We start from the raw sequence: 922,746 nt of genomic DNA on the forward strand, positions 1-922,746 counted from the left end.
TCGTGCCCAGCGTCAGGCCGTAGATCGCGCCGCGCGCATCGGGGTCCCAATGGGGCGCACCAAGGCCGGTGAAGGCCGGCACCATCGTCACGCCATGCGCGTCCTCGACACTGGTCGCCATATCCTGAGTCTGACTGGCATGCGTGATCACGCCCAGCCCGTCGCGAAGCCATTTGACCGCCGCACCCGCAATAAAAATCGCGCCTTCCAGCGCATAGGTCATCTGACCGTTCAGCCGATAGGCCGGCGTGGTCAGCAATCCGCCATGCGATGTCAGCGCCGTTGTCCCGGTGTTGAGCAACATGAAACAGCCGGTGCCATAGGTCGACTTGGTTTCGCCGGGCTGAAAACACACCTGGCCAAACAGCGCCGCCTGCTGATCGCCGGCCATGCCTGCAATCGGGATCGCAGCATCGAACAGGCCGGGCGCGGTCGTGCCGAACACATGGCTGTTGTCCTCCACTTGCGGCAGGATCGCCATCGGCACACGCAGGATGCGGCACAGGTCTTCGTCCCATTGCTGGCGATGGATATCATAGACGAGCGAGCGTCCGGCGTTGGTCACGTCGGTCGCATGTACTTTGCCGCCGGTCAGGCGCCACAGCAGGAAACAGTCGATCGTGCCGAATGCCAGCTCGCCGCGTTCTGCCCGCGCGCGCGCGCCAGGCACATGGTCGAGGATCCACGCGATCTTCGTGCCTGAAAAATACGGATCGAGCACCAGCCCGGTGCGCGCCTTGAACAGCGCCTCGTGGCCCTCGGCCTTCAGCGCATGGCACGTCTCGGCCGTGCGGCGGTCCTGCCACACGATCGCGCGGTGGATCGTCTCGCCGCTTGCGCGGTCCCAGATCACCGTGGTTTCACGCTGGTTGGTGATGCCGATTGCGGCGATATCCGTCGCAGTCAGGCCGGCCTTTGCGATGGCCTCGCGCGCCACGGCCTGCGTATCGCGCCAGATATCTTCGGGATCATGCTCGACCCAGCCGGCCTGCGGGTAATGCTGCGCGAATTCCGCCTGCGCCGTGGCCACTGGCCGTGCGTCGGTGTCAAAGACGATGGCCCGGGTCGATGTGGTGCCCTGGTCGATCGCCAGAATATGGTTCGCGCGCATGGAATGCCCTCTCGCATTTTCGTTTCATGTTCGTTATATCGAATTCAAGTTCGTTTCAAATTCGTTTTTTGCGTGATGCGCGTTGCGTAGCGCCCGTTCGGAGCATTTCACCATGGCCCTTCCGGATCAAGCCCCGGACGTCACGGACGATGTGATCGTCGATCTGCTGATCGCAGGCGGCGGGATCAATGGCGCCGGCATCGCGCGCGATGCCGCCGGGCGCGGTCTGTCGGTCATGCTGGTCGAGGCCGAGGATCTGGCACAGCACACCTCGTCGGCCTCGACCAAGCTGATCCACGGCGGCCTGCGCTATCTCGAATACGGCGAATTCCGGCTGGTGCGCGAGGCGTTGATCGAGCGCGAACGGCTATGGGGCATGGCGCCGCATATCATCTGGCCGCTGCGGTTCGTGCTGCCGCAACTGCATTCGCCGCGCCCGGCGTGGATGGTCCGGCTGGGCCTGTTCCTGTACGATCACCTGGGCGGCCGCAAACGCCTGCCCGCGACCGAAACGATCGACCTGCGCACCGCGCCGCAGGGCAAAGGGCTCAATCCCGGCACCAGCAAGGCGTTCATCTATTCCGACTGCTGGGTCGAGGACAGCCGCCTGGTCGTGCTGAACGCGATGGACGCGCAGGCGCGCGGCGCGCAGATCTTCACCCGCACCCGGCTGGTTTCGGCGCGGCGCGGCGGCAAGACCTGGCTGGCCACCATTGCCGACAGCCGTGGGCAGCGCACCGTGCGCGCACGCGGCATCGTCAATGCGGCCGGACCCTGGGTCGAGGATGTCATCCAACGCACCGCGGACCCGGCAACCACAGGCAACGCGCGCACCCGCGGCGTGCGCCTGATCAAGGGCAGCCACATCGTGCTGCCCCGCCTGTATGAAGGCGATCACGCCTTCATGCTGCAGAACCCCGATCGCCGCATCGTTTTTGCCATTCCCTACGAGGGCGAATTCACGCTGATCGGCACCACCGACGAAGCCTGGACCGCGCCGCCGGGACCCGCGACGATATCCCAGGGCGAAATCGACTATCTGCTCGAGACGGTGCAGCGCTATTTCGCGGTCAATATCGGCCCCGAAAACATACGCTGGACATATTCGGGCATCCGCCCGCTGTACGACGACCATGCCGCCAGCGCGTCGGCGGTGACGCGCGATTATGTGCTCGATGTCGATGCCCAGGACGGCGCGGCGCCGCTGCTCAGCGTGTTCGGCGGCAAGATCACCACATTTCGCAAACTGGCCGAACATGCGCTGGAAAAACTCGGCCCCCATTTTCCGATGGCCGGGCCTGCATGGACCGCCGGCGCAGTCCTGCCCGGCGGCGATCTGCCGGGCGGCGATTTCGACGCTTATGTCGCAGAACTCGCCAACGAGCGCCCCGGTCTGCCCCGCCCGCTGCTGCGCCGGCTGGCGCGCGCCTATGGCACCCGGACCGAACACGTTCTGGCCGGCGCGCGCACGATCGAGGACCTGGGCCGCGATTTCGGCGCCGGTTTGACCGAAGCGGAACTGACGTATCTTGCACGCAACGAATGGGCGGTGACCGCGCAGGATGTGTTGTGGCGGCGCAGCAAGATGGGTCTGCACGTGTTGCCGCAGACCGAGGCCCAGGTAGACGCGTTCTATGCCGCGTTGCAGGATGGCTGAGCGCGGTGGCTAAGCGCGGCGCCAGTGCAGCGCGAAGAGCGGCGATCCTGTCGGCGGTGCGCCGCGCGGGCGAAGCCAATGTCGCCGCCCTGTCCGCGCAATTCGACGTTACGCCGCAAACGATCCGCCGCGATCTCAACCACCTGGCCGATCGCAACCTGATCGCGCGCGTCCACGGCGGTGCCGAACTCGGGTCGGGCATCGCCAATGCGCGATATGACGAACGGCGAGGCATGGCCGCCGGCGCCAAGGCGCGCATCGGCGCCGCCGCCGCCGCGCTCGTGCCCGAAGGCGCATCGTTGTTCATCAACATCGGCACGACCACCGAGGCAGTCGCGCGCCATCTGGCTGCTCACAAGAACCTGCTGGTGGTGACCAACAACCTGAATGTCGTCGATTGCCTGATCGGCCACGAGGGCATTGCCGTGATCGCGGTCGGCGGCCATGTCCGCGTGGGCGACCGTGCGGTGATCGGCGCCTTGGCCGACCAGTTCATCGACAACTTCCGCGTCGATCTGGCGCTGATCGGCACCTCGGGGCTGACCATCGAAGGCGACCTCGTGGATTTCGACGCAGACGAAGTGCTCGTTGCTCGCCGCATCATCCGCCAGGCCAAGACCGTGATCCTGGTCGCGGACAGCACCAAGATCGGCCGCGCCGCGCCGATCCGCATCGCCGGCGCCGACGCGATCGATCACCTGGTGACCGACCGCGTGACCAGTTCGGAACTGCGCTTTGCACTGGCCGGCCACGGCGTGCTGGTGACCGAAACGGACTAGCGGCTTGCGGCTCCTGCCCGCTGCAAGGCAAGGCCGGGCAATTGGGCCACATGTGGTCGCACATTCGGACACGTCCGGAAAATTGTATTTACGTCACATTGCCGATCGCGCAGTCTTGCCCGGTGTGTGTTGCGACGCACAATCCGCTCGCCTCCAGACAGGAGCCGCTGTTGCCGTTTCTTGCCAGTCCGATGCGATTTCTGATCCACTACGTCGCGGTCAGGCCGTGGTCCTATGCACTGCTCACGCTGATCGTGATCGCGGGCTCGGCCAGTTCGGTCGGCGTCCAATACGCGATGAAACTGCTGATCGATGCAATGACCGGGCCGCACCACACTTTGGCGGGCGTGCATCTGGCGCTGGCCGCCTTCGTGGCGCTGGTGGTGCTCGAAAACGGATTTGCGCGGTTATCGGCGGTGGTGCTTGCGCTGATTACCGTGGCGTCGGGCGTGCGCATCAGGCTCGACATGTTCGATTATCTGATCGGGCATCAGCTGTCGTTCTTTCAGAGCCAGCGTTCGGGCGCGCTCGGGCATCGGGTGTCCGCGCTCAGCGCGTCGTTCGCCACGATGATCCACCGCATCCTGTTGCAGATCTTGCCGCCGTTGATCACGTTCGTCGGCGCGCTGCTCATTTTCGTGTCGATCGATTGGGCCATGGCGGCGGTGCTCGCGGTGTTCTTCCTGGCGATCAGCCTCGCGCTGATCCGGCTGGGTGCGCGGGGCGACAGCCATCACCAGGATTTCGCGCGGACGAGCGGCGACGGCAGCGGCGAATTGATCGATATCCTCAGCAATATCTGGTCGGTGAAAGCGTTTGCGGCGCGCCAGCGCGAATCCCTGCGCCTGCGCGGGTTCTTCAGGAACGAGGCCAAGGCGCAGCGCCGGGCTTGGTATTTCGTCGAGGGCATTCGCGCGCTGCACGATCTTGCGCTGGTCCTGCTGGTCGGCGGAACCCTGACCTGGGCGGTGTGGCGCTGGTCCGCCGGCGCCATTTCGGCGGGCGATGTCGTGGTGGTCAGCGCAATGACCTTTCGCATGCTCAATGGATCGCGCGATCTGGCGATGGCACTGATCGAAACGAACCAGCAGGCGAGCTATCTGGCCGAAACGCTGTCGGTGATCGGCGTGCCGCAAACGCTGGTCGACGCGCCGGGCGCGCCGCCGCTGCGGCGCGGCGACGGATCGATCCGGCTCGAGCGCGTCACATTCGGCTACGATCCACAGGCGCCGGTGCTCCACGACGTGTCGATCACGGTGCCGGCGGGCCAGAAAGTCGGTATTGTCGGGCCTTCGGGTGCGGGCAAATCGTCGATCCTGCATCTGGTGCAGCGCCTGTCGGACGCACAGACCGGCACCGTGCTGGTCGATGGCCAGCGGGTCGACACGGTGCAGCAGGAAAGCCTGCACAAGGCTCTGGCGGTCGTGCCGCAGGAAGTTTTGCTGTTCCACCGGTCGATCCTGGAAAACATCCGCTTCGCCCGCCCCGATGCGACCGACGAGGCGGTGCATCGTGCGGCGCAGGCCGCGCGGTGCGCCCGCTTTATCGAACAGATGCCCGACGGGTACGACACTTTGGTGGGCGAACGCGGCACCAATCTTTCGGGTGGTCAGCGGCAACGCATCGGGATCGCGCGCGCGTTTCTGAAGGATGCCCGGATCGTCCTGCTGGACGAGGCGACCGCGGCGCTCGACACTGGCGCCGAACTGGAAGTGCAGCAAGGGCTCGATGCGCTGGTCGCGGATCGCACGGTGCTGGCCGTGGCCCACCGGCTGTCGACGGTAATCGCATTCGACCGGATCCTGGTGATCGAAAACGGCCGCGTGGTCGAAGACGGCCCGCCGATGACGCTGCTCGAAAAGGGCGGCACGTTCCAGCGGCTGTGGGCCATGCAGGTCGAGGGGCTGGACATGTCGGATGTCGCGCCCCTCGGCTAGTCCTGCCGTTACGCGACAGTCACGCCCTTCCAGAACGCGATGCGGTCGCGGATATTTTCCGCTTTTTCCTTGGGCTCGGGGTAATACCACGCGGCATCGCGGTTTTCGGCGCCATCGACATTGAGCGTGTGATAGTGCGCGGTGCCTTTCCACGGGCAGAATGACGTCGTCGCGCTGGGCCGCAACAGCGAAGCGTCGACCGCGCTTGCCGGGAAATAGTGATTGCCTTCAACGACGACGGTGTCGTCGCTGCTGGCGATCAGGGTGCCGTTCCATCGTGCTTCGACCATTGGTTCTCTCCTGTGGTTGTGAAGGCACCAGATGGTGCCGTGATGACGAAAGATCTACCCTGCCCTTTGTGGCATGGGGGCTGCTTAACGCGCCACACAAATCCTCCCCGGCACGGGGAGGGGGACCGCCCGCAGGGTGGTGGAGGGGCCAAGCCCCAAGGGATCACTTCACCAGGACACGCTGTTCACCAGCGGCCCATCGTAAGGTTTCACCATGAGGCGCCGCCCCTCCACCACTGCTTCGCGTGGTCCCCCTCCCCGTTCCGGGGAGGATTGATCAGAACGCCGCTTCTGCGAGCGCCATTGTCGAGGCCTTGCCCGCTTTGATCGCCAGGAATGCCGCGGTCGCCTGCGGCAGCAGGCGGTCGAAGAAGAACTGCGCGGTCTGGATCTTCGCGGTGTAGAATGCCGTTTCGTCCGTGCCTTCGGTCAGCCGGGCCTGCGCCACCTTGACCGCGCGGGCAAAACAATACGCCATCGCGACCAGCCCCAACAGGCGCAGATAATCGGTTGCCGCCGCGCCCGCTTCCTCGGGATCGCGCATGCCGCGCTCGGCGATCATCGCCGTCGCGCCCTGCAACGCTTCGAACGCGCGTTTCAGGCCGGTGATGAACGGGGCCAGCGCCGCATCGGTGTAGTCTTCGATAAATGCCGAGATGGGGTGAAACAGCCCGCGCAGCACGCGGCCCATGTTGGCGGGCAACTTGCGCCCGACCAGGTCGAGCGCCTGGATGCCATTGGTGCCTTCGTACAGCATCGCGATCCGGGCATCGCGCATATACTGCTCGACCCCGCTTTCGCGGATAAAACCATGTCCGCCATAGACCTGTACCGCCAGGCTGGCGCTTTCGAGGCCCAGGTCGGTGAACAGCGCCTTGACCACCGGGGTCATCAGCGCGACGAAATCGGCCGCCTGCGCGCGGGTTTCGGCATCCTGGCCATGTTTTTCGGCATCGAGCGCGCGCGACACCCAGCCGGCAATGCCCCGGCACCCTTCGTTCCAGGCGCGCATCGTCAGCAGCATGCGGCGCACATCGGGATGTACGATAATCGAATCCGCCGGTTTGTCGGGGCTTTTCGTGCCCGACAGCGAACGGCCCTGCCCGCGATCCTTGGCATACCACACTGCCGCCTGATAAGCGGCCTCGCCGACGCCGAGCCCCTGGATGCCCACCCCCACGCGTTCGGCATTCATCATCGTGAACATCGCCTCGAGCCCGCGATGGGGTTCGCCGACCAGCCACCCGGTAGCGTCTTCGAACAGCATCTGGCATGTCGCCGACGCCTTGATGCCCATCTTGTGCTCGATCGCGGTGCAGCGCGCGCCGTTGCGCACCGACCATTGCCCGGATGCGTCGGGCAGCAGTTTGGGCACGAGAAACAGGCTGATGCCTTTCACGCCCCTGGGCGCGTCGGGCAGGCGCGCCAGCACCAGATGGACGATATTGTCGGTCAGGTCGTGTTCGCCCGCCGAAATGAATATCTTTGCGCCCGATACCTTGTAGCCGCCCTGGCCATCGGGATCCGCACGCGTGCGCAGCAGGCCCAGATCCGTGCCGCATTGCGGCTCGGTCAGGCACATCGTCCCCGACCATTCCCCGCTGACCATCCTGGGCAGATATGTCGCTTTCAACGCATCGTCGGCATAGCCGTCGATCGCCGCGATCGCGCCATTGGTCAGGCCGGGATACAGGCTGAACGACATGTTTGCCGCGCACACCATTTCATCGACCAGCTTGCCCAGCGCTTCGGGCAGGCCCTGCCCGCCCCATTGCGTCGGCAGCACCAGCGCATTCCAACCGCCCGCGACAAACTGGTCCCACGCCGGCTTGAACCCCCTGGGCGTGCGCACCACGCCGTTTTCGAAATGGCAGCCTTCTTCGTCGCCGCTCAGATTGAGCGGCGCGATCACGCCATCGCACAGCTTTGCCGCCTCGATCAGCACCGCATCGACGATATCGGGCGTGACATCGGCAAAGGCGGGAAGATCGCCAAAGCCGTCATCGGTGTGCAACTCGTTGAACACAAAGCGCATGTCGCGCAAGGGAGGGGTATAGACCTGCATGGGTGGCTGTCCTTCAGTTCAATTTCTAAGGGGCTTGCCGGTCGTCAGCATATGCTCGACCCGCGCTTGCGTTCCGGGGTTGCGCACGAGCGCCAGGAAGCCCTTGCGCTCCAGCGCCAGCAGGTCGCCCTCGCTGACGGTATCGACCAGGTCGGCCTCGCCGCCGGTCAGCACGTCGGCCAGGTATCCTGCAACGACGCCATCATACGCCGTCGCCTTGCCCTGCGCCTGGAACCCTTCGACCGCGAGCATGATCGCAGCCTTGCCGCCGGCTCCCGGCAGGCGGAACGTGGGCGGCGCAGGCGGCGCATAGCCGGGCACCAATGCCAGTGCACGGGCCTTGGCATCGGCAAGCAACCGGTCGCGGTTCATCGAGATACCATCGCCCGCGCGCAGGAACCCCAGTTCCATCGCCTGCGCCGCCGATTTCGATACGGTCGCGGTCGAAATCGTTTCGAACACTTTGGTCACCGCGGGCATCGGCCCTTTGGGCAGGCCCGGCATCGCCTGCCACCGCGCCAGCAATTCGCCGCACCCGCCCCAGCCCGGCACCAGCCCGACGCCGCATTCCACCAGGCCGATATAGCTTTCGGCATGCGCCTGCACCGCATCGGCGTGCATCACGATTTCACACCCGCCGCCCAGCGCCATGCCGGCAGGCGCAGCAACCACCGGGAACGGCGCGTATTTCAGCGCCTTGAGCGCCATCTGTCCGCCCGCGACAAGCTTTTCGATTTCGCCCCAGGCCGCGATGTTCACTGCAAACATCGCGAGGCCAAGGTTGGCCCCGGCGGAAAAATTGCTACCCTCGTTATAGACGACCAGAGCCTTGAACTGGCTGGCCACCAGCGGCACGGCCGCCCCGATCAGCTTGAGGATTTCGCCGTCGATGGCATTCATTTTCGACGTGAATTCCAGCACGGCCACGCCGTCGCCGATGTCCCACAGCGACGCCGAGCCATTTTTCAGCAATGGCTTTGCCGTCAGCTTGACATCGCTGAGCAGCAAAACGCCTTCGGCGCGTGCGATATCGTGGTAGGCGCCATCGCTGCCCAGGACCTGCCGCACGCCGGCCTCGATGCGATAAAACGGGCGCCCCGCCGCGATGCGCAGGATATCGGGCACCGCGCGGCCTTCGGCTTCCAGCCGGGCGACAAGATCGGAAACGCCGATCCGGTCGATCAGTTCGAACGGTCCGTATTTCCAGTTGTAGCCAAGCCGCATCGCCGCGTCGATCGCCACCACATCATCGGATGCAGCGGGAACCAGCGCGGCAGCATAGCTGAGCGTTGCGCCCAGGATCGCCCAAGCATAGGCGCCGACTTTGCCGGGCAGTGCCAGCAGTGCGCGCAAGTCTTTCTGCGCGACGCCGGGCAACGAGGCCGGTTTGACTTGCGGGCGGTATTCGCCGGTCGCCAGGTCGATCGCCTCCTTGCGTTTGCCTTCCGCGCGGTTGACGCGGTAAAACCCGCCCTTGCCCTTGCGCCCGGTGTAGCCGTCGGCGATCATGCGGTCGATCAGCGGGTGATCGAGCGCGATCGCCTGGTACGGGTCATCGGCGGGCAGCGTGCTGGTCAGGCTGGCTTTCAGATGCGGCATCAGGTCGATCCCGACCAGATCGACCAGCCCGAAAATCCCGGTACCGGGCACGCCCATCGGCTTGCCCGCGATCGCGTCGGCCTCTTCGACCGACAGCCCCAGTTCGATCGCGGCATTGACCGCGCTTTGCAGCCAGAACGTGCCGACGCGGTTGGCCAGGAACCCGGGCGTATCCTTGCACGCAACGATCGTCTTGCCCAGCGCACGATCGGCAAAGTCGGATACACGCGCGACCAGCGCGGGGTCGCTTTGCGGCCCTGCGACCACTTCGAGCAGGCGCATATAGCGTGGCGGATTGAAGAAATGCGTGATGAAGAAATCGCGCGCGAATGCCTCGCCGCGCCCTTCGACCAAAGCGCCAAGCGGGATGGTCGATGTGTTCGACGTGACCGCCGTGCCCGGCCGGCGGACCGCGTCGAGCTTTTCATACAACGCGTGCTTCAGGTCGAGCCGCTCGATGATCGCCTCGATCACCCAGTCGCATTCGGCGACGCGCGCCAGGTCGTCCTCGATATTGCCGACTTCGACCAGTTTGGCCGCGCGCGACGACATGAATGCCGCGGGTTCTGCCTTTTGGAGCCGCGCCAGCGCGCCTGTTGCCACCGCATTGCGGTCGGCAGGGTCGCGAACAATGTCCAGCAACAGCACCGGAATGCCGGCATTGGCGACTTGCGCGGCAATGCCGGCACCCATTACGCCCGCGCCGATGACGCAGACTTTGGTGATTGCCGGGTTCATCGTACCGCCTCCAGCACGGTCGCAATACCTTGCCCGCCGCCGATGCATTGCGTGGCCAGCGCATAACGGCCGCCGGTGCGCTGCAACAGCGACGCCGCCTTGCCCACGATCCGCGCGCCCGTCGCGCCGAGCGGATGGCCAAGCGCGATTGCGCCGCCATCGAGATTGATCTTTGCCTGGTCGAGCCCGAGGTCGGCGATGCACGCCAGCGCCTGGCTGGCGAACGCCTCGTTCAGTTCGATCACATCGAGATCGGCCACGCCGATGCCGGCACGTGCCAGCGCCTTGCGGCTCGATTCGACCGGACCGATGCCCATGATCTCGGGGCTGCATCCCGAAATCGCAGTCCCTATGATGCGCGCCAGAATGGGCAGGCCGTGCGCGCGGGCGTAGTCTTCGCTGGTGACCAGCACCGCGCTGGCCCCATCGGTCAGCGGCGACGACGTGCCCGCCGTCACCGTGCCGGTCGCGCTGAACGCCGGTTTCAGCCCGGCAAGCGCCTCGGCAGTCGTGCCGGGACGCGGGCAGCCATCCTGATCGACCATGCCCGCTTTCGTAGTGATCGCTACGATTTCATCGGAAAGGTTGCCGGCAGCGATCGCGGCCGCGGCCTTGCGCTGGCTGGCCAGCGCAAACGCTTCCTGCGCGGCGCGGTCGATCGCATAGCGCGTGGCCAGGTTTTCGGCGGTGTCGCCCATGCCGATATAGGCGCTGCTGGTCTTGGCAAGCGCGGGATTGGGCATCGGGTTGAACCCCGACATCGGCACGCGGCTCATGCCTTCGACGCCGGCGGCGATGAACACTTCGCCCGCGCCCAGCGCGATCTGGCCGGCGGCATAGTGGATGGCGCTCATCGACGAGCCGCAAAACCGGTTCATCGTGATCCCGCCTGCCGATAGCGGCAGCCCGGCCAGCAGGCCGATCATCCGCGCGACATTGAGCCCCTGCTCGCCTTCGGGAAACGCGCAGCCGAGCACCAGGTCCTCGATAGCCGAGGGATCGACCCCGGTGCGCTCGACCAGGCCGCGCACGACGGCGGCGGCCAGGTCATCGGGCCGGGTACGCGCCAGCGCGCCTTTGCCGGCAAGGTGAAACGGCGACCGGGCATACCCTGCGATGACGATTCCAGGCATTTCGTGGTTCCTCTGCGGTTTTGATTGCACCCGAATTTGGACCCCGCGCGTTTGCAACAGGCATGGTCGGATCAGGGCACTGTAAAGGTCTGCAACCTTCCCTATACGTCAATTTGTATTTTCGCCAGTGTTTCATCACGGATTACGCCGATTTCCCTCACACGACAGGCCTTATGACATGACCGTATCTTCGAAAAATATTCTTCGCCTCGCGGCAATCTGCGCCCTGCTGGCAGGTGCGGCAGACGCGATGGCAAAGCCCGATCCAGCGGTCGGCCGCTGGGGCACGCCGGCCGATCATGGCATCGTCGATATCCGGTCGTGCGGCGGGGGAATATGCGGGCGGCTGATCGGATCGGATGTCATCCGTTCGACACCGGGCAAGAAAGATTCGCGCAACACCGATACCGCCAAGCGCAACCGGCCCTTGAAAGGCGTCACGCTGCTCAGCGGATTTCACAAGACGGCCAATGGCTGGGATGGCGGATCGGTCTACAACCCCGAGGATGGCCGTACGTACAAGGCGACGATCACGATGGACGGGCCAAACACACTCGATCTGAAAGGCTGCATCGTGTGGCCGGCGTGCAAGACGCAGGAATGGCACCGCACAAGATAAACGCGTCAACCGGGAGATCGGTGCGCTGATCTCCCAAAGGTGTGCAAATTTCCCTATACGTCAATCACCATTTACGTCATACGCTCGGGCACCAATGCCGGTGCCGTCGCGTCGGCGCATGTATGAGGATGTATGAGAATCAAGGATATATCGCGCACCATCCTGGGCCTGGTGGTACTTTGGGGCGGTTTTGCCCACGCCGCAGGGGCACTTGCCCGCGCCGATGACGCACTGGGGCATTGGTCGACGCCCGCCAGGCACGGCGTGGTCGATATCACGACGTGCGGTCAAAGCGTTTGCGGCCATCTGCAATCATCCGACGCGATCAACGCCAACGCAGACGCGCGCGACACACACAACGCCAATGCCACCTTGCGCGGTCAGCCGCTGAAAGGCCTGGCCATGCTGACAGGGTTTGCGCGCGCCGAAAACGGCTGGACCGGCGGCACGATCTACAATCCCGAAGACGGCCATACCTATCGCGCCACGATGACGCTGTCGGGCGCCAACACCCTGATCGTCAAGGGATGCGTAATCTGGCCCTTGTGCAAGACCCAGACGTGGCAGCGCATCCGCTGATAACCTGTTTGTTCGATACCCCCCAACCTCCCCCCTAAAAATCACGGACTTTTCATGACCGACTTTACGCGCACCACCTCACGCGCCACCTCACGTGCTTATGCGGCGGCATTGCTCGCCGGCATTGCGCTGTTTGCCGCCGCACCTGCTTATGCGGCCGGATTTTATCTTCAGGAGCAATCCACACGCGGTACCGGCCGTGCCGATTCGGGCGAAATCGCCGACACCGGCGCCGACAGCCTGTGGTGGAACCCGGCCTCGATCGGCGGCATGACCGGCGGCGATGTGTCGATCAACGCGACCGAAATCCTGCCGCGCGCGACGGTCACTGACACCGGCAGCCTGATCGTGCGCCCCGGCCAGCTTCCTGCCCCGGTCGGCGGCAACCCGGTCACGCGCAACCCGATCAGCAATGGCCTGGTGCCGGCGGGCGCGATTGCGCATGCGCTGACCAGCCGGATCGCAGTCGGCCTGGCGATCAGCGCGCCGTACAATTTCACCACCACGTACGCCACCAACAGCTTTGCGCGCTATGACGCCGAAACCACGCGGCTGCGCACGATCGATATCCAGCCCAGCGTTGCGCTGCATTTCGATGCTGGCAACGGCATCGGCGTGAACTTTGGTGGCGGTGTCAATGTCGAACACTCCACCGCGTCGTTCGGCAACGCGCTGCCCAACCTGTCCGCCGCGCTGCCCGATGGGCAGCAGACCCTGTCGGGCCGTGGCTGGGATGTCGGCTATTCGCTCGGCACCCGAATCGAGGCGGGCCGGCTCAGCCTAGGCGCCAGCTACAAATCGTCGATAAAGCATCATCTCAAGGGCGATATTGCCGTTTCGGGCCTGCTGGGGCCGCTCGCGGCCGAAAACGGCACCACTGCGACAAGCGCGACCTTTGCCACGCCGTGGCAACTGGGTGGTAGCGCACGGTACAAGCTCAACCGCGTGTTCACGCTCGATGCGCAGGTCATCCGCTTTGGCTGGAGCGATTTTTCGGCGATCACCTTGCGTCAGCCGCTGAACACCGCGATCCCGGAAAACTATCGCAACACCTGGAATTACGCGGTCGGCGTGGACGCCGCGGTCGCGCGCGACTGGACCGTGCGCGGCGGGGTGCAGCGCGATATCGCGCCGGTGCGCGACGATCATCGCGATGCGCGCGTGCCCGACAGCAATCGCTGGACCTTTGCCACCGGCGTCAGCCACGAGGTCGCGCGGAATTTGACGCTTGACGGCGCGTTCAATTACATCACGCTGAAATCGGCAACGATCGACGCGCCGACCGAGGCCTATGCCGGGACCCCGGTGGCAACGCCCGTGCTGATGAGCGGTCAGGTCAGGTCGGCGCATGTGCTCATTTTTTCGCTGGGCGGACATCTGCGCTTCTGATCCGATCCAATGACCGAGGGCCCCATGACCGCACCTGCAACAGCGCCGACACCAGACTGGGTCCCGCCCGTGATGCTGGTCGGCGATCTGTTGAGCAACACGGTGCGCGATCATGGGGCGCAGCCGGGGGTCGATTTCCTCGGGCGGTGCTGGACCTGGGGCCAACTCGGCGATCTGGTCACCCGGGCGGCGCGCGGATTGCAGGATCTGGGCCTGCAAAAGGGCGACCGGCTGGCGCTGTGCCTGCCCAACACGCCGCATTACATCGCGTTGTATTACGCCGCAGCGCGCATCGGCGTGGTCGTGGTCAATTGCAATCCGCTGTATACGCCGCACGAATTGCACCATTTGCTGAATGACTCCGGCGCAGTCGCGATCGCGGTGCCCGATGTCGCCGAAATTCACGGCAAAGTGCTGGGTGTCGCGCCCGACAGCGCCTTGCGTTCGATCATCGTGTGCCCGATGGCCGAAATCCTGCCCTGGCCAAAGGCGCTGGGCTGGCGCCTGTTCAAGCGCGCACTCCACGCGCGGATCCCTGCGTCGGCGCCGGGCACGGTCGCGCATGTCGGTTTCGTCAAGCTGACGCTCAGCCGCGCCGGGCCCGATCCGGTCGAACTGATGCCCGACGACCTGGCCGTGTTTCAATACACCGGCGGCACCACGGGCACGCCCAAGGCCGCGATGCTGACCCATCGCAATCTGACCGCCAATGCGCTGCAACAGCACCGCCATATCGGCATCGATTTGCCCCAACCGCAGCGCACGATGGCGGTGCTGCCGTTCTTCCATGTCTTTGCGCTGACTGCAGTGCTCGATTTTTCGGTGCTGATCGGTGCCGAACTGGTGCTGTTGCCGCGCTTTGAGATGAAGGCGATGTGCGCCGCGCTTCGCCGCAAACCGCCGACAATGTTCTTTGGCGTGCCCACGCTGTTCATTGCGATGAATGCGCTGTCCGATGACGATCTGCCCGGCATGAGCCGGATCATTGCGTGCATTTCGGGCGGCGCGCCGCTGCCGTTCGACGTGCGCGAGGCGTTCGAGCACCGCACCGGGGTGCGCATCTGCGAAGGCTATGGCCTGACCGAAGCGTCACCGGTGATCGCGTGCAACCCGGTATTCGGTGAAGCGCGGGCCAATTCGTGCGGCGTGACGTTTCCTGGCACCATCATCGAGATCCGCGATCCCGAAAACCCCGCGCGGATCATGCCGCCGGGCGAGCGCGGCGAAATCTGCGCGCGCGGGCCGCAGGTCATGGCCGGGTACTGGAACAAGCCGGCCGACACCGCCGCGACGTTTGTGGATGGCGCGCTGCGCACCGGCGATGTCGGCTATTTCGACGATGACGGCTACTTGTACCTTGTCGACCGGATCAAGGATGTGATCCTGTGCGGCGGATACAACGTCTATCCGCGCGCGATCGAGGAAGCGGCATACCGCAACCCGGCCATCGAAGAGGCGATCGCGATCGGCATTCCCGATGCGTATCGCGGGCAAAGCCCCAAGCTGTTCGTCAAGCTGCACGAGGGCGCGCAGATTACACCCGACCAATTGCGTGCTTTCATGGCAGAAACGTTGAGCAAGATCGAACTGCCCCGGCAGATCGAGATACGCGACACATTGCCGAAGACGATGATCGGCAAGCTGTCGAAAAAGGAACTGGTCGCCGAAGAGCTGGCGCGTGCTGGGGCCACAGTTGGCCCTTGATATTCGCGGCCATTTCTGATCGGTTCGGCACGCAACGGGGGGCAAGGCAGTGATGACGATTGACATGGCGCCGCAGCCGCCCGCGCCCGAAACCGGCGCTGCGCTGGCCGGCCTCCAAGGCATCAACGATGTCGCGGCGCACCTGGGCATCACCCATCGCGCGCTGCGGTTTTACGAGGACAAGGGCCTGATCGAACCGGCGCGCGTCGGTAACACCCGGATCTATGGCCGGCGCGACGTTGCGCGCATGCAATTGATCCTGCGCGGCAAGCGGCTGGGGTTTTCGATCCGCGAGATCAAGGAATTCCTCGATCTGTACGACGCCGACCCGACCCAGCTCGAACAGATGCACCGTCTGGTGACAGGCATCCGCCAGCGGATCAAGCTGCTGGAGCGGCAGCAAGCGGTGCTTGAAATGACGATTGCGGAACTGCAATTGATGGAAACGCAGGCCTGCGCGCGGATCAGGGAGCTGGGCGCTTCCCAATAACCTCCCCGCCCCCGCACAGGTTCTATTTGCCGTACCACATCCGGCGGAACTGCGGCTGATGGTCGAGGAACTGGTGCTTCAGCGCGCCGGCGATATGCAGGCCCACAATACCGATCAGCACCCAGCTCGAATATTTGTGCACGGTGAACAGGTTCTCGTGCCACCAATCCTTGCCCGCATCGGTCAAACCGCCAAACAGCGGAATGCGGAACCAGGGGATGACGCCGTAGAGCATCAGCGGATGCGTGGCTGCGCCCTTCCATGCGGAATCGTGCAGCCACCCCGCCAGCGGAACGAACACCATCAGCAGATACAGCAAATGGTGGGCACTGACGGACAATTTGCGCTCCCACGGTTTTAGCGAAGGCAGCGGCGCGGGCCCGGGATGGCCGAGTTTCCACAAGAACCGCAACACGAACAGCCCGATGACGGTGATGCCGATCGATTTGTGCAATTCGACGGCCGATCGCGGCGTATCGTCGCTGAACAACAGGCCCTGGACCAGATTGTAGATGATGAACAGCGCCACCAGCCAGTGAAGCGTGACGGCAACCGAGGTATAGCGGCCATTCAACTGTCTTTCGGGCATGATCTGAGAATCTCCGGCAATTGCGATGTCGCACTGTGGCAAAACCTGTCATGGCGCACCACCTGAAAGCGCAGGTTCATCCCAGATCATACAGGTTTCAGCAATGAGCATTCTCGATCCCGGATTTCACGCGCTGTCGCCGCGTCTGTCACCGCGCCGCGTCCCGTGGATCGGCACCGCGCTCGGCTGGGCGGGACCTGTCCTGTTCGTCGTGCTGTTCTGGCAAAGCCTCATCCGGTCGAGCCTGTTCGGCTGGTCCGTCGGTATCGCCTATATCGGCTATGACACGTTCCTGCTGGCGTTTACCGCAATCCAGCTGTGGCCCTTGCGCAAATCGATGCGGTCCGTCCCGCCGCACGATGGCACTTTGCCGCCGGCCTCGCTGGCCGCAATCGTTGCCGCGCACAACGAAGACACATCGCTGCGCATCACGATCGACACGCTGATGGCGCAGGACGGTCCGCCCGACCTGATCGTGCTGGCCGACGATGGATCGAGCGACGACAGCGCCGATGTCTTGCGCCGGTTTTATGGCCTGGAAGCGCCGGCGCTTGGCCAGATGAGCCCGCCCTCGCCCGTGTTGCCGGCCTTGCGCTGGCTTCGGCTGCCGCATGGCGGCAAGGCGCGCGCGCTGAACGCCGCGATCCCGCAGATCAATACCGATCTGGTGCTGACGATCGACGCCGACACCCTGCTGGAGCCCGGCGCGTTGAAAGCGATGCGCGATGCGTTTGCGGCCGAACCGCAACTGGTCGCCGCGACCGGCGTGCTGATCCCGATGTGCGGCAAGCGCCCGATCGAGCGCGTGTTCCAGTGGTTTCAGCGTTATGAATATGTCCGCAATTTCCTGTCGCGTTTCGCCTGGATGCAGCAGAACGGCCTGCTGCTGATTTCGGGCGCGTTTGCGGGATTTCGCCGGTCGGCGCTGGTCTGCGCGGGCGGATTCGATCCTGAATCGATGGTCGAGGATTACGAGTTGATCCACCGCATGCACCGGTTTGCGCATGAAAACGGGCATGACTGGCGCGTGCGCGTGATCGGCGGCGCGGTCGCCAGCACCGATGCACCCGCCAGCCCGATGGCATTCATGCGCCAGCGGCGCCGCTGGTTCGGTGGCTTCCTGCAGACACAGCACTGGAACCGCGACATGGTCGGCAACGCGCAATTCGGCCGCCTGGGCACGCGCATGCTGGTGGTCAAGGCGCTTGATACAGTACAGCCGATCTATGGCCTGATCGCGTTCGCGATCCTGATTACGCTGTGCATCCGTGGCACATTCCCGGTGGTCGGCGCGATCGTGCTGGTGATGCTGGTCAAAGTGGTGATCGACCTGACGTTTCATCTGTGGTCGATCACGCTCTATCGCCGCTGGACTGGCCAGGGCGACGGCCTGGGTCTGGGCCCGGCGCTGTTTGCCTCGATCGTCGAACCGTTCACGTTTCAGCTGTTGCGCCATGCCGGTGCGTGCTGGGGCTGGATCGCGTTTCTGAACGGTGGTGGCGGCTGGGGCAAGCAGGACCGCACCGCAATCGCGCAGGGCGCCGTTCGGGAGCCGGTTGCGCAACCCTAGTTGACGGTTTGCCAAATGGCCTCTGGGCTTTGGCCGTGCATGGCGTACGATGCCCGGCCATGGGGATATTCAGACATATCGCGCATCGGCGCCTGTTGATCGGCGCCGGCGCGGCGCTTGCGATTGCCTCGCTGGCGCCGACTACGACAGGCGCCGCGGCCGCCAGGGTGGCCACATGGGACGCGGCGGCGGCGGCGCATTATCTCGATACGCGGCTCGCCTGGTGGCGCCAATGGCCCAAGGCGCAGCGCAGCCATGATACGATGTGCGTGTCGTGCCACACCGCGCTGCCGGGCATGCTCGCGCGGCCGGGATTGCGCACTACGCTAGGCGATCACGCGCGCAGCCCCGCCGAAATCGCGATGTTCGATGATGTGACCAAGCGCGTGTACCTGTGGAACGAGATCGCTCCGTTCTACACCGATCAGAAGAACGGCATGGGCAAGTCGGGCGAATCGCGCGGGGTCGAAGCGGTGCTGAACGCGCTGTTCCTGGTCACGCGCGACAACGAGCGCGGTGGCGTGTTCGGCATCGATACCAGACAGGCGTTTGCCCAGATGTGGGCGTTGCAGATGCAGACCGGCGACACGAAAGGCGGGTTTCCATGGCTCAATTTTCATCTCGAGCCTTGGGAATCGCCAAGTGCGACCTATTGGGGAGCAATGCTGGCCGCCCTGGCGGTAGCGCGCGCACCGGCCAGCTACGCCGCCGATCCGGCGATCGCGCCCAATGTCGAGGCCCTGCGCGGATATCTGCGTGACGGGCTGAGCGGTCAATCGCTGTACAGCCGCATGCTGATCCTGATTGCCGACAGCGAATTGCGCGGCATCGCCACGCCGGAACAGCGCGCGGCCGTCGTTGCGGAGCTGATTGCAGCGCAAGGGCCCGACGGCGGCTGGAGCCTGCCCGCGCTGGCGCCGTGGCAGCGTGTCGACAAAACGCCATTGCCGACTGCCAGCGACGGCTATGCCACCGCGATCGCGGCATTTATGCTGCGCGAGGTTGCGCACGATACCGCCAGCCCGGCAGATGTCGCTGCGTTCGAGAAAGCCAGGCGCTGGCTGATCGTGCACCAGGACAAGGCCACCGGATCGGTGCCGGCCAAATCGATCAACAAGGATCGCAAGGCGGATACCGATGCGTATCTGTTCATGACCGACCATGCGACCGGCATCGCGTCGCTGGTAATGCGCCCGACTACCTGATTCCTCCCCGGCACGGGGAGGGGGACCGCGCCCCTCTTGGGGCGTGGTGGAGGGGCCGGGCGGCTGGGCGAGACCTCGATAACGCGCGCCTCCGATCAAGCGTGCTGGCGCGTCGTCGCGACGTTGCGCAATCCGGCACCGCCCCTCCACCACGGCTTCGCGTGGTCCCCCTCCCCGTGCCGGGGAGGATTTTTTACGCGTATTCAGGTTGCCACATCATGGCGGCGATCGCGTCGCGGGTGATCGCTTCGGGGGCGACTTGCGCAACGCCCTCGGCCATCGCCTGCTCCGCAACCGCCACTGCGATGCGCAACGCGACCTCGCGCAGCGCGGTGATCGGCGGCAGCAGGCCTGCGCCGCCATCGCCGATTTCCCCGCTCAGTTCGCCCAGCCGCCGCGCGGCGGCCATGAACATGCCGTCGGTCACTTCGCTGGCGCGCGCGGCCAGCGCGCCCAGCCCGATGCCGGGAAAAATATAGATGTTGTTGACTTGCGTGACGCCCTGCGTGCCGAACGGGCTGCCCGACCCCACGATTGCGCGGTCTTCGCTCCAGCGTAGAATGTCCGCCGGATGCGCTTCTGCGCGCGACACCGGGTTCGACAGCGGAAAGATCACCGGGCGTTCGGTCAGGCTGGCCATCAGGCGGATTGCGCCTTCGTTGAACGCATCGCGCTGGCCCGAGGCGCCGATCAGCACGGTCGGGCGGACATGCGCGATCGTCTGTTCCAGGCCGATACGGCCGTTGCCGATGCGCGGCCAGTCCGCGATGTCGGCCGGGTCGCGCGCCAGCGGCACCTGTTGCGGCGGCAGGTCGGGCATGTCGGACAGGATCAGGCCGTCGCGATCGATCGGCCAGATCGTTGCGCGCGCGGTCTTTTCATCGACGCCTTCGGCCATGATCGCGCGCACGAGCATTTCTGCGATGCCGCTGCCCGCCGCGCCGACCCCGTACAGCAGGAAGCGTTGCGCCGAGAGCGGGACTTCGGTGGTGCGCACTGCCGACAGCAAAGTGCCGACCGCGGTCGCGGCGGTGCCCTGGATATCGTCGTTGAAGCTGAGCAGCCGGTGACGATAGCGGCCAAGCAGGTCATACGCGTTCTTGCCCGCGAAATCCTCCCATTGCAGCAGCACATCGGGAAAGCGTTCGTCGACCGCGCTGACGAATTCCTCGACAAAGGCGTCGTATTCGGCACCGCGCACGCGTTTGGAGTGCCAGCCGATATACAGCGGATCGTTCAGCCGCTCTTCGTTATCGGTCCCGCAATCGAGCAGGATCGGCAACACTTCGGCCGGGTGCAGCCCGGCGCAGGCAGTGTATAATGCCAGCTTGCCGATCGGGATGCCCATGCCGCCCGCACCCTGGTCGCCGAGGCCGAGAATACGCTCGCCATCGGACACGACGATCACTTTGACGCGGTCGAGCGCCGGGTCGGCCAGGATCGCGCGGATATGATGCCGGTTCGGCCAGGACAGGAACAGCCCGCGCGGGCGGCGGAAAATCTGGCTGAAGCGTTCGCAGCCTTCGCCCACGGTCGGGGTATAGACCAGCGGCAACATGCGCGGCAGATCGCTGTGCACCACGGCGTGAAACAGCACTTCGTTGGTATCCTGCAATTCGCGCAGGAACGCATAGCGATGGAAATCGCTGTCCATGCCTTCGAGCATCCGACGCCGCCGGTCGATCTGTTCCTCCAGCGTCAGCACATTCGACGGCAACAGGCCGTGCAGCCCGTACCTATCGCGATCCTCCAGCGAAAATGCAGTGCCGCGGTTGGTCAGCGGATCGTTGAGCAGCGCTCTGGCCATGGTGTAATCGGTGGTCATTGGCGGGCTCCTGCGTCCAAGCTGTCGCATCAGCGCTATGCGGTGATCGTTGCACTGGCAAGACGCAGGTGTGCGGGCCTGCGTGCCTTTTATATGTTCAGGGTTTCAGGCCCGATCTTGGAAAATCGCCTGGCTTCGTCGCCGCGCCCGGGCGCGGCGCGGTGATGCGCGCAATGCCCGGAATGATGAAGCTCGTCTGTTTGTGGCAGCGTTCGCATACCGGGCCCAGCGACGCGCGGTGGACATCGTCCTTGCGGTGGCAGTCGATGCACTGGCCGCCGATCCTGACCTTGTCGACCGAGCCGGTGTGGCATCCGGTGCAGGCCACTTTCATATGCGCGCCGACCAGCGGAAACGTCGTTTTGGCGTGGTCGAACGTCGCGACTTTCCACGTCGCCTGACTGTGGCAATCGGCGCATTTTGGCCCATCGCTGCCCCTGTGGACATCGTCCTTCCCATGACACCCGGCGCAGGCGACCGGCGCCTTGTCCGGACGCGCGGTTTTGGCGTGGCACCCGGCGCAGGTGACGGCGCGATGGGCGCCGACCAGCGGAAATGCCTTTACGCTGTCGTGATCGAACACCACCGTGCGCCAGTTGGTGGTCAAGTGGCACGATGCACATTTTGGCCCGTCGGCGCCGCGGTGGACGTCTTTGCGCACATGACACGAGACGCATTCGGTGGATACGCCGTGCCATTGCTGGTTTGCATGGCACCCGGCGCAGGGCGTGGTGCGATGTGCGCCGGTCAGCGGATAGCGCGTGCGATCATGGTCGAACGGCAGTACGGTGCGCCAGTTTGCAGTCGTGTGGCACCCCGCGCAGGCCTGCAAGCGGCCCTGATGCACATCGGCGCGTGCGTGGCACCCGGCACAGGCCTGCGGCGTTTCGCGATAAAGCCTGCTTGTGTGGCACGCTGCGCACGCCGTGCGCGCATGCGCGCCGGTCAGGCGATAGGCGGACTGGGTATCGTGGTGAAACGTCGCGCGGTCGAACACGGTCAACGCGGGTTTGCCGGACCCATGATGTTCGGCATGGCAGCTGCTGCACGGCTGCGTCCGCGCTTTTGGCACCAGGCCGTGCCAGCGCGTCTGTGTGGCGATGTCGCGCGCGATGCCGGTGTGGCAGGCCAGGCATTGCCTGTCCTGCGCCTGGCGATAAAACGACAGGTGGCAGGTGTTGCAATGCGCCTCCAGCTTGGCATGCGCTGTTGATAGCGGCCCGGGGCTGGTCATCCGCTCGATCACGGTTTCGGCGTGCACCCCACCTGCCACAGGCAAGGAAACGTAAACGCCCGCGAGCAGCATCAGCCCGATCACGAGGCGCAGCAGCCAGCGCATCAGTACGCATGCGCCATGTAAATGTGCACGATCACCGCCAGCACCAGCACCATGCACAGCGGCGCATGGCCGTAATGCCACAGTTCGGCCCAGCGCAGCCCCCGCCGCCGTGCCGGGCCGAGCCCATAGCGCGCAAACAGACCGCTGGTGATGACCAGGCCCATCGCGCCCAGCGCAAAGCTGGAATTGATCGACCCCCAGGCAAACCGCGCATGGACCAGCACCAGCACCGGGCCGAACAGCCCGAGCAGCACATGGGCGTTGTACCATGCGCCCACCGAGATACGGCCCTGCGCGCGGCGTTTGCGCCACGAAAGCCCGGCGGCGGCAACCATCATCACCGTGCCGGCAATCCCGATCAGATAGCCCGGCCAGCCGTGCGGATCGAGCGATGCCTGTTCGCGCGTCGACCAGCCCCATGCCAGCCCGGCCACGACAACCGCGGCGACCACGCCATCGACCAGCCGCGCAGGGATACCCGCCCCGCCCTTGCCGATCACCGGTGCCGCGCTGCCCATGACAAATCCCTGTTTGCGAATCCACCCTTGTTCCGGGCCTGCGCTGTGATGCCAGATTTCGCTGGCCATCGCTGATTTTTTGACATCCTTGGGCTTAGAAGGGCAAAGCCGGTCGATGATCCCGACGCTGTTTCTCGTGCCGGTCTACGCAGTGCAGCTGGTCCTGGCGATCGGCGGCTGGGCGCGGCTGCATCGCGCGCGCACGCGGCGCAATCGCGCGCTGCTGGCGCAGAACCGCGCCGCCGGCCTGGCCGAGCCGCCCAGCCTGCATCCGGTGATCGACGCGGCAAAGTGCATCGGCTGCGGCGCCTGCGTCCGCGCCTGTCCCGAGCATGATGTGCTGGGCCTGGTCGGCCGCGTCGCAACGCTGATCGAGCCGTGGGCCTGCGTCGGGCATGGCACGTGTCACGAGGCGTGCCCGACCGGCGCGATTCAGCTGGTGTTCGGCACGCCGACGCGCGGGATCGATGTGCCGGTGTTGCGCCCCGGCGGCGAAACCAGCGTACCGGGCATTCATATCGCGGGTGAACTGGGCGGGCTCGGGCTGATCCGCAATGCAATGGCGCAAGGCGGCGCTGCGGTCGACCATATCGCCGCTGCGCTGAAGCAGGAGCCCGTCGTTGATCCCGGGCGGCTCGATCTCGTGATCGTCGGCTGCGGTCCGGCGGGCATGGCGGCGGGGCTTGGCGCGATTGCGCAGGGCCTGCGGTTTGTCGCGCTCGATCAGGCGACGCTTGGCGGATCGGTCGCGCATTATCCGCGCGGCAAAGTGGTGACGACCGCGCCGGCGACACTGCCGCTGATCGGTGAAGTGCGCCTGGGCAGCATCAGCAAGGAAGGCCTGATGGCGTTCTGGCAGGATGTGAGCGCGCGCACCGGCCTGGCGCCGCGGTATGAAGAGCGCGTGCGCACGATCGAGCGCGAGCCTGGCGGATTGATCGTGGTGTCGGACAAGGCCCGCTATCGAACGCGCCGCGTGCTGCTGGCGATGGGCCGGGGCGGCACGCCGCGCCGGCTGAATGTGCCGGGCGAAGAGCTGGACAAAGTGGTCTACCGGTTGAGCGATCCCGGCCAATATGCGGGCCTGCGCGTGTTGGTCATCGGTGGCGGCGATTCCGCGCTGGAGGCGGCGATGGCGCTGGCCGAATTTGCCGGCACAATGGTCACGCTGGTCCATCGCGGCAGCGCCTTTGCCCGCGCCCGCGCCGAAAACCGTACGTCGCTGGCGCAAACCGGTGCGATTGCGGTGCATCTGAATGCAACGCTTGCGGCCATCACGCCCGATACTGTCGCCATTGCCGATGCCGGCGGCACGCATGTCATCGCCAATGACGCGGTCATCGTCTGCGCCGGTGGCACATTGCCGCGCGAATGGCTGGGGCAACTGGGCATCGCGGTCGAAACGCATTACGGGCGCGTGCCATGACTTTGCCCGTGCTCTACAGTTTCCGCCGCTGCCCTTATGCCATGCGCGCGCGCCTGGCGATCATGGCCAGCGGTACCGCATGCGAATTGCGCGAGGTAAAGCTGTCGGCCAAACCGCCCGGGCTGATCGCTGCATCGCCCAAAGCCACTGTTCCGGTGCTGGTGCTGCCCGACACCGTCGTGATCGAACAGAGCCTGGCGATCATGCATTTCAGCCTTGGCCGCAATGATCCATATGGCTGGTTGTCGCGCAATCATGGCGACCTGATCGCCATGAACGACGGGCCGTTCAAACACGATCTCGACCGGTACAAATACCCGCACCGGCACGACAGCGATCCGGCGGCGCACCGCGACCGTGGCGCGGATTTCCTGCGCCGGCTCGATCAGATGCTGGCCGATGGGGGCCAGCTTTGCGGGCGCGAGCCGGGCCTGGCCGACATGGCGATCATGCCGTTCGTGCGCCAATTTGCCGCGACCGATGCTGCGTGGTTTGCCGCGCAACCCCTGCCCCGGTTGCAGCGCTGGCTGGAGGATCATCTTGCGTCCGCTCTGTTCGCCTCGGTCATGACGCTGTATGCGCCGTGGCACGACGGCGATGCGCCCACGGTCTTTGGTGCGCAGGCAATTGGCGTCTGATCGCGGGCTTGCTATGCACAAGTGATGAGTTTGACGAACCTCGCGCAATCGCTGGACGAAGCCCCGGATTTTGTCGTGGTCGATGTCGAAACCGCGTGTTCGCGCGTCAGCAGCATCTGCCAGATCGGCATCGTCGGGTTTCGCGGCGGGCGCGAAGTGTTTGCATGGGAAACGCTGGTCGATCCGCTCGACGACTTTTCATCGTTCAACATCGCGATCCATGGGATCGCTGCGCACCATGTCGAAGGGCAGCCGACCTTTGGCGATATTCACGCGCTGATCGACAGCCATTTGCGTGGGCGGATCACCGTGGCGCATTCCTATTTCGACAAGGGCGCGCTGGCCGCCGCATGCCGCGTCGGCGCGCACCCGCTGATCGAAACGACCTGGCTCGACAGCGTGCGCGTCGCCAAGGCCGCTTGGCCGCACTTGCCCAGCCACCGGCTGAATGTGCTGACTGGTTTCCTCGGGCTCGACCACCGGCATCATGACGCGCTCAGCGATGCGCGCGCGGCGGGCATGGTCATCGTGAGGGCGATCGAACACACCGGCATCGACCTGGGCGGATGGATGACCCGGCGCGCGATACCGCGCGCAAAGGCACCGCGCGCCGCGACGACCGGCCCACTGCTGGGCGAACGCGTGGTCATCCTGGGCGAAGCGGTCGACGGCCCGCTGGCCAATCGCGCCGCCGGCGCCGGCGCGCGCGTGATGGCCAAGGTCGGCCCGAGCACGACGATGCTGGTGATCGCCAACCGGCAATCCTATGGCAAATGGGTGACCGCCAGCGAACCCTATCGCAAGGCGCAGGGCCTGATCGACATCGGGCGCCCGGTGACGATCGTCGCCGAAGACGCGCTGCGTCGGCGTATCGCCTAAACCTTGCGGAATATCACCGACAGGTTGTTGGCGGGCATCTCGACCACGCGGTCGAAGTCGAAGCCATGGTCTGCCCCGCACGCGATCACGGTCTCGAGATCGCGCAGGCCCCAATCGGGATTGCGCGCGCGCAAGTCTTCATCGAACGCGGCATTGCCCGGTGCCAGCGGACGCCCGGCCTGGCGATAGGGGCCATACAAATACAGCACGCCGCCGTGTGGCAACACGCCGCTCGCGCCGCGCATCAGGCCGATCGTCGCCGGCCACGGGCTGATATGGACCATGTTGATGCACAGCACTGCGGCAAACGGCCCGGCCGGCCACGGGCCGGCAGCGGCATCGAGATCGATGGGCGGCGCGAGATTGGCCAAAGGCGCTTCGCTGGCCCAGGCCGCGATCGACTGGCGCGCATCGGGCGACGGATCGGACGGTTGCCATTCGAGGGTGGGCAGACTTTGCGCGAAATGCATCACATGTTCGCCGCTGCCGCTCGCCACTTCGAGCACGCGCCCGGTTGGGGGCAGGACCTGGCGCAGGACATCGAGAATGCCATCGCGATTGCGCAGCGCGGCGGGAGAGGAACGGCGGTCATCGGTCATCATGCGGCCCTGCCATGGCGGCCAGTATGCCAGGCCACGAACCATATGGCCAGCCCGCCCGCCGCAAGCAGCGCGCCGATCGGGCCGGTCGACGTCCACCCCAGCCCCGATGCGATCGCCACGCCGCCGAGCCACGCGCCCAGCGCGTTGGCGGTGTTGAACGCGCTGTGGTTGAGCGAGGCGGCCAGCGCCTGGGCATCGGCGGCGATATCCATCAGCCGCGTCTGCAACGGCGGCCCCATCGACAGCGCGGCAAACCCGACGAAGAACATGTTGATCGTCACCAGCAGCACCGAATGCGCGGTGATCATGACCAGGCCGAGCGTGACGATATTGAGCACCAGCGTGATGGCGATCGCGCGCATCACGCCGCGATCCGCCAGCCAGCCGCCGAACAGACTGCCCGCGACCATGCCCGCCCCGATCACCGACAGCACCAGCGGCACGTGCGCCTCGGTCATGCCCGACACCTGCGTCAGCATCGGGGTGATATAGCTGTAGACCGCAAACACCCCGCCAAAGCCGATTGCGGCAATCCCCAGCGTCAGCCACACCTGCCCCCGCCGCAATGCACCCAGCTCGGTCAGCGGGCTGGTATTGTCCGGCGCCGGCATCGGCCTGAGCATCAGCCGGCACAGCACCGCCGTCGCCACCCCGATCGCGGCGACCACGACAAACGCGGCGCGCCACCCCGCGGCCTGCCCCACCCAGGTCGCAAACGGAACCCCGACGATATTGGCACAACTCAGCCCCAACATCATCCGGGCCACCGCCTGCGCCCGCTTGTCCGCCGGCACGAGCGAGGCCGCCACCAGCGAGGCAATCCCGAAATACGCGCCATGGGGCAAGCCGGCGAGAAACCGCGCGGCGACAATCAACCCATAACTGGACGCGACCGCGCACAGCCCGTTGGCGCACGCAAAGAACACCATCAGCCCGACCAGCATCGCCCGCCGCCCCGCCCGCGCAAACACCGCCGCCAGCACCGGCGCGCCGATCACCACGCCCAGGGCGTAGGCGCTGATCATATGGCCGGCGACGGGGATGGAGACGTGGACGTCGCGGGCGACATCGGGCAGCAGGCCCATGGAGGCGAACTCGCCGGTGCCCAGCGCGAAGCCGCCAAGCGCCAGCGCCAGTTCGGCTAGCGCTGTGCCATGGGGGGGTGTGTTGCTGGAATCAGCGGTGATCGGGGGGGACGCGGCGTGCATGGGGACATACTCGGGTTGGAACTGGCAACCCCTCCCGAGTCGGTGCTTTTGCACTTCGCCCCGCGCTCTGGTCGTCCTTGGCCCGTGTTGCAACGGGAATGTCCTGGCGGGATAAATGGCTTCGCTCGTTAACGGTTCCAATTGCGATATCCATGACCGGTAGACTTCGCCAAAATATGAGTGGCGATGTCGGGAATTGGGCCGTGAGCCGAAAGGCCGGTTTCGGTCAGCCTTGTAAAGGTACCAGCCCGTTCTATATCGCCGCTAATGGGTATACTGGCCCCGGAACTCTGCTGGCCCCGGAACTCTGCCGCAGCCTGTTAAAGCAATTTAGCGAAGCGCCTTCATAATCAGCCGCACGAATGCAGACATGGTTCGTATCAATGAACCTCACGGTTCACATAAAATCCACCCAAAGGGTTTATACAAATAGAATAAACATTCGAATTTGTAATAAATAATATTTCGAATTTTATATTCAAAATGCCTTCTTTTTCTTCAACACCATATTTAAACTTGTTTGAATTTATTTCATTTGCTTGAATAAAATTCATACAATTTGATGGGTTTTCTTCAAATTTAAAATTTTCTATGTAGCTGCAAGATAATTTATATTGCGACGGCAATTCATCAATTTCGAATAAAATTGGATAATCTTCAACCCTTTTCATATTAAAACATAAAGCCCCTTTGGACCGCACCATATAAACCGCGCTTGCGTAGCCAATAACTCCATGATCCGACACTCTTTTAAAGTCGGGAAGATGGTATCCCTCGAGCTTTCCGAGGTTTCCGTAAAGCCCACAAAAAATTTCTGCAGCAGGATACATTTTAACTAAACCTATCTGTATAATGAACACTTTCTGGCACCGTGCTTGTAATCAGGGGACAGTATACTTAATTGTGCGGTTTTTTTCTATAATTCCGTATACTGTCCCCGGAACTCTCTTGTAAAAAAAGATAACTTAATTAAGTAAAAATACTTTTTATATTTTTAAACGTAGGTTTAATAGCGTGAATATGAATTATTTCCATATAATAAATGACGTCATGCACCTTCCTTTTTTAGGGGGACGAAATGAGTACAAATAATTATCAAAAGAAATCTGTTTTGTTACAAAAAATGACACTTAAATCGTTTTTTAAATTTCTCTTTTTTCCACCAAAACGCAATATTTTTGTTTATTTCACAACAGTTTTTTTCTAGTATTTTCCGGACCATTCGTATTTAGTATAATTGGTTTTCTAAATGTTTTCAGTAATGATTATGAACTTCCTTTACCTAATCATATAAAGAAGATAAATGCGGTAATATTATCAGATTCACACTGGAAAAGCGGTGTTTATCATTTTAGAAATAGAGAATTTGATATTTGGCTTAGATGCTCATATTTGAGCAATATTCGCCGACAAATGCCTTGTATTAAAAAGATCGCAAATTCCCAACGTGAGCTAGTATCCGGCGAATCTGTGATTGTCACATATTGGGATGATCATAAATATCTAATAAAATTGACATCGCTTGACGGTGATTATTTATATGTAGATGATAAGTATCAGATGCAAAATATATCGACTTATAATAATTTAGCTACCGGGAAAGAATTGCCTTTTTTGGACATTATTGAAAATAAAAATACTTCTCTCAATTATAGAGGAATTTTTATTATTTTTATGTGCAACGCTCTAATGACGATGTTTTTAGTTCAGGTTAGATGGAATCGATGGAAACTTCTGGCTATCTCAAATAGATCATAGTTTTGTCATACAATTATTGGAGGTTTTATGTCTGTTTCTGTCGTGCCCATCGTCGGTGCAGTTACGCAAGGTGTTCAAGCAGGCGTCTCCGCTGCCGGTGCGCCAGGTGCGCCAAACGATGTTGGGGCGGCCTCGTCACTTGCTGCACTTGCGGCTAACCTATTTGGCGCGGTCGCGTCTTTTGACGCGGCGGCTAACGCGATAGGGGCATCGCTTGAAGCGGCGGCTGTTGGCGCATCTGGAGTTGGCATTCTTGGAGGAGTGGCAAGCCTGAGTTCAGGGGACAGTATACACAATCGAGCGAATAATTCTGTATACTGTCCCCGGAATTCCTAGTCGAGTTGCTCCATCAACTGGCGCTCTGAGCGGATCGAGAAGAACGCCTGTAGCAGCAAGGCGCGAAGCAGCTTCTCCGGCGCGATTGATGGGCGGCCTATGCGCGAATACATCTGCTCGAAATCGGCAGACAAAACCTCCAGCGCCTCGTCCACAATCGCACGGATCGCCCGAAGCGGATGACCATGCGGCACCCGCGCTTCGCAGCTCACATAGGAAAAAAGCCCCTCGCTCCGATCATCACTGCCGCGCATCCAATGTTTTCCTTGCTGCTGCAACGGAAAACATCGAATCATATCAACGCGGTCAATGGAAGCCTTTTTCCGCAGCCTGTTAAGCGTAGGTGACGCTCGTCTTGATCGAGGAGCGCTTACGAGCAGCGAAACCGATCAAGCCAAAACCCGCAAGCATCATCGCCCAGGTGGCTGGCTCGGGTACGGCAGCTGCAGCCGCAACGCTGCCGAGAACTTGCACGCCAGTATAAGTTTGCGCAGTATTATTCCCGGAGACGGAATAGGCCGCAACATTTCCCTGATTTCCATAAGCGCACAGGCCGCCGCTTGGGCCGAAACATATAAAGCTGCCAGGCAGTTGAAACGCGGCCTCGGGCTGGGGCGACGCACTAAAATCCCAAGTGAGCTGGGTGGCAGATCCTGAAAAGCCGCTGCTGCCATACAGTGCGCAGCTACCGCCGCTGATGCAGCTGGCCGTGGTCGAACCATTGGTCGCCGTCAAATCAAACGCAGTTATATCCGCGACAGACAGTGCGCCGATCGCGCCATCGGTGGTGATCGTTCCCGACAACGTCCACGTTGAAGGGGACGGAAGGCTGACATCGTAGACGATCGGAGCCGCGTTGGCCGCCCCCGCGGCAAAAATCGCCGGCGCCGCAAGCCCTACTGCCAGTGCCAAACCCGGCTGGATCCAATTCTTTAATCGCATTTGTCTTGGCCTTCCCTCTGTTGTCCCTCCGACGATGGAGCAACTGCTTGGCCAGTATAGGGCAGAATTAACGTTCTGCTAACCCTCCAATCAGGGGGTGTTCGGTTTCAGGGTAGTTACGCTCAAAGGTCTATGAACGCGAGCGAGACGGCGACCGCAATTAATTCCGCGCGAGATTTGGCTTTCAACTTGCGCTTCGCCTTTTCGACGAACTCGTGTGCGGTTGAGACCGAGATTCCGAGCGCGGTTGCGATCCCCTGGGAATTCTGGGGACAGTATACATAACTCATCACATTTCCAATAATGCATCCTGTACCCGAAACTTCTGCCCCGCATGTCCTTGCTAGTGCAGTGCGACGAACCGCAATCGGTTTATCGCAATCGGATTGCGGGATAACTGGGTTGTAGGATAAAAGACGTCAAGCGTTTCCAGGGAAATATCGATGAAGGTCGGCCTATATGCGTTCACGGCAGTCGTCGCTGCAATGATGCCGTCCGCCGCGATGGCAGACGAACCGGCAGATCGGGCAATGAGCAGCGCCACCGCTCGGGCTCGTGACCACGAGGCAATCCGCCAGTCGAACCTGAAGGAACTTGCGATGGTCCGCCAGCGTGACGCCCAATATGCTGAAGGTTGGCGAACAACGCAGCGGAGCAGTCCTTCGGCAGAGGCCAACGCCGACTATGCCGACCGTTCCCGATATCACGAACGCGCCATGGCGGACTACGCACACAGCCGTGCACGGTACGAGCAGGACCTGGCCCAATGGCGCCGCGCAGTGGCCGAGTGCCGGCAAGGCAACTATACCGCCTGTGCCAGGTAAACCACATGAGTTCAAGGGGCAGTGTACCTCACTATTTCGCCTTCACGAATTCAGGGGGCAGTATACACAATCGCGCTTATAATTCCGTATACTGCCCCCGGAATTCCAGATCATGCTTACCCGCGTTACTTGGGGCACTCTCCAACCCTGCGGCCGGTCGCATGCGATGCAACCGTCATCGCTTGCGCGCCGGTCAACGTCATTTTCGTTGTGCTGGAAAACGACGTTGCCATCGCGGAGCCCGAGCTCACGATCGTTGACGGTCCCTGGGGCCCTTTGCAGACCATGTTCGATGTGAATTGCCCATTCGGCTGCGCGGCAAAGCTGATCGAACAGGACGGGTTCTTCTTCATGGCCGCCAGTGGTCCTTGCGCCGCATCCGCAGCGGTCAGGCAATGGCGGATGGTCATCGTCCGCCCTTCCATGGCCTTTGTGGCGGAAGGGGGCATGCCCGGAATGGTAGCGCTCGTGGTGGTCGAGGTGTATTCCCACAGGCCCGGCTGCATCTTCAACATCTGCGCGATCGATACCCCGGGAATGGCGATAACCGCCGCCAGGCCGATGATGGTGAGACAGGCCGATGCGCTTTTCATAAGGTTGGGTTCCGTTGCAATGTTTGCGCCCCATGGTTCTGCCCGGGTGCCGATAGTCAGGCGAACAGGCTGCTACTGCTTGACGCCATAGGTCAACGCGATCGCCGTCTGTCCGTCACTCTTGGCCACCGTGATCGTATCGGACTGACCGCCTGGCGCAGGCATCGCCCACATCGACCCATCGGGTTGATTGCTGGTCATCATCGGCTTGACCCCTGTGGCAGCAATCTTCTGCTCATAGAACTCCGATACCTTTGCAATGGGGTCCGAGGTCAGGAAGATCACCTGCTTGTGACGCCCGCCAGGCATTGCTTCACCGCCATGAGAGGCGATGTCGGTCACCTGGCTGACGGTGGCGCCGGGATAGACCGGCGCCCAGACAGGGAGATCGCCCGGCACAACAGCCTGACCGGGGCCAGCCACTTTTGCCACCATGGCAGGACCGTTACCGGAATCCCCCATTGTCACGGTCGTACCGCCATCGGTGTTATGTGCGATTGTCGTGCCGTTTGATCCGCACGCCGAAATCAGCGCGCACATCGTAACCGCCAGTATTGCCCGTCGCATCGCTGCCCCAGCTGCTGCTTCACGCCAGGACCATGCTTGGGTTGCATGATATCGGCAACCGTTAATTCGGCAGACGCCCATCGACCTTGGGGATTTCAGGGGCCAGTATACTCAATTGGGCCGATTGGGTTCTGATTTAGCCGCGGAAGTCGGGATGACGCGGCGTCATCCAGTTTTTGTAGCCCAAAACCGCCAAAGCGATCATCGCGGCATATAGCCCCGCCGTCAGTATCAGACCCTTGAACACGAACATGCCGACATACGCCGCATCGATCACGATCCACGCCAGCCAGTTCGCCGCATGGCGCCGCGCGGCCCAGTATTGCGCGACCATGCTGAAGCTGGTCAGCGTTGCGTCGATCCATGGCAGCGCGGCGTTGGTGTAGTGGCTGGTGAACCAGCCTATCGCCAGTGCGCCGGCGGCGCCGGCGATCAGCGCGATGGCGGCGGGTCCGCGTGCGAGGGGCTGGACGGCGACCTCGCCTGTATCCGCCTTGCCGCGCGCCCATAGCACCCAGCCATAGACGATGCCGGCGCCGAACAGCGCCTGGAGCACCATGTCGGCGTAGAGCCGGACATCGAGGAACAGTTTGAAATACAGCACGCAGGCGACGAGGTTGACCGGCCAGCACAGCATGTTGCGCCGGGCGGTCAGCCAGATCGCGGCAAAGCTGGTGATGACGGCGGCGATTTCGAGCCACGACATCAGGATGTAGCCAGCAGGTGGGCGAGGAATGCGCGGCCGTCGTCGGAGCGGAACCATTGCGCGTGGCCGATCAGGTAGTCGTCCCAGGCTTGCGCCGCCTGGTCGGTGTCGCCGAGAACGCCGGCGAAATAGTCGATTTCCGACAGCGCGAATTCCACGTGGACGAGCGGCAGCAGGCGCACCACGGTGGCGATGTCTGTGGGCGTGAGCGGGCGCACGCTGCGGTATCCTGCGATCAGCGCCAGGGCGGATGCCGGGTCGGCGATGGTTGGGGTTTCGGTGGCGGTATAGTGGCGCCCCTCCTCGTTCGTCGCTTTGCCTTCGTTGGGGCGGATAAGGAAGCTGGATCCCGGATCAAGTCCGGGATGACGAAGTAGGGGGGGAGCGGGGTGACGGCCTGGGGGGGGAACGGGGTGATGATTGCTGAGTGGTGTCGGGCGCGCGAGGTCCAACCACCGGATCGCGCTGCGTTCGATTGCCGTGGCCAGGTCGTGCACGGCGCTGGTGCGATCGGCCAGGCCGAAATCGAAGACGGTGGCGACCTCGCCCTGATCGGACCACAGCAGGTTCGACGGATGCCAGTCGTTGTGAGTCCATAGCGGCGGCTGATCCGCCAGACGCGCGGGCAACCCTTTGCCCTGCGTGGCAAACAGGTGCGCCAGGTCGCGTTGCCATGGGCGATCGGCCAGGAATGTGGCCAGCGCGGGGCGTGCGGCGACGTAGCTTGCGGCGCCGGCCACAGGGTCGGGCGCGGTCAGGATGCCGAAGCTGCCCACCAGCGGCTGCGGCGGGCGGGCGGGCGCGTCGAAGCCCTGCGCCGCCAGGTGCAGCCGCGCCAGCGCGGCGCCGGCGGCGTATGCGTGGCCGTGCGACGCAAACGGCGTCCACGACGGCGAGTCGCGATAGAGGTCGTGACCCGGCGCCTGGCAGTGGAGTTCATACGTCCAGTCGCCTTCGGCAACGGTGCCGCTGCCGTCGCTGGCGGTCATGATTTCGGGCACCGACAGGCCGTTGGCGCGCAGATGCGCGATGAACGCATGCTCCTGCGCCAGCCCGGCCGCATCGCGCAGCGTGCGGTGGTGGCGTTTGAGCACGAAGGCGCCATTGGTGGTGTCCAGCAACGTGGCGGCGGAAAATGGGCGCGGCGAGTGCCAGCGCAAGTCGATCAACCGGCCCGCCGTTGGAAAATGGCGCAGGACCGCGGCCGCCTCGTCGCGCGTGATCACCGGCCAGGTCGGCGCTTCCAGCGCCAGCCCCATACCGTGTACCCGATGGTCCGCGCCCCCACTCATCGAACGGCCGCCATCAGAACGCGCGCGACAGCGTGACCACGACCGCGCGGCCCGCGCCGATGTAATACGCCGGTGCCAATCCGGCGATCAGCGTGCCGTTGCGGCCGATCGTGTTGAGCGCATTGGTGCTGATCGCCTCGACCCCCGACAGCACGTGCGGGTTGGTCGCGTTGATCAGGTTCACGCGCAGATCGGTGCGTTTCTGGTCAATCAGGCCCGCCAGATGCACGCCGACCGACAGGTCGAGCGTCGCGTATCCCGGTACGCTCTCGTCGTTGGTGAAAGTCGAATATTGGCGCCCGACGTATTTCAGCGCGAAGCTGCCGAACAGGCGGCCATCGTCGTAGGTGCCGCCAAAGCCGGCCTGCAGCGCCGGGCTCGACACCGCGTGCTTGCCCGCGGTGGGGAGATCATCGCCACCTGCCGGCAGATCGTCGTCGATCCGCGCGTGGAGGACTTCGCCCGAAACATACAGGCTGACGCCTTTGGCCGGGCGATAGTCGACTTCGCCGTCGAGGCCGTACGAGGTCTGCGATCCGGCGTTGATTGTCGAATTGATCAGGGCGCCGTCCGCATCGATCACCGTGGCCAGTTGCCGGTTGCGGAAATGGTAGTGAAATGCCGTCAGCGAGGCCGAGACATTGGCGCCGATTACGCGGTAGCCCAGTTCTTCGGACACCGAATACTCGTTCTTCAGCGCAGGGTTGCCCTGCCCGCTCGGCATGCCGCTGTCATACGTGGTGTAGAGCGTGTATTCGTCCGGCGCGCGGAAGTTGGTGGTGACATTGGCAAAGAGCTGGCTCCGATCGTCGATCTTGTACCGCAGCGACGCGCGCGGGAGCGCGGCAAAGCTGGCGAAATGCACGCCCGCTTGCGGGCCGGGCAGGTAGTTCTGGCCGTTGTGCAGCACGCTGACGCCCTTGAACCCTGCTTCGAGCGTTAGGCGCGGGGTCAGCGCGATGCTGTCGGCCAGGAAGAACCCCTTGGTCACGGTCGTGGTGCGCTCGTCTTCATACGCGAGCAGCTGGCCGTCGGCGGTGTGGATCGCCTTGTCGGCATAACCCCAGATGTCGGTGGGCGTGCCGTCGGGATTGATCGAAGTGTAGGACTGGATGTCGTGGTCGGTGCCGTAATCGAGCCACAGGCCGGCGGTGACCGTGTGCACGCCCGTCTTCAGCGTCAATTTGGCGACATCGCCGGCGCGAAACTGCCGGCCGGTGTAATTGCCCAGTACGGTCGCCACCCCGTCTTCGGCGCCGGGCAGAGCGATCGGCCCCAGCGCCTGGGTGCCCTGATAATTGCCCGTGGTTGCCAGCTGCGTTCCGTAAGGCGAATTGCCATAGCCGAATTGCACATACGTCGTGGTGTCGAGTGTCAGGCGGTCGCCCAGCACCAGATGCACCGGCGCCGAAAAATACAGGTTGCGGAACGGGCTGCGGTATAGCCGCCAGTAATTGGTGTCGCCGTCGGTGTAGTGCTTGTCGTAGTTGAAGCCGCGGCCATTGGCCTGCCAATCGGCGAGGGTGGGGCTGGGGTATGTCGAGGTATCGGCCTGGTTGAACGACACCGCGATGCTTGCGCGATTGCCATTGCCCCATTCGTTCAACAGCTTGGCGTCGATATGGAACCTTGTGTCGTAACCGGCGCCGCGCCAGTTGTCGGCGCGGTTATCGGACACCGAGACGAACGCCTTCAGGTTGGTATGGGCGATTGTTCCGGTATCGACGCGGGCAAACGCGCGGCGTTCGTTGTACGATCCGAGCGACAAGTCGAGCAGCGCGCCGGCGCGTGCCCGGGGATCATCGAGCGTCAGCGACAGCAGGCCGCCTGCGCCGCCCACCGTAGGCGAGTCGATATCGGCCGCGCCCTGGCTCAGCGTGACCTGGCGGATGTTTTCGGCATCGGCGAATTGCGAGGGATAAGCGTAATAATAGCCGATATCGTTTTGCGGCGCGCCCTCGAGCAGGACGCCGATTTCGTCCTGCCCCAGCCCGCGCAAGGTCAGGCTGGAACTGACCGACAGGCCATACGGGTCGCTCGATGCGACATTGGCGCCGGGCAGCAGGCCGACCAGCTGGAACGCGTTGAATGTCGGCGCCTGCTTGCCGATGAATTCGGCCGAGATCGCGCTGACCGCCTTTGCTGCGGTCTGATCGGGCAATAGCCCTTCGGGATCGGGATGCCCGGTAACGCGGATCGTGTCAGCATCGTCGGACGGCGTCGCGGCAAACGCCGGGTTGGCCAGCAGCAGCACCGGCAAGGCAAGCAAAAGACAACGGGAATCAATATTCAAAGCCATCACGTCCACTCCACTGGAGGGACAACGGACTGGCCGCCAACCCTCCCTACGCCGGTGTCAACCGGATCAGGTTCAGCGGGTCGTGGGCTGCTGCCCACCTCTCAGCCGTGCGATAACGGCCCCCCGGGGATGGGTGGGCTTTAGGGGGCCCGATGCGCGATGTGAAGGGGTTTGTTACATATCCTCCCCGAAACGAAGAGGGGGGACCAGCAAAGCTGGTGGAGGGGCCTCTCCTGATTGGGGGGCGTTGCGATGACACGTTGGGTTGCGAGCGGTGCTCGCGTCCGTGATGTTTCGCCCGGCCGCGCCGCCCCTCCACCACGCTGCGCGCGGTCCCCCTCCCCGTTCCGGGGAGGATTTAGGAGATCGATCTGAGCGCGTGGATGTGGCCGTCGGGATCGCGCAGCAATGCGTTGCGATCGGCGTGCCATACGATCCGCGTCGCCGCGATGGCGTTGGGTATCGGCGGGGCGCATTTGCGCGCGCCGTGATAGCCCAGCAGTTCCAGATGCGCCGGCGTGCGCTCGGGCACCAGCGGCACGATGCCGACGACCACGTCGTCGATGCCATCGAGCGCGACCTGGGTCGGCCCCTGGTTCACGCCGCGCGTGCCCAGCTTCAGACCTTGTTCGGTGTAAAACGCAATGCTGCGCGCGACATCGGCAACCGCAATCGCGCTATGGTCCACGCCCAGTATCCCGGCGCCCGACCAGTCCGCGTTCGATCCGGCAGGAAACTCCAGAAATTCCAGCGGATGCCCCTCCGGATCGCGGAATTTGACCGCTGTTACGCCGCCCGATGTGGCGGGCAGCGTAACCGGGCCATCGCGGCTGATCGGCGTTGCGCCCGCTGCGACCGCGCGCGCCCATGCCGCCGCGATATCGGTGGTGACCAGCGCCAGATGCTGGAACACGGTGTCCGCGCCGGTCGTCCCGGCGGGATACGGCTGGCCCGGCTGGCCGTAGCAATCGAGTTCGACCACGCTGGGCCCGAGCGTCATCGCCAGCCGCGTGCCCGCCCCTGCCAGCCCGAGCAGCGCCATCTCGTCCGCGGCGATCGGCGCCGTAGCGCCGACGGTAAACCCGATCGCCCGGTAAAACGCTGCCAAGCGTTCGCTGTCGTGCGACACCAGCCGAAAGCCGGCGATGCTGCGCATCACGGCACTGTGCGATACGGATGGCTGGAGGCCAGCGGCGCGTGCAGAAACGGCGCCAGGCCATGTCCGTCGGTGCCGACCACGATCAGCAGAAACCCAGCGCCCAGCGACAGGTTCTTCAGGAAATCCCAGAACAGGCCGCGCCCTTTGCCGCTCGCGGACGCCCAGAAATCGCCCTGCGCCCAGAACTGCTTGTACAGCACCGCGGTCATCGCGCAGTACCCGGCCATCACAAATCCCGCCGCGCGGTCGGCGGTGCCGGTGATGATGCCCAGCGAACAGAATATCTCTATCCCCAGCCCGCACAGCAGCACGCCGGCACCCAGCAGGCGCGGTTTGAACACTTCCTGCGCCTGCGCCACCGCGCCCGAAAAATTGAGGATCTTGTCGAGCGCGCTGAACGGCAGGAACAGCAGCACCAGCCCGCACCGTACGATCAGCGCGGCAACCATCGCGGTCACAGCCCGGCCTTGATGATGTCGGCCACGCGCAGCGCGTTGGCAATGATCGTCAGCGTGGGATTGACCGCGCCGATCGACGGAAAGAAGCTGGCATCGGTCACATACAGATTGTCGACCTCGTGCGCGCGGCAATCGAGGTTGAGCACCGATGTCGCAGGATCGGTGCCGAACCGGCAGGTGCCCGCCTGATGCGCGGTGCCGGTCAGGCCGATGTCCTGACCCAGCGTTGCCGGGCGCGTGATCAGCTTGGCCGGCCAGCCGATTGTGTCGAGCACATCGCCCAGCTTGCGCTTGAGCCGGACCAGCGCCTCTGGGTTGGTTTCCACCAGATCGAGATGCACTTTACCGTCGCGGTAATACACCCGGTTGTCCGCGCGCGGCAGATCTTCCGATTGCAGCCAGAAATCCATCGAATGCTTGGCGATCTGGTCGAACGGCAGATCGGGCAGCCATTCCAGCCATTTGGGCAGCACTTCGGCCTTGATCTGGTCGAGGTGCGTCGTCGCGCACATCTGGACGAGGCCCAGCGGGAACTCCCAGTCATCGGACCCGAAATAGTAATCGCTGAATGCCAGCGTCTTTTGAAACACCGTGGGGTTTTCATGCGTCATGATCGCCATGACCACGCTCATTTCGTGACGCATGTAATTGCGCCCGACCTGATCTGACCCGTTGGCGAGGCCCGCCGGATGCTGCGCATTGGCCGAGCGCAGCAGCAGCAGCGCCGACGACAGCGCGCCGCATGCCACGACCACGGTATCGGCCGAATAGACCTCCTCCACCCCGCCGCGCGTTACGTGTACGCCTGTTACGCGACGGCCATTGGCATCGGTTTCCAGGTGCGAAGCATAAGCCCCGGTCAGTAACGTGACGTTGGGATAGGCGGCCAGCGTGGGATCGATACACAGCACTTGCGCATCGGCCTTGCCGTTGAGCAGGCACGGAAATCCGTCGAAATACGCGCAACGAATACACGTGCTGGTCGGTGTCGCGGTGCCATCGGCCTTCTGGTCGAGCAGGATGCCCAGCGGCAGGTGGAACGGTTTCAGCCCGATATCGGTCAGCTTGTCCGACAATTCGGCGACTTTCGCCTCGTGCATGACCGGCGCGTAAGGATATGCGACCGTACTTGGCGGCTCGGTCGGGTCTTCCCCGCGCCGGCCGTGGACGTGGAACAGCGCTTCGGCCTCATCGTAGTATTTTTCGAACGATGCATAGCCCAGCGGCCATGCCGGCGACACGCCGCCGGCATGCGTGATCTCGCCGAAATCGCGCTCGCGCAGCCGCAACAGCGCCGCGCCATACACCTTGGAATTGCCGCCAACGCAGTAATGCAGCGCCGGGCTGAACGGTTTGCCGTCGATATCGGTCCAGGTCTCATCGGCTTGGTACTTGTTGTCGACGAACACCGCCCTGGCGTCCCAATTGTCGGTTTCGCGCGGCAGATATTCGCCGCGTTCCAAAATCAGGATGCGTTTGCCGGTGGGCGCCAATCGCTGCGCAAGCGATGCGCCGCCCGGACCGCTGCCGATCACGATCACATCATAATGGTCGGCCATGGTTTGCTCCGCTCGATCCAAGCCGAATCAACGCGCGTCGGCACACGCCGCTGCCATACCAGTTCGGCGCGGCCGGACCACATCCTCGCAAGGGCGGTCAAACAAAGAGCGTGGAGCGTTCTACGGGCACGGCATTGTCCCGAAAGTTCCTGGGCACCGATCGAAATGTTCGCGACCGAAAGTCGTTTACAAACCCGCGCGTCGTTGCGAGGTAACGGCCACCATCTAAAGGACCCAGCATGACCGACAGCGAACATCAAAGAGTCGCGGCCATGCATGGCGACCGCGCCTGGCGCTGCTGGGGCCCATACCTGAGCGAGCGGCAATGGGGCACCGTGCGCGAGGATTACAGCGCCGACGGCAATGCCTGGGACTATGTGTCGCACGATCACGCGCGCAGCCGCGCCTATCGCTGGAGCGAGGACGGGCTGGCCGGATTTTCAGACGATCGCCAGCTGATCTGCATGGCGCTGGCGCTGTGGAACGGCAACGATCCGATCCTGAAAGAGCGGCTGTACGGGCTGACCAATGCCGAGGGCAACCACGGCGAAGACGTCAAGGAATTGTACTGGTATACCGACGGCGTACCCAGCCACGCCTCAATGCGGATGCTGTACAAGTATCCGCATGCCGCATTTCCCTATGATGCGCTGAAAACGATCAATGCCGCCCGCGGCCTCGATGAACGCGAATACGAGGTCGGCGATACCGGCGTGTTCAACGGCGGTCGCTATTTCGACGTTACGGTCGACTATGCCAAGGCAGCGCCGACCGACGTGCTGATGCAGATCAGCGTGACCAATCGCGGGCCCGATGCCGCCGCCATCCACGTGCTGCCGCATGTGTGGTGCCGCAACACCTGGAGCTGGGAAGACGGCGCGCCGCGCCCGATCCTGCAGGCCGATCCGGCCGGCGGCCTGTCGCTGGGCCACCCGATCCTGGGCCAGTACCACTGGTATTGCGATGCGACCGACGCGCCGCTGCTGTTTTGCGAAAACGAAACCAACCCCGGGCGCATTTTTGGCACGCCCAAGCCAGGCTGGTGGAAAGACGGTATCAACGATGCGGTGGTGAGCGGCCATGCCGATGCCGTAAACCCCGCGCAGATGGGCACAAAGGCCGCCGCGCATGTGACGATGACGCTGGCGCCGGGCGAAACGCGGCTGGTCCGCGTGCGGCTGCGCGCCGAGCCTGTCGCGACGCCGTTTGCGGATTTCGACACGATCATCGCGCAGCGCCAGGCCGAGGCCGACGCGTTTTATGCCGTGGTCCAGCGCGGTATTGCCGATGCCGACATGCGACTGGTCCAGCGCCAGGCGCTGGCGGGCATGCTGTGGAGCAAGCAGTTCTACGGCTATGATGTATGGCGGTGGCTGACCGGCGATCCCGGTCAGCCGGCACCACCGGCGGGGCGCGGCAAGCTGCGCAATGGTGGATGGCAGCATCTGGCCACCGGCAATGTCGATCCGACCTTGGGCGGGGATATCATGTCGATGCCCGACGCGTGGGAATATCCGTGGTTCGCCGCATGGGACCTGGCATTTCAGGCGGTAACCTTTGCGCTGATCGATGCGCAGTTCGCCAAGGCGCAGATGCTGTTGCTGACCCAGCCGCGCATGATGCACCCCAATGGCCAGATGCCGGCCTATGAGTGGAATTTCAGCGATGTGAACCCGCCGGTCCATGCCTGGGCCGCGTTGCGCATCTTTACGATGGACCGCAAGGCGACCGGCATTGCCGATTATGACTTCCTGCGCCGGGTTTTCCAGAAACTGCTGCTGAATTTCACCTGGTGGGTCAATCGCGAGGATGCCGAAGGCAACAACCTGTTCGAGGGCGGGTTTCTCGGGCTCGACAACATCGGCGTGTTCGACATGCGCCAGCCGCTGCCCGGCGGCGGGACGCTGGAACAGACCGACGGCACCGCGTGGGCGGCGATGTTTGCGCTCGGGCTGATGCGGATCGCGATCGAGCTGACCTCGGTGGATCCCGGCTATGAAGACATGGCCAGCAAATTCTTCGAACATTTCATCTATATCGCCGATGCGATCCACGGCCAGGTCGACGGCAGCGCGCTGGGGCTGTGGGACGAGCAGGACCAGTTCTATTACAACATGCTGCTGATCCCCGATGTGGCGCCCGAAAAACTGCGCATCCGCTCGATCGCGGGGCTGTTGCCGATCCTGGCCAGCGCAGTGCTGCCGCTCGATTTCGATCGCAATCTGCCCAGCTTTGCCGCGCGCGCGCGCTGGTTCCTGACACATCGCCCCGATTATGCCGCGCTGGTGTCCGACTGGGACACGCCCGGGCCCAATGGCCATCGCCTGCTGTCGCTGGTGCGCAAGCATCGCCTGAATGCCGTGCTGACGCGGATGCTCGACGAGGGCGAGTTCCTGTCGCCCCATGGCATCCGCTCGGTGTCGAAGACGCATCTGGCCAACCCCTATCTGTTCGAATACGCCGGCGAACAGTTTTCGCTGAAATACGAGCCCGGCGAAGGCGAAACACGGATCTATGGCGGCAATTCGAACTGGCGCGGGCCGGTGTGGATGCCGGTCAATTACCTGCTGATCGAAGTCCTGCGCGAGCTCGACGATTTCTACGGTGATCAGTTCAGCATGCCGGTGCCCACTGACGGGGGCACGGCAATGACCTTGCGCGGCATCGCCGATACTCTGTCCGGGCGCCTGCAGAGCCTGTTCCTGAAAGACGCCAACGGCGCGCGGCCTTATACCGCCGACGATCCGCTGGCAGCGCACGATCCCGCCTTTGCCGATCTTGTTCAGTTCAACGAATATTTTCATGGAGACACCGGGCGCGGCCTCGGTGCCTCCCACCAGACCGGCTGGACCGGCCTTGTCGCCCTGCTCATCGACCAGAATGCAAAGGATCAATCGCCATGCCACAATCCCCAGTGATCGCGCCCACACCGACCGCGAATCGCGATCCGGTGCCGTTGCCGCCCCTGCCCAAGCTGTTGACCGGGCAAGTCGCGCTGGTGACCGGGGCCAATTCGGGCATCGGCGCAGCGGTTGCCCTGGCGCTTGGCCAGGCCGGCGCGCATGTCGCGGTCAATTATGTTTCCGGCGATGACAGCGCGGCGGCGGTCGTCGCACAGATTGCGGCGACCGGGGTGAAAGCCAAGGCCTACAAGGCCGACGTATCCGACGAAGGCCAGGTCCAGGCGATGTTTGCCGCAGCCATCGCCGATTTCGGCACGGTCGATATCCTGATCGCCAACGCCGGGCTGCAACGCGATTCCGCGTTTACGTCGATGACGATGGCCGAGTGGCAGACGGTGCTGAATGTCAACCTGACCGGACAATTCCTGTGCTCGCGCGAAGCGGTCAGGGAATTCGTGCGGCGCGGCGTCGTGCCCGAGGTTAGCCGCGCAGCGGGCAAGATAATCAATATGAGCAGCGTTCACCAGGTCATTCCCTGGGGCGGACATGTCAACTATGCGACGTCCAAGGGCGGCATTCACATGATGATGGAAAGCATGGCGCAAGAGCTTGCGCCGCAGCGCATCCGCATCAACGCGATCGCGCCCGGCGCGATCCGCACGCCGATCAACACCGAGGCGTGGAACACGCCCGAGGCCTATGACCGGCTGATGACGCTGGTGCCTTACGGCCGCATCGGCGAACCCGAAGACATCGCGCAGACCGCCGCGTGGCTGGTGTCGGACCATGCCGACTACATCGTCGGAACGACGATCTTCATCGATGGCGGCATGACTTTGTACCCCGGCTTCGCCACCAACGGTTAACCAAACCGGGGCCCCCGCCCCTGTTTGCCGGTACGGTAATTGCAGCGCCGCCGCGCCGGAAACGGAGCGGCGGCGCAATTTTGTGTGCACGCAATCCGCACAATTGCGCGCGAATTCGGCAGATTCCACGGCGCCAGACCACAACCGTCAAAATGGAATTGATTACCGTGGCGTAACGCCAAGCAATGACTATGGTTGAGATCCTAGTCGAAAATCGAACATCAGCCAAGTGATGGCGGCAATACTGTGCCGTCTTCGCGTTGGATAGGCACGTGGGGACCTCCACATGACAAACCGCAAATACGGTGCAGCATACCTGTGCCCGTTATTATTGCCGATATCCAAATTCACCGTATTTTTTTCATGCATGGCGGCGCATCACTGCGAACCAATTTCCGGCTTGGCGCTGTGACTATGGTGGAAGGGCAGATGCTGGCTCCTCCAGCCAGCCAGTTCTACCCGCCCGATACGCCCGAGCCCGGCCTGTTTTTCTCACCGCCGGGGCGCGTCGATGCCTATCGCACGCAAACCTGTTCCGGCCTGCCCGCAACACGCATCCTGGGCGTTCCGGTCAATGCGATCAGCATTCCGGTGGCAGTCGACACGATCATGTCGTGGGCCGAGCAGCGAATCAGCCAATATATCTGCGTGCGCGATGTGCATGGCATCATGCTGGGTCGCGACGACCCCGCGCTGACCGACATTCATGCCCAGGCCGGACTGATCACGCCCGATGGCATGCCGCTGGTATGGATCCTGAAAGCGCGCGGGTACAAGCAGACCGAACGCGTATGCGGTGCCGATCTGGTCGCGGCGCTATGCCGCGCATCGCAGGACAACGGTGTGCGCCATTACCTGTATGGCGGAAAACCGGGCGTTGGCGAGCGCATGGCAGCCGAATTGACCGCGCTGTTTCCCGCCTTGCAGATCGTGGGCACCAGCACGCCGCCCTTTCGCCCGCTTACCGTGATCGAGGACGAAATGGTCACCGACCAGATCGCCAGCGCGCGACCCGATATCGTGTGGGTGGGCCTGTCCACGCCCAAGCAGGAATTCTGGATGCGCGATCATGTTGGCCGCATTCCCGGTGCGACGCTGATCGGCATCGGCGCCGCGTTCGATTTCTACGCCGGCGATGTCCGGCGCGCGCCGATCTGGATGCAGCGCAGCGGGCTCGAATGGTTGCACCGCCTGCTGCACGAGCCGCGCCGGTTGTGGCGGCGTTACCTGATCCTGGCACCGAAATTCGTCTTCCTGGTCGGACGCAACCGGCTGATGCGCAAATTGGGAAAACGCACCGGCTAGAGCGTCAGACCGTCGCCATACCCAGCGCTTTTTTGCGGTGCGTGATCGCCATCATCAGCATGATCGTCGAATACATGATCGAATCGTAGATCAGGTTCTGCACCAGCGAAATCAACATTACGTAGATCATGAAGCATGTTGCCGAAAATCCGAACGTCCAGTTTTCCGGGGCCCGGATGCGCGTGGCGAAATAGACCTGGTCACACAGGAACAGCACGTACAACAGGCATGCCGGCACACCGAATTCATAGATCATCCGCACGTAATCATCATGCGGCGGACGAGAAATCGTGCTGGTGCCCCAGGGCTGTTCCGCCGACCCTGCGCCATAGCCGGTCAGCGGGGCCTGGCTCGCCGCCTCCAGCAGATGGCGGGACTGTGCAATCCGTTCGGAAAACGTGTCCTGTGACTGGCCGAACCGGTCCACGCCGCCCAGATCCGCAAACCGCGCCAGGACGACCGGCGCCGCGAGCAGCGCGAGGACTGCGGCAAACGACAGGACCTTGGCCAGGTTGAAGTACCGACGGTACAGCGCAATCCCGATCGCGGTGGCGGACACAGCGCAAATCCACGAGCCGCGATTGCGCGACAGCACGATCGCCAGCACGATTGCCGCAAGCAGCGCCCGCATGCCTTTTTCGCCCGGGGGAATGGCAAAAGGCGTGACCAGGAACGCGCCCATGCACAGGAAAATGCCATAGGCATTGGGGTCGATGATGGTGCCGACCGGGCGCATCGCGTGCACCATCGCATCGACCGCATAATCGTAGGACCACCCGGCCAGCGATTGCGCAATGCCGACCGACACCGGGACGATCAGGAAGGCCGCGAGCAGCCTGGGCAATTGCCGGAAATCGTCATCGGTGCGCAGCCCCGCATACGCACCCAGATATACACCGACCGGCAGGATGAATTTCAGCGTGGTCGTTACAAAACCGCCGGCCTGGCCGGGATTGAACGCCGCAAATGCCACCGTGCTGACGATCATCGTGGCAGCGACAGCAATCAGGCTGAACACCGGCAGCACACGCGGCAATCGTGCCGAGACAAACGCATGGTACAGCCCGATCACGGCCCACAGCGACAGGAATGCCGGAACGAAAAACGGGATGCTGCCGATGCCCGGGATATGGAGATAGGCCGCGACGGATACGATCGAGCGATAGATCAGGAACCATATCGTCGCGTGCAGCGGACGCCGGACAAAAATCAGCAGGCTAAGGCAGAACAGCGGGAGCGTAGCAAAAATGACCCCCGAAAACTGCTCCATCCGCCCGCCCTGCACCGCCCCGGTCGCACCTGGATAGGCAGCCATCCCATCCCTGCCAAGGCGCCGACCGCGCTTCGCTCCAAATCGGGCGCGATAGACCATTTGCACCGCCTCCACCGGCCGATACGTCTGGGCTCTCGACAGCATGGGGGGTCCTATCGCGAAACCGATCGCCGTTTGCCACATCTCGCCATTGCGCCGCACCCGGGGCGGTGTGACGTCGGTGGTAATGAGCTATGTCGCGGCCACGGACTGGCCGGTGAGCATATGCCATATCGAACCCCACCGCGACGGCACGCCAATGCAGAAATTGTGGCATGTGCTGCGTGCATTTGCCCGCGCGCTCGTGCTGTCGCTATCCTCGCGCCGGTTCGACGTGCTGCATGTTCACATCGGCGATTTTCCCAGTCTGTATCGCAAGATGCTGGTCGCCTGGCCTTTGTTTGCCTTTGCACGCTGCCCAAGCGTGTTGCATATGCACGGCGCAGCATTCCTTGCCGAATATGCGCGGCAGCCGGCATTCGGCCGGTGGCTGGCCAGGCGTTTCATCGCCCGGTTCGATCTGGTGATCGCGTTGTCCGACCAATGGCGTGCCGATCTGGTCGCGCGGTTTACGATCGCGCGGATCATCGCCCTGCCCAATGCCGTGCCGGTTCCTGCCGAACCGCCACCGCGCGACCTGGCGGCTCCGCGCGCCTTTCTGTTCCTTGGCCTGATCGGCGCGCGCAAAGGCGTGATCGATCTCGTGCAGGCGGCGCATGGCCTGGCCGCGCAAGATGCCTCGTTCACGCTGGCTATCGGCGGAAATGGCGATAGCACCAGGCTTTGCGCGGTCATCAAGGCCTACGACCTTGCGCAACGCGTGACGTATCTCGGCTGGATCGACAGCGCGGCGCGGGACAGGATCATTCGCACATCGCATGTGCTTGTCCTCCCTTCCTATGCCGAAGGTGCGCCGATGGCGATCATCGAAGCGATGGCCGCCGGCATGCCGATCATCGCAACGCGCGTCGGTGCCATTCCCGAACTGGTCGAACACGGCCACAACGGCCTGCTGATCGAGCCGGGCGACGTTGACGCACTGACTGCCGCGATGGCCACGCTCGCGCGTGATCCGGACCTGTGCGCGCAAATGGGCGCCAGGTCGCATGCCATCGCGCACGAGCGCCTGTCGCTGCCTGCGCACAAGACTGCGCTGATCGCGGCCTATCGCTCGCTGCTTGCCGGGGCCGGCCATGGCGACTGAAGCGCTGTCGGGCCGCAAGATGGCGTCGAGCTTCGCGTGGTCATCGCTTGAAAACGGCGGGGCGCAACTCGCGCAGATCGCGGTATTTTTCATCGCCGCGCGGATCCTTGCCCCCGAAGACATCGGCCGCGCCAGCCTGGCGCTGGTGATCGTGCAGGCATTCCAGAGCATCGTGGCGGCCAGTATCAACGGTACGATCGTCAGCGCCCCCGCCGAAGCCTGCGAGGCGATAACCACCGCCGCCAGCCGGCTGGTGCTGGCGCTGGGCGCGATGCAGCTCGCGCTCGTCATTGTCGCCGGTGCCGCCTTTGTCGCGGCGGGGGGCACGTTGTCGGTCGCCGGCCTGTTCGTCGTTCCCGCGCTGGCCAATCTGTGTCTCGCGCTTGGCGCTGCGCATCAGGCACGGCTGACGCGCGCGCTGGCCATGCGCGCGCTGGCCATGCGCACGTTGATCAGCGTCGGGGTGGCCGGGTGCTGCGGCATCGCGCTGGCGGTGCTGAAATGCGGTGCCTATGCCATCGTGTTGCAGGCGCTGATCCAGGCCGCGACGGGCACCGCGCTGTTGCGCTACTTCAGCCCGTGGCGGCCGGTTTTGCGCGTTACCGCCGCCGACTATCGCGCGGTCCTGCGGTTTGCTCGCCATCTGTTTGCCACCGGCACGCTGAATTTCGTCGTGGGCAATGCCGATCTGGCGATTGTCGGCGCGGTTCTGGGCGTGCGCGCGGCGGGGATCTATGCGGTTGCCCGGCGGGCGCTGTTTGCGGCCAATGGCCTGATCTCGACGCCGCTGTACCAGGTGTCGCTGTCGATTTTTTCGCGGCTGCAGGATACCCCGCGCGAACTGGACCGCCAATTCCTGGCACTGATCGCCAGCACGTCGCTGATTACGGTGCCGCTGTTTTTTGCCGCGGTCGGCCTGGCCGATCCGCTGGTTCGGCTGTGTTTCGGCGCGAGATGGATCGAGGCGGCGCCGGTCATGATGATCCTGATGCCCGCGGGCGCGCTGCAATCGCTGGGGATATACAACCAGGCTGTGGCGGTTGCGACCGGGCGGCCGCATTTGCAGACTCGTCTTGCGCTCGCCAATGCCGCCGTCGCCATACCGGTGCTGATCGTGATGGCGCCGCACGGCACGATCGCAGTCGCCACCGGGTATACGCTGGCGACATATCTGGTCTATCCGGCCTCGATTGCGGTCGTCGCGCGATCGAGCGGTGTGACCTTCGGGCGCTACCTCTTCGCGATTGCGCCGGCGTTTGCCAGCGGGGCCGTCGCCGGGCTTGCGGCCTATGCGGTGCAGCACCTGACCGGGCCATCGCCGCTGATCAGGCTTGGCGCAGCCGCGGCTGCGGGCGCGTTGGGCTATTGCGTCGTAACGATCACGCTGGCGCGCGCGACGGTCTTCAGCGCGCTGGGGACGATCCTGACACGCCCTGCGCCAACCGCAAAAAACGCGCCCGCAACCGGCGGGCCACCAATATCGGTGGTGATCGCACTCTATAACAAACGCGCCGATATCGCCGACACGATCGCCAGCGTACTGCGCCAGACGCATGCCGATTTCGAACTGATCGTGATCGACGATGGATCGACCGATCGTGGCGGCGACGTGGTCGCAGGCTTTGCCGATCCGCGCATCCGGCTGATGCGGCAGGACAACCAGGGCGCAGCGGCAGCGCGCAACGCCGGCTGGCAGAGGGCGGCTCATGCCCATGTCGCCTTCCTCGATGGCGATGATCTGTGGGATGCTGATTATCTGGCCACGATCGCGCGGCTGATCGGCGATTTTCCGCAATGCGCCGCCTATGCCACGAGCTATCGTCGCGAGCGTGGCGGCGCGATTGCCGCGACCCGGCTGCACCACGGCCTGACGCGCGGTATGATGCCTGCGTATTTTATTGCCGCGACCAAAGGGCAGCAGCCGTTTTTTACCTCGACGGTCTGCGTGCGCCGCGATGCGCTGGCACAGCTCGGCGGGTTTGCGCGCGGGGTCAGCCATGGCGAGGATCTAGATCTGTGGGGCCGGATCGCATTGCACCACACAATCGCGTTCGATCCTGTGCCAAAGGCCACCTATCGGATGAGCGCGACGAACCGCGCGATGCACCGGTGCCCGCCGCTCGGCTGGCATTTTCGCGTATCGGCGCGAGAATTCCGCGCGCAGCATCCCGGCCGGGCGATGCCGCCCGGGCTGGACCGGCATATCGATCATATCGAGCTCTATCATGCCGCGCTCAACCGCCCGCACACCCCGGGCGCCGACATCCGCAAGGCGCTGCGCGTGATCCGCTGGCGCCATTTCCCGCTGCGCAAGGCCAGGATCTGGGTAGCCAGCGTGTTTGCAGGGTCTGGCGGGCCATTTGTGCGCGTGACCGCGCTGGCGATCGTCGCCGGCGGGTCGCTCGCGCCGCACGCGGCCGATCCGGCACCGGCCATGTGGTTTTCTGCGCAGTCGCCCTGGAACATGCCGATCGGCGCGGCGCCCCTTGCCCCGTATTCCGCCGCCGCCCTGCACCGCTATCTGGCGCGCGGCCATTCGGTCAACATGAACTGGGGCAGCGCGGGGGTCTATGTGCTGTATCCCGGTGCCGGCACTCGCACGATGGCGCTACCTTTCTACAGCGGTGGAGGCATCCGTTGGCATATCCCCGATGCGCCGATCACGCCCGATCTGATCGCGGCGGCCACCTATCGCCTCGCCCGTCACAACACCGACGGCATGACATGCGTGGTGGACACGCCGCGCAACCGACTGCTCAGTTTCTGGCAGCCCCGGCCCAGCGCCGATGGCATCGCCATCACCACCGGCGGAATAACGCCGATGACAGGAGTGGGCTGGTCCCGGATCGGCCCGCAACTGCCGAGCCCGGGCCGCGCGGCCGGTGCCAGCTATTGCGGAGGCCTGATCCGCGAGGCCGAAATGCGCCACGGCGAAATCCGGCATGCGCTGGCACTGGCCTGGACCAAGGATCTGATCCGTGCGCCAGGATCGCCATGGGGCGCGGTGCAATATCCGGCAACCGTCAGCGACGGTACCGATACGATCATGCCCGCATCCATCCCGATGGGCGCGCGCATTCAGCTCGATCCCGCGCTGTCCGATACCGCGCTCGTGGCGCTGGGTCTCGCGCGCCCGGCGGATCTGGTCATTGCCCATGCGCTGCAACGCTATGGCGGGTATGTGATCGATTCCAACAGTGCCACGATGGGCGGATCGATCTATTTCGAAAGCCGGCAGGACAACGGCGATGCGGTCTATGCGGCAACCAACCCCTGGCCGCTGGCGGTGATCGCGCGGATGCGCTTTGTCGCGCCGCCGCGATCCGTGCCGCTGGATACGCAGGCGCCGGCGCGGGATACCCCTGCGCGATGAACCTGCATTATTTTTTCGGCCACGAAAACAATATCGGCGATGCGCTGAACGCGTGGCTCTGGGATGCGCTGCTGGCCGATCGTGCCACGCGGGCCGAAAATGTCCGGCTGTGCGGGATCGGCACCATTCTCAATCACACTCTGCCGACCGACAGGCCCCTGGTGATCATGAGCAGCGGCGTCGGTTATGGCCCCCTGCCCGTTGATCGCGCGCAAAATTGGGATGTGGCCGCGGTGCGTGGGCCGCTGTCGGCGCATTGCCTGAACCTGGATCGCGACAAGGCGATTACCGATGGCGCGATGCTGCTGTCGCTTTTGCCCGGTTCCGCGCCGGCGCCGCGGCGCAGCGGGATACTGTTCATCCCGCACTACATGGCGGTGGACGGGGCGGCGTGGCCGCAGGCCTGCGCGATGGCCGGTATCGAATTCGTCGATCCGCGATCGGATTCGCACGCGATCATCGCGAAAATCCGCTCGGCGGAACTGGTCATCGCCAACGCGATGCACGGCGCGATCCTGGCCGATGTGCTGCGCACACCATGGATTGCGGCCACATTCGATCCCATGTCCAACAGCTTCAAATGGAATGACTGGTGCCTGTCGATGGACTTGCGCTACCGCCCCCACACGCTGCGGCCAAGCACTCTGTACGATGCGGTGAAACACCGCGCATTGCCGCGCAGCGGTGATGACCTGCCCCATCCGGCGCGCGGGATCGCCGCGCTGTCGCGCCAGTTCCAGCACAGCAATCGCGCGGCTGGCCTTGGCACCAGACTGCTTTATCGCAAGATCGCCAGTCGCGCCGTCCGCGAGATCGCAGCGCGCCTGGATACGCTGGAACAGCGATTTGCCACCGGGCCGTCGCAGCGGCGCATCGCCGAGGCAGCGGCAGCACTGCATGCACTGGCCAGCGCGCCGGCGATGTTGAGCGACGAGCGTGTGTTCCACCGCCAGCGCGAGCGCATGGCCGGCGCATTGCTGACGATGGCAACCCGCTATGGCCTGGCCTTGCACAGCGGGCTGGGGTTGTGACCCTGGCCGGCTATCGCGAGGCGCGGCGCGCGGACCGCCTGGCCAATGCGCACAATTCCAAGGGTCGCCTGATCGTTTCCGCCTACCGGTTTACCGCATTCCTCCATGCCAACCGCGCGCGCAACGTCGCAACAAGGATCGCCGCAGCGATCGTGCACGCCACGTACCGTGGGGTCGTCGATTACGCGATGGGCGTGTACCTGCCGGTCGAGGCGCGCATCGGCAAAGGGCTGTGCGTGTGGCACGGCGTCGGGCTGGTGGTGCATCCGGACTGCGTGATCGGCGATTCCTGCACATTGCGCCACGGGGTGACGATCGGGTCGCGCGACGGCAGCGCGGCGGCGGTACCGGTCATCGGCGCGCATGTCGTATTCGGCGCCAATGCCGTGGTGATCGGGGGCGTGACGCTGGGCGATCATGTCGTGGTCGGCGCGGGCGCTGTCGTCCTATGCGATGTGCCCGCAGGATCGCTGGTCGTCGGCAATCCGGCCATCGTCCGCCCGGTTCAGGCGCGCCCTTCGTAATATTTGGCATAGGCTGCCGAATTGTACGCGGACGAACCATAGGCATGGGCCATCGGCTCGACCATGGAATAGACCACGCCGATCAGATTGGCATGATCCGATTGCAGCCCGCTGATCGCGGCGCGCACCGCCGCCTGCGGCGTTGCCTTCCATTTGACGATCAGCACCACTGCGTCGGCCAACGCGGCGAGGAAGCGCCCGTCGGCCAGCCCGACCAGCGGCGGCAGGTCGAGAATGATCGTATCGTACCGCCGGGCCAGTTCGTCCAGGACACCGTGAAACCGGTCGCTGCCGAACAGGTTTTCCGACGTGAAATGCGGCCTGCTGACACCCAGCACATCGAGCCGCGCCTGATCGGTCGAGCGGATCGCGCCGTCCAGCGTCGCCGCGCCCGACAGCACCTCGACAAGTCCGGCGGCAGGCGGCGCGGCAGCAATCAGGCGGTTCAGCCGGGCGCTGCGCACGTCGGTATCGAGAATGATCGTGCGCGCGCCGTTTATCGCCATCGTGCGCGCCATTGCATAGGCCGTCGTGGTCTTGCCCTCGTTGGGCAGCGCCGAAGTGACCGCAATGATCTTGTACGGATTGTCGCCCTTGACCCCCAGGATCGTCGCGCGGGCGTTGCGCAGCGCTTCGGCATATTGCGATGTCGGCCGCGACACGAGCAGGTCGGCGGGTCGCGCGGTATTCTTTACCAGCGGAATTGCCGCGATCAGCCTCTGGCCCAGATCACCCTCGATATTCTGCACACTGGTCAGTCCGCTGACCATCACTTCCTGCGCCGCAATCACCACCAGGCCCAGCACCGTGCCCGCGATCAGCGACAGCGCGATCATGGCCGACCATCGCGGAAAATACGGGGCGTCGGGCACGCGCGCAGCTTCGATGATCTGCGCCTGGGCAAATGAAGACTGGCTGGCCTGGCGCGTGTCCATCGTCGCCGCCGCCATGCGGTCGTACGCCGCATGCTTGCTGTCGGCATCGCGCTGCAGGCTTTGCAAGGTGACCGATGCCTCGATCTCGGCCGCCTTGCGGCTGCGCAAGCCCTCCATCGCGCCATGCAGGCTCGCTGCCTGCGCCTGTGCCGCGCCGGCCTCGGAATCGAGCGAGGCAATCACCCGCTTGCCCTCGATCGCCAGCTGCTGGTCGATCTGCGCGATCTGTTCGCGCACCTTGATCAGATCGGGATAGGCCTCGCCATAGCGCTGCTGCATGTCGGCCAGCGATTGCATCAGCACCATCCGCTGGGTCTTGAGATCGATGACCGTCCGGGATTCACGCACGTCCGCAATCGTATCGGGCTTTCCGCCCGCAACCGACCGGCGTGCTGAGGCGGCCCTGGCCTGCGCCTGCGCCGCAACGCTTTGGGTCGTGGCCATCGTGACAGACAGCGGGCCGATCTGCTGATCGGTGATCGAGCCCACCGTGTCCGACTTGGCGATCAGGCCGGTCCTGGCTTCGACTGCCGCCACTTTTGCGTCGGCCGCCTGCGCGTCGCTGGCCAGCTGGTTCAGCTGGCTCTGGAAAAACACCGACTGTTTCGACGCGGTGCCGGTGGTGTTGTTGACCATGCCGTCGAGGTAGGCTGCGGCAAATTCGTTGGCCACCCGCGCCGCCATTTCGGGGCTTGTCGACGAATAGCGGATCGAGATCACATACGTCATTTTCTCGCGCGCGATGGTCAGGTGCTTTTCGAGCCAATTCGCCACGACGTCGATCTGCTGGTCGGCAGAAAGCGCGGAGTTGTGCGCCAGTGCGCGCGCGACTTCGGCCTTGGCCTGCGGATCGCGCATCAGCTGCAGCCGCGTGATCACCGCGCGGGCCAGATCGAGCGATTGCAGCGCGGTCACCCGTGTTTCGATTGCCTCGCTGGCCAGGTCGGCCTGCGGGCCGTTGCGGCTTTTCGACAGCGGATCCTGGCTGGGATCGATCTGGACCAGCACGGTGCCATAATAGCGCGGCGCGATCAGATACGTCAGGTTGACCCCGATCAGCATGACGATCAACGCGATCGTGACGAGCACCAGATAGCGCCGACGCAACACATCGCGGACCGCGCGGACGACGTCGCCCAGACGCGCCTCATAGACATCGGGGAGTGATGAAACCGCCATGCCCGGTCAGATCCCGACCTGCAGTGCGACCGAACCGACAAACTGTCCGAACGGCGCGCCGGCAAGGCCGCCGTTGGTGGTCGATTTGCCGTAGCCCAGGTTGATATCGGCGTTGAAGCGGCGGTCGAATTTGACCTTGCCGACCAAGCTCGCCTGATAGAACGTACGCCGCCGCGGATCTTCGACAAACGCCTGGTTGCCGTAATACAGCCGCGCCGACACGATCACGTTCCGGCGCAACGCGTGATCGACATCGCATTCGACGTGGCTGTCGTAATACGCGACCGACACCCCGCTGTTGGCATCGCGCAGCAGCCGGTACGCCGACCCGGTCACGGTCGTCATTGCCGAAGGAAACACCTCGATCTTTGCCTGCACGGACAACCCGCCGGGATCGGGAAACGCGCCGCTGGTATAATCGCGGCGCGAATAGCCGATGCCGAGCGCGCCACGCGCGACGCCAGACCAGTCGAGACTGACGCCGCCGACAACGGCCGCGCCGGTCGAATTGCGGTCGGACAGGCCCATAGCGCCGGTATAGCGGTATCTCACCGCATCTAGGCTGACCTGGCTGTAGACGGCAAGACCGGGGCTAAGCGCGTATTCTGCCTGCACCAGTTCCCGGTCATTGCGATTGTCGCGGTATGCCTGGTCGATTGCCCCCGCCGCCGCTGCCCGCAACGGCGCATAACCCTGTACCGCATGCTCGTATTGGGCGGTGACCCGCAAATGCCCCCGGGTCCAAGCGCCTTTCACCGAGGCGGTGACCTGGTCGTACTGGCTCAGCACGGCAAACACGCCGCCGACCACGCTCGCATAGGGGTTTTCGGTAAAACGGCCCGCCTGCACCAGCGTCGTCACAGTGAGCGCATCGGTCATATCGAGGCGACCGCTGACATAGGTCGCCCAGGTGTTGCGATCGAGCACGGCATAACGGGCATCGCGGCGGATCTGATCGGTCGCATAGACCTGGACCAGCGCATTCGACCAGTCCGACGTTACGAACACGGTCGGCTGGATCAACGCGGCAATATCGGCGTGCTTGTCGAAATCGTTGAAGAAAACATTTGAATTGACCTGTGTCGTTGCGGTCAGGCTCGGAAAGACCCGAAAATCCCCGGCGCTGATGCCCAGCGGATCGTAGTCAGGCTGCGGCGTTTCCGCCACGCCGACATTGCGGCCACGATCGTAGTCGGGCAGGACGACGGAATCTTGCAACGGCTGTATCGCCAGTTGCGCCAGGGACGGTTGCGGCGCCAGGCTAAAGCCCAATCCCAACATCGCAACGCGTGCCATCAGCCGTGCCATACATGTTCAGCCGCGCCCGATCAGAACAGGCGCTCGGCAACGCGGATCGTGTCGCCGGGCCAGATCCGCAGATCGGGCGTCAGCGCAAATTCCTGTTCGCGCACCTGGCCAAAGCGGCGGATATAGATGATCTTCTTGCGTGCGCGCGGGGTCAGCCCCTGCGACGTGGCGATCGCGCTCATCGCGGTCAGGCCCGCAACATAGGCGAATTGTCCCGGCGTGCGCACTTCGCCCAGGATGAAAAACGGACGGTACACCGTGACTTCGGCCGAGACGCGAGGCACGCGCAGGAAATTTCGGCTGCGATAGGCCGCCTCGACCGCTTCGGCCGCTTCGCCCACGGTCTTGTCCTGCACTGTGGTCGGCCCGATCAGCGGCAGCGACAGATTGCCTGCGGAATCGACGATGAAATCGCCGCTCAATTGCGGTTCGTTGAACACGATGACGTGCACTTTGTCACCGCCGCCCAGCCGGTATGCCTCCGTGGGCACGCTGCCCGCCTGATAGCGGTCTCCGCTGGCGATCACCGTGTCGCGCGCAACAGCGGGTGCCGCAGCCCATGCCATGACCAGCAAGCCAAAACAGATTGTGCCGGGCCGAAATGCCACTCAAGTCACCCCCGTGCTGAATAGAGATCAAGCATAAGGGAACGCCAACGCGTTGGCCAGAATTGGAGCGCACGAAAACCTTTATGTTTTCAAATGATTGCGAGTTTGGATGCATCAGTTGACGCACCCTGGCCACGTGCGGCATTCAGGTGCGATGAAAACGACATCTTCATCCGCCGGCACAATCCGCATCGGCATTGGCGGCTGGACATACGAGCCGTGGCGCGGCGCGTTCTTTCCGGCAGACCTGGTGCAGAAACGCGAGCTGGAATATGCCAGTCGCAAGCTGACCTCGATCGAGGTCAACGGCACATTCTACCGCTCGCAAAAGCCCGAGACATTCGCGAAATGGCACGACGAGACGCCGGACGGTTTCGTGTTTGCGCTCAAGGCACCGCGCTATGCCACCAACCGCCGTGTGCTGGGCGAAGCAGGCGAGAGCATCGAGCGTTTCGTCAACAGCGGAATTACCGCGCTCAAGGACAAGCTTGGCCCGATCAACTGGCAATTTGCGCCGACCAAGCCATTCGATCCCGCCGACTTCGCGGCGTTCCTCAAACTGCTGCCCGCGTCGCACGAGGGGCGTGCGCTGCGCCATGCGATCGAAGTGCGGCATGACAGCTTTCGCAACGCCGAATTTGTCGCGATGGCGCGCGAATACGGCGTGGCCGTGGTCTTTTCGGGGGACAGCAAACATCCGCAAATCGCCGACCTTACCGCGCCGTTCGTCTATGCGCGGATCATGGGCACCAGCGAGGACGATGCGCTCGGCTATGGTTCGCCCGCGCTCAACAAGTGGGCCGAGCGCGCGGCGCAATGGGCCGGGGGCGAGTGTCCGCCGGGGCTGGACCTTGTCGCATCCCCGGCCGAAATCGCACCGCGCGACGTTTATCTCTACGTCATCAGCGGGTTCAAGGAACGCAATCCGCAAGCCGCGATGGCGCTGATCGAGCACCTTGCCTGATCAGGCGGCGTTGCGCAGAGCCTCATCGACCACTTCGTATGTCGTGACTTCGAACTTGGTCAGCCAGGCGTTGCCGAAATTGGTCGTGATCGCGACATCGGTCGCATCGCGGCCACGCGCCATCACGATCCGGCCGATGCGGGGCATGTTGTGCCGCGCATCGTACGTATACCAGTCGCCATCGACGAAGACTTCGAACCAGGCGCTGAAATCCATCGGCGCATCGCACACCGGCACGCCGATATCGCCAAGATATCCGGTACAATACCGCGCCGGAATATTCATGCAGCGGCACATCGTCACTGCCAGATGCGCAAAGTCGCGGCAGACGCCAACGCCTTCCTGATACCCTTGCGCGGCCGTGCGCGTGTTGCGCGCATACTGGTACCCGAACGTGATGTGGTTGTGGACCCAGTCGACGATGCTTTCGATCAGCGCGCGCCCGGTCAGCCCGCCAAACAGCCACCAGGCGGTCTGCATCAGCTGGTCGGTTTCGCAATAGCGGCTGGCGAGCAGGAAGGGCAGCACATCGGCCGGCAATTCGTGCACGTCATGCACCGGCACATCGGGCGCGCGGGTGTCGGGCAGGCCGCTGTCGGCGATGATGAATTCGCTGTGCAGCGAACCGCCGCCTGCCGGCAGCGCGAACCGTGTCGCCGTGTTGCCGAATGCGTCGACGTAGTTGTAGCTCGGCACATTGGGCGAAATGACCAGGCTCTGCCGTGTCTGCAAGTCGCGATTGCGCGAGGGGTGTACACTCAGCAGAGCGGACATGGGTGTGCGGGCGTTGGTGCCGAACGCGATATCGAAACCGGCCTTGATAAGCATGGTATTGATCCTGCAATAATTGCCCAGTTACGGGACATCATGTTTCGGCAACGCGGGGCGACCGGTTTTGGTCCACCGCATGGGTAATTATTTCGAAAACGCATGCCGCCACGGCAACCGCTGCACCATCAACACCTTGTCACCAAAGGGCGGTATGCAACCAATCGTGACCCCACGCGTTTTTGGTCCATAATCTGAACAATGGGGGCCGCATGACAAACCGCACGCTGTTGCAATTCTTTCACTGGTACACGCCCGGCGGCGGCAAATTATGGGGCGAAGTCGCGGAAAAAGCCGCATCGTTGGGTGAAATGGGCATCACCGATGTGTGGCTGCCGCCAAGCTACAAGGGCGCAAGCGGCGGGGCGTCGGTCGGATATGATGCCTACGATTTGTTCGACCTGGGCGAATTCGACCAGAAAGGAACGGTTGCGACCAAATACGGCGATCGCCAGGGGTTGGAGCATGCGGCCAAATCCTTGCGCGACGCCCAGGTCCGCGTGATCCACGATGTCGTGTTCGATCACAAGATGGGTGCCGATGACAAGGAACGCGTGACCGTTCAGCGGGTCAACGATGATAACCGCAACGAGAAAGAGGGCGATCCGTTCGAGGCGACGGCGTACACGCGCTTTACGTTCCCCGCGCGCAACGGCAAATATTCGAAATTCGTGTGGGACAAGATGTGTTTCAGCGGGATCGATTATGTCGAAGACCCCGATGCCACCGGCGTATTCAAGATCCTGAACGAATATGGCGACGGCGAATGGAACCAGGAAGTCGACGAGGAAAACGGCAACTTCGATTATCTGATGGGGTCGGATGTCGAATTCCGCAACAACGCCGTATATGAAGAGCTTAAATACTGGGGCCGCTGGTTTGCCGAGCAGGTGCCGTGCGACGGGTTCCGCCTCGATGCCACGAAGCATATCCCGGCGTGGTTTTTCCGCGACTGGGTCGGGCATGTGCGCGAAACGGTCAGCAGCGAATTGTTTGTCGTCGCCGAATACTGGGCTCCGGACATGGGCGCGCTTCAGGCCTATCTCGATAAAGTCGACAACCAGCTGATGCTGTTCGACGCTGCGCTGCAGATCCGGTTTTCCCACGCGTCGAAAGCGGGTGGCGAATTCGATCTGCGCACGATCTTCGACGGTTCGCTGGTCTCGGCAATGCCCGACAAGGCCGTAACCCTGGTTGCCAACCACGATACCCAGCCGCTGCAGGCCCTGGAAGCGGCAGTCGAGCCCTGGTTTGCACCGCTTGCCTATGCGCTGATCCTGTTGCGCGAACAGGGCATGCCTTGCGTGTTCTACCCCGACCTTTATGGCGCGAAATACACCGACAAGGGCACGGACGGAGAAGACTACGAAATCGACATGCCGATAATCGAGGGCCTGCCGAAACTGATCGAAGCGCGCAAACGCTTTGCCAATGGGCCGCAGACCGACATTTTCGATGATCCGCACGCGATCGCGTTCGTGCGTCATGGCACTGCCGAGGCGCCCGGATGCGTGGTGATACTGGCCAATGGGCCCGAAGCGTCAAAGACGATCGAACTGGGCGCCGATCATGCGGGCAAGACGTTTCATGATTACCTGGGCCATTGCGACGAGGATGCCGTGGCGGATGACGAAGGCCGCGTGACGGTGCGCGTCAACGGCGGCAGTGTCAGCGTGTGGGTGCCAAAGGAGGGGTGACGCCCGCTATCGAGCGTCATGGCGGACCTGATCCGCCATGACGCTCAGGCGTTACGACCACCCGCCACCCAGCGCCTTGTACAGCGCCACCAGGTCGGTCAGGTTTTTGGCCTCGGCCTGGATCAGCATGTCCTGGTTCGACTGCACCGCATTTTCCGCCTGCAACACATTGATATAGGTGACAAACCCGGTCGCATACTGGTCCTGCGCGATTGCCAGGGACTGTTTCGAGGAGTCGACCGCCTGCGCCAGGGCGGTCCGCCGCGTCTGGTCGGCGCGGATAAGGGCGAGCGCATCCTCGACATCGCGCAAGGCTTTGAGGAACGCCGACTGATAGGCCAGGTCGGCTGCCTTTGCACCATAGTCTGCATTGCGGATCTCGGCGCGGGTCTTGCCGCCGTTGAAGATCGGCAGACTGAACATGCCGATGCCGATGCCCGACAGATTGTTCGATGAAAACAGCCCGCCGACGCTCGGTCCGGCAAACGCGCCCAGCGCCATCAGGTTGATTTTGGGATAGAGATTGGCAGTCTGCACCCCGATCTGCGCGGTGGCCGAGGCCAGTTTGCGCTCCGCCTCGCGCACATCGGGCCGGCGGTCGAGCAATTCGGACGGCAGGCCGGCGGGCAATGGCGGTGGCACCACGATCGGCGCCGATGTTGCCACCAGGGTGCCATCGAGCGCGGCCGGCGCCAGGCCGAGCAGGATCGCAATCGCATGCGCCTGCGCCTTGGCCTGCGCCTCCAGCTCCGGGATTTGCGCGATCGCGTTGGACACCGCCTGCGACTGCTGGTTGACATCGAGGCTGGTCACGAACCCCACCTTGCGCCGCGCCGCGATCAGCGTGAATTGCCCGCGCTGTTTGTCGAGTTCGGTCCGGTCGATCGCGATGCGTGCCTGCAACGCGCGCAAGGTCAGGTAATCGCGCGCGACTTCGGCGATCAACGAGACCTGGCCATCGCGGTGTTCCCACAGGTCAGCCTGGGTGTCGGCCCGCGCACCCTCGATCGCCCGGCGCGTGCCGCCAAACAGATCGGGCTCCCACGAAGCGTCGAACCCGGCACTATAGGTATTCAGGCTTGACGGAATGATCGAGTTCGAGGCGCCGTTGGTGCGCAGATTGATCGCATTGGCGCTGGCGCTCAGCGTCGGCAATTCGGCCGCGCCGGTGACGATCTCCTGCTCGCGCGCCTGTTTCACACGCAGCCCCGACGTCTTCAGATCGGGATTGTCGGCAAGTGCGCGGCGGATCAGGTCGTTAAGCAGCGGGTCGTTGAACTGCGTCCACCACTGCGCCAGATCGCCAGCAGGCGCGGCCGGGCCTTGTGCTTCGGCATATGCGGGCGGCGTAGCCAGCGTCGGCTTGGCGTAATTGGGCCCGACGGTGCAACCGGCGACGCTGGCCAGCAAGGCGGCCATGCCGGCCATCCGCGTGACAAAAGGGCGCAAGTTGGTCATTCGTGGGCTCCGTCGTTCTGTCCGCGCAGAAACAGCATCAGCGGAAAGGCCGCGAGCACGACATACATCAGCACGCGAAACACATCGATATACGACAGCATCGCCGATTGCCGCGTGACCGTGGCGCTCAGCAGGCCCACGGCTTCGCGCATAGCAAGCGCGCGTGGCTGGCCATGTTCGACAAGCCGCTGCGTGATATAGCCGACGCCGTGCGTGTAATTGGGATTGAACGGATTGAGCGTTTCGGCCAGCCGCGCGCGGTGCCATTGCTCACGCTGCGCCAGCATCGTCTGCACGGTCGATATGCCGATCGTGCCGCCCAGATTGCGGGCGACATTCATCATCGCCGACGCCTGGTTGCTCTGCCCGGGTTTCAGCCCGACATAAGCCATATTGGTAATCGGTACGAACAGCAGCGGCAGGCCCACCGACTGGATCATGCGCGCAAACGCCGCATCGCTGAACGCCATGTTGGTGTTCAGATGGCTCATGTGCCACAGCGCAAACGCCTGGATCGCAAAGCCGGTGCCGATCAGCCACCGCAGATCGACCCGCCCGACCAGCACCCCGGTCAGCGGCATGACCAGCACCGTCGCGATCCCGCCCGTGGTCAGCGCCAGGCCGGCATTGGTCGCGGTATAGCCCATGACCTGCTGCAACAGCTGCGGAATGAATTGCGTCGTGCCGAACAGGATCACGCCGGTAACCATCAGGAACACGCTGCCGATCGCGAAATTGCGGTTGGCAAACAGTCCGATCGGCACGATCGGCTTGTTGCGGGTCAGCTCCCACGGGATGAACAGCGCGAACGACACCGCCGAAATGATCGCGAACGTCGTGATGAATGTGCTGCCGAACCAGTCATCTTCCTGCCCGCGGTCGAGCGTGATCTCGAGCGCGCCGAGCGCCAGCGCGATCAATACAAACCCGATCACGTCGATCTTCAGGCCGTTTTCCAGCAGTTTTTTCTGTGCCGCGATCATCGCCGGCGGTTCGGTGACATAGGATTGCACAAGGAACAACGACAGCAAGCCGATCGGCACATTGATCAGGAAGCACCAGTGCCACGAAAAATTGTCGGTGATCACGCCGCCCAGAACCGGGCCGATCACGGGCCCCACGATCACCACCAGGCCATACGCGGCAAATGCCATCCCGCGTTTTGCCGGCGGAAACGTGTCGACCAGCATCGATTGTTCGACCGCAGCCAGCCCCCCGCCCGCCGCGCCCTGCAACACGCGGGCTAGGACCAGAAACGCAATGTTGGGCGCCAACCCGCACAGCAGCGATGCGAATGTGAACACCGCGACCGAAATCATGTAATAGCGTTTGCGTCCGATCACATCGGCCAGCCACCCCGAAATGGGGATGACGATCGCGGTCGCGACCAGAAAGCTCGTCGTGATCCAGGTCGCCTCGTCGTAACTGACCGCCAGACTGCCCGCGATGTGATCGAGCGCGACATTGGCGATCGATGTGTCGAGCACGGTCATGAAGGTCGCGATCGAGATAACTGCGACGATCGACCATGGATTGCGATCGCCCGCTACCGATCGCTCGTCGGTCCAGCCTCCATCCTTGGCATTTGCAGGCGTTGCATCGGCCATATCATCGCACCCGGACGGTGGGTTCTACCGACATGCCGGGGCCGAGCACGCACTCCTTGGGCAAGGCATCGAAGGCGATCTTGACCGGCACGCGCTGGACGACTTTTACGTAATTGCCCGTCGCGTTTTCGGGCGGCAGGATCGCAAAAGCCTGACCCGCGCCGCGCTGGATTGAATCGACATGCCCGTGCAGCGTCTGGCCCGGACAGGAATCCACCACGATCGTGGCGGGTTGGCCGGGGCGCATCAGCGCCAGTTGCGTTTCCTTGAAATTGGCCGTGACGTAGATCCCCAGCGGCACGATCGCGAGCATCTGGCTGCCCGGTTGCACATAATTGCCGACCGCCACGCTCAATTGCGCGACATGGCCGTCGACGGGGGCAGCGATCCGCGCATAATTCTCGGTGATATTGGCCTGCGCGATCTGCGACTTGGCCGCATCGACAACGCCCTTTTGCGCACTTACCTGCGTAAGGCTGGCGCGAACCTGATCAAGCTTGGCCTGCGCCGCGCGCAAGGCGCTGTTGCGCTGTGCTGCAGTCGATTGCGCATCGGCGCGCGCCTTGTCGTATTGCTGCTGCGCCACGGCCGAGACATTCAGCTTCACCAGCGCGTGGTACCGCGCCAGATCGCGGGCCGCATTATCGGCACTGGCCTGTGCTGCGGCGACATCAGCCAACGCCTGCTTGTACGTGTCCTGATCGACATGGATCTGCGCACGTGCGTTTTTCAGCTGGCCGACAGCTTGCGCATATTGGCCCTGGGTCTGTGCGACTTTGGTCTGCGCATCCGCGGAATCGATCGTGACCAGCATTTGTCCGGCGTGCACCAACTGGTTGTCGGTCACGGTCACCGAAGTTACGCGGCCGTTGATCTGCGGCGCCAGCTGAACCAGATGCGCATCGACAAACGCGTCGTCTGTCGACTCGAAATTGCGCGCATGCAGCCAGTACAGGATGCCACCGACGATCAGGGCCACCGCAACCACTGCGCCAACGATCAGCAGTACCGGATGCTTGCGCAGCGTGCCACCAGAATCCTTGTCCTTGCCCTTGTCGTTCTGTTCGTTCTGGGCCGCATCTTTTGAAGGCGTTTCGGATTGATCGGACGTGGCCTGGTCTGACGGAGCTGGATTATCGTCAGGCATCGGACTCCAATCGTTTCAACAAGGGCCGGCGAGTGCCGCACGGCCAACCGGACGCGCGATGTGTACCGCCGTCATGTCCACAACACACCGGCGCGTCATAGGATCCATGGCTTTTATGGGTTCGGCACAAAAGGGCAGGCCTCAAGCCTTTTTGCGCGCGCCGCTTGCCGCTTTCTTTGCCGGCGGCGCTTTTTCAGACGTTTTCGCCGAGCCCGGGGACCCGAGCGATTTCTTCAGCGCCGCCATCAGGTCGACCACGTTGCCCTTGCGCGGTTCGCTGGCGCTATCGTCGTCGATCGTGATCGTCTTGCCCTTTTTCTTGCGCTCGATCAGGTCCTTGAGCGCGTCGACATAGCGGTCGTGAAACTCGGCCGCGTCGAATTTGCCGGTTTTCTTGTCGATCAGCGTTCCGGCCAGGTCGAGCAGATCGGGATCGGGCTCGGCATCGCCGATTTCACGGAAATAGCTCGCCGCCTTGTGCACTTCGTCGGCATAGCGCAGTGTTTCCATGACCATGCCGCGCCCGCAGGCCTTGATGCTGACGACGTATTCCCTCCCGCGCATGGCCAGTTGGCCAAGCCCGATCTTGTGGCTTCGCTTCAGCGCCTCCCGCACGACGATGAAGGCTTCCTCGGCCAGATCGTCGGCAGGAACGACGTAATAGGGCTTGTCGAAATAGATCGCGTCGATCGCATGGCTGTCGACAAACTGGGTCAGCTCCAGCGTCTTCTTGCTCTCCAGCTTGACACCCTCGATCTCTTTTTCATCGAGCAGGACATAGCTGCCTTTTTCGTATTCGAAGCCCTTGATGATCTTGTCGACATCGACCGGGCCGATACCTTCCACTGTCTTTTCGTATTTGATGCGTTGCCCGGTAGGCTCGTAGATCTGGTGGAACGCGACCGCGGCGCCGTTTTTGGTCGCCGAATAGATTTCAACAGGGATCGAGACGAGCGCAAGCCGGATCTGTCCGCGCCAGTAGGGTCGTGCCGCCATCGTGATGTTCCTCGTGCCTGTCACGGTATCAATGCGCCAGTGCGCGATTGGAGCCATGAACTTCTGCCGCGCTGGTGCGTTCCATCACGGCCACCAGGAGTTTGGCACTAGGAGTTTGGGCGATGGTGTCGAAGACCGCTGCGAAATCTGCTGCCGCCGACCCGCTCGAAACCTATCGGGCCAAGCGCGACTTTGGCAAAACGCGCGAACCGTCGGGCGGAACTGGCAGCGTAAAAGGCAACGTGTTCATTGTGCAGAAGCACGACGCGACCCGGCTGCATTACGATTTCCGCCTGGAACTCGATGGCGTGTTGCTCAGCTGGGCAGTGACGCGCGGGCCGAGCGCGAACCCCGATGACAAACGCCTGGCGGTGCGGACCGAAGACCATCCGCTCGACTATGCGACATTCGAAGGCACCATCCCCAAGGGCGAATACGGCGGCGGCACGGTCATGCTGTGGGACAGCGGCACGTGGGATACGGTCCAGGGCAAGGACCCGCGCAAGACTATACCCGAGGGGCATCTGCATTTCGTCCTGCACGGGAGCCGGATGAAAGGCGAATGGATCATGATCCGCCTGAAACCGCGCGGCAAGGAGAAGCACGAGAGCTGGCTGTTGCGCAAAGTCGCCGATGAGTACGCCGGCGGCTCCGACGACCTGATCGCGACGCATCTGACCGGGGTGAGCAGCGGCCTGACGATGGCGCAGATCGCCGAGGGCAAGACCGCGGAGAAAAAGGCCGCGAGGAAGAAGCCGGGCAAAGCCACCAAAGGCAAAAGCGCCCTCCCCCCGTTTCAGCCCGTGCAGCTGGCCACGCTGGTCGATCATGTGCCGGCTGGCAACGCCTGGCTGCACGAGATGAAATACGACGGGTATCGCACGCTGATCGCGACGGGCGGCGGCCAGGGGCGCGCCTATACCCGGTCGGGCCTCGACTGGACCGAAAAATTCGCCGGAATCGTCGATGCGGCGACCGGTCTCGATGCCTCTGCCATGCTGCTCGACGGCGAAGCGGTCGTACTCGATACCGAAGGGCGGACCAGTTTCCACGCGTTGCAGGGCGCACTGAAGGATGATCGCGCGCAGATCCTGTATTATGCGTTTGATCTGCTGTCGCTCGATGGCCAGGATCTGACCGCGCTGCCGCTGACGGAGCGCAAGGCAAAACTTGCCGCGCTGATCGGCGATGGTTCGCCGAAAATCCGCTATTCGGGTCATATTGTCGGGCGCGGCGAAGAGCTGTTCGAGACGTTCTGCAAGGCCGGGCTCGAAGGCGTCGTGTCGAAACGCGCGGACGCGCCGTACAGCGGCTCGCGATCGGGCGCCTGGGTCAAGACCAAATGCATTCAGCGACAGGAATTCGTGATTGTCGGCTGGACCCCGTCGGACAAGCAGCGCGGGTTTCGCGCCTTGCTGCTCGGGGTGAATGATGACGGCAAGCTGCGCTATGCGGGCAAAGTCGGCACCGGGTTCGACACTGCAGAAATCGACAAGCTGATCGATCTGATGATGCCGCTGGCGACCGACACGCCGACTGTCGAGGCGCCGCGCACGGCGGTGCGCGGCGCGCACTGGATCAGGCCGCAGCTTGTCGCCGAAGTCGCGTTCATGGAAGTGACGGCGGACGGGGTATTGCGGCATTCGAGCTATATCGGGCTGCGCGAGGACAAGCACGCCGAGGCGGTGGTGCTGGAAAAACAGGCGCCGGTCGCCGTCGTCGAGGCCCCTGCGTCCCCGGTGAAAATCACCAATCGCGATCGCGTGATCTTTCCCGAGGGCAAGATCACCAAAGGCGCGCTGGCCGATTATTACCAGCAGGTTGCGCAAGTGATGCTGCCGTGGGCCGGCAGCCGGCCGATCAGCCTCGTGCGCTGCCCGCAAGGGCGGGGCAAGGCCTGCTTTTTCCAGAAGCATGACGCCGGCAGTTTCGGCGATCATGTCCACCACGTGTCCATCGCCGAGAAGGATGGTCACGAAGATCCGTATCTGTTCGTCGATGACGCGGATGGCCTGGTCACATGCGTGCAGATGGGCACGATCGAATTCCACGGCTGGGGCGCGCGTATCGAAAACGTGGAAACGGCCGACCGGCTCGTATTCGATCTCGACCCCGATGAGGGGCTGTCGTTCAAGGAGGTGATCGCCGCAGCCGTCCATGTCCAGGACTTGCTCGGCGAAATCGGGCTGGTGACGTTTCCGATGGTCACCGGCGGCAAAGGCGTGCACGTGATCGCGCCGCTGACTCCGCAGGCTGAATGGCCGGCGGTCAAGGATTTTGCGCACCGGTTTGCAACTGTGCTGGCGCAGTCGGAGCCCGATCGGTTCACTGCGGCTTTGGCCAAGGCAAAACGCAAGGGCCGGATATTCGTCGATTACTTGCGCAACCAGCGCGGCGCGACAGCGGTGATGCCATACAGCGTACGAGCGCGTGAAAATGCGCCGGTCGCGGTGCCGGTGACGTGGGAGGAATTGCGCACGATGGATGCAGCGTCGCACTGGCATCTGAGTGACGCGACTGAACTGATCAGGCGTGCCGGGTCAAAGGACCTTGCCGGCTGGGGCCGCGCAGACCAGGTTCTGCCTGATCTTTGAAAGCCCTCCCGCTGACGGCTACGGCATTCACACAAGTCTTTTAGCCGTCTGTTTTCAAACACCATCCGCTCACGCTGAGCCTGTCGGCCGAAGGCCAGCGAAGCTAAGCACACGCGCCGACGCCCGCAGCAAGCGTCGTAAACCCCTCCCCTTCAGGGGAGGGGCTTTGAGCCAAGTGTTATGCGTCGGGGTTCACGCCAGCTTCGCGCGGCCAGAAGCGCAAGGCGCGGGCAGATTCAAGGAACGATTGCGCATCGGCGCCTTTACCCAGCGCTATGCACGCATCGTCAAGATCGTCGGCAATGCCGGCCTTGACCAGGATCGGCTTCGCACTGGCATTGTAACCGATGTATTTGCAGTGCGCAAAGGCATCGCTGACAAACGCCTTGGCCGCGGCATCCTTGGACAGCAACGCGGCCGCTTCATCCGAAACCACCAGTGCGACGGCGTCGTAGAGTACCGAGGGGCCACCATCGATCGTCTGCTGTGCCGTCACCAGCGTGCCATCGGACAGGGTTACGCCGACGATCTTTGGCGCGATCACATCGCATTTCGCACCTTCGGCCTTGAGCGCTTTCATCAGCGCGTTGACCAGCTTTGCATCGGCGCCATCGCTGAGCAACAGGCCCAGCTTGCGTCCCTTGAACGTGCCGGGAGGGTTCTTGACAATGCTCAGCGCATCGGACGTCGGCAGGTCCATGATCGTGGGACGTGCGGCAACCGCGGCTTGCGGCAAGTCCAGGCCGAGATTGTCCGCCACGGTCTTCGCCAGCTTGTCGTCGATATTGAGCAGGTGCGACACCACGCGTGAGCGGATGTCGGCGCGCTCTACTTTCGACAGTTCGAACACCAGCGCATCGCCGATATGCTTTTGTTCGATTGCGGTCTGGCTCATCAGGAATTGCCGCGCCTGGCTGTAATGATCGGCAAAGGTTTCCGACCGCACGCGCTGCTTGGGGCCATCGGCGGTGGCGGGGAAGCTGGCAAAACCGCGCGCGGGATCTTCGCGCGGGCCGCCATGCGTCGGGCCCCAGCTGTTGGGCTCGTAATTGGCGCGACCCTTGGGATTGGTCATCGCCATGTGGCCGTCCTGCTGAAAATTCGCCATCGGGCATTTGGGCGCATTGATCGGGATATGCGTGAAATTGGGCCCGCCCAGGCGTTTGACCTGCGTATCGAGATAGGAGAAATTTCGCCCTTGCAGCAGCGGATCGTTGGAGAAATCGATGCCGCGCGGCACGTTCTGCGTGCAGAATGCGACCTGTTCGGTTTCGGCAAAGAAGTTGTCGACAACGCGATCGAGCACCAGCTTGCCGACGATGCGCACGGGCACCAGTTCTTCCGGGATCAGCTTGGTCGCATCGAGCACGTCGAAATCGAAACTGTCGGCAAAGTCGTCGTCGAACAGCTGCACGCCCAATTCCCATTCGGGAAAATCACCGCTGTTGATCGCATCCCACATATCGCGGCGATGAAAATCGGGATCGGCGCCGTTGATCTTGACCGCCTCGTTCCAGACCACCGATTGCAGGCCGGGCTTGGGCTTCCAATGGAACTTGACGTACGTCGACTTGCCTTCGGCATTCAGCAGGCGGAAGGTATGGATGCCAAAGCCTTCCATCGTGCGCAGCGAACGCGGGATCGTGCGATCGGACATGATCCACATGATCATGTGAAACGCTTCGGGTGAAAGGCTGATGAAATCCCAGAAATTGTCATGCGCGGTCTGCGCCTGCGGGAAAGCGCGATCGGGCTCTGGCTTGGCAGAGTGGATCAGGTCGGGGAACTTGATCGCATCCTGGATGAAGAACACCGGAATGTTGTTGCCGACGAGATCCCAGTTGCCTTCCTTGGTATAGACCTTGACCGCAAATCCGCGCACGTCGCGCGCCAGATCGGGCGAACCCTTCGATCCGGCCACGGTCGAGAACCGCGCGAACGCCGGCGTGCGTTCGCCCACGCGCTGAAACACATCGGCGCAGCTGACATCGGACAGGCTGTCGGTCATTTCGAAAAAGCCATGCGCTGCATAGCCGCGCGCATGAACCACGCGCTCGGGAATGCGTTCGTGATCGAAATGAAACATTTTTTCGCGGAAATGCGAATCTTCGAGCAGTCCGGGACCCCGTGCGCCCTGGCGCAGGCTGTTCTGGTCATCGGCGACCGCAATGCCCTGCTGCGTGGTCAGGGTCGCGACATCGCCGCCGGCAACTTGATGCGTTTCTCCGCCGTTGCCTTGTGGTTCGCCATAACTGTCGGAAACAGCGAAATCGGAGTTACTTTTCTTGGTTGGTTTTGGCGATGCCGGTTTCGTGGCCATGGTTCATCCTCGTTCTGCCTGCGGTGGGCAGGCGCTCATGAGGTTAACCCCTCCGGCAGCGCTATGTTGCGTCGGCGGCCGAAAAAATGCGCGGCCTACTCGCCCGGGACAAAATGCGATTTGGGAATGTGCGTAATGCGGCATGCCAGGTCGGCCTCGCCCGATGCGACGATATAGTGCCCGGGTGCGCCCGCGGTGTCCCCATCGGCGATGCCGGTCGTGAACACCACATCGCGCAGGTACAGCTGATGCTCGATTGGCCTGGTCAATTCGGGATTGGCCTCGATCAGTGGCGCGTCCCCTGCCCGTAGCACGATCGACGGGTCTTGCAGGTCGAGCAGCGTCCAGTACGTGCGATATATCCCGACGATCTCCTTTGGCTCGACACCGTGCCACAGCGTCAGCCAGCCATCATGTGTCAGGATCGGCGGCGCACCGGCGCCCATCCGCGCGGTGGCGACCGTGCCGGCGTGCGGGCGCAGACCGGGTTCGCGATGCGGTTTCCAGTGCAGCGCGTCGGGCGATGTCGCCAGGTTGATCGACGGCCCGGCGCGCCATTCGCTGCCCGGCGGATAGGCAAAATACAAATGGCCCAGCGGCCGCGTCTGTGCCCAGTACTGGCCGCCGACAAGCCCCTCGAAAATCAGCATATCCTTGTTCTGATGATCGAGCAGAATGTCTTCGAACGTCCAGTCGAGGCCGTTGACCGAACTGTACAACGTGGCCGACTGGCGTTCCGGGCTGACCGAGCAGGTCGTCATCAGATAGCGATCGCCGACTTTGCTGATCCGCGCATCTTCCACGCCATAGCACTGGAAACTGAATTGGGGCGTGATCGCCTTGTCATAGTGGATCGCCACGCGTTCAAGACCGTCAGGCGTCAGTTCGACCGGAAGCAGCCACGAGATCGAAGTGAGTGCAATGATTGTCCACCCGCCGCCGCGCTGGCTGATCGTGCGCGGATCGGCAGTATCGACATGCTCCAGCAGCCAGGCATCGAGCACGTAACGTCCACCATCGTCGGTGGGTTCCCAGCGGATCGAGCGGACCTGGCCATCGCGGATCGGCGTGCGCAGCGCTTCTGCAATCCGCACCATCATCAGCAGATTGCCATTGGGAAGGCGCGTGAAGCCAGGGTTGAACGCGCCCAGGACATACGTTTCCTCACCCAATTGCCCGGCGAGCGGAGAGCGCGAAAGGTCGATATCGTCAGGGACGATGACCAGTTTATCGATGGCGTGCGTCAAATGGACACCTTTCTAAATCGCGCCGGCGCGCGCGATATTGGCACAGGGCGCCCCGCGTCGCGACGTTGCCCGCGTCGACCTGGTCCGCCGCGTCGGAGGGGCAACGTCACTTGGTCACCGCTTGCCACAGTTCGATCTTGGTGCCGTCGGGGTCGAGGATCCAGGCGAACTTGCCGGTCTTGTCGGCTTCGACTTTCAAGATAGCGACGCCTTTTGCCTTGAGCCGTGCGACGTAGGCGTCGAGATCATCGACGGCAAAATTGATCATGAAATCGCGGTGTGACGGCGCGATCTCGTCGCTGTTTTCGGGCATCGCGTTCCACAGCGCCATCGGCGGATGGCCCGGTGCATCATAACGCAGGATCGCCCCGCCCCATGGCTCGAGCGCAATGCCGAGCACGTCGCGGTACCATTTCGCCAGCGCCTTGGGATCCTTGCTCGTGACGAAAACGCCGCCAATCCCGGTGATATGCGCGCCCGGTTCTGCGGCCAATGCCGGCGGCGACAGCAGGACGGCGGCAAGCGCAATCAGGCTCACACGTTTCATATCCCTTACTCCCCATAACCGGCGACGATCCGTCCAAGTAACCACCTTGCCGCAGCCAATTCAATATGAAAAAGCGTTCTGCAACGGGAGCATCCTTTGCACAGTCATTCGCTCGACCTAAAGGCGATCACCGCCGAAATTGCCGCCGAGATCGCCCGGGCGACGGATCGCGGGCTGGTGGCCGATTATATCCCGGCGCTGGGGGCGATTTCGCCGGCGCATTTCGGCATGGCAATCGTGCTGGCGGATGGCACATGCCACCTGGCGGGCGATGCCGACGTGGCGTTTTCGATCCAGAGCATATCCAAGGTGTTCAGCCTGACGATGGCGCTGGGCGCGGTCGGCGATGCAATCTGGAAACGGGTTGGACGCGAGCCGTCGGGCAGCGCGTTCAATTCGATCATCCAGCTGGAAACCGAGCGCGGCATCCCGCGCAATCCGTTCATCAACGCGGGCGCCATCGTCGTGTGCGACATGCTGCTGGGCCGGTACGAGCCGCGCGAAGCGATCGGCGATATGTTGCGGTTCGTGCGGTCGCTGGCCGATGACGGTCAAAGCGGCGATGGGGACATCGTGATCGACGAACATGTCGCGCGCGGCGAGGCCGAAACGGGCTTCCGCAATATGGCGCTGGCCAATTACATGCGCGCCTTCGGCAATATCCATCACCCGGTCGAGCGCACGCTGGGCCTGTATTTCCACCAGTGCGCGATCGCGATGAGCTGCCGGCAGCTCGCGCTCGCCGGGCGCTATCTGATGGCGGGCGGGCGCAATCCCGCAACCGGGCGCTCGGTCGTTTCGGCGCAGCGCGCGCGCCGGATCAACGCATTGATGCTGATGTGCGGCCATTACGACGGCTCGGGCGAATTTGCCTTCCGCGTCGGACTGCCCGGAAAATCCGGCGTCGGGGGCGGCATTCTGGCGATCGCGCCGGGCGTCGCATCGATCGCGGTTTGGTCGCCCGGCCTGAACGAACGCGGCAATTCGCAACTTGGCACCCTGGCCCTGGAGCGCCTGGTCCGGAAAACCGGCTGGTCGATCTTCGAGCCCGTCCCCTGAAAAAGTGCAGACTGCATTGCGAGGCGGGTCGGGCGAGTGCGGGCCGGGCGAGTGCGGGCCGGAACTGCAGTGCCGGCCCGCCGATCGCGCCAATGCTTAGTTGTAGCGCCAGTGGCCTTCACGGCCGCCACGGTGCGCCCAATAGCGATGACCGTCCCAATAGCCACGGCCGTGGTAAAAGGTACCAATCCGCGGGGCGCCGACTATGCCGACAACCGGTCCGCCGCCGACGATGACCGGGCCAGGGCCGCCGTTGGGGCGGCAATGGCCATACGGCCCACGGTGGAAACCGGGGCCGCAGCCATCGCGGGCTTCGGCCGACGCAGTCGAAACAAGGGCCACACCTGCGGCCATCGCGATCATCAACAGCTTGTTCATGATACCATCTCCTTCATTCCCCGCGCCGTTTTAGGCGCCGGGCATTGGTTTGAACGCATGCCGGGCGGATGACGTCGTCGCCGACGTGTTCCCGCCACGATGCTGTAATGGTCGAGCCCGCATGAATGGTGCATGACATCAGAAATAACCCGATGTTCAGGTGCCTGATCACTCCGTCGTATGGCGAAAGCAAAGTATGTGAAGGGGAATGGTGCGGAGTCGGCCAAGACGCGCCACCCTCGCCACAGTACGTATAGTGTCGGGCGATTGCCGCGTTCGCAGCGCCGCTATGCGATCCCGGCATTTTCAACGGGCGTCACTATTGGACAGTCGCGCTCGACCCGTTCCGAGTAGCGGTCGACGAGTTGATCTGTGTGAGGGCGTAGCAGCACGGTGAAGCGAACCAGTTCCTCCATCACATCAACAATGCGGTCGTAATACGCAGAAGGTTTCATTCGGCCCGCGTCGTCGAACTCGTCATAGGCTTTGGCGACACTGGACTGGTTTGGGATTGCAACCATCCGCATCCAGCGCCCCAGCACCCGCAGCGTGTTGATCGAGTTGAACGACTGCGAACCGGCACTGACCTGCATCACCGCGAGTGTGCGGCCCTGTGTCGGGCGCATACCTTTCATGGCCAGCGGCAGATGATCGATCTGCGCCTTCATGACGCCGGTAATCTGGCCGTGCCGCTCCGGGCTGCACCATACATGGCCCTCGGACCACAGCGACAGTTCGCGCAACTCATGGACAGACGGGTGGTCGTCTCTTTCCACCTGATCGGGCAGCGGCAGGTCCGACGGGTCGAAGATGCGCGTATCGCAACCGAAGTAGCGCAGCAGTCGAGCCGCTTCCTCCGTTGCCAGCCGCGAATAGGACCGCTCACGCAGGCTGCCGTACAGCAGCAGGATACGCGGCGGCGGGTCCATTGGCCCAAGGCCGAGCCCCGGACGTTGATAGGCGTACTCTGGTCGGAGCGCCGGAAGGTAATCGGGATCAGACAGGTTGCGAAGACGGTTCATGCGATACTCTTGGGTGCTAGAAGCGTGTCCGCGCAAAGATAAGCAGCCAGCCCCCCTGCGAGTTGCGCGGCTATGAAGCCCGGCACGCTGGAGGGCGCGATCCCGGCAAAGCTGTTGCTCAAGCTGCGAGCGATGGTGATGGCCGGGTTGGCAAAGCTGGTGGAAGAGGTAAACCAGTAAGCGGCACTGATATAGAGCGCGACACTGGCAGGCACCCATCGAGGCCGAACCCTGATCGTACACAAGATGGTCAGCAGCAGGCCGAACGTGGCCACGGCCTCACCTGTCCATTGACCGGGGCCAGTGCGTACCTTGGCCGATAGCTGCCAGACCGGCAGGTCGAACATCAGGTGTGCCGTCCAAACGCCGAGGATACCACCCGCAAGCTGCATAACCGCGTAGCCAATGGCGTGTCCCGTAGATAGGTCTCCCCGCAGTCGAAACACCAGTGTCACTACTGGGTTAAAATGAGCGCCCGACACTGGCCCAAGCATCGTAATCAGCACGAACAGCATCGCACCGGTTGCCAAGGTGTTGCCTAGCAGGGCAATCGCGACATTCCCACCGGCCAGCTTCTCGGCCATGATCCCCGACCCGATCACAGTCGCAAACAGCATGAAGCTGCCGACCGCCTCTGCCCACAGGGCCGGGCGTATCATTCCGGGTTGCCGCGCGAGAGACGATGGCCAGCAGTATCGATTACCTGCTCGCCGTCCTCCTTGGTGAAAGCCCGTTGCCGGGCAGCCGGGATCAGATCCAGCACAGCTTCGGACGGGCGACACAGCTTTACGCCCAGCGGAGACACGACCAGTGGCCGGTTGATAAGTATCGGATGCGCGAGCATCGCATCGATAAGTTGATCGTCGGTCAGATCAGCGTCGCCAAGGCCAAGTTCGGCATAGGGCGTGCCCTTTTCGCGAAGCAGATCACGCGGAGATGTATTGGCGCGAGCTATCAACTTCACCAGCATGGCGCGCGATGGCGGAGATTTAAGGTACTCCACCACGTGCGGTTCGATCCCGGCATTTCGGATCATCGCCAACGCATTGCGCGAGGTGCCGCAATCGGGGTTGTGATAGATGATGATGTCGGTGGTCATTGCGTGGCCTCGCCCGCCAGGGTCGCGCCTTCGATATGGCCGATGTCTTTGAGTTTGCGCTCCAGCGCCATCTTATCGAGGGTGGCGAGCGGCAGCTCCATGAACAATTCGATCCGGCGACGCAGGTGGCGGACGGCATCAAGAAACGCTTGCCGTTGCCCCGGACCTTCGACGGCAGCGGGGTCTTCGATGCCCCAATGGGCGCTCATAGGGTGGCCGATCCAGACCGGACAGGTTTCTCCCGCCGCGTTATCACAGACCGTGAAGATAAAATCGAATGTCGGCGCACCGACGCCGGTAAACGCGTTCCAGCTTTTCGAGAACAGTCCCTCGGTGGAAAATCCCAATCCCGCGAGGGTTTCCAGCGCGGTAGGATGAACTTCACCCTTTGGGTGACTGCCCGCGCTATATGCCTTGAAACTCCCGGCGCTGTAGTGGTTCAAAAGCACTTCACCGATTATCGAGCGCGCAGAATTGCCAGTGCAGAGAAACAGCACGTTATAAACCTTGCCTGTCATGATTGTGTCCTCACGCGTTGGAGTTGCAAAGTTCCCCAAGCAGGTCGGAACACATTTCCGGCGCGCCGTTGCAGCAATCCTGCATAAGGAATGCGAGCAACCGCCGCATGCTGGAGTAGTCCGTTCGGTAATGAATTACGCGGCTCTCTCGCTCCGATTGAACAAGGCCAGCACGTTCGAGCGTCGCCAGATGATGCGACATGGTGGACGATGGCACACCCGCCTTTTCAGCAATGGTCCCGGCGATCAGACCATCAGGACCAGCCTGAACCAACATACGAAACACCGATAGGCGCGTCTCGTGCGCAAGTGCGCCCAGCGCATCAACGGCCCAGACCTGCGGATTAATTTCAGCCATACCAATCCAATCGTTCGACCTAACTAGAAATATCAATCCACGCACTCATGTCAATCGATGTTTCTAGTTAAGTCGAATTATATCCTGCTAAATCGGGCGTGAAGAGGCCGTACAGATACCGCGCACGTTTCAGTACCGTGCTCCAACGTCAAAAAGGAGCGCGTCAAACCAGCCATGCAGGCGACGGGGCAACAGCGTTTCCGCCCTTCGAACGCTCACAGCCTATAAGCTGGAAGCCGTTCAATCTCGGCAAGCGTAATGCGGACCAGTGCTTGGGAGAGTAATTGGCGGAGAGGCAGGGATTCGAACCCTGGATGCCCTTGCGAGCATGCCGCATTTCGAGTGCGGTGCATTCGACCACTCTGCCACCTCTCCGCGAAGTGATAGGGGACCACACAGGGGCACCCGGTCGGGACCGCGCGGTTAGCGCAGTGTCGGGGGCTTGCCAAGCGGAAAAGAGGTTGCATGTGGCATCAAGGGCGACGCTTGTGGCAAGGCTTTGCTTGTTTGCCAGGCGGCGCACACCTATATGCGGATCATGGAACACGGGAATTACTTTTCAGCACAGTCCGGCCGCGAAATCGTTGCCCCCCCGGTCGCGACAGCGCGGTTTTCGATCGGCGAGGTGGTGCGGCACAAGATGTTCGATTTTCGCGGGGTGATTTTCGATATCGACCCGGTCTTTGCCAACACCGAGGAATGGTACCAGTCGATTCCGGAAAACGTTCGGCCTCTGCGCGATCAGCCATTCTATCATCTGCTCGCCGAAAATGGCGAAAACAGCTATGTGGCCTATGTCAGCCAGCAGAACCTGGAAACCGACGAGGAGGGACCGGTCGATCATCCGTCGGTGACCGAAATGTTCGATCCGTTCCGCGATGGCCGCTATCGCCTGCGCCGGAAGCTGTCGCACTGATCCGGCGCCCTCCCCTCAGGGGAAGGGCTGAACACCATCAGCTGCGCAGCTTCCAGCCTGAACGCAGGATCATGTACGTGATCAGCGCGAGCGCCGCATTCAACGCACCAAGACCCAGCGCTGCCACGATCACCGCATCGTTCGTTGCGCCGATGTCGCTCTGGCCCAGAAAGCCGAAGCGAAACCCCGAAATCACATAGAACACCGGATTGAATTCGCTGATCGTGCGAAACGTCGGCGCCAGCCTGGTCACCACGTAAAACGTGCCCGACAGCATCGCCATCGGCGCGATCACGAAATTGGTCACGGCGGCGTTGTGATCGAACTTGTCGGCCCACAGCGAAGTCAGCACGCCGATCAGCGCAAACAGCGTTGCCCCCATCAAGCCGAACCACACCACGGCCCAGGGATGATGGATCGACACATCGACCCCTGGCCACAGGAACATCGCGGCATAGATCGCCAACCCGACCAGCACCGCGCGCGTCACCGCCGCGGCCACCAGGGCCAGCATCAGCTCCAGATCCGAAATCGGCGGCATCAGGTAATCGACGATCGTGCCCTGCATCTTGCCCACCAGCAGCCCGAAGCTGGCATTGGCGAACGCGTTGTTGAGCATGCCCATCGCGATCAGGCCCGGCGCCAGAAAGCTGGCATACGACACGCCCAGCACCGTGTGCGCGGCACCATTCGATCCACCGCCGGTGATCGCCAGCGTGAAAATCACCAGATACAGCAGAGTCGTGATTGACGGGGCCCAGATCGTTTGCAGCTGAACCTTGAAGAAACGGCGGACCTCCTTCATATAGAGCGTCCACAGGCCCACAGGATTGAACCCGTGAAACACCGGCTGGCCGGGATCGGGAAAATTCCCGACTCCGGCAAGATTTGAAGGGGCCGGGTTTGAAGGCTTGTCGAATTTTGCGTGATCGGTCATGGCCGGAGCGGTATCGCGGCCGCATGACGTTGGCAAGACGATGAAAAATTTGCGCGGGTGCGATAGCGCACCCCTGAAGGATAAAGAAGCATGAGCTGGACCGACGAGCGGATCGAAAAACTGACCAAGATGTGGGAAGGCGGCGCGACCGCCAGCCAGATCGCAGAAGAGCTTGGCGGAGTCAGCCGCAATGCCGTGATCGGCAAGGCGCATCGCCTTGGCCTGAAAGCGCGCCCCTCGCCGGTCAAGCCCAATGACGTGAAAGCGGCCGAAAAGTCCGAAGCTCCGCGTGCCGAAGCACCGCCCAAGGCCGCACCGCGCGCCCCGGCACCAGCTGAACCGCGCGTAGCGGCGCCTCGCCCCGCAGCGCCCGCGCCTGCACCCGCAGCGCCTGCTGCCCCGCAACCCCGTGCTGCCGCCCCGGTCACACCCCCGGTCGCCGCCGATGGCGAAACACCGGTTGTGCCTGCCACGCCCCAACCGCGCATCGTCTCGGTCGGCCCAGGCGGTTTCCTGCGCCAGGGCCCCGGTGATCAGCAGGCGCCGATCCCGCCCGCCCCGCCGCGCCGGCTCGTGCCCGCACGTCCCAGCACCGAGATCTCGGAAAAAACGAGCCTGCTCGATCTGAACGATCGTATCTGCCGCTGGCCGATGGGCCATCCGGGCGAGCCCGATTTCCATTTCTGCGGTGAAAAGGTGAACCCCGGTTTCCCGTATTGCGTCGAACATTGCGGCCGCGCGTATCAGGCGCAATTGCCGCGTGGCCATCGCCGTCCGCCCCCGCCGATGCCATTCGGCGGACCCAGGGTCCGTTAAACGGCGCTCGTCAAAAATGTGATGGCGGGCTGAACAATGCGGGCATGCTGCCGTTCTGGCGAGCATGCCCGCACGTGAACCCGACCATAGCACCCCAACAGCCGGGCTGACCGCCGGATGGCGCGCCTGGCTGCGCCTGAAACAATCAACGGCAAGCGATGCCGATGATATCGCCTTCGATATGACCGCGCCCGACCCGCGCGAATTGTGGGTACCCGCCAAACGCCGGCTGCTGGCGCAAGTTGCCGATTTCCTGATCGATCATGATCTCGAGATCCTGCCTTTCACGCTGTCGATCGCCTATGACTGCGTTACCGGCGGCAGCCCCAACCTTGCCCAGCAGATCCACGAACGCGCTCAGAAAGGCCTGCCTGTCACGCTGCGCTGGCTCGAGGATGCCCACTGCGCACAGTCCAGAGATGCCACCGCCGAAGCGATCGCCAGCCTGGTCGATCAGCTCGAACACGGCATGTTCGATTTCGGCCGCACCGTCGCCCAGGCCCGCGATGCCACCGGCACTTACAGCACCGCGCTGGAAAGCCACGTGGCAGACCTGCACAGTGCTATACCGGGCCCCGAACTCGTCGCCCGCCTCGCTGTGCTTACGCGCCAGATGCTTGACCACACCCGCGAAGTAGAAAGCGACATGGCGCGCAGCGAGGCACGGATCAGTCAGCTGCAATCGCGCCTCGATGACGCCCGCCACCTTGCCAACCAGGACCACCTCACCGGCCTGCCCAACCGTCGCGCGTTCGACGCGCTTTACGATCGCGAACTGCGCGAGGCCCGTCTCGCCGGCGAAACGCTGTGCGTCGCGTTCTGCGATATCGACCTGTTCAAGCGCATCAACGATACCCATGGCCACCCCGCCGGCGACCGCGTCATCCGTTATGTCGCCGACACCCTGGGCCGCATTGCCGATGCCCGCTGCCACGTGGCCCGCCACGGCGGCGAGGAATTCGCTGTCCTGCTGCGCGGCACCAGCCTGGCCGACGCCTGGGCCCGGCTGGACCACGCACGAGAAGAGATTGCGCAAAAACGCCTGGTTAACCGCTCCAGCGACAGGCCGTTCGGGCGGATCACGTTTTCCGGCGGCATCGCCGATGCGCTGGCCTTCGCTACGAAAAGCGACGCGCTGAAGGCGGCCGATGAGGCGCTGTATGCGGCCAAATCTGCGGGGCGTAACCGGATTTTGATTGCCGGCGATTTGCCGCAGACTTTGCGGGTTGTCGCGTAGCAACGCCCATTGCCCATAGGCGCCAACATAACAATACCGTCGCCCCGGGCTTGACCCGGGGTCCCGCTTCTTCGGCGCGGAAACGCCCGAATTTAAAGATACCGCGAAAGAAAAGCGGGATCCCGGGTCAAGCCCGGGAAGACGAGAAAACAGAAAGTTAGCGCCTATGAGAGAGGCTTAAAAAAAGGGGGCGGTAGCCTGCAGCCACCGCCCCCGTTTTTTTTCAACATCCGAAACGGACGATCAATCGTCCGACTTCAGGAAAGCCGGTACGTGCGTCGGTGCCGGGCCGTCGTCGCGCGATCCGCGATCCTGGCGCGGGCCGCGATCTGCACCGCCGCCTTCGCGACGTGGGCCGCGGTCACCGCCGCCGCCGCCGCGATCGTTGCGGGGTCCGCGACGGTCACCGCCGCCACGATCCGGACGATCGCCGCCGGGACGATCGCCACGCGGTTCGCGCGGTTCGCGTGCCGGGCGCGTGTCTTCCAGCGCTTCGCCGGTTTCCTGATCAACGACGCGCATCGACAGGCGGACTTTGCCGCGCGGGTCGATTTCAAGCACCTTGACCTTGACGGCCTGGCCTTCCTTCACGACGTCGGTCGGCTTTTCCACGCGCTCGTTGCGCATTTCCGAAACGTGCACGAGGCCGTCCTTGCCGCCCATGAAGTTCACGAACGCGCCGAAGTCCACGATGTTGACCACTTTGCCGTCGTAGACTTTGCCAACTTCGGCTTCTTCGACGATGCCGCGGATCCATGCGCGCGCCGCTTCGATCTGCGCCGGATCTGAAGAGCTGATCTTGATCAGGCCTTCGTCGTCGATATCGACCTTGGCGCCGGTGGAGGCGACGATTTCGCGGATGACCTTGCCGCCGGTGCCGATGATGTCGCGGATCTTCGACTTGTCGATCTGCAACGTCTCGATACGCGGCGCATGCGCGGACAGTTCGCCGCGCACTTCGCCCAGCGCCTTGGTCATTTCGCCCAGGATATGCGCGCGGCCTTCTTTCGCCTGCGTCAAGGCAGCACGGAAGATTTCCTCGGTGATCCCGGCGATCTTGATGTCCATCTGCATCGTGGTGATGCCTTCGCTGGTCCCGGCGACCTTGAAGTCCATGTCGCCCAGGTGATCTTCATCACCCAGGATGTCCGACAGGACGGCAAACTTGTCGCCTTCCAGGATCAGGCCCATCGCAATGCCCGATACCGGGCGCAACACGGGAACGCCCGCATCCATCAGCGACAGACAGCCACCGCACACGGTCGCCATCGACGAAGAGCCGTTCGATTCGGTGATGTCGGACAACACGCGGATGGTATACGGAAATTCGTCCTTGCTCGGCAGCACGGGGTTCAGCGCGCGCCAGGCAAGCTTGCCATGGCCGATTTCGCGACGACCCGGAGCGCCGAAGCGACCCACTTCACCAACCGAATAGGGCGGGAAGTTGTAGTGCAGCATGAACCGCTGATACGTCAGGCCGTCAAGCCCGTCGATCATCTGTTCTGCGTCCTTGGTGCCCAGCGTGGTGGTGCAGATCGCCTGCGTTTCACCGCGGGTGAACAGCGACGAGCCGTGCGTGCGCGGCAGGAAGCCGACCATTGCTTCGATCGGGCGGACCTGGTCGACCTTGCGGCCATCGATACGCTGGCCATCGCGCAGGATCGCGCCGCGAACGATGTCGGCCTCGACCTTTTTCAGGGTCTTGATCGCGACCATCTGCGTCTGCGCGCCCTGGTCGGCAAAAGCCGCCTTGGCGGTCGCGCGAACGACGTTAAGCGCGTTCGAGCGTTCCGACTTGTTGGTCAGCTTGTACGCCGCGGCGATATCGTCGCCGACAATCGACTTCAGCTTGGCCTTGATGTCGGCGGTGCTGTCCGACAGATCGACTTCCCAAGGCTCTTTCGCTGCCTTTTCGGCCAGGTCGATGATGCCATTGATGACCTTGCGGATTTCCGCATGGGCAAACAGCACGCCGCCGAGCATGACGTCTTCGGGCAGTTCCTTGGCTTCGGATTCGACCATCATCACGGCATTGCCGGTGGCGGCGACGACCAGATCGAGCTGACCGGTCTTCACTTCGGCCAATGACGGGTTGAGCTGATACTCGCCATCCTTGTAACCGACGCGCGCAGCGCCGATCGGGCCCATGAACGGCAGGCCTGAAATGGTCAGTGCCGCCGACGCCGCGATCATCGCGACGACATCGGGCTCGGTCTCGCCATCATAGCTGAGAACCTGGCAGATCAGGTTGATTTCGTTGTAGAACCCTTCAGGGAACAGCGGCCGCACGGGGCGATCGATCAGGCGCGAAACCAGCGTTTCCTTTTCGGTCGCGCCGCGTTCCCGCTTGAAAAATCCGCCCGGAATGCGCCCGGCGGACGAGAATTTTTCCTGGTAGTGCACAGTCAGCGGAAAGAAATCCTGGCCTTCCTTGACCGACTTGGCGGCCGTGACCGCGCACAGCACAACGGTTTCACCGTATGTGGCAATGACTGCGCCGTCCGCCTGGCGGGCAACGCGGCCGGTTTCCAGAGTGAGGGTCTTTCCGCCCCACTCCATTGATACTGTCTTGACGTCGAACATTGGTATTCCTTCAGCCCGCGCGGCCCGATTGCCGGTCGGGATTTGCTGCCGGGGTACCGTCCCGGTCCGGTGTGGAGTGCTGTTTTCACCCCTTGAACAGGCCGCCGCCGAATTGCGGGATCGGCCTGAAAAGCAAAAAGCGGCCCTTGCGGGGCCGCTTCCTGGATGCTTACTTGCGCAGACCCAGCTTCTGGATCAGCGAATTGTACCGGTCGACATCCTTTTTCTTCAGGTAGTCGAGCAGCGTGCGACGCTTGTTGACCATGTGCAACAGGCCGCGACGCGAATGGTTGTCCTTGTGATGCAGCTTGAAATGTTCGGTCAGGTTGACAATGCGCGTCGTCAGAATGGCGACCTGCACCTCGGGCGAACCCGTGTCGCCCGCCATGCGGGCGTTGTCGTTGATGATTTCCTGCTTTTTCTCTGCGGTAACCGACATAATCACATCACTTTCGCGATATCTGGAAGGTTGAAACCCCGTTCGACGCGAAGCGCGCCGTCCGACAGTTCGACCAGTGCCACCGGAACCAGTCCGGAACGCGCAAGCCAAAGCCCGTCGGTTTGGGGCAATCCCGTCAGAACGCGGCCCTGGCGGACCGCCCTTGCTTGATCGGGATCGAGATCGAGAGCCGGGATATCGACCAGCCCTGCCTCCATCGGCAAGATTACGTTCTTCAAGCCGGTGCCCATAGCCGCATCGCGCAGATTGTCCAGCGAAATCGCGGTGTCGAGCGTGAACGGCCCCGCCTGCAACCGACGCAACATCGTGACATGCCCGCGCGTGCCCAGCGCCAGCGCAATGTCGCGTGCCAGGCTGCGGATGTAGGTGCCTTTCGACACCGTAACGGTCAGTGTGACTTCGCGTTCGCCCTCCACATCCGCCTCGGTGATCGCGCCCCAGTGCAGGATCGTTACAGCACGCGGTTGCATCGGCACATCCTCGCCGTCACGCGCGCGATCGTACGCCCGGCGCCCATCGATGAGGATGGCCGAATAGGCGGGCGGGATCTGTTCGATCGGCCCGGTGAACCGATCCGCGACCACGCGTGCGACCGCGCCAGGCTCTGGCTGCACATCGCTGGTGGCCACGACCTGCCCCTCCAGATCGAGCGTATCGGTCTGGCGGCCGAACCGCACGGCAAACGCGTACGTCTTGGTCGCATCGAGCATCCGCCCGGCCAGCTTGGTCGCCTCGCCGATGGCGATCGGCAGCACACCGGTCGCCAGCGGATCGAGCGTGCCGCCATGGCCGACTTTGGCTTTGCCATGTCCTGCGTCGCGTAACGCGCGCTTGACCGCAGACACCGCCTGGGTCGACCCGAGCCCGAGCGGCTTGTCGAGAATGATCCAGCCGTGAACCATCAGACCGGTTGCGGCCCGGCGATCAGCGTGATCAGGGCGTCCAGTTGATGCCCCGCCCATTGCACCGGGGGCAACAGCACGCGATCGGCCAGATGCAGCGAGGGCCAGACCTGCGGCAGGATCACGAAGATCGCGAAGAACACGATGATGCCGAACGGTTCGATCCGGTCGAGCAGCCGCGCGGCAGGCCACGGCAACAGCCCGCGCAGGATGCGCGAGCCATCGAATGGCGGCAATGGCAGCAGATTGAACAGGCCAAGGGAGATATTGACCGTGATGAAATTGATCAGCGTCATCATGGCAAAGGCCAGCACCGGCCCCGGCATACCGGCAGGCCCAAGTGCGCGCAACGTGACGCCGACGATGACCGCTGTCAGCACTGCAAACACGAAATTGATTGCCGGGCCCGCCGCGCCGACCAGCGCCATGTCGCGTTTCGGGTTGCGCAGCCGGCTATAATTCACCGGCACCGGTTTGGCCCAGCCAAATACCGGCAACCCGGCCAGATGCAAGGCGCCCGGCAGGATGATCGTGCCGAACGGATCGACGTGACGTAACGGATTGAGGCTCAGCCGCCGCTGTTCCTGCGCAGTCGGATCACCCAGCGCGCGCGCCATCCAGCCGTGTGCGACTTCGTGAAAGACGATGGCGAAAATCAGCGGGATGATGATCGCGGCGGCTTCGATCAGGGTTTTCATCATGCCAGAGTCTTCATCAAAATTGGGGCCATTCATCACGTAACAGGCTGAACGAGACGGTATCGCGCACATGGCCGGTCCAGGTCTGGCGTTCGTGGCGCAACACACCTTCGCGCGTCGCGCCCAGTTTGAGGACCGCGGCCTGGCTGCGCGTGTTGCGCAGATCGACCTTGAACCCGACGCGTTCGAACCCACAGGCAAACGCATGATCGAGCAGCAGGTTTTTGACCCGGCGGTTGAATCCGCTGCCACGTAACGCGGGCGTGATGAACGTGTTGCCGATCTCGATCGACCAGCCCGGCGGGCCTGCCTCGATCCACGCGGTCATGCCGACAACACTGGCGTCCTGCAGGATGGCGTAGACGCGGCGCTTTGTTCCGCCGGCCAACAGGCTGTCGAATTGCGGATCGAACGCCGCGCCCTGATACGTGGTGGGGTACAAGTCCCAGATCGCGTCGTCCTGCTGGCAGGCCGCGCGCAGGCCTTCGCGATGCGCCGCCGTCAGTAACGCCAGCGACAGGTCGCCATCGTGCAGCGGGACATACAGGCCATCATCACTCATGCGCCAGGCTCTCCCGGAAATGGCGGCGACACAGCGCAACATAACGGTCGTCGCCGCCGATTTCGGTCTGCGCGCCGTTACGCACCGGGTTCGCAGCGGCGTCGACCCGCAGGTTCATCGTCGCCTTGGCGCCGCAATGACAGACCGCCCGCAATTCGACAAGCCGGTCGGCAATCGCCAGCAGCGCCGCCGACCCCGCAAACAGCATGCCGGCAAAATCGGTGCGCAGGCCGTAACATAACACCGGGATGCGCGCGTCATCGGCGATCCGGGCGAGTTGCCACACTTGTGCGGAGCTCAGGAACTGCGCTTCATCGACCAGCACCGCCGCCAGCGGCGTTACGGCATGCGCGTCCATCACGGCCAGTGCCAGATCGGTTTCGGGTGTGAACCTGTGTGCCGGGGCGCTGATGCCGATGCGGCTGCAGATGTCGCGTCCGTCGATCGCCGCCGTCCACAGCATCGTTGCCATGCCGCGCTCGCGATAGTTGAAATCGGCCTGCAGCAGCGCGGTCGATTTGCCCGCGTTCATGCTGGCGTAGGTGAAATGCAATTTGGCCATCAGGCTTCCGGGTCAGCAGCGCCCAGGTCGCGCTTGACGCGCGGATCGTCGAGCAGCGCGGCGATCCGGCCCGCCTCGTCAAAGCTTTCGTCCGCCTGAAAGCGGATCTTTGCCGCATATTTCAGCTTCAGCCGGCCCGCGATTTCCTTCTGGAAATACGCGGTGTGCGTGCGCATCGCCTTGAGCACCGCTTCTTCATCGGTCCCGAGCAACGGTTTGACGAACACCGTCGCGACGCGCAGATCGGGCGCCATGCGCACTTCGGTGACAGACACCGTGCGCGCCGACAGCACTTCGTCATGCACCGCCTGCCGCAGCAGCAGTTCGGACAGCATATGACGCACCTGTTCGCCCACTTTCAGCAGGCGGACTGCGCGGGTTTCAGGCGTTTGCGGTGGACGGGCCATACAATTCCTTTTGATCCTCCCCGGAACGGGGAGGGGGAATATGCGAAGCTATGGTGGGGGGCGGTGCGTCATGCTGCGTCCATCGCGATGGCATACCATCGGGGCGTTGGCATCATGAGGCGAGGCCCCTCCACCACGCTTCGCGCGGTCCCCCTCCCCCAAAGGGGGAGGATTTTTTACAGCGTGCGGGCGCGTTCTTCGACTTCGAAGACTTCGAGCATGTCGCCAGGCTTGATGTCGTTCGTATCCTGCAGCACCACGCCGCATTCCAGCCCGCCGCGCACCTCGGCAACGTCGTCCTTGAACCGGCGCAGCGACGCAATGATCGTGGCCGAGATGATGACGTCGTTGCGGGTAAGACGCGCATTGAGGTTCTTGCGGATATAGCCTTCCTGCACCAGCAGCCCGGCCGCCTTGTCCCGCTTGCCGGCGGGGAAGACTTCCTTGACCTCGGCACGGCCAACGACCGTTTCGATGCGTTCCGGCCCGAGCTCGCCCGCCATTTCGGACGCGATTTCGGCGGTGAGGTGATAGATCACATCGTGATATTTCAGCCGCACCTTGTTGCGCGCAATCAGTTCGCGGGCCTTGGCGTTGGGGCGGACGTTGAACCCGATGATCGGTGCGCCGGTGGCTGCCGCCAGCGTCACATCGCCTTCGGTAATCGCGCCGACACCCGATTGCAGCACACGCACGCGAATCTCGTCGGTCGACAGGCGATTGAGCGCGTTGACGATCGCTTCGGTCGAGCCCTGCACGTCGCCGCGGATCACCACCGGATATTCGATCACGGCTTCCTTGGCCTTCAGCGCCGAGAACATCGTTTCGAGGTTGGCAACCGGTGTCGCCGTGCGCTTGTCGTTGGCCTTTTCCATGCGGTAGGCCGCAACTTCGCGCGCGCGCTCGTCGTCTTCGACCACCGTCAGCGTGTCGCCGGCCATCGGTACACCGCCGATGCCCAGCACTTCGACCGGCAACGACGGTCCGGCCGTCTTGATCTGGCGGCCCTTGTCATCGAGCATCGCGCGAACACGGCCCGACTGCGTGCCAACGACCAGGATGTCGCCAACTTTGAGCGTTCCGCGCCGCACCAGCACCGTCGCCAGCGGCCCCTTGCCCTTGTCGAGCTTGGCCTCGATCACGGTCGCCTCGGCAGACCGGTCGGGGTTTGCGCCCAGTTCGAGCAATTCGGCCTGCAACAGGATTTTCTCGATCAGCGTATCGAGACCCGCGCCGGTCTTTGCCGACACTTCGACATCCTGCACATCGCCCGACATTTCCTCGACGAGGATTTCGTATTCGAGCAGGCGCTCGCGGATCTTCTGCGGGTTTGCTTCAGGCTTGTCGGCCTTGGTGATCGCCACGATCATCGGCACGCCGGCGGCCTTGGTGTGGTTGATCGCCTCGACCGTCTGCGGCATGATCCCGTCATCGGCGGCCACGACCAGCACGACGATATCGGTAACATTGGCGCCGCGCTGGCGCATTTCGATAAACGCTTCGTGACCCGGCGTATCGAGGAAGGTGATGAATTCACCGCCCTTGGTCTTGATCTGATACGCGCCGATATGCTGCGTAATGCCGCCCGCTTCGCCGCGCACCACGTCGGTGCCGCGCAACGCGTCGAGCAGGCTGGTCTTGCCGTGATCGACATGGCCCATGATCGTGACCACCGGCGGACGCGGCAGCAGCGAGGTTTCGGTATCGACATCGACACTCGAATCGATATCGACATCGCTATCGCTGACGCGCACGATATTGTGGCCGAAATCGGTAACGAGCAGTTCGGCCGTATCCTGGTCGATCGTCTGGTTGATCGTGACCATCACGCCCATCTTGAACAGCGCCTTGATCAAATCCGCGGCCTTTTCGGCCATGCGGTTGCTCAATTCCTGCACCGTGATCGCCTCGGGCACGATCACATCGCGCACCTGCTTTTCACGGACATGCTGCTGCCCGGCGAAATGTGCGCGGCGTTCCTTTTCGCGCGCGCGCTTCAGCGCGGCGAGCGACCGGGCGCGGGCGCCTTCGTCTTCGTTCAGCGCCTTGGTGACGGTCAGCTTGCCCGCCTGGCGGCGATCGTTGGCGTTCTTGTCACGCGGGGCATGCGCCGGTTTCTTGGCGGCAGGTTCGGGGCGCTTGATCGGCGCAACTGGCGTAAACCGGCGCGGCGCGGTCGTGACCGGGCCGGTTTCGGCGGCTGCTTCGGGCGCCGCTGGTGCGTCGGCCACAGGGGTCGCGGACGGGGCAGCGGCCACAGGCTCTGCGGCCGGCGCCGGTGCGGCTTCGGCCTGGGCCGGTTCGGGCGCCGTTGCAGCAGGGGCCGGTACAGCAGCGGCGGCGGTGTCTTCGGCGCTGGGGCCTTCGGCACTGCGACGCGCTTCGTCGATGGCGCGCTGGCGCTCATCCACTTCGCGCCGATTGGCCGCGACCAGCGAATGCTGGCGCGCCTCTTCAGCTTCGCGCAGCAATCGCGATTGCAATTCCTGGCGCGTTTCGCGCGATGCGGTGGGCGCGATCGGCGGCGGCGGCGGTGGCGTAGGTCGCGCCGCGACCGGCGCCGGCGCGACTGGCGCGGGCGCAGCGACAGGCGCTTCGGCCAGCGCGGTTTCACCGGTGCGCGGCATCAGCTTGCGCCGCTTGACCTCGACCACAACCTTGTTGGTGCGGCCATGGCTGAAGGTCTGCTTGACCTCGCCCGCCTCTACCGAGGTCTTCAGGCCCAGAGGCCTGCGGCCCAGTGTCGGCTTCTTGTCATCGCTCATGGAACTCATTCGCCCTTCGTATCAATCATGTCGTCAACGCCAGCGCCAATCGGATTGGCGCCAGACGTGTCATCCGGCGGTTCGTTATCCGGGGTGGGTACACACCCGAGAAAGTGATTCAATCGCGCCAGCAGCCCGCTTACGCGCGCTGCGGCTGCGGCATTGATCAGCGCCAGATGAACGACATTGTCGCGGCCCAATGCCACAGACAATGCCGCGCGGTCCAGCGGCAAGATCATGCCTTTCATCCCGGTGCCTTCGGCATCCTGGCCCACGCGCCAGGCCTGCGCCAGCTTGCCCGCGCCATCGCCGCCCGCATCGCTGGCATGCGCCAGCAACTTGACCGTGCCGGCGCGCGCGGCCGCCGCAATCTTTTCGGTACCCATCAGCACCGCGCCCGAACGCAGTTCGACGCCCAGCCGATCGGTCAGTGCGCGGCGCAACGCCGCCTCGATGCGCGCGCCAAGATCGGCCGGAATGGTCATCGGCGCGCCCTTGAACGCACGCGCCAACGCGCCTTTCAGCTTGCCCTTGGCAATCGCCTGGTCGAGCTCGACTTGGGTGACGCCAATCCACGCCCCGCGCCCCGGCGCACGCGCCAGGACATCGGGCAAGACATCGCCATCGGGCGATATCGCCAACCGGATAAGGCCGTCCCGCGCGCCGTGACGCCCGGTCAGGATACAGCGGCGCTCGGGCGCGGCAGGCTTGACCGGCAGCGGCGGACGCTCGGGCATGACTTCGCCCGGCGCAGTTTCCCGGCCCTCGCCCCGGTGTTCAGCCGGAGCGGGGGTCTGTGCCCTCGGGTTAACCGTCAGCGGGTCATTGCGAGGATTCCGCATTGGCGGCCTCCCCGGTAGAGGCCGCGGGCGCGGCAGGTTCGTCTTCGAACCAGTGCGCGCGGGCGGCCATGATGATTTCGTTGCCCTGTTCGTCGTTCAGACCAAATTCGCCGAGCACACCACCCTTGTCTTCGCTGCGTTCCGACCGGTCACGGCGATCGGGCCGCTCGGCGGTGTTGCTACGGCGGCGCTGTTCGGTCACTTTCTTGCGCGTGATCAGTTCGTCGGTCGACAGATCGGCCAGTTCGTCGAGCGTCTTGATCCCGGCCTTGCCCAGCACGACCAGCATGGCTTCGGTGATATGCGGGATTTCGGCCAGCGCATCCTCGACACCCAGCGCGCGGCGTTCCTCGCGCTGGCCTTCTTCGCGGCGCTCCAGCGCTTCGAGCGCGCGGTTCTGCAATTCGCCGGCCAGTTCGTCATCGAACCCGTCGATCCCCGACAGTTCGCTGATATCGATATAGGCGACTTCTTCCAGTTCGGAAAAACCTTCGGCGACCAGCAGCTGCGACAGCGTCTCGTCGACATCGAGTTCTTCCTCGAACGTCTTGGACCGCTCGGTGAATTCCTTCTGGCGCTTTTCCGAAGACTCTGCCTCGGTCATGATGTCGATCGCCGACCCGGTCAGCGACGAAGCCAGGCGCACGTTCTGGCCACGGCGCCCGATCGCCAGGCTCAACTGGTCATCGGGTACGACGACTTCGATGCGGCTTTCTTCCTCGTCGATCACCACGCGGCTGACCGTTGCAGGCTGCAGCGCATTGACCACGAATGTCGCGGTGTCTTCGCTCCAGGGGATGATGTCGATCTTTTCGCCCTGCAATTCCTGCACGACGGCCTGGACGCGGCTACCCTTCATGCCGACGCACGCGCCGACCGGGTCGATCGAGCTGTCACGGCTGATCACGCCGATCTTGGCACGGCTGCCCGGGTCGCGTGCGGCGGCCTTGATCTCGATGATGCCATCGTAGATTTCGGGCACTTCCTGCGCAAACAGCTTCTTCATGAATTCGGGATGCGCGCGGCTGAGAAAAATCTGCGGGCCACGGTTGGTGCGCTCGACTTTCATGATCAGCGCGCGGACGCGCTCGCCCACCCGCGGCACTTCGCGCGGGATTTGCTGGTCGCGGCGGATCACACCTTCGGCGCGGCCCAGGTTGACGATCACATGGCCGAATTCGACCGACTTGATCACGCCGGTGATCACTTCGTTGCCGCGGTCCTTGAATTCCTCGAACTGCCGGTCGCGCTCGGCATCGCGGACTTTCTGGAAAATCACCTGCTTGGCCGATTGCGCATCGATACGGCCCAGATCGACAGGCGGCAGCGGGTCGACGATGAAGTCGCCGATCGCGGCGCCTGCCTGCAGCTTCTCGGCCTGCTTCAGGTCGACCTGCTTGAAATAATCCTCGACCGTTTCGACCACTTCGACGACGCGCCACAGCCGCAGATCGCCGCTGCGCGGATCGAGCTTTGCGCGGATATCGTTTTCGGCACCATACCGGTTGCGCGCCGATTTCTGGATCGCTTCTTCCATCGCCTCGATGACGATGGCTTTGTCGATCATCTTCTCGGTAGCGACCGCAGTCGCGATCGCGAGAAGCTCGGCGCGGTTGGCAGAAATCGCACTGGCCATGGCTTAGTCTTCCTGTTCCTCGACAACTGTATCCGCGCCGGTCATATCGATCGGCCGTGAAGCGGCAATCAGCTTGTCGGTCAGGACAAGCTTGGCACGGGCGACGAGGCTGAGTGGCATGGTATATACCACAGCATCCTCTTCGACCGAAATCGTGTTTGTGTCGGCATCGAAGCCAACGAGATCACCGCGAAACCGCTTGCGCGTATCGATCAGCTCGCTCAGTTCGATGCGCACTTCATGGCCGATCCACGCGGCGTAATCCTTGGGCCGGGTCAGCGGCCGGTCGATGCCGGGCGAGCTGACTTCCAAGCGATAGGCGCCCTCGATCAGTTCGTCGCCCTTGGCTTCCAGGATATCGATCTGGTCCGACACCGCACGCGACAGCGCCGCACAATCCTCGATCAGCAATTGCCCGGTTTCGGGGCGTTCGGCCATGATCTGCAGCGTATGCTCTTCATCGCCCACTTCAGTCTTGCCAAACAGTGCCACGCGCACGAGATCAAAGCCCAGCGCACGCGCCTGGGGCTCCACAATCTCGATAATCCGCGCGATATCCGTCATTGGCACTCCTGAATGCGGGCCCGATCATCGCTGCAAATGCAGTTTGGCGCCGGTGCCGGTTGGCGCCAGCCTGACTTTGCTTTCACAATGTCGGGTATGTGGCGCAGATAAGCGCGCGCCTTTCGAAACGCAAGGGCAAAGGCGCGGATCGGCCAAAATGGCTCGGTGTGCAAATCGCCCCAACAATCGGTGCGGTTTGCGATCCATTGGCGCAAATTCCCGCGCACCGCACCATTCATGTGACCGAAAACGGCGCCAATGCGCGCTTTTGTCCAATTGGCACGGCCCATGCAAACACTGGAACAACCCCGACAAGCCGCCGGGCATGTTCACCATCAAGAAGGATATCCCATCATGAAAAATCTCGCATTCCTTGCCGTCGCCTTCGCCCTGTCGTTCGGCATGATGGCCGCAACCGTCGTCGTGCCGCTCGGCGCCACGCCGTTCATCGCCTGATCGGCGTAGCAAAAATGGAGAACCCCGTCATGGACACCCGCTTTCACCTCGACCGCGCCAATGGCAAATTCCTGGGCGTGTGCGCCGGCATCGCGCAGCATTTCGGCTGGAACCCGATGCTGGTCCGCGCCGCATTCGTCATCGGCACGCTCGCCGGTTTCGGCTCGGCCATCCTGATCTATTTCGTCATCGCGCTGATCGCCGATCGCTGAGCGGCACGCACCCTCACCCCAGCCGTCGCCCCGGGCTTGACCCGGGGTCCCGCTGCCTTCTCCAGACCCGCCTGATTGTGCAACGTCGCAAAGAAAGCGGGACCCCGGATCAAGTCCGGGGCGACGACAAGGTCAGGACGGCGCATTTCCCCTGCGTGCGAAGGGGGAAAAGTTGGTGTCCGTATCATACACATCGACACCTTCGGTGCGCTTCAAAAACGCCACGATCCAGTACGTAAACGGCGTAAGCAGCACTTCCCACAGCACCTTGAAGGCCCAGTTGGTGATCATCACCGTGACCACCGACGCCGTTGTCCATGTGCCCAGAAACGCAATCGGATAAAACAGCGCGGAATCGACCGCCTGTCCGAAAATCGTCGAGCCCCAGGTGCGCGTAAACAACCAGCGCCCCCTGGTCAGCACTTTCATCCGTGCCAGCACGAACGAATTGACGAATTCGCCTGCCCAGAACGCGATCACCGATGCCGCGACGATCCGCCAGGTGCTGCCGAACACGCTGTCATACGTCGCCTGGCACACCGCGCCTTTCGACGTTTTCGCCACGATATCGGCAAAGCGCGGATCGCCGCTCGATGCGCAGCCCCAGTCGGCCGACGCCGGCATCGCGACGACGACAAAGCTCATCACCGCCATGAACAGCAGCGCGAAAAACCCCACCCACACGCACCGCCGCGCATTGGCATAGCCATAGACTTCGGTCAGCACGTCGCCGAGCACATATGAAATCGGGAAAAACAGGATCCCGGCGCCGAACGTCCACCCACCGACATGCGCCAGTTTGGCCGCGCCAATCAGGTTCGACAGCAGCAGGATCGCGACAAACGCCGCCATCATGTAGTCGAAATAGCGGAAATGGCGCCCCGCCCCGGTGGTGCCGTCGATCTGCGTCAGGTCTGTTTTGCTCATTGCAAAAACCTAACCGGAAACAGGGAAGCGGCAAAGCCTCGATTTCTGGGGGCCATCAGAGCCCGCCACTATAACCCCGAAGTTATACCACAATCATATTTTCCCGGCTTGAGCACCCTGCGCGAACCGCTACACTCGCGGCAACATCCCAGCCGAAAGACCCCCAGCAATGGCCACGCTCGCCGCCTCCGTCCAGTCGCTCGTCCTTCATGACACCGGGCTGGAAATCGCGCTTGATCAGGGCCCGCGCCATTACTTCAACTACCACTGGCTGCGCGACAATTGCGCCACCTCGTTCGACCCCGAAACGCGCGAGCGCATCTACGACATCTTTGCCGAGCCCGCCGCGCCGCATCCGGCCACCGCGCACATCATCGACGACGCGCTGGTCATCGAATGGGCCAACGGCGGCCACCGCTCGACATACCCGCTGTCGTGGCTGGCCGACCATGCCACCCCCAAACCGCGCCACGACCCCGCGATCCTGCCGCGCAAACACTGGTTCGGCAATCATTACGCCAAAATGGCGCGCTATTCGTTCGAGGCGGTCAGCACCGATCGCGCCGCATTCAAATCGTGGGTCCACGCCTTGCTGACCGATGGCGTGGCGATGCTTGACGGCATGCCCGACAGCGACGAAGGCCTGACCCAGGCGGCAAACCTGCTGGGCTTTCCGCGCCCGACGTTCTTCGGGCTGTATTTCGACGTGAACGTTCATGCCGACCCCGACAACCTGGCCTACACCGCCAAGGCGCTGGAGCTTCACACCGATGTCCCGGCCGAAGACCTGCCGCCCGGCGTCCAGTTCCTGCATTGCCGGCGCAATTCGGTGAACGGCGGCGAAAGCCTGTTCGTCGATGGCGCCGCAGCGGCCGCCGAATTGCGCCGCACGCATCCGGTGGATTTCCGCCTGCTGTGCGACACGCTGGTGCCGTTCTACAACGAACACAATGCTTATGACATGCGCGCGCGCCAGCGCGTGATCGAACTCGACGATCAGGGTGACATCGCCGGTGTCACGATGAGCCAGCACATGGCTGACGTGTTCGACCACGATCAGCGTTTTCTCGATGCCTATTACCCCGCATTCTGCCGCTTTGGCAGGCTGCTGCAGGACCCGCGTTTCGTCATGCGCTTCCGCCTTAATGCGGGCGAATGCATCGTGTTCGACAACCACCGCATTGTGCACGCGCGCGCCGCTTTCGTCGCCGAAAGCGGCGAACGCCACATGCGCGGCACTTATACCGATCGCGGCGAATTGCGCAGTCGCTGGCGCAAGCTTGCCGGAGAAGGACGGTTTTCAGCATGAACGCGCCTGTTGCAGATCTGATCGACGAAGTGGCGCTGCGCATCGACCTGGCCGCTGCCTTTCGCCTGACCGCGCGGTTCGGCTGGCATGAATCTGTCGGCAATCATTTCAGCGCCGCCTTGTCGCGCGACGGCCGGCGGTTTTTGATGAACCGCAAATGGCGTCCTTTCGCCACGATCCGCGCCAGCGACCTGCAAGTGCTCGACACCGACGATGCCGATGTGATGAACCGCCCCGACGCGCCCGATGCCTCGGCCTGGTGCATCCATGGCGCCGCGCATGCGCGCGTGCCGGCGGCGCGCGTGATCCTGCATTGCCATCCGATCGCCATCACCACGCTATCGGCGCTTGCCGATCCACGCCTGCTGCCTGTCGACCAGAACACCGCGCGCTTTTTCGGACGCCACGCGGTTGATTACGAATGCGGCGGCATTGCCGACAATGACGCCGAAGGTCTGCGTATCGCCGGCTACCTGGCCACCGCGCCCACGCTGATTTCCGCCAACCATGGCGTGACCTGCATTGCCGATACTGTCGCCGAAGCCTTCGAAAACCTGTATTTCGTCGAGAAAGCCGCCGAAACGCTGCTCCGTGCCTATGCGACGGGCAAACCACTGGCGGTCATGTCCGACGTGATCGCCGAACACACCGCGCAAGGCTGGGACGCTTATCGCGGCATGGCGTTTGAACATTTCGCTCACCTGAAATCGCTGCTCGATGACGAAGACCCGGGCTATCGCGACTGAACGTGCCCTCCCGCCATTGCGTTTGCTGAGCGTGTTCGAAGCAGCGGCGCGCCATCGCAGCCTGTCGTTGGCCGCGCGCACGCTCAATGTCACGCAACCCGCGATCAGCAAATCGCTGCGCGACCTGGAACAGTGGGTTGGCGCGGGCCTGTTCGACCGCAACCGCCGCCCGCTCGTGCTGACCGAAAGCGGCGAATTGCTGCTGGTTGCGACGCGCGAGGGCCTGGGCCTGATTGCCACCGCGCTCGAAGACATCGCCCGGATCAAAGCCGCCCGCGACGGATCATTACGCCTGTCCTGCTCGATCGGGTTTGCCACGTATTGGCTGATGCACCGGCTGGCGAGGTTCAGTGCCAACTGGCCCGAAATCGCGGTCAGCGTGATGACAACGCCGCATGATGCCGCACCCGATGCGCCGCACGCCGATGTGCTGTTCCGCTATGGCCACGGCCGGTGGCACGATGGCACCGTTATCCATATGTTCCAGGAACGCATCGAGCCGGTCGTCAGCCCCGAATTTTTCGCGTCGCATTTCATCGTGCGAGATTCGCTCGATGGGCTGCCGCTGATCCATGTTGAAGTAGACGCGGCGTCCTGGCGTAGTTGGCCCGGATATTGCCAGACCACAGACGTGACCCGTGATAGCGGCAACGATTTGCGGTTCAATAACTATGTCCAGGCGACACAGGCCGCGCTGTCCGGGCAAGGCGTGATGCTCGGCTGGCGCTCGATCGCCAGCGATCTCACCACTGAGGGGCGACTGGTTTCGGCCGGGTTACTCACGATTGTGCCCGAAGACGGCGCGTATTACGTCGTCATGCCCCCGCGCAGCATAGGCAATCTGGCGGTCACCCGGTTCATCGCCTGGCTGCGCGAAGAATGCCAGGTGTTTGCGTAAACAGACCATCGTGATGGCGGACTTGCCAGTTTTTGCCCGGGTGGAGACTTTCCCCACCCGAGCGCAATCAAACCGTCAGCAATTGTTGAAGCGGCCAACATGACCGCGGCAACGGGTGACCTTGATCGGATGCTTCTTGTGAAAATTGATACGCGGGGCCAAGACCCGGTGACAATGAAAGACCCGCCCATGGCTGTTACGACAAACCCGCGCATCAGCCGGTGCGGAAGTTGCCAATACGGCTACGAGAGCGGCTGCAGCTATTGCCTTGAACATTCAAAATCCCCTGTGTCGACCTCTAGTTAGTCAAAGCACCAATGGTCCAGCGCTCCATTCGGTTCCATGAAAACCTGGCGGTGGCGGATTTAAGGTCGGATACGGGTCTAGTACCCGATCGCCGCGATCGATCCCTAATGCGGCGGCATTACCGGAAGCGATGCTAAGAGCGTGCGCATGGCCAGCTACTTAGCGACCTCGCCAACACTCATGTCGGCCAACAATGGTGTGGAATGTATCTCCGACAGCATCGCCGAAGCGTTCACGAACCTGTATTCAATGCTTGGGTACCACCACCAGCTTATACGGAATATACAGTAGCACGTCCGATAATCCGGACCGCGCCCATTCGACCGGTCGATTTAAACCTTCAACTTCGACACCATACCCGTCACCAAATTTTGCGGCCAAAATTTTGGCATCAGCGGCGATGATATCGGCGATGGCAGTACGATACTGGTCGGGCCCGACGACCGAAAAGGTCAGATCGTCGTTAGTCGCTATCAAAGCGCGGCCGACAGGCTTGACCGCTTTGACAAAACCGGCGATCTTAGCCTCCGCAGCTTGCGCGCCGGCACTTGCGGAAAGCGGCGCCTTTACCAAAAATGTCAGTTTCTGGCTGTCGGGTCGGTTGTCCTTTTCAAGCGACAAGTTGCGATAATTGGCCATCGTGACGGCCTGCAATGTTGCATCACCGCTTGCAATTGTCACACCCGCGCGTGGCGCGGCCGCGATAGCATTGGCCAGCATCCCATAAATTTCGTCCTGTCGCGCTGCGGCCTCGCGCGAATCGCCGGTGATTGTCACTTCCTGCACGGCATAATCAGCTCTTCGGCGCAATCCTACCGCCGGCATACTCGCCGAATAGTCATCTTGACGACTACGTTGTGCCGTCACTATGACCTCCTGCGCCCCTGAATCCTGCGCATTTGCAGCGATTGGCACCGTAAGCATGGCCAAGACCGCGATGATAACGGTAATTTTCACAACAAATTCCCCCCAAGGTTCAACCGCCTAGCATCTGTCCTTAGTACCCGATCGCCTCGCCATCCTTGCGCGGGTCCGACGCGCCGCGATACGCGCCGGTCTTGGGGTCCACCATGATTGCCTGATACCCGCCCATGTCGAACCCGTTGGCCGAATGCACATCATGCCCGCGTGCTTTCAGATTGGCGCCGATCGCATCGAACAGCTGGCTTTCTAGTTGCAGCCGGTTGGTGCTCTGGGCATGCGCAAACCGCGCGGCATCACCCGCCGCCTGCGGATTGGCGCCGAACAGCAGCATGTTGGTCAGCACTTGCGCTTGCCCTTGTGCCTGCTGATCGCCGTACATCACACCCACGGCGGCGAAGGGTTTGTCGTCTTTCGTCACGAACCCGGGAATGATCGTGTAGAACGGCCGCTTGCCCGGGGCGATTTCGTTGGGGCTGCCTTTTTGCAATGTAAACGCCGCGCCGCGATCGTTCAGCAGAAAGCCGTAGCCCGGCACCGTCACGCCCGAGCCGAAGAAATTGTAGACCGAGTAGATGAACGAGACGACATTGCCCTCGCTGTCGGCGGTGGTGATATAGGCCGTTCCCCCAAGTGGGGCATCCGACGGCGCAAGCGATGCGGCATGCGCCATATCGATCCGGCTGCACGCTTTGGCAGCATAGGCCTTTGACGACAGCATCGCGGCGGGCACTTTCGAGAAGTCCGGATCGCCGTTGTATTTCATCAGGTCGGTATAGGCCACTTTCTTGGCCTCGACCATGAAATGCCAGAAATCGGCCGATTTCGGGTTGATCTGCGCGCGGCTTAGCCCGAGCTTTGCCGGGCATTCCTCGATCAGGTTCATGATTTCGAGCACGGCAAAGCCTTGCGTGCTCGGCGGCATTTCGTGGATCGTATAGCCGTTGAAGGTCGTGCTGAGCGGCTGAACCCAGCGCGCGTGGATCTGGTCGAAATCGGCCATCGTGAACAGCCCGCCCAGTTTCTGCGACTTGGCGACGATCGCCTGTGCAATCGGCCCCTTGTAAAACGCATCGCGTCCGTTCTCGCCCAGCAGGCGGAATGTTTTGGCCAGATCGGGATTGCGGAAGATCGACCCCCAGCCCCACGGTTTGGCATGATCGAGATAGATCGCGGCGGTATCGGGGTCCTTGGCCAGCAGATCGGTGCTCATCTGCCATTCGGTGCCAATCCGCTGGCTGACCGGAAAACCCTGATCCGCCAGGCGGATCGCGGGCGCCAGCACCGCGCGCAGATCGAGCCGCCCGTATTTGCCGAGCAATGTCGTCCAGCCATCGACCGCGCCGGGCACAACCGCCGAATCAATGCCTGCCTCAGGCACTTCGGCGCCATATTTCGCGCGATATCGCGCCGCCGTCGCCGCCAGCGGCGCACGGCCGGAGCCATCGAGCGCCACCAGCCGATGCTCCTTGGCCAGCCAGGCAATCACGAAGACATCGCCGCCGATGCCGGATGCTTCGGGCTCCACGACATTGATCGCCGCCGCCGTCGCCACTGCCGCATCGAACGCATTGCCGCCGGCGTGCAGCACCTCGATTCCGGCTTCGGCGGCCAGCGGTTGACTGGTCGCGACCATGCCATTGCGCGCCATGACTTCGGACCGCGTCTGCCCGACCCAGCCGGTCGAACGATCGCCACGCCAGGCGTCGAAGGGATCGTGGCCGATCTCTTGCGCGCGCGCCGGCATGGCCGTGCCGATCATGGCAAGCGCCAGCACACTGGCTATCGCAGGCAAACGGCGTGTCGTCATGATGTCCCCCAAACCTGTCCCCCGCGAGAGATGGCGCATCTCGGGCCGTCGCAACAGCCCTAAAGCGCAGGTGCGCGGGAGAAAGGCACCAATAACGAGTGGAAGCATGAGGATTGCCAACCGTCCAAACCCCAAGACCCGTTTGCAACCGGCCCATTCACCCCTTATGACTGCGTTGGCGCGCCCTTAGCTCAGTTGGATAGAGCACCAGCCTTCTAAGCCGGTGGTCGCTGGTTCGAATCCAGCAGGGCGCACCAATATTTCCGGCCCGAAGGACAGCCGTGTTGCGTGCCACCATTCTTTCACGGCTGTGTTGCGCGCTGGTGCTCATCGCATTGCCCGCCAAACTTTGCGCACAGACGCTTCCCCCGGGCGAACCGGTCGTCCTTGCGCGTCACCTGACCGACGGATCGCTGCAATGGGCGTCGGCGCAAAATCTGGGTATCGCCGGACAATTCGGCGGGAATTACGCCGCGCTCGAATTTTCCGACGACAACAGTGCGGCGTTTTATGGGTGCTACAAGAACCGCCAGGCGACCAAGGGCGCCGGCGGAAAGGCGATCCGGCCGGGCGACAACACGTGCGAACTGCAGGGCAGCGGCTGGGACGGCGCGCACTACAACACCAGCGGCACGCTCGATTTTTCCGCCGACGGGCCGGTCCGTGCCGGTGATATTCCCACCAACCTGGCAATATGGCTGGGCGGCCCCGACCGCTCGGGGATCAGCGACAACACGCTGGCGCTGCTGCTCGACAGCCATGCCAACGCCTATCTGCGCAATGGCAATCTCGGCATCGGCGCGGCGTTCGGTTATAACCCGCCCGCCAGCTATGCCGCCGCGACAAGCCCGCCCTGGCCGCTGTCGATTTCGCGCGCATCGCCCGGCACCGTAATCGGCGCCTACGTGGCCGGATCGACCGGCGGCGGCGCGCAGATCGAGGCCACCGGCGCATTTTCCTCGACCGAGCCGATCTATGGTTTCTGGTACAACAGCAGGACCGGCATCGGCAATCCCGCGCCCGACACCATCAGCTTTGTCGTTGCCGGATCCGAAGCCGGCAGGATCGCACAGACCGGCGCAGTCAGTTTCCACGCCAGCGTGACTGCGCCGCTGGTCCGGTACACGCCGACGACGTTTCCCGCGCTTCCCGCCTGCGACAGCGCGGCCGCCGGGACGATCGCCTATATCACCGACGCCAGCGCCGCCATCACCGCCTGGCATCAGCATGTCACGGCTGGCGGCGGATCGAACAAGGCGTTCATCGCCTGCAACGGCAGCGGTTGGTACGCGTTTGATTATTGACGTCGCGAAGCTGTTGGCACCGCGTCAGACGTCGCCGATTTTTACATACTGCTGCCACAGATTGTTGAACGAAAGATCAACCCCTTCGCGCACCGCGGTGAACTGACCCACCACACAATGTGAAAGGTGGTCGTTCGGCGCGCGAATGACGACCCGCCTGCCATTGCCGCGCGCAGCTATCGAGACATTGACCGGTGGATTGCGCGCGGGATCCTTATCATGCCAGTGAATAAAGATGTTCGCGTTATCGTGAAAATTCTTAAGCTTTTCAACCACAAGCGCGTTCACTTGATGCACGAAAGCGACACTTGCGGTTTCGTCGGTGCTTTCGAACGTGTGTGACCGCTTGTCGACTTTCACGATTCGCAGGACCAGGACATCGCGAAGCACATTGTCGGTGCTGGTGAATTCCGTATCACGAACGATTTCATAGGGGGAACCATCGAGAAAATCGTCGACGAAAAAGATCTTGTCCCGGTTCCAGACAATCACCCGGTCTTTCAGGCAATCGAAATTCCATTGATGAAAGCCCGAATACCCGGTGAATTCCCCCTCGTTGACAAAAACCTTGATCCGCACGATGCCGCCCGGCTTCACCGCCTTGAGCATGTTGCGAATGCTGGCCTCCGGGTCATAGCAATGATCCAGCGAATTGTCGGCGTTGACAAAGTCGAAGCTTTCCGCCGGCAGAATCCGGTCCATGTCCTCGGCTGTGCTGGTCAGATATTCAATCTTCGGAACCAGCCCGCATTCATCGAGCAGCTTCCGATAATCGGCAGCAAGCGGGTCGATACCCGTGATGACGACAGGGTGCCCGTTGATTTCGCAAGGGTCGAGTGTACCGAACGGTCCGCAGCCGACATCGAGGATTTTTATCGGACCCTGCGAAGGCTTTACGTTGTTCAGGATGATATCCGAAGGCCGCGCCGCGCCGGAAAATTTGTCGTTCAGCCAGTCGAGCTCGCCACTGCGATACCTCTTGATGACGTCTTTCCAGAATTGCAGTTCATCATCTGCGCCACCGTCCGAAAATTCCATGCGCGTATCCCCTGATGATCCGTCCCTAGCGGAAATTTGCCCCCGATCTTTCCCGGAAACAGCCATTTTCGCACGAATTTGCGGAGCGCCTTTGGCACCCAAATTGCTGGCAATTTTGCGGGTCCAGTCCGTTATGCGCATAAGGCCGCTCCAAAATTCACATGCTTGGATAACCTTTGCTACCGTCATCGGGCAAGGCGCCGCGCGTATTTAATCAGGTTCAACATGTAACGCGCATTGGCCCGTGCAACGATGGCCCTGCGCAGGCCAAAGGCGACGCTATACGGCCCTGCGATATCGTGCTTATCTGGCGATACAAAGCCGCAGGGACGCGACCATGAACCATCCACAGCCGATGCTGACCAATCTGGCGCCGCGCTATTACGCCGATCCGGATATTTTCGAGACCGAGCGGCAGGCGATTTTCCGCCGCCAGTGGCAGATGCTCGGCCCGGTTTCACGGCTGGCGCGGCCGGGCGATTACCTGGCGGTCGATGTCGCAGGGTGGAAATTGTTCGCCTTGCGCGGCGAAGACGGCGTGCTGCGCGCGTTTCACAACGTATGTCGCCATCGCGGCGCGCGGTTGCTGCAAGAGGGCGCGGGTGTCTGCAAGACTTTGCGCTGCCCGTATCACAACTGGGTCTATGCCAGCGACGGCAGCCTGAAAAGCGCGCCCTGGTTTGGCGAAGATCCGGGCTTTGCAGTGTCGCAGTGGCCGCTCGAAAGCGCGCACCTGGCGCAATGGCGCGGACTGCTGTTCATCGCGATCGACCCGGAATCCAGCCTGGCAGACCAGTTGGGCGACCTGCCCGCTGAAATCGACGAGTTCCCGCTGGAAACGTATACCGCAGTCGAAGAACATCGCTTCGACGCGCACAGCAACTGGAAAATATACACCGACAATTTCGTCGAAGGCTATCATATCCCCGGCATCCATCCGGGATTCTACAAAGTCATCGATTTCCCGAATTTCGAAACCGTCGCGATGAACGGCATGGTGCGCATGTCTTCGCCGCAAAAGGACGGGTCGATCTATGGCGGGAAATGGCTGTGGATGTGGCCGAACTGGACGCTGTCGACGTTCCCAGGGGGCATGAACACCAGCCGGATCAACCCGGTTTCGGTCGATCGCACCGAAATCATCTACGATTTCTATTTCGCCGATACGTCCGAAGCGACCGAGGCCGAACGCCGGCGCACGATCGACACGACCTGCGGCATCGTGCGCGAAGATTTCGAGATCTGCGAGCATACGCACAAGAATTACCAGTCGGGCGGATACCGGCCGGGCCCCCTCAGCCCGCGGCACGAGCAATCGGTTGCGTACTTCCAGGCGAAAATACAGGCCGCAGTGGCGGGATAACGTGCTAGGCGGCGTCCCATGCTAAACACCCACAGGCTTGCCGGGACCGTCGCTGTCGACGGCTTTCAATACGATTGGGAACTGCGGCGCGAGCCGCTGTGGCGCGAAGCCGAAGGCTGGATGGGCATGGCCGTGGCGCTGGTCCGCCAGGGCACGCAGCGCGAGGCGATGCTGGAATTTCCCCCGCCCAGGCGCCTGATGAAAGGTTTGCAGCGCGGCCGTCTGCAAATCGGCGACGCCGTCGTCGCGCGCGGCATCCGCGCGGCGCTGCTGGCCGGGTGGGACCCTGAGTCGCGGGGCAAACCGGTGGTGTTCACCGTCGACGCAGACGGAAACTAGGCGATGACCGATGCTGCGGCCAAACCGTGGGACAGCGCGCTGGTGCTGACCTGGCTGGAAAGCAGGATCGTTGCAGCGGCGGGCGATCAGACGCGGGCCGACAAGCGCGGATATGAGGCGCGCGACGATTATGACGAGGCCGCGGCCGAAGAATGGACCTGCCGTGCGGTCAGGAGCGCCGCAAGTGAACAGGCCGCTTTTGCCGCTCGTATCAAGCATCTGCTTGCCCAGGACGACTATCTGGCGACGGGCATACACGACGATCGCCGGTTCGAGCGGCATGTTCGCGCCAATTTGCGCAAGCTCGCCAAAATGACCAAGGCCAATCTGGGGTTCGAAAACACGCTGCATTTTCAATAGGCGTCAGCGGCGCACGACGTCTTTCTTCATCGGCGCCAGCTTGGCCAGAAAGCGGTTTTGCGCGGCGAACGGAATGTGGCGCTCGCGCATCGCGGCCTGCAGATCCTCGACCAGCGCGTTCATCTCGCCGGTCATGATCCCCAGCTGCTTGTGCGCCTGCTCCATGTCCCGGCCCGAATAATGGCAGCCCGCGTTCAGGATATAACAGAATTGTTCATCGAGCGTGCGGCGCAGGCGCACCAGGTCCGACGTTGCGAACACGCCCTTGATGCGCGGATCGGCAATGGCGATAGCGACGAAGCGGTCGGCAAGTTGCCGGATGCCGTCCTGGCCGCCAAAGGCGCGCGCCATGCCCGCCCCTGCGAACGGCGCTGCACCGGCGTTGGCGTCGGCCTGCGTATAGGGCGCGACCGGCAGTTCGCCGGTGACGGGATCGCGTTTCGGTTTTTCGACGCCGAATTCCTTGAACCAGTCGACATCGCCCTGTGGCTGCGCTGCGGTCGTGGCGGGAGATGGTTCGGCAAAAAGCGGCTCCGCCGCAAAAATCGCCAGCGCGAGCGCCGCGACCGCGCAAAACCTTGATATGCAAACCACTGCCATGCCTTTCACGTCGTGATCTGCAGCGACAGATAGGCGCCGCGTTGAGGTCGCAATGTTGCCACCGGGCCGATATCGACGAAAGCGCCGGTCACGGTAACGTGGCGTTGCGGCGACCACGCAACGAACAGGTCATGGGCACCGGTCTCGCGCGCAAACCCCAGGTTGTCGGGCCGCGTGCGCACTTCGCCGCCCACGACCAGCGTACGCGATAGCTGATAGCCCAGCGCGCCTTCAAATTCGGCGCGCCGGCCCGCGCGCCGGTCACCACCAAAGCCGAGCAGACCAAACTGGTTGGCCTTGGTCAGGCGGAATGTCGTGTCGATCAGCACGCTCTGGCCCAACATCAATTTGGTCGCGCTGGCAGTGAAATCGGTGCCGGCGGATTGTCTTGCGCCGACCAGCCGCACCACTGCACCATTGAGATTGTGTTTGAATTCAGCGCCGACCGACACTTGCGGCAGCCACGCCGGGCCATAGACTGCGTCGCCAAACAGCCGCAGCTTTGCCGCCGTGACATCCTGCCGGAACGTATAGCCATGGCCGAGCCCCAGCGCGGTGCCCGCGCTCAATGTGTTGAAATTCTGGCGCGCATAGCTCAGCGCCAGGCGATTCCTGATGCCGATCGCGATACCGTGTGCCTCCAGCCTGAAATCGCGCAGCGACAACCCGGTAACGAACGCCGAAATGCCGACCCCGTGATCGGTTTCCATTCCCGGAATGACGGCCCAGCTCGACAGCCCGCCGCCAGCGGACCCTTCGACCGTTGTCACACCATTCGTCAGCAACAATTTGTCATCATTGAAAAGCTTTCCCCGCGACGGCCCCGGACTATCGTATGCGGCAGGGACATCCGCAATAGCCTGTGGCGGCGCGTCGGCCGGTTGGGCACAAGCGGGCAGACCGCCGGCGACCATCGCGATCAGGGCGGTAAAAACCAGCAATGGTCTGATGCACAACAAGCGCGGCAAAGGACGGCCTCGTCGAAGAATTTCCTGTCGATGGTTAATTCAACATCGTTTCCAGGATATTAACCGCGAATACGAAGATTTACCGGCAATCCGTCCAGTCCCGATACAACGCGCCTATTTCGGCAGAAATATCGGTATTAAGACATTTTTTAACAGGTGGAAGGTATCCGTGGAAGCCATGCAATCAGCATCTCCCTTGTTTATACCCAAACGTGCGCTGTGTGCCGCCGGGCTCCTTGCGCTTACCTCGGCAACAGCGCCGCACCACCTGGCGTTTCAGGTCGTTGATCAGCGCGGGCTGCCGATGCAGGGCGCAGTAGTGGAAATCGCGCGCCCGGCAGGCGACAGCCGCCCGGTCGCGTTTGCTCCGCGCTATGGCATGGCGCAGCGCAACATCGCCTTTCTGCCCGGCACGTTGCTGGTGCCCGCCGGCACGACGGTCGCTTTTCCCAATCTCGATACCGTGCGCCACAGCATCTACAGCTTTTCAAAGGCCGGCCGGTTTCAGATCGATCTTTATGGCCACGACGAAACGCGGTCGCACGAGTTCTCCGTGCCAGGTTCGATCGCGCTCGGCTGCCACATTCACGATCAGATGCGCGGCTATATCCGCGTCACCACGACGCCCTATGCCGCGATCAGCGATGTGAACGGCATGGCCGACATCGCCAATCTGGCCGCGGGCACGTATCCTGTGACGATCTGGCATCCGCTGGGCCGCGGGGCAGAGGGTGAATGGCACGGCATGCTGGCCGTTGCCGAAGATCGGGCCACACGCGTCACGATCGCGACCCGCTGACATGGCGGACCGGGCTATCATGATCCGGCTGAGCGCCTGGCTCCGCCGGGCGCGCGATTACCGCAGCAGCCTGCAGGGGCGCGTATCGCTCAGCATTACCAGTTTGCTGATCATCGTGATGGCGCTGACGGTCGGCGTCGCCGACTACGGCTTGCGGCTCTATGCCTCATCGGTGGCCGAGCGCGACCTGATCGCGGGATCAAAGGTGTTTCAGCGCAACCTGTCTGCGCAGGAGAACGAGTTGCGCGTCGCAGGCGAAGTGGTCGCGCGCGATTTCGGATTTCGTGCCGCCTTTGCCAGCGGCGATCATGGCACGCTCGGCTCGGCGTTGACCAGCCTTGCCATCCGCGCCCACGCGCAGACTGCGCTGGTGGTCGGGCTTGATGGCAGGATCACCGCCAGCCCGGGTACCGGTATTCAGGCGATCGACGGCCGCCGCGTGCTTGCCGCGTTGAACAATGGCGCCGATGGCGGCGTGATCATGGTGGGCAAAACGTTGTCGCTCGGCGCTGCCGCCCGGATTGAAATGCCGGATCTGGCCGGCTGGCTGGTGCTCGCGCGGCCGCTGGATCAGCATGTGTTGTCGCAATATGCGCGCCTGTCCGCCATCCCGGTCGACGCGCAAGTTTCGCTGGCGGGCGATCTTGCGCCTGATCTGGCGGGCACCGTGCCGGGCCAGGTCAGGCATCGCACCGGCGATGGCACGTCTGCGCCATCGGGCGCGGAGCTGGTTCAGGTTACGCCTTTGCCCGCGCTGCAAACCGGGCTGCTACCCGTACTGGCGCTGCGCTATCCGCTGTCCAGCGCAGCGCATGCCTATCAATCGATGCGCCTGGCATTGGCAAGCATCAGCCTGATCGCGCTGGCGATGGGCGTGTTCATGGCCTCGCGCATCGCGCGCAGCATCCTGCTGCCGCTCAATCGCCTTGCCGCTGCGACCGCCAGCATGGCGCGTGGAGAAATGACGCGCGTTGAAATTCGCGGGCGCGACGAGCTGGCGACGCTGGCGCAGAGCTATAACGCGATGGTCGATTCGATCGAGGAACGCGAACGGCGCATCACGCACGCCTGGCTTCATGACGGGCTGACCAATCTGCCTAACCGGCGGTTTTTTCAAGAGAAACTCGATCTCACTGTTGCGCGTCAGGCGCGCCAGAGCCGGATAATCGTCATCGTGCTCGATCTCGATGACTTTACGCTGGTCAACGACACGATGGGCCACGATGTCGGTGATGCGCTGCTGCGCCATTTCGGCGCGCTGCTGCCCCGGCTTGCCCCGAACGCGACAGTTGCCCGGTTCGGCAATGACGAATTTGCGTTGCTGATCGATTATCTCGATGTCGATGAAGACATCGCTTCGCACATCGAGAACTTCGCGCGTAAAATGATTACCGATGTCCGGGTCGCGGGCAAGACGATCCCGCTATCGGTCAGCTTCGGCGTGGCGGTATGCCCCGACGATGCGCATGACGGCTCGACTTTGATCAAACACGCCGAACTCGCGCTCAGCCGGGCCAAACGCGATGGCAAACGGACTTATCATTTCTTTGAGGCGACGCTGGACGAGGCCGCCGTGCGCCGCCGCCTGCTGGAAATCGACTTGCGCGAGGCGTTGCGCAACGGCGAATTCGAGCTGCATTTTCAGCCGCTGTTTTCGCCGTCGGAATGCCGGATCAAGGGTTTCGAGGCGCTGTTGCGCTGGCACCATCCGCAGCGCGGGCTGATCAATCCCGCCGAATTCATCCCGATTGCCGAACATTCGGGTCTGATCATCGCGATCAGCGAATGGGTGATCCGCGAAGCGTGCAGCCAGGCCGCGCTCTGGCCCGACGATGTCAACGTTGCGGTCAATATCTCGCCGAAGCATTTCGACGCGCCCGGACTGATCCCCTGCGTGATCAGCGCGCTGGCCCATACAGGGCTTAGCCCTAGCCGGCTCGAACTGGAAATCACCGAGAGCGTGTTCATCAACGAATTCGCCGCGACGATCGATATCCTGCGGCAATTGCGCGGCCTTGGCGTGCGCATCGCGCTCGATGATTTCGGCACGGGCTATTCCTCGCTCAGCTATCTGCGCTCGTTTCCGTTCGACAAGGTCAAGATCGACCAGAGCTTCGTCAAGGATCTGGCCAGCGATGCCAGCGCGCGCGCGATCGTGCGCGCAATCACCGCGCTGGCCGATGCGCTCGGCATGGAAACGCTGGCCGAAGGTGTCGAGGATGTCGAGCAGTACGACGCGCTGATCGCCGAAGGCTGCCTGATGATCCAGGGCTACCTGATCAGCCGGCCGGTCCCTGTGCTGCAGGCGATTGCCGTACTGGCGCGGTGGAACGATCACGATACGGTGCAGGCGCGCCTTGCGGGTTGATCGCCGCATCATCCGACTGTCGTCGTCATACCGGGCTTGACCCGGTATGACGAGCCGGGTGGGGCTTAACCAATCCTAATACGCGAAATACGGCCCCGCCACCCCGCCCGCCTGGCGGCCGGCAATGGCAGTATAGACCTTGCGGCCATAAAAGAACGGCAGCCCGAAGTCGAAACTGTTGTTGATCGGGCTGGAAAACGACTGGGAGTTGGGGTTGGCGCCGACGCCGGGTACCGCGTTCGAGGTCGCGCCGGGCTGGGTAAAGGCGTTATACAGTGTAAAAGCCGCACTGATTGTATTTCCGTTCGTGCCGTTCAGCGTCGGGGCCAGCGACAGCGGCGTGGCCGGACAATAGAATCCCGAATACCCGTTCTGCGTGCATCCGGTGATGGTGCTGTCGGCGAAGTAGTAATAGTTGCTGCCACTATCGATGAAGCTGCTGGCAAGCACGGTTTTGTTGTATGTCGCGGTCACATAGCCATTGCTGGTGGTCGGCAGCACGCTGGCACTGCCCAGGGCGTTGTTCGATTGTGTGCCTATCCCGAAATACAATGTGCCGGTCAGCGTGACCGCGCCGGCGGGCGCAACCGCGGGCAGCGACACGATCACTCCGTTGTTGTCGGTGGCAAATCCGGCGACCGGGTTGATGACCTGTTCATACGGCGCGCTGGTGTTGTTTGCGCGCGAGGTGACGGCCGAGCAGCCTGAGGCCGGGCAATCGTAATAGATCGCGCCGCCCGAGCCATTGGTCGCGACGCAGGCCGAACCGCAATCGGTGACAAAATTGCCGACGCCGATGATGCCGTTGGCCCCGAGCAATTGCACGGTATTCATGTTCGATCCGCCGCTCGACGAGCACGAATGCGGTACGGTGCCAAGGCCGCCGCTGGTATCGCCGATCACTTGCAGCGGCAGCGAGGCGACCGATTCGCCCGCCATCGTGAAATCGGCCGTGCGCACAGAGCCAAACACATAATTGTCGACGTATTCATAGCATTCGCCGACCGCGTTGCCAGTTGCATCGGTCTGCTGCGCCAGCGCGGACAGCAAGGTCGAATTGAGCACCGACGCCTCCAGCCGCAGCCCGATCGACCCGGTATCGAGCAGGACATGGTCGATCGTCTGGCAATTGCTGGTCGATCCGGGCGCGCAGATCGTGAGCGTTACATAAGGAATGTTGGTCGCGGTATAGGCGCCCGCCCCCACATTCAGCGCGGCGGGCCCGGCGTCGATCACGATCGGCGTGGTGTTGGTCGCCGGCGTGACCGTTCCGCCCGATGACGAGCTGGTCGTCGATGACGCACTGCCTCCCCCCGTGGTCGTTGTGGCAGCCGCAGTGGTACCGCTGGTGCCGCCGCTGCATGCCGCCAGCAGCAGCAGGGCCATCGTTGCAAGGATCTGACGCATGGGTGTATTCCTTACAGCGAAGACGGATCGAATCCGGGCGGCACCAGCAGCGGCAGCCACGCATAACCCCAGAACGCCCCGGCATGACCGCCGGACATGATTTTCAGATCGGCTCGGTCGACCCCCGGGGGCCGGCGCATGCCGCGCCGCGCGATCACCGGATTATCGGCCTGCATCGTGGCGAAATGCGTGCCCAGCAACGTGTCGAGATCGGGCTTGCCCGGCCCGGTCCACCGGATCGCATAGACGGTGCCGGCAGCGTTGGTGTATTCGCGCACTTCGCCGCCGTTGGCCATCGTCAGCGTATGAAGATTGCCCGCGCCCGACCGTGCCACCGCATGCATGCGCACCGACATCCGCGACTGATCCGTGGTGATCGTATCGACGGTGCCGCCAAGACTGGCGGATGCCGCATGCGGCAGAGCGAATACGCCCCCCATGGCACTCAGCATCACCAGCAGCTTGCGCATACGATTCCAATCATTTGCGGCCCAAAACGGGCCGGACGCAGAGGTTGCGAACGCAATGCCCCCGCGTCAACCGTTCGCAGCGGAAAAAGCGATCATAGCCGCGCTATTGCGTAGCTACTGCGCGACGGGCGGCTTTGTCGAGGGGTTGAGATCGACGGTTCCGGTCCACTGTCCGCCAATCGCCTCGATCACCGCGACGGCCGATGTCTGCTGGTTGACCGTGTTCTGGATCAGCGCGGAGCGCGCCTGATAGGCGGTCACTTCTGCCGCCGTCACGGTGGTGAAATCGACCGTGCCTGCGCGATATTCGTTCAAAGTGACCTTTTCCGCGCGATCGGCGGCTTGCGATGCAACAGCATAATGCATTTGCTCGGCGCGGTACGCGGCGACGCCCGCCAGGTTGGCCTCGACCTCCTGAAACGCGTTCAGCACGGTCTGGCGATACGTCGCGACCGCTGCGTCATACGCTGCGCGCGCGCCGGCAACCCGCGCATTGCGCGCGCCGAAATCGAGCAATGTTTCGGCAACGCTTGCGCCCAGCGACCATGCCGATGTCGCAGCGCCGAACAGGCTGCCGATCGCGCCGGCAGTCGATCCGGCCTGCGCGGTCAGCGACACGGCCGGGAAAAACGCGGCGCGTTCCACACCGATGTTGAAATTCGCCGCCGACGCCAGCCGTTCGGCATTGGCGATATCGGGCCGGCGCTCGAGCACCGATGACGGCACGACGGCCGGCACATCGGGCACGACCGGCTTCCACGCCAGCTTGGGTATCGTAAAGGCGCTGGGGTTTTCGCCGACCAGCACCGCAATCGCGGTTTCGTCGGCGGCGCGCTGGCGATCCAAATCGCGGCGCTGCGCCTCGGCATTGGCCAGAGTGACCCGCGCGCTGTCGACATCGGCCGAACTGACCCGCCCGGCGTTGTACTGGTTGCGCGTGACGTCGTAGGAGCGGCGATACGATACGAGCGTGGTGTCGAGCATCGCGGCCTGCGCATCGATGCCGCGCAGTTCGAGATAATCGGTCGCCAGCGTGCCCTGCGCCGACAGCGTCGCATTGGCGAGCTGCGCGGCGGTCGCCTGCGCCGTGGCGGCTGCGGCGCGCTTGGTGTTGGTCAGCGCGCCCCACAGATCGGGTTCCCAACTGGCCGTGCCGATCGCGCTGAACGAGCTCGATGCCGGGCCGTGCGTCGAAATCGCGCCGGTGCGCGTGCCGCTTGCGGTGACGCCGACCGTGGGCAGCAGTGCGGCCTGGTCGACACGCACGACGCTGAGCGCTTGTGCATAATTCGCGCGGTAATAGGCAAGGTTCTGGTTGGTGATCGCGACTCTGGTTTCCAGCGCGTCGAGCGCGTCATCGCCAAACAGCTGCCACCACGCCCCTTTGGCAACCGCGTCCGACGGCTGCGAAGGCACCCAGCCCGGATCGGATTTGAACGCCGCGACCGGCGCCACGCTGGTGGGCACGTGATACGGCGGCGCAAACGAACACCCGGCGAGCAAGGCCGAAACAGCGGTGGCAAAGGCAAGACGTCTGGTCATCGAATTCGCACCTATCCCGATCACGTATTAACCGGCGCCGAATGGCCGGGCATGTCGTCGCCACTATGCCGCGCGAGCAGGTGTTCATAAGGCGAGCGCCGGCGCCATCTGTCGAGTGCCAGATATACCACTGGCGTGGTCAGCAGCGTCAGCACCTGGCTGACCAGCAATCCGCCGACGATGGCGATTCCCAGCGGGCGACGTAGTTCCGCGCCGTCGCCAAACCCGATCGCCAGCGGCAATGCGCCAAGCGCGGCGGCCAGCGTGGTCATCAGGATCGGGCGGAAGCGCAACAGGCACGCCTCGCGGATCGCCTCGACCGGCGGGGTGTTGTACAGGCGCTCGCTCTCGATCGCGAAATCGATGATCAGGATCGCGTTTTTCTTGACGATCCCGATCAGCAGGATGATCCCGATCAGCGCGATGATATCGAATTCGCCCCCTGTGGCGATCAGCGCCAGGATCGCGCCGACACCTGCAGAGGGCAGCGTCGACAGCACGGTCAGCGGATGGATCGCGGATTCGTACAGGATGCCGAGCACGATATAGATCGTCGCGATCGCCGCCACGATCAGCAGCGGGATCGTCGCTGTCGATTGCTGAAACACTTTGGCCGTGCCGCCGAAATCGCCGTGAACGGTCGCGGGCAGGTGCAACGTCGCCTCTGTCGCGGCGATCAACTGCCCCGCCTGTCCCAGAGACACCGAGGCCGGCAGGTTGAACGAGACGGTTGCCGAAGGCTCGCCGTTCGAATGGCTGACTGCGGCATTGGTCGATGACGAATTCCAGTGCGCGATCGTCGACAGCGGTACCAGATTTTCAGGCGAGGTGCTGATCGCGCTGCCCAGCGCCGCATTGGCGCCGAGCGAGGCATTGGCGGAAGTGGCAAGCCTGGCCAGTGCGATCTGCTGGCCGACGGCGAGATACACATGTTCAAGCATCTCGGGACGACCGTTGAACGCGGGGTCCGCTTCCATCACCACGTGATACTGGTTCAGCCCCTTGTAGATATTGGCGACTTCGCGCTGACCAAACATATCGTACAGCGTGTTGTCGATCGTTACCGTGGATACGCCCAGGGCACTGGCGCGGTCGCGGTCGACCGTGACGAATGTCGACGCGCCCGCATCCTGCTGGTCGATATCGACATCGCTGATCTTGCCCGGTTGTGCCTTCAGCGCCTGGACCAGCCGATCGCCCGCGCTGGCAAGCGTTTCAGGCGATTCGGCATAAAGCACGTACTGGTACGCGCTGGTGGTCTGGCGCCCGCCGACCTGAAGATCCTGCACTGGGTTGAGGAACAGATTGACCCCGCGAATGCGCCCGAGCCGTGGACGCAGGCGCTGGATGACCTCGGTTACCGGCACGCGCTGGTCGCGTGGTTTTAGGCTGACGAACATGAACCCGGACCCGGCACGCCCGCCGCCGGCGAAGGCCACGACAGTCTGCACGGCGGGATCGGACCGCACGATCTTTTCGATCTGGGTCAACTTCTGCGACAGTTCCCTGAACGACAGCGACTGGTCGACGCGCAAGCCGCCGGCCATGCTGCCGGTATCCTGTTGCGGCAGAAATCCCTTGGGCGCGATGACCAGGCAATAGACATTCAGGATCACCGCACCGAGCAGCAGCAGCAGCACCGGCCCGCGATGGTTGAGCGCCCAATCGAGTTGCCGCGCATAACTGCGGTGCATCCAGTCGAACAGCCGTCGCGACCGGTCGAAGATCACCCGGCTGATGCGATCGAGATTGCGTTCGCGATCGTGCTCGGTTTCCAGCAGGCGTGAAGCAAGCATCGGCGTCAGCGTCAGCGACACCAGCAGGCTGATCGCGACCGCTGCGGTCATCGTCAGCGCAAATTCGCGCAGCAGCCGCCCCAGGATACCGCCCATGAACACCAGCGGGATGAACACCGCGACCAGGCTGATCGAGATCGAGGTCACGGTAAACCCGACTTCGCGCGCGCCCATCAGCGCGGCATCGAACGGCTTGACCCCGGCCTCGACATGGCGCGCGATGTTTTCCACCACCACGATCGCATCGTCGACGACAAAGCCCGTCGCCACCGTCAGCGCCATCAGCGACAGATTGTCGAGCAGGAACCCCGATACGTACATTACCCCCAGCGTACCGAGCAGCGATACGATCACTGCGGTCGCGGGAATCACGGTCGCGTGCCAGCTTTGCAAAAACAGGCTGACGACCAGCACCACCAGAATGGTCGAAACGAGCAGCGCCACTTCGACCTCGGCCAGCGATGCGCGGATCGTGATGGTGCGATCGGTCGCAAGCGCCAGCTTGATGTCATCGGGCAACAGCGCCTGCAGCCCCGGGATCTGCGCCTTGATCGCATCGACGGTCTGCACGATATTGGCATCGGGCTGGCGCGTGATGATGATCGGCACGGCCTTCTTGCCGTTGAACAAGCCCATCGTGCGCGTGTCTTCGGGCGCATCGATCACTTTGCCGATATCCATCAGCCGCACCGGAGCGCCATTGCGATAGGCGATGATCGTTGGGGCAAAATCCTTGGCAGTCAGCGCCGGATCGTTGCTGAAGACCTGCCAGGCGAGCCCGCGCGCACCGACTGGCGCATGCCCCGGCGCCTGCGTGGTCGTGGTGATCTGTTCGATCACCCCGCGCGGGCGATCGGTGCTGGCCGATTGCAGCGCGGTGCGTACATCTTCCATCGCGATGCCGTCTCGCGCGAGCAGTGTGGGATTGATTTCGATCCGCACCGAAGGCAACGCCGCGCCGCCCAGTTCGACGTTGCCGACGCCGGGCACCTGCAACAGCTTTTGCTGCACGATGTTCGACACCGCGTCATAGATCTGGTCGGGGGCGCGCGACCGGCTGGTCAGCGCCAGGATCATGATCGGCGCTTCGGCCGGATTGATCTTGCGATAGGTTGGGCTGGTCTTCAGCGTTGACGGAAGATCGGCGCGCGCCGCCGCGATCGCCGCCTGAACGTCACGCGCCGCGCCGTCGATATCGCGGTTGAGATCGAACTGCAGCGTGATCGATGTCGAACTCAGCGTGGAACGAGAGCTCATCTCGCTCACCCCGGCAATCGTGCCCAGCTTGCGTTCGAGCGGGCTGGCGACAGTGCTGGCCATTGTCGCCGGCGACGCGCCGGGCAGATTGGCCTGCACCTGGATCGTGGGAATATCGACTTTGGGCAGTGGCGCCACGGGAAGCCGGATGAACGCGACGATACCGGCCAGCACAATGCCAAACGTCAGCAGGATCGTGCCGATCGGATGCCGGATGAAAGGACCCGAAATGTTCACGCGGGTTCAAGACCGTTATTGCCGGCGTGATTTTCCTCATCGATCCGCGCGCCCAGCTTCTTGTCGGCACGCCGCTGGCGCGCGTTTTCGAAACTGAGGAAGATGACCGGCGTGGTGAACAGCGTCAGCACCTGGCTCAGGATCAAACCGCCCGCGATCGCCAGGCCCAGCGGTTCGCGCAGTTCATAGCCCATGCCGCCGCCAAAGATCATCGGCAGCGCGGCAAACAGCGCGGCGAACGTGGTCATCATGATCGGGCGAAACCGCAACAGCGCGGCGTTCTTCATCGCGGTGCGCGGGTCGTGGTTCTTTTCGCGCATTTCCACGACGGCAAAGTCGATCATCATGATCGCGTTCTTCTTCACGATCCCGATCAGCAGCACGATGCCGATAATCCCGATCACGCCGAGCCCATAGCCCGACAGCAGCAGCACGATCAGCGCGCCGACTCCCGCCGATGGCAACGTGGAGAGAATGGTGATCGGGTGGATGAAGCTTTCATACAGCACGCCCAGCACGATGTAGACCACGAGAATGGCGGCGAGCACCAGGACCAGTTCGTTCGACAGCGCCGAGCGGAACGCCGATGCCGCGCCCGAAAAATCGGTCGAGACCGCAGGCGGCAGGCCGATTTCGCCTGCCGTCTTTTCGATCGAGCTGACCGCCTTGCCCAGCGAAACGCCCGGCGCAATGTCGAACCCGACCGTGGCGGAAGGAAACTGGTTCTGCCGCGCAAGTTCGAGCGGGACCCAGCCCAGGCGGATCGTTGCCACGGTACCAAGCGGGATCTGCGTACCGTTGTTCAGCGGAATATAGAACCGCGACAGCGCCTGCGGATCGGCGAGCATCTGCGGGGATGCCGACAGGATGACGCGGTTCTGGCTCGACTGGGTATAGATCGTCGAGATGATCCGCTGTCCAAACGCGTCGTATAGCGCATTGTCGACAGTCAGCGCCGACATCCCGAGCCGTGCTGCGACATCGCGGTTGATATCGATATAGACCGCCCGCCCCTGCCCCAGGCTCGCGGTGTTGACGCCGATCAGCGAGGGATCGTCCTTCAGCTTTTCGGCCAGTTTCCCCGCCCACGTATCGACCAGCGTCGCATCGGCACCCTTCAACGAAAAACGATAGGGCGTCAGGCCCGTTTCGGTGTCGATCGTCAGATCCTGCACCGGTTGCAGATAGACCTGTACCCCGGCGATCCTGCCCGCCAGGCCAGCAATATCGGCGGTAACCGCGGCCAGGCCCGGGCGATTGCCCAGCGGCGCCAGATTGATCGTCATCCGGCCCTGATTGACCGAAACGTTCTGGCCATCGACCCCCACCGACGACGACAGCGACAATACCGAGGGGCTCTTGAGCACTTGCGCGGCAACTTCCTGTTGCAGCACCGCCATCTGCTTGAAGCTGACATCGGAACCGGCCACGATCGTCGCGCGCAACTGGCCGGTATCCTGCACCGGAAACAGGTTTTTGGGGATGACCCAGAACAACAGGGCGGCAATCGCCAGGCTGGCGGCAAATACGATCAGGGTCAGCTTTGTCCGATCGAGCACCCAGTCGAGCCCGCGCCCGTACATCTCTGCGAGTTTGTCGAACGCACCCATCGTCCTGTCGACGATCTTGAACCGGCGCTCCTCATGCTCGGGCCGCAACATCCGCGCCGCCAGCATGGGTACGACGGTCAGCGCAACCACCGCCGACAGCACGATCGTTGCGGCCAGGCTGATCGCGAATTCGCGAAACAGCCGCCCGACGACATCGGCCATGAACAGCAGCGGGATCAGCACCGCAATCAGGCTGACCGTCAGCGAAATGATCGTGAATCCGATCTCGCTCGCGCCTCTCAGCGCGGCATCGAACGGTTTCATGCCGTCTTCGATATGGCGCTGGATGTTTTCGATCACCACGATCGCGTCATCGACGACAAACCCCGATGCGATCGTCAGTGCCATCAGCGTCAGGTTGTTGATCGAAAAGCCCAGTGCCCACATCACCGCAAATGCGCCGACCAGGCTGAGCGGCACCGAAATCGCCGCAATCAGCGTGGCGCGCGCCGAGCCCAGGAACAGGAAGATGACCAGCACGACCAGCAGCACGGCGAGCAACAGGTCGAACTGCACATCGGATACCGAAGCACGGATGCCTTCGGTGCGGTCGGTGAGCACGGTCGCCTTGACGTCGGCGGGCAATTGCGCCTGCAGGTCGGGCAGCGCCGCCTTGATCGCATCGACCGTGGCGATGACGTTGGCGCCCGGCTGGCGCTGCACGTCGATGATCACCGCCGGCTGCTGGTTCATCCAGCTGCCGGTGCGCTCGTTTTCAACGCCGGACGTTACGGTAGCGATGTCTTTCAGCCGCACCGCCTGACCATTGGCATAGGCCACGATCAGCGTGGCGTAACTGTCGGACGTATTCAGCTGATCGTTCGAATCGATCGTCCAGCTTTTGGTCTGGCCGTCGAAGCTGCCCTTGGCGGCGTTCGAGTTGGCATTGGCAATGGCGTTGCGGATGGTTTCGAGACTGAGGTTGCGCGCGGCCAGCGCCTGGACATTGGCGACGATGCGCACGGCCGGGCGCTGTCCGGCCGACAGGCTGATCAGCCCTACGCCGCTTACTTGCGCGATCTTGTTGGAAAACTGTTTCTCGACGATGCCTTCGACTTCGCCCAGCGAGCGCGATTTCGACGCCACGCCGATGGTCATGATCGGGGCGTCGGCCGGGTTGATCTTCGCGTAGATCGGTGGCGCGGGCAGATCCGACGGCAATAGCGAATTGGCCGCGTTGATCGACGCCTGCACTTCCTGTTCGGCGACATCGAGCGATAGCCCGAGCGTGAATTGCAGCGTGATCACCGAAGCGCCCGACGACGAATATGATGTCATCCGCGTCAGGCCAGGCATCTGCCCGAACTGGCGTTCGAGCGGGCTGGTCACGGTCAGCGCCATCACATCGGGGCTGGCGCCCGGGTACAGCGTGCTGACCTGGATCGTCGGATAATCGACCTCGGGCAGCGCCGACAGCGGCAATTGCTTCCACGCGACCAGCCCGGCGAGCAACAGCGCCACCATCAGCAGCGTCGTCGCCACCGGACGCAGGATGAACGGCCGCGAAGGGCCGCCCGGCGGAAGTTCACCCGCCGGTTCGTCAGTCACGATGTCGCCGTTGCTCACTAGCTGTCAGCCCCGGCCTGTTTCTTGTGGTGGCCACCGCCCGCTTTGCCGGACTTGCCATCGGCCCCGCCCTTGTCACCGGGGAGACGCACGGTCGATCCGTCGTCGAGGCCATCGGCCCCTTCGGACACGACCGTCTGGCCCTGGTGCAGGCCCGACAGGATCGCGGTGTTGGCGGCATCGCTCGGCCCGGTTTTCACGATCGCGATTTTCACGGTGTGATCACCCTGCACGACAAACACGAAATCGCCCTGCGGCCCGTGGCGCAGCGCCGACACCGGCACGACCGGCACCTGGTGCAAGGTGTTGACCAGCATCGTCGCGTTGACGAACTGGTTGGGAAACAGCGTCGGCGATGTGTTGCCGTCCTTGGCCCTCACCGCCGGATTGGCCACGCGTGCCTTGGCATTCACCGTGCCGGTCGCGGTCGCAATCTGGTTGTCGAAGGTCGAAAACGTGCCGTGTGCCAGCACGGTCGTGTTGTCCTGGTCGAGAATGGTCACGGGCAGCCCGGCGCCGCTGCCGACCTTGTGCTGCACATCGGACAACAGCGCCTGCGGCACGGCGAATTCGACATCGATCGGATCGACGCGAGTGATGACCGCAACGCCGCTTGCAGTGCCGCTCGCAGAGCCGGTCGCGGCGGGCGTGACATAGTTGCCCACGGTGACCTGCTTCAGGCCGATGCGGCCGGTAAACGGCGCGCGAATGGTGGTGTATTGCAGATTGAGCCGCGCTGATCCGACCTGGGCGCGATCGGTCAGGACGGTGCCCTGCAATTGCGCGACGGTGCCGCGTTCGTCTTCCATCGTCTGACGCGCGATCGAATCCTGCGAAGACAGGGTTTCATAGCGTTTCAGATCGAGCTGCGCGATCGCCAGCGATGCCTGGTCTCGCGCCAGCGTGCCCTGCGCCTGCTGCAGCGCCAGCGCGTAAGGGCGCGGATCGATCTGCACGATCGGCTGTCCCTGGGTGACCATCTGGCCTTCCTTGAACAGGATCGCCATGACATTGCCCGCCAATTGCGTCTGCACCGTGGCGGTATCGAGCGGCGTGACCGTACCGATCGCATTGAGCGTTTCGGGCATGTCGACCAGCACGACTTTGGCCACCGCGACTGGCGCCGGCTGACGCCCCTGCTTGGTATTCTTGGCCACGCCCGCCACGGCGAACCAGTATGCGAGCGCGCCGACCGCGATGATGCCGAGAATGACCAGCACGTAAGCCAGCCAACGCGGACGGCGCCTGCCCGTAGCTGTGTGCGCGCCCTGTGGAACCGATCCGGTGTGATCAAGACCGGAGTGGTCTTCAGCGTTGAAACTCGACAGGACAAACCTCCATGGCACGGACATCGGATCAGCAGGACAGACTTCGGCTGAAACCGGCCGATCCGCAAAAAAACCCCGGTCTGCCGCGATCCGCCCGGTGAGATACGCCACTGGTCGAATTTCGGACGCACACGGCAAACGAGCCATGAACCGGCCGGGAGTATCTGCGCCGATCTCCTACAGCGAATGCCCGACCGAACGGAACCACTTATTTGCCGTTTCGGAAGATGTTTCGCCACATTTTGCATCAACGTGTATCAGCTTGCGCCGGTTGGCGGGTTGCGCGGGGTCAGGACACGGGACGCCGATGCTTGACGCGCGGGGTGCGGTTTGCCAACGGCCGGTGCATCCCCGCGTGACAGTTGAAAGATATCCGGTTGATCCAGTCCGCATCAAAATCCGCATCGGACCTCACGCTCGATCCCGAACCACCTTATCCCGGTGCCGTGCGCAGGGGCGCGGCAGACGAATGGGCAGATTGGTACCAGTGGGATGGAAACGATCCATTCGAAGATGCGACCGGCCCGTTTTATGCCGCGCGTGAAGCGGGCGGCGCAATCATCACCGGATTTCGTCCCGGCCAAACAAATCGTAACGGGCACGGCATGATCCATGGCGGCGCGTTGATGACATTTGCCGACTTCAGCCTGTTCATGATCGCCGCATCGCAAGGCGAAGGCATCAGCGGCGTCACCGTGACGATGACCAGCGAATTCCTGTCTCCGGCACAGGCGGGCGAATTGCTGATCGGTCGCGGCGAACGCACCGGTGGCGGGCGCAGCCTGGTGATGGCGCGCGGGATCATCTCTGCCGGCGATCGCCCGGTGCTGTCGTTTTCGGGCGTGATCAAACGCTTTGCACAGCGCCCCTGACCGGCAAAATATGCCGCTCGCTGCTTGACGCCGAAGGCCCGCGCCCCGACACTGCCGTTCACACACTATTTGCCGGAGCCATACCCTGCACGCCAGCGATACCCCTCCCCTGTTGCACGATGGTTTTCTGCTGCTCGGCTTTGCGCTCGCCTTCGTGCTGCTGTTCCGCCGGGTCGGGCTTGGCGCGACGCTCGGCTATCTGCTCGCCGGCGTCGTTGTCGGGCCGCAGTGCCTGCATCTGGTGGGTGATGCCGAACAGAAGATGGGCATTGCCGAACTCGGCATAACGCTGCTGCTGTTTCTGGTGGGGCTCGAGCTGGAGCCGGCACGGCTCTGGAAAATGCGGCGTGATATTTTTGTGCTGGGCAGTTTGCAGGTAACGGCATGCGGGCTGGTGCTGGCCGCCGCGCTGCATTTCGCCACGGGTTTTTCCGGTGCGGCCGCGCTTGCGCTGGGCCTGCCGCTGGCGCTGTCGTCGACGGCGCAGGTGCTGCCGATGCTTCAGTCATCGGGCCGCATGAAGACGCGGTTTGGCGAACGCGCATTTGCGGTCCTGCTGCTTCAGGACCTGTCGATCATCCCGCTGATCACGATCGTCGCCGCGCTCAGCCGCAATCCCGCCGATGCCGGTGGGCCGCCGGGGTGGCTGATGGTGGCCGAAACAGCAGGCGCGATCGTCGCGCTGGTGGTGGCAGGGCGGTATCTGCTGCGACCGCTGTTCCGCGTGATCGGCAATCTGGGCGAGCGCGAGATGTTCGTGGTCGCCGCGCTGTTCACCGTGCTTGCTGCCGCCGCGCTGATGCAGATGCTGGGGCTGTCGAGTGCGCTGGGTGCATTCATCGCCGGCGTGATGCTGGCGGGCACGCCCTATCGGCACGAGCTGGAGGCCGCTGTCGAGCCGTTCCGTTCGATCCTGCTCGGCCTGTTTTTCCTGTCGGTCGGGATGATGCTCGATTTGTCGGCGATCGTGCAGGAGCCGCTGTTTGTGCTGGCGATAACGCTGCTGCTGATCACGACCAAGGCAGCGGTGATTTTCGGGCTGGCGCTGTTGTTCAGGATGAACTGGCGCGGCGCGCTGGCGCTGGGTCTGCTGCTCAGCCAGGGCGGCGAATTCGCCTTTGTGCTGTTTACCCAGGCGACCCGCGCGCAGTTGATCGCGCCGCAGGCCGCCAGCCTGTTCGGCGCGGTCGTCACGCTGTCGATGGCAACCACACCTTTCCTGATGTCGGCGACGCGCAAATTCCGCGCAGAACCGGCAGCCAAGGACGAAGTGCGCGAAGGGCCCGAAGGCATCGGCAAATCCCGCGCCGAAGGCGATTGCGCCAATGCAGTGATCGTCGGCTACGGGCGATTTGGTCAGACCGTCGCGCAGATGCTGCTGGCGGGCGGGATCGGGGTCACGCTGATCGACCGCAATGTCGGAATGATCGACACCGCCGCGACATTCGGCTCCAGGGTCTATTTCGGCGATGGCACCCGGCTTGACGTGTTGCGCCAGGCTGGCGCCGACAGCGCGGAAATGATCATGTTCTGCCTCGATGGCGATCAGATCGACGCCGAGCTGATCGAAGCGGTTGGCCAGGCGTTTCCCCAGGCAGCCGTCCATGTCCGGGTGTTCGACCGGTTCGGCATGATCAAGCTCGAACCGACCGGCGCGGCGCTGGTCATTCGCGAAACGATCGAATCCGCGATCGCGATGGCCCGCGCGGCGTTCGATGGCGCAGGCCTGAGCCAGGAAGCAATTCGCCGTGCTGAAGTGGCCTATCGCGCGCGCGACCGCGAACGGTTGCGCGCACAGATCGAAACCGGCGACATGCACGCCGCGCCCGAGCGCATCTTTACCGAGGTCGAAGGCTTGCCACCCGAAATCACCGCAACCGGCTGACCGGGTATCCCTCCATCCGCTTGATCCGGCGGATCGAAAACGATGACCGCATCGCCGACACCCCCGGCAGGCGCGCCAGGCATTCGCGGTGGATCATGTCGTAATCGGCCAGATCCGCCGCCGCTACGCGCAGGATGTAGTCGGCATTCCCGCTCATCAGATGGCATTCCAGAATATCGTCGAAATCGCCGACCGCGCGTTCGAACCGATCCATCGCCTCACGGCTCTGGCTGGTCAGCGTAATCTCGACGAAGACTTCGACCGCAAGGCCCAGACGGCGCGGATCCACGCGCGCGGCGTAGCCCGCAATCAGGCCCTGCTCTTCCAGGGCCTTGATCCGGCGATGGCAGGCCGAGGGCGACAGCGACACCTGCTCGGCCAGATCGGCAATCGAACGCGCCGAGTCGGTCTGCAGCGCCTCAAGCAAGTTGCGATCGGTACGATCCATGCAAGTATTTCCCATATTTCTGGCAATTTGCCGAATACCATCGCGCGCAGGGCCGCTACAAGGGTGAAATGGGGTGATATTTTTCGCAGGCGAAGGATTATCCTGATCGCATCAGCTCCGTTCGAAGGAACACTCCCATGCGCATCGGCACCGTTACCGAAATCAAGAACCACGAATACCGCGTCGGCCTTACCCCGGAATCGGCGCGCGAACTGGTCGCGCATGGTCACGATGTCTGGGTGCAGACCGGCGCAGGGCTCGGCATCGGCGCCAGCGATGCGGCCTATGAAGCCGCCGGCGCGGTGATCAAACCCGACGCCGCCGTGATCTTTGCCGAATGCGAAATGGTCGTGAAGGTCAAGGAGCCCCAGCCCGGCGAACGCGCGCAGCTGCGCCGCGGCCAGGTGCTGTATACCTACCTCCACCTCGCGCCCGATCCCGAACAGACCGCCGACCTGATCAAATCGGGCGTCACCGCCATTGCGTACGAAACCGTGACCGGCCCGGGCCGCAGCCTGCCCTTGCTCAAGCCGATGAGCCAGGTTGCCGGGCGCATGGCGATCCAGGCCGGCGCGACCGCGCTTGAAAAAGCGCATGGCGGGCGCGGCGTGCTGCTGGGCGGCGTACCCGGTGTGGCGCCGGGCAAAGTCGTGGTGATCGGCGGCGGTGTGGTCGGGTTCAACGCGGCGCAGATGGCCGTCGGTCTGGGCGCCGATGTCACGATCCTCGATCGCGATCCCGAAACGCTGGAAAAGCTCGACAACCATTTTGCCGGCCGTGCACGCACGATCTATTCGGGCAAGGCGGTGCTCGCCGAACTGGTCGCGGATGCCGATCTGGTGATCGGCGCCGTGCTGATCCCCGGCGCCGCCGCGCCCAAGCTGGTGACGCGCGACATGCTGTCGACGATGCGCCCGGGTGCAGTGCTGGTCGATGTCGCGATCGACCAGGGTGGCTGTTTCGAAACCAGCCACGCCACGACCCATGCCGAACCGACGTATGTGGTGGACGGCGTCGTGCATTACTGCGTCGCCAACATGCCGGGCGGCGTCGCGCGCACCAGCACCTATGCGCTGAACAACGTGACCCTGCCCCATGCCTTGCGCATTGCCAACATGGGCTGGAAAGCAGCGCTCAAGGCTGATCCCAATCTCGCCGCCGGCCTGAATGTCCACGACGGCAAGCTGACGTACGAAGCCGTCGCGACCGAACTGGGGTATGACTATACGCCGGTCGAAGACGTGCTGGGCTGACTGTGACGCCATCCCCGGCCAAGGCTGGGGATGGTAGCGCTTTTGTGCACACCGTCCTTACCCCAAACGTCGCCCCGGACTTGATCCGGGGTTAGGCTTCTTATTCCTCGCGCCGAAGAAAGCCTGACCCCGGATCAGGTCCGGGGCGACGATTTCAGGAGGGATTTGCGCTTTTCGCAGTCACTCCCGCCGGGACTGAAACCATTCCGTCAGCGCATCTTCGGAAAGGTCGCCAGCCGCCAATTGCAGCACCATGTGGATAGCATCTTCAGGCGTAAACGCGATGGTCACCGCATTCAGCCGCAGGAACAAACGCGCCAGAACCCAGGCGCTGCGCTTGTTGCCATCGGCAAAAGGATGATTGCGCGCCACGCCGAACGCGTAAGCCGCCGCCAGTGCGCACAGGTCGGTTTCGCCATAGGCCCAACGATTGCGCGCACGATCCAGGGCGGATGCCAGCGCTGCGGGATCGCGCACGCCAACCGGTCCGCCATGTTCGGCAAGCTGGCGATCGTGAATCGCATGGGCAACCGCGACGTCTATCCAGACGGGTTCAGCAATCTCGGACACATTACTTGGCCAGAACGCGCAGAATATCCCGGTCTTCGCGCATAATCTGCTCGGCAAGATCCATCTTGGCCGCAAAATCGGGATTGGCCGCAGTGATCCGGATGCCGTCAGGCGTTTCGGTCACATACAGCGTGTCGCCCACCCCTGCCCGCAATTTGGCGAGCAGTTCCTTCGGCAAGACTACGCCTGCGGAATTTCCGATCCTGGTGATTTTGACGCTCGCGTTCATACAAGCGTTATAACGGACCGGTCGGCATTTTCAATCCCTGAGTTGAAGCGGTTGGATCGTCTGCAAACACGGCTTGGTGCGGCAATTTTATCCCGGTTCTGATACTGACGAGCTATTTCGCGGTTTTAACAGCTAGCGACCGCGAATGAAGCAGTGCGGATTTCGTCGTGTTAAATCAGAAGCAGACAGTCGAGGTCGATCATTTCCAGCCAACTGGCAGTGTGTATGCAAGCGATATTCGGCTAATACCAAGATGCGATGATCGCGACTCTTCCCCCTCCCCTTCAGGGGAGGGGTCGGGGGTGGGGCTTCTCGGCTTGGTCAGACCCAGCGGTAAGGCCCCACCCCAACCCCTCCCCTGAAGGGGAGGGGCTCAAGAGGTTCGGATCGATGCACCTGGTATAGGTTCAGCCCGCCGCAATCGCCGCATCATACGCCTCGCTCAGCCCCATCCATTCCGCCTCGACCGTCTCCAGCTTCGCCGACGCCTCGCCCCGGCGGCGCGACAGTTCGCCCATCGCCAGTTTGGCGTATTCGCCTGTAGCCTTGGCGGGTTCGAACATCGCCTTGTCGATCGCGCTGATTTCGGTCTGGAGCTTGGCGATTAGCACTTCGGCGTTGATCACTTTCTTTTTCATGCCCTTGTGCTGTTCGCGCAGCGCTGCGCTCGCCTTGCGATCGGCCTTGCCGTTGCCGCCGCCTTTTCCGGCGGTGGAGCCCTCGCCCTTGGGCTGATTGCGACCGAGCACGAAGTCGATGTATTCGGTCATCGCGCCGTCGAAAGGCTTCGCCGTGCCTTCATCGACCAGCACCAGCCGATCAGCGGTCAGTTCGACCATATGCCGATCGTGGCTGATCAGGATCACCGCGCCCTTGTAGGTGTTCAGCGCCTGGACCAGCGCCTCGCGCGCATCGACGTCCAGATGGTTGGTCGGCTCGTCCAGGATCAGCAGGTGCGGCGCGTCGCGCGTCACCAGCGCCAGCGCCAGCCGCGCGCGTTCTCCACCCGACAGCGTGCGGATTTCGGCCATCGCGCGGTGGCCCGAAAAGCCGAACCGGCCCAGTTGCCCGCGTACAGCCTGCGGTGTGGAATTGGGCATCGCGCGCTGCATATGCACCAGTGGTGTGGCGTCGCCCGCCAGTTCCTCGACCTGGTACTGCGTGAAATAGCCGATCTTCATCTTGCCGCTGGAATTCATCGCCCCTTCCATCGCGGGCAATTGCGCGGCCAGCAGGCGTGCCAGCGTCGTCTTGCCGTTGCCGTTGCGGCCCAGCAGCGCGATGCGGTCATCGGGATCGATCCGCAGGTTCAGCCGGCGCAGGATCGGCGTGTCGCCATAGCCCACGCTGGCCAGATCGAGCGTGATCAGCGGCGGGCGCAGCTCGTCAGGATCGGGAAAGTCGAAGCTGAGCGACGGATCTTCGCTCAGCGCCGCGATCGGCTGCATCCGCGCGAGCATTTTCGCGCGCGCCTGCGCCTGCTTGGCGGTCGATGCGCGCGCGCTGTTGCGGGCGATATAATCCTGCAATTTGGCCCGTTGCACGTCCTGCGCGGCGGCAAACGAGGCGGCCTGTGCGGCGCGTTCGGCGCGCTGGCGTTCGAAATCGTCATATCCGCCGGGATACAGCGTCAGCTTGCCGCCCTGCAGATGCAGGATATGATCGACCACGGTGTTCAACAGGTCGCGCTCGTGGCTGATGATCAGCAGGGTCGCGGGATACGTCTTGAGAAAGTTTTCCAGCCACAGCGTCGCTTCGAGGTCGAGATGGTTCGACGGTTCGTCGAGCAGCAGCACATCGGGTTCGGAAAACAAGAGCGCTGCCAGCGCCACGCGCATTTTCCACCCGCCCGAAAACGAATCGAGCGGCTGGCCTTGCGCCACCTCGTCGAACCCCAGCCCCGACAAAATACGCCCGGCGCGTGCCGGCGCGGCGTAGGCGTCGATCGCGATCAGGCGATCGTGGATGTCGCCCAGCTTGTGTGCATCGGTTTCGGTTTCGGACTGGTGCATCAGCCGCGTGCGCTCGACATCGGCGGCGAGTACGGTGTCGAACGGCGTGGCCGCGCCATTGGGCGCTTCCTGCGCGATATAGCCCAGCCGGCAGCCGCGCGGCATCTCGATCGAGCCGCCGTCGGGCTCGATTTCCTTGATCAGCGTCTTGACCAGCGTCGATTTGCCCGCGCCATTGCGGCCGACGAGCCCGACTTTGCCGCGCGGCGGGATCATCGCGCTGGCATCGGAAATGATATCGCGCCCGCCAAGGCGCACGGTAAGGCTCGAAATTGTCAACATGGGGCGCCGCCTAGCAGGCTTGGCCGGCAAACCCAAGTTCGGTGTAAGGCGCGTGATGCGGGACCGTTCCGCCTCCCATAAAAACTTTGCGCAGGCGTGTCCGGTTTTCCGGCGGACTGCGCATCTCTTTATGAACGCATCGAGGCCGCCATGCCGACCGCGCGTTCGTGGAGGTCAAAATGTCCCATCGATCCGCCATTGCCGACGAACATGACATCATCTCGCCGAAAATCACCAGTCATGGCCCCGCGTTCGATCATCCGGCGCATGTCCGGCCCTATCGCCTGCGCCGCAGTCCGCAAAAACCGCGCGACACCGGCACGCGCGATATCGTCCGGTTCAACACCGAATTGCGCAGCCTGACCGCCGCCGCCGCCTGCGCCGATCTGTTCCGGTCCGCGATCGCCCCCTTCGGCTTCGACACGTTTTCGTGCGGCGAGGTCGACTTGCGCGATCGCAACCGCTGCGTCTTCACGATCATCGCCTGGAGCGATCGCTGGCAGGATTTCTATATCAAATCGGGCCTGATCCATCACGATCCGATCATCAAGGCGCTCGAAACCCGCCGGGAACCCTTTACCTGGAGCGACTTGCGGCGCGATCGCGCGATGGCGCGGTTCGGCACGCGCGCGCTCGACCTTGCGGCAAAGGAAGGCTGGACCGAGGGCCTCGTCGTGCCGATCCCGCAATCGGGCAATCGCATGGGGCTGGTCAGCCTCGCCGGCAACAATCCCGCGATAGCAAAGGCGGACATGGATTATATCTGTGTGATCGCGGTTCTTCTGGCCGGCCATGTCCGCGCGCTGGCGCCCGCCCAGGGTTTTGCCCAGCCGCCAATGGGCCTGACCGAGCGCGAGATCGTCAGCCTGCGCCTCGTGGCGATCGGCTTGCCCGACGCGCAGATCGCCGCGCGCATGGGCGTCAGCACCAGCACCGCGCACGAATTCGTCGAAAAGGCCAAGCGGCGGATGAACGCAAAGTCGCGCGCGGAAATGGTCGCGCTTGCGGTGGCCATGGGCGTGATCGATATTTGACGGGTGCAGTATCGAAACAGAACACGTCGTCCAAATACCCGCTTGTATGATCGATGCGCAGCGTTATCACTGGGCCACGTCGCTGGGGATTGGCCGATCGGGCATGATTACAGAGCTGGATTCGGAACCTATCCCCGCCGATCTGCTGGCCGCGTGTTATACCCAGATGCGCCAGATCGCGCGCGCGGTCATTGCCCGCGATGCCATGGCCCGGGTGTTTCAGCCGACCGAACTGGCGAACGAAGCCGCCATCCGCCTGATCCGCTCCAATCTCGAAGGCGTGACGCAAACCGGGCATATGCTGGGACTGGCCGCGCGCACCATGCGCCAGGTGCTGATCGGCGAAGCACGCAAGACGATGGCCCAGAAGCGTCAGCCGATCACGATGATGACGGCGTTTCCCGACGCCGATGCCGATCATCTGGTCGATATCGAGGCGCTCGACCGCGCACTGGTGGCGCTGGCGACGCATTCGCCCGACCATGCGCAGATCGTGGAGCTGCGGTTCATGCTCGGGCTGTCGCTGGCCGAGGCGGCCGAAGTGACCGGCGTGTCCGAACGGACCTTGGCGCGGCGCTGGCAGGCGGCACGGCTGTGGCTGCTCGATCATATTGGCACGCCATGATCGGGCATTCCGGGAACCACCTTGGCTGACCCCGCGCCCACCGAAATCGAGCGTCGCGTGCTGGCGCTGCTCGATGTGCTGAGTGAGCATTCCGACAACCCGGCCGCGCGTGCCGATCTTCTGGCCGGCGAACACCCGCTGGTGGTGGCGCGCATCGAAAAGATCCTGTCGTCGCACCTGTCGGCGCCCAGCCTGCCGACACAATTGCCGGGAAGCCATGACCGGGTCGACCTCGCCCCGCCGGAACGGTTTGGCGCATTCCGCCTGGTTGCCCCGATCGGCCGGGGCGGCATGGGCGAAGTTTGGCGCGGCGAACGCGATGACGGACTGTTTACGCAAACGGTCGCGATCAAGCTGATCCAGGCGCATCTGCAAGTCCGCGCCGGCGAGGCGTTCGAAAGCGAACGCCGCATTCTGGCGGGGCTGGAACATCCCAATATCGCCCGGCTGATCGATGGCGGCACGACGGTCGATGGCCGGGCCTGCCTGGTCATGGAATTTGTCGATGGTCAGCCGTTCGATGTGGCCTGTGCGCCGTTGCCAGTGGCGGCGCGGATCACTGCGTTCAGGCAGGTCCTGGCCGCGGTGCAATACGCGCATGGCCGGCTGATCGCGCATGGCGATCTGAAACCGGGCAATATCCTGATGGATCGCGATGGCCGCGTGCGGCTGCTCGATTTCGGCATCGCCCGGCTGATCACCGACGATGCCGAGGCGTTTCGCCTGACCGGTGCGGTGACAAGCAGCTTTGCCAGTCCCGCACGCCTGGCGGGCGAGCCGCCTTCGATCCCCGACGATGTGTTCGCACTGGGCCGGCTGCTGGCCGCAATTCTGGATGAGGGAGGCGACCGCGATCTGGCCGCGATCGCCGCCCGCGCAAGCGCCGACGACGAGCAGCGGCGCTATGCCACCGTGCCCGAATTGCTTGCCGATCTGGACCGGCAAGAGCGCGGCTTTCCGGTCAAGGCGGTGGCGCGGACGCGGCGCTATGTCGCGGGCAAATTCGTCCGGCGCAATTGGCGCGCCCTGATCGGTGCCTCTGCGCTGCTGGCAACGATCGGGTATGCCGGGATCACTTATACGCAGGTGCAACGCGAACATGCCGAGGCGAGCGCAAGGTTCGACGATGCGCGCGGCACGGCGCGGTATCTGCTGTTCACGCTGTATGACGAGCTTGCCGCGCGGCCCGATACGCTCAGGCTTCGCCGCGAAGTCGCGGCCACCGCACAGCATTATCTCGACCGGCTGGCGCAGGGCAATTCGCAAGTTCCGGAAGTGCGGATCGAAGCGGCGCAGGGCCTGTTGCGATTGGCCGACGTCGAGGGCGGCCCGCTGTTTGCCAACATGGGCCAGCCGGCCGCCGCGCGCGCCAATATCGATGCCGCGATTGCCGTGTTGCGCCCATTGCAGAGCAAAGAGGGTCAGTTGATGGCGGCGCGCGCGTGGCTGGCATCGGCGTACCTGGCCGAAATGGTCGAAGACTCCGAGGCCAGGGCGCTGCACGACCTAGCCACCGCCAAGGCGCTGATCGATGCCAATGGCCACGCCCCGGCGGAGCTGCGCGGGGATTACCTGGTGTTGCTGTCGATGGTCGATCAATGGCGCCGGCATTACGCCGATGCGATCCGCGAATCCGATCAGGCGATACAGATCCTGCCCGAAGACGACAGGCTGCGCACGCTGACCTTGCGCTCGAAAGCGCTGGAGCTCAAAGGCGACGCGATTTATTATTCGCATCACGAAGCAGCCTCGCTGCCGGTCTATCGCGCTGCGGTCGTACCGATCGAGCGCGCGGTCGCGCTGTATCCCGGCAATATGTTTGCGCACCGGCGGCTGGGGCATATCCTGTGGTCGCTGGGTTCGTCGCTACCCGATGCCGGCGATCCCAAGGCGGCCCTGCCCATTCTTGCACGCTCGGTGGATGAAATGCGCAAGGCCGTCGCGTTCGATCCCGATGACGACGATGCCCGGCGCGGGCTGGACATATCACTGGAAGCGCAAGGCAACGCCCTGATCGCCAACGGATTTCTGCCAGAGGGCTTTGCGCTGCTGGCAACTGTGATGGACGAACGCAAGGCGATCTGGCTGGCCCGGCCCCATGAGGAACGCCGGCTGCGCGATTATGCTGTCGGCGCCGAGGGGCTCGGGAACCAGCAGGGCAATCATCAGCGTTATGCCCAGGCGTGCCCCAACTGGCGCCAGGCGCTGTCGCTGTTTGCGATCATCGACAAAGCGGGGCATCTGTCAGCGCAAGACCGCGCCAACGATATCGCACCGATGCAGAAGGTTATTGCGGAGCACTGCCGGTAATCGGGCAAACCTTCCCCAAGTCGCAACTCTCTCGCACGCCGGGACCACGGTGACGAGAGGTTAGAGATCAACTTCCAAGGTAGGCATCCAGCCGCGCGCAATTGGCGGCGATGGCTGCGGACGGCAAGAACGAGCCCGTAAAGCTGTTGCGCGCCAGTTGCGCCAGATCGTCGCGCGTCAGGCTGCGCGCCTTTGCCACTGCGCGATAATTGTCTGCAACATACCCGCCGAAATACGCCGGATCGTCCGAATTGACCGTCGCCTTCAGCCCTTCGCGCAACATCGCGTCGATCGGATGATCGATCAGATTGCCGACCACGCACAGCTTGAGGTTCGACAACGGACATACTGTCAAGGTCATGCCGCTCGCAACCAGCCGCGCGACCAGCCCGGCATCTTCCAGCGCCCGGTTGCCATGATCGATCCGGTCGACATGCAGCACATCGAGCGCCGCGATCACGTATTCCGGCGGGCCCTCCTCACCGGCATGCGCAACCAGTTTCAACCCGTGTTCGCGCGCCGCCGCAAACACCCGTGCAAATTTCTGCGGCGGATGGCCCAGTTCGGACGAATCCAACCCGACCGCCGTGATTTTCGGCAGCCACGGCCCCGCTTCCTCCAGCACTGCAAACGCATCTGCCTCACTCAGATGGCGAAGGAAACACATGATCAGCGCGCTCGTCATGCCGTGGCGCGTCTTCGCCTCGGCCATCGCCGACACCAGGCCCTCGATGACTGCGCAAAACGGCACGCCGCGCGCGGTATGCGTCTGCGGGTCGAACATGATTTCGGCATGGACCACGCCATCGGCCGCTGCGCGATCGAAATAGGCCATGGCCAGGTCGTGAAAATCCCGGGCGGTCAACAACACCGCTGCACCGGCATAATAGATGTCGAGAAAATCCTGCAGATTGGAAAAGGCATACGCCGCGCGCACCGCCTCGACATCGGGATAGGCCAGCGCCACGCCGTTGCGCCGCGCCAGCGCGAACATCAGTTCGGGCTCCAGGCTGCCCTCGATATGCAGGTGCAGCTCTGCCTTGGGCAGGCCGGTGATAAACACGTCAAGATCGGTCATACATCGGTTCCCTGCGTCAATGCCAAGCGGCCGAGCCTGGCATGCCTCAATCCGGCAGCGCGGTCAGGAACGCGCGCACGACATGTGCCGAATTGACCGAGGCCAGCTGCATGAAGGTATCCATCCGGTTGGCATCGGCATCGCCGCCCGCCAGATCGGACAGGCTGCGAAACACGATCGCGGGCACGGTGTTGGCATAGGCGACCTGGATCACCGCCGCGCTTTCCATATCCAGCACGCGCGCATGCCATGCGCCGAACAGATATTCGCGGAATTCGGCATTGTCGGCATAAACGCCCGCCGAAACCCCGGTACCTCCCACCGAAATCTGCGGCGCGCGTGGCAGGCATTGCCGATGCCCGCCCGCCTCGACACAAGCCGACAGCGCCATGCCGGCCGCGACCTTGCGCGCGAGCGCAACCAGCGCCGGATCGGCAGGCATCGTGAAAAACCGCCTGGCGCGGTGGTCGGCGCTGGCGACAGTCGTGCCCCGCGGAAAAACGAACTGCCAGTTGCGCGGCGCGCCGGCAAAGGTTTCGGGTGGCTGCCAGCCTTGCGCGGTTTTTCGCGCAAACGACGCCTCCAGGTATTGCCCCCAGTCTTCGGGCACGACGACATCGCCGATCGTCAGCGCCGGATCGACCCCGCCCGCGATCCCCGAAAACACGATCCGCCGCACGGCAAACCGGTCGAGCACCAGTTGCGTCGTCATCGCCGCGTTGACTTCGCTGACCCCGCTTTTCATCAGGATCACCGCTTTGCCATCCAGCGTGCCCGTTACGAACGGCATGCCATTGATCGCATACGCGTGCGGCCCGGTCACTGCACCCTCGAGCGCCGCGTACTCCGGCCCGAACGCAGTCATCACCACCGTGCGCGGTGTATCGTCGAGCTTTTGCGCCAGAACCGGGGTCGCGGCGCACAGGCCGATTGCTGATAAAATCCTGACTATCATCGCCGGCATCATGCCCGCCCCTGTGCAAAAATGCGCGCACTTTATGCGATCTTAATGCGCGCCCCGCGCTTCGCCGTGGATCGTTTACGCCAGACGGGACCATGGGCGAGGCCACAACGGACAATCGAAGGGGACCCTCGCCGTGACCGATCTTGCCTGGCTGGCCATTCTTGGCGGCCTGTCGCTGCTGACACTGGGTTTCGTGCGCTTGTGTGACGCGTCGTGATGTCGCTGGTTCTTGCCGGCGTCAGCGCGCTCGCTCTGCTCGGCTATCTGATCGCGGTGCTGATGCGTCCGGAAAAGTTCTGAGCCATGCCGATGGAATCAAAAAATGTTTGAAAGGAAACCCTCGCAATGTCTGCGGGCATGACAGGATCCGGCTGGGCATTGATCGCGACGTTCGTCGCGCTGTGCATCGCCATGGCCAAGCCCGTCGGGCTGTGGCTGTTCGCTCTGTATGAAGGGCGCGATACGCCGCTGACGCGCGTGCTTGGTCCGGTCGAGCGCGGGTTTTATCGCCTGTCGGGGATCGACCCGGCGCGCGAGCAGACTTGGCGCCAATACGCGCTGGCCATGCTGATGTTTCAGTTCGTGACCGCGTTGCTGACCTATGCGGTGCTGCGCCTGCAGGGGGTGCTGCCGCTCAATCCACGCGGGTTGCCCGGGTTGAGCGCCGACCTGGCGATGAACACCGCGATCAGCTTTGTGACGAACACCAACTGGCAGGCGTATTCCGGCGAATCCACGCTGTCCAACCTGTCGCAGATGTTCGCGCTGGTGCCGCACAATTTCCTGTCTGCGGCGACCGGCATTGCCGTCGCATTCGCCGTGTTTCGCGGCTTTGCCCGCGCGCAGACACAGACGCTCGGCAATTTCTGGGCCGATATCACCCGCATCACGCTCTACCTGCTGATCCCGGTCGCCTGCATCCTGGCGCTGGTCATGGTTGCCGGCGGCGTGCCGCAGACGTTCGTCAGCAGCATCGATGTAACCACGCTCGAAGGCGCGCACCAGACGCTCGTGACCGGCCCTGTCGCCAGCCAGGAAGCGATCAAGATGCTCGGCACCAACGGCGGCGGGTTCTTCAACGTCAATTCGGCGCACCCGTTCGAAAACCCCAGCGCGGTCATCAACCTGGTGCAGATGCTGGCGATATTCGCGATCGGCGTCGGGCTGACCTGGTGCTTTGGCAAGGCGGTGGGAGATACCCGGCAAGGCTGGGCGATCCTGACCGCGATGATGATCCTGTTCGTGGCAGGCGTCAGCGTCGTCTATTGGCAGGAAGCCGGCGGCAATCCGCTGCTCCACCTTGGCGGCGCCAACATGGAGGGCAAGGAATTGCGCTTTGGCGCCGCCGCCAGCGCGCTGTTCGCCACCATCACCACTGCGGCCAGTTGCGGCGCAGTCAACGCGATGCACGACAGCTTCATGCCGCTGGGCGGGCTGGTGCCGATGTTCAATATCGAACTGGGCGAAATCGTCGTCGGCGGGGTCGGCTCGGGGATCTACGGGTTTCTGCTGTTTGCACTGCTGGCGGTGTTTATCGCCGGGCTGATGGTCGGGCGCACGCCCGAATATGTCGGCAAGAAGATCGAGGGCCGCGAAGTCAAGCTGGCAGTGCTGGCGATCGTCGTGCTGCCGCTGTGCATCCTGGGCGGTACCGCGCTGTCGAGCGTGCTGTCGGGCGGCCTGGCCGGGTTGGGCAACAAGGGTCCGCATGGCTTTTCGGAATTGCTCTATGCGTACACTTCGGCCACGGGCAACAACGGCTCGGCCTTTGCCGGGCTGAGCGCCAACACACCGTATTTCAACGGTACGCTGGCGGTGGCGATGTGGATCGGCCGCTTCTTCATGATGGTGCCGGTGCTCGCCATCGCCGGATCGCTGGCGGGCAAACGCCACGTGCCGCCCTCGCCCGGATCACTGCCCACCACAGGCCCCCTGTGGATCGGCCTGCTGATCGGGATCATCCTGATCGTCGGCGGACTGACTTTCCTGCCCGCGCTCGCGCTTGGCCCCATTGCCGAACAGATGGCAATGCTGGCCGGCACGACATTCTGAGGCATCCCCATCATGTCGACCTCAAAAACCACCATGTTTTCGCGCGCGCTGGTCATCCCTGCGATCGGCGAAGCCCTGCGCAAGCTGCATCCGCGCGATCTCGTGCGCAACCCGGTGATGTTCGTCACCGCTGTTGTCGCAACGCTGCTGACCGTGCTGCTGCTGCTGGGAAATCTAACCGGGGATCAGGCCGGCCTGCCGATCGGATTTCAGCTGCAATTGATCGTCTGGCTGTGGCTGACCGTGCTGTTCGGCACGTTTGCCGAGGCGCTGGCCGAAGGGCGCGGCCGCGCCCAGGCCGCCAGCCTGCGCGCAACGCGCAGCGAACTGTCGGGCAAGAAACTGCGCGGCGCAGATAGCGATGCCTACGACCTGGTTGCCGCCAGCACCCTTGCCAAAGGCGATGTCGTGCTGGTCGAAACCGGCGACCTGATCCCGTCCGACGGCGATGTCATCGCAGGTGTCGCCTCGGTCAACGAAGCGGCGATCACCGGCGAATCCGCGCCGGTCATCCGCGAAGCGGGCGGCGATCGCAGCGCGGTGACTGCCGGCACGCGTGTCATCTCGGACCACATTCGCGTGCGTGTGACCCAAGAGCCCGGCCAGGGCTTTCTCGACCGCATGATCGCCCTGGTCGAAGGCGCGCAGCGGCAGAAAACGCCCAATGAAATCGCGCTGACGATCCTGCTGGTCGGGCTGACGATCATCTTCCTGTTTGCGGTCGCGTCGATCCCCGCGTTTGCGGCCTATGCCGGGGGGCAGATCGCGGTGGCGGTGCTGGCGGCATTGCTGATCACATTGATCCCCACGACGATCGCCGCGCTGCTGTCGGCGATCGGCATTGCCGGGATGGACCGGCTGGTGCGCTTCAACGTGCTCGCCAAATCGGGTCGCGCGGTCGAGGCGGCGGGCGATATCGATGTGCTGCTGCTCGACAAGACCGGCACGATCACCGTGGGCGACCGCGCCGCATCGGAATTCCGCCCGTTGCGCGGCGTTTCGCCCACCGATCTGGCCGATGCCGCGCTTTGGGCGAGCCTGGCCGACGAAACACCCGAGGGGCGCAGTGTGGTCGTGCTCGCGCGCGAACGGCATGGACTGGTCGCGGAACTGCCTGCGGGGACGACAGTCATCCCGTTTACCGCACAGACGCGGCTGTCGGGCGTACAGACCAGCGACCGGCTGATCCAGAAAGGCGCGATCGATTCGATCATCCGCGCCAATCCCGATGCAAGCGAGGCCGCCAAAACCGAACTGCAGCGCAATGCCGACGAAATCGCGCGGCTCGGCCAGACGCCGCTGGGGGTGGCTCAAAACGGGCAATTGCTTGGTGTGGTCGCGCTGAAAGACGTGATCAAGGCCGGCGTACGCGAACGGTTCGGCGAATTGCGCCGCATGGGCATCCGCACTGTCATGATCACCGGCGACAATCCCCTGACTGCCGCCGCGATCGCCGCCGAAGCGGGCGTCGACGATTTCCTGGCGGAGGCCACGCCCGAAGACAAATTGGCGCTGATCCGCAAGGAACAGCAGGGCGGACGGCTTGTCGCCATGTGCGGCGATGGCACCAATGACGCCCCCGCGCTGGCGCAGGCCGATGTCGGCGTCGCAATGAACACCGGCACGCAGGCCGCGCGCGAGGCGGGCAACATGGTCGATCTCGACAGCGACCCGACCAAGCTGATCGAAATCGTGGGCCTTGGCAAACAGCTGCTGATGACGCGCGGCGCGCTGACCACGTTTTCGGTCGCGAACGATGTCGCCAAATATTTCGCGATCATTCCCGCCATGTTTGTCGTGCTGTATCCGCATCTGCGCGCGCTGAATGTCATGCACCTTGCCAGCCCGCAAAGCGCGATCCTGTCTGCCATCATCTTCAACGCGCTGATCATCCCGGTGCTGGTGCCGCTGGCGCTGAAGGGCGTACGGTATCGTCCGGCCGGCGCAGGTGCGCTGCTGGCACGCAACCTGGCGATCTATGGCGCAGGCGGTCTGATCGCGCCGTTTATCGGGATCAAGACAATCGACCTCGCCATCACGTCCCTGCACCTCGTTTAGGTAAAACCCCCGATGCTCACCGACCTCACGCAAGCCGCCCGCCCCGCCCTTGTCCTCACCGGGCTGATGTTCGCGCTCACCGGCCTGGCCTATCCTGCCGCGATAACCGGAATTGCGCAGATCGCGATGCCGTATCAGGCCAATGGTTCGCTGGTCTCGCGCAGCAATCCAATGGATTATCGCGTGGCCGGCTCCGCATTGATCGGGCAGAACTTTACCGGCGATACCTGGTTCCACGGCCGGCCTTCGGCTGCAGGCAAAGGCTATGACGCCACGCAATCGAGCGGATCGAACCTGGGCCCGACGTCAAGGACGCTGATCGACCGCGTGGCCGCCGATGCCAAAGCCAACCCGGGTGCGCCGATCGACATGCTGACGACATCGGCATCGGGCCTCGATCCCGATATCAGCCCCGAGGCGGCCGAATGGCAAGCCGCGCGTGTCGCCGCCGCGCGCCATATCGCGCCCGCCAAAGTCCTCGCGCTGATCGACAATGCGGTCGAGATGCCGCTGCTCGGGTTCATCGGCGAGCCGCGCGTCAATGTGCTGCGCCTCAACCTCGTCCTCGACAAACAGGCCGGAACTGGCGCACAACGCCCGCGATGACCGAACCGCAGCGCCCCGATCCCGATGCCCTGATGCGCACGCTGGCGCTTGGCAAGGGCGCAGGATCGGGAAGCGGCAAACCCAATCCGCGCGGCCGGCTGAAAGTCTTTCTCGGCGCGGCGCCGGGCGTGGGCAAGACCTGCGAAATGCTCGACGATGGCGCGGCGCGGCGCAACGCCGGGATCGATGTCGTGATCGGCCTTGCCGAAACCCACGGCCGCATCGACACGATTGCGCGCACCGCCGGGTTCGAGATCGTCCCGCGCAAGATGATCGAACACCACGGCCGCCTGCTCGACGAGCTGGACATCGACGCGGTGATCGCGCGCGCACCCGCGCTCGTGCTGATCGACGAACTGGCGCATACCAACGCCACCGGCAGCCGCCACGACAAGCGGTATCAGGACATCGAGGAAATCCTCGACGCCGGGATCGATGTCTATTCGACGCTGAACATCCAGCATATCGAGAGCCTGAACGACGTCGTCGCTTCGTTTACCCGCGTCCGCGTGCGCGAAACCCTGCCCGACCGCGTGCTCGAACAGGCCGAGCTCGAAATCGTCGATCTGCCGCCCGACGAGTTGATCGAGCGGCTGCGCGAGGGCAAAGTCTATGTGCCCGAGGAGGCCAGCCGGGCGCTTGCGCATTTCTTTTCCAAGTCGAACCTGTCGGCGTTGCGCGAACTGGCGCTGCGCCGCGCGGCGCAGGCAATCGATGCGCAAATGCTCGACCATGTCCGCGCCCACGCGCTGGCGGGCAAATGGGCTGCGGGCGAACGGCTGGTGGTGGCGATTTCGGAACACCCCGGCGCGACCGGGCTGGTGCGGTCGGCCAAGCGCATGGCCGACGCGCTGGGCGCGCCGTGGACCGCGCTGCATGTCGAGACCACGCGCGACCTGGGCCTGTCCGATGCCGACCGCGGACAATTGGGCACCACGATCGAACTGGTCCAGCATCTGGGCGGCGAAACCGCAACGATCCCTGCCGAAAACATCGTGACCGGGCTGCTTGCATTCCTCGATGAAACGCGTGCGACGCAGCTGATCCTGGGCAAGGCCACCCGCTCGCGCTGGCACGAGTGGCGCCACGGCTCGGTCGTCGACAATATGGTGCGGCGTGCGTCGGGCGTGGCCGTCCATGTCCTGACGCTCGGCGAAACCGCCGAGCGCAAGCGCCCCCGCACCAGCGTGATCGGGCAGCAGACCGGGCCCGGCCGCTGGGGCACGCCGATCGGCCATGTCATCTCGCTCGGGCTGGTGGCGCTGGTAACGCTGCTGGGAGTGTCGATCGCCGGCATCGGCAGCGTGACCAATATCGCGCTGCTATATCTGCTGCCCGTTCTGGTCGCGGCGACGCGGTTCGGACTGCGCACCGGGATCATCACCGGGCTTGCCTCATCGCTGGCGTACAATTTCTTTTTCATTCCCCCGCTGCTGACCTTTTCGATCGCCGATCCGCAAAACCTGATCACGGTCATGGTGCTGCTCGGGATTGCCGTACTGGTCAGCCAGATGGCCTCGCGCGTGCGCGATCACGCGCTGCTGGCGCGCAACAGCGCGGCGCAGAACGGCGCAATTGCCGGATTTGCCCGGCAATTGACCGGCATCAGCAGCGAAACCGAACTGGCCCAGGTGCTGTGCGCCGAAGTTGCGCGCCTGCTCGATGTGCGCGCGATGCTGCTGCTGCCCAGTGCGGGCGACTTTGCCGGCGACCTTGAGGTGCGCGCCGCCAATCCGCCCGAAGACCGGCTGGAAACGCTCGACCGCGCCGCCGCGCGCTGGGCTTATGATAACAACCGCCGTGCGGGGCGCGGATCGGATACACTGACCGCGTGCGAATGGCTGTTCAATCCGATCGGCGTGGGCGGGCGCGTGCTCGGCGTGCTCGGGATTGCGCGCGACGACACCGGCAGGCCGCTGCGCGTCGGGCAGTTGCCGCTGTTGTCCAGCCTGCTCGACCAGGTCGGGCTGGCGTTCGAGCGCATCGCGCTGGAAGGTGAAATGGCCGGCGTTGCCAAATTGCGCGAACAGGACCGGTTGCGTACCGCTTTGCTTTCATCGGTCAGTCACGATCTGCGTACGCCCTTGACGGCGATCATCGGCAATCTCGATGCGATCCGCCCTGCCAACGACGAACAGGCCGACCAGCTTGGCACCGCGCGCGCAGAGGCCGAACGCTTGCGCGGGTTCGTCGCAAACCTGCTCGACATGGCGCGGATCGAGGCCGGGGTGCTGTCGCGCGGCAGCGAACCAGTCGATCTGGCCGATGCCATCGCCGGCGCGGTCCACGATCTGCGCACCCGGCTGACGGCCAATCCGATCCGCATGGATGTGTCGCCGGACCTGCCGTTCGTGCTGGTCGATGCGCAGCTGTTTCAGCAATGCCTGGTCAATCTGATCAGCAATGCCGCCACCCATGGCGATCCGGGAACCCCGATCACGATCGCGGCGCGTCGCGAGCCAGGCTACATGACGCTGATGGTGATGGACCAGGGTCCGGGTCTGCCCCCGGGCGAGGAAGACCGCATTTTCGAAACCTTTGCGCGGATCGAAGGGTCCGACCGCAAGGGCGGCACCGGGCTGGGCCTGGCGATTGTGCGCGGATTTTGCACCGCGATGGGCCTGACGGTGTCGGCCGCCAATCGTACGGATGCGAAAGGGGCCTGTTTTACGATACGGTTCGACGAAGCGCATCTGAGCCATATCGAAGAGGCCGCATCATGAAACCGCTGTGCGTATTGGTGGTCGAGGATGACGCGGCCATCCGCAAACTGCTGAACGCCGCGCTGACCCGCACCGGCTATCGCGTGATCGAGGCCGCCGACGGCCGCGCCGCGCTGGCGTCGCTGGCGATCGACAAGCCCGATGCGGTGCTGCTCGATCTCGGGTTGCCCGATCGCGACGGCCTGGAGCTCGTGCCGCTGATCAAGCAGGCCCGAACCGGACTGATTCCGGCGCTGATCGTGGTTTCTGCGCGCGACGCCACCGATCAGAAAGTCGCCGCGCTCGACCTCGGCGCCGATGACTATGTGATCAAGCCGTTCGACAGCGAGGAATTGCACGCCCGGCTGCGCACCGCCCTGCGCCACCGCCTTGCTGCGGAAACCCGCGTTGCAAAAATCACGCTGGGCGATGTCGAGATCGACCTTGCCGCGCGAATAGTCCGGCGCGGCGGTGAAGAGGTGCATCTGACGCCCAAGGAATACGGTATGCTGGCCGAACTGGCGAAACATGCCGGCCGCGTGATCACCCATGCGCACCTGTTGCGCGCCGTCTGGGGCCCGGGCCACGAGCACGACGTCGAATACTTGCGCGTCGCCGCGCGCGGCATCCGACGCAAGCTGGAGGTGGATCCGGCCAGCCCGGCGCTGCTGCGCAACGAACCGGGCGTCGGCTATCGGCTAATGGGCTGACCTTGGCCCCCTCCCCGTCAGGGGAGGGGCTGGGGGTGGGGGCTCTCCCCACTCGTCAACGCTTGTTGACAGGCGCAGACCCCACCAACGTCGCCCCGGACTTGATCCGGGGCAAGGCTTCTTTGATGCGCTGGCCGATGATGAAAGCGTTCCGTATGCCTCTCGCGATGCCGCAAGCTCGGGACATCACGAGCCGTTGCGCACAAGGAGGCACAATCCCGGATCAAGTCCGGGATGACGTGTGGGGTGAGGTCGGTATTGCAATGACCAAGGTTGACCGGGAGGCACAATACCGGCCCGGACCGTATCGCGGGATATAGCCGAGGGCCCCCACTCGTCAACGCTTGTCGACAGGCGCATACCCCACCCACGTCGCCCCGGACTTGATCCGGGGCAAGGCTTCTTTGATGCGCTGGCCGATGCTGAAGGCGTTCCGTATGTCTCTCGCGATGCCAAGCTCGGTACATCACGAGCCGTTGCGCACAAGGAGGCACAATCCCGGATCAAGTCCGGGATGACGTGTGGGGTGAGGTCGGTATTGCAATGACCAAGGTTGAGCGGGAGGCACAATACCGGCCCGGACCGTATCGCGGGATATAGCCGAGGGGCCCCACCCCAACCCCTCCCCTGAAGGGGAGGGGCTTTGCCTCGTCCTAGTTGTGTTCGTCTTCGAGGCTGAAGCGATCGGCTTCTTCGTCATACGAGAAAATCTCCGCATAACGGCCCCATAGCGTGACGTTCTTCAGCGTTTCCTCGGCATAATCCTCGCTCATGTAGTCTTCCAGCTCGTCGCGGAAGCGGCGCGCGGGGGCTTCGTGGCTCGCGCGTTCGTCGAGGACGCGGCGGATGTGCTGGACTAGCGGCACATGCTGGATCAATGCCTGCGCAAACAGCGCCTTGCGCTGATCGACGTCGCCCTGGGCGTAGCGGCGCGCGGCCGGCGTCAGCACAAGTTCGGGGCCCTGCAATTCGGCAAAGCGCAGCAGTTGCAGCGTTTCGGCGATCGGGAACAATTCGTCGGCTTCGAGTTGCAGCGAATCCGCCAGTTCGGACATGCTGGCCCGGCCCTCGAAGGGCGTCCCGTCCACTTCCTCGATCAACCCGGCGAGCGAATTGGTCGACACGCGCGGCAGCACCATTGCAATGCTGGTCGCCTGCGGCTGGCCATCGCGCATCGGCGCGGTGATTTCGGTGCGCGCGGTCATGCGCGCATAGATGTCGTCGACCAGCGTGCGGAACGCCGGATCGAGCCGGTCACGCGGTTGCGGCAGGTCGACCTTGATCTCGCTGACCACACGCCCCGGGTTGCTCGAAAACACCAGGATGCGGTCGCACATCAGCACCGCTTCCTCGATATTGTGCGTGACGATGAGGATCGATTTGATCGGCACTTTGCCTTCGGCCCATAGATCGAGCAGATCGGTGCGCAGCGTTTCGGCGGTCAGCACGTCGAGCGCCGAAAACGGCTCGTCCATCAGCAGCAGCGACGGATCGACGACCAGCGCGCGCGCCAGGCCCACGCGCTGCCGCATACCGCCCGACAGTTCCTTCGGGTACGCGTTTTCAAACCCGTCGAGCCCGATAAGATCGATCGCGGCCAGTGCGCGCTTGCGTGCCTGCGCCGTCGGCACTTTCTGCGCCTCCAGCCCGAGTTCCACGTTTTCGAGCACGGTCAGCCATGGAAACAGCGCGAATGTCTGAAACACCATGGCCACCGATGGATTTGGTACATCGGCGGCGGGCACCAGCCGCGATATGCCTTCGCTCGGGCGGATCAGCCCGGCGATCGAACGCAGCAGCGTCGATTTGCCCGACCCCGACCGGCCGAGCAGGCCGACGATTTCGCCATGCGTCAGCTCGAGATTGACATCGTCGAGCACCAGGTGGTCCTGACCCGAATAGAAATGGCGCAGGCCTTTGACTTCGACCAGCAGGGGCTTTGCAGCGATTGCAGCAGTGGCCATGGGTAATTCCTCAGGTCAGGCGCATACGGCGTTCGCCATATGCATAAAGGGGGCGCCACACCAGGCGATTGAAACCGAGCACGAACACACTCATCACACCGACACCCAGCGCGACACGGGCATAATCGCCCGCCGCCGTCGCCTCGGCAATATAGCTGCCCAGGCCATGCGCGACCAGCCGGTGATTGCCCCAGGTGACGAGTTCGGCCAGGATCGAGGCATTCCACGATCCGCCGCTCGCGGTCAGCGCGCCGGTGATGTAATACGGGAAAATCCCGGGGATCGCGACCTGTCGCCACCATTGCCAGCCGCGCACATGGAACATGTCAGCCGCTTCGCGCAAGTCTGTCGGAATGGCGCTGGCGCCCGCAATCACGTTGAACAGGATATACCACTGCGTGCCCAGGATCATCAGCGGCGACAGCCAGATATCGGGCGGCAGGTGCCATCGCACCAGCGCGATCACGACGAACGGAAACAGCACGTTGGCCGGAAACGCCGCCAGGAACTGCGCCAGCGGCTGCAACCGCTCGGCCCACGCCGGGCGCAGGCCGATCCACACGCCGATCGGCACCCAGATCGCGCTGGCCAGCACGATCAGCACGATCACGCGGATCATCGTCAGGCAGGCATAGCCGACCGCGACCAGCGCATCGTGCAGCACCAGATAGCGCATGACATAGCGCCCGGTCAGCACCAGCGCGGCAAGTACCGCAATCGCCACAGCCGCTTTCCACGCCCATTCCACCGCTGCAGACGCCGCGCGCCTGTCCATCAGCCGGCGCTGTTGCACGCGCGGCTCGAACGCCAGCAGCATCCGGCCGATCGCGCCCAGCGGCGACAGCACCACCGGCAGCAACCGCGTCTTGCGCAGGATATCGAACACCCATGACTGCGGCCGCTCGGCCGAGGCGGTCATTTCGAAGCGGAAGCGGTCGGCCCACGCCACGATTGGGCGGAAAAACAGCTGATCATATGCAACGATCACCAGACCCATCATGCCCACGGCCCAGGCCACCGCATGAAAATCCTGATGCGCGATCGCCAGATCGAGATACGAGCCGATTCCGGGCAACGTGACTTTGGTATTGCCCACGGTCATCGCTTCGGACGCAACGACAAAGAACCAGCCGCCCGACATCGACATCATCGCATTCCACACCAGCGCGGGCGTGCCGAACGGCAGGTCGAGTTTCAGGAATCGGCGGATCGGCGACAGGCGATAGATCATCGTCGCCTCTTCCAGATCGCTGGGGATCGAGCGTAGCGACTGATAGAAACTGAACGCCATGTTCCACGCCTGGCTGGTGAAGATGGCGAAGATCGACGCGCATTCCACGCCGAGCACGCTGCCGGGGAACAGCCCCATGAAGCCGGTGATGGTAAAGGTCAGGAACCCCAGGATCGGCACCGACTGCAGGATGTCGAGCGCCGGCACGATCAGTTGCCCGGCCCGCCTGCTGCGCGCGGCGAGCGTTGCCACCACCAGCGTAAACACCGTCGAGGCGAACAGCGCGGCAAACATGCGCATCACCGTGCGCAGCGCATAATACGGCAGATACACAGGATCGAGCGTCACCGGCGCCAGTTGCAGCGTCGACAGCGGCGCAATCGTGCCTTGTGCGGCATGAAAGAACACGACGCTGAGACCCGCCAGGATGACGAACGCAATCGCATCCTCGCGGCTGGGCCGGGTCAGCCGCAGCATCCGCGAAAACGCAGGCAGTGGCCGGGCCATGAAGCGATCCTGGGGGCTCATCGGGTCCCTAACTCGTTGTACTGACTGTCCAGGTGGCGGAAATGACGTCACCATGGCGGGAAAGGTGGTCGGTAATCGCGTCGAGATCGGCTTCGCTGGCACGCGACGGCACCAGCACGGCGGCCAATTCGACCGTATCGTCGGTCTGCGCCAGAGTCTCGATCTGGCGGATCGGGTAATGCATGTTTTCCAGCTCTTCGAACAGCAGATCGCGACCATGGGCGACGCGTTCGGGCGGCATGGTCAGATGCACGCGGTACAGCGCCTCGGTATCATTGTGCGAAACCGGGCGGCGGTCGATGAATTCTACCAGCGGCCGCAGCAGCGTGTTGCCCGCCAGCACGAACACCGTGACCAGCGCGGCCTCGGCCGGGCGCCGCGCGCCGGCAAACGCGCCAACCGCGGCAGACGCCCACAGCGTTGCCGCGGTGTTGAGCCCGCGCACTTGCGGCCCGTCCTTCATGATGACGCCCGCGCCCAGGAACCCGATGCCCGATACGACATAGCTGATCACGCGCACGCCGCCATCGGCGCCCGCGCTGCGCAGGCCCAGATCGACAAATGCCGCCGCGCCGACCGCGACCAGCACATTGGTGCGCAGGCCCGCGCTGCGCTGGCGCCATTGCCGCTCCAGCCCGACCGCCGTGCCCAGCACGAACGCGGTGAACAGGCAGATCAGCGTTGTCAGCAGTGCGCCCGCATCGAAGGCGAATTCTGCCAGGCCGGAGGGATGCGTGATCGGGACCATGATTGCAATCAGATCGCGGCGTGCAAGCGCAGGCCGAACACATGCACCGGCCCCCGGTCGCGATTGTAGCCTGGATTGGCAATGAACTGATAGTCTGCCGTGACGTTCACGGCCTTGATCACGGCAAAGCTGTACCAGGCTTCCGCGATCCATTCGTCGCCCGGATGCGGCAGCCGGCCATCACCCACCAGCGTTCCCAGCCCGCCATCGTCAAAGAATATCTGGTGCGTCCTCGATATGCCGTTGACGACGCCGGCCAGCCCGATCTTGTCCGACGCGCGGCCCCAGCCCTGCCCGGTCAACGTCGCGCCGGTCGAGACGCTGCGGTCGATATCGGTAAAATCGTCGGCCTCGGTCACGCCGTCGGACGCCGATGCGCGCAGGAACACGCCGAGCGACGACGTCAGTTCCTGCTCGGCATTGATAGTGCCGCCGTAATGATCGGTGTTGCGGCGATAGGCCGCGTTGTCGGGCATGACGCCGGTCGCGTTGTAGGCCGCAATCAGATCGCGCAAGCGCGCCAGATTGCCGCGCGTAAACCACCCGGCAAGCCGGATCGCGCCGCCATGCCCGGCAATGGTGTGGCGATGCTCGACTTCGCCGACAACCTGGTACTGCTGGAATCCGACTTCCAGCGACGGCTGGTTCGGTACCTTGGACAGATCGAACAGCCCGGCGCGCAATGTCCACGCGCCCTGATACAGTTCAGCCGCACCGCCGAACGTAAACCCCCAGGCATTGGCCGCATAATCGAACGCGCCGGCATCGATCATCGACCAATTGAGGAAATCGCCCCGCGCGTCATGCGCATAGGTGTTGGTGTCGAACACATCGGTCACGCCGAATTTGCCGACCGTCAGCACCAGCCGGTTTGCGGTCTGACTGCCGCGCAGCGCATTGGCCGCGGCATCGATTTTGGCGTTGTCTCCGCCCAGGTTTATCGTCTGGCGAAGAAACAGCCGCGGCAATTTGAAATACGGCTCCTTCTTGCCGACCTTGTACGCTTCGGCGCTGGGAAACCCGGCGACGCCCAATGTGTTGGACAGGCCGAAGCCCTGGTCGATTTCGGGATTGATCCAGATTTCGGCGCCATGCCAGGGACGCACCCCGGCATAGAGCGTCACATCCCAGGTTTCCTGGCCCTGATGCGGCGCAAGGCTGTTGGTGCCTGCATACGGCGCATTGAAGCCGGGCGTGGCCTGCACGGTGAAAGTCGTCTGGCCGTGGATCGCGAAATTCTGGTCGGGTGCAGGCGAACTGTCGGCGGCAGGCGCTTCGCCATGCGCCAGGGTCGGCGCGGCCAGCAATGCCAGCGCGCCCAGGAGCCGGGTTATGCCGTAGCCGGCGCGGCGATCAGGTGCACTGCGCCGCAACTGTCGCACTCACAAGTTGCAGGGTTGGCAGCGCGTGTCATTGTCGGTCCCCTGAACCTGATTGAACAATACCGGAACCGGCGTCTTCGCGCCCGCCATCGCAATTAAATATGACGATTGCGTGTCAGGTGGTGCGAGCCGGTCCGAGAACCGGGGCCTATACCGCAGACCGCTCGGCGGCAATCGCGAAACGGCGTTCCGGCGCCATCTTTCTGTCGGAAACACGATCTCCGGGCGCTTTGGCAACACTGCCAGCCTTACGCGAAGATGAACGAAGCGACCGGTTCCTGCTCGGGGAATATGCCCCCTTTGTCAGGTTGAGCCAGCATGGGGCCATCCCCAGATACGCAACGTCGGTCGGCCGGTCAGTATGCCAGTTAGACCACTTCTCCCGGCGTGGGTCACCTCCTCCCCCCTATGATCTGGCCCGCGTCGGGGGTTCCTGCCATTCTCGCAAGGCTTTGTTCCCAATTGACCGATCCGTCCCGTGCCGACGTCGCCGATCATCCCGTCACCCGCGACGCGGCGCTGGCGCGGCTGAACGCGTTCGTGCCGCTGGCCGGTGCGGCGTATGCCAAGGGCCGCAACGCCGATCACGGCACGGGCCAACACGACAGCGTGTCGCGCCTTTCGGCGGCGCTGCGCCGGCGCAGCGTGACCGAGATCGACGTGCTGACCCCGGTGCTGGCGCAACATGGCCATGATGCTGCCGCCTTCGTCAACGAAGTGTTCTGGCGCACCTATTTCAAAGGCTGGCTGGAGGCGCGGCCGGACACCTGGCATGCGATGCTGCGCGCATTGGCCGCTCTTGATTCGCAGCTGCTGCGCGATGACGCGCTGGCAAAGCGCCACGCTGCTGCACTATGCGGGCAGACCGGCATCGACTGTTTCGATCACTGGATGGGCGAGCTTGAGCAGACCGGATACCTGCACAACTGGGCACGGATGCAGTTCGCCTCGATCTGGATCTTCACGCTCGGGCTGCCATGGGAGCTCGGCGCGCGCGCCATGTTTGTGCGGTTGATCGACGCGGACCCTGCTTCGAACACGCTGTCATGGCGCTGGGTTGCGGGACTGCACACCCGGGGAAAAGCTTATCTCGCCGATGCCGCACTGATCGCGCAAGTGACCGGCGGCCGGTTTGCCCCGGTGGGCCTCGCCACCAAGGCAGCCATTCCCGATGAACCCCTGCCGCCTGCCGCGATACCGCCGCGCGACGTGGTCGAGCCTGCGCCCGATGCGCCGACCCTGCTGTGGATAACCCCGGACGATTGCGCGCTCGAAACCGAGCCGGCACTGGCATCGCTGATGGTCCGCGCCGTGGTGATCGTTGATGCAAGCGGCGATCCGGCCGGCGGTGGTGCCCGCGCCGACCGGGCGGCCCTCGACGATGCGCTGGCCCGCGCGGCGGGGCACTGGAATGTCGCGGCGTTCCGCATACCCGATGCTGGCGCGATCGCCGCGCTGGCGCAGGAGATCGGCGCCGCGCAGGTTGTAACCAGCCGGGTTGCGGTCGGCCCGGGACTGGACGCTTTGGACCGGGCGCGCACGGCGCTCGATGCGGCAGGCATCGGGCTTGCCGAACACCTTCGCGCATGGGACGCTGCGGCATGGCCGCATGCGACGCGCGGCTATTATGCGCTGCGCAAGACCATACCGCAACTGCTCGGCGTTGCGGGCCTGTCCGTATTGCCCCCACCTGGAGAGCCCCTGCCATGACTTCCGACGCACGCAAGGTTCCCTCCGGCCGGTTGGCACGGCTCGGCGTATTCGGCCAACTGGCGGCAGGTGTCGCGGGCAATGTCGTGGCCGAAGGCGCACGGCGGCTGGCGCGGGGCGAGCGGCCGCAGATGTCCGACCTGTTGCTGACGCCGGCCAATGCCGTGCGCGTGACCGATCAACTGTCGCGGCTGCGCGGGGCCGCAATGAAGCTGGGGCAGATGATCTCGCTCGACGCGGGCGACATGTTGCCGCCCGAATTGACTCAGATCCTGGCGCGCCTGCGCGATGCCGGCTCGATCATGCCGCCGGCGCAGCTCGAAAAAGTGCTGGCGGTGTCATGGGGCGCAAACTGGCGGCGGCAATTCCGCCGGTTCGACGCGCGGCCGGTCGCCGCCGCATCGATCGGCCAGGTACACCGCGCCGAGCTGCCCGATGGCCGTGTGGTGGCGATCAAGGTGCAATATCCCGGCATCGCAAACAGCATCGATGCCGATGTCGACAATGTGGCAACGTTGCTCAAAGTGTCCGGCCTGCTGCCCGCAGGCCTTGCGATCGAGCCCTTGCTGACCGAGGCGAAGCGCCAGCTGCATGAAGAAGCGGATTATCTGCGCGAGGCGGCACAGATGACGCGCTACGCCGATTTGCTTGCCGACGATCCGATGTTCGTCGTGCCGCGCCCGCTCATGGACCTGACCGACAGCCAGGTGCTGGCGATGGATTTCATTACCGCATCGCCGATCGAGAGCCTGGAGAGCGCGCCTGATGACGTGCGCAATCGCGCGATGCAGGCGCTGCTCGCGCTGGTGCTGCGCGAACTGTTCGAATTCGGCTTTATGCAGACCGACCCCAATTTCGCCAATTTCCGCTGGCAGGCGGCAACAGGCAAGATCGTGGTGCTCGATTTCGGCGCGGCGCGCGCGGTCCCGCCCGACGTCACCAGCGGCTATCATGCGCTGCTGTCTGCGGCGTTTCGCGGCGACCATGCGGGTATACGCCAGGCCCTGATCGAGGTCGGGTTTGTGTCGGCCGCGCAATTCGAGCACCACGGCGATGCGCTCGATCGCATCATCACCGTCGTGCTGGCGCAGATATCCCGGCCCGATGCCGTTGCCGACGAATTCGACTTTGCCGATCGCAGCTTCGTCGAACAGATCCGCGCCGAGATTCCGCAGATCGCCGCCGACCGTGCGAACTGGCACATTCCGCCCGCCGAAGCGCTGTTCGTGCAACGCAAGGTCAGCGGGACGGTCCTGCTCGCGGTAAAAATGAAGGCGCGCCTGCCGCTCACGGCCATGGTCGCACCGTATATCTGAACTATGCGCGCCAGGTATCCAAGGCATCGCCCAGCCCTGCGGCCAAAGGCGCCAGATGCGCCTCGAACGCGCGCCATTGGTCCAGCCCGCTGCGATAGATCGGCTGGCGCACCTGTTCCGAGCTGACGGTGCGTACGGCGCGATCGTTTTCGAAAAACCGCAATGTCGCCGGATCGAAGGCCAGACCCAGCCAATCGAGCAAGGCGCGCACTTGCCCCTCGGTATCATCGACCAGATCCTCGTAGATCACCGTACGGACATTGACAGGCGCCAGCCCGCGAAAATGCCGCATCATCGCCAGGTAATGCCGATAATACGCGGCCAGGCTACCCAGATCATAAGTGAAATCCTGGCCCTGGGCGAACAGTTGCTTGAAGCAGGAAAAGCCCGATGCCATCGGATACCGCCGCGCATCGATGATCCGCGCATGCGGCAGGATCAGGCGGATAAGCCCGATATGCCGGAAATTGTTGGGCATCTTGTCGATGAATCGCGCTCGTCCAAGTCGGCGGTGGATCACGGTATGCGCCAGATATTGCGCGCCCCATTCGTGCAATGTGGCCGCAGGCGTGTCGGCCAGCGCGGCAAGCCCGCCAGCGCGTGTGATCGTTTCGGCGAGCGCGGGAATGAACGGCAATTCCATCGTTCCCTCGATCGCGGGATGGCTCGCCAAAATCTGTTCGAGCAGCGTCGATCCCGATCGCGGCAAGCCGACCACGAAGATCGGCGCGGGATCGGGATCGCCCCAGTCGGCCCGTTCGGCCATGAAGGCGGGGGTAAACACCGCGCGATTGTCCGCGAGTTCCGCAGTCCAGTCCGGCAAAGGCACCTGCTGATGCTGCCGCACCAGACCGGCGCCAAGCTGATACAGTGCGAACGCGGCATCGATATCGCCCGCATCTTCGGCACAGCGACCCGCCGCATAGGCGACATGCAGCCGATCTTGCGCGGGCAGCGGCCGGGCCAGGAGCCCGCGCATCACAGCCTCGTCGGCTTGGGTAAGCGCGCCCACTTTGAGGTTGGCCAGGCTCCACCACGCCTCGCCCGTGGCGGGCCGCAAAGTCAGCGCACGACGATAGGCACGGATCGCCGCGTCGCGCATGCCGGCTGTGCGCAAGGCGTGGCCATGATTGATCGCGATGCTTGGATTGTCGGGAAACTGATCGGCGAGGCCCGATTGTATCGCCTCTGCGCCATGGTCATCGCCAAGCAGACCGAGACAGGCCGCCTGCAGATTGCGGTAGGCCGGACTATCGGGGTCGCACGCCAGCAATGGCGACAGTTCGGCGAGCGCAGCCTGGCCATTGCGGCGCAGAAACAGCGCACGCGCCAGATCGAACCGCGCCAGGGCAAAATCGGGCCGGATCTCCAGCGCGTGGCGCAACAGCACTTCGGCTTCATCGAACGCACTGGCGACGATGTAGCAGCATGACAACAGGCGCAACGCCTCGGTATCGCGCGGCCGGCTTTGGCAGATCGGTTTGAGAAACGCTTCGGCCCGGTCGTGCTGACCCAGCACAATCCATTCCGCCGCCTGTCCCAAGGCCGGATCGGTCTGGCCAATCCGTGCGAGCGCCGCCTGCGCTCTGCTCTCCTGCGCTGTGTCCCCCCGGGCAAAGGCAAGCGCTTCGATCGCGCGCCAGGCATCTTCCAGCGTGGGATCGAGGCCGACTGCGGCGTCCAACTGCACCGCGGCGTCATCGGCCCGGTGCAGGACCAGCAGGCACGCCCCCAGTTCATACCGGGTGCGCGCGGCACTCGGCCAGGCTTTTGCCAGATCGAGCAGCAACGGCACGGCTTCGTCGATCCGGCCGAGCCGCCGCAACGCCGAAGCCAGGATCAGGCGCGGACGCGGATCGGCCGGCGCGCGGGCCACAAGCGTACGCGCGGTTCGTTCCGCCAGCGCAGGATCGGTGGCCAGCATCGCGGCCGCCGTTTCAAACGGATCACTCATCACCAGGCTCATAGACCGCGGTTACGCCAAAGGAAAAGCCGGGCCGGGATCAAACTCCCGGCCCGGCCCCATTGTTTGCGATCAAGGCGCGGCTTGCGGCCGAAACCGGTACCTCTCCCCGATCCACGGATCAGAACGTATAGGCGATCTTGGCGTAATAATACCCGCCGTTGATTCCCCACGGCGTGAACGAAACCGGCGCATGATAGACGTTGCCGTTCAGCGGACGCCCGCCGCCCGGCGAGATCGGCAGCGTTGGCGCCTGCTTGTCGAACAGGTTGTTCGCGCCCACATCGATCCGGAACCGCGGCGTCAGCTTGTAGCCGACATCCAGATCGGTAATGGCGGTCGTACCGATTCTCACCAGTTCGGCATTCGCGCCCTCGCCCGATCCGTCGGGGCTAAGATGCTGGCTGGTCGTGCCATAGACCGTTTCGCGCAAGTTCACAGACAGACGGCCATACGTCCACAAGGCGTTGGCAATGACTTTCACGCGCGGCGTTGCGGTGGTGAGGCCATCGATCGCATTGGTGGTCAGCAGTTCGGTCTGGCCGGCGTCGGAATTGTAGACCGATGCTGGCAGGCCGACGATGCTGGTGATCTTGGTCTCGTTGTAGTTTGCGCCCAGCGACCAGTCGACTTTGCCGGCCGAACCGAAATCGCTGGCATAGCTTGCGGTGCCTTCGATGCCGCGGGTGCGCGTATCGGCACCGTTGGAGAAGATGTTGATGCCCGAATAGCTGGTTGCATCGGCCAGCGAAACGCCGCGCGAAATCAACGCGTTCTGCACCGCCTGCGAAACGATGTGACCGTTCGCATTGCCCATTGCGGTCGTATAGCCGGAGTTGAACCCGTAAAGGTTGCCTGACGCAACGATGCGGTTGCGGATCTTGATCTGGTAGGCATCAACCGTGATCTGCAACTTCGGCACGGGGTGAGCGACAAAACCCGCCGAGAAGTTGGTCGATTTTTCCGGCTTGAGCTTGGGAAAACCGAGCAACTGGGCGGCGGACGAATTCGGCGGCAACTGGCCGAACGTGGTGCCGGGGCCAACGTTGACCGACGAGTAGTATTCTTCAGCCAGCGTCGGCGCGCGGAAACCGTTGGAGATGGTGCCGCGAATGGCGAATTCGGGCGCGAAGTCATAGCGCGCATTGAACTTGCCCGTGGTGACGCCGCCAAAGTCGGAGAAATGTTCGTACCGGCCGGCGCCGTCAATATGCAGGCCCGCGATCGGATCGACCGAAACATCGATATATCCGGCATAGGCCGTGCGGCTGTAGCCGCCGGCATCGGTCGGCGCAAAGCCGGGATAGGATTGCGCGCCGCCCAGAATATACGACGTGTATTCGCCCTGACCGATCGAATACTGATCCTTGCGCCCTTCGGCACCGAGCGCCAGTGTCAGCGGCTTGGCCAAGCCGAGGTCGAATTGACGGGTGAGGTCGAAATTGCCCGCCCACTCGCTGTTTGCCAGCGAACCGTCGAAGAAATTGCGTTGCAGGCCGGTCAGCGGCGTCGTGCTTGCCGACTGTTCCTGGGCAAAGATACCGGGGTTTGCCGAATTGAGCGTGGCCAGATTGACCGAATCGCGACCATAAGTTGCCGACAGGTCGTAGGTCCACTTGGCGATTTCGCCCTTCATGCCCGCAGTCAACGAGAAATCTTCCTCGCGAATGCTTTCCAGCGGTTGGAAACCGAGCGGCAGGGGATAGACGACCGTCTCACTGCCCTGGGGTGTGCCCGCAATCTTTGTCGGATTGCGATAATTCTCGTACGACCGGGCGTTACGATTGCCATAACTGCCAAAGGCATAGAGATGCGCCTCGGGCGCAATGTCGTAGCCTGCATTGAACGTCAGGTTGTACAGCGAATAGCGGGCGTCACCGTTGATGGTGTTGACCCGCGGGAAAAACGGATTGGCCTTGAGGCCGGAAACAATCACCGGATTGGTGGCAATGATGTTGCAATTGGTGTCGAAATACCGGCGGTCGCACCCGCCATGCTGGGTGAAGTCGTGGAATTTGTATTCACCGGTGACGTTGAAGAAACCATTTTCGCCCAGTTTGAAGCCGAAATTGGCGCTGGCCGATGCCGTCTTGCCGCCATGCTCGTAATCCTGGCCACCCGTCGCGCTGAGCGAACCGCCATGGTCGGCGCTTTTGGTGATGATGTTGATCACGCCGGCGATGGCGTCCGAACCGTATTGGGCCGATGCGCCGTCGGTCAGCACTTCGATGTGCTGGATTTCGCCGACCGGCACAAACGACAGATCGGTCGTTGCGCTGCCCGAATAGGGGCTGCCGCCGAGCACAGCCAGGTTTGCCGTGGTATGCCGACGCTTACCGTTGATCAGGATCAGCGTGTCGTTCGGGCTGACCCCGCGCAAGGCGGCAGACAAGGTGAGGTTGGCGGTATCGCCGCCGAAAGCGTTGAAATTCAACGAAGGTAGCGCCTGGGCGAGGACCTGCGTCAGATCCTGCTGCCCGGTGTTCTGAATAGCCGCCGTGCCCACTAGCTGGATCGGAGCGGCGCTGTCGGCGGCGCGCGTGCCGGTGGTACGCGTACCGGTGACGATGATGTCCGCCGCGGCGGGGACATCTGTGGCAGGCGCTGGTGCGTCCTGAGCATGCGCAGCAAATGGAGCCACCAGGGCGAGTGCCGACGTGCTGATCAGAAATTTCTTCATGCAGTTTCCCTCATTGTCTTGTTCGCTGGGTCCGGCCGTGCCGGACCAAATCCGTGCGTCCCCCCGGACGCTTTCGGATCATGCTGTGTGGCTAGTCATCACGAACCGTACCGGGATATGCGCGTAACGGCGTATAGGGGTCGTGCGTGATCGAGCTTTTGCATCAAAATCACGGAATTTGGCCATTTTGCGCGTGTTGTATAATTATTACACAAGCTGCAATTCGACATCATTCTGGTTACAAGTCGGCGCTGGTGCACCGGTTCGGGAAGCTGCGACCGCACTGCGCCAACTGTTGACGCCGCACGCCGGGACCGGCACTTTGCGCCGGTATCTCTTCGCCAAAAAGGTTGCCCGATGCCCAAGAGCCTGTTGCTGGCCGCCGCCGCGCTGTTCCCGATCGTCACGTCTGCTGCGCATGCTGCCGCTCCGGCGCCACCCCCTGCCGCCGGCCCGGGATCGGAAAAGACCGCGATCGATGCGGTGATCGACCGCAACTGGTCCGATCTCGACGCGCTGTACATCGATCTGCACAGCCATCCCGAACTGGGCTTTCAGGAAAATCGTACATCGGCGCTGCTCGCGGCGCGGATGCGCAAGCTTGGCTTTGCCGTCACCGAACATGTCGGGCGCACCGGGGTCGTCGCCGTGCTGAAGAATGGCGAGGGGCCTGTCGTGCTGGTGCGCACCGAGATCGACGGGCTGCCGATCGAGGAAAAAACCGGCCTTGCCTATGCCAGCCGCGCGCAGCAGACCGGCGCCGACGGCACGCAGACATTCGTCGCGCACGCCTGCGGCCATGACAACCATATGGCTTGGTGGATCGGCACCGCCGAGGCCCTGCTGGCGATGAAGGACCGCTGGCACGGCACGCTGGTGTTCATCGCGCAACCGGCAGAAGAAATGGTCTCGGGCGCCAAGGCGATGCTCGCCGATGGGCTGTTCACGCGGTTTCCCAGGCCCGACTATGGCTTTGCCGCGCATGTCGATCCCAGCCTGGCCGGCACTGTCCATGTCAAGCAGGGTCCGACGACATCGGCGGTCGATACGATCAATATCCGCTTCATCGGCGTGGGCGCGCACGGGTCGATGCCCGATCGCAGCATCGATCCGATCGTCGAGGGCGCGCATTTCGTCACCGATGTGCAAAGCGTGATCGCGCGCGAGAAAGACCCTTGGAAATTCGGCGTGGTCACCGTGGGCGCGTTCCACGCCGGGGCGGTGTCGAACATCATTTCCGATCATGCCGACCTGCAACTGACCTTGCGCTCGTACGATCCCGATGTGCGCAAGGTGATCAACGAGGGCGTCGAGCGCACCGCCCGCGCCGAAGCCGAAATGGCCCGCGCCCCCGCGCCCGAAATCCGCCACACGTTTACTGCCAGCCCGGTGATCAACGACCCCGCGCTCGCCGCCGCAACGGCCGCGCGTCTGGTCGCCGGCCTTGGCGCAGACAAGGTCATGCTGGTGCCGGTGGCCGCGCCCGGCTGGACGGCGAGCGAGGATTATTCAGAATTCGTCACCGCCGGCATGACGCACTCTGTCTACATGTCGATCGGCGGCGACACCCAGGCGACGATCGACAGGTACAAGGCCGAGGGCAAGCCGCTGCCGGTAAACCATTCGCCGTTGTTCGCCCCCGATCACACGATCGCGATCCGCACCGGCATCGAGGCGTTGACGCTTGCCGTCCTGGGCGTGACCGGGGGGTGAAGGTCCCGCGTGGTTCTCCACGCACGTTCGTCACGAACCGGGGGGGGGTTAAAGCATTTCCCCCGCCCACTCCGCAATTATCCGCCCTGCCGCGTTAAGCCGCTTTCGACCACGTTGCCGGCATGACCGTACCCGATGAAGGGTATCATTTTCAACTTGCTGGAAGAGGTGGTGACTTCGGCTCACGGCGCGATTGCCTGGGCCGATCTGGTCGATGCGGCCGACGTCGGCGGCGCCTATACGTCGCTGGGTTCGTATCCCGATGCCGAATTGCTGGCGCTGGTCGATACCGGCGCGGCGGCGCTGGGCCTGACTGCGGCGCAAGTGCTGCGCTGGTTCGGGCGCAGCGCCATGCCGCTGCTGTCGGTGCGTTTCGCGCACCTGTTTGCGCCCCATGCCAATGCGCGCGCCTTTGTTTCCAGCGTCAATGCCATCATCCATCCCGAAGTGCGCGTGCTATACACAGGCGCGGCCTGTCCGCATTTTCATTTCACCGATCGCGCTGATGGCACGGTGATGATCGGGTATCAGTCGCCGCGCCGACTATCCCCGCTGGTGGAAGGCTTTGTCGAAGGTGCGTCCGATCATTTCGGCGAAATCGTCATGATCGAGCATGTGGCGTGCATGCATTCGGGGGCGCCGCTGTGCCGGATCGTGGTGCGGTGGCCGCATTGAAATCCGTACCGATCGATATGCCGCTGCCGGTCGACGCCCGGCTAGGCCAGCTGGAGCGCCAGCTCGCGCGCGAGCGCAAGGCGCGCCAGGCGGCAGAAGCCATTGCCGAAGCCGGTCTGCGCGCGCTGTACGAAAGCAAGCGGTCGCTCGCGTTGCTGCAGCGGATCACCGATCGCGCCAACGACAGCGACACGCTGACCGATGCAGTGGCTTTTGCCCAGGCCGAAATCTGCGCAGAAATGGGCTGGGATTTCGCGAACGCCTATCTCGTGTTTTCGATGATGGAGGCGGTTCCGTGCGACTGCTGGCATGTCGCCAATCCGTCGCACATGATGCCGTTCATCCACGCGTCGCGCACGACCACGTTCCAGCGCGGCGTCGGCCTGCCCGGGCGCGTGCTCGCCAATCCGCAGGCGCACTGGATACCCGATGTGCGCGCCGACGAGAATTTTGCACGGCGCGAGGTCGCAATCGCCTGCCACATCGTCGCCGGATGCGCGTTTCCGGTGATGGCGCGCGGCGAAGTCGTGGCGATATGCGAATTCTTTTCGCGCAAGGCGGTCGAGGCAAGCGAGCCGCTGATCGAGATCCTGGCGCAGATCGGCATCCAGCTGGGCCGTGTCGCCGAACGCGAGACCGCCCGCGAAACGCTGCTGCGCGATGCGCAGCACGATCCGCTGACGACATTGCCCAACCGCGTGCTGTTGCACGAGCGCGCGAGCAGCGCGTTCAAGCGGCTCGGTCCCGACCGCTGCGGATTGGCCGTGCTGGTGATCGATCTCGACGGGTTCAAGGCGGTCAACGACAAATTGGGCCACGATGCAGGCGATGTGCTGCTGGTCGCGACCGCGGCGCGGCTGCGCGATGCCATCGATGGAACCGTCGGCGGCGAAAGCGTCAGCCGCGCGCTGGGTAGCGAACGTTACGCCGGGCTCGAACGCGCGCGTCGCACGCGCGCAACGCTTGCACGCACCGGCGGCGATGAATTTGTCGTGCTGCTGGAAAACGTCACCGACGACGCGCTGCCCCGCGCCGTGGCCGAGGCGCTGCAGGCCGAACTCGCGCTGCCGTTTTCGATCGGCCGCGACGAAGTGGCGATCGGCGCGTCGATCGGCATTGCGCAAAGCAACCCGACCTATGGCGATTACGACGCCGTCCAGCGCGATGCGGACCTGGCGATGTACGAGGCCAAGGCAGCGGGCCGCGCGATGACGGTGACGTTTACCGAAACGATGGGCACCGTGGTGCGCCAGCGGATGGCACTGGAACGCGATTTGCGCGGCGCGATCACCGAAAACCAGTTCGTGCTGCATTATCAGTCGATCGTCGATCTGAAGAGTGGCCTGATCAAGGGGTTCGAAGCGCTCGTGCGGTGGCAGCATCCGCAGCGCGGGCTGGTACCGCCCGGCGATTTCATCCCGACCGCCGAGGGAACCGGGCTGATCGTATTCATCGGCGACTGGGTGCTGCGCGAGGCGTGTCACGCGATCGCCCGGCTCCATGCGCGAATGACCTGGGGCAAGATCGATCCCCCGTTCGTTTCGGTGAACATCGCCCCGCAACAATTCCTGCAGCCCGATTTCGTGCCGTATCTGCGCACCGTGGTGATGGAAACCGGGGTGCCGGCGCGATGCCTGAAACTGGAAGTGACCGAGGGCGTCGCGGTGCTCGACGCCGACCGCACCCGCCGCGTGCTCGAGGAATGCCGTGATATCGGCGTGCGCGTCGCGCTCGATGATTTCGGCACCGGGTATTCGTCGCTATCGTACCTGCATTCGCTGCCGTTCGACATCATCAAGATCGACCGTGCGTTCGTTGCGGTGATGGATCAGCCAAAGAGCCTGAAGATCGTGCACACTATCCTGGACCTGGCCATCAACCTGGGGTTGCGCGTGGTCGCCGAAGGCATCGAAACGGCCGAACAGCAGGCCGCGCTGACCGCGCTGGGCTGCGAAATGGGCCAGGGGTTCTGGCTGAGCGTGCCGATGGAAGAGGCCAGAGCATTCGCGCTGCTGGCGTGAATCCGCCCCCTTGGGGGAGGGGGACCGCGCGCAGCGTGGTGGAGGGGCGGTGCCTCATGGTGCCAACGCATGTAAGTCGCGCCCACCCCGCCAGCGTAGCAGCGCGCCGCTGCGACGGTGCGTCCGGCCGCCCGGCCCCTCCACCACGGCTTCGCGTGGTCCCCCTCCCCGTTCCGGGGAGGATTGGTTACAGCTTGCTCACCAGTTCGGGCACGGCGGTGAAGATGTCCGCGACCAGGCCAAGGTCCGCGACCTGAAAGATCGGCGCGTCTTCGTCCTTGTTGATCGCGATGATCGTCTTGCTGTCTTTCATGCCCGCCAGATGCTGGATCGCGCCCGAGATGCCGACCGCGATGTAGATCGCCGGCGCCACGATCTTGCCCGTCTGCCCCACCTGGTAATCGTTGGGCACATACCCCGCATCGACCGCCGCCCGGCTCGCGCCGATCGCCGCGCCCAGCTTGTCGGCCAGCGGCGTGATCGTCGCGGCAAACGTCGCGGCGTCTTTCAGCGCACGCCCGCCCGACACGATGATCTTGGCGCTGGTCAGTTCGGGCCGTTCCAGCTTGGCGATTTCCGCGCCGACATACGTCGACAGCCCCGCATCGGTCCCGGCCGCAACCGCTTCGACCGGCGCATTGCCGCCCGTCGCATTGGCCTTGGCAAACGCGGTGCCGCGCACGGTGATCACCAGCTTGGCATCGGTCGATTCCACGGTGGCAATCGCATTGCCGGCGTAGATCGGCCGCGTGAACGTCTTTGGCCCTTCGACCGACAGGATGTCCGACACTTGCGCCACATCGACCAGCGCAGCCACGCGCGGCGCGACATTCTTGCCCGTCGTGGTGGCAGGCGCGACGAACACATCGTATTCGCCCAGCAGCCCGGCGATCAGCGGCGCGACGTTTTCCGCCAGCGCATGGGCATAGATCGCATCATCGGCCTTGAGCACTTTGCTCACGCCTTCGATCTGCGCAGCCTCTGCCGCAACGGCATCGACGCCAGAGCCCGCGACCAGCGCAACCACATCACCCAGCTGCGCCGCAGCCGTCACCGCCGACAGCGTCGCGTCCTTCACCGACGCGCCATCGTGTTCGACCCAAACGAGGACCTTGGTCATCTCAGGCAACTCCCAGTTCTTTGAGCTTGGCAACCAGCGCATCGACATCGGCGACCTTGATCCCCGCCTGGCGCACCGGCGGTTCACCGACTTTCAGCGTCTTCAGGCGCGGCGTCGTGTCCACGCCGTAATCAGCGGGCGTCTTGGTCGCCAGCGGCTTCGATTTCGCCTTCATGATGTTGGGCAGCGAGGCATAGCGCGGCTCGTTCAGCCGCAAGTCCGCCGTGATCACCGCCGGCAGCGTCAGCTTGACCGTTTCCAGCCCGCCATCGACTTCGCGCTTCACGACAACGCTGTCACCTTCGACGCTGATTTCGTTGGCAAACGTGCCCTGCCCGCGACCCAGCAGCGCGGCAATCATCTGCCCCGTCTGGTTGCTGTCGTCGTCGATCGCCTGCTTGCCGGTGATGATCAGGCCCGGCGCTTCTTCATCCGCAATCGCCTTGATGATCTTGGCCACCGCCAGCGGCTCGACCTGGTCCTCGGTCGAGACCAGAATGGCCCGGTCCGCGCCCATCGCCAGCGCCGTGCGCAGCGTTTCCTGCGCTTTTGCAGGGCCCACCGACACCACCAGCACTTCGGTCACCACGCCCTTTTCGCGCAGGCGCAGCGCTTCTTCGACCGCGATCTCGTCGAACGGGTTCATGCTCATCTTTACGTTCGCAAGATCGACACCCGTGCCGTCCGCTTTCACGCGCGGCTTCACGTTGTAATCGATCACACGCTTTACCGTCACCAGCGCTTTCATCGGATCAATCCCTTCAGCATTCAACAACATTTACAGCGAGGCCGCCTTGCGACGTTTCCTTGTATTTGTCACGCATATCAAAGCCGGTCTGGCGCATGGTTTCGATAACCTTGTCCAGGCTGACCATATGCGTGCCATCGCCCAGCATCGCCAGGCGCGAGGCGTCGATCGCCTTGACCGCGCCCATCGCATTGCGTTCGATACACGGGATCTGCACCAGCCCGCCGACCGGATCGCAGGTCAGCCCCAGATTGTGCTCCATCGCGATTTCGGCGGCGTTTTCCACCTGCCCGATATTGCCGCCCAGCACCGCGGTCAGCGCGCCCGCCGCCATCGAACACGCCACGCCGACTTCGCCCTGGCACCCGACTTCGGCGCCCGAGATCGAGGCATTGCGCTTGTACAGCGCGCCGATCGCCGCCGCGGTCAGCAAAAACGTGCGCGTATCCGCCTTCGTGCCGCGATAGCAGCGCAGATAATAGCGCAGGACCGCAGGGATGATTCCCGCTGCGCCATTGGTCGGCGCGGTCACGACCGAACCGCCGGCGGCGTTTTCCTCGTTCACCGCCATTGCCCAGATGTTGATCCAGTCGAGCACCGCCAGCGGGTCGCCGATCGTCGTCTGCTGCTGCACCGCCAGTTCGCGCGTCAGCGCCGCGGCGCGGCGCTGCACTTTCAGCCCGCCGGGCAGCACGCCTTCGTTGCGGCATCCGCGATCGATGCATTGCGCCATCGCGTCGGCGATCTTGTCGAGCCCGGCCTCGACTTCGGCCAGTGGCATGCGCGCCAGTTCGTTGGCGAGCATGATATCGGCAAACGACAGGTTTTCGCGCGCGCCGATTTCCAGCAATTCGTCGCCCGACGCGAATTCGTACGGCACCACCGGCGCCAGATCGCCCTCGCGCATATTGCCCAGCGCTTCGTCTTCATCCAGCACGAAGCCGCCGCCGATCGAGTAGTAGAACCGCTCGTCGATCACCGCGCCCGATGCGTCATGCGCGATCAACGCCATCGCATTGCTGTGGAACGGCTTGCGCTCGCGCTGATAGAAATGGATGTCATCCGCCGGCGCAAACGCAACTTCGCGCGCGCCCATCAATCTGATCCGGCCGCTGTCGCGCACGCCCATCACGATCACCGGCACCTGGTCTGGATCGACCGTCGCCGGCACTTCGCCCGCCAGCCCGAGGATCACCGCGCTGTCGGTCGCATGGCCCTTGCCGGTCAACGCCAGCGAGCCATACAGTGCAACCTCGAGATGCGCGACGCTGTCGATCAGTCCGCGCTCCTGCAGCCGCTCGCCAAAGCGCCGCGCGGCGACCATCGGCCCGACCGTGTGCGAGCTCGATGGCCCGATACCGATTTTGAAAAGATCGAAGACGCCGGAAATCATGGATGTGTACCTTTGCGTCCTGATTGGACTGGGTGTTTAGGCCGGGCGTTCGGGGATCGCAACGATCAGCGGTTGATGGCCCCATTGCGTCAGTGCCGTAACGAGCTGCGCACCGCGCAACCCGATCGTCGCGGTGTTACGTAACGGGTGAACATGGACCATTGCGGCGTCAGCCAACGCCGCATCGAGCACCACGCGCACTGTGCGGTCCGTATCGTTGATCGCGGCCAGCGGCGTCACCGCGCCCGGCGTCACGCCGAGCAGCGCGGCCATGTCCTCGGCCTTGCCGAAGCTCAATTTCTTCGCGCCGATCACCGGCGCCAGCGCTTTGAGATCCACACGCGTCGCCTGGTCGACCGTGACGAGGAAAAACGAGCCGCCGGCGTCTTTCAGAAACAGGTTCTTGGTATGCGCGCCAGGCAGCGCGGCGTGCACCGCCTCGCTGTCCTCGACTGTAAACACCGCTTCGTGCTCCAGCGCGGTCCATGCGATGCCCAGCGCCTCGAGCTCCGCATAAAGCTTCGTCTCGTTCATTTGAACACCACGGTGCGGCTGCCATTCAGCATCACGCGGTGCTCGCAATGGGCTTTGACTGCGCGGGTCAGCACGCGGCTTTCGGTTTCCTGGCCTTGCGCGATCAGGTCCTCGATCGTGTCGGCATGGTCGACCATCGACACATCCTGCGCGATGATCGGGCCTTCATCGAGATCGGCGGTCACATAATGCCCGGTCGCACCGACCAGCTTCACCCCGCGCTCCCACGCTCGGTGATACGGCATCGCGCCCTTGAACGCGGGCAGCGAGGAATGGTGGATATTGATCACGCGCCCCTCCAGCTTGCGACAGGTCGCGTCGGACAGCACCTGCATATAGCGCGCCAGCACGATCAGATCGACCTTCTGCTCGTCGATCATCGCCATCATCGCCGCCTCTTGTTCGGCCTTGTTTTCGGGCGTGACCGGCATGTGGAAAAACGGGATGCCTTCGTGTTCGGCGCGGCGCTGCCAAGTCGTGTGGTTCGACACGATGCTGGTGATCTCGATCGGCAGATAGCGCGTCGCGGTGCGATACAGCAGGTCGTTGAGGCAATGCCCGCCCTTGCTGACCATGATCATCGCGCGCAGTTTCACGCGCACATCATGCACCTGCCACTCCAGGTTGTACGCGGTGGCAACCGACAGAAACGCCGTGCTGAACTTTTCGCGCGTCAGCCCTTCCGGCCCGGTGAACGCGATCCGCATGAAGAACCGCCCGCTATCCGCATCGCCGAACTGCGCATTGGTGACGATGTTGCAATCCTGCGCCGCGATCGACCCGGCGATCGCCGCCACGATCCCCTTGCGATCCACACACGACACCAGCAGCACGAAATCGGGTTTGTCGGTCATTTGCGGCGATGCTCCAAGTATTGCCCGCGCTGTCTATGCCTTGCGAGGCGGAACGGGAATTGTCTTGGCATTGGATAAGAAGGAATGATATATAGGTTAAGGATGCATGATTTTGCCCGCGCTTCGGGCCAGGGTTTTGGAGACGCGGAAATGCTGCGCTTGCCATCGGAATTCGATCTTCACGCGCTCGAGGTGTTCGTGGTCACCGTGGAGCTGGGCGGCATGACCGCCAGCGCCACGCAATTGCGCATCACGCAATCGGCCGTGTCGCAGACGATCACCCGGCTCGAGGCCGGCATCGGCACCCCACTGTTCGACCGCTCGCTGCGCCCGCTGGGCCTGACGCCCGCCGGCCGCGCGCTGTACGAACGCGCGCGCCAGTTGCTGACCACGGCGCGCACGGTGATCGACGAAGTGCGCGAAGGCGCCAACCTGCCCGTCGACCAGATCACGATCGCGATGTCCGAAACGTTCGCCACGCTGCTGACCGCGCCGCTGCTGCGCCGCTTTGGCATGCGCGTGGGCCGCTGGCGCTGCCGCTCGGGCATATCGCTGGTCCAGCAGCAGGATTTCCTCGCGCGCCGGGTCGACATGCTGATCACCGGCAGCAACACGCTGGAAAAACATCCCGGCATCGAACACCACGACGTAATCGACGACCCGTTCGTGCTGATCTTCCCGCGCGACTACACCGGCAGCGTCGACCCCGCCGAAGCCGCCACCCGCCTGCCCTTCATCCGCTATTCGCTCGAACACGGCATGGGCCAGCGCATCGAAAGCCAGATGACCCGCATGAAACTGCGCCCGCCCAATGTCGTGGAAATCGACATCATGCACCAGCAACTGACCGCGGTCGCGCTGGGCATCGGGTGGAGCATTACGTCGGTGCTGTGCCTGGCGGCGATGCCCGCGCTGGTGGACCAGTTGCGCGTCGAGCCGCTGACACGCGGGCGGTTTTCGCGGCGGGTGCAGGTTGTGGGGCGAACGGCGGAACTGGGCAATCTGGCGGAGCATACGGCGCAGATGGCGAGGGAGGTGTTGGCGGTGGATTGCTTGGTGCCGTTGTATGGGCAATTGCCGTGGGTTGCGGATTTGATGGGGTAGACCTCCCAACTATCCAAGTCATTCCCGCGAACGCGGGAATCCAGCTCCTACGACGCCGCTCCACTTACGTTGATACACGAAGGTAAAGCCGGTTTTTTATACTACTCTCAGACACACAGAACTTCTGCTGTTGCGTCTTCCGAGTCGCATTTGATCGGGCAAAATCCACATCAAAAGCAGTTTACGGATTAGTCGGCAGTCCGTAATAAAAAGACTAGAATCCGGGGGTGCGAGCATGAATCGTTTTTTAGGTATGGCCTTGGCGCCCCTGCTGGTAGCGACACCAAATCAATCATTCGCACAAAATCAGCACCACGACTGGACAACCCAGATTGGCGATGACAAACGATCAGTCTTTGCTGCAAACACAAACGCCGACGGCTCCGTTCTAATGGAGAATTGCAATGTCGATACAAAAAAGTGCACGTGGCTTATGGGAGGCGACACATCGTGCGACAACGATAAATCGGCACCTGCTTTATTAAATTCGGACAAATACGCCGGCTCAATCGACCTTATTTGCAGAGGTGAGGTTAATAAAGGACTTTATGCTTACGCTTTTTCAGATTGGAAAGCACTTGAGTCCCTTATAAAAGAAAGCAAAAACCTCGCTATTGCAGTGGCCATAGGAAATAATAACTTTAAAGTATTTAGATTTTCTCTTTTTGGAATGACAGAATCTCAAAAAGAAGCCGAAGATATTTGGCAATATATGATTAATAAAGATCAAAATTCAAATCCCACAGGGGCAAGAGTCGGAAATACAGTTTTGTAACGCGGGGGCGTGGCGGATTTCCGGGGACAGGGATTTCCGGGGCCAGTATACATAATATCAAACCAAAAGCTAAGCAGCTTACCTAGTCCGCTAATATGTATACTGTCCCAGAACTCCCAGAAATTGACGCCCCTTCGAAAGACCTTGTATATGCCGAAGCCTGACGATCTTGCCAGCCTCGTTGATACGCCAGAGGAAATCCTCACCGTCGAATACAAGGCCAAGATCGACATCGACGACAACGTGTCACGAGCGAAACTAGCCAAGCACCTAGCTGCGCTGTGCAACTATGGTGGCGGGCACGTGGTGCTGGGTTTTGATGACAACCTAATCCCTGCGAGTAAAACTGAGTTCTCCGAAATTGATCGCGACTCCGTATCGCGCGTTGTCACCTCATTTCTCGACCCTCCTTTTCAGTGCAACGTGAGGAGTGTCACGGCAAAAACTGGCGCGCGACACACTGTGATTTCGGTCCCGTGCCACGGTGCAACTCCGGTTTGCACCAAACGGGATGGTCCCCAAGACGCGAACAGGCGACCCCAGGGAATCCTGAGTGGCTGCTACTATACGCGAAAGCCGGGGCCTAAGAGTGAAGCCATAACTTCTCATTCCGACTGGGCACCGATCATTCGGCGGTGCGCTCTTTACGAACGGCAATTGATTCTTGGCGCAATCGGAGCAGCGTTGGAAGGGGGGCGGCCTTCTGAAAGCGTGGACGCCCGATTGCGCCATTGGCACAAAACCGTGGCAAAGCGATACGGTGAGAGGATGAGAAGTGCGGACCGCTCTGAGGAGGCCGAGCACGGCTACACTCAGTTCTCATTCTCGATCCATAACGGAGAAAACCCGGTGGAGATACCTGAGTTAGCTATAGCGGTGGAACAGTGCAGTCGGGACGCCGAAGCTGTTATTCGGTCGGGGTGGAGTCCTTTCGTTGTTCTACACGTTAAAAATTTGAGTCCGCGATGGCGAACCGACCAAGAAATTGATGACAATGAATATGAATTTCTTGAGGTATCTCTGATCGAAGATCAAGATACAATTTTTAAAATGACAGATTTATGGCGTGTAGCGAGAGACGGACGTGGAACTCTTATTCAGAACTGGCTAGAGGACACGCCCCACTTCCTTCAAGGATGCAACGATAAGCGTCCACAGGCATACCTGAGCCCAAAATGGCTAGCCAAGAGCATTTCGGGCGCCGTGCTCTATGCGCGTGCGCTAGCGAACAAGGCCGATGGGGCCACTGCGGTATCATTCCGGTTTGAATGGTGTGGGCTGTCAGGCCGACATCCATTTGACTCGTCTGGATTTGGGTTCAGGCTTGGCAGGACAGCGGACGATTCGACCAAGATCGCGAAAGCCAATGTATCGCTATTGGACCTGAATGCCGCTTGGGAATCGACTGCCGCAACGCTCGCGCAACCAGTCGCTCGTTCCGTCGGACTCGAAGATTCAATGAACGGTCAGCAGTTTACAAAGTGGGCGGGTGAATGGAAGTCTGGCAGGTAATGTTTGCTCTTTAAAAAGTCGCATCATGGAATTCCGGGGACAGCATGGAATTCCGGAGACAGGGAATTCCGGGAACAGTATAATTAATTCACAATAATCAAACTGCCCAATACGCTCCATGCTCACGGCCAGATTTGCTCGCATCGTCAATCCGCATAGGGTTCGGGGACAATATACCTAACTGACAAGACAGATCTGGCTACAAAACACATAATTTCATTGTTGGGGCCATTGCGTAATCGATGATGCCATCAAGGCCCATCTTTCGACAGGTCGTCCCCGCAGGATGCCATGACAGACATTGACGTATCGGGCCATCCTGTGCGCAATTGGCAAGCAATGCAGAGACTGGACCTTGAGGCGGGCGTCAGGAGTTCCGGGGACAGTATACCAAATTCAGATTTCCTGCCCTTGACTGACCTGACTCGCGGGTTACCACAAGGCAGATATGAATGAAGAAGCGGGTAATTAATTACTCTGTCCCCGGAGCTATAGTACTCTGTCCCCGTAACTCTAGTACTTACGGCATGATAAAATATGAATTAAGATACAGGAGTTGCTAATGAATAAAACGTCAAGGCCTATCATCTTACTTGCCATCGCTTTCACTTTAATAATTAACACTCCCAATTCTAATGGAAGCCCTGAATTTCAATATAAACAATTTCTATATAAACCTCAGACCGACTATAAGATCCCATATACGCGCAATCCGACGTCTAAACATAATTCTGAAAATATTTACAATACCGATTTTACCAAAATTTCTCCTATAGTTGAACATATTTTGGAAACATCTTGGGATTCAGGATGTAGAAACTTGCGGGGCCATTGGATTTATGATGTCAAAAATGACTTAAAACCAAATGGCATTGAAGAATGCCATATTCAAAATTTTGGTCATGACAATGAATTTTTAGGCAGCGCAAAATTTAATAGGAACACCCTTTCGAATTTTTTCCAAATCGATTTTTCTATAGCTTATGCTGAAAATCATGACTCGGAATTGTCCAAATTGATAGATGTTTTATTGAAACATAATTATGTCAATGTAGCATCTCGAAACTCAATATCAGGCCAACTGAAAACTTTTATAAAGAAAATTTCTCCTGATGGTTGCACTGTAAATATCTCATCACGTGGTAACGATCTTCGGTATTTCGGTATGAAATGCATATCTTCTTCAAATCCCATTTGAGCATTGGAGTTCCGGGGACATAATACATAATTGTCTGAACGCGAGTTGATATAACCAGACTGTCGCCACACCGTTCACACGCCAGCACGAGGTCAGGTCAACCGACGATCGAAAATCAGCACCCGCAATCCGGGCTCGCGCAGATAAAGCCCGGTCCAGGCACAGACAGCAATCGCTATGTTCACAATTTCGGGCCAGATCAGAACACGGGTCACGCGCAGATGGACAGCGATCGCGCCTCCGGCAAAACCCGTGATCAGGATCGCACCGAGGAAGGCGGTTCTCGGCGTTGCATAGACGATACCGGCGGTCAGCGCCGCAATTGCAATTGGCAGGACCGTCTCGGGCGGCCATCCGTCGCCCGCCATCGCGCTCATGATCAGATCCGGCCGCACCAGACCGGCAACGCCATCGGCTATCATGACAAACGCCGTCAGGGTGCTGATCACTCGCCCCGACCATTTCACCCAGTGCTGCATATTGATGGCCCTCATGGGAATATAGCACCGCCATCAAAAGGGGCCGGTGACCAAACCCTGCGATACCACGTGACAGGGTTTACGGCGACACGTCCGAAACCCCTGATTGCGCTTCGCATGCCCTTGGACAACGGTGTTCAGACAGCATCGCTTGCAGATGATCGCCACTTGCCAAAATCCTGACCATGATCAATCGTCGCGGACGACCGACGGTAGTGAGTCCTGTGCGCTGAACGAACGGGAGCAGGCCCGTTGCGATGAAGGCGTTTGAACCAGCGGCAGGGTACGCCCGAGCATATTCCTCGTGCCCGCATGCGGAGTTGAAAGACACGCGATGATACGGACTGTTTTCGGCGAAGTCGGTCATGCGTTGCTGATGGCTGCGGGCATGGTCTGGCAAACGGGGTGGAGCCTTGTGCTCGGCTTTGCGATTTCCGCGCTGCTGCAGGCGATTTTGCCGGAAGAGCAGATGCGGCGCGCGCTGGGCAAAGGCGGGATCAAGGAGATCGCGTTGGCGACGGTCGCGGGGGCGGCGAGTTCCAGCTGCTCGTATGCCTCGGCGGCGATCATGCGCACGCTGTTCAAGAAAGGGGCGGCGCTGGTGGTGAGCCTTGCCTTTCTGTTTGCGTCGACCAACCTCGTGCTGGAACTCGGGTTGATCCTGTTCATGCTGCTCGGCTGGCAATTCATGGCGGCCGAATGGGTTGGCGGCGTCGTGCTCGTCGTGATCATGAGCCTGCTGGTGAAGCTGACGCTGCCCCGGCGGCTCGTCGAGGACGCGCGCCGGCACAAGGAGGCTGACCAGGGCCACCAGCACATGGCTTCGGTCGTCGCGGGGGCCACCTGGCGCGACCGGATCACCAATCCCGAAGCGCGGATCAGGGTCGCGCAGAACTTTGTCATGGAATGGCGCATGCTGTGGAAGGATCTGGCCGCGGGTTTCCTGATCGGCGGCTTTGTTGCCGCGTTCGTGCCGGACGGCGTGTGGCAGACCCTGTTCCTGGGGCACGCATCGGCGGGCGTGCGCACGATCGCGGGCGTGCTGATCGGCCCGGTCGTCGCCATGCTGACGTTCGTCTGTTCGATCGGCAACGTTCCCTTGGCAGCGGTGCTGTGGGCCGGCGGCGCCAGCTTTGGCGGGGTGATTGCGTTCCTCTATGCCGACCTGATCGTGCTGCCGCTGCTCGATGTCTATCGCCGGTACTTCGGCTGGCGGATGATGGCGTATATGGCCGCCGCGTTCTTCGTGACCATGGCGACGGCGGCGCTGATCGTGGATGCCGGCTTCCAGTGGCTGGGATGGGTGCCGGATCGCAGCGTCGATATCCGGCAGCGGATGACCGAATTCAGCATCAACTATACCTTCTGGCTGAACCTCGTGGCCGCCGCCCTGGCGCTGTACCTGTTCATTCAGAACCGCCGCCACCCGATGAACCACGATCATCATCACGATCAGCGATCTGCAGGGGCATCTGCTGAACCGTGACGGTCGTGGCGAATTATGGTCCGCCACGTTTGAGCCGATTGGGGCGCAAACGGATGGGGCCGGGGTATTTGAAATCGACTATTGCCAAGGCGATGCCACAGCCGAAGAACCAGACGATCGCGGCAATCCGCAACGCCGTTGCAATGCCGGGCAGGTAATGCGAGGCGATCAGCAAGCCGACGAAGCCGGCGACGCCCGCACCCCTGATCGCCGTCCGCGTGAAATGCATATGCGCCATGACGTCCCTTCTTCGCTGGCGAGGCCTTGCGGGGAGTTGGTTTGCGCTTAAACGCGCCAGGCCAGAGCCTTGTCCTGGGACACAATGCGATAAGGGTTCCATGCGAAACGACCGGCCTGCGCATGAAATTGGCGTAAAGGTCTGATCGGCGCGAAACCCGCCCGACTTGTAATTCCGGAACTATCTTCAATGGCGACTGTTGAATCCAGCCTTAGCCAGGAAAGTCCGGATCATGCAAAACCACCATGTATTGTCATCGCTCAGTCTTGCCACGCTCGTAATCGTTTTGGTAATTGTAGCGGGCGCCTTGGCCTATTTCCTCAGGCACCGATCAAACCGGCAACCGCTGGAGGGCCGCCATGAACGCAACATCGCCCAGGATATCGACAGCGGCAACGAACCCCCCGACCATTCTCCACGTAAATAAGGCGGCGTTGCGGCAACGAAACTATTGGGCACGCGCGGCAAACGCCGTTGCGATCGCGGTTCGTACTTGCGCGATCAGGCCGCCGGGCGCCGGTGGTCCGTTCGACGCCACGATCACCGGTTCGACCGCGCCACCATCGGTGATGGGGATGGCGACGACCGCCAGGCCGTCATAGCTGAGCGCGGTAGGCGGCACGCAATAGCCGATGCCCACGCCAAGCCGGTTGCCGACCAGGCTGCGCATCAGCTCGAGCGAACCGACGCGATGGGCCACCACTGGCTTTCTCCCCAGCCGGCCGAACAGCGCCAGCATGTGCCGCACCGACAAGCCTTCGTCCGACAGGATCAGCGGCTCGTCGACCAGATCGCGCAGCGTCACGCCCGCCTGGTGCGCCAGACGGTGGCCACCGGGCAGCAGGGCGCAGGGGCGCGTATCGATCAGATGGGTTTTTGCAAACGACGCATCGAGGCCGAGATCGCAGGTTACCGCGCAATCGATCCGCCCTTCGCGCATTTCGCGCGCCAGGGTCGCAAAGTCGTTCACGCGATAGTGGATGTCGATCCCGGGCAGCGCCGCAGCCAGCGATCGCAGCAGATGGCCCAGGTGAAACGGCGCCAGACCGTCGAACATGCCCAGATTCAGCCGGCCACTCAGCGTTTGCCCCATCTGTGCTGGATCTTCCAGATGGCGGGCCCGGGCGAGCAGGTCCTCGACTTTGGTGACATAGGCCTGGCCCGCCGTGGTCAGCGTGATCGGCGCGCCCTTGCGGCGAAAAAACAGCTTTTGGCCCAGATGCGCCTCAACCCGGGTCAGCGCGACCGACAGCGACGGCTGCGACACATTAAGCTGTAGCGCGGCGCCCGACAGGCTGCCCGCCCGCGCCACGGCGGCCACATATTCCATCTGGCGCAAGCTGAGATATAGCATCAGCCTATATGATCATTGTGGTCATCATATTGGAAGCTATTCCTTTGGGTCGCTATGTTTTTTCCGGAAAGACACCAATTGGAGGCGTGCATGACCAGTTTCCCGATCGATCCCGAACAGATCGCGACGTTCCGGCGCGACGGCGTGGTGCTGATCCCGGGGTTGTTTGGCGATCATGTCGACGCGCTGCGCGAGGGGGTTGCGCAGAACATGGCCGATCCCGGCCCTTATGCCTCCGACAACCGGGCGGAGGGACGTGGCCGGTTTTTCGACGATTACTGCAACTGGAACCGGATTGCCGCGTTCGAACAGGTCATCCGGCGCTCGCCGGTCGGGCAGGTTGCCGCAGAGCTGATGGGATCGCGCAGCGTGCAGCTGTTCCACGACCACGTGCTGGTAAAGGAACCGGGCACGACCAAGGCCACGCCGTGGCACCAGGATGCGCCGTACTATTTCGTCGAGGGGGTGCAGACCGTCAGCTTCTGGTCCCCGCTCGACCCGGTGCGCGAGGCGACCTTGCGCTGTGTCGCCGGGTCGCATCGCTGGCCCAAACCGGTGCTGCCGACGCGGTGGCTGTCGGGGGATGCGTTCTATGGTGATCGCGACAGCTATATGGCGGTGCCCGATCCCGATGCCGAGGGCATGGATATCCGCGAATGGGCGATGGCGCCCGGCGACGCGGTGGCGTTCAATTACGGGATCCTGCATGGCGCGCGGGGCAACCATGCCGCAACCAGCCGCCGGGCCTTTTCGCTGCGGGTGGTCGGCGATGACGCGCGCTATGTCGAACGGCCGGGGCCCACGTCGCCGCCGTTTCCGGGTCATGGCATGCAACCGGGCGAGCGATTGCGCGAAGACTGGTTTCCGGTGATCTACGACCGGCACTGAGCCGGTCGTATTGGAAACACCCGCAAAAAAAGGCCCGCAAATCCCCGAAGGAATTTGCGGGCCAGTCAGGGTGAACTTGGTGGGGTCAGACGATGCCCTCGGCGATCGCATGCCACAGCCATGGCGCAAAACTGCGCCAGACTTCGATGTGGAATTCGTCGGGGGCGAGTGTCCAGATCTGGATTTCGACCGTTTCGAACAGTGTCCGTGTGGCGCGGCCGGGGGTGAATTGCGCCAGGTCGAGCGGGCAACCCCGGGTGAGCGCGGCAACGGCACCGGGGCCGATGACGGTAAAGCCGACCGCGCGCGACGACACGTCGACCACGCTGACCGATTGGCCGCCGGCATCGGGCACCGGGGTGCCTTCGGGCAGCAGCGCGTACCATTCGTCGGGGCCGAGGCGCGCCACGCCATCGGCATGGCTGCCGATGCGATCGGGCAGCGCGCGGCCCAGAGCACCGGCGAGCAGCGCGCTATCCCTGGCGCGCAGCGACAGCCGGACTTGCGACGCGGCGTTGGCCAGCGTGACGGGTTTGCCGTCAACGTGCCCTGCGCGGGGCGTGGTCCCGGTCGCCAGGTCGATCCCGGCGATGGTCAGGGGTGCGATCTCAACCATTGAGGCGGCTCCCTTCGGCATCATAGAACATCGGCTCGGTCACCTTTGCGCGGATCACTTTGCCTGGCATCGGCACATGGATCGTCTGGCCGATGCGGGCGCGGCCATCGGCGATCACGGCCAGCGCGATCGTGCGGCCAAGCGCGGCGCTGTGATACGACGACGTGACATGGCCGATCATCGGCACCGGGATCGGCGCGTTGGGATCGGTGACGATCTGCGCGCCTTCCTCCAGCAGATCCTGCGGATCTTCGGTCAGCAGCCCGATGAACTGCTTGCGGCCGGGGCGGCTCATTTCGGGGCGCGCGAGCGAGCGTTTGCCGACGAAATCGGGCTTTTTCTTGCCCACCGCCCAATCGAGACCCATGTCGTACGGGGTCATCGTGCCATCGGTATCCTGGCCAACGATGATGAAGCCTTTTTCCGCGCGCAGCACGTGCATCGCCTCGGTGCCATAGGGCACGATGCCGAATGGCTGGCCAGCGGCATGGATGGCGTCCCAGACCTTGCGGCCCTCGTGTGCCGGTACGTTGATTTCAAAGCCGAGTTCGCCGGTGAAGCTGACGCGGAACAGCCGCGTCGGCACGCCCGCGATCGTGCCTTCGCGGATCGCCATGTGCGGGAACGCTTCGGCACTGAGGTCGATGCCCTGCACCAGCGACGCGATCACATCGCGCGCGCGTGGGCCCTGCAGCGCGATCACCGCCCATTGCTCGGTGGTCGAGGTCAGCCAGACGTCGAGATCGCTCCATTCGGTCTGGAGATAGTCCTCCATCATGCCCAACACGCGCGCGGCGCCGCCGGTGGTGGTGGTAAGGTGGAAGCGATCGTCGGCCAGCCGCGCCGAAACACCGTCATCGACGATGAACCCGTCTTCGCGCAACAGCAGGCCATAGCGGCAACGGCCCGGTTGCAGCGCCTTCCACGGGTTGGTGTACATGCGGTTGAGGAATTCGGCGGCATCGGGGCCGACGACTTCGATCTTGCCCAGGGTCGAGGCATCGAACATGCCCACCGAATTGCGCACGGCCGCGCATTCGCGCAGGACGGCGGCGTCCATATTTTCCACACCCCTGGGAAAATAGCGCGCGCGGCGCCAGTTCGCGACGTTTTCGAAAACCGCGCCCTGGTCGCGTGCCCAATCGTCGATCGGCGATTTGCGCACCGCCTGAAACAGCGCATCCTTGTGATGACCCATCAGCGCGCCGAACGTCTGCGGCGTGTACGGCGGGCGAAATGTCGTGAGGCCGATTTCGGTGACGGGGCGGTGCAGCGCGCTCGACGCGATCTGCAAGCCGTTGAGATTGCTGGTCTTGCCCTGGTCGGTTGCCATGCCGTTGGTGGTGTAGCGCTTGATGTGCTCGATCGAGCGCATGCCTTCCTGCACCGCGAGCTGGATATCGCGCGCTTTCACATCGTTCTGATAATCGACGAACGCTTTTTGCGCGCTGACCGGCTTGGCATTGGGCAGCACCGAGGTGATCACGCCGCTGCCGAACGACCACTCGCCCGCGCCCGCGCCGACCGCGCGGTAATTGGCGGCAGGCTGCCCGGGCAGATACGCGCCCCAGGCATCGTTCCACACCAGCGCGCCCTTGGCATGGCTCCACAGATGGACGCTGGGCGTCCATCCGCCGGCCATCAGCACCGCGTCGCAGGTGATCGATTGCGCAGGGCCGGTGCCGGCCGCGGCAAACGTGATGCCCTTGACCGCAAGCCGGCCTTTGACCGACGTCACCGCACAGCCCGGATGCACCGCGATACCGGCGGCGCGGGCCGCAGCGACCAGGTCTGGCGCGACGTCATTGCGGATATCGATGATCGCCGACACCGGCACGCCGACCGCGGCCATCGCCAGCGCATCGTGCCAGCCGCTGTCGTGCGCGGCCATCACCACGATCGCGCGGCCCACCGCCACGCCATAGCGCAGCGCCAGCGTGCGCGCCGCGCTGGCCAGCATCACGCCGGGCACATCGTTGCCGTTGAACACCAGCGGGCGCTCGATCGCGCCTTGTGCCAGCACGACTTCGCCCGCGCGGATGCGCCACAGTTTTTCGCGCGGGCCCTTAACAGCCGATGGCGCCAGATGGTCTGTCAGATGCTGGACCGCACCGACGAAATTCTGATGAAAAAACCCGAACGCCGTCGTCCGGTTCAGCACGGTGACGGTGCTTGCCGCCAGTTGCGCGTTCAGCGCGTTCAGCGCGGGCCACTGCGCCGCATCGGACAGCGCGCCGCCGCCCAATTCGTCCTGTTCATCGATCAGGATCACACGCGCGTCGCCGGTCGCAGCGGCCAGTGCCGCCTCGATACCCGCGATACCCGCGCCGATCACCAGCACTTCGCAATGCGCATAAGTCGCGTCGTAATGATCGGGATCGCGCGTCACCGGGCTTTCGCCAAGGCCGGCCAGATGCCGGATCACCGGCTCGTACAGCTTTTCCCACGCCGAACGCGGCCACATGAATGTCTTGTTGTAGAACCCCGCCGGGAAAAACGCGCCCAAGCGGTCGTTGATCGCGATCATGTCGAATTTCAGCGACGGCCAGCGGTTCTGGCTTTTGGTCGTCAGGCCCTCGTACAGCGCAACCTGCGGCGCGCGCAGATTGGGCGTCATCCGGCCCATGCCGCGCACCGCGCCGCGATCGACCATGACCAGCGCATTGGGTTCTTCGACGCCGGTTGCCAGCAGTCCGCGCGGACGGTGGTACTTGAACGAACGGCCAAACACCGTCACGCCCGATGCAACAAGCGCCGAGGCCAGCGTGTCGCCCGCAAACCCCTGATAGCTGGCGCCGTCGAACGTGAAGCTCAGCGCGCGGCTGCGATCGATCCGGCCGCCGGTGGAAAGACGATACCCGCTCATGCCGCGTCACCTGCGGGCCGTGCTTCGCCGCTCTTGTATGTCACCACGATCCTGTCGGTGACGGTGTTGCGCACCGCGTTGAAGAACCGCGCGCAGCCATGCATGTGGCGCCAGCGTTCGGCATGATCGCCACGCGTGTTCTTGCGCAGATACAGATACCCTTCCCATTCGACATCGGTCAGCACCGACGGATCGAGCGGGCGCGCGATATGCGCCTCACCACCATACGTGAATTCGACCTCGGGACGATCTTCGTCGCAATAGGGGCAATGGATCAGCAGCATTGCATCTAAACCTTAGTGTGCGACAGCCGCAGCGGCGGCCTCGTCGATGAAACGGCCCGTGCGGAACCGGTCGAGCGTAAATGGCGCGTTGATCGCGTTGGGCGCGTCGTTGGCGATCGTATAGGCGAGCAGGTCCGCCGCGCCGGGCGTCGCCTTGAACCCGCCGGTGCCCCAGCCGCAGTTGATATACAGCCCCGGCACCGGGGTCTTGCCCAGGATCGGCGAGCGATCGGGCGTCACATCGACGACACCGGCCCACGACCGCAACATGCGCATCCGCGTGAATATCGGAAAGATCTCGCAGATGGCGGCAAGCGTATGTTCCAGGATATGCAGCGCGCCGCGCTGCGAATAGCTGACATACTGGTCCGTACCCGCGCCGATCACCAGTTCGCCCTTGTCGGACTGGCTCATATAGGCGTGCACGGTGTTCGACATCACCACGCAGGGGAAAATCGGCTTGACCGGTTCGGACACCAGCGCCTGCAACGGATAGCTTTCGAGCGGAAACCGCAAGCCTGCCATATCCATCACGACAGACGTGTTGCCCGCCGCCGAAACGCCGATTTTCTTCGCGCCGATAAAGCCCTTTTCGGTATCGACGCCGATCACCGCACCATCAGCGCCCCGCCGGATGCCGGTCACTGCGCAATTCTGGATCACATCGACCCCGCGCGCGACCGCGCCGCGGGCATAGCCCCACACCACGCTGTCATGCCGCGCCGTGCCGCCGCGCCGCTGCAACGCGCCGCCCAGCACCGGGTGGCGCGCATTGGGCGCAATATCGAGCGGCGGGCAATAGGCCTTGCACTCTTCGGCGGTCAGCCATTCGTTGTCGACGCCGTTCAGGCGGTTGGCATGGATGTGGCGCTTGAAGCTCTGCACATCATGTACATTGTGCGCCAGCATCATCACGCCGCGCTTCGAATACATGACGTTGTAGTTGAGCTCCTGGCTCAGCCCATCCCACATCTTGACCGCGTGGTCGTACAGATGCGCGCTCTCGTCATACAAGTAGTTCGAGCGGATGATCGTGGTGTTGCGCCCGGCATTGCCGCCGCCGATCCACCCCTTTTCGATCACCGCGACATTGGTGATGCCGTATTTGCTGGCAAGGTAATACGCCGCGCCCATGCCATGCCCGCCGCCCCCGATGATGATCACATCATAGGCGGGTTTGGGCGCGGTTTCGGGCCACTGCTCGGGCCAGCCGGAATGGCCCTTGAGCGCCTGAGCGATCAGATTGAGGCCGGAAAAACGCATCATCGTGACATCCAGTCTGTCGTATCAGGCGGCAGAAAATGCTTTTACGCTGGCATCGACGTAAAAAGTCTTGAACGAGTCGACGAGCTTTTCCTCGACCGAATACAGCCCCTGGCGATAGCCGTCGGTGCGGATGCCCTGGTGGTTCACCGCCGCCAGATAGCTGTCCTGCGCATTGGTTGCGCGCCACACGGCGGTCAGGTGATCGACATCGTAATCGACCCCTTCGACCGCATCTTCGTGCACCAGCCAGCTGGTGCGCAGCAATGTCGTATCGGCGCTGAGCGGAGTCAGCGAAAACGTCACGACATGATCGTTGCAGAAATGGTGCCAGCTGTTGGGTTGGGTCCACACCGACAGGCTGCTGTGCTCGTTGAGGCCATGGGCCCAGATCGGGATGCGGCTTGCCGATTTTCCATCGACAGTCTGCGACACCGCGCCATGCGCCAGCGGCAGGCGCGCGACGCGATGCCAGCCGGTTTCGCCGTTTTCTTCGGGAAACTCGATCAGGTCATGATAGATCCCCAGCTTCATCCAGTGCTGGCGCTGCGCCTCCAGCATCTGGTCGAACGCAGCGTCATCGACGACATCGTTTTCGCCATCTTCGGGCAGCCCCTTGCCGAAACCGTAGGTCGAGAGCGATTTCAGCAATTCGGGATGGTTCTGGTCGCAGTGATAGCACTCGCGGTTGTTTTCCATCACCAGCTTCCAGTTCGCCGGCTCGATCAGGCTGTCCTGCACCGCGACTTTCAGCTTGCTCATGTCATACAGGCCGATCTGTTCGGCCATGTCGGCTTTCGCCCGGCCGAACGGCGGCGGATTGTCCGACAGACACACGAACAGCAGGCCGCCGGCGTTTTCCAGCGCCACCGGAATCAATCCATTGTCCGCCTTGGCGAAACCTTCGGGCATATTGCGCGCCGACAGCAGCTTGCCATCGAGCCCATAGCTCCAGAAGTGGTACGGACACGCCAGCCGCGCCGAGCTGCCGCTTTGCGTTTCGCAGATGCGCGAGCCGCGATGGCGGCACGAATTGTAGAACGCGCGGATTTCGCCGTCACGCCCGCGCACGATGATCACCTGGTTGCTGCCGAGCTCGAAGATGAACCAGTCGCCCGGCTTCTTCACATGCGCGACCGTGCCGGCATAAAGCCAGACCGATTTCAGCATGACTTCGGTGTCGAAGCGGAATGCCTCTTCGCCGACATACAAGTCGCGCGGCAGAGTCATCCCCGGGCGGTTGAGCCGCAGCAATTCGCCGATGGTGTCGAAATTCTGCATCGCGATCAGCTCCGCAAGGCGTTGTTTTCAGGGTCGAACGGCGAATCTTCGATAACCACTGCCCGGTGCATGGTGCCCAGGATCGAAATCTCGAGCTCGGTACCGACGGCAGCATGATCGGGCGCCACCATCGCCAGCGCCAGGCTTTTCTCACACCGCGCACCATACCCGCCCGACGTCGCACGGCCAACCAGTACGCCATCGCGATAGATCGGTTCCGACCCGCGCGCATCGGCATCGGTGACGCCAAACACTTCCATCGTGACCAGCTGCCATTTCAGCCCGGCTTCGCGCGCCGCGATCACGCCATCGCGGCCCTTGTATGCGGGCTTTTTCGCGCTGACCCAGCGTTCCAACCCGGATTCGAGCGCGTTGTATTCGATCGACAGCTCGCGCGGGATCAGCTTGTAGCTTTTTTCCAGCGCCATCGCGGTCATCGCACGGATGCCGAACGGCTTGATCTGGAATTCCGCGCCCGCCTTCATCAGCAGGTCGAAGATATAGTTCTGCATTTCGATCGGATGATGGAATTCCCAGCCCAGTTCGCCAACGAAATTGACGCGCAGCGCTTCGACCCGTGCCGCCCCGATCGAGATCGTCTTGCCCGTCAGCCATGGGAATGCCGCGCTCGACAGATCGGTTTGCGTGACTTTGCTCAGCACATCGCGCGCCCGCGGCCCGGCCAATACCAGCACGCCCATTGCCGTGGTCAGGCGTTCGAACCGCACCGTGCCGTCGGTCGGCAGGGCCTTGAGCAGGTAATCCTGGTCATGCCGTTCCATCGCGCCCGCCGAAACGAGATAATACGTCTGCGGCGCCTTTTTGTAGACGGTGAATTCGGCGCGCACGCCGCCGGTGTCGGTCAGCAGGTACGACAGCGTGACCTTGCCGACTTTCTTGGGCACGGTGTTGGACAGCAGGCCGTTCAACCAGTCTTCGGCGCCCGGGCCCGTGATCTGGCATTTGGCGAATGCACTCATGTCCTGCAGCCCGACATGCTTTGTCACATGGCGGCATTCGTCGGCGACGAAATTGAAATAGTTCGAACGGCGGAACGACCATTTTTCGCGGATCGCTTCGCCATCGACCACCGGATGGTTGTGATTGAGCAGCGTGTCGGCGCGATCGAGATCGGCGTCGGTCAATTCGTAACCCTTGGGCGCAAACCAGTTCGGACGTTCCCACCCGAACACCGAGCCGAACACCGCGCCCAGATCCTTCATCCGGTCATAACACGGCGTGCGGCGCAGTGCGCGGCCGGCCTCGCGCTCCTCATCGGGATAATGGATCGCAAAGACCTTGGCATAGGCCTCTTCGTTCTTTTCGATCAGGTAGCCTTCACCCGCATATTCGCCGAAACGGCGCGGGTCGACGCCGGTCATGTCGATCGTCGGCTCGCCATTGACGATCCAGTGCGCCAGCTGCCAGCCTGCGCCGCCGGCCGCGGTGATACCGAACGAATGGCCTTCGTTGAGCCAGAAGTTTTTCTTGTCCCACGCCGGTCCGACGATTGGCGACCCATCGGGGGTATAGGCGATCGCGCCGTTGTAGACTTTCTTGACGCCGACTTCGCCGAACGCAGGCACGCGGGCCATCGCCGACATGATATAGGGCTCGAGCCGTTCGAGCGCATCGGGGAACAGTTCGTATTCGCTGTTTGCTGCCGGGCCTTTGACATAGCACGCCGGCGCGCCGAGTTCGTAAGGCCCGAGCAGCAGGCCGCCGGCCTCTTCGCGCATGTACCAGCTGTCATCGGATTCACGCAGCACGCCCATTTCGGGCAGGCCCTGCTTCCTGCGTTCCATGATCGCAGGCACCTGTTCGGTCACGATATACTGGTGCTCGACCGGGATCACCGGCACGTCGAGCCCGACCATTTCGCCGGTCTGGCGCGCAAAGTTGCCCGTGGCCGACACGACATGTTCGCACGTGATATCGCCCTGGTCGGTCGAAACCAGCCATTCGCCGCTCGGCAACTGCGTGATCGCGGTGACAGTGGTGTTGCGATAGATGGTCGCGCCCAGCTGGCGCGCGCCCTTGGCCAGCGCCTGGGTCAGATCGGCAGGCTGAATATATCCGTCCGCCGGATGCTGGATCGCGCCAAGCACGCCGGTGACGTCGGCCAGCGGCCAGACCTCTTTCAGCTCTTCGGGCGTCAGCCAATTGACCTCGACGCCGATCGTCTTGGCGACACCGGCGTAATAGCGGTATTCATCCAGCCGATCCTGGCTGGTCGCGATGCGGATGTTCGACACGTTCGAAAACCCGACGTTCAGCCCGGTTTCGGCTTCGAGGCTCGGGTACAGCGCGACCGAATACTGGTGCAGCTTGCCCACCGAATAGCTGAGGTTGAACAGCGGCAGCAGGCCGGCGGCGTGCCAGGTCGATCCCGACGTCAGTTCCTTGCGCTCGATCAGCGCGACATCGGACCAGCCGAGCTTTGCCAGATGGTACAGCGTGCTGACGCCAACCACGCCGCCACCGATCACAACCACACGTGCTGTCGTCTTCATCACCACACCTTCGCAGCTTTGCTGAGCGAGATAAAAACCCGCTTGTTCACCCTCCATATGCCACCGCGCGCCAAGGCTCGCCAAGACATGTTTTGGCATAGGAAATACTAATGTCGAATATCAGTCCTGCTTAATGGTCGGCGGGACCAATTCTCTGCGTAATGCCCAGACAAGCCGGCAGACATGACCCCAACCCCGCAACGCCAACAACCATGGTCGCGCGATAGCGATCCGCCATGCTGTACACCCCGCCGCCGAGTTGGTCGCGCTCCATTGGTTTATCAGAAACAGAGCGGGATCCCGGGTCAAGCCCGGGACGACGAGTGGGTCAGGTTTGCGAGTTTAACGTAAGTTTGGACTGGTGGCGTGGGCTTTGGCTGTTGCCGACAGGCGTGCGTTCAGGGTCAAATGGAAATCGCCAGGAAAATAAATTTATTGTCACGATAGGCCGATTTTGCCTCCGGTTGCCGCCAATCGCCACAATCAACATATTGCTATAAAATGCATTTTTACAATGGTTGCACCAAATCCAGCCCTTTTCTGACCCCAAAAAGGGCGCTGCACAGCGCTTGCCGGATCGCCAGACTTGATGCACCTTTCCCCAACAGGGGGCGCGATACGCGCGGCTGTCGAAAAACAGTATTCAGATGGCGAAGGGGGCTATCCATGAGAAACACACCACACGTGGGACAAATGCGCGCATTTTCGGGTACGCAGCGCGCTGCCGCACACCGCCTGATCATGGCAGGTCTGCTGACCGGCGCCGCCTTTGCCCCCGGGATCGCCTTTGCCGCTGATACACCGGCGCCGGCCGCAGCCGACGCCACCGTGCCGACCGGCGGCACCACCGATATCGTCGTGACCGCGCAGCGCCGCGAACAGAAGCTGAAAGACGTCGGCATCGCGATCACCGTGCTCGACAAGGAAACGATCCACGATCTGAACATCACCAACGCGACAGACGTCGTGCGCGCTATCCCCAGCCTGCGCTTCAATGCCTATGCCTCGTCGCAAGTCGTGTTCAACATCCGCGGCGTGTCGATGACATCGTACGGCGACGAACAGGAACCGCCGATCGCGGTCTATCAGGACGACAGCTACTCCTCGTCGATGTCGACCGCGGGCTTTCCGATTTTCGACCTGGCGCGCACCGAGGCGCTGCGCGGGCCGCAGGGCACGCTGTTCGGCCGCAATGCGACGGGCGGCGCGGTGCAGTTCATTTCCGCGCAGCCCAAGGATATTACCGAAGGCTACCTGTCGCTGACCTATGGCCGGTATAACGAAACTATCGCCGAAGGCGCAATTTCGGGCCAGCTCGCCAAGAATTTCGATGTCCGCGTCTCGGGACTGTATGACCGCGACGATGGCTATATCAAGGATATCATCCCCGGTACGAAGAACCGGGGCGCCAACAACCATTGGGCGCTGCGCGGTATCTTCAAATGGACGCCCTCGACCGATTTCAGCGCCAAGTTGACGTTGCGCTATACCGAGGCCGACCATGAGCGGCAGGGTGCGATGTACACCTTTTCACCGTCCTGCCCCAATGCACAACTGCAGGGCGTCAATCTGGGACCCAATCAAGTCTGCAACTATTGGTCCGCCTATAACGGCGGCACGCCCGGCGCGATGGGCACAGGTTTCAACGGGCTGGTCAATGGCCAGAATGTCAACGTTCTGACCGGCGGCAGCCCATGGAAAATTGCCGCAACGGGCGATCCTGGCGTCGATCGCCAGTTCTTCGGCGCGACCTACCGGATGGATGCCAAACTCGGCATGTTCGACCTGACGTCGATCACCGATTACCAGTACACCAACAAATTCTATAACGAGCTGGGCGATAGCCAGCCCGAATTCCCGTATGTTCAGGGCGCGACCTATACCCCCGGCCCCTGCCCCGGCATTGCAACGATAACGTGCTATGCCCCGGGCACGATTTTCAACCAGAAATTCAAATCGAACCAGTTTTCCGAAGAAGTCCATGCATCGACTTCATTCGGCAAGAACTACCTGGTGTTCGGCGCATTCGCGATGTCGATCGAAAGCCATTTTCATGCGCAATACGCAACCCCTTTCGATCAATACGATCCGCAAGTGGATTTCTATCAGCGTACGCGCAGCGTCGCGGTGTTTGCGCAGGACGAATACAAGTTCGATGATCAGTTCAAACTGATCCTGGGCGCACGCTATTGGCATGACAACAAGCTGGGCTGTTACAACGGCGCGGAATACTGGACCGGCTTCACGATCCACTATTGCCCCGACAGCGTGGGCTACAACGATCCCACGGGCAATACGCAGGCGACGGGCAATGCGGTTACCGCCACCGGCAAGGATGCAGACCAGAACTACAGCGGCCTGACCGCGCGTGCCGAACTCGATTACAAGCCGAGCACGGCCACGCTGATCTATGCCAGCTATAACCGCGGGTCGAAATCGGGCGGCTTCAGCTTCTCGACCGGTACGCCGACCCCGGGCCAGGCCGTGCTCGATACGCTCAACGGCATCGCCTTCCGCCCCGAGGTGCTCGACGATTACGAGATCGGGCTAAAAGCCACCTTGCCGATGCATTCGAGCCTCAACCTCGCCGCATATTACTACAATTATCATAACTATCAGGCGTTTGCCCAAGTCGGCTACGTCCAGGAAATTCGCAACCTGCCGGCCAAGGCACGCGGCATCGAGGCCGAATTCATGACCGTGCCCATTCCCGGCCTGACCCTTAAACTGAACGCCGCGTGGGAAAGCAGCGATGTGCCCAATGTCCTGCTGCCCGATGGCGTGACCGTGGTGACGCACGATCTGCCGCAGGCGCCGCACTGGTCGGGCGGTGCCTTCGTGCATTATGAATTCGAAACATCAGCGGGCATCGCCAGCGTTCAGGCCGATGCCCTGGCACAATCGCACATGTGTTTCACTCTGCTGTGCGCGCCGGTCGAAGAGGAACGGGGCTATACCATCGAGAACGCGCGCATCGGGTTTTCGCCAAAAGGCACCAATCTCGATCTGGCGGTCTATGTGAACAACATCTTCAACCGCGCCTATCGCAATTACGCCTACGACGGTTCGCTCTATTCGGGCGCGACCCAGTCGGTGTTTGCCCGTCCGCGCACCTGGGGGATCAACGCGCGCGTGCATTTCTGAGCGACGGTCCGGTCATGAAATAATCTGATGGGCCCCGGCGCGAATTGCGCCGGGGCCCAGGGTATGAGAGCACTTGCCAACAGTCCACGTCCGGCCAATACTTCGGCTTGTCGCAGCGAACGCGCCGCTCTCGACCACTTTGCAATTTTTCAAGGAACAGCATTTGTCGGCAGATCCAGGCGCCAAGCTCGCGCATTCGCTGAAACCGCGCCACGTCACGATGATTTCGATCGGCGGGATCATCGGCGCGGGCATTTTCGTCGGGTCGAGCGTGGCGATCCATATCGCCGGGCCGGTGGTGCTGCTGTCGTATCTGCTGTGCGGGCTGCTGGTCTTCGTGATCATGCGCATGCTGGGCGAAATGGCGATGGCGCGGCCCGGTGTGGGCTCGTTTACCGGCTATACCTCGCTCGGGCTCGGCCCGTGGGCCGGGTTTACCAATGCGTGGCTGTACTACTATTTCTGGGTGATCACGATCGCGGTCGAGGCGATCGCCGGCGCCAACATGCTGATGCCGTTCATCCCGCTGCCGATGTGGGCGCTGTCGGCGCTGCTGATCGGCGCGATGACTGCGGTCAACCTGATGTCGGTCAAGACCTATGGCGAGTTCGAATTTTGGTTCGCCAGCCTGAAAGTCATCACGATCGTCGGGTTCATCGCGCTGGGCCTGGGCTACATCTTTGGCTTCGGTCCCGGCCTTGCCGCGCTCCAGGCGCAGTTCACCACCCACGGCGGCTTTGCACCCAGTGGATATGGCACGGTATTCCTGGCCATCCCGACCGTGATTTTCTCGATGATGGGCAGCGAAGTCGCGACAATCGCAGCTGTCGAAACCGAGGACCCCGCGCGCAATGTCGTGCGCGCGGGCCGCACGGTCGCGCTGCGCATCATTTTCTTCTACATCGGGTCGATCGCGGTGATCCAGGCGATCCTGCCGTGGGATACGGTCATTCCCGGCAAATCGCCGTTCGTCGCCGCGCTGGCGCTGATCCATGTCCCGGGCGCATCGGCGATCATCGGCGCGGTGATCTTTACCGCAATCGTGTCGTGCCTCAATTCGGCGATCTATGTCACCTCGCGCATGCTGTATGAAATGGCGCAGCGCGGCGATGCACCCGCGACGTTCCTGCACACCTCCGCCTCGAAAGTCCCTGCGACGGGCATCCTCGTGTCGGGCCTGCTCGGGTTTGGCGTGGTCATCACCTCGGTGATGTCGTCGGGCGGACTGTTTGCGTTCCTGGTGCAATCGTCGGGCGCGACGATCCTGTGCGTCTACCTGTTGATCGCGTTCGCGCAGATCCAATTGCGACAGCGGCTGGAGCGCAAGGGCGAAGTGCTCGATGTGAAAGTCTGGTTGTTTCCCGGCGTCAGCTATGCGGCCGTTGCCAGCATCCTTGCGGTGCTGGTGATGATGCTGTTTTCGGTCGACGAGCGGATGGAAGTGGTCCTTTCAGGCGTCGTCTTCGCCGCCATCGTCATCGCGTACCAGATCCGCGCCCGGCTCGGCAGCGCGGTCGTTGTCGTCCCCGTCTAGACACGATTGATCCTCCCCGGTACAGCTACGGCATTCACACAAGTCTTTTAACCAACGGTTTTTAAACACCATCCGCTCATGCTGCGCCAGTCGAAGCACACGCGCTGACGCCCGCCAAGCAGGGAATAAAACTGCGCAAATTCATGCGTCGCGCGCGTCCTTCGACAAGCTCAGGATGAGCGGGTTTGCTTTTTTGGGCGCTCACGCGACTTGTGTGAATCCCGTAGCCCCTAAGGGGAGCTTTAAAAAAGGAACGGGAATGATCGGCGCGATCGAGGCGGGCGGGACCAAATTCATCTGCGCGCTGGCCCGGCGTGATGGCACGATCGTCGCGCGTGCGCGGATCGACACACGCACGCCGGCCGAATGCTTTCCCGACATCACCGCGTTCTTTCGCCAGGCGCAATCCGACCATGGCCAAATCGCTGCCTTTGGTGTGGCCAGCTTCGGCCCGATCGACATCGATCCCGGCTCGCCCGATTACGGGACATTCACCGCCACGCCCAAACCAGGCTGGCAAGGCGCGCGGTATCGCGATGTGCTAAGTCCATTCGGCGTGCCGTTCGTTGTCGATACCGATGTCAACGGCGCAGCATTGGGCGAATGGCAGCTTGGTGCAGGCCAGGGCGCACGCACGCTGGCCTATACCACGATCGGCACCGGCGTCGGCACCGGCGTGCTACGCGACGGCCGCTCGCTGATGGGGCTTTCGCATTACGAAATGGGGCATATCCACCCCGCGCACGATCGCGTCGCCGATCCGTTCGATGGCGGCTGCCCATTCCATGGCGATTGCCTGGAGGGGCTGGTCGCCGGCCCCGCGATCATCAAGCGCTGGGGCACCAGCCTTGATCGCCTGGCCGGCGATGCCGACAAGATCGACCTGATCGGCGGCTACCTCGCCGATTTTGCCGCCGATCTGGTGCTGATGCACATGCCCGACCGCCTGATCTTTGGCGGCGGGGTGATGAAGGCGCCCGGCCTCGTCGAAGCCATCCGCCGCCGCACACTGGCGCGGCTGAACGGGTATATCACGCATCCGCAGCTCGATGCGGGGCTGGAGACCTATATCGTCACGCCCGGGCTGGGTGATGACGCGGGTATAACCGGCGCGATCGCGCTGGGGCGGCAGGCGCTGGGTATCTGAGAATAAACATTGCCCGCCACGTGAATGAGCTGGGCGACACATCGACGGGGTCGTCCAAATATCTCATTTCGAATAGCATTCGCTCATGCTGAGCCTGTCGAAGCACACGCGCCGACATCTGCCCAAACAAGAACATCGCGCAAGATCAGATGTCATGCGCCTTCATCTGGCGCATACCCCCTCCCCGTCAGGGGAGGGGCTTGAAATCACTCCGGCTTCTTGCTCACCGCGACCATGGCTGCGCGCAGCAGGCGGTCCTTGATCATATAGCCCGACTGCAATTCCTGCAGCACAGTGCCGGGCTCGACATCGGTCGAGGGCATTTCGATCATCGCCTGGTGCTGGTGCGGGTCGAGCGGCATGCCTTTGGCGGCGATGCGCGTGATGCCATGGCTGGCAAACACTTTCTCGATCTCGCGGCCCGTGGCTTCGAGCCCGGACACCAGGTTCCTGAATTTCTCGTCGCCGCGCAGATCGGCGGGAATGGATTCGAGCGCGCGCGCCAGATTGTCCGCAACCGACAGGATATCGCGTGCAAACGATGTCGCGGCATACGTCCGCGCGTCGGCAATATCTTTTTCGAGCCGGCGCCGCACGTTCTGCGTCTCGGCCTTGGCGTACAATACATCCTGCCTGGCGGCATCGAGTTCGCCGGTCAGACGGGCCAGCGCCTCGTCCGATTTGGCGCCATCATCGATCATGTCGGCGGGCACGCCTTCCAGTTCCGCTGCATTTTCCGAACGCTCAGTATCATTCATGGTCTTGAAAATCCGTCCTGGCCGATGAGTTTGCTCAGTGATTGAGCCGTGAAATCCACCATGGGGACAACGCGCGCATAATTCAACCGTGTCGGCCCGATCACGCCGACCACACCGACCACCCGGCCATCGCCATCGCGCCACGGCGTGGCGATCACCGACGAACCCGACAGCGACATCAAGCGGTTTTCGCTGCCGATGAAAATCCGTGTCGCCTGCGCCACGCGCGCCGCATCCAGCACATGCGCAATCGATTCGACGCTTTCCAGTTCGTCGAGCAATTGCCGCACGCGTTCCAGATCCTGCACCGCGGCATCGTCGAGCAGATTGGCCTGCCCGCGCACCACCAGCACCGGGCGCTGCGCCGAATCGCGGCTCCAGATCGCCAGGCCCCGGCGCACCAGATCGGCACTGGCGCTGTCGAGCGCGCTTTTGCCGCTGGTTATTTCCGCCGCGATGCCTGTTGCCGCCTCTGCCAGCGTGCGCCCCGCCAGCCGCGCGGTCAGGTAATTGCCCGCCGCCTCCAGCACGCCGGGCATTACCGGATCGGCCAGGTCGACCACGCGGTTTTCGATCCCGCCGTCTTCGGCGACGAGCACCACGAGCGCGCGGCGCGGCGCCAGCGCGACAAAGGTGATCTGCAACAGCCGTGGCTCGCGGCGGGGCACCATGACCACCCCCGCGCCGGCCGACATTTCGGAAAGCGCCGTGCTGGCCGCGGCGAGCGCAGATTCGATCGTGCCCCCCTGCGCCAGGCCGCGCTCGATCTGCGTGCGCTCGGCCAATGACGGCTCGGCCACCTGCATGATGCCGTCGACAAACAACCGCAGCCCGAATTCGGTCGGCATGCGCCCGGCGCTGGTATGTGCGGCAGACAAAAGCCCGGCATCCTGCAATTCCTGCAGCACCGAACGGATCGAGGCCGGCGACAGATTGACGCCGCCGCTGCCGGCCAGGGTTTTCGACCCGACGGGCGCGCCGGTATCGATGAACCCCTCGACCACCAGCCGGAAAATATCGCGCGCGCGCAGGGTCAGTTCGCTAAGGGTCGGGCCGGCTGTCATCGCGCCATCCTAAGGCTTGCGATACCGCCTGCAATGGGCCAAACGCAGCGCCGACAGGATAAAGGACAAATTCCATGCGAGCTTCGGGCCGTGCCGCGGATGAAATGCGGGCAATCTCCATCGAAACCGGTTTCACCAAACACGCCGAAGGCTCGGTACTGATCAGCTTTGGCGATACCAAAGTGCTGGTCACCGCGTCTGTCGAGGAACGCGTGCCACCGTTCATGCGCGGCAAAGGCGAAGGCTGGGTGACGGCGGAATATTCGATGCTGCCCCGCGCGACGCACACGCGCAGCAGCCGCGAAGCCGCCAAGGGCAAGCAGTCGGGCCGCACGCAAGAAATCCAGCGCCTGATCGGCCGGTCCTTGCGCGCGGTGACCGACCTGAAGAAACTGGGCGAGCGCCAGATCACGCTCGATTGCGATGTGATCCAGGCCGATGGCGGCACGCGCACCGCGTCGATTTCAGGCGCCTGGGTCGCGCTGCGCCTGGCTGTGGACAAGCTGATTGCGCAAGGGCTGATCAAGGAAGACCCGCTGCCGCGCAAGGTTGCAGCCATCTCGTGCGGCATCGTCGGCGGCACCCCGGTACTCGATCTTGATTATATCGAGGACAGCAGCGCCGATGCCGATGCCAATTTCGTGCTGATCGAGGGCGGCCATATCGCCGAAGCACAGGCCACAGCCGAAGGCGCGACGTATGACGAAGAGGGCCTGCTCGCGCTGCTGCGCCTGTCGCGCATCGGTTGCGAACAGATCTTTGCCGCGCAGGACCGCGCAGTCGGCCGCTGATGACCAGGCTTTCCCCCGGCAAACTGGTGATCGCCACGCACAACGCGGGCAAGTTGCGCGAGATCCGCGCGTTGCTCGTGCCGCATGGCATGGATTGCGTGTCGGCGGGCGAACTCGGCCTGCCCGAGCCCGAGGAAACCGGGACCACCTTTGCCGAAAATGCGCTGCTCAAGGCCCACGCTGCGGCAAAGGCCTCGGGCTTTCCGGCGCTATCCGACGATTCCGGGCTGGCGGTAAACGCGCTGAATGGTGCGCCGGGCGTGTACACCGCCGATTGGGCCGAGGCCGCGCCCTATGAAGGCGGCCCCGGGCGCGACTGGTACATGGCAATGGGCAAAGTCGAGGGCAAACTGGCCGAACTGGGTCCGGATGTGTCGCGCGATGCGTGTTTCTGCTGCGTGCTGGCGCTGGCCTGGCCCAATGGCCGCGAGGCGGTGTTCGAAGGGCGCGCCTATGGTTCCCTGACTTGGCCGCCGCGCGGTATGTTAGGCTTCGGCTATGACCCGGTGTTCGTACCGCATGGCGATACGCGCACATTCGCCGAACTCGATCCCGCGCACAAACACGCCATCAGCCACCGCGCCGATGCCTTTGCCAAGCTGGTCGCTGCTGCCTTTATACGCTAAACGCCCCTCTTGCTTAAGCCCCTCCCCTGAAGGGGAGCAAGAAAGTGGGTTATGGAAGCGCTGGCTTTATACATTCACTGGCCGTTTTGCCTGGCCAAATGTCCGTATTGCGATTTCAACAGCCACGTCCGCGATGCTGTGGATATTGCGCTGTGGGAGCGCGGCTTGCTGGCGGACATGGCGCATGAAGCAGCCCTGACCCCCGGCCGGCGCCTGACATCGATCTTCTTCGGTGGCGGCACACCCTCGCTGATGCCGCCTGCCCTGGTCGAAAGCCTGTTGAAAGCGGCAGCAAGCCATTGGACTTTCGACCCCGCGATAGAAATCACGCTGGAGGCCAATCCGTCCTCGGTCGAAGCATCGCGATTTGCGGCCTTGGCCCACGCTGGCATCAACCGCGTATCCCTTGGCCTGCAAGCGCTCGATGACGAGACCCTGCGCTTCCTTGGCCGGCTGCACGATGCAGCCGAAGGCCTTGCCGCGCTCGATGTCGCACAACGCCATTTCGCCCGCGTTACGTTCGACCTGATCTATGCCCGCCCCGACCAGACGCCCGCGATGTGGCAGGCGGAGCTGGCGCGAGCACTGTCGTTCGGCACCGGGCATTTGTCGTTGTACCAATTGACGATCGAGCCCGGCACCCGGTTCGCCACTCTGGTGCGCGAAGGGCAGTTAATCCCGCTCGACGACGATGCCGGCGCCGATCTGTTCGCGCTGACCCGCGACATGACCGCCGCCGCCGGCCTGCCCGCGTACGAAATCAGCAACCATGCCCGCCCGGGCGAGGAAAGCCGGCACAACCTGACGTATTGGCGCTATGGCGATTACGCGGGGATCGGCCCCGGCGCGCATGGCCGCCGCACCCGTCTGGCAACGACGCGCCATCGCAAGCCCGAAAACTGGCTGTCCGCGATCGACCGCACCGGCCATGGCCTGCAGGAAGAACGCGCGCTGGGCGCCGGCGAACAGGCGAGCGAGGCGCTGCTGATGGGCCTGCGCCTGCGCGAAGGGGTCGATCTGGCCCAGCTCGCCGCACGGCTGCACCTGCCGGCAGAAACGCTGATAAATGCCGACAAGGTGCGGTTCTACGGCGATCTCGGGCTGGTTACGCGCCACGGCGATCGCCTGATCGTCACCGACCGCGGCATGCCGCTGCTCGATGCGCTGCTCGGCGAACTGGTCGCGGCATGATCGAGGCGGAAATCCTGGCCGCATGGCATGATCACCTGACGCACGGGCGGCGCCGGTCGCCGCATACCGTGCGCGCTTATGTGGCGACTGCCCGGCGCCTGATCGCCACGCAGGAACAGCCGCCGCGCGATTGGGCTACGCTTGCTGCGCTCGATGTCGCGGCGCTGCGCACACAGCTTGCCGGCCGCCGCGCGGCCGGCATCGGACAGGTGTCGGCCGCGCGCGAACTGTCCGCGCTCAAGGCGTTCATGGCGTTTGCGCGGGGTCAAGCAGGCCTGCCGGCTGCCGCACCTCGCTTGCGCGGGCCGCGCGTCAAGAAAGGCCTGCCCCGACCGATCACGCCTGACGAAGCACTGCATCTGACCCAGACCGTTGGCGAAGACGCCGGAGAGCCGTGGATCGCCGCGCGCGACATGGCGGTGCTGTTGCTGCTTTATGGCGCGGGCCTGCGCATCGGCGAAGCTTTGGCGCTGACCCCTGCGATCCTGCCGCTGCACGACAGCCTGGTTATTACCGGCAAAGGCGGCCGCCAGCGCCTGATCGCGCTATTGCCGGTCGTGCGCGATGCGGTCGATCGCTATGTCTCGCTGGCGCCGTGGCCCCTGCCCCGCGCCGAACCGCTGTTCCGCGGCGCCAAAGGTGGGCCGTTGGCGGCCGGCATGATCCGCCGCGTGATGGCCCGCGCACGCACACTGCTGGGCCTGCCGCCCACCGCCACGCCCCATGCCCTGCGCCACAGCTTTGCCACGCATCTGTTGGGCGCCGGGGCCGATCTGCGCAGCTTGCAGGAACTGCTTGGCCACGCCAGCCTGTCCTCGACGCAGATCTATACCCAGGTCGATGCGGCGCGCCTGCTCGATGTGTACCGCACCGCGCATCCGCGGGCGTAAAAAGCCCTTGGGGGTTACCGGGTTCACACAAGTGGTTGAAGAGCCTCCGCGGCCAAGGGCCATCGGCCATAGGCGCTAACATAACAATACCGTCGCCCCGGGCTTGACCCGGGGGCCCGCTTCTTCGGCGCGGAAACGCCCGAATTTGAAGGTACCGCGAAAGAAAAGCGGGATCCCGGGTCAAGCCCGGGAAGACGAGAAAAAACAAAGTTAGCGCCTTTGGGCCATTGCCCTCGGATCCCGTTAACACATTGAACTGATAGCCGCTTTGCGTCGGGTGCAAGACCCGAAATTTTGTGCAAACCCAATAGTCTCGGGCTCCAAGGGCGATGGCCCTTGGCCGCCGGAGGCCCTAAGAAAACACTACTTTACCCGCGCCCTTGGCAGCCGCAACGTCACCAGCAATCCACCCAGATCCTCGCTTTCACCCAGCGCAATCGACCCCCCGTACAATTCCGCCACGTCGCGCACGATCGCCAGACCAAGCCCGGTCCCGGGCTTGCCGGTATCCAGCCGTGCGCCCCGGGTAAACAGCTGGTCGCGCGCAATTTCAGGGATGCCCATCCCGTCATCCTCGATCCAGATGTCGCAATAGCGCGTGTCCGAGGTCGTGGCCTCCATCGTGATGAACACCGAACCACCGCCGTATTTTGCCGCGTTTTCGATCAGGTTACCCAGAACTTCATCCAGATCCTGCCGCTCGATCGCGACTTGCGCGTCGCGATTGCCATCCAGATCCAGCCGGGTATCGGGATACAAGCGCTCGACCGCGCGGACCACCGCCTCCACGCTGTCGCCGAGCGTTGCGCGCGACTGGCCGATCGCGCGGCGCCCGACCGCGCGCGCGCGCGCCAGATGATGATCGACCTGGCGGCGCATCACCAGCGCCTCGCGCCGCACGGTATCGGCCAGATCGTCGGCATGCGCGGTCGCGGCATTGGTGATCACGGTCAACGGGGTTTTCAGCGCATGCGCCAGATTGCCCGCATGGGTGCGCGCCTCTTGCGCCTGACGCTCCGAATGCGCGAGCAATTCGTTCAGTTCGAGCACCAGCGGCTGCACTTCGAGCGGCAGCGGCTCGGTCAGTTGCGATCCCGATTCCTCGCGCAGGCGGGCAATCGCCTGGCGCACCCGGCGTAGCGGCCCGAGCCCGTAATAGGTCTGCGCCACCGCCATCGCGATCAGCCCCAGGCCCAGCACGACAAACGACCAGATCAGGATCGCGCGGATCCGCAGGATCTGTGCATCGACATCTGTGCGCGCGGCTGCGACGGCAAATTGCCAGGACGTGTTGCTGCCGGGCAGGATCACCGACCGCTCGATTACGCGCAGCGGTTCGCCCTCGAACTGTTTGGTGTCGTAGATATGCGGCTGGTTGTCGAAATGATCGCCTTTCAGCTTCAGCGTCCGATCCCATAGCGACCGCGACGGATATTCGTCGTGGCCTTGCCCGGAAATCTGCCAGTACAGCCCGCTGTTCGGCTCCATGAACCGCTGATCGCCCAGCGGCCGGCTGAAAAACACTTCGCCTTCGGGTCCGATTTCCGCCGATGCCACCATCGCGGTCAGCATGTAATTCAGTTGATAATCGAAATTGCTTTTGACCAGTCCGGTCAGCGTCTGATCGAGCGCCAGCCCGCCACCCAGCAGCAGCACGAAGATCCACGCAAATGCGATGAACAGCATGCGCCGGCGCAGCGAACCGGTATGGCGCGCGACCGTGACAGGCGCGGTTTCGCCGGCGTCGACCGGCGCCGGCCCCGCATCTGCGCGATCAGGCGCGTGCGGGATCGTTGAGGCTGTAACCGAGGCCACGGATCGTCGTAATCACATCGGGACCGAGCTTCTTGCGAATGCGCGTGACAAACACCTCTATCGTATTGGAATCGCGATCGAAATCCTGATCATAGATATGTTCGATCAGCTCGGTACGGCTGACGACCTTGCCCTTGTGGTGCAACAGGTACGACAGCAGCTTGTATTCCTGCGCGGTCAGCTTCACCGGCTCGCCCGCCAGTGTCACCCGGCCCGATCGCGTGTCGAGCCGGACATCGCCCGCAATCAGCTCCGCGCTGGTGTTGCCCGACGCGCGGCGGATCAGCGCGCGCAGCCGCGCGATCAATTCCTCGGTCTGGAACGGCTTGGCCAGGTAATCATCGGCGCCGGCGTCCAGGCCCGCGACCTTGTCCGACCAACTGTCGCGCGCGGTCAGCACCAGCACGGGAAACTTGCGGCTTTCTTTGCGCCACATGTTCAGCACAGTCAGCCCGTCGATTTCGGGCAGGCCCAGATCGAGCACCACCGCATCGTATTCCTCGGTCGAGCCCATGAAATGCCCGTCTTCACCATCCACCGACAGATCGACCGCATAGCCATTCGCCTCTAGCGTGGACTTGAGCTGCCGACCCAAAGTGGGTTCGTCCTCGACGATCAGGATGCGCATGGAAGTTTCGTGCCCCTTGTTGGCCCCGAACCGATCTGGCCCGTTGCCGCTGTCCATGCAATGCCGCGTCGTTCCTGAACGGTCAAGGAATGGCGGCGTAGTATGAGGTTCAGAAATCCTGCCGGCACCGGGAGAATGTTTTTAGCGATGCCCCCGCACCTGGCCTGTGCGCGCATCGACATCGACAAACACCACGCGACCATCGCGGATGAATTTCAGGCGGTACGCCATGGCTTCCGGGTCGTATTCCGGCCCCAGGTATTGCAGGCCGCGCATCGTCGGCAGCACCTGGCGCTCGATATCGCGCAGCGAATGCACGTTTCCGGCGCGCAGATCGCGGCGCGCCTCGATCTGTTCATCGTGCGGCGGGTTTGCCTCTGCAACGATCGGAATCGCAACCGACACTGCCGCAAGCACACCAAGAAAGGTCAATCGAATTTGCTGCATCACGCAAGCCTGATACCCGCCAAGCATTGAACGCATCGTGAATGGCCGAAAATTCCGTCGCCGTATCAAAGTCACCTTGAAAAAAACCGGTCCCGTTTTGTGTGAAACAGGCTATGCGCGCCAGCTTATGGCAATCGCACCGATACTCAGCTGGGAAGGCCTCGGCCTGCTCCAGGGCAATGGCTGGCTGTTCCAGGACATCGCACTTTCCATCGCGCCGCGTGACCGGCTCGCACTGATCGGCCGCAACGGCGCGGGCAAGACCACGCTGCTGAAGCTGATCGGCGGGCTGATCGAAGCCGATCGCGGCAAGCGCTCGGTCCTGCCGGGCACGCGCATCGTAACGCTGGAACAGGATCCTTTCTTCACCGGCTATGCCACGCTGATGGATTTCGCGCTGCACGGCGATGACGCCCCGGCGCGTCACGAAGTGGAGGCGATTGCCGATCAGCTGGGCATCGACATGTCGCGCAATGCGGAAAGTGCCTCGGGCGGCGAGCGCCGCCGCGCTGCGCTGGCGCGCGCGCTGGCAAGCGAGCCCGACCTGCTGCTGCTCGACGAGCCGACCAACCACCTCGACCTTGCCGCGATCGAATGGCTGGAAACCTGGCTGCAACGCTATAACGGCGCGTTCGTCGTGATCAGCCACGACCGGACCTTTCTCGAACGCCTGACCCGCGCGACGTTCTGGCTCGACCGGGGCAGCCTGCGCCGCAAGGATGTCGGCTTTGGCGGCTATGAAGCGTGGATGGAGGCGATCTACGCCGAGGAAGCGCGCGCGGCCGAAAAGCTCGACGCCAGGCTGAAGCTTGAGGCGCACTGGCTGTTGCGCGGGGTGACGGCACGGCGCAAACGCAACCAGGGGCGCCTGGCGAAACTGGGTGAAATGCGCGCACAACGTGCCGCGATGATGACACCGCAAGGCACGGCCAAGCTCGCGCTGGGCACCGATGACGCCAAGAGCAAGGCGGTGATCGTCGCAGATGGGGTGACGAAAAATTTCGGCGATCGCACGATCATCAAGGATTTCACACTGCGCATCACCCGCGGCGATCGTATCGGCGTGGTCGGGTCGAACGGTGCGGGCAAGACGACACTACTCAAACTGCTGACTGGCGATCTGGCGCCCGACAGCGGCAAGATCACGCTGGCGCAGACACTCGAGACCGTACTGATCGATCAGCAGCGCAGCCTGATGAGCCCGGAAAAACGCATCCGCGACGTGCTCGCCGAGGGTGGCGACTGGATCGATGTGCGTGGCGATCGCAAGCACATCCAGGGCTACCTGAAGGATTTCCTGTTCGATCCCGGTCTGGTCGAAGCGCGCGTCGGCACGCTGTCGGGCGGTGAACGCTCGCGGCTGCTGCTGGCACGCGAATTTGCGCGCAAGTCGAACCTGCTGGTGCTGGACGAACCGACCAACGACCTGGACCTGGAAACGCTCGATTTGCTGCAGGACGTGATCGGCGATTACGACGGCACCGTGCTGATCGTCAGCCACGACCGCGATTTTCTCGATCGCACGGTCAATATCACGCTGGGGCTCGACGGATCGGGCCGGGTCGATGTGGTGGCGGGCGGCTATGCCGAGTGGGACCGCATCCGCAAGGAGCGCGTGGCCGGACGCCCGGTTGCGCGATCGGGCGGGGGCACTGCCGCTGCCACGGCGTCACCCCCGCCAGCGCGCAAGGGCAAGCTGACCTACAAGGATCAGCGCGATTACGAGCTGCTGCCCAAACGGATCGAAGCGATCGATGCTGCGGTGGCCAAAGGCGAGGCCGATCTCGCCGATCCCGCGCTGTATACGCGCGACCCTGCGCGGTTTGCAAAATTGACCGCCGAACTCGATGCCTTGCGCGCCGAAAAGGACGCGGGCGAAATGCGCTGGCTGGAACTTGCGGAACTGATCGAGGGGTAAGACTGTTGATACCATGGCAAAGCTGGAAATTTGAAAGCTGTTGCTGACTAAAAGATAAACCGCCGCCCTCTTGCTCTGCCATTGAAGCTGGTGGAATGATTGTAACACGGCCGAATTTGCAATTTGAGAGCAAACGATGATCAACCGCATCCGCGACATCCGGCGGCAAAAAGGGCTGACACTTGCCGACGTTGCCGCCCGGTGCGACCCGGCGACGACCGCGCAGACGATCGGGCGGCTGGAAACGGGCATGCGCTCGCTGTCGCTGGCATGGATGAACCGCATTGCCGAAGCGCTCGAAATCGATCCGCAGGCGCTGGTAAAGGCCGAAAGCAGCACAGCGCCGGCCGTGATCGCGCGCCTGGGCATCAATGGTATCGAAGCGGCCACGCGGCAAGTCGAAGCAATCTTTCCGGTGGTACCCGGTGGTGAGGCGTCGCTGGTCGTCGTGTCGGTCGAAGCCAGCGCGGGCGAATACCGCACCGGCGACCAGATCTGGCTGCGCCAAGTGGGCCCCGAGGATTTCCCGCGTGCGCTCAACCGCGATGTGCTGGCGCCCCGCCCGGGCGGCCGCTTTGCGTTTGGCCGGATGATCGACCGCGACGGCGAACGCATCGCGATCCTGCCACCTGGCATCGGCCAGCGTCAGGTCGTGATCGACCGGCCAAACTGGCTGGCCGTTGGCGAAATGCTGGTGCGCCGGCTCTGAGCCGTTTGCGCCTCCTGTCGCTGGCAACGCTGTACCCGGCGCCGAGCCGGCCCGGCTTTGGCCGTTTTGTCCAGACGCAGCTGGAAACGCTGGCGCGCCAGGAAAACTGGGATGTCACAGTGATCAATCCGATCGGATTGCCCCCGCTGCCGCAAATCCTGTGTCCCGCAAAATATGCGCCGCTGCGCATGATACCTGCCGTCGAAACCGGCGCGGTGACAGTGCATCATCCGCGTTTTGCGCTCATTCCCGGTGTGTCGGGACGGTTCAACCCTTCGCTGATCGTGCGCGCCGTGCTGCCCCTGGCGCGCAGGCTGCACACGGCCCAGCCGTTCGATATGGTCGATGCGCAGTTTTTTTATCCCGATGGTCCTGCGGCCGCGCACATTGCCCGCGCACTGAACCTGCCGCTGGCGATCAAGGCGCGCGGCGGCGACATACTCCACTGGGGCACCGTACCCGCCGCGCGTGAGCAGATGCTGACGGCGGGCGCCCAGGCGCGCGTGCTGCTGACGGTCTCACAGGCGCTGGGCCGCGATATGATCGCAATGGGCCTGCCCGCAGAGCGCATCCGCGTGCATTATACCGGGCTCGATCATACGCGGTTTTATCCTCGCCCGCGTGATGAAGCGCGCGCGATCCTGGCCGAACGGCTGCCCGCGCTGGCTTTGCCGCCGGATGCGCGGCTGGTGGTGTGCGTCGGCAATCTGATTGCAATCAAAGGCCAGGCGCTGGCCATCGCCGCGATGTCCCGCCTGCCAGGCGACGTGGTGCTGGTCCTGGCTGGGGGCGGCCCGGATGAGGCCGCGCTGCGCCGCCAGGTCGAAACCGCAGGGCTTGGCGCACGCGTGCGCTTTGCCGGCGCGCTGGGGCATGACGATCTGCCGCTGCTGCTCACCGCAGCCGAAGCAATGGTCCTGCCCTCGGAACGCGAAGGCCTGGCCAATGCCTGGATCGAAGCGCTCGCCAGCGGCACGCCGATCGTCATCAGCGATGTCGGCGGCGCGCGCGAAGTGGTCAGCGATCCCCGCACGGGCTGCGCGGTAGACCGCAATCCCGACGCGATTGCCGAAGCGTTGCGCGCAGTACTGGATGCAAACGTCCCACAAGCCGAAGTCGCCGCAGCCGCCGCCCGCTTCAGCTGGGACGCCAACGCCAACGAACTCGGCAAAATCTACCGCGAAGTCGTAAAGTAAATCCTCCCCGGCACGGGGAGGGGGACCACGCGAAGCAGTGGTGGAGGGGCGGTGCCTCCTGACACCACCTCGCAGTGAAGCGCAATCACGCCAGTGTCGCAGCACGACTTGTCATGGGAATCCCGTGGGGCGAGGCCCCTCCACCACCCTCCGGGCGGTCCCCCTCCCCGTTCCGGGGAGGATTTATCCCCGCCGGGCGACTTGGGCGTCGCTCTTGACCTCTGCCGGCACAAAGCTTTTCGACGACACTTTCAGCCAGATCAGGATCGGCGCGGCCATATAGATCGAGCTGTACGTCCCGACGAAAATCCCCAGCGTGATCGCGGCGGTAAACCCGAAAATCACCGCCGGCCCGAAAATCAGCAACGCAACCAGCGTGATCAGCATCGACAGCGATGTCACGATCGTGCGCGCCAGCGTCTCGTTGACCGATAGGTCGAGCAGTTCCGGCATCGGCATCTTGCGATACTTTTTCAGATTTTCGCGAATGCGATCATACACCACGATCGTATCGTTGAGCGAATACCCGATCAGCGTCAGCAACGCGGCCACGATATTCAGGTCGAATTCCAGATGCGTCAGTGCAAACATGCCCAGCGTCAGCGACACGTCGTGAACCAGGCTGAGCAATGCGCCGATCCCGAACTGCCATTCGAACCGCAGCCAGATATACCCGGCGACAAACAGCGCGGCCAGGCCAAGGGCGCGAAACGCATCCCAGCCAAGCTCTTTCGACACCTTGCCCGACACCGAATCCACCCCGTCGATCCGCGCATCGGGGTGCGCGGCTTTGACCGCAGCGGTGATCGTGCGCGACATCTTGTCCGAAAGCGACGGATCGCGATCGGCGCCATCGGGCAGCTTCATGCGGATCGAGATGGCATTGGGCGTGCCGAAACGCTGGATCTCGGGCTCGCCATACCCCAGCTTGTCGACTTCGCTGCGCAAGGTTGCGACCGGCGCCTCGGCGCTGCGTTCGAACGTCACGCGGATCATCTGCCCGCCGACGAAATCGACTCCGAGATTGAGCCCGCGCGTCAGCACCAGCCCCCACGAGGCAAACACCAGCAGCGCGCTGATTACGTAAAACGGGACGCGCCATTTCAGGAAATGGATGTTGGTGTGATCGGGGACGAGTTTGAGGAGTTTCATCTGTCTGGCTCCTCTTACAGGTTCAGGTCGGCAGGACGGGCGCGCCGCAACCATTGCGACACCCACATCCGCGTCATGACCACGGCGGTAAACACCGATGTCATGATCCCGATGATCAGCACGACGGCAAAGCCCTTCACCGGCCCTGAGCCAAAGGCGAACATCAGGCTCGCGGCGATGATATTGGTGATGTTGGCGTCAAAGATAGCGCGCGTCGCTTCCTTGTACCCCACTTCGACCGCCTGCATCACGCGGCGGCCGCGATGGCGTTCCTCGCGGATGCGTTCGTTGATCAGCACGTTGGCATCGACCGCCGCGCCGATCGTCAGCACGAACCCGGCGATGCCCGGCAGCGTCAGCGTCGTACCGACCACGCCCATGATCCCCAGGATCATCAGCATGTTGAGCGCCAGCGCGCAGCAGGCATAAACACCGAAGCGGCCGTATGTGACGATGATGAAGATCGCGAGCGCCAGCGTGCCCACGCCCATCGCGATCATGCCCTTGCGGATCGAATCCGCGCCCAGGTCAGGCCCGACAGTGCGTTCTTCCACGACTTTCAGATCGACCGGCAACGCGCCCGAGCGCAGCGATATCGCCAGCTGGTTCGCGCTGTCGGTGGTGAAATTGCCCGAAATGATTGCGGCGCCGCCCAAGATCGCTTCGTTGATCGTCGGCGCCGACAGGACCTTGCCATCAAGGATGATCGCGAACGGCTTGCCGACGTTCATCGAGGTCAGCTTGGCGAATTTCGCACCGCCATCGCTGTTGAACGTGATCGAAACCGTTGCCGCGTTGGTCTGCGAATTGTTCGACAGCTGCGCATTGGTCAGCTCGTCGCCGCGAATACCGCCCAGCCGCTTGACCGCAAGCTTTGGCGCCGCGCCGGCCTTGCCTTCGGCAAAGGGCACGATTTCATCGCCCGGGGGCGCGATGCCCTGCGCCACGTCGCTGGGCAATGCGGCCTGATCGACCAGCTTGAATTCCAGCTTGGCGGTCTGGCCCAGCAGGTTTTTCAGCGCCTGCGGATCCTGCAGACCCGGCACCTGCACCAGAATGCGGCGCGGTCCGGAGCGGATGATCGTCGGCTCCTTGGTGCCGAGCGCGTCGATGCGCTTGCGCACGACTTCGACCGCGGTGTCCATCGCCTGCGTCACCGCCTGGTCGATGCCTTCCTGGCTCGGCGTCAGCACAAAACGATTGCCGTCGACGACGGTGATCGTCCAGTCGCGCTTGCCGGTCAGGCCCGCGCCATTGGTCAGCGGCAGCATCGCCTCGCGCACCGCGTCGATCTTCGACGGGTCCTCGACCTGAAAATTGATCGAACCGTTGGCGTTCGAAATGTCGCTGACGCGAACCTGCGGGGTCATCGCGTGCAGCTTGGTCCGCACCGATTCTTCCATGCCCTCGACGCGCTGGTTGCGCACTTGCGCCGGGTCGGCCTCCAGCAGGATGTGGCTGCCGCCGGCCAGGTCGAGCCCCAGGTTGACCTTCGGCTCGGGCACGCCGGCGGGCCAGGCCACGCCGGCCATGCCGGCCAGCGTCGGCAAAGCGGACAGCGCGCAAGCCAGCGCAACCGCCCAGAGCATGATGACTTTCCAGCGCGGGAAATCGAGCATGAAGTGTCCCCCGCGTCCGCTCAGTCGTTGGCCACGACGGTGGCGCCGGGCGCCATGATCTCACCGATGGTGGATTTCACCGCGCGCACTTTGACGCCGGTTGCGATTTCCAGCTCGACGGTGTTGTCCTCCACCTTGAGCACCTTGGCGATCAATCCGCCAGCCGTCACGACCTGGTCGCCCTTCTTGATCGCCGCGATCTTGTTTTGCAGGTCTTTTTGCCGCTTCATCTGCGGGCGCAGGATCAGGAAGTAGAAAATGACCGCCATCGCCACCAGCGGCAAAAACTGCAGATAGGCTGGCGGATCACCGGCGGCAGACGCCGCGGCCTGGTCGAGGATGGAAAGCAAGGCGGATCCGTTCATGATAGCAAAACACCGATCGTCGGGCGCAAACCGGCACCCGATCCGTAGCCGGCGCGCCTAGCAGCTTGCCCACGCAATGGCAAACCCCGCAAGCGCCGAGCGGCAATCGCCGATAAACCGTCCTGCCCCGTCAAACCTGCTTGCCATCGGGCGGCCCCCTCCGTATAGGCCCGTCCTCCGGTCGGGACGTAGCGCAGCCTGGTAGCGCATCACACTGGGGGTGTGGGGGTCGGAGGTTCGAATCCTCTCGTCCCGACCAATTAATTCAACAGCTTAGAGATGATCCACTCCCCAGTTTGGGTGGGGTTATCGGCTCGGGACATCACCGGGACATCACGCGGAGCATATTCGCGCCGGCCCAGGATGCTCTGCCTTTGCTATACGTCCAGCGAAGCTCCCTGCAACCGCAGCCATTCCTTGCGCTCGCTGTATCGCGGCAAGATCTTGTCCACCTCATTCCAGAACGCGTCGGAATGGTCGCGGTGGCGCAGGTGACAGAGTTCGTGCACCACTATGTAGTCGATTACCGTTTGCGGGGCCATCAGGGTCTTCCAATGGAAATTGAGCGCACCGGCTACACCGCATGATGCCCAGTGATAGCCAAGCTCCTTGACGGCAATGTCACCGGCCTCGACCCCCACCAACGGCGCGAAGTGGCGCACGCGGTCACCGAATATCTGCGTACCTCTTGCTGTATAGTGGTCCCGGAACGCCTTGCGCACGGCTGGTTCGCCTTCGCGCCTGGCGAAGGCTTCGCACAGTTCCCAGCGGCCATTTTTGAGGCGCAGGGGAACAGTCGCATTGTCGACAAATTTTAGCCGGTATGATCGGCCGAGATAAGCGAAGCCCTGCCCCTGCACGATCGGTCGATGCCGTCGGCTCGAATTGAGGTCATCCCACTCGGCCAGTGACCGATGCACCCATAGCGCCCGATCGGTCACCGCGTCGCGCAACTGGTCATCACCGATGGTCAACGGCGCACGGACGATCACCTCGCCCGATCGCTCGATCACGATATCGGCGGTTTTCCGATCGCTACGGATCAGGGTAAATTCGATATCCTGGGCGCACATCTTCATGGGCGCAGCAACTCCGCATGGCGCTTTTCGGCAAGCTTGATCAGTTCCACGGCAATGCGTGCGTGTTGATCCTGCACTGGGCCGATGCCGGACACAATGAGTTCGGTATCGATGCTGGCGCGCAGGCGGCGCAACCGGTCCGGCTTTTTCCAGAAGTCGACGATGGCGATGGCCTGGCGAATGATTTCGACCAGCCGCAGCGACAACGCATCCACCATCGCCGCATCCTCGACCGACAGTGTTGCCCCGTCACCGATCAAATCGAACAAGTTGGCGCGAAACACCAGCACCTCGGCGGGCTGCTCAGCCGCGGCACCGCGACCGGCACGGATTTCGGCGCGCAGTTGCTCATACTGTTCGGCCAGCGCCTTCCAGTCCTCGCCGTGCCTGGCGATCAGCGTGTCCAGCTTTTCGCTCATCCGTTTGAAAAAGGCGGGATCTTCATCAAAGTGGATAGTGCAGTGCTTGCGGATGGCGTGTTCCATCTCGCTGGCCTTGGCGCGCACGCTGCCTTGCGCGTGGCCGGTTACCTGTTCGACAAACGCCGGGTCAAACAATTCGGTCGGCGGGATCGTGGGATCGACCCCCAGTTCGACCAGGTGCTGGTTGATTAGCGCGGCAACCTTTTCGCCTACCCCGGCAAAGTCGATCGAATCGTCCTTGAACCGCTCTTTCACCATCCGAATCAGATAGCCCAGCCGCCGTGCTGGCCCGCGATAGCGCTGCGCCGCGTCACCTGGCAGCACCAGGTCCAGGCTCATCAGAAACTTCTTCAGATAGACTTCGAAATCGGCGCGTGGCCTGATCGGCTCCATCGCGTCGACGGCCTTGTGAATCACGCGCACGTCGTCTTCGGGGCCGCGCAGCGTGCCGGTCAGAAACGCCTCGACGTCGTGCACGCCCAGGCCCTGGAAATGCTGCAACAGCCGGCGATAGCGCTCCTCCAGAATCGGCAGTTCCGATGTCAGGTTTTTCAGCCCGGCCTGCAAATCGGTCAGGTCTTCGCTGGCGTAGATCTTCAACGCTTCGGCCAGGTGTCCAGCGAACCCGATGTAATCGACGATAAACCCGCGCTGCTTGCCTTGGGTCACCCGGTTCACGCGGGCAATCGCCTGCAACAGCGTGTGCTCCTTCAACCGCTTGTCGATATACATCACTTGCTCGATCGGCGCATCAAACCCGGTCAGCAGCATGTCGCACACCACCAGAAAGGCGATGCCGGTATTGGCCTGATCATAGTCGTCGAAATTGAACGGTCGGCAAAAATTTTCGACCGCATTCCAGTCACGCGCTTCGCGCCTGGCGGCGGAAATCTCTGCCGCCTCGTTGGTCGCGTCAGACGACACCACCACCGCGACTTTCAAAAACGCGATGCGGCGGATCAGCGCGTCGTCCGGCTCGACCTTCGCCCGTTCGCGCACCAGTCGTTCGGTCAGCGCCTCGCGCAAGGCGCGCTGGTACCGCACGGCGGCCAGCTTTGAATGGCACACCACTTGCGCCTTGAACCCGTTGGGCAGAATGTTGTCGATATAGTGCGCCACCATATCGCGCGCGATCGCGCCGATGCGGCTTTCCGCCTCCAGAATGTCGCCAGTCGCGCCATACTTCTTCTTGATCGCCAGCAGGTCGGCGGCCGATCGTTCGGCAAACAGGTCTTCGAACGCATTGTCGAATTCGGCCTTGTCGCGCAGCGCGGTGTTGGCGGTGCGCCCTTCATACAGGATCTGCAGCGTTGCTCCATCGGCCACTGCATCCATCAGCTTGTAGGTATCAATGTATTCGCCAAAGCGCTTCACGGTCTGCCGACCGCCGTGCCGTTCGGTCTTCAGCGGGGTGCCGGTGAAGGCGACCCGTGCGGCATTGGGGAACGCTTCGAACAGGTTGTCGCCCATGTCGCTGCCCTGGGTGCGATGGGCCTCGTCCACCATGATCAGAATCCGCTCCGACGGATTGACCACGCCAAAGCTGTCCGCGCTGGGCGGCGGGGCATAGCGGCCCAGCTTTTCGCGAAAACTGTCGGGCAGATCGTCCTTTGTCTCGAGAAACTTGTGAACCATCACCATGTTTACATCAGACGCGGGTGATGCCAGCACACCGCGCACGCCGGCGCGACTTTCCACCAGATTGATCTTGCCGCCGATCAGCCGCGCGGTGCCTGTCAACTGGCCCTCCAGATCGGCACGGTCCACCACCATGATGATTTTGATGTCGTTGAGATCGCGGCTGGCGCGCAGCATCCGGCCGACAAAAACCATGGTCAGCGATTTGCCCGAGCCTTGCGTGTGCCAGATGACCCCGCTGCGCTCCATCGGAGTCTTGCCCTCACGCAGTCGCGCGGCAATCCGGCGCGCGGCGCGGTGCTGCTGATAACGGGCCAGCACTTTGATCCGTTTGCCATTGGGCAGGTCCATAAACACCGAGCAGGTGCGCAGCATGTCGAGCAGGCAATGCGGGTTGAGCAGGCCCTGGACCAGCTCCTCCTGCGCGCGCACCGCGCCCAATGGCGGGGTGATGGCCGCGTATTGATCGGGCCAGACATTGCGCCAGCTGTAGAAATGTTCGGGTGCTGAGCTGATGCTGCCAAATTCCGCCGCCTCGCCGCAAGTGCGGATCACGGCCAGGTTGGGATAAAACAGCTTCGGCTCGCCCTCACGCAATCCGGCCCGCGCGGTTTCGGGGCGGGCATCGCGATAGCGCTGCAGCTGGACATAAGCCTCGTGCATCGGGTTTGCAGTGTTGGCATCACCGATCTTGGCCTCGATCACCACCAGCGGCAGGCCATTCACAAACAGCACCACATCGGGAATGATAAAGCCCTTGACGCAGCCCGGCGTATCGACCCGGAACTGGTTGATCGCGTGAAAGGTGTTGCGCGTCGGATTGGCGAAATCGATCAGGCGGACGGTCGGGTCCTTCTCCCCCGTCACGTCATTCCGGTCCACTTGCGCCTTCATCAGCAGCGCCTGGACCGCTTCGTTGGCATCGAGCAGGCCCTTGCCGGGCTGGCGGAAAATCTCGTCGATCAGCCCGGCAAGCTGCCGCTGGGTCAGCCATTCGGTGCCATCAGGCAGGGCATTGATCGCGCGGACGGATGCACGGAACACCTCCGGCAGGATCAGATCACGAAAGCTGGTGCGCAACGACCGCGCCGGGTCCTGCGGGATCATCTGGTTGCCCTGATCCACCACCGCCCAGCCCAGCCCGGCGAGCTGGGTCAGCAGCGGCTTCTCGACATGGGCATATTCGCTCACGCGGCAGCACTTTCGAGCAGCGGGGTGACGGACACTTTGCCGGTGAGCAGGTCCTGCATGAGGCCAGTTTTTTGGATGCGGAGCTTAGCTAATTGCTCTCGATCATTGTCCAATAGCTGATCTTTGCTTTTTAGAGCCGCGGTAATCAAACCTTGCTCAGGGTCGGAGCAAAATGGGATCGCCAAATCTCTGATGTCACCTACTTTGACATGTCCCACGGTCGAACCGCCAGAAATACGATCTAGATGAGCTTGGACTAGCTGAGACTGGAGAGCATAGACTAGGAAATCGCTCGAAATGATTCCCTCGAGTGGTCGATATAGCATCATGCGTTGTCCCAAGCAGCCAAACGCAAATTCTTTTGGTATGATGCAAACTTCGCCGACCGGTGCCTCACGGGTGACTAGAATATCCCCCGGGAACGGCTGACCTCGCCGTGTCCACTCACGGTGCGAAGCTGGATCGGTGAGAACAAGCCCAGTGGCGACAAACTTTCCGTTCCTGACATTTGGAGTTCGAAAAACAGGATGGCCTTCACTGGTGATCGGCGGCGTTCTGTTCTTGCAGTCGATGACGGCAGAGCAAAGTTTGGACGCGGGACGGACTTCCCAATCCAAGGGCAACCAGCCGAGTTCGGTCTGGTGGTAGAGGTGCGGGGCTTGGAGGCGGGGCGGGCGGAGCTGGCTGTTTTCATCCACCCCGCGCGTGAACAAGTCTTGCATCAACCCGGCGCGCACCCGCTCCTGCTTGGCAATCAACGCCTCCGTCGCCTCAATCTGGGTGTCGAGCGCCTGCAGGACGCGGACAATTCTGGCCTGTATTGCGATGTCACACGACAGGTTCACACTTACAGCGGTGGCAAAATCCGAATTCAAGCCTGGCTGCGCTGAACCGGTTATTCGCCGGGCGATCTGACCCTGGGCCCGACTGTCAAGCATAGTATAGAAAAGATAGTCGGGATCGATTTCGCCGGGTTTGGCTCGAACGATGAAGACATGCTCATTGATCCAAGCCTCGGGAAAGGCTCCATCATATTGGGCGACCTTTCCGGTTTGAGCGCCATCCTTGTTGATCAGCGTATCGCCTGATTTAAGCTTTCCTTTATTCATCAGACGCGCATAGACTGGGGAGATACGGTTGACGTTCGCGTATGACATCTTGCCATCTGCGTCGATGTTCTCCCCACCCAGACTTGGGACGCCTTCGGTTTCGGAACTCACGCCTCCTGCAGGTCGTTTCCCCGATTCCAAAGGGAGTATCAACTTTGCTAACGGCTTCTCCATCCACTCAGACATACCCGAGCACTTTCAAATACCCGTCCAGCTCCGCCGCCGCAGCGCTGCGCTTCTGCTCGATATCGCGCACGGTCACCGCATATTTGTCATGCAGGTTCTCGATCGCCGCTGTCACCGCGCGCCGGTCGGCATCCAGATAGGCTCGATAGGTGGCAAGCAGGGAATTGCGGAACCGCAGCAGGATCTGCGTGCGCGCCGCATCCCTTGTGATCTTGGAGCGGGCTGCGGCGACAAATTCCTCGCGCCGTTTTTCTGAAGCCCGCAAGTTCGCCTTCAGCGCCTTGACTTCATCCTCCAGCGCCTTGTGCCGGGCCAGCCGCCCGGTCGCATCGGCCAGAGCATCGACCATCGGCTTCCCCTGCTGCGCCAATGCGCGAATGGGCGCGGCGAAATGCGATGCGCTACCCGCCTTGCTCGCCGCCGTCGCCAGCCGGTGCACCGCGACAAAGTCTGGATCGCCCAGCTTGCCCAGTTTGGCCGCGCCTTTTGGCAAGCCGAGTTCGCTCACCAGATCGGGCGCCGCACCGATTGCGGCCTTGACCAAGGCTTTCAGCTCCGCGCCTTGCGACTTCAGCAGGTCTTTCAGCCGCTTGACCTCAGCAGACGCGAGCACGCCGCTGTCCTCCTCGTCTTCATAGCCTTCCTCGTCCGCCGCCGCGAACAGGGCCTGCACTTCATCGATCCGTGCGCGATTGGCCGCGAGCTCCTCGATCAATTCCGGAAATTCGCTTTCAAGGATTTCGTCGTCGGGGATCAGCTCGGCACCCCAGCCACTCGCCGCGATGGATTTGAGATCGACTTTAAGACTGTCCACATAGCGCGCAAGGCCGCCGCGAACCTGGAACGGATTGAGCAGCGCCTGATCGGCAAACGCCTGCGAGATGTCGGTCATCAGGCCGCGCCGGAGGGCATAGACATTGTCTGCCCGTCCATTGCCCGCCGCGATCATTTCCATCTGCGGCTGAATGGTGTTCCACCAATCCGCCAACCGGGTAATGAACTCTTTGTGCGTGGCAAACACGCCGGTGTGCGATTTGACGAGATCGGCAATGTCGCGCCGCCCTGTAATCTCTGGGGCAAAATCGCAATAGGCGGTATCGCTGGCACGCGCCGTGAAGCAGTCCTCGCGCAGACCAGGGTAATTGATCCAGTGGCGCGCAAGGGCGTCTACCTCCGCCACCGGCACACCGCCATGGATATGCGCGCGCACATCCTGCGGCTCGGGCGGCGGCGCATTGTCGACATAGCGGCGAATGTTGCAATTGAACTGCTCGGCCTCGATCTCAGCAACCGGCACGACGCGGGCATAGCCGGGCACATCCTCCCGCCGGCGGTAGACATCGACAATCTTGGCCATATCTTCGGGCCGCAGGAAATTCTGCGCCTTGCCCTCGCGATATTCGCGGTCGGCATTGATGAACAGCACGTCCTTGCGAATCTCGGCATGTTCTTTGTTCATCACCAGAATGCAGGCGGGGATGCCGGTGCCATAGAACAGGCTGGAGGGCAGGCCGATCACGGCATCGAGCCAGCCCTGCTTGATGAAATGTTCGCGCGCGTCCTTTTCCTCGCCGCCGCGAAACAGCACGCCATGGGGCATCACCGTCGCCATACGGCCGTTGCTTTTCAGCACCGCCAGCATGTGCTGGACGAACATCAGATCGGCCTTTTTGCCCTTTTCGGGCATCCATTTCACGAACCGGCCTTTGGATTCCATGTCTTTGGCATCATAGTTCTGGCTGAACGGCGGATTGGCCAGCACCCGGTCGAACCGCACCAGTTCGGCCTGTTCGTCGCGGTGTTGCGGCTTGGCCAAGGTGTCTTCCTGGCGGATATCGGCCGACTGGATATCGTGCAGGATCATGTTCATGCGGCAGATTGACCAGGTGGTACCCTGCGATTCCTGCCCCGCTAGCGTCAGGTTGTTGGGATCGCCACCATTGTCGCGCACGTAGTCGCGCGACTGGATCAGCATGCCGCCCGACCCGACCGTGGGGTCATAGACGCTCATCCCCGGTTGCGGATCGACGATTTCCACCATCGTGCGCACGACATCGGCGGGGGTGTAAAATTCGCCCGCCTTCTTGCCGGCGGAATCGGCAAAATACTTGATCAGGTATTCGTAGGCCGCGCCGAGCAGATCGGGGAATTCGAAGTTTTCGTCGCGCAGAGGGATCTTTTCAAACACCTGGATGAAATCGACCAGCGTGTTGTCGCTCAGCGTGCGCTGCCCGATCTTGCGGTTGAAGTTGATGTGTTCGAGCACATCCTCCAGCTGATCCTTGTTATGACGTTCCAGTTCACCCAGCGCGGCGTTGAGGCCGTTGCCGACGTCTTCCTTCAGGTGCCGAACGGTGTCCCACCGCGCCTCTGGCGGGACGTAAAATGTGTATTGGTCGCGGCTTTCCAGCAGTGCCTCCAGCCGACCGCCCTCCAGCCCCCGCCCGCGAAGATCGGCGAAAAGCCGTGCGCGTTGCTGATCGAACAGATCGCTGCACCGTTTCAGGAACAGGACACCGAAGATATATTCCTTGAATTCAGACGCATCCATGTTCCCACGAAGCTCGTCGCAGGCTTTGAACAGAAGGCTGGCGAGTTGCGATAGGGTCAGTTTGGCCATGGCGCGGTGATGGCACAATTGGCCTTGCCCTGTCGACAGCGAGCATTGCAGGGCAATGGGTGATCAATCCACGAGCTGGGCCCGTTAGCTGGGCGAATTTTTCAAATCCGGCGACAATTTTCCTAACAAGTGCAGCCGTTCCTTCGTCCGCGAACTGATCGGAAATTTCAAAATCTTGCAGGGTTCCAAAGGCGCGTGCTGAAACGGCACCCTCCCGTCTCCGCAATTCCAGCGATCGTCCGCTTGGCTCTCGTCTTTTGCCATAGTCGGTATTGTGCGCCTTGTGACGCCTTGCTGCAAGGGTGCGCAATTCTTGGCTGCCACCAGGTCGACGGAAATCGAGATTGACTGAATCGGCACGCTGGCGATCGATAACGCGCCACAACTTGCTAGCCAGGGCGCAGCCGAAGGCCGGTGAAACAAGCTCGCCAAATACAATCGCACATGCCATAAGACGCCATCGCACGGGTCTGAACAGCCTTGGCGATGCACACGAGTGCTGAGCACGGAACCGCCTTTGTCGGGCGGCTCCCGGAATAAAATACCTCTCGTAGGAAATACGGGAGGCATGCTGCCCCGTGCTCGCATGTGTTCAACCACCCGGCACCAGCCGGGCAACGCGGGCCCCTATTCATGAACGTGGTTCGACAGCGTGTATCTCGTTGAGTTCCTGTCGAACTACCTGCCGACGGCATTCAACTGGCTTGCGGCTTTGGGCATGTTCGTATTGGCGCCAATGTGCATCTGGAAACGGACGAGGCCGCTGGCCGGGATTGGCTTTGTTGCGGCCAGTTGGGGCGCAGGAATCGTGCTTTGGCTGAGCTTGGCCGTTTCGATCTATTTCATCTGGGGCACCACAGCTCTGATATTGTCGATCCTTTGCGTTGGCATGGGGGTGCTCCTTGCGGGCATCGTGGCAATAATCTTGCACGGCGACTGGCATGACAAGATCGGACTAATCATGATGATTGCCATGTGGTTGATCTATTGGATCGCTGGCCAATCGCTTGTCGAAAATTATGAAAATGCCAAGAGACTGGTCGAGGGGCCAAACACCGGCCCCATGCCAGAAACGAACGCTGCCTACGAATACATGGCAAATGGCGTCGACACGCCGACGACAATCGACGAATTGGACGAAACCATCGAAGCGGGGGAACCGATCGAGCCGCCCGCGCCGACCGATCTGCCTGACGAAGATGCTCTGCGCGAACTAATGGCACACGCGCTATCGATCCCGACACCCGACGCATTGATGCACTTCACGCGCTTCGCCTCGCGCATGAACAGGTTCGGACCATTCAATATCTACATGATCTTTGCACAACGGCCGGGGGCTGGAATTGTGGCCAGCAAACAGCAGTGGGCCTCTCAGGGTCGGACAGTGAGACGGGGAGCGATCCCGATCCTTATACTAAAGCCGGCGGGGCCCATCACCCAAGTGTTCGAGGAACTCGATACAGACCCGCAGCTACCGCGCCTGCCGGAAAATGACGCATTCGCCGCGCACGGAGATTTCTCACCCGAGCGGTTGGATAAGCTTATCGACACACTCGCAAAGCGGACCAAGCGGAATCTGGTAGTAAGGACGCGCAAGGTCGATTTCGGTCGAAATCTGGCTGGCTGGGTCACGGGGGGTGCCGATGACGAACCGCTGGTAAGCCAGGAAGGGTACGAGCCTGTCTGGAATGTTTCGATCAACCGGCTGCTAACGCCTGCCGAGCAATTCACCACGCTGCTGCACGAATTAGGCCACCTGTTTTGCGGACATCTCGGCGCGTTCGAGGACAATAATCTGAAGGAAGAGGAATACGGCTGGCCTGATCGGAGCACCCTGCCCCATTTCGCCAGAGAAATCGAAGCCGAGTTGGTCGCCTGGTGGCTGGCCGAACGCGAAGGCATCATCACCGGCTCACCAATATATCTGAAGCCCTATATCGAAAGGGCTGGCGACGAAGTCGGCTTGGTTGATCTCGACCGAGTGACACGCGCGGTAGCCAGGGTGCGAAGCTATCTGGGCGATAAGGCGTAATCGCCAATGATAACGCCTTTCTTGGCGGGGACGGCCGGCGGCTTTGCGCCCCAATTTCCGCCATCGAGTTATCGAGTAATCCTTTCCGAAACCGGATGCTCCTGGACATCCCAATCCTCAACCAGAAATGACGTGGTTTGGGACAAAGCCGCCGGTCCCGAATTCCGTGCTGAACGTCAGGTCTTGCCACGAGGCGACATTCGGCGTTTGCCCGATCGACGTCGCACGGCGGTTGCAACTGGCCGTCTACAGACTGGCAGCGGTCGGCGTCAGATCGCGGAAAGCGGACATTGGCTTAGTTGGGCGAGGCCATCGCTTCTGTCGATAATTCATGAACGTGCCCGGCGGTCGCTGAAGCCGCGGCATCTCCATTATGCCTTCCAGTTCGGCAATATTGCTTTACATCTGGCAGAATGGCATCTGACGTTTTGATAGGCTCACAGGGCGGCACGATCCGTCGCGCGTTCCGTGACCTTTCGACAGAACAGGTCGATGACGCCGAACAATCCTTGCTGCTGCGGCATTCGCTGTTCGGCAAGAGTTCGCATTGGGAGGACATCCTCCAGTCGCGGCTCATTCTTCTCCTGTCCGAGGCGCAATCGGGTAAGTCCTACGAATGTCGCACGCGCCAGGAAAAGCTTTGGGCTGAGGGTGAGCCTGCCTTCCTTGTTGAGCTGGCCGCGGTAGCGGCGCAGCCTTGGGCTGAACTACGATCGCCGGAAGAAACCGAGCGTCTCGATGCTTGGCGCCGCGGTGGCGGCATCGCGACAATCTTTCTCGATTCGGTCGACGAGCTGAAACTGACGCAGGGCAGCTTCCGCGCGGCATTGCGGAATGTCGCGAACGATCTTGCGGGCCAGATGGACCGGGTCCGCGTCGTGCTGACATCGCGACCTCTGCCTGTCGACCGCGCGTTGTTCACCAAAGCCTTCGCCGCGCCGACTGCAGCATCCGCGCGAACCGAAGACGACTTCGCCAGCCTAGCGATGGGCGAGAAGAAGACCAGCGACGCCGCCGCTGCCGCCCCGGAAATCCGCACTGTCGCCCTGCTGCCACTGAGTCAGAGCGACATTGTAACGATCGCAGCGAATCGCGGGGTGACCGATACCAATGCCTTTCTCGACGCGCTCACCGCCGCGTCGATGATGGATTTTATGAAACGGCCGCAAGACGTGATTGAGGCAGCAAGCGCCTGGCTCGAACTTGATGGGCGGTTCGGCACTCACGCGCAGCAGGTTGAATTCGACATAAAGGCGAGGCTCAAAGCCAACCCCGAGCGCGAAGATCGTGACATTGCGAACGACAAGGTTTTCGAAGGCGCGAAGCGGTTGGCGCTCGGGACCGCGTTGGCGCGCAGGCTTACAATCCGACACGATGTAAACCGCGACAATGCCGATCTGGACCCGGCGCTCGACCCGGCGGTCATCCTTGCTGACTGGGACGATGCGGACCGCAAGGCGTTGCTCGAGCGCGGCCTGTTTGGTTTTGCGAGCTATGGCCGGGTGCGTTTTCACAATCGTCTCGCATTTGAATTCCTCGCGGCAGCGCGGCTGGCCGACCTGATCGACCAAGGGCTATCACGCGGTGCGGTGCGGCGGTTGCTCGTTGTCGAAACCGCACAAGGCAATCAGGTGTTGCGCCCTTCTCTCCACGATGTCGCTGCGTGGCTCTCGTTGCGCCACGATTGGGTTTTCGAACTGGTCAACGCCCTCGATCCGGCGTTGTTGATGAACCTCGGCGATCCCGGTAGCCTGTCGGTCGAGCAGCGCGCAAAAGTGCTCGCCGCCTTCATCGAGCGATATGGGCGTGGGGGTTGGCGCGGCCTATCGGTCCCGCAAATCCAGATTCATCGGTTTGCCGATAAATCGCTCGGTCCGACCATTGCGCGCGACTTCGCCGGCGTAGAAAATCCGGAGGTCCGCCAAGTCCTGCTTGACCTCATCGCCCACGCCAAGCTTGTCGAGGGCGGCGCGATTGCGGTGGGCACAGTCCGCAATCCTTCGATCCATCTCTACGAGCGGATCGACGCGCTCGACGCCTTGGTCGCCCTAGATCATGCGGAACTGGCGACGATCGCTGAGGACCTGCGCGCCCCGCCCGGTCCGTGGGACCAACGGTTCTCGCGCGCCGTCCTCTACCGCCTCTTCCCGAAATGGATGACCGTCGATCAACTGCTCGCAGCCCTCGTATGGATCGCCGAGACTAAAAGCACCGGGTCCGAACTGTCGCGCAATCTACCGCGCCTGGTTGAGGGCTTGGACATGCTGCAGCTCGAAGCGCTAAGCGCCGGTTTAATGCCGCTCGTCGAGCAGGGCTTACGGTTCGATACGAGCCTCCACGCTGTTACCAACGACCGACCGCACCTTGTGCACTTCCTCGCGATGGTGACGGCAATGTTGATCGCGGCCGCCGAGCTCAAACCCGGGGCGGCACGATCGGCGGTCGTCGCGGCCGAGCTCGCGCGATCCATCCGCTCGAATGACGACATGCCGGCCTCGCTGTTCGAAGCGACAGCCGCGGCCGACCCTCCGCTTCGCGCCGCTATTTTTGCCGCTAACGTAGCACTCCTGCGCGAACTCCGGCTGGAACGACCACGCCTTGATCTGTTCATGGACCTGATCTGGCGAGGCGCGTTACGGCTGACGCCGGCAGACGATGCATGGCTGCGGCAAATGCTTGGCGACAATGCTTCCTCTCCAGACTTGCGCGCGGCCGCGCTCGTCATTGAGATGTTCGCGCTCGCACCAGGTGACGAGACGCGACAGCCATACCTTGAGGCGCTGCGACCGCTCGTCGCCGATGATGCCGAATTGACAAAGGCGCTGGAGGATCGTTTGACGCCGCACGTTCAAAGCCGCCAGGAGCGGCACTGGGCGATCAAGGACAGGTGGCGCGAACGTCAAGCCAACCGGCGAAACGCCAAGGCGAAGGCGAGCTGGGTGATGTTCTGGCGGGAGCTTAAGGACGACCCGGAAAGCGCGTTTAGCCCCGAGCGCGCCGAGAATACGGCGTGGAATCTCTACCGAGCAATGGGTCGCGGCGCGCGCCGGTCCGATTCCGGCTGGGACCGCGCGCTGATCGAGGATCACCTCGGCAAGACCGTTGCCGACCGCTTGCGGCTGGCCTTAATGCCGATCTGGCGGCGGCAACAGCTGCAACTGCCGTCGGAGCGCCCCGAGGATGAGCGCAATAGCTTGTACGAAACCTGGATCCTCGCATTGACCGCAATCGCGGCCGAAGCTGAAGACTCACTTTGGCTTGACCGCCTCGATGCCAGTGAAATCGAGACCGCAATCCGCTATGTCCCTTGGTATCATAGCGGCTTTCCGCCATGGCTCGACGCGTTGGCAGCACGCTACCCCGAGAGTGTCGATCGTCTTCTCGGACACGAACTCAGTTGGCAGCTCGCTCATCCAGCTGACGCGCAAGGCTGGTCGATCACGCTCCAAAATATCAGCCACGCCGCGCCTGCGCTCGCTCGCCTGTTCCTACGGCGCCTGCGTGCGTGGCTCGAAGCAAATGGCGGGCTGCCGGATGCCGACGACGATGTGGCTGGCGCGGCGCGTCGGCTGGAACAGGTCACGGACGTGCTCCTGAAATTTGGCGACGAGGCGGATCGCAAAATGCTCGGCGATCTTGCCGCGGCGGCGCTCACACGCGGAACCAACGAACCGTTCGCACACGTTTTTCTGCCGATCTTGTTTGCAGTCGATCCCGACCGCGCCGTGACACGATTCGAGGCGACCTGCGAGGCGATCCCCGTCGCGCGTCACAGCGAGGCGGTGAAATGGTTTGGCACTTTATTCGGCCGCCACCACCGCGGTCGCGGCGTTGATTTGAAGCAGGCCGCGATGACCCCGGACTTGCTGATCCGTCTTTTGCGGTTGGCCTACACCCATGTCGAGCTGGCCGAGGATGCCCAGCACGAAGGGAGTTATTCGCCGGACATGCGCGACGACGCCGAAACGGCGCGTAACGCGTTGCTCGGCGCGATAATTGACTTGGGTGGACCCGAGGGTTGGGCGGCCAAGCATCGCATCGCTAGCGAACCCGAGTTCGCGCACATCCGCGACCGCCTGCATTCGCTGGCGATGGAGAAAACCGCCGCGGAGGCTGACGACGTGGCGATGTCCGCCAGTGAACTCGTCAAATTTGACCGCCTTGATGAGCCCGGACCGCGTTCACCTGCCGAGATGTTCGCGCTCATGAGCGATCGCCTCGCCGACTTGCGCGACCATCTACTAAGCGATCAGTCGCCGCGCGAGTTGTGGTCCTCGACAGACGACGAGCATGTGTTGCGACGGGCGATCTCCGCTTGGATAACGAGCGAAGCCCGAGGTGCCTATACGGTCGGTCAGGAAGGCGTAACCGCCGAGGAGAAGGAAACCGACATCCGATTGCGCTCGACGGTGAACGGCGTCGAAGGCGTGATCGAGCTGAAGGTCGGCGACAAGCCCTATTCGGGGGCTGACCTTGCGGCGACGATCCCCGACCAACTTGTCGCCAAATATCTGGCCCCGGCGGGACGTCGCGCGGGCATTCTTCTCGTCACGCGAGCTGAACGGACCCGATGGAAGCATCCAGATACCGGAGCCTCTCTCGACTTCGCTGAGCTCATCGCGATGCTCGGCGAAGTTGCCCAGGCTTACCGGCAGGGGTTCCCGGGAGAACTCCACATCGACGCTGCCGGACTCGACCTCACTCCGCGGCTGCCCACCGAACGGGAGGCTAAGAAGCGCTAACAAATCGCCATGTGCTGGCGGCAGCGGTGTCACTCCAGCAGAGCACACTATCGCGCTCGGCCACGTGGCGACGGCCACACCCACGTTTGACCTAATGACTGCCGTTGAGCCGCCCGCTGAACCGCAGGTTTCAGGATCGGCAGTGCGGACCACGAATGGCCGAAGCTTGGGCGTATTGCGGCCCGTCAGCCAACGACCCAATTGCGGACGGTGGGATTTTATTCTTCAATCCTTGGGCGGCAGGCAAACGAAGGTGTGGCGCGCAATGCGCTGTCTGCCGTTGTAGCTTTGACAACACCATCCGGACGTGAGCCCCAGCTGGTTCACGATGCACCCGGAGATCGATTAACCGCCTGCAGGCGATAGAGAGGAACGAGCATTGAGCGCTAGGCCAGGCGACTTTACAGAGACGATTAAGAAGCTCTTGGCGGATCGCGCCGGACACGAGTGCAGCATGCCATATTGCCGGGTCCGGACCGTCGGTCCGGGTGCCGCCGCGACCCAGACCGCCAGGGTCGGGCAGGCCTCGCACATTTACAGCGCTGGGTTGAACGGGCCGCGCGGCCGGGGCGGATTGTCCGACGCCCAGCTCGCCGAATTAAGCAATGGCATCTGGACCTGCGAGTTGCACGGCAAGGACGTGGACAACAACAAGGGCGACGCCTTCCCCGCCGGCCTCCTACGAAGCTGGAAGGACCTGCACGAGGCGCGGGTCAAGCGAATGAGCACGGGCGCTCCAGCTGAGCGCTGGGTCGAACACGTCCGGTTCATGAGGACGCCGCTGTTCGAGCCGGACAGCGTCCTCCATCTCGGCAAGGTGACAGTCATCGGCGGGACCAATGGTGCCGGCAAGACCGCCATCTGCGAGTGGGTGGGAGCTGTGCGCGACAAGGGATTACTCGATCGCTGGACCGGGCGTCTCGCGTTGCACGCCATCAACCTCGAGATCTCTTTCACCTCCGACAAGGAGCACGTTCTCGCCGTGGGCATACCAGTGGGCGGGACGGCTCGGTTCACGCTCGACGCGGCCCCGCAGCTGGCTCCGCCGCTGGTCATCGACACGGTCTTCCTGGGGGAACGCTATCTCCCGCCCGACGCCGAGGACGACCTCCGCGGCCTCGCGAAGTTCTTCTCGGTCGACGCCGACACGATCCGCCTCGTCGCCGAGGAGGTGGGCGCGAGCGGGAACAAGCGCTTTCGCCAAATGGGATTCGAGCCGGTCCCCCTGGATGAGGGAGAGCCGCCGGAAAGCGTCATTCATGAAGACGGGGCGCCGAAGATGCGACTCATTCTCGAAACGTATTCGCCGGCCGAGCGCTACCCGCTCGCGAACTTCAGCGGCGGCGTCCATACGGAGGTGCTGCTTTCGATGGCCATCGAACTTGCGAAGTTCAAAAGCCGGTCTCTGCCAACCCTGCTGCTAATCGAGGCTGCCGGCTGGGGATTCGCGAAAGAGATCTTCAGGCAGGTGGCAGATCCGATCGATGAATGCGCAAAGCACTGCCAGGTCATAATGATCGAACCGCACAATAGGCTGGATCGTACCCGGATGCACGACCACGAGTGGGTTCAATACGAGATCGAGATGCCTCCGATCGCGCGTGGGCAGCCCCGGCCTCCGGCGAAGCTGAAACTGCAGTGACCGGTCTCGGACACTGCAAACCATACGGAAGATGACGACCCAATCCTTGCCGTTCCATCGTCGCCTGAACTAATGGCGGCTTTCGGGCGTCCTCGATCTATCGCCGAACGATCGATATTCGGGCGCGTTGCTGCCAGACGGCTTCGCGCTGGGCAAACGGCAAGTTCTGGCGGAAGCTGCCGTTCAAAGCCCGACTGCGAACGACGCATGCTGGTCGGCCTCTGCCGGATGCCAATGCCGCATCGTGGGATTTTCCTGACGCTCGCGGTGAGATCGACGAACGACAGATTCCCGTAAAAGGGAGACATTCGCGCGACGCAGATAACGCCTCCGTCTATGCCTTAGGATGGGCTGCAGGCCGTTAGCGGCTTACGAAACCCTATTGAACGAAGCTGACCTTTGTAGCCGCGATCACCGTCAGGCGGTATCCGTCCGTCGCAGCGTCAGGTTGCGCTTTCCGTCTGGAGCTTTACTGTGAGACGGTCGCAATCGACCAAGGACTGCCCACCGCATGCTGAGCGTCAACAGGGTTGCGACCATCGCGGCCTGCGAAGAACATCTTGGGAGCATCGAGCGGGGCACTGATGGTCGCCTGCTTCTCGCTAGCAACCTGAAGTACGCGCACTGCGGCGGCGCGGCCTCGCTGCTTCAAGTGATAAATACTTGGTCGCGCTCTGTAGCCGAGACCGACTCCGTTTTGCTGACCCATGCACAGGCGCCGTATGCAGAGCAAACCATCGCCAACCTCGTCGAAACCCTTCCTGGGCTCGTCTCCGTGCTGATGTCGGCACAAGTGGTGGCGAGGGACGGTCAAACCTCCATGCTCGCGACCGCGTACGAGAATGCGCGGCAGAGGATCGAGGCGATGGACGCTGGCCGGTTTCGCGACACCGCACGCGGAACAGCCACGACGCTGCTGTGCGCCGACCAGACCACCAAACGGGCTCTTCAGCCCCTCTACCACACCACGGCGAACGGTGGCGCGCATGTGCGCGGTGAATCGGATTTTGTCGATCTCGCCCGCGACCTGATGGCGGCGGCGCTGGGTGACGCCAGGAAACATGACTTCGACTTCAAGGATGTCGAGGCGGTGGGTGTGATGCTGCGCGAACTGTTCGCGAACACGCACTATCACGCCCGCACCGATGCGGCAGGACGTCCGTATCGGCGATCGGTTCGCGGCGTGCATTTCGCGCAGCACGCGCTTGAGGGGGACGAGAAGGTGTCGGGTGGATTTCCACCATTCGAGGAATATCTTGCATCGGTCATTGCTCGACCTAGGCGGGCCGCGCGCGCCAAGTTGCTGGAGATTTCAGTGTTCGACAGCGGGCCTGGCTATGCCGCGCGGATGGCGGGCCGACCCATCGACGAGAACGTGACCCTCGAGCGAGAGTATGAATTCGTTCGCAACTGCCTTCTAAGGAACGTTTCGACCCGTACGCAGGACGGCGCCGGTATAGGGCTGCCACGCATGCTCTCGCGATTGAAGGGGCGGGGCGGATTCGTCCGCCTCCGGACCGGGCGCCTGTCGTTGTTCAGGTCATTTGCTGGCGAAGACGATACCGCGCTCGTCGACGCTGACTACGACCTTGAAGACGCGGGCGCCGCAGCGGTGGGCTTCACCCGTCACGCGCCTGCGGCGGGATCTGTTGTGACCTTGCTGTTCCCAATCGGTCGCTAATGAGCCGTCTCTTCGCCTACCGCACTATCGGCAAGACGCCCCAGCCGGGATCAAGGTGGCTCGTCGTCTTCTCGCCCCAGTCGATGATACCGCCGGGTGATCTGTACGACCTGCTCACGGAGGACATTGGCGCTAACCTCCAACCCGATGTCCTTGTCTTCCTGGTCAGGGAAAACGTTGCTGCGGTGATAGGCGCCAAACTTGGCGAATTGGGTGCGGAGGATTGGCGCGTTCCGATCAGCACCACCACGGTGGTCGTGGTCGGCTTTACGCTGACGGGAGGCCTAGGCGGGGTATACCCCGTCAGCGGCCCCGACATCAGGATCGATGACGCCATCTTCATCACTCTGCGGGATCGCGGGCTGTGCGAGTTGTTCCATCGGCGCGACGGACTGGTCCAGCCCAGCGAGACGACGCACTTCGTCCATCCGTCGGGTAAGCACTCGAAGGCGTTCATCCGCGCGGCGAACCTGCTGGTCCTCGGGCCGGAGGTCATGTTTCTGGCGATGACAATCCTGGATCATCTCGCGTCCGACCTAGAATATATCTGCGTCGATACGTCCTCGATCGCTTGCGTCGGACACGCTGCCATCCAGCTGCGTCAGCTGTTCGACCCAAGCTATGTCGTGCCAATGGTGAACAGCTTCTCGTCGTGGCCGGGTATCAACGGCGCTTACGATTTCACGCAGCCCAAAAGGACTCTCGCGCTTATCTCGGCCAGCACGAGCGGAAACATGGCGCGTGCCCTCGTGAACCGTAAGACGCTACCGAAGGATCGCGTGCTGATTCTGTTCGGCCTCATCGAGAACGCCTCGGACGTGGCCGTCCTATGCAATCTCGTCGGCGATCCGCGCTACGGCGACAAGCTCCCGCTAGTGACCGAGGAATATCGCGAATCCGATTGCCCGTTATGCCGAGCGGGCTCCACGCCCGTTCACTTTGTCGGCGATCAGTTCCTCGCGGATGCCATTCAACACGTCGGTATCAAGATTACCGGTAGGGACATTGAGGACGATTCCAAGGCATTCCTTGGCAGGTATCGATGCCTAAGCGCCCTTGGGATGCGGCAACAAAGCAACAACGCGACTGCGGTTGACAACTATTTCGTCGACGTGACAAAGCTGAAGGGATCGGTGTTCGATAACCGAGTGAAGGCAGCCTGCGAGCGCCACGTCGCGGCGAGTACGAAGCTCATCGTGAACGCAGATGATCCGGGCAGTGCTCAGCTGGCTCTTGAGATCGCCGATCAATATGCGCCAAAAGACGCCGGCATGCCCTTGTCGGCGAAGGACGTGGACAAGATCGCTGCCAATAGCGTGCACGGCGGCGTCCTGATCGTCACGGGTTGCATCGGATCGGGTGGATGCCTCCAGTCGATCAGCCGCGACCTGCGGGATCCAGCCGGGGACGCACCGCGGACATATCTGATTGGTGTAGCCAAACACACACAGCATTCTCGCCACGCGAGCCTTCGCGGCGACCTCGTATACAGCAGTACCGACCATAAGCACGCCGTGGTCATTCTCGAGGAGCTCACGTTGCCCGAGCGGCATGGCCCGTCTGCATGGGAGGTCGAGCGCGACGCACTGAATGGCCTCGTCGAACCTGGGTCAGGCGCCGCTCTGGGCCCATATCTCGTGAAAGCGGTCCTGGACCGGATCGCCGAGATCGATGGTCTGCGAGACAGCGTGGACTCCTTCTTTTGGGCGGCGCCCGACGGTACCCCACTAGGACTTCGCAAGACTTTCGCCTTCTGGGACGGGGACTATGATCCGGCGGACGCCAGCCACGGGGACATCCTTTTCACGATCGCTTGCGTGCTCGAGAACCTCCGCGACGGCCGGTCGCCGCGTCTTCTCCAGACCGCCTTCCGTCACAGCTTCATAGCGCCATCTACGTTCGGCCGCTTCAACGACGGTGTGATCCAGTCCGCATTCCTACGGGCGGCGATGCCGGGTGAGCTCGACTATTCGGGCGACGAGGACGCGAGCACGGAAATGGCGCGGCTGCTGAAGCGGATCTTTGGCGAATGGGACCGACCACGGGGCGAGGCCACTGTCGAGTTCCTGATCTCGCTGATGTGCGGTAGGATGCGATTGAAGGGCGCCGATCTCGTCGATTGCCTCCAAGGGCTGGATGGTGCCCCGCCGCTCATTCTGGCGCTACGCGAGGTTTGCGCGAAGCAAGCCGCTAAATGACCACCTGCAGGGACGGGGCGCTGCATCTGTAGGCGGACATGCCCGATGAGATGTCCAAGCCCTAGTTGTCGAGGAACTTCTTCATTCGTCGGGCAAGCTCATCGAACTGCAGGGCGTCTGTAACCGTGATCTCGGCATTGTGGGCGGCGCGGTTGCGTAGGTTCCGCATTTCTGAAATAGTTTTCAACGCCTTCAGCGTCAGGTGGCCCTTGCTCTTCAAGCCAAGCGCCAACTGATCCACGCGCATTTTATCCATATTTTCGGACAGGTTGTGCTCGACAGCTAGGTCGTGGATCTCCTGCCCTTGGGCAGCACCAGCCACCAACATCGCTGCCGCGCTGAACACCACCTTCCACGTCATGCTTGCCCCCCGTCTATTCGGGATCAATCTAGCACAACGACGCACGTCGGAAGGTTAGTCCTTGCAGTTGTCGATGTCGCGGGACCACCAGCGAATTCAACCAGAGTTCTAACGTACCGGCTCCCGGACCACTGGCTGCTGAGAGAGATCGGACGGAGTGATCGCCGGTTCCTGGGACATTACCACCATTCCCAAACAATAGGCCGAGTGGCAGGTCTTTTTCAAAGCGGATGCACAGCGTGTTGGGTTCACGCAAGGCACATCGAACTCTTCATGCAGGCGCAATGCCGAATGCTAGGCGCGTGCGAACGGAGAATGACGACCGAGATACACTTACCTCCGCATATTGCGCGGACATTGTAAGTAGATAGATTACTGTTGCTTGTGTATCAGAATTTGGGTTTATCGGGTTAACGAGGAGCGCGAACGGAAGAAAGCTCGAGAAGAATGCGTTGGTTTCACGCAGATTTCTCCTTCATTCATTCGGTGATTTGGCTGTTAGGGGTAGAGCTTGGCTTCCTTCGGGATGACGTATCTATCGCCGGACGCAATGCGCGAGGCACGGAAATTCATGAACGCGGACCAGAAAGGTGTCCGCGACGAGATCGGCTTCCTGATCGTCCACCAGCGTTACGCCGATCGCTTCTTCCCCGGCACCTCGGTCCTGCACACCCGGCTGCGCTACGCCCTGTTCGTGCCGTGGCTCTACCGCGATGAGCATGCCAAGCCCGCGAAGGGCATGCGGACCCAGGACAGCATGAAGCGCCGCGAGTATCTGCTGACGGGACGGCTGATCAACGAGCCGGCCGGCGTAATCGGAAGCGGGAACTACCCGTTGCCGGTCGATCAGCGTCCAAGCCAAGTGTATTGGGGGGCGCTGCAACGCTGGGGGCTGGTGCGCGAGCAGGAGGGGACCGGGCCGCTCAGCCGCTATCAGGTCGAGCGCATCGTTATCGGAAAGCCCGGCGGCCCGTTTAAGGATGACGAGGGGACGCCACTGAACGGCACGTCCTGGCCCTTCGTGTGCCCCGAACCGCCCGAGGACTGGAACAAGACTGGCGAAGGCACGCTTAGCTTCGATCTTACCGCGAAGGAGAAAAAGTTCCTGGCGAAGCGGTTGCGCAGCCTCACCTCGCCAAAGAACCCGGGCGCGCGCTCGATATTCTCGCTTCTGGTAGGGCACGACGTGTCGTCGAGCCGCGCCGCGTGGAGCCCCCAGATCCGTGACCTCGCCGAGACCGAGCGACCGGCTCTAGAACGCTCGGGGCACGCAGCCGCTTTGGCGGCAATTTGCCGTGCGGTCTATGCCGCACAGGTCGAGACACTGTGTGAGACCGTCGACGGCAGCAAGCGGACCGCCACGCAGCGCGACGCGCTGCCGCAGGTGCTCGAGCGGTGGCGGACCCAGGCCGACCGGCTCGACTGGGCGGCCTTTCTCGAGGACATGCACGACAAGAGCGAGTTCTCCCCCGTCGTATCAATCGCCCTGCGCGATACGCTCTCGTGGATCCGTGCCGGACACAGCGATCCTATGCGGCTTGAGGAGGTCTATCGGAACGCCGAGATCAGCCGGAAGGACCGTCGCGCGCGGCTGTCGCTCACCCAATTCGGCGTCGATCAGCGCGCGGACTGGGACAATGATCACCATCCGATCGGCGCGCCGCTGCACTATCGTTGGGACCGGGTGCAGATGTTGCTCAGAGATCTGGTCGGCGCATGAAGAAGCCACCGAAAGACTTCCCCGGCCAGGCATTTCTCGAACTGCTGCGACCGCCCAAGCTCACACGTACGCGGTTCGCGCTGTTCGCCGCCTATTCGGCCGATCCGATCGTGTTGGGCGGCGCCCTGCTCAACCTGCATGCACGCGGCCGCGATAGTGCGGGCGGCAACAAGTCGGATTTCGCCGGCGCCATCGAGGCGTTGCGCGACCGTGTCCGGTTCATCGTGCAGCGCGGCCGCATCCACCGCGGCCCGAAACTTCCGCGGATAGCGGCGGTGCTCGACCAGTTCGTGATCGAAATGCCGTACCGGGAGCGTTCGAACAGCTGGCACCCGAAGGCTGCGCTGATCTGCTACGAGGACGATAAATCACACCATTTCTGGCGGCTCTGGATCGGAAGCCGCAATCTCACGATCAGCGCGGGGCGGATGCTTGAGCTTGAGATCGACTACGACGCTGAGTGGCTGATCTGTTGGTGGTTCGCGCCGCCGCGCCAGAATATTGAGGATCACCTCGTCGCTGGCAGCGCCGGTATCGAACGCTTCGCCGATGGCGGCCTCGACCGCCTCCAGTCCGTCGGTGGATATGGCGGCCAGAACCCGCACAAAGCGGCGATCGGCTTCGTCTCCGCTGCCCAGCTTGCGCCGCAGCCGGGCCAGCGCCGGCGGCAGGGCCCAGTCCTGGAATGGCGCGCCGTTGCGCAGCGCACCGGGTTTGTGCACCAGCACCGGCAGATAGTGCCACGGATTATAGAGCGTGCGGTCGCGCCCAAAGCAGCGCGGGTGCTCGGCGACAACCTCATCCCCCAGGCGCACCACGATTCGGTCGGCATAGGCGCGGACCTGAACCGCACGGCACACCGCGCGTGCCGCCACGGAATAGCGGTTGCGGTCAAAGCTGATCAGGCATGTGCCGGTCACCGCGTGGCTCGTCTCGTGAAAGCCCCAAAACGACTTTGGCTCACGGCGCCAGCATTGGTTGCAGTGCGGGCCGCTCGGCCTCCAGCGCCTGGGACACGGTCATGTCCTTTTGCTCGGGGTGCGAGTGCATCGCCGCCCAGCGCAGGCACTCGGCCTCAAGCCAGCCATTCAGTTCCTCGATGCTGGCAAACTTCAGCCTAGGCTGGAAAAAGCGACCACGGATCGTCTGGACCTGGTTCTCGACCTGGCCCTTCTCCCAGCCTGCCGCTGGCGAACAGGCGGTCGGCTCGACCATGTAGTGATCGGCCATGACCAGAAAGCGGCGGTTGAACACGCGCTCCTTGCCGACAAACACCGTCGTCACCGCGGTCTTCATGTTGTCGTAGATGCCGCGCAACGGCACCCCGCCAAAGAACGCAAAGCCGCGCGCATGGGCGTCGAACACCATCTCTTGCGTCTCGCGCGGATAGGCCCGCACATACACCGCTCGCGACGCGCACAGCCGCATGTGCGCCACCTTCACACGCATCGGCTTGCCCGCGATCTCCACATCCTCGTGGCTCCAGTCGAACTGGTAGGCCTCGCCCGGCTTGAACAGCAACGGGACGAACGCAGGAACATCGCCGCCGGGATCCCTGCGGCGGCCATCAGCCCAGCGCCGGGCGTAGCGCCGCACCGCGTCATACGAACCCTCGAACCCTTCACGCAGCAGCAGATCGTGGATCCGCGTCATCCGCAGCCGGTCACGCCGATGCCGCGCCTCGTTCTCGCTCAACAGCGTATCGAGCCGTTCCTGAAACGGCCCGAGCCGAGGCCGAGGCTGGACCGTGCGATGATAGTCAAACGCCACTTCCGGGGCATTGATCGCCTTGCGCACCACCTTGCGTGACAGCCGCAAATCCCGCGCGATCTCCCTGATCGCCTTCCCGCCCGCGTGCTCGCGCCTGATGCGTACAACTGTCTCCACCACCAACATCCCGATCTCGCCACCTGAAAATCCAGGCCGCTGTCTAAACCATCGGAATGGTGGTTCCCTTTTGGACGCCGATCACCCCGCTAGCCGGGTCCTTTTTGCACGCCGATCCACAACCAATTTGTCAGACATCGTTCAGCGGGTAATGCGGGCAGCGAAAGCTGCCCTTTCGTTTTGGATCACGCCAGGACGTTATTTGAATCTGCCACGCGCGATACTGCACCCAGAGTGGCCACGGCCGATTGGTTGAGGTTGAGGTTGAGGTTGATGCCGTGCGACGCCGCAGCCAATGCTACCGCTTCATGCATTTCAGGATCGACGCGCAAGAAGAACTTGCTCGAATAGCAGCAATTGAGCGTGATCCCCTTATCTGAGCAGACGTCCAGAAACGTCCGCAGCGGCAATGCCCCTTCGCGCTGCAACCCCTCAACATCGCTGGCATAAAATCGGCGCCGCCGTTCAGCCCCCAGAAAATCGCCACGAAACATCGCAATGTCGGGGTCGAAGTTCACCACGGCTTTATGCCCGTCGATCAACATCACATTGTTCACGGCCGCACTCCATCGTCATCGAACCACGTGCGGAGAATCTGGACATAAATCCACTTGCCCCAGGCGGCCATGAGTGGATAGTCGTGAAAAAAGCGTGCGTTCGAGAGCCCGCTTCCAGTCCGCCATTTTTTGCGCGTGCTGTCCACCGCACGAGGATTTTCCGGCCATGTTGCAGTCTTTCGGACACGTAGCCCTTCTTCTGGCATTGCTCGCCGCGCCCGCCGAAGTCTGGGCACAAGCGGGGAACACGGTGCAATCTCCGGTGCTCAAGGTTGGCGATTCGTGGGTCTTCAACGACGTGACCGAAAAAGGACCGACGGGCTACAACGAAAGGCGCACCAATATCGTCGTGCAACGCCTGGGCGATGACACGATGAACATCGGCATCAAGCGTGATGGCGCGCCCGGCGCGTTCGAGGACCAGCTGATCGGGCTGGATTGGAGCCATCGCCGTTTCGTTGACGGCAAGCAGACCGTGACGACCAGGCCGTTCGAATTCCCGCTGAGCGTCGGCCACCAATGGACCGTGGATTTTGTAGACTCCACCCGACGCGGTAACCAGATTTCGGTCCATGTTCGCCAGACTTACAAGGTCGTCGGCTGGGAAGATATCACTGTCGCTGGCGGGCACTTCCATACCGTGAAGGTCGTCTCTGATGGTGTGAACGATGGCACGGTCGAAGTTGCCGCCACTGCCGGTACGAGCGTCGCGGCGTCTTCTTCCGGAACCGCCGCCATCAGCCATGGCCAACGCGGAGGAATTGGCAAGCTCGTCAGAGTAACACACGGCGAGTTCTACTATGCGCCGGAAATCAAGAGTGCCGTCAAGAGCCTAGAGGAGCAGTATAGCCCAGATAATGTCCTGCTTATACGCGAAAAGCGCGAACTCGTCAGCTTTACACCTGGAAATTGAAATTACCCATGCTGTCGGCAAAGGATATGGCGTAGATTCAAAGCCGTCTGGCCAGGATCGCAAGCTCATTTCAAAATGGCGAATTTCCATTAATCGGGCCGTCGCCATCGCTGTCGGAAAGGGGCTCGCCCATGATGGCATGTTCAATGTTCAGGTACGCCCCGATCCAGCAGATGACCCGCCAAAGCGCGCGCGTGTTCGGCGCAGTCCACCAGTCCTTGCGTAAACGGATACCGTTCCAGCAACTGGGGTAGCGCCAGGCAATAGATCCGCGACGCGTTCGCGCCGGTCACGTCGAGCTGAAACGGCTCGCTGATCGAGCGGTCGGGATGCTCCAGGTTTTGGGCCAGCGACTGAAAGGGCAGCGCAGACAGGCTTGCCGGCGATTGTCCGCGTGCGTCGATCATGGCGTCGAACGAAACCGGCCCGTCTTCGGTCTGGACGCTGATCGTGCCATCGGCATCCTGCGAGAATTCGGATTGCGTGCCCGTCGCCAGCAGGCTGAGCACGCCGGCCTCGTACAGCGCGATAATCCGTGCCAGCGACAGGTGCGGAATCGCGGCGTAGCTGTCGGAAAATACCGGCAGCAGGTTTTTGCGAAACCGCTGGTAATCGGCATCGGACAAATCGCGCAGCACGTCGTCGAACACTTCGTGACCACGCAACAAAACATAGCGGTGCGGCACGGTTTCCTTGCGGCGGATCGATTCGCGTGCGGCCACGCGGTCGCGCCTGACCGCGCGCAGCCCGCCCAGATCGTGGCGCAGCGCAAAATAGGCCGGCGCAAAACCTTCGATCGTGCGCGCACCGGGCGCCAGGCTGTCGAGGTATGCCGGATCGGCCTCATCCAGTTCGGCCAGCAGCAGTGCAAACACGCGATCGAGCAGGCCATCGGTGCCTTTGGCAACTTCGCCTGCCACTGCGTCGGCGGTCAGGTGCGCGGCGGGGCCATACGGGAACGGATAATAGAAATCGCCTTCGGGCATCACACCCATATGCGACACCATCGCGATCGACAGGTTTTCCTCGCCATTATTGGGCAACCAGGTGACTTCGCCTGCAATATCTTCAAACCGCCCGCGCGCATGGCCCAATGCGACGACGACATCGACCGCCGACAGCGATGATCCCAGAATACCGATCCGATCGCCCGGCGTTTGCGTGATGCGCGTATAAGGCCAGGGCGAGATCAGCGGCACGCCCTCGATCTGCGGATCGCGCGGCCAGGAATGTCCCGACGCGATCACCACCGCGTCATACCGCGTCGCACCGCCTGATCCGCTGTTGCGCCAGTGCACATCCGCGCCGCCTGCGGCATCGGGCACGATATCCGAAACCGCGGTTTTGGTTCGCACCGTGATCGTATGGCCGGCCGCGCGCGCCTTGTCGCACAAGTCCTGGAATTGCGATTGCAGGTATTCGCCGATCAGCACGCGCGGATAAAACGCGCGCGCCGACAGATCATGATACGACAGTTCCCATTCCGACAATTCGCGTTCGGGCAGATGTTTCAGCCAGTCGATCAACGGTGCGACCGGCGGCGGAATCTCTCGGCTGAACGCGTTGCACAGCATGTAGTCGGCGTTCATCTGTGGGTTGTAGGGCATGCCGAGCCCGGCCTGGTCCGAAGCTTCGAACACCGTAATGTCCAGCGGGTGGTCGTGGGTGATCAGGTGTTTAAGCGTATAAATTGCCATCGGGCCGCTGCCGATCAGGGCAATTGTCCTGACGGTGGTCATGGCATGCTGGCCTTGCGCACTGTGTTGCTCCCAGACGCGGCCTTGCGCACGCGATTGTCACATAAACATTTTCAGGGCCAAGTTGTGCCATCGGGCGCGCAGGTAATTTCGGGCAGGGCCCTTGCCGCGACACACATCGTTTCCGTCGCAGCTACACCAACCCTCCCCACGCGGATCGGCTTGGCGCTATCAGCTTTCCGGTTTGAATGCGCTGGTCGCCAGCCATGCCGGAGCGGCCGGATCATTGGCCACATACGTCGCAATCCTTGCCACGAAATTGTCGAGCTTGATCGCTTCGACTTTCATCACGCCGGGCTGGGTGATGTCATCGGCAGGCGAATGATAGCGCAGCGCGCGCCAGTCGTGCTCGATCTGGTATTGCGGCGAATTGAGCACAAAGCCGAATTTGAATGCCAGCGCGGGGATGCCGGCGCGAACGAAGCTGAACTGGTCCGTGCGCGTAAATGTGTTGCGATTGGGCAAAGGATCGGGCGTCAGCGCCAGACCCTGGGCCGCGGCGGCCTGGCGCGCGACCGCGCCCAGCGTGCTTTGACCCTCGCCACCCGCGATCACGGTTTTCAGCGGCCATAGCGGCAGCGGCATGTCGAAATTGAGATCCGCAACGATTGCCGCTTTCGCCACCGTGGGACGCCGCGCAAAGTACGTCGAGCCGAGCAGCCCTTTTTCCTCACCCGCCACGATCACGAATAGCACCGAACGTTTCAGGCGCGGCCCCCGGTGCAGCCTGTGCGCAACATCCAGCACGCTGGCGACACCCGAAGCATCGTCCATCGCACCGTTGTAGATGCGGTGGCCCGCGATCGGTTCGCCAATGCCCAGATGATCGAGATGCGCCGAAAGCACCACGTATTGCAGGCGCAGTTTGGGATCCGATCCTGGCAGCCGGGCGATCAGGTTGGGCGCGGTCACATGGCCGTGCGTGGCCGAAACGGTCGCTTTCATCCGCTGGGCCAGGGCAAATGTCGGCACCGGCTTCGACGCATCGGCCAGCGCGACCAAATCGCTATAGGCGTGACCACTGCCCGCAAACAGGTCTGCCGATCGTTCGGGATCATAGCTGCCTGCAAAAAACCCGTCGGGCATGTCGCGCAATGCCGGCTCGGCCAGAAACATGCCGGTCTGCGTTGCCAGCAACTGTTGCCGCGCCCACGGAATTTCGACCTGTTTCGGTGTAACCAGACTGATCAGGCCGACAGCGCCGGCCTTGGCCAGCGCTGTCGCGCGTGCGGCACGCGCGGCGGCCTTGACTGGCCCGGGCAGGTCCACCGGGCCGCCCGAAATCACCACCGCGATCTTGCCCTTCAGATCGACGCCGGCAAAATCGTCATGCCCCCGCGCGGGCAGGTGCAGGCCATAGCCGATGAACACCAGCGGCGCATCGATCGTGGCAGGGCGCGGCGCGCCGCCTGATGCAATCAGCAACGCGGGCCCGACCGGTATGGCGTGCGACTTGCCATCGGCACCGATCAGCGCCGCGGTCGAGGCCGCCTGGTTGATCGTCTGCGTGTCATAGGCCACGGCCTGCTTGAAGGTGCCGCCCTCGCCGCCCGGCAGCAGGCCCTCGGCGCGAAATCGCGACATGACGAAATCGGCCGCGCGGTCGTATCCAGCCGACCCGGTCAGGCGGCCCTCCATCCTGTCGCTGGCCATCACCGAAATGTCGTCCCACCACACATCGGCGCGCGCCTGCATCGCGCGATCCGGTGCCGGATCGGCCGCATGGGCGGGCATGGCAGCCAGCAGGGCAAGGCCAGACAAGAGGGTTCGGCGTGCGCGTGCGTTCATCATCGCGTCAACTTAAATCGATATGATGCGGCTGTCGATGGCCGCCGGTGGCTGTTGCGCCCGGCGGGACAAACAAAGATTGTCGGCGCCAAGCAGAGGATGCAATTCGATGAAGACCAACTCGATCATGGGCCTTGGCTGCGCATATGCGCTGGGCCTTGCGGCGATGTCCGCACATGCGCAACAAATGGCCGACCCGGCAATGCCCGCTTCGCCCGCCAGGGCCGGCGATCATGCGCACGGCGGCGGCGGGCGTGGTTTTGACGCGATGGACGCCAACCACGACGGCTTTGTCACGCTTGACGAATGGAAAGCCGCTGGCCGCCGTGAAGACCGTTTCGCCCAGTTCGATGCCAACCATGATGGCCGGATCACGCGCGAGGAAATGAAGGCGTTCAGGGACAAGATGCGCGCCGAACATCCGCGCGGTGGCCCCGGAGGCCCCGGGGACGGCGGCAATGTCGGTGATGGCGCGATGCAGCCCCAGCCGCAGTAAAGTCAGGCGTCGGCCAGCGCCAGCGTGCGCTCGGCCGACACCACCGTGTTTTCCAGCAGCATCGTCACGGTCAGCGGCCCCACCCCGCCGGGCACCGGTGTCATCGCCGCAGCCTTTGCGCTTACGCCTGCAAAATCCACGTCGCCCACGATTCGCCCGTCGGGCAAGCGGTTGATCCCCACATCGATCACGACCGCGCCGCGCTTGACCATCTGCGCCACGATCAGCCCGGGCACACCGGCGGCCACCACCAGAATATCGGCCATGATCGTGTATTGCGCCAGATCACGCGTATGGATGTGGCAGATCGACACGGTCGCGCCCTCGGCCATCAGCATCAGCGCGGTCGGCTTGCCGACGATATTGCTGGCGCCCACGACGACGACGTTCTGACCCTTGAGGTCGATCCCTTCGGATTCGAGCAGCTTGACCACGCCATAGGGCGTGCACGGCGAAAACACCGTGTTGCCCGTCACCAGTGCACCGATGTTGTACAGGTGAAACCCGTCGACATCCTTGTCGATGCTGATCGTTTCAAGCACGCGCGGCATGTCGATATGCGGCGGCAACGGCAATTGTACCAGGATGCCGTGCACTGCGGGATCGGCGTTTAGCGCCGCGATCCGCGCCAGCAGCGTGTCGTTGTCGATCGTTTCGGGAAAGCGATCGGTAAAGCTGCGAATGCCGACCGCTTCGCACGCCTTGACCTTGCGTCCGACATAGACCGCGCTCGCCGCATCGCCGCCGACCAGGATCACCGCCAGTCCCGGCGTTACCCCCGACGCCTTCAGCGTATCGACCCGCGCGGCAATATCGGTGCGCAAGCGGCGGGCAAGCGCCGTGCCGTCGATGATCCGCGCTGTCATGATAAAACCCCCATCAAGCCCGTCGCAACTGCGGGCGCTGCGCCGTCGTTAGCGCAACGCCCGCAATCGCACTATACCTGATCCATGGTCAGATGCGTGTACCGCCGCGCGCCAGCACCTGATCTTCGGTGTTCACTTCGAAATCGCGCGCATCGTGGCGCTCTTTCAGCTGGCTGGCGGGTTCGCCCTGCCCGCGGTTGACCATGCGCCCGCGTTTGACCGCAGGGCGCGCGGCGATCAGGTCGTACCAACGGTGCACGTTGGTATAGTCCTGCGTCGAAAGGAACTCCTGGGCATTGTATCCTTCCGTGATCAACGCGCCGAACCACGTGAAATTGGCAATGTCGGCAATGGTATAATCGTTGCCGGCGATGTATTCGGTCTTGCCCAGCTGCGTATCGAGCACATGCAGCAGGCGTTTCGCCTCCATCGCATAGCGGTTGATCGCATATTCGATCTTGATCGGCGCATAAGCGTAAAAATGCCCGAACCCGCCACCGATAAACGGCGCGGCGCCCATCTGCCACATCACCCAATTCATCACTTCGGTGCGCTTGTGGATTTCGGCCGGCAGGAATTCGTTGAATTTCTCCGCCAGGTAAAACACGATCGAGCCCGATTCAAACACGCGCACCGCCGGGTTCATCGACCGGTCGAGCAGTGCGGGGATTTTCGAATTGGGATTGATGTCGACAAACCCGCTGCCGAATTGATCGCCCTGGCCGATGTTGATCAGCCACGCATCGTATTCCGCGCCCGCATGGCCCTTGTCGATCAGCTCTTCGAGCATGATTGTCGCCTTGACCCCGTTAGGCGTGCCCAGCGAATACAGCTGCAGCGGGTGCTTGCCCACAGGCAGCTCTTTTTCATGCGTCGCGCCCGAAATCGGCCGGTTTATATTGGCAAACTGCCCGCCCGATGGCTGGTTGACCCAGACGGCTGGTGGAACGTAGCCCGCGGGCTGATTGTCGGCGGGATCACCAGAGGCCATGTTCGTTTCCTTTTGTGCGACGGAAAAGCGTTGCCTCCCAAATGGATCGCGCCGCGCGCATTACAAGGCGCCCGGCTGCTCCGCCGCCACGCAATTATCGGCGTTTATTGTGCCTCCGCCTCCGCCAACGTCTTGAACTGCCCGAACGCCTTGGTCCCCACCGCGTTCTCGGGCAGCGCCAGTTCGCCCTTCGCCACGCGCTCCGCCAGGTAGGCATACGTCTGCAACGCCATCGACCACATATGATCGCCGATCGAGATATCGGGATATTGCGCGGTCTTTTCCCCGGTCGGATCGAATTCGGGCAACGGCTTGATCTTGGTCGCGTAATCGGCCGCGAAAAACAGCGGGAACGAATAGCGCTCGTTCTTCACCTTGCGCACGCGGTGCGTGGTCGCGACGAATTGCCCGGCGGTCATCACTTCCAGCATGTCGCCGACATTGATCACGAACAGTTCCTCGCCCTCGACCGTCACCGGCGGCGCGTCGATCCACTGCCCCGCGCCGTTCAGCACTTCCAGGCCCGGCTGGTCCGCCAGCAACAGCGTGAAACATTCGTAATCGGTATGCGCGCCGATGCCGGGCGCATCCTGCGCCGACAGATCGACGGGATAATGGATCAGCCGCAATTTCGACGGCGGGCAAGTAACGAGCGCGTCGAACGCATGCTCATCCTGCCCAAGCGCCAGCGCAAACCCCTGAAACAGCCGGCGCCCCAGTGCGAACACATCGTCGTAATAGGCCGAAACCGCTTCGCGAAAGCCCGGCTGATCGGGCCATTTGTTGCCGCCGATCAGGGGCTGGCCCGCGCGCACGAACGGATGATCGTCGCTGGCTTCAAACCCGATGTCCCACGCTTCTTTGTGGTCGGGCTTGCCCGTGCCATAGACTTCGGATCCTTCGGGCACATAGCCCTTGTGCCCGCGCCCCAGCCCGATGTGTGCGCGCATCTTCCATTCGTGATCGTGTGCAAACAGCGCCTCGGCCGCCGCGCGCAGGCCGGCGATCCGCGCGGCCGAAATGCCATGGCCACACACATAAAAGAACCCGACTTCGCGCGCGGCGCGGCCCAGGTCTTCGGCGACGTGCTGACGCTCGGCCAGGTCGGCGCTGAACAGGCCGGCAATATCGATGATCGGCAGGGCTTCGAAATTGATCATGGCGTCTCGCTCCAGGCGGTAAAATGGTCGCGTTCGGACCATTCGAGAAAGTGGTCGCGTTCGCTCCGGGCCATCCACCGGTTCAGCTCCCAGGTGTCGGCAATCGGTGCGCGGGTAAATGGCAGAAGATGCGTATAGCCATCCGGGCCGAATTCCGGGGTCAGCGTGGTCACATCGCGCCCGTCTGCGCGGTGCGTTGCCCACACCGTCTCCCACATCGCCTGATGCCAGGCCAGCGCTTTGGCATATTCGGGCGCGGCAGGGTGCGGCACTTGCGGGCCCTGGTCATAGCCGACGCGCGCCTGGACATGGTGAACGCGCGTCAGGAACGGCAACAGGTCGTCAGCCGGATCGTCAAGCAGGCGCTCGCATACGACGACCCAGTGGCTGAGATCGGCGGTGAAGCGCAAATTCGGCACTTGCGCGATGACATCGAGCGCCACCCACGGGCTGTAGAGCGAGGTGGCGCGGTGGATTTCAAAGCTGCAGATCATGCCGGACGCTTCGGCCAAAGCCTGCGCCTGACCGAAAAACGCCACCTGCTGCGCCAGCGGCCAGCGGTCGTTGCCCGGCAGGACATTGATGAACCGGGCGCCGACGCTTCGCGCACCCTCGATCGCCTCGGCCAGCCGGTCGCAATGCTGCGCCACGCTCCAGCGCTGATCGGGAATGACATCGCCACCGGTGAACACGACCGCGATATACCCCAGCCCCTCGTTTTCGAGCGAGGCTTTCAGCGCGCGCCGCGCGAACGGATCGGCGGGCAGCCGCGCCTCGACTCCAACAAAGCCGTTCTCGCGGCATTCGGCCCCGCACCGCGACCAATCGCCCGTCCAGCCCCAGAGTGATCGGAACAGGTCAAGGCGCATTTGGAAACACTACCATTTGGTTGCCGCCTCAATGACTGAATCAGGTAATTTCTGGACGTTAACGCAAGGGATTTACAAATGACAAGAGCAACTCTCGCCACTTCCACGACCCTGTCCTTCGTCATTCCCGCGGACGCGGGAATCCAGACTGGGCGCCAAGGGGTTAAGCCAGCACTTGGCGCCTAACCTGGATTCCCGCGTCCGCGGGAATGACGAAAGTTAGCGAGATGAGCGCCTAATCCGCCCAGTACAACCGCATCGGATTGGCCACCAACAGCTTGTACTGCAGTTCCGCCGTCGGCGCGATACGCGGGATCATGTCGACCAGATGGCCATCGTCGGGAATGGCATCCTGCATATTGGGGTGCGGCCAGTCGGTGCCCCACAGCACACGGTCCTGATAATCCGCAACCAGCGGCGCCACTGCAGCGGCAAACGCGTTCCACGGATCGCCCGCCGGATCGAGCCGATCGGGACACGTCGCCTTGAACCAGATATCCGGCCGCGAATCCAAAAGGCCCCGAAACGCCCGCATATCCGCGCCATCAGGCCCTTGCGTCACATCGGGCCGCCCCATGTGATCGATCACCAGCGGCACCGGGATCGCATCCATGAATCCGCGCAGTTCGTCCAGGATATCCGCCTCGAAATAGATCACCACATGCCACCCGGCAGGCAAACGCTGTGCCACCTCGAGAAACTTGTCCTTCGGCGCATCATCGACCAGCCGCTTCAGGAAATTGAACCGGATCCCGCGCATCCCGCCCGCGTGCAATGCGTGCAGTTCGTCGTGCGAGATCATCGGATCGACCACCGCAACACCCCGCGCGCGGCCATTCGACCTGGCAATGGCGGCGAGCGTGGCGGCATTGTCGGTGCCATGGCAACTGGCCTGCACGATCACATTGCGATCGAACCCAAGGGTGTCGCGCAACGCGAACAGCATGTCCGGGCCGGCATCCTCCGGCTGGTATTTCGCCTTGGCGCTGAACGGAAACTGCGCGGCAGGGCCAAACACATGGCAATGCGCGTCGACCGCGCCGGCAGGCGGCCGATAGCGCGGTTTCGACGGATTGGCGTGCCACGACACGATACGCTGGTCACTCATCCGAACACCACTCCATCCATCAATTTGCGCGCGGTGCGCAGCAGAGCCGAGGTCACGACCGCGCCCGTCTCGTCGGTATCGAGCACGCAACTCATTTCGCCGGTCGGATGCTCGACCGACAGGGTCTTGCGCGCGCCATCGGGTATCTGTGCAACCTCGGCCGCGGGCGAACCCGCCAGCAGGCATGCGGTCGCCACCGACACCGCGCCCAGCACGCCGATCGTGGCATGCGCCCGGTGCGGAATATAACTGCGCACTGTCACCGCACCGCCATGCTGCGGCGGCGCCACCAGCATCATCTTGGGCACCGATTTGGCGGCAACATCACCCAGGTTCATCATCGGCCCGACTTTAAGCCGGATCGCCTCGATCCGCGCTTTCAGGTCGGTCGCGTCATCGAGCCATTCGCGGGTCTCGTAACCGGTAATGCCCAGGTCCACTGCCTTCATCACCACGCACGGCATGCCGTTGTCGATCAGCGTGACCGCAACGCCATCGATCACATCGACGACATTGCCGCTGGGCAGCAACGTCCCGCAGCTCGATCCCGCCGTATCGCGGAATTCCAGCGGCACCGGCGCATGCGTTCCCGGCACGCCATCGATCGCGGCATCGCCCTGGTACGTGATCTTTCCTCCGGGCGTCTGCAACGTTGCCACCGCAACCTGCCCGGTGTTTTCCATGAAGATCGCCACGCGCGTTTCATCGCCGCTCGCCGAGACCAGCCCGCGCTCGATCGCAAACGGCCCGACGCCGGCCAGGATATTGCCGCAATTCTGCTGATCGGTCACGATCGCCTGATCAACGAACACTTGCAGAAACAGGTAATCCACATCGATCCCCGGCCGCGAAGACCGTGACACCACCGCGACTTTACTGGTCAGCGGATCAGCGCCGCCCATCCCATCGATCTGGCGCGGATCAGGCGAGCCCATCACGCCAAGCAGAAACGCATCGCGCGCGGCCACATCGGCAGGCAGATCGTTTTTAAGGAAATACCCGCCTTTCGACGTCCCGCCCCGCATCCACATGCAGCGTGCCTCAGACATATTTCAGGCCTTCTTTTTCCAGCCGTTCGCGCATCTTGTACATGTCGAGCCCGAGCACACCGGCGGCCAGCTTCGTCCGCTTGTCGCCTTCGTTGGCTTCGCGCGCTTGCGCCGCGGCCAGCACTTCGGCCGCTTTTTCGCGCGGCACGACGCAGACGCCGTCGTCGTCGGCGACAATCACATCGCCGGGATTGACTGCGGCATTGGCACACACGATCGGCACATTGACCGAACCCAGCGTGTTCTTGACCGTGCCTTGCGCAAAGATCGCCTTGGACCACACCGGGAATTCCATCTCGGTCAGGTCGCGCACATCGCGGCAACCGGCATCGATCACCAGCCCGCGACACCCGCGCGCCTGCGCCGAGGTCGCCAGCAGATCGCCGAAATAGCCGTCTTCGCAAGGGGATGTCGGCGCCAGCACGATGATGTCGCCCGGCTGCAGCAATTCGATCGCGACATGGATCATCCAGTTGTCGCCCGGAGGCGCACTGATCGTCACTGCCGAACCGGCGATCCGCGCGCCGCGATAGATCGGCCGTATGGGACTGGCGAGCAACCCAGTGCGCCCTTGCGCCTCGTGCACCGTGGCCACGCCGCACTGCCCCAGCGCGTCGATCACTTCGAGGGCTGCGCGTTCGATGGTCCTGACGACAATTCCGGTCATGGCTGGGCTCGCTTGATGATTGATGCAAGCGGGTTGCGCCCGGCGGGCCGAAAGGGAAAGCCGGAACTCTGGCAAAGTCATTAGATTTTGCTAAGATGACCACGGAACACAAAGCCCCTCCCCTTCAGGGGAGGGGTTGGGGTGGGGCCCCTCCCCACTCGCCAACGCTGATGGGGATCACCGCATAAGCGGGATGCAGCCGAGAGGCCCCACCCCCGGCCCTCCCCTGAAGGGGAGGGGGCAAGGACAGAAATGGACATCTGGGACTACAACCTGCGCCACCTTGCCGCGATCGCGCAGATCGCACAGTTGGGCACGATGGGCGCCGCTGCACGCGCGGTCAATCTGACCCAGCCGGCGCTGACGCAGGCGCTGGCGCGGGTCGAACAGCAACTCGGCCTGGTGCTGTTCGAACGCCGCCACGACGGGATGGTGCCTACGCCCGCCGCCGATTTGCTGGTCCCGCGTATCCGCGCCGCATTGGACCGCAGCATCAGCCCGCACGTCACCACTGCCCGCCTGCGCGCGCTGCTCGCGCTGGCCGACAGCGGTAGCTATCTTGGCGCCAGCCTCGCCACCGGCCTCGCCGTTCCCACGCTGCATCGCGCGGTCAAGGACCTGTCGCTGTCGCTGCGCAAGACACTGGTCGAACGCCGCAGCAATGCCGTCGTGCTGACCGAGGCCGGACAGGCACTGGCGCGGACATTCCGCCTCGCCCGTGTCGAGCTGGAAGCGGGCCTGGCCGAGATCGAGGCGCTGAAAGGCCGCGAGATCCGCCGCATTACCGTCGGCGCGATGCCGCTGTCGCGCGCGCGCATCCTGCCCGGCGCAGTCGCACGATTCCTCAAACGCCACCCGCTGGTGCGCATCGCCATAGCCGAAGGCGCGCGCGCCGAACTGGTCGAACCGTTGCGCAACGGCATGATCGACATGATGATCGGCGCCTTGCGCCAGCCCTTGCTCGAACCCGACCTGCACCAGACCGCCCTGTTCGAGGACGAGCCGATCATCATCGCGCGCGCCGATCACCCGCTCGCCGGCACGCGGCCCAATCTGGCCACGCTGGCGCACTATGCCTGGATCCTGCCCGGCCACGGCGCGCCTTTGCGCGATTCGTGGGAAACAATGTACGCCGACGCCGGCATCGTCGCCCCGCCGGTGCCGGTCGAATCCGGTTCGATGATGACGATCCGCCAGGTGCTGATCAAAAGCGATTTCCTGGCGCTGGCCTCGCCCGACCAGGTGGCGGTGGAACTGGAGGCAAACTGGCTGACCTCGCTTGGCCCGGTGCCTGCCACATTCCACCGCGTGATCGGCGTGACGACGCGCGCATCATGGCGCCCCACCGCGGTTCAGGCCGAATTCCTGGCCGACCTCGCTGCCATTGCCGACGAACGGACTTAGCACAGACTTATCGACCCTGGCGCAATCGGATTGGCGGCGCGCGGGCTTGCGGCGCAGGAATAAACGCCATGGATCAGACCATCGCCCTGATCGGTTTCGGTGAAGCCGGATCGACCTTTGCCGCAGCCGCTGGCTGGGGCAAAAGCGCGCGTGCGTTCGATGTCCGCAGCGAACGCGCCGCCATTGCCACGGACTGCGGCGTTGTTTTTGCCCAAAGCGCGGCCGATGCGCTGCATGGCGCGCACCTCGTGCTGTCGCTGGTCACCGCCGATGCTGCGCTGAAGGTGGCGCGCGATTATGCCCGGTTCCTCGCGCCCGGCGCGCTGTGGTGCGACATGAATTCGGTTGCGCCCGATACGAAACGCGCCGCCGCTGGATACATCAATGCTGCGGGCGGACGCTATGTCGATGTCGCGGTGCTGGCGCCGGTCGATCCGGCGCGCATGAAAGTCCCGCTGCTGATCGCCGGCGAAGCCGCCCAGGACGCAGTCACGGCGCTGGCCGCCGCCGGTTTTGCCAACACGCGCATTGTGGGCGCCGAAATCGGCCGGGCCAGCGCGATCAAGATGATCCGCTCGGTCATGGTCAAGGGCATCGAAGCACTGACGGCCGAAATGATGCTTGCCGCCACTGCCGCTGGTGTGGCCGACGAGGTACTGGCCTCGCTCGACGCCAGCGAACGGCAGCAAAGCTGGTTCAAACGCGCGCCCTACAACATCGAGCGCATGACCACGCATGGTTTGCGCCGTGCAGCCGAGATGGAGGAAAGCGTCAAGACGCTGGCCGCGCTCGGGGTCGATCCGGCGATGACCGCCGGCACAGTGCGCCGCCAGCGCGAACAGGCCGGCCACACCATACCCATGCCCACAGGATGCAACCCATGACGCTCGTTATCGACTGCCACGGCCACTACACCGTGCTGCCCAAGGCGCACGACGCCTGGCGCGAGGAGCAGAAGGCCGCGTTCAAGGCAGGCACCCCTGCCCCGCCCTACCCCGCGATCAGCGACGACGAGATTCGCGAAACGATCGAGGCCAACCAGTTGCGCCTGATCGAGGAACGCGGCGCCGACCTGACGATTTTTTCGCCGCGCGCCAGCACGATGGCGCCCCATGTCGGCGATCAAAGCGTCGCGGTGCCCTGGGCACGGGCGTGCAACGATCTGATCGCACGCGTCGTCGCGCTGTATCCCGAAACCTTTGCCGGCGTGTGCATGCTGCCGCAATCGCCCGAGGCCGACATGACCTCGTCGATTGCCGAGCTCGAACGCTGCGTGACTGACCTTGGCTTCATCGGCTGCAATCTCAATCCGGATCCTGGCGGCGGGCATTTCACCCATCCGCCGCTGACCGACCCGTACTGGTTTCCGTTCTACGACAAAATGGTCGAGCTCGATGTGCCGGCAATGATCCACGTCTCGGGATCGTGCAACCCGGCGATGCACGCGACCGGCGGCTATTACATCGCCGCCGATACAGTCGCGTTCATGCAATTGCTCGAGGGCGATCTGTTTTCGCGGTTCCCGGCCCTGCGCTTTATCATTCCGCATGGCGGCGGCGGCGTGCCCTATCACTGGGGCCGTTATCGTGGCCTTGCCGACATGCTGAAGAAACCGGCGCTGGACACCCATCTGATGAACAACGTGTTTTTCGACACTTGCGTCTATCACCAGCCGGGCGTGAACCTCCTCAACGAAGTGATCGAGACCAAGAACATCCTGTTCGGATCGGAAATGGTCGGCGCGGTGCGCGGCATCGACCCGACCACCGGGCATTATTTCGACGACACCAAACGCTATGTCGACGCGCTGCCGATTACCGATGCGGCGCGCCATGAAATCTTTGAAGGCAATGCCCGGCGCGTGTTCCCGCGCCTCGACACCCGCCTGAAACAACAGGGACGCTGATCATGATCCGCGACATTCATGCCTATCTCGACGAGCTGGAGGATATTCCCGGCACGCGCGTGTTTACCGCCGCGCGGGCGCGGCGCGGCTATCACATCAACCAGTTTGCAATGAGCCTGATGAAGCCCGAAAACCGCGCGCGGTTTCGTGCCGACGAACGTGCCTATCTGGACGAATGGCCGCTGAACGATGCGGCGAAAGACGCCTATGTCGCGCGCGATTACAACGGCCTGATCGACATGGGCGGCAACATCTATTTCCTGTCGAAGCTGTTTTCGGCCGACGGTATCCCGTTTGCCGAGGCGGTCTCGACGATGACCGACATGACCTTTCCCGAATACCGCGCGATGATGATGCAGGGCGGGCGCAGTCCCGAAGGCCAGCGATCGATCAAAGCCAACGTTGCCGCCGCAGCGGCCAAACAGGAGAATTGACGATGGCGCGCATTACCGCAGGCGTGGGATCGAGCCACGTGCCGCTGCTGGGCGTCGCAGTCGACCAGGGCAAGACCCGCGATGACTATTTCGGGCCGATTTTCGCAGGCTACGACTGGACCCGCGAATGGGAGCTGCGCGAAAAACCCGATGTGGTGATCCTGGTGTTCAACGATCACGCATCGGCGTTCGACATGAAGATCGTGCCGACGTTTGCGATCGGCTGTGCCGAACGCTACAAATCCGCCGACGAAGGCTGGGGCCCGCGCGCGGTGCCCGAGGTCGAGGGCGACGCCGATCTTGCCTGGCACATCGCGCAAAGCCTGATCCTCGACGATTTCGACATGACGATCATCAACGAGATGGATGTCGACCATGGCCTGACCGTGCCGCTGTCGATGATGTTCGGCACGCCCGATGCCTGGCCGTGCAAGGTCGTGCCGATCGCGGTCAACGTCGTGACGTATCCGGTGCCGTCGGGCAACCGCTGCTGGGCGCTGGGCGAAGCGATCGCGCGCGCGGTCGCCAGCTATCCCGAAGATCTCAACGTGCAGATCTGGGGCACCGGCGGAATGAGCCACCAGCTGCAGGGGCCCCGCGCCGGCCTGCTCAATCGCGAATGGGACAACGCATTTCTCGATATGATGATCGGCGACAGCGATGCTGCGCGCTGGATTCCGCATATCGAATACTTGCGCGAAACCGGCAGCGAAGGGATCGAAATGGTCATGTGGCTGATCATGCGCGGCGCGCTCGGGCCCAAGACGCGGATGCTCCACCGCCATTACCACATCCCGTGTTCAAACACCGCGATCGGGCACATCGTGCTCGAACCGGCCGCTTAAGGGTTGCTCATGTCCGATACTCCAGTCAGAATCGCGCTCGCCGGCGCGGGCGCGTTCGGCGAAAAACACCTCGACGGGCTGAAAAACATTCCAGGCGTCGAAATCGTCTCGATCATCAGCCGCACCGGCGAACAGGCCGCCGCGGTCGCCGCCAAATACGGCGCCAAGCACAGCTCGACCGAACTCGCTGACGCATTGGCACGCGACGATGTCGATGCGGTGATCCTGTGTACGCCAACGCAGATGCACGCCGAACAGACGATCGCCTGCCTGAGCGCGGGCAAGCATGTCCAGGTCGAAATCCCGCTGTGCGACAGCTGGGCCGACGCCGAAACGGTGATGGCCAAACAGCGCGAAACCGGCCTGGTCGCGATGGTCGGCCACACGCGGCGGTTCAATCCGTCGCATCAGCTGGTGCACAAGCGCATCGTCGCGGGCGAATTCGCGCTGCAGCAGATGGACGTCCAGACGTATTTCTTCCGCCGCAAGAACATCAATGCCAAAGGCGAAGCGCGCAGCTGGACCGACCACCTGCTGTGGCACCACGCCGCACACACGATCGACCTGTTTGCGTATCAGTCGGGCCCGATCGTGGCGGCGCACGCGCTGCAGGGGCCCCGACACCCGGAGCTCGGCATTGCGATGGATATGTCGATCCAGCTGAAAGCCGCAACCGGTGCCATCTGCACGCTGTCGCTGTCGTTCAACAACGACGGGCCGCTCGGCACGTTCTTCCGCTACATCGGCGACACCGCCACGTACGTTGCGCGCTATGATGACCTGTTCGACGGCCGCGACGCGCAGATCGACGTGTCGCACGTCGACGTCAGCATGAACGGCATCGAACTGCAGGACCGCGAATTCATCGCCGCAATCCGCGAAGGGCGTGAACCGAACAGCTCGCTGGCAGGCGTGCTGGATTGCTACCGCGTCATCGGCGAACTGGCGGCGCAGCTGGAAGCGCAGGACGGGTGGTCCTGAGGCCTGAGAAACCGCCTCTACTTCACACACTCGTCATTCCCGCGAACGCGGGAATCCATTTGCAACGTTTCAGCGACGAACAATGCTGGAACGATTTGCGACGGCAGCGCAACTGGATTCCCGCGTGCGCGGGAATGACGAGTGTATGGGTATAATGTGGCGCGTCCAAGCTCCTCAGCTTTGCCCCGCGCCCCGCCGCCCCGTCACCCATTCCAGCACCACGAACCCCACCGCGACCAACCCCGCCGCGGCCGTCCAGCGGAACATCACCGGATACCCCAGCCGGTCGATCGTATCGCCCGCAATCCCCTTACCCAGCGACCCGATCAGAAACGTCATCGACGACAACAGCGCGTATTGCACCGCGGTATGGCTCCGGCTGACCTGGCTCGACAGATAGGCGACGAACGCCGCGCCGGCGATCCCGGTCGAGATATTTTCCACGCTGATCGCCATCAACAGCCGCAACATCCGCGCATCCGCGCCGAGCATGGCGCCAAGCGACGCCAGGCCGGTCGCGCGCGCAAACGCATCGATATGCACCGCGCCCTCGGCCAGATCGGCATAGACGAAATTGCCCAGCACCGGCAGCACCGCACCAATCAGGATCGTGGGCATGCGGCCCAGCCGCACGAACAGCGCGCCGCCCAGGGCGATCCCGGCCATCGTCATGAAAATCCCGAAAATCTTCGACGCGAACGCCACTTCGTCCTTCGAATAATGCAGGAAATTCAGATAGAACGGCAGCGCGAAACTGCCCCACACGTTGTAGCACAGCGTATAGGTCAGGATCATCCCGATCATCACCAGCACGCGCCAGCCCAGGCGTCCGGCCAGTTCGGCCAGCGGCGCGACCAGCGCCAGCCACAGATGATCGGCAATGGCAACCCGCCCCGCGCCGCCGCCGGATTTCCTCCGCGCGCGGTTGGTCAGCGCAGCGACCAGCAGCGGCAATCCGACCGTGGCCAGAACGATAAACGGCGCATGGCTGCGCGTGAAATCGGCGACGGACGGCTTGGCCACGCCCGGCATATCGGGGTGCAACATCGCGATCATGAACAGACCGATACTGCCGATCGCCCAGCCCCAGCCCAGCGCGACCACGACCAGCGCCAGCGCTCGAAGCCCGGGCGCCGGCTCATCGACCATGGCATCGGCGGTGTCGATCACGGGGCGCGGCGTATCGGGCGCGCCCAGCGTGACCAGCGCGACCAGCGCGATCAACCCGGCCATCACCGCATAGACCATCGGCCAGGGCAAGCGCGCCGCCAGCACCAGCGCGAAGGCACCGCCAACCAGCGCGGCCAGCCGGTACCCGAACTGGTACAGCGACGACAACAATTCGACCGTGGTGGTCTCATCGGCAACATCGATGCGCCACGCATCGATCGCCACATCCTGCGTCGCCGAAGCCAGCGCGGCAATCAGCGCGATCAGCGCAAACCGACCCAGCGACGTCACCGGACTGGTCAGCGCCAGCCCGAGCAACGCGATGATCAGCGTGACCTGGCACGCCAGGATCCAGCCCTTGCGCCGACCCAGCCGCCCAATCCCGGGCAAGGCCAGCCGATCGACCAGCGGCGACCACAGGAATTTGAACGAATAGGCCAGGCCGATCCACGCGAGCACGCCGATCGTGGCATTCGACACATGCGCCTCGCCCAGCCAGGCATTGAGCGTGCCGATCAACAGCGCATACGGCAGCCCCGAAGAAAACCCGAGCGCGAGCATCGTGCCCGCCTTGCGGCTGGTCAGTGCCACGCGCAGCAGGCGCCAGCCGCGTTGTTTTTCGATAACCGCCAAGCGTCGTGCCCCCGTCTGAACCGCCCCGACCCTAGCAACGATCGCGCCGGGCGCCAGTCCTTTGCGGTTGGGGGTGACGCAATCGGGCATTCGCGCTATAGGCGCGCAATGTCACATCCCGAAAAACCCGCAAGCGGCCGCACGCGACGTCTGCCCGCTTCGCCGGAATTGCGCCGCAACACGTCGCGCTCTCCGTTCCCCCGCCCGCCCGCTGCGCCAAAAGCCGCGCCTGACCCGAATGCGCCGCCGCGCGAAGGCGAACGGATCGCCAAATTGCTGGCGCGCGCCGGCATCGCCAGCCGCCGCGAAGTCGAACGCATCCTGGCCGAAGGGCGCATCAGCCTGAACGGCGTGGTCGTAACCGAACCGTCGACCGTGATGAAAAACCTGCGCGGCGTGACGGTCGATGGCGAACCGGTGGCGCCCGCGCCGCCCGCCCGCCTGTTCCGCTTTCACAAACCCGAAGGGCTGATCACCGCGGAACGCGATCCGGCAGGTCGCCCGACGATCTACAACGCGCTTGTCAACGCGCTGCCCAAGGGCTGCCCGCGGATGATGCCGGTCGGCCGGCTCGATCTGAGCACCGAAGGCCTGCTGCTGCTGACCAACGACGGCGAACTGAAACGCGCGTTGGAGCTGCCCGCGACCGGCATCCCGCGCACCTATCGTGCGCGCACCTTTGGCGACATCAGCCAGACCCGGCTGGAAGAATTGAGCGAAGGCGTCGAGATCGAGGGCATGCGCTATGGCTCGATCAATGCCAACATGGAACGCCGCACCGGGCGCAACCAGTGGATCGAAATGACGCTGACCGAGGGCAAGAACCGCGAAGTGCGCCGCGTGCTCGAACACCTGGGCCTGCAAGTCTCGCGCCTGATCCGCACCGCCTACGGCCCGTTCATGCTCGCCGACCTGCCACGCGGTGCCGCCGATGAAGTGCGCCAGGTCGATGTCGAGAAATTCCGTAAGGCGCTCAAGGTTTAATGAGGATCATCGCAGGGGACTGGCGTGGCCGCAAACTGGTCGCGCCCGCGGGTGACACCACGCGCCCGACTGCCGACCGCACCCGCGAAACGCTGTTTTCGATGCTCGTCAGCCGGTTGGGCAGTTTCGAAGGCCTTTCGGTCGGCGACATGTTCGCAGGTTCGGGCGCGTTGGGCTTCGAGGCGCTGTCACGCGGCGCAGCAAGTGCGCTGTTCGTGGAAAACGATGCGCGGGCGGTGGACACCATCCGCGCCAATATCCGCACTCTGGATGCGGGCACGCGTGCCACCGTGCGCGCAGGATCGGTCCTGGCGCTGGGCCCGGCACGCGCACCGCTCGACCTGGTGTTGCTCGACCCTCCCTATCGCACCGGCGCGGGCGCGGTGGCGCTGGAAAAGATGATCCGGCTGGGCTGGATTTCGCCCGCCACCTGGATCAGCCTGGAAACCGCGTTCGACGAGCCGGTGACCGTGCGCGGCCTGACGATCGATACCGACCGCAAAGTCGGCAAGGCGCGGCTTACGCTGCTGCGGCTTGGCGGGGAGCCAGACGCACCCCCAGCAGCGTGACGGCGCCGGCCAACGTCAGGAACAGCCCGACATAGGCGACCCCGCCGGTCTGCGCGAGCCAGCTGGCGGCAAACGGCGCCAGGGCTCCGCCCAGGATCCCGCCGCAATTGAACGCGATCGAAATTCCGGTGTAGCGCACGCCGGTGGGAAACAGCGACGGCAGCCAGGCACCGAGCGGGCCATAGGCAAACCCCATCACCAGCAGCGCGCTGGCCAATGTCAGCAGCACGATCGGCACCGAGCCCGAGGCGAGCCCGCTGCCGAACACCAGCCCGACGATCATCGTCGCCGCAGCGCCCGCTTTCAAAACGCGCCCGGGGCTGGTCCGGTCCGACCAATATCCCGCCAGCACGATACCCGCCGCCAGCGCAAAATTGGCGACCAGTTGCACCGCCAGAAAACTCTGCATGCGATAGCCGAGCTTCGTCGTCGCGAATGACAGCGCAAATGTGGTGGCGAGATAGAAAATCGCAAAGCACGTCACGACGCCGGCGGTCGCCGCAATCACCGTTGCGGGATAGTGCGCGAACAGCGCCCGCACCGGCACGCGCGGCGGCGGCGCGGATTCCAGCGCGGCGCGGAATGCCGCAGTTTCACCGATCTTCAGGCGCACCCACAGCCCCAGAACGACCAGCACCGCGCTCGCCAGAAACGGAATGCGCCAGCCCCATGCGGCAAAATCGGCCGGGGACAGCGATAGCGACAGCGCCAGAAACAACCCGTTGGCAAACAGAAACCCGACCGGCGCTCCAAGTTGCGGCGCCGCGCCAAACCGCGCTTCCCACCCCTTGGGCGCATTTTCCACTGCCAGCAGGCTGGCCCCGCCCCATTCGCCGCCCAGCCCGAACCCCTGACCAAAGCGCATCAGGCACAGCAGCGCCGGCGCGATCGGCCCGGCCATCGCATACGTCGGCAAAAACGCGATCGCCACTGTCGATCCGCCCATCAGCATCAGCGAGGCGACCAGCGTGGACTTGCGCCCGACCCGGTCGCCGAAATGCCCGAACGCGATCGCGCCGACCGGACGCGCCACAAACGCCAGGCCGAATGTCATGAACGCCAGCAATGTCCGCGCCGCCGGCGATTGCGCGGGGAAAAACAGCGGCCCGATCACCAACGCAGCGGCCGTCGCGTAAATATAGAAGTCGTAGAATTCAACCGCCGTACCAACGAGGCTGGCCGCGAGTATGCGCGCATGCTGGCGGAACGGATGGATTGCGGATTGGGTCATGATCCTGCGGGGTAATTCATCGCGCAAATTCCGCAAGGCCTTCTTCCCCCCTCCCCTTCAGGGGAGGGGCCGGGGGTGGGGCCTCTCGGCTACAACCCACTGCCGCGATTATCCACGAGCGTGGAGTGTGGGGAGAGCCCTCACCCCACCCCGCCCCTAAAGGGGAGGGGCTTTAGTTTGGCGCAAGGGTTGCGACCGGCGCACAAGTTCCCTACTTGTTCCCGGTGACGCAGACCCAACATATCTCGCCCGCCAGCACCGATTTGCCCGACTGGCTCGAACGGCTCAATCCGCCGCAGCGTGAGGCGGTGGTGACAACCGATGGCCCGGTGCTGATGCTCGCCGGCGCCGGTACGGGCAAGACGGCGGCGCTGACCGCCCGGCTCGGCTGGCTGTTGCGACGCCGCCTGGCTTGGCCCAGCGAGATCCTGTGCGTCACCTTTACCAACCGTGCCGCGCGCGAAATGCGCGAGCGGGTCGGGCAACTGATCGGCCCGGCGGTCGAAGGCATGCCGTGGCTGGGCACATTCCATTCGATCGCGGCCAAGATGCTGCGCCGCCATGCCGAACTGGTCGGGCTGACCAGCACTTTCACGATCATCGACACCGATGACCAGCTGCGCCTGCTCAAGCAGCTGATCCAGGCCGAAGCGGTCGATGACAAGCGCTGGCCCGCGCGGCAATTGGCCGGGCTGATCGACCGCTGGAAAAACCGCGGGCTCAATCCAGACGATCTCGATGCGCTGGAAAACGAAGCCTGGGTCAATGGCAAGGGTCGGCATTTCTACGAAATGTACCAGGCCCGGCTGCGCACGCTCAACGCCTGCGATTTCGGCGATCTGACGCTGCACATGCTCAATATTTTCAAGAAACATCACGACGTGCTGGCGCTGTGGCAGGACCGGTTCAAATACGTGATGGTCGACGAATACCAGGATACCAATGCGGTGCAGTACCTGTGGCTGCGGCTGATGGCGCAAAAACGGCGCAACATCTGCGTGGTGGGGGACGATGACCAGTCGATCTATTCATGGCGCGGCGCAGAAGTTGCCAATATCTTGCGGTTCGAAAAGGACTTTCCCGGAGCGCGGGTGATCCGGCTGGAACAGAACTATCGCTCGACCCCGCATATCCTGGGCGCGGCCTCGGGGCTGATCGCCGAAAATTCGCAGCGTCTGGGCAAGACCTTGTGGACCGAACGCGATGGCGGCGACCGGTTGCGCGTGATTGGGGTATGGGACGCGACCGAGGAAGCGCGCCGCGTCGGCGAAGAGATCGAACGGCTGGAACGCGAAGGCTGCGCGCTCGATGCGATCGCGATTCTCGTGCGCGCGCAGTTCCAGACGCGCGAATTCGAAGAGCGGTTCCTGCAGATCGGTCTCGCCTATCGCATCGTCGGCGGCTTCCGGTTTTATGAACGCGCCGAAGTCCGCGATGCGCTGGCGTATCTGCGCCTGATCGCCTCGCCCACCGACGACCTGGCGTTCGAGCGGATCTGGAATACGCCCAAGCGCGGCCTTGGCGACAAGACGCTGGAGAAACTGCACCGCTTTGCCCGCGCGCAGGCACTGCCGATGCTGCGGGCCGCGGCCGAAATTGCCGATACCGACGAGTTGCCCGCACGCGCACGCGGCACGCTGGTGTCGCTCACGCGCGATTTCGCGCGCTGGCGCGACAGCATCGGTACGCTGAGCCCGGCGGAACTGGCGCGCACGATGCTCGATGAAAGCGGGTATTCCGCCGCGCTGCAGGCCGAGCGCAGCACCGAGGCCAACGGCCGGCTGGAAAACCTGGCCGAATTGGCCCGCGCGATGGAGGAATACGACACGCTGTCCGATTTCCTCGAACACGTCAGCCTGGTCATGGACAACGACGCCAATGCAGACGAAGCCAAAGTCACGATCATGACGATGCACGCGGCCAAAGGCCTGGAATTCGATCAGGTGTTCCTGCCCGGATGGGAGGAAGGTGTGTTCCCCTCACAGCGCTCGCTCGATGAAGGCGGCCTTGCCAGCCTGGAGGAAGAACGCCGGCTGGCCTATGTGGCGATCACCCGCGCGCGCAAGCGGTGCACGATCATGCATGCGGCGAACCGGCGCATCTATGGCCAGTGGACCAGTTCGATCCCTTCACGATTCGTCGGCGAATTGCCCGAAGACCATTTCGAGGAAGAAACCACGCTGACCGGCGGCGCGTCGCTGTGGCGCGCGCAGTGGTCCGAACATTCCGATCCGTTCGCCGATGTCGCATTGAACAACCCGTCGCGGGTTTCCAGTCGTGGTCCCGGCTGGCAACGCGCGGCCGCCGCGCCGATCGACGTGATCCCGCGCAAGATCGCCGAAGCAACCCGGAGCGCGGCCAGCTTTGCCGCCACCCCGCGCACCGACCTGGGGATCGGCGCGCGGGTGTTTCACGAAAAATTCGGCTATGGCGTTGTCGCCGGACAGGACGGCAACAAGCTGGAGATCGCATTCGAAAGCGCCGGCCACAAACGCGTGCTCGACAGTTTCGTAAAGCCGGCCTGACGAGGGCTCGGATTGGCTCGCCGGGCGTTACAACTGCCCCGATTGCGCCTGCGTTTCCTGCTGCGACACGAATGCGAACGTGTTGACCAGCGAATTGCCCAGCGCGCCCATCGCGGTGATTGCCGCAACCGAGATCAATGCGGCCATCAAACCGTATTCGATTGCCGTGGCACCGCATTCCTCCTTTGCGATTCGCACGAGCAGACGATTGCAATAGACCATAAAAATACTCCCCGATTACCCTTGCTCGAAGGGGGTCCCCAGGGAGAGTATTACGTAGAACGCGCAAATATTGGCTTAACGGCTGCGACTGTGTCGCAACCGTCAACTACTGGGGCTTGCGCCGGCGCAATCAGATCTTGCCGCTTTGTGCCGCCGTTTCCTGTTGCGAAACGTAATTGAACGTATTCGAGAGCGCGTTGCCCAGCGACCCCATCGCAGCAATCGCCGCAACCGAAATCAGCGCAGCCATCAGGCCATACTCGATGGCCGTGGCGCCAGAGGTATCACGCGCAATCGTAACCCACAGGTTTCTGGAAGATGGCACGGAAATAGTCACTGCACGTCTCCGGTTACGCAGATCCCGGGGTATGCGGGACCAGATCAGGGCACCCGTTTCGCACAGCATTACAAAAAATTCATTAACCCGCCGTCATGTTTGACGGTGCGGCAGCGCGTCAGGCCCCTGGCGTCAGCGCGGAAACACTCAGGAAGCCGGGCAACGGCCCGTTCCACGGCCCGTCGTCCTGCATGACCGGCTCGGCAGCTTTCGGCGCGGCGGGAACAGGCTTTGCGCGAACAGGCTCTGCAGCAACAGTCGGTGCCGCAACGGCCGGCGCATCCTCGCGCGGTGTTTCGCTCTTGCGCGACGATCGGCGCGGACCGCTGCGCTCCGGCCCTTTGGCTTCGGACTGCCGCGTGGTCTCCGCAGCCGGTTCCTCATTGCGGCCGCGGCCCCGGCGGCGCGAGCCCTGCCGTGGTTCGCTGTCGGCAGCGGCAGGCGCGCTTTGCGCATCACCGCCGGCAGGCGCGCTTTGCGCATCACCGCCGGCAGGCGCATTGCCGATCGTCATTTCGGGAATGCTCAACCCGGTGAGTTTCTCGACATTGCCGATCGCTTCGGCGTCCTCATCCGAATACAGCGTGATCGCGCGCCCCGTGGCGCCGCCCCGCCCGGTCCGGCCGATGCGGTGGATATAATCATCGGGGTGCCACGGCGTGTCGAAATTGAACACGTGGCTCACGCCTTTGACATCGAGCCCGCGGGCCGCGACATCGGACGCGCACAGGATGTTGACATGGCCATCCTTGAACCGCTGCAATTCGGCAACACGCGCCGGCTGATCCATGTCGCCATGGATTTCGCCGGCGGAAAAACCGTATTGCTTCAGGCTTTTGGCGAGGTCGCGCACGGTCGTCTTGCGATTGGCAAACACGATCGCGGTCGAAACCTTTTCCTGCACCAGCAATTCGCGCAGCGCCTTGCGCTTGTCGCGCACCGGCACGCGCACCTTGTATTGCGCGATGTTGATGTTCGCGCTCGCCGGGCGGGCCACTTCGATCGATTTGGGATTCGACAGGAATTTGTCGGCCAGTTTCTTGATCGGCGGCGGCATCGTGGCCGAAAACAGTAGCGTCTGCCGCGTCGACGGCAATTTGCTGCAGATCGTTTCGATATCGGGGATGAATCCCATGTCGAGCATGCGATCGGCTTCGTCGATCACCAGCAGTTCACAGCCCGTCAACAGGATCTTGCCGCGTTCGAACAGGTCCATCAGCCGGCCCGGCGTCGCAATCAGCACGTCGACACCATCGGACAGTGCCTTGAGCTGGTCGCCCATCTGCACGCCGCCGATCAGCAGCGCCATTTTAAGATCGTGGTTCTTGCCGTATTTCTCGAAATTTTCGGCCACTTGCGCCGCGAGTTCGCGCGTCGGCTCCAGGATCAGCGAGCGCGGCATCAGCGCGCGGCGCCGGCCGTGCGCCAGGATGTCGATCATCGGCAGCACGAAACCGGCAGTCTTGCCCGTCCCGGTCTGGGCGATGCCGATGATGTCGCGCATCATCAGGACCGAAGGAATGCACTGCGCCTGGATCGGTGTCGGCTCATCATAGCCGGCGTCCAACACCGACTGGAGCAACTCGTCAGACAGGCCGAGATCGGCGAACTTCATGCGCAGCGGTGTTCCTGTTGAAAAAGCAAAATCGGCGGCCCCGGGTGCCGCTGGTCATCAGCACGGCGGTAATAGCCCGGGGGCGATGATCCGGTCGTGTCGGAACCATGACGGTTCCGGATACTGGGCGCCCTATGCCGACAATCGGGCGAAAGTCAAGAAATGCCGCGTGGCGCGACCAATCAGTTGGCCGGCACCATCTCGTGTACTTGCGTGATCGTGCAGGTCGTTCCGCTGCGCGAATGGATTGTATCGCGATCCGCGCACAACAGCCCGTCGGCGGTCGGCGTAATGTAGAAACCCATGTAGAAATCGCGCGCCGCGCAGGTGCGCGACAGATCCGCGCCGACCAGCCGGTGATCGCGCAGAATCAGCAACAATCGGTCGCCCGCCAGCGGCCGAACCGCGGCGATCGCCTGCACCGGCACGCAAGGCGGCATGCGCCGGGGATGCAGCCGCATCGGCGGCGGCTCGGGCGCGGGCGGTGGCAGATCGCGCATGATCGCACCGTTGCCTGGAGAAATGCGGATGATCATGTGCTGCTCGACACTGACCTGGTGCCAGGGTTTGCCCTGTATGTCGCGCACCGCATCCGGCACAAACAGCGCGCCCAATGCAACCGCACCGACGGGAACGCCAAGCGTTGCCAGCATCCCGGCAACAAGCAGTGGCGACCACCTCATCATCGGCCGAACGACGTACTCATGATTGTGCCTGCCAAGCCTTGCGCGAAACCCGCCATATGTTTCTTTCCCATCCTGCAACCGGTGCGAGCCGCCCTGGCCTCCCCGACCACAACGCCCGCTGCATTATCGCCGCCAGATGCCCCACCCCGATTGAACCACCGGTTAACCCGCGCGCGATGAAAAATAAATTGCCGATCCTGCGCGGCAGGATTAGCCCCGGAACCATGACCAGCCAAACCATCGACAGCACCGCAAAAGCGGAATTCATGACCGCCGCGGCCGCGCTGCTGGGGCCAAAGGGGTTTGCCACCGATCCCGATGTGCTGGCCCCCTGGCTGACCGACTGGCGCGGCCGCTATACCGGGCGGGCGCTCGCGCTGGCGACGCCGGCCGACACCGCGCAAGTCGCCGCGCTGGTGAAACTATGCGGCAAATACGGCGTGGCGATCGTGCCCCAGGGCGGAAACAGCGGAATGTGCGGTGGCGCCACGCCCGATGCGAGCGGGCACGAATTGCTGATCAACATGCGCCGGATGGATACGATCGGGCCGGTCGACACCGCCACGCGCCAGGTCGCATGCGGCGCGGGTGTCATCCTTCAGACGTTGCACGAGGCGGTGGCGCGCCAGGGGCTGCGGTTTGCGCTGACGCTCGGCGGCAAGGGCTCGGCCACGATCGGCGGGCTGATCTCGACCAATGCCGGCGGCACGCAAGTGCTGCGCCATGGATCGATGCGTGCGCAAGTGCTGGGGCTGGAGGCGGTGCTGCCCGATGGCTCGGTGCTCAACCAGCTGGTGCCGTTGAAAAAGGACAACCGGGGTTTCGATCTCAAGCAGCTGATGATCGGTTCCGAAGGCATTCTGGGCATCGTGACCGCGGCCACGTTGCGGCTGGAGCCGGCAGTCGCGGCGCGCGCGGTGCTGTGGGTCGGGCTGCCGTCGATCCAGGCGGCGCGCACGCTGTTGCTCCACGCACAAAGCCTGGCCGATCGCGCGCTCGAAGGCTTCGAAGTCATTCCGCGCCATTGCCTCGATGCCGTGCTCGAATATCTGCCGACCGCGCGCGCGCCGCTGGACGAGGCGCATCCGTGGAACGTGCTGATCGAACTAGTGGCCGATGCGGCGGCCGCAGACGCGCTGCCCGAACTGGCCGAGCGCCTGCTGGTCAGCGCGTTCGAGGCGGGGCTCGTCAGCGATGCGACGATCGCCGCCAACGACGCACAGGCAGAGGCATTCTGGTGGCTGCGCGATTCGATTTCGCCCGCCGAACGCGCCAAAGGCCCCGCGATGCAGCACGACATCAGCGTGCCGGTCGATCGCATGGCCGATTTCATGGACTATGCCGCGCCGCTGATGGAGCGCGAATTTCCCGGCACGACCGCGCTCGGCTTTGGCCATCTGGGTGACGGCAATATCCATTTCCATATCCTGGCACCGACCGGCGTCGTGCCCGGCGAATGGGAAACGGGCCAGGGCCAGGCAATCAGCCACCGGGTCAACGATCTGGTAACGCAATGGCACGGCTCGATTTCGGCCGAACACGGCATCGGCCAGATGAAACGCGACGAGCTGGCACGGCTGGGCGATCCGGCTGCGCTGCATGTGCTGCACGCGATCAAGGCGGCGCTCGATCCGCAGGGGCTGTTCAACCCCGGCAAGCTGATCTGAGGGTCTTGCGCAGGCTAGCCGCCTCCCCTAGACGACGCGGATGTACGGGGGCGCAGGTGCGAACCCGCCAAGTTCTCACAGTTGCTTGACGGAGAGAGACCAATGGCCAGCGCGCCTGACAACACCCTGCCCATGTTTTATCAGGATCTCGTGCCGCTCAACACGCGCGACCATGCCACGTGGAAAGCCCGCGCGGTGGACAAGGCACAATGGCTGGCCGGCCATCATGCCGTGCCGCTGACCGCCGAGGAATTTCCCCAGGCCGGGCGCCATTTCCCGATCGTGTTCGCCAGCGGTGACAACACCGTTCCGCTCGCGCTGATGGGCCTGAACGAAAACGTCAATGTGTTCGTCGAAGACGACGGCACGGTCGTGCCCAACGTCTATCTGCCGGCCTATGCCCGTCGCTATCCGTTCATGCTGGCCAAATTGCAGCCGACATCTGAAGAGCTGTCGTTGTGTTTCGATCCGTCATCGGGCCTGCTCGGCGATTTCGAAGACGGCCAGCCGTTGTTCGACGGCGAAACGCCGGCGACCGCCACCACCGCCGCGTTGCAGTTCTGCGAACAGTTCGAACAGGCCGGACAGCGCACCCAGAATTTCGTCGAGGAGCTGAAAAAACATCAGCTGCTGATGGAAGGCGAAGTGTCGATCCAGCGTCCCGAAGGCGGCCCGCCGTTCGTGTATCGCGGGTTCCAGATGGTCGATCAGGAAAAACTGCGCAATCTGCGCGGCGATATCCTGCGCGGCTGGGCGCAGAGCGGCCTGCTGCCGTTGATCTATGCGCATGTGTTTTCGCTCGAGCTGATCAGCTCGGTGTTCGGCATGCAGGTGCAGCAGGGCAAAGGGCCGCAACCGGTGGCGCCGCCCCTGCCCGCTTTCTGATCGCGCTTGTCATTCAGGTATTTGGGGGCCGCCGGATCCATCCGGCGGCCCTTTTTGCGCCCCGATCGCAGCGCCAAAACTGTCGCTGGCATGAATGTAAGGTTTTGTAGCGTTCACGCAAAATTTCTTGCGCCAGCGCAGGAGCGGGCCTAGTCTTTATGGGTCAGGTCGGGCTCCCCTCATGGTCCGGTTTGACTGGTGCGCCCCCGGGTGCACCTCCTCCCTGAACCTTGGCCACCTGGAGCACGTCTCCAGGTGGTTTTTTATTGGACACAGCGGGGTGTCGATTTCTTGCGGTATGTGGCTCTTGCGCAACGTTTTTTTGGACCTGTGTGGCGTCTTATTCGGCCGCCGTGCGCCAGCGCAAGCGGTCCCGGCCGAGCGAAGCGACATCGACCGCCAGCCGCCGGACCATTCCGGTCAGCAACGTAACGACCGATTCGAAACCCGTGCCGAGTTCCACCATCGCCGGGTCGAGATAGGCGGCCTTGTCGATTTCGATCTGGACCGCATGCACGCCCGCGCTGCGCCGGGCATGGCGATCGAGCACGAACCCACCGGCGTAAGGCCGATTGTGCGCGACCGGCCGCCGCTCCGCCGCCAGATAGGAAAATATCGATGCGATCAATTCGCCATCGCAGGCGGTACCGAAGCGGTCGCCGATGACGAATTGCGCAGACACCCCGCCGTTGGCCGGCAGCGGCGGCATCGAATGCAGATCGATCAGCAGCACCGCGCCCCATTGCTTGCGCACACGGTCGACCATGGCTTCCAGGGCGGCGTGATACGGTTCGTGAATCATCGCGATGCGTTCCGCCAGATCGGCATGATGCAGCCGGCTTTTCCACAATTCGCCCACACCCGGCAAGCGCCGCGGTACCAGGCCCAGACCGCTGCGCGCGCGATGCGCAGATGTTGCCGAATGGTTGCGATGCCCCGCCGGACGCGCGCCCCCTGTCACCATGTCCCAGTCGATATCCTCGACGCAGCGATTAAGATCGATCATTGCGCGCGGCGCATCCGCCACGATCAGCGGCGCGCCGGTTTCGCGTGTCACCGCCTCTGCCAGCCGGTCGACCAGGCGATCCTCCAGCCGCAGCAACACGTGATCGGGCGCGCGAAACGCTGCGCGCACATGATCGGGATAACACCGCCCCCCGTGCGGCGCGGCGATCACCACCGGGATCGACGCCGGATCGGACGCGATCACCCGGAACGCCCCGGTATCGGCCAGCCCTGGAACAGCTCCGCCACACAGCACAGGCGTGCGCGCACCCGTTCCGGACACGACGGGATGGGGCGATTGCGAATCGCCGGAAGGATTGCGTGACGCTGGCATTGGCAAAGGCTGCAACCGATCGGCGGTTGTGTCAAAGTGACCTTGCGTCGTTTTTGCGGCACAAATTTTAACCGGCCCGGTCTATAGCGCTGCCTTGCGCTGTTCTGCCAATCGAAGGGCCGTTCGAAAGGTGAGTCGAGCGCGCAAGGCAAGACATAAAACGCATATTTTTCAGTCCCTAATCCGAGAAGGTGTCCATGATCCGCATCCTGCTGGCCGAAGACGACGAAGCCATGCGCGCCTATTTGTCTCGCGCGCTTGAAAATGCCGGTTTCGACGTGGCCGCCGTCGATCGCGGCACAGCCGCGCTGCCTTTGCTCGAATCCGGCCGATTCGATCTGCTGCTGTCCGATATCGTCATGCCCGAAATGGATGGTATCGAGCTGGCGCAGCGCTGCGCCGAAATCAGCCCGGGCACCAAAGTCATGTTCATCACCGGCTTCGCCGCTGTCACGCTGAAAGCCAATCGCGAGGCACCCCAGGCGCGCGTGCTGTCCAAACCGTTCCACCTCAAGGATCTGGTCATGGAAGTCGAACGCCTGTTCGCCGATCATCCGCTCGTGGGAAATGGCCGCCCGCCGGTTTGAACGGCGGTGCCGCGAAACCCCTTGCAACGCAGGATTGGCGTGGCTAAAGGACCGCTCCCGGCCAGTTGATCGCTGACGGGAAAAGCCAGCGATGGTGTCGGGCGTATAGCTCAGTGGTAGAGCACTATGTTGACATCGTAGGGGTCGCAAGTTCAATCCTTGCTACGCCCACCATCGATGAAAAGGCCGCTGTCCTATGGACGAGCGGCCTTTTTCTTGTGGTCAATGCGCGGCCTGAATTTCATTCTGCGCCTTCGTAAGCACCCGTTGGGCTACTTCCCCTGCCAGTTGGGCTTGCGCTTTTCGGCGAACGCCGCCGATCCTTCACGCGCGTCGGCCGACGTCATCACCGCTCTGGTGTACTTCGCCTGCTTCTCCCACATTTCGGCCTCGGTCCATTCGTGCGATTCGCGGATGATCGCCTTTGACGCGATCAGCGCCAGCGGGCCGTTCTGCGCGATCCGGGCCGCCATGTCCTTGGCCGCAGGCAACGATGGCCCCTCGCTGATCTGGTTGATGAAGCCGAGCTCGTAGGCGCGCGCGGCGGTGATGAAATCACCGGTCAGCGCCAGTTCCATCGCGATGCGCGGCGGAATCTGGCGTGGCAGTTTCATCAGGCCACCGGCCGCTGCAGCCAACCCGCGCTTCACCTCGGGAATGCCGAATTTGGCAGTGCTGCTGGCAATGATCAGATCGCACGCCAGCGCCAGTTCCAGACCGCCGGCCAGGGCATAGCCATCGACCGCCGCTATGATCGGCTTTTTCGGCGTCCATTCGGACAGGCTGCCGAACCCGCGCCCGGGCACCGACGGCGATTCGCCGCGAAGAAACCCTTTCAGATCCATCCCCGAACAGAACGTGCCGCCGGCGCCGGTCAAAATGGCGCATTGCAGATCGGCCTCGGCATCAAGCCGATCCATCGCCGCGCCGATGCCGACCGCGACTGCGTTGTTCATCGCGTTCCTGGCTTCGGGCCGGTTGATCGTGACGATCAGGATATGGCCATCGAAGTGTGTCAGAACAGCCGGTGCAGTGTCTGTCTCGCTCATGGTTCTCTCCAGCAGGCTTAATCGGTTGGTTAAGGTTTAAGCGGCGATGCCCTGCCCTGTCCAGCTTTCTCCTATTGCCGGGCCTGCTTGCGCGCCACGTTGCACCTGCTAAGGAACGCGGGCGACAGTCTGCCTTCGTTTGCCGCGGGGACGGGCGATCCTGACCCCACACTTATAAAGGCAATGCACCGACATGGCGAAGATCAAGGTGAAAAACCCGGTCGTCGAGCTCGACGGCGACGAAATGACCCGCATCATCTGGCAATGGATCCGCGAGCGGCTTATTCTTCCCTACCTCGATATCGACCTGAAGTATTACGATTTGTCGGTCGAAAAGCGCGACGAAACCGGCGACCAGATCACGATCGACAGCGCCAACGCGATCAAGGAACATGGCGTCGGCGTAAAATGCGCGACGATCACCCCTGACGAAGAGCGCGTGACCGAGTTTCACCTCAAGAAAATGTGGAAATCGCCCAACGGCACGATCCGCAACATCCTGGGCGGCGTCGTGTTCCGCGAACCGATCGTGATCCAGAACGTGCCGCGGCTCGTCCCCGGCTGGACCGACCCGATCGTGGTCGGCCGCCATGCGTTTGGTGACCAGTACAAGGCCACCGACACGCTGATCCCGGGCCCGGGCAAGCTGCGCCTGGTGTGGGATGGCGACAACGGCGAGAAGATCGATCTCGACGTCTTCGATTTCCCGAGCGCGGGCGTTGCGATGGCGATGTACAACCTCGACGATTCAATCCGCGATTTCGCGCGTGCCAGCTTGACCTACGGGCTAAATCTGGGGTGGCCGGTGTATCTTTCGACCAAGAACACGATCCTCAAGGCCTATGACGGCCGGTTCAAGGATCTGTTCCAGGAAGTCTTCGAAACCGAAGGCTTCAAGGAAAAGTTCGCCGCCGCCGGGATCGAGTACCAGCATCGCCTGATCGACGACATGGTCGCATCGGCGCTGAAATGGTCGGGCAAGTTCGTCTGGGCTTGCAAGAACTACGACGGCGATGTGCAGTCCGACACCATTGCGCAAGGGTTCGGCTCGCTGGGTCTTATGACATCGGTGCTGATGAGCCCCGATGGCAAGACGATCGAGGCCGAAGCGGCGCACGGCACGGTCACGCGCCACTATCGCCAGCACCAGCAGGGCAAGGCGACATCGACCAACCCGATCGCCTCGATTTTCGCGTGGACGCGCGGCCTGATCTATCGCGGCCGGTTCGACGATACCCCCGAAGTGGTGGCCTTTGCCGAAACGCTGGAAAAGGTGTGCATCGCGACGGTCGAAAGCGGCAAGATGACCAAGGACCTCGCCATTCTGATCGGCCCCGATCAGCCATGGATGACGACCGAGAAATTCTTCGAAGCGATCGTCGAAAACCTCGAAACCGCCATGACCAAAGCGGCCTGATTTTTTCCGGCTGTTCGAACAGAAAAGGCCCCGGCGCGATGCCGGGGCCTTTTTTCGTGCGCTTCGCCCGGGTCTGGCGTATCGCGGCCCATGCTCTACCTCGCCGCCAAGGCCGTCATCTCGGGCGTGCTGATCGCCGTCGCCGCGACGCTTGCCAAACGCCACCCCGGCTTCGGCGCCTTGATCGCCTCGCTGCCGCTGGTGTCGATCATGGGCATGATCTGGCTGTGGCAGGACAAGCCTGATCCCGAAAACATGGCAGCCCATGCGTCGGCGACGTTCTGGTACGTCCTGCCGTCACTGCCGATGTTTTTGCTGATGCCGCTGCTGCTGCGCCAAGGCGCCGGGTTTGGGCTGTCACTGCTTGCCGGATGTGTGCTGACGGTCATTCTGTATGCGGCGATGACGTGGCTTGGACCCCGCTTTGGCCTGGAATTGTAACGGCGGCCGGCTGTCAAAGGTCCCAAGCAGCCCGCTGTAAAACCACGCGATAACCGTCGGGATCTTCAAACGTCAGGCCATTGATATCCCAATATCGATTGAACGCGGGGACCGGCGCGAATCCGCACGAGCGCATCCGATCGATCGCGACCTGCCATTCGGCTGGATCGGGAATATAGAACACCAGCAAGTTGTCCGGCGTCGGCGCCCTGCCCGCGATATGCCCATGTGCGACGGTGAATTCGAAATGATACGGCGCGGCTGCGTGCCCCAACATCACCCCGTCAAACCCGTCGTGGTTTTCAAACCGGGCTATGATAGAAAGTCCCAGTCCGTCGCAGTAAAACGGTAGCAACGCCGCGATATCGTCGGTCGGTCGCGCGACTCGCAATCTGGGGATCAATGCGCGACTTTGGCCGGCAGGTATTTCCCGTACCACGCCGCCATCCGATCCAGCCGGTCGCGCACGAAACTGGGCCGCGTCACCCCGTGAAACGCCCCGGGATACGCAACCAACTGCGTCGGCACCCCCAGGATACGCAAAGCCTCGTACATCTGCTGCCCCCCGACCAGCGGCACATTGTCATCCGACGTGCCGCCCATGAACAGCGTCGGCGTCCTGATCCGGTCGGCATGAAGCAACGGCTCCGAGATCTTTACCCAGCGGTCGAAATTCTGCCACGGCAGCCCGATCTCGTGCCAGTACTGTCCGATATATTCATCGACGCCGAACAGCGCAAAGATATTGCCCTCGCCCGCCCCCGACATCGCCACCTTGAAGCGCGGCTCGCGCACGATCATGAAATCGGTCAGGATGCCGCCATAGCTCCATCCGCCGACGCCCAGCCTGTCCGGATCGGCCACGCCTGCCTTGATCACGTGGTCGATCGCGGCATCCAGGTCCTTGACCTCCTTGTTGCCCCAGTCGCCCGCGATCGTCGCCGAATAGTCGGTCCCTCGTCCGGTGCTGCCGCGATAATTGACCGCGATCACCGCATAGCCATGCGCCGCCAGCCATTGCTGCATCATCGCGTTGCCCGCCGGCTCGAGCGAATGGCGATCGAGCTCCTGCGGCCCGCCATGGATCCACACCACCGTCGGATACCGGTGCCCCGGCTGATACCCCGCCGGCTTGATCAACAGCGCGTGGACGTCATTGCCATCGCTGGCCGTCGCCGAAAAATCCTCGGCCGGGTTCCACGCGACAGTCGCTGCGATCGCGCTGTTGTGGGTGGACAGCTTTGTCAGCGTCGCGCCTGCCATCACGCGCACTTCGCTGGGATCGCCATCGCCGCTGGCGATAATCGCCCGGGGGGCATTGCCGCCATCGGTGGCGCCGCATTGCGCCGCGACCGACTTCGCCGGATCGCCCAGGCGCACGAGCGGGCCGCCGGCCGGATCGATCGTGACAGCGACAGTATGGCGATCTTCCACCAGAATGCCGCCGATGCGGCCTTTGCCCAGGGCAACCGGCGTTTCGATCATCAGGCCTGCGCTGGATGGCAGAATATGCGTGGCGCCACTGGCGAGATCGGTCTGCGCCAATTGCGGCTGACTGTATTCGGCCGCTTCCGGCGCGGTCACGCCGACCGCGTGGACGATCTGATGCCCGTCGGCCGACCACACCAGTTTCTGCCCCGGGGCCGCACCAAACCGCGCCACGACGCGTGACTTGGCGCCGGGTTGCGTGCCGATCACTTCCAGCCATTGCGTGTTTGCCGCCGCCGGATCGGTGTGATGATCCGCCAGGAACGCGATGGCGCGGCCATCGGGCGACCACGCCATCTCGCTTTCATCCCACGGCCCCGATGGCGTCAGGCGCGTCAGCTTGCGACTGGCCACGTCGAACAGCCACAAGTGCGCATGATCCGCGCCGGTGATGAACCCTTGCGTATCCTGTTTGAACAGCACGTCGTCCATCACCTGCGGCAGCGGGCGTTTGGGATCGTCCTTGGGCGGTTTCGGTGCCGGATCGCTCATCGCGATCACGATCTGGCGGCCATCGGGCGACCATTCGAAAAGGGTGATGTCGCCTTCGACATCGGTCAGCTTTTCGGCCTCGCCGCCCCGCAGGTCGAGCAGCCATATCTGATCGTGCTCGTCCTTGTCGCGCGTCGCGGTAAACGCGATGCTGCGGCCATCGGGGCTGAATGCGGGCGCCCCGGCGCCGGCTTCGGGCGCGGTGATCGCGCGCGGTGTGCCGCCCTGCAGATCGGCCAGCCAGATACGCGGGCGGCGCTTGTCGGCGTTCATATCGTTGGTCGTCGCCACCCAGGCGGCGCTGCGCCCGTCCGCCGTACACGTCAGCTCGCGCACGCCGGTCAGGCTCATCACATCATCGGCAGTCAACACATGGCGCTCTGCCGCGAGCGCCGGGACGGCCAGCATGGCAAGCGCCATGACCGAAATCGAAACACCTGTCGAAATGCGCACAACCCACCCCCGTCACAACCTGTGGGAGCACGCTAACCATACCCGACCGCACGCACCAGTGGCGCTGCACAAAAAGACGGCTTCGCCTGCGTTCAGGGCGCGACTGGCTTGGCGCCAATCACGGCGTATTTTCATGCTGGAATGCTAGAACCCATCATGCTTCAACCTGGCTTTGACATCGGCAATCGTCTTGAACCGATAGCGCTCGGGCTTTCCGTCACGGTGTTCACAATCGCACGAATTGGCACCAAATCGCGCGCTCGCGGCCTTGAGATACGTTAGCCTTGTTTGACCTGGGTGGACGTCGTCAAAAATCCGAACGTCATAGAGTGTGCCGTTGATATCGTAATGCTGCACCGGCCAGCTGAGGATCACGATCAGCTCTTGCGCAGAGTCGTGATCGGCATTTGCAAAACCGATAGCGACAACATCGGCATTGCCCCCTTCTACTTCGCCCGTGGTTACGGCGATTTTCCGGTATGCGTTCGCATCCTGCCGGATCAATGCCACCACGTCCCGATCGTCGCCGTTCAGATAATCGACGAAAATCGTATCGCGGCCGTTCCACTTGGCCGCAAGAACGTGCGCATCACCGCGGCCCTTCGGCAATCGCAGCACCCGATCCGCAAAGGACTCTGCCGATTCCGACGGTTGCCGGTCAAAGACTTGCGCCGTGACAACGCTCGGGAACAGAGCCATAGACAGCGCGAGTGCGGCGCCGGCAATTTTCATGCAGCGATCGGGCCATCGCCTGCGATCACTGCGCGTACCGCCGCCATCGCCACTGCCGCATTGGCGCCATCCGGCCCGCCGCCCTGCGCCATATCGGGCCGCCCGCCGCCGCCTTTGCCGCCCAGCGCGGCAACGCCGGCACGCACCAGGTCCACCGCGCTGACCCGCGTGACCAGATCGTCGGTCACGGCCGCGGCAATGCTCGCCTTGCCCTCATTGACCGCGACGATCACCGCCACGCCCGAGCCAAGTCGCGACTTGGCCTGATCGAGCAGCCCGCGCAGATCCTTGGGATCGAGCCCGTCGAGCACTTGCCCTGCGAATTTAACCCCGCCGATATCCTCATCCGCGCTGACAGTCGCGGCATTGCCGCCGCCAAGCGCGAGCGCCTTTTTCGCTTCGGCCAGCTCCCGTTCCAGCTTGCGCCGTTCGTCGATCAGCGCGGCCACGCGCGTCGCGACATCGTCGGGTGTCGTGCGCAACAGGCTGGCGGTGTGCTTCAGCGCTTCCTCGCGATCGACCAGCCACGTGCGTGCGCCTTCACCAGTCAGCGCCTCGATGCGGCGGATGCCCGAAGACACCGCCGATTCCGACACGATGCGAAACACACCGATATCGCCCAGCGCATTGGCATGCGTGCCGCCGCACAGTTCGAGCGAATAGTGCTTGTCCGTCTTTGACCCCATCGTCAGCACGCGGACTTCATCGCCGTATTTCTCGCCGAACAGCGCCATCGCGCCGGCCTCGATCGCCTCGTCGGGCGTCATCAGCCGGGTCGTGACCGGGGCATTGCCACGGATCTGCGCGTTCACTTCGGCCTCGATCGCCGCGATGTCATCGTGCGTCAGCGCGGTCGGCTGCGAAAAATCGAAACGCAGGCGTTCGGCGGCGACTTGCGATCCCTTTTGCGTGACATGATCGCCCAAACGGTCACGCAACGCCTGGTGCAGCAGATGCGTCGCCGAATGGTTGGCACGCAGCGCGTCGCGGCGCACCACATCGACCGCCAAAACGACGACATCACCCACGCGCAGCGTGCCGGTGTCGATCGTGCCCTCATGGGCGTGCAATTTGCCCAGCGGCTTTTGCGTATCGGTGATCGTCATGGCCAGACCGGCGCCCGACAGCGTGCCCGCATCGCCCTGTTGGCCGCCCGATTCGCCGTAGAACGGCGTCTGGTTGGTCAGCACCGTCACAGTGTCGCCCGCATGCGCCTCGGTCACTTCGACGCCATCGCGCAGCAGGGCGACAACCTGGGCCTCGCCCGTGGTCGAGGCATAGCCGGTAAATTCGGTGGGCCCGAGGCGTTCGGCCAGATCGAACCACACATCGCTGTCGGCGGTCTGGCCCGAGCCCTTCCACGCGGCCCGTGCGGCGGCTTTCTGCTGTGCCATTGCGCTGTCGAACCCGGCGCGATCGACCGCGATGTTGCGTGCGCGCAAGGCGTCTTCGGTCAGATCGTAGGGAAAGCCGAACGTGTCATACAGCTTGAACGCGGTCTCGCCGGGCAGCGCATCGCCATCGCTCAGGTCGGTCGTCGCCTCGTCGAGCAGCTTCAGCCCGTTGGCGAGCGTCTGGCGGAACCGCGTTTCCTCGCGCAGCAAAACTTCCTCGATCATCGCGCGCGCGCGGCCGAGTTCGGGAAACGCCGCGCCCATTTCGGAAACCAGCGTCGGGACCAGCCGATGCATCAGCGGATCGCGCGCGCCCAGCAGATGCGCATGACGCATCGCGCGGCGCATGATCCGGCGCAGGACATAGCCCCGGCCCTCGCTCGATGGCAGCACGCCGTCGGCGAGCAGGAAGCTCGATGAGCGCAGATGATCGGCGATCACGCGGTGGCTGGCGCGGTTTTCGCCATCGGCCTCGATGCCGGTCAGATGCACGCTTGCCGCGATCAGCGCGCGGAACGTATCGATGTCATAATTGTCGTGTTCGCCCTGCATCACCGCGGCGATGCGTTCCAGGCCCATGCCGGTGTCGATGCTGGGGCGCGGCAGATTGCCGGTGATCTCGCCCGCAGTCTGTTCGAACTGCATGAACACGAGGTTCCAGATCTCGATGAAGCGATCGCCGTTTTCATCGGGCGATCCGGGAGGGCCACCCCAGATATCGGGGCCATGGTCGAAAAAGATTTCCGAACACGGTCCGCACGGGCCGTCATCGCCCATCGCCCAGAAATTGTCCTTGGTCGGGATGCGGATGATGCGGTCGGCAGGCAAGCCAGCGATTTTCTGCCACAGGGCAAACGCTTCGTCGTCGGTATGATAGACCGTGACAAGCAGCTTGTCCTTGGGCAGCCCCCATTCGCGCGTCAGCAGCGTCCAGGCGTGGGTGATCGCCTGTTCCTTGAAATAATCGCCGAACGAGAAATTGCCCAGCATTTCAAAGAATGTGTGATGCCGCGCGGTGTAGCCGACATTGTCGAGATCGTTGTGCTTGCCCCCCGCCCGCACGCATTTCTGCGACGAGGTCGCGCGCGGTGTCGCGCGCGATTCAAGCCCCGTGAACACGTTCTTGAACGGGACCATGCCCGCATTGGTGAACATCAGGGTCGGGTCGTTGTACGGCACCAGCGGCGCCGAAGGCACCACATCGTGGCCGTTCGCGCCAAAATAGTCGAGAAAGGACCGGCGGATTTCGTTCGTCGATGTCATACCGCCAGCGATTAGGCGAGCGCACGCGTGCGGACAAGCGCGTTTACATGATCACAGACATCGAGAAGGCGCGTTGGCGGTCAGCTCCCGAAATATTGACCGCCTTTGGCGCGGGCGCGCTGCCACGCCGGGCGCGCATGCGATGCGGCGACGAATGCCGCCAGCTTGGGATATGTGACTGTGGTGTCGCGCATCACGCAAAGCTCGGCGGGGAAGCTGAGCATGACGTCGGCGCCGGTCAGCGTGTCGCCGATGAAATGGCCCGACGGGCGCAGGATCGATTCGAGGTAGTGCAGATGCGACGACACCTGTTCGGTGATGCGCGGCATCAGCGGTGCAGCGGCATCGCCCAGGCGGCCGATGTACAGGTTGAGCATAAGCGGCAGCATCGCCGAACCTTCGGCAAAATGCATCAGTTCGAGATGACGCAGCGCATCGTCGCTACCCGGCTCGGGCAGGAATTTGTCGCTGCCATACCGGTCGCACAACACCTGGACGATCGCACCCGATTCCTCGATCACCCGGCCATCGATTTCCAGCAGTGGCGATTTGCCCAGCGGGTTGATCGCCTTCAGTTCGGGCGGGGCCAGGTTGGTGACGGGATCGCGCTGATAGAACACGATTTCGTATTCGAGACCGAGCTCTTCCAGCAGCCACAACACGCGTTGCGACCGGCTGTTGTTGAGGTGGTGAACGACTATGCCCATGACCGGCTATCCTTCTGCGTTGTGGCGTTGCGTGGTAAAGACCCGGCTTGGCGGCGCAGGTCAAGACCGGCTGCGCCGCCTGGCAAGCAATGCGTTGGCGCCATCCTCGGCAACGAGCTTGCGCCAGCGCGCGTAACGGGCCGGATCGAGCGTGCCATCGGCCAGCTTCGGCCGGATCGCACAGCCCGGCTCCTTGTGATGGGTGCAATTCGAAAACCGGCATTCGAGCGCCAGCGAAACGATATCGTCGAACACCTCGGCCAGGCCCTCCGGCACATCGGACAGATGCAATTCGCGCATGCCCGGTGTGTCCATCAACCAGCCACCCTGCGGCAGGCGATGCATTTCGCGCACGGTCGTCGTGTGCCGCCCCTTGCCGTCGGCTTCGCGCACCGCCTGGGTCAGGATATCCGACGAGCCGGTCAGCGTGTTGATCAGCGTCGATTTGCCCACGCCCGAAGATCCGACCAGCGCAACCGTCCTGCCCGGGCCGCACCATGCCGCAAGACGCAAGGCGCTTGCCGGGTCTTTGCCATTGATCGCCTCGACGTCGAGATCGGGCTGGAGCGTGCGTGCCTGCTCGGCATAGGTTTCGGCATCTGCGGTCTTGTCGATCTTGGTCAGGACCACCACCGGCGTAACCCCCACTTCGCGCGCCAGCACCAGATAGCGTTCAAGCCGCGCAAGGTTGAAATCCTGGTTGCACGAGGCGACGACGAACAACGTGTCGACATTGGCGGCGATCAGCTGTTCCTTGCGAACATTGCCCGGGGTGCGGCGTTTGAACACATTGGCGCGATCGAGCACACGCGCGATCTGCAGGTTCGGATTGAGCAGCAGCCAGTCGCCGACGGTCGCATGGGCCGAGTCTTCGCTGGCACCCGGAATATGCGGCGAAATCAGGCCGGCGAAGGTGGAGCCCGCCACCGCGATCTGGCCACGATGCACCGCCATGACGCGCACGGGTTGAAGGGATGCGGTGTCCGCGGCGGATAGCTGGTCGCTGAAATGGGGCGCCCAGCCAAGTTCGTTCAAGCGATCCGTATGCGCCGTCATGGGACTTTCAGGCATGCCCGGGTTTGGCGGCGAGCCAGACCGTGTGCTGGACATTGTCGTTGTATTCTTCGGCCGGGATCGTGAATTCCTCGACGGAAAACCCGGCGCGTTCGAGCCGCGAGACGAAGTCTGCATCAGCGTACGCCGACCAGATCGCAAGCACGCCCGACGGACGCAACGCCGCATACGTGGCGCGCAGGCCCCAATCGCAATAAAGCCGTTCATTGGCCAGTTGCACCAGGCCATCGGGGCCATTGTCGACATCGAGCAGGATCGCGTCGAAGCCGGAGGGCTCGCGCACGATCGCATCGTGGACATCGCCCACTTCCAGCGTCACGCGCGGATCGGACAGCGAACCGCCGATGATATGCGCCAGCGGCCCGCGCGCCCAGGTGACGACTTCGGGCACCAGTTCGACCACCACCACGCGCGCATCGGGGCCCCAGGCGGCCAGCGTGGCCCCAAGCGTAAAGCCCATGCCCAACCCGCCGACCAGCACGCGACCATCGGTGCGTCCCAGATGGGCGCACGCCAGTGTGGCCAACGCCTGTTCAGAATGCCGGACATGGCTGCCCATCAGCTCGTCATCATCGAACTGGATCGAGAAAAAATCGCCCTGGCGGATCAGATGCAGCGCGCCCCCACCGGGAATCTGCGCTGCATCGATGTATTCGTACCGTTGTTGGGCCGGCGTTTCCGCAAGCCTCGGCTGGACCGCCGGTGGCGAAATGGCGGCCAAGACTACTTGGCGGCTTCAGCAGATTTTTCTGCTTTTGCAGCCTTGGGCGCAGCGGCGGGCGCTGCAGCCGCTTCCTTGGCAGCCTTGGCACGAACCAGGTTCGCCGCGAGCGTGCGCTTGAAGTTCTTGTTCGCTGAGCGGATATTGGGCATGGAAAACGTCCTGTCGGCTAAAATGCAAGTCATAGCGGTGACCACAAGCCGGCCACAACGCGCGTTGTTCCCTTGGTCATAATCCGGCGGTCATGACAAGCCTTGATCGCCAACTGCCATCGCGCCGATTCGCAACATCGCCCGATTGGAAAAGCGCTCGCCGCAGCAGGCTACCTGGTTCACACAGGTGGTTGAAGGGCCTCTGGCGGCCAAGGGCCATTGCCCTTGGATCTCGTTAGTGTCCTGGACTACATGCCAATCCAGCCTTTGCGGGACACAATTTCGAAATTGTGCAGAGCCAAAGTTCCGGGTTCCAAGGGCGATGGCCCATAGGCGCTAACATAAGATGTCGTCGCCCCCGGCTTGACCCGGGGTTAGGCTTTTCTAACGCGCGATAGTGCCCATTCGAGGTGATTTCGCACGAAGAAGCCTGTCCCGGATCAAGTCCGGGACGACGAGGGAAGGCAAAGTTAGCGCCTATGGGCGTTGGCCGCCGGAGGCCCCTTTTATGACGTGTGTGAATGCCCTAGCTGAGCGCGTGGCCTTAAAAAAGGAAACCGGCGCATTCCGACCGGGGAATGCGCCGGTCCTTGTCCGGTGAGTATCGAGCCTGTGGGTCGAAGGGATGACCCGGCCACGATTTTGCCTTTAATCCATGCATCGCGTTCGGGCAGGAGCTGCCGGCACGTGATGCATGGAGGCACTCACCTGAAGGTCATGATTCGTCATCCGCGTCCGGACCAGCCATCATGCCTTCTGCAACTTCCTCGGTGCGACTGCGGATGGCAGCTTCGAGGCGGTTGCTGATTTCGGGGTTGTTGCGCAGGAACGTCTTGGAGTTTTCACGCCCCTGACCGATCCGCGTCGAGTCATAGCTGAACCAGGCGCCGGACTTTTCGACAATGCCGGCTTTCACGCCCAGATCGAGCATCTCGCCGATCTTGGAAATGCCTTCGCCATACATGATATCGAATTCGACCTGCTTGAACGGCGGGGCCACCTTGTTCTTGACCACTTTGACACGCGTGGTGTTGCCCACGATTTCATCGCGATCCTTGATCTGCCCGATGCGGCGGATGTCGAGCCGGACCGAAGCGTAGAATTTCAGCGCGTTGCCGCCGGTGGTGGTTTCGGGGTTGCCGTACATCACGCCGATCTTCATGCGCACCTGGTTGATGAAAATCACCGTGCAACGCGAACGGCTGATCGAGCCGGTCAGCTTGCGCAAGGCCTGGCTCATCAAACGGGCCTGCAGGCCGACATGGCTGTCGCCCATTTCACCCTCGATTTCGGCGCGAGGCACCAGCGCGGCAACCGAATCGACGACCAGCACATCGACCGCGTTCGAACGAACCAGCGTGTCGACGATTTCGAGCGCCTGTTCACCGGTATCGGGCTGCGACACGATCAGGTTGTCGATATCTACGCCCAGCTTCTTGGCATAGACCGGATCAAGCGCGTGCTCGGCATCGACGAACGCAGCCGTTCCGCCGATCTTTTGCGCCTCGGCAATGCAATGCAGCGCCAGCGTCGTCTTGCCCGAGCTTTCCGGCCCGTAGATTTCCACGATGCGGCCGCGCGGCACGCCGCCGATCCCGAGCGCAATATCGAGCCCGAGCGAGCCGGTGGACACCGCCTCCACCTGCATCGTCTCTTTTTGCCCGAGCTTCATCACCGAGCCCTTACCGAATGCCCGGTCGATCTGCGCGAGCGCTGCGTCGAGCGCCTTTTGACGATCCATCTGTTTCTCTTTGCCTTCTTGAATGAGCTTGAGCTGTGCAGCCATGGCTATGCAATCCTGTGCTAGAGAGTGGCGACGGTGATCGTCAACAAACCCTTTGTACCCATTTCGTTCTTATAGAACAAGAGGGGAACATAAATTTTTCGCCAAACTCGCAGCAAATGATCGCAAGCACTTAGCAGCAATGGCTAATTCGGTCCGGAAAATCGCGCGCACCCACCGCGTGAAGGCCATTCGGCCGCCCGTAGCCTCTGAAAATAATTCATCCGCGATCCAACGCCTGCGTCCGAATCAAAGCGCATCCCCGCGCAACACCGCTTCAACCGCATCGACGATCTGCTGCACGGAAAACGGCTTGGGCAGAAAATGCATGTTGGGAATGTCGATGTCGCGGCGCAGCTGTTCTTCCGCATAGCCCGACATGAACAGGAACGGCAGCTCGGGCCGCCGCGCCCGGATCTCGCGCGCCATCGACGGCCCGTCCATCGTCGGCATTACCACATCGGACACGACCAGATCGAACTTGCCGCCCTCGTCATACGTGCGCACCAACGTTTCCAGGCCTTCCTCGCCATCGCTGGCGGTCGTCACTTCGTAACCCTGCCGCACCAGCGCGCGCGTCGCGACCGCGCGCACGGTGTCCTCGTCCTCGACCAGCAGCACGCGCCCGCCGGCGGTCCATTGCTGGCGCCGCGTTTCGATCTTGCGCTCCTTGGGCGCTTCGAGATTGTCCGACGGATCGGCGACATGCACGGGAAAATAGATCGTGAACCGGGTCCATTTGCCCAAATCGCTTTCGGCAAAGATGAACCCGCCCGATTGCTTGACGATGCCATAAACCGTCGACAGCCCAAGGCCCGTGCCCTTGCCGCGATCCTTGGTGGTGAAAAACGGCTCGAAAATCTTGTCGATCTGCCCCGGGCGGATGCCGTGCCCGGTATCTTCGACCACCAGCGCGGTATAGGTTCCGATCGGCAGGATGTCGGTCTTCATCGCGCGGACCATGTCTGCGGTGATCCGCCTGGTCATCAGCTTCAAGGTACCGGGCGCCTTGTTGTCCGCCATCGCGTCGCGCGCGTTGACCGCCAGGTTCAGCAGCACCTGTTCCAGCTGAACCGGATCGGCACGCACCGCGCCCAGCCCGCGATCGTGCGTGACCTCGAGCGTGATCCGCTCGCCGATCAGGCGTTTGAGCAGGGTCGACACTTCGGCCACGACATCGGGCAGTTGCAGCACTTGCGGGCGCAAGGTCTGCTGGCGCGAAAACGCCAGCAACTGACGCGTCAGGCTGGCGGCGCGGTTGGAATTGGCCTTGATCTGCTGAATGTCGTCATAGTCGCTGTCGCCCGGCGTGTGGCGCATCAGGATGAGGTCGCAATAGCCGATGATCGCGGTCAGCACGTTGTTGAAATCGTGCGCAACCCCGCCGGCCAACTGCCCGATCGCCTGCATCTTCGACCCTTGCGCGATTTCATGCTTCAGCCGGGTTTCCTCGCTCGAATCCTTGAGACTGAGCAGCACGGCGCATTCGCCCAGGCCCCGCACAGCCGCAAGCCCGAGCAACACCGGCTCTTCGGGCGTGGCGCGCAGCCGTACCGCGACATCGCCCGATGTCATCGACCCTTGCGTATGCCGGCGCACGGCATCGGCCAGCGCGCCCTTGTCTTCGCGGATGACGAGGTCCGACGGATAGGATGGCGGCACATTGCCATCATGCCCGGCTACGCGCAGGAACGCGGAATTGGCGAACAGGAACCGGCCATCGCGGTCGACCATCGCCAGCCCCAGCGGCAGCCGCGCCAGCAGCGCTTCGATCTGCGGCAGCCCGGCGCGCGCATCGCCCACGCCGGCATGGCTGTCGATGACCAGGAACAATGATGGCGCCAGCGACGGATCGGCCGGTGCCCCCGCCGCGGGATCGGCGATAGGCACATGCAGAAACCGCACCGGCAGGCCGCGCCCGCGTTCCTGGACGAAATAGATGTCCTGGCTGGCGTCGGATTCGAAATGGCTGACAAAATCGCTGTCGATGATCGCGGCGGTTTCGGACCCCACCGCACGCAGCGCAAATGCCGCGTTGGCCGCCAGCACCCTGCCGTCGGGCGCGACGATCGCGGCCTGGATGCTTTCACGGCCCAATGCGCGGCCGGCCATGCCACCGATCGCGGCGATGGCTTCGGTGGTGGCATCGCGCACGATAACCGGGGTCAATCGCCAGATCAGGTGATCCTCGCCGCGCCCGGCGCGGTACACGGATAGCGCGTATTCTCCCGTTTCGGCGGAGACCTGCGTGACATGTGCCGCGCCATCGCGCCATGCGGTGCGCGCGGCCTCTTCGGCGCGCGCCGGATCTGCCGCGGCAAGCGGCAGGCGCGGCGGTGCAGCCGTGCCGAACCAATCGGCAAAGCGCGCATTGGCACAAACCAGCCGCCCGGCGCGATCGGTAATCGCCACCGCCTGCGCCGGATCGTCGATCGCAGCATGCGTGACCGACCAATCGGGCGCGGCAAATTCAGGCGCCGCAGCAACCGGCCGCAATGCCAGGCCCGTGCGGATTATCAGCCCCAGCACGACAATGCCGCCGGCATAGGCCGCCGCCACCAGCGCCTGGCCCGATACGACGTACAGCGCGGCAATGCTGGCCAGAACCGCCAGCGCCACCAGCGCCGTATCGCGCCAGCCCCGCGCCGGTGCCGCCGTTGCCAAAACCCCGGTCATGCGCGGTCGCGCCGCGCACGCAACTGGCTGCGGCGGCGCGCCAGAACCCGCCAGCGCCAGATTCCGGCGGTGATCACATACCCCAGCAGCGCTGCCGACAGCCCCAGGATCGTCAGCCCCAGCCCGAGCGCAGGCGCCGCATCGCTTTTGATCCAGGCAAGCCACTCCGACCACGGCGCGCCGTGCTGAAACAGCACGGTCATCGCGTGAACATCGGCGTGATAGCCGAAAAGATTGCCGATCGCGGCGCCCGCCGGCAGAAATACGAAAATTACCGTGGGCGGCAGCGACACGAATGTTGCTGCCGCCGCGACCGGAATATTGGCGCGAAACGGCACGCACAGCAAAACCGCGCCGATGACCTGAAGCCCCGGGATCATCAGGAAAATCCCGATGAACAGCCCGATCGCGACTGCGCGCGGCACAGTGCGCCGCGAAAACACCCAAAGCTCGGGCCGCTTTGCCAGCGGCGCAATCCAGCGGTTGCGCATCAGGCTTTCGCGGCTCGGCATGCGGGCTTGGGCCCAGGTCAGGAATCGATTGGCCATGTCTTGTCCGGACTAGGCCAAACCAGGGGCAAAGGTATAGCCCTCGTCCCCCTGCAAGGCGATCAGGCCCGCTTTTACCCCATGATATTTGGGGTTATGCCATTTTGTTGCCGTTAATGGGGTTTAGTTCACACCACACGAGCCCCATGTTGCGCACCGAAGAGGACTGTCTTTTGCACCCCGCGCCGACCCTTGCCGATGCCCGGCCCCGCCCTGCGCCCTTGCGGATCACGCTGTCGGGCGTCGCCGACGATCGTGCCATGCTGCGTACGGCGGCGGAACTGACGCGCGACCTGCAACGCCCCGATCCAAAGATCTACTGGCCCGATTTTCTGGGTTCGGCGCTGGTCGGGTATGGCGCGCTGGCAGGCGCGGTCCTTGCACATTCGCCATGGGCAGTGCTCGCATGCGCCCTGCTGGCAGTGCTGGCCTTGTATCGCGCGACGTTGTTTATCCACGAGATCACCCATCTCAATCACGCGCATCTGCCCGGTTTCAAACTGGTGTGGAATCTGGTGATCGGCGTGCCGACGATGCTGCCCTCGTTCATGTACGAGGGTATTCATGTGCAGCACCACACGCGCGTGAAATACGGCACGGCCGAAGATCCCGAATACCTGCCGCTTGCCTTGATGAAGCCGTGGAGCCTGCCGCTGTTCTTCATCGTGTCGGTGCTGATGCCGATCGGCCTGATTGTGCGGTTCGGCGTGTTGGGGCCGCTTTCGATGGTCATTCCGCCGCTGCGCCGCGTGGTGGTCGAACGTTTCTCGGGCCTCCAGATGAACCCGCTCTATCGCCGCCGTCCGCCAGAGGGCGAATTTGCGCGGGAATGGTTCTGGGAAGAACTGGGCGCGTCGATCGTGGCCGTTTCGATCATCGCCGCCGCGCTGACCGGCGTGCTGACGCCGCATGTGCTGATCGTATACATCGCGATTATCGGCGGGGTGGCGCTGTTGAACCAGGCGCGTACGCTCGTGGCGCATCGCTGGGAAAACGAGGGCGAGCCGCTGACGGTGACCGCGCAATTCCTTGACAGCACCAATGTCCCCGATGGCTTTCTGCCGCGGCTGTGGGCGCCGGTGGGTTTGCGTTATCACGCACTGCATCACCTGTTGCCCAGCCTGCCGTATCACGCGCTGGGCACGGCGCATGGCCGCATCGCCGGCGCGCTGGGCGCGCAATCGACTTATGCGCAATCGAACCATCCGACCTTGCGCGGATTGCTGATGCGCCTGTTTGCCAGCACGATGGCCCGCCATACCGCCGACTGATCGCCGCTTGCCGTTCCTCCTGACCGAACCCGCCGAGCCCTCGCCGGCCGACCGCGATGCGGTGCTTGCGCCGCTGCGCGCGTATAACATTGCCCAGGCGGGCGATCCGCACATCCGCCCGGTCGCCATCCTGGTGACGGCGGAGAATGGCACCACGGAAGGCGGCCTGTGGGGTCGCATCGGTTATGACTGGCTGTTCATCGAATTGCTGGGCTTGCCAGAGGCGCTGCGTGGCCAGGGCCTGGGCCGCAACTTGATGGAACGCGCCGAAGGTATCGCGCGCGACGCAGGCTGCGCGGGCATCTGGTTGGATACGTATGAGTTCCAGGCGCGCGGGTTCTACGAAAAACTGGGCTACACCTTGTTTGGCGCATTGCCCGACCATCCCGTTGGTCAGAAACGCTTTTTCTTGATGAAGCGGCTTTTGCCCTGACACATCCCTGCCATTCATTGTCATTCCCGCGAACGCGGGAATCCAGAGTGGATGGCACCACCGCATTGAATTTGAGCGACCTTTGTCCAGTCGAACCGTCCCGACTGGATTCCCGCATTCGCGGGAATGACGATGGTCGGGCTGGGCTGGGTGGAATCGAAATTACGAGCAAGGTAACAATTGGTCGTCAACGGTCATGTGCCTATCAAGGTTTGCAAACGACCTGATCGTCAAAGCCCTAGCTATGCTCGCGCATGATCCGCGCCTTGTCGCGTGCCCAGTCGCGCTCTTTGCTCGTCGCGCGCTTGTCGGCGTTGTTCTTGCCGCGGGCCAGCGCAAGTTCGACTTTGGCGCGGCCGCGACTGTTGAAATAGACCGACAGCGGGACCAGCGTCATGCCCTTGCGTTCGACCGCGCCGTGGAACTTGGCGATCTCGCGCTCTCTCAACAGCAGTTTGCGAACGCGCTTGGGCTCGTGGTTGTTGCGGTTGCCGTGGCTGAATTCGGGGATGGTTGCATTGATCAACCAAACTTCGCCGTTCTTGACCTCGGCATAGCTTTCCGCGATCGATCCCTGGCCAAAGCGCAGCGATTTGACCTCGGTGCCGGTCAGCGCGATGCCCGCCTCGTACACATCGTCGATGTAGTACTCATAGCGTGCGCGCCGGTTTTCGGCGAGGATCTTCGTTTTTTCGAATTCTGGGGGTCTGGGACGTACCATGGTCATGGGCATGTAGGGTTGCGCGCGGATAAATGCAAAGGCCGATCCATGGGGCGGATCCGGTTGGCAAAACACCGGGTGATCATTAGACCTCGACCCTTCCTTCCTGATTGAAAGCCCGCGCATGCAACTTGCCGATAAAGTTTCGCTGATCACCGGGGCCGCCAGCGGGATCGGCCTGGCCATCGCGCGCAAATTCGCCAGCGAAGGCGCGCGGGTCGCGATCGCCGATCTGCGGCTCGACGGCGCGCAGGCCGCAGCCGATGCGATCAATGCCGATCGCCCTGGCATGGCGATGGCCGTGGCGATGGATGTCGGCGATGAAGATGCGGTCAACGCCGGTGTCGCTGCGGTGATCGCCGCGTGGGGTACGGTCGATGTGCTGGTGTCGAACGCCGGGATCCAGATCGTCAATCCGGTCGAAGCATTCGCCTTTGCCGACTGGAAAAGGATGCTGTCGATCCATCTGGATGGCGCGTTCCTGACCAGCAAGGCGGTGCTGCCGGCGATGTACGCGCAAGGTTCGGGTACGATCCTGCTGATGGGATCCGTCCATTCGAAAGAGGCCTCGCCGCTGAAAAGCGCCTATGTCACTGCCAAGCACGGGCTGATGGGCCTGGCGCGGGTGATCGCGAAGGAAGGCGGCGCCAGGGGCGTACGGACCAATGTGATCTGCCCGGGGTTCGTACGCACGCCGCTGGTGGACAAGCAGATCCCCGAACAGGCGCGCGAGCTGGGTATCAGCGAGGACGAGGTGATCCGCAAGGTCATGCTGGGCCAGACGGTGGACGGCGAATTCACGACGGTTGAGGATATCGCCCAGGTCGCGCTGTTTTTTGCCGCGTTCCCGACCAATGCGCTGACCGGCCAGTCGCTGACCGCCAGCCACGGCTGGTCGATGAGTTGAAACGTATCCTCCCCGTTCCGGGGAGGATAAGGTTAGAGCAAACCCGCGTGGACCAACGCAGCGTCTACTGCCGAGCGCGCCGCGTCGTCACACGCCACCAGCGGCATGCGCAGTTCTTCGGTAATCCAGCTATGCACGCGGGTCAGCGCGTATTTCAACGGGCCGGGCGACGCGTCTTCGAACATCGCGTAGTGCAGCGGGTACAGCCGGTCGTTGAGTTCGCGCGCGCGCACCAGATCGTTTGCGGCGCAAGCGTCCTGGAATTCGGCGCACAGACGCGGAGCGACATTGGCCGTTACCGAAATGCACCCGACCGCGCCTGCCGCATTGGCCGGCAGCGCAAGCTCGTCATCGCCCGACAACTGGCAGAAATGCTTACCGATGCCCATTCGGTGGTCGGTCACGCGCGAAAGATCACCGCTGGCATCTTTGATGCCGATGATCTGCCCGGGAAACCGCTGCGCCAGTTCGCACACCGTTTCGGGCTGAATATCGGTCACTGTGCGCCCGGGCACGTTGTAAAGGATGATCGGCAGGTCGCAGTGCTGCGCCAGATAGCTGAAATGCGCGATCAGCCCCGCCTGGCTCGGGCGGTTGTAATACGGCGCCACCAGCAGTGCGGCAGACGCGCCACACTTTTTGGAAAAGCTCATGTGCAAAAGCGCGTTCATCGTGTCGTTGCTGCCGCAGCCGGCAATTACCGGCACCCGCCCGGCGGCCTGTTCGATGCACAGTTCGATCACGCGGTGGTGTTCGGCATTGGAAAGGGTCGAATTCTCGCCGGTCGTGCCGCACGGCACCAGCGCGCTCGATCCGTTTTCGATCTGCCAGTCGACCAGCCGCCGGAACGCTTTCTCATCCAGCGCGCCATCGCGAAAAGGCGTGACGAGAGCGGGAATGGAGCCGGAAAACATGGACTTTGATCCTCGAAATGGGGCATAGATCGAATGCGGCGGTTGAATTGATCACCACCGCACCGTTATACCGATCGGCCTACCACCAACCGGCACCTTTGCGCCTGATAGGGAGACGCCCCCCCTGATGTCCAGCACGGACATGCCTGTTACATCCAGCTGGTTCAGCCGGACGACGATCGCGCTGCGCCGGACCCGGTGGCGGCGGTGGACGTCGTTGGCGCTGGCACCGGTGGTGGCCGGCACGATGGCCAATGCCAGCGGCGGCGATTACGATGGTTCGGCATGGGACCGCGCCCGCGCGCAATTGATCAGCCAGAGCCAAAGCCCGATTTCGCAGGCGATCGAGCGATGGAAACAACTCAGCGCGACCCCGGGCTATGGCTTTTCCGCCTATGCCGGGTTTGTCGCATCCTATCCCGGCTTTCCCGATGAAGACCATATGCGCCGCATGGCAGAGGCCGCGCTCGATCGCGAATCTCCTGCGCCGCAATCGCTGGTGGCGTTTTTCGACCGGTTTCCGCCGCTGACAAACCCGGCGCGCGCGCAATATGCGCTGGCGTTGCGCGCAATGAACCGGCCCGAAGCATCCGAAATGGCGCGCCAGGCTTGGCGTGGCGGCGTCATGAGCGACACCGCCGAAACCGCGATCCTGACGACCTGGGGCAGCACGTTCGTTACCGCCGATCATGACGCGCGGATCGATGCGCTGTTGTGGGCGGGGGCCTCGGTGCCTGCGCAACGCATTCTGCCGTGGACGTCGGCGCTGGTGCGGCCATTGGCGCAAGGCCGGCTGACTGCGCTGGCCGGCGGCGATCCTTATGCCGCGGCGGCGATTTCGGCAGCGACGCTCGACAGCGATCCCGGCTTTGCCTTTGCCCGCGCGCGCGAGTTGCACCGTCTGGGGCGCTCGCAGGCAGAGGCGATCTATCTCGGCAATCGCCCGCGCCTGACCGGCAAGCCGCTCGATCTGCCGCACTGGATTTCCGAACAATTGTACGCCGCGCGGCAGGCTGCCGACACGGGCGATACCGCCAATGCCACGCGGATCGCGCTCAACGCCGCCGACAGCTTTGCACCCGGCGAAGATATCAGCCAGCAGACGTACAGCGTGCGCGATGATTACACCTCGCTCACCTGGCTCGGTGGCACCAATGCGCTGTGGCGCAACCATGATCCGATGACCGCGGCGTCGCTGTTCGGCCGTTATGCGAGCTCGGCGCGGGGCCCGGGAGTCAAGGCCAAGGGGCTCTATTGGGCCGGGCTGTCGCTGGTGCGCAGCGGGCATCCGGCCGAAGCGCGCGAATCGTTTGCCGCCGCCGCGCAGCATCCTGACCAGTTCTACGGCCTGCTCGCGCTCGAACGGCTGGGCCAGCCGGTGCCGAACCTGAACGCCGGTCTTGCGCCCGAACCGACCGCCGGCGAGCGCGCACAATTCGCCGCCGCGCCGCTGACCTCGGCGGTGCGCGAAGTGGCGCGCGCCGGCGACTGGCACACGACCATCCGGTTCTTCAAGGAAATCGCAGAGCAGCAGCAGACGCCGGGGCAGCACCAGATGGTTGCCGAGCTGGCGCAAGGTCTGGGCCGGCGCGACCTGGGCGTCATCGTCGGCCAGGCTGCGGGGCAGCATGGCTATACCCAGTTTGCGGCAATTTCGTTCCCGCTGATCCCCGTGCCGCCCAGCCAGGCGCGATCGTGGACGATGATCCACGCGATCACCCGGCAGGAAAGCCAGTTTGCCCAGAACGCGATCAGCCATGCCGGCGCGCGCGGACTCATGCAGATGATGCCCAGCACCGCCAATGAACAGGCGGGCAAGCTGGGCCTGTCGTATTCTTCCGATGCGCTCATTTCCAATCCGCAATTCAACATGGCGGTGGGCGGGGCCTATTTCGACCACCTGCTGACGGTGTTTGGCGGCAGCTATCCACTGGCGGTCGCCGCCTATAATGCGGGCGCGGGCAATGTCGGCAAGTGGCTGCGGGCCAATGGCGATCCGCGCACCGGGCAGATCGAATGGGTCGACTGGATCGAGCGCATTCCGATTGCCGAAACGCGCAGCTATGTCGTCCACGTGCTGGAAAACGCGGTCGTCTATGAAAAGATGAATCCCGACAAGGCCAGCTATGGCGGCCCCAACCCGCTCAGCCATTTCCTGGGCAAGTCCAATCCGGGTTGAGTGGCCGACATGAATGTTGAGGGCAACCCCATCACGCCCAGCGGCATGGCAGCCATGCGCGCGCGCTATGACCACCTGCTTGGCACCGAGCGGCCGCAGATTGTCGAGATCGTCAGCTGGGCCGCGGGCAATGGCGACCGGTCGGAAAACGGCGACTATCTTTATGGCCGCAAACGCATGCGCGAAATCGATCGCGAACTGTCGTTCATCGCGCGCCGGATGAAAGCCGCGCGGGTTATCGACCCCGCCGGGCAACTCGACCAGACCCGCGCGCTGTTTGGCGCCACGGTCGAAATAGCCGACGATGACGACAATCGCCGCGTGCTCACACTGGTGGGCGACGACGAACAGGATGCGACCGCCGGGCTGATCGGGTGGACCGCGCCGATCGCGATCGCATTGCGCGGTGCCAAAATCGGCGATCTGCGCCGCGTACGCCTGCCCTCGGGGCAAAAGGAATGGGAAGTGATCGCGATTTCGTATCCCCCAAAAACCCCGATCGCAGTGGCATGAAACGCTACTTCATCATGCGCCACGGCGAGACGGTCTATAACCTGCAGCGCGTGCTGCAATCGAACACGATCCACACACCGCTGACCCGCTTGGGCTGTGACCAGGCGACGCGCATGGGCACGGCGCTGCTGGCGGAACTGGGCCGTGCGCCGCCTGCGCACGTCCATGTCTCCGACACCGGCCGTGCGCTGCAGACGCTGTCGCTGATCTGCGAAGCCACCGGGCTCGACTGGTTCACCGCGCAGCGCAGCGCCGATTTGCGCGAGATCGAAATGGGATCGTGGTGCCTGCGCAGCTATGCCGATGTCGAGGCCGAAGTCGGCCCGGTAATGCTGGCCGACCATCTGCTGGCTCCTGCGCCCGATGGTGAGGATTACCCGGCGATAGCCGCGCGACTGACGCAGTGGCTCGCCGGGGCAGGATCGCTGCCCGGCGATCATGTTGTCGTGATGCACGGCATTTCCAGCCGGGTGCTGCGCGGTATCTTGACCGGGCAACCCGATCATCCGGCGGTCGGTGCGCCGGTCGGGCCTTCGCTGGTGCAGGGTTCGATCGCGCTGATCGTGAACGGCACGGAAACCGTGCTGTTTGGCAGCCCCCACGGCACGCAGCACGCCTGATGGCCGATGTGATCAATCTTCGCCAGGCTCGCAAAGCCCTCGCCCGGCGGTCCGCAGCCGAACGGGCGGCGGAAAACCGCGCACGCCATGGCCGCACCCGCGCCGAGCGCACGGCGCAAACCACCGAGTCGGAACGCGCCGCGCGTCTGCTTGCCGCGCACCAGATCGACGAATCCGACTGATGCGCACAACCGACGGTGAAGCCACGGTGCGGCTGTATTTCCTGTCCGACGCAGGCGACGGCGGCCACGCCGAAACGCTGATGTACGGCCCACTGTCCGACGCGATGGCGCTCGCCGCGCGGCAGGACGAGGCCACGCAGGACGGCCTGTGGATTGCCACATCGAACGATGTGATCGCCTGGCGCGATCTGGTGGAAGAATGAAACAGATTGCGCTTGCCCTGGTGCTGATCGCGCTGGCCAGCGGCACCGGCGCCATCGCGCGCGACCGGCTGGGCGTGTGGAACGACTGGGGCGCGTTCCGCGATGCCGCCGTGCCGCGCTGTTATGCCATCGCCATGGCATCGGATACCACCGCCCGGGGCCACCAGACGCAGCCGTTTTTCACTGTCGCGACCTGGCCCCGGCGCGCGATCCATGGCGAGGTCCATGTGCGGCTGTCGCGCAATGCCACGCCGGGAAAACCGGTCGACATCGTTCTGGGCGGCCGAAAGTTCGCGCTGGTGTCGAGCGGCATCGACGCCTGGGCCGCCGACCGCCGGATGGACGCCGCGATCATCGCGGCCATGCGCGAAAGCGGCGACATGACCGTGGCAATGCGCGGCCGCGATGGCCACTTGTCCCGCGACACGTACCACCTTGTGGGCGCCGCTTCGGCCATGGACGCGGCAAGCCTGGGTTGCGCCGGCTCGTAGAGAAGCGCCTGAAAAGCCCTCTCTCAGGCTTCAGGAAAATTCAGAAGCGGAAGCCAAAGCTCAGCATCGCCTGCTGACGGTTGCCACGCAGGTTGTATACGCTGGCATTGGGCGTGGCGTCGCTGAAATTGAACTGCTCGCTGCCATAATGCGTGTAATCGTATTCGACTTTCACATACGTCACCTTGGTGATCTGCCGTTCAAGGCCGATCCCGCCGCGCAGGCCGGTCGCGCTGGCCGACTGATGCAGGTTATCGCTGCCATCGGTGCCGTAGACCGAGAAATGAAATGTGCTCAGGCCGGCCTTGGCATAAACCTCGGTCTTGCGGTTGAGCACGAAGCCGACGCGGCCACCGATGAACACATCGGGCTGGATCTTGACCAGCGAGGTGTTGAAATCGTTCGCAACCAGATGCGCCGAATTGTTGAATTTCGCCGTGCTGCCATAGACGCCCAATTCCGCGCCGATCAGCACTTTGTCGGTCAGCGGAATGTCATAGCCGATTGCGCCGCCAAACGCCGCACCCGAACCTGTGCCCCGGGTCTGGATGATCGTGTTGTCGATCGTCCGGATCGATGTGGCGTTGAGATGGTCCCAGCCCACGCTGGCCTCGACATGCAGACCGCCAAACCCTTCGACCGGCGTCAGCGCCACAGTGGGATCCACCGCATCATCGTCATCCTGCGCCCACGCCGGGCTGCCCAGCAGCATGACCATTGCGGCAGCCGCCACGGAAAAAACGGTCTTCATACGAGAAATTTCCCTCAACAGGCACACGTCCGGATTGGTCCCCTAACCCCAAACCTCGCAGGATAATGCCCCCTTTGCTTGCAAAAAACGGCTCTGTGACAATGTATTACACCGTGACGCGTTTGGACCGCGCAGCGCCCTGTTTGCGCTAAACCCGCGCGTCGCGTATAGGCCGCGCCATGTCCACACCCCTGATGCCGATCCCGGGTCATTTCGACCCTGTACCCCTGCCACGTGACGTCACGCCGCGCGCCGATGGCCGCGTCGACCTGATGGGCCTGTCGCGCCAGGCGATCATCGATGTTTTCGCCGCCGCCACGCTTGATCCGCGTGCGGCAAAATTGCGCGCGAAACAGGTGTTCCACTGGATCTACCATCGCGGCGTCACCGATTTTGCCGCAATGACCGACATCGCCAAAACGATGCAGCCGTGGCTGACCGCGCGCTTCGTGATCGGCCGGCCCGAAGTGGTCGAGGCGCAGGCCTCGACCGACGGCACGCGCAAATGGCTGCTGCGCACGGCGGACAATCACGATTACGAAATGGTGTTCATCCCCGATGCCGATCGCGGCACGCTGTGCGTGTCGAGCCAGGTCGGCTGCACGCTGAACTGCCGGTTCTGCCACACCGGGACGATGCGGCTGGTGCGCAATCTGACGCCCGGCGAAATCGTCGGCCAGGTCATGCTGGCGCGCGACGCGCTGGGCGAATGGCCCAAAGCCGGCGGCAACATGGCCGGGCTGAATGACGAACTCGACGAGGAAGACGAGGCCACCACGCGCGATTATAGCGCCGATGGCCGCCTGCTGACCAATATCGTGATGATGGGCATGGGCGAGCCGCTGTATAATTTCGACAATGTCCGCGACGCGTTGAAAGTCGTGATGGATGGCGACGGCCTCGCGCTGTCACGCCGGCGCATCACCCTGTCGACCAGCGGTGTGGTGCCGATGATGGCGCGGTGCGGCGATGAAATCGGCGTCAACCTGGCGGTGTCGCTTCACGCTGTGACCAAGGAGGTGCGCGACGAAATCGTGCCGATCAACCGCAAATTCGGCATCGAGGAATTGCTCGGAGCATGCGCGGCCTATCCCCGCTCGTCGAATTCGCGCCGCATCACGTTCGAATACGTGATGTTGAAGGACAAGAACGACAGCGATGCCGACGCACGCGAGCTCGTCCGACTGCTGAAGGAATACGACCTGCCCGCCAAAGTGAACCTGATCCCGTTCAACCCCTGGCCCGGCGCGCCCTACGAATGTTCGACGCCCGAACGCATTCGCAGCTTTTCCAACATCGTCTTTGCCGCCGGCATTTCGGCACCGATCCGCACGCCGCGTGGCCGCGATATCGATGCCGCCTGCGGGCAGTTGAAGACCGCATCCGAGCGCAAGTCACGCGCGGAGATGGATCGGCTGGCGGACGAAAAACAGGCCGCTTTGGGCTAGCGTGCCGCCCCATCGCGGGCAAAGCATGACCCGGATGCATCCGATATCGCGGTTTTGAACAAAGCCCGACTTGGCGCTTGTGTGCACCCCGATCGCGCGATAGCTTTGGCTGGAAAATTCCAGGGAGCATTGACCGTGACAGCCACATCCGACACCGCGCATGCCTTTTTCGAAGCCTGCGAAAGCGGCAAAGGCTGGGCGGAGTGCGCGCAATACTGCGACGCCGATGCGACATTTTCCGCCCAGTCGGGCGCGATTGCCGATATCGCCACGCTGGCGGATTATACCGAATGGATGAAGGGCCTGCTCGGCATACTTCCCGATGGCGCCTATGAATTGACGGCCTTTGCCGAAGATATCGAGCGTGAGACCGTCGTGGCGTCGGCCGTATTTACCGGCACGCACACAGGAGAAGGCGGCCCGGTCCCACCAACGGGCCAGGCCGCCAAATCCGATTACGTCTATGTTATCAAGCTGTCCGGCGGAAAAGTCAGCCATATGACCAAAGTATGGAACGATGGCTGGGCCCTGAAACAGCTTGGCTGGGCCTAGACCGCCCGGTTGACGAGACGCACCACGAACAACAGGATCACCGCGCCGATAAACGCCGTGACGATCGATCCGATGAAGCTGCTGCCCGGCGCAACGCCCAGCATCCCGAACACCCAGCCGCCGATAAACGCGCCGACAATACCCAGGATGATATCGACGACCAGGCCATAGCCGCCGCCGCTCATCACTTTACCTGCAAGAAAACCGGCAATCGCGCCGATGATCAGCCATGCAATCAAACCATGTTCCATAAAACCCTCCCTGACTGGTACATACACGCACCATAAACAAACCGGATCGGACAAAGTTCCATCACCCCTTCCCGTGGGCACCGGAATTGCTAGACCATGGCAATGCACGCGCTGAACCCTGTCTATACCGCCCTGCCCACAACCATCTTCGAACATATGTCGGGCCTTGCGCGCGATCATGGCGCGATCAATCTGGGTCAGGGTTTTCCCGATGCCCCGCCGCCGGCGGCCTTGTCCAGCGCCGCGGCGCGCGCGCTGGCCGAACGCTCGCAGCAGTACCCGCCGATGGCCGGCCTTCCGGAACTGCGCGACGCAATCGCCGCGTTCTACAGGCGCCGCCAAGCCCTCGATCTTGCGCGCGACCACGTGATCGTGACGTCTGGCGCGACCGAAGCCGTTGCCGCAGCCGTGCTCGGCGTGGTCAGCCCGGGTGATGAAGTGCTGCTGTTTCAGCCGGCCTACGACGCCTATGCCCCGCTTGTGCGCCGCGTCGGCGCGGTACCGGTGTTCGTTCCGCTTGTGCCGCCGCGCTGGGCGTATGACGGCGATGCGATCAAGGCTGCGATCACGCCGAAAACGCGCGCGATGATCATCAACGATCCGCTCAATCCCACCGGCACCGTGATGAACGCCGCGCAGCGTGCCATGCTGGCGGCGCTTGCGGTCGCGCACGATCTGTTCGTGATCTGCGACGAAGTGTGGGAGACGGTGCGCTTCGACGGGGCCGAACATGCGTCGCTGCTCGCCGAACCGGGCATGGCCATGCGCACCGTCAAGATCGGGTCGGCCGGAAAGATCTTCGGCGCGACGGGGTGGAAAGTCGGCTGGATGATCGCCGCGCCCGAAGTTGCCGCCGTGCTGGCCAAGGCGCACCAGTTCCTCACGTTTACCACCCCGCCGATGCTGCAATGGGCGGTCGCCGAAGGGTTGGCCGATGATACGATGATCGATAGCCAGGTTGCCGGCTGGGCAACGACCCGCGCGGTGTTGAACGATGGCCTGCGTACGCGCGGCTTTGCCGTGTTGCCGGGCGTGGCGACCTGGTTCAGCTGTATCGACCTGGCCGCCAGCGGCATTGCGATCGACGACCGCACCGTGGCCGAACGCCTGGTGCGCGAGGCCGGCGTCGCCGCGATCCCGCTATCCGCACTGTGGGAAGGCAATGACGCCCCGCGCCACATCCTGCGCCTGTGCCATTCGAAACCGGCGTCGATGCTGGAAGATGCTTTGGCGCGAATCAGCCGTTGGCGCGACACGCTTTAAGCCGTCCAGAAGCCCTCCGCCGAGGGGCTGGGGGCGGGGCTGAGAAAAAACGCTATTCCAACCCCGCCAGCCACTCCGCGATCATTGCCCGGCTGGCCGCAATCGCGCGCGGGCCATGATCGGCATAGGCTCCGCGCAAACCTTCAGGCGTCTGGCCCGCTGCCGCCAGATCGGCAGGCCCTTGCGCGATCCACGCATCGACGCGCGGGTCCTCGCCCATTTCGCCATGGAATTGCAGTGCCAGCGTGTTGCGCCCGCGCGCAAATGCCTGGTGCGCATAGACATGGCTCGATGCGAGCAGCCGCGCGCCTTCGGGCAGATCGAATGTATCGCCGTGCCAGTGCAGCATCGGCACATGCGCGACATGGCGCAACGGACTGGTATCATCGAGGACCGCAACCGGGTGAAACCCGACCTCCTGCTGGCCGCCGGCATAAACCCGCGCGCCCAGCGCCGCCGCGATCATCTGCGCGCCGAAACACACGCCCAGTGTCGGACGATCCGCCGCCAGCCGCTGCGCCAGACGATGCAACTGGCAATCGATCCACGGGTGCCCCGCCCGATCGTACACCGCCATCGGCCCGCCCATCATGATCAGCAGGTCGGGCTCGACGAGGCAGCGCGCCGCAAAAGCGGGATCGCCGACATCGACGCGGCACACATCATAGCCCGCCGCCTCGATCGGTTCGCGATACGCGGCAACGCCTTCATGCGGCACGTGGCGGATTAGCAGAGCGGTTTTCATATCAGGCAATGATCGGCATGTTTCCGTTATGATAAAGGCGCAGGATCAAATCCCGAGCCGGTTCCAGAATTCCTCGGCAGATCTGACCCGGTCGCTGGCCCCATCCCCGCCCTGCAGCGCCCAGTGCCAGGAAGGATGCGGCAATCGGGGCAAGACCCCGTGGAGGGCCGCTTTGGCTTTACGGGTGACAGATTTTCTCGGCATCACGCAATTCCTTTTCACGAATTTTAGCGATTGGTGACGCGGTGCAAGCTGATCGTGCAAAAACCGCGGCCGGACCGGAACGGGAGACGAAGGAGGACATTCCGGCCCGACGCCTTATGTCTACGCAATCGATTGAGTTATGTCTGGCGAGAAAAATTCATCGCTGCAAAAGTTTGGCTTGCGTGAAGGCCCGGCCCGCGGCCGTGCCAAATTGGGGCCATCCCCGCTTGCCCGGGGTGACACCGACCGCCATCAAACCTGGCAGGTCATCGGGGGCATTGCACGGGCTGTGGCGTTCATGGGGTTGCCCGACAACAATGCGGCGGTTGCGGCCGCCGTCCCGGCCAAAGCGCGAATGACACCCGCGCAACTGTTCGATTTTGCCGCGCAAGCCGCCGCGCGCGGCGACATGACCACCGCAGAGGCCGCGCTGCGCGCACTCACGGCGAACCCCGCTGCTGCCATCCGCAACGAGGCGCGCTTTCGCCTGGCCCGGCTGATCGCGCCGCAAACAGGCCGCAAGGCAGAGGCCGCGATCCTGTGCCGCCATATCCTCGACGAACAGCCGAATGCGGCTCCTGTCCGGCTCGAACTTGCGCGTCTCGATGCGGAACTCGGCCACATGGCTGCCGCCGGCCGCGAATTGCGCGCGGCGCAGGCGCTCGACCTGCCCCCCGATGTCAGCCGCGCGGTGCGGTTCTATCAACAGGCGCTCGATGCGATCCGCCCGATCGGCGGCAGTGTCGAAATCGCGCTGGCCCCCGACACCAATATCAACCGCGCCACCAGCGGATCATCGCTGAACACCGTGATCGGCGATTTCACGCTGAGCCGCGATGCACAGGCAACATCGGGCATCGGCGTGGTCGCGCGCGCGCAGGCTTTTGCCCGCGTGCCGCTCGATCCGCAGTTGACGATGGTGGTGCGCCTGTCGGGCAGCGCCAACATCTACCGCGACCCCGAATTCGACGACATCGTCATCGCGCCGCAAATCGGCCCCGAATGGTCCAGAGGGCCCGACCGGATCAACCTGTCGCTCGGCCCGGGCTGGCGCTGGTATGGTGCCGATCCTTATACGTTTTCCATCGGTGAAAGCCTCGACTGGCAACACCGGCTGGGCAAACGTGCACAGATCCGCGCCGGGCTGAGCCATGCCTTTGTCAGGAACGAGCGCGACAATCTGGAAACCGGCGCCGCGTGGGGCGCAACCGGCGGGCTCGATCGCGCCTTTACCGCGCGGTCTGGCGGCGGGTTTTCGCTCAACGCCAATCGCCAGGGCGCGCGCGATCCCGGCTATGCGATCACCGGCGGCGGGTTCAGCCCGTACCTGTACCGCGAAGTCGGCCATGTCACGCTGACCGCCACTCTGACGTACAGCCATCTCGCTGCCGACCAGCGGCTCAGCCTGTTTACCGATCGGCGCATCGACAACGCCTATGGGGTCAGCCTGGCGGCGACATTGCGCCAAATTCGCATCGGTTCCCTGGCCCCGCTGGTACGATTGCGGCTGGATCGCAACCGATCGACCGTGCAGATTTACGACTACAAAAGGGTCGCCGGCGAAGTGGGGTTGTCTTCCGCGTTCTGACCGGTTTCACGCTCCTTTGCGAAAGGGCTGCGCTATGCATGCATCATCGGGGATCAGGGCAGCCGTCACGTTTGGCGCGATCATGGCGCTGGGCGGATGCGGTGATGGCGGCGGTGGCATGGTTGCCAGCGTCAGCGCGCCGCCGCCGCCCGTTGTCAACAACGCGTCGCTTGCCAGCCTGACCGCCAGCCAGTCGTTTTCCAACAATGCCGCCAGCGCCAACGCCACGATTGCCGCCAACGCCAATGTCACTGCCGCTTCGTCGACCAGCCAGCCGCTGACGTTCAGCTATGACCTGGCATCGAACAGCTATACCGTATCGACCCAGGGCCGCAGCCAGACATTTGCGCCCGCCAGCCAGGCCAGCGCCAAAGGCGGCATCGCGGTCTATGCCGTGACCAATGGCGCAACCGCCGACCGCCTGACGATCGAAACCGCCAGCGTGACCGGATACGCCGCCACTTCGCCGCAATATTCCGGGCTCGGCTATTGGCAGCGCACCGTATCGGGATCGGGCAGCAGCGACGTCTCGGTCGATTTCTTTATCTACGGCTTGCCCTCGGCAACATCCGCCGTGCCGCGCACCGGCAGCGCGGCCTATGCCACCAGCATCTATGGCCTGGTGTCGCCGCTCGGCACCGAGGCGCGCTTTTTCCAGGGCACCGGGCGCATGGATGTCGATTTTGCCGACGCCTTGCTCACCACCAGCGCGACTGTGAGCGAAAGCGGGATCGTGTCGCAGGCCAATTACGGCACCGGCGCCACGCTGACCGGATCGGGCACCCTGTCATCGAGCGCCAATGCCTTCACCGGCAGCGCGGTCTATACCGGGCTGAACAGCGCCTCGCACGGCACGCTGGCGGGCCAGTTCTACGGACCCAGCGCGCAGGAAGTGGGCGCATCGTTCACCACCACCGGCGCCGACGGCAGCAGTGCCACCGGCGTGATCTGGGGCAACCAGAACTCCACCCTGCCGCCCATCAACCTGACCGTGGCCAACCCCGCCACCAACGCGACATACAATGCGCCATCCGCACAGATGACACTCGGCCAGAACGCCAATCCCGGTTTCGCCACGGGCACCGTCGCAGTGACCACCACCGGCACCACCACCGTGACCCCCGCCGGATACCCCGCTGCGACGCTTGTGGGCAGCGACACGGTGGCAGGCACCAATGCCAATTTTACCGATTACAGCACGGCGGGTGCCGACGGCGCGATCGCGGTGAACCTTTACAAGGCGGGCAGCGGCAACACCGAGCTTGCGCTGACCTATATGTCGTTCGGATCGTGGCAGGGTCCGACAGGCGCGGGCAACAGCGCCGCGGCGGTGTCGTGGTTTGCCTATGGCCTGGGCACCGCGCCCGCGGTGATCCAGGCGCGTACCGGGTCGGCGAGTTACACCGGCGTTGCCTATGGCACCGCTTACAACAGCGCGACGAACACGAGCGCAGCGGTCAATGGCAATGCGTCGTTTGCGGTCAATTTCTACATCCAGGGCTATTCCGGCAGCCTGGGATTGAAAAGCGCGACCACCAATTACGGCACGTTCAACGTGTCGGGCGTTCTTGCCAGCGGTGCCGCACAATTCGGCAGCCTGACCGGGGTGACCGCAGGCACGGGATCGATCCTGCCAGCATTCTACGGACCCAACGGCCAGGAATTCGGCGGCCCGTTCCGGATTTCCATCCCCACCGCCACCACCACGATTGTCGGCGTCGCGGCGGGCAAGGGCGGGTAAGCGGGCGGGTAGGCGGGCGGGTAGGCGCAAATTGTCTTTTACGTGAAACCAAGCAAGTCTAACGCTCTCTCCTTGCCGGTTTTTCACGAGGGCCGATATGCGAATTCTGACCGCGACGCTTGCGCTGGCCCTCGCATGGATGGCGGCGCCAGCGCTGGCAGATCCGGCACCTGTCATCCTGATCTCGATCGACGGGTTTCGCGCCGGTTATCTTGACCGGGGCGTCAGCCCGACGCTGTCCGCGCTAGCCGCCGGCGGCGTGCGCGCGGAACGGATGATCCCGTCGTTTCCTTCGGTCACGTTTCCCAATCACACCGCGCTGGTCACCGGGCTGGTCCCCGATCACAACGGCATCATCAACAACGCCTTTGCCGACCCCGCGATGCCGGCGGCGTTTTCGATGGCGAGCAAGGACGAACGCTGGTGGGGCGAAAGCACCCCGATCTGGATCACCGCCGAACGCGCGGGCGTGCATAGCGGCGTGATGTTCTGGCCCGGCGTCGCGGTGCCGCACGAGGGCACCCTGCCCGGCCTGTTCCGCGATTTCGATCGCAAGGTGTCCTACACCGAACGTGTCGATACGGTGCTCGGCTGGCTCGACCTGCCGGCCGACAAGCGCCCTGCCCTGGAGCTTTTGTATTTCGAAACCGTCGATGGTGCGGGCCATTCGTTCGGCCCGGATTCGTCCGAGGTAAACATCGCGATCACCGCTGTCGATACCGCGATCGCGCGGCTGGTCGCGGGGTTGAAAGCGCGCGGGATTGCGGCCAACCTGATCATCGTGGCCGATCACGGCATGGCGCCGATCAAGCCCGGAAACCCGGTGTTTCTCGATGACCTGATCGACGTTCCGGCAGTCAAAGTGTCGTTCGACGGGACGATCGTCGGTATCAACATCCCCGACACCGCCCGCGCCAAAGCGGTGCACGATACATTGTTGCACCACCAGCCGCACATGCAGTGCTGGGACAAGGCAAAGATCCCCGCCGACCTGCACTACGGCAGCAATCCGCGTGTGCCCGATGTGGTCTGCGCGGTCGAAACCGGCTGGCTGGTGCTGACGCATGAAAGCTTTGCCCGCGGCCAGACCGCGCACCCCGGTGTCGAAAAAGGCGCGCACGGCTATGACATTCACGACCCGCTGATGGGCGCACTGTTCATCGCCAACGGCCCCGCGTTCAACACCGGCCAGGTGATCCCGCCCTTTCCCAATGTCGATATCTATCCGCTGATGACCAGACTGCTGGGCATCACCGCATTGCCCAACGATGGGCATCTGGCTGATCTGGCGAGTACACTGAAACAGTAGGCCGCCTTGACTTCCCTTCCTTCCAGAGGAGGGGCTGGCATGGAGACGATCCCCACTCGCCAAGGTTTATGGAGGGGTTTGGCCCCACCCTGCACGTCGCCCCGGACTTGATCCGGGGCTGTGCTTCTTCGATGGGCTGCCGGATGGTCCGGGCGCGTCATCTCGATTTCGCCAGGTCGTCCGTTCCCATCCATGGCTCGTCAGGCAAAATAAGCACAATCCCGGATCAAGTCCGGGATGACGAAAGTGGGGATCGTTCTGACGCGGTGGATGACCCCGGAGTAGAATGGGGCAGTGCGTATTTGCACCGCCCCACAGTACCTCCCGATTACCGACCCAGCGCGCTCCCCAAACGATGGTACAGGTTCGAGAATTTCACCGACTCCGGCGTATCCTCGATCTTCTGCAGATGCGACAGCACCGCCTCGCGGATCAGTTTGAAATCTTCGGTCGAAAGGACCGCGCGGGCCCGTTGGGGTTCTGCCATTTGTGCTCTCCTGTTATGCTGCGAACTGGTTCATCGTGTTGTGTGCGCCGCCGGCTTTCAGCGCGGCGTCACCGGCGAAATATTCCTTGTGATCGTCACCCACGTCCGATCCGGCCATGTTCTGGTGGCGCACGCAGGCCAGGCCCTCGCGGATTTCGCGCCGCTGCACGCCTTCGACATAGGCCAGCATGCCCGCATCGCCGAAATAGCCCTTGGCCAGGTTGTCGGTGCTGAGCGCAGCGGTGTGGTACGTCGGCAGCGTGATCAGGTGGTGAAATATCCCGGCCTCGCGCGCCGCATCACGCTGGAAAGTCTGGATGCGGCGATCGGCCTCGATGCCGAGGTCGGTCGCATCGTAATCCGCGCTCATCAGCCGCGCGCGATCATAGGCGGAAACATCACGGCCTTCCCCCGACCACGCATCAAACACCTGGTTGCGAAAGCTCAGAGTCCAGTTGAAGCTGGGCGAATTGTTGTAGACCAGCTTGGCATGCGGCACGACCGCGCGGATACGGTTCACCATCCCTGCAATCTGGCCGATATGCGGCTTTTCGGTCTCGATCCACAACAGGTCTGCGCCGTTCTGCAGGCTGGAAATGCAATCGAGCACGACGCGGTCCTCGCCCGTGCCGGGGCGGAACTGAAACAGGTTTGACGCCAGCCGCTTCGGCCGCATCAGCGCGCCATTGCGGCTGATCAGCACTTCGCCATGACCGACCGTCTCTACCGGATCGCAATCGAGGAAGGCGTTATACTGGTCGCCGATATCGCCGGCCTCACGTGTGTATGCGATCTGTTTGGTCAGCCCGGCGCCCAGCGAGTCGGTGCGCGCCACGATGATCCCGTCATCGACACCCATTTCGAGGAATGCGTAGCGAACCGCGCGGATCTTCGCGATGAAATCCTCGTGCGGCACAGTGACCTTGCCGTCCTGGTGGCCGCACTGCTTTTCATCCGAAACCTGGTTTTCGATCTGGATGCAGCACGCGCCGGCCTCGATGAATTTCTTGGCCAGCAGATACGTCGCCTCGGCATTGCCGAAACCTGCGTCGATATCGGCAACGATCGGCACGACATGGGTTTCATAGTGATCGATAGCATGCTGGATACGCTGCGCCTCGACCGCGTTGCCAAGGCCCCGCGCCTTGTCGAGATCGCGGAACATCCCGCCCAGCTCGCGGGCATCGGCCTGCTTGAGGAACGTGTACAGCTCGGCAATCAACGCCGGAACGCTGGTCTTTTCGTGCATCGACTGATCGGGCAGCGGGCCGAATTCGCTGCGCAGTGCCGCAACCATCCAGCCCGACAGGTACAGGTACCGGCCCTTGGTGGTGCCGAAATGCTTCTTGATCGCGATCAGCTTCTGCTGTCCGATAAAGCCGTGCCAGCAACCCAGCGACTGCGTGTATTTGGCTGGGTCAGCATCATAGGCGGCCATGTCCGCGCGCATGATCCTTGCGGTATAGCGCGCGATGTCGAGCCCGGTGTGGAACCGATTCTGCAGGCGCATGCGCGCGGCAGGTTCGGCCTCGATGCCGTCCCAATGCTGGCCGAAGGTGGCAATGGCCGTGTCGGCGTCGGCAATGGTCTGCTGGTAAGTCATGGTCAATCCTGTCGCGTGGTGTTGACGCGGGATTAGCGCCCGGACAGGGCGCGCGGAATGGCGCACGAAGTCATGTTGTCAAACTTTACAGGAAATGCTTGTATAGTTGTGCAGACACGTACGGAGCCGCCATGTCCAAACGCGAACAGATGTCGCGCCCGCTGTTTCTGGGACCACGCATCAAGCGCCTGCGGCGCGAACTGGGCCTGACGCAACAGGCGATGGCGCAAGACCTGGCGATTTCGCCGAGCTATGTTGCGCTGATCGAACGCAACCAGCGGCCGCTGACTGCCGATCTGCTGCTGCGCCTGGCGCGCACGTACAAACTCGACATGAGCGAATTGGCCGCCGACGAGCGCGACGATTATGCGCAGCGACTGACCTTGATGCTGAAAGACCAGATCTTTGCCGAGATCGACCTCACCTCGCTGGAAATCGCCGATATCGCAACAAGCTTTCCCGGCGTGGCCGAGGCAATGCTGCGGCTGAACGGCGCCTATGCGCGCGAGCAGCAGGCGCTGGCCGGCCTGCGTGAAGGTACCGGGGCTGATCCGGCGACCGATGCCGTAGGCGAGACGCGGCGGTTCATCGCGCGCGCTGGCAACCATTTTCCCGCGCTCGATGCGCGCGGGGCGGCGCTGGCGGACGAGATCGCACGCGGCGCAGGTCCGGTCGAATGGCTGCGCAAACAAGGCATCCGGGTGCGCTTTCTGCCCGGCGACGTGATGATGGGGGCGCTGCGCCGGTATGACCGGCATGGCGAACAATTGCAGATCGATGACGCCTTGCCCGAGGCGGCGCGCCAGTGGCAGATCGCGCTGCATATCGCCTATACGGCCATGCGCGCCGACATGGCCGCGCTTGTGCGCGGCGAGACCTTTGCCAGCGCGACCGCTGCGCAACTCGTGCGGCGGACGCTGGCGGGGTATGGCGCCGCGTCGATCCTGATGCCGCTTGGTGACTTTGCGCGCGCGGCCGAAGCGCGCGCCTACGACATCGACACACTCGCCGGGATGTTCGGCGTCGACTTCGAGCGCGCTGCGCACCGGTTGACGACATTGCAGGGCGTCCCGTTCTTTTTCCTGCGCGTCGATGCGGCGGGCAATGTGTCAAAACGGGTCGACGGCGCGGGCTTTCCTTTTGCGGCGCACGGTGGCGGTTGCCCGTTGTGGAATGTGCACCGCACGTTCGCCGCGCCGCATGCGGTGCATACGCAATGGCTCGAATTGCCCGATGGCCAGCGGTTTTTTTCGGTGGCGCGCGCGGTGACCCATGGCGGCAGCGCGTATGACCGGCCCACGGTAACGCGTGCGATCGCACTCGTGTGCGCCGCCGAACATGCGCCGCGGCTTGTTTACGCGCAGGCTGATACGCCCCCTGCCCCCACCCCGATCGGCATGACCTGCCGGCTGTGCCACCGCGCGCAATGCACCGCGCGCGCCGAGCCGCCGCTGGGCCGCGAAATCCTGCCCGACGATTATCGCCGTGCCGCCGCACCCTTTGCCTTTGCCGACGGCTGAAACGGTTGCGATGGGGAGACGGGGCCGCTATCGGCCGAAAGCCGGAACCCGAAAGCCCTGTCCAAAGTGTCCACGATCATCCCGCTCGCCGATGTCGATCCCGAACTGGTCGAGGCGCTGCTCGACACCGCGTTCGAGCCAACACGGCACCGGCGCACGGCCTACCGCCTGCGCGAGGGCACCGAATGGCTGCCCGCGCTGTCGTTTGCCGCGCTCGATGATGGCGACATGCTCGCCGGCACGATCCAGTGCTGGCCGATCGCGCTCACCGATCCGGCCGGCCGCCGCCATCCGATGATCATGGTCGGCCCGGTTGCAGTGATGCCGGCTGCGCAGGGCAAAGGCTATGGCCAGGCGCTGGTCACCGCAGCCGTGACCGCGATCGACCCGCGCGCGCCGCTGCCGCAAGTGCTGATCGGCGACCCTGAGTATTACGAACGCTTTTTTGCGTTTTCGAACGCACATACCGGCAACTGGCAGGCGCCGGGCCCGTTCGAACGCCATCGCCTGTTGTGCCGCACGGCCAATCCGTCGGTTCTGCCCGTTGAGGGCACTCTGGGTCCTTGGCGCGGCTGACGTGGTCGGATAAAGGTTCGGGATGCCTTATACACCGCCCCCTGACCTTGCCGCGATGAGCCTGGCCGAACTGGCGCAAGCCGTTGCCGAGCGCCGTCTGCCACCGATCGACAAATGGACGCCGGCGCAATCGGGCGACAGCCTGATGCGCATCGCGGCCGATGGTGCGTGGTTTCACGATGGCGGGCCGATCACCCGCCCGGCGATGGTGCGCGCGTTTTCGGCGCTGCTGGTGCGCGATGCCGATGGCGCGCATTATCTTCGCACGCCGGTCGAAAACCTGGCGCTCGTCGTCGAAGACGCCGCCTTCATCGCCACCGACATGCAGGTGCGCCATGACGAGGCCGGCCGCACAGTGCTGGCGTTCCGGCTCAACACCGACGATCTTGTTCTTGCCGGGCCCGAACATCGCCTGCGCACCGCAGGCAGCGCGGATGTGCCCGCGTTCTACCTCGGTGTGCGCTACGGCACGGAGGCGCGCCTGAACCGCAGCACGTATGGCCAGTTGATCGACTATGCGCTGACAGTGTCGGCGCCCGACGCGCTAGGCGTGGAAAGTGCCGGCGAACATTTCGCGCTGGTGCCGCCCACGTGACCGACGCGCTGTTCGATCGGTTGTCCATGCTGCTGGCACAAGGTCACGCGCAGCAGACCGCCGCGCCGTGGCACGACTGGCGCGCGCCGGACGGTGTCGCATTGCGCGCCGCCGCAGTGTTGATCGCCGTGACCGATCGGCCCGGCCATCCGGATGGCCCGGGCGTATTGCTGATCCATCGCCCCACGACCATGCGCGCGCATCCCGGCCAGGCGGCCTTCCCCGGCGGCAAGATCGATCCGGGCGAAACCGCGATCGAGGCTGCCCTGCGCGAAGCGCAGGAGGAACTGGGGATCGACCCTGCACTTGTGCGCGTGGTCGGTGAAACCGACCGGTTTCACACCGGCACCGGCTATGACATCACCCCCGTGCTCGCGGTGGTGCCCGGTACGATCACGATCACGCCCAATCCCGCCGAAGTGGCGCAGTGGTTCGAGCCGCCGTTCGGCTATGTCATCGACCCCGCCAACCAGGTGCCGAAATCGGCGGAATGGAACGACCAGCGCCGCGAATATATCGAGATTGTGTGGCACGGGCACCGCGTGTGGGGCGTGACCGGCGGGATCATCGCCAATCTGTCGCACCGGATCGCCTGGCGGTGAGCGACGTGCTGCCGGCGGCGGGCTGGACCCGCCGTGACGACCTGGCCGCGCTGGTTGCGGCGCTCGATCCCGATGGCGAAGGTTTGTGCCGCTGGGTTGGCGGTGCGGTCCGCGATACGCTGCTGGGTCTGTCGATCAAGGATATCGATATGGCGACCACTTTGCTGCCCGACACGGTGCTGGCGCGGCTGGCGGCGGCACAGATCCGCGCGCTGCCCACCGGAATTGCGCATGGTACGGTGACAGCCGTGCTGCCCGGCGGCCATGTGGAGATCACCACGCTGCGACGCGATGTGACGACCGATGGCCGCCATGCCACCGTCGCGTTTTCGGCCGACTGGCGCGAAGACGCCAGCCGCCGCGATTTCACGATCAACGCGCTCTATGCCGACCCGCGCACGGGCGCGATCGACGATTATTTCGGTGGCCGTGCGGATCTGGCGGCGCGGCATGTGCGGTTCATCGGCGATGCGCGGGCGCGCATTCGCGAGGATTACTTGCGTATCCTGCGCTATTTCCGCTTTCAGGCGCGGTTTGGCGGCACGCCTGCCGATACCGAGGCCGAGGCGGCTTGCGCTGACCTGGCACCGGGTTTGAAAGGCCTGTCGCGCGAACGGGTGGCAGGGGAATTGATCCAACTGCTTGCGCATGCCGATCCGGCACCCGCCATGTTGCGCATGGCGGAACTCGGCGTGCTGGCGCAAGTCCTGCCCGAGGCGGATGCCAGCGCCCTGCCCGCGCTGGTTGCAGCCGAGCGCCGCGACAGCGTCCCGCCTGATCCGTTGCGGCGGCTGGCCGCGATGCTGCCTGCCGATCCGGCCGCGGTGGATGCGATCGCCGCGCGCCTGCGACTGTCCGGCGCGCAACGCAAACGGCTGATGCGCGCAGCGCCGCGCAAGACCGGCGATGCGCGTGCGCTGGCGTATCGGTTGGGGGAAACCGGCGCGATGGATCGATTGTTGATGGCAGGGGAAAGCGTGGCGGGATTGCGGGATTGGGTTGCGCCGCGGTTTCCGCTGAAAGGCGGCGCGATCGTCGCACGCGGAATCTCGATGGGGCCGCTTGTCGCGCAACTGTTGCGCCAGATCGAGGATCAGTGGGTCGGCGAAGGGTTTCCTGACGAAAAGCGTATCGCCCAATTGCTGGATGCAGCGGTCGCCCAACACAAACCATAACGGGCGCAACAAGACTAAACTTCGCCTTGCGGGCCTTTCCACACGCGGCGGTCTTCGGCGGCGCGCAGGACTTCGTACGCCACTTGGAGGCGCTGGAATTCGGTCGCCGCTGCAGCATCGCCGGGGCGCACGTCGGGATGGACCAGCTTGGCCTTGGTCCGCCAGGCTTTGCGCACCGCTTCGAACTCCGCATCGGGATCGAGGCCCAGCGCTTCCAGTGCGCGCAATTCGTCGCGGCTGCGGCTGCCGTCGCCAGAGCCGCCCCAGGCGGCCCACGATGACGACTGCCAGCCGGCGGCCTCGTTGCTTTCGCTGCGCTCGCGCTGCGCGGCTTCTTCCTTGTCCAGCCCTTCGAAATAATTCCAGCCGGAGTTGTATTCCGCCGCATGCGCGGTGCAGAAATACCAGCGATCGGGCAGATTGGGCGATTTGGGCGCGGGGCAATTGCCCGGCTGATCGCATCCGGCGCGGTCGCACATCCGGATCGTCGCGGCCTCGCGCGATCCGCCGTATCCGCCCCAGCGCGGAAAGCCCCAGTCATTCGATCGTGTCGCGCGCGTCATTACCGACTCAAAAACAAAGCGCCCGACACAATCGTCGGGCGGCACACACGATAGCACAAGACCGGAGCATTTGCATGCCCCGGTCGTGCCACCTCATCGATCAAACGTGATCAGTTTACGGTGACTGTCACCGCGCGGCGGTTAATTTACAGTTACGGTCACCGCGCGGCGGTTAATTTACAGTTACGGTCACCGCGCGGCGGTTCCGGGCATAGCTGGCTTCGTCCGACCCCAGCGCGATCGGGCGTTCCTTGCCATAGCTGACAGTGGTGATGCGCCCGCCATCGATACCCAGCCCGATCAGGTAGTTCTTGGCCGCGTTGGCACGGCGTTCGCCCAGCGCCAGGTTGTAATCGCGGGTGCCGCGTTCATCGCAATGGCCCTCGATCGTCACGGTCTTGTTGCGGTATTTCGACAGCCACTGCGCCTGGCTGCGCAGAACGCCCTCGCTTTCGCTGTCGATGCCGTATTCGTTGAGACTGAAATGAATTGTGTCGGAGATCACCGAAGCCAGGAAATCGCCCTGGCTGCCCGGCGCGGACCCGTTGGACTGCTGCCCCTGCGACTGCGGATATCCTTGCCCATTGCTGGTGCTCATGCCGGCGCCACCGGGTTGCGGCGGCAATTCCTTGGGCTTGTGCGCGCAACCGGCAAGGCCGGCGCTGGCAATCAGCAGCGACAGCGAAGCCAGACGGACCATAGAGGGGCGGATCGTAGCGAGCCTGGGTGACATGCTGGTATGCTCCATATTCGGTCTGCGCCAACCTGCGCCTGACCTGGAAAAGTTCAATTCGAAAGGTTATGGCAAGACCGGGCCCCACGCCGGATCGGACGCATCGACCGGGGTTTTCAGACGCCGTTCATTGCGCCCGGTCAGATCGACTTGCCAGATACTGGTATGACCGCTGCCTTTTTCGGTACGGAAAAACTGGATGATGCGGCCATTGGGCGACCAGGTCGGCGCTTCGTCCTGCCAGCTGTCGGTCAGATAGCGCAGATTGTGCCCTTGCGGGTCCATCACCGCAACGCGCAGGTTTCCGCAGATGCAGGTGAATGCGATCTGGTCGCCGCGCGGGCTCCATTCGGGCGTTGCCGCGCGTCCGCCGTGAAAGCTGATGCGGTGCGCGCCCGATCCATCGGCGTTCATCACATAGACCTGCTGGCTGCCGCCGCGGTCGCTTTCGAACACGATTTTGCTGCCGTCGGGCGAATAGCTGCCGCCGATATTGATCCCGGGCGTGTTGGTCAGCCGGCGCGATTCGCCGCCGGTGGCGGGCACGCGGTAGATATCGGTGTTGCCCGCGATCGCCATCGAATAGAGGATGAATTTGCCATCGGGCGACCAGCGCGGCGCAAATGTCGGACCTTTGGTGGCGGTCACCAGATGCTGTTGCCCGCTGCCGATGTCATAGACATAGATGCGCGGGCGCCCGTCGAGATAGCTGAGATACGCGATCTGGCGATAATTGGGCGAATACCGCGGGGTCAGTGCAGTCGTCTGACCATTGGTGATGAAGCGGTGGTTGGCACCATCCGAATCCATGATCGCCAGTTGCTTGCGGCGGTGATCCTTGGGCCCGGTCTCGGCGATATAGGCAATCTTGGAATCGAAGAACGGACTTTCGCCTGACAGCCGCGCATAGACCATGTCCGAACATTTGTGCGCCGCGCGGCGCCATTCCTCGGGTCGCACGACATAGCCCTGGCGCATCAATTCCTTGCCCAGCGCGACATCGTACAGATAGCAGCCGACGGTGATCTGGCCGTTCGCCGCGCCTTTGACAAAACCCTGGACCAGCATTTCAGCAGATCGCGCGCGCCATCCGGCAAAGGCCGGCGCGGCCACTTCGCCATACTGGATCGTGGGCAAAGCATCCGGCCCGGTCGGTTTGAACAGGCCGTTGTTCTTCAGGTCGCCAAACACCACGCGTGCCAAATTGCGCCCCAGCGCCTCGGTATTGCCGCCATCCGCAGCGGTCGCGACCGACCGGTCGGTCGGAAATGCCGGGATCGCGATGCCGAGATCACGCCAGGCGCTGTCATCGGTGACCGACCCGGTCAGGCCGCCCGCATCCGGCGCTGCGTTCGAAGCCGGAATGGCCTGCTGCTGCGCCAGCGCCGCACTGCCGAGACAGCTGGCCAGCAGGGCCGCGAACGCAAAGCCTTGGCGTTTGATCAACTTCATCGGGCAAAAATCCTATTGCGACAGCTTGCGGTCGAAACGAAAGGCGGAAACGCGGTGCCATTGGCTATAGGCCGCCGGCGGCAGGGAAAACGGCGCGGCCAGCTCGACCGCGCGGATCGCCATTTCGGCGTGGCGCTGGGCCTGCGCGCGGTTGGCATCGGTGATCCCGGTCTGCGACACCACGGTCGGACGCCCGTCGAGCGAGCCATCGGCCTTCAGCGTCCAGGCCAGCACTGTCACCAACTGTTCGGTATCGACGCCCTGCGGCGCGCTCCAGTGCGGCTTGATCTGATGGGCGACAGCGCTGACCAGCGAGGCGGACGAGACCGTTGCGACTTTGGCCGCAGGCGCGACCTTGTCGGTGCCGGGGCTCGATACGCCGCTGATCCCCTTGAGGAAGTCGTTGTCGATCTTGCTCGCGCCGGTTGTCTTGGGATGCGGATGCGCGTGTGCATCGCCGGATTTGGCCTCGGGCTTGGCTTTGGCCGTCGCTTTGGCATCGGTCCTGGGTTTGGCCTCGGTTTTCGTTTCGGCCTTGGGCTTGGCCTCGGCTTTGGGCTTGGCCTCCGGTTTCGGTTTGGCCTCGGGCTTGGGCTTTGCCTCGGGCTTTGCTTTCGCGATCGGTTTCGGCTCGGGCTTGGGCGCCGGTTTCGGCTTGGGAACCGGTTTGGGTTCGGGCTTCGGCTTGGGTTCCGGCTTCGGCTCGGGCTTTGGCGCAGGTTCGGGCAGCGGCTTTGGCTTCGGTTTCACCACCGGCTTGGGCACCACCACCGGTTCCGGCTTTGGCTGGGGAACCGGCACGGCCACCGGCTGGGGCTCGTCCGCCTGGTCCGGCTCGCCCAGCGTCGGCCCCTTGTCGGGTGCGGCCAGCGCAGCGGGCTTGGGCGAAGTCGACTGGTCGGAAACGGTATCGGCGATCGTGACGGTCATCCGCTGCGGCGGCGGCTGGACCTTGCGGCCCAGCGGCGACATCGTCAGCGCCGCGATCAGCGCGATATGCGCCGCGATCGCAGCGCCCAGGCCAATTGCCTCTTCCCGTGTCAGACCCGATGAGCTGCGCATTATATCCGGCTTATGGCGCCGCAACTGAACCGTTGGTGACCAGCGAGATCGATTTGAAGCCTGCGGCATTCAATTCGCCCATCACCGCGATCACCCGGCCATAATCGAGCTTTTTATCCGCGCGCAAGGTCACCAGCGGCACTGTCGCACCCGCATCGCGCACCACCGCGTTCAGCCGGTCGCCCAGTTCGCCCGGCGCCAGTTCCTGCGTATCGAGAAACACCCTGCCCTCGCCATCCATGCTGATCGTGATCGCATGCGGTTCGGGCTTCAGCGCTTCGGCCTTGCTGTCAGGCAGGTTGATCGGCACGCCCGCGGTCAGCATCGGCGCGGTGACCATGAAGATGATCAGCAGCACCAGCATCACGTCGACCATCGGCGTCACGTTAATCTCCGACATCGGCGCGCTGCGGCCCCGCCCCCGCCGGCGACGCCCGCCGCCGCGTGATGCCATATTTATCGCCACGGCTTACTGTTCCAGTTCGCGGCTGAGCGTGGCGTGAAACCGGTCCGAAAACCGGAACAGCCCGGCCTCGAACGCATTCACCCGGTGCGAAAACCGGTTGTAGGCGACGACCGCCGGGATCGCGGCGAACAAACCGATCGCGGTGGCAAACAGCGCCTCGGAAATGCCGGGCGCAACCACCGCCAGCGACGAATTCTGCATCGCGCCGATGCGGAAGAAACTGTCCATCACGCCCCACACCGTACCAAACAGCCCGACAAATGGTGCGACCGTGCCCACTGTCGCCAGGAAATTCAGCCGCGTGGCCAGCCGGTCACTTTCCTCGGTCACGGCGCCTTCCATCGCCACGTTCAGCCGCTGGCGCGTGCCATCGCGGTCGATCGTCTTGCCGGCGGTCGAGCGGCGCCATTCGCCCAGCGCCGCCGAAACGACGCGCGCGGTGGGAATGTCCTTGTCCGCCTGTTCCTTTTGAAACGCATCGATATCGCGCGCTTCCCAAAATGCGGCTTCGTAGGTGCGGCAGCGGCGGCCCAGCACATTGAGCCGGATCGTGAAGCCGATGATGATCATCCACACCACCACCGATGCGATCAGCAACCCGCCCATCACCGATTCGACGACGATATCGGCGTGCAGAAACAATTCGACCGGATTGAGCTGGGTCGGCGCACCGGTCGCACCGGCGGCTAGCACTTGCAGGATCATGCGCTGACTTTCATCCTTTTTGGTATTTCGTCCGGGCCTGGGCCGATCAGGGCCCGAAAAGTAGCGACCCATTCGGGCGGCTGACGCCGCGCCCGGCCATTGGGCGCGACAAATGCCACACGCACCGTGGCGGCACACAGCAAGTGATCGTCGCGCCACGCCTCCTGATCGAGCCGACAGGTCGCCGGCGAGACATCGGCGACACGGCTGATGATCAGCACCGCATCATCGAGCCGCGCCGGCGCCTTGTACCGCAGCGCGATATCCGTGACGGCATAGGCGCCAAGGCCTGCATCGTGCGCGGCGCGCTGGTCGATGCCGGCAATCCGCAACATGTCGGACCGCGCGCGTTCAAACCAGCGCAGGTAATTGGCGTGATAGACGACCCCCGAGACATCGGTGTCCTCGAAATAGGTCCTGACCGCAAACAGGTGTTGCGTGCCGTCGAACTGGCCGGTGGGCGGTTCAGGCACGGAAACGGGCGAATGCGGAAGCGGCATATGCGTTAGTAACCGTTCGCAACGCCCGAGGGCAAGGTGGCGTGGACCTAAATGTGTGGCCAGGGCGGCGAAAGGGTGTTCGGCGGCAGGGCTGCGCTGTTCTCAGCTGCACGGCACTCCCCGTCTCCCCCCCACCCCTCACGTCACCCCGGACCTGATCCGGGGTTGTGCTTCTTCTTTTCGGTCGCTCCCAAAGAAGCACAGCCCCGGATCAGGTCCGGGGCGACGGGTGGAGAGAGAGGGTTGCGCTTCTCTGCCAGGCCGGACCCACGTGGCCCAAACCTGCGCTCAACCCGCCAGCATCGGGCCAAGCGCGCGCCCGGCAAAAATATGCACATGCAGGTGCGGGACTTCCTGGTGGCTGTCCGTGCCGGTGTTCGCCAGCAGGCGATAGCCCGGCGCGACGAGGCCCGCTTCGCGCGCGACATGGCCGACCGCGCGGACGAACCCGGCGATTTCGGCGTCGGACGCCCTGGCGCTGAAATCGTCCCAGCTGACATAGGCGCCTTTGGGGATGACCAATACATGCGTCGGCGCCTGCGGGTTGATGTCGTGGAACGCCAGCGCCCAATCGTCTTCATGGACTTTGCGCGCAGGGATTTCGCCGCGCAGGATCCTGGCGAAAATGTTCTGGTCGTCGTAGGGCAATGTGGCGTCCACGGCCATGATCACGCTCCTCTTGCTGCTTTTTCGGCGATGCCCGATGTGCCTTCGCGCCATGCCAGTTCGGCCAGCACCGCGCCCAGCGGCACGCCGCGCGCGCCAAGCAGGACCATCAGGTGAAACAGCAGGTCGGCGGCCTCTCCAGTGAGGTTCGCGTCATCGCCGGTCAGCGCGGCGATCACGACTTCGGTCGCTTCTTCACCGATTTTCTGCGCGATCTTGCCCGTGCCTTTGGCGTGAAGCCGCGCGACATAGCTGGTTTCGGGATCGGCGCCGAGGCGGCCTGCGATCACCGTTTCAAGACGGGCGAGAATATCGGCGTGATCCATGGGCATCGCCCATGAAGCGCAGGCCAAAGCCCGTCAAGAGTCAGTCGCGGTGTTTTGCCACGTAGCGGCCAACGACCAGCCCGATCACGCCCAGCGCGAGCAAGGCGAGCGCGGCTGGCTCTTCGACTTTCGCGCCGGCGCCCACGACCGGATCGGCCCAGGCCGGCGCTGCCGCCCATGCGGAAAACGCGAGGGCCAAGATGGGGTACCGGGGGGACATCGTCCGCTCCCGTAAGCTCAAGTGTTCGATTCGCCAAGGACATGTGGCGGCCGCAATACCACCGTCCCAACAGGGTACGGTTCAGGCGCGATCCTTTAACCGCGCGCCGGCAGCCCCGCCGCGCGCAACGCGGCATGCGCCTGTGCGATCGAATACGTGCCGAAATGAAAGATCGATGCGGCAAGGACCGCGCTCGCATGCCCCTCGATCACGCCCGCCACCAGATGATCGAGCGAGCCGACGCCGCCGCTCGCAATCACCGGCACCGGCACTGCGTCGGCGATGGTGCGGGTGAGCTCCAGGTCATAGCCGCGCTGGGTGCCGTCGCCATCCATCGAGGTAACCAGCAGTTCGCCCGCGCCAAGGGTCGCCAGATTGACCGCATGCGCGACCGCGTCCACGCCTGTCGCGTTGCGCCCGCCATGCGTGAAAATTTCCCATTTGCCGGGCCCGATGCGCCGCGCATCGACCGATCCCACCACGCATTGCGCACCGAATTTCTCGGCGATGTCGCGCACCAGTTCGGGCCGCGCAACCGCTGCGGAATTCACCGCGATCTTGTCCGCGCCCGCCAGCAGCAACGCGCGCGCATCGGCGACCGCGCGCACCCCGCCGCCCACTGTCAGCGGCATGAAACACACTTCTGCGGTGCGCGCGACGACGTCGAGCAGCGTCCCGCGCCCTTCGACTGTGGCCGAAATATCGAGAAAGCACAGCTCGTCCGCGCCCGCCGCATCATAGGCGCGCGCCTGTTCGACCGGATCGCCCGCATCGCGCAGATCGACGAAATTCACGCCTTTGACGACGCGACCTTCGGCCACATCGAGGCAGGGAATGACGCGGATGCGGACGCTCATGTCGCCTCGGCAATCGCGATCGCGGCGGCCAGGTCGAGCCGCCCGTCATACAGCGCGCGGCCGGTGATCACGCCTTCGATCCCGTCGTTTTCGTGGATTTTCAGCATGCGGATATCATCGAGCCCCTTGACCCCGCCGCTGGCGATGACCGGAATGCGCGTCACGCGCGCCAGATCGACCGTCGCCTCGATGTTACAGCCTTTCAGAAGGCCGTCGCGGCCAACGTCTGTGAACAGGATCGCGGCGACGCCCGCATCCTCGAACCGGCGCGCCATGTCGGCGATCGACACATCGGACACTTCGGCCCAGCCATGCGTGGCGACCATGCCGCCGCGCGCATCGACCGCGACGACAATCCCGCCGGGATAGGCCTTGGCCATGTCGCGCACGAATTGCGGATCATTGAGCGCCGCCGTGCCGATCACCACGCGCGCCACGCCCAGATCGAACCAGCCATCGACTGCAATCGGATTGCGGATGCCCCCGCCCAGTTGCACATGGCCGGGAAATGCATCGAGAATGCCCTCGACCGCAGAGCGGTTGCGCGCTTCGCCGGCGAATGCGCCATCCAGGTCGACGACATGCAGGTACGGGCTGCCGGCATCGGCAAACAGCCGCGCCTGGTGTGCGGGATCGTCGCCATAAACGGTGGCGCGGGCCATATCGCCCTCGGCCAGCCGGACGACTTCGCCTCCCTTGAGGTCGATGGCAGGGAAAACGATCATGGCGTTACGGGTTCCACTCGAGGAAGCGGGTGAGGAATTCCAACCCGTAATCCTGGCTTTTTTCCGGATGAAACTGCACGCCCAGCACGGTGTCGCGCCCGACAGCGGCGACCAGGCCGCCACCGTGATCGGTCATCGCGGCGATATGATCGGCGCTGTCGGCTACGAAATGATACGAATGCAGGAAATAGGCCTCGCCCGGTTGCACCAGGGTCGCGCCGCCGTGCGGTTCGACATCGTTCCAGCCCATGTGCGGCACTTTGATCGTGGGATCCGCCGGCTCGATCGGACGCACTTCGCCGCCGATCCAGTCGAGCCCCGGCGTGCTGCCGTATTCGATGCCGCGCGTCGCCAGCAATTGCATGCCGACGCAAATGCCCAGGAACGGCGCGCCGTCCGTCTGCACCCGCGTGGTCATCGCCTCGACCAGCCCGGGGACGCCGCGCAGCGCCTCGGCACAGGCGCGAAACGCACCGACGCCGGGCAACACGATACGCGCTGCGCGCGCCACGACGTCGGGATCGGCCGTCACCACGACGGGATCGGCGATGCCATAGCGTTCGCCCGCCACGCGCAGGGCATTGGCAACCGACCGCAGATTACCCGCGCCATAGTCGATCAGCGCGGTAACATCAGCCACCCAGCTGGCCCTTGGTCGATGGAATGGCGTCACCCTTGCGCGGGTCGATCGCCACGGCCTGGCGCATCGCGCGGGCGAATGCCTTATAGATGCCTTCGATCACATGGTGATTGTTACTGCCGTACAGGCACGCGATATGCAGCGTTATTCCAGCGGCTTGGGACACCGATTGAAACCAGTGTTCGAACAGTTCGGTATCCATTTCGCCCAGGCGCGGCTGCGTGAAACTGGCGTTCCACACCAATATGGGCCGGCCCGAAATGTCGAGCGCCACGCGCGCCAGCGCCTCGTCCATCGGCGCGTGCGCCTCGCCATAGCGGGCGATGCCCTTTTTATCGCCGAGCGCCTGGTAAATCGCCTGGCCCAGCGCGATCGCGCTGTCCTCGGTGGTGTGATGCTGGTCGATATGCAGGTCGCCCCTGACCCGCATGGTGACATCGATCAGCGAATGGCGGCTGAACTGTTCGACCATATGATCGAGAAAGCCGATTCCGGTCGAAATGTCGTACACGCCGGCCCCGTCGAGATTGACCGTCACGGCAATATCGGTTTCGGCGGTGGTGCGGGCGATGGTGGCGGTGCGCATCGCACACGCCTATACGCGCAGGCTGGCGCAAAGCAATAATCTGCTTGGGCGAGGTGTGCGCTTATAAGCGCGCCGATCAATCTGCACTTGACCCGTGCGCCCGGCATCGGCATTCGAACAGGCATGAGCGAAGCACCCGACAGTCTGATCCCTTATGACGAGATCGTGCAGGAGGCGCTGCGCGCCGTGGTCGGCCGTGTGCTGGGCCAGGTCGAGGCGGGCGGCGGCAATCTGCCCGGCGCGCATCATTTCTATATCACGTTCAAGACCGGCGCGCCGGGCGTGTCGATTCCGACGCGGCTGACCGAACGCTTTCCCGACGAAATGACGATCGTGCTGCAGAACAAGTTCTGGGACCTGAAAGTCACCCCAACCGGCTTCAGCGTCGGGCTGACGTTCAACCAGGTGCCCGCCAACCTGGTCATTCCGTTCAGCGCGATCACGGCGTTTGTCGATCCGGCAGTCGATTTCGGCCTGCAGTTCCAGGCGACGCACGACATCGACGACGATTTGCCCGACGATGCCGAGAACGACAGCCCTGACGCGCCGGTTGCAGACTCTGCCGATGCCGATCCGGCAAGCGACGACGGATCGAATGTCGTGACGATCGATTTTGGTCGCAAGAAATAGCATCGAACGGTACGATACGTCATGCCCCTGTTCCGCAAGAAAAAGTCCCGGCCCACCCCATCCGCGCCGCCGGCTATCGACCCCGTCGTATCGCTGATCGTGGCCGATGTCGCCTTGCGCGCCGGCGCGAACCTGCTGCGGCGCTCGGTCGAAATGGCCTTGCTGAAAGGCAGGGATGTACCCGGCCGGGTGATTCGCGGCCGCACGATCACGCAAACCTTGGTCGGCACTGCGCTGGCAACGGTTGCGCGCCGCTCGATTCCCGGCGCCATTCTCGTCGGCGGCGGCCTGCTGGCCAAGACGATCAGCGACCGCCGGCGCGCCAGGCGGAGCGAATAACTCGGGCCTTGACCGCGCCCCCTGTGGTTTGGCATCTGCGCGCATGGCCCAAGCCCCTTCTCCCATGCCCCAAGACCAGGACACGCTGCACCGGCGCGGCTTGATGTTCATCCTGTCGTCGCCATCGGGCGCTGGCAAGACCACGATCGCGCGCAAATTGCTTTCGGCCGAGCCCGAGCTCGGGCTGTCGGTTTCCGCGACCACCCGGCCGATCCGCCCCGGCGAAGTCGATGGGCACGACTACCATTTCATCGATCAGGCGCGGTTCGACCAGATGGTCGAGGCGGGCGAATTCTATGAATGGGCGCGCGTGTTCGACAACAGCTATGGCACGCCCAAAGGGCAGATCCGCACCGGGCTCAAGGCAGGGCAGGATTTCCTGTTCGACATCGACTGGCAAGGCACGCAGCAGTTGCACCAGAAGGCCGAGGCCGATGTGGTCCGCGTGTTCATCCTGCCGCCCAGTCTGGACGAATTGCGCCGACGGCTCGAAGGGCGCGGCACCGACAGCGCCGATGTGATCAGCGCGCGCATGGCACGCTCGCAGGCGGAAATCAGCCATTGGGACAGTTACGATTACGTCGTGGTCAACGATGATGTTGAAACCTGCTTTGGCAAAGTGCGCCAGATCCTGGCCGCCGAACGCATGCAGCGCAAACGCCAGACCGGATTGATCGACTTCGTCCGCGAACTGACCGACGGCTGACGCGCTTTTGACGAAATTCCAGGTCTTCCAGGCGGCCGTGCTTGCGGTCATCCTGTTGTTCGTCTTCCTCGTCGTCGAGGGCTGGCACGAAGCGCAAAGCGACCCCATCGTGCGCCGCGTTACGATCGCGATGCGCGGCGTTCCTGCCGGCACCCGGCCGCTGCGCGTCGTGCTGATCTCGGACATTCACGTCGGCAATCATGCGATGTCGGCCGCGCGGTTCGACCGGATCATCGCGCAAGTCAATGCGCAGCATCCCGATACCGTGTGGATCGCGGGCGACCTGGTCAACGGGTTGGGCGTCAAGAGCAGCGATTTTCATCCCGAAATGCTCAGCCTTCCGCTGTCGCGCCTGCGCGCGCCGCTCGGAGTCTTTGCGGTGCTGGGCAATCACGATGACGACACCTCGCCCGCCCAGGTCGATGCGGCGCTGCACAAGGCCGGGATCACCGTGCTGCACGACCAGGTCGTGCGGGTCGGCCCGATCGCGCTGATCGGTGAGAACATACGCCTGCCCTTGTCCCCGCCAATTCCCGCTTTGGTCAAACAGGCCAGGAAGCTTGGCGGCATGCGCGTGCTGATGCTGCATCCGCCGCCGTACTGGGGGGCAATTTCGCACGAGATCCCGGTCATCCTGGCCGGGCATTCGCATTGCGGCCAGATCGTGTTTCCCGGCTTCGACAATTCCTATGATTATTTCCACGGCAACTGGCGTTATCCGCCCAAGACGCGGTGCGGCATGGTGCGGTTCGACAAGCACCTGGAAATCATCACCGGCGGCGTGGGCGCGGCCACGGTCGTACCGCTGCGCATCAACGCCCCGCCGGACTTCTGGGTAATCACGTTCGTCGGACAGCCATAAAAAAGCCCTGCCCTGAAGGGGAGAGGCTTAGACGCAATCGTCAGTGCCCCGACGGATCCGCAAAATCGTCGGGGATCCACCCGTTGACGATGCCGCCGTCGATCGGCAGCGGCGTGCCCACGACATAGTCACCGGCCCTGCTGGCGAGGTAGATCGCACCGCCCGCCATATCCTCAAGATCGCCGACGCGGCGCGACGGGATCGCCTTGGACGAGGCGTCGGGCGCGTTCTTGGCGGCCTTGTTCATTTCCGACGGGAACGCGCCGGGGCAGATGCACGACACCACGATATTGTCGCGGATCAGCCGCGCGGACATGCGCCGGGTCAGCTGCACCACGGCCGCTTTCGACGCCTGGTACGAATACGTTTCCCATGGATTGATCCGCAAACCGTCGATCGAGGCGATGTTGATCACTTTGGCCGGGTGCTCCACCGCGCCGGCCTTGAGCATCGGCAGCAGTTTCTGGGTGAGGAAAAACGGAGTTTTGACATTGAGGTTCATCACCTTGTCCCAACCCATTTCAGGAAAGCTTTCGAATTCGGCACCCCATGCCACCCCGGCATTGTTGACCAGGATGTCCAGCTGCGTTTCGCGCGCCTGCAAATCCTCGACCAGCGCCTCGATCCCCGCGATCGTCGAAATGTCGCCCGGCAGCGCGATACAGCGTTCGCCCAGCCGCGCGGCGGTGTCGGCAACCACTTCGGCCTTGCGCGCGGTGATGTAGACGCGCGCGGCGCCGGCGGCGAGGAAGCCTTCGGCAATCATCGCGCCGATCCCGCGCGATCCGCCGGTGACCACGGCAACGCGCCCCTCGAGACTGAACAATTTGGCAAAATCCATATCGAGATCCTTCAATAGCCGGAAAGCGTGGCGACGCGGTCGGCATGGTAGCTGGCATCGCCCAGGAATTCGGTCAGCGCGCGCTCGCGTTTCATGAACAAACCGATATCGTATTCATCGGTCATGCCGACGCCGCCGTGCATCTGCACGCCTTCGCGCACCGCCAGATTGGTCGCGAGCGTGGCCTTGGCCTTGGCCACACTGACCATTACGTCAGCCCTGGCCGATCCCCCATCGAGCAATTGCTGTGCCTTGATCACGGCAGCATCCGCGATTTCCAGCTCGGCATAGAGATGCGCGGCGCGGTGTTGCAACGCCTGGAATTCGCCGATCAGCCGGCCGAACTGCTTGCGCGTCTTCAGGTATCCGGTGGTCAGTGCGAATGCGCCGCCGCCCACGCCGTTCAATTCGGCCGCCGCGCCGACGCGCCCTGCGTTCAGCACCTTTTCGAGCAAGGCGCGGCCACCATCGACATCGCCGATCACGGTGCCACCATCGACCTGCACCCCATCGAACGTGACATGGCTGGCCATCGCGCTGTCGACCAGCCGCACCGCATTGTGGCCGATGCCGGCGGCATCGCGCGGCACAGCAAACAGCGTGATGCCATCGGCATCGCGGTCGCTGCCCGATGTCCGTGCCGCAACGATCAGCGCGTCGGCGGTCGCCCCGTGGATCACGAAATCCTTGGCGCCGGTCAGGCGAAAGCCGTTGCCAGCGCGCTCTGCCCTTAACGCGATGCGTTCGGGGCGATGTTTGGCACCCTCGTCCACCGCCAGCGCCAGCACGGTTTCGCCCGCGATGATTCCGGGCAGATAGCGGCCCTTTACCTCGTCGGTGGCGGCACCCAGCGCGATTGCGCCGATGACCGCGGTCGCCAGGAACGGCGACGGCGTCAGGTTGCGGCCGATTTCGCGCAGCACGATGCCCGCCTCGACATGGCCCAGCCCGAGCCCGCCGTCGGCTTCGCTCAGCAGAACGCCGGTCAGCCCCATTTCGCCGAACTGCTTCCACAATTTCGGATCGTATCCGGCGGCATCGCCGCTATCGCGCAGCCGTCGCAGCTGCGTCTTGATCGCGCCGGCGTTGGCGACGAACCCGGTGACGGTATCGGCCAGCATCGTCTGGTCTTCGGTATGGTAGAGCGGCATGGTGGCTCCGTTGAATTGAGGTCTTGCATCACCTTGTCGTCATCCCGGACTTGATCCGGGATGACGAGCGGAACGGGTCGGCATTACGCGCCAGGAAGGTCGAGGATGCGTTTGGCAACGACGTTGAGCATGACTTCGCTGGTGCCGCCCTCGATCGAATTGGCCTTTGTGCGCAGCCAGCCACGCGCAGCCGCTCCGCCCCGCGTTTCGGTGCTGTCCCATTCGAGCGCGGTCGATCCGCCTGCCGCCATCAGCAATTCATGGCGCCGCTTGTTCAGCTCGGTGCCGGTGTATTTCATCATGTTGGGCTGCGCCGGGTGCGCCTTGCCCACTTTGGCCTCGTCGAGGAATTTTTCGCCCATCGCGCCGAACGCCAGCGCGTCGATATCGAACATGGCCAGTTCCGCGCGCAGCACCGGATTATCGATGCCGCCGTTGCGGTGGACGACCGCGCCGATCGTATTCAGCCGGTCGGCACCGCCCGCGCCAGAGATCATCTCGCGCTCGTGGCCCAACAGGTATTTGGCAACGTCCCAGCCGCGGTTGAGTTCGCCCACGATCTGGCGCTTGGGTACGACGACATCGTCGAAAAACGTTTCGCAAAACGGCGAATTGCCGCTGATCAACAGAATTGGCCGGGTGGTAACCCCGGGCGTGGTCATGTCGAACAGCAGAAAGCTGATGCCTTGGTACTTGTTCGCCTTGTCGGTGCGCACCAGGCAGAAAATCCAGTCGGCCTTGTCGGCATAGCTGGTCCAGATCTTCTGGCCGTTGACCACCCAATGGTCGCCCCGATCTTCGCCGTATGTCTGCAGGCTGACAAGGTCGGAGCCCGAGCCCGGTTCCGAATACCCCTGGCACCAGCGAATTTCACCGCGCGCGATCTGGCCCAGGTAATGCACTTTCTGCTCTTCTGTGCCGAATTTCAGCAGCGCGGGGCCGAGCATCCAGATGCCGAAGCTGGACAGCGGCGCGCGCCCGCCGATCCGCGCCAGTTCCTCGCGCCATACTTTCGCCTGCGCCGGGGTCATCCCCGCGCCGCCGTATGCCACGGGCCAGTCGGGCACGGTGTAGCCCCTGGCGACGCAGCGATCGAGCCACAGCTTCTGCGCGTCGTTCTTCGGCACGAAGTTGCGGCCGCCCCAGCACATGTCGCTTTCGTCGGAGACGGGCAGGCGCATCTCGGGCGGGCAGTTGGCATCGAGCCAGGCGCGAATCTCTTCGCGAAACGTGTCCAGTTCAGACATCTTGGTCTCCTCTCTTAAGCGAGAGGTTAAAACGATCCGGCTGACGCCACAAGTGCGGATTTTTGGCGATTTTGCGGATGTGTGCATGCCGTAACGTCAAGTCGAAGTCCGTTGACGATCGGCCAAATGCGCCGCAATCAACACAAAACACAGGTTCTGGATCGGGATGTCATGACTGCAGATACGCGCTTCGCCGGCAAGACCGTGGTCGTCACCGGCGCGGCATCGGGGATCGGCCGCGCCGCTGCGCTGGCCTTTGCCGGCGAAGGCGCGATCGTCTATGCCGCCGACATCGATGCGGCCGGGCTGGCCGCCACGGCCGCGGCATCGAACGGCCAATGCCGCACGCAGATCACCGATGTCATCCACACCGAAGCCATTCGCGACCTGATGGACCGCGCCGGCGCCGAAACCGGCGGCATCGATGTGGTGTTCAACAACGCGGGCGCAGGCGGAGAGCGCGCGGGGCTGGACACGATCGAACCCGCAGGCTGGGACCACACGATGGCACTGCTGCTGCGCTCGGTCGCATTCGGCATCCGCTATGCCGTGCCGCACATGATCGGCCGGCCATCGACGCGCAACGGCGGCGCAGCGATCATCAACACATCGAGCGTGGCAGCGGTCGGCCCGGGCTATGCGCCCAGCGCCTATACCGTGGCCAAGGCCGGCGTGCTGCAACTGACCAAAGTCGCCGCGACCGACCTTGCCCGCCATGGCATCCGCGTGGCGGCGGTGCAGCCCGGGTTTATCAACACCGGCATCTTTACCAGCGCGCTCGGGCTTACCGGCGAAACGGAAGCCGCCGCCAGGGGCGTGATCGCGCAGATGTCGGCCCATGCGCAACCCGTCGCGCGTGGCGGGCAGAGCGAGGATATCGCGCAGGCCGTGCTGTTCCTGGCCAGCGAAGCCGCGGCGTTTGTCACCGGCACCGCGTTGATCGTCGATGGCGGCCTGACCGTCGGCCCCCGCCATAGCTGGGACCCGGCAACACCGGGCATTTCCGACATGCTCGACACATTCAAGGCCACGGCGGAATGAACCGACTTGATCTGGCGCGCGGCATGGCGCAAATGTTTAACCGATAGATTAAAAATCAGGATTCGGCGCCGGCCTGCCGGCGTAACGGGAGAGTGACGATGGATTTCGATCCAAACGAACGGCAAGTGTACTGGCGCGACCGCGTGCGTGATTTCATCGAAACCAACGTCCGCCCCCGCGAAAAGGACTACAAGGCGCAACAGGCCGAAGGCGGCCGCTGGAAAGTCCTGCAAGTCATCGAAGACGAAAAGGTGCGGGCCAAATCGGCAGGCATCTGGAACCTGTTCATGCCGCCGCGCAATGGCGGACATCACCATGTCGATGACAGTTTCGAATTCGAGGGTCCCGGCCTGACCAATCTGGAATACGCGATCTGTGCCGAGGAAATGGGCCGGATCACGTGGTCGAGCGAAGTGTTCAATTGCGCTGCGCCCGACACCGGCAACATGGAAGTGCTGCACCGCTACGGCACCCGCGACCAGAAGGACCGGTGGCTCAAACCGCTGATGAACGGCGAAATCCGCTCGGCGTTCCTGATGACCGAGCCGCAAGTCGCCTCGTCCGATGCAACCAATGTCGAAACCTCGATCGTGCGCGATGGCGATCATTATGTGATCAACGGGCGCAAATGGTGGTCGTCTGGCCTGGGCGATCCGCGGTGCAAGATCCTGATCGTGATGGGCAAGACCGACACCGGGGCCAAGCGCCATGCGCAGCAATCGATGGTGCTGGTGCCTGTCGATACGCCCGGCGTCGACGTCATCCGCCATCTGCCCGTGTTTGGCTATGACGATGCGCCGCATGGCCATATGGAAGTGCAATTGACCGATGTGCGCGTGCCGGTGGACAACATCCTGTTGGGCGAAGGGCGCGGGTTCGAGATCGCGCAGGGGCGGCTCGGGCCTGGCCGCATCCATCATTGCATGCGCACGATCGGCGCCGCCGAGGAAGCGATCGGCAAGATGGCCCGCAGGTTGCAGACCCGCACTGCATTCGGGCGCAAGATTTCCGAATTTTCGGTCTGGGAACAGCGCATTGCCAATGCGCGTATCGATATCGACATGACCCGGCTGCTGTGTTTCAAGGCGGCCGACATGATGGACAAGATCGGCAACAAGGGCGCCGCGCTCGAAATCGCGATGATCAAGGTGCAGGCGCCGACGATGGCGCTGCGGATCATCGACGACGCGATCCAGGCGCATGGCGGTGCCGGGGTGTCGGAAGATTTCGGCTTGGCCAATTCCTATGCCCACCAGCGCACGCTGCGGCTGGCCGATGGTCCCGATGAGGTCCACCAGCGCGCGATCGCCCGCATCGAATTTGCGCGCCACACCGACAAGCCCGCCTAACCGGGCCCTACAGGCCACAACAGGGATACAACCGGGATGAGAGCCGCGATACTCGAACAGGCGGGCGCACCGCTGGTTATCGATCATTTGACCGTGGCCAAGCCGGGCCCGCGTGAAGTGCTGATCCGCACGGTGGCCTGCGGGCTGTGCCATTCGGATCTGCACTTCATCGATGGCGCGTACCCGCCGCCAACGCCGTGTGTCCTCGGGCACGAGGCGGCCGGAATCGTCGAGCAGGTCGGCAGCGATGTCCACTCGGTCAAAGTCGGCGATCATGTCGTCACCTGCCTGTCGGCGTTTTGCGGACATTGCGAATATTGCGTGACCGGGCGCATGGCGCTGTGCAGCGGCGCCGAGACACGGCGCCCGCGCGACCAGGCACCGCGCCTGACGCGCACGCGCGATGGCAGCACGGTCATGCAGATGCTCAACCTGTCGGCGTTTGCCGAAATGATGCTGGTCCACGAACATGCCTGTGTGGCGATCAATCGCGACATGCCGCTCGACCGCGCGGCCGTGATCGGCTGCGCGGTGACGACCGGCGCGGGCGCGATCTTCAACGCGTGCAAGCTGACACCGGGCGAGACCGTGGCCGTCATCGGCTGTGGCGGGGTAGGTCTTGCGACGATTAACGCCGCCAAAATCGCGGGCGCAGGCCGGATCTTCGCCGCCGATCCAATCGCCGAAAAGCGGGCGCTCGCGCTGAAACTGGGTGCGACCGATGCGATCGACACCGGCGCGCCCGATGCCGCCGAACAGATCAAGACCGCGACCAAGGGCGGGGTCGATCATGCGATCGAAGCGGTCGGGCGTCCGCAATCGGCCGCGCTCGCCGTGGCCAGCTTGCGCAATGGCGGCACCGCGACGATCCTGGGCATGATGCCGCTGAACGAGCGCGTCGGCCTGTCGGCAATGGATCTGCTGACCGGCAAGAAACTGCAGGGCGCAGTCATGGGGATGAACCGGTTTCCGGTCGATCTGCCGCGGCTGGTCGATTTCTACATGCGTGGACTGCTCGATCTCGACACGATCATCGCCGAACGCATTCCGCTCGACCAGATCAACGCCGGTTTCGACAAGATGAAGGCAGGGCATTCGGCACGATCGGTCATCATGTTCGAGCAGAACCAGTGACCACCCCCGTCGCCATCGATGCGCAGGCGGCCTTTACCGGCACTGTCGCGCCGCAAGGCGATGACCGGCTGGACGAGGCCAGACTGACCCGCTGGTTCGGCGACAATGTCGCAGGGTTTGCCGGCCCCTTGTCGATCTCGAAGTTCAAGGGCGGCCAGTCCAATCCGACCTATCGCATCGATGCGCCATCGGGCCCGTATGTCCTGCGACGCAAACCATTCGGCAAATTGCTGCCCTCGGCACATGCGGTCGATCGCGAATACACCGTACAGGCGGCACTGGCCGGCACCGGCTTTCCTGTCGCGCCGCAATACGGGCTGTGTACCGACGACAGCGTGATCGGATCCTGGTTCTATGTGATGGGCCTGGCCGAAGGGCACACGATCTGGGACGGCGCGATGCCCGGCGCCACGCCCGACGAACGGCGCGCGCATTATCACGCGATGGTCGATACGCTCGCCGCGCTGCATGCGATCGATGTCGAGGCGGTGAATCTTGGCAGCTATGGCAAGCCGGGCAATTATTTCGGCCGCCAGATCGATCGCTGGACCAGGCAGTACCGGCTGGCCGAAACCGAGCCGATGCCCGATATGGAACGCCTGATGGCATGGCTGCCGCAAACGCTGCCCGAACAGACGCGGACCAGCGTGGTGCATGGCGATTATCGCATCGACAACCTGATCTTTGCCCATGGCGCGCCCCAGGTCGCTGCGGTGCTAGACTGGGAACTGTCGACTTTGGGCGATCCGCTCGCCGATTTCACCTACTTGTGCACCACCTGGGCGCAGGACAACGGCGGGCGATCGGGCGTGCGCGATCTGGACCGCAAGGCGCTGGGTATTCCCGAGCTGGACGAAGTGGTCGCGCGCTATTGCGCCGCAACCGGGCGCGACGGCCTGCCCGATATCGACTGGTACCTGGCGTACAACCTGTTTCGCCTCGCCTCGATCGTCCAGGGCATCAAGCGCCGCGTGATCGATGGCACTGCCTCGTCAGTGCACGCGCAGGCGATGGCCGAAAAGGTGCCGCTGCTTGGCCGGCTGGCGATGGAGCATGCGATCCGGGCGGGCGCCTGAGCACCGGCGCCATGGATCACACCACCGGCGTTTTGGCCAGAATGTCGCCCGCCGCCGCCTCATAGGCTGCCGCCGCCGCCAGACAGGCGGCCTCTGCATGCACCGGCGCGATGATCTGCACCCCCATGGGCAGGCCATTGGCGCCAAACCCGGCGGGCACGGCGAGCGCGGGGCAGCCCGACAGCGTGATCAGGCACACCGCCTTCATCCATTCGTGATAGCTGCGCATGGTTTGCCCGCCGACCACTTTGGGCCAATGCTGTTCGACCGGAAACGGCCAGACTTGTGCGGTCGGCACGATCCAGTAGTCATAGCGTTCAAACAACGCGGCGACAGCGCGGCTCCATCCCGTCTGGATCGCCGACAGCGCCGCTACATCATACGCGCTCAATGTCCTGCCGCCTTCGATTTCCCAGATCGCCTCGGGCTTGAGCAGCGCACGTGTGACCGGGTTGGTGTACAATGGCAGCATCCCGGCCCCATTGTGCCATTGGCGCAGGCCGACGAAGGCGCGCCACGCATCGTCGACAGAAAAATCGGGCACCGCCGTTTCGACATGCGCGCCCATCGCCGAAAACCGGTCCAGCGCCTGGCGGCAGGTATCGAGCACACCGGGATCGAACGGCACCTTGCCGCCAAAATCGCCCGACCAGGCGATCCGTTTGCCCGCCATCGCGGCAGGATCCACAGCGCGCAGCACTTTGGCATCGGATTGCATCGACAGCGGCATGCGCGTGTCATACCCGGCCATCACCGACAGCATCAGGGCCAGATCGCCGACATTGCGCGCCATCGGCCCGGCCACCCCGGGCGAAGGGATCCAGTCGTCATCGTCGCCTGACGGCACCCGTCCGATGCTGGTGCGAAAACCGAACAGGTTGTTCCATCCGGCAGGATTGCGCAGCGACCCGCCGTAATCGCTGCCATCGGCCAGCGGCACCATATGCGTTGCCAGCGCGGCTGCCGCACCGCCGCTGCTGCCACCTGCCGAAAGTGCCGGGTTCCACGGATTGCGCGTGATCCCCCACACCGGATTATACGTGTGCGACCCAAGCCCGAATTCGGGTGCGTTGGTCTTGCCGATAAATACCACGCCGGCACGGCGCAGCCGTTCAGCCACGATCCCGTCGCGCGCTGCGATTTGGTGCGCAAAGATCGGCGACCCAAGCGTCCAGGGCAGGCCCGCAACCGCCTCCAGATCCTTGACCGCGTGCGGCAGGCCATGCAGCGGGCCGATCGGGCCACCGCTCGCCACCTGCCGGTCCGCAGCGTCCGCTTGCGCCAGCAATTGCGCGCGGGCCGGCATGCCGACGATGGCATTGACGCGCGGATTGACTACCGCGATCCGGTCGAGATGCGCGGTCATCACTTCGACCGCGGATACCTGCCGCGTCGCGATCGCCGATGCCAGCGCGCGTGCGGTCCAGCCGGTCAGCGGTCCCGCACCCGGCGCCGTGGCGGCCTGGGCGCTCTGCCGGGTGGCCAGCACAGTGGCGACAGTGGATAGCGCGATCATCGTGCGTCGCGACATGGCGGGGCCTGCGGTCTTGTCCATGGCCCCATCACACCGCGCATTGCGGCGCCTGGCAAGCGTCATGCCCAAAAAAGGTGTGTTGGGCGCCCGCCCGTGCCGGAAAAACTCCCTACGTAGCATGCATCATGCCGTAACGACGCTGTGCGACAGTGGCGGCTCCAACCAGCGGATCACGCGATGACCACAGACACACGACCATTCGACACCGTTCAGGATGCCAGCCTGTTCCGCGCCGCCGCGCTGATGCAACAGGCGCTGGGCCTGCTCGACCACGCTGGCGAAAGCCGCGCCGCGACGCACCTGCAACACGCGCTGGACGTGCTGGATTTCCGCCTGCCGGTGGGCGGATTGCCGAACTGAATTAACCTGGCCACTCCCCCAAGGGCTACAGGATGAGCACATCGTAACCTTGTTTGTCATTCCCGCGGACGCGGGAATCCAGGCTGGGCACCCAGTACAAACCTCAGCACTTGGCGCCTAGTCTGGATTCCTGCGTCCGCAGGAATGACGGCAAAGATAACATGCGTGAATCCCTTAGCCTTCGGGGGAGGGGTTGCGGAGGGGGTCACGACGCCCGCAATAACGCGACCACCACGGGCGTAGTAACCCCCCACCCCACCCTCCCCATTCACAGGGCAGGCTTTATTACGCCACGTCGAACGTCAGTGCCCCGTCGCCTTCGTCGATGTGCACGGTGCTGCCATCGGGCACTTCGCCGCCCAGCAGCTTTTCCGCCAGCGGGTCCTGCACATACCGCTGCACCGCACGCTTGAGCGGGCGCGCCCCGTAGACCGGGTCGTACCCGACACGGCCGAGCCAGCGCTTGGCCGCATCGGACAGGTCGAGCGTGATCTTGCGGTCCTTCAGCAGTTTGGCGACGCGGCCGACCTGGATATCGACGATCGGCGCCATGTGCTGCTGGCCCAGGCGGTGGAACAGGATGATTTCATCCAGCCGGTTGAGGAATTCTGGCCGGAAATGCGCGCGCACGATATCCATCACCTGCGGCTCGACACTGGCGACATCGTGGTCGTCGTCCAGGTTCGCCAGATACTGGCTGCCCAGATTGCTGGTCAGGATGATCACGGTGTTGGTAAAATCCACCACACGCCCCTGCCCGTCGGTCAGGCGGCCGTCATCGAGCACCTGCAACAGCACGTTGAACACATCGCTGTGCGCCTTTTCAACCTCGTCGAACAGGATGACCTGGTACGGCCGGCGGCGCACGGCCTCGGTCAGGACACCGCCCTGGTCGTATCCGACATAGCCAGGCGGCGCACCGATCAGGCGGCTGACGCTGTGTTTCTCCATGAATTCGGACATGTCGATGCGCACCATCGCGTTGTCATCGTCGAACATGAAGCCCGCGAGCGCCTTGGTCAGCTCGGTCTTGCCCACGCCCGTGGGGCCCAGGAACAGAAAGCTGCCCAGTGGCCGATTCGGGTCCTGCAACCCGGCGCGCGCGCGGCGCACGGCTTTCGATACCGCGACCACCGCCTGCGACTGGCCGATCACGCGCTTGCCCAGTGCCGATTCCATCGCCAGCAGTTTTTCGCGTTCGCCGGCGAGCATGCGATCGACGGGGATCCCCGTCCAGCGGCTGACCACGCCGGCGATGTCGTCGGCGGTCACTTCCTCGCGCAGCAGCGCGTTTTCCGCCTGCCCCTGGGCATCGGCAAGCTGGCGCTCGAGATCGGGAATCCGGCCATAGGCCAGTTCGCCCGCGCGACCGAGATCGCCTTGGCGCTGCGCCTGATCGAGTTCGATCTTCGCCGTGTCGAGCGCTTCCTTGATCTTGCCCTCGGCCGCGATCTTGTCGCGTTCGTTCTGCCAGCGCGTGGTCAGTTCGCTCGACCGCTGCTCCAGATTGGCGAGGTCTTCGCGCAGCGCGACCAGCCGGTCTTTCGACGCGGCATCGCTTTCCCTGGCCAGCGCCATGTCCTCGATCTTCAGTTGCATGATCCGGCGGTCGAGGTTTTCGATCTCCTCGGGCTTCGATTCCACTTCCATGCGGATGCGGCTGGCGGCTTCGTCCATCAGGTCGATCGCCTTGTCGGGCAGGAACCGGTCGGCGATATAGCGGTTCGACAGTGTCGCCGCCGCCACGATCGCGGCATCGGCGATGCGCACGCCGTGGTGCAATTCGTACTTTTCCTTGATGCCGCGCAGGATCGAGATCGTGTCCTCCACGGTCGGCTCGCCGACGAACACCGGCTGAAACCGCCGCTGCAGTGCCGGGTCCTTTTCGACATATTTCTGATATTCGTCGAGCGTGGTCGCGCCGATGCAATGCAGTTCGCCGCGCGCCAGCGCGGGTTTGAGCAGGTTCGACGCATCCATCGCGCCCTCGCCCTTGCCCGCGCCGATCAGCGTGTGCATTTCATCGATAAACAGGATGATCTCGCCGTCTGCGCCCTTCACTTCGTCGAGCACGGCCTTCAGCCGTTCCTCGAATTCGCCGCGGTATTTCGCGCCCGCGATCAGCGCGCCCATGTCGAGCGCCATCAGCCGGCGGTTGCGCAAGGATTCGGGCACGTCGCCATTGGCAATGCGCAACGCCAGCCCCTCGGCAATCGCGGTCTTGCCCACGCCTGGTTCACCGATCAGCGCAGGGTTGTTCTTGGTTCGCCGCGCCAGGATCTGGATCGTGCGGCGGATTTCCTCGTCGCGGCCGATCACCGGATCGAGCTTGCCACTGCGTGCCACTTCGGTCAGGTCGCGGGCGTATTTCTTCATCGCGTCATAGGCGTTTTCAGCGCTCGCGCTGTCGGCATTGCGCCCGCCGCGAAGCGCGGAAATCGCTGCTTCCAGCGTGGTCGCGGTGACATTCGCGGCTTTCAGGGCGGCCCCGGCCGCGGTCGTGGTCGCCAGCGTCAGTGCCACCAGGATGCGCTCGACGGTGACAAAGCTGTCGGCCGATTTGGTCGCGATCTGTTCGGCCTGGTCGAGCAGGCGCACGGTGTCGTTGTCGAGCCCCGGCGAGGTCTGCGCCCCTGCCCCGCTCACCGCCGCAATCTTGGCCAATGCCTTGTCGGTTTCGGCATTGGCGATCGCGGGATTGCCCCCGGCGCGCTGGATCAGCCCGCTCGCCATGCCTTCGGGGTCTTCGAGCAACGCCTTCAATACGTGTTCGGGCGTGATCCGCTGATGGTTCAGCCGGATCGCGAGCGTCTGCGCAGCCTGCAGAAACCCCTTGGCCCGGTCGGTGAATTTTTCGAGATTCATGGTGCGACTATCTCCTTGTGCTCTCGAAGGTAGTGTTGCTTTTCGGCAACACAAGATTGCGGGACAAAATTCCTCCGCATTGCAGATCAGATCATGGGGCCGCTGCGTGTTTCATGCGTTATACCTGTCACAGAAACGTCACATGGGGGACCGAATTGACCAGATACATCAAGCCGAACCAGCGCAAAGCTGCGCTGGACGGCACCCGCCAATTGAAAATGGCGCGATCGACCCATGCCTATGTGCGGGGCAACACTGCAAAGTTTTATGAGTGGCTGGCGCAATCGCCGGTGGGCGCGGCGTTGCCCGCCGGACCCTCGATCTGGATCTGCGGCGATTGCCATGTCGGCAATCTGGGCCCGGTGGCAGACAGCGACGATCATATCGAAATCGAAATCCGCGATCTGGATCAGACCGTGATCGGCAATCCTGCGCATGACATCCTGCGCCTGGCGCTCAGCCTGCAGACCGCCATACGCGGGTCGGATCTGCCCGGCGTGGTTTCGGCGCGGATGATCGAGGCCGTCGCCGACAGTTACGAACGCGCCTTCCTGCCCGATGACGCTGTCGAGCCCGAGTCCGACATCGTGCGCACCGTGCGCCGCCGCGCACTGCGCCGCAGCTGGAAACATCTGGCACGCGAGCGGATCGGGGACGCCAAGCCGACCATCCCGCTGGGCAAGAGATATTGGCCGATCGATGATGCGGAACGCGAAGCGCTGCACGCGCTCATCCATACGCCGATAGTCACAAGCCTGGCCCTGACTGCGTTCAATTCGCCCGATGACTGCAAGGTTCACATCCACGATGCCGCCTATTGGCGCAAAGGGTGCAGTTCGCTCGGGCTGTTGCGCTATGCCGTGCTGATCGGCGTCGAGGATGCCAAAGGCGCGCAGACATACGGCCTGATCGACATCAAGGAAGCGATCGCCAGCGTGGCACCCTCGACCGATGACGCCAGGATGCCGGGCGAGCCCGCCGAGCGTGTGGTCGCCGGGGCGCGCGCGCTGTCGCCGCACCTGGGCAACCGGATGGTGGCCGCAAAGCTGCTGGGCAAATCGGTGATCGTGCGCGAATTGCTGCCACAGGACCTGAAGATCGAGATCGAACAGTTCACCGGTGACGAGGCGATCGCATCGGCGCGCAGCCTGGCCCGCGTAGTCGGCAGGGCGCATGCGCGCCAGATGGACGCCACCACGCGCGACAAATGGCACGCGGCCCTGACCGAGGCGCATGGGCGCACGCTCGACGCACCGTTGTGGCTGTGGCAAGCGGTCGTGGCGCTGGTCGCGTTGCACGAGGCGGCGTATCTGGAACACTGCCGGATCTACGCGCTGGCCGAAGCGGCATAAAAGCGATCATATTATTTTTAGGCCCTCCCTGCGGACGAGAGCTTTGTAAACAGGCTACATTTGCACTCAATACCTGGGGGCACGCGCTTTTGTCTCTGGTCATCACCGACCAGTTTTGGAATGATACGGCAACTCAGGTCTCCAGACGGGAACTCCATGCGCCACACTGCCTTGTTCGCCACTGCGTCACTGTTGATCGCCCAGCTCGCCCATGCGCAACAGGCACCGGCGCCCGTCGCCGACCTGGTCAGCAAGGTCGACATCCCCTACGAACAGTTCACTCTGCCCAACGGCTTGCGCGTGCTGGTCCACACCGATCACAAGGCGCCGGTGGTGGCGGTGTCGGTGTGGTATGGCGTGGGGTCGAAAAACGAACCGCGTGGGCGCACGGGCTTTGCGCATCTGTTCGAACACCTGATGTTCTATGGCTCCGAACATGTGCCGGGCAATTTCTTTGCGCCGCTGAGCGAAATCGGCGCGACCGACATGAACGGCAACACCTGGTTCGATCGTACGACCTATTTCGAAACCGTGCCGACCGTTGCGCTCGATCGCGCGCTGATGATGGAAAGCGATCGCATGGGCTGGCTGTTGCCGGCGATGACGCAGGAACGCGTCGATGCGCAGCGCTCGGTCGTAAAAAACGAAAAGCGCCAGGATGACAACCAGCCTTACGGCATCGTCAATTATGACGAGACCGAAGTGCTTTATCCGGCCGGAAATCCGTATCATCATTCCACGATCGGATCGATGGACGATCTCGACAAGGCTTCGCTAGACGATGTGAAAGGCTGGTTCCACGACCATTACGGACCCGATAACGCCGTGCTCGCACTGGCCGGCGATATCGACCTTGCGACGGCGAAAGCCAAAGTCACCGAATGGTTCGGCGCCATCGCGCCCGGGCCGAAAGTGCAGCCGGTCAGTGTGCCGGTTATGCCGCTCAAGGCGCCGGTTGAAATTTTGCTGCATGACCAGATCGCGACGACGCGGGTCTATCGCACCTGGCCGATCCCCGGGCTGAACGATCCCGACTATCTGCCACTGTCGATCGGCGCGCAGATCCTGGGCGGCCTGTCCAGCTCGCGCCTGGCCGATGCGCTGGTCCATGGCCGCGAAATCGCGGTCGGCGCGGCGGCGAGCGCAGAAATTCATGCACAGGGCGGCTGGTTCGAAGCGACCGCCGATGTCAAGCCGGGCCAGGATGTCAAAGCGGTCAGTGCGGCGCTCGACGCCGAAATCGCGCGCCTGATCGACAAGGGCCCAACCCCCGACGAAATGCAGCGTGCGGCGATGGCCGAAGTCAGCACGACGATCCGCCAGCTCGAACAGACCGGCGGTGGCACTGGCCAGGCGCCGGTCCTGGCGCAAGGGTTGCTGTATTCCAACGACCCGGCGCATTATCGTACCGAACTCGATCGTATCGCCAAGCTGACGCCCGCCGATGTGCGCGTGGCCATGCAGAAATGGCTCGGACACCCCGGTCTGCGGCTGACGATCGAGCCCGGCGCGCGCACTGCCGGTGGCGAAAATCGCGGCGGCGACAGTGCCCTGCCCCCGATCACGCCCCCGCCCGCGGTGCCGGCGGGGCTGACCGTGACCAGCCCCGATGGCGATCGCAGCCATCTGCCGGGGATTGCCGCAGTGGCACCGCTGCCATTCCCCGCGATCGAGCGGACCACGCTGTCGAACGGCATCAAGGTCTATTTCGCGCGGCGCAGCGCGGTGCCGGTGGTATCGGTGCGCGTGTCGTTCGATGCGGGCTATGCCGCCGACCCCACAGGCGGGCGCGGCACCGAAGCGCTGCTGCTGAAACTGATGGACGAAGGCACGCAAAGCCTCGACGCGGTGTCGCTGGCACGCGCGCGCGAACGGCTTGGCGCGACGATCGATGCGCAATCGGGCCCCGACCAGACCGCGTTCCAACTCGATGCGCTGGTGCCCAATCTGGCCGCTTCGCTCAGCCTGTTGAGCGATTTCGTGCGGCATCCGGGCCTGCGCGAAGCCGATCTCGTGCGCGTGCGTGCGCAGCAGCTGTCGGCTATCGATGCCGAACTGCAGGATCCCGATGGCGCCGCGACACGCGCACTGTATCCTGCGATTTATGGCCCGGGCCATCCTTATGGCACCGCGCTGACCGGCACTGGCGACAAAGCCAGCGTCACCGCGATGACCCGTGACGATCTGGTCCGCTGGCATGACGCGTGGCTGCGTCCCGACCGCGCCAGCCTGTTCGTCGTCGGCGATACGACGCTGGCCGCGGTCAAGCCCCTGCTCGAAGCGAGCTTTGGCACCTGGTCCGCGCCCGCACAGGCGGCCCCCGTCAAACATTTCGACATGGCGCTGCCGCCGACGCGCGAACATATCGTGCTGATCGATCACCCCGGCACGCCGCAGGCGCAGATTGCTGGCGGCGAAGTGCTGCCGGTCAGCGGCACCGATGATCTGGTCATGCTGCGCGCAGCAAACGACGTGCTCGGCGATTTTCTCGGCCGGTTCACGCAGAACCTGCGCGAACAGAAGGGCTGGTCCTATGGCGCCTATGCCGGCATCGGTGACCGCGAAAACCGCGTGGCCTTGCGTATTTATGCACCGGTGCAGATCGACAAGACGGGGCCCGCCATTGCCGAATTGCGCAAGGAAATCGCCGGCTATCCGGGCACCAAGCCGACCACGCCTGCAGAACTGACCTTCGCCGTGACCGGCGCTGCGGCGAAACTGCCGGGAATGTTCGAAACATCGGGCGCCGTGCTCGATGGCATCGCCAAGATCGTGCAATACCACCGCCCCGACGACTATTACACGCAATTGCCCGCGCGCTATCGCGCGATGACCGCCACCGATCTCGACAAGGCGATCCACGCGCAGATCGATCCGTCGCGGATCGTGTGGGTCGTGGTGGGCGATGCCGCGAAAATCCGGCCGCAATTGGCGGCGCTCGGCTTGCCCGTGGAGGAAGTCAAAGCGGCGGAGTAAGGCTCAGCCCCTCCCCTTCTGGGGAGGGGAGCCGGGTTGCATTTCATTCGTCGCTGGCGAGCCAGGCCGGCATGTCGCGTTTGGCATGCAGCACACGCCAGACATCAACCCTGTCATCATGTGCGATATAACAGATCAGCCATGGAAAATTACCGAGCCGCCAACTACGCAGGCCAGGCAAACTGAGTTCGTGCGCCCAGCGCGGCGATCCGGCGGCAGGAAATTCGCCAAGCATCGCAAAAGCCGTTTCGATTTCGGCAATGAAATTCAGAGCCGTATCGACGCCAGCCTCTGCGATCAGATGTGTAATCGCCTCGTCCATATCCGCCCGCGCCATGGCGCGCGGGACCACAGGCAAAGCCGTCACAATGCGGCGCGGCTTGTGACCCGATCGCGCAATTCCTGGAAATAAGCGGCATCTACGGGCGCAGTCGCCGGCGAACTTGCCCCATCCAACAACAGGTTGCGCAAGTGCTGCCGATCCTGATCCTTGCGGATCAGCTCCCGCATATATTCACTGCTCGTGCCATACCCGTGCTGCGCAACTTGTTGATCCACAAACGATTTCAGCGCTTCGGGAAGCGATATGTTCATCGTGGTCATCATACACGCATACCGTTTTTGGCAAAATTTGGCAAGACCATGTTACAGCGGCTGCGCTATACGACATGCCCGTCGTATTGCGGCAGGTCGTCGGTGATCGTGTACCACCCGGCTTTGGAGCCGACGAAGATGTGCGCGGTCGGGCGGATCGTGGGGGTGTCGATCAGCGTGCCCATGGCGACATGGACGTAGGCACCTTCGCGGACCACGGCATAGAGGAACGAGCCACACGCGCTGCATCGTTCGTCATGCCAGCCAGCGGCGCCGATGACCCGGATCGCATCCTGACCCGCGGTGATCCGCAACTTTGCAGCCGGGATGCCCGCAATCGGCTTGAATGCCGCGCCGGTTGTCCGCCGGCACAGCGAGCAGTGGCAATTTATCGCGTATTCGAACGCATCGGCGACCTCGTACGTGACCGTGCCGCATTGGCAGGATCCGCGCAATTCGCTCACAATTTGGCTTTCAACACCTGATTCACCAGCTGCGGATTGCCCTTGCCCTGCATCGCTTTCATCGTCTGGCCGACAAAGAAGCCGAACAGCGCCTCCTTGCCCGCGCGATACTGTTCCACCTTGTCGGCGTTGGCCGCAAGGATACCGTCGACGGCGGCTTCGATCGCGCCGGTGTCGCTGGTCTGGGTCAGGCCTTCGCGTTCGACGATCACGCCGGGGGCGTCGCCGGTCTCCAGCATCTTTTCAAGCACCTGCTTGGCGATCGAACCCGAGATCGTGCCATCACCCACCAGCGCGAGCAGTTCGCCGCCCGCCTCCGGCGTGATCGGACTGTCGGACAAGTTGCGCCCGAGCTTGTTCAGCGCGCCGAACAGTTCACTTGTCAGCCAGTTTGATGCCAGGCGCGCAACATCGCTTTCGCTTTTGCCCTGACGCTTCGCACTGTCGGCCAGCAAGTGTTCGAACCAGCGCGCAGTGTCGGCGTCGGCCGTCAGCACGCCGGCGTTATAGGCAGAGAGGCCCAGCGCGGTTTGGTAGCGCTTGCGCTTGGCATCGGGCAATTCCGGCAGGCTGGCGCGGCATTCGGCGATGAATTCGTCGGTCAGCACCAGCGGCAGCAGATCGGGATCGGGGAAATAGCGATAGTCGTGCGCGTCTTCCTTGCTGCGCATCGATCGCGTCGTGCCGCTGTCGGGATCGAACAGCCGTGTTTCCTGAACGATCTTGCCGCCGCCCTCGATCACGTCGACCTGGCGGCTGGCCTCGTATTCGACTGTCGCCATGACGAAGCGCACCGAATTGACGTTCTTGGTCTCGGTGCGCGTGCCCAGCGGTTCGCCCGCGCGGCGCACCGAGACATTGACGTCGGCGCGCATCGAGCCCTGATCCATATTGCCGTCGCACGAGCCGACATAGCGCAGGATGCTGCGCAATTTGGCCAGATACGCGCCGGCTTCGGCCGGGCTGGTCATGTCGGGCTTGCTGACGATTTCCATCAGCGCCACGCCCGAACGGTTGAGGTCGACATAGCTCATCGTCGGATGCTGATCGTGCATCAGCTTGCCCGCGTCCTGTTCGACGTGGATACGCTCGACGCCGATCACTTTGGTCTGATCGGGGTGCTTGTCATCGGGCACGATCTCGATCGCACCTTCGCCGACGATCGGATGGTACAGCTGGCTGATCTGGTAGCCTTGCGGCAGATCGGCGTAGAAATAGTTCTTGCGATCGAAGCGCGACCATTGGTTGATCTGCGCGTCGATCGCCAGGCCGGTGCGCACCGCCTGGCGGATGCATTCTGCGTTCAGCACCGGCAGCATCCCGGGCATCGCTGCATCGACCAGGCTGACCTGGGTGTTGGGCTCGGCGCCGAACGCCGTTGCCGCGCCCGAAAACAGCTTGGCCTGCGTGCTGATCTGGGCATGGACTTCCAGCCCGATCACCACTTCCCACTCGCCGGTGGCGCCCTCGATCCGATAGCTCATGTCACCACCACTTTGTGGGCTGCGCGGTAAACGCCGCGCGCCGTTCGATGGCGAGCCCCGCGTTGAGCACGCCCTGTTCATCAAAAGGCCGCCCGGCCAGATGCAGCCCGAGCGGCAGACCATGGCGATCGAGCCCGCATGGCACCGACATCGACGGCAGACCCGCGAGCGAAGCCGGCACCGAAAACACGTCGTTCAGGTACATTTCGAGCGGATCGTCGCTCTGCGCCCCCAGCACGAACGCCGAGGTCGGCGCGGTCGGGGTCAGGATCACGTCGACTTGCTCGAACGCCTGCGCAAAATCGCGCGAAATCAGCGCGCGGACCTTTTGCGCCTGCGTATAATAGGCATCGTAATAGCCCGCCGACAGCACATAGGTGCCGATCAGGATGCGGCGTTTGACCTCGGCGCCGAACCCGGCGGCGCGCGTCGCGGCGTACATATCCTGCAGGCCGGCGCCATCGGGCAGATCGCGCAAGCCGTACCGCACCCCGTCATAACGGGCGAGGTTCGACGAGGCTTCGGCCGGCGCGATGATGTAATATGCCGCCAGGGCATATTTGGTATGCGGCAGGCTGATATCGACGATGTCTGCGCCCGCATCTTTCAGCCACGCGATCCCGTCGTCCCAGCCTTTGGCGACATCGGCATTCAATCCGTCGATGCGGTATTCGCGCGGGATGCCCACTTTCAAACCGCGCAGATCATCCGACAGCCCAGCCGCCCAGGCGGGTACGGGCAGATCGAGACTGGTCGAATCCTTGGCATCGAAGCCCGCCATCGCGCCGAGCATGATCGCGCAATCGGTGACATCGTGCGCCATCGCGCCTGCCTGATCGAGCGACGAGGCATAGGCGACAATGCCCCAGCGGCTGCACCGGCCATACGTCGGCTTGATGCCGGATATGCCGGTATAGGCGGCCGGCTGACGGATCGAACCGCCGGTGTCCGTGCCCGTGGCCGCCGCCGCGATCCGCGCCGCGACCGCCGCTGACGATCCCCCCGACGATCCACCCGGTGTGCGCGGCGCGGTCTCGCCGGTTGCGCGCCAGGGCGAGATCACGCGGCCGAACGCGCTGCTTTCGTTCGACGATCCCATCGCAAACTGGTCGAGATTGAGCTTGCCCAGCATACCTGCGCCCGCGTCCCACAATTTCTGCGAAACGGTCGATTCGTACTGCGGCACAAACCCTTCGAGAATGTGGCTGGCCGCTGTCGTCTGCACGCCTTGCGTTGCGAACAGGTCCTTCATGCCGATCGGCACGCCCGCCATCGCGCCCAGCGTTTCGCCCGCAGCACGCGCCGCATCGACCTTTGCCGCCGCCGCCAGCGCATGATCGGGCGTGGTGAGGATATAGGCGTTGAGCACGGGATTGGCCTGCGCCACCGCCGCATTGAACGCGGTCGCAACTTCGGTGGCGGTAAATTCGCCGCTCGCAACGCCGTCGCGAATGCCGGCGATACCCAGATCGGTCAGGTTGCTCATCTTATTCGATCACCTTGGGCACACCGAAGAATCCGTGTTCGGGCGCCGGAGCATTGGCCAGCACTTTGTCGCGGACACCGCCGCCGGTCAGCGGGTCTGCGCCGACGATATCGGCACGCAGGCGCAACTGGTTGGGTATGACCGCGGTCATCGGCTCGATGCCGGTCACATCCACTTCGCCCAGCTGCTCGACCCAGGCCAGGATACCGTTTAGTTCGGGCACCATCGCGGCCAGGTCTTCGGGCGTGACTTTGATCCGGGCCAGGGCAGCGATTTTCGCTACGTCGGCAGGGGCGACTGACATGCCCTGTTCCTTTTTGGTTTCCCGGCCGATTGCGCGGCCGGGATCGTGTCTATTGCGCGGTGGGATCGGGCGCACCGCCCGGCGCCGGCGCTGCTGCACCCCCGCCCGCGCCCGCTGCGCTACCTTTCTGCATCTGCTGCAGCTGCTGCATCATCATGCGCTGGCGCATCACTTCCTGTTCGCTCTTGAAATCGACCAGGTCGATATCGAACGTCAGGTCGCTGTTCGACGGAATCGAGACTTCGCCGGTCTGCTGGTCGCGCTGTTCGTTTGCGCCATAGGCCAGCCGTGCCGGGATGAACACGTGGTACTTCCCGCCTTTCTGCATCTGCTGCAGCGCCTTGGAAAAACCGGGTATCACGCCCGAAACCGCAATCGGCACATGCTCGCCGTGGGTGAATTCCTTACCACTGGCCAGATGACCGACATAGTTGACCAGCACATAGTCTGTCGCCGCCGGCATCGGGCCGGCGCCAGCCTGCCTGGTTTCGACCGACAGACCTTTTTGCCGCGATTCAAACGCCACCGCTCCGCCCAGCGCGACCGCCAGAGCGACGCCGATCCACAGCTTGGTCAGCGCGCCACTGGCGACGGGCTGAAGCGGAACGCGGGTGATGTCCGTCATGATGACCTCTTTGATAGGATGCCCGGCGCCTCGCCGGCCCGTTCCGATGCCAAAGCAATTGGGCCGGAACAGCGAAAGGGCGCCGCGATAACGGCGCCCTCTTGGCCCAGCACGGGGCCCGTAGCAAGTCTTGGTGCAAAGCTTGTGGATGACATTAGGCGCGGCACCTGGCGGTATCGCACAAACATCAGCCGTAGGTCCTACTTCCCGCCGTCACGTTCCACGCGCTTGCGTTCCAGCTTGCGAGCGCGGCGGATAGCGGCAGCCTTTTCACGGGCGCGCTTTTCCGACGGCTTTTCGAAGTGGCGGCGCAGTTTCATCTCACGGTACACGCCTTCACGCTGCAGCTTCTTCTTGAGCGCGCGGAGAGCCTGATCGACATTGTTGTCCCGGACGAGAATCTGCATAAAAAAAGCCACCTCACGGTATGAAACAGGCCCGAACCCCGACGCTCGCGCACCACACGCAATCAAAATCGGGGGAACACCTGAATAAACAAAAATACAAAGAGGGCCGATTCCCAACCGGGGTCGGCACTTGAAGCGGGGCCACTATCACTTTGGTTGTCCCTGTGCAAGCACCTGAGACACGCCGGATACGCGCAAATCCGCGCCTGTGAAATCAGATTACCACTTTTTCGCGTCTTGCTCTATGGCAACGCGATGGCATCCACTCCTTCCTTTCCCATCGCATCGCTGCTGGTGGCCTGCGGCGGCGCGTTCGGATCGTGGCTGCGCTTTGTCACGGCGCGGCTGTGGACCATGGCGATCGGCCCTGTGGCAACGGCCGCCTTTCCGTGGTCGACGTTGACAGTCAATGTGCTCGGTTCGCTGGTCATGGGGTTGCTGATGGGCTGGCTGGCACGCCATGCGCACGGCGCCGAGACCTGGCGCCTGTTGCTGGGGATCGGCGTTATCGGCGGGTTCACGACGTTTTCGTCGTTCACACTCGATTTCGGCATGCTGGCCGAACGCGGCGCGCTGGGGCTGGGCTTTATCTATATAGCGGTAACGCTGCTGGCCGGGATCGGCGCACTGTTTGCCGGATTGGCCGTAATGAGAGCAATTGCATGAAGACGCCTGATATCCTGAAGAAAACCGGTGGCAAGGCTGCCGAAGTGGTGCGCCAGTTCACCGTGCGCCCCGATGACGACGGCGTGCGGCTCGATCGCTGGTTTAAGCGTCATCTGCCCGATGTCGGCTTTGCCACGGTGTCGCGCTGGGCGCGCACCGGACAGATCCGTGTCGATGGCAAGCGCGCCGAGGTCGATACGCGGCTGGTCGCCGGACAAGCCTTGCGCGTGCCGCCGGGCGGCGCGCTGCCGCCAGGCCCTGCCGGCGACAAGGCGCGCAAGCCGCTGACCGAAGAGGAAATTGCCGCCGCCGATGCGATGGTGATGACGCAGGACCGTGCCGCGATCATCCTCAACAAACCGCCGGGCCTGGCGACGCAAGGCGGCAGCGGCACGTTTTCGCATGTCGACGGCCTGCTCGATGCCTATGTCACCGGGTCAGGCCCGCGCCCGCGCCTGGTCCACCGGCTCGACAAGGATACCTCGGGCGTGTTGCTGGTCGCGCGTACGCCTGGCAGCGCCGCGTTTTTCTCGAAACAGTTCGCCGGGCGCTCGACGCGCAAGATCTACTGGGCGCTCGTGGTCGGCATTCCCGAAGTCTACGACGGGATGATCGAACTGCCGCTGTCGAAACAGCCCGGCACCGGCGGCGAAAAAATGATGGTCGATGAAAGCGGCGAAGGCCAGACCGCGCGCACGCGCTACCGCGTGATCGACCGTGCCGGCAACAGCACCGCCTGGGTCGAACTGCAACCGCTGACCGGGCGCACGCACCAGTTGCGCGTGCATATGGCCGCCATCGGTCATCCGATCGTGGGCGACGGCAAATACGGCGGCCAGGGCGCGTTCCTGACCGGATCGATCAGCCGCAAGATGCACCTGCACGCGCGGCGCCTGATCATTCCGCATCCCGAAGGCGATACGCTGGATGTGACAGCGCCCCTGCCCGACCATTTCGCCGCCAGCCTGACGCAACTGGGCTTTACCGAAAGCGAAGGCGACCTGCCGCTGGAGGACGGTCCCAAAGTCGACCCCAAAGTGGCCGAAAAGCGCGCCGCCCGCGCGCATTCGCGCGATGTGCGCCGCGATCGCAAAGGCGAACGCCGTGGTCGCGGTGCCGACGATCTGAAGCGCACCGAGCGCAAGCCGGCCAACCGCCCCGGGGATAAACCTGTGGGTAAATCGGGCAAACCCGGTGGACGCCGGGTGGTGAAAGCGGGGGCAAAACCTGTGGGCAAGCCTGTGGGCAGGCCCGACGGCAAGACACCTGTTCGGCGCACGGCAAAAGCCCCTTCGCGGCCACCGCGCGGGGCCTGACCGGCAATGATGCGGGATGATTGCGCAGCAAGGCAGCGGACATGACCGGACGTCTGGCGATTTTCGATTGCGACGGCACGATGGTCGACAGCCAGGCCGATATCGCCCTGGCGATGGAGGCCGCATTTGCCGCGCACGGCCGGGTTGCTCCGTCGCGCGCAAAAATCCGCCGGATCGTCGGGCTGTCGCTGACTGAAGCCATCCGGCAACTGGCGCCGGCCGTCGATGCCGAAACGACCGCTTCGCTGGTTGCCGGCTACAAGGATGCGTTTCGCGCGAACCGGGCAGCGGGCATGGTCATCGAACCGCTGTATGACGGCATTGCCGCGCTGGTCGGCGAACTCGATGCCGACGGCTGGCTGCTGGGGGTGGCTACCGGCAAAAGCGATCGTGGCCTGGCGCATGCGCTCGAACGCCACGGCCTTGCCCGACATTTCGTCACGCTCCAGACCGCTGACCGGCATCCGTCGAAGCCCGACCCGGCGATGGTCGTGGCCTGCCTCGATGCGACCGGCATGGCGCCGGCGCAGGCTGTCGTGATCGGCGATACCAGCTATGACATGGCGATGGCGATCAATGCCGGGGTCCGCGCGATCGGGGTCGACTGGGGGTATCATCACCCTGCCGAGCTGGTCGCGGCTGGCGCCGATGCGGTTGCCGGATCGATCGACGAATTGCGTCGGTTGCTGCGCGCGTTCGCACCATGAGCCGCGATCCGGCTTTGGCCCGTTTTGCACTGTTGCAGGCGGTGCGCCTCGTCGCAGCGCTGGTCGCGCTGACAGGCGCTGTCATTCTCAGCCATGGTCAGCCGGCGCTGGCGCATGTGCCCGATGTTGCCGGCGGCGCGCTGCTGGTCATCGGCGCGGCCGGTTTTTTCCTGATCCCTTATGCGCTGGCCAAATTGTGGAAACGTCAGGCGTGAAACGGTTTTATCGCGAAGTTGCCTTGGGCGAAGAGGCTGCAGGCTTTCGCGTGTTGCTCGACGGGCGCGCGATCCGCACGCAAGGCGGTGCGGCGCAAGTGGTCCCGACCGCTGCACTGGGCCAGGCGATGGTCATGGAATGGGCAGACCAGGGCGAAACGATCGATCCGGCCCGGTTCACGTTTCGCGACATGGCGGATTACGCAATCGACGTCGTTGCGCCCGATCCGGCCGCGACGGTCGCTGCGCTGGTCGGTTACGCGGGCAGCGACACGCTGTGCTATCGCGGGTTTCCCGACGAGCCGATTGCAGCGCGCCAGACCGAGCAATGGGAGCCGCTGGTATGCGCGGCAGAGGCGCGGTTCGGGGTGGCGTTCACACGCGTTTCAGGCTTGATGCCGCGGCCGCAGCCTGCTGCAACGCTTGGCGCAATGCTCGAACATATCGCCACGCTCGATCCCTTTGCGCTGGCGGCGTTGCGCAATCTGGCGGGGCTGGCCGCATCGGTGATCATCGGGCTGGCCGCGCTCGAGCCGGATGCGCCGCTGGGTCTGTTGTGGGAAGCGGCTAATCTCGAGGAACTGTGGCAGGCTGAGCTATGGGGCAAGGAGCCCGAAGCCGAAGCGCGCCGGGCTCGGCAGCGTGCGGATTTCTTCAACGCCGCGCGGTTTGCGGAACTGGCCCGCCCCGCCCAATAAAACCACGTCATCCCGGGCATTGACCCGGGATGACGAGATGTTGGTTAAGTGGGGACGATGAGGCTACTCATGCCATAGAGCCCCTCCCCTTCAGGAAGGGGAAAAAGTCAGCCGATCCAGTCGCTGACATCGTGTGCGACTTTGTTCGCCGCTTCGTTCAACGCAGGGCCGACCTGGCCGACATCGGCATCGATGGGCCCACTGCCCGCTTCGAACCGGCGGGTCTGGGTGGTGCCGTCCGGCATCGACCGGGTCGCGTCGAAGCGCACCACCGCCGAGCGCGAGCGCACATCATAGCCGAAATCGAGCAATTGCCCGCTCAGGATCTGGCCTTTGGTAAACGCATCGCCCTCCACCACCAGCCGCTTGCCGCTGGCGCGCAGCGTTTCGGCGAGCAGATGCTGAAACAGGCGCGAGGGCCGTTCGACCCATTGCGCCTTTTTGAGATAAGCGACACGCGCGTCGTCGATCGTGACCGGTACGCGTATGACTTCCAGCTTGGCCGCCGCGCCCGGTTCGATCACGCTGAGCGCAGTGCCCGGCGTGCCGATGATCGTGCTGCCGTCGACCGCGCGGCTGGTCGCGGTCAGAGTCAGCAGCGCGGGCGGCGTCTTGGCATTGCCCAGCCCCAGGTTGATGCATCCGCCAAGCGCCGGGAGCAGCAGCAAGGGGACAAATACAGCACGTTTCATCGTCGTTCCCACCCTCAATGCTTGTAATCGGGCAATTGCGGCCCGCCGATCAGTGTGCCGACACCGCGGTCCTTCATCTGGTCGGTCAGATCGTGCAGCGCATGGATCGTCCCTTGCAGATCGTGGATGGCCGCATCGGTTGCGGGCAATGTCCGCGTGTTCAACTGGTGCACCGCCGGCCGCGTTTCCTCGACCATCGCCTGCAGCGATGTCGCCGCCGAATTGGCCGATTTCAGCGTTTCACGCATCTGGCGCATCAGGCCACTGTTCTGATCATTGATGGCGCTATTGGTCGATTCCGACAGGCGTTCGAAGCTGGCCAGCGTGCCGCTCGCCTGGTGGATCGTCGTCTGCAATTCGCTCAGGGTCGCCTTGATCTGCGGCGCGGTCGCCGCCAGGCTGCCGCTGACCTTTTCGGTGTTGGTGAGGATGTCGCCCACCGTCTTTACATTCTTGTCCGACAGCACCAGCGCCAGCCGGTCGGTCAGATTTGTCAGCTTTTCCAGCAGCACCGGCGCGCTCGACAACAGTTCGCCAAGGCCGCTGCTCTTGGTCGGAATTTCCGGTACGCCATCGGGGCCCGGATCGGTGATCGGCGGCATGCCTTTGACCGCACCTTTCAGCTGGATCGTGGTCACGCCGGTAAAGCTGCCCTGCAGGCTGGCCGTCGTGCCCATCAAAATCGGCACGCTCTTGTTCACGGTGATCCGCACACGGACATAGGCCGGGTCTTTCTTCCACAGCGTGATGTTCGACACCTGGCCGACGGGCACACCGGAAAACGAGACGCTGGCGCCCTTTGTCACGCCGTCGACCGACTGCTTGAAGAAAATGTCATAGCGGTTCTGCTCGGGATGGCTGAGCCGCGCGATCCACACGACCAGCAGCGCGGACGCGATAAACAACGCCAGCGTGACCGCCCCGACCCAGACATAGTTTGCGCGCGTTTCCATTATCGTGCCGATCCTTCCTGGGCCGCCGGAGCCGAGGGCAATGTCTTGTCTGCGGTGTTTTTATGTTCGCTGCTGTGCGCGGCCGATGCCGCGCGCCCGCGCGGGCCCTTGAAATATTCCTGGATCCACGGGTGATCGGTGGCCATCAATTCGGGGATCGTGCCCACCGCGATCACATGCTTGTCCGCGATCACAGCCACGCGGTCGCAGATTTCGTGCAGCGTGTCGAGATCGTGCGTGATCAGAAACACCGTCAGCCCCAGCGTGTGCTGCAGCCCCAGGATCAGCTGGTCGAATGCCGCCGCGCCGATCGGATCGAGCCCCGCCGTCGGCTCATCGAGAAACAGCAGTTCGGGATCGAGCGCGAGCGCGCGCGCCAGCGCGGCGCGCTTGCGCATGCCGCCCGACAGTTCGGACGGATACTTGTTTGCGGCATCGGTCGACAGCCCGGTCAGCAGCACCTTGAACCGCGCGATTTCGTCGAGGAGGATATTGTCGATCTCGGGATAGAATTCGCGCAACGGCACTTCGACGTTTTCGCCCACGGTCAGCGTGGAAAACAGCGCGCCGCCCTGGAACAGCACGCCCCAGCGATCGCGGATCGAAATTTCGGAATCGACACGCGCATCGGTGATTGAATCGCCAAGCACTTCGATCGTGCCGGCCGTGGGAATCTGCAAGCCGATGATCGACCGCATCAGCACCGACTTGCCTGTGCCCGATCCCCCGACCACGCCCAGGATTTCGCCCCGGCGCACATCGAGGTCGAGATTTTCATGCACCGTGACCGTGCCGAAATCATTGCGCAAGCCGCGGATCTGAATGGCGAATTCGCAATCCTGGCGTGATTCGTCGACCGGATCGCTCGCACGCGCCATGCGTTTGCGGCGCGGGTGGTGGTGATCGTGCCTCCCGTGATCATGATCATGATCACGGCCGTGGTCCGCTTCGTCGGCACGGGTCCGGGCGATGTCTTCGGCGCTCATGCCCAACCCACTTCGGTAAAGAACACCGCAAAAAACGCATCGAGCACGATCACCGTAAAGATCGCCAGCACCACCGCCGCGGTCGTGCGCTTGCCAACTTCCTCGGCATTGTCGCGCACCTGCATGCCCTGGTAACACCCGGCCAACGCGACGATCAGGCCGAACACCGGGCCTTTGATCAGCCCGACCCAGATGTCGTACGTCGGCACGACTTCGCGAATGCGCAGCAGGAATGTCAGGAACGGGATGTGGAGCGTAAACTGCGCCAGGAATGCGCCGCCGATCATGCCGAGCACCGCCGAATAGATACCCAGCAGCGGCATCATGATCACGGTCGCCATGATTCGCGGCAGGATCAGCACTTCCATCGGGCCGACGCCGATGGTGCGCATCGCATCGACTTCCTCGGTCAGCTTCATCGTGCCGAGTTCGGCGGCGAACGCCGAGCCGGACCGGCCCGCAACCATGATCGCGGTCATCAGGATGCCCAGTTCGCGCAAGGTGAGCCGCCCGACCAGGTTGACGGTATAGATTTCGGCGCCGAACTGGCGCAATTGCGCGGCGCCCTGCTGGGTGATCACGATGCCGACGAGAAAGCTCATCAGCCCGACGATCGCCAGCGCGTTGACGCCGACCAGTTCCATCTGATGCACCAGCGCGCGCCAGCGGACACGCGTGGGATGGAGAAGTACCGGGCCGATCGACAGCACCATTTCACCGACGAAACCCACCACGCCAACGGCGCCCGTGCCCATCTCGACCACGGCTTCGCCGATCTTCTGGGGCACGCGCAGCCATACCGGCAATCGCTTGAGCTCTTCGACCGGCTTGCGATCGTCGACTTTGCCCAGCGCCTCGATCAGGCGGGTGGCGATGTCGTCGGCATTGACGAGTTTTGCCCCGGTATCAGCCATCGTTCGCAGGCAGACCCACGCGCCGACGGTGTCGATCGCGGTGACTCCGCCCAGATCGAGCGTCGCAACCGGAGCCTCGACCGCGCGCAGCCGCCGATCGAGCATACCAACTGTCGACACCAGCAACGAGCCTGTCAACGCCAGCGTGTCGCCGTTCTCGCCATGGTTCAAGGTAAAATCGGGCGCTTGCGTCATCGCTGCACGTCATGCGGCATTATTTGTAACACGGCAAGCGCCGAGCGGTTGCGCAGCAGCGCCAGGACGCCAAAAGGTTGCGCCGCAAGCGCCGCGATGGCAAGGCGATCGCGTCATGACCGAGAACATTCCAGACGCCGCGGAAACGCTGGCCAAGACCTTCGAGCCTGCCACGATCGAGGCGAAATGGTATCGCCATTGGGAAACCAGCGGCGCATTTCGCCCCGCGCGCCCCGATGCCGCGCCGTTCACGATCGTCAATCCGCCCCCCAATGTGACCGGCAGCCTGCATATCGGTCACGCGCTGGACAACACGCTGCAGGATGTCCTGATCCGGTACGAGCGGCTGCGCGGCAAGGATGCGCTATGGGTGGTGGGCACCGATCATGCCGGAATCGCGACGCAGATGGTGGTCGAGCGCCAGCTGGAAGCGCGGCAGGACAAGCGCACCAATTACACGCGCGAGCAGTTCATCGACAAGATCTGGGAATGGAAGCGCGAAAGCGGCGGCACGATCACAAACCAGCTGCGCCGGCTGGGCTGTTCGATGGACTGGAGCCGCGAGCAGTTCACGATGGACCCGCATTTTACCCGCGCGGTGGTGAAAGTGTTCGTCGACCTGCACAACCAGGGCCTGATCTATCGCGACAAGCGGCTGGTCAACTGGGACCCGAAGCTGAAGACCGCGATTTCCGACCTCGAGGTCGAAACGCGCGAGATCAAGGGCGGCTTCTGGCGGTTCCGCTATCCGCTGGCCGATGGCGTGGTGCGCGCAGATGGCCTCGATCATATCGAGGTGGCGACCACGCGCCCCGAGACGATGCTGGCCGATATGGCGGTCGCGGTGCATCCCGATGATCCGCGCTATCAGTCGGTGATCGGCGCGTGGATCACGCTGCCGCTGACCGGGCGGCGCATCCGCATTGTCGCCGACGAGCATGCCGACCCGGAACTGGGTTCCGGCGCAGTCAAGATTACGCCAGGGCACGATTTCAACGATTTCGACGTGGGCAAGCGCGCCGGATTCAAGGCATCGGACATGTTCAACATGTTCGACGCGCAAGCGCGCGTGGTGCAGACAGCCGACAACCTGATCCCCGACCGGTTCATCGGCATGGACCGCTTCGATGCGCGCAAGGCGGTCGTGGCGGACCTGGCCGAAGCCGGTCTGCTGGTGCCGCATATCGACAAGGACGGCGCCGAACACGAATTCGAACCGCGCACGATCCAGACGCCGTTCGGCGATCGCGGCGGCGTGGTGATCGAGCCGTGGCTGACCGACCAGTGGTATGTCGATGCCGCCACTCTGGCCCAGGCGCCGATGGACGCGGTGCGTTCGGGCGCGATCGAGATCGTGCCAAAGACCTGGGAAAAGACGTTCTTCAACTGGATGGGAAATATCCAGCCGTGGTGCGTGTCGCGTCAACTGTGGTGGGGCCACCGCATTCCCGCGTGGTATGATGCCGATGGCAAAGTCTATGTCGCCCCCGACGAAGCGGGCGCGCAGGCGCAGGCCGGCGAAGGCGCAGTGTTGACGCGCGATGAAGACGTGCTCGATACGTGGTTTTCGTCCGCGCTGTGGCCGTTTGCGACTTTGGGTTGGCCCGATGAGAATGACGCGATGGTCGCACGGCATTATCCGGGCGACGTGCTGATCTCGGGCTTTGACATCCTGTTTTTCTGGGATGCGCGCATGGCGATGCAGGGCCTGCATTTCATGGGCGAAGTGCCGTGGCGGCGGCTGTATCTGCACGGGCTGGTGCGCGCGGCCGATGGCCAGAAAATGTCGAAGTCCAAGGGCAACGTCGTCGATCCGCTGGTGCTGATCGATCAGTACGGCGCCGATCCGTTGCGGTTTTTCATGTGCGCGATGGAAAGCCAGGGCCGCGATGTCAAAATGGACGAGCGCCGGGTCGAAGGCTATCGCAATTTCGCGACCAAGCTGTGGAACGCCGCGCGGTTCTGCCAGGCCAACGGGATCGGCGCGTCGTCGTCGCTGGCTGCGCCTGTGGCGGCGCATGCCGTCAACCGCTGGATCATCGGCGAAGTGGCCGGGACGCTGGGCACGCTTAACCAGGCGATGGCGGATCTGCGGTTCGATGCGGCGGCCAATGCGATCTATCACTTCGCGTGGGATACGTTCTGCGACTGGTATATCGAATTTATCAAGGGTGCGTTCGATGACGAGACGCGCGCCGTGGCCGGCTGGGTGCTCGATCAGATCCTGGTGATGCTCCATCCGTTCATGCCGTTCGTCACCGAGGAATTGTGGCACGCGTTGTCCAGCCCCGCCCACCCCCGCGCAAACGACCTGATCCTGGCGCGCTGGCCCGAGCCGGCAGCAGCGGGCGATCCGGCCGCCAAAGTCGAGGTTGAATGGCTGATTGCCCTGGTATCGGGATTCCGCACCGCGAAAAATGAACTGGGTCTCGCGCCCGGCGTGCGACTTGAAGCGTGGCTGCCCGATCCAAGCGCGGCGACGCGCGCGATCATCGCAAGCAATGGTCCGGCGATCGACCGGTTGGCGCGCCTGTCGGCGATCCACCTTTCGCCGGCACCTGCCGGCGCGGCGATGCAGATCGGCGCTGGCGATGCGACGCTGATCGTGCCGCTGGAAGGGCTGATCGATATCGCCGCCGAACGGGCGCGGCTGCAAAAGGCGCTGGCCGTGTCGCAAAAGGAAGCCGCTGCCCTGGCCGGCCGCCTGAACAACGCATCCTTCGTCGAACGTGCCAAGCCCGAAGCGGTCGATAAAGCCCGCGCCGACCACGCAGCCCACACCGCCGAAGCCGCGCGGCTTTCGGCAGCCCTCGCCCGTCTTAATCCTCCCCGGAACGGGGAGGGGGACCGCGCGTAGCGTGGTGGAGGGGCCTCGCCTCATGACGCAAAGGTCGCGATTTCGCGCCGGGTCAGATGACACGTCCAAGCGAAGATTCACCCAGCCGCACCGCCCCTCCACCACGCCCCAGGAAAGAGGGGGCGCGGTCCCCCTCCCCGTTTCGGGGAGGATTTGATGCTCGTCCTGGCCACGACCACGCCGGGCGAGGCGGAGATTTTTGCGTCATTGCAGGGCGAAGGCGCGTCGATCGGGCGGCCGAGTGTGTTCGTGCGGCTGTCGCGGTGCAACCTGGCGTGCGTGTGGTGCGACACCGCCTATACGTGGCGGTTTGCCGGCGACAATCGGCCGCACCGCGATGGCATCGCCTTCGAGCGTCAGGCCAACCAGGTCATGATGGAGCCCGCCAAAGTTGCCGCGCGCATCGCCGCATTCGGCGTGCCGCGTGTCGTCATAACAGGCGGCGAACCGCTGTTGCAGGCGCCTGCCCTGGCGCAGATGATCGCGGCCCTGCCCCGCGAAATGCACATCGAGGTCGAAACCAATGGCACAGTGGCGCCCAGCCCCACGATCGATGCGATGATCGACCAGTATAATGTCAGCCCGAAACTCGCGCATTCGGGCAATCCCGCCCCGCTCGCGTTGATCCCCGAACGCATGACCGGATGGGCGGCCGACCCGCGCGCACTGTTCAAATTCGTGATCGCCAGCGCCGATGATCTGGCCGAAGTGCGCGCGCTGGCGCTGACTTACGCTATCGTGCCCGAGCGCCTGTTCGTCATGCCCGAAGGCACCGACAGCGCGACGTTGCGCATGCGATCACGCTGGCTGAGCGAAGCAGCCATGCAAGCCGGCTGGCGCTTCACCGACCGGCTGCATATTCATTTGTACGGGGATACCCGCGGTACCTGATCAGAACGGGATATCGTCGTCGAGATCGTTGCCATAACCGCCCGATGAGCCACCACCCGAAGCGCCGCCACCAGACGATCCGCCGCCAAAGCCGCCGCCCCCCGAACTGCCTGAAGACGCACCGCCCGAACGCTGGCCACCGCTACCGCCGCCGTATCCGCCGCGTTCGCCACCACGATCACCGCCGCCGCCGCCGCCGGGCGCACCATCGAGCATCGTCAACACCGAGCCCGGGCCCTGCAACACGACTTCGGTCGAATAGCGATCCTGACCGTTTGCATCCTGCCATTTGCGCGTGCGCAGCTGGCCCTCGATATAGATTTTCGATCCTTTTTTCAGGAAGCGCTCGGCCACCCCGACCAGACCTTCGGAAAAGATCGCGACGGTGTGCCATTCGGTGCGTTCCTGGCGATCGCCGGTGTTGCGATCCTTCCACGATTCCGATGTCGCGATGCGCAGGTTGCACACCTTTCCGCCGTTCTGGAACGACTTCGTTTCGGGGTCCGCGCCCAGATTGCCGATCAGAATGACTTTGTTGACGCTGCCTGCCATCGAATCGGTTCCCTTGGTGTAATGGCCGTGAAGGTAGCCGATGCAGGCGTCCGATCAAACCGATCAGCCCCGGACTTTCCCCGAGAAATTAGCCCAAACCTGCGGCAACCGCCGTCCAGTAGACGATGCCCGAAAACACATATGCCACGCCGAACAAATAGCCGAGCATGAACACCGGCCATTTCCAGCCGTTGGTTTCGCGCCGGGTGACCGCGATCGTCGACATGCATTGCGGCGCAAAAACGAACCACGCCAGGAAGGCCAGCGCCGTCGCCAGGCTCCAGTGGCGTTTCAGCTGCCCGGACAGGCCGATTGCGCGCGCTGCGTCGTCCTTGGCGCCGACCGCATAGGTCGTCGCCAGCGAGCTGATCGCGACTTCGCGCGCGGCCATAGTCGGGATCAAACTGAGCGCGATATCGCGGTTGAAGCCGATCGGTTCGACCACCACCGCCAGGCCATTGGCGATGTGCCCGGCGACCGATGCGTTGACCTGATCCTGTCCCGGCTCGGCGCGCGGGAAATTCAGCAGCAGCCACAGCACGATCGCGACGGTAAAGATCATCGTTCCCGCGCGGCGCAGGAAGATCCAGCCGCGCTGGAACAGCCCGAGCGCCATGTCCTTCACCGTCGGCAGCTGGTATTTGGGCAATTCCATGATGAAGCCCGACGCTTCGCCCTTGGTCAGCGAGCGGCGGAAGATCAGCGCGGCGGCCATCGCGCCGACGATGCCGGCAAGATACAGTACGAACAGCACCAGCCCCTGCAACCCCATGCCCGGCAGCACATTGCGCGCCGGGATGAACGCGGCGATGATCACCGCATAGACCGGCAGCCGCGCCGAACAGGTCATCATCGGGGCGATCAGGATCGTGGTCAGCCGGTCTTTCGGATCGGTGATCGACCGTGTCGACATGATGCCGGGCACCGCGCAGGCAAACGACGAGAGCAGCGGAATGAAACTGCGCCCGGACAGGCCGACGCCCGCCATCATCCGGTCCATCAGGAACGCAGCGCGCGCCATATAGCCGGTCGCCTCCATCATCAGGATGAAGAAGAACAGCACGAGGATCTGCGGCAGGAACACGATCACCGTGCCCACGCCCGCAATCACGCCATCGGTCAGCAGATCGCGCAACAGCGACGGCGGCATCACAGTCCGCAATTCGGCCGAGCCCATGGAAAACAGCGCATCGAGCCCGTCCTGAAACGGCTTGGCCCAGCTGAACACCGCCTGGAACACGATGAACAGCAGCGCGAACAGGATCACCGGGCCCAGCCAGGGATGCAGCAGCACCATATCGAGCCGCGCGTGCAGCCGGTGCTGCGACGTTTCGGACAGGACCGCGCCGCGCGCCATCGTGCGCGCCATCATCCGGCGTTCGCTCATCGTCAGCGCCGCGCGGGGCTTTGCCTGGCCGGTTTCGAGACTGTCCCGCGCGACGCTGACCGCGTGCGCCAATTCGGTCAGGCCACGCCGCCGCACCGCTACGGTTTCGATCACCGGCACGCCCAGTTCTGCCGCCAGCGCCGCCGGATCGAGCACCAGCCCGTCGCGCGCCGCCAGATCGACCATATTGAGCGCCACGACCGTCGGCCGGCCCAGCGCGATCACTTCCTGCGCGAGCACCAGATGCTGTTCGAGGTTTGACGCATCGAGCACGATCACCAGCACTTCGGGCCGCGCCTGGCCCGGCTGTTCGCCCATGATCACGCGGCGGGTGACTTCTTCGTCGGGGCTGGTGGTATCGAGCCCGTAAGTGCCGGGCAGATCGATCAGTTCGACCGGTTCGCCGCTGGGCATCAGCATGCGCCCGGCCTTGCGCTCGACGGTGACGCCAGGATAATTCGCGATTTTCTGGCGCGCGCCGGTCAGCGCGTTGAACAGCGCGCTTTTGCCCGCATTGGGATTGCCGACCAGCGCGACGACGGCGGGCAAGCGGCTCATGCAGCCACGACTTCCATTGCTGCCCCGTGGACGCGGCGCAGTGCGACCGTCATCCGCCCGACTTCGACCGCCAGCGGATCACGCGTCATGAACACGCCGCGATAGGCCAGTTGCACTTGCGCGCCAACATCGAGACCCAGCGCCTGCAACCTTTGCGCCTCCTCGGGCACGAGCGCGGCCCAGTCGACCGCGACGATGCGCGCAGGTGTGCGAATGGGGAGTTGGTCAAGGGTCACTGCTGCGGGCTGCCACAGCAGGCAAACAATTGCAAGTCATTCGCATTAGAGACAGGTTATCAATTGGTCATGCGTGGGAGGTACGCCCCCCGATCCTCCCCCAACCCTCAACCTAGGTCGCGGGATACCGCAGCCGGCCTGCAAAGCGCGACAGGCTGAAGCGGTCGCCTTTGGGGTGGAGCACTTGCGCCTTGAGCTTTTCGAAGCGCATGACGCCGTCGATGCGGCGCGCCAGGAACGCGCGGGTGTCGGCATGATCCTCGCTGGTGTCGTCGGCAAAGACCGACAGTGTCGCCGCGTAGATCGCGCCGAGCGTCATGCGTTTGGTGTAATGGTTGTAATCGGTCGCGGTATCGCCCGCGAGCCGCCACATCACGTCCGCGGTCTGCCACGCCAGCCGCGCGGTCTGCGCGACATGATGCGGCTTGGCCATTTCGATCAACGCGCGGCGCAGCGATTCCTGCTGCCCGGCGATGGCATCGAGGCGGAACTGGATCATCACGCGGATGCGTTCGCGGATCGGCAGCGTGGCCAGGTGCTCGGCCGGCAGGGCCGCGGCCATGTCCCTGTCGATGGCGTGGATCCACGCCGCGATCATCGCCATCGCCTGGCCGTCAAAGGCAAACCGTGCGGCTTCGCCATCGACGCCTGCCATGTTGGCGGCGGCCAGGACCGCGGTATCGGTCCAGCCGTCGAACGCCGCCGCGTCAGCAATCAAAGGCGCAAGTTGCAGCCGAAATTCGTCAGTCGCGTATGCCATCGTCATGTGATCAGCCCTCAGAACGTGGGTCCATAGGTCTTGTGGCCGCCGCCGGCGCGCGCCCGCGATTCGGTAATCGCGGCCAGCACCGGGCTTTCCTTGCCATCGAGCGTTGCATAATCGCGCGCGGAACGGCCGGAATTGTCGGGCCGGTCGGGATTTGCCCCGGCTTTCAGCAAGCTGCGCACGACTTCCAGATCGCGGCGGCTGACCGCATCGATCAGCGGTGTGCTGCCGGTGTTGTTGGTCTCGTCGACGCGCGCGCCAGTGCTGATCAACAAATCGACGCCTTCGACAAAGCCGAGTTCAGCCGCGATTTCGAGCGGGGTTTCGCCCTTGGAATTGCGCGCGTTCACATTGGCGCCCTTGGCAATCATGAATTGCATCCACACCATGTCGCGCCGCGCGGTCACGATGTGCAACGCGCTGTCACCAGTGGTGATGTCCTTGGTGTTGACGATCTGGGTCGAGGGCTTGCTCAACATGTCGTTGACAGCGTCGCCATCCTTTTTGCGGATCGCATCGAGGAATTTGTAGCTTTCGGAAAACTGCGCAGCCGCCGGTACCGGCGCGGCCATGCCTGCCACCAGTGCCACTGCCGCCAGCGCGGCGGCGAACGAGTTTCCTGCGCGCAACCCAAAGTTCCTGTTCACGTCGATCCGATCCTCAATAATACGTGTTTGCGCCTCGCCATTCGCCATGTCTATCATGGCAACAGTGATGTTTACGCGTCATTTTTCCGCGCGGAACGGCACGTGCCTTTTATTGTTATGGCCAGGGCAACCCTTGCCAGCGGCGGGTTAGCAGAGCATGAACCGAAGCGCCATGCCAGCCATATACCCCCGATATGCCTCGAAGCCCCGCTTGCGCCTGGCTCTGGCCTTTTGCGCCGCATCGTTGCTGATGATCGTGCCGGGCGGATGCAGCCAGAGCACGCCCAGACAAGACCCGCCGCTGTCCGGATCGACGCTGGGCGGCCCGTTCACCCTGGTCGATAAAGCAGGCAAGACAGTGCATTACGCCGATTTTTCGGGTAAATACCGCATCGTGTATTTCGGCTATACGTTCTGTCCCGATGTCTGCCCGCTCGATCTGCAACACATGATGCTGGGCTATCACCTGTTTGCCAAAGCGCATCCGGCGCTGGCCGCGCATGTTGCCCCGATGTTCATCACGATCGACCCCGCACGCGACACACCCGCCGTCGTCGGGCAATACGCCGGCGCGTTCGGCCCCGAACTGATCGGCCTGACCGGCACGCCGGCGCAGATCGCGGCGGCGGCCAAGGCGTTTGCGGTGTTCTACCAGAAGCGTGCAGGCGCGACGCCGGGCACATACCTGATGGACCACAGCCGCGCCGCCTATCTGATGGGCCCCGATGGCAAGCCGATCGCGCTGCTGCCGGTCGACCAGGATGGCAAGGCGGTGGCGGCCGAGCTCGAAACCTGGGTGCAATGACAGCCGCCCCACCCGTCAACCGCTTCTGGAACAAGCCGCTGGCCGCACTGAATCGCGAGGAATGGGAAGCGCTGTGCGATGGCTGCGGCAAATGCTGTTTGCACAAGCTGGAAGATGAAGACACCGGTGATGTCTGGCGCACCAATGTCGCGTGCAAGCTGCTCGATCTGAAATCCGGACGCTGTTCCGACTATCGCCATCGCAAGGCGATCGTGCCCGATTGCCTGCGGCTGACGCTGCGGCTGGTCAACGAAGTGCCGTGGCTGCCCGAAACATGCGCCTATCGCCTGCGCGCCGAAGGAAGTCCCCTGCCCGACTGGCATTACCTGGAGTCGGGCGATCGCGATGCCGTGCACCGCGCCGGGCAATCGGTGGTGGGCAAGGCGATCAGCGAAGTGATCGCAGGGCCACTGGAGGATCATATCGTCGATGCCGACGGCGTGCCACTCCATGCGCACGGGCAAGACGACGATGAAGGCGTGCTCTGGTGAGCTGGTTGCCCGGCCGCCTGCGCCGCGAAACGCCTGCGCCGCAAGTGCGCGTCGGTGATCGGGTGCTGCCGCTGGAAGTGCGCAAGCTGGCGCATGCGCGGCGCCTGACGCTGCGGCTGGCCCCCGATGGCAACGCGGTGCGGGTGTCGATGCCCGATTGGGTTTCGGCGCGCGAGGCGCTGGCGTTTGCGACATCGCGCGCCGACTGGCTCGCCGCGCAGATCGCGCGCGTTCCCGATGTGGTGACGATCGCGCCGGGCGCCACGGTCGCATACCGGGGCCGCGACCTGGCGATCGAATGGAACGCACAGGCGGGGCGCAAGCCGGCGGTGATAGAGGATCGGCTGGTGATCGGCGGCCCGCTCGAAAACCTGGCCGGGCGCACCGCGCGCTGGCTGGAAGCCGAAGCCAGACGCCTGATTGCCGACGATCTGGCACATTATTGTGCGCGGCTCGGGCGTGCAGACGCGCCGAAAGTAGCGCTGTCACGCGCGCGGCGGCGCTGGGGCAGTTGCGCGGCCGATGGCACGATCCGCATCAACTGGCGCCTGGTCATGGCCCCCGACGCGGTGCGCCGCTCGGTGGTCGCCCACGAAGTCGCGCACCTGGCGCATTTCGATCACAGTCCGGCGTTCCACCGCTGTCTGGCCGATTTGTTCGAGGGCAGCGTCGATACGGCCAATCGCTGGCTCAATCGGCAGGGACCGTCGTTGTATCAGCCGTTTGGTTGAACTGGCAATTTTGCCGCGCAATGCCTATAACAGCGTGATGAGCACTTTCTGGAGCAATGTGTCGCCGCGCCGGGCGATCCGCGACATCTGGCAGATCTTGGGCGCGCCCAGCGAATTCCGCTTTCCCGCGCTGGCGATCGCCGCGTTGATTACCGGATCGATCTTCTGGCTGATGGTCAACCAGGAGGGCCGCGCGCTGCCGCCGCCGCCAAAGATCCTGTATTTCGAAAGCTGGCGCGCCGATCGCAGCGACAAGGATATCATCGCGGGCAACATCAGGGCCGCGCGGGAGGCAAAAGCCCAAGCCGCCGCCGAGGAAGCGCGCGCCGAAGACATGCGCCAGATGTACAAGGCAGTCGGCTCTGCCACCGGGCTCGATACCGACACGATGTATAAACAGGGCAAGATCGACCGCATTGCCGAAGACAAGGCCCGCGCCGCCAAGGACCAGGCGCTGCTCAACCGGTTTCTCGACAAAGGCGCAAAGCCGGTCATCGATCCTGAAGCCACGGCCACGCCATAATGCCGCCGGGCGATGACGCCTGGATGGCGGCGGCCGCAAGCATCGCTGCGCAGGGCCGCCCGCTCAGCCGTCCCAATCCTGCGGTCGGCGCGATTGTTGTCGCCAACGAGCGCGTGGTCGGGCGCGGCCATACGCAAGCCGGCGGACGCCCCCATGCCGAAGCGGTCGCGCTGGCCATGGCGGGCGGCGCGGCCAAAGGCGCAACGCTGTATGTCGCCCTGGAACCTTGTGCGCATGTCAGCGCACGCGGGCCCGCCTGCACCGATCTGGTGATTGCAGCGGCGCCGGCGCGCGTGGTCATCGGATGTACCGATCCCGATCCGCGTACCGCCGGCCAGGGCATTGCCCGGCTGCGCGAGGCAGGCATCCACGTCGATGTGATCGACCATGCTGCGGCCCGCGCCTCATTGGCAGGGTATTTGCTGCGCACGCGCCACGGCCGGCCACATGTCACGTTGAAGCTGGCGACATCGCTCGACGGGCGAATCGCGACGGCCTCGGGCGAAAGTCAGTGGATCACCGGTTCCGCTGCGCGCGCGCATGTCCATGCCATGCGCGCGCGCAGCGATGCGATTCTGGTGGGCGGCGCGACATTGCGCGCCGACAATCCCCGGCTCGATGTGCGTCTGCCCGGATTGGAGGTGCGCAGCCCGCAGCGATACGTGCTCTCGCGCGGCACTGCGCCCGAAGGGTGGCACGCGGTTGCCGACATCACTGCGCCCGATGCGTTCGGCAGCGCGCAATACCTGTATGTCGAAGGCGGCGCGGGCGCGGCGGCAACATTCCTGGCCGCCGACCGGGTCGACCGGCTGATGATATACCGCGCGCCGATCGTGATCGGTGCAGGCGCGGCGTCGATCGGCGATATCGGGCTTCACGACCTTGCAGATGCGCATGATCGTTGGCGGCTGGTAGACCAGTGCCAGCTTGGCAGAGACGCGCTGGACATCTACGACCGCCTGGACGGCTGACAAAGGGAATCGCGCAAAATGTTCACGGGCATCATTGTCGAACTGGGCAAAGTGCTGGCGCTGAAGGACACGGGCGACCACCGCGTCACGATCTCGACTGCGCGAAACCAGTGCTCGATCGCGATCGGCGCGTCGATCGCGTGTTCGGGCGTGTGCCTGACGGTGGTCGAAAAGGGCACCGGTTTCGGCGGCGAAACCGGCACCGGCTGGTTTGCGGTCGATGTCTCGGGCGAAACGATCAGCTGCACCGTGCCCGCGCAATGGCAGGTAGGTGCGCGGCTCAATCTGGAGCCCGCGCTGAAACTGGGTGAAGAGCTCGGCGGGCATATCGTATCGGGCCATGTCGACGGCATCGGCGAAGTCGCCGCGATCACGCGCGATGGCGCGTCGCGCCGCATAGACTTCCTCGCGCCCGCAGACCTGGCGCCGTATATCGCGGCCAAGGGCTCGATCACGATCGACGGGGTGTCGCTCACGGTCAACACCGTGTCCGACGAAGCCGATGGTCGCGCCCGGTTCGGCGTCAATATCATCCCGCACACCGCAGATGTGACCACGCTGGGCGCGCTGGTGCCGGGCGCTGCGGTCAATCTGGAAATCGACGTGCTGGCGCGCTATCTGATGCGGATGCAGAGCACGACGCGCGCGGCGTCTTGATATCCTCGTTCCGCGGACGCTGTCAGGCGGCCACGGTGCGCAATGCCTCGATAAACTGTTCGATATTGCCCGTAGTCAGCCCGGCGATGTTGATCCGGCCCGATCCGGCCATGTAAATGCCGTGCTTGTCGCGCAATGTCAGGATTTGCGCCGGGGTCAGCGGCAGGATTGAAAACAGGCCGTTCTGGATGCCCAGCGGCGCCATTGCGATCGGCCCGACGTGTTGCGCGGCGGCAAGCCGGTCGCGCACCTGGCGCATGCGATCGCGCATGTCGTCAAGCTCGCTCAGCCACATTGCGGTCAGCGCGGCATCGCCCAGGATAATCCGCACCGCCGCCGCGCCATGATCGGGCGGCATCGACCAGCTGGCGCGCGCAATCGACGCGCCATTGGTCATTGCGCGGTTCAACGCCTCGGCATCGCTGGTCACGGCATAAAATGCGCCGACACGGTCGCGATACAGCCCGAAATTCTTGTCGCAGCTATAGGCGACCAAAGCCTCGGGCACGGCGCCGAGCACCCGGCGCAAGCCATAGGCATCCGCCTCCATCCCCGCGCCAAGCCCTTGGTAGGCGAGATCGAGCAGCGGCAGCACATTGCGGCTGGCCAGCAGCGGCGCGATCTCGTCCCACTGCGCTTCGGTATAATCGACGCCGCTGGGGTTGTGGCAGCAACCGTGCAGCATCACGCAGTCGCCCGGGCCCGCCTGGCCAAGCGCCGTCTTCAAGGCGTCCAGATCGGCCGTGCCCTCGGGCGTGACATGGCCGAACGTCACCAGTTCGATGCCCGCCGCCGCCACGATCTGCGCGTGGTTGGGCCACGACGGCACGCCCATAAGGATACGGCGGACACCCGCACGCTTCGCCACTTCGACTGCCAGCCGTACCGCGCCGGTGCCGCCCGGCGCCTGCATCCCCTCGACCCGCGCGCGATCAAAACCGGTGCCGAAGATATAGGGGATCAGCGCGTGGACAAAGCCCATGTCGCCGTCGGGACCGAGGTAGGATTTGCTGTCCTGCGTTTCCACCAGCCGTGCTTCGGCCGCCTTGATCGCCCTGAACACCGGGGTTTCGCCGGTCGCGGTGCGATAGACGCCCACGCCCAGGTCGATCTTGTCGGCGCGCGGATCAGCGTTGAACAGCTTGATCAGGCCCAGCAGGGCATCGGCGGGTTGCGGCGACAGAGCTTCAAGCATGGGATACGGCCTTCGCGGGGATAATAACCGGCGCCCCCTTGCCCCTCGCCACGCGGCGGCGCAAGCCGTTTAAGAGTTTTTATGAACTCAGAACGGCACCCATTTCTGCTTGTGGGTAAAGTTCAGATAGCCACCGTTGACGCCAAGCCGCAGCCCCGCACCCATGCGCACCGGGATCACCACCAGGTCGCCCTTGCGCAGATACGACACGTTGAACCCGCCGAGCAGATAAGCCTGGCCCTCGCCAGCGGCGATGCGGCCATACAGCTTTTCGGTATCGTGCAGATTGTAGACCAGCACGAACGTGCTGCCGCCGCTGCCGCCGACATCGAACCCGACCGACGGCCCGGTCCAGTATATCGGCTGCTGCCCCTCGATCTTGTGATGCAACACGCCGCTGCCATAGCGCAGGCCGACAACGAACGCGCCGCCGCCTTCGCTGCCGGTGATATAGCCGTCGGGCTCACCCTGCTTTTTCAGGATGTCGCGGATCATCAGGGCCAGCCCGCGCGCACCTTTGCCGAAGACGTTCTCGGCGGCGTTGAACAGTTCGTTTTCGCTGTAGGTGTCACCGCTGCCTTGCGCAACAGGGCCGCCGACCTGGCCACCCTGCCCCTGCGCGGTATAGCCGGCGCCTGCCGACGCGCCGCCGCCGGTGCCGGTTGACTGATCGGATTGGGGGGCGCGGTCGTATCGCGGGGCCTCGTCGGATGGCGGAGCCTGGTCGGATGGCGGGAGCTGCTGCGGCACCGATGGCGCTTGCGGCGTTGCCGGTACGGCCGGCAACGGAGCCTGGCCATGGTTGATATCGGCATCGATCGCGCTGTTGGGATCGATCGTCTGCACTTGCGCATGCGCCAGCGGCGCCGCCATCAGCGCAAGGCCGGCGCCAAGGGCCGAAATCCTGCGCGATGCCATAACTGTGCCTTTGATCATACGAGCGCCCCACCTTTGCCCAAACACGTAAAGGAAAGCCAACGGCAGGCATCCCCCATTACGTTTGCCGCACCCTGTCCATCTGGCAAGTGCATCACCCGTCCTGGTGGTGGACAATTGCCCCCGGACAATGAACCCACGATGACTCGCCCGTTTTTCGCGTCCGACAGCCCCATTGCACGCCTGCGCGCGCCTCCCAGGAAAAAATCCGCAACCGCCTTGCGCGCCCAAAAAACCGAAGGTATAGCGCGCCCTCGCCGCAGCGATCCGGAGACGTGGGTGAGTGGCTGAAACCAACGGTTTGCTAAACCGTCGTACGGATACATCTGTACCGAGAGTTCGAATCTCTCCGTCTCCGCCAAATCCTTGATAATCGGCACTTTTTCCCACATGGGAATTTCCCCTTTTAACATGAAACGGCCCAAAACCGTTGGTGCTGTGACCACTTTTGTGACTACCCCAGCTTGGCCGCGTGCTGCTGGTCGGGTGTCAGGAAGGCGAGATAGATCTCCGTCGTCTTGACACTCGTGTGACCCAGAATGCCCTGAAGTGCGTAGATTCCGCCGCCATCCCGAAGGTAGCGAACGGCAAAAAGATGGCGCAAATCGTGGAATTTGAAGCGCACGAAGGGGTGCCCACGGTGTGACCACTTTTGTGACCACTTGCTTGTCAACCGGCGCGCGGTTGCCCCGAACTGCGACGACACCCAATCCATCGTTTGGCCATCGGTTCGATGGAACACAATCTGTGATAGATTGGTATTGGGCTGGCGCCTGAGAATGGCGATGGCACCTTTGGAAAGCGGCACGGCACGCAGCTTGCTGCCCTTGGTTGTCAATTGGCGTCCAAACGGGACCCGCTATCGGCGTGCAAAAGGGGACCACTTGGCGGCGTTGCACTTGGGTTGATGCCGGGCGCTGATTTCGCGCTGGGGCTGGCGTAGGGAGGGCGTAGCCCGACCGGAGGCAGCCCCAGCGCGAAGTAAATTTTTATCGAGGTTTGGCCGGGTCAGTTGCGGTGTTTGAAGCGCCAGCTGTCGTTGCCCGTTTCGATGATGTCGCAATGGTGGGTGGTGCGGTCGAGCAGCGCGGTCGTCATTTTGGGATCGCCGAACACGGTCGGCCATTCGCCAAACGCCAGATTTGTGGTGATGATTACCGAGGTCTTTTCGTAGAGTTTGCTCATCAGGTGGAACAGCAATTGGCCGCCGGAACGGGCGAACGGCAGATAGCCCAGTTCATCGAGCACGACGAGTTCGATGCGGCTGAGCTGGGCGGCGAGCGCGCCGGCCTTGCCGATGCGCGCCTCGTCCTCAAGCCGGGTGACCAGATCGACGGTGTTGAAGTAGCGCCCTCGGGTCCCGGCGCGCACAACGCTGGCGGCGATGGCGATGGCCAGGTGGGTCTTGCCGGTTCCGGTGCCGCCGACCAGCACGATATTGCGCCTGCCGGGCAGGAACGATCCGGCGTGCAACGAGCGGACCAGTTCCTCGTTGATCGGCGTGCCGTCGAACACGAACGCGTCGAGATCCTTGATCACTGGCAGTTTTGTGGCGCTCATGCGGTAGCGGATCGAGGCCGCATGGCGATGGGCGGCTTCGGCGCGCAACAGGTCGGACAGGATCTCGGGCGTGGTGCGCTGGCGTTGCACGCCGGTGGTTACCGCCTCGTCGAACGCGCCGGCCATCCCCTTGAGGCCAAGCGCGCGCATGGCGTCGATCATCTCATGCCGCTGCATTGTGGCCTCGCACCGTGTCATAGATCGCGCAATCAGCGCGGGGCGGATGCTTGAGTTTGAGATCGACTACGACGCTGAGTGGCTGATCTGTTGGTGGTTCGCGCCGCCGCGCCAGAATATTGAGGATCACCTCGTCGCTGGCAGCGCCGGTATCGAACGCTTCGCTGATGGCGGCCTCGACCGCCTCCAGTCCGTCGGTGGATATGGCGGCAAGCACGCGGACAAAGCGGCGATCGGCTTCGTCCCCGCTGCCCAGCTTGCGCCGCAGCCGGGCCAGCGCCGGCGGCAGGGCCCAGTCCTGGAATGGCGCGCCGTTGCGCAGCGCACCGGGTTTGTGCACCAGCACCGGCAGATAGTGCCACGGATTATAGAGCGTGCGGTCGCGCCCAAAGCAGCGCGGGTGCTCGGCGACAACCTCATCCCCCAGGCGCACCACGATTCGGTCGGCATAGGCGCGGACCTGAACCGCACGGCACACCGCGCGTGCCGCCACGGAATAGCGGTTGCGGTCAAAGCTGATCAGGCATGTGCCGGTCACCGCGTGGCTCGTCTCGTGAAAGCCCCAAAACGACTTTGGCTCACGACGCCAGCATTGGTTGCAGTGCGGGCCGCTCGGCCTCCAGCGCCTGGGACACGGTCATGTCCTTTTGCTCGGGGTGCGCGTGCATCGCCGCCCAGCGCAGGCACTCGGCCTCAAGCCAGCCATTCAGTTCCTCGATGCTGGCAAACTTCAGCCTAGGCTGGAAAAAGCGACCACGGATCGTCTGGACCTGGTTCTCGACCTGGCCCTTCTCCCAGCCTGCCGCTGGCGAACAGGCGGTTGGTTCGACCATATAATGATCGGCCATGACCAGAAAGCGGCGGTTGAACACGCGCTCCTTGCCGACAAACACCGTCGTCACCGCGGTCTTCATGTTGTCGTAGATGCCGCGCAACGGCACCCCGCCAAAGAACGCAAAGCCGCGGGCATGGGCGTCGAACACCATCTCCTGCGTCTCACGCGGATAGGCCCGAACATAGACCGCCCGCGACGCGCACAGCCGCATGTGCGCCACCTTCACGCGCATCGGCTTGCCCGCGATCTCAACGTCCTCGTGGCTCCAGTCGAACTGGTAGGCCTCGCCCGGCTTGAACAGCAACGGGATGAATGCAGGCACGTCGCCGCCGGGATCCTTGCGGCGGCCATCCGCCCAGCGCCGGGCGTAGCGCCGCACCGCGTCATACGAACCCTCGAACCCTTCACGCAGCAGCAGATCGTGGATCCGCGTCATCCGCAGCCGGTCACGCCGATGCCGCGCCTCGTTCTCGCTCAGCAGCGTATCGAGCCGTTCCTGAAACGGCCCGAGCCGAGGCCGCGGCTGAACCGTGCGATGATAGTCAAACGCGCCTTCCGTCGCATTGATCGCCTTGCGCACCACCTTGCGCGACAGCCGTAGATCCCGCGCGATCTCCCTGATCGCCTTGCCGCCCGCGTGCTCGCGCCTGATGCGTACAACTGTCTCCACCACCAACATCCCGATCTCGCCACCTGAAAATCCAGGCCGCTGTCTAAACCATCGGAATGGTGGTTCCCTTTTGGACGCCGATCACCCCGCTAGCCGGGTCCTTTTTGCACGCCGATCCACATCTCCTTGGGACAAGCCCCGTCTTGCTTCCCTGGGGCCTGATTGAGGGTTGTGTCTCGGGCTTACCCGCCCTCGACTCCTTCACCCCTCCCACTCACCTTTCCCGCCTGAGGCGGAAAAAGCCCGTCATCCGTCAGTTCCTGACCGAGGCGTGATAGTGCGGAGTATGGAGGCCGCAGATGTTCTCGGGTGACCATTGCAAGTGCCCCCCGGCAAGGAAGCGACCGTCTGCGGGCATCACCGTCACCGGCCCATTGGCCGGCACATCGTGGAACGTGCCGTTGATCGGATCGAGGCTCGCCACCCAGCATTTCTCGAAAGTGACGGGCTTGGTCAGGTCGAGATCAATTAACTCGGGGATCGGCACGATGGCGTAGAGGCAGACCAGGAACGAGGTCGAACAGGCATTGTCGATCAGTTCTTCGACCTGCTCCCAGCTGACAATCGGTGCCGGGCGCCGACGGGCAAGGCGGGGAAGCGGTCTATAGGCTTTGTGGCTATTCCCCGAAGCCTTGCGATATTGGCTAATCGTGTAGCCGAGATTGCCGAGTACGAACTGCAGGTTATCGGTCACCGCCAACTCGGCGAATTCCGGCCAAGGGCGGTGCGCGTGCAGCAAGCTGTCGTCGAGCCAGCGATGGGGGCTGAAACGAAACAGGAGTTCGCAGCGGTCGTAACTTGCGAAGAGATCGCCGACGCAGCTGTCGTCCCGGTCGGCGGCCATGTCCTCCCACCCGGACCGGATCGTATCGAGAATTTCGTCGTCGTCAACGCGGCCCCCGGCATCCCGCAGCAGAGTGCGGACCTCGGAAGCAACTTCGTGGTGCCAGGGCGGCCAAAACTCGGCGGGAGGATATTCCGCTTCCATCGCCTCTTCGACATCGTGCCCGTCATAACGGGCGTCGATGATGCTGGCCGCGAGCGCGTTGAGGCGGCGCAGCGACCAACAATCCGAGCGGTCCCGCCAGTAGCGCGTGTGCGGGAAATTATCGGCCAACTGACCAAGCCAGCCCTGGCCTGACGGGCTGGCGAGAAAGGCATCCGCATCGGCAAGGACGCCGGGGGCAGGCAAAGACGGGATGGTGTACATCGCTGGTGAGCTCCTGAAGGTTCACCAGTCCCTCTCCCCCTCGACTTTATTGACGGCTGTCGATTTCGACAGCCGTCATTCTCGCGCCAAAAGCGCCGTCGGCAGCTACCGATCCACATGCGCCGTTCCGATGCAGTGGCGGGATTGTCGGCTCACGCGAGAACTGGCCATTCGCTAGTCTGCCAACTGCCGGGCAGCTATGCGCCATAAATTCCGACGTTCAACCTGCTCGCGTAAGATCCTGAAAGCCGGCGTTCGTCAGGCGGTGGTGCAACGGCGTGCAGATTGGCTCATTCGGTCGCCGTTTTGCACATCTATGGTAGCGCCCTCAGCCTTGCTTGGCGAAGTCCATCGTTTGCTCTATTTCGATGACGTGGGCGAAATAACACGCTCTGGCTTGTTATTGCCTCGTCTGGAGAGACGGGGCTTGGGGGGATGTAGTGGCGGCGACGATCAAATCGATCCACATCGAGAATTTTCGTTCAATCAGGTTGATCGACGCTGATCTTTCACAGCTCGCAATCTTCGTTGGCAAGAACGACTGCGGGAAGTCCAACATCCTGCGCGCGATGAATCTCTTCTTCAACGGGGAGACAAACCCTGGTGTCGAGTTCACCTTCGGCGAGGACTACAACTTCTTCGCACCGGTTCGCGTCCGGAAGGCGAAGGAGGTGGTTGTCCGCGTCGAGATCGCACTGCCGGAAACCTATCACGCGACCAACGGACACGTGATCATTTGGACGAAGCGTTGGCGCGAGGATGGACTATGGAGCGAGGAGTACGACTATCACGGCCAGCGCATCACCAAGGGCAAGCGAGGTCAGGAGATCTGGGAGGATGTGAAGATCCCCGAGAAGTCGAACGTACATTCGCTCCTGCGCAAGATCGAGTTCGAATACGTCCCGGCGATCAAGGACTCCGCCTACTTCGACGACCTGCGGGGCCGGATTTATGGGATCATCTCGGAAGTGGCGGCGCGCACATTCCATGAGTCCAGCACGGCGTTCGAGCAATCGATCGGAGATCATCTAAACGAACTAACTGCGAGCATCTCTGCGTCGTTGGGCTTCGATACGCGTCTGGCCCTGCCGCGGGACCTGTATCACATCTTCGAGCGACTCGATTTTCTGAGCGGCGAGAAATCGGTGTCGCTGAACAACCGGGGTGACGGCATCAAGGCTCGCCACATTCCGTTAATCCTGCGGTTTATGGCGGAAAAAAAGGCCGCATTGCAAAAGCGCGGTGGGCCGCCGATCAGCAGCATTTGGGCATATGAGGAGCCTGAGAACAATCTCGAGATCGGGAGCGCGGTCCAACTTGCGGATGAACTGCATGCCTTGGCCAGGACGGGAACGGCACAGATCCTCCTCACGACCCATTCTCCAGCATTCTATGATCTAGGCCAGAGAGTAGAGGAGATTGCTCTGAACTTCGTAACCCGGACCACGGATGCCGAGGGCACCCTCACTAGGACGGACGCGAAGGGGATCGACGAGAGCCTTGGCACTCTGGCCATGTTGGCACCGCGGATTTCGGAGATGATCGCCCAGGTCCGCCAACAGGAAGAGACAAAGGCCATCGCTGCGCAATTGGCGCAGGAGAATTGTCCGCGTATCTTCGTCGAGGGCGAGAGCGACAGGCTCATTGTCGCCCGTGCGCTCCAGCTGTTCTTTCCGGCGGCTGTCGACCAAGTTCGTTTCGAGACGAAACGGGAAGGCGCCGGTCACAGCTACGTGATCGACATGCTGATCGGCTGGCGCTCACAGCATAAGCATCATCCGGAAAGACCAAAGGCGGTTGGTATCGTCGATGGTGATGCCGGCCAGGCGAAGACAGAATTCAACAAACAGCCGGACAACGTGAAGTCTGCGAAATGTTTCGCCTACCCTGCGCCTGCAAACCTTCGCGCCGCGCGGGGTGCCCACTTCGACGTGCACGCATCGCTCGAGACGCTTTATCCGGTGGCCGTGTGGACCGATGCAGGCGCCAGAAACCGACTGGCCAGGCGTGATCCCGGAAAGGTGTGCCACCCGGATCTGGTGAACCGGATTTTGCTCGGAGAGACAACATTTGAAGAGCAGCTGCACATAGATTGGGCCTATCTCGTGCGTCATGACTTCAAGCCGGATCACAAGATCACAACCGCGCAACGCCTTTGTCAGCAGGCCGATCAGGACTGTCGGGTCACTTTGGCCAATTTCGAGCCGCTACTCCGGGAGGCGCTGATTTTCCTCGGAATCGAAACAGCGGCAGAAATCGTAGCCTGATGGCGCGAGGCATCAATCGCAGAGATTAAAATGGACTGGCGCTCCATTCTAGGCGCTGAATAGGTTACTTCTACGTCGGCGTGACGCGCTTCCTCGTCGATGCTCAAGGCAAGCCGACTGAGAACCCTGCCCGATCTCGTTTTGCTGCCAACCGGGTGGGCGACAAGGTCGTGATCTTGCTCATGGCGGCGTTTGCCGCGGCTCGTTAAACTGCGGTCGGGCATCTTAGGGCAGCTGTAAGCGATGTTCTCAGGCCACGGCGATCCACGGCATGAGTTCGCCGACGCTGTTCGCCGGATGACCGTTGGCCAGTTTTTCGAGCGTCTGCGTCAGCCATGTATTCGGATTGATGCCGCTGAGCTTGCAGTTTTCGATGAGCGTGGCGATCACCGCCCAGTTGTCGCCGCCTTCGTCCGAACCAGCAAACAGGGCGTTTTTGCGATTCAGGGCGAGCGGCCTGATGCTGCGTTCGACGGTGTTGCTGTCGAGATCGACGCGACCGTCATCGAGGAACCGTGACAAGCCATCCCAGCGCGTCAGCGCATAGCGGATGGCTTTGCCGAGCTTGGCCTTTGCGCTGACTTGGCGGTTTTTGGTCTCGAGAAATGTCCGCAGGTCGTCGACAATGACGCGGCTGCGCTGATGTCGGATTTGCTGGCGCTGTTCAGCAGAGGCACCACGCACCTCGTCCTCGATCTTGTAGAGCGCTGCGATCCGCTGCAGCACTTCGACGGCGACCGGGGAATTGTCCGCCAGCTCGTAAAACTTGCGCCTGACGTGCGCCCAGCAGAACGCGAGAACGATCTGCTGTCGGCGCTTGGCCAGCGCGGTGTAGCCGCCATAGCCATCGACCTGCAGGATACCCGCAAAATTGCCGAGATGCGCTTCCGCCCGTTCCCCCTTGCGGTCGGCGGCATAGACATAAGCGACCATTGGCAGGGTATCGCCGCCCCATGGGCGATCGTCGCGCGCATAGGCCCACAGTTGCCCCGTCTTGGTCCGGCCATGCCCGGGATCGAGCACCGGCGCTGTTGTTTCGTCGGCGAACAATCGCTCGGATCGTCGCAATCGTTCCAGGATGTGGTCGCGCAAAGGGCGCAGGTACCATGCTGCTCTGCCAACCCAATCCGCCAACGTTGAGCGATCAAGCTGGATACCTTGCCGCGCGTAGATCTGGGCTTGCCGGTACAATGGCAGGTGATCGGCGTATTTTGCGACCAGGACCTGTGCGATCAGTGCTTCGGTCGGAATGCCGCCCTCGACGATCCGCGCCGGTGCCGGAGCTTGCACGACTGCACCCTCACATGCGCGGCAGCCGTAGCGAGGCCGGCGCGTGACCAGCACCCGGAAGGTGATCGGCACCACATCAAGGCGTTCGGCAACGTCCTCACCGATCTGATGGAGCGCCCCGCCGCAGCAAGGGCAAGTCTTGTCCTCGATATCGACAACCTGCTCGATCCGCTCGAGATGCGCAGGCAGCGAGCCACGGTTGACCTTGCGTGGTCGGTCAGACCTGGACTGGCCGATTGCCGCGTCGCGTGCCGCACGAGCCTGACCCAGCGCGGTCTCAACATCTTCAAGGCCAAGCTGCAACTGATCAGGGTCAAGTTGTTCGGAACGCGCACCGAACCGGTGGCGCATGAAGGCATCGACAATCGACTGCAGCCGCTCGATCTCGGCGTCCGCCTCGCCCTTGGCCGCCGTCACTTCGGCGAGCTTGCGGGACTGCTCGAGTGCGAACGCACGCAGCGCTTCAACGTCTTCGGGAAGGTCCGCTTCCATGAGCATGGACGCATTGAATCAGCAGGAGAAAGCCCCGTCAACCGGCAATTTGCGGGGCGATGGGCTTGCGTCCGCCATGCACCCGGCGCCGTCCAGCCCTTCCAGAAGCGCGCCCAATTGCGCTGCCGTCAGCCGCATCACACCATCCTGAATGCCCGGCCACTTGAAGCCGCCCTGCTCAAGTTTCTTGGCCATCAGACACAGGCCGGTGCCGTCCCACCAGACCAGCTTGATCCGGTCTGCGCGCTTGGCCCGGAACACGTAGATCACTCCGGAAAAGGGATCGCCGCCATACTCGGCACCGACCAGCGCAGCCAACGCGTCAGGCCCTTTGCGGAAATCTACCGGACGCGTTGCGACCATCACGCGCGCGCCGGAACCGGGCCCGATCATCGCGGGGCCTTGAGCGCTTCGATTACCGCGGCAATCACGCCGGCATCGGCGCCGCGCGCAATCTTCACCGCCACGCCATCGATCTCCAGTTCGACAGCAGCAGCTGTGGTACGCCGCCTGCGCCGTGTTCGGCGCGCAGCTACCGGTTCCGGTCGCGTGGACGGCTCGACCACTGCTGGCACGAACATCGTGCTGACCGGCTCTGTCAGGGGAGGCGCCAATCCCTGACCCTCAAGTTCTTTGCGCAAATCCTTCCGCCAGGCATAGACCTGCGAAGGATCAAGCCCATGTCGCCGCGCGACAGCGCCGACACGCTCGCCGCCAGTATAGCATTCCGCGACAATCGAGGCCTTGAGCTCCGGCGGCCATTCCCGCCGCTTGCCTTTGCCCGTGAATATCTCGAACCGCTGCGGGCCCTTGCTCACAGGATCATCACACGGGATTATCATAGGAGTAACGCCCTCGGCCCAAATCAGGCCGCGCAAACTCCACGCTGGGCATCACCCACGCAAGGTGGGGGCCGGACAGCGCTTACGGGCAGCTCTACGAAGGATAATGCATATGAAGAACGAGGCTGAAATTGGGACTGCCCTTGGCATAGCAGCGCTGCGTGGCATCGCCCGCATGAACTTGAGGCTTCTGAAGAATGAATGCATTTCATCGGACGCCTTTAACCGGGCCGCGCGCGGGGCACTTGAAGACCTAACCTATGTGCAGCGCCGATTCCCGGATGCTACAAGTCAGGAGCATTGGGACGAGATGCGCTCCGAGCTTATCAAGGCTTGGACGCCCGATCCCAACGGCGGATATCCACCAAATGATTGATGACACAGTATCCCGCATTCACATTCGGATTCGCAATTCGAGGCTGGCGGCCTGAAAGTTTCTGGAGCACCATCGACCATTCTTAGCTATCCGACGCCGCAGTTCCAACAAAGGCACAAACGTCCGCTCACGCAGCAAGCGATCGTCCGCCGTTAGCAACGGGAGTGGCATAAACGTCCCAATGCCGGTCGGGACAATGCTCTTTGGTGTCATCGAAGGCACGGTTGTCCCACGACGGTTTAACCATTGGCAGTTTCAGCGGACGGACCATATCGGCCCAATCGCCGTACCCCGAAGGGCAGGCGATGATCGACACGGCGATGCCTTGCTCACGACGCTGCGCGAGAGCATGTCGAGCGAAGCTTTGGCCTTCAGCGTCATTGTCCGGAAGCAGCGCGATGGTGGAGGTTGCGGATACGAGCTCGAAATTCGCGAAATTGCGAACGCCAAAGCAAGAACCAGCCTCCCGGCCAGTCAACTGCCAGTACGCGCATGCACTTTCGAAGCCCTCGGCGATCGTCATCACAGGGCCAGAAAATCGAGCCGGCCATATCCCGCCGCGCGAGTTCCCCAGCATCATGCGGTGTGTTCGCTCCGCCGTCGCCGGATCAAGGAACAGGCGCTGGATTGCGATGAGGCGCTGAAGCCGGAACGCACCTACGAGCAACGCCGGCAGGAAGCGTGCCTGCCGCCCCCTGCCCATCGGGCAGCGAGGGTGGAAGCGGATATCAGGCGGAATGAAGCGAATGCCGCGAATGTCGTGGAGGTAGCGCTGCGCCAGCGTGCCCTCGACCGGCAGGGCCTCGTCCCACAATCGTTGGAACGGCGCGGTTCGGTCATTGGCCGGTTCGGGTCGCGGAAGCTGGTCGCGAATGGGGCTCCCGAGCACCCGCCGGATTGCGCGCATGACGTCGGTGCTGTCGCAACCGGCGAAGCAATGGACAAGAATCGAGGTTCGGCCCTGCCGGATCGAGAGGCTGGGGGTCCGGTCGTTATGGGCGGGGCAACGCACCATGGCGTGATGACGGGACCATCTGCCCCCAAGGTGCTGCACAATCGCGAGGGTGCCTGCGGTCAGCTGGTAGGACATGGGGTTGCTCCTGCGCACCGAGGTACTGTCAACTGCAGCAATGTCGGCAGCCAGTGCCATCGCAGCAATCGGCCCAGGCGCTGATGTGGAGGACGGAACCGTCACGGAACCGCGCGCTGACGCCGGTCGCATATTCCATGGAGCTGCCGACAGGATCGAGTTCGAAGCACCAGTCTCGGGTCAGCACTTCCCAGACCTCATAGATATGGGCAGAGGCGCTCTGGTGTTCGGGAAACGAATTGGCGGCGAGGTCAGCGATGGTGACCGCCGCACCGAATATCTCGGCACGGCGGTCGACCTGCAGGAAGGCGCCCATCAGTAATCTTCGGGCAGCAGGATGGTGATGACACGGGTGGTCTGCGAGGCGTCGGCCGGATCTTGCGAGCCGCACTCCATCGCGGCATCGTAATAATCGACCTTGAGCCAGACCTTGTGACCAAGGAACTCGATCACCGCAAAATCACGTTCGGGGCTGTCCGCCGAGAATGCGCAATGGCGGAAAGCCGCCATCAACTGCGCTTGCAAGAGGATCGGCTCCTTGGGCGCGCCGTCAGCCTCAGCGAGGCGTTCGAGGCAATTGCGGGTAATGACGGTGCGCGCAGTGCGATCGAGGCCAAGGCGGGCCCGGTCGTTGAGGCGCGCAATCTGTTCCAGACGCGTCGAAGCGTCCGCAGGCGTAGCGGTGGTGAGCATGATGGACCTTTCGCAAGGATGTTAGCCGACCCGCGCCAGCAGGTTGGCGATGGCGGGATCGATGACGAAGCCGAGTGCGCGGGCAAGGTCGACGGCGGCAGTGATGTCCCCGTCCGCGATCGAAAACGATGTCGCGAAATCGGCGAGCGTGTCGCTCGGTTTGGGGTTAAGGCCGTGAAGCTTGCCACAGGCAGCGGTGACCGCAAAAGGCCAGCAATGGGCGATGCCGATCACGCCCTCAGGCAAGATCAACAGTGTGTCGCCGGTCTCAATCCGGTCATCAGTTTGAGTGGCGTCATAGGCGTTACCCGTGGTGGCAAAGCCGTGGTAGCGGCGCGCCAGGAAGGCAAAGCGTTCGCTGTCGGTCAGCATGGGCAGTGAAACTTTCACACGAGCGGAATTGCTCGACTCCTCCGTCCCGCTCTCCTCCACTCCATTGGCCAGCTTGCCCTACAGCGGGAAATCTTCGAGCGTGGTCACCAGCCCATCGAAATCTTCGTCCGGGCCGAGCACGTCGGTGAGGGTAAGTATGGTTTCTAAGGTGACGCCATGGTCGGCGGCAAGGTTTTCGAGATAGCCGAAGCGGTCGATCGCGCCGTCGGCCTGGTAGCGGTTAAGCGGGATCACGCGGTCGCGATTGAGACGTTCAATAAGGTCAAGCGATACGCTGCGAATGGCAAGCCGGGACATGGCAGGTCTCCTCTTCAGGCGAGCGAATGTGCTCCCGCCTGCATTCCCTCTTTCCTCTCCGTCCGGGCTGCAGCGATGGCAGCGGTCAGTTGCTCGATCGCCATCGGGACGGAACCCTTGGCACAAGCAGCGGATAAATCGCCGAGCGCCGCCAGCGCCGCGTCAGCGGCTGCAAGCAGCAGGGGCGCAGCCGCCTCGACAGCCAATGCAGCCCGCGCCGCATCGATGCGGGCAATCTCGGCGGGTTCGGCGATCTCGAATTCCTCGAGCGTCACGTCCCCGCAGTCGTTGCACCATTGCGCGTCGAATTCACCGAGCAGCACGCTCTGCTGGGTCACGACATCCCAACCAGCATTGGCGTCGTTCCCGCACCGATCCGATTTGCAATGCGGGCAGCGGTAATCCTTGTAGCCTTCGATGATCATCGCTCAGGCCCACTGTTCGCTGGGCGCAGCCGGCAGTTCCAGCCACTCGGGGCGGTCGCCACCGACCGGCAGGATCGCCTTTTGCGCCCCGGCTTCGCTGAACACGGTGGCGCTCACCAATGCCCCGAACCCGGTGTCGTTGTTCCAGAAGGTAAGGCCGTCCTCGGCGTCACGGGCGGCAAGGACCAAGCGTTTCACTGCGACGGGATCGTCGGGATCGATCAGCGGAATGATCCCGTTGGCGCCGACCTCCATGTAACCGCCACCAAACGCATCGATGCGATGGCGCGAACAGGTGTAGGCCCAGCCAAACCGGAACGGCAGGGCGGAGGGGCAGACGCGCTGGAGCAGCGCCGCAAGGGCAAAGGGCCGCACGTCGTCACCATTGACCCAGAGCTGAAAGTGGCCGGGGCGTTCGGGGGTAGCCCGCGCTTCCAGGTCGCAACCGATAGTGGGCCAGGTCGGATCGTCGAACAGGCTGGTGAGCTCGAAGAAGGGATCGCCATCCGCGCCTTTCGGGAAGGCCGCCTGAAATTGGGCGCTGGTCGCGGCGTAGGCGGCCTCCGCTTCGGCGGCGGTCTCGAAGCCATCGGCAAGGGCGCGCAGGAGCGGATCGACCTCGTTGATGAGCGCGGCTTCATCCTCGCTCACGTGAATCGCGAAGGAGGTCTGGGTGTAATAATCAGCCATGGGCAGGCTCCTGATCAGGATTGGGCATGGGCCAGCACCGGGACGTTCGTCCCGAGGGCGAAGTCGGCGAGGAGCGCGCGCAGCGGCGCCTCGTGGCGCAGCAATTCGTCGAGGCAGTCAGCCGCGCTGTCGGCGAAGGCCGGATGCTCGGGATCGCTCATGTCGAGGACGTGGGCGACGCTTACGAGCAGGCCCAGCATCGCCGTTGCACGGGCCATCGCGCGGACATTGGCCAGCGCCTCGTCGAAGCGGCGAACGCCACTCTGGCGGATTGTCGCGACGAAGGCATGGCTGCGGGCAGCCGGATCGAAGGTGGTGATCTCGGCCACCCAGTCGAATGGCCAGTCGGCGGTGCTGCGGCACAAGGCGCTCTCGCGCCAGTCGCCGTAGGTAGGCGGTTTTTTCACAGGGTTCTCCTTGGGTTTTGGGGTCAGGCCGCTTCGAGCCAGCGGGGTTCACGTGGCTGGTCTGGCAGGCCGGTCGTGCAGCCGAGGCGCGCCGCTACGGCGTCAAATTTGGGCGCGATGGCACCGAGCCAGCTCCGGGCTGCGCCAGAGATGTCCGTCCATTCGCAGCGGATGCGGTAATCGCGATCGACACGCTCGCCGATCCAGACCGCCGCCAGACCGTCGCCGGTGGTGATGCCAACATCGGCGTAGGGGTTTTGCAGCAGCACACGGCTAGCGCAGCCCCGCCAACGGTGGATGGGATCAAACGAGCGCAGATCGAGGCGTACCTCGCGCCGAATGGCGGAGACGAAGTCGGTGTAGGCCGCGAACCAGGCTTCGGGCGCGACGGCGCTCAAGTCGCGGAAGGCGCCTCTCGCACCGTCCGGCAAGGATGGGATGTCCTCCATCGCACCCTCACGCAGCCAGCGGCAGCGGATCAGCCGCGGCTTTGTGCGCGCCGTGCATCCAATCGGCAGCGGCCTGCGCCTGCGCGGCGGCGGTAAAGATCGCCTTGGGATCGTGGCGCAGGGCACCGAGCCAACTGGTGAGGTAAGCCGCATGGTCGGGGCGCGGAGTATAGGCAAGGCCGAGGTCGGCCATCAGATAGCTGGCGCCTAGTTCTGCAGTATATCCTGACAGTCCAGCCTTAATTGGGGCTACGGCACGTTGAACGAGCACTTTCACGCGGCCAACTCTTGCGCCTGGGGTTGTTGCATCCACATCCAATCCGCCGCCTGCTGAGCTTTGCTGGCGGCGGTGAAGATCGCCCGCGGATCGTCCTTCAGGACTTTCAGCCAAGAGGCGATGTAAGCCGCGTGATCCGGGCGCGGATGGTGTGCGATGCCGAGATCTGCGAGGATCAGGCCGCTCAGAATCTCGACGCAGCATTCCTCTGCCGCATAGGACGCCGTCCCGAACCGACCTGACAGATCGCGATCCAGTCGATGCTTTGCCCCCGACGCATGGCCGGTCTCGTGCAGCCAGACCCCGTAAAACGAAGCCGGATCACTGAAACACTCGAAGGTGGGCATCTGCACCGTGTCGGTAGAGGGACGATAGAATGCCTCCGAGCCGCCGAAAACGGTCTGGATGCCGAGGTTGTTGATGAATGCCTCGGCATCGGCGAGGCGATCGGCCTCTGGCAATAGCACGGCCGGGGGTGGCGCAAACCCATCGACCTGAGAGACGTTGAAAACCGAAAAGGCTCGAGCGAACATCTTTTTGCGGCCGCCGTCGTCGTCCTCAAGCGCATCCCCACCGCCAGACTCGATTTGCTTCCAGAACACGACTGTCGTCGCCCGCTCGCCCTTGCGGACCTGAGCGCCGGCCGTTGCCCACTGCCTGTAGGTGCCCCACAAGCCATCGGCATAGCCTCGGTTCATGGCCGCAACCCAGAGCGCGACCGTGTTGATGCCACGGTACCTTTTGCCCGAGCCCAGGTTGGAGGGACGTGCAATGCTGGTGCCGTTGTGGTGCCAGGGAGCGCGCCAGTCTCCCGGGCCATGTTCGATCCCGGCGATGATCTCCTCAGTTATGCGGCTATAAACGTCGGCGCGTACGGCCGATGTAGCAGAGCGGAACATGGCGGATCTCCATGATGGGCGAAGCGGGGCTCTCCCGCTCCTTCAGTCCCTCACGCGATCCGAAGCCCCCTCTTCCTCTGCCGCCGACTGCGGCGGCAATGCTCGATCGGGTGTTATCTGGGCGAGTACGGCCTCGATCCGGCGAAGATCCTGTTCAAGAGCGATACGCTGCAATCCAGACAGACGCTTCTCGCGGAGTAACGTCCGCGCCTCTCCAGCGCCGCGCTCCCATCCCGGCCTATGGCGGGCGGTAATGCAGGCATTGGGACATCGGGTCGGTTCGCACAGGGCGGCGAGTGGCTGCTGGGGATCGGGCGTGGTCACACGCTTGAGGCAGAGCGCGGTCGCGGGATCGAAGAAGCAATCCGCGAGCGGGCCAACATGGAAAGTGCGCGCGACGCTGGCGAGCAGGACGCGCAGGCGGGCGCGATCGGCGATCATGGCGGGCAAAGGCCCTTGTCTGTCGGCGGCATCGTCGAGCGTCCGCGCGATACGCGATCCCGCCGGCCCGCCGAGTGATGCGCCGCCCTGCCGCCGGTCGAAATAGTCGAGCAGGTCGTCAATCTGACCGAGCCGGCGCTGCGCCTCGACCTCAGCGCGAAACCCCGATGCGCTGGCCCCGGCATAGCCTTCGAACGCGGCGACCGAGGCATGCTTGTACTGGATCATGCCGGCGATGGTGCCGAATGGACGGTTGGCGATGTGCCACGCGATTGTGCGCCGGAACTGCCGCGTCGTGATGCGCCACGGCTTGCCATCGGGACCGGGCGGAATGACGGGCATATCGGGGCTGCCGAAGGCGGTGTTGAGATGGTCGCGAAAGGCGTTGAGCTGGCGGACCACCTCGCTCGACAGATGCGTCTTAGTGACGGCGCTCGCGCGCAGCACAGGCCAGAGCGTATCGCTGCCACTGGCGCGCGCCGGTCCTGCGGACAGGTGTTCGATCACCGCGATCGCATCGGCCACCGGCTTGATCGTCACCCAGTTCGCCGCCTCACCCATGGCCGCCCGGCGCTTGTAGATAGTCGATCTGATGCAATGCCGCTCGATCACGCCGTCCTCACTGCGCGCGATCGAGAGGCACCCGCGCCGCATCGCCTGCACCTCGCAGTCGCGCATGCCGGTCAGATAGGCGCACACAATATAGGCAGCGGCCTGGAGCATCCGTTCTTCGAGCGCGAGAGATTTTGCGTCGAAGCGTGCGCGCCATGGCCGACCGCTATCGGGATCGATCGAAATCGGCGTGTCCATACCGCCGACCTCTACTCCCAGCTCGGCCGCCACTGCGTCGATCAACCTCGCTTCACCGCCGGTCAGCAGAAGATGCGCGCCAGGCTCGGCCTGCACGTCGATCCCGGCATGGAGATGCAGGAGATGGGCGTTGATCGGTGGGGTCACTGCCCCGGTGTTGGGGTCGACGCGCAGCTTGCCGTTATGAGCGGTGCCCCAGATCGGTGCGCCGCGACCCTCGCGGCGACGGCGACCGAAATAGGCCAGCAGGCGTGTGCGGCGACGTTGCCGGCGGTCAGGGTCCGGAAAACCGGCGTCGGCGGCGACAAGGCGATCCCGGCGCGCTTCGAGCCGATCAAGCTCGCGGCGGGCGGCGAGAATATCGTCAGCGAAGACAGTGACGTAGCGTAATGACCAGGCGAGCAGTGCAACGATGACGTCTTCCGGGAACCGCGGCGTGCGGTTCTCCCGGACATGGCGGTAGCCGGCAACGCGGGCGGGCGCCTGTCCGGCCCAGGGCTCGAATGCAAGGCCTCCGCCAACGAGGTGGTCACGATAGTAATAGAGATCAGCGACCACTTCGAGAAGGTGGCCGACGATGACGGGTTGCCGGGCAGGATCGTCACGAAGATGGCGGGCATAGGCATCGACCAATGCCTGATCGATGCGGGAAACGTCGAGCCGTCCGAGCCGCTCACGGGCGAAGGCGAAGAACCGGCGGGCACGGTTGAATGCCTGGCGGATGCTCGCCGGTGGCAGCTTCGTCCGATAGCCGAGGAGATCGGCGTTGAGGCGGGCGTAGAGATAGGCGCGCATCGCCGCTTGCACATCGGCATGTTCGAGCACGTCGAAATGCACGGTGACGTGGCAGCGCCGGGCGTTCTCGCGGAAGACGGCGGGACCCAGATCCCAGCTCGGGTCGCCGACGCGCGAGAGATCCTCGCGGATATGGCCTGCCTTGAGCGGCGCGCTCGCCAGCACGGGGCGATCGTCGAAGGCGGGCTCTGGGGCGTGGGCTGGCGTGGTCATGCGCGTGCCTCCGGCGGCAGATAAAGCCGCTCGCTCTCCATCTGCCGGCGCGCATCGGCGACGACGGCATCGGAGAAGGCCGGCACGACCTGGGCGGTGATGCGGGCATGGACGCGTCCGAACTTGGCCGCCCAGTCGGTCGCCGACAGGCTCAGCCGCTGCTCTTCGACGAATGCGAGGAAGGCGAGGATCGCGGGGAGCTTGCGCGCGGTGATGACGGCGTTGGGACAATCAAGGCAGCCCCAGAAGGGCTGCGCGCAGGGTGATCCGACCTCGGCGAAGGGACTGTTATGGAAGCCCGCGCAGGCGGCGAGCCAAACATCCTGTTCGCCGTCGAGCAACGGGCCCACGGTATCGGACGGCATTAACGGCGTGGCCTGTTCGGGTGCCTCGCGCAGCGCCTGCTCGGCTGTTGGCGGAAGCACGGTCGGTATCGCGGCGGCGACTGCTGCGCGAAACGCATCGGCGACGGCCGTCTCGTGCAGGGGCCGGAGCGACGGCAGATCGGCATAGTGGCGCGCCGCCACCTCGCGCGAGTGGCCAACCGCGAAGCGTGTCATATGCCCCTGGGTCTTGGTGTACCACAGCGCCTTGTGGGTTTTGCGGAGCCGCGAAAGAAGCAGGTGGAGGGGCTTGCCGTCGTCATCGACAATATCGTGCTGAGCTACCCAGGTAGCGATCCGTTCCGTAGGATAGCGGATACCTGCCCGCAGGCGACCAGCGTTGTGATAAACCCAAAGACGATCGTCGCTTAGATGCTTGCGGGCGGCGGCGGTGACGTCGATCAGACGACGGATGAGGCCGCCGGGCGTACCGCTACCGCCATCGCGGACCCGCATGCTCTTGTGTTCGGCGCCGCGGGCGCGGCGCTTGAGATAGCGCAGCTCCACCGTGCCGGCATGGGGGTTGGCGAGACAATCTATCGTCAGCGCCTTCAGGCACTCGGGCTCGAGGCCGGTATCGAGCGTGAGCAGCACGAGCAGCGCCGGCAGATCGCGCGCGAGCAGGTTATGGCGGCCATGCAGGTCATCAATCAGCGTGCGGATCGGCAATCCGCGCCGCAAGCGCATGAAATAGAGGCTCTTCAGCGCCGAATGGTCTGCAACGATAAAGCCCTGCCGCGCGATGATCGCTTCGACATCGGCGCGCGCTCTTGCGATGACCAGGTCGCCTTCATCGGCGCGGTCGTCGGCGCCGAGACGGCGGAACATCGCTTCGACATCGGTCCTCGCGGCGTCGCGCAACGCGCGGGCGACGAAGGGGCTATAAGCATCGCGCGGGGTCGAGCGGCCCGCTGATGTGGCCAGCGTGTAGCGCAGCCGCTCATGCAGGTCGGGCGCGATCCGATCGGGCCGGTCTGCCTCGATCACGCGCAATGTGTTGACGATCTTGCCGACCGATATGTGCCGATGGATCGCGCCCATCCCGCGCTGTTCGAGCGCGGATGCGAACCCATCGATGTGGGCAGCGCGCAGGTCGGTGACGCCAGCCACGTCCAGCGCGTCATCGCTCAGCCAGGCAAAGAACCGGCGGCAGGCATTTACATACTGCTTGATGACGCTCGCCGCACCGATGGGGCCGCCGAGCGCCGCTGATCGACGTAGCGCCCCGGCGAAGGCGATAGCGAGCGAGCGCGGATGGAGTCCGGTCATATCGACCAGGACCGTTCCGCCATGCCGCGCCTCGATGGTGAACTTGAGGCCGAGCACCGGATCGGGCTGTTGTGACTCCGGCGTGATGGGCGCGAAGGCGACAGGCCGGCCCTTGCGGGGACGCCCGCTCATGCGCCATGCGGTCCCGGCAGCAGCGCCAGTAGCTCTTCGACGGCCGCATCCACCGTATCGGCGCGGGTCGCGATATGGTCGAGATAAATATAGGTGGTGGCGAGGCTCGCGTGGCCGAGCAGGCGTTGCACCTGTTGCAGCGGATCGCCCAGCATCAGCCGATAGCTCTCCACCGGCCCCGCCGGCAATGCCGCTTCGCGCAGCCGCTGCTGAATCAGCAAGGCGAGCATATGGACTGCGAAGGTGTGGCGAAGCTGGTGCGGGCTGATCGACAGCGGGAAGCCGTTCTCCTCGCACCGCTTGCAGGCGCGGGTGAAGATCACCTCCCAAGAGTTGGGGCGGACAGGCTGGCCGACCTCGGTCAGCCATAGCGCAGCCGGCTCGCGTGGCGTTCCATCCTCGTCGCGCAGGATCAGGCGGCATCGTTCCTCCGGGGTGCAGACATCGCGCATGCGGTCGAGACCGGCGCGGGTGACAGGGATCGGTCGCTCGAGCTTTGTCGCGCCGCACTGCGCTGCGAACTTGGCCACGCCCGCTGCGCGCTCGACGACGACATAGGCGGCGATCTGACGAAGCAACCGGCGTGGGACCAGGACGCTGCGTCCGCGATCGCCCTTGGTGAGCGGAGGCGGCAGACGCAGCCAAAGCTGCCCCGTCTGGCCGTCATCATGGTCGATCGCCGCAAGCTCTGCGGTAAGCAGCCCCGACGCTTCTTCGAGGCGCAGGCCTGTGGTGACGAGAAGATCAGCGAACAGCGCGTTGCGCAGCCCGTTGCGGTCGCGCGCGCCGGGGCGTTCCCCGCCGTCAGGGGCCAGGCCGCGCAGGCCGACGTCGCGGAAGATGCGGTAATCGTCCATGGTGACGAACCGCACGTCCGACCGCTTGGCAGCGCGTTCATAGGCGTCGTTGCGCGCCGCGATCATGCCGCGCTGGCTGCCATGTGCGGGGCGCCAGACAGCGCGGCGGCTAAACGGCGCGTCGGCGATCAGCCCTTGCTGCTCGCCCCAGCGGTAGAGGCGATCGAGGCTGGCGACGGCGCGGTTCCAGCTTGCCGCCGTGATCCGGTGATCGGCCTCGTCGCGGCGTCGCTCACGATGATAGGCATCAACGTCGTCGCGGGTCGCAGCCCACACGGTCTTGCCGTAGGCATCGAGAAAGCGAAGCCAGACTACGACATCATAGGCGTAGGCGCGAAGCGAGTGCCGCGAGCGGATGCCCGACAGCGGCAGATCGAGAAAGAAGCGATCCAGATCACGATCGTACAGCGCGGCGCCGCACAGGATTAGCGGCACGTGCGCGTCGAGGCCTTTAGCCTCGCGGCGCTCGCAAACAGTGATTATCGACACCAGCGCAAAACCCTCCCCCGGCCCCCTCCCGGCAGCTGACCTTCGCAGGGCCACGCACAAAGGCCTGGCAGTTATCAGGCCGGCCTTCGCCAGCTCTTTGGGTTAGCGCTACGGCCAGCCTGAAAACTGCCTACCGTCGGAGTCGATCACCGCATTCTACTGCAAAGTTGCAAGCGGTGCAGACTGTCCAGATAAAGCGACGAGCTCTTCCCGCGCCCTAATGCTACGTTCCTTGTGGTAGTCACGCAGAGTTTCACGCGCGAGCCTGTTCACATGTCCAACTGCGTGAATGTCCTCATGTGCGAGTGTGGACACCAGATCGAGATCGCTGTCGAAGGCTTGACGCTCGGGCATGAAGACCTTGTCGAGGTCGGGCCTGTAATGGGCATCGTGGAGCCCGTATTCGACCGGCACGCCCACTGCCTCAAGGAAGGCCAGCGCCTCGGCGATGGTAGTGCTGACTGGAGCAATTTCCTTTTCGGGCACGTCTTCGACGCCATCGACCTGGTCGCGGTTGAAGACGACGAAGCTGCGCGCGAAGAAGCGGGATCGGCCTTCACCGTCCGCGCCGATCTCGGCAGCGGCATCGGCCCGCTCGACCTTCTTCCAGAGGATGACATGGGTGCCGACCTCGCCCTTGCGGACCTGTGCGCCGCTCGTCCGCCATTGCTGGTAGGTCGCCCAGGTGCCGGAGGCATAGCCAGAGGCATCGGCGGTAGCCCAGAGCACGAGGCGGTTGATGCCGGAATAGCGCCGGCCGGCAACGCTGGTCGAACGCATGACCGGCGCCCCCGAATGGTGCCACGGCATTCGCCACGGACCTGCTCCAGTCTCGATGGCCGCGATGAGTTGGTCGGTGACGGTGGCGTAAATGTCGTGACGGGGCTTCATGGGAATTCTCCTCTGATCCGAGCCGGTGCTCGTGCGAGGGCCTCCCCCTCCAGCTCTCGCGAAAGGGACACGAACCTTCGGGGAAAAGCTGCGGGAGCCGGGCTGCACCAGCTCCCGCAGCGTCAGGACAGGGTGCCAGGACTGGGCGTCAGGCCGCTTCAGACAGCGGATCACTGCCCTCGTTCTGATTGGCGGCTTCGGGAGCGGAGGCGTCGTCGTCCTCCAAGACTTCATCCTGCCCTTCAGGCTCGCCATCGTCGCCGTCGAGATCGGCGTCGACACGTGATCCTGTGTCTACGAAACACATCGCACCCGGCACCCAGGCGATTGCCCGGGCTTTGATCTCGGGCTCGATGATCGTGTCGCCGGCGCAGAGCCGCGCGGCGGCCGAGGCAAGCTCGGTCTTCTTCGCCGATGCGTAGCGCAGGGCGAGTTCGGCATCGAACTGCCCGAGAATGCCGAGGATTTGCGCCTTCTTGATCCGGTCGAAGAAGTTCTCGGCACTCGGTCGCCAGTGCTGCGCGATGTCGATGCCGATGTGGGCGCCAAGGCGGCTCTGGAAGGCCGAGGCGTGGATGCCAGAGGCAAGGCTCGCCTTGAGGCTCTGGCTGACGGCATAGGCCAGCCACCCAGCCTTCACCTCGTCGGCCAGCGCGCGGAAGGCAAGGAAGGAGGCGAAGCTGTCCTCCTCGCTCGCCCAATCGGCGGACAGTGACGCACGCACGCCTTCGATGCCCGCCAAGGCCGGGCTCGCCGGAATGCCGGAAAGGCCAGAAGGCTCGTTCCTGTCGGTAATGCGGATCGTGCAACCCGCATCGCTGCTGCCGAAGTGTCCGGCATGATCGCGCGCCAGCGAGAAGATCGCGAGATCGAGCGCCAGCGCGGGATCGTGAGCGACATGGAGTGCCAGCACGTCGCGGCGATCCTTGGCCATCTGCTCTTCAAGCGAGCGCGGCAGGCTGGCCGAGGTGGCGGGTTCTGCCTCATCGGGTTCGAGGATGCCCGCTGTCTCGCTGGCACCGCTGCCCCGGCGGGTCGGCTTGGCGGTAGTGTAGTAAGTCTCAAGCAGACGCGGACGGCCGTCCTTGCCCAGCACGAGGAAGGTGCCGACGTTGGACTTGTCCTCTTCCGGGATCAGCGGTTCCGTGTCAGCAAGCCGGTCGTGTTCGGCATCGAGCGCCTCATACTGGGCTTCGAGCGCGGGGATATCGTCGGCCTCTTCGGGATCTTCGAGAATTTCGCTAATCTCGGCCATGCGGCCCGCGATTTCTTCCATGCGCGCCACCGCTTCGGCGCTGGGTTCGGCGCGCCGCGGCCAATAGGCGTGTAGATCCTTGGTGTCATCGTAGGTGACTTGGGTTGCAAGGCTCGGCTTAACCCAGGCGAGCTTGCAGCCGAGTTCAGCGACATCTGCCTCATGAGCGAGCTTCTTGGCGGCAAGATCCATGGCGAGGTCGCCATCGAGCCAAACACCTTCGCCTTCGCTAGCGAAGAGGTCACGCTCGATGCGCCCGCCACAGCCGGTATATTCCGCCTCGCCAAGGAATCGGGCGATGGGATGGTCAGCCGACAGCGCATCCTCGGCAATCGCACGGCGGATTGCCTGAGCGTTATCGCGCTGCCAGCTCGTCGACAGGCGTTCCCACGCCGCCTGCTGCCGTTCGCGGTCGCCGGTCGAGCCATAGGCCATGGCGATGTCGAGGGTGATTTCGCCGTCGGCCAGCGCCGCGAAGATCGGCTCGGCAAGGTCGGCCAGGCGAAGACGCCCCTGCACATGGCGGACGGTCACCCCGAAACGCCGGGCGACCGCCTCGGCGTCAGCGCCTTCCGCGATGATGTCTCGATATGCGCGCGCTTCGTCCGCCGGCGTCATCGCCTCGCGGATGAGGTTTTCAGCAAGGCTGATCTCGCGGGCAGCAGCATCCTCGTTCTCACAGAGGCGGACATCGATGGCATCGTCTTTGGGCAGCACGCCGCGCTCGATGAGCAGGCCGATCGCGCGCCAGCGGCGGCCACCTGCGTGGACGTCGAAGAGGGTTTTTTTGCCCTTGGCAGGGCTGACGATGAGCGGCTGCAACAGTCCGTGTTCGGCAATGCTGGCGGCCAGCGCCGCAAGGCCGGTGTCGCTATTGGCCTTGCGGACATTGCTGTCGGACAGGCGAAGCTTCGCGTAGGGAATCGTGGTGGTCTGCATGAAAGGTCTCCCGGACCAGCGCCGAGACCCGGATCATGGGACGCTTTCGTCTCCCAGGGGGCCTCGCCCCCTCGCATCCTCCTCCACTCTTTTCCTGACGAACGTATCGGCGCAGGAGCAGAATTACAGGTGGCTCTGCCTTTGTTCACACCCCAGCACGTGACCACACATCCCGAGATCAGGGGCAATCGGACGCCAATCGTCGGAGCGACCAAGCCCGCGAGGTGGCGGCAAGAATTGACGCCTGATTGATCAGGGATCAGTCTTGGCCCATGTGCAACAGATACCAGCCTGGAGAACGCCATCGAATCGAAAAGCTTTTCGGTGCGCGCCCGCTGCGCGAATTCAATGGAGGGCCTGATACAGTCCATCCTCGCGATCCGGCGTGGGTCATCCGTAAGGGAGAGGAAGGGTTTGTCCTCGAACAGATGACTTGGGGTTTCCCTGTCGTCTTGCGCGGCAAGTCGGGACAGATGCTGAAGCCCAAAGCCGTCAACAATGCGCGTTTCGACAAGCTCGGTGCTTATTGGCGTCAGTGGGCCGAGAGTCCGTGGAACCGATGCCTGATTCCCACCGCCCGCTTTGCCGGGGCGGTCGGTCCCACAGGGCGTATGACGGAAACATGGCTGTCGGTCAGGGAGCAGGAAATTTTCGCCTGGGCCGGCCTTTGGCGCAACACCGATGAATGGGGCACCTGCTACACGGGCGTGATGACGGATGCCGCGCCGGAGTTATCGAGCATCCATGACCGCTGCCCAGTGATCCTCGGGCCGGAGGAATGGCAAGCGTGGCTGACGGCGCCGCTCGGCGAACTGCGCCACTTTGACCGGCCATGGCCGGCATCGGAAATGGCCGTGGAAGCCACCGAGCAACTCTGGGCCCGGCGATAGCGCTTATTCGCTACGAGCGATCTGTCCGGCACGGCCCTTGTCAAAGGCCTCGAGCCATTTTTCCCGCACGATGTCGTAAAGTGCTTCGGGAAGGTGGCCATAGGCGACAGCGTCTGGATCGCCGCCCGGAATGGGGCGCAGATCGGGCCCGGGCCAGAAGAATCGATTGGCCTCGCTCAGAATGATCCACGAACGCTCGCCGTCCAGCCCAAGGCGCTTCTTGGTGGCGGGCGGGATTTCCACGGCAAATGCGGGATCATCCGGCGGCGAATGCGTGATCGGCAAAACGGTGACGACGTCACGCCCACGTTGCGATCGCATGGTTAGCAGAACCGCGCAGGGACGATCTTTACGCCCTTCTTCCGCACCGGCCCTGGCCTCGTGACTCCACAGAAACGAATATCGAACGACAAGGCCGGGAACCGGCGTAGGAAACGCCATGAAATCAGCTCAGTTCGCCGTTGAACGCCTTTGCATCGGCGGGCGCGCGAGACGCGGCAATCGCGGCGCGATCCTCGTCCGTGAAATCGGACAGCGTCAGCACCTCACGATCGCGGCTCTTCAGCCGCTCGTATTCCGAAAGAGACATCAACACGAGGCTTGCGATACCATGGTGGGTGATGGTCACCGGTTCCTGCAACGCCTGACGGCTGAAACGCCCAAAGGCCTTGGAAACATCGCCTGAACTTGCAACTTGGGTCATAGGTCAACTCCTATCCGTAAAATACGTGAATTCCGGATTTTTGCAAGTGTGGATTCGACAAACGGAGTCCATCGCTCAATCAGAGATCGGACCTTGTCTGCCGGAAACCCTCAAGCCGCCAGCTTCTCGACGATATCCTGAGCCTGGTTGACGGGCACGAAGAGGCGGGTCTGATACTGGATGATCTCGGTGAAACATCCCTTGGCCTTCCATGAAGGAAGCGCGCGCGGGTCAAAGCCGAGGATTTCGAGCCGCTGTTCACCATTGACGCGCGAACGCTTCAGACTGAGATCACCCGCGGCATTGATCGGCACCACCTTGCCACCCAGCGCCGCCTCCACCACTTGGCCGGCAGAAAGGGCGATCCGGTCGCCGAGCCCGAGCTTGTCGAGCAGTGTGTTCACCGCTTCGACCGGAACGATGCGTCCGAGCATTGACCGCCCGTCCTGCGTAACAAGACGGCGAACCTGCGCATCCTCGCCAAGCAGGTTCCAGATCGGCAGCAGGCGGCCGGTGGCGAGGTAGAAGCGCTCGGTATAGGGCCGAGTCGCAAGCTCCGCTGCCTCGGCCTGCCATGCCGCCTCGAAAGCATCCCGTTCGCAGTCATCCCAATGGCTCTCAGCCAATTCATCAGCGGTAATCCAGCTCCGTCCGCCGGGCCGGTGCAGTGTGAAACTGGCGACCGGCGTGCCGTCGTCCATCAACCGCGTGCGATCCGGTACGAGAAGCGCGACGCGCGAAGAGCGGCCATTGCGCAGGAACCGCGTCCTGCCGATGACACGCTTGCGCATGTCATCGATACAGGTGATGCGCGGGGCCCATTGCGCCTCGATGGTGAGGAGTTGGGTCGAGGCACCATTTGCGTCCTCGCGCAACACACGCTCCTCGACGGTGGTGAGCCTGTCGGCAACAAGGGTTTCGACGCCAGCATCGAACGTTCCGGCTTTGCGAGCGGCATCAATGCGCGTTTCCACCAAGCCGAGGAAATCGTCGAACACCGCGTTCTGGAGCGCGATGGGGAGCGCCAGAATGCGATTGAGCCAGCGCTGGATTGGCGGGAGATTGTCGACCAGCGCCCCCTCCTGCTCAAGTTTGAGGCCGGTGCGCTCGCAGAAATCGGCGAAGCCAACGCTGGAAAGCTTGCCGGCATGAAGGAGGTGATACCAGCGGGTCAGCGCCTCACGGGCGTATTCGCTCTCGAGATTGTCGGCGGGATCGAACAGGTTCTGCCCCCCGGTCTGGCGCTGGCCGCGCGTCAGTGCGCCAAGACTATCGAGCCGCCGGGCGATGATGGAAATGAACCGGCGCTCGCCACGGCAATCGGTAGTGACGGGCCGAAACACCGGCGCTGAGGCCTGGTGGGTCCGGTTGGTCCGCCCGAGGCCCTGAATGGCGCGGTCCGCCCGCCAGCCCGGCTCCAGTAGGAAGTGCATGCGCCGCTGCTGGTTCCGGCAATCGAGGCTGGCATGGTAGGAGCGACCCGTGCCGCCAGCATCGGAAAAGACGAGGATGCGCTTGGCACCGGCCATGAAGGCATTGGCATCTGCGAGCGAATTGGTCGGGGTGCGGGATTCGAGGCGCTGGTTTCCATCGGGCAGACTTACCAAACGCCGCGTCCTCCCAGTGATCTCAGCCACCGCATCCGGCCCGAACCGCGCGATGATGGCATCGAGCGCTGGGACAATCGGCGGCAATGCCCCTAAAAGCTCGATGGTCTCGGCCTTTATGCGAAGCGCTTCCTCGGAATGGACGGGATTGCCGGCCTCGTCAACCATCGGGCGCGAGCGCTCATTGCCGTCCTCGTCCCAGAAGCTTTCCATCGCCGGCGTGGGGAAAGCATTGGCGAGAAAATCCTGCACGATCTCGCGAGGCGACAAGTCCAAATTCAGCTCCGCCCGGTCTTCGACACTGAGGTCTGCGAGACGCCGATCGAGCAGCGCCTCTGCCGTAGAGACCAGTTGAATGACCACACTGTGATCGGTGGCCAGCGCCTCCTCGATGGCCGGCAGTAGCGAGGGCAGTTTCATCGACAGCAGCAACTGGCCGAAAAACCTGTGGATCGGCGCCCAAGGCGGGACCCTCGGTCATTTTCCCAGTAAGAGACTGGCAAGATTGGAGAAAGAAGGATAAGGGCGGGGTCCCAAGTGGTGCCGATCTCACGATAGATCTCGCTCGTAAATCGCGCTAGATCAATGCCTTGACGTATGTAGAGGGGGTCCTGTTTTGGACGCTGATTCACAGTGACCACCTCAGCATCCAGCTACACCACCACCTGGGACACCATCTGGGGTCATTCCGCTTTCCGCTCGTCTCTCCACCTCTGAAAATCATAGGCCAACGTCCGTCCAAGGTGCGGACCCGAAGCTGCACGGGTCTTTGGGCCGTTGTCATCCGTTACGGCAGGAACGAGTAACGGCGTACGTCCTCGCAGGCGGTGAACATGCCAGTCCAAGTCAGCTTGCCGACCAACGGTGCCACAGCGCGGAGAAGGCGACCCTCCTGCTCGTCGCAGCAAAATTCAAAGGACGTCGGAGACCATGCCCCGGACTGTTTGGTCGGGTTGGTTGAAAAAACCTCCCGGAGCGCTTTGCGCGTAGACGGTCGCAATCCGTTTTCGCAAGCCAGGACAAAGAGCAACTCGCGATAACTGGGGGTTCCGTCGCCACCATCGGCCAGAAACTCGTCAAGACGCTGGTCGCGATAACCGACCCGAATGAGCCGGTAGAGATTGATCATCCGCTTGACCGCGCGGGGGGATTTAGCCGCCAGCGGGCCCAGGATCTTGATCTGCTCGACCTCGGCATCGCTGAGCTTGAGGCCGCGGCGACGGGGCCGATCAGTCTGTTCGGGTCGGTTTGGCGTCTTCCACGCGAAGCGGTTTGAGCCCTCGGACGAGGTCTGGTCAGACGGCTGTACGGGAGGCGGCGATGGCGCCTGCATGCTGGGCATCTGTGGAGGTCTGGCGAGGCTCTCGACGAAGCCCTGATAGGCCTTGTAGCGCCGATCGGGCGGTGCGTCCTCGTCGATCATCGGGCGTACCCAGAGCGGAATCTGAAAGATCTTTTCAAGATAATCCGCCGCTGACGCAGGCAGTTCGTCGGGCGTTCCTTTTGCGTTGTCGGTCGTTTGCAACTGGACGTGGACGCGCTCGAGCGATTGTTTAAGCCAGCGTGCATCGACGGCGACGATAACGACGAAGCATTGGAAGGCGAGGAGAAGATGGACCGCCTGGAGAACGCTTGAGACCTGTTCGGCGTCGCACCGGTCGAGATCGTCGATATAGAGAACTATTCGGTCGATCCTGCCAGGGGCCTTCCTGTCTCGCATCTGGGCGAGAATGGCATCGAGTTGCTCGAAGCATCGCCGCACCCGGGCGATCGTTCCGAGTTGCTGGCGCAGCGTGGAGATATCGGATGAGTCGCTCATCAGATATTCGAGCATCAGTTCTGGAGAAGCGGCGTTGACGCCGTCACCAAGACTGCCGAATTTGGCGGCGTGGGCGTCGGCGTCCTTGCGCGCGGCACGCACGGCGTCGATCTGATTGCGCAAATCCGCCAATTGTGCGCGTGCCGTGATTTCGGCGTCCGCCGCTGCGACCTTGCGCTTTTCGACGGCATCTCTGACCAACGATGCGACGCGAATGACTGGCCATATGCCGGCACCGAAAGTGCCGAAGGAACCGAGAAACGTGAGGACGCCCACCGTCCGCAGCCAGGTGACGCCGCTGCTGCCAAGCTTAGGCAGGAACAGGAACCATGACGGGAAGAACCAGGCGATCGCCGAGAATATCATGCTCAGGCAAGCAAGTACCCCGAGGGCGGTTACCCATCGCCGCGAGGAGCGAAAATCCCACAGCAACATGAAAAAGCCCATGATTGGACCACTGGCGGCGGCATAGGATTCGATTCGCTGCTCGGGATTGTGCCCGGCCGAGAGCATGTCACGCACAAGCGTCAGCGCGTCTTTGTCGGCTTTTTTGACGGGTTCGGCGGAACTGACATAGATTTTCTTCGCGCCGTCTTCCCTTTTGGGCTTGAGGAGGTCGGCAAGGATGTCTGCGGCGGCCGCGACACCAGCGGTCTGGCGGCCCTGCGTGGCGGATTTGACCTTTTCCTCGGCGTTTGTGATGCGCGCTTCGAGATCGGCCGTCTCGATCGCGTTGGTGCGCAGCGCCACCGCGTCGCGCGAATTGCGAGCCTTCACCTCGCTCACGAGATCGGCATAGCGCCGATCGGCCTCTCCGGGCGCACGGTCAAAGCGGAGGCCGCCGACGGCGAGCTGATCAAAGATTTCCGAGGTCAGCGATGCCCAGAGATTGGCGCTGTCGGCGTAGGCCCAGGCGTTGAACTCCATCTGCACGACATGACCGACCCGGCGCGTCTCGGCGCTTTGATCGTTATCGCCGCGTTCGCGCAGCATGCGCTCGTTGGCAAGATCATCGTGGATCTGGCGCTGGAGTTGCTTGATCAGGGTGCTCTTGCCCGAGCCCCAGGCGCCGAACAGGCCGATGGCAAGTGGCGGCGATACCGACTCGAGCAGAATGAGATTGGCCAGTGCAATGGCGTCGTCTCGGACGCCAAGCGAGTCATTGGCGATATATTGCGCCCGGTCGGCAATATAGGAGGCGCGCGTCTCGACGGCGGTTGAGACCAGCAAAGGCTGTTGCTGGAGCGATGCCGCAATCTCCGCCCAGGCGCCGCGATTGTCGCCAAGCGAAGCGAAATCCTGTACGCGCAATTGTTCGGCAAAATGCCCGGTGAGGACCGAGATGCCCCGATCGAGAAGTCCGAGATTGGCCAGCGCCGCCTGACCACTGCGCGTCCGCAACAGCGCAATCATGAGGTGACGGGTGCCAAGTTCGTCGGGCTGAGGGTGGACCCCGCGGCGTAACTCGGCTGCTTCGGCGAGGATCTCAACGATATCCCATCGCAGCAGCACGGCATCGCGATCGATCCATGCCTTGGCGATCGATGGCTGCTGGGGCGCGGGAGCGCGGGGTCCCGGGGTCGTCGCGGCTTCCTTGGGCACCATCCACCGGATCTGTCCGATAAAAACAGAATCGAGCGCGGCATCCGGCGCAAGCAGCGATGCGATCAGGTCATCGCCGGTGAGCACATAGGACGCAGCTTGGGGATCGGCGAACCGGTCGATGACCGTCTCGAAAATCGCGGACAGGTTTTCCGACAGATAGCGGTCGCCCCCGGTCGGATCGGCCGACAGACTGCTCCAGCGAAAGCGGACTACCGATTGCAGACCAAGCGAGCGCCCGGACGCTGCCACAATGGGATCGGCTTGAGGCTGCGCTTGGTCGACCGGATCCGGAGTGGCGGCTGTTGTCTCGGGGTCTGGTCGTGCCACCGGGTCTGCTGGCGGGTCGCTCGCGCGTTCCTCGACAGAAACAGCAGGTGTAGTTGCTGGCGGCGCGGATGCGCTCTCAAACGCGCTGGAGAACTTGCCTTGCGAAGCCGCCGGACCCTGGTCGCGATCAGTTGGAGCACGCTCGACGCCGATCGAGCTTCCCGCTTTGGCACGCCCTATTCCCGATCGAACTTCGGAGACCCTTCTGGCTTTGGTCGGGCGCGCCTGCGGCGTGCGCATATCTGCCCCACCGCCGTCAGGCCGATCCATGCCTAAGTCCTTCCCCGCCCCGACACCCGCGTAACGTACGGGTTGATCTCGGCAAATGATGGCCAATCCCGTATCCGCAACGGTTCGGCGGGCGGATGAACTCAGTCATTGAACGGGATCCCTGGCGTGGGCGGTTGTGGAAGCCCTGGGATCGGGATGGCCGCACATGTCGAGGCGGTCGACTGACCTGAGAGCAAGCCTCGCACAAAGGGGAGCGAATCGGTGAGCGAGGCGTTGACGGTGCCATTGTGGGTGAGGCCGGGATAGGTATGCCATGTAACCCTGGCGCCGGCGTCGCACATCGCGGCCACGGCATTGTATTGGCCCGGCAGGCTGGCCTCGGTATCTGCAAGGCCCGTGCCGGCGAAGACGGGTATGGTGAGCGCGCCGTCGGGAATGATCGAGGCTGCGCTCTCACCGGCTTCGAACGTGCTGAGATCGGGCCTGAACAGGTCACGACTGGAAATCTTCTGGGCGCCGGCGGCCTTGAAAAGGTCCGAGAGGCAGGCGGTTCGCGCCACGGCGGACAGCGCGGCGCCCGCCGGTGTTTCAGCGTCGCGAACGTCGCGATCATCATGAAGACTCTGGTCTGTCCCTTCGACGCGCAGAATTGCATAGGCCGCGTCCATATTGGTCGGATCGTCATAATGGACCGGGATGGGTGGATGGGCCGCATGAGCGGGCGCTGCGAAATCTACGACCAGCCCGGTCGCAACGACGCCCAAGATGTCAAGCGTCGGGGCGTAGTGCGGGGCAAGCCATGCCGACCCCAGCGCGGCGCCCGATCCCTGGGATTGGCCGACCAGAATGATCTGATTGCGCAAGCTGCCGGCAAATTGCTGGAGAGCGGCGCGGACGGCGTCAAGCGCGCTGTAGCCCTCGGCACGATAGAGGAGGTAAGGGTGCGGTCCGGGTGTGCCCAAACCCTGATAATCGGTGGCGACGATTGCAAAACCCTCATCGAGCCAGCGGTTGAGGTAAGCGCGGTCGCGCCCCGAATAGCCGCGCCAGGATGGCGCGCAGATGTCTGCGATCCCGGTCGTACCATGTTCCCAGGCAATAATCGGCCAGCCGCCTTTTGGCATCGCCGTTTTGGGGAGCAGGAGTTGCCCCGAAACCAGCACGGGCGCGGGTTGGCCGACCCCGCTGGTCGACATGTACAAGAGCCGAGTGCCGCTGGCGGCGCTCGACGGGAGGTGGAGGCCGTCCATTTTTTCGGTGCGGACCATGGTTCCCGGCGGCACGGCCGGGAGTGGGTTCGAAGAATAGAAGGCACTGGTTCCGCCATCGCCGAACCGGTGCGGCGACGGTGCGGTTTCGGTAGCAGCCGTTTGCTGGGCAGGTGGCAGGGGTACCGGCGCGACGGAGTTGCCTACGCTGAGCGCAGCGATGAGCAGCAATCCGATGATGCGTCGCATCGTGTATCTCCCGGCTGGATCGGTCAATCTAGCGGCTTGGCATCGGGTTCGGGATTGCCAAGGTCGGTTGTCGGCACCAGTTGTTGATCGAAGGCGGCAAAATAGGCCGTCCATTCGGGCTCGCCCAGATCGACGACAAGTGCCCCATCCTGCCAGATGTCGTTGTGATCGTTATGGTCATCGTCGGCGGCGTGGATATAGCTGCCCACCGATCCCTGGTTCATGTGGGTGTCGTGGATGCCGAGATCGCCCCCGGTGTAGAAGCGGCCAAACACATAGAGATCATGTCCTCCGGCAAGCGCCTTTTCAAGGACGCGCGTGAGGGTGGCGGCGGGCTCGACGTTTGCCGAGCCGTCCATAAGCCCGCTATCGCGCCAGGGTCCGGTTCCCGCCAGGATGTCGCTGCGCTCGAAGTCGAGTGCGGGAAGCGCGGTCTGCCCGGTGAGGTCTGTCTTGCCGGGCACCGCGGCGGTCAGCGTCTGGATCACGGGATGGCGGAAATCGAAGACGAGCTTGTATTTGAGAAGATCGTCGCTGTCGCTCGTCCCGACATTCATCGCGATTTCCCAGGCTTCTCCCCCGACATCGAGCGAGAAATGGAGATGATATTGAATCTCGTGCTTGTGCTTGTCGTGCCCCCTGGAGGGTTTCAGGGTAGGGGCGGAGGTGATCTTTGCTTTCACATAGCCATACGCCAGGGTCATCGGGTGGTCCTTTCTGACATTTTCGAGCGCTTCGTCGCCGGGCAACAGCGACTGGCGCTGCTCCGAAAAGGACCAGCCGGCGCCCGTCAGGTCGAAAACCCACAGGAGATCGAAGCGATCGGGCCATATCGGGGGAGGTGGTGGCATGGCGCCCGGCGCCACGAGGGCGGCGATGACAGGAATCTGCTTATGCTCCCAGGCGATGAGAACGACTCCCTGGCGCGTTGCGACATCGTCGGCCAGCGCCTGGTAGTCGGCTTTGAAATGAGAGGTGATGAACGGCACGCCGCGATCCTGAAGCGTCTGGGCCAGCGGCGTGATGGACTCGATCGAGCGCCTGCTCTTGCTGCCAGCGCCGACACCTGACGCAAAGATGCTTTGCGGCGTCAGCGCCCCCCGGACCGGGTCTACCTGGGCGGGATCAAAGAAGCGGACCAGCGCGCCGGCGCGTTGCCAACCCGCCGGCACGAGGCTCTCCGGATCAAGCGCGCAGGTTTGGTCAACACCGTCCTGTCCGTCAGTGGGTTTCTCGGCATGGCGGATGAAGATAACGCGATCCGCCGCCACGATCATTGCCCTGAGAAATAGAGGCGGCGCAGCGATGCGGCGGTCTGCGCGGCGCCCGGATCGGGATAATAGCGCTTGAGCCAGCTTTCGTCGGGGATGAGATCCTGCGGCTTGAAGTTGGCCGGGTCGCTGGCAGCGGCGCTGGCGGCCGCGTCTCTGAAGGCGTAGCTGGAGAACTGGCGCATGAATTCACCCAGATAGATGTCGGCGGCTCGCTTGTCCGCGATAATGAGCATATTCTCGTGATTGCTCTCGACGCTTGCGTCGCTGAAGTTCGCCGAGCCGGTGATGATGAGCGGGTTTTCGGACAGTGGGTCGACCAGCATGAATTTGGTATGGACCCAGCGCACATTTTCGTGCGCTGCCAGACCGTCGCGTTCCTTCAGCCAGCGATCGAATTCGTTCATCGTGATATTTTGTCCGATCGCGACGACGGCATTGGGCAGAGCACGGATCGCATCGATCGTCTGTTGAGCTTGCGCCTTGTTTTTGCCGACGCCGACGGAATCCATGAGCGCGAAGCGTAGCACATCGTCCCGCTGTGAATAGACGGGAACGAAGTCCTTGTTCATGCCGAAGGCAAAGGTCATGAACAAACCCCGCCCTGCCTTGGCCGCAATGTCGGCATAGCGTTGCAGGGTCGCGGTTCCGTGTTGGGGCGAGAATACTTCCAGGATTCCGGCGGGCAAAGGATCGGGCGGGGTCGGCGTCTTGCCGTCAACCCAATCGCGCATTTCGTTGAGCGGAGGATCCTTCTGCAGTTCCTCCCAGAAATCCAGGTAGGTCTGCGCGACGGCCTGATCGCGGACGATATGCGCGCAGTTCAGATGCCCGAAGATACCGTTTTCGGTATAGTTCGTAGAGCCCGACAGCACCGCCACCGGCGCGCCGGCTTCGCTCAGCACGATAAACTTGTTGTGCATGATCTTGCCCTGCGTGAAACCCTGGCAGAAACTGTCGATGCCGGCTGCGCCGATGGCTTCCTCATTGGCTGCAACCGGGTCTTGCTTGGCATTGTCGATCGCGTCGAAGATGACCTTGACGTCGACACCTCGCGCCTCAGCCTGCTTGAGTGCGTCGAGGATTGCGGGCCATTGGAATTCGTAGATCGCAACCCGCAAGGCGAAGCTCGGGCCGGTCGCCTTGGCAATAAAACCTTCAATTGCTTCGATCAGCCCTCGCGAAAGCCAGTCATAGGCGGCCTGACCTACGACGTTCGGCGCCTTGTTTTGGAAGCGCCGGGCATATTCTTGCGATGCGATAGCACCGCGATTGAAATAGACGCTGTGGATGCCGTCGTCTTCGGCCTCGGTGCGAATATCGATATCCAAGGCGGCGCCGGGTGTCAGCGCTCCGGGTTGCCCGTGCATGGGGACGATCGAGTAGATATATTCGTGCCCCGGCTTGGCGGTATAGTCCCCCCACTGGAAAGTTTGATAGGGCTGGTCCAGGCTCGTCGCTGTTCCTCCCGGAGGCAGGGGCGAAGAGCCCGGGAACGTCTTCATGCCGCGCAGCCAATAGTCCTCGCCCTCGGTCTTGTCGGAGCGCTTGATAGCAAAGCCGAGAAGTCCGGTTCGTAACGCCGGATCATCGATATCCCAGCCCAGGATGACGACGTAGGTGCCAGCGGTCGCCTGGCCGATCAACCCCGATTGCTTGGCTTGGTTGCGCATGCGTTCAACTCCCTCCAACGATCATGGTATGACAAGTCAGCTATGGAAATATGACAAATACATTCATTCCGGCAAATTTCACGCAATCATTTCGGCAGGCGGCGACGAACGGAAACTGACCTTGGCCGAGTTGAGAGGGCGTGAGCTCCACTTGGTGAAGAAGGCGCTCGCAATCGCCGCGTTGACGATCGAGCGTACGCCTGGGCCATTTCAGAGCGCGTCGGACATGACAGACATGAAGGAACTGCTCGATCGGCTCATCGAATCTGATGTCGAGCTAGAGCATTATGCCCGTGCCGCGCACATTTCCGTGACCGGTGAGGCGCCTGAGGGGTGAACGGGGCTTCCGTTCGGATCGTTTTCGTCAGTGGGCAGCTTGGCGCCCAAATGTCGTCGGTCGAGTACGTCGTTATGTTCAAAGGGTTTGGGGCCGATAGGCGTACAAAACCGGACGGGTACGACCCGCGGAGCCAAGCGAAGGGCTATGGGATTTTGGGATTTCAGGCCGGATTGTTGAGCGGATAGCGGGCCGCCTTGCAGTAAATGAAACTCGACGCGGCCCTTGACGAAGTCTGTGGCCGAGAATGCCGAGTAATCGTCGGCGCGTCCTCGGGTTGGTGTTGCTTCGTCTACTTGATGAACCACTGGATCTGGCGCAGTGGCGCCCTCATGGGGGCAAGGCTCGGGTTCTAGCGCAAGAGCGGCACGGACGACTCAGCCGAATCGACGTCAGACATCTCCCGCCCATCCCTCTATTATTTCGATTTCCCCGCCCAAGTCGAAAGCTGCGGCGGCGGCGCCACGGTCGGCGGTTCGGTGATATAGGCCTGCTTGGGCAGAATATGGTCAGGCAAGAGCATCTGGGTGAAAATTTGGGCGCCATCAGCGGTAAAGCTGCGCTCAAACGCGAAGGCGCCGCCGTTCGGGACGTCCAAGGCCATCATCTCGGCGTCGCTGAGGTGAATTAAATTGGCGACCAGCGCCCGGATCGCGCCGAAATGCGAGAAAGCCAGCACGTCGGCTCGGTCGAGCAGAGGGGACACCTCTTTCAGAAAACCGAGCACCCTGCGCTTCGCCTGAAGCCCACTCTCGCCGCCTTGCCCGGCATCGTCCGCCTGCTCATCCATGCGCTTGTCGTATGCAATGCCATAATCGCGTTCATTCAGAAGCGGCGCAATCCGCGGGCGAAGCGACAGAAGATTCATCTGGTCGAGCGTGATGCGGGCAGTCTGCTGAGCGCGATTGTATTCCGATGCGAACACCTCGAGAGCGAAGTTCCCAGGCTTGCCCCAGCGCGGCTCGATCTGTGCCAAGATCCCGGCGGTGGCCAACGCCTGCCTGATGCCGTTCGTCGTCAAGCAAAGCGCACTGTCATTATAGGCGTAGAAGGCTGGATCCTCGTTGCCGGTGCTCCCACCGTGACGAACAAAAATAAGCCGATTCATATGAACTCTCGCTTGAAAGAGGAATTCTCGAAACTTGTCGAATCACTTATGGGCCCGGTCGGGCAGCGCAGTCGTACATCCACCCAGACAGAGTCAGGTCCGCGTGACCCCGCCTGGTTCGTCGGGGTCAACGGCGCGGATCAGGGTGTTAATGGTGATGTGGGGCCAGCGGATCAATCCGGGCGTTCCGTCGGTGCGCGGGTGGAATTCGAGCATGACCCTTTGCGCGTATTGCAGGACGAAGCGCGGCGCGGCGCCATCGTCGAATTCAATCTTCTGGATCCAGAAGATTGAATTCACTTTCGTCGCATTGGCTTGGCAGCCGACGAACGGAATGTTGGTGACGTTGCCCATCACATCGCTGTCGACGATGATCGTCTTCATCTCCGTGATCTTGCCCCCCTTGCCGGCGAACGGACCGGTCGGGTCGGCGAGCACGCGCTCGATCGCGCCGTCGAGCAGATGCAGGGGATCGGCGGGCGAAAAGCCTGGAAAACCAAGTTTAGTTTCAACGCCGAGAAAGGGCGAGTCGATGAATTTCTGGTAAGGTGCGAGGTAGTCCTTGGTGACCGGCTCGTTGGCTTCGAGCCCGATCGGCAGACCGTCGAACAAGGAACGCAATCCCGGATCCTTGAAATCGGGCGGCGCATGCGTAACCGGCGAGTCGAACCCCATCGCAAGGACGGCGTCGCCATGCGGTATGCTCGCCATCCGCCCGAGATTGGGGCCAGGTCCGTCGATATTGTCGCATGCTCCCAGACGCCCCGATAGATTGAAGAAGATGCCCGTCTCGGCGTGGATGCCGACCTTCTCCGGGCTTATAACGCCGTCGCCGGGCGCAAGCGTGCTGCCCTTGGGCGTGTCGTTCACGTCGGGGGTGGCGACGTCCACCAGGCCAGCGGCATTTGTGGCCGCGTCAACCGCCTTGAGCTGGTCGATCTCCTGAAGATACATCAACGCCGCGACGTGCTGATCGTCGCCGCCATCACCGCGGTTGGGAACGCCGAGGTCGCCAAGCGAAAACCTGAGGCGCTCGAGCCCCTGGTTGAGCAGCAGGCGGTAGCGAAACGGGAACTTTTCTTCGGGACCGAATGGTAAGGCGATCATGTTCCACATGCGTCGCTCAAAGCCCTCGTCATTGACCCAGGTGCCCTTCAACTCGCCGAGCAGTCCCAGACGCGTGTCTTGGCGGACGTCCCCGTCCAGGTGCGACTGGGCACGCCCACGTTCCCACTTTGAAACGCCCTGCAAAAGTTCCGTCATATCGCCCCTCCCATAATATTTGGTGCAGTTGTATCAGGGACACGCCGCGCCACTGTCACCGTTCGGCCGCGCCGATCAAACGTAAACATTGATGGCCGATCGCAGAACGCGATCACCATGCACAACTGCGCTTTAAGGCGAGCAGATCTTGAAATGAAGGTTCTTCCCGCCCATCACAATATTGCTATGCGACAGCTTTAGAGTCAAGGTGACCGACCGATGCGAACAGCGGTTGGAAAAACCAATTGCTCGCGGATTGTTGAGTTTGTAGCATGGATAGCGCGTGTGATCGGCGATCGATCACTGCGATTACCGGCGAGCGGGGGCTTTATGGAAAAAGAGACGGACATTTCGTGTAAGTACTTCGCTCACATGGTTTTTTTCCAGCTTCTCGATCTTTCGGATCCTGCCGTCGACGCCTTTCTCGACTATTGCGTCCGATATTTGTCAGGTCATGACGGACAAGTTCATTTCTCCCTCGGATTGCGCGCAGTCAACATCCATCGAGACGTGAGCGATTCTTCGTTCGATGTCGCGATGCATATCGTCTTTAAAAATCGCGGAAAATACGACGACTATGCCGCGAGCCAGCAGCATGCGGATTTCATAACCGACACCGCAGGCATGTCGACGGGTCGGCGCGTCTCCGATTCCTACATCGAACGGGCTGTCGTTGGCCTCCCTTGATCGCGCCCGCACCGCCTACGCGAAGCTCCCCATGCAACTGGTTCGGAGACAAGATGACAAAAATCGTCCATCAATTGGCAAAGGCGATGAACGGGCGCGTGGCAGGACCGGGCGACGCCGATTATGCCAACTGCATCCGCATCGACAACGGCCGCATAAATCGTCAGCCGGCAGCCGTTGCTCTACCTCTCGACGCCGCCGACATTGGCGCTGCGATACGCTTCGCCCGCGACGAGGGCCTGAAACTCACCGTCCGCTCGGGCGGCCACAGCGCGACCGGCTATAGCCTGAACGAAGGCGGAATCGTGCTGGATCTGCGCGGGCTGTCGGACATGTCGCTCGATATGGTAAGCAATGTCCTCACGCTCGGCATGGGTTCGATCTGGCGCGACGTTTATAATTACATGCGCGTCAGCCGTACCGGGCTGGTGCCGGTCGCGGGTGGCTGCCTCGGGGTCGGTGCCGGCGGCTTCCTGCTCGGTGGCGGCTACAGCTTCGTTTCGCGCTCCTACGGCCTAGGCATCGACAATGTCGAAGCATTGACGATCGTGTTGGCGGACGGGTCGGTTAAACGGGTCTCGCGCGCGTCGACGGGGGACGACGCGGACCTGTTCTGGGCGGCATGCGGCGGGGGCGGCGGCAATTTCGGGGTCGCGGTCGACGTCGACATCAGGACCCACCGGCTCGCCCAATCGACCGTGCTGGCGGGGCAGATACTGTTTCCCTTCTACCGAATCGAAGAAATTCTGCCTGTTTACAACGAACTGGCTGCGACATGTCCCGCCGCGCTGGCGATCTACGGCTTCCTCGGCAACCAGCCCGATCCGCGCAACGGCGGGGCGCCCGCCCTGTTCCTGCGCTTCACGCCGATCTTTAACGGCGCGTTCGACGAGGGGATGGCGCTGCTCGCCCCATTGTTCAAACTGCGTCCGTCGAACGTTTCGCTCTATTCGATGACCTTGCCCGAATTCGAGATGATGGCCGGTGGGTCGACTTCGGTGTCTGGGCGCGGCGCCTATATCCGCTCGGCATTGATGCCGCCCGGCGCAATGACCGCGAAACTTGCCAAGGTATTCAAATACCACATGTCGCGGATGCCGGGTACCGACTCCTTCGTGGTCTGGACGCATGCAGGTGGCAAGATCGCAGACGTAAAACCGGAGGAAACCGCCTACTGGCATCGCAAGAGCCTGTTCATGCCTGAGGTTAAGGCGATCTGGGACGCCAACCGTCCCCAGGACGCGCGTCAAGTAATCGAATGGGCATACGACTTCTTCGAAGACCTCGCCGCCCACGCCGAAGGCGCCTACCTGAACTACATCGACCCCCTCCAGCGCGACTGGAAGCGACAATACTACGGCGAAAACCTCGATCGTTTGGTCGCGGTGAAACGCAAGGTCGATCCGCATGACCTGTTCGCGTTCCAGCAGGGGTTGAATTCTGATTTTGAGCCCGATGGTCGCAAACCCCTCGATCTCGATCCGCTGAGCATCACGTAAACACCCGGCGCGCACCGTTTCGCCATCCTAAGGACGCTGCCGATGGACATCTCTCGAATACATAACCATCCTGCGGGAATCGCGCTCGCAGCGCATTACGATACCAGCGAGGACCGCCCTGGCGAGTTCGAAAAATTCGTCGCGATATCGGTCGCGCTGACCGGCTTCAGCGAGGCGGAACTGCGTTCCACGGGTCTGGTGCGAACCTATTTTGACGAGATGGCGCTCATTATCGGGCGAACGATACGCGGCGATTTTCTGGACGCGGTCGCTGGCGATCCTGCCAATGCCCTGAAACTGGACCCCTGGAGGCCGCTGGGACAGAATCTCGTCAGAATGTGGTATGTTGGCCAATGGAAGGCGATGCCGCCAGGTTGGGCGACGACTAACTTCGCCGAACCGGACGGTTCCGGCGCGACGCAGCCGCCTCCGGGCTATAACGAGTTTGGCCGCGATACCACCCGGGTGCTTTCGGCCGCCGGCTACCAGGAGGGGCTCGTGTGGCGTGCCATAGGCGTCAACCCGCCCGGCGCAAAACAGCCGGGTTTCGCCAGTTGGGCGCGCGGGTTGTGATGCCGGACACCCCGAACATATCCGAGCGCCACTACGATGTCGTCGTCGTGGGTGGCGGCGTCGCCGGTGCGGTGCTCGCCAAGGTCCTGGCGGAACTCGCATATCGAGACGGCAAGTCGGTTTCTATCCTGATTCTCGAAGCGGGGACCGGCGTTGCCGGGGGTGACGTAGCGCATGACGCCTATCTCCAAGGCTATTACGCAGCCTTGATCAAGACGCCCAATTCGCCTTATCCAGTCTCCACCAACGCCCCGTCGCCCGAAGATCTGGCTTTCCTCAAGGCGCCGGACGACCGCTATCTGGTCCAGCGCGGGCCGCTGACCTTTGGCAGCAACAATCTGCGCATGCTGGGCGGAACGACCCATCACTGGATGGGGATCTCCCTGCGAATGCTGCCGACAGACTTCCGAATGATGGACGAGTACGGAGTCGGGGTGAACTGGCCGATCTCGTACGACGATTTGCGTCCCTATTACGAGAAGGCGGAATGGGAGTTGGGCGTTGCGGCCAACGTCGCCGACCAGCGCAAGATCTATGACGACGGCGCGAACGACTATGGTGAAGGCTACGAATATCCGATGCTCCGCGTGCCGGTCAGCTACCTGGACAGGGTCCTGAGCGAAAGGATCGGCAACGATTTCAAATTCCAAATGGCCGATGAATCCTATCCAGTCCGGCTTGTATCGATCCCGCAGGCGCGCAACTCGGTACCTCGGGGACCGGCAGAAGCCAGCGATCCACGCGACTACATCGCGGTTGCGCGTCGGGGCCAAAGTCGGCCGTATCAACCGAGCGGTGCGCCCGAGGACCTTACGACCGGCGCGGGACAGCGCTGCGAGGGCAACGCCAGTTGCATTCCGATCTGCCCTTCGCGCGCCAAGTACAATGCGCTCAAGACGATCGAGGAATTGATGCAGTTGGCACGTCTGCCGGGCATCCACGTCGATATCGTAACGAAGGCTGTCGCTTCGGAAGTCATCGTCGGTACCGACGGCAAAGTCTCGTCGATCGAATATCTCAATTACGATGACTCCAACGCGTCCTACGCGACGACGCGTCGCACGACCGGCCGCCGCTTCGTCCTGGCGGGCAGCGCGATCGAGAATGCAAAACTGCTGCTGGCATCGCGCCACGACGACAAAGTCGTCGCCAACAGCAGCGATTGCGTCGGGCGGCATCTGATGGACCACCCCTTCATCCTGTCCTGGGGCCTGATGCCCGAAACCGCGCCGGTGGACGGTATGCGCGGGCCGCCCGTCACGTCAGATCTTCCGATGCGCCACGGCGGCTTCCGGCGGAAACACTCGGCGTTCCGGACTGATGTCAGCAATGCCGGATGGGGCCTGGCCGACGGCGCCCCATATACCGACCTGGAGCGGATGATCGATCCGCAATCATACAAGGGCAAATATCCCAGCGAGACGATCGACGAGATAGTGCCGCGCGATCCTTTGCACGGAGAGGCGCTGCGAGCGCGGATGCGATCGCAATTGCGTCGTCAGATCATGCTCGGCTTCCTGATGGAACAACTGCCTGATCCCGACAATCGCGTGACGATTGACGCCTCGCATCGCGACGCCTTGGGCCTGTGCAAACCGGTGATTCGCTATGACATCGGCGAATATACGCGCGCCGGGATGGCGGAGGCCTATCGGTTCGCCAGTACGTTCTACGCAAGAGTGGGCGCGATCGAGTTTACCGACCACGCCGCACAACTCGGGGACAAGGTGATAGTCGGCAGCCAGACCTTCAAATATATCGGCGCGGGGCACATCATGGGGACACACCGCATGGGAAACAGCGCTGCGGATTCGGTGGTCAACAGCTTTCAGCAGTCCTGGGACCATCCCAATCTATATGTGGTCGGGTGCGGCAGCATGCCCACAGTCGGCACGTCCAATCCAACGCTCACGGCGACAGCGCTATCGATTCGCAGCGCGGAGCATATCTTCCACAATCTGGAGCTCGCGGAACGATGAGCGAATCCGCAGAGGACCGGCTGCACCGGCTGCACCGACTTCTTCAGCAAGCGCTGGAGGTCGAGCTTTTCACGATCCCACCCTATCTCACCGCGCTATATTCTATCATCGAAGGTACCAATCTCGCGTCGGTCAAGATCATTCAGAGTGTGGTCATGGAAGAGATGCTGCACGCGGTTCTTGTGGCCAACGTCATGAACGCGGTGGGCGCGCGCCCCCGCGTCTTGGCGGGTGAGGACGGTCTGGGGCCAAGACGCACTGCGTATCCCGCTCAGGCGCCGCACATGTCTCGTCCATTAGTGGTCGATTTGCTGCCGTTTTCCGATGCAGCGGTAAAAGTGTTCATGGATATCGAACGACCAGAATCGCCCGAGACCGACTGGAGCAAAACCGGGGGGATCGAAACGATCGGGCAATTGTATGCCAAGCTGCGCAATGTGATGATCGCCGTGAGCGAAGAAATCGGCGAAGACGCTTTGTTCTCGGGCGAGGTCGCGCGGCAGTTCGACGCCGGCGACTATTATGGCGCGGGGGGGCGGCTGGCGCCGGTGCGCTGCCTTGTCGACGCGTTGGCGGCGATTGACGTCATCGCTGAGCAGGGCGAGGGCCGGGTGAAGACGACCAATCAGACGGGTGACGACATCCGATTTGGCCAGCCCAAGGAAGTCGCACACTTCTACCGCTTTCAGGAAATCTGCGCGAAGCGCTACTATGATCACGATGACGACGTCGGCATGCCGACCGGTCCGCGACTGGCGGTCGACTGGGATGCGGTCCGACCGATCGGCCGATCCGTGCCGACAGCCCCGCCAGCCGGGTTCGACGGCGTGTCGGCAGCGTTTGAGGCGAGCTACGACGGTCTGCTCATGGCGCTTGATGCCGCCTTCAACGGGAACAAGGCGGCCTTGCTCGCCGCGGTACCGTTGATGCAGCGGCTCAAGGTAAAAGCGATTGAAATCATGCGGATCGAGATCTCCTGCGGCAAGACCAGCCTCCCTCCCTTCTGGTTCATGCAAAGCTGATCCAGCGCGGCCTCGGGTTCCGGGTACGTCGGCACGGTCGCAGCAGGAACCACGAACAAAATGAAGGACGCCGCCAGCATCCTCGGTTGCCAGGTCAGGGCTCTCTGCCGCACCGCGTCGTAACCGCCGCGGTAGCCAAGCCCCTGTAGTTCCTCGAACACCCTGACCATCGTCAGCCGTTCGGTAAGCATACGCCGAAGGCCGCGGCGTGTTTCGATCAGCCGGCAAATGCGAGCCGATTGGCGCACCAGTTCCATGGCAACAGCGCGTCGAGCCGGCTGACAGGTTGATCTGCGATGCGGGCGAGGATGTCGGCGAGCCATGCCTGCGGATCGACCTCGTTGAGCCGGCAGGTCTGGACCAGCGAGTAGGCAATGGCGGCGCGCTGACCGCCACGATCCGAGCCGCAGAAGAACCACGACTTGCGCCCAAGGGGAACACAACGCAGCGACCATTCGGCGGCATGGCAGGCCATGCTGAGACGGTGCTGCGTTACAATGGCGCTTATACCCATCCCTATCCGCTCGAATGGCTGAGCCGCGGCACCAAAATCCGCCTGCATCACGCGAGGCCTGTCATCGCGGGCGGGCGCGTGGTGGGCGTGGTGCTGGTCTCGCGGAGCCCGCGCGCGCTGTTTCGCGGCATGTGGGAGGATCGCGGCAAGATCGCGACCGGCACTGCAGCGATCTTTCTCTTTCTGGTGGCGATGACAACGCAGCTCGGGCGCACCATCATCCGCCCGATCGAAGCGCTGAGCCGCGCCACCCGCGCGCTGGCCGAGGGCCGAAAAGCCGACCCACCGCAACGCACCCTGCGTGTCACTGAGATCGACAGGTTGATCCGCGACTTTGCCACCATGGCCGCCGATGCCGAAAGGCTGAACCGCCTGATTTCGCGGCTGTTGGAACTGGGCAAGGCAGACATGCAGCGCCCAGTGGGTAACGCAGGTTGCAATGTCACGAGCTTGCTCGTCAGGCTGGCCGACGGCCTTTCTGGGGAAGGCTTCTCGGTGACCTATAAGGTGCCAGAGAGCATGGATTCGCCGGCAATTGATGCGCATGCGCTGGAAACCGTACTCACCACGCTGATCGACAATGCCCGCGCCGCAGGAGCGAGACGGGTTGCAATGGAAGTCTCCCGCCACGACGACGATTTGCTTATCACGATTGCCGACGACGGCAGAGGCATTCCCGAAGCCGATCACCAATGGGATCTTCGAACCGTTCTTCACCAGCAAGCGCGCGGAAGTCGGGACCGGCCTCGGCCTCCCCATCGCGCGGGCGTTGATCGAGGGCAACCGGGGCAGTTTGAACCTTGAGCGTTCGAACTCAGGTTCGCGCTTTAGTATCACCCTCCCTGTCATCTAGGCGGATTCAGGTTTACCCCCCGATCGGGCTTTCGCCATATTTGCGCAACACGTCGTCGAAAGCCTCAGCCATCAGAGCTTGAAGGCTCAGTCCGCGTTTCCGGGCGCAGACGTGCATGGCGAGCGACATTTCAGGCGAGAAGTAAGCCGAGATGGCTTTGCGACCGATGCGACTGGGCGATGGGGTCGGCGCGATAGGGGCGAAGACTGCTGACGAGTCAAAGGTGGTAACCGACGCTTTGGATTTAATCGGCTCATTACCGCCGTCGCGAGGTTTATCGGCGAGATTCGCAAATCTGCTCATGGGTTTACTCCGCCATAAGTGCGCGGGTGGACATGGTCACATGTGCGGTGCTCCACATATAGAGGGCGGTGATTTCCGCCGCTGCCTTGCCGTCGGGTTCGAACTCGATAACGGAAGCCCCCGCTGCGCTGGCATGGCGATAGACGGCGCGGTCAGGCAAGATTTGCGGACAGGCCTTGATCCCGAAGCTCCTGACCAGTTCGGCCGCTTCCTCATACATCCGTGCCGCATGCGGCGGCCCAGCGGTGAATACGACGAAGGCGGGCTTATCGAATAGCCGGACCAGGCTGATCGTGGTCTTGATAGCCGCCAGGTCAAAGGCGCTCGGTCGGCAGGGAATGAGCACCAGATCGGCAGCCTCGACCGCCCTGCTTGCCGCGCTGTCGGCGTGGGGCGGCGTGTCGATCACAACGAAGGTGGCGCCCTGGGCTTTGGCCTGATCCACCTTGTGCTGAATTCGCGGCGGCGCGCTGTCGATGACTTCAGGCGCACGTTCCGAGCGCCAGGAACCCCACTGACTGGCGGTAGCCTGCGGATCAGTATCGATGATGAGGGTAACTTGCCCAGCGGCCTCGGCGACCGCAGCGAGATTGACGGCCAGAGTGGTTTTGCCCGAGCCGCCCTTCTGGCTCACAATGGCGATAGTGGTCATGGTCAATCCTTGTCATGTTCACATGTGGATGAGTGAGAATGTTCGAGTGTGAAGCGGTGAACACCTTTACCCGCCATGGATGTCAGGGTCGCCCTTGCTCGAAACGCGGCGTTCAATTGTCGCCATCAACCGGGCAGCCACGTGCGCCATCGGCCCTGCAGGCTGCAATGTTGACGGTTGATCGTCAGCCACGGCCTGCGGACGCGCGTCTCTCGCCAGCCCAGCATCACGCTCGCTGGCCCGGAACATCCCAGCAAGATTGACGCCCGCCGACTGGGCTCGCCGGCTCATACCTGACAGACATCGAGCGGGCGACAGCACCCGATAGCGATGCCCCGTCGGAAGCTCGAAGTTTCGGTCGATAATGAGCACGCTGAGCGCAGCCCGCTCCCGCCCGAATTGCTGGCAAGCCCGGCCCCAGGTGCCCTGTGCGATGCCAAGCCGTCCGCAACTTCGCCACGACGCCTCGATGAGGTTGGGCCATGTCGGTCCGCCAAGCGTCTCGACCACGCTCCGGTAACCCTCGGTGGCCACGCTGAACGCTGTGTCCGGCCTGATTCGCTCCAGCGGATCAGGCCCAAGCGCGGTACGCCTTCGTGATGATTTTTTGTTCTGTATATTGGGTGAGCAGTTTTCTTCCGGCGCGTCGGAAGTTTTCAGCGCACGGGGATCAGGTTCTGGTGCAAATTCGATGGCGGCGAGCATGGCGGACAAGGCCTCGCGGATAGCTATCAGGCGGTCAATTTGGATGATCCGCGCCGTTCGCCCATCGGGCAGGATCATCTCGGCCCGCTCGCGCAAGGTCTCATCACCTGACTCGCGGATGCGCTGACCGATCTGACGGATCTCGGCGCGGCACTGATGGATGGCTCGGGCCTGGATGTCCAAAGTCGTGGCCTTGGCTTTCATCTCCGCAAAGCGGTCCACCAGCGGCGCGAGGTTGATTCCTGCTGCCCAGATGATCGTCCCGTCCTGCCGGTCACCATTCCGTTCGCCATTGATCCCGGCATTGCGGACGATAAAGCCCGCGCGTTCCAACTCGCGCTCGGCCGAATTGATCGAGCGAGGCGTCAAGCCGATCGCTCCGGCGAAGCGGCAAGCCTGCGTCCAGACCGCGCAGATCCGGCCGGTCAGGTAGTCGCCGTCCATTGTCTTCAGGACATAGTGCCGAACCAGCGCTACCGCTGTCGAAGACAGACCGAAGCCGGGCCTCGCCACCTGCTCGAACAGGCGCAACAGGTCGAAGCGGGTCGTGCCCGATGGCAATCCATTATGGGCAAGGGTGGTGCTCATGGGAGCCCTCCCTTCCATTCAATGCTTGCCCGCGATTCCGCGGCAAGGTAATCTGATCTTGTAGCTGCCCAGCTATATCGTGGACCGTTGCGGAGGGTTGCAGCCCTCCCAACGGTCTTTCGGTTACCGTAGATTCGCTCGTTGCGCGTTTGGCGCTTCTTGCGCGTTCTGCGCGTAACCGACGGTTCTGAAGGTTGTTTTTACCCCCTTGCGAGGTGTGACGACTTTCGTGCCGACACAGGATGTGGTTCGTTGCGTCCGTTGCGCGTTCTGCGTGGGACATAACGGCATGAAAACAGAGGAAATTACGGGAATTCAAGCGGTTGGAAATTGTCACGTCCGGGTTTGCTAAACCGTCGTACTGGTAAATCCGGTACCGAGAGTTCGAATCTCTCCGTCTCCGCCAAATACTGATAATAAAGTATTTTCTAGCAAACCCGCGCCGTAGCGAGGCTCGGTCACAGCGCCTGGCACCAGCACTCTTCAGCGTATTTCTAGCCGCTCAATTCCAGCCTTTAGTGCCCATAGCAGCTGACGTGACCCCCAACCTTCATCCAGTCGCGATTAGAGCCTCGGCGTCGTTGTTGCGCGAGAGCGCGGGTGAAGCAAGGGGCTGCGTAGCGTAGCCTCCGGCTATGCGGAGCGCAGCAGCCCTTGCAGCTTCTCACGCAACCCCGCGTCGTCGTCACGGCGTGCCGCATAGCGCACGACCGACCGATCCGCCGCAATGACCCTGCACGCCCGCCGCTCGCTGACATCGAGCAGGGCCTGAAGATGCGCGACAGCTTCCCGCTTGGCGTAAGCGCTGTCCGGCCCCCACCTTGCGTGGGTGATGCCCAGCGTGGAGTTTGCGCGGCCTGATTTGGGCCGAGGGCGTTACTCCTATGATAATCCCGTGTGATGATCCTGTGAGCAAGGGCCCGCAGCGGTTCGAGATATTCACGGGCAAAGGCAAGCGGCGGGAATGGCCGCCGGAGCTCAAGGCCTCGATTGTCGCGGAATGCTATACTGGCGGCGAGCGTGTCGGCGCTGTCGCGCGGCGACATGGGCTTGATCCTTCGCAGGTCTATGCCTGGCGGAAGGATTTGCGCAAAGAACTTGAGGGTCAGGGATTGGCGCCTCCCCTGACAGAGCCGGTCAGCACGATGTTCGTGCCAGCAGTGGTCGAGCCGTCCACGCGACCGGAACCGGTAGCTGCGCGCCGAACACGGCGCAGGCGGCGTACCACAGCTGCTGCTGTCGAACTGGAGATCGATGGCGTGGCGGTGAAGATTGCGCGCGGCGCCGATGCCGGCGTGATTGCCGCGGTAATCGAAGCGCTCAAGGCCCCGCGATGATCGGGCCCGGTTCCGGCGCGCGCGTGATGGTCGCAACGCGTCCGGTAGATTTCCGCAAAGGGCCTGACGCGTTGGCTGCGCTGGTCGGTGCCGAGTATGGCGGCGATCCCTTTTCCGGAGTGATCTACGTGTTCCGGGCCAAGCGCGCAGACCGGATCAAGCTGGTCTGGTGGGACGGCACCGGCCTGTGTCTGATGGCCAAGAAACTTGAGCAGGGCGGCTTCAAGTGGCCGGGCATTCAGGATGGTGTGATGCGGCTGACGGCAGCGCAATTGGGCGCGCTTCTGGAAGGGCTGGACTGGCGCCGGGTGCATGGCGGACGCAAGCCCATCGCCCCGCAAATTGCCGGTTGACGGGGCTTTCTCCTGCTGATTCAATGCGTCCATGCTCATGGAAGCGGACCTTCCCGAAGACGTTGAAGCGCTGCGTGCGTTCGCACTCGAGCAGTCCCGCAAGCTCGCCGAAGTGACGGCGGCCAAGGGCGAGGCGGACGCCGAGATCGAGCGGCTGCAGTCGATTGTCGATGCCTTCATGCGCCACCGGTTCGGTGCGCGTTCCGAACAACTTGACCCTGATCAGTTGCAGCTTGGCCTTGAAGATGTTGAGACCGCGCTGGGTCAGGCTCGTGCGGCACGCGACGCGGCAATCGGCCAGTCCAGGTCTGACCGACCACGCAAGGTCAACCGTGGCTCGCTGCCTGCGCATCTCGAGCGGATCGAGCAGGTTGTCGATATCGAGGACAAGACTTGCCCTTGCTGCGGCGGGGCGCTCCATCAGATCGGTGAGGACGTTGCCGAACGCCTTGATGTGGTGCCGATCACCTTCCGGGTGCTGGTCACGCGCCGGCCTCGCTACGGCTGCCGCGCATGTGAGGGTGCAGTCGTGCAAGCTCCGGCACCGGCGCGGATCGTCGAGGGCGGCATTCCGACCGAAGCACTGATCGCACAGGTCCTGGTCGCAAAATACGCCGATCACCTGCCATTGTACCGGCAAGCCCAGATCTACGCGCGGCAAGGTATCCAGCTTGATCGCTCAACGTTGGCGGATTGGGTTGGCAGAGCAGCATGGTATCTGCGCCCTTTGCGCGACCACATCCTGGAACGATTGCGACGATCCGAGCGATTGTTCGCCGACGAAACAACAGCGCCGGTGCTCGATCCCGGGCATGGCCGGACCAAGACGGGGCAACTGTGGGCCTATGCGCGCGACGATCGCCCATGGGGCGGCGATACCCTGCCAATGGTCGCTTATGTCTATGCCGCCGACCGCAAGGGGGAACGGGCGGAAGCGCATCTCGGCAATTTTGCGGGTATCCTGCAGGTCGATGGCTATGGCGGCTACACCGCGCTGGCCAAGCGCCGACAGCAGATCGTTCTCGCGTTCTGCTGGGCGCACGTCAGGCGCAAGTTTTACGAGCTGGCGGACAATTCCCCGGTCGCCGTCGAAGTGCTGCAGCGGATCGCAGCGCTCTACAAGATCGAGGACGAGGTGCGTGGTGCCTCTGCTGAACAGCGCCAGCAAATCCGACATCAGCGCAGCCGCGTCATTGTCGACGACCTGCGGACATTTCTCGAGACCAAAAACCGCCAAGTCAGCGCAAAGGCCAAGCTCGGCGAAGCCATCCGCTATGCGCTGACGCGCTGGGATGGCTTGTCACGGTTCCTCGATGACGGTCGCGTCGATCTCGACAGCAACACCGTCGAACGCAGCATCAGGCCGCTCGCCCTGAATCGCAAAAACGCCCTGTTTGCTGGTTCGGACGAAGGCGGCGACAACTGGGCGGTGATCGCCACGCTCATCGAAAACTGCAAGCTCAGCGGCATCAATCCGAATACATGGCTGACGCAGACGCTCGAAAAACTGGCCAACGGTCATCCGGCGAACAGCGTCGGCGAACTCATGCCGTGGATCGCCGTGGCCTGAGAACATCGCTTACCGCTTGGCGGCGGGCATTACCATTTTTGACAGCAAGTCCTTCAGGCCAGCGTTGTCCAGCATCGCATCCGCCAGCAACCGCTTCAGCTTCGCGTTCTCGTCCTCCAACGCTCGAAGCCGCTTGGCCTTCGAGCGCAGGCCGGCGCAGCTACACCTCCAACCCGCCATACTTGGCCTTCCAGTTGTAAAGTGTCGCCTCGGAGATGCCGTGCTAGCGGGCCGACTACCCGGTCTTTGCGCTCGCTTCGGCTTCCTTCAGCACCCCGATAATCTGCTCTTCCGTAAACCGCATCCGCTTCATCAGTCCGTCCTTCCATGGGCCGGACTCTAATCGCGTCTGGACGAAAATCAGGGGGGCACGTCCGGTCACGTCAATCGAGATACAGTATGAAATTCATGGCCTTGATCACAAACGGCGCTGCGGGATGGCATCCACGTCGGACCACCCTCGCAGCGTCGCCTGGATTTTCACATCATCAGAACTTGTAGCCGGCGCGAAGACCAATGGTCCGAACAGAATCATAGCCCCACCGCTGTGTAGTGGTCAGCACTTGCGGACTTAATGTTCCATCGCCGCCATCTGTCCCGATCGACAACGGACGGATTGCATTGGTGCAGTTCTTGCAAAACACGCTAACATTCACGTTGCCGGTTTTAAGCCCGACATTGGCATCGAGCGTATCCCAGGTGGGGATCCGCTGCGCCGGCGCAAAGCCCGACGACAGCGGCGAGCGATGGTACCAGCTGACGCCGACCACGCCGCTGAGCCAGCTGTTGAGAGGTGCGTCGTAGTCCGCGCCCAGTGTCGAGGTAAACCTGGCCGAAAGCGGGATCTGATAGCCGGCTGCGTTGAACGAACTGCTGTTCTGGCATCCGGCAGTGGCCTGTGCCGGATAGCACTGCGCGCCGGGATAGTTGTTGTACTTCGCATCTGTATAGCTGCCCATGCCCGACAGGGTAAGACCCTGCGTCACGCGCGCCTGGAACGACGCTTCCACGCCCTTGGTAGTTGCAACCGCCGCGTTGGAAAGCACGAACGTGCGCAGCGCCGTCACGAACGATTGCACCTGCAGGTTGTTGAAGCGTGTGTAGTAACCGGCCACACTCACGGTAAGCTTGTGATCGAACATCTGGCTCTTGATGCCAATTTCGCCGCCCTTGGAAATTTCGGGCCGGACCGCAAGATCGGCACCTGGCGCAGGGGACGTGTTCGAGAAACCGGGTCCCTTGTAACCCTGGCCATAAAAACCATAGATCAGCGTGTTCGGCCGGGCTTGCCAGTCTCCGCCGACCTTGAAGCTGAAATTCGTGGCCTCGGTCGTTTGCACCGAATGGTTGTCGGGCACGCCCAGTGTCACGAAATACGTGCCGGTATTTTCCAGCAGATCGATCGACGCATGGTCATGGGTCAGTCGGCCGCCCGCAGTTAGCTTGAACGTCTCAGTCAGGTTGTATCCGACCTGTCCGAACGCCGCATAACTGTTCTGCTTGAGCGTGAAGCGGTAATCCTGCCCCAGAAACGACGCGTTGCTGGCCGGACAGGCGGCCGGCGGCGCCCCCAGAGTGGTCGCGCCGACACAGAACGGGAATGTCGGCAGCAGGAAGCCGGGCAAGCCGTTGTTGCCACCAAGCGCACCCTGCTGATTGTTCGACGAATGGTAATAATACAATCCAACCTGGCCCGAGACTACGCTCGTATCCGGCAAAGCCAGACGCAGTTCATCGGAATACTGATTGTAGTTTTCATGCGCCGTGTTGGTGTCGAAAAAATTGATCGCGGTGTTGTCTGAATCGAACTGATAGTGATCGGTCAGATGCTTCCACGCGGCAATGTTCACGAGCTGAATGCCACTGGCAAACTTGTAGGAGATATTGGCCTGCGCCCCGCCGGTTTCCACATCGCGAAAATTGGGTGCGTCGGACTGATAGATCAGATTGTCGTTGCCCGATGGCACGCCCAGTGCGGTGTACTGGCTGCCTGCACCCAGCTGGCGGTACGTTACGTCATAGCGCCCGGATATCCCGCGCTGATGGGAATAATCGCCGATCACATAGATCGAAAGAGCATCGTCGGGCTGGTACAAATATTTTGCGCGCAGGCCCAGATTTCGCGTACCCAGATCGTTGCGTACCGCGGGATTGACCTCGGGATAGGTAACAGGATCCTGGCCGCTATAGATCGCATTCAGGCGCAGCGCGCTGTTTTCGGACACGGGCAGGTTCAGCGTTGCACGGCCCTGGATGCCGTGCCCATTGCTGATGGGACGATCGCGTGTCACCAGTTCGAGGTCGGCGTTGCCGGACGTCTCGCCCAGCTTGGGCTTGGTCGTGGTGATATTGACGAGACCGGCCGAAGCGTTCTTGCCGAACAGCAACCCTTGCGGACCGTTCAGTACTTCCACCCGGTCAAGGTCGTAAAAGGCATTCGTCGCGAATTCGTTGCTGCCCAGCACCACGTCATCGACAACCTGGGAAACGCTGGATTCCACCGTCGTTGCAAAGCTGCCCGTGCCGATCCCGCGTATCGAGAACGTGTTGTCCTGTTCCACTTGCAGACTTGGCGCAAGCTTGGTCACCGCGCTCAGGTCGTTGACACCCTTGCGGGTCAGCGTCGCGCCGCTGAGGACAGTCACGCTGACCGGAACTTTCAACACGTTTTCCGTACGCCGCTGCGCGGTAACGACAATTTCGGACTGGTCGGCAACCGGCGCAGTTTGCGCCTCGGCAGCCATGGCTGCGATCGGGTATGTCGATACCCCAAGCATGAGCCCGGCAAGTGTGTAAATTTTTCTCATGGTTTTTCTCCTCCCAAAGAACGGGCAGCACCGACTTATTGCCAGGAGAAGCAGCCCTGCCCTCCCCGCCAGCGGGGAGCGTCGGAACCAAACGTACCTCTCCAGCGGCGCCAGTGTCATGCTCACTGCAGTTAATCACCGATTAGATGTGCTTCGTTTATTTTTCCTGGAGAGGGTTGTCAAGTGCCCGCACAACCGATTAGCCGAACCGCAAAGGAAACCGAGATGGGCACGCCGAAACCGTCATATCACCGCGAAAATCTGAAAGAGGACCTGTTGGCCGCAGCGTTCGCTTATGTGGAGGATCAGGGGCACGACGACCTGTCGGTGCGCAAACTCGCGCAAGTGGTCGGGGTGTCGCCCGGGGCGCCTTATCATCACTTTCCCGACCGAAGGTCGTTGCTGATCGCGGTGGCGATGGAGGGATACAAAATTCTGACCGAGGATGCGATGCGCGAGGCGCAGCTTCACCTTGAAGGCGCTGAAATCCTCTATCGCGTGTGCATGTCGTTTCTGCGTTTCGCCCAAAAGCACCGCCGACTGATGGAGTTGATGTACGAGAGCGAACTGACCCGGCCGGTGCTTGATCCGGCAATCCTGAAAGCCCAGCAAAGCGGCTACCAGGTGTTCCGCAACGCCATGAAACTGGCAGGCCCGCACTTGCCGCAAGAAGATTTCGGCGCCTGCCTCGCTACGGTATGGTCGGCAATGTACGGCTTTGCGCTGATGCGGGATCGCCAGATGATCCAGCCGCACGACGAGATCAGCGAAGACCAGTCCGACGCTGCGGCTGATGCCATCGTGCGCCAGGCGATCCGTCTTGTCATCGTTCGCTGACGCACCCGCCTGTTTTCAAACGTTGCCATCCACGCGGCACCAAAACTCCTTGACAGTGCGGCCGGGACAAATCTAATCACTGATCATATAACCGGATCAAGCCCGGCAAGTCGATCAAGGTGAGAGATGTCGATCACAAGGGTAAGGGCGACCAGCCCGGGCACTGCCCAAGGCCTGACGGTGATTGCAGCCGGGTTCCTGCCGATCCTGGCGATCGTCTCGTTGTTCCCGGCCATCCCATCGATCATTGCGCATTTTTCTGCCGTCCCCAACGCGCAGATCAAAGTCCCTTCCGCCGTATCGGCGCCTGGCCTCACCATTGCATTGCTCGCATTTGCAGCGGGCATCACGGTCGATCGCTTCGGCCGCCGCCGACTGCTGCTGATTGCGACCGGATTTTATGGCCTGCTGGGCGCAGCGCCGTTCTTTCTCGACAATCTCGATGCGATTTATGCCTCGCGCCTGTTGCTGGGTGTGTCCGAGGCCGCGGTGCTTACCACGCTCAACACGCTGATCGCCGATTACTGGGACGAACAGGGCAGGCGCAACTGGCTGACCTTGCAGGGCATGGCGGGGCCGTTTGCTGCGTCGGGCGTGATTTTCCTGTCGGGCTATGTCACGTCGCTGCGATGGAACGCGTCGTTCCTCATCTATCTTGTTGCCGTTCCGATCTTCATCGCAGTGTGGCTGTTTCTGTATGAACCGGAGCCTGTCGTTCGCACAGCGTCCCGAACCGCGCCCGATGCGCCGTTTCCATGGTCCGGCGTGCTGACCTTTGCGCCGGTCACACTGGTGGCCTCGGCGCTGTGTTACGTGTTCATCATCAACGGGGCCAGCGCCTGGCAGGAAGCCGGCGTTCAGAGCGCTGCCGATATCGGCCGGTTGAGCGCTGTTCCCAGCCTGTTCACGGTGGTCGGTTCGGGCGTTTACTGGATCCTTGGCAAGCAGTCGCCGCGCTTGCGGCTGACCGTGTTTCTTGCGCTGCTCGGCGTCGGGCTCGGCATGATCGGATTTGCCCATGACTGGCGCGGCATGATCGCCGGCATGGTCGTTCAGCAGACCGGCGTCGGCATGGCGATCCCCACCCTGATCGTCTGGGCCCAAAGCTATCTGCCGTTCGAACATCGCGGTCGCGGCATGGGCGTGTGGACCGCCTGTTTCTTCTTCGGCCAGTTCGTATCGCCTATTCTGATCGGTGGTGTCCGGCTTCATGCCGGGTCCATGCAGGGCGCCTTCGTGGCCGCCGGCGCGTTCGGGCTGGCGACGGCATTTGTTGTCAATCTCGCGCTGGCTGGCCGGCGCGCATCCCCCCCTTCCCTTTCCGAGGTTTGATCATGTCCAGAATTGCGCGCGGCGTCAGTCTTTACAGCTTCCAGGAGGAAATGTTCCTGGGCCAGATGACCGTCGAGGATTGCGTCGCGTTTGCCGCAACCATCGGCGCGGCGGGGATCGAAATTCTGCCCGAACAGAACATGCCGACGTTTCCCGACATTACCGACGCCCAGATCGGACAGTGGCGCGACATGCTCGCCCGCCATGGCGCGCATTTCACCTGCTATGACATGTTCCTCGACACCAAGCGGCGCAAGGACCGCCTGATGACCGACGACGAACAGGTCGAAAGCATTCACCGCGACCTTGTCCTCGCCAACCGGTTGGGCATCACCAACATGCGCGTGCTGATCTTCGTGCGGCCCGACATCCTGGAAAGATGCGTGCCCATGGCCGAAAAGCTGAATGTCCACATGGGGGTGGAGGTTCATGCGCCGTGGTACCTCGATCATGCCTGGATCCTGCGCACGATCGAGGTTGCCGATCGCCTGGGCACCAGCCATCTCGGCATCCTGCCCGACATGGGCATTTTCATGAAGCATTACCCGCCCGCATTTCGCGCCCGTTTCGAGCGGCAGGGTGCCCGGCCCGAAGTGGCGCAATTCATCGTCGATCAGCATGAGCAGAAAGTGATGGCGGAATACACCATCTACGAAGTCGCGGTGAAGATGCAGGGCAACAAGGCCGAAGTGGCGATGGCCGAAACCTTGCGCCATGCGCCTTATGCCAATCCGAAGAGAATTGGCGATTTTGCCCCCTATTTCCGCCATATCCAGGCCAAATTCTATGAAATGACCGAGGATTGCCGGGATCCTTCACTGGCATACGAAGAAGTCATCCGCGAACTGGTCAAAGTTCGCTGGGAAGGCACGCTGTCGAGCGAGTACGAAGGCAATCGCTGGATCCAGGATGTGCATCCGGTCGACAGCCGCGAACAGGTTCGTCGCCAGCATGCCATGTTCGACCGGCTGATCGCCCAGGCAGAAACCGAAAACAGGCAGAAGGCATAAGCGTGATGAAACCGAAACATTTTCAGCAGCATCTTGTCGCAAGCCTGGTGCTGGCCGGCGCCGCCCTGCCGGTTGCCGCGTTTGCACAGCTGCCCGGCATGGGCACCGAGGCCTTGCCGGCACCGGTGCAGCCCGACACGGTGGACCTGCCCGCGCCTGCCGCGCCGCAAAAGGAAGTCTGGCACCTCGATGACGGACGCTTCGGGGTCCGCAATGTCACCCGGCCAACCCTGACCGCGTTCCGCCCGGCGGGCCACCACAGCCGTGCGGCGGTGATCATCGCACCCGGCGGTGCGTTCCTTGGCCTGGAAATGGAAAAGGAAGGCTGGGACGCGGCGCGCTGGTTTGCCAACCATGGTATCACCGCCTTCGTGCTGAAATATCGCACGTTGCCAACGCCCGCCGATCAAAAAGTGTTTGTTGCCGAACTCGACAAGATGATTCACGGACAAAAAGCGGTGTTTGCGCCCCCAGGTGAGACGCCCAAGGACGCTCTAGACGACGGGATCGCGGCGCTTCGCCATGTGCGAGCCCATGCTGCGGCGTTCGACATCGATCCGCACAAGATCGGTTTCATGGGCTTTTCGGCGGGCGGTCTTCTGAGCCGCAGCGTCGTGGAGAAAGGCGGCGCGGACAAACCCGATTTCATCGCCCCGATCTATCCCAACATGGGCCCGATGGTCGTCCCGGCCGACGCGCCGCCGATGTTCGTCGCGATCGCCGCCGACGATTTCCTGCTGGCGCGGACCAAGGGCCTGCCGCTGATCGAAAGCTATCGCGATGCGGGCAAATCGGTAGAATTCCATATGTTTTCGACGGGTGGTCATGGTTTTTCAGTAGGACCGGCCGGGTCGCCCGAACAGGGTTGGATGGATGTCATGCTGCGTTGGCTGCACACGCGCGGCTTTGTAGAAAGTGCAAACTGATGTTCGACAAATATATCATCGATGCGGCGACCGTTCGTAATAGTGGCCCGGCTGACGCGCCCACCGGATTTTCTTTTGTTACCAAACTGGGCTATTATCGCGGCCTGGGCCTGTCGATGATCGAAGAGCTGCAGGTTTCGCTCGACGGCGTCGAGCTGCCGCGCGCAGCTGTCACGTTCGACGAAGGCAAAGGTCCGCTGACGCTGGACGAGATGGAAACGGCGTTCGACCGCCGCTGGCCATTCGGTGCACCCGCGACAATTACGGTCGCATGGCCGGGCGGCTTTCCCGCTGGCGAACATACGCTGGCGCTGCGCCAACGCCTGCGCATTTCCTACATGCCGTTTCCTTCGTTCAACACCGACGAAAAACTGGTGACAGTGGCGTGAGCCATCGCCTTTGCATGGGCATGATCGGCGGTGGCCCGGGCGCATTCTTGGGCCCGGGCCACCGCATCGCGCGCTCAACCGCAAATTGATAGGAACTGTGCCATGAGCGGGTGGATTCGGCGGGATTTTCTGGGCGGTGCAACGCTGTTCGCGATAGCCGCGGGCATCCCGGTTACCGCCGCGCACGCCATGTCGCCCGAACCCGGCGAAGCCCCGACCGATCGGCAACGGCGGCTGCTGCGCGAGGTGAGCGACCTGGTGATCCCGGCAACGCACACCAAAGGCGCGGGCGAGCTGGCGGTGGGGGACTTTGTCCTGATCGCGCTCGCACACGGGCTTGAAGGCACCCGCCAACCGCTGTCCCTATATGCCACAACGCCCGGGTTTTCCCCGTTTTTGCGCAGCGACAAGTCCCTGCGCCATGTCGACTGGCTGGAAAGCGTGCTCGACCAGCGCGCGCATGGGGATTTTCTCAAGCGTCCGGCAACCGAACGCAGCGCCATCCTCGCCGCGCTCGATGCGCAGGCCTATCCGCCTGGCCCGCCGGCTGCCGACCCCTCGCCGTGGTGCAGGATCAAGACCCTGATCCTCATCGGGTATTACACCACAGAGACCGGCGGGTCGCAGGAACTGCGTTACGAACCCGTGCCCGGCCGATTTGACCCCGACGTTCCCGTAACCCCTGGAACCCGCGCGTTTTCGAACGATTGGACTGCGGTGGATTTCGGGTGATGGAAAGCATGACCATGCAATTTGACGCAATCGTAGTCGGCTCGGGCATCACCGGCGGCATGGCCGCCAAGGAACTGACCGAGGCCGGCCTGAAGGTGCTGATGATCGAACGCGGTCGCGAAATCCGCCATCAGCAGGATTATGACACCGAAATGAAGGCGCCGTGGGAGATGCCGTTCCGCGGTTCGGGCGATGCCGAACTCTTTGCGCGCGACTATCCGGTGCAGATGCTCAACCGCAGCTTCACCGAATACACGCAGGGCCACTTCGTCAACGATCGCGAAAACCCGTATGCAAGCGCGCCCGGCACCGATTTCACCTGGTTTCGCAGCTATCAGCTCGGCGGCCGCTCGCTGACCTGGGGCCGCCAGTCCTATCGCTGGTCCGACTATGACTTTGGCGCCAACGCGCGCGATGGCCATGGCACCGATTGGCCGATCCGTTACGCCGACCTTGCCCCCTGGTACGACAAAGTCGAACAGTTCATCGGCGTATCCGGCGCCGCAGAAGGCCTTAAACAGCTTCCCGACGGCCGCTTTCAGCCAGCGATGAAGCTCAATATCGTTGAGCAGGCCTTGCGCGAGCGGATACGCGCCAAATGGCCGGAACGGTGCCTGACGATCGGTCGGACTGCCAACATGACCGAAGCAAAGCCCGACGAAGGCCGCAGCAATTGCCAGAACCGCAATATCTGCGCGCGCGGGTGTTCGTTCGGGGCCTACTTCTCGACCCAGTCGAGCACGCTGCCTGCGGCGATGAAGACCGGCCGTTTGACGCTGATCACCGACGCGGTCGTCGAAGCGGTCGAATATGACGCGGCCAACAAGCGGGTGACCGGCGTGCGCTGGGTGGACACCAAGACCAAGGCGCGCAACCGCGCGACATCGCGCATGGTGTTCCTCAACGCCGGCGCTTTCAATTCCGTCCACGTCCTGCTCAATTCCGCGACGCAAGCGGCGCCGAACGGCCTTGCAAATTCCAGCGGCGTGCTCGGCACGCATATCATGGACCACGCCAACACGCTTTCGGCGATGGCGCTGATCCCGGGTTTCGAAGCGCACACCACCTTCGGCAACCGGCCGACCGGGACCATCCTGGCGCGCTATCGCAATATGGATGTCATGGACGGGATCGGTCACACGCGGGGCTATTCGTTTCAGGGCGGCGCGCTTCAGCCGACCTGGACCCAGGGCAAGCGGATGGCGGGCATCGGTGCCGGCTACAAGGATACGCTGCAAAAACCGGGCATGTGGAAAATGGTCATGGTCGCCTTTGCCGATTGCGTGCCGCGGCCAACCAACCGCCTCACCCTCGACCGCACGCGCACGGATGCCAACGGGCTTCCCATGCTCGATATCGCATTTGCTTTCGGCAAGGAGGAGCACGCCGCTCTCGCCCAGGCCCGATCCGACGCGGTAGAAATGATGACGGCTGTCGGGGGGCAGGTTATCGTCAGTTCGGATCAGCCCGGCGCCGGCGGGACAGCGATCCACGAAATGGGCGGAGCGCGGATGGGCCACGATCCCAAAACATCGGTGCTCAACAAATGGAGCCAGGCGCATGATGTCGCCAACCTGTTCGTGACCGACGGCGCGCAGATGAGTTCGTCGGCGTGCCAGAACCCATCGCTGACATACATGGCACTGACCGCGCGCGCCTGCGACTATGCAGTCGGGCAATTGAAAGCCGGAGCGATCTAAGGGCGCAGGACGCCCCCCGCAAAACGCCTCCGCCGGATTATCGCTGGCGAGCCTTCCACGCGATGCGACCATCGACAATGGTCATGGTCGGGGCGATTTTGCCAGGTTCGGCGTGCGTTTGGATGGCGGCGACCGACCCTGCCGCGCCGCTGATGATACCGGCAGGCGCAGATGCTGTGCAGTGGATGGCCCAAGCCCGGTGATGAGCGACAGCGCGGTCGATGTCCTGGCGCAATCGGGCTGCTATCTCGACGTGCCGCGCGACTGATGCGGCATTGGCCGGCCAGCTGCAATCATCTCACATCGTGAGATTTTGCCTGGCCGGCCGTCTGGTGTCCGCGCGCGGCAGGCATTAGACCAGTCGCCAGGATACCAGAGGATGCCGGATGACCACCCCGACCCATGAGGACCTCGCGCAGCGGTTGCGCGATGCATACACCAGCGGCGCGGTGGCGCCGATGCGCGACGGGCTCGGCCCGGTCGATGTCGCAGGCGCCTATGCGGTGCAGACGTTGAACACCCGCTTTTGGCAGGCGCAGGGCCGGCGCATCGTCGGGCGTAAGGCCGGGCTGACCGCCAGGGCCGTGCAGATGCAGCTGGGCGTCGATCAACCCGATTTCGGCGTGTTGTTCGAAGACATGCGGATTGCCGATGGCGGCCATCTCGATCCTGCGACCTGCCTGCAGCCCAAGGTCGAGGCGGAAATCGCCTTCGTGCTCGGCGCCGACCTGCCCGATCCGCAGTCCACGCCCGAACAGGTCGCGGCCGCCGTGACCAGCGTTCACGCTGCGATCGAGATTGTCGATTCACGCATCACCGACTGGAAGATCGCCTTTGCCGACACCGTGGCTGACAACGGGTCATCGGCGTTCTTCGTGCTGGCCGATGCGGGCAAGCCGCTCGATGGCCTCGATATCTGGACCGCGGGCATGGTCATGCAGATCAACGGTGCGATCGTGTCGCTGGGCGTCGGGGCGGCGGCACTTGGCCATCCGCTCAAGGCGGCGGCCTGGCTGGCGCAGACGCTGGCTGCGCGGGGCGAGCCGCTGCGCGCGGGCGACGTGCTGTTGGCCGGCGCGCTTGGCCCGATGGTCACACTGACCCCGGGCGACCGGGTCGAAGCGTTTGTCGGCGGGCTCGGCTCGTGCGCATTTACTTATGCAAAAGGCTGATATCATGTCTAAAATAAAAGTTGCGATCATCGGCTCCGGCAATATCGGCACCGACCTGATGATCAAGATCATGCGCCTATCCAGCGTGCTGGAAATGGGTGCCTTTGTCGGGATCGATCCCGCCAGCGACGGGCTCAAGCGCGCCGAACGGCTTGGCGTGCCGATCACGTCCGACGGGATCGACGGGTTGATCGCGATGCCGGAATTTGCCGATATCAGGATCGTGTTCGACGCCACCAGTGCCGGCGCGCATCACCACAACAACGAAGTGTTGCAGGCGCACGGCAAACGCGTAATCGACCTGACCCCTGCGGCAATCGGGCCCTACACGATCCCGCCGGTCAACGGCGACGACCATCTCGATGCCCCCAATGTCAATATGGTGACCTGCGGTGGCCAGGCGACAATCCCGATCGTTGCCGCGGTCAACCGTGTTGCCAAAGTGCACTACGGCGAGATTGTCGCCTCGATCAGTTCGAAGAGCGCCGGCCCCGGCACCCGCGCCAATATCGACGAATTCACCGAAACCACCAGCCAGGCGATCATCGATGTCGGCGGCGCCACGCGTGGCAAGGCGATCATCGTGCTCAACCCCGCCGAACCGCCGCTGATCATGCGCGATACCGTCTATTGCCTGTGCGAGGATGCCGACCGCGAGGCGATCCGCGAGAGCGTTCATGCGATGGTCGCGCAAGTGCAGAGCTATGTTCCGGGCTATCGCCTGAAACAGGCGGTGCAGTTCGAAAGCATCGGCGACAACCAGCCGTTGCGCATTCCCGAAATGGCCAGCACGGGCAGCACCTCGTTTACCGGACTGAAAGTCAGTGTCTTCCTCGAAGTCGAGGGCGCGGCGCATTACCTGCCGGCTTATGCCGGGAACCTCGACATCATGACTTCGGCCGCGCTCAGGACCGCCGAAAAGATCGCCGAAAGGATTGCGGCATGACTTTGGATCCCATCACGCAGAAACTGTATATCCAGGACGTGACGCTGCGCGACGGCATGCACGCCATCCGCCACCAGTATGGGCTGGACCATGTCAAGGCGATCGCGCGCGCGCTCGATGCGGCAAAGGTCGATGCGATCGAAGTCGCGCATGGCGACGGGTTGCAGGGGTCGAGCTTTAACTATGGGTTCGGCGCACACACCGATTGGGACTGGATCGGCGCGGTGGCCGAAGTGCTGGAACACAGCGTGCTGACCACCTTGCTGCTGCCCGGCATCGGCACCGTGCACGATCTGAAACATGCCAGTGAAATGGGCGTCAAATCGGTGCGCATCGCCACGCATTGCACCGAAGCCGACGTGTCGCGCCAGCATATCGAGGCCGCGCGCAACCTGGGCATGGACGTATCGGGCTTTCTGATGATGAGCCACATGAGCAGCCCCGAAGCGCTGGCGCAGCAAGCCGTGCTGATGGAAACCTACGGCGCGCATTGCGTCTATGTCACCGACAGCGGCGGCGCGATGAACATGGACGAATACGCCGCGCGGTTGCAGGCTTATGACCGCGTGCTGAAACCCGAAACGCAGCGCGGGGTGCATGCGCATCACAACCTGAGCCTGGGCGTCGCCAATTCGATCGTCGCGGTGCAGAACGGCGCGATCCGCGTCGATGCCAGCCTGGCCGGAATGGGCGCGGGCGCGGGCAATGCGCCGCTCGAGGTGTTCGTCGCCGCGGCTGATCGCATGGGATGGAACCATGGCTGCGATCTGTATGCGCTGATGGATGCAGCCGAAGACCTGGTGCGGCCGTTGCAGGATCGGCCGGTGCGGGTCGATCGCGAAACGCTGATGCTCGGCCATGCCGGCGTCTATTCCAGCTTTCTGCGCCACGCCGAGAAGGCCGCCGAAGATCATGGTGTCGATGCCCGTTCGATCCTGGCCGAAGCGGGCCGGCGCAAGATGGTCGGCGGCCAGGAAGACATGCTCGTGGATATCGCGCTGGATCTGGCGAGAGCCAAAAGCGGAAGCGCGCAATCGGCGGCGTGACCGGACATTCCCCCCTCCCCTTCAACCCGGAGGCGCTAAGGTAAGGGGCCTCCGGCGGCCAAAGGCCAAGGGCCCTTGGATCCCGTGTTTGTCTGGAAATGCTCGCCATCCGGGCATTTGCGTCCGCCGCAACGCGGCAGATTGTCTCCCGCCGCAGTCGTCAGAAGACCAGGCAAGCGTTCGACGCCAACGCCGAAATAACGGGTTCCAAGGGCGATGGCCGGTATAGACCGGCTACATAGGTAACACTTTGGACCGGCAACATGGGTAACAGTTCAGAGTATCGGGCGGGAGGACCGTTCGATGCCCTTTACAGGTCAAAGTGTTATGGACAGCCGGCTTGGGTTTGTGGCTGCGTGCCTCAAGAAAGAGGTGCCGATTGGTGATTTGTGCTCGCAGTACGGGATCAGCCGGAAGACGGGGTACAAATGGCTTTCACGTTATCTGGAGCTGGGAGCGTTGGGTCTGTCGGAGCAGAGCCGGGCGCCAAAGACGATACCCTGGCGCATAGACGCACAGACCGAAGCGGCGATCCTAGGGCTTCGCGAGCGCTTTCCGACATGGGGGCCGCGCAAGCTGCTGGCGCGCCTGGCGCTGGATGTTCCGGATGGGCACTGGCCAGCGGCAAGCACGATCGGCGACCTTTTGCGGCGCAAGGAACTGAGCCAGACGCGGCGTATTCGGCGCTCCGGGGGCGCGGGCCATGGCCAGCCGGCGATCCCGCAGGCCGCCAACGAGATATGGTCTGCAGATTTCAAAGGCTGGTTTCGGACAGGTGATCGTGTGCGCTGCGAGCCGCTGACGATCACTGACAATTACAGCCGCTACCTGATCCGCTGCGAGGCCGTGCCACGCGCCGACATGGAAAGCGTCATTCCACTTTTCGAACAATCTTTCAAAGAGTTGGGTTTGCCAGCATCGCTTCGCACGGACAATGGCCATCCGTTCGGGATGAGCCGGGGGCTCGGCGGACTGACCCGGTTTTCAGTGTGGTTGGTGAAGCTTGGCGTCATGCCCGAATACATAACCCCGGGCCGCCCTGATCAGAATGGTCGTCACGAGCGGATGCATCGTACCCTTGCCGAAGACACCGCCGCACCACCGGCAGATACGCTGCGTGAACAGCAGGCCCGGTTTGACACCTGGCGGCACCTCTACAACACCTACCGCCCTCACGAAGCACTGGGACAGATCTGCCCGGCGTCGGTCCACACAGCCTCGACCAGGCAGTTTCCCGACAAGATCGACGCATGGGACTATCCTGACGACCACTACGTCCTGCCCGTCACAGCCAAGGGTCTGGTTCGCTGGCGCGACAAAACACTCTACATCACTGAAGCTTTGGCCAACGAAACCGTAGCCATCGTCCAACGCGACAATGGAGACTGGACCGTACGCTTCCGCTGGATCGATCTGGCAACCCTGAGTGATCAGTCAGCCCAGATTGTGGGTTCAAAGCTGGCTCGTACGAGCCAGCTTTGAACCCACAATCTGGGCCAAATCTGTTACCTATGTTGCCGGTCTAAAATGTTACCTATGTCTCCGATTGCACCGCCCTTGGCCGCCGGAGGCTCGTTTGTGCTTGTCTTCACGCTTATGGGCTAACAACCTTGGTACCCGGCGGCCGGCTGTTCGGCGGGCGCCATGTTCGCTATGGCGGCGCGATGCAGCCTGCCGCCGATACCCGCCTGAAGTGGCTCGCGCGTGAATTGGGCGCGCTCGTCACGCCGGGACCACGGTTGCTCGACGAAGTCGAATGCATTGTCTCGGTGCTGCTCGCAATCCTGATTGCGCATGGCATCGGCGCGACGAATGTCAGCTGGGCCGCGTTTTCGGGCTATATGGTGATGCGCAGTCACCTGTCGGAATCCATGCTGCGCGGCGTGTTGCGGATCATCGGCACGGCGCTGGGCGCGGCTATGGCGCTCGCATTGGTGCCGGCGGTTGCCGGATCGACGCCGCTGGTGTCGATAATCGGGGCGCTGATCGGCGCGGCGACGCTGTATGGCGCGCTGACCGGGCGCAATGCCTATGGCTGGCTGTTCATCGGGCTGACGTTCGAAATGATCCTGTACGGCGCGGTCGAACACCCGGGGCACGCGTTGCTGCCATTTGCCGCGACGCGCATTGCCGAAGTCGTGGCGGGTACGGCGGCGTGCCTGATCGTCAATGTCGTGTCGCAATTCACCGCGCGCCGGCGCTGGCCGGTGGGCACCAGCCCCGCACCGCGCCTGCCCGGCGGGTGGCACCCGCATGCGGCGCGCCATGCCGCGCAGGCGGCACTCGCGCTCGCGCTGATCCCGTGGCTGTGGCACGTCTGGCACATTCCCGAGCTGGCGCAGAGCACGGTGACAGTCATGGCGGTGCTGCTGGTGCCAATGTCGAGCATGGGCACGCATGGCTTTGCGCTGGTCGGCCGGCGGCTGGTGTACCGGATTGCCGGCTGCCTGTCGGGCGCGGTGCTGGCGGCGGTGTTCCTGATCGCGGGGCGCGGGCACGCGGTGACGCTGATTGTCGGCACCGCGCTTGGCGTGTTCATCGGGCGGCATATCGAAAACGGGCGTGGCGACCGCGCGTATATCGGCACGCAATTCACGCTCGCCATTCTCGTGACACTGGTGCCCGACAGCTATGCGATTGCCGAGATCGGCCCGGCGCGCGAACGGCTGATCGGGATCCTGATCGGCATGGCCGTGCTGGTGCCGGTGATGGGGCTGTGGCGCGTCATCTGGCCGGGAGAGGCGGCGCCTGGCGCGCGCCAGTCAGGCTCGCTCGATGCGTAAGCCGGTATCTCTTCTAGAAATCCAGCGAGCGCCTGCGCGTTTCGGGCATGAACACCAGCATCGACACGAAACTGATCGCGGTGAACACAAACGGATACCACAGGCCGGCGAACAGGTTTCCGGTCGCGGTCACGATCGCAAATGCGCTGAACGGCAACAGCCCGCCGACCCAGCCGACCCCGACATGGTAAGGCACCGACATCGCGGTATAGCGGATGCGCGTGGGAAACAGTTCGACCGCCGCGGTCGACAGCGGGCCATACAGCAGCGCCGCGCTGACGCCGAACACCAGCATGAGGCCAAACAGCGCAGCGGCATCGGGCACCGCCTTGTCCGGATAACCCGCCGCCGTCAGCGCCGCGCGCGCCCGCAGCCTGAAATCCGCTGTGCCCGGCGACCCGACCACGAGCGAACCGACTTCGATCTGCGCCGGGGTGCCCGTCGGCGCTGCGCGCTGGCCATACGAGACACCGGCACCGACCAGGAACGCCTTCGCCAGATTGCACGACGAATGGAACTGGGCCTTGCCCACCGGATCGAACGCCGTCACGCAATCGGCGGGATCGGCCACGACCACGATCGGCGCGGTGGCCTGCGCCGCGGCAAGCCCCGGATTGCCTGCGGTCTGCATCGCATGAAACGCTGGGAAATACGCCACCAGCGCGAGCAGCATGCCTGCCAGCATCACCGGCTTGCGCCCGATCCGGTCCGACAGATACCCCGCCAGCACGAACAGTGGCGCGGTGAGCAGGACCACACCCATCAGCAGCGCGCCGCTGAGCCTGGGATCGAGCCCCAATGATTTTTCGAGGAACACCTGCACGTAGAAATAGGCGGTGTAGAACACCGCGCCTTGCGCGCACATCATGCTGAAGAACGCCACCGCGATCAGCCGCAGATTGCCCGCATCGCCAAACGTTTCGCGATAGACCGCGCGCGCAGGCCCCCCGCCTGTGCCTTCAAGCGCCGAAAACAGCGGGCTTTCGGTCATCTTCAGGCGCATGAATACCGAAATCGCGAGCAATCCGGCCGAAGCCAGAAAGCACAGCCGCCAGCCCCAGGCATCGAACGCAACCGCCCCCAGCCCGGTGCGCAACGCCAGCACCACCGACAGCGCAACCAGCAGGCCGATGGGCGCCGACATCTGCACGAACGAGCCCAGATAGCCCCGGACCGGCGCCGGCGCATGTTCGGCCACCGAAATTGCCGCGCCGCCATAGACACCGCCAAGCGCGGTGCCCTGGACGATGCGCGCCAGGATGACCAGCACGGAGGCCGCGATCCCGATCTGGCCATACGTGGGCAACAGGCCGATCGCAAACGTCGCGCCGCCCATCATCATCACCGTGATCAGGAAGGCGGATTTGCGGCCCAGCTGATCGCCCACCCGCCCGAAGATCAGCGCGCCGAGCGGCCGAAACACGAACCCTGCACCGAACAGCGCCAGCGCCGCGATATACGCCGCCGTCGGGGTCAGCCCGGCAAAGAACTTGGCCGAAATGACCGGCGCCAGCGTGCCAAAGATATAGAAATCGTACCATTCGAACGCGCTGGCCGCCGCCGAAGCGCCGACCACCAGCCCCATATTCGATTTTGCCTGAACGTGCTTCATCTGCAGACGTTAGCAGCCTCAAGGACGGTCTGACCAGCGTTCGGCAGGAGCCGGGTCCGCCCGCAGAATTATACGACGCGATCGCGCAACCGGGTCTTCAACACTTTGCCTGCGGCATTGCGCGGAAAATCGGCCACGATCACGAACGCACGCGGAACCTTGTAATTGGCCATCGTCTCGCGCGACCAGGCGGTCAGGTCCGCCGGGCTCGCCTGCGTCCCGTTGCGCAGGATCACGAACGCCTGGCCCACTTCGCCCAGCCGCGCGTCGGGCACGCCGACCACGGCTGCCTGCGCCACCGCGGGGTGCGCGCACAGCAGGCTTTCGACCTCGGCGGGATAGACGTTGAACCCGCCCGAGATGAACAGGTCTTTCTTGCGATCGGTGATCGCCAGATAGCCGCGCGCGTCGATCGTACCGATATCGCCGGTGCGCAGCCAGCCGTCGGCGTCGATCGCCTCGGCCGTTGCGACAGGATCATCGAGATAGCCGCGCATGACGGCGTGCCCGCGCACCCACAATTCGCCGGCCTGCCCCGGGGGCAGGTCCGCGCCGCCCGCGTCGACGCAGCGCACTTCCAGCCCCGGCATCGGATAGCCGCAGGTATACGCCACAGTCTGCGCGTCGTCGCCCCGCCGGGTCATCGAAATGACGCCGCATTCGGTCATGCCGTAGCCGTTGACGACGTTCTGCATGCCCAGTTCTGTCCGCATGCGATCGACGAGCGCGGGCGGCACCGGCGCCGCGCCCGTCACGGCCACGCGCAACGAGGAAAAGTCGGGTTTGCCTGCCACCGCCTGCAACAACGACTGGTAGATCGTCGGCGGTCCGGGGATGAACGTGATCCGGTTGTGTTCGATCTGGCGCACGACTTCGGCGGTATCGAACGTCGTCATGGGCAGGATCGTCGCGCCGCGCACCAGGCACGCGACCCAGCCCGCCTTGTAGCCGAACGTGTGGAAGAACGGGTTGACGATCAGATAGCGATCACCTGCACGCAGATCGACGCGCACGGCCCAGTCGCCAAAGCTTTGCGGCACCTGGCGGTGCGCGGTCAGGGCGCCCTTGGGCCGCCCGGTGGTGCCCGAGGTAAAGATGACGTCGCAGATATCATCGGGGCCGACACCGGCCAGCGCCGCATCGACCGCCGGATCATCGCTGCCCTGCCCGCGCGCGACGAACGCGGCAAAATCGCGGTCGATCGCGATGACTTCGCGCAAGTCGGGCAAGTCCTCCCCCGCGATCAGCGCGGCATAATCCTGACCCAGGAAATCCGCCGGCGCAAACAGCAATCGCGCCTGCGAACGGCGCAGGATATCGCCCGCTTCGCGCGCTTTGAAACGCGTGTTCATCGGCACGATCGCAGCGCCCACGCTTTGCGCGCCCAATGCCGCGAGGATCCATTCACGCGTGTTGGGCGCCCAGATCCCGACACGGTCGCCATGGCGCAGCCCGGCGGCAAGCATGGCCGATGCGGCAGCGCGCGCATCGGACCAGACTTGCGCAAACGTCCAGCTTTGCTCGCCCACGATCAGCGCGGGCGCATCGGGCCAGGTCTGCGCCGCGTGCGCCGCCGCCCCGGGAATGGTCGCGGGCCAGTTGCCCGGCGTTTCGGTCATGCGATTTCGAACAGCCCGGCCGCGCCCATGCCGCCTGCCACGCACATCGACACGATCACATATTTCACCCCGCGCCGCTTGCCCTCGATCAGCGCGTGGCCGACCAGCCGCGATCCGGTCATGCCGAACGGATGCCCGACCGCGATCCCGCCGCCATTGACGTTCAGCTTTTCGGGGTCGATCCCCAGCTTGCGCTGGCAATAGATCGCCTGCGAGGCGAACGCTTCGTTGATTTCGAACAGTCCGATGTCTTCGAGCCGGACTCCGGCACGATCGAGCAGTTTGGGGATGGCGAACACCGGACCGATACCCATTTCATCGGGATCGCAGCCGGCAACCTGGAACCCGCGATAGATGCCCAGCACCGGCCGGCCTTCCTGCCGCGCCATCGCCAGGTCCATGACCACCGCCGCCGATGCGCCGTCGGAAAGCTGGCTGGCATTGCCCGCCGTGATATGGTGACCTTCGGCAATGACCAGGCCATTCTTGAACACCGGTTTCAGCGCGGCAAGCGCTTCATACGTCGTGCCCGCGCGCACGCCTTCATCGGCAGTGATCGTCACGGTCTCCTTGCCGGTTTCCTCGCCCTGCTTGTCGAACAGGGCTTTCTGGACAGTAATAGCCACGATCTCGTCATCGAATTTCCCCGCGGCTTGCGCGGCGGCCGCGCGCTGCTGCGATTGCGCGGCGAAATGGTCCTGGTCCTCGCGCGAAATGCCATAGCGTTCGGCGACCACTTCGGCGGTTTCGATCATCGCCATGTAGGCATAGGGATCGTGATCGATCACGAATTGCGAGCGGTTGCGATAGGCGGGCGCATGCTTGTTCAGCGTCAGCGAGATGCTTTCCATCCCGCCCGCAATCGCCACGTCGATCTCGTTGGTCATGATCCCGCGCGCCGCAAATGCGACCGCATTGAGCCCCGACGAACACTTGCGGTCCATCGTGAACCCGCCGGTCGTATCAGGCAGTACCGAGCCATGCACCGTCAGCCGGCCCAGGTTGTAGCTTTGCGTATTCCAGTGGTTGCCCACGCCAAGGTACACGTCGTCGACCCGTGCCGGATCGATCCCGGCGCGGGCGATCGCGGCATCGACGACGTGCGCTGCCAGGACCGGCGCTTCGGTATCGTTGAACGCGCCGCGATAGGCCTTGCCGATGGCGGTGCGCGCGGTGGAAATGATGGCGGCTTCACGCATGATAGATCCTTTCAGGCAAACCCGTGCATATTGGTCGGGCCAAAATACGCCTGCATCTGCGTGACCTTGCCCGCCTCGTCGAACAGAAACGTGTCGATCACATCGACATGTTTGTCACTGCCATCCCAGTGTAGCAGCACCGAGAAGGCAAAGGCTGCATAATTTCCGGCAATGCGGATCGGACCTTCGAGCCGCAGCTTGGCGCCGGTCTGCATCGATGCGGCGTAGAACGCCTGGATCGCGTCGTGTCCGACATGCGGCGGTGACCCGATCGGGTCTTCGACGCGGCCATCGGGCGCAAACAGCGCAGCGACAGCGGCGGGGTCCTTTGCGGCAAAGGCTGCGACGTAGGCATGAACGGCGGCTTCCATAACGGCGGCTTCGGGCATCGCATTCACTCCGGAAAATACCGGCTGATCGTGTCGAGCACGCAAGCCGGTTTGGTTTGATTTTCGATTTCGATGGTTACGCGCACGACCGACTGGATCGCCAGCTTGATCTCTTCGACGCTGATGATTTCGCCTGTCGCGCGGATGCGGCTGCCGACTTTGACCGGACTGAGGAAACGCAGGCGATCCGCCCCGACATTCACCGCATGCGCAAACCCGCGCACTTCGATCAGTTCGGGCAGGAAATGGTTGACGAGGCTGAGCGTCAGATAGCCATGCGCGATGGTACCGCCAAACGGCCCTGCGGCAGCACGTTCGACATCGACATGGATCCACTGGTGATCGTTGGTCACATGCGCAAAGCCATCGACCCGCGCCTGATCGATCAGCAGCCAGTCGGTCGGGCCCAGCACAGCGCCCTCTTGGCCGATCAGGTCGGCAGGTGCCGCATAGACGCGCGTCATGCCTTCTGGCTCGAAACGGGTACGATTTCGCCGGTCATGTACGACGACAAGTCGCAGCTGAGGAACAGCATGACATTGGCCACTTCCCACACTTCGGCGGGGCGGCCATAGGCCTCGGTCTTGACGAGTTCGGCCAGGCGCTCCTCGGTCGTCACTTTGGCCAGGAACGGATGCATCGCCAGGCTGGGTGCGACCGCGTTGATGCGCACGCCGTGGTCGGCGGCTTCGAGCGCGGTGCAGCGGGTAAACGCCATCACGCCGGCCTTGGCCGCCGCGTAATGCGCCTGCCCGCGTTGCGCGCGCCAGCCGAGCACCGAGGCGTTGTTGACCATCACGCCCGCGCGCCGCTCGTACATCGCGGGCAGAAACGCGCGGGTCATGCGGAACAGGCTGGTCAGCGTGACGTCGATCACGCGGTGCCACTGGTCATCGGTCATCGCGATCACATCGACTTCGCCGCCGAGGCCAGCATTGTTGATCAGCACGTCGACATGACCGAATGCGGCAAGCGCTGCGTCACGCAAGGCTTGTACCGCCGCTTCGCTGGTCACATCGCACACGCACGTCACCGGGCGTTCGCAACCCACTTCGGCGGCGATGCGGTCGGCGGATTCGTTCAGCCGGCGCTCGTGAAAATCGCTGATCAACACGCGCGCGCCTTCCTCGGCGGCGCGTTTGGCGACGGCAAAGCCAATGCCGGTGCCGGCGGCTGCGGTCACGACGACCGTCTTGCCTTTCAGCAGGCCGAGCGGCGTGGGATAGGCGGGTACAGGAACGGTCACAAATCACCTCTCGGTTCGCGCGGCAGGCCCAAGCCCCGTTCGGCGATCAGGTTGCGCTGGATCTGGTTGGTCCCGCCGTAGATCGTGTCCGACCGGCTGAACAGAAACAGGTTGGGCAGAAGGTCCCATTCGTAGGTGTCGCCATGCGTCACTTCGCCTGCCTGCCCCAGCACATCCATCGCCAGTTCGCCCAGGGTCCGCCGCCAGGTCGCCCACTGGATCTTGTACGTCAGCGCGGCGCCGTCGATCGCCGAATTGTCGGTGTTCGACAGCATCCGCAACGCGCCATAGCGCATCAGGCGCAGGCCGATTTCGGCCTTGGCGATACGCTGGCGGATCAGCGGATCGTGCGCGGCGCCATTGGCCTTTGCCGCAGCGATCACCGCATCGAGCTCGTTGCGGAACGACATCTGCTGGCCCAGCGTCGAAACCCCGCGCTCGAACGCGAGCAAGCCCATCGCAATCGCCCAGCCGCCGCCGGCCTCGCCGATCAGGCTGTCGTGCCTGCAGCGCGCATCGGTAAAGAACGTCTCGTTGAATTCGGCATCGCCGTTGATCTGGGTGATGCCGCGCACATCGATCCCCGGTTGATCGAGCGGCATCATCAGGAACGTCAGCCCCTTGGGCCCTTTCGACCCTTCGACGGTGCGCGCGATGACGAAAATCCAGTCGGAAATATGCGCGAGGCTGGTCCAGATCTTCTGCCCGTTGACCACCCATTCGTCGTTTTCCAGCCGCGCCTTTGTCCGCACCGACGCAAGATCGGACCCGGCGTTCGGTTCGGAAAAACCCTGGCAGAAGATCGTCCGGCCTGCGGCAATATCGGGCAGGAAGCGCTGTTTCTGCGCCTGTGTGCCAAAAGCCAGCAAAGTCGGCCCGGCCAGTTCGACGCCGATGTGATTGACCCGGCCGGGTACGCCCGCACGTGCATATTCCTCGGCAAAGATCACCTGCTGGGCGAGCGTCGCATCGCGTCCGCCCCATTCCTTGGGCCAGCCGATGCACGACCAGCCGTGCTCGCCCAGATGCTGTTCCCATTCCTTGCGCCGTTCCGCCTTGGCAGTCAGCGTGGTGATGCCCTTGATGTCGGCAAATGTCCCGGCCATCTGCGCCTGCAGCCACTCGGCGCATTCGGCGCGGAACAGCTCTTCGGCGGGTGAAAATCCCAGCTTCATGCTGCGGCCCCCAGGATCATGCCGGCCACCGCCTCGCGGTGGTACGCCCCGGTGCCGAGCAGCGTCTGGATCGATCGCGCGCGTTTGAAATACAAATGCGCATCGTGGTCCCAGGTAAATCCGATCCCGCCGTGCAACTGGATCATGTTGCCCGCGCACAGGAACGCGGTGTCGGCGGCAAAGCTTTTGGCCGCATGCAGCGCCAGCGCCGCTTCGTCCGAATTTTCATCGACCGCGCAGGCCGCCCACCACACGGCGGAGCGCGCCTGTTCGATCTCGACCACCATATCGGCAAGCCGGTGCTTGTATGCCTGGAACGATCCGATCGGCCGTCCGAACTGCACGCGTTCGCGCGAATAGGCGACGGTCTGATCGATCGCGGCCTGGCCTGCGCCCAAGGCTTCGGCGGCAAGACAGATCCACCCAGCGGCCAGGGCAGCCGCGATCGCGATATCACCGAGTTCGAGCGCATCGGCCGGCGCGTCCACCAGCTCCGCGCTGGCCAACGGGCGCGTCTGGTCCATCGTAACGTGCGCCGTGATCGTCACGCCTGCACCTTTCAAATCGACGATCCACGCGCCGTCTTTGCCATGGACGAGCATCAGATCGGCCACGGCGCCATGCGGCAGGTACGAAAACGTGCCCGACATCCGCCCGTCACGCACCACCGGATCGGCCTGCCACGCGGCCGTCGCGATCAGTTCGCCGCTGGCCAGGGGCGGCAGCCATGCGGATTTCTGCGCCTCGGTGCCGCCTTTGGCGATGGCCTGGGTCAGCATGACGTGGCCGAGCAGCGGCAATGCCGCGACATGCGTGCCGGCGGCCTCGGCCACCAGCGCCAGTTCGACCATGCCGAGCCCGACCCCGCCGTATTCCTCGGGCAGGCCGATCCCGGCCAGACCCAGTTCGCCGGCGAACGCGCCCCACAGTTGGCGGTCGATCCCCGTGCCAGACATCGCCGTCCGCGTGCGCGCGCTGGTCGCGTGTTCGGCAAAGAAGCCGCGCACGGTTTCGCCGATCATCCGCTGTTCTTCGGTAAAGGCGAATTCCATGTCAGGCGGTTCCCCACACTTTGCGCGGCGGGTTGCGTTCCGACACCAGCCGCGTGATCACCGGGCCCAGGTCCGCCGGGTCCCAGCGTTTGCCCGCATCGACGACCGGCCCTTCGCGCCAGCCGTCCTCCAGCATCACTTTGCCGCCCTCGATCTCGAACACGCAGCCGGTGACATCGGCGCTTTCGCTGCTGCCCAGCCAGACCACGGTCGGCGCAACATTGGCAGGGTCCATCGCATCGAATGTCGCGGCTTGCGTTGCCATCTTGTCGGCAAAGGCCAGTTCGGTCATGCGCGTGCGTGCTGATGGCGCCAGCGCATTGGCAGTGATGCCATAGCGCCCGAGTTCGGCCGCCTGGACCAGTGTCAGCGCCGCGATCCCTCCCTTGGCCGTGGCATAAGCGGCCTGCGCGATCGACCCCTGCAGCCCTGCACCCGAAGACGTGTTGATGATCCGCGCATCGGGATTGTGCCCCGCCTTCTGCTTGCCGCGCCAGTAATCGACCGCATGGCGGCTCAGGCAGAAATGGCCGCGCAGATGGACGTGCATCGTCGCATCCCATTCGTCGGGCGTTGCAGACACGAACATACGATCGCGCACGATGCCGGCGTTGTTGACCACGACATGCAGGTCGCCGAACGCGGCCAGAGCGGCCTCGACGATGCGTTTCGCGGCATCCCAGTCGGTAATGTCTTCGTAGTTTGCGATCGCCTTGCCGCCGTGCGCGATGATTTCGGCAACCACCGCGTCGGCGGCGCTGGTGTCGCGCCCCTCGCCGCCCAGCGACGTACCGATGTCATTGACCACGACATTGCCGCCCTCGGCGGCAAAGGCCAGCGCATAGGCGCGCCCCAGCCCGCCCGCGGCGCCGGTGATGATGACGGTGCGATTGTCGCAGATCCCCAATTCAACTCTCCTCAATGCGTCTGGACCGGCACGGGCAGCAGCAAGTGCTGCGACAGGTCGCCGATCAGGTCGACCAGCGCATAGTCGCGCGTGGCAAAGCGCCACTCACCGCCCACGCAGGCAAATGTATCGTGATAGCGCCCGGCAATGATCGCCTGCAGCGGCAATGCCGGCGTTTGCTGGAACACCGTATAATACGACCGGCACGTCGCAGTGTGTGCACCGTCATCGACAGCGACGATCGCATTGGTGATCACGTGCTTGGTGCGCGGGGTGCCGCACGGATGGATTTTTACGAACGCGCGCCATTCCGGCAGCATCGCCGCGCCGCCGTGCACGACGCGGCCGCCACCGAAGGTGACCTCGGCATGATCGAACAGCGCGGCGACCGCCTCCAGCTGCCCCAGATCGATCAGTTCGGCGTAGAGGTGGAGCAAGTTGGTGATATGGGTTTCGGGGCTCATCTTACAGCCGTTCGATGATCGTGACATTGGCCTGCCCGCCGCCTTCGCACATCGTCTGCAACCCATAACGCCCGCCGGTGCGTTCGAGCGCGCCCAGCAGCGAGGTCATGATCCGCACGCCGGTCGCGCCGATCGGATGGCCCAGCGCAATACCGCCGCCCTGCACATTGACCTTGTCATGCGGGATGCCCAGCTCCTGCATCCACGCCAACGGAATGCTCGCGAACGCCTCGTTGCATTCGAACAGGTCGATATCCTCCACGCGCATCCCCGCCTTGGCCAATGCGTGCTGCGTCGCAGGGATCGGCCCGGTCAGCATCCACACCGGATTGGCCGCGCGCACCGACAGGTGGTGGATGCGCGCGCGCGGTTTGAGGCCGTGCGCTTTCACGGCGGCTTCGCTGGCGATCAGCATCGCGGCCGATGCATCGCAATTCTGGCTGGCGACGCCTGCGGTAATCAGTCCGCCCTCGCGCACCGGTTTCAGCGCGGCGAGGCCTTCGAGCGTGGTTCCGGCGCGGATCGTCTCGTCGCGCGTCAGCCCCTCCAGCGGGGCGACTTCGCGGTCGAACCAGCCTGCGTCCCAAGCTGCGGCGGCGCGCTGGTGGCTGGCCAGGCTGAATTCTTCCATCGCCTCGCGGCTGATCTGCCATTTTTCCGCGATCATTTCGGCCGAGCGGATCTGGTTGACCTCTTCATCGCCATAGCGCGCGTCCCAGCCGCGCGATCCGGTGAAGGGGCTGTCGAAGCCATAGGCCTGCCCGGCAAACATCGCCGCCGAAATCGGGATCGCGTTCATCGCCTGGCTGCCGCCGGCAACGACCAGGTCCTGCGTGCCGCTCATCACGCCTTGCGCAGCGAAATGCACCGCCTGCTGCGACGAACCGCACTGGCGATCGATCGTCACGCCCGGAACATGTTCGGGCAGCCCGGCGACCAGCCACGCGGTGCGGCCGATATCGCCCGCCTGCGGGCCGATCGTGTCGCAACAACCCCACACGACGTCATCGACCGCGCCGGCATCGATCCCGGTGCGCGCGATCAGTTCGCGCAACGGGTGCGCCGCCAGGTCGGCGGGATGCAGGGCCGCCAAAGTGCCTTTCTTGCGCCCCACCGGGCTGCGCACGGCGTCGATGATATAGGCCTCAGGCATGGTTGCTCTCTCTTGCAAAAGTCGTGTCGGGCCCGAGCGGGCGGTTGAACACGCGCGCTGCCACGCGGGCGCGGTGGAAATGCGGCGTGCCCCAGCTTTGCGTGAGCGCGAGCGCGCGTTTCAGGAACAGGTGGACATCGACTTCCCATGAATAGCCCATCGCGCCGTGGACCTGGATGGCGGCACGCGCGGCCTGGTCGGCGGCAGCGAGCGCAACCAGCTTGGCCTCGGAAATTCGCGCGCGCGCATAAATGTCGCGTGCGGGGCAAACGGCGGCGGCGGCAAGCACGACGGGCCGGGCAAATTCGATCGCGACTTGCGCGCTTGCCAGGTGATGCTTGACCGCCTGGTACGATCCGATCGGCTTGCCGAACTGCGTGCGATCCTTGGCATAAGCGACCGCCAGATCGACGCAGCGCTGCGCCAGGCCCATCCCTTGCGCCGCAGCAAACAGCGCCGCCCGGTCGAGCGCGAGGTCCCAGTCCGCCGGGCCAAGGTCTTGCGCAGTGTCGAACGCGATCGTGAACAGCCGGCGCAGTGGATCGATCGTCGGCACTGGCGTCAGCCGTGCGTCGGCGCGCATGACGAGCAACGCACGCCCTTCGCGTTCGACGAGGATCGCCTGCGCGCCGTCGGCGCTGGCCACGGCCGGGTTGATCGCCGGCGCAATCGCGACGATCGACGCCGGATCGGCCAGCAGCGCATGATCGGCTGCAAGGCTGGCGAGCATCGGCATCGCGACGCCCGCGCTTTCCACAAGCGGCTCGGGCAAGGCCGCATAGCCCGCCTCGATCGCAATCAGCGCGAAATCGATTTCGGTGAGGCCCAGCCCGCCTGCGCTCTCGGGCAGCAACAGCGCCGAGAGGCCGTTTTCGGCAATCGCCGCCCAGCGCGTTGCATCGAATGCAACCTGGTCGTGCATCATTGCGCGCCACTGGTCGGGCCCGCACATGTCGCCAAACAGCGCGCGCGCGGTGCCGGCAAACATCGCCTGTTCATCGCTCAGGGTGAAATCCATGTCCGCCCCCTCAGCGTGGCAGGCCGAGCATGCGCTCGGCGATGATGTTGCGCTGGATCTCGTTCGACCCGGCATAGATCGGCCCGGCGAGCGAAAAAATGTAATCGTCGAGCCAGTCGTGCGCGCCGGGCGCCCGAAGAATTTCGGCCTCCGCGCCCAAAATGGCGAGCGCGGTCTGGTGCAGATGGATGTCCATTTCCGACCAGAAGATCTTGTTGGTCGACGCCTCCGGCCCGATCTTCGCGCCAGCGATCAGGCGCGATGCGGTCTGGTAGATCGACAGCGCATAAGCATCGGCATTGATGTGCGCGCGGATCACGTCCGCTTCGAGCGCGGGGTCGGCATCATCCTTGCGATCCTGCCACAATTGCGCAAGCGCCGCCGCCGCCACCTGATACCGCGCCGGGCTGCGCAGCATCAGCCCGCGCTCGAACCCGGCGGTCGCCATGCAGATGTGCCAGCCCTGCCCTTCGTCGCCCAGCCGGTTGAACGCGGGCACGCGCACATCTTCGAGCAGGATTTCGGCAAACCCGACATGGCCGTTGATCTTGCGGATAGGATTGCGCGTGACACCGGGCGCATCGAGCCGGAAAAAGATCAGGCTCATGCCTTTGTGCCGCTCGCTGCCGGGCTCGCGAAACAGCCCGAACGCCCAGTCGGCAAAGGCGGCACGGCTCGACCAGATCTTGTGGCCATTGAGCACATAGTCATCGCCGTCACGCCGCGCGGTCGCGCGCACGCCGGCCAGATCGGACCCGGCCTGCGGTTCGGACCACGCCTGCGCCCAGATTTCCTCGCCGCTCGCCATCGGCGGCAGGAACCGCGCTTTTTGCGCATCGCTGCCGAATTCGATCAGCGTGGGCCCGAGCAGGAAAATCCCGTTCTGGTTGACGCGCCCGGGCGCGCCCGCACGATAATATTCCTCTTCGAAAATCAGCCACTGGATCAGGTCGAGCCCGCGCCCGCCGTATTCCACCGGCCAGGTGACCATGCCCCAGTCACCCGATTTGAGCGCTGCCTCCCACGCGCGATGCGCCTCGAACCCGGCGCGGGTCGCGTCATAGTGTTCGAGCGGCGCCGGCGGCACATGCGCCGCCATCCACGCGCGGACCTGCGCGCGAAATTCGACCTGTGCGGGCGTATAGGCCAGATGCATCAGAACGTCGCCGCCTTGCCATCGCTCACGAACGCATCGCGGGCCTTCTGGCTGTCCTCGTGCATGTACATTTCAAGCGTAAAGCCCTGTTCCCAGCGATAGCCGCGATCGACATCGCGCGGTTCGAGCCCGTTCAGTGCCTCCTTGGCGATGACCAGTGCCTTGCGGCTCTTGCCCGCGATCACGCCACAAAACGCCTGTGCCTCGGCGACCAGATCGGCACGCGGCACGATCTTTTCGACCGCGCCCAGGCGATAGGCCTCTGCCACCGGGATCGTGCCGCCGGTAAAGAACGCCGCGCGCACTTTGTGCAACGGCAGCATGCGCGACAGATGGCTGGCCCCGCCCATCGCGCCGCGATCGACCTCGGGCAGCGAAAAATACGCATCGTCTGCCGCCAGGATCACGTCACTTGCCCCGCACATGCCGATCCCGCCACCGATCACGAACTTGTGCGCGGCGACGACCACCGGAATTTCCGCCTCATGGATCGCCTTGAACGTCAGGTAATTGCCGCGGTTGAGCACGGTAATGCGTTCGGGATGCGCCTGCATTTCCTTGATATCGACCCCGCCGCAGAACCCGCGCGCGGTTTCGGCTGCGCGGATCAGCACGACATGCGCATCAGGATTGCTCGACGCTTCGCGCACCAGGCCCGGGATCGACATCCAGGTTTCGCTGTCGAACGCATTGACCGGCGGCACGTCGAACACGATTTCGGCGATGCGGTCGCGGATGGTCAGGGTAATCGGCATGACAGGGTCCTCAATCGTGTTGGCACAGCGCGGCGAGCCGCGCGCGCGCTTCAAGCATCACGCGGTCGATCAGCTCGGCGCACGTGGGCATGTCGGCGATCCGACCGCCAACGATCCCGGTGGCCATCACGCCGTTTTGCATGTCGCCCTCGATCACCGCCTTCTGGATCAGCATCGGCATTGTGGCCGCCATCATCGCCTGGCGGAGCGGCACATCGCCATGCCCGGTCATGCCGCGCGCGGATTTGATAAAGTCCAGCCACGATGCACCGGTCTGGCGCTTCATCGCACGCCCCGCCTCGAACGCGCGCAGCCACATGCCCAACGGGCCCGAACGTTCAAGCCGATCGAGCAGCGGGGTTCGCACCATCCGCTGCGGAATGCCGTCCAGCCGCGTGGTGACGAGAATCTGGTCGGTCCCCGCCTTCAGATACGTCGCCTTGGCAGCGTCCGCCACCGGGCTTTCGCGCGTCAACATGAAGCGCGTGCCCATCGCGATCCCGACCGCGCCATAGGCCAGCGCCGCCACCAGCCCGCGCCCGTCGCCAAATCCGCCGGCGGCGATCACCGGCACCTGCACCGCGTCGAGCACTTGCGGCAACAGCACGGTGCTCGGCACCGACCCGGTATGCCCGCCGCCCTCGCCGCCCTGCACCGTGACCATGTCGACGCCCAGATCGACCATCTTTTGCGCGTGCTTCACTGCGCCCACGGTTGGAATGCACAAGATCCCGGCATCGCGAAACCGGCCGATCATCTTGGCATTCGGTCCCCGGCCAAAGCTGACGGCGCGCACTTGCGCGCTGTTGGCCACGATCAGGTCAACGATCGCGTCGGCGCCTGGCTGAAACGAATGGAAATTAACCCCGAACGGGCGATCGGTGCCCTGGCGCACGGCCAGGATTTTGGCCCGGCATTCATCCGGCGTCATGACTGCGGCGCCCAGAAAGCCGAACGCGCCGGCATTGCTGCTGCCGATCACCAGCGACGGTTCCGCCACCCAGCCCATCGCGGTCTGGATCACCGGCACCGTGCAGCCCAGCCTTTCAGTCAAAATGGTCTGCAGCGCAGAGGGCATCAGGCCTCGCCCGCCTGCTTCTTGTTGGCAGCGGCCATGGCTTTGGCATCAAGCCCGCCGATCGAATTGCCCTGGACCAGATCGTTCTGCGCATGCGCGAAGTGGTGCATGTGAAACGCGGTGTCCATCGCACTGCGCTTGCCGCGCAGTTCCTCGACGTGGTTGATCGCCTGCTTGGTCAGCCAGTTGCCCATGCGCGGCTGCGCGGCCAGCTTGGCGGCCCACGCGGCGACAGTCTCGCGCAATTCGGCACGCGGCACGACCTTGTTGACCATGCCGAAGCTTTCGGCACGCTGCGCCGACATGCGTTCGCCCAGCAGCAGGAATTCCTTGGCCACGCGCGGCGGCAATTCGAACGCATGCGCGAAATATTCGACGCCGGGAATGCCCATCCGGTTGACCGGGTCCTGAAAGAACGCGTCGTCGCTCGCCACGATCAGATCGCACACCCAAGCCAGCATCAGCCCGCCCGCAATGCACGCGCCCTGCACCATCGCGATCGTCGGCTTGGGCACATCGCGCCAGCGACGGCACATGCCCAGGTACTGTTCCTGTTCGCGGGTATAGAGCAATTCGGCGGCGGGCTTGTTGGTATGTCCGGGCAGGATCAGCCGGCGTTCGAAATCCTTGTGTAGATCACGCCCGGGCGTGCCGATATCGTGCCCGGCGGAGAAATGCTTGCCTTCGCCCGCAAGCACGATCGCGCGCACGTCGTCGTCGTTGACCGCGCGGATAAAGGCATCGTCGATCGCATAGGTCATCTGCCCGTTCTGGGCGTTGTTGAAACCGGGCCGGTTCAGCGTGATCCAGGCGACGTTGTCGATCACCTCGTAGCGGACGGGCTCGTCGGTCTCGTAGACGATGTCGACTTTCTGGGGCTCGACGAAATCGCTCATGCGCTTTGCTCCTGTGCCACGGCCGGCCGCGCGGGCGGGTTGTCCTTGAACACCGACGCGCGGATGCCGTGCGGATCGAGGCCGGCGATGATCGCCAGGTCTTCGGCGGTGGGCATTGCGGTTTCGGGCAGCACGTCCAGCCGATCGAGCGCAAAGCCGGTCGCGGCCTGCACCGCATCGAATGTCACGCCGGGATGCAGCGATATGACGCGCATCGCCGGCATGCCCTCGGGCCCGGTGCCGCCGAAATCGATCACGCACAGATTGGTCAGGATCCGCCGCAGATCGACGCCGGTGTAGTTGCCGCCTGCCACCCGCCGCGCCGGATTATAGCCGACGCCCGAAATCATATCGACTTCGCCCGGCACGAACACGCGCGCCGAATGCTGCGGAAAAAAGAACGAATTGGGATGATAGATCGTGTTGCCGGGAAAACCGCGCACGCCCAGCATCTGCGTCTTGGGCTTTTCATGCGTGCCGCCCAGCCGCGACAGGTTGATCTGCCCGAAGCGGTCGATCTGCGTCGGGGTAACCATCGCGTGCCGGCGCCCGCTCCACACCGCGCTGTCGAAAAACCGGCTGAACGGGATATACCCGGCGACCTTGCGATCGTCATAGGCACGCGGCCCGATCGGCACCGGCTGCTCGACCAGATAGGCCTCGCCATCGGTCATCATCAGTTCGGGGCTGTGCGTCAGCTTGGCCAGGCTTGCGCCAAGCCGCGGCACCGGTCCGACGCCTGTGGCAATGACTTCGCCATTACCGCGAAACGCTTCGGAAGCGGCGAAGATGCACAGGTCTGCAAGGGAAATGTCAGTCATCAGAAAATCGGCAGCGACAGAGCCGCAACCGCCTCCTTTCCGCCAAAAGTTTTCAGATAGCCGGCTTCGTCGGCACCGACGAACCGGTCGCTGACTGCGCTCCAGTCACCCGGATCGCGCGCGGCATCGGCGTAAGCCTTGAACGCCTTGCTGTCCCAGCCATACAGCGGCGGCATCGAGCTGGGATGCGCGCCGAACGGAATTTCGACCACGCCGGTGACAAAGCAGCGTTCGAACGTCTGCGCCTGCGCGTCGTCGGGATAATGGTCCTCGATCCGATCGACGAGTTCCTCGCAACTGACGAAGGCCTTGGTCGCCGCCTTGGCAAACCATTCGTCATAATAGGTGTCGGCGCCGAACAGCTGAACATTGCCGCGCCAGTCGCTGCGGTTGACATGGATCAGCGCGGCATCGAGCTTCAGCGCGGGCATGGCGATCAGCGTTTCGCCATCGGCATACGGGCTGGTCACGGTCTTCAACCCGCCAAGTTCGGCCAGATCGGTGCCCAGCCCGACCCGCGTCGGCAGGAACGGCAGGCCGAATGCAGCGGCTTTCAGCCCCCACTGAAACATGCCTTCGTCGAGTTCGAGCACTTCGATCTGCCCGGCCTCACGGCTCTTACGAAACCATGGCTCAAGCGGGATCGCATCGAGCGAGACGAATGCGAACACCAGCTTGCGTACTTTGCCCGCCGCGCACAGCATGCCGACATCCGCGCCGCCGTAAGCGACGATCGTCAGGTCTTTCAGATCGGAACGCAAAATCTCGCGCACCAGCGCCATCGGCTTGCGCCGCGGGCCCCAGCCGCCGATGCCCAGCGTCATGCCGTCGGACAATTGCGCGACGATCTCGGCGGCGCTCATCCGCTTGTCGAGCGTGCCCTCGGTAACTTTCACGCCTGCTCTCCCTGTGCCTTCATGGCCTTTTGCCAGCCCCATTCGTGGCCCCATACGCTGATCGATTCATGCCGGGTGGTGACCCACGTCGCCGGATCGATCACTTTGCTGTCGCAGCCGATTTCCAGGTCGAACCCGCCCGGCGTCTGGACGTAGAACCCGATCGTTTCGTCATTGGCATGGCGGCCGAGCGTCGCGCTTTCGACATAGCCAAAGCGTTTCATGCGATCGTGCGCCTTGCCCACTTCGGTCAGGTCGGGCAGTTCGAGCATGATATGCACCGCACCCGACGGCGGCACCGGGCCTTCGCCAAAGGCGATCGAATGGTGCCGGCCATTGTCGGCATGCAGGAACGCAAAGCCCATCGACGGCCCGTCGGGGCCGAACAGGTTGAACCGCGGCATGTCGGTCTGGTGAAAACCCAGCACATCGCAATGAAACGCGACGGTCTCGTCGAAATTGGGCGCGCTCAACACCGCGTGACCCATGCCAAACACCCCGGTAACGAACGCGGGCACCCCGATCGGCGACACGAACGGCTCGGCCGTGCGCGCATCGCCGCAATAGAATTCGAGCCCGTTGCCCGCCGGATCGCTGGTCGCAAACAGCGCCTCGGCGCCGCGCGCCGTGGCCGTTTCCGCGCTGGCCCAGGTCACCGCGCGCCCCGCCTTGGCAACCTTGTCGGCCAGCGCGTCGAGCGCCGCCCGGTCGGACACTTCATAGCCCGCCGCGACAAACCATTCGCGTGTGCCTGTTGCAACGCGGATGCGGAATACCCGGTCATCGACGCGGTACAATGCGGCGCCATCGGCCGCATCGGGCGCGCGCATCGCGCCGACGAATTGCGTCAGGAACGTGTCCCATTCTTCAGGCTTTGCGGTTTCAATCGCAACATAGCCGAGCGCCTTGAGTGCCATGGGTTCAGTCTCCCTTTACGAGGTCGAGAAAATACGGGCGCTCGCCACCCCCGTCGACATTGATCCGGGCACCACTCACCCACGCGGACAGGTCGCTGCACAGCCACAGCACCGCGCCCGCGATATCGTCGCCGGTGCCCATCCGCTGCAGCGGCATGGACTGCGCAACCGCGGCCTGCGCCGCCGCATCGCCATACGTCGCGCCGGACATTTCGGTCTGCATCAGCCCGGCGATGATCGCATTGACGCGCACGCCGTCGGGCCCCCATTCCTGCGCCAGGCTCTGCGTGAGATTGAGCAGCCCCGCCTTGGCCGCGCCATAGGCCGCGGTCATCGGCGACGGGCGGATGCCCGACACACTGGCGATATTGATGATGCTGCCACGCCGGGCCGGCTGCATATGCGCGAATGCCGCCTGCGCCAGATACATCGGCGCGTGCAGGTTCAGCCGCAGGATCGCATCGAAATAGCGTGGTGAAGCAGTGGCCGCCGGCGCCTGCGGCGAACCGCCGGCGTTGTTGACCAGGATGTCGATCCGCCCGTGCCGTGCAAACACCGCATCGACCAGCGCGCGCGCGGAATCGGGATCGCGCACGTCGGCGGCATGAAACGCCAGACCCGCCGGCAGATCATCGGGCGCATTGCGCCCGCACACCGTAACCTGCGCGCCGCACGCAGCCAGCCGCCCGGCAACCACCCGGCCCAGCCCGCGTGTACCACCGGTAACGATTGCCACCTGACCCGTCAGATCGATATTGCTCTGGCCCATCACGGGGCGCCTTCTCCCACTTGTTCCGGCAAGGCATGTTCTGCACTGCGTCGCCGGATTCGAAAACTGCATTATCGAAAGCCGATGCGCTTTTCAATTGACGATTTGCGTATCCAGTGGCAATCAAATTTACGAATGATGCGAAAAAAGTGCATCAACGAGTCGATGCGAGGGAGAGACGATCCGTGATGGCAACTGTTGCCGCGCTTGCCGTTGACGGCGAAGATCTTGTCGATCCCGGCATGCCCGATGCTGCTGCACTGCCCGATGCTGCTGCACTGGTCGCACGCGCGCATGCGATGATCCCCGTGCTCCGGGCGCGGTCCGCGCAATGCATTGCCGAACGCGATGTGCCCGCGCAGTCGATCGCCGACATGCAGGCAGCCGGATTTTTCCGTATCCTGCAACCGCGCCGCTGGGGCGGATACGAAATGCACCCCAACGTGTTCTACGACTGTCAGAAGGCGCTGGCGCAGGGCTGCATGTCGACCGGCTGGATGTATGGCGTCGTCGGCTGCCACCCTTACGAGATCGCGCTGTTTCACGAGGAGGCGCAGGCCGAAGTCTGGGGCGACGATCCGGCAACGCTGGTCTCGTCGAGCTATCAGCCGGTCGGCAAGGTCACTGTCGTCGACGGGGGTTTTCGCCTGTCGGGCCGCTGGGGATTTTCGACCGGATCGGTGCATTGCCAATGGGTCGTACTCGGCGCGCTGGTACCGCCCGCCGAGCCCGGCGGCGCGCCCGATATGCGCGCATTCCTGCTGCCGCGCAGTGACTATATGATCGATCGCGAATCCTGGCGCGTGTTCGGCCTGCAGGGCACCGGCAGCCATGATGTGATCGTCGACGATGTGTTCGTGCCCGATTACCGCACGCATCGCTCGGTCGATGGTTTCTTGTGCACCAATCCCGGGCAGGAGACCAATCCCGGCCCGCTGTACACGCTGCCCTGGGCGCAAGTGTTCATGCGCTCGGTTTCGACCGCTGCGTTCGGCGGCGCGCGCGCGGCGATCGATGCGGCCATCGACATTGCGCAAAACCGGGTGTCGACCAACACCGGCAAGCCGTCGAAAAGCGATCCATTCCTGCTCGCCGCGATTGCCAAGGCGCATGCGCAAGTGATCGAGATGGAACAGACCCTGCGCCTGACGTTCGACGATTTGATGGATCATGCCCGGCGCGGCGAAGCCATTCCGATGGAAAAGCGCACGCTCTATGCCTACAATTCGTCGAGCGTGGTGCGGCGCATGGCCGACCTGGTCGATGACATGGTGCAATTGCTCGGCGGCCGCGCGATCTACATGACGAGCGCAATCATTCAGCCCTGGCTCGATCTGCACGCCGGGCGCGCACATGTCGCCAACGACCCTGCCAACCGCACGCAGGATCTGATCGGCGGCATACTCGGCGAGCAACCGACGTTTACGTTTCTCTGAACACCAGGCGCATTCCCATGGCACAGCTTGTTTCGACCACGCACCGCCTGCCCTCGGGCCATGACATCCATGTTCAGGAAACCGGCGATCCGGCGGGCCCGGTCGTCGTGTTCCTTCACGGCAGCGGGCCCGGCGCATCGGGCGCATCGAATTTCCGGATGAATATCGATGCGTTCGTCGCGGCAGGATACCGCGTGATCCTGCCCGATCTGATCGGCTATGGCGCCTCGTCGAAACCCGAAGGGATCGACTATACGCTGCAACTGTTCACCGACACGGTCTACGAGGCGTTGCTGGCGCAGGGCGTCACCCAGGCCGATCTCGTCGGCAATTCGCTGGGCGGCGGCATCGCGTTGCAGATGACGCTCGATCATCCCGAATTTGCGCGCAACCTGGTGCTGATGGCGCCGGGCTGCGTCGCGCCGCGCGAATCCTATTTCACGATGCCGGGCATTGCCAAGATGGTATCGAATTTCGGCGGCCCCGATTTCAACCTGGCCGAACAGAAACGGCTGATCGGCAATCTGCTCCATCCCGATGCCGCGCATTTCATCACCGACGAACTGGTCGCCGAACGCTTTGCGGTCGCGCGCACCCAGCCCAAGGACGTGCTGATGCGGATGCGCACGCCTGACCTGGGCCCGCGCCTTGGCGAAATCGCGCATCCGATCATGGTGCTGTGGGGGCTGAACGACGAATTCTGCCCCGAAGCGCATGGCCGCCTGTTCCTCGATCATTGCAAGGACGTGCGCGTGATGACCTTTGCGCGCACAGGTCACTGGGTCCAGGTCGAACGCGCCGCCGAATTCAACGCCTATGCGATCGACTTCCTCGATGCCCGCCGGTGATCCCGCCTGTTCGCAGTTTCATCCGCTTGCCCTGGCGGATGTGCCGCGCTGGGATTTCACCACCGATGTGGCAATCATCGGGTTTGGCGCGACGGGGGCTTGCGCTGCGATCGAGGCGGCGCAGGCAGGCGCGCGCGTAATGCTGTTCGAACGGTCATCGGGCAGCGGCGGTGCCTCGGCGCTGTCGGGCGGCGAGATCTATGTCGGCGGCGGCACCGATGCGCAGATCGCGGCGGGATTTGATGACACGGTCGAGGATTTCACGGCCTATCTCAAACTTGCGGGCGGCCCTTGCGTGGACGATGCCAAATGCGAGATTTATGGCCGCGAGGCGCTGGCGCATTACCAGTGGCTCAAGGACCAGGGCGTGCCCTATCGCGGCAATTACCTGCCCGGCAAAGTGATCGAGCCGACCGATGATTCCACACTGATCTGGTCGGGCAGCGAAGCTGCATCACCGTTCCGCAATCATGCAAGGCCGGCGCCGCGCGGGCATGTGATCCAGCATATGGGCTGGGGCGGGGGGCGGCCGCTGGTCGATATCCTGGAGCGGCGCGCGCGCGACCTGGGCGCAGAAATTCACATCGATGCGCGCGCGGTCGCGCTGATCACCGATGGCGCACGCGTGGCGGGCGTGGTCATGCGCATCGACAACCGCAACCATTGCGTGCGCGCCACGAAAGGCGTGGTGCTGGCGACGGGCGGGTTCGTGTTCAACGACGCGATGCGCCGCAAATACTGCCCCGACAGCTTTCGCGTGAACAGCCCGATCGGCGACCGCGACGATGGTCTCGGCATCGAGCTGGGCGCGTCGGTCGGGGGCGATCCGGTGCATATGGACCAGTTCTTCACCACGTGCCCATGGACGATCCCGGCCGATCAGGCGCACGGCGTGTTCGTCAACGTCGCAGGGCAGCGCTTCATCAACGAGGATTGCTATCACGGCCGGGTCAGCCGCTGTGCGATCGACCAACCGGGCGGCAAAGTCTATCTGCTGCTCGACAGCGCGCATTTTTCACAGCCGCTCGACCTGGCCGGGATCAACATCGTGGCCACCGGCGAAACCTGGGACGAAGTCGAGGGCGAACTGGGCATGACCCCCGGCACGCTGGCTGCGACGATGGCGCTGTACAATACCCATGCCGCTCTGGGCCGCGATCCGCTGTTCGACAAACAGCCGCCGATCCTGGTGCCGCTCGACCAGTCACCGTTCGTCGCGCTCGAGCTCAATTTCGAAACCAGCTATTTCAGCTTCTTCACGCTGGGCGGGCTGAAGACCAGCACCGACGGCGAAGTCCTGAACCGCGCCGGCGACGCCATCCCCGGGCTTTATGCGGCGGGGCGCTGCACATCGGGCCTGCCCGCCTGGGGTCACGGCTATTCGTCGGGGCTGAGCCTGGCCGACTGCACATTCTTCGGACGCCAGGCCGGACGCGCGATCGCGCACGCATAAAACCATAAAACGGGAGAGACGCGATGATTCTCAAGGACAAGGTTGTGATCATTACCGGCGCGGGCCCTGGCATGGGCCAGGCGGCGTGTCGCGGTGCCGCGCTCGAAGGCGCAAAAGTCGTGGTCACCGCGCGGTCGAAAGCCGCGATCGAGGCGGTCGCGCACGAGATTACCGCAGCCGGCGGCGAAGCAATCGCAGTGCCGCTCGACGTGACCAGCATGGACCAGTGCCACGCCGCCGCCAAGGCCGCGATCGACACCTGGGGCCGCATCGACGGTCTGGTCAATTCGGCGTATTTCCATCCCGACTGGGGCCCGTTGATCGAACACGATATCGACCAGGTGTTGCAGGCGTTCAATGTCGCCACCGCAGGCGCGCTGCGCATGGCGATGGCGGTCTATCCGGCAATGAAGGCGCAAGGGTCGGGCTCGATCGTCAATGTATCGACGCTGTGCACACGCAAGCCGATGCCCGGCGAAGGCGGCTATGGCATGGCCAAAGGCGCATTGAACCACATGACACGGCATCTTGCCGTCGAGTTTGCCGGCAGCGGCGTGCGCGTCAACACCGCGTTGATGGGCTGGATGCTCGGCGCGCCGTTGCAGGGTTTTGCCGACGGCATGGGCAAGGAAGCTGGCGAAGCGTTCCTGAAACAGCGTGGATCGGAAATCCCGGTCGGCCACATCCCGCCCGACAGCGAATGCGCCAAGGCGGTGTATTTCCTGCTGTCGGACTATGCCTCCGAAGTCACCGGCGCGATGCTCGATGTAAACGGCGGCGACTGGGTCGCGGCATAGGAGCCTCAAGATGTTGATCGAATGGATGAAGCATCACCCTACTCTGGCCCAGGATCCGGTCGAGGGTTACGATCCTGACGCGGTGACAGTCAGCGAAACGGTCGCGATTGCTGCGCCCGCGCGCGTGGTGTGGCAGGTGTTGACCGACATGCCGCGCTACAACGAATGGAACCCCTTTTGCGTGCGCGCGGAATCGACGCTCGAAATGGGCGCCCCGGTGCATATGAAACTGGTGAATTACGCCGCGTTCGGCTCGCTGGTGCCCAATTGCGAATACATCTGCGCCAACGACACCGATCGCATGCTGTCGTGGTCGCTGCCCAATACCGATTTCTGGCCCTATCCCGCGCGGCGCGACCAGGTGATCGAAGCGACGGGTGACGCCAGCTGCACCTATTTTTCGACCGATGCGTTTCTGGGTGCGAACGGCATCCATGTGTTCCGCTTTGCCGGGCCATGGATCAAGCGCGCGTTCGACGACAGTGGCCAGGCGCTGAAAGTGCGGGCCGAAGCGCTGTATGCGCTTGAACAGGGAGCGTGACGCATGGCCTTCAGCCTGCAGCAATTGTCCGATCTTGAAGAGATCAAGGTGCTCAAGCACCGTTATTATCGCGGCATCGATACCGGCGACGCTGCGCTGCTGGCCGATCTGTTTACCGAAGATGTGTCGGTCACCTACAACGGCGGGACGTACAAGGTGTCGCTGCAGGGCCGCGCCGCCATGCTCGAATTCCTGGCCAATTCGTTCCATTCGCGCGCGGCGTCGATGCACATCGGGGTCATGCCCGATATCACGATCACCGGCGACAACAGCGCGACCGGGATCTGGTACCTGCAGGACGTGTTCATCGACCTGAACAAGGACGATCACACGTTCGGCACCGCCATCTACACCGACCGCTATCGCCGCGAGGGCGGGGTGTGGAAGATCGAGTCATCCTATTATGACCGCGTGATCGAGGTCATCACCAAATTTGCGCAGACCGGCGGCAGAGTCACGATGCAGCGGCTCGCCACGACCGGGCGCAAACCCGAAGACATCACCGACATCAGCCACCTCATCACATGGGATGCCTGAAGCCATGCTTGCAAAACTGACGTCGGAGTAGATCGATCCGGCGGTTTTGACGCGCGTGCAACGGGTAAGTTCGGGGACCTGTGCAGCGCCCGTTCAGACCTGCGACACATGGTCCTGTACGCTGGCCAGCGCCTGTGCCGCGCGGTCATGCGCGCTGAGCGTGGCCACACAATCATCGCGGGGGATCTCGACACTCACCGGGCATCCGGGCGGCAGCGCCGCGAGGAACCCGGCCATATCGAACACCCCTGCCCCGGCCAGCAGCCGCTGCGCCGACGCCTCGTATGCCGCGTCGACCGCAACGGCGGGCCCATCGCAAACTTGCGCATACACGATCATGTCCGACGCGTCGGCCACTTCGGCCACGCCGCCGCCCGAGCGCATCAGGTGCAGCAGATCGACATTGATCCCGACCCTGCCCGGCCGCGCAAGCCGCGCGGCCAGATCGTACGCAGCGCCGAGTGAAGCAATCTGGCTGGGCGGATAGAATTCGACCGCGACCGCAAGCCCATGCGACCCGGCCAGATCGCAGAATGCCGCAAAGCCATCCATCCGCCGCACCGGATCGCGATCGTACAGCAGCACATTGACCATGCCCCCGCCAAGGTCAGCCACGCAGTCCAGCGCCGGCGCGCAATCGGCGATCACGCTGCGCCCGGTCAGCGTGAACGGATAGGCGAGATCGAACGCGATCGCAGTGGCCGCAAATGCAGCGCGCAGTTCACGGCGCAAGGGTCGGTCCGCAATGCAATCGAAGACCGGCATCAGCGGCAGCACCGGCATCGCGGCCAGGAACAGGCACACCGCATCATACCCGGTCGCGCGCGCAATCTCCACCAGGTGCACCGGGTTCGTATCGACGGCGGTAAGATGGTCCAGCGCCAATCGCCGCATGGTGCATATCCAGATCGAGAGATTGCATGTCGGCATGACGAAGGTCAGGGCAGCTTTACGATCCGCAGCGTGGGCACCAGGTTTTCGCTGGCGTTGAACCAGCGCCACAGGCCCGTGCCGCTGCGGTGCCCGGCCAGGTCGACCCAGTTGCCCCAGCCCGGATCATGATCGGCACAGACCAGCACCACGCTGCCGTCGGGCTCGTACTTCGCCATCGTGTTGTTCACCCACACCTTCTGGTGCACGTGGTCGAGCGATTCCATCCACCAGTTGTCGATCTGCACGTTCCACATCCGGCAAGATGGCACCGGCGTTTCGATCACCAGCGCTTCGTCCGGCGCCAGGGCATAATGGAAATGCCCATACCAGATATTGGGGTCGCCGCCGGCCTTTTGAAACACCGCCTGGTCGCCGTCATAAATGCGGTTCGACTGGGCCACGAACCATTCCGACCAGGTCGCAAACGTGGTCGCGGTGCCGCGAGTCCACGCGGCCGCCGCCATCAGCTGGCGCTCGATCACTTCGGGCGTCAGTAGCGCGGGCACAGCCGGGCCCGGCCCGACGCGTTCCACGATGACCTCGGCCGGCACTTGCGTGTGCTTGTCATCGAAGGTCTGGCGCACGATCAGCAGCGTGCTGTCGTCGGCCAGCGGCAGCCAGTTGCCCGGATGCGGATCGCGGCTGACGATGATCTCGAAGCTGCCGTCGGGGCCGAATTCCATCTGCGCGAATTCCAGCTCTCCGGTCGAGGCCATCGTGCCGTCGATCGCATAGCGGTTGGCCTTGCTGCCGATCGAGAAATACGGGACGCTGCCGCGTGTGCCTGTCACGCGATAGGTCTGATCGCCGCGCACTACGCATTGCTGATAGATATTGTCGGGATTATCCGCGCCGATCTTCAGCTTGTCGTCGCACAGCATGAACAGGCGCGGAAAATCGGGATCGGCACTGTCGACCAGCATGTTGAGCGCGGTGCGGGTCAGCCGGCTGAGGTAGCGCAGCCCTTCGGCCTGGTCGAGCGCGGTGGTGGGTGACGACGGCCGGGCGAGCACGTCGCCGGCATCGGCCAGCGCGGCGCAGAACCGGCGCCAGACGTGATCGAGAGTGCCGACATTGCTTTGCGGATCGGTCATGCAAATATCCTCTGTCTGGGTCAGCCCGCGACCTGGCCACCGTCGATCGAAACAATGCTCCCGGTGATCTTTTTTGCCTGATCGCTGGCCAGGAACGCAAACAGATCGGCGACATCCGATGGTTCGCATGATCCATCGCGCAATTTGGGCGCCGCACGCATCAGCAGGTCCATGTCGATCCCCTTGGGAAACGCGGATGCATGCGTCATCGGCGTATTCACTTGCCCCGGCGCAATCGCGTTGAAGCGCACGCCTGTGGCGGCGTATTCGATCGCGAGGCTTTTGGTGATGCCCACCACCGCGTGTTTCGACGCAGCATAAGCCACGGTGTACGGGATACCGACCAGCCCCGCCGCCGAGGCGGTGTTGACGACATTGCCGCCGCTGGCGATCAGGTGCGGCAGCGCCGCCTGGATGATCGCGAACACGCTGATGGTATTGACCTGCATGACCATCGCAAAATCATCGAGCGCATAGTTTTCGCTGCGCCCCCAGCTGAGCACGCCCGATATGTTGCACACCACATCGAGGCCATCGGTCGCGGCCGCGTCGACCAGCCGCCGGCACGAGGCGATATCCAGGGCATCGAACGGCTGGATCCGCGGCGGCGCGGCCATCATCGCCGCCGTTTCGTGGAGCCCGGCTTCGTTGCGATCGCCGATCGTCACGATGGCGCCCTCTGCGGCAAAGCGGATCGCGGTCGCCCGGCCGATGCCCGATGCCGCGCCGGTGACCAGCGCGCGTTTGCCCTGCAACATCAAAACTTTGCTCCAATGGTTACGCCGTATGTGCGCGGGTCCGGGAAATAGGCGACGGTCAGCCCACCGAACGACGGGCCGAAGTCGATGAAATTGTCAGGCTTCTTGAAGTTGGCCAGGTTCTTGCCCCAGATCGAGATCTGCGCGGTGGTGCCGCCGAGCGGGATCTGCGCCACGGTCGCGCGCGCGTTGAGGAACAGCTGCGCCGGCGCCTGCGTCTGGTAAGCGGTCTGTTGGCTATTGGTGAGCGCGTATGGGAACGTAAAATAGCTCGATGTGTAATTGAGGTCACCAGAAACCGAAAACGTGCCCCAATTACCACGGGCCAGTCGCGCATCGAGGCTGGCTGACGCGGTATAATGCGGCGCATGCGGGAATGCGCGGTTGTTCGACACATCGACGCCGCCGTCGATATAGCTTTCGTATTTGGTATCGAGATAGGCCGCCGATCCGTGGAACGTAATCGCATCGACCGGGCGCAACGTCAGCTCCGCCTCGAGCCCGCGAACCCGCGCGCCCGCAGCATTAAGCACTTCGGATGCCGCCGCGCCGGATGCGGTAAACACCGACAGCTGGATATTGCGATGCTCGTCCCAGAATGCGGCGAGGTTGAGCACCATATGCCCGTCGAGCAGCCGGGACTTCACGCCCACTTCATAGCTGTTGACGGTTTCGGGCTTGTACGGATGGCACAGCTCGGTCGCGCCATCGAGGCACCCCTTGGGCGCGCCCGGATCGAAAAAGATATTGGTTTCGCCGTTGAACCCGCCCGACTTGAACCCGCGCGCATAGCGGGCATAAAGGTTGATATCGCGATTGGCCTGATAGGAAAGCGTCAGCGCGGGGGTAAAGCTGTCGTATTTGGCATCGGGAATATCGCCGAACTGGATATCCGCCACCGTCGTGCCATTGGCCACCAGCAGCTTGCGGATATCTTTCTGTTCGTGCGTATAGCGTGCGCCGACCGTCAGCTTGAACTGGTCGGTGAAACTGTAATCGGCCTGGGTATAGGCGGCGAAAGCCTTGGTATGCTGGCCATAGACCGACAGGTAGTTGGCCGAGCCGAAGAAAAAGCTCTGCGGATTGTCGGTCGCGGCGTATTCCGAATAAAAGAACAGCCCCGCGACATAGTTGAGCTTGTCATCGAGCGCCTTGCCCGTCGCCTGCAATTCCTGGCTGAAACTGTGAAACCGCGTGTTGCGCGCGGTGAACGCGATCGGCAGCGGCGACCCGTCGAGATCGGTCGAATCAGACCAGTGCATCCAGCGATACGACGTGATCGATTTCAAGGTCGCATTGCCGAGCGGCAACGACAGGATCAGCGCGTGGCCAAAAACTTCAGACTTTTCGAATTCCGGATTGCCGTCGATCGAGGTGGTCGATTGCCGGGTGGTCGAGGCATAAGGGGCGAGCGGAATATTCGAATAGCTCGGCGATTTGGGGTCGAAAATCGCGTAGACACTATGGTCGGTATAGACGCTGTACAGTTGCGAATAATCGGGCCGCTCGTCGTGGTTCGAATAATCGAACATGTAGTCGGCGGTAAATTTCGATCCGGCCGGTTGGTAATGGATCTGGACCATGCCGCTTTTGGCATCGAGATTGTTGATGCTGTTGTAGTTCGGATTGCCGACGACCTTGATGAAACCATCGCGCCGTTCGATCTGGCCCGACAGCTTGACCGAAAACCCGTTCCATTCGGGAAGGTCGAGCACGACTTTGCCCTTCGCGTAATTGTAATTGCCGTATGTGGCCTCGACCGCCATGTCGAATTTGCCGGTCGGCGCGCGGGGCACCAGGTTGACCGCGCCGGCCAGCGCATTGCGGCCATAAAGCGTGCCCTGCGGCCCACGCAGCACTTCGATGCGTTCCAGATCGGCGACGTCGAACACCGACCCCTGCGCCTTGGCGATATAGACACCGTTGAGATACAGCCCGACCGCCGGTTCCCAGGTAACCGCAGGGTTGATCGTAACCGAACCGCGGATCGAAATCTGGGTAATCGTCTTGTCCGACGGGGCGCGTGCGATCTGCATGTTGGGCGCGATCGAGCCCAGGCCGTCGATCGAGGTGATGCCGCGCGATTCCAGATATTGCCCCGACACCGCCGAAATGGCGATTGGCACCTTCTGGATATTTTCCGACCGTTTCTGCGCGGTGACCACGATATCACCGACGCCCGATCCGTTGGTGTCGGCGGATTGCGGCGCCTGCGCGGTTTGCGGAGCATCGGCGGCGAATGCGGGGCCCGCGATCAGCGCAGCGCTGGTCAACGCCGTCGCGGCGAGAAATTTCCTCATGCTCGTCCTCTCCATCGCGAATATACGTCATCGCGTATAAATTCAGGCCGATAGCATAAGATTTATCGGGTCGCTATGCAACCACAACAATTGAATCCGTAATATCAGAACATTTTAATTACGCATATCTCGGCTTCCCGTCATCCCCATTCCGGTATCGCCTGCGCTTTGAGCGCCAATCGTAGCCCGTAGCGCCAGCATCCGCAGCACCACGGGCAGATTTATTGCGCAACACGGGCCGGCACGGCACGATACCCGCTCCGCAGCATGAAAGCCCTGCCCGTTGCCCCCAAGCCCAGACGATCGCCTGTCCGGCGAATATGACTTCGTGATCGTCGGCGCGGGCGTGGCCGGCTGCGTCCTTGCCAACAGGTTGTCCGCCGATCCGGCAACCAGCGTGCTGCTGATCGAGGCGGGCGGGCGCGACAGCAGCCCGCTGATCGCCGCGCCCGGCGGGCTGTTGCCGATCATGATGTCGGGTGCATTCGCCTGGCGCTATATGTCCGCCCCGCAGCAGCAGCTGGACGGCCGCGCATTGTACTTGCCGCGCGGCAAAGTGCTGGGCGGTGGCTCGTCGATCAACGGCATGGCGTATGACAGGGGTTTTCACTCGGACTACGATCGCTGGGCGCAAGCCGGCAACCGCGGCTGGTCCTATACCGATGTGCTGCCCTATTTCCGGCGGCTGGAAACCTACCATCCCGGGCCCCCCGATAACCCCTGGCACGGCCACGCCGGGCCGATCCAGGTCACGCGCGCGGCGCAGGACCATCCGTTTGCACAGGCGTTTCTTCTGGCCGGCGCTGCCGCCGGATATCCGCTGACCCAGGACCTCAATGGTGCAACGCGCGACGGGTTCGGCGCAGTCGACCTGACCATCGCCAACGGCCGGCGGTCGAGCGCGGCGTCGGCCTATCTGCGCCCGGCGCGACACCGGCGCAATCTTGTGGTGATGACCGGGGCGCAGGCACGGCGGATCGTGGTCGAGGACCGGCGCGCGGTCGGCGTGGCGCTGCGGCGCGGCGGGCGCGACACGATCGTGCGCGCGCGGCGCGAAGTGATCGTGTCGGCCGGCGCGATCGCCACGCCGCAACTGCTGATGCTGTCGGGCATCGGCCCGGCGGCGCACCTGGCGGAGCACGGCCTGGCGATTGTCGCCGATTGCCCCGGCGTCGGGCAGAACCTGCAGGATCATCTGGCCGCGCATGTCAAACACCGCGCGACGCAGCCGTTGTCGCTGCTGCGCTATCTCAATCCATGGCGCGGTGCGCTCGCGCTGGGGCAATATCTGCTTACACGCGGCGGGCCGCTGGCCAATCCGGGCATGTCGGTTGCCTGCATGGTGCGATCCGACCCGGCACTCGACGAACCCGATATCAAGATGCTGCTGGTCAGCGCGCTGTTTGCGCACAACGGCCGGCAGATGGCGCCGATGCACGGGTTTTACGCGCATATCAACGTGGCCCGGCCGCATGCGCACGGTACGGTGACGCTGGCGGGCGCCGATCCCGACCTGCCGCCGGTGATCGACCCCGGGTTCAACACCAGCGAACATGATCGCCAGGTGCTGCGCGCCGGGGTGCGGATCGCGCGCCGGGTGTTTGCCCAGGCCGCTTTCGACGATTTTCGTGGCGAGGAACTGGCACCGGGCGATACGGTGCAAAGCGACCACGCGCTCGATGCCCATATCGCCGCGCACGCGGAGGCGGATTATCATTCGGTCGGCACTGCACGCATGGGCAGCGACGCGATGGCGGTCGTCGATGATGCCTTGCGCGTCCACGGCATTGCCGCGCTGCGCGTCGTCGATGCGTCGGTCATGCCGCATCTGCCCGGCGGCAACACCGCTATCCCGGTGGCGATGATTGCCGAAAAGGCTGCCGACCTGATCCTGAACATTGCCGCACCGCCGCCCGAATATCCCGATGGAGACCGCCTGTGAAGATCCGCGCCATGGTCGCACACGCGCCAAACACGCCGCTGGTGATGGAAACGCTCGACCTGGCGCCGCCCGGGCCCGGCCAGGTGCTGATCGAGATCATGGCGAGCGGGCTATGCCATACCGATCTCAGCCAGCTGGAGGGCAAGGCCGCGCCCTATCCCTTTCCGATCGTGGTCGGGCACGAGGGTGCCGGGATCGTCCGGCAGATCGGCAGCGGGGTGACGACGGTCAAGCCGGGCGACCACGTGGTGCCGCTGGGCATCGGCGAATGCGGGCTATGCGGCAATTGCCGGTCGGGCCAGACCAATCTGTGCGAAGTGTTCCTGGGCGAGATCATGACCCAGCCTTCGCCGTTTTCGCTGAACGGGCAAAAGGTTTCGGCTTATTCTGGCGTGGGCTCGCTGGCCGAATTCGTGGTGGTGCCCGAATATAATACCGCGCTGATCCGCAACGACATTCCGTTTCACCTGGCCTGCACGCTGGGCTGCTCTGTGGCAACCGGTGTGGGCGCGGTGCTTCACACCGCGCATGTCCCGCCCGGCTCCAGCGTCGCGGTGTTCGGCCTGGGCGGCATCGGGCTCAATGTCGTGCAGGGTGCGCGCCTGGCAGGCGCCGAGCGGATCATCGGCGTCGACATCAATCCTGCGCGCGATGCGCAGGGACGCCGGTTCGGCATGACCGATTTCATCGATGGCAGGACCGTCGATGCGGTCGAGGCGATCCGCGCGCTGACCGGCGGCGGCGCGGATTTCGCGTTCGAATGCGTAGGCCATACCGCACTGATGGCACAAGCCTTCGATGCCACGCGGATCGGCCGCGGCTGCACGGTCGTGCTCGGCGTGCCGCCCGATGGCGAAACGCTGCAACTGGTGCCGTTTGCGATCCAGCTCGGGCGCACGATCAAGGGCTCTTTCATGGGCAATATCAAGGGCCGCAGCCAGTTGCCCGGCCTGCTCGATCATGTCGCCGAAGGCCGGCTCAATCTTGCCGACCTGGTTACGCACCGGCTGTCGATGGCCGAGGTCAACAAGGGTTTTGCGCTGATGAAAAGCGGCGAGGCGCTGCGCAGCGTGGTCAGCTTCAGGGAGGATCTGTGATGGTCGATGCCGATGCATTGCTGCAATCGCTGGTGGCCGATCGCGATATCCGCGAGGGCCTGGCGCGGTTTGCCCGGGTGATCGATGCCAAGGACTGGGCCGCGCTCGACACAGTCTTCGCCGCCGATCTGACGTTCGACTACGGGCTGGGCGAACGCAGCGGAATCGCCGCGCTGAGCGAGACCATGCGGATGTTCCTCGATGGCTGTGGTCCGACGCAGCATCTGATCGGCAGCATTTCGATCACGACCGACGGCTCGGGGGCTGAAAGCCGCGCCTATGTCCAGGCGCGGCACCAGCGGCGCGATGACCCGACGGGCGATGTGTTCGACAGCAATGGCGAATACACCGACCGCTGGGAACACCGCGCCCAGGGCTGGCGGATCGTACGGCGCGATGTCCGCTGGCAGACGCACAGCGGCGATCGCACAATTCTTTCGGCCAGTTTCGATTAGAGCACCGTGCCGGTAATCTGCGCCACCGTGATTGCCCTGAAAAGTCTCGTGGCGAGGAGCAGCACGCAGCGCGGGCTGGTTGCCCCGTGCAAGGGCTGCGACGCTGCCACGGGGCTTTTCAGGGCAACCGCGAAGCGGCGGGCCGCTTTTGGCCCATCGCAGCGTCTTTCGTCGGGCACAATGTGCCAGCATTGCGCCCTCCTCAATCCTCGCGCTGGGCCAAAATCGGCTCCGTCACGGTGGCGCAGATTACCGGCACGGTGCTCTAGGGTCTTTGCGAGTGCAGGATTCCGCCGTCGACGACGATTTCGGTCGCGGTGATATAGCTGGCTTCGTCCGACATGAGGAAGCGGACGGTGCGGCCGATTTCCGCTGCGTTGCCAAACCTGCCGAGGAATATGCGCCGACCGAACACATCCTGCATCATGTCGCGCATATCACCCAGGATCGGCGTATCGATCATCCCCGGGCTGAGCGCATTGATACGGATGCCCGACAGCGACAGCTCGTCGGCCATCGCGCCGACCAGCGAAATCACGGCGCCCTTGGCAGCGGTGTAGATCGGGATCATCGCATTGCCGAATGTCGCGTTGATCGATGCAATCGCGACGATCGCGCTGCCCCGGTTGGCCTTCAGATCGTCCATGAACGCCTGCGTCAGCAGCAGGATTGCGCGCACATGGAGCGCCATGCCGGCGTCGAAATTGTCGGGCGTTACGCCCTCGATGCCGGTCTGCACCGCGGTGCCCGCGCAATGCACGATGCCGCCGATCGGCCCGATCGCGGCGCGCGTGGCGAGTGCGGCGGGCGATACCGCCTGCGGATCGCGCAGGTCGACCACCTGGCCGATCGCGGACACGCCATAGTCGCGCGCGATCGCCGCCGCCGCATCGCTCACCCCGGCGGCGTTAATATCCCACAATGCAACCGGGCGCCCGACCGCGGCCAGCGCGCGCGCCGACGCCAGGCCGATCCCCGATGCGCCGCCGGTAATCACCACGCCGGTGGCTGGCGCATGAAGCTGGGGCGTGTAATCGGTCATTGCGGCATTCTCCGGTCGTGCAGACATGTCAATCTTCGGGGCCCAGGTCGGGCGCCCACGGTACGCCATTGATATGCCCACCGCCATCGACGAACAGCGTGTTGCCGGTCAGGTAGCGCGCATCTTCGCTGGCGAGGAACGCGGCCACGCCGCCGATGTCGGCTTCGGGATCGCCCATCCGGCCCATCGGATTGGCAGCAGCCGCGCCGGCCGTAACTTCGGGGGCCATTTCGGAAAACCGGCGGAATGCCGCCGAAACCGCGGCGGGGCAAATCACGTTGATCGATATGCCAAGCCCTGCCCATTCGCGCGCGGCGCTGCGCGAATAGGCGCGCACGGCCTCTTTCGCCACGTTGTAATCCGCGCTGCCCATATGCGCGTTGACGCCGTTGAGCGAGGCCATGTTGATCACCCGGCCCCAGCCTTTGGCTTTCATATGCGGCAGCGCGCGCTCCATCGCCCATTTGGTCGCAAACAGGCACATGTGCAGCGCGGCTTCGAACCGTTCATCGGTCTTGCGCTCGATCCGCGACGGGCCTTCGCCCGAATAAGCATTGTTGACCAGGATATCGGCCGCGCCGAAGTGTTCGACGCAGGCGTCCACCGCGGCAAACACCTGATCGCGTTTCGTCACGTCGCACGCCACGAAATGCGCGCGTCCGCCCAATGCCACCAGTTCCGCCGCCACCGCCGCGCCGCGTTCGCGGTCGAAATCCGCCACGATCACCGCTGCGCCATCGCGCACGAAGCGCCGCGCTATGCCGTGGCCGATGCCGTCGGCGGCGCCGGTGATGACCGCGGCCCGGCCTGCCAGCCTGCCCTCGCTCATTGTGCGGCCTCCGTCTGCGGCATTGCGAGGCAGACCGTATCGAAACCGAGCACATGCGCCACCCGGCCCAGCCCGATCCACGCCGCCACGCAATGCGCCAGGTCGACGATCTCGCCATCGGCATAAACGCCATGCATCCGCGCCCAGAACGGCTCGTCCTGGCTCAGCACCTGGGGCTGCTCGGCAAAGCGTTCGGCGAATTCGATCGCAAGGCGTTCACGCTCGGAAAACAGCGGCGATGCGCGCCAGCGCGCGACGGCCTCGTAGAATTCCTCTGCGGGCGCCGGGCCATTGTTTATCACACTACGCTGCGCAGGTTCACCCGGCACCGTGAACATCGCGCCTGCATCGCGCGCCGCGCGAAAATCGCGGCAGATCATGCAGCCATTAATCTGCGCGGTGCGCATCCGCGCGCCTTCGAATTCGCGCAGGCTCAGGCCGCTGTCGCGATAGACCGCGTGCGAAAATCCGGCAGCGGCGGCCATGATCGGGATCGCGTGCGTCTGGCTGGCAAAGCCATAAGGATTGTGTGCAAGGGCGTCGGGTATGGCAATGCGAGACATCGGATATCCTTTCGTCTCAAACTCCGGGCGCGCCGGGAAATCCGTGATAATACGTCCCCACGGTCATGCCGCCGTCGACCACCAGTTCCGCGCCGTTCATGTACGAGCTGTCGTCGCTTGCCAGGAACAGGCTGGCAGCGGCGACTTCCTCGGGACCGCCGATGCGCTGCATCGGCACTTCGCCATAGGCCTTGTCGACATCGCTGCGCGCGCGGTTGTCATGGTTCGACATCACCGTATCGACCCCGCCGGGATGCACCGAATTGACGCGGATGCCCTTGTGCCCCAGTTCCATCGCGGCGACTTTGGTCAGCCCGCGCACGCCCCATTTCGACGAGGCATAGGCGACCAGGCTGTTGGCGCCCTTCATCCCGTCAACCGACGAAATGTTGACGATCGATCCGCGACCGCGCGCGATCATGCCCGGCGCTACCGAGCGCACCCCGAGGAATTCGCCAACGAGATTGACCCCGAGCACGCGCTCGTAATCGGCCTTGGTGGTCTCCAGGATGCTTTTGAACAGCAGCACGCCGGCGTTGTTGACCAGCACATCGACCCGGCCCCACACGGCCTCGACATCGGCCACCACTTTGGCCCATTCGTCTTCGCTGGTCACATCGAGCTTCCAGTAGCGCGCGTCGGCGCCCAGCTCTTCGGCGAGCGCCTGCCCGCGCTCTTCGAGCACGTCGGCAATCGCCACTTTGGCGCCCTGCGCTGCAAACAACCGGCTGGTCGCTTCGCCCATGCCGCGCGCGCCGCCGGTGATGATCGCCACTTTCCCGTCGAGTTTGCCCATCAATCTATCCTTCCCGTGGAATTTCGCGTGCGACGCCCTGACTGGTCGTCGCTGCCGTGCTCATGCTGCGGCAGGCGCTGCCGCAATTTCGGGTGGTGGGCCCATCGCCGGCACGTTGTGGCTATAGGCCATTTCCTCGTAGCGATCGGCAATGCGCCAGCCATCGGCGGTGCGCACGAAGCGATCGCGGTACCACAGGCCGATAAAGAACACCTGGTCGCCCGGCCTGTCATCGCCAGGCTTTTCATCGCGATAGACCATCGGGTTGAACAGGATGGTGCGGCTGGTCGCGGTATCGCCTGCCAGATCGAGCCGGGTGGTGGCGACCATATGCTGGTACATGGGAAAGCGCGCAAGAGCCTGGGGCAGCCACGCCTTGATCTGCGCGAAATCGCCCTTGGCGCCGCCCGTCTCGCTGTAATCGATCGTGGCATCGGGCGTGAAAACCCGGTCGAGCGCATCCCAATCGCGTTCGTCGATCGCAAAACTGTACCGCGCGAGGAGATCCTGAATCTCCAGCCGGTCCGATACTTCCTGCAAAGACATCACAGGCATTCTCCCAATTATTTCGGAGATGCGTTCGGATAAATATACGAATCCAAAGCATCATTACCGGATTATTTTATCTTATGCGTAAAAAATTAGCCGATAAAATTGTCCTGCGCAAGTCGCAAAAAGGCCGGGCATCACTGCCCGGCCCGATTTGCCGATCGCTGGATCGCCTTTTGTCAGAAGCTGTATTTGATACGCGCACCGATCATGCGCGGCTCGCCATAGATCACCGCCTGGGTGCCGATCGACTGATAGATTCCCGAATTGCTGATCAGATAGGCCTTGTTGGCGATATTGGTGCCGAACACGCTGAGATCGATCGGTTTGCCCAGGAAATTCTTCCATTCGATCGTCGCATTGAGCAGCCCGTAGCTTGGCAACAGCACGCCGGGTTCGTTGAGCGTCCCATCTGGAAACGTTTCAGTCGAAAACGGCGCGGTATACTGCTTATCTGTCCAGTCGTAGGCCACGTACAGGCTGACCTTGCCGATGTTTTCAGGCGTGGGCAGCGTTACCCGGCCATAGATCGAGACGATATTGGGCGACAGATACTGCAGGGGACGACACGTCATGTTCGCATTGGCAAAGACCAGCGGCGACGTGATCGAGGTCGACGTACAATCGTGCACACCCGAATTGGAGTTGAAGATGAACGACTTGTAGTGTGATGCGAGATGACTGTAATTGCCACCCAGTTCCAGGAACGGGGTTGGCTTGATCATGTATTCGATTTCGATACCCTTGATCACTGCCGAAGCATTGTTCAACGTAATCGCCCCGTTACCGCCTGTCGCAACGTTGTAATCGCCTGCTGCACGCTGGATGTTGCTGTAATCCATGTAGAAGCCGTTGACGTTAAATGTCGTGGGCATGCCTGCGACGCGATAGTTCGATTTGAATCCGGCTTCGTAATCGGTAACCTTTTCCGGCCCGAACGTACGGGTATCGGTAAACACCGCGTAGGAGTTGAAGCCGCCAGCCTTGTAGCCACGGGTCGCCTTGGCATAGACCATGATATTCCGGTTGGGGCGATAATCGAGCCCGATCGTCCAGGTTGGCGCATGGCTGTCGAGCCTCGCGCCGAACAGGCAATCGGTTTCCGGATTACTGACCGCGCCGCCCTTCCACGTACAGCCCGTCACATATTGCCCGCCGCCGGCCAGCGGCAGATAATTCCACGATGCCGAAGTACCGATCACGGTATCCCAGGTGTAACGGAGACCGCCCGTCAGGCGCACATGCTCAAGCGCTGACGTCAGCGCGCCGAAATCAAGCGCGCCTTGGGCATACAAAGCCTTCGACCGGTTCGTGACCGCGACCTGGCCTGTCTCGATCGGACATCCTGTCGGCGTAGGTTCGGCGCAGACATTGATTGCGTAACTCTGATTGAGACCGGCCGGCGTCTCGTCGAAATAAAACCCGCCGACGGTATACGTCAGCATTTTGTTGAAGGCCGATCCTTGCAACTGCAGTTCTTCGGTGAACTGCTTGTACCAGTCTCTGGGATGCTCACGGCTTTCAACGGTCGTGCCGGTATCATACAGCGGTGCATTGAAGCCGGAGGTCGATTGCGCGTAGTATTGCTTGAGTTCGGCCCAGCTGATGATGTTACGCAGTTTCAGCGACGAATTGAGATCAATGTCGGTCGTGTTGGTGATACCGCCGGTAGACAACTTGGTGAAGTCATCGAGATCATGGGCGGTCTTGCGGATGCCAAGCGATTGCTGCTGCGCGATCAACGCATTGTGTGACGAACAATTGGCCGGGCCCGTGCCCGCGCCGCAGAAATTGTAATTGGGTGCGAGCGCACCAAGCGGACCGAAGCCGGTCGGCGTCTGCGCCAGCGCGGTAAGATACCCTTCGTTGATCCTTTCACCGATCACACCGGTCCCGTTGCTATGCGATACGGTGTAATAGCCCATCGTATAGTTGGTGACATTGTCGAACGGCTGCAGCCACAGGCCGATGCGGCCGGTGCGCCAATGCGTGTCGTCGCGATCCTTGTTCCACACGACGTCGCGCGTAAATCCATCGCGATCGCGCGATGCACCGACGATGCGCAACCGCGCCTTGTCGCTGAGCGGCACGTTCAGCACGAATTCGCCTTCGGCCAGGTTATGCGTGCCATAGCCGGCCTGGATATGTCCTTCCAGCTTGTCGGTGGGCTTGGTCGGGCTCAACAGAATCGCACCGCCGGTGGTGTTGCGACCAAACAGCGTACCTTGCGGCCCTTCGAGCACCTGCACGCTTTGCAGATCGACGAAATTGCCGGGGCCGCCCTGGCTCGACAGCGTGTAGGCGGCGGGGAGCGGCACTTCATCGAGATACAGCACCACCGCGGGCGAACCCTGGAACGAGGCGCTTTGCCCGCGGATCGACGGCGATTGCACATCGCGCGACGCCTGCCCGTTGGGCGCGATCACCAGCGACGGGATCGACGCGTTAAGATCCTGCAATTGCGTGACACCGCGTTCGGACAGGCTCGCGGCCGAAATCGCGGTCAGCGAGATCGGCACATCCTGCGCGCGTTCCTCGCGGCGGTTGGCCGTCACGATGATTTCCGGCGTGCTCACGTCAACCGCAGCAGGCACATCGGTGGCAGCAGGTGGCGCATCTGCGGCAAAGGCCAGTTGCGGCATCGCGCCTGCCCACAAGGCAACGCCTGCCAGCAGTGTTGCAGGCATCGCCCGGTTCCGTGCGCGTGCCATCTTGGTCGTCTGATTAAAAAGCCTACCGTGTTCGGTGTTCGGCATTTTTCCCTCCCTCTTGAAACGCTGCGATTCAGCCCGCCGGGCGGGCCATCTGGCGCAAGGGTGAAGGCATGCAATCCCTGCCGCGCAAGCATGCGCGGGGTGGATCGTATCGCGCTATCACATTCCTCTGCCCGGATGTTTTTGTTCGCTGCCATTCCTTAGCAACTACGCAAATCATGCGCAAGATCGAATTTTCGACTTAATTTGCGTAAATATGCTGCGGACTTACCCTGCTATTATCGCGCATACCACATCCATGTGGCCGCACAGCAAGACAGCCGCCGGCAAATCGCCGGCAGCTGTCAGGAAAATCGGGAATTGCTTGCAATCGAAATCCTGCGCGCAGCTCAGGCTGCGCGCGTGCCCGGCCGCTTGTCCAGCGTGACCACCAGCCCGTTGACGCGGTTCTGGAATTCGGCGACGCGATCACGCGGATTGTAGAATTGCCGGTACCACGTGCGCACTTTTGCATAAGGACCGTCAGCCGGCACCGCGAGCGGATTGATGCTGGCGCGCTTGTTGGCCCAGATCTCGACATCCTGGGCAAAGGCCAGGCGGCTGCCCTCCTGGTACAACAGTGCATTGGCGCGGTCTTCGTCGGTAAATTCGCGCGAACCGTCATGCACCTTCACCATCAGCGCATGCCACGACCGGGTCACACCGTTTTCAACAGGCGTATTGGCGATCATGATGAAGCTGTCGAAGGCGCCAGCCATTTCGGACTGGAGAAACCCCGGACCTTCGTACCAGGTATCGAGCGCGAGCTGGTCACCGTCAGAGGCGGTCAACGTGCGATGCCCGGCGCTGTAATATTGGTGGACGGCATTGCCGATAAATTCATTGGCAAAATACTGCCAGTCCTTTGCCCCATGGATCGGAATGAAATGGCCGAAATCTGCCATGTTATCGACAATTTCGATGCCATGGCACGGCAGATCGCCCATATAGTCGATCTTCCATTCCAACCAGCCGGGTTCGCCATGATGGCCGCCGAAATTGGCCAGCTCGACATCGGGCTCCAGCCCCTCGGGATCGTGCCACATCCAGATGATGCCCGCGCGCTCGATGACCGGATAGGTCTGAAGCCGCGCGGCCTTGGGAATGAAATCGGAATAGGGAATGGCGTTGCACACGCCGTCGGGGCCAAAGCGCCAACCGTGAAACGGGCAGCGGATCGATTCGCCATCGATCTGCTCGCCGTCGCGCACGATGTACGATGTGGTGTTGCGCGCCAGATGCGCGCCCATGTGCGGGCAATAGGCATCGACAACATAGGCCGTGCCGCTTTCGCCGCGATACAGCACCAGATCCTTGCCGAAATAGCGGATCGGTGCGGGCACGCGGCCGGCATCGCCCGAAGGCCCGATCATGAACCAGCCGCGGGGGAAATCGAAATCGCCCAGGCCGTATTCGCGCGAGGTTGCCATCGTCATCTGCTCCTGTCCGGGCCGCGCATCGTTCAAAAAACCAGTCGTGTGCAGCGCAATTGGCGTAAGAATAAGGCGAATCGGATAGCTTTGCAACGCCTGATACGCACGATGGTGCGCAACGTTCGTCCGCATAATGACTGCTTTTCGCCAATCATTTCGAAAATGTTGCACGTTTCTCATTGCACGAATGCACTTTCCGTACGCAAATCGCACAAGACGTTTGCAATGCGCGGATAACGGTGTCACCTCCCGCTGGACTGCGCTGGCGAACCGACCACCATCACGGCGCAAAAGCCGGATGGCCGCGCGAGGGAAAGAGGACCGCAATGGCAACGCCCGCCACCACCTTCCACACCGAAGACCTGCTCCAGGCCGCGCGCGATCGCACCGGGCTGACCGATTTTGGCGATATGTGGTTTGCCGAGCCGATGGCGCAATACGTCGCCGCCGCCAATGCCGAGGCACAGCTGACGCCCGAAGGTTTTGCCGGACAGACCGAAGTCATCGTCAAGGGCCTCGCCAGCCGGTTGCGGATGGTCGAGGACATCCGCCGCCACCCTGAAATCCTGGACGAGAAGGTCGAAGTCGCCGGGATCATCCTGGGCCTGCCGCGCACCGGCAGCACGATCTTTCATCGCCTGCTTGCCAGCGCGCCCGGCATGACCGCGATCAAGTGGTTCGAAGCGCAGAATTTCGCGCCGTTTCCAGACGAAACGCCCGGCGATCCGGCCGGCCGGCGCGCCTATGCGCAGGCGATGATCGATGGCTGGCTGCAACTGTCGCCAGACCTTGCCTCGATCCATCCGCTCGATCCCGAAGCGCCCGACGAGGAAATCCTCATCATCGGGCAGATGTTCCTGTCGACGATGGTCGAGGCGATGAGCTTCATCCCGTCATTTGCGCAATGGCTCGACGGGTACGACCAGTCGCGCGGCCACGAAGACCTCAAGACCATTCTCAAGTACCTGCAATGGCAGGATCCGGCGCGGCGCGGATGCCGGTGGATTTTGAAAAGCCCGTCGAACCTGCCCTATACCGAGCTGGCCGCGCGCGCGTTTCCCGAGGCGGTGCTGATCATGACGCACCGCGATCCGCTCGATGTCGTGCCCAGCTACATCTCGATGGAATGCGCGCTGTACAAGCTCAATTCGCAGCACACCGATGCCGAGGTCGCCGCGTTCTGGTTTCCCCGGCTGGTCGGCTGGATTGAAAAATTCGAGGCCGCGCGCGCGCGGATCGGTGAGGACCGGTTCATCGACATCGACTACCGCGAAGTCGCGCATGCCCCGCTGCGCCAGGCGGAACGCGTACTGGCACGGATGGGCATTCCCCTCGATGCGCGGATCGAGGCGGCGCTGGCCGAATTCATGGCCGGCAACACGCGCGAACAGCGCCCGGTGCATGCCTATTCGCTCGACCGGTTCGGGCTGGACGAAGCGACGATCGCCGCGGCATTCGCCAGCTATCGCGAGCGGTTCATCCTCGAAAAAACGGCCTGATCACAGGCTGTCCCTAACCGACAGGTCGCCCAGCCCTGCGCGCCGCAGCTGGCTCATGTCGAGCATCCGCATCACCATCAGCGTGCCGTACCATTCGCGACCGATTGTTGCGGTCTGGCGGTCGTGATCGGCCAGCGCCTGTACATCGATGCGATACCGCTCCATCAATTCGGCCAGCTGCGCCGCGCCGGCGCGTGACAGCTTGAGCACTTCGGATCCGAAGCATGTTTCGGGATCGCCGTAATCGAGCTCGAAAAACGCCGACTTCATATGCGTGTCGAACAGGCTGCGCAGCGGCAGCTTGCGGAACACCAGCGCGCGATCGACCCGCACCCTGATTCGCCCCCCGCGCAACCGGTCGATCAGCGCCAGGCGTTCGAGCCGCGCGAGCGCGGCATCCATCGCGCGTTGCGGTACGGCAAAATCACCGGCGATTTCGTCGGGCGGTACCCCGTTGAGCAGCGCCATGAACAGGAACGACAGGAAGATATTCGTCGAAAGCGCCTTTTCCTGTGCCAGGGTCAGCTCGTGCGCGAGGTCGCTGGGCGCATCTTCCGCCTCGCGCGCCAGCTCACCCAGCGTCAGTCTGGCAAGCCGGGCCAGTGTGTCGAGCCGATCGAGTGTCACGCCCTTGCCCGCCAGCCAGCGCTTGGCCGTCGCTTCGCCAATGGACAATGCCTGCGCAATGCGCAGCACGGTCCAGCCCTCTTGCCGCAGATGGCGGCGCAGCGCCGCGAGCATGGCGGTGGATGTCGATTCGTGTCGCATGGTGATCCGCAACAGATAACGAAATGATCCGCATGGCAAGCCCGCGCTTCGCCGCAGCGATGCTGCACTTTATGCTGCACCCATAATCAGGCGCCCTACATCCGGCGTCATGCCAACGGGAGACACCATGACCGACATGCTCATCAAGAACGGGACCATCGTCGATGGCACCGGCGCCGCCGCCTACAAGGCCGACGTCCGCATCCACAACGGCACGATCGCCGAGATCGCGCCCGATCTGGCCCCGAACGGAGAGCGCGTGTTCGACGCCACCGGTTGCCAGGTCACGCCCGGCTTTATCGAAAGCCACACGCATTATGATGGCACGATGTGGTGGCAGAACGATCTTGATCCGCTGCCGGGCTATGGCGCGACGACGCTGATCATGGGCAATTGCGGATTTTCGCCCGCACCGCTGCACAAATACATGCCGGCCCAGCGCGAAATGATCGGGATTTTCTCGTTTTTCGAAGACATTCCGGAAGGTCCGTTCATGGCAAACCTGCCGTGGGACTGGAACTTGTGGTCCGAATACCGCGCGTCGACCGAGCGCAGTGTCAAAGTGCCGTTGAACTATGCAGCCTATGTCGGCCATATCGCCATCCGCCTGGCCGCGATGGGCGTGGAAGCCTGGGATCGCGAGGCGACACCTGCCGAAATCGCACGCATGGCCGAATTGCTCGACGATGCGCTGGCCGCCGGCGCGCTGGGCATGTCCGACAACATGCACGATCATGATGGGCAGAACCGTCCGGTCCCGTCGCTGAAAGCCAACGATGCCGAATTCACCGCGTTGTTCGACGTGATGGGGCGCTATCCCGGCTGTTGCTATCAGGTCATTGTCGACACGTTCATGCGCATGACCGGCCCGGCCAATCTGGAACGTCTGTCGCACCTGTTGGCAGGGCGCGATATCAAGGTGCAGATCGCCGGCGCGATCCCGACTCTGGAATTCCAGAAAGGCATCCTGCCCGCGATGCAGGAGAGCGTGCGCAAGATGCGCGAGGCCGGCGTGGATGTGTGGCCAGGCTACGCCCATGTGTCGCCGACTTCGACACTCAGCCTGATCAAGTCGCTGATCTTTGCGCAGTCGAACGATTATGTCTGGCACGAAGTCGTGCTGGAAGACGACCACCACAAAAAGGCTGCCTTGCTGGCCGATCCGGAATGGCGGGCACGCGCGCGCGAAAGCTGGGACACGCAGGCATGGGATCATTCGCCGCTCAAGAACCCGCAGGAACTGTTTCTGATCGACAGCGAAAACGGCACCGGACCGCTCGACATCACGCTGAAGGAATACGCAGACAGCCTCGGCCTGCACCGGTCCGATGCGATGGCCGACTGGATCCTGAAAAACGGCACGGGTTCGACCGTGCACATGGCGCCGTTTCCAAAGGATGAGGAACTTACGCTCGAATTGATGCGCGACCCCAGGACTGTCGGCAATATATCGGATGCCGGCGCGCATTTGCAGATGTTGTGCGGCGGAGGTGAAAACGCGCTGCTGTTCACGCAATATGTGCACGAAGGGCAGCTGACGATCGAGGAAGCCGTGCACATCATGACCGGCAAGCTGGCGCAGCATTTCAACCTGACCGACCGGGGCGAAATCGTCGTGGGCAAGCGCGGCGATATCGCGGTGTTCAACCTCGATGAAGTGCAGCGGCGCGCGATGGAAAAGGTGTTCGACGTGCCCGACGGTCGCGGCGGCCTGACCTGGCGCTTTACGCGCAAGGCGATGCCCACGCGCCTGACGATGGTCAACGGGGTGCCGACGTTTGAAAACGGTGCCTACACCGGCGCCACGCCCGGCGAATTCCTTTCGCCGGCCAATGAAAACCTCAGCCTCGCCATCGCAGCGGAGTAACATGCCATGACCGAAGTCAAAGTGGGTGAAAGCGAACGCGCGTATTTCAACGGCGGAATCGTCAAAGTCGAAACCACCAGCTCAAGTCTGGTAAGCTCGTCGAAATACCTGAACCACGCCGAGTTGCGCGGGCTGATATCGCAGGAAATGCTGCGCCGGAACGGGCCCGACATGCCGAACACCGCGTTCATTCCCGAAGTCGCGCAGATCCTGATGATGCTCGAGGATTTCCCCTCGATCTTCGGCCTGATCGAGGCGGAAAAAGCGCGCCTGCCGCGCTTGCGCGAATGGTTCGACAAGCGCCAGCTCGCGGATTTCACGAAAGCGGAGGTCCAGGATAGCGCGCCCGGCACACTGGGCGCCGCACTGTACGATTTCATGAACAACAGCGGATATGAACTCGATATTTTTTACCGCGAAATCCAGGTGGTGAACGACTTCACGTTCTATTTGCGTCAGGCCGCACTGACACATGACATCGAACATATGGTATCGGGCTTCGGCCCCAACCATGGCGGCGAAATCGCGTTGCTGAATGCCAACATGCATTCCAAATCGCGTTACTTCCATCCCGGTCTCGCCGCGTTTTTCAACCGCATCCAGATCTATCTCAAAGCCAAGACGATCATGAAGGATGGCCTGCACTATCCCGAAGCGATGGCGCTCAATCTCGAGGCGGAATATCGCGGCGCCGTGCAGGGTCGCAACTGGAAATACCCGCTGATGCTGGCGCCGTGGCGCGAATGGGTCGGCTGGCAGATCAGTGATATCCGCGAAGAGCTGGGGATCACGCCGGTGCCCGATGCCGGGCTGTGGGCAGATACCAACCGGCTGAGCAATGAAGACGACCCCAATTATGGAGAACCGCTGCTCGAAGCGGCCGAATAACGCCTGCCCGGCGCTGCCCTGGGCGGGGTGGCGCCGGTTACCGACCTGAAAAAACAAAAACAACAAACCGGGAGAGACCTACCATGAACGCAAGCGCAACACGCGCGGCGAACCTGCGGGCGTCACGACGCACCGCATCGGCGCTGGCCATTGCCACGACCTGCCTGTCTGCCACGCATGCCTTTGCCCAACAGACGGCAGCGACCACCGCGAGCAGCGCGCCGGCGATCGAGGAAATCATCGTTACCGCGCAAAGGCGCGAGGAAAGCATCCAGAAGGTGCCGGTTGCGGTCACCGCGATCGGCGCGAAGCAGCTCGCCGATCTGCGCGTCGACAGCCTGCGCGATATCGCCGGGCTGGCGCCCAGCTTGCAGATGAACACGCAAGGCATGCAATCGAACCCGACGATCATCATCCGCGGCGTTGCGTCGGGCACGTCGAGCAATTCGGTCGATCCCAAAGTCGGGATCTACATCGACGGAGTCTATATCGGGCGCTCGACCGGTTCGCTGCTTGATTTTTCGGACATTGCGCGGCTCGAAGTGCTGCGCGGCCCACAAGGCACGCTGTTCGGGCGCAACGCGACCTCGGGGGCGATTTCGGTGACGACGTCGGTGCCCAAAGGTGACTGGGCCTTCAATGGCACGGTGTCCTATGGCAATTACAATGCATTTCGCGCCAAACTGTCGCTCGACCTTCCCAAAATCGGCCCGTTTTCGGTACGGGTGGCGTATCTGCATGATCAGATCGATGGCGACGTCACCAACACGCTGGCCGGGCAGACGCTCGATGTGTCGCAGCGTGCGCCCGAATTCGGTACGCTGAAATATGTCTCGAAGCTGGGCAGCCGCAATGTCGACGGCGGCCAGATCGCAGTGCGCGGCGAATTCGGCAATGTTACCGCCGATTACCGGTTCGACTATACCGATTCGAACGCCAGCGCCCGCGCGATGCAATCGCTGGGCGTGATCCCCGACGCATCGGGGCAGCTGCTGGCGCCGATCGTCGCATTGCAACCCTATTTTGGCGGCACCACCAATTCCAGCCCAGGCATGCTGCGTTCGGTGGCCAACGCGACCAGCAACGAGCACACCGTGACGCAGGGGCACAGCCTGACACTCAACTGGCACTTGAGCGACAATGTCACGATCAAGAGCATAACCGCCTATCGCGAATTCCGCCAGGACCCGGTCATTTTCGACCTTGGCTCTGCCGGCGGTCTGCGCTTTACGTTCGGCCAGCTCGGCGCGCTGATCACTCCGGGGCTGACCGCCGCGCAGATCCAGGCCGCGCTGTTTGCTCCGGCCAATCTGCCTGGCCCGCACGATTATTTCTTTCCGCTGTTAAGCGCGCGCGCGACGAGCCAGAAACAGTTTACCCAGGAACTGCAATTGCAGGCGAGCCGCGGGCCGCTGCAACTGACCGCAGGCCTGTTCTATTTCGCAGAAAGCGCACCCGATACCGAAGTGCTCGGGATTCTCGAACCTGTACCCAATGGCACGATCGTCCCCAGCCCGTTCGATGCCGCATTCGGCAGCGGCGATACCCGCACGTATGCGCAGAACTATTCGGTCGCAGGCTATGGGCAATTGACGTGGCATCTGAGCGACACGGTCGATCTGACCGGGGGCCTGCGCGGGACATTCGACAAGCGCCATCTTGCGCTGACCCAGATTTCCACAGCCGAGGGCGGCAACCTGGGCGTCGGCGATTACCGGCTGGCGTATTCGAAAGTGACATATACCGCGATCGCGACGTGGCGTCCGACCAATGATGCCACGCTGTATGCCAAGACCGCATCGGGCTATGTTTCGGGCGGCATCCTCAGCGGTATTCCGTTCCGTCCGGAAAATCTTGTCTCGTATGAAGTCGGGTCGAAGACCGAATTTTTCCAGCACCGGTTGCGGGTCAACCTGGCGGCCTATTATAACAATTACACCGACCTGCAGACGCAGAACTTCATCAACGGCGTGCAGTTTTTCGACAATGCGGGCAAAGCGCATATCGACGGGTTCGAGGCCGAAGTCGAAGTTGCGCCGGCGCGCGGGCTGACTTTGTCGGGCAGCCTTTCGTATACCGATTTTACCTACAAGACGTTTGTCCTGGTCGGCGTCGATGTGGCCTCGGTTGCCCGTCCCACCTATTTTTCGAACTGGACCGGACGCGCGGCCGCCACGTACAATTCGCCTGCTCTCAGCGCCGGCGGCCCGCATCTGACGGGACTGCTCGAAGCGCGCTATCGCAGTTCGTACTATCTGACGTCGACGCCCGAAGTGAACGTGCTGACGGGGCAGAACGCGCTGGAAGATGTCAATCATCGGCCAGGATACTGGCTGGTGAACGGCCGGATCGGGCTGGCGGACCTGGCCATCGGCGGCACACGCGCCACGCTGTCGGCGTTCGGCGATAACCTGCTCGACAAACACTATATCAATTTCGGCGCACCCGTCCTGCTGCTGACCGGAATGTACGATCGTGGCCGGACATATGGCGTCGAGCTGGGGGTGCGTTTCTAGACCTTTACGGAGCCCGGCGTTGGCTGGCCTTGATTGGCCGGTCAATGAACCGCAAACTTGGCCGGGATGGTGTCCAAAACCATCCCGGCCATTTTTTTGTGGGCTCAGCTGCGCAACCGAGTTACGCAGGTCTCTGATCATTGTTTCAACAGCCATCTTCACTGTTAAAGCCGGTATGACAAAGCAGCTCGGAATTGATCGGAGATTCTGAACGTGAACGAACTCGTTGATGAACTTAAACGTGTGTGCGCGGCCGCTTCGAACGGTAATCGGGTTGTCACGATGCACCTATTTGCGATTGAGCACGCCGCCAAGCTGAAGGGAGTCAGCTTGAAAGACCTGGCCAGTCGCGCTGGCATCGGAGAATCCTTTGCAACGGAACTGAGCAAAGGCGTACGGTTGGCTAACTATGTTCAGATAACTTCAAGACCTGAATAGGCTGTCTTGATAGACACACCTTTCCAATGCCTCAGGCATTCGCCCCGGTCATGTCGCGCGCGGCGATATAGCCGAATGTCATCGCCGGACCGATCGTGACCCCGGCGCCAGGATAGCTTTCGCCCATCGAAGACGCCGCATTGTTGCCCACCGCATACAGCCCGGCGATCGGTTCGCCCGCCTCATTGATCACCTGCGCGCGCGCATTGGTGGTGAGCCCGCCATTGGTGCCGATATCGCCGGGATAGATCGGCATCGCATAGAACGGCGCCTCGGTCAGCGGGCGCAGGCACGGATTGGGCTGATGGCGATAGTCGCCGTACATCCTGTCATAGGCGGCTTCGCCACGATGAAATTCCGGGTCCTCACCCACGGCTGCCCCCTGGTTGAACCGCGCGATCGTGGCGGCAAGCGCCGCCGGATCGACGCCGATCACGCCGGCCAGTTCGGCAATCGTGCGGCCTTTCTTCAGCGTTTTGCGCACGCCCGCTGCCTGCAGCCAGTCGGGCACCAGCGGCAACAGCGGCCCCATCGGAAAGGAATGGCGATAGCGATGGTCGAACACCATCCAGCACGGGCTGGCATCGCCGAATTCAGCCTCACGCCGGGCCATTTGCTGCCCGACGATATGATACGATGCTGCCTCGTTGAGGTAGCGCTGGCCCTTCTGGTTGACCATGATGCATCCAGGCAGCGCACGCTCGATCGTCACCAGCCGGCCGCGATCCTCGCCCGGCACATGAAACACCGGCGCCGCCCACGCCGATTGCAGGTTCATCGTCCCTGCACCCACCGCCGCGCCCGCACGGATCGAATCGCCGGTGTTGCTTTCCACCCCGCCCGAAAGGTGCGCATTGCGATAGAGCGGCGCATGGGCATCGCGCAACGCCTGGCTCTTGTCGAACCCGCCCGCCGCCAGCACGACGCCCTTGCGCGCGCGAATGCGCATCGTGCGTCCGCCGTGGGTGACGATGACACCGGTCACCCGGCCGTTTTCGTAAACCAGGTCCTGCATCGGGGTCGACAGCCACAGCGGCACGCCCGCCTCGTTCAGCGCCAGTCGCAGCCCGCCGGTCAGTGCATTGCCCAGCGTCAGCCGCCGATCCTTGCGCGATCCGAACCGGAACGGCCAGTCGAACCAGTATTTCGCCAGACTGCGGGTCAGGCCCTGCATCCAGCCCTTGGTGCGGAACAGCAGCAGGTAGGTTTCGGAAAACGTCCAGTTGAGATAGCCGAACAGGCTGGCCGCAGGCGACGAGAACCGCTGCGTCTTGACATCGGCGCCCAGCAATTTCCCGTCAAACAGCTCGGGCAGATGCGTGCGGAAACCGGTCGCCGATCCGCCGGGATTTTCGGCGTGATAATCGGGATAGGGCTGCGCGGTATAGACCACTTTCGTATGCGCGGTGACCCAGCGCAGCATGGCCGCAGCATTGTCGACAAAGGCGCGGATATTGGCATCGGGCACATTGTCCGCCGACAAGGCGCGCACATAGGTGAACGCATCGTCGAGATTGTCCTCGAACCCGGCCGCGCGCGCCTGGTCGCTGCCCGGAATCCAGATGCCGCCACCCGACGTCGCGCTGGTGCCGCCCCACAACGCGGCCTTTTCGATGATCAGCACTTTGGCATGGTTGGTCGCGGCGACGAGCGCGCTCAACATGCCCCCCGCGCCAGAGCCGACCACCAGCACATCGACTTCATCATCCCAGCCGTTGGCTGTGCTATCCGGATTGCTGCTCATCGTCATCCCGCCGTTTGTGCGCATTCCCCTGACAAATCACCGGAGGCGAATGAGCTGTCCCATTTATTTCACGCAAAAGTCGGCTCTGCTTGTCATCCTGTCAACTCCATGCGTAGAATGTCTTCAAATAATCTACGAAATCTGTAACAAACAGAACAAAGAGAGAGAGAGCGATGGCCGATCTGACAGGCAAAGTAGCGTTGATTACCGGCGCAGGGCAAGGCATCGGGCAAGGCGTGGCGCTGGCCATGGCCGCAGCGGGTGCATCAGTCGTCGTGACCGGGCGCACTTTCGCCAAAGTCGAAGCGACCGCAGCGATGGTGCGCGAACGCGGCGGCACGGCGCTGGCGCTGCCCTGCAATGTCAAGGCGGCGGGCGATCTCGAAACGGTTGTGGCCCGCGCGGTCAGCGAACTCGGCGGGATCGACGTGCTGGTCAACAATGCCCAGGAAGTGCCGCTGGGCACACTCGAACAGGTCACCGACGAAGCGTTCATGGCTGGGTTCGAATCAGGTCCGCTGGCCACGCTGCGCCTGATGAAACTGGTCAAACCGCATATGGTCGCGCGCGGCGGCGGCACGATTTTCAATTTCGCATCGTCGGCTGGCATCCGCTGGGACATGAGCGGATATGGTGCCTATGGCGCGGTCAAGCAGGCAATCCGCGCGTTGACCCGCGCGGCGGCGGCGGAATGGGGTGGCCAGGGCATTCGCGTGCTGACGATTGCGCCGCATGCCGAATCGCCGGGGCTCAAAGGCTGGATCGAGCACAATCCCGAAGAGGCCCAGGCGTTTTTCCGCACGATCCCGCTGGGACGCGTCGGATCGCTGGAGGGGGACATCGGCGGCGCGCTGGTCGCGCTGTGCATGCCCGAGCTTGCCTATCTGACCGGCGCCACGATCCCGCTCGATGGCGGGCAGGCCAATTTCGACTGAGGGACGGCACATGGAAAAGGTTATCGCCGCGCTGTGGGCACCCGCAGACGAGCCGGCTGCCGACTACGCCGAGCGCCTGTTGCGCGGGCTGCCGGGTGCGTTGCGGGATGCAGGCGTCAGCCGGGTCCGCATCAACGTGCGCGACGCCGATGTCGCGGCCGGCGCCGCGCTGGTGCAAGCGTGGCAGGCGCCGCAGCAGGATGCCATCGTGCAGTTCTGGCTGCCGTCGGCCAATGCCCGGTTTCGCGGCGATATCGATGCCGCGCTCGCCGCGCATAGCGCGCATTTCGCGCTGTATCTGGTCGCCGAATCGACGATCATCGCCAACACCGACCATGCGCCGCAACCGGGCCAGCGGACCTGGGGCTGGAGCCAGGCCAGTTTCATCACCTTTCGCCCCGACATGGCCCGCGCCGCCGCGATCGATCACTGGCACGGCCATCACACGCGCGTGGCGATCGAGACCCAGTCCAATTTCGAATATGTGCAAAACCTGATCGTGCGCCCGTTGACCGCGGGCGCCCCGGCCTACGACGCGTTCGTCGAGGAATGCTTTCCCGCAACCGCGCTCGACCAGCCGCAGGTGTTCTTCGACGCGGTGGGCAATCAGCCGAAGTTTGAGGCCAACCTGGCAACGATGATGGACAGCTGCGCCGGGTTCATCGATTTTGCGCGCGTCGATGTGATGCCAACCAGTCAGTACGATTTCGGTGCCGCATGACCCAGAATGATCCAGTCGTGCTCGCGCAGCATCAAACGCCTGGCGGGCGCGCCGAGCTGGTCGAGTGGCACTGGCCGACGATGTTCGATTTCATCCGCACCGAAACCGATCTGATGATCGAGATGGCGATCCCGCCGCTCGCCGCCGAAGCGTCGGCGTGCCTGCCCGAGATCGATCCCGCGCGGCGCTGCCACATGGGCTCGCTGTTCGTGCGCTGGCCGGGCGTGCAGATCGGCGGCCGGTCCGAAGGCGGGCATATCCGCGTGGTGCGCTGCGTGTTTTCGGGCGAACGGGCGCGCGCGCTGATGGCCGCGCATCCGCGCCCGGGCGCCGATATGATCAAGGCCTTGCTGGCGATCCGCAACGAGGCGCTGCGCTCGCTGATGCAGTTGCTGCGCCGCGAGTTGATCAATCCGGTCGATCGGTCGGGCGAAGCGATCGCGGCGCTGGTCGATCTGATCGCGATCGAATTTGCGCGCCTGATCGCGGCGCCCGCCGCGCCGCAGACCACCGGGCGGCTGGCCGCGTGGCAGTTCCGCCGCATTCGCGAGCGGCTGGGGCGCAGCGGCCCCGTGCCGGGCGTTGCCGAACTGGCCGCGCTGTGCGGGATCAGCACGCGGCACCTGCATCGGCAGTTCCTGGCACTGACCGGCGCGACCGTGGCCGATTACATCGAGAACGCGCGGATCGAACAGGCCAAGCGCCTGCTCGAAACGCACGACCATCCGATCAAGGCCATCGCTGCCGCCTGCGGCTTTGCGCATGCCAACAGCTTTGCCCGCGCGTTTCGCCGGTCAACCGGGCTCACTCCGTTGGCCTTTCGCCAGCGCGGGCCCGATATCGTCTGTCCCATCACCACGCATTGAGGATCGAACATGAGCCAAGCAAAAGTCGCGCTGGTTACCGGCGCCAGTCGCGGAGCGGGCGCCGGGATTGCCCGGGGATTCGGCGAAATGGGCTATACCGTCTATGTCACCGGCCGCACGATCACGCCGGGCGACGCGCGCGGCTGGGATGGGTCGGTGCTGCCCGGAACAGTCGCCGAGACCGCCGCGAAAATCACCGAGTTGGGCGGCAAGGGCATTCCCGTGGTGTGCGACCATGGCGATGATGCAGCCGTGGCGCGGCTGTTCGACCAGATCCGCAGCGAAGCCGGGCGGCTCGACGTGCTGGTCAACAATGCGGCGTTCATCCACGACCAGCTGATCGAGAAAAAGCCGTTCTGGGAGAAAGACCTGGCCGCGCAGAACATCCTCGATGTCGGCTTGCGCTCGGCTTATGTGGCCAGCTGGCACGCGGCGCAGATCATGGTGCCGCAAGGGTCGGGCCTGATCGCGATGACCAGCTCGTTCGGCGCCAGCTGCTATATGCACGGGCCCGCTTATGGCGCGCAAAAGGCCGGGCTCGACAAGATGGCGCACGATATGGAGCACGATCTGCGCGGCAGCGGGGTCGTCGCGGTGTCGCTGTGGCTGGGCATGCAGATCACCGAACGCTCGCAGATCGCCGCCGGGACCAATCCCGAACAGTACGAGGGCTTTCTCGCGATGGCGGAAAATCCCGAATTTTCCGCACACGTGATCGACGCGATCGACCGCGCGCCCAATCGCGACACATTGTCGGGCGAAACCCTGGTCGTCGCCGAAATCGCGCAGGACCTGGGTGTCAGCGACCGGGGCAAGCAGCCGCCTTCGCACCGCGCGATGCTGGGTTCGCCGCGCAGCAAGAACCCGGCCGCAGTCTACTGACACACAATCGAGGGGACGTACCGTGACACAAACGCAAAACGCGTTGCACACATTGCTCGATTTCACCGGCAAGACCGTGCTCGTGACCGGCGGCGGCGTCGGCATTGGCCGCGCCATCGCGCAGGGGTTTGCCGAGGCCGGCGCGCGGCTGGTCATTGCCGAAATCGATCCCGTGCGCGCCGATGCGGTCGAGGCCGAACTGCCCGGCGCGCGGGTGATCCGCTGCGATGTCACACAGCGCGGCGTGCCCGCGATGCTGGCCGAACGGATTGCCGCCGACAGTGGCAGGCTCGACGTGCTGGTCAACAATGTCGGGCATTTCCTGCACGCCAAGCCGTTTGCGACGATGGACGAGGCCGAAATCGACGGAGTGCTCGATATCAACCTGGGCCAGTTGCTGCGGATGACCCATGCGATGATCCCGCTGTTGCGCAAGGCGGCGCCCGGTTCGTCGATCATCAATGTCAGCTCGATCGAGGCGTTTCGCGGCATTCCCTTTTGCTCGATCTATGCCGCGGGCAAGGCGGCGATCACCGGGTTTACCAAGAGCCTGGCACTCGAACTCGGGCCCGAAGGCATCCGCGTCAACGATATCGCGCCCGAGACCACCGACACGCCGCAAGTTGCGCTCGACTTCATGATTCCCCCTGAAAACCGCAAGCACGAGGAACGCTGGATTCCGTTGGGCCGGTTCGGACACCCCAATGATTGCGCGGGCGCGGCGCTGTATCTCGCCAGCCCGCTGGCCAGCTGGGTGACCGGGACCGCGATCCATGTCGACGGCGGCGCGCTGGCCGCATCGGGCTGGTACCGCACGCCGCAGGGCGAATGGTCCAACGTGCCGCTGATCAGCGGCAACGGCCTGGTCATTCCGGGGGTGGCGGCATGAGCGATCTGGCAGCGCTGCGCCTGACCGCAGAGACGTATGCGCGCGGCGCCGACCGGCGCGACAAGGCGATGTGGCGCGCGGTGCTGTGCGACGATATCGAAATCGTCGGACCGGGCTTCGCGATTGCCGGGATCGAGGCCAACCTGGGCTCGATCGACTACCTCGCCCATGCGTTTGTCGCGACGCGTCATGTCGTGCACGATATCGATGCGGTGATCGATGGCGATACCGCGCACGGCGAAACGCGCTCGACTGCCGAACATCGCGTGGCTGGAAAGGACGGCCCCGACATGCTGATGGTCTGGGCGATTCGTTATCAGGACCAGTGGCGGCGCGATGGCACCGGCTGGCGATTTACCCGGCGCGAATTGGCGGTCGATTGGGAAGAATTGCGCCCGGTTCACGCAGTCGGGGCGACGTCATGACCGGCTTGCAGGGCCGGACAGTGCTCATCACCGGCGCAACGGGCGCGATTGCCGAGGCCTGCGCGCTGCAACTGGCGCGCGACGGCGCGCAATTGATGCTGATGGCACGGCGCGCGCCGGGGCTCGATGCGGTGATTGCGCGCATCTGCGATGCGGTGCCCGGCGCGCGTGTGCACGGGTTTGTCGGCGACGCAATGGATGATGACGCGGTCGGCCGCGCGGCGCAGGCTGCACACGATCTCGACGGACGGCTGGATGGCGCGTTCGCCACGGTCGGCGGCGGCGGGTTCAAGCCGCTGATCGAACATACCGCGCACGATCTGCGCGCTGCGTTCGATACCAATGTCGTTTCGGCATTCTCGGTCATCGCGCACGCCGCCCCGCTGATGCGCCCGGGCGGGTCGATCGTGTGCCTGTCATCGGGCGCCGCAGTGCTGACTTTCCGCCACCTCGGCGCGTATCACATCGCCAAGGCCGCGCTCGAAGGGCTGGTGCGCATGGCCGCCGACGAGCTTGGCGCGTCGGGTATCCGCGTCAACGCGATCCGCCCCGGCCTGACGCGATCGGGCGCCACGCAGGACATGTTCGACAACGGCGCCACGCCCGCGTTCCTGCCCGAATATCCGCTCGGCCGGCTGGGCGAAGCGGCCGACATGGCCGGCGCGGTACGCTTTCTGATCGGACCCGAAAGCGATTGGGTCACCGCGCAGTGCATCGCCGTCGATGGCGGCAATATGTTGCGCCGCAGCCCCGATCTGGCGCCCGTGCCGCTGGCCAATCCACTTTATCATGGGAGTTCGCAATGAAAGTTCTCGTTATCGGCGGCACCGGTGCGCTTGGCGGCCATGCCGCGCTCCACCTTGCGGCCAAAGGCCACGATGTCACGATCACCGGGCGCGGCACCGGAGCCAATCCTGCCACCCCCCTGGCCAAACTCGGCTATCTGCAAGGCGATTTCGTCTCGGGCGATTTCACCACCGAGCGGCTGCGCGGTTTCGACTGGGTGGTATTTGCCGCCGGCAACGACCCGCGCCATGTGCCGCAGGGAGAGGATTTCGGCGCCTGGCTGCACAAGGCCAACCATGTCGCACTGCCTGCGTTTTTCGCCGCCGCGCGCGAGGCCGGGGTGAAGCGCGCGGTCCAGCTCGGCAGTTTCTATGCGCAGGCCGCGCCCGAACTGGTGGCGGACAATGTCTATATCCAGTCGCGCCAGGCCGCCTGCGAAGGCGCGCGCGCGCAAGGGCGCCCCGGCTTCGACGTGATCAGCGTCAACGCACCGTTCATGGTCGGGACGGTGCCGGGTCTGCCCTCGGCTATTTTCGAACCGTATACGCAATGGGCCAAAGGGCTGATCCCGATCCCGCCCTATGCACCGACCGGCGGCACCAATTTCATGTCGTTCGAATCGCTGTCCGAAGCGATCGAGGCGGCGCTGGAGCGCGGCAAGCCGGGCGCGGCCTATCTGGTGGGTGATGAAAACCTGTCGTTCGCGCAGTATTTTCAGCTGTTCTTCGATGCGGTCGGCCGCAGCGACGTGAAGGTCGAAGCGCTCGACCAGGAATTGCCGCTGCTGCCCGATGCGGCGATCCCGCAAGGACGCGGCAATTTCATTTCATATGAACCCGATGCTGGCGAAACCGCGATGCTCGGCTATCGTCGGCACGATATCGCCAATGCCGTGCGCACGATCGTGGCGCAATTCGGTTAAGCCCAGGAACAGGACAGGATCATGACGGTCAATCCCCAGGTCGAGGCGCTGCTCGGTTTTTTCGCGCAGATGCCGCCGGTCGATTACGCGACGATTACCAGCACCCAAGTCCGCGCGCTCATGGACACGCCAATGCAGATGGCGGCCCCTCTGGCCGTCGCGTCGGTGCGCGATATGACAATCGACCTGCCCGGCCGGACTTTGCCCGCGCGGCTATATCTGCCCGAAGGCGCAGGCGAAAATCCGCCGCTGCTGGTCTTTTACCACGGCGGCGGCTGGGTGATCGGGACGATCGACACGCATGACGGCACCTGCCGTGCGCTTGCCCGGGCCAGCGGGGCGGCGGTGCTGTCGGTCGGCTATCGCCTGGCGCCTGAAACACGCTTTCCCGGCCCGCTCGACGATTGTTTCGAGGCGCTGGTGTGGGCGAAAGAGCACGCTCGCGATCTGGGCGTCGATGGTAGCCGCCTTGCCGTCGGGGGTGACAGTGCGGGCGGCAATCTCGCGACTGCGGTGGCGATCCGCGCGCGCGATTCGGGCGGCCCCGCGCTGCGCCATCAACTGCTGATCTATCCGGTCACCAGCAAGGACCTGACCACCGCATCGTACCGCGAAAACGGTTCGGGTAGCTATTTCCTGTCGCTGAACGCGATGGACTGGTTCTGGCAGCAATATCTCGGCCCGCAATCCGAAGGCCATGTCGAAGGTGCTACAGTGCTGACGACAGCCGATCTGTCGAACCTGCCGCCGGCCAGCCTGTACATGGCGCAATACGACCCGTTGCGCGATGAAGGCGTGGCCTATGGCGAAGCCCTGCGCGCGGCGGGCAACAGCGTGCACAGCGAAGTGGTGCCGGGCATGATCCACGGGTTCTTTTCGATGTTCGAAGCGGTGCCCGACGCCCTGCCCGCGATCGCGCATGCCGGCGCGCAGTTGAAGGCGGCTCTGGCCTGAACATTCCATCCTCATCCCGGGCCTGACCCGGGATGAGGTGAGGTTCGGGTCTGTCAGAGCGCGGTATTGCCCCCATCGACCACCAGCGCATGCCCGGTGACAAAGCTCGCGGCAGGTGAACACAGCCAAACGACCGCTTGCGCGATTTCATCGGCGGTGCCCATGCGGCCCATCGGCGTCATCCCGTCGATCAGCGCTTTCATCTTGGGATCGGCGGACAGCGGTGCGGTCATCGGCGTTTCGATCACCCCGGGGCACACCGCGTTGACGCGGATGCCGCTCTGCGCCCAGCGCAAAGCGCCGTGGCGAGCCAGGCCGACCACGCCGTGCTTGGCCGCGACATAGGCGGGTTGGCCGGGATTGCCGACCAGGCCGTTGATCGAGGCGGTGTTGACGATCGCGCCGCCGCCGCGCGGCAGCATGACCTCGGCCTCTTCGCGCATGCACCGCATCACGCCCGACAGGTTGATGCCCATGTTCCGATCCCAGATCGCATCGTCGTATTCGTCATCCCCCAGACGGTTGATGCCGGCGTTGTTGAACGCGCAATCGAGCCCGCCATAAGTGTCGACCGCAGCGGCGACCATCGCCCTGACTTCGTCGGATTTGCTGACGTCGCATTTGAAGAAACTGGCCTTGCCGCCAGCGGCCTCGATCTGCGCGACGGTCTGCGCGCCGGCTGCGGCATCGACATCGCTGACCAGCACTGCCGCGCCCGAATATGCAAACACCAGCGCCGTGGCGCGGCCAATGCCGCCTCCGCCGCCGGTGACCAGAGCGACTTTGCCTTCGAGGCCATAATTGATCATCGCGTGAATCCTCATCCCGTTGTTATTTCGTAAACCAGTGATTAGTCCTTGACGCAAATCACGGTCAATGATTGAATTTGGCCGCGTATTGCGAAATCGCAAACCGGATCTTGGAGAGTGTTGTCGTGGCCGAAATGCCTTATCTCGCGCGCGGCTGGGTGCCGGTGGAAACGCCGTCGAGCGTGCTCGTGTCGTCGTCGAAATACCTCAACAATCCGGCGCTGCGCGAATGGCTGGCGATGATCCTGTTGCGTCGCAACGGTGCCGACATGCCCCCGCCCGCCGAAATGTATGCATTCCTGCCGATCCTGGACGCCTTGCGCGATCATGACGCGATCGAGGCGATGTTTACCGAGGAACGCCGCACCAATCCCGCGCTCGACGCCTGGTTCGAGGCGCGGTTCATCTCTACCTACAAGATCGAGGATTTTGCGCAGTATGCGCCCGGAACGCTGGGCGGGATTTTTCACGCGCAGATGACCGGCGGCAATTACGAAATCCAGATCGTACCGTTCAGCGAGCCCAAGACCCAGCTTCAATTCTTCAACGTTCGCTCGGGCCAGACGCACGATTTCGAACACATCCTGACCGGCGGCGGGTTCAATTACATGGGCGAGCTGGTGCCTTATTGGTACCGCCTGACCAATGTGTTCAAATACATCCGCAATCCCGAGCTGGCGGCCGAATTGAGCATCCTGTCGATTTTCGGATCGCTGCGCTACACCGTACGCACGTTGCTGCATTATCCACAGGTCTGGCCGACCTGCGTCGATGCGATCCAGCGCGGGATGCGCGTGGGGCAGGATAGCGACGCGCTGTTCATGGCAAAACTGGAAGACGTGTTCCACCTGCCGCTCGAGCAGGCGCGTGCTGCGCTCGGCGTGCGCGGCGCGGTCGATGTCGATACCGATGCCGCCGGTGCCTACTGGGCCGAACAGGGCCCCCTGCTCGCCCCCGCCGCGCTCTCGCTGGAGACCGCATGATGCGCGCCGATCTGCTGATTGCCGGGGGTACGGTGGTCGATGGCACCGGCGGTGCGCCGTTCATCGGCGATGTCGCGATTGCCGATGACCGCATCATCTACACAGGGCCGCATTTTTCCGGCACCGCAGCCGAAACGATCGCTGCGGCAGGGCTGATCGTCACGCCTGGCTTTGTCGACATTCACACGCATTACGATGGCCAGGCGATGTGGGCGCAGGAGCTGTCACCCAGTTCGAGCCACGGCGTGACGACAGTGGTCATGGGCAATTGCGGCGTGGGCTTTGCGCCGTGCCGCACTGCCGATCATCACGCGCTGATCCGCCTGATGGAGGGCGTGGAGGACATTCCCGGCGTCGTCATGGCCGAAGGGTTGCCGTGGGATTGGCAGACATTTCCCGAATACCTGGCCGCGCTCGAGGGACGGCCGCGCGATATCGATGTCGCCTGCCTGTTGCCGCACAGCCCGTTGCGCGTGTGGGTCATGGGCGAACGCGCAATCGCGCGCGAAGCGGCAACGGCTGCCGACCTGGCCGAAATGCGCCGGATCACGAGCGAGGCGCTGGCCGCCGGCGCAATCGGGTTCGGAACCTCGCGGCTCAATATTCATCGCACCAAGGCGGGCGAAGTGATCCCGACCTACGGCGCCGACGTGAACGAGCTGCACGCGATCGCCGGCGCGCTGTCCGATGCCGGCACCGGCGTGATCCAAGCGGTGCTCGATGCGCCGTTTACCGCGTGGGAAGACGAATTGACCGCGCTGTTCGCCGTTGCCGAACTGGCCGGGCGCCCGGCGACCTTTACCATGGCGGTCAGCAATGCCGGACCACGCATCTGGGATCCGGCGCTGCAAATGGTGGACGAGGCGCGCGCGCGCGGCCTCGAAATCTGGCCGCAGATCCTGCCCCGCCCGGTCGGGATGATTTCGGGATGGGCGCTGTCGACGCATGCGTTCTGCCTGTGCCCGTCGTATCAGCCGCTGGTCGACAAGCCGCTGACCGAGCAATTGCCGCATTTGCGCGACCCGGCATTTCGCGCCGCGCTGATCGCCGAAATGCCCAAGCCCGGCCATCCGCTGTCGATGATGACACGCGACTGGAACTGGATGTTCCCGTTCGGCGATCCGCCGAACTACGAGCCCGAAACCAGCGTTGCCGCGCTGGCGCGCGCGCAAGGGCGATCGCCCGAGGAAGTCGCCTATGACGCGATGATGGAGGGCGACGGCCAGGGCATGATCCTGAATACGCTGGGCAATTTTCACCAGGGCCGGCTCGACGAACTGCTGCCGCTGATCCGGCGGACCGACGTGGTCATGGGCCTGGGCGATGGCGGCGCGCATTATGCGGCGATCTGCGACGCCAGCTATCCCACATTCCTGCTGACGTACTGGGCGCGCGACCGCGCGGGCGAGCGCCTGTCGCTGGCCGAAACGGTGCATGCGCTGTCGGCCAAGCCCGCCAAGGTCATGGGGCTGCACGATCGCGGCGTACTGGCCGCGGGGTACAAGGCGGATGTCAATGTGATCGACCTGGCCGCGCTGACGCTGCATGCTCCGGTCATCCGCCATGACCTGCCCGGCAAAGGCCGCCGGCTGGACCAGACCGCCGCCGGCTATGTCGCGACAGTGGTCAACGGCCGCGTGATCCGCCGCAACGACCACTCGACCGGCGCACGCCCGGGCCGCGTGGTGCGCGGATCGCAACGCGCGCCGACACCGGTGCCGGCGTGATAGATCGCGCTTTGCCGGACACCCCTTCAGGGGGCAAAAGTCGATTTCAAAAACGCCCGCTCATGCCGAGCCTGTCGAAGCACACGCGCTGTGACCTGCCTAGTAGGAATGAAAACTGCGCCAATTCAAACATGGCGCGCGTCCTTCGACAGGCTCAGGACGAGCGGGGTTTGGTCTTTCGCGTGCCCATGCGAGTGACGTGATTGCCGTCGCCTGATGGGCGAGGCTTGAAGAGGTCCTAGGCCGCCGGCTCCCCCAGCACGACCACTGTCACGCTGCCATCTTCGCCGATCTGTTCGGTCAGCATCGACGTGATTTTGCTCACCGTTTCGGCGATCCACCAGCGCCCGTCCTGGCGGACAAAGATATCCTCGTATTCTACCGACAGCCGCACCACCTGCCGGGGACCGGTCAGGATCGTGCGGAACGCCAGTGAAAACAGCCCGCGTGCCCGGTCAGGTCCATCGAGATCGATTTCCCAGTTGGTCGCATGGTGCAGGTCATAGACGCCGCCATGGCACGCCATCTGCTCGAACACCGCGACGAACGCATCGCGATCGGTAAACACCGGGAAATTCTGGTAGGCGATTCGCACGCCCGTCGGGATGAAACAGTCGCGCACCATTTCGACCTGTTTCAGGTCGCAAGCGCGCAGATAGCGCGATTTGAGCAGGCGGATCGCATCCTTGTCCTCCATCGCGGAAAGCCGCGCGGCCAGATCCTCGATTGTCACAGGCATGATTTTCTCTCCGATTCAAATAGCGGCAGCCGCGCGTAGACGGGATCATCGGGCCCGGCGCTGCCCGTGCCCACCCCCGCGCTGCCGAAATCGTCGCCTGCTGCGGCGGGCAGATCCTCGGCATGATCGAGAATGAACGAGCGGTGGGCAAAGCGCCACACACAATCGCGGCGCTCATACTTGTCGGCGTAACGGCCCCAGGCGACGAATTGCCGCGTGCCATCGGCGGTCAGGTGCCAGGCGCGCGCGACCACTTCGCCTTGCGCATGGTCGCCGTCACACACATACAGCGCGCTGAGCATAGCATGGCTGGTCGCGCGCCAGTTCACCATCATGGCGGGCAGCCATGCGACATAGTCGTCGGCCGAGCCGGTAAAATACGGCGCGTGATCGTCGATGCCATCGTCGTGATACAGGCTGCGCACCAGCGCCCAGTCGCGCCGGTCTATCCCATGGCCATAGGCCGCGACCAGATGGCGCAAGGCCTCGCGATCGGCCGCTTCGCCCGGCGAAATCGGGCGCGGGCCCAATCTGTGGAAGTGGGGTGGATGATCAGACACCGAAGCCGCCAGCGACCGCAATCGTCTGACCGGTGATGTAATTGCCGCGCCGTCCGGCGAAAAACACCGCCGCCTGCCCGATGTCTTCCGGTGTGCCCCAGCGTTTGAGCGGCAGCATCGCCTTGACCGCCGCTTCCCATTCGGGGGTAAACGTGCCCGCCTCCTGCCCGATCTTGAACTGGCCCGCATCGATCACCCCGACCAGGATCGAATTGGCGCGGATTTCGTTCACGCCTTCTTCCTTGGCGATGCCCTTGATCAGCGCTTCGTTGCAGGCCTTCGGCGCCACCGACAGCCCGTCGAGCGCCGGCCACCAGTCGTGCCCGGCGCTGCCGAGATGGACGAAACTGCCCCCGCCCGCTGCACGCATATGCGGCAGCGCAGTGTGGACCGCATTGTTGAATCCGAACGCCTCAATCTCCATGGATCGGCGAAACATCGCCTCGTCCCAATCGGCGATCCGCACTTGCGGCACAACCGGCCCTGCCCCCCACACGACCGTATGCACCCGGCCATGCGCGGCCACCGCCTCGGCAAACCCGGTCACGACTTCACCGCGGTTGCACACATCGATACCGTGCACGCTGGCCGCCACGCCATAATCGCGGATAGTATCGGCCACTTGCTCCGCCACGTCGCGCTTCGACCGGTAGACCACAGCCACGGCCGTGCCGGCGCGGGCGAATTCGATCGCGACGCCCCGCCCGATCCCGCCGCTGCCGCCAAAGACGATCGCCGCGCCTTGTGGAAATTCGCCGCTCATCGCCCTGCTCCTGTCATCGCTTGTATGGCCCTGACGTAGGCTGCGCGCGCGCGCAGGCAACGCCGCGCGGGCGATTGCCATGATTTCACGTCGCAAACGGCGCCTTTAGTCCGTTGCGGGGTGTCCGTTGCGGGTGCGGCTCAGTTCGCGTCGCGGTGGACCAGGAACGGGCCGAACGCCTGGTTCACCGGCATCAGCTCAATGCTGTTGATATTGACATGCGGCGGCTGGGTCGCCACCCAGAACAGCGTGTCGGCGATGTCCTCGCTCTGCAACGGGTGCGCGCCCTGATACAGCTTGTCATAGGCGGCCTGGTCTCCGCCGGTGCGCACCAGCGTGAATTCGCTTTCGCACATGCCCGGTTCGATCGAACAGACGCGCACGCCGGTGCCGATCAGATCGCTGCGCAGCCCCAGCGAAAACTGGCGCACGAACGCCTTGGTCCCGCCATAGATATTGCCGCCGGGATATGGGTAGCTCGCCGCAACCGAGCTGAGATTGATCACCGCACCGCGTCGTTCGACCAGCAGCGGCAGGATGCGGTGCGTCATCGTGGCCAGCGCGGTGACATTGGTGTCGATCATCGTCTGCCATTCGTTCAGCGAGCTGGTCTGCGCCGGGCCGGTGCCGAGTGCGAGCCCGGCGTTGTTGATCAGGCAATCGACTCCGGCGAACGCCGGCGGCAGCGCTGCCAAGGCGGCATCGATCGCTGCGGCATCGCGGATATCGAACGCGGCGGCATGAAACCGGTCGGCGCCCAGTTCCTCCGTCAGCGCGGCCAGCCGTTCGGCGCGGCGTCCGGTGCCGATGATCTGCCATCCCCCCGCGACAAAGCGCCGCGCCGCAGCGGCGCCAAATCCGGCAGTGGCGCCGGTGATCAGGACAGTCTTGGTCATGGTGTCATCCTCGTGAGCATCGTCGTGCCACACTTGGACCACCGCGATTGCGCTGAAAAGCCCTGCAACGCGCGCAATTTGCGCGCCCTGGCGCCAAGGCGGCACCAGGCAACCGCGATATTACGCATTTATCGCGCAATGGCGCATTTTAAGCTCGATATGCGTTGAAATCGCTTCTAGTATTCCGGTTAAATCGTAAAGGGTGGAGCAAGGATGGCGCGCGCGCAAACACAGGGCCCGGTCTTTATCGGCGGGGCCAGCGGAGCCTTGAATGACAGCGAGATCGCCGTGCCCGGCCTGTTGCGGGCCGAGCAGCTCGATTATCTGGTGTTCGATTATCTGGGCGAAGGGGCGATGGGCCTGTTCGCTTATCTGAAAAAGATGAACCCGCAATCGGGGTTCCTCCCCGATTTCGTCGATCTGCACATCGGGCCGCACCTGGCCGCGATCAAGGCGCGCGGGATCAAGGTCGTGGCCAATGCCGGCGGGCTCAATCCCGAAGGACTGGCCGCGCTGATCCGCGACCATGCGCAGAAAAAGGGGATTGCGCTCAAGGTCGCAACGGTCACCGGCGACGATCTGATGGGCCGCGCCGACGAGCTGCGCAGCGGCGGCATGCGCGACATGTACGACGGGCGGCCGCTGCCCGATACCGGCATTTCCAGCCTGCATGTCTATCTCGGTGCGTTTCCGATTGCCGCCGCGCTCGATGCGGGCGCGGATGTGGTGATTACCGGGCGCGTGGTCGACAGCGCGCTGATCCTGGGGCCGCTGATCCACGAGTTCGGCTGGACTGCGGCCGATCATGATCGTCTCGCCGGCGGGACGGTGGCGGGGCACTTGCTCGAATGCGGCGCGCAAGTGACCGGGGGCACGTTTACCGACTGGCGCGACGTGCCCGACTGGGCGAACATCGGCTTTCCGATCGGCGAATGCCATGCCGATGGCAGCGTGGTCATGACCAAGCCGCCGCACACCGGCGGGCTCGTGTCGGTCGGCACCGTGGCCGAACAGCTGTTGTACGAAGTCGGTGATCCGCAGGCCTATATCGTGCCCGACGTGGTCTGCGATTTCAGCACGGTGCAGATCGAACAGCTGGGGCCGGACCGCGTAAAAGTTTGGGGCGCAAAGGGCTATCCCGCGCCGGTCACGCTCAAACTGTGCGCGACGGTCGACGCCGGGTGGCGCTCGACCGCGCTGATCCCGATCATCGGCATCGACGCGGTGGCCAAGGCCGAGCGCCAGGCCGCCGCGCTGCTCGAGCGCGTGACCGCGATGATCGGCGAACGCGGCCTGGGCCCGTGGACGCGCACATATGTCGAAGTCATCGGCACCGAGGCCGGGTATGGCGCGCGGGCAAAACCGCTGGCCCCGCGCGAAGTGCTGCTGAAGATCATCGTCGATCATCCGCAGATGGCCGCCGCCGCGCTGTTCGGCCGCGAACAGACGACCGCGATCATGAACATGGCACCCGGCACGTCGATCGCGCCGATCATCGCCGCGCCGCGCGCCGTGCCGCTGACCGACATGGTGTTCGCGCTGATCGGCCGCACAGGGATCGAACCGCGCGTCACGCTCGATGGCGAAGCGGTTGCGTTCAGCGATCCGGTCGTGCCCGGGTTCGATCCGGCAACGATCGTCCCCGCGCCCGCACCTCTCGCCCCCGATGTCGGCGCCGATGCGGTCACCGTCCCGCTGATCGCGCTGGCGTTCGCGCGCAGCGGGGACAAGGGGCGGCTGTTCAATGTCGCCGCGATCGCGCGCCGGCCTGAATTTCTGCCGTATATCCGCGCCGCGCTGACGCCAGAAAGCGTCGCCGACTGGTACCGCCATTTCTTTGCCGATCCAGATAACGCCCGCGTTGATCGCTATGATGCGCCCGGCTGTCACGCGGTCAACCTGGTGGTCGACGAGGCGCAGGGCGGCGGCATCAACCTGTCGCCCCGGCTCGATCCTGCGGCCAAGGGCATGGGCCAGCATCTGCTCGAATTTCCAATCCGTATTCCCGCCGCGCTCGCGGCCGAACTGTAAAGGATTTTGCGATGGCCGATCCGGTTCCTTATCTCGCGCGCGGCGGCGAAAAGCTGACCACCGAAAGCACCACGCTGATCAGCTCGTCCGACTATCTCAACGAGCCGCGCCTGCGCGACTGGCTGGCGACCGCGTTCCTGCGCAAGAGCGGCAAGGATTCGCCGACGACGCACGACGCGCACAAACTGTACGGCATCCTGGTCGATGTGTTCGATATCGACCGGATCGAGGCGCTGTTCACCGCCGAACGCAAGCGCTGGCCAGAGCTCGATGCCTGGTTTGCCGAAGGGTTTTCCTCAAGCTTTTCCACGGCCGATCTGCTCGCCTATCCCGAAGGATCGTTTGGCCACCGCTTTGGCCGCTATATCCACGACAACGGGTTCGAGATCGATATCGTGCCGCGCTTCGTCCCGAAAAACCAGTTCCAGTATTTCTCGCTGCGCAGCGGGCAGACGCACGATCTCGAACATATCCTGACCGGCGGCGGGTTCGACATCCTGGGCGAGCTCGTCCCGTATTTCACGCGGCTGAGCAATCTGCCGCGCTTTCTCGATCCCGAGCTGGTCGGGCTGATCAACGCCGGCCAAGTGCTCGGCGCGCTGCGCCTGATTTCGCGCACCGGGCTGCATTACCACGCCGCGTTTCCGTCGGCGCTGGCGGCGATGCGCTGCGGCATGACCGTGGGCGAAGCGTCTGGCCCGTACTGGATGCGCAAATTCGAGGATGCGTTTCACCTGCCGCTGGACGAAGCGCGCGCGGCGCTGGGTATCGTCGGGGCGGTCGATCTGGATACCCGCGCGGCCTCGATGCTATGGCCCGAATACGCGTAACCCGGGCCGCCCGATCGGTATCCATGCCGTGATCGCGCCGCGCGGAACCGCATAACCCGGTCGGGTTATGCGCGCGGCCCTGCTTGGGCGTACGCTGCATGCGATCAATCAGTTTGCGCCCGATGCAGGCGCCTGGGGAGAGAGCGATGAAATTTTCGATCATCTATGAAGCGCAGATGGTGGACAGCAGCCGCGCCAACGAACAGGCGGTGTTCCTGCAGATCGTCGAACAGGCGAAATACGCCGAGAAAATGGGCTTCGACTGCATCTGGTGCGTCGAACATACCGCGCTGACGCAATACGCGCACATGTCCGCGCCCGAGACCGTGCTGGCATTCATCGCCGGCGCGACCAGCCGCATTCATGTCGGCCACGGTGTCGTCTGCCTGCCGCCGGCGATGAACCATCCGGTCAAGGTCGCCGAACGCATCGCCACGCTCGACATCCTGTCGCAGGGCCGGCTGCATTTCGGCGTGGGCAAAGGCGGCACCCAGCAGGAATCGGGCACGTTCGGCTATGACCTCGACGAATTGCAGCCGATGATCGACGAGGCGATGTACCTGATTCCCAAGATCATGGTGCAGGACGAGATCGAACATCACGGCAAATACATCACCATCCCCAAGCGGCCGATCCACCCCAGCCCGTATCAGGATCCGCATCCGCCGATGTACATGGCCTGCACCCGTGAAAACACGCTGCTCGCCGCCGGGTCGCGTGGCATGGGCGCGCTGGTGCTCGGCTTTTCGGGCCCTGAGGAAATCGCCAGGAAGAACGCGATCTACCGCGAGGCGTTCCGCACGCGCAAACCCGAAGACCAGGTCGGCTTTCGCCCGACCGAGCATCTGGCCGCGCTGTGTGCCGCAACCGTGCTCGACGATCGCGAAAAAGCGCGCAAGATCGGCACGCGTGGGCAGCGGTTCTTCGCCGAATCGATCGGCTATTGGTACCAGGGCGGCCCCAAGCCGACGGTCGATGAAGAGCTGACCGCCGAAGACCATGCCAAAGTGCTGGAAGCGGGCAAGCAGGCGACGATTGCATTCCTGTCCGACGAGGCGATCCCGATCGGCGACGAACACCTGTCGAACTACAACATTGCGCAGGACGCCTATGGCACGCCCGACGATTGCATCCGCTATGTCCAGCGGTTGAAGGATGCCGGCGCCGACGAGATCCTGTTCATCTTCCAGATGGGCGGAATTCCGCACGACATCATCATGGAAACGATCCGCAACATCGGCGAAAAAGTCATTCCGCATTTCCGCGCTCTGGAAGCGGAAGAAAAAGCGTCCGAACTCGAAGCGGCGGAATAATATCGCGGCGCGACCGTCCCCCTCCCCTTCAGGGGAGGGGCCGGGGGTGGGGCCTATCGGCTACAACCCACATTTGCATGACCGTCGGCGAGTGGGGTGAGCCCCTACCCCCACCCCTCCCCTGAAGGGGAGGGGCTCAGTAACCGCAGGCTTGAATAACGCACCCAATCCCAACCAAGTTCTGGCTCTCTTATGCGGCACCGCCTATGCACCACGCATGGGCGGTGCCATCGATCCCGCATATTCCGACCTGCTCGCCCGGCTCTATGCCGGCGTGGCGAGCGATCGGCCATGGCAGGCTTTCCTCGAAGACCTGGCGCGCTGGATGGATGCCAGCTTTGCCACGATCATCATTTCAACCCCCGGCCGGCGCCACCCTGCAACATTCCTGACGCCGGGCGCCGATGCCGCGTTCAACGCGACATACGCCGCCACGCTGTTTGCCGATGACCCGTTCCAGGGGCTGCCTGACGGGCAAGTGATCAGCTACGCCGAATTCATGGCGAACCTGCCCGCGCACGATGCGGTAGCATACCGCGCGATCATGCGCGACAGCGGGTTCGATCAGGTGCTGGGCATCGATCTGCACTTTGCGCGCAAGTTCGAGGCGCGCTTTCGCATCAGCCGCCACGTCAGCCTGCCCGAATTCACCACTGCCGAACGCCGGCGTCTGCAGGATCTGGTGATCCATCTGCGGATCGCCGTCGATCTGTTCGAACGGCTGCAATTCGCCGGCGCCGAACACGGCGTGTTCCACAGCGCCGCGCAAGGGCTGGGCCTCGCGGTCGTGGTGCTCGACCGCAGCCGCCGGATCGTATCGACCAACCCGCTGGCCGACCGCATCCTGAGCGAAGACGAAGGCCTGCGCCGGCGCGGCGACGAACTGGTGTTTGCGCGCAGCGAGCACCAGCGCACGATCGTCGCGCTGCTGGGCGAAGGCACCCCCGCCGCGCCGTTGACCCGGTTTCGTATCGAGCGCCCCGCGCACGGCGATGTGGTGATCACCGCGCGCCCGCTCGACCTGTCCGCGATCCATGCGGGTACCGGCGCGCTCGCGCTGTTCTTTGCGCAGCCGGGCCCGGAAAAAACCACCGACCCGCAAACCTTGCGCGACCTGTTCGGCCTGACCATGGCAGAAGCGCGGCTCGCCGCCGCGCTGACCGGCGCATCGACGCTGGTCGACACCGCGCAGGCGCTCGGCATCGCGCACAACACTGCCAAAGTGCAATTGCGCTCGGTCTTCGCCAAGACCGGCGTGCACCGCCAGGCCGAACTGGTGGCGTTGATCGCGTCGCTTGGGGGGTAGGCAGCGGGGACCAATTCGGGTCAATACTTGATGTGATTGCGAATAGCAGGAAACGCCCCACTAGCGGTCACTAGTTCATCAAACATTCAACCCCGACGCGTGCCGTTCATTAAGGGCCGGATAAAGTCGTCGCTAGCGTCCAGTTTGCAGGTTGCATGGCGCGTTGATGATCGCTGATTGCAGTCGGTACCGTTCACGCCCTGCAATGCTGCGCACGCCGGGGCGAGTGGGCAGAGCAGCCATTTGACCCAAAGGAGAAACGGCCTCAGTTTCTACTGAAATCACCGATGCTATTGTGCTGTTTAAGTACCATATTACGCTCACTGCGAGCGGAATAAAAGATCGGCAATTTCTTGGGGGCGATGTTCTGTTAAGAACATGTCATAGCTCGGTCGATATCGTTCATGATACTTGTATTCGATCTGAGACTGCGAGTTTCCCCTATCGATGTCACGAATGCGTGCACGGGCGATCTGATCTTCGTCCGAAATATCAACATAGATTTTTAGATTATAGTGTGGAATAAGGTGGCGTCGAAGAACAAAGATACCTTCAACAATCAAAACGCCCCCCGGACAAACGCTATAGATCGCGCGACCATCGTATGTATCCGTCTTAACGTTAAGGTAGTCATGCCTATAAGATAGGCGCCCTGTCGTTCTGGCTTCTACGATCAGTCTATCAAACAATTCGTAGTCAAAATTAAAACGGTAAACCTGTTCGCCGATTGGACTATCGTCCCGATAGCGAAAGGCTCGCGGCAAACAAAAATTATCAATAGGAATTGTTGACGTAATTATCCCTTGCTCGCTGAGATTCCTCTCAATTTCTTTCGCGATAGTGCTCTTCCCGGAGCACCCTTTTCCCTCGATCGCTAAGATATATGGTGCACCTCGGTCGAGATTCATTTGAATTATTCGGATAACTGACAAGAGGACTTCAGAGTTTTGCAAAGCTCTTTCCATCTTTCCGACCATTTAAACTTTCGCGGTTGATCTAGTCTATGACATCAGGCGATTAGATGCGTCGAATAAGTGTTTCTTGTGGGGCCGTATAGCCGCTTCTCAAGTCCGCTTTTTATGCTCCTCTTGCCCCAAAACCAGACAATCCGCAATCCTCCACTTCCCGCCATTCCTTCCGCGCTACATCCACGCAATCACCGTCATGGCAGCAATATATGCTATGACGAGGGGGCTACGGGCGGGTGCCCCCTCACCAAGGGGGCACCCCTGCCAAAGGCATCGCCCACTCAGGCGATCGCGAATTCCTCCAGCTTCGGCTTGCTCATCGTTTCGACGAATGTGTCATACGACCATGGCCAGCTCGCCGGCACGCCCTCGGCATCGAGATACCAGCTGGAGCAGCCCGACCCGAAAATCGTCGTCTTTGCCGCGGCAATCCGCCGTTCCTCGTAATCGGCGTGTGCGGTCGTGGTCGGCATGACCGCGCGGCCCTCGCCCCGGCGCAGCACGTCGATCAACTGGTCGATATAGTCCCACTGGCGCTCGGCGATGTCGATCAGCGAGAAATTGCCGACCGGGCCGGTCGGGCCGTTGAGCATGAAGAAGTTGGGAAAACCAGGTAGCGTCATCGCATAATGCGCGGTCGGCCGCCGCGCCCAGAACGCATCGAGCGTCAGCCCGTTCTGCCCGGTAACGCCGGCCGGGCGGATAAACCGGTCGGCGTGGAATCCGGTGGCCAGCACAAGCGTATCCAGTTCGTGGAACGTGCCGTCGGTCATGCGCACGCCAGTCGGTTCGACCCGCGCGATCCGCCCGGTTTCGACCTCGACCGCCGGGTTTTGCACCGCGTCGTAGAACGACCACGAATAGATCAGGCGCTTGCACGCGGCGCGGTAATCCGGACGCAGCTTTTCCTTCAGCACCGGGTCGCGCACCGAATTTTCGAGGTTCTGCAGGCAGATGTCCTCGACCGCCTTCATCAGCGGACCGTCGATATGGGTGATCGCATCGGTAAACCGCTTCACATTGCCAAGGTATTCGTCGCCAAAGCGGATTGCATCGATCAGCCCGGTATCGGCGCGAAACGCATCGCGCTGCTCATCGCTGAACGCGAACTGCTGCACGGGCATGATCCATTGCGGCGACCGCTGAAAATGCACCAGCTTCTTGACCCGGCTGGCCAGCGCCGTGACAATCTGCACACCGGTCGATCCGCATCCGACCAGGCCGACGCGCGCGCCGTCGATCGGCGCGCTGTCGTCCCAGCGCGCAGTGTGAAATTTCGCGCCGGCAAAGCTGTCGAGCCCTTCGATATCGGGCAGGCGCGGATGGTGCAGCACGCCCGATGCACAGATCACGACGTCGAACACGTGGGCTTCGCCGCCGGCCAGAGTCAGCGTCCAGTGCGCCTGCGCCTCGTCCCAGACGAGCCCGGTTACCTCGGAATGGAACCGGATGTCGTCGTGTACGCCGTATGTTTCGACGACATGTTCGAAATAGCCCTGGACTTCGGCCCCGGTCGCGTAATTGGCGCGCCATTCGGCATAAGGGGCAAACGTGTAGGTATAGGCGTGCGACGGCACGTCGCAGGTGAGCCCGGGATAGCGGTTTTCGCGCCAGGTTCCGCCGATGCGGTCGGTCTTTTCAAACACGGTAAAGGTCTCGCCGCGTGCCTTGAGCTTGATCGCGGCGAGAATGCCCGCCATGCCCGCGCCGATCACCGCAAAGCGCAATTTCCTGTCCATTTCAGTCCTCGTTTCTTTTGTCTTGTCTCGGATGTGCTGCGCGCGGTTCCCGGTCGCATCACCCGAACGGGTTACAGAATCGCGCCGCCGTCGACGCGAAACACCTGACCATTGATCCAGCGGCCGTCTTCGGACAGCAGATGCGCAACCATCGCCGCGATATCGTCCGACCGGCCCAGCCGCGGGCTGCGCCCCGCCGCCAGGCACTGCGCAATGAAATCGGGCGGTACCTGCCCGCCGGCGACCATTTCCTCGGTCAGCACAAACCCCGGCGCAACCGCATTGGCGGTCAGCCCCTGCCGCCCCCAGGCACTGGCAAGATGGCGCATCAGCGCGTTGAGCCCGCTTTTCGACACGGCATAGCTTGGCCGGACGGGTTCGCCTGCATCGGCGGCATCCGAAGTGGTAAACACGATCGCGCCGCGCCCGCTGGCGAGCAGATGCGGCAGCGCGGCGCGCGCGCACAGCAGATGCCCGCGCAGATTGACCGCAATCGTGCGGTCGAATGTCGCCAGGTCGATCTGCAGCGCATCGCTGTCGGCAAAGATCGTGCGCAGATCGGCGGCATTGACATGCACCCCGTCGAGGCTGCCCAGCCACTGGACGGCCTCGGCAAAGGCTGCACCGACCGAGGCTTCATCTGCGATATCGACTGCGACCGCGCGCACTTCGTGCCCCGCCGCGCCCAGGCGCGACGCCAGGTCGCCGGCCGCCGCCAGATTGATGTCGGCAATACACACCCGCGCGCCCTCGTCGCACAGCCGGCGCACGGTCGCTGCGCCGATCCCGGTGCCCGCGCCCACCACCATGATTGCGCGACCGCGCAGCCTGTCTTGCATCGCCACCTTCTCCGGTTTTCCTTGATTATCGTAGACCGATCTACCATGAATTACGCAATGGCAAAGTTAAATGCCAGACTCAGACGATATATGCGGTTTTTCCGCGCAAGTGCGCCGCCGCCCGAGGGACCCTTAGCCATGCGCTCGAACCTGTACCCCCATTTGCTCGCCCCCGGCCGCATCGGCACGATGACGCTGAAGAACCGCATCGCTGTCACCGCCATGGGGGTCAGCCTGTCCGAAGACGACGGCACGGTCGGCGAGCGGCTGATAGCCTATCACGAGGAGCAGGCGAAAGGCGGCGTGGCGCTGATCGTGTCGGGGGTGGCCGGAGTCGCCTGGCCGGTAGGCGCGGTGGCGGTGGGGCAGACCGCGATTTCGGATGACCGGTTCCTGCCCGGCCTGCGCGAATTGACCGCGCGCGTGCATGCGCACGGCGCCAAGATCGCGGTGCAATTGCACCATGGCGGGTTTGTCGCGGGCTATTCGCACGCGCGCTACGGGCATCCGCTGTGGGGCCCGGCGGTCCCGCCTGTGGCCAAGGGCAATTTCACCGACTATTTCCTGATGGAAGAGCTGGCCGGGTTTTCGGACATGAAACCGCCCGAAATCAAGGTTCTGGAACAGGCAGACATCGATCTGGCCGTCGCGCAATTTGCCGCCGGCGCGCGCCGCGCCAAAGAAGCCGGGTTCGACGGTGTCGAAATCCATGGCGGCCATGGCTATCTGTTGTCGTCGTTCACTTCGCCTTATACCAACACGCGCACCGACGGCTATGGCGGTAGCCTTGAAAACCGCCTGCGCCTGACGCTCGAAGTGATCGCGGCGATCCGCGCCGAAGTGGGCCGCGATTATCCGGTGTGGATCAAGCTCGATTCGCGCGAAGTGGGCAAGGCCGGCGGGATCACGATCGACGATGCCATAGCCAATGCCCGGCTGGTCGAGGCCGCCGGCGTCGATGCCATAACCGTTACCGCCTATCACGACACGTCGGTGGGCAAGCTGCATTCGGAATCAAACATTCCCCATCTCGAAGACACCAACCTGCCCGCCACTGCCGCGATCAAGCGCGCGGTGTCGATCCCGGTGATCGGATCGGGCCGGATCGAAGTGCCCACCGCCGATGCGACGATCGGCAAGGGGGAAGCCGATTTCATCGCGATGGGCCGCAAACTGCTGGCCGACCCGCACCTGCCGGCCAAACTGGCGCGCGGCGAGCCCGACACCGTGCGGCCGTGCATCTATTGCTATACCTGCGTCAGCGCGATCTACACCGGCCAGCCTTCGCGCTGCGCTGTCAATCCCGACTTCGCGCACGAATTCGAAGCCGCGCCGCTGCCGGCGCCGGTGGGTGCTGCAAAAATCGGCGTGATCGGCGGTGGCCCCGGCGGGATGGAGGCCGCGCGCCGCCTGCGCGCGCTGGGCTATCCGGTCGTGCTGTTCGAAAAGTCGGATCGCCTCGGCGGTACCTTGCGCTTTGCCAGCCTGGCCTATGAACCCAACGAGCGCCTGCTCGACTGGTTGCGCCGCGAAGTCGCCGACGGCGGCGTCGATGTACGGCTGTCGACCCCGGCAACGCCCGATCTGCTGCGCGCGCTCGGCATCAGCCAGGTCATCGTCGCCACCGGCGCGGTGCGCGACATGCCGCCGATCCCCGGTAACGAGCAGGACCATGTATTTTCCGGCGATGACATGCGCGCGATGATGCTGGGCGAAAACACCGACGCGCTGAAGCGCAAGACCGGGCTGTTGACGCGGCTGGCCACCAAGGTCGGCGCGGCGACCGGCGCCACGTCGAACCTCGCGCTGGTGCGCAAGGCGACGCATGCGTGGATGCCGCTGGGCGGTACGGTAGCGATCATCGGCGGCGAACTGGTCGGGATCGAGCTCGCCGAATTCCTGACCGAGCGCGGCCGCACGGTGCATGTGATCGAAGAGGCGCCGCGTCTGGGCAAAGGGCTGACGCTGGTGCGACGCATGCGCCTGCTGACCGAACTTGCCGAACATGGCGTGGGGCTGCATGGCGGCGCGACCGATGTCGTGATCGGCAAGGTCAGTGTCACGTTCACCGATGCCGCAGGCACGCAGCAGACCGTGCCGGCCGAAACGGTGATCGTGGCGCGCGGCGCGCATGGCGATCTGACGCTGGCCGACAGTTTGCGGGAGGCGGGTTTCGATGTTCATGCGGTCGGCGATGCGAACGGCGTCGGCTATATCGAGGGGGCCATCCGCGGCGCAGCCGGCGCCGTGCGCGATGTGGCCCGGCAACTGTCTCTGCAGGAATGACACCAGACACCGCGCACCCTAAAATGAAGTTGACGGCGCGCGGGTCGATGCGCAAACCGCAAGGACGCATACTTGCGGGAAATACACCGGGGCCTATGACGCAAACCTTCAGTTTCGACGCGACCGATCTCAATATTGTCGAGCAATTGCGTCTGAATGGCCGCGCAAACAATCAGCAGATCGCCGAACGGCTGGGCCTGACCGCAACCACGGTCTCTACCCGCATCAAGCGGATGGAAGACGCCAACCAGCTGCGCGTGGTCGCCGTGTCCGATTTTACCGCCCACGGGTTCAGCGTGCTGTTGCGCATAGCGGCCGAAGTCGATGGCCGGCCGGCATCCGATGTCGCGCACGACCTGGCCGAATTGCCCGAAGTGTTTGCCGTGCATATCGTTACCGGGCGCTATGATATCGACATGCTGGTGGCGCTGCACGATTTCGAGGACCTGGCGCATTTCCTGCTCGACCGCCTGTCGGGCATTCACGGTATCCGCTCGCTGACGCCGGCGATCGTCGTGGACATCTGCAAATACCAGTTCGATGTCGCCCCGATCGAGGCAAAGGAGTAACCGCGATGGCCGCCCCGACGCTCGATTCGCTCGACCAGCAACTGATCGACATCCTGTCGCGCGATGCGCGCGTCTCCAACCGCAAGATCGCCGCCGATCTTGGCGTGACCGAAGGCACCGTGCGCGGCCGCATCAAACGGCTGCAACAGGATGGGTTGATCGCGTTTACCGCGATCACAGGGTTTGAGATGGGCAAGCGCGCGCGCCTGGCGTTCATCAACGTACAGGCCGACGTCGACAAGGTGCGCGATGTGGCGCGTGCGATCGCCGATCTGCCGCCGGTCAACGCGGTGCTGATCACGATGGGCCAGTTCAACATCACCGCGATGTGCCTGGTCGACGAGCTCGACGCGCTGGTCGAGATCGCGTCCGACCAGATCGTGACGATTGATGGCGTGCATCACGTCGAAACCTCGATCGCGGTCAAGACGATGAAGTACAATTCTCGCATGGCGAAAATCACCCGCCCGATGGAGATCGTCGAAGAAGACTGACGCAATCTTGTAAATGCGTACCAATTCATTAATCGACTTTGCACTTGCGTAAATTCAGGGCTACCAGACGGCGCATATCATGATTGCCGAAAGGAGTCTGGCATGTCCGATACGACCGCGCTGCTTGCCAGGATCGACCGGCTCGAATCGCTCGATGCCATTCGCCAGCTGCCCGCAAAATATGCGCTCGCGCTCGACATGCGCGACGGCGATGCCTGGGTGAACCTGTTTCCCGAAGATGTGCGCGTCGGCGGCGGCAAGCAGGGGCGCAAGGACTTGCGCGACTGGTTCGATGAAACCCATTCGATGCAGTTCGACGGAACCAGCCATCATATCGGCGGGCATGTGATCGATTTCGACGATGCCGACCATGCGCAGGGCGTGGTCTATTCGAAAAACGAGCACGAGACCGGCGCGCAATGGGTGCTGATGCAGATGCTGTATTTCGACCGGTACGAGCGTATCGACGGCCGATGGTATTTCCGCCGCCGCCTGCCGCTGTACTGGTATGCCAGCGACCTGAACCAGCCACCCGTCGGTGATCGCAAGATGCGCTGGCCCGGCGTGCCGCCGTACCATGGCAGTTTCCACGATCTGTTTCCCAGCTGGGGCACGTACTGGGCGCGCCAGGGCAAGGCGCACGACGGCCCGGTCGAACCACCCGCGCCGCTCGAACGGTTTATCGAAACGATGCGTCGCGGCGCGCCGCTGCCCAAACCGCGCGTGCGGAGCTGATCATGGCCGATCTGTTTTCCCCGCTGCGGCTTGGCGACATCGACCTGGCCAATCGCGTGATCATGGCGCCGATGACGCGCGATCGCGCCGGGCCCGATGACGTGCCGACCGCCCTGATGGCGGAGTATTATCGCCAGCGCGCCTCGGCCGGGCTGATCGTGACCGAGGGGACGCAGCCCTCGCCCGACGGCAAGGGCTACTGGCGCACGCCGGGTATCCATTCGCCCGCGCAGATCGCCGGGTGGACGCAAGTGGCGCAGGCGGTGCACGACGCGGGCGGGCGGATTGCGGTGCAATTGATGCATGTCGGCCGCGTTGCCGTGCGCGCCAACCGGGCCGCCGATGCGCAGACCCTGGCGCCCAGCGCCATCGCCTGTCCCGACCCCATCCCGGGCCCCGATGGCGTGCCGGCGGCTTGCGAAATGCCGCGCGCGCTGACCGACGCGGAAATCCCGCTGGTGATCGCCGAATTCGTGGCGGCCGCGCACAATGCGCGCAAGGCCGGGATCGACGCGGTCGAACTGCACTGCGCCAGCGGATATCTGCCGATGCAGTTCCTGTCGTCCAACACCAATCTGCGCGACGATGCCTGGGGCGGGCCGGCCGAGCGGCGCATCCGCTTCGTGGTCGAGACGTTGACCGCGATGGCCGATGCGATCGGGCCCGGCCGGGTCGGATTTCGCATTTGCCCCGGCGTCGCGTTCAACGGCATGGCCGATGCCGATCCGGCGCAGACCTATGCCGCGCTGCTGCGCGCGCTCGACGGGCTGGGTCTTGCGTGGTGCCATCTGATCCATGTGCCCAATACGGGATTCGACGCGCTCGAGCTGGTGCGGGCAAACTGGTCGGGCGCGGTGATCGAAAACGGCGGGCTGACGGGTGACAAGGCGCAAGGATTGATCGCCACCGGCAAGGCCGATGCGGCTTCGTTCGGCTATGCGTATATTGCCAATCCCGATCTCGTCGCGCGGCTGCGCAACGGGTCGCCGCTCGCCAAGGCCGATCGCACCACCTTCTACACCGGCCACGGCGACGATGCGCGCGGCTATACCGATTATCCGGAAGGCACAGCATGAGCGGCACACTGCAGGGCCCCACATTGCAGGGCCCCTTGCAGGGCAGGCGCGCGATTATTACCGGCGGCGCGCAGGGCATCGGTGCGGCCATCGCCCGGCGGCTGGCGCGCGATGGCGCGGTGGTCGCGGTGCTCGATCTTGACGGGGTCAAGGCCGCTGCCGTGCTGGGCGCGCCGCATTGCGGGTTTGCCTGCGATGTCGCCGACACCGCCTCGGTCGATGCCGCGTTTGCGCTGGCGCATGAAGCGCTGGGCGGGATTGATATCCTGGTCAACAACGCCGGCATCGGCTCGGCGCCAGGCGACGGCATGGCCGAATATTACGCGGGCCAGGCCGACCCTGATGGACACGCCGATCAGACGATCCACTGCCTCGACGAAGGCTGGTCGCGCGTGCTCGCGGTCACGCTCGATGGCACCTTCCGGTGCAGCCGCGCGGCGGTACGCGTGATGGCGCAGCAGGGCAGTGGCGGCGCGATCGTCAACATCGCCTCGACCGCGGCGGTCGCAGGCAACGGGCCGGTGCCCTATTGCACGGCCAAGGCCGGGATCATCGGCATGACCCGCGCGATGGCGCGCGAACTGGCGCCGCGCGGCATTCGCGTCAACGCGGTGCATCCCGGCGCGACCGAAACGCCGATCTATGCGCCGCTGCCGCAAGACGTGAAGGACGCGGTCGCCGCAGACAGCGTGATGAAACGCCTTGCCCATCCCGACGAAATCGCCGGAGCAGTCGCGTTTCTGGCGGGGCCCGATGCCAGTTTTGCCACCGGCAGCACGGTTACTGTCAACGGCGGCAGCTGGTTCATATGACCGGGTTTGGCGCGCAGGTGCATGACGGCGGCTTCGTGTGCGATATCACCGGGCTCGATCTGTCGGGGCCGATCGCGCCCGATACCGCGGGCGCCTTGCGGCAATTGTGGCTCGATCACGGCGTGCTGGTGTTCCGGGGCCTGACCGCAACGCCCGAGACGCAACTGACGCTCAGCCGTTGTTTCGGCGTGCTCGAGCCGCATCCGATCCCCAGGTTCCGCCATGGCGATTATCCCGAGCTGATCCTGCTGAGCAACGCCGATGGGCCGGCCGGGCCGATCTACGATGTCGATGGCGTGCCCACTGCGCAGCGCATTCCGTGGCACACCGATCTGGCGTTCACCACCACGCCCAACGCCGGTGCGCTGCTGCGCATGGTGCAACGGCCGGCCGAGGGTGGCCAGACCGGATGGCTCGACACCGCCGGCGCCTACGATGCGCTCGACGCTGCAACCAAGGCGCAGATCGCCGATCTGGAAGCAGTCTACCTGTTCCGCACCGGGCTGGAGGACATGCGTTTCAACCGGCCCACCGGCGCGCGCCTGTCTCCACGCGCCGACAATTACCCCTCGTTTCCCCCTGTCGCCAATCCGCTGGTGTGGGCGCATCCCGAAACGGCGCGCAAAATGCTCAATCTCAGCACGCTCAACATCGATCATGTGATCGGGATGACGGCGGACGCGGGCGACGCGCTGCTCACCCGGCTGATCGCGCATACGCTCGATCCGCGCTTTCGCTATATCCACGAATGGCAAGATGACGACATGGTGTTGTGGGACAACCGCCGCACGATGCACATGGCGTTCGGCCATCCCGCCGATCAGATCCGCGTGGTCCACCGCACCACGATCAGCGGCTCGGTGGCTATGGGGCGGGTGCTACCGGTGTAAGCCGCTCGCTTGCGATGGGCGCGGTCACGCCGTTCATTACCGCCTTCAGCAGCGCCTTCAACGCCGGATCCATCGACGCGCGATGCGCATCGTCCGATTGCCACGTCTCCTCGAAGCGATAGCTGTGCGCGCCTTCATGGCGCCACAGCGCCGTGCCGAGGCAGCCGTCGCGCGCCGCCAGTTCCTGCGCCAGCGCGCCCAGCGCATCGCGCAATTCCGCATCGCGATCGGCGTCTGTCGTCAGCCGGTACGATATGACAAGTGTGCTCATGTCAGATGAACATGTCGGCGTTGTCGGCACCCATCATCACCGCGGCATAATTGCGTGCAAACCCGGCGGGATTATTGGCGACATGCGCGCGGGCCATGCGCACATCGTGCCACAGATCCTGAAACGCATTGCCCGAAAACACCGAGCGGCCACCGGCAATATCCATCAGCAGATCCATCGCCTCGATACAGCGATCCGCCACCAGGCTCGCTTCATACCGATAGCGCACGCGGTCGAGGATCGACGGCTTCCATCCGGCCGCCTCCATCTCTTCGAAATTGCGTACCATGACTTTGGCGCAGGTTTCAACGAGTTCTGACGCGCGGGCGAGACGCCCCAACACATCGGGATCGGTCGCAGTCTTGGTCATGTCGGTGGTGCCAAGGCCAATGCGATCGCGGAACAGCGCGATCGCGTGGCGCACCGCGCCGATCGCGCTGGTGTTGACGACGCGGATGAACACCTGGGCCCAGGGCAGGTCATAATATCCCGCCGGCTGGTGATGCACGCCCAGAAACCCGTCCAGCTGGCGATGCGTGCGATAATCAGGCACGAACACCGGGGTGTCGATGACGATATCGTTCGAACCGGTGCCCTGCAGGCCCATCGTGTGCCATGTATCGTCGATACGGTAATCGGTCGCGGGCACCAGGAACGTGCGATAGCCTTCCTCGGGGATTACCCCGCCCAGCAGCACCCAGTTGCAATGCAGGCTGCCGCTCGACCAGCCCCATCGCCCGCTCAGCATGACCCCGCCCTCGACCGCCTGCGCCACTGCACCGACCGGATTGTACGAACTCGATGCCATGCCGTCGGGACCGGAGGCCCACACTTCGTCCTGCGCGCGCGGATCGAGCAGCGCGATCTGGAAATTGTGCACGGCCACGATGCCCAGCGCCCAGGCGGTGCTCATGTCCGCCTCTGCCAGCGTGATCTGGTCGAGGAAAAAATCCTGCGGCGGCGCCTGAAGCCCGGCATGCGCACTGGGCGTGAAGTGCCGGAAGAAACCGTCCGCGCTCACGGCCTTGACCACGTCATCCGCAATGCGCCGATTGCCCCGCGCCTCGCCGGCGCGCGCAGCCACCAGATCAAGCGTCGACGCGGAAATAGCCATGTATTCTCTCCCGGGGATTCATGCGTATAAATAACGATGCGAAATTTCGCATACCACGATACCATACCAACATGATTGGCGAATACGAGCGCTTACTACGACTTTTCCCACGCATTGCCCGAAATGACGGGGAAGCTGGCGCATGGCACGACGCCCTTCGATCAATCCACCAACACGTATTATTTATATGTATATTTTACGCATATGGCTTCCTTTGGCGGCTTTTATGTGGCTATATGCGTCGGCGAGATCAGACAACGGAAAGAGGCTTCGGCGCATGTCGCACAATTTCAACGGAAAAGTCGCTGTGGTCACCGGCGGCAGCGACGGCATCGGGCTGGCGCTGGCACAATTGCTCGCACGGCAAGGCGCTACGGTCGCGATCTGTGCGCGGCGTCCCGACCGGCTCGAAGCGGCGCGTGCCGCCATCGCGCAGCACGGCACGGTCGAGGCGCATCAGCTCGATGTCGCGGATGACAAGGCGTTTGCCGCGCTCGTCGCCGATGTCGCCGCGCGCCATGGCCGGCTCGACATGATGGTCAACAATGCGATGGCAGTGCATTATGCCTCGATCGAGCAGCTGACACTCGATGACTGGCGCGGCGATTTTGCCGTCAATGCCGATGCCGTATTTGTGGGGACGAAGGCTGCCATGGCCGTGATGATGCCGCAAGGGCACGGGTCGATCGTCAACATCTCCTCGACATGCGGCATTCGCGCGACGCCGATGATGGCGAGCTATTCCGCATCCAAAGCCGCGCTGATCCAGTTTTCCGCGGTCGCCGCGATGGAGGGCGCGCGCCACGGCGTGCGCGTCAATGTCGTGGTGCCGGGCCAGGTCCAGACTCCGGCGACCGAGGCCTACAACGCGCAGGCGCCAGATGCCGCAGCCGCGACGACCGACGCCATTCCGATGGGACGCGGCGGCCGGCCCGACGAATTGGCCGAGGCGATCGCATTCCTGCTGTCCGACGCGGCCAGCTACATCACCGGGGTTGCGCTGCCGGTCGATGGCGGCAAGGCCGCGCAACTGTACATGCCGGGCTGACGCAAGTGGCGCAATCACGGCGGGCGCGCGGCGGCGCGCTCGATGCGATCGACCGCCAGATCATCGCCGCGCTGCACCGCGATGGCCGCGCGCAAAGCACCGCGATAGGCGAAGAGCTGGGCCTGTCGGGCAATCTGGTCGCCACACGCATCCGCGCGATGGACGCAGCAGGCACGATGCGCGTGGTTGCGGTCGCCGATTTTCGCGTACACGGCTATCGCATGCTCGCGCGGATCCGGGTCAAGCCCAATGGCCGCGCCCCCCTCGACATCGCGAATGAGCTGGCGCGCCGTGAAGACGTGCTGTCGGTGCATCTGACTTCGGGCGCGTACCCGGTCAGCTGCCTGTATGCCTTCGTCAACGCGCGCGATCTGATCGAGGCGGCGCGCGCGGTCTCGGCCGATATCGCCGGCGTCGAGGATGTCGACGTCGAGCTGCTCAACTCCGTCTATCGCTATCGCCCTGCGATCGGCCCGATCGCCGAACCCGGCGCGATCGGCCCGATCGCCGAACCCGGCGCGATCGGCCCGATCGCGGAACCCGGCGCATGACGATCGCTTTCCCTGCAACCGATCCGCTCGACCGCGCGATCGCAGTGCTGCTGGCGCGCGATGCGCGCACCAGCTTTCGCCAGATCGCGACCGAAGCCGGCGTGACCGAGGGTACCGTGCGCGCGCGGGTCAAACGCCTGCAGGCGGCTGGACTGTTGCGGCTGGAACCGATTGTCGATCTGGCCGGCGACGGCGCCGAGCCTGCGCAACAGATGGTGTTCATCACCATGCGCTGTCACGCGGGGCAACTCGATACCGTGCGTGACGCGCTGCTGGCGATCCGCCAGGTCGAAGCGCTGTATGATGCCAATGCGGCGCACCGCTTGGTTGCGATCTGCGTCGTCAAAAGCCTGGCCGAAGTCGCCGAAGTGACCAACCGCGTGTTTGCCCTGCCCGGCGTTCGCGACGCCGACAGCGAAATCGTGTTGCAAACGATCAAGTACAACGCCGCGATCGGCCCGATCGCGACACGCGAAACGCTGGTGGACTCAGGCCTATGAAAAGCGCTCCCCCTCAGCTCCCTTAATTTTCAACACCATCCGCTCATGCTGAGCCTGTCGAAGCACGCGCGCCAACACTTGCCCAATCCAAGATAAAAACCGTGCCAAATCACACGTCGCGCGCGTCCTTCGACAAGCTCAGGATGAGCGAGATTGGGATTTCCAAGTTACCAAGGCGAGATGTGGACATCCCTTGGCCCTGAGGGGAGCGTGGTCACGCGTAATAGCGCGCGTAATATTGGCGGAATTGCGGAATCGGCCCGTCGCCGTCGCAGATCACCGGGTTGGCCTCGTATTTCTGACGGTCCCACACGACCTTGTCCTGGTCGAACTGTTTGCAGATATCGCGGATGATCGCGCGGGCGAGCCCTGCCCGCTCGCCATCGGCCTGCGCGCGCGGCTGCGTGAAACAGAACCGCACATGCACGTGATCGAGCTCGACCGGCGTGACGCAGGCGACCAGCAGCGTTTCGGAAATACCGGTGAAGCGCGTCCAGCTTTGTCCGGGGCCCATCGTGTCGTAACTGATACAGCCATCGACTTCGCCCCACGGCGTGCCCATCTTGGCATTCACATCGGCGCCCCGGCCCCATTCGCCCCAGCGCAATTCGCCCAGCGGCACATTCGCGGTGCCGTGGATATAGCGGAAATGCGCGATATCGACCCCGTTTTCGGCCATGTTCTGCACCGAACCCCAGACATTCCATTCGTATGTGTCGAATTCGGTCCACGCGGGGTCTTCGCATTCGGGCAGATGCACCACATCGAACAGCGGCGCGGCGTCCTCGGGATGATACCAGGCCCAGATCCAGCGGTTGGCTTCGGTAATGTGCCAGGTGCGCGTGCATTTGCGGCGCACTTGCGGCGGGATGACGCGGGCATAAGGGATGTCTTTGACCACGCCCTCGTCGCCGTCGTAACGCCAGGCATGGAACGGGCATTCAAGCAGGTTGCCGTGAACCTTGCCGCCGTGACCCATGTGCGCGCCCAGGTGTTTGCAATAGGCGTCGAGCATCCGCACCTGCCCGTCCTCGCCGCGCCAGATCGCCAGGTCCTTGCCGAAATAGCGCAGGGGCCTGACTTCGCCCGGCGCAAGTTCGCTGGTCTGCAGCACCGGATACCAGCCGAACGGAATGCCGATATCGAGCGCGCGCTCGGCAATCGAGGCGCGCCCGGTGGTTTCGGCCAGGCGCCATGCGTTCAGCGCCTCGCCTTTCAGGTTTGCCAGGATCTGCCATACCGCGACAGGCGGCGTGCGGGCGTCTGTTGCCGCTTCGGTCATTGGACTTGCCTTTCCATCAAACAAGATTGAACACCCGGCGCGCATTGTCGCCGAGGAATTTGGGCCAGACATGGTCCTTGAACGGGACCTGGGGCATGTCGCCCATGATCCGGTCGAGGCTGAGGCCCATCGGGAAATATCCGGCGTAGAGAATCTTGTCTGCGCCGCGCGTGTTGGCGTAGTCGATGATCGCCTTGGGATAATGCTTGGGCGCAAATGCGCTGGTCGAATAATACAGGTTCGGCCATTTCAGCATCAGCTTGACCGCCAGCGCTTCCCACGGTTCGGCGCCGTGGCGCATGACCACCTTCAGCTCGGGAAAAAACCAGCAGACTTCATCGAGATGTTCGACTTTCTGCGTTTCCATCGGAATGCGCGGGCCCGGAATCCCGACATTGAGCAGGATCGGCAGGCCCAGTTCGCACGCCACGGTGTAGAGCGGGAACATGTATTTGTGGTTGATCGCGACTTGCGGCAACGTGCCAGACGGAAACACGCTGATCGCCGACAGCCCGACTTCGGCATGGATGCGGCGAATGCGGCGGACATCGTCCATGCCCGCATTGGGATCGCACGGCAGGTCGAAAAAGAACCGGTCGCCGTACAGTTCCTTTGCGCGGCGCGAGGTCGCATTGTCGTTCCATCCGACCAGCGCGCGCTCGATAGTGTGCTTGTCCATCTGCTCCACGGTCCAGCGGATGTAATCATCCTGCTGCCCGGTCTGCGGAATGTCCTTGAACATGTATTGCGCGGGCATTGCAAACTGCTCCAGCGTCTGCTGGTCCCTGATCAGCGGCCGGAACGCCGCGAACCAGTCGGAGCGGTCTTCGGCATCGGGGATGCCCATCATGCAGTCGATGATCTTGATGTCGGTGGGCATGCCCATCAGTGTTCTCCCGCCAGGCGTTCTTGTTTGCAAAGTGTGGGCCACAGGGCACGCAGCGCTTTTTTATCGACTTTACCCAGCACGTTGCGCGGCAGACTGTCGCTCATGACGATCAGCGCGGTTGGCGCCTTGTACCGGGCCAGGCCACCGGCAACCGCCTCGATCAGCGCGGCCGGCACAAGCCCCTGCCCGCGCACGACCGCGACCAGCCGCTCGCCCAGACGCGCATCGGGCAGGCCGAATGCGGCGCATTCGATCACGCCGGGCTGTTCGCCGAGCACGCGTTCGACTTCGGCGCAGAAAATGTTTTCGCCGCCCGAAATGATCATGTCCTTCACCCTGTCGACGATGAAGATGTAGCTTTCGTCATCGACAAACCCGACGTCACCGGTGCGCAGCCAGCCATCAGCAGTGAACGCCGCCGCGGTCGCATCGGGCCGGTTCCAGTACCCGGTCATCACGAACGGCCCGCGCACCTGGATTTCGCCGGTTTCGCCCGCATGCAGAACCGTGCCGTCGACCGCCGCGGTGCGCACATCGGCGAGCGGCAGCACCCGGCCCGCCGACGCGCGCTTGCGCATGAAGTCGGCACCCACCGCCTGCGCCAGCGCGCCGGCACATTCGGTCATGCCATAGCCGGTGCCCATCATCGCAAGCGGACAGGCGGCATGGATCGCATCGAGCAGATTGACCGGCAGGGCCTGTCCGCCGCTGGCGACATTGCGCAGCGTGGCCAGGCCGGTACCGTCGCCGCCGTTCCCGACTTCGCGCAGCAGGTCCCACAGCATCGTCGGAACGCCCGACAGCAAGGTCACGCCCTCGCTGCCGATCAGCCGCAAGGCCTCGGCCGGATTCCAGCGGCGCAGCACGATCACTTTGCTGCCGGCGATGAACGGCGACAGGAACCCCGCACCCAGGCCCGAAATATGAAACAGCGGATAGACCAGCAATGTCGCCTGTTGCGGCATATGCGCCAGGATCGCGGCGACCGTGACATCTTGCGCAGCGGCGATCCCGTGGAGCACCATCATGCCCGATAACTGCACCGTCATCAGCCCGGTAACGATGTTGCGATGGCTCAGCACGACGCCGCGCGGGCGCCCGGTGGTGCCCGAGGTAAACAGGATCGCGGCGGGGTCGTCGGGCGATGCCTCGTGCGCGAGCGCCACGAATGCGGGCAGATCCGGGCCCTCGTCGGACGCGGTCAGATCGATCAGCGGCCCGGCATAGCCACCATCGCGCAGCGCAGTAGCCGCGCGGGTATCGGCAAGCACCAGTGCCGGCGTCACTTCCTCGATCATCGCGATCAGTTCGGCAGGCGCGCCCCGGCTGTTGAACAGCGCGGCCACTCCGCCCGCGCGCAGCACCGCCAGAAACCCGATCATCCATTCGGCGCGGTTGTGCATGCAGATTGCTATGCGCGCACCCTCGCACGGCCCGATCTGCGCGACGATCCGCGCCGCCAGCCGATCGCGCGCATCGAACACATCGTCGAAACGCATGCGCCGCTCGCTGCCATCGTCGCGCCAGTCGACAATCGCGGTGCGCGAACCGTGACGGCGCCCCGCCTCGATCATCCGGTTCAGATTGTCCGGCGCGTGGCGGAATGCACGCCCGGCCGGCGTGGCGACAATCTCGAACGGCAGGCCCGGCCCGGTCAGGCCGGCGAGCACCGGATCGCTTTGCGCAACGGCGGTCATATCCTCGTCTCCTGCTCCCTTGCGTTTTCGAACCATTATATTTTCGCGTCCGTGATTCGACGCACTTATCGTCCTTACCGCATTCTAAATCGCATTTTGCGAATTTCAAGGCTGTTTATATTCCGCATACCGCATCTATGTCGCGTTGCATGCGAGCGCCTGCGCAGCTTGCGGCTGGCGCCGGGTTCCGCTGCGGCTATACTTCCGGCCAACCGCCGCAACCGGAGCCGGAACAATGGAATCGACCATGCCAAAATCGCCCACGATCCTGCTCGTCGGCGCCTCACGCGGACTGGGCCTGGCCATGGCGGACGAATTTGCGAAACGCGGCTGGCATGTCATCGGCACTGTGCGCGATACCGGCGCCCGCACCGCGTTGCACGATCTTGCCGACGCGCACGCCGGACAGATCACGATTGCGGCGCTCGATATCACCAGCCCGGACCAGATCGCAGCACTGGGTGCGCGGTTTGCCGGCGCCCGGCTTGACATGCTGTTCGTCAATGCCGGAACCGCCAATCACCGCCAGGGCGAAACCATCGCGCAAGTGTCGGATGACGACTTCGTTCGCGTGATGCTGGTCAACGCGCTGGGGGCGATGCGCGCGGTCGAGGGCCTGGCCGATACCGTGCGCGCAGACGGCCTGGTTGGCGTAATGTCATCGGGCCAGGGCAGCATTGCGAACAACACCAGGGGCGGGCACGAGGTCTATCGCGGCAGCAAGGCCGCGCTGAACCAGTACATGCGCAGCTATGCCGCGCGGCACGCGGACGGCAAACGCGCGATGGTGCTGATGGCGCCAGGCTGGATCCGCACCGATCTGGGCGGCCCCGATGCGCTGTTCAGCGTCGAAGAGACGATCCCGCAGCTGGTCGACACGCTTGTGGCGCAACAGGGCGAGCCGGGCTTGCGCTACCTCGACCGCTTTGGCGCGCCAGTGCCCTGGTGAGGTGACGGGCGGTCAGCGGGCCTCGTCTTCGGTAATCTTGCGCACGCGACGCCCGGCCAGCACCATCTCGAAGCTGAATGCCATCAGTGCAGCGATCGTGCAGACAAGCGCACCGCCGAACAGGCCGAACAGCACTTCGCCCGTTCCGGCCGAGCGCAGTTCGCCCAGGAACAGCGTCAACGCGGCGGCGCACGTCAGTCCGCCACCGATCGCCGCCAGCAGCACCGCGATATCGAGCGTGCGTGAACGCAACCGCAATTGCGCCAGCGCGAACGGTGACGCCTTTTCCTGCGCATCGAGCTTGTCGACCTGATCGGCGATGCGCCCCAGCCGGGTGGAAAACACATTGAGCAACGAGGCGATGCCCGTCAGCAGAAAGATCGGCGTCAGCGCCATCTGAACGACATGCGCTGCCACTTCGGGCGAGGATGGTGGCGTGGGCAACATACGCTTGGCCATCGCACATTGGCGCCGCATGTTCCAGACCTGCGCAGGTGAAGCGCGCTGACGGCTCGGCGGGGACCGTTGCGGTCGTGTTCAAGACCGGCCCGACAATGATGTAATCGTAACTGCCGACCATTGCGCGCGGCGCGGCCGCCTATTTCTTCAATTCGGCCGCAATCGTCTCGGTCAGCGCGGCGTCGTCCGGCGCGGTCGTCGGCGCAAACCGCGCGGCGACGGTGCCGTCTTTGGCGATCACGAATTTTTCGAAATTCCACAGCACTTCGGGCGCCGCGTTGGGCGTCATGCCATAGCCGCGCAGGCGCTCGCGAAAGCCTTCGGCATCGCCCTGCTGTTCGGGCGCCGCCTGGGTCAGCGCGGCATACAGCGGATGCTTGTCCGCGCCGGTCACGACGATTTTCTCGAACATCGGAAAGCTGACGGAAAACTTCGCGCTGCAGAACTCGGCGATTTCCTCGTTCGTGCCGGGCTCCTGCGCGCCGAAATCGTTCGCCGGAAAGCCCAGCACCGAAAAGCCCTGCGCGCCGAATTCGGCCTGCAGTTTCTCCAGCCCTTCGTATTGCGGCGTCAGCCCGCATTTCGAGGCGACGTTGACGACCAGCAGCACGTTGCCGGCATAGTCGCCCAATGACGTGGGCTGGCCAGCGATCGTATTGACGCCGATGTCGGTGAGTGCGGTCATGGCATGATCTCCTGATTTATGCGGGTTATTGCCCCGTCATCGTGATCCAGACCGGATCGGTATAAGCGCGCCGGCCCTTCGTGTCTTCCACGATCAGCGCATACCAGCCGGCACGATCGGCGGTCAGCGGAAATACGGCACGCGCGCTTTGATCGGATGCGGGAAAGGCCATCGTCTTTACGACCGAACCCTGGTGGATCAGCGAAACACGCGCCAGCCCATCGACCGCATGCAGGCCGAAGCCGAGCGCAAACGGTGCACCCCGCCTGACCGACAGCGTATCGCCGAACATCGTGTCGGGATCGATCAGCGGCCCAGACGTCACATAACCGTGCCCGGCTTTCAGCGCGCGGGCATAGCCGAGCGCGGTAACCGGACCGGCAACATGCGCATAGGTCCGCACTTTGCCCGACAGGCTGTTCCACACATCGTGCACATCGGTGCCCGCCGCCAGATAATGCGCGCGGCCGGCGGTCCAGTCATCCCACAGCGATTTCAAAACCTTGTGATCGTCTGTTGGTACCGAGGCGTTGATCTCGACCAGATCGAAAGCCGGATCGAAACCACCCGGCGCGACGCCGCCGGCAACGCTGGTGAAATAGCCATAGGGAATGAACGGATGGTTGATCTCCACGACCTCTGCGCCCATCCGCCGCGCATCGGCAAATACGGCCTGGACCGTGGTCCGGCTGGTGTCGATGCCGAGCTGTTTGCCCGGCGTGATCGGGTAGGCGTTGAAATGCGCCCACGAGGTCGAAATCTCGATGCCGGGTAGAAACGGCACGCCGCGCCGCATCGCGATCGCCTGCAGCAGCGGATGATTGACCACTGAATCGTGATCGCTGACGAACAGCAGATCCAGCCCCGCCGCCAGTTGCGACCGCGCCAGATCGGGCGCGGGAGTAACCGCCTCCGCCTGATCGGCATGGTGATGAAGATCCGCCGCATACCAGCCGTGCGCCGGCGGATCGAACAGGACGTCGATCGGCACCGCGATCGTACTGCCCGCACCCGCCGCGACATGCGCCGAAACATGCGCGGTGCGCGCCAGCACGTCTTTGCCCCACGACACGCTGAACGTGTAGTCGCCCGGCGCCAGGGTGATGGCGGTCTGGCCCTTGTGATCGAGATCGGTAAAAAAGACCCGGCGGCCAGAAACTGCACGAGCGGCTGTTGCCCCTGGTCGATCGCGATGCGCGCATCGAGCGGCGTGTCCGATCCCTGCCGCGTCGCCCGAAAGCGCAGCGTGCCGGGCGGAGCCAGGCCGCCGAAATCGCGCGTGGCCGTGGCATTGCTCATGACTGCAAACGGCTGCGGCAGCGACTGCGACCAGGCTTTGGCCGTCGCATATGCCGTGTAATCGCCAACCGGCAGTGCGATACGATAGTGCCCGGCCGCATCGCCGATCGTCCAGGCATAAGGCTGACCCTTGCTGGCGATCACGACAACCGGATGCGCCACCGGCGTGCCTTGCGCCGACGTCACCATGCCCGAGACCGTACCCGAAGCAATCTGGCGCATGGCGATGTCACGCGCCACCACCGGCGCCAGATCGCCGCTGGGCAAGACCTGCAACCACGCATCGAAGCTGCGGCTTTCGCCCGGCGCCAGGTCATGCGTCTGGAACATGTCCTTGGAATCATAGCCGATATGATCGAGATAAGGCGCATGCAACGCGATCGCCCAATCGGCATCGTAGGCCACGACCCGTTTCGACAACGCCGCATCCGCCGGGCCATCCTCGGCGCCCCCCAGCCCGGGCACGCCGAACAGATACCCCGCGCTGGGCCACAGCGTCATCCCTGAGCGCAAGCCCTTCAGCGCGGTCGCGCCGCCATTGGCCATCGTCGTGCGGATCGCAATCCGGTCTTCGCCCGCGTTCAGCGTATAGCGCGTCGTAATTGTTACGGCGCCCCAGTCACGCACCGCTTCCACCACCGCCTGTTGCGCGGTGTCGGTCACCACCGTGACGCGCTGCTGCCGGTTGGGCCACGCCGACCAGGCATTGGGAATGAAATCGGCGAACACCACTTTGTCGTGCCCGATCGTGCCGGCAACCACCGGCGCCAGATCGACCAGCGCGCCGCGTGGCACCCCATAAGGCGGCGATGATTCGACCGCCAGCGCGAACGCCAGCCGATCGTTGACCACCGTCAGATCGCCGGCAGCGCGCGCGTCGCCCCCCGGGATCGGCGTCGGTCCGTGCACGATGCGCACTTGCGCCAAGACCGGCGAGGCGGCGCAGATCGCGATGAACAGCATCCAGCCCGCGAGAGTTCGGCGTATTGTGGACACTGGCGCACCTTTTCAAACCTTTCAGTGCCTTGAGCCACAGGCAGGCGCAGCGCGTCAAGCGGGCGGGGCACTGCGCGACCACAGGAAAGCGCTTCCCTGTGCCGCATCACGATGCCATCAGCAGCGCAAAGCGTCAGCCTGGCGTGCGGAGCTCCCTGATGAAGATGAACTGGCCGCTGTTTGCCCTGGCGATCGGCGCATTCGGGATCGGTGTCACCGAGTTTACCCCGATGGGTATCCTGCCGATGATCGCCACCGACCTGCATGTGTCGATCCCGACCGCAGGCCTGCTCGTCAGCGCCTATGCGATGGGCGTGCTGGTCGGCGCGCCGGTCATGACGCTGGGCCTCGCACGGGTTCCACGCCGGGCGCTGCTGGTCGGCCTGATGGGCGTGTTTACCGCCGGAAACCTGCTGGCGGCGGTGTCGGGCAGCTACGCAATGCTGTTTGCGGCGCGGGTCGTCACATCGTTTTGCCATGGCGCGTATTTCGGCGTCGGGTCGGTCGTCGCGGCCAGCGTGGTCGCGCCCGACAAGCGCGCCGGCGCGGTCGCAACGATGTTTTCGGGCCTGACGATCGCCACGATCGGCGGGGTGCCGCTGGCCGCCTGGGTCGGCGCGATGCTGGGTTGGCGCGCGGCGTTCTGGGGGATCACTGCGGTCGGGATCGTCGCGATGGTGGCACTGCGGGTTGCGCTGCCGCCACTGCCGGTGAAAGGCGATGTCGATATCGGCGCGGAACTGCGCGTCGTCGGGCACGGCCCGGTGTTGTCGGCGCTGGCACTGACCGTGCTCGGGTCGAGCGTGATGTTCACCGTGTTTACCTATATCGTGCCGATCCTGAAGAACGCGACCGGCGCGTCGCAGACTTTCGTCACCGCGATGCTGGTGCTGTATGGCACGGGGCTGACAGTCGGAAATCTGCTGGGCGGGCGCTTTGCCGATCGGTCGGTCGATGGCACGATCGTGGTTTCGCTGTGCGCATCGATCGCGCTGCTGGTCGCATTTGCGTTCGGGATGCACTGGTGGGTGGCCACGGTGCCGCTCGTATTCGCGTGGGGGGTGGCCAGCTTTGCGATCGTGCCATCGCTGCAGACGCGCGTGATGGACAAGGCCCGCGATGCGCCCAACCTGGCCTCTGCGCTCAATATCGGCGCGTTCAACCTGGGCAATGCAATTGGCGCGGCGCTGGGCGGCGCGGTGATCGGGGCCGGATTGGGCTATCCGATGATCCCGGTCGCGGGCGCCGCGATGGCGGGTGCCGGGCTGATCCTGCTGCTGGTGTTGCGCAAGATCCATCCGGCGAAGGGCTGATTTTCCAGGCGTGGTGTTCGTTCTCGCCTTTGTCGTCGGGGCCGTCATCGGCAGCTTTGTCACCCTGGTCGCCGACCGGTTGCCGCATGGCGAAACCTGGGTCACGGGCCGGTCGTCGTGCCGGTCTTGTGCGCATCCGTTGGGCCCGCTCGAACTGGTGCCGCTGGTCAGCTATATCGTGCAACGCGGGCGCTGCGCGCATTGCCGCGCGGCGCTGCCGCCCGATCTGTGGCTGGGCGAACTGGCCGGTGCGGCGGTTGCGGTGATCGCGGTGGCGCGTGGCGGCGATCCGGCCGGGATCATGGCACTGGCGCTGTTCGGGTGGGCGCTGGTGCTGCTTGCGTTGCTCGATGCGCGGCATTTGTGGCTGCCCGATGCGATCACGTTGCCGCTGGCCGCAGGTGGCCTGGCCGCCGCGCTGGTGCTGCCCTTTCCTGCTTTTGGCGAACGCGCGCTTGGGCTGGCGCTCGGCTGGCTGGCACTGGAGGCCTTGCGGCAGGGCTACCGCCGCTTGCGCCACCGCGAGGGCCTGGGCGGGGGCGATCCCAAACTGCTGGGTGCGATCGGCGCTTGGCTGGGCGCATCGTCACTGCCGGTGGTGGTGCTGGTCGCCGCGCTGATCGGCCTGGCCTGGGCCGGGCTTCAGGCCGCGCGTGGCCGCCCGGCGGGGGGCACGACGCCGATCCCGCTGGGCACCATGCTGGCGCTGGCCGCGCTGGCGTGGATCGCGTTCGGGCAGGGTGTCTTGGCCTGAACGGCAGACGTGCTACCCCGCACGACGTGGACCCCATCATCAATCCGAAAGCGCATCGACCATGGCCATGAATCACCCCGTCCAGCCGATCCTCCACCCGGTCAGGATCATGGATCTGCGCCCGACGCAAATGACCGTCGGCCTGCGCGAAGTCAGTCTGAAGCAAAAGGAATGGCGCAACCGCCCGCGCGATTCCGCAGGGCAATACCTGGGCTCGCACATGATTCCCGCCGTGCTCGGGCCCAAGGGCCGCCCGTGGATCGTCGATCATCATCACCTGGCACTGGCGATGCACAACGAAGGCGTCGAACATGTGCTGGTGTCGGTGATCGCCAAGCTCGACCATCTGCCCAAGAAGCGCTTCCTGGCGTTCATGGATGCTCACAACTGGCTGCACGCCTATGACGAAGACGGCAAGCAGCGCGATTTCGCCGATATCCCGCGCAAGATCACCGACCTGACCGACGATCCCTATCGCTCGCTCGCCGGTGCGATCCGCCGCGCGGGCGGTTATGCAAAATCGGCAGTGCCCTACACCGAATTCCTGTGGGCGGATTTTTTGCGCACCGAGATTCACAAGGATGACCTGGAAAAGGAATTCGACACTTGCGTGGAAAAAGCGGTGACGCTCGCGCATGCGGCGGATGCGCAATACCTGCCCGGGTGGTGCGGGATCGATCCGCTGGGGTGAACAGTTAAACGCCCTCCCTGGGGCCTGGACATCAATGCGCCCCGAACTCCGGGCAATCCGCATCGGCGGTACAATATTTGTGATACCCCGCCACCCAGTCGGGCGTGAACGCCGCCTGCGCTTCGCTCAGCGCCAGGTGCGGCACGCCCGGCGGCGGGTCGCACACCAGGCGGAACAGGCGGTATTCCAGGCGATCCTTTGCCCAGGCGTTCATGCCGTCGCCAAGCCGGCTTTCGGGCCACAGGTTTTCGCGCACGTCCAGCCCGCCCAGCGACAGCGGGATCAGGTGATCGACTTCGTACGATTGCCCGCCGTCATGCGGATTGACCAGGTTGTATTCGGCAAACACTTCGTCTTTCAGCGCGGCCGACGTGTGCCGCGCCGCCTTGGAGTACGTCAGGTCGCCCGCGCCCGCTTCGGGCGGCGCGCCCGCGCCCCAGTCATGATCACAGACCGCTGTTCCGGTAAGCTGCGGATCGGCCGCGCCCGGCGTCATCGTCCGGTCGGGCCAGGTGCCGCCGGGCGGCGCGGTCGGCGCGGACGGATGCCAGTGCAGCACCGCCCAGATCGCGCAAAGCCCCACGACCAGCGCCAGCAAAACACCCGCCAGCACGATCGGCGACATTTCGATGAGGCGCACCGGCTCGCCGCGCCGGTATCGGAACTTGCTCGGTCGGGGAACGCGGCTCATCCCCCGTGCCGTACCACGCATGCGCGCGGCGCGGCACGGTTTCCGTCACGAAAACGGGGATAACCTAGCGCAGCAGCACCGCCGCCTTCGCCGCCGTCTGCCAGATGCCCCACCCGATCGGGATCAGCACCAGGACCCAGGCCACTACGACCGCGGGGCTGAGCGATGCACGGATGGGTTCGGCATAAGCGGCTGTCCTGTCTGCGCCGGTTGCCGTGGCTTCGGCCTGACGCAAAAGCGACGGATCGACCGGACGGATCAGCAGATTGATCACGAAGGCCACCACCAGCAGCCCGCCCAGCACCCAGTAGATCGGCGGATAGACCGCTGCAGCGGGGACGCCTGCGGCCAGGGCCTTGTCGCGCATGGTCGTCACAATCAATGGCCCCAGCACGCCTGCGGTCGACCACGCCGTCAACAGCCGGCCATGGATCGCGCCGACAAAGCGCGTGCCGAACATATCCGCCAGATACGCCGGCACCGTGGCAAAGCCGCCGCCGTACATCGATGCGCACAGGCAGAACACCAGGATGAACAGCCCGACCGACCCGCCAATCAGCGTGGGCGCGACCAGACCGTACAGCAGCGCACCGATGCCAGTCATGACCGCAAATGTCGTCTTGCGCCCCAGCCGATCCGAAAACGAGGCCCAGGCAAAGCGCCCGCCGATATTGAACAGGCTGATCACCCCGACAAACCCGGCACCGACCGCCGCGACCGCCGCTTTCTGCGCCGCATCGAGCGCGCCGAAGGCCACCAGCGGCTGACCGATCAGGCGCCCGGCAAACACCTCCTGCAACATGGGCGACGCCACGCCGATGATCCCGATCGAAGCCGAGACATTGAGCAGCAGCACCGCCCAGATCATCCAGAACTGCCGCGTCTTGTGCGCGTCATCCAGATGGACATAGCCGCCGGTCACCGCGCCGGCCTTGGCCGCAGGCGGCGTCCAGCCCGCCGGCTGCCAGCCTTCGGGAGTCACGCGATAGCCCAGCGCGCCGGCCATCATCGCCACGAAATACAGCGCCGCCAGGACCAGGAACGTCTGCCACACGCCGGTGTCATGCGTGCCGGCAAAATGCTTCATCAATTTGTCGGCCAGCGGGCTGCCGATCATCGCGCCCCCGCCAAAGCCCATGATCGCCATGCCGGTGGCCAGGCCACGCCGATCGGGAAACCATTTGATCAGAGTCGAGACCGGCGAGATGTAGCCCAGCCCCAGCCCGATCCCGCCGAGCAGCCCGGTACCCAGCCACACCAGCCACAACTGGTGCCACGATACGCCGACCGCACCGATCGCGATCCCGCCCGCCCAGCAGCACGCGGCCACCACGCCCGCCTTGCGCGGACCGACCCGTTCGAGCCACCCGCCCCAGATCGCGGCCGCCGCGCCCAGCACGACGAAGAAAATCGAATAGGTCCACACCAGATCGCTGACCCGCCAGTCGCATGTCGTGGTGGTGATCGCCTGCGCCAGCGTCATGCCCTTGCATACCACCGGCTGCGCGACACCGATCGCGCGCGACAGCGGCAGCCAGAACACCGAGAAGCCGTATGCCATGCCGATGCTGAGATGCATGGCCAGCGCACAGGGCGGAACCAGCCAGCGATTGAAACCGGCCGGTGCGATGGTTCGCGCCCGGTCGAGAAAGCCGGGTGTCGTGGTGGTCATGGGTAACGCTCTCCAAACTGGTGCCCCGGTTAACGGGGTCAGCCGGTCGGAATAGCGCGGTAGCTGGCAATTGGTATTGATATTAACCAAAGTTAACTGCATTTTACAGGTTTGCCCGATAGGGCATCACCCCGGTGCCGCGATGATCATCCGCACCGGCGTCGGGTTGAAACCGTTGCACGGATTGTTGATCTGCGGGCAGTTCGACACCACCACGACCACGTCCATATCCGCGATCAGGTCGACATGCAGCCCTGGCGCCGAAATCCCGTCGACAATGCCGAGCGAACCGTCGGCTTCGACCGGCACATTCATGAAGAAATTGATGTTCGACACCATGTCGCGCTTGGTGCGGCCGAAATCGGCATTGGCGAGCAGGAAATTGTCGACACAGGCATGTTGCGACTTGGTATGATGACCGTAACGTAACGTGTTGGATTCGCAAGAGCACGCCCCGCCGATCGTATCGTGCCGCACGACCGAGGTCGATCCGACCGTCATCATCACGCGGCCCTCGTTCGACAGCAGCGGCGTGCCGCTGGTCAGATAGACATTGCCCTGCGCCGCGATCGTATCGTGCGCGCTATACCGTTCGGCATCGTCCGACGTCGCGTAGATCAGGAAATCGACCGCCTGGTTGCCCTCCAGATCGACGATGCGCAGCGTCTCGCCGGCCTTGACCAGGTGATGCCACGGCGCGCGCGCGGCAACGATTTCGTCATGGACGATCGTCCCGGGCAGATCGGGAACAGGAGCGTTGGGAATCATCGTGTACCCTCACCGGCGGTAATAATCTTCGACATTTTCGAATGCGCGCAAGCCTTCGGGCGTGGCGTTGCGCACTGCATCATCGGGCGGCGTCACCGGCCCGGCCCACGCGGTCGCGCGCACCGGAGTCACTGTGTAGCCCGCGCGCGGATCGCGCACATGCGGGCAATTGGCCAGCACGACGATCACGTCCATCTCCGCGCGTAACGTGACGTGCTGACCGGGGGCGTGCGGCCCGACATCGAGCTCGATCGCGCCATCCGCCGCGATCGCCACCGGCTTGAACCAGGTGACACACGGGTGAATGTCACGCCGCGTCATGCCGTATTTGGCCAGTGCGATCACGAAGCGGTCGCGCGCATTGGGATGTGCGCCGTGGTTGGCGCCGTCGCCATATTTGCGGGCATTCGACGCCTGGTTCGACGCGCCGCAAAATGCATCGCTCCCTTTCGTATCATCCTCGATCACCGACAGCAGCACGCGGCCCATGTCCGACAGCAGGAACCGACCCTGCCCCAGATAGGCATTCCACTGGATCTTGACGGTGTCGGCAACATTCAGCCGCTCGACCGGGCGCTCGGCGTTGAACACCAGCATCGCCACCGCGCCGTCGCCTTGCAGATCGGTCAGCCGCAGGCGGCTGCCGCGCCTGAGCACGCGAGCAGCATAACCGCCGGCGGCAATCGTTTCGTCCCACACCACGTCGTCGGCCGCCACGCCGGGCGGCAGGTCGGTCGCGGCAGTGGCCGGGATCGTGGGCATCGCGTCGACCCGGGTGCCCGCCATCGCGCGCGCGTGGGCGCGCGCGCCGGTCGTATCGGAAGTCGTGCTGGTCATCATGTCAGTCCACAAGTTTCAGCGACAGGCCGATCGTGCGCGGATGCACGGTATAGCCTTCGGTCACGGTGTTGATCTCCGGGCGCTGGATGATCGTCTTGTCGTCGAACAGGTTCTTGACGTAAACCGAAACCTCGTGCGGGCCAAAGCGCAGCGCCAGACTGGCGTTCACCACGCTGTAGCCGGGGTTGTAGTAGTTGGTGTCGGTCAGCAGATAGCTGCCGTAACTATGCCCGGTATAGGCATAATTCACCAGGCCCACCAGCGCCGCCGTCGGCGTGACCTGGTGCAGGTAATTGACCCCGGCCGACGCGGTAAAGCCCGGCACATCGATCAGATGCTGACCCACCGACACATCGATCGGGTTGTTCGACCGGATGATTTTCGCATTGTTCGCGCTGGCCGTCGCGCTCAGCGAAAAGCCGCGCATGACTTTGACCGACACGTCGGCCTCTGCCCCCCAGATCCGCGCATCGCCGACATTGCTGGTGAAATAATAGCCACAGGTCGGCAGATAGATCTGCTGCTGGATGTTTTTCCAGTTGGTCAGATAGCCCGAGGCGTTGAAGCGGATGCGGTGGTTGGCGAAATCGTTTTTCGAGCCGATTTCATACGTCCACAGGCTGTCGCCATCGAAATGTGTCGGCTGGCTGGTCTGGCCGATATTGTTGAAATCGCCGCCGCACACCGATGTCGGGCCAAACACGATCGGCCCGGTCGGCCCGCCCAGCCGGTATCCCTTGGCGATCGAGGCATAGACCGAGCTGGTCGGCGCCAGATCGTGGTACAACGTGCCCTTGGGCAGGAACGCGTGGCTGGTCGCATCCTGCAGATAAGGCGCCGATGCCGGCTGGCCCGGCGTCTGATAGCCCAGGTTGCCGATTTGGTAGAACCCCGTTTCGACCGAGTTGTAATCCTCGTGCGCGGCGGAATAGCGCGCGCCCAGGTCGAGTTTCCAGCCCCGGGCAAAGGCAATGCTGGCCTGTCCGAACACCGCATACTGCTGCTGACGATACGTGCGATCATCGCTTTCATCGACGTTGCCGGGAAACAGCGTGATCGCAGGGCCGCCGCCGGGTTGGCCATATGCCGGATTGCCATAGATCGTTTCGACAAGCGAGTTTTCCATGGTCGTGCCATAGATCGACTGGAAGACCGAATTGACGTTGCCGATCGTCTGAAAATCGGTGTTGTGGACTTTCTGCGTCGCATAATACGCGCCGGCGACCCATTTCAGCCATCTGGCCCCGGCGCTGGTGTCATTCGACGACAGCCGCAATTCCTGGCTGAACTGTTCGTACTGCGTGCGGATATGCACCGCCGAGGGCAGATTGGCGATAATCCCGTCGTTCTGCGCCTGGTACTGCGGATAGATCGGATCGAGGAAAAAGAGGCCGAATGCGCCGCTGTTGAAATACGTCCCGTCTTCCTGCCGTGTAGCGATGCGGCGGTAATACCCGCTGACCGAAGTCAGGTCGGCAAAGCCCATCGTCTTCTTGATCGTCAGGCTGCCCAGAGCAAAGGTGTCCTGGCTTGGCTCGGGCACTTCCTTGTCCTGTTTCCACAGGCCAAGATCCGGATAAAACGCGGCGTTGTCGTCGTTGATCGCGCGTTGGTAGAAAAACGCCGGCGTGATCGTCAGCGTGGAATCGGGCGTGTACGTCGCGCTGACATGCGCGGTCAGGCTGTGGCTGCTGTTGACGCCAAGTTTCTGCAGCGCGCCGGTTTGCGAATACTGGTCGACCCAGCCGCTGTCGTGCTGATAATTGACACTGGCGCGCAGCGACAGCTTGTCGGCGATCACCGGCAGGTTGATCGTCGCGCTGGTCGCGGCATTGCCGCCGCCGTGTTCGGTGGTCGACAAGTCTCCGGTCAATGTCGCGCCGAACCTGTCCGCGCTCGCCGGGTTGGTGATGTAGCGGATCGTGCCGCCTTCGGAACTGTCGCCATACAGCGTGCCCTGCGGCCCGCGCAGCACTTCGACGCGCGCGATATCGGGCAGACGCACCTCGATCGACCCATCGCGATAGAAATTGGGCACGGTAATCGACACATCGTCGAGATAGAGCCCGACGGTCGAGGCCCCCGATGTCGAACTGACCCCGCGGATCACGATATTCGTGCGGCCTTCCTCGCCCGCGACGGTGTTGAACGCCACGCCCGGAACCGCGCGGCTGAGATCGTCGTAATTGGCGATCTTCTGGTCTTGCAACGCATTGCCCGACAGCACCGACAGACTGATCGGCACGGTGCGGATATCTTCGCTGCGCTTCTGCGCGGTCACGATGATTTCGCCGCCGGTGTCAGCGGGAGGCGCACCGGGCGCTGACGCGGCGGGTGCCACCTGCGCCATGCCGGGGCCGGGCATCAGCACCAGCGCAAAGGCCGAGGTCGCGGCGGTAAACGCAATCCGGCGCGAAGCCACTTTGCCAACTGTCATCGCGGTGATTCCCCATGCCCCGTTTTCGGTTCGGGCACAGAATGGGGGATAAGGCACCCATCATGCTAGATGCCAATTTTTGATGATAGCCATAGATTTTGTCTATGCGCGGTGCGTTATAAAGCCGCGCGATAGCGTGCGATTCATTCGGCATTGATGCTATCGGCCAGCTTTGCGACAGCCGGGACGAGCGGGGCGCACGCCCCGGGATCGACGCCGAGCGCCGCACAGATATCGGCAACCGTAGCAACGGGCCTTTGCGCAAACGTTTCGTCGGTGACGTGCAAAGGGTTCGATCTGTCGTGCCTTGAACCACGCGTTCCAGGCCAGGTCAGCTTGGGTGAAGTTGGCAACCTCTAGCAGTCGATCATGTGCCGGATACTGGAGCCATTCACGGCACCATGCAATGTCAGGTGCGCGAAGCGATGAACGCGCGCCAGCCGCCAAGTTCGGTGATATCGGTTGCGCCGGTCAGCGCGCGTGGCTCTGCAACGAAGCCTTTGACCGTGCTTGCGTCGGCCAGCGTGACCGTGCCGATCGCCAGCGGCGGGGGCACTTCGGCGACAAAGCTGCCGAAGGCCGCCATGTCGAGCTCGTAGACTTCGACCGCGATCGCCGCACCGGTGGCATCGTGGATCAGCGCGGGCTTTGGCGGCACGCTGTCGGCCATCGCATAGAGGCGGTACGTCGGCGCCGTGGTCGTGGTGGCGACGTGCCTGGCATTGCGCGAAGTCAGTTGCCAGTGCAGCGGCATGCCTTCGAGATGCGCGCCGACAACGGCGAGGTGAACGGTTTCCATCGGGGTCTCCAAATCGAGTGGGGGCGTCGGATAGGGATCATCGGCGAGCCATTGCGCGGCGAAATCGAACAGCGCGCGGTCGGTCCAGGCCGGGCCGATCAGCGTCACGCCAAAGCCGGTGCCATTGGGCCGCCAGCCCGCCGGCACCGCGATCGCGGCCATGTCGAGCAGGTTCACGAAATTGGTATAGAGCCCCAGATTGCTGTTGAGCGCGATCGGCGCCGCGCGCATTTCCACCAGCCGATAGATTGTCGGCGTTGTCGGCAGGAACAGCGCGTCGATATCGCGCCACATCGCATCGGACTGCTGTTTCAGCTCGGCCAGGCGGTAAATGCCCCTGAACACCTCGACCGCGCTGCGCCCCTGGCCGCCTTCGACGATCGTGCGCACAACCGGATCGATGCTGTCTGGATGGCTCGCCAGAAAGTCGGCCATCGCGGCAGTTCGCTCGGCCACCCACGGCCCGTCATACAGCAACCGCGCGGCCTCCGACAGCGGAGCAAGGTCGATGTCGACAAGCGTGGCGCCCATCGCGACCAGTCGTTCGAGTGCCTGATCGTAAAGGCGTTCGGAGGCCGGATCGCCCAGGAACTGGCGCTGGTGCGGCAAGGGCACCCCGACGCGCGATAGCGCAAGGGGCTGGTCCGCCTCGCTGCGCGACCACGGATCCGCGGCATCGGCGCCGGCCGCGACCGCATCGACCAGCGCGGCATCCGCGGGGTTGTGGGCAAACACCGTGACGCAATCGAGCGAGCGGCACGCGGGCACCACGCCTGCGGTGCTCCACCGGCCCTTGGTCGGTTTGAACCCGATCAGACCGTTGAATGCAGCGGGCACGCGGCCCGATCCGGCGGTATCCGTGCCCAGCGCAAACGGCACCAGCCCCGCCGCAACCGCCACGGCAGAGCCCGAGCTCGATCCGCCGCTGACATAGGCGCGGTTCGTCACGCAAGCCGGCGCGCCATGCGGGCTGCGCGTGCCGTTGAGACCGGTGGCAAACTGGTCGAGATTGGTCTTGCCCATCGCCACCGCGCCCGCCGCGATCAGCCGCGCGACGACGCCCGATGACACTGCGGGATCATAGGCGAAATCGGGGCAGCCGGCGGTGGTGGGCGCGCCGGCCAGGTCGATATTGTCCTTGATCGCAAACGGGACGCCGGCCAGCGGCAGCACTTCGCCCGCGACAATCCGCGCGTCCACCGCACGCGCCATGGCCAGCACCGCAGCCTCGGGCAGCCGGTGGATCCACACCGCCGGCTGGATTTCGGCATAGGCCGCGATCCGCGCCAGCGCCATTTGCGCGATGGTTTCGGCCCGGAATGCGCCGCTGCGCACGCCCTGCGCGATCTCTGCGACGGTTGTGGGGTGGGTCATGCGGGTTCGATCGCCAACATGGCGGCGCCTGGCTGGATCACCTGGCCCTCACTGACATAGACACGCCGCACCACGCCCGCTGCGGGGCTGGGCACCGGGCATTCCATCTTCATCGCCTCGATCACCGCGATCGGTTCGCCAAGCGCGACGGTATGCCCTTCGCAGGCGAGCATTTTCCACACGCTGCCGCCGAACGGCGCCTCGACCAGTTCGGACCCGGTGGGCACGTCGATCGCACCATCATCGACGAAGCCGCTGCCCGCATCGACCAACGCGGCGACACGGTCGAATTCGCCGCTATCCTGCCACGCCGCGCGCTCGGCATCGAACGCGGCCTGGCGCGTCGTTTGAAACGCAGCGATGCTGTCAGCATGCTTGGCCTGAAACGCGCGATAGTCCGACAGGCGGAATTCGCCCTCCTCGATTGCGATTTCGCGCCGCCCAAGCGGGAAATCATGGCGCCACTGCGTCAGTTCGTCATGGCTGACCGGAAAGAATTTGATCCGGTCGAAAAAGCGCAGCAACCATGGCTTGCCATCACGGAACGCCTGCGTCTGGCGATGCGTGTTCCACACCTGGATCGTGCGGCCGAACAGCTGGTATCCGCCCGGCCCCTCCATGCCATAGATGCACATATACGCGCCGCCGATGCCCACGACATTGGGCGGGGTCCACGTGCGCGCCGGGTTGTATTTGGTGGTGACGAGGCGGTGGCGCGGATCAACCGGCGTCGCCAGCGGCGCCCCGAGATAGACATCGCCCAGCCCGAGCACGAGGTAATCGGCATCGAACACGATCTGTTTGACCTGTTCGGCGCTGTCCAGCCCGTTCACGCGGCGGATGAATTCGATGTTGTCGGGACACCACGGCGCATCGTCGCGCACCGCGCTGATGTATTTGTCGATCGTCTGGTAGATCGCAGGGTCCGCCCACGACAGCGGCAGATGCACCACGCGCGACGGGATCGCGAAATCATCGAGCCCACCCAGCCGTTGCTCCGCCGCGATCAGCGCCTCCATCAGTGCCGATTGCACCAGCACGCGCGCATCGTAATGGATCTGCACCGACCGCACGCCCGGCGTCACGTCGATCACCCCCGGCAGCGCCAGCCGGTCGAGCTCGAGCATCAGCGCATGGACCCGCAGCCGCAGTTCCAGATCGAGCACGATCGGACCGTATTCGACCAGCAGATGCCGATCCCCCTGGCGCCGATACGTTGCCGCTGGCCGCGTGCCATCTCCGGCGATCGTGTGCAGCACCGGTGATGCCGGCGGCATCGGGTCGCCCGCAAACGGCGCGGGCGCGGTCAGCGTTGCGATCAGCGCATCCTGCGCGCCTTCCGCCCAGCGCGCCTCGGCCTCGGACACCGGCGCGAACCGCACTGTATCGCCCGGCGACAATTGGCCGACTTTCCACAGATCGGCCGCAATCACCACGAACGGACAGACAAAACCGCCCAGCGACGGCCCATCGGGCCCGAGGATGATCGGCATGTCGCCGGTAAAATCGACCGCGCCGATCGCATAGGCATTGTCGTGGATATTCGACGGATGCAGCCCCGCTTCGCCGCCGTCGCGCCGCGCCCATTCGGGCTTTGGCCCGACCAGCCGGACGCCGGTGCGGTTCGAATTGTAATGCACCTGCCAGGCTGTTTCGCGGATCATGCGGATGTCGGCATCGGTAAAGAAATCGGGCGCGCCATGCGGGCCATAGAGCACGCTTATGCTCCATTCGTGACCGATCGGCGGGACCAGGGCGGCAGGCAATGGCGTTTCCGGCCCGGTCGCATCGGTCAGCAGGTGCAAGGTATCGCCGGTCATCACCGCGCGGCCGGCATGGCCGCCGAATTCGCCCAGGGTAAACGCGCTGCGGCTGCCCAAATACAACGGCGCATCGATCCCGCCCGCCAGCATGCAATACGCGCGCATCCCGCCGCCCTGGACACGCCCGACGCGCAGCACCTGCCCCGCCGCAACCGCAACCGGTGTCCAACGCGGCACGGGGACGCTGTCAAGCGTCGTGCCGCAATCGGCGCCGGTCAGGCAGATGCGCGCCGGCCCCATGAATTGCAGCGAAGGCCCCGCAGCGGTAATTTCCAGCCCCGCCGCGTCTTCGCGATTGCCCAGCAGGCGATTGCCCAACCGGAACGATAGCGCATCCATCGGCCCCGATGGCGGCACGCCGACATCCCACAGCCCGGTGCGCCCCGGATAATCCTGCACCGTGGTCGCCGCGCCCGCGCCCAGCACGCGGATCGACGAGGGCGTCCACGCAAGTTCGCCCAGCGCGCGGGTCGAGACTTGCCCGCTGACAAACGCCGGGCTGCGCACGACAGCGCGCAGCCAGCGCAGATTGGTTTCGATTCCCGCCAGCCGGGTTTGGTCGAGCGCCGCCTGCATCGCTGCGATCGCTTCATCGCGGGTCGGCGCCGTGACGATCAGTTTGGCCAGCATCGGGTCGTACCAGGCGGGCACATCGCTGCCGCTTTCGACCCAGCCATCGACGCGCAGGCCGGCATTCCGGTCGGGGTATGCGACTTCGACCAGCCGCCCCGAACTCGGCTGAAAATCGCGCGACGGGTCTTCGGCGTACAGCCGCACCTGAATCGAATGCCCCCTGGGCTCGGCGACAAAGTCATCGAGGAACGAGAAATCGCCGCCCGCGCCCCTGATCATCCATTCGACCAGATCGACACCCGTAACCTGCTCGGTCACGCCATGTTCGACTTGCAGCCGGGTGTTGACCTCCAGGAAAAAGAAATCGTCGCGCTGCCCATCGTACAGGAATTCGACCGTCCCGGCCGAACGGTAATCGGCGCCTGCCGTCAGCCGCACCGCTGCGTCGATCAGCGCGGCGCGCGTGGCCGGCGGCAGATGCGGCGCGGGGGTCTCTTCGACCACTTTCTGGTTGCGCCGTTGCAGCGAACAGTCGCGTTCGCCCAGTGCCACGACCCGCCCCGCGCCATCGCCGAACACCTGCACCTCGATATGCCGCGCCAGCGCGACATAGCGTTCCAGAAACACGCCGCCATTGCCGAAATTGCCCGCGCCAAGCCGCGCAACCATCGCGAACGCATCGCCCAGTTCGCTTTCATCGGCACACACTTTCATGCCGATCCCGCCCCCGCCGGCGGTGGCCTTCAGGATCACCGGATAGCCGATCCGCGCGGCTTCGATGGCGGCAGCGGCGGCATCGGTCAACAGGCCCGACCCCGGCGCCAGCGGCACGCCATGCGCCTGCGCCAGGTCACGCGCGGTGTGTTTCAGCCCGAAGGCCAGGATGTTTTCGGCGCTGGGCCCGATGAATACGATGCCGGCATCGGCGCAACCTTGCGCAAAGGCGGTGTTTTCCGACAGGAACCCGTAACCCGGGTGGATCGCCTGCGCGCCGGTGGCCCTGGCCGCCGCCAGGATCGCCGGGATATTCAGATAGCTTTCGCTGGCCGGCGCGGGCCCGATCAGCACCGCCTCGTCCGCCAGCGCGACATGGCGCGAACCGGCATCGGCCTCGCTGAACACGGCGACCGAGCCGATGCCCATGGCACGCAACGTGCGCATGATGCGGCAGGCGATCGCGCCGCGATTGGCGATCAGGACTTTGCGGAACGGCTGCATCATTCAGGAACTCGCGGAAATCTTGCGCAACAGCGGCACATCATATGTTGCCGTCGCGCCGTAACGGTGCGGCGCATGGGGATCATGGCGGCGCTTGTCGAATGCCAGCACGCGCGTGCCCAGCTTGAACGCTTCGGCAATGTCGTGCGTGACCATCACCACGGTCAGCCCGTGTTCGCGCCACAGCCGCGTGACCAGCTCGTGCATATCGACGCGGATGCCCGGATCGAGCGCGCCGAACGGTTCATCGAGCAACAGCACGCGCGGGTGTTTCACCAGCGCCTGCGCCAGCGCCAGCCGCTGCTGCATGCCGCCCGACAATTGTGCCGGATACTGGTCGCGCGCGTGGCTCAGCCCGACCGCGTCGAGCATTGCCTCGGCATCGGCCACCGCCGCGCGGCGACGCGCGCCGAACAGCCGGCCCAGTACCGGCGCGCCCGCGCATTCCAGCCCGAACAGCACATTGCCAAGCACGGTCAGATGCGGGAACACCGAATACCGCTGAAACACCACACCGCGATCGGGCCCGCATTCGGCGCGCATCGGCGCGCCATCGAGCAGGATGCTGCCCTTGGTCGGCGCTTCCTGCCCCAGGATCAGCCGCAGGAACGTGCTCTTGCCCGCGCCCGACGGCCCGACCACCGACACGAACGAGCCCGGCGCGATGGCCAGATTGACGCGTTCGAGCACGACCTTGTCGCCGTATTCGACCCAGACGTTTTTCAGTTCGAGCAGAGCGTCGCTCATCGTGCGGCCGCCCAGGGAAAACCACGCCGCGAAATCGCCTGCAGCAGCGTATCGGCCACGATCGCCAGCAGCGAAATCCACGCCACATACGGCAGGATGATATCCATCGCGAGATAGCGCCGGACGAGGAATATCCGGTAGCCCAACCCGACATCCGACGCGATCGCCTCGGCCGCGATCAGGAACACCCACGCCGGGCCCATCGACAGCCGCAGCGTCTCGATCAGGCGCGGCATCAATTGCGGCAGAGCGACCCGGATGGCCACCTGCCACGAATTGGCGCCCAGCGTTTCCGCCTTGATGAACTGTTCGGCGGGCAATCCGGCGACATACGACGCCAGGTCGCGCGTCATATACGGGGCAATGCCGATCGCGATCAGCGCGATTTTCGCAGCTTCGCCCAGCCCCAGCGCGATGAACAGGATCGGCAGCACCGCGATCGGCGGGATGACCGCGATCACGGTGATCATCGGCCCCAAAATGGCGCGTGCCAGTGGCATGACCCCGAGCAACAGACCGATAACCAGCGCGGTCACGGTCGCCAGCGCAAGTCCCGCGCCCAGCCGCATCAAACTGGCCAATGTATCCGCCAGCAGCGTGATCTGGCCCGTCACCGGGTCGACCTGGGCCCCCATGCGCCACAGCGCCGCGCCCATCGCGCCGATCGTGGGCAGCACCTTGTCCGCCGGATTGTCGGCATGGCGCAGGGCGGCGGCAATCGCATAAACGATGATCAGGATCAGGATCGGCACCGCGCCCGCGACAATCCGCCCGCGCCGGCTGGGCCGCAGATTGATCACGCGGGTCATGGTTTTACAGCTTGCCGTCGGCGGCAAGCTGCATGAACGCCGGGTCGAAGCGCAATTTGACATTCGCCGGATCGCCCAGCGTCTTGCCGCCCGGAAACGCGATACCGATCGCATCGACCGTCGTCGCCGCCGGGCCGAACAGGCCCTTGGCAAATGCAAACTGCCGCACGCGATCGGTCACCGTCATCAAATCGGGGCTTTTGGCCAGCGCGAGTGCATCGGCTGGCGTGTAATACAGATGCGTCGTCGCCAGTTGCGCGTCATAGCCTTCGGGCGTGGTGCCTGCGTCATGGGCCATCTGCGCGCGCGCCGCTTTGCCGGTGGCATCGGCCTTGTGCATGGCTGCCATCGTTTCGTACCAGATACCCGCCAGCGCCTTGCCCAGCGCCGGATTGGCCTTCAGCGTTGCAGAGCTGACCGCCATGACGTCGAGGATCTCGTTGGGAATCTGATGGCTGTCGAACACCAGTTTTGCGCCAGCGGCCTTTTTCACTTCCGACAATTGCGGGTTCCAGGTGACGACCGCGTTGACTGTCGGCGAAGCAAACGCACCGACGATATCGGCATCGCCGGTGTTCACCAGTTTGACATCCGACAGCTTCAGCCCGGCCTTTTCCAGCCCGCGCGCCAGCAGATACTGCGACACCGACAATTCGACCAGATTGACCGAACGCCCCTTGATATCGCCGATCGTGTTCGCATTCTTCAGCACCACGCCATCGTTGCCATCGGAATAATCCCCGATGATCGCAACGGTCGTGTCCTTGCCCCCTGCGGCCGGAATGGTCAGCGCGTCCATCGACGTCGCAACCACGCCATCCAACTTGCCGGCAGTGTACTGGTTGACCGATTCGACGTAGTCGTTGACCTGCACCAGCTTGATCGAAATACCGTATTTGTCGGCCCATTTCTTCACGATCCCGGACTCTTGCGCATAAGGCCAGGGCATCCATCCGGCATAGATCGACCAGCCGATGGTGAAATCCTTTTTCGGCGCCTCGGCCGCAATGCCGTCGGCACCGGCCGCGCCGGATTTGGAATGGCCGCAGGCGGCAAGCGCCAGCAGGCTGGCGCAGGCAAGCGTCATACGCAACGAACGGATCACGGCAGGATTTCCTTATGTCGTGGCATTTGCGGGAAGTGCCCAAGCGCGGGCCATCACGCTAGAGCGAGATTGGCGATGTTGGGCATAGAAAAAATCTATGGGTAAGCGAGGGTATTGCCCGCCCCGCATACGTCGTGGCGAAGCGAATCCGCCATGACGAACAAGGCGAGCGTCATCCACCCGAACCCTGCGGCCGCGCGCGCAACCGGCGCAGGATTTCGTCCAGGAACAATTGCGTGGGCGTGTCGCGCGTCGGCACCTGGCGCGACAGCAGATAGATGTCGTACGACGGTTCGGCATCGCGCGGCAACAGCGGCCACAACCGATCGCGCGCGACCAGGTCCTCGGCGGCCAGCACCGGCAAAAACCCGATGCCGACGCCCAGGCTGATCAGGCGCTTGGCCTCATGCACATCTTCGGCCAAGCCGTTGACCACAGTGCCGAGGCCATACCGCTGGCGCAGCCGCGTGATCGTGTCGAGTTCGTCATTGCCGGTCAGCACGAAGCCTTGATCGCGCAGATCGTTCAATCGCGCGACGCGGCGGCCATAGAGCGGGTGATTGCGGTCGCAGTAGATCTGCTGAACTTCGACAAACAGCGGCTCGTAATTGAGCCCGGCGCGCACGCCGCTGTCGCAACCGACGCCGATTTCCACTTCGCCGCGCTCTATCGATTCGAGCACTTCACGCCACGGAGACACACGCAGTTCGATCTGGATCGCGGGGTGCCGGCGGCGGAATGTCGCGATCGCCTCGTCGAATTCGGGCGACACGATCGATGATATCATCTGGATGCGGACCAGTCCCTGGACCTGCTTCATCGCTTGCGCGACCTGGTGCGGCACCATCCGCGCCGCCTCGAACATGTCTTCGCAGATCAGCAGCAGCGCACGGCCCGCTACCGTAAGTTCGACGCCCTGCGCCGATCGCATCAGCAATTGCGTGCCAACCGTGTCTTCCAGCCGCTTCAACGCGACGCTGATCGTGGGCTGCTGCCGATTGAGCTTGCGCGCCGCTGCGCCGATCCCGCCCGCACGGACGATCTCGACAAACGTGCGCAGCAGATTCCAGTCAACCCGCGCGGCAAAACTGCGACCGGCGCGGAGCGCGGTTTCGGCACCATGGTCTGACATTTCGCCACTCTGGCGCATCGCGCCGCGATACGCCAGATGGCAGTTACCCGTTCACGGCGTCAAAAGCACGCTGTGGTGGGCTCAGCGGCAATCGACGCGGTAATCGCGGCCATCCCGGTCATGGCGATAGCATTGGCCATCGTCGTGACGTGTGATCGCGCCAACCACGGCACCGCCTGCGGCCCCGATCGCTGCGCCGGTCAGAACCCCGCCGCCGGCAACGCCTGCAACCACTGCGCCGGCGCCTGCACCGATCAGCGCGCCATTGGCCACACGGCTGTGCGTGCAGCCGGACAGGCCCGCCATGGCCAGCGAAGCGGCGGCCAGCACGCCGCCGATATTGCCCAGTTTCATCGAATTCTCCTGTGCTTGAATCACGACAGGAAAAATGGGGAGATCGCCCAAATGTTCCGGATCAGCGCGCGATGCCCGTGCCGCGAACGATATCCCGATACCGCCGAATTCGAGACGATACGCATTGCCCAACCGCACTTTTGCTTCGTATTCAAGGACTTTGAACTTGATTGCTGACGAGTCCGGTCCGTTCGGTCCTTGCATACTTGCGCCAGGACAAAGACCGGATCTTGACGAAAAGCGCGCTTTGAAACTCATCAATCACCAACAGGGCGGTCAGGATGCCACTTCCATCAGGTAGCTTTTTGCTGGCAAATCTGAATGATGGGTTTGGTATCTACGAATATGAATATTCCGACTCGTCGGGGGCCTTCGACAGTCAGATCTGGTCGCAATCGGGCACCACCGACACGCTGTTGTATACGTATGTCAATGTCGGCGGCGTCCTGCCCGAAGGGGTGCTGGGCGGCCAATATCTGTACGAGGTCTCTGTCAGTGCTGCCGACGGCACCGCCTCGACCCAGTTGTACGGAACCGACGGAACCGCCGTCGGATCGCAATTGCTGTATACGATCCCCAATTACCTCGGCGACGATTCCTTCGCGTCGGCAAACGGATTTGCATTCTTCCAATACGAAAAGTCCGCTTCCGGCGGCCAGAGCGCGGTGGTGTTTTCGTCGAACGGCACTGTGGCAGGTACAAACCCGCTGGTCAGCCTGAATGGCGCGACCAATGTCAGCTACAACGTCGGCAACTACGTTTCGGATGGCGCCGGCATAGCGTTCGAGGTTCTGGAAAGCCAGACCATCGCATCTACCGTGACCTACACCACGCTTATCTATGAATCCGACGGCACTGCCGCCGGCACGACGCTGATGTGGACTCTGGCGAACACCAACGGCGCGACGTTTCCGCAACCCCTGCTTACGCCCGCCGCGTCGGCCACGACCGCCGTTGGCAAAAACACCGTCATCTCCAGTCTTGGCGTGCTGTATTACTCCACCACATCCGGCGCTGTGGTCACGGTCAAGATCACCGCCGTCGACGGGACCGTAAACACCAGCGCCAACCAGGGAACCGTGGCCGGTGCCAACAGCGCCAGCCTGACCCTGACTGGCTCGCTCGCGCAGATCAACGCGGACCTGGCAGCGCTGACCTTCGCCGGCACGACAGTCGGCAACGGGTCGATTTCAGTCACTGCCTCATCCAACGGCACGACCAGCGCCACATCGGTGTCCGCGGTTCAGGTGGCGCCGGCTGTTCCCGGCGTGGCCATCACCAGCACCGGCGGATTGACCAACCAGACCGCCCAGACAATCTCGGGCACGATCGATGTCTACGACGCCGGGTTGACCGTTTCGATCTACGACAGCGGTACGTTGCTGGGCTCGGTCAAACCGGCGGCGAACGGCAACTGGACCAGCACAGTCACGCTGCCGTCCACGCAAGGCGGGCAATCGCTGATCGCGCAGGCGACCAACGCATACGGGACCGTGGGCAGCAGTCAAACCGTTGTCTACACGCTCGATACGATCGCGCCGGTGCTTGCCATCACGACCGCAGGCGGCATCGTCAACCAGCAGCCGCAGTCCCTGTCGGGCACGATCGACGCTGCCGATGCCGGGCTTGTCATCTCGATCTACGACGGCACAACCCTGCTGGGCACCACCACCGCCAATGCCGGCGGCACCTGGACCAAGGCGGTGACGCTGTCGTCGGCGCAAGGCGCACATACGCTGACCGCGCAAGCCACCGACGCCGCGGGAAACACGGGAACCAGCGCCGCTGACGTCTTCACGCTTCAGACCCTGCCCCCGGCGCTGGCGATTACCGGCGTCGGCACGGGCACCAGCGGACAGACCCTGTCCGGCACCATAGACATGGCCGACGCCGGGCTTGCCATCACGATCTATGATGGCGCGACCGTGCTGGCTAATGCGTCCGCCAATGCCTCGGGCGTCTGGACCGCCACCTTCACCGCGTTGGCGCAGGGCGTGCACACGCTGACAGCGCAAGCCACCAACAGCTTTGGCAAGGGCACCTCGAACACCGAGACCGTCCTGGTCAGTGCCTCGACCGCGGTTTCGGGCGGCAACAAGGCCGTCGTGTTCCTCGGCGCGCCGGACAGCGTCACCCTGTCCGCAACTGCGGGCGCGTGGGATACCGTCAATGCCGGCAGCGGCACCGTCACGCTGTCCGGCGCGCAGGCGGCGATCAGCGGCGGCGGGGTCGCGATCAATTTCGCTTCGGGCACATCGGGCAATGTGGTCGGACTTTATGCGACTGGCGGCACCTGGGATTCTGTTTCCGGAACGGGGGGCACAATCTATCTGACCGGATCGCAGTCCGCCGTGACCGGCGGCGGCAACGTCATCAGCTTTGCCGGCGGCACCGGCAATGTCGTGGGCCTGTACAACACCGGCGGCAACTGGGATTCGATCTGGGCGCCTGGCGCCGAAACGATCTACCTCACCAGCGCGCAGGCCGCGATTACCGGCGGCGGCAACACCATCAGCTTTGCCGGCGGCACCGGCAATGTCGTTGGCCTGTACAACACCGGCGGCAACTGGGATTCGATCTATGCGCCGGGCAGCGAGACTATCTACCTGACCAGTGCGCAGGCCGCGATCAACGGCGGCGGCAACACCATCAGCTTTGCCGGCGGCACCGGCAATGTCGCGGGTCTGTACAACACCGGCGGCAACTGGGATTCGATCTATGCGCCGGGCAGCGAAACCATCTACCTGACCAGTGCACAGGCCGCGATCACCGGCGGCGGCAATGCGATCAGCTTTGCCGGCGGCACCGGCAACGTCGTGGGCCTGTACAACACCGGCGGCACGGCGGACACGATCTGGGCGCCCGGCAGCGACACGATCTATTTCACCAGCGCCCAGGCCATCGTCACCGGCGGCGGCGACAGCATCAGCTTTGCCGGCGGCACCGGCAATGCCGCCACGCTGGTAAACACCGGCGTTGCCGGGGATTCAGTCTATGCATCGAACGGGACCATCACCCTGGTCACCGCGCAGGCCGCCATCACCGGCAGCACCGACACGGTAAACTTTACCGGCACCAGCGCCGCAACGCTGAACGGCGGCACCGAAACCCTGACCTTTCAGCACGGCATCGGCGGCATCGACGTCATCAACGGCTACACCACGACCGACACCCTGCAATTCAGCACGTCGGATTTCGCAAACTATGCCTATCTGATGAATTCCGGCGATGTCAGCCAGGTCGGCGCCGACACCCTGATCAAGCTCGACGCCAACGACAGCGTCAGACTGACCAACTTTTCCGCATCGTCGCTGACGTCTGCGCAGTTCCACTTCGTATAACGAAACCGGTAGATTTAGAGCTACGCCCTCTTCAGCGCTTTGCCAACGCAATCGCGCGGCCCGCCGCTGCCGGCCGTTCCAGCGTGGCATGCGTTTCGACCAATGCCGCAACCGCTTCGGCAACCGGCGGCAGCATCGCCGCCGCCCGGTCGGCCTTTGCATCCACATGCAGCAGCATGTGTTCAGCCGTGGCAATCACCGTGCCGTCGGCACCGGTCATCGTGTGGAAGATGTGCAGGCGCTTGGCATCGGCGTCGAGCACTTGCGTCGTCGCGCGGATCGCCTCGCCCAGCCTTGCCTGGCCCAGATGGCGCAGATGGCTTTCTACCGTGTAGAACGAATGCCCGGCCGCGACATAGTCCGGGCCCGCCCCGATCTTGGCCAGCAGCACGTCGGTCGTGTCGCCAAACACCTTCAGGTAGGCCCATTCGGTCATGTGGCCGTTGTAATCGATCCAGGCCGTATCGACATGCGTGCTCAATCCATCGGTGTCGGCAGGTTGTTTCGCAGCCAGCCGCTCGCCATAGGCTTTCAGCGTCGCGCCGGCGGCAAAGTCGTTGGCTTTCAGCGCGGTCATCACATCAACCAGGCAGTCATCACGCTTTTGTTCGTATTCGCGCAGGCCAATCCCGGCCGCCTGGTCATCGGATTGCGCCGCGACGGTATCGGTCAATTCGTCAGTCAGTTCGCACGCGACCAGATGGGTCCACGGCAGTTTCAGCGCGGGGCCGAACTGCGCGAGGAAATGGCGCATCCCGGCTTCGCCGCCGGCCAGCCGATAGGTCAGGAACGTGCCCATGAACGACCAGCGCAGGCCCGCGCCATAGCGGATCGCGTCATCGATTTCGGCAGTCGTGGCCACGCCGTCGTTGACCAGCCACAACGCCTCGCGCCACAGCGCTTCGAGCAGGCGATCAGCGATGAAGCCATCGACCTCGACGCGCACCTGCAACGGCTGCATGCCGCATGAGGTATAAAGCGCCGTGGCCAGATCTTTCGTGGCCTGGCTGGTCTTGTCGCCGCCGCAGATTTCGACCAGCGGCAACAGGTATACAGGGTTGAACGGATGCCCGACGACAAAGCGTTCGGGGTGCGCCATGTTTGCCGCCAGCTTGCTGGGCAGCAGGCCGGATGTCGACGAGCCGATGATCGCATCCGGGCGCGCCGCCGCTTCGATCTGGGCAAGCACGCGCTGCTTCAGATCCTCGATTTCGGGCAGGCTTTCCTGGATGAAATCGGCATTGGCGACCGCATCCGCCAGGCTGCTCGCGATATGCACCGCGCCTTCTGCCGGCAGCAGTGCGCCCAGCATCCGCTGTTGCGCACGCCGCGCGTTGCCCAGCACCGCCTCGACCTTGCGGCCGATTTCGGGATCGGGATCGAACATGCGCACGTCATAGCCGGCCAGCGCAAACCGCGCTGCCCAGCCCGCGCCGATCACGCCGCCGCCGACAAGGCCGATCGTGCGGATTTTCGTCACATCGCTCATGATCAACCCCAACGCTTCGTCAGTTTCAGCTTTTCGCGCACTTCTGCGGGTCCCAGAATGCGCCCGCCCATGCCTTCGAGGATCTGCCGCGCACGCGTTACCAGATCGCCATTGGTCGCCAGTTGCCCGCGCCCGAGATACAGGTTGTCCTCCAGCCCGACGCGCACGTTGCCGCCGGCCAGCGCAGCCATTGCTACATAGGGCATCTGCATCCGTCCGATCGAAAACCCGCTGAAAATCGCACCGGCCGGCAGGCGATGGACCATCGCCATCGTTGTCAGCGGATCGGCAGGCGCGCCATACGGAATGCCCATGCACAGCTGGATCATCACCGGTTCGTCGAGCAGGCCCTCCTTGATCAGCTGGTGCACAAATACCAGGTGCCCCGCGTCGAACACTTCGAGTTCGGGCCGCACGCCCAGTTCCTGCACATGCGCGGCCATCGCGCGCAACATGCCCGGCGTGTTGGTCATCACGTAATCGCCTGCGGCGAAATTCATCGTGCCGCAATCGATCGTGCAGATTTCGGGCAGCAGTTCGGCGACATGCACCAGCCGCTCGATCGGCCCGACCATGTCGGTGCCTTCGGCCTTCAGCGGCAGCGGCGTTTCGCCCGGACCGAACACGATGTCACCGCCCATGCCCGCGGTCAGGTTGATGATCACGTCGACACCCGAATCGCGGATGCGCTCGACCACTTCGCGGTACAGCGCGGGATCGCGCGAGCCGATGCCGGTGGCGGGATCACGCACGTGGATATGCGCGATCGCAGCGCCGGCGTTGGCCGCCTCGATCGCGGCCTCGGCGATCTGCTTGGGGGTGATCGGCAGGTCGGGATGCTTGTCGGCGGTTTCGCCCGACCCGGTCACTGCGCACGTGATGAATGTCTCGTAATTCATGGGCTTCCCGTCCTTGGATCAGGCCGCCAGAATACCGCTGCGCCGCGCGTGACATTCGCGTTTTACGAACCGCTATGCACCTTTTGCGACATCACACCGGTTCTTCGCCAAGCACATGCGAAGGCACGCCCTGATAGCGCAATCCCGGCAGCAGATGTTCGCGCTTCATCACGACGCTGTTGGCGCCGACATGCGTGCGATCGTCGATCACCGCGCCGTATAGCGGCACCGTGCCGCGCGCCATCGTCGCGCCCGCGCCGATGTGCACGCAATCGACTTTCAGCACGCGATCCTCGAACGTATGCGCCTGAAACATCGCGCTGACTGTCGCTTCATCGCCGATGTGGATCATGTCGGGATCGACCACTTGCGCAAATTGGGGACCCAGCACCGCGCGCCGACCGATCTTCAGCCCCATCGTGCGCAGATACACCGGCAGCAGAAACGTGCCCTCCAACTGCCGCAGAATGCTGGCGGCATAGCGCGCCCAGGCGACGAACACATAGTCCCACCGGCTGCACCAGCACGACCACAGCGCATGCTGCCCGGGCTTGACCCGCCCGATCAACACCCATTTCAGCACCAGCACCGCCCCGCACAGCGCGACCAGCGGCATCAGCGTAACCAGCGGGATCACCACCAGCGCATAGACCAGCGGCGATGCCAAATCGCGCGCTGCCGCGAGCGCGGAAAACCACTCGGCGCTCAACACCACCGGCAGCACCGGCAGGACAAACCGCGCCACTTCCCACAACGCGCGGTTGGCATAGCGGATCGGCGAGGGATCGAACGTCAGGCTGCGATCGACCTCGATCACTTCGCGGCGCGGCAGGTCGAATGCGGGATGGCCGAAGCGCGCCTTGCCGGCCGCGATTTCGGCGGCATTGGCGGGCGTCGCGATACCGATCAGGATATCGTCGGGCAGCACTTCGCCCGGCGGGATCACCACATGATTGCCCAGGAACGTGTTGCGCCCCAGCACCGTGTGCCCCAGCCGCACCGTGCCATGGCGCACGATTCCGCCGCCGAGATAGATCCCGTCGGCAAAAAAGGTCTCGGCGCCGATCGTAACCAGTTCGGGCACGACATCGGTGATTGTGCTGATTTCGCAGGCGCGGCCGACCTGCATCCCTGCCAGCCGCAGCCAGCGCGGCCAGAAGATCGTGCCGGTCAGCCATTCGCCCGACAGCGTCAGCATGCCCGCCTTCAGCCAGGCGCGCAGATACGCAAGGCTCCAGCGCGAATACGTGCCCGGCTTTACCGGCCCCATCAGGCGCATCATCAGCGCCGTCCATGTCAGCGTCAGCGGCAGCGACAGCACCGTCACCGCCAGTACCACAGCCCCCGCGCGCGTGAAAAACGTCGGGTGCCACGCCCAGCGCCACACATCGGCCGCGCGCACCCCCGTCGCCAGGCACAGCGCCAGGGCCAAAGCCTGCGCCGGCAGCGCGGCGATGAAGCCCAGCCCCGCCTCGCACACCATCGCCAGCGCGTCCCACAAGCCGTGCGCGATGCCATCGGTCACGGGCGGCGGCGCCGGCGGGGCGAACCCCTTTGGCCGTGCAGGCACCCCATCCCATAGCTCGCCCGCCGGTATAGTCATGCCTGGATTGAGCACCGACAGCGCGGTCAGCTGGCTGTCTGCGCCCATCCGGCACCACCCGCCGATCCCCGCGCGGGTCAGCATCGTTGCGCCTGCCTCCAGCACGATCGGCCCGATCACCACATCGCCGCGATCGAGATCGGCCAGGCCGATCATCGCATCCTGCCCGATCGCCACGCCGTCGCCGATATCGAGCAGATCCCACCCGCCGCGCGCCAGATCGACCCCGCGATGGATATGCACCCCGCGCCCGATTTTCGCGCCCAGCGCACGCAAAATCGCCTGTTGCAATCCCGACCCCTGCAACAGCGGCCACGGGATCAGCCGCGCCACCGACACCACCATCCAATGCCGCAGATACCATCCGCTCCACACCCGCGCGCGGATCGGGCGATACCTGCCGATCAGCACGCGTTTCAGCGCCACGGCCACAATCACCGACAGCGGAACATACATAGCGACCGATGCCAGCGCGATCACCGGCGCCAGCGCGACAAACCCGACCGGCCCGAGCTGGCCGTAAACCAGCGGAAACACGATGAACGCCATTGCCCAGGCCAGCCAGCCCGCGACCGCCAGTTCCACCGCCAGCCACCCGATCTGCACGACATTGGCCATGACCGGCCGCACCGTGCCCTCGCGCGGCTGGTCAAGCTCGGCCGGCGGCGGCAAACCACCCTCCACCAGCCCATGGCGCAGCGCGGCCAGCGCGCGCGTGGTGCGCGCCTCGTAGATGTCGCTGACGGTCACCCAGTGCGTGCGCCGGTCATCGCGCAACACCGTGACCAGCAGCGCGGCGCTGAGCGAATCCCCGCCCAGATCGGCAAAGAAATCATCCTCGACCGACACCTGGTCGCGGCGCAGGATGTCCGCGACGCCCGCCATGATCAGCGTTTCCATCTCGCCGCGCGGCGCAACCATGGCGCGCGTGCCGGGTTCGGATTTCAACGTGAGCAGCGGCAACTTTGCGCGGTCGAGCTTTCCGCCCACCGTCGTCGGCAGATCAGCGATGACGCCGATCTGTACCGGCACCATATAACCCGGCAGGTTGCGCGCGAGCGCCGCGCGCAACGTGTCGAGCTCGGGCAATTGCGCATACGCCACGACAAACCCGACCAGTTCGTGCCCTGCTCCGCTCGGCTGCAACCGGCACGCCGCCGCGCGCACGCCCGGCATCGCCGCCAGCCGCGCCTCGATCTCGCCCAGTTCCACACGGTATCCGCGAATCTTGACCTGCGCGTCGATCCGCCCGTGGTAAAACACCGTGCCCGACGCATCGCGATCGACCAGGTCGCCGGTGCGATAGATCCGCCCCAGTCGCGGATGATCGACGAATTTTTCCGCGGTCAATTCGGGCCGGTTGCGATAGCCGCGCGCCACGCCCAGCCCGCCCATGCACAGTTCACCCTGCGCACCATCGGCGACAGGTTCCAGCGCATCATCGAGCACCCATGCGGTCATGCCCGGCACCGCCAGCCCGATCCCGACCGGCCGCCCAGGCACGACATCGCAGCGCAGACACACCACCGCACATTCGGTCGGGCCATAGCCATTGACCATCCGGCGCCCGGCCGCCCACAGATCGGCCAGATCCTGGGGCAGCGCCTCACCGCCGACATACAACAGCCGCAGATCGGGCAATGCGGCGTGCGGATCGGCACATCCGGTCGCGCGCAACAGCGTGGGCGGCGGGCAGAACACCGTGATCCGCTCGTCGCGCAGCCAGCCCACCACATCGGGCCCCAGCCGCGCCGCCGCATCGTCCATCACGACCAGCGTGGCGCCGCTCGCCAGCGCGAGCCACATTTCCTCCTGCGAGCTGTCATACGCGCCCGACGACCCCTGCACCACGCGATCTCCGGGCCCGAGGCCGAATTCGGCAAGGTCGCCGGCGACCAGATTGGCGATATTGCGGTGTTCGACCTGCACGCCCTTGGGCTTGCCCGTCGTGCCCGAAGTGTAGATGACATAAGCCAGTTGCGACGGTGCGATCGCCCCGGGCAAAGCAGCAGCATGCGCAGTGCTCGCAAGCGCCGCGACATCGACCGCCAGACCGGCCGCCAGATCGAGCCGACCAAGCCGATCCAGGCCCGCCGCATCAGCCAGCACCGCAACCGGATCGGCATCGACCAGGATTTCGCCCATGCGATCATCGGGAAACGCCGGATCGAGGCAGGTGAACGCGCCGCCTGCGCGCGTCACTGCAACTTGCGCGGCATAAAACAACGGCGACGTCCGCGCGATCAGCAGCGCAATGATGGCCTCGCCCGCGATCAACCCGGCAAGATGCTGCGCGATCCGCGTCGCCAGCGCGTCGAAATCGCCATAAGACAGCATCTGCCGTGCGGGCCGGTCGCGCCCGGGTGGCACATCGATCGCGATCGCGGCCGGGTCGCGCGCCAGCGGCGCATCGAGAAACGCGTGCAGCAGTTCGCCGGTCATGCTTCGCTTGCCATGATGCCGCGTTCAGTCCGATTGGCGGATTTGTCAACGCCTGCCCGGGACTTGATCCGGAATGACGAAGTGTGGTGGGGTACGGTGGTATCCAGCGCCGCCCCCTTTTTGCCCGACATTTTTGCCGCCCCCTATCGCCTGCGATCGCAGTCGGGCATGAAACGGTCGAAATGCGTGAAGGTGGGGCGCCCGAATGAAGCTGATTGAAAGCCGATCGATCGATTACGTGCCGCTGGCCGAACGTCACGGCAAAGGGTGGCACTTGTGGCCGATCTGGTTTGCGGGCGACGCCCATCTGGCGACATTGGCAACGGGCGCGATCGGGATTGCGCTGGGCCTCGGGTTCGGCTGGTCGGTGATTGCGATTTTAGCGGGATGCGCGCTCGGCACGCTGTTCATGGCCTCGCATTCGAGCCAGGGGCCCGAACTCGGGCTGCCGCAGATGATCCAGTCGCGGCCGCAATTCGGCTATCGCGGGGCGCTGCTGGTGTGGCTGTTCGCGCTGGTCACGTACATCGGCTATACCGTGTTCAACGAAGTTCTGTTCGGCGTTGCAGTTCAGGATCTGACCGGTGTGCACCTGTCGCAGACCGCCCTGGCGGTGATCTTTGCGCTGTTCACGCTGGCGGCGCTGCTGTTTGCGGTCGCCGGATACGACATGATCCACAAGGCGCAGCAGGTCATGGCGCTGGTCACGGTGCTGGCGTTGCTGGTGTTTTCCGTCGGCGTGATCCTGATCGGGCATGGCATGCCGCAATTGGGCATGGGCAAATGGCTGGTCACGCCGTTCCTGCTGCAGTTTTTTGCCGCCGCCGGGTATCAGCTGTCGTGGTCGATCTATGTGTCGGATTATTCGCGTTATCTGCCGCGCGATATCGGCGTGAAGTCGACGTTTTTCTGGACATTCACCGGCGCTTTCATGGGCGGGGCGTGGACGATGCTGGTCGGCGATATCGCGATCGCGCTGTTCCCCGGGCGCGAAATCGTCGGCGCGGTCATGGCCACCAGCGATCATATCGTGCCCGGGTTCGGCGCGGTGCTGATCGTGCTGTCGTCGCTGTCGCTGGTCACGATCACCACGATCAACCTGTATGGCGGATCGTTGACGATGCTGTCGATCATCGACAGTTTTCACCATGTCGCAAATCCCGGGCGCCTGCGCCTGATCACGCTGGTGGTGCTGGGCGTGATCTGCACCTGGCTGTCGGTGATTGCCGGGGACAATGTGCAGAAACTGATCGAAAACCTGCTGTCGGTGCTGATCTATCTGTTTACGCCGTGGACCGCGGTCAATCTGGTGGATTTCTTCTTCGTGCGTCACGGGCACTATTCGGTGCGCGAAATCTTCAACCCCGATGGCATCTACGGCAAATGGAACTGGCGCGGGATTACCGCCTATTTTGTCGGCTTCGTTGCGATGGTGCCGTGTTTTTCGACGCCGGTCTATATCGGTCCGATCGCAAAGATGCTGGGCGGCGCGGATGTGTCGATGCTGGTCGGGCTGCCGGTTGCGGCAGTGGTGTACTACATCGCGTGCCGGTCGCTGGACCTGGATGCAGAGCGCGCGCATATCGCGGTGGCCGATGCCGGGCTGGAGGCAGGCGCTTGAACGCCCCCCGAATTATGCGGCGGTGCAGCAAATTAAGATGTATCGCCGGACTTAAGTCTTTAACGGGGTATGTCCCCCGCCAAACGCAGTGCGGACGCCCTATGCTCCAAACGTATCCTCGCTGCCTGCCGCTCGCCGCTGTCGCCCTGGCTCTTGCCGGCTGCGCCAAGGCGCCGCCGCCGGCGCCGCCGCCGCCTTCGGTGGGCTATATCGTCGCGACTCCGTCGCCGGTCACGCTGACGACCGAGCTGCCGGGCAAGATTTCCGCGCTGGAAACATCCGACGTGCGTCCGCAAGTATCGGGCGTGATCCGCAGCCGCCTGTTTCAGGAAGGCGCGACCGTGCAGGCCGGGCAGCTGCTGTACGTGATCGAGGATGCGCCCTACCGCGCCGCTGTGCTCAATGCGCAAGGGACGCTGGCCAATGCCCGCGCGACGATCCAGTCGACGCAGGCGCAATCGCAACGCTATCACCAGCTCGTTGCCGCCAATGCGGTCAGCAAGCAGGAATCCGACAACGCCGACGCCAGCGCCGGGCAGGCCCGCGCCTCGGTGATCAGCGCGCGCGGATCGCTGCTCAGCGCCCAGGTCAATCTGAATTTCACCCGCATTCGCGCGCCGATTTCGGGGCGGATCGGCCGCTCGCTGGTGACGCCGGGCGCGCTGGTGCAGACCGGGCAGGCCGATCCGCTGGCCACGATCCAGAAAATCGCCACGGTCTATGTCGATGTCACGCAATCGGCGGCGCAATTGCTCGATCTGAAGGCCGCGATGACCGCCGGTTCGGTCAGCAAGGCCAGCCCCGCCAGCGCGCGGGTGCAGCTGATACTGCCCAATGGCCAGGTCTATCCGGTCGAAGGCAGGCTGGAATTCACCGATGTGACTGTCGATCAGAACACCGGATCGGTGACATTGCGCGCGACATTCGCCAATCCCGACGCCGTGCTGTTGCCCGGCCTGTTCGTGCGCGCGCGCATCGTCGAAGGCGTGCAGGCACAGGCGCTGCTGGTGCCGCAAGTCGGCATCAGCCGCAACGAACGCGGACAGGCCGTCGCGCTGGTGCTGGGGCCCGACAATGTCGTGCAACAGCGCGTGGTCACCACCGGGCAGACGGTGGGCAACGCCTGGTTGGTAACCAGCGGTCTGAAACAGGGTGACCGGGTCATTATCGAAGGCCTTGTCGGGGTGATGCCGGGCGTCAAGGTGACCAGCCATCCTGCCAGCCAGAACGCCGTGACCGCCCCTGCACCGGATGCGCAACCGGGCGGCGCGCAACCGGCGGCCGGGGCGCATTCCTGATGTCACGCTATTTCATCGACCGGCCGATTTTCGCCTGGGTGCTGGCGATCATCCTGATGCTGGCAGGCGTCATGGCAATCCGGTCGATGGCGATCGCGCAGTTTCCCAATATCGCGCCGCCCGCCATTTCGGTCACCGCGGTCTATCCCGGCGCCGATGCGCAGACGATGGAAAACACCACCACCCAGGTGATCGAGCAGCAGCTCAAGGGAATCGACCACCTCAATTACTTTCAGTCGACCAGCGATTCATCGGGCACCGCCACCATCACGCTGACCTTTGCGCAGGGCACCGATCCCGACATCGCGCAGGTCCAGGTGCAGAACAAGGTCCAGGCCGCCACCGCGCTGCTGCCGCAAGCGGTGCAGTTGCAGGGGCTGGTGGTCGCCAAGGCGGTGAAGAACTTTGCGCTGGTGATCGCGGTCTATTCCGCAGACGGCACGCATGACCAGGACGATGTCGGCGATTTCGTCGCGGCGCGACTGCAGGACCCGCTCAGCCACATCAACGGCGTGGGTGATACCCAGCTTTTCGGATCGCAATATGCGATGCGCGTGTGGATCGACCCCTACAAGATGCAGGGGCTGAACGTTACGACGACCGACATTTCGAACGCGATCATGGCGCAGAATGCGCAAGTGTCGGCGGGACAGATCGGCGGGCTGCCCGCGGTCAATGGCCAGGCGCTCAATGTCGTGGTCACCGCGCAATCGCGGCTGCAGACCGCCGCGCAGTTCCAGGCGGTCGTGCTGCGGGCCAATCCCGACGGATCGACGGTGAAGCTGGGCGATGTCGCACGCGTCGCGATCGGCGCCGAAACCGCCAGCTCGATCTCGCGATACAACGGCAAGCCCGCCTCGGGCATCGCGATCAAGCTGGCGCCGGGCGCCAATGCGCTGCAGACTGTCGCCAACGTCAAGGCCGCGCTGGTCCAATTGCAGAAGACGTTCCCGCCCGACATCAAGATCGCCTATCCTCTCGACAGCACGCCATTCGTCAAGCTGTCGATCGAGGACGTGGTGATCACGCTGATCGAGGCGGTGGTGCTGGTGTTCCTGGTGATGCTGGTGTTCCTACAGAGCTGGCGCGCCACGCTGATCCCCACGATCGCGGTGCCGGTGGTGCTGCTGGGCACGTTCGCCGTGCTCGATGTGCTGGGCTTTACGATCAACACACTGACGTTGTTTGCCACGGTTCTGGCGATCGGCCTGCTGGTCGATGACGCGATCGTCGTGGTCGAAAATGTCGAGCGCCTGATCGACGAGGGCTTGAGCCCGCTCGAGGCCGCGCATCGGTCGATGGACGAAGTCAGCGGCGCGCTGGTGGCAATTGCGGTGGTGCTGTCGGTGGTGTTCCTGCCGATGGCGTTCTTCGGTGGATCGGCCGGGGTGATCTATCGCCAGTTTGCCATCACCATCGTGTCGGCGATGGCGTTGTCGGTCTTTATCGCGCTTACCCTGACCCCGGCACTGTGCGCGCTGCTGCTGAAGCCCAAGGCGCAGGACGAAGGCCCCAAGCGCGGGTTCTACGGCTGGTTCAACCGCACGTTCGAACGCGCGCAACGCGGCTATGCCTATGGCGTGATCGGGGCGAACCGGCGTTGGGTGCGCACGATGCTGCTCTATGCCGGCATCTTTGCCCTGATGGCACTGTTGTTCACCCGGCTGCCCGGCGGGTTTCTGCCCGACGAGGACCAGGGCGCGCTGTTTGCGCAAGTCGTGCTGCCGGCGGGATCGACCGCGGAACAGACCGAGCGCGCACTCGACACCTTGCGCCATCATTTCCTGGTCGATGAAAAGGACACCGTCGCCGGGCTGTTCACGATCGCGGGTTTCAGCTTTGGCGGCGCGGGTCAGAACGTTGGCATTGCCTTCATCCAGATGAAGCCGTGGGGCGATCGTCCCGGCGCGAAGAACAGCGTTCAGTCCCTCGCCATGCGCGCCAATGCCGCGCTGGCCAAATCGATTCCGCAGGCCAAGGCGGTGGCGTTTGCGCCGCCCGCGGTGCTTGAACTGGGCAATGCCACCGGGTTCGTGTTCGAATTGAAAAACATCGGCGGGAAGTCGCACAACGATCTGACCGATGCGCGCAACCAGTTGCTGGGCATGGCGGCCAAGGATCCCGGTCTTGCGCAAGTGCGGCCGAACGGGCTGGAAGATGCCTCGCAACTGAAAATCAATGTCGACCTGATCCGCGCCACTGCGCTCGGCCTGGCGCCGGCCGATATCAACAGCACGATGAGCACTGCGCTGGGCGGCGCCTATATCAACGATTTCATCGATCGCGGGCGCGTGAAGAAAGTGTTCGTCGAGGCCGATGCCCCGTTCCGCAGCCGGCCCGAAGACATCAACGCGCTGTATGTGCGCGGCACCAGCAATGCGATGACGCCGCTGTCGGCGTTTTCCACGCTGGGCTGGACCAAAGGCCCTACGCGGCTGGAACGCTATAACGGCGTGCCGTCGATGGAACTGCTGGGCACGCCGCCGCCGGGCAAGAGCAGCGGCGATGCGATGACCGCGATTGCCAAGCTGGCGGCCAAGCTGCCGCCCGGGTTCGGCTATGAATGGAGCGGGCTGTCGTACGAACAGATCGCATCGAGCGGTCAGGCGCTGTCGCTGTACGGCGTGTCGCTGCTGATCGTGTTCCTGTCGCTGGCGGCGCTGTACGAAAGCTGGTCGGTGCCGATCGCGGTGCTGATGGTGGTGCCGCTGGGCGTGCTCGGCGCGGTGCTGGCGGCGATGATCACGGGGCTGGACAACGATATCTATTTCCAGGTCGGGCTGATCACCACGGTGGGCCTGTCTGCGAAAAACGCGATCCTGATCGTCGAATTCGCCGAGGACCGATTGGCCTCGGGCATGAGCGCATCGAAGGCCGCACTCGAAGCCGCCAAGCTGCGCCTGCGGCCGATCCTGATGACCAGCCTGGCATTCATCTTCGGCGTGCTGCCGATGGCCATTTCGACCGGCGCCGGCTCGGGTGGACGTCATGCGATCGGGCGCGCGGTGATCGGCGGGATGCTGTCGGGTACAGCGCTTGCGGTGTTCTTCGTGCCGGTGTTCTTCGTGCTCGTGAAAAAACTGTTCCGGCAGGATATCGTGCAGCCGCGGCCCGACCGACCGGCACAGGAGGCCTGACATGCGCCGCGCTCTGATACTTCTGGCAACGGTTGCGCTCGGCGGATGCGACCTGGCGCCGCATTACATCCGCCCGGCGAGCCCGGTACCGGCGCGATTGCCTGCAGGCGGGACATATCCGCAATTGACCGATGCGCCGACCACCGCGCCGGCCGATGTCGTCTGGCACGACTTCTTCACCGACGCACGTCTCAGGTCGCTGATTGACCTGGCGCTGGCCAACAACCGCGATTTGCGCATAGCGGTCGCCAATGTGGCGCAGGCGCGCGCACAATTCGCCAGTGCCCGCGCCAATCTGTTCCCGACCGTTTCGGCCAACGCCGGCGCCACGTTCGAACGACAGAGCCAGGAAGCGATTTTTCCCGGCGAGCCGCGCCGGATCAATGCCTATCAGGTCGATGCCGGCATTTCGTCGTGGGAAATCGACCTGTTCGGCAGATTGCGCAACCAGAGCAAGGAAGCATTCCAGACCTACCTTGCCAACGAAGACGCGCGCAACGCCGCGCAAGTCTTGCTGATCAGCGAAGTCGCGAGCGCCTGGCTGACACTGGCATCCGACCAGGACATGCTGAAAGTGGCGAAGGCCACCACAGCAGCCGATCTGCAGACATTCGAGCTGACGAAAACAAAGTTTCGCGTCGGATCGGCGAGCGAGCTCGATGTGCGCCAGGCGCAGACCGGCTACGACGCCGCGCGGGGCCAGGTCGCCAGCGAGACAGCCTTGGTGGCGCAGGATATCAACGCGCTGCAATTGCTGACAGGTGCACCGCCGCCCGTCGATACGCTGCCAGACGGCCTGCCCGCAACGGGCGCGACGCTGGCCAATCTGCCGGTGGGGCTCAATTCCGATGTCCTGCTGCGCCGGCCCGACATCAGCGAGGCGGAACACCGGTTGCGCGCTGCCAACGCCGATATCGGCGCGGCGCGCGCGGCGTTCTTTCCGCAGATCAGCCTGACCGCCACGCTCGGCACGCTCAGCGGTTCGCTGTCGGGGCTGTTCGGCGGCGGCAACGGCACCTGGACGGTGGCGCCGCAGGGGACCGTCCCGATTTTCGATTTCGGCAAGAACGCAGCGAACTTGCGCTATTCGAAAGCGTCACGCGATCTGGCGGTGGCGCAATATGAAAAGGCGATCCAGACCGGGTTCAAGGAAGTCGCCGATGCCCTGGCGCAGCGCGGCACGATCCAGGCGCAGATCGAGGCGCAGACGTCGCTCGAAGGCGCAGCTGCAGCAGCCTTGCGCCTGTCGGACTTGCGTTATCGCACCGGCAGCGACCAGTTCCTGACCGTGCTCGATGCGCAGCGCACGCTGTATTCGGCGCAACAATCGCTGATTTCGGTCCGCCTGACCGAACAGTCGAACATGGTCGAGCTGTACCGGTCGCTCGGCGGCGGCCTGAAATAACCGGATCTATTGCAGCGAAATGGCGGGCTCGTCCGCGATCGGCACGCCGCCGACATAATGCTTGCCCTTGGCGCCGACGCGTGTCGCCAACGCATGGGAAATGCGCCATTGCGAGGTCGAGCGCAGGGCGAATTCCAGATCGAAGAAGGCCATCAGCGCATTGCCTTCGTTGAGATCCATCACCGGGCAATACGCGCGGACCACGATTTCCTTTGGATTGTTGGTGCGTTCGATCGCCACGGCGGTGATGATATGGCGCCAGCCACCCTGCCCCAGCGTCCAGATCCGCGACGGCACTGTCGCCAGTTCGTCAGGACCCTTCAGGATCGCGGAACCGCATTGATAGACGCCATCGTACGTAAACAGATTGGCCCAGTCGTACCCGCGATCATGATCGAGGCAATGCGCAAAGTGGCTGAGCAGTTCCTGGACATCGAGCCGCGTCTGCGTCCCGATCGTTGAAATGCAAGTCATCGATCCATCTCCGATCCGCCGATGCGGACTCTTATCCTGCCAAGATAAGAGCAATCCTGCGTTTGTCCAGCGAGTGCGTAGTCAACGCTTCATATGATTGCGCAGTTAGTGCGCTGGAACGGGCAACGGCATATCCTGCACACGTTTCCCCGCCTGGAACCGGATCACGATCGCCACCGCGATCGCGCACGTGATCATGCCCAGGCAGCCGACCACGCCATAGCCCTTGGTGGCTTGTGCGACAAATCCGGCGGCCAGCGACCCGGCCGATTGCGCGACCAGCCACGTGCCGGTGGTGCGCACCGCCAGCCGGCCATGCGGGTCGTGGGTATAGGCCAGCCCGAGCAGCAGCGTGTAGACGATGTACCAACTGACATTGTACAGCTGCAGCGCGACGGCGAACACGATCTCGTTGTTGACTGTAGTCAACAGCGCGCAGGCCCCGCCGCACACGAGCAGCGCCACCTCCAGGTATCCGCGCCGCATGCCGCGCGCGAGCAGCATCGTCAGGGCGAAATTGCCCGCCGAACTCAGCAGGTTGGCCATGCTCTGATAGCGGCCGAAGGTTGTCGCCGGCAGGCCGATCGCATGCGCGGCGCGTTCCATGAATGGCCAGATCGCCATCGTGCCGAACGCAAACAGCGCCATCGCCGCCAGCACCGGCCAGCCGCCCGGCGCGATCGGCGGCACCGGCTCGTGCGCGCTGCCGACACCGTGTTCGGTCGTGTTGGTCAGCGTCAGCATGCCCAGCGCCAGCGTGCCCGAAATCATGCCGAGCGCGATGAACATCGCCCCCACCCCGCCCCAGGCGCCGATCTGCGGAATGGTCAGGTTCATCACCATGAACAGCAGCACCTGCAGTGAAATGCCCACTGAAATCGCGCGCGCCGGCTGCCCGGTGCGCGCCGCCGCGACATTCACCGCGGTGTTGAGCATGCCATAGCCGAACCCGGTGGCCACGCGCCCCAGCACCAGCAGCGGCAGGATTCCCGTCATCGACGATCCGATCTGCACCACAGCGATCATGGCGCTGGCGATCAGCGCCATGTGGCGCGGGCGCAGCGCCTGCGCGCGCGGCGCAAACACGAACATCGCGATCGCGAACGACAGCGTTTCGGCGGTGGCAAACACGCCCATCGCGCCCGGGCGAAAGCCGAATTTGTCGATCAGCCCGCCAACCAGATAGGGCGTGTAATTGATCCCGAGATGCGCCGCGCCCATGCTCGCCGCGATCCCCAGGCACAGCGCCAGCGGGATTTTCGCCGTGATGGCAGCGGACTTTGCAGATGGCGGCAATGCAGACACACGATTTCCTTTGATTTACGCGGCCCGCGCGGGGTGTGATTTCCAGCGTCCGCGTTCGGCACCGGGCGGACGGCCGAATTTCTGCGCATAGGCGCGGGCCAGCGCGCTTTTCGATGAAAAACCGGTGGCCACCGCGACTTCGATAAGCGGCAGGCTGGTATCGGCAAGAAACGAGCGCGCGCGGTCGAGCCGGATGTTGCGGTAATAGGCCGCGGGTCCCTCGCCGAATTGCGCCATGAACAGGCGTTCGAGCTGCCGCCGCGTGATCCCTGCGCCCGCTGCCATGTCTTCGAGCCGCAGCGGATTTTCGATCTCCGCCTCCATTTGCGCGATCACCGCGACCAGGCGCGGATCGCGCGTGCCGATGCGCACCGCCAGGTCCGCGCGCTGGCCTTCTTCATGCGGGCGGATGCGGGTGTGGATGAACTGTTCGGACACCGCGCGCGCCAGGGTCGGCCCCTGGCGCCGCGCGATCCGCTCCAGCATCATGTCGATCGCCGCGGTCCCGCCGGCGCAGGTAAACAACCGGTCGCCCATGCAGAACAGATCTTCGGTCACGCGTACCTCGGGGTAATCCTCGCGAAACGCGGGCACAGCCTCCCAATGCAGTGTCACTGCCTGATTGCCGATCAGCCCCGCATCGGCCAGCAGATAGGCGCCGGTATCGAGCGCGCCCAGCGCGACCCCGCGCCGCGCCATGCGCCGCAACGCGGCTGTCAGCGTGCGGGTGATGCCCCGGCGCGGCTCGAACCCGGCGCACAGGATCACCGCCGATGTCTGCTCATCGAGCAGACCGTCGACCGCGATCTTCATCCCGCACGATGCCTCGACCGGCTGGCCATCGGCCGAACACAGCCGCCAGGCAAAGATCGGCCGCTGCGCCAGCCGGTTGGCCACACGCAAAGGCTCCATCGCGGCGACAAAGCCCATCGCGGAAAACCCCGGAACGAGGTAAAAGCAGTATGTTTCCTGCGGCAGGGGGGCGAATGCGGAATGCATCGGCACAGACAAACACAGATTTGGCTGAGAACAAAACCCGTTTTAGCTTATGTTCCGCAATCATCGCACCAGTCGCAAAATGCGTGTGGTATGTCGTAAAGCTGCGGGTGTAACGCCGCATCGCGATTAGACTGCGTGGCACACGACTCAAAAAGGGAATTGCGGGATGGATCTGACGATCACCGAGGCGGGCCAGTTGCAGGTCGCAACAGCCGGGGCCGCACCCGTCGTCCTGCACCCGATATGGCTGCGCGAACGCCTGCCCGATGCCAGCGTGATCGACCCCAAGACCGGGCAACGGCTGGAAGAAGCAGCCGAAACGCCCGGCGACTTGCGCGTGACCGCCGCGCAGATCGACGGCGCCATCACGTTTTCCGACGGGTTTGCGACCCATTTGCCGGCGGCGTGGCTGGCGCGGGCGATCGGTGGCCGCGGGGCGCAGGGCCATCACGTGCACTGGGACGGCACGCTCGACAGCGCGGACTTTCCCTCGGCCGACCTGAACGATGTGCAGCGCGATCCCGCCGCATTGTCGGACCTGCTGCGCGGGCTCGACGCTTATGGCTTTGCGGTCGTGCGCGGGGTGCCGATCGAAATGGATGGCGCGATCGAACTGGCCAATCTGTTCGGACCGATCCGCATGACCAACTGGGGCGGTATCGCGGACGTCAAGGCGATTCCCAATGCCTATGACCTGACGATGACACCGCGTCATCTCGAACCGCACAGCGACAATCCCTATCGCGACCCGGTGCCCGGCTACATCCTGCTGCACTGCCTGGTGAACGATGCCGATGGCGGGGATTCGACGCTGGTCGACGGCTATCACGCCGCCGCCATTTTGCGCCGCGAAGACCCCGAGGCGTTTGCCGCGCTGGCGCAAACCGATGTGACCTTCCGCTATCACGACGAAACCGCGTTCCTGGAACACGACTGCCCGCTGATCGAAACCAATGCCGCAGGCGACGTCGTGCAGATCCGCTACAACAACCGCACCGAAATGGTCGGGCGGCTGCCGGTCGAGCAGCTCGATCGCTATTATGCCGCCCGCGCCGCGTTCTGGAAGCTGATCGCGCCGGCATCGCCGCTGACGCTGCGGTTCCGGCTGCAACCGGGCGAACTGATGATGATGGACAATTACCGCCTGCTGCACGGCCGGACCGGCTATACGCTCAACACCGGGTCGCGCCACATGCGCCAATGCTACCTCGATCGCGACACTGTCGGCAGCCGCCGCCGCCTGTTGCAGCCCGCCTGAAGGAGGACGATCCGATGTTTCGCCATTTCGACGAGTCGACCGCCGAAGACTGGGTGCCGCTGAATGCCAAGTTCGAGGAATTCCAGAAGGGTGTCGCCGGGCACCTGATCGCGCATCTGCAGCAACTGGCAACGCACGATCTGGGCTATCCGGTCGATCGCTATGTCCATTCGCTGCAGACCGCGACGCGGGCGATGCGCGATGGCGCCGATGACGAGATGATCGTCGTCGCGCTGCTGCACGATATCGGCGACACGCTGGCGCCAATCAACCACGGCCCGCTCGCTGCGGCCATGCTGGCGCCGTACATCAGCGCGACCAATGTCTGGCTGATCGAGCATCACGAGGAATTCCAGCAGTATTTCTACGCCGAATATTGCGGTGGGGATAAACACGCGCGCGACAAATACCGCGACCACCCGGCCTTTGCCGTGACCGCCAGGTTTACCGACGAGTGGGACCAGAAAGCGTTCGACCCCGATTACGATACCTTGCCGATCGAGGCTTTCCTGCCTGCGCTGGAAACCGTGTTTGCGCGCGAGCCCTGGAGTGTAAAATAATGGCGACCGTGGAACCAGACACCGTCGAAGACTGGCGCGTCTTCGCCACCGACCAGACTTTGGCGCGCATCACGCAAGCGGGCGAAGACACGATCGTGACATGGAGCGACGGGCGTGAAACCGCCTATCACCGCTTTTTCCTGCGCGACAATTGCACGTGCTCGCATTGCTATCTGCCGCTGACGCGCGAACAGCTGTTCGAGATCACCGACGCTCCGGCCGATCTGTCGGTGCGCAGTACTGCGGTTGCCGCCGATGGCGCGCTCAACCTGGTGTGGTCCGACGGTCATGCCAGCCGCTATGCCGCCGGATGGCTGCGCAGCCATGCTTCGGACGCGACCAGCCGCGCCGAACGCCATGCCGCACGCCCGCAATCGTTCATCTGGGGCCGCGAATACGCCGATGCGCTGCAAGCGTTCGACTATGCCGAAATCATGGCCGACGATCGCGTGCTGTGGACCTGGTTGGGCGCGCTGCGCTCGGCCGGGCTGACCCAGGTCAAGAACGTGCCTGCCGAACATCACGCGCTGCTCGCTCCGATCGCGCGGATTTCGCATCTGCGCGAAACCAATTTCGGCCGCGTGTTCGACGTCAAATCGAAACCCGTCGCCGACAGCGCCGCCTATACCAGCGTGCTGCTACCCGCGCATACCGACCTGCCGACGCGCGAGTTGCAGCCCGGGCTGCAATTCCTCCACTGCCTGGTCAACGACGCCGTCGGCGGCGAGAGCATTTTCGTCGACGGCTTTGCCATCGGCGAAGCAATGCGCGCAGAGCATCCGGACGAATTCGCGACGATCACCACCGCGCCGATAGCATTCTGGAACCGCGACGATCGCACCGATTATCGCTGGAGCGCGCCCCTGATCGCGCTCGACGGTGATGACGATATCAGCGAAGTGCGCTTTGCCAATTTCCTGCGCGGGCCGATCGATGCCCCGGCACAGCGCATGGGCGAAGTCTACACCGCGCTGCGCCTGTTTCAGGCGATGTGCCGCGATCCGAAATACTTCATCGAGCGGCGGCTGGGATCGGGCGACATGTGGGCGTTCGACAACCGCCGTGTGCTGCATGCCCGGCGCGCGTTCGACCCGCAGACCGGCGCGCGGCATCTGCAGGGCGCCTACGTTGATCGCGACGAGATCAATTCGCGCTGGCGCGTGCTGGCGCGCGAACTGGGGGAAGACGTCTGATGGCCCCTATATCGACCAGCCTTTCGACCGCCACTTTCGGCAATGCCGAGCGCCAGACGCGCTATGACCTGGCGGCATGCTATCGCCTGGCCGCGCGCTACGGCATGACCGACACGATCTACACGCATATCACCGCAAAGATCCCCGGCACCGAAGACATCCTGATCAACCGCTTCGGCGACCAGTTCCACGAAGTGACCGCCAGCAGCCTGATCCGCTTCAACATTTACGAAGAACCTTCCGCACGCGACGTCAATCCGGCCGGCGCGGTCATCCACACCGCGATCCACGCCGCGCGGCACGATATCGGTTGCGTGATGCACACGCATACCATCGCAGGTGTCGCGGTCGCGTGCCAGGCCCAGGGCCTGCTGCCGATCAGCCAGCATGCGCTGCAATTCTACAACCGTATCGGCTATCACGATTACGAAGGCATCGCGCTGATCGATGACGAAAAGCCCCGGCTGGTACGCGATCTGGGCAACCATGGCGCGCTGGTGCTGCGCAACCACGGCCTGCTGACGGCATACGCCACGGTTGCCGAGACGTTTTCGGCGATGTTCAATCTGGAACGCGCATGCCAGATCCAGATCGCGGCGATGGCCGGCGGCGCCGCGCTGTACCCGGTGAGCGAACCGATCCGCGAACTGACCGCGACGCAAAGCGACGGTTTCGGCGGGCAGGACACCGGCCTACCCGAATGGATCGCGCATATCCGCGATCTTGAACGCACGGATCCTTCGTTTGCAGATTGAAGCGCCGGAGGTATCGCAGGCCATGAGGTCCTTTGCAGTTGTAGCAGACTCCACTCCGTTCCTGCTCGACGCCTTTACCAGGGCGGGCGCCGACGGCACGCTGATCACGCACCACATGGGCAGTTGCGACGAGGCGACGATGATCGCGCGCGCCGCCGGGTATCCGATGATCATCGTCAACGAGACGAAGATCAGCGCGAGCGTCATGGACGCCAGCCCCCTGCTGAAACAGGTGCTGTTCCTCGGCACAGGCGCGGGCAATTTCGTCGACCTGCCCGCCGCTGCCGCGCGCGACATCCGCGTGCACACGATCAAGGGCTATGGCGACCGCGCCGTCGCCGAACACACGATTGCGCTGCTGTTTGCCGTCTACCGCGATATTCCGGCGCAGAACGCCAGCATTCGCGCGGGCGGCTGGGACGGCGCGCCGATCGGCGAATTGTCGGGCAAGACCATCGGCCTGGTCGGTCTTGGCGCGATCGGCATCGAAGTCGCGCGGATATGCCATGCGCTGGGCCTGAAAACGATCGCCTGGGCGCGGCGGCCGATCGACCTGCCGGGTGTCGAACAGGTCGAACTCGACGATCTGCTGGCGCGCGCCGATATCGTGTCGCCGCATCTGGCCTATACGCAGGAAACCGCCGGCTTTCTCGACGCAAAACGCCTGCGCCGGATGAAGCGCGGCGCGGTGTTCATCAACACCGCGCGCGCCGAATTGACCGACGAAGCCGAAGTGCTGGCGATGCTCCATGATGGGCATCTGGCAGGCGCGGGGCTCGATGTGTTTACCGCCGAGCCCCTGCCCGCCGATCACCCGTTGCGCAGCGCCCCGCGTGTGGTGCTGACCGCGCACACCGGCTGGCAAAGCCCCGAAGCGATCGAACGGCTGATCGACAACGCCGTCGAGATCCTCGAACGCGAGCGCGCGTTGCTGGGGCTTTAATCCGGGCATCGTTATGCCGATATAACGGCTGACTTCGCAGTTCGGACAACCCATGCCCAAAAACCGCTATTACGACGGACCACCCAGCGCCCATTTCGACGGGCGCTTTTTCAACACCGCGCCGCCGACAGCCGACAAGACCTTTGCCGACATCCGGCAATGGCGCAAGACGTCGCAGCGAACGCCGTGGCCCGCGCACGTGCCCGTCCGCACGACCGTGCCCGACGAGCGCGTCACGGGCACCCGCATCACACTGGTGGGTCACGCGACCGTGCTGATCCAGATCGCGGGGCTGAACCTGCTGACCGACCCCGTGTGGTCAGACCGCTGCAGCCCGGTGCAGTTCGCCGGGCCCAAGCGCGTTTGCGCGCCGGGTGTGCGGTTCGAAGATCTGCCGCCGATCGATGCCGTGCTGCTGAGCCATAACCATTACGATCATCTTGATGTGGCGACTTTGCGCAAACTGGTAAAGCGTCACGACCCCCTGATCGTTACGCCGCTGGGCAATGACACGATCGTGCGCGCCAAAGTGCCCAAGGCACGGATCGTGACCGGCGACTGGTGGGATGTGCAGGTCGTGGGCGGCGCGGCGGTGACTTTCGTGCCCGCGCAGCACTGGTCGGCCCGCGGCATCTACGACCGGCGGATGGCGCTGTGGTGCGGATTTCATGTCCGCTCGGGCGGGCAGTCGGTCTATTTTGCAGGCGACACCGGCTACGGCGACGGCACGCTGTTTGCGACGATGCGTCAACGGCTGGGCGCGCCGGATATCGCGCTGCTGCCGATCGGCGCCTATGCCCCGCGCTGGTTCATGGCGGACCAGCACACCGATCCTGTGCAGACGTTACAGATCATGCGCGACCTCGATGCGCGCACCGCGCTGGCGATCCACTGGGGCGTGTTTCCGCTGAGCGATGAAGGGCGCGATGATCCGGTGGTCGAACTGCGCCAGGCGATGGCGGAGCAAGGCGTCGCGCAGGGGCGGTTCCGTTATGACGAACCGGGTTCAGTGTTCGATCTGACCTGATCCTCCCCGGAACGGGGAGGGGGACCGCCCGCAGGGTGGTGGAGGGGCGGTGCCTCATGGTGCCAACCGCGCCCAAACCGCTGCTGCCGGGTGCCCCAAGCGCCGAGCCCTCCATGAGGCACCGCCCCACCACCACTGCTTCGCGTGGTACCCCTCCCCGGGGGGGAGGAATTTTCAGCCCTTTTTCAAATGCCGGCGGCCCAGCAGTTCGGCGATCTGGATCGCGTTGAGCGCTGCACCTTTGCGAAGGTTGTCCGACACGCACCACAGCGACAGTCCATTATCGACAGTCGAATCCTCGCGGACGCGCGAAACGTATGTCGCGTAGTCGCCGACGCATTCGACAGGCGTCACGTATCCGCCATTTTCCCGCTTATCGACCAGCATGATCCCGGGCGCCTCGCGCAACGCATCCTGCGCTTCGGTCGCGCTGATTTCGCGCTCGAATTCGATATTCACCGCCTCGGAATGACCGACGAACACCGGCACGCGCACGCATGTCGCGACGACTTTGATCTTGGGATCGAGGATCTTCTTGGTCTCGACGACCATCTTCCACTCTTCCTTGGTCGAGCCATCGTCCAGAAAATCGTCGATATGCGGGATCACATTGAAGGCGATCTGCTTGGTGAATTTCTTGGGATCGACCGAATCACCGACAAATATGCCGCGGCTTTGTTCGAACAGTTCGTCCATCCCCTCTTTGCCCGCGCCCGATACCGACTGGTACGTGGCCACGACGACGCGCTTGATCTTGGCCAGGTCATGCAGCGGCTTTAGCGCGACCACCAGTTGCGCGGTCGAACAATTGGGGTTGGCAATGATGTTGCGCGCCTTGTACCCGGCAATCGCATCGGGATTCACTTCGGGCACGACCAGCGGCACGTCGGGGTCCATGCGGTACAGCGACGAATTGTCGATCACCACGCAGCCCTGGCTGGCGGCTTTTGGCGCGTAAGTTTTGGTAGGGCCCGACCCTGCGGCAAACAGCGCGATGTCCCAGCCGGTAAAGTCGAAATGTTCGAGATTCTGGACTTTCAGCACGCGCCCGCTGTCGCCGAAATCGACCTCGATCCCCTGCGAACGCGACGAGGCCAGCACTGCGATTTCGTCGATCGGAAATTCGCGCTCCGCCAGAATGTTGAGCATTTCGCGCCCGACATTGCCTGTCGCGCCCACGACCACTACCCGATAACCCATTGTAACTCTCCTGTGGCCCCGCAGGGTCGTACTTACTTGCCGCCCGCGACAACGCCGTGACGCGAAAGGAAATCGAACACGCTGTTGTACAGATGCACGCTGATCTTCGGTCCGCCGATGCCATGCGTCTGACCCGGATAGAGCATCATTTCAAACGGCACGGCGTGCGCCTGCATCGCCGCGGCAAAGGCGGTGGTGTTGTCGAGCACGACATTGTCATCGGCCATGCCGTGGATCACCAGCAGCGGATCGGTGATCTTCGGCGCATCGATCACTGCGCCGGCGCGGTCATAGACCCCGCCCGGCGCCTTGGGATCGCCGAGATATCGTTCGGTATAGGCGGTGTCATAGAGTTCCCACCGCGTGACCGGCGCGACTGCGATTGCCGCAGCCCACACGCCCGGATGTTTCTCCAGCATCTTGAGCGACATATACCCGCCATACGACCAGCCGAACGTGGCGATCCGCGCGGGATCGACATAGCTCTGCGCCTTCAGCCACTGCGTGCCGGCCAGCTGGTCCTCGACTTCGACCGAGCCCATCGCATGCCAGATCGGGCTTTCGAACGCGACGCCGCGCGCATTGGAGCCACGGTTGTCGATCGCGAAATAGATATAGCCCTTGGCAACGATCGCCTGCGCCAGCGCGCCCTGCCAGCCGTGGTGCACGACCTGCACGCTGGGCCCGCCATAGTGATAGGTGAACACTGGATAGCGCTTGCCGGGCTCCATCACCGGCGTGATCATCATCCAGTGCAGGTCGGTGCCATCCGCGGCCTTGATCGTACCGAATTGCGCGGGGCGGTGCGCCGCCAGATATGGCGCATAAGGATGCGCGCCGGTGACGCTGTTTTCCTCGATCCATGCCAGCCGCTCGCCTTTGGCATCAGCCAGGTACGATTGCGGCGGCTGCCCATCGGCATTGCGCGTGACGATCAGCGTGTGTCCGGCGGCATCGGCACTGGCGCTATTGGCAAAGGCCGGATCGCCAAGCGGGGTCAGCGTGTCGGCATGCGCCAGATCGAGCGCATACACCTGGGGCGACAGCACATCGTCACGGTTTCCGGTCAGGATCACGCGGCCCGCCGTTTCATCGACCGCGACCAGCCCGGAAACTTCCCAGTTGCCATGTGTCAGCTGCCGGAATGCGCCGTTCTGGTAATGGTAAAGATGCCCGTGGCCATCGCGTTCGGACCACCAGATCAGGCTGCCGTCAGCAAGAAAGCGGTAGTCGTCGGACAGGTTGATCCAGCTTTTGGGCGCAGCGTGTTCGCTGAACAACACATGCGACGCGCCCGTGGCAGGATCGACCGCCAGCATGTCGAGCTGATCCTGCACGCGGTTCAGGCGCTGCACATACAGCGTCTTGCCATCGTGCGACCAGTCGACGCGCGCGAGATAGATATCCTTGTCGGGGCCCAGATCGACATCGACCTTGCTTTCGCCGTCGGTGCCCAGGATCGACAGCGACACGACCGCATTGGCGGTGCCGGCGGCCGGATAGCGCTGCGTCGTAACGTGCGTGGCGCCCGCGCCGATCGCGGCGCGCGTAACGACCGCAACCCCGCTTTCGTCGTAACGTTCGACCGCCAGGCGCGTTTCATCGGGCGACCACCACGATCCGGCAAAGCGGTGCAGCTCTTCCTGCGCGATGAATTCGGCCTCACCCCAATGCACGTCGGCATTGGTTTCGGCTGGCGATACCGCAACCGCCTTGCCCGACAGCGGCGCGACCCACAGCCGGCGGTCGCGCACGAAGGCGATGTGGCCGCCCTTTGGTCCCAGCGTCGGGTTGAGCACTTCGCCGCCTTGCGCACCGGCGATCGGCGCGACGGTGCCAGCATCCGTGCCGGTCACATGCGCCAGGAACAGCTGGCCATCGACCGGCACCAGCACGCTTTGCGAATCGGGCGCCCAGTCGTAGCCGACGATGCCTTTCAGATCGCCGATACGCTCGCGCTCGCGCTGCATCTTGGCCGCTTCGGACAGCTCCTTGCCGCTGCTCAGCTTCAGCGAATCGACCAGCATGCGCCAGGTGTTGGTGTGGCGGTCATAGCCCCACAGGTCATAGCGCGTACGATCGTCGGGCCGGTTGCGCAGCATGGTCAGGAACCGGCCATCGGGCGACAGCTTGACCCCGCGCGGCACCGCGCCGGCGATGCCGGGGCTGGCGAACACGCGTTCGAGCGTGATCGCGGCTGGCGCGGCAGTAGCGGACACGGCATTCTCCCGGGCGGAAACGAACGAAGGAGCCAAGCCGGCGATCGCAACGGCAGTGATCAGCGAAATCGGCAAGCGGCGCATTCTGCTTCTTCCAAAAAATAAACGACAAATACGAAAAAGGCGCCCCGGCTGAAAGCCAGGACGCCTTTTCACGTTTGTTGCGTGGTCGGCAATGGGCTTTCGCCCATCCTGGTCAGCTTTCGGTGGTGGCCGAGGTTTTCGCTGACGCTGCGGCGTTCTGGGCCTTGACGTCGCTGGGGCGCGGATCGCGACGTTCGACGATACGCGCCGATTTGCCGCGACGACCGCGCAGGTAATACAGTTTCGCACGCCGCACGATACCGCGACGCACGACGGTAATCGAATCGATGTTGGGCGAATACAGCGGGAATACGCGTTCCACGCCTTCGCCGAACGAGATCTTGCGCACGGTGAAGTTAGAGCCGAGGCCGCGGTTCGAGCGCGCGATCACGACACCTTCATAGGCCTGGACGCGCGTCCGTTCGCCTTCGACAACACGCACGCCGACGCGCACGGTGTCACCGGCGCGAAACGCGGGGATCTCTTTCTTGGTCAGGAATTCGGCAATGGCTTCAGCTTCAAGCTGCTGAATCAAATTCATTTTCGTTCGTCCGTCGTTCCACGCTGCGCACCAGAGGCAGACTGGACCCGAACGCCTGTATGACGTTCCCAAAGGTCCGGCCTGCGTAGCCGGGTATCGACCTCTGCCTGGGTTTGACGCCAGGCAGCGATCTTCGCATGATCCCCCGATCGCAGCACTTCAGGGATCGTGCGCCCTTCCCATTCACCGGGCCGGGTATAGTGGGGGTATTCAAGAAGACCGTTTTCAAACGATTCCTCGTGCCCACTGGAAGCCGCGCCCATTACGCCGGGAAGCAGGCGAATGCAAGCATCGAGCACAATCAGCGCCGCACACTCCCCGCCCGACAGCACGACATCGCCCACCGCGATCTCCTCGACATCGCGCCCGGCAAAAATCCGCTCGTCAAACCCCTCGAACCGCCCACACACCACAGTGACCCCGGGGCCTGCTGCGAGCGCGCGCACGCGCTCCTGCGTCAGTGGGGTGCCACGCGGCGTCATCGCGATCACAGGGGCCTCCGGATGCAACGTACGGGCATGATCGATCGCACGGGCAAGCACATCGGCGCGCAGCACCATCCCTGCCCCGCCGCCGGCGGGCGTGTCATCGACGGTGCGATGCTTGTCCTGCGCAAAATCGCGGATCTGCACGGTGTCGAGCGACCACGTCCTCTCCGCCAGCGCGCGGCCGGCCAGGCTATGGCCAAGCGGGCCCGGGAACATGTCGGGATATAGGGTGAGGATAGTGGCGGCAAAAGTCATCGAACACCGTCTCGCATGCACACCAACTTCACCCTACCCGTCACCCCGGGCTTGATCCGGGGTCCCGCTTCTTCCGCACAACGCGGCATCAAAGCGTCCAGTCCTCGACATCGAGCCCCGGCACGTCCGAGAAATCAGCAACATTGTTGGTCACGATTTTCGCACCGAGACTGAGAGCATGTGCGGCAAGCAACCGATCAAACCGTCCACGACGAAACGGCAGCGTGGCATACAGCCGCGCCGCGGCTTCGTCGAAGGGCGCGAGCGGAATTACCGCCAGCAACGCATCGAGTGCCTGCGGCGGAGGTGGCTTGCCGCGATGAGAACCGAGCGCGACTTCGGCAAATGTGATTGCCGAGATCGCTAATGTCCCCGGCTGCGATGCCGCAATGCGCCGTGTCACTGGCGACGCGGCATCAGCAAGCGCAAAGATTACACAATTGGTGTCAATCAGATAGCTGATCACGCCGCTTTATCGTCTCCGAGCCGCGCAGCAATCGCACTGGGACGTTCTTCGAACTCGCGCAGCTCAGGCGGCAGCGGTTTCAGCCACGGCGCCTTCCCGGCGAAACCACTGACATCGATTGTGCGGCGTGCTGGCTCCTTGCGGCGTAGCACCAGGTCGTCGCCTTGTGCGACGACTGTCCAGTCGGCGCCGGGTTCGACGCGCAGGACAGCGGGCATCCTTATCGCGACAGAATTCCCCGAACGAAAGCTTCTGGCGTTGTATTCCTGGCCCATGACCAACTCCTGTATATCCCGCCAGTATATACAATTCGCTCAATTTGTCGAGTCAGGTCTTCGGCACGAACGTATACCGCAACGCCTGCAACGTGATCGGCTTGGTGGGCGCCAGCATGACGGTACCTTCGATCGTACCGCGTTCGCACACCCAGGTGAACGAACCCATCATCGCGTTGTCGGGCCGGATCGGGCTCGACGTTTCGCATCGGCCCGCCTGCGCCTTGGTTTCGCGCAGCACTTTGGCCCAGTTCGCGGTCGTGCGGTCCATCGCAAAGTTCATCGCGACCTTGTCCTGCAGGTGCACGACCGAGCCCTGCGCCCAGACTTCGCCGGCGGCGCCGTAAAACATGGCCAGCTCTGGCGACACCGCAAGCACCCGGCGCTTGATCGCGCCCTGTTGCAGCATCAGCACCGCGCTGTCCCACACCGGCGCGGTCGGTCCGGCATATGTCTTGTTGGCAAAGGCAAACAGCGCGACGCCGAATTCGGGCAGCAGCAGCGCGTGGCTGCCATAGCCGGGATAGCCGCCGCCATGGTTGAGCGTCAGGCCAAGGTCGCAATCCTGGATCACCCGCCAGCCCATGCCATAGGCGGCCGCCCCCGGGCATGCAGTCGCCCCGCTGGCGCCATAGCGATGGGACACGAATTGAAAGTTGAGTCCCGTGGCGATCTGCCGCACCGTCCCGCGCTTGACCGGGCCGGTGTCGGTATCGTCGCGCGGCGGCCATGCCGTCAGCAGGAATGACAGCCATTTGGCATAGTCGCGCGCACTGACCGACAGCCCGCCCATCGAATTGAACGCGCCATCGGCCATCGTCGGCTCGAGCGCCCAGGCCTCGTTTTCCCACCGGTAGCCGAGCGCGCGCCGGTCCGCCTGCAATTCGCGCACATCATAGCCGCTTGCCCGCATCCCCAACGGCCATAGCAGCGTTTTCTCGACATAGTTGCGATAGGGCGCATGGGTGACATTGGCGATCACCCGGCCCAGGATCGCATAGCCGAGGTTGGCATAATCGTAACGCATTTCAGGCGCTTGTGCGAACGGAACTCCGGCGGCGAGCAATTTGGTGAAGTCGTCCTGCGGCAACGGCGTCTGGCGGTCGCCCCACGGGTCATCGGTTACGAAACCCGCCACGTGGTGCAGCAGGTCGCGGATCGTGATGCGCGGCGAATCTGCGGTGGCATTGCCCCAGCCACGCATTTCAGGAACGTATTTTTCCGCCGGATCGTCGAGACTGAGCAGCCCTTTGTCGCGCAATGACAGGATCGACAGCGCGGTGAACGCCTTGGTCATCGAGGCAATGCGGAACAGCGTGTCCTGCGTGACCGGTGTGCGTGTGGTCAGGTCCTGCATGCCCAGGCCGCGCACGTAGGCGAGCTGGCCATCGGCGACCACGCCGTAGACCATGCCTGGCACGTGGTTTTCCGCCATCCATTTGGCGAAAATCGTGTCGATCTGTGGCTCGATCGCAACGAGCGCTGGCGACGGCGTGGGCTGGACTTGTGCGATGGCGGGCTGGGCGACAGCCATGGCGATTGCCGCGATTATCTGTTTCGTGCGCATGACGTGCCTCTGCTCCTCCAACTTCGCTCATCCTGAGCTTGTCGAAGGACGCGCGTCAACGCCAGTCCCATGTTTGTGGTGCGCCAAGCCCTCGGGCAGCGCGCATCCTTCGACAGGCTCAGGATGAGCGGGGGTGGGGTTAAAGAGTAATCAAAAGCGTGCGCGCGACATTCTTTGTTATCCGCGCTCAGTCTTCTGCCCAGGCCGCCGTGATCACCAGCCGATTGTCATCCCATTCGGGCACGGCTTCGGTGCGCACGGGCACCATGAATGTCTTGCCGTCGGGGCGGCGCACTTCGAGCACGTCGCCCGCGCCGAAATTGTCGATCGCGATGCAGGTGCCGAGCGCGGTGCCATCGGTTGATACGGCGGGCAGGCCGATCACATCGGCATGGTAATATTCGCCCTCGCCCAGCGGCGGGAGCGCCGAGCGCGGGACGGCAAGCGTCGTTCCGCGCAGGCTTTCCGCTCCATTTCGGTCGGTGCACTGGGCCAGCCGGGCAATCGCGCCGCCCTTGCCGTCATCGCGCACCGCAGTCAGCGTCAGGTTGCCGTCGTTGAATGCGCCGGCCTGGCCCAGGTGGCGGCGCAAGGCCACCACCCCATCGCCAAACAGTTTCAGACGCACCTCACCGGCCACACCATGCGCGCCGGCAATGGCGGCCAGTGTGACCAGCTTGCCCAAAATCAGGCTTCCGTCGTTTCGGCAGCGGCCTCGGGTTCAGCAGCAGGCTCGGGCGCTGGTGCCGGCTTGGCTGCTTCGGCCGCAGCTTCGGCGGCTTCGGCAGCCTTCTTGGCCTTGTCTTCGGCGCGTTCCTTGGCCTTCTTGCCGGGGACGCCGGCGGCCGGGTTGTTGGTCGCGGTGCGTTCCTTGATGCCGGCCTTGTCGAGCAGACGGGCGACGCGGTCGGTCGGCTGCGCGCCGACGCCCAGCCAGTAGCGCACGCGATCCTCGATCAGGCGCACGCGGGTTTCATCGTCCTTGGCCAGCAGCGGGTTGTACGTGCCGACCTGTTCCAGATACTTGCCATCGCGCGGCGCGCGGCTGTTGGCGATGACGATCTTGTAATAAGGACGCTTTTTGGAACCGCCACGCGACAGCCGCAGAGAAACAGACATCAATTCTACCTTTCAAACAATTTCAAAAACACATTCGATTATTTACGTTTAAGCAAATCACCAATATTTGAGGGCATGCTGCCCAGGCCGGGCAGCTTGCCGCCCAGACCGCCCAATCCGCCAAGACCACCCGGGCCCATCTGCTGGTCGAGGCCGGGCATGGCGTCGCTCATGCCGCCCTTGCCGAACATCGCCGCCAGGCCCTTCAATCCGCCCATCTTGCGGATCTGCTTCATCGCGCGGGCCATTTCCTGATGCATTTTCAGGATCTTGTTCACGTCCTGCACTTGCGTCCCCGACCCTTTGGCGACGCGGATCTTGCGCTTGGCGTTCAGCAATTCGGGCTTGGCGCGTTCCTTGGGCGTCATCGACCCGATGATCGCATCCATGCGCAACAGCACCTTGTCGTCCATGCCCGAGCCGGCCATCGCCTGCTTGGCCTTTTTCATGCCGGGGATCATGCCCGCCAGCGCGCCGAGCCCGCCCATGCGCTGCATCTGGCGCAATTGCGTGCGCAAGTCGTTCATGTCGAATTCGCCCTTCGACATGCGCTGTGCCAGGCGTTCGGCTTCGTCGGCATTGACTGCGGCTGCGGCCTTTTCGACGATCGAGACGATATCGCCCATGCCCAGAATGCGACCGGCGACACGCACCGGATCGAATGCTTCGAGCGCATCGAGCTTTTCACCCGTGGCGGCAAATTTGATCGGCTGCCCGGTGACCGCACGCATCGACAGCGCCGCACCGCCGCGTGCGTCGCCGTCCATGCGGGTCAGCACAACGCCGGTCAGCGGCACCTGGCTCGCAAAATTCTGCGCCACGTTGACCGCGTCCTGCCCGGTCAGCGCATCGACCACCAGCAGCGTTTCGCGCGGGGACGAGATCGCGCCGACGGCCTTCATCTCGTCCATCAGCGCCTGATCGACATGCAACCGGCCGGCCGTGTCGAGCAGCAGCACATCGACCGCCTGCAGCCTGGCCGCATGCAGCGCGCGGGTCGCGATTTCGGTCGGCTGTTGCCCTGTAATGATCGGCAATGTCGCCACGCCGACCTGGCCGCCGAGCACGGCAAGCTGTTCCTGCGCCGCCGGACGATTGACATCGAGCGAGGCCATCAGGACTTTCTTGCCCTGCCGGTCCTTCAGGAACTTGGCGATCTTTGCGGTGCTGGTGGTCTTGCCCGAGCCTTGCAGCCCGACCATCATGATCACCACCGGCGGCACTGCCGTCAGATCGAGATCGACCATCCCGCCGCCGAGCATCTCGACGATCGCATCATGGACGATCTTGACGACCTGCTGCCCCGGCGTGACCGAACGCAGGACCTGTTGCCCGATCGCCTGTTCGGTTACGCCATCGACAAACCGGCGCACCACCGGCAGCGCGACATCGGCCTCCAGCAGCGCGATCCGCACTTCGCGCATGGCCGCGCGCACGTCCTCTTCGGACAGCGCGCCACGACCACGCAGGCGGTCGAAAACGCCGCTCAGCCGGTCTGACAGACTATCGAACACTACGCGAATCTCCTGCCGAACGCGTGAAACGCAAAAAACACCGGTGGGCGAAACCTCGCCGACCAGCGTTCCACATTGCGCTGCACGAGCCAAATGCGAATCTGCAGCACCGGCCATGACGGCCGGTCCAGACCGCGCCCCTAGGCCAGGTGTGCGGATTTGGCAAGAGTGGCCGACTTAACGGAAACTTCAGCAGCCAGATGTACACAACGCCACATAAATTCAAACAGAGGACGGCACACCCTCGATCATGTCGCGACAGGCTTTTCAGCTTCGAAAAAACAGCGGGTCGGCCCTGAGCCGCACCGAGCGCGACATTGCGGCAATCGGAGTCATCTTTGCCGCGCTGGCCCTGTTCGTCGGCACCGGATCCTCGGTGTTCATCCACCTGACCCGCCATCTGCTGTTCGGCGAAGCCAACGACGACACCATCCTGACCACGGCTCTGTTGCTGAATATCGCGCTGATCGTGTTCGGATGGCGCCGCTATGTCGATCTGTCACGCGAGGTCGCCGCGCGGCGCGAGGCCGAAACCGCCGCGCTGCGGCTGGCCGACACCGACCCGCTGACCGGCCTGGAAAACCGCCGCAGTTTCGATGTGACGCTGACGCGAATGGCACAGGCCACCACGCATGACGGCGGCAGCCTTGCGCTGATCCTGATCGATCTCGACCAGTTCAAGACCGCCAACGACGCGCACGGCCACAAGACCGGCGACACCGTGCTGATCGAGGCGGCACGGCGCGCAAAAGTCATGCTGGGGGTCGATGCAGCACTGGCACGGCTGGGCGGCGATGAATTCGCCGCGCTGGTGCGGTTTGCGCCCGGTGCAGACGCGCGCGGCCAGGCCGAACGGATCGCCACGCGGATCGGCGCCGCGATCGCGCTGCCGATCGACTGCGACGATACGATCGTGACGGTCACCGCTTCGATCGGGATAGCATGCGACAGGATCGCGCCGGACCGTGCGTCTTGCGATGGCTTTGGCGAAGCGCTGATGCATCAGGCCGACCTCGCCATGTACCAGGCCAAGAAAGCCGGCCGCAACCGCCATTGCTGGTTCGATCCCGAGATGGAAACCGAGATACTCGAGCGCAGCCGGCTGGAACAGGGGATCCGCCATGGCCTCAGAAATGGCGAATTCCGGCCGCATTACGAAAAACAGGTCAATCTGGCGACGGGCGCCATTACCGGTCTGGAAATGCTGGCGCGGTGGCATTCGCCCGATCTTGGCGTGATCGGCCCCGACGTGTTCGTGCCGATTGCCGAAGAGATTGGCGTGATGCCCGAATTGTCCGAAGCGCTGATCCGCCAGGCGCTGATCGACGCCGGCGAGTGGGCGCCGCATCTGACGCTGGCAATCAACATCTCGCCGGTGCAGTTGCGCGACCCGTGGTTCGCCCAACGTTTGCTCAAGCTGCTGATCGAGGCGCGGATGCCGCCGCACCGCATCGATGTCGAAGTCACCGAACAGTGCCTCACTGAAAACCTGACGCTGGTGCGTTCGCTGATCACGTCTTTGCGCAACCAGGGCGTGCGCATCAGCCTCGACGATTTTGGCCACAGCGAATCCAGCATGGCGCATTTGCGCACATTGCCGTTCGACCGCATCAAGATCGACCGCAATTTCATTGCCGGCCTCGGCCAAAGCGCCGACAGCACCGCGATGGTCGAGGCGATTTCCGCAATGGGCCGGGGCATGGACCTGGCGATCACCGCTGAAGGCATTGAATCGGTCGAAATCCTTGACGAATTGCGCAAGCTTGGCGCGTTTCGCGGCCAGGGCTATGTTTATGGTCAGCCACTGAGCGCCGATGATTTGCGGACCGAACTGGTCGAATTGAACCTGCTGGCGGTGGTACCGACGCCAGTGCCGTTAACGGGCGACCGCCACCGGGCATAGGAGCGCGGCTGCGCCAGCAAACCTCGTAGCGGTTCGCTCGGCCGAGATTCCGGTATCGAACAGCGCCGGCATGTTATAGGAGCGCGCGCCATGCACGTTCCGTTTCGCAAGATGCATGGCCTGGGCAACGACTTCGTCGTGATCGACGCGCGCGCGCGACCGATCGCGATCAGCGCGCGCCGCGCCGCCGCGCTGGCCGACCGCCTGACGGGGGTCGGCTGCGATCAGCTGATCGTGCTGGAGCCGTCGGACAATGCCGACGTGCGCATGCGCATTTTCAACCCCGATGGCGGCGAAGTCGAGGCATGCGGCAATGCCAGCCGCGCGGTCGGGGTGTTGCTCGCCAATGAACGTGCCGACGGCGGGACGCGCATCGAAACGCTGGGCGGGACGATTGTCGCCCACGCCCATGCGCACGGGATCAGCGTCGCGATGGGCCACCCGCGCTTTGGCTGGGACGAGATACCGCTCGCCTATGCAATGGATACGCTGCGCATGCCGGTCGGCTGGGAGGATCTCGAAAGCCCCGCCGCGGTCAATGTCGGCAATCCGCATGTGGTGTTTTTCGTGCCCGATTGCGGCGCGGTGGATCTGGCGCGGCTGGGGCCGATCATCGAAACCGATCCACTGTTTCCCCGCAAGATCAACGTCAATGTCGCGACGCTGACCGGGCCCGATGCGATTACGCTGCGGGTATGGGAACGCGGCGCCGGGCTGACCCGCGCCTGTGGCACCGGCGCCTGCGCCACTGCGATCGCGGCGATGCGCCGCCGCCTGACGGGGCGCAAAGTCGTTGTCACGCTGCCCGGTGGTCCGCTGACGATCGAATGGGACGATGCCGATCAGATCATCATGACCGGCCCCGCCACGACCAGTTTCACCGGCGCCTTCGACGAGGCCGACTACCCGGCATGACCGAACCCGTTTTTCCCGAAACGGTCGCGACGCTCGGCTGCCGGCTCAATCTTGCCGAAAGCGAGACGATCCGCACGATGCTTGCCGGCGCGCCGGGACACACCGTGGTGGTCAATTCGTGCGCAGTCACTGCCGAAGCGGTGCGCCAGTCGCGCCGCGCCGTGCGCCGCTTGCGCCGCGACAATCCCGATGCGCGCCTGATAGTGACCGGCTGTGCCGCAACGATCGACCCCGCCGGGTTTGGCGCCATGCCCGAAGTCGATGCGGTCGTGCTCAACCCCGCCAAGATGATGCCGCAGACCTGGCAGGCCCCTGCCCGGCCCAATGCCGCGCCATCGGTGCATCACACCCGCGCGTTCGTGCCGGTACAGACCGGGTGCGACCATGCCTGCACGTTCTGCATCATTCCGGCCGGACGCGGCGCCAGCGTGTCGAGCCCGATCGCGGATGTGATCCGGCGGATCGACGCGCATCTGGCGCATGGCGCCTGCGAAGTCGTGCTGACCGGCGTCGATGTAACCGGCTGGGGCGCCGATCTGCCCGGAGCCCCGCGCTTCGGCGATCTGGTTGCGGCAATCCTGCTGGCGTTTCCGGCGCTGCCCCGGTTGCGGCTGTCGTCGCTCGACGGGGTCGAGATCGACGATCATCTGTTCGAGATCCTGACCGGCGAGACCCGCGTGATGCCGCATGTCCACCTGTCGCTGCAATCGGGCGACGACATGGTGCTGAAACGCATGAAGCGCCGCCATTCGCGCGGGCAAGCGGTCGATCTGGTCGAACGCCTGATCGCGCGCCGCCCCGACATCGCCATCGGCGCCGACCTGATCGCCGGGTTTCCGACCGAAACAGACGCGATGCACGCCAACAACCTGAGCCTGATCGCTGCGGCGCGAATCGTCCATGGCCATATTTTTCCTTATTCGCCCCGCCCCGGCACGCCGGCAGCGCGCATGCCGCAGGTCGATCCGGTGATCGTGCGCGCCCGCGCAGCGCAATTGCGCGCCAGCGTCGCGCAGGCGCGTGCGGGTTGGCTGCAGACTTTGGTGGGTTCCCCGCGCGAAGTGCTTGCCGAATGCGACGGCACCGGCCATTCGGGCGAATTCGCAGGCTATCGCCTGCCCATGGGAACGATCGCGGGGCAACTTGTCACGCTGACGCCCACGACAGTTTCCGAAGGATTGCTGGCATGAGTAGCGAAACGTGGAGCGACCGGCTGCTGGGTGGCCTGCGTCAGACCCGCGAGCGGCTGGCCGACAACCTGTCCGGGCTTGCCGGCGGCGGCAAGCTCAGCGATGCGCAACTCGACGACATCGAGGACGCGCTGATCGCCTCTGACCTCGGCCCGCGCGCGGCAGGGCGTATCCGCGCCCGGCTCGCGCAGGGCAAGTTCGAGGCCGGGCTGGATGACGCGGCGCTGCGCAAGACGGTGGCCGGCGAAATCGAGGCGATCCTGAGCCCGGTCGCGCGTCCGCTCGACATCATCGCCTTTCCGCGGCCCCAGGTGATCCTGGTGATCGGCGTCAACGGCTCGGGCAAGACGACGACGATCGCCAAGCTGGCGCATCTGTTCCAGGAACAGGATTACGCCGTTATGATCGCGGCGGGCGATACATTCCGCGCCGCCGCCATCGGCCAGTTGCGCGTGTGGGCCGATCGGCTGGGCGTGCCGATCATCGCGGGCGCCGAAGGCGGCGATCCCGCCTCGATCGTGTTCGACGCGGTCAAGGCCGCAACCGATGCCGGCACCGACGTGCTGATCGTCGACACCGCCGGGCGATTGCAGAACAAGCGCGAGCTGATGGATGAACTGGCGAAAATCCGCCGCGTGCTCGGCCGGCTCAACCCCGCCGCACCGCATGACGTCGTGCTCGTGCTCGATGCCACCAACGGGCAGAACGCGCTGCAGCAGATCGAAACCTTTCGCAATGTCGCCGGCGTCACCGGGCTGGTCATGACCAAGCTCGACGGCACCGCGCGCGGCGGCGTTCTCGTCGCGGCGGCCGAACAGTACGGATTGCCGATCCACGCCATCGGCGTCGGCGAAAAAATCGATGACTTGCGCCCGTTCGACCCTGCACTGGTCGCCCGGGTCATTGCCGGAGATGTGTGAGTGAGCACCCAACGCAAGCCTGCCAAATCGTCCTGGGTCAACCTGGCCGTCGACTATGGGCCGTTGCTGGTGTTTTTCCTGGCTTATCGCCATTTCAACCCCAAGGGCGGTGATCCGGGCGTCGCCGCAGTCGTCGCGGTGACCAAAAGCACGATCGCGTTCATGGTGGCCACGGTCGTCGCGTTGATCGTGTCGAAATGGCGGCTGGGCAAGATTTCGCCGATGCTGTGGCTCTCATCCAGCCTGATCATCGGGTTCGGCGCGCTGACCGTGTTCCTGGGCGATCCGACCTGGATCCAGATCAAGCCGACTGTCGTATACGTGCTGTTTGCCGCGATCCTGTTCACGGGCTTGCGCTTCAAGCGCGCGATGCTGCGCGATCTGCTGCAATCCGCCTTCGATGGGCTCGACGACCGGGGTTGGCTGAAACTGTCGCGCAACTGGGCCTGGTTCTTCACATTCCTGGCCATCTTCAACGAAGTGCTGCGCCATATGTACAACAAGGACAACGGCGGGTTCGAAACCTGGCTGACGATCAAGGTGTGGGGGGTGACCGCGCTGTCGTTCCTGTTCACATTCGCGCAGGTGCCGATGCTGATGCGCCACGGCCTGGGCGATGTCGCAGAGGCGGAGACCGAGGTCCCGCACGATTGAACGGTTGCGACCGGCCGTCGCAAACCTTTCCGGTCAAGACAGGATTTCTCAGGATTCATACGTAGTTGCCCCCGCGACGTCCTTTAAGCGCCCGCGGCTAATCTGACGGTGTTGAAACACCAGCAAGGGCGGCGATCATGATTGGGAAAATTGTAACAGCCACCGCCGTGGCATTCTGCGCACTGTTTTTCGGCGCTTCGGCTTATGCCTCCGACGGCACCATCACGTTTACGGGCAACATCTCGTCCGCGACCTGTACGGTCAAACTGGGCAACGGCGCCAACGGCACCGGCACCATCATTCTGCCCAACGTGTCGAGCTCGGTCCTGTCGGCCGCCGCACAGAATGCGGGCGCCACTGCGTTTGCCATCAATCTGAGCGCGTGCACGACCGGCAAGACGGTCAATGCCTTTTTCGAAGCCGGGACGAACGTCGACCTGCTGACCGGAAACCTGCTCAACACCGGCACTGCAACCGGTGTCGAAGTGCAGCTGCAAACCGCCGCTGGCACCAATATCGCAGTGGGTAGCCCGGGGCAGGCCACGAACACCGGCATCAATACGACTTCGACCCCGAGCGGCACGCTGAATTACATTGCCCGCTATTATGCCACAGCCGCATCGGCAGCCGGCACGGTCGTGTCAACCGTGACGTATTCGATCACGTATCTGTAAGACTGTCCCGAACCAGGGGCTGTTTTTCCACTTGTCCGCAAATGCCGGAGGCTATGCAAATGGCGGTCCCAGTCTCTGGCCGAACCCTTCGTGCTGCCTGTCGTTTGCCCGTCGCCCTGCTGGTCGCTGCGCTGGTGGTGTGGTGGGCAACGGGACCGATCGCGTTCGCCGCTGTCATCGTCGACGGGACGCGCGTCATCTATCCGGCAAACCGGCACGAGGTTTCGGTCAATCTGCACAATGTCGGGGAAGCGCCATCGCTTGTCGAAGTGTGGATCGACAATGGCAGGGACCGGACGTCGGTCAAGGACGCGCCCAAACCGGGTGATCCGCCGGCGGCCGATGTGCCGTTCGTCGCAACGCCGCCGCTGTTCCGGCTCGACCCCGCGCAAGGGCAGACGCTGCGGCTGATCTACACCCAAAATCCTTTGCCGACCGACCGCGAAACGGTGTTCTGGCTCAATGTGCTCGACATTCCGCCGCGCGCAAAAGCCAATCCCGATGCGCCAAACCAGCTTGAAATGGCATTTCGTCACCGGCTGAAGATCTTTTTCCGTCCCGCCGGCCTTCACGGCGATCCCGCCGACGCGCCAAAGGCCGTGGTCTGGTCGATCGCGGCGGGGGCAGATGGCCTGGCGCTGATCGCGCGCAATCCGACGCCCTATCATATCGCGTTCGTCAGCGCCGATGTAACCGCAGGCGCCGTCCACGATGAGGCGCGGACCGAAATGGTCGCGCCAGACAGCAGCGCGCGCTTTGCCATGACCCAAACTGCCCTGAAGAATGCGGGCGCGGTCAAAATCCATTACAGCTTCATCAATGACTACGGCGCGGTCGTCACCGGCGACGCCGCCGCGAGCCGCGCGCCGTAAACAGCCGGTGACGCGCCCCGATCGCACCATATCCCCGCATCATCATACCGCCTGTGCCCGTGCCCTGGTGGCGCTGCTGACTTTGCTGATGGCGGTCTTCCTGCCCGGCGCGCCCGCTCGCGCGCGCGCGGCGGCGCCGTCTGCAGACGTGGAATTCAATGCCGATTTTCTGCAGGGTGGCGGCGGGCAGCGCGCGGACCTGTCGCGGTTTTCCAAGGAAAATGCGGTCCCGCCCGGCGAGTATCTGGTGGATCTTGTGCTTAACGGCGAATGGAAAGAGCGCCTGACAGTGCGCTTTTCGGTTGTCCCCGGTGCCCGGGATGCAACGCCGTGCCTCACTCTGCCGGTGCTGTTGCGCCTTGGGCTCAGACCCAGGGCGCTGCCGTCGCTGCGCCACGAGGCCTGGGCCAAGGGCCGCTGTGTCGATGCGGAACGCCTGCCACCCGGCACGCGCGTGACCTTCGACATGGCGACGCTGACGCTGGCGCTGTCCGTGCCGCAAGCCGCGCTGATCCACCGGCCGCATGGCTATGTCAGCCCGCAATCGTGGGACAAGGGCGTGCCATCGGCGACGCTGGCTTATGACGCCAGCCTGTTTCGATCGTCGTTTGCAGGGCTGGTCAAGACCAGTGTCTATGCCGGGCTGACTGCGGGCGCGAACCTGGGCGATTGGCATTTTCGCAATCGCGCGGTGCTGACCGGCAACAACGGCCATTGGTCGTATCAGAATATCGCCGCCTATGTTCAGCGCGATCTGCCCGTGTTGCAATCCAGCCTGACGCTCGGCGATACGTATACCGATGGCGCGGTCTACGACAGCTTCGGGTTTCGCGGCGTGTCGCTGGCCACCGATGATCGCATGCGCCCCGATTCGCTGTCGGGCTATGCGCCGGTGGTGCGCGGCATTGCCCATACCAATGCGCGCGTGCGCATCACCCAGCACGGGACGCTGCTGCTGGAAACGACCGTCGCGCCCGGCGCATTCCAGATCGATGACCTGTACCCGACCGGGTATGGCGGTGACCTACTGGTCACCGTGCTCGAAGCCGACGGGACTCAGGAAAGTTTTACAGTAAGTTACGCCTCGCTCGTGCAATCGCTGCGGCCGCATGTCTGGCGATATGGCCTTGCCGCCGGCAAGATGCAGGTCATCGGGTCGACCACGCGCAACCGGTTTGCCCAGGCGACGGTCCAGCGCGGCATTACCAATCTGCTGACCGCATATGGCGGCGCGCAAGGTGCCCCCGGCTACGCCTCGGGCCTGCTGGGCGTGGCGATCAACACGCATCTGGGCGGGCTGGCGGTGGACGTCACGCTTGCGCGCAATGGCTTGCCGGGCAATGGCGCCGGGCCGCCGAGGACCGATCAGGGTCAGAGCGTGCGGGTGAGCTACAGCAAGAACGTGCCCGGCATCGGCACCAATCTCGCGCTGTCGGCGTTTCGTTATTCCTCCGGCGGATTCTGGTCGTTGCAGGACGCGATGGCCAATCGCAGCATCGACATCGCGGCGCGCAACGGTCCCGGAACCGTCGCGGCGGCAATCGTGCGCCAGCACAGCCGTTTTCAGATCAATGTGTCGCAGGCTCTGCCCAGGAAATGGGGCAATATCTACCTTAACGGGTCGACTACGCGCTATTACGATACGGCGGGCACTGTCACTCAGTTTCAGGCAGGCTACAGCAATGTCGCCTCGGCCGGCAAAATGAATGTGACCTATGGCGTTTCGGTGTCGCGCCAGCGCAATGACGCGACCGAGCGCTCCGACACCCGCGTGTTGTTCAACCTGGCGATGACGCTGGGCCGCAAGTCATCGGCGCCGCGCCTGGCGGCAAACCTGGTCGAAGACCGCGCCGACGGCCGGTCGCAGACCAGCGGCCAGCTGTCGATCGCCGGCACTGCCGGCGTGAACGGCGAATACACCTACGGCGCCACTGCCAATGTCGGCGCCGGTGCCGATGCCGTGGCCGCAAACGCCGCGTGGCACGCGCCTTTTGCCACGGTTTCAGGCAGCGCCGGCGTGGGCAACGGCTTCAGCCAGACCTCGTTCGGCGTCAGCGGCGGCATCGTCGTCCACCCCGGCGGCGTGACGCTGGCCAGCCAGTTGGGCGATACGATCGCGATTGCCGACGCACCCGGCGCCAAGGGCGCCAGCGTCTCGACCGGCAACGGCACGCGGATCGACGGCGCGGGCTATGCCGTGGTCCCGTACCTGCTGCCGTACCGCGAAAACCAGGTGGCGATCGATCCGCACGGCACCGCGCTCGATGTCGAAATGCAGATTACCAGCCAGCAGGTTGCGCCGCATGCCAATGCCGTGGTCATGCTGCATTACCCGACCTCGATCGGCACCGGCGTCCTGTTTGCCGCAAAGCGGCCCGACGGCAGCCCTGTGCCGTTTGGCGCGACAGTGTCGCTGTCCAAGCAGCCGGATGTGGGAATTGTCGGCCAGAACGGCCAGGTTTTCCTGCGCACAAACGCCGCCAAAGGCCAGGTCCAGGTCGCCTGGGGCACCGACGCCGACGCCCATTGCGCCTTTGACTATGTGCTGCCCAAACACGTCGCCACCGCGCCGCTGATCAGGATCGCCACGACATGCCTGCCCGATTGATCCGCCGCCTGCTGTTCGCGTTGCTGTTTGCCGGGCTGATGGCCGGAATGACGGCCGCGCCCGCCAGCGCGCTGACCGTTTCGCTCAGCGCGCCCAGTTTGCAATTCACCCCCGCCGGCCCGTATAACGCGGCCCGCAACGCGCCGGTCGGCACGATCCTGGCCACCGCGACATCGACACTCAATGTCAGCGGGCTCAGCGGCACATGTGCGATGACAGCGGTGTTCCTGTCCAATTCGGCGACATCATCGGGCAACACGTTTGCCACCGGCCTGGCCGGTATCGGTGTCAATTTCTACTACGTGGTCGGCGGCACCCAGACCCAGATCGATCCCGGGATCCAGGCCAGCGTGCTGCTCAACCCTGCCACGCCCGGCCCGGTGACCATCCTGGCGCAACTGGTCGTGACAGGACCAGTCAGCGCGGGATCGTTGTCGGCGTTGCCCAGCCTCGGGATTGTCTTTGTCGGCGTCGGCCTTGGCTGCGGCGTGCTCAACGTGACGACGCAGACGCTGGCCGTCACCGCGAGCGCCGCCACCGTTACCGGCACGACCTGCACCGTTCCCACGCCCACGCTGACAATCAACCTGCCGACCGTATCCGTCCAGTCGCTGTCTGCCGCGGGCCAGACCGGCGGCGCAGTGAATTTTTCGGTCCTGCTGAATTGCAGCGGTACCGGCGCCGGGATCTATGTCACACTGACGGATGCCAACCTGGTGTCCAACACCACGTCGCTGCTCACGCTGTCTCCGGCCTCCACCGCAACCAATGTCAAATTGCAGGTGCTCAACAGCTCCGGCGCACCGGTCAGCTATGGCCCGGATTCGGCGAACGCAGGCAACATCGGCCAATGGTATGTCGGCCCTTCGGCAAGTTTGTCGAGCATCCCGCTGATCGCGCAATACTATGCCACCGGCCCGGCCGGGCCCGGCTCGGTATTCGCCCTGGCGACATTCACACTGAGTTATCAGTGATTTATCCCCAAATACGGAGGATTTGTGCTAAATCTTGATCTGGCTGCCCAGCTCGACCACGCGGTTCGTCGGCAGGCGGAAAAATTCCATCGCGCTCGCCGAATTGCGCAGCATCCACGAGAACAGTTTTTCGCGCCATAGCGCCATGCCCGGGGTGTCCGACGGCAACAGCGTCTGGCGCGACAGGAAAAAGCTGGTGCGCATCATGTCGAATGGCGCGCCGCACATCGTCGTATCCTTGAGCGCTGCGGGCACATCGGTCTCTTCCAGAAAGCCGAAGCGCAGCTTTACGCGGTAAAACCCGTTGCCGAAATCGCGCACGGCGGCGCGGGTCGCGGGATCGACGAACGGCGTGTCCTCGATCTGCACGGTCATCAGCACGATCCGTTCGTGCAGGACCTTGTTGTGCTTCATGTTGTGCAGCAGCGCGGACGGCACACCGGCGGTGGCAGAGGCCATGAACACCGCAGTACCGGGCACGCGGATCGCGCTGGCATGGGCCGATTTGGTAAACACTTCGAGCGGAATGCCGCTCGTCGCCATGTTCTTGCGCAACAACGCGCGGCCGCGCGACCAGGTCGTCAGCAGGATGAACACGACCGCGCTCATCAGCAGCGGCGCCCAGCCGCCATCGGGCACCTTGGTAAGATTGGCGGCGAGGTAGACCGCATCGACCACGAAGAACAACCCGATCAGCGGGATGGCAAAAATCGGTCGCCACTGCCACAATTTTAGCAGGACGACAGCCAGCAGCACGTTGTCGATCAGCATCGCGCCGGTCACGGCCACGCCATACGTTGCGGTCAGATTGGTCGAGCGCTGGAACACCACGACCATCACGATCACCGCGATCAACAGAACCTGGTTGATCGCCGGGATATAAATCTGGCCCAGCGCCTGGCTGGTGTGGCGGATGGTCAGGCGGGGAATGAAACCGAGCTGGATGCCCTGCTGCGTAACCGAAAACACGCCCGAGATCACCGCTTGCGACGCGATGATGGCGGCAAGACTGGCCAGGATCAGCAGCGGCCATTGAAACCAGTGCGGCGCGAGCAGGAAGAACGGGCTTTCCAAAGCAGCGTGATCGCGCAGCAGCAGCGCCGCCTGCCCCAGATAATTGAGCACGAGCGCAGGCAGCACGACTGCGAGCCACGACAGCCGGATCGGATTGCGCCCGAAATATCCCATGTCGGCATACAGCGCCTCGGCGCCGGTTACCGCCAGCACCGCCGCACCCATCGCCAGGAACCCGCGCCACGGATCGGCGACAAACATTTCGATCGCAAAATGCGGCGAAAGCGCGGCCAGCACTTCGGGATGGCCGGCCATCGACCAGGCGCCAAGCACCGCGATCGTCGCGAAATACACGAGCATGATTGGCCCGAAGAAATAGGCGACGCGCGCGGTGCCGCGATCCTGAATCAGGAACAGCGCAATCAGCACCAGCACGACGATCGGCACGACGACATAATGGTATTCGGGGCGATAGACTGCCACGCCCTCGATCGCGCCCATCACCGACACCGCCGGCGTGATCATCGCGTCGGCATAAAACAGCGCCGTTGCCAGCACACCGAGCACGATTACCCCGCGCCCCCAGCGTTTTTCGGTTCCTTCGCGATTGATCAGCGCCAGCAGCGCCAGGCTGCCGCCTTCGCCGCGATTGTCGGCACGCATCATGATGATCACGTATTTCAGCGTGACCATGATCAGCATCGACCAGAACATCAGGCTGATGATGCCGTAAATATGCAGCGTATCGAGCGGCAGGCGATGGCGCCCGGCAAAGGTATCGCGCAGGGCATAAAGCGGGCTGGTACCGATATCGCCGAACACGATGCCCATCGCGCCGACTGCGAGCCGGGTCGCCTGTACGCCGCCCTGCCCGCCGATCCTGCGCCCACCGACCTTGCGATGGATGCCGCGCGCGGGAACGGGCTTGGGCGCGTTATCCGGCGTGGCGTCGTTCGTGGCATTCATCGCGCGGCGGCCCCCGGCCTGTTATGCCATGGATACGCAAATCCGACCCGGCGGCGGCGCATTAGCACCGCGCCAACAGGTGGGCAATGGGCCCTGACCCCGGGCAGGAATTGCCATGATTTCAGCGTGCTGGCGGTGTCGCACCAGGCTGGGCATCGGCGGGCACCGCATCGGGCGAAACAGGCGGCGGGCCCTTGCCCTCGCTCATCGCGATCAACTGGTCGAGTCGCGCCAGCCGCGCGGCAAGATCGGCATGAAACGCGGCATCGGGCGGCGACCGCTTGAGCAGATCGGCCCACATCGCGCGGCCCTGCGCCAGATGCCCCGATTGCACCAGCGCCATGCCTTCGAAAAACGGCGGGCCGGGGTGCGCGGGGTTGATCCTGGCGGCGCGGTCGAACGCATATTTCGCCGCCGGGGTAATCGTGCCGTCGCTATGCCCGGTCAGCGAGTTGCCCAGCGCCACCCACAGATCGGGATCATTGGGGTGCAATGACACCGCATGGCTGAGGAAATCGGCCGACGCGCGGAACTGCCCCTGGCGGACCAGAGCATCGGCGACGAGCAGCCATGACTGGTTTTCGCTGAAGCGGGCGCCCATCTGCTGGCGCATCTGCAACATCGTCGCATCGGCGATACGCTGGTTCTCGACCGCCGCCTTGGGTACGCCGGGCACGCCCGGGTGCCCCTGCACCGCGTAACCCGCCAGCCCGAACAGCAGCGCGGCGCCGGTGATTTCCCAACCCGCGCGCGGCATTTTGAAAACGAACACCAGCAGCGCAAACACGATGGCCGCCAGCGCAATGATCACCACCCAGGTCATGCCTGTTTCCCCGGAAAAAAGCGCCCGCGCAGCAGCAGCGCCGCCACGATCAGGATCACCAGCGGCGCGGCAAACAGCGGCCAGGTGATCGGTTTGACCTGGGGGCTATACGTCACGTAATCGCCATAGCGCGCGATCAGCCACTGACGGATATGTTCCGGGTCTTCGCCCGCCGCAATGCGTGTGCGCACTTCGCTGCGCATGTCGCCCGCGATCGGCGCGTCGGAATCCGCGATCGACTGGCTCTGGCACATCACGCAGCGCAAGGTGACCATCAGCGCCTTGGCTTTCGCCTCCTGCTCGGGATTGTCCAGCTGGCGATAGGCGAGAGGCGCCGGCGGCACGTTCTGTTGCGCGCTGGCGGGTACGGCAAATGCCAGCAGGAGCGCCGCGATCAGACCTCTCACGATCCGCCCCCTGCGGCCTTCAGCTTGTCGAGCAGGACCGCGACATCCTCGGCGCGGATATCGCCGATATGCTGATAACGGATCACGCCCCGGCCATCGATCACGTACGTTTCGGGCACGCCTGACGATCCGATCGCGATCTGGACCGCGCGTTTGTCGTCGCGCCCGATCGCAGCGTAAGGATTGCCGTTGTTGGCCAGAAACCGCGCGAGATCGTCGGCCTGGTCATGGATCGCCACCCCTTCGATGGGAACGCCGGCCTGCGCCAGCGCGGCCAGTTGCGGGGCTTCGGCCGCGCACGGCAGGCACCAGCTGGCAAAAACGTTCAGCAGATGCGGCTTTCCGGTGCGAAACGCAGCCGTGGTCAGTCCGGGGCGATCCGCCGCGGCGGCGGGCAGGTTGAATTGCGGCAGCGGATTGCCGACGAAGGCGCTGGCCACATTGGTGTTCGTCGGGCGCATCAACCCGTGGGCAAACAGCGCGAACAGCGCAGCAAACAGTGCCAGCGGCAGCCAGATGCCGAGCCGCAGGTTTTTCATCGGCCCTGCCTCACGCGGCGATAGGCAATCTTGCCCTTGGCGATCTGGCGGCGCAAATCACTGAGCATCCGGCCGACCATCGCGAGAATCCCGCCAAAGCCGATCATCCCGCCGCCGATCCAGATCAGCGGCACGAACGGTTTCCACCAGAACCGCATCTGCCACCGGCCATCGATCGCCTGTTCGCCCAGCACGACGTACAATTGCCCGTTCCAGCGCGTCTGCAACGCGGATTCGTTGCGCGTGCCCGGCGGGTTGGTAAAGGTTTCGGCCTGGGGATTGAGCACAGTCGGCGCACCGCCTTCATACCGGGTCGAGACACTGGCGCGCAGCGCGGTCCAGTTCGGACCTGCAACGGGCATCATCCCGTCGAGCGTGACATGAAATGGCCCGACATCGCGCGCTTCGCCAATTGTCAACGCGGCCAGCCGCTCGACCGAAAACGCGCTTTCGCTGGCCATGCCGAACAGCGACACCGCGATTCCGGCATGGGCGATGACCATGCCCCAGACCGGCAGCGGCGTGCGGCGCAGATTGCGGCCCACCAGCGGCAGGAAGGCGGCCGGAAACAGCCCGCTGGCAATCGCCAGGCCCAGCGCGGGCAGGATACCGATGCCATGCGCGGCCGCCTCGACACCGATGAACACCACCAGCACCAGCCCGGCGCAAATCGCGATCGGCCGCGTGATCCGGCCCCCGCGCTCGCCCGTCAATCGGTCGCGGCGCCAGCGCAACAGCGGGCCGACGGCCATCACCGCAAACATCGGAATCGCAAAGATCGCCGAGACCGGATTGAAATACGGCGCACCGACCGAAACCTTGACCCCGTACGCCTCGGTCAGCAACGGATACAGCGTGCCGATCAGGACGATGCCCAGAATGCCGCACAGCATCACATTGTTGAACACCAGCGCCGCCTCGCGGCTGAGAAACGAAAATCGCGCGCCTTCGGTCACAGTCGACGCGCGCACCGCGAACAGCACGAGCGCGCCGCCGATATCTATGGCCAGCAGCGCCAGGATAAACGAACCGCGTTGCGGATCGACCGCGAACGCATGGACCGAGGTCAATATGCCCGATCGCACCAGGAATGTCCCGACCATCGACATCGAAAACGCGACAACGCCCAGCATCACGGTCCACGCGCGCAACGCATCGCGGCTTTGCAGCACCGATACCGAATGCAGCAGCGCGGTCGCCGCCAGCCACGGCATCAGCGAGGCATTTTCGACCGGATCCCAGAACCACCAGCCGCCCCAGCCCAGCGTGTAATACGCCCAGTACGACCCCGCCGTGATCCCCAGTGTCAGGAATATCCACGCGCCCAGTACCCAGGGCCGCATCGCGCGGGCAAACGCCGGCCCGACATTGCGCGTGACCAGCGCACCGACCGCAAACGAGAACGCGATCGAAAGCCCGACATAGCCCACGTACAGCGTGGGCGGATGGAACGCGAGCCCGGTGTCCTGCAACAGCGGATTGAGCCCCTGGCCTTCGTCGGGCACTTGCGCCAGCCGCGCAAACGGGTTCGAGGCGAACAGCAGGAAGGCATAGAACCCCAGGCTGATGAACGCCTGCCCCGCCAGCGTCGCATACAGCGTGCGCTCGTCAAGCTGCCGCTCGATCAGCGCCACGACCGCGCCGGCCATCGCCATGATCGTCACCCACATCAGCATGCTGCCTTCGTGGTTGCCCCAGGTGCCGGCGATCTTGAAAATCAGCGGCTTGGCCGAATGGCTGTTGTCGACGACGAGCTTTACCGAAAGGTCGGTGGTGACGAACAACATGATCAGCGCGCCAAACGAGATCAGCACGAGAAACCCCTGCATGACCGCAACCGGACGCACCAGCCCGCCCAGCGCCACGCCGCTTGGCCGCAGCGCAAACGCGCCTGCGACCAGTTGCAACACGGCCAATGCCGCCGCCATCCACAAGATGGCCAGGCCGAGTTCAGCAATCATCGGGCGAGGCTTGCAACGCTAACGTTCGTCATTCCCGCGAACGCGGGAATCCAGCCGAGCTGCCGTCTTTGAATGCCACAACGTTCCGGGTTGCCGAAACGCCGCAACTGGATTCCCGCATTCGCGGGAATGACAATCAGGTGGGGGCGGATATCATTCATTGTGTTTGGGCCACCACTTGCTTTGCATCGCTGACGCTCATGTTCTTCATTTCGCGCGGCACGTATTTTTCGTCGTGCTTGGCCAGCAGGTTATCGGCGACAAACTGGCGGCCGTCCATGCGCCCCTCGGCGACAACGCCCGATCCTTCGACAAACAGATCCGGCGTGATCCCGGTGAATTGCACGGGCACTTGCGCCTTGCCGTCGGTGACGGTGAAATGAATGGTCACGCCGTCGGGCATCGTCTTGATCGAGCCTTTCTGGACCATTCCGCCCAGCCGCACGGCGCGACCCGCTGCGGGGGGATGCGCGGCCATCTCGCTTGGGATGTAGAAATAGCTCGCCTGGCGGCTGAGCGCAAACGACGCCAGCAGCCCCGCGCCGACCAGCGCGACCAGCGCAAGCATGACCAGCACCAGTCGCTGGTGCTTGGGCTTGATCGCGCTCATTTGCGGCGCACTGCGTCGCGGCGCCGTTCGGCACGGACCATCGCGATCAGCGACCAGGCCACCATCGCCACCAGGCCAGCGACACCGATGCCGACTGCCGCCCAGACAAACGCCGATTGATCGAGATGTTCGTGCATTTAAACCATCGCTTTTCGGCGCAGCCGCGCCTCGGTCTGGATCTGCGCCAGCAGCATGCGCATCCGCGCGAGGACAACCGCGCCGAACACCAGCGAAAACCCGAGCGCCGCGATCAGCAAGACCCACAGATAGGTGGGATCGATCTTCGATCCGCCCATCGTGATCGACGGCGGCTGGTGCAGGCTGTTCCACCACACCACAGAGCGATTGATGATCGGAATATTGATCGCGCCGACCAGGCCGAAAATGGCCGTCACCCGCCCGGCGCTGCCGCCATTCGTGGCATCACGCTGCGCCGCGTCGGCCAGCGCGAGATAGCCGAAATACAGGAATAGCAGCACCAGAAAGCTGGTCAGCCGGCCATCCCACACCCACCAGGTACCCCAGGTCGGGCGGCCCCAGATTGATCCGGTAATCAGCCCGAGCGCCGTAAACACCGCGCCCGGGACCGCCGCCGCTCGCGCCGCAATCCCGGCGAGCGGGTGGCGCCAGACCAGTTCGGCCACGCTCGCCATCGCAATCGTCGACCAGCCGGCCATGCCAAGCCACACGCACGGCACATGGATGAACAGGATTTTGACCGTTACGCCCATCAGATGATCGGGCGGCGCAAACGCCACACCCCATGCCAGTGCGCCCAGCCCCAGGATCAACCCCGGCACCAGCAGCACCGGCAACAGCCATCGCGCGATACGCTGGAAACGGGCAGGATTGGCAAAACCGTGCATGAAAGACGCTGGATAGTCCCGATTGGCGAAAGAGCCTGATGCACCCTGCCACAAGTCAGCCCGGCGTTACAATGGGGCCAGACAAATCGCGACATGCCTTAGCGTACATTTCGCATATTGCTTGAAAAAAGGGGTACAGGGAGGGGGAAATGGGGCGATCGATGGGTCTTGAACCCACGACCTCCGGTACCACAAACCGGCGCTCTAACCAACTGAGCTACGATCGCCACAGAGGCGCCCCTTTGCAGAAACAGCGGCGAAATGAAAAGCGAAAAATACAAGGGCGATGGCAAATTGTCGGCAGACCGCCGCAACGCGTTGATCGCGCAACAAAAAAGGCGGCCAGTGGCCGCCTTTTCCATGATTATGCGCGGATGCTGCGCGATCAGCTCTTCTTGAGCGAAAGCCCGCCGAAGCGCTTGTTGAACTGTGCCACGCGGCCACCCTGATCGAGCATGCGCTGTGCGCCGGTCCAGGCCGGGTGCGACGTCGGATCGATATCGAGCGCCAGCGTGTCGCCTTCCTTGCCCCAGGTCGAACGGGTCTGGAACACGGTGCCATCGGTCATCTGGACATTGATGAAGTGGTAATCGGGGTGAATATCGGCCTTCATGAAACTGCTCCTGGTGGCGCCCGGTTCCGACCGGCCGCAGGAAATGCGATTGGCGCCCCTAACGGAAAGCGCAAGAGTTGTCGAGGATGTTCTGGCTCTGCCCATTTTGGGGCAGGAGCGCTCGGGGGATCAAGCGTCGGCGATCATCGCGGTAAAGCTGCACTCTGTCGCGATCTTGTCACCCAGCATGGCGCGGCCGGCAAATTTGCACACGCGCGAGCGTTTCTGCGTGAATTCGACATGCAGGTCGAGCAGGCATCCGGGCAGCACCGGGGTGCGGAACTTCGCCTCTTCGATCGCCATGAAATAGACCAGCTTGCCGGTGCCGGCCAGTCCCAGCGATTCGACCGCAAGCACGCCGGCCGCCTGGGCCAGCGCCTCGATCTGCAACACGCCGGGCATGATCGGGCGGCCGGGAAAATGCCCCTGGAAAAACTGCTCGTTCATGCTGACCGCCTTGATCGCATGAATCCGCTCGTTGATAACCAGTTCGGCGACGCGATCGACCAGCAGCAGCGGGTAGCGATGCGGCAGCGCCGCCATGATCCGCGTGATGTCGAACGCCAGCGGCTGTGCAGCCGCTGGCGTTTCACTGGCTTGGTTTTCAGACGTCATCGAGCGATCAGCGGCCCTGCGGCGCTTTCTTTGGCGGCGCGACTGCACCCGCCTGCGACGCTGAAGCCGCGGCAGCAGCCTGCTGCTGCGCCTGCTGTTCGCGCTGCTGACGCGGCAACCAGCCGGCCGGCGGCGTGACGCTGACCGAAGGCACGGTCGCGTTGACCTGGTCGAGGATGTCCTGGTTCAGGTTGTACGCCTGGTCCGCTTTCAGCACCGATTGCGCATCGAGCACGAGCGTGATGTGGCGCTTGACCATTGCGGCCTGCGTTGCGACCTCAAGCTTGTCGCCGATCTGTTCGAGCACATACTGGCGCGCCAGATTTGCCGGTTCCACAAGCTGCTGCAGTTCCTGTTCGCCGGCCTGCTGGATCTGCTGGATCTGGGCGTACTGGGCCTGGAGTGCAGTGCGATCGACCTTGCCGCCCTTGGCGTCGGCGTCGAGCTTGGCATACATCGGCTGCAGTTGCGCCTGAAGCTGAGCCTTGCGCGTGTTGGCCGCGTCGATCTGTGCCTTGTAGACGGTCGGCAACTGCGCGATCGCCGCCTTGTAGGCATTCGACGATCCGACAACTGCGGGTTGATTGGCGACCCCGAGGCCGGGGACGACAATGCCGCCGGCAGTCTGGGCGATGGCAGCCGGGACGGCACCGAGCGAAAGACCCGCGACCAGCGCGGCAGAAACGAGACGAAGTTGCATCAGAACTGGGTTCCTACGTTGAAGCTGAAGGTTTTGCGAGTATCGCCGTTTACGAAAGTGAGGGCTTTGGCGATATCGATGCGGAAAGGACCGAACGGCGAGTTCCAATTGACCCCGACGCCGATCGAGATACGAGGCCGCGGGCTGTCACCCACGAAATCTTCCTCGAATTTTTGAGCAATGGCATTTGGTGTGCCGTTCGATGCGCTGGGATTGGTCGTCGACTTGCCCGTCACCGCGTCGGTGTAGAGGATTGTCGTACCAACCGTTGCCGGGGCGGTTACACCCCAGACCGCGCCCGCGTCCATGAATATCGATGGCCGCAGACCCAGTTCGCGCGCGCCCGAGCCGAGCGGGATTTCCAGTTCGGCATGGCCAAGATAGTAATACTTGCCGCCGAGCGCATCATTGACGAACGTATTCTGGTCGGTGCCGAGCGTACCGCCGTTGCCGTTCGTCGGATTGTAATTGGTATAGAACTTGCGCAACACGCGCGGGCCGACGCCGCGAATGTCGAACCCGCGAATCTGCGGCTCACCCAGGAAGAAGCGGTCGGTCAGGCGCACCGGATCTTCAAAGGCGTTGGTCGCATTGTTTTCCAGCGCATGGATCGCGCCGGCTTCGCCGCGCAGCGAGAAGATGAAACCATGCCCGACATTGACATAATGCGCGGCGTTGATCGTGGCGCGCGCGTATTTGACCGAACCACCCAGCCCGGCAATATCACCGCCCAGGATGAACGTCGTACCCTTGGTCGGATGCAGCCGGTTGTCGAGCGTATCATAGACATACGATGCGCCAAGGATCGAGCTGGTCCGATTGCCGATCGCATCGCACAGGTATTGCCCGGCGAGGTACACCGAGCACTGACCGTTGATGTAATACGTCGCCTGATCCAGTGTGACCTGGTCGTAATTGAGTGTGTAGCGACCGATCAGCGAGCTGAATTCAGTCAGCGGCACACCGGCGCGCACCTGGAAACCGGTCGTGTTCTGCCGGTACGTGGTGTTGCGGTTCGAATCGTAGAAGTTGAAGCTCGACGTATCACGGCGATAGACATCGACGCCCAGCGACACGTTCTTGTCCGACACATACGGTTCGGTAAAGTTGAGCTGCACCGCTTTCGAATAGGCGGAATAGTTCAACGTCGTGCCGATCGTCTCGCCGCGACCGCGAAAGTTGTTCTGCTGGATCGACGCCTGGAAGATAAAGCTTTCAAGGCTGGAATAGCCTGCCGAAAGCTGCAGCTGGCCGGTGGGCTTTTCCTCGAGGTTCGCTTCCAGAGCGACCCGGTCCGGGGTCGTGCCCGGCTTCTGCTCGATCGCGAACTTTTCCTGGAAATAGCCCAGCGACTTGATGCGGTTCGACGAACGCTTGATCTGGTACGAGTTGAACGCATCGCCTTCGCTCAGGCGGAATTCGCGGCGCACCACCTTGTCTTCGGTCAGCGTGTTGCCGTTGACATCGATCCGCTCGACATAGACGCGCGGCGCCTCGGCGATGCGGAATGTCACCGACATCGTCAGCTTGTCCTTGCTGCGCTGAAAATCGGGGCGCACATCGGCAAAGGCATAGCCGAAGCTGCCAACAGTTTCGGTCAGCTGGTCGACGGTGTCTTCGACCGCCTTGGCGTTGTACCATTCGCCCTTCTTGATCGACAGCTTCTTGGCCAGCGCTTCGCCGTTGAAATCGCGCAGCTGGCTTTCGACCTTTACGTCGCCGAAGTGGTAGCGTTTGCCTTCCTCGACCACATACGTGACGATGAAGTCCTTCTTGTCGGGCGTCAGTTCGGCCACGGCCGACACCACACGGAAATCGGCGTAGCCCTGCGTCAGGTAGAACTGGCGCAGCTTCTGCTGGTCGAATGCCAGGCGATCGGGATCATAGCTGGTGCCCGACGAGAACACGCGGAACGAACGGGCCTGCTTAGTGACCATTTCGGCGCGCAACTGGGTCACCGAGAACTGGTGCGCCCCGATGATGTTGATCTGCTGGACCTTGGATTTGGGCCCTTCGGAGATTTCAAACACGATATCGACGCGGTTCTGGTCGAGCAGCACCATCTTCGGTTCGACCGACGCGGCAAACCGGCCCTCGCGCTTGTACAGCTCGATGATGCGGGTAACATCGGCGCGAACTTTCGACCGGGTAAAGATCTGGCGCGCGGCCAGCTTGATTTCGGGAAGGATCTTGTCGTCCTTCAACCGCTTGTTGCCTTCCAGGATGATGCGGTTGACGACCGGGTTTTCCTTGACCTCGATCACCACCGCGCCGCCGTCGTTGCGCAACCGCACGTCGGAGAACAGCTCGGTCGCAAACAGGTCCTTCAGCACCTGGTCGGCAGACGCCTGGGTATAGCGATCACCGACATGCATGCGGATGTACGACAGGATCGTATCGGCTTCGAGCCGCTGCGCACCGTCGATCGTGATCGACTTGACCGGCTGGTCGCCTTCGGCCGGCGGCGCGCTGGGCGCGACTGGTGCCGGGCCATCGAGCGCGATCGGCACAGTCTGCCCGGTACGGCCGGAGGCAGGCACCCGCCCGGACGTTCCGGCAATACGCGCCGCGCGCGAGCCTGGCTTTGGCGTAACATGCACAGGCGTTGGCGCAGCGCGGCCAACCGTGCGCACCGGCGCAGCCGCAACCGGCGCTGGCGTATCATCGGGCGCGCTGGCGACAGGCGCCGGTGCCTGCGCTGCGGCGGCCGCTGCCGGAACCTTTGCCGCCTTGACGGGTTTTTCAACTTTAGGCTTGGGCGTGCGATGCTTGGCAAGCAAGGCTCCACCGGTATGCCTGGGCGCCGGCGTTGCGTCATCGGTCGGCGTGGCAGTCGGCGCATCGGTTGCTTGCGATGCCTGGTCGGCGGCAGCGATCGCAATCTCGGGTGTAACGGCCAGGCAACTGGTCGCCATCAGCACGCCTATCATGGCGGTCTTGCCAAACTGGCCAGCCGCATTTCGGCATGCATTCCTTGCAATCATCACCAAGTGCATCCCGTCCTATTCAAAGCAATCGTCCGTATCGGCCCAGGACCGAAACCGCACACCGATAATTCCGATCCGCAGCCCTCTGCCCGAACCGCGCAGTCCGCGCAAGCAAGCTTGGCGCAAGTGAACGACATTGCGGCGCAAATTTGACGAAAAAAGTGTAACGTGCGCGTTCAGGTTGGAACAAATTGCGACTTGGCCCGCGCGCTCTGCGCCCACCCTGCCCCACCCGCAATCCGTCCAATCCCTCAACGCCAGGGCGTCCGTTATCCTCCGAACAATTTCAACGCGCTGACATCGTTGAAGGTGACGAACAGCATCAGCGCAACGACAAGCGCAAGGCCCGTGCCGAACGCCAGTTCCTGCGCGCGCAGGCTGACCGGTTTGCGGCGGATACCCTCGGCCAGGAACAGCGCGAGATGGCCGCCATCGAGCACGGGGATCGGCAAAAGATTGATAAAGCCGAGATTGATCGAGATCATCGCAATGAACTGGACGAAATTCTGCCAGCCCGAAACCAGCTGCTCGCCCGATTTCTTGGCGATGTTGATCGGCCCGCCCAATTCCTTGGTATCGCGCCTGCCGGTCAGGATCTGGTGCAGCCCGGTCACGGTCATGCCGATGATCTCGCGCGTTTCATTGATGCCTTCGCCCAGCGCGCCGACCGGGCCGAGCCGCCGGTGTTCGACCGTGGCCGGCCCGATGCCCAGAAAGCCGACCGGCTGCGTATTGCCGAACTGGTCGGTATCGATCCGCCGCGCAGGCGTGATGGGAATGGTGAGCTGCTGCCCGCCGCGATCGAGCACCATGTTCAGCCGTTCGCCGGGATGCAGCAGCACCGCCAACCGGATATCGATAAAGCTGCTGACCGTCGCGCCGTTGAGCGTGACCACGCGGTCGCCGGTTTTCAGGCCTGCGGCCTGCGCCACCGAGCCCGGTTGCACCATACCGATCACCGGCGATGCGACCAGTGTGCCATAGGCGAGCGCAAAGCCGGCCAGGATCAGCACCGCAAGAGCAAGATTGGTAAACGGCCCGGCCGCAACAATGATCGCGCGCTGCCACAGCGGCCGCCCCTGCAAAGTGGATGCGCGATCGTCGGCCGACAGCGACAGCCATTCCGCGCCCGGTTGCCCGGCGGGATTGCTGTCGCCGGCAAATTGCACATAGCCGCCCAAAGGAAGCGCAGACAATTTCCACCGCGTGCCGCGCTTGTCGGTCCAGCCGACCACTTCCTTGCCGAACCCGATCGAAAACACATCGGCCTTCACGCCGAGCGCGCGGCCCGCAAGATAATGCCCGAGCTCGTGAATGAACACGAGCGGCCCGAGCACAAGCGCAAAAGCGAGCAGCGAAATCAACAGACCGGGAGAATGCATTGCTGTCACTCGAATTGCTCCAACCCAAATGCGCTGATTCAGCGCGAGGGCATCAGGGTTTCATGCGCGCGAACACGCGCCTCCCGGTCGACTGCAATGACATCGTCAAGGCATTGCGGTGATCCGGGCAAGCCGCAGGCTAGCACGTCCTGGCAACATTGCACGATGCTGGTGAACGGCAGGTGTCCCGAAAGGAACGCGGCCACCGCAATCTCGTTCGCCGCATTCAGCACTGCCGCCGCCGCGCCGCCCGCGATAACCGCCTCGCGCGCCAGCCGCGTTGCGGGAAAGCGCACCTCGTCGGGGTGACGAAAGGTCAAGGTGCCGATTTCCGCCAGATCCAGCGGCTCACACGGCGTGGTCATGCGCGCGGGCCACGCCAGCGCCGAGGCGATCGGCACGCGCATGTCCGATGGCCCGAGTTGCGCCAGCGTTGATCCATCGCGGTATTCGACCATCGAATGCACGATCGATTGCGGGTGGACCAGGATGCGCAACCGCTCCACGCCCACGGGAAACAGGTGCCAGGCCTCGATGAATTCCAGGCCCTTGTTCATCATCGTGGCCGAATCGACGCTGATCTTTGCGCCCATCGACCAGTTGGGATGGCGCACCGCTTCGGCCGGCGTCGCCGCACCCATGCGCGCGGCGTTCCAGTCGCGGAACGGGCCGCCGCTCGCGGTCAGCGTGATCCAGCGGACGTGTACCGGATCGTTGCCCGCCAGGCACTGGAAGATCGCGTTGTGCTCCGAATCGATCGGCAACAACGTGGTGCCGTGTTGCGTCACCGCGCGGGTCATGACCGCGCCGGCAGATACCAGCGCTTCCTTGTTTGCCAGCGCGACCGTGCGCCCCTGCTCGATCGCCGCCATCGTCGGGGCAAGCCCGGCGCAACCGACGATCGCCGCCACGACCAGATCCGCCGGACGCTGCGCCGCCTCGATCAGCGCGCCTGCGCCGGCGCCGGTAGCGATCCCGCTGCCCGACAGCGCAGCGCGCAGATCGGGCAACAGCGCTTCATCGCCGATCGCGGCGAATTCTGCGCCAAATTCACGCGCCAGTGCCGCCAGTGCGGCCACATTGCTGTGCCCGGTCAGCGCAACGATGCGAAACGCATCGCGATTGCGCCGCACCAGATCGAGCGTCGATGCGCCGATCGATCCGGTTGCGCCCAGGATCGAAAGCGAGCGCCCACTGACGGTATCCAAACTCATTGCCCCATCGACCAGACAAGCGACGCGACGCCCAGCGCAAACAGCACCGCGACCATGCCATCGGCACGATCAAACAGCCCGCCATGCCCCGGAATGATGGAACCTGAATCTTTCACGCCGGCACGCCGCTTCATCGCACTCTCCAGGAAATCACCCGCCTGCGCCACGACCGCGGTCAGCACGCCATACCCGGCAAGCCGCGCGATATTGCCGTACATCAGATGCAGCGCCGCCGGGCGGCCGATGTTAGCCGCCTGCAGATCGAACAGCGATGTCAGGAAATCGCGATAATACAGGCATGTCAGCGCAAACACGATCCACGTGCCGACGATCCCGCCGGCCAGGCCTGCCCAGGTTTTCGACGGGCTGATTTTCGGCGCAATCTTGGGCCCGCCGAACGTGCGCCCGGCGAAATAGGCGCCGACATCGACCCCGATCACACTCAGGACGACCACCAGAAGCGGCCAGAAACGCCCGACCGGCGTCAGCCAGACCAGCGCGCAATAGCCCGCCAGCCCGAGATAACACAAGCCCGCCAGCAGCCACAGCACGCGCATCGGCAGGCGTGGTTCGAACCGCGCCACCAGTTGCGTCCATTCGGCCAGGATACCGAGCACGACCGCCACGACGAACCCGACCCAGATCCAGCCGCCCAGCAGCAACGCCAGCCCCGCAACGACAATCATCATCACCGCTGAAATCACGCGGACGCGCAAGTCCGAGCGTTTGGCGGGAATGTCAGCGCCCGCCATATCGCCGGTCCCTGCGTGCAAATTCGGCAAATGCAGCCTCGAGCTGGTCGCGGCCGAAATCGGGCCACAACACATCGAGGAACAGCATTTCGGCGTACGCTGCCTGCCACATCAGAAAGTTCGACAGCCGCACTTCGCCCGACGTGCGGATCATCAGGTCGAGCGGCGGCAGGTCTGCGGTATCGAGTTCGGCCGAAATCGTTTCGGGAGTGATCGCGCCTTTGGCCGCGGCCGCGCGCGCCGCGCGGGCAATTTCGTCCTGCGATCCGTAATTCAGCGCGACCACCACGGTCAGGCCGGTATTGGCCGCCGTGCGGGCCAGCGCGTTGCCTAGCATCGCCACGATTTCGGGCGAAAACCCGGCCATATCGCCGATGATTTTCAGCCGGATGTTGTTTTCCGCAAATTCATCGAGATCGGCCAGGATAAAGCGCTTGAGCAAGCCCATCAGCGCGCTGACTTCGTCCTCGGGCCGGCGCCAGTTCTCGGTCGAGAACGCATACAGCGTCAGCACGGCCAGGCCCATTTCTGCGGCGGCGCGCACCGTGCGGCGCACCGCCTCCACCCCGCGCTGGTGCCCGATCACGCGCGGCAGATGGCGCCGCTTTGCCCAACGGCCATTGCCGTCCATGATGATCGCAATGTGGCGCGGGCCATTTGTGGCCGGTTGATGGCGTACGCCATCGGGCGCCGGTTGCGACGCAGTGTCGGCAGTGGTGGCCGGCAGACCGCTCACTTGCCGAGGATTTCCTTTTCCTTTTCCGCCGCGGCTTCATCGGCGGCCTTGATGATCTCGTCGGTCAGCTTCTGCACTTCGGTTTCTGCCCGCTTGCGATCGTCTTCGGAAATTTCCTTTTTCGTCTCATCGACTTTCAGGTTTTCCATGCCGTCGCGGCGCACGTTGCGAATCGCAATGCGTGCTTTTTCGGCATATTGGCTGGCGAGCTTGGCCAGTTCCTTGCGCCGTTCCTCAGTCAGATCGGGGATGGGCAGGCGCAGCGTCGTGCCATCGTTGATCGGATTGAGCCCCAGGCCCGCCGAACGGATCGCCTTTTCAACCGGGCCGACCGACGATTTGTCCCACACCTGCACCGTCAGCATGCGCGGTTCGGGCACGGACACCGTCGCCAACTGGTTCAGCGGCATGCGCTGGCCATAGACCTCGACCGTTACCGGATCGAGCAGCGCGGTGTTGGCGCGACCCGTGCGCAGGCCGGACAGATCGTGGCGCAGCGCTTCGACAGCGCCCTTCATCCGGCGTTCGAGATCGGCCTTGTCGTATTTGGCCATTTCAATGTTCCTTTTTGACGATTGTCCGGATGCCGTCGCCCGCCAGCACTTTGGCAAGATTGCCTGGCTCGCGGATCGAGAACACCACGATCGGGATCGAATTGTCGCGGCACAAGGCGACGGCGGAGGCGTCCATCACTTGCAGGTTTTCGGCAAGCACGGTGTCGTAGTCGATCGTGTCGAACCGGCGCGCACTGGGGTCTTTTTTGGGGTCTGCGCTATAGACGCCGTCGACGCTGGTGCCCTTGAACAGCGCATCGCACTGCATTTCGGCCGCGCGCAGCGCCGCGCCGGAATCGGTGGTGAAATAGGGCGCGCCCACGCCCGCGGCAAAGATCACCACGCGGCCCTTTTGCAGATGGCGCTCGGCACGGCGGCGGATCACCGGCTCGCACACCGCGTCCATCTGGATCGCCGATTGCACGCGTGTGTCGACGCCCAGCTTTTCCAGCGCGGACTGCATCGCCAGCGCGTTCATGATCGTGGCGAGCATGCCCATGTAATCGGCCTGCGCGCGGTCCATGCCCTTGGCCGCGCCCGAAATGCCACGAAAGATATTGCCGCCGCCGATGACCAGACACAGCTCGAGCCCGGTGTCCCTGGCTGCCTTTACTTCGGCGGCGAGGCTGGCAACGAAATCGGTATCGATGCCATATGCCTGGTTGCCCATCAGCACTTCGCCCGACAGTTTCAGGAGAATTCGCCTGAAGCCGGGCAAAGTCGGGGTATGGGTCATGGGGATCTGGTTTCCAATGTCGCGCGTCGGCGCCCTTATACGCACCGCGCCCGGCGTGCCAAGGGTCGGCGGCGCAAATCCGGATGCAAAAATCCCCGCGCTGCGACGAGCGCGGGGAGATTTGTCTTCTTTTAAAGCCCCTCCCCTTCAGGGGAGGGGTTGGGGTGGGGCCGCGCCCCACTCGCCAATGCTCATTAATTCCATGCAACCGTCGGTTGTAGCCGAGAGGCCCCACCCCCAGCCCCTCCCCTGAAGGGGAGGGGAGCAAGAAGGTCAGATACCTGCGGCCGCTGCGACCTCTGCCGCAAAGTCGGTGGTCTCTTTCTCGATGCCTTCGCCGAGCTGGTAGCGAACATAATCCACCAGCGTGATTTTCGCGCCGGCGGCCTTGCCCGCGGCCTCGATCACCTGGGCAACCGGGGTCTTGTTGTCCATCACGAACACCTGGCTCAGCAGCGCGTTTTCCTTGGCGTATTTCGCCACGGCGCCATCGACAATCTTGGCCTGCACTTCGGCGGGCTTGCCCGATTCGGCGGCCTTTTCGGCGGCGATCTTGCGCTCGCGCGTGATCAGGTCGGCATCGAGGTCGCCCGCGTTCAGTGCCAGCGGGAACGCGGCTGCGATGTGCATCGCGATCTGCTTGCCCAGCGGTTCCAGCACGTCGGCGCCAGCGGTCGATTCCAGCGCGACCAGCACGCCGATCTTGCCCAGGTTCGCGGCTGCCGCGTTGTGCATATAGGGCACGACGATACCCGATGTGACCGACACGTGCTTCAGACGGCGCAACTGCTGGTTTTCACCGATGGTGGCGACATTGTTGGTCAGCTTTTCCGTGACGGTGCCGCCGCCGGGATAGGCCGCTTCCTTCAGCGTCTCGATATCGGCGGCGCTGGTGTCGAGTGCGACTTGCGTCACGCTGCGCACGAAATCCTGGAACTGGTCGTTCTTGGCAACGAAGTCGGTTTCCGAATTGACTTCGACGGCGACGCCATGGAGGCCCGAAACCGCCACGCCGACCAGACCTTCGGCCGCGGTGCGGCTTGATTTCTTGACGGCAGCGGCCAGGCCCTTGGCGCGCAGCACATCGACTGCGGCTTCAAGATCGCCATTGGTTTCGTCCATGGCCTTCTTGCAGTCCATCATGCCGGCGCCAGTGCGCTCGCGCAGGGTTTTCACGTCAGCGGCGGTATAGGCCATTGCGTTTGTCCTTTATCGTTTAAACAGGTGGGGCCGCAGCAAATTGTGCTGCGGCCCGTATGCGTGAAGCGGGACAATACGGTGACATGTCACCGCAACCCCGGTCCGTTTCAGACTTGTTCCATCGTCTCTTCGGCGATCGGCTCGTCCATCGCGCCAAGGTCCATGCCCGACGCAGCCTGCGCCTCGCGGCCGCCACGGGTGGCAGCGGCGGCAACGGCTTCGCAATAGAGGCGGATGGCGCGGCTGGCGTCATCGTTCGCCGGGATCGGAAATGCGATGCCGTGGGGCGAAACGTTCGAATCGAGAATGGCCACGACCGGGATACCCAGGACGTTGGCTTCCTTGATCGCCAGTTCTTCCTTGTTCGCGTCGATCACGAACATCACGTCCGGGATGCCGCCCATGTCGCGGATGCCGCCCAACGACAGCTCGAGCTTGTCGCGCTCGCGCGTCAGCTGCAGGACTTCCTTCTTGGTCAGGCCGGCGGTGTCACCCGACAGCTGCTCTTCCAGCGTCTTGAAACGCTTGATCGAGCCCGAGATGGTCTTCCAGTTGGTCAGCATGCCGCCGAGCCAGCGATGGTTGACATAATGCTGGCCGGCCGCGCGGGCTGCCTGGGCAATCGGTTCCTGCGCCTGGCGCTTGGTGCCGACGAACAGGACCTTGCCACCGTTCTGCACGGTCGCTGCGATGAATTCGAGCGAGCGGGCAAACAGCGGAACCGTCTGCGACAGATCGAGAATGTGGATGCCGTTGCGGGCGCCGAAAATATACGGCTTCATCCGCGGGTTCCAGCGATGGGTCTGGTGGCCAAAGTGCGCGCCAGCTTCGATCAACTGAGTCATCGTGACGACAGGTGCCGCCATAAGCTAATTCCTTCCGGTTAGACCTCTGGACGGAAGGAACCCGACGCAGGCATGCGGGGGGCACCGGTATGTTATCCGTCCATGTGGAGTTACATGGTGCCGCACGGGGTTTGATTTGGGCCGAATGCCCGAATCTGTGTGCGACGATCGGGCGCTTAAACCCTGTCCGGGTGAAAATCCACCTGTAAAAATCCAGACCGATTCGCGCTTTAGCGATTCGATTCGTGTCAAGCGGACCTCTGAATGCCCCGATTCATCCACCATGGGGCAAACACTAAGCGCAATTCACCGTGTTTGGGCGGTAATCGATCGAAAAAAACGCGCTTTGTTCCGGCACTTGCGACAAATTTGGCTGGCAAGTCCGGCAGGATACACAATCTCGCTTGACGGGTTGGAACAGGAATGGAATAAAAGTGGAACAAAGAGAGATCGTATGTCCTGCGCCATAGGGAAAAACCCTAAGTACGGAACAAATCGATCAGGCGCACAGTTATCCACAGGTATGCTGCAACGCTTTAATCTCTTTGCAACTTTTACGATGTCGCAGCCTCCGGCGGTGACATCCGGTATGGAAATTTTCGGCCACACCGCGCTGCGGGACCGGCCCGGTTTGAGGAGTTTGTTGCCATGATCGCAATGTTTGCAACGCTCGTTTTTGCCAGCGCCGGATGCGCCAGCACTGCGGTGATCGTTACCAGCATCTGCAACGCCCTGCCAAAGGTGCGTTTCCTGTCGGGCCAACGTCGCGCGCTGGCCGCCGATCCGCTTGCTCTCGATCGCGTTTATCTGGTGTCGCTGATCGAAACGCCGCGCCATGATGGCACGCCTGCACCTGTAGCCGCGATTGCAGAGGCGGCAGTGATCCCGCAGGTGTTTGCCAAACGCGTGGCCAAGGGCCAGGCGCGTCATGGCGCGCGCACCGATGCGCGCCGTTTTACCGCCGCGCGGTTCCACGTGGCCGCTTGACCCGCCGATAACGGATCACGCCGACGGGCAGCAGCGCGACATAGACCGCGCAAATGCCAGTCAACGTCCACCAGGGCTCGGTCAACAGCGCAGCAAAAACCAGCCCGATCAGGCCGATCACTTCAAGCCGGATGGCGCGGCGCGGGCGCAGGCCGGTCCAGCCAAGCGTGGCGGTGTTCGAAATCATCAGAAACGCAATCAGCGCAGTCCAGATCGCCACCGGGACCGGACTGCGAAATCCGTCTTGGCCACTGGCGATCCACATATAAACCGGCATCAGCGCAAGCCCCGCCCCGACAGGTGCGGGCACTCCGGTCAGAAAGCCGGCGCTCTTGTGCGGTTGATCGGCCAGATCGATCTGCGCGTTGAACCGCGCAAGCCGCAGCGCACAGCAAACCGCCAACGCCAGCGCGGCAAACCAGCCCACGCGCGGGATCTGTTGCAATGTCCACAGATACAGGATCAGCGCCGGTGCGACGCCAAAGGCAATCGCATCGGACAGGCTGTCGAGTTCCGCACCAAACCGCGATGATGCGCGCATCGCGCGCGCGACCCGCCCATCCAGGCCGTCGAGCATCCCGGCCAGAATGACCGCCAGCACGGCCGAATGAAAATCCCCGCCAATCGCAAAGCGGATCCCGGTCAAACCGCAGCACAGCGCCGCCGAAGTGATCGCATTGGGCACCAGCCCACGCAATGTCAGCCCGGGCGGCAGGGGCCGGCGGCCGAAATCGTAACCGACTGCATCGCCTTCGCCCAATTCGGCACACTCGTCGCCCGACTCATCGTCGGGTCCGGGGATCACTGCCGGACGCCCTCGATCAACAGCGCCTGGCCGACTTCGGCCAATACGGTTTCACCCGCGACGACGCGCTGACCGACCAGCACTTTGGGCTCGGTGCCTTCGGGCAGATAGACATCGACGCGGCTGCCGAAGCGGATCAGGCCGACACGCTGGCCCACAGCGACGATATCGCCCGCCTTGACGAACGGCACGATCCGGCGCGCGACCAGCCCGGCAATCTGGGTAAACCCGATGTGCAGGCCATCACCGCGCTCGACCAGGAAGTGCTGGCGCTCGTTTTCGTCGCTGGCCTTGTCGAGATCGGCGTTGAGGAACTTGCCCGGAATATACACGACCCGGCGGATGGTGCCGCCGATCGGCGCGCGGTTGATATGCACATCGAACACCGACATGAAAATCGACACGCGCGTGACCGGCGCGGTGCCCATGCCGATAACCCCGGTGCCATCGTTGGCCGACAGCTCGCGCGGCGGCGGTACTTTCTGGATCAGCGTGATCAGACCGTCGGCCGGCGCGACGATGTAGGCATCGTCGCGCGGCGTGACGCGCTCCGGATCGCGAAAAAACGCCAGAATCCAAACCGTCAGTCCGACCAGCGGCCACGCTATGAAGCTCCAGCCGAAAAAGCCGACGACCAGCGCCGCAACCGCAGCAATGGCGCCGAACTTGCGGCCTTCGGGATGGATCGAGGGCCAGCTCCAGCCGGCGGTACCGCGACCGCGATTGTCTAATATATCTCCAGGCATGGCCGCGCTTCTAGAGCATCGTGCCCGAAAGTGGGACCGGTTTTTTCGCAAATTGCCAATGACCCGCAAATGCCCACGCCAATGACACAGAAACACACCGGTTCGTCACCCGTATGTCACCCTGCCAGATCGACCTCCGCACGAACCGGCACCGGCGCTGCATAATCGGCATCATCTTTCGGCGGCAGCGTCGCCAGGTACCAGACGACCGAGCCCAGCACGACGCCGCCGCCCAGCAACACCGCGAGCCCTGGCGCTTCTGCAAACGCCAGCCACACCCATAACGGGCCCAGCACGACATCAAGCATCGAGATGAATCCCGCCTCCCCCGGCGAAACCCGCCGCCCGCCCTCGAGCGCCAGAACATAGGCCATGCCCGTGGTCATCGTGCCATACAGCGCGCAGGCCACCAGTTGCATCGGCGTGGGGATCAACAGATGCGCGAACGGCAGGACGACCGGCACGCAACACATCGCCGCGCATGCGTTGAGCGCAATCACATCGACATTGCCATGCCGTTTGATGGCAACGAGTTGCACGGCAAACCCGATCGTCATCGTAAACGCCGCAGCGATCCCCAGCAGATCCCCCGCGCCCGCCGAAGCACCTGCCATCGCGGCAATCCCTGCTGCCGCAAGTCCGCCGGCGATCAGGAACCGCCGCGTCACCCGCTCGCCGATCCAGACGAACCCGATTGCAGTCGCAACGAAGGGCAGCACCGCATAGACCGTCATCACATTCGCCACTGTCGTCAGGCGCAGCGACAGCACATAGGCCGTGCTCGACACGACCGATGTGCCGACAAACAGCGCGCCGACCGGCCCACTGCGCACCACGCCGGTCAGCGCCTTTGGCCCGCGACGCGCAACCGCCAGCCCGCCCAGCGCCAGCGCGGCGAACAACGAACGCCACAGCACCAGGGTCGCGGTGTCGAGCGTGGCCATGCGCACAAACAGGCCCGCCGTGCTCCACAGCACTGCCGATGCCGCCACCATCACAATGCCGCGCTGCCGCTCGCGCGCGCTGATCGGGCCTGAAAGCCCTTGCGAAACTGCCACCACTTGCTCCTGATCCAGCACCGCACTTCCACGCGGCAAAAGAGCAGGACAATGCCACGCTGGCAATCAGGCCCATCAATTAAAGCCAACATTCGCGTAGTTCGGAAGCTCGAACATTACCACTTGCTAATGCGAACGACTTTCATTAGCGAAGGGCCTGTCAAGGGAATTGGCCAACACCGCCCACTATCAACCAGACCTGCCCGAACGCCCGCGCGTTCCGGGCCCGGTCAAGTCGTGCCTCCTGCCGTGTCCGCTGCAGCGGGGCCAGTTACAAGGAACAGGATTTGCGCTATTTCGCCCTCACGCTCGCATCGGCCTCGCTCATGGCTGTCGCCATATCGGCACACGCCGCCGAAACGCCGGCCGCCAATGTCGACACCGCCGATACGATCGTCGTAACCGCTGCAAGGGCCGACGTTACCGCCGACGCCGGCACCAAATCCGCATTGCCGATTGCCGAAACGCCGCAATCGATCAGCGTGATCAGCGCAAGGGACATCGCCGACCTGGGCCTGGCCAATCTCAACCAGTCGCTGCGCTATGTCGCGGGCGTCACGCCCGAAACGCGTGGCGCAGGCGCCGAGATCTATGACCAGTTCACGCTGCGCGGGTTTACCGTCCCGGTCTATCTCGACGGGCTGAAGCAGTTCGGCAGCGCCACCGGCTATGCCGTGCCGCAAGTCGATCTGTCGCGGATCGAAACCATCGAGGTCGTCAAGGGCCCGGCCTCGGCGCTGTATGGCCAGTCCAGCCCCGGCGGCCTGGTCGCGATGAGCAGCAAATTGCCGCTCGACCAGGCGATGTACGGCTCGGTCGCCGCGACATATGGATCCTATGACTTGTACCGGGTCGATGCCGATGTTGGCGGCAAGCTGTCCGACACCGTGGCCTTGCGCGTCTATGGCAGCGTCAACGGCGCGCACACCGAACAGACGTTCGGCAGCCGCGCGCGCCAGACGATCAGCGCGGCGCTGACCTGGAAATTCGCCCCCGACACCTCGCTGACCGTGCTCGGCGCCTATTCGCACGACCCGAAGAACGGCAATTACAGCGCCGCGCCCGGCTATGGCACGCTGTTCGCCAACCCCAATGGCCCGATCAGCACCAAATATGCCGACGGCGAGCCCGACGATTTCTTCCGCCGCAACCAGGCCGCCGGCACCTATATCCTGAACCACGATTTCGGCAGCGGATGGAAGTTCCGCGCAAGCGGCCGCTATCAGTTCGTCGGCAGCGATCTGGGCGCGATCTATGAATTCGGCGTGCCGATGCCTGAAACCAACGATACGGTGTTTGGCCGGGGCAGCTATGCCACGCACGAACAGCTGAAGAACTGGACGTTCGATAACCAGCTGACGGGCAAGGCGACCACCGGCCCGGTCACGCACGCGTTGTTGTTCGGCGTGGATTACCAGACCGCGCACTCGCTCGAAGTCGCGGCCTTCGGCTCGGCAAACACGATCACCCCTTATGCGCCGGTCTATGGCACGCAACCCGTGCCGCAATCGCCCTATACGACACCCGGTGCCACCCCTGGCACATATGACTACCATCTGCATCAGACCGGTATTTATGCGCAGGATGCGATGAGCTGGGGCGGATTGCGCCTGGTGGTGTCCGGGCGCCATGACTGGGCGGAAACAAACGACGGCACCAATACCCAGCACGATCGCAAATTCACCGGTCGTGCCGGCCTGTTGTACAAGACCGATTTCGGTCTGGCGCCCTATGTCAGTTACGCGACCTCGTTCGAACCGCAAATTGCCCGACTTGAAGATGGCAGCCTGGCCAAGCCGTCGCTGGGCAAACAGGTCGAAGTCGGCGCGAAATATCAACCGCCGGGCACGCCGATCCTGATCAGCGCGGCATGGTATCACATCGTCCAGACCGGTGTGCTGACCAGCAATCCGGCCACGTTCGCCTCTACGCAGTCTGGCAAGTATCGCTCCGAAGGCTTTGAAATCGAGGCCAATGCACCGCTGCCCTACGGCTTCAACCTTCGCGCCGCCTACAGCCATCAGCATGTCCGCGATATCGCCGATGCCGACACGCGTGCGGTCGGCGGCGGCCTGATCGGCGCAGGCGACGGCAACCTGGCGGTCAATGTCGACTGGACCGCGAAACAGGGCCCGCTCAAAAGCCTGAATGTGGGCGCGGGCGTGCGCCGTGTCGATCGGGTCTATGCCGGCGTGTTCGACCAGACATTGACCACGACCGATTACCGGCAATATTATTCGCCGTCGTACACCGTGATCGACGCGCTGCTGCATTACGACATGGCCAACATGGATCAGCGGCTGAAAGGCGTGACTCTGGCGCTCAACGTCACCAACCTGTTCGACAAGAAATACCTGACGAGCTGCTATCTGTATCCGGCCTATGACGCCTGGTGCTGGTACGGCAACCGCCGCACGGTGCAGGGCACGATCGCCTTTCACTGGTAATGTCACGCCGCAATGCCACTCGCGAGTTCTGGGTCGTGGTCCACCGCTGGGCCGGGCTCACCACCGCGCTGTTTCTGGCGGTGGCGGGGCTGACGGGGTGCGCGCTCGCCTGGGAAGACGCGCTGGAAGACCTGACGGCGCCGCATTTGACGCTGGCGCCGTCACACGGTCGTCAGCTGCGCGATCCCGTCGCGTTGCGCGATGCGGCGGTGGCGCGGCATCCGGGCATGGTTGCCGATTTCATGCCGCTCAGCATCGAGCCCGGCCATGCGCTGCGGCTGCGCGGGTATTTCCCTGCGCCTGCGGTGCAGCCCGACTGGGACGAATTGTTCATCGATCCCTATACCGGCGCGGAACTCGGCCACCGGCGGTGGGGCGATATCACGCAAGGCACGGTCAACCTGCTGCCGATGCTGTACCGGCTGCACTATACCTTGCTGGTCGGCAGCTATGGCGAATGGCTGATGGGCGTGGTCGCGCTCGTGTGGACGTTTGATTGCTTCGTGGGATTTTACCTGACCCTGCCACCGCGCCGGGCCAACTGGCGCGCGCGCTGGGCGCCGGCGTGGAAAGTTCGGCGGACCACCAGTGCCCACAAGCTGTCGTTCGATCTCCACCGCGCCGGCGGGCTGTGGGTATGGCCGGTGCTGCTGGTGCTGGCCCTGTCGAGCGTGTCGCTGGCCCTGCCCCAGGTTTATGCGCCGCTGGCGCGCGCGACCGGCGGTAACAATGAATTTGCGATGATGGCAAGCGCCGGCGCGCCAAAAGCCGGTGCGCCGCCCGCGATGCCGGCGGCGGTGGCACGCCGGCGCGGCGAAACGCTGGCCGGCGCGCGCCGCATTCCTGGCGGCACTGCCTGGCTTTGGCATGTCCCGGCATCGGGCCTGTATATCTATGGCTATGCCACTGCCCGCGATGTTTCGGGCAATGTGGCCGGCGCGCGCCTGGCATTCGACGATCGCAGCGGCGCCTTGCGCTATACCATCATGCCGCAGACCGCGCCGGTGGCCGATCGTTTTACCGACTGGATCGTCGCGCTGCACATGGCCAATGTGTTCGGTTGGCCATGGCGGGTGTTTGAAACGCTGATCGGCGCGGTGTTGACGATGCTGTCGATCACCGGCGTTCTGATCTGGATGAAGAAACGCACGGCAAGGCTGTTTCGGCACCGACGCAAGGGAGCCGCCACCGGCCGATAAAGCTCGTCATGCCGGGCCAGATCTTGCAACAGGGTCCGGACCCTATCAATCCATTACAGAGCGGTGCGGCGGGGCAGCGCTTTGGAGGGCACGCCGGAAATCCGCATTGCGCTCGTGCTGCAAAATCGGCATTTCTCCTTGCGACCAAAGGATACCTGCCAAAATGCCGATGTTTACCGCAGCGATCGCGCTCGCCGTTGCCGCCGCCCCTGCCCAGCACCACACTTTCACCGGCCTTGCACTCGCGCCGCAGGGCGACCGCATCGCCGTGCTCGAGGCGCAAGTGCATGACGATGCCACCGCCATCGCGCACAAGACGCTGGTGATCCGTGACGCCACAAAGGGCGGCGTGATCGCGCAAATCGATCCCTGCCCCGCGTGCGATTACCAGGATCCCGCGTTTTCGCCGGATGGGCGCCGCATCGCGTTCCTGGGCCATGACCGCAAGGCGGGCACCACCACGTTATACCTGGTGACACAAGGCGCCGTCACCACGCGGACCGTGATCACCGGCGTTGCCGAACGCCCGCGCTTTGCGCCCGATGGCCGCACACTGGCACTGCTGGTCATTCCTGGCGCGCACAAGGAGGTCGGCGCGACGCAGGCCGCCGCCGCGCAAGTGGGCGATATCGGCGAAAACACCGACGAAAAACGCATCGCCGTGCTGGCCGTCGATGGGCAGGGCGCCCCTCGCGCCGTCTCCCCTGCCGACAGCTTTGTCTACGAATACGACTGGACGCCGGGCGGCACCGGGTTTGTCGCGACGCTGGCCAAAGGCGATGGGGACAACAACTGGTGGGTCGCGCATCTTGCGGCTGTCGATCTGGCCAGCGGCAGCACGCAGGCGATTGCCGCGCCCGCCCAGCAGATGAATTTTCCGCGCGTTTCGCCCGATGGCAGGTCCGTTGCGTATATCGGCGGGCTGATGAGCGACTATGGCTCGGTCGGCGGCGATATCTGGCTGGTGCAAATGTCGGGTGGCACGGCGCGCAATCTGACGCCGGGGTTCGCCGGCACATTCACGTCGCTGCAATGGCGCGGCGGACGCATCATGGCCACCGCGCTGATCGGCGATCGCGAGACGATCGTGGTGGTCGATCCGGCTGGCGGGAAAACGCAGACACTATGGTCCGCGCCTGTTTCCACCCATGCCGGCGATGCCCAAGTCGCGCTCGACGCCACCGGAAAACGCGCCGCGCTGGTGATCGAGGATTACGACCATGCCCCCGAAGTGGCCGCAGGCGCGATCGCCACGCTCGGCCTGGCCACGACGATCACACATGAAAACGAAGGGCTGACCGGCGCCGGAACCGCGCGCAACGTCACCTGGACCAGCGAAGGCCGCACTGTGCAGGGCTGGCTGCTCGCGCCCAAAACCGTCGCGCCGGGCAAGACCTATCCGATGGTCGTCGTCGTCCATGGCGGGCCCAGCGCGGCATCGACCCCGACGTATTTCACCAACACATCGCTGTCGGGCACGATGCGCCACTTGCTCGACCGCGGCTATTTCCTGTTCCTGCCCAATCCCCGCGGCAGTTATGGCCAGGGAGAGGCGTTCGCCCGCGCCAATATCCGCGATTTCGGCGGCGGCGATCTGCGCGATATCCTGGCCGGCATCGACGCGGTGGAAAAGATCACGCCGGTCGATGACAAACGGCTCGGAATTTTCGGCCATTCCTACGGCGGGTTCATGACGATGTGGACCGTTACGCACAGCCAGCGGTTTCATGCCGCGGTCGCAGGCGCCGGCATTGCCAACTGGACCAGCTATTATGGCGAAAACGGCATCGACACCTGGATGATCCCGTTCTTCGGCGCATCGGTTTACGACGACCCGGCGATCTATCGCAAGCTGTCGCCGCTGGAGACGATCAAGGCGGCCAGGACCCCGACCTTCCTTTACGTCGGCGAACGCGATGTCGAATGCCCCACCCCGCAATCGACCGAATTCTGGCACGGCCTGAAAGAGATGGGCGTCAAGACCCGCCTGCTGGTGCTGGCCGGTGAAGGGCACGGTATCCGCCAGCCGGATCACTTGCGCGCGGTTGACCAGGGAACGGTCGACTGGTTCGACACGTATCTTGCTAAATGATACATTTTGCGGCGCGCAAGTCAGCGCGTTAATCAGGTCACTGACCAGAAATAATCCAGCTTTTTTAGTTTATTGGATTACGGCCATCGCTTGCGCGGGCATCATTCAGGCGGGATCCGGGCAATATCCACCCGCAGGCTTTGCCGGATGGACGACAGCAGCAAGAGCGCTTTATCAGCCGGATCCGGAGCGCCATCTTCATTGGCCCCGGTTTCCGATTTGACGTCAAACGCGACCGTGACGAGGTCGATTGCGTCTTGTGCGGTGAGGATGAAACGCGCGACGAGCGCGTGGATCAGGCTTTCCACGAGCAGAATTGCAGCTTCGCCATGCCCATCGGGAATGTCGCCGGGGCGCGCGGGCGAAGTGTCGTTATCGTTGCTGATATCACTCACTGCTGCGCTCCGGTTGGGCGAGAGCGCATCGATGCCCACAGTCGTCAGAGCCGCAAACCATACCGACGATGACCATGGCTAGCACATTCCTTGGCAGCAATCTCCATCTGGTTTAACAATTGTCTATAACAACGATCAGTATAATTGGCGCCTGCGCCGTGAGACAAGGCGCACATGGAAAATCGCTTCATCAACAAGTTACGCGGCTTCGCCACCCTGGATGACGATGACGTAAAGGCATTGACGGTGTCCATCGCACGCGCACGGCTGTACCCCGCGCGCCATGATCTGATCCGGGAGGGCGATCGTCCCGGCCCGGTCTTCATCGTGCTCGACGGATGGGCCTGCCGGTACAAGATTTTGCCAAACGGCGCGCGCCAGGTGCTGGCGTTTCTGATGCCGGGCGATTCATGCGATCTGCACGTCGGCCTGCTGGCCCAGATGGATCATTGCATCCAGACGATCACCCCGGCGCGCGTTGCCACGATCGAACGGGGCGAAATGGACGCGATGATGGAAAACCATCCCAATATCGCCCGCGCCATGTACATTTCCCAACTGGTCGACGAAGGCACGATGCGTGCCTGGATCACCAGCATGGGCCGGCGCACCAGCACCGAGCGGGTCGCGCATCTGATGTGCGAACTGTATCTTCGCGCCCGCAACATCGGCCTAGACATCGATGGCACCCTGTCGCTGCCGCTGTCGCAGATCCTGCTCGCCGATGCCCTGGGCATGACCGCGGTGCATATCAACCGCGTACTGAAGGACTTGCGTCTGCAAGGCGCGATGGCCTTGCGACGCGGCAACCTCGAGATCATCGATCCCGACATGATCGTCAGGATCGCCGGCTTTGGCGACGGGTATCTCCACCGCCGCCTGCGCCTGGCCTAGGTACGCAGCCCCTTTTCGCGCGACGATAAACCCGTTAGCTCTTCGCCCGGATAGCGTGGCAACATTCGTGCGGGGGCACACACATGGCGGTAAACTGGCAAATTCCAACGGCGCTGCCACCGCTCAGGGGCTGGGCGGCGAACGTCTATGGCGTGATCTGGGTCATGCTGCTGGCGATCAGCGTTATCGGCATCGCGGGCGGCGCATGGCACGTCGCACACACCGGCGCGGGCCAGGCCTATAGCCATCACCAGCTTGGCCTTGCCCTGGCCGACGAAGATAGCAGCCACATCGAGCGCATCGCCCCCGACGTGGCGCATGATACCGGCGTGCGGGTTGGCGACCGCCTGCTTTCGCTCGACGGCATGGCCATTCCGCGCGGGATTTTGCCAAGCGCGCTCGACGATCGCATTGCCGGCCACCTGCTGCACGATCATGCGCCGGTGCGGCTCGTCGTGCAGCATGCGCAGACGCCGCCCCGCACGGTGTTCGTGACGCCGGGCATCGCGCACGCCGACGCGCTGTACGCCGGCACCGGGCTGACGCCGGTATCGTTGTCCTGGCTGAGCGCGGTGGTCAGCGTGCTGGCGCCGATGGTGATGGTAACGGGCGCAGTGCTGTTGTTCGGCCGCCGGCGCGACAGCGTGGCCGCGCTGCTGTCGCTGGCGCTGCTGGGATCTGCGATGAACACCTCGCTCGCCCGTTATTTCTGGGGCGATGGCGCGGGCACGACACCGATCGAGATGATCGTCGGGACCATCGGATCGCTTGGGCTGCTGATGAGTGTCGCGGTGTTTCCTGCCGGCCGGTTCGAGCCGCGCTGGACCTTCTGGATCATGCTGGCAATGCCGCTGGTGTTTCTGATCCAGCTGCGCAACCACCCCTTGGGGCACGCCATGATCGGGTTGGTGCTGGCGGCGATGGCCGGCATGATCATCCGCTATCGCCGGGAAACACCCGCCGCGCGCCGCGTATGGCGCTGGGCCCTGATCGGGTTCACCATCGGCGTGACGCTCGAGTTTACCCAGCGATTGCTCTACGGCTCTTATCTCGACAGCCATCACGATTTTGACGCCGAGGTGTGGAGCTGGATCTGCACGCCGCTGCTCGAAACGACACCGCTGGCGATCATCGCCGCAGGCGTGGTGCTGTCGGTGCTGCGCTACCGGTTGTACGATACGCAGGCGGCGATCAGCCGGTCGGTGCTGTATGGCACGCTCACGCTGGTGCTGCTGGCGATTTTCGCCGGTTCGGAAAAACTGATCGAGATCATCGGCGAACGCTATTTCGGCGAAAGCATCGGCATGTTTGCCGGCGGACTGGGTGCCGCGTTCGCAGCCGTCGCGATCGCGCCGCTGCACCACAGGCTGAGCCACTGGGTCGAGCATCGTTTCCGCAAGAATTTGATCCACTTGCGTCACGACCTTCCCCCGCTGCTGACCGAACTGGGCGAAACATCGGACCCGGCACACGTGGCCCACGCCGCGCTCGATCACCTTGCGCACGGGTTGCACACGCTGCGCGGCGCGGTGATCGCGCATGGCGAAGTGCTGGCCGCGCGCGGGATCGAGCCCGCCGCCATTGCCGCGCCCGACACAGCGCACGCCAGACGCGTCGGCACGCTGACCATGCGCCGGCGCGACGCACTGTTCCCGGTCCACATCCCCCTCGCCGCAGACGGCACGCGCTGGCTGCTGCTCGGCCCTCGCCCTGACGACAGCCTGTATGACCGGCAGGAACGCGAAGTGCTGACCGACCTGGCCACGCCGCTGGCGCACGCCTTGCGAATTTCCGCGCAACGATCGGCGCGCGAAGCCATGGTCGATGCCCGGCTGGCCGGGATCGAGCAGGCGTTGGCGGCGATGACGTCATCGCCGCGCAGTATCGCGGCAGAATAAGACCAAGCCGGCGGTCTGCACAATTCAGTGGGAGAACATCCATGTACATCCGGCATCTGGCATTCCTGGGTTTGGCCGCGATCGCGGCGGTTTGGGGCAATGCCGCAGTGGCCACAGCGGCGGCCGACCCGGCGGACTGGTCCGAACCGGCCAAACCGTTTCACATCGCCGGCCCGATCTACGAGGTCGGATCGAAAGGCCTGGCCGCCTATCTGATCGTGTCGCCGCAGGGCGCGATCCTGCTCGATGGCACCCTTGCCGAAAATGTGCCCGGTATCGAACGCAATATCGAAAGCCTGGGTGTACCGCTGCGCACCGTTCGCATCTTGCTGAACAACCATGCGCATTATGACCATGCTGCAGGCCTTGCGCAGATCAAGCGCGACACCGGAGCACGGCTGCTGGCAAGCGCGGCGGATCGCCAGGCGCTCGAACACGGGACACCGCGCGGCGACACCGATTATGGCGTGCGGCGCTGGCCGGCGGCCGGAGTCGATGACGTCGTCGGCGATGGCCAGACGATCCATCTGGGACCGCTCGCGCTGACCGCGCACCTGACGCCCGGCCACACCCCCGGCTGCACCAGCTGGAGCATGACGATCGACGATCGCGGCACCCCGCGCGAAGTGCTGTTTTTGTGCAGCATCACGGTTGCAGGAAACCTGCTGGTCGCAAACCACGCCTATCCCCGGATCGTGCCCGAATTTCGCGCGACATTTGCCAAACTGGCAACGATGCACGCCGATATCGTGCTCACCGGCCATCCCGAAATGGTCAAGCTGTACGAACACAAGGCACAAGCCGATGCCGGCAAGCCCGACGCATTCGTCGATCGCAGCGCGCTTCCCGCGCTGGTGGCCAGTTCCAGAGCCGATTTCGAAGCCGAGCTGGCCAAGGCCCGCAAGATGAACCGGCGTCATGCCCGCGCAAAGGGCAGCACCTGATCGCGCACGACCTGCTGCACCGCACCGGCTGATCACCGGATACGCGCAAAAACAACCCCATACCCGCCAGTGTCAATGCCCGAGGGTCATTCCCGATCACGTCGCAGTGGCCATGAATGCCACCGAGCGACAGCGCGTGCGAACCCGATTGACAGCCCAATGCGTGCTATATACGCGAAAATATCGGACGCTCTCAGGAGGGAAAGCGTCCGGGCTGATCAGGGGTTATAAATGCGCAGGATACTTGCCGGCCTTCTGGCCGGAACGGGGATGATTTTGGCTGTGCCGGCGCTGGCCGACAGCGCGCCGACCGCAACAAGCGGCAGCGATGCAACTCCGGACATTCTGGTCACCGCACGTCAACGCATTGAAGATGCGGAAAAAGTCCCCGCAGCGCTATCTGTCGTGGGCGGGATCGCGCTCGATCGCAGCTATACTGTCAACACGCAAGGGTTGTCGGTGCTGGTGCCGGCGTTGAACTACAGCTCGGCCAATCCGCGCAACACCGCGTTCACGATCCGGGGCCTGGGATCGAGCGTCGTCGCGGTCAGCCAGTCGAACGACGGGCTGGAAAACGGCGTCGGCTTTTATATCGACGGCGTCTATCATGCGCGCCCGGCGACCGCTGCGTTCGATTTTACCGATATCGAGCGGATCGAGGTCCTGCGCGGGCCGCAGGGCACGTTGTTTGGCAAGAACACGACGGCCGGCGCGATCAACGTGATCTCGCGCGTGCCCGAATTTACCCCCTCGGCCAGCCAGGAAATCAGTTACGGCGAACACAATTTTGCCCAGGTCAAGGCGACCGCGACCACACCGCTGATCGGGGACACGCTGGCGTTTCGTCTGTCCGGGCAGATGACGCGCCGCGACGGCGTGATCCATGATGTTCGCACGGGGCAGGACCTCAATGGCCTTGGCACCCAGGCGGTGCGCGGGCAATTGCTGTATGAGCCGACCAAGGACCTGCATGTGCGGGTGATCGCCGACTACACCAATTTCGATGCCAATTGCTGTACGCAGGTCTATCTGCGCGTCGGCACCTCGTTGCGCGCCGCATCCAAGCAGTACCCCGCGCTGGCGGCAGCGGCGCATTACGCCCCGCCCAGCACCAATCCCTACGACCGCCAGACCGATATCGACGCGCAGGTGTTTTCGCATACGAGTGAAGGCGGGCTGTCGGTCAATGCCGACTGGAACCTGGGCGGCGCGACGCTGACCTCGATCAGCGCATGGCGGTTCTGGGATTGGGATGCGGCCAACGACCGCGATTATACCGGGCTGCAGATCCAGACGGTCCAGCACATTCCGTCGCGCCAGGATCAGGTCAGCCAGGAAATACGCCTGGCGTCGAACGGCGATCACCCGCTGAACTATGTCGCCGGGCTGTATTATTTCCGCCAGGTGCTGACCGGCCATCCGATTTCGGTCTATGGCGCCTATGGAGCGCCGTGGTTGCTGGGCACAACCACCGGGGCAAAGAACACGCCGGTTCCGGCCAACCTGCTGAACGGTTATGGCCAGAACGGGGATACCCGCTTTGCCGCCGACAGCTATGCCGGATTTGCTGAAGTAAACTGGCATATCCTCCCCGGAGTGACTGCCACCGGTGGTGCGCGGTATACCAAGGAAATTAAGAACGGCGCCTATGCCACGTCCGTCTCGGGCGGCCTTGCGACAAACAACGCCGCGCTGGTTGCTGCCAAATTGTCGGTGCTGCGCCCGCAAAACTATACCGCGCACGATGATGAAGGCAGCCTGTCGGGCCGCGCCAATCTGGCGTGGCAGATCACCGCGACGACGATGGTCTATGTCAATTGGGCGCATGGCTTCAAATCGGGCGGGATCAACATGTCGGGCCTGCCGCTCGATGCAAACAACAATCCGGTGCTGGCGACGGCCGTGGTGCGCCCCGAACGGCACGATGCGTGGGAGGCGGGGGTCAAGACGCGGCTGTTCGACAACCGCCTGACGGTCAACGCCGACCTGTTTCAGACCAAAGTGCACGATTTTCAATCGACCGTCGTCGATTCAAGCCAGACGGTGGCGTTGCGCGGGTATCTCGCCAATATTCCCGAAGTCACGGTAAAGGGCGTGGAGGCCGATGCCGCGCTGCATCTCGGGCATTTTGCGCTGACCGGATCGCTGGCGTATGCCGACGGCGTGAACACCAGCTATCCCGCCGGGCCATGTCCGCTGGAATTGCAGACAGCCAGCACCGCGGCCTGCAACCTGAGTGGCAAACCGCTGGTCGGCCTGCCCAAATGGTCGCAATCGCTCGGTGTTGACTGGGTTTTGCCGGTGCGCAGCGATGGCGGCGTTTTCGTCCATGGCGATACGATCTGGCGCAGCAGTTACAACGGCGATCCATCACTGTCTAAATACACCGCGATCGATGCCTATTCGCTGACCAATGCCAGCATCGGCTGGCGATCGGCGCAAGGGTGGGAACTGGCGGTGTTTGCGCGCAACCTGTTCAAGGCGAATTATATCCAGAACCTGACGATCCAGGCGGGCAATTCGGGCCTGATCCTGGGCACACCCAGCGATCCGCGCGTGATCGGGCTGACGTTCCGGGCGCGAGAGTGACAGGCGCAAGCGTGGCGCGCGCCGCTGCATAACCTTGGCCGGGATTGGGCGGCGATCAGGCGAGACGGTGTCAACCTGGGTTGGCCAGCGGTACATATTGCAGTTGTTGCGGGAACCGGTAGTCTTTCAGCACGGGAGCGCAAGGACTGGATCGATGGCCGTACTCGATGATCAATTGATCGGCACGCTTTACGGAGCAGTGGACAACGCGGCGCGCTGGGTCGAACTGATGGACCTGTTGCGGGTGCGCTTTGGGGTCGAAAGCGTTGCGGCGCAATTGCTTGTCGCCTCGCGCGATGACTTGCTGCCACTGTGGGGAACGCGCGACAGCGTGTCGGAAGGCCATGCGGCCTTGCACGATTCATGGGCGAACAGCATCGCCAACCCGCGCTTTCGCCGTCCGAACGGACCGCCGGTCGATCTGGAAATCGAAAGCGACCAGCAATCGCCGGATTACAGCAACGAAGATCGCAAGGTACTGCGCGACGGGCTGGCGCGGTGCGGCCTGGGCCCCGCGTTCTGGATCAGCCAGCAGCTCGAAGACGAACGCCATTTCACGATGATTTTTCATCGCGCGCCAGGTGATGGCCGCGATATCGATTTGCACGATCGCCATCTGCTGGAGGCGATGGCACCGCATTTTCGCCAGGCGGTGCGGTTATGGATGCGGCTGGCCGAGGCGGACGCGCGTCTGGCGCTGGTCGAAGCGGCGGGCGACGGCATGTTGACCGCGCTTGTCGCCTGCGACCGGCGACTGCGGGTCCACTGGATGAATGCGGATGCGCGGCGGCTGCTGGACGCGGGCGGCGCGATGCGGCTGCGACATGGTGCGCTGGCGTGCGATGCGAGCGACGATCAGCAACGCCTCGGCGCGCTGGTGGCTGGGCGCAGCGATCGCGCGGTGCTGGCATTGGGCGGCGATCTCGGCCCGCTTCTGCACGTGCGCGCAACGCCACATCTGCAAACACCGGCACCGATTGCCCTGTCGCCCGACCTGGTAATGCTGGTGATCACCCGGCCCGATTGCACGGTGCGGTATGACGCGCACGATATCGCCCGGCTGTTCGGTCTGACGTTGACCGAGGCGGCGCTGGCCGCGAGCCTGGCCAACGGTATCAGCGTCAGCGAATTTGCCGCCGCGCGCGGTGTTGCCGAAGGCACCGCGCGTCTGCATCTCAAACGCGTGCTCGCCAAGACCGGGGCGCCGCGCCAGGCCGAGCTGGTGCGCCGCATCTGCCGCTCGGTTGCCCGACATCGCGCCTGACAAACCAGGCCGGCGCGCGCGCCCGATTTTGTTATACCATATACCATTTGGGGGACGCGCCCACGCTTTGTCCGGGCCATCGTTGGCAATCGACGCCGGTACCGGTGCGATCCATGAGGGACGCCATGACCAAGCACGCCACTGCCCTTGCCGCGACTTCAGGCCTGTTTGCCCTGGCGATGGGCCTGACCACGCCTGCACATGCCGAAGACAAACCTGCCACGCCCGACGCCGTCGCGCCCGGCGAAATCATCGTCACGGCCACCCGCCGTGCCGAAGTGCTCAGCAAAGTGCCCGTGTCCATTACTGCGTTTGGTCAGGCATCGCTCGATGTGCGCGGGATCAAGGACATCGCGGGTGTTGTGCGCGAAACGCCGGGGATCCAGTTCGATCCCAACGGTTTCGGCAACCAGACCAATATCGCCATTCGCGGGGTCAGTTCGACCGTCGGTGCAGCCACCACCGGGATCTATATCGACGATACTCCGATCCAGAGCCGATCGGTGGGCTATTCGACCACCAATGCATTTCCGGCGGTTTTTGACCTGTCGCGTGTCGAAGTGTTGCGCGGCCCCCAGGGCACGCTGTTCGGCGCCGGTTCCGAAGGCGGAACGGTGCGTTTCATCACCACGCAGCCCAGCCTCGATGCGGTCCACATCTACGCCCGTGCCGAAGCCTCTGCGACGCAGGGCGGGGCGGCCTCGGGCGAATTCGGCGTGTCGATCACCGCGCCGCTCATCCCGGGCAAGCTGGGCTTTGCCGCCAGTCTGTGGGATCGCCACGACGGTGGCTGGGTCGACCGGGTCAATGCCAATCCCGCGCTGACCGACCAGATCGTCCAGCGCAATGTCAATTTCAGTGATACCCAGGTGGGGCGCGTTGCCCTTAAATGGGTGCCGGCCGAGGGCCTGACGATTACACCGTCGCTGTTTTACCAGCGCAAATTGATCAACGACAGCAGCAATTACTGGGAAACGCTGTCGTCGCCATCGCAGGGTCGGTTTCCAACCGGGCGGTTTCTCAGCGGTCAGCCCAATGCCGCGCCCGATCATGACCGGTTCCTGCTGCCCGCGCTGAACATCGCCTATGATTTCGCAGGCGTGCAACTCATCAACAACACGTCGTACTATATCCGCGACCAAAGCGCGCAGATCGATTATTCGACGCTGTGGCCGGCCGTGTTCGACGGCACGCCGTTCGGATCCCCGCGGTACAATGCCCTGGCGCACCTGGCCAACAACCAGCGCACCTTTACCGAGGAAGTGCGCCTGCAATCGAGCGACCGCGAGGCGCGGCTGTCATGGGTACTGGGCGCGTTTTATGCAAAATCGGTTCAGCATTTCAGCGAAGCCGTCGCCGATCCCTATTTTGCCGATCTGTTTGGCGGCGTGCCGCCGCAATTCATTTTCGGCACGCCGCTGGTGGACGGGCTCTATTCGCTGCAGGGCAGCGGGCGCGGCGCCGACGAACAGATTGCCGGATTTGGCGAAGCGACATTTGCCTTCACCCCAACGCTGAAGGCGACCGCGGGCCTGCGCGTGACGCATACCAAATTCGACGGCAATTCGCTGTTTCAAGGGCCGGTTTCAGGCTATCAGCTGCAGAGCCCGCAGTCGGTCCGCGAAACCCCGGTGACGCCCAAATTCGCGCTGAACTGGCAAAGCTCGCCCGCGCTGCTGCTCTATGCGACCGCGTCCAAGGGCTATCGCATCGGCGGGACCAATGCGCCGGTGCCCTTGTCGGTGTGCGGTGCGGATCTGACCGGTTATGGTTTCAGCGACGTACCGGCGACGTATCAATCCGACAGTCTGTGGAGCTACGAGGCCGGAGCCAAGGGGCATCTGGGCCATGCGGTGACGATCGCCGCCAGCGCCTTTCGCGTCGATTGGAAAAACATCCAGCAGGATGTCTATCTCCAGCATTGCGGCGCGCAGTTCACTGCCAACCTGGGCAAGGCGCGCAGCGAGGGGTTTGACGTGAGCGCAACCGTGCGCCCCGCCACAGGCCTGTCGATCGATGGTACGGTCAGTTACACCAATGCGCACTTTACCCAGGATGTGGGCGGCGGGGCGCTGGCAACCAACGCCGACCACCTGGAAACCCATCCCTGGACCGCAACGGTCGGCGGCGATTACACCACGCCGGTTGGCGCGGGATCGGCCTATCTGCGCGGCGATTATCAATACAAAAGCACCGGGGCAGAGACGACCATGACCGATCCGGCGACCAATTCGTATGATCCCGGCGCAATCCGCACACAGGCGCTGCACTACGCCAGCGCACGCGTGGGCTGGCGCCATGACGTGTTCGATCTGTCGCTGTTCGTCGACAATGTGGGCAATACCCATCCGATCCTGTCGCGGTCGATCAACGTCGTCGGCGTCGGATCGTATCAGGACATCACGCTGCGCCCGCGCACATTCGGCATGACGCTGCTGCTGCGGCAGTAATCTGCCAAGAGCCCCTCCCCTGCAGGGGAGGGAGCAAGTTGCGCTTTTATTTGAAGAGGTTCACAACGCATGACTTTGCTTCGCACCACGTCGGTCGCTCTTGCGCTCGCGCTCGCGCTGGCCCAGCCCGCCGTGGCACAAACCGCGCCGAGCCATGTCCTGTCCGATGGCACTGTACCGCCGGCCTTGCTCGAAGCGCGCAAGCATATGCTCGAAGCGCCCGAAAACATGTTGACGTTCCATTCGATGGATCAGCTGTTCCAGACCCGGCCGGTGCCGCGCGCCGGCCCGATCGCCCCCCTGCCGCACAACGACGCCGCCTTGCCGCGTGCGGCGATCGGCGGGCAGACGCTGACCGAAGACCAATGGGAAGACCGGACTTACACGTCGGCTTTTCTGGTGATGCGCGATGGCAAGATCCTGCATGAAAGCTATCGCAACAACACCGATGCCGGCACACATTTCATATCGTTTTCGATGGCCAAGACATTCACCTCGATGCTTGTCGGCATCGCGATCGGCCAGGGCGCGATTCATTCGATCGATGATCGCGCCGTGCAATATGTGCCCGAACTGAAAGGGTCGGGCTATGACGGCGTGACGATCCGGCAGCTGTTGCAGATGCGTTCCGGGGTCGATTACGAGGAACGCTACGACTTCGGCGCAAACCCGAGCACGGCGGCAAAGATTTTTCTGAACGCGATTGCTGCCAACACCGAACGCTTTGCCGACATGGCGCCGCGTCTGGGGCGCAAATGGCAGCCGGGCAGCCACTTCAACTATTCGACGCTCGACACCAGCGTGCTCGGCTGGGTGCTGGAACGTGCGACGAAACAGCCGCTGGCCGAATTCATGACCCGCTATATGTGGCAGCCGATGGGCATGGAATCGTATGGTTTCTGGATGGCCGATGGTGCGCCCGGCGTGGGCCGCGAACTGAACGGCATGGGCTATAACGCGACACTGCGCGATTTTGCCCGGTTTGGCGCGATGCTGCTGGGCAATGGCCAATTCAACGGGCGCCAGGTCGTTCCCGCCGACTGGATTGCGCAAGCCACCGCGATGACACCCAATGCCGACGCCGGAACCCCGCCGCCGCCGGCCAATGTGACCAATCCGTTCGCCCGGTCGGGCTATGGTTTCCAGATATGGAAGCTGGACGCGACCGGGGCCTATACCGCTTTGGGCCTGCAAGGACAGTTCATCTATGTTCACCCGGCAACACGCACGGTGATTGTCAAATTGAGCTTTTTTCCCGAAGAGGGCTCGGCGCAGGGCAACGCCGCGATGGAAGACACGCTGGCCTATTTCAAAACCCTGACGACGTGGAAACAATAACCATGGCACGCGTCAAACGCCTGATACTTGCCGCGCTGATTGCCGCCACCCTGCCCGGTGCAGCATGGGCGCAGGCGCAAGTGCCGGTCGCCGCACAGATCGGCACCCCGCCCGATGAGCTGCTTCCGCCGGTCATCCATCACCCGCGCTTTTTTGCAAAACGTGTGACCGGGTACCTGCCGGTGCGCGACGGCACGCGTTTGCGCTACAGCGTGCTGTTACCCAGGGGCAAAGGCCCGTTCCCGGTCATCGTCAACTATTCGGGCTATGATCCCGGATCGATCGGCGGCGCGGCCTATCTTGACGACAACACCGCGATGTCGGTCAATCTCGATGCCTCGCTGGTCGCGGCAGGCTATGCCGTAGTGGGGATAAACGCGCGCGGCACGGCCTGTTCCGAAGGACAGTTCGAATTCCTGGCCAGATCCTATGGCGAGGACGGCCGCGATGCGATCGAGTGGATCGCTGGCCAGCCATGGTCGAACGGCGCGGTCGGCATGGCCAACTGGTCGTGGGCGGGCATGTCGCAACTCGCCACCGCATCCGAGCAGCCCCCGCACCTGAAAGCCATCGCGCCGGGCATGCCGCTCGGCGATGCGCGGCTCGACAGCTGGTATCCCGGCGGGGTGCCGGCGCCGGGGTTTGTCGATGGCTGGTGGGGCTATCTGCATTCGCGCTGGGCCTCGGCCGAGGCCAGTGCGAAAGCGGAGGGCGACACGAAGTGCCTGGCGCAGATCGCGACCAATGTCCGCACTGCCGAAACCAACCGCCTGCCCGCAATCCTGATTCGCCACCCGTTGCGCGATGATTATATCGAAATCCGCAACCTGGCCGCGCGCACCAGCCGGATCACCGTGCCGGTGTTTTCGATGGAAGTGTTCCAGGACGAAGCGGTGATGGCGCGGATGGGGTATTTCCAGGAAACGATCGACCCGTCGCGCCTGTGGTACCTGCAGACCAATGGGGCGCACGACCTGTATGTCTCGGCGCGGTACCGGCAGGAACTGATCGCATTCTTCGACCGCTTTGTCAAAGGGCAGGCGAACAATTTCGAAGCCACGCCGCATGTGCAGGTGTGGATCGAGGGTGCGCTGAAGGGCCCCGGCGCGGCGATGTTCGAAAACTTTACGCCGGCGCTGACGTTTTCGCATGCCACGTTTCCGATGCCGGTGACGCCGATGGCGCTCGCCTTGTCGGCGGGCGGCAGACTGGTTCCCGGCGGCGGCAAAGGCCAGGCGGACGGTTTCGACTATCCGATGCGCGGGCCCGGCGTGAACTACGAATTCGGCAAGGACGGATGGGAACCGCTGCGCGCCGGATGGCAACGCGGCACGCTAGCCTATACCACGGCGGCGTTCGACCATGACGTGCTGGCCTATGGTCCGGCGAGCGCCGACCTGTGGGTGACCAACACCAATGCCGATGCCGATCTGCAAGTCACGGTGACCGAAGTGCGCCCCGACGGGCAGGAAATGTTCGTCCAGCGCGGCTGGCTGCGGCTATCGGACCGCGCGCAGGATCCGGTAAAATCGACGGCCTTGCGCCCCTGGCCGATAGACCGGCCCGAAACGATGGTGGCGATGGTGCCCGGGCAACCGGCGCTCGCGCGGATCGAAGTGCAGAAATTTGCGCACGCCTTCCGCAAGGGATCACGCCTGCGGCTGTGGATCGACACACCCAGCCAATACGGCGGCAATCTGTTTGCGCCGCAATCGGTACCCATGCGGATCGAAGTGCTGCATGATCGCGACCACGCTTCGCGGCTGATGATCGGCACCGTGCCCAATGTTGCCATTCCCCCGGCACGTGCGGAGTGCGGCACTGTGCTTCACCAGCCTTGTCGCGCCGATCCGCTGGCCGATGGCCGTCCACCACAGGAGATTTTGCCATGACGATATCGCGCCGGAACACGCTTGGCCTGATTTGCGCAGGGATTCCGCTCGCCACAGGAGCCGCACGGCTGGGCGCGACCGAGCCACTGGCGCACGAACCCGGCGCGCCGCCCCTGCCTGCGGGCGTTGTGCCGAAAGTCTACGACCAGGTCGGGCTGGAATGGGTGATGGACATCGTGCCGTTCTGTACCGAGCCGGAATTCATGGGGCCCAAGTCCGACCAGGTGTCCGCCGATGGTGACAGGTACGACGTGTGGCCGATCATCGGCGGCACATTCCGGGGGCGCGGCATTCAGGGCACGGTTGTGCCCGGTGGCGGCGATTTTCCGGTCGTGCGTCCTGACGGTGTGGTCATTGTCGACGCGCTGTATCGGTTGAAAACCGATGACGGCTATGAAATCATCATCCACAACAGCGGCCACGGGTACACCAAAAACAAATATCGCCTGCTGCCGACGTTCAACGTTTCGGGCCGGAAATACGCGTGGCTTCGCGAATCCGTGTTCGTCGCGACGTTGACATATCCCGTGCCACCCGAAATCAGGACGCCCGATTTTGGCCCCACGGCCAACGGCCGCCTGATTCAGGTATTCCGGGTGACGTAGCCGGCGTTGTAGCCTGACCGGCAAACGCCCGCGCTCGCGTCATTCGAGCAACCAGGCCGAGGCATTCCATCGTCACAGGGTGCCATAGACCAGCTTGCCGCCAACGATGGTCGCCGATACCCGCGCGCTGGAGATCTGCTCCTTTGGCAGTTCCAGGATGTTTTTGGTCAACACGACGATATCGGCGAGCTTGCCTGCCTCCAGCGTGCCAAGCTTTGCCTCCGTATGGTTGGCATAGGCGGCAGTGCGGGTGTATGCGATCAGCGCGTCTTCCGGGCTGACCGCCTCACCGGGTTGATGGTCGTGTTTCAGGCTGCCGACCGGGCCGCGCGCGTCGTATTGGCGATAGATCCAGCGGTTTGCCGCCTGCTCGATCCCATCGATCGGACTGGGTGGCCACGAACACGGCCAGTCGCTGTCAAACACGACCGTGGCGCCGGTGTTCATCACCGATCGCCAGGGGTTGTCCATCTGGCCGGGCTTGCCGTCATATTCGCAGCAGAACGCCGGCTGGGTGCTGAGCACGACATGCAGTTTGGCCAGGCGCGGCATATCTTCCGGATTGATCCGTTCGCCATGGGTCAGCCGAAAGCGCGCGTCGTGCTGGCCATTCGCCTCTTGCGCTGCCTGATACCCGTCGAGCGCCATCTTGACCCCTTCGGGCGTCAGCGCGTGCGACACCATATAGTATCCGCGCTTGTCGAGTTCCTTGACCAGCGCATTGTAATCCGCCGCCTTGTAAAGCGGCGGCGTCGGATCGCCATCCATGAAGAATTTCACGATATTGGCGGACAGCCAGTCGTCATGCCACGTCGTGCGCGCAAGCTCGAGATCGGCAAGGAATTTGTCCGTCATGTGGTGATTGACGGCAACCGCCCCGAACGACTGGCGCACGCGCAGCGTCAGTTCGCCGCGCTTGCGGATCGCATCCCACGCGCGCAATTCATCGAGCCCACCGGTCATCGCCGCCGCGCTGGTGACGCCCATGCTGTTGAGGTAATGCTCGCCGGCCTCCAGGATCCGCACCTGTTCGTCCATGGGCATCGGCGGCAGCGCGCGTTCCATCACTTCCATCGCGGCTTCGTCGAGCACGCCGGTGGGATGGCCGCCGGCATCACGCTCGACATAGCTCTCCTCCAGCGGGTCGGGCAGCGGCTTGTCGGTTATGCCCGCGAGCGCCAAGGCTTTCGAATTCACCCACAGCCAGTGTTCGTCGACATGGTGGACGACAAGCGGCTTGTTCGGCTCCGCCTCGTCGAGGATGGCCAGCGCCGGCCCGGGATGACGGTCGAATTCGCTGCGCACGAAAATGATCGGCTCGGCCGGATGTGCAGCCGCATAGGCCTTGATCCGCGCGATATATTCGGCGCGGTTCGTATCGGGCCGGATATTCTGGAACTCGGTCGTCAGGTTGAGATGAGTGAGCGCAAGCGAACCGAACCACGGATGCGTATGATTGTCCGTAACCCCAGGGATGACCATCTGCCCCTTGAGATCGACCACTTGCGTCTTGGCGGTCCTGGTCTTGAGCACCTGGGCGTTCGATCCGACCGCTTCGATGGTGTTGCCGGTCACCGCGATCGCCTCTGCCCACTTTGGCGCAGCGGCGGTGTAGATCCTGCCGTTGACCAGGATCAGGTCGCTCGCCTGTGCCGCCACCGGCGCCACGACGGAGCCGAGCAAAAGTCCTGCCTTGAGAAATCGTTTTGCAATGTGCATCGGTTGTGTCCTGCGATCAGTATTTGATGGAGGCGTTGAGACCGATCACGCGCGGTCGCAGCGTGGACGATTTCAGGAAAAGTGCCCCTCCGTCGGTATAGCTTGCCAGGCGTGGATGCTGATTGAGCAGGTTGTTCCCGAACAGCGCCACATCGATCGTCTCGATCCTGAAGCCAAGGCGTGCGCTGAGCAAGGTGTAACTCTGCATCGGCGGGACGATCGCATTGTAACTCGATGTCGACGAATCGAGTTGCGGGGTAATCGCATGGCCGCCGATGAAATTGTAATCGAACCGCAGAAAACCGCGCCTGGTGAAAGCCTCGAAATCGTACTGCCCGCCGACCACGACCGTCCATGGCTCTTCCTGAAGCTGATCCCCGGCACGCACGATGGGCAGCGAGCCGGAATCGCCGCTGATCGTCAGAGTTTTCGAATAATGCGAATTGGTGTAGCCCAATTGCCCGGTCAGCGTGAACGCCCTGCCGATTTTCTGGGTAAGCTGCAGATCGAAACCGTTGCTGACGGCGCTGCCGAGATTGGCCGTGAATTGCAAACCGCAGTCGGGCAGGTAGACATTGCGCTGAATACCATTCCACACGACGTGAAACGCACTGACGTCGAGCTGCAACGAATTCGTCGGGCGGGTCTTGGCACCCACTTCATAACTCCACAAACTGTCGGGCGCATACCCGGTCGGCGCAGAGGAAAAGCCGCGCGCGGCCAGATCGGCCGAGCAGGCATCGCTGTTGACGGGCACGTTGCCGCCACCGACGCGATAGCCCTTGGCGGCTGTGAAATAGACCATGTCGTGCGGGTCGATTTGCCAGTTGATGCCGAATTTTGGGGAAAGCGGATGGCCCTTGCCATGGGTCGAGCCCTGCACCGTGCCAAAGTTGAACGGGCCGGTGACGTAGAAATCCGTGGTGTACCACGGGATCGCCTCACGCGCGCCGACGCTGACATGCAGGCCTTTGGCGAGTTCGTAATTGAGGTCCCCAAACACCGCAACTTCCTGATCCAGCGTGTGGAAATTCTGGAGATAGGAATATTTGTTGTCGATCAACGACTGTCCGGTCGCATCCAGCACCGAAGCGCCATAGGCATATTCGGTAATCTGGCCGAAATCCGGATCGATGATCTGTTCGTTCGCGTATTGGCTGAGGTGGCTGTAATAGGCGCCAGCTACCCAGTGAAGCCGCGCGGTGGGGTTGGACGACTGAACCCGCACTTCCTGCACAAACGAGTGGTAGCGGTTTTGAAGATTGGCATAGGCGCGGTAGTCCGGAAAGGCGGAAAGATAGGCCTCGCCCGCAAACGCACCGGGAATCACCGTCGAATAATCGGGGTCGAACGTGTTGTTGCGCGTAAAATACGACGAGTTTGAAATCACGTCGAACCCGGCCCCGTGATATTCGATCTTCAACGCCGGCAGATAGAACTGGTCATGGTCGGGCGATGTCAGCGGCTGACCCGAAACCAGCCGGTTGTGCGACGTATCCGACAGCACCTGCAGAAACTGGTTCGAATCGTTCAGCGCGGTTTTTTGCCACAACATCGATGCCGTGATGTGCAACGCATCCGATGGCGCGAATGTAACCGCCCCGCGCACCACATAAGCATCCTGCGAATTGGTGTTCCTGGCGAGAGTCTGGCCGGTAAAATAATCCTCGCGGTCGACATAACCGCCGTCGTGCCGATAATAGGCGCTCAGGCGAAATCCGATCTTGTCCTTGACCAATGGCCCGCCGATCGCCGCGCCGACTTCATAATTGGTGCCGCCGCGCGCGGTACCCGACACTTCGGCGCGGCCATATCCGGACCAGCTTTCCAGACCGGGCTGCGGCGTCAGATAGCGGATCGTCCCGCCCTCGGAGCTGCCGCCAAACAACGTGCCCTGCGGCCCGCGCAGCACTTCGACCCGTTCCAGGTCGAACAGGCGGGGATAGACGTTGCCGTTGCCATAGCCGAAACTTTTCGCCTGGATCGGCGTGTCATCGACATAAATGCCGGTCGTGCCCGACCCCACGTCCGAATTGACGCCCCGGATCGAAATATTGCTGGTGTTGCCATACGACGAGGAGAAATTCACCCCGGGCGTAAACCGGACAGTATCCTCGATACTGCGAATCCCGCGCGCGTCGAGCGCGGCCTGGTTATAAACGCTCAGGCTGATCGGCACATGGCTGGCGGTTTGCGACTGGCGCGTTGCGGTCACGACGATATCGCCGGTGTCGGTGCCGCCCGATTGCGGTGCTGTAACCGGCGCCGGCGCCGGCGCGGTACCAACAGGGGCGTTGGATGCAAGTTGCACGTCGACATGGCGTTCGGCGGTACGCGGCAGCGTCTTCAGGGTAATCACCGCACCATTGTCCGACCCGATCGTCAGGCCGGTGTTACGGATGAGCCTGCGCAAAGCCGTGCGGGCATCGAATTGCCCGACAATGGCGGGGGTACGCACCCCGCGCAGATTGCCGGCCGGCGCAACAATCTGCAAACCGCTTTGCCGCGCAAAGGCGGGAATGACATCGATCGCGTCCCCTGGCGCCAGGTCGAAGCTGCGTACCTGAGCGATCGCAGGCGTCGCCAGCGCGGGCGTCGCACCCGCGATTACCGCAAGTGCCGCGCAGAGATACAGATGACGTTTCGCCCCGACCCGTGAATTGCCCATTTACGCCTCCCTGTTGCCCCGTGCGTCTTTCAGGCTGCTCTCTCCCGGCAAAGTCCGCCAGGTTCCGGCGCTGTCATCATCGGGGCCGCACATCGCCTGCAACGGTCCCGTGATGCTTGCCTGAACGTGGCGATTTTGCTCTTCAAAACAAAGATGCATCGCGCCGGGCGTTCCTCATGCGGCGCCTGCGGTTTTTTTATCGCAGCGCTGCCCCACGAATGCAGCGCGTTCTAACAAGGGCGTCGCCGGCGCCTTGTGCGCAACGCAGCGTCAGGCCATCCGTGCTGAATGGTCGACCGGAACACCCGGGCAATCTGGCTTGCCCACCACATCCTGCCGCATGAGCCCGCACTGCGCGCGTGGCTGGTACGGCGCATCGGCCCCGCGTTCGATGTCGATGACGTGATACAGGAGGCTTATGCGATCCTGGCGACGCTGGGCAGTGTCGAACACATTCTCAATCCACGCGCCTATCTGTTCAAGACCGCAAGCTCGGTCATCCTTATGGAAGTGCGACGCGCCAAGATCGTGCCGATCGAATCGATCGAACAGGCTGGGCAACTGGATATTGCATCGTTTGAACCGCTGCAGGATCGCCAGCTTGAATCGCGCGAAGAGCTGTCCCTGGTGGCCGACGCAATTGCCGGCCTGCCGCCAAAATGCCGACAGGTGTTCATCTTGCGCAAAGTCCGCGGCCTGTCGCAGAGGGAGATTGCGCAGCAACTGGGAATATCGCAGAGCACCGTGGAAAAACACGTGATCCGTGGCATTCAGGAACTCATGACGCTATTTGGTCGTGGAGGAAAAGGGCCCCCCCGCGCATCTGAGGGTGAGGTTCCGGGCGAAACACAGCATGGCAAGGCGCGCAACGAGTTCAGAGGTCGATGAGGCGGCAGCGCAATGGGCCGCCCGTCTCGATCGCGGCCAAATCGGCCAGAGCGATCAGCAGGCGCTGGATCGCTGGCTGGAAGACGATATCCGCCATGTCGGCGCGCTGGGCCGGGCGCAGGCCATTCTTGTCCGCCTCGATATGGCGGCGGCGTTGGGCGGCGATTTTGGCGCAGAGGTCCATCGCTCCCCGCTGATCTCGCGGCGCAGCCTGCTTGGCGCCAGTGCCGCTGCTGCGGCCATAGCCGCGAGTGCCGCGTGGATCATCGGTCGGCCTCATTTTTCCACGTACACGACCGGCAAGGGCGAAGTCCGGCTGATCCCGCTGACTGACGGCTCGTCCGTTACGCTCAACACCGCCAGTCACATCGAGGTGCATCTGGGCACCCGCCGCCGGGAGGTGCGCCTGATCGATGGCGAAGCGCTGTTCGAAGTGGCCAGGGACCGCACCCGTCCGTTTACGGTCGAGGCCGGCCCCGCATCGGTCGAAGCGGTCGGCACCGCGTTTACCGTCCGCAATACGCGCGACCGCCTGATCGTCGACGTCCAGGAAGGCGCGGTCGAGATGAACAGCACCGAGGCCAGTTTTGAACCGCGCAACCTGACCGCGAACATGCGCGCAGAAGCCCATCTGCGCGATGGCATCCTGCATGTGAGCCAGATCGATGCCGCCGAACAGCAAGACGACCTGGCCTGGCGCGACGGCAAGATCGCGTTCCGCGGCGAAACCTTGCGCGAAGCCGCCGACGAACTGGCCCGCTACGGCGACACCCGGATCGTCTTTGCCGACAGTGGCGCGGCCGCACGCACGATCACCGGGTATTTCTCTGCAACCGACACCATCGGCTTTGCCAGGGCCGCCAGCGAAAGTCTGAACCTGGACATGCGCGTCGAAGCCGGAAAGGTGATCTTCACCTCCAAAGGAGCGAACTGGCATCCGACCTGATGAGGACACCCCCGGGATTTCCAAGATTTCTTGGATATTTGCGGATGTCGCGAAAGAGCCGGTGGTGGACAGGGCTGGATTCGAACCAGCGTACGCTTGCACGGGCAGATTTACAGTCTGCTGCCTTTAACCACTCGGCCACCTGTCCACACCAGACTTGCCGGTGCCGGGCCCAAAAGACCTGGCATATGCCGCGATCGCACCCGATATCGGGGGGCGAAAGCGGCGTTACCAGCCGAGCGAGGCGTCCCTTTGGCCAAGCGGGGCTTGCCTGTCAATGGGGGGGGTGGCACAGCGCGCCTGAAATTCCGTAACATTGGTCGCGCACCATTATGGCGCGTCCCAGATCCAGACGAAAGTGCCCGTGCCATGGCTCCTCCCCGCCGCCCGACCAACAGCCGTTCCGAAGTCAATTACGAAGGCGACCGCCGCGACACGTCGCTGCGCGGGCGCGCGGGGCGGATGCAGGGCGGGCGCGGATCGGGCCGCAGCAGCACCGGGGTCATCCGGCTGTGGGGGCGCCATGCGGTCGAGGCGGCGCTGACCAATCCCGAACGCGATGCCAAGAAGCTGTGGGGCACGCGTGAGGCGATCCAGGCGATGCTCGACGATCATGATGCCGATCTGCCTGCGACGCTGCCGGTCGATTATGCGCAGGCCGCAGATCTGGGCCGGATGGTTGCGCGCGATGCGCCGCACCAGGGGCTGGTCCTGGATTGTGCGCCGCTGCCTGAACTGGCGCTCGACGATGTGCTCGACGAAGCCGGCGGACGCACCATCGTGATCCTCGATCAGGTGACCGATCCGCACAATGTCGGCGCGATCCTGCGCAGTTGCGCCGCGTTCAATGTCGCCGCGCTGATCACGCAGGACCGCCACGCCCCGCCGGAATCGGGCACGTTGGCCAAATCGGCATCGGGCGCGCTCGAGCTTGTGCCATGGGTGCGCGTGATCAATCTGGCGCGCGCGCTCGAATCGCTGGCCGAGGCGGGCTACTGGCGCATCGCGCTGGATGGCGCGGGCAAGACTGCGTTTCCTGCCGCACTGCCCGCCGGGCCGATCGCACTGGTACTGGGCGCAGAGGGCGAAGGCATCCGCCGCAATGTCGTACAGCATTGCGACGCGATCGCACGCCTGCCGATCTCGGGCGCGATCGAAAGCCTGAATGTCTCGACGGCCGCGGCAATCGCGCTCTATGCGACGTCGATCCGTCCCACAGGCGATTGATACAAAAACCGCGCCGGGATGCCCGGCGCGGTTTTTTGTGTGTCACAATCTTGTGCGCCAGTGCCCGGCGTACCGAAGCCCTTCGGCGCCGGCCATCAGTTCACAGCGTCTTTGAGACCCTTGCCCGCCTTGAACTTCGGCTGAGACGAAGCCTTGATCGACATGGGTTCGCCGGTGCGCGGGTTGCGACCGGTGGATGCCTTGCGCTTGGCAACCGAGAAGGTGCCAAAGCCGACCAGACGAACTTCGTCGCCCTTGGCAAGTGCGCCGGCGACAGCTTCGAAAACGGCTTCGACCGACTTCGTCGCATCACCTTTGGTCAGGCCGCTGGCTTCGGCGACAGCGCTGATAAGATCGTTCTTGTTCATACCGGGAACCCCCCTACGTGGTGTTTTTGCAGGTCTTGTTGCGTCGGAATCATTGTGACGGACGGGGGACATGAACGGGAAACCCCGGCACTGTCAAAGGCAAATCGCTGGACCGAGGCGAATTTGTTCCCGGAATCCGGTGCATTTCGAACCGGTAAAGGGTTGCCGAAAAACAGGCGGCGCAAAAAAACGCCCAGGCAAATGCAATAACCGGTGCATCGCGCGTCATTTGGGCATGCGCAAACGAACGCACCGGACGCCGTTCATCAGGCGTCCGGTGCAATTCATCGCAAGCAATCGCGTCGATCAGTGCGCGGTAGGCGGGACGATCGCCGGGGCACCACCCGCCGTAGGCTGGCTGGCAAGATCGTCCGCTTCGGTCCATTCGATCGGTTCGGGTCGCGAAACCAGCGCCAGAGCCAGCACTTCATCGACATGGCTGACCGGGATGATTTCCAGCCCATCACGGATATTCGCCGGGATCTCGGCCAGATCCTTGCGGTTTTCCTCGGGGATCAGCACGGTCTTGATGCCACCGCGCAGCGCCGCCAGCAGTTTTTCCTTCAGCCCGCCGATCGCCAGCACCCGGCCACGCAGCGTAACCTCGCCGGTCATCGCCACATCGGCGCGCACCGGAATACCGGTCAGCGTCGAAACCATCGCGGTCACCATGCCGATACCTGCACTCGGGCCATCCTTGGGCACTGCGCCTTCGGGCAGATGGATATGCAGGTCCTTGCGGTGAAAGATCGAGGGCTTGATGCCATAGCTCGGCCCGCGCGCCTTGACGAAGCTGAACGCCATCTGGACGCCCTCGCTCATCACTTCGCCCAGCTTGCCTGTCGTGCGCACCGCGCCCTTGCCGGGCACCGTTACGCTTTCGATCGTCAGCAATTCGCCGCCGACTTCGGTCCAGGCCAGGCCGGTGACTGCGCCGACCTGATTTTCCTCATCCGACACGCCATGGCGGAATTTGCGCACGCCGGCAAAATCGGCAAGGTTTTCAGGCGTGATCGTGACTGCGCTATCCTTGCCTTCGAGAATACGGCGCAGCGTCTTGCGCGCCAGCCGCGCGATCTCGCGCTCCAGCGTGCGCACGCCGGCCTCACGCGTGTAGTAGCGGATCAGATCGCGCAAGCCCTCGGTCGTCAGGGTGAACTCACCCTTTTTGAGCCCGTGCGCCTCGACCTGCTTGGCCACCAGATGGCGTTCGGCAATCTGCAGCTTCTCGTCCTCGGTATAGCCCTCGAGCCGGATGATTTCCATGCGGTCGAGCAGCGCCTGCGGCAGATTGAGGCTGTTGGCGGTGCACACGAACATCACGTCGGACAGATCGACATCGACCTCCAGATAGTGATCCTGGAACTTTGCGTTCTGTTCGGGATCGAGCACCTCGAGCAGTGCCGACGCCGGATCGCCGCGGAAATCCTGCCCCAGCTTGTCGATTTCATCGAGCAGGAACAACGGATTCATCGTCTCCGCCTTGCGCAAGTTGGTCACGACCTTGCCCGGCAGCGAGCCGATGTACGTGCGCCTGTGGCCGCGGATTTCAGCCTCGTCGCGCACGCCGCCGAGCGACTGGCGGATGAACTGGCGTCCGGTTGCCTTGGCGATCGATTTGCCCAGGCTCGTCTTGCCCACGCCCGGCGGGCCGACGAGACACAGGATCGGGCCTTTCAGCTTGTTGGTGCGCGCCTGCACGGCGAGATACTCGATGATCCGGTCCTTGACCTTGTCGAGCGCATAGTGGTCGGCATCGAGCACCGCTTGCGCCGCGCCGATGTCTCTCTTCAACTTGCTGCGCTTGCCCCATGGCAGGCCCAGCAGCACATCGAGATAGTTGCGGATGACAGTCGCTTCCGCGCTCATCGGCTGCATCGTCTTGAGTTTTTTCAGCTCGGCAATGGCCTTGGCGCGCGCGTCCTTCGACAGCTTGAGCTTCTCGATCTTTTCGACCAGCTCGTCGATCTCGTTGGCGCTGCCCTCGTCGCCGCCGCCCAGCTCGGACTGGATCGCCTTCAGCTGTTCATTGAGGTAATATTCGCGCTGGGTCTTTTCCATCTGGCGCTTGACCCGGCCACGGATCTTGCGCTCGACCTGCAACACGCCAAGCTCGCCCTCCATGAACGACAGCACCATTTCGAGCCGGCTGAGCGGGTTGCTCTGCGACAGCACCGATTGCTTGTCCGACACCTTGGCCGCCAGATTGGCGGCAACCGCATCGGCCAGTTTGCCGGCATCATCGATTTCGCCCAGCTGCGATCCTGCGTCCTGGGGCAATTTCTTCGACAATTTGGCATATTCGCCAAATTGTTCGACAACCTGGCGCATCATCGCCGAAACTTCGGCGCCGGTTGGCGTTTCCGACTCGACCAGTTCCACGCCTGCGACCAGCAGCGCACCATGCGCGCCGGTTTCGGCATCCAGGCTGACGAGGTGGGCACGCTGATGCCCCTCGACCAGGACACGCACGGTGCCGTCGGGCAATTTCAGCAACTGCAACACTTTGGCAATGACGCCGGTGTCGTACAGATCGTCTGAATCGGGATCGTCGATACCCGGATCGAGCTGCGCGAGCAGGAAAATGTCCTTGGTGCCGGCCATTGCGGCCTCAAGCGCGGCGACCGACTTTTCGCGGCCGACAAACAGGGGAACAACCATACCGGGGAACACGACGATGTCGCGCAGCGGCAAAAGGGGATACGTTGTCATTTCAGTCCGGTTCCTTTCCCCCGACCGTTACCCTGCGCGCGCCTCTGCGCGATCGCGGGTCCCACGGCGGGGCACATCCGGGATATGGGATGGCCGCGCGCGACCCGCAATGCCCTGATGGCAAAGACGGTTGAGAAGGGTGCGGTTTCAGGGCTTGTGCGCGGATTCGCGCGCAAGATCAGGGATGATTGTGATGCAGCCGGTAATTCGGTGGCAATTTCTGAATGACCGGGTTGCCGATGAACACCGGTGCCGGCGCGGCGATCGGGGTGGGTGCAGCGGTAGACGGCGCACCAGCAGTTGATTGCGCGACAGGACCGCCAGCTTCTGCAGTCGATAACGCCGGCGCCGGCAAAGCCACAGCGTCACCGGGCGCAGGCACATCGACTTCGGGCGCAAGCGAACCATCGGCGGCCAGCGGCTTGGCAAACGGCGCCTCGCCCTCTTCGCCCTTCGCCAGCGGACCACGGCCGTGCAGCGCCTCGATTTCCTCGTACCGCGTCTTCAGGTAGGCCTGGCGATACGTCGAATAGGGGCTTTGCGTCTTGCGCACTTTGGCCAGATCGTCATCGACGATCACGCGGTAGTCGAGCGCAGTAATAATTCCGGCGCCGGCGACATAATACCGCGATTTGAACGGCCCGCCCAGAAACGCGGGCAGCGCCGCCTGGCCCAGCAACGTGCCGACCAGATCGCGCAAGGTGGTTGGCCCCACCAGCGGCAGGAAAAAGTACGGGCCGGGCCCGATGCCCCAATACCCCAGCGTATTGGCAAAGCCATTGGGCCGGTAATGCAGGTTGAACGGTTTTTTCTTGGCCACGTCGATCAATCCGCCGATCCCGATCGTGGTGTTGATACCGAACCGCGCAACGGTCTTCAGCGCCTTGCCCGGATGCAATTGCAGCATGTAGTTCAACGCATTGACCGGTTCGGTCAGGTTGAAAAAGAAATTGTGCAGCCCCGTACGCACCGGTTTGGGCAGCACATCGCGATAGATGTGCATCGCAGGCGCGACGAACACGTCATCGGCCTTTTGCATGACCGCATACGACGTCTTGTTGAACTGTATCGCCGGGTCGATTTTCTTGAGTCCGCGCTCGCCCGACACCACGATCTCGCTGGTGGCGGGCGGCGTTGTACCCGCCGGTGTGGTCGGCGTTGCAGCAGCGGGCGCCGCCGTCGTGGCCGGCGGGGCAGGATCGGGCGCGGCGGGAGATGCCGCTATCGTTCCATCGGCCGGGGGCGTGGTGTTCGGCGCCGAAGCCGGGCCAGAAACCTGAGGCGTAGTCGCAACGGCAGAAGGAACCATGGCCGACGGAACAGCGTTTTGAGCAACCTGCACGGGCGCAGACGTCTGGTCCACAGCCAGGTATGCCAATTGCTGCCCAGTGGGCGCAGGCTGCGGCACGTTCGGTGCTGGCTGCGGCACGTTCGGTGCTGGCTGCGCCAGGGTTACCGCAATTGCGGCCGAAAACACGATCAAGTACTGGTCCTTTCGCCGCCCTGCATGGGCGCGTTCGATGGGGCGAGAGAATCCCCCACCGGAATTAGTGCAAGCGCGCGCATACCCAATTACCATGAGTACGTCAAAAAAGAGTGCTGTTTGCGCCAAGCTCCCTTCGGATTGCGGCGCGACCTGTTCGCCTATCGCGGGTACAGCAAATTTCGCGCGTACGGGCGGGTGACGCGCCCTGTTGGTCCGGTCAGAACGGCAGCTTGAAGCCTGGCGGAATTCCGGCAGCCATCTGCACTTTCTGCATTTCCTGCGCGGCGGTCGCATCAGCGCGCGCGCGCGCGTCGTTGAACGCTGCGGCCACCAGGTCTTCCAGGATGCCCTTGTCCGCCACCACCACCAGGCTGTCGTCGATCGCCACGCCGATCACGCGGCCCTTGGCGGTCGCGCGGATCTTGACCAGCCCGCCGCCGGCCACGCCTTCGACTTCGATCGTGTCAAGCTTGCCCTGCGCTTCCTCCATCTGCTTCTGGATCGTTTCGGCGGCCTTCTGGGCGGCCTGGATCATATCTTCCATCGATTTCATGCGCGCTTGCTCCAGGGTTTTGTGCCGGCATCGCCCGGCGTCGCTTCGTCCAGGATCCGTGCACCGGGAAAGGCCGCCATTACGGCCTTTACCAGCGGATCGTCATGCATCGCCGCCTCTGCCGCATCGGCATCGGCGGCGCGTAATTCTTCAAGGCTCGGCTGCGCCTCTCCGGAGCCAGGAGGCCGCCGCTCGATCTGCCACGATGTGCCGGTGGCCGCCTCGATCGCGCGGCGGATATCCCCGCTGGGGTCGCCCGGCAGCCCCGGCGCCAGTTCGTAGGTCAAAGTCTGGCGCGCCAGGCTGATCACGCGCACCGCCAGTTGCATTGTCGATGCGATCAGCGGCGCCTGCGCCTCCACCCGTTCGACCAGGGCAGCCCAATCGGCCATCATTGCCTGCGGGCTGCGCGGGGCGGCAGCAACGGGCGCCTCGGACAAGGCTGCGGGCGTAACCGCCTGCACAGCCCCCTCGCGCAACAGCCCTTCGATCCGTTTTACCAGGCCACCCGGATCGGGCATTTCGCCGGCATGCATCACGCGCAACAAGGCCATCTGCGCCGCCGCCAGCGGATCGGGCGCAACGCGCACTTCGTCATGGCCCTTCATCAGCAATTGCCACAGCCGGTGCAGTTGCGCCGCGCCCAGCCCCTTGGCCAGCGTTTCGACTTCGGCGCGCTCTTCCGCACCGGGCACATCGGCGCTGCCAGTGACTTGCGCCAGCGTCACCTTGTGCACCAGGTCAAGCTGTGCACGCATCAATGCCAGCGGCTCGACCCCCAGCGCGAATTGTCCTGCGACTTCGCCGATCAGCGCCGGGCCATCGCCCGCCAAGACGGTCGCAAACAGCCGCCGCTGCATCGCCTTGTCCGCCAGGCCGAGCATGTCGCGCACTTGCGCGCCCGTGATATGCGTCACGCCGTCATCTGCATCATGCGCCAGATCGGCATGGCTGATCGCCTGATCAAGGATCGACAACCCGTCGCGCACCGACCCTTCTGCCGCCGCCGCGATCAGCGCCAGCGCTTCGGGATCGGCACTCACCGCTTCCTTTGCGCAGATCATCGCGAAATGCTGTGCCAGCACCGGCGTCTCGATCCGCCGCAGATCGAACCGCTGGCACCGCGACAGCACGGTCACGGGCAATTTGTCGACTTCGGTCGTGGCAAACAGGAATTTGACATGCGCCGGCGGCTCTTCGAGCGTTTTGAGCAGCGCGTTGAACGCGTTGCGGCTGAGCATGTGCACTTCGTCGATGATGTAGATCTTGTACCGCGCCGAGACCGCCGCATAGCGCACCGCCTCGATGATTTCGCGCACGTCGTCGACGCCGGTATGGCTGGCGGCATCCATTTCGATCACATCGATATGGCGCCCTTCGGCAATCGCGCGGCACGGCTCGCACACACCGCACGTGTCGATCGTCGGTCCGCCCTGGCCATCGGCGCCCACGCAGTTCAACGCCTTGGCGATGAGGCGCGCGGTCGAGGTCTTGCCCACGCCGCGAATGCCGGTCATCAAAAACGCATGCGCCAGCCGCCCGCGCCGGATCGCATTGCCCAAAGTCTGGACCATGGCATCCTGCCCGATCAGCTCGGCAAATGTCTGCGACCGGTACTTGCGCGCCAGCACGCGATAGGGCTGCGGCGGCTCGGCCGCGGGTGTCGCGACCGGCGCTGGCGCCGGGGTCGATTCGCCGAACATCGCCGCCTGCCCCGCCGCTTCGAGCGCGGCGGTGGTGGGTGTGTCATCGGCTGCAGTGTCGGTTACTGCGCCGAACATGTCGGTGGAATCGGCCATCAACGTATCAGGTAATGGCTCTGCCGGTGAAAGTCGAATGCCCGGCGCGGTTGGCGCGGACATAAATCACATCCGATGCAAGAAAAGGAGCCGGGCGACCCGCCGCAACTCGTTGTGGCTGCTTCCTTCCGGACCTGACCAAGTTGGCGAACGCAAACGTCCACCCGACTCCCGGCGCGGCCTATGCCGGGGTGCGGATGGAAATGCAACCCCAACCGAAATCAGCGGAAATTGTCGGCGTAGCTTTGCAGTTTCAGCCGGCGCGGCGGCGTCGGCGACACCCGCACCGCAATTGCGTTGCGATCGGCATAAGCACGCGCCTCGGCCTCGCTGCCAAAGGTCAGGATCACTTGCGCCTGCATATCGCCCGACCCTGCCCAACCCATCAGCGGATCGGGCTTTTTCGCCTCGGCCGGAGCGAATTCCAACAGCCAGTCGGCGGTCCGGGCTTTGCCGGACTGCATGGCGTTTTTCGGGCGCTGATAGATGCGTGCTGACATGGGCGCAGTTTGCCCGCGATCGGCCGGACAATCAAGTCCGTAGCTGCTTCAATCCCGCTTTTGCGCCTCGAACGCATTGCGTGTCTTCAAACTCGGCGCCTCGGTCCAGGGCATGTCGGGCCAGCGGTGGCGCGGATAGCGGCCCTTCATGTCCTTTACCACATCGCGCCACGACCCGCGCCAGAACCCCGGCAGATCCGCCGTCGTCTGGATCGGGCGGCCGCCGGGCGATGTCAGAGACAGCAGCAGCGGGCGTGGCGGCTGGCCCACGCATGGATGACGATCGAGCCCGAACAGCGCCTGCACGCGCATTTCGGCCGTCGGCCCGCCATCGTGGTCGTAATCGATCGCATGCGTGGTGCCCGCAGGCGTGCGGAACTCTGCAGGCGCCAGCCGGTCCAGCGTCTGCCGTTGGTCCCAGTCGAGCACGCCGGTCAACGCCTCGTGCAAACGCCCCGGCGCAATCGCGAAATCACGCCGCCCGTTCAGCAGCGGCGCCAGCCATTGCTCGGCATCGGCGAGCAATGCCGTTTCGCAAAGCGCGGCGATCCCGGCATAACGGGCGCGCTCGATCAGCGCGCGGCTGGCCAGTCCGAGCGGCAGCAGCGCCACACCGGAACCGCGCAGCACCGCGATCAGCTTTGCCACCACCGCCGCGCCATCGGGCGCCGGATCGGGCACCCGCGCCATGACGATCGCGCCCAGCCGGCGCTCGGTCCGCGCCTCCACCCGCGCCTCGGCGGCGTTCCAGTCGAGCGTCGTGCGCTGATCGAGCCGATGCGGCAACCACCGCATCAGGTCGGCCTCGTCCAACACCACCGCCGCGGTAATCCGCGCCCCGCGCGCCTCGCCTTGCGCATCGCCGATCACCAGCCAGCGCGCGGTGACCAACGGCGATGCCGGATCGAGGCGATACCCGCGCCCGCCTGCCGCCAGCCAGTCTTCGCCGCTGGCCGAGCGCGCGCGCGCAATGCGGTCGGGAAACGCCTCTGCCAGCAGCACCGCAAGCGGCGGATCGCCGTCATCGCCTGGCTTAACCTGCTGCAAGGCAGCCCTCGCCCAGCGCGCCGCCAGATCGCGCGCCGCACCCGCGCGCGCCGAACGATCGCCATTCCACGCATCCAGTCGCCGCGCCAGATCGTCGCTGCGCCCGCCCAGCCCGCGCTCCTGCAACAACAGCGCCAGCCGCGCCGCCGTGGTACACGCGTGCCGGCCATGCCGCGCGGCAAACAACAGCATATGCGCCAGCCCCGGTGCCATCGGCAGCTGCGCCATCGCCGCGCCATGCGGCGTGATCGCGCCATCCGCATCGATCGCGCCCAGCGCGCCCAACATCGCGCGCGCCGCGCCCAGCGCCGCTGCCGGGGGCGGATCGAGCCACGCCATCGCCGCCGCGTCGCCTGCGCCCCATTGCGCCAGCGTCAGCGCCAGATCGGCCAGATCCTGCGTCAGGATTTCGGGCGGCGCATAGGCCGCGCGCCCGGCGTGCCCCGCCTCCTCCCACAGGCGATAGGCAATCCCCGGCCCCTGCCGCGCGGCACGGCCTGCCCGCTGCGCCGCTGCCGCCTGGCTGGCGCGCGTCGTCACCAGGCGCGTAACGCCGGCCGCCTTGTCGAATTCAGCATGGCGTGCCAGCCCCGCATCGACGACGACGCTGACGCCATCGAGCGTCAGCGACGTCTCGGCAATGCTTGTCGCCAGCACGATCCGGCGGCGGCCATCAGCATCGCGGCGGATCGCCGTGCGCTGCCCGGCAGGTTCGACCTGCCCGTGCAGCGGCAGCACCAGCGCCTGGGGCAACCGCGTGGCCAGCGCATCCGCAACGCGCTCGATTTCGCGCACGCCGGGCAGGAACGCGAGCATGTCGCCATCGGTTTCGCCCCAAGCGCGCACGATCGCGGCCGCCATCGGCACTTCGATCCGCTGCTCCGCGCTGCTGCCCAGCCAGCGGATTTCGAGCGGCCAGGCCTGCCCCGCACTTTCGATCACCGGCACGGCTGCGCCGCTGCCGCGTTCGAGCAGGGCCGCAAAGCGCGCGCCATCGAGTGTGGCCGACATCACCAGCAGCCGCAGATCGGGGCGCAGCACACCCTGCGCCTCGATCGCCAGCGCCAGCGCGAGATCGGCATCGAGATGCCGCTCGTGCGCTTCGTCAAACAACACCGCCGCAACGCCGGACAAGTCCGGATCGGACAGGATCTGCGCGACAAAAATCGCCTCGGTCATCACCACGATCCGCGTGGCCGCCGATCGCTTGCTATCCAGCCGGGTGACATAGCCCACCGTCTGCCCCACCGGCTCGCCGCGTTCGTCGGCCATGCGCTCTGCCGCCGCGCGCGCCGCGACCCGGCGGGGGCTGAGCACGATCACCGTGCCGCCTTGTGTCCAGGCCTGGTCGATCAGCGCGGGCGCAACCGCCGTGGTCTTGCCCGCACCCGGTGGCGCAATCAGCACGGCGCCGGGGCCTGCCGCCAGCGCGGACAGTAAGGTATCGAGAACAGCATGGATCGGTAACCGGGTCATTCGCCTTGCCATAACCCGTCGCGGCGCAATCCGTGGCCCGGATTCGCAGCGTCCGCGCGCTTACCTTGCGGAAAAACCGGCGCATTGCCCGATCGGGCAGCGCGCCCGAGGCGTTTACTCGGCCGATCGGCATGGTACGAAACAAGCGTCAAAACCAGGTAAAGGTCAGCCATCATGTTTCTGGACGTCCGCGATCCATGGCCACCGTGTTCGCCATCATTGCCCGAACCGGCCAAGCCAATGCTGGGCAAGCGGCGCGAACGCGTGGTCATGCTGGCCGTCGCACTGAACCTGGTGCTTGTGCTGATGGCCCCTATCGCCGGCGGCTCGATTGTTCATGGCATCATGGCCCTGTTCGCCAACTGGCGGCATTAGGACCACCGCTGCCGGTTTGGGATGACTTGCGGGCTACTCGTCTTCCAATTTGTTGTATTCTTTCACGATATCCTTGGGCACATCTTCGAAATCGTCCCACGGCAGGTTTTTCCTGAGCACTTTCGACCATCGTTCGAGCCATTCGATCCCGTCGCGTCCGTGGTAGATATCCGGGGTGCGATACGCAGGATCGGCCATCGCCTGCGCCAGAGACACCGGATGCAGGTTCTGCCGGTCTAGGATCGCGACCAGGCCGTCGAAGCTGTCGGCATTCAGCCGGGTGTCATGCAGCAGCATGACAAAGGCAATCGGCCGCCCGAATTCCAGTTGCGCGGCCCGCCGGTCCCACGCGATCGTCTGTTCTGTATAGGCAAGGTAAACCCCGCGGATCCGCTCCGCTTCGGCCGTGTCGCCGCTCATGACGGCGTTGTCGTAGGGCTCGGCGAATTCCCAGTCGTCGCAATCGATCGTCACCGGGGCAATCTTGTAGCCATGCGCAGTCAACCAGCTGTCGATCTTGGCCTTGACCCGTTTGGGGCTGCCCGTTTCGAGATAGGGATGGCGGAACCACTGCAGATTGCGATGCGCCGCCTCCATCATCGGGCGGATCAGTCTTTCGCCGCGCGCGATATCGGCAATATAGCCGTTCACGCCGACCTTGTTGGGCGACGAATGCGAATACGTGTGATTGCCAAGGTCGAACCCGGCGTTCAGCCACAAGTGCAGCACGGCAATCTGCCGCCTGCGGATGATCTCGTTCAGCTTGCCCTCGTTGACAAAACCGATCGCCGGAAAATGGTGCGACACCAGACTGTTGACCAGTGAACGGTTGGTTGCGTCGAGGTAGTTCTGATCAGGCTTCAGCACGATGCCGGGCAGATCGTCGAACGTCAGCGCGACATTTGCCGCCTCCGGCCGGGGCGCCGGGGCCGCCGCAGAGGCGGCGGGTGCGACGTCCTGCGGCACAGGCGCGGCCATCGCAGCACCACCTGCCAGGAACAGCGCGGGCAGGATTTGGGCAAACGACGTGAATGACGATCGGCGTGGCACGATTTGTCCTGTGGTTGAGTGCTATCGCAAGGGCCCCCCCCCTGGTCGACGCGCTATAGACGTGCGTCTTTGCACAATGCATGGCCCTTGTGGTCCATCCCGGCAAAAAATCCGGGGAAATGTCGGCACCGCCGGCGCCTGGGAACCACAGCGTTGAAAACCGCAATCACGATCATTGCCGAACTGGTCCGGTCGCTCGTCGTGAGTGGTCTGGCCGCAGTCGGCATGGTGCTGATGATCGGCGCGGTATCGGCGACCACCGGGTATTGCCTGTGGCGGATCTGGCAGCGCGGGCGGCGGTAAGGGCGGCTTCGCCCCACCACCCTCGTGATGGGACGGATATGCGCCCCAAGGGCCCGCGCAGTCTTTCTTGAAAAGTCCGCCTTTTCGGCAAGTCTGGGCTTGGCAAATTCCCCTTTCTCCTGTTCCTTCCGCGCCACGGCAGAATCATTTGCAGGGGTGCGGGGCCATGCGACACATTTTCTTCAGCACGGTTCTGGGCGCGATGCTGCTGGCCGGCGCGTGCCCCGCGTGCGCCGACACCCTGCCTGCGCCAATCTTGCTGCCCGGCGATCACCTCCATCCCGAAAGCCTGTCGATCGCGCCCGACGGCACGGCCTATATCGGGTCGATGACCGGCGGCGTGCTCAAGGTGCGACTGCGCGATGCGCCTGCGCAATCCGTGGTCGAACGGTTTATCATCCCCGGCGCCTATGGCAGCGGCGCGCTGTTCGGCGTTTTTGTCGATTCGCGTCACAGCCTGTTGTGGACCTGCACCAACAGCTTTCCCGCGCCCGGCACCAAAGTCGACGGGGCCGATCCCGGACACTGGGTCAAGGCGTTCGACCTGAAGACCGGCGCCGGCAGGATCAGCCTGCCGATGCCGGGCGAAGGCCCGACATGCAACGATTTCGCGCTCGGCCCCGACGGCGCGATCTATATCACCGACACCGGCCAGCCGCGCCTGCTGCGCTGGAAGCCCGGCGCGACCGCGCTCGAAGTGTGGGCCGAAGATCCGCTGTTCAACGCGCTGCCCAAGGCCGACGGCGTGCCGCGCAAGGGCGGCCTCGACGGTTTGGCGTTCGCCGGCGACGGTTCTATTTTGGTCAACAATGTGCGCGATGGTTCGCTGTACCGGGTGATCGTCGGCAAAGACGGCCATGCCGGCGCGATCACCCGGCTGACGACCGATCGCCCGCTGCAATCGCCCGACGGCATGCGCACCATTGGCGGGATGACGTTTCTGTTGGCCGAAGGCGTTGGCCGCATTGCCAAATTGACGCTATCCGGCACATCCGTTCACGTCGAAACGCTGGCAGAGGGTATCAAGGACCCGACCGGCGTCGATATCCGCAAAATGCCGGGCCATCCGGCGCAAGGGTGGTATGTCCAGGCGCAATTGTCGGGGCTGTTTGCGCCCGACAAGGCCCCGGCCGTGCAATTGCCGTTCAAACTCAGCCCGGTTTCGCTGACCGCGATGCCACCGAGCCAATAATTCCCTTTTTGACAGGACCGACTCCGATGGTTGCGAAATCCACCTTTACCGGCCTGGCCACGACCGCGCTTGGCGCCATGGCGCTGATGACGGCATGCCACGGGTTTGCCCAGAACACCGGCGGTGCCGCGCCCGCAGCCGCGACGGCGGACGTCTGCAATCCGGTCGAAACCGGCATCACCCTGCCCCCCGGTTTTTGTGCGACGATTTTTGCCGAAAACATCGGTCATGCCCGCCACATGGCGATGACCGCCGACGGCACCTTGTATGTCAACACCTGGAGCGGGCGCTATTACCGCCAGTTTCCACAGGTTACGGGCGCATTCCTGGTCGCGCTGAAAGACACCAGCGGCAATGGCCATGCCGATCAGGTGCTGCGTTTTGGCCCGCCGGCCGCCAGTGGCAATGCCGGCGGTGACGGCCTCGCGCTGTGGCACGACGGGCTCTATGTCGAATCCAACGACAAGGTGGTGCGCTATCCGCTGGCACCGGGCCGGCTGGAACCGACGGGCCCGGGTGAAACCGTGCTGTCGGGCATGCCGCTCGACGGCGAACACCCGATGCACCCGATCGCGATCGACGGCGAGGGCAACCTGTTCGTCAACATGGGCGCGCTGAACAACAGCTGCCAGGAAAAGAACCGCACCGCCGCATCGAAGGGCATCGAGCCGTGCCCGATCCTGGAACAGCACGCCGGCATCTGGAAATACCGCGCCGACAAGCGCGGCCAGGTGTTTTCGCCCGCCGAACGCTGGGTGACCGGAATCCGCAACACCGGCGGCATGACATTCGACGCCGGCGGGCGCATGTATGGCGTGCAACACGGCCGCGACATGCTCGGCCAGAACTGGGGCAACCTGTTCACCACTGCACAAGGCGTCGAATTGCCGTCCGAAGAGCTCGTGTCGTTCAAGGCCGGCGATGATTTCGGCTGGCCCTATTGCTATCACGATCCGGTCGCCGGCAAGCTGATGCTCGCGCCCGAATACGGCGGCGACGGCAAGACCACCGGGCGGTGTTCGACCAAGAAGGAGCCGGTCGCCGCGTTCCCCGCACACTGGGCACCCAACGACGCGCTCGCCTGGCACGCGGGCAAATTTCCCGCTGCCTATGACAACGGCGTGTTCATCGCATTCCACGGCTCGTGGAACCGGGCACCGGCGCCGCAAGCCGGGTACCAGGTGGTGTTTCAACCGCTGAAGGATGGCAAGCCGGCGGGCAAATGGATCCGCTTTGCCGATGGCTTTGCCGGTGGCTATCGCGAACCGGGCCGTGCTTCGCACCGCCCCGCCGGCCTGGCCCAGGGCACCGACGGTGCGCTGTACATCGCCGATGACGTGGCCGGCCGGATCTATCGCATTACCTATCGCGGCGATCGCGGCGCGCCGCTGGCCGCAGCGCCGGAGGCGGCGCTGACGCCGACTGCAACCGCATCGGCCGGCGGCGCAGCACTGCCCCCCGGATTTACCGCCGCCGATATCGACACCGGCCGGCGCATTTTCGTGGGCGAGATCAAGGGCGGCACGTGCAGCGGCTGCCACGGATCGGACGCACACGGCAGTTCGGCCGGGCCTTCGCTGGTCGGGCCGAAGTGGCTGTGGTCCGACGGCAGCGTTGCCGGCCTGGCGGGTACGATCACCAAGGGCGTGCCCGTACCCAAGAACGCGGGCGGCGCGATGCCCGCCAGGGGCGGCGTGGATCTATCCGACGAAGACGTCAGCAAGGTCGCGGCATATATCTGGACGCTGGGGCACCACTCCGGCTAGGGCGAAGGCCCCCACATTCACGAAAGATCCCCCGATGCAACATCGCCGCCTCGGCACGTCACCCATTGTCGTGTCCGATATCTGCATGGGCACGATGACCTTCGGCAGCCAGGCCGACGAGGCCACGTCGCTGCGCATCCTCGACAAAAGCTTCGAAGCGGGCATCGATTTCTACGACACCGCCGAAGGCTATCCGGTGCCGCCCGACATCAAATGGGCCGGCCGCACCGAAGACATCGTCGGCAAATGGCTGAAAACCAAGCCGCGCGATGCGATCATCCTGGCGACCAAAGTGTCGGGGCCGAGCCATGTGTGGTTCAAAAGCCCGCTGCGCAGCGGCATGACCGCACTCGACCGGCGCAACATCATGGTCGCGGTCGAAAACAGCCTGACCAAGCTGGGCACCGATTACATCGACCTGTACCAGACGCATTGGCCCGATCACGACACCGCCTATGACGAAACGATGGACGTGCTCGACGAACTCGTGCGCGCGGGCAAGGTGCGCGTGCTCGGCTGTTCGAACGAGACGTCGTGGGGCCTGATGAAATCGATCGCCGCGGCGGAAAAACGCGGCGCAGCGCGCTATCACACGATCCAGAACAATTTCAGCCTGAACAACCGCCGGTTCGAGGACGAGCTGGCGCAAGTCTGCCGCAAGGAAGGCGTCAGCCTGATCCCGTATTCACCGATCGGCGGCGGCGTGCTGGCCACGAAATACAGCAACGGCGCGCGGCCGCAGGGCGCACGCTTCTCCAGCTACCTCGCCATGGGCGGACGGCAGGAAGCGATGGCAAAGCGGTTCGTCAACGACAAGTCGGTGACATCGGCCGAACGCTTTGCCGCCATCGCCGCCGAACACGGGCTCGACCCGGTCACGTTCGCGGTCGCCTGGTCCAAACAGCACGATTTCGTCGCGTCGACCATCGTGGGCGTCTCAAGCGAAGCCCAGTTCGCCCCGATTCTTGCCGCCGCCGACCTGGTGCTGCCAGACAGCGCGATGAAAGCGGTCGATGCGGTCAGCCGCGAGATCATGTACCCGATGGGGTGATCGGTGCGGCACGGGTCACGCACCAAGCACCGCCCCGCTCCCCCACACACGTCATCCCGGACTTGATCCGGGATTGTGCTTCTTTTCAACCTCGGCGTGAAGAACAAAAAGCACAATCCCGGATCAAGTCCGGAATGACGATAATTTCAAGATTGGCATATCTGGCAGGCCAAATGGCCGTCAGAACCGCCGCGCCACCGCAAATTCAGCCGCCTCGATCATCGCCGCTTTCGCTGTCCCACTGGGAAACGCCGCGATCGCATCGATCGCACGCGTCGCATAATGCCGCGCGCGCTCGCGCGTCGCCTGCACCGCGTCGTGCCGGCGGATCAGGCCGATCGCGTGTGCCAGGTCGGCATCGCCGTTGCGGTCGCCGGCGATGGCCTGGCGCCAGAATTCGCGCTCGTCGTCGCTGCCCCGCGCATAGGCCAGGATCACCGGCAGGGTCATCTTGCCTTCGCGGAAATCGTCGCCGGCGGTCTTGCCCATTTCTGCGGCATCGGAATCATAATCGATCGCATCATCGGCCAGCTGAAACGCGATGCCCAGGTTCCGGCCATACGAATCGAGCGCAGCCTCGTCTGCTTCACTGCGTTCTGCCACGACGGCGGCGATCCTGCAGGCGGCGGCGAACAGCGCGGCGGTCTTGCCGTTGATGATCGACAGATAGCGTTCTTCGCTGGTTTCGATCTGGCGTTGCGCGACCAGCTGGTCGACTTCGCCCTCGGTAATCACTGCCGCGGCATTCGACAGGATGCGCAGCACCTTGATCGAGCCATCCTCGACCATCAGCTCGAAACTGCGGCTGAACAGGAAATCGCCGACCAGCACCGTCGCCGGGTTGCCATAGATGATGTTGGCGGTTTGCTTGCCCCGGCGCATGTCGGAGCCATCGACGACATCGTCGTGGAGCAAAGTCGCGGTGTGAATGAATTCGACCGCGGCGGCCAGCTTGTAGTGCCGGCTGCCGCCGTATCCGACCAGCGCGGCGCTTGCCAGCGTCAGCATCGGGCGCATGCGTTTGCCGCCACCCGCGATCAGATGCCCGGCGAGTGCGGGGATCAGCGGGATGCGCGATTGCATGCGATCAAGGATCACGGCGTTGACGCTGTTCATGCCATCGGCGACGAGCGCCATCAGGGGTTGCAGCGAAGGTTCGGCGCGGCGAGGCAGCGGATGGATCGTGGCAGACATCGCCCGACCGATTGGCCTGTGGCTCGGCGCTTGGCAAGTCGCAAGTTGTGCAGGTATGGGTTTGGCAGATGGAATTGACAGTGGCAAACGATGCACGGATGGAGATCGCATGAGCAAAGACCCCGTGCTGGACGGATTTCGCCAGAGCATCGACAACATCGATGCCGCGATGATTCACATCCTGGCTGAACGGTTTCGCATCACCAAGGCGGTCGGCGCATACAAGGCCGAGCACGGCCTGCCCGCCAGCGACCCGGGACGCGAAGACCGCCAGATCGAACGCCTGCGCAAACTGGCCGAAGACGCGCAATTGGATCCGGAATTTTCGGAAAAGTTCCTGCGGTTCATCATCCAGGAGGTGATCCGCCACCACGAGCGCGCGCGGGCCGGCTAAAAACCTCCCCGGCACGGGGAGGGGGACCACGCGCAGCCGTGGTGGAGGGGCGGTGCCCCTGGGCGCCACTTTGCGATAATACGCGGGCCGACCAGGCGCCGTGGCACAATCCATCGAGGGAATCCCCTGGCGCGAGGCCCCTCCACCACGCCCCAAGAAAGAGGGGCGCGGTCCCCCTCCCCGTTCCGGGGAGGATTTACAGGTCTTCCAGAGGAACCCCGGGCTGCTGCTTGGCCGTCCTGATCGTCAGCGAGGTTTTCACGCTTGCCACATTGGGCGCTGGCGTCAGCTTGCTGGTCAGAAATTCCTGGAAACTCTGCAGATCGCACGACACGATCTTGAGGATAAAATCGATCTCGCCGTTAAGCATATGGCATTCGCGCACTTCGGGCAGGCCGCGCATATGGTCTTCGAATTGCCGCAGCGATTCCTCGGCCTGGCTTTTCAGGCTGACAAGCGCAAACACCGTGATCGCAAAACCGAGTTTCGAAGCATCGAGATCGGCGTGATATCCGCGAATCACCCCCGCCTCTTCCAGCGCACGGACCCGGCGCAGGCATGGCGGCGCGGTCAGGCCGACACGCTGCGCCAGCTCGACATTGGTAACCCGGCCCTCGTCCTGCAATTCTGCAAGCAGCCGCCGGTCAATCGCATCCAGTGTCGCCATGGTCCTCGTTGCCAGCCGGCTATTGCGCCTTATGAACGGGTGTGGATCGTGCCTTGGCTGCCTTTTGGGGCAGGCCTTCATGCCACCGCAAGATTCGGCATGACCGATCCTGTATCCTCATAATATTATTGTCTCTTACCGCAATCGTCCCACATTGCAACGCACACAACGTTGCTCTTTTCGTCCGTGCACATTTTGTTAGTGTTCCCACGGCACAGCAGCCAACCCGGCTCTCGCACCGGCCCATACGACAAGGATATTCCGGCAATGGGCGATCGCGCGGCAGCGGGGTGGGCTGCATGACACATGGCATTCCCGGCGACGCGCGCGCGTGTGCTGTGCCGTACCTATCACCTCATAAATTACAGCGGCGTTTCGCATTCAGCAGGGCAAATACGGCATGATCGTCGATGACCGCCTCGAAACCGTTCTGCGCACGCAGACGGCGGGCCAGGCGGGCCACCATACGCAGTTGCGTCAACTGGTCGACATCGTCGGCCGGACGCCGGCCGCCGCGTGGAGCGACCGGCATGACGAGGCGGTGGTGCGGATCGGCGCTTTGCACAAGACGCTGGGCGACGCTGCGGCGGCGGCCATGATCGGATCATGCACGATACGATCGCCCCACCTGATCGCGCATCTGGTAACCATGGGGCCGCGCACCGCGCTCGTGGCGATCGGGCGCGCGCGGATCACCGATGCGCAATGGCTGCAACTGGTGCCGGCGCTGCCGATCCATGCGCGCGGTGCGCTGCGCCACCGCCGTGATCTGTCGCCGCCGGTGCTGGCCCTGCTGGGCCAATTGGGCATCGATGACTTCGTGCTGTCTGCGCCGGAACGCGACGTGCCGGACGCTGGCGCCGAACCCGTGGCCCCCGCCGCAGTCGTCACCCCGATCCGCGCCGAACCGGCGTCTGCGCCGCGCGAAGGCATCGGCGCCATCGTGCGCCGGATCGAGGCATTTCGGCGCACACGCGACAGCGAAGAGCGCGCGCACGCCGAACAATATCCGCCGATCGGGCAACAGGCGTCGCTGTTTGCACTCCACGGCGGAACCGAACCGCCCGCCCGCCTGATCGATATCGCAACCGACGCCGGCGGCACGATTGTGGCCGCCGATGGCGTCGATCCGGCCATGCTGATCGGCCATATGCCGTTTGCCCCCGCCAGCGCGGCCGCCGCAGCATCGGTCGATGCCGCGGCCCTGGCGGCAGTGCGCGCGCGCCGGCCGATCGTGGCGGGCGCGCTGCAGATGGACGGTGCGGCCCGGATCGCCGGCGTGTGGCGGATCGATGGCGTGCCGATGTTCGGCATCGATGGCGGCCAGTTCACCGGATATCGCGCCCGGTTGCGCCGCCCTGGCGCTGACTCTGGCCCTGAATCTGGCTATGCCTCTGGCCGTGCAGACCTCAACGCGGCACCCGTAACTGCGCCGGCGCATCCCGGTGCCGATGCGCTGCACCAGCTGCTCCATGAATTGCGCACGCCGATCAACGCGATACAGGGCTTTGCCGAACTGATTCAGCAACAGCTGATCGGCCCGACCCCGCACCAGTACCGCAGCCTGGCCGCATCGATTGCGGCCGATGCCGCGCGGATTCTCGCCGGGTTTGAAGATGTCGAGCGGATGGTTCAGCTGGAAACCGGGCGCACCACGATCGATGCCGCGATCGGTCCGCCCTGGACAGACCTTGGCGCAATCGTTGCGCGCATGATCGCGCAAGTCGAGCCGCTGATCGCGCCGCGCGAAATCCGCCTGCGCTGGACCGTCCCCGAAACCCCGGTGCCGATTGCGATCGCGGCGGCAGAGGCCGAGCGCACGGTTTGGCGCCTGCTGGCGACACTGGTGACCGCGGCGGCGCCGGGCGAGCGCCTGTCGATGGCACTCGACCTGGTGCCAGAACTTACGCCAGCCACTGCACGGCTGCGCCTGACGCTGCCGCAGGCACTGGCGATGCGCGACCATGCCGCGCTGTTTGCACCCGATACGGCGCGCGGCGGCACCGCAGGATCATACCTGGGCGGCATGCTGGGCAACGGCTTTGCGCTGCGGCTGTGCGATGCCGAATTGCGTGCCGCGGGCGGCGCGCTCGAACGGCCCGGCGGGGCGACCAATCCCGTCCTCGACATGACTTTGCCCTTGGCCCTTGCCCATAGCACTTGACCGGGTGGGCGCCGGTTCCTAGCGATTGCGGCCACGTTTGCTGCGAATGCGATGTTCAGGGGGCCGATTTTGACTGATCCTGGTGGCCATGCTGGCCCTGGCCCTGATATGCGTGCTGCGCCGGGGCCAGGCGATCTGATCCGGTTTGCGCCGGGCTTTGGCCAGTGCTTTGTGGTGACCGTCGATACCGAAGAAGAATTCGACTGGGAAAAGCCATTCGAGCGCTACGGACACGGCCTGTCGCATGTCCCCGCCATCGCCCGATTTCAGACCTTTTGTGAAAATGCGGGCGTCGCGCCGGTTTATCTGGTCGATTACCCGGTGGCCTGCGACACGCGGCTGAATGATGTGCTGGGCCCGGCGATCCTGCACGAGCGCGCCGAAATCGGCATCCAGTTGCACCCCTGGGTCAATCCGCCGCACGACGAAGAGGTCAATGTTCGCAACAGCTTCGCCGGCAATCTTGCGCCAGAGCTGGAACGCGCCAAGTTCGACACGCTGAAACGCACGATAGAGCAGACCTTTGGCCGGGTACCCCGCTGCTACCGCGCCGGGCGCTATGGCCTGGGGCCGCATACCCAGGCGATGCTGCGCGATGCCGGCGTCACGATCGACACTTCGGTACGCGCACGGTTCGATTATTCGCACGAAGGTGGGCCCGACTACCGTGAGCGCCCGGTGCATCCGTGGTGGATCGATCGCGCGGCGGGCCTGATCGAATTGCCGCTGACGACAGTGTATTGCGGCGCTTTGCGGCACATGGGCAATCGGCTGTATCATGCCGCATCGCGCATTCCCCGCCTGCGCGGCGTGCTCGCGCGGCTTGGTTTGCTCGAACGCGTGCCGCTGACGCCCGAAGGCGTGGACATCACCGCCGCCCTTCGCGCGATCGATGTCGCACTGGCCGATGGTTTGCCCGTGCTGATGTTTTCGTTCCACAGCCCTTCGCTGGCGCCAGGAAACACCCCGTATGTGCGCGACGAGGCCGCGCTGGAACGGCTGTACGACTGGTGGCGCGCAGTCTTTGCGCATTTGCGCGCGCGCGGCGTTGCGCCAGCCGGGCTGTCGGACGTGATTGCCGCTGCCCAAGCTTGAGGCGCTTGCCAAGCTGCGATCGTGGCGATACCTGCGTTCGCGCGTGGGCCTGTAGCTCAGTGGTTAGAGCTGGCCGCTCATAACGGCTAGGTCGCGGGTTCAAATCCTGCCGGGCCCACCATCGCCACCCAAGCCCCAGCATTCCCGGAAAGTTGCGGAAGTGTTGGGGTTTCATTCGCTACATGATCCTAAGGTTGTCCCTAAAAATTGGGACCCAGCATGAGTGCATCCAAGCAGCGCGTTGCAGGCTATGATTACCTCTATCAGCGCGGACACAGCTACGAGGTAAGCGCGATACAGACCGGGACCGCACACGCGGAGTTGACATCGTTTCCTGCGTTCGCGGCGATGTTGTTGGTTGTTACCTTTCGGCGTAGTGTTCAAAAATGCAGAACCCCGATGTAGATTATTGGAAGACCGATCAAAGCTTGTTCGCCGCGTTACCGGGTGGCGCTACGGTCATCGAATGGTTTGGTTTTGTCCCGTCGTTCCACGATGCGAGTTTGGACAACCTTGAGATTGCAAAGGGCGATGCCATCGTGCGGCTCAAGGCATTCCGCATGACCAACGAGGTCGATGCCAATGGCTATTTTGTGCTCGACCGGCACACACTGGTAGACCTTCACTTCTCTGACGTCAGCGGCATCTACTTGGTCGGCGATGCTCAATCGTCGATTGCGAACCTCCGCGTTCGACGGATTACCGGCGATTTAGCAGGCTGGGAGACAACTGTTGGCCCACGCGCGGGTGATATTCAGGTTTCGTTCGACACCAACGTCGGTCTGTATGGTTCGATTTTCGCACGCGATCTGACTATGTCACTTGATCCAGTGGAAGCCTGATTGCAGCGATGGCCATAGCAAGGCATTGTATGTGGCTCTGCCGTATTGGGATTACTGGTAAGCCATGACAGCATCGCCAATCACAATAGGACTGAAACACCGGTTTTCGGCGTTCCGCACCAACCGTGCCCAGCATGGCTACAAAGCCTTTACAACCGCATTTGATGAAGTTGTCGGTCCAGCCCAAATAACTGCCATGCTCCGAGATTTATCTCCCGCACAAAAGCGCAGTTTCGACGATGCGAACAAGCAGTTTGACACGCTATTCAACGCCGAACGGGTTGAGATCACCGCCGCTGGCGCGGCTCTTGTTCGCGACCTGAAACATGCTCTCACTTCGGAGGAGCGGGGGCAGACAGTGGTCTCATTCCTGATCGACCATTCTGGCTCAATGCGCGGCCTGCGAATGATGTCGGCATTGCTTGCGGTGGAGGGTGCAGTCGATGCGCTAGATCATGCAGGCATCGCCACTGAAATACTGGGGTTCACAACCACCAGTTGGAAGGGCGGACAGTCTCGCAAGGCTTGGCGCTGGGCAGGCAGGCCGTCCAATCCCGGTCGGCTATGCGACCTGCGCCACCTGATTTATGGGGAAGCAGAGAGGAGCACGCGCCATCCTTGGCAGCTTCGGATGGCAATGCGTTCAGAGATGCTTCACGAAAACATTGATGGAGAGGCGCTGGCGTGGGGTGCCGGTCGGTTGGCCGCAGCGAAATGGTCCCGGAGGATCATCTGCCTTGTTTCGGATGGGGCACCCATCGATGACGCTACGCTGTTAGCAAACGAGGACCGCAACTTGCTGGCCCGACACCTCGAAGAAACCGAGCACCGCCTCACCGAAGAGGGTTTCACCATTTGCACATTGCTCATCGGCGGCGAGAATGTGCCCGAACCAATGCTATTCGAGAGGGCAGAGGAGCCTCAAGCGGCAGGTGTCGGTTTGATCAGATTGATCCGCCGCGCGACGTTGGAGCCAAACTCCGGCGCTATGACAAAAGCATAGTTCTGGTTCCACATGGCCTTGCCCAAGTGCGACATCAGCAAGATTGCTGAAACCTGTCTCACGGGAATGGCTGAAAACCTAGTGAGGCGCTGGCGCGCAGGATTATAGACCCTTGGGCGACTGTGCGACCGTTTTCATCGTGCAGCCTCTGGCTACGGCAATCCGGTTGGCCGCAAAGATCGGCATCGGGCTTGCAGTCGGCTAGCATCGATGTGGGCACGCATCACGGCCTGCCTGCTGCACCTCGCATTCTGAATTTCGCCACCAGACACGCCAGTGCGACCAGCGCGCTGGCGCCAGCGAGCACAAGCCACGCGATATTCACTGCGCCGGTCAGTGCCAGATGGCCGACCAGCGGTTCGAGCAGGGTGCGCGTGTCGTCGTCGATCGGTTGACCGTGCATCGCCAGGAAATCGTCGATCGGGATGTGCAGCAGCGCAGCGGTGTGCACATCGCCCGCGCGCAACGCGTTGGCGATGCTGGCCCCCCGGGCGATGGCCACTTCGTGCAGCAGACTGTCGACCACGCCGATGCCGAACGCGCCGCCCAGATTGCGCGCCAGATTGAACAAGCCGCTGGCATTTGCGACTTTTTCCCGCGGCAGATGGCCCAGCGCCAACCTCGTCGTGCCCAGGATACAGATCATCAGCGCCGCGCCGCGCACCAGCTGCGGCAAGACCATTGCGGCAAAATCGCTATCGGGCGTCAGGTTGGTATCCATCGCACAGCCAAGGCCAAACAGCGCAAACCCGATCAGGCAATATGGCACCGGCGGCATATGCCGCTCGGCCCACACCGCGATCGGCGCGGTCAGCAATTGCGCCACGCCGGTGATCATCAATATATCGCCGATACCCAGTGCGTCGTGCCCCCGCACCAGTCCCAGAAACACCACCATCAGATACGTCGAGCTGTACAGGACCGCACCCAGCACGGCGTTGGCGGCGGTCGCCAGCGCCATCTGCGGGTCATGCAACACGGCAGGATCGACCAATGGCGTCCTGGCGCTGGCACATTCGCCAGCAGCGCAGACCATGTGGCAGCGGCGGTAAAACCCGAACAGCAGCAGCAACCCACCGACCCCTGGCACCAGCGTGTTACGCCCCAGCCACCCGACGATCGGCGCCTCCTTCAGCGCGATCTGAATCCCGATCATGGCCGCCGCCAGCATGATCAGGCCCACGAAGTCGAGCCGTTTAAGCAGCGCGAAGTGATGCTCGCTGCGCGGGATCAGCAAAGCCAGGCCCAGCACCACCACCACCCCGGGCAGCAGATTGATCGTGAACAGCGCCTGCCAGCCGAAATGGACCGTCAGCCATCCGCCCAGCCACGGGCCCAGCGTCGGCGCCAGCATCGCCATGACACCGGCGAGGCCCGTTGCCACCGGTTCCTGTTTGGGCGAAAACAGCAGGTATACGGCGCTGAACGCGCAAGGGATGATCACCCCGCCAAACAACCCCTGCACCGTTCGCGCGACGATCAGGCTGGTGAAATCATGGCTGAGCCCGCAAGCGAGCGATGCAAAAGTAAACCCGGCGACCGCAAGCATCATGCAGCCACGCAAAGACAGCGCGCGCGCAAGCATGCCGGACAGCGGAATCGAGATGACTTCGGCCGTCAGATAGCTGGTCTGGATCCAGCTCATGCCGTCTTCGCCGATATGCAGCCCGGCCTGAATCGTGGGTAGCGCGGTCAGCACGATCTGCACGTCGAGCACCGACATGAACAGCGCGATGCACATCAGCGAAAAGCCGATCCAGGTGCGCACGTTTGCCGGCGGCGTTGTGACGGTTCCCGCACACGCGGGGCTGTACGCCGTCATCGACGCGCCGGATGTCTCAAGGGGGCCAGCGCCGCATCTTCGGCACGGATGCGGATGATCAGCAGCACGGCGTTGACCAGCGTGCCGACCAGCGCGACCGTCCACAATCCGAACGCAAGTGGCAGGGTCGCCACTTCAGCGACCACGATTGCGTAATTGGGATGGCGCAACAACCGGAACGGCCCGTCCGTTACCAGCGTTTCGCCGGGCACGATCAGGATACGAGACGTCCATCGCGCGCCCAGCGCGGCCATGACCCACACCCGCAAGGGTTGTAGCAGCGCAAAAACGATCAACCATAGCGGTACCAATGCACGGCCCGGCGCCAGGATCCACAATGCGGCCAGCCAAGCGACATGAAATGCGATAATTGCCGGATAATGCTCCGGCGCATGTTCGCGCGCGCCGTTCGCCATCAACGCGCCGGTGTTGCGGCGCGCGATGATCATTTCCAACAGTCGCGCCAACGTCACATAGCCCATGACGAACACGGCCGTCATCAGTCGGTGGGTTCCAGCAGCGCGCCGCTCAGGGTGAACCCCGGCCCGAGCGCCAGCATCAGCATGTCGCGCTTGGGCAGCGCAGCATCTGCAAGCACGCGTTGCAACACGAACATCACCGTGGGCGCAGACATGTTGCCATGATCGGCCAGCACCGCGCGCTCGAAATCGAGCGTGCCCGTTTCGAGCTCCAGACTGTCTTCGAGCGCGGAGATCACTTTGGTGCCGCCAGGATGGCAGACATAGCGGCCCACCTGGTCCATCGTGGTATCCAGCCGTTCGAGCAGCAGTTCGAGCGCAGGACGCAACTGGCGCGTGACCAGCGACGGGATCGACTGCGCAAAGATCACGCCCAGACCCTGTGGCGCGACATCCCAGCCCATCACATCGAGCGTGCCCGGCCACAAATGTTCGCTTGCCGACCGGATCGCGACCTGGGCCGGACCTTCGGTACACAGCACCGCGGCCGCCGCACCATCGCCAAACAGCGCGGTCGCGACGATATTGGCCTTGTTCGCCAGATCATCACGAAACGACAATGTGCACAATTCCACCGCGACAAACAGCACGCGCGCGCCCGGCTTCGACGCGGCCAGCCGCGCGGCCAGCGCCAGCCCGGAAACCCCGCCGGCACAGCCCAGCCCGAACACCGGCACGCGCGCCACATCGGGGCGCAAGCCGAGTTCATCGTGGACCAGCGCTTCGATGCTGGGCGTGGCAACGCCGGTCGACGACACGGTGACGACCATGTCGATATCGCCCGCCACCAATCCCGAATTGGCGATCGCATCGCGCGCAGCGTCGATAAACAGTGCGCCGGCCACCTTGCGATAGGCGATCGTGCGCGTCACCCAGTCCTGCGGCTGAAAATACCAGTCCATCGGCATGGCCAGCTGTCGCTCGCGGATGCCCGAATTCGCAAACACCGGCGCCATGCGTTCGAACGCCGGATAGCGTTCGGAAAAATGCGACCGCGCCCATTGGAGCGCCTGATCCTGCGGCATAATATTTGTGGGAACGGCCCGGCCGATGCCGAGCAAACGCGCAAGTGTCATTGTGCCGAAGGTTCCGTCTTTTTCGCGCGCATCGCTTTATCGCGTTCGGCAATCATGTACGTGTGGCACTGTGGCGACACCTGTTCAAGATGAACAATCATGCATGCCTGCGCTTTCGACTTGCTGAGTGCGGCCACTTCCTTCGGGCATAGCCGCTTGGCATCCACGAAACAGGCATGCTTGCCCGGATCGCCGGCGAGCGCAGGCACCGGTGCAAACGCAAATCCGGCAAGCGCAGCAACACCGAATGCGATACCGATTTTATCGGCAAATCCACCGGCGCCGCGACGTCCGTCGCGCTGTGTCATATCCTTTGCATTCATCGATCGGTTCCTTTGCCTGCACGGTCAGTCCCTGTTTCGAACACTTGAAACATGGCTTTGTTCAGGTTTGCGCGGTAGTCGGTCAAAGCCCAACGCTGCCTGAACGACTTTTATCGGGAATAACCCAGGCGATTCATGTCAAAATGTTAATGTGCAGGCGCTGCAGGACAGCCGCCCGATTCCAGGCTCTCTAACCGCCGAAAGGCGCAAACTGCAAACGGTTCGTGGCGAGCACGCCCGCTTCGGGACTATTCCGGGACACAGGTATCGTCTGCTTGCCCGCTGTTGCACGCTGCATTGTCACAAACACACGATAGCCTCTTGCGCTCGTCCGGCGCGTTCCCTAGGGACAGCGCCAGTCGGGGAGTAGCGCAGCCTGGTAGCGCATCTGGTTTGGGACCAGAGGGTCGTAGGTTCGAATCCTATCTCCCCGACCAATTATTTTTAGGCGCTACAACAAGTTAGCGACCTGATCGCTCGCAGGACATTGTTGTTTGCGGAAGCGAGTCGCCCGGGAGTCGCCATAAGGTTTCGCCGATCTGATCGGTGGCAGGGGCGAACTAGCCGCTTATCAGTTTAAAAGCAGACTTCATATTCGCGCGAAGACTGCGGTGTCAGCTGCATATCTAGGTTTGACGAGTATCCAACCGAGACGCTCGCAGTAAGCGCTGTCGTCACAGAATTTGGTCAGATCACAACAACGACGCCGGCTGCATTAAAATCGCCCGGTCCGTAGTCGCGCACCTCGTTGCCCAGTTCAATCACCACTGAGCCTGTGGCGTCACGGCGGAAAGCTCGCCGCTGTCAACATCGACCACGGCCTTGGCAAACTACGGCACCGCAAAGTGTTGGCGCAGCTTAGTCCACCACGTGTAAATTGGGGCCGTCGAAATATCGTGCTGCCGGACAACGTCCGCAACGCACGCACCTAGCTCCGCAGTTCCGCCAAAATCCGATGACGCTTCTCGTCGTCCCATCGCCGACGTCGCTCGGCCCTGACATCACCGTAATCTGCCGCATTCATCGCTCCTGAGTGTGCTCTCAAGCGCGTCCTCTAAGAGCGCTCACGGATGCCTACCCAGACTGTCCCGAAAATGGGCGTCCGGGACGCCTCAAGCGTTGCGCGCGGCGCAAGACCGCTAGTTGCTCAACAATAAGTCGCGGGTCATAGCCGTCTTGTAAGTACGCCTTGATGCCTGCCAGGGCATCGTCCTCATATCGGCGACCACTGGCAGAGGAAGCCGCCCCAAGCCGTTCATCCGCGTTTAGCGCAGACGAATCGTTGGCCACGTCCTTCTCCATATCTGTCGCAGCCCTTGAAGCGGCGTGCGCAGCCTCGATGCGCATCCTCGCATATTCGCGCAACCTTAAGACGCGCGGCGTTATGCGCTTGAGCCGGCCATTGCGAGCATTCGAGATGAAAGGCTGATCAACCCCCAGATCCTCGGCGATCCTTTGCTGCACAGGGAGTTGAGGGCTAGCGAGCATGTCCGCCAGTTCCCGCAAAGCCAGCAGCGCCGTTGTCGTGGAATTCATCATCCGAGCTTGCATATTCGCATATTCACATTATTACCATGTGAATATGCGAAATTCAACCCTCATCGACATGTTCAGCGGAGCCGGCCTTTTTAGTGCTGGCTTTTTGGCAAACGGTTTTGAATCAGTCTTGGCGGTCGATATCTCGAAGGAGGCAGTTGCAAGCTACAACCAGAACCTCGCTCGGGTCGCTGTCTGTGCGTCCATCACCGATTTCGGACCGATACCTGCCGCTGACGTTTTGATCGCTGGGCCACCATGCCAAGGCTTCTCGACACTCGGCCGGCAAGACCCCTTAGATGTTCGCAACAATCTTGCGCTGGAAGTACCCAGATGGGCGGCGGAAAGCGGGGCGAGCGTCGTCGTAGTGGAGAATGTGCCGCCGTTCCTTGCGTCGAGCCAGTGGCGTGCGCTCGCAAGCGCGCTTGAAGAAATGGGCTTTCTCGTTGAGAGCTGGGTCCTCGACGCCGTTGACTACGGTGCACCACAATTGCGGCGCCGGGCTTTCACGGTCGCTTCGAAAATCGGAACGATTCCCCCACCTCGACCATCTAACGTTCGACGCACTGCGGGTGAAGTTCTCCAGTTGCCCGTATCGCCTGGTGATGGCATGCACATCTGGCCGAAGCCGCAAGGCATCGCAGCCGCACGCATTAATATCATTCCGCCGCGAGGCGATAAACGCGACGTGATGCGTATGGCGCCTGAGCTTTGCCCACCCTCATGGGCCCGGGTGGGTTGCCAAGCCACTGACGTCTGGGGCCGCATCGATCCGAGCCAGCCAGTCAACACAATCCGCTGCGCATTTCAGAATCCATCGAAGGGTCGCTACCTGCACCCGACTGAGAACCGCACGCTGTCTCTACGTGAAGGCGCCCGCCTTCAGGGTGTGCCGGATTCCTGGAGCTTTGTCGGAAAGCCATATCCGGTTGCTCGTCAGATTGGTAACGGCGTCCCGATTCCGCTATCTTGTGCAGTTGCAGTTGCAGTGCGCGACGCAATCGCAGCAGTGGATATCCCTATTGCCGCATAGGGCTCGCCAGTTGCACAGACGTTGCACTCAGATACACTGCCAACATGGAAAATTCGCCACCCGCAAAATCGACTGACAAGCCGACCCACTTCCCGCTTCGTATCCAAGGCGGGATGCTTGAGGCGCTCGGTATCAACATGTACGCCTCGATCGGCAAATGTCTCGTCGAATTCGTAGCTAATGCCTATGATAGCGAAGCCACTAACGTCACGATCACCGTACCGGTAGATGAAATTCAGGCCGCGCGTATCAAGGCCAAAGATGACGCGAAAAAGGAAGTCGAGGGCAACCAGCGTGATCCGTTCACCGTGTTGCTCACGCCACTTCCACACGATATTGCTATCGTAATCGAGGACGATGGTCACGGCATGTCGCCGCAAGACGTAGAGCAAAAATTCCTCCCTATTAACCGCAAGAGACGGCTTGATGGCGTGACCGGAATGGAGTCCCTTCTTAAGTCGGAGACAGGCAAGCGCAATGTGATGGGCCGCAAAGGTCTGGGCAAGCTTGCGGGCTTCGGCGCTGCAACTAAAGTGGTGATCTGGACTAAGCGAACAGGCGAAACGTTTGCCACGATTTTCACGTTGGATGATGACACTATCCGGCACGCCGAAGATCTTGGCTTGGTAAACATTCCTGCCAGCTATGCAGAAGGGTTGGCCGTTGCGGACCACGGCACGCGTATCACGCTGACAGGGCTGAAATCCGACGCTGTGCGCTATTCGGTAGAGACAATTGCGAACGTCATCCGCGAGGCATTTTTTGGCATTGAGCCGGGCGAACTGACGGTCAAAATAAACAGTGGGATAATTGAACCCGAAAAGCCTGAATTTGCCTTCACCTATCCAGCAGACGCCAGCATCGAGAATCTCGCCGACTATGGCGTGAAGGTCGATAGTATTACTACCCTACCCATACGCTACATGGTTGGCTTTCGTCCGCAGGGCAAAAATCTGCCCGCAGCAAAACGTGGCGCACGCATCTATTGCAATGATCGGCTTGCCGCGGGACCATCCCTGTTCGGCCTTCCTACTGGCATGCACAATTTCCATAGTCAGAGCTACATGGAGTGTATCGTTCGTGCAGACGATTTGGATCGCCACGGCATCGACCTAGTTAACACCAACCGTACGCAACTGCGCGAGGACAATGAAATTGTGCGGGCGCTGATTGATTTCGTTGAGGAAGCTATGCGAGAAGCGCTCAAGGCGCACGCTAAGTGGAAAGAAGGGAAGGTCGACGACGATATCCAAAAGTCGAAGACGGCCAAATCCATAATGCTCTTCGTTGAAGCGCTTGAAGGTCGTGCACAGAGATCGGCAAAGAAGCTGATCAGGACCCTTGCGGTGGAACACGGCGCGGATTCTGCGGAATTCGCAGAGCTTGCCCCGCTCATCGCCCAATCGGTCAATGCGGGAGAGGTGTTGATCAGGTTAAGCGAGCTAGGTCACGACCCCAAGTCGCTCCAAGTAATCGCAATAAATCTCGTTGAGCTCGCTGACATTGAAAAAAGTGATGCTTTAAAGAACTACAAAGGAAAACGAAACGGAATTAATGCTCTTCTAAAGCTAATTGTCGATGGAGAGCAAAAAGAAATGTGGAAAAAGAAGGGATCCGAAAAGTTACTGCACGACCTTCTCAAGGAGCAACCTTGGTTAATTCGCGCTGAATACTCACGTTATTTAACAAGCGATGCCAACCTTCATCGAGTGTCGACCGCGATCGCCTCCCACCTTTCGATAGATGGGTACGCTCCACTCGATAGCCCCAAGCGCCCGGACTTAGTGTTTGTGATGAGCGACACCGGTGCGCCCCACCAAGTAAATATTGTCGAATTAAAGAGCCCTTCTATTCCACTCACCATCGCCCACTTGACGCAGCTTGAAGGCTACATCGCCAAAGTCGAAAAATATTGCACTATGGAATTACATCGAGACGTACACGTTCAAGGCTACCTAATCGGTGCGATGCCAGACACCAAAAGCTCGGTGGACGACGAAATGTTGCTCATCCATCGCATGAACAAATCCGGGCCCGAGACGCAATGGAAAGTGATCGGTTTGAGATCGTTGTTGGAAGCTGCCCAGTCTGCACACGCGACGGCGATAGATGCGCTGGAGAGCGATATTCGTCGAGGGCTCGCGACTGATGACAACGCAGAAACGTTTGCTCCACCTAGCTAGGTAATTAGCGATTATGTAACTAGCGGATAGCGCCAGCACCGAGCGGACGGTTGGCCACTTCGCACTAATGCCAAGCGGCGTCCGGGCCGATGATATTGGCAGCATGAGCAGGTGAGGCCATCTCCGTGGGAACCCAATCTGTTGTCGCCCGCCTAAATTATGCCGTGCTTATAGCCTGCCCACTGTCGATCATGACGAAGCACCTAAATCATTTGATATGATGATCTTTTCGCCTTCCGAATTATAAAAAGTGACCTTCTTGCCTTGGCGGAAAATCTCCTCTGCGTCATCTCTCGACAAAGGGCTCTCCCCGACATCATCGAGGAATGTATCGTGTTTTTCAGGGTCGAAAAAAATGTCCAATGCCGATCGTAGATCCGGCTTCGTGTAATATCCATCATCGTTCCGGCCGCTCAGGTCCTGAGCATATATGACAACTCTCATGTCAGGCTCCAAAATTTATAATGGAAGGATCACCCCTTAATAAACTGGTTTAGATAGCGCGATGGTAACTCACCAGCCTCCAACTGCTCCATCAAGATCGCGACCGGCCCGCTTATCGCTCGTTGGCCCTTCTCCCATCGATGCACGCTCGCTTTGTCTGCAACTCGCAACACGCGCGCCAACGCATCAAGAGACAACCCGGCTTTTGTACGGATTGCACGGAATTCTTTGGGGGACATAGCGATCGCCTGTTTTCAAAATCTCATCCAGTATGGAGCGCCTGCCGGTCCAATCGGTTATTTTCCTTAAAAGACGAGAGTGTTTCGACCCGGCCTCTTATATCGTAGTCCATTGGACGACGCTATCACAGAGTGTGCCGTGAGATTTTTCGTTCTCAAGCGCGCATGCCCATAGTTATTGTCACCCGCGCAGTGCCGTATTGACTGCGCGCGCGTTGCCGCGAATGAAGTTCACGATAGCTTTCTGACCCTTGGCAGTGCCCATGGCTTCAGACATCATGTGACCTGGATCGATGGCGTTCACGATCTTGATGTCCTGCGGTCGCGGTTCACCACTTGCGTTCGATTTCCCGAGATTGTTGATATGACGAGGTGACGACGCCGTCAGCACCTCTTCGCCGCGCTCAAGCACGGTCGAAACCTCGTTTGGCTTCAGCCCCGCCACGCCACCCGTGTGGTAGCGGATCGCATCGTGAAATACCGATGGGGAAACGCCGCGCGACATACCACCAGAGCCCGCGACACCGCCCGAATGCAGCAACGTAGTGAGTTCGCCTATGCCTGCTCCGTCGCCACCGCCGCCGCCACCACCGGCTCCAGCAGCATTTGCCACCATCAACTGGTTTGCTGCGGCCATGATCGCTGCTGCCGTCGCGTCCCACACTTTCGACGCGAGCGTCAGCGTGGCAGAAGCTCCGGTCAGTCCTGTGCCGGCAGTCGTCAACGCCACGGCTGCCGCAGTCTGCTGCGCGGTGCCGGTCGCCGAATTTACGCCCCCCGCGATCGATGACCCGAGCTTCGAGGCGTTCAAAGCCTTCATGATCGTGGCTTTGAGGATCATGTTGGCGATTTGCTTCAGAAAATCGGCTGCGAACTGCAAAAATGCGTTGCGCGCGTCGCGGAACACGGCCCCGATACCTTGGGTGCCGCGGATGAATTTCCCGATGCCTTCGGCGCTCTTGTCGAGGCCGCTGACGAGTCCATCGCCGAGCCACTGATTGATTTCCTTGGCATCGGTGATCCCGGTTCCTGTGAAATCCTTCAGTTGCTTTTGCAGCTTTTGCAGGCGCTCGACGGCCTTCTCGTCACCCATTGCCGTAAAGTAGGTGAGCAGCGCGGGCAGGCCGGCCTTGATCTGAGCGTTGAGATCCTTCAGCGTTGCAGAGGCTTGCTTGATATCGTTGGTATCGCCCTCTTTGTAGCCTTCCTTCAAAGCCTTATGGGCGCTTTCGAACTCCTGGCCCTTCGCCGACAGATCCTGTTCGGCCTGGCGCATGTCCTTGTCATGTTCGACGCTCGTCTGCGTGGTAAGCGCCTGCGCCGTGGTGGCGTCGGCCGGCTTGCCCGACTTGTCGAACTGGAAACCCTTTGCCAGCAGCGCCTGGCGCGCGCGCTCTTCTGCTGTGACCTTCATCGCGCCATGCAGGATCTCATCCCAGGCGTGGTTGATCTCGTCGAGCTTCTTCTGCTCTTCGGCTGCCGCGGTCGCGCTGAAGTATCCGCGAACGCTGCTCTCGACCTGGGCTTCCTGACCCGGCTTGAAGCCGGCTGTGAAGGGCTTGCCCTCACGCTCGGCCTTCGCCTTGTTGTCGTCGAGCCATTTATGAAGGCGGTTCATCGCCTCGATCACGGCAAGGTCGACCGGCGACTTGTTGACGGCGCTGGTCTTGGCCTTGTTCTCGCCGATGATGTCCTTCAGCATCTGCTGGAATTCGCCAGACTGGTCCTTCGCGGCGCCTTGCTGGTCGTACATCTGCTCGGCATCAGGGATGCGGCGATAACCTGCGATCTGGTCTTGCGCGATCGAGCGCGTTGTAGGCTTGCCCTTGCCGAAGGTGCTGGTCACATCTGCGTTGCCGTTGGCGTCGCGACCCGTGAAGACGCCGATGCCACCCGCTGCCGAGCCTTTGCCCTTCAGGATGACGATGTCGCCCGGCTCGACCTTGCTCGCGTCCGAAACCTTTTCGCCGACCTTGCTGAAGCTGTCGGCGCTCGTGTCTTTGTGGTCGATCCCGATCTGCTTCAGCAGGCTGTTCACGAACGCGCCGTCCGATGAGAACGACTTGCCAGCGGGCGTCCCGGCAGCCGGCGCACCGCCCGCGACGGCGCGACCCTCGATCAGTTGACGCACGGTGGTTTGGCCGCGGTCGAAGTCGCGCTGGATCTGGTGACCGATCGCCTCGTAACCGGCATCTTTGCTGCCGAACTTCTGGAACCCTTCGCCGCCCGGATTCTTCAGGTTGCCGACGTTGTTGCTCTTCGAGCCCTCGGTGTGAATGAAGAGGTCGCGGAACTCGCGCAACTGGGCCTGCGTCAACGGCGTATCGGGATTCACCCCGAGCTTGCCGGTGATGTAGGATTCCTTGTTGTCGACGGCGAGGTCTGAATTGTCACCGCCGTTCCGGCGGCGCGGCGTCAGGCCGCCGGTATAGCGCGCGCCGGTCGCAGCTTCGGCGAGGCGGCCACGGCCGGTGACCTGGGCAGCCTCGAAGTTGGCGCCAGCGTTGATCGAACCCTCTGCCTGGTGATAGGCGTCCATGGCTGCCTGGATCTTGGCATTATCTGCATTCGGTGATCCGAAGCCCGCGGCGGCGAGCCCGGTCTGAAGCGTCTCGCGCGCCTTTTCCAGCTTGGCCTGGGCCTCGGCGGCGCGGGCAAGCTCTGGGATGTTCTTCTTCAGTTCGAGCAGCGAGTTATTGAAATCCTTCAGGCGGTCGCTCGGGATCGCTATGCCCATGTCTTTGAACGCGAGGTTCAACTGCACGGTCGCATCAGCAGCTTCACCCGCCGTGCCGTGGATCACCTTCAAGGCTGCATCGAGGTCCTTGATCCCGGCTTGACCCTTATCGATTTTGTCAAGCATATCGAGCAGCGTCTTGGACATCGCACTGTCTGAAAATGCATTATCTGCAATCTTCAGCCGCAGCACCTCGTCGCGGTACTGCGCGACCGTAATCTTGCCGGCCACGAACGCCGCATGCATCGAATTCAGTTTCTCGGCGACTGCGGTCATCGTGCCGCTGCCGTTGCTGTTGTGCTGGTAGAAACCGTCGATGGTATCGCCCAGCGCCTTGACTGAATCGCGGGTCGCCTTTGTCAGATCCTGTTTGCTGCTTTCGATCTGCACTTCGCTCAGGCTGGCGAGCTTTGCCTTGAACTCGTCGGCCTTGCCGCCAGTTTTCGAATAGGCATCTTGGACCTGAGCCATGACGCGATCGTGCGTATCGAGTGCTTCGTCGAGCGCCGTTACACCTTCGACCGTGCTGCCGAATGCCTGCATCAAGCCGAATGCTACCGCGCCGAGCAGGATCGGAAGACCTCCCATCGCTATGCCGATGCCGCCAATGGCCTCGCCGAAGGTGAAAACTCCGGTCGTCAAACCTTCGATTGCGACGAGCATTGTGCCGATCGAACGCGCCGCATTGATAAACAGCGGGATCATGCTGGTGAGGAAAGAACCCACCTTCACGGCAACCAGCCCTTCGAAGGCAAATTTCAAATAGTCGACATGCGCTCCGACAAAGCCGATCACATTAACCAAGCTGGTCAGGGCATGTCCGATGTCCTGGAAATACTTCATGCCCTCATCGGACTTCATGAAGGAATTCAGGCGCTGAAGCTGAAATGCCAGCGCATCCATGAACCCGCTGCGGCCAACGGTGTTCTCGCCTTCCTGCAAATTCGTCTGAAAGCGGCCCCACTCGGCGTTGAACGTGTGCAGCGAAGCTGGCAGCTTATCGCCGAGTTGCTTCTGCATGTTCTCGGCCCAGGCTTGCAGCAGCGCGTCGGTAACCGGGATGCCCGCTGCGCTCTTTTCGAGCTTGCGGAATTCCTCGCGCGTGACGCCCAGCTTCCCCGAACTTGCGTCGAGCGCATCGTCCATCGCTTTTTGCGCACCAGGTATCTGGGTCAGCACCGATCGGAAGTCGCGCGCCGACACCTTGCCGAAGTCGATCATGCGGACGAAGCCGTAAAGGACGTTCGTCGTCTTCTCGCTGTCGAGGCCGACCAGTCGCGCGGATTCAGCGACCGAGGTGAACAGTTCGCGAGTGGTGCGCTGCGAGATATTGTTCTGGTTCGCCGCGACGCTGAGCTTGCCGTATTGCTCGGCGACGTCCTTCAGCGAAAGCCCGAGGCGTTCCGCCTGGCCGCGCAGAAAGATCATGTCTGACGCCGCGGCGTTCTGATCGCCGTTGTGGGCCGCCGCCAACTGGGTCTGGGCCTGTTCCAGCGTCCGATAGGTATCGATGACGCCCTTGACCGCCTGCATGGCTCCCATCAGCCCCAGGTACGCGCCTGCCAGCCCCAGGACCTGGGATTTCAGGTTGCCGATCGATGCGGCCGCGCCGTTGGTTGACTCAACGTGCTCATGCTGCTCGCGAACCGCGTCGACCTGCGCGACGAAGTTCTGACGCATCGCTGCGGTCAGTTCGTCCCACTCGACCTTCAAGCGCGCCAGGATGCCGAGTTCCTGCTCCTGCCCGGCGTAAAGGTTCGATCCTTCCAGCGCCGCGCGTGCGGCTGCCATCTCGCGCGCCGCGCGCGCGGCCTCGACCATCGCGATGCGTTCCTGCTGCGCACCTCCGATGTATTCCTGCAAGCGTGCGCGCAGCGTGGTCAGCGCACTGGCAGCCTGATCGTAACCAGTCTTCGCCTCGCCGGCCGCATTCTTGGCCAGCAGGAATCGCGCAGCCTGTTCCTGCGTTGGTTCAGCACTGGCCTGGATTTCGCGGTTCAGCGCGGCGACGGCGCCCGAAGCCTGCTGCCACACGACCTGGGCCTGCGCGACTGCCTGCTTGGCGTCGAGCAGTTCCTGCCGCGGCGTGCTGCTGGCGGCTGCCGGCGCGGCGGCGGGCTTCGGCTGCTTCGCCAGTTCGGCGTTTAGTTGCTTGATCGTTTCGGTCGCGCTCTTGCTGGCCGCCGCGATGCCCTCGGTCGACAGCTTGGCCACGCCGAGAATGGTTGCCGCGCGTTCGGCCGCCGCGGTCAGTTCGCCGAACGCCGTCTTACCCTCGACCAGACGCGCGTTCGCTTGTGACTGCGCGTCTGCCTGACCCTCGATCTTGGCGGCCAGTTGCGACGACGCTTTGCTGTTGGCGGCGAGTTCGCGGGTGACGCGCTCGCTCTCGCGGGTCAGTTCGGCCTTCGTTGCGACCTGGCGCTTCTCGCTCGCTTCGAGGTCTGCCATCTTGACGAGGTAGACCGCCATGGCATCGAGGTTTTCGCGATAGGCGTTGCGCTGCGCCTCGGTCGACCCGATCAGCTTGCGTGCGGCGGCGTCGCTCTTCGGGAAGGTTTCCCCGAGCTTGTTCATCGCGCTGGTCAGCGCCGAGATCTCGACCTGGGTCTGCTTCAGCGCCGCGCCTTCGGACGCCTGCGTTTCCTTCAGTTCGGCCGACCGCGCGCGCAGCTTGTCGATCGCTTCGCCGACGCCCTCGTATTTGGCGCGGGTTTCGCCGAGGCGTTCGCCGGCGCTGGTGACCTGGGCCTCAAGGCGCCCCATCGCCGCGCCGGCCTGGTCGATCTTGGTGGCGGCGACGCCGAGCGCTTCGAGGCTCTGTGCCTGGTTGCGCAGATTGCCGAGGGCGACGCCCATCTTGTCGAGTGTCGTTCCGGTCTGCGCTGCCGCGGCGCTGGTGCGTGTCTGGGAATCGACCAGGGTATTCAGCGCATCGGTGATCGTGCCGAGGGCTTGGGTGGCTTCGTCGCGGGCGCGAATTACGAGTTCAACGTCACGCTGGGTCGAAGCAGCCATTGAAATTATCCTTTAGTAATTATCAAAAATTTTGAAATAGGATTCAATGACGGGCACCTAACCATCCTGATGTAGCTTGCGAGAGCGCTCTATTGCTTATCGAGGCCACCAATTCGTTCATAGCCCGCGTAATAGTTTCGAGAATTTTGATAGGAGAGTTCATCGCAAACGTAAGATTTGCAATCTTTTCGACGGCTTCGATCTGCGCCACCATTGGCAGCAGACGCACCAGGCCGACATCTTCCTCGCCAGCCCCTAATGCGATGATCTGCACCAAAACATTTGGCACATTCACAAATGCGTTGAAGATGATTGACGATCGTTCGCCAAGATCAGCAGACAGGTCGCCGCCGTTGCTGAGTTCCTTGAACAGCGTGGCCAGTTCGCTAGTATTCTGGCTTGCAAGTTTCACAACGTCGACGAGGTCGAGCCCCCGGACGGTGAAGGTATCACCTTCGGAGATTTCGATCGTGTGAATGCGTCGTTTGAGATGCTTTAGGCTCACCGGCTATCTCCTAGTTGAGGTGGCATCATTAAAGCAAAATGAGACCTGATAAAGGCAAATCGTCATTTGCGTCGCTAAGGTTGGCGGTAGTCAAATGTTGATAACATTCAATCAACAGTTGATTGAATGTTATCAACAGACAGAGCCTATAAATGTAGAAGCGATTATTGAAGCTTTTGGCTGTAATTTGTGGGGAAAGTTCGGTTTATACCGCCGGAGCACGGCGGCAATTATTCGGCGGCTTGGCAGCCGGTCAAGGTGCTGGCGGGATCGATTTTGCCAGCGCGCGACGTACGCGCGAAAATGGCTGTCACGATTGAGGCGTAGCGACGGTGTTGATGCCGAGAATGCAGCGTCCGCTTACAGCCAGCTTGGCGCCTGACATAAAAATTGAGCGTGCCAGCACAGCGGCGCAAAGGCGGTGTGGGCAGATTTTAGATCTGTATGAAAGGCAAATTCTGGGACGAAACTGTCGTTCGGGGCCCCTGATGGGAACGTCCAGCGTCACCGAAACCGGTCATTCGTGGCGTCACGTAAGCTCTCACTACTTTGTCCAGGCCAGGGACATTCTGGAACGGCTGCTGTTGTCCGACAAAGCTTCAGCTGACCGTCAATCTGCTACCAAGGTGCCAACTATCACCAGGGTTGGGAACTGCAGCGTCAAAAACTGCCCCTCGCCCGGCCAAACCCGTTCGGTTTTGACACCGGGCGAATCTCACCGTAATCCCATTTCACTCGCTTTGGCCGATACATCATCAAACCTATGTATCGAGTATTTGCCGCACACGTCCGGCAAGTTCTTCAATGGTAAATGGCTTACCGATCAGCTGAACGCCGGCGTCCAATACACCATTATGGACAACTGCATTGCGGGTGTAACCCGTTGTAAACAGTATCTTGAGATCAGGTCTGACCGCGCGTGCTGCTTCCGCGAGTTTCGCACCATTCATGTCGGGCATCACCACGTCAGTGAACATCAATGCGATATCGGGGTGAGCCTTCAGCAATCGGAGGGCTGCCGCCGCACCATCCGCCTCGATAACCCGATACCCGAGTTCGCCAAGTGCATCGACGCTGAATTGCCGAACGGCGGGTTCGTCTTCGACAACCAGGATTAGCTCCTGCGTGTCGCCGTAAGGAATGTCTCGAGACAGCAAGTCATCGAGACTTTCAGAAGCAGCACCGATCAGCCTGGGCAGATAGACCTTGATGGTCGTTCCATGCCCCGGCTCTGAGTAAATCTTTACATGCCCGCCTGACTGTTTGACGAAACCGTAAACCTGGCTGAGGCCGAGGCCAGTTCCCTTGCCGACTTCCTTGGTAGTGAAAAACGGATCGAAGGCTTTTTCGATGACCTCCGGGGGCATACCGGCCCCGGTGTCGCTTACCGCGACCATGACATATTGCCCGGCCGGAACGCCGAGATGCACAGCCGCATAGCTTGGGTCGAGGTGCGCGTTCTGTGTCTCGATCGTTACCCGTCCTCCGTTCGACATCGCGTCGCGCGCATTGATCGCGAGGTTGAGGATGACGTTTTCCAACTGGTTCGGGTCGGCATGTGTATGCCACAGGCCGCCCGCGAGCACGGTCTCCAGCCGGATATCGCCGCCAAGCGAATGCTCCAGAAGATCGGACATGCCTGCGACCAGCCGGTTTATGCTGATGGTTTCCGGCTTCAAGGGCTGTTGTCGCGAGAAGGCAAGCAGGCGCTGAGTGAGGTTGGCCGCTCGTCGCGCGCCTTCCACCGCGGCATCGATATAGCGTTTAGCTCGCAGGTCGCTGGCACCGATCCGACGCCCCAACAGATCGAGCGAGCCGATTACGACGGCGAGCATATTATTGAAGTCGTGCGCGATTCCGCCGGTGAGCTGGCCGACCGCTTCCATTTTCTGCGACTGGCGTAACGCGTCGTGCGCTTCTTCCAGTTCAGCGGTACGTTCGCTGACTCGCGCCTCTAGGGTATCATTGAGGTCGCGAAGCCGGCGTTCGGTATCTTTGCGCTCGGTGACATCGATCGCGGTGCCTATTACCCGAAAGCATCTGCCATCGCGATCGAACAGGCCGCGTCCCTTGGCCGCGACACAGCGCACGATGCCGTCTTCCGCGCCGATCGCCCGATACTCGACATCGTAAAGCGCGCGTTGCTCGGGGTCCGCAGCGGCCGCGAACATCGCGACAGTGTGATCGCGGTCTTCGGGATGCAGGCCGTTATAGAAGTCGGCCATCGACACCGGAACATCGGGCGAAATACCGAACATCGCTTTGACCCGTGGTGGCCAGATCAGGATGTCATTGATGATATCCACATCCCAAAAACCGATCTCCGCATGTTCTGTGGCAAGGCGCAGCCGCTCTTCGCTCGCCGCCAGTTCGGCGGTCGCTCGGTCACGATGGACGATAAGCGCCGCGAACCGGGTCACCAGCTCAACGATCTCCAGATCAAACGGGAGCGGCTCCCGTGGTTCGCGATAGTACATGGCGAAGGTGCCTAGAACGCGATCGTCCCTGTCAAAAAAAGGCGTAGACCAGCAGGCTCTCAAGCCGTGGGTGAGCGCTAAGTCGCGGAAATCCACCCAAAGAGGATCAATCGCGATATCGGCTACATAAACTGGGCGCCTCTCGGCTGCGGCTGTCCCGCACGAGCCGATGCCAGACCCGATCTGAATGCCGTCGATCGCGGCATTATAGGCGTCGGGCAAGCTCGGCCCTGCGCTGTGGCGCAAATGGCTGCCATCGTCATCGAGCAGCAGAATCGACCCGATTACGCCGCTTGCGGAGTTATGCTCGACCGCGAGCATTAGTTGATCGAGCGTATGTTGAAGCGGACCTTCCTCGCTCGCCAGCTCCAAGGCTCGATCCTGGAGAGCGCGAAATTGTCGAGCATCGGGTTCCGGGTTGATTTCCATTGACACTCTTCGGGAGGAGCAGCCTGCATCCAACAGACTAACCTCAATGCCCGTGAGGTCAACCAGCGAGCAGACTGACGCTGTTCGTATAGGTGTCACAAGGGGTCGGTTTTGACACCCGCGCCCCTTGGTTGTCGGCATGGACCAAATGCAGGTTGCTGCAAAAGCCTGCATGGGTGGCGCTGGCCATCCCAAAAACCTCCGTTTGCGGGAAGGTCTGAAGGTGGCAATAAGACGCCGCCCAAACGTCAGCTGAGGAGTGACCGCGTGTGGTCGTTTCACGCCAGTCGAGATGCGATGGCCCGTGTATTGCGACATGATGCTTTGCGCGGCAGGGGGCAGAGTCGTGCAGAATCGATGCGCTCAGTCATCCAGGCTGCTATTTCCGTTTCCAGCCATACTGATGTGCGGCCGAGTTTGATTGGCGCGGGGAACTGCTTCACCTGAATCAACGCATAGATTTTACTGTCCTTGAAGCCGACATGGCGCACCACGTCTGGCAACCTCAAAAATCGCTCTTGCAGCATCGCTCGTTTACCTCTTGGCTGTTTTTGCTGGCCAATCAATTCGCTTTGCCCTGCAAGTGGCGGCTGATTTTAAGCCCGCTGGGTTATACAAAATGTTTGGTTGTCAGGCTCTCGCCGCATCGATTTTCTCGCTCATCCAGTCATTGATTTCTGAGCGAAGCCAGACCGACATGCGGCCCAGTTTGATCGGTGGCGGAAAATCTCTCGCTTTGACCACCCTATAGATCTTGTCCCGGCGAAAGGCGATTTGCTATTCGACATCGAGCAATCTCATGAAGCGTGCTTGAAGCATGTTTCATTTGCCTCTTCGTTTTCTGACGTCTTGCCTGCCAGTCCTTTTGGGCCGCCGCGCAGGTGGGATATCGATTGATCTGTCGGCCTCCACAAGATGTGTCCCCCAAGGTAAACGCGATGGATCGATACGCTCGGCCATCCACGCCGCAATATCACTGCGCAGCCAGACCGAATAGCGGCCCAGCTTGATCGGCGGCGGGAACGTCTTTTCGCGGATCATCGCGTAAACGTGACCGCCGCAGAAGCCGATCTGTTCTTCCACGTCGGGCAATCTCATGAAGCGTTCGTTTAACATGGGAGCGCGTCTCCTTGCAGTTTCTATCGCCGTGGGGCCGAGTTGATCCCGGAGATTTTCGTTTTCGAAAATTGCAGAATCGTCAGGTCGGTAGCCTCGTATATGCGCGCCCGCAGGCGTCCGCGCCTCCACCGCAAGCGCGCGGCAAGCGCCCGCGGTCCATGTATCAATAGAGAGGCTGCCCGCCAAATATTTTATTAGATATCAATACTTTCACTATGATGTTGAATGTCGTGAAAATGTGTTTTAGGGCTTGCGGAGCGCTTTTTTGCGGTCCATTTGATCCATGCCGGTTCAACGAATCGGTGCGGGTTAGTAGCCGCCGAACAACAAGCGCCTTTCCTATGGTGGGGCAATGTGGGGCCGTTCGCGGCGCCGTATGCTTGTGCGGTCTACTAACCCGCATTGTCCTGCCGCCCGGGGTAGTAGCCGCGCGGCCTGATTAGGGAAACAAGCCATGAATCGCACCAAACAAGCCAAAAATGCAAATCAGACCCAGGCCGATCGCGATCAACTGATCAGGTTTTTTGTCGCCCATCGCGATGATCCGGTATTCTTGGCTGATTGGATCATGTCCGCGCCTAAATGCGATTGGCCATGAGCTCGGAGTCGACCGATTTTCGGACTCGATCCATCCATATTTTGTGATGAATAAATCACGGCCGCCGACGACCTGAGTCACGGCGGCCGTGAATATACATTCATCAAAAGATCAGTGTCCGGCTGACAAATGCCGCACATGCCAGAACGGCTAGCGCATAATCATCCACAACAGAGCTGCGCCAGGCAGCACATACATGACCAGCACAATCGCTAGCGCCATGACTTGCCGCGCCTGACGCGTCGCTTTGTCCCCCGGGGCCGCCACTGAGCGCGCATCAAGGCGCGGAGTCATCAAGGCGCGCGTATCGTCATCGATCGGCGCCAGCGACGCGCGCGGCGGGGCAATCTGCACAATCTCAACCGGACTAGGGACTCCATCCGCGCCGATTGTCGATACTAGCGCTTGCCCTACGCCTAGGCGCGTGATCGCGGCGCCGGCATCGATCGCGGGATTGACCGGCATTGTTTCGGCCGCGGCGCGGATGGCGCGAAGATCCTGCAATGTCGCGCCTCGCAAACCGTGTTGAATCCGGTTGCCCAGCTGCGCCAGGATCGGGGCCGGGATATCGGCCGGCGATTGGCTGGCGAAATAAATCGCAACGCCTTTCGACCTGATCAGCCGCACAATGCGTTCGACCCGCTGCAAGAGCATAGGCGGCAATTCCGAAAAGATCAGGTGCGACTCGTCAAGGAAAAGCGCCAGGCGCGGCGCGCCGCTGTCCCCCACTTCGGGCAGGCTCGCATATAGCGAGTCCAGCAAATAGATCACGGCCGCCCCATACAACGTCGGCGCCTGATATAGCTGACGCGCGTCAAGAATTGTGGCGCCAGGCTGACTCATCATGCCAGCAACGTCGAAACTATCGCGCCCGAATAGCGCGCACGGCGCCCGTTCGATGCGCAGCAAGGCGCGCTTGAGCACGGCAAGGCTCGCCGCTGTCATATGCCCATAGCGACCCGCAACCGCTTTGCGTTGCCGGTCTAGGTGCGCCAGCGCTTGCCCCATATCGGCAAGGCTTCCCATTGGCGCGCGGTTATCGGCCGCCCATGAATAGAGAATTTCCAGGGCGCCCGCTTGCGCGTCCGATAGCTGCAATGCGCGCGCCATTGAATCCGCGCCTAGATCATCTGCGCGGATTGAAAAGCGGGCGCCAGTTATCCCGGCCGGATCGAAAAACCGGCAAGGCGTCGAACGGGCGAGTCCCGATAAGTCGCCTTTGACGTCGAAAAGAAAAACCGGAATCCCCGCGCCCGTCATTTGTTCGACCAGGCGCGCGATTGTGTAGCTCTTGCCCGTGCCCGTCGCGCCAGCGATCAAGCCATGACGCGCTGCAAACCGTGGCGCGATGGATACCGCGCGGCCGGTTGCTGTTTTGCCTAGGTTGTAGGTCATTTGAATCCCGTCAGCCGGAAGCGAGAGACAGCTATTGGGCGAATCAACCCACACTAAGCCGTAGTCACGTTGCAGTTTAACGCCTTAGCGCTGCATCGCCGCGACCAGTTACGCGCTTATAGCGGTTTGCAGAGACTAGCAAACAATACCGGACATCAAATAAAGCCGGATACGAGTTCGCGAAAACCCATAAAATCTAACTATATCACCCCCCTATTTGGCTCAGGGTCCTAACTGGCTAAAACGCTGGCTGGGCGGGTCGCACCGATCGGGAAGTGGGCACCTTTTCAAACTCATCCATCGAAGCCAAGGACCAGTTTTTCAAATTTGACTGGGGCGATGCTCTGGCGACAGTCCGCACGGCCAAAATCGTAGCTAAGTAGTGCAATAATAAAGGTTTTTTGCGACTGGCGGGAGACGCTCTCTCGCTGTTGTGACAGACGTGACAGACATTGTGACGGACTTTTTGCTGTCGGTCACAGAATTATCCTATAAATCCATAGCTTTGAGCCGCGTGTGACAGACGTGACAGACATATCTATTTAAGTAGATTTTGGATAAAAGAGCTAAGACCGGCTAAAGCCACTCGACATAAAGCCGACGCGCCAGAAAACGCACGCCACGGCTAGGTAGTACGGAATCTGCGTCACGTTTGTCACAGATCACCTATGAGGTTGTATTATATAGATTAGCCTGGGACAGACCGGTTTTTCTCAGTCACTGCCTCTGTCACTCTGTCCCACGGGATTTAGTTCAACACACGAAAACGGCCCGGAATGACCCGAGCCGTTGCAAAATCGCAATTAAATAGCTGCTATGCGGCTATACGCTCGTAAGTCCGCTGCTGGCCCCATTCCTCAAATCGTTTGCGGCCGGAAGATCGCCAATCGGTAACTCGCGTCATAACATTGCTCAACTGAAGCGCCATCGTCCGCTTCTCGACATAAACCGGGGCTGGAATTCCAAGGCAGTCGACCGCGATTTCGAGCAAGCAGGTGACCTTGCGCTGGCTCCCTGCCTCGCCGCCTTCATCCATACCGTCGCCCTTGACCGGCTCATCAAGCCACCGCTGCACCTGACCCAACATCGTATCGTCGGCCGTCTCGACGCGGCGGCTTTCCTGAAGCTCTTCCGCTTCAAATGCTGCATCTGGATTTGTCAGATATAGCGGCAGCGGCGATTCATCCGGACGCTCTGCGCGCATCTTCTGATACATGACAAGCACCTCGGCCCAGACCAGTCCGATCACGGCACGAAGGCGAACATTGTCGATCTGACCAGGTAGGTTCGACACCACCGGCCAGAAGCGGCGGTTACCGGTTTCATCGCGCAAATAACGGCGGTCGTTGGTCGATCCGATGAAGATGCATTGGCGTTTCACATGGCTGACGTGATGGGCATAGGCCATGCGAACCTTGTCTTCGGTACGCGTGACGAACTGCTTGATCAGCCCGTTATCGTGTTTGCTGAAGCCCGACAGTTCGCCGATCTCGATAATCCACGATCCCTTCATGGATTCGACCATCTTCTTGTCGTCGGTGAAATCGTTCGCCAGTTCGCTGAACCAATTGTGCGCCAGGATCGAGATGAACGTCGACTTGCCCTTCCCCTGCGCGCCTTCGATGATCGGCACATAGTCCCATTTGTGACCAGGCTCGAAGACGCGCGTCACCGCGGCGAGCAGCGTGAGGCGCGAGATCTCGCGATGATAAGGCGTGTCCGTGCAACCCAGGAAATCGATAAAGAGCGTTTCGGCGCGGGGCACACCGTCCCAAGGCAGCGCTTTGATATATTCCTGAACCGGATGGAAGCGACGCTTGTTCGCGACAATGTCGATTGCCGAGTGCAAATCTCGATCGGCAATTTTCATCCCGTATCCGCCTTGGTTTTCCGGGGTCTCGATCATCGCACGAATATCGTGCTCGCGACTGTCAGACCAAATATCACCGTTGCGCCGATGCTCCAATTTCCAGGAGCATCCCTCAAGCTGGTAGCAAGGCTGACCGCTCTTCGCTTTTTTTCGACGCGCATCGCGCACCAAAACGATGGACTGGGCAAAGGCGTTATAGGCGAAGGTATCCCGCAGGCGAATATCGTGCTGAATCAGGATGCGGGTGTTCTGCAAACCAGGAGTGAGCACCCAGATCGGGTCAGGTTCAGGGTCATCCTTGGTTTTCTTCGCCTTGTTCACCTTAACCAGACGGTCGCGCCAATCTTCGTCATGCGGCAGCGGCGCGACCAGGTATTTCGGTGCGGGCGCTGCGAATGGGGTAGCTGGCGCCGGCTCACCGCCGATCATGTCATCAAGGCTATCCTCAGCCTCATCGCCGATCGACTGCTTGAAGCCCTCCCCAGCAGCTTCACGCAATATCGAGCGCATCGTGATGCCGCCAAGTTTAGCCTTCAGAGATTTCCATTGCTGCCGCTGCACGCGCTTGTCGAACTTCGTTGAAGCCTGCGACAACTCACACCAAAGGTCAAAAGCAGCGTCCGAACCGTCGAACTGGTGATGCAGGGCCATGCCAGCATGTAGCCAGCTATCACGATCGTCCCACCAGGAATCTTTGAAAACGGAGAGCACTTCCTTGCCGCGCGCCAAACTGAAGTCGTCGAGCGGCCCTTCCAGCACCTCGCGCAGCAGATCGTAGTCTTCGTTCAGATCGGCGACGGGCTTTTCCTGCGCCCAGCCGAGCACAACCTCCGACGACACGTAGGGACCAAGCCCCATGTCCAGATCGTCAAAGTCGAATTCGCGCTCCCAGCGATACGGCAGTCCGGTATGGGGATGGATCGAGCCAGGGAAAACGACCTGCTTGCCCGTGCCGAAAAGTTCGAGTTCCCAAACCCAGTGCGTTTTTCCGTCTGCGCCGACGAAATTGTCAGCGCTATGGGCGAACACCTTTGATGTGAACTGCGCATCGGACAGAAAATAGATGTGGCGAGCCTCACCACCGGAACCGGAAATGACTGAAGGCAGATTCCGCCATTCCGGCAACGCAGCCGCGATCGCGGCGTGTGCCTCGGTGGCGCGTTCCGGCTTGCGGATATCCATGTCGATGACATGCAGATACAGGTCGCCGATCTTCGACGGCTTACCCAGGCGCACGCCAAGGTTCAGGCCAGCGCGGTTACCGCGGCGCAGATCGTCCCACCCCGCGCGCGGCTTCGATGCCCAAGCGTCCTCGATCGGACGCTTCTGCTTCTCGTGAAGCAAATGGAGCGCAAAACCTTGGTCGTGATATGGCTTCGCTGATTCGAGCACCAATAAATCTGGCGCGTCAGAGTTTTTTGTCATATTGCACCGATATCCAATAGAAGATCGACTCGCCGGGTCACTGTCCCACCAGTGACCCGGCGCACTTTTTCAATCTTCGATGCGCATTCGTGCTGCGATCAAAAACGTCTGAGCCTCACGGCGTTGCAGGCGTCTTTCTGCTTGCTTCATCATCTCGGCGAACCAGCGCACGCGCTCGTCATCTTCGCAGAGCATTTTGTCGATTTCACCTTCGCTAAAATGGGTCGCTTCCCCTAGCTCGCGTGAATTGCAAAAATGACGTGTCATGATGGATTTCAACGCTCGGGCTTGCTTCCAGATGTGGCGTTGAATGGTGGTCATCGGACGTCGGCGCACGGTTAAACCCCCATCTCAGCGGTAAGGCCTGCTGCTTCGCTTTGCAAAAGGTGGCGGATGTCCCCTTGGCAGCCGCCGCGATACCAAGCATTCAACGCAGCCTTACCTGCCTCCATGATTTCGCCTGGCACCGGTCGATCGCCTTGAAGCATCGCGAGAGCGTCGCTCTGCGAGATGCCGAACGCGGCTGCCAGATCGGCGGAGTTTATCCCGTGGTCCTTGCCCAGGCGCCACTGAAGAAATGCAGCGTGGTTGCCATGGGGCGCGTTTGCGACGGCATGAAGGGCATCTTGCATCGCCTCAACCCTCCTTCACAGCCGTGCGAATTGCAGCAAGCCAGCCCGCCGACAGTTCTGGCAGGCGATTTCGCAGCCCCGGAGTGCCTCGTGCGGCTTGCCACATGCCCGCGCCAGGACCGTCAGCGCGAAGATTGGCGCGATCGATGGTCCCCAGACCGACAAGAACGCCTGGGGCGATATAGCGTCCACCTGAGGCAAACGCGCTCCCAAGGTCATTCGGCAGATCGAAATAGCGCATGCTGACGCTTTTATCCGGGCTAGCCGAGAGGGTAACGGACCCGGCATAAAACTCGCCTTGGCAAGGGCCGCAGCGAGATTCCAATACAACGAGGCTGGCGGCGCCGGCTGTGCCGATGATAGAGATTGTGAGGTTGTCCACGGTATTGTTCCTTTCAAGCCAGGCCTTAGAATTGCCCGCGCGACTGCTGCCACGAAAGCAATTCGCGTTCTTCAAGTGCGCGTGCGCATGGGTATTGCTGCTTTTCCGCCATCGCGAATATTTCATCGGCCAGAGATTTCGGGATCTCGTGGATGCGGCCAGGCGCTAAAATAAGTTTTACAGCGACCAAGTCGAACTCACCCGTCACTGCATTTATATTTTCGCTCGTGATAAATTCTCCTGTGGGAGTATGAATTTCGTGTTCGGCAAAAATCAGGGTCGTTTCAATCATTGCGCATTCTCCTTGGTAAGTTCTGCTTCAAGGGTTTCGACGTGGTTCAGCGCGAGCCGCTGAATCGCTTCGAGGGTTATTGCGTCCGGTCGCAGTTGCGCGGGCAGAGCTTTGAGAAAATTCGCTACCACGGCCGTTGATTGCCACGGGCGAGCCCCACTAGCTGGCACCCCAGCGAGAGCTCCCGCCGCGTGGCGTGCGCGAAACGTGTCGATAGCAACCAGCGCCGCGAGTTGCGGGATGAGCGCAGCCAAGCTGCCCTTGAAGGTGTCTGCGCATCCGCGCTGCGCGTCGGACGAGAAGGCAAAAGTCGACATTGCCCGCGCTCGCGTTGCAGAACCGATATCGGAACGCAGTGCAGCAATTTCGCTATCGAGTTGCGCCAAAGCAGCGCCGCAAGGTGCCGATTTGTCAGTCGCCTTGCGCAACTGGCGCGCCAAGTCGGCTGGCGGATCGTAGGGGATATCGGCCAGGATGGCGGTTACTCCGTCAGCCTGGATCTGCGCCTTCAGTTTTTCCATTGTGCGAAGGGCGGTAGCCTGTTCGTTCGCAATGGTGGCGCGACGCTTGACCTTGGCGTTGAGTTGCCCGGTCAGTTCGCCGATCTTGCGGGCGGCTGCCTGTGCTGCCGCGATATGGGCGCTGGTGCCGGTCATGCCGCTGCACCGCCTTCCAAGCGCGATGCAATCCACGCATCAAGTTTCTGCTCTGGATACCGCACCAATTTCCCAAGGCGATACCAAGGTGGTGATTGGTCAGGGTGCTTGAGTCTGAGGTTTTCCAGGTGCGACGCCGCACAATTGCAGCGCTGCGCAGCCTGAGTCGTCGTTAAATCAGCCATTTGAACTGCCTCCGCTGTGTCGGTGGCAATTATCTATCTGGTGATTCGCGAGTCGTGCAGTCCAACCAATTTGGTCAATGGGCGGCCAAATTGGTTGGAGTCACGTCGCGGGGCTGGTCCAGCGTTGATCGGAAAACAAGTACGGCCGCGCTCGCGCAAGTGCGTCTTGCCAAGTGGCTAGCAAAACCTCTGGCACATTATGATTAAGCGGCTCAATTAAGCCAGCCGCCTCCAGTCTGGCGAGGTGGCTCGATCGACCCTCAACGGGATGCACAGCGTCACATAAGATCAAGCCTGAGAGTGGGAGTCCGGCGACCATTGCTTGCAAATAGGGCATCCATTCCAAATTAGGCACGGTGACCGGTTGTGCCCCTTCTGGACCATTGTCCGTGAATGATGACGCCACTGATACGAATGCCCCATCCATATCCGCATGAGCTCCGCGAACAATTTTCATTATACGATAGGTTTCAAGGTCTCTATTTGGTGACGCATCGACAACTGACCGCTCGACAATTTCAAGCGCGCGACATTCAAGACTGTCTATTAATTCGCCCGCCGTAGCAAAATAACGCGCCCATTTTTTGACATCGGCCTCAATCGAGAAGCGTTTTTTTTGATTTTTATATTCGCCCCATGCTTCTCGAAGTGCCTTTTCATCCTTTAAACGTATCGCCTTCGTATTATTCTCTGCCTCCCAGGCTAAACCTTTGGCATCAATAAATTCATCGGGAACGGCGTCACAATCGTCACGGCGCGCGTCGCGAACCGCCCATCTTTGTCCTTGAGCTACATCAGCAATGTATGCAGAGATGGCCGCGGAGGTGTTGAAGCGGCGTGCATGTTGAACAGATTCAAGCTCTTGATAGGCCATGTAACGCAGGAACAGATTGTCGCGACGTTCCGTGAGCTCGGATCTGCCCGACCCGTCCCGCTCGCGAAGGCGCGGTTTACGGCCCCCCAGATCGTTGGCCACGCTGCGCCATACCGATTGAACAAGCAAACGGCGCCAAGGGTTATGCCCAGGGCGTGCTAAATCAGCGATGTCGACTCCGACGCTGACAATTTCGGCTGCAAGCGCCCGGTCAAATTCATTGCCGTATTGTTCAAGAAGTTCGCCGACAGCGCCGATGACGGATTGGGCAGCATCCCCGCGAGGTGGAACCATCATTACCTCATAGGGTTCGGTATCGCGCCCACGGTCACCCATTTGCGCGGCTTCCGTTCATCGCCGATTCCAACTGCCCTGCCACCAGATCCGCGGCGCGCCGCAAAGAAGAGTTGTCCAAGTGCGCGTAGCGTTGGGTCGTGGCTTGGTTCGTGTGACCGAGCAATCCGCCGATGGTCGGAAGCGACAGGCCCGATTGGACTGCAACCGAAGCCAGAGAATGCCGCAGATCATGCAAACGTAGACCCGGCAACCCGGCTTGGCGCGTGGCGGCTGCCCAAGGCTTCTTGAGGTCGGCTCGGGGCATAGCAGGCGGTCGATGACCGTTTTCGCCTGGCTCAGGTATGGTTTCGGCAAAAACCGCATCTTCCGGCAAAGGCGCTTCGGCCAATCGCGCCCGCACCTCCTGCAACAACGCAACAGACGCGCCCGACAGCACTACAGACCTCGCGCCGGTTTTCGAGTCAGCAAGCCAGAGGAGACCCTTGTCAAAATCCACCTCTCGCCAAGTCAAGTGAAGTGCTTCGCGAAGGCGCAAACCCGTGAAGATTAAGAGGCGGATCGCGGCCACAGTGCTTGGATGAACGCGCGATACCCGGTTGGCTTGCGTGGCCGCGTGCTTTTTCCAGTCTGCACGCTCCTTCCAGGGAATCCCGCTGGTTTCTGCCAGCCGCAATGCCGCTGCCAACCGGTCAATTTCGGGCATGCTCAGATAGCGCTGGCGACCCTTTTCGGGGAAGAATTCCAACCCCTTGACCGGGTTTGATCCTTTGAAATCGCCGCGGCGTTCAGCCCAATTGAAAAAGCTGCGCAACAGACCGGCGGCGCGGTTCGCGCTGATGGGCTTGCCATTATCGATCCCCATCCATCGATGCAAAGATTCCACGTCACGCGTAGTGACGGCCGAAAGACGCTTCTTGGCCAGGCGCGGCAATATCCAGTTTTCCCAAAGGCCACGCTCCGATGCGAGAGTTTTTTCCTTTTTCAGCTTCTCTCGAAGCGCGCGAAACTCTGCCGCGGCTTCCCCGATCGTCGACTCTTCGCGTCGCGCCTGTGCCTCGCACGCCGGATCTCGCCCATCGACGACGGTCGCCAATTTAACCTTGGCGAGATTGCGGGCATCGCGAACCGACAGCACCCCACACAAGCCAATCTTGAGCCGCTTCTTTGCTGCGCTCCGCGGCCCGTCCCTCAGGCGATATTCAATCACAAATGACTTATGCCCGTTGGGCGTCACGCGAACGCCAAAGCCTTTCGTTTCATCATCGAAATAGACTTGCGGCTTGTCGGCTGCGGAGAGCGCCTCGACCAGTTCCTTTGTCAGTTTGACCATACCCTACCATCCCATGAGTCGCCAGCGAGTCGCCAAGGAGTCGCCATAAGCGCCGAAAGGTAGCCTAGGACAACTTATCCCTACAGCAAGCGGAATCGGTCATAGGTTGTTGATTCACAACAACTAGTTGAATGGTCACAACGGGTTGCGTGGGGTGACTTAGGGCGTTAAGGGGCACCAGTCTTCGGATTTGGGACCAGAGGGTCGTAGGTTCGAATCCTATCTCCCCGACCATCTATTCACGCACTTAGGTGTGAAATCAGCCAACCCTTCCAACACGAGAGCCGCCGAGGATGGCCCCGGCGGCTTTTTCATGCGCCAACGGGGTTCCCCGGACACACTGCGTCAGCTTGCAAAGGCCCAGCGAATGGTCTGCGCGATCATCGTTGTCGACAGGCGCGCGATCGGGCGGGACAGGCGCACGACGCCAAGACCATGCATGTCGCTGGCCCAGCGCGGCAGAATGTCGACCGCGGCGGCCATGATCATCGCCTGCACGGGCGCGGCGGCCAAAGTGTACGGCCTCTGATGCAGGACCAGCCGCGCCACCTCGCGTGTTCGCTCGTCCGCGCGCAGCTCCGGCCGCATCTGCGCGATCAGCGCCACGGCCTGCGCGCGCGTCGATGGCACGGGATCCGCGCCGAGCAGGCGAGCGATCGCGGCAAATTGCGCGAAATAGGCGTCCTGGTCGGCCAGGCTCATGTCCGGCTCGCCATACCGGATCCACGCGTCGAGAAAGCTCGTGGCTTCGGTCACATGCACCCATGCCAGCAAACGGGGGTCATTGGCGCCATAGGCCGTGCCATCGGGCATCGTTCCGGTCACGCGCGCATGCACGTCGCGCACGCGCGCCACTGCAGCCAGCGCATCCGCTTCATTGGCATACGTCGTCATCGCGATAAAACGCGCCGTTCGCCGCAACCGGCCCAGCATGTCGCCGCGAAACGTCGAATGATCCCAGATGCCGGCCAGCGCCGCCGGGTGCAGCATCTGCATCAGCAGCGCGGAAATACCGCCGACCATCATCGTCGTGACATCGCCATGCACGCGCCAGATGACCGAATCGGGCGCAAACAGCGCGCCAGGCGACCGCACGATCGGCGCGGATTGCGCGGCGCGATCGTGAAACACGGCGCGCACCCCATCGGCCAGCGCATGGCGCAGCGCAGCGGTCGGCGCCAGCCCGGCGTGTGCCATCGGCCGCTTCACCCTTCGCGCAACAGGCGCAAGGTCGCCTCGTCCGATTGCCCGCCAAACCATCGGCCAAGCCCATCATCGAAGGCGGGGCCGCCGCCGGCCATGCCGAACAGCGTGAGCGACGACCGCAATTTGATCGCATCGATCCCACCGAAGACACGCTCGGCGCTGGTCTGGCCAAGCCCCTGCAACGCGGCCACACATTCGCGCAGGCGCGGGCCCAGGACCGGATGCGCCAGATAGGCGCGCGCTTCGTCGAGCGAGGCGATCGCATAGCGGCGGGCCATGGCGCTCGATCCAAGACCCGCGATCTGCGGAAAGATGAACCACATCCAGTGGCTGCGCTTGGCGCCCTGCCCGATCTCGGCCAGCGCCGTCCGGTACGTGCCGGCCTGGGCATCGACGAAGCGCTCGAGATTCCAGTCTGCGTTCTTCAAATCCGCGCCGCTCATCGGAACAGCGGGGTGATTGCGGCAAGATCGTTCCGGATCGCCGCTGCGGCAACGCTCGCCTCGCCCATCGCGTGGCTGATCTGGTCAAGCCCCTTGGCCACGTCGCCTGCGGTATACAGCCCCGCAATCGTGGTGCGCTGGTGCTGGTCGGTCTGCAGGCACCCTTCGTCGGTCATTTCGGCCGCGACCATTTTGGCAAGGTCCGAGCGGATGACCGAGCCCATCGCGGGATAGGCGGTGTCGAATGCCAGTTCGCCGTCGGGCAGAGGCACATGGATCGTGGCCTCGCCCATCCGCAACGGCCCGCACGGCCCATCGATGATCGCGATATGAGCCTCAGCCAGGCGGCTGCGCTGCGCATCGTCAAGCGCATGCGCGCCAGCAGGCGCGATCAACGACACATCGCGGGTATACATGCGCAAGTAGATCGCCTCGTTCGTGCCCCGCTCACCCGTGCCGATGACTGCAACACGCTTGTCGGTCACTTCGTAGCCATCGCAGATCGGGCAATACCGCAGCAGTCCGCGCGAAACCGCCGAGTCGTGATCACCCTGGTCCATCGGCGGCGGATTGTTCACCACTCCGGTCGTCAGCAGGACCGTGCGGGTGGTCAACGTCTCGGCGCCGACATCGGCGGTGAAATGGTCGCCGGTTTTCACCAGCCTGTCGACCGTGCCATGCTGCACGGCCACGCCGTATTCCTGCGCCTGTTCCCGCATCCGCGCGAGCAGGTCGGTGCCGGCGATGCCGCCGGGAAAGCCGGCATGGTTTCGCGTGCGCGGGATCAGCGCGGCCCGGCTATGTCCGGCATCGACGAGCCGGATCGCCAGGTGACAGCGCGCCAGGTAGATCGACGCCGTCAACCCGGCCGGGCCGGCGCCGATGACCAGGCAATCGAGCGGCTTGGTCATGCGCATGCATCGCCGCGCAGACAATCGCGCTGATGCAGGGCATGGCCCTGCGCTGTCGTCTCATCGGTCGGGTTTTGCGCCATGTCCAACCAATGCCTGCACCAAGGCGAATGTTCCTGTGCCCACGCCGGCGCCGTCATGGCCCATCGGGCACAGAACCCCGTGGCCGTTCTGGGCAATATCCTATCACGCCCCCTGGCATAGAGCCCCCTTGACCGAGCCGTTCATGTCCGTCCGCGCACGCTGGCTGATCGGCCGCGACCGCCCCATTTCCCGGTCTCACCTGGCTGACATAGACGATCGGTCAGAATTTGATGCGAACACCGCCCTCGTACGTGGCACCATAATACTCAATCTGCTGGGTGCGGTAAGCCGCGCCGTCGTTGTAGCGCAATGGGGTGTTGAGCAGGTTCTTGGCGGCGAAAAACACTTCGTAGTGCGATCCGACCTTATAACTGCTGGTCAGATCCATAGTCAGGCGCGCCGCCTGGATGGTGTCGAGTGATTTGTCGCCATTGAGCGCGAACAGGCTGGCACTGACATATTGCGATGATAGCCGAACGCTGACCGGGCCCTTTTCATAGAACCCCGCCAGGTTCCATGTAACGTTCGATGTACCGGGAAGGCTACCGTACTGGTCGGTCCCATCGCCGCTCACGGCGGCAGCGTATTCACGGAAATGCGATTTTACCAAAGTCAGGTTGGCCTCGACACCCAGCCCGCTCAATACGCCGGGCAGAAATGCGAATTTCTGCTGATAGGCGATTTCGATGCCGCGCGCGTAAGCGCTTTCGTTGATGTACGTGACGAAATCGCCGTTTTGGCCCAGGAAAATCGGATTAGGTTGATTGACTTGCGCGCTTTTGAAAATGTAGTTTTTGAATTCCTTGTCGAACACACCGACCTGGATAATCCCGCCATGTGGCAGATAGTATTCGAGATCGAGATCGAAGTTGTTGCCGGTAGTTGGTTTCAGATTGGGATTTCCCGCTGAGTAGACCGGACGTGGTGCCGTGGTGAAATCAACCCCCGCGTTGCCACCCGCCTGGCTGAAGCCAGGCCGGGCAATACCCGTTGAATATATCGCCCGCAGCTGCAATTCGTTGCTGAATTGGTATTTTAGCTGCAGCGTTGGAAAAATATTGGTATATTTTTTGATGTTGTTGACGAACGATGTGGAGGAATTCCCCATGACGTCGGTCGTCGTGAGGTAGTTGCCATAGGTTTCGCTTGTCACCTCGACCCTGACACCGGTCAGCACGTCGAGTTTGCCATAATCGACCGTATACATCGCATACCCGGCCGTGATATTTTCCTTGTCGTTGAAATCGCGTCCAAGCGATGGAGAAAGCGTCGGAATCCCGGTGTTCACCAGATTGGCGATGGCCGCGTAATTGGCAATCGGTGAAGTCGGGTAGCGGCCATAATAGTAATTGTATGGCTGCGGCGCATTCTGGGCATAATCCGACAGCACCACGGTGGAGCCTGCAGGATAAGTGTTGAAGCCGCCAAAATCATACACGTTCTTGGTCCGGCGACGGATGCTGATTCCCGCTTTTACCGTTCCGGTACTGCCGAACAGAGCAACCGGATAGCGTGCGTTGAACACGCCGCTGTATTCGTAATCGGCGTCATGTTCGGAAAAAGAGGACAGCGCAACTTTGCCATTTGCGCCGCCATATTGCGAGGTGTCGAAAGAATTGAACGGCACGGTCAGTGCGGCGTCCTGAAAAAACTGGTAATAGAACCGTTTTGGATCGGCGGTGTTGTTGTAACGGCCGTAATACGTATCCGAACCATAAAAGCGCGCTTCGTTGTAATAACCTTCGTTATATGTCGCGCGCGAATAGGCCGCGCGATAATCGATTTGCAGGTCACCAAATCTGTCTTCACCGCCTGCTGCGGCGACAGTGTTACGGTGAGTTTCCTGAAGATTGACAATATCAATCTGGGGCTGAAAACGGTCGACGACATAGCCCTGGGCGTCCGGTGCCGACGGATTGCCATCGAAATTCGCGTAGAAGTGGTCCTTCAAAGCACGTTCGATATACCCGGCAACATCGACCCGCGCGTAATAGTGGTGATCGGCACTCGGTGCGTAATCGAGTTCACCGCCATAGCCAAAGCGGCGCCGGTCATAGTCATAGCGCCGGAAATCGGCGCGACCAAGTACCCGGTCGAGCGGAGCGCCGCAACTGGTGCCGCCGTTCACGCCGCAAGCGCCGTCATTGGCATAGCTCGGCTCGGTATCATCGACGCCGCGGTTGTCGTCCTTGCGCGAACCGGTCAGGACAAACGAAAAGTCACCCATTTTCGCGCCGACCGCAATGCTGCCGGTATAAGGGCCGGCATGGTGATGCAGGGGTTCATATCCGGCACCCAGTTCGATCTCGACGAACGGCTTGGTAATGTTCCGAGCGGTGCGCGGAGTCAGGTCAATCTGACCACCCAGGCCTTCGGCTTCACGGTCGGGCGACAGCGTCTTGTAAACGACGATTCCGTCAATCGCGCCTGTCGGCACGGTATCGAATTCAACCGCACGGCCCGAACCCGATGCTGCGGTCCCGGCCGGAAACGTGTTCAACAACACAACCCCGCCATATGTTGCGCCGTTGAGATTGGCGTCAATGCCGCGAATGTTGACAAAGCGTCCTTCGCCGGTGTCGGTCGACAGAGAAATGCCGGGAATTCTGCCCAACGCTTCGGCTGCATTGAAATCGGGATATTTCTTGATCGTTTCGATCGACTGGATGTTGACTAACACCGGTGCAATTTTCTGGGTAGCGCGCGAAGCGTCCTCCTGCCGGGAGGCGGTGACCACAATCGTCTCTGCCTGATCGTTATCAGCTTTTTCCGGCGCTTTGCCGGCAGCATCGGCGGCAGCATCAGCGGCATAGCCAGATTGCGGCACCATCAGGCACAGCGCTAACACCGATGCAGAAACGAGCTTCAACGATTTCGATGTCATGAGGTGCCCCCGTTAATTACTACTTGGCCCCCGCGCCTCGCACCGTTTCGCGACGTCAATGTTACAGTGTCGGCGTCGCGCATTTGTTGTCGTGGTCGTTTGTCGCGCTTGCACGCCACGCCGCCGGCCTGGCAAATCGCCGACCCGTGGCATGGCGATCGACGACATCAAACGTCCTCAATTGCCAACTCGACACGTGATTTGAGATCATAAAATATGTTTTAAAACCAATTAGTTGATATCATTTTACCGTTTCACAGTAGCGAATTCGCGGCTTTGCCTGCCCGCCGCGCAGCGGTCGCACGACGTGGTCCAGCTCGCCGAGGGAGCGATTACGCATCGTACCAAACGGCCCGTAGTTCGTTATGGCCGGGTCAAATATTGGGAAAATATAATGTCATAATCAGTCGCCGTTCTACCGGCATGTTACTGTCGACAGTGCTGCGGTCGCTTGGTGAATTGACGTGGTCAGACACCGATTCAGCCCAACCCTGGCCGAATAGCCCTGGGACAAACGCCGTCGTCAATGCGCCTGCCGTGCCGCGCGTTGCGGCACCAGCACGATCAGCAGGACGATCGCCGCGGTCAGCGCGACCGAAGCCAACGGCCGGCTGAACGACAGGCCGCCCTTGGCGATGGGTTTGTCGAGAAAATCGCCGACGGTCGCGCCCAGCGGACGGGTCAGGATGAACGCTGCCCAGAACAGCAACACATGCGAAACGCGCGTCCAGACGTACAGCGCCGCAATCACCGCAATCGCGGCGCCAAACAGCAGCGCGCCTCCTGCATAGCCAGGCCCGCTGTCGGCGACCCAATCACCCAGCGCAGTACCCAAAGTTTGTGAGAAAGTGATCGTCACCCAATAAAACACTTCTTGCCGGCGCCCGACGATCGAATTGACCGAAACCGTGCCCAGCGTGCGATACCATACGTAAAGCGACAAAAGGACGCAGACGGCAAGGATGATTGCCCCGCCCGCATAGCCGATGCCGAGCGAGCGATCGGCAAAATCGGCAAGTGTTGTCCCGGCGGTGGTCGAGGCGATGATCGTGCCCCAATAGAGCCAGGGGTGGAATCGCCTTGCCCTCACCTGAAAAAACACCAGCGCCGCCAGCACCGCAAAAAAGATCAGGCTGCCGACCAGATAACCGTTTATCGGCGATTGCGCCGCGCCGGGCGTGGTTTCGCCCAGCCAAGACATCGACACTGCATCGCCACCGGTTTCACCAAGCGTGGTGGCCAATATCTTGATGATCCAGAATCCCAGCGTCAACGCCGGAACTTTGGTGATCGCGTCACGCTCGGTCGCATCCATCATACACCGTTACTCTGGTTTGCGGGGTAAAAGGTAAGCGCGGCGATCAGGCCCGGTTTGGCGTCATCGAGCACCAACTGCCCGCCATGACGATGCGCCACGGCGTCGACCAGGGTCAGCCCGAGGCCAAAGCCGGGCCGCGATCGCGTGGGATCAAGCCGTTCAAACCGTCGCAACACGCGGTCGCGGTCGGCTGCGGCAATGCCCGGGCCATCGTCCTGCACCGACAGAACAATCGCGTCGGGGCCGTGGCGCAGCATGATCATCAGCTTGCTGTTCGCGGGCGTATGGCAAATGGCATTTTCGACCAGATTGGACAGCGCCTGGGCCAGGAGTTCGCGCGTCCCCGTCAGGGTCACGCCAGGCTCGATCCGCCATTCCAGCGTTCGCCCCCCGGCCAGGATTGCCGGTTCATAGCTTTCTGCCAGTTCGACCGCCAGCGCCGACAGATCGACGCTGCCGATCGGGATGGCCACCCCGCTTTCCACTTCGCTGACATGCAAGATTGCGGCAAATAGCGCGAGCACTTCGTCCAGTTGGCCAAGTGCGAAGGTTATCGAACCCTGTGCCTGGGCAAGGTCACCAGCATTGCGGGCGGATTCGAGGCGGTGACGCAGCCGGGTCAACGGCGTCCGCAGATCGTGCGCAATTGCACCGGAAACCTGCCGCAAATTCTCGATCAGGTTCGCGATCCGCGCCAGCATGTGGTTGAGGCTGGCAGCAAGCGTGTCGAACTCATCGCCATGGGGACCAACCGGCATCCTTCCGGAGACTGCGCCTGCGGCAATCGCCTCTGCCGACGCCGCCAGCCGGCCCAGCCGGTTGCGCAGCAAGGTGCTGAACAGCAGTGCCCCGCCAGCACCGAGCAAAACCACACCCAGCAGCGCCAGTCCGAACGCGGTCAGCAATGTCTGGTCGATCATCTCGATCTGCTCGCGATCGACCGCCACCGCCAGGCGCAACCCCTTGCCCAGATCGGACGTCACGGCACGTGCAACATCGTCGCCCTCCACCGGGTCGATGAAGCGGATGTCGCCACGGCCGGGCACGGGCTCTGCGGCCACCATCCGCCCGGCAATCCGCGTACCTTGCGCACCATAAAGCGCATAAAGCGGCGCCTGTAACTGATGGAGCGCCTCGCGCGTAGCGATGGCTTCGCGCAGTTCGGGCAATCCACCACTACGATAGTCCTGCGTCAGGGTCGCCGCTTCATCCGCCAGCCGCACATCGATCTGCCGCACAAACGCAACGTGCATCGACCAGAACGTGGCCGCGCCGAGCACGATAACCCCCAGCGCCATGCAGGCCGAATACGCCAGCGACAGGCGCAATGCGGCGCTGCGCCGCCATACGTTGATCGTGAATGTCAAGCAACCGGTCCAGGCGGTCGCATCCGGTAGCCGGCTCCGCGCACGGTTTCGATCATATCGCCATCGCGGTTTTCGTTGAGCTTTGTCCGCAACCGGCTCATGTGCGATTCAACGATGTTGGTCTGCGGGTCGAAGTGATATTCCCAGATCCTTTCCAGCAGCATGGTGCGTGTGACAATCCGGCCTTCGGCGCGAAGGAGCTGTTCCAGCAGCTCGAATTCGCGCGGCTGAAGCAGGATGGAGATGTCATCGCGCGTTACCCGGCGGCGGATGAGATCCATCTGGAGCGGCCCCCACGCCAGTGTGGTGTGGGGCGCATCGCTGATCGGCGCACGCCGCGACAGCGCCTGGATCCGCGCGGTTAGCTCAGCAAAAGCAAACGGCTTGACCAGATAATCGTCCGCACCCGCATCCAGCCCATCAACCCGATCCTCGATCCGGCCCAGCGCTGTCAGCAGCAGGACCGGTACCATCACGCGACTGGAACGCAGCGCGCGCAACACGGCCAGGCCGTCATGCACGGGCAGCAAACGATCGAGCACAATAACATCGTGCGCGTTCGCCTCACCCAACCGTATCGCCTCTGCGCCGTCGGCAGCGATAATCACCAAATGACCGAGTTCGCGCAATCTGACGGCAATGAATGTCGCCATCTCGGCATCATCTTCGGCGATCAGGATGCGCATTTGGCGCGCCACGAAACGTCGTGCCCGCAAAGATGAGATTGCCGGCATCTGCCTGCGAAATGCAGTTTGACATACTCAGCGCGACGCATTCAGTTTGTCGGCCCCAGCACGACGATGTGAAAGCTGCCAGGTTCCATCGTTTCGCGTTTGCCGGGTTCGGTGGCCGGTACGAAGCCGGCGGCCGGTAGATAAACATGGCCGGTAGCGGGATCAAATGCCGCCGTGCGGGCGCTGCGCTCGGTCGGCACCGCCGTTTCCACAACCGGACGACGGCCGATCAGGCGAATGACGGAAAGCGTCCCGGTTTTGCCGCACGGGACCAGGAAGCGGCTCCGGGCTGCATCCCAGATCACGGTATCGGGGCCATCGCCGATCGGCAGTAGCGCCACAACGCGCCGCGCGCGCAAATCGACCAGCGCCGCCTTGCCATTGGCGCACGAACTCAGCGCCAGACCGGTGGTCGCATCATAGGCCAGCCCGGTGGGTGCCGTGCAGCCGTTCAGAGCAAGGCTGCCAGCCGGCTTGCGCGAAGTAAGGTTGGCGAATTCGATTTCATTGGCTGCCTCGTTGTTGACCGCCAGCAATCCTGGCGTGACCAGCACCGGCACTTCGAGCGCCGGTTTTAACGGAATGCGGCCGATCTCGGTGTAGTTCACCAGATCGAGGATTGAAATTGCGCCGGCGTCCGCCGCCATGACATAGGCTCTTCGCCCGCTCGCCGAAAGGATTACGGCATCAGGGTCTTTGGCTACGGGTATCGCCGCAAGCTGCGCGCCGGTGGTTTCATCGATCACGCGCGCGGTGTTGTCCTTGGCGCTGGTAACCAGCAAGGTGTTGGTGCCGGGTATGGCGACCACGCCGTGCGCGCCGGCAATCGAACCAACCGCATGCACCGCGTTGCCATGCGCAGGATCGATGACGAGCACATCCTTGCCGTGCGCAACCAGCACCAGATGGTGAATGGCATCCCAGCTCGCAAAATCCCAGCGATCGTCTGGCGCCGCAATGGGATTGCGTTTTTCAAACCCCGGTCCGGCTGGTGCCGACAGGGCCGGCTGTGCAAAAAGAGCAGTGCCAAGACAGAACATCGCCAACTTGAGTTTCATGACCATACCTTCTTGCCAATTTCGCCCGACCTGCGACCGCGCAGCCATCGCACGCACTGCACAGAGTGCAACTTGTGAAATCCCAACCTTGCAGGACACCAACTTGGCCAAGATGTTCATGTTCCAGCCGATGCCCGATCCATCACATCGGTTGCCTTGCGCGAAAGTAACAGAATGAGCATCGGCAGTGCGGTCACGACGAGCGGCGCCCCGACCACCAGCCCGAAAATGATGGCAGTCGCCAACGGCCTTTGCAGGCCAGACCCGCGCCCCATTCCCAGCGCCAGCGGCGCCAGCGTCAGGATCGCAATCAAGGCAGACATGACGATAGGGCGGAGCCTTGCCTTGCCGGCAATCACCAGGTTGCTCGCCCCGATCGGGTCGTCCATGTTCAGTTCCGCGAGGTAGAAAATTGCCAGTTCGGTGATCATTCCGACCACCATCGTCAGGCCCATCAGCGCAGAAATGTCGAGTTCGGTGCCGGTCAGCCACAATCCGCTAAAGACCGCAGCGACGGACAGCAACACAGTGGCGAGCACAGCAATAGTGAACGCCCAACGCTCGAACAGGACTGTCAGCAAGAGCGCCGAGAGCAACAATGCCGCGACAAAGACTGTTGTCAAATCGGCAAATGACTGCTGTTGCTGCGCATAAAGGCCGCCGTAATCCACGCGCACCGATGGCGGCAATTTCAGCCCCGAAACCGCTGCCTTGACCGCCTGAACTGCCGATCCGAGGTCCTTGCCTTCGAGCCGGGCAGTGATCGGAATGAATGGAGCCAGATCCTCCCGCGTGATCTGGCGTTGTCCCGCGGCGACGCCGATCGACGCAATCGAACTGAGCGCCATCAGATGGCCATCGGGAGAACGGATCGTCATCCTGCCCAGCGCGCTGGTGTCCTGTCGCAGGTCCTGCGGCAGCCGCACCCGGATATCGATCAGTTGCTCGCCTGCGAGAATCTGGGTTGCCACGCTTCCGCCAAGCTGGTTGTCGACCTGCCTGGCAACCAGATCGGGGTCGACGCCGGCCTGCTCGGCGGCGGACCGGTCCACTTTGATAATGATGGCATCGCCCGCCACACGCAGCCCGCTGGCAACCTCGCCGATACCGTCGATTTTGGTCATCGCGGCCAGCACTTTTGCCGCGGAATCGGTCAAAACCTGCGGATCGTCAGAAAACAGCTTGACCTCGATCGGTTGCGGGACCGCTGTCAGGTCACCGATCAGGTCCTCCATCAGTTGCGCGGTTTCGATTTCCAGTCCCGGCACCGTCGCCTGAATCTTGCCCCGGATTTCGGTCATGACTTCGTCGATATCGCGCCGTGAACCACCTTTCAGCCGGATGAAGAAATCGCCCTCATCAGCTTCGGACAGACCGCCACCAAGTTGAACGCCCGTCCGGCGGGAATAGCTGAGCACTTCGGGGGTCTGGCGAACGATCGTTTCGACCTGGCGCAACAACCGGTCGGTATCGCTCAGCGCCGCCCCGGGCTTGGCCTTGTAATCCAGGATAAACCCGCCTTCATCCATTTTCGGCATGAATCCGGATTGAAGGTGTATCCATGCCAATGATCCGCACACCACCAGAATGACCGCCCCGACGAGCAGCACCCGGACCGGACGCGCGAACACCACCCCAGCCAGCCGGCCGTATCCTTCGATCATCGGCCCGGTATAGCGATGAGCCTTGTCCGCAGCCTTGGCGTCGTTCAGAGTCAGCCAGCGATCGGCCACCAACGGCAAGACATAGCGCGCATAGACAAGCGACACCGCCAATGCCGCAACCATCGTCACCGCAAGCGCCTTGAAAAACCCGCCGGAAACACCCGATACGAAAGCCAGCGGCACGAACACGACAATCGTAGCCATTGTGGACCCGAGCAGCGGCCGCGCCATTTCGCGCGCCGCAGACAGCATCGAGGGCCGCTGGTCTTTGCCCTCGGCTTCTTGCAGTCGGCGCATCAGATGTTCGAGCATGACCACGGCATCATCGACGACGAGCCCGACCGCTGCGGCCATTCCGCCCAGCGTCATCATGTTGAAACTCATGTGCAGGGCATAAAGCGCAAGGCAGGTTGCCGCCAGAACCGCAGGCAGCAGCACCGCTGTAATCACCATCAGGCGCCAACTGCGCAAAAACAGGAACAGCACAACCGCCGCCAGCAGCGCGCCCAGCAGGATTGCATCGCGAACAGCACCAGCCGCACCGCTGACCAGTTCCGACTGGTCGTAAAATGTGCTGACTTTGACATCGGCGGGCAACGCGACATCCTTGAGCCGCGCCTGCACGTGTTCAACGAGGGCGACCGCATCCGCATTGGGTGTCTGGCGGATATTGATCAGCACCGCACTTTGCCCGTCTGCAGACACTTTCTTCCACACGGGCGCGGGCGCGCGCCGGATCGTCGCAATCTCGCCCAAAGTCGCAACGCCAGCGCCCGGCGTGGCGCCGGCCTTTATCGGAATTCTGGCAACGTCCGCCTCGTTCGACAGACGATCCTCGACCAGCGCAAGATACAACCGGTGGCGGTCTTCGATCCGTCCGACAGCAGCAACGGTGTTGGCACTCCCGATCGCGGTGGTCACGTCGGTCATGGTCAAGCCAAGCGTCCTGATCCGGGCAGGATCGATCTCGACCTCGATTTCCGGAGCCGCACCGCCGACGATATCGACCCCGGCGACCCCGGTGACGGCAGAAAGCGCCGGCCGCAGCCGCAATTGCGCAAGTTGCGCCAGCGCGACACCGTCGCGTTTGTCCGACGTCAGAGATATGCCCAGAACCGGAAAGATGGTCGGATCGGACCGCCGGACGTTGAACCGTGTGCCCACGGGCAGATCCGGCAGTATCGTGGCCAGCGCGCCCTGGGTGGCGGTCGTCGCCGCCACCATGTCATCGCCCCAGTTGAAGCCGAGCGCGATTTCCGCCGAACCCCGGCTGGTGGTGGACCGTATGGTCGTGACGCCGGGAATGGCGCGCAGCGCGATCTCGGCGGGACGGGTGATGATCGCGGCCATCTGTTCCGGATCACGCTCACCAGCGTCGATCGACACCACGACACGCGGATAATCGACGTGCGGAAACAGGGACACTGGCAAGCGGATCGCAGCGACCAGGCCGGCCAGCGTGATCAAAAAGACGCTCAGCCAGATCGATCGGGCATGGCGCTGCATCACGTCTTTCATCGAGCGGCGCCGGCTTCGGTCACTTTCATGCCGTCCTCAAGCGCAGTGCCACCCTCGACGACCAGCTTTTCGCCCGCAGCAAGCCCGTCGAGAATCTGAATGCGATCGCCCGAGGAATTGCCCGGCTGCACTTCGACTTTTTTGGCGACGCCATGCTGCACGACGAAAACGAAGCTTTTTCCGCCGTCGTCGAGCAGCGCCGCATAGGGAATACTGATACCGGCGCGGGCGGTGCCGAGCTCGATTTTTGCACGCAACGGTTCGCCGATGCCCCATTGCACCCGTGCGGGCAACCGCACAAACACCGATGCCTGCCGGGTTGCGGGATCAACTTGCGGATCGACCCCTGCTACGGTCGCCGTCACATCGGCTCCGCCACTGCCGGCTGAAATGCGGATCGGCTGTCCCTGATGGATTTGGCGTGCCAGCGCAGGATCAGCGCCGAAGCGCGCGCGCAGATCGACCGACGCGCCGATTGTTGCCAAAGTCGCACCCGCTGCAATCTGATCGCCAGGGCGGGCCGTCAGTCCCTGAACCGTGCCGCGCAACGGTGCGCGCAGAACGCCGCCGCCGCCAGCCAGCCGCAGATTGCGGCGCACCGCGCTGGCCGTTGACTGCGCGCTGCGTGCGGTTTCGACATCGGCGTCGCTGACCAGACCATCACTGCGCAAGCGCACGGCGCGCTGATACGCAGCCGTGGTTGTCGCAAGGTCGATGCCCGCGCGGGCGAGTTCCGTTTGGCCGGCGGGGCTTGGTCGCAGAACCGCGATGACCTGGCCTGCCTTTACCGACGTGCCGTTGGGCGCTTCGATGGCCGTGACGATCGCTTCGGCGGGCGCCACGATGGCATGCGCGCTGCCCGGCCCGGCTTCGACTGCGCCAGCGACTTGCACATCGTGGGCGATCGATCGCGATTCCGACAGGGCGGTGCGAACCCGCGCGGTGGGCTCGGTATGTTGCGCCTGATCGGGCGCAGCCCCGCCACAGCCGGAAAGGCCGCAACCAGACATCAGCGCCAGAACAACGAAACCTGCCATATTCTTCATTTCGACCAACTTTCGCTGGGGCCACCAGACAGCAATTCGAGCGCGATATTCTGTTCGGCAATCTGTTGGCCGAGTTGTAGCCAGGCAACCTGACGATCGCGCAAGGCCTGCTGGCTGGTTTCGGCGGTGACCGACGCCAGGTCGCCGTGCCGGACCGCGCGCGCATTCGCCGCGGCAAAACGTTCCAGCCCGGGAAGATACGTGGCGACTTCGGCCTGCTGGCGGCGCAGCGCAGCGAGGCCCGCGACAGCCGTGGCAATTTCGGCACGCGTTTGAAACAGGCGTGCGTCGTATTCCGCGCGCAGTTGCGCGCGTGTGGCCCTGGCGACCGCGATACCGCCGCGATTGCGATTCCACAGCGGCAAACTGAAACTCACACCAGGGCTGATCGTCGCATTGCCGGCGGTGTCCCGCGCATAGGCCAGGGACAGCGACAGATTTGGGAACTGATCGAGCACGGCCTTGTGCAGATCGGCTTCGGACACGTCGTACCCTGCGCGCAGGGCTTGCAGATCAAGGCGGCGATCAACCGCCTGCCCCGCCAGGATGTCTGCCGAGGGTGCAATCGGCGCGGTCGCGCCGGGCGCCAGCCGCAACTCGGTACCCGGCGCAAGCCCGAGCAGCGCGACAAGATTAGCCGTGGCAGAGGCAAAGTCGATCTGCGCCTTGCGCAGCTTGTCCGACGCATCGAGCAGCCCCTGGCGCCGGGTATCGAGCTCGCCCGCCGCGATATCGCCGTGCGCACTGGCCCGGCTTGCCACATCGAACAGCTTTTGCGCAGAGGCGGCACTGGCCGCGAGCAGCGGCAATTGCTGTCCGAGCGCGCCGACCCGCACGCCCTGCAATCGCGCCTGCCCTGCCGTCAACCATTCGGCCCATGCCACATCCAGCCGCACTTGCCGCTTGGTCGCATCGCCCGATTGGCGCTGGACGCGTGCGGTGCGCAGCTGCGACAGGTCAAGCGCAAGCTGGCTGTTGTATCCGTTCAACGGGTCGGTTCCCGAAAGCAGTTTGTCGAACCCGCCCGCAACGGTTGGATCGGGGAGCAGCCGGGCGGCGAACACTTGCGCATCAGCAACCGCGATCCGCGCGCGCTGGGCCTTTAGGTCCGGGTTTTCGAGCACGGCGATCACGGCCAGCGCATTGGGCGTCAACGGTGCGGAAAGATTGATCGCTTGCGCCGTCAGATAAGGGCGTGCGATTTTTTGCGCATCGACCGACAGCCCAGGCAGGTCAACCGGGACAAACGCATGCGCAGAGTCAGGCAGTGGCGCGGGCTGGTAAGTGGCGCATGCAGATACAAGCATTGCCGCAAACACTGTCATCGTCTGCCACCGGTGACATCGAATTTGCACGCTTTTCCCCATTGGGCTTAAATTTTCCGGCAGGTCGCATTCTAAAACTGAAGCAGACCTGAAATCCGCCACGCTGTCACCTGTCGAGGCTTTTATTGGCGTAATTTAACGGGAGCACAGGTCAGCACGACGAAGCTCCGATCATAATACGCATTCGGATAGAACGTGGCAGCGCCGCTGTTGCGAACGCGGATCGTGGACCGCCATGACCGCCAGTGCAGTCCATTATGGACTTTATGCGCTGCTGCTGACAGTGCCTGGCCTTGGCCTGTTCGACGCCTGGTTTGTCCTGAACGACGGTATACTTGCGCGGATGAGATTATGACCGGTACCGAATGGAAGGCCAGCCAGTACCGGGCAGCCGCAACCCTGTCGGCGGCCCTGACTGCCTGCCTGTTGTCAACCGTCGCCCATGCCGCACCCGAAGAAGTGCAGGTCTATATGGACGAGATCAATCCGGCCCGAACTCCTGGCCTCGATCTGCATCTGAACGACGTGATCACCGGCAGGGCGGGCGCGGATTACCCCGGTGGCGAAACCGCCTTGCACGATTTTCGGATAACGCCCGAATTTTCGCTGGGCCTTGGCAACGGCTTTGAAGCCGGGCTCTATCTTCCGCTGGCGACGCTGAGCGAGGGTGTCCTGCGCGCGCAAGGCGCGAAGGCTCGGATCAAATGGATTGCGCCGCACGCGCCCGACAGTCCGTTCTATTGGGGTGCCAATTTCGAAATCGGGCGTGTGGCATACCGGCTTGACCAGAACCCGTGGAATGCAGAGATCAAGGGCATTGCCGGATGGCGTCGCGGCAAATGGAATGTGGCACTCAACGGCAATTTCGATTTCGTCGTATCCGGCCCCGTCCCGTCACCGGCAACCTTTGAACTGGCAAGCAAGATCAACTATCTGGTAGCGCCCGATGTTGCTTTCGGGGTGGAAAGTTACAACGGACTGGGTGATCTGAAATATCCGGCGCTGGTGCAACGCAACGAACAAAGCAGCTACCTGACGATCGACACCCGGATCGGCAAATGGGACATCAATGCGGGAATTGGTCGGGGTTATGGCGCAAATCCCGACCGCCTGATCGTCAAATTCGTGCTTGGCGTGCCATTGCCGCGTTAATCGCTTTGCGCCGGCTTTGCATACCCGTTTGGCGCAAGACCTCGCCCCGGACCGGTTGCGCGGTCAACATCGGCCATGGCAAGGCAAGCACCGAACCCGCGCGCCTGCTGTATGGCGCCTTCTTCACCCAAGCCCCGGAATAAAAATTTACCGCCCCTCGCCCCCACTGCGTCCCTTCGCGCATTCAGCCGATGACATCGATCGTGACGCCGCACTCCCGTCAGGCGCTTCCAGCTAAGGACCACTCATGGCCGAGCCTATCCTGCATTCCGCAATCCCCTATACCCCCGGTGTCGAACGGCCCGAGGCAAACGAAGCCGACACGATCAAGGGGCTGAACGAACAGATCCATATGATCCAGGACAAGACGGCCCGCGATTACGGATCGGCGCAGCGCGGGGTTCACGCCAAGGGGCATGCCATCCTCAAGGGGCGGATCGAAGTGCTCAGCGGGCTTGATGCTCCGCTGGCACAGGGGCTGTTTGCGCAAGCTGCGACCTATGACGTGGTGATGCGGTATTCGACCATTCAGGGCGACATCCTGCCCGACAGCATCAGCGGGCCGCGCGGGCTGGCGATCAAGATCCTGGGCGTACCGGGCGAACGGCTGCCAGGGTCGGAGGGCGACACCACCCAGGATTTCATCATGGTCAACGGCCCGGCCTTCGGTGCGCCCACACCCAAGGCGTTCCTGGGCACCCTGTCGCAGCTCGCCAAGACCACCGACAAAATCGAGGGCCTGAAAGAAGCGGTATCCGCGACCATGCAGGTGGTCGACAGCGTGCTGGAAACCGTCGGGATCAAGAGCCCGACCGTGCAGACGCTGGGCGGCGCACCCAACACGCATCCGCTGGGCGAAACGTACTACACCCAGGCCCCGTTCCGTCACGGCGAATTCATTGCCAAGCTGTCACTGGCGCCGGTATCCCCCAACCTGACCGAATTGACGGGCGACAAAGTGGAAACGACCGACCGCAACGATGCGTTGCGCGAGGTAATCCGCGAAAGCATGATCGAACAGGACGGCGTGTGGGAACTGCGCGTGCAATTGTGCACCGATCTCGAAAAGATGCCGATCGAGGATGCGTCTGCCATCTGGGACGAGAAGCAAAGCCCCTATGTCACTGTGGCGCGCGTGACCGTGCCGTCGCAAGTGAGCTGGGAAAATGGGACCAGCGACACCCAGGACAACGCACTCGCTTTCAGTCCCTGGCACGGCCTGGTCGCGCATCAGCCGCTTGGCGGGGTCAATCGCGTGCGCAAGCCGGTGTATGACGCGTCGGCCAAGTTTCGCGGCGATTTCAACGGGTGCCCGATGCACGAACCGCGTGCGTTGACGGATCTGCCACCCGGCGCGTAAGCCACCGCGGATTTATATGACCAACACCCGTCATTCCCGCGCACGCGGGAATGACGGGATCAATCCGGAAAAGTCAACGCGCTGGTGATTACCCGGCAGCCGGCGCCAACAGATAATGGCTGACGCCCCATTCGTAGCCGTTATCGTGGCCAAACAAGCCTTCGGTTGCCAGGTAGAACAAGCGCCAGCGACGGCGCCATACGCTGGCTTCGCTGCCGTAGATGTCGGTCAGCAGCGTGTTGATTTCGGGCAAGTTTGCATCGAACCGCGCCAGCCAGTCGCGCGCGGTCCTGGCGTAATGATCGCCCGACCACCGCCATTGCCGTTCGACGCTGAAATGCTGCGGAAACTGGCCGATCAGGCTGTGGCTGGGCATGATGCCGCCGGTGAAGAAGTGCTGCGCAATCCAGTCCGTCGGGTCGCTGGTATCGAACCGGTAGGGTTGGTTGTTGTGGCTGAACACATGGACGAACAACCGGCCATCGGGCGCCAGCCAGCTGCGCACGCGCGCCAGCAACGCCTGCCAATTGGCCATGTGTTCGAACATTTCGACCGAGACAACCCGGTCGAATTGCCCCTGAGGCGCAAACACGTTCATGTCTGCGGTAATGACGGTCAGGTTGGTCAGGCCGCGCGCCCGCGCCTCGCGTTCGATATGACCGCGCTGCGGCGCCGAATTGGATACCGACGTGATTGTCGCGTTGGGGAATTTTTCGGCCATCATCAGGCTGAGCGAGCCCCAGCCGCAACCCAGTTCCAGAATGCGCTGGCCATCGGCCAGGCCGGCGTGGGCAATCGATTCTTCCAGAGCCAGCACTTCGGCCTGGTCCAGCGTTTCATCACCGGTCGGGTACAGGCAGCAGGAATATTTGCGCCGTGCGCCAAGCGTGAGCTCGAAAAAGCGCGGCGGCAGTTCGTAATGCTGCTCGTTTGCGGCATCGGTGTGTTCGGCGATCGGATGCTTGGCCATGTCCGCCGCAAACCGTGCAGTGGTATCGCCAAGGCCGGCGAGGCTGCGCCGCCGCATGCCAACGAGCACCGAAATGCCCGCGCGGGTGACCGCGTCGGGCAAAGACGTGGTTTCGACAGCGCGGATCGCGCTGGGGACAAATTTGTCGATAAAGCTCATGGACGGATGACCCTTTGGTTTAACCGGTACGTCGCGGAACGGGCCAGAATGCAGAAATACGGCGCTGGCTGTCGGCGAATTTTGCACCGCGACTGCGCAACATATGCGCCTCCAGCGGCGGGATGCCGGACACGTGGACGAGCAGCGCGTACATCATCGCCGGCGCCGCCAGCGTCAGCCATGCCCAACCGTCAGCGGCGTCTGGCCCGATCGCGATAACCGGCCAGGCGCACCAGCCGAGCCATTCGAAAAAATAATTGGGATGGCGCGAGACGCTCCACAAACCGGTTTCGCAAACCTCGCCCTTGTTTTCCGGTACTTTGCGCCACCGGACCAATTGCGCATCGGCGATGCCTTCGCCCGCCACCGCAATCACGACCATCGCCAGCCCGGCGATATCGCTCCATTGCGGAAACGGCGCCGGATTGCGCGCCGCCGCCGCGATCGCGAGCGCCAGGATCAACGCAGCCAATGCCTGGATTTCGGCAAACAGAAACAACCGCGCGTCGGCGTTATTGCCCCATTCCTTGCGCAGCTCGGCATAGCGCGGGTCGTCATGATTGCCGTGATGACCGCGCTGCCAGATATGCCAGGCCAAGCGCACGCCCCACGCCAGCGCCAGCGCTGCGACAGCAAACTGCCGTGCGGGGACTGCCCCGGGCGCGGCCACCAGCGCGCCGCAGGCCCCGGCAATTGCGGTCGAAAGCGACCACATGACATCCATCAGGCCGGATTGCCCCGGCCGACGCGCCAACCCCCAGGCCAGCGCCATCGCGCAAAACAGTCCAAAGGACAGGTACAAGGCAAGGGTCGCGAATGGCATGACCCTAATTACGTCCCGCGCGCGCGAATGGATGCGTAAAAATATGCATCCGCCACCGGCTTGCGTGCGTACCTGAGACTTGGCACTTTCGCCGGGGGGAGAGACGTCCAGATGCCGCCAGAGCGCCTGACTATTGCCGTGATCGGCTGCGGGATTTCCGGACTGTCGGCCGCCTGGCTGTTGCATCGCGATCATGATGTGCAGGTGTTCGAGGCCGACGGCCGTATCGGCGGGCACAGCAACACGGTCGAAGTTGCAGGCCATCCGGTCGATACCGGTTTCATCGTCTACAACGAGGCGACATATCCCAACCTGACGGCGCTGTTTGCGCATCTGGGCGTGCCGACGCGTGCGACCGACATGGGGTTTGCGGTATCGCTGGATGCGGGGCGCCTGGAATACGCCGGGGGCGATCTGGGCGGATTGTTTGCGCAAAAACGCAATCTTGTCTCGCCCCGGTTCTGGCGGATGCTGGCCGACCTGGTGCGGTTTTACCGCCGTGCGCCGCGCGATCTGGCGACGCTGGGCGATATTTCGCTCGGGCGCTATCTCGATCGGCTGGGCATGGGCGCGGCGTTTCGCGACGATCATCTGTATCCGATGGCCGCGGCAATCTGGTCGACGCCGGTGGCGCAGATCCCCGACTATCCGGCGGCGGCGTTCATCCGGTTTTGCGACAATCACGGCCTGCTCAACTTGGGTGCGCGGCCGCCGTGGCGCACGGTCGATGGCGGCAGCCGCGCCTATGTCGAGCGGCTGGCTGTGCCGCTCGCCGGGCGCATTCATACAGGGATGCCCGTGCGCGCGCTGCGCCGCCTACCGCACGGCGTGGATGTCGAAACCGAGCGCGGAGTCCAGCGGTTCGATCATGTCGTGATCGCGACAAATGCCGACCGGGCGCTGGCGATGCTGCCCGATGCCGATACGGACGAGCGCCGCGTGCTGGGCGCTTTTGGATATCGCGCAAACACCGCCGTGCTTCATTCCGATCCCGCGCTGATGCCCCGGCGCCGGCGCGTGTGGTCGGCGTGGAATTATGCTGCGAGCGGTAAAGCCGACACGTCGGCACTGTCGGTGACATACTGGATGAATTGCCTGCAAACCTGGCTGCCGGCCGATCTGCCGCTGTTCCTGACGCTGAACCCGCTGGCCGAGCCCGACCCCGCGCTGGTCCATGCGCGCATTGTCTATGACCATCCGGTGTTCGACGCGCCGGCCGGCGCGGCACAGGCGGAACTGTGGGGGCTGCAAGGCCAGCGGCGGACGTGGTTTTGCGGCGCGCATTTCGGCGCCGGATTTCATGAAGACGGGTTGCAGGCGGGGCTTGCCGTCGCCGAGGCATTGGGCGGCGGGCGGCGTCCGTGGGCGGTGGGCGACTGGGACGTGGCACGCGAATCCGCGCGGATCCAGCTGACCGCGCCCGTCGCGCGGGCACGCGCGGCATGACGGCCCCATCAGCCTTGTATGTCGGGCACGTGATGCACCACCGCATGCGCCCGCGGGTCCACCGGTTGCGCTATCGCCTGTTTTCGCTGCTGCTCGATCTTGACGAGATCGACACGCTGTCTGCGCGCCTGTGGCTGTTTTCGCGCGGGCGGTTCAATCTGTTCGGTTTTTACGATCGCGATCATGGCGACGGGACCGATCGCCCGTTGCGCGCGCAGGCCGAGGCTTTGCTGACGCGTGCCGGCATCGACCATGGCGGCCCGATCCAGATCCTGACGATGCCGCGCCTGCTCGGCTTTGCGTTCAATCCGCTGATCGTGTGGTTCTGCCATGACCGGTCGGGCGAACTGCGCGCGATCATCTATGAAGTGCACAACACCTTTGGCGAGCGACACAGTTATGTCCTGCCTGTCGCAGGCGATGACAAAGGCGACGATGTGCAGCAGGACGTGGCCAAGCGGTTCCACGTCTCGCCGTTTCTGCCGATGGCGATGGATTATGCATTTCGCGTGGCGCCGCCGGGCGATACGCTGTCGATTGCGATAACCGCGCGCGATGCCGATGGGCCGGTGCTGTTTGCGATCCAGCGCGCCGGGCGCCGCATGCTCACCGATGCGGCGCTGGCGCGCGTCGCCCTGACGCATCCGCTGCTGACGTTGAAAGTCGTGGCCGGCATCGCGTGGGAAGCCGCGCGGCTGTGGCTCAAGCGAGTGCCGGTCCACGACCATGTGCCGCAGCAATATCCCGTCACTTTCGCCCATACATCCGCTGCCAATTCATCGCTGGAGGCCCCGTGCAACTGACTACATCCGCTTCGCTGCCACTGGCAGCGCCGTTCAAGCGGCCGCTGCGCGCAGGGCCCGTGCTGCGCATGATGCGGCGTCTGCTGGCGCAATTGCACAGCGGCAGCCTGTCGGTCACGCTGCCCGATGGCCAGATGATCCAGCATGTCGGGCACGAGCCGGGGCCGCATGGCCAGATCACGCTGCACACCTGGCGCGCGTTGCGCCGCATGCTGTGGCGCGGCGATATCGGACTGGCCGAAGGGCACATCGCGGGCGACTGGTCGAGCGCGGACATCGTCCGCCTGATCGCGCTGGGCGCGGTCAATCTCAACCGGCTGGACACCTTGATCGACGGATCGCTGCCGGTGCGGATCATGCGCCGCATGGGCCATGCGCTGCGGGGCAATTCGGTCAAGGGCAGCCGGCGCAACATCGCGTTTCATTACGACCTGGGCAACGATTTCTACCGCCCGTGGCTCGACCAGACGATGACCTATTCCTCCGCGCTGGCGCTGGCGCCGGGGCAGACGCTGGAAGATGCACAGACCGAGAAACTGCAACGGATCGCAACCCTGCTCGATCTGACACCGGGGCAGAGCGTGCTCGAAATCGGCTGCGGCTGGGGCGCATTGGCCGCGCATCTGGCGCCGCTGTGCGAGCGCGTGACCGGGGTCACGCTGAGCCATGAACAGCTGGCGTTCGGGCAGGAACGCGTTGCGCGCGCAGAACTTGAGGGCAAAGTCGATTTGCGCTTGCAGGATTACCGCCATGTGACCGAGACTTACGACCGGATCGTGTCGATCGAAATGCTCGAAGCGGTGGGTGAAGCGTGGTGGCCGACCTGGTTTCAGCAAGTCCACGACCGGCTTGCCCCGGGCGGCCGCGCGGTCGTACAGGTGATCACGATCGCCGAGGACCGGTTCGAGCATTACCGCCAGGCACCCGATTTCATTCAGCATTACATCTTTCCCGGCGGCATGCTGCCTACCCGCTCGATCATGGCGCGCCAGGCTGCCGATGCCGGACTGCGCCTCGCCCACCAGGAGCTGTTTGCCGAGGGCTATGCCGCGACGCTGGCCGAATGGCGCCGACGGTTTCTGGCGGCGCACGATCAGATCATCACGCTGGGCTTCGACGAGGAATTCATCCGGTTGTGGACGTATTACCTGTCGTATTGCGAGGCGGGTTTTACCACCGGGCAGATCGATGTCGGGCTGTATGTGCTGGAGAAACCATCATGATCGTACCCAGGATCGCGCCCAGGATCGCGCCCAGGATCGCACGGCGAGAAGCGCTGGGCGGTGCGCTCGGCGGGATCGCCGCGCTGCTCGCGCCGGGGATGGCACGCGCCGCTGCATTGCCGGTACCGCCGGCAAACCGGCTCGGCTTCGACGTGATGATGGGTTCGCGCAAGCTGGGCTCGCATGAGCTGGTGTTTCATCCGCAAGGTGACGGCCTGCTGGTCGATGTCGTGGTCGACCTGGCCTATCGCATCGGGCCGATGACGCTGTTCCGGTACACGCATACCGCGCGCGAACGCTGGACGGGCGGGCAGGTGGCCGAACTGACGACGCAGACCAACGAAAACGGCACGCACTACAAAGTCGATGCCCGGCGCGAAAACGGCGTATTTGTCGTGCAGCCGCCGGGCCATCCGAGCTATGCTGCGCCCGCCGACGCCTTGCCCGCAACACACTGGAATCGCCACGAACTCGACGGCCCGCTGATCAACACGCAGAACGGCGAACTGCTCCGTCCCCAGATCGCGCCCGAGGGTCTGTCTTCCGTGGCGGCCGCCGATGGCAAGCCGCTGCGTGTGCGCAAATATGCGTTGTCCGGACCGGTAAAGCTGAACCTGTGGTACGACGAGGCGCAGCAATGGGCGGGCTTGAGTTTCGTCAAGGGCGGGTTCGAAGTGCGATACGCGCGGCGGGGGTGATCGGGTGGGCGCCATTCGCCGGCGCGGACGTGTTCGGCCTGGCCAATAATGACCCGACGTTTGTGTGCGTTGCGTGAAGGCCTGGGGTAAGCCCCAGGCCTTTCACCGGTCAACGATGCGCGGACTTCCATTTCTCCACCGCGGCCAGCGACTTGGCGACATGCTCGTTCGGGCTCATCGCGCTGTAGGCCAGCAGGATCTTGCCGTCGGGCGCGATCACATAGCTGGTGCGGTCGGACATCGAGATGACCGGCATCTTGACTTTGTAGGCCGAAATAATCGCACTGCTGGCCACGCCGACGGCGAACTGGTTGCGGCATTCGGTGACCGAAAACCGGCTCAATTTGTCAATCGGATCATGCGACAGGCCGATCACGGTCGCGCCCTGCGCCGCAAATTTCGCGGTCGCATCGGAAAATTCGTGCGCCTCGATCGTACAACCGCTGGTGAACGCCGCGGGGAAGAAATACAGCACCACCGGCCCTTTTTTCAAAGCATCGGCCAGACGGAATTCGAATGGTTTTCCGGCAATTACAGCCGGCGTTGTCACTTGCGGCGCGATTGTCCCGACCGGCAGGGCCGCCGATGCATGCGTGGCCGCAAAACCTGCCGCGACCAGCACGGCGACCGGTGCGATATACCGTAATTTCAGCGACATCGGTTCTCTCCTTAACTCACCTGGGCAAGTTTGCCCGTCAGCACCACCGGCCCGGTCGGCAGGCCTGTCTTCGATCCGCCTTGCGGTTCCAGCGATACCGCCAGCGTCACACCGGGCTTCATCATCTGCACAGATGTCGCGGCCGGCGCGTGCCAGGCGATGCGATCCTGCGGCATCACGCCCAGCGAGCGCGGCTTGCCATCGGCAGGGATAACCCACAATTCCGGCGCGCGTGCGTCCCCATTCCCGTCACGCGTATCCAGGCCGTTGATGACCGACGCAATCCGTCCGCTGGACGGGTCGTAATTGACCGACACGACACCGGACTTGCCCGTCAGCACCGCGACCATCGGGGCAGCGGGTGCCTGGACAATCGAGACGATCGGCGGTGGTGGCACGGGCCGCTGCCACAATGCCACGCCAAGCACCAGCGCGGCCAGGCTGGCGGCGATGGCGCCGCCCTGCCAGCGCCGCAGCCGGGCATGGCCCCGCTGGTCGTCATTGGCCGGGAGGCGTGCAATGATCGCGGGCCAGATGTGCGCCGGCGGCGCCTCGCCCAGATCCGCCGCAAGGCCCGCCGCCCACGCGCTCCAGCGGGCATAGGCATGCGCAAACGCGCCGTCCTGCCGCAAACGACCACGTGCGAGCTCTGCGTCATCGGCATCGAGCAGCCCCAGCGCCAATTCGGCCGCAAGCAGATCGTCGTCGGGCAGATCCTCGAGGCCGGTCATGCCAGGCACTCGCGCAACGAAATCAGCGCGCGGCGGATGCGGCTCTTGATCGTGCCCAGCGGCCGCGCGACGCGCTCGGCCAATTCGGTATACGTCGCACCTTCAAAAAACGCCGTGCGGATCAGGCCTGCATCGCCGGTGTCGATCTGGCCCATGCAGAACGCCAGCCGCTCGGCATCGTCGGTCGCGATCGCCTGGGTTTCGGCATCGGGCGTCGGATCCGCGACATGGTCGGCATATTCGATCGGGTCGGTCGGGCGGCGCGCACCGGAGCGCAGGCGATCGACCGCACGGTTGCGCGCCAGCGTGATCAGCCAGGTCATGGCCGAGCCGCGCGTCGCATCGAACGCGCCCGCGCGCCGCCACACCGTAAGATAGATATCCTGAAGCACTTCCTCGGCCTCCTGCCGTTCAGGCAAGATACGTCGGCAGACGCCCAACAGCTTCACACTGGTGCGTTGATACACCTCGGCAAACGCATCGCGATCGCCGGAAGCGACGTTTTCGAGCGCCAGATCTAGACTGAGCCCTGAGAAACCGGATGAAGTCGAACCGTCAGAAGATTTTGCCATATGCATCCAATGTTGGCATCTCCCCGTAGATACAGCGACACGACAGACAGGCAAGCAACACTTATGGCCATCTACAAACCGCGCGGCGCGCTGTCAGGGCGTGCGGCACTGGCCGCTGCTGCGCTCGCGGTCAGCGCGTGCAGCCCGCTGCACCTGTTCAACGGGATCATGCCCAAGGATGGCGGGTCTGCACAAGTGGGCAGCGTGGATTACGGTCCGTTGCCGCGGCAGGGTCTGGATATCTATGCGCCGACCAAAGCGCATGCCGGGCCACTGCCGGTGATCGTGTTCATTTACGGTGGATCGTGGAATTCGGGCGACCGGGGCGGTTATGCGTTCGTCGGCCGGGCGCTGGCCGCGCGCGGGTATGTCGTAGTGATTCCCGATTACCGCCTGGTGCCGCAAGTGCATTATCCGGCTTTCCTGGAGGACAATGCGGCAGCGGTGCACTGGGTGCGCCAGCATGTGCGCGACTATGGCGGTGATCCGGCACGGCTGGTGCTGATGGGCCATTCGGCCGGGGCATACAATGCGGCCATGCTGGCGTTCGATCCGCGCTGGCTCGGCGCCGATCGCGCTGCGTTGCGCGGGTTTATCGGGCTGGCAGGGCCGTATGATTTCCTGCCGCTCGCAGGCCCCGAGACCAAGGCGGCGTTCGCCGATACGCCTGACCTGCCTGCTACGCAGCCGGTCAACCATGCCAGCGCCGACGCGCCGCCGTCGCTGCTCGCGACTGCCGACAAGGACACGCTGGTGCGCCCGCTCAACAGCGATGCGATGGCCAGGGCGCTGACCGCGCACGGTGTGGCGGTCACGCGGGTGCGCTACCCCAATATCGGCCACGTCGGCCTGATCACGTCGGTCGCCAAACCGCTACGGTCGAAAGCACCGGTGCTCGAAGACGCGATCCGCTTCGCCGACCAGGTGACCGCGCAGAAATAAAGCCCGTCCCCTCAGCGGAGGGGCTTTGGCAAGACGCGCCTCGGCAGTGCCAGCAAATGCTGCGCCAGGCCCTGGATATCATCAAACGCCGGGTGGCGCGTCATCAGCAGCGCGACCAGCCAGCCCAGGCCGCCAAGCCCCGCCGCCACCGCCAGAACCGGGAGACCGACCGCATCGGGCGACAACCACAGCGCATAGACCAAGCCCAGCGGCAACAGCGCGGCCCCTGTCGCCACCGCGCTCTTGGCATAAATCCGCAACAGCGCACGCCGGTCGAACCGCACGACCTCGTCCATCAGCCGCGCATACAACAGCACCCACACCACCGCATAGACCAGCCGCGATGCCGCTGCCCCGTTCAGCCCCCAGCGGCACCCGGCCATCAACAACAGCACCGATGCCACGGTATCGATGACATTGCGCACCACCAGCCGCCCCGTCTGCCCGGTCAACACCGGCAGATCGAGATGCAGCGGCAGCGCGCACAGCACGATTTCCAGCAGCGCGACCATGCCCAGCACCGGCGCCGCGCCGGTCCACGCCGGCCCATACAACAGGTGCACGATCGGCTGCGCCGCCAGCGCAAGCCCCGCCATCCCCGGCCACAACACCGCCGTATAGCCGGCAACCACGCGCAAGTACGCCGGCCCCAGCGGCTCGCCCCGGTCGCGGATGCGGGCAAAAGCGGGAAAGAACACCTGCCCGATGGCGCCCGCGATCAGCATGCGGAACTGGTCCGACAGGCCGACGCCCCGGCTGAACAGCCCCACCGCGCGCAGGGGCAGAAACCGCCCGACGATCATGTCGGGCATGCGCGCGCCCAGCGCGCCGACGACGGTAATCAGGCTGAGCCGCGAGCCCGAGCCCAGGATCGGCGCGATCGCATCGAAGCGCAGCGGCCAGGGCAACGTCGGGCGCATCATTTGCGCGATCACTGCGCGCGCCGCGGCGCCGGCCAGCGTCGCCCAGGCGAGCGACAGGCTGCCCCAGCCCTGCCACGCCATCGCGACCGCCACCGCGCCCTGCACCAGCGCGCCGCCCAGGTTGACCATGAAATGGCCGTGAAAGCCCATTGTCCGGCTCATCACCGCCAGCGGCATCACCGACAGCGGCGAAAACAGATAGCTGGCGGCGATGATCAGCAGGATCGGCGCAAGGCCCGGCAAATGGTAGAACCGCGCCGCCGGAAATGCGACCGCCCCGATCAGCGTGGCCAGCCCCAGCGCGAACATCAGCGAGACCGAGGCACAGCGCGCCAGATCGTCGCGGCCCAGCGTCGGCAACGCCGCGATATGCCGCGCCATCCCGAAATCCTGAAACACCGCGATCACCAGCGCCAGGGCCATCGCGATCGAAAACAGCCCGAGATCGGCAGGGCTGAGAAACCAGCGCGAGATCACCACCGAGGCGCCGAACTGCACGCCAAAGCTGAGGTATTGCCCGGCCATCGCCCACACGGCCGCGCCGCGCACGCCCATGCTCGCCGGTTCGGCTGGCAGGTCAGCGTCCAGAGGCGATTCGGTTTCGATCATCACCGGCAGGTTTACAGCGCGAATGCTTTCCATCGGGACAACATCGCGCGCATGCTGCCGATCAGCGCCGAACTCGCCACGCGGCGCGGCGATCGCGGGTGCCTGCGCAACGCGGGCGGGCACGCGGTTTTCACCGCCACGGGCGACAGGGCGCCCGATCGCACACTGGCATCGACCATGCGCCACCACAGCCGCGCGTATTCGTCCATGATCGCCGCCAGGTCGGCCGCGCCCGGCGCGCGCGTCGCGCAGAACCCTTGATGGACCGCTTCGACAATCACACCCAGCCGCTCGAGCGTCGGGCGGTCGGGCACCGGCGCACCATCGCTGAAATGGGTTACGACCAGGCGCGCGGTCGCCTCCGCCTGCGCGCCGAACAGCGGTGCATATGCCGTTGCCAGCACTTGCGCGGCGCTGGCGATCATCTTGGCGGTATAACGCTGCGATGCGCCACCGGGGTGCAGGCGATAGCTGATCAGCGCGGTATCGATCCGCGCGATCGCGCCAAACGGGGCGATGCGGTGATAGAAATCGAAGTCTTCGGCGTACAGGCGCTCGGGGCGTTCGAATTCGGGCATCGCGCGCACGATGTCGGCGCGAAACATCACCGACGACCACGCCAGCGGGTTGCCGAATTGCAGCCGCCAGTCGATCAGCGCCGGCGTCGTGTGCACCGGGCCATGATGGGCGCGGATGCTGCCCGCCTCCAGCAGGTCGATCGCGCTGGCGACCAGAACGGTGCCCGGATGCGCATCGAGATACGCGCTTTGCGCCGCAAACCGGCCGGGATGGCACAGATCGTCCTGATCCAGCCCGACGATATAGCGGCCGCGCGCCGCAGCAAACGCCCGGTTGCGCGCCACCACCGGTCCGCCATTGGCGGGTGAGGCGATCACGATTACGCGTGGATCGGCCATCGTGCGCAATTGCGCCAGCGTGTCGTCGGTCGAGGCATCGTCGACGACGATCAGTTCGAAATCGGTGAAACTCTGCGCCAGCACGCTGGCGATCGTCTGCGCGATATAGCCGGAGCCATTGTAGGCCGCCATGACCACGCTGATTGCGGGGCTATCCGCAACGCGGGTCATGCAACCGCCTGGCGCGACCGATCGAGGACCTGTTCGACAATCATCTGTCCGACATTGTTCTGCCACAGCCACAGCCCGTTGGCGCTGCCGCGAAAGCTCGGCTCGCCGCCGAGCGGGCCCCAGGGCACGAAGCCCGCACCCAGCCCCAGCGCAAACGCGCCCTCGACCACCGTGCCGTCGGCTGCCAGCACGCGGCAATGACGATCAACCAGTTGCCCGGCCGCGGAGGCATCGCATGCCAGCGCAATCGGGGCGCCATCGACATCGAACAGCGGAAACGCGCGCGGGCGATAGCCGGTCGCAGCGATCACCAGATCGGCATTTTCGATCTGCGCACGCACTTCGGCCTCATTCATCGTGTCGATGCGCAACAGGGCCAGGCGCGGATCGGGCACGCGCCCACCGATCTCGAGCGCGCGCAGCACCAGTTCGCGCGATTCGAGCCGGAACCCGCCCAGCCGATAGACAAACCCGCTGACCGGGCAGATGTCCTGGTCGGTAAAATCGGTAAACCCATCCGCCAGCGCCGCATCGCGCGAGGCATAGAACGGCCGCAGCGGCCGGCGGTGCAGCAGGGCGATCCCGCCCGCACCCAGCGGCAGGTTTCCGGCAAGCAGCCGCACGACCGTGGCCATCGCGCTGGTCGATCCGCCGACGATGACGATCCGCGGTGCGCGCACGTCTGCCACGCGCTCGGCCACCGCCTCCAGCCCGTCGCCGCGCATAACAGCGTCGGCCAGCATCAGCCGCTCGCCCGCCAGATCACCCAGCGTGCTGCCCCCAATCGCGGCCTTGCGCGCGGTTTCATGTCCCATTGCACCGCCGGTGGCGATGACGATATGGCGCGACAGCTCTTCGCGCGGCAGCCCGCCATGCGGAATGACCGTCGTCGCCCACAGCCCCTCCGCCGTGCGCCGCGCCGATACGGCATCGTGCCGGGTCAGCACTTCCCCGCCGTTTTCGGTCACGACATCCGCCAGCCGTTCGCCGGTTACCGCCAGCAGGTCGCCCGCCTCGGCCAGCGGCGCGCCCAGCGCGCCGATATGGCGCGTCACCGCCATCGCCGCGCGATGCGCCACCAGCGCGGCCAGCATCGGCTCGGGATTGTCCTTGATCGCGCTGAGGAAGGTTTCGGCGGTGGTGTCCGACCGGATCGCATAATTGCCCAGATTGCCAGAGCCCAATGTCGCGGCACGCTCGACGATCGCCAGCCCGGCCGAGGCCAGTTCGCCCAGCCGGTCCTGCCGCGAGGCCGAGATCAGCACCGCAGTGCCCGCAGGGCCACCGCCGATGATCAGCGTCGAATGCACGCGCGGCTGCGTCGCAGGCATTGCATAAGGCCCCGAATGCACATCGCACCCCGCGACCACCGTGCGCACATGCCCCGCGATCAGGCGGACATCGTCGGCGGTCATGGTGTCGAGGATCGGCAGCGAAACAATCCGCGCGGCAATATCATCCGCCACCGGCGTGGGCTTGATCAGCGCATCGGCACGGAAATACGGCTGCTGACCCAGATGCGGGCTGAAATAATGCCCCGACCCGACGCCCAGTTCCGCCAGTTGCGCCATGATCATGGCGCGCGATGACACCAGGTGCGGCGGCAACAGCATGGACCAGAATTGAAAGCACTGGCGACCGGCACCTTGGGACTGCGGGGTGAATTCACCCAGTTCTGCACGGTAAATCTCGGCCAGATGCGCACGGTGCGCGGCAATCGCGCCGATGTCCTGCAATTTGGCCGATGCGAGCAACCCGCCGACTTCGGACAATTTGGCATTCATCCCCGGCGCCTGTGCGCTGCGCGCTTCACCAAACCCGAAATTGGTCATCCGGCGTAGCGCCTCGATCAGCGCCTCGTCACCGCTGTGCACCAACCCGCCCTCGCCCGTGGCAAAGGTCTTGGTCGCATGCATCGAATAGACAACGGCCATCGCCGCGCCCGCGCCGAAATTGGCGCCATCTGTGCCGAGCGAACCCAGCGAAGCAGCCGCGTCGATCACCACTGTCACATCGTGCCGCCGCGCCAGCCAGGCATAGCGGTCGAGATCGATCGACCGGCCGAACGTGGCATAAGGCACCAGCGCGGCTATCCGCCCGGGATGCCGGCGCAACAGCGCCTCCTCGATCGCGGGGTCTGACACCCAGCTGTCGGGATCGACATCGTGGATCAGCGGAACGAGCCCGGCCCACACCGCCGCCTGCGCCGTGGCGGCAAACGTCAGCGCCGGGACGAGCGCGAAAAACCCGCGATTGGCGCGCGGCCCGGCACCATGGCGCAACGCCAGCATCAACCCGGCGGTCGCGTTCGACACGGCCAGCGATGCACCGCGCCCGGCAAACAGCTGATCGGTCACATCGCGTTCGAACCCGCGCACTGCGGGGCCGCCATTGCTGTAGATCTGCCGCTCCTCGATCGCACGCAATCCGTCGCCCAGCGTGCTGAGACGCGGCGGTTGCGGCTGGATCAGGGGATAGCGATTCATGATGGCTGATGACTCGTCTGTAATGATGCGCCAATGATGCGTTCACGCGGCCGGTGCTGGCATTACGCCGGATATCCGCAGTGTGACATGAAATATCCTAATTTTTGGTGGTCGCTACGCATTGCAGCTGACTTTGTCCGAAAGTGGGACACAAGAGTGCCAGAGCGCTAACCGAACAGATCCGCCTGCGGCGCATTGCCTGGCAGGTCGCCTGCCCACCGCTGTCCGGTGCGGTCCACCATCAGTTCACCGGGCCAGGTCCGGCACAGCTCGCGCGCCGCAACCGGATCCTCGCCCTGCCACACCGGCCACACGGCGCGCGGCAGGATTACCGGCATGCGATCATGGACATCGGCCATCTGCGCGCTGCCATCGACCATGACCATAGCATAGGCATCGCCCCATTCGTCGGTCTTGCGCCATAGCCCGGCCACTGCGAACGGCGCATCCCCCGGCAATGCATACCACGTGCGTGTCATCCGCCCCGCCGCGCCTTCGGCCTCTGCCCAGGCACCGACCGGGATCAGGCAGCGGCGCCGCGCCATGCTGTCGCGCCAAAAGGCAGACGCCAGCTTGTCCTCGCGCGCATTGGTCACTGCCCTGGGTTTTACCGGCTGCCCCTTGCGGCCCGTCATCGCCAGCGGAAAGCCCCAGGTCATCGTGCGCACTTCGCCTTGGGCCACCACCAGGCCCGGCGATCCGGGATACATCTCGTCAAGGCGATTTCGTTCAGGCCCCGCGCTTGCGCCAAACAATTGCGCGATCGCAGCAGCGCCGGCGTGAAGGCGGTAGAGATTACACATCGGTCACGTCAGCCCGCGTGCCACCAGCAATTCGCCCACCGCGCGGTGCCCCATGTCGATCGCGGCATTGGTAAACGCCTGCGCCGCCGAATCCGCATTGGCGATCGTGATCCGTCCCCACGGCTGACGCCCGATCACATGCGGGCGGTCGCGTTCGGGCACATCGGGATCGCCGAGCGTATCGTAGGTATAGGCATAGCCGTGCGGCCAGCGGTTGACCGTGATCGCCAGGATATCGCGCTTGTGGTCGAACCCCGCCGAACCCAGCATCCCCTGCAATTGTGCGCGCACTTCCCTTTCGCTCGTCGCAAACGGCGTAGCCAGCATGTCGCCCCGCCCTGCCCGGTTCTGGTCCTTGCGCGAAAGGCCCGGCGCATTGGGATTGCGGATCAGCTTGACCACCACCGGGTCGTCGATGCTGGCGGGCGCGGCATAGCCGCCGACGCTGATCGCCTGATCGAGCAGCAGCGTGCCGTGATAGCCGAAGGGCGACTGCACCGAGCGCACGCCCAGCGCATTCAGCGCATGGGCATTGCGCAGCACCACGCTGGTATACTGCATCGGGACCTTGCTGGCATAGCGCAGCGCCTCGCGCTGGGGGGCGGGCAATTCGGGCACCATGAACGGAATGATGTTGTTGAAACACGCCAGCACCACGCCGCCTGCGCTGACGCTGGCGCGCGTGCCATCCGGTTTGGCATAGACGATCCGTACCGCTTTTTCGACCGTGGTCGGCACCATGCCGGTCCTGGCCGCCTCGCCCGGATGTTCGACACGCACGACAATGCTCGACAGGCGGATGCGGACCGGGCGGCCTGCGACATCGAGCTTGCTGTAGTCGGCGCGCGCCGCAACCACGCTGTCCATATCGCGCGCATCGGGGATGGCGTCCGGCACCAGCCGGTTGACCAGCAGCCGCGCGACCGAGGCATTGCCGTCGGGGAAATGGAAATTGGCGCTTTCCGCCTCGATCGCTTCGGCAATCTCCATCCCCGAAAACCCCGGCGCATGGTTGCGCATCGCCACCCATGCCGGGCAGGTGTCGACGCGCATGTTGTTGCGATAGCCGTGCCCGGCAAAGAATTTCAGCGCGTCGGGCCCGATCCCGACATGCTTGACCAGGAAATCCTGATAGCTGATTTTTTTCAGCGCATCGGCCCGCGCTTCGGGCGTCAGGCCGGGCAGCCAGTCGCGTTTTTCGGTAAACAGCCGGATCAGATCCGCGCGCGCCACCGGCGACAGCGGCGCATCGGCAAAGAATTCGGCATAAGGCCGCTTGCCAAACCCGGGCACCATCTTGTCGACGCCGAAATGCGCCTTGTCGAAGAACACGCCCGCGCCCATCCCGGCAAACACGGTTGCCGACTTGTCGTATTTTGCCTGCGTGGTGGGATCGATGCCCAGTTCGGCGAGCAGGCCCTTGGCGGTGTAGCTGTAGGGAAACGGCGTCTCTATGCTCATCGTCCCGCCGTAGGTGACGATGGTGCGGCCCTCGACGTGGAATTCGTTACGCTTGGCATGGCCGCCAAAATCGTCGTGGTTGTCCAGGATCAGGATGCGCTGGCCAGGCCCGCCCCCGTTACCATCGAGCGCGCGGCGCCAGAAATGCGCGGCGGACAAGCCCGATATGCCGGCGCCGACGACCACGAGATCATAATGCTCGCCGGTATCGGTCGCGCTGACGGGTCCGGCAAAATCGCCATCGCGCACGTCATGCGCCACTTCGAAACTGCCCGGGTATTGCCCGCGCAGGCCGGTGCGCACCGGCGGATAATCCGCCGCATCAGGCGCGGCCGTTGCAACTTGCGCTGCAATCGCCGGCGTTGCCATGACGTCGGTGCCGATCAGGCCCAGGATCGTTCCTGCGCTGACGCCGCCCAGAAAATCGCGCCGCGCGATCGCCGGGAAAGCACGGGAAAGTGGTGTCTTTTCACCACCACTGTTGCTCAAAAAACTGTCGGAATTTGGGTCTTTGGCCATGGTCCGTCCTGAAATATGGGTGGTTCGGCGTTGACAGAATGGGATCGTGTCGCGGACAGTGCGGCCATGGTAAAAGAGCGATTGGCGCAAATCCAAGCCCTTTTGCCCAAGACGCAAGCCTATCCCGAACAGCACTGCACCTTCACCCCTTTTGCCCAAGCTGGCAAGTTGCCGCCAGGACTGCAGGGTGCCGCCACAGGACGATGACGATGACGAAACGCGGGCCCGAATTCAGTGCCGAGGACATCCGGCTCGGCATGGATGCCCCGATCCAGCGCCGCGATTTTCTCAACGGTGTCCTGGTCGGTACCGGCGCGCTCGCCGTCGGCTTGGCCGGCGGCGTGTCGGCGCATGCGGCCGCGGTTACCGGAATGACGGCAGGGCCGGCCGCCGGGCTCGATCCCTATCCGCCGCGCCGCACCGGCATGCGCGGCGCGCACCCCGGTTCGTTCGAAGATGCCCATGCCTTGCGCGACGGCGTGCTGTCGCTGACCGGCGCTGCCGACCAGGGCGAAGTCTATGACCTGGTGATCGTCGGCGGTGGGCTGTCGGGGCTGAGCGCGGCGCATTTTTATCACAAGAATATGGGCCCGGGCCAAAAAGTCCTGATCCTGGACAACCACGACGATTTCGGCGGCCATGCCAAGCGCAACGAATTCGTCGTCAACGGCAAGACGATCGTGTGCAACGGCGGCACGCTGAATATCGAAAGCCCGGAACGCTATAACCCATGGTCGAAGGAAGTGCTGGCCGACGTCGGCATCGACCTCAACCACTACAAGACCGAAAACGCCGCCAACCATCATCTTTATGCCGATCTGGGCCTGTCGGCGGCTTACGCGTTTGATCGCGAGACATTCGGAAAGAATACCGGGGGCAAGGACGCGACCGTGCGCCTGCCCAATGGCCATTTCTACGGCTTCAACGCCGAAGTGATCGACGCCGCGCCGCTGACCGAAGCCACCAAAGTCTCGTTGCGCAAACTGGTCGCGAAAGATCAGCCCGATTACCTGCCCGGCCTGTCGGTCGAGCAGAAAAAGGACTGGCTGGCGCGCCACTCGTTCCGCGAATTCCTCATCGACAAGGCCGGACTGACCGAAGAAGCCTATTGGTTTTTCCAGGACATGGGCTGCGGATCGTTCTGCGTCGGCGCCGATGCCACGCCCGCGCTGTTCGGCTGGGTCCAGGGCTATCCCGGGTTTTCGGGCATGAACCTGGGCGACATTCCCGATGGCCTGTTCGCCGATCTGCCCGGTGGCCATCACGGCCGCCAGCGCGAAGGCAAGGAAGCGATCCATTTTCCCGACGGCAATGCCACGGTCGCGCGCGCACTCGTCACCAAACTGATCCCGGGCGCGACACCTGCGCAGTCGATGGACGACCTGGGCCTCGCGCATGTCGCCTATGATACGCTCGATCGGCCCGACAACGCGACGCGCATTCGCCTGTCGAGCATCGTCGTCCATGTCGAACATATCGGCGGCCCGGCCAGGGCGAGCGAAGTCGCGGTGCGCTACATGAACCACGGCAAGCTGAAACAGGTGCGTGGGCGCGCCGTGATCCTGGCCAGCTGGAACATGATGATCCCCTATATCATGCCCGAACTGCCCCAGACGCAAAGGGATGCGCTGGCGTATGGGGTCAAGGGCCCGCTGGTCTATTCGAGCATCGCGCTGACCAACTGGCGCGCGTTCAAGAACCTGGGCGTGGCGCGCTTCGATTGCCCGACGATGTTCCACAACGAAGTCGGCCTGACCGAAGCGGCGACGCTGGGCGGATTGACCCACGCATCAGGCCCGGACGAACCGGTCGTGGCGCATCTGGTCAAATACTGCACCAAGCCCGGCCTGCCACGCCGCGACCAGCACCGCGCCGCACGCGCCGACCTGCTGGCGACATCCTACGAAACGTTCGAGCGCGAAACCCGCGCGCAACTGCAGCGCCTGCTCGGCCCCGGCGGGTTCGACGCGAAACGCGATATCGCCGCGATCACGATCAACCGCTGGCCGCACGGCTATGCCTATACTTACAACAGCATCTATGACCCGGTCGAATGGGTCTATACCGAAACCGCCAGCCGCCCCTGCGTCGTCGGCCGCCAGCCGTTCGGCCTGGTCTCGATCGCCAACAGCGACGCCGCCGCCAGCCCGCACACCGATGCTGCCATCCTCGAAGGCCACCGCGCCGTGCAGGAAGTGATCGAACGCAAGACTTATCCGTTTACCCCGCGGCGCGTGACGTAACTGTCTCGCCCCCTCCCTTCAGGGAAGGGGGGCTTAGGCAAGACCCAGCCAGCCACGCCAATCATCGGGCGCGTCCGGCCACGCGTCCACCACCGGCCCCAACGCATCGCGCAACGGACCAAGCTCGCCGTCAAACCGCTGCCAGTGATCCACCGCATCGGTGAATATGGGCTGCCGCACCTGTTCCGCACTCGCCGTGCGCACTGCGCGATCGTTTTGCCAGAACGCCAGGCACGCCGGTTCGAACGGCAGATTCAGCGCCGCCAGCAAAGCCCGCACTTGCGCCTCGGTGTCGGCGACCATCCGCTCGTACACCACGCGGTGCACCATCCCCGGCGCCGCCGCATCGAACGCCGCCATGAACGCGACATAATCGCGGTACGTGCGCCCGATATCGCCCAGGTCATAGCTGAACGCCTGCCCCCGGGCGAAATGCTGTTTCCACACAGACCAGCCGCACGCGAGCGGATGGCGCCGCGCGTCGACGACCCGGGCATGGGGCAGGATCAGGCGGATCAGTCCCAGATGCTGCCAGTTGTTGGGCATCTTGTCGATAAATCGCGGCCGTTCCGTCTTGCGGTGCGGGGCAGCGCGCGCCAGGTATTCATCGCCCAGCGCGCGGCGTTCGTCGGGCGACATCGCCACCATCGCCGCCTCGGTCGTCATGCCGCTTTCGCGCGCGCGGTGCGCCAGCCGGTCGGCGATCATCATCATCGCCGGCAATTCGTGCGTGCCCTCGACGTGCGAGTGGCTGGCCAGGATCTGTTCGACCAGCGTCGATCCCGCGCGCGGCAATCCGACGATAAAGATCGGATCCTCGGCCGGCGCACCGCCCGTCGGCACCCCGGCAACAAACGCAGGCGTGAACAGGCGTGCCTGCGCAGCGACGCGCGCATGGGCTGCGTCTGCGTCATACGGCAGGATCGCGCGCCGCAACCGGTTGCCCTGCGCGTAAGCCTGGGCCGCCGCTTCATCCTGCGCATCGTCCTCCAGCGCCTTGCCCAGCGCGAAATGGAGATGAAACGCATCGTCACCCTGGGCACCGGGCAGCGTCGCGTGCATCGCGGCGATATCGTCAGGCCCCAGCACAACGGTCTTGATATTGGCCAGGCTCCACCACGCCTCGCCCGTTCCGGACGTTTCAGGCCCGGGCCTGGCCGCGATCGCGCCGCGAAAAGCCGCAGCCGCCCGGTCGCGCAGCCCCAGTGTCTTGGCGACATGGCCCAGGTTGAGCCAGACCGGCGCCTCCCCCTCGCCGCGCGCGATGATCGCCTCGTACAGCGCGAGCGCCTCTTGCTGTTCGCCCAGTTTGACCAGCACCGAGGCGTAGAGCATCTGCAATCCAGTATGATCGGGCGCGCGGCGCACCAGGATCTGCGCCTGCTCGCGCGCCTCCACCAGCCGGTCCGCCTCGACCAGGATGCGCGTCAGAAACACCCGTGCTGCCTCGAACCCCGGCGCCAGCGCGACTGCGCGGGCAACATGGTCGATCGCCTGGTCCCCCCGCCCGCGCCGCCACGCCAGTTCGCCCAGCAGGCGGATCGCGGCCGCATCGTCGGGAATGGCGGCGAGAAACCGGTGGATCAACGCCTCTGCCTTGTCCGGCTGGCCTGCGACCATCGCGCGCGCCGCCTCGATCAGCATGGGGTCGCGGCTGGCGGCGGCGACTGTCCCGGCATCGGCAATCCACGCGTCATCATCGGCGCCGGTCGCGCGTAACGCCTGCGTCAACGCGTGCCAGGCCACCGTCATGCCCGGACGCGCCGCCGTCACGCGGCGCAACGGCGCAATCGCGGCCGCCGGGTCGCCCGCCGCCACCAGCGCCTGCCCCCATTCGGCCGCCAATTGCGGGTCATCGGGATGCGCGCGCGCCAGCGGCGCGATCACTGCGCAAGCCGCCGGCGCATCGCCGGCCAGTCGCAAGGCACAGGCCAGCACACAATGCGCCAGCGCATGCCCGGGGGCAGCGGCCGCGACACTGCGCGCCATCACCACCGCGCGCGCGGGATCCGGCCCGAGCAAGGCCTGCGCCTCGTTCAACCGCGCCAGCAGAGCGGGGGGCAGCGAACCGGACATGCATTCCCCTTCTGGACCACTATCGTAAATCAAATTCGGTGCGCCTGGAACACCACCGCAATGCAACAAAGCACCGTCTGTGACGGCCAAAAGGCGCCTGCGTTGCTTGACATGAAAAGTGCGCCGGTCATAGTCTGAAGCCACGAAAAAAGCGTCGAGGCTGCTGCAAGTGGCCCGATCAAATCTCTGATTTGACTTATTTTTCTACGTTGCGATGCGTGCTTCGGGCGACCCTCTAACAGTCGCCGGGCGGCTGGTATGACGATCATAGCCATGAGGGGCCAATCATGACACACGCCGGCAAGCGCGCCTTGCGCCGCTGCACCATGCTGACCGCAGCAACGTTCCTGTCACCCCTGGTGGCCGGCACCGCGTTGGCACAAGCCACGCCCGCCGATACCCCCGACGCGGCATCCGTGCCGGTGTCGAGTGGCCTTGGCGATATCGTCGTGACCGCCACGCGCAAGAGCGAAAGCCTGCAAAAGGTGCCGATCAGCCTCCAGGCCTTGTCGATGGACAAGCTGGAGCAGCACCAGGTCAGCAATTTCAACGATTATATCGGCCTGCTGCCCAGTGTCAGCAGCGACTCGTTGGGGCCGGGCCGGTCGAACCTGTTTTTCCGTGGTATTTCGGTCGGTGGCGGCGGGCTGCCGACAGCGGCAACGTACCTCGACGAAATCCCGATCACGTCGAGCGGCGGCATGCCGGAAGTCCATATCTATGACGTCGAACGCGTCGAAGCGCTGTCGGGGCCGCAGGGCACGCTGTTCGGATCGAGCTCGCTGGCCGGCACGCTGCGCATCATCACGCAAAAGCCCAAGCTCGACAAGATCGAGGCCGGAATCGACGCGCAAGTCGATGCGTTTGGCCACGGCGGCGGCGCTGGTTCGCAGATCCAGGGCTATCTCAACCTGCCGATCACACACACCGTCGCGCTGCGCGTTATGGCGTTCTATGACCACGAAGGCGGCTACATCAACAATACGCCGGGCAGCTATCTGTTTACGTTCGGCCAATACAATGAGAACAGCCCACCGCAGGTCTACAACAACGGCACATTCAATCCGGCCATATCGTATTACCGCAACAATGCCAGCGTCGTGCAGGACAATTACAACCCGGTCACGCAATATGGCGGCCGCGCGACATTGTTGTGGCAGGTGACGCCTGACTGGTCGATCATGCCGTCGATCACCTATCAGCATCTGCAGAGCTACGGCGGGTTCGGCTATGATCCGCGCTTTACCGGGCTGCAGGTGCATGATTACACCCCGACCAGCGATCACGACGAATGGTACCAGGCGTCACTGACACTGCAGGGCCATATCGCCGGCCTCGATGTGACCGGCTCGCTCGGCTATTTCCATCGCGATACGCACATTCAGCAGGACTACAGCTATTACGCGATCGACTATGACAAGAACGGCGGATCGTATTATTATTTCCGTGGGCCCGATGGCAATATCCTCGACCCGATGCAATCGGCAACCTCGAGCACCGCGTCGCACAAGATCACCGAAGAACTGCGCGTATCGACGCCGCGATCGTCGCGGTTGCAGCTGACAGCGGGTATTTTCAACCAGTTCCAGAAGAACCTGGTCGATACCGACTATATCCAGCCGGGCGGCGCCACAGGGTATCTGGGCACCGATTACGATGGCAGGACCGGCGTGTTCCTGCCCACCGATCCGGCGCCGGCTATCCGTGGCAACGCGCTCTACGCCACCGACCTCAATCAGACCTACAAGGATTTCGGGATCTATGCCGAAGGCAGCTATCCGATCCTCGACACGTTGAAACTGACCGGCGGCATCCGCTATTTCTCGACCAGCAACAACACCTACGGTTTCAACGGCGTGTTGGACAATGCCCTGGCCCTGGGCTGCACGACGCCGCTGACCGGGCGTCTGCAATGCATCAATGTCAACGAACCCTATCACCAGACCGGCCAGACTCACAAAGTCAGCCTGGCCTGGCAGGTCGAGCCGGACAAGATGCTGTATGCCACCTATTCGACCGGGTTCCGCCCCGGCGGCGGCAACAACCTGACCGGCAGCCAGCCGTACAAGGCCGACACGATCGACAACTTCGAACTCGGTGCAAAAATCCGCATCGGTCGCAATTTCCGCTTCAACACCGCCGTCTATTACGAAAAATGGAAGGGCGTACAGTATTCGGTCGTCGTGCCGAATACGTATGGTTCGGCGGTGACGATCAATGCCGGAAACGCACGCGTTTACGGCGTCGAAGGCGATTTCGACTGGAAACTCGGACCGATCACGTTCTCGGGATCGGCGGCGTACAACGATGCCAAGCTGTCGACCAACTTCTGCGATCTGGTGGCAGCGGATGACCTGGTGCCCCGCGCCACGTGCGCGGTGGCGAGTGCGGACCATCCCATCGGCGATTTGGCCGCCGCGTCAGGCACCCGCCTGCCGCGCCAGCCCAAGTTCAAGGGCCAACTGACCGCGCGCTACGACGTGCCGATCAATTCGTCGTGGAACGCCTATCTGCAAGCCGTCGCCTCGCACCAGTCAAGCAGCACGTCGGATCTCAACACCGCCAACGACGCGCTGTTCGGCGATCCCGCCGGCTTCCAGAGCTTCGATTTCACCGCCGGCGTCAAGCACGATACGTATACCCTGGAAGCGTTCATCCAGAACGCGTTCGACAGCAGGGGCGTGCTGAGCCGCAATGCGTTCTGCGAAATCCAGACCTGCACCGAAGGCACCCGCAGCTATCCGATCAAGCCGCGCTATTTCGGCGTGCGCGCCAGCAAGAAGTTCTAAACGACGCCAACTGGCGCCAGATCGAATTCCTAAAAGCCCTCCTCCTTTTGGGGGAGGGCTTTTTTGCGAGGCTCCGTATCGCGCGACAACGATCGTCAACGGCAAAATTGTCTTTGGCGTCATTTGAAACACGCTATGGCGGGTGATGGCCAAAGCTGATCGTCTCGAACGTCTCGACGCCCGCCGCGCGTATATGGAAATCGATTACCGCGATGCGCTGATCGCCGCGCTGCAGGCCTGCGCGTCGGGTAAATGGGGGCTGTTCGACCACACCACCGATCGCGTGACCCGCGCCGCGATCGTACCGGTCATTGCCGAACTGACCGAGCTTGCCGAAATGATCGACGATGCGCGCGAACAGTTGTTCATGGAACCGTTTGCGCTGCACGCGGAATTCATGGCGGCGCGCGGCCCGGTCAGCCCGCAATCGGTGGGCGAACCCAAGCAGGCGCGCGCGTGGCTGGAGCGGATGAAGACGGCGATTTCGTCAAGCCCGCCATGACGATCGAGAGGAAGACAGCCCGCCGCGTCAAATCGCCAGGCAGGCCAGCTTGATTTCCAGGTAGTCATCCATCCCCAGGTGCGATCCCTCGCGGCCCTGCCCCGATTCCTTGACCCCGCCAAATGGCGCGACTTCGGTCGAGATCAGCCCGGTGTTGATCCCGACCATGCCGTATTCCAGCGATTCCATCAGGCGCCACTGGCGCGGCGCGCTGGCGGTGTAGACATAGGCCGCCAGCCCCGCGCGCGTGTCGTTGGCGTAATGCACCACTTGCGCTTCTTCAGTGAAGCGGATCAGCCCGGCGAGCGGCCCGAACGTTTCCTCGCGCGCCAGCAGCGCGTCGGGGCGCACATCGACCAGCACCGTCGGCTGATAGAACCGGTCCCCCGCCGGATCGGGCGCGCCGCCGGTCAGCGTACGCGCGCCGTGCTCCAGCGCCTCGGCGACATGCGACGCGATCTTGGCCACCGCGCGGCCATCGATCAGCGGGCCCTGTTCGGTCGGCCCGGCCAGGCCGTTGCCGATACGATAGGCCGACACCCGCGCCGCCAGTTTCTGCGCGAACGCGTCATAGACCGCGTCATGGACATACAGCCGGTTGGCGCACACGCACGTCTGACCGGTGTTGCGAAATTTCGATGCCAGCGCGCCTTCGACTGCGGCATCGACATCGGCATCCTCGAACACGATGAACGGCGCATTGCCGCCCAGTTCCAGGCTGACCCGCTTGACGGTCGTCGCGCATTGCGCGGCCAGCAGCTTGCCCACCGCGGTCGACCCGGTAAAGGTAAACTTGGCCACGCGCGGATCACCGGTCAGCACGCCGCCAATGGCTTTGGCGTCGCCGGTGATCACGCTGAACACGCCATCGGGCACGCCGGCTTCCTGCGCCAGCACCGCCAGCGCCAGTGCGGAAAACGGCGTCAATTCAGACGGTTTGACCACAAACGTACAACCGGTCGCAAGTGCTGGCCCGGCCTTGCGCGTGATCATCGCCAGCGGGAAATTCCACGGCGTGATCGCGCCGACCACGCCCACCGGCTGGCGCGTGACGACCAGGCGCCGGTCGGCCATGTGCGGGGTCAGCACTTCGCCGCGGACCCGGCGCGCCTCTTCGGCAAACCATTCGAGGAACGATGCAGCATAGGCGACTTCGCCTTTGGCCTCGGCCAGCGGCTTGCCCTGCTCTGCTGTCATGATCAGCGCCAGGTCGTCGGCATGCTGCAGCATCAGTTCGGCCCAGCGGCGCAGGACCACCCCGCGCTCCTTGCCCGTCTTCTTGCGCCACGCGGCAAATGCCCCGTGCGCTGCAGTTACGGCTTCGTCAGCCTCCGCCTCGCCGAAATTCGGCACGTGGCCGATCACTTGGCCCGTTGCGGGATTGTCGACCGCGATCGTGCGATCCGACGTGCGCCATTGGCCGGCGACAAAGGCAGCCTTGCGCCACAAGTCGGGACGCGCCAGATCGGGGCGGGATTTCACGGCAGTCACAACAGGCGCGTTCATGCGTCAACCTTTCCGGCAACAAGAGTCAGCGCTTTCCATCATGCCCGGCGCTTCGTCAATGATAACGCCCTTGCGGACACCGGTGCATTCGGGGCACCGCAGCGACAGGCATTGCCCCTTTTGATACGTGACTTTTCGCCGCTATCGGCCAAGATGACAGTCCTGATTTTTGAAAGCATCCCGTATGGCCACGATCGCCAAGCTCCCCATCCGCAATGCACCAGACCTGAGCGCCGCCGCCGGCGATATCGACATGTCGCATTTCTGGATGCCGTTTACCGACAATCGTTTCTTCAAGGCCAATCCGCGCCTGTTCGCCTCGGCGCGCGACATGCATTACACCACCACCGACGGCATGCGCGTGCTCGACGGCACCGCCGGACTGTGGTGCGTCAACGCCGGCCACGGCCGCGCGCCCATATCCGCCGCGATTGCGCAGGCCACCACCACGCTCGATTTCGCACCGACGTTTCAGCTCGCGCATCCGCTGGCCTTCGAAGCTGCCAGCGCGGTTGCGCGCCTGATGCCCGCCGGACTCGACCGCATCTTCTTTACCAATTCCGGCAGCGAAAGTGCCGATACTGCGCTGAAAATGGCGCTCGCATATCATCATGCGCGCGGCGAAGGCACGCGCTTCCGCCTGATCGGCCGCCAGCGCGGCTATCACGGCACCAATTTCGGCGGCATGTCGGTCGGCGGCATCGGCGGCAACCGCCGCCGCCATGTCAGCCAGGTGTGGGGTGTCGATCACCTGGCGCACACCCACGGCGATGCCGTGCGGTTCCAGCGCGGGCAGCAGCCGTCGAACGGCAATCTGGCCGATGAACTCGAAGACCTGGTACAACTTCACGGTGCCGAAACGATCGCTGCGGTGATCGTCGAGCCCGTCGCCGGATCGACTGGCGTGCTGGTCCCGCCGCAAGGCTACCTGCAACGGCTGCGCGAGATCACGCGCAAGCACGGCATCCTGCTGATTTTCGACGAAGTGATCACCGGTTTCGGCCGCCTGGGCGCGGCCACCGCAGCCGAATATTTCGGCGTGACGCCCGATCTGCTGACGATGGCCAAGGGCCTGACCAATGGTGCAGTGCCGATGGGCGCAGTGGCCGCTTCGCGCGAAGTGCATGATACCGTCATCGGGAAATCCCCCGCCGGGATCGAGTTTTTTCACGGCTACACTTATTCGGGGCATCCGCTGGCCGCTGCTGCGGCGATCGCCACGCTGAAAGTCTATGCGGACGACGGTCTGTTCGCGCATGCCGCCAACCTGTCGCAAGTGTGGGAAGATGCGGCGCATGGCCTTCGCGAAACCTGCCCGAACGTCATCGATGTGCGCAACCTTGGCCTGATCGCGGGCATCGAACTGGCGCCACGCGACGGCGCGCCGGGCGCGCGCGCGATGGAAGTCTTTCACCGCGCATTCGACGCCGGCGTGCTGATCCGCGTGACCGGCGATATCATCGCGCTGTCCCCGCCGCTGATCATCTCGGCCGAGCAGATCCACGAATTGTTCGCCACGATCGGCGAAGCCATCCGCCAGACCGCGTAAAAAATCCTCCCCGGAACGGGGAGGGGGACCACGCGAAGCAGTGGTGGAGGGGCGGCGCGGCTGGACGCCTTCTCACGGCAACGCGCCTCGACGCAAGCGGGAGGGGCGATCCATCATGCGTCGCACTATGAGGCACCGCCCCTCCACCACGCTTCGCGCGGTCCCCCTCCCCGTTCCGGGGAGGATTTCAGGCGCTGGCTCTTTGCCGCAGAAACTTGCGCAGGCGCGCGATGGCCGGGCTGCTCCAGCGGTCGGCGCGGGCGACGAACCAGTAGCTGCCGATCATGACCGGCTTCGTTCCCGGCACGGCCAGTTCGACCAGCGCGCCATTGGCCAGGTCACGCCCGACGAGGTAGCGGTTCGCCAGCGCCAGCCCGCGCCCCTGGCGCGCAGCGGCAATGGCGAGGTGCGCGTGCCACAGCAGCGGCCCGGGCAAAGGGCGTTCCGCCTTGGCATCGACCGAAACACCGTTCTGCGTCAGCCAGGCGCGCCATTGCTCGTGGTGTTCCTCGTGCAGCAGCGGCGCGGTCAGCAGATCCTGCGCACTTGTCAGATGCAGGCTTGCCGCGAGCGCCGGGCTCGTCACGATCACCAGCGGCGGGCGCGCGAGTTCCAGCGCCTGCAAGCCGGGACCGCCCGGTTGCGGGGGCCAGTCGTCGCCATAGAAGCGGATATCGGCGTCGGCCTCGAACTGCGCGATATTGGCGCATGTATCGGTCGGGCGCAGCTCGACCGCAAATCCCGGATCGCTGCGTTCGAAATCGGCGAGCTGGTCGGACAGCCATTGTATCGCGAACCCGGGCACCGCCCACATCCGCACGCCTTCGCTGGTGCCCGTGGCCATCGCATCGCGCGTCGCCGCAATCAGATCGTGCAGCGCCGCCGACACGCGCACATGATAGCTTCGGCCTTCGGGTGTCAGTTCCATCCGCCCGCCCGAGCGATCGACCAGCGGCACGCCGATCCAATCCTCGAGCGCGCGCAGATGGCGGCTGACCACAGTATGATCGATGCCCAGCGCCTGCGCGGTACGGCGGATACCGCCGACCCGGCCGAGCACTTCGAACGCGCGCAGCGCAGCAAACGGCGGTAACGCGCGCCCGGCATTGTCCAGCACCGTCGCGGCCGGCCCCAGACTGCCCGTGGCGCCGGGCTTTGCCGCCGGGCGCCTTGGCAATGGGTCCGGCACGGTCAGGCGATCACTTGAGCGTGGCGAGATAAGCGATCAGGTTTTCCCGCTGTGTATCGTCGGTAATGGCCACGACCATCCGTGTGCCCGGAACCAGCTTCTGCGGCGCTTTCAGAAAGGTGTTGAGCGTGGCCTTGTTCCAGGTCAGCTTCGAATCCTTGAGCGCGGCTGAATAGGAAAATGCGGTCGAGGCGGCCTTGCGCCCGACGACGCCGTAAAGGTTTGGCGCGGCGATACCGGGCTGGCCAGGCTTGACTGTGTGGCACGCGGCGCACTGGTGAAACACATTTGCGCCGGCAGCCGCATCTTCGGCATGCGCGGCAACCGGCGCGAGCGTGAGGGCGGCGGCAAGAAGTGCGATTTTCATGCAGGTAGGCTCCAAAAGTCAGTTAAATTACAACAATGGCAAGTAGGTATCGTACTCGAAGCGGTCGATATGGGAAAGAAAAGCTGCACGATCCTGCCGCTTGCACGCAACAACAATGTCGACAAGCCGCTGACCGAACATTTCGGCGGCTTTGCCCGAGCCGGCAAAGCGCGCAATCGCCGCGCCCCATTCGACAGGCAGCGGTTCGCCAGCGCCCGGGTTCAGCGGATCCTGCGGCGGCGGCGGCATCTGTCCGTCAGTGATTCCCTGCAGCATCGCACCCAGCATGGCGCCCAGCGCGAGATAGGCATTGGCATCCGCACCTGAAATACGGTGTTCGATGCGGGTCGCTTTCGCGCCGCCGCCGGCCTTGCTGCCGTCGATCACGCGGATCGCGGCGGAGCGGTCATCATGCCCCCACCCGGCCGAAACCGGCGCATGCGCATCGGGGCGGAACCGGCGAAACGAATTGGCATTGGGCGCAAAGGCCAGCATCGTTTCGGGCATCGCCGCAACCAGCCCCGCAACCGCGTGGAACAGCATGTCCGCCGGCGCTCCGGTGGCCGGATCGGCCAGCACGTTCATGCCATCGCCATCATTGAGGCTGGCATGGATATGCATGCCGCTGCCCGATGCCTCGCCATAGGGCTTGGCCATGAATGTCGCGCCAAACCCGTGCTTGTGCGCCAGCCCCCGCACGATCCGGCGCATCAGCATCGCATCGTCGGCCATCGCCACGGCATCGGCGCGGTGCAGGATGTTCAGTTCGAACTGCCCCGGCCCGGCCTCGCTGATCACGCCATCGGCAGGGATGCCCACGTCGCGCGCAGCCGCCATGATCGCATCGATCAACCCCTGATACGCCGCCAGGGCACTGGTCGACAGCGTGTCATTGCGCAGCCAGCTCGCCTGGCGAGAGCCATCCGGCGGCACCGGTACGCCATCCTCCAGCCGGTACAGATAAAATTCCAGCTCGACCGCAACCACCGGCGTGAGCCCGCGCGCCGCATAGCGCGCCACGATCGCCTCCAGCGCGCCGCGCGGATCGGCTGCCGCCGGCGCGCCTGTTCCATCGCACAAAGCCAGAAACGCCTGCGCCCGGTGCCCGTCCAGCCATGGCATCAGCGCAAACCGCCCCACGACCGGAAACCCCAGCCCGTCGGGATCGCCCGTGCCGAAGGCCAGCCCGGCATCCGCCACATCACAGCCCCACGCATCCTGCGCAAACACCGACAACGGAATCGGCAAACCTTTCGCGTCAATCGTCAGCGCCTTGTCGCGCGCCAGCCACTTGCCCTTGGGCGCGCCGGCAATGTCGAACACGAATGCCTCCACCCCGTCGACATGCGGATGCGCGGCCAGAAACGCGCCGATCGAGGATTGTTCGGGTAATGCCATCGTGTGATCACTAAGTGAGGTGTCCGGAGCCGTCAACATCCGCCCCGATCGCCTGGACATTCGTTTGCGCTGCGGTCGCCCCTGTTCGCGGCAAGACCCGCGGCGGCAGCGATTGCGCAGATCGATGGCATCCTTATAATCGCCCCACCGTAAGATCACAGTTGAGTTTTGCTCATGACCCGCCCGTTGCTCGGTATCGTATGCTGCATCCGCGAATTCGAAGGCGAAACGATCCACCGCGTGATCGACCGCTATGTGCGCGCACCAGCGCGCTGGTCGGATGCCGATGTGGTCCTCGTGCCCGCGCTGGGCACGCTTGCCGATACGCGCAATCTGGCCGCGCGGCTTGACGGCGTGCTGTTGACCGGCAGCACGTCGAACCTCGAATCCTGGCGCTATGGCGGCGATGGCGGCGGCGGCGATGGGCCGCATGATCCGCAACGCGACGAAACCGCGCTGGCCCTGGCGCGCGCGGCGATCGATGCGGGCAAGCCGGTGTTCGGCATTTGCCGGGGGTTTCAGGAATTGAACGTCGTGTTCGGCGGCACGTTGCAGCATCTGCCGCCCCGCGCGCAGGCGATGCACCACGCGCCCGCCGGGGTTTCGACAGACGCGATGTTTGCCCACCATCATCCCGTCAGGCCGGTGGCCGATGGCGTGATCGCGCGCGCGCTCGGCGCGGCGCCAATGACGGTCAATTCCGTGCATTATCAGGCAATCGCAACTCTGGCTTCGGGCCTGACTGCGCAAGCATACGCGCCCGACGGGCTGGTCGAGGCGTTTTCAGCGCGGATCGACCGTTCGCAAGTCCTGGCGGTGCAGTGGCATCCCGAATGGGATGCAGAGCACAACCCCCAGTCGCGCTGGTTTTTCACGGCCCTGGGCGATGCGATGCGGGCCTAGAGCGTGATGACATCCGGCCAAAAAAAACCCCTTGCCCCGCTGGCGGGGCAAGGGGCGCTCGGTTCGAGGAACCGGGTATTTGTGCAAGCGCGGGGGGGGGGGGGAGGCGCTTGCCCCTGAGAAACACACGCAACGGCGACAGGTTCCAGCGCGCCGGATAAAAAATCAGGCGGGCACTTCTGCGCGCCTGTAACCGCTGTGCGCAATCGACATGATCAGCACGCCTGCCGCGATCACGCCAAACGCGCCAGCGACCATGAATGCCGGATCATAGCGCCCGAATATCTGACGCACGAGCCCTGCGCCGAACGCCGCGCTCGCTGCGCCGAGCTGATGCCCGACATTGACCCAGCCATAGACGATCGGTGCCTCGCGCGTGCCGAACGCGCGCGTCGCCAGCGCCAGTGTCGGCGGCACCGTCGCGATCCAGTCGAGACCATAGAACACCGCAAATACACCCAGGCTTGCCGGCCCGAAATTGCAGAACGGCAGCACGATCAGCGAAAGCCCGCGCAACCCGTAATACGCCACCAGCAGGCGGCGCGGATCATAGCGATCGGTCAGCCAGCCCGACGCCGTCGTACCCACCAGGTCAAACAGGCCCATGGTCGACAGCAGCCCGGCCGCCGCGACCGGCGCAATCCCGTGATCGCCGCAATAGGCTATCAGATGCGTGCCGACGAGCCCGTTCGTCGTCAGCCCGCACACGAAAAACGTGCCGAACAGCAGCCAGAACGTCGGCAGGCGCGCGGCGCGGCGCAGCACATCGAACGCAAACAGCAGCGACGCCCGCGCCGCAATCGGTGTTGCCTGCGGCACGTCGTGATCTTCGCCAAACCGCCGCGCGCCGACATCGCGCGGATGTTCGGGCATGAACACCAGCACCAGCGGCACCAGCACCAGACACGCGACCCCGACCACACGCACCACCGGCAACCACGCGCCCGCACTGGTCAGCCAGGCCAGAACGGGAAGGAAAATCAGCGACCCGGTCGCGGTGCTGGCTGCCAGCACGCCCATCGCCAGCCCCTGGCGCACGGCGAACCAGCGCGTGACGATCGCCGCGCCCAGCACACTGGCCACCGCCCCGCTGCCCAGCCCCGAAATCACCCCCCAGGTCAGCATGTAATGCCAGCTGGCAGTCATCCACTGGCTGGCCAGCGTCGCCAGCCCCATCAGCAGCAATCCGCCCGCCATCGTGCGGCGAATGCCGACCGACATCATCAGCGCAGCGGCAAACGGCCCGACCAGCCCGTACAGCACGATCCCCACCGCCGACGTCGCCGAAACCGTCGCCCGGTCCCACCCGAAATGCAGCTGCAACGGCACCATCAGCACGCTGGGCGCCGAGCGCACGCCGGCCGACACGAGCAGACCGACGAAAGTGATGCCCAGCACGACGATCGCACGCTGGCGCCACCAGGTGCGGGGCGCGGTCATGGCCGGGGGGCCGGACGGATGAGATGCGTTTGCGAATTCATGCGGGAAACCATGCGGGATCGTCGCGATCGGTTCAAGTCTGCTGCGGGCCGTACTGATGCATCGATGCGCGATGGAGTCTTGCAGTTCAGCATTTCATGCCACGATGCCCACGAGGGCGGTTCCGCCAGAGCGACGGGCGATTAAGTATACTGTCCCCGGAACTTCCTGTGAGCAGTTAACGCCAAGCTGTCATGCATCAATCTTCTTATCTAAAAATTTCACCGCCCAACTAATTAAAAATATGTCAGCAATAGCAAATGGCGAAAAAATAATGGAAGGTATTCGTTCTGGAGACCAATTAATGAGAAAAATAGCGGAAATATGTGCAGCGGTAGCTAGACCAATCACAATCCAAAAGGAATTTTTATTTCGAAAATCCCACGATATTTTTACACCAAATATCAAAGACAACACCGCAAATGCCGCTACTTTTCCTTTCTCTGGATAACCGATCCAAACAAAAAAGAAAAATATAACCAAAGATATTGCACCAATAATTGCTCCGAATATTCGTACGCCCACGCCAGTTCTCCGGAAGCATCTTATTTACCATTCAAACAATCTTGATAATCGAGATAGGCATTATAACCATCAACACCGGTCTGGGGAGTCCCAAGGACAGGGAGTTCCGGGGCGAGTATACTTAACTGGAGTTCCGGGGACAGTATACTTATTTCCCTTCTATGCCGTTCCGGGGCCTGGAGTTCCGGGGACAGTATACTTATTTCCCTTCTATGCCGTTCCGGGGCCTCGGTCCCGGCTTTTGCGGGGCCAGCGGTCGGCCGATGGTGATTTCCTGCGCAGCAATCCATTCCGGTGCGGCAAGTGGACGGCCTGTGTTAAGGCGTTTTTCGATGCTCTCTGCGACCGCCTCGCCTTCTTCGGTCAGTTCGCCGGCTTCGACGCCGTGGCGCAACATCGCGCGCCAGTTCGGCACATGGCGTCCCAACGCCTGCACATCGGTCAGCGGGTCGCCCTTTACGCGCTTGCCCTGGATATGGCTGCGTGCGCTTGACCACCGCCAATCGGCCGCATCCTCCACAAGCCTTGCCGCAACGGGATTGCGCTCCACATAGCGCACGGCCGCCATCACATGCGCGTGATCCATGGGATAACTGGCAAACCGCGACTGAAACAGATGGCCGCGCCACCCTTCACGGAAATTGATTTCGCGGGTATACCTGCGATGCGCCTCGGCCAGCATGGCACGCAGGCCATCTGCCGTTTCGGGGACCAGGACAAGATGCACGTGATTGTCCATCAGGCACCACGCCAGGCATCGGGTGCGCGACGTTTTCGCAAATTCGGACAGCAGACCGAGGTAGACATCCCGATCGGCGTCGGAAAAGAACACCGGCAAGCGCCGGTTACCACGCTGTGTCACGTGATGGGCAACATGGGGAATGACGATACGAGCAAGTCTGGCCATGGGCATAGAGCGTATAGGATGATTGGAATATCGTCAATTAGGTATACTGTCCCCGGAACTCCCGTCGCGGGTATACCTGCGATGCGCCTCGGCCAGCATGGCACGCAGGCCATCTGCCGTTTCGGGGACCAGGACAAGATGCACGTGATTGTCCATCAGGCACCACGCCAGGCATCGGGTGCGCGACGTTCTCGCAAATTCGGACAGCAGACCGAGGTAGACATCCCGATCGGCGTCGGAAAAGAACACCGGCAAGCGCCGGTTACCACGCTGTGTCACGTGATGGGCAACATAGGGAATAACGATACGAGCAAGTCTGGCCATGGGCATGGAGCGTATAGGAGGGTTGGAATATCGTCAATTAGGTATACTGTCCCCCGAATTCGTCGCGGGTCAATATATCCTCCTAACGCACATAAGGAGGTTTGTCGTGAACCTAGATAAATTGACCGTTGGGGCAGTCAAGGCAGTATTACTGTTCAGTGTGCTTCTGATTGCTGGTTGCGGCAGCACGACCTATCCTCCTTACCGCTACAAGGAGACAGTCATCGTGCAAACTCCGCAAGGTATTCGTTCTGGATATACTGTTATAGAAGTGAGAATGTATAAGGAAGGTCAAAGTAATCCTTTTGATGGTGGGGCTATTCATGGCAAAGTTAAGGGTGAGGCAGCCGCCATCGAACTGCCTGACGGCCGAACGCTATTCGCATTGCTGACCAGCCCAGCCAACCATGGTTGGGCGCAAGGAGCATATCAAATGCTAGCTCAACTCACCCCAGATGAAATGGCGAAGCCCTACAATCCCAACAATACCGCCTTTGACATCCAGTACCGGAGGGCGATGGCTATGAAAGGCCCGCAAGTTCTGCCGAGGGCAATGCCATCTGGTGCAGCAGAGCCGGGTCGGTTCGTGTCGGGATATCCGTGGTTTGTGACATTTGTAAACATCAATGATCCGAATAGTGTCCAAGTGGTCGACCCCGATAATCTCGCGGCTACCTTTGGTGAGGGCTACAAGCTCAAGTCGATTATTCTGGAAAAAACAAGTGATCCATTGGGGCATAGTATCCGAAAAATACTGCCATGGATTTCTCATAAAGAAGACTATAGATATGACAAATCTAATCCATTCACAAGTAAAATTCCTGCAATACTCGACGGTATTGAATTCTAAATAAATAATAAGAGGAATAAAATGATGGATAGCGACTTGTTTGTAGCAATTTTGGCTATGGATTCATACGATCGCGGCTATGATTCTGGCCTCAGTCAGTCGTTATCCGATGCCGCAGGAACAGAGATCGGTAATGCAACAATAATTCAGAGCTCCGGCGATTTGAGCACATCGAATCAGGTACAAGCTGGGGAGTTCCGGGGACAGCGGGGAGTTCCGGGGACAGTATATCCATCTCTGGGGAGTTCCGGTGGGAGTTCCGGGTTCCGGGGACAGGGAGTTCCGGGGACAGTATACTTATCATCCCTACAGTTAGCTGCGGCGCAAAGCCGCCCCCGTGGCGTTACACAATATTTACGCCCCAGCCGTCAATGACCTTTGAACCTTAAGCCGCCTGGCGCCTAGATCCCTTGCCAGCCGGACAGGACGGCACGCCATGACGCGTGCGCCTTTGGGACCCCGGCGTGAGGGCATTTCATGAAGCGATCATCTCTTGGCCTTTATGCGGGCCTGTTGCTTGGCACGGCGTTGAGCACCGGGGGCACCGCTGTCGCGGCACCATCCGACGATGCCGGCGGACAGTCCGTTCAATCGACCACGGCAGCGCCTGCGGCGACGCCCGCTGCGCCTGCCGCAGGAACGATCACCGACGCCAGCCTGGGCACCAGCGTGATCGGCCGCTTTTTCAACTATCAGGCGGCGGAATGGGGCAAGCCGTCCTCGCCGCTGGCGACCGATCCCAATGCGCCGCCATCACGCCGCGCCGACTGGGCACCCGCGCCCGAGACATCACCGCCCTATCCGTTCACCGAATGGTCGTATGGTGGCACCACCTCGCTCGGCGTCAATCGCCCCGCTTCGGTCGACAGCCCGCTGATGGTCGCGCTCGCCGACACCGGCCTTGGCGAAGCCATGGCCAAGGCGCATATCCAGGCCTATGGCTGGATCGACATCGGTGGCAATATCTCGTCGAGCCATGTGCGCCAGGGCAACCAGCCCGCCGCTTATGCGTTTGCGCCCAACACCGTGCTGCTGAACCAGGCGGTGCTCTATATCGAGCGCACGCCCGACACCGTGCAGAGCGATCATGTCGACTGGGGCTTTCGCGTTTCGGGGATCTATGGCAGCGATTATCGCTATACCGCTTCGCGCGGGTTCCTGGTCGATCGCGGGTTCTATCAGAAGAACAAGGCGCTCGGCTACGATATGCCGATGATTTATGGCGAAGTGTTCATCCCGAAAATCGCCCAGGGTTTGATGATCCGGTTCGGCCGGTATATCGCGCTTCCCGATATCGAGGCGCAGCTGGCGCCCAACAATTACATGTACAGCCATTCGCTGACGTACACGTTCGACAACTATACCAACGAAGGCATCCAGCTGACGCTGGCCGCGACGAAAAACCTGTTCCTGCAACTGGGGTTCAGCGCTGGGTCGGACACCGCGCTGTGGAATGCCAACGAGCATATTCCAAACTATGCGCAAACCGTGACCGCCGCTTCGTGGGCGGCCAATGGCAATGGTGCGGCCTTTGCCGATGCCAATGGCGTGCCCTATGGCACGATCAGCAACACGCTGTACCCCAATTCCACCTTCAAGCGCGACCCGGGTGCCAGGCCGTCGATTACGGCGTGCGCGCGCTACCAGACCAATTCAGCGCGCGACAATATCTACGTGTGCGCCGATGCGATCAATTCTGGCGTGTGGGGTTATAATAACCTGCAATGGTTCGGCGGGACGTATTACCACAAGTTTTCCGACAAAGCGCACGTCGCGTTCGAAAGTTATTACCTGTACCAAAAGAAAGTGGTCAACGTAGACGCCGGATCGCCCGGATATTTCCTGTATTATGGCGGCGGTACGCCGTTCAGCCCGCAATATTATCCATTCAACGGGCCGAGCGGCGCGCAGTGTGCCAATACCGCGGCACAATCCTGCACAGCCAAAGTGTTTGCCGCGCTGTCATACTGGAATTATCAGCCGACCCCGCTCGACAACCTGTCGTACCGCGCCGAATACTACAACGACGAGCAGGGCCAGCGCACCGGGCAAAAATCGCGCTATTGGGAAATGGCAGTGGGCTGGCAGCACTGGTTTTCGCCCCAGATCGAAGTCCGCCCCGAAATCGCGTATTACCGGTCGCTCGATGCCGCAGCGTTCAATATCAATCTGGCGACCGGCGATGCCAGCCAGGCCAAGAACCACCAGTTGCTGGTGTCCGGGGATGTGATTGTCCATTTCTAGGCGATCGCAGGCTTGCTACCGCGTGCGCCTGACCAGCGCACGCCGCAGCATCCGGTCCTCCAGCGAATAATACAGCGCAATCCGCTCGCCCACGGCCCTTGCGCCGAGGGACCGCGCGCCATGCCGATGCGCGATGCATCGTGTGCCGCGTATTCGTAAAACAGCCGCCAATCGCCGCTGGGCGTCTGCGCCAGGGTCGCTTCCTTGATATTGCCCCTGACCTTACCGCCGGCTGCGATACGACTGGCGCAGCTGGATCAGCACCGCGCCCGATGCCGCGATCGCCCCGGCGCCTGCCACCGCATGCCAGCCGCCGTTTGCCCATGCCAGCGCCGCCACGAACGACCCCAAAGCGCCACCCAGAAACATGACCGTCATGAATACGGTGTTCAGCCGCGCGCGCGCCTCGGGCCGCAACGCATAGATCACATGCTGGTTCGACACGAGCGCCACCTGCACCCCGAAATCGAGCAGGATCACCCCGAGTACCAGTCCCGCCAGCGCATTCCAGACAAAAAATATCACCCACGATAACAGCACAGTCACCGCGCCGGCCACGATCATGGGGCGTGATCCGTGGCGATCGGCAATCCGGCCGGCCAGCGGCGCCGCCGCCACGCCGACCACGCCGATCACGCCAAACAATCCGGCTGCGGCCGATCCCATGGCAAAGCGCGGCTCCTGCAAATGCAACGCCAGCACCGACCAGAAGATCGAAAATGCGCCGAACAGCAACCCCTGGCTCAGCGCCCCGCTGCGCAATTCAGGATACGCGCGCCATAATTCGGCCAGCGAGGCGATCAGCGCGCGGTAGCGTAATGCGCTTTCCGGCCGGCTGACCGGCAGACGTACGGCCATCAGCCCCCCGGCAAACAGCGCTATCGGCACCGCCAACCCGAACATCACCCGCCACCCCGCATGCGCCGCGACCAGCCCCGAAACCGTCCGGCTGAGCAAGATCCCGCACAACAGCCCCGACATCACACTGCCGACAACCGCGCCGCGCCGTTCCGCCGGTGCCAGCGTCGCGGCCAGCGGGACGATCTGCTGCGCCACCGTGGCGGCCGCCCCCACCGCCGCGGCCGCAACCAGCAGCAACCAGGCCGTGGGTGCCGCCGCAACCAGTGCGAGCGCCAGCGCCAGCACACCGAACTGCACCACGATCAACCGCCGCCGCTCGACCAGGTCGCCCAGCGGCAGGATCAGTACCAGGCCCAGCGCGTACCCCAGTTGCGTGACGGTCGGCAGCATAGCCGCCAATGGCCCCGGCATGTCGCGCTCGACGAGGCCCAGCATCGGCTGGTTGTAATAGATATTTGCGACCGCCATGCCGGTCGCCGCCGCCATCGCAAGTGTCGGGACGCGGGCCACGGGGGCATCCGCGGGGCGGGCGATAGGGGATGTCATGGGTGTTTGGTCCGTATCAGAGGCTTGCGCCGTCATGCGTGCCGGGGCGCGATAGCAGCGTGGGTCCTGGTCCGGTAAGCAAATTGCCTATCGCGCGCCGCACAAAACAGGCGCGAGCCGAACCTCAAAGATTTCGATTAATGTCACTTCGAAACGCTAATGGCGTGAAGTTCGCGGTGTAGCGTGCAAAGCTGGTGCCACCGTCACATTACCGCAACTGGCTATCCTTGCTGCCACGCCGGTTGATCCCGACGCTGCGGATCGCGGCATCGCGCGTGGACTGGCATGCGACGCATGTGCGCGTTCCGGGCAGCGCCGCGCGGCGGCGGGGCGGGATCGTCTCGCCGCAATCCTCGCACATGTCGGTCCCCTCGCCCGCCGGCATCATCACGCGCGCACGTTTTACCGCGTCGGCGACCGTGTCGTCGATCTGCGTCTGAACACCATCGTCAGGGCCCCAGCCATTGGCCATGCTAGTTCTCCGCGCCCACACGATCGCCCTTCGATCCGGGGGTAACGGGATAAATGGGAACCGCGGCGCACAGTTCCAAGCCCCGTGCTTACGCGCCGCGCGCCGGCTCGCCCGCCGCCGCCAGCTCGGCGGTCTCGTCATCGGTAAAGATGCGCGACCGCACGATAAATCGTACGCCCTCGGGGCTTTCGAGCGACATGCCCGCGCCCCGCCCCGGCACGACGTCGATCGTCACTTGCGTGTGGCGCCAATATTCGAACTGCGCCGCACCGATCCACACCTGCACCCCGCCGGCGATGTCACCAAGCAGCACATCCTGCGCGCCTACCCTGAACTCGCCTTTGGGAAAACACATCGGCGCCGATCCGTCGCAACACCCGCCCGACTGGTGAAACATCAGCGGCCCGTGCTTTGCCGTCAGGATGTCGATCCATGCATCGGCATCGGGCGTCGAAAGAATGCGGCGCGGCGTCAAAAGAAACCGAGTTTTTTGGGACTGTAGCTGACCAGCAGGTTCTTGGTCTGCTGATAATGATCGAGCATCATCTTGTGGTTTTCGCGCCCGATGCCCGACTGCTTGTACCCGCCGAACGCCGCATGGGCGGGGTATGCGTGATAGCAATTGGTCCACACCCGCCCCGCCTGGATACCCCGACCCATGCGATAGGCGCGCGTGCCGTCGCGGGTCCAAACTCCGGCGCCCAGGCCATACAGCGTGTCATTGGCGATCTCGAGCGCCTCGGCCTCATCCTTGAACGTCGTCACCGCGAGCACCGGGCCGAATATTTCCTCCTGAAAAATCCGCATCTTGTTGTGCCCTTTCAGCAAGGTCGGGGTCATGTAATACCCATCGGACAATTCGCCCGGCTGCATCGCACGCTCGCCACCGGTCAGCACCTGCGCGCCTTCGGCCCGGCCGATGTCGATATACGACAGGATCTTTTCGAGCTGGTCGTTCGACGCCTGCGCACCGATCATCGTTGCAGGATCGAGCGGACTGCCCTGCTTGATGGCTTTCACGCGCTCGATCGCGCGTTCGATGAACGCGTCATAGATCGATTCCTGGATCAGCGCACGGCTGGGGCATGTACACACTTCGCCCTGGTTGAGCGCGAACATGGCAAAGCCTTCGAGGCATTTGTCGAAATAGTCGTCGTCGGCATCCATCACGTCGGCAAAGAAGATGTTCGGCGATTTGCCGCCCAGTTCCAGTGTGACCGGGATCAGGTTTTCGCTGGCATATTGCATGATCAGGCGGCCGGTGGTGGTCTCGCCGGTAAACGCGATCTTGCTGATGCGCTTGTTCGACGCCAGCGGCTTGCCCGCCTCCACGCCAAATCCGTTGACGATATTGAGCACGCCGGCGGGCAACAGGTCGCCGATGATTTCCATCAGCACCAGGATCGACATCGGCGTCTGTTCGGCCGGCTTCAGCACGATGCAATTGCCCGCAGCCAGCGCGGGCGCCATTTTCCACACCGCCATCAGGATCGGGAAATTCCACGGAATGATCTGCCCGACCACGCCCAGCGGCTCGTGAAAATGATAGGCGATGGTATCGTGATCGATCTCGCTGATCGATCCTTCCTGCGCGCGGGCACAGCCGGCGAAGTAGCGGAAATGGTCGATCGCCAGCGGAATATCGGCATGGGTCGTCTCGCGGATCGGCTTGCCGTTGTCGATCGTTTCGACCATCGCGATCAGGTCGAGATTGGCTTCCATCCGGTCGGCGATCTTCAGCAGGATGTTCGACCGCTCGGTCGATGACATCTTGCCCCATGCGTCCTTGGCGGCATGAGCAGCATCGAGCGCCGCCTCGATATCGGCGGCGGTGCCGCGCGCGATCCTGCCGATGACCTGGCCGGTAACAGGCGAGATGTTGTCGAAATATTCGCCCTTGGCCGGCGCGACCCAAGCCCCGCCGATGTAATTCTCATACTGCTCGCGGATCAGCGTCTTGCCGGCGAATTTTTCCATGGCCTGTTGCAGCATCATCTCTCTCCTGCGATCGAATGTCTTTGTGGGTCGCGCGATCGGCGGTCCCGCCGGCCGTACCGGGCGTATGCGCCTTCGGTCAGGCAGGGCGATGATAGACCCGCCATGCGGTGTGACAAGACAAACATCGCTGTGCGCGCACCTCCGGGCCAATAGCATTTATCCCGATTGCTTCAGAGTCCTGTGGTCGACGATTGGCTAGCGCCCATCGTAGGCGGCGGCCAAGAGAGGACGGCCCGATCAAGTCGTCTTTCAAGCCAGCGCGAGAACAGCAGGTGCGGCAATGCCACCGAGGCGATCAGTTGAAAACCCTGCGCCACTATCGTTGCGTCGATGCGTGGCATTTCCATGTGCTGCAGTCCGATCCACCCGACGATCGCAACGCCGGAAATTGCCAGACCGGTCATGAGCCATTGCGACAACGGCCATGTCTTCAGCAAAAAGCGGGTCTGGACCAGGTGCCGCGGGGAATGGAGAAAAACGAAGAACAGGGCGAACCCGGCAACCGGCGGTAGGACGATCAAGAGACCAAGGCACAGCGCCATCGCTGCGGCCCATTGCCGGCTTCCGTCGCGCCACGCAATCAGGATGCCTACGGCGGTGACCAGCAAGGCCACGGGCGCTGCGGCGACAATGATCTGCGCGATGATTTGCGCGCGCGCATCGCTCATTGCGATGAACAACGCCGACACATCCCCGGGATGACCGATCGCAGGGGCAGCTATGACCGCAGCGCCCGCCGCAAAACGAAGCAGGGGGTCATCCAACATGACCCAATCTTCGCCGAAATGCACAGCAGACGTAACCAGGAACACAATCAGCGCAGCCAACGGCAGCCAGGCCCAAAGTGTCGCCATCGCAATCGCTATCGCGCCATAACAGCCGACCGCCAGCAGCATCGCGCGCCGGTCAATCCTCACCGCTTGTCGCAACAGCGCGATGTCATAGGCGCCATGCGGCATTCCGCCGCAGACAAACACGATCGTCGCTGCGACAACTGCTGCCGGCTGGCCAAGCCCTACGCCAAGCCGCGTTGCGACCAGAAGCGCACAAGCGGCCAGCCAGTAAACCGGATGCACGAAGTCTCCGCGCCCTGGGTGGGCGCGGAGGGCTTCCACGTTTTGCGCTCGAGCAAGACCGCGCATCTTCAGGCGGTTTGCGCCTTCAGGCTGCCCGCTTCCGCTTCCGACTTGCGTACCGAGATCAGGAAGATGAGGATGCCGAGCCCGGCTTTCGCGACGATATCGGCGATCGTATAACCGACCTGGATGGTGGTGGTCACGGTGCCGCCGGTCAGGCCGGTGTAGGGAACCATGTAGACGATTGGGTAAAATCCCCAGGACGCGAACGTCAGCAGCCGCGCCTTGCGCACGAGCTCTTGTGCCGCCAACGGTTGCTGCTTGATCGAGTCGCCCAGGCCCCGAAACAATTCCCACACGATGTAAACAAATGGAATCGCCGACAGCGTTCCCCACAGCGCGCGCGTCGGAATGTCGCCTGCGATTTCACCGGGATAGCCCAGGATAATCATCAGCGCGGCGGCCGACCCGAGCCGCAGCGTCTTCGATGTCGTTTCCACGCGCGAGAGCCGCATGACGAGGATTAATTCGACCAGGAGCAGCGGTACAGTCAAAAGCCAATCGACGTAACGATAGGCATCGTTGAAGGCAAATCCTGTCGCCGATACGATCCCGTTCTTGAACGTATAGGCGCTGTTCCAACTCTCGAAAATGCGAAAGTAATGGTAGGCAGCAATACCGGTCACGAGACCCGAGATCGTGAGTGCGGTGCGATAGGCGGGCGCAACCTGCGAACGGCTGAGCCACAGAAATGCTGTAGCGGCCCCCATTGTTGCAAAAGTGAACGAAAAAGCATTGTACACCAGTGAAAACTGGAAGGGTGTTACGATATCCATCGAAGTCTCCGTCGCGGTGACTTGCCCTGCGAATGCGCCAGGCAAGGATCTTGCGGGCGGTATTGGGATCGCAACTGACGATCTTCGTGCGCCCGAATTGTCGTCACACCGCCCTTGGGGAAGTATGGCGGTTGTACGGATCGCTTGGTGAATGGCAGAAAAGCGTGCCGCGATGCCGTTGTGACGACGAGCAAGCAATAGCCGACCGCCAGATGTCAGCCGATACGGACGTTGTGCCGTATCCAAGCGGAGCGCTTGGAACGTCGTGCGCTATAAACCGGCCTCAACAGCGAGACGGATCAGGTCTGCCGTGGTTCTGAGCCCCAGTCGCTGCATGAGGATGGCCCGGTGCATCTTGACAGTCTTTTCCGCAAGGTCGAGTTCGCAGGCGATTTGCTTGTTCAGCAACCCTTTCGCGACCAGCTTCAAAACCTGTCCCTGACGATTCGACAGCGCCTTGACCATCTCTGCCGCCCGGAGCCGGCGCATACTGGACGGTGGTGACACATCGGCATCGATTTCCACCTGCGAGCCGAGAAAATACAGCAAGGCATCCCGCTCATCATAGATGGGTGCCACAAGAACGGCATTGCGAAACGGCTGCCCGCTGCGTTTGTAGTTCAATATTTCGACGATCACCGGGCGGTGATCGCGCACACCGCGACGGATTTCCTCGGTCAGCCATGGCTCTGTGGCGGGTCCCGACAAGAAACGGCAATTGCGGCCAAGGACTTCATCGGCCGGATATCCCGTCAACTGGCAAAAAGCGTCGTTACAGGCAACGATCGGGTTGTCCGGCAACCGCGGGTCGCTGATCACCGACGGAATGGGGCTGTCGGAAACCAGGCGAAAATGGCGATCGCGCGAGTCCTGGGCATCGAACGTTCGCCCCATATCAACCACCCCCCCATGCGTACTGTCCCATACACCGGAGGCGGCCAATGAAGGCACCGATTTGTTCATGCCCTTTGGGCCAAGCATTGTCCGTTGTAAGCGGCCAGCTGGTATCGCGATCGTCGCAACAGGCGCGAAACGCGTTAACTGCAGATGCAAGGTTTGAAGTAACGACCACTGGCCTGAAGCGGTGCGGTTTGCGTGGCAGGATGGGGCGTTCGTACTGGAATCCGATCTATCGCCAGATGCGGGCCGGGAACTGGCCAACGTCATCAAGGCCAATGGTGAAAACGCGGCATTCCTGCGCTGCCTCGCGATATGCACCGACCAGCGCCGCAATGTGTCGCACCAGCCGGGAAGCAATTACGCGCCAAAGACCTTTGCGGGGATGCCAGAGGCCAAGGGGGTTAAAGTGGCGGGCTTTGCCGCTGCCATGGAACGGCTGCTGCACCTTGGGCAAATCGAATTGGACGTTGACCTGTGGGAAGGCTCAAACCGCCACATGAAACGCGGCATTCGGGCCACGGCGGGCGCAGCGTCATGACCGTTGCGCCGACCCTGCGCCACACCTGCGCCAACCCCTCAAATCTGCGCCAACCCCCCTGCGCCAACCCCCTGCGCCAGACGCGCCAACCCCATGCCGAAACCCGCACAATTCCTTGCGCCAGACTGCGCCATAGGTGCGCCATCCCCCCCCTATATATAAATATATGGGTGCCCCCGCTTGGGGCGGCGCACCCCGATTTATATCGATCGTTCGAACACCTCGCGCGCGTGCGCGGAATGCGCGAAAGCGTCGGGCGAATTGTTCTATTCGGGTCATCGCGCGAGCGCGCGCACGCGAAGACGGAAGTATTGACCAGCAACAGGACGGCAATCATGGGCAGGCATAGCAAGGGCGTGGCGACATTCTGGGCGCAAATCCACGAAGGGATTGCACGCCAGCGTCAATTCGATGCCTGGGCCGCCGATCTGGACGACGACAACAAGCGCACGCTTTTCAAGGTTCACGCTCGCAAGCAGCAAGAGGCCATCGACGCGGGCAGGATCTACATCCCCAAGCGTCCGGCCTACCTTCGCGGATTAACTTGCGGGGCTATAAAAAGGGATGGCGAGTCGTGCGGCATGACCGCGTTATGCGCCAACGGGCGTTGTGTCTGGCATGGCGGCAAATCGACCGGGCCAAGAACGACAGAGGGCCGGGCGCGGGCATTGGAAAACCTGAAATTGGGCAGGCAAAAGCGCGGGAAGTCACGGGCGGATTAAATAACGGGATTTTCCAGCGATCACCCCGCACCTGACAAAACCTGACATTCGCCCGGCGCGGCGCGGGAAGTCATGGGGTTTCTAAAATACAGGGATGTTCTGGCTATCGCGCCGACCTGTCAAAACCTGTCATTCGTGGCCATCGTTTCGGCATAGTGCTGGGCAAGTGCCGAACCACGCGTGCGGAATGCGCAATTCGCGGAACCGTACGCGCGCACGCGATGCGTTGGGAAAGCGGTTTCGGCTGATCTGGCGCGGATTCTGGCCGGAATTGCACATAAAAAGGCCGCCGACTCTCGCCAGCGGCCCTCTATTGTTGGATGAATTGGATTAGGCGTATGTGACCCGGACGTTCTGGCGGCGACGCAAACGAGTGGCCATGCCGATCAGCCCAAAGCCCACGAGCATCATCGCCCATGTGCCCGGCTCAGGGACAGCCGACGTTGCGGCGCTGTCGATACCGACGTTGAAACCGTGCCAGTATTCCGGGTTTGTGTCAGAAAAAGTTAGGCTGTTGAACGTGCCCGAAAATTCGATCACGCCGGCTGCTTCGCTCGTTCCGGTAAACGAAGTCGGGGTTGTCTGGTCGATCGTGCCGCATCCCCAATATGAGCAGTTGTTACTGACGACAGTGAACGGAGAAGATGTGGTTACGGACGCGCCATTAAAACTCACTAGCGACAGATAAACGTTGCTAACTGGCGCGCTGAATGTGATCGTTTCCGTTCCCGCGTCGCTGAGAGCGATAATGTCAGGACCTGAATTAGGAACCGCACCATAATAATTTGTGCCAGATCCATTAAGCTGATCAAACGCGTAATCTCCGGTGGCGGCAAAACTGATCCCGCCGACCGTGCCATTGACCTGCCCGGCGGCATTGTTTGTGATGCCGTTGTCTGAAGTCAAGCTTGCCCAAATCGGTGCCGCCTGCGCGCTACCACTTACCGCAACTGCCGTGCAAAACACAGCGGCCATCAAGCTTTTCGAAATGACTTTCATGAAACAACTCCCAAAGAGCCCACTTTCATGCAGGCACGCGTCGCACAAGTAGCAAGGGTTGTGCCACGCCCATATGCATATGATTTATAACAACTAAATTTACGTCGACTGACGTGGTGTAAGCTGGCCTGACACGTTCTATCCTATTTGGCGACGCCGGTGATCCTTGATCCCGATCAATGGCAAGCTTGGCTTACCGCGCCTTTGCAGGATCTGTATCGGTTTGACAGTCCGTATCCAGCCGACCGGATGGCGGTTGACGCAACAGACCGACCTTGGAGCGGAAAGGCGGCGGGTAGCCTGGCCAACTATCCGGAACTACCCCTTTGATCCGACGATCAGCCGATCGAATGCCGCGCCACCATTTTGGGCCATCACCACGCGAAACTAATCCGCGTGCTTGCTATGTGATTGCTAGAGACGCCAGCCTCACACACATGAGGCCAAATCACCATCTAAATCATTGAAAGGATGGTGCCGCTTAGGTGACTCGAACACCTGACCCCCACATTACGAATGTGATGCTCTACCGGCTGAGCTAAAGCGGCGCGCCCATGGGCGGGAGCGGTGCCTTTAACGGGGGTTGCGCAAAGTGGCAATGGGGTAATTTGAATAGCCCATTGCCCATCCCTCCTCGGGAGTATCCGGGATAGGCGGCATGCCCGACACCTTATCCATCGATGGCCCGGCGGCTTGTCTCGGGCAGGAATATCACGCCGATCACCAGCGTGCCGGCCGCAACAACGACCGGGTACCACAGCCCATAGAAAATATTCCCGTTGGCCGCGACCATCGCAAAGCTGATCGCCGGCAACAGCCCGCCGAGCCAGCCATTGCCGATGTGATACGGCAGCGACATCGCCGAATAGCGGATGCGGCTGGGGAACAGTTCGACCAGCAGCGCCGCGATCGGGCCATAGACCATCGTGACCAGCAGCACGAGGTAGAACAGGATCGCGATGACCAGTGGCACGTTGATCTGGGCCGGATCAGCCTTGGCCGGATAGCCGACGGCGGCCAGTGCGCCGGCGACGGCGGGTTTGGCTTCGGTCGCGGGCTTGCCCGCTTCGGCCGGTTTGGCAGGCGTGGCCGCCTTGCCGACGACGCTGGTGGTAAAGGCGGCAATCGCCGCCTTCTTGGCATCGCCTTTGACTTTTGCCGGATCGGGCGCGACGAAGTGCGACTGGCCGATGGTGATGCTGGCGATCGTGCCCGCGGGCGCTGCGACGTTGCGATAGTTGATGCCCGATTTGGCCAGGATCGCCTTGATGATGTCGCAGCTGGTGGTGTCATAGGTCTTGCCGCCGACCGGATCGAATTGCGAATGGCATTCGTCCGGATCTGCGGTGACCGTGACCGGCGCGGTTGCCTGGGCGTGGGCCAACGCGGGATTGGCCGCAACGGTCAGGTACTCGAACGCCGGAAACAGCGTCAGCGATGCCAGCGCGCAGCCCGCCAGGATCACCGGCTTGCGCCCGACACGGTCCGACAGCGCGCCAAACACCAGGTAGAACGGGCTGGCCAGAACCAGCGCGGCCGCCAGCAGCATGTTGGCGGTCAGTCCTTCGAGCTTCAGCATTTTTTCGAGGAACGTCATCACGTAAAGCTGGCAGCAGTAGAAGATCACCGCCTGGCCTGCGATCGCGCCGAAAAAGGCGATGATGACGAAACGCAAATTCACCCATTGGCCGAACGCTTCGGTCAGCGGCGCTTTCGATCCGGTGCCTTCGGCCTTCATCTTCTGAAACACCGGCGATTCGTGCAGTTTCAGCCGCAGCCACAGCCCGACCACCAGAAACAGGCCCGACAGCAGATAGGGAATGCGCCAGCCCCACGCCTTGAACGCGTCTTCGCCAACGCCCGTCAGCGGCGAGCGGACCGTGATCACGATCAGCAGCGCCATCGCCAGCCCGGCGGTCGCGGTGATCTGGATCCAGCTGGTATACAGCCCGCGCTTGTTGGCGGGCGCGTGTTCGGCGACGTAGCTTGCCGCGCCGCCATATTCGCCGCCCAGCGCCAGGCCCTGCACCATGCGCAGTACCACCAGCAGCGTCGGGGCGAGCACGCCGGCGGTCTTGTACGTCGGCAGGCATCCGACCAGGAAGGTCGACACGCCCATCACCGCCAGCGTGATGATGAACGTATAGCGCCGCCCGACCATATCGCCGATGCGCCCGAACACCAGCGCGCCGAACGGCCGCACGATGAACCCCGCGGCAAACACCAGCAGCGCCATGATATAGGCGGTCGTCGGGTTCAGCCCGGTAAGGAACTGCGCCGCGATGATCGTGGTGAGCAGGCCGTAGAGGTAGAAATCGTACCATTCGAACACGGTGCCAAGCGAACTGGCGGTGATCACCAGCCGTTCGTTGTGCGTGACCGGTCCCGGTGCGGTGTCGAAAGTCGTTGCCATTGTGGTGTTCCCCCCCGGGGTGGCCCGCGATGCCGGGCCGTGTTTTTTGTGGCGCCAATCGACAGTGTTTGGGCCGGGTTTGTCAATCACCAACCGTGATTGTCGCAAACGGTTCGTGAAGATCAGAGCGATTGCGCGCGCCAAAATCAGCGCCGCGACCACGCGACGGCTTTGCAGGGCGGCTCGGACGCGCCATACGGTGGGCAGGCACCGCGCGTGGCGCAGGAGGTTTTGATGGGCGAGGCAGTGTATCCGGTTCCGGCAGGCTGGGCGCAATCGGCGATGATCGATCAGGCGCGGTATGAGGACATGTACCGGCGCTCGATCGAGGAACCCGACGCGTTCTGGCGCAAGGAGGCGCAGCGGCTGGACTGGATCAAGCCGTTCACGACGGTAAGAAACACGTCGTTTCATCAGGCCGATTTCGGGATAGAATGGTTTGCCGATGGCACGCTGAACCTGTCGGCCAATTGCCTCGACCGCCATCTGGCAACGCGCGGCGATGCGATCGCGATCCTGTGGGAGCCCGACAGCCCGGACGAGCCCGAGCGGCGCATCACCTACAAGGATTTGCACGCCGACGTGTGCCGCGCGGCGAACCTGCTCAGGGCGCGCGGCGTCAAGGCGGGCGACCGCGTGACGCTGTACATGCCGATGGTGCCCGAAACAGCGGTCGCGATGCTGGCATGCGCGCGGATCGGCGCGGTGCATTCGATCGTGTTCGCCGGGTTTTCGCCCGATGCACTCGCCGGGCGGATCACCGATTGCGACAGCCATATCGTGCTGACCTGCGACGAAGGCTTGCGCGGCGGTCGCAGGGTGCCGTTGAAGGCCAATGTCGACGAAGCGCTGAAACAATGCCCCGATGTCGCCACGGTGATCGTGCTCAAACGCACCGGCGGCGCTGTCGCATGGGACGATAGCCGCGATGTGGATTGGCATGCGGGGCTGGCCGAACAGTCCGCGCAATGCCCGCCTGTGGAAATGAACGCCGAAGACCCGCTGTTCATCCTCTACACCTCGGGCTCGACCGGCAAGCCCAAGGGCGTCATGCATACCACTGGCGGCTATGCGGTATGGGCGTCGATCACGCACGAATACGTGTTCGATTACCGCCCGGGCCAGGTGTTCTGGTGCGCGGCCGACGTGGGCTGGGTCACCGGGCATTCGTATGTCGTCTACGGCCCGCTGATGAACGGCGCTACCACCGTGATGTTCGAAGGCGTGCCCAATTACCCCGATCCCAGCCGTTTCTGGCAGATCGTCGACAAATACGGCGTCGAGATTTTCTATGGCGCCCCCACCGCGCTGCGCGCGCTGATGCGCGAAGGCGATGCGTGGGTGAAGAAGACCAGCCGGGCGAGCCTGCGCCTGCTGGGATCGGTGGGCGAGCCGATCAATCCCGAAGCCTGGGAGTGGTATCACAATGTCGTGGGCGACGGGCGTTGCCCGATCGTCGACACCTGGTGGCAGACCGAAACCGGCGGGATCATGATTACGCCACTGGCCGGCGCCACCGCGCTGAAACCGGGCTCCGCGAGCCGGCCCTTTTTCGGCGTCAAGCCGGCGCTGCTCGATAATGATGGGCGGGTGCTGGAGGGCGCGGCCGATGGCTGCCTGGTCATCACCGACAGCTGGCCGGGGCAGATGCGCGGCGTGTGGGGCGATGCGGAGCGGTTTTTCCAGACGTATTTCACCACATTCAAGGGCCAGTATTTCACCGGCGACGGGTGCCGCCGCGACGAGGACGGATATTACTGGATCACCGGGCGCATCGACGATGTGATCAATGTGTCCGGCCACCGCATGGGCACGGCGGAGATCGAGAGCGCACTGGTCGCGCATCCCAGAGTGGCCGAAGCCGCGGTCGTGGGCATGCCGCACGAAATCAAGGGCCAGGGCATTTACGCATTCGTTACATGCAACGCCGATGTCAGCCCCGACGATGCGCTGCGCCAGGAGCTGGTCAAATGGGTGCGCCGCGAGATCGGACCCATTGCCACGCCCGATGTGATCCAGTTTGCGCCGGGCCTGCCCAAGACGCGATCGGGCAAGATCATGCGGCGGATTTTGCGCAAGATCGGTGAAAACGATCTGTCGAACCTGGGCGACACGTCGACACTGGCCGATCCGTCGGTGGTCGACAATCTGCTCGCCAACCGGCCGCAACCGGCGCCGGCGTAACATCGCGTTACAATTGCGGTGATTTGCCGTCAGTGGGACAAACGCCCGGCCGGTGCGATTTTTTTCGCATCCTCTCCCAAGGCCCGGGCCGGACGATCGTCACTGACGGCAGGCCGGGGTCTAGACGTTATCGCATGACAAGTCAGCCATAATTCGCCCCGTTCCGGACAAGCTGCCAATTGTTGCGACATTGTTACCACTATGGTTTCGCATGCACCGGGTTTTGCGCTCACACGATCGACCAACCGCCTCCCGCCCGAGGTTATCTTGCCCGGCACCGGAACAAGCCGCGCCAAAAGGTATTCCGGTAATCAGTTGACAGGCATTCGAAAATTCAGGGCCTGACTGCGCACCACCTGTGCGCAATGGTCCTGCCGTCTGCGCCAAACCCCATCCCCCCCGGAGTAGACCCTATGATGACTGCAACCCGCCGCACCTTGACCACCGCCCTTGTCGCAATGGCTGCCGTCACCGCGCCGGTCGCCATTCCTGCGGCGCAGGCCCGTTCGGCCGCCGAAATCGCCGCGCAGGGCCAAAGTTCGTTGCGTCATCTCGAAGCGACCGAGCCCCAGGCCCGCTTTTATGCAAAGCACGCGCGTGCGGTGCTGGTGTTCCCGTCGATCTTCAAGGCCGGCCTGGTGTTCGGCGGCGAAAGCGGCAACGGCGTGCTGTTGATCGATGGTCGTCCGGCGGGCTTCTACAACCTTTCGGGCGGCACCTGGGGCCTGCAGATCGGCGCCGAGAAATTCAGCTATGCCCTGTATTTCATGAATGACACGTCGCTGCGATATCTGCGCAAAAGCGCGGGCTTTGCGGTGGGCACCGGCCCCAGCGTTGCGGTGATCAACAAGGGCGCTGCCGTGGCGGCCGATACCACGACGATTGCCAAGGACGTCTATGCGTTCCCCTACCGCGAAAAAGGTCTGATGGCCGATCTGACGTTGCAGGGCACGAAGATCACGCCGATCCACCCCAACTAAGCGAAGCGTTTTGCAATCGGGGTGGTAGGCTCTAGACCATGACGGACTATATCCGACCGGAACCACCCCGATGATTTGCCCAATTCGATGAGCCGGCCCAAATCGGACTCTGCCAGAATAACAATGGACGAGCTGGCCCAGGCCGCCGGCGTTTCCAAGATGACCGTATCGCGCGCACTGTCGGGCCATCCGCTGGTCAAGGACAGCACGCGCGAACGGGTGCAGCACCTCGCCCAGACACACGGGTTTCGCATCAATGTCGCTGCGCGCAATTTGCGCCAGCGCAGCACGCGCACGATCGGCGTGGTCATCGAAATGACTCCGTCGCATGACCGATCGATGGCCGAGCCGTATCCGCTGTCGCTGCTTGGCGGGATCATGCAGGAATTGACAAGCAACGCGTACAACATGGTGCTGACCACGCTGCCGCTGTTCACCGCTGCGCCGCCCGCGGTCGACGGGTTGATCCTGCTGGGCCAGGGCATGCACGAAGATGCGGTCGAAACCGTACAAAGCGCAGGCCTGCCTTACGTGATCTGGGGCTCGGTCGATGGCAACGAAGACCATGTGACTGTCGGGTCGGACAATGTCGCAGGCGGCGTGATTGCGGCGGCGCATTTGCTCGCCCAAGGCCGGCGCCGTTGCGTGTTTGTCGGCGATGCCACCCATCTTGAAATCGCCGACCGGCTGCGCGGGTTTCGCGACGGCATGGCGCAGGCGGGCGCGGCCATCGTTGCGACTGCCGACAGCCCGTTCACGCAAGAGGGCGGCTATCAGGCGGCGCGCAAGCTTCTGGCCGATGGCTGTGCGTTCGATGGCGTGTTTGCGGCGAGCGACGGAATCGCGATGGGCGTGATCGCCGCGCTGCATGATCAGGGACGCACGGTTCCCGATGATGTTGCGGTAATCGGGTTCGACGATGCGCCCGGCGCGGCGCTGTTCAGCCCGCCGGTCAGTTCGATCCGGCAGAACTGGGATCGCGGCGGAACGTTGCTGGCACAAAAGATTCTGGCGCTGACCAAAGGCGGCAAAGCCGTGTCGGAAACATTGCCGGTCGAGGCCAAACCCCGGAAATCATGATGTTTTAGCAGATACTGCCACGCACAGTGTGGCAGAAATGTGCGCGACTCAAAAAATGTTATCGATAACTTGACAACGATACCATTCGGTCTTTATTTCGCACCTCAAGACATCGACACCTGCCGACAAGGTGCGATCAGGAGAGGACCGAAAAGTGCCCGACGCCGCGCATGCGCATGCTCCAGTGATTCACCAGCCGGCTTCGAAAGAGCCACTGGCGGATTCGTTTGCGTCGCTGTTTGCGCTGGCCAACGGGCTGATCGGCATCAAGGGCTCGATCGAGGAGCGCGCCACCGCGCCCGACCTGATCCTGCCCGCCGCCTATGTCACGCGCCCGATCACGTATCACGAAGCGTTTCCCGGCTATGCCACCGCGACCGAAACCCGCGTGCTGTGCCCCAGCCCGGTGGCGTTGCGCATCGCAATCGACGGCATACCGGTGGAGATGGCGACCGCACGGCAGGACAGTTTTACACGTCATCTCGATCTGGCGACAGGCATCATGCACCGCACCACGCGCTGGCACCTGCGCGACGGCCGCACGTTCGAAATCACGGCCTTGCGGCTGGTACCGCTCGATGGCGGCCCGATCGTCGCCACCCGGTTGACCTTTACCGCGCTCGATTTTGCCGGGCACGTCAAGCTGGAGCCTGTGTTCGGCCTCGGCCAGGATTCCGCCGCCGGCGATGCCGATGATCCGCGCATTTCCGCGCGATTGGTGCGCCGCTGGCAGGCGCACGCGATCGATGCGCACCAGACTCGTTTCATCAGCGGCGACCTCGCGCTGGTCTATACCCAGGCGATCACGCCCGCCGCCGGCGCCGACATGCACGGCGGCGCGATCACCGCGCAGCTTTCGCCTGGTCAATCCATCGGCTTCGACCGCGTGGTTTCCGCCGTTTCTGCCGGCGCGCCGCCCAGCGCTCCTCTCCCCGCGTTCGGCGCGCTGGCAGAACACCAGGCCGCCGCGCTCGATCGCTTCTGGGCGGGCGCTGCCTGCACGATCGATGGTGATCCCGCGCTGACCCGCGCGCTGGCGTTCAACCAGTTCCAGATCCTGCAATCCGCCTCGCGCGACCCGGCGTTCGGCACCGCAGCCAAGGGTCTGACGGGCGACGGCTATGAAGGGCACACGTTCTGGGATGCCGAAGCGTTCCTGCTGCCCGCGCTGGTGTTCAGCGCGCCGGACCGCGCGCGCACGCTTGTCGAATATCGCATCGGTGCACTCGATGCGGCACGCACCAATGCGCGGCTGCTCGGGCATGCCGGCGCGATGTATGCATGGCGCACGATCGCGGGCCGCGAATGTTCGTCGCATTATCCGACCGGCGCCGCGCAGTACCATATCAATGCCGACATCGCGCACGCGCTGAAGCTGTATTGCGATGTCACCGGCGACACCGCGTTTCTGGCGCAGGCCGCCGAAATGCTGTTCGAGACCGCACGCGTCTGGGCGCAGATCGGGCGGTTTGATCCGGCGCGCGCCAGTGAAAACGGGGACGCTGCGTTCTGCATTTACGGCGTGACCGGGCCCGACGAATACACCGCGCTGGTCGACAACGATTTCTACACCAACGCCGCCGCGCGCCAGCACCTGGCTTTTGCGGCCGAAACTGCCCAGCACCTGAAGGCTTCCGATGCGGTCGCCTACGCCGCCCTGGCCAATCGCATTGCGCTGGATGACAGCGAGATCGCGCTGTGGGCGCGCGCCGCCGCCGCGATGTGGCTGCCGGTCGATATTGCGCACGGTGTCACGCCGCAGGATGACAGCTTTCTGTCGCGCCCGCCGTTTCCGTTTGCGCTGCGCGTGCCGGGCCGGCCATTGCTGCTCGATCATCATCCGATGACGCTGTTCCGGCACCAGGTGTGCAAGCAGGGCGACGTGATCCAGGCATTGGCGATGGGCCTTGTCGATATGCCGATCGCGCTGCAATCGGCCAATTACGCGTTTTACGAGCCGGTGACGTCGCACGATTCCACACTGTCTGCGCCTGCCTTTGCGATCGTTGCCGCGCGCATCGGGCAGTTTGCGCAGGCGCACCGGTTCCTCGACGAAGCGGCGTTCGTCGATCTGGAAAACCGCCACCACAACACCGATCACGGCCTGCACATGGCCGCGCTTGCGGGCAGCTGGACCGCGCTGGCCGCCGGTTGGGCCGGGCTTGCGGTGCGCGATGGCGCACTGCATTTCCGCCCGCAATCCGCGCCAGAGCTGACCCATTACACGCTGCGCCTGAACTGGCGCGGCAGCGTGCTGGCACTGGCAGTGACGCCCGAAGGCGCGACATACACCAGCATCGCCGGCGCGCCCGTTACCGTGTTCGATCATGGCCGTGCGCTGACCGTCGGCGCCACCCCTGTGTTCGCGCCTGCACTATCGCTGAAAGCGTTGATTTTCGACCTCGACGGCGTGTTGACCGATACGGCCGAAGACCATTGCGCGGCCTGGGGCGAATTGGCGAGGCGCCACGGATTCACGTTCGATCGCGCGTTCAATGAACACCTCAAGGGCGTCGATCGTGCCGGCTCGTTGCGCCTGATCCTGAACAATTCGGGCAAAACGCTGACCGATGCCGAATTTACCGCCTGCCTGGCCGAAAAGAACGCGATCTATCGGGAGCGGTTGCAGCATTACACCCCGGCCAATCTGTTCGATGGCGTAACCGGGCTGTTTGCTGCGGCGCGTGCCGCCGGCATCCGCATCGCGCTGGCCTCGGCCAGCCGCAATGCGCCCGATGTGATCGCGGCGCTGGGCATCGCCGACCAGTTCGATTTCATCGCCGATGCGGGCGCCATGGCCGCGCAAAAGCCCGCGCCCGATATCTTTCTGGCCTGCGCGCATGCGCTCGGGCTGGCGCCCGATGCCTGCATCGGGATCGAGGACGCACAGGCCGGCGTGGCGGCGATCCACGCCGCCGGCATGGTCGCGATCGGCATCGGCGCGCTCAACGACACCGCTTTCAACGTATCGCATATCCGCGATCTGACCTTGGCCGCAATTCTGGCCGCACACATCTGAACCCGGCAACCCCGCATCAACGGGGCGCCATTCCAGGGAGGACTACCCATGACAACCAGACTGCATACCCGCCACCTGCTGCTGTCGACGATCGCAGCGATGACTGCGCCGATCGCCGCGCAAGCGCAGACCGCACCGGCCGCGACCCCCGCAGCACCCGATGTTGCGCCCAGCGAGATCATCGTCACCGGCCATGCCGGCAGCGGCATCAAGAAGCTGGAAGCCGGCTATTCGATCACCACGATTTCATCGAACGACATCGCGATCCAGAACCCCAAGAGCACCGGCGACCTGCTGAAATCGGTTCCCGGCATCTGGGTTGAAAGCTCGGGCGGCGTCGGCACGTCGAACGTGTTCGTGCGCGGCATTCCCAGCACCGGCGATGCGCCGTTCGTCACGATGCAGCTCGACGGCATTCCGGTGTTCGGCGTCAACAGCCCGTCGTTCATGGACCAGACCGCGCTGGTGCGCGTCGATACGACGATCGCCAATGTCGAAGCGGTCAACGGCGGCCCGGCCGCGCTGTTTTCCGACGGCCAGCCAGGCCTGACCACCAACCTGATCCTGCGCGAAGGCCATGAAACCACGCAAGGCGCGGTCATGGCATCGGTCACCAACCAGGGCGCGACCCGCATCGACGGCTACTTGTCGGGCAAGCTGGCGCCCGACACCTATTACATGGTCGGCGGCTATTACCAGCGCGGCGACACCGTGCGCAGGGCCCATTTCGACACCGAAAAGGGCGGCCAGATCACGGCGAACATCACGCACAAGTTCGACAACGGCAAACTCAACATCTTTGCGCGTTACACCGACGATCACGGCGAATGGTTCCTGCCGTTCTCGACCGATGTTCCCGGCCTGAACCTGGGCACCTACAACCAGCTCAACAAGTACAACCGTACGCTGACGATCGTGACCCCCGGTTCGGGCGGCGCATCGACCGAACAGTTTGACATTGGCAAGGGCCGTGGTTGGAATGGCATCATCGGCGGCGCCAACCTGTCGCTGAGCTTGGGCGACAATATCGATTTCACCGACAAGCTCGGCGGAACCGCCGGCACGTTGCAGACCACCGGCCTGGTGCCAGCATCGCCGACCAGCCCCCTGCCCAAGCCGAGCCCGTTTTTCGGCGAATCGTTCGGCGGTTCGATTACGGTTGCGACAGCATTGGCGGCCGGGTTCGGCACGCCGGGCCAGACCGTGGTCAGCGGCATTCACACCGGCCAGGCCTTGGCAAACAGTGATTACGTCGGCCAGTTCGGCGCATGGGTTGTCGAAAAGCGCCTGCGCTCAATCAACAACGAAGCTGCGCTGACGTTCAAGACGGGCGCGAACAAGCTGACCGCCGGCTATTACTTCAACCACTTCACGTCTGACGACCTGTGGAGCCTGGGCAACAACTACTGGATGCAGGTCGGCGGCAGCAGCGACGTCGTCAATCTGAACAATGCCAATGCCACGACAGGTGCGTTCGCCATCGCCGACCAGGGCAAGGCCGACGAGAATTCGTTCTATCTGGCCGACAGTTACCAGATCACCGAGGACCTGCGCCTCGATGCCGGCATCCGCTACCAGATCCTGAAGACCGACTTCACGATCGAACACAATGGCCCAACGACGTTCATCTCGAAGAACATCCATGCGGTGCCATGGTCGGTCGGGCTCGATTACAAGGTCACGCCCAATCTGAACATTTATGTCCGTGGCAGCCAGGGCTACCACATGCCCACGTTCGACGATCTGCGCTCGCAGATCGGCAACACCGGCCCTGCGCTCGATGACAAATGGAAAGTCACCTCGATCGAAGGCGGCGTGAAGTACCACGAACGCGGCGTCGATCTGTCGGTGACCGGGTTCTATGATAAGGTTACCGGCGAAGTGTACAACGACGTCGGCGTGCCGCCGCAGATTGCGGGCTCGAAGACGTATGGCGCAGAATTTGCCGGGTCGTGGACGAGCAATTTCGGCCTGTCGGTGACGGCTGATGCGGTGATCGAAGACCCCAAGACCGCTTCGCCCGGCGACAGCTTCGACAAGTTGCAGGCCGTGCGCATTCCCAAGTACCAGTTCCGCGGCACGCCTGCGTACAAGGTCGTGTTCGGCGATACGGCGGCAACGGCCTATGCGACGTTCGAGGCATTGGGCAAGCGGTACAGCGATCTGAACAACCTGCAGCCGCTGCCTGCCTATCAGACGGTCAGCGCGGGGATCCTGGTCGAACATGCCGGGTTCAGCGCGCAGGCCGCGGTCGACAACCTGACCAATTCGCACGGTCTGACCGAAGGCAACCCGCGCTTCCTGGCAGGACCTGGCGTTGCGCTCCCCGACTTGCGCCCGATCTTTGGCCGCTCGTACAAGCTGACGCTCGGCTACAAGTTCTGATACTGAAAAGCCCCTCCCCTTCGGGGGTGGGGCTTTTTACATACACGCTTGAATCCAAATCCGCTCATCCTGGGCCGGTCGAAGGACGCGGGCGATTGTCCGGCATGGCGCAACACCGCTTGCGGGTCGGGCGGGCATTGCGCGGGTCCTTCGGCAGGCTCAGGATGAGCGGCCCTGTTATTTTGCGAATAGAGATCGCATCCATCGGGATTTAGCCATCGGTCCCTTCCCTGAAGGGAAAGTGGAAGAAAAAGGACGCCTGTCATGTCCCCCAGAACGCGGCTCATTCTCGCCATGGCGCTGACGTATCTGGCCTATGGCATGATGCTCAACACCGTGGGCACGGTCATCCTGCGCGCGATCGCCAGCCTGGGCGTGACCAAGGCCGGCGCGGGCTGGTTCGACGGGTGCAAGGATGTCAGCATCGCGGCGGTGTCGTTCCTGACCGCGAGTTACCTCACCCGCATCGGCATCCGCCGCGCGATGACAGGCGCGCTGGCGCTGTCGGTCGCGGCCTGCCTGCTGATGCCCCTGGCGAGCGCCTATTGGGCGATCTGCCTGCATTTCGTGATGATCGGCACTGCGTTCGCGTTCATCAAGGTCGGCATCTACACGCTGATCGGCCAGGTGACCGATAGTCCGCGTGCGCATGCGGCGATGGCCTCGGTGATCGAAGGCTGCTTCATGGTCGGGGTGCTGGGCGTCTCGGTGCTGTTCAGCCTGTTCGTCGGGCGCGGGCTGGTCGATACCAGCCACGACTGGCTCAACCTGTACTGGATTCTCGCAGGCCTGTGCGCGGCATGCCTGGCGCTGATGCTGACCACGAGCCCAGATCGGCCCGCCCCGTCCGGCGAAACACAGTCGATCCCGGCGATGCTGGCGCTGGCGCGGCTGCCGCTGGTGATGGTGTTCATCCTTTGCGCATTCTCCTACGTGTTCGTCGAACAGGGCATCGGCACCTGGCTGCCGACGTTCAACAACGAAGTCCTGCGCATGCCCCAGTCGATGAGCGTGCTGGCGGGCAGTCTGTTTGCCGGGGCGCTTGCGCTCGGGCGACTGGGCGGCGGGGTGGTGATCGCGCGGTTCGGGTGGTACCGCGTGGTCAATGTGTCGCTGGGCGCGGTGGCGCTGGCGATCATGGCGATCGTACCGCTCAGCCACCATCTGTCGCCGGCGCCGGTGTCCGACTGGGCGCATGCACCGCTGGCGATGTGGCTGTTCCTGGCGATCGGGTTGTTCATGGCGCCGATCTATCCGACGCTGGTGTCGGTGCTGCTGTCGTCGAGCCCCAAAGTGCGCCACGCCGAGTTGATGGGCCTGGTCGTGATCTTTTCGGCGCTGGGCGGCACGACCGGTTCGCGCCTGACCGCGATGCTGTTTTCCGGGCTCGATGGCGCGACGGCGTTTGGCTGCATGGTGGTACCGATTGCAGTGCTGGCGGTGGGCGTGACGATGCTGCGCCGGCGTCAGATGCTGGCAACCGTGGCCGATTGATCCAGCCGCCATGTTGCGTCACAAGAACGCGATGAGCACATGGCTGAACAATGCATGGTATGTCGCGGCCTGGACCGATGAGATCACCGATGCCCCGATCGAGCGGCAGATCATCGATGAACGCGTGGTGCTGTGGCGCCAGGATAGCGGCGATTACGCAGCCGTGTCGGCGTTCTGTTCGCACCGGCGGCTGTCGCTGGCCAATGGGCGGGTTGCGGGGAACCGCATCCAATGCGGCTATCACGGGCTCGAATTCGCCAGCGATGGCCGGTGCATGACGGTGCCGTGCCAGAATGCGGTGCCGCCTGGCGCGGATATTCGCGGCTATCCGGTCGCCGAACGCTGGGGCCTGGTGTGGATCTGGATGGGCGATGCAGCCCGTGCCGATCCCGCGACGATCATCGACGTGGCGCATTGGGGATCGCCCGAGTGGGGCTACAATCGCGGCGCAGCGATGGCCTATGACTGCAATTACCTGCTGATAACGGACAATCTGCTCGATCCGTCGCACGTGACCTGGGTCCACCGGACGAGCTTTGGCGGCACCACCGGCGATGCCGAGCCGATGCGCATCCGCGAAGCGCCTGACGGGTTTACCGTCTCGCGCTGGACCAGCGATACGCCGGTCGCGCCGTTCTATCGCGAGCTCGTGCCGTTTGCCGGCAATGCCGACCGGTTGCAGCACTACGAAGTCCGCTATCCTGCGCTGGCAGTAATCAAGGCGGTGTTCGTGCCGGCCGGCGAAGGCGGCGACAATGCCGAGGCCAACGCCCACGCGTTCATGATGGATTCCTACAATTTCATCACGCCAGAGACCAGCGGCCGCAGCCGGTATTACTGGTTCCAAATGCGCAACATCCGCCCCGGCGATACCGAGCTGTCGGTGGCAATGTCGGCAGCGGTGCTGGCCGCGTTTTCCGAAGACCTGGCGGTGCTGAATGAAGTGCAGCGCGGTATGGACACCGCAACCGGGCCGACAATCTCGATCGCAACCGATGCCGGACCGTTGCGTTTTCGCCAGCGGCTCGAACGCCTGATTGCCGCCGAGACTACCTGAACGCCAAAACCAGCCCTGCCACGATCGCAAACAGCCCCGCCAGCCCCAGCGGGGCCATGGCATGCCCCAGCACGACCCAGTCGAGCACTGCGGTCACGCCCGGCACCAGGTACATCGTGCTGGTGACATTGACGAGATTGCCGCGCGCGATCATCCGATACAGCGCAAACGTCGCGCCCACCGAAATGCCCAGCCCCAGCCACATCCCCGCCACCAGGAATGTCGGCGTCCACGCCATATGAAACGGCTCGAACGGGGTGATCGCCAGGACCACCCCCAGCCCCACCAGATATTGCAGCGGCAAGACCGCTGATGGCGCCTGCGTCTCGCGCTTTTGCAGAATCGATCCCGCCGTGATCCCGACCAGCGCCAGCAGCGCAAACCCCAGCCCCGCTGCGCCGAACTGCTGCCCCGCAATCCCGTCCCACACGATCATCGCCACACCCGCCAGTGCGCAGCATAATCCGGCGATCCGGCCTGGCCGAAACCCCCGCTCGGTCAGCGCCAGAGTCAGCAGCGGCTGGATCCCCAGCAAAGTCGCCAGCATCCCGGGCCGCAAGCCATGCTCCATCGCCAGCAGATAGCACGTGGTATACACCCCCGCGATCAGGAACCCGGTCAGCACCACGCGCGGCCGACTGGCCCGTGTCGGCAACAGCCGCCCGCGTGACACCGCGATGGCGATCAGCACCGTCAGCGCAAACGCATAGCGCACCAGCAACAGCGCAAATGGCGACCCCTGCGTCAGCGCGATCTCGGACACGATCGCGCCGCTGCTCCACAGCAGCACGAACAGGCCGGTCAGGATGATGGTGCCGGCATTCGACTTGGTTTGCATTATACCCACCGGCGCGGGCTAGGGGGAATACAAGGTTGAGGGCAAGGACCTTTTCATATCCTCCCCGGCACGGGGAGGGGGACCGCGCCCCCTCTTTCTTGGGGCGTGGTGGAGGGGCGTTGCCCCAACGGAATACCCCGATCATGAACGCCGCGCGCAAACATGGCGCGCAGGCGTATCATCGCTGTGCTGCTTCCGGAGGCAACGCCCCTCCACCACCCTGCGGGCGGTCCCCCTCCCCGTTCCGGGGAGGATTTGTGAGTTTTCCGCGAGCACGCAAACGGCGGTAGAGCACCGTCCACAGCGTCAGCCCGCCGATCGTGACATACCCGACGATCGGTCCCACCACGAGATACTGCCCCACGCTCAGCGTCTCGATCAACACCACCGACACCAGAAAATCGGCTAGCAGGCCAAATCCCCAGGCCAGCGTCATCACCATGATCATCCGGTTCAACCGCCCTGCCCCGCGCGCCTCGTCGAATTGCGCCAGCGCCTCGGCCGATTCACGCGCCACCGTCGCGCGAGCGAGCGGGCCGATCAGCGGCCGGCCGATCGCAGCCGAACCCAGGAATGCCAGCGCAATCAGGAACGTGACCAGTTTTTCGCGCAATTGCAGGAATTTCGCGGATCCCCCACCGGCCATCGCCACCAGCGACAGCACGATCCCGGCCAGCACCATCACCGACAGCGCATCGATCCGCCCGCGCCGCACCAGTTCGACGATCGACCACAGCAGCGGCGGCACCGAAGAGGCCAGCAGCGCAGCGACATCGCCATGGCGGTCATGCACCAGGTTATAGATGATGATCGGCCCGACCAGATTGACGATCGCTTCGACCGCCAGTGTGGGACCATGTTGGCGCAGCCAGGTCATCACGCGATCCAGTTCCCGTGAAAGCCTGGTGGCACCCGATGCGGCAGATGGATCACCGCGACCGGCGCGCCTTCGAAATCGCGCGCGTCGATGATCACGCAATCTGTGGTCTGCTGCGCCATGTCGACGACCAGGCCGATCAGCCAGCCGTGGCCTTCGGGCGCATCGGGTGTTTCGGGCACGAACACGAATTCGCCCGGGTGCCTGTCCGCCCCGAAATCATGCACCTGCCGCGTCCCCATGGCCAGGTCATGCGCATACAGGCGCGTGGCGCCGACCACCCGGGCCTCGGGCACGGTCGGCGTCGCCATCGACCAGGCGTAGCGATACGGCTGCCCGAAAAAGCGTTCGTCAGCGCGGGGAAATTCCTGCGGCGCGGCGTCGATCGTCGTGATCGCCACGGATTTGCCCAGCGGATCGATCGTCCAGCGTTCCAGCCCGCGCGGCCTGGCATCGGGGCCGCGCGCACCTTCGCCGAACATCGTGTCATAGGCGCACACATCCATCACCACCCGGCCATCGGGCGCGTCGTAGGCATTAGCGACGTGGAACACATAGCCGGGCGCGACATCGCACCAGATCACATCCTCTTGCGTACCGTGGCGCGGCATCAGCCCGATCCGTGGCGGATGCGCCGGGTTCCAGCGATAGGGAAAACCGTGGCCGGCGATCAGCGTCTTGACCGAGAATGTGCACGGCATGTCGAGAATGATCGCAAAACGATCGGTGATCGCACAATCGTGGATCATCGGGCCATGCTCCACCGCGATCGGTTCTTCGCGCGTGACCCGGCCGGCCGCATCGACCACGACGTGGCGGATCGTTTCGGGATCGAACGCATCGTAACAGATCGCATGGTGTTCGCCGGTGCGCGGATCGCGATGCGGATGCGCGGAGAAACTGCCCTTGAGCCCGCCATCGAACGGATTGTAGGCCTGGTGTTCGAGCGTCACGTCCAGCTCGACGGGGTAACTGCCCGCCTCGACCAGGGCAAAAGTCCGCCCGGCGATATCGACGACATTGGTGTTTACCGTGTCGAAATTGTGGCGCGGCCCCGGCGCCGGCGCGAGCCCGCGCGCCTTGGCCACGGCGTCGGAGCGGATCCAGCGGTTGCGATAGCCGGTGGCGCGACCCCCGGCGATGGCAAGCGCATGGATCATGCCATCGCCCATGAACCAGTGATACGATGCCGGGTGGGCGGCGACCGGATTGGGCCCGATACGCAGGTATTGCCCGTTCAATCCGGATGGGATCGTGCCGGTGACGGTCAGGTCGGTCAGCGTCAGTTCTTCGGTCATCGGCGCGTGGATGCCGTGGAGGAACGGATTGCCGCCCACGGGTTCGCGCAGGCGTTTGCGGTTGAATTCGGCAAGCACGTTCACGCCTGTGGTGACGGTCTTGCGGATCAACGTTTCGATCGGGCTTCCCATGTCGGCCTCCTATGTTTACACTGTAATCATGACCCCCAATGATAACACTGTCAACATAAAACCGCGCGGCTATCATCATGGCGATCTGCGCGCCGCGCTGATCGACGAGGGGCTTCGCCTGCTGGCGATCCGCAATGCCGATGCGATGAGCCTGCGCGAGGTAGCGCGCGGGGTAGGGGTCAGCGCGACGTCGGTCTATCGCCATTTTCCCGACAAGGACGCGCTGATGGCGGCGCTGGCGGTGGAGGGTTTGAAAATGCTCGGGGCTGCGCAGCGTGTGGCGAGCGCAGCGGCGGGGGATGCGGATGCCGGCTTTGCCGCGAGCGGGCGCGCCTATATCCGGTTTGCGCTGGCCAATCCCGCCCTGTTCCGGCTGGTGTTCACAACGCCCGCGCTGAAACATGCCGACACGCCGGTGCTCAGCGATTCCGAAGCCGGCGCGTTGTTGCTGGCCAATGCGGCGCGTATTGCCGACGAAGGCGGCGGTGAAGCGCAAGTGCGCGCGATACAGGCCTGGGGCATGGTGCACGGTATCGCGATGCTGATGCTCGACGGGCAGATCCCGGCGGAGATGGACCTGGTGGATCGTGCGCTGTGCTAGCCCAGCGCTTGCGCCAGTTTCTCGCGATCGAGCTTGCCTTCCCAGCGCGACACCACCAGCGTCGCGACGGCGTTGCCCATGAAATTGGTGAGGCTGCGGCATTCGGACATGAACCGGTCGACACCCAGGATCAGCGTCATCCCGGCGATCGGCACCGATGGCACGATCGCCAAAGTCGCCGCCAGCGTGATGAACCCCGCGCCCGTCACGCCTGCGGCGCCTTTCGATGACAGCATCGCCACGCCCAGCAGCAGCGCCTGCTGCCCCCAGGTCAGATCGACCTTGCACGCCTGCGCGATGAACAGTGCGGCCAGCGTCATGTAGATATTGGTGCCATCGAGGTTGAAGCTGTATCCTGTAGGCACGACCACGCCGACGATCCCGCGCGGCGCGCCGGCCGCCTCCAGCTTCTGCATCAACGCGGGCAGCGCGCTTTCCGATGACGAAGTGCCGAACACGAGCAGCAGCTCGGGCGTCAGGTAGCGGATCAGGCGCAGGATCGAAAAGCCGGCGAGCCTCGCCACCACGCCCAGAATGACCACGACGAACAGGATGGACGTCGCATAGAATGTCAGCACCAGCAGCGCGAGATGCGCCAGCGCACCCAGTCCGAATTTGCCGACGGTAAACGCCATCGCGCCAAAGGCGCCGACCGGCGCTGCGCGCATGATGATCGCGACCAGCCGGAACAGCACCGCGCCCAGATCCTCGAACAGCTCCAGCAATCGCTCGCCGATTGCGCTATCGGGCACCGTTGCCAGCGCAATGCCGAACAGCACCGCGACGATCAGCACTTGCAGGATATTGCCCTCGGTCTGCGACGACACCAGCGTATCGGGGACCAGCCCCATGAAGAAACCGTTCAGCGTGCCATCGTGAGACTTGGCGACATAATCGGCGATCTTGCCCGCATCGAGCGCGCCCGGCGCGACCATCAGTCCGGCACCCGGGCGCACGACATTGGCGACGACCAGCCCGAGCACGAGCGCAAACCCCGACATCACGAGGAAGTAGCCCAGCGCCCGCGCCGTCACCCGCCCCAGCGCGCCCAGGTCGCGCATCCCGGCGATACCGGTCACGATCGATACGAAGATTACCGGCGCAATCACCATCCGCACCAGCTTGACGAACAGGTCGCCCAGCGGTTTAAGCGCCGCGGCGGCCTGTGGCGCAAAGATTCCGATCATCACGCCTGCGATGATCGCGATCAGCACTTGCACCGGCAACTGGCCCAGCCAGCGGAGTGATGATGACGGCACGGCTAGTCCTTCTTCTTGCCCCCCTCCCCTTCAGGGGAGGGGCCGGGGGTGGGGCGTTTCGGCTACAACCCACACCTGCATGAGCGTCGGCTTTGAGGTCAGCGTTCACTATGGGTCGTGGCGATCGGCCTTGCAACAGACCTGCGCCTGTCGATCGCAATTTGGCGATTGGCGCCTGCACGTATAGCATGCGTGTCATGCTGAACCGCCTCGCGCTTGCCTTCGCCCTGTTCCTGCCGATGCCCGCCATGGCCGCGCCAATGCTGCTGCGCCCGGCGCAAGTGTTCGACGGGGTAGATCCCGCGCCGCACTCCGGCTGGCAAGTGCTGGTCGATGGCGAAAAAATCGTCGCTGTCGGCCCGGCGCTGGCGGTGCCCGATGGCGCCAAAACAATCGACCTGCCGGGCGCCACGCTGATGCCCGGGATGATCGAGGGCCATGGCCACCTGTTTCTGCACCCCTACAACGAAGTGCCGTGGGACGACCAGGTGCTGCACGAGGCGCTGGCGCTGCGCACCGCGCGCGCGGTCATGCAGGCGCGCGCGACATTGCTCGCCGGGTTTACCACCGAGCGCGATCTGGGCACCGAGGGTGCGGGCTATGCCGATGTCGGCCTGCGCGATGCGATTGCGCAAGGGATCGTCCCCGGGCCACGGATGATCGTGGCCACCCGCGCCATCGTCGCGCGGGGCGCGTATGGGCCAAAGGGGTTCGAGCCTGGCGTTTCCGTGCCGCTGGGCGCCGAGGAAGTGTCGGGCATCGATGAAATCGTGCGCGCCGCGCGCAGCCAGATCGCGGCCGGCGCCGATGTCGTGAAACTGTATGCCGATTACCATTATCAGCGCGGCGAACCGAGCCGGCCCACGCTGACACAGGCCGAAATGGCCGCCGCGGTCGCGGTTGCGCACGATGCCGGGCGCATTGTCGCGGTGCATGCGGTTACCGCCGAAGGGATGCGCCGCGCGATTGCGGGGGGCGTCGATACGATCGAGCATGGCGATGAAGGCACCGCCGAGCTGTTTCGCGCGATGCACGACAAGGGCATTGCCTATTGCCCGACGCTATCGGCAGGCGATGCAATCGCGCGGTATCGCGGATGGGATGGCAAAGCGCCAGCGCCGGCAGGAGTCGCGCAGTCGATCGCCGCGTTTCACCTGGCGATGGCCGCGGGTACGCCGATTTGCGTGGGCGGGGATGTCGGCGTGTTTGCGCATGGCACCAATGCGCGCGAGCTGGAGCAGATGGCCGCCGCCGGAATGGCGCCGCCGGCCGTGCTTATCGCGGCGACATCGGGCAATGCGCGGTTTTTTCACCTGGGCGACCGGCTGGGCCGGGTAAAGGCTGGCATGCTGGCCGACCTGGTCGCGGTGACGGGCGATCCGACCCGGGATATCGGCGCGGTGCGCCACGTGGTCCTGGTGATGAAAGGCGGCGCGGTCGTCTTGCCCTAGGCCAGATGCAGACCGTAGATCAGCGCCAGGCTGATGCTGCCCAGCATCGCCAGCGACAGCACCACCGCCGTCGTGACCCGCGGGCCTGCCTGGCGCAGCGCGCGCATGTCGACGCCAAGACCGAGCGCCGCCATCGACACGACGGTCAGCCAGGTCGATGCATGGCCGATCGGCGCGAGCATCACGTGCGGCACGACATCGAACGAGCGCAAGCCGACCAGGCCGATAAAGCCCAGGATGAACCATGGCACCAGCGTTGCAATGCTGATGCGTTTGCGCGGCATCGCCGGGCCGGCAACATCGCCGAGATGCGGCGCACACATCGCCATGACGACGCACACCGGCCCGAGCATCAGCACGCGCACCAGTTTGACCAGCGCGCCCATCTGCACCGCGATCGGGCCCATTGGCGCAGCGGCGGCAAGCACTTGCGGCACTGCATAGACTGTCAGGCCGGCCAGCGTGCCATATTGCAGCACGCCCAGATGCAATGCGAAACCCAACAGCGGCAAGCCAAGCACGACGGCGACGCCGAGCAAAGCGGTAAAGCTGATCGCAGCGGCGACGTCGTCGCTATCGGCATCGATCACCGGGGCAACCGCGGCGATCGCCGAATTGCCGCAGATCGAATTGCCGCAGGCGACCAGCAGTGCCATGCGCGGGCTGAGCCGCAGCACGCGGCCGATGACATAGCTGCTGGCGATTGCCGCAACCACGGTGAGCGCAATGCCGACCACCATCACCGGCCCGGCCGCCGCAATCATCGCGGCGCTGACCGAAGCGCCAAGGAGAACGACCGCAATTTCCAGGATGGTGCGCGCACAGAACGCGATTCCGGGCAGCCAGCGCTGGCCCGGGGTCCACACCATGCGCAGCACGGCCCCGGCCAGGATCGCTAGGACCAGGCTTTCCAGCCAGGCACGACCGAATGCAGCGCGCTCGACGCTTTCCAGCACCGATGCGATCCCGGTCACGGCAACGCACAGGACGATGCCGGGGGCCAGTTTGCGCAGATCGCTGGTGGTCGTGTGGGCAAATTCCATGCGGCAGGCATGAGCGCAGCCCTTTGATTAATCCAACAGATTGTTTATATGGTTCCAATCAGATTTGCAGATTGATATGCTGGGCGCGGTGACGCGTTGGTGTATGTTGTGCACGGCTTTAGTCCAATTCCAGCCGGATTTTCGCCCGGCTGCCGATCGAACCCATCACCAAAAACGATCAGATCACCCAGTCGACGCTCTCTTCGTAACTGGCGATCACGTCTAGCAGCGCCTCGGCGGCTTTGCCGCGATAGCGTTCCTTGTGCCGCATCGCAAAGAATGGCCGCGCGGGCAGATCGCAGGCGGGCGCGCTGATCGAGCCGCTGTGCAGCGCCGGCGCGACGACCAACCGCGACAGCACCGCATACCCCGCGCCCGCACGCACCGCCGACAGCACCGCCTCGTTTGACGGCAAGGTCAGCGCGACGGCAAACGCATCTGGATCGAGCCCGCGATCGCGCATTGCCGCTTCAAAGCTCGATCGCGTGCCCGATCCGCGCTCGCGCATGATCCAGTCGGTTTGCGCCAGCCAGGCGTTGGTTACAGGATCGGTGCCCGCCACGCCGGGCGGCCCGACCAGCACCATGCGGTCGGTGCCGATCGGCCATTGCGCCAGCGCCGGATCGTCGAGCGCGCCCTCGACAAAGCCGAGTTCCGCCTCGCCCGCCAGGACCGCGCGCGCGGTGCCGCCGGTGTTGGCAATCGCCAGGTCGAGATCGATATCCGGGTAGCGCCGGCGGAACCGCGCCAGCCGTTCGGGCAGCCAATAGGCGGCGATCGTCTGGCTGGCCGCAATCACCAGCCGCCCGCGCCGTAGCCCTGCCCAGTCGGACAGCGCGGCTCGCGCGCTCTCCACCCGCGCCATAATGCCACGCGCTTCGCCAAGGAACATCCGCCCGGCGTCGGTCAGTTCGATCCGCCGCCCGACGCGGTGGAACAGGTGGACATCGTGTGCCGCCTCGAGCGCGGCAATCGCCCCGCTGACGGCGGATTGGGTGATATGCACCGCTTCGGCGGCACGAGTCATGTTCTCGCGCTCGGCCACGGCGATAAAGATGCGCAATTGTTCGAGTGTCATCGCCGATGGGCATACGCGCAAGTCAGGCGCGGTGCAAAGCGCGTCCGACTATGCGATCGAGCGAGAATGCACCGCCGCCATAGGCAATCAGCGGCAACAACAGTCCAGCCCAGGACAGATGCGTCGGCCACGCGTCGGGGTAGACGAACACTTCGATGACCGTGGTCATGCCAAGCAGCGCAAGCGCGGAAAACCGGGTGCCCAGGCCCAGAACGAGCAGGATCGGAAACAGGTGTTCCGAATATGTCGCCAGATGCGCGGCGATATGCGGCGGAACGAACGGCAGTTTGTAGTCGGTTTCGAACAGGTAATACGCGCTGTCGGTAATGTGCAGCACACCGGTGACTTTGCTGCGGCCGGACAGGAAAAAGATCGCGGCAATGCCCAGGCGCGCGACCAGCAGCAGCAGGGCATCAGGCAGCAGGCGTCGCGCGGCAGAGGCCGCGTGGTCATAGATTTCGATCATGTCGGGGGCTTTCATGCCCCCTCCCCGTCAGGGGAGGGGCTTTTGCATCAGTGGATCAGCGCGAAGTCAGCGAGCCGTTGCCCTTGGGCGTCTTGGTCGCGGTGCACGTGCCGGCTTTTACCAGCTTCCACGAATTGCCCTGATAATCGACTTTCTGCGTTCCGGCACAGCTCGTGCCGGCACCGGCCGCGCAATCGTTTTGCCCCGCCTTTGCGATGCCATAGCATTTTTCCATCGCAGGCTTGGCATCGGCGGCATGCGCAGCGCCGGCAACGAGGCCAAGGGCGATGCTGGCGGCAAATACGGTGGTGGTTATTTTCATCGGGGTTCTCCTGTTGGATATGGTATGGATGAACACGGTTGCCCATCCCGGCCAGTCATTTCGGCCCTCTCACCAGATTGGTTACGCGGCACAGGCTTTTAATTTTTTTACACACCAGGCTGTAACCGTTCAAGCACGACCTGCGAATTCGGTCAGGCCACACCGGCACAACGAGGAGTTTGCCCGATGACCAATTCTGTTTCACGCCTTGCACCGTCCGTTTTCGCAATCGCCAGCCAGGCCGCGCTGCTTGCCATCGCCCTGTCCGCCGTGCCTGCCACGGCAGAGGCAAAATCTGCCAAGGCCGTGCATTGCTATGGCATCAACACCTGCAAGGGCACATCGGATTGTGCGACCGCAAAGAACAGCTGCAAGGGCCAGAACACCTGCAAAGGCATGGGCTTCAAGGCAGAAAGCGCCGACCAGTGCAAAGCCGACGGCGGCAGCCTGACCGAAGCGAAGTAACCATCGTTGCGGCGGCCGCGTAAGAGATACGCGGCCGTCGCCTGTTCGGGATACCCCCATGACCCCTGCTCTTTCCGGCTTCGGCCTGGGTATGCGGCGGCCGCATTACGCCAGCTTTACGGGCGGCGAAGCGCCGGTTGATTTTTTCGAAGTTATTTCGGAAAATTTCATGGTCGCAGGCGGGCGCCCGATCGACACGCTGATGCGGGCGAGGGAACACTATCCCGTGGCGCTGCATGGCGTGTCGCTATCGGTCGGCTCGGCCGATGGTCCCCATCCCGATTATCTCGATCGGTTAAAAATCCTGGTCGACCGGATCGAACCTGCGGTCGTGTCCGACCATCTGTGCTGGACCGGAACCGGCGCGTTCAATTCGCACGATCTGCTGCCCGTGCCGCTGACCGGGGAAGCGCTCGATACCGTATGCGAAGCGATCGACCGCGCGCAGACCCATCTCAAGCGCCGGATGCTGTTCGAAAATCCATCCACGTATATCGAATTTCCCGGCACCATGCCCGAATGGGAATTCCTGCGCGAAATGGTCCGCCGCACCGGCTGCGGCCTGCTGCTCGATGTGAACAACGTGTTCGTGACCGCATCGAACCATGGGTTGGACCCGCGCGACTGGCTCGGCGGCCTGCCGCTCGATGCGGTCGGGCAGATCCATCTTGCCGGGCACAGCCAGGGCGCGCACGGGCTGATCGACACGCATGACGCTGCGGTCGATCCCGCGGTGTGGGCGCTCTATGCCGAAACGATTGCGCGCACCGGTCCGCTGCCGACGATGATCGAACGTGATGGCGATATTCCGCCGATCGATGACCTGTTGGCCGAGCTGGCGCTGGCGCGCGCGACTGTACCGGCATGACCGAACCGTTGGCCGATCTGCAGACCCGCTTTTGCGCCTGGCTGCGCGAAGGCGACGAGGATCTCGCCGCGCGTCTGGCGCCCGCATTGCGCGTCGGCCCCGGACTGACGGTCTATCAGAACAACTATCGCACCACGCTGGTCGAAGCCTTGCGCGAAACGCATCCGCGGGCGTTGCTGTGGCTGGGCGATGCCGCGTTTGAAAGCATTGCGGCCCGGTTTATCGATGCGCAGCCCTCGTCGCACTGGACGATCGATGCCTATGGCGCGGGGTTTCCGGCGTTGTTGCACAAGACTGCCGGTGCGATCGCAGCAGAGCTGGCGGCGATCGACCGCGCGGTGGGGGAGGTGTTCGTCGGGCCCGATGCGGTGCCGGTGCAGGCCGATACGCTGGCCGATGTCGATTGGGATGACGCGGTGATCCGGCTGGTGCCGTCGCTGGTGGTGTTGCCGATTGCCACCAATGCCGATGCGCTGTGGCTGGCGCTCGCCAATGGCGACGCCGTGCCTGCGGCGGATCGTGCCGCGCCGGGCACGTTGATGCTGTGGCGTCAGGGTTTCGAGCCGGTGATGCGGCGGGTCGATGCCGGAGAGGCAGTGATGCTGGAACGCTCGATTGCGGGCGCCAGCTTTGCCGCGATCTGCCAGGAACTGGCGCAATCGGGAGACGAGGCTGCGGCAGTGACTGCGGCTGGTACGGTCCTGGGCCGCTGGCTTGGCGAAAGCCTGATCGCCGGGTTTAACTGAAGTCTTTCCCCCTCCCCTGACGAGGCGAGGCTTTTTTGCTGCGTGTCACCAGCGCAACGCACGCGGCCCCATGATCGCCCCCAGCGCCGCCATGCCCGCCATGCCCAGCGTGTACCATGTCAGCACGAACAGCGCCGACGTTTCCGGGCAATGGAGACAATACAGTGTTGCACCCCATGCGCCCGCGGCCATGCCCGCCACAGTCCCGGCCAGGACCAGCCGTGTCGGCGCCAGGCGCCGCACAGACCACAACAGTCCGGCGAATATCGGGACCGCCAGCAGGAACACATTGCGCGAACACACGGTCCAGCTTGCCCCCAGCCACATCGCCAGCCAGTCTGCGCGCGGCGTCATCGCCAGCTCGCCCAGCGCGATCGCGGCCAGCCCCAGCACCGGCACCAGCATCGCCACCAGCCAGCCACCGACGCGGCCATCGGGCCGCGACAGCCGCAACATCGCCACGGTCGCGCATGCCGCCAGGCTGATCGTATAGGCGCTCTTGATCCAGAACACGGCGCCGTGCATCGCGATCACAAGGTCGGGGCGATAGCCCAGCAACCCGCCGACCGCGATCAGCGTGGCCAAAACCCCGAGCCCCAGCCCCAGCCCGACGCGACGGAGCAGCGCATGGCGCGGCACCGGGCGCAGATCGCGCGACAGCGTGGCGATCAGATCCTCGGACGTCATCGCAAACTGTCCCGCACCCGGTCGGCCAGCGCCTTGAACCCGCGATGCGCCGAAACCTTTACATCGGATTCGCCGATGCCCAGACGCTCGGCCGCTTCGGCCGTGCTCAACCCGTCGATCCGTGTCGCGCGCAACACCGCTGCCTGTTTCTCGGGAATATCCCCGAACAGCCGATCGAGATCGGACCGCGCATCGCTGGCTTCGGCAAAGGCGAATTCATCGGGCAATTCATCCCGGTCATCGAGCGCGACATGGCGCGCAGACGTGCGCCCGTTGCGCCGGTAATTGTCGACCAGCTTGTACCGCGCGATCGCAAACAGCCAGGCGCCAAAAGGGCGGGACGGATCATATGTGGCGCGACGTTGGTGCACGGCAATCAGCGTTTCCTGCAAGAGATCCTCGACATCATCTTCGCGCCCGCTAAGCCGGCGCCGGAAGAACCCACGCAACGGCGGCAACAACGCACGCAGCAATGCCGCATGCGCGGCACCATCGCCCGCCAGCCCAGCCAGCATCAAAGCCCGCAGGCGATCGTCATCATGCCGCATGCGCATTGCCCCAGCGTATTCGCGCGCGATCCGGGTTTGGTTACAGACGCGCGTGTGGAGTGCTACAACTTTGGCGGGAAGGTTTAAAGGGCCTCCGGCGGCCAAGGGCTATCGCTCATAGGCGCCAACATAACAATACCGTCGCCCCGGGCTTGACCCGGGGTCCCGCTTCTTCGGCGCGGAGACGCCCGAATTTGAAGGTACCGCGAAAGAAAAGCGGGATCCCGGGTCAAGCCCGGGAAGACGAAAACAAACAAAGTTAGCGCCTATGGGCCATCGCCCTTGCATCCCGTTGCTGTCCTGGACTGTATGCCGCCTCGGCGTTTGTGTCTCGCCGGGACGCAACTGCATAGTCAGCATGCAGTTCAAGACAAAACCCGGGTTCCAAGGGCCCTTGGCCCTTGGCCGCCGGAGGCTCTGCCTAACCCCGCTTGCGCACCGGCATCATCACCGGAATCTCCCACGGCGCCGGCGCCGGCCGCCCCAGGTAAAACCCCTGCCCGAATTCGCACCCCGCATCGCGCAGGCGTGCCAGTTGACGTGCAGTTTCGATGCCTTCCGCAACGACCGAGGTGTTGAGCAGGCGCGACAGGTGGATCACGCCTTCGAGCAGGCGATCGCCGCGCGGATCGGTGCCGAGCCCGGCGACGAATGTGCGATCGAGCTTCAGCACGTCGAAGCGATAGTGTTGCAGATAGGCAAGCGAGGAATAGCCCGCGCCGAAATCGTCGAGCGCGAGGCGGATACCCAGCGCACGCAACTGCTGCATGTGATGCTGCGCGCTGGCGACACTGCCGATGGCGGTGCTTTCGGTGATTTCAAGCAGCAGGCGATCGGGCGCCAGACCGCTGCGTTCGAGCGCGGTACGGACCAGCGGCACGATATTGCCATTGGCGATCCACTGCGCCGACAGGTTGACCGCGTAATTGAGATTGGCCGGCCCGCGCGCGGCTTCGTCACAGGCACGATACAGCACCCACGAGTCGAGCCGGCCCGACAGGCCGCTGGCTTCGGCCAGGGGCACGAAGTTGTTGGGCGAGATCACGCCCAGGCGGGGATGCCGCCAGCGGACGAGCGCTTCATAACCGACAAGCTTGCCGGTCGCGAGGTTGTGCGACGATTGCCATTCCAGAAACAGCTGGTCACGCTCGATCGCCATGGCCAGTTCGGCGGCCGGCGCGCTGTCGGCGTCTGCGGCGCCATTGTGATGGTTCGATGCGGTCCAATCGCCGGCAAACACCACCTGGCCGCGCCCGGCGCGTTTGGCGTCGAACATCGCGCGGTCGGCCACGCGCAGCAGGTCGCGCGGCAAGACCGCATCGCGGGGCGCCTGCGCCGCGCCAATCGACACACCCAGCGCCACTTCGTGATCGAGCATCATCACCGGATCGGCACAGGCGCGCAGCATGCGCGCCGAAACCTGTTCCAGCACCGACTGATCGACCGGATGGATCAGCAGGACGACAAATTCGTCGCCGCCGACACGTGCCACCAGATCGCCCTGGCGCACCGCAGTCTGCAACCGGCGCGCGGTTTCGCGCAGCAGTGCATCGCCGAATTCATGACCATACGTGTCATTGACGTGTTTGAACTTGTCGAGATCGAGATACAGCAGACCGCAGTTTTCGCCGGCAAGCGTCGCGCCCATCGCGTGTTCGATTTCGCGATCGAGCCCGCGGCGATTGAGCAATCCGGTCAGAGGATCGCGATCTGCCGCTTCGCGCAGCATCGTGTTGCGGCGGTGCAATTCCATCAGCGACCGGGCGTTGTCGGCCAACCGCGCCAGCATTTCCCGATCTTCCGGGCCAAATTTGCGCGGCTTGCGATCGATCACGCACACTGTGCCCAGCGCCGAGCCATCATCGGCCACGATCGGTGCGCCCGCATAAAAGCGGATACCGGGATCACCTGTGACGAGCGCATTGGTGTTGAACCGCGAATCCAGGGTAGCGTCCTCGATCACCGTCACCACATCGGGCGTCGTGATCGCATGCGTGCAGAACGCCAATTTGCGCGGTGTCTCGCTTGCAGAAAGGCCGACTTTGGCCTTGAACCACTGGCGATCGGCATCGACCAGCGACACCAGCGCGATCGGCGTCCCGAAATGGGCGGTGGCGATTTCCACCAGATTGTCGAAGCGCCGGTCGGGCTGGGTATCAAGAATGCGAAAGTCATCGAGCGTTGCCAGACGCTCGATTTCATTCCCGGGAAGGGGATACGACAACGCACTTCTCCTTACGCGCATGGCGATCGCGGCGGGTGGCCAACTCTCGCGCGTAACGCCTGACGTCCATCCATGTTATGCGACCATACGAACGGATCGAGAAGGAATAGTTAAAATCTGCGGCTTTCCGGGGTGATGGACGCGCCCGAAATGCTCAGTCGAGCCCCATGATCGGCAGCGGTTTCAACTCTGCGGATTCAAAGCTGGCAACGGGATAGGCGCAATAATCGGCGGCGTAATAGGCGCTGGGCCGATGGTTGCCCGATTCGCCAAGGCCCCCGAACGGCGCGGCCGATGCGGCGCCGGTGGTCGGCCGGTTCCAGTTGACCACGCCCGCGCGAATTTCGCTGACGAAGCGGTCCCACAGCGCCTGATCGGTGGCCAGCAAACCGGCACTCAGGCCGAACGCGGTGGCATTGGCAGCAGCGATCGCGGCCGGAAAATCCGCCACGCGCACGATCTGCAGCACCGGCGCAAAGATTTCGCCATCGGGCACGGCCACGCCGGTGGATTCGAGCACGACCGGCCCAAAAAATGCCTCTGGCCGGCCCTCGATTGCGCTGCGATCGAGCAGCACGCGCGCGCCCGCCGCGATCAGATCGCGCAGCGCCGCACGGCTGGCGCGCGCAGCAGTCACGCTCACCAGCGGGCCCATGAATGCCGCATCCTCACCCGCGCCGATCGGCAGACGAGCGGCCAGATCGACCAGCGCGGCCACCAGCGCATCGCCGGCGCTGCCGTGTGGCACGATCAGCCGGCGGGCGCACGAGCAGCGCTGCCCGGTGGTGACGAATGCGGAATGAACGACCAGATTGGCCAGGATCGCGGGATCGGTCACGTCGTCCCACACCACCAGCGGATTGTTGCCGCCCAGTTCGAGCGCCAGGATCACGCCGGGACGATCGACGAAGGCACGGCGGAAATGGCGGCCGGCGCTGGCCGAACCGGTGAACAGCAGGCCGTCGATATCCTGGCCGAGCAAAGCGGCGCCGGTGTCGCGCCCGCCCTGCAGCACTTGCAGCACGTCGGACGGCACGCCCGCCGCGTGCCAGGCATCGATCATCGCAGCGCCGGTACCGGGGGTCAGTTCCGAGGGTTTGAAAATGACGGCATTGCCGGCAATCAGCGCTGGCACGATATGGCCGTTGGGCAGGTGACCGGGGAAATTGTACGGTCCCAGAACCGCCATCACGCCGTGCGGGTGGTGGCGCAGCACCGCGCGGCCGAACGGTTGCGCGGTGTCGCTGGTGCCGGCGCGTTCGGCCTGGGCGCGGATGGCGATATCGACTTTGCCGATCATCGCGGTGACTTCGGTGCGCGCTTCCCACACGAGTTTGCCGGTTTCATCCGCGATCAGGCGCGCCAGCGCTTCGCGGCGTTGATCGAGCACCCCGGCGTAGGCGCGCGCGATGGCCACGCGCTCGTCCACCGGCCGTCGTGCCCACGCCGACGCAGCAGCACGCGCGCTTGCGACTGCGACAGCGCACGCGGCTTCGTCGGATTCGGCCCCCTGCCACACGCAATCACCGGTCGCGGGATTGAAAGATTTCAGCAGATTTGGCATCGGCACACCTTATGCATTGTCACGGGGCATGTAATGGCCCTTGCACGCAATTTCGAGGGTGTGCCATGGCCGCGTGATGATGAGCCAAGGACAATCCATGCCTGCATTCGTTGAGCCGGACCTGATCCGCGCGCAGTTCGCCGCCGCGCTGTCGGACATGTATCGCGCCGAAGTGCCGCTTTATGCCGATCTGCTCGATATCGTTGCGGGCGTAAACGCGCGCGTCGATCCTGCCGCGCCCGAACGGATTGCCGTCGAGCGCCATGGCGCAATCCGGCTCGGCACCGCCGACGAGCTGGCGATGATGGCGCGCGCGTTTGCCGTATTGGGCATGGCGCCGGTCGGGTATTACGACCTCGCGCCGGCGGGCGTGCCGGTGCATTCGACCGCGTTTCGCCCGGTGACCGAGGCTGCGTTGGCGGCCAATCCGTTTCGGGTGTTCTGTTCGCTGCTGCGCATCGACCTGATCGGCGATGCGGCCTTGCGCGATGATGTCACGGCAATTCTGGCGCGGCGTGCGATCTTTTCCGATGTCGCGCTGGGTCTCATCACCTCGGCCGAACGCGATGGCGGGCTGGACGAAGCAGGCGCGCGCGCATTCGTGGCGGCCCTGCTCGAAACATTCCGCTGGCACAGCGATGCGACAGTCGATGCCGAAACGTATGCGCGGTTGTCTGCGCAGCATCGCCTGATTGCCGATATCGTCGCGTTCAAAGGCCCACATATCAATCACCTGACGCCGCGCACGCTCGATATCGATGCGGTACAGGCGCAGATGCTGGCGCGCGGGATCGATGCCAAGGCCGTGATCGAGGGGCCACCGGCGCGCAAAATTCCGATCCTGCTGCGCCAGACCAGTTTCAAGGCGTTGACCGAAGCGGTGCGCTTTGCTGGCCAGGACGGGCAGCACACCGCGCGGTTTGGCGAGATCGAACAGCGCGGCGCGGCGCTGACACCCAAGGGCCGCGCGCTGTACGATCGCCTGCTGGCCGATCCCGATCCCCAGGCGTTTTGCGCGTTTCCCGACGATCTGGATGCGCTGGTTGCCGAAGGCCTGATCTATGTGCGCAACGATGCACCGATCACGTATGAGGATTTCCTGCCGGTCAGCGCGGCAGGCATTTTTCAGTCGAACCTGACCGGCGAGCGTCCGCGCGATTACGGCGATACGTCGTCGCAGGCCGCGTTCGAGACTGCGCTTGGCCGCGCGGTCATCGATCCGTTTGCGCTATATGCAGCGATGGCGACAAACCCATGAAAAAGGCCGGGCCGGCGACCTTTGACAAGGTGCGCCGGCCCGGCCCCGAACGTAAAGTCTGCCCGGCTTAACGGTGTCCGCCACCGCCATGGTAGCCGCCACCGCCGTGGTAGCCGCCGCCACCACCGTGATATCCGTTGCCACCGTGGTATCCACCACCGTAGCCACCGCGATACCCGCCGCCGTAACCGCCATGGTAGCCGTAGCCGCCATGGTAGTACCCGCCACCGCCGCGATAGCCGCCAATCACGAACGGACGCGCATAGCGGGCTCCGCCATACCACCAGCCATTGTCATGCCAACCCCAACCGAGGTTGGTGTAATACGACGCCGGGTAGCAATAGCCCTGGTATCCCGGATAAGCGCTGTAGCAGCCGTTATAGGCAGGGTACGCGGGGTAATACTGGACTGGTGCCGGATAGCCATATGGCCCGTGATCGGATGCGATCGCCACACCGGCAGCCAAGCCGACTAGGCCTGCTGCAACGGCTACGCCACCGCCGCCACCGTGATAATAGCCATGACCCCAATAGGGCCGCGCCTCTGCCGGCGCCGCGCCAGCCACCAGTCCGGTTGCGAGCGTGGCCGCCAATGCCGTGCCCAAAGCGGCTTTCTTGAAAGTGATCATCATACGCCTCCTTTGGTTCGCGCTGCCGTCGGGTTGGACCGGTGTGTCCACTTTGTGCCCCGGCAGCGAGTCGTTACCATGAGTGTGGTTTTACCCTCGCCAACCTTAACGCTGGCGGACGCAGAATTGCAGCCGTCGTTCATATGCGGCAGGCCGTTTCCGGTGTGCGGGGAAATGCCTGGCGCCTTTTATTTTCCGCTGATTTCGCGGCTGGCAGCCATGAAAAATATCCGGACCACGCGTCGTGGCCGGCCGGTTTGCGCCATTAGCAAAATGCATGGGGCCGGTATCGCGCGCCGGTGCCATGTGTCATGCATCACCGCCCGACCGCCCGCGCCGTTTGTCAGGACTTCGCCCGATGTCTTCCCCCAAAGCCGCCGCGCGTCGGCCTGTCGATACCCGCGCCGCGCTGATCATGGTGGTGCTGTGCGCGGTGTGGGGCACGCAACAGGCGATCGTGAAGCTCGCCGCAGCCGACATGAGCCCGACGCTGCAGATGGCGTTCCGGTCGGGCGTTGCGACGCTGGGCGTGCTGATACTGGCCCGGGCACGCGGGGAATTGCGCTGGTTTTCGCGCGCGACGCTGGTCCCGGGCATGGCGATCGGGCTGTTCTTCGGGCTCGAATTCGCCTGTGTGGGAGAGGCGCTGCGCTATACCAGCGCATCGCACGTGACGGTCTATCTCTATTCGGCGCCGATCCTGATCGCGATCGGGCTGGGTGTGATGCACCGCGATGAACGGTTGCACGCGCTGCAGTGGCTGGGCGTGCTGTTTTCGTTTGCGGGCATTGCCGTGACGTTTCTGGGCCGGGGACAGCCGGTGCAATATCCGTCGATGCATTGGGGCGATGCGCTGGCGCTGACAGGCGCGATGTCGTGGGCGCTGACCGCCATCGTCTTGCGCGGATCGAACCTGGCCAATGCGCCGGCGACAGTCACGCTGGCGTATCAGCTGATCGGCGCCATGGTGATGGCAGGCACATTCGCGATGATCATGGGCGAGACCGCCGTCCGCCTGACGCCCGGCCTTGCCATCGCGTTGCTATGGCAGGTTGTGGTGGTCGCCTTTGCCAGTTACCTCACGTGGTTTGCGCTGTTGCGCCAATACAGCTCGGCGCGGCTGGGCGTGCTCAGCTTCATGACGCCGGTGTTCGGCGTGGCGGGCGGCGTCCTTCTGGTGGGCGATCATATCGACACCGGGTTCGGCATCGGCGCGGCGATGATCCTGGGCGGGATCATTTTTGCGACGACTGCGCGGCCGTTGCGCGTGCGACAGCTTGCGTAAAAGGCTTCAACAAAACGTCTTTATGACGACCGGGCATGCAGCGCACCCAGCAGCCAGGCGATCGCCGGGCCCGCCAGCGGGTTGGCATGCGCGCGGGCCGGTTCGACCAGGAAATACCCGCGCTCGCTGGTCAGCGGCTGGTCACCCAGGCGCACGAGCTGCCCCTGCGCCACGAGATCGTCGATCAGCGGGGTCCAGCCAAGCGCAGCGCCCTGCCCCTGCACCGCGGCCTGCATCACCATCTGATAATTGTTGAAACTGACGATGCGGTGCGGCGCCGGCAGCGAGCCGCCGTTGGCGCCAAACCAGTCGGCCCAGCGAAACCAGCGCTGATCGCCCTGCGGCGCCAGGTCGAGCAGACAGGCGTCGGCCGGAACCTTGCGCGAATCGGCCCCGCGCATCAGGCCGGGCGCGCAGACCGGCCACGCCTCTTCGCGAAAGATCATGCGCGCGCGGCAGCCGGGCCAGGTATCGCCGAACAGGATGCCGAAGTCATAATCGACATGGCTGAAATCGGTGCCAGACTGCACCGTGGTTAGGCTGATCTCGACATGCGGCATGGCGCCACGCAGCTGGTCGATGCGCGGCATCAGCCAGCCGGCGGCAAACCCGAAATCGGCCAGTATCGTCAGCGTCCGGCTGGCGCTGAGCCGCTGTGCCGCGTCAAAGCCGGTGCCCACGATCTGCAGCCCGTGCCGCACCGCGCCGAGCAGATCGCGGCCCGGAGCGGTCAGCTCGACCCCGCGATAGCGGCGGTTGAACAGGCTCACCCCGAGCGTTGCCTCCAGTTCGGCGATATGCTGGCTCACGCGCGCCGGGGTCATCTGCAATTCGGTCGCCGCGCTGGCAAACTTGCCATGACGCGCCGCCGCCTCGAACACCAAGAGGCTGCGCAAAGGAAGTCGATTGAACGGATTTGCCATTAGGCCAGCTTAATCCATTCGCACCCAAATAAAGAATGAAAACGCTTCTCTGCGCGTCAAACCGGCATAGTCTGGGCGTGCAATTGGTAAAGGACCGCAGCAATGACCGGACGCCCCAACATCCTCGTGCTGATGGCCGACCAGATGACCGCCGAGATGGTACCGTTCCTGTCGGACAGCCCGGTGATCGCGCCAAATCTGACGCGGCTGGCGCAGCAGGGCGTGCTGTTCCGGTCTGCGTACAGCAACAGCCCGCTGTGTGCGCCGGCGCGCTTTTCGATGCTGGCCGGGCAATTGCCGTCGCGCATCGGCGCCTATGACAATGCCTGCGAATTTACAGCCGATACGCCGACAGTGGCGCATTACCTGCGCGCCGGCGGCTATCGCACGATCCTGGCGGGCAAGATGCATTTCGTCGGGCCCGATCAGCTGCACGGCTTCGAGGAACGGCTGACCACCGATATCTATCCCGCCGATTTCAGCTGGACCCCCGACTGGACGCGGCCCGACCACCGCCCGCACTGGTACCATTCGATGGATTCGGTGCTGACCGCAGGCCCCGCCGTGCGCACCAACCAGATCGATTACGACGAGGAGGTGGTCTACGCCACGCGGCGCAAGCTGTACGATATCGTGCGCGACAAGGACCAGCGGCCGTTTTTCATGGTCACCTCGATGACCCATCCGCATGACCCTTATGCGATCCCGCGCAAATACTGGGACATGTACGAGGGCGTCGAAATTCCGATGCCCAATGTCGATGCGCCGCTCGATCCGCATTCGGCGCGGCTGCGCGCGGTGTCGGCGATGGACGAGACACCCGTCAGCGACGAGCAGGTGCGCGCGGCGCGGCGCGCGTATTTCGGTGCGATCAGTTTTGTCGACGAACAGGTCGGCACCGTGTTGCAGACGCTGGAGGATACCGGCCAGATCGACAACACCGTGGTGATCCTGTTGACCGACCATGGCGACATGCTGGGCGAGCGCGGGCTGTGGTACAAGATGAACTTTTTCGAGGGCGCCGCGCATATTCCGATCATCGTGCATGCGCCCGGCCGGTTTGCGGCGCGCGATATCGATGCCAGCGTGTCGCTGCTCGACCTGCTGCCGACGTGCCTCGACCTGGCGGGGCTGACCCCCGAATTTGCCGCACCGGTCGATGGCCACAGCCTGATGCCGCACTTGCTGGGTGAGACGGGGACGGACGAGGCAATCGGCGAATACCTGGGCGAAGGGGCGGTCGCACCGATCGTGATGATCCGGCGCGGCGTTTACAAATTCGTCCACTGCCCGGTCGATCCCGACCAGTTGTACGACCTGTCCGTCGATCCCGCCGAACGGCACAATCTGGCCGCAGACCCGGCCCACGCCGAACGCGTGGCCGACTTGCGTGCCGAAGTGGCGCAACGCTGGGACCTCGATGCGATCACCGCACAAGTCATCGCCAGCCAGCGGCGGCGGCGTCTGGTGGCGCAAGCCAATGCGACCGGGCGGCTCAATGCGTGGGACTGGTCGCCGCCGCGCGACGCGTCGAGCGAATATGTCCGCAATCATATGGACCTGGAAGAACTGGAAGCCGCAGCGCGGTATCCGCGCGTACGTTGAACCCTTAAGCACCTCCCTCCAGGGGCTACGGGATACACACAAGTCGCGTGAGCGCCCAAAAAGCAAAGCCGCTCATCCTGAGCTTGTCGGCCGAAGGCCAGCGAAGCTAATGACGCGCGCGCCGCATGAATTTGCGCAGTTTTGCTCCCCGCTCGGCAAGCGTCAGCGCGTGTGCTTCGACAGGCTCAGCATGAGCGGATGGTGTTTAAAAACCGATGGTTAAAAGACTTGTGCGAATGCCTTAGCCTGCAGAGGGAGGTTTTTTGCGCTGGCGTTGTGGGCTCCATGCGCAATTTTACCTAGTCTGCGCTGGGCTGGCATTCACCATGAATACCTAGGGTGGTGGGCGATGAACGCACCCTTCCCCTCCCTCCGCCCGCAAACGCGCAGCCACTGCGATCCGCACGAGTTGCCCCACGTGCTCGATTGGTTCCCGGGCATCCGGGTGCTCAGTCTCGATTGCTTCGACACGCTGTTATGGCGGGATTGCCATGCGCCGAGCGATCTGTTTGCCGCGCTGCCGGACAGCGATGGGATCCCGATCAACGCCTATCAGCGTGTGCATGGCGAGCGCCGGGCACGGCGCAACGCACGTGCTGCGCGCGGGGTGCACGATGTCGCGATCGACGAAATCTATCGCATGGTCATGCCGCATGCGGGCGATGCAACGCGCGCGCGGGCGAGCGCCGCCGAGCTCGCGCTGGAGGCGCGGCATTGCTATGGCTTTGCCCCGACGATCGCGCTGATGCGCGAGGCGAAAGCGCGCGGGCTGCAGGTGATCCTGGTGTCCGACACGTATCTGGCCCCTGGCCCGTTGCTCGATCTGGTGGCGCGCGCGGCCGGCGCCGAGACCGCTGCGATGATCGACCGCGTGTTCGCTTCGTCCACATACGGCTTGCCCAAGGCCGCCGGGCTTTATCGTGAGGTCCTGGCGCGCGTGAAAGCCCGGCCCGACCAGATCCTGCACATCGGCGACAATGCCGATGCCGATGTCGGCGGGGTCAGCCCGTTTGGCGTACACACGCTGCACTTGCGTCAGTTCAGCGAGCGCTCGGCCCAACAATTGCGCCTGGAAAACGCGGTGGCCGGGTTGATCGAGGGGCGTGGCTGCAGCAGCCCGAAATCCCCGCAGCCGCATCGCCCGGCGCTGGCCATGGCCGATGAAAGCGACGCCGCGCGACACTTCGGTTTTGCCACATTGGGCCCGGTGCTGTTCGGGTATGACCAGTGGTTGCGCACGCAGGCCGCCGAATTGCAGGCCGCCGAATTGCAGGCAGGGCGGCCCGGCACCGTCCACTGGCTGTTCCTGATGCGCGATGGCTATCTGCCGATGCGCATGCACCAGAAAAGCGGCGCGGGGCCGGTTCATGCGATCGAGATCAGCCGCCTGACCGCGACCTTTGCAGCATTTGCGCAAGACCCGGCGATCCTGCGCCATGTCGAGGAAAACCGGGGCATCGATCCCGCAATCATCGCGCGCCAACTGCGCCTGCCCGACGCAACCATTGCACAAGTCTGCGGCAACCGCAGCAACGCCGACGGCTGGCGCGCATTGCACGACTGGTGCCGCGTGCCCACCAACCGCCGGCCGATCGTCAAAGCGGCGCAGGCCCTGGCCGAGCGACTGGTCAGCCATGTCCGCAACACGGTGCGGCCGGCGCCGGGCGATACGCTGATGCTTGTCGACCTGGGCTACAACGGCTCGGTGCAGTCGCTGATCGATCCGCTGCTGACGCGCGCGCTGAAGGTTCACATTGCCGGGCGCTACCTGATCCTGCGCGAGATGCAGGCCGGCGGCCTGGACAAGCGCGGCTATTTTGATCCCGCGCATTACGATCATCCGGTGCTGAACGCGATGACGGCCAATGTCGCGCTGATCGAACAGATTGCGACGGCTCAGCAGGGCTCGGTCTACGACTATGCCGACGATGGCGCGCCGATCCGCGGCGCCAGCGATATCGGCGTGCCCCAGAGCAGCGTGCGCGAAGCCATCCAGCAGGGGTGCCTGGCGTTTGCGGACGCGGCCACCGCGCATGTTGTGCGCGCCGACACGCCAGAGCCGATCGGGCCGTGGCGCCAGGCCAATGCCGCGACGCTGATGCGGCTGATGTACCTGCCGATGCGCGCCGAGCTGGAGATTGTCAGCGCTTTCGAACACGACGTCAATCTGGGCACGTGTGAAACGCTACCGCTGTTCGATGCCCGGGTTGCCCGCGCCGGGCTGCTGCGACAGGGGCTGTTTTATCAGAAAGGCGCGCGGCGGATGTTTCTGCCCGCAGAGCTGGCGGGCGAAGGCTTTGCCACGCGGCTGATGCACCTGGCCACCGCGTGTTTTCCAATGGCGCTGGTTGCGGCCGATTTCGCCGACGAAGCGGGGCGCATTGCGGTGATGCTGAGCCGTGGCGGCGAAACCGCGCGGATCGAATTGCCATACCGCGCGACGCATGACGGGTTTTTCGCGCTGTGTATTCCGGTCGGTGCCGGGCGGTTTGGCGCAAGCGTGCCGTTCGGCGCAATCGCGGCACATGTCGAGATCGCCAGCGTCGTTGCGATGCCTGCGGGCGAATACCTGAACAGCCGGCATGACACCGCCGCGCGCGAAACCGTGATCGTCCCGCATTTCGACGGCATCGTCGCGCTGACCAACCGGCTGTGGCATTGCCCCGACCGCGCCGCGCTGGTGCATTTTCAGCCACCGGTGCCGGCGGACGATGACAACCTGCTGATCGTCGTGGTGTTTCGCCCGATCGGCGCGGATACGAATATATAGCGAGAGGGGCTGAACCGGAGCGCCATTTGCGTTACATGTGCGATCCAATCGCCGGTCTCTTTGCAACAAGCGCACGTGCCATGTCGAACCGTGACGGATCAAGGACAGATCGCCATTTCGCCATCGCCCTGTTGGTGGTGATTGCGGCCGGCTGCGCACAGCCGGCGCATGCCGGCGTGCTGTCGCTGGCGATGCCGGCCACGCTGGCCAGCCCCGACGGCATGGACGATCCGAGCGTGATGATGCCCGACCTTGCAGATCTTGATCTGGCTGCGTTGAGCGCGCAAGCCGGCTTTGCCCAGGCGTTCGACGCCGCGTTGATCAGCAATATCCTGCAATCGACAGGACTTGCCACGCGCCTGGCTGGCGGGCCCGTGAAACCGCCAGTGTCTGGCGTGCGCGATGCGTTCATGGCAAAACTGCCCCGGACCATGCAGCTCGATCCCGGCCTGGCCGCGATCGCCAATCCGACGTTCGGTGCGCACGAGGGCGTGGCCGTCAGTGTCTCCGACCAGTTCGTGGCCACCGACAAGCAATCGGCCGGGATCAACACCGAAATCCGGATCATCCACAAGACAGGCGCGGTCGACGCCGCTTTCAATCTGACCGGACGGCAGAATTTCAACGTGCCCGATCCGATGGCGGTCAGTTATGACGGGCATGCGCTGGTCAGTGTCGGTTCCATGGTCCAGCTAGGCGTCGACGCGCACGGTACATTGGGCACGGTTTCTGCGCTGACCACGGCCAATATGCAAACGGCCGGACCCCGGCTGCGTCTGAACATGGGCGACGGCAAAATGTCGATTTCATCCGACCTGGGGTACGATTACGGATTCAATCCGGCGACGCCTGCCAACCGGTCGCAAGTCCATGTTTCGATGGGTCTGAAACTCAAGCTGTGATCCTGGCCACCAAAAACCCGTCGCGCGCCGTGGTCAGTGGCGAAAGATAGCCCAGATCACGCCAAGTGCGACGACTGCCAGCAAAAGACTAATCGCCAGCACATAACGGACGATATGCGGTGTCGAACCGGCGCGTGCGTCTTCGGCTTCAACGTGGATCGGATTGTCGTTCGGTGCCATGGGCTGCTCCATGCGATCTGGAAAAGCGCGACCGCCTGCATATAACACCCCGGCAAACGGCAGGTTCCCCGCTGTGGCCCCGCGCCGGCCATGATGCGCCCGGCCGCATCCGTAACGCGGCACGTTCCGCCAGCATCATGAATGCCCAGCCAGCCCTTCCCCAACTTGGGGGAAGGGCCTGTTATGGGCTGTTACGGATGCTCGTGGGGTTCGTGGTTCTGGGGGCCGGGATGCTGCGGCTCGGCGAGACGCGGCGCCGGCGGCGCGGGATGCGACGGCGCGGCGGGATGCGGCGCAAAGGCCGCCTGGGGTGGCGCCGGATGCGATGGCACGATCGGACGCTGGATCACTTCGGTCACATGGCCGACCGCTGTTGGCGCCGTATGCACTTCGGTGTGCACGGGCGCGGCGAAGTGCTGCGGCGGGGCAGGATGCGATGGCGCCTGCGGCGCTGCATAGTGCGGTGCCGGTTCGCTGTTGTGCGGCATCATCATCCGCTCCGGGCGGCCGGGCTGTGCGGCGGCGCCTTCCGGCCGTTGTGGCGGCGCGGGATGGCTGGGCTGTGTGTACTGCGGCGCTGCGGGCTGTGCGGATTGCTCGTGCCCATAGTGGCCGCCGCCGGGCTGACCGCCAGGACGCGACCCGGCGTTCTGCGGCGCGACATTCGGATTTTGCGGCTGGGCATTGGTGTTTCCCGGACCGCGATACTGGCCCTGCGGTTGTCCGGGATTTTGGCCGGGATTTTGTCCCTGGTTTGGATGATCGTGATGCGTCAGCTCATGGATGGCCACCGCGGCCGCGCCGGCTGCAACAACGCCACCGACGATTGCGGCGGTGTGATTGTCCGAATGACGCGGCTCGCCATAAAACTGCGGCGGCTCTCCCTGATAGCCCTGTTGCTGCCACTGGCCGAACTGCTGCGCTGCGGCCTGGTGCTGCTGGCGATCGTCGTTCCACACGCGCTGTTCGTCATCGCGATGCTGATCGTTCCACGCCGACCAGTCGGGGTTGTTGTTGATCTGCTGATGCCAGGCCGCGTGCTGCGCGGCGATCTCGGCTCGGTGATCGTTCCACGCACGCGCATTGACCGGAACGCGCTGGCCCGACGATGCTCCGCGATACAGGTACTGCCCGCGCCCCAGATAGCGCCCGGCATAGCCAACCTGTTCGGGCGAATCCGCGTAATCGATTTCCTGCCCCGATGCGGTAAACACATCGACCAGCGCGCCGTTGTCATAGGCATAGGAATAGCGCGGGTCGCGCACCAGATACGGCGAATCCGCGCCGGCCTGATAATAATAATAGCGGTATCCGCCGGACACCGGCTCGGTAATCACGCGCGAACCATCGCGCGTCGCCCAGGTCCACGGGCGCACGCCATTGTCATCGAACGTGTAATCCGGCGGCGCATCCTGCACCGCACCCTGCTGGTAATAAGCGCGGTCGAGATAGGCGTAGCCAGCGCGCCGATTGGCGAGACGGCGAACGGGCACGGCGGCTGCCGCAGGCAAGGCCGAAACCGGCGGTGCCGCAACGACCGCGACCGGCGCCCCGGTGCTGAGTGGCAGGGCCGCTGCGGCCGCGTCGGACGACGCATCGCCGGTTCCGGCATCCGAAGGCGAAGCGCCAGGCGCGGTGCCGCTGTTGCAGCCGGCGAGCACGGCGGTCAGCAAAAGCCCCGCCGTTCCCAGCGCCAATCCGCGCTTGTTCAAATGTGTTCTGGTCATATCCGCTCTCCTGGCATGCCATAGGGATAGCCTTTCGGGCTTCCGTCGGATTGCCTGATACACAATGAGCGGCGGGTGAACCGGTTCCGGGGCCGGGGTTCAGGAAGGCGGGCAGGCCGGCAGGTGCAACGCAGCGCCCTGCGCCACCATTTGCACTTTGCCCCCGATCCACACGCCATCGGTGTGGACAGTCACCGCGATCCGGCCATCGGCGCCGATGCATTGCCCCTGCCCCGCGATATAGCCCGGCGCGGCGACATGCCCTGTCGCCAGCAGGTATTGCCCGACCGAGGCATTAAGGCTGCCGGTCACCGGATCTTCGACCAGCCGGCCGTTGGCATCGGCGAAAAACGCACGCACCTCCCATTGGCGATCACGGAGATGGTCTGCGCCCCATGCCCCTGCCAGGCCGACATCGGTCGGCACCGGCGCAGTCGCGACCGGTCGCGCCGCGAGCACGGCGTCTGCGGAAACCAGATGCAACAGGCGCCAGCCGGGCCCATTGTCGGCATGGACCGCAGCGATCACATCGGCCTCATCGACACCCGCCACCCTGATCGCCTCGGCGCGTTCTGCGGCGTCGAGCGATCCGGATTTGCGCAGCGGCGGCGCGCGAAATGCCAGGGTATTGCCGTCCACGCGCACATCGATCAGCCCGGCCGGGCATTGTTGCACAACCAGCCCGGCACGCTGCGGCTGCCCGCCTACCGCCAGCCAGGCTGCCGCGCTGCCCAAGGTCGGGTGCCCGGCAAACGGCAATTCACCCGCCGGATAAAAAATCCGCACGCGATAGTCCGCCACCGGCTCGGTCGGCGGCAGCAGGAACGTCGTTTCCGAAAACCCCAGCCACCGCGTCAATGCGAGCATCGCCGGCCCATCCAGCGCATCGGCGCCATGGACAACCGCCAGCGGATTGCCGGAAAGGGCACCGTCGGCAAACACATCGACCAGATCAAGCTTCATGGCGGTGGGCTTAGCGCCAAAACGCCATGCAACCAATGCCGAGTGCGCCAAAAGGTCTTTACGAAGGCTGTGTAAATCGCGATTTAGGGCCAACCCCGGACTGCCACCACAAGAGACCATGCTCCCGATGTCGATGCTTCTGCTTGATGCCGCGTTGAAAAGACTGATTCACCAGGGAACGCTGACCCTGACCGAGGCCGATGGCCGCCAGCGCATTTATGGCACCGCAACACCGGGCTGGCCCGATCTCGGGCTGCGGCTGGCCGACAAGGGCGTGCCGGGCAAGATCGCGCGCAACCCCAGCCTGGGCTTTGCCGAGGCCTATATGGACCAGCGCGTCGAGATCGAAGGTGGCGACATCATGGATTTCATCGGCTTTGTCCGGCGTAACAATCCGTGGGACAGCGGGCGCGATCTCGACAATCCGGGGCTGTTTGCCCGGGCGCGCCTGGCGGTGATCGGCCGGATCAACCGGATCAACGCACGGTCCGCATCGCGCCGCAATGTCGCGCACCATTACGATATCGATGATCGGTTGTACGACTTGTTCCTCGATTCAAACCGGCAGTATTCCTGCGCCTACTGGGCCGAGGGCGTGACTTCGCTCGAAGACGCGCAAATCGCCAAGATGAACCACATCGCGGCGAAGCTGGCGTTGACGCCCCGGACGCGCGTCCTCGATATCGGCTGCGGCTGGGGCGGCCTTGCGATCCATCTGCACAAGATCAGCGGCGCGAAAGTGCATGGCATTTCGCTCAGCAAGGAACAGGTCGGCTATGCCAGGGGCTGGGCACAGCGCGAGGGCGTATCCGACGGCGTGACGTTCGAGCTGATCGATTATCGCGATGTCGTGGGCAAATTCGACCGGATCGTGTCGATCGGCATGTTCGAACATGTTGGCACGCGCAATTTTCCCGAGTATTTCCGGCAGTGCCACAATCTGCTCGACCCCGACGGCGTGATGCTGGTGCACACGATCGGCCGCGCCGCGCCGCCAGCGGTCACCGACGACTTTACGCGCAAATACATTTTTCCGGGCGGCTACATTCCCAGCTTGAGCGAAATGGTCGCTGCGGTGGAGCCCAACAAGCTCATGATCGCCGATTGCGAAGTGCTGCGCCGGCATTATGCGCCGACCTTGCGCGCCTGGTTCGACCGCTGCGTGGCGCAACACGCGCGGATCGTCGAATTGTTCGACGAAAAATTCTACCGGATGTGGCTGTTTTACCTGGCCGGCGCCGCAACCGGGTTCGAACACGCCAGCCTGGTCAATTTTCAGCTGCAACTGGTACGCAACCGCGATGCGGTGCCGATCACGCGCGATTATATCCAGGCGGCAGAGACGCAGTACAATGCGCAATCGTCTGCAGGCCAGCCAGTCGTGGCAAGGCAACGGGATGCCGCGCATGCCTGACACGCATGTATGATCCGTTTTGGCGGAAAGCCGGATCGGCGAAATTCAGCAAGGTTTTCCAACACTTTACCGCAGGCCTAAGGCATATCCCCTAGGATCAATCCCCCGACTGTCGATCCAATCTCCAGTGATTTGGAGATGTGCTTGGGCACAATCCCTGTTTCACTGTCCCCGTCACCAGAATGCCGGATTTTACGGTGTGTGGCGGTAACAGATGCGACAGGCGGATTGGCCATAGCTCCGGAGGGTTGCACAGGGCGTGGGTTGTCCTGTCAGCTGCTATCCGTCGGGAACCGCTGCGGCGCTCCCGACCCGCCGACCTGGAGACACCGGCCCGCGCAGTGCGTTTTGCGCGAAGCCGTTGCAGTCGTGTTGATGGCCGCTGTGCGCCTGGTGAAAGGCCAGGGCGGCAAAGAGGATTTGGGGCAAAAAGACCAGCGCGCGGTCAAGCGCGAACACTGTATGCGCCGATCGGCGTCCGGGGCATGATGGCGATCTTGCAAGCCGCCAACATGCTCCGGACCCATCACGAACAGACAGCAGAAAGCGAGACGCCGGCATATGGAACGGCGCCCACCAGCGCCCGATCCCACCCTTTTCGTCCGCCCGGACCTGATCCGGGCTTGTGCTTCTTTTTATATGACGCGCCAGAGTGATGAGCCGCGCGGCGCCTCGTTAAAACATCGCACCAACACAAACGTGAAAATGCACGATGCGCGCTACGGCATCTCAAATCGTATTTTCGTTCGTCATTCCCGCGGACGCGGGAATCCAGGCTGGGCGTCAAGTGGCGCGGTTTGTGCTTGGCGCCCAGCCTGGATTCCCGCGTCCGCGGGAATGACGAAAGATATGCTATTGAATGTGTGTGGATTCGAAGAGGCGCGACTTAGGAACTAAAATTGGTCGGGGTTATCTTTGACGCACCGGCTGAAGGTCTGCCGAAGTGAAAATTTCCGGCATGGACCGATGCGGTGACGAACGACGGGAGTCGCCACTTCCGGTCATTCGGTCCGTCATGTTAGCGCATGAAAGTCTTCCTTCCCATGCTAACGCTGTTCGCATGCGCGGGTTGCTCGGCTACGTGCCAGAACACGGTCGCATCGAGCAGCCTCTCACCCACGGGCGCTTTGGCGGCTGTCCTATTTCAGCGAGCCTGCGGGGCGACCACCGGCTTTTTGACGCATATTTCGATACTCCGGCCAGACGACAAACCCACTGGCGGCGGCAACGCCTTCATCGCCGATGACGATCATGGTGCCGCCCGCGTCGGAAGTTGGGAAGGGTCATGGGCGGAAACAAAATGGCTCGCACCTGACCATCTGGTCATTCGCTATGCCGCGAAATCGAGGCTCTTCAAACGAAGCGACAGCGTGTCGGGGGTGAAGATCACCTATCAGGTGGTTGGTAGCTAACGCCCCAAAAGTTGCCACTTGAGCGGATGAAACCAATTCCCGTTATCAGCTGTAGATCAAACACCAAAATTGATGCGGTTGGCCCAGAAATCGGCTAGCGCGTGCCGGTTACACATAGTTGGAGCGGCATTCGATGAGGCGCGCAGCGGCATTGGCAGTTTTTATGCTTGCACAGACGGCGATTGGGACACCTGCTTTGTCGCAATCTGCCGCGACAGCCTCGGTCACGCTCGGTCAGGGACTTGGTTGTGAACTACATGTTTGGCCAACGCGCGATGGTGTTGCAAACGTACAGGGAATGGCCAGTATTTTGTTACCGTTCGGGTCTTATGTGGACGGGCAAGTGCACAAGCAAACAAACCAAACTATTGGGGCCGCGGTAGTCCAAAAAATACCGCCTGAAGCACAGGCAGCGGCCATGAAGCGGGAGGACGTACTTTCATCCCTTCGTCTCCCGGCCACAACGCGGGTGGTAATCGAAGACACTCTGCCGGCCTACGATGAACTGGGAAAGGATCCTGTCGCAAAGCAACGCGTCAGCCAGTTGGGAGAGGCAGTCAATGCAGGCCGACGAATAAGCTCATCGCAATCAGCTTGTTACGCTGAGCTGCTGGTTTCAGCAGTCGGTTTTGCGAGGTCGCCCCTTGACCCGCCCGTGCTGGCCGTGCGCTGGATTTTTCGCCGCTGGCAGGGGACAAAGCCAAAAAATACTATTGGCTGGCGCCGGCACCGGCTGCCTGCCAATCTTGGCTCCAACAACAGCTTCATGGCTGCACAGGACAAGATGATGCAGGACCTCTATGCAACCACGCTGATCGAATGGGCGCGAGCGAAGGTGAAGTCTTAGTTGCATCCTCATAGGGCAGGAATTCTGCCGCTTAAAACGTCGCAAATCTGCCACTTGTCGGCTTGAGCCGAATGGCTGCTCCGCAGGCCTTTCCTGCCTAAAGCGGTCGGTCCGTATTCCTCCACTTCCCGCCGTCCAAGCTCGCAGAAAATGTGTCACGCTGCCTGGAAACCCTGCAGCCATGGAAGGTTTCGCACAGATTTGCCGACGCCAGCATCGGCTGCGCGCCTGGATCTTGATCGGATGCCGCTTATCTTGGCACGCAAGAAAGGACGAAGCGCGGGCCCGGATCAAGTTCGGGGAGACGAAACGGTTTGGATCTGTGCCTGCGGGATCACGATAGCAAGCGATCCTGGCGCACGTTAACCGATTTCACCGCGATAGGCATCGGCACCATTCTCGCCGGGGGCGGCACGATCCGCCGCAGCGTCCGACGCCTTTTTTTCGCGGGCGCGGCGGCTGGTTTCTATTTCCGCGGTGCGGGTTGCCATCGCCTGCCACGATGCGGCCGAGCGCAGGCAGCGATCGCGCACATTGGCCAGTGTGCTGGCCTCGGCATCGCGCAGGCTTTGCGCGGCGCAGGCGAGGTAGAATTCACTGGAGCCGGACATGGCGTTTCCTTTCGCTGCCGGCGCATGCCGGCCAGAATGGGCGTGTGGTCGTGTGTCGGCGCCATGCGGCGCGAAAGGGCAATGCAGTTGTTACACGATTGCCCGATGCGGCGACAGGATTACCCGACCATTTCGGCGACAAGTCGCTGCAATTCGGCCTGGGTCAGTGTTCCGCCATTCGGCAGCGCCGAATGCGGCGCGTGCGCTGAAAAACGGTTGAACCGGCCCTCGCCGTCGAGCGGGTTTGGGCCATGTGCAATGTTGGACGGATTTGAAAACGAACGAATAAAATTGAATGGAAAAGTCATAAAGGAAAATTTGAAAACTCGAAGGAATTGCCGGCGCAAAAAATGGCCGACGATTGAAAAAATACGGGATATCCGGTCTGTTACGAGCGGCAGTGCCAATGGCATCTGCTGCGCGCGACCGAAAATATGGGATTGCGTACGGGCAAGCGCGGCGCTGTATGTTGGCCTGTGCTTGCGCCCGGCCCTTGCGATACCGGATGATCCGCCTTGCGAACGCCGATATCCTGCCTGCGCAATGCGGCAGAGGCTTGATTAGAGCGGTGCTTGCCCGAATGGCTGCGGATTAATCCGACGCACTTCGGGCAATTCGTCGCAGCGCACAACGCGCCGCGACGAATTGATCAATCAGGCTTCGACCAGGTTGGTCGCCGACTGCTTACCACGACGATCGGTTTCGATATCGTAGCTGAGACGCTGGTCCTTGTTCAGCGTGGCGAGGCCCGCTTTCTGGACGCTGCTGATGTGTACGAAGCTGTCGTTGCCGCCATCTTCAGGTGCGATGAAACCATAGCCTTTGTCGGCATTGAAAAATTTGACGGTACCAATAGGCATGAGCATTCCTTAACACGTAAACAAAAACCCACCCACAACAGCGTGGGCGGAGCCGGTAGCACGGGAGAGGAAGGAGAGCCGAGGCGTCAAATTCCGTCGCAGGCGACGTGAGCAGTCTTTCATATGCACGCCGATACGGGAAAAGTCAAGCCTCTGGCGCCTGGCACAATCAGGCGCGCGCGAAAAATGCCAGCAAGCGGTCAGCGATCGAGACATAAAATTCGGCCATCACGGCAAGCGCAAGATCGCTGATTTCAGGTGCTTGCGTCGGGTGCGCAACGATCGCAACCGCGCCGGCCGTCGCCACGGCCATATCGCGCTCGAGCCAGACACCGGGGCGTTGCAGGCTGTCGCCGCAGGCCAGATTGCGAATCCGCGCGATCGCACGCAACCGGTTGGTCGCGCCCGTCTCCACACCGCAATGCTTTTCGATCCGCCGCAACCGCCGGGCATTGTCGATCCGGCGCGGCATGTCTTCGGCATCGTCGATGGGCACGCCCGCCTCGACAATGCCCGCCAGACGCGCGCATTCTCCGATCATGACGGACAGGAACCGGTCGAGCTCATTGAGGCAATTGCCCGACCGGCGCAGTCGCACATTGGGCATGATTGCGCCGGCCCCACAGGGCTGTGCGGCGCGCTCGATCAGATATCCGGCGCCTGCCACCAAGGCATCATGCGCGCGTTGCAGCGCGGCGGAATCGCCGCGCTGGTCCCGCGCAGAGGCCGTGTTTGCCGTCAATCCTTGCGCCGCGCCGGCGGCCCCTTGCGGTGCAGCGTCGGCCGCCCCGCACCACGCCCTTCGTTGCCACGCCCTTCGCTGCCTCCGCCGCGATTATCACCACCACGATTTTCACCAGTATTGGGCCCGCGGCGCCGGCCCATCGCATTGTCGCGACCCGGGCGCGCGGTATCGTTACCGCCGCCACCTTCACGCGGAGCCTCCAGCGAGGGCTCGATCGTGATGCCGTTTTCATCTTCGCTGCCCGGCGTGCCGGTGCGCTTTACCGCGGCGCGAAACTTTGCCTCGACGGCGGTGGGCACCTGAAAGAACGTTTCGTTGGGCGTGATGCGGATCGCGCCGATTTCGTTGCGCGTGATATTGCCCCGACGGCACAGCAGCGGCAGGATCCAGCGCGGATCGGCATTCTGGCGACGGCCGATATCCATGCGGAACCACGACACATCGTCAAACCCTTCGCGCCGTTCGGGGCGCGGCGGGCCATCACCCTGCGAATGGTCGTTCAGGTCTTCGGGCTCGGGCGTGCCCTGGCGGCGCGCATAGACCAGCGCGATCGCCAGATCCATCGGGCTCATCTTGTCGACGATCTGCGCGGCCAGGGCGCGGTCGCCATCGCTTGCCTCGATCGGCTTGGCAATGTCGGCCAGCATCCGCTCGCGATCGCGTTCGCGGATCGCCTCGGCGGTCGGCACCGGCACCCATTCGGCCTGCACCCGCGCCATTTTCAGCATGCCATCGACGCGGCGGCGGCGCGGATACGGCACGACCAGCACGGCAATGCCCTTGCGCCCGGCGCGCCCTGTACGGCCCGACCGATGCTGCAGGATCTCGGCATCGCGCGGCGTTTCGACATGGATGACCAGGCTGAGCGAGGGAATATCGATCCCGCGCGCGGCGACGTCGGTCGCAACGCAGATCCGCGCGCGGCCATCGCGCAGCGCCTGCAGCGCGGCGTTGCGCTCTTTCTGGCTGTGTTCGCCCGACAGCGCCACGGCGGCAAAGCCGCGCTCGGTCAGCGAGGAGTGCAGATGCCGGACATTGTCGCGCGTTGCGCAGAACAGGATCGCGGTCTCGGCCTCGTGGAACCGCAGCAGGTTGATCACTGCGTTTTCGATGTCGTTGGGCGAAACGGCGACCGCCTGATAGGCGATGTCGCCATGCCCCGGGGTTTCGCTGACGGTCGAAATCCGCAAGGCGTCCTGCTGGTACCGCTTGGCCAGCGTGACGATCGGCTTTGGCATCGTGGCCGAAAACAGCAGCGAGCGGCGCGTGGGCGGCGTCGCCTCGAGTATTTCCTCAAGGTCTTCGCGAAAACCCATGTCCAGCATTTCGTCGGCTTCATCGAGCACGACGTATTTCAGCTCCGACAGATCGAGCGCGCCCTGGTTGAGATGATCGCGCAGGCGCCCGGGCGTACCCACGACAATCTGCGTGCCCTGGTACAACGCGCGGCGTTCTTTCGACGCGTCCATGCCGCCGACGCAGGTGGTGATCCGCGCGCCGGCCTTGGCAAACAGCCAGGCCAGTTCGCGGCTGACCTGCAGCGCGAGTTCGCGGGTCGGGGCGATCACGAGTCCGGCAGGTGCGCGTGACAACGGGGTTACGCCGGGCGCGACGATGTTCGACGCCAGGATCGCATCGGCCATCGCCAGGCCGAATGCGACGGTCTTGCCCGATCCGGTCTGCGCGGAAACCAGCAAATCGCGGCCTTGCGCCTCGGGCGCCATGACGGCGGCCTGCACGGGCGTGGGCTCGGCATAACCCTGTTCGATCAGAGCTTCGGAAATCGGGGTAGGTAAAGTTGGGAAAGGCATAGGGCTCGCAATTTTGGGGGAGTTCAATCGCGCCCCCTAGCACCGTGTTGCGCGAATGTATGCAGGTTTGACGATTGTGGCCCAATCCCCCGGTATTACGCCGCCGGGTCCGGCATTTTTTCGGCAATGATTGCGGCCAGCCGGTCGCGCACGGTGGCATCGGTCGGATTGTACACGATCATCGCCAGATCCTGCCGCCCGTCGACCGCAAATGTCGAATGTTCGAGCGTGACCGGCCCCAGTACCGGGTGCGTGATCTGCTTGGTTCCATCACCGGGTTCGTGCCCCGGCGTGTCCGCTTCCTGCCACATCGCCGCGAATTCGGGGCTGAGCCGGCGCAGATCCTCGACCAGCGGCGCAATCGCCCCATCCGCCCCGGCCCGGATAGCATCGAGCCGGAACGCCGCCACGACAGTACGCGCAACGCTTTGCCAGTCAGCCTGCGCCGCGCGGGCACGCGGGTTGAGGAATATCAGTCGCAGAATGTTGCGCTGGTCGGCGGGCACGGCGGCATAATCGGTCAGGATCACGGTCGCGGCGCGGTTCCAGGCAACGACGTCCCAGGTCGCGGTGCGGATCAGTGCGGGCGACGGATCCAACGCATCGAGCACGCGCTGCAGGCGCGGCGTAACCGTGCGGTCGGCGCGATACAATGCCTCTGGCGGGCGCCCCAGGCCCAACAGGAACACCCGCTCGCGTTCGGCATCGGTCAGCATCAGCGCATGCGCGATCCGATCGAGCACATCGGCCGATGGCGCGCCGCCGCGTCCCTGCTCCAGCCAGGTGTACCACGTCGGGCTGATTGCGGCGCGGCCTGCCACTTCTTCGCGGCGCAGGCCCGGCGTACGGCGGCGGGCGGCGGAAAACCCCAGCGCAACGGGATCGAGCCGCGCGCGCCAGTCCTTGAGCAGAGCACCCAGGCGGTTTTCGCGCGTTTCCAACAAGCTGTTAGGCATCATACCCCTATACGGTCACGACTTTAACCCGATGATAGCGTCCTCTACCTGCCTTTGCACCCCCAAGCAGGAGCAGTAACGTATGCGTGTTTTCATAACCGGCGCGACCGGATTTATCGGCATGGCGGTTTCGCGCGAGCTGATCGCCCATGGCCACACTATCGTCGGCCTGGTGCGCGATTCCGCCAAAGCCGAAGGGTTGGCCGCGCTGGGCGCCGAAGTGGCGATGGGATCGCTGGAAGATCCCGAAGGCCTCGCCAGACATGCAGCACAGGCCGATGGCGTGATCCATTGTGCGTTCAACCATGACTTTTCACAATTCGCCGAAAACTGTGCCGAAGATCGCCGCGCGATCGAAGCGATGGGCGGCGCACTGAAAGGATCGGGCAAGCCGCTGATTGTGACCTCCGGCGTCGCCGGCCTGGTCGGGCCGGGCCGGGTCGCTACCGAAACCGATCGTGTCGGCGCCGATTATACACTGCCGCGCCAATCCGAACCGGCCGCGCTCGAACTGGTCGATCACGGCGTCAACGCCATGACCATCCGCCTGCCGCAAGTGCATGATCCGGTCAAACAGGGGTTGATCACGTATCTTATCGCGCTGGCGCGGCAGCAGGGCATGTTCGGATATATCGGCGAAGGCGCCAACGTGTGGGCCGCCGGCCACATCAGCGACGCCGCGGTGTTGTACCGGCTGGCGCTCGAACGGGGAAAAGCGGGCAGCAGCTACCATGCGGTGGGCGAACGCGGCGTATCGATGCGTGCCATTTGCGACACCCTGAGCGCACGCACCGGGCTTCCGGCCAAATCGCTGGGCGCGGACGAAGCGCCGGCCTATTTCGGCTGGCTGGCCGGGTTTGCGGCGATGGACATGCCGGCGTCAAGCGCACTGACGCAGGAATGGCTGGGGTGGAATCCGAGCGGGCCGGGGTTGCTGGAGGATCTGGCGCGACTGGCGGATTAACCTAGCCTCAGCGGCGCTTGAACAGCGCCTTTGGTACCACGACATGCACGCCCTTGTTGCGGTCGACCAGTTCGGTCACTTCGACATCGCCGGCCACACTGATCAGCATATAGGCATCGTCGCGCGTCATGCCTTTGGCCGCGACCAGGAAATCGACCATGTTGCGCAGCGCCTTGCGCGTGGCGTTGCTCAGATCGTCGTCGAACCCCATCGCGATATACGCGGTGGGGGTTTCGGCGCGCGGATAGGGCGCGACTTCATGCCCCTCCCCATGCTTGTGCAGGATGAACTGGAACGTGCCGACCAGCGAGGTTTCCAGCGCGGTGATATCAACCTCGCCATTGCCCTGCGCCGCATGGCCATCGCCCACCTGGAACAGCGCACCGGCCGCATGCACCGGCAGAAACAGCCTCGTGCCGGCAACCAGCGCCTTGTCATCCATGTTGCCGCCGTTGATCGTGGGCGCCGCCGAATCATAGCGGCCGAACGCGGGCGGCGGCGCAACGCCCATGCTGCCGAAAAACGGTGCGAGCGGCACTTCGATCCCCGGCCCGAATGTGCCGACCATGCGTTTGGCATCGAGCGGCACGATCTTCATCCGCGAATAGGGAAAGTCGTCGGTCAGAAATCCCGCGCCATAGCGGAACGCATTGTAGGCATACGGGATCGCCAGATCGATTTTCACGATCCGCACTTCCAGCGTATCGCCGGGTTCCGCACCCGCAATCGCAACCGGCCCGGTCAGGATATGCCCGCCCGGTCCACGCGCCGATGCGGGCACGCCGTCGAACACCGCGCGCAATTCAGGCTCGATCGCGTCGGCCGCCACGCCCGCCTTGGCCAGGCCCGTTGGGCTGTTGGTCAGCAACGTGTGGATCACCACGGTATCGCCCGATCTGACCGTCAGCACCGGCTTTTCCGTAGCATCGTAATGCCCCCATACGACTGTCTGCGGCGTGACTTTCAGCTCGTAAGTCTGCGCACAGGCGGGCGTGGCGATGGCCAGCACAGTGAACATAAGGCGTCGCATCGGCAATTTCTCCGGGATGTGTCGGCAGCGGTATGCCCCGGCGTCGCGCACGCGACAACGCCTGTGTTGCGCGGCAATTGTCCGCCTGGCCTTTGCGCGCTATGACATATGCATGTTGGACACCACCTGGGACGAGCCCGCCACGCTGATCGATCTGGACGGCAAGACGCCGCTTATCGGCACAGTGCGCGATTGCGTGATGCATTTCGCGATTTTCAAACCGTTTGCGAAAGAGGCGGCGCGCATGCTGCTGACCCGCCCGGTGTTTCGTGAAGGGCGCAAGACGCGCGTCTGGCTGCTCAACCCCGACGAGCTCGAGCAGCTGGTCCAGCGCCTGAATGCAGAAAAAGACCAGTTGCACTGACCGTTGTCGCGCCTGTGTTGGTTGCGTCAGGTGCGCCCTCCTGATACCGGCGCGCCAAACCCATTGCGCGCAGAATTTCAGGAGCCAGCCATGTCCGATTTCAAACGGGTCGTCCTCGCCTATTCGGGCGGTCTCGACACATCCGTCATTCTGAAATGGCTGCAGGTCACCTACAATTGCGAAGTGGTGACATTCACCGCCGACCTTGGCCAGGGCGAGGAACTCGCGCCGGCACGCGCCAAGGCCGAGCTGATGGGGATCAAGCCCGAACACATCTATATCGACGATTTGCGCGAGGAATTCGTGCGCGATTTCGTGTTTCCGATGATGCGCGCCAATGCCCGGTATGAAGGGGATTACCTGCTCGGCACGTCGATCGCGCGCCCGCTGATTTCCAAGCGCCTGATCGAGATCGCGCGCGAAACCGGTGCCGATGCGGTGGCGCACGGTGCCACCGGCAAAGGCAACGACCAGGTCCGTTTCGAACTGTCGGCCTATGCGCTCGATCCCAATATCAAGGTGATCGCGCCATGGCGCGAATGGGACCTGACCAGCCGCACCGCGCTGATCGCCTGGGCCGAAGCGCACCAGGTGCCGGTGCCAAAGGACAAGCGCGGCGAAAGCCCGTTTTCGACCGACGCCAACCTGCTGCACACCTCGTCCGAAGGCAAAGTGCTGGAAGACCCCTGGGCCGAAGTGCCCGAATATGTGTTTTCGCGCACGGTGAGCCCCGAAGAGGCGCCCGACGTGGCCGAATACATCACGGTGGAATTCAAACACGGTGACGGCGTGGCGATCAACGGCGAGGCGCAGAGCCCCGCGACTTTGCTGGCCACGCTCAACGAATACGGCCGCAAGCATGGCATCGGTCGGCTCGACCTGGTCGAAAACCGCTTCGTCGGCATGAAAAGCCGCGGCATGTACGAAACGCCGGGCGGCACGATCTATGCGATTGCGCATCGCGGCATCGAATCGATCACGCTCGATCGCGGCGCAGCGCATCTGAAAGACGAGCTGATGCCCAAATATGCCGAACTGATCTACAACGGCTTCTGGTTCGCGCCCGAACGCGAAATGCTCCAGGCCGCAATCGACCACTCGCAGGCCAAGGTCAACGGCACGGTGCGGCTGAAGCTGTACAAGGGTCAGGCGTATGTGGTGGGCCGGCAATCGCCCGACAGCCTCTATTCGGAACGCCATGTTACATTCGAAGACGACGCCGGCGCGTATGACCAGAAAGACGCGGCCGGGTTCATCAAGCTCAACGCCCTGCGCCTGCGCCTGCTGGCCCAACGCGACCGCTAAAAAATCCTCCCCGAAACGGGGAGGGGGACCGCGCCCCCTCTTTCTTGGGGCGTGGTGGAGGGGCCGGGCGGCCGGACACGACGTCAAAGCAGACCGCCACCGTTGCCCAGGCGCCCGCGACCCTTCGCGGGATCAGCGCCTGGGGCACAGCCCCTCCATCAAGCTTCGCGCGGTCCCCCTCCCCGAAACGGGAGAATTTTAGCGAAATTCAGCCGGCACGCGCGGATACGCGCTTTCGACATCGCCCAGCGCATCGCGCAACGGCCCCAGATACGGCGCAAACTGCCGCCAGTGGTCCACCCCGTCGGTAAAGATCGGCTGGCGCACCTGTTCCGAACTCGCGGTGCGCACAGCGCGGCGGTTGCGGTGAAATTCCAGGCAGGCGTCTTCGAACGGCACGCCGACATGATCGAGCAAGCGGCGTACTTCACCCTCGGTATCGCCGACCATCGCCTCGTAGATCACGCGGTGTACCGCGCCCGGCGCGGCACGGTCGAACGCCGCCATCTGTTCGACATAGGCGCGATAATACCGCCCGATTTCGGCCAGATCATACGTAAACAGCTGCCCCCGCGCAAAAAACTGTTTCCAGCCCGAAAAGCAACAGGCCATCGGATGACGCCGCGCATCGATGATCGTCGCATTGGGCAGGATCAGCTTGATCAGCCCGGCATACATCCAGTTGTTGGGCATCTTGTCGATGAACCGCGCCTTGCCTTCCTTGCGGTGCACGCGGGTACGCTCGAGATATTCCTCGCCCAGCCGCGCCAGATCGGGACCGGACATCCGCGTCAGCAGATCGCTGTAGCTGGTGAATTCGCCGTCCTCGACACGCCCGTGCAACCGGTCGCCGATCATCATCAGATCGGGCAATTCCATCGTACCCTCGATCTGCGAATGGCTCGACAGGATCTGTTCGACCAGGGTGGATCCTGCGCGCGGCAGGCCGACGATGAAGATCGGGTCATTCGACAGGCACCCCTGCCCCGCCCGCTCCGCCAGGAACGGCGCGGTAAACAGCGCGGCATGTTCGCTGGCCCCGCCGACGATACGCGCCTCTTCGTACTCCAAGCCCTTGCGCCGCAACGCGTTGGCTCGATCGTAATGGTCAAAGCTTTGGGCGATGTCGCCTGAGTCTTCATAGGCCTTGCCCAGTGCGAAATGCAGCTGGCTGGCCTGTTCGTCGTCTTCGACTTTGTCCTGCGCGGCCAGCATCGCAGCGATATCGTCCGCGTTCAGCGAAACGGTCTTCAGGTTGGCCAGGCTCCACCACGCCTCGCCCAGCGCGGGATCGAGCGCCAGTGCTTTGCGATAGGCGGTGATCGCCTCGGCCTGGTTACCCAGCGTCTTGTCGACATGCCCCAGGTTGAGCCAGACGCGTTCGCTTGCCTGCCCGCGCTTCACCAGGTCGCGATAGATCTCCGCCGCCTCTTCCTGCTCGCCGAGCCGGACCTGCAACGATGCCTTGAGCAGGGCGTTATTCGGATTGGCGGGGTTGTCGGCCAGCAGTTCGGTCGCCTGCGCCAGCGCGCCTGCAACATCGGGGCCCATCTGCATGATGCGGATCAGCAATTCGCGTGCCGCCGAAAATCCGGGCGCAATGTCCATTGTGCGTTTCAGCAGATCGATCGCTTCGTTCAATTGGCCCTGGCGCCATGCGACTTCGCCGCGCAGCCGCATCGCCGCCGCATCGCGCGGCATCTGCCTGATCCGCTCGTCCAGCAAAGTCTCGGCCTCGGCAAATTCCTTGGCATGCATGGCCATGGCCGCCTTGATCAGCACCGGATCGCGCGACGAGGCGGTAATTCCGCGGCGTTCGGCATTGCGCGCCTCGGTCTCGCGCCCGGCCGCGCGCAAGGCGGCTGACAGCGCATGCCATGCGGCCAGGAAATCGGGCTTCAACGCGACTGCGCGTTCCAGCTGCCCCGCGGCCAGATCGTGTTCGCCAACACCGCCGTGGACCAGCGCCAGCTCGAAGGCTGTAATCGCCGAGCGCGGCTGCTGCTTTGCCAGGGATGTCAGCACCGCGCGCGCCGCCGGCAGATCGCCGAGATGGTGCAGGACCTGCCCCTCGATCAGCATCGCCTGCGGATGACCGGGCACGGCATTCAGGATTTCGCGCGCCTGGGCCAGCGCCATCTGCGGATCGCGACTACGTAGCGCGGCGGCATGCGCCAGTGCAGCATCGAGCGACAGAGTCGCTTCGCCTGCCGATCCTTGTGCTGCCATGCCTGACATGCTCCTTGCCACAATTACGCCGATGGACCTGAATGCTGCGTCTGCGCAACAGGCGCATTCCTGCGCCAGATGGCAGGGCTTGTCCAGCCTGCGAACGTTGTGGCGCCCTGCGACACGTCACGCCAAGCCTATGCCGTTCCACCCTTTTTACAGGTGCGCGAGCAAGGCCGTTGACAGTTGTGGCATCACAGGCAAATTGTTTTGCAGACGAGCGCGCAAAACAAGATCGGGTGCGCCGTTCCGTGAGGCCGATAAAATGATGATCTCGCGCCCATCCTCCAGGATGGGTGTTTGCTTGTGCTTGCACTTGCGAGCTGCGGGGTCATGACTGCGTAATACAGGTGATCGCGCCACGGCCACAGGCCGGGCGCCCATGGCAAAAGCCACAATGGGGTGTAAAATATGACCAACGAAGATGCCGCAAAGAACCGGCGCAAATCGAGCCGAACAGCGCTGATCCTGGCGTCCACGATGTTGACCGGCCTGGCGGGCCTGATGCCTGCCATCGCCAGGGCAGACCAGGCTCCGCCTGCCACGCCCGACACGACCGCCCCGGCAGCGGACGCCAGCACCGGCGGCATCAGCGAAATCGTCGTGACTGCGACGCACAAGCCGGAAAGCCTGCAGAAGGTTCCGATCAGTATCCAGGCGCTCGATGCGACCAAATTGACTCAGAACAACGTCAGCAACTTTGCCGACTATGCGCAGATGCTGCCTTCGGTGTCGTTTCAATCGCTCGGGCCTGGCCGCAGCCAACCGTTCTTTCGCGGTATTTCGGTGACAGGCGGGCGCAATTCGACCGTCGGCACCTATCTCGACGATATTCCGCTGACATCGCCCAACGCGAACCCCGAAATCCACATCTACGACGTCGAACGGGTCGAGGCGCTTTCTGGTCCGCAAGGCACGCTGTTCGGTGCGAGCTCGCTGGCGGGCACGTTGCGCATCATCACCAACAAACCCAAATTCGACAAATGGGAAGCCGGGATGGATGTCCAGGCCGACAAATATGGCGACGGCAAGGCCGGCGGCATGGTCGAAGGGTTCATCAACATTCCGGTCGCGCATGATGTCGCGATCCGCATCATGGCCTTTTATGAAAAAGAAGGCGGATACATCAACAACACGCACGGCACGGTCGGCTATCAATCGCTGCCGATCACGCTCGACAACGGTCCCGGCACAAGCACGAACAACACGTTCTATTCCAACCTGGTCAAGAACGCCTATAATCCGGACATCGAATACGGCGGCCGTGCGGCGATCAGCTGGCAGTTCGCACCAGACTGGAAAATCACGCCGAGTATCACGTACCAGAATATCAATGCAAAGGGCGCCTATAACTACGATCCTCGCGTGGGCGACCTTGCCGTCCACGACTACAGCCCGACATATCTGAAAGATCATTACTATCAGGCCGAGCTCGCCATTCAGGGCAAGATCGGCGATTTCGACATCGTGTCCGCCACGGGATACTTTGCCCGCACGATCTCGAACGCGAACGATTATACGTATTACTCGGTCACGTATGATCAGAATGTCGCCTCCGGCGCGGTAGGGACGTACTATAACCATTTTACCGACAAGAACGGGAACTACATCAATCCCACACAGCAGTACTACAATCATGAACACGACAAGACGTTTACCCAGGAAGTACGCCTGAGCACGCCAAAATCCTGGCCGGTGCAGGTTACCCTCGGTGGGTTTTACCAATACCAGCGTCAGAGCGTTGACGGCAGTTATTATATCCCGGGCCTGAGCACATCGTTGAACCCCGGCGTGCCAGGCGGAAACCTGGACGGATCGGATGCACCGCCATTTTCGCCGGCGGTGGGCGGGGTTTACAATCCGGACGGCTATTACCTGGTCGAGGACGATTCCCATTCGAAGGATGGCGCAGCATTCGCCGAGGGCAATTACAACATCACCAGCAGGCTCAAGGTCGTAGCCGGCATCCGCTATTTCATCGCAGACAACGGTACGCGCGGTTTCGACGGAACGTGGCGAAACGCCGACAGGGTCGGATGCTGGAACGAAGACCCGGCAGTGCAATTTGGCAAGTTCATCCATCCTGGACGGCTGAGCTGCCTGAACACCAACACCACGTACCATCAGACGGGTGAAACGCACAAACTGGGCCTGACCTGGCAGTTCCAGCCGGACAAGATGATCTACGCCACCTATTCGACCGGGTTCCGTCCGGGCGGCGGCAACCGGCAGGCTGCGGCTCCGGCCTACAAATCCGATACGCTCAACAACTATGAAGTCGGTTGGAAAACCAGTTTCGGGCGCAATTTCCGCTGGAACGGCGCGCTGTATCGTGAAGACTGGAAGGGCGTGCAGTACCTCGTCGTGGTGCCCAATAGCGAGGGTTCCACCGCCACGATCAACGCGGGCAATGCGCGTGTCTATGGCATCGAAACCGATCTTGAATGGCGCCCGGTCGCCGGCCTGTCGCTTTCGGCCAGCGGCGCTTATAACAACGCGAAGCTTAGCGGTAATTTCTGCGCGCCAACCTCGCCTACCAATCTTGCGCCTGATCCCAATTGTGCCACTGGCGAGGAAGCTCCGAAAGGCACCCGCCTGCCGCGCCAGCCGATATTCAAAGGCAGCTCGACCATTCGATATGACTTCGACCTGATGAAGACCAAGAGCTTTGTTCAGGCGCAGGTCTTCCACCAGTCGGGCAGCACGTCGGATCTGTCACTGTCGAATGATATGAAATTGGGCGATACCAACGGCTTTACCACGCTGAATTTTTCAGCGGGGCTGGCCGTCGACAAATACACGTTCGAGCTGTTCATCGAAAACGCCCGTGACGATCGCGGTATCCTTTCGAAAAATACCTTCTGTTCGATCCAGGAATGCGCCGGATCATCGCGCAGCCTTCCGGTCAAGCCGCAGTATTTTGGCGTAAAAGCCGGGTTCAAGTACTGATCCGGCATAACGCGCCAATGCTGCGGGGGGGTGGACACCAGTCCACCCCCCCTTTTTTGTTCGCACCTGCACAAAACGTACGCCATTCGGCGTAGAAAATGGTCCTGATTCGCCCATGCCAGGCCGAAAAAAAGCCTAAATTACAAATTCGTCATAAGGATGTTGACTCATCGCTGCCATGCAGCATTATGAAACCTGGACGGTCGTCATGTTTGTTGCAAACCGATGAAAGTCCATGGGGAAAAATAAGATACATAGCTGAACGAGCGCTGGCGCGCTCAGCATCGGGCGCACTTGCGATTCCGGTGGCGGGGGAATTCTGCCCCGCGTGGCCGCCAGCATCACAAGCGAGATCCTGGTTCATATTGCACCGCAATATGAAGGCGCTGAACTGCGCCTGCGGGATCGCTTGGCCAGCATGATTTGAATTGATCGGGAACACGCAAATTGATCAGGAACATGGGGGACTACAAAGTCATGGCTAAGCAATCGGGTCGCCGGAAGCGCCTCATCAAGTTGTTGGGTGCGACCACCATTCTGGCCGGCATGGCAGTGCCGATGTTCGCCGCTGCGCAGGAAGCGCCGGCAGCCGCACCACAAGTCAGCCCGGATGCAAGTTCGGGCCTGACCGAAATCGTCGTGACGGCCACGCACGAAAAACAGAGCATCCAGAAAGTGCCGATTTCGATGCAGGCGCTCAGCGCCGCCACATTGGAAGAGCGCCAGGTCCAGGGCCTTTCGGACCTGACCACCCTGCTCCCTTCGGTTTCGCTGTCGGGGATCGGGCCCGGGCGCACCACGGCCTATTTTCGTGGCATCGTTCCCGCCGGCGGCAACTACGCCTCGGTCGGGTACTATCTCGATGACATACCGATCACCGGCAACGGCGTGCCGGATATCCATGTCTATGATATGGAACGTATCGAAGCGCTTTCGGGTCCGCAGGGCACGCTTTACGGCGCGGGTTCGCTTGCCGGCACCATTCGCTTCGTTACGGCCAAGCCCAAGCTGGGCAAATTCGAATTCGGCATGGATGTCGAAGGCAACAAGTATGGCGGTCACGGCGAGGGTGGCCAGATCGAATCGTACATCAATATCCCGCTGGGCAGCACGGTCGCGCTGCGCGCCATGGCCTATTACCGCAAGGACGGCGGGTATATCAACAACACCCCGAACAACGGCAAATTCAACGACGGCAGTTCATCGAATTTGAATTTGGGCGATAACGACCCCAACACGAATTACCCGTTGAACAACGCCGCTATCGCCAAGAACAATTACAACCCGATCTATGAATTCGGCGGCCGCCTCGCGCTGTTGTGGGAACCAGCGCCAGGCTGGGACGTGATGCCCGAAATTACCGCGCAGCGGCAGACGTCCTATGGCTATTTCGGCTATGATCCGCGCGTGGGTGACCAGGAAGTCCACGATTATTCGACGACACGCCAGGATGACCCCTGGTTTCAGGCAGAACTTTCGATTCACGGCCATATCGGCGATTTTGAACTGACTTCGGCAACCGGCTATTTCAAGCGCCATATCCGCCTGAACAACGATTACACCTACTACACCGTCACCTATGACAAAGCCGGCGCCGGCAACGAAAATTATCTGCAATTTTTCGACAAATCCGGTTGTACAGGATCTGGCGCGTCACTGAAGTGCACGACCCTGATCAACCCGACGCAGAAGTATTTCGGCGATCAGCATCAGGAAAAATTCACGCAGGAAGTTCGCCTGAAAACCCCTGCAAGCTGGCCATTCGATGTTACTGTCGGCGGCTTTTATCAGAGCCAGTTCTTCGAGAACAACAACAATTACTACATCTCGGGCCTCGGCAATATCGAAGGCTATACCGAATCCGGGGGCGGTAGCAATCCTGCCGGATTTGGCATTCCCACGACGACGCAGATCGGCACAACGAGCACCGGAACACCGACTTATGGCACGATGGTCGTCGGAACGCCCGCCGTCAAAGGCGACACGTTCTATCTCAATGAAAACAATCAGTATTACCATGATGAAGCGATATTTGCCGAAGGCCATTACAAGATTACGCCAAACCTGAAAATCACCGGCGGAATCCGGTATTTCTGGACGGCGTATGATACGCTTGGCGTGGCCGGTGTGATGAGCTCGTTCCACAACACGATCACTTCGCTATACGTGCCTACGGGCACACGGGGTTGCCCGACCCCGCTGACGGCTGCCCGGCTTACCTGCCTCAACACCAATCCCGGCGCAACGGATGAAGTCGGCCGTTACAACGAAAAGGGCCAGACTCACAAGGTCGCGCTGGATTGGCAGATCGAGCCGGACAAGATGGTCTACGCCAACTATTCGACCGGCTTCCGGCCGGGCGGGTTCAACCGGCCTTTGCGTATCCGCAATCCAAACGGCACCAGCACCATTGCTGGGGTCGATCCGTTCAAATCGGAAAAACTGTCGAACTTCGAACTTGGGCTGAAAACGACCTGGAACAACATTTTCCGGTTCAACGCAGCAGTCTATTATGAAACCTGGAACGCGATCCAGTACAGTGTTGTCGTGGCCGGCACCCAGGGTGCAGGTATAACGGGCAATGCCGGGACCGCGCACGTCAAAGGGGCAGAGTACGACGCCAGCCTGAAACTGGGTGAATTTACCCTGTCGACAAACGGCGCCTACAACAACGCCAAGCTCGCTGCCGACTTCTGCAATTTCCAGTTTTTGCCCGTTACAAACTCCGCGGGTACTGTTACCGGCGGCACGATCGGACAGCTACCCACATGTTCGCAGGCTGCCGCCGGCACGGTCGCAGCAGTTGGCGGCACACGCCTGCCGCGTCAGCCTCAGTTCAAGGGGACATCGTCGATTCGTTACGATGCGGACTTCGGCGACTACAAAGTGTTCGGCCAGGGGGCCGCGCTGTACCAGACCGGTGCGACGCAGAACCTCAACAACACGCTCGATGGCTATCTGGGCGACACGTCGGGCTTCGTGAGCTTCGACTTCTCGGCAGGCATCGGCAAGGGCCCCTACCGGATGGAACTGTTCATCGAAAACGCGTTCGACAAGCGCGGTGCGCTGACCAAGAACACGTTCTGTTCGATCCAGGAATGCGCGGGCAGCGCGCGCACGTTCACAATCCGGCCGCAGTTCTTCGGCATCAAGCTGTCGTATCACACGAAATAAGTTTAAACCGGTTACACCCAACTGCCCCCCGTGCGCACTCGCACGGGGGGCATTTTTTATGCCCGATTCTCAAAGTTTCAGCAGGCCTGCCGCAATCAGTCCGCTGATCTGCGCGGTGGCAAAGCTGATGCCGTGCAGATTGCGGCGCTGTTCGACGCCGGGAATCGGGCGGGGATAGCCCGAGGCGTAGTACAACCCGCCGCGCAACTGCGCGACGCCGCGCGGCAGATCCCAGTCCAGCCCGACGCGCACCACGCCGTCGCATTGCCCGGGCCAGCATGGCGCATCGTCGGCGCCGACCATCGGCGCCACGATCCGCGCCGCAGCTGCCCGTGCAACGGCATCGGCAAACAGCGCGGCATGCGCGGCATTGGGCGTGCCCAGGCTGCAATTGATCACGTCGGCGCCGGCGCCGGCCGCCCAGACGATCGCCTCGACCAAAGCCCGCGCGCTGGCGCGCAGGCCTTCGCGAAATACGCGCACGGTCAGGATTTCGGCATCGGGCGCCAGCTCCTGGATTGCCGCAGTCACCGCCGTGCCGTGGCCCAGCCGGTCGATCATCGCATCGGGGCTGTGATCGATAGAGCCATCGGCGGCAATGGCGACGCCGCGCAACAGGCGCGCGGACAGGATATGCGAATGCGCGGGAAATACCCCACTGTCGATCACCGCGACGCGCATGCCTTTAGCCCCTCCCCTTCAGGGGAGGGGTTGGGGTGGGGCTTCGCCCCGCTCGCCAACGCTTGGGGATTGTCGCAACAAGGGATTGTAGCCGAGAGGCCCCACCCCCGGCCCCTCCCCTGAAGGGGAGGGGGGAAGACGTCTGCATACTTTACAACCTCGTCACGGTCTGCGCCTGTCCGTCGCCGAGCGTGATCACCATATCGGCCAGGTCCGCGAGCGCGGGCTTGTGCGTGATGATCAGGATCGTCGCATCGGGCAGCACATGCCGCAGCCCCGCCGCGACGCGCCGCTCGGTTTCGGTGTCGAGCGCCGCACTGGGTTCATCGAGCACCAGCACCGCCGGGCGGCGCAGCAGCGCGCGCGCCAGCGCGATGCGTTGGCGCTCGCCCGCCGACAATGCCTGCCCGCGCTCACCCACCGGCGTGTCGAGCCCTTGCGGCATCCGCGCGAGCAGATCGCCCAGCCCCGCTGCGGTCGCCGCCGCCATGATCGCCTCACGCGAAGGCGCCGTGACCGCAAACGCGATGTTTTCGGCAATCGACGCGTTGAACAGAAACGGCGTCTGGTCGATCAGCACGACCGCTTGGCGCAAATCGCGCAAGGCGAATTCGCGCGCATCGATCCCGCCGATCAGCACGCGGCCCGCATCGGGATCGCGAAACCGCACGACCAGATCGGCCAGCGTCGACTTGCCCGCCCCGCTTTCGCCCAGGATCGCCGCCATCGCGCCGGCCGGGATCGCGCAATCGACGCCCGCCAGCACGGCATCACGATCGTGGCGAAAATGCACGTTTTCCAGCACCACCGACAGTGCGCCGTTGGGAACGGTGCGCGGACGCACCGGCCCGACAACATCGGGGGGCGTATCGAAAAGTTCGAATATCCGCCCGAGCGACACACGCGTCGAGGCGAGCCCCGCCGACAGCCCGAGCAGCGATTGCACTGGCGCAAACAGCCGCGACTGATACGCCATGAACGCCACCAGCGTGCCGATCGTGGTCATGCCGTTGAGGATGCGCCAGCCGCCATACAGCGTGACCGCCGCGCTCGATACCGCCAGCACCGCGCCCGGCAGCGCACCGGCCAGAAACGATGCCATCTGCATCTTCAGCATTGCGCCGACGAACGCCCCATTGCGCGTGGCAAAGCGCTGCGCCTCATGCGCTTCGCCGCCCAGCGCGGTAACCACGCGCATGCCCATCACCGTGTCGACCAGAAAACTGCCCAGGTCCGCCCCGCGTTCGCGCATGCTCCGCGTAATTTCGACCAGCCGGCGTTGCAGGAACACGAACAGCCCCGTCGCCACCGGCACCAGCACGACCGCCACCACGAACAGCCGCCAGTCGAGCCAGGCCATCATCGCCAGCGACCCGATCAGGAACAGCACATTGCCCAGCACTGCCAGCAGGGTATCGCCCGCCGCGCGCTGCACATCGCTGACATCGCTGTTGATCCGGCTCATCAGGTCGCCCAGCCGGAACCGCGCGTAGAACCTGGGGCTGAGGCTTTGCAGATGCGTCATCAGGGCCACGCGGATATCGAACAGCATCGCCGCCGACAGCGCGACATAGCGATACGACGACAGGATATTGAGCACTGCGCTCAGGATCGTCGTGGCCACGACCGCAATCGCGATGATAACCAGCGCGCGGAAATTGTGCACCAGCAACGCGTTGTCGATCATCAGCTTCGACAGGTATGGCTGCACCAGCGACACGGCCGTAGCGCACAGGCTGATCAGCAGCACGCCGGCCAGCCGCGCGCGATAGGGCATCACCCAGGGCAGCAGCCGGCGGTACGTCCCCCACGTGGCGATGGGAGCGACAGGCGGGGGCGGCGAATGGGGTGGCAGAGTTGTCAGGCGACACGATCCCGCAGGGCGATCCGGTCGCCGATCAACACGAATTGCGCCTCGCCCGCCGCGGCGAGCTGACGCGTGCACCAGGCATGGCCGCGGGCGGTCGCCTCGGCCTGTTCACGCCACCATGTCCCCTGCCCGCCGCGTTCGTAAAACGGTGCGGAAACGGCAAGGTGGCGGCGCATGGCGGCTATCAGCATGGCGCGGTAATGACCGATCATCGCGGCGCGATCCAGCGCCGTTTCAGTGGCCAATTCGGCCGCGATCGCCGCAGCCAGAATGCCACCGCGTACTGCGGTCGCCACGCCATCGCCGCAGATCGGATCGAACGCCAGCGCGGCGGTACCCAATGTCAGGTCGCCGGGCGTTGCCGGATGGCCGAGTATGCGCGGCGCGGTTTCGAAGCGGATCGCCGTGTCAGCGGTTGCGGCGACTGCCGTTGCCACCAGCCGGCTTTCGCGCAAGGCGTCCTCGGGCAATGCGCCCACGGTTAAAAGCCAACCATCCTTGGCACCGGTGGGGATCAGGAACAGCCAACCCTGATCGATCGCCTCGACGAGCGCCGCATGGGGGTCGGTGCCGGGTTGCAGCGCGACGGGCGTCGCCGCCGCCTCACGCCTGCCGAAGCGCAACAGCGTGCTAGCGGGCGGCGCCTTCGTCGAAAGCACAAAATTGGCCGATGTTAGCCCCTCCCCTTTAGGGGAGGGGTTGGGGTGGGGGCTATCGGCTATATCTGGCGATGCGGGGAAAGCGCTCATGCCTTGGCGAGTGGGGAGAGCCCCCACCCCCGGCCCCTCCCCTGAAGGGGAGGGGAGCTGCTCGCGTAGGGCCGATTCCAGGCGACTGCCCCCGATCACCAGCGCCGAATGGGGCACCGCGTGCGGCTCGTCGCTGCCCCAGCGCACGATCCGGCGCTTGATCGGATGGGCTTGGCTCAGGGCCGTAGTGAGCGCCACCTGCCCGGCGAACACATCGCGCAATAAATGTTGCGCCTGTTCGCCCAGCATGACCAGAGGCGCGCCGCCGCGTGCCCCGGCGTGCCAATCCCGCACCACCGCGATCCCGCGCTGCGTCAGGCAATGCGCAGCGGTTGCCGCGCCTACGCCGCCTCCAACCACAGCGACAACCGGCATGGTCAGCGCAGCGCGACCATCCCGGCCATGGTCGCATCCGCGCCCAGGTCCCAGGTTTTCTCGTACTTCAGCGTTGCCGCATCGTAGACTTCGATGTCGTAGCTCGCGCCGTAGATATAAATCTTCGCGCCATCGGCCGACATGCCGAGCGTATAGCGCGAGCGGCATTTGAATTCGACCTTGTCGGCCAATTTCAACGAGGCGAGATCGAACTTCCAGAATTCGCAACGCTTGTTGCCCGTCACACCATTGGTTGCGGTGGTATAGGCATATTTGCCGTCGGGCGTCACTTCCAGGCCGGAGATCTGGTTGGTGATCGGCCCGATCGGCGTAAACGTGAATTTGCGCGCGGTCAGGTCGAAACGCCCAAGGCCAAATATCTTGTTGTGCACGAATGGGTCGGCCGCGGTGAACAGCGAAACCAGTTCGTTGGGATGCGTCAGCTGCAGCCCTTCGACCCCGCCGCCCAATTGCACGTCTTCGTAATTTGCCGCATCCGCCTTTTGCAGGTCGATCCGGTCGACCACTTTCAGGCTGGCGACATCGATGACCAGCACTTTGCCCTTGAACATATACAGCGTCTTGCCATCGGGCGAGATCATCAGCGAAGCACGATAGCCGCCGGGCAAGGCATCGTCGGCCGCTTCCATATCGACCGCGCGCACGATTTTCTTCTGCGCCAGATCGACCACGACATACTGCAACTTCGACACGGTATAGCGGTCGCTCAACTTGTCGAACCGCTGCATCACCGTATAGAAATAGCGCCCGGTCGGATCGGGTACGCCGCCTTGGAACCGATACCGCTCGGTCGGGGTATTCAGGCTGAATTCGGTCAGGATCTTGTGCGTATCGGCATCCAGCACGACCATTCCGCTGGTCGTAATCGTCGTCGCAAAAATCTTCTTGCGATCGTCGCTCAGCCGCAACGACACCGGCAGGCCGGCATCCAGCTTGATCTTGTCCTTTACCGCCCCTGTCACATCGTCGATCGTGAACAGCTTGTCGGGATAGGTCCCGAGCATCAGCGTCCCGGCGTGCGCTGGCGTGACACCTGCCGCGGCGAGCGCGAGCGGGCCGGCAACGAGCGCCGTCAATGTACGGAATGATTTGAACATGCGCGATCGCGGCAGCATGGCTGGCCCCTTCGGATAGGGTGGATGAAAACGGGTTCCGGCCGCCCCCAACGGCTGACCCGGAAGACCAGTCTTCAAGGAAAGATGATGTCGAGGCTGCGCCAGTCCTTGGTCGCGGCGGCGCAATTGCTCGCCCAATCCGCCGAATAGTTGACGTGATCGGCCATCTGCACCGGCCAGAAGCAGGTGACATAGCAGTCATAGATATCGCGCTCTGCCGGCTGGCACAGCCCGGCGGTGCCGCCCGACGCATCGACTTCCCAGCCTGGCGAAAACGACAGCGAGCACCCCAGCGGAACGTGCGGGCGCGGCGCCTGCTGCAGGGCCACAACGTCTTCTTCCTGTTCTGCCATATCCGCGTCGATTTTGCGCGCCTTGGCATTGAGAGGTTTCAAGTGCTTCATGACGACATGCCCTTTCGATCGGCAAAGCGGTCCAGAAATTCGGGATTGCGGACCGCGATCGTACCATAAATTGACAGGACGCGATCGGTCCACTGGCGGATCCAGTCGCAATAATGGAGGTTGGCGTGGCCGGTGTCGTTGTACCGGACAAACGCCTCGTGATGGCACCCGCCCGCGCACAGTGGCCGCGCCCAGCACGATGTGCATTCGTACTTTGATCCGACATGGCCGCGCGTCAGGAAATCGGTGCGCTTTTCCTGATCGATCCCGGTGTCGATATGGCCCATCACGTGTTCATCGGCATCGGTAAAGCGATGGCACGGCGCCAGATCGCCCCCGGGGCTGACCCCGAGCAGACCAAGGCCGGCGCCGCACGGATGCGACTTGTTGGTGCCCGAAACCAGCTCGCTGAGCGTTTCCGACACGTTGGAGAACCCGTGCATCTGGCCGCGCAACGCATATTGCAGCCATTCCTCCGACAGATCGTGAAATCCCTGGAGCACGTCGCTCATGCCATCGCCGTTCAATCCGAAATCATGGCCGTCATCGGTGGTGGTTACCGGCGCAAAGCCGATTTCGTGAAATCCGATGACGTCTTTCAGATGGCGGTAGATGCCAACGACATCGGTATTGCCCGCGGTCAGGGTTACGCGCGCCGTGACCGCACGGGTCTTGTGTCTGGCGATCAGCGATTTCAGGCGCGGCTCGATCACGTCATAGCTGCCCTTGCCGCTTTTGTAGATGCGGCGCGAATCCTGCATGTCCTTGGGACCATCGATCGAAACGGTCACGCCCACGGCGTTGTCGTTGAGGAAATCGATGATCGGGTCGGTCAGCAGCGTGGCGTTGGTAGTCAGGCTGTAGGTACAACGCCGCCCGGTTTCCGCCGCACGCGCGTTGGCATATTCGACCGTGTCCTTCAGCAGGCGGAAATTCATCAGCGTTTCACCGCCGAAAAACGTCACATGCACCGCCTTGCGGCCCTTGGCACTGTCGAGCAGGAAATCCACGGCGGTACGTGCGGTTTCCGGTGTCATGTACTTGGGTTTGCCGGTCTGCGTCGAAATCTTGTCGGCGCCGAATTCATAGCAATAGGTGCAGGCCAGATTGCACTGGTTGGTGACATTGAGCACCAGCGCCTGCAACGGATAATCGGCCGGCGGCGCATCGACGATCGCCGGTTGCGCCACGATATTTTCCGCCTCGAGCAGGCGGACCATGCGCATTTCGCGCAACAGCCCCTCGGCATCGACCGCGCTCATGCCGTCAGCGGTCAGCGCCTTGACCAGATCGCTGTGTACCACGGTGCCTTGTTCGACCAGCGTCAGGACCGCAACGATCGCCTCGTCAAAGGCAAACATCGCGCCGGCCGCGGGCAGATACACAAAGTCCGCGCCCGACGCGTCGAACCTGTGCATTTCGCCAGCACGATAGCGGTGATCCAGGAGTACGGTCATTGTTCAACCTCCGGCTGATCGATGCGTTTGAACGAAGGGATTGTGACCACGAGGTAGGCCTTTCCGATCAACGGCTTGCCGGTGCTGTCACGGGCGGTCTTGGCTGTCGCCACGACCCACACATTGCCATAATTGTCGCGATTGCCCGATCGCGCCGGATTTGGACCATCGAGGTTGGGGGTAAAGAACCCGGCCTTGCTGATCTTGCCGACAAAATCGATATCGTCGTCAAACCATGTAGCACGGAATTCCTCGAGGCTGTAATCGGCATCGACCACACCGACTTTCACGTCGTCGGCGGTATAGGGCTTGCCATCGGGGCCTGCGTCGTACCCATACGCTTCGAACTGGCCGAACCCGGCCGGATGCGCCGCACCGCCCAGCCGCGCGAGCGAGGTTTCGGGCATGACCTTGATATAGGCGATATGGTGATAAACCGGCAGCGCTGCCGACAGGACGGCTGTGCCGACCGTCACGTCATGCACGCCCGACGTAACCCCGGGTGCCGCATCGACCGACAGGACCAGCTGGCTCGGCGATGCCGAAACGATCTTGCTGACCATCAGGCCCTTGCCCAGATCGATATCGCGCGCGGTCAGGCCCGCCGGAAATGCATCGCCGAAAATGGTCAGGGTCTGGCCCCTGGCGCCGGCCAGGATACCCCCGCCCGAAATCCCGCCGATCACCGGCGCGCCATCGGCGCGGGTAAGCGTGACGTCATAGCCGAATTCCTGGTATTCGCCCCAGAACCAGCGGCCGGTCGCGGTCTTGCGGTCGGCCGAAAACAGCATGACTTCGCGCATCGGCTGGTCGAACGAATCCGCTGCCGGTTTGCCCCCAACGCCGGTCGCTGCGCGCCCGCGCCAGGCATAGCCGCCATAGACCACGCCATTGCCCGAGGTGGTGATCGCCGGGCCCCCTGCCAGCGATTGCAGTGTGGTGCGCGTGCCGAATATTTCGCCCGACGATCCGGGTGCGACCTCCATCGTCCCGAAAAACTGGCCCCGGCCGGGCAGGCTGGCCGAAACCAGCCACTTGCCCGCCAGATGCGGGGTCTGCTCGCGCGCGCTCCAGGCCGTCCATTCGGGGGTGTGCAACGGCGCAACCTTGCGCAGATAGGCCAGCGCGACTTCGCCTTGCGTCAGCGGGATCGAGCCGGGCTTGTTGACGACAGGCTTGGTCTGGCCAAACACCTCGCCAGGTTCGTCGATTGCGGCACGGCGGTATTGCGAATCCGCCTGCGAATAAAGCGCGACGTGGAAATCCTGCAGCAGCTTCCATTCATGCGATGAACGCCGCCAGGACAACGGCTGCCCGAACGCATGACACGCCGCGCACGACCCGCGCACCGATTCGCTGGGAATATTGGTTTCGTCGATCATCCGCTTTTCAGGGACATAGGCGACCGGCCTTGCCTCTTCGGGCGCGAGGCCGTGGGCAGAGCCGAGATAATGGATGATGTGCCGCGCCTCTTCGGGCGACACTTGCGCGCCGTTCAGCCGGACCATGCGCTTGATCGCCTGGTCCCAGCCTTCAGGGGTGGTGCGGATCCATGAAATCCGCGACAGATTGCCCTTGGCGTCGGCGGTGTGACACGTGCCGCATTTTTCCTTGGTCATCGCATCGGTTACCGGGATGCCGTCCTCGGTTTCGGTCGATGCCGACGCCATGCCGGCGCCGCCCGACATCGATTGGCCCGCAACCGCGCTCGCAGTGATCAGCGCGGCCGATACCATCAACAGCCGCGCCCCGCGCGGAACCTTGCGCACCACAGCCGGGGCGCCATCTGCCCGGGGCGTTTCGTTTTCTTGGTCTGTAACAGGGCACGTCATACCAGATTTGTCCCCAAGTCCATGTTGATCCAGGTCTGTCGCACACCGGCAAAAAGATCATCCGGCCACACGGAGCCGCCAAAAACCCGATCCCGTCCAGTCGCGGCAATCCTCGCGATTCGAGCAATGCAAGCACGCAAAACTGAACAGGTGTCCAGAGTTTGGTCAATGACTTTGTTGCGGGCCATCGCCTGTTTGACCTAGAAGGGTTACGACGATCTTCGGTCTGGCCTAATTCCGCCAAATGGCGCACAATCAACGGCTGGCATATGTGGCGCCGGACCGTGCCGTCATGCCAATTCGCAATGCCTATTCCCGATTCCTATGCCCGATGCCTAATTCCTGGATCAAAAGGCCCGATCATGCTGAAAGACAGCGGCTTGAGAACGCAGACGCCGTCGCAGATCAACGACAATGACGATGGCAATCGGTCTCGCAACCTGTCCGGCAGGGCAGTGCCCGCCGCGATCGAGCCGGCCGGCCCCGCTGCGCGGCCTGGCACGTATCTGCGCGGCACCGAAACCGTCGATGCGATTCTGAAGGCGGCCCTGCGCGTGCTGATCAACGAAGGCGCCGGCGCCTTCACGATCCGGCGGATTGCGACCGAATGCGGCATGAAAGTCGGCAATGTCAGCTATCATTTCCCGCGCAAGGAACTGCTGATCCAGGTCCTGCTCGATGACATGCTCGAAAGCTATGACAATCACCTCGACAATCGCGTGCGCCAGCCTGACCTGAGCGCGGAAGACCGGTTGCGCGCGATCATCGTCATGTGTCTCGACGATATTGCCGGCATGCGCACGACGCGACTGTTCATCGAACTGTGGGCATTGGCCAATCATAACCCGTTCATCGCCGACCGCGTGCGCGTGTTTTACCAGCGCGTGCATGACTACATTGCCGAATACGTGGCGCAGTTGAACCCCGCGCTGGCGCCCGACGATGTCAAGACCGTCGCATTGTTCATCAGCAGCGCCATGGAAGGCGTAACGCCGTTTGCGGGGTATCAAAAGCCATGGGCGGATCGCATGCCCGCAATCACGCGGATCGCGGTGGCGCACCTGGTCGATCTGGCACGCACCGTGACGCCGGAACAAATTCACGGTCTTGTCAAAAAGGGTGCAGGCGCCGAGCTAGAAAGGCGGTAAGAGGCGTGCGAATGAGGCTTGACTAAATTAGGACAAGCGTCAAACTTGTGATCACAAACCCGAGCCTCACGGCTCGCCACCGACGCATGATCTCGTCACACGCGTCCAAAGGGGGGCCTTTGCGTAATGAAGTCCGTTAATCTGAATTTCCGGCTTTCTGCCGCTATCCTGGTCGCTGCAACGCTTGGCGCAGGGGCAATGAGCGCCGCTCCGGCGCTGGCCGCAACAGCGTCGGTCGAACCCGAAGAATCAGGCGTCACCACCGCGCCTGCGCCCAAGCACAGCTGGTTCTTTGTTCAGCGCGGCTTTGTGATCCCAGGCACCGCCATCTACGACACCAACACGGGCAAATATATCGCCCAGGTCGAAACCCCGATGCTGGGCGACATGGCGATCGATCCTGCGGGCAAGCATTATTACGTCGCCGAAACCGATTGGTCGCGCCGCCTGCACGGCACGCGCCAGGACTTCATTTCGGTCTACGACAGCGCCACGCTTAAGCTGGAAGGTGATATCGACATTCCGGGGCGCATCCTGGTTGGCGGGCGCGAACACAATTTCATCGTCAGCGATGACGGCAAGACCGCGTATGTCTATAATTTCAGCCCGGTCTCGTCGGTCAACATCGTCGATCTTACCAAGCGCAAATTCGTCCGCAGCTTCGAACTGCCCGGCTGCGCCGACCTCATTCTCAATCCCGGCGTGGGCCTTGCCGCGCTGTGTTCGGATGGCTCGATCGCATCGATCAACCTGACCGGCGCCAAGGAAGAGATCACGCGGTCGGAGCCGTTTTTCGGCGCAACCACCGACCCGATCTTTGACAATGTGCAATACGACAAGGCCAAGAACAGCGTCGTGATGCTGACGTATACCGGCCTGGTCTATACCGCCAAGCTCGGCGCCAAGCCGACGGTCAGCACGCCGTTCTCGCTGCAGGAGGCCGCCGGCGTGCGCAAGGGCGATACCAAGCCGCTCGATGTCAACTGGTACCCCGGTGGTGGTCAGCCGATCGCACTGCATCGCGCTTCGGGTCATCTGTTCGTGCTGATGCACAGCGGCGAATACTGGTCGCACAAGGATGGCGGCACCGAAATCTGGGATCTGGATCTGGCCGCGCACAAAGTGGTCAAGCGCCTGTCGGTCGATGGTCATCCTTCGGTGCTCAATGTCACCCAGGAAGCCAAGCCAAAGCTGATCGTCGTTGGCGAAGGCGAAGGCAATGGTTCGGGTTCGGGCTTTGCCGGCACGGCGCAAGTTATCGATCCGGCTACCGGCGAGATCAAGCAGACCATCAAGAACGCTGGATCGGGCCTGATCCAGGTGATCGACTGAGCGACAGAGCGGTGATGCCCGGCATTTTCCTGACCGGACTGATGGAAACCGGGCTGGCCGGTGCCATCGGCACGGGGATCGTGTTCGTCGAAGCCGGACTTGCCAAGTTGCGGCACCGGGACGTGCTGCCCGGCGTCGTGGCCAATTACCGTCTGTTGCCAGAGGGTATGGTCGCGCCGGTGGCAACATTGCTGCCGCTGGTCGAACTGGGTCTGGGCCTGGGCCTGCTTGCCAGCTCGCTGACCGGCAGCGGCCCGCTGCACTGGCTCGCATTGCCGGCAGCCGCGCTGTTTCTGGTGTTCGCCACGGCAATGGCGATCAATATCCGGCGCGGGCGCAGCCAGATCGATTGCGGATGCGGCCGGTCGCAACTGCGCCAGCCGCTAGGGTGGGGTCTCGTGATACGCAATTGCGGGCTGGCGTTGCTGGTGGCGATGTACGGCATCGTCCCGCCCACCGGGTTCGTGGCGGGCAATGTCGCGCTGGCGCTTGTCGCAGGGCTGTGCCTCTTCCTGTTTTTCCTGCTTTACAACGCGCTCACCGCGCTGGCGGCTTCTCCGCTGGCCAGTGGACGGAGATAACCTTTCATGCTGACTGCACTTCTCATCTCGTCGATCTTTGCCTGGGTGGTCATCCTTGCGCTGGTCGTCACCATACTGGCACTGGCGCGGCAGGTGGGCGTGCTGCATATCCGCGTGGCCCCGGCTGGTGCGCTGACCACCGCAGGCGGACCGGCCGTGGGCGCGAAGGCCAGCGTGCTGCCCGCCACGACGCTCGATGGCGCCGAAGTCATGATCGGCGGCGCCGCGCCCGGATCGGCGCTGCGCCTGCTGATGTTCGTGTCGGCAACGTGTCCGCTGTGCAAGAACCTGATCCCGATGGCCAAGAGCTTTGCGCGCGACGAACGCGTGCAGCTGATATTCGTCGGCGATGACGATGTGCCGACCCAGCGCGCGATGATCGAGCGCCACGGCCTGACCGGATACCAGTTCATCAACGGTCCCGAAGTCGGGCAGGCCTATGAAGTGGGCAAGCTGCCGTTCGCGGTGCTGCTCGATGCCGATGGCGTGATCTTGTCGAAGGGCCTGGTGAACAGCCGCGAACATCTCGAAAGCCTGGTCGTCGCTCATGAAATGGGTGTGCGATCGGTGCAGGACTATATCGACGGATTGAAGCCGGAACTGGCCTGATCGCCGGAACCGAAACGAAACAGACCGACCGGATTGACGGGGGATACAATGACAATTCTGAGTTCAGCCAAGCCACTTAACACCACGAGCCAGTCCAATACCGGCTGGGGCGAAAAAGTTCTGCGCAAATTTGCCGGCGGCACGTCGCGTCGCGGCATGCTTGCCCGCATCGGAACCGCGCTGGTCGCGGCACCGGTGTTTCCACTGCTGCCTGTCAGCCGCGCCGAAGCCGCGTCGAAGCCCGACCGCTCGCCCGAAACCAAGACCACGTTTGCGCGAAACGCGCAGACCACTGACGACACCAAATGCTCGTACTGGCGCTATTGCGCAATCGACGGATCGCTGTGCACCTGTTCGGGCGGCGGCATCCATTCGTGCCCACCGGGCGCCGAGCCCTCGCCGGTGTCGTGGGTCGGCACCTGCATCAATCCCGAAGACGGCAAGGCCTATCTGATCGCGTATCGCGACTGCTGCGGCAAATCGTTTTCGGCCAAGTGCAATTGCGATGGTCAGGACCGCGAGACCCAGCTCTATACGCAGCAGCTCAACAATGATATCATCTGGTGCTTCGGCACGAAGAGCATGGAATACCACTGCTCGACCGCCGTCATGGTGGGCCCCGCCTGAGGCTGAATATGACTATGCGATCCGTTACCCGGACGCCAAATGCCGGAAAAATGTTGGCTACGCTGGGCGCGATTGTGCTAGCGTCCGTGATGATCTTTGCGCGGGGCGGTGTTCACGCCGCCCCTGCGTTCGATCCGGCCAGCACGATGTCGGATCCGGCGCAGGCCAAGATCGATTACATCGAAAATTGCGGCGGATGCCACGGCGTACGCGGCGATACCGTGCCCGCCCACTTGCCCGAGCTGGCAAACCGGGTCGGCTGGTTCATGTGCACGCCCGAGGCGCGCGCCTATTTGCTGCGCCTGCCCAATGTGGCGCACAGCCGGATCACCGATAACGCCGAATTGGCCGATCTGATGAATTACGTCGTGTTCGTGCTGGGCAACGGCACCGCGCCCGCCGGTACGAAGCCGTTCACCGCCGATGAGGTCACGTATAATCGCAAGCTGGCGCTGACCAACGCCAATCTGACTGCGGAACGCCTGCGCCTGGCCAACCAGATCGTGGCGCAATGCCACGCGCCCGCCTCGATGCGCGATCTGTACGTCGAAAAAGCCCCCGGAACCGTCATCTGGCCGACCCAGTGACAACGCGATCGCTCCGCCGGGCCCAGCGATGATTGCGGCGCATCCGGTCGATACCCTGCGGCTGATCGATGAGGGGGCACACGCCGGCATTGGCGGCGTTCTGATCACGCTGACAGGGATCGAGCGCAGTTCGTCGCGCGCGATCGGCACCCAGATGGCAGTGCTGGCCGACGGGCGTCATGTCGGATCGTTTTCCGGCGGCTGCATCGAAAGCGCGATCATCGCCGAAGCGATCGAGGTGTTGGCCGCAGGCGCACCCCGTCAGGTGCGGTATGGCATCGGATCACCCTATATCGACGTACGCCTGCCCTGCGGCGGCGGTATCGACCTGCTGTTCATGCCGAACCCCGACCGCGCCGCGATCGCCGATGCACTCGCGCGTCTCGACCGGCGCGAGCCCGCAACGCTGCAGCTTGGCGACCACATCCAGCACTATGTGCCGCGCCTGCGGCTGGTCACGCTGGGCCACGGTGAGGATGTGCTGGCACTGGTGCGTCTGGCACGGGTTTTTGGGCTGGACGTCGAAGCCTACGCGCCGAATGACGAGGGCGCCGACGTTGACGGCGTCTTGCCGCTTGTCAGCCGGACAGCGCTGCCGACGCTGACAGGCGATCCCTGGACGGCGTTTGTTTTCGTCTTCCACGATCACGACTGGGAGGAATTCCTGCTCCCCCAGGCGCTCGGCCTGAGTGGATTTTACTACGGTGCGGTGGGCAGCCCCCGCACGCATCAGGCCCGGCTTGACGCGCTGCGCGCCGCCGGCGTGCCCGGGCCCCAGGTCGATGCCCTGCGCGGATCGATCGGCCTGATCCCTGCGACCCGGCATCCGGCCACGCTGGCGCTGTCGATCCTGGCCGAACTGGTGCAGCATTACGAAGCCTGCGCCGCGCGAAACGGCTGGGTGGGTCGGTCACGCGAACTGCAACCGTGAACCCAGACCGGGTCGCGCTGGTTTTGCTTGCGGCAGGACGCGGCGAACGGTTCGGGGGCGGAAAACTGGCGGCGATATTGGCGGGTAAGCCCTTGGCGCATCATGCATCCGATATCCTGAGCGCGATACCGTTCGCCGCGCATTTCGCCGTGATACGCCCCGACACCCCGCCCCTGCCTGGCTATCGCACGATCATGCTCGATCCGCCCGGCGCGCCACAATCGCGATCGCTGGCATTGGGCATCGCGGCGGCCCGCGCTTGCAAGGTTGACGCCGTCCTGATCGCGCTGGCTGACATGCCGCTGGTGCCGCGCAGCCATTTCGACGCGATGCTGGCGCAGTTCGACGGTGATCGCCTCGCCGGCCTTGGGCCAGACAGCGTGATGCCGCCGGCGCTGTTCGGCGCACGGCATTTCGCTGCGCTGGCCGGGCTGGCTGGCGACCGCGGCGCCGGCTCGCTGTTGCGCGACGCCCCGACGATTGCGCTACACGATGAGGCCGCACTCGATGTCGACACGCCCGATGATCTGGCGCGCGCGCAAGACTGGCTGGATTCTTGAGGCACCTTGTTCTCCGCTCCCCGCTCGCAGGGGACGTGCGAATGCCATAAAAAACCCCTCCCGCCACTGGCGGGAGGGGTTTTTTGAACCCAGAGGCAGATGCGGATCAGATGATCTGCGACAGGCCCACATATAGGAAGCCCGACAGCAGGATCGAGACCGGCAATGTCAGCACCCAGGCGATCGCCAGATTGCGCAATGTTGCCATCTGCAGCGCCGAGCCATTGCCCGCCATGGCGCCGGCAACGCCCGACGACAGCACGTGGGTGGTCGATACCGGCAGGCCGAAGCTGTCGGCCGCGCTGATCGTCACCATCGTCACCAGTTCGGCGACCGCGCCCTGAGCATATGTCAGGTGGTCCTTGCCGATCTTTTCACCGACCGTCACCACGATCCGCTTCCAGCCGATCATCGTGCCGAGGCCCAGCGCGATCGCGACCGCGACCTTGACCCAGGTCGGGATGAACTGCGTCGCCTTGTCGAGGTTCTTTTTGTAGGCGTCGAGCGAGGCCACTTCGGCCGGATTGAGCGCGAGCGCCTTTTCCTTGCCCAGGCGCTTCATCGCCGACGATGTCAGGTACATGTCGTTGCGGATGTTGCGTGTCACGGCGGCGGGCACTTTGGCCAGCGAACCGTAAGCGGCAACCTGCTTGTCGATGTCGCTCGACAGCACGGTGAGCGAACCCATCGTGTTCGGCGTAAACTTGTGTACCGCGATGTACTGCGTCACTTCGGCCCGCGCCGCGTCGATCGTCGGCGTAACGGCGGGGTTGTTGTGTGCGCCGAATACGCCGACCGCTGCGGCCGAAGTCGAGTGGAACTGCGCCTCGTAAGTGGCCGGAACCGCGCGGTTGAGCGCATAGGCGGTGGGCACGATGCCGATGAGGATCAGCATGATCAGGCCCATGCCCTTTTGCCCGTCGTTCGACCCATGGGCAAACGACACGCCGGTGCAGGTCAGCACGAGCAGGCCGCGGATCCACAATGGCGGCGGTGTCGTGCCATGGGGTTCCTTGTACAAGGCCGGAATGCGGATGACCGCCTTGGCCGCGACGAACAGCATAAGCGCGGCAAAGAAGCCGATCAGCGGCGAAAACAGCAGCGCTTCACCGATCTTGGTCGCCTGTTCCCAATCCACGCCGGCAGTCCCCGCACGGCCATGCATCAGTGCGTTGGCCACGCCCACGCCGATGATCGAACCGATCAACGTGTGCGAAGACGACGACGGGATGCCCAGGTACCAGGTGCCCAGGTTCCAGATGATTGCCGCGATCAGCAGCGCAAAGACCATCGCAAACCCGGCCTGGCCACCCACCTGGAGGATCAGTTCCACCGGCAGCAACGACACGATGCCGAATGCGACCGCACCGGTCGATGCCATCACGCCCAGGAAGTTGAAGAAACCCGACCACACCACTGCGACGTTTGCCGGCAGCGAATTGGTATAGATGACCGTGGCAACGGCATTGGCAGTGTCGTGAAAACCGTTCACGAATTCAAAGCCGAGCGCGATCAAAAGCGCCAGAAACAGCATGACAAACGGCAGAAACGTGATCGACTGCACCCCGGCAGCGGTCGCATCGCTATAGATGCTGTACGCGACGAACCCGAGGCCCGCGAGCATCACCGCCAGAAATCCGTACAGTCCGACGTCGCCCAATCCGTTATCGAGATTTGGCCGCGCGTTTGGCCCAGTCGCCGGCATCGCGGCAGCGGTAGCGTTCATTGCGGTTAACTCCTTAATCGCCCATCAACACTTCCTTTGCCCGTCGGCTGTGACGGTTGTGTGACTCAATTGTAACTATGGCGGTCATTTGGGCTCGCGGGTTTGCAGTGGCGCCGTTCTTCCCCATTCTTCTTCCGTCATCCCGGACTTGATCCGGGATTGTGCTTCTTCTTCGCTCCGGCGTCGGAAAAAAGCACAATCCCGGATCAAGTCCGGGATGACGAGGAGGATAGGTTGGCATGCGGGTGAAGATTTAGTGCTCGAGGTCGACTCGACCGACGCCGCGCATGTTCAACCCTGGCGCTTGGCCTTGCGCTTTACCTTGTGTTCGGCCAGCAGTTCGTCGAGCACGGCGATGCGCTGGCGTTCGGGGGTATCGCTGGGCAGGCCTTTCAGCCGGCATGTCGCCCACAGCGCCTTGCGCTCTGATTCCAGCGCCTTGAGATAGAGATCGGCCAAAACGTGTCCTTTGCTTTGGCCGGCCTGTACAGGCGCGCCTGACCCAAGTCTACTTCGCGCGCGCTTCGACCACGATCGGCGCGGGATCGGCGGCCAGCCGTGCAAACAGCGCCTGGACATCCGCCACGCCGACCGCTGCATACCCCGCCTTGGTCTCCAGCACCGATTGCCGCACACGCGGATCGCGCAACACCAGTGGCAGCCACGATGCCCAGAACGCATTGCCCTCCATGTCCTTGGTGCGGCCCTCGATCAACGGGCGGCGCGCCCGGTCGAGCCCATCGGGGGTGACCGGGTGCGCCGCCAGATCGGCAAGTTCCTGGTGCAGCAGCGTGTGGAACGTCGCAAAGTTTGCAGGCGGCGTTTCGAGCACCGCACCCAGATAGCCGACGCCGGGCAACTGCACCGATGCCACGGCATCGGTCTGCGGCGAATACGTGAGCCCCAGCTTTTCGCGGACAGTGTCGATCAGCCGCGATTGCAGCACGGCAATCGCGACTTTGGCGACATAGCTTGCCTTGGCGTCGGTGAAGTAATCGGGTTGCGCCCAGTATTCGCCGTAATACGCCTGATCGGCACGCCCGGTGTGCGTGGCGATGACCGGATCGCGCCCGCCAGCCACCGCCAGCGGATGCCGATCGGGCTCGATCCGTGCGGGCAGCGCCGGTCCGGCCGCAAATGTCGTCGTCATCGCCGCGATAGCCTGGTCGACCGTAACATCGCCGACGATCACGACGTCGGCGGGGCCGGCCAGCGCCGTTTTCAACATGGCGGAGAGGTCAGAGGCGTGCGTTGCCGCAATATCCGGGCCATCGGGAACGTCGACATAGCGGTCGGTCCTGCCGGTCATCGTGCGGTGCAATGCCCGGCTGAAAACCGCACCCGCATTCGCCTCGATCTGGCCCGCTATCATCGGGCCGACCGCGTTCAGCTTGTCAGCCAGTTCGGGGCGATAGCCGGGATCGCGCATCTGCGCGGTCAAGACCTCCATCTCGCTGACGAAATCGACCGGCCGTGTGGTCCCGCCCAATACGAATGCGCGCGGATCGGCGGCCATCTGCACATCGATCGTGCGCCCGCCTGCCTGCGCCCAGCGGTCGATATCGCCCGCCGGCAATTTCGCGGTTCCGCCCGTCGGGGTCAGGCCGGTCGCCCACAGCGCGTGGACCAGCGCCGGATCGGTACCGGCGCGGCCATTGCCGAGCGCGACCTTGATCGTGATGCGATCCTTTTCATAGGCGGTCGGTTTGACCAGCAGGCGGCTGCCATTGGCAAAACGCACTTCGGTCGTGCCAAGCGCGGCATCATCGCGGCGCGAGGACATCATGCCGGGCGCGCCGAAACGGGTATAGGGCCACGTGACCGCAGCCTCCTGCGCGCGCGCAGCAAGCACGGCGGTGCGATCGGTGGCGAGCGCGGCCGCCAGTGCAGGCGCGCCGACCGGCCCCGCCTGCGCCGCGCGAAACAACACCGGCCCGGTGCCCGAAAACAGCCGGGTCAGCGCGGCGCTGATATCGGCCGGCGTCAGCGCTGCCAGCATCGGGCGAGCGATGGCCAGATCCTGCGCCGGACTGGTATAGACCTGGTCGTCATTGGCTGCGGCGATCAGCGCATCGGCGATGTCGCCGTCCTTGCGCGTGGGCGCATTGGCAGCGGCGGATTCGAACAGCGTGGTGATCTGCGTCAGCGCGCGTTTCAGGTCGGTTTCACCGGCGCCGCCGCTCACCAACCGGCGCTGTTCCTCGACCACGGCGGCCAGCGCTTCGTGCCATTTGGCGGGGCTTGCCGATATCTGCAGGAATGTCAGCCCGGCCACGCCGTACAGCGATGGTGTTTCCTGCGCCTGCGCGCCGACATAAGGGCTGCCCGGATGCGCCGCGCGATCGGCCAGGCGGTTGTTGAGCACGGTCGAGGCGACCAGTTCGGCGATTTTTTCCCGATCATAGGCCAGCGTCTCGGCGCGCGGATCGGCCGGGCGCTGCCACGACAGGCTGAGCGTGTCGGGCGCGCCGGGAGCAACGAATTCTGCCGCCGGATGGGCAGGTCTGGGCACGCCCGGGTCCAGCCGGTCTGCGGGCACGGCCGACGTCCAGTCGGAAAAACGCGCCTTGAGCTGTGCCTCGACTTTGGCCGGATCGATATTGCCGACGATCACGATCGTCGCATTGTCCGGTCGATAGTTCGCTTCGTAGAACCGGCGCAGGCGCCCTGGCGTGGCGGCCTTGATCGTCGATACGAGGCCGATCGGCCACCGCTCCGGCACGCGCGTCCCGGCCAGGGAATTGGCCAGGTCGGCCTTGAACGACTGATACGACGGCGTGTCGCGCAATCGCTCTTCAGACAGGATCACACCGCGTTCGGCATCGACTGCCGCCGGGCTGAGCAGCAGGCGCTGGCCGATTTCGCGAAACAGCGTCATCCCGGTATCGAGCGCGCTGGCATCCGATTTGGGGAACGTGAACATATAGACGGTTTCGTCCTGCGCGGTGAACGCATTGGTATCGGGGCCAAACCGCAGACCCTGCCGCTCGAGCATGCGCACGACTTCGCCATCGGCGATATTGGCGCTGCCACGAAATGCCATGTGTTCCAGGTAATGCGCCAGGCCCTGCTCGTCGTCGCGTTCCTTCAGCGACCCCGACCCGATGCGCAGCCGCATGGCAACGCCGTCGCTGGGGGTATCGTTATGCATGATCGCATAGCGCATGCCATTGGGCAGCGTGCCGAAGCGCACCGCAGGATCGGCCTCGCGGTGGACATAATCCTGCGCCCACTGGCCGGGCTGTTTGACAGGCGCCCCGCCTGCATCAATTGTACCGGCCAGCGCCGGCATGGCCAGGAGAAGAGCGAACAGACTGACCGAGCCGCGCAATACCATGGAAAATCCTGTTTCTGCTTGTCCCCCTCCCCTGAAGGAGAGGGGCTTAACCTGGGCTGACCTTGCGCACAAAAAACGAAGCCCGGAAGCTTGCGCTCCCGGGCCACGTCAAACCGCCGAACCAGTCAGCGCACAGTCGTCAGAGATGGATCTTGACGTAGGCGCGGTGATGGTGATGCCAGTGATGGTGATGCCAATGGCGATGATGCCAATAGGCCTCTGCCGGGGTGGCGAGTGCAACCACCGATACGGCCGACAAAACTGCGCCGAGCAGCATTTTGCGTTTGGAATTGATCATGAAGATAGTCCCTCTGTCTTTAGACTGGGCAGTAACCGAATGCGCTGGGCAGGAGAAATCATCAACCCCAACCGCAAAAATGCCTGATGCCAGTGAATGTTCCCGGCTATCGCGCGGCAGGATTACATTGCGGCCTTGACGAATTTCAATGTCATGCGGTCGCTTTCGCCGATCGCGTCGTACTTCGTGTGATCGAATGCGGCATTGTCGGGCTGGCCCGATGGTGCGGACTGGCGCGTCGGGGGCAGTGTCCACACGCCGAACGGATGGTCCTTGGTATCAAGCGGATTGGCGTTTATCTCCGAACGCGCGGCCAGCACGAAGCCGGCTTTCTTCGCCTGTTCGATCACATAGGCTTCGGACAGATAGCCATCGCCTTTCATCGGATCGGCCCCGGGGCGCGCGCGGTGATCCTCGATCGCCATGATCCCGCCCGGTTTCAGCGCGGCGTGAATATCGGCAAACGCCTTGGCGATGAAATTGCCTTCCACCCAATTGTGCGTTTCGCGCGACACCAGCACCAGGTCGACTGTGCCCGGAGGCGCGAGCGGACCCGATTTCGTGCCGAAACCGACGACTTTGACATCGCCATAGACCGCCTTCTGGCCGTATTTCGCCTCGAAATTGGCGCGTCCCTTGCGCGCGCCCGCGCTCGTCGCCGGATTATCCAGATCGGCGCCCGCGGCGATATAGTGCCCGCCGGTGCGCATCAGATACGGCGCCAGGATATCGGTCCACCAGCCACTGCCGGGCTGAATGTCGATCACTGTCATCCCGGGCTTCAGACCCCAGAATTCCAGCGATTCGAGCGGATGACGCGCGCCATCGCGCGCGCGCAGCGCGCCATCGCGCAACGGGCTGTCGATCGCGGTCCGCAACACGGGATCTACCGGCATGGCGCCCTTGTCTGGCGCTGGTGCCGCCATTGCGGGAAGGGCGCCGAGCGCGACGGTAAGCCCGAGGCTGGCAGCAATCAAAATCCGGCGATGATCAATCATGGCACTCACATCCTTCATAACGCACGACCCCTGATACACGCCGCAAGCGCCACCGGTCGAATGAAAAAGCCTTATCGTGTAAAATCGCGCAATTCCGATACAGTGCCTGCATCCAGCCGCCGCAACAACGCAACGACCAGATCGACCGTCTGGTCGAAATCGCGGCGATTGATGATGCCGGTATGGACATGGGTGTACCGGGCGGGGACGACGATATTGATCGTGGGCGCGCCGCCCGCGACGGTCTGCATTTCGGCAGAATCGTCGCCATAGCCCTGCACCAGGTCCACTTGCAGCGGCAGGTTCTGCGCCGCAGCGACCTTGCGCAACAGCGCCGTCAGCTTGCGATTGGGCATCGCGCTGCTGTCGTAGAGGAATACGCCGGGCCCCGCGCCGAGCTTCACCTGCGATTCCTCGAGGTGGGCACCGCCGGCGTCACCGGTCACGCCGCCCTCGATCGCGATCCCGATGTCCGGTTTCACAAGGGCCGTCGCCGCGCGCGCGCCGCGCAGCCCGACCTCTTCCTGGACAGTCGCGACGAAATAGATCTGGTTGGGATGCCCGGCCGATTTCAGGCGTTGCATGGCCATCAACAGGACCGCGCAACCGACGCGGTCATCCCACGCCTTGCCCGCGTAGTTGCCGGTGCCGTTCATGTCCTGAAACGCGCTGTCAGGCACGATCGGATCGCCCGGCGCAATGCCCAGCGCAGCGACTTCGGCCGCCGATCTGGCGCCGGTGTCCAGGAACACCTGATCGCGTTTGATCAGTGCGCTGCGTTCTTCGGTTGTCGCCAGATGGATATCGCGGATCGAACTGACCGCGTGGACCGGGCCCTTGCTGCCGATGATGATCCAGCGTTGCCCGGCCAGCGCCTGATCAAGCCACCCGCCGAGCATCTGCATCGATACGAACCCGTCGGGCGTGACCCGGCGCAACATGCCGCCCAATTCGTCCATATGCGCATCGAGCATGATCCGCGGCCCGCTGCTGCCCTGCCGCGCGATGACCGAACCCAGGCCGTCGAACCGCACGTCGTCGGCCAGCGATTTCATCTGCGGCAGCATGATCGCGCGCACGGGTTCTTCAAACCCTGACGGACCCGGCGCATTGCTCAGATCGCGCAACAGGTCTTGCGCAGGGTCTGCCGACGCGGGCGAAGCACAGCCAAGTAGCAGGGCAGCGACAATCAGGGTTCGCATCGATTTCTCCTCAGGGCCGGGCGTAGACCTGCTTGCCGCCGACATACGTCATGTCGACATGGCCATCGAGAAACGCCTGCGGGTCGGCGTTCAGCGGATCGAACGACAGCACGATCATGTCGGCCAGCTTGCCCGCCTCGATCGTGCCCTTTTCGTGTTCCTCGCGCGACAGATAGGCGCCGTTGGCGGTGTACATGCGGATCGCTTCGGGGCGGCTGACCGCTTCTTCGGCGCCATGCACTGCGCCGCTGGGCCCCTTGCGCGTGATCGCGGCATACAGCCCGACCAACGGCCCGACCGGCAGGTTGTCGCTGCTGAAGGCTACGAAAATACCGAATTTATGCGCCGGCGTGGCAATCGAATTGTTGTGCGCCAGCCGCCAGTCATCGAGCAGCGCGACATAGCGGTTTTCCAGATTGTACAGAAAGTTCGGCTGCTGCGCGATCCAGATGTGGTCACGCGCCATCGTCGCCATCGTCGCTTCGGGCGGCATGATCGTAAAATGGTCGGTGAACCAGCGGCGGTCATCCGGCGCATGGTTGGGGTCGGGAATGGTTTCGAGCGATTTGGCATAGGCGTTGATCGTCTGCACGATCGCGGCATCGCCGATGCAGTGCAGCCCCATCTGCCACCCCAGGCGGTTCGACGTGTCGACCATCTCCTGCAATTCGGCATCGGTATAGCGGCCCTTGCCGCGAAATCCGGGCTGCCCCTTGTAATCGACCAGCATCCACGCAGTCGGCCCGGTAAACCCGCCATCGACCAGGTTTTCACCGATCGCGCCCAGCCGCACGCGATCGTCGCCATAACCGGTGTGATGCGGAAACGATTTCAGCCGCTCCGCGCCGGGGTACGAGATATACAACGTCACGCGCGGCAACTGGTCGCCCATTTCGGCATAAAGCGCACGCGCGCGGGCAAAGGTCATTTCGCCCGGCGCGATTTCCGCACCCGGCGCATCGGCGGCGACACCGCCCTGCCCGACGGGCTCGTCATCGATCTTGCCGCTGGCATCGTGAAAGCTGGTGATGCCGAGCGCCAGAAACCCTTTCAGCGTCTTGATCATCGGCGCCTTCATCTCGCCCCAGGCCGGCCGGGGGATGACGCGCGCCACGATATCCTGCCGCTCGCGGATGATCCCGCCCGGCTCGCCTTTGGCATCGTGTTCGATCAGCCCGCCCTTGGGATCGGGCGTGGTGCGATCGACGCCGGCCAGTTTCAGCGCCAGCGTGCTCGCCACGGCAGAATGCGCGCCGGCGCGCACCAGCAACACCGGGTTATCGGGCGCCGCCGCATCGAGATCGGCACGTGTCAGATTGCGCTTTTCGGCCAGCGCAGCCTCTTGCCAGCCATAACCGGTAATCCATTTGCCGGGCCCGAGTTCGGCCGCTTTCTTGCGCAGCATGTCCTGGATCTCGGTAATCGAATGCGCGACCAGCGGATTGATGTCGCTCGGGCCGACCGGGATCGGATGGAGATGCGCGTCGATGAACCCGGGCATCAGCGTCCGCCCGTGCAGATCGATCACCTGCCCCGCGCTATACCGATCGAGCAGGTTTTCACCGCCGGTCGCCACGATCCGGCCCTTTTTGACTGCCACCGCGCTCTGCACCGAAAACGCCGCATCGACTGTCAGCACTTTGCCGTCATGCAGGATCAGGTCGACCGCTTCCTTGGCATGGGCTGTCATCGGCAGCGCACTGGCGCTCAGCAACAGCGCGCTCAACGCCAGCTTTGCAGTCATCATCACTCATCCCCCGTTTGCAATCCGCGCCCAGCATGGCGCGCACCGCGCGCCGGAGCAAGATGCGCGATACAAATAGGATGCCGGTCCCTCCTGGAGCCTGCGCCAAACGGCGAGGATTCAGAGGTTCAGTCGCTCCCAATCCTGCATCAAATCCGCGCAATCGCCGATGTCGGCGCTGACCGCGGCGACCAGCGCATCGGCATCGCCGGCGACGATCGCGGCGATCGCCTGGCGATGCTGATCGACCAGATTGGCCGTGCCATAGCGGCCATAGACCACCCGCATGAACGGGCCGAACTGCATCCACAGGCTTTCGATCATGCGCAGCGCCAGCGGCAGCGGCGCGGCGCCATAAATCAGCGAATGAAACCGGTGGTTCGAATCCATGTAGGCGCGCACGTCGCCGCCCGCGAGCGCAGCATCGATCGCGGCATCGGCCTGGCGGATCTGGCGCACGACGTCCGGCGTGATGTGCGGCAGCGCGGCGCGCGACACCATCGGTTCGAGCAGGCGGCGCAACTGCATGATTTCCTCGAATCGTACAGGCGTCATGCGCGGCACCATCACCGCGCGCTTCGAACGGATTTCCACCGCGCCCTCGGCCGCGATGCGGCTGAGCGCGTCGCGCACCGGCATCTGGCTGACCCCCATTTCGAGCGCCAGCCCGCGCGTCGAAATGCCCACGCCCGGCGCGATCCGCCCGGTGATCAGCCGCCAGCGCAGGTCTTCATAGACTTTTTCGCGCAAGGATGCGGGGATGTCGCCATCTGCGCCATCGGGGTACGGGTCGGCACTCGTAACGGCTTTCATGCGTTCGATTATCCTGCGCACCGGGTCAAGGGCCGATCGCACTCGGCCAGTAGGGCATGTTCGGCGATCGCATATCTCTTGCCAAGGGACAATATCGCCCTTTTTGTGAAGGCACTTTCCGCCGCATTGACCAGCGACATACCCAAAGGTATCTGTGATCTTAGATTTCGCCAATTGAAAGATCGCAATGGCCCTCCCCAACGCCGCACCTGTGCGCAATTACGATATCCCGGCACTGCGCCAGCTGGACGTTGCGCACCATCTTCCCGCGCAGTCGAGCTATGCGCTGCAAGTTGAACTGGGCGGCAGCCGGATCATCACCCATGCCGCAGGATCGACGATCTATGATGGCGAAGGGCATGCGATTCTCGACGCGATGGCCGGATTGTGGTGCGTCAATGTCGGCTACGGCCGGCCCGAGCTGGTCGAAGTGGCCGCACGGCAGATGGCCGAGCTGCCGTTCTACAACACGTTTTTCCGCACCGCGACCGTGCCGCCGATCGAACTGGCGGCAAAGCTGGCCGGGTTGCTGGGCGGTGACCTTGCGCATGTGTTCTTCAACAACAGCGGGTCGGAATCGAACGACACCGTGTTCCGCCTGGTACGAACCTACTGGACGATGAAGGGGCAGCCCGATCGCACGATCTTCATCAGCCGGCACAACGCCTATCACGGTTCGACCGTGGCCTCGGCCAGCCTTGGCGGCATGGACTACATGCATGTCCAGGGCGGGTTGCCGATCCCGGGCATCGAACACGTGATGCAGCCCTATCCGTTCGTCGACGGGTTCGGCGAAGATCCGGAAGCCTTTGCGACGCGCGCGGCAAACGCGATCGAAGACCGCATCCTGGCGGTCGGCCCGGGCAATGTCGCCGCGTTCATCGGCGAGCCCGTCCAGGGCGCAGGCGGGGTGATCATCCCGCCCGCCAGCTATTGGCACAAGGTCGAGGCGATCTGCCGCAAATACGGCATCCTGCTGGTGTCGGACGAAGTGATCTGCGGCTTTGGACGGCTGGGCAGCTGGTTCGGGTTTCAGCATTTCGGGATCAGCCCCGATATCGTGTCGATGGCCAAGGGGCTGTCATCGGGATACCTGCCGATCTCTGCCACCGCCGTATCGCGCGAGATCGTGGCGACACTGCGCGCCTCGGGCGAGGATTTCGTGCACGGCTTCACGTATTCGGGGCATCCGGTCTGCGCAGCGGTCGCGTTGCGCAATATCCAGATCATCGAGGACGAACATCTGGTCGAACGCACCCGCGACGACACCGGGCCGTATCTCGCCAAAGCGCTGGCCGAGCGCTTGGCGCCGCATCCGCTGGTGGGCGAGGCACGCTCGCTGGGATTGATTGGCGCGGTCGAGATCGTGGGCGAACCGGGCACAAACCGCCGTCATGGCGGGGGAGGATTGGCTGGCCCGATCGTGCGCGACGCCTGTATTGCGCGCGGCCTGATGGTGCGCGCGATCCGTGATTCGATCGTGTTCAGCCCGCCGCTGGTGATCACGCATGCCGAGATCGACCAGCTGGTGGATACGATCCGCACTGCGCTGGATGTGTCGGCCGAGGCACTGGCTGCGCTGGGCTAAGGGTCAAGATACTGTAAGCGATCGAATAACAAACAAACTCCGCTCAGGATGAGCCGATTTGGTGAGGAATAGACATTGAGCGAGGATCGCTGAGATGTCTCTAACCCAACGCCCTCACGCCGACGCCAACAACCCCTTCTGCAACGGCAAGGCGCGCACCCGCTTGCCTGTCGCCGCGAACACCGCATTGGCCAGCGCCGGGAAAATGACTGCGTTGGGTGGTTCGCCCATGCCGCCGGGCTTTTCGTGGTTCTCGATGATCGTCGTGTGGATCACTGGCGCCTCGCTCATGCGCAGCACGCGGTAATCGTTGTAGTTCGACTGTTCGACCTGGCCATTGGCGATGGTGATTTCGCCATAGAGCGCGGCTGACGATCCGAAGATCACCCCGCTGTCGATTTGCGCCATCACGCCCGACGGATTGATTGCATGGCCGCAATCGACTGCCACGGTCACGCGCTTGACGGTGATCTGGTGATCCTTGTCCACCGCGATTTCGGCGACCGCGGCCATATAGGTTTCCCACAAATGGATCACCGCGACGCCGCGCCCGGTCCCGGCCGCAGGTTTTTCGGCCCAGCCCGACTGATCGCGCGCCTTTTCCAGCACCGCGCGCGCGCGCGGGTCATCCATGTGCGCCAGGCGCCAGGCGATCGGGTCTGCATTCAGCGAATGCGCCAGTTCGTCCACCGCGCATTCCATCACGAACGCACTGCGCAAGGGGCCCACGCCGCGCCACCAGCTGGTGGGGACCAGGCTTTCCTGCTGCTGGAATGTCACCTTGCGCGCAGCGGCGGGATAGATCGGCGTGATCGCGCCCTCGACCGCGTCTTCGTCGATGCCCTTGAACGCGCCGCCCATCAGCCGCGCCATGATCGACGATCCCGCGATCTTGTGTTCCCACGCCGCAATCTTGCCATCGGCGCCGACCGCGATGTCGATATGGTCGGCATAGGCCGGGCGATACCAGTCATGCGCGGTGTCTTCTTCGCGCGTCCAGATCAATTTGACCGGGAACGGCACCTGCTTGGCCAGATCGACGCAGCGCTCGACCATGTCGGCTTCCAGTCGCCGGCCGAAACCGCCGCCCATCAGGCGGTTATGCACGGTCACCTTTTCGATCGGCAGGCCCAGCCGCGTGGCGGCCGCCTTGCGCGCGTCGGACGGGATCTGCGTGCCGGTCCAGATCGTGCATTGCCCGTCGTGGACATGCGCGACGCAATTGGCCGGCTCCATCGTCGCGTGCGCCAGGAACGGCTGCGTATAGGTCGCGCTGAACCGGTGTGCGGCGCCTTTGCGCGAAGCCTCCAGATCGCCCGACGTTGCTGCGACAAAGCCGGGCTTGTCGAGCGCAGCGGTAATCGCACCGATGATCTGCGCGTGTTGCGCGCCGCTCAATTCGGACTTGGCCGTCCATTGCACATTGGCCGCGGCCAGACCCTGGCGCACGGCCCAGGTGTTGTCACCCAGGATATAGACCACGTCATCGCCGCGGATCAGGCCGGTCACGCCGGCAATCTTGCGCGCCGCGGCTTCGTCCACGCTGGCCAGCTTGCCGCCGAACACCGGGCTGACCTGGATCCCTGCAAATTTCATGCCCGGCACAAACACGTCGATGCCGTATTCGGCCGTGCCGCGTGCCTTGGCCGCGCCATCGAGCCGGCGGTGCGATTTGCCGATCACGCTATAAGCAGAGGCCGGCCGCACGAGCGCGATCGTCGGCAAGGGCGCCGCCGCAGCCGCCGCGACCAGCGCGGCATAAGGCAGCACCTTGCCGCTGGCGGTGTGGACCACCGCACCGTCATGCGCGTCGCATTCGGTCACGGGCACGCCCCATTGTTTCGCACCCGCGGTCACAAGGGCAACACGCGCCGTGGCGCCGGCATTGCGCAAAGGCAGCCACAGGTCACGCACCGAGGTCGATCCGCCGGTGCCCTGGTCGACCGGCTTGAACCGCGCGGCATCGCCATCGGGTATCGACACGATGACGTCCTCGGGTTTGACCGCCAGCTCTTCGGCGGCGATCATCGTGATCGTGGTGAGGATGCCCTGGCCCATTTCGGTCTTGGGCAGGGCCAGTGTCACCCGCCCCTGGCTATCGACACCGAGCCAGCCTGTCGCGGCAAGCGCGGGCCCGGCAACAGCATCGGCCGCCCGGGCCCGCACGGCGCCCAGCGTCATCGGGATAACCAGCGATACGGCGCCCGATCCGGCCAGGACCTGGCGGCGGGTTGCGGCAAAGTTCGAACCGGCGGTCATGCTTTCTCTCCCGCATGGATCTGCGCCGCGCGGTGGATCGCGGCACGAATGCGCGGATATGTCCCGCAGCGGCAGATATTGCCCGACATGCCCGCATCGATCGCGGCATCATCGGGCTTGGGATTGTCCTTGATCAGCGAGGCTGCCGCGATGATCTGGCCCGGCTGGCAATAGCCGCACTGCACCACATCGACTTCGTCCCACGCCGAAACCAGCGCCTTGCCCAGCGGTTGCTGCGTCAGGCCCTCGATCGTGGTGATCGATTTGCCGACAGCCTCGGAGGCCGGTGTCTGGCACCCGAACACGCGCGTCCCGTCGATCAGCACACTGCACGCGCCGCACAGGCCTGCCGCACAGCCGAATTTCGTCCCCGTCATCCGCGCCACATCGCGCAGCAGCCACAACAGCGGCATCTCGGGCGCGGCGTCATAGGTGCGTTTTTCACCATTGATGGTCAGCGTGACAGACATTTCAAACCCCGAATTTCGTACGATCGTCCAGCATTTCGCAGCAAGCACATGCCGGTGTCAAGCACGCGCTGATCCGCGAATTTCAGCCATGTTTTTCGAACTATAGTACAGCCGGGACATATCTCGGCAGGCGTGCCGTTCCCTGTGCGTCCATGTAAGCTGGGCGATCGATCGTTTTTCCATTTGCCCTGGCGGTTCGCGGTGGATACCAGATCCGCGATGAGGCGATCCGGAGAGGTTTCGGCATGACATATACCAGCTTGTTGAACCTGAGCACCTCGGCCGGCTATCTCGACGCCAGCGGTTATCCCGTGGTGGCTGGCGAACTCGTCCAGATCCAGGGCAGCAACACCAGCGGCAACACGATCATCGGTTCGCCCAACGACGATACGATCTCGACGTACGGCATGGGCGACGCCATCCATGCCGGCGCCGGCAATGACACAGTCACGATCTATGTCAACGGCACGATCTTAGGCACTTATGACGGCGGCAGCGGGACCAACGTCCTGTCCTTTGTCAACACCACCCCGGTGAACCTGGCCGACGTCAACTTTTCCAATTTCCAGGGGTTCCTTGCGCAGCTGGGTGATGAGATCGATCTGACCAGTGCCCAGCTGTCATGGACCATAGTCGGCGGTGGCACGTTCAAGCTGCTCGATAGCGGCAACGTGACGCTGTCCGGCAATGCCGGATCGCTGCTCGGTCCTTATGGAACCCAGGTCACGATCGAACTGTCCGATGCAGGCAATACTTTGAACCTGGCGAATTATGCCGCTACCATAACTGTCGGCGGCGGCGCCGGGAATGATACGATCATCTGTTCCGACTATGGCAACATGGGTGTCAGCGGCGGCGCCGGAAACGACCTGATCGTGGCCGCCGAAGACCCCGGCATTTCGGACAACATCGACGGCGGCACAGGCGACAACACCCTGATCTTTACCGGCGCGATGACCAACTACACCATCAAGAACGGCGGCGGCGGCAGTCTGTATATCTCGGACCCGTCGGGCAACGCGTACACTGTGGCAAACATCCAGACACTGGTCTTCGCCGATGGCACGGACAGCCTGCAGAGCGGCGCGACCATCCTGGCCAAATCGTCGGGCAGCCTGTCGGTTACCAGCGGCAACACCTATGTCATTTCGGCCGCGACGGGGCCTTACGCGATCAAGGGATCGGGCGCGATCGTCGTGCTGTCCGACAGCAATGCCACGACCACCGGCAACAGCGACAGCCTCTTCATCAACACGTCCAATGCGACGCTGGCCGTATCCGGATCGCTCGACAGCGTCGTGGCCGTCGCGCAGGACGAGGCGATCTCGATCGGCGGCAATGGCCAGGGCGCAACGACCGCCGATACAGTCACGCTGACCCAGGGCCAGGGCAGCACCGTGACAGTGGGGGACAACGCCAATGTCGCCGTGACAGGACCGGGCGCGACCCTGAAGGGTGGAAAGTCGGACACAGTGGCGCTTGCCGGCGGCAACGGGATCATCACTCTGGCGGGCGCCGGCGACAACCTGAACCTGTCGGCCACAGCGGGCGCCTGGGACACGGCGACGGCGAACAATGCGAATGTCCAGTTGGCAAATGCGCAGGCAGGCCTGCATGGCGGCGGCAATACCATCACATTTTCAGGGGGGGCTTCGGGCAATGTCGTCGGCCTGTACGACACGGCCGGAAACTGGGACAATGTCACTGCGACGGGCGACGAAACCGTCTATCTGACCAATGCGCAGGCAGCAATCACCGGCGGTGGTGAGGCGATCAGCTTTGCCGGCGGCACCGGCAATGTCGCGGGGCTGTATGACACCGGCGGCGCCTGGGACAGTGTTTGGGCGCCGGGCGCTGATACCGTCTACCTGACCAGCGCGCAGGCCGCGGTCGCCGGCGGTGGCGACACGATCAGCTTTGCCGGCGGCACCGGCAATGTCGTGGGCCTTTACGACACCGCCGGCGCGTGGGACAGCGTGTGGGCGCCCGGCGGCGAGACCGTGTACCTGACCAGCGCGCAGGCCGCGATCACCGGCGGCGGCAATACGATCAGCTTTGCCGGCGGGTCCGGCAATGTCGTCGGATTGTACAACACCGGCGACGCCTGGGACAGCGTGTGGGCGCCCGGCGGCGCAACCATCTACCTGACCAATGCAGATGCGGCGATCACTGGTGGCGGTGACAGCATCAGCTTTACCGGCGGCTCTGCCGGCATTGCCGGGTTGTACGACACCGGCGGCACGGCCGACACGATCTGGGCGCCGGATCGCGAAACGATCTTTTTCACCAGCGCGCAAGCCATCGTCACCGGCGGTGGCAACGATATCAGCTTTGCCGGCGGTACGGGCAATGTCGCGACGCTGCGGGCCACCAATGGGGTGGCCGACAATGTCTGGGCGCCGGGCGGCACCGTGAACCTCATCAGCGCGCAGGCGACTGTCACCGGCATCGCCGACACCGTTACGTTCGCCGGCGACAGCTCGGTCATCCTGAACGGCGCGCAGAAGACGCTGGCGTTTTCGGCGGGCATCGGCGGGCATGACGTAGTCAACGGATTTGACGCGAGCGATACGCTGCAGGTTGCCGCATCGGATTTCACCAACTGGGCCTGGCTGCTCAATTCGGGCGATATTGCGCAGGTCGGCGCCGACACGGTGATCACGCTCGATGCCGCAGATACGATCAGACTAACGGGCGTGACCGCGTCCAGCCTGACATCGGCGCAATTCCATTTTGTCTGAGATCGCCGGGCCGCAACCTTGAGCTCAGAGCGGCATGGGCATTCAAGGCTGCTTGTGACAGACTTGGCGATTGATTGACCGGGTCTGGCGCCGCTGATACCTCTCGCGTCAATGTTTGCGCCGCGATCCAACGAGCGGGCAGGACCGGGCGGCGAAGATACCAGCCGCTTTCCCAGCTCCTATTACGCTGCCACCAGTGGCCCGCCGATCGATGCGCCGGCGCTGGATGGCGATGGCGTGTCCGATTTCTGCGTGATCGGCGGCGGGTTTGCCGGGCTTGGCGCGGCGCTGGCGCTGGCACGGATGGGCCGGACGGTGCGGCTGGTCGAAATGGGCCCGATCGGCTGGGGCGCCTCGGGGCGCAACGGCGGGCAGGTGCATGTCGGGTGGCACCAGGAGCAGCCATGGCTTGAGCAAAAACTTGGGCTCGAAACGGCACGCCAAATGTGGCGCGCGGCGCTGGAGGCGCGCGATCATCTCGATACGCTGATCGCGCTTGATCCCGACGCCTGCGACTATCGACAGGGCCTGGTCCATGCCGATCATCGCGCCGGAAATGTCATCGCCACACACGCCCATGTCGCAATGATGCGCGATCGCTATGGCTATGACAGCCTGACCCTGGTGTCGCGTGACGAAATGCGTGCCACAATCGCGAGCGACGATTACCATGGGGGCAGTTTCGACGCGCGCGGCGGCCATCTCCACCCGCTGAAACTGGCGCAGGCGATGGCGCGCGCGGCGCAGGCCGCGGGCGCGGTGGTGCATGCGCAGACGCGCTGCCTTGCGCTGAAACAGGCCGCCGATGGCTGGCATGTCACCACGCCCAATGGCACGATCCGCGCAGGTCAGGTGCTCGACGCGACCGGCGCCTATGCGCGCGCGCTCGTGCCGCAGGGCGATGCGCGCGTGCTGCCGATCAACAACTATATCGCGACCACTGCGCCGCTCGATCCGGCGCGTGCGACGGGCCTGATCCGCAATGGTGCGGCGGTATCCGACGGGCGCTATGTCGTCTATTATTTCCGCGTGACGCCCGATCATCGGCTGCTGTTCGGCGGTGGCGAAAGCTATGGCCTGGGCATGCCGCACGATATCGCGGCAACCGTGCGGCCCCATATGCTGCGCATTTTCCCGCAATTGGCCGACGTGGCGATCAGCCATGCCTGGGGCGGGACGCTGGCGATTTCACCCAACCGCCTGCCGTTCGTGATCGAGCCGCGCCCCGGCCTGTTTGCGCTCAACGGGTTTTCGGGGGTCGGCGTGGTCCTGGCGCCGTGGCTGGGCCGGGCAATCGGGCAAGCCATGGCGGGTGCTGTCAATAGCGGCTATGACCTGTTGCGGCGCCTGCCTTCCCCACGGTTTCCCGGGGGGCCGTGGTTGCGGTGGCCGACCCAGGCCCTGGCCATGCAATTCATGGCGCTGCGCGATCGAATTTGACGAGATGCCGCGCGCGACCCAACACGGAACGACCCAGACATGACCGACACCACGACCACAAACAGCGAAACCTTTGCCGAATGGCTGCGCGCGCGCGGCATCAGCGAAGTCGAATGCCTCGTCCCCGATATCAACGGCGTGGTGCGCGGCAAAGTGTTTCCCGCCGACAAATTCGTATCGTCGGCCGGCAGCATGAGCCTGCGCCTGCCCTCGAGTGTGTTTTCGGTGACGATCACCGGCGACTATGCCGATACCGATGTCGACGATTTCCTCTATCGCGACCCCGATGTGTCGCTGCGCCCCGATATCCGCTCGATCTGCGTTGCGCCGGGGTTTCGCACGCCGACCGCGTTTGTCGTGGCCGATGCGCTGCACAAGGATGGCGCGCCATTCGAAATCGCGCCGCGCTATGTGTTGCAAAGCGTGCTCGACCGGTTTGCCGCGATCGGCTGGACGATGGTCGTCGCGCCCGAGCTTGAATTCTATCTGACCGAGATCAATTCCGACCCCGATCTGCCGATCGTTCCGCCGCGTGGCCGCTCGGGCCGGACGGAAAGCTCGCCGCAGCCCTATGGCCTTGAATCGGTCAACGAGTTCGAAGACATCATCGAGGAAATCTACGACAATTCGGAAATCGCCTCGCTGCAACTCGATACGATGATCCATGAAAGCGGCACTGCGCAGCTGGAAATCAATTTCAACCACGGCGAACCGATCGGGCTGTGCGACCAGGTCACGATCTTCAAACGCATCGTCCGCCAGGTCGCGCTGAAACACGGCGTCTATGCCACGTTCATGGCCAAGCCGATGGAAAGCCAGCCGGGCAGCGCGATGCACCTGCATATCTCGGCACAGGACAGCGAAGGCACCAATCTGTTCGGCAACGAGGCCGGCATCACACAGGAATTCAGCCATTTCGTCGGCGGGCTGCAGCGCTATCTGCCTGAAATCGCGCCGCTGTTTGCGCCCAATGTCAATTCGTTCCGCCGCATGCGCCCGGCGCACAGTGCGCCGATCAACGTCCAATGGGGCCATGACAACCGCAGCTGCGGCTTGCGCATTCCCACCTCCAGCCCGCAGAACACGCGGATCGAAAACCGCCTGCCCGGCGCCGATGCCAACCCCTACATCGCGATCGCGGCAACGCTTGCGGCCGGGTTCATCGGCCTGCGCGACAAGATCGCGCCGCTGCCGCTGATCACCAGCAATGCCTATCTGGAACCGCGCACATTGCCGCGCAATCTCGATGCCGCACTGAAACAGATGATCGCGTGCCAGCCGATCATGGATCTGCTTGGCGAGAATTTCATCCGTGCGTTCTACGAGATCAAGATGAACGAGCTCGCCGCCTATGACGAGGTCATCAGCTCGTGGGAACGCGACCACTTGTTGCTCAAGGCATGACGATGATCCGCAGCCGCCGCAATCTGTTCTAAGACATCGGCCTCGCCGCAAGTGATGCGTGAGGACAAGGATCTGGATTGGGGCGTGCCACGCACAGTGGTCCGGCGCGGATTTTCCAGGTTGACCCCGCCGCCCCGCCCGCTTATGTGCCCGGCCTGCCCATGCAACGGCCCCGCCAATGCAAAGCGGCCCTTCGGGGCGGAGTAGCTCAGCCGGTTAGAGCAGCGGAATCATAATCCGCGTGTCGGGGGTTCGAGTCCCTCCTCCGCTACCATTTTTCAAAACCGCGACGCGCTCAACCGTTCCACCATAGGCACAACAACTGGCGCTTCATCGACATATCCAGCTCGAATTTCGCCGATCCTTTTAGACTAGTGGGACAAGTCTGCCGTCCACAAGCCCAATGCGAAGGCCAACCACTTACAGGAGGCGCCAATTGGCGCAGCTTTCAGCGTCCTGCCGTGGAATGAGCAAGCTTGCGCTGACAGCAGGCCGGCCGGCATGTGTAGGGCGGCCGATAAGGAACAGCTGTCATCCGTCCGACTTCGAGATGCAATCGAGCATTCAAATGTGAGGCGTATCAAGCCGAGCGGGCGGCGCAGCGCCTTGCCGCTACATCGTCAACGGCTGGTCATAGCCGGTCAGTTCCAGATAGCCGCGCCCGCCCTTCGTGCGCACGGCACCTTCCCAATAGACGGGCAGCCCGCTGCGCCGGGAGTCCAGTTCCTGCGCGGCAAACAGCGAGGTCAATTGCCAGTGCAGCGTGCCATGGGCGGTGCGGACGCCCAGATCCTGCCGCACCGGATAGACGGCACCCGTGGCAGCACTGCGCCAGGTCGCCAACGGGCGAAAGCTGACACCGTCCGGCCCCAGCACAATGGTCGTGCCATCGGCCCGGCGCAGCGCGCCACCCGCCCACACCGTGCCGCCACCCCTGCGCCGCATGCGAAACGCCATCAGCGCAGAACCATCATCGAAATTGATCCCGGTCCAGTCCCAGCCTTGCGCATCGGGCGCGAGGTATTGTGATGACCATTCGCGGTCCAGCCACGCTTCTCCGGTAACGGCCACGGTCCTGTCGCCGCGCTGCACGTTGCCCGTGACCCGCAAGTGCGGGATCGAATAGTAATAGCTGGCCTCGTCGGGGCGCGGTCCCTTGCGGCTGTATCCGCCCTGCCCCTGCAACAACGGCGGTTGGGTGGGTTGCATCGCCAGCGTTAGCGCAAAGCCGTCTGCGGCGACATGCGTCTGCCACCCGCCATTGGCCTTTCGCTGCAAGCGCCAGTCGCGCAGGGCCACATCGGCATCGCCAACCGCCGCCGACGCCAGGCCAAAGCCTTCGCGCGCGGTGCGTTCGCCGTGCAACAGGTGGCCGGTTGCCGGGTCGGACAGCGCGACATGCGCAAACAGCAATTGCCGCGCGGCAAACCGGCTGGGGTTGCGCGCATCGACCGGCGGCCGGGTGCGGAAAAATGTCACCTGAAACCCCAGGTCGTGGCCATCGGCGGTGCGTAGCCAGCCAGTGACATACCACCATTCGGTGCGAAATTGCTGGTGGGCGCCGTGATCGGCGGGGAAATGCAGGACCACACCCGGGCGCACGGCGGGGTAAGGCGCGGCCGCAACCAACGCCATTGCGGCGAACAGGCTTGCCGTGCAGCGCATCACCAATCCTCCCGCACCGACTGGATGGCGCTTTTTGCAGTAGCGCGTCGCCCCGCCAACAGGGCGGTGGCCGCGGCCGCCCCAATCAGCGCCACTGCCACGCCCAGCAGCGTGCCCAGCGGAATGCGCGTGGTCATCGTCCAATGGAACGACTGCGGATTGATCACATGGATCAGCACCTGGGCGAGCATCAGGCCAAGCCCGATTCCCGCCAGCGCGCCGGTCAGGCCCACGATCGCGCCTTCGATCCCCAGCATGGCCAGCAACTGGCCCCGCGTGACGCCCAGATGCCGCAACATGCCAAATTCGCGTTCGCGCGCGATCGTCTGCGCCGAAACGGTCGCCGCCACACCGGCCAGACCCACCAGAATGGCGATCGCTTCCAGCAGATATGTCACGGCAAAGCTGCGATCGAACAACGTCAGCGCAAATTGTCGCAGGATCGCGGGCTGGGTCAGTTCGGTCTGGGCCCGCAACGCAGGCGGTAACGCCGCGATCAGCGCGCGGCCCGTGCCCGCCGCATTTGTGCCGGGCTTCAGCATCGCGGCCACCTGATCGCGCCCGTCATCGCCGGTCAGATGCTGATAGACCCGTTCGTCGATCACCACCGCACCCGCCTGGCGCCCGTAATCGCGCCAGACCCCGGCGACCGTAAAGCGCGTGCCCGCCGCAATCGGCAGCACGATCCGGTCGCCCGGTTTCCAGCCATAGATCCGCTGCGCCGGTTCCGACACCCAGACCGCCAGTTCTCCTGCGGGCAGAACAGGTGCGCGCGCCATCACCGCCGGCAGCGGATCGGCGCCATCGCGCAACGGCCGCGCAATCAGGCTGAGCGGCGGGCGATCGGCGCTGATGGTCAGCGGCAACTGGCGGCTGAACACCAGGCTGGCAATGCCCGGGGTGTGCGCCAACCGGGCGCGCGTGGCGGGATCGAAACTGGCCCCCGCCGTGGTGCGCGCATACAGGTCTGCGCCCAGCACATCGCCCAGCCAGTCGGCCACCGCGCCGCGAAAGCTCGTGACCATTGTTGCCATCGCGATCATCAGCGCAGTCGAGGCGACAATGCCGCACAAGGCGGTGGCCGCAGTGCCCGGTGCCCCGTGCAAATGGCGCACCGCCAGCAGCGCGGGCACCGGCCCGCGCGGCAATCGTGCCAGCGGCGTCAGCAAAACGCGCGCAAACCACGGCACACCCACCACGCCGCCTGCCAGCATCAGTGCCATCCCGGCAAAGCCAAACAGCGGCAGCCCGGCAACCGGGGGCAAGACAGCAGTGACCACGCCTGCAACCATCAGCGCCAGCATCGGCCACCAGGCCACCGGCTGGCGTGGATCGAGCATGTCGCCCGCGTTTTTCAACGCCGCAGCGGGCGCAGCCCTTGCAGCCACGCGCCCGGGCAAGGCACTGCCAAGCCCGGCCGCCAGCACGCCCAGCGCAAAGAAACAAAGCGCGGCACCCGGCTGAAACACCACATGCGCGGCGCCGCCATCGTGGAAATAGCCTGCGCCCAGATCGCCGCCAAACCAGCGCAGCGCGGCCCACGCCAGCGCATACCCCGCGGCCAGACCCGCAGCGGCCCCGATCACCCCGACCGCCAGCCCCTCGGCCAGCACCGCTGCGACCACGCCGCCGCGCGGCATGCCCAGCGTGCGCAACAGGGCAAAGGCGCGCTGGCGCCGCACTACTGACAGCGATTGCGCCGAATAGACCAGGAACCCGCCGGTCAACAGCGCAACCAGCGCCAGCATGTCGAGATTGACGCGATAGGCGCGCGACAGCGCATCGCCTTGCGCGTTTTGTGCGGCGGGCGTGGACAGCATGGCCGTGGGGGGCAAAGCAGCGCGCAACGCCGCCTCTGCCAGCGCGCGATCCGCCAGTTCCAGATCGATGCGGTCGATCCGGCCCAGCCGGCCAAACCGCCATTGCACGGCCGCGATGTCCATCACACCGATCGCAGTGGCATCGTCCGCACCCGCCAGCGTGCCCGCCACCCGCAACGGCACCGCATGGCCATTGGCGACGACCACGACTTGCACGCCCACATGCACCCCGGCGTCGGCCATGGCGCGATGCGACAGGAACAGCGCGGCTTCGTCAAACGCGGTTTCCGCATTGCCGCCGCCCAGCCCGCGTGGCCGGATGCCGATCAAGGCGGGGGTCACCTCGGCTGCGCGCATCACATCGAGCCCCAGCAGCGTGATCCGCGCCTTGCCCAGCTGTGCCGTCAGGCTGACCACCGGGCTGGCATCGGCCACGCCCGGCGTCTGCGCCACTTTCGGATAAAGCGCCTCGTCAAAGCCAAGCGGACTGCTGGCGCGAACGGACAGTTCGGCCGCGCCGCTGACCCCGCGCATCGCGCCATCAAACGAGGCGAGCGCAGACCCATTGACCAGGTGAACGGCAAAACCCAGCGCGACGCCCACCGCAATGGCAACAGCGGTCAGCGCAAAGCGCGCCGGGTGAAATCGCCATTCCCCGCCGATCAGCCAGCGCAGCGCCAGCCGGCCTGCCAGCAGGCCGGGTTCAGACGCGATCATCCGCCACCAACCCGTCGCTACCCAGGCGCAATACGCGGTCGGCAATCGCCGCGCAGGCGTGCGAATGCGTCACCATCACCCCGGCCGCGCCATGGCTGCGCACGGCATCTGCAAACAGTGCCAGCACTTTGGCAGCCGTACCCGGATCGAGATTGCCGGTCGGCTCGTCGGCCAGGATCAGCGCCGGGCGATGCACCAGCGCGCGCGCAATCGCGACGCGCTGCAATTCCCCGCCCGATAGATCGCGCGCGTAACCCATGCCGCGCCCGCCAAGCCCGACCGCATCGAGCGTCGCCTCTGCCCGCGCCTCCGCCGCAGCGGCATCGCACGACACCAGCGCCAGCGGCAACGCGACATTCTGGCGCAAAGTCAGATAAGGCAGAATGTGAAAGGCCTGAAACACAAAGCCGACCCGTTCGCGCCGCAGCCGCGTCCGCGCGGTCTCGTCCAGCGCGGCAAGATCCGTGCCATCGATCTTGATGCGGCCTTCGTCGGCCAGGTCCAGCCCGGCCAGCAGATTGAGCAGTGTCGATTTGCCCACCCCGGATTCGCCAACCACGGCCACGAGTTCACCGGCCGCCACCGCCAGATCAAGACCCTGAAACAGGCGGCGCGGCCCCGGCACCGACTTGCCCAGCGCATGCACCTGCAGAATAGGATTGCCGTCGATCATCGCTGATGGTGGCGTATTGCAGGCGTCACAGCAAGGCGACCTTTGGGTCCAATGCGTCGTGCCTGCAGCGGTTGATTATAGGACTTCTGCCGTATTTGACGCAGCAGTAAGCTCTCGCAAGTAATTGGCATAATTGGATTTGCCAAGGGGACGTATGGCCCGATCGAGCCCCGCGTCATCGATGTAGCCCATGCGCCAGGCAATTTCTTCCGGACAGGCAATCTTCATTCCCTGTCGTCGTTCGAGCGTCGCGACAAAACCGGCAGCTTCAAGCAAATTGTCCGGTGTGCCGGTGTCGAGCCACGCAAAACCGCGCCCCAGAACTTCGACATCGAGCCGGCCCGAATTGAGATAGGCAAGATTGATATCGGTGATTTCCAGTTCACCACGCGCGGACGGACTGATCGACGCGGCAATATCGATGACGTCCCTGTCGTAGAAATAAAGCCCGGTAACGGCCCAATTTGATTTGGGATGCGCCGGTTTTTCCTCAATACTGACCGCCCGCTTGTCAGGTCCGAAGGCAACCACACCATAGCTTTGCGGATCGACGACGTGGTAGGCAAAGACGCAGGCCCCGCCGCCAGCCAGCAGCCGTGCGCGCGCCCGGCTCAGGATGTCCGGCAGACCATGCCCAAAGAAGATATTATCGCCAAGCACCAGGCAGGACGGGCCCCCGCGCACAAAATCGGCGCCGATCGTGTAAGCCTGCGCCAGACCTTTTGGTTCTGGTTGGACGGCATAGGAAATTTCCAGACCCCACTGCGTGCCATCGCCCAGCAAATGACGAAATGACGGCGCATCGTGAGGTGTCGTGATGATCAGTATCTCGCGAATACCCGCGAGCATCAGCGTGCTCAGCGGATAATAGATCATCGGTTTGTCATAAACCGGCATGAGCTGCTTGGAGACAGCCAAAGTCATCGGATAAAGGCGGGTGCCACTGCCGCCGGCAAGGATAATCCCTTTCATCGCAACCTACCTTTTGGATTTCATGTCAGAAATGCGGCCGAGCGCACCAGGCGCGTGGTCACCTCGCGGCAGGATAAGCGCCAATCGGGCATTTCCACACCGTGGATCGCCGCCAGCCGCTCGCAATTGAGCCGGGAATTGACGGGGCGCTGCGCCGCCGTCGGATATTCAGCAGTGGTGATTCGCCTGACGGATGCAAAAGGCCCACCAATCGCAGCCGAATCCGCAAAGATCGCCTCGGCGACATCCGCCCAACTGGCCTCGCCCGTGCCGGTCGCGTGAAAAACGCCGCGCAGTGCAGGATCGGCCCGATCGCGGATGTGAGCAACCACAGTCATCGCAGCGTCTGCCAGCTCAAGCGCCGAAGTCGGGCACCCGAACTGGTCGGCGACAACCGAAACAACATCGCGACCTGTTGCCAGGCGCAACATCGTCTTCACAAAATTCGCGCCGAACGGGCTATAAACCCATGCGGTCCGCAAGATGGCAGCGTCGCCTCCGGCGGCCAGGACAGCAGTTTCGCCCGCTAGCTTCGAAGCGCCATAGACTCCCATCGGGCCCGTTGCGTCGTCTTCGATATAAGGTTCCACTTTGTCACCGGAGAACACGTAGTCGGTGGAAATGTGCACAAGCGGAACCTTCAACCGGGCAGCGGCCCGCGCGACAGATCCGGCGCCATGTGCGTTGATGGCGAAGGCAAGTTCGGCCTCGGTTTCGGCACGATCGACCGCAGTATGCGCCGCAGCGTTCACTATGGCATCAGGACCTGCGCCATCGAAACTCGCACAAAGCGCCGCAAACACAGCCTCGTCGTCGCCAATTGCGAGATCGAGGTCGGGCGGACCGATCGCCACCACATCATGCATCATGTCCGGCCCACGCTCGCGCATGGACAATACCAATTGGCCGGGACCGCCGGTAACCGCAATTTTCATGCGGCCTTCCCTGCGCCACCTGCAACCGACAGGCCAAGGCGTTCGCCATCATAGCGATCACGGAGCGGCCGCCACCACCATTCGTTATCGAGATACCAGCGCACCGTTTTGGCGATGCCCGTTTCAAACGTTTCCTGCGCACGCCAGCCCAGTTCGGTTTCAAGCTTGGTTGCGTCGATCGCATAACGGGCATCATGGCCAGGGCGATCAGTGACAAACTCGATCAACTCTGCGCGAGAGGTCGGGCCTGGTACGAACTGATCAAGCAATTTACAGATCTGCAGCACAACATCGATGTTGCGCCGTTCGTTGCCGCCTCCGACATTGTACGTTTCTCCTGGCCTTCCTTTGCCGGCAATCAGATCCAATGCACGCGCGTGATCATCGACATGGAGCCAGTCGCGGATGTTGTCGCCTTTGCCGTAAACCGGAAGCGGCTTACGCTCCATCGCGTTGAGAATGCTCAGCGGGATGAGCTTTTCCGGAAAATGGTACGGACCGTAATTGTTCGAACAATTGCTGACCACGACCGGCAGCCCGTATGTGCGGTACCAGGCTTTGGCCAGATGGTCGCTGGCGGCCTTGCTTGCGGAATACGGGGACGACGGGTCGTATGGCGTTTGTTCGGTAAACAGCCCATCCGCGCCCAGAGAGCCATACACCTCGTCGGTCGACACGTGGAGAAAACGAAAATCGGTCTTGGCCCGGGCGGCCAGTCCATTCCAATAATTGCGCGCCACTTCCAGCAGCGTAAAAGTACCCACGACGTTGGTCGAAATGAAATTGTCGGCACCGGTGATTGAACGATCGACATGGCTTTCGGCCGCCAGATGCATGATCCGGTCTGGCGCAAAGGTAGTGATCGCCTCATGCATCGCCGCACTGTTGCGAATATCCGCCTGAAGAAACCGGTGATTTGCGCAGGTCTTTACCGCCTCCAGGGATGCCCGATTGCCCGCATAAGTCAGCGCATCGATCGTTAACACCTGCGCGCCACGTTCAAGCACCAGATGGCGGACCAGTGCCGAACCGATGAAACCGGCGCCCCCGGTGACGACAATCCGCATCACATGCCATCCCCGATCGAAAACAGTGGCGGTATTTCCTCCAGCAGCGGCTGTATACGGTCCTTGGCGGATAGCGTAGCCGGATTTGCAAGACCCGGCCAGATCACACCCACAGCAGGATCATCCCAGCGCATGCCTCTGTCATTTTCCGCGCTGTAATAAGATGTCACCTTGTAACTGACCACGCTATTCGGTGCCAAGGTGCAAAAACCGTGGGCAAATCCCGGCGGCACCCACAACTGATTTCCGCGCTCCGGGTCCAGCTCGATGCCGATCCAATGCCGGAACGTCGGCGAATCGTGACGGACATCGACCGCTACATCGAAAATCGCGCCGGCCACGCAACGGACCAGTTTGCCCTGGGCCATGGGATGACTTTGGAAATGCAGGCCACGTATCGTCCCCACCAACGCGCTAAGTGATTCGTTTTCCTGAATAAAAGTGTACTCGCCCACTGCCGCTGAAAACCGGTCGACCCGGAAAGCCTCGGCAAAAAACCCGCGGTCGTCGCCGTGCCGCGTCGGCACAATCTCGACGGGGCCAGCAAGAGCAAAACGATTAAATTTCATAGTGTCTTAGTGCCATGGATATGTTGCCATCGGAATAACGGCAGCAACGTTCGCAATTGCCTCACGTTTCCGAGCCTGTTGCGGTCTTGTCAAACCATGACGACGTCCACGCCCAAAAAAAGCGGTCATCCTATCGCGGGAAGAACGGGTCGAAATGAAACACTGTGGTGATAAATGGCCAAGAACAAATTTGGCACGGTTCGCTTAGCAAGGTAAGCGGGGATTCGAAAGGTGCGCCATGAACCGCTTAGAGATTATACTGTTATGCGTAATTTGCGGTATTTTGTTTGCGCTTGCCTATCGCGACTTTTGGGTTCCGCGAAAGCAAAGCCGGATGAGGCGCGATAAACGGCGTGAGGCGCGTCGGATTGGAAAAATCCGCACGCTGATTTCGTCGCGATTGGCAAGCCTTCGCAAGACGCAGAGACTTACCGATCAGCGCATATTGGACACGCGCGATGAGAACGCCGACTGATTACCACATCAGATTTAGGAGCATTGGAATTCTGCTGCCGCAGCGTATTTGACCAAATACTTGCGATCGCGAACATCGACTTGAAACTGGGTTTGAATCAAAAAGGGGGGCGCCGACCGATGCCGACACCCCCTCCCATGCAAATCCGGCTTCGTCAATTACGCGTAAGTGACGCGAACTTTCTGCTGGCGACGGGCCCGCATCGCAAACCCGATCATGCCAAACCCAACGAGCATCATTGCCCAGGTGGCTGGTTCCGGCACTGCGGTAAAGATTGCGTAGGTAACCTGCGCCTTACCCTGGCCAACTGCGGATTCATTTCCAGTAATCAAGCCATTTTTCGTCGAAATCTGGAGGTAATCGTACCCGCCAGTTGTCACTGGAAATGTGATGTAGCAATTCTTGAGGTTCGAGCACCCCTTGATGCTGTTCGGCGCTGTCGATGAAGAGAAAACACCCTCTATTTGCGACAAAGCATCGGCAGCATAAGCAGCCAGCAAAGGCGTGGAAACGGTATTTCCGAACGACACATCATACGTCTTTGTGCCCAGCATCACATCGCTGACGCCCGTAATCGTGCCGCTACCGTTGGTAATGAGCACAGCGGCGTGCGAAGCGGGCGCCGCACCTGCAAGAGCGCAAGCAATCGCCGCACTCGCGACAGTCTTTTTCAGACTAAAAGGGTTCATGGTTTTGCGCCTTTCGAAGTGAAATTACCGCGTCTTTCGAAGCCATGCCACAGCAATGCACGCTTCGTGCCAAAGACCCAAATATCTCAAAAAATGCGGATTTGCGCGCCCTTCGCCGCGCGCTGTAAGCCGCAGCGACAGGTCGAGGCAATCGCTTCCGGATTGCCGTTTCGCGCCCCCCCCCTTGCCTTTGACATTCGCCGCGTTGCAGGTCATGGTCATATACATAAATAACGTTGAAGCACGGGATCGGGTAAGTTCATTGGCCGACAGCAGTACACACAGGAATTTCCGAAAATTCGACTGGGTGCCCCGTTTTTGGGTGGCGCTGGCAGTGCTTTTTCTGTTGTGGCAGGCGGTCATGTATCGCGGTTTTCAGGCGATTGCCGCTGAGTGGGAATTTGAAAAGCTGGGGGCGTACCACCCCGCAATTACATTTCAGATCCTGTTGTTGGTGTTGGCGTCTCCACCGATCATCTGGGAACTGTATCGTTGGCGCCGGCATTCGCGCACAAACCCATCGGAGCAAACGCGGTGCGATTATGCGATCGCTGCTGCCCAACGATCGCATAAGCTCATTTCGACGCTTTGTATCGTGACCGCATTGTGCGCGCTGGCCGTTGCCGGTTATGCCCTGTTGGGCCTGCCCTCGGCAAGAGGCCCGATACAGCGGGTGGTCGTGACCGGCAATGAGCTGCCACCGGCGTTGGGCCCGGTCGATCTCGAGGGAAATATTCTCGCCAGCAGAGTGGCTGTTTCAACGGAAACATTGTTCGGTAATCCGCATACCAGCAGCTTCGTCCCCGTAGTTGCGGCTGGCGCAAGCCAGTCCAGCTTTGCATATTTTGTGGAATTGCCAGGCACGCCACTGCACCAAACAGCGGGACCTGCTCGGGGAATTTTACGACGTGGCGGCTTGCCGGCAGGACTTGTCACACTGTATCGCTCAGCAGGGTTTACCATTGCTCCAGACTATTATGTCCTGTTCGCATCCAGCGCTTCAATGCGCCGACCATATTTGGTCGACATGGCAGAATTTCTGGTTTTTTCGTTGTTTCTGGGGCTTGTGTCATTGCTGATATCCATGCGCATCCGTCGCCTGAAACGGGCCAGATCACTCATGGATATCTGACCTCTCCGTACATGCGCCCAGGCGGGTTTGCATGTCCACTGCAATTTCCGGCCTGTAAAAACACATGCAATTCACGCGCAAAGCGTATCAAATCCCTAAAAGGCCGGTAACCTTCCCTCGTAGGCCAGCAGCAACCTTTTGAAGCGACAAGGCGACCATGCTGTCGCAACTTGCCTCACCTGGACTGATTGCCGCTGCAGCATTGCTGCTCGGGTATCTCAATGTCGCTGGCGAAGAGCCGGGACAGAAAAATCTTCGCGCTTTTGCTGCGCAAGCGGCACCGCTGCTCCCGCAGCTTCAATCCCACCCCCTGCCGCAAACAACCAGGCATGTGATCAAAATTGCCAAGTCGCCCGACGGCCTGTTCTACGTAACCGCCAACGTAAATGGCGTGCAGGTGCTTTTTTTGGTCGATACCGGCGCAAATCTGGTGGTTCTGACGCCCCAAGATGCAGAGCGAGCGGGTGTCTCAAACCAGATTGCGCTCGAAACTGGCAGCATTGATACAGCGGGCGGCGCGTCCACGATCGAACATGTGAAGCTGTCACGCGTTAACATAAATAGCCTGGACGCGGCCGATATCGACGCTGCGGTTGCCCACAGCGGACTGAAAGTCTCGCTCCTGGGGCAAAACATGCTGTCGAAGATGCGCGCAGTCACAATCAACGGCGACGAAATGTCACTTCAGACCGGCTCCTGATCCGGCCCTCGGCATTGGCGAGCATTTGAACAATGGACAGGTCATGATTGCACGCATCGGACTGCCGTCAAACGTGGTCCCCGACACTCCGCGCAGACTGCGGCATTGAAGTGCGTCTGATCGCTGCGCCCATCATGAAAAAACCCAACAACATCGTCAGCCATGTCCCAGGCTCGGGTACACTGGAAACCGGAGTAGTCCCGCCGTTGCTCGATGACGAAGTGGAGCCTGTCGAGGTCACACCGCCAGTAGACGTCGGGGTGGACCCAGTCGAAGTCGTGCCACCACTCGTCGACGAAGTCGTGCTGTTTGTCCCTGGCGCAGCGCCCAAAGGTCCGGGTTGACTAGCAACTCCCGGGGAACCGCCCACCGATGAAAAGCCACCTGAGGTTCCTGGCCCATCACTTGTGGCAGGTGGCCCAGGGCTTGCAAGATTTGCGGCTGAGTCGGGCGCCTGTCCGGTAAAAGGCGCGAGTCCCGCATCGGCAAACACTTGACGATCCGGCGCACCGCCTGCTGCGCGGCCATTCGTTCCGCGCCTACCGAAGTTGCGCCTGCGCGTCGCATCGCTCAACGCCGACAGGCGGTTCAAGGTATCGCTTTCGACCCGCGCGATCCGCGGATCAAGCGGCGTTACCGTAGCCGAAAAGGCCTTTGCCTGGAACGGCGCATCATTTTTCAAAAGCAGGGCACGCTCGGTCTTTGGCATGATTTCAAAAACGATAAGCAAAGCACAGAGCATGCCCGCTAGTGCCGCAAATCCGGTCCTTTCGAATCGCAGTCGTTTCTGTTCACTTATTGCCATCAGAGTTTTTTAGCAGTTCCTCGCACCCAAAGCGATAGCCCAAGATGTCCGAAGCGGTCAAATATTCCGTTTCAGGCGAAGTTTGCCAGCCAGTGTTCGACAATGGCACAGGCAATGACCAGATAAAATCCCACCATATTGGCCCTGACTGGCCTCGAATCCGGTCACCGTGAGCAATGACAACCGAGGCCCCTTTAATGCCGAGGCACACATGTTGGTGCGTGCCCGACTCTGAATGTGCAGGTATCATTCGGCAGATGCCGACAATTGCGACAGGACAAAACCCGGAAAATCAAAAAATTTCAACGTATGTGCCGAATTTTACGGATGAATCATATTCCACACGATATTTACCAAATTGCATTATGATCCTATTCGCACGCATTGAACGTCGGAAACACGGGTACGCTATGATGGAAAAAACGGGCCTTAAAACGCGGAAGTTCCATCATATGCGGAGGAATGACAGTGAAAACGGTATATGACTGGATAACAATTGCGACATTTGCGGCTTTGATCACTCTCTTTCTCAATAGGTCAACCAGCGAAAAGCCCCGAGACAAAATCATAGAATATGCACCGGCGGCAATCGGGTGCGCGGTCGTGAATTATCTGGGTAACAATGGCCATGATCTATTTGGATTGGGGTTGATGGCCATCATCTTGGCTTACATATGGGTTGTTCTAAAACCGCTTTCACGATGAAGCGTATATTTTTATCCGCATAAACCGTAATTTCGTTAAAAATCAGATGTATACAGCAATACAATCGACGAAGGGCCGTGACGTCATGCTGTGATGATCGCTGATGCGCTAAAGCCTATCTGCAAGGGAGTTCTACAATTAGCCGTTTGACCGACTTCGCGGAACCTGGTTTTTTTCGAGCATCAGCTCGGTCATGCACAGTGCCCGGGCTGATCTTGATCGCAGGAATTGCCGCGATCTCATTGCCAACGCTGCTTGACGTCGCACGGGACAGTTGGTCAACCGAGCAAGGCGCGCATGGCCCAATTGTGCTTGTCACGGGGATCTGGCTGCTGATCCGCGAGCTTCGATCGAGTCCCGTACCCGTTTTCCGCGGCTCCAGGATCGTATCGTTCCTGTTTTTTGCACCGCTGGTCGTCGTGTATTGCCTCGCGAGAATCTCGGGAATAATCGAGATCGAAGCGTTTGCGATGTACGGCATGCTGGTAACGTCGGGCTATTGCCTTTGGGGCGGCGCCATTTTGAAGCGAATATGGTTCCCATTAATCTATCTGCTGTTCATATTTCCCCCGCCAGACACATTGTTTGCAATGGCAACGCAGCCGCTAAAGATTTTGATATCAGGCATGGCAGTATCTATTTTGCAGATATTTCAATATCCAATCGCGCAATCCGGAGTTGTGATACAGATTGGCGAATATCAGATGTTGGTTGCAGCGGCGTGCGCAGGACTTAGTTCACTGATAAGCCTGACCGCACTCGGCTTATTCTACACGTATATCAGGCACAAATCGAATTTTGTTTATATGATATTTCTGGCGATCTGCATTTTGCCAATTTCCGTAATTGCCAATTTGGTGCGCGTCCTTGCGCTTTTGCTCATAACCTATCACTTCGGCGAAGCCGCCGGCCAAGGTTTCTTTCACGAACTTGCCGGGCTGACAATGTTCGCAACCGCCCTGATTTGCATCTTTGGCCTGGACTGGCTAGGAACCGCGCTCATCGCTCGGCGGCCCAGAAAGTTACAAGCGAATGGATAGCTTCGAGGCCCCTTCCGCGGCCGGGCGGAAAAGCGCGTCTGGCTCGCGTCGTGAACTGTTGATCGGCGGGGTTTGTCTGGTGGCAGCAGCGACAGTGTTTGTCCGCCTGCCGCGGCGCCACATTGCCTATCTTGGTGCAGGCAAGCTTGAGCAACTGGTCCCCAAAAGCTTTGCAGGCTGGGAGTTTGCTTCGGCGAGCGGCCTTGTGCTGCCGCCGGACGACCAGCTGCGTGACCAGATATACAGCCAGCTTTTGACTCGGACCTATACGATGCAAGGCGGCCATGAGATCATGCTGCTGATCGCATACAATGCCGGGCAGGACGGCGTTGTGCAAATCCATCGGCCAGAGGTGTGCTATCCCGCCAGCGGATTTCGATTGGTCGAAAACCAAGAGCATTCGACACAGGTTTCCCCGGGGCATTCAATTCCGTCGCGATTCATCATCGCGGAAAATTCGATGCGTAAAGAGAAAATTATTTACTGGACACGCGTAGGAACAGACTTTCCGCGGAAGTGGGCGGAGCAAAGACTTGCAGTGTTCGAGCAAAATCTTCGTGGCTATATTCCCGATGGGTTGCTCATTCGCATATCGAGTGTGAATGACAATGTTGACCCTGCAGATTTGGATAGATTCGCCGAAAGTCTGTTCCTTAGTCTTGGCGCAACGATGCGAACCGTGTTGGCCGGTGAAGTTTGATCGGTGATATTTTCGAAGCCGAACAGCCTGTGCATACCCGGGATAGGCACAGTGGAACCAGATGACGATTTCGATGGTTGAACTTTCGATGTATTCAAGGGGATGGATGTGCAAACAAGACTGATACTCCTGGCTGGAACCTCAGCACTGCTTTTGGTCGCAGGCGGCTGCCAAAAACACGTCGGTGGCCAGGTGATTGCGGTCGTCAACGGCGATGAAATTACCCAGCAGCAATTCAATGCCGAACTCAACGTCGCAAAATTGCCCGCAGGCGCCGACAAGAAAGCTGCGATGGCGCAAGTTTTGCAAGGCTTGGTGGACCGGAAGCTGCTTGTCCAGCAAGCCAAGGCAGAAGGCATTGAAAAATCACCGGAATACCTCGAACAGGTCATGCGTATGCAAGATACGCTGGCAGTCGATCTACTGGTGGCAAAGCAGTCCAAGAAAATAGCGACACCGGACAAAGCGGCTATCGCTCAATTTATCGCAGCAAACCCGATCATGTTCAATTTGCGCAAACATTACACGCTTGAGCAAATTGCCTTCCCGGCCAATGCGGATGCGAAGACGATCCATGATCTTGAACCGACGCATTCTCTGGATGCGATTGCGGGCGTCCTCAAGGCGCATGGCATTGCGTTCAAACGCGGAACTGGCCAAATGGATTCTGCGAAAGTTCCAAAGGCAGTCGCAGACCGGATCGCAGCGCTACCCCCTGGCGAACCGTTCATTGTGCCAAGCAATGGAGCGTACGTAGCCAGTGTGATCACTGCCAGTACTGCAACGCCAACCCCGGATGACGAGGCTGCGCCAATTGCGTTTAACCTGTTGCGGCAGAAATCCGTCACGGACGCCATGCAAGCCCAAATTGCCGCTGCCAAAGCCACATCGAAGATCGAATATGCGCAAGGATTTGCGCCAAAGCCGAAATAAATTCGCGCCGGACCGAGGGAAACAGGCATGGTCGCGCTCGTAAAAATCGGCATCGTGGTCATCGGCCGCAATGAAGGGGATCGCCTGGCAAAATGTTTTGCATCGCTGCCGGTGGGCGTGCCGACGATCTATATCGACTCCGGATCTTCGGATGACAGCCTGGCGCTGGCCGAACGGAACGGCATTCCGGCGATCCTGCTATGCTCCCCACCCAACCATACAGCGGCACGCGCGCGCAATGCCGGACTTGCTTGGCTTCGCCTGAACTGCCCCGAAGTCACATATGTGATGCTGGTCGATGGCGACTGCCAACTATCGGCGGGCTGGCTAGCGCTTGCGCAACACACTCTGGATAACAACGCTGGCCTCGGTCTGGTGTTTGGCCGCAGACGTGAACAGTTTCCTCACTTATCGATCTACAATCGCTTATGCGATTTGGAATGGGATTGCCCTATTGGAGAGGCGTTAACCGCGGGCGGAGACATATTCTGCCGAATCGACGCGATTACCGCGATCGGCGGTTATCGCGCCTCCATGATAGCAGGCGAAGACCCTGATATGGCGTGCAGACTGCGAACCGACGGATGGAAGATCAGACGACTGGATGCGGACATGACGGTCCATGATGCCGCGATTCGCCATTTTTCGCAGTGGTGGAAACGCACTCAACGCGGCGGCCACGCCTTTGCTGAGCTCGCGCACTTTCACCCGTCGATCGATGCTCCTGACTGGCAGCGCCAATGCAACAGTATCATCGCCTGGGGCGGCATTTTTCCCCTTCTGGTATTAATTTCTCTGCTTTTTGGAACCATTTTTGGCTATTCATGGTTCGTCGCCAACGCCTTGCTAGCGTCGATCTGGCTTCTGCAGATGGCTCGGCTCACGATTAAGCGACGGGACCTTCCGATGCGTCTTTCGATAGCAAATTCGTGGTTTTTGCTCGTTGGTAAAATTCCGCAACTGTCGGGTATGATACAGTACGGAATGGCCCGGCTCTCAGGACGAAATTCGCATTTGATCGAATATAAAATCGACCCTCGATAGGCTCTGCGCAACGTGCTCCTCCCGCAATCTGCCGGGCGGGCGCGCCGAAAGACAAGCGGCCCTGTCGCCAATTCTGTCTGAGGCTATGCCGCGTCGATCACAGCGCCTTGCCGTAAGCCGGCATGCTCGCTGCGCGTCAGGTACCTGATAGATCATCAGCCACGACCCTAGTGGTTACGATCGGTGCGTTGCCAAGTCATTGGTCCTTTCTGAACCAAGAGACTGCCATACATGGCCAATTTCCAAACAACATACCCCGGCACCTTTGTGATGGCCCGAAAAGACAGGTGACGATACCCTTCGATTTTCCAGACGCAAATGAGACCGATGAACATGACAGACATCGCCACGGACAAAATTCCGGCGAGGAAAAATAAACCACGCAATTCCAACGCTATCGCCATGGCCAAAATGAAAAAAATCGAAATAGCGTTCAGCATGACCAGCAGTGTAAATGGCGGTACCATCAGATGGACTCCCAACCAGATAGAAGGCCAGTACCCGCTCCGGATTCCATGGTAAATGAGCCTGCGCGAAGATTGGTATGAGGTTTTGAGGAATCCACCTTCCCAACGCGCTCTCTGGGCGGATGTGCCGATTTCGCTGCTGCTATTCGACAACGTCTGAGCGAATGGAGCAAATCCAACCGTTATTTTTGATTCGATGAGTTCTATCGTGAGCATCAGGTCTTCGACGATATTACCTGTCTCAAGCGCGAGTTGATCGAAAATAGCCCATGGAAACGCCATGCCCGACCCAGTCAGGATGGCAGATGCACCGATCGCAACTGCTCCGCGTTGCCGGAAATGGTTTTTGACCATCAATGCGAAGTTTGACATCTGCACGATCGGCGTGCCCGACAGTTCGGGACGAAACCAATAACTGGATTGGATCGGGCGTTGCTCATCGATGCAACGTTTTGCGATTGAGTCAATATCCGCGGCAGACAGTGTACAGTCTGCATCGAGTACGATCACGACCGAAGGTGGATTTTCACGCAGGAAATTTCTGCCGAATGCAAGCGCATAGCCCTTGCCACGACGAACAGGGTCGTGACGGTTGATGACATGGATACCGCTCGAGGCGACAATTCCAGCAGTCTGGTCCGTGCAGTTGTCTGCTATGACCGTAACTCTTCGCATGCCATCATCGATTCCCAACAAAAAAGGAATGGTATTGGCGATCGTTTGCGCTTCGTTATGCGCCGGCACTAAAATTGCAATATCTAACGCATAAAGGCCTTTGGCGTGCTCAGTGGATTTTTTTAAAATCCCACTCAAAATGCCAATAATCAATTCTATTGCAAATGTTAAATCGACCATCAAAATAATCGACGCAGCACAAAATGTCAAAATTTCGATAATAGAAATCATGATCGTTCAGCGATCATATCGAACAAAACCGCAGAATTTTTTTCCGAATCATATCGATGTTCTACACGCACTCTGCCTGCTTCACCCATAGCCCGCAATTCCGGTATAGATGCCTGCATGACTTGCTTCACCGCGACACCAAGCGCATCTTCAGACCCGGCGGTGATCAACCAGCCGCACTGTTCATCGACAAGCTCCGGAATTCCAGCGATCATTGTTGCAATTACGGGAAGTCGAAGCGCGAGCGCTTCCATGATCACGACCGGCAAGCCTTCGGCAAAGCTGGGAAGCACCATCGCGCGCGATTCGAGCATGATTTGCCGCACGGTCGCCGCATCGACAAATCCCGTGATCCGCACCTGGCCAGAAATGCCATTTTCTGCAACCATCTGCTCGATCAGATTGCGGTCTTCGCCATCACCGACGAGCACCAGCCGCAAGTCAGGGCATTGCTTCAATACGCGTGCGACTGCTTTGATCAGGATCGGTATCCCTTTCTGACCACTCAATCTGGCTACACAGCAAATTTGATTGCTCGCGTAATCCGGTTCGACAGATTCGCCGAGAAACACGTCGCCCACGCCGCATCGGGAAACCCTAATCTTGTGCCAGTCTGCTGGATTGCTCCATCGCAGCAACTGGCTGCGACCGAAATCACTGATTGCGAAAACAAATTTCGCATCGGCGCACTTTCCACGCAAGTCCAACGCGACTGGCGAATCAAATTCATCAGGGCCGTGGACGGTAAAGCTGTACGCAATGCCCGTCAGTTTGTGCACAAGTCGCGCCACCGCGGCCGGGTTCGTTCCGAAATGGGCGTGAAGGTGTTGTACGCCGTATATTTTTCCAGCGAGCCAGCACGCCTCCATCAAATACGCCAGATGACGGGCCAGACTGGAAACGTCCGCTGAGCCGCATCGTATTGCCAACCGGACCGCACAAAGAAATTTTCGCGGGTGACGCGCCGCAGTCATCAATGTCGCGATAGACAATGCCCATAGTCCGGCTGCCAAAACAACAGTCGTTTTTTCCGCCTCCCGCCGATCCCGCCGATCAGGCAGGTCGTCGCGGTAGGGCCGTATGGAATAGCGGTCGACCAGGCCGCCCGCTTTCTCGATCCCATCGATTTCATCCCGGATAAAGCTATGGCTAACAACCGGATAGCAATTGACAAGATACGCAATTTTCACAGACGTGATTTCCCGAATTTGCTCGAACAAGCCCATGACTGAACGGTGTATCGCCGCGGAAGATCGAAAGCGCGCTTTCGTGGTGAAATATGGACTGCTTTCTTACAGTTGTGCCCGACAATGGCGCCTGAGATCGGCCATGAACACCGCCTTCCCAATCGCGAGCCACTCGGTGTCCTCCGGTTAGCATCGTTTTATGAATTTTTTGTCACGTATTTGGAAGACCTGGCGAATGACCGTCACTGCCTTGCCGCCTCCGCGACCGAGGCCGGATCGAGCGTCTGCCGCAGCCTGAGCGCTCGTAAACTTACCGGTGAGGCGCGGGTAAGGTCACGCAAAACCTCGCTTGCACGATCCCGTTGCCCTTTCGCTGCGAGGAACGTTGCCAACCGGGCTGCGAGCCGGGTATCTGCGGGCAAAACACGGACGCCTTCGCGCAGCGCATTCTCACCCAGGCTCTCGTCACCGTGTGCGAACAACGCGTCTGCTAGAGTGATTCGCGCCAACGCATTTTTCGGATCTTGCGCCACGGCATTACGGGCATCTTCGATCGCGTGCCCATAATCCTTGTCATTCATGAACAAGCGAGCCCGCGCCAAAAGCGCCTGCGGCTGGGAACTATCAAATTCGATAATTTTGGAAAGCCGGCCGATCGCAGCCGGCCGCTGCCCCATCAAGCCCATCGCATAAGCCAGCGCGGATTGCGCATCGGTATGTTCGGTCGAAATGGGTTTGCCCCAAAGAGCGGCTTTGAGAATGCCATCAACTAATTCCGGATGCCCGGCTTCACTTGCAAATTGCGCATAAGCCGCTTTCATCTGGAGCGAGGCAGAAGCAGATTGGTTCCGGATCTGCGACGGTGTGATCGCATCGGCGCCCTCCTTCAACCAGGTATCCAGTATGCTTGCCGCCACCCCGACGTTATTTGGATGAGCATGTACAATCTTGATGATGAGCGCATTTGCCTGATCGGGCTGGCCGGTTTGATAAAGCATGTCAGCGTAATCGATCTGGACGGCCGGAGCGTTGGGCTTGGCCTCCGCCAAGCGTTTGAGCGTCAATTGGTAATGGGGGCGATCGCGCGCCTCGGTATATAGCCCTTTGAGATAGATCAGTTTGGACGAATCATCGCCCCCTGCGCCCAGGGTTGCCTCAATGAATTCAGCGGCGTCGGAATAACTGCCGCGCGCGCCCAGGACCCTGGCCTTGAGGATTTGTGCCGAGCTGTCTTGTGGCGCAGTCTTGAGCACCTGTTCGGCATATTTAAGAGCGCCGGCTTGATCTCCACGCGCCAGAGCCGCCTGTCCCTTGGCGACAGTCGGCAAGCTATCGCCGGGGCTCATCAACAGCAATTGGTCAGCATACTTGTCAACTTTATCCGGAAATCCGGCCGCGATGCCAAACTGGCAAAGCGCGCGCAGCGCTTCAACATTTGCTCGATCCAGACCGAGCGCATTTTCATAGGCTGTAAACGCTCCGGAATAATCCTCCATATCCGCATCGATTTTACCCAGTATCATCCAATATTCACTGACGTCATCGTGAATGCTGATCGCCTTATGAATCGAGCGAGATGCGTCCGCTACTCGGCCTTGCTGCAATTCCAGTTGGGCCTGCGCCGCCGCATCGGCGGCTGTCGTATCGCGCGAAGTGCACGCTGAGAGCGAAAACGCCAGCAGGGAGATGACGGCGAACGATCGGTATCGCAGCATGGTATGATAAACTCATTGGAAAGAAGGATTGACGACCAGCCTTGCGCCAATCCACCAACTCCGCAACGCCAAATTGAAAAACTCGCGAGACAGCGATGATCGCGCCGTGCCCACACGCATGAACCGCATGCACAAATAAAAATAACGGCCTTGCCGATCGAACGCGTGTTCTGTGCAGTTCAGCGGGGCAAGCGATCTTGCAACGCCGGAATCGGCAGCGGCGGGCAATGGCAAGCGGCCACAGTTTGACGGATTAGAATGGTATGGCTGCACTGTTTCGGGACGTTTATCGCGCAGCGCGTCCGAATCACTTGGATCCATTAACCTTTTTCTTTTTAGACTAGCACGTGGCGACCGAGGCGGTTAAACGCACTCAATATAGTCCGGCATATTCATTTGAGGTACACCGATGCGAATATCCTTGCCGGCACTGGCCATCTGCGCAGCGATCTGCGCCTCAATCACACCCGCTGCGTCCCGCGCTCAGGATGGTCCAATCGTCAATGGCGTACAAGTGGCGCACCTGCGTGCATATCGGATCAATCCAGGCGACCAACTCGAGATTTACGTCTGGGGCGAAGAACGGTTGCAACGGACTGTCAAAGTGTTGCCCGACGGGACGTTCTCCTTTCCACTCGCGGGTCAGATCGATGCGTTGAACAAGCTGCCGCGTGACATCGAACATGACATCACGGCCGGTTTGAAATCCCAATACCGTGACAATGTCCCTCAAGTGACAGTCAGCGTCAAGGAAGCGACCGGCTTGCAATTTTCGGTGTCGGGCAAAGTCAAATCGCCCGGCACATTTACACCGGGCCGTTATGTCAACGTGCTGGAAGCCTTGTCCATGGCAGGCGGGCCAGGCGATTTCGCCAACCTGTCCGATGTTACCATTTTGCGGAAAACAGGGGACCGCCTGACCGCCATCAAGGTCCGACTGAACGATGTCCTGAAGGGTAATCCGACCGGGCAAGACTTGTCGGGGCTTCCCGTTCTGGAAAGCGGCGACACGGTGATTGTACCATGACCGGATCTTCTCGCGCGCGCCGCAATGTCATGGTCTTTGCAACGCTGCTGGCCATTCCCGAAATTGCACAGGCAACTGACGATGTCGCCTTCAGTGCAGACCCTTCTATAAATGCAGGCTATGCGAATAACCCATTTCTGGAACAGGGCTCAGGTAGGGGCAGCGGCTATGTTCAGGCAAGAATTGATCCTGAAGTAAAGTTCATAAATGAGCTTACCACGATTACTGTTGCAGGTATGGATACCTACAAACAGTATTTTCAGCATTATGGCAGCACAAACGATATTGGCGCGTATGTCGATTATGCTGGTAAGCCAAGCACGCGACTCAGAACCCATGCTAAATTGAGCTACGACAATTCAATTATCGGTCAAAATGAATTTACAACCGGTTCGCCAGATACCGGGCTTTCGTCGGCGCCTGTAACGTCCGGCTCTGACATTTCATTGATAGGCACACGCGATCGTCGGCAACAATTGCAAGCCGAAGGTGGATTGGTTTACACTCTTTCGCAACATACGACGCTGACCACGACAGCCTATTATGTCCATGCCCGTTATAGCCATCTGACACTGGGCGATTACGACGGATTTGGAGATACAACCGGAATTTCCCGTCAGGTTGCCGAGCGGGTGCAATTGGGTGTTCAGGGCTCTTTTGCATATTATACCTATAAGGCGGGCTTCGGTCATACCAGTATCTACTCACCTCAAGCATCATTTTCGGTCGGGTTGACGTCGTACTGGAAATTTGACGGGGCGGTTGGTGCTTCGTTTGTCGACAATAGCGTTAGCGGCAGCACTACGACGTTTACCGGAAATATAAATATTTGCCGCAATACGCCTCGGAGCGACTTTTGCATGACGGCCCGCCGCGCGGCCTTGCCGACCGGTTCGGGCCAGATCCAGAACGAGCTTTTGATTGGCACAAATTATTCTTACAAAATTACGCCACTGTCGACTGTAACATTGAATGCCAATTACACGCAGAATTCGGCAATTCAGTCATTTATTACTGGCCCTAGTAAATATCTTCGCGGGAGTGTTGGATATGATCGTCGTGTGACTGAACGTGTTCATTTTACACTCGAGGCAAGGTATGCAAATATCTATGGCACCTCGGTGCATCGGTCGGCTGACTATGGCGCACAGGCGGGTATTTCTGTCAAAATTGGAAGAAGCCAATGACGTCAATGCCCGAGACGGGCTTTCAAACAGATCAACAGTCATCCGGAATTTTTGGCAGTATTCCTCTGATAATTTGGCAGAGGCGTTGGTACGTCATTATTCCGGCGATTGTGATCGCAATTTGTTCGACCGCAGCCGCTTTCTATTTGCCGAGGGCGTACGTTTCAAAGGCCGTATTTCTTGTAGTGTCCGAGGATTTGCCCGGACAGTCGGCGAACTCGCCTGCAACAGAAATAATTGACCGGCGAATCGCAAAGATACGCGAACAGATTCTCAGCCGTCCTGACCTTGTCGATTTGATCCAGACCCACAATCTTTACAACGCGTCGGCACGCAGCGAGCCGCTTTCAGTGCTGGTCGAACGGATGCGCAATGCTACCGACATCAGCGCGGTAGACGCCGATATTACGCGGGGAGCCCCGGGGAAAGCTGGCGCGGGGTCGATCGCATTTTCGCTGACTTTCGAATATCCGCGCGCGCCCGAGGCGCAGCTCGTCGCACAGACCTTTGTCAATCGATTGCTAACCCTGGATGCGTCGGAGTCTCAGACGAAGGCGCAGGCAGATGTCCGGTTTCTCGAAGACCAGCAAGCTTCCCTACAAACCCAGGTGAGCCAGATTGAAGGACAGATCAATCAGATAACCGGGAGCAATGGTGCCGCCCTGGCCAATTCGGGCAGCCTTGGCATGATTACGATCGGCGGTGGCGATTACGACAGTCAGGTCGCAAATCTGCGCCGCGAAAATGCGCAATTGACCGCACAAATGGGAAATAGCGCCGTCGGCAGAGATCCCGGTGTCGTGGCAGCCGAAGCGCAGCTTGCGGCCGCTCGTGCCCGGTTTTCAGACGACCATCCCGATGTGAAGCTGGCGCAAAACCAACTCGCTGCGGCAAAAGCAAACGCGTCGTCATTTCAGACACACACGGTCAGTTCGTCGGTTCAGAGCCAAATCGCCGCCAACAACCAGGCCATAGCCCAGCTTGAAAATGCCCGTTCCGCAGCGCAAGGGCGGGCCGCGACAATTGCCGCCGCTCAGGCACGTGGCCCGGTTGTCGCGCAGCAGGTCGCCCAATTGCAGGCGAAAGCCGAACAGATTCGTACCGATTATGGCAAAGTCTCATCAAACCTGCTCAACGCCCGGTCATTGGCAAAACTCACTGACGAACAGCATGGCGAGCGGCTCACCTTGATCGATCCGCCCGTAACGCCAGATGTTCCCACGAAGCCCAACCGCCCGTTGTTGATTGTGGGGGGAATATTCGGTGGTCTAGCCGCCGGATTGGCTCTCGCTCTGCTTATCGAGCTGATCAATCAGCCCATTCGCAGTGTCTCTGCGTTGACCAATATTGTGGGTGCGCCGCCTCTGGGGGTTATTCCAGTCCTCTCGCACAAGCCAATGCGACGCAGACGCCGTAAACGCGGCGGTCAAACGCTCGACAAGGACGAAACAGCGTGACAAATTTTGACACATCGGGGCCGACCGATCCGGCACTTTCGGCATTGCGAGGTCGCATACTGGCTCTCGAGGATACCCAGGCAAGCCTCGAGCAGTCCGATGATGCGAAACAGGGGCTATTCGGATTCAACAGTCGCGATCGTCGATCGCGGCCGTTCAATCTGTTGCGTTCACAAGTCATGAAATTGGTAAAAGCAAATCGCTGGAAAGTTATCGGGATCACATCGGCGACGCCACGCGTTGGCAAATCCTTCACGGCTTGCAACCTGGCTGCATCGCTTGGTCGCATCCCGAATCTCAGGACATTGCTGTTCGATCTGGATTTGCGACGCGGCTCAATCGCAGAAACTTTTTCTTTGCCAGTTGGCCCAGGTATCAATTCGTTCCTCGCAGAGGAAATTGATTCTGTCAGCGCATTGGCTTACAATGTTGCTGGCACGGGTTTGACAATCTATCCGTGTTTTCCAACGGACGCACCGTCTGCGGAATTGCTCGCAGGCAGCAGATTGCGGGCTCTCATATCCGCAATGCGCAATTTGCCGGACGACGTCATTTGCATCTGCGATTTGCCGCCGGCATTTGCCAACGATGATGCCGCCATTGTCCTGAGCGAACTGGACGCTTATCTGTTTGTTGTTGAAGAAGGCGTCACAACTGCGCGTCAGGTGCGCGATTCAATCGACTTGCTCAAACCTTCCTTATGCATGGGGACGATTTTCAACCGATACCATGGCGGGATTGGCGGCGACGATTACGGTTTTGGCTATGGAACGTCGCGGGATTACGATGCCTATTATTCGTAACGACATAGCATGCCTTGAGCGAACGCCCAGACCGCATTGATCAACGTATGACCGAATTCTGCTGACCTGCCGCATTTGCGATTGGGTCGCTATTCCACACGACGATCCTGCGCGATCAGTCCTCTACGAGGCGTGTAGCTGCCAAGACGTTTTTTTCGCGCGATTTGTCCGACCGTGTCGTAGATTTAGTCAAATACCATCTCAAAACGATGGGGAATATTGTGGGCCCGTCAATGAGATAACGTCGCGCCAAACGTCTTGGACTATGGATTAACCGCCAAAACCATTCCAGACTGGCCATTTGTACCATGCGCGGTGCGCGGGATTGCTCACCCACCAGAAATTCGACCGAAGCCCCGATACACAAGACGGTGCCACCCACCTGCCCCGACGCACCCATTTCTGAGGCGATGAGTTCTTGCTGTGGCGACCCCACGCCAAGCAGCGTAAAACGCGCCTTCGCTGAGCTGGCAAATTCTACCGCTCGCAAGCGGGCAGCCTCATCTTCCAGAAGCCCCATCGGCGCCTCATGATGCATGATGGTAACGTGTGGATACAGCATCTGGAGTTTGAACACCTGGTTCGAAGAGCCGCCAATCATGCAGATCCTGTCACCCGGTTGAACGACATTGCTGAACATCGCCTCGACCAGGTCACTTCCCGTGACCAATTCCAAACCGACCCCGCATGCACCTGCCAAGCGCTTCAAAACACGGCTATCACATAAGCATAAATCAGCATTGCGGTAGGCGTGATGAATGGCGCCGCTCCGCGTCGACAGCCGCACGACGTGATCAACGTTGGGCGTCACGAGATACGCGAACGGGCTATTGGCGTCGCGCGCGGCGATCCATTGCTCGACTTCGGCTTTTGACAATGGATCAAAAAACAATCCAAGGAATTCGATCGCGCCCTTCATATTGGCACGCTAAAGCTATCAATCGCGTAATCCATGCAAAGCCGATAGAGATTGGCCACTTCCGAAGTGGTGACTTGCATGCGCCCACTCGCTCTCGCCGTTTCTGGCAACCGGCGAGCAACGCGCAAAGCGACCATCGCGGTGGTTAACCCAACCAGTTTACCAAATTGATCAAATCTATTTTTGCGAAACTGTGTTTGAAGGTGTGCCCAGTACACGCGCTTGCCAAGCATCCTCGCTTGCGAAACTGTTCCAGACTCGCGCAACGTAAAAACCGCCTGCAGCCGATCGACTGCATTGAAAATTATCGGAAAATTATGGCGGTAAAGTTTGATCATCTGCTCCAGCGAATCATTGAGTGTGTAAAACGCGATCCTCAATATATTGTGTAAATCAGATCAATGTGAGATGCGTGTATTTGCATCAAGAGGCAACGTCCATTTGTTGCTATGCCAAAATTCTTGACGATTGGTTGGCCAAGTGAAACGTCTTTCTGTCATTACGGTCAATTATGGCACACCCGACCTCACAATTGATTGCGTTGAGGCGATCGCAGCCACGCGCTCGCCGGATGACGAGATCAGCATTATCGTCGTCGATGGCGGCTCGAGTGATAATTCGGTGGAAATAATCGCCAAACGACTCGCTGCGTCGCATCTGAAGGATTGGGTTGAGCTTTTGCCTCTGCCCATCAACGGTGGTTTTGCCTTTGCAAACAACCGGGCTATGATGCTTTTGGCGCAGCAGGGTGATTTGCCAGACTATATCGCCCTGATCAATCCAGACGCGCAGGTTACGCCTGGCGCGCTAGAGGCGCTTCGCGCGACGCTTGATCGCGAGCCGAAGGCCGGAGCTGTGGGCGCATTATTGATCCACCAGGACGGACGCCCGCAAGGATCTGCATTCTGGTTTCCCACTTTGCGCGGTGAATTTTGCCAGGGTGCTCGAACAGGTGTGATCGACCGGCTCTTGCGCCACAAATCGGAACCCATCGTGGCCGCAAAAGCCTGCCAGGTGCCGTGGGTAACCGGCGCAGCGGTGATGTTCCGGACGGCCGCGCTCCAATCAACCGGCTTGTTCGACGAAGGATTTTTCCTCTATTTCGAAGAAACCGAATTGATGTGGCGCATGCGCAAGGCCGGCTGGCAGATCTGGCACGAACCCGCCGCCCGGGTCATCCATCTCGGTGGCGCGGCAACGAAAATTCGCGACCCGGAAACCGGCCTACCACTTCCCAAACGCATGCCGCGCTATTGGTATGAGGCGCGCCGCAAGTATTTTGCCCTGACCGGCGGCCCGGGCCACGCGCTGAGCGCCGGTCTGGCTTGGCTTTCGGGCTACGGCATCTGGCAGTTACGACGCCGGATTACAAACCTGCCAGACGATGGCCCGCTATCCCCGGCGAGCGATCTTGCCAAGTTCGGTTTATGGCCACCCAAAATGATTGCAAAGCCGGCTGCGCCATATTTTAAAACCGAAGCGAATCCGGAACCGCATTGGATGGAAACAAGACCATGACCGGCCTGTTCAGCCAGATCGCCGACGACTGGCGTGCGAATGGCAAAGACTGGACAAAACCAGGCTTCCGCACACTGGCCGTGCACCGCTTTGGCGTGTGGCGAATGACCGTGCGCCCCAAACTGCTCCGCGCGCCACTCAGCATCGTCTACCGCATGATGTTCCGCCATTGCCGCAACGTTTATGGCATCGAACTGCCCTATTCGGCCAAAGTGGGTCGCGGCGTCGTGATCGAACACCAGGGCGGCATCGTGATCCACGGCGCGTGCGTGATCGGCGACCGATGCATAATCCGCCAGGGCTGCACCCTTGGCATTCGTACTCGCGCCGACGTGGGCGCTGCGCCGACACTCGGCGATGATGTCGAGTTGGGGGCGGGATGCGTCATACTCGGTCGCATTGTCATCGGTGCGGGCGCGCGCGTTGGCGCCAATGCTGTCGTTTTGACACATATTCCGCCGGGTGCATCGGCGGTTGGAATTGTAAAAGATGCCGGCAATATTAGGGTATAGATCATATCAATTTATTGGTTGTACCACTTTATAAATATTTCAACAAATATGACATTATGCGTTTTTCGATTAGGATGCACTATGCAACAGACATTGATCGTCATCCCATCAGTCCCCATGGCGTATGAAGATGGCGTGTATTTTCTTGACATAAAGGCGGTTGAAGGGCTGCGCTTTTACGCTGAATACTGGCCAGGCCCCATCCTATGCCTGTTCCGCCAGAGCGATCGAAGCCAAATTGCATATGGCAAAGAATACGCAGCAAACGACCTGCCATTTTCAATAGACGTTATTACAGATGATGTTAGCAAACATCAGGACATTTTAGATAAAGGCACATTAATATTGGCATCAGCTGACAATCACCATGACCTCAAAATCAGATATTCAACCCGAACGAAAGTGGTATTCATAATAGAGTATACGCTAGCCACTCGCCTGCGCATAATCCTGATAGATCATGGGGTTAATTTTCAGGCACTGAAATCGATGATCTGGACATTAAAAACCGAGATAAAGCGCCGCACCGCCATCCGCCATGCGGCAGGTATTCAGGCGAACGGTACGCCAGCGTACAACGCTTATCGCCGGCTCAACCGCAATCCAATGCTGTACTTTGATAACCGGGTACACAAGTCCCAGCAAGCAACGCACGGGCTAATCGAAGAAAAAATTTCCCACTTGGCCAGGCAAAAGCCGCTCCGACTCGCCTTCTCCGGCCGATTGGAACGAATGAAGGGGGCGGACCACTTGGTTCCGGTCATCACCGCGCTGGACGCCAGCGGAATGGACTTCTCTTTTGACATTTTTGGTGATGGCAGCCTATTTGACAAGATGCGCGCCGAGGTCGGCCTTGCCCAGCTGGCCGACAAAGTACGTTTCCACGGCCCAGTGTCATTTGACGATGTTCTCGTCCCCACCCTAAAGCACCACATTGATCTGTTTGTCTGCTGCCACCGCCAGGCAGACCCCTCATGCACTTACATAGAAACGTTGGCATGCGGTGTGCCGATTATCGGATACGACAACGCTGCGTTCGCTGGCGTTCTCGGATTGGGGCCAGTTGGCGAAGCGACCCCAATGAACAAGCCTAAAAAATTGGCCAATTCAATATCCGTAATGAATAGTGATCGAAAAAGTTTGGCTAATATGGCAATTTCATGCGTTGATGTATCTATAAATCATAGCCTTGAAGATACAGTTTTACAAAGAATCAATCATTTAAAGATTATTGCCCAGTTATGAATTAAAAACACATCTACTACTGTTTATGATTAGTAAATAAATATGCTAATCTGTTATGGCATAATTACGTAAATTTACCCAATCAAATCACCTAGTAAAAACGGCGATAAACTAACTATGTTATAAATTAGATGACTTTTCTATGACAGCATCAGAATTGCCTCAGCTGATGCCTTTAAGAAACCCCTTCTAAGCAAAAACTCCACTGTCGGATCCTTACATTCTGCGTACTTGCCGAGATTGATATCCCCTTTATCTTCCATTGCATCCACTCGCATTTTCGTCTCTGCATGATCGACGCGGCCTTCGTTTAGAAGCTTTCTTTCTCTAGCGAGCATACCGCCAGCGAATTTGTAATGCCTTAGCACAGCCGAGAAGTCCGTGCAGACCACACCAGTGGTCACATGGGGATGCGCCTGCGGCCTAACACCCTTGCCCATCCGGAACAAAGCATGCTTGGTTAAACAACAATTTTCGCCAAACGCCGCGTGTCGCAGTCCTCCGAAAAGGATGTGTATATCACAATTACTTATCTTATTCTGATCAAGAAACCATGAAATCTCTGACTCTGAATTATGGTACGGTAATTTTGTGATTGCAGACAGGCTGAAACGGTCAAATTTGCGCTCAACCTCGGCAAATGCGATGCCGTCGGTTTCGGAGACAAGTTCGCCAGATACCATCTCTAGCATTTGCGCTACCATGGCGGTATGCCCGCGTGCACCTAACCGACGTGTCAATTCCGGCAGATCAATCCGGTCGACCCCTGGATAATCAAGCAATTCATCGGGATCAATTGCAAGTCGCCACCCCCCCGTTAGATATCTTGTGTTGGCAAGGTATCGAATTCGCGATTGGTGATTGCGGAAATTGGCCGAGCACTTTGCAATAGTTATGTTTCTAAAAGATTTTGCGATCTCAATCGAATTATCTGAAGATCCATTGTCAATGTAGACAATGTTTGAGACTCCTAATTTAATATGATAATTTATATGGTAATCAAGAAAATAGGATACATCTCTACCCAATATTATCAATGCAACTTGATCATGCTTTAAATAAGACATCTTGGGCCCATAAATATGAACCATCGAAATTTTAACATAAATATTATTAATATAGTTTTCTAGTCTATTTTTTATACGCAGGACAATTTTGTTTAATACATCATAGCTAGCCATGCCTGAAAAATCTCCGAGACATTTTGATAAGAATTTTCGCGCAACACCCGGCCATCCGCCCAGCAATTAGCACCCAGTCACCATTGCGCGCGCTGACGCACGTAAAGCAATGGCTTTGGTGACACGTTAACGAAGAAAGCGAATCCTGTTCAGGATGGTGGAAAAAGCGGCCAAGAGTAAAATGTTCCGTCGCCCGTTTTTGAAATCCTGGCGTGCTCACAAAAACATTTCGCGGGCAGACGCCATGCTTATCATTTGCAAATGGTCGAGTTGTTGTCGCCGGACCAAAAAATAAAAAAACCCACGATCGGCTTCCAGACTGTAACGCCAGAGGCTACGCATGATCATTCAATTTCAACCTCCCCGCGTCAAGCCTGCACAGCTCTGGAAATCGATTTTGTGCACATTTACTCCTGGCTTGCCGTTTCTTTTATGAACCGAAGGCGGAAAATCGTGTGACAAAGGATGGTACGATGAAATTCGCACGGCGCACCCTCATAGCGACGGGCGCGGGGCTTTTGGGCCTTGCTGGCCTTCGCCGAAGCAGGCTGTTTGCGCAAACGGGGCAAGCCCCCCTCTCCGTACCCGTTAATCCCACCGCCCCGGTCCTTCCCGTGGGTATGAATCTGGCGGGAATTGCCGATTGGGACCCAGGCTTTCCTTTTCGGAATTTAATGTGGGGCGCCCGGCCATGGCAAACATGCGCATTGGATGGAAGCGGGGGATTCAACTCCGGCAAAGTCGACGATTTTTCCTTCGACGAGAACGGCTATCCGCTCGAGGTCCCCCTGACGACCGACAGCCACGCTCAGCCGCAAATAATCTACACAATCCTGCCCAATCATCGTGCTCGTGGCACATACGTTCTCCTTCACGACGGCGAAGGCGAGTTCGCAGGTTTTGGGGGCTCCAGCGTCAAGTCTGCTTCGCCTGGCCGTGTTTTGCTTTCCATGAAACACGACGGCCAATTGATTGAGCAACTTTGCATAACACGTTCAAAGCGCGGCAATCACATTCGAAATATCAGAATTCTTTCGCTGCAAGACGAGCACCACGACTTGATCCGCGATCCATTTTTACCGGAGATTCTTGAATTTTGCAGACCTTTTCACTGTTTGAGATTTATGGATTGGGGTTCTGTCAATAACAATATAGAGGAAAATTGGTCTGATCGTAAAAACGCCAGTTTTTATACTATGGTCGCCGTATCGGGTGATCCAGAAGGACTCTGGGGCAAGCCCCCGACGCCGTTTCAGCGCCGCTTCGCAGGGGGCGTTGCTTTTGAACTCATGATCCAGCTTGCCAACATGACCGGGATAGACCCGTGGATCTGCATCCCTCATCGAGCGACAGATGGTTATATCGGAGAGCTCGCGAAGCTGGTCCACACAACGCTTGATCCCAAACTGACAGTCTACGTCGAATATTCAAACGAGCTTTGGAATTGGGGCTTCAAGCAGGCCGGGTGGATGATTCAATCGCAGTTGGCTGGAACTTTGGTCGAGGCAAAAGGCGGCACCGCCTGGAAAGACGCCTCGAAGACGCAGGGCGTCGGACACCCCGAACGCATCGGCGCATTGTTCCGCCGCGCTTTTGGCATATGGGAAAAGGTATGGCAGGGCGCGGACCGCAAGCGCCTAGTTCGCGTCTGCACCGTGCAGGCAGCCTGGTTCGATGCCTCGCGCCGAACCCTGCAATGGTGCCTCGACAATGGTGGTGCGGATGCAATTTCACCTTCTGCCTATATTGGTCCGGACGACAAGGTTTATGAGAAGTGGGCTTTGGCAGGTGCGGCACTTACCCCGCACGAGGTTATCGATGATCTTCGCGGCTTGCTTGCCAACCAGCGGGCAAAAAGCGGTACGAACGATATCGTAGCCTATGCCAATCGCGCGGGCGTGCCCTATGTGGCATATGAAGCCGGCCAGCATATCCAGCCCAAGGGTCAGGCAGAACTGCCTTATAATGCAGCTTTGGCAGGGGCGCAGTCCGATCCGGCGATGTACGACCTGTATATCGATTTGTTGCGTTATCATCGCGATCTGGGATGTAGAATGTTCGGACATTTCAGCAGCATTGGGCAACAGGGCACACGGTATGGCAGTTGGGGCGCCAAGGGGAGTTATACCGAGCCGGACGCTGCTTCGCCGAAGATGCGCGCGCTGATCGCCTCCAACACACCCCGTAGCTAGCGGTCAGGATATTACGAAACCCATGCCAAATACAATTGCTTATGCCGCTTTGCTCGCTTGGCCACTGATTTGTATATCACTCTTTTTGAAAATACACCCGGCCCGAGCGTTGATCTGGACTATCCTTGGAGGATATCTTTTATTACCAGTTGATACTGGTTTCAAATTCAGCGGGGTTCCCTTATTTGATAAATCCAGTATTCCCAATATTGTCGCGCTGATATGCTGTATTGTCTTTGCTCGAGAACGTTGGAGATTATTCCCCCGGGACGGTGTGGTCGTTACGCTTTACATCGCCTTCCTGTGCACTCCGTTTTTAACTTCATTGAACAACAGTGCTCCGATCGTCCGGGAGACGGGGGTTATCCCTGCCATGACGAGTTACGATGCGCTGGCTCAAGCGGGCGCAAATCTGATTACGCTCATCCCGTTCCTTCTGGGCTATGCGTTTTTCAAAGAGGAGAAACGAAGGCGGTGGCTGGTACAGGCATTGCTCATGGCAGGCTTGGCGTATTCGATTTTGATGCTGATCGAAGTGCGCCTGAGCCCTCAATTGCATTTTTGGGTGTATGGCTTTTTCCCAAGCAGTTTTGCGCAGCAGATGCGCGGGGGGGGCTTTCGCCCGGCCGTGTTCCTCGGGCATGGCCTGCTCGTTGCAACGTTTTGTGCGATGGCTTTGATTGCGGCAATTGCGATGTGGCGCCAACGGACGATGACTTGGCGCATGCCCCCCCTGCTACCGGTCGCCTATCTTGGCGTTCTGCTTGTCCTGTGCAAAAGCGCCGGAGCCTTGGTCCTGGCCACTTTAATCGGCGGCGCTATGGCGTTCCTCAAGCCAGGACGGGTTGCTTTCATCGCCTGCTTGTTATGCGCGCTCGTTCTGATTTACCCTTTGCCTCGCGCTTTGGGTCTGATCCCGGTCACGACCATCTCCAACATCACCGGATCATTCAGCAATGATCGGCAGGGATCGTTCCAGACGCGCGTGACAAATGAGAATTTCCTGCTCGAACGCAGCAGTCAAAAGCCGATTTTTGGCTGGGGGACGTGGGGAAGAAACCGGACGGCGTTCGAAGATACCGGCATTGAAACCCTTACTGACGGAACCTGGATTATCAGCTTGGGCACGTGGGGTTGGGCCGGTTATTTCGCCATGTTCGGCTTGCTTTCCATAGCTGGCCTTCGTGGCTTAACGAGAAGCCGCGACCTGAATGACATATCTATTACTGACGCCGCGCTCTTCGCCATTCTCGCGATCAACATGCTCGATTTGATACCAAACTCCTCGCTACGGCCGCTTACATGGTTGATTGCGGGGGCGTTGTGCTGCGTCAGGCCGATCAAAAGAGGCGGACGCGTGATCGGCAACACCGCACGCCAAGATGCAATCCGCATAAACCCGGCCTTAGTTGGTCTCAAAAATAGAGATATTTTACAATGAATGCCAAGGCGCCCACGCTGAGGAGCGCAATCCCATCGGTCCTGAGCGAAAAAAGTCCCTCCTTGGAAGCTTGGTATGCAACCGCCGCGTAGGCGATCGCATTTCCGATGCCGACCCCGAGGAGCATCCCCACAACACCGCCAAGTTCGAAGCCCGCGACTGTGCCGACGATCCGCGAGACCATCGTAAATGCTTGCAGCGCGGCCTGGATCCTCAGATTGCCGAGCGCGATAAAAGCAGCTCCGTAGCCTGTGCCAAGAATCGTCAACGGTCCCGTTGCGCTTAATAAGGCAATATAGCTTGCCGCCTCATGATAGCGCCCGTCGTACAACGTCCATATGAACGGCCCGGCGCCCAGCGCGACAACGTAAAACATCGCGATTGCGCCAGATAACACGCGTGTGCGGATTTTAATGAAGGTGTTGCTGAACCGTTCCCGACCTTGCCGGCGGGCCTCTGCCAAGGCTGGAAAGCCCACCAGATCCTGGACTTGCGAAGCGATATCACCCGGCATCCAGGCAAAAGTTTGCGCAACAGCAAGAACGCCCAGCGTCTGGATCGGGATCAATCCCCCCTGGATTGCCCTCAGCCCATTACCCCCAAGATAGGTGACCAGCGTCGTCGCGAAAATCCAACGACCGAAACGAAACAGCTTTGCCGCAGATGCAGGATCGATGCGGAGACGATGCCGATGTGAAGGAACGACGATGAAGCCGAGTGCAGTCGTAATGATGATGGACACGACAGCACCATAGGCAAGCGCCCAGACCGACCCTATCAGCCAGACTAGCAGCGCAGTCATGCTCAACGCGATAACCTGGCTAAGCACTTGAACCGTCGTCAGCATCCCGAGATGCAGCCGCTTTTCGCGCAACGCCAGTCCGGTCGACGCAAAGCCTCCAATTGCTGCGGTTGAGCCAAGGACGCAGATCAGTCCAAAAAGGACTGGCTGGCGATAGATGATCGATGCCGGCCACGCGAGCAGGCAACAAATGAACCAAACCATAAAGCCGCGGATGATCTGGATGGTCCATGCGGTATTGAGAAAGTCCAGCCGATCGCTGTCATCGCTTTGTACGATGGCCGGTTTGATCCCGACATCGCTGAACATGTGGATGCCGATCAGAATCACGTTGGCAAGTGCCATCAGCCCAAACGCCGCTGGGAACAGCAAATGCGTAAGGATTAGATTGGATCCCAGCTGAACCACCCTCTGGATGCCAAAGCCCGCTATTGTCCATGCGCTCGCAAGCGTCGCACGCTGGCGCAATGTCTGCGCGCCGGATAAAAATAGGCGGAATTTCGTTATGATCATTGGATATGCCAAGTGATGGTGAGGTTGTTGGTCATGAAAGCCAATCATTGCAGAGTCGCTAAAAAAGCCTGTCGTGCCTTATATTTCGGCCCGACATTGTGAACCTTACCGGGTTTTCCAAAGTTACCTACTTTTGAGAAGGCGCGAAGATGAGCAAGACTACAAACAAGTTTTTGCCTGGCTTCGCGATTGCAAATGGTTCCGCTTGACACCTCACCCAGACTCTCACATCAAAACCTGAATTAGCGCGAACCTATCCGTCCGAAAAGATGTCCAAGTTAGAGATCGAGGAATCGGTACCGTGAAGATCGGCTATTTGGTACCGGAGTTTCCAGGGCAAACGCATGGTTTTTTTTGGCGCGAAACAGGCCATTTGGAAAAATCCGGAATTGCGGTTGCGTTGATCTCGACCAAGCGCCCACGCACTGTCGTCGAGCATGGCTTTTCTGCCGAGGCACGTGCCCGCACGCATTATATGACGGATTTCCTCGTCGCTGATTGCGTTGCCTGGGCTGCTGCGATGGTAAGGGCCATTTTTCTGCTCCGGGCTTCGGGTCTGGAAGTCTCCATGAAATCCCGCGCCCGCCTGTCGCTGCTAGCGGCCGCGGGCATCATGCTCGCACGGCTGGCCAAGCGCCGGGGATTGCAACATATTCAAGGCCATAGCTGCGGCGATGTGGGTTACATATTGGCTTTCTCAAAATTGGCAGGCGGTCCACCTTATAGTTTGACGCTTCACGGCGACCTTGCCATTTACGGATCTGGCCAGGCCTTCAAATTTGCACACGCCAAATTTGTCACATGCGTCACACATGCGCTCTGCGATCAGGTCCGACAACAATTGCCTGGACTTCAGACGCCCGTAGTCATGATCCGAATGGGTATCGAACCATCCACTCCCGATCTCCCCCCGGTTACATGGAGCCCCGCAGGCGCGCTGCATATGGTAACAGTGGCTCGACTCAATCGCATGAAGGGCCATCAGTTTGCCATCGCGGCAATGGATCGCCTGGTCCGCGAGGGCTACGACATGCGTTATACCATCGCGGGAGAGGGTGAATGCACCGACGAAATCGCTGCCCTGGTAAAAGCCGCAGGGCTTCATGATCGCGTGTCTCTTGTCGGCGCAGTGCCGAATAACGAGATCGATGCACTTTTGCGGTCCCATGATGTCTGCGTCCTGTCAAGCGTCGGACTTGGCGAGGCCGCGCCCGTCGCTGTGATGGAGGCAATGCGGGCCGGCATTCCAGTCGTATCTTCGATCATTGGCGGCACTCCGGAATTGATTGAGGATAACGGCAACGGGTTCCTGTTTCCGCAACGAGATGTTGCCGAACTCACCGGGCGGTTGCGGAACCTGGCTGATGATGTCGCACTTCGAGAGCGGATCGGAAACGCGGGGAAGCGTCACGCAAATGCGACGTTCCTAACATCCGATGCCGTGAGCCGGCTTGTTGAATGCATAAAGGCGTGAACACCACAAAGCTTCGTGTGCTGGTCATCGCAGAGGCAGCCAATCCCGAATGGGTAAGCGTGCCGCTGGTAGGCTGGAACATTGCCGTGGCGCTTTCAAAAATTGCCGAAGTTCATATCGTTACCCAGGTTCGAAACCGTGAAGCCTTCCTTGCGAGGGGCATGATCGAAGGTCAGGATTTTACGGCGATTGACACCGAGGACATCGCGGCCCCCGCAAATCGGCTGGCAAGCCTTTTGCGTGGTGGCGCGCAATCAGGATGGACTACGGTAACAGCCCTGCAATCGCTTACCTACCCGGTTTTTGAAAAACGCGTGTGGAAGCATTTCCGGGACAGGATTGAGCGTGGCGAATTCGACCTGGTCCATCGCATCACGCCTTTGAGCCCTACTGCGGCCGGTTCGCTCGCGTCGCGCTGTGCAAGGACCAAAGTGCCATTTGTTATTGGCCCGTTGAATGGTGGGCTGCCTTGGCCACCCGGTTTTTCGCGCGAGCGGATGCGAGAAAAAGAGTGGCTATCTTACATCCGGAAAATTTATCGTCATATCATGCCGATCCGTGGCACGTATCGCGCCGCTTCGGCTGTCATCGCAGGATCGCTTCATACTGCGTCGGAAGTGGCACCCTACGCGATCGGGCGCACGATCTACATCCCGGAAAACGGAGTGGATGGCGATCGCATGGCCATGGCTGGCCAGCGCATCGACGATATCTTGAAATTGTGCTTTGTCGGGCGACTGGTTCCCTACAAAAATGCCGACATCGCAATTCGCGCTTCTTGCGATCTGCTGCGTCTGGGCAAGGCGCACTTTGACATTGTTGGCGATGGTCCGGAACGCGCGCGGTTGGTGCAGATTGTTCAGGAACTGGGGATATCGGATCGAGTCACCTTTCATGGTTGGCGCTCCCACTCCGAAGTCGCCGCCATCCTCGGCCGATCCGACCTGCTGGTGTTTCCAAGCATTCGCGAATTTGGCGGAGGCGTCGTGCTTGAGGCCATGGCTGCGGGGACTGTGCCGGTTGTTGCATCCTATGGTGGGCCCGCCGAATTGGTATGTCCGTCTGCAGGATTTGCGGTACCGATTGCGGGGCCGAGCGAACTGGAGAGATCCTTCCGAACGTTGCTGAATCAAATCGGCGACGGGCAGCATGATCTCGAAAGCATGTCACGTTCAGCCCTGGACAGGATCCGGGAACTTTACACATGGGACCAAAAGGCCGTGCAGATACACCAGGTTTATGAATGGTGCTTGTCGCCGACGAGGCCGATGCCAGATTTCGGATTTATAGCGGCAAGCAAAAATCTGGTTCAAAGCTGAGAATGTGGGGGTGTTATGCCTCGCCCTATATCGGTGATGCCGCCGTCCGATGTCCTGCCAAAACGAATGCAACCTGATCTGGACAGACGCTGACCAAAACAACGTCGGCGTCTCAATTTTACTCGGCGGTACCGACTGGAGAATGAAAGTTCATGATTTCCGCGAGCATGCCAGACTGGAGCAGGGAACATCGAGCGACCTGGGCGCCATCCAGATCGTTGCTGGCGGTCATACGAGCTTACCAGAGGCTTGAGGGCCGGAACGGGCCTCTGGCACGTATCCAGCGCAAAATCATGGTGTTACGTCATCGTTTCTGGTCTGCCGTAACCGGCGCCGATATTCCCCTCAATTCGCAGCTTGGCGGCGGGTTGTTGTTGCCGCATCCAAACGGTATCGTCATTCATCCGTCGGCAACAATTGGTCCAAACTGCCTTATTTTTCAGCAGGTAACAATTGGCTCGACCGAACGTGGCGTTCCCACGATCGGCGGTCATGTCGATATTGGCGCCGGTGCAAAAATAATCGGACCTGTGACCATCGGAGATCATGCCATTGTCGGCGCCAATGCGGTCGTTACGATAGATATTCCTGCGGGAAGGACGGCCGTAGGCGTGCCCGCTAGAATCTTGCAGGTCTGAATTCAGGAGACGTGTGCCGCGTATAACCCCGGCGATCGTCCGTCGATGATCCGATGCATCAGATTACGCAGTTTTGCAGTGCGGGATTCAAAAAGCCAATTCAGCAATGCTGCCCACAGGATTGTCGATATCAAAACCCCTAAAAATGCGAGAAATAGAAAATACGTCATATGATGAAGCGACCATGGATTATTAATTGTATTTGCAATAAATATGATCAATGGAACATGAGAAACGTATAACGTATACGAAATTTTCGAAAAAAATTGCGTCACAGCAGAAAATATTGGAATGCTCGTCATGTTTTTTGTAAATTTTATCGTATAAAGCAGTAGCGCGAATACGGAACTTACCACAAATTCTGCTAAATGTAAATTTATGTCAAAAATTCTAACATAAAAGAATGCGCCGAGAAATAAACAAAAGCTGGTAAACGCAATCACTCGAGAATATTTAAAATCCTTTTTATCTGGCAAAATTGCTACGATTGCGCCCGCAATCCAGAATATGAACAAATAACTTGCGTACTGCCGGATAAGCCAAAATATAGCCAATACCGTAATAAGTGATAATGTCCTATTCAGTATTGAAGAGTTTTTTGCAAAAAACATTACGATAAACGGAAACGCCATATAATACCAAAACTCATAGGCAAGGCTCCATAGTGCCATGTTTGTGCCGGCGGTAGGAACTCTGATGGCCTGAAGGAAAAAGATATTTCCAACCAGCGTGGACAACGTCATCTGCGTCGAGAACGTGCTGGATGTCACATAATCTTGCCCAGCCGGAACGGCATACAGGCTTCCTGCATGCGTAAAAAAACCATGGCCCACCACATCAAGCCCAAGTCCGATAAACAGAACCGGAATCAGCACCGCCCACAGGCGCGAAAGGCGCTTGATCAGGTAGTCCTTCCAGGACCAGCGGTCGGTTCCGACCTGCCTCAGCACGCTTCCGCCAACCAGATAACCACTGAGCACGAAAAACACCATGACCGCTTCGTGCCCGATCGTCAGTGGGGTCGGCATGGCCTTGGCCATATGCGCCATAGGGCCAGCCGCAAACGCAGCCGTGACCATGCTGCCAAAAAATAGCCCGCGTGCGTGTCCGGCCACAACGATCAGCGCCGCAATGCCCCGAAACGCGTCTAGCATAACGCTATTCAAGCTCGGGGGTTTGCCATTGACCATGTGTGTGCCTACCCCGCCAAGCTCAGTAGCCATATCCTACAAGCCTTGAATAGGAAGTAAACCTACTTCACCCCTTCGGTATTCCGTAAGCGTTCATCAAATCATACAGCATCGGTCGCGAGATATCGAGATCGCGCGCAGTCGCCGACATGTTGCCGTTATTCGCCGCCAATGCACCGGTAATCGCCGCACGATCCGCCTGTTCGCGTGCCACGCGCAATTGCGCGCGCGCGACAGGCAAAGCTGCATCATCCAGGTCCAGGTCCTTCGCCGTGATCATGAAATCGTCGGCCATGATTGTGGCGCGCTTTACCCGGTTTTCCAGTTCGCGCACGTTTCCGGTCCACGGCCACGCGGCAATTGCGGCCAACGCGTCGGGCGTAAATCCCTTGGCCTTCGTGCGCTTGGCATCGCGATAGCGCTGCAAAAAATGGCGTGCGAGCAGCACTGCGTCGCCGTCGCGCTCGGCCAGGGTCGGCACGGAGATGATAACTTCGGCGATGCGGAAATAGAGATCCTCTCGAAACTGGCCCTCTTCCATCATCCTGGGCAGATTCTGGTGCGTGGCGGTGATGACGCGCGCATCGATCGGGATGACCTTTCGCCCGCCGACACGTTCTATGACGCGCTCTTGCAGAAACCGCAGCAACTTCACCTGGGTGGCGGCCGGTACGTCCCCGATTTCATCGAGAAACAGCGTTCCGCCCGCGGCCAGTTCAATTTTGCCAACGGTGGATTTTATCGCGCCGGTAAAAGCGCCCCGTTCATGCCCGAATAGCTCCGCCTCGATCAAGGTATCCGGGATCGCTGCGCAATTTATCGCGACAAAGCTTTTATCACGGCGCGCACTTTTGGTATGGATCGCCTTGGCCAGGAGTTCCTTGCCGGTCCCAGACGCCCCCAACAGCATGACCGTTGCCTCGGCATCGGCCACTTTGTCGATTGTTCTGAGGACCTCCATCATTTCGGCCGAGCCGGTGATGATGCCGGCCGCCGCCGCAGCAGCGCGCGGCGTTGTCAGATTTTCTGCTTCGAGCGTATGGATATGAAATGCGCGGGCAACGATCAGCCGCAGATCGGCGATGATGATGGGCTTGGCATAAAAATCAAATGCGCCGGTTGCGATCGCGGTCTGGGCGCTTTCGCGCGCGCCGTGACCAGAAGCGACAATAACTTTGGTCTCGGGGCTGATCGCCATGATTTCGCGCAAAATCGCCAGGCCTTCGGTCGCGCCGTCGGGATCTGGCGGCAGGCCGAGATCAAGGGTTACCACGGCTGGTTTATGCGTGCGAACAGCAGCGAGCGCAGATTTACGATCGGACGCAACTGCGACATCGTAAATGCCGAATGCCCATTCGAGCTGGCTCTGAACGCCTTCGTCATCCTCGACGATTAAAAGTTTCTGCTTTGCGACGCGCATGATTTCAATCAGGCCTCATTTGGTTCGATCGACTGATGAAGAGGGAAAATCGCGGAAAACCGAGTGCCCACCCCCTCCGTGCTTTGGACCTGCAACTCTCCGCCCATGGCAATTATCATTGCACGGGCTTGGGCTGCACCAATACCAAATCCAGCCGGCTTGGTCGAAGCGAAAGGCTTGTATAGCTCATACCGGATAAAATTTGGTGACATTCCGCAACCATGATCTGCAATTGCCAGAACAACCATGCCATCGACGATTGCGACTGACAGCTCAACTTCCGCAGTTGCAGGGCTTGCTTCAATCGCATTGGAAAGCAAGTGACCAAGCGCTTCGACCAGACAATCCTCATCTGCCCAAATGGCACATTCGGTCTGTGACGAGATCAAGATCGACGATTCCTGCCGGCTTTCGTCCATCAGCCGGCGCAAGACATTCGAAGCGTTGACCGACCTGAATGTCGGCTCTCCAGCCGTCGGACCTGCTGACAGGCGGGACAGCAATGTGGTCATTTTGTCGGTGGCATTTGCAAGGGTTTTGACCATCGAGGCCTGAAATTTCGGATTTGCGGCATGCTCATGGGCGTTGGTTGAAACGAGTGACAACTGGCTGACAACGTTTTTCAAATCATGAATGATGAAGGCAAATCGCCGATTGAACTCGTCAAAGCGTCGCGATTCTTCAAGCAACGAATGGCTTTCGGCGTCGGTCAGGTGAACCGTCACTTGCTGAGCGATCACCTTCAGCAAGTCAAAATCCTCCCAGTCCAATTCACGCGAGATCGACGGATGGCCGAGCGCAATGAGGCCCACCAGGCGTCGCGACCTGACCAGAGGCACTGCAATCCACAGATCCAGTTCATTGATAAGCCAGTCGGGAACGGCTCCATCTGCCCCGGACGGGACCCCAGCCAAACGAATCTTGTCGAGATTCAAAATCCGTGCCGTATCGATCAGACTGGCCAGCCATTGTGGATCTGCGGGCTTCGGCAACCCTGACAGTCCAGATGCCGGCAGTCTCCAGGTGCCGGACAGCACCAGTTTGTTCGTGGACTCGGCGAGCAATAGAACGCCCCCTTTGGATTCCGTAACATCGGCCAGCGACCTGATCGCCCGCTCTTCTGCCGGTTGGAGCGACGCCCCTCGATCACCGATGGTCGCGCTAAACCTCAGCCATTCGCTGCGATAGTCGTATCGATGCGCGAAGAAATGTTTGATAAAGAAAGTTTTCATGTACGCACGCTTGCGCGGCATAAGGACCAGAAAGATGGCGCAAGCTGTCAGTCCCCCAGCCAGAAGTATTTTAAAAGTATCGCCGGCGCTCTCGCCTGCCCAAATTGCCGCACGCGTTGCACTGGACATGATGACGAGATAGAGCCCGATGACGGCGAACAAGAGCGATTGCGTCGTAGCCTGACGCGACAGAGACACCTTCCATTGCTCGTTCCGGCGCGCACCAATCGCGAACGCCGGCACCATGATCAATGCAACTACGCCGCGCAATTGGGCCAACATCATCGCTTGCGGATAGCCAAGCATCACCATTGTGAACAGATTGAGATTATAAGCCCACATCATGCCAAGTGCGAAAATGGTAAGGCGAAAGCCTGACCCTGCGGCAGCGGCTGTCGAGCGATACAGATAGTTGACGGAAAGCAGCCCCGCTGCGGCAAAAATCCATCGAACAACAACCGAAAACAGCTCAATGTCGCGTTGCATCGCTGGGGCGAGATTGCCAGATTGTAGCGTTAACGAGGCGCCTGCCCGCATAAGCACGAGCACCGCCAACGCGGTACAAAGCACCGCAATAGACCGTCTGAAATCATGGTCTTTGCTATTTGATCGAATGGTGGCCTGAAAATAGATCAGCCAACCGGCATCTCGCAAGAGCTCACTGACGGCGATCACCGCAGGCGATGCGAACAACGACGCGGCCAGCCAGATCGCCATGCCCACAAATGGGATCGCGAGATATTGTGCGCCCGGATGTGTTCTGGCGATCGCAAATCGCCATATGGCGAGACCCGCGTAGCAACCCATCGCAATAAGGAGGCACCAGAACACTACCATAATCGCCGGTCAACTCGCTCAGAGGCACGTCAATCTAAAATCGACCTCGTGCAGCACATCACACCAGCGCATCATACACAACCCGATGGTAGCAAGGTATAAGCAGGCAATCGGCTCATGATGTCCTATCACGCGACGATCTGAACTGTCACGGCTTTGAAAAATCGTTTTTGAACGGCCCTGCAAAGCTGGGCCGAGGGAAAGTGCCTTTCAAAAGGGCAAGCCTGATCGGAGGCGAAAACTGGCGCGTCAGCACCCGATCCGAAGAGGAAAAATGTGTCGGTGAACGAAAAAGGCCGCCAGGTTCATCTGGCGGCCTCTCAAAAACCATAACTATAAGGGTCAGGCGTAAGTAACCTGCACTTTCTGCCGCCGACGCGACCGTGCCGCAACACCGATCATGCCGAAACCCAGCAACATCATTGCCCATGTCGCGGGTTCAGGCACAGCACCAAACGTGATCGACCCAAAGTTGTTCGTGCCGGTTGCGTTAATCTGGAACGTATCCAAGATTGTTCCGGTGCTGCCTAGCAGCGAAACATTGTAAAGGTCGCGATAGTTATATCCGCCATCAGAGCGGCCTGTAATGCCAAACGATGTCAAATCCTGCACATTGTCGAGCGTAATGGTAAGCGAGGTTCCCGCCGCATCAGTCGCCGAATGAAACAGAGAGGCTGCCGCATAGTAATCAGGGTTATAGTTTCCATCAATTGCATATTCCGGCCCATGTCCCAATTCATAACCGCCCGAATCTGAAGCCGAGGCAGTCGCATAAGCCGTTTTGGACACATTCACATATGAACCGTTAAAGGCGTCGACCTCTGCGACCTGCAGCCAGGTATTTTGCGCGTTTGTAACGACAATCGTCTTTACGCCCAAAATGGCAGTTGCAGAAGCAGGGCTGGCAACCAGCGCCAAGCCAGCGATCATGGCCGCAATTGTGATCTTTTTCATTTTCAAACTCGCCCTTGCACTTGGCTCACCCCTGACCACACTCATTTTATGTGCGATCAAAAAGACCAAATTTATCCACAAAGCCAAGCGCTGCAAACATCGGGCCAATCATCTATTCAACTGATATAAAAGCATATTTTTATTGAAAAAACCGCGACTGTAAGCGTTGGCGACAGGGCAGTTCAAGCCGGGACACGGCGAGATTTCGCAGGCGCAGTACCAGCCAACACTTCAATCTGAAGTTGGCGGTTTTCGGAAACCACGCAACCGGATCACCAAGCGGTTATCCGTCCTGATCGGCATCATCCGGCGACAAACATCAGGCTCTCAGCCGTCCTGCCGCCATTTCGAACCGGTCGTTCTCACGCGCCTTGGCAGCGATCAAGGCGTGCTCGGCGTCCCGGATCGTGTCTGTTACCAGTTCGCTCACAGGTGCGATCCCCGCGGATGCACTCGCCCGGACGATCGCATTTTCGAATGTGCGCGTTGTTCCGCTAAACCGCGAGATCAGGCGCGATGCGATCATTTCGGCGGCCAGACAGTCCGCAGTTGACAGAATCGCCGCAAATGAGCCGTCGCCAATTCGTGACAGGTTATCTCCGCCCCGCACAAGCTCGGTAGCGTCCGACACGAAAGCGCGCAGCACGGCATCACCGACGGCTTCACCGTGGCGCTCGTTTATTGCTTTCAATTTATCAATATCGAACAACACCACAAAACCGCCCTGACCGCTGGTGCAGACGGTTTCCAGCGCGTGCAGAAATGACTGGCGATTGGGCAGCCCGGTCAATGCATCGAGCGTCGCAGCATGCCCTAACCGTTGAACCATTTTTTGCTGGGATGTCACATCCCGCAGAATCGCGAGATTGCCGCGTTTTTGCGGGGACATACGTACTGCAAAAGTCTGGGCATCTTCACAATCGGTTGCGGGCTCAACCAGATAGCCGTCACTATTGCACAATGCGGCAAACGGTAGACCGACCAACGGCCGCTTGATTCGAAGCGGGTTGCCAAAGCTGGCGCTCAAATCAGCAGAAACCAGGCCATTATCGTCTATTCGCAGTATATGATCCCCGCCAGGACCATGAACGCCCGCGAACAGGCTCTGAGCCTCCGCCACTATGGCATTCAACCGCCCAATCCTGCGCTGCATGCGGCGCATCAGCCCGAACGCAACGGCCGCGGGTAGCGCAAGTACTGCCGTCCATGCCAACGCAAACCCAACAAGCGGTCCGAAAAAATGAACAATGCCCGCACCGATACCCGATGCAAGCGCCACCATGCCCCCGCCAACCCAAAGAGCCGAATCTGAATTTTTAAGTATCATGAGGAAATGATGGCACGATTTTGGTATATGCAAGGTTAACAGCACAGACAAAATCACGTTGACGACGCACGATCAGCGCGGCTTCCGGGCCTTCGCATGCCAAAGCTCGCCAGTGCCCCGGCAAGCCGTCGGCACCCGCAGTGATTCCGGCGGCAGTCGCCTACGTTGCCTGCGACGAAGCGTGCAACGTGGCGGGCACGATGCTCTCAATCGACGGAGGGCAGACGGCCGGCTGACCTGCGCGCCTATGATGAGGCGTGCGATCGTATTGATGGCGGTTCGGGCGTGTTGTGGCGGTTCCGGCTCATTCGCCCCGCTTGGGCAATTTACGATCGCGTGCTTGGCTGTGCATGACAGGAGAACGTCGATGTATGTGATCGCCAACCCCGCGCTGTGCCAGGGCCATGCCCGTTGCGAGGACTTGTGCCCCGAAGTGTTTGCAACCGATGCCGTCGAGGGCAAAGTGGTAATCGCCGCGCCCGACGTTCCCGAAGCGCTAGAGGCCCGCGTGCGGCTCGCCGTGCGCAATTGTCCGGAAGGCGCGCTGCGACTGGTCCACGCGCAGGCGGACCGCTCATGACACTGCAATTCCAACCGCCGGCGCCGGACCATGTGCCCGCCGATCGCATGATCGATTTCGATTTTTTCCACATTCCCGCAAGTGTCGAGGATCCGGCGGAAATCTGGCATGATCTGGTTCGGCGCGGGGTTCCCTCCATTTTCTACACCCCGCGAAATGGCGGGCACTGGGTGTTTCTCGACTATGCCGATATTGTCGCGGCCTATCGCGATCACGGTGTGTTTTCGACTTTCCAGACGCCGATACCGCCGATCGAGCCGTTCCCCGTGGTCCAGCCGCAAGGCGTCGATCCGCCCGCGCACAACGTCTTCCGCCGGTTGCTGGCGCCCCTGTTCACACCGATCGCGGTCCGCGCCATGACCGACGACTTGCGCCGCCGCGCCGCCGTGCTGATCGACGGGTTTGCGAGCCACGGCGAATGTGACTTCATCACCGAATTTGCCGAACGCTATCCCACCGCAATGTTCCTCCACCTGTTCGGTATGCCAGAGGACCGGCTTGACGCGTTTCTCGGCCTGGCCAACACATTCTTTCGCAGTACCGATCCCGATGCGCGCGCGCGCAACATTGTGGAAATCTACGGCGAACTCGACACGCTGTTCCGCGCCAAGCAAAGCGACCCAGGCAACGACATCGCCAGCGCGATTGTCACCGCGCGCGACGAGGCGGGCGAGCAGCACGCCTGGGAGGACATTCTCAATTGCGGGTTTCTGCTGTTTGTCGCCGGGCTCGACACGGTGACCAACACGATGGCTTATGTCTGGCGCTATCTGGCGACATCTCCGCAGGCGCAGGCCCAGTTTCGCGACAGGCTGGACGATGCCGACGCGTTTGGACGTGCGATCGAGGAGCTGATACGGATCAACGCGGTGTCCAACCTCTATCGCCGGGTGACGCACGACTGCGAATTTCGCGGGGTCGCATTGCGAAGAAACGACCGGGTGGTGCTGCCCAACACCGTAGCGAACCGAGATCCACGCGTGTTCAAGGATCCCGACACAATCGACCTCGACCGTGAAGTCAATGTCCATGTCACGTTTGGCGTCGGCCCTCATCGCTGCATCGGCTCGCTGCTGGCCAAGCGCGAAATCACGATTTCGCTTCAGGAATGGCTGCGTCGCATACCGGTGTTCGAACTGGCGCCAGAACAGCCCGCACGATCGGTCTTCGGCGGCTCGGTCATGGGTTTTACGGGCCTGAAACTACGCTGGAATGTCCAATCATAACCAACGGGCGAAATACGATGGTGGTCCACCGCACAGTTCCACGGCAGTCTTAGTCCACGAGAATGCCAGCACGCTGATCGGTGCGGACCGATCAGCGTGCACCCTACGCTCTTTTTGCGTGTTGTATCAATATTTTATGGCTCCCAATGAGGGTCCCTCCGCTTCCGTCTTGCTACCCTTGTCCTGGGCAGGCCTGGCGATCCGGAGTGCAAGATCAGACAGCGGTCTTGATCGCCTTGCTCTTGCGCACGGCATGCCCCGCCGATGCCCCCGCCGTGCGGGACTTTGGCGCGGACAGTTTGCGCAACAGCGCAAACAGCGTCTTGTGTTCCGCTGGGCTCAGGCGCTCTGTCAGACGCGCTTCCGATTCGCGCAGAAGGCCTAGTACGGTGGCAAGTCGCTCCTGTCCGGATGGCAGCAGGTGCACCGCGTTCGTGCGCAGATTGCGCCCGGCGCGCCGCTCGACATCGCCCTGCGCCGTCAACAGGTTGACCAGTTTCATGACGCTCGAGCGGTTGATGCTCAGCGCGCGGCCGAGCGCGGACTGGTCGCAACCGGGATTGGCTCGGATCAGCAGCAGCGCAGTCAGTTTGGCCGGGGTCAATCCATAAGGTTCGAGCAAGCGGCGCGCATCGTCCGACATGACCATGCGGGCGCGCTGCAACTGGTATCCAAGGATTGTTTCAAGATCACCATCCTGCTTCATAAACTGTTGCTGCACCCTTTGACAAATTGTATGCTAGGCGAACATATGGTGTAAAATGCAGGCCGGCTGCCGAATACCATAGCAACGTATTGCAGGAACAAACAGCGCGACAAGGCCGCGCGCGCACGGAGAGCGATAATGGATCATCAATTCCGCATGCTGATCGATGGCGACCTGGTCGAGGGTGCCAGCACGTTCGATGTCGTCAATCCCGCCACCGCCGCCTCGTTTGCGCAGTGTCCCAAGGCGGACGCCGCGCTGATCGACCGGGCTGTCGCTGCGGCAAAGCACGCCTTTCCGGCCTGGGCCGCGCGGCCGATCGAGGAGCGCGCTGGCATGGTCGATGCGCTGGCCGACAAGCTGGAGGCGCGCGCCGCCGAATTCGCCAGCCTGCTGACCAGCGAACAGGGCAAGCCGCTCGACCAGGCGATGTATGAAGTGATGGGCAGCGTGTTTACCCTGCGCGCATTTGCGGCGATGCGGCTGGAGCCCACGACGCTGCGCTCCGAAGGCGGCAACACCGTGATCGAACATCGCACGCCGCTCGGCGTGGTGGCTGCGATCACGCCGTGGAATTTTCCGATCATCCTGGTGATGAACAAGATGGGCCCGGCCCTCGTCACCGGCAACACGATGGTGATCAAACCCGCGCCTACCACGCCGCTGACGACACTGTTGCTCGGCGAAATCTGCGCCGAAGTCGTGCCTGCGGGCGTTGTCAATGTCGTGTGTGACCAGAACGATCTGGGCCATCTGCTGACCGGTCACAAGGATGTCGCCAAAGTGGCGTTCACCGGATCGACCGCGACCGGCAAGAAAGTCATGGCCGCCGCGGCCGCCGGGGTCAAACGCGTCACTCTCGAACTGGGCGGCAACGATGCCGCGATCGTGCTCGACGATGTCGATGCGAAATTTGCCGCGCAAAAAGTCTATGGCAGCGCGATGGCCAATGCCGGGCAGATCTGCGTCGCGACCAAGCGCGCCTATGTCCACGAGACGATGTACGAGGAATTCTGCACCGAAATCGCCAAGCTGGCCCAGGCCGCCATAGTCGACGACGGATCGAAGCAGGGTACGACCGTTGGCCCTGTCCAGAACAAGATGCAATTCGACAAGGTCACCGCGCTGCTCGACGATGCGCGCACGCGCGGCACCGTGATCGCCGGCGGCGAACCGATCGATCGCCCCGGGTTTTTCATTGCGCCCACGATCGTGCGCGATCTCGACGATGATGCCCCGCTGGTGCGCGAGGAACAGTTCGGCCCGGTCCTGCCCGTGCTGAAATACTCCGATATCGATGACGTGATCGCCCGCGCCAACGACAGCGAAATGGGCCTGGGCGGAACCGTGTGGGGCAAGGACCTGGCCCGCGCCACCGCCGTGGCGATGCAGATCGATACCGGCACCGTCTGGGTGAACCAGTATCTGGCCATCGACGCGAACATCCCGTTCCGCGGCGCCAAGCAATCGGGCCTGGGCGGCGAGCTCGGTATTTCGGGCCTGCATGAATACACCCAGGCGCATATCGTCAACGCGATCGAACTCGCCGACGCCTGATCCCTGATCGGGGGGCGGCACGCGCCGCCCCCTTGTTCCCGCGCATCACACGGCCATCACGGCGCTTGCGCCGCAGGGTCCCTGCGCCGCACACAAGGACAATTCTCCAGCATGACCGAGACGCTTACCCTCCGCCTGTCGTGCGACGATCGCCCCGGGCTCGTCGTCAAGGTTTCCGGATTTCTGGCCGGTGAAGGCGGCAACATCATCGAGGCGCAGCAATTCGATGATCGCCTGACCGGCCGCTTCTTCATGCGTGTCGTGTTCGAAGTCGCGCAAGCCGGCCGCGCCGATGGCTTGCGTACCGCCTTTGGCCCGGTCGCCGATGAGATCGGCGCGCAATGGTCGCTGCGCGCTGCCGGCGATCGCCAGCGCGTGCTGCTGATGGTGTCGAAATTCGATCATTGCCTGGGCGACCTGCTGTACCGTTATCGCATCGGCGAACTCGACATGGATGTCGTCGGGATCATCTCGAACCATCCGCAAAGCACGCTCAATGTCACGATGATCGGCGACATCCCGTTCCATTACCTGCCCGTGACCAAAGACACCAAGTCCACGCAAGAGGCGCAGATCAAGCAGATCGTCAACGACAGCAGGGCCGACCTGATCGTGCTCGCACGTTACATGCAGATCCTGTCGGACGACCTTGCGCGGTTCCTGTCGGGGCGCTGCATCAACATTCACCACAGTTTCCTGCCCGGATTCAAAGGCGCCAAGCCCTATCACCAGGCGCACGAGCGCGGGGTCAAGATGATCGGCGCAACCGCGCATTACGTCACCGCAGACCTCGATGAAGGGCCGATCATCGCGCAGGACGCCGAATTCATGACCCACGCCGACACGCCCGAAGACCTGGTGCGCAAGGGCCGCGATATCGAACGGCGCGTGCTGGCCCAGGCCGTGACGTATCATTTGCAGGATCGCGTACTGCTCAATGGATCGCGTACGGTGGTGTTTCGCTGAGGGCCTTCGGCGGCCAAGGCCTATTGCCGATAGGCGATAACTTTGCATTTTCTCGTCTTCCCGGGCTTGACCCGGGATCCCGCTTTTCTTTCGCGGTACCTTCAAATTCGGGCGTTTCCGCGCCGAAGAAGCGGGACCCCGGGTCAAGCCCGGGGCGACGGTATTGTTATGGTAGCGCCTATGGGCCCCCGGCTGTTGGCCGCCGTAGGCCCACTTCAGCCGTCCCCGCGCGCCGCAGCCCGCGCCGCTTTGTAACTTTCGCGCCGCCCCTGTTCGAACGCGACGCGTTCGTCATAGCCGCTGTCCTTGGGATAATCGCGAAATTCGCCAACGATCTCTTCGAACACCGTGGCGACTTCATCGCGAAATTCGGGGTGCGAAAAGATGTAGAACCGGTTTGCGCGGATTGCGTCGAGCACGCGCTCTGCGATCGTGTCGGGTTCCATGCCGAATTCGTGCAGTTTTTCAAGGCGTTCCACCATCGCGGTATTGACCGGCTTGGCGCCCGCCTTCAGCGTGTCCGGCCGCACTTCGTCGCTGGCAAAGATATGGCTTTTCACCAGGCCGGGGCAGAGCACCGAAACCCCGATATCGTGGGCAGCAAGGCTGTAGCGCAGCGATTCGCTCATGCCGCGCACGGCAAATTTGGTGGTGTTGTAGATGCCGGGGGCCGGGCCGCACAGGATGCTCGCCATCGAGGCAGTATTGACGACATGGCCGCCGGAGCCGCGCGCTTTCATCCGCGGGACGAATGTCATAACGCCGTTGATGACGCCGTGCAGGTTCACGCCCATGACCCAGTCCCAGTCGTCGAACGACGAATCGTCGATGGTCTGAAACAGGTTTATCCCCGCGTTGTTGAACAGCAGGCTGACCGGGCCGAGCCGGCGTTCGACGTCATCGGCCACTGCAGCATAATCCGCGCGTGATGCAACATCGAGCTTCACCCCGATCACGTCCTGGTTGTCGAGCGTCTTGAGCGCAGCCGCCAGCGAATCTTCGCGGATATCGGCGATCGCCACCTTGCACCCTTGCGCCAGCAAGGCGCGCGCCAGGCCCAGCCCGATGCCGTTGGCGCCGCCCGTCACGAAGGCCACCCGGCCTGCAAAATCCTTCATCGCCATGCTCTCCCGTTTTCATCGGGCGTGCGCCCGAATTTGTTTGCATATTTGTATTCAAAGCATACAAATTACCAGCGATAAATGACGCATTGCCGAAGCAAAGCGCGCTTGGAAAGGATGACCAATGGCGATCGGTCCCGTTGCCGCTGCCCCGGAGATATTTGCCGAAAGCCTTGCGGAAGAGGTGTTGGTCGCACCCGGCACGGGTGCGCCTGCCGGAGTGCAGCAATCGGCCCGGATCTGGCCCTCGACGGGCGCAGCCTACTGGGCGCTGACCGTCATTATCCTGGCGACTTTCCTGACATTTTTCGACCAGGTGATGTTCGGCATGCTGGCGCAGCGCATAAAGGCAAGTTTTGGCCTGACCGATGCGCAATTGGGGTTTCTCGCCGGGCCGGCCAGCATCATCTGTTATCTGTTCGTCGGCATTCCGCTGGCGCGCATGGCCGATATCTATCCGCGCAAATATGTGCTGCTGGGCGGCGTTGCCGTGGTCAGCGTGATTACGGCGGCGGGTGGCATCGCGCAGAATTTCACCCAATTCGTGTTGTCGCGCGTCTTTCTGGCGGCGGGCGGATCGGCCCACGCACCTTCGTCGTATTCGTTGCTGGCCGATGCCTTTCCCCCGCGCATGATCCCGCGTGCGTTTGCCTTGCTGCAATTCGGGTTTATCGGCGGAACGACTTTGGGCGCCATGATCGGCGGTTTCCTGATCGAAATAACCGGACATTGGGGCACGACGACATTTGGGCCGCTGCATATTCTGGGCTGGCAGTGGATCATGATCTGGCTGGCGATACCGGGGTTGATCGTCGCAGTGCTGTTCCTCACCATCAGCGAGCCGGCGCGGCTGGCATCGCCACCCGGCGCGGTTGAGCCGCCACGTGGTGCCTCGCTCTTTCGCAGCTTTCTCACGCTGACCGGGCTCGATGCCGCGCGCGCCATTCATGCCAACGGCAAAGTCTATTATCCGTTGTTTGCCGGGCTGGCGTTGAGCGCGGTCGAAACGTTCGGGCTCGCGTTCTGGCGCGTGCCGTTCATGATCCGCACGTATGGCTGGGGCGAGGCGCAGATCGGCGCCGTGATGGGGGTGATGATCCTGGTCGCCTCGCTGCTCGGGCTGCTGCTGGGCAGCACGTTTGTCGAATGGCTGGCCAAACGGCACAAGGACGCCAACGTGCGCGCGGTCGCCATCTTTTTTCCCCTGGTCACGGTATGCTCGATTGCCGGGCCGATGATGCCCAACGGCTATCTGGCGCTGCTGACGATGAGTGTCGGGGCGATGTTCGGCATTGCCGGCGCGGTGCCGCAGAATGCCGCGATCCAGCGGGTTACGCCCAATGCGATGCGCGGGCAGGTCACCGCAATCTACCTGTTCATGTTCACGTTTTTCGGCGCGATGGGCAGCTTCGTGATCGGCCTGGTGCAGAACTACGTGGTCCGCGTGGATGCGCAATTGTGGAAATCGCTGACGCTGACGGCGGTAATGGTGTTGCCGCTGGCCTGCGTGTGCATGATCCGCGCGATCCGCCCCTATCGCGAAGAGGTCCTGCGATTGGACGCGCTAGGCCATTGACCCGGGATGATGTTCGCCATAACTGTACGTTAGACATACAATAAAACACAAGATCGAGGAGACTGACATGGCTGATGATCGCATTGCTGCGCTTGAAAAATCCGTCGAATCCCTGGCCCGCCGCCTGCAACAGCGCGAGGATGAGCTCGATGTGCGCAAGCTGCAGTATCTGTATGGTTATCTGATCGACAAATGCCTCTACAACGAGACGGTCGACCTGTTTGCCGATGACGGCGAAGTGCGCTTTTTCGGCGGCATCTGGCGCGGCAAGGAAGGCGCACGCCGGCTGTATGTCGAACGCTTCCAGAAACGCTTTACCCATGGCACCAACGGACCGATCGACGGCTTTCTGCTCGATCATCCGCAGATCCAGGACATCGTCGACATCGATCCCGGCGGCGAGTTCGCTTATGCCCGCGCCCGATCGATGATGCAGGCGGGCCGTCACAAGGATTATACCGATCCGGCAAACCCCGCACTCGGCCCGCGCCAGTGGTGGGAAGGCGGCATTTACGAAAACACCTATCAGAAGATCGAAGGCGTCTGGCGGATCAAGGTGCTGAACTACATGCCGGTGTGGCATGCCGATTTCGACAGCGGGTGGATGAATACCAAGCCGGAATATGTGCCCTTTCCCAAAGTGACGTATCCCCAGGACCCCACCGGCCCGGATGAATTGATCGAAGGTCACTGGCTGTGGCCCACGCACAAGGTCATGCCGTTCCACATGAAGCACCCGGTGACCGGCAAGGAAATCGTGGCCGAGCGCTGGCAGGGCGACCTCGATCGCGAGAACGCGGCGAAAGCCGCCAAAGCCGACGCCTGAACATAGCTTCGCACCCCGGCGAAAGCTGCGGCTTTCGCCGGGGCCGCGCCCAACAGGCGATCCAGCATGACATACCCTGCCCTGAGCATGATCATCGATGGCGAACGGGTCGCCGGCGGCGGGCGGCGCACGCATAGCGTGCGCAACCCTGCCACCGGTGAAACGCTGGCTGAATTGCCGCTGGCCGATGCGGCCGATCTCGATCGTGCGCTGGAGGTTGCGCAACGCGGTTTCCGTATCTGGCGCGTATCGACACCGCACCAGCGCGCTGCGGTGCTGCAGGGCGCGGCGCGGCTGATGCTGGAGCGGCAGGAGGACCTGGCGCGCGTTGCCACGCTGGAACAGGGCAAACCGATTGCCGAAGCACGCATCGAAGTGCTGATGAACGTCGGCCTGTTCAATTTCTACGCGGGCGAAGTGTTCCGGCTGTATGGCCGCGTGCTGGTCCGCCCCGCTGGCCAACGATCGACCGTCACCAAGGAACCGGTCGGCCCGGTCGCCGCGTTTGCGCCGTGGAATTTTCCGCTCGGCAATCCCGGGCGCAAGCTGGGCGCGCCGATTGCAGCGGGCTGCTCGGTCATCCTGAAAGCGGCGGAGGAAACCCCGGCGTCGGCGCTGGGCGTGCTGCAATGCCTGCTGGATGCGGGGCTGCCCAACGAGGTGGCGCAGGCGGTGTTCGGCGTGCCCGATGAAGTGTCGCGACATTTGCTGGGGTCGCCGATCATCCGCAAACTGAGCTTTACCGGGTCGACCGTTGTCGGCAAGCACCTGGCCAAACTGGCCGCAGACGACTGCAAGCGCACGACGATGGAATTGGGCGGCCATGGGCCCGTGCTGGTGTTCGGCGATGTCGATATCGATGCCGTGCTCGATACCGCGGTCGCGCACAAATACCGCAACGCCGGGCAAGTCTGTGTCTCGCCCACGCGCTTCATCGTCCATGACAGCATCTACGATCGCTTTCGCGAGGGTTTTGCCAGCCGCGCCAGGGCGATCGTCGTCGGCGACGGGCTTGCGACGGGCACCGGGATGGGGCCGATGGCCAACCCGCGTCGCCCCGACGCGATCGAGCGCCTGATTGGAGACGCACGCGATCGCGGCGCCACGCTGCACACCGGCGGCGAACGGATCGGCAATCGCGGGTTTTTCTATACGCCCAGCGTGCTGTCCGACGTGCCGACCGATGCCGCGATCATGAACGAGGAACCGTTCGGTCCGGTCGCGCTGATCAATCCGTTTGCGGACGAAGCGGCGATGATCGCCGAAGCCAACCGCCTGCCCTATGGTCTGGCGGCCTATGCCTGGACGAACGATGCGCGGCGCCAGCGGCGGCTCGCGGCCGAAATCGAAAGCGGCATGATCGGCATCAACACCACGATGATCGGCGGCGCGGATTCGCCGTTCGGCGGAGTCAAATGGTCGGGTCACGGCTCCGAAGACGGACCCGAGGGCGTCGACGCCTGCCTTGTCACCAAAGCCGTGCACGAAGGATAACCAGTCATGACGCATGCACTCACCACCGGCGGCGACCGCGGCTATTTGCGGATTGCTACCGAAGAAGCCTTTGCCACGCGCGAACAGATCGATGCCTATCTGCGCATGGTGCGCGATGGCAGCGCTGACCAGGGCATGACCTCGCTATGGGGGTTCTACGCACAGTCGCCATCCGAGCGCGCGACCGAGATCATCGAGCGCCTGCTCGATCTGGGCGATCGGCGGCTGGCCGACATGGATGCCACCGGGATCGACGTGGCGATCCTGTCGCTGACCTCGCCCGGGGTGCAGCCACTGACCGATGTGGCAGAGGCAACCGCGATGGTCGCGCGCGCCAACACCTATCTTGCCGAACGCTGCGCAGCACACCCGACGCGGTTTGTCGGCATGACCTCGATCGCGCCGCAGGATCCGGCGTGGTCTGTGGCGGAAATCCATCGCGGGGCCGCGCTTGGCCTGCGCGGCGTCATGGTCAACAGCCATACGCAGGGCCATTACCTCGACGAGCCGCAGTTCGATCCGATCTTTCGCGCGCTCGCCGATACCGGTCAGCCGCTGTATATCCACCCCCAGACTCTGCCCGATGCGATGATCGGCGGCCTGATCGAGGCCGGGCTCGATGGCGCGATCTTCGGGTTTGGCGTCGAGACGGGCATGCATCTGCTGCGCCTGATCACCACCGGCATTTTCGATCGCTATCCCGATCTGCAGATCGCGGTCGGCCATGGCGGGGAAGCCATTCCCTATTGGCTGTACCGCATGGATTACATGCACAAGGCCGGCGTTCGTTCGGGGCGCTATGCCAAGCTCAAGCCGCTGAAAAAGGACTTCTTCGGCTGTCTGCGCGAAAACGTGCTGGCCACGACCAGCGGGCTGCCGTTTCCGCCGGCGATCAAGCTGATGATCGAAGTGATGGGCGAGGATCGCGTGATGTACGCAATGGATTATCCGTACGAATATGTCGCCGACGAAGTCCGCGCGCATGACCTGCTCGACATACCCGACACGACCAAGAAAAAGCTGATGCAGACCAACGCCGAGCGCGTGTTCAAGCTGTGAGCAGCCGCCCGCTGCCGACCGCAATCCCCAAAGGCGCGCGCTATGCGCTGGTGCTGGTCGCGCTGACCAATGCGGTCAGCCTGCTCGACCGGCAGATCCTGGCGATCCTGGCGCCGGCGATCAAGCATGACCTGAATGTCGGCGACGCCGAAATGGGGTTGCTGTTCGGCACGGTATTCGCCTTGTTCTATGCGCTGTTTTCGCTGCCGCTGGGGCGGCTGGCGGATGGCTGGACGCGCACGCGGCTGCTGGCGATTTCGCTGGTCGTGTGGTCGGCGGCGACCGCGCTGGGCGGCTTTGCCAGCAGCTTTGGCGTGCTGGCGGCGTCAAGGCTGGGCGTGGGCATCGGCGAAGCCGCCAGCCAGCCGGCCGGGACCAGCCTGATCTATGATTACTGGCCGCGCCAGCGGCGCGGGTTCGTGATGGCGGTGATCGCCTCGGCGATCGCGGTGGGCATCGGCGGATCGCTGGCGCTGGGCGGGATCGCCGCGCAGTGGTGGGATAGCGGAACCCATACCGTGTTGCACGGCTGGCAATTCGCGCTGATTGTCGCCGCGCTGCCCGGCTTCGCGCTGGCGGCGTTGATCTGGCGGCTGCGCGAACCGGTGCGCGGCAGCATGGACGGATTTGCCACCGCGCCCGATCCGCATCCGTTTGCGGCCAGTGGTGCGGTGCTGATCGCGGTACTGCCCGGGCTGCACTGGATCGTCTTTGCGCGGCGCCGGGCCACGCGGGCGACCTGGCTGTTCAATCTGGGCGCGATGGCGTTGATCGTCGTGGCCATGGTTGCCCTCACCCGCTTTGCCACCGGCCTGTCACCGCGCCCGCCGCTGGTGCTGGCGGGCATGGCGATCAATCCGCATGCGCTGCAATGGTCGGTGATCGGTTTCGGGCTGATGGTCATCGTCAACCTGCTGCAGTCGATGCGCATCGCCGATCCCCAGGCCTTTGCGGTCATATCCCGCTCGCCGACGCTGATCATGGCGATGACGGTGGGCGCGCTGCAATCGGTGCTCAATTACGGCATGATGGCGTTCAACCCCAGCTTCATCATCCGCACCTATCACCAGTCGATGGCGCAGACCGCGTGGCAGTTCGGCCTGCTGGCGGCCACGACCGGGATCGTCGGCCCGCTGGTATGGGGGCCGCTGTCCGATACGCTGCAGAAACGCTATCCGGGCGCGGGCCGCGCCTATGTCGCGCTGTTTGCGATGGGGCTGTCGCCGCTGTTGTCGTTCTGGGTCTATCTGGCGCCGACTGCGGGGGATTTCTACCTGCGGTTCGTGTTCTACAGCCTGATCCTGACCGGCTGGATGCCGCCGCTTTACGCCATCATCTACGACCAGGTCCTGCCACGCATGCGCGGCCTGACCGCCAGCGTCTATCTGCTGGTCATGACGATCCTGGGCCTTGGCGTGGGGCCTTATGTCGTGGGGCTACTGTCCGACGCGACCGGCAATCTGCGCTGGTCGATGCTCGGCATCAACGCGGTTGCCATTCCGATCGTGATCCTGATGCTGCTGATCGCGCGGCGTTCGCAACGCGACGAAAACGCGCTGCCGGCGCGGGCGGCGATCTGACTCGCCGCCCGCGCAAGTCTCAGGCGGGGGTTTTCAATCCGACTTCGGCCGCCGTCGCCCAATTGCCGTGCAGGCCGAACCGCAGCCGGATCGGAATGCGGATTTCCGCGATCGGGCCCTTGGCGATTTCGGTCGCATCGAACAGCAACAAATCCGATCGATGCTCGTCCAGCCGGTTGCAGACCTGCACGATCCAGCCGTCGCCTTCTGCCGCATCGTCGGAACGCGGGATGAAGCACGGCTCCTGCAGCGAAGACACCGGCCCGCACCACCATGTCTGTTCCGTGCCGGTTTCGTGGTCGATCAGGCCCAGGCAATTCATCAGCATGCCGCTGGGGCTGCCCCCCTTCAATTCGACGGGCCTGGCCGGATCGATGACCAGCATCCAGCCATAGCGATAGGGCAGCCCGGTGCGGCGCTCGTCGATCCGGGGAAATTCGCCCATCATATTGGTCAGCCGTTGGCGGCCGGCGAAATCGGGCGAATTCGATGCCATGTCGACGGTCCACCGCGTCAGGAAACTCGCCGACTCCGGCCCATTGAACGGCTTGTCATCGATGTCGGGAAAGAACGGAAACATGTTGTTCTTTGCCTCGGGCGTGTCGAAATGGATCTTCGTCCCGTCCTGAAACGCATTCATCACGTGACTGGCAAAGCAGTTGTCGCGCTTGAACCAGCGGATATCGGCCGCCGTCGCGTCGGCCCGGCGCGGCAGCACGCCCAGATACACCGGCAGCGACGTGTCGAACCCGAAATGCGGCTTCCCCGCCTCCAGCCGTTCCCAGCTCGACGTGCTCGGCACGACGTGGAACAGCGCATAATCGGGCGTGATCGCAAAATCGTGCATCATCGCGTAATACGGCAGTTCGAACCACAGTTCCTGTTTCAGCACGCCTTCGGGCGACACGACATAATACGTCATGTCCTTGGTCAGCACGCCCTTGGCGGCATAGCCGAACGCGATCATGTCGCCGGTTGCGGGGTCGATCTTGGGATGCGCGGTAAACGTCTGCCCGGTCATCGCCCCGTTGAACCAGGTGTAGCCCTCGGTTTCCAGCGTGACCGGATCCATCACCAGCGCGGGCGAATCCTCCTTCAGCGCGTACAGCTTGCCGCCATAGATGAACGCATTGGTGTTGGCGGTGCCGCGGATCTGTCCCTGCACAGCTTCGTCATCGGTCAGCGGGTTGCGATAATGGCCAAACAGGCCCTTGCCCGCCGCCTTTTCCAGCTTCCACTTGTCGGTCCGGGCCCAGCGCTGCTTGAAATCGACCCGGCCCTCGTGAAAGCGGAACATCGTGATCATGCCGTCGCCGTTGAACGCGATATCATCGCCCAGCCGCGGCGCAAACTGCGGATCGGGCTGCACCCGGTAGAACGCACCATCCAATTCGCGCGGCACCGCCCCCTTGATGTCGAGATCGTCGATATCCGCCTCGATCCGCGAGGGCGTGTTGAAGCCGGTAAATGCCGGCGAATCGGGAAATTGCGCCACGGTCATCCTCTCTGTTCTGGTTGCGGCACATTGTATGCAAGGCAAACATTTATTCAAGCGCCCGGATGGGTGCGCGTGACCGGACTGACCCGGTGGAGCGACTGGACGCTGCTGCGCGGCGTATTGCAGGGCAAGGGATTGCGCCTGCGCTCCGAAACGCGGGTCGATGGGGCGGCTACAGGTAATAGCGCGCTGTTTCCACGGGAAATGCGCTGACTGCGCTGAGCTCACAATTCACGGCTAGCTTGGATGGCTGAAGGTGGAGGGTAGCGGTCAGTCTGCTTTCGGATGTAAAAACTGCGGAAACAGACTTCCGAGGCGGCCAGAGTCAGAATACAAATAGCGCATGACGATGATCTTTTTCGCAACGGACGCCGACATAGCCCAAGTTTGGCGTTCCATATTCGCCATTAAGGGTATGAAAGTATTCGAAGAACACTCAATACCGGACAAACCGAACCGCTGGTTCGGGACGTGGGCCGAAGTTGAAGAATTTTTCGGCTCTGGCTCAATCTCTCTGGCAGCGTGGCTGGAACCGGCTGGTGGCGAGCCACGCATGGAACGGATAACCTTCAACGGCGAAACACAGCGGCGAATGGTCGCAATGGTTCGAACTGCGCTTGTTAGTCCAGCAACAATCAAGATCAACCGTAATAACGAACAGAACGGTTGCCTTGCGTCGGCATCGGTCTCCTGCTGGAGAGAGAAGGGCGCCCGCCAGCGTTCCTTTTTTGCGCCTGATTTCATTGATCAAGTTGATTGGAAGCAGTTACGTGCCGCGGTAGCCAGAATTGAGCGGCTGATCGCGAAAGCCTCGCCCGCCAAAATGCGATCCTATCCCGTGATGCCGGACGCCTTTGAGCGGTTTAGGAGTGGTGAGATAAATCTGTGGAATTGGGGTGAGGCATGTGCCTATCCCTCGCCGCTCGTGGTGAATCTCTGAAGAAGAATGGTCTGCTCATTGTTCGGCGGCAATGACTGGTTTGAGGGGCCGCAGATACGCTTACTTCCGTCCACTTATGGGGCGTGAGCTGCCATCGCGACCATCTAGCCGACCGTAAGGCGGGGAACGGCGGAAAGTGGAGGGAAGCCGACTGTCAGGATTTATCCTGGCTGCGACCGGAAGCTGCCGCTGATCGCTCATTGAACAAATTAAAAAACGCTTCTCGTGACGAGCGAGGCAATGCCGTAAGATTTTTTGTCGGCATGAGCCATCCTAACAGGACGGGAACAAGAGTGACCAAATTTCCAAGATAAATCTGAGAAAATGGGGGCGGCCCATGCCATATTGGCCCTACATCGATAGAAAAAATCAGTAATATGGTGATAAAAGCAGGCAAGCCTGCGTCTTTCATGCGTCCATATGTGATAATCAACAGGGTCAAAAACGGAATTAGGCCCCAGAGAAAACCAGTCCAATACGACGACGCACCCATACTTAGAAAGACTTCGGGGAGAAAAAGACAAAGAGGTAGGCACACCGCACTGGCGAACCGATATCTTGTTCTGCCATAGATTAATCTGAGACTGCGCATTGCAAATAAATAGCATGAGTCATGGCAGCTTCCAAGTGCCCACTCCAATCACGTTGAACGACCAAAATTGGGCGATTTCGGTCATTCGACCTGGCGTCAATTGGCAACGGAGTTTGTATGTGCCACTGACGCTAATCGGCGAAATAGTCAGCGAAACCGTCGAGCCGTGCAGCGCCCAGCAGGGCAAGGCTTGCTTCGGCCTCGGCCCGCGCGGGCAGTTCGGCGAGCATGAAGCGCGCGGCTGCTGCCAGCCTGCGTCCCACATCATCATCGCCGCCAAACCGCACCAGCCGCAGCGCGATCCAGCCACCGACCGCCAGCCCGCACAGTTCGAGAAATGCCGTCGCGCCCGCCTCCGCCTCGCGCGGTTCCGCAGGCCAGCCACTCAAGATCGCCGCGACCGCCTCCAGCCGATCGAGCACTGCCGCCAGCACAACCGCTTCCGCGCCGTCATCGCAATCGGCGCGCGCTGCCGCAATGAACCGGTGCAGCCCTTCGCCCCGGTCGCGCCACAGGCGGCGATGGACCAGGTCGAGCGCCTGGATGCCGCTCGTCCCTTCGAACACCGCAAACACCCGCGCATCGCGCAACCGGCGTTCGACCGGCCATTCGCGCGTATACCCGGCCCCGCCCAGCACTTGCAGCGCTTCGCTCGACACGTCGAACGCCAGCCGCGCCGACATATCCTTGGCGATCGGCAGCAGAAACTGGGCCAGCGCGGACCAGCCGGCACGATCTTCGGGCGGCGCGCATTCGACCAGATCCATGACTGTGGCCGCCGCCAGCGCGATCCCGCGCGTCACTTCGACGCGTCCCGCCATGCGCAACAGCTGGCGCTGGACATCGGCATGCGCGGTGATTGCGACCGGCGGTGCGGCCGGATCGCCGCCCTGCCGCCGCTCGCGCGCATAGCCAAGGGCAGTCGACAGCGCCGCCTCTGCCACGCCGACACCCTGCGGCGCGCACGACAGCCGCATCAGCAGCATCATGTGAAACAGCGTCTGGAGCCCGCGATCAGGCGCACCGATCAGCGTGGCGGCAGCATGTTCAAACCCCATCACGCATGTGGGTGAGCCGTGAAGCCCCAGTTTTTCTTCGATCCGGCGGACATGGACGCCGTTGGACGCACCATCGTCACCCACATTGGGAACCAGGAACAGGCTGAGCCCGCGCGCGCCCGGCGCATCCGATGTGCGCGCCAGCATGCAATGCCCGATCCGCGCGCCCAGATCGTGATCGCCATAGCTGATCCAGCATTTTTCCCCGGTCACGCGCCATGTGCCATCCGCATCGCGTTGCGCCCGCGTCCGGATACGCCCCACGTCCGACCCGGCATCGGGTTCGGAAATGCAGATCGTCGCGGTCCATTCGCCCGACGCCAGTTTGGGCACCCATGTCTCGCACGTCGCCGCGTCGGCCGCGCCCGCGATCATCGCTGCCGCGGTGCGATTGGGCGTGGCCAGCATCGTGAACGCCGCCGATGCCCGGTTGAACAGCTCTTCGCATGCCGTCGTCAGCAGCAGCGGCAGCCCCTGCCCGCCGGCCTCTTCCGGCAAGGCCAGGGTCAGCCAGCCATCGCCGGCAAATTGCGCCCAGGCCGCACGATGCCCCGGCGCCGTCACGACGCGGCCACCTGCCAGACGCGCGCCCACCGCATCGAGCGTCGCATCCAGCGGATCGACCACCCCTTGCGCAAACCGCGCCGCCTGTTCGACAATCACCGACCAGGTTTCCAGATCGACCCGGCCGGGCGCCGCCGCGATCAGCGCATCGAGGAACGGCGCGATCGTCAGCTGGCGCAACAGCGCATCGGTCTGGCGGGCATAGGTCATCAGCCGGCCAGCACGGCACCGAACCGGGGATGCGCGAAATGCATCGGCACATCCTGGCGATGCGGCCAGGTCTGGCGGATATCTTCGGGCGGCAGGATCACATCGGGGCCGAGCGGATCGTCGGGATACAACACCGCGGCCGGCTGCAGGTGGGCAATCGTGTGCGCCAGGCCGGTCTCGTAATCGCCCTGCCACTGCATCATGTAGTCGAGCCGCTTGATTTTCCACACGCCGTCTTCGCGCACGTAATCGTTCTCATAAATGCCCGCTTCCCAGAATTGCTGCGGCATGAAATCGGGCTTGTCGGCGACCACGCTGTCATGCCACCCGCCGAGCAACATGCCGCGAAAGCGGCCCTTGGCGGTCTGCCGGTCGGGCGCGACGGTGATGATGTCCTGCATCTGGAAATGATCGAGCACCAGGCCGTCGATCGGCCCCGGACGCCCCTGGGTAAATCGTCCGGCGATCCAGTCGCCGTACAGGCGCTTCACCCCGGCATGGCCATGGTATTCGCCCGACAGGAACACGACCGCGCCATCGCGTGCAAACAGTTCGGCGACATCGTCGGGCCGGTTGAAATCGATATAATAGCCATAGGCCCAGTGCAGCCGGCGGATCGCATTGCAATCCTCCAATTCGCCGACACGGTGTTCGAGCGCATCGAGGCGCCCAACCAAGTTCAATGAGGCAAAATCGTGCTCTGGCATTGTTTTCTCTCCCGTTATATTTGTATGCTAGACTAACAATTAATCGAACCTTGGCGAGAGGAAAAATGATGGGCTGGACTCAAAAGGTCGCACTGGTGACCGGCGGTGTCTCGGGGATCGGCTTTGGCGTCGCGCGCGCCTTTGCGGCCGCCGGCATGCGCCTCGCGCTGACGTATCGCGATGAAGCGCACCGTGCCGATGCGGCGCATTGGTTCGCGCAAAACGGTTACGACGCGCCGCTGTTCCTGAAGCTCGATGTCACCGATCGCGCGCGTTTCGCAGACATCGCACAGGAACTCGATGCGCATTTCGGCCGGCTGGACGTGCTGGTCAACAACGCCGGGGTCAGCGTGTTCGGGCCGACCGATACCGCATCGCATGCCGATTACGACTGGATCATGGGGGTGAATTTCGGCGGCGTCGTCAATGGCATCGTCGCGCTGCTACCGCTGATCAAGCGCGGTGGCCCTGGCGGCCATGTGGTCAATGTCGCATCGATGGCGGCCTATCTGTCGGGGCCCCAGGCGGGGATCTACACCGCCAGCAAATTCGCCGTGCGCGGCCTTACCGAAAGCCTGCGGTACAATCTGGCCCCGTTCGGCATCGGCTGTTCGCTGGTCTGCCCCGCGCTGACAAAAACCAACGCCTGGGACAGCGCGCTCAAGCGGCCCGATGCCTTTGCGCAATCGGGCTTCGCGCCTGTCGATCGCGCCGAACTCGAACAATTCGGCACCGCGTTCGATGCCGGCATGGACCCGCTCGAAGTCGGCGAGAAAATCCTGGCCGGCATGACGCGCAACGACGGGCTGATTTTCACCCACCCCGAATTCGCCGACGATTTCCGCGAGATCTACGAGGCCAGCCTGGCCGCGCTACCCGATGAGGAGGTGCCCGAAGCGCGCCGCGAAATCGAGCGCTTGCGGCGCGAGGCGGCGCGCGCTGCGGCGGGGGGTAAAGCTATCGGGTTGGCCGATCTGACGTAATCCTCCCCGGCTCGGGGGGGGGGACCGCCCGCAGGGTGGTGGAGGGGCCTTGCCCCAAGGGATTCGCCCTCGGCAAGGTACCCTTCGCCCCATCGACAGGGTGCGTCATGAGGCACCGCCCCTCCACCACGGCTTCGCGTGGTCCCCCTCCCCGTTTCGGGGAGGATATTCAGAACCAATACGCAATCGCGCGCATTTCGATCGAGGCGCGGGGCGGCGTATTGGCGGCACAATCGGGATCGTCGAAGGCGACGTGCGGCACGCAGTGTGCGCGGGCGGGATCGCTGTCGTGTGTCTTGAACACGATGACTTCATCGCGCCCCAGATCGCGGAACCAGTGCCAGCGGTGCGCGGGCGAATGCGCGACGACCAGCCCTTCGAACGACCATACCTCGACGCCATCGCGATCGAAAATGGCGTCCGCCGGCAGCAGGTCTTCAGGCGAAACGCTGCGCGAATCGCATAGCGCCAGCGGCACATCCTGCGGCGCGGCAGACAGCGCGCGCCACACATTGTAATGCGCGGCGCGGCGCGGTGCCGGGCGCCCCTCGGGCAGCGAGCGGGCCGAAAATTGCGCCGCGGTCGAATCGGATACATCGACATGGGCGAAACGCGCCGGGCGCGAATTGTCCAATGCGCCAGATTGTGCCGACCGTTCAGCGAAACGCCGCACGCCGGTGCCGTTTACGACGACCAGATCCGCCCCGGTTATCTGTGTGATCAGGTCGGCGATTTCTTGTGGATGAACATCCGCGACCTGTGCCGAATCGGCGAAATCGACCACTGCGCTGCGATGCGGTACCAGCGCGAAACCTTCGCGATCGAGCCCGGCCTGCCCCGCCACTGCATCGTCGATGTCCATCGGCCGCGCATCCAGAACGACGGTATCGCGGCTGGAATCGTTGGCGAAATACCGCATGCGGGCGCCACCCCTGGCAACATAGTTGATTGTCGATCGGGTCACGGCTTTCTCCTCGCGCAGCATGCGCCGCCACTTATGTTGCGCAGCATTGGCGCGCGGCACAAGCGGATCGTGATGGCGCGCATCGAACAGGGCCAGCCAACCGATGCCGCAAACCAGATTGCCGGCATGCTGCAGGCTGGCAGTCGCGATGGTGGTGGTTATGCTACCCGTTGTCATCTGTTCAACTGTATGCCTTACTCACAATTAGAACGACACGGCACAGTCCGGCAGCGTTCGAAATAAGGGGGCCACGTTCCATCGAAGGTTCGGGTCAGCGTTGACATAGGAGAGGATTTTTCGATGCGTGATTTCAATCATTCGCGTCTGCTCGCGCGGCTACTGGTTTCTGCCGCAGCCTCCGTGATGATGTTGGGAACTCCGGCGTTCGCGCAGGAGGCTGCCCAGCCCGCAGCGACACCACCGCCAGCGGCGGCAGCGGCGAACGATGCGACCGGTACGCCCGACATCATCGTCACGGCCCAGTTCCGCGGCCAGCGCATTCAGGATGTTCCACTCGCCATCACCGCGATCGGCAGTGCGCTGATCGAGGCGCGCAGCCAGGACAACATCGCCCAGCTTGCGAAAAACACCCCGAGCGTGGTCGTTATCCCCGGTGGCGGCGCGTATGGCCCGTCGATCGGTGCGTCGATCCGCGGCGTTGGGCAATTTGACTTCAACCCGGCCTATGAACCGGGCGTGGGCCTGTATATCGACGACGTCTATTATGCGACGTTGACCGGCGGCCTGTTCGATCTGCTGGATCTGGACCGCGTTGAAATCCTGCGCGGCCCGCAAGGCACGCTGTCGGGCCGCAACTCGGAAGGCGGCTCGCTCAAGCTGTTTTCCAAGCGCCCGACCGGCGATGAAGGCGGTTTTGTCGATGTCGGATACGGCAGCCGCAACGAGATCACGTTGCGCGGCGGCGCCGATTTCAAATTGACCGACAACCTGTTCGGGCGTGTGTCGGGCGTGTTCAAGCACCAGGACGGGTTCGTCTCGCTGGAAGATTATGGCTGTGCCAAGCCCGGCAACCCGGAAAACATCGCCTCGACACGCGGCGCCGGCAGCTGCACGGTCGATAAACTGGGCGAAACCGACTACAAGGGCCTGCGCGGACAATTGCGCTGGAACCCGTCCAATGCCGTCGATGTCACGCTGGCCGGCGACTACAGCTATCAAAAGCAGACGAATGCGCCCGAAGTCACCACCACTTCGGCCGATCCCAATTATATCTGCGGCAAATACTGCACGTATGCCGATTTCCACACCCAGGGCTTCGACTTCCCGCATACCAATGAATTCAAGGGCGGCGGCACGTCGCTGAATGCGATACTCAAGCCTGCGCCCAATCTGCAGATCACTTCGATCACGGCCTATCGCGCGTATACTGCGATATTTGGAACCGATGACGATTTCTCGCCAGGCGTGCAAGCAGATGCACCAACTCCGGCCGGTTTCCTCGGACCTTATACCCTTAACTATGCAGACCCCCGGCGGGAATCGGGCGGTTTCGATCAGTTGAAATTCCATTTCTTCAGCCAGGAACTGCGGCTCAACGGTGACTTTCTCAATCATGCGATCGAATACACTGTCGGCGGTTTCTATTCGACGCAGAAGACCACGTATTACACTATCCAGAACATCGGCTACATTGTACCGGGTGCCTATCTGGCGTTCCTTGGCAACGATCCGGTAAATGCCAACAGCAAGGCGGCCTTTGCCACCGCGATCGTCCATCCGGGTATCGAAGGCCTGACCATCACCGGCGGCGTGCGCTATACCAAAGAGCACAAGGACTATACGTTCATACGCGAAAATCCCGACGGTACGCCGCTCAGCGGGCTCGCCGCGGCATTCGGCCTGGGCGCGTTGAACGGGCTGACCTCGCGCTACAACGGAAACCGCTTCGATTATCGTGGATCGGTCGACTATCGCTTCTCGCCGGCCGTGCTGGTCTATGGAACGGTTTCGACAGGGTTCAAGGGCGGCGGCACGTCGGCCCGTCCGTTCTCCGCGCAACAGGCGCTGCAGGGCACCTTCAAGCCTGAAACACTGACCAACTTCGAAATCGGCCTGAAGACCGATCTGTTCGATCGCCGATTGCGCTTCAACTTGTCCGCCTACATCGACAACTACAAGAACATCCAGTTGCCGCTGGCCGACTGCAGCGCGTACGGCGGTGGCCCTTGCGGGGTGGTCGCCAACGCAGGTGACGCGCGCAACAAGGGTGTCGAGGCCGAAATCAGCGCAACGCCGATCCCTGGCCTGAATATCGACGGCGCCCTGAGCTACATCAGTTCAAAGTTCACCCGGCTGTCGACGGCGCTGGGCTCCAATTATGTCGCCTCCGACCCGGCCACGTTTTCGCCGGCATGGCAGGCCAGCGGCGGCGTGCAGTACAAGGCTGAGCTGGGCACCAGTGGCAGCGTGACGCCGCGTGTCGATTTCAACTACAACGACAAACAGTTTACCGGCCGAGCACTGGGTTATGCCTATTATCTTCCATCGTATACCCTGGTCAATGCGCGCCTGACGTGGCGCAACACGAAGGAAGACCTGGAAATCTCGCTGGCCGCGACGAACCTGTTCAACAAATACTACTACAACTCGATCTTCTCAGCCGTCTACTCGTTCGCGGGAACCGCCTATCAGCAGATCGGCCATCCTCGTGAATTCATGGGCACGATCAAGAAAAAGTTCTGAACCAAACGCAGGCCGGGGCCGGGCATGACGCGTGGGCGTCTGCCATGCAGAAGGAACACACGTCATGACCGACCCCGCCAGCGTCACGCTGTACCATTGGGAACCCAACGCCAATTCGGGCAAACCGATGCTGACGCTGTTTGAAAAAGGCGTCCCCTTCAACAGCCACTATCTCGATCTGCTGGCGTTCGACCAGCACAAGCCGGACTATCTTGCGGTCAATCCGCTCGGCACGATCCCGGCGATGACGCACGGCGATCTGGTGTTGACCGAATCGACCGCGATCATGGAATATGTCGACGAGGCGTTTCCCGGGCCCAGGCTGATGCCGGAAAATCCGGTCGATGCCTGGCGCGCGCGCTGGTGGATGAAATTCATGGACCAGTGGCTCGCACCCAGCTTTTCGATGATCGGGTGGAGCGTGTTTGTCGGCCCGTCGGTGCGCCAGCGCGATCCGGCCGAACTTGATGCCGCGATCGAGCGCATTCCGATGCCCGAACGCCGGGTCGCGTGGCGCAAGGCGATCAGCGGCGCATTTTCGCCCGAGGAAATGGCTGAATCGCAGCGCCGCGTGGCGCTCGGGATCGGCCTGCTCGAACAGACGCTGGGAACGCGCGAATGGCTGGCGTCCGACGCATACAGCCTGGCCGATATCAACGGGTTCAACCTGGCCTATGCCCTGCCGCTGGCGCAGCCGCATTTGTCGAACGACACATTGACTCCCAATATCCTGCGCTGGCTGCGCGCGATCTATGCGCGCCCCGCGACCAAGGCCTGCTGGGCGCTGGGCCGCACCGACATGGCACGACGCGTCACCATCCTGGAAAGTGAACCGGCATGACCAGCATTCTTTACCATGGCGAACCCAACGGGCCGTCGCTGTCGGTGCTCGCCGCCGCATTCGAAACCGATGTGGCGGTCACGCTGGAACGGATCGATCTGGTAGCGGGCGATCGCCATGGCGCGAACGTGCCGCACGCGATGGAAATCGACCAGTCGATCGAGGGCGAAGGCCCGGTGCTGGTGGCCGATGGCGTCGCGATGACCGACAGCGTATTCCTGGCCTGCTATTTCGACGACATCGGCACGGGCACGGTTTTGCGCCCGGGCGATCCGTATGCGCGATGGCAGATGATGGCGTGGTGTCGTCATGTGATCGAGCGGCTGGCGCCGGCTGCGGCCTATCTGGGCCTGGAAAAATCGCCGCCGGGCGCAGTTCCGACAGGGATCGTCAGCCTCGACCTGGCGGAACGCTGGGCCGATGCGGCACACGGCCAATTCGACGATGACAAGCTGGCCGACAGCCGCACGAAAGTGGCGCAGACCACTGCCAAGATCGAGGCACAGCTTGCCGACGGGCGCGATTGGCTGATGGGCGATTTCAGTATTGCCGACCTTGAAACCTATGCGTGGCTGGCGGGCATGCCGCACATCGTTCCGACAGCGTTCGAGCATAAGCCGCTGACCACTGCATGGCTGTCGCGCGTCAAGGCGCGGCCTGCGGTGGCGCGCGCATTGGCGCTCGCGAGCGGGCCGATGCCCGAAACGGTCTGGGCGCCCGGTCCCGAAATCAACCGCTGGGGCTGATATGCGTTCGATCGATTATTTCGACCGTGGCCACGATCTCGACCCCGGTCGCACCGCCCTGATCGACGTTGCCTCCGGCGATCGCTTTACCTTTGCCCAAGTCAGGCACCGCACCGAACGGATCGCCAAGGCGATGTATGCGGCAGGTTTTGCCAGCCAGCAGCCGGTCGCGCTGTATGGCCCGAACAGCGCCGCGATCATGATCGTGCTGCTGTCGATCTGGCGCGCCAACGGGCAATGGGTGCCGGTCAACACGCGCAATGCGATCGGCGCCAATGCGGCCTATCTCAACTATGTGCGCTGCGGCTGGCTGTTCTACCATTCCAGCATGGCCGACGATGTCAGGGCGTTGCGCGATGCAGTCCCGGCGCTGACCCGGTTTGTGTGCATCGACCGTACGATGGGTGATGATGCGTCGCTCGATGATTTCATGGCCGGCGCGCCCGACACTGCGCTGCCCGATTTTTCCGATCCGTTCGGGGCGCCATCGGGCGTGGTCGGCCTGTTCCCGACCGGTGGCACGACCGGCCCGTCCAAAGGCGTGGTCGTCACCAACCTGGGCTGGGGCACGATGCTCGAAACGCTGGGCGGTGCCGTCGGCGGCAAGACCGATGATCCGGTGTCGCTGGTGGTTGCGCCTGTCACCCATGCCGCCGGCCCGGTCGCGCTCGGCACGATGGCGCTCGGCGCCACGCAAGTGATCCTGCCCGGCTTCGATGCCGACAAGGTTCTGCACACCATTGCCACCCATCGCGTAACGCATATGTACCTGCCCCCCACGGCGCTTTATGGCTTGCTCGGCTCGCCGGTACTGGGCGCGCACGACACGTCTTCGTTGCGGTTCTTCATCCTGGTCGGATCGCCGGTGTCGCCCGAAAAATTGCGGCAGGCGGTCGCTGTGTTCGGGCCGTGCATGTGCCAGGCCTATGGCCAGGTCGAATGCCCGATGATCATGACCTGGCTGCCGCCCGAAGTGGTCGCCGGAGCGGCCGCAGGTGACCACCCCGAACGCCTGGCCAGTTGCGGCCGCGCCACGCGCTCGGTGCAGATCGGGATCATGGACGATGCGGGCCAGCTGCTGCCCGATGGCCAACGCGGCGAAATCGTCGTGCGCGGCGCGCTGGTGTCGCAGGAATATTTCGAATTGCCCGATGCCACGGCAGAGGCACGCATGTTCGGCTGGCACCACACCGGCGACGTCGCGTATCGCGATGAACAGGGGTTCCTGTACATCGTCGATCGCAAGAAAGACATGGTGGTCACCGGCGGTTTCAACGTGTTCACGGCCGAAGTCGAGGCCGCCATCACCGAGCTGGGCGCCGTGCGCGAATGCGCGGTGATCGGCATCCCCGATGAAAAATGGGGTGAAGCCGTCCATGCGATCGTCGTGGCCGATGGCATCGATGCCGCGGCGATCATCGCGCATGCCAAGGCGCGACTGGGCGGTGTGAAAGCGCCCAAAAGCGTGGCGTTCGCCGAAACCATCCCGCGCACGGCAGCGGGCAAGATGGACAAGAATGCGTTGCGCGGCCAACATTGGCGCGGCGACCGGCTGGTCAATTGAACCGGCGCTGGAGGATGACAGGGATGATCGGCATGACACGGCGCAACGGCGCAGGGTTGTTGGCGGCAACGGCGCTGGTGCTCACCGCAGCATTGCCCGCCAGGCTCGATGCGCAAAACGCGCTCGACGCGGCGCGTATTGCTGCAGGCGCGCCGGGCGAATGGCTATCCACCGGGCGCACTTACGACGAGCAGCGCTTCAGTCCGCTGACCCAGCTGAACGCCGGCAATGTCGCCTCGCTCGCCCTGGCGTGGTCGGCCGATCTGGATACCGCGCGCGGCCAGGAGGCAACGCCGCTGATGATCGACGGCGCGCTGTATGTCTCGACCGCGTGGAGCATGGTCAAGGCCTATGACGCACGCACTGGCGCGCCGCTGTGGTCGTATGATCCGCAAGTCCCGCGCGAAACTCTGGTCAAGGCGTGCTGCGACGCAGTCAATCGCGGCGTTGCCGCCTGGGGCGACCGGCTGTTTGTCGGCACGCTCGACGGTCGCCTGGTTACGCTCGACCGCAAGACGGGCAAGCCGGTATGGAGCGTGGTCACGCTCGACCCCAAAGGCAATGCCACGATCACCGGCGCGCCGCGCGTGGTCGATGGCATGGTCGTGATCGGCAATGGCGGCGCCGAATTCGGCGCGCGCGGCTATGTCACCGCGTATGATGTCGCAACGGGCAAGCAGATGTGGCGGTTCTACACCGTCCCTGCCCAGCCCGGCACCGAGACCGAGCCTGCCTACCTGAAGGCTGCGGCCTCCACCTGGTTCGGCGAATACTGGAAACAGGGTGGCGGGGGCACCGTCTGGGACGCAATGGCCTACGATCCCGCGCTCGATCTGCTGTATATCGGCGTCGGCAATGGCTCGCCGTGGAACCAGAAATACCGCTCCGATGGCCGGGGTGACAACCTGTACCTGTCCTCGATCGTTGCGATCCATGCGCGCACCGGCACGTATGCCTGGCATTACCAGACGACGCCGGGCGAAAGCTGGGACTTCACCGCCACGCAACATATCGTGCTGGCCGATGTCGTGATCGACGGAAAACCGCGCAAGGTCCTGATGCAGGCGCCAAAGAACGGGTTCTTCTACGTGCTCGATCGCACCACGGGCGCGCTGATCTCCGCCAACAATTTTGTCCCGGTAAACTGGGCGACCGGGGTCGACATGGCGACCGGCCGGCCGATCGAGCGGCCCGAAGCCCGCTATTACAAGACCGGCAAGCCATTCATCGGCTCGCCCGGCGCAACCGGCGCGCACAGCTGGCAACCGATGGCGTTCGATCCCAAATCGGGTCTGGTGTTCATTCCGGCCAATCTGGCCGGATTTCCCTATTTTCCCGATCCAGCGTGGAAACCGGCCAAACTCGGCTTCAATGTCGGCGTCGACATGAGCGCGGGGGCCATGCCGGCAAACCGCACCGCGCGCGAGGCGGCGGCCGCCGCGACGACCGGCGCGCTGATCGCGTGGGATCCGGCCCTGCACAAGGAACGCTGGCGCGTGGCGTATACCGGGCCATGGAATGGCGGGTTGCTGGCGACGGGTGGCGGGCTGGTTTTCCAGGGCAGCGCGGCGGGCGCCTTTGCCGCCTTTGCCACCACCGACGGGCGCAAATTGTGGTCGTTTCCGGCGCAGACCGGCATCGTCGCCGCGCCGATCAGCTATGCGCTCGATGGCCAGCAATATATTGCGGTGCTGGCCGGATGGGGCGGCGTGTGGGCGCTTGCGCCGGGCACGCTGATCGACAAGAGCGGCCCGGTGCGCAATATCAGCCGTCTGCTGGTGTTCAAGATCGGGGGCAAGGCGGTGCTGCCGCCGGCGCCCGTGCTTGAAAAACTGCCGATCGATCCGCCAGCCTCGACAGCGACGGCCGCCGTGATTGCGGCAGGTGCCGAACACTATGGCCGGTACTGCGGTGTGTGCCATGGCGATGCGGCCGTGGGCGGCACACTGGTGCCCGATCTGCGGCGCAGCGGCGTGATCAACGATGCCGCCTTGTGGCAGCAGGTCGTCCATGGCGGCGCGCTGAAGGCCAATGGCATGGTCGGTTTTGGATCCGTGATGTCCGCGCCCGATATTGAAACCGTGCGGCAATATGTGATCAAGCGGGCCAACGAGGACAAGGCGCTGGAATTGCGCCAGGCCGCAGCACGCGCGCCCGTTTACGGAAAGTAGGACCATGCCGATCG

At 63.0% G+C, this 922,746-nt stretch carries 802 protein-coding genes, 12 tRNA genes, 1 other RNA gene, 9 pseudogenes and 1 riboswitch (2 of these 825 only partly in view); of the genes and pseudogenes, 357 read left to right on the top strand and 467 right to left on the bottom strand.

The window, feature by feature from the left end; genetic code table 11:
- On the bottom strand, positions 1 to 1,111 hold the 5' portion of the coding sequence (gene glpK / locus ACOOE2_RS11255) for a glycerol kinase GlpK (protein ID WP_420383093.1). The gene continues 380 nt to the left of window position 1, outside the view; 1,111 of the gene's 1,491 nt are visible here — the first part of the coding sequence; it begins with the start codon at positions 1,109 to 1,111; the stop codon falls past the left edge of the window.
- A gap of 112 nt (positions 1,112 to 1,223) precedes the next feature.
- Here glpK and ACOOE2_RS11260 point away from each other — a divergent pair, with 112 nt between their 5' ends.
- From ACOOE2_RS11260 to ACOOE2_RS11270, 3 genes are all read left to right on the top strand, one after another.
- The gene (locus ACOOE2_RS11260) at positions 1,224 to 2,768 is read left to right on the top strand and encodes a glycerol-3-phosphate dehydrogenase (protein ID WP_420383094.1); all 1,545 of its coding nucleotides are present in this window, start codon (positions 1,224 to 1,226) and stop codon (positions 2,766 to 2,768) included.
- Between the two features lie 5 nt (positions 2,769 to 2,773).
- Positions 2,774 to 3,547: a DeoR/GlpR family DNA-binding transcription regulator gene (locus ACOOE2_RS11265; protein ID WP_420383095.1), complete on the top strand. Its 774-nt coding sequence runs from the start codon at positions 2,774 to 2,776 to the stop codon at positions 3,545 to 3,547.
- A 170-nt stretch (positions 3,548 to 3,717) separates the two neighbouring features.
- On the top strand, positions 3,718 to 5,484 hold the full coding sequence (locus tag ACOOE2_RS11270; protein ID WP_420383096.1) for an ABC transporter ATP-binding protein: 1,767 nt from the start codon (positions 3,718 to 3,720) through the stop codon (positions 5,482 to 5,484).
- Between the two features lie 8 nt (positions 5,485 to 5,492).
- Here the strand turns inward: ACOOE2_RS11270 and ACOOE2_RS11275 are convergent, their stop codons facing one another.
- The 4 genes from ACOOE2_RS11275 to ACOOE2_RS11290 form a co-directional block, all read right to left on the bottom strand.
- Positions 5,493 to 5,774, bottom strand: coding sequence for a DUF427 domain-containing protein (locus tag ACOOE2_RS11275; protein WP_420383097.1), 282 nt, complete (start codon positions 5,772 to 5,774; stop codon positions 5,493 to 5,495).
- 277 nt (positions 5,775 to 6,051) lie between these two features.
- Positions 6,052 to 7,839, bottom strand: a complete 1,788-nt coding sequence (locus ACOOE2_RS11280) for an acyl-CoA dehydrogenase C-terminal domain-containing protein (RefSeq protein WP_420383098.1) — start codon at positions 7,837 to 7,839, stop codon at positions 6,052 to 6,054.
- Between the two features lie 18 nt (positions 7,840 to 7,857).
- The gene (locus ACOOE2_RS11285) at positions 7,858 to 10,176 is read right to left on the bottom strand and encodes a 3-hydroxyacyl-CoA dehydrogenase NAD-binding domain-containing protein (RefSeq protein ID WP_420383099.1); all 2,319 of its coding nucleotides are present in this window, start codon (positions 10,174 to 10,176) and stop codon (positions 7,858 to 7,860) included.
- On the bottom strand, positions 10,173 to 11,309 hold the full coding sequence (locus ACOOE2_RS11290; RefSeq protein ID WP_420383100.1) for a thiolase family protein: 1,137 nt from the start codon (positions 11,307 to 11,309) through the stop codon (positions 10,173 to 10,175). The genes ACOOE2_RS11285 and ACOOE2_RS11290 overlap by 4 nt, the downstream gene beginning before the upstream one ends.
- Before the next feature lie 178 nt (positions 11,310 to 11,487).
- Here ACOOE2_RS11290 and ACOOE2_RS11295 point away from each other — a divergent pair, with 178 nt between their 5' ends.
- The 5 genes from ACOOE2_RS11295 (at position 11,488) to ACOOE2_RS11315 (ending at position 16,090) form a co-directional block, all read left to right on the top strand.
- Complete coding sequence (locus tag ACOOE2_RS11295; RefSeq protein ID WP_420383101.1) at positions 11,488 to 11,928, top strand: DUF2147 domain-containing protein; 441 nt, start codon at positions 11,488 to 11,490, stop codon at positions 11,926 to 11,928.
- A 132-nt stretch (positions 11,929 to 12,060) separates the two neighbouring features.
- A complete protein-coding gene (locus tag ACOOE2_RS11300) occupies positions 12,061 to 12,507 on the top strand; it encodes a DUF2147 domain-containing protein (RefSeq protein ID WP_420383102.1) in 447 nt (148 codons plus the stop codon).
- A gap of 54 nt (positions 12,508 to 12,561) precedes the next feature.
- Positions 12,562 to 13,896 (top strand): OmpP1/FadL family transporter, encoded by a 1,335-nt coding sequence (locus tag ACOOE2_RS11305; protein WP_420383103.1) that lies wholly within the window; start codon positions 12,562 to 12,564, stop codon positions 13,894 to 13,896.
- Between the two features lie 24 nt (positions 13,897 to 13,920).
- Entirely contained in the window at positions 13,921 to 15,600 is a 1,680-nt protein-coding gene (locus ACOOE2_RS11310; protein WP_420383104.1) for a long-chain-fatty-acid--CoA ligase, read from the top strand.
- Between the two features lie 52 nt (positions 15,601 to 15,652).
- Positions 15,653 to 16,090 carry a MerR family transcriptional regulator gene (locus ACOOE2_RS11315; protein ID WP_420383105.1) on the top strand — a complete coding sequence of 146 codons (438 nt, stop codon included), beginning with the start codon at positions 15,653 to 15,655 and terminating at the stop codon, positions 16,088 to 16,090.
- A 22-nt stretch (positions 16,091 to 16,112) separates the two neighbouring features.
- Here ACOOE2_RS11315 and ACOOE2_RS11320 read toward each other — a convergent pair whose 3' ends face one another.
- Entirely contained in the window at positions 16,113 to 16,679 is a 567-nt protein-coding gene (locus tag ACOOE2_RS11320) for a cytochrome b (RefSeq protein ID WP_420383106.1), read from the bottom strand.
- Between the two features lie 103 nt (positions 16,680 to 16,782).
- On the opposite strand from ACOOE2_RS11320, the gene ACOOE2_RS11325 reads away from it, so the two are divergent.
- Both ACOOE2_RS11325 and ACOOE2_RS11330 read left to right on the top strand, forming a co-directional pair.
- Positions 16,783 to 18,249, top strand: coding sequence for a glycosyltransferase family 2 protein (locus ACOOE2_RS11325; protein WP_420383107.1), 1,467 nt, complete (start codon positions 16,783 to 16,785; stop codon positions 18,247 to 18,249).
- A gap of 59 nt (positions 18,250 to 18,308) precedes the next feature.
- The gene (locus ACOOE2_RS11330; protein WP_420383108.1) at positions 18,309 to 19,454 is read left to right on the top strand and encodes a hypothetical protein; all 1,146 of its coding nucleotides are present in this window, start codon (positions 18,309 to 18,311) and stop codon (positions 19,452 to 19,454) included.
- Positions 19,455 to 19,647: 193 nt separating this feature from the next.
- Here ACOOE2_RS11330 and ACOOE2_RS11335 read toward each other — a convergent pair whose 3' ends face one another.
- The 3 genes from ACOOE2_RS11335 to ACOOE2_RS11345 form a co-directional block, all read right to left on the bottom strand.
- Positions 19,648 to 21,279 carry an NAD-dependent malic enzyme gene (locus ACOOE2_RS11335; protein WP_420383109.1) on the bottom strand — a complete coding sequence of 544 codons (1,632 nt, stop codon included), beginning with the start codon at positions 21,277 to 21,279 and terminating at the stop codon, positions 19,648 to 19,650.
- Positions 21,280 to 21,376: 97 nt separating this feature from the next.
- On the bottom strand, positions 21,377 to 22,618 hold the full coding sequence (locus ACOOE2_RS11340; RefSeq protein ID WP_420383110.1) for a cytochrome c3 family protein: 1,242 nt from the start codon (positions 22,616 to 22,618) through the stop codon (positions 21,377 to 21,379).
- Positions 22,618 to 23,136 (bottom strand): hypothetical protein, encoded by a 519-nt coding sequence (locus tag ACOOE2_RS11345; RefSeq protein ID WP_420383111.1) that lies wholly within the window; start codon positions 23,134 to 23,136, stop codon positions 22,618 to 22,620. Before ACOOE2_RS11345 ends, ACOOE2_RS11340 begins: the two co-directional genes overlap by 1 nt.
- A gap of 115 nt (positions 23,137 to 23,251) precedes the next feature.
- On the opposite strand from ACOOE2_RS11345, the gene ACOOE2_RS11350 reads away from it, so the two are divergent.
- From ACOOE2_RS11350 to ACOOE2_RS11360, 3 genes are read left to right on the top strand one after another with little or no spacing between them, the layout of a single operon-like run.
- Positions 23,252 to 24,562 carry an NAD(P)-binding domain-containing protein gene (locus ACOOE2_RS11350; RefSeq protein ID WP_420383112.1) on the top strand — a complete coding sequence of 437 codons (1,311 nt, stop codon included), beginning with the start codon at positions 23,252 to 23,254 and terminating at the stop codon, positions 24,560 to 24,562.
- Complete coding sequence (locus ACOOE2_RS11355; protein WP_420383113.1) at positions 24,559 to 25,200, top strand: glutathione S-transferase; 642 nt, start codon at positions 24,559 to 24,561, stop codon at positions 25,198 to 25,200. Before ACOOE2_RS11350 ends, ACOOE2_RS11355 begins: the two co-directional genes overlap by 4 nt.
- 24 nt (positions 25,201 to 25,224) lie before the next feature.
- Complete coding sequence (locus tag ACOOE2_RS11360) at positions 25,225 to 26,079, top strand: exonuclease domain-containing protein (RefSeq protein ID WP_420383114.1); 855 nt, start codon at positions 25,225 to 25,227, stop codon at positions 26,077 to 26,079.
- Here ACOOE2_RS11360 and ACOOE2_RS11365 read toward each other — a convergent pair.
- The 6 genes and pseudogenes from ACOOE2_RS11365 to ACOOE2_RS11390 all read right to left on the bottom strand — a co-directional run bounded on the left by ACOOE2_RS11365 (position 26,076) and on the right by ACOOE2_RS11390 (position 31,215).
- Positions 26,076 to 26,678, bottom strand: a complete 603-nt coding sequence (locus ACOOE2_RS11365) for a DUF938 domain-containing protein (protein ID WP_420384601.1) — start codon at positions 26,676 to 26,678, stop codon at positions 26,076 to 26,078. The genes ACOOE2_RS11360 and ACOOE2_RS11365 overlap by 4 nt on opposite strands.
- Positions 26,678 to 27,889, bottom strand: coding sequence for an MFS transporter (locus tag ACOOE2_RS11370; RefSeq protein WP_420383115.1), 1,212 nt, complete (start codon positions 27,887 to 27,889; stop codon positions 26,678 to 26,680). Before ACOOE2_RS11370 ends, ACOOE2_RS11365 begins: the two co-directional genes overlap by 1 nt.
- Before the next feature lie 380 nt (positions 27,890 to 28,269).
- The gene (locus ACOOE2_RS11375; protein ID WP_420383116.1) at positions 28,270 to 28,719 is read right to left on the bottom strand and encodes a hypothetical protein; all 450 of its coding nucleotides are present in this window, start codon (positions 28,717 to 28,719) and stop codon (positions 28,270 to 28,272) included.
- Between the two features lie 1,263 nt (positions 28,720 to 29,982).
- Positions 29,983 to 30,237, bottom strand: a pseudogene (locus tag ACOOE2_RS11380) (transposase); the annotation flags it as partial.
- A 79-nt stretch (positions 30,238 to 30,316) separates the two neighbouring features.
- The gene (locus ACOOE2_RS11385) at positions 30,317 to 30,925 is read right to left on the bottom strand and encodes a PEPxxWA-CTERM sorting domain-containing protein (protein ID WP_420383117.1); all 609 of its coding nucleotides are present in this window, start codon (positions 30,923 to 30,925) and stop codon (positions 30,317 to 30,319) included.
- Between the two features lie 122 nt (positions 30,926 to 31,047).
- Entirely contained in the window at positions 31,048 to 31,215 is a 168-nt protein-coding gene (locus tag ACOOE2_RS11390; RefSeq protein ID WP_420383118.1) for a helix-turn-helix transcriptional regulator, read from the bottom strand.
- Between the two features lie 153 nt (positions 31,216 to 31,368).
- Here ACOOE2_RS11390 and ACOOE2_RS11395 point away from each other — a divergent pair, with 153 nt between their 5' ends.
- On the top strand, positions 31,369 to 31,749 hold the full coding sequence (locus tag ACOOE2_RS11395) for a hypothetical protein (protein WP_420383119.1): 381 nt from the start codon (positions 31,369 to 31,371) through the stop codon (positions 31,747 to 31,749).
- A gap of 125 nt (positions 31,750 to 31,874) precedes the next feature.
- On the opposite strand, the gene ACOOE2_RS11400 is transcribed toward ACOOE2_RS11395, so the two are convergent.
- From ACOOE2_RS11400 to ACOOE2_RS11435, 8 genes are all read right to left on the bottom strand, one after another.
- A complete protein-coding gene (locus ACOOE2_RS11400; RefSeq protein WP_420383120.1) occupies positions 31,875 to 32,342 on the bottom strand; it encodes a DUF3617 domain-containing protein in 468 nt (155 codons plus the stop codon).
- Between the two features lie 72 nt (positions 32,343 to 32,414).
- A complete protein-coding gene (locus ACOOE2_RS11405; protein ID WP_420383121.1) occupies positions 32,415 to 32,882 on the bottom strand; it encodes a hypothetical protein in 468 nt (155 codons plus the stop codon).
- Between the two features lie 163 nt (positions 32,883 to 33,045).
- The gene (gene pnuC, locus ACOOE2_RS11410) at positions 33,046 to 33,615 is read right to left on the bottom strand and encodes a nicotinamide riboside transporter PnuC (protein ID WP_420383122.1); all 570 of its coding nucleotides are present in this window, start codon (positions 33,613 to 33,615) and stop codon (positions 33,046 to 33,048) included.
- The gene (locus ACOOE2_RS11415) at positions 33,615 to 34,907 is read right to left on the bottom strand and encodes a phosphotransferase enzyme family protein (protein ID WP_420383123.1); all 1,293 of its coding nucleotides are present in this window, start codon (positions 34,905 to 34,907) and stop codon (positions 33,615 to 33,617) included. Before ACOOE2_RS11415 ends, pnuC begins: the two co-directional genes overlap by 1 nt.
- A gap of 13 nt (positions 34,908 to 34,920) precedes the next feature.
- Positions 34,921 to 37,206 carry a TonB-dependent receptor gene (locus ACOOE2_RS11420; protein ID WP_420383124.1) on the bottom strand — a complete coding sequence of 762 codons (2,286 nt, stop codon included), beginning with the start codon at positions 37,204 to 37,206 and terminating at the stop codon, positions 34,921 to 34,923.
- A gap of 26 nt (positions 37,207 to 37,232) precedes the next feature.
- Positions 37,233 to 37,342, bottom strand: a riboswitch (TPP riboswitch).
- A 222-nt stretch (positions 37,343 to 37,564) separates the two neighbouring features.
- On the bottom strand, positions 37,565 to 38,362 hold the full coding sequence (locus tag ACOOE2_RS11425) for a VOC family protein (protein WP_420383125.1): 798 nt from the start codon (positions 38,360 to 38,362) through the stop codon (positions 37,565 to 37,567).
- Positions 38,362 to 38,823, bottom strand: coding sequence for a DoxX family membrane protein (locus ACOOE2_RS11430; RefSeq protein WP_420383126.1), 462 nt, complete (start codon positions 38,821 to 38,823; stop codon positions 38,362 to 38,364). The genes ACOOE2_RS11425 and ACOOE2_RS11430 overlap by 1 nt, the downstream gene beginning before the upstream one ends.
- Positions 38,820 to 40,382 (bottom strand): FAD-dependent oxidoreductase, encoded by a 1,563-nt coding sequence (locus tag ACOOE2_RS11435; protein ID WP_420383127.1) that lies wholly within the window; start codon positions 40,380 to 40,382, stop codon positions 38,820 to 38,822. The genes ACOOE2_RS11430 and ACOOE2_RS11435 overlap by 4 nt, the downstream gene beginning before the upstream one ends.
- 239 nt (positions 40,383 to 40,621) lie before the next feature.
- On the opposite strand from ACOOE2_RS11435, the gene ACOOE2_RS11440 reads away from it, so the two are divergent.
- From ACOOE2_RS11440 to ACOOE2_RS11450, 3 genes are all read left to right on the top strand, one after another.
- Entirely contained in the window at positions 40,622 to 43,300 is a 2,679-nt protein-coding gene (locus tag ACOOE2_RS11440; protein WP_420383128.1) for an MGH1-like glycoside hydrolase domain-containing protein, read from the top strand.
- Entirely contained in the window at positions 43,282 to 44,151 is an 870-nt protein-coding gene (locus ACOOE2_RS11445) for an SDR family oxidoreductase (protein WP_420383129.1), read from the top strand. The genes ACOOE2_RS11440 and ACOOE2_RS11445 overlap by 19 nt, the downstream gene beginning before the upstream one ends.
- 429 nt (positions 44,152 to 44,580) lie before the next feature.
- Complete coding sequence (locus tag ACOOE2_RS11450) at positions 44,581 to 45,456, top strand: WecB/TagA/CpsF family glycosyltransferase (RefSeq protein WP_420383130.1); 876 nt, start codon at positions 44,581 to 44,583, stop codon at positions 45,454 to 45,456.
- Between the two features lie 4 nt (positions 45,457 to 45,460).
- Here ACOOE2_RS11450 and ACOOE2_RS11455 read toward each other — a convergent pair whose 3' ends face one another.
- Complete coding sequence (locus ACOOE2_RS11455) at positions 45,461 to 46,771, bottom strand: O-antigen ligase family protein (protein ID WP_420383131.1); 1,311 nt, start codon at positions 46,769 to 46,771, stop codon at positions 45,461 to 45,463.
- Between the two features lie 214 nt (positions 46,772 to 46,985).
- On the opposite strand from ACOOE2_RS11455, the gene ACOOE2_RS11460 reads away from it, so the two are divergent.
- The 4 genes from ACOOE2_RS11460 to ACOOE2_RS11475 are packed head-to-tail and all read left to right on the top strand — an operon-like array spanning position 46,986 to position 52,900.
- The gene (locus ACOOE2_RS11460) at positions 46,986 to 47,972 is read left to right on the top strand and encodes a glycosyltransferase family 4 protein (protein ID WP_420383132.1); all 987 of its coding nucleotides are present in this window, start codon (positions 46,986 to 46,988) and stop codon (positions 47,970 to 47,972) included.
- Positions 47,962 to 51,345, top strand: coding sequence for an oligosaccharide flippase family protein (locus ACOOE2_RS11465; RefSeq protein ID WP_420383133.1), 3,384 nt, complete (start codon positions 47,962 to 47,964; stop codon positions 51,343 to 51,345). Before ACOOE2_RS11460 ends, ACOOE2_RS11465 begins: the two co-directional genes overlap by 11 nt.
- Entirely contained in the window at positions 51,342 to 52,376 is a 1,035-nt protein-coding gene (locus ACOOE2_RS11470; protein ID WP_420383134.1) for a polysaccharide pyruvyl transferase family protein, read from the top strand. Before ACOOE2_RS11465 ends, ACOOE2_RS11470 begins: the two co-directional genes overlap by 4 nt.
- Entirely contained in the window at positions 52,373 to 52,900 is a 528-nt protein-coding gene (locus tag ACOOE2_RS11475) for a DapH/DapD/GlmU-related protein (protein ID WP_420383135.1), read from the top strand. The genes ACOOE2_RS11470 and ACOOE2_RS11475 overlap by 4 nt, the downstream gene beginning before the upstream one ends.
- On the opposite strand, the gene ACOOE2_RS11480 is transcribed toward ACOOE2_RS11475, so the two are convergent.
- The 3 genes from ACOOE2_RS11480 to ACOOE2_RS11490 are packed head-to-tail and all read right to left on the bottom strand — an operon-like array spanning position 52,882 to position 56,930.
- Positions 52,882 to 55,014 (bottom strand): GumC family protein, encoded by a 2,133-nt coding sequence (locus tag ACOOE2_RS11480; protein WP_420383136.1) that lies wholly within the window; start codon positions 55,012 to 55,014, stop codon positions 52,882 to 52,884. The genes ACOOE2_RS11475 and ACOOE2_RS11480 overlap by 19 nt on opposite strands.
- A gap of 6 nt (positions 55,015 to 55,020) precedes the next feature.
- The gene (locus ACOOE2_RS11485) at positions 55,021 to 56,310 is read right to left on the bottom strand and encodes an outer membrane beta-barrel protein (RefSeq protein WP_420383137.1); all 1,290 of its coding nucleotides are present in this window, start codon (positions 56,308 to 56,310) and stop codon (positions 55,021 to 55,023) included.
- 32 nt (positions 56,311 to 56,342) lie between these two features.
- Positions 56,343 to 56,930 (bottom strand): polysaccharide biosynthesis/export family protein, encoded by a 588-nt coding sequence (locus ACOOE2_RS11490; protein WP_420383138.1) that lies wholly within the window; start codon positions 56,928 to 56,930, stop codon positions 56,343 to 56,345.
- Positions 56,931 to 57,084: 154 nt separating this feature from the next.
- On the opposite strand from ACOOE2_RS11490, the gene ACOOE2_RS11495 reads away from it, so the two are divergent.
- Positions 57,085 to 57,894, top strand: a complete 810-nt coding sequence (locus ACOOE2_RS11495) for a DUF72 domain-containing protein (RefSeq protein ID WP_420383139.1) — start codon at positions 57,085 to 57,087, stop codon at positions 57,892 to 57,894.
- Here ACOOE2_RS11495 and ACOOE2_RS11500 read toward each other — a convergent pair whose 3' ends face one another.
- Positions 57,895 to 58,722: a transglutaminase-like domain-containing protein gene (locus ACOOE2_RS11500; RefSeq protein ID WP_420383140.1), complete on the bottom strand. Its 828-nt coding sequence runs from the start codon at positions 58,720 to 58,722 to the stop codon at positions 57,895 to 57,897. It abuts the gene before it with no gap.
- Between the two features lie 212 nt (positions 58,723 to 58,934).
- Here ACOOE2_RS11500 and amyA point away from each other — a divergent pair, with 212 nt between their 5' ends.
- Complete coding sequence (gene amyA / locus ACOOE2_RS11505) at positions 58,935 to 60,419, top strand: alpha-amylase (protein WP_420383141.1); 1,485 nt, start codon at positions 58,935 to 58,937, stop codon at positions 60,417 to 60,419.
- Positions 60,420 to 60,470: 51 nt separating this feature from the next.
- Here amyA and ACOOE2_RS11510 read toward each other — a convergent pair whose 3' ends face one another.
- The 4 genes from ACOOE2_RS11510 to ACOOE2_RS11525 form a co-directional block, all read right to left on the bottom strand.
- A complete protein-coding gene (locus ACOOE2_RS11510) occupies positions 60,471 to 61,877 on the bottom strand; it encodes an efflux transporter outer membrane subunit (RefSeq protein WP_420383142.1) in 1,407 nt (468 codons plus the stop codon).
- Positions 61,874 to 63,484: a DHA2 family efflux MFS transporter permease subunit gene (locus ACOOE2_RS11515; protein ID WP_420383143.1), complete on the bottom strand. Its 1,611-nt coding sequence runs from the start codon at positions 63,482 to 63,484 to the stop codon at positions 61,874 to 61,876. The genes ACOOE2_RS11510 and ACOOE2_RS11515 overlap by 4 nt, the downstream gene beginning before the upstream one ends.
- Position 63,485: 1 nt before the next feature.
- Positions 63,486 to 64,631 (bottom strand): HlyD family secretion protein, encoded by a 1,146-nt coding sequence (locus tag ACOOE2_RS11520; RefSeq protein ID WP_420383144.1) that lies wholly within the window; start codon positions 64,629 to 64,631, stop codon positions 63,486 to 63,488.
- Between the two features lie 141 nt (positions 64,632 to 64,772).
- Positions 64,773 to 65,627, bottom strand: a complete 855-nt coding sequence (locus ACOOE2_RS11525) for a Ku protein (protein ID WP_420383145.1) — start codon at positions 65,625 to 65,627, stop codon at positions 64,773 to 64,775.
- 122 nt (positions 65,628 to 65,749) lie between these two features.
- Between ACOOE2_RS11525 and ligD the strand changes: the two genes are divergently transcribed.
- Positions 65,750 to 68,221, top strand: coding sequence for a DNA ligase D (ligD, locus tag ACOOE2_RS11530; RefSeq protein WP_420383146.1), 2,472 nt, complete (start codon positions 65,750 to 65,752; stop codon positions 68,219 to 68,221).
- Positions 68,222 to 68,399: 178 nt separating this feature from the next.
- Here the strand turns inward: ligD and ACOOE2_RS11535 are convergent, their stop codons facing one another.
- From ACOOE2_RS11535 to ACOOE2_RS11545, 3 genes are all read right to left on the bottom strand, one after another.
- Positions 68,400 to 70,541, bottom strand: a complete 2,142-nt coding sequence (locus tag ACOOE2_RS11535; protein WP_420383147.1) for a catalase — start codon at positions 70,539 to 70,541, stop codon at positions 68,400 to 68,402.
- Between the two features lie 95 nt (positions 70,542 to 70,636).
- Positions 70,637 to 71,788: a glycosidase gene (locus ACOOE2_RS11540; RefSeq protein WP_420383148.1), complete on the bottom strand. Its 1,152-nt coding sequence runs from the start codon at positions 71,786 to 71,788 to the stop codon at positions 70,637 to 70,639.
- Positions 71,789 to 71,894: 106 nt separating this feature from the next.
- Positions 71,895 to 72,335, bottom strand: a complete 441-nt coding sequence (locus ACOOE2_RS11545; RefSeq protein WP_420383149.1) for a VOC family protein — start codon at positions 72,333 to 72,335, stop codon at positions 71,895 to 71,897.
- A 96-nt stretch (positions 72,336 to 72,431) separates the two neighbouring features.
- Between ACOOE2_RS11545 and ACOOE2_RS11550 the strand changes: the two genes are divergently transcribed.
- A complete protein-coding gene (locus tag ACOOE2_RS11550; protein WP_420383150.1) occupies positions 72,432 to 73,394 on the top strand; it encodes a glutaminase in 963 nt (320 codons plus the stop codon).
- Between the two features lie 96 nt (positions 73,395 to 73,490).
- Here ACOOE2_RS11550 and ACOOE2_RS11555 read toward each other — a convergent pair whose 3' ends face one another.
- The 7 genes from ACOOE2_RS11555 to ACOOE2_RS11585 all read right to left on the bottom strand — a co-directional run bounded on the left by ACOOE2_RS11555 (position 73,491) and on the right by ACOOE2_RS11585 (position 77,144).
- Entirely contained in the window at positions 73,491 to 73,772 is a 282-nt protein-coding gene (locus ACOOE2_RS11555; RefSeq protein WP_420383151.1) for a GCG_CRPN prefix-to-repeats domain-containing protein, read from the bottom strand.
- A gap of 287 nt (positions 73,773 to 74,059) precedes the next feature.
- Positions 74,060 to 74,794, bottom strand: a complete 735-nt coding sequence (gene arsH, locus ACOOE2_RS11560) for an arsenical resistance protein ArsH (protein WP_420383152.1) — start codon at positions 74,792 to 74,794, stop codon at positions 74,060 to 74,062.
- Complete coding sequence (locus tag ACOOE2_RS11565) at positions 74,791 to 75,453, bottom strand: aquaporin (protein ID WP_420383153.1); 663 nt, start codon at positions 75,451 to 75,453, stop codon at positions 74,791 to 74,793. Before ACOOE2_RS11565 ends, arsH begins: the two co-directional genes overlap by 4 nt.
- Complete coding sequence (arsC, locus tag ACOOE2_RS11570; protein WP_420383154.1) at positions 75,450 to 75,893, bottom strand: arsenate reductase (glutaredoxin); 444 nt, start codon at positions 75,891 to 75,893, stop codon at positions 75,450 to 75,452. The genes ACOOE2_RS11565 and arsC overlap by 4 nt, the downstream gene beginning before the upstream one ends.
- Positions 75,890 to 76,411, bottom strand: coding sequence for an arsenate reductase ArsC (locus tag ACOOE2_RS11575; protein ID WP_420383155.1), 522 nt, complete (start codon positions 76,409 to 76,411; stop codon positions 75,890 to 75,892). Before ACOOE2_RS11575 ends, arsC begins: the two co-directional genes overlap by 4 nt.
- A gap of 10 nt (positions 76,412 to 76,421) precedes the next feature.
- Positions 76,422 to 76,769 carry an ArsR/SmtB family transcription factor gene (locus tag ACOOE2_RS11580; protein WP_420383156.1) on the bottom strand — a complete coding sequence of 116 codons (348 nt, stop codon included), beginning with the start codon at positions 76,767 to 76,769 and terminating at the stop codon, positions 76,422 to 76,424.
- A gap of 285 nt (positions 76,770 to 77,054) precedes the next feature.
- Positions 77,055 to 77,144 (bottom strand) — tRNA-Ser (locus tag ACOOE2_RS11585).
- Between the two features lie 163 nt (positions 77,145 to 77,307).
- On the opposite strand from ACOOE2_RS11585, the gene hspQ reads away from it, so the two are divergent.
- Complete coding sequence (hspQ, locus tag ACOOE2_RS11590) at positions 77,308 to 77,685, top strand: heat shock protein HspQ (RefSeq protein ID WP_420383157.1); 378 nt, start codon at positions 77,308 to 77,310, stop codon at positions 77,683 to 77,685.
- Positions 77,686 to 77,722: 37 nt separating this feature from the next.
- Here the strand turns inward: hspQ and ACOOE2_RS11595 are convergent, their stop codons facing one another.
- On the bottom strand, positions 77,723 to 78,622 hold the full coding sequence (locus tag ACOOE2_RS11595; RefSeq protein WP_420383158.1) for an ABC transporter permease: 900 nt from the start codon (positions 78,620 to 78,622) through the stop codon (positions 77,723 to 77,725).
- Positions 78,623 to 78,712: 90 nt separating this feature from the next.
- Here ACOOE2_RS11595 and ACOOE2_RS11600 point away from each other — a divergent pair, with 90 nt between their 5' ends.
- Complete coding sequence (locus ACOOE2_RS11600) at positions 78,713 to 79,438, top strand: GcrA family cell cycle regulator (protein ID WP_420383159.1); 726 nt, start codon at positions 78,713 to 78,715, stop codon at positions 79,436 to 79,438.
- A 64-nt stretch (positions 79,439 to 79,502) separates the two neighbouring features.
- Positions 79,503 to 80,675 (top strand): GGDEF domain-containing protein, encoded by a 1,173-nt coding sequence (locus ACOOE2_RS11605; RefSeq protein WP_420383160.1) that lies wholly within the window; start codon positions 79,503 to 79,505, stop codon positions 80,673 to 80,675.
- A gap of 243 nt (positions 80,676 to 80,918) precedes the next feature.
- On the opposite strand, the gene pnp is transcribed toward ACOOE2_RS11605, so the two are convergent.
- The 11 genes from pnp to rimP form a co-directional block, all read right to left on the bottom strand.
- The gene (pnp, locus tag ACOOE2_RS11610) at positions 80,919 to 83,258 is read right to left on the bottom strand and encodes a polyribonucleotide nucleotidyltransferase (RefSeq protein ID WP_420383161.1); all 2,340 of its coding nucleotides are present in this window, start codon (positions 83,256 to 83,258) and stop codon (positions 80,919 to 80,921) included.
- Between the two features lie 169 nt (positions 83,259 to 83,427).
- Positions 83,428 to 83,697, bottom strand: a complete 270-nt coding sequence (rpsO, locus tag ACOOE2_RS11615) for a 30S ribosomal protein S15 (protein WP_420383162.1) — start codon at positions 83,695 to 83,697, stop codon at positions 83,428 to 83,430.
- A gap of 2 nt (positions 83,698 to 83,699) precedes the next feature.
- On the bottom strand, positions 83,700 to 84,620 hold the full coding sequence (gene truB, locus ACOOE2_RS11620) for a tRNA pseudouridine(55) synthase TruB (protein WP_420383163.1): 921 nt from the start codon (positions 84,618 to 84,620) through the stop codon (positions 83,700 to 83,702).
- Positions 84,620 to 85,321 carry a site-2 protease family protein gene (locus ACOOE2_RS11625; RefSeq protein WP_420383164.1) on the bottom strand — a complete coding sequence of 234 codons (702 nt, stop codon included), beginning with the start codon at positions 85,319 to 85,321 and terminating at the stop codon, positions 84,620 to 84,622. Before ACOOE2_RS11625 ends, truB begins: the two co-directional genes overlap by 1 nt.
- Before the next feature lie 13 nt (positions 85,322 to 85,334).
- A complete protein-coding gene (locus tag ACOOE2_RS11630; RefSeq protein ID WP_420383165.1) occupies positions 85,335 to 85,880 on the bottom strand; it encodes a GNAT family N-acetyltransferase in 546 nt (181 codons plus the stop codon).
- Positions 85,873 to 86,442: a thymidine kinase gene (locus tag ACOOE2_RS11635; protein WP_420383166.1), complete on the bottom strand. Its 570-nt coding sequence runs from the start codon at positions 86,440 to 86,442 to the stop codon at positions 85,873 to 85,875. Before ACOOE2_RS11635 ends, ACOOE2_RS11630 begins: the two co-directional genes overlap by 8 nt.
- Positions 86,442 to 86,849, bottom strand: a complete 408-nt coding sequence (gene rbfA / locus ACOOE2_RS11640) for a 30S ribosome-binding factor RbfA (protein ID WP_420383167.1) — start codon at positions 86,847 to 86,849, stop codon at positions 86,442 to 86,444. The genes ACOOE2_RS11635 and rbfA overlap by 1 nt, the downstream gene beginning before the upstream one ends.
- 176 nt (positions 86,850 to 87,025) lie before the next feature.
- The gene (gene infB, locus ACOOE2_RS11645; protein WP_420383168.1) at positions 87,026 to 89,614 is read right to left on the bottom strand and encodes a translation initiation factor IF-2; all 2,589 of its coding nucleotides are present in this window, start codon (positions 89,612 to 89,614) and stop codon (positions 87,026 to 87,028) included.
- A gap of 5 nt (positions 89,615 to 89,619) precedes the next feature.
- On the bottom strand, positions 89,620 to 90,351 hold the full coding sequence (locus ACOOE2_RS11650; RefSeq protein ID WP_420383169.1) for a DUF448 domain-containing protein: 732 nt from the start codon (positions 90,349 to 90,351) through the stop codon (positions 89,620 to 89,622).
- A gap of 85 nt (positions 90,352 to 90,436) precedes the next feature.
- Positions 90,437 to 92,092, bottom strand: coding sequence for a transcription termination factor NusA (gene nusA, locus ACOOE2_RS11655; protein ID WP_420383170.1), 1,656 nt, complete (start codon positions 92,090 to 92,092; stop codon positions 90,437 to 90,439).
- Positions 92,093 to 92,095: 3 nt separating this feature from the next.
- On the bottom strand, positions 92,096 to 92,656 hold the full coding sequence (gene rimP, locus ACOOE2_RS11660; protein WP_420383171.1) for a ribosome maturation protein RimP: 561 nt from the start codon (positions 92,654 to 92,656) through the stop codon (positions 92,096 to 92,098).
- A gap of 485 nt (positions 92,657 to 93,141) precedes the next feature.
- Between rimP and ACOOE2_RS11665 the strand changes: the two genes are divergently transcribed.
- Positions 93,142 to 93,324 carry a PspC domain-containing protein gene (locus ACOOE2_RS11665; RefSeq protein WP_420383172.1) on the top strand — a complete coding sequence of 61 codons (183 nt, stop codon included), beginning with the start codon at positions 93,142 to 93,144 and terminating at the stop codon, positions 93,322 to 93,324.
- A 132-nt stretch (positions 93,325 to 93,456) separates the two neighbouring features.
- Here the strand turns inward: ACOOE2_RS11665 and ACOOE2_RS11670 are convergent, their stop codons facing one another.
- Complete coding sequence (locus ACOOE2_RS11670; RefSeq protein ID WP_420383173.1) at positions 93,457 to 94,251, bottom strand: queuosine precursor transporter; 795 nt, start codon at positions 94,249 to 94,251, stop codon at positions 93,457 to 93,459.
- Positions 94,252 to 94,420: 169 nt separating this feature from the next.
- On the opposite strand from ACOOE2_RS11670, the gene ACOOE2_RS11675 reads away from it, so the two are divergent.
- From ACOOE2_RS11675 to ACOOE2_RS11685, 3 genes are read left to right on the top strand one after another with little or no spacing between them, the layout of a single operon-like run.
- Positions 94,421 to 95,560, top strand: coding sequence for a TauD/TfdA family dioxygenase (locus ACOOE2_RS11675; RefSeq protein WP_420383174.1), 1,140 nt, complete (start codon positions 94,421 to 94,423; stop codon positions 95,558 to 95,560).
- Positions 95,557 to 96,306: a class II aldolase/adducin family protein gene (locus ACOOE2_RS11680; protein ID WP_420383175.1), complete on the top strand. Its 750-nt coding sequence runs from the start codon at positions 95,557 to 95,559 to the stop codon at positions 96,304 to 96,306. The genes ACOOE2_RS11675 and ACOOE2_RS11680 overlap by 4 nt, the downstream gene beginning before the upstream one ends.
- A gap of 16 nt (positions 96,307 to 96,322) precedes the next feature.
- Positions 96,323 to 97,204, top strand: a complete 882-nt coding sequence (locus ACOOE2_RS11685) for a LysR substrate-binding domain-containing protein (protein ID WP_420383176.1) — start codon at positions 96,323 to 96,325, stop codon at positions 97,202 to 97,204.
- A 552-nt stretch (positions 97,205 to 97,756) separates the two neighbouring features.
- Here ACOOE2_RS11685 and ACOOE2_RS11690 read toward each other — a convergent pair.
- Entirely contained in the window at positions 97,757 to 98,467 is a 711-nt protein-coding gene (locus tag ACOOE2_RS11690) for a TonB-dependent receptor (protein WP_420383177.1), read from the bottom strand.
- 40 nt (positions 98,468 to 98,507) lie between these two features.
- A complete protein-coding gene (gene ggt / locus ACOOE2_RS11695) occupies positions 98,508 to 100,241 on the bottom strand; it encodes a gamma-glutamyltransferase (RefSeq protein ID WP_420383178.1) in 1,734 nt (577 codons plus the stop codon).
- A 180-nt stretch (positions 100,242 to 100,421) separates the two neighbouring features.
- On the opposite strand from ggt, the gene ACOOE2_RS11700 reads away from it, so the two are divergent.
- Positions 100,422 to 100,498: transfer RNA gene (locus ACOOE2_RS11700), tRNA-Arg, on the top strand.
- A 27-nt stretch (positions 100,499 to 100,525) separates the two neighbouring features.
- Complete coding sequence (locus ACOOE2_RS11705) at positions 100,526 to 101,545, top strand: hypothetical protein (RefSeq protein WP_420383179.1); 1,020 nt, start codon at positions 100,526 to 100,528, stop codon at positions 101,543 to 101,545.
- A gap of 24 nt (positions 101,546 to 101,569) precedes the next feature.
- Here the strand turns inward: ACOOE2_RS11705 and ACOOE2_RS11710 are convergent, their stop codons facing one another.
- Entirely contained in the window at positions 101,570 to 102,724 is a 1,155-nt protein-coding gene (locus ACOOE2_RS11710) for a class I SAM-dependent methyltransferase (RefSeq protein ID WP_420383180.1), read from the bottom strand.
- A gap of 196 nt (positions 102,725 to 102,920) precedes the next feature.
- Here ACOOE2_RS11710 and ACOOE2_RS11715 point away from each other — a divergent pair, with 196 nt between their 5' ends.
- The 3 genes from ACOOE2_RS11715 to ACOOE2_RS11725 are packed head-to-tail and all read left to right on the top strand — an operon-like array spanning position 102,921 to position 104,645.
- Complete coding sequence (locus ACOOE2_RS11715; protein WP_420383181.1) at positions 102,921 to 103,946, top strand: aromatic ring-hydroxylating oxygenase subunit alpha; 1,026 nt, start codon at positions 102,921 to 102,923, stop codon at positions 103,944 to 103,946.
- Positions 103,947 to 103,964: 18 nt separating this feature from the next.
- Positions 103,965 to 104,285 (top strand): hypothetical protein, encoded by a 321-nt coding sequence (locus tag ACOOE2_RS11720; RefSeq protein WP_420383182.1) that lies wholly within the window; start codon positions 103,965 to 103,967, stop codon positions 104,283 to 104,285.
- Between the two features lie 3 nt (positions 104,286 to 104,288).
- Positions 104,289 to 104,645, top strand: a complete 357-nt coding sequence (locus ACOOE2_RS11725) for a hypothetical protein (RefSeq protein ID WP_420383183.1) — start codon at positions 104,289 to 104,291, stop codon at positions 104,643 to 104,645.
- A 3-nt stretch (positions 104,646 to 104,648) separates the two neighbouring features.
- Here the strand turns inward: ACOOE2_RS11725 and ACOOE2_RS11730 are convergent, their stop codons facing one another.
- Entirely contained in the window at positions 104,649 to 105,245 is a 597-nt protein-coding gene (locus ACOOE2_RS11730) for a group I truncated hemoglobin (protein WP_420383184.1), read from the bottom strand.
- 5 nt (positions 105,246 to 105,250) lie between these two features.
- Complete coding sequence (locus ACOOE2_RS11735) at positions 105,251 to 106,030, bottom strand: DUF3034 family protein (protein ID WP_420383185.1); 780 nt, start codon at positions 106,028 to 106,030, stop codon at positions 105,251 to 105,253.
- A 379-nt stretch (positions 106,031 to 106,409) separates the two neighbouring features.
- On the opposite strand from ACOOE2_RS11735, the gene ACOOE2_RS11740 reads away from it, so the two are divergent.
- Both ACOOE2_RS11740 and ACOOE2_RS11745 read left to right on the top strand, forming a co-directional pair.
- On the top strand, positions 106,410 to 107,012 hold the full coding sequence (locus ACOOE2_RS11740) for a methylamine utilization protein (RefSeq protein WP_420383186.1): 603 nt from the start codon (positions 106,410 to 106,412) through the stop codon (positions 107,010 to 107,012).
- Positions 107,013 to 107,031: 19 nt separating this feature from the next.
- Positions 107,032 to 109,380, top strand: coding sequence for a putative bifunctional diguanylate cyclase/phosphodiesterase (locus tag ACOOE2_RS11745; protein WP_420383187.1), 2,349 nt, complete (start codon positions 107,032 to 107,034; stop codon positions 109,378 to 109,380).
- Positions 109,381 to 109,455: 75 nt separating this feature from the next.
- On the opposite strand, the gene ACOOE2_RS11750 is transcribed toward ACOOE2_RS11745, so the two are convergent.
- From ACOOE2_RS11750 to ACOOE2_RS11775, 6 genes are all read right to left on the bottom strand, one after another.
- Positions 109,456 to 110,787: a DUF3443 family protein gene (locus tag ACOOE2_RS11750; protein WP_420383188.1), complete on the bottom strand. Its 1,332-nt coding sequence runs from the start codon at positions 110,785 to 110,787 to the stop codon at positions 109,456 to 109,458.
- Positions 110,788 to 110,798: 11 nt separating this feature from the next.
- Complete coding sequence (locus ACOOE2_RS11755) at positions 110,799 to 111,257, bottom strand: DUF2844 domain-containing protein (protein WP_420383189.1); 459 nt, start codon at positions 111,255 to 111,257, stop codon at positions 110,799 to 110,801.
- Between the two features lie 114 nt (positions 111,258 to 111,371).
- On the bottom strand, positions 111,372 to 112,799 hold the full coding sequence (locus ACOOE2_RS11760; RefSeq protein ID WP_420383190.1) for an efflux transporter outer membrane subunit: 1,428 nt from the start codon (positions 112,797 to 112,799) through the stop codon (positions 111,372 to 111,374).
- Between the two features lie 20 nt (positions 112,800 to 112,819).
- Positions 112,820 to 116,089 carry an efflux RND transporter permease subunit gene (locus ACOOE2_RS11765; protein WP_420383191.1) on the bottom strand — a complete coding sequence of 1,090 codons (3,270 nt, stop codon included), beginning with the start codon at positions 116,087 to 116,089 and terminating at the stop codon, positions 112,820 to 112,822.
- Positions 116,086 to 119,247, bottom strand: coding sequence for an efflux RND transporter permease subunit (locus tag ACOOE2_RS11770; RefSeq protein WP_420383192.1), 3,162 nt, complete (start codon positions 119,245 to 119,247; stop codon positions 116,086 to 116,088). Before ACOOE2_RS11770 ends, ACOOE2_RS11765 begins: the two co-directional genes overlap by 4 nt.
- 17 nt (positions 119,248 to 119,264) lie before the next feature.
- Positions 119,265 to 120,485, bottom strand: coding sequence for an efflux RND transporter periplasmic adaptor subunit (locus tag ACOOE2_RS11775; protein ID WP_420383193.1), 1,221 nt, complete (start codon positions 120,483 to 120,485; stop codon positions 119,265 to 119,267).
- Positions 120,486 to 120,970: 485 nt separating this feature from the next.
- On the opposite strand from ACOOE2_RS11775, the gene ACOOE2_RS11780 reads away from it, so the two are divergent.
- Both ACOOE2_RS11780 and ACOOE2_RS11785 read left to right on the top strand, forming a co-directional pair.
- Positions 120,971 to 121,465 (top strand): PaaI family thioesterase, encoded by a 495-nt coding sequence (locus ACOOE2_RS11780; protein ID WP_420383194.1) that lies wholly within the window; start codon positions 120,971 to 120,973, stop codon positions 121,463 to 121,465.
- Positions 121,466 to 121,574: 109 nt separating this feature from the next.
- Positions 121,575 to 123,350, top strand: a complete 1,776-nt coding sequence (locus ACOOE2_RS11785; protein ID WP_420384602.1) for a cation:proton antiporter — start codon at positions 121,575 to 121,577, stop codon at positions 123,348 to 123,350.
- Here ACOOE2_RS11785 and ACOOE2_RS11790 read toward each other — a convergent pair.
- Positions 123,334 to 123,798, bottom strand: a complete 465-nt coding sequence (locus tag ACOOE2_RS11790) for an Lrp/AsnC family transcriptional regulator (RefSeq protein ID WP_420383195.1) — start codon at positions 123,796 to 123,798, stop codon at positions 123,334 to 123,336. The two genes, ACOOE2_RS11785 and ACOOE2_RS11790, sit on opposite strands and share 17 nt — an antisense overlap.
- 137 nt (positions 123,799 to 123,935) lie before the next feature.
- On the opposite strand from ACOOE2_RS11790, the gene ald reads away from it, so the two are divergent.
- On the top strand, positions 123,936 to 125,051 hold the full coding sequence (gene ald, locus ACOOE2_RS11795) for an alanine dehydrogenase (RefSeq protein ID WP_420383196.1): 1,116 nt from the start codon (positions 123,936 to 123,938) through the stop codon (positions 125,049 to 125,051).
- A 180-nt stretch (positions 125,052 to 125,231) separates the two neighbouring features.
- Here the strand turns inward: ald and ACOOE2_RS11800 are convergent, their stop codons facing one another.
- The 3 genes from ACOOE2_RS11800 to ACOOE2_RS11810 form a co-directional block, all read right to left on the bottom strand.
- Positions 125,232 to 125,621, bottom strand: coding sequence for a type II toxin-antitoxin system death-on-curing family toxin (locus tag ACOOE2_RS11800; RefSeq protein WP_420383197.1), 390 nt, complete (start codon positions 125,619 to 125,621; stop codon positions 125,232 to 125,234).
- A gap of 1 nt (position 125,622) precedes the next feature.
- Positions 125,623 to 125,850, bottom strand: a complete 228-nt coding sequence (locus ACOOE2_RS11805) for an AbrB/MazE/SpoVT family DNA-binding domain-containing protein (RefSeq protein ID WP_420383198.1) — start codon at positions 125,848 to 125,850, stop codon at positions 125,623 to 125,625.
- Positions 125,851 to 126,257: 407 nt separating this feature from the next.
- Positions 126,258 to 128,144: an ABC-F family ATP-binding cassette domain-containing protein gene (locus ACOOE2_RS11810; RefSeq protein ID WP_420383199.1), complete on the bottom strand. Its 1,887-nt coding sequence runs from the start codon at positions 128,142 to 128,144 to the stop codon at positions 126,258 to 126,260.
- Between the two features lie 179 nt (positions 128,145 to 128,323).
- Between ACOOE2_RS11810 and ACOOE2_RS11815 the strand changes: the two genes are divergently transcribed.
- The 3 genes from ACOOE2_RS11815 to ACOOE2_RS11825 are packed head-to-tail and all read left to right on the top strand — an operon-like array spanning position 128,324 to position 132,113.
- Positions 128,324 to 129,178, top strand: coding sequence for a LuxR family transcriptional regulator (locus ACOOE2_RS11815; protein ID WP_420383200.1), 855 nt, complete (start codon positions 128,324 to 128,326; stop codon positions 129,176 to 129,178).
- A gap of 46 nt (positions 129,179 to 129,224) precedes the next feature.
- Positions 129,225 to 129,803, top strand: a complete 579-nt coding sequence (locus ACOOE2_RS11820) for an ECF-type sigma factor (RefSeq protein WP_420383201.1) — start codon at positions 129,225 to 129,227, stop codon at positions 129,801 to 129,803.
- 21 nt (positions 129,804 to 129,824) lie between these two features.
- Complete coding sequence (locus tag ACOOE2_RS11825) at positions 129,825 to 132,113, top strand: protein kinase domain-containing protein (RefSeq protein ID WP_420383202.1); 2,289 nt, start codon at positions 129,825 to 129,827, stop codon at positions 132,111 to 132,113.
- Between the two features lie 67 nt (positions 132,114 to 132,180).
- Here ACOOE2_RS11825 and ACOOE2_RS11830 read toward each other — a convergent pair whose 3' ends face one another.
- Complete coding sequence (locus ACOOE2_RS11830) at positions 132,181 to 133,191, bottom strand: adenosine deaminase (RefSeq protein WP_420383203.1); 1,011 nt, start codon at positions 133,189 to 133,191, stop codon at positions 132,181 to 132,183.
- Positions 133,192 to 133,237: 46 nt separating this feature from the next.
- The gene (locus ACOOE2_RS11835) at positions 133,238 to 134,143 is read right to left on the bottom strand and encodes a 5'-methylthioadenosine/S-adenosylhomocysteine nucleosidase (RefSeq protein WP_420384603.1); all 906 of its coding nucleotides are present in this window, start codon (positions 134,141 to 134,143) and stop codon (positions 133,238 to 133,240) included.
- Positions 134,144 to 134,371: 228 nt separating this feature from the next.
- Here ACOOE2_RS11835 and kdpF point away from each other — a divergent pair, with 228 nt between their 5' ends.
- Genes kdpF through ACOOE2_RS11865 form a run of 6 tightly spaced genes read left to right on the top strand, consistent with a single transcriptional unit; the run spans position 134,372 to position 142,283 of the window.
- Entirely contained in the window at positions 134,372 to 134,455 is an 84-nt protein-coding gene (gene kdpF, locus ACOOE2_RS11840) for a K(+)-transporting ATPase subunit F (RefSeq protein WP_420384604.1), read from the top strand.
- Between the two features lie 57 nt (positions 134,456 to 134,512).
- The gene (gene kdpA / locus ACOOE2_RS11845) at positions 134,513 to 136,207 is read left to right on the top strand and encodes a potassium-transporting ATPase subunit KdpA (protein WP_420384605.1); all 1,695 of its coding nucleotides are present in this window, start codon (positions 134,513 to 134,515) and stop codon (positions 136,205 to 136,207) included.
- Between the two features lie 12 nt (positions 136,208 to 136,219).
- On the top strand, positions 136,220 to 138,265 hold the full coding sequence (gene kdpB, locus ACOOE2_RS11850; protein ID WP_420383204.1) for a potassium-transporting ATPase subunit KdpB: 2,046 nt from the start codon (positions 136,220 to 136,222) through the stop codon (positions 138,263 to 138,265).
- A gap of 12 nt (positions 138,266 to 138,277) precedes the next feature.
- Complete coding sequence (gene kdpC, locus ACOOE2_RS11855; protein ID WP_420383205.1) at positions 138,278 to 138,871, top strand: potassium-transporting ATPase subunit KdpC; 594 nt, start codon at positions 138,278 to 138,280, stop codon at positions 138,869 to 138,871.
- The gene (locus ACOOE2_RS11860; RefSeq protein ID WP_420383206.1) at positions 138,868 to 141,594 is read left to right on the top strand and encodes a DUF4118 domain-containing protein; all 2,727 of its coding nucleotides are present in this window, start codon (positions 138,868 to 138,870) and stop codon (positions 141,592 to 141,594) included. The genes kdpC and ACOOE2_RS11860 overlap by 4 nt, the downstream gene beginning before the upstream one ends.
- Positions 141,591 to 142,283 carry a response regulator gene (locus tag ACOOE2_RS11865; RefSeq protein ID WP_420383207.1) on the top strand — a complete coding sequence of 231 codons (693 nt, stop codon included), beginning with the start codon at positions 141,591 to 141,593 and terminating at the stop codon, positions 142,281 to 142,283. Before ACOOE2_RS11860 ends, ACOOE2_RS11865 begins: the two co-directional genes overlap by 4 nt.
- A 653-nt stretch (positions 142,284 to 142,936) precedes the next feature.
- On the opposite strand, the gene ACOOE2_RS11870 is transcribed toward ACOOE2_RS11865, so the two are convergent.
- The 4 genes from ACOOE2_RS11870 to ACOOE2_RS11885 are packed head-to-tail and all read right to left on the bottom strand — an operon-like array spanning position 142,937 to position 148,127.
- The gene (locus tag ACOOE2_RS11870) at positions 142,937 to 144,247 is read right to left on the bottom strand and encodes an AAA-associated domain-containing protein (protein ID WP_420383208.1); all 1,311 of its coding nucleotides are present in this window, start codon (positions 144,245 to 144,247) and stop codon (positions 142,937 to 142,939) included.
- Positions 144,248 to 144,257: 10 nt separating this feature from the next.
- Positions 144,258 to 145,985, bottom strand: coding sequence for an ABC transporter permease (locus ACOOE2_RS11875; RefSeq protein ID WP_420383209.1), 1,728 nt, complete (start codon positions 145,983 to 145,985; stop codon positions 144,258 to 144,260).
- Positions 145,986 to 146,013: 28 nt separating this feature from the next.
- Positions 146,014 to 146,754: an MgtC/SapB family protein gene (locus tag ACOOE2_RS11880; protein WP_420383210.1), complete on the bottom strand. Its 741-nt coding sequence runs from the start codon at positions 146,752 to 146,754 to the stop codon at positions 146,014 to 146,016.
- Between the two features lie 8 nt (positions 146,755 to 146,762).
- Positions 146,763 to 148,127, bottom strand: a complete 1,365-nt coding sequence (locus ACOOE2_RS11885) for a carbohydrate porin (RefSeq protein WP_420383211.1) — start codon at positions 148,125 to 148,127, stop codon at positions 146,763 to 146,765.
- A 471-nt stretch (positions 148,128 to 148,598) separates the two neighbouring features.
- Between ACOOE2_RS11885 and ACOOE2_RS11890 the strand changes: the two genes are divergently transcribed.
- Both ACOOE2_RS11890 and ACOOE2_RS11895 read left to right on the top strand, forming a co-directional pair.
- On the top strand, positions 148,599 to 149,846 hold the full coding sequence (locus tag ACOOE2_RS11890) for an FAD-binding domain-containing protein (protein ID WP_420383212.1): 1,248 nt from the start codon (positions 148,599 to 148,601) through the stop codon (positions 149,844 to 149,846).
- Positions 149,843 to 151,162, top strand: coding sequence for an ABC1 kinase family protein (locus ACOOE2_RS11895; RefSeq protein ID WP_420383213.1), 1,320 nt, complete (start codon positions 149,843 to 149,845; stop codon positions 151,160 to 151,162). Before ACOOE2_RS11890 ends, ACOOE2_RS11895 begins: the two co-directional genes overlap by 4 nt.
- Before the next feature lies 1 nt (position 151,163).
- On the opposite strand, the gene ACOOE2_RS11900 is transcribed toward ACOOE2_RS11895, so the two are convergent.
- Both ACOOE2_RS11900 and ACOOE2_RS11905 read right to left on the bottom strand, forming a co-directional pair.
- Positions 151,164 to 153,116, bottom strand: a complete 1,953-nt coding sequence (locus ACOOE2_RS11900) for a sulfotransferase (RefSeq protein WP_420383214.1) — start codon at positions 153,114 to 153,116, stop codon at positions 151,164 to 151,166.
- A 130-nt stretch (positions 153,117 to 153,246) separates the two neighbouring features.
- Positions 153,247 to 155,805, bottom strand: coding sequence for a TonB-dependent receptor plug domain-containing protein (locus tag ACOOE2_RS11905; protein WP_420383215.1), 2,559 nt, complete (start codon positions 155,803 to 155,805; stop codon positions 153,247 to 153,249).
- Between the two features lie 357 nt (positions 155,806 to 156,162).
- Here ACOOE2_RS11905 and ACOOE2_RS11910 point away from each other — a divergent pair, with 357 nt between their 5' ends.
- The 3 genes from ACOOE2_RS11910 to ACOOE2_RS11920 all read left to right on the top strand — a co-directional run bounded on the left by ACOOE2_RS11910 (position 156,163) and on the right by ACOOE2_RS11920 (position 160,214).
- Positions 156,163 to 157,518: an amidohydrolase gene (locus ACOOE2_RS11910; protein ID WP_420383216.1), complete on the top strand. Its 1,356-nt coding sequence runs from the start codon at positions 156,163 to 156,165 to the stop codon at positions 157,516 to 157,518.
- 135 nt (positions 157,519 to 157,653) lie between these two features.
- On the top strand, positions 157,654 to 158,193 hold the full coding sequence (locus tag ACOOE2_RS11915) for a heme NO-binding domain-containing protein (protein ID WP_420383217.1): 540 nt from the start codon (positions 157,654 to 157,656) through the stop codon (positions 158,191 to 158,193).
- Positions 158,181 to 160,214 carry a putative bifunctional diguanylate cyclase/phosphodiesterase gene (locus ACOOE2_RS11920; RefSeq protein WP_420383218.1) on the top strand — a complete coding sequence of 678 codons (2,034 nt, stop codon included), beginning with the start codon at positions 158,181 to 158,183 and terminating at the stop codon, positions 160,212 to 160,214. The genes ACOOE2_RS11915 and ACOOE2_RS11920 overlap by 13 nt, the downstream gene beginning before the upstream one ends.
- Positions 160,215 to 160,401: 187 nt before the next feature.
- Here ACOOE2_RS11920 and ACOOE2_RS11925 read toward each other — a convergent pair whose 3' ends face one another.
- Genes ACOOE2_RS11925 through purU (ACOOE2_RS11945) form a run of 5 tightly spaced genes read right to left on the bottom strand, consistent with a single transcriptional unit; the run spans position 160,402 to position 164,863 of the window.
- Entirely contained in the window at positions 160,402 to 161,334 is a 933-nt protein-coding gene (locus ACOOE2_RS11925; RefSeq protein WP_420383219.1) for an electron transfer flavoprotein subunit alpha/FixB family protein, read from the bottom strand.
- A 1-nt stretch (position 161,335) separates the two neighbouring features.
- Complete coding sequence (locus ACOOE2_RS11930) at positions 161,336 to 162,082, bottom strand: electron transfer flavoprotein subunit beta/FixA family protein (RefSeq protein WP_420383220.1); 747 nt, start codon at positions 162,080 to 162,082, stop codon at positions 161,336 to 161,338.
- A gap of 13 nt (positions 162,083 to 162,095) precedes the next feature.
- On the bottom strand, positions 162,096 to 163,475 hold the full coding sequence (locus tag ACOOE2_RS11935; protein ID WP_420383221.1) for an L-serine ammonia-lyase: 1,380 nt from the start codon (positions 163,473 to 163,475) through the stop codon (positions 162,096 to 162,098).
- 36 nt (positions 163,476 to 163,511) lie between these two features.
- A complete protein-coding gene (locus ACOOE2_RS11940; RefSeq protein WP_420383222.1) occupies positions 163,512 to 164,009 on the bottom strand; it encodes a prolyl-tRNA synthetase associated domain-containing protein in 498 nt (165 codons plus the stop codon).
- Positions 164,006 to 164,863, bottom strand: coding sequence for a formyltetrahydrofolate deformylase (gene purU / locus ACOOE2_RS11945; protein ID WP_420383223.1), 858 nt, complete (start codon positions 164,861 to 164,863; stop codon positions 164,006 to 164,008). The genes ACOOE2_RS11940 and purU (ACOOE2_RS11945) overlap by 4 nt, the downstream gene beginning before the upstream one ends.
- 150 nt (positions 164,864 to 165,013) lie before the next feature.
- Between purU (ACOOE2_RS11945) and ACOOE2_RS11950 the strand changes: the two genes are divergently transcribed.
- From ACOOE2_RS11950 to ACOOE2_RS11965, 4 genes are all read left to right on the top strand, one after another.
- Positions 165,014 to 165,967: a LysR substrate-binding domain-containing protein gene (locus ACOOE2_RS11950; protein WP_420383224.1), complete on the top strand. Its 954-nt coding sequence runs from the start codon at positions 165,014 to 165,016 to the stop codon at positions 165,965 to 165,967.
- Between the two features lie 235 nt (positions 165,968 to 166,202).
- The gene (locus ACOOE2_RS11955; protein ID WP_420383225.1) at positions 166,203 to 166,742 is read left to right on the top strand and encodes a hypothetical protein; all 540 of its coding nucleotides are present in this window, start codon (positions 166,203 to 166,205) and stop codon (positions 166,740 to 166,742) included.
- A gap of 150 nt (positions 166,743 to 166,892) precedes the next feature.
- Positions 166,893 to 168,254: a helix-turn-helix domain-containing protein gene (locus ACOOE2_RS11960; RefSeq protein ID WP_420383226.1), complete on the top strand. Its 1,362-nt coding sequence runs from the start codon at positions 166,893 to 166,895 to the stop codon at positions 168,252 to 168,254.
- Between the two features lie 562 nt (positions 168,255 to 168,816).
- Positions 168,817 to 169,452: a hypothetical protein gene (locus ACOOE2_RS11965; protein WP_420383227.1), complete on the top strand. Its 636-nt coding sequence runs from the start codon at positions 168,817 to 168,819 to the stop codon at positions 169,450 to 169,452.
- A 92-nt stretch (positions 169,453 to 169,544) separates the two neighbouring features.
- On the opposite strand, the gene ACOOE2_RS11970 is transcribed toward ACOOE2_RS11965, so the two are convergent.
- Positions 169,545 to 169,901 carry a DoxX family protein gene (locus ACOOE2_RS11970; protein WP_420383228.1) on the bottom strand — a complete coding sequence of 119 codons (357 nt, stop codon included), beginning with the start codon at positions 169,899 to 169,901 and terminating at the stop codon, positions 169,545 to 169,547.
- Positions 169,902 to 170,265: 364 nt separating this feature from the next.
- On the opposite strand from ACOOE2_RS11970, the gene ACOOE2_RS11975 reads away from it, so the two are divergent.
- Positions 170,266 to 171,417, top strand: coding sequence for a permease (locus ACOOE2_RS11975; RefSeq protein ID WP_420383229.1), 1,152 nt, complete (start codon positions 170,266 to 170,268; stop codon positions 171,415 to 171,417).
- A 13-nt stretch (positions 171,418 to 171,430) separates the two neighbouring features.
- Here the strand turns inward: ACOOE2_RS11975 and ACOOE2_RS11980 are convergent, their stop codons facing one another.
- Both ACOOE2_RS11980 and ACOOE2_RS11985 read right to left on the bottom strand, forming a co-directional pair.
- On the bottom strand, positions 171,431 to 171,655 hold the full coding sequence (locus ACOOE2_RS11980) for a hypothetical protein (protein WP_420383230.1): 225 nt from the start codon (positions 171,653 to 171,655) through the stop codon (positions 171,431 to 171,433).
- 448 nt (positions 171,656 to 172,103) lie between these two features.
- A complete protein-coding gene (locus tag ACOOE2_RS11985; protein ID WP_420383231.1) occupies positions 172,104 to 173,009 on the bottom strand; it encodes a LysR family transcriptional regulator in 906 nt (301 codons plus the stop codon).
- Positions 173,010 to 173,099: 90 nt separating this feature from the next.
- Between ACOOE2_RS11985 and ACOOE2_RS11990 the strand changes: the two genes are divergently transcribed.
- Positions 173,100 to 173,897 carry a phytanoyl-CoA dioxygenase family protein gene (locus ACOOE2_RS11990; protein ID WP_420383232.1) on the top strand — a complete coding sequence of 266 codons (798 nt, stop codon included), beginning with the start codon at positions 173,100 to 173,102 and terminating at the stop codon, positions 173,895 to 173,897.
- Positions 173,898 to 173,982: 85 nt separating this feature from the next.
- On the opposite strand, the gene ACOOE2_RS11995 is transcribed toward ACOOE2_RS11990, so the two are convergent.
- From ACOOE2_RS11995 to ACOOE2_RS12020, 6 genes are read right to left on the bottom strand one after another with little or no spacing between them, the layout of a single operon-like run.
- A complete protein-coding gene (locus tag ACOOE2_RS11995) occupies positions 173,983 to 174,513 on the bottom strand; it encodes a sarcosine oxidase subunit gamma (protein WP_420383233.1) in 531 nt (176 codons plus the stop codon).
- On the bottom strand, positions 174,506 to 177,379 hold the full coding sequence (locus ACOOE2_RS12000) for a 2Fe-2S iron-sulfur cluster-binding protein (RefSeq protein WP_420383234.1): 2,874 nt from the start codon (positions 177,377 to 177,379) through the stop codon (positions 174,506 to 174,508). Before ACOOE2_RS12000 ends, ACOOE2_RS11995 begins: the two co-directional genes overlap by 8 nt.
- Positions 177,376 to 177,663, bottom strand: coding sequence for a sarcosine oxidase subunit delta (locus tag ACOOE2_RS12005; protein WP_420383235.1), 288 nt, complete (start codon positions 177,661 to 177,663; stop codon positions 177,376 to 177,378). Before ACOOE2_RS12005 ends, ACOOE2_RS12000 begins: the two co-directional genes overlap by 4 nt.
- Positions 177,664 to 177,675: 12 nt before the next feature.
- Positions 177,676 to 178,929 carry a sarcosine oxidase subunit beta family protein gene (locus ACOOE2_RS12010; RefSeq protein WP_420383236.1) on the bottom strand — a complete coding sequence of 418 codons (1,254 nt, stop codon included), beginning with the start codon at positions 178,927 to 178,929 and terminating at the stop codon, positions 177,676 to 177,678.
- A 21-nt stretch (positions 178,930 to 178,950) separates the two neighbouring features.
- A complete protein-coding gene (locus ACOOE2_RS12015; protein WP_420383237.1) occupies positions 178,951 to 180,207 on the bottom strand; it encodes an aromatic ring-hydroxylating oxygenase subunit alpha in 1,257 nt (418 codons plus the stop codon).
- 5 nt (positions 180,208 to 180,212) lie between these two features.
- Positions 180,213 to 182,720, bottom strand: coding sequence for a GcvT family protein (locus ACOOE2_RS12020; protein ID WP_420383238.1), 2,508 nt, complete (start codon positions 182,718 to 182,720; stop codon positions 180,213 to 180,215).
- Between the two features lie 666 nt (positions 182,721 to 183,386).
- Between ACOOE2_RS12020 and ACOOE2_RS12025 the strand changes: the two genes are divergently transcribed.
- From ACOOE2_RS12025 to ACOOE2_RS12035, 3 genes are all read left to right on the top strand, one after another.
- On the top strand, positions 183,387 to 185,864 hold the full coding sequence (locus tag ACOOE2_RS12025; protein ID WP_420383239.1) for a TonB-dependent receptor: 2,478 nt from the start codon (positions 183,387 to 183,389) through the stop codon (positions 185,862 to 185,864).
- Positions 185,865 to 186,027: 163 nt separating this feature from the next.
- Positions 186,028 to 187,398, top strand: coding sequence for an amino acid permease (locus ACOOE2_RS12030; protein WP_420383240.1), 1,371 nt, complete (start codon positions 186,028 to 186,030; stop codon positions 187,396 to 187,398).
- A gap of 259 nt (positions 187,399 to 187,657) precedes the next feature.
- Positions 187,658 to 188,545, top strand: coding sequence for an ROK family protein (locus ACOOE2_RS12035; RefSeq protein ID WP_420383241.1), 888 nt, complete (start codon positions 187,658 to 187,660; stop codon positions 188,543 to 188,545).
- Positions 188,546 to 188,751: 206 nt separating this feature from the next.
- Here ACOOE2_RS12035 and ACOOE2_RS12040 read toward each other — a convergent pair whose 3' ends face one another.
- The gene (locus tag ACOOE2_RS12040) at positions 188,752 to 189,303 is read right to left on the bottom strand and encodes a nucleotide exchange factor GrpE (protein ID WP_420383242.1); all 552 of its coding nucleotides are present in this window, start codon (positions 189,301 to 189,303) and stop codon (positions 188,752 to 188,754) included.
- Complete coding sequence (hrcA, locus tag ACOOE2_RS12045) at positions 189,300 to 190,367, bottom strand: heat-inducible transcriptional repressor HrcA (protein WP_420383243.1); 1,068 nt, start codon at positions 190,365 to 190,367, stop codon at positions 189,300 to 189,302. Before hrcA ends, ACOOE2_RS12040 begins: the two co-directional genes overlap by 4 nt.
- Before the next feature lie 74 nt (positions 190,368 to 190,441).
- Here hrcA and rph point away from each other — a divergent pair, with 74 nt between their 5' ends.
- Genes rph through ACOOE2_RS12065 form a run of 4 tightly spaced genes read left to right on the top strand, consistent with a single transcriptional unit; the run spans position 190,442 to position 193,865 of the window.
- A complete protein-coding gene (gene rph / locus ACOOE2_RS12050; protein WP_420383244.1) occupies positions 190,442 to 191,158 on the top strand; it encodes a ribonuclease PH in 717 nt (238 codons plus the stop codon).
- Positions 191,158 to 191,784 carry an RdgB/HAM1 family non-canonical purine NTP pyrophosphatase gene (gene rdgB, locus ACOOE2_RS12055; protein WP_420383245.1) on the top strand — a complete coding sequence of 209 codons (627 nt, stop codon included), beginning with the start codon at positions 191,158 to 191,160 and terminating at the stop codon, positions 191,782 to 191,784. The genes rph and rdgB overlap by 1 nt, the downstream gene beginning before the upstream one ends.
- Before the next feature lie 51 nt (positions 191,785 to 191,835).
- On the top strand, positions 191,836 to 192,975 hold the full coding sequence (gene hemW, locus ACOOE2_RS12060) for a radical SAM family heme chaperone HemW (RefSeq protein WP_420383246.1): 1,140 nt from the start codon (positions 191,836 to 191,838) through the stop codon (positions 192,973 to 192,975).
- Positions 192,972 to 193,865: a tyrosine recombinase XerC gene (locus ACOOE2_RS12065; RefSeq protein WP_420383247.1), complete on the top strand. Its 894-nt coding sequence runs from the start codon at positions 192,972 to 192,974 to the stop codon at positions 193,863 to 193,865. Before hemW ends, ACOOE2_RS12065 begins: the two co-directional genes overlap by 4 nt.
- Before the next feature lie 363 nt (positions 193,866 to 194,228).
- Here ACOOE2_RS12065 and ACOOE2_RS12070 read toward each other — a convergent pair whose 3' ends face one another.
- From ACOOE2_RS12070 to ACOOE2_RS12080, 3 genes are all read right to left on the bottom strand, one after another.
- On the bottom strand, positions 194,229 to 195,551 hold the full coding sequence (locus tag ACOOE2_RS12070) for a sensor histidine kinase (protein WP_420384606.1): 1,323 nt from the start codon (positions 195,549 to 195,551) through the stop codon (positions 194,229 to 194,231).
- An 88-nt stretch (positions 195,552 to 195,639) separates the two neighbouring features.
- Positions 195,640 to 196,308 carry a response regulator transcription factor gene (locus tag ACOOE2_RS12075; RefSeq protein WP_420383248.1) on the bottom strand — a complete coding sequence of 223 codons (669 nt, stop codon included), beginning with the start codon at positions 196,306 to 196,308 and terminating at the stop codon, positions 195,640 to 195,642.
- Between the two features lie 141 nt (positions 196,309 to 196,449).
- On the bottom strand, positions 196,450 to 196,755 hold the full coding sequence (locus tag ACOOE2_RS12080) for a PepSY domain-containing protein (RefSeq protein WP_420383249.1): 306 nt from the start codon (positions 196,753 to 196,755) through the stop codon (positions 196,450 to 196,452).
- Positions 196,756 to 196,882: 127 nt separating this feature from the next.
- Here ACOOE2_RS12080 and ACOOE2_RS12085 point away from each other — a divergent pair, with 127 nt between their 5' ends.
- The 3 genes from ACOOE2_RS12085 to ACOOE2_RS12095 all read left to right on the top strand — a co-directional run bounded on the left by ACOOE2_RS12085 (position 196,883) and on the right by ACOOE2_RS12095 (position 200,578).
- Positions 196,883 to 198,673 carry an ABC-F family ATP-binding cassette domain-containing protein gene (locus tag ACOOE2_RS12085; protein ID WP_420383250.1) on the top strand — a complete coding sequence of 597 codons (1,791 nt, stop codon included), beginning with the start codon at positions 196,883 to 196,885 and terminating at the stop codon, positions 198,671 to 198,673.
- Positions 198,674 to 198,809: 136 nt separating this feature from the next.
- Positions 198,810 to 199,382, top strand: a complete 573-nt coding sequence (locus ACOOE2_RS12090) for a helix-turn-helix domain-containing protein (protein WP_420383251.1) — start codon at positions 198,810 to 198,812, stop codon at positions 199,380 to 199,382.
- Between the two features lie 5 nt (positions 199,383 to 199,387).
- Positions 199,388 to 200,578: a glycosyltransferase gene (locus ACOOE2_RS12095; RefSeq protein WP_420383252.1), complete on the top strand. Its 1,191-nt coding sequence runs from the start codon at positions 199,388 to 199,390 to the stop codon at positions 200,576 to 200,578.
- Positions 200,579 to 200,761: 183 nt separating this feature from the next.
- On the opposite strand, the gene secF is transcribed toward ACOOE2_RS12095, so the two are convergent.
- From secF to yajC, 3 genes are read right to left on the bottom strand one after another with little or no spacing between them, the layout of a single operon-like run.
- On the bottom strand, positions 200,762 to 201,730 hold the full coding sequence (secF, locus tag ACOOE2_RS12100) for a protein translocase subunit SecF (RefSeq protein ID WP_420383253.1): 969 nt from the start codon (positions 201,728 to 201,730) through the stop codon (positions 200,762 to 200,764).
- 14 nt (positions 201,731 to 201,744) lie between these two features.
- Positions 201,745 to 203,349 carry a protein translocase subunit SecD gene (gene secD / locus ACOOE2_RS12105; RefSeq protein WP_420383254.1) on the bottom strand — a complete coding sequence of 535 codons (1,605 nt, stop codon included), beginning with the start codon at positions 203,347 to 203,349 and terminating at the stop codon, positions 201,745 to 201,747.
- Between the two features lie 20 nt (positions 203,350 to 203,369).
- Positions 203,370 to 203,714 (bottom strand): preprotein translocase subunit YajC, encoded by a 345-nt coding sequence (gene yajC / locus ACOOE2_RS12110; RefSeq protein WP_420383255.1) that lies wholly within the window; start codon positions 203,712 to 203,714, stop codon positions 203,370 to 203,372.
- Between the two features lie 182 nt (positions 203,715 to 203,896).
- Here yajC and ACOOE2_RS12115 point away from each other — a divergent pair.
- Positions 203,897 to 203,973, top strand: a tRNA-Pro gene (locus ACOOE2_RS12115).
- Between the two features lie 118 nt (positions 203,974 to 204,091).
- Here ACOOE2_RS12115 and ACOOE2_RS12120 read toward each other — a convergent pair.
- The 5 genes and pseudogenes from ACOOE2_RS12120 to ACOOE2_RS12140 all read right to left on the bottom strand — a co-directional run bounded on the left by ACOOE2_RS12120 (position 204,092) and on the right by ACOOE2_RS12140 (position 211,959).
- Positions 204,092 to 204,793, bottom strand: a complete 702-nt coding sequence (locus ACOOE2_RS12120; RefSeq protein ID WP_420383256.1) for a M48 family metallopeptidase — start codon at positions 204,791 to 204,793, stop codon at positions 204,092 to 204,094.
- Entirely contained in the window at positions 204,790 to 208,044 is a 3,255-nt protein-coding gene (locus tag ACOOE2_RS12125) for a type I restriction endonuclease subunit R (protein WP_420383257.1), read from the bottom strand. Before ACOOE2_RS12125 ends, ACOOE2_RS12120 begins: the two co-directional genes overlap by 4 nt.
- Positions 208,041 to 208,766 (bottom strand): restriction endonuclease subunit S, encoded by a 726-nt coding sequence (locus ACOOE2_RS12130; RefSeq protein WP_420384607.1) that lies wholly within the window; start codon positions 208,764 to 208,766, stop codon positions 208,041 to 208,043. Before ACOOE2_RS12130 ends, ACOOE2_RS12125 begins: the two co-directional genes overlap by 4 nt.
- 39 nt (positions 208,767 to 208,805) lie before the next feature.
- Positions 208,806 to 209,213, bottom strand: a pseudogene (locus ACOOE2_RS12135) (restriction endonuclease subunit S); the annotation flags it as partial.
- 118 nt (positions 209,214 to 209,331) lie between these two features.
- Positions 209,332 to 211,959 (bottom strand): N-6 DNA methylase, encoded by a 2,628-nt coding sequence (locus tag ACOOE2_RS12140; protein WP_420383258.1) that lies wholly within the window; start codon positions 211,957 to 211,959, stop codon positions 209,332 to 209,334.
- 652 nt (positions 211,960 to 212,611) lie between these two features.
- Between ACOOE2_RS12140 and ACOOE2_RS12145 the strand changes: the two genes are divergently transcribed.
- The 5 genes from ACOOE2_RS12145 (at position 212,612) to ACOOE2_RS12165 (ending at position 224,254) form a co-directional block, all read left to right on the top strand.
- Complete coding sequence (locus ACOOE2_RS12145) at positions 212,612 to 213,991, top strand: hypothetical protein (protein WP_420383259.1); 1,380 nt, start codon at positions 212,612 to 212,614, stop codon at positions 213,989 to 213,991.
- Between the two features lie 413 nt (positions 213,992 to 214,404).
- Complete coding sequence (locus ACOOE2_RS12150; RefSeq protein ID WP_420383260.1) at positions 214,405 to 218,733, top strand: hypothetical protein; 4,329 nt, start codon at positions 214,405 to 214,407, stop codon at positions 218,731 to 218,733.
- Between the two features lie 454 nt (positions 218,734 to 219,187).
- On the top strand, positions 219,188 to 220,375 hold the full coding sequence (locus ACOOE2_RS12155) for a hypothetical protein (protein WP_420383261.1): 1,188 nt from the start codon (positions 219,188 to 219,190) through the stop codon (positions 220,373 to 220,375).
- Between the two features lie 511 nt (positions 220,376 to 220,886).
- Positions 220,887 to 222,056, top strand: coding sequence for a hypothetical protein (locus ACOOE2_RS12160; RefSeq protein ID WP_420383262.1), 1,170 nt, complete (start codon positions 220,887 to 220,889; stop codon positions 222,054 to 222,056).
- Positions 222,056 to 224,254, top strand: a complete 2,199-nt coding sequence (locus ACOOE2_RS12165) for a hypothetical protein (protein WP_420383263.1) — start codon at positions 222,056 to 222,058, stop codon at positions 224,252 to 224,254. Before ACOOE2_RS12160 ends, ACOOE2_RS12165 begins: the two co-directional genes overlap by 1 nt.
- A 61-nt stretch (positions 224,255 to 224,315) precedes the next feature.
- On the opposite strand, the gene ACOOE2_RS12170 is transcribed toward ACOOE2_RS12165, so the two are convergent.
- The gene (locus ACOOE2_RS12170) at positions 224,316 to 224,615 is read right to left on the bottom strand and encodes a hypothetical protein (RefSeq protein ID WP_420383264.1); all 300 of its coding nucleotides are present in this window, start codon (positions 224,613 to 224,615) and stop codon (positions 224,316 to 224,318) included.
- Positions 224,616 to 225,165: 550 nt separating this feature from the next.
- On the opposite strand from ACOOE2_RS12170, the gene ACOOE2_RS12175 reads away from it, so the two are divergent.
- On the top strand, positions 225,166 to 226,335 hold the full coding sequence (locus tag ACOOE2_RS12175; RefSeq protein ID WP_420384608.1) for a DUF6361 family protein: 1,170 nt from the start codon (positions 225,166 to 225,168) through the stop codon (positions 226,333 to 226,335).
- Between the two features lie 368 nt (positions 226,336 to 226,703).
- On the opposite strand, the pseudogene istA (ACOOE2_RS12180) reads toward ACOOE2_RS12175, so the two are convergent.
- Positions 226,704 to 228,231 (bottom strand): annotated as a pseudogene (gene istA, locus ACOOE2_RS12180) (IS21 family transposase).
- Between the two features lie 176 nt (positions 228,232 to 228,407).
- Positions 228,408 to 228,779, bottom strand: coding sequence for a type II toxin-antitoxin system HicB family antitoxin (locus ACOOE2_RS12185; RefSeq protein WP_420383265.1), 372 nt, complete (start codon positions 228,777 to 228,779; stop codon positions 228,408 to 228,410).
- Between the two features lie 166 nt (positions 228,780 to 228,945).
- Between ACOOE2_RS12185 and ACOOE2_RS12190 the strand changes: the two genes are divergently transcribed.
- Entirely contained in the window at positions 228,946 to 229,692 is a 747-nt protein-coding gene (locus tag ACOOE2_RS12190; protein ID WP_420383266.1) for a hypothetical protein, read from the top strand.
- Between the two features lie 143 nt (positions 229,693 to 229,835).
- Here the strand turns inward: ACOOE2_RS12190 and ACOOE2_RS12195 are convergent, their stop codons facing one another.
- Positions 229,836 to 231,431: an FAD/NAD(P)-binding protein gene (locus tag ACOOE2_RS12195; RefSeq protein ID WP_420383267.1), complete on the bottom strand. Its 1,596-nt coding sequence runs from the start codon at positions 231,429 to 231,431 to the stop codon at positions 229,836 to 229,838.
- Between the two features lie 189 nt (positions 231,432 to 231,620).
- Complete coding sequence (locus ACOOE2_RS12200) at positions 231,621 to 233,237, bottom strand: M28 family peptidase (RefSeq protein WP_420383268.1); 1,617 nt, start codon at positions 233,235 to 233,237, stop codon at positions 231,621 to 231,623.
- A gap of 109 nt (positions 233,238 to 233,346) precedes the next feature.
- Here ACOOE2_RS12200 and ACOOE2_RS12205 point away from each other — a divergent pair, with 109 nt between their 5' ends.
- Positions 233,347 to 233,733 (top strand): hypothetical protein, encoded by a 387-nt coding sequence (locus ACOOE2_RS12205; RefSeq protein WP_420383269.1) that lies wholly within the window; start codon positions 233,347 to 233,349, stop codon positions 233,731 to 233,733.
- 2 nt (positions 233,734 to 233,735) lie between these two features.
- Here the strand turns inward: ACOOE2_RS12205 and folD are convergent, their stop codons facing one another.
- From folD to ligK, 7 genes are all read right to left on the bottom strand, one after another.
- A complete protein-coding gene (gene folD, locus ACOOE2_RS12210) occupies positions 233,736 to 234,599 on the bottom strand; it encodes a bifunctional methylenetetrahydrofolate dehydrogenase/methenyltetrahydrofolate cyclohydrolase FolD (RefSeq protein WP_420383270.1) in 864 nt (287 codons plus the stop codon).
- Positions 234,600 to 234,687: 88 nt separating this feature from the next.
- Positions 234,688 to 235,590 carry a glutathione-dependent disulfide-bond oxidoreductase gene (gene yghU, locus ACOOE2_RS12215; RefSeq protein ID WP_420383271.1) on the bottom strand — a complete coding sequence of 301 codons (903 nt, stop codon included), beginning with the start codon at positions 235,588 to 235,590 and terminating at the stop codon, positions 234,688 to 234,690.
- A gap of 104 nt (positions 235,591 to 235,694) precedes the next feature.
- Complete coding sequence (locus ACOOE2_RS12220; RefSeq protein ID WP_420383272.1) at positions 235,695 to 236,750, bottom strand: isopenicillin N synthase family dioxygenase; 1,056 nt, start codon at positions 236,748 to 236,750, stop codon at positions 235,695 to 235,697.
- Complete coding sequence (locus ACOOE2_RS12225; protein WP_420383273.1) at positions 236,747 to 237,619, bottom strand: sugar phosphate isomerase/epimerase family protein; 873 nt, start codon at positions 237,617 to 237,619, stop codon at positions 236,747 to 236,749. Before ACOOE2_RS12225 ends, ACOOE2_RS12220 begins: the two co-directional genes overlap by 4 nt.
- 235 nt (positions 237,620 to 237,854) lie before the next feature.
- The gene (locus ACOOE2_RS12230; protein WP_420383274.1) at positions 237,855 to 238,727 is read right to left on the bottom strand and encodes an amidohydrolase family protein; all 873 of its coding nucleotides are present in this window, start codon (positions 238,725 to 238,727) and stop codon (positions 237,855 to 237,857) included.
- Positions 238,724 to 239,776, bottom strand: a complete 1,053-nt coding sequence (locus ACOOE2_RS12235) for a 4-oxalomesaconate tautomerase (protein ID WP_420383275.1) — start codon at positions 239,774 to 239,776, stop codon at positions 238,724 to 238,726. Before ACOOE2_RS12235 ends, ACOOE2_RS12230 begins: the two co-directional genes overlap by 4 nt.
- Complete coding sequence (gene ligK / locus ACOOE2_RS12240) at positions 239,769 to 240,443, bottom strand: 4-carboxy-4-hydroxy-2-oxoadipate aldolase/oxaloacetate decarboxylase (RefSeq protein WP_420383276.1); 675 nt, start codon at positions 240,441 to 240,443, stop codon at positions 239,769 to 239,771. Before ligK ends, ACOOE2_RS12235 begins: the two co-directional genes overlap by 8 nt.
- Before the next feature lie 252 nt (positions 240,444 to 240,695).
- On the opposite strand from ligK, the gene ACOOE2_RS12245 reads away from it, so the two are divergent.
- From ACOOE2_RS12245 to ACOOE2_RS12270, 6 genes are all read left to right on the top strand, one after another.
- Entirely contained in the window at positions 240,696 to 241,847 is a 1,152-nt protein-coding gene (locus ACOOE2_RS12245) for a LysR family transcriptional regulator (RefSeq protein WP_420383277.1), read from the top strand.
- Positions 241,848 to 241,915: 68 nt separating this feature from the next.
- Entirely contained in the window at positions 241,916 to 242,731 is an 816-nt protein-coding gene (locus ACOOE2_RS12250) for a DUF1932 domain-containing protein (protein WP_420383278.1), read from the top strand.
- Positions 242,728 to 243,753, top strand: coding sequence for an amidohydrolase family protein (locus ACOOE2_RS12255; RefSeq protein WP_420383279.1), 1,026 nt, complete (start codon positions 242,728 to 242,730; stop codon positions 243,751 to 243,753). Before ACOOE2_RS12250 ends, ACOOE2_RS12255 begins: the two co-directional genes overlap by 4 nt.
- 2 nt (positions 243,754 to 243,755) lie before the next feature.
- A complete protein-coding gene (gene ligA, locus ACOOE2_RS12260) occupies positions 243,756 to 244,187 on the top strand; it encodes a protocatechuate 4,5-dioxygenase subunit alpha (RefSeq protein WP_420383280.1) in 432 nt (143 codons plus the stop codon).
- A gap of 2 nt (positions 244,188 to 244,189) precedes the next feature.
- Positions 244,190 to 245,032, top strand: coding sequence for a class III extradiol dioxygenase subunit beta (locus tag ACOOE2_RS12265; RefSeq protein ID WP_420383281.1), 843 nt, complete (start codon positions 244,190 to 244,192; stop codon positions 245,030 to 245,032).
- Positions 245,033 to 245,041: 9 nt separating this feature from the next.
- Entirely contained in the window at positions 245,042 to 246,013 is a 972-nt protein-coding gene (locus ACOOE2_RS12270) for a Gfo/Idh/MocA family oxidoreductase (RefSeq protein WP_420383282.1), read from the top strand.
- Between the two features lie 174 nt (positions 246,014 to 246,187).
- Here the strand turns inward: ACOOE2_RS12270 and ACOOE2_RS12275 are convergent, their stop codons facing one another.
- A complete protein-coding gene (locus tag ACOOE2_RS12275; protein ID WP_420383283.1) occupies positions 246,188 to 247,816 on the bottom strand; it encodes an AmpG family muropeptide MFS transporter in 1,629 nt (542 codons plus the stop codon).
- Positions 247,817 to 247,924: 108 nt separating this feature from the next.
- Here ACOOE2_RS12275 and ACOOE2_RS12280 point away from each other — a divergent pair, with 108 nt between their 5' ends.
- Positions 247,925 to 248,800: a pseudouridine synthase gene (locus ACOOE2_RS12280; protein ID WP_420383284.1), complete on the top strand. Its 876-nt coding sequence runs from the start codon at positions 247,925 to 247,927 to the stop codon at positions 248,798 to 248,800.
- Entirely contained in the window at positions 248,800 to 249,369 is a 570-nt protein-coding gene (rsmD, locus tag ACOOE2_RS12285) for a 16S rRNA (guanine(966)-N(2))-methyltransferase RsmD (RefSeq protein ID WP_420383285.1), read from the top strand. Before ACOOE2_RS12280 ends, rsmD begins: the two co-directional genes overlap by 1 nt.
- Here rsmD and ACOOE2_RS12290 read toward each other — a convergent pair.
- On the bottom strand, positions 249,320 to 250,600 hold the full coding sequence (locus ACOOE2_RS12290) for an MFS transporter (protein WP_420383286.1): 1,281 nt from the start codon (positions 250,598 to 250,600) through the stop codon (positions 249,320 to 249,322). The genes rsmD and ACOOE2_RS12290 overlap by 50 nt on opposite strands.
- A 224-nt stretch (positions 250,601 to 250,824) precedes the next feature.
- Between ACOOE2_RS12290 and ACOOE2_RS12295 the strand changes: the two genes are divergently transcribed.
- The gene (locus ACOOE2_RS12295; protein ID WP_420383287.1) at positions 250,825 to 253,125 is read left to right on the top strand and encodes an ATP-dependent helicase; all 2,301 of its coding nucleotides are present in this window, start codon (positions 250,825 to 250,827) and stop codon (positions 253,123 to 253,125) included.
- A 27-nt stretch (positions 253,126 to 253,152) separates the two neighbouring features.
- Here ACOOE2_RS12295 and ACOOE2_RS12300 read toward each other — a convergent pair whose 3' ends face one another.
- From ACOOE2_RS12300 to ACOOE2_RS12315, 4 genes are all read right to left on the bottom strand, one after another.
- Complete coding sequence (locus tag ACOOE2_RS12300; RefSeq protein ID WP_420383288.1) at positions 253,153 to 253,347, bottom strand: Flp family type IVb pilin; 195 nt, start codon at positions 253,345 to 253,347, stop codon at positions 253,153 to 253,155.
- Positions 253,348 to 253,477: 130 nt separating this feature from the next.
- The gene (locus ACOOE2_RS12305; protein ID WP_420383289.1) at positions 253,478 to 253,672 is read right to left on the bottom strand and encodes a Flp family type IVb pilin; all 195 of its coding nucleotides are present in this window, start codon (positions 253,670 to 253,672) and stop codon (positions 253,478 to 253,480) included.
- Positions 253,673 to 253,802: 130 nt separating this feature from the next.
- Positions 253,803 to 255,299, bottom strand: coding sequence for a DEAD/DEAH box helicase (locus ACOOE2_RS12310; protein WP_420383290.1), 1,497 nt, complete (start codon positions 255,297 to 255,299; stop codon positions 253,803 to 253,805).
- A gap of 182 nt (positions 255,300 to 255,481) precedes the next feature.
- Entirely contained in the window at positions 255,482 to 255,982 is a 501-nt protein-coding gene (locus ACOOE2_RS12315; RefSeq protein ID WP_420383291.1) for a hypothetical protein, read from the bottom strand.
- A gap of 227 nt (positions 255,983 to 256,209) precedes the next feature.
- Here ACOOE2_RS12315 and ACOOE2_RS12320 point away from each other — a divergent pair, with 227 nt between their 5' ends.
- Both ACOOE2_RS12320 and ACOOE2_RS12325 read left to right on the top strand, forming a co-directional pair.
- A complete protein-coding gene (locus tag ACOOE2_RS12320) occupies positions 256,210 to 257,652 on the top strand; it encodes an FAD-binding oxidoreductase (RefSeq protein ID WP_420383292.1) in 1,443 nt (480 codons plus the stop codon).
- Between the two features lie 102 nt (positions 257,653 to 257,754).
- Positions 257,755 to 258,537, top strand: a complete 783-nt coding sequence (locus tag ACOOE2_RS12325) for a SapC family protein (RefSeq protein WP_420383293.1) — start codon at positions 257,755 to 257,757, stop codon at positions 258,535 to 258,537.
- 340 nt (positions 258,538 to 258,877) lie between these two features.
- Here the strand turns inward: ACOOE2_RS12325 and ACOOE2_RS12330 are convergent, their stop codons facing one another.
- On the bottom strand, positions 258,878 to 259,876 hold the full coding sequence (locus ACOOE2_RS12330) for an N-formylglutamate amidohydrolase (RefSeq protein WP_420383294.1): 999 nt from the start codon (positions 259,874 to 259,876) through the stop codon (positions 258,878 to 258,880).
- A 197-nt stretch (positions 259,877 to 260,073) separates the two neighbouring features.
- Between ACOOE2_RS12330 and cpdR the strand changes: the two genes are divergently transcribed.
- Positions 260,074 to 260,463 (top strand): cell cycle two-component system response regulator CpdR, encoded by a 390-nt coding sequence (gene cpdR / locus ACOOE2_RS12335; RefSeq protein WP_420383295.1) that lies wholly within the window; start codon positions 260,074 to 260,076, stop codon positions 260,461 to 260,463.
- Between the two features lie 99 nt (positions 260,464 to 260,562).
- Positions 260,563 to 260,637 (top strand) — tRNA-Val (locus tag ACOOE2_RS12340).
- A gap of 98 nt (positions 260,638 to 260,735) precedes the next feature.
- Here ACOOE2_RS12340 and ACOOE2_RS12345 read toward each other — a convergent pair.
- Positions 260,736 to 261,512 (bottom strand): crotonase/enoyl-CoA hydratase family protein, encoded by a 777-nt coding sequence (locus ACOOE2_RS12345; protein ID WP_420383296.1) that lies wholly within the window; start codon positions 261,510 to 261,512, stop codon positions 260,736 to 260,738.
- A 193-nt stretch (positions 261,513 to 261,705) separates the two neighbouring features.
- On the opposite strand from ACOOE2_RS12345, the gene ACOOE2_RS12350 reads away from it, so the two are divergent.
- Both ACOOE2_RS12350 and ACOOE2_RS12355 read left to right on the top strand, forming a co-directional pair.
- On the top strand, positions 261,706 to 262,929 hold the full coding sequence (locus tag ACOOE2_RS12350) for an NADP-dependent isocitrate dehydrogenase (RefSeq protein ID WP_420383297.1): 1,224 nt from the start codon (positions 261,706 to 261,708) through the stop codon (positions 262,927 to 262,929).
- 90 nt (positions 262,930 to 263,019) lie between these two features.
- Entirely contained in the window at positions 263,020 to 263,370 is a 351-nt protein-coding gene (locus tag ACOOE2_RS12355) for a DUF3147 family protein (RefSeq protein WP_420383298.1), read from the top strand.
- Positions 263,371 to 263,383: 13 nt separating this feature from the next.
- Here ACOOE2_RS12355 and ACOOE2_RS12360 read toward each other — a convergent pair whose 3' ends face one another.
- The 11 genes from ACOOE2_RS12360 to ACOOE2_RS12410 all read right to left on the bottom strand — a co-directional run bounded on the left by ACOOE2_RS12360 (position 263,384) and on the right by ACOOE2_RS12410 (position 276,853).
- On the bottom strand, positions 263,384 to 263,809 hold the full coding sequence (locus ACOOE2_RS12360) for a VOC family protein (protein ID WP_420383299.1): 426 nt from the start codon (positions 263,807 to 263,809) through the stop codon (positions 263,384 to 263,386).
- The gene (locus ACOOE2_RS12365; RefSeq protein WP_420383300.1) at positions 263,770 to 265,803 is read right to left on the bottom strand and encodes a S9 family peptidase; all 2,034 of its coding nucleotides are present in this window, start codon (positions 265,801 to 265,803) and stop codon (positions 263,770 to 263,772) included. Before ACOOE2_RS12365 ends, ACOOE2_RS12360 begins: the two co-directional genes overlap by 40 nt.
- 144 nt (positions 265,804 to 265,947) lie before the next feature.
- Positions 265,948 to 266,535 (bottom strand): hypothetical protein, encoded by a 588-nt coding sequence (locus ACOOE2_RS12370; protein WP_420383301.1) that lies wholly within the window; start codon positions 266,533 to 266,535, stop codon positions 265,948 to 265,950.
- Complete coding sequence (alaS, locus tag ACOOE2_RS12375) at positions 266,532 to 269,192, bottom strand: alanine--tRNA ligase (RefSeq protein WP_420383302.1); 2,661 nt, start codon at positions 269,190 to 269,192, stop codon at positions 266,532 to 266,534. Before alaS ends, ACOOE2_RS12370 begins: the two co-directional genes overlap by 4 nt.
- A gap of 80 nt (positions 269,193 to 269,272) precedes the next feature.
- Entirely contained in the window at positions 269,273 to 269,899 is a 627-nt protein-coding gene (locus tag ACOOE2_RS12380) for a glutathione S-transferase N-terminal domain-containing protein (RefSeq protein WP_420383303.1), read from the bottom strand.
- Positions 269,900 to 269,959: 60 nt separating this feature from the next.
- Positions 269,960 to 270,955 (bottom strand): ribosome small subunit-dependent GTPase A, encoded by a 996-nt coding sequence (gene rsgA, locus ACOOE2_RS12385; protein ID WP_420383304.1) that lies wholly within the window; start codon positions 270,953 to 270,955, stop codon positions 269,960 to 269,962.
- 7 nt (positions 270,956 to 270,962) lie between these two features.
- Complete coding sequence (locus ACOOE2_RS12390) at positions 270,963 to 271,694, bottom strand: spermidine synthase (RefSeq protein ID WP_420383305.1); 732 nt, start codon at positions 271,692 to 271,694, stop codon at positions 270,963 to 270,965.
- A gap of 2 nt (positions 271,695 to 271,696) precedes the next feature.
- Positions 271,697 to 271,846 carry a hypothetical protein gene (locus tag ACOOE2_RS12395; RefSeq protein WP_420383306.1) on the bottom strand — a complete coding sequence of 50 codons (150 nt, stop codon included), beginning with the start codon at positions 271,844 to 271,846 and terminating at the stop codon, positions 271,697 to 271,699.
- Positions 271,847 to 272,561: 715 nt separating this feature from the next.
- A complete protein-coding gene (gene recA, locus ACOOE2_RS12400; protein WP_420383307.1) occupies positions 272,562 to 273,632 on the bottom strand; it encodes a recombinase RecA in 1,071 nt (356 codons plus the stop codon).
- A 246-nt stretch (positions 273,633 to 273,878) separates the two neighbouring features.
- The gene (locus tag ACOOE2_RS12405) at positions 273,879 to 276,305 is read right to left on the bottom strand and encodes a response regulator (RefSeq protein ID WP_420383308.1); all 2,427 of its coding nucleotides are present in this window, start codon (positions 276,303 to 276,305) and stop codon (positions 273,879 to 273,881) included.
- The gene (locus ACOOE2_RS12410) at positions 276,302 to 276,853 is read right to left on the bottom strand and encodes a DUF2062 domain-containing protein (protein ID WP_420383309.1); all 552 of its coding nucleotides are present in this window, start codon (positions 276,851 to 276,853) and stop codon (positions 276,302 to 276,304) included. Before ACOOE2_RS12410 ends, ACOOE2_RS12405 begins: the two co-directional genes overlap by 4 nt.
- 146 nt (positions 276,854 to 276,999) lie before the next feature.
- Between ACOOE2_RS12410 and ACOOE2_RS12415 the strand changes: the two genes are divergently transcribed.
- A complete protein-coding gene (locus ACOOE2_RS12415) occupies positions 277,000 to 278,124 on the top strand; it encodes a fatty acid desaturase family protein (RefSeq protein WP_420383310.1) in 1,125 nt (374 codons plus the stop codon).
- A 7-nt stretch (positions 278,125 to 278,131) separates the two neighbouring features.
- On the top strand, positions 278,132 to 278,557 hold the full coding sequence (locus ACOOE2_RS12420; RefSeq protein ID WP_420383311.1) for a GNAT family N-acetyltransferase: 426 nt from the start codon (positions 278,132 to 278,134) through the stop codon (positions 278,555 to 278,557).
- Positions 278,558 to 278,795: 238 nt separating this feature from the next.
- Here the strand turns inward: ACOOE2_RS12420 and smpB are convergent, their stop codons facing one another.
- Complete coding sequence (smpB, locus tag ACOOE2_RS12425; protein WP_420383312.1) at positions 278,796 to 279,278, bottom strand: SsrA-binding protein SmpB; 483 nt, start codon at positions 279,276 to 279,278, stop codon at positions 278,796 to 278,798.
- Positions 279,279 to 279,402: 124 nt separating this feature from the next.
- Between smpB and ACOOE2_RS12430 the strand changes: the two genes are divergently transcribed.
- On the top strand, positions 279,403 to 280,185 hold the full coding sequence (locus ACOOE2_RS12430) for a 3-hydroxybutyrate dehydrogenase (protein ID WP_420383313.1): 783 nt from the start codon (positions 279,403 to 279,405) through the stop codon (positions 280,183 to 280,185).
- Between the two features lie 32 nt (positions 280,186 to 280,217).
- Here ACOOE2_RS12430 and dapA read toward each other — a convergent pair whose 3' ends face one another.
- Complete coding sequence (gene dapA / locus ACOOE2_RS12435; protein ID WP_420383314.1) at positions 280,218 to 281,099, bottom strand: 4-hydroxy-tetrahydrodipicolinate synthase; 882 nt, start codon at positions 281,097 to 281,099, stop codon at positions 280,218 to 280,220.
- Positions 281,100 to 281,241: 142 nt separating this feature from the next.
- Here dapA and ACOOE2_RS12440 point away from each other — a divergent pair, with 142 nt between their 5' ends.
- The 6 genes from ACOOE2_RS12440 to ACOOE2_RS12465 are packed head-to-tail and all read left to right on the top strand — an operon-like array spanning position 281,242 to position 285,287.
- Positions 281,242 to 283,278 (top strand): transglycosylase SLT domain-containing protein, encoded by a 2,037-nt coding sequence (locus ACOOE2_RS12440; RefSeq protein WP_420383315.1) that lies wholly within the window; start codon positions 281,242 to 281,244, stop codon positions 283,276 to 283,278.
- A 9-nt stretch (positions 283,279 to 283,287) separates the two neighbouring features.
- Positions 283,288 to 283,791 (top strand): GreA/GreB family elongation factor, encoded by a 504-nt coding sequence (locus ACOOE2_RS12445; RefSeq protein WP_420383316.1) that lies wholly within the window; start codon positions 283,288 to 283,290, stop codon positions 283,789 to 283,791.
- Positions 283,788 to 284,411: a histidine phosphatase family protein gene (locus tag ACOOE2_RS12450; RefSeq protein ID WP_420383317.1), complete on the top strand. Its 624-nt coding sequence runs from the start codon at positions 283,788 to 283,790 to the stop codon at positions 284,409 to 284,411. Before ACOOE2_RS12445 ends, ACOOE2_RS12450 begins: the two co-directional genes overlap by 4 nt.
- Positions 284,411 to 284,593 (top strand): DUF4169 family protein, encoded by a 183-nt coding sequence (locus ACOOE2_RS12455; RefSeq protein WP_420383318.1) that lies wholly within the window; start codon positions 284,411 to 284,413, stop codon positions 284,591 to 284,593. The genes ACOOE2_RS12450 and ACOOE2_RS12455 overlap by 1 nt, the downstream gene beginning before the upstream one ends.
- Positions 284,593 to 284,796 (top strand): hypothetical protein, encoded by a 204-nt coding sequence (locus ACOOE2_RS12460; RefSeq protein WP_420383319.1) that lies wholly within the window; start codon positions 284,593 to 284,595, stop codon positions 284,794 to 284,796. The genes ACOOE2_RS12455 and ACOOE2_RS12460 overlap by 1 nt, the downstream gene beginning before the upstream one ends.
- The gene (locus ACOOE2_RS12465) at positions 284,793 to 285,287 is read left to right on the top strand and encodes a hypothetical protein (RefSeq protein WP_420383320.1); all 495 of its coding nucleotides are present in this window, start codon (positions 284,793 to 284,795) and stop codon (positions 285,285 to 285,287) included. The genes ACOOE2_RS12460 and ACOOE2_RS12465 overlap by 4 nt, the downstream gene beginning before the upstream one ends.
- Positions 285,288 to 285,327: 40 nt before the next feature.
- Here the strand turns inward: ACOOE2_RS12465 and ACOOE2_RS12470 are convergent, their stop codons facing one another.
- Positions 285,328 to 286,038 carry an outer membrane protein gene (locus tag ACOOE2_RS12470; protein ID WP_420383321.1) on the bottom strand — a complete coding sequence of 237 codons (711 nt, stop codon included), beginning with the start codon at positions 286,036 to 286,038 and terminating at the stop codon, positions 285,328 to 285,330.
- Positions 286,039 to 286,217: 179 nt separating this feature from the next.
- On the opposite strand from ACOOE2_RS12470, the gene rlmN reads away from it, so the two are divergent.
- Positions 286,218 to 287,486: a 23S rRNA (adenine(2503)-C(2))-methyltransferase RlmN gene (gene rlmN, locus ACOOE2_RS12475; protein ID WP_420383322.1), complete on the top strand. Its 1,269-nt coding sequence runs from the start codon at positions 286,218 to 286,220 to the stop codon at positions 287,484 to 287,486.
- A 135-nt stretch (positions 287,487 to 287,621) separates the two neighbouring features.
- On the top strand, positions 287,622 to 288,038 hold the full coding sequence (locus ACOOE2_RS12480) for an ester cyclase (protein WP_420383323.1): 417 nt from the start codon (positions 287,622 to 287,624) through the stop codon (positions 288,036 to 288,038).
- Here ACOOE2_RS12480 and ACOOE2_RS12485 read toward each other — a convergent pair.
- The gene (locus ACOOE2_RS12485) at positions 288,035 to 288,289 is read right to left on the bottom strand and encodes a GlsB/YeaQ/YmgE family stress response membrane protein (protein ID WP_420383324.1); all 255 of its coding nucleotides are present in this window, start codon (positions 288,287 to 288,289) and stop codon (positions 288,035 to 288,037) included. The genes ACOOE2_RS12480 and ACOOE2_RS12485 overlap by 4 nt on opposite strands.
- Before the next feature lie 102 nt (positions 288,290 to 288,391).
- On the opposite strand from ACOOE2_RS12485, the gene ACOOE2_RS12490 reads away from it, so the two are divergent.
- Positions 288,392 to 289,552: an aminotransferase gene (locus ACOOE2_RS12490; RefSeq protein WP_420384609.1), complete on the top strand. Its 1,161-nt coding sequence runs from the start codon at positions 288,392 to 288,394 to the stop codon at positions 289,550 to 289,552.
- Between the two features lie 52 nt (positions 289,553 to 289,604).
- Here the strand turns inward: ACOOE2_RS12490 and ACOOE2_RS12495 are convergent, their stop codons facing one another.
- Positions 289,605 to 290,297, bottom strand: coding sequence for a glutamine amidotransferase (locus ACOOE2_RS12495; protein ID WP_420383325.1), 693 nt, complete (start codon positions 290,295 to 290,297; stop codon positions 289,605 to 289,607).
- Positions 290,298 to 290,799: 502 nt separating this feature from the next.
- Between ACOOE2_RS12495 and ACOOE2_RS12500 the strand changes: the two genes are divergently transcribed.
- The 3 genes from ACOOE2_RS12500 to ACOOE2_RS12510 all read left to right on the top strand — a co-directional run bounded on the left by ACOOE2_RS12500 (position 290,800) and on the right by ACOOE2_RS12510 (position 295,139).
- On the top strand, positions 290,800 to 292,089 hold the full coding sequence (locus tag ACOOE2_RS12500; RefSeq protein ID WP_420383326.1) for a surface lipoprotein assembly modifier: 1,290 nt from the start codon (positions 290,800 to 290,802) through the stop codon (positions 292,087 to 292,089).
- A 34-nt stretch (positions 292,090 to 292,123) separates the two neighbouring features.
- On the top strand, positions 292,124 to 293,830 hold the full coding sequence (locus ACOOE2_RS12505; protein WP_420383327.1) for a transferrin-binding protein-like solute binding protein: 1,707 nt from the start codon (positions 292,124 to 292,126) through the stop codon (positions 293,828 to 293,830).
- 97 nt (positions 293,831 to 293,927) lie between these two features.
- Positions 293,928 to 295,139, top strand: coding sequence for an alkaline phosphatase family protein (locus tag ACOOE2_RS12510; protein ID WP_420383328.1), 1,212 nt, complete (start codon positions 293,928 to 293,930; stop codon positions 295,137 to 295,139).
- A gap of 328 nt (positions 295,140 to 295,467) precedes the next feature.
- Here the strand turns inward: ACOOE2_RS12510 and ACOOE2_RS12515 are convergent, their stop codons facing one another.
- Both ACOOE2_RS12515 and ACOOE2_RS12520 read right to left on the bottom strand, forming a co-directional pair.
- Entirely contained in the window at positions 295,468 to 295,626 is a 159-nt protein-coding gene (locus ACOOE2_RS12515; RefSeq protein ID WP_420383329.1) for a hypothetical protein, read from the bottom strand.
- 13 nt (positions 295,627 to 295,639) lie between these two features.
- Positions 295,640 to 297,229, bottom strand: coding sequence for an isocitrate lyase (locus ACOOE2_RS12520; RefSeq protein WP_420383330.1), 1,590 nt, complete (start codon positions 297,227 to 297,229; stop codon positions 295,640 to 295,642).
- Between the two features lie 131 nt (positions 297,230 to 297,360).
- Between ACOOE2_RS12520 and ACOOE2_RS12525 the strand changes: the two genes are divergently transcribed.
- The 5 genes from ACOOE2_RS12525 to ACOOE2_RS12545 all read left to right on the top strand — a co-directional run bounded on the left by ACOOE2_RS12525 (position 297,361) and on the right by ACOOE2_RS12545 (position 301,697).
- Positions 297,361 to 298,749: a helix-turn-helix domain-containing protein gene (locus ACOOE2_RS12525; protein WP_420383331.1), complete on the top strand. Its 1,389-nt coding sequence runs from the start codon at positions 297,361 to 297,363 to the stop codon at positions 298,747 to 298,749.
- A 66-nt stretch (positions 298,750 to 298,815) separates the two neighbouring features.
- Entirely contained in the window at positions 298,816 to 299,325 is a 510-nt protein-coding gene (locus tag ACOOE2_RS12530) for a GNAT family N-acetyltransferase (RefSeq protein ID WP_420383332.1), read from the top strand.
- Between the two features lie 22 nt (positions 299,326 to 299,347).
- Positions 299,348 to 299,920: a DUF1285 domain-containing protein gene (locus ACOOE2_RS12535; protein ID WP_420383333.1), complete on the top strand. Its 573-nt coding sequence runs from the start codon at positions 299,348 to 299,350 to the stop codon at positions 299,918 to 299,920.
- Positions 299,917 to 300,522: an NUDIX hydrolase gene (locus ACOOE2_RS12540; protein WP_420383334.1), complete on the top strand. Its 606-nt coding sequence runs from the start codon at positions 299,917 to 299,919 to the stop codon at positions 300,520 to 300,522. The genes ACOOE2_RS12535 and ACOOE2_RS12540 overlap by 4 nt, the downstream gene beginning before the upstream one ends.
- Positions 300,519 to 301,697, top strand: coding sequence for a CCA tRNA nucleotidyltransferase (locus tag ACOOE2_RS12545; protein WP_420383335.1), 1,179 nt, complete (start codon positions 300,519 to 300,521; stop codon positions 301,695 to 301,697). Before ACOOE2_RS12540 ends, ACOOE2_RS12545 begins: the two co-directional genes overlap by 4 nt.
- A 14-nt stretch (positions 301,698 to 301,711) precedes the next feature.
- Here the strand turns inward: ACOOE2_RS12545 and ACOOE2_RS12550 are convergent, their stop codons facing one another.
- The 14 genes from ACOOE2_RS12550 to hisB all read right to left on the bottom strand — a co-directional run bounded on the left by ACOOE2_RS12550 (position 301,712) and on the right by hisB (position 311,198).
- Complete coding sequence (locus ACOOE2_RS12550) at positions 301,712 to 302,260, bottom strand: J domain-containing protein (protein ID WP_420383336.1); 549 nt, start codon at positions 302,258 to 302,260, stop codon at positions 301,712 to 301,714.
- Positions 302,261 to 302,432: 172 nt separating this feature from the next.
- The gene (gene pal, locus ACOOE2_RS12555) at positions 302,433 to 302,993 is read right to left on the bottom strand and encodes a peptidoglycan-associated lipoprotein Pal (protein WP_420383337.1); all 561 of its coding nucleotides are present in this window, start codon (positions 302,991 to 302,993) and stop codon (positions 302,433 to 302,435) included.
- Between the two features lie 66 nt (positions 302,994 to 303,059).
- A complete protein-coding gene (gene tolB / locus ACOOE2_RS12560; RefSeq protein WP_420383338.1) occupies positions 303,060 to 304,445 on the bottom strand; it encodes a Tol-Pal system beta propeller repeat protein TolB in 1,386 nt (461 codons plus the stop codon).
- A gap of 12 nt (positions 304,446 to 304,457) precedes the next feature.
- Positions 304,458 to 305,507: a hypothetical protein gene (locus ACOOE2_RS12565; RefSeq protein ID WP_420383339.1), complete on the bottom strand. Its 1,050-nt coding sequence runs from the start codon at positions 305,505 to 305,507 to the stop codon at positions 304,458 to 304,460.
- 10 nt (positions 305,508 to 305,517) lie between these two features.
- Positions 305,518 to 305,973 carry an ExbD/TolR family protein gene (locus ACOOE2_RS12570; protein ID WP_420383340.1) on the bottom strand — a complete coding sequence of 152 codons (456 nt, stop codon included), beginning with the start codon at positions 305,971 to 305,973 and terminating at the stop codon, positions 305,518 to 305,520.
- Between the two features lie 3 nt (positions 305,974 to 305,976).
- On the bottom strand, positions 305,977 to 306,678 hold the full coding sequence (gene tolQ / locus ACOOE2_RS12575) for a protein TolQ (protein ID WP_420383341.1): 702 nt from the start codon (positions 306,676 to 306,678) through the stop codon (positions 305,977 to 305,979).
- Complete coding sequence (locus ACOOE2_RS12580) at positions 306,675 to 307,178, bottom strand: YbgC/FadM family acyl-CoA thioesterase (RefSeq protein WP_420383342.1); 504 nt, start codon at positions 307,176 to 307,178, stop codon at positions 306,675 to 306,677. Before ACOOE2_RS12580 ends, tolQ begins: the two co-directional genes overlap by 4 nt.
- Positions 307,179 to 307,466: 288 nt before the next feature.
- Positions 307,467 to 307,844 (bottom strand): histidine triad nucleotide-binding protein, encoded by a 378-nt coding sequence (locus ACOOE2_RS12585; protein WP_420383343.1) that lies wholly within the window; start codon positions 307,842 to 307,844, stop codon positions 307,467 to 307,469.
- 2 nt (positions 307,845 to 307,846) lie between these two features.
- Complete coding sequence (locus ACOOE2_RS12590) at positions 307,847 to 308,170, bottom strand: phosphoribosyl-ATP diphosphatase (RefSeq protein ID WP_420383344.1); 324 nt, start codon at positions 308,168 to 308,170, stop codon at positions 307,847 to 307,849.
- A gap of 40 nt (positions 308,171 to 308,210) precedes the next feature.
- On the bottom strand, positions 308,211 to 308,390 hold the full coding sequence (locus ACOOE2_RS12595) for a hypothetical protein (RefSeq protein ID WP_420383345.1): 180 nt from the start codon (positions 308,388 to 308,390) through the stop codon (positions 308,211 to 308,213).
- 95 nt (positions 308,391 to 308,485) lie between these two features.
- A complete protein-coding gene (hisF, locus tag ACOOE2_RS12600; protein WP_420383346.1) occupies positions 308,486 to 309,247 on the bottom strand; it encodes an imidazole glycerol phosphate synthase subunit HisF in 762 nt (253 codons plus the stop codon).
- The gene (gene hisA, locus ACOOE2_RS12605; RefSeq protein ID WP_420383347.1) at positions 309,244 to 309,972 is read right to left on the bottom strand and encodes a 1-(5-phosphoribosyl)-5-[(5-phosphoribosylamino)methylideneamino]imidazole-4-carboxamide isomerase; all 729 of its coding nucleotides are present in this window, start codon (positions 309,970 to 309,972) and stop codon (positions 309,244 to 309,246) included. Before hisA ends, hisF begins: the two co-directional genes overlap by 4 nt.
- Before the next feature lie 4 nt (positions 309,973 to 309,976).
- On the bottom strand, positions 309,977 to 310,612 hold the full coding sequence (hisH, locus tag ACOOE2_RS12610; RefSeq protein WP_420383348.1) for an imidazole glycerol phosphate synthase subunit HisH: 636 nt from the start codon (positions 310,610 to 310,612) through the stop codon (positions 309,977 to 309,979).
- Positions 310,605 to 311,198, bottom strand: coding sequence for an imidazoleglycerol-phosphate dehydratase HisB (gene hisB / locus ACOOE2_RS12615; protein WP_420383349.1), 594 nt, complete (start codon positions 311,196 to 311,198; stop codon positions 310,605 to 310,607). Before hisB ends, hisH begins: the two co-directional genes overlap by 8 nt.
- Positions 311,199 to 311,321: 123 nt before the next feature.
- Between hisB and ACOOE2_RS12620 the strand changes: the two genes are divergently transcribed.
- The 4 genes from ACOOE2_RS12620 (at position 311,322) to ACOOE2_RS12635 (ending at position 313,735) form a co-directional block, all read left to right on the top strand.
- Complete coding sequence (locus ACOOE2_RS12620) at positions 311,322 to 311,828, top strand: SspB family protein (protein ID WP_420383350.1); 507 nt, start codon at positions 311,322 to 311,324, stop codon at positions 311,826 to 311,828.
- A gap of 21 nt (positions 311,829 to 311,849) precedes the next feature.
- Positions 311,850 to 312,167 carry a hypothetical protein gene (locus ACOOE2_RS12625; protein WP_420383351.1) on the top strand — a complete coding sequence of 106 codons (318 nt, stop codon included), beginning with the start codon at positions 311,850 to 311,852 and terminating at the stop codon, positions 312,165 to 312,167.
- Positions 312,168 to 312,231: 64 nt separating this feature from the next.
- Positions 312,232 to 312,873 carry a guanylate kinase gene (gene gmk, locus ACOOE2_RS12630; protein ID WP_420383352.1) on the top strand — a complete coding sequence of 214 codons (642 nt, stop codon included), beginning with the start codon at positions 312,232 to 312,234 and terminating at the stop codon, positions 312,871 to 312,873.
- A 7-nt stretch (positions 312,874 to 312,880) separates the two neighbouring features.
- Entirely contained in the window at positions 312,881 to 313,735 is an 855-nt protein-coding gene (locus tag ACOOE2_RS12635) for a metallophosphoesterase (RefSeq protein ID WP_420383353.1), read from the top strand.
- A 40-nt stretch (positions 313,736 to 313,775) separates the two neighbouring features.
- Here the strand turns inward: ACOOE2_RS12635 and ACOOE2_RS12640 are convergent, their stop codons facing one another.
- From ACOOE2_RS12640 to ACOOE2_RS12650, 3 genes are all read right to left on the bottom strand, one after another.
- Positions 313,776 to 314,576, bottom strand: coding sequence for an SDR family oxidoreductase (locus ACOOE2_RS12640; protein ID WP_420383354.1), 801 nt, complete (start codon positions 314,574 to 314,576; stop codon positions 313,776 to 313,778).
- A gap of 11 nt (positions 314,577 to 314,587) precedes the next feature.
- On the bottom strand, positions 314,588 to 315,727 hold the full coding sequence (locus ACOOE2_RS12645) for an acyl-CoA dehydrogenase family protein (protein ID WP_420383355.1): 1,140 nt from the start codon (positions 315,725 to 315,727) through the stop codon (positions 314,588 to 314,590).
- An 83-nt stretch (positions 315,728 to 315,810) separates the two neighbouring features.
- Positions 315,811 to 316,974 carry an acyl-CoA dehydrogenase family protein gene (locus ACOOE2_RS12650; protein WP_420383356.1) on the bottom strand — a complete coding sequence of 388 codons (1,164 nt, stop codon included), beginning with the start codon at positions 316,972 to 316,974 and terminating at the stop codon, positions 315,811 to 315,813.
- Positions 316,975 to 317,145: 171 nt separating this feature from the next.
- On the opposite strand from ACOOE2_RS12650, the gene ACOOE2_RS12655 reads away from it, so the two are divergent.
- From ACOOE2_RS12655 to ACOOE2_RS12670, 4 genes are all read left to right on the top strand, one after another.
- On the top strand, positions 317,146 to 318,015 hold the full coding sequence (locus ACOOE2_RS12655) for an SDR family NAD(P)-dependent oxidoreductase (protein WP_420383357.1): 870 nt from the start codon (positions 317,146 to 317,148) through the stop codon (positions 318,013 to 318,015).
- A gap of 98 nt (positions 318,016 to 318,113) precedes the next feature.
- Complete coding sequence (locus ACOOE2_RS12660) at positions 318,114 to 319,364, top strand: acyl-CoA dehydrogenase family protein (protein WP_420383358.1); 1,251 nt, start codon at positions 318,114 to 318,116, stop codon at positions 319,362 to 319,364.
- Positions 319,365 to 319,400: 36 nt separating this feature from the next.
- Entirely contained in the window at positions 319,401 to 320,498 is a 1,098-nt protein-coding gene (locus tag ACOOE2_RS12665; RefSeq protein ID WP_420383359.1) for a Zn-dependent alcohol dehydrogenase, read from the top strand.
- Positions 320,495 to 321,574, top strand: a complete 1,080-nt coding sequence (locus tag ACOOE2_RS12670; protein WP_420383360.1) for a phosphotransferase family protein — start codon at positions 320,495 to 320,497, stop codon at positions 321,572 to 321,574. The genes ACOOE2_RS12665 and ACOOE2_RS12670 overlap by 4 nt, the downstream gene beginning before the upstream one ends.
- A gap of 16 nt (positions 321,575 to 321,590) precedes the next feature.
- Here the strand turns inward: ACOOE2_RS12670 and ACOOE2_RS12675 are convergent, their stop codons facing one another.
- The gene (locus ACOOE2_RS12675; protein ID WP_420383361.1) at positions 321,591 to 323,129 is read right to left on the bottom strand and encodes an amidase; all 1,539 of its coding nucleotides are present in this window, start codon (positions 323,127 to 323,129) and stop codon (positions 321,591 to 321,593) included.
- 156 nt (positions 323,130 to 323,285) lie between these two features.
- Between ACOOE2_RS12675 and ACOOE2_RS12680 the strand changes: the two genes are divergently transcribed.
- The gene (locus ACOOE2_RS12680; RefSeq protein WP_420383362.1) at positions 323,286 to 323,468 is read left to right on the top strand and encodes a hypothetical protein; all 183 of its coding nucleotides are present in this window, start codon (positions 323,286 to 323,288) and stop codon (positions 323,466 to 323,468) included.
- Positions 323,469 to 323,753: 285 nt separating this feature from the next.
- Here the strand turns inward: ACOOE2_RS12680 and clpB are convergent, their stop codons facing one another.
- On the bottom strand, positions 323,754 to 326,333 hold the full coding sequence (gene clpB / locus ACOOE2_RS12685) for an ATP-dependent chaperone ClpB (protein WP_420383363.1): 2,580 nt from the start codon (positions 326,331 to 326,333) through the stop codon (positions 323,754 to 323,756).
- A gap of 155 nt (positions 326,334 to 326,488) precedes the next feature.
- Here clpB and ACOOE2_RS12690 point away from each other — a divergent pair, with 155 nt between their 5' ends.
- Positions 326,489 to 327,685 (top strand): DUF2252 family protein, encoded by a 1,197-nt coding sequence (locus tag ACOOE2_RS12690; RefSeq protein WP_420383364.1) that lies wholly within the window; start codon positions 326,489 to 326,491, stop codon positions 327,683 to 327,685.
- Positions 327,686 to 327,841: 156 nt separating this feature from the next.
- Entirely contained in the window at positions 327,842 to 330,661 is a 2,820-nt protein-coding gene (locus tag ACOOE2_RS12695; RefSeq protein WP_420383365.1) for a M16 family metallopeptidase, read from the top strand.
- A gap of 43 nt (positions 330,662 to 330,704) precedes the next feature.
- Here ACOOE2_RS12695 and ACOOE2_RS12700 read toward each other — a convergent pair whose 3' ends face one another.
- The 8 genes from ACOOE2_RS12700 to rpsU form a co-directional block, all read right to left on the bottom strand.
- A complete protein-coding gene (locus ACOOE2_RS12700) occupies positions 330,705 to 331,028 on the bottom strand; it encodes a type II toxin-antitoxin system RelE/ParE family toxin (RefSeq protein WP_420383366.1) in 324 nt (107 codons plus the stop codon).
- Positions 331,025 to 331,267 carry a type II toxin-antitoxin system ParD family antitoxin gene (locus ACOOE2_RS12705; RefSeq protein ID WP_420383367.1) on the bottom strand — a complete coding sequence of 81 codons (243 nt, stop codon included), beginning with the start codon at positions 331,265 to 331,267 and terminating at the stop codon, positions 331,025 to 331,027. Before ACOOE2_RS12705 ends, ACOOE2_RS12700 begins: the two co-directional genes overlap by 4 nt.
- A 53-nt stretch (positions 331,268 to 331,320) precedes the next feature.
- Positions 331,321 to 331,719 carry a GFA family protein gene (locus ACOOE2_RS12710; protein WP_420383368.1) on the bottom strand — a complete coding sequence of 133 codons (399 nt, stop codon included), beginning with the start codon at positions 331,717 to 331,719 and terminating at the stop codon, positions 331,321 to 331,323.
- On the bottom strand, positions 331,716 to 333,203 hold the full coding sequence (gatB, locus tag ACOOE2_RS12715) for an Asp-tRNA(Asn)/Glu-tRNA(Gln) amidotransferase subunit GatB (protein WP_420383369.1): 1,488 nt from the start codon (positions 333,201 to 333,203) through the stop codon (positions 331,716 to 331,718). Before gatB ends, ACOOE2_RS12710 begins: the two co-directional genes overlap by 4 nt.
- A 1-nt stretch (position 333,204) precedes the next feature.
- Complete coding sequence (gene gatA, locus ACOOE2_RS12720) at positions 333,205 to 334,689, bottom strand: Asp-tRNA(Asn)/Glu-tRNA(Gln) amidotransferase subunit GatA (RefSeq protein WP_420383370.1); 1,485 nt, start codon at positions 334,687 to 334,689, stop codon at positions 333,205 to 333,207.
- 1 nt (position 334,690) lies between these two features.
- Entirely contained in the window at positions 334,691 to 334,993 is a 303-nt protein-coding gene (gene gatC, locus ACOOE2_RS12725) for an Asp-tRNA(Asn)/Glu-tRNA(Gln) amidotransferase subunit GatC (protein ID WP_420383371.1), read from the bottom strand.
- A gap of 49 nt (positions 334,994 to 335,042) precedes the next feature.
- A complete protein-coding gene (locus ACOOE2_RS12730) occupies positions 335,043 to 335,618 on the bottom strand; it encodes an FKBP-type peptidyl-prolyl cis-trans isomerase (protein WP_420383372.1) in 576 nt (191 codons plus the stop codon).
- Between the two features lie 200 nt (positions 335,619 to 335,818).
- Positions 335,819 to 336,025 carry a 30S ribosomal protein S21 gene (gene rpsU, locus ACOOE2_RS12735; protein WP_420383373.1) on the bottom strand — a complete coding sequence of 69 codons (207 nt, stop codon included), beginning with the start codon at positions 336,023 to 336,025 and terminating at the stop codon, positions 335,819 to 335,821.
- Positions 336,026 to 336,280: 255 nt separating this feature from the next.
- Between rpsU and ACOOE2_RS12740 the strand changes: the two genes are divergently transcribed.
- The 5 genes from ACOOE2_RS12740 to ACOOE2_RS12760 are packed head-to-tail and all read left to right on the top strand — an operon-like array spanning position 336,281 to position 339,627.
- Positions 336,281 to 336,691, top strand: a complete 411-nt coding sequence (locus ACOOE2_RS12740; RefSeq protein ID WP_420383374.1) for a fluoride efflux transporter FluC — start codon at positions 336,281 to 336,283, stop codon at positions 336,689 to 336,691.
- Positions 336,688 to 338,007 carry an RluA family pseudouridine synthase gene (locus ACOOE2_RS12745; protein ID WP_420383375.1) on the top strand — a complete coding sequence of 440 codons (1,320 nt, stop codon included), beginning with the start codon at positions 336,688 to 336,690 and terminating at the stop codon, positions 338,005 to 338,007. Before ACOOE2_RS12740 ends, ACOOE2_RS12745 begins: the two co-directional genes overlap by 4 nt.
- A 41-nt stretch (positions 338,008 to 338,048) precedes the next feature.
- Positions 338,049 to 338,714, top strand: a complete 666-nt coding sequence (locus ACOOE2_RS12750) for an HAD-IA family hydrolase (protein WP_420383376.1) — start codon at positions 338,049 to 338,051, stop codon at positions 338,712 to 338,714.
- Positions 338,711 to 338,929, top strand: coding sequence for a hypothetical protein (locus ACOOE2_RS12755; RefSeq protein WP_420383377.1), 219 nt, complete (start codon positions 338,711 to 338,713; stop codon positions 338,927 to 338,929). The genes ACOOE2_RS12750 and ACOOE2_RS12755 overlap by 4 nt, the downstream gene beginning before the upstream one ends.
- The gene (locus ACOOE2_RS12760) at positions 338,926 to 339,627 is read left to right on the top strand and encodes an ATP12 family chaperone protein (RefSeq protein ID WP_420383378.1); all 702 of its coding nucleotides are present in this window, start codon (positions 338,926 to 338,928) and stop codon (positions 339,625 to 339,627) included. Before ACOOE2_RS12755 ends, ACOOE2_RS12760 begins: the two co-directional genes overlap by 4 nt.
- A gap of 107 nt (positions 339,628 to 339,734) precedes the next feature.
- On the opposite strand, the gene ACOOE2_RS12765 is transcribed toward ACOOE2_RS12760, so the two are convergent.
- The 4 genes from ACOOE2_RS12765 to ACOOE2_RS12780 form a co-directional block, all read right to left on the bottom strand.
- The gene (locus tag ACOOE2_RS12765) at positions 339,735 to 340,319 is read right to left on the bottom strand and encodes an ABC-type transport auxiliary lipoprotein family protein (RefSeq protein ID WP_420383379.1); all 585 of its coding nucleotides are present in this window, start codon (positions 340,317 to 340,319) and stop codon (positions 339,735 to 339,737) included.
- 14 nt (positions 340,320 to 340,333) lie between these two features.
- On the bottom strand, positions 340,334 to 341,272 hold the full coding sequence (locus tag ACOOE2_RS12770) for an MlaD family protein (RefSeq protein WP_420383380.1): 939 nt from the start codon (positions 341,270 to 341,272) through the stop codon (positions 340,334 to 340,336).
- On the bottom strand, positions 341,272 to 342,150 hold the full coding sequence (locus tag ACOOE2_RS12775; protein WP_420384610.1) for an ABC transporter ATP-binding protein: 879 nt from the start codon (positions 342,148 to 342,150) through the stop codon (positions 341,272 to 341,274). Before ACOOE2_RS12775 ends, ACOOE2_RS12770 begins: the two co-directional genes overlap by 1 nt.
- Positions 342,151 to 342,254: 104 nt before the next feature.
- Positions 342,255 to 343,367 (bottom strand): MlaE family lipid ABC transporter permease subunit, encoded by a 1,113-nt coding sequence (locus tag ACOOE2_RS12780; RefSeq protein WP_420383381.1) that lies wholly within the window; start codon positions 343,365 to 343,367, stop codon positions 342,255 to 342,257.
- A gap of 115 nt (positions 343,368 to 343,482) precedes the next feature.
- Here ACOOE2_RS12780 and ACOOE2_RS12785 point away from each other — a divergent pair, with 115 nt between their 5' ends.
- Both ACOOE2_RS12785 and ACOOE2_RS12790 read left to right on the top strand, forming a co-directional pair.
- Entirely contained in the window at positions 343,483 to 346,224 is a 2,742-nt protein-coding gene (locus ACOOE2_RS12785; protein WP_420383382.1) for a valine--tRNA ligase, read from the top strand.
- Positions 346,225 to 346,377: 153 nt separating this feature from the next.
- Positions 346,378 to 347,115 carry a 7-carboxy-7-deazaguanine synthase QueE gene (locus ACOOE2_RS12790; protein ID WP_420383383.1) on the top strand — a complete coding sequence of 246 codons (738 nt, stop codon included), beginning with the start codon at positions 346,378 to 346,380 and terminating at the stop codon, positions 347,113 to 347,115.
- Here ACOOE2_RS12790 and ssb read toward each other — a convergent pair whose 3' ends face one another.
- The 5 genes from ssb to ACOOE2_RS12815 all read right to left on the bottom strand — a co-directional run bounded on the left by ssb (position 347,116) and on the right by ACOOE2_RS12815 (position 351,186).
- Positions 347,116 to 347,667, bottom strand: a complete 552-nt coding sequence (gene ssb / locus ACOOE2_RS12795; RefSeq protein WP_420383384.1) for a single-stranded DNA-binding protein — start codon at positions 347,665 to 347,667, stop codon at positions 347,116 to 347,118. It lies immediately after the preceding gene.
- An 88-nt stretch (positions 347,668 to 347,755) separates the two neighbouring features.
- A complete protein-coding gene (feoB, locus tag ACOOE2_RS12800) occupies positions 347,756 to 349,612 on the bottom strand; it encodes a ferrous iron transporter B (protein WP_420383385.1) in 1,857 nt (618 codons plus the stop codon).
- The gene (locus ACOOE2_RS12805) at positions 349,609 to 349,848 is read right to left on the bottom strand and encodes a FeoA family protein (RefSeq protein ID WP_420383386.1); all 240 of its coding nucleotides are present in this window, start codon (positions 349,846 to 349,848) and stop codon (positions 349,609 to 349,611) included. The genes feoB and ACOOE2_RS12805 overlap by 4 nt, the downstream gene beginning before the upstream one ends.
- Before the next feature lie 112 nt (positions 349,849 to 349,960).
- On the bottom strand, positions 349,961 to 350,614 hold the full coding sequence (locus tag ACOOE2_RS12810) for a COQ9 family protein (RefSeq protein WP_420383387.1): 654 nt from the start codon (positions 350,612 to 350,614) through the stop codon (positions 349,961 to 349,963).
- 11 nt (positions 350,615 to 350,625) lie between these two features.
- A complete protein-coding gene (locus ACOOE2_RS12815; protein ID WP_420384611.1) occupies positions 350,626 to 351,186 on the bottom strand; it encodes an ankyrin repeat domain-containing protein in 561 nt (186 codons plus the stop codon).
- A gap of 247 nt (positions 351,187 to 351,433) precedes the next feature.
- Here ACOOE2_RS12815 and ACOOE2_RS12820 point away from each other — a divergent pair, with 247 nt between their 5' ends.
- From ACOOE2_RS12820 to ACOOE2_RS12845, 6 genes are read left to right on the top strand one after another with little or no spacing between them, the layout of a single operon-like run.
- Positions 351,434 to 352,066, top strand: coding sequence for an SCO family protein (locus ACOOE2_RS12820; RefSeq protein WP_420383388.1), 633 nt, complete (start codon positions 351,434 to 351,436; stop codon positions 352,064 to 352,066).
- Positions 352,063 to 352,557 (top strand): YcgN family cysteine cluster protein, encoded by a 495-nt coding sequence (locus ACOOE2_RS12825; protein WP_420383389.1) that lies wholly within the window; start codon positions 352,063 to 352,065, stop codon positions 352,555 to 352,557. Before ACOOE2_RS12820 ends, ACOOE2_RS12825 begins: the two co-directional genes overlap by 4 nt.
- Positions 352,554 to 353,288, top strand: a complete 735-nt coding sequence (locus ACOOE2_RS12830) for a M48 family metallopeptidase (RefSeq protein WP_420383390.1) — start codon at positions 352,554 to 352,556, stop codon at positions 353,286 to 353,288. Before ACOOE2_RS12825 ends, ACOOE2_RS12830 begins: the two co-directional genes overlap by 4 nt.
- A 37-nt stretch (positions 353,289 to 353,325) precedes the next feature.
- Entirely contained in the window at positions 353,326 to 353,811 is a 486-nt protein-coding gene (locus tag ACOOE2_RS12835) for a hypothetical protein (RefSeq protein ID WP_420383391.1), read from the top strand.
- A complete protein-coding gene (ribD, locus tag ACOOE2_RS12840; protein ID WP_420383392.1) occupies positions 353,811 to 354,782 on the top strand; it encodes a bifunctional diaminohydroxyphosphoribosylaminopyrimidine deaminase/5-amino-6-(5-phosphoribosylamino)uracil reductase RibD in 972 nt (323 codons plus the stop codon). The genes ACOOE2_RS12835 and ribD overlap by 1 nt, the downstream gene beginning before the upstream one ends.
- 18 nt (positions 354,783 to 354,800) lie before the next feature.
- Positions 354,801 to 355,439, top strand: coding sequence for a riboflavin synthase (locus ACOOE2_RS12845; protein WP_420383393.1), 639 nt, complete (start codon positions 354,801 to 354,803; stop codon positions 355,437 to 355,439).
- Between the two features lie 22 nt (positions 355,440 to 355,461).
- On the opposite strand, the gene ACOOE2_RS12850 is transcribed toward ACOOE2_RS12845, so the two are convergent.
- Complete coding sequence (locus ACOOE2_RS12850) at positions 355,462 to 356,634, bottom strand: aromatic amino acid transaminase (protein WP_420383394.1); 1,173 nt, start codon at positions 356,632 to 356,634, stop codon at positions 355,462 to 355,464.
- Positions 356,635 to 356,721: 87 nt separating this feature from the next.
- A complete protein-coding gene (locus ACOOE2_RS12855) occupies positions 356,722 to 357,552 on the bottom strand; it encodes a DUF1134 domain-containing protein (RefSeq protein WP_420383395.1) in 831 nt (276 codons plus the stop codon).
- Between the two features lie 287 nt (positions 357,553 to 357,839).
- On the opposite strand from ACOOE2_RS12855, the gene ACOOE2_RS12860 reads away from it, so the two are divergent.
- Positions 357,840 to 357,931: transfer RNA gene (locus ACOOE2_RS12860), tRNA-Ser, on the top strand.
- A gap of 93 nt (positions 357,932 to 358,024) precedes the next feature.
- On the opposite strand, the gene ACOOE2_RS12865 is transcribed toward ACOOE2_RS12860, so the two are convergent.
- From ACOOE2_RS12865 to ACOOE2_RS12880, 4 genes and pseudogenes are all read right to left on the bottom strand, one after another.
- Positions 358,025 to 358,408: a tyrosine-type recombinase/integrase gene (locus ACOOE2_RS12865; RefSeq protein ID WP_420383396.1), complete on the bottom strand. Its 384-nt coding sequence runs from the start codon at positions 358,406 to 358,408 to the stop codon at positions 358,025 to 358,027.
- 170 nt (positions 358,409 to 358,578) lie between these two features.
- Positions 358,579 to 359,307, bottom strand: coding sequence for an IS21-like element helper ATPase IstB (istB, locus tag ACOOE2_RS12870; RefSeq protein WP_420382185.1), 729 nt, complete (start codon positions 359,305 to 359,307; stop codon positions 358,579 to 358,581).
- Positions 359,294 to 360,821, bottom strand: a pseudogene (istA, locus tag ACOOE2_RS12875) (IS21 family transposase). The gene istB and the pseudogene istA (ACOOE2_RS12875) overlap by 14 nt, the downstream one beginning before the upstream one ends.
- A 244-nt stretch (positions 360,822 to 361,065) precedes the next feature.
- Entirely contained in the window at positions 361,066 to 362,022 is a 957-nt protein-coding gene (locus tag ACOOE2_RS12880; RefSeq protein ID WP_420383397.1) for a hypothetical protein, read from the bottom strand.
- Between the two features lie 440 nt (positions 362,023 to 362,462).
- Between ACOOE2_RS12880 and ACOOE2_RS12885 the strand changes: the two genes are divergently transcribed.
- Positions 362,463 to 364,289: an ATP-dependent nuclease gene (locus ACOOE2_RS12885; RefSeq protein WP_420383398.1), complete on the top strand. Its 1,827-nt coding sequence runs from the start codon at positions 362,463 to 362,465 to the stop codon at positions 364,287 to 364,289.
- Between the two features lie 249 nt (positions 364,290 to 364,538).
- On the opposite strand, the gene tnpC (ACOOE2_RS12890) is transcribed toward ACOOE2_RS12885, so the two are convergent.
- The 3 genes from tnpC (ACOOE2_RS12890) to tnpA (ACOOE2_RS12900) are packed head-to-tail and all read right to left on the bottom strand — an operon-like array spanning position 364,539 to position 366,889.
- Entirely contained in the window at positions 364,539 to 366,077 is a 1,539-nt protein-coding gene (tnpC, locus tag ACOOE2_RS12890; protein ID WP_420383399.1) for an IS66 family transposase, read from the bottom strand.
- A 12-nt stretch (positions 366,078 to 366,089) separates the two neighbouring features.
- Positions 366,090 to 366,464 carry an IS66 family insertion sequence element accessory protein TnpB gene (gene tnpB, locus ACOOE2_RS12895; RefSeq protein WP_420383400.1) on the bottom strand — a complete coding sequence of 125 codons (375 nt, stop codon included), beginning with the start codon at positions 366,462 to 366,464 and terminating at the stop codon, positions 366,090 to 366,092.
- Complete coding sequence (gene tnpA, locus ACOOE2_RS12900) at positions 366,461 to 366,889, bottom strand: IS66-like element accessory protein TnpA (protein ID WP_420381197.1); 429 nt, start codon at positions 366,887 to 366,889, stop codon at positions 366,461 to 366,463. The genes tnpB (ACOOE2_RS12895) and tnpA (ACOOE2_RS12900) overlap by 4 nt, the downstream gene beginning before the upstream one ends.
- A 136-nt stretch (positions 366,890 to 367,025) precedes the next feature.
- Between tnpA (ACOOE2_RS12900) and ACOOE2_RS12905 the strand changes: the two genes are divergently transcribed.
- Positions 367,026 to 367,289, top strand: a complete 264-nt coding sequence (locus ACOOE2_RS12905; RefSeq protein WP_420383401.1) for a hypothetical protein — start codon at positions 367,026 to 367,028, stop codon at positions 367,287 to 367,289.
- Between the two features lie 127 nt (positions 367,290 to 367,416).
- Here the strand turns inward: ACOOE2_RS12905 and ACOOE2_RS12910 are convergent, their stop codons facing one another.
- From ACOOE2_RS12910 to ACOOE2_RS12985, 16 genes are all read right to left on the bottom strand, one after another.
- Positions 367,417 to 368,379, bottom strand: a complete 963-nt coding sequence (locus tag ACOOE2_RS12910; protein ID WP_420383402.1) for a DUF7146 domain-containing protein — start codon at positions 368,377 to 368,379, stop codon at positions 367,417 to 367,419.
- A gap of 28 nt (positions 368,380 to 368,407) precedes the next feature.
- Positions 368,408 to 368,695, bottom strand: a complete 288-nt coding sequence (locus tag ACOOE2_RS12915; RefSeq protein WP_420383403.1) for a hypothetical protein — start codon at positions 368,693 to 368,695, stop codon at positions 368,408 to 368,410.
- Positions 368,695 to 369,072 carry a DUF3768 domain-containing protein gene (locus ACOOE2_RS12920; protein WP_420383404.1) on the bottom strand — a complete coding sequence of 126 codons (378 nt, stop codon included), beginning with the start codon at positions 369,070 to 369,072 and terminating at the stop codon, positions 368,695 to 368,697. Before ACOOE2_RS12920 ends, ACOOE2_RS12915 begins: the two co-directional genes overlap by 1 nt.
- Positions 369,073 to 369,093: 21 nt before the next feature.
- A complete protein-coding gene (locus ACOOE2_RS12925) occupies positions 369,094 to 369,444 on the bottom strand; it encodes a hypothetical protein (RefSeq protein WP_420383405.1) in 351 nt (116 codons plus the stop codon).
- Between the two features lie 78 nt (positions 369,445 to 369,522).
- On the bottom strand, positions 369,523 to 369,762 hold the full coding sequence (locus ACOOE2_RS12930; protein WP_420383406.1) for a hypothetical protein: 240 nt from the start codon (positions 369,760 to 369,762) through the stop codon (positions 369,523 to 369,525).
- A 14-nt stretch (positions 369,763 to 369,776) separates the two neighbouring features.
- The gene (locus tag ACOOE2_RS12935) at positions 369,777 to 370,187 is read right to left on the bottom strand and encodes a hypothetical protein (RefSeq protein ID WP_420383407.1); all 411 of its coding nucleotides are present in this window, start codon (positions 370,185 to 370,187) and stop codon (positions 369,777 to 369,779) included.
- Positions 370,188 to 370,190: 3 nt separating this feature from the next.
- On the bottom strand, positions 370,191 to 370,877 hold the full coding sequence (locus tag ACOOE2_RS12940; protein ID WP_420383408.1) for a hypothetical protein: 687 nt from the start codon (positions 370,875 to 370,877) through the stop codon (positions 370,191 to 370,193).
- A 14-nt stretch (positions 370,878 to 370,891) separates the two neighbouring features.
- Positions 370,892 to 371,284 carry a hypothetical protein gene (locus tag ACOOE2_RS12945; RefSeq protein WP_420383409.1) on the bottom strand — a complete coding sequence of 131 codons (393 nt, stop codon included), beginning with the start codon at positions 371,282 to 371,284 and terminating at the stop codon, positions 370,892 to 370,894.
- 23 nt (positions 371,285 to 371,307) lie between these two features.
- Positions 371,308 to 371,733 (bottom strand): hypothetical protein, encoded by a 426-nt coding sequence (locus tag ACOOE2_RS12950; protein WP_420383410.1) that lies wholly within the window; start codon positions 371,731 to 371,733, stop codon positions 371,308 to 371,310.
- Positions 371,734 to 371,740: 7 nt separating this feature from the next.
- Complete coding sequence (locus ACOOE2_RS12955; protein ID WP_420383411.1) at positions 371,741 to 372,046, bottom strand: zincin-like metallopeptidase domain-containing protein; 306 nt, start codon at positions 372,044 to 372,046, stop codon at positions 371,741 to 371,743.
- Positions 372,007 to 372,909 (bottom strand): ArdC family protein, encoded by a 903-nt coding sequence (locus ACOOE2_RS12960; protein ID WP_420383412.1) that lies wholly within the window; start codon positions 372,907 to 372,909, stop codon positions 372,007 to 372,009. Before ACOOE2_RS12960 ends, ACOOE2_RS12955 begins: the two co-directional genes overlap by 40 nt.
- A gap of 42 nt (positions 372,910 to 372,951) precedes the next feature.
- On the bottom strand, positions 372,952 to 375,168 hold the full coding sequence (locus tag ACOOE2_RS12965; RefSeq protein WP_420383413.1) for an integrase: 2,217 nt from the start codon (positions 375,166 to 375,168) through the stop codon (positions 372,952 to 372,954).
- Positions 375,165 to 376,952 carry a hypothetical protein gene (locus ACOOE2_RS12970; protein WP_420383414.1) on the bottom strand — a complete coding sequence of 596 codons (1,788 nt, stop codon included), beginning with the start codon at positions 376,950 to 376,952 and terminating at the stop codon, positions 375,165 to 375,167. The genes ACOOE2_RS12965 and ACOOE2_RS12970 overlap by 4 nt, the downstream gene beginning before the upstream one ends.
- The gene (locus ACOOE2_RS12975; RefSeq protein WP_420383415.1) at positions 376,949 to 378,298 is read right to left on the bottom strand and encodes a tyrosine-type recombinase/integrase; all 1,350 of its coding nucleotides are present in this window, start codon (positions 378,296 to 378,298) and stop codon (positions 376,949 to 376,951) included. The genes ACOOE2_RS12970 and ACOOE2_RS12975 overlap by 4 nt, the downstream gene beginning before the upstream one ends.
- A 156-nt stretch (positions 378,299 to 378,454) precedes the next feature.
- The gene (locus ACOOE2_RS12980; RefSeq protein WP_420383416.1) at positions 378,455 to 379,189 is read right to left on the bottom strand and encodes an ArdC family protein; all 735 of its coding nucleotides are present in this window, start codon (positions 379,187 to 379,189) and stop codon (positions 378,455 to 378,457) included.
- A gap of 148 nt (positions 379,190 to 379,337) precedes the next feature.
- Positions 379,338 to 381,383 (bottom strand): ParB/RepB/Spo0J family partition protein, encoded by a 2,046-nt coding sequence (locus ACOOE2_RS12985; protein ID WP_420383417.1) that lies wholly within the window; start codon positions 381,381 to 381,383, stop codon positions 379,338 to 379,340.
- 272 nt (positions 381,384 to 381,655) lie between these two features.
- On the opposite strand from ACOOE2_RS12985, the gene ACOOE2_RS12990 reads away from it, so the two are divergent.
- Complete coding sequence (locus tag ACOOE2_RS12990) at positions 381,656 to 382,273, top strand: SOS response-associated peptidase family protein (protein ID WP_420383418.1); 618 nt, start codon at positions 381,656 to 381,658, stop codon at positions 382,271 to 382,273.
- A 3-nt stretch (positions 382,274 to 382,276) separates the two neighbouring features.
- Here the strand turns inward: ACOOE2_RS12990 and ACOOE2_RS12995 are convergent, their stop codons facing one another.
- From ACOOE2_RS12995 to ACOOE2_RS13025, 7 genes are all read right to left on the bottom strand, one after another.
- Positions 382,277 to 382,714, bottom strand: a complete 438-nt coding sequence (locus ACOOE2_RS12995) for a type II toxin-antitoxin system PemK/MazF family toxin (RefSeq protein ID WP_420383419.1) — start codon at positions 382,712 to 382,714, stop codon at positions 382,277 to 382,279.
- 4 nt (positions 382,715 to 382,718) lie between these two features.
- A complete protein-coding gene (locus tag ACOOE2_RS13000; protein WP_420383420.1) occupies positions 382,719 to 382,976 on the bottom strand; it encodes a type II toxin-antitoxin system prevent-host-death family antitoxin in 258 nt (85 codons plus the stop codon).
- Positions 382,977 to 383,086: 110 nt separating this feature from the next.
- Positions 383,087 to 385,015 carry a strawberry notch C-terminal domain-containing protein gene (locus ACOOE2_RS13005; protein ID WP_420383421.1) on the bottom strand — a complete coding sequence of 643 codons (1,929 nt, stop codon included), beginning with the start codon at positions 385,013 to 385,015 and terminating at the stop codon, positions 383,087 to 383,089.
- A gap of 355 nt (positions 385,016 to 385,370) precedes the next feature.
- On the bottom strand, positions 385,371 to 388,604 hold the full coding sequence (locus ACOOE2_RS13010) for a P-loop NTPase fold protein (protein ID WP_420383422.1): 3,234 nt from the start codon (positions 388,602 to 388,604) through the stop codon (positions 385,371 to 385,373).
- Positions 388,605 to 388,705: 101 nt separating this feature from the next.
- Positions 388,706 to 390,022, bottom strand: coding sequence for a lipase family protein (locus tag ACOOE2_RS13015; RefSeq protein ID WP_420383423.1), 1,317 nt, complete (start codon positions 390,020 to 390,022; stop codon positions 388,706 to 388,708).
- Positions 390,023 to 390,045: 23 nt separating this feature from the next.
- Positions 390,046 to 391,293, bottom strand: a complete 1,248-nt coding sequence (locus ACOOE2_RS13020) for a DUF2278 family protein (RefSeq protein WP_420383424.1) — start codon at positions 391,291 to 391,293, stop codon at positions 390,046 to 390,048.
- Positions 391,294 to 391,295: 2 nt separating this feature from the next.
- The gene (locus ACOOE2_RS13025) at positions 391,296 to 392,966 is read right to left on the bottom strand and encodes a phospholipase D-like domain-containing protein (RefSeq protein WP_420383425.1); all 1,671 of its coding nucleotides are present in this window, start codon (positions 392,964 to 392,966) and stop codon (positions 391,296 to 391,298) included.
- Between the two features lie 28 nt (positions 392,967 to 392,994).
- On the opposite strand from ACOOE2_RS13025, the gene ACOOE2_RS13030 reads away from it, so the two are divergent.
- The gene (locus ACOOE2_RS13030; protein WP_420383426.1) at positions 392,995 to 393,303 is read left to right on the top strand and encodes a hypothetical protein; all 309 of its coding nucleotides are present in this window, start codon (positions 392,995 to 392,997) and stop codon (positions 393,301 to 393,303) included.
- Positions 393,304 to 393,721: 418 nt separating this feature from the next.
- On the opposite strand, the gene ACOOE2_RS13035 is transcribed toward ACOOE2_RS13030, so the two are convergent.
- Complete coding sequence (locus tag ACOOE2_RS13035; RefSeq protein WP_420383427.1) at positions 393,722 to 394,411, bottom strand: histidine phosphatase family protein; 690 nt, start codon at positions 394,409 to 394,411, stop codon at positions 393,722 to 393,724.
- A 93-nt stretch (positions 394,412 to 394,504) separates the two neighbouring features.
- The gene (locus tag ACOOE2_RS13040) at positions 394,505 to 395,674 is read right to left on the bottom strand and encodes a heme-binding protein (RefSeq protein WP_420383428.1); all 1,170 of its coding nucleotides are present in this window, start codon (positions 395,672 to 395,674) and stop codon (positions 394,505 to 394,507) included.
- A gap of 285 nt (positions 395,675 to 395,959) precedes the next feature.
- On the opposite strand from ACOOE2_RS13040, the gene ACOOE2_RS13045 reads away from it, so the two are divergent.
- From ACOOE2_RS13045 to ACOOE2_RS13065, 5 genes are read left to right on the top strand one after another with little or no spacing between them, the layout of a single operon-like run.
- Positions 395,960 to 396,361 carry a Dabb family protein gene (locus ACOOE2_RS13045; protein ID WP_420383429.1) on the top strand — a complete coding sequence of 134 codons (402 nt, stop codon included), beginning with the start codon at positions 395,960 to 395,962 and terminating at the stop codon, positions 396,359 to 396,361.
- A gap of 53 nt (positions 396,362 to 396,414) precedes the next feature.
- Complete coding sequence (locus ACOOE2_RS13050) at positions 396,415 to 397,860, top strand: FAD-binding oxidoreductase (RefSeq protein WP_420383430.1); 1,446 nt, start codon at positions 396,415 to 396,417, stop codon at positions 397,858 to 397,860.
- Between the two features lie 42 nt (positions 397,861 to 397,902).
- Positions 397,903 to 398,433, top strand: a complete 531-nt coding sequence (locus ACOOE2_RS13055) for a hypothetical protein (protein WP_420383431.1) — start codon at positions 397,903 to 397,905, stop codon at positions 398,431 to 398,433.
- Positions 398,433 to 400,412 (top strand): GMC oxidoreductase, encoded by a 1,980-nt coding sequence (locus ACOOE2_RS13060; protein ID WP_420383432.1) that lies wholly within the window; start codon positions 398,433 to 398,435, stop codon positions 400,410 to 400,412. Before ACOOE2_RS13055 ends, ACOOE2_RS13060 begins: the two co-directional genes overlap by 1 nt.
- Positions 400,409 to 401,434, top strand: coding sequence for a ferritin-like domain-containing protein (locus ACOOE2_RS13065; RefSeq protein ID WP_420383433.1), 1,026 nt, complete (start codon positions 400,409 to 400,411; stop codon positions 401,432 to 401,434). Before ACOOE2_RS13060 ends, ACOOE2_RS13065 begins: the two co-directional genes overlap by 4 nt.
- A gap of 217 nt (positions 401,435 to 401,651) precedes the next feature.
- Here the strand turns inward: ACOOE2_RS13065 and ACOOE2_RS13070 are convergent.
- A pseudogene (locus tag ACOOE2_RS13070) lies at positions 401,652 to 401,900 on the bottom strand (transposase domain-containing protein); the annotation flags it as partial.
- Between the two features lie 240 nt (positions 401,901 to 402,140).
- Between ACOOE2_RS13070 and ACOOE2_RS13075 the strand changes: the two are divergent.
- Positions 402,141 to 402,752 (top strand): ATP-binding protein, encoded by a 612-nt coding sequence (locus ACOOE2_RS13075; protein ID WP_420384612.1) that lies wholly within the window; start codon positions 402,141 to 402,143, stop codon positions 402,750 to 402,752.
- A gap of 61 nt (positions 402,753 to 402,813) precedes the next feature.
- Here the strand turns inward: ACOOE2_RS13075 and ACOOE2_RS13080 are convergent, their stop codons facing one another.
- The 3 genes from ACOOE2_RS13080 to ACOOE2_RS13090 all read right to left on the bottom strand — a co-directional run bounded on the left by ACOOE2_RS13080 (position 402,814) and on the right by ACOOE2_RS13090 (position 405,049).
- On the bottom strand, positions 402,814 to 403,104 hold the full coding sequence (locus ACOOE2_RS13080) for a ribbon-helix-helix domain-containing protein (protein ID WP_420383434.1): 291 nt from the start codon (positions 403,102 to 403,104) through the stop codon (positions 402,814 to 402,816).
- Between the two features lie 4 nt (positions 403,105 to 403,108).
- Positions 403,109 to 403,756: a ParA family partition ATPase gene (gene parA, locus ACOOE2_RS13085; protein WP_420383435.1), complete on the bottom strand. Its 648-nt coding sequence runs from the start codon at positions 403,754 to 403,756 to the stop codon at positions 403,109 to 403,111.
- Positions 403,757 to 403,822: 66 nt separating this feature from the next.
- Entirely contained in the window at positions 403,823 to 405,049 is a 1,227-nt protein-coding gene (locus ACOOE2_RS13090; protein ID WP_420383436.1) for a helix-turn-helix domain-containing protein, read from the bottom strand.
- A gap of 310 nt (positions 405,050 to 405,359) precedes the next feature.
- Between ACOOE2_RS13090 and ACOOE2_RS13095 the strand changes: the two genes are divergently transcribed.
- Positions 405,360 to 405,455: transfer RNA gene (locus ACOOE2_RS13095), tRNA-Ser, on the top strand.
- A 242-nt stretch (positions 405,456 to 405,697) separates the two neighbouring features.
- Here the strand turns inward: ACOOE2_RS13095 and ACOOE2_RS13100 are convergent.
- Positions 405,698 to 405,847 (bottom strand): annotated as a pseudogene (locus tag ACOOE2_RS13100) (IS3 family transposase); the annotation flags it as partial.
- Positions 405,848 to 405,957: 110 nt separating this feature from the next.
- On the opposite strand from ACOOE2_RS13100, the gene tnpA (ACOOE2_RS13105) reads away from it, so the two are divergent.
- From tnpA (ACOOE2_RS13105) to tnpC (ACOOE2_RS13115), 3 genes are read left to right on the top strand one after another with little or no spacing between them, the layout of a single operon-like run.
- Positions 405,958 to 406,386, top strand: coding sequence for an IS66-like element accessory protein TnpA (gene tnpA / locus ACOOE2_RS13105; protein WP_420381197.1), 429 nt, complete (start codon positions 405,958 to 405,960; stop codon positions 406,384 to 406,386).
- Positions 406,383 to 406,739, top strand: a complete 357-nt coding sequence (gene tnpB / locus ACOOE2_RS13110) for an IS66 family insertion sequence element accessory protein TnpB (RefSeq protein WP_420381198.1) — start codon at positions 406,383 to 406,385, stop codon at positions 406,737 to 406,739. Before tnpA (ACOOE2_RS13105) ends, tnpB (ACOOE2_RS13110) begins: the two co-directional genes overlap by 4 nt.
- A 31-nt stretch (positions 406,740 to 406,770) precedes the next feature.
- Positions 406,771 to 408,309 carry an IS66 family transposase gene (tnpC, locus tag ACOOE2_RS13115; RefSeq protein WP_420381199.1) on the top strand — a complete coding sequence of 513 codons (1,539 nt, stop codon included), beginning with the start codon at positions 406,771 to 406,773 and terminating at the stop codon, positions 408,307 to 408,309.
- Positions 408,310 to 408,321: 12 nt separating this feature from the next.
- Here tnpC (ACOOE2_RS13115) and ACOOE2_RS13120 read toward each other — a convergent pair.
- A pseudogene (locus ACOOE2_RS13120) lies at positions 408,322 to 408,622 on the bottom strand (transposase); the annotation flags it as partial.
- 175 nt (positions 408,623 to 408,797) lie between these two features.
- Positions 408,798 to 411,116 carry a TonB-dependent receptor gene (locus ACOOE2_RS13125; protein WP_420383437.1) on the bottom strand — a complete coding sequence of 773 codons (2,319 nt, stop codon included), beginning with the start codon at positions 411,114 to 411,116 and terminating at the stop codon, positions 408,798 to 408,800.
- A gap of 225 nt (positions 411,117 to 411,341) precedes the next feature.
- Here ACOOE2_RS13125 and ACOOE2_RS13130 point away from each other — a divergent pair, with 225 nt between their 5' ends.
- The 13 genes from ACOOE2_RS13130 (at position 411,342) to ACOOE2_RS13190 (ending at position 423,989) form a co-directional block, all read left to right on the top strand.
- Complete coding sequence (locus tag ACOOE2_RS13130) at positions 411,342 to 411,953, top strand: TetR/AcrR family transcriptional regulator (protein ID WP_420383438.1); 612 nt, start codon at positions 411,342 to 411,344, stop codon at positions 411,951 to 411,953.
- Positions 411,954 to 412,079: 126 nt separating this feature from the next.
- On the top strand, positions 412,080 to 413,285 hold the full coding sequence (locus tag ACOOE2_RS13135; protein WP_420383439.1) for an MFS transporter: 1,206 nt from the start codon (positions 412,080 to 412,082) through the stop codon (positions 413,283 to 413,285).
- A gap of 2 nt (positions 413,286 to 413,287) precedes the next feature.
- Entirely contained in the window at positions 413,288 to 414,295 is a 1,008-nt protein-coding gene (locus ACOOE2_RS13140; RefSeq protein WP_420383440.1) for a sugar phosphate isomerase/epimerase family protein, read from the top strand.
- Positions 414,296 to 414,300: 5 nt separating this feature from the next.
- Positions 414,301 to 415,221, top strand: coding sequence for an alpha/beta hydrolase (locus ACOOE2_RS13145; protein ID WP_420383441.1), 921 nt, complete (start codon positions 414,301 to 414,303; stop codon positions 415,219 to 415,221).
- Complete coding sequence (locus tag ACOOE2_RS13150; RefSeq protein WP_420383442.1) at positions 415,221 to 415,610, top strand: C-glycoside deglycosidase beta subunit domain-containing protein; 390 nt, start codon at positions 415,221 to 415,223, stop codon at positions 415,608 to 415,610. The genes ACOOE2_RS13145 and ACOOE2_RS13150 overlap by 1 nt, the downstream gene beginning before the upstream one ends.
- Before the next feature lie 102 nt (positions 415,611 to 415,712).
- Entirely contained in the window at positions 415,713 to 416,342 is a 630-nt protein-coding gene (locus tag ACOOE2_RS13155) for a gluconate 2-dehydrogenase subunit 3 family protein (RefSeq protein WP_420383443.1), read from the top strand.
- A 14-nt stretch (positions 416,343 to 416,356) separates the two neighbouring features.
- Entirely contained in the window at positions 416,357 to 418,042 is a 1,686-nt protein-coding gene (locus ACOOE2_RS13160; RefSeq protein WP_420384613.1) for a GMC oxidoreductase, read from the top strand.
- 112 nt (positions 418,043 to 418,154) lie between these two features.
- On the top strand, positions 418,155 to 418,310 hold the full coding sequence (locus ACOOE2_RS13165; RefSeq protein ID WP_420383444.1) for a hypothetical protein: 156 nt from the start codon (positions 418,155 to 418,157) through the stop codon (positions 418,308 to 418,310).
- Between the two features lie 118 nt (positions 418,311 to 418,428).
- Entirely contained in the window at positions 418,429 to 419,214 is a 786-nt protein-coding gene (locus ACOOE2_RS13170) for a 2-keto-4-pentenoate hydratase (protein ID WP_420383445.1), read from the top strand.
- A gap of 4 nt (positions 419,215 to 419,218) precedes the next feature.
- Positions 419,219 to 420,160 (top strand): acetaldehyde dehydrogenase (acetylating), encoded by a 942-nt coding sequence (locus tag ACOOE2_RS13175; RefSeq protein WP_420383446.1) that lies wholly within the window; start codon positions 419,219 to 419,221, stop codon positions 420,158 to 420,160.
- Positions 420,157 to 421,206 carry a 4-hydroxy-2-oxovalerate aldolase gene (dmpG, locus tag ACOOE2_RS13180; protein WP_420383447.1) on the top strand — a complete coding sequence of 350 codons (1,050 nt, stop codon included), beginning with the start codon at positions 420,157 to 420,159 and terminating at the stop codon, positions 421,204 to 421,206. Before ACOOE2_RS13175 ends, dmpG begins: the two co-directional genes overlap by 4 nt.
- Positions 421,207 to 421,533: 327 nt before the next feature.
- The gene (locus ACOOE2_RS13185; protein ID WP_420381167.1) at positions 421,534 to 422,688 is read left to right on the top strand and encodes an integrase core domain-containing protein; all 1,155 of its coding nucleotides are present in this window, start codon (positions 421,534 to 421,536) and stop codon (positions 422,686 to 422,688) included.
- Positions 422,689 to 422,816: 128 nt separating this feature from the next.
- Positions 422,817 to 423,989, top strand: a complete 1,173-nt coding sequence (locus tag ACOOE2_RS13190) for an FUSC family protein (RefSeq protein WP_420383448.1) — start codon at positions 422,817 to 422,819, stop codon at positions 423,987 to 423,989.
- 13 nt (positions 423,990 to 424,002) lie between these two features.
- Here the strand turns inward: ACOOE2_RS13190 and ACOOE2_RS13195 are convergent, their stop codons facing one another.
- The 20 genes from ACOOE2_RS13195 to ACOOE2_RS13290 form a co-directional block, all read right to left on the bottom strand.
- Positions 424,003 to 425,601, bottom strand: coding sequence for an MFS transporter (locus tag ACOOE2_RS13195; protein ID WP_420383449.1), 1,599 nt, complete (start codon positions 425,599 to 425,601; stop codon positions 424,003 to 424,005).
- A gap of 68 nt (positions 425,602 to 425,669) precedes the next feature.
- Positions 425,670 to 427,220, bottom strand: coding sequence for a FadD3 family acyl-CoA ligase (locus tag ACOOE2_RS13200; RefSeq protein WP_420383450.1), 1,551 nt, complete (start codon positions 427,218 to 427,220; stop codon positions 425,670 to 425,672).
- A complete protein-coding gene (locus tag ACOOE2_RS13205; protein WP_420383451.1) occupies positions 427,217 to 428,419 on the bottom strand; it encodes an acetyl-CoA C-acyltransferase in 1,203 nt (400 codons plus the stop codon). The genes ACOOE2_RS13200 and ACOOE2_RS13205 overlap by 4 nt, the downstream gene beginning before the upstream one ends.
- A gap of 11 nt (positions 428,420 to 428,430) precedes the next feature.
- Positions 428,431 to 428,808 carry a nuclear transport factor 2 family protein gene (locus tag ACOOE2_RS13210; protein ID WP_420383452.1) on the bottom strand — a complete coding sequence of 126 codons (378 nt, stop codon included), beginning with the start codon at positions 428,806 to 428,808 and terminating at the stop codon, positions 428,431 to 428,433.
- A 5-nt stretch (positions 428,809 to 428,813) separates the two neighbouring features.
- On the bottom strand, positions 428,814 to 429,272 hold the full coding sequence (locus tag ACOOE2_RS13215; RefSeq protein WP_420383453.1) for a MaoC family dehydratase: 459 nt from the start codon (positions 429,270 to 429,272) through the stop codon (positions 428,814 to 428,816).
- Entirely contained in the window at positions 429,269 to 430,054 is a 786-nt protein-coding gene (locus tag ACOOE2_RS13220) for an SDR family oxidoreductase (RefSeq protein WP_420383454.1), read from the bottom strand. The genes ACOOE2_RS13215 and ACOOE2_RS13220 overlap by 4 nt, the downstream gene beginning before the upstream one ends.
- Positions 430,051 to 431,229 carry an acyl-CoA dehydrogenase family protein gene (locus ACOOE2_RS13225; protein ID WP_420383455.1) on the bottom strand — a complete coding sequence of 393 codons (1,179 nt, stop codon included), beginning with the start codon at positions 431,227 to 431,229 and terminating at the stop codon, positions 430,051 to 430,053. The genes ACOOE2_RS13220 and ACOOE2_RS13225 overlap by 4 nt, the downstream gene beginning before the upstream one ends.
- Positions 431,226 to 432,281 (bottom strand): acyl-CoA dehydrogenase family protein, encoded by a 1,056-nt coding sequence (locus ACOOE2_RS13230; RefSeq protein ID WP_420383456.1) that lies wholly within the window; start codon positions 432,279 to 432,281, stop codon positions 431,226 to 431,228. Before ACOOE2_RS13230 ends, ACOOE2_RS13225 begins: the two co-directional genes overlap by 4 nt.
- Position 432,282: 1 nt before the next feature.
- Entirely contained in the window at positions 432,283 to 433,188 is a 906-nt protein-coding gene (locus tag ACOOE2_RS13235; RefSeq protein WP_420383457.1) for an SDR family oxidoreductase, read from the bottom strand.
- A gap of 11 nt (positions 433,189 to 433,199) precedes the next feature.
- The gene (locus ACOOE2_RS13240; RefSeq protein ID WP_420383458.1) at positions 433,200 to 433,652 is read right to left on the bottom strand and encodes a nuclear transport factor 2 family protein; all 453 of its coding nucleotides are present in this window, start codon (positions 433,650 to 433,652) and stop codon (positions 433,200 to 433,202) included.
- A gap of 1 nt (position 433,653) precedes the next feature.
- A complete protein-coding gene (locus ACOOE2_RS13245; RefSeq protein ID WP_420383459.1) occupies positions 433,654 to 434,805 on the bottom strand; it encodes an acetyl-CoA C-acetyltransferase in 1,152 nt (383 codons plus the stop codon).
- On the bottom strand, positions 434,798 to 435,823 hold the full coding sequence (locus ACOOE2_RS13250) for an acyl-CoA dehydrogenase family protein (RefSeq protein ID WP_420383460.1): 1,026 nt from the start codon (positions 435,821 to 435,823) through the stop codon (positions 434,798 to 434,800). Before ACOOE2_RS13250 ends, ACOOE2_RS13245 begins: the two co-directional genes overlap by 8 nt.
- A gap of 10 nt (positions 435,824 to 435,833) precedes the next feature.
- Positions 435,834 to 436,979, bottom strand: coding sequence for an acyl-CoA dehydrogenase (locus ACOOE2_RS13255; RefSeq protein WP_420383461.1), 1,146 nt, complete (start codon positions 436,977 to 436,979; stop codon positions 435,834 to 435,836).
- Positions 436,979 to 437,734, bottom strand: coding sequence for an enoyl-CoA hydratase family protein (locus tag ACOOE2_RS13260; protein WP_420383462.1), 756 nt, complete (start codon positions 437,732 to 437,734; stop codon positions 436,979 to 436,981). Before ACOOE2_RS13260 ends, ACOOE2_RS13255 begins: the two co-directional genes overlap by 1 nt.
- Before the next feature lie 10 nt (positions 437,735 to 437,744).
- The gene (locus ACOOE2_RS13265) at positions 437,745 to 438,788 is read right to left on the bottom strand and encodes an NAD(P)H-dependent flavin oxidoreductase (RefSeq protein ID WP_420383463.1); all 1,044 of its coding nucleotides are present in this window, start codon (positions 438,786 to 438,788) and stop codon (positions 437,745 to 437,747) included.
- A gap of 23 nt (positions 438,789 to 438,811) precedes the next feature.
- Entirely contained in the window at positions 438,812 to 439,708 is an 897-nt protein-coding gene (locus ACOOE2_RS13270) for an enoyl-CoA hydratase (protein ID WP_420383464.1), read from the bottom strand.
- Positions 439,705 to 440,529, bottom strand: a complete 825-nt coding sequence (locus tag ACOOE2_RS13275) for a CoA-transferase subunit beta (RefSeq protein WP_420383465.1) — start codon at positions 440,527 to 440,529, stop codon at positions 439,705 to 439,707. Before ACOOE2_RS13275 ends, ACOOE2_RS13270 begins: the two co-directional genes overlap by 4 nt.
- A complete protein-coding gene (locus ACOOE2_RS13280; RefSeq protein WP_420383466.1) occupies positions 440,529 to 441,425 on the bottom strand; it encodes a CoA transferase subunit A in 897 nt (298 codons plus the stop codon). The genes ACOOE2_RS13275 and ACOOE2_RS13280 overlap by 1 nt, the downstream gene beginning before the upstream one ends.
- On the bottom strand, positions 441,422 to 442,342 hold the full coding sequence (locus ACOOE2_RS13285; RefSeq protein WP_420383467.1) for a VOC family protein: 921 nt from the start codon (positions 442,340 to 442,342) through the stop codon (positions 441,422 to 441,424). Before ACOOE2_RS13285 ends, ACOOE2_RS13280 begins: the two co-directional genes overlap by 4 nt.
- A gap of 4 nt (positions 442,343 to 442,346) precedes the next feature.
- A complete protein-coding gene (locus ACOOE2_RS13290) occupies positions 442,347 to 443,111 on the bottom strand; it encodes an SDR family oxidoreductase (RefSeq protein WP_420383468.1) in 765 nt (254 codons plus the stop codon).
- A 188-nt stretch (positions 443,112 to 443,299) separates the two neighbouring features.
- Here ACOOE2_RS13290 and ACOOE2_RS13295 point away from each other — a divergent pair, with 188 nt between their 5' ends.
- From ACOOE2_RS13295 to ACOOE2_RS13320, 6 genes are read left to right on the top strand one after another with little or no spacing between them, the layout of a single operon-like run.
- The gene (locus ACOOE2_RS13295) at positions 443,300 to 444,547 is read left to right on the top strand and encodes a flavin-dependent monooxygenase (protein ID WP_420383469.1); all 1,248 of its coding nucleotides are present in this window, start codon (positions 443,300 to 443,302) and stop codon (positions 444,545 to 444,547) included.
- Between the two features lie 17 nt (positions 444,548 to 444,564).
- Positions 444,565 to 445,395: an alpha/beta fold hydrolase gene (locus ACOOE2_RS13300; protein WP_420383470.1), complete on the top strand. Its 831-nt coding sequence runs from the start codon at positions 444,565 to 444,567 to the stop codon at positions 445,393 to 445,395.
- On the top strand, positions 445,382 to 446,848 hold the full coding sequence (locus ACOOE2_RS13305) for an FAD-dependent oxidoreductase (RefSeq protein ID WP_420383471.1): 1,467 nt from the start codon (positions 445,382 to 445,384) through the stop codon (positions 446,846 to 446,848). Before ACOOE2_RS13300 ends, ACOOE2_RS13305 begins: the two co-directional genes overlap by 14 nt.
- A gap of 23 nt (positions 446,849 to 446,871) precedes the next feature.
- The gene (locus ACOOE2_RS13310; protein WP_420383472.1) at positions 446,872 to 447,645 is read left to right on the top strand and encodes an SDR family oxidoreductase; all 774 of its coding nucleotides are present in this window, start codon (positions 446,872 to 446,874) and stop codon (positions 447,643 to 447,645) included.
- 10 nt (positions 447,646 to 447,655) lie between these two features.
- Positions 447,656 to 448,186 (top strand): SRPBCC domain-containing protein, encoded by a 531-nt coding sequence (locus ACOOE2_RS13315; protein WP_420383473.1) that lies wholly within the window; start codon positions 447,656 to 447,658, stop codon positions 448,184 to 448,186.
- 3 nt (positions 448,187 to 448,189) lie between these two features.
- Entirely contained in the window at positions 448,190 to 448,723 is a 534-nt protein-coding gene (locus tag ACOOE2_RS13320; RefSeq protein WP_420383474.1) for a nuclear transport factor 2 family protein, read from the top strand.
- Positions 448,724 to 448,816: 93 nt separating this feature from the next.
- On the opposite strand, the gene ACOOE2_RS13325 is transcribed toward ACOOE2_RS13320, so the two are convergent.
- From ACOOE2_RS13325 to ACOOE2_RS13340, 4 genes are read right to left on the bottom strand one after another with little or no spacing between them, the layout of a single operon-like run.
- Positions 448,817 to 449,617: a sugar phosphate isomerase/epimerase family protein gene (locus ACOOE2_RS13325; RefSeq protein ID WP_420383475.1), complete on the bottom strand. Its 801-nt coding sequence runs from the start codon at positions 449,615 to 449,617 to the stop codon at positions 448,817 to 448,819.
- Between the two features lie 44 nt (positions 449,618 to 449,661).
- Positions 449,662 to 450,750 carry a DUF1214 domain-containing protein gene (locus tag ACOOE2_RS13330; protein WP_420383476.1) on the bottom strand — a complete coding sequence of 363 codons (1,089 nt, stop codon included), beginning with the start codon at positions 450,748 to 450,750 and terminating at the stop codon, positions 449,662 to 449,664.
- Between the two features lie 20 nt (positions 450,751 to 450,770).
- Positions 450,771 to 451,508, bottom strand: coding sequence for an SDR family NAD(P)-dependent oxidoreductase (locus tag ACOOE2_RS13335; protein WP_420383477.1), 738 nt, complete (start codon positions 451,506 to 451,508; stop codon positions 450,771 to 450,773).
- A complete protein-coding gene (locus tag ACOOE2_RS13340; RefSeq protein WP_420383478.1) occupies positions 451,508 to 453,808 on the bottom strand; it encodes a TonB-dependent receptor in 2,301 nt (766 codons plus the stop codon). Before ACOOE2_RS13340 ends, ACOOE2_RS13335 begins: the two co-directional genes overlap by 1 nt.
- A 283-nt stretch (positions 453,809 to 454,091) precedes the next feature.
- Here ACOOE2_RS13340 and ACOOE2_RS13345 point away from each other — a divergent pair, with 283 nt between their 5' ends.
- From ACOOE2_RS13345 to ACOOE2_RS13355, 3 genes are read left to right on the top strand one after another with little or no spacing between them, the layout of a single operon-like run.
- Complete coding sequence (locus ACOOE2_RS13345) at positions 454,092 to 455,750, top strand: GMC family oxidoreductase (protein ID WP_420383479.1); 1,659 nt, start codon at positions 454,092 to 454,094, stop codon at positions 455,748 to 455,750.
- Positions 455,747 to 456,847 carry a zinc-binding dehydrogenase gene (locus ACOOE2_RS13350; protein WP_420383480.1) on the top strand — a complete coding sequence of 367 codons (1,101 nt, stop codon included), beginning with the start codon at positions 455,747 to 455,749 and terminating at the stop codon, positions 456,845 to 456,847. Before ACOOE2_RS13345 ends, ACOOE2_RS13350 begins: the two co-directional genes overlap by 4 nt.
- Positions 456,847 to 457,302, top strand: coding sequence for a nuclear transport factor 2 family protein (locus ACOOE2_RS13355; protein WP_420383481.1), 456 nt, complete (start codon positions 456,847 to 456,849; stop codon positions 457,300 to 457,302). The genes ACOOE2_RS13350 and ACOOE2_RS13355 overlap by 1 nt, the downstream gene beginning before the upstream one ends.
- 265 nt (positions 457,303 to 457,567) lie before the next feature.
- On the opposite strand, the gene ACOOE2_RS13360 is transcribed toward ACOOE2_RS13355, so the two are convergent.
- The 7 genes from ACOOE2_RS13360 to ACOOE2_RS13390 all read right to left on the bottom strand — a co-directional run bounded on the left by ACOOE2_RS13360 (position 457,568) and on the right by ACOOE2_RS13390 (position 465,264).
- Complete coding sequence (locus tag ACOOE2_RS13360; RefSeq protein ID WP_420383482.1) at positions 457,568 to 458,371, bottom strand: SDR family NAD(P)-dependent oxidoreductase; 804 nt, start codon at positions 458,369 to 458,371, stop codon at positions 457,568 to 457,570.
- Between the two features lies 1 nt (position 458,372).
- Positions 458,373 to 459,173 (bottom strand): SDR family NAD(P)-dependent oxidoreductase, encoded by an 801-nt coding sequence (locus ACOOE2_RS13365; protein ID WP_420383483.1) that lies wholly within the window; start codon positions 459,171 to 459,173, stop codon positions 458,373 to 458,375.
- Complete coding sequence (locus ACOOE2_RS13370) at positions 459,170 to 459,736, bottom strand: carboxymuconolactone decarboxylase family protein (protein ID WP_420383484.1); 567 nt, start codon at positions 459,734 to 459,736, stop codon at positions 459,170 to 459,172. The genes ACOOE2_RS13365 and ACOOE2_RS13370 overlap by 4 nt, the downstream gene beginning before the upstream one ends.
- Before the next feature lie 16 nt (positions 459,737 to 459,752).
- On the bottom strand, positions 459,753 to 460,532 hold the full coding sequence (locus tag ACOOE2_RS13375) for an SDR family NAD(P)-dependent oxidoreductase (RefSeq protein ID WP_420383485.1): 780 nt from the start codon (positions 460,530 to 460,532) through the stop codon (positions 459,753 to 459,755).
- A 60-nt stretch (positions 460,533 to 460,592) separates the two neighbouring features.
- A complete protein-coding gene (locus tag ACOOE2_RS13380) occupies positions 460,593 to 461,081 on the bottom strand; it encodes a nuclear transport factor 2 family protein (RefSeq protein ID WP_420383486.1) in 489 nt (162 codons plus the stop codon).
- 179 nt (positions 461,082 to 461,260) lie between these two features.
- On the bottom strand, positions 461,261 to 463,768 hold the full coding sequence (locus ACOOE2_RS13385) for a TonB-dependent receptor (RefSeq protein ID WP_420383487.1): 2,508 nt from the start codon (positions 463,766 to 463,768) through the stop codon (positions 461,261 to 461,263).
- 416 nt (positions 463,769 to 464,184) lie between these two features.
- The gene (locus ACOOE2_RS13390; RefSeq protein ID WP_420384614.1) at positions 464,185 to 465,264 is read right to left on the bottom strand and encodes a Rieske 2Fe-2S domain-containing protein; all 1,080 of its coding nucleotides are present in this window, start codon (positions 465,262 to 465,264) and stop codon (positions 464,185 to 464,187) included.
- 329 nt (positions 465,265 to 465,593) lie between these two features.
- Here ACOOE2_RS13390 and ACOOE2_RS13395 point away from each other — a divergent pair, with 329 nt between their 5' ends.
- Positions 465,594 to 466,766, top strand: a complete 1,173-nt coding sequence (locus ACOOE2_RS13395) for a sulfotransferase family protein (RefSeq protein WP_420383488.1) — start codon at positions 465,594 to 465,596, stop codon at positions 466,764 to 466,766.
- On the opposite strand, the gene ACOOE2_RS13400 is transcribed toward ACOOE2_RS13395, so the two are convergent.
- Positions 466,767 to 467,534 carry a helix-turn-helix domain-containing protein gene (locus ACOOE2_RS13400; RefSeq protein ID WP_420383489.1) on the bottom strand — a complete coding sequence of 256 codons (768 nt, stop codon included), beginning with the start codon at positions 467,532 to 467,534 and terminating at the stop codon, positions 466,767 to 466,769. It abuts the gene before it with no gap.
- Between the two features lie 127 nt (positions 467,535 to 467,661).
- On the opposite strand from ACOOE2_RS13400, the gene ACOOE2_RS13405 reads away from it, so the two are divergent.
- The 4 genes from ACOOE2_RS13405 to ACOOE2_RS13420 all read left to right on the top strand — a co-directional run bounded on the left by ACOOE2_RS13405 (position 467,662) and on the right by ACOOE2_RS13420 (position 473,243).
- On the top strand, positions 467,662 to 469,401 hold the full coding sequence (locus tag ACOOE2_RS13405; protein ID WP_420383490.1) for an N-acyl-D-amino-acid deacylase family protein: 1,740 nt from the start codon (positions 467,662 to 467,664) through the stop codon (positions 469,399 to 469,401).
- Positions 469,402 to 469,407: 6 nt separating this feature from the next.
- On the top strand, positions 469,408 to 470,289 hold the full coding sequence (locus tag ACOOE2_RS13410) for a hypothetical protein (protein ID WP_420383491.1): 882 nt from the start codon (positions 469,408 to 469,410) through the stop codon (positions 470,287 to 470,289).
- 83 nt (positions 470,290 to 470,372) lie between these two features.
- Positions 470,373 to 472,805 (top strand): TonB-dependent receptor, encoded by a 2,433-nt coding sequence (locus tag ACOOE2_RS13415; protein ID WP_420383492.1) that lies wholly within the window; start codon positions 470,373 to 470,375, stop codon positions 472,803 to 472,805.
- A 213-nt stretch (positions 472,806 to 473,018) separates the two neighbouring features.
- On the top strand, positions 473,019 to 473,243 hold the full coding sequence (locus tag ACOOE2_RS13420) for an HTH-like domain-containing protein (RefSeq protein WP_420383493.1): 225 nt from the start codon (positions 473,019 to 473,021) through the stop codon (positions 473,241 to 473,243).
- Between the two features lie 31 nt (positions 473,244 to 473,274).
- Here ACOOE2_RS13420 and ACOOE2_RS13425 read toward each other — a convergent pair whose 3' ends face one another.
- Entirely contained in the window at positions 473,275 to 474,987 is a 1,713-nt protein-coding gene (locus tag ACOOE2_RS13425) for an FAD-binding protein (RefSeq protein WP_420383494.1), read from the bottom strand.
- Between the two features lie 173 nt (positions 474,988 to 475,160).
- Between ACOOE2_RS13425 and ACOOE2_RS13430 the strand changes: the two genes are divergently transcribed.
- Genes ACOOE2_RS13430 through estDL136 form a run of 9 tightly spaced genes read left to right on the top strand, consistent with a single transcriptional unit; the run spans position 475,161 to position 482,367 of the window.
- On the top strand, positions 475,161 to 475,922 hold the full coding sequence (locus tag ACOOE2_RS13430; RefSeq protein WP_420383495.1) for an SDR family NAD(P)-dependent oxidoreductase: 762 nt from the start codon (positions 475,161 to 475,163) through the stop codon (positions 475,920 to 475,922).
- Positions 475,923 to 475,932: 10 nt separating this feature from the next.
- Entirely contained in the window at positions 475,933 to 476,643 is a 711-nt protein-coding gene (locus ACOOE2_RS13435; RefSeq protein WP_420383496.1) for an EthD domain-containing protein, read from the top strand.
- Positions 476,640 to 477,509: a helix-turn-helix transcriptional regulator gene (locus ACOOE2_RS13440; protein ID WP_420383497.1), complete on the top strand. Its 870-nt coding sequence runs from the start codon at positions 476,640 to 476,642 to the stop codon at positions 477,507 to 477,509. Before ACOOE2_RS13435 ends, ACOOE2_RS13440 begins: the two co-directional genes overlap by 4 nt.
- A gap of 9 nt (positions 477,510 to 477,518) precedes the next feature.
- Positions 477,519 to 478,391 carry an SDR family NAD(P)-dependent oxidoreductase gene (locus ACOOE2_RS13445; protein WP_420383498.1) on the top strand — a complete coding sequence of 291 codons (873 nt, stop codon included), beginning with the start codon at positions 477,519 to 477,521 and terminating at the stop codon, positions 478,389 to 478,391.
- Positions 478,392 to 478,413: 22 nt separating this feature from the next.
- Positions 478,414 to 479,280: an SDR family NAD(P)-dependent oxidoreductase gene (locus ACOOE2_RS13450; RefSeq protein WP_420383499.1), complete on the top strand. Its 867-nt coding sequence runs from the start codon at positions 478,414 to 478,416 to the stop codon at positions 479,278 to 479,280.
- On the top strand, positions 479,277 to 479,705 hold the full coding sequence (locus ACOOE2_RS13455; RefSeq protein ID WP_420383500.1) for a nuclear transport factor 2 family protein: 429 nt from the start codon (positions 479,277 to 479,279) through the stop codon (positions 479,703 to 479,705). Before ACOOE2_RS13450 ends, ACOOE2_RS13455 begins: the two co-directional genes overlap by 4 nt.
- Positions 479,702 to 480,511, top strand: coding sequence for an SDR family NAD(P)-dependent oxidoreductase (locus ACOOE2_RS13460; RefSeq protein WP_420383501.1), 810 nt, complete (start codon positions 479,702 to 479,704; stop codon positions 480,509 to 480,511). The genes ACOOE2_RS13455 and ACOOE2_RS13460 overlap by 4 nt, the downstream gene beginning before the upstream one ends.
- A complete protein-coding gene (locus ACOOE2_RS13465) occupies positions 480,508 to 481,413 on the top strand; it encodes an NAD-dependent epimerase/dehydratase family protein (protein WP_420383502.1) in 906 nt (301 codons plus the stop codon). The genes ACOOE2_RS13460 and ACOOE2_RS13465 overlap by 4 nt, the downstream gene beginning before the upstream one ends.
- Positions 481,414 to 481,434: 21 nt before the next feature.
- A complete protein-coding gene (estDL136, locus tag ACOOE2_RS13470; protein ID WP_420383503.1) occupies positions 481,435 to 482,367 on the top strand; it encodes a chloramphenicol hydrolase in 933 nt (310 codons plus the stop codon).
- Positions 482,368 to 482,420: 53 nt separating this feature from the next.
- On the opposite strand, the gene ACOOE2_RS13475 is transcribed toward estDL136, so the two are convergent.
- On the bottom strand, positions 482,421 to 483,176 hold the full coding sequence (locus ACOOE2_RS13475; RefSeq protein WP_420383504.1) for an SDR family oxidoreductase: 756 nt from the start codon (positions 483,174 to 483,176) through the stop codon (positions 482,421 to 482,423).
- A gap of 134 nt (positions 483,177 to 483,310) precedes the next feature.
- Between ACOOE2_RS13475 and ACOOE2_RS13480 the strand changes: the two genes are divergently transcribed.
- Both ACOOE2_RS13480 and ACOOE2_RS13485 read left to right on the top strand, forming a co-directional pair.
- Positions 483,311 to 484,159, top strand: a complete 849-nt coding sequence (locus tag ACOOE2_RS13480) for a hypothetical protein (protein ID WP_420384615.1) — start codon at positions 483,311 to 483,313, stop codon at positions 484,157 to 484,159.
- A complete protein-coding gene (locus ACOOE2_RS13485; protein ID WP_420383505.1) occupies positions 484,156 to 485,886 on the top strand; it encodes an N-acyl-D-amino-acid deacylase family protein in 1,731 nt (576 codons plus the stop codon). Before ACOOE2_RS13480 ends, ACOOE2_RS13485 begins: the two co-directional genes overlap by 4 nt.
- A 238-nt stretch (positions 485,887 to 486,124) precedes the next feature.
- Here ACOOE2_RS13485 and ACOOE2_RS13490 read toward each other — a convergent pair whose 3' ends face one another.
- From ACOOE2_RS13490 to ACOOE2_RS13505, 4 genes are all read right to left on the bottom strand, one after another.
- Entirely contained in the window at positions 486,125 to 486,625 is a 501-nt protein-coding gene (locus ACOOE2_RS13490; protein WP_420383506.1) for a nuclear transport factor 2 family protein, read from the bottom strand.
- Positions 486,616 to 487,185, bottom strand: a complete 570-nt coding sequence (locus ACOOE2_RS13495; RefSeq protein WP_420383507.1) for a nuclear transport factor 2 family protein — start codon at positions 487,183 to 487,185, stop codon at positions 486,616 to 486,618. Before ACOOE2_RS13495 ends, ACOOE2_RS13490 begins: the two co-directional genes overlap by 10 nt.
- Positions 487,178 to 487,948, bottom strand: coding sequence for an SDR family NAD(P)-dependent oxidoreductase (locus ACOOE2_RS13500; protein ID WP_420383508.1), 771 nt, complete (start codon positions 487,946 to 487,948; stop codon positions 487,178 to 487,180). Before ACOOE2_RS13500 ends, ACOOE2_RS13495 begins: the two co-directional genes overlap by 8 nt.
- 140 nt (positions 487,949 to 488,088) lie before the next feature.
- Complete coding sequence (locus ACOOE2_RS13505) at positions 488,089 to 488,844, bottom strand: SDR family NAD(P)-dependent oxidoreductase (RefSeq protein ID WP_420383509.1); 756 nt, start codon at positions 488,842 to 488,844, stop codon at positions 488,089 to 488,091.
- A gap of 213 nt (positions 488,845 to 489,057) precedes the next feature.
- Between ACOOE2_RS13505 and ACOOE2_RS13510 the strand changes: the two genes are divergently transcribed.
- The 4 genes from ACOOE2_RS13510 to ACOOE2_RS13525 all read left to right on the top strand — a co-directional run bounded on the left by ACOOE2_RS13510 (position 489,058) and on the right by ACOOE2_RS13525 (position 494,324).
- On the top strand, positions 489,058 to 490,875 hold the full coding sequence (locus tag ACOOE2_RS13510) for an acyclic terpene utilization AtuA family protein (RefSeq protein WP_420383510.1): 1,818 nt from the start codon (positions 489,058 to 489,060) through the stop codon (positions 490,873 to 490,875).
- 11 nt (positions 490,876 to 490,886) lie between these two features.
- Entirely contained in the window at positions 490,887 to 491,705 is an 819-nt protein-coding gene (locus tag ACOOE2_RS13515; RefSeq protein ID WP_420383511.1) for a Coq4 family protein, read from the top strand.
- A 146-nt stretch (positions 491,706 to 491,851) separates the two neighbouring features.
- Complete coding sequence (locus ACOOE2_RS13520; protein WP_420383512.1) at positions 491,852 to 493,018, top strand: LLM class flavin-dependent oxidoreductase; 1,167 nt, start codon at positions 491,852 to 491,854, stop codon at positions 493,016 to 493,018.
- Positions 493,019 to 493,235: 217 nt separating this feature from the next.
- Positions 493,236 to 494,324, top strand: a complete 1,089-nt coding sequence (locus ACOOE2_RS13525; RefSeq protein WP_420383513.1) for a helix-turn-helix transcriptional regulator — start codon at positions 493,236 to 493,238, stop codon at positions 494,322 to 494,324.
- A 320-nt stretch (positions 494,325 to 494,644) separates the two neighbouring features.
- On the opposite strand, the gene ACOOE2_RS13530 is transcribed toward ACOOE2_RS13525, so the two are convergent.
- From ACOOE2_RS13530 to ACOOE2_RS13540, 3 genes are all read right to left on the bottom strand, one after another.
- Complete coding sequence (locus tag ACOOE2_RS13530) at positions 494,645 to 495,301, bottom strand: hypothetical protein (RefSeq protein WP_420383514.1); 657 nt, start codon at positions 495,299 to 495,301, stop codon at positions 494,645 to 494,647.
- A 272-nt stretch (positions 495,302 to 495,573) separates the two neighbouring features.
- Positions 495,574 to 497,031, bottom strand: coding sequence for a flavin-containing monooxygenase (locus ACOOE2_RS13535; protein WP_420383515.1), 1,458 nt, complete (start codon positions 497,029 to 497,031; stop codon positions 495,574 to 495,576).
- 71 nt (positions 497,032 to 497,102) lie between these two features.
- Entirely contained in the window at positions 497,103 to 497,870 is a 768-nt protein-coding gene (locus ACOOE2_RS13540) for an SDR family NAD(P)-dependent oxidoreductase (protein WP_420383516.1), read from the bottom strand.
- Positions 497,871 to 498,008: 138 nt separating this feature from the next.
- Between ACOOE2_RS13540 and ACOOE2_RS13545 the strand changes: the two genes are divergently transcribed.
- The 7 genes from ACOOE2_RS13545 to ACOOE2_RS13575 all read left to right on the top strand — a co-directional run bounded on the left by ACOOE2_RS13545 (position 498,009) and on the right by ACOOE2_RS13575 (position 504,732).
- Positions 498,009 to 500,156, top strand: a complete 2,148-nt coding sequence (locus ACOOE2_RS13545; protein ID WP_420383517.1) for an FAD-dependent oxidoreductase — start codon at positions 498,009 to 498,011, stop codon at positions 500,154 to 500,156.
- Positions 500,157 to 500,251: 95 nt separating this feature from the next.
- Positions 500,252 to 500,725, top strand: coding sequence for an Lrp/AsnC family transcriptional regulator (locus tag ACOOE2_RS13550; protein ID WP_420383518.1), 474 nt, complete (start codon positions 500,252 to 500,254; stop codon positions 500,723 to 500,725).
- A gap of 5 nt (positions 500,726 to 500,730) precedes the next feature.
- Complete coding sequence (locus ACOOE2_RS13555) at positions 500,731 to 501,219, top strand: Lrp/AsnC family transcriptional regulator (RefSeq protein ID WP_420383519.1); 489 nt, start codon at positions 500,731 to 500,733, stop codon at positions 501,217 to 501,219.
- Positions 501,220 to 501,321: 102 nt separating this feature from the next.
- A complete protein-coding gene (locus tag ACOOE2_RS13560) occupies positions 501,322 to 501,954 on the top strand; it encodes a nuclear transport factor 2 family protein (RefSeq protein WP_420383520.1) in 633 nt (210 codons plus the stop codon).
- A gap of 2 nt (positions 501,955 to 501,956) precedes the next feature.
- Positions 501,957 to 503,030 carry an alkene reductase gene (locus ACOOE2_RS13565; protein ID WP_420383521.1) on the top strand — a complete coding sequence of 358 codons (1,074 nt, stop codon included), beginning with the start codon at positions 501,957 to 501,959 and terminating at the stop codon, positions 503,028 to 503,030.
- The gene (locus tag ACOOE2_RS13570; RefSeq protein ID WP_420383522.1) at positions 503,027 to 503,842 is read left to right on the top strand and encodes an SDR family NAD(P)-dependent oxidoreductase; all 816 of its coding nucleotides are present in this window, start codon (positions 503,027 to 503,029) and stop codon (positions 503,840 to 503,842) included. Before ACOOE2_RS13565 ends, ACOOE2_RS13570 begins: the two co-directional genes overlap by 4 nt.
- Entirely contained in the window at positions 503,839 to 504,732 is an 894-nt protein-coding gene (locus tag ACOOE2_RS13575; protein ID WP_420383523.1) for a TauD/TfdA dioxygenase family protein, read from the top strand. The genes ACOOE2_RS13570 and ACOOE2_RS13575 overlap by 4 nt, the downstream gene beginning before the upstream one ends.
- On the opposite strand, the gene ACOOE2_RS13580 is transcribed toward ACOOE2_RS13575, so the two are convergent.
- Complete coding sequence (locus ACOOE2_RS13580; RefSeq protein ID WP_420383524.1) at positions 504,707 to 505,003, bottom strand: putative quinol monooxygenase; 297 nt, start codon at positions 505,001 to 505,003, stop codon at positions 504,707 to 504,709. The genes ACOOE2_RS13575 and ACOOE2_RS13580 overlap by 26 nt on opposite strands.
- Before the next feature lies 1 nt (position 505,004).
- Positions 505,005 to 506,117, bottom strand: a complete 1,113-nt coding sequence (locus ACOOE2_RS13585; RefSeq protein ID WP_420383525.1) for a flavin-dependent monooxygenase — start codon at positions 506,115 to 506,117, stop codon at positions 505,005 to 505,007.
- A gap of 277 nt (positions 506,118 to 506,394) precedes the next feature.
- On the opposite strand from ACOOE2_RS13585, the gene ACOOE2_RS13590 reads away from it, so the two are divergent.
- The 3 genes from ACOOE2_RS13590 to ACOOE2_RS13600 are packed head-to-tail and all read left to right on the top strand — an operon-like array spanning position 506,395 to position 508,216.
- Positions 506,395 to 507,165, top strand: coding sequence for an SDR family NAD(P)-dependent oxidoreductase (locus ACOOE2_RS13590; RefSeq protein ID WP_420383526.1), 771 nt, complete (start codon positions 506,395 to 506,397; stop codon positions 507,163 to 507,165).
- 5 nt (positions 507,166 to 507,170) lie between these two features.
- Positions 507,171 to 507,716 carry an Lrp/AsnC family transcriptional regulator gene (locus ACOOE2_RS13595; RefSeq protein ID WP_420383527.1) on the top strand — a complete coding sequence of 182 codons (546 nt, stop codon included), beginning with the start codon at positions 507,171 to 507,173 and terminating at the stop codon, positions 507,714 to 507,716.
- Complete coding sequence (locus ACOOE2_RS13600) at positions 507,713 to 508,216, top strand: Lrp/AsnC family transcriptional regulator (RefSeq protein WP_420383528.1); 504 nt, start codon at positions 507,713 to 507,715, stop codon at positions 508,214 to 508,216. Before ACOOE2_RS13595 ends, ACOOE2_RS13600 begins: the two co-directional genes overlap by 4 nt.
- 214 nt (positions 508,217 to 508,430) lie before the next feature.
- On the opposite strand, the gene ACOOE2_RS13605 is transcribed toward ACOOE2_RS13600, so the two are convergent.
- The 3 genes from ACOOE2_RS13605 to ACOOE2_RS13615 are packed head-to-tail and all read right to left on the bottom strand — an operon-like array spanning position 508,431 to position 512,084.
- A complete protein-coding gene (locus tag ACOOE2_RS13605) occupies positions 508,431 to 509,498 on the bottom strand; it encodes a Rieske 2Fe-2S domain-containing protein (protein WP_420383529.1) in 1,068 nt (355 codons plus the stop codon).
- A 16-nt stretch (positions 509,499 to 509,514) separates the two neighbouring features.
- Positions 509,515 to 510,384 carry an amidohydrolase family protein gene (locus tag ACOOE2_RS13610; RefSeq protein ID WP_420383530.1) on the bottom strand — a complete coding sequence of 290 codons (870 nt, stop codon included), beginning with the start codon at positions 510,382 to 510,384 and terminating at the stop codon, positions 509,515 to 509,517.
- Entirely contained in the window at positions 510,384 to 512,084 is a 1,701-nt protein-coding gene (locus tag ACOOE2_RS13615) for a class I adenylate-forming enzyme family protein (RefSeq protein ID WP_420383531.1), read from the bottom strand. Before ACOOE2_RS13615 ends, ACOOE2_RS13610 begins: the two co-directional genes overlap by 1 nt.
- A gap of 247 nt (positions 512,085 to 512,331) precedes the next feature.
- Between ACOOE2_RS13615 and ACOOE2_RS13620 the strand changes: the two genes are divergently transcribed.
- Positions 512,332 to 513,033: an SDR family NAD(P)-dependent oxidoreductase gene (locus ACOOE2_RS13620; protein ID WP_420383532.1), complete on the top strand. Its 702-nt coding sequence runs from the start codon at positions 512,332 to 512,334 to the stop codon at positions 513,031 to 513,033.
- Positions 513,034 to 513,045: 12 nt separating this feature from the next.
- On the opposite strand, the gene ACOOE2_RS13625 is transcribed toward ACOOE2_RS13620, so the two are convergent.
- The 3 genes from ACOOE2_RS13625 to ACOOE2_RS13635 all read right to left on the bottom strand — a co-directional run bounded on the left by ACOOE2_RS13625 (position 513,046) and on the right by ACOOE2_RS13635 (position 515,249).
- Complete coding sequence (locus ACOOE2_RS13625) at positions 513,046 to 513,510, bottom strand: DUF2721 domain-containing protein (protein ID WP_420383533.1); 465 nt, start codon at positions 513,508 to 513,510, stop codon at positions 513,046 to 513,048.
- A 121-nt stretch (positions 513,511 to 513,631) separates the two neighbouring features.
- Positions 513,632 to 514,177: a glutathione peroxidase gene (locus ACOOE2_RS13630; protein WP_420383534.1), complete on the bottom strand. Its 546-nt coding sequence runs from the start codon at positions 514,175 to 514,177 to the stop codon at positions 513,632 to 513,634.
- Positions 514,178 to 514,202: 25 nt separating this feature from the next.
- Positions 514,203 to 515,249, bottom strand: a complete 1,047-nt coding sequence (locus ACOOE2_RS13635; protein ID WP_420383535.1) for a CehA/McbA family metallohydrolase — start codon at positions 515,247 to 515,249, stop codon at positions 514,203 to 514,205.
- Positions 515,250 to 515,297: 48 nt separating this feature from the next.
- Between ACOOE2_RS13635 and ACOOE2_RS13640 the strand changes: the two genes are divergently transcribed.
- Positions 515,298 to 515,537, top strand: coding sequence for a hypothetical protein (locus ACOOE2_RS13640; RefSeq protein ID WP_420383536.1), 240 nt, complete (start codon positions 515,298 to 515,300; stop codon positions 515,535 to 515,537).
- Here the strand turns inward: ACOOE2_RS13640 and ACOOE2_RS13645 are convergent.
- Positions 515,459 to 516,439, bottom strand: a pseudogene (locus ACOOE2_RS13645) (carboxypeptidase-like regulatory domain-containing protein); the annotation flags it as partial. The gene ACOOE2_RS13640 and the pseudogene ACOOE2_RS13645 overlap by 79 nt on opposite strands.
- Before the next feature lie 191 nt (positions 516,440 to 516,630).
- Between ACOOE2_RS13645 and ACOOE2_RS13650 the strand changes: the two are divergent.
- The 3 genes from ACOOE2_RS13650 (at position 516,631) to ACOOE2_RS13660 (ending at position 519,230) form a co-directional block, all read left to right on the top strand.
- Positions 516,631 to 517,785, top strand: coding sequence for an MFS transporter (locus ACOOE2_RS13650; RefSeq protein WP_420383537.1), 1,155 nt, complete (start codon positions 516,631 to 516,633; stop codon positions 517,783 to 517,785).
- Positions 517,786 to 517,795: 10 nt separating this feature from the next.
- On the top strand, positions 517,796 to 518,539 hold the full coding sequence (locus ACOOE2_RS13655; protein WP_420383538.1) for a prepilin peptidase: 744 nt from the start codon (positions 517,796 to 517,798) through the stop codon (positions 518,537 to 518,539).
- A 61-nt stretch (positions 518,540 to 518,600) separates the two neighbouring features.
- A complete protein-coding gene (locus tag ACOOE2_RS13660; protein WP_420383539.1) occupies positions 518,601 to 519,230 on the top strand; it encodes a ParB-like protein in 630 nt (209 codons plus the stop codon).
- A 31-nt stretch (positions 519,231 to 519,261) separates the two neighbouring features.
- On the opposite strand, the gene ACOOE2_RS13665 is transcribed toward ACOOE2_RS13660, so the two are convergent.
- From ACOOE2_RS13665 to ACOOE2_RS13725, 13 genes are all read right to left on the bottom strand, one after another.
- Positions 519,262 to 519,921, bottom strand: coding sequence for an HNH endonuclease (locus ACOOE2_RS13665; protein WP_420383540.1), 660 nt, complete (start codon positions 519,919 to 519,921; stop codon positions 519,262 to 519,264).
- 64 nt (positions 519,922 to 519,985) lie between these two features.
- On the bottom strand, positions 519,986 to 521,593 hold the full coding sequence (locus ACOOE2_RS13670; RefSeq protein ID WP_420383541.1) for an OFA family MFS transporter: 1,608 nt from the start codon (positions 521,591 to 521,593) through the stop codon (positions 519,986 to 519,988).
- 126 nt (positions 521,594 to 521,719) lie between these two features.
- Positions 521,720 to 522,361 carry an urea amidolyase associated protein UAAP2 gene (locus ACOOE2_RS13675; protein WP_420383542.1) on the bottom strand — a complete coding sequence of 214 codons (642 nt, stop codon included), beginning with the start codon at positions 522,359 to 522,361 and terminating at the stop codon, positions 521,720 to 521,722.
- A gap of 9 nt (positions 522,362 to 522,370) precedes the next feature.
- A complete protein-coding gene (locus tag ACOOE2_RS13680; RefSeq protein ID WP_420383543.1) occupies positions 522,371 to 523,198 on the bottom strand; it encodes an urea amidolyase associated protein UAAP1 in 828 nt (275 codons plus the stop codon).
- A gap of 4 nt (positions 523,199 to 523,202) precedes the next feature.
- Positions 523,203 to 525,638 carry a TonB-dependent receptor gene (locus tag ACOOE2_RS13685; protein WP_420383544.1) on the bottom strand — a complete coding sequence of 812 codons (2,436 nt, stop codon included), beginning with the start codon at positions 525,636 to 525,638 and terminating at the stop codon, positions 523,203 to 523,205.
- 143 nt (positions 525,639 to 525,781) lie between these two features.
- Positions 525,782 to 525,991, bottom strand: a complete 210-nt coding sequence (locus tag ACOOE2_RS13690; RefSeq protein ID WP_420383545.1) for a Stf0 family sulfotransferase — start codon at positions 525,989 to 525,991, stop codon at positions 525,782 to 525,784.
- A 56-nt stretch (positions 525,992 to 526,047) separates the two neighbouring features.
- Positions 526,048 to 527,811, bottom strand: coding sequence for an allophanate hydrolase (gene atzF / locus ACOOE2_RS13695; RefSeq protein ID WP_420383546.1), 1,764 nt, complete (start codon positions 527,809 to 527,811; stop codon positions 526,048 to 526,050).
- Complete coding sequence (uca, locus tag ACOOE2_RS13700; protein WP_420384616.1) at positions 527,808 to 531,425, bottom strand: urea carboxylase; 3,618 nt, start codon at positions 531,423 to 531,425, stop codon at positions 527,808 to 527,810. Before uca ends, atzF begins: the two co-directional genes overlap by 4 nt.
- A 3-nt stretch (positions 531,426 to 531,428) precedes the next feature.
- Complete coding sequence (locus tag ACOOE2_RS13705; protein ID WP_420383547.1) at positions 531,429 to 532,172, bottom strand: ABC transporter ATP-binding protein; 744 nt, start codon at positions 532,170 to 532,172, stop codon at positions 531,429 to 531,431.
- Positions 532,169 to 532,981, bottom strand: a complete 813-nt coding sequence (locus tag ACOOE2_RS13710) for an ABC transporter permease (protein ID WP_420383548.1) — start codon at positions 532,979 to 532,981, stop codon at positions 532,169 to 532,171. The genes ACOOE2_RS13705 and ACOOE2_RS13710 overlap by 4 nt, the downstream gene beginning before the upstream one ends.
- A gap of 4 nt (positions 532,982 to 532,985) precedes the next feature.
- Positions 532,986 to 534,068, bottom strand: a complete 1,083-nt coding sequence (locus tag ACOOE2_RS13715) for a putative urea ABC transporter substrate-binding protein (RefSeq protein WP_420384617.1) — start codon at positions 534,066 to 534,068, stop codon at positions 532,986 to 532,988.
- Positions 534,069 to 534,258: 190 nt separating this feature from the next.
- Positions 534,259 to 535,218 (bottom strand): LysR family transcriptional regulator, encoded by a 960-nt coding sequence (locus tag ACOOE2_RS13720; RefSeq protein ID WP_420383549.1) that lies wholly within the window; start codon positions 535,216 to 535,218, stop codon positions 534,259 to 534,261.
- Positions 535,219 to 535,299: 81 nt separating this feature from the next.
- Positions 535,300 to 535,572, bottom strand: a complete 273-nt coding sequence (locus ACOOE2_RS13725) for a hypothetical protein (RefSeq protein ID WP_420383550.1) — start codon at positions 535,570 to 535,572, stop codon at positions 535,300 to 535,302.
- Between the two features lie 281 nt (positions 535,573 to 535,853).
- Here ACOOE2_RS13725 and ACOOE2_RS13730 point away from each other — a divergent pair, with 281 nt between their 5' ends.
- Entirely contained in the window at positions 535,854 to 538,913 is a 3,060-nt protein-coding gene (locus tag ACOOE2_RS13730; protein WP_420383551.1) for a beta strand repeat-containing protein, read from the top strand.
- Positions 538,914 to 538,944: 31 nt separating this feature from the next.
- Here ACOOE2_RS13730 and ACOOE2_RS13735 read toward each other — a convergent pair whose 3' ends face one another.
- The 3 genes from ACOOE2_RS13735 to ACOOE2_RS13745 all read right to left on the bottom strand — a co-directional run bounded on the left by ACOOE2_RS13735 (position 538,945) and on the right by ACOOE2_RS13745 (position 545,346).
- On the bottom strand, positions 538,945 to 540,402 hold the full coding sequence (locus tag ACOOE2_RS13735) for a carnitine 3-dehydrogenase (protein ID WP_420383552.1): 1,458 nt from the start codon (positions 540,400 to 540,402) through the stop codon (positions 538,945 to 538,947).
- 2 nt (positions 540,403 to 540,404) lie between these two features.
- Positions 540,405 to 541,301: a 3-keto-5-aminohexanoate cleavage protein gene (locus tag ACOOE2_RS13740; protein ID WP_420383553.1), complete on the bottom strand. Its 897-nt coding sequence runs from the start codon at positions 541,299 to 541,301 to the stop codon at positions 540,405 to 540,407.
- Positions 541,302 to 541,392: 91 nt separating this feature from the next.
- The gene (locus ACOOE2_RS13745; protein ID WP_420383554.1) at positions 541,393 to 545,346 is read right to left on the bottom strand and encodes an amino acid adenylation domain-containing protein; all 3,954 of its coding nucleotides are present in this window, start codon (positions 545,344 to 545,346) and stop codon (positions 541,393 to 541,395) included.
- A 205-nt stretch (positions 545,347 to 545,551) separates the two neighbouring features.
- Here ACOOE2_RS13745 and ACOOE2_RS13750 point away from each other — a divergent pair, with 205 nt between their 5' ends.
- From ACOOE2_RS13750 to ACOOE2_RS13765, 4 genes are all read left to right on the top strand, one after another.
- Positions 545,552 to 546,967 (top strand): purine-cytosine permease family protein, encoded by a 1,416-nt coding sequence (locus ACOOE2_RS13750; RefSeq protein ID WP_420383555.1) that lies wholly within the window; start codon positions 545,552 to 545,554, stop codon positions 546,965 to 546,967.
- 101 nt (positions 546,968 to 547,068) lie between these two features.
- Positions 547,069 to 548,265, top strand: a complete 1,197-nt coding sequence (locus ACOOE2_RS13755; protein WP_420383556.1) for an efflux RND transporter periplasmic adaptor subunit — start codon at positions 547,069 to 547,071, stop codon at positions 548,263 to 548,265.
- Complete coding sequence (locus tag ACOOE2_RS13760) at positions 548,265 to 551,402, top strand: efflux RND transporter permease subunit (protein ID WP_420383557.1); 3,138 nt, start codon at positions 548,265 to 548,267, stop codon at positions 551,400 to 551,402. The genes ACOOE2_RS13755 and ACOOE2_RS13760 overlap by 1 nt, the downstream gene beginning before the upstream one ends.
- Before the next feature lies 1 nt (position 551,403).
- The gene (locus ACOOE2_RS13765) at positions 551,404 to 552,807 is read left to right on the top strand and encodes an efflux transporter outer membrane subunit (RefSeq protein WP_420383558.1); all 1,404 of its coding nucleotides are present in this window, start codon (positions 551,404 to 551,406) and stop codon (positions 552,805 to 552,807) included.
- A gap of 6 nt (positions 552,808 to 552,813) precedes the next feature.
- Here ACOOE2_RS13765 and ACOOE2_RS13770 read toward each other — a convergent pair whose 3' ends face one another.
- From ACOOE2_RS13770 to ACOOE2_RS13780, 3 genes are all read right to left on the bottom strand, one after another.
- Entirely contained in the window at positions 552,814 to 553,281 is a 468-nt protein-coding gene (locus ACOOE2_RS13770; RefSeq protein WP_420383559.1) for a nuclear transport factor 2 family protein, read from the bottom strand.
- 105 nt (positions 553,282 to 553,386) lie between these two features.
- Positions 553,387 to 554,586, bottom strand: a complete 1,200-nt coding sequence (locus ACOOE2_RS13775; RefSeq protein WP_420383560.1) for an MFS transporter — start codon at positions 554,584 to 554,586, stop codon at positions 553,387 to 553,389.
- A gap of 15 nt (positions 554,587 to 554,601) precedes the next feature.
- Positions 554,602 to 555,585 carry a GlxA family transcriptional regulator gene (locus tag ACOOE2_RS13780; protein ID WP_420383561.1) on the bottom strand — a complete coding sequence of 328 codons (984 nt, stop codon included), beginning with the start codon at positions 555,583 to 555,585 and terminating at the stop codon, positions 554,602 to 554,604.
- Positions 555,586 to 555,751: 166 nt separating this feature from the next.
- Between ACOOE2_RS13780 and ACOOE2_RS13785 the strand changes: the two genes are divergently transcribed.
- From ACOOE2_RS13785 to ACOOE2_RS13810, 6 genes are read left to right on the top strand one after another with little or no spacing between them, the layout of a single operon-like run.
- Entirely contained in the window at positions 555,752 to 556,843 is a 1,092-nt protein-coding gene (locus ACOOE2_RS13785; protein WP_420383562.1) for a TauD/TfdA family dioxygenase, read from the top strand.
- Positions 556,844 to 556,857: 14 nt separating this feature from the next.
- Positions 556,858 to 557,403, top strand: a complete 546-nt coding sequence (locus ACOOE2_RS13790) for an HD domain-containing protein (RefSeq protein WP_420383563.1) — start codon at positions 556,858 to 556,860, stop codon at positions 557,401 to 557,403.
- The gene (locus ACOOE2_RS13795; RefSeq protein ID WP_420383564.1) at positions 557,403 to 558,596 is read left to right on the top strand and encodes a TauD/TfdA family dioxygenase; all 1,194 of its coding nucleotides are present in this window, start codon (positions 557,403 to 557,405) and stop codon (positions 558,594 to 558,596) included. The genes ACOOE2_RS13790 and ACOOE2_RS13795 overlap by 1 nt, the downstream gene beginning before the upstream one ends.
- On the top strand, positions 558,596 to 559,351 hold the full coding sequence (locus ACOOE2_RS13800) for a class II aldolase/adducin family protein (RefSeq protein ID WP_420383565.1): 756 nt from the start codon (positions 558,596 to 558,598) through the stop codon (positions 559,349 to 559,351). The genes ACOOE2_RS13795 and ACOOE2_RS13800 overlap by 1 nt, the downstream gene beginning before the upstream one ends.
- 22 nt (positions 559,352 to 559,373) lie before the next feature.
- Positions 559,374 to 560,294 carry a 2-hydroxyacid dehydrogenase gene (locus ACOOE2_RS13805; protein WP_420383566.1) on the top strand — a complete coding sequence of 307 codons (921 nt, stop codon included), beginning with the start codon at positions 559,374 to 559,376 and terminating at the stop codon, positions 560,292 to 560,294.
- A gap of 52 nt (positions 560,295 to 560,346) precedes the next feature.
- Positions 560,347 to 561,321 carry an MBL fold metallo-hydrolase gene (locus ACOOE2_RS13810; protein ID WP_420383567.1) on the top strand — a complete coding sequence of 325 codons (975 nt, stop codon included), beginning with the start codon at positions 560,347 to 560,349 and terminating at the stop codon, positions 561,319 to 561,321.
- Positions 561,322 to 561,495: 174 nt separating this feature from the next.
- Here the strand turns inward: ACOOE2_RS13810 and ACOOE2_RS13815 are convergent, their stop codons facing one another.
- The 10 genes from ACOOE2_RS13815 to ffh all read right to left on the bottom strand — a co-directional run bounded on the left by ACOOE2_RS13815 (position 561,496) and on the right by ffh (position 571,049).
- Positions 561,496 to 562,521 (bottom strand): aspartate-semialdehyde dehydrogenase, encoded by a 1,026-nt coding sequence (locus ACOOE2_RS13815; RefSeq protein ID WP_420383568.1) that lies wholly within the window; start codon positions 562,519 to 562,521, stop codon positions 561,496 to 561,498.
- Positions 562,522 to 562,553: 32 nt separating this feature from the next.
- Complete coding sequence (locus tag ACOOE2_RS13820; RefSeq protein WP_420383569.1) at positions 562,554 to 564,824, bottom strand: DPP IV N-terminal domain-containing protein; 2,271 nt, start codon at positions 564,822 to 564,824, stop codon at positions 562,554 to 562,556.
- A 112-nt stretch (positions 564,825 to 564,936) separates the two neighbouring features.
- Positions 564,937 to 565,365: a 50S ribosomal protein L19 gene (rplS, locus tag ACOOE2_RS13825; protein WP_420383570.1), complete on the bottom strand. Its 429-nt coding sequence runs from the start codon at positions 565,363 to 565,365 to the stop codon at positions 564,937 to 564,939.
- Positions 565,362 to 566,108, bottom strand: a complete 747-nt coding sequence (gene trmD / locus ACOOE2_RS13830) for a tRNA (guanosine(37)-N1)-methyltransferase TrmD (RefSeq protein ID WP_420383571.1) — start codon at positions 566,106 to 566,108, stop codon at positions 565,362 to 565,364. The genes rplS and trmD overlap by 4 nt, the downstream gene beginning before the upstream one ends.
- Before the next feature lie 88 nt (positions 566,109 to 566,196).
- On the bottom strand, positions 566,197 to 566,574 hold the full coding sequence (locus ACOOE2_RS13835; protein WP_420383572.1) for a type II toxin-antitoxin system VapC family toxin: 378 nt from the start codon (positions 566,572 to 566,574) through the stop codon (positions 566,197 to 566,199).
- The gene (locus tag ACOOE2_RS13840) at positions 566,571 to 566,849 is read right to left on the bottom strand and encodes a hypothetical protein (protein WP_420383573.1); all 279 of its coding nucleotides are present in this window, start codon (positions 566,847 to 566,849) and stop codon (positions 566,571 to 566,573) included. The genes ACOOE2_RS13835 and ACOOE2_RS13840 overlap by 4 nt, the downstream gene beginning before the upstream one ends.
- 52 nt (positions 566,850 to 566,901) lie before the next feature.
- The gene (locus ACOOE2_RS13845; RefSeq protein ID WP_420383574.1) at positions 566,902 to 568,416 is read right to left on the bottom strand and encodes a serine hydrolase domain-containing protein; all 1,515 of its coding nucleotides are present in this window, start codon (positions 568,414 to 568,416) and stop codon (positions 566,902 to 566,904) included.
- Positions 568,417 to 568,603: 187 nt separating this feature from the next.
- Positions 568,604 to 569,104 carry a ribosome maturation factor RimM gene (gene rimM / locus ACOOE2_RS13850; protein ID WP_420384618.1) on the bottom strand — a complete coding sequence of 167 codons (501 nt, stop codon included), beginning with the start codon at positions 569,102 to 569,104 and terminating at the stop codon, positions 568,604 to 568,606.
- Positions 569,104 to 569,535: a 30S ribosomal protein S16 gene (rpsP, locus tag ACOOE2_RS13855; RefSeq protein ID WP_420383575.1), complete on the bottom strand. Its 432-nt coding sequence runs from the start codon at positions 569,533 to 569,535 to the stop codon at positions 569,104 to 569,106. The genes rimM and rpsP overlap by 1 nt, the downstream gene beginning before the upstream one ends.
- Before the next feature lie 38 nt (positions 569,536 to 569,573).
- Positions 569,574 to 571,049: a signal recognition particle protein gene (ffh, locus tag ACOOE2_RS13860; RefSeq protein WP_420383576.1), complete on the bottom strand. Its 1,476-nt coding sequence runs from the start codon at positions 571,047 to 571,049 to the stop codon at positions 569,574 to 569,576.
- 250 nt (positions 571,050 to 571,299) lie between these two features.
- On the opposite strand from ffh, the gene ACOOE2_RS13865 reads away from it, so the two are divergent.
- From ACOOE2_RS13865 to ACOOE2_RS13905, 9 genes are all read left to right on the top strand, one after another.
- Positions 571,300 to 572,952 (top strand): putative bifunctional diguanylate cyclase/phosphodiesterase, encoded by a 1,653-nt coding sequence (locus ACOOE2_RS13865; RefSeq protein ID WP_420383577.1) that lies wholly within the window; start codon positions 571,300 to 571,302, stop codon positions 572,950 to 572,952.
- Positions 572,953 to 573,042: 90 nt separating this feature from the next.
- Positions 573,043 to 573,867: a diaminopimelate epimerase gene (gene dapF, locus ACOOE2_RS13870; RefSeq protein WP_420383578.1), complete on the top strand. Its 825-nt coding sequence runs from the start codon at positions 573,043 to 573,045 to the stop codon at positions 573,865 to 573,867.
- Positions 573,864 to 575,057 carry a MiaB/RimO family radical SAM methylthiotransferase gene (locus tag ACOOE2_RS13875; protein ID WP_420383579.1) on the top strand — a complete coding sequence of 398 codons (1,194 nt, stop codon included), beginning with the start codon at positions 573,864 to 573,866 and terminating at the stop codon, positions 575,055 to 575,057. Before dapF ends, ACOOE2_RS13875 begins: the two co-directional genes overlap by 4 nt.
- Positions 575,054 to 575,977 (top strand): signal recognition particle-docking protein FtsY, encoded by a 924-nt coding sequence (gene ftsY / locus ACOOE2_RS13880; RefSeq protein ID WP_420383580.1) that lies wholly within the window; start codon positions 575,054 to 575,056, stop codon positions 575,975 to 575,977. The genes ACOOE2_RS13875 and ftsY overlap by 4 nt, the downstream gene beginning before the upstream one ends.
- On the top strand, positions 575,978 to 576,631 hold the full coding sequence (locus ACOOE2_RS13885; RefSeq protein WP_420383581.1) for an inner membrane-spanning protein YciB: 654 nt from the start codon (positions 575,978 to 575,980) through the stop codon (positions 576,629 to 576,631).
- Between the two features lie 137 nt (positions 576,632 to 576,768).
- Complete coding sequence (locus ACOOE2_RS13890) at positions 576,769 to 577,305, top strand: fimbrial protein (RefSeq protein WP_420383582.1); 537 nt, start codon at positions 576,769 to 576,771, stop codon at positions 577,303 to 577,305.
- A gap of 104 nt (positions 577,306 to 577,409) precedes the next feature.
- Positions 577,410 to 578,177: a fimbria/pilus periplasmic chaperone gene (locus ACOOE2_RS13895; RefSeq protein ID WP_420383583.1), complete on the top strand. Its 768-nt coding sequence runs from the start codon at positions 577,410 to 577,412 to the stop codon at positions 578,175 to 578,177.
- Positions 578,178 to 578,184: 7 nt separating this feature from the next.
- On the top strand, positions 578,185 to 580,785 hold the full coding sequence (locus ACOOE2_RS13900) for a fimbria/pilus outer membrane usher protein (protein WP_420383584.1): 2,601 nt from the start codon (positions 578,185 to 578,187) through the stop codon (positions 580,783 to 580,785).
- Complete coding sequence (locus ACOOE2_RS13905) at positions 580,770 to 581,759, top strand: fimbrial protein (RefSeq protein WP_420383585.1); 990 nt, start codon at positions 580,770 to 580,772, stop codon at positions 581,757 to 581,759. The genes ACOOE2_RS13900 and ACOOE2_RS13905 overlap by 16 nt, the downstream gene beginning before the upstream one ends.
- Positions 581,760 to 581,786: 27 nt before the next feature.
- Here the strand turns inward: ACOOE2_RS13905 and ACOOE2_RS13910 are convergent, their stop codons facing one another.
- From ACOOE2_RS13910 to rpsB, 21 genes are all read right to left on the bottom strand, one after another.
- The gene (locus tag ACOOE2_RS13910; protein ID WP_420383586.1) at positions 581,787 to 583,739 is read right to left on the bottom strand and encodes a potassium transporter Kup; all 1,953 of its coding nucleotides are present in this window, start codon (positions 583,737 to 583,739) and stop codon (positions 581,787 to 581,789) included.
- Positions 583,740 to 583,860: 121 nt separating this feature from the next.
- Positions 583,861 to 584,562, bottom strand: coding sequence for a tetratricopeptide repeat protein (locus ACOOE2_RS13915; RefSeq protein WP_420383587.1), 702 nt, complete (start codon positions 584,560 to 584,562; stop codon positions 583,861 to 583,863).
- On the bottom strand, positions 584,559 to 584,969 hold the full coding sequence (locus ACOOE2_RS13920) for a cytochrome c-type biogenesis protein (RefSeq protein WP_420383588.1): 411 nt from the start codon (positions 584,967 to 584,969) through the stop codon (positions 584,559 to 584,561). The genes ACOOE2_RS13915 and ACOOE2_RS13920 overlap by 4 nt, the downstream gene beginning before the upstream one ends.
- A complete protein-coding gene (locus tag ACOOE2_RS13925) occupies positions 584,966 to 585,508 on the bottom strand; it encodes a DsbE family thiol:disulfide interchange protein (RefSeq protein WP_420383589.1) in 543 nt (180 codons plus the stop codon). The genes ACOOE2_RS13920 and ACOOE2_RS13925 overlap by 4 nt, the downstream gene beginning before the upstream one ends.
- Positions 585,505 to 587,469 (bottom strand): heme lyase CcmF/NrfE family subunit, encoded by a 1,965-nt coding sequence (locus ACOOE2_RS13930; RefSeq protein WP_420383590.1) that lies wholly within the window; start codon positions 587,467 to 587,469, stop codon positions 585,505 to 585,507. The genes ACOOE2_RS13925 and ACOOE2_RS13930 overlap by 4 nt, the downstream gene beginning before the upstream one ends.
- A 157-nt stretch (positions 587,470 to 587,626) precedes the next feature.
- Positions 587,627 to 588,079 carry a cytochrome c maturation protein CcmE gene (ccmE, locus tag ACOOE2_RS13935; protein ID WP_420383591.1) on the bottom strand — a complete coding sequence of 151 codons (453 nt, stop codon included), beginning with the start codon at positions 588,077 to 588,079 and terminating at the stop codon, positions 587,627 to 587,629.
- The gene (locus ACOOE2_RS13940) at positions 588,076 to 588,216 is read right to left on the bottom strand and encodes a hypothetical protein (RefSeq protein WP_420383592.1); all 141 of its coding nucleotides are present in this window, start codon (positions 588,214 to 588,216) and stop codon (positions 588,076 to 588,078) included. Before ACOOE2_RS13940 ends, ccmE begins: the two co-directional genes overlap by 4 nt.
- The gene (gene ccmC, locus ACOOE2_RS13945; protein ID WP_420383593.1) at positions 588,217 to 588,945 is read right to left on the bottom strand and encodes a heme ABC transporter permease CcmC; all 729 of its coding nucleotides are present in this window, start codon (positions 588,943 to 588,945) and stop codon (positions 588,217 to 588,219) included. It abuts the gene before it with no gap.
- Positions 588,946 to 589,095: 150 nt separating this feature from the next.
- Positions 589,096 to 589,172 (bottom strand) — tRNA-His (locus ACOOE2_RS13950).
- 158 nt (positions 589,173 to 589,330) lie between these two features.
- Positions 589,331 to 589,558, bottom strand: a complete 228-nt coding sequence (gene rpmE, locus ACOOE2_RS13955) for a 50S ribosomal protein L31 (RefSeq protein WP_420383594.1) — start codon at positions 589,556 to 589,558, stop codon at positions 589,331 to 589,333.
- A 129-nt stretch (positions 589,559 to 589,687) separates the two neighbouring features.
- Positions 589,688 to 590,173 carry a 3-hydroxyacyl-ACP dehydratase FabZ gene (gene fabZ / locus ACOOE2_RS13960; protein WP_420383595.1) on the bottom strand — a complete coding sequence of 162 codons (486 nt, stop codon included), beginning with the start codon at positions 590,171 to 590,173 and terminating at the stop codon, positions 589,688 to 589,690.
- 7 nt (positions 590,174 to 590,180) lie between these two features.
- Positions 590,181 to 590,873 carry an OmpH family outer membrane protein gene (locus ACOOE2_RS13965; protein WP_420383596.1) on the bottom strand — a complete coding sequence of 231 codons (693 nt, stop codon included), beginning with the start codon at positions 590,871 to 590,873 and terminating at the stop codon, positions 590,181 to 590,183.
- The gene (gene bamA / locus ACOOE2_RS13970) at positions 590,873 to 593,788 is read right to left on the bottom strand and encodes an outer membrane protein assembly factor BamA (RefSeq protein WP_420383597.1); all 2,916 of its coding nucleotides are present in this window, start codon (positions 593,786 to 593,788) and stop codon (positions 590,873 to 590,875) included. Before bamA ends, ACOOE2_RS13965 begins: the two co-directional genes overlap by 1 nt.
- Positions 593,789 to 594,129: 341 nt before the next feature.
- On the bottom strand, positions 594,130 to 595,242 hold the full coding sequence (rseP, locus tag ACOOE2_RS13975; protein ID WP_420383598.1) for an RIP metalloprotease RseP: 1,113 nt from the start codon (positions 595,240 to 595,242) through the stop codon (positions 594,130 to 594,132).
- A 38-nt stretch (positions 595,243 to 595,280) separates the two neighbouring features.
- Positions 595,281 to 596,456 carry a 1-deoxy-D-xylulose-5-phosphate reductoisomerase gene (locus ACOOE2_RS13980; protein ID WP_420383599.1) on the bottom strand — a complete coding sequence of 392 codons (1,176 nt, stop codon included), beginning with the start codon at positions 596,454 to 596,456 and terminating at the stop codon, positions 595,281 to 595,283.
- Positions 596,453 to 597,208, bottom strand: a complete 756-nt coding sequence (locus ACOOE2_RS13985) for a phosphatidate cytidylyltransferase (RefSeq protein ID WP_420383600.1) — start codon at positions 597,206 to 597,208, stop codon at positions 596,453 to 596,455. The genes ACOOE2_RS13980 and ACOOE2_RS13985 overlap by 4 nt, the downstream gene beginning before the upstream one ends.
- Positions 597,195 to 597,935 (bottom strand): isoprenyl transferase, encoded by a 741-nt coding sequence (locus ACOOE2_RS13990; RefSeq protein WP_420384619.1) that lies wholly within the window; start codon positions 597,933 to 597,935, stop codon positions 597,195 to 597,197. The genes ACOOE2_RS13985 and ACOOE2_RS13990 overlap by 14 nt, the downstream gene beginning before the upstream one ends.
- A gap of 5 nt (positions 597,936 to 597,940) precedes the next feature.
- Positions 597,941 to 598,498, bottom strand: coding sequence for a ribosome recycling factor (gene frr, locus ACOOE2_RS13995; protein WP_420383601.1), 558 nt, complete (start codon positions 598,496 to 598,498; stop codon positions 597,941 to 597,943).
- A gap of 1 nt (position 598,499) precedes the next feature.
- Entirely contained in the window at positions 598,500 to 599,234 is a 735-nt protein-coding gene (pyrH, locus tag ACOOE2_RS14000; protein WP_420383602.1) for a UMP kinase, read from the bottom strand.
- A 273-nt stretch (positions 599,235 to 599,507) separates the two neighbouring features.
- The gene (gene tsf, locus ACOOE2_RS14005) at positions 599,508 to 600,431 is read right to left on the bottom strand and encodes a translation elongation factor Ts (protein ID WP_420383603.1); all 924 of its coding nucleotides are present in this window, start codon (positions 600,429 to 600,431) and stop codon (positions 599,508 to 599,510) included.
- 110 nt (positions 600,432 to 600,541) lie between these two features.
- On the bottom strand, positions 600,542 to 601,300 hold the full coding sequence (rpsB, locus tag ACOOE2_RS14010; protein ID WP_420383604.1) for a 30S ribosomal protein S2: 759 nt from the start codon (positions 601,298 to 601,300) through the stop codon (positions 600,542 to 600,544).
- Positions 601,301 to 601,424: 124 nt separating this feature from the next.
- Between rpsB and ACOOE2_RS14015 the strand changes: the two genes are divergently transcribed.
- Together ACOOE2_RS14015 and ACOOE2_RS14020 are read left to right on the top strand one after the other, a co-directional pair.
- Positions 601,425 to 601,931: a hypothetical protein gene (locus ACOOE2_RS14015; RefSeq protein WP_420383605.1), complete on the top strand. Its 507-nt coding sequence runs from the start codon at positions 601,425 to 601,427 to the stop codon at positions 601,929 to 601,931.
- A complete protein-coding gene (locus ACOOE2_RS14020) occupies positions 601,928 to 602,266 on the top strand; it encodes a hypothetical protein (RefSeq protein WP_420383606.1) in 339 nt (112 codons plus the stop codon). Before ACOOE2_RS14015 ends, ACOOE2_RS14020 begins: the two co-directional genes overlap by 4 nt.
- Here ACOOE2_RS14020 and ACOOE2_RS14025 read toward each other — a convergent pair.
- The 3 genes from ACOOE2_RS14025 to ACOOE2_RS14035 form a co-directional block, all read right to left on the bottom strand.
- Positions 602,235 to 603,071 (bottom strand): CDP-alcohol phosphatidyltransferase family protein, encoded by an 837-nt coding sequence (locus tag ACOOE2_RS14025; protein ID WP_420383607.1) that lies wholly within the window; start codon positions 603,069 to 603,071, stop codon positions 602,235 to 602,237. The two genes, ACOOE2_RS14020 and ACOOE2_RS14025, sit on opposite strands and share 32 nt — an antisense overlap.
- Positions 603,068 to 603,817, bottom strand: a complete 750-nt coding sequence (locus ACOOE2_RS14030; protein ID WP_420383608.1) for a phosphatidylserine decarboxylase — start codon at positions 603,815 to 603,817, stop codon at positions 603,068 to 603,070. The genes ACOOE2_RS14025 and ACOOE2_RS14030 overlap by 4 nt, the downstream gene beginning before the upstream one ends.
- Before the next feature lie 116 nt (positions 603,818 to 603,933).
- Entirely contained in the window at positions 603,934 to 604,875 is a 942-nt protein-coding gene (locus ACOOE2_RS14035; RefSeq protein WP_420383609.1) for a DMT family transporter, read from the bottom strand.
- A gap of 287 nt (positions 604,876 to 605,162) precedes the next feature.
- On the opposite strand from ACOOE2_RS14035, the gene ACOOE2_RS14040 reads away from it, so the two are divergent.
- The 3 genes from ACOOE2_RS14040 (at position 605,163) to ACOOE2_RS14050 (ending at position 610,613) form a co-directional block, all read left to right on the top strand.
- The gene (locus ACOOE2_RS14040) at positions 605,163 to 607,322 is read left to right on the top strand and encodes a TonB-dependent siderophore receptor (protein ID WP_420383610.1); all 2,160 of its coding nucleotides are present in this window, start codon (positions 605,163 to 605,165) and stop codon (positions 607,320 to 607,322) included.
- Positions 607,322 to 608,521: a PepSY-associated TM helix domain-containing protein gene (locus ACOOE2_RS14045; protein WP_420383611.1), complete on the top strand. Its 1,200-nt coding sequence runs from the start codon at positions 607,322 to 607,324 to the stop codon at positions 608,519 to 608,521. Before ACOOE2_RS14040 ends, ACOOE2_RS14045 begins: the two co-directional genes overlap by 1 nt.
- 163 nt (positions 608,522 to 608,684) lie before the next feature.
- Complete coding sequence (locus ACOOE2_RS14050; protein ID WP_420383612.1) at positions 608,685 to 610,613, top strand: prolyl oligopeptidase family serine peptidase; 1,929 nt, start codon at positions 608,685 to 608,687, stop codon at positions 610,611 to 610,613.
- Positions 610,614 to 610,714: 101 nt separating this feature from the next.
- Here the strand turns inward: ACOOE2_RS14050 and ACOOE2_RS14055 are convergent, their stop codons facing one another.
- Positions 610,715 to 611,008, bottom strand: coding sequence for a hypothetical protein (locus ACOOE2_RS14055; RefSeq protein WP_420383613.1), 294 nt, complete (start codon positions 611,006 to 611,008; stop codon positions 610,715 to 610,717).
- A gap of 246 nt (positions 611,009 to 611,254) precedes the next feature.
- On the opposite strand from ACOOE2_RS14055, the gene ACOOE2_RS14060 reads away from it, so the two are divergent.
- From ACOOE2_RS14060 to ACOOE2_RS14100, 9 genes are all read left to right on the top strand, one after another.
- Positions 611,255 to 611,902 (top strand): Crp/Fnr family transcriptional regulator, encoded by a 648-nt coding sequence (locus tag ACOOE2_RS14060; protein WP_420383614.1) that lies wholly within the window; start codon positions 611,255 to 611,257, stop codon positions 611,900 to 611,902.
- Positions 611,903 to 611,985: 83 nt separating this feature from the next.
- Positions 611,986 to 613,800 (top strand): hypothetical protein, encoded by a 1,815-nt coding sequence (locus ACOOE2_RS14065; protein ID WP_420383615.1) that lies wholly within the window; start codon positions 611,986 to 611,988, stop codon positions 613,798 to 613,800.
- Positions 613,801 to 613,841: 41 nt separating this feature from the next.
- Positions 613,842 to 614,744, top strand: a complete 903-nt coding sequence (bla, locus tag ACOOE2_RS14070; protein WP_420383616.1) for a subclass B3 metallo-beta-lactamase — start codon at positions 613,842 to 613,844, stop codon at positions 614,742 to 614,744.
- Between the two features lie 231 nt (positions 614,745 to 614,975).
- Positions 614,976 to 617,333 carry a TonB-dependent receptor gene (locus ACOOE2_RS14075; protein ID WP_420383617.1) on the top strand — a complete coding sequence of 786 codons (2,358 nt, stop codon included), beginning with the start codon at positions 614,976 to 614,978 and terminating at the stop codon, positions 617,331 to 617,333.
- Between the two features lie 154 nt (positions 617,334 to 617,487).
- Positions 617,488 to 618,597 carry a helix-turn-helix transcriptional regulator gene (locus ACOOE2_RS14080; protein WP_420383618.1) on the top strand — a complete coding sequence of 370 codons (1,110 nt, stop codon included), beginning with the start codon at positions 617,488 to 617,490 and terminating at the stop codon, positions 618,595 to 618,597.
- A gap of 125 nt (positions 618,598 to 618,722) precedes the next feature.
- Positions 618,723 to 621,047 (top strand): TonB-dependent receptor, encoded by a 2,325-nt coding sequence (locus ACOOE2_RS14085; protein WP_420383619.1) that lies wholly within the window; start codon positions 618,723 to 618,725, stop codon positions 621,045 to 621,047.
- Positions 621,048 to 621,116: 69 nt separating this feature from the next.
- A complete protein-coding gene (locus ACOOE2_RS14090; protein WP_420383620.1) occupies positions 621,117 to 622,385 on the top strand; it encodes a serine hydrolase domain-containing protein in 1,269 nt (422 codons plus the stop codon).
- A gap of 2 nt (positions 622,386 to 622,387) precedes the next feature.
- On the top strand, positions 622,388 to 624,277 hold the full coding sequence (locus ACOOE2_RS14095; RefSeq protein WP_420383621.1) for a CocE/NonD family hydrolase: 1,890 nt from the start codon (positions 622,388 to 622,390) through the stop codon (positions 624,275 to 624,277).
- On the top strand, positions 624,274 to 624,882 hold the full coding sequence (locus ACOOE2_RS14100) for a DUF3237 domain-containing protein (protein ID WP_420383622.1): 609 nt from the start codon (positions 624,274 to 624,276) through the stop codon (positions 624,880 to 624,882). The genes ACOOE2_RS14095 and ACOOE2_RS14100 overlap by 4 nt, the downstream gene beginning before the upstream one ends.
- A 72-nt stretch (positions 624,883 to 624,954) precedes the next feature.
- Here the strand turns inward: ACOOE2_RS14100 and ACOOE2_RS14105 are convergent, their stop codons facing one another.
- A complete protein-coding gene (locus ACOOE2_RS14105; protein ID WP_420383623.1) occupies positions 624,955 to 626,601 on the bottom strand; it encodes an amidohydrolase in 1,647 nt (548 codons plus the stop codon).
- Positions 626,602 to 626,617: 16 nt separating this feature from the next.
- On the bottom strand, positions 626,618 to 629,269 hold the full coding sequence (locus ACOOE2_RS14110; RefSeq protein ID WP_420383624.1) for a TonB-dependent receptor domain-containing protein: 2,652 nt from the start codon (positions 629,267 to 629,269) through the stop codon (positions 626,618 to 626,620).
- A 288-nt stretch (positions 629,270 to 629,557) separates the two neighbouring features.
- Between ACOOE2_RS14110 and ACOOE2_RS14115 the strand changes: the two genes are divergently transcribed.
- Together ACOOE2_RS14115 and ACOOE2_RS14120 are read left to right on the top strand one after the other, a co-directional pair.
- Positions 629,558 to 630,157, top strand: a complete 600-nt coding sequence (locus ACOOE2_RS14115; protein ID WP_420383625.1) for an RNA polymerase sigma factor — start codon at positions 629,558 to 629,560, stop codon at positions 630,155 to 630,157.
- Positions 630,123 to 631,103 (top strand): FecR family protein, encoded by a 981-nt coding sequence (locus tag ACOOE2_RS14120; RefSeq protein ID WP_420383626.1) that lies wholly within the window; start codon positions 630,123 to 630,125, stop codon positions 631,101 to 631,103. The genes ACOOE2_RS14115 and ACOOE2_RS14120 overlap by 35 nt, the downstream gene beginning before the upstream one ends.
- Before the next feature lie 62 nt (positions 631,104 to 631,165).
- Here ACOOE2_RS14120 and ACOOE2_RS14125 read toward each other — a convergent pair.
- Positions 631,166 to 631,251 (bottom strand) — tRNA-Tyr (locus ACOOE2_RS14125).
- A 221-nt stretch (positions 631,252 to 631,472) separates the two neighbouring features.
- On the opposite strand from ACOOE2_RS14125, the gene rlmB reads away from it, so the two are divergent.
- Complete coding sequence (gene rlmB / locus ACOOE2_RS14130; RefSeq protein ID WP_420383627.1) at positions 631,473 to 632,330, top strand: 23S rRNA (guanosine(2251)-2'-O)-methyltransferase RlmB; 858 nt, start codon at positions 631,473 to 631,475, stop codon at positions 632,328 to 632,330.
- Positions 632,331 to 632,425: 95 nt separating this feature from the next.
- Here rlmB and ACOOE2_RS14135 read toward each other — a convergent pair whose 3' ends face one another.
- From ACOOE2_RS14135 to hrpB, 8 genes are all read right to left on the bottom strand, one after another.
- Positions 632,426 to 632,698 (bottom strand): HU family DNA-binding protein, encoded by a 273-nt coding sequence (locus tag ACOOE2_RS14135; protein ID WP_420383628.1) that lies wholly within the window; start codon positions 632,696 to 632,698, stop codon positions 632,426 to 632,428.
- Positions 632,699 to 633,004: 306 nt separating this feature from the next.
- Positions 633,005 to 635,410, bottom strand: coding sequence for an endopeptidase La (gene lon, locus ACOOE2_RS14140; protein ID WP_420383629.1), 2,406 nt, complete (start codon positions 635,408 to 635,410; stop codon positions 633,005 to 633,007).
- Positions 635,411 to 635,588: 178 nt separating this feature from the next.
- Positions 635,589 to 636,887, bottom strand: coding sequence for an MlaA family lipoprotein (locus ACOOE2_RS14145; RefSeq protein ID WP_420384620.1), 1,299 nt, complete (start codon positions 636,885 to 636,887; stop codon positions 635,589 to 635,591).
- 226 nt (positions 636,888 to 637,113) lie between these two features.
- The gene (locus tag ACOOE2_RS14150) at positions 637,114 to 637,449 is read right to left on the bottom strand and encodes a YbaB/EbfC family nucleoid-associated protein (protein WP_420383630.1); all 336 of its coding nucleotides are present in this window, start codon (positions 637,447 to 637,449) and stop codon (positions 637,114 to 637,116) included.
- Positions 637,446 to 639,248, bottom strand: coding sequence for a DNA polymerase III subunit gamma/tau (locus ACOOE2_RS14155; protein ID WP_420383631.1), 1,803 nt, complete (start codon positions 639,246 to 639,248; stop codon positions 637,446 to 637,448). Before ACOOE2_RS14155 ends, ACOOE2_RS14150 begins: the two co-directional genes overlap by 4 nt.
- 80 nt (positions 639,249 to 639,328) lie before the next feature.
- Positions 639,329 to 639,423: signal recognition particle sRNA small type (gene ffs / locus ACOOE2_RS14160), an RNA gene on the bottom strand.
- Positions 639,424 to 639,469: 46 nt separating this feature from the next.
- The gene (locus tag ACOOE2_RS14165) at positions 639,470 to 639,748 is read right to left on the bottom strand and encodes an ETC complex I subunit (protein ID WP_420383632.1); all 279 of its coding nucleotides are present in this window, start codon (positions 639,746 to 639,748) and stop codon (positions 639,470 to 639,472) included.
- Positions 639,749 to 639,796: 48 nt separating this feature from the next.
- A complete protein-coding gene (hrpB, locus tag ACOOE2_RS14170; RefSeq protein ID WP_420383633.1) occupies positions 639,797 to 642,271 on the bottom strand; it encodes an ATP-dependent helicase HrpB in 2,475 nt (824 codons plus the stop codon).
- Positions 642,272 to 642,445: 174 nt separating this feature from the next.
- On the opposite strand from hrpB, the gene ACOOE2_RS14175 reads away from it, so the two are divergent.
- Positions 642,446 to 642,646, top strand: coding sequence for a hypothetical protein (locus ACOOE2_RS14175; protein WP_420383634.1), 201 nt, complete (start codon positions 642,446 to 642,448; stop codon positions 642,644 to 642,646).
- A 33-nt stretch (positions 642,647 to 642,679) separates the two neighbouring features.
- On the opposite strand, the gene ACOOE2_RS14180 is transcribed toward ACOOE2_RS14175, so the two are convergent.
- Positions 642,680 to 643,696 carry a polysaccharide deacetylase family protein gene (locus ACOOE2_RS14180; RefSeq protein WP_420383635.1) on the bottom strand — a complete coding sequence of 339 codons (1,017 nt, stop codon included), beginning with the start codon at positions 643,694 to 643,696 and terminating at the stop codon, positions 642,680 to 642,682.
- Positions 643,697 to 643,849: 153 nt separating this feature from the next.
- Here ACOOE2_RS14180 and ACOOE2_RS14185 point away from each other — a divergent pair, with 153 nt between their 5' ends.
- The 4 genes from ACOOE2_RS14185 to ACOOE2_RS14200 all read left to right on the top strand — a co-directional run bounded on the left by ACOOE2_RS14185 (position 643,850) and on the right by ACOOE2_RS14200 (position 648,008).
- Positions 643,850 to 643,999, top strand: a complete 150-nt coding sequence (locus tag ACOOE2_RS14185) for a hypothetical protein (RefSeq protein WP_420383636.1) — start codon at positions 643,850 to 643,852, stop codon at positions 643,997 to 643,999.
- 166 nt (positions 644,000 to 644,165) lie between these two features.
- Positions 644,166 to 645,191, top strand: a complete 1,026-nt coding sequence (locus tag ACOOE2_RS14190) for a hypothetical protein (RefSeq protein ID WP_420383637.1) — start codon at positions 644,166 to 644,168, stop codon at positions 645,189 to 645,191.
- Positions 645,192 to 645,217: 26 nt separating this feature from the next.
- Positions 645,218 to 646,957 carry a c-type cytochrome gene (locus ACOOE2_RS14195; RefSeq protein ID WP_420383638.1) on the top strand — a complete coding sequence of 580 codons (1,740 nt, stop codon included), beginning with the start codon at positions 645,218 to 645,220 and terminating at the stop codon, positions 646,955 to 646,957.
- A gap of 34 nt (positions 646,958 to 646,991) precedes the next feature.
- A complete protein-coding gene (locus tag ACOOE2_RS14200) occupies positions 646,992 to 648,008 on the top strand; it encodes an aldo/keto reductase (protein WP_420383639.1) in 1,017 nt (338 codons plus the stop codon).
- Positions 648,009 to 648,188: 180 nt separating this feature from the next.
- Here ACOOE2_RS14200 and ACOOE2_RS14205 read toward each other — a convergent pair whose 3' ends face one another.
- Entirely contained in the window at positions 648,189 to 649,202 is a 1,014-nt protein-coding gene (locus ACOOE2_RS14205) for a polyprenyl synthetase family protein (protein ID WP_420383640.1), read from the bottom strand.
- Between the two features lie 109 nt (positions 649,203 to 649,311).
- On the opposite strand from ACOOE2_RS14205, the gene ACOOE2_RS14210 reads away from it, so the two are divergent.
- Positions 649,312 to 649,596 (top strand): chorismate mutase, encoded by a 285-nt coding sequence (locus ACOOE2_RS14210; protein WP_420383641.1) that lies wholly within the window; start codon positions 649,312 to 649,314, stop codon positions 649,594 to 649,596.
- 196 nt (positions 649,597 to 649,792) lie between these two features.
- On the opposite strand, the gene ACOOE2_RS14215 is transcribed toward ACOOE2_RS14210, so the two are convergent.
- On the bottom strand, positions 649,793 to 650,263 hold the full coding sequence (locus ACOOE2_RS14215; protein ID WP_420383642.1) for an Lrp/AsnC family transcriptional regulator: 471 nt from the start codon (positions 650,261 to 650,263) through the stop codon (positions 649,793 to 649,795).
- 400 nt (positions 650,264 to 650,663) lie between these two features.
- Here ACOOE2_RS14215 and ACOOE2_RS14220 point away from each other — a divergent pair, with 400 nt between their 5' ends.
- The 5 genes from ACOOE2_RS14220 (at position 650,664) to ACOOE2_RS14240 (ending at position 655,367) form a co-directional block, all read left to right on the top strand.
- Positions 650,664 to 652,427: a histidine kinase dimerization/phospho-acceptor domain-containing protein gene (locus ACOOE2_RS14220; protein WP_420383643.1), complete on the top strand. Its 1,764-nt coding sequence runs from the start codon at positions 650,664 to 650,666 to the stop codon at positions 652,425 to 652,427.
- A gap of 108 nt (positions 652,428 to 652,535) precedes the next feature.
- On the top strand, positions 652,536 to 653,522 hold the full coding sequence (locus tag ACOOE2_RS14225) for a polysaccharide deacetylase family protein (protein WP_420383644.1): 987 nt from the start codon (positions 652,536 to 652,538) through the stop codon (positions 653,520 to 653,522).
- A 45-nt stretch (positions 653,523 to 653,567) separates the two neighbouring features.
- Positions 653,568 to 653,643 (top strand) — tRNA-Ile (locus ACOOE2_RS14230).
- 265 nt (positions 653,644 to 653,908) lie between these two features.
- The gene (locus ACOOE2_RS14235) at positions 653,909 to 654,364 is read left to right on the top strand and encodes a hypothetical protein (protein ID WP_420383645.1); all 456 of its coding nucleotides are present in this window, start codon (positions 653,909 to 653,911) and stop codon (positions 654,362 to 654,364) included.
- A 64-nt stretch (positions 654,365 to 654,428) separates the two neighbouring features.
- Positions 654,429 to 655,367: a cobaltochelatase CobT-related protein gene (locus ACOOE2_RS14240; RefSeq protein ID WP_420383646.1), complete on the top strand. Its 939-nt coding sequence runs from the start codon at positions 654,429 to 654,431 to the stop codon at positions 655,365 to 655,367.
- A gap of 223 nt (positions 655,368 to 655,590) precedes the next feature.
- Here ACOOE2_RS14240 and ACOOE2_RS14245 read toward each other — a convergent pair whose 3' ends face one another.
- From ACOOE2_RS14245 to ACOOE2_RS14260, 4 genes are read right to left on the bottom strand one after another with little or no spacing between them, the layout of a single operon-like run.
- Positions 655,591 to 657,189, bottom strand: a complete 1,599-nt coding sequence (locus ACOOE2_RS14245) for a DHA2 family efflux MFS transporter permease subunit (protein ID WP_420383647.1) — start codon at positions 657,187 to 657,189, stop codon at positions 655,591 to 655,593.
- Entirely contained in the window at positions 657,186 to 657,689 is a 504-nt protein-coding gene (locus ACOOE2_RS14250; RefSeq protein WP_420383648.1) for an isoprenylcysteine carboxyl methyltransferase family protein, read from the bottom strand. Before ACOOE2_RS14250 ends, ACOOE2_RS14245 begins: the two co-directional genes overlap by 4 nt.
- A complete protein-coding gene (locus tag ACOOE2_RS14255) occupies positions 657,689 to 658,744 on the bottom strand; it encodes a type III polyketide synthase (protein WP_420383649.1) in 1,056 nt (351 codons plus the stop codon). The genes ACOOE2_RS14250 and ACOOE2_RS14255 overlap by 1 nt, the downstream gene beginning before the upstream one ends.
- On the bottom strand, positions 658,741 to 659,067 hold the full coding sequence (locus ACOOE2_RS14260) for a hypothetical protein (RefSeq protein WP_420383650.1): 327 nt from the start codon (positions 659,065 to 659,067) through the stop codon (positions 658,741 to 658,743). The genes ACOOE2_RS14255 and ACOOE2_RS14260 overlap by 4 nt, the downstream gene beginning before the upstream one ends.
- A 360-nt stretch (positions 659,068 to 659,427) precedes the next feature.
- On the opposite strand from ACOOE2_RS14260, the gene ACOOE2_RS14265 reads away from it, so the two are divergent.
- The 3 genes from ACOOE2_RS14265 (at position 659,428) to ACOOE2_RS14275 (ending at position 663,819) form a co-directional block, all read left to right on the top strand.
- A tRNA-Pro gene (locus ACOOE2_RS14265) sits at positions 659,428 to 659,504 on the top strand.
- Positions 659,505 to 660,553: 1,049 nt separating this feature from the next.
- Positions 660,554 to 661,636 (top strand): DNA cytosine methyltransferase, encoded by a 1,083-nt coding sequence (locus tag ACOOE2_RS14270; RefSeq protein WP_420383651.1) that lies wholly within the window; start codon positions 660,554 to 660,556, stop codon positions 661,634 to 661,636.
- A 44-nt stretch (positions 661,637 to 661,680) separates the two neighbouring features.
- Positions 661,681 to 663,819: an ATP-binding protein gene (locus ACOOE2_RS14275; protein WP_420383652.1), complete on the top strand. Its 2,139-nt coding sequence runs from the start codon at positions 661,681 to 661,683 to the stop codon at positions 663,817 to 663,819.
- A gap of 189 nt (positions 663,820 to 664,008) precedes the next feature.
- Here ACOOE2_RS14275 and ACOOE2_RS14280 read toward each other — a convergent pair whose 3' ends face one another.
- The 8 genes from ACOOE2_RS14280 to ACOOE2_RS14315 all read right to left on the bottom strand — a co-directional run bounded on the left by ACOOE2_RS14280 (position 664,009) and on the right by ACOOE2_RS14315 (position 674,766).
- A complete protein-coding gene (locus ACOOE2_RS14280) occupies positions 664,009 to 664,263 on the bottom strand; it encodes a hypothetical protein (RefSeq protein ID WP_420383653.1) in 255 nt (84 codons plus the stop codon).
- A 29-nt stretch (positions 664,264 to 664,292) separates the two neighbouring features.
- Complete coding sequence (locus ACOOE2_RS14285; protein WP_420383654.1) at positions 664,293 to 664,502, bottom strand: helix-turn-helix domain-containing protein; 210 nt, start codon at positions 664,500 to 664,502, stop codon at positions 664,293 to 664,295.
- A 181-nt stretch (positions 664,503 to 664,683) separates the two neighbouring features.
- Complete coding sequence (locus ACOOE2_RS14290) at positions 664,684 to 670,257, bottom strand: tape measure protein (protein WP_420383655.1); 5,574 nt, start codon at positions 670,255 to 670,257, stop codon at positions 664,684 to 664,686.
- A 43-nt stretch (positions 670,258 to 670,300) separates the two neighbouring features.
- Positions 670,301 to 670,762, bottom strand: coding sequence for a phage pre-tape measure protein (locus ACOOE2_RS14295; RefSeq protein WP_420383656.1), 462 nt, complete (start codon positions 670,760 to 670,762; stop codon positions 670,301 to 670,303).
- A gap of 761 nt (positions 670,763 to 671,523) precedes the next feature.
- Positions 671,524 to 673,668 (bottom strand): ATP-binding protein, encoded by a 2,145-nt coding sequence (locus tag ACOOE2_RS14300; protein WP_420383657.1) that lies wholly within the window; start codon positions 673,666 to 673,668, stop codon positions 671,524 to 671,526.
- A 278-nt stretch (positions 673,669 to 673,946) separates the two neighbouring features.
- A complete protein-coding gene (locus tag ACOOE2_RS14305) occupies positions 673,947 to 674,195 on the bottom strand; it encodes a helix-turn-helix transcriptional regulator (protein WP_420383658.1) in 249 nt (82 codons plus the stop codon).
- 103 nt (positions 674,196 to 674,298) lie between these two features.
- On the bottom strand, positions 674,299 to 674,442 hold the full coding sequence (locus tag ACOOE2_RS14310; protein WP_420384621.1) for a helix-turn-helix transcriptional regulator: 144 nt from the start codon (positions 674,440 to 674,442) through the stop codon (positions 674,299 to 674,301).
- Between the two features lie 48 nt (positions 674,443 to 674,490).
- Positions 674,491 to 674,766 carry a helix-turn-helix transcriptional regulator gene (locus ACOOE2_RS14315; protein ID WP_420383659.1) on the bottom strand — a complete coding sequence of 92 codons (276 nt, stop codon included), beginning with the start codon at positions 674,764 to 674,766 and terminating at the stop codon, positions 674,491 to 674,493.
- Positions 674,767 to 675,241: 475 nt separating this feature from the next.
- On the opposite strand from ACOOE2_RS14315, the gene ACOOE2_RS14320 reads away from it, so the two are divergent.
- Positions 675,242 to 675,385, top strand: a complete 144-nt coding sequence (locus ACOOE2_RS14320) for a hypothetical protein (protein WP_420383660.1) — start codon at positions 675,242 to 675,244, stop codon at positions 675,383 to 675,385.
- A 150-nt stretch (positions 675,386 to 675,535) separates the two neighbouring features.
- On the opposite strand, the gene ACOOE2_RS14325 is transcribed toward ACOOE2_RS14320, so the two are convergent.
- From ACOOE2_RS14325 to ACOOE2_RS14420, 20 genes are all read right to left on the bottom strand, one after another.
- Positions 675,536 to 676,834, bottom strand: coding sequence for a helicase HerA-like domain-containing protein (locus tag ACOOE2_RS14325; protein ID WP_420383661.1), 1,299 nt, complete (start codon positions 676,832 to 676,834; stop codon positions 675,536 to 675,538).
- Between the two features lie 760 nt (positions 676,835 to 677,594).
- Positions 677,595 to 680,075 carry a VapE domain-containing protein gene (locus ACOOE2_RS14330; protein ID WP_420383662.1) on the bottom strand — a complete coding sequence of 827 codons (2,481 nt, stop codon included), beginning with the start codon at positions 680,073 to 680,075 and terminating at the stop codon, positions 677,595 to 677,597.
- A 69-nt stretch (positions 680,076 to 680,144) separates the two neighbouring features.
- Entirely contained in the window at positions 680,145 to 680,396 is a 252-nt protein-coding gene (locus ACOOE2_RS14335; RefSeq protein WP_420383663.1) for a hypothetical protein, read from the bottom strand.
- 17 nt (positions 680,397 to 680,413) lie between these two features.
- Positions 680,414 to 680,707, bottom strand: coding sequence for a hypothetical protein (locus tag ACOOE2_RS14340; RefSeq protein WP_420383664.1), 294 nt, complete (start codon positions 680,705 to 680,707; stop codon positions 680,414 to 680,416).
- A gap of 4 nt (positions 680,708 to 680,711) precedes the next feature.
- Positions 680,712 to 681,089 carry a hypothetical protein gene (locus ACOOE2_RS14345; protein WP_420383665.1) on the bottom strand — a complete coding sequence of 126 codons (378 nt, stop codon included), beginning with the start codon at positions 681,087 to 681,089 and terminating at the stop codon, positions 680,712 to 680,714.
- Between the two features lie 25 nt (positions 681,090 to 681,114).
- Positions 681,115 to 681,381: a hypothetical protein gene (locus ACOOE2_RS14350; protein ID WP_420383666.1), complete on the bottom strand. Its 267-nt coding sequence runs from the start codon at positions 681,379 to 681,381 to the stop codon at positions 681,115 to 681,117.
- Complete coding sequence (locus ACOOE2_RS14355) at positions 681,378 to 682,037, bottom strand: hypothetical protein (RefSeq protein ID WP_420383667.1); 660 nt, start codon at positions 682,035 to 682,037, stop codon at positions 681,378 to 681,380. Before ACOOE2_RS14355 ends, ACOOE2_RS14350 begins: the two co-directional genes overlap by 4 nt.
- Before the next feature lie 285 nt (positions 682,038 to 682,322).
- A complete protein-coding gene (locus tag ACOOE2_RS14360; protein ID WP_420383668.1) occupies positions 682,323 to 683,432 on the bottom strand; it encodes a hypothetical protein in 1,110 nt (369 codons plus the stop codon).
- Entirely contained in the window at positions 683,425 to 684,723 is a 1,299-nt protein-coding gene (locus ACOOE2_RS14365; protein ID WP_420383669.1) for a tyrosine-type recombinase/integrase, read from the bottom strand. Before ACOOE2_RS14365 ends, ACOOE2_RS14360 begins: the two co-directional genes overlap by 8 nt.
- 345 nt (positions 684,724 to 685,068) lie before the next feature.
- Complete coding sequence (locus ACOOE2_RS14370; protein WP_420383670.1) at positions 685,069 to 685,920, bottom strand: oxygenase MpaB family protein; 852 nt, start codon at positions 685,918 to 685,920, stop codon at positions 685,069 to 685,071.
- Between the two features lie 8 nt (positions 685,921 to 685,928).
- Positions 685,929 to 686,372 carry a DUF1810 domain-containing protein gene (locus ACOOE2_RS14375; protein WP_420383671.1) on the bottom strand — a complete coding sequence of 148 codons (444 nt, stop codon included), beginning with the start codon at positions 686,370 to 686,372 and terminating at the stop codon, positions 685,929 to 685,931.
- Positions 686,369 to 687,283, bottom strand: coding sequence for an NAD(P)/FAD-dependent oxidoreductase (locus ACOOE2_RS14380; RefSeq protein ID WP_420383672.1), 915 nt, complete (start codon positions 687,281 to 687,283; stop codon positions 686,369 to 686,371). The genes ACOOE2_RS14375 and ACOOE2_RS14380 overlap by 4 nt, the downstream gene beginning before the upstream one ends.
- 304 nt (positions 687,284 to 687,587) lie before the next feature.
- Positions 687,588 to 690,251: a TonB-dependent receptor gene (locus tag ACOOE2_RS14385; protein WP_420383673.1), complete on the bottom strand. Its 2,664-nt coding sequence runs from the start codon at positions 690,249 to 690,251 to the stop codon at positions 687,588 to 687,590.
- Between the two features lie 523 nt (positions 690,252 to 690,774).
- Complete coding sequence (locus tag ACOOE2_RS14390) at positions 690,775 to 691,566, bottom strand: hypothetical protein (protein ID WP_420384622.1); 792 nt, start codon at positions 691,564 to 691,566, stop codon at positions 690,775 to 690,777.
- Entirely contained in the window at positions 691,566 to 692,936 is a 1,371-nt protein-coding gene (locus ACOOE2_RS14395; protein ID WP_420383674.1) for an ATP-binding protein, read from the bottom strand. Before ACOOE2_RS14395 ends, ACOOE2_RS14390 begins: the two co-directional genes overlap by 1 nt.
- Positions 692,933 to 693,622, bottom strand: coding sequence for a response regulator transcription factor (locus ACOOE2_RS14400; protein WP_420383675.1), 690 nt, complete (start codon positions 693,620 to 693,622; stop codon positions 692,933 to 692,935). The genes ACOOE2_RS14395 and ACOOE2_RS14400 overlap by 4 nt, the downstream gene beginning before the upstream one ends.
- An 89-nt stretch (positions 693,623 to 693,711) precedes the next feature.
- Complete coding sequence (locus tag ACOOE2_RS14405; RefSeq protein ID WP_420383676.1) at positions 693,712 to 694,728, bottom strand: YncE family protein; 1,017 nt, start codon at positions 694,726 to 694,728, stop codon at positions 693,712 to 693,714.
- Positions 694,729 to 694,844: 116 nt separating this feature from the next.
- A complete protein-coding gene (locus ACOOE2_RS14410; RefSeq protein WP_420383677.1) occupies positions 694,845 to 697,910 on the bottom strand; it encodes an efflux RND transporter permease subunit in 3,066 nt (1,021 codons plus the stop codon).
- Positions 697,907 to 698,947 (bottom strand): efflux RND transporter periplasmic adaptor subunit, encoded by a 1,041-nt coding sequence (locus ACOOE2_RS14415; RefSeq protein ID WP_420383678.1) that lies wholly within the window; start codon positions 698,945 to 698,947, stop codon positions 697,907 to 697,909. The genes ACOOE2_RS14410 and ACOOE2_RS14415 overlap by 4 nt, the downstream gene beginning before the upstream one ends.
- A gap of 5 nt (positions 698,948 to 698,952) precedes the next feature.
- Positions 698,953 to 700,263, bottom strand: a complete 1,311-nt coding sequence (locus ACOOE2_RS14420) for a TolC family protein (RefSeq protein WP_420383679.1) — start codon at positions 700,261 to 700,263, stop codon at positions 698,953 to 698,955.
- Between the two features lie 369 nt (positions 700,264 to 700,632).
- Here ACOOE2_RS14420 and ACOOE2_RS14425 point away from each other — a divergent pair, with 369 nt between their 5' ends.
- Both ACOOE2_RS14425 and ACOOE2_RS14430 read left to right on the top strand, forming a co-directional pair.
- A complete protein-coding gene (locus ACOOE2_RS14425; protein ID WP_420383680.1) occupies positions 700,633 to 701,433 on the top strand; it encodes a hypothetical protein in 801 nt (266 codons plus the stop codon).
- Positions 701,434 to 701,680: 247 nt separating this feature from the next.
- Positions 701,681 to 702,793: a catalase family protein gene (locus ACOOE2_RS14430; RefSeq protein ID WP_420383681.1), complete on the top strand. Its 1,113-nt coding sequence runs from the start codon at positions 701,681 to 701,683 to the stop codon at positions 702,791 to 702,793.
- 88 nt (positions 702,794 to 702,881) lie between these two features.
- On the opposite strand, the gene ACOOE2_RS14435 is transcribed toward ACOOE2_RS14430, so the two are convergent.
- The gene (locus ACOOE2_RS14435; protein WP_420383682.1) at positions 702,882 to 703,922 is read right to left on the bottom strand and encodes an SAM-dependent methyltransferase; all 1,041 of its coding nucleotides are present in this window, start codon (positions 703,920 to 703,922) and stop codon (positions 702,882 to 702,884) included.
- A 19-nt stretch (positions 703,923 to 703,941) separates the two neighbouring features.
- Positions 703,942 to 704,745, bottom strand: a complete 804-nt coding sequence (locus ACOOE2_RS14440; RefSeq protein ID WP_420383683.1) for a DUF1295 domain-containing protein — start codon at positions 704,743 to 704,745, stop codon at positions 703,942 to 703,944.
- A 111-nt stretch (positions 704,746 to 704,856) separates the two neighbouring features.
- Here ACOOE2_RS14440 and ACOOE2_RS14445 point away from each other — a divergent pair, with 111 nt between their 5' ends.
- The 4 genes from ACOOE2_RS14445 to ACOOE2_RS14460 are packed head-to-tail and all read left to right on the top strand — an operon-like array spanning position 704,857 to position 708,915.
- Positions 704,857 to 706,191 carry an NAD(P)/FAD-dependent oxidoreductase gene (locus ACOOE2_RS14445; RefSeq protein ID WP_420383684.1) on the top strand — a complete coding sequence of 445 codons (1,335 nt, stop codon included), beginning with the start codon at positions 704,857 to 704,859 and terminating at the stop codon, positions 706,189 to 706,191.
- Positions 706,188 to 706,994: a DUF1365 domain-containing protein gene (locus ACOOE2_RS14450; RefSeq protein ID WP_420383685.1), complete on the top strand. Its 807-nt coding sequence runs from the start codon at positions 706,188 to 706,190 to the stop codon at positions 706,992 to 706,994. Before ACOOE2_RS14445 ends, ACOOE2_RS14450 begins: the two co-directional genes overlap by 4 nt.
- Positions 706,985 to 708,217 (top strand): class I SAM-dependent methyltransferase, encoded by a 1,233-nt coding sequence (locus ACOOE2_RS14455; RefSeq protein WP_420383686.1) that lies wholly within the window; start codon positions 706,985 to 706,987, stop codon positions 708,215 to 708,217. Before ACOOE2_RS14450 ends, ACOOE2_RS14455 begins: the two co-directional genes overlap by 10 nt.
- Positions 708,214 to 708,915, top strand: coding sequence for a DUF6134 family protein (locus tag ACOOE2_RS14460; protein WP_420383687.1), 702 nt, complete (start codon positions 708,214 to 708,216; stop codon positions 708,913 to 708,915). Before ACOOE2_RS14455 ends, ACOOE2_RS14460 begins: the two co-directional genes overlap by 4 nt.
- Before the next feature lie 109 nt (positions 708,916 to 709,024).
- Here ACOOE2_RS14460 and ACOOE2_RS14465 read toward each other — a convergent pair whose 3' ends face one another.
- Genes ACOOE2_RS14465 through ACOOE2_RS14475 form a run of 3 tightly spaced genes read right to left on the bottom strand, consistent with a single transcriptional unit; the run spans position 709,025 to position 710,876 of the window.
- Entirely contained in the window at positions 709,025 to 709,573 is a 549-nt protein-coding gene (locus ACOOE2_RS14465; protein WP_420383688.1) for a peroxiredoxin, read from the bottom strand.
- A gap of 11 nt (positions 709,574 to 709,584) precedes the next feature.
- Positions 709,585 to 710,304 carry an anti-sigma factor gene (locus ACOOE2_RS14470; protein ID WP_420383689.1) on the bottom strand — a complete coding sequence of 240 codons (720 nt, stop codon included), beginning with the start codon at positions 710,302 to 710,304 and terminating at the stop codon, positions 709,585 to 709,587.
- Entirely contained in the window at positions 710,301 to 710,876 is a 576-nt protein-coding gene (locus tag ACOOE2_RS14475; protein WP_420383690.1) for a sigma-70 family RNA polymerase sigma factor, read from the bottom strand. The genes ACOOE2_RS14470 and ACOOE2_RS14475 overlap by 4 nt, the downstream gene beginning before the upstream one ends.
- 63 nt (positions 710,877 to 710,939) lie before the next feature.
- Here ACOOE2_RS14475 and ACOOE2_RS14480 point away from each other — a divergent pair, with 63 nt between their 5' ends.
- The gene (locus ACOOE2_RS14480; protein ID WP_420383691.1) at positions 710,940 to 711,818 is read left to right on the top strand and encodes an alpha/beta hydrolase; all 879 of its coding nucleotides are present in this window, start codon (positions 710,940 to 710,942) and stop codon (positions 711,816 to 711,818) included.
- 11 nt (positions 711,819 to 711,829) lie between these two features.
- Here ACOOE2_RS14480 and ACOOE2_RS14485 read toward each other — a convergent pair whose 3' ends face one another.
- The 5 genes from ACOOE2_RS14485 to ACOOE2_RS14505 all read right to left on the bottom strand — a co-directional run bounded on the left by ACOOE2_RS14485 (position 711,830) and on the right by ACOOE2_RS14505 (position 719,707).
- The gene (locus tag ACOOE2_RS14485; protein WP_420383692.1) at positions 711,830 to 713,473 is read right to left on the bottom strand and encodes an oligosaccharide flippase family protein; all 1,644 of its coding nucleotides are present in this window, start codon (positions 713,471 to 713,473) and stop codon (positions 711,830 to 711,832) included.
- A complete protein-coding gene (locus ACOOE2_RS14490) occupies positions 713,362 to 714,438 on the bottom strand; it encodes a glycosyltransferase family 2 protein (protein ID WP_420383693.1) in 1,077 nt (358 codons plus the stop codon). The genes ACOOE2_RS14485 and ACOOE2_RS14490 overlap by 112 nt, the downstream gene beginning before the upstream one ends.
- Positions 714,435 to 716,924: a DegT/DnrJ/EryC1/StrS family aminotransferase gene (locus ACOOE2_RS14495; protein WP_420383694.1), complete on the bottom strand. Its 2,490-nt coding sequence runs from the start codon at positions 716,922 to 716,924 to the stop codon at positions 714,435 to 714,437. The genes ACOOE2_RS14490 and ACOOE2_RS14495 overlap by 4 nt, the downstream gene beginning before the upstream one ends.
- A 167-nt stretch (positions 716,925 to 717,091) precedes the next feature.
- Positions 717,092 to 717,727, bottom strand: a complete 636-nt coding sequence (locus ACOOE2_RS14500) for an SOS response-associated peptidase (protein ID WP_420383695.1) — start codon at positions 717,725 to 717,727, stop codon at positions 717,092 to 717,094.
- Positions 717,728 to 717,730: 3 nt separating this feature from the next.
- Positions 717,731 to 719,707, bottom strand: a complete 1,977-nt coding sequence (locus tag ACOOE2_RS14505) for an NAD(P)-binding protein (protein WP_420383696.1) — start codon at positions 719,705 to 719,707, stop codon at positions 717,731 to 717,733.
- A 209-nt stretch (positions 719,708 to 719,916) separates the two neighbouring features.
- On the opposite strand from ACOOE2_RS14505, the gene ACOOE2_RS14510 reads away from it, so the two are divergent.
- On the top strand, positions 719,917 to 721,950 hold the full coding sequence (locus ACOOE2_RS14510) for an NAD(P)-binding protein (RefSeq protein ID WP_420383697.1): 2,034 nt from the start codon (positions 719,917 to 719,919) through the stop codon (positions 721,948 to 721,950).
- Between the two features lie 33 nt (positions 721,951 to 721,983).
- Here the strand turns inward: ACOOE2_RS14510 and ACOOE2_RS14515 are convergent, their stop codons facing one another.
- The gene (locus ACOOE2_RS14515; protein WP_420383698.1) at positions 721,984 to 724,026 is read right to left on the bottom strand and encodes a tetratricopeptide repeat-containing sulfotransferase family protein; all 2,043 of its coding nucleotides are present in this window, start codon (positions 724,024 to 724,026) and stop codon (positions 721,984 to 721,986) included.
- Positions 724,027 to 724,313: 287 nt separating this feature from the next.
- Here ACOOE2_RS14515 and ACOOE2_RS14520 point away from each other — a divergent pair, with 287 nt between their 5' ends.
- Together ACOOE2_RS14520 and ACOOE2_RS14525 are read left to right on the top strand one after the other, a co-directional pair.
- A complete protein-coding gene (locus tag ACOOE2_RS14520) occupies positions 724,314 to 726,815 on the top strand; it encodes a TonB-dependent receptor (protein ID WP_420383699.1) in 2,502 nt (833 codons plus the stop codon).
- Positions 726,816 to 726,960: 145 nt separating this feature from the next.
- Positions 726,961 to 727,317: a hypothetical protein gene (locus tag ACOOE2_RS14525; RefSeq protein WP_420383700.1), complete on the top strand. Its 357-nt coding sequence runs from the start codon at positions 726,961 to 726,963 to the stop codon at positions 727,315 to 727,317.
- 27 nt (positions 727,318 to 727,344) lie between these two features.
- Here ACOOE2_RS14525 and ACOOE2_RS14530 read toward each other — a convergent pair whose 3' ends face one another.
- Entirely contained in the window at positions 727,345 to 728,823 is a 1,479-nt protein-coding gene (locus tag ACOOE2_RS14530) for an NAD-dependent succinate-semialdehyde dehydrogenase (protein ID WP_420383701.1), read from the bottom strand.
- A 184-nt stretch (positions 728,824 to 729,007) separates the two neighbouring features.
- On the opposite strand from ACOOE2_RS14530, the gene ACOOE2_RS14535 reads away from it, so the two are divergent.
- Positions 729,008 to 730,372 carry an aminotransferase class III-fold pyridoxal phosphate-dependent enzyme gene (locus ACOOE2_RS14535; protein ID WP_420383702.1) on the top strand — a complete coding sequence of 455 codons (1,365 nt, stop codon included), beginning with the start codon at positions 729,008 to 729,010 and terminating at the stop codon, positions 730,370 to 730,372.
- A gap of 187 nt (positions 730,373 to 730,559) precedes the next feature.
- On the opposite strand, the gene ACOOE2_RS14540 is transcribed toward ACOOE2_RS14535, so the two are convergent.
- The 3 genes from ACOOE2_RS14540 to ACOOE2_RS14550 are packed head-to-tail and all read right to left on the bottom strand — an operon-like array spanning position 730,560 to position 733,326.
- Positions 730,560 to 731,561: a LysR substrate-binding domain-containing protein gene (locus tag ACOOE2_RS14540; protein WP_420383703.1), complete on the bottom strand. Its 1,002-nt coding sequence runs from the start codon at positions 731,559 to 731,561 to the stop codon at positions 730,560 to 730,562.
- Between the two features lie 10 nt (positions 731,562 to 731,571).
- A complete protein-coding gene (locus ACOOE2_RS14545; protein WP_420383704.1) occupies positions 731,572 to 731,928 on the bottom strand; it encodes a c-type cytochrome in 357 nt (118 codons plus the stop codon).
- A 27-nt stretch (positions 731,929 to 731,955) separates the two neighbouring features.
- The gene (locus ACOOE2_RS14550) at positions 731,956 to 733,326 is read right to left on the bottom strand and encodes a glutamine synthetase family protein (RefSeq protein ID WP_420383705.1); all 1,371 of its coding nucleotides are present in this window, start codon (positions 733,324 to 733,326) and stop codon (positions 731,956 to 731,958) included.
- 174 nt (positions 733,327 to 733,500) lie between these two features.
- On the opposite strand from ACOOE2_RS14550, the gene ACOOE2_RS14555 reads away from it, so the two are divergent.
- The gene (locus ACOOE2_RS14555; protein ID WP_420383706.1) at positions 733,501 to 734,229 is read left to right on the top strand and encodes a gamma-glutamyl-gamma-aminobutyrate hydrolase family protein; all 729 of its coding nucleotides are present in this window, start codon (positions 733,501 to 733,503) and stop codon (positions 734,227 to 734,229) included.
- A gap of 165 nt (positions 734,230 to 734,394) precedes the next feature.
- On the opposite strand, the gene ACOOE2_RS14560 is transcribed toward ACOOE2_RS14555, so the two are convergent.
- From ACOOE2_RS14560 to ACOOE2_RS14575, 4 genes are all read right to left on the bottom strand, one after another.
- Complete coding sequence (locus ACOOE2_RS14560) at positions 734,395 to 735,669, bottom strand: MFS transporter (protein ID WP_420383707.1); 1,275 nt, start codon at positions 735,667 to 735,669, stop codon at positions 734,395 to 734,397.
- A gap of 231 nt (positions 735,670 to 735,900) precedes the next feature.
- On the bottom strand, positions 735,901 to 736,233 hold the full coding sequence (locus ACOOE2_RS14565; protein ID WP_420383708.1) for a hypothetical protein: 333 nt from the start codon (positions 736,231 to 736,233) through the stop codon (positions 735,901 to 735,903).
- Between the two features lie 199 nt (positions 736,234 to 736,432).
- Positions 736,433 to 737,140, bottom strand: coding sequence for a transposase (locus ACOOE2_RS14570; RefSeq protein WP_420383709.1), 708 nt, complete (start codon positions 737,138 to 737,140; stop codon positions 736,433 to 736,435).
- Positions 737,141 to 737,173: 33 nt separating this feature from the next.
- Complete coding sequence (locus ACOOE2_RS14575) at positions 737,174 to 737,464, bottom strand: transposase (protein ID WP_420383710.1); 291 nt, start codon at positions 737,462 to 737,464, stop codon at positions 737,174 to 737,176.
- A 106-nt stretch (positions 737,465 to 737,570) separates the two neighbouring features.
- Between ACOOE2_RS14575 and ACOOE2_RS14580 the strand changes: the two genes are divergently transcribed.
- Both ACOOE2_RS14580 and ACOOE2_RS14585 read left to right on the top strand, forming a co-directional pair.
- Entirely contained in the window at positions 737,571 to 738,314 is a 744-nt protein-coding gene (locus ACOOE2_RS14580) for a hypothetical protein (protein WP_420383711.1), read from the top strand.
- Between the two features lie 477 nt (positions 738,315 to 738,791).
- Complete coding sequence (locus ACOOE2_RS14585; RefSeq protein ID WP_420383712.1) at positions 738,792 to 740,558, top strand: outer membrane beta-barrel protein; 1,767 nt, start codon at positions 738,792 to 738,794, stop codon at positions 740,556 to 740,558.
- A 222-nt stretch (positions 740,559 to 740,780) separates the two neighbouring features.
- On the opposite strand, the gene ACOOE2_RS14590 is transcribed toward ACOOE2_RS14585, so the two are convergent.
- From ACOOE2_RS14590 to ACOOE2_RS14620, 7 genes are all read right to left on the bottom strand, one after another.
- The gene (locus tag ACOOE2_RS14590) at positions 740,781 to 741,929 is read right to left on the bottom strand and encodes an MFS transporter (RefSeq protein ID WP_420383713.1); all 1,149 of its coding nucleotides are present in this window, start codon (positions 741,927 to 741,929) and stop codon (positions 740,781 to 740,783) included.
- Between the two features lie 244 nt (positions 741,930 to 742,173).
- Positions 742,174 to 742,437 carry a DksA/TraR family C4-type zinc finger protein gene (locus tag ACOOE2_RS14595; RefSeq protein ID WP_420383714.1) on the bottom strand — a complete coding sequence of 88 codons (264 nt, stop codon included), beginning with the start codon at positions 742,435 to 742,437 and terminating at the stop codon, positions 742,174 to 742,176.
- A gap of 88 nt (positions 742,438 to 742,525) precedes the next feature.
- Positions 742,526 to 742,912 (bottom strand): DUF779 domain-containing protein, encoded by a 387-nt coding sequence (locus tag ACOOE2_RS14600; RefSeq protein WP_420383715.1) that lies wholly within the window; start codon positions 742,910 to 742,912, stop codon positions 742,526 to 742,528.
- Positions 742,909 to 744,429, bottom strand: a complete 1,521-nt coding sequence (adh, locus tag ACOOE2_RS14605; protein ID WP_420383716.1) for an aldehyde dehydrogenase — start codon at positions 744,427 to 744,429, stop codon at positions 742,909 to 742,911. The genes ACOOE2_RS14600 and adh overlap by 4 nt, the downstream gene beginning before the upstream one ends.
- Before the next feature lie 176 nt (positions 744,430 to 744,605).
- Positions 744,606 to 745,577, bottom strand: a complete 972-nt coding sequence (locus ACOOE2_RS14610; protein WP_420383717.1) for a Brp/Blh family beta-carotene 15,15'-dioxygenase — start codon at positions 745,575 to 745,577, stop codon at positions 744,606 to 744,608.
- Between the two features lie 2 nt (positions 745,578 to 745,579).
- A complete protein-coding gene (locus ACOOE2_RS14615) occupies positions 745,580 to 746,347 on the bottom strand; it encodes a bacteriorhodopsin-like (protein ID WP_420383718.1) in 768 nt (255 codons plus the stop codon).
- 270 nt (positions 746,348 to 746,617) lie between these two features.
- A complete protein-coding gene (locus tag ACOOE2_RS14620) occupies positions 746,618 to 747,241 on the bottom strand; it encodes a LuxR C-terminal-related transcriptional regulator (RefSeq protein WP_420384623.1) in 624 nt (207 codons plus the stop codon).
- Between the two features lie 190 nt (positions 747,242 to 747,431).
- Here ACOOE2_RS14620 and ACOOE2_RS14625 point away from each other — a divergent pair, with 190 nt between their 5' ends.
- Complete coding sequence (locus ACOOE2_RS14625; protein WP_420383719.1) at positions 747,432 to 747,785, top strand: hypothetical protein; 354 nt, start codon at positions 747,432 to 747,434, stop codon at positions 747,783 to 747,785.
- A gap of 335 nt (positions 747,786 to 748,120) precedes the next feature.
- Positions 748,121 to 748,507, top strand: a complete 387-nt coding sequence (locus ACOOE2_RS14630) for an HGGxSTG domain-containing protein (protein ID WP_420383720.1) — start codon at positions 748,121 to 748,123, stop codon at positions 748,505 to 748,507.
- Positions 748,508 to 748,837: 330 nt separating this feature from the next.
- Here the strand turns inward: ACOOE2_RS14630 and ACOOE2_RS14635 are convergent, their stop codons facing one another.
- The 3 genes from ACOOE2_RS14635 to ACOOE2_RS14645 form a co-directional block, all read right to left on the bottom strand.
- Positions 748,838 to 749,506: a PEPxxWA-CTERM sorting domain-containing protein gene (locus ACOOE2_RS14635; RefSeq protein ID WP_420383721.1), complete on the bottom strand. Its 669-nt coding sequence runs from the start codon at positions 749,504 to 749,506 to the stop codon at positions 748,838 to 748,840.
- 472 nt (positions 749,507 to 749,978) lie between these two features.
- Positions 749,979 to 750,054, bottom strand: a tRNA-Thr gene (locus ACOOE2_RS14640).
- 122 nt (positions 750,055 to 750,176) lie between these two features.
- Complete coding sequence (locus ACOOE2_RS14645) at positions 750,177 to 751,919, bottom strand: MFS transporter (protein WP_420383722.1); 1,743 nt, start codon at positions 751,917 to 751,919, stop codon at positions 750,177 to 750,179.
- Positions 751,920 to 752,153: 234 nt separating this feature from the next.
- On the opposite strand from ACOOE2_RS14645, the gene acs reads away from it, so the two are divergent.
- The 7 genes from acs to ACOOE2_RS14680 all read left to right on the top strand — a co-directional run bounded on the left by acs (position 752,154) and on the right by ACOOE2_RS14680 (position 764,118).
- On the top strand, positions 752,154 to 754,103 hold the full coding sequence (gene acs / locus ACOOE2_RS14650; protein WP_420383723.1) for an acetate--CoA ligase: 1,950 nt from the start codon (positions 752,154 to 752,156) through the stop codon (positions 754,101 to 754,103).
- A 413-nt stretch (positions 754,104 to 754,516) separates the two neighbouring features.
- Positions 754,517 to 755,083: a YSC84-related protein gene (locus ACOOE2_RS14655; RefSeq protein WP_420383724.1), complete on the top strand. Its 567-nt coding sequence runs from the start codon at positions 754,517 to 754,519 to the stop codon at positions 755,081 to 755,083.
- A 123-nt stretch (positions 755,084 to 755,206) separates the two neighbouring features.
- Positions 755,207 to 756,163, top strand: a complete 957-nt coding sequence (locus tag ACOOE2_RS14660; protein ID WP_420383725.1) for a LacI family DNA-binding transcriptional regulator — start codon at positions 755,207 to 755,209, stop codon at positions 756,161 to 756,163.
- Positions 756,164 to 756,317: 154 nt separating this feature from the next.
- On the top strand, positions 756,318 to 759,182 hold the full coding sequence (pgmB, locus tag ACOOE2_RS14665; RefSeq protein WP_420383726.1) for a beta-phosphoglucomutase: 2,865 nt from the start codon (positions 756,318 to 756,320) through the stop codon (positions 759,180 to 759,182).
- Positions 759,183 to 759,230: 48 nt separating this feature from the next.
- Positions 759,231 to 761,567, top strand: a complete 2,337-nt coding sequence (locus ACOOE2_RS14670; protein WP_420383727.1) for a TonB-dependent receptor — start codon at positions 759,231 to 759,233, stop codon at positions 761,565 to 761,567.
- A gap of 264 nt (positions 761,568 to 761,831) precedes the next feature.
- Positions 761,832 to 763,061, top strand: a complete 1,230-nt coding sequence (locus ACOOE2_RS14675; protein ID WP_420383728.1) for an MFS transporter — start codon at positions 761,832 to 761,834, stop codon at positions 763,059 to 763,061.
- A gap of 31 nt (positions 763,062 to 763,092) precedes the next feature.
- Complete coding sequence (locus ACOOE2_RS14680; RefSeq protein WP_420383729.1) at positions 763,093 to 764,118, top strand: Rieske 2Fe-2S domain-containing protein; 1,026 nt, start codon at positions 763,093 to 763,095, stop codon at positions 764,116 to 764,118.
- Here ACOOE2_RS14680 and ACOOE2_RS14685 read toward each other — a convergent pair.
- The 3 genes from ACOOE2_RS14685 to ACOOE2_RS14695 all read right to left on the bottom strand — a co-directional run bounded on the left by ACOOE2_RS14685 (position 764,111) and on the right by ACOOE2_RS14695 (position 767,263).
- The gene (locus tag ACOOE2_RS14685) at positions 764,111 to 764,956 is read right to left on the bottom strand and encodes a DMT family transporter (protein ID WP_420383730.1); all 846 of its coding nucleotides are present in this window, start codon (positions 764,954 to 764,956) and stop codon (positions 764,111 to 764,113) included. The genes ACOOE2_RS14680 and ACOOE2_RS14685 overlap by 8 nt on opposite strands.
- A 178-nt stretch (positions 764,957 to 765,134) precedes the next feature.
- Positions 765,135 to 765,833 (bottom strand): VC0807 family protein, encoded by a 699-nt coding sequence (locus tag ACOOE2_RS14690; RefSeq protein WP_420383731.1) that lies wholly within the window; start codon positions 765,831 to 765,833, stop codon positions 765,135 to 765,137.
- Entirely contained in the window at positions 765,833 to 767,263 is a 1,431-nt protein-coding gene (locus ACOOE2_RS14695; protein WP_420383732.1) for a carotenoid oxygenase family protein, read from the bottom strand. The genes ACOOE2_RS14690 and ACOOE2_RS14695 overlap by 1 nt, the downstream gene beginning before the upstream one ends.
- A gap of 28 nt (positions 767,264 to 767,291) precedes the next feature.
- Between ACOOE2_RS14695 and ACOOE2_RS14700 the strand changes: the two genes are divergently transcribed.
- Entirely contained in the window at positions 767,292 to 767,864 is a 573-nt protein-coding gene (locus ACOOE2_RS14700; RefSeq protein ID WP_420383733.1) for a TetR/AcrR family transcriptional regulator, read from the top strand.
- Here ACOOE2_RS14700 and dctA read toward each other — a convergent pair.
- Positions 767,861 to 769,123: a C4-dicarboxylate transporter DctA gene (gene dctA, locus ACOOE2_RS14705; RefSeq protein ID WP_420383734.1), complete on the bottom strand. Its 1,263-nt coding sequence runs from the start codon at positions 769,121 to 769,123 to the stop codon at positions 767,861 to 767,863. The genes ACOOE2_RS14700 and dctA overlap by 4 nt on opposite strands.
- 197 nt (positions 769,124 to 769,320) lie before the next feature.
- Between dctA and ACOOE2_RS14710 the strand changes: the two genes are divergently transcribed.
- The gene (locus ACOOE2_RS14710) at positions 769,321 to 770,574 is read left to right on the top strand and encodes an amidohydrolase family protein (RefSeq protein ID WP_420383735.1); all 1,254 of its coding nucleotides are present in this window, start codon (positions 769,321 to 769,323) and stop codon (positions 770,572 to 770,574) included.
- Here the strand turns inward: ACOOE2_RS14710 and ACOOE2_RS14715 are convergent.
- The 4 genes from ACOOE2_RS14715 to ACOOE2_RS14730 all read right to left on the bottom strand — a co-directional run bounded on the left by ACOOE2_RS14715 (position 770,571) and on the right by ACOOE2_RS14730 (position 773,483).
- A complete protein-coding gene (locus ACOOE2_RS14715) occupies positions 770,571 to 771,617 on the bottom strand; it encodes a YeiH family protein (protein ID WP_420383736.1) in 1,047 nt (348 codons plus the stop codon). The genes ACOOE2_RS14710 and ACOOE2_RS14715 overlap by 4 nt on opposite strands.
- 178 nt (positions 771,618 to 771,795) lie before the next feature.
- Positions 771,796 to 772,695: a LysR substrate-binding domain-containing protein gene (locus ACOOE2_RS14720; protein ID WP_420383737.1), complete on the bottom strand. Its 900-nt coding sequence runs from the start codon at positions 772,693 to 772,695 to the stop codon at positions 771,796 to 771,798.
- Between the two features lie 22 nt (positions 772,696 to 772,717).
- Positions 772,718 to 773,176, bottom strand: a complete 459-nt coding sequence (locus tag ACOOE2_RS14725) for a DoxX family protein (protein WP_420383738.1) — start codon at positions 773,174 to 773,176, stop codon at positions 772,718 to 772,720.
- Between the two features lie 40 nt (positions 773,177 to 773,216).
- Complete coding sequence (locus tag ACOOE2_RS14730) at positions 773,217 to 773,483, bottom strand: DUF2282 domain-containing protein (RefSeq protein WP_420383739.1); 267 nt, start codon at positions 773,481 to 773,483, stop codon at positions 773,217 to 773,219.
- 186 nt (positions 773,484 to 773,669) lie between these two features.
- On the opposite strand from ACOOE2_RS14730, the gene ACOOE2_RS14735 reads away from it, so the two are divergent.
- From ACOOE2_RS14735 to ACOOE2_RS14745, 3 genes are read left to right on the top strand one after another with little or no spacing between them, the layout of a single operon-like run.
- A complete protein-coding gene (locus tag ACOOE2_RS14735) occupies positions 773,670 to 773,948 on the top strand; it encodes a hypothetical protein (protein ID WP_420383740.1) in 279 nt (92 codons plus the stop codon).
- A 58-nt stretch (positions 773,949 to 774,006) separates the two neighbouring features.
- Positions 774,007 to 774,816: a DUF692 domain-containing protein gene (locus ACOOE2_RS14740; RefSeq protein ID WP_420383741.1), complete on the top strand. Its 810-nt coding sequence runs from the start codon at positions 774,007 to 774,009 to the stop codon at positions 774,814 to 774,816.
- Complete coding sequence (locus ACOOE2_RS14745) at positions 774,813 to 775,562, top strand: DNA-binding domain-containing protein (protein WP_420383742.1); 750 nt, start codon at positions 774,813 to 774,815, stop codon at positions 775,560 to 775,562. The genes ACOOE2_RS14740 and ACOOE2_RS14745 overlap by 4 nt, the downstream gene beginning before the upstream one ends.
- A gap of 45 nt (positions 775,563 to 775,607) precedes the next feature.
- Here the strand turns inward: ACOOE2_RS14745 and ACOOE2_RS14750 are convergent, their stop codons facing one another.
- The 4 genes from ACOOE2_RS14750 to astD form a co-directional block, all read right to left on the bottom strand.
- Positions 775,608 to 776,249 carry a DUF1109 domain-containing protein gene (locus ACOOE2_RS14750; RefSeq protein WP_420383743.1) on the bottom strand — a complete coding sequence of 214 codons (642 nt, stop codon included), beginning with the start codon at positions 776,247 to 776,249 and terminating at the stop codon, positions 775,608 to 775,610.
- A complete protein-coding gene (locus ACOOE2_RS14755) occupies positions 776,246 to 776,797 on the bottom strand; it encodes a sigma-70 family RNA polymerase sigma factor (RefSeq protein WP_420383744.1) in 552 nt (183 codons plus the stop codon). The genes ACOOE2_RS14750 and ACOOE2_RS14755 overlap by 4 nt, the downstream gene beginning before the upstream one ends.
- A 421-nt stretch (positions 776,798 to 777,218) precedes the next feature.
- Positions 777,219 to 779,021: an EAL domain-containing protein gene (locus tag ACOOE2_RS14760; protein ID WP_420383745.1), complete on the bottom strand. Its 1,803-nt coding sequence runs from the start codon at positions 779,019 to 779,021 to the stop codon at positions 777,219 to 777,221.
- A gap of 154 nt (positions 779,022 to 779,175) precedes the next feature.
- Entirely contained in the window at positions 779,176 to 780,585 is a 1,410-nt protein-coding gene (gene astD, locus ACOOE2_RS14765; protein WP_420383746.1) for a succinylglutamate-semialdehyde dehydrogenase, read from the bottom strand.
- 97 nt (positions 780,586 to 780,682) lie between these two features.
- On the opposite strand from astD, the gene ACOOE2_RS14770 reads away from it, so the two are divergent.
- Positions 780,683 to 781,843 carry a 2-oxoadipate dioxygenase/decarboxylase family protein gene (locus ACOOE2_RS14770; RefSeq protein WP_420383747.1) on the top strand — a complete coding sequence of 387 codons (1,161 nt, stop codon included), beginning with the start codon at positions 780,683 to 780,685 and terminating at the stop codon, positions 781,841 to 781,843.
- A 67-nt stretch (positions 781,844 to 781,910) separates the two neighbouring features.
- On the opposite strand, the gene ACOOE2_RS14775 is transcribed toward ACOOE2_RS14770, so the two are convergent.
- Complete coding sequence (locus ACOOE2_RS14775; protein WP_420383748.1) at positions 781,911 to 782,474, bottom strand: hypothetical protein; 564 nt, start codon at positions 782,472 to 782,474, stop codon at positions 781,911 to 781,913.
- A gap of 355 nt (positions 782,475 to 782,829) precedes the next feature.
- Here ACOOE2_RS14775 and ACOOE2_RS14780 point away from each other — a divergent pair, with 355 nt between their 5' ends.
- A complete protein-coding gene (locus ACOOE2_RS14780) occupies positions 782,830 to 783,756 on the top strand; it encodes a DMT family transporter (protein WP_420383749.1) in 927 nt (308 codons plus the stop codon).
- Between the two features lie 20 nt (positions 783,757 to 783,776).
- On the opposite strand, the gene ACOOE2_RS14785 is transcribed toward ACOOE2_RS14780, so the two are convergent.
- Entirely contained in the window at positions 783,777 to 784,652 is an 876-nt protein-coding gene (locus tag ACOOE2_RS14785; protein WP_420383750.1) for a LysR substrate-binding domain-containing protein, read from the bottom strand.
- Positions 784,653 to 784,781: 129 nt separating this feature from the next.
- Between ACOOE2_RS14785 and betC the strand changes: the two genes are divergently transcribed.
- The 3 genes from betC (at position 784,782) to ACOOE2_RS14800 (ending at position 789,956) form a co-directional block, all read left to right on the top strand.
- Positions 784,782 to 786,284, top strand: coding sequence for a choline-sulfatase (betC, locus tag ACOOE2_RS14790; protein ID WP_420383751.1), 1,503 nt, complete (start codon positions 784,782 to 784,784; stop codon positions 786,282 to 786,284).
- Positions 786,285 to 786,702: 418 nt separating this feature from the next.
- Positions 786,703 to 789,054, top strand: a complete 2,352-nt coding sequence (locus tag ACOOE2_RS14795) for an HAD family hydrolase (protein ID WP_420383752.1) — start codon at positions 786,703 to 786,705, stop codon at positions 789,052 to 789,054.
- A gap of 80 nt (positions 789,055 to 789,134) precedes the next feature.
- Positions 789,135 to 789,956 (top strand): hypothetical protein, encoded by an 822-nt coding sequence (locus ACOOE2_RS14800; RefSeq protein ID WP_420383753.1) that lies wholly within the window; start codon positions 789,135 to 789,137, stop codon positions 789,954 to 789,956.
- Positions 789,957 to 789,989: 33 nt separating this feature from the next.
- Here the strand turns inward: ACOOE2_RS14800 and ACOOE2_RS14805 are convergent, their stop codons facing one another.
- From ACOOE2_RS14805 to ACOOE2_RS14815, 3 genes are all read right to left on the bottom strand, one after another.
- Positions 789,990 to 790,136, bottom strand: a complete 147-nt coding sequence (locus ACOOE2_RS14805) for a hypothetical protein (RefSeq protein ID WP_420383754.1) — start codon at positions 790,134 to 790,136, stop codon at positions 789,990 to 789,992.
- Positions 790,137 to 790,327: 191 nt separating this feature from the next.
- A complete protein-coding gene (locus ACOOE2_RS14810) occupies positions 790,328 to 791,863 on the bottom strand; it encodes a hypothetical protein (RefSeq protein ID WP_420383755.1) in 1,536 nt (511 codons plus the stop codon).
- A gap of 99 nt (positions 791,864 to 791,962) precedes the next feature.
- Positions 791,963 to 792,826 (bottom strand): PhzF family phenazine biosynthesis protein, encoded by an 864-nt coding sequence (locus ACOOE2_RS14815; RefSeq protein ID WP_420383756.1) that lies wholly within the window; start codon positions 792,824 to 792,826, stop codon positions 791,963 to 791,965.
- Between the two features lie 133 nt (positions 792,827 to 792,959).
- Here ACOOE2_RS14815 and ACOOE2_RS14820 point away from each other — a divergent pair, with 133 nt between their 5' ends.
- The 3 genes from ACOOE2_RS14820 (at position 792,960) to ACOOE2_RS14830 (ending at position 796,499) form a co-directional block, all read left to right on the top strand.
- Complete coding sequence (locus ACOOE2_RS14820) at positions 792,960 to 794,240, top strand: class I SAM-dependent methyltransferase (RefSeq protein WP_420384624.1); 1,281 nt, start codon at positions 792,960 to 792,962, stop codon at positions 794,238 to 794,240.
- A gap of 1,175 nt (positions 794,241 to 795,415) precedes the next feature.
- On the top strand, positions 795,416 to 795,652 hold the full coding sequence (locus ACOOE2_RS14825; RefSeq protein WP_420383757.1) for a hypothetical protein: 237 nt from the start codon (positions 795,416 to 795,418) through the stop codon (positions 795,650 to 795,652).
- A 298-nt stretch (positions 795,653 to 795,950) separates the two neighbouring features.
- The gene (locus tag ACOOE2_RS14830) at positions 795,951 to 796,499 is read left to right on the top strand and encodes a hypothetical protein (protein ID WP_420383758.1); all 549 of its coding nucleotides are present in this window, start codon (positions 795,951 to 795,953) and stop codon (positions 796,497 to 796,499) included.
- Between the two features lie 362 nt (positions 796,500 to 796,861).
- Here the strand turns inward: ACOOE2_RS14830 and ACOOE2_RS14835 are convergent, their stop codons facing one another.
- The 6 genes from ACOOE2_RS14835 to ACOOE2_RS14860 form a co-directional block, all read right to left on the bottom strand.
- A complete protein-coding gene (locus ACOOE2_RS14835; protein ID WP_420383759.1) occupies positions 796,862 to 797,110 on the bottom strand; it encodes a hypothetical protein in 249 nt (82 codons plus the stop codon).
- A gap of 119 nt (positions 797,111 to 797,229) precedes the next feature.
- On the bottom strand, positions 797,230 to 797,517 hold the full coding sequence (locus ACOOE2_RS14840; RefSeq protein ID WP_420383760.1) for a hypothetical protein: 288 nt from the start codon (positions 797,515 to 797,517) through the stop codon (positions 797,230 to 797,232).
- 246 nt (positions 797,518 to 797,763) lie between these two features.
- Positions 797,764 to 797,970 carry a cold-shock protein gene (locus ACOOE2_RS14845; protein ID WP_420383761.1) on the bottom strand — a complete coding sequence of 69 codons (207 nt, stop codon included), beginning with the start codon at positions 797,968 to 797,970 and terminating at the stop codon, positions 797,764 to 797,766.
- A 169-nt stretch (positions 797,971 to 798,139) separates the two neighbouring features.
- Positions 798,140 to 798,712 (bottom strand): hypothetical protein, encoded by a 573-nt coding sequence (locus ACOOE2_RS14850; RefSeq protein WP_420383762.1) that lies wholly within the window; start codon positions 798,710 to 798,712, stop codon positions 798,140 to 798,142.
- Positions 798,709 to 800,526: a DEAD/DEAH box helicase gene (locus ACOOE2_RS14855; RefSeq protein ID WP_420383763.1), complete on the bottom strand. Its 1,818-nt coding sequence runs from the start codon at positions 800,524 to 800,526 to the stop codon at positions 798,709 to 798,711. Before ACOOE2_RS14855 ends, ACOOE2_RS14850 begins: the two co-directional genes overlap by 4 nt.
- Before the next feature lie 95 nt (positions 800,527 to 800,621).
- The gene (locus tag ACOOE2_RS14860) at positions 800,622 to 801,482 is read right to left on the bottom strand and encodes a helix-turn-helix transcriptional regulator (protein ID WP_420383764.1); all 861 of its coding nucleotides are present in this window, start codon (positions 801,480 to 801,482) and stop codon (positions 800,622 to 800,624) included.
- 82 nt (positions 801,483 to 801,564) lie between these two features.
- Here ACOOE2_RS14860 and ACOOE2_RS14865 point away from each other — a divergent pair, with 82 nt between their 5' ends.
- On the top strand, positions 801,565 to 802,446 hold the full coding sequence (locus ACOOE2_RS14865; protein WP_420383765.1) for an SDR family oxidoreductase: 882 nt from the start codon (positions 801,565 to 801,567) through the stop codon (positions 802,444 to 802,446).
- A gap of 7 nt (positions 802,447 to 802,453) precedes the next feature.
- Here ACOOE2_RS14865 and ACOOE2_RS14870 read toward each other — a convergent pair whose 3' ends face one another.
- Positions 802,454 to 803,476: an acetamidase/formamidase family protein gene (locus tag ACOOE2_RS14870; protein ID WP_420383766.1), complete on the bottom strand. Its 1,023-nt coding sequence runs from the start codon at positions 803,474 to 803,476 to the stop codon at positions 802,454 to 802,456.
- 112 nt (positions 803,477 to 803,588) lie between these two features.
- Here ACOOE2_RS14870 and ACOOE2_RS14875 point away from each other — a divergent pair, with 112 nt between their 5' ends.
- Positions 803,589 to 803,840, top strand: a complete 252-nt coding sequence (locus ACOOE2_RS14875; protein ID WP_420383767.1) for a hypothetical protein — start codon at positions 803,589 to 803,591, stop codon at positions 803,838 to 803,840.
- A gap of 90 nt (positions 803,841 to 803,930) precedes the next feature.
- Entirely contained in the window at positions 803,931 to 805,145 is a 1,215-nt protein-coding gene (locus ACOOE2_RS14880; protein WP_420383768.1) for an argininosuccinate synthase, read from the top strand.
- A 198-nt stretch (positions 805,146 to 805,343) separates the two neighbouring features.
- On the opposite strand, the gene ACOOE2_RS14885 is transcribed toward ACOOE2_RS14880, so the two are convergent.
- On the bottom strand, positions 805,344 to 807,374 hold the full coding sequence (locus ACOOE2_RS14885; RefSeq protein WP_420383769.1) for a tetratricopeptide repeat-containing sulfotransferase family protein: 2,031 nt from the start codon (positions 807,372 to 807,374) through the stop codon (positions 805,344 to 805,346).
- Between the two features lie 411 nt (positions 807,375 to 807,785).
- Here ACOOE2_RS14885 and ACOOE2_RS14890 point away from each other — a divergent pair, with 411 nt between their 5' ends.
- Positions 807,786 to 810,323: a TonB-dependent receptor gene (locus tag ACOOE2_RS14890; RefSeq protein ID WP_420383770.1), complete on the top strand. Its 2,538-nt coding sequence runs from the start codon at positions 807,786 to 807,788 to the stop codon at positions 810,321 to 810,323.
- 477 nt (positions 810,324 to 810,800) lie between these two features.
- Positions 810,801 to 813,497: a TonB-dependent receptor gene (locus tag ACOOE2_RS14895; protein ID WP_420383771.1), complete on the top strand. Its 2,697-nt coding sequence runs from the start codon at positions 810,801 to 810,803 to the stop codon at positions 813,495 to 813,497.
- A gap of 69 nt (positions 813,498 to 813,566) precedes the next feature.
- Here the strand turns inward: ACOOE2_RS14895 and ACOOE2_RS14900 are convergent, their stop codons facing one another.
- From ACOOE2_RS14900 to peaA, 7 genes are all read right to left on the bottom strand, one after another.
- The gene (locus tag ACOOE2_RS14900) at positions 813,567 to 814,178 is read right to left on the bottom strand and encodes a S8 family serine peptidase (RefSeq protein WP_420383772.1); all 612 of its coding nucleotides are present in this window, start codon (positions 814,176 to 814,178) and stop codon (positions 813,567 to 813,569) included.
- 151 nt (positions 814,179 to 814,329) lie between these two features.
- On the bottom strand, positions 814,330 to 815,955 hold the full coding sequence (locus ACOOE2_RS14905) for an ABC transporter ATP-binding protein (RefSeq protein WP_420383773.1): 1,626 nt from the start codon (positions 815,953 to 815,955) through the stop codon (positions 814,330 to 814,332).
- Between the two features lie 83 nt (positions 815,956 to 816,038).
- On the bottom strand, positions 816,039 to 817,046 hold the full coding sequence (locus tag ACOOE2_RS14910) for a hypothetical protein (RefSeq protein WP_420383774.1): 1,008 nt from the start codon (positions 817,044 to 817,046) through the stop codon (positions 816,039 to 816,041).
- A 128-nt stretch (positions 817,047 to 817,174) separates the two neighbouring features.
- A complete protein-coding gene (locus ACOOE2_RS14915; protein WP_420383775.1) occupies positions 817,175 to 818,290 on the bottom strand; it encodes a YncE family protein in 1,116 nt (371 codons plus the stop codon).
- Between the two features lie 92 nt (positions 818,291 to 818,382).
- Positions 818,383 to 818,712, bottom strand: a complete 330-nt coding sequence (gene qhpC, locus ACOOE2_RS14920; protein ID WP_420383776.1) for a quinohemoprotein amine dehydrogenase subunit gamma — start codon at positions 818,710 to 818,712, stop codon at positions 818,383 to 818,385.
- Positions 818,709 to 820,169 carry a quinohemoprotein amine dehydrogenase maturation protein gene (peaB, locus tag ACOOE2_RS14925; protein WP_420383777.1) on the bottom strand — a complete coding sequence of 487 codons (1,461 nt, stop codon included), beginning with the start codon at positions 820,167 to 820,169 and terminating at the stop codon, positions 818,709 to 818,711. The genes qhpC and peaB overlap by 4 nt, the downstream gene beginning before the upstream one ends.
- Entirely contained in the window at positions 820,166 to 821,938 is a 1,773-nt protein-coding gene (gene peaA / locus ACOOE2_RS14930; protein WP_420383778.1) for a quinohemoprotein amine dehydrogenase subunit alpha, read from the bottom strand. Before peaA ends, peaB begins: the two co-directional genes overlap by 4 nt.
- A 425-nt stretch (positions 821,939 to 822,363) precedes the next feature.
- On the opposite strand from peaA, the gene ACOOE2_RS14935 reads away from it, so the two are divergent.
- From ACOOE2_RS14935 to ACOOE2_RS14970, 8 genes are all read left to right on the top strand, one after another.
- Entirely contained in the window at positions 822,364 to 823,149 is a 786-nt protein-coding gene (locus ACOOE2_RS14935) for a TetR/AcrR family transcriptional regulator (RefSeq protein WP_420383779.1), read from the top strand.
- A 126-nt stretch (positions 823,150 to 823,275) separates the two neighbouring features.
- Entirely contained in the window at positions 823,276 to 824,481 is a 1,206-nt protein-coding gene (locus tag ACOOE2_RS14940; RefSeq protein ID WP_420383780.1) for an amine dehydrogenase large subunit, read from the top strand.
- Between the two features lie 14 nt (positions 824,482 to 824,495).
- Positions 824,496 to 825,062, top strand: coding sequence for a MauE/DoxX family redox-associated membrane protein (locus ACOOE2_RS14945; RefSeq protein ID WP_420383781.1), 567 nt, complete (start codon positions 824,496 to 824,498; stop codon positions 825,060 to 825,062).
- Positions 825,063 to 825,068: 6 nt separating this feature from the next.
- Positions 825,069 to 825,671 (top strand): redoxin family protein, encoded by a 603-nt coding sequence (locus tag ACOOE2_RS14950; RefSeq protein ID WP_420383782.1) that lies wholly within the window; start codon positions 825,069 to 825,071, stop codon positions 825,669 to 825,671.
- Between the two features lie 48 nt (positions 825,672 to 825,719).
- A complete protein-coding gene (locus ACOOE2_RS14955) occupies positions 825,720 to 826,298 on the top strand; it encodes a methylamine dehydrogenase light chain (protein WP_420383783.1) in 579 nt (192 codons plus the stop codon).
- Between the two features lie 50 nt (positions 826,299 to 826,348).
- Positions 826,349 to 826,885, top strand: coding sequence for a cytochrome C (locus tag ACOOE2_RS14960; RefSeq protein ID WP_420383784.1), 537 nt, complete (start codon positions 826,349 to 826,351; stop codon positions 826,883 to 826,885).
- 28 nt (positions 826,886 to 826,913) lie between these two features.
- Positions 826,914 to 827,816, top strand: a complete 903-nt coding sequence (locus ACOOE2_RS14965; RefSeq protein WP_420383785.1) for an XdhC family protein — start codon at positions 826,914 to 826,916, stop codon at positions 827,814 to 827,816.
- Positions 827,813 to 828,376: a nucleotidyltransferase family protein gene (locus ACOOE2_RS14970; protein WP_420383786.1), complete on the top strand. Its 564-nt coding sequence runs from the start codon at positions 827,813 to 827,815 to the stop codon at positions 828,374 to 828,376. Before ACOOE2_RS14965 ends, ACOOE2_RS14970 begins: the two co-directional genes overlap by 4 nt.
- Before the next feature lie 106 nt (positions 828,377 to 828,482).
- On the opposite strand, the gene ACOOE2_RS14975 is transcribed toward ACOOE2_RS14970, so the two are convergent.
- From ACOOE2_RS14975 to ACOOE2_RS15010, 8 genes are all read right to left on the bottom strand, one after another.
- Positions 828,483 to 830,102 carry an inorganic phosphate transporter gene (locus ACOOE2_RS14975; RefSeq protein WP_420383787.1) on the bottom strand — a complete coding sequence of 540 codons (1,620 nt, stop codon included), beginning with the start codon at positions 830,100 to 830,102 and terminating at the stop codon, positions 828,483 to 828,485.
- Positions 830,103 to 830,393: 291 nt separating this feature from the next.
- Complete coding sequence (locus ACOOE2_RS14980) at positions 830,394 to 830,561, bottom strand: hypothetical protein (RefSeq protein ID WP_420383788.1); 168 nt, start codon at positions 830,559 to 830,561, stop codon at positions 830,394 to 830,396.
- A gap of 49 nt (positions 830,562 to 830,610) precedes the next feature.
- Entirely contained in the window at positions 830,611 to 833,439 is a 2,829-nt protein-coding gene (locus tag ACOOE2_RS14985) for a M16 family metallopeptidase (protein ID WP_420383789.1), read from the bottom strand.
- 139 nt (positions 833,440 to 833,578) lie between these two features.
- Entirely contained in the window at positions 833,579 to 833,737 is a 159-nt protein-coding gene (locus tag ACOOE2_RS14990; protein WP_420383790.1) for a hypothetical protein, read from the bottom strand.
- Positions 833,738 to 833,859: 122 nt separating this feature from the next.
- Positions 833,860 to 834,735, bottom strand: a complete 876-nt coding sequence (locus ACOOE2_RS14995; RefSeq protein ID WP_420383791.1) for a class I SAM-dependent methyltransferase — start codon at positions 834,733 to 834,735, stop codon at positions 833,860 to 833,862.
- Between the two features lie 71 nt (positions 834,736 to 834,806).
- The gene (locus ACOOE2_RS15000) at positions 834,807 to 835,937 is read right to left on the bottom strand and encodes a M42 family metallopeptidase (protein WP_420383792.1); all 1,131 of its coding nucleotides are present in this window, start codon (positions 835,935 to 835,937) and stop codon (positions 834,807 to 834,809) included.
- A gap of 10 nt (positions 835,938 to 835,947) precedes the next feature.
- The gene (locus ACOOE2_RS15005) at positions 835,948 to 837,684 is read right to left on the bottom strand and encodes an amidohydrolase (protein WP_420383793.1); all 1,737 of its coding nucleotides are present in this window, start codon (positions 837,682 to 837,684) and stop codon (positions 835,948 to 835,950) included.
- Between the two features lie 117 nt (positions 837,685 to 837,801).
- The gene (locus tag ACOOE2_RS15010; protein ID WP_420383794.1) at positions 837,802 to 838,494 is read right to left on the bottom strand and encodes a GntR family transcriptional regulator; all 693 of its coding nucleotides are present in this window, start codon (positions 838,492 to 838,494) and stop codon (positions 837,802 to 837,804) included.
- 187 nt (positions 838,495 to 838,681) lie between these two features.
- Between ACOOE2_RS15010 and ACOOE2_RS15015 the strand changes: the two genes are divergently transcribed.
- Entirely contained in the window at positions 838,682 to 840,082 is a 1,401-nt protein-coding gene (locus tag ACOOE2_RS15015) for an aminotransferase (protein WP_420383795.1), read from the top strand.
- Positions 840,083 to 840,196: 114 nt separating this feature from the next.
- Here ACOOE2_RS15015 and ACOOE2_RS15020 read toward each other — a convergent pair whose 3' ends face one another.
- Positions 840,197 to 842,341: a molybdopterin cofactor-binding domain-containing protein gene (locus ACOOE2_RS15020; RefSeq protein ID WP_420383796.1), complete on the bottom strand. Its 2,145-nt coding sequence runs from the start codon at positions 842,339 to 842,341 to the stop codon at positions 840,197 to 840,199.
- Positions 842,338 to 842,811: a (2Fe-2S)-binding protein gene (locus ACOOE2_RS15025; RefSeq protein ID WP_420383797.1), complete on the bottom strand. Its 474-nt coding sequence runs from the start codon at positions 842,809 to 842,811 to the stop codon at positions 842,338 to 842,340. The genes ACOOE2_RS15020 and ACOOE2_RS15025 overlap by 4 nt, the downstream gene beginning before the upstream one ends.
- Before the next feature lie 245 nt (positions 842,812 to 843,056).
- Between ACOOE2_RS15025 and ACOOE2_RS15030 the strand changes: the two genes are divergently transcribed.
- From ACOOE2_RS15030 to ACOOE2_RS15045, 4 genes are all read left to right on the top strand, one after another.
- Positions 843,057 to 845,552, top strand: coding sequence for a beta strand repeat-containing protein (locus ACOOE2_RS15030; protein WP_420383798.1), 2,496 nt, complete (start codon positions 843,057 to 843,059; stop codon positions 845,550 to 845,552).
- A gap of 111 nt (positions 845,553 to 845,663) precedes the next feature.
- Entirely contained in the window at positions 845,664 to 846,992 is a 1,329-nt protein-coding gene (locus ACOOE2_RS15035) for an NAD(P)/FAD-dependent oxidoreductase (RefSeq protein ID WP_420383799.1), read from the top strand.
- 39 nt (positions 846,993 to 847,031) lie between these two features.
- Complete coding sequence (locus ACOOE2_RS15040; protein WP_420383800.1) at positions 847,032 to 848,396, top strand: glutamine synthetase family protein; 1,365 nt, start codon at positions 847,032 to 847,034, stop codon at positions 848,394 to 848,396.
- Between the two features lie 197 nt (positions 848,397 to 848,593).
- Positions 848,594 to 848,670 (top strand) — tRNA-Met (locus tag ACOOE2_RS15045).
- 338 nt (positions 848,671 to 849,008) lie between these two features.
- Here the strand turns inward: ACOOE2_RS15045 and ACOOE2_RS15050 are convergent.
- From ACOOE2_RS15050 to ACOOE2_RS15085, 8 genes are all read right to left on the bottom strand, one after another.
- On the bottom strand, positions 849,009 to 850,061 hold the full coding sequence (locus tag ACOOE2_RS15050) for a lipocalin-like domain-containing protein (RefSeq protein ID WP_420383801.1): 1,053 nt from the start codon (positions 850,059 to 850,061) through the stop codon (positions 849,009 to 849,011).
- The gene (locus ACOOE2_RS15055) at positions 850,061 to 852,598 is read right to left on the bottom strand and encodes an FtsX-like permease family protein (protein ID WP_420383802.1); all 2,538 of its coding nucleotides are present in this window, start codon (positions 852,596 to 852,598) and stop codon (positions 850,061 to 850,063) included. Before ACOOE2_RS15055 ends, ACOOE2_RS15050 begins: the two co-directional genes overlap by 1 nt.
- The gene (locus tag ACOOE2_RS15060) at positions 852,585 to 853,271 is read right to left on the bottom strand and encodes an ABC transporter ATP-binding protein (RefSeq protein WP_420383803.1); all 687 of its coding nucleotides are present in this window, start codon (positions 853,269 to 853,271) and stop codon (positions 852,585 to 852,587) included. Before ACOOE2_RS15060 ends, ACOOE2_RS15055 begins: the two co-directional genes overlap by 14 nt.
- 75 nt (positions 853,272 to 853,346) lie before the next feature.
- Positions 853,347 to 854,243, bottom strand: coding sequence for a glucose-1-phosphate thymidylyltransferase RfbA (gene rfbA / locus ACOOE2_RS15065; protein ID WP_420383804.1), 897 nt, complete (start codon positions 854,241 to 854,243; stop codon positions 853,347 to 853,349).
- Positions 854,244 to 854,263: 20 nt separating this feature from the next.
- Positions 854,264 to 855,178, bottom strand: a complete 915-nt coding sequence (gene rfbD, locus ACOOE2_RS15070) for a dTDP-4-dehydrorhamnose reductase (RefSeq protein ID WP_420383805.1) — start codon at positions 855,176 to 855,178, stop codon at positions 854,264 to 854,266.
- Complete coding sequence (gene rfbB / locus ACOOE2_RS15075) at positions 855,175 to 856,245, bottom strand: dTDP-glucose 4,6-dehydratase (RefSeq protein ID WP_420383806.1); 1,071 nt, start codon at positions 856,243 to 856,245, stop codon at positions 855,175 to 855,177. Before rfbB ends, rfbD begins: the two co-directional genes overlap by 4 nt.
- Positions 856,245 to 856,814 carry a dTDP-4-dehydrorhamnose 3,5-epimerase gene (gene rfbC, locus ACOOE2_RS15080; protein ID WP_420383807.1) on the bottom strand — a complete coding sequence of 190 codons (570 nt, stop codon included), beginning with the start codon at positions 856,812 to 856,814 and terminating at the stop codon, positions 856,245 to 856,247. Before rfbC ends, rfbB begins: the two co-directional genes overlap by 1 nt.
- A gap of 633 nt (positions 856,815 to 857,447) precedes the next feature.
- On the bottom strand, positions 857,448 to 857,978 hold the full coding sequence (locus tag ACOOE2_RS15085; RefSeq protein ID WP_420383808.1) for a PEPxxWA-CTERM sorting domain-containing protein: 531 nt from the start codon (positions 857,976 to 857,978) through the stop codon (positions 857,448 to 857,450).
- A 262-nt stretch (positions 857,979 to 858,240) separates the two neighbouring features.
- Here ACOOE2_RS15085 and ACOOE2_RS15090 point away from each other — a divergent pair, with 262 nt between their 5' ends.
- From ACOOE2_RS15090 to ACOOE2_RS15130, 9 genes are all read left to right on the top strand, one after another.
- A complete protein-coding gene (locus ACOOE2_RS15090) occupies positions 858,241 to 859,110 on the top strand; it encodes a hypothetical protein (RefSeq protein WP_420383809.1) in 870 nt (289 codons plus the stop codon).
- 157 nt (positions 859,111 to 859,267) lie between these two features.
- Positions 859,268 to 859,810 (top strand): retropepsin-like aspartic protease family protein, encoded by a 543-nt coding sequence (locus tag ACOOE2_RS15095; protein ID WP_420383810.1) that lies wholly within the window; start codon positions 859,268 to 859,270, stop codon positions 859,808 to 859,810.
- A 134-nt stretch (positions 859,811 to 859,944) separates the two neighbouring features.
- Positions 859,945 to 860,154 carry a hypothetical protein gene (locus ACOOE2_RS15100; protein WP_420383811.1) on the top strand — a complete coding sequence of 70 codons (210 nt, stop codon included), beginning with the start codon at positions 859,945 to 859,947 and terminating at the stop codon, positions 860,152 to 860,154.
- Positions 860,155 to 860,303: 149 nt separating this feature from the next.
- On the top strand, positions 860,304 to 860,561 hold the full coding sequence (locus ACOOE2_RS15105; RefSeq protein WP_420383812.1) for a hypothetical protein: 258 nt from the start codon (positions 860,304 to 860,306) through the stop codon (positions 860,559 to 860,561).
- A gap of 516 nt (positions 860,562 to 861,077) precedes the next feature.
- A complete protein-coding gene (locus ACOOE2_RS15110) occupies positions 861,078 to 861,320 on the top strand; it encodes an XrtV sorting system accessory protein (protein WP_420383813.1) in 243 nt (80 codons plus the stop codon).
- A 200-nt stretch (positions 861,321 to 861,520) separates the two neighbouring features.
- Positions 861,521 to 862,360, top strand: coding sequence for an exosortase V (gene xrtV / locus ACOOE2_RS15115; protein WP_420383814.1), 840 nt, complete (start codon positions 861,521 to 861,523; stop codon positions 862,358 to 862,360).
- Positions 862,353 to 863,060, top strand: coding sequence for an exosortase-associated protein EpsI, V-type (gene epsI, locus ACOOE2_RS15120; protein ID WP_420383815.1), 708 nt, complete (start codon positions 862,353 to 862,355; stop codon positions 863,058 to 863,060). The genes xrtV and epsI overlap by 8 nt, the downstream gene beginning before the upstream one ends.
- Positions 863,061 to 863,168: 108 nt before the next feature.
- Positions 863,169 to 863,993 (top strand): peptidyl-prolyl cis-trans isomerase, encoded by an 825-nt coding sequence (locus tag ACOOE2_RS15125; RefSeq protein ID WP_420383816.1) that lies wholly within the window; start codon positions 863,169 to 863,171, stop codon positions 863,991 to 863,993.
- A gap of 27 nt (positions 863,994 to 864,020) precedes the next feature.
- Positions 864,021 to 865,037: a glycosyltransferase gene (locus tag ACOOE2_RS15130; RefSeq protein WP_420383817.1), complete on the top strand. Its 1,017-nt coding sequence runs from the start codon at positions 864,021 to 864,023 to the stop codon at positions 865,035 to 865,037.
- Positions 865,038 to 865,204: 167 nt separating this feature from the next.
- On the opposite strand, the gene ACOOE2_RS15135 is transcribed toward ACOOE2_RS15130, so the two are convergent.
- The 3 genes from ACOOE2_RS15135 to ACOOE2_RS15145 all read right to left on the bottom strand — a co-directional run bounded on the left by ACOOE2_RS15135 (position 865,205) and on the right by ACOOE2_RS15145 (position 869,312).
- On the bottom strand, positions 865,205 to 866,410 hold the full coding sequence (locus ACOOE2_RS15135) for a glycosyltransferase family 2 protein (protein WP_420383818.1): 1,206 nt from the start codon (positions 866,408 to 866,410) through the stop codon (positions 865,205 to 865,207).
- Entirely contained in the window at positions 866,407 to 867,636 is a 1,230-nt protein-coding gene (locus ACOOE2_RS15140) for a glycosyltransferase (RefSeq protein WP_420383819.1), read from the bottom strand. Before ACOOE2_RS15140 ends, ACOOE2_RS15135 begins: the two co-directional genes overlap by 4 nt.
- Positions 867,637 to 867,839: 203 nt before the next feature.
- Entirely contained in the window at positions 867,840 to 869,312 is a 1,473-nt protein-coding gene (locus tag ACOOE2_RS15145) for a tetratricopeptide repeat protein (protein ID WP_420383820.1), read from the bottom strand.
- 421 nt (positions 869,313 to 869,733) lie between these two features.
- On the opposite strand from ACOOE2_RS15145, the gene ACOOE2_RS15150 reads away from it, so the two are divergent.
- The 4 genes from ACOOE2_RS15150 to ACOOE2_RS15165 are packed head-to-tail and all read left to right on the top strand — an operon-like array spanning position 869,734 to position 873,786.
- A complete protein-coding gene (locus tag ACOOE2_RS15150) occupies positions 869,734 to 870,339 on the top strand; it encodes a polysaccharide biosynthesis/export family protein (protein ID WP_420383821.1) in 606 nt (201 codons plus the stop codon).
- The gene (locus tag ACOOE2_RS15155; RefSeq protein WP_420383822.1) at positions 870,336 to 871,526 is read left to right on the top strand and encodes a hypothetical protein; all 1,191 of its coding nucleotides are present in this window, start codon (positions 870,336 to 870,338) and stop codon (positions 871,524 to 871,526) included. Before ACOOE2_RS15150 ends, ACOOE2_RS15155 begins: the two co-directional genes overlap by 4 nt.
- Complete coding sequence (locus tag ACOOE2_RS15160; RefSeq protein ID WP_420383823.1) at positions 871,523 to 872,983, top strand: lipopolysaccharide biosynthesis protein; 1,461 nt, start codon at positions 871,523 to 871,525, stop codon at positions 872,981 to 872,983. Before ACOOE2_RS15155 ends, ACOOE2_RS15160 begins: the two co-directional genes overlap by 4 nt.
- Positions 872,980 to 873,786, top strand: a complete 807-nt coding sequence (locus tag ACOOE2_RS15165; RefSeq protein ID WP_420383824.1) for a CpsD/CapB family tyrosine-protein kinase — start codon at positions 872,980 to 872,982, stop codon at positions 873,784 to 873,786. Before ACOOE2_RS15160 ends, ACOOE2_RS15165 begins: the two co-directional genes overlap by 4 nt.
- Positions 873,787 to 873,901: 115 nt before the next feature.
- On the opposite strand, the gene ACOOE2_RS15170 is transcribed toward ACOOE2_RS15165, so the two are convergent.
- Positions 873,902 to 874,705, bottom strand: coding sequence for a WecB/TagA/CpsF family glycosyltransferase (locus tag ACOOE2_RS15170; RefSeq protein ID WP_420383825.1), 804 nt, complete (start codon positions 874,703 to 874,705; stop codon positions 873,902 to 873,904).
- Positions 874,702 to 875,043: a hypothetical protein gene (locus ACOOE2_RS15175; RefSeq protein ID WP_420383826.1), complete on the bottom strand. Its 342-nt coding sequence runs from the start codon at positions 875,041 to 875,043 to the stop codon at positions 874,702 to 874,704. The genes ACOOE2_RS15170 and ACOOE2_RS15175 overlap by 4 nt, the downstream gene beginning before the upstream one ends.
- Before the next feature lie 142 nt (positions 875,044 to 875,185).
- On the opposite strand from ACOOE2_RS15175, the gene ACOOE2_RS15180 reads away from it, so the two are divergent.
- From ACOOE2_RS15180 to ACOOE2_RS15190, 3 genes are all read left to right on the top strand, one after another.
- Entirely contained in the window at positions 875,186 to 876,223 is a 1,038-nt protein-coding gene (locus tag ACOOE2_RS15180) for a glycosyltransferase family 2 protein (protein WP_420383827.1), read from the top strand.
- Positions 876,220 to 876,735: a serine O-acetyltransferase gene (locus ACOOE2_RS15185; RefSeq protein ID WP_420383828.1), complete on the top strand. Its 516-nt coding sequence runs from the start codon at positions 876,220 to 876,222 to the stop codon at positions 876,733 to 876,735. Before ACOOE2_RS15180 ends, ACOOE2_RS15185 begins: the two co-directional genes overlap by 4 nt.
- Before the next feature lie 81 nt (positions 876,736 to 876,816).
- Positions 876,817 to 877,980, top strand: a complete 1,164-nt coding sequence (locus ACOOE2_RS15190; protein WP_420383829.1) for a glycosyltransferase — start codon at positions 876,817 to 876,819, stop codon at positions 877,978 to 877,980.
- Between the two features lie 140 nt (positions 877,981 to 878,120).
- On the opposite strand, the gene ACOOE2_RS15195 is transcribed toward ACOOE2_RS15190, so the two are convergent.
- Positions 878,121 to 879,161: a glycosyltransferase family 2 protein gene (locus ACOOE2_RS15195; protein ID WP_420383830.1), complete on the bottom strand. Its 1,041-nt coding sequence runs from the start codon at positions 879,159 to 879,161 to the stop codon at positions 878,121 to 878,123.
- 473 nt (positions 879,162 to 879,634) lie between these two features.
- Between ACOOE2_RS15195 and ACOOE2_RS15200 the strand changes: the two genes are divergently transcribed.
- Both ACOOE2_RS15200 and ACOOE2_RS15205 read left to right on the top strand, forming a co-directional pair.
- Positions 879,635 to 881,353: a hypothetical protein gene (locus ACOOE2_RS15200; protein WP_420383831.1), complete on the top strand. Its 1,719-nt coding sequence runs from the start codon at positions 879,635 to 879,637 to the stop codon at positions 881,351 to 881,353.
- Between the two features lie 22 nt (positions 881,354 to 881,375).
- The gene (locus ACOOE2_RS15205) at positions 881,376 to 882,794 is read left to right on the top strand and encodes a hypothetical protein (RefSeq protein ID WP_420383832.1); all 1,419 of its coding nucleotides are present in this window, start codon (positions 881,376 to 881,378) and stop codon (positions 882,792 to 882,794) included.
- On the opposite strand, the gene ACOOE2_RS15210 is transcribed toward ACOOE2_RS15205, so the two are convergent.
- Complete coding sequence (locus ACOOE2_RS15210) at positions 882,769 to 884,109, bottom strand: oligosaccharide flippase family protein (RefSeq protein ID WP_420383833.1); 1,341 nt, start codon at positions 884,107 to 884,109, stop codon at positions 882,769 to 882,771. The two genes, ACOOE2_RS15205 and ACOOE2_RS15210, sit on opposite strands and share 26 nt — an antisense overlap.
- Before the next feature lie 301 nt (positions 884,110 to 884,410).
- On the opposite strand from ACOOE2_RS15210, the gene ACOOE2_RS15215 reads away from it, so the two are divergent.
- The 3 genes from ACOOE2_RS15215 (at position 884,411) to ACOOE2_RS15225 (ending at position 887,540) form a co-directional block, all read left to right on the top strand.
- Positions 884,411 to 885,583 carry a glycosyltransferase family 4 protein gene (locus ACOOE2_RS15215; protein WP_420383834.1) on the top strand — a complete coding sequence of 391 codons (1,173 nt, stop codon included), beginning with the start codon at positions 884,411 to 884,413 and terminating at the stop codon, positions 885,581 to 885,583.
- The gene (locus ACOOE2_RS15220; protein ID WP_420383835.1) at positions 885,580 to 886,902 is read left to right on the top strand and encodes a glycosyltransferase family 4 protein; all 1,323 of its coding nucleotides are present in this window, start codon (positions 885,580 to 885,582) and stop codon (positions 886,900 to 886,902) included. The genes ACOOE2_RS15215 and ACOOE2_RS15220 overlap by 4 nt, the downstream gene beginning before the upstream one ends.
- Positions 886,903 to 887,054: 152 nt before the next feature.
- Positions 887,055 to 887,540, top strand: a complete 486-nt coding sequence (locus ACOOE2_RS15225) for a serine O-acetyltransferase (RefSeq protein WP_420383836.1) — start codon at positions 887,055 to 887,057, stop codon at positions 887,538 to 887,540.
- A 2-nt stretch (positions 887,541 to 887,542) separates the two neighbouring features.
- Here ACOOE2_RS15225 and ACOOE2_RS15230 read toward each other — a convergent pair whose 3' ends face one another.
- The 5 genes and pseudogenes from ACOOE2_RS15230 to ACOOE2_RS15250 form a co-directional block, all read right to left on the bottom strand.
- Entirely contained in the window at positions 887,543 to 888,763 is a 1,221-nt protein-coding gene (locus tag ACOOE2_RS15230) for an acyltransferase family protein (protein ID WP_420383837.1), read from the bottom strand.
- 34 nt (positions 888,764 to 888,797) lie between these two features.
- Positions 888,798 to 890,150 (bottom strand): PEP-CTERM-box response regulator transcription factor, encoded by a 1,353-nt coding sequence (prsR, locus tag ACOOE2_RS15235; RefSeq protein WP_420383838.1) that lies wholly within the window; start codon positions 890,148 to 890,150, stop codon positions 888,798 to 888,800.
- Positions 890,151 to 890,158: 8 nt separating this feature from the next.
- Positions 890,159 to 892,219 (bottom strand): XrtA/PEP-CTERM system histidine kinase PrsK, encoded by a 2,061-nt coding sequence (gene prsK, locus ACOOE2_RS15240; protein WP_420383839.1) that lies wholly within the window; start codon positions 892,217 to 892,219, stop codon positions 890,159 to 890,161.
- A 342-nt stretch (positions 892,220 to 892,561) separates the two neighbouring features.
- A pseudogene (locus ACOOE2_RS15245) lies at positions 892,562 to 892,672 on the bottom strand (PEPxxWA-CTERM sorting domain-containing protein); the annotation flags it as partial.
- Between the two features lie 820 nt (positions 892,673 to 893,492).
- Positions 893,493 to 894,455, bottom strand: coding sequence for a GGDEF domain-containing protein (locus tag ACOOE2_RS15250; RefSeq protein ID WP_420383840.1), 963 nt, complete (start codon positions 894,453 to 894,455; stop codon positions 893,493 to 893,495).
- Positions 894,456 to 894,867: 412 nt separating this feature from the next.
- On the opposite strand from ACOOE2_RS15250, the gene ACOOE2_RS15255 reads away from it, so the two are divergent.
- Together ACOOE2_RS15255 and ACOOE2_RS15260 are read left to right on the top strand one after the other, a co-directional pair.
- Positions 894,868 to 895,080 carry a ferredoxin gene (locus ACOOE2_RS15255; protein ID WP_420383841.1) on the top strand — a complete coding sequence of 71 codons (213 nt, stop codon included), beginning with the start codon at positions 894,868 to 894,870 and terminating at the stop codon, positions 895,078 to 895,080.
- Positions 895,077 to 896,306 (top strand): cytochrome P450, encoded by a 1,230-nt coding sequence (locus tag ACOOE2_RS15260; RefSeq protein ID WP_420383842.1) that lies wholly within the window; start codon positions 895,077 to 895,079, stop codon positions 896,304 to 896,306. Before ACOOE2_RS15255 ends, ACOOE2_RS15260 begins: the two co-directional genes overlap by 4 nt.
- 214 nt (positions 896,307 to 896,520) lie before the next feature.
- Here ACOOE2_RS15260 and ACOOE2_RS15265 read toward each other — a convergent pair whose 3' ends face one another.
- The gene (locus tag ACOOE2_RS15265) at positions 896,521 to 897,012 is read right to left on the bottom strand and encodes a MarR family winged helix-turn-helix transcriptional regulator (RefSeq protein WP_420383843.1); all 492 of its coding nucleotides are present in this window, start codon (positions 897,010 to 897,012) and stop codon (positions 896,521 to 896,523) included.
- A 138-nt stretch (positions 897,013 to 897,150) separates the two neighbouring features.
- On the opposite strand from ACOOE2_RS15265, the gene ACOOE2_RS15270 reads away from it, so the two are divergent.
- On the top strand, positions 897,151 to 898,569 hold the full coding sequence (locus ACOOE2_RS15270) for an aldehyde dehydrogenase family protein (protein ID WP_420383844.1): 1,419 nt from the start codon (positions 897,151 to 897,153) through the stop codon (positions 898,567 to 898,569).
- Positions 898,570 to 898,680: 111 nt separating this feature from the next.
- Positions 898,681 to 899,535 carry a formyltetrahydrofolate deformylase gene (gene purU / locus ACOOE2_RS15275; RefSeq protein ID WP_420383845.1) on the top strand — a complete coding sequence of 285 codons (855 nt, stop codon included), beginning with the start codon at positions 898,681 to 898,683 and terminating at the stop codon, positions 899,533 to 899,535.
- Positions 899,536 to 899,750: 215 nt separating this feature from the next.
- Here the strand turns inward: purU (ACOOE2_RS15275) and ACOOE2_RS15280 are convergent, their stop codons facing one another.
- A complete protein-coding gene (locus ACOOE2_RS15280; RefSeq protein ID WP_420383846.1) occupies positions 899,751 to 900,653 on the bottom strand; it encodes an SDR family NAD(P)-dependent oxidoreductase in 903 nt (300 codons plus the stop codon).
- Positions 900,654 to 900,780: 127 nt separating this feature from the next.
- Here ACOOE2_RS15280 and ACOOE2_RS15285 point away from each other — a divergent pair, with 127 nt between their 5' ends.
- The 5 genes from ACOOE2_RS15285 to ACOOE2_RS15305 all read left to right on the top strand — a co-directional run bounded on the left by ACOOE2_RS15285 (position 900,781) and on the right by ACOOE2_RS15305 (position 907,191).
- Positions 900,781 to 902,232, top strand: coding sequence for an MFS transporter (locus ACOOE2_RS15285; RefSeq protein ID WP_420383847.1), 1,452 nt, complete (start codon positions 900,781 to 900,783; stop codon positions 902,230 to 902,232).
- 67 nt (positions 902,233 to 902,299) lie between these two features.
- The gene (locus ACOOE2_RS15290; RefSeq protein WP_420383848.1) at positions 902,300 to 903,058 is read left to right on the top strand and encodes a nuclear transport factor 2 family protein; all 759 of its coding nucleotides are present in this window, start codon (positions 902,300 to 902,302) and stop codon (positions 903,056 to 903,058) included.
- A gap of 66 nt (positions 903,059 to 903,124) precedes the next feature.
- Positions 903,125 to 904,552 (top strand): NAD-dependent succinate-semialdehyde dehydrogenase, encoded by a 1,428-nt coding sequence (locus ACOOE2_RS15295; protein WP_420383849.1) that lies wholly within the window; start codon positions 903,125 to 903,127, stop codon positions 904,550 to 904,552.
- Positions 904,553 to 904,558: 6 nt separating this feature from the next.
- A complete protein-coding gene (locus tag ACOOE2_RS15300; protein ID WP_420383850.1) occupies positions 904,559 to 905,611 on the top strand; it encodes an amidohydrolase family protein in 1,053 nt (350 codons plus the stop codon).
- Positions 905,608 to 907,191: an MFS transporter gene (locus ACOOE2_RS15305; RefSeq protein ID WP_420383851.1), complete on the top strand. Its 1,584-nt coding sequence runs from the start codon at positions 905,608 to 905,610 to the stop codon at positions 907,189 to 907,191. The genes ACOOE2_RS15300 and ACOOE2_RS15305 overlap by 4 nt, the downstream gene beginning before the upstream one ends.
- Positions 907,192 to 907,210: 19 nt before the next feature.
- Here the strand turns inward: ACOOE2_RS15305 and ACOOE2_RS15310 are convergent, their stop codons facing one another.
- Positions 907,211 to 908,686: a carotenoid oxygenase family protein gene (locus tag ACOOE2_RS15310; protein WP_420383852.1), complete on the bottom strand. Its 1,476-nt coding sequence runs from the start codon at positions 908,684 to 908,686 to the stop codon at positions 907,211 to 907,213.
- A 75-nt stretch (positions 908,687 to 908,761) separates the two neighbouring features.
- On the opposite strand from ACOOE2_RS15310, the gene ACOOE2_RS15315 reads away from it, so the two are divergent.
- Positions 908,762 to 908,902, top strand: a complete 141-nt coding sequence (locus tag ACOOE2_RS15315; protein WP_420383853.1) for a hypothetical protein — start codon at positions 908,762 to 908,764, stop codon at positions 908,900 to 908,902.
- Between the two features lie 130 nt (positions 908,903 to 909,032).
- Positions 909,033 to 909,629, top strand: a complete 597-nt coding sequence (locus tag ACOOE2_RS15320) for a hypothetical protein (RefSeq protein WP_420383854.1) — start codon at positions 909,033 to 909,035, stop codon at positions 909,627 to 909,629.
- Between the two features lie 723 nt (positions 909,630 to 910,352).
- Here ACOOE2_RS15320 and ACOOE2_RS15325 read toward each other — a convergent pair.
- A complete protein-coding gene (locus tag ACOOE2_RS15325; RefSeq protein WP_420383855.1) occupies positions 910,353 to 912,053 on the bottom strand; it encodes an acyl-CoA dehydrogenase in 1,701 nt (566 codons plus the stop codon).
- On the bottom strand, positions 912,053 to 912,736 hold the full coding sequence (locus tag ACOOE2_RS15330; protein WP_420383856.1) for a nuclear transport factor 2 family protein: 684 nt from the start codon (positions 912,734 to 912,736) through the stop codon (positions 912,053 to 912,055). Before ACOOE2_RS15330 ends, ACOOE2_RS15325 begins: the two co-directional genes overlap by 1 nt.
- Positions 912,737 to 912,828: 92 nt before the next feature.
- Here ACOOE2_RS15330 and ACOOE2_RS15335 point away from each other — a divergent pair, with 92 nt between their 5' ends.
- On the top strand, positions 912,829 to 913,743 hold the full coding sequence (locus tag ACOOE2_RS15335; RefSeq protein WP_420383857.1) for an SDR family NAD(P)-dependent oxidoreductase: 915 nt from the start codon (positions 912,829 to 912,831) through the stop codon (positions 913,741 to 913,743).
- Between the two features lie 169 nt (positions 913,744 to 913,912).
- Here ACOOE2_RS15335 and ACOOE2_RS15340 read toward each other — a convergent pair whose 3' ends face one another.
- Positions 913,913 to 914,884: a CmcJ/NvfI family oxidoreductase gene (locus ACOOE2_RS15340; RefSeq protein ID WP_420383858.1), complete on the bottom strand. Its 972-nt coding sequence runs from the start codon at positions 914,882 to 914,884 to the stop codon at positions 913,913 to 913,915.
- 123 nt (positions 914,885 to 915,007) lie between these two features.
- Between ACOOE2_RS15340 and ACOOE2_RS15345 the strand changes: the two genes are divergently transcribed.
- The 6 genes from ACOOE2_RS15345 to ACOOE2_RS15370 all read left to right on the top strand — a co-directional run.
- Positions 915,008 to 917,410: a TonB-dependent receptor gene (locus ACOOE2_RS15345; RefSeq protein ID WP_420383859.1), complete on the top strand. Its 2,403-nt coding sequence runs from the start codon at positions 915,008 to 915,010 to the stop codon at positions 917,408 to 917,410.
- Between the two features lie 64 nt (positions 917,411 to 917,474).
- A complete protein-coding gene (locus tag ACOOE2_RS15350; protein WP_420383860.1) occupies positions 917,475 to 918,251 on the top strand; it encodes a glutathione S-transferase family protein in 777 nt (258 codons plus the stop codon).
- Entirely contained in the window at positions 918,248 to 918,997 is a 750-nt protein-coding gene (locus ACOOE2_RS15355) for a glutathione S-transferase family protein (RefSeq protein ID WP_420383861.1), read from the top strand. The genes ACOOE2_RS15350 and ACOOE2_RS15355 overlap by 4 nt, the downstream gene beginning before the upstream one ends.
- Before the next feature lies 1 nt (position 918,998).
- Positions 918,999 to 920,561 (top strand): AMP-binding protein, encoded by a 1,563-nt coding sequence (locus ACOOE2_RS15360; protein WP_420383862.1) that lies wholly within the window; start codon positions 918,999 to 919,001, stop codon positions 920,559 to 920,561.
- Positions 920,562 to 920,593: 32 nt separating this feature from the next.
- On the top strand, positions 920,594 to 922,732 hold the full coding sequence (locus ACOOE2_RS15365) for a PQQ-dependent dehydrogenase, methanol/ethanol family (RefSeq protein ID WP_420383863.1): 2,139 nt from the start codon (positions 920,594 to 920,596) through the stop codon (positions 922,730 to 922,732).
- 4 nt (positions 922,733 to 922,736) lie between these two features.
- Positions 922,737 to 922,746, top strand: the beginning of a protein-coding gene (locus ACOOE2_RS15370; protein WP_420383864.1) for an amidohydrolase family protein. The gene runs 863 nt beyond the window's last position; the window shows 10 of its 873 coding nt (coding positions 1-10); its start codon is at positions 922,737 to 922,739; its stop codon lies beyond the right edge, outside the window.

The sequence above is a fragment of the Novosphingobium sp. genome, from assembly GCF_965214355.1.
Classification (GTDB): Bacteria; Pseudomonadota; Alphaproteobacteria; order Sphingomonadales; family Sphingomonadaceae; genus Novosphingobium.

What these genes read in the sequence shown, in the direction of transcription:
- ACOOE2_RS11260 (WP_420383094.1), top strand. Translation starts at nt 1,224, where the DNA reads ATGGCCCTTCCGGATCAAGCCCCGGACGTCACGGACGATGTGATCGTC.
- ACOOE2_RS11275 (WP_420383097.1), bottom strand. Translation starts at nt 5,774, where the DNA reads ATGGTCGAAGCACGATGGAACGGCACCCTGATCGCCAGCAGCGACGAC.
- ACOOE2_RS11280 (WP_420383098.1), bottom strand. Translation starts at nt 7,839, where the DNA reads ATGCAGGTCTATACCCCTCCCTTGCGCGACATGCGCTTTGTGTTCAAC.
- ACOOE2_RS11285 (WP_420383099.1), bottom strand. Translation starts at nt 10,176, where the DNA reads ATGAACCCGGCAATCACCAAAGTCTGCGTCATCGGCGCGGGCGTAATG.
- ACOOE2_RS11290 (WP_420383100.1), bottom strand. Translation starts at nt 11,309, where the DNA reads ATGCCTGGAATCGTCATCGCAGGGTATGCCCGGTCGCCGTTTCACCTT.
- ACOOE2_RS11295 (WP_420383101.1), top strand. Translation starts at nt 11,488, where the DNA reads ATGACCGTATCTTCGAAAAATATTCTTCGCCTCGCGGCAATCTGCGCC.
- ACOOE2_RS11300 (WP_420383102.1), top strand. Translation starts at nt 12,061, where the DNA reads ATGAGAATCAAGGATATATCGCGCACCATCCTGGGCCTGGTGGTACTT.
- ACOOE2_RS11305 (WP_420383103.1), top strand. Translation starts at nt 12,562, where the DNA reads ATGACCGACTTTACGCGCACCACCTCACGCGCCACCTCACGTGCTTAT.
- ACOOE2_RS11310 (WP_420383104.1), top strand. Translation starts at nt 13,921, where the DNA reads ATGACCGCACCTGCAACAGCGCCGACACCAGACTGGGTCCCGCCCGTG.
- ACOOE2_RS11315 (WP_420383105.1), top strand. Translation starts at nt 15,653, where the DNA reads ATGACGATTGACATGGCGCCGCAGCCGCCCGCGCCCGAAACCGGCGCT.
- ACOOE2_RS11320 (WP_420383106.1), bottom strand. Translation starts at nt 16,679, where the DNA reads ATGCCCGAAAGACAGTTGAATGGCCGCTATACCTCGGTTGCCGTCACG.
- ACOOE2_RS11325 (WP_420383107.1), top strand. Translation starts at nt 16,783, where the DNA reads ATGAGCATTCTCGATCCCGGATTTCACGCGCTGTCGCCGCGTCTGTCA.
- ACOOE2_RS11330 (WP_420383108.1), top strand. Translation starts at nt 18,309, where the DNA reads ATGGGGATATTCAGACATATCGCGCATCGGCGCCTGTTGATCGGCGCC.
- ACOOE2_RS11335 (WP_420383109.1), bottom strand. Translation starts at nt 21,279, where the DNA reads ATGACCACCGATTACACCATGGCCAGAGCGCTGCTCAACGATCCGCTG.
- ACOOE2_RS11340 (WP_420383110.1), bottom strand. Translation starts at nt 22,618, where the DNA reads ATGCGCTGGCTGCTGCGCCTCGTGATCGGGCTGATGCTGCTCGCGGGC.
- ACOOE2_RS11345 (WP_420383111.1), bottom strand. Translation starts at nt 23,136, where the DNA reads ATGGGCAGCGCGGCACCGGTGATCGGCAAGGGCGGGGCGGGTATCCCT.
- ACOOE2_RS11350 (WP_420383112.1), top strand. Translation starts at nt 23,252, where the DNA reads ATGATCCCGACGCTGTTTCTCGTGCCGGTCTACGCAGTGCAGCTGGTC.
- ACOOE2_RS11355 (WP_420383113.1), top strand. Translation starts at nt 24,559, where the DNA reads ATGACTTTGCCCGTGCTCTACAGTTTCCGCCGCTGCCCTTATGCCATG.
- ACOOE2_RS11360 (WP_420383114.1), top strand. Translation starts at nt 25,225, where the DNA reads ATGAGTTTGACGAACCTCGCGCAATCGCTGGACGAAGCCCCGGATTTT.
- ACOOE2_RS11365 (WP_420384601.1), bottom strand. Translation starts at nt 26,678, where the DNA reads ATGACCGATGACCGCCGTTCCTCTCCCGCCGCGCTGCGCAATCGCGAT.
- ACOOE2_RS11370 (WP_420383115.1), bottom strand. Translation starts at nt 27,889, where the DNA reads ATGCACGCCGCGTCCCCCCCGATCACCGCTGATTCCAGCAACACACCC.
- ACOOE2_RS11375 (WP_420383116.1), bottom strand. Translation starts at nt 28,719, where the DNA reads ATGTATCCTGCTGCAGAAATTTTTTGTGGGCTTTACGGAAACCTCGGA.
- ACOOE2_RS11385 (WP_420383117.1), bottom strand. Translation starts at nt 30,925, where the DNA reads ATGCGATTAAAGAATTGGATCCAGCCGGGTTTGGCACTGGCAGTAGGG.
- ACOOE2_RS11390 (WP_420383118.1), bottom strand. Translation starts at nt 31,215, where the DNA reads ATGAGTTATGTATACTGTCCCCAGAATTCCCAGGGGATCGCAACCGCG.
- ACOOE2_RS11395 (WP_420383119.1), top strand. Translation starts at nt 31,369, where the DNA reads ATGAAGGTCGGCCTATATGCGTTCACGGCAGTCGTCGCTGCAATGATG.
- ACOOE2_RS11400 (WP_420383120.1), bottom strand. Translation starts at nt 32,342, where the DNA reads ATGAAAAGCGCATCGGCCTGTCTCACCATCATCGGCCTGGCGGCGGTT.
- ACOOE2_RS11405 (WP_420383121.1), bottom strand. Translation starts at nt 32,882, where the DNA reads ATGTGCGCGCTGATTTCGGCGTGCGGATCAAACGGCACGACAATCGCA.
- pnuC (WP_420383122.1), bottom strand. Translation starts at nt 33,615, where the DNA reads ATGTCGTGGCTCGAAATCGCCGCCGTCATCACCAGCTTTGCCGCGATC.
- ACOOE2_RS11415 (WP_420383123.1), bottom strand. Translation starts at nt 34,907, where the DNA reads ATGAGTGGGGGCGCGGACCATCGGGTACACGGTATGGGGCTGGCGCTG.
- ACOOE2_RS11420 (WP_420383124.1), bottom strand. Translation starts at nt 37,206, where the DNA reads ATGGCTTTGAATATTGATTCCCGTTGTCTTTTGCTTGCCTTGCCGGTG.
- ACOOE2_RS11425 (WP_420383125.1), bottom strand. Translation starts at nt 38,362, where the DNA reads ATGCGCAGCATCGCCGGCTTTCGGCTGGTGTCGCACGACAGCGAACGC.
- ACOOE2_RS11435 (WP_420383127.1), bottom strand. Translation starts at nt 40,382, where the DNA reads ATGGCCGACCATTATGATGTGATCGTGATCGGCAGCGGTCCGGGCGGC.
- ACOOE2_RS11440 (WP_420383128.1), top strand. Translation starts at nt 40,622, where the DNA reads ATGACCGACAGCGAACATCAAAGAGTCGCGGCCATGCATGGCGACCGC.
- ACOOE2_RS11445 (WP_420383129.1), top strand. Translation starts at nt 43,282, where the DNA reads ATGCCACAATCCCCAGTGATCGCGCCCACACCGACCGCGAATCGCGAT.
- ACOOE2_RS11450 (WP_420383130.1), top strand. Translation starts at nt 44,581, where the DNA reads ATGCTGGCTCCTCCAGCCAGCCAGTTCTACCCGCCCGATACGCCCGAG.
- ACOOE2_RS11455 (WP_420383131.1), bottom strand. Translation starts at nt 46,771, where the DNA reads ATGGCTGCCTATCCAGGTGCGACCGGGGCGGTGCAGGGCGGGCGGATG.
- ACOOE2_RS11465 (WP_420383133.1), top strand. Translation starts at nt 47,962, where the DNA reads ATGGCGACTGAAGCGCTGTCGGGCCGCAAGATGGCGTCGAGCTTCGCG.
- ACOOE2_RS11470 (WP_420383134.1), top strand. Translation starts at nt 51,342, where the DNA reads ATGAACCTGCATTATTTTTTCGGCCACGAAAACAATATCGGCGATGCG.
- ACOOE2_RS11480 (WP_420383136.1), bottom strand. Translation starts at nt 55,014, where the DNA reads ATGGCGGTTTCATCACTCCCCGATGTCTATGAGGCGCGTCTGGGCGAC.
- ACOOE2_RS11485 (WP_420383137.1), bottom strand. Translation starts at nt 56,310, where the DNA reads ATGGCACGCGTTGCGATGTTGGGATTGGGCTTTAGCCTGGCGCCGCAA.
- ACOOE2_RS11495 (WP_420383139.1), top strand. Translation starts at nt 57,085, where the DNA reads ATGAAAACGACATCTTCATCCGCCGGCACAATCCGCATCGGCATTGGC.
- ACOOE2_RS11500 (WP_420383140.1), bottom strand. Translation starts at nt 58,722, where the DNA reads ATGCTTATCAAGGCCGGTTTCGATATCGCGTTCGGCACCAACGCCCGC.
- amyA (WP_420383141.1), top strand. Translation starts at nt 58,935, where the DNA reads ATGACAAACCGCACGCTGTTGCAATTCTTTCACTGGTACACGCCCGGC.
- ACOOE2_RS11510 (WP_420383142.1), bottom strand. Translation starts at nt 61,877, where the DNA reads ATGACCAACTTGCGCCCTTTTGTCACGCGGATGGCCGGCATGGCCGCC.
- ACOOE2_RS11515 (WP_420383143.1), bottom strand. Translation starts at nt 63,484, where the DNA reads ATGGCCGATGCAACGCCTGCAAATGCCAAGGATGGAGGCTGGACCGAC.
- ACOOE2_RS11520 (WP_420383144.1), bottom strand. Translation starts at nt 64,631, where the DNA reads ATGCCTGACGATAATCCAGCTCCGTCAGACCAGGCCACGTCCGATCAA.
- ACOOE2_RS11525 (WP_420383145.1), bottom strand. Translation starts at nt 65,627, where the DNA reads ATGGCGGCACGACCCTACTGGCGCGGACAGATCCGGCTTGCGCTCGTC.
- ligD (WP_420383146.1), top strand. Translation starts at nt 65,750, where the DNA reads ATGGTGTCGAAGACCGCTGCGAAATCTGCTGCCGCCGACCCGCTCGAA.
- ACOOE2_RS11535 (WP_420383147.1), bottom strand. Translation starts at nt 70,541, where the DNA reads ATGGCCACGAAACCGGCATCGCCAAAACCAACCAAGAAAAGTAACTCC.
- ACOOE2_RS11545 (WP_420383149.1), bottom strand. Translation starts at nt 72,335, where the DNA reads ATGAAACGTGTGAGCCTGATTGCGCTTGCCGCCGTCCTGCTGTCGCCG.
- ACOOE2_RS11555 (WP_420383151.1), bottom strand. Translation starts at nt 73,772, where the DNA reads ATGAACAAGCTGTTGATGATCGCGATGGCCGCAGGTGTGGCCCTTGTT.
- arsH (WP_420383152.1), bottom strand. Translation starts at nt 74,794, where the DNA reads ATGAACCGTCTTCGCAACCTGTCTGATCCCGATTACCTTCCGGCGCTC.
- ACOOE2_RS11565 (WP_420383153.1), bottom strand. Translation starts at nt 75,453, where the DNA reads ATGATACGCCCGGCCCTGTGGGCAGAGGCGGTCGGCAGCTTCATGCTG.
- arsC (WP_420383154.1), bottom strand. Translation starts at nt 75,893, where the DNA reads ATGACCACCGACATCATCATCTATCACAACCCCGATTGCGGCACCTCG.
- ACOOE2_RS11575 (WP_420383155.1), bottom strand. Translation starts at nt 76,411, where the DNA reads ATGACAGGCAAGGTTTATAACGTGCTGTTTCTCTGCACTGGCAATTCT.
- ACOOE2_RS11580 (WP_420383156.1), bottom strand. Translation starts at nt 76,769, where the DNA reads ATGGCTGAAATTAATCCGCAGGTCTGGGCCGTTGATGCGCTGGGCGCA.
- hspQ (WP_420383157.1), top strand. Translation starts at nt 77,308, where the DNA reads ATGGAACACGGGAATTACTTTTCAGCACAGTCCGGCCGCGAAATCGTT.
- ACOOE2_RS11595 (WP_420383158.1), bottom strand. Translation starts at nt 78,622, where the DNA reads ATGACCGATCACGCAAAATTCGACAAGCCTTCAAACCCGGCCCCTTCA.
- ACOOE2_RS11600 (WP_420383159.1), top strand. Translation starts at nt 78,713, where the DNA reads ATGAGCTGGACCGACGAGCGGATCGAAAAACTGACCAAGATGTGGGAA.
- ACOOE2_RS11605 (WP_420383160.1), top strand. Translation starts at nt 79,503, where the DNA reads ATGCCCGCACGTGAACCCGACCATAGCACCCCAACAGCCGGGCTGACC.
- pnp (WP_420383161.1), bottom strand. Translation starts at nt 83,258, where the DNA reads ATGTTCGACGTCAAGACAGTATCAATGGAGTGGGGCGGAAAGACCCTC.
- rpsO (WP_420383162.1), bottom strand. Translation starts at nt 83,697, where the DNA reads ATGTCGGTTACCGCAGAGAAAAAGCAGGAAATCATCAACGACAACGCC.
- truB (WP_420383163.1), bottom strand. Translation starts at nt 84,620, where the DNA reads ATGGTTCACGGCTGGATCATTCTCGACAAGCCGCTCGGGCTCGGGTCG.
- ACOOE2_RS11625 (WP_420383164.1), bottom strand. Translation starts at nt 85,321, where the DNA reads ATGATGAAAACCCTGATCGAAGCCGCCGCGATCATCATCCCGCTGATT.
- ACOOE2_RS11630 (WP_420383165.1), bottom strand. Translation starts at nt 85,880, where the DNA reads ATGAGTGATGATGGCCTGTATGTCCCGCTGCACGATGGCGACCTGTCG.
- ACOOE2_RS11635 (WP_420383166.1), bottom strand. Translation starts at nt 86,442, where the DNA reads ATGGCCAAATTGCATTTCACCTACGCCAGCATGAACGCGGGCAAATCG.
- rbfA (WP_420383167.1), bottom strand. Translation starts at nt 86,849, where the DNA reads ATGGCCCGTCCACCGCAAACGCCTGAAACCCGCGCAGTCCGCCTGCTG.
- infB (WP_420383168.1), bottom strand. Translation starts at nt 89,614, where the DNA reads ATGAGCGATGACAAGAAGCCGACACTGGGCCGCAGGCCTCTGGGCCTG.
- ACOOE2_RS11650 (WP_420383169.1), bottom strand. Translation starts at nt 90,351, where the DNA reads ATGCCCGAGCGTCCGCCGCTGCCGGTCAAGCCTGCCGCGCCCGAGCGC.
- nusA (WP_420383170.1), bottom strand. Translation starts at nt 92,092, where the DNA reads ATGGCCAGTGCGATTTCTGCCAACCGCGCCGAGCTTCTCGCGATCGCG.
- rimP (WP_420383171.1), bottom strand. Translation starts at nt 92,656, where the DNA reads ATGACGGATATCGCGCGGATTATCGAGATTGTGGAGCCCCAGGCGCGT.
- ACOOE2_RS11665 (WP_420383172.1), top strand. Translation starts at nt 93,142, where the DNA reads ATGGACACCCGCTTTCACCTCGACCGCGCCAATGGCAAATTCCTGGGC.
- ACOOE2_RS11670 (WP_420383173.1), bottom strand. Translation starts at nt 94,251, where the DNA reads ATGAGCAAAACAGACCTGACGCAGATCGACGGCACCACCGGGGCGGGG.
- ACOOE2_RS11675 (WP_420383174.1), top strand. Translation starts at nt 94,421, where the DNA reads ATGGCCACGCTCGCCGCCTCCGTCCAGTCGCTCGTCCTTCATGACACC.
- ACOOE2_RS11680 (WP_420383175.1), top strand. Translation starts at nt 95,557, where the DNA reads ATGAACGCGCCTGTTGCAGATCTGATCGACGAAGTGGCGCTGCGCATC.
- ggt (WP_420383178.1), bottom strand. Translation starts at nt 100,241, where the DNA reads ATGACGACACGCCGTTTGCCTGCGATAGCCAGTGTGCTGGCGCTTGCC.
- ACOOE2_RS11710 (WP_420383180.1), bottom strand. Translation starts at nt 102,724, where the DNA reads ATGCGCATAACGGACTGGACCCGCAAAATTGCCAGCAATTTGGGTGCC.
- ACOOE2_RS11715 (WP_420383181.1), top strand. Translation starts at nt 102,921, where the DNA reads ATGAACCATCCACAGCCGATGCTGACCAATCTGGCGCCGCGCTATTAC.
- ACOOE2_RS11720 (WP_420383182.1), top strand. Translation starts at nt 103,965, where the DNA reads ATGCTAAACACCCACAGGCTTGCCGGGACCGTCGCTGTCGACGGCTTT.
- ACOOE2_RS11725 (WP_420383183.1), top strand. Translation starts at nt 104,289, where the DNA reads ATGACCGATGCTGCGGCCAAACCGTGGGACAGCGCGCTGGTGCTGACC.
- ACOOE2_RS11730 (WP_420383184.1), bottom strand. Translation starts at nt 105,245, where the DNA reads ATGGCAGTGGTTTGCATATCAAGGTTTTGCGCGGTCGCGGCGCTCGCG.
- ACOOE2_RS11745 (WP_420383187.1), top strand. Translation starts at nt 107,032, where the DNA reads ATGATCCGGCTGAGCGCCTGGCTCCGCCGGGCGCGCGATTACCGCAGC.
- ACOOE2_RS11750 (WP_420383188.1), bottom strand. Translation starts at nt 110,787, where the DNA reads ATGCGTCAGATCCTTGCAACGATGGCCCTGCTGCTGCTGGCGGCATGC.
- ACOOE2_RS11755 (WP_420383189.1), bottom strand. Translation starts at nt 111,257, where the DNA reads ATGCGCAAGCTGCTGGTGATGCTGAGTGCCATGGGGGGCGTATTCGCT.
- ACOOE2_RS11760 (WP_420383190.1), bottom strand. Translation starts at nt 112,799, where the DNA reads ATGACCAGACGTCTTGCCTTTGCCACCGCTGTTTCGGCCTTGCTCGCC.
- ACOOE2_RS11790 (WP_420383195.1), bottom strand. Translation starts at nt 123,798, where the DNA reads ATGGATCGTACCGATCGCAACTTGCTTGAGGCGCTGCAGACCGACTCG.
- ald (WP_420383196.1), top strand. Translation starts at nt 123,936, where the DNA reads ATGCGCATCGGCACCGTTACCGAAATCAAGAACCACGAATACCGCGTC.
- ACOOE2_RS11805 (WP_420383198.1), bottom strand. Translation starts at nt 125,850, where the DNA reads ATGAACGCGAGCGTCAAAATCACCAGGATCGGAAATTCCGCAGGCGTA.
- ACOOE2_RS11810 (WP_420383199.1), bottom strand. Translation starts at nt 128,144, where the DNA reads ATGTTGACAATTTCGAGCCTTACCGTGCGCCTTGGCGGGCGCGATATC.
- ACOOE2_RS11815 (WP_420383200.1), top strand. Translation starts at nt 128,324, where the DNA reads ATGTCCCATCGATCCGCCATTGCCGACGAACATGACATCATCTCGCCG.
- ACOOE2_RS11820 (WP_420383201.1), top strand. Translation starts at nt 129,225, where the DNA reads ATGATCGATGCGCAGCGTTATCACTGGGCCACGTCGCTGGGGATTGGC.
- ACOOE2_RS11830 (WP_420383203.1), bottom strand. Translation starts at nt 133,191, where the DNA reads ATGACCGATCTTGACGTGTTTATCACCGGCCTGCCCAAGGCAGAGCTG.
- kdpF (WP_420384604.1), top strand. Translation starts at nt 134,372, where the DNA reads ATGTCGCTGGTTCTTGCCGGCGTCAGCGCGCTCGCTCTGCTCGGCTAT.
- kdpA (WP_420384605.1), top strand. Translation starts at nt 134,513, where the DNA reads ATGACAGGATCCGGCTGGGCATTGATCGCGACGTTCGTCGCGCTGTGC.
- kdpB (WP_420383204.1), top strand. Translation starts at nt 136,220, where the DNA reads ATGTCGACCTCAAAAACCACCATGTTTTCGCGCGCGCTGGTCATCCCT.
- kdpC (WP_420383205.1), top strand. Translation starts at nt 138,278, where the DNA reads ATGCTCACCGACCTCACGCAAGCCGCCCGCCCCGCCCTTGTCCTCACC.
- ACOOE2_RS11860 (WP_420383206.1), top strand. Translation starts at nt 138,868, where the DNA reads ATGACCGAACCGCAGCGCCCCGATCCCGATGCCCTGATGCGCACGCTG.
- ACOOE2_RS11865 (WP_420383207.1), top strand. Translation starts at nt 141,591, where the DNA reads ATGAAACCGCTGTGCGTATTGGTGGTCGAGGATGACGCGGCCATCCGC.
- ACOOE2_RS11870 (WP_420383208.1), bottom strand. Translation starts at nt 144,247, where the DNA reads ATGGCCACTGCTGCAATCGCTGCAAAGCCCCTGCTGGTCGAAGTCAAA.
- ACOOE2_RS11875 (WP_420383209.1), bottom strand. Translation starts at nt 145,985, where the DNA reads ATGGCCCGGCCACTGCCTGCGTTTTCGCGGATGCTGCGGCTGACCCGG.
- ACOOE2_RS11880 (WP_420383210.1), bottom strand. Translation starts at nt 146,754, where the DNA reads ATGGTCCCGATCACGCATCCCTCCGGCCTGGCAGAATTCGCCTTCGAT.
- ACOOE2_RS11895 (WP_420383213.1), top strand. Translation starts at nt 149,843, where the DNA reads ATGACTTCCGACGCACGCAAGGTTCCCTCCGGCCGGTTGGCACGGCTC.
- ACOOE2_RS11900 (WP_420383214.1), bottom strand. Translation starts at nt 153,116, where the DNA reads ATGAGTGATCCGTTTGAAACGGCGGCCGCGATGCTGGCCACCGATCCT.
- ACOOE2_RS11905 (WP_420383215.1), bottom strand. Translation starts at nt 155,805, where the DNA reads ATGAAGAAATTTCTGATCAGCACGTCGGCACTCGCCCTGGTGGCTCCA.
- ACOOE2_RS11910 (WP_420383216.1), top strand. Translation starts at nt 156,163, where the DNA reads ATGCCCAAGAGCCTGTTGCTGGCCGCCGCCGCGCTGTTCCCGATCGTC.
- ACOOE2_RS11915 (WP_420383217.1), top strand. Translation starts at nt 157,654, where the DNA reads ATGAAGGGTATCATTTTCAACTTGCTGGAAGAGGTGGTGACTTCGGCT.
- ACOOE2_RS11925 (WP_420383219.1), bottom strand. Translation starts at nt 161,334, where the DNA reads ATGACCAAGGTCCTCGTTTGGGTCGAACACGATGGCGCGTCGGTGAAG.
- ACOOE2_RS11930 (WP_420383220.1), bottom strand. Translation starts at nt 162,082, where the DNA reads ATGAAAGCGCTGGTGACGGTAAAGCGTGTGATCGATTACAACGTGAAG.
- ACOOE2_RS11935 (WP_420383221.1), bottom strand. Translation starts at nt 163,475, where the DNA reads ATGATTTCCGGCGTCTTCGATCTTTTCAAAATCGGTATCGGGCCATCG.
- ACOOE2_RS11940 (WP_420383222.1), bottom strand. Translation starts at nt 164,009, where the DNA reads ATGAACGAGACGAAGCTTTATGCGGAGCTCGAGGCGCTGGGCATCGCA.
- purU (WP_420383223.1), bottom strand. Translation starts at nt 164,863, where the DNA reads ATGACCGACAAACCCGATTTCGTGCTGCTGGTGTCGTGTGTGGATCGC.
- ACOOE2_RS11950 (WP_420383224.1), top strand. Translation starts at nt 165,014, where the DNA reads ATGCTGCGCTTGCCATCGGAATTCGATCTTCACGCGCTCGAGGTGTTC.
- ACOOE2_RS11955 (WP_420383225.1), top strand. Translation starts at nt 166,203, where the DNA reads ATGAATCGTTTTTTAGGTATGGCCTTGGCGCCCCTGCTGGTAGCGACA.
- ACOOE2_RS11960 (WP_420383226.1), top strand. Translation starts at nt 166,893, where the DNA reads ATGCCGAAGCCTGACGATCTTGCCAGCCTCGTTGATACGCCAGAGGAA.
- ACOOE2_RS11965 (WP_420383227.1), top strand. Translation starts at nt 168,817, where the DNA reads ATGAATAAAACGTCAAGGCCTATCATCTTACTTGCCATCGCTTTCACT.
- ACOOE2_RS11975 (WP_420383229.1), top strand. Translation starts at nt 170,266, where the DNA reads ATGATACGGACTGTTTTCGGCGAAGTCGGTCATGCGTTGCTGATGGCT.
- ACOOE2_RS11980 (WP_420383230.1), bottom strand. Translation starts at nt 171,655, where the DNA reads ATGGCGCATATGCATTTCACGCGGACGGCGATCAGGGGTGCGGGCGTC.
- ACOOE2_RS11985 (WP_420383231.1), bottom strand. Translation starts at nt 173,009, where the DNA reads ATGCTATATCTCAGCTTGCGCCAGATGGAATATGTGGCCGCCGTGGCG.
- ACOOE2_RS11990 (WP_420383232.1), top strand. Translation starts at nt 173,100, where the DNA reads ATGACCAGTTTCCCGATCGATCCCGAACAGATCGCGACGTTCCGGCGC.
- ACOOE2_RS11995 (WP_420383233.1), bottom strand. Translation starts at nt 174,513, where the DNA reads ATGGTTGAGATCGCACCCCTGACCATCGCCGGGATCGACCTGGCGACC.
- ACOOE2_RS12000 (WP_420383234.1), bottom strand. Translation starts at nt 177,379, where the DNA reads ATGAGCGGGTATCGTCTTTCCACCGGCGGCCGGATCGATCGCAGCCGC.
- ACOOE2_RS12005 (WP_420383235.1), bottom strand. Translation starts at nt 177,663, where the DNA reads ATGCTGCTGATCCATTGCCCCTATTGCGACGAAGATCGTCCCGAGGTC.
- ACOOE2_RS12010 (WP_420383236.1), bottom strand. Translation starts at nt 178,929, where the DNA reads ATGATGCGTTTTTCCGGCCTCAATCTGATCGCTCAGGCGCTCAAGGGC.
- ACOOE2_RS12015 (WP_420383237.1), bottom strand. Translation starts at nt 180,207, where the DNA reads ATGCAGAATTTCGACACCATCGGCGAATTGCTGCGGCTCAACCGCCCG.
- ACOOE2_RS12020 (WP_420383238.1), bottom strand. Translation starts at nt 182,720, where the DNA reads ATGAAGACGACAGCACGTGTGGTTGTGATCGGTGGCGGCGTGGTTGGC.
- ACOOE2_RS12025 (WP_420383239.1), top strand. Translation starts at nt 183,387, where the DNA reads ATGAGAAACACACCACACGTGGGACAAATGCGCGCATTTTCGGGTACG.
- ACOOE2_RS12035 (WP_420383241.1), top strand. Translation starts at nt 187,658, where the DNA reads ATGATCGGCGCGATCGAGGCGGGCGGGACCAAATTCATCTGCGCGCTG.
- ACOOE2_RS12040 (WP_420383242.1), bottom strand. Translation starts at nt 189,303, where the DNA reads ATGAATGATACTGAGCGTTCGGAAAATGCAGCGGAACTGGAAGGCGTG.
- hrcA (WP_420383243.1), bottom strand. Translation starts at nt 190,367, where the DNA reads ATGACAGCCGGCCCGACCCTTAGCGAACTGACCCTGCGCGCGCGCGAT.
- rph (WP_420383244.1), top strand. Translation starts at nt 190,442, where the DNA reads ATGCGAGCTTCGGGCCGTGCCGCGGATGAAATGCGGGCAATCTCCATC.
- rdgB (WP_420383245.1), top strand. Translation starts at nt 191,158, where the DNA reads ATGACCAGGCTTTCCCCCGGCAAACTGGTGATCGCCACGCACAACGCG.
- hemW (WP_420383246.1), top strand. Translation starts at nt 191,836, where the DNA reads ATGGAAGCGCTGGCTTTATACATTCACTGGCCGTTTTGCCTGGCCAAA.
- ACOOE2_RS12065 (WP_420383247.1), top strand. Translation starts at nt 192,972, where the DNA reads ATGATCGAGGCGGAAATCCTGGCCGCATGGCATGATCACCTGACGCAC.
- ACOOE2_RS12070 (WP_420384606.1), bottom strand. Translation starts at nt 195,551, where the DNA reads ATGCTGTTCATCGCATTTGCGTGGATCTTCGTGCTGCTGCTGGGTGGC.
- ACOOE2_RS12075 (WP_420383248.1), bottom strand. Translation starts at nt 196,308, where the DNA reads ATGCGCATCCTGATCGTCGAGGACGAACCCACTTTGGGTCGGCAGCTC.
- ACOOE2_RS12080 (WP_420383249.1), bottom strand. Translation starts at nt 196,755, where the DNA reads ATGCAGCAAATTCGATTGACCTTTCTTGGTGTGCTTGCGGCAGTGTCG.
- ACOOE2_RS12085 (WP_420383250.1), top strand. Translation starts at nt 196,883, where the DNA reads ATGGCAATCGCACCGATACTCAGCTGGGAAGGCCTCGGCCTGCTCCAG.
- ACOOE2_RS12090 (WP_420383251.1), top strand. Translation starts at nt 198,810, where the DNA reads ATGATCAACCGCATCCGCGACATCCGGCGGCAAAAAGGGCTGACACTT.
- secF (WP_420383253.1), bottom strand. Translation starts at nt 201,730, where the DNA reads ATGAAACTCCTCAAACTCGTCCCCGATCACACCAACATCCATTTCCTG.
- secD (WP_420383254.1), bottom strand. Translation starts at nt 203,349, where the DNA reads ATGCTCGATTTCCCGCGCTGGAAAGTCATCATGCTCTGGGCGGTTGCG.
- yajC (WP_420383255.1), bottom strand. Translation starts at nt 203,714, where the DNA reads ATGAACGGATCCGCCTTGCTTTCCATCCTCGACCAGGCCGCGGCGTCT.
- ACOOE2_RS12120 (WP_420383256.1), bottom strand. Translation starts at nt 204,793, where the DNA reads ATGAAGATGTGCGCCCAGGATATCGAATTTACCCTGATCCGTAGCGAT.
- ACOOE2_RS12130 (WP_420384607.1), bottom strand. Translation starts at nt 208,766, where the DNA reads ATGCAAGACTTGTTCACGCGCGGGGTGGATGAAAACAGCCAGCTCCGC.
- ACOOE2_RS12140 (WP_420383258.1), bottom strand. Translation starts at nt 211,959, where the DNA reads ATGGCCAAACTGACCCTATCGCAACTCGCCAGCCTTCTGTTCAAAGCC.
- ACOOE2_RS12150 (WP_420383260.1), top strand. Translation starts at nt 214,405, where the DNA reads ATGGCATCTGACGTTTTGATAGGCTCACAGGGCGGCACGATCCGTCGC.
- ACOOE2_RS12155 (WP_420383261.1), top strand. Translation starts at nt 219,188, where the DNA reads ATGCCATATTGCCGGGTCCGGACCGTCGGTCCGGGTGCCGCCGCGACC.
- ACOOE2_RS12160 (WP_420383262.1), top strand. Translation starts at nt 220,887, where the DNA reads ATGCTGAGCGTCAACAGGGTTGCGACCATCGCGGCCTGCGAAGAACAT.
- ACOOE2_RS12165 (WP_420383263.1), top strand. Translation starts at nt 222,056, where the DNA reads ATGAGCCGTCTCTTCGCCTACCGCACTATCGGCAAGACGCCCCAGCCG.
- ACOOE2_RS12170 (WP_420383264.1), bottom strand. Translation starts at nt 224,615, where the DNA reads ATGACGTGGAAGGTGGTGTTCAGCGCGGCAGCGATGTTGGTGGCTGGT.
- ACOOE2_RS12175 (WP_420384608.1), top strand. Translation starts at nt 225,166, where the DNA reads ATGCGCGAGGCACGGAAATTCATGAACGCGGACCAGAAAGGTGTCCGC.
- ACOOE2_RS12190 (WP_420383266.1), top strand. Translation starts at nt 228,946, where the DNA reads ATGTTGCAGTCTTTCGGACACGTAGCCCTTCTTCTGGCATTGCTCGCC.
- ACOOE2_RS12195 (WP_420383267.1), bottom strand. Translation starts at nt 231,431, where the DNA reads ATGACCACCGTCAGGACAATTGCCCTGATCGGCAGCGGCCCGATGGCA.
- ACOOE2_RS12200 (WP_420383268.1), bottom strand. Translation starts at nt 233,237, where the DNA reads ATGAACGCACGCGCACGCCGAACCCTCTTGTCTGGCCTTGCCCTGCTG.
- ACOOE2_RS12205 (WP_420383269.1), top strand. Translation starts at nt 233,347, where the DNA reads ATGAAGACCAACTCGATCATGGGCCTTGGCTGCGCATATGCGCTGGGC.
- folD (WP_420383270.1), bottom strand. Translation starts at nt 234,599, where the DNA reads ATGACAGCGCGGATCATCGACGGCACGGCGCTTGCCCGCCGCTTGCGC.
- yghU (WP_420383271.1), bottom strand. Translation starts at nt 235,590, where the DNA reads ATGGCCTCTGGTGATCCCGCCGACAATCAGCCCGCGGGCTACGTTCCA.
- ACOOE2_RS12220 (WP_420383272.1), bottom strand. Translation starts at nt 236,750, where the DNA reads ATGATCAATTTCGAAGCCCTGCCGATCATCGATATTGCCGGCCTGTTC.
- ACOOE2_RS12225 (WP_420383273.1), bottom strand. Translation starts at nt 237,619, where the DNA reads ATGCGCCTTGACCTGTTCCGATCACTCTGGGGCTGGACGGGCGATTGG.
- ACOOE2_RS12230 (WP_420383274.1), bottom strand. Translation starts at nt 238,727, where the DNA reads ATGAGTGACCAGCGTATCGTGTCGTGGCACGCCAATCCGTCGAAACCG.
- ACOOE2_RS12235 (WP_420383275.1), bottom strand. Translation starts at nt 239,776, where the DNA reads ATGTCTGAGGCACGCTGCATGTGGATGCGGGGCGGGACGTCGAAAGGC.
- ligK (WP_420383276.1), bottom strand. Translation starts at nt 240,443, where the DNA reads ATGACCGGAATTGTCGTCAGGACCATCGAACGCGCAGCCCTCGAAGTG.
- ACOOE2_RS12245 (WP_420383277.1), top strand. Translation starts at nt 240,696, where the DNA reads ATGGACATCTGGGACTACAACCTGCGCCACCTTGCCGCGATCGCGCAG.
- ACOOE2_RS12250 (WP_420383278.1), top strand. Translation starts at nt 241,916, where the DNA reads ATGGATCAGACCATCGCCCTGATCGGTTTCGGTGAAGCCGGATCGACC.
- ACOOE2_RS12255 (WP_420383279.1), top strand. Translation starts at nt 242,728, where the DNA reads ATGACGCTCGTTATCGACTGCCACGGCCACTACACCGTGCTGCCCAAG.
- ligA (WP_420383280.1), top strand. Translation starts at nt 243,756, where the DNA reads ATGATCCGCGACATTCATGCCTATCTCGACGAGCTGGAGGATATTCCC.
- ACOOE2_RS12265 (WP_420383281.1), top strand. Translation starts at nt 244,190, where the DNA reads ATGGCGCGCATTACCGCAGGCGTGGGATCGAGCCACGTGCCGCTGCTG.
- ACOOE2_RS12270 (WP_420383282.1), top strand. Translation starts at nt 245,042, where the DNA reads ATGTCCGATACTCCAGTCAGAATCGCGCTCGCCGGCGCGGGCGCGTTC.
- ACOOE2_RS12280 (WP_420383284.1), top strand. Translation starts at nt 247,925, where the DNA reads ATGTCACATCCCGAAAAACCCGCAAGCGGCCGCACGCGACGTCTGCCC.
- rsmD (WP_420383285.1), top strand. Translation starts at nt 248,800, where the DNA reads ATGAGGATCATCGCAGGGGACTGGCGTGGCCGCAAACTGGTCGCGCCC.
- ACOOE2_RS12290 (WP_420383286.1), bottom strand. Translation starts at nt 250,600, where the DNA reads ATGACCCAATCCGCAATCCATCCGTTCCGCCAGCATGCGCGCATACTC.
- ACOOE2_RS12300 (WP_420383288.1), bottom strand. Translation starts at nt 253,347, where the DNA reads ATGGTCTATTGCAATCGTCTGCTCGTGCGAATCGCAAAGGAGGAATGC.
- ACOOE2_RS12310 (WP_420383290.1), bottom strand. Translation starts at nt 255,299, where the DNA reads ATGAAGTTCGCCGATCTCGGCCTGTCTGACGAGTTGCTCCAGTCGGTG.
- ACOOE2_RS12315 (WP_420383291.1), bottom strand. Translation starts at nt 255,982, where the DNA reads ATGAGGTGGTCGCCACTGCTTGTTGCCGGGATGCTGGCAACGCTTGGC.
- ACOOE2_RS12320 (WP_420383292.1), top strand. Translation starts at nt 256,210, where the DNA reads ATGACCAGCCAAACCATCGACAGCACCGCAAAAGCGGAATTCATGACC.
- ACOOE2_RS12325 (WP_420383293.1), top strand. Translation starts at nt 257,755, where the DNA reads ATGGCCAGCGCGCCTGACAACACCCTGCCCATGTTTTATCAGGATCTC.
- ACOOE2_RS12330 (WP_420383294.1), bottom strand. Translation starts at nt 259,876, where the DNA reads ATGCCAGCGTCACGCAATCCTTCCGGCGATTCGCAATCGCCCCATCCC.
- cpdR (WP_420383295.1), top strand. Translation starts at nt 260,074, where the DNA reads ATGATCCGCATCCTGCTGGCCGAAGACGACGAAGCCATGCGCGCCTAT.
- ACOOE2_RS12345 (WP_420383296.1), bottom strand. Translation starts at nt 261,512, where the DNA reads ATGAGCGAGACAGACACTGCACCGGCTGTTCTGACACACTTCGATGGC.
- ACOOE2_RS12350 (WP_420383297.1), top strand. Translation starts at nt 261,706, where the DNA reads ATGGCGAAGATCAAGGTGAAAAACCCGGTCGTCGAGCTCGACGGCGAC.
- ACOOE2_RS12355 (WP_420383298.1), top strand. Translation starts at nt 263,020, where the DNA reads ATGCTCTACCTCGCCGCCAAGGCCGTCATCTCGGGCGTGCTGATCGCC.
- ACOOE2_RS12370 (WP_420383301.1), bottom strand. Translation starts at nt 266,535, where the DNA reads ATGAAAATTGCCGGCGCCGCACTCGCGCTGTCTATGGCTCTGTTCCCG.
- alaS (WP_420383302.1), bottom strand. Translation starts at nt 269,192, where the DNA reads ATGACATCGACGAACGAAATCCGCCGGTCCTTTCTCGACTATTTTGGC.
- ACOOE2_RS12380 (WP_420383303.1), bottom strand. Translation starts at nt 269,899, where the DNA reads ATGGGCATAGTCGTTCACCACCTCAACAACAGCCGGTCGCAACGCGTG.
- rsgA (WP_420383304.1), bottom strand. Translation starts at nt 270,955, where the DNA reads ATGACGGCGCATACGGATCGCTTGAACGAACTTGGCTGGGCGCCCCAT.
- ACOOE2_RS12395 (WP_420383306.1), bottom strand. Translation starts at nt 271,846, where the DNA reads ATGCCCAATATCCGCTCAGCGAACAAGAACTTCAAGCGCACGCTCGCG.
- recA (WP_420383307.1), bottom strand. Translation starts at nt 273,632, where the DNA reads ATGGCTGCACAGCTCAAGCTCATTCAAGAAGGCAAAGAGAAACAGATG.
- ACOOE2_RS12405 (WP_420383308.1), bottom strand. Translation starts at nt 276,305, where the DNA reads ATGACCGGGGTTTTGGCAACGGCGGCACCGGCGCGGGGCTGGCGCGAT.
- ACOOE2_RS12410 (WP_420383309.1), bottom strand. Translation starts at nt 276,853, where the DNA reads ATGGCCAATCGATTCCTGACCTGGGCCCAAGCCCGCATGCCGAGCCGC.
- ACOOE2_RS12415 (WP_420383310.1), top strand. Translation starts at nt 277,000, where the DNA reads ATGTTGCGCACCGAAGAGGACTGTCTTTTGCACCCCGCGCCGACCCTT.
- smpB (WP_420383312.1), bottom strand. Translation starts at nt 279,278, where the DNA reads ATGGTACGTCCCAGACCCCCAGAATTCGAAAAAACGAAGATCCTCGCC.
- ACOOE2_RS12430 (WP_420383313.1), top strand. Translation starts at nt 279,403, where the DNA reads ATGCAACTTGCCGATAAAGTTTCGCTGATCACCGGGGCCGCCAGCGGG.
- dapA (WP_420383314.1), bottom strand. Translation starts at nt 281,099, where the DNA reads ATGTTTTCCGGCTCCATTCCCGCTCTCGTCACGCCTTTTCGCGATGGC.
- ACOOE2_RS12440 (WP_420383315.1), top strand. Translation starts at nt 281,242, where the DNA reads ATGCCTGTTACATCCAGCTGGTTCAGCCGGACGACGATCGCGCTGCGC.
- ACOOE2_RS12445 (WP_420383316.1), top strand. Translation starts at nt 283,288, where the DNA reads ATGAATGTTGAGGGCAACCCCATCACGCCCAGCGGCATGGCAGCCATG.
- ACOOE2_RS12450 (WP_420383317.1), top strand. Translation starts at nt 283,788, where the DNA reads ATGAAACGCTACTTCATCATGCGCCACGGCGAGACGGTCTATAACCTG.
- ACOOE2_RS12455 (WP_420383318.1), top strand. Translation starts at nt 284,411, where the DNA reads ATGGCCGATGTGATCAATCTTCGCCAGGCTCGCAAAGCCCTCGCCCGG.
- ACOOE2_RS12460 (WP_420383319.1), top strand. Translation starts at nt 284,593, where the DNA reads ATGCGCACAACCGACGGTGAAGCCACGGTGCGGCTGTATTTCCTGTCC.
- ACOOE2_RS12465 (WP_420383320.1), top strand. Translation starts at nt 284,793, where the DNA reads ATGAAACAGATTGCGCTTGCCCTGGTGCTGATCGCGCTGGCCAGCGGC.
- ACOOE2_RS12470 (WP_420383321.1), bottom strand. Translation starts at nt 286,038, where the DNA reads ATGAAGACCGTTTTTTCCGTGGCGGCTGCCGCAATGGTCATGCTGCTG.
- rlmN (WP_420383322.1), top strand. Translation starts at nt 286,218, where the DNA reads ATGTCCACACCCCTGATGCCGATCCCGGGTCATTTCGACCCTGTACCC.
- ACOOE2_RS12485 (WP_420383324.1), bottom strand. Translation starts at nt 288,289, where the DNA reads ATGGAACATGGTTTGATTGCATGGCTGATCATCGGCGCGATTGCCGGT.
- ACOOE2_RS12490 (WP_420384609.1), top strand. Translation starts at nt 288,392, where the DNA reads ATGCACGCGCTGAACCCTGTCTATACCGCCCTGCCCACAACCATCTTC.
- ACOOE2_RS12495 (WP_420383325.1), bottom strand. Translation starts at nt 290,297, where the DNA reads ATGAAAACCGCTCTGCTAATCCGCCACGTGCCGCATGAAGGCGTTGCC.
- ACOOE2_RS12500 (WP_420383326.1), top strand. Translation starts at nt 290,800, where the DNA reads ATGGGGTTGCCCGACAACAATGCGGCGGTTGCGGCCGCCGTCCCGGCC.
- ACOOE2_RS12505 (WP_420383327.1), top strand. Translation starts at nt 292,124, where the DNA reads ATGCATGCATCATCGGGGATCAGGGCAGCCGTCACGTTTGGCGCGATC.
- ACOOE2_RS12510 (WP_420383328.1), top strand. Translation starts at nt 293,928, where the DNA reads ATGCGAATTCTGACCGCGACGCTTGCGCTGGCCCTCGCATGGATGGCG.
- ACOOE2_RS12515 (WP_420383329.1), bottom strand. Translation starts at nt 295,626, where the DNA reads ATGGCAGAACCCCAACGGGCCCGCGCGGTCCTTTCGACCGAAGATTTC.
- ACOOE2_RS12520 (WP_420383330.1), bottom strand. Translation starts at nt 297,229, where the DNA reads ATGACTTACCAGCAGACCATTGCCGACGCCGACACGGCCATTGCCACC.
- ACOOE2_RS12525 (WP_420383331.1), top strand. Translation starts at nt 297,361, where the DNA reads ATGTCCAAACGCGAACAGATGTCGCGCCCGCTGTTTCTGGGACCACGC.
- ACOOE2_RS12535 (WP_420383333.1), top strand. Translation starts at nt 299,348, where the DNA reads ATGCCTTATACACCGCCCCCTGACCTTGCCGCGATGAGCCTGGCCGAA.
- ACOOE2_RS12550 (WP_420383336.1), bottom strand. Translation starts at nt 302,260, where the DNA reads ATGACGCGCGCGACACGATCGAATGACTGGGGCTTTCCGCGCTGGGGC.
- pal (WP_420383337.1), bottom strand. Translation starts at nt 302,993, where the DNA reads ATGTCACCCAGGCTCGCTACGATCCGCCCCTCTATGGTCCGTCTGGCT.
- tolB (WP_420383338.1), bottom strand. Translation starts at nt 304,445, where the DNA reads ATGAAGTTGATCAAACGCCAAGGCTTTGCGTTCGCGGCCCTGCTGGCC.
- ACOOE2_RS12565 (WP_420383339.1), bottom strand. Translation starts at nt 305,507, where the DNA reads ATGCGCAGCTCATCGGGTCTGACACGGGAAGAGGCAATTGGCCTGGGC.
- tolQ (WP_420383341.1), bottom strand. Translation starts at nt 306,678, where the DNA reads ATGATCCTGCAAGTGCTAGCCGCCGGTGCGACCGGTGCGCCGACCCAG.
- ACOOE2_RS12580 (WP_420383342.1), bottom strand. Translation starts at nt 307,178, where the DNA reads ATGCCGCTTCCGCATTCGCCCGTTTCCGTGCCTGAACCGCCCACCGGC.
- ACOOE2_RS12585 (WP_420383343.1), bottom strand. Translation starts at nt 307,844, where the DNA reads ATGGCCGTGGACGCCACATTGCCCTACGACGACCAGAACATTTTCGCC.
- ACOOE2_RS12590 (WP_420383344.1), bottom strand. Translation starts at nt 308,170, where the DNA reads ATGGATCACGCCGATATTCTCGCCCGTCTTGAAACGGTGATCGCAGGC.
- ACOOE2_RS12595 (WP_420383345.1), bottom strand. Translation starts at nt 308,390, where the DNA reads ATGTCCCCCCGGTACCCCATCTTGGCCCTCGCGTTTTCCGCATGGGCG.
- hisF (WP_420383346.1), bottom strand. Translation starts at nt 309,247, where the DNA reads ATGAGCGTCCGCATCCGCGTCATTCCCTGCCTCGATGTGGCCGAAGGT.
- hisA (WP_420383347.1), bottom strand. Translation starts at nt 309,972, where the DNA reads ATGATCGTTTTCCCTGCCATCGACCTCAAGGGAGGCGAAGTCGTCCGG.
- hisB (WP_420383349.1), bottom strand. Translation starts at nt 311,198, where the DNA reads ATGCGCACCGCCACCATCGCCCGCACCACCGCCGAAACCGATATTGCC.
- ACOOE2_RS12620 (WP_420383350.1), top strand. Translation starts at nt 311,322, where the DNA reads ATGAGCGAAGCACCCGACAGTCTGATCCCTTATGACGAGATCGTGCAG.
- ACOOE2_RS12625 (WP_420383351.1), top strand. Translation starts at nt 311,850, where the DNA reads ATGCCCCTGTTCCGCAAGAAAAAGTCCCGGCCCACCCCATCCGCGCCG.
- gmk (WP_420383352.1), top strand. Translation starts at nt 312,232, where the DNA reads ATGCCCCAAGACCAGGACACGCTGCACCGGCGCGGCTTGATGTTCATC.
- ACOOE2_RS12640 (WP_420383354.1), bottom strand. Translation starts at nt 314,576, where the DNA reads ATGGATTTTGCCAAATTGTTCAGTCTCGAGGGGCGCGTTGCCGTGGTC.
- ACOOE2_RS12645 (WP_420383355.1), bottom strand. Translation starts at nt 315,727, where the DNA reads ATGCCGCTCTACCATACCGAAGACCAGACGATGCTGGCCGATACCGTC.
- ACOOE2_RS12650 (WP_420383356.1), bottom strand. Translation starts at nt 316,974, where the DNA reads ATGTCTGAACTGGACACGTTTCGCGAAGAGATTCGCGCCTGGCTCGAT.
- ACOOE2_RS12655 (WP_420383357.1), top strand. Translation starts at nt 317,146, where the DNA reads ATGACTGCAGATACGCGCTTCGCCGGCAAGACCGTGGTCGTCACCGGC.
- ACOOE2_RS12660 (WP_420383358.1), top strand. Translation starts at nt 318,114, where the DNA reads ATGGATTTCGATCCAAACGAACGGCAAGTGTACTGGCGCGACCGCGTG.
- ACOOE2_RS12665 (WP_420383359.1), top strand. Translation starts at nt 319,401, where the DNA reads ATGAGAGCCGCGATACTCGAACAGGCGGGCGCACCGCTGGTTATCGAT.
- ACOOE2_RS12675 (WP_420383361.1), bottom strand. Translation starts at nt 323,129, where the DNA reads ATGGACAAGACCGCAGGCCCCGCCATGTCGCGACGCACGATGATCGCG.
- ACOOE2_RS12680 (WP_420383362.1), top strand. Translation starts at nt 323,286, where the DNA reads ATGACCACAGACACACGACCATTCGACACCGTTCAGGATGCCAGCCTG.
- clpB (WP_420383363.1), bottom strand. Translation starts at nt 326,333, where the DNA reads ATGAATCTCGAAAAATTCACCGACCGGGCCAAGGGGTTTCTGCAGGCT.
- ACOOE2_RS12695 (WP_420383365.1), top strand. Translation starts at nt 327,842, where the DNA reads ATGCGCCACACTGCCTTGTTCGCCACTGCGTCACTGTTGATCGCCCAG.
- ACOOE2_RS12705 (WP_420383367.1), bottom strand. Translation starts at nt 331,267, where the DNA reads ATGATGACCACGATGAACATATCGCTTCCCGAAGCGCTGAAATCGTTT.
- gatB (WP_420383369.1), bottom strand. Translation starts at nt 333,203, where the DNA reads ATGAGCTATCGGATCGAGGGCGCCACCGGCGAGTGGGAAGTGGTGATC.
- gatA (WP_420383370.1), bottom strand. Translation starts at nt 334,689, where the DNA reads ATGAGCAACCTGACCGATCTGGGTATCGCCGGCATTCGCGACGGCGTT.
- gatC (WP_420383371.1), bottom strand. Translation starts at nt 334,993, where the DNA reads ATGTCAGTCGCCCCTGCCGACGTAGCGAAAATCGCTGCCCTGGCCCGG.
- ACOOE2_RS12730 (WP_420383372.1), bottom strand. Translation starts at nt 335,618, where the DNA reads ATGACGGACATCACCCGCGTTCCGCTTCAGCCCGTCGCCAGTGGCGCG.
- rpsU (WP_420383373.1), bottom strand. Translation starts at nt 336,025, where the DNA reads ATGCAGATTCTCGTCCGGGACAACAATGTCGATCAGGCTCTCCGCGCG.
- ACOOE2_RS12740 (WP_420383374.1), top strand. Translation starts at nt 336,281, where the DNA reads ATGGCATCCACTCCTTCCTTTCCCATCGCATCGCTGCTGGTGGCCTGC.
- ACOOE2_RS12745 (WP_420383375.1), top strand. Translation starts at nt 336,688, where the DNA reads ATGAAGACGCCTGATATCCTGAAGAAAACCGGTGGCAAGGCTGCCGAA.
- ACOOE2_RS12750 (WP_420383376.1), top strand. Translation starts at nt 338,049, where the DNA reads ATGACCGGACGTCTGGCGATTTTCGATTGCGACGGCACGATGGTCGAC.
- ACOOE2_RS12755 (WP_420383377.1), top strand. Translation starts at nt 338,711, where the DNA reads ATGAGCCGCGATCCGGCTTTGGCCCGTTTTGCACTGTTGCAGGCGGTG.
- ACOOE2_RS12765 (WP_420383379.1), bottom strand. Translation starts at nt 340,319, where the DNA reads ATGAAACGTGCTGTATTTGTCCCCTTGCTGCTGCTCCCGGCGCTTGGC.
- ACOOE2_RS12770 (WP_420383380.1), bottom strand. Translation starts at nt 341,272, where the DNA reads ATGGAAACGCGCGCAAACTATGTCTGGGTCGGGGCGGTCACGCTGGCG.
- ACOOE2_RS12775 (WP_420384610.1), bottom strand. Translation starts at nt 342,150, where the DNA reads ATGGCGCGTGCGAGCGATCCGGTCGACGAATCACGCCAGGATTGCGAA.
- ACOOE2_RS12780 (WP_420383381.1), bottom strand. Translation starts at nt 343,367, where the DNA reads ATGACGCAAGCGCCCGATTTTACCTTGAACCATGGCGAGAACGGCGAC.
- ACOOE2_RS12785 (WP_420383382.1), top strand. Translation starts at nt 343,483, where the DNA reads ATGACCGAGAACATTCCAGACGCCGCGGAAACGCTGGCCAAGACCTTC.
- ssb (WP_420383384.1), bottom strand. Translation starts at nt 347,667, where the DNA reads ATGGCAGGCAGCGTCAACAAAGTCATTCTGATCGGCAATCTGGGCGCG.
- feoB (WP_420383385.1), bottom strand. Translation starts at nt 349,612, where the DNA reads ATGAGCCGCTTGCCCGCCGTCGTCGCGCTGGTCGGCAATCCCAATGCG.
- ACOOE2_RS12810 (WP_420383387.1), bottom strand. Translation starts at nt 350,614, where the DNA reads ATGACGATGGCATACGCGACTGACGAATTTCGGCTGCAACTTGCGCCT.
- ACOOE2_RS12815 (WP_420384611.1), bottom strand. Translation starts at nt 351,186, where the DNA reads ATGGCCGCGCCGGTACCGGCGGCTGCGCAGTTTTCCGAAAGCTACAAA.
- ACOOE2_RS12820 (WP_420383388.1), top strand. Translation starts at nt 351,434, where the DNA reads ATGCCAGCCATATACCCCCGATATGCCTCGAAGCCCCGCTTGCGCCTG.
- ACOOE2_RS12825 (WP_420383389.1), top strand. Translation starts at nt 352,063, where the DNA reads ATGACAGCCGCCCCACCCGTCAACCGCTTCTGGAACAAGCCGCTGGCC.
- ACOOE2_RS12835 (WP_420383391.1), top strand. Translation starts at nt 353,326, where the DNA reads ATGAGCACTTTCTGGAGCAATGTGTCGCCGCGCCGGGCGATCCGCGAC.
- ribD (WP_420383392.1), top strand. Translation starts at nt 353,811, where the DNA reads ATGCCGCCGGGCGATGACGCCTGGATGGCGGCGGCCGCAAGCATCGCT.
- ACOOE2_RS12845 (WP_420383393.1), top strand. Translation starts at nt 354,801, where the DNA reads ATGTTCACGGGCATCATTGTCGAACTGGGCAAAGTGCTGGCGCTGAAG.
- ACOOE2_RS12850 (WP_420383394.1), bottom strand. Translation starts at nt 356,634, where the DNA reads ATGCTTGAAGCTCTGTCGCCGCAACCCGCCGATGCCCTGCTGGGCCTG.
- ACOOE2_RS12855 (WP_420383395.1), bottom strand. Translation starts at nt 357,552, where the DNA reads ATGGCATCGCGCAGGATTTCGGCCCTTGGCGCCGGCCTTGCGCTGATG.
- istB (WP_420382185.1), bottom strand. Translation starts at nt 359,307, where the DNA reads ATGCAGCGGCATGAGATGATCGACGCCATGCGCGCGCTTGGCCTCAAG.
- ACOOE2_RS12880 (WP_420383397.1), bottom strand. Translation starts at nt 362,022, where the DNA reads ATGTACACCATCCCGTCTTTGCCTGCCCCCGGCGTCCTTGCCGATGCG.
- tnpC (WP_420383399.1), bottom strand. Translation starts at nt 366,077, where the DNA reads ATGCTCATGGAAGCGGACCTTCCCGAAGACGTTGAAGCGCTGCGTGCG.
- tnpB (WP_420383400.1), bottom strand. Translation starts at nt 366,464, where the DNA reads ATGATCGGGCCCGGTTCCGGCGCGCGCGTGATGGTCGCAACGCGTCCG.
- ACOOE2_RS12905 (WP_420383401.1), top strand. Translation starts at nt 367,026, where the DNA reads ATGAAGAACGAGGCTGAAATTGGGACTGCCCTTGGCATAGCAGCGCTG.
- ACOOE2_RS12910 (WP_420383402.1), bottom strand. Translation starts at nt 368,379, where the DNA reads ATGTCCTACCAGCTGACCGCAGGCACCCTCGCGATTGTGCAGCACCTT.
- ACOOE2_RS12915 (WP_420383403.1), bottom strand. Translation starts at nt 368,695, where the DNA reads ATGGGCGCCTTCCTGCAGGTCGACCGCCGTGCCGAGATATTCGGTGCG.
- ACOOE2_RS12920 (WP_420383404.1), bottom strand. Translation starts at nt 369,072, where the DNA reads ATGCTCACCACCGCTACGCCTGCGGACGCTTCGACGCGTCTGGAACAG.
- ACOOE2_RS12925 (WP_420383405.1), bottom strand. Translation starts at nt 369,444, where the DNA reads ATGCTGACCGACAGCGAACGCTTTGCCTTCCTGGCGCGCCGCTACCAC.
- ACOOE2_RS12930 (WP_420383406.1), bottom strand. Translation starts at nt 369,762, where the DNA reads ATGTCCCGGCTTGCCATTCGCAGCGTATCGCTTGACCTTATTGAACGT.
- ACOOE2_RS12935 (WP_420383407.1), bottom strand. Translation starts at nt 370,187, where the DNA reads ATGATCATCGAAGGCTACAAGGATTACCGCTGCCCGCATTGCAAATCG.
- ACOOE2_RS12940 (WP_420383408.1), bottom strand. Translation starts at nt 370,877, where the DNA reads ATGGCTGATTATTACACCCAGACCTCCTTCGCGATTCACGTGAGCGAG.
- ACOOE2_RS12950 (WP_420383410.1), bottom strand. Translation starts at nt 371,733, where the DNA reads ATGGAGGACATCCCATCCTTGCCGGACGGTGCGAGAGGCGCCTTCCGC.
- ACOOE2_RS12960 (WP_420383412.1), bottom strand. Translation starts at nt 372,909, where the DNA reads ATGTTCCGCTCTGCTACATCGGCCGTACGCGCCGACGTTTATAGCCGC.
- ACOOE2_RS12965 (WP_420383413.1), bottom strand. Translation starts at nt 375,168, where the DNA reads ATGACCACGCCAGCCCACGCCCCAGAGCCCGCCTTCGACGATCGCCCC.
- ACOOE2_RS12970 (WP_420383414.1), bottom strand. Translation starts at nt 376,952, where the DNA reads ATGAGCGGGCGTCCCCGCAAGGGCCGGCCTGTCGCCTTCGCGCCCATC.
- ACOOE2_RS12980 (WP_420383416.1), bottom strand. Translation starts at nt 379,189, where the DNA reads ATGAAGCCCCGTCACGACATTTACGCCACCGTCACCGACCAACTCATC.
- ACOOE2_RS12985 (WP_420383417.1), bottom strand. Translation starts at nt 381,383, where the DNA reads ATGCAGACCACCACGATTCCCTACGCGAAGCTTCGCCTGTCCGACAGC.
- ACOOE2_RS12990 (WP_420383418.1), top strand. Translation starts at nt 381,656, where the DNA reads ATGTGCAACAGATACCAGCCTGGAGAACGCCATCGAATCGAAAAGCTT.
- ACOOE2_RS12995 (WP_420383419.1), bottom strand. Translation starts at nt 382,714, where the DNA reads ATGGCGTTTCCTACGCCGGTTCCCGGCCTTGTCGTTCGATATTCGTTT.
- ACOOE2_RS13000 (WP_420383420.1), bottom strand. Translation starts at nt 382,976, where the DNA reads ATGACCCAAGTTGCAAGTTCAGGCGATGTTTCCAAGGCCTTTGGGCGT.
- ACOOE2_RS13010 (WP_420383422.1), bottom strand. Translation starts at nt 388,604, where the DNA reads ATGGATCGGCCTGACGGCGGTGGGGCAGATATGCGCACGCCGCAGGCG.
- ACOOE2_RS13015 (WP_420383423.1), bottom strand. Translation starts at nt 390,022, where the DNA reads ATGCGACGCATCATCGGATTGCTGCTCATCGCTGCGCTCAGCGTAGGC.
- ACOOE2_RS13025 (WP_420383425.1), bottom strand. Translation starts at nt 392,966, where the DNA reads ATGCGCAACCAAGCCAAGCAATCGGGGTTGATCGGCCAGGCGACCGCT.
- ACOOE2_RS13030 (WP_420383426.1), top strand. Translation starts at nt 392,995, where the DNA reads ATGACAAGTCAGCTATGGAAATATGACAAATACATTCATTCCGGCAAA.
- ACOOE2_RS13035 (WP_420383427.1), bottom strand. Translation starts at nt 394,411, where the DNA reads ATGAATCGGCTTATTTTTGTTCGTCACGGTGGGAGCACCGGCAACGAG.
- ACOOE2_RS13040 (WP_420383428.1), bottom strand. Translation starts at nt 395,674, where the DNA reads ATGACGGAACTTTTGCAGGGCGTTTCAAAGTGGGAACGTGGGCGTGCC.
- ACOOE2_RS13050 (WP_420383430.1), top strand. Translation starts at nt 396,415, where the DNA reads ATGACAAAAATCGTCCATCAATTGGCAAAGGCGATGAACGGGCGCGTG.
- ACOOE2_RS13055 (WP_420383431.1), top strand. Translation starts at nt 397,903, where the DNA reads ATGGACATCTCTCGAATACATAACCATCCTGCGGGAATCGCGCTCGCA.
- ACOOE2_RS13060 (WP_420383432.1), top strand. Translation starts at nt 398,433, where the DNA reads ATGCCGGACACCCCGAACATATCCGAGCGCCACTACGATGTCGTCGTC.
- ACOOE2_RS13065 (WP_420383433.1), top strand. Translation starts at nt 400,409, where the DNA reads ATGAGCGAATCCGCAGAGGACCGGCTGCACCGGCTGCACCGACTTCTT.
- ACOOE2_RS13075 (WP_420384612.1), top strand. Translation starts at nt 402,141, where the DNA reads ATGACAACGCAGCTCGGGCGCACCATCATCCGCCCGATCGAAGCGCTG.
- ACOOE2_RS13080 (WP_420383434.1), bottom strand. Translation starts at nt 403,104, where the DNA reads ATGAGCAGATTTGCGAATCTCGCCGATAAACCTCGCGACGGCGGTAAT.
- parA (WP_420383435.1), bottom strand. Translation starts at nt 403,756, where the DNA reads ATGACCACTATCGCCATTGTGAGCCAGAAGGGCGGCTCGGGCAAAACC.
- ACOOE2_RS13090 (WP_420383436.1), bottom strand. Translation starts at nt 405,049, where the DNA reads ATGAGCACCACCCTTGCCCATAATGGATTGCCATCGGGCACGACCCGC.
- tnpB (WP_420381198.1), top strand. Translation starts at nt 406,383, where the DNA reads ATGATCGGGCCCGGTTCCGGCGCGCGCGTGATGGTCGCAACGCGTCCG.
- tnpC (WP_420381199.1), top strand. Translation starts at nt 406,771, where the DNA reads ATGCTCATGGAAGCGGACCTTCCCGAAGACGTTGAAGCGCTGCGTGCG.
- ACOOE2_RS13125 (WP_420383437.1), bottom strand. Translation starts at nt 411,116, where the DNA reads ATGAGAAAAATTTACACACTTGCCGGGCTCATGCTTGGGGTATCGACA.
- ACOOE2_RS13130 (WP_420383438.1), top strand. Translation starts at nt 411,342, where the DNA reads ATGGGCACGCCGAAACCGTCATATCACCGCGAAAATCTGAAAGAGGAC.
- ACOOE2_RS13135 (WP_420383439.1), top strand. Translation starts at nt 412,080, where the DNA reads ATGTCGATCACAAGGGTAAGGGCGACCAGCCCGGGCACTGCCCAAGGC.
- ACOOE2_RS13140 (WP_420383440.1), top strand. Translation starts at nt 413,288, where the DNA reads ATGTCCAGAATTGCGCGCGGCGTCAGTCTTTACAGCTTCCAGGAGGAA.
- ACOOE2_RS13145 (WP_420383441.1), top strand. Translation starts at nt 414,301, where the DNA reads ATGAAACCGAAACATTTTCAGCAGCATCTTGTCGCAAGCCTGGTGCTG.
- ACOOE2_RS13150 (WP_420383442.1), top strand. Translation starts at nt 415,221, where the DNA reads ATGTTCGACAAATATATCATCGATGCGGCGACCGTTCGTAATAGTGGC.
- ACOOE2_RS13155 (WP_420383443.1), top strand. Translation starts at nt 415,713, where the DNA reads ATGAGCGGGTGGATTCGGCGGGATTTTCTGGGCGGTGCAACGCTGTTC.
- ACOOE2_RS13160 (WP_420384613.1), top strand. Translation starts at nt 416,357, where the DNA reads ATGCAATTTGACGCAATCGTAGTCGGCTCGGGCATCACCGGCGGCATG.
- ACOOE2_RS13170 (WP_420383445.1), top strand. Translation starts at nt 418,429, where the DNA reads ATGACCACCCCGACCCATGAGGACCTCGCGCAGCGGTTGCGCGATGCA.
- ACOOE2_RS13175 (WP_420383446.1), top strand. Translation starts at nt 419,219, where the DNA reads ATGTCTAAAATAAAAGTTGCGATCATCGGCTCCGGCAATATCGGCACC.
- dmpG (WP_420383447.1), top strand. Translation starts at nt 420,157, where the DNA reads ATGACTTTGGATCCCATCACGCAGAAACTGTATATCCAGGACGTGACG.
- ACOOE2_RS13185 (WP_420381167.1), top strand. Translation starts at nt 421,534, where the DNA reads ATGGACAGCCGGCTTGGGTTTGTGGCTGCGTGCCTCAAGAAAGAGGTG.
- ACOOE2_RS13195 (WP_420383449.1), bottom strand. Translation starts at nt 425,601, where the DNA reads ATGAAGCACGTTCAGGCAAAATCGAATATGGGGCTGGTGGTCGGCGCT.
- ACOOE2_RS13200 (WP_420383450.1), bottom strand. Translation starts at nt 427,220, where the DNA reads ATGACCGAAACGCCGGGCAACTGGCCCGCGACCATTCCCGGGGCGGCG.
- ACOOE2_RS13205 (WP_420383451.1), bottom strand. Translation starts at nt 428,419, where the DNA reads ATGCGTGAAGCCGCCATCATTTCCACCGCGCGCACCGCCATCGGCAAG.
- ACOOE2_RS13210 (WP_420383452.1), bottom strand. Translation starts at nt 428,808, where the DNA reads ATGCCCGAAGCCGCCGTTATGGAAGCCGCCGTTCATGCCTACGTCGCA.
- ACOOE2_RS13215 (WP_420383453.1), bottom strand. Translation starts at nt 429,272, where the DNA reads ATGACGCGCGTCTATGCGGCACCTGCCGACCTGATCGGCCAAGAGGGC.
- ACOOE2_RS13225 (WP_420383455.1), bottom strand. Translation starts at nt 431,229, where the DNA reads ATGAAGCTGGGATTTTCACCCGCCGAAGAGCTGTTCCGCGCCGAATGC.
- ACOOE2_RS13230 (WP_420383456.1), bottom strand. Translation starts at nt 432,281, where the DNA reads ATGGAATTCGCCTTTACCGAAGAACAGCGGATGATCGGCGAAACCGTG.
- ACOOE2_RS13240 (WP_420383458.1), bottom strand. Translation starts at nt 433,652, where the DNA reads ATGAGCCCCGAAACCCATATCACCAACTTGCTCCACCTCTACGCCGAA.
- ACOOE2_RS13245 (WP_420383459.1), bottom strand. Translation starts at nt 434,805, where the DNA reads ATGCCTGAGGCCTATATCATCGACGCCGTGCGCAGCCCGGTGGGGCGC.
- ACOOE2_RS13250 (WP_420383460.1), bottom strand. Translation starts at nt 435,823, where the DNA reads ATGGATTTCACCCTGAGCGATGAACAGGCGATGTTTGCCGGCACCGCG.
- ACOOE2_RS13255 (WP_420383461.1), bottom strand. Translation starts at nt 436,979, where the DNA reads ATGCATCTGGCCTATACGCCCGCACAGGTCGAATTTCGCGCGCAGGTC.
- ACOOE2_RS13260 (WP_420383462.1), bottom strand. Translation starts at nt 437,734, where the DNA reads ATGCCGATTACCCTGACCATCCGCGACCGCATCGCCGAAATCGTGTTC.
- ACOOE2_RS13270 (WP_420383464.1), bottom strand. Translation starts at nt 439,708, where the DNA reads ATGAGCGATTTCGTCGAGCCCCAGAAAGTCGACATCGTCTACGAGACC.
- ACOOE2_RS13275 (WP_420383465.1), bottom strand. Translation starts at nt 440,529, where the DNA reads ATGACTGACATTTCCCTTGCAGACCTGTGCATCTTCGCCGCTTCCGAA.
- ACOOE2_RS13285 (WP_420383467.1), bottom strand. Translation starts at nt 442,342, where the DNA reads ATGGCACTCAAGGCGCTCGGCTATGTTGCGATTGAAACCGCAAAGCCT.
- ACOOE2_RS13290 (WP_420383468.1), bottom strand. Translation starts at nt 443,111, where the DNA reads ATGGGCCAGAGCAATATCGATCTGACGGGTCAGGTGGCAATCGTTACC.
- ACOOE2_RS13295 (WP_420383469.1), top strand. Translation starts at nt 443,300, where the DNA reads ATGGCAACTGTTGCCGCGCTTGCCGTTGACGGCGAAGATCTTGTCGAT.
- ACOOE2_RS13300 (WP_420383470.1), top strand. Translation starts at nt 444,565, where the DNA reads ATGGCACAGCTTGTTTCGACCACGCACCGCCTGCCCTCGGGCCATGAC.
- ACOOE2_RS13305 (WP_420383471.1), top strand. Translation starts at nt 445,382, where the DNA reads ATGCCCGCCGGTGATCCCGCCTGTTCGCAGTTTCATCCGCTTGCCCTG.
- ACOOE2_RS13310 (WP_420383472.1), top strand. Translation starts at nt 446,872, where the DNA reads ATGATTCTCAAGGACAAGGTTGTGATCATTACCGGCGCGGGCCCTGGC.
- ACOOE2_RS13315 (WP_420383473.1), top strand. Translation starts at nt 447,656, where the DNA reads ATGTTGATCGAATGGATGAAGCATCACCCTACTCTGGCCCAGGATCCG.
- ACOOE2_RS13320 (WP_420383474.1), top strand. Translation starts at nt 448,190, where the DNA reads ATGGCCTTCAGCCTGCAGCAATTGTCCGATCTTGAAGAGATCAAGGTG.
- ACOOE2_RS13325 (WP_420383475.1), bottom strand. Translation starts at nt 449,617, where the DNA reads ATGCGGCGATTGGCGCTGGACCATCTTACCGCCGTCGATACGAACCCG.
- ACOOE2_RS13330 (WP_420383476.1), bottom strand. Translation starts at nt 450,750, where the DNA reads ATGACCGATCCGCAAAGCAATGTCGGCACTCTCGATCACGTCTGGCGC.
- ACOOE2_RS13335 (WP_420383477.1), bottom strand. Translation starts at nt 451,508, where the DNA reads ATGTTGCAGGGCAAACGCGCGCTGGTCACCGGCGCGGCATCGGGCATC.
- ACOOE2_RS13340 (WP_420383478.1), bottom strand. Translation starts at nt 453,808, where the DNA reads ATGAGGAAATTTCTCGCCGCGACGGCGTTGACCAGCGCTGCGCTGATC.
- ACOOE2_RS13355 (WP_420383481.1), top strand. Translation starts at nt 456,847, where the DNA reads ATGGTCGATGCCGATGCATTGCTGCAATCGCTGGTGGCCGATCGCGAT.
- ACOOE2_RS13360 (WP_420383482.1), bottom strand. Translation starts at nt 458,371, where the DNA reads ATGTCTGCACGACCGGAGAATGCCGCAATGACCGATTACACGCCCCAG.
- ACOOE2_RS13365 (WP_420383483.1), bottom strand. Translation starts at nt 459,173, where the DNA reads ATGAGCGAGGGCAGGCTGGCAGGCCGGGCCGCGGTCATCACCGGCGCC.
- ACOOE2_RS13370 (WP_420383484.1), bottom strand. Translation starts at nt 459,736, where the DNA reads ATGTCTCGCATTGCCATACCCGACGCCCTTGCACACAATCCTTATGGC.
- ACOOE2_RS13375 (WP_420383485.1), bottom strand. Translation starts at nt 460,532, where the DNA reads ATGGGCAAACTCGACGGGAAAGTGGCGATCATCACCGGCGGCGCGCGC.
- ACOOE2_RS13385 (WP_420383487.1), bottom strand. Translation starts at nt 463,768, where the DNA reads ATGCCTGCAACACTGCTGGCAGGCGTTGCCTTGTGGGCAGGCGCGATG.
- ACOOE2_RS13390 (WP_420384614.1), bottom strand. Translation starts at nt 465,264, where the DNA reads ATGGCAACCTCGCGCGAATACGGCCTGGGCGATTTCGATTTCCCCCGC.
- ACOOE2_RS13395 (WP_420383488.1), top strand. Translation starts at nt 465,594, where the DNA reads ATGGCAACGCCCGCCACCACCTTCCACACCGAAGACCTGCTCCAGGCC.
- ACOOE2_RS13400 (WP_420383489.1), bottom strand. Translation starts at nt 467,534, where the DNA reads ATGCGACACGAATCGACATCCACCGCCATGCTCGCGGCGCTGCGCCGC.
- ACOOE2_RS13405 (WP_420383490.1), top strand. Translation starts at nt 467,662, where the DNA reads ATGACCGACATGCTCATCAAGAACGGGACCATCGTCGATGGCACCGGC.
- ACOOE2_RS13410 (WP_420383491.1), top strand. Translation starts at nt 469,408, where the DNA reads ATGACCGAAGTCAAAGTGGGTGAAAGCGAACGCGCGTATTTCAACGGC.
- ACOOE2_RS13415 (WP_420383492.1), top strand. Translation starts at nt 470,373, where the DNA reads ATGAACGCAAGCGCAACACGCGCGGCGAACCTGCGGGCGTCACGACGC.
- ACOOE2_RS13425 (WP_420383494.1), bottom strand. Translation starts at nt 474,987, where the DNA reads ATGAGCAGCAATCCGGATAGCACAGCCAACGGCTGGGATGATGAAGTC.
- ACOOE2_RS13430 (WP_420383495.1), top strand. Translation starts at nt 475,161, where the DNA reads ATGGCCGATCTGACAGGCAAAGTAGCGTTGATTACCGGCGCAGGGCAA.
- ACOOE2_RS13435 (WP_420383496.1), top strand. Translation starts at nt 475,933, where the DNA reads ATGGAAAAGGTTATCGCCGCGCTGTGGGCACCCGCAGACGAGCCGGCT.
- ACOOE2_RS13440 (WP_420383497.1), top strand. Translation starts at nt 476,640, where the DNA reads ATGACCCAGAATGATCCAGTCGTGCTCGCGCAGCATCAAACGCCTGGC.
- ACOOE2_RS13445 (WP_420383498.1), top strand. Translation starts at nt 477,519, where the DNA reads ATGAGCCAAGCAAAAGTCGCGCTGGTTACCGGCGCCAGTCGCGGAGCG.
- ACOOE2_RS13455 (WP_420383500.1), top strand. Translation starts at nt 479,277, where the DNA reads ATGAGCGATCTGGCAGCGCTGCGCCTGACCGCAGAGACGTATGCGCGC.
- ACOOE2_RS13460 (WP_420383501.1), top strand. Translation starts at nt 479,702, where the DNA reads ATGACCGGCTTGCAGGGCCGGACAGTGCTCATCACCGGCGCAACGGGC.
- ACOOE2_RS13465 (WP_420383502.1), top strand. Translation starts at nt 480,508, where the DNA reads ATGAAAGTTCTCGTTATCGGCGGCACCGGTGCGCTTGGCGGCCATGCC.
- estDL136 (WP_420383503.1), top strand. Translation starts at nt 481,435, where the DNA reads ATGACGGTCAATCCCCAGGTCGAGGCGCTGCTCGGTTTTTTCGCGCAG.
- ACOOE2_RS13475 (WP_420383504.1), bottom strand. Translation starts at nt 483,176, where the DNA reads ATGATCAATTATGGCCTCGAAGGCAAAGTCGCTCTGGTCACCGGCGGC.
- ACOOE2_RS13480 (WP_420384615.1), top strand. Translation starts at nt 483,311, where the DNA reads ATGCCTTATCTCGCGCGCGGCTGGGTGCCGGTGGAAACGCCGTCGAGC.
- ACOOE2_RS13485 (WP_420383505.1), top strand. Translation starts at nt 484,156, where the DNA reads ATGATGCGCGCCGATCTGCTGATTGCCGGGGGTACGGTGGTCGATGGC.
- ACOOE2_RS13490 (WP_420383506.1), bottom strand. Translation starts at nt 486,625, where the DNA reads ATGCCTGTGACAATCGAGGATCTGGCCGCGCGGCTTTCCGCGATGGAG.
- ACOOE2_RS13500 (WP_420383508.1), bottom strand. Translation starts at nt 487,948, where the DNA reads ATGAGCGGCGAATTTCCACAAGGCGCGGCGATCGTCTTTGGCGGCAGC.
- ACOOE2_RS13505 (WP_420383509.1), bottom strand. Translation starts at nt 488,844, where the DNA reads ATGACCAAGACTGTCCTGATCACCGGCGCCACTGCCGGATTTGGCGCC.
- ACOOE2_RS13510 (WP_420383510.1), top strand. Translation starts at nt 489,058, where the DNA reads ATGGCGCGCGCGCAAACACAGGGCCCGGTCTTTATCGGCGGGGCCAGC.
- ACOOE2_RS13515 (WP_420383511.1), top strand. Translation starts at nt 490,887, where the DNA reads ATGGCCGATCCGGTTCCTTATCTCGCGCGCGGCGGCGAAAAGCTGACC.
- ACOOE2_RS13520 (WP_420383512.1), top strand. Translation starts at nt 491,852, where the DNA reads ATGAAATTTTCGATCATCTATGAAGCGCAGATGGTGGACAGCAGCCGC.
- ACOOE2_RS13525 (WP_420383513.1), top strand. Translation starts at nt 493,236, where the DNA reads ATGGGCGGTGCCATCGATCCCGCATATTCCGACCTGCTCGCCCGGCTC.
- ACOOE2_RS13530 (WP_420383514.1), bottom strand. Translation starts at nt 495,301, where the DNA reads ATGGTCGGAAAGATGGAAAGAGCTTTGCAAAACTCTGAAGTCCTCTTG.
- ACOOE2_RS13535 (WP_420383515.1), bottom strand. Translation starts at nt 497,031, where the DNA reads ATGGACAGGAAATTGCGCTTTGCGGTGATCGGCGCGGGCATGGCGGGC.
- ACOOE2_RS13540 (WP_420383516.1), bottom strand. Translation starts at nt 497,870, where the DNA reads ATGCAAGACAGGCTGCGCGGTCGCGCAATCATGGTGGTGGGCGCGGGC.
- ACOOE2_RS13545 (WP_420383517.1), top strand. Translation starts at nt 498,009, where the DNA reads ATGCGCTCGAACCTGTACCCCCATTTGCTCGCCCCCGGCCGCATCGGC.
- ACOOE2_RS13550 (WP_420383518.1), top strand. Translation starts at nt 500,252, where the DNA reads ATGACGCAAACCTTCAGTTTCGACGCGACCGATCTCAATATTGTCGAG.
- ACOOE2_RS13555 (WP_420383519.1), top strand. Translation starts at nt 500,731, where the DNA reads ATGGCCGCCCCGACGCTCGATTCGCTCGACCAGCAACTGATCGACATC.
- ACOOE2_RS13560 (WP_420383520.1), top strand. Translation starts at nt 501,322, where the DNA reads ATGTCCGATACGACCGCGCTGCTTGCCAGGATCGACCGGCTCGAATCG.
- ACOOE2_RS13565 (WP_420383521.1), top strand. Translation starts at nt 501,957, where the DNA reads ATGGCCGATCTGTTTTCCCCGCTGCGGCTTGGCGACATCGACCTGGCC.
- ACOOE2_RS13570 (WP_420383522.1), top strand. Translation starts at nt 503,027, where the DNA reads ATGAGCGGCACACTGCAGGGCCCCACATTGCAGGGCCCCTTGCAGGGC.
- ACOOE2_RS13575 (WP_420383523.1), top strand. Translation starts at nt 503,839, where the DNA reads ATGACCGGGTTTGGCGCGCAGGTGCATGACGGCGGCTTCGTGTGCGAT.
- ACOOE2_RS13580 (WP_420383524.1), bottom strand. Translation starts at nt 505,003, where the DNA reads ATGAGCACACTTGTCATATCGTACCGGCTGACGACAGACGCCGATCGC.
- ACOOE2_RS13585 (WP_420383525.1), bottom strand. Translation starts at nt 506,117, where the DNA reads ATGGCTATTTCCGCGTCGACGCTTGATCTGGTGGCTGCGCGCGCCGGC.
- ACOOE2_RS13590 (WP_420383526.1), top strand. Translation starts at nt 506,395, where the DNA reads ATGTCGCACAATTTCAACGGAAAAGTCGCTGTGGTCACCGGCGGCAGC.
- ACOOE2_RS13600 (WP_420383528.1), top strand. Translation starts at nt 507,713, where the DNA reads ATGACGATCGCTTTCCCTGCAACCGATCCGCTCGACCGCGCGATCGCA.
- ACOOE2_RS13605 (WP_420383529.1), bottom strand. Translation starts at nt 509,498, where the DNA reads ATGACCGAAGCGGCAACAGACGCCCGCACGCCGCCTGTCGCGGTATGG.
- ACOOE2_RS13610 (WP_420383530.1), bottom strand. Translation starts at nt 510,384, where the DNA reads ATGGGCATGCCCACCGACATCAAGATCATCGACTGCATGATGGGCATC.
- ACOOE2_RS13615 (WP_420383531.1), bottom strand. Translation starts at nt 512,084, where the DNA reads ATGACCGCCGTTGCGCAAAGCGATCCGGTGCTCGCCGGCCTGACCGGG.
- ACOOE2_RS13620 (WP_420383532.1), top strand. Translation starts at nt 512,332, where the DNA reads ATGCCAAAATCGCCCACGATCCTGCTCGTCGGCGCCTCACGCGGACTG.
- ACOOE2_RS13625 (WP_420383533.1), bottom strand. Translation starts at nt 513,510, where the DNA reads ATGCGGCGCCAATGTGCGATGGCCAAGCGTATGTTGCCCACGCCACCA.
- ACOOE2_RS13630 (WP_420383534.1), bottom strand. Translation starts at nt 514,177, where the DNA reads ATGACCGCACTCACCGACATCGGCGTCAATACGATCGCTGGCCAGCCC.
- ACOOE2_RS13650 (WP_420383537.1), top strand. Translation starts at nt 516,631, where the DNA reads ATGAAGATGAACTGGCCGCTGTTTGCCCTGGCGATCGGCGCATTCGGG.
- ACOOE2_RS13660 (WP_420383539.1), top strand. Translation starts at nt 518,601, where the DNA reads ATGGCCATGAATCACCCCGTCCAGCCGATCCTCCACCCGGTCAGGATC.
- ACOOE2_RS13665 (WP_420383540.1), bottom strand. Translation starts at nt 519,921, where the DNA reads ATGAGCCGCGTTCCCCGACCGAGCAAGTTCCGATACCGGCGCGGCGAG.
- ACOOE2_RS13670 (WP_420383541.1), bottom strand. Translation starts at nt 521,593, where the DNA reads ATGACCACCACGACACCCGGCTTTCTCGACCGGGCGCGAACCATCGCA.
- ACOOE2_RS13675 (WP_420383542.1), bottom strand. Translation starts at nt 522,361, where the DNA reads ATGATTCCCAACGCTCCTGTTCCCGATCTGCCCGGGACGATCGTCCAT.
- ACOOE2_RS13680 (WP_420383543.1), bottom strand. Translation starts at nt 523,198, where the DNA reads ATGACCAGCACGACTTCCGATACGACCGGCGCGCGCGCCCACGCGCGC.
- ACOOE2_RS13685 (WP_420383544.1), bottom strand. Translation starts at nt 525,638, where the DNA reads ATGACAGTTGGCAAAGTGGCTTCGCGCCGGATTGCGTTTACCGCCGCG.
- atzF (WP_420383546.1), bottom strand. Translation starts at nt 527,811, where the DNA reads ATGACCCACCCCACAACCGTCGCAGAGATCGCGCAGGGCGTGCGCAGC.
- uca (WP_420384616.1), bottom strand. Translation starts at nt 531,425, where the DNA reads ATGCAGCCGTTCCGCAAAGTCCTGATCGCCAATCGCGGCGCGATCGCC.
- ACOOE2_RS13705 (WP_420383547.1), bottom strand. Translation starts at nt 532,172, where the DNA reads ATGAGCGACGCTCTGCTCGAACTGAAAAACGTCTGGGTCGAATACGGC.
- ACOOE2_RS13710 (WP_420383548.1), bottom strand. Translation starts at nt 532,981, where the DNA reads ATGACCCGCGTGATCAATCTGCGGCCCAGCCGGCGCGGGCGGATTGTC.
- ACOOE2_RS13715 (WP_420384617.1), bottom strand. Translation starts at nt 534,068, where the DNA reads ATGACGCTTGCCTGCGCCAGCCTGCTGGCGCTTGCCGCCTGCGGCCAT.
- ACOOE2_RS13720 (WP_420383549.1), bottom strand. Translation starts at nt 535,218, where the DNA reads ATGTCAGACCATGGTGCCGAAACCGCGCTCCGCGCCGGTCGCAGTTTT.
- ACOOE2_RS13725 (WP_420383550.1), bottom strand. Translation starts at nt 535,572, where the DNA reads ATGAAACTGGGCAATATCGGCGGCGTGCTGGCCGCCGCTTCGCTGGCC.
- ACOOE2_RS13730 (WP_420383551.1), top strand. Translation starts at nt 535,854, where the DNA reads ATGCCACTTCCATCAGGTAGCTTTTTGCTGGCAAATCTGAATGATGGG.
- ACOOE2_RS13735 (WP_420383552.1), bottom strand. Translation starts at nt 540,402, where the DNA reads ATGAGCGATGTGACGAAAATCCGCACGATCGGCCTTGTCGGCGGCGGC.
- ACOOE2_RS13740 (WP_420383553.1), bottom strand. Translation starts at nt 541,301, where the DNA reads ATGAATTACGAGACATTCATCACGTGCGCAGTGACCGGGTCGGGCGAA.
- ACOOE2_RS13745 (WP_420383554.1), bottom strand. Translation starts at nt 545,346, where the DNA reads ATGACCGGCGAACTGCTGCACGCGTTTCTCGATGCGCCGCTGGCGCGC.
- ACOOE2_RS13750 (WP_420383555.1), top strand. Translation starts at nt 545,552, where the DNA reads ATGAAGCTGATTGAAAGCCGATCGATCGATTACGTGCCGCTGGCCGAA.
- ACOOE2_RS13755 (WP_420383556.1), top strand. Translation starts at nt 547,069, where the DNA reads ATGCTCCAAACGTATCCTCGCTGCCTGCCGCTCGCCGCTGTCGCCCTG.
- ACOOE2_RS13760 (WP_420383557.1), top strand. Translation starts at nt 548,265, where the DNA reads ATGTCACGCTATTTCATCGACCGGCCGATTTTCGCCTGGGTGCTGGCG.
- ACOOE2_RS13765 (WP_420383558.1), top strand. Translation starts at nt 551,404, where the DNA reads ATGCGCCGCGCTCTGATACTTCTGGCAACGGTTGCGCTCGGCGGATGC.
- ACOOE2_RS13770 (WP_420383559.1), bottom strand. Translation starts at nt 553,281, where the DNA reads ATGACTTGCATTTCAACGATCGGGACGCAGACGCGGCTCGATGTCCAG.
- ACOOE2_RS13780 (WP_420383561.1), bottom strand. Translation starts at nt 555,585, where the DNA reads ATGCATTCCGCATTCGCCCCCCTGCCGCAGGAAACATACTGCTTTTAC.
- ACOOE2_RS13785 (WP_420383562.1), top strand. Translation starts at nt 555,752, where the DNA reads ATGGATCTGACGATCACCGAGGCGGGCCAGTTGCAGGTCGCAACAGCC.
- ACOOE2_RS13790 (WP_420383563.1), top strand. Translation starts at nt 556,858, where the DNA reads ATGTTTCGCCATTTCGACGAGTCGACCGCCGAAGACTGGGTGCCGCTG.
- ACOOE2_RS13795 (WP_420383564.1), top strand. Translation starts at nt 557,403, where the DNA reads ATGGCGACCGTGGAACCAGACACCGTCGAAGACTGGCGCGTCTTCGCC.
- ACOOE2_RS13800 (WP_420383565.1), top strand. Translation starts at nt 558,596, where the DNA reads ATGGCCCCTATATCGACCAGCCTTTCGACCGCCACTTTCGGCAATGCC.
- ACOOE2_RS13805 (WP_420383566.1), top strand. Translation starts at nt 559,374, where the DNA reads ATGAGGTCCTTTGCAGTTGTAGCAGACTCCACTCCGTTCCTGCTCGAC.
- ACOOE2_RS13810 (WP_420383567.1), top strand. Translation starts at nt 560,347, where the DNA reads ATGCCCAAAAACCGCTATTACGACGGACCACCCAGCGCCCATTTCGAC.
- ACOOE2_RS13815 (WP_420383568.1), bottom strand. Translation starts at nt 562,521, where the DNA reads ATGGGTTATCGGGTAGTGGTCGTGGGCGCGACAGGCAATGTCGGGCGC.
- ACOOE2_RS13820 (WP_420383569.1), bottom strand. Translation starts at nt 564,824, where the DNA reads ATGCGCCGCTTGCCGATTTCGCTGATCACTGCCGTTGCGATCGCCGGC.
- rplS (WP_420383570.1), bottom strand. Translation starts at nt 565,365, where the DNA reads ATGAATTTGATTCAGCAGCTTGAAGCTGAAGCCATTGCCGAATTCCTG.
- trmD (WP_420383571.1), bottom strand. Translation starts at nt 566,108, where the DNA reads ATGACTTTTGCCGCCACTATCCTCACCCTATATCCCGACATGTTCCCG.
- ACOOE2_RS13840 (WP_420383573.1), bottom strand. Translation starts at nt 566,849, where the DNA reads ATGGGCCAGGAATACAACGCCAGAAGCTTTCGTTCGGGGAATTCTGTC.
- ACOOE2_RS13845 (WP_420383574.1), bottom strand. Translation starts at nt 568,416, where the DNA reads ATGCGCACGAAACAGATAATCGCGGCAATCGCCATGGCTGTCGCCCAG.
- rpsP (WP_420383575.1), bottom strand. Translation starts at nt 569,535, where the DNA reads ATGTCTGTTTCTCTGCGGCTGTCGCGTGGCGGTTCCAAAAAGCGTCCT.
- ACOOE2_RS13865 (WP_420383577.1), top strand. Translation starts at nt 571,300, where the DNA reads ATGTCGCGACAGGCTTTTCAGCTTCGAAAAAACAGCGGGTCGGCCCTG.
- dapF (WP_420383578.1), top strand. Translation starts at nt 573,043, where the DNA reads ATGCACGTTCCGTTTCGCAAGATGCATGGCCTGGGCAACGACTTCGTC.
- ACOOE2_RS13875 (WP_420383579.1), top strand. Translation starts at nt 573,864, where the DNA reads ATGACCGAACCCGTTTTTCCCGAAACGGTCGCGACGCTCGGCTGCCGG.
- ftsY (WP_420383580.1), top strand. Translation starts at nt 575,054, where the DNA reads ATGAGTAGCGAAACGTGGAGCGACCGGCTGCTGGGTGGCCTGCGTCAG.
- ACOOE2_RS13890 (WP_420383582.1), top strand. Translation starts at nt 576,769, where the DNA reads ATGATTGGGAAAATTGTAACAGCCACCGCCGTGGCATTCTGCGCACTG.
- ACOOE2_RS13905 (WP_420383585.1), top strand. Translation starts at nt 580,770, where the DNA reads ATGCCTGCCCGATTGATCCGCCGCCTGCTGTTCGCGTTGCTGTTTGCC.
- ACOOE2_RS13910 (WP_420383586.1), bottom strand. Translation starts at nt 583,739, where the DNA reads ATGAATGCCACGAACGACGCCACGCCGGATAACGCGCCCAAGCCCGTT.
- ACOOE2_RS13915 (WP_420383587.1), bottom strand. Translation starts at nt 584,562, where the DNA reads ATGACCTGGGTGGTGATCATTGCGCTGGCGGCCATCGTGTTTGCGCTG.
- ACOOE2_RS13925 (WP_420383589.1), bottom strand. Translation starts at nt 585,508, where the DNA reads ATGAAAAACCTGCGGCTCGGCATCTGGCTGCCGCTGGCACTGTTTGCT.
- ACOOE2_RS13930 (WP_420383590.1), bottom strand. Translation starts at nt 587,469, where the DNA reads ATGATTGCTGAACTCGGCCTGGCCATCTTGTGGATGGCGGCGGCATTG.
- ccmE (WP_420383591.1), bottom strand. Translation starts at nt 588,079, where the DNA reads ATGAGCGCGATCAAGCCCAAGCACCAGCGACTGGTGCTGGTCATGCTT.
- ACOOE2_RS13940 (WP_420383592.1), bottom strand. Translation starts at nt 588,216, where the DNA reads ATGCACGAACATCTCGATCAATCGGCGTTTGTCTGGGCGGCAGTCGGC.
- ccmC (WP_420383593.1), bottom strand. Translation starts at nt 588,945, where the DNA reads ATGCACGGTTTTGCCAATCCTGCCCGTTTCCAGCGTATCGCGCGATGG.
- rpmE (WP_420383594.1), bottom strand. Translation starts at nt 589,558, where the DNA reads ATGAAGGCCGATATTCACCCCGATTACCACTTCATCAATGTCCAGATG.
- fabZ (WP_420383595.1), bottom strand. Translation starts at nt 590,173, where the DNA reads ATGACGTCTGAAAACCAAGCCAGTGAAACGCCAGCGGCTGCACAGCCG.
- ACOOE2_RS13965 (WP_420383596.1), bottom strand. Translation starts at nt 590,873, where the DNA reads ATGCAACTTCGTCTCGTTTCTGCCGCGCTGGTCGCGGGTCTTTCGCTC.
- bamA (WP_420383597.1), bottom strand. Translation starts at nt 593,788, where the DNA reads ATGGCGACCAGTTGCCTGGCCGTTACACCCGAGATTGCGATCGCTGCC.
- rseP (WP_420383598.1), bottom strand. Translation starts at nt 595,242, where the DNA reads ATGCATTCTCCCGGTCTGTTGATTTCGCTGCTCGCTTTTGCGCTTGTG.
- ACOOE2_RS13980 (WP_420383599.1), bottom strand. Translation starts at nt 596,456, where the DNA reads ATGAGTTTGGATACCGTCAGTGGGCGCTCGCTTTCGATCCTGGGCGCA.
- ACOOE2_RS13985 (WP_420383600.1), bottom strand. Translation starts at nt 597,208, where the DNA reads ATGGCGGGCGCTGACATTCCCGCCAAACGCTCGGACTTGCGCGTCCGC.
- frr (WP_420383601.1), bottom strand. Translation starts at nt 598,498, where the DNA reads ATGGCCAAATACGACAAGGCCGATCTCGAACGCCGGATGAAGGGCGCT.
- pyrH (WP_420383602.1), bottom strand. Translation starts at nt 599,234, where the DNA reads ATGACCCATACCCCGACTTTGCCCGGCTTCAGGCGAATTCTCCTGAAA.
- tsf (WP_420383603.1), bottom strand. Translation starts at nt 600,431, where the DNA reads ATGGCCTATACCGCCGCTGACGTGAAAACCCTGCGCGAGCGCACTGGC.
- rpsB (WP_420383604.1), bottom strand. Translation starts at nt 601,300, where the DNA reads ATGGCGGCACCTGTCGTCACGATGACTCAGTTGATCGAAGCTGGCGCG.
- ACOOE2_RS14015 (WP_420383605.1), top strand. Translation starts at nt 601,425, where the DNA reads ATGCCCGAATCTGTGTGCGACGATCGGGCGCTTAAACCCTGTCCGGGT.
- ACOOE2_RS14020 (WP_420383606.1), top strand. Translation starts at nt 601,928, where the DNA reads ATGATCGCAATGTTTGCAACGCTCGTTTTTGCCAGCGCCGGATGCGCC.
- ACOOE2_RS14030 (WP_420383608.1), bottom strand. Translation starts at nt 603,817, where the DNA reads ATGCCTGGAGATATATTAGACAATCGCGGTCGCGGTACCGCCGGCTGG.
- ACOOE2_RS14045 (WP_420383611.1), top strand. Translation starts at nt 607,322, where the DNA reads ATGTCACGCCGCAATGCCACTCGCGAGTTCTGGGTCGTGGTCCACCGC.
- ACOOE2_RS14050 (WP_420383612.1), top strand. Translation starts at nt 608,685, where the DNA reads ATGCCGATGTTTACCGCAGCGATCGCGCTCGCCGTTGCCGCCGCCCCT.
- ACOOE2_RS14065 (WP_420383615.1), top strand. Translation starts at nt 611,986, where the DNA reads ATGGCGGTAAACTGGCAAATTCCAACGGCGCTGCCACCGCTCAGGGGC.
- bla (WP_420383616.1), top strand. Translation starts at nt 613,842, where the DNA reads ATGTACATCCGGCATCTGGCATTCCTGGGTTTGGCCGCGATCGCGGCG.
- ACOOE2_RS14075 (WP_420383617.1), top strand. Translation starts at nt 614,976, where the DNA reads ATGCGCAGGATACTTGCCGGCCTTCTGGCCGGAACGGGGATGATTTTG.
- ACOOE2_RS14080 (WP_420383618.1), top strand. Translation starts at nt 617,488, where the DNA reads ATGGCCGTACTCGATGATCAATTGATCGGCACGCTTTACGGAGCAGTG.
- ACOOE2_RS14085 (WP_420383619.1), top strand. Translation starts at nt 618,723, where the DNA reads ATGACCAAGCACGCCACTGCCCTTGCCGCGACTTCAGGCCTGTTTGCC.
- ACOOE2_RS14090 (WP_420383620.1), top strand. Translation starts at nt 621,117, where the DNA reads ATGACTTTGCTTCGCACCACGTCGGTCGCTCTTGCGCTCGCGCTCGCG.
- ACOOE2_RS14095 (WP_420383621.1), top strand. Translation starts at nt 622,388, where the DNA reads ATGGCACGCGTCAAACGCCTGATACTTGCCGCGCTGATTGCCGCCACC.
- ACOOE2_RS14100 (WP_420383622.1), top strand. Translation starts at nt 624,274, where the DNA reads ATGACGATATCGCGCCGGAACACGCTTGGCCTGATTTGCGCAGGGATT.
- ACOOE2_RS14105 (WP_420383623.1), bottom strand. Translation starts at nt 626,601, where the DNA reads ATGCACATTGCAAAACGATTTCTCAAGGCAGGACTTTTGCTCGGCTCC.
- ACOOE2_RS14110 (WP_420383624.1), bottom strand. Translation starts at nt 629,269, where the DNA reads ATGGGCAATTCACGGGTCGGGGCGAAACGTCATCTGTATCTCTGCGCG.
- ACOOE2_RS14115 (WP_420383625.1), top strand. Translation starts at nt 629,558, where the DNA reads ATGGTCGACCGGAACACCCGGGCAATCTGGCTTGCCCACCACATCCTG.
- ACOOE2_RS14120 (WP_420383626.1), top strand. Translation starts at nt 630,123, where the DNA reads ATGGCAAGGCGCGCAACGAGTTCAGAGGTCGATGAGGCGGCAGCGCAA.
- rlmB (WP_420383627.1), top strand. Translation starts at nt 631,473, where the DNA reads ATGGCTCCTCCCCGCCGCCCGACCAACAGCCGTTCCGAAGTCAATTAC.
- ACOOE2_RS14135 (WP_420383628.1), bottom strand. Translation starts at nt 632,698, where the DNA reads ATGAACAAGAACGATCTTATCAGCGCTGTCGCCGAAGCCAGCGGCCTG.
- lon (WP_420383629.1), bottom strand. Translation starts at nt 635,410, where the DNA reads ATGACAACGTATCCCCTTTTGCCGCTGCGCGACATCGTCGTGTTCCCC.
- ACOOE2_RS14150 (WP_420383630.1), bottom strand. Translation starts at nt 637,449, where the DNA reads ATGAAATCGATGGAAGATATGATCCAGGCCGCCCAGAAGGCCGCCGAA.
- ACOOE2_RS14155 (WP_420383631.1), bottom strand. Translation starts at nt 639,248, where the DNA reads ATGGCCGATTCCACCGACATGTTCGGCGCAGTAACCGACACTGCAGCC.
- ACOOE2_RS14165 (WP_420383632.1), bottom strand. Translation starts at nt 639,748, where the DNA reads ATGTCAGCACGCATCTATCAGCGCCCGAAAAACGCCATGCAGTCCGGC.
- hrpB (WP_420383633.1), bottom strand. Translation starts at nt 642,271, where the DNA reads ATGACCCGGTTACCGATCCATGCTGTTCTCGATACCTTACTGTCCGCG.
- ACOOE2_RS14175 (WP_420383634.1), top strand. Translation starts at nt 642,446, where the DNA reads ATGTTTCTGGACGTCCGCGATCCATGGCCACCGTGTTCGCCATCATTG.
- ACOOE2_RS14190 (WP_420383637.1), top strand. Translation starts at nt 644,166, where the DNA reads ATGCGACACATTTTCTTCAGCACGGTTCTGGGCGCGATGCTGCTGGCC.
- ACOOE2_RS14195 (WP_420383638.1), top strand. Translation starts at nt 645,218, where the DNA reads ATGGTTGCGAAATCCACCTTTACCGGCCTGGCCACGACCGCGCTTGGC.
- ACOOE2_RS14200 (WP_420383639.1), top strand. Translation starts at nt 646,992, where the DNA reads ATGCAACATCGCCGCCTCGGCACGTCACCCATTGTCGTGTCCGATATC.
- ACOOE2_RS14205 (WP_420383640.1), bottom strand. Translation starts at nt 649,202, where the DNA reads ATGTCTGCCACGATCCATCCGCTGCCTCGCCGCGCCGAACCTTCGCTG.
- ACOOE2_RS14210 (WP_420383641.1), top strand. Translation starts at nt 649,312, where the DNA reads ATGAGCAAAGACCCCGTGCTGGACGGATTTCGCCAGAGCATCGACAAC.
- ACOOE2_RS14215 (WP_420383642.1), bottom strand. Translation starts at nt 650,263, where the DNA reads ATGGCGACACTGGATGCGATTGACCGGCGGCTGCTTGCAGAATTGCAG.
- ACOOE2_RS14220 (WP_420383643.1), top strand. Translation starts at nt 650,664, where the DNA reads ATGATCGTCGATGACCGCCTCGAAACCGTTCTGCGCACGCAGACGGCG.
- ACOOE2_RS14225 (WP_420383644.1), top strand. Translation starts at nt 652,536, where the DNA reads ATGCGTGCTGCGCCGGGGCCAGGCGATCTGATCCGGTTTGCGCCGGGC.
- ACOOE2_RS14235 (WP_420383645.1), top strand. Translation starts at nt 653,909, where the DNA reads ATGCAGAACCCCGATGTAGATTATTGGAAGACCGATCAAAGCTTGTTC.
- ACOOE2_RS14240 (WP_420383646.1), top strand. Translation starts at nt 654,429, where the DNA reads ATGACAGCATCGCCAATCACAATAGGACTGAAACACCGGTTTTCGGCG.
- ACOOE2_RS14245 (WP_420383647.1), bottom strand. Translation starts at nt 657,189, where the DNA reads ATGACGGCGTACAGCCCCGCGTGTGCGGGAACCGTCACAACGCCGCCG.
- ACOOE2_RS14250 (WP_420383648.1), bottom strand. Translation starts at nt 657,689, where the DNA reads ATGACGGCCGTGTTCGTCATGGGCTATGTGACGTTGGCGCGACTGTTG.
- ACOOE2_RS14255 (WP_420383649.1), bottom strand. Translation starts at nt 658,744, where the DNA reads ATGACACTTGCGCGTTTGCTCGGCATCGGCCGGGCCGTTCCCACAAAT.
- ACOOE2_RS14260 (WP_420383650.1), bottom strand. Translation starts at nt 659,067, where the DNA reads ATGAATGCAAAGGATATGACACAGCGCGACGGACGTCGCGGCGCCGGT.
- ACOOE2_RS14270 (WP_420383651.1), top strand. Translation starts at nt 660,554, where the DNA reads ATGTCCGCCAGTTCCCGCAAAGCCAGCAGCGCCGTTGTCGTGGAATTC.
- ACOOE2_RS14275 (WP_420383652.1), top strand. Translation starts at nt 661,681, where the DNA reads ATGGAAAATTCGCCACCCGCAAAATCGACTGACAAGCCGACCCACTTC.
- ACOOE2_RS14280 (WP_420383653.1), bottom strand. Translation starts at nt 664,263, where the DNA reads ATGAGAGTTGTCATATATGCTCAGGACCTGAGCGGCCGGAACGATGAT.
- ACOOE2_RS14285 (WP_420383654.1), bottom strand. Translation starts at nt 664,502, where the DNA reads ATGTCCCCCAAAGAATTCCGTGCAATCCGTACAAAAGCCGGGTTGTCT.
- ACOOE2_RS14290 (WP_420383655.1), bottom strand. Translation starts at nt 670,257, where the DNA reads ATGGCTGCTTCGACCCAGCGTGACGTTGAACTCGTAATTCGCGCCCGC.
- ACOOE2_RS14300 (WP_420383657.1), bottom strand. Translation starts at nt 673,668, where the DNA reads ATGGAAATCAACCCGGAACCCGATGCTCGACAATTTCGCGCTCTCCAG.
- ACOOE2_RS14305 (WP_420383658.1), bottom strand. Translation starts at nt 674,195, where the DNA reads ATGCTGCAAGAGCGATTTTTGAGGTTGCCAGACGTGGTGCGCCATGTC.
- ACOOE2_RS14315 (WP_420383659.1), bottom strand. Translation starts at nt 674,766, where the DNA reads ATGAGATTGCCCGACGTGGAAGAACAGATCGGCTTCTGCGGCGGTCAC.
- ACOOE2_RS14320 (WP_420383660.1), top strand. Translation starts at nt 675,242, where the DNA reads ATGAATCGCACCAAACAAGCCAAAAATGCAAATCAGACCCAGGCCGAT.
- ACOOE2_RS14330 (WP_420383662.1), bottom strand. Translation starts at nt 680,075, where the DNA reads ATGACAAAAAACTCTGACGCGCCAGATTTATTGGTGCTCGAATCAGCG.
- ACOOE2_RS14335 (WP_420383663.1), bottom strand. Translation starts at nt 680,396, where the DNA reads ATGACCACCATTCAACGCCACATCTGGAAGCAAGCCCGAGCGTTGAAA.
- ACOOE2_RS14340 (WP_420383664.1), bottom strand. Translation starts at nt 680,707, where the DNA reads ATGCAAGATGCCCTTCATGCCGTCGCAAACGCGCCCCATGGCAACCAC.
- ACOOE2_RS14350 (WP_420383666.1), bottom strand. Translation starts at nt 681,381, where the DNA reads ATGATTGAAACGACCCTGATTTTTGCCGAACACGAAATTCATACTCCC.
- ACOOE2_RS14355 (WP_420383667.1), bottom strand. Translation starts at nt 682,037, where the DNA reads ATGACCGGCACCAGCGCCCATATCGCGGCAGCACAGGCAGCCGCCCGC.
- ACOOE2_RS14360 (WP_420383668.1), bottom strand. Translation starts at nt 683,432, where the DNA reads ATGGGTGACCGTGGGCGCGATACCGAACCCTATGAGGTAATGATGGTT.
- ACOOE2_RS14365 (WP_420383669.1), bottom strand. Translation starts at nt 684,723, where the DNA reads ATGGTCAAACTGACAAAGGAACTGGTCGAGGCGCTCTCCGCAGCCGAC.
- ACOOE2_RS14370 (WP_420383670.1), bottom strand. Translation starts at nt 685,920, where the DNA reads ATGGCACACGCCGGGCTGGCGCCGACCGCTGCGCTGCGCCATGCGCTG.
- ACOOE2_RS14375 (WP_420383671.1), bottom strand. Translation starts at nt 686,372, where the DNA reads ATGAGCGGCGCGGATTTGAAGAACGCAGACTGGAATCTCGAGCGCTTC.
- ACOOE2_RS14380 (WP_420383672.1), bottom strand. Translation starts at nt 687,283, where the DNA reads ATGACCAAGCCGCTCGATTGCCTGGTCATCGGCGCCGGCCCGGCCGGG.
- ACOOE2_RS14385 (WP_420383673.1), bottom strand. Translation starts at nt 690,251, where the DNA reads ATGACATCGAAATCGTTGAAGCTCGTTTCTGCATCGGTGTTAGCGCTG.
- ACOOE2_RS14390 (WP_420384622.1), bottom strand. Translation starts at nt 691,566, where the DNA reads ATGGATGCGACCGAGCGTGACGCGATCACCAAAGTTCCGGCGTTGACG.
- ACOOE2_RS14400 (WP_420383675.1), bottom strand. Translation starts at nt 693,622, where the DNA reads ATGCGCATCCTGATCGCCGAAGATGATGCCGAGATGGCGACATTCATT.
- ACOOE2_RS14405 (WP_420383676.1), bottom strand. Translation starts at nt 694,728, where the DNA reads ATGAAACTCAAGTTGGCGATGTTCTGTCTTGGCACTGCTCTTTTTGCA.
- ACOOE2_RS14410 (WP_420383677.1), bottom strand. Translation starts at nt 697,910, where the DNA reads ATGAAAGACGTGATGCAGCGCCATGCCCGATCGATCTGGCTGAGCGTC.
- ACOOE2_RS14415 (WP_420383678.1), bottom strand. Translation starts at nt 698,947, where the DNA reads ATGGCAGGTTTCGTTGTTCTGGCGCTGATGTCTGGTTGCGGCCTTTCC.
- ACOOE2_RS14420 (WP_420383679.1), bottom strand. Translation starts at nt 700,263, where the DNA reads ATGCTTGTATCTGCATGCGCCACTTACCAGCCCGCGCCACTGCCTGAC.
- ACOOE2_RS14425 (WP_420383680.1), top strand. Translation starts at nt 700,633, where the DNA reads ATGACCGGTACCGAATGGAAGGCCAGCCAGTACCGGGCAGCCGCAACC.
- ACOOE2_RS14430 (WP_420383681.1), top strand. Translation starts at nt 701,681, where the DNA reads ATGGCCGAGCCTATCCTGCATTCCGCAATCCCCTATACCCCCGGTGTC.
- ACOOE2_RS14435 (WP_420383682.1), bottom strand. Translation starts at nt 703,922, where the DNA reads ATGAGCTTTATCGACAAATTTGTCCCCAGCGCGATCCGCGCTGTCGAA.
- ACOOE2_RS14440 (WP_420383683.1), bottom strand. Translation starts at nt 704,745, where the DNA reads ATGCCATTCGCGACCCTTGCCTTGTACCTGTCCTTTGGACTGTTTTGC.
- ACOOE2_RS14445 (WP_420383684.1), top strand. Translation starts at nt 704,857, where the DNA reads ATGCCGCCAGAGCGCCTGACTATTGCCGTGATCGGCTGCGGGATTTCC.
- ACOOE2_RS14450 (WP_420383685.1), top strand. Translation starts at nt 706,188, where the DNA reads ATGACGGCCCCATCAGCCTTGTATGTCGGGCACGTGATGCACCACCGC.
- ACOOE2_RS14460 (WP_420383687.1), top strand. Translation starts at nt 708,214, where the DNA reads ATGATCGTACCCAGGATCGCGCCCAGGATCGCGCCCAGGATCGCACGG.
- ACOOE2_RS14465 (WP_420383688.1), bottom strand. Translation starts at nt 709,573, where the DNA reads ATGTCGCTGAAATTACGGTATATCGCACCGGTCGCCGTGCTGGTCGCG.
- ACOOE2_RS14470 (WP_420383689.1), bottom strand. Translation starts at nt 710,304, where the DNA reads ATGACCGGCCTCGAGGATCTGCCCGACGACGATCTGCTTGCGGCCGAA.
- ACOOE2_RS14475 (WP_420383690.1), bottom strand. Translation starts at nt 710,876, where the DNA reads ATGGCAAAATCTTCTGACGGTTCGACTTCATCCGGTTTCTCAGGGCTC.
- ACOOE2_RS14480 (WP_420383691.1), top strand. Translation starts at nt 710,940, where the DNA reads ATGGCCATCTACAAACCGCGCGGCGCGCTGTCAGGGCGTGCGGCACTG.
- ACOOE2_RS14490 (WP_420383693.1), bottom strand. Translation starts at nt 714,438, where the DNA reads ATGACCCGCGTTGCGGATAGCCCCGCAATCAGCGTGGTCATGGCGGCC.
- ACOOE2_RS14495 (WP_420383694.1), bottom strand. Translation starts at nt 716,924, where the DNA reads ATGAATCGCTATCCCCTGATCCAGCCGCAACCGCCGCGTCTCAGCACG.
- ACOOE2_RS14500 (WP_420383695.1), bottom strand. Translation starts at nt 717,727, where the DNA reads ATGTGTAATCTCTACCGCCTTCACGCCGGCGCTGCTGCGATCGCGCAA.
- ACOOE2_RS14505 (WP_420383696.1), bottom strand. Translation starts at nt 719,707, where the DNA reads ATGGCCAAAGACCCAAATTCCGACAGTTTTTTGAGCAACAGTGGTGGT.
- ACOOE2_RS14510 (WP_420383697.1), top strand. Translation starts at nt 719,917, where the DNA reads ATGACGAAACGCGGGCCCGAATTCAGTGCCGAGGACATCCGGCTCGGC.
- ACOOE2_RS14515 (WP_420383698.1), bottom strand. Translation starts at nt 724,026, where the DNA reads ATGTCCGGTTCGCTGCCCCCCGCTCTGCTGGCGCGGTTGAACGAGGCG.
- ACOOE2_RS14520 (WP_420383699.1), top strand. Translation starts at nt 724,314, where the DNA reads ATGACACACGCCGGCAAGCGCGCCTTGCGCCGCTGCACCATGCTGACC.
- ACOOE2_RS14525 (WP_420383700.1), top strand. Translation starts at nt 726,961, where the DNA reads ATGGCCAAAGCTGATCGTCTCGAACGTCTCGACGCCCGCCGCGCGTAT.
- ACOOE2_RS14530 (WP_420383701.1), bottom strand. Translation starts at nt 728,823, where the DNA reads ATGAACGCGCCTGTTGTGACTGCCGTGAAATCCCGCCCCGATCTGGCG.
- ACOOE2_RS14535 (WP_420383702.1), top strand. Translation starts at nt 729,008, where the DNA reads ATGGCCACGATCGCCAAGCTCCCCATCCGCAATGCACCAGACCTGAGC.
- ACOOE2_RS14545 (WP_420383704.1), bottom strand. Translation starts at nt 731,928, where the DNA reads ATGAAAATCGCACTTCTTGCCGCCGCCCTCACGCTCGCGCCGGTTGCC.
- ACOOE2_RS14550 (WP_420383705.1), bottom strand. Translation starts at nt 733,326, where the DNA reads ATGGCATTACCCGAACAATCCTCGATCGGCGCGTTTCTGGCCGCGCAT.
- ACOOE2_RS14555 (WP_420383706.1), top strand. Translation starts at nt 733,501, where the DNA reads ATGACCCGCCCGTTGCTCGGTATCGTATGCTGCATCCGCGAATTCGAA.
- ACOOE2_RS14560 (WP_420383707.1), bottom strand. Translation starts at nt 735,669, where the DNA reads ATGACCGCGCCCCGCACCTGGTGGCGCCAGCGTGCGATCGTCGTGCTG.
- ACOOE2_RS14570 (WP_420383709.1), bottom strand. Translation starts at nt 737,140, where the DNA reads ATGGCCAGACTTGCTCGTATCGTCATTCCCCATGTTGCCCATCACGTG.
- ACOOE2_RS14575 (WP_420383710.1), bottom strand. Translation starts at nt 737,464, where the DNA reads ATGGCCAGACTTGCTCGTATCGTTATTCCCTATGTTGCCCATCACGTG.
- ACOOE2_RS14585 (WP_420383712.1), top strand. Translation starts at nt 738,792, where the DNA reads ATGAAGCGATCATCTCTTGGCCTTTATGCGGGCCTGTTGCTTGGCACG.
- ACOOE2_RS14595 (WP_420383714.1), bottom strand. Translation starts at nt 742,437, where the DNA reads ATGGCCAATGGCTGGGGCCCTGACGATGGTGTTCAGACGCAGATCGAC.
- adh (WP_420383716.1), bottom strand. Translation starts at nt 744,429, where the DNA reads ATGCTGCAACAGGCCATGGAAAAATTCGCCGGCAAGACGCTGATCCGC.
- ACOOE2_RS14610 (WP_420383717.1), bottom strand. Translation starts at nt 745,577, where the DNA reads ATGCGCGGTCTTGCTCGAGCGCAAAACGTGGAAGCCCTCCGCGCCCAC.
- ACOOE2_RS14615 (WP_420383718.1), bottom strand. Translation starts at nt 746,347, where the DNA reads ATGGATATCGTAACACCCTTCCAGTTTTCACTGGTGTACAATGCTTTT.
- ACOOE2_RS14620 (WP_420384623.1), bottom strand. Translation starts at nt 747,241, where the DNA reads ATGGGGCGAACGTTCGATGCCCAGGACTCGCGCGATCGCCATTTTCGC.
- ACOOE2_RS14630 (WP_420383720.1), top strand. Translation starts at nt 748,121, where the DNA reads ATGGGCAGGCATAGCAAGGGCGTGGCGACATTCTGGGCGCAAATCCAC.
- ACOOE2_RS14635 (WP_420383721.1), bottom strand. Translation starts at nt 749,506, where the DNA reads ATGAAAGTCATTTCGAAAAGCTTGATGGCCGCTGTGTTTTGCACGGCA.
- ACOOE2_RS14645 (WP_420383722.1), bottom strand. Translation starts at nt 751,919, where the DNA reads ATGGCAACGACTTTCGACACCGCACCGGGACCGGTCACGCACAACGAA.
- acs (WP_420383723.1), top strand. Translation starts at nt 752,154, where the DNA reads ATGGGCGAGGCAGTGTATCCGGTTCCGGCAGGCTGGGCGCAATCGGCG.
- ACOOE2_RS14655 (WP_420383724.1), top strand. Translation starts at nt 754,517, where the DNA reads ATGATGACTGCAACCCGCCGCACCTTGACCACCGCCCTTGTCGCAATG.
- ACOOE2_RS14660 (WP_420383725.1), top strand. Translation starts at nt 755,207, where the DNA reads ATGGACGAGCTGGCCCAGGCCGCCGGCGTTTCCAAGATGACCGTATCG.
- ACOOE2_RS14670 (WP_420383727.1), top strand. Translation starts at nt 759,231, where the DNA reads ATGACAACCAGACTGCATACCCGCCACCTGCTGCTGTCGACGATCGCA.
- ACOOE2_RS14675 (WP_420383728.1), top strand. Translation starts at nt 761,832, where the DNA reads ATGTCCCCCAGAACGCGGCTCATTCTCGCCATGGCGCTGACGTATCTG.
- ACOOE2_RS14680 (WP_420383729.1), top strand. Translation starts at nt 763,093, where the DNA reads ATGAGCACATGGCTGAACAATGCATGGTATGTCGCGGCCTGGACCGAT.
- ACOOE2_RS14685 (WP_420383730.1), bottom strand. Translation starts at nt 764,956, where the DNA reads ATGCAAACCAAGTCGAATGCCGGCACCATCATCCTGACCGGCCTGTTC.
- ACOOE2_RS14690 (WP_420383731.1), bottom strand. Translation starts at nt 765,833, where the DNA reads ATGACCTGGCTGCGCCAACATGGTCCCACACTGGCGGTCGAAGCGATC.
- ACOOE2_RS14695 (WP_420383732.1), bottom strand. Translation starts at nt 767,263, where the DNA reads ATGGGAAGCCCGATCGAAACGTTGATCCGCAAGACCGTCACCACAGGC.
- ACOOE2_RS14700 (WP_420383733.1), top strand. Translation starts at nt 767,292, where the DNA reads ATGACCCCCAATGATAACACTGTCAACATAAAACCGCGCGGCTATCAT.
- ACOOE2_RS14710 (WP_420383735.1), top strand. Translation starts at nt 769,321, where the DNA reads ATGCTGAACCGCCTCGCGCTTGCCTTCGCCCTGTTCCTGCCGATGCCC.
- ACOOE2_RS14715 (WP_420383736.1), bottom strand. Translation starts at nt 771,617, where the DNA reads ATGGAATTTGCCCACACGACCACCAGCGATCTGCGCAAACTGGCCCCC.
- ACOOE2_RS14720 (WP_420383737.1), bottom strand. Translation starts at nt 772,695, where the DNA reads ATGACACTCGAACAATTGCGCATCTTTATCGCCGTGGCCGAGCGCGAG.
- ACOOE2_RS14725 (WP_420383738.1), bottom strand. Translation starts at nt 773,176, where the DNA reads ATGAAAGCCCCCGACATGATCGAAATCTATGACCACGCGGCCTCTGCC.
- ACOOE2_RS14730 (WP_420383739.1), bottom strand. Translation starts at nt 773,483, where the DNA reads ATGAAAATAACCACCACCGTATTTGCCGCCAGCATCGCCCTTGGCCTC.
- ACOOE2_RS14735 (WP_420383740.1), top strand. Translation starts at nt 773,670, where the DNA reads ATGACCAATTCTGTTTCACGCCTTGCACCGTCCGTTTTCGCAATCGCC.
- ACOOE2_RS14740 (WP_420383741.1), top strand. Translation starts at nt 774,007, where the DNA reads ATGACCCCTGCTCTTTCCGGCTTCGGCCTGGGTATGCGGCGGCCGCAT.
- ACOOE2_RS14745 (WP_420383742.1), top strand. Translation starts at nt 774,813, where the DNA reads ATGACCGAACCGTTGGCCGATCTGCAGACCCGCTTTTGCGCCTGGCTG.
- ACOOE2_RS14750 (WP_420383743.1), bottom strand. Translation starts at nt 776,249, where the DNA reads ATGACGTCCGAGGATCTGATCGCCACGCTGTCGCGCGATCTGCGCCCG.
- ACOOE2_RS14755 (WP_420383744.1), bottom strand. Translation starts at nt 776,797, where the DNA reads ATGCGGCATGATGACGATCGCCTGCGGGCTTTGATGCTGGCTGGGCTG.
- astD (WP_420383746.1), bottom strand. Translation starts at nt 780,585, where the DNA reads ATGCCAAATCTGCTGAAATCTTTCAATCCCGCGACCGGTGATTGCGTG.
- ACOOE2_RS14770 (WP_420383747.1), top strand. Translation starts at nt 780,683, where the DNA reads ATGCCTGCATTCGTTGAGCCGGACCTGATCCGCGCGCAGTTCGCCGCC.
- ACOOE2_RS14775 (WP_420383748.1), bottom strand. Translation starts at nt 782,474, where the DNA reads ATGATGATCACTTTCAAGAAAGCCGCTTTGGGCACGGCATTGGCGGCC.
- ACOOE2_RS14780 (WP_420383749.1), top strand. Translation starts at nt 782,830, where the DNA reads ATGTCTTCCCCCAAAGCCGCCGCGCGTCGGCCTGTCGATACCCGCGCC.
- betC (WP_420383751.1), top strand. Translation starts at nt 784,782, where the DNA reads ATGACCGGACGCCCCAACATCCTCGTGCTGATGGCCGACCAGATGACC.
- ACOOE2_RS14800 (WP_420383753.1), top strand. Translation starts at nt 789,135, where the DNA reads ATGTCGAACCGTGACGGATCAAGGACAGATCGCCATTTCGCCATCGCC.
- ACOOE2_RS14805 (WP_420383754.1), bottom strand. Translation starts at nt 790,136, where the DNA reads ATGGCACCGAACGACAATCCGATCCACGTTGAAGCCGAAGACGCACGC.
- ACOOE2_RS14810 (WP_420383755.1), bottom strand. Translation starts at nt 791,863, where the DNA reads ATGACCAGAACACATTTGAACAAGCGCGGATTGGCGCTGGGAACGGCG.
- ACOOE2_RS14815 (WP_420383756.1), bottom strand. Translation starts at nt 792,826, where the DNA reads ATGAAGCTTGATCTGGTCGATGTGTTTGCCGACGGTGCCCTTTCCGGC.
- ACOOE2_RS14820 (WP_420384624.1), top strand. Translation starts at nt 792,960, where the DNA reads ATGCTTCTGCTTGATGCCGCGTTGAAAAGACTGATTCACCAGGGAACG.
- ACOOE2_RS14830 (WP_420383758.1), top strand. Translation starts at nt 795,951, where the DNA reads ATGGCCAGTATTTTGTTACCGTTCGGGTCTTATGTGGACGGGCAAGTG.
- ACOOE2_RS14835 (WP_420383759.1), bottom strand. Translation starts at nt 797,110, where the DNA reads ATGTCCGGCTCCAGTGAATTCTACCTCGCCTGCGCCGCGCAAAGCCTG.
- ACOOE2_RS14845 (WP_420383761.1), bottom strand. Translation starts at nt 797,970, where the DNA reads ATGCCTATTGGTACCGTCAAATTTTTCAATGCCGACAAAGGCTATGGT.
- ACOOE2_RS14855 (WP_420383763.1), bottom strand. Translation starts at nt 800,526, where the DNA reads ATGCCTTTCCCAACTTTACCTACCCCGATTTCCGAAGCTCTGATCGAA.
- ACOOE2_RS14860 (WP_420383764.1), bottom strand. Translation starts at nt 801,482, where the DNA reads ATGCCTAACAGCTTGTTGGAAACGCGCGAAAACCGCCTGGGTGCTCTG.
- ACOOE2_RS14865 (WP_420383765.1), top strand. Translation starts at nt 801,565, where the DNA reads ATGCGTGTTTTCATAACCGGCGCGACCGGATTTATCGGCATGGCGGTT.
- ACOOE2_RS14870 (WP_420383766.1), bottom strand. Translation starts at nt 803,476, where the DNA reads ATGCGACGCCTTATGTTCACTGTGCTGGCCATCGCCACGCCCGCCTGT.
- ACOOE2_RS14875 (WP_420383767.1), top strand. Translation starts at nt 803,589, where the DNA reads ATGTTGGACACCACCTGGGACGAGCCCGCCACGCTGATCGATCTGGAC.
- ACOOE2_RS14880 (WP_420383768.1), top strand. Translation starts at nt 803,931, where the DNA reads ATGTCCGATTTCAAACGGGTCGTCCTCGCCTATTCGGGCGGTCTCGAC.
- ACOOE2_RS14885 (WP_420383769.1), bottom strand. Translation starts at nt 807,374, where the DNA reads ATGGCAGCACAAGGATCGGCAGGCGAAGCGACTCTGTCGCTCGATGCT.
- ACOOE2_RS14890 (WP_420383770.1), top strand. Translation starts at nt 807,786, where the DNA reads ATGACCAACGAAGATGCCGCAAAGAACCGGCGCAAATCGAGCCGAACA.
- ACOOE2_RS14895 (WP_420383771.1), top strand. Translation starts at nt 810,801, where the DNA reads ATGGCTAAGCAATCGGGTCGCCGGAAGCGCCTCATCAAGTTGTTGGGT.
- ACOOE2_RS14900 (WP_420383772.1), bottom strand. Translation starts at nt 814,178, where the DNA reads ATGCGCGTCGCGGTGATCGACAGTGGGGTATTTCCCGCGCATTCGCAT.
- ACOOE2_RS14905 (WP_420383773.1), bottom strand. Translation starts at nt 815,955, where the DNA reads ATGCCCTATCGCGCGCGGCTGGCCGGCGTGCTGCTGATCAGCCTGTGC.
- ACOOE2_RS14910 (WP_420383774.1), bottom strand. Translation starts at nt 817,046, where the DNA reads ATGCTGGGCGAACAGGCGCAACATTTATTGCGCGATGTGTTCGCCGGG.
- ACOOE2_RS14915 (WP_420383775.1), bottom strand. Translation starts at nt 818,290, where the DNA reads ATGTTCAAATCATTCCGTACATTGACGGCGCTCGTTGCCGGCCCGCTC.
- qhpC (WP_420383776.1), bottom strand. Translation starts at nt 818,712, where the DNA reads ATGAAGCACTTGAAACCTCTCAATGCCAAGGCGCGCAAAATCGACGCG.
- peaB (WP_420383777.1), bottom strand. Translation starts at nt 820,169, where the DNA reads ATGACCGTACTCCTGGATCACCGCTATCGTGCTGGCGAAATGCACAGG.
- ACOOE2_RS14935 (WP_420383779.1), top strand. Translation starts at nt 822,364, where the DNA reads ATGCTGAAAGACAGCGGCTTGAGAACGCAGACGCCGTCGCAGATCAAC.
- ACOOE2_RS14940 (WP_420383780.1), top strand. Translation starts at nt 823,276, where the DNA reads ATGAAGTCCGTTAATCTGAATTTCCGGCTTTCTGCCGCTATCCTGGTC.
- ACOOE2_RS14945 (WP_420383781.1), top strand. Translation starts at nt 824,496, where the DNA reads ATGCCCGGCATTTTCCTGACCGGACTGATGGAAACCGGGCTGGCCGGT.
- ACOOE2_RS14950 (WP_420383782.1), top strand. Translation starts at nt 825,069, where the DNA reads ATGCTGACTGCACTTCTCATCTCGTCGATCTTTGCCTGGGTGGTCATC.
- ACOOE2_RS14955 (WP_420383783.1), top strand. Translation starts at nt 825,720, where the DNA reads ATGACAATTCTGAGTTCAGCCAAGCCACTTAACACCACGAGCCAGTCC.
- ACOOE2_RS14960 (WP_420383784.1), top strand. Translation starts at nt 826,349, where the DNA reads ATGTTGGCTACGCTGGGCGCGATTGTGCTAGCGTCCGTGATGATCTTT.
- ACOOE2_RS14965 (WP_420383785.1), top strand. Translation starts at nt 826,914, where the DNA reads ATGATTGCGGCGCATCCGGTCGATACCCTGCGGCTGATCGATGAGGGG.
- ACOOE2_RS14975 (WP_420383787.1), bottom strand. Translation starts at nt 830,102, where the DNA reads ATGAACGCTACCGCTGCCGCGATGCCGGCGACTGGGCCAAACGCGCGG.
- ACOOE2_RS14985 (WP_420383789.1), bottom strand. Translation starts at nt 833,439, where the DNA reads ATGGTATTGCGCGGCTCGGTCAGTCTGTTCGCTCTTCTCCTGGCCATG.
- ACOOE2_RS14990 (WP_420383790.1), bottom strand. Translation starts at nt 833,737, where the DNA reads ATGATCAATTCCAAACGCAAAATGCTGCTCGGCGCAGTTTTGTCGGCC.
- ACOOE2_RS14995 (WP_420383791.1), bottom strand. Translation starts at nt 834,735, where the DNA reads ATGATTGATCATCGCCGGATTTTGATTGCTGCCAGCCTCGGGCTTACC.
- ACOOE2_RS15000 (WP_420383792.1), bottom strand. Translation starts at nt 835,937, where the DNA reads ATGCGAACCCTGATTGTCGCTGCCCTGCTACTTGGCTGTGCTTCGCCC.
- ACOOE2_RS15005 (WP_420383793.1), bottom strand. Translation starts at nt 837,684, where the DNA reads ATGATGACTGCAAAGCTGGCGTTGAGCGCGCTGTTGCTGAGCGCCAGT.
- ACOOE2_RS15010 (WP_420383794.1), bottom strand. Translation starts at nt 838,494, where the DNA reads ATGAAAGCCGTTACGAGTGCCGACCCGTACCCCGATGGCGCAGATGGC.
- ACOOE2_RS15015 (WP_420383795.1), top strand. Translation starts at nt 838,682, where the DNA reads ATGGCCCTCCCCAACGCCGCACCTGTGCGCAATTACGATATCCCGGCA.
- ACOOE2_RS15020 (WP_420383796.1), bottom strand. Translation starts at nt 842,341, where the DNA reads ATGACCGCCGGTTCGAACTTTGCCGCAACCCGCCGCCAGGTCCTGGCC.
- ACOOE2_RS15025 (WP_420383797.1), bottom strand. Translation starts at nt 842,811, where the DNA reads ATGTCTGTCACGCTGACCATCAATGGTGAAAAACGCACCTATGACGCC.
- ACOOE2_RS15030 (WP_420383798.1), top strand. Translation starts at nt 843,057, where the DNA reads ATGACATATACCAGCTTGTTGAACCTGAGCACCTCGGCCGGCTATCTC.
- ACOOE2_RS15035 (WP_420383799.1), top strand. Translation starts at nt 845,664, where the DNA reads ATGTTTGCGCCGCGATCCAACGAGCGGGCAGGACCGGGCGGCGAAGAT.
- ACOOE2_RS15040 (WP_420383800.1), top strand. Translation starts at nt 847,032, where the DNA reads ATGACCGACACCACGACCACAAACAGCGAAACCTTTGCCGAATGGCTG.
- ACOOE2_RS15050 (WP_420383801.1), bottom strand. Translation starts at nt 850,061, where the DNA reads ATGCGCTGCACGGCAAGCCTGTTCGCCGCAATGGCGTTGGTTGCGGCC.
- ACOOE2_RS15055 (WP_420383802.1), bottom strand. Translation starts at nt 852,598, where the DNA reads ATGATCGCGTCTGAACCCGGCCTGCTGGCAGGCCGGCTGGCGCTGCGC.
- ACOOE2_RS15060 (WP_420383803.1), bottom strand. Translation starts at nt 853,271, where the DNA reads ATGATCGACGGCAATCCTATTCTGCAGGTGCATGCGCTGGGCAAGTCG.
- rfbA (WP_420383804.1), bottom strand. Translation starts at nt 854,243, where the DNA reads ATGAAAGGGATTATCCTTGCCGGCGGCAGTGGCACCCGCCTTTATCCG.
- rfbD (WP_420383805.1), bottom strand. Translation starts at nt 855,178, where the DNA reads ATGAAAATTGCGGTTACCGGCGGTCCCGGCCAATTGGTATTGTCCATG.
- rfbB (WP_420383806.1), bottom strand. Translation starts at nt 856,245, where the DNA reads ATGCGGATTGTCGTCACCGGGGGCGCCGGTTTCATCGGTTCGGCACTG.
- rfbC (WP_420383807.1), bottom strand. Translation starts at nt 856,814, where the DNA reads ATGAAATTTAATCGTTTTGCTCTTGCTGGCCCCGTCGAGATTGTGCCG.
- ACOOE2_RS15085 (WP_420383808.1), bottom strand. Translation starts at nt 857,978, where the DNA reads ATGAACCCTTTTAGTCTGAAAAAGACTGTCGCGAGTGCGGCGATTGCT.
- ACOOE2_RS15095 (WP_420383810.1), top strand. Translation starts at nt 859,268, where the DNA reads ATGCTGTCGCAACTTGCCTCACCTGGACTGATTGCCGCTGCAGCATTG.
- ACOOE2_RS15100 (WP_420383811.1), top strand. Translation starts at nt 859,945, where the DNA reads ATGAAAAAACCCAACAACATCGTCAGCCATGTCCCAGGCTCGGGTACA.
- ACOOE2_RS15110 (WP_420383813.1), top strand. Translation starts at nt 861,078, where the DNA reads ATGACAGTGAAAACGGTATATGACTGGATAACAATTGCGACATTTGCG.
- epsI (WP_420383815.1), top strand. Translation starts at nt 862,353, where the DNA reads ATGGATAGCTTCGAGGCCCCTTCCGCGGCCGGGCGGAAAAGCGCGTCT.
- ACOOE2_RS15130 (WP_420383817.1), top strand. Translation starts at nt 864,021, where the DNA reads ATGGTCGCGCTCGTAAAAATCGGCATCGTGGTCATCGGCCGCAATGAA.
- ACOOE2_RS15135 (WP_420383818.1), bottom strand. Translation starts at nt 866,410, where the DNA reads ATGATTTCTATTATCGAAATTTTGACATTTTGTGCTGCGTCGATTATT.
- ACOOE2_RS15140 (WP_420383819.1), bottom strand. Translation starts at nt 867,636, where the DNA reads ATGGGCTTGTTCGAGCAAATTCGGGAAATCACGTCTGTGAAAATTGCG.
- ACOOE2_RS15145 (WP_420383820.1), bottom strand. Translation starts at nt 869,312, where the DNA reads ATGCTGCGATACCGATCGTTCGCCGTCATCTCCCTGCTGGCGTTTTCG.
- ACOOE2_RS15155 (WP_420383822.1), top strand. Translation starts at nt 870,336, where the DNA reads ATGACCGGATCTTCTCGCGCGCGCCGCAATGTCATGGTCTTTGCAACG.
- ACOOE2_RS15160 (WP_420383823.1), top strand. Translation starts at nt 871,523, where the DNA reads ATGACGTCAATGCCCGAGACGGGCTTTCAAACAGATCAACAGTCATCC.
- ACOOE2_RS15170 (WP_420383825.1), bottom strand. Translation starts at nt 874,705, where the DNA reads ATGAAGGGCGCGATCGAATTCCTTGGATTGTTTTTTGATCCATTGTCA.
- ACOOE2_RS15175 (WP_420383826.1), bottom strand. Translation starts at nt 875,043, where the DNA reads ATGATCAAACTTTACCGCCATAATTTTCCGATAATTTTCAATGCAGTC.
- ACOOE2_RS15185 (WP_420383828.1), top strand. Translation starts at nt 876,220, where the DNA reads ATGACCGGCCTGTTCAGCCAGATCGCCGACGACTGGCGTGCGAATGGC.
- ACOOE2_RS15190 (WP_420383829.1), top strand. Translation starts at nt 876,817, where the DNA reads ATGCAACAGACATTGATCGTCATCCCATCAGTCCCCATGGCGTATGAA.
- ACOOE2_RS15195 (WP_420383830.1), bottom strand. Translation starts at nt 879,161, where the DNA reads ATGGCTAGCTATGATGTATTAAACAAAATTGTCCTGCGTATAAAAAAT.
- ACOOE2_RS15200 (WP_420383831.1), top strand. Translation starts at nt 879,635, where the DNA reads ATGAAATTCGCACGGCGCACCCTCATAGCGACGGGCGCGGGGCTTTTG.
- ACOOE2_RS15205 (WP_420383832.1), top strand. Translation starts at nt 881,376, where the DNA reads ATGCCAAATACAATTGCTTATGCCGCTTTGCTCGCTTGGCCACTGATT.
- ACOOE2_RS15210 (WP_420383833.1), bottom strand. Translation starts at nt 884,109, where the DNA reads ATGATCATAACGAAATTCCGCCTATTTTTATCCGGCGCGCAGACATTG.
- ACOOE2_RS15225 (WP_420383836.1), top strand. Translation starts at nt 887,055, where the DNA reads ATGATTTCCGCGAGCATGCCAGACTGGAGCAGGGAACATCGAGCGACC.
- ACOOE2_RS15230 (WP_420383837.1), bottom strand. Translation starts at nt 888,763, where the DNA reads ATGGCTACTGAGCTTGGCGGGGTAGGCACACACATGGTCAATGGCAAA.
- prsR (WP_420383838.1), bottom strand. Translation starts at nt 890,150, where the DNA reads ATGCGCGTCGCAAAGCAGAAACTTTTAATCGTCGAGGATGACGAAGGC.
- prsK (WP_420383839.1), bottom strand. Translation starts at nt 892,219, where the DNA reads ATGGTAGTGTTCTGGTGCCTCCTTATTGCGATGGGTTGCTACGCGGGT.
- ACOOE2_RS15250 (WP_420383840.1), bottom strand. Translation starts at nt 894,455, where the DNA reads ATGGTGGCGCTTGCATCGGGTATCGGTGCGGGCATTGTTCATTTTTTC.
- ACOOE2_RS15255 (WP_420383841.1), top strand. Translation starts at nt 894,868, where the DNA reads ATGTATGTGATCGCCAACCCCGCGCTGTGCCAGGGCCATGCCCGTTGC.
- ACOOE2_RS15260 (WP_420383842.1), top strand. Translation starts at nt 895,077, where the DNA reads ATGACACTGCAATTCCAACCGCCGGCGCCGGACCATGTGCCCGCCGAT.
- ACOOE2_RS15265 (WP_420383843.1), bottom strand. Translation starts at nt 897,012, where the DNA reads ATGAAGCAGGATGGTGATCTTGAAACAATCCTTGGATACCAGTTGCAG.
- ACOOE2_RS15270 (WP_420383844.1), top strand. Translation starts at nt 897,151, where the DNA reads ATGGATCATCAATTCCGCATGCTGATCGATGGCGACCTGGTCGAGGGT.
- purU (WP_420383845.1), top strand. Translation starts at nt 898,681, where the DNA reads ATGACCGAGACGCTTACCCTCCGCCTGTCGTGCGACGATCGCCCCGGG.
- ACOOE2_RS15280 (WP_420383846.1), bottom strand. Translation starts at nt 900,653, where the DNA reads ATGAAGGATTTTGCAGGCCGGGTGGCCTTCGTGACGGGCGGCGCCAAC.
- ACOOE2_RS15285 (WP_420383847.1), top strand. Translation starts at nt 900,781, where the DNA reads ATGGCGATCGGTCCCGTTGCCGCTGCCCCGGAGATATTTGCCGAAAGC.
- ACOOE2_RS15290 (WP_420383848.1), top strand. Translation starts at nt 902,300, where the DNA reads ATGGCTGATGATCGCATTGCTGCGCTTGAAAAATCCGTCGAATCCCTG.
- ACOOE2_RS15295 (WP_420383849.1), top strand. Translation starts at nt 903,125, where the DNA reads ATGACATACCCTGCCCTGAGCATGATCATCGATGGCGAACGGGTCGCC.
- ACOOE2_RS15300 (WP_420383850.1), top strand. Translation starts at nt 904,559, where the DNA reads ATGACGCATGCACTCACCACCGGCGGCGACCGCGGCTATTTGCGGATT.
- ACOOE2_RS15320 (WP_420383854.1), top strand. Translation starts at nt 909,033, where the DNA reads ATGACGATGATCTTTTTCGCAACGGACGCCGACATAGCCCAAGTTTGG.
- ACOOE2_RS15325 (WP_420383855.1), bottom strand. Translation starts at nt 912,053, where the DNA reads ATGACCTATGCCCGCCAGACCGATGCGCTGTTGCGCCAGCTGACGATC.
- ACOOE2_RS15335 (WP_420383857.1), top strand. Translation starts at nt 912,829, where the DNA reads ATGGGCTGGACTCAAAAGGTCGCACTGGTGACCGGCGGTGTCTCGGGG.
- ACOOE2_RS15340 (WP_420383858.1), bottom strand. Translation starts at nt 914,884, where the DNA reads ATGACAACGGGTAGCATAACCACCACCATCGCGACTGCCAGCCTGCAG.
- ACOOE2_RS15345 (WP_420383859.1), top strand. Translation starts at nt 915,008, where the DNA reads ATGCGTGATTTCAATCATTCGCGTCTGCTCGCGCGGCTACTGGTTTCT.
- ACOOE2_RS15350 (WP_420383860.1), top strand. Translation starts at nt 917,475, where the DNA reads ATGACCGACCCCGCCAGCGTCACGCTGTACCATTGGGAACCCAACGCC.
- ACOOE2_RS15355 (WP_420383861.1), top strand. Translation starts at nt 918,248, where the DNA reads ATGACCAGCATTCTTTACCATGGCGAACCCAACGGGCCGTCGCTGTCG.
- ACOOE2_RS15360 (WP_420383862.1), top strand. Translation starts at nt 918,999, where the DNA reads ATGCGTTCGATCGATTATTTCGACCGTGGCCACGATCTCGACCCCGGT.
- ACOOE2_RS15365 (WP_420383863.1), top strand. Translation starts at nt 920,594, where the DNA reads ATGACACGGCGCAACGGCGCAGGGTTGTTGGCGGCAACGGCGCTGGTG.